The sequence below is a fragment of the Streptomyces sp. BL1 genome (assembly GCF_057628045.1).
The window spans coordinates 224,927-1,130,000 of record NZ_JBXYWZ010000002.1 but is presented as its reverse complement, the minus strand read 5'-3'; the positions used below and the strand labels follow the sequence as shown (position 1 = coordinate 1,130,000).

The following is a 905,074-nucleotide window of genomic DNA, read 5'->3' as shown; positions in this document are numbered from 1 at the left end:
GTCATGGGCTGTCACCCGCACCTGAATGTATAGGGTGTGTGGAGGGAACGCGGGGAAGTGAAACATCTCAGTACCCGTAGGAAGAGAAAACAACAGTGATTCCGGGAGTAGTGGCGAGCGAAACCGGAAGAGGCCAAACCGTATGTGTGTGAGACCCGGCAGGGGTTGCGCATACGGGGTTGTGGGAGTGGACTTCAGTCGTCTGCCGGCGGCTGGGTGAGTTAGAAACCGTTGATGTAGGCGAAGGGCATGCGAAAGGCCCGGCGTAGAGGGTAAGACCCCCGTAGCTGAAACGTCAGCGGCTCACTTGTCTGCCACCCAAGTAGCACGGGGCCCGAGAAATCCTGTGCGAATCTGGCGGGACCACCCGTTAAGCCTAAATATTCCCTGGTGACCGATAGCGGATAGTACCGTGAGGGAATGGTGAAAAGTACCGCGGGAGCGGAGTGAAATAGTACCTGAAACCGTGTGCCTACAAGCCGTGGGAGCGTCGCGTTACGTGCTTGCACGTAACGTCGTGACTGCGTGCCTTTTGAAGAATGAGCCTGCGAGTTTGCGGCATGTTGCGAGGTTAACCCGTTGTGGGGGAGCCGTAGCGAAAGCGAGTCCGAAGAGGGCGTTGAGTAGCGTGTCCTAGACCCGAAGCGGAGTGATCTAGCCATGGGCAGGGTGAAGCGGAGGTAAGACTTCGTGGAGGCCCGAACCCACCAGGGTTGAAAACCTGGGGGATGACCTGTGGTTAGGGGTGAAAGGCCAATCAAACTCCGTGATAGCTGGTTCTCCCCGAAATGCATTTAGGTGCAGCGTCGTGTGTTTCTTGCCGGAGGTAGAGCACTGGATAGGCGATGGGCCCTACCGGGTTACTGACCTTAGCCAAACTCCGAATGCCGGTAAGTGAGAGCGCGGCAGTGAGACTGTGGGGGATAAGCTCCATGGTCGAGAGGGAAACAGCCCAGAGCATCGACTAAGGCCCCTAAGCGTGTGCTAAGTGGGAAAGGATGTGGAGTCGCAGAGACAACCAGGAGGTTGGCTTAGAAGCAGCCATCCTTGAAAGAGTGCGTAATAGCTCACTGGTCAAGTGATTCCGCGCCGATAATGTAGCGGGGCTCAAGTACACCGCCGAAGTCGTGTCATTCCAGCTGAGGCCTAACGGCTGCTGGGATGGGTAGGGGAGCGTCGTGTGCCGGGTGAAGCAGCCGCGGAAGCGAGTTGTGGACGGTATGCGAGTGAGAATGCAGGCATGAGTAGCGATACATACGTGAGAAACGTGTGCGCCGATAGACCAAGGGTTCCTGGGTCAAGCTGATCTGCCCAGGGTAAGTCGGGACCTAAGGCGAGGCCGACAGGCGTAGTCGATGGATAACCGGTTGATATTCCGGTACCCGCTGCACAGCGCCAAACATTGAATCCGGTGATGCTAAGGCCGTGAAGCCCCCTCGGAGCCTTCGGGCAATGAGGTGTGGTGGAGCCGCTGACCCGATCCGGTAGTAGGTGAGTGATGGGGTGACGCAGGAAGGTAGTCCAGCCCGGGCGGTGGTTGTCCCGGGGTAAGGGTGTAGGGCGTTCGGTAGGTAAATCCGCCGGACTTGTGCCTGAGACCTGATGCCGAGCCGATTGTGGTGAAGTGGATGATCCTATGCTGTCGAGAAAAGCCTCTAGCGAGGTGTGTGGCGGCCCGTACCCTAAACCGACTCAGGTGGTCTGGTAGAGAATACCGAGGCGTTCGGGTGAACTGTGGTTAAGGAACTCGGCAAAATGCCCCCGTAACTTCGGGAGAAGGGGGGCCACGGCTGGTGATCCCACGTGCTGGGTGAGCTGGTGGTGGCCGCAGAGACCAGCGAGAAGCGACTGTTTACTAAAAACACAGGTCCGTGCGAAGCCGTAAGGCGAGGTATACGGACTGACGCCTGCCCGGTGCTGGAACGTTAAGGGGACCGGTTAATCACCTTTCGGGGTGGTGAAGCTGAGAACTTAAGCGCCAGTAAACGGCGGTGGTAACTATAACCATCCTAAGGTAGCGAAATTCCTTGTCGGGTAAGTTCCGACCTGCACGAATGGCGTAACGACTTCTTGACTGTCTCAACCACAGGCCCGGTGAAATTGCACTACGAGTAAAGATGCTCGTTTCGCGCAGCAGGACGGAAAGACCCCGGGACCTTTACTATAGCTTGATATTGGTGTTCGGTTCGGCTTGTGTAGGATAGGTGGGAGACTGTGAACTCCAAGCGCCAGCTTGGGGGGAGTCATTGTTGAAATACCACTCTGGTCGTGCTGGATGTCTAACCCGGGTCCGTGATCCGGATCGGGGACAGTGTCTGGTGGGTAGTTTAACTGGGGCGGTTGCCTCCCAAAGAGTAACGGAGGCGCCCAAAGGTTCCCTCAGCCTGGTTGGTCATCAGGTGGTGAGTGTAAGTGCACAAGGGAGCTTGACTGTGAGACTGACGGGTCGAGCAGGGACGAAAGTCGGGACTAGTGATCCGGCGGTGGCTTGTGGAAGCGCCGTCGCTCAACGGATAAAAGGTACCCCGGGGATAACAGGCTGATCTTCCCCAAGAGTCCATATCGACGGGATGGTTTGGCACCTCGATGTCGGCTCGTCGCATCCTGGGGCTGGAGTCGGTCCCAAGGGTTGGGCTGTTCGCCCATTAAAGCGGTACGCGAGCTGGGTTTAGAACGTCGTGAGACAGTTCGGTCCCTATCCGCTGCGCGCGTAGGAGTCTTGAGAAGGGCTGTCCCTAGTACGAGAGGACCGGGACGGACGGACCTCTGGTGTGCCAGTTGTTCTGCCAAGGGCATGGCTGGTTGGCTACGTTCGGGAGGGATAACCGCTGAAAGCATCTAAGCGGGAAGCCTGCTTCGAGATGAGGACTCCCACCCCCGTTGAGGGGTTAAGGCTCCCGGGAGATTACCGGGTTGATAGGCCGGATCTGGAAGCCCAGTAATGGGTGGAGGTGACCGGTACTAATAGGCCGAGGGCTTGTCCATAGTTGCTTGCGTCCACTGTGTTAGTTCTGAGACAACAACCCCGGTGTTGTGTGTTTCATAGTGTTTCGGTGGTCATAGCGTGAGGGAAACGCCCGGTTACATTTCGAACCCGGAAGCTAAGCCTTTCAGCGCCGATGGTACTGCACACGGGAGTGTGTGGGAGAGTAGGACGCCGCCGAACTTTCTTTGAGATAGAGGGCTGTGGCCCCTGGAGACCTTACGGGTTTCGGGGCCACAGCCCTTTTTCACGTTCCAGGACTTTTTGAGAGCCCCAACCAGAACTTTTGGTGTCCGGGATGTCGACCCCGGTACGTCCGCAGCCGGCGGCTGCCGGTAGGGTCAGGGGGCAGCGTTGGCACGGTTACTCACAGGAGGCTCCCGGGTGGAGGTCCAGGAGACGCGGGTCCAGACGGACAAGGTCCTCACCATCCCGAACGTCCTGAGCATGGCGCGACTTGTCGGCGTGCCCCTGTTCCTGTGGCTGATTCTGTGGCCGGTGTTCGACGGCCCGAACTGCGATGGCTGGGCTATGCTGGTGCTGGCCCTCAGCGGGATCAGCGACTATCTCGACGGGAAGCTCGCCCGGCGCTGGAACCAGATCAGCAGCCTCGGCCGGATCCTCGACCCGGCCGCCGACCGGCTGTACATCCTGTCGACCCTGGTGGGTCTGACCTGGCGGGAGATCCTGCCCCTCTGGCTGACCATCGCCCTGCTCGCGCGGGAGCTGTTGCTGCTGTGCATGGTGTGGGTGCTGGACCGGCACGGCTTTGCGCCGCCTCAGGTGAACTTCCTCGGCAAAGCCGCAACTTTCAACCTGATGTACGCGTTTCCGTTGCTGCTTCTCAGTGACGGAACAGGTTGGATCGCATCACTTGCTGCTATTTTCGGATGGGCGTTCGCCGGCTGGGGTACGACGCTCTACTGGTGGGCAGGGATCCTCTACGTGGTTCAAGTCCGCCGTCTGGTGAAGGCGGACGCCACCTCCGACTGAGCTGCTTTCCAGCCTCGCGCAAACGGGTGCCCGTACTGCGAGACTCTGGGTCACCCATGGATGGGTGAAGTCGGTTTGACCGTCGTCTTGCAAGGAGGACGCTTCCGACATGAAGGCCGTTGTGATGGCCGGCGGCGAAGGTACACGCCTTCGCCCAATGACCTCGAGCATGCCCAAACCGCTCCTTCCCGTGGTGAATCGCCCGATCATGGAGCATGTGCTGCGGCTGCTCAAGCGTCACGGTCTGTCCGAGACCGTGGTGACCGTGCAATTCCTCGCCTCCCTCGTGAGGAACTACTTCGGGGACGGCGAAGAGCTCGGCATGGAGCTCACGTACGCCAATGAGGAGAAGCCCCTCGGTACCGCAGGCAGTGTGAAGAACGCCGAAGAGGCCCTGCGGGACGATTCGTTCCTCGTCATCTCCGGTGATGCCCTCACCGACTTCGATCTGACCGAACTCATCAACTTCCACAAGGAACACGGCGCGCTCGTCACGGTGTGCCTGACCCGGGTGCCGAACCCACTGGAATTCGGCATCACCATCGTCGATGAAGAGGGCAAGGTCGAACGCTTTCTGGAGAAGCCGACCTGGGGGCAGGTCTTCTCCGACACCGTCAACACCGGCATTTACGTGATGGAGCCGGAAGTATTCGACTACGTCGATCCCGATGTGCCCGTCGACTGGTCCGGTGACGTCTTCCCGCAACTGATGAAGGAAGGCAAGCCCATCTACGGCTATATCGCCGAGGGCTACTGGGAGGACGTCGGCACGCACGAAAGCTATGTGAAGGCGCAGGCCGACGTGCTCGAGGGCAAGGTCGACGTCGACATCGACGGCTTCGAGATCTCACCGGGAGTGTGGGTCGCCGAGGGTGCCGAAGTGCATGCCGACGCGGTGCTGCGCGGTCCGCTGTACATCGGGGACTACGCGAAGGTCGAAGCGGACACGGAAATCCGCGAGCACTCCGTCATCGGCTCCAACGTCGTCGTCAAGACGGGTGCCTTCCTGCACCGGGCCGTGGTGCACGACAACGTCTACATCGGCCAGCAGACCAACCTGCGTGGCTGCGTCATCGGCAAGAACACCGACATCATGCGGGCTGCTCGCATCGAGGACGGTGCGGTCATCGGCGACGAGTGTCTGGTCGGTGAGGAGTCGATCGTCCAGGGCAATGTGCGGGTCTACCCGTACAAGACCATTGAGGCCGGCGCGTTCGTCAACACCTCCGTCATCTGGGAATCGCGGGGGCAGGCGCATCTGTTCGGTGCGCGCGGAGTCTCCGGGATCCTGAACGTGGAGATCACGCCGGAACTGGCCGTACGGCTGGCCGGTGCGTACGCGACGACGCTCAAGAAGGGCTCCACCGTCACCACCGCGCGCGACCACTCCCGTGGTGCCCGTGCGCTGAAGCGCGCCATGATCTCCGCGCTGCAGACCAGCGCCATCGATGTCCGCGATCTCGAGAACGTGCCGTTGCCGGTGGCCCGGCAGCAGACTGCGCGGGGGAGCGCCGGCGGCATCATGATCCGTACGACGCCCGGGGTGCCGGACAACGTCGACATCATGTTCTTCGACGAGCGCGGCGCCGACCTGTCGCAGGCGGCGCAGCGCAAGCTCGACCGGGTCTACGCACGGCAGGAGTACCGGCGTGCGTTCCCCGGGGAGATCGGTGATCTGCGCATCCCGTCGAGCGTGTTCGACTCGTACACCGGGTCTCTGCTGCGGGCCGTGGACACGACGGGTGTCGCCGAGTCCGGGCTGAAGGTGGTCGTGGACGCGGCCGGCGGGAGCGCCGGGCTTGTTCTGCCCAGCCTGCTGGGCCGGCTCGGGGTGGAAGCCCTGACGACCAATCCGGGTCTCAACGAGCAGCGGCCCACGGAGACCGCGGACGACCGGCGGTCGAGCCTCGTACGGCTCGGGGAGATCGTGGCGTCGGCGCGGGCCGCCTTCGGGATCCGCTTCGACCCCGTGGGCGAACGGCTCTCGCTCGTCGACGAACGCGGGAAGATCATCGAGGATCAGCGGGCACTGCTCGTGATGCTCGATCTGATCGCCGCCGAGCGGCGCAGCGGTCGTGTCGCGCTGCCGGTCACCACGACGCGGATCGCGGAACAGGTCGCCGCGTACCACGGCACGCAGGTCGAGTGGACGACGACGTCGCCGGACGATCTGACGCGGGTCGGCAGGGACGACGCCACGGTCTTCGGAGGTGACGGTCGCGGGGGCTTCATCGTTCCGGAGTTCAGCTCGGTGTTCGACGGTACGGCCGCTTTTGTGCGGCTGGTCGGGCTCGTCGCCCGTACGCAGCTCACACTGAGCCAGATCGACGCGCGGATCCCGCGGGCCCATGTGATGCGCCGCGATCTCGCAACTCCCTGGGCTGTGAAGGGACTCGTGATGCGTACGGTCGTCGAGGCGGCGGGCGACCGGAACGTCGACACGACGGACGGTGTGCGCATCGTGGAGTCCGACGGGCGCTGGGTGATGGTGCTGCCCGACCCGGCGGAGGCGGTCACGCACTTGTGGGCCGAGGGCCCCGACGACGCGTCCGCACAGGCGCTGTTGGACGAGTGGACGACGGTGGTGGACGGCGCCGGACGGTAAGGAGTCCGGTTCCGTCCCGTGTGTCCCACGCGTGTGGGTGACATCAAGTCGCCGCGGGCGCGGTATCGGTGGGCCCGTTCGGTGTGTGCTGTTGCGACGTGCGACGATGTGCGGCATGTCGCAGCAGCACCCCGTTCGGAGTACCGCATCGCGGCCTGCGCGACCCGACGCCTCCATGTCGCTGCTGACCAACGTGATGGAGCACAGCCTCGACGACGGGTACGCGGAGGCCACGGCCCGTGAGGGCCGGTCCGGGCTTCCGCGTTCCGTGCGCGGGAAGCTCGGTCTTGCCGCCGGCCTCGTGCTCGTCGCCCTGGTGGTGACCGTCGGCGCGGTGCAGGCCCAAGTGTCCGCGCCGACCGTCGCCAAGGAGCGCGAGGAACTGATCCGGCGCATCGAGGACGGCAACGGGAACGCCGACTCCCTCCAGCGCAAGGTCGACAGCCTGCGCTCGGACGTCGCCGCCAAACAGCACAGGGCGCTGCAGAAGCACGGCGGGGACAAGGGAAAGCTGTCGGCGCTGCTCTCCGGATCCCTTCCCGTCAAGGGGCCGGGCATCAAGCTCGTCGTGGACGACGCGAAGAAGACCGAGGAATCGGGTTCGGGCGGTCCGCGGGAGAACAGCGGGTTCTCGGACACCGGGCGGTTGCGCGACCGTGACATGCAGCGCGTCGTCAACGGGCTGTGGGAGTCGGGCGCCGAGGCCGTGGCCGTCAACGGGCAGCGGCTGACGAGTCTTTCGGCCATACGCGCGGCCGGTGACGCCATCCTGGTGGACAACAAGCCGCTGGCGCCGCCGTACACGCTGCAGGCCGTGGGGCCGGGGCAGAAGCTGAGCACCGCCTTCCAGAACAGCGCCGACGGGCAGTATCTGAACGTGCTGCAGGAGAGCTACGGGGTGCGCACCAGCATCAGCACACAGGAAGAGGTGCGGCTGCCGGCCGCACCGAGTCTGACCGTACGCACGGCACACCCCGTACAAACAGGAGAGGGCAGCACATCGTGATCGCCGTTCTGGGACTCATTGTGGGAGTCGTGGCCGGGCTCGTCGTCCGGCCCGTGGTGCCGACGGTGGTCGAGCCCTATCTGCCGATCGCCGTCGTCGCCGCGCTCGACGCGGTCTTCGGCGGCCTGCGGGCCATGCTCGACGGGATCTTCAACGACAAGGTCTTCGTCGTGTCGTTCCTGTCGAACGTCGTCGTCGCCGCGCTCATCGTGTTCCTGGGCGACAAGCTGGGTGTCGGCGCGCAGCTGTCGACCGGTGTCGTCGTGGTGCTGGGCATCCGCATCTTCTCCAACGCGGCCGCGATCCGCCGGCACATCTTCCGGGCGTGAGGCCGATGAGCGACAGCAACGACCGCAGCGAGAACGAAGAGACGCCGGAGACCCCGGAGCGTCCGGAGGCCCCGGAAGCTCACGAGGCCTCGGAGAGCCGGGACGAGCGGGACGGCCGGGAGACGCCGTCGCCGGGCGCGTTGCCGCCCGAGGAGCCCGCGTCCGCCCGCGAGAAGGCCCAACGGCCGCGCGGAGAGGGCGAGTCCGGCAGCGAGCGTCCTGTGCGGGGTACTTCGGACACCCCGTCGGGCACTCCGGCGGGCACTCCTTCGGACAGGCAGAGGGAGCGCGGTGCCGAGCCCGCCGCGGAGGCGGGAGACGCCGCGGACACCACGGACGCCGCCGAGCCGGAGGGTTCCCGTGGTGCCGGTGAGGACACGAAGTCCGAGCCGCCCCGGGAGCGTTCGAAGAGCGCGGGCGACACGTCGGCGTGGACCGCCCGGCAGCCCGAGCGGCAGGACGGCGCGTCCGACAGCCGTGCGGGCGGGGCGACTTCGCTGCCGGCGGAAAGCGGAACGCGCGGGGAGGATTCCGCGGGCGGACCCGAGGGCCCGGAGGGTCCCGCCGAGGAGCCGGAGAGCGCCGGTTCCGGTGACTCAACGTCACACCCCACCGGACGGAAGGCGCTGCGCAAGGCGCTCTGGCCGCCGAAGGTCACGCGGGCCCAGCTGATCGTGGCGCTGCTGCTGTTCGTGCTCGGTCTGGGACTGGCCATTCAGGTCCGGTCGACCAGCGAGAACAGCGCGCTGCGCGGTGCGCGGCACGAGGACCTGGTCCGCATCCTCGACGAGCTCGACAACCGCACCAAGCGGCTCGAGGACGAGAAGCAGAGCCTGGAGCGTCAGCGCACCGAGCTCGACAGCAGCTCCGACCAGGCAGAAGAGGCCCGCAAACAGACTCAGCAGAAGGCACGTCAACTCGGCGTGCTGGCCGGTACGGTCGGGGCCCGGGGCCCCGGCATCCAGCTGAAGGTCACCGACCCGGGCAAGTCCGTGGAGGCCGACATGCTGCTGGACACCGTGCAGGAGCTGCGCGCCGCGGGGGCCGAGGCGATCGAGGTCAACAACGTGCGCGTGGTGGCCGATACGTACTTCTCGGACTCCGGCGGCGGTGTGGCGGTCGACGGGCGGGCCGTCCACGGGCCGTACACGTTCAAGGTCATCGGCAAGCCGCAGGACCTCGAACCCGCCCTCAACATTCCGGGCGGAGTCGTGCAGACTTTGCAGAAGGAGCAGGCCACCGTGTCCGTGTCCCGCTCCGACAAGATCGACGTGGACGCCTTGCGACCGGCGAAGCAGCCTGACTACGCTCGGTCGTCATCGCAGTGAGATGCGGTAGGGCTGCCGGGGGGTCGGCGGGCCTGTAAGGCACCGCGTGGTGGAAACTGTCAATGGGTCACGGACGTTTAGTCATCGTCCGGTTCGGCCAAGTGAGAGCAACGAGGGTCTGTCCTGCCCCACGGGCGGGTCTGTTTCGTGCGAGGGGATCGCCCGTGAGTTTTTTTGCGAAATTGTTCGGCAAGAGCCGTCAGGGCGACGGCGGCGGTGCCGCGCGGCACCGCGCCCCCCGGAACGGCGAGCCTGCGGGCGGCCAGGAGAGCCAGGAGCCCGCGAACGGCGAGCGTCCGCTCTTCCGCGACGAGGTCGGTGCTCCGAGTGGTGACAATTCGAGTGGTCACGGCGCGGCGTCTGTTGACCCCGGAGCGTCGGGGCGCATAGGTTCCGAGGCACCATCAACCTCAAGTACGGGTGGAGGGTTTGCGTTGCCTGTGTGCAACCGGTGCGGGACCCGCGCCGCCGAGGCGAGCCGGTTCTGTTCCAACTGCGGTGCGCCGCTTCGCGGAGGTGCGCCCGCCGAGGGTTCCTCGGAGACCACCTCCACCATCTCGATCTCCGGCCTGGAGGCGTACGAGGCGGAGGTCACCGGCCAGCAGACGCCGCCCCTGCCGCCCGAGGCGCAGGCCGCCGTCGACGCGCTGCCGGTGGGCTCTGCGCTGCTGGTGGTGCGCCGGGGTCCGAACGCCGGCAGCCGTTTCCTGCTGGATGCCGAGCTGACCACGGCGGGTCGCCACCCGGAGGGCGACATCTTCCTGGACGATGTGACCGTCTCGCGCCGTCATGTGGAGTTCCGGCGCGGACCGGACGGTGCGTTCACCGTCTCCGACGTCGGCAGCCTCAACGGCACGTATGTGAACCGTGAGCGCATCGAGTCCGGCGTTCCACTCGCGAACGGCGACGAGGTGCAGATCGGGAAGTACCGGCTCGTGTTCTTCCCGAGCGCCAGCAACCTCTGACCCGCGCCCAGTAAAGGGGGCTCATGCGGCAGTCACCGTCGGGCGGCGCCGGAAACGGCGCCGCCACAACGGACAGCGGACCGATGAGCATCGGTTCGGTTCTCCATGTGCTCCGCGAGGAGTTTCCCGACGTCACCATCTCCAAGATCCGCTTCCTGGAGACGGAGGGGCTCATCGAGCCCCGGCGGTCGCCGTCCGGCTACCGCAAGTTCAGCGCCGACGACGTCGAGCGGCTCAGCTACGTCCTGCGGATGCAGCGGGACCACTACCTCCCGCTGAAGGTCATCCGCGAACAGCTCGACGCGCTCTCCCGCGGAGAGCGTCCCCAGCTTCCCGCCCCCGCAGCGCCGGGGGACATGCTGTCGGCCGAGGAGTCCGCTCCCGTGCCCGGAGGGACGCGCGTCGACCGTGCCGGTCTGCTCGCCGCCGCCGAGGTGACGGAGGGGGAGCTGGCCGAGTGGGAGGCGTACGGCCTGTTCGTGCCGGACGAGGACGGTACGTACGACACGAGCGAGGTCGATGTCGCGCGGCTCGCCGCGGAGCTGGGCCGCTTCGGCCTGGAGGCCCGTCATCTGCGGGCCGTGAAGGCGGCGGCGGAGCGCGAGGCCGACCTCGTCGAGCAGATCGTGGCGCCGCTGCGGCGGCACCGGAACCCGAGGACCCGGGAGGGCGCGGAGAGCACCGCCCGGGAGCTGGCCGGGCTGTCCGCCCGGCTGCACGCCGCGCTCGTGCACTCCGCGGTGCGGCTGCGCGGCGGCTGATCCGCGGGTGGAGCGGCGGCACCTGAGCGGTGATCTGTCCGGCATGACACGGAAGACGGCATTCCGGCCGCGCCGGGGGACGGCCCCGACTACCCAAACAGGCGTGGCACAGCCTAGGGTTGCTGTGTGAACGAGCTCGACGTAGTGGGTGTCCGGGTGGAAATGCCCTCCAACCAACCGATCGTGCTCCTGCGTGAAGTGGGTGGCGACCGGTACCTCCCTATTTGGATCGGACCTGGGGAGGCGACCGCAATTGCGTTTGCCCAGCAGGGCATGACGCCTGCGCGCCCTTTGACCCATGACCTGTTCAAGGATGTCCTGGAAGCCGTGGGGCAGGAACTCACCGCGGTCCGGATCACGGATCTGCGGGAAGGCGTGTTCTACGCCGAGCTGGTCTTCGCCAGCGGAGTCGAGGTGAGTGCGCGTCCGTCCGACGCCATAGCGCTCGCCCTGCGCACCGGGACGCCGATCTACGGAAGCGACGGAGTGCTGGACGACGCCGGGATCGCGATCCCGGACGAACAAGAGGACGAGGTGGAGAAGTTCCGCGAGTTCCTCGACCAGATCTCGCCGGAGGACTTCGGCTCCAGCAGCCAGTGACGGTGCCGGCGGACGGCCGGTCCGGAAGCGTTCCGACAGTGCGCCCGGAGGCCATCCGAGCAGAACTTCCCCGTATGAACGCGCACGAAACCACACGTCGGGTGATTATCACTCGGGGTGCTGAGTGTGGCGATCGTTGACGCACCCGGAGTGACTGCCTACCTTCAAGTGGGCAAGTTCCGGGGGTGACTCGGGATGTGACGGACGGAGGTCGGCGTGAGTAGCACCGGCGGCGACGGCATGGCAGCTGACGGCTCCACGCCGCTCCCGGGAAGCGCGGCCCCGGCCGCCGCGCACCCCGCGCCTGCCGCGCCCGACCAGCCTTCCGTGCTGGTCGGATACCGCGGCCCCACGGCCTGTTCGGCGGCCGGCATCACGTACCGCCAGTTGGACTACTGGGCGCGTACGGGGCTCGTGGAGCCCAGCATCCGCTCGGCCGTGGGCTCGGGGAGCCAGCGGCTCTACAGCTTCCGCGACGTGGTCGTGCTGAAGATCGTCAAGCGGCTGCTGGACACCGGGGTCTCACTGCAGAACATCCGGGCCGCCGTGCAGCACCTGCGGGCCGGTGGCACGGCCGATCTGGCGCAGATGACGCTGATGAGCGACGGCGCGACGGTCTACGAGTGCTCCTCGCCCGACGAGGTGGTGGATCTGCTGCAGGGGGGCCAGGGCGTCTTCGGGATCGCGGTCGGCGTGGTCTGGAAGGACGTCGAGGGGGCGCTCTCGCAGCTGCACGGTGAGTGCGTAGACAGCGGCGAGACGATCGTGCGGGACCACCCGGAGGACGAGCTGGCCAGGCGGCGCAACCGGGCCGGATGACGGCCCGCGGGCGCGCCGGGCGGGATTGTCAGTGCCGTGCGGCACCATCGGTGACGTGAGAGGCGCACCGACGATCCTGCATCTCGACATGGATGCGTTCTACGCCGCTGTGGAGCAGGCGGCGAAGCCGAGCCTGCGCGGAAAGCCCGTGATCGTCGGCGGGCTGGGTCCGCGCGGTGTGGTGGCCACCGCTTCGTACGAGGCGCGGGTCTTCGGCGCGCGCTCGGCGATGCCCATGGCGCAGGCGCGCAAGCTGTGCCCCAACGCCGCTTATCTGACACCGAGGTTCGGGCTCTACCGTCAGGTCAGCGATGTGGTCATGGAGCTGCTGCGCGAGCTGTCGCCACTGGTCGAACCGCTCAGCCTGGACGAGGCGTTCGTCGATCTGGAGGCGGCCGGCACGGTGCGTCCCGACGCGACGCCGGAGGAGGCCAGGGAGGTCGGGGAGGAGCTGCGCCGGGCCATCCGGAAGGCGACGGGGTTGGCCGGTTCGGTGGGTCTGGCCGGCTCCAAGATGCTCGCGAAGATCGGTTCGGAGGAGGCCAAGCCGGACGGTCTGGTGCTCATACGGCCCGGTGAGGAACGGGAGTTGCTCGCTCCGATGACGGTGCGGACGCTGCCGGGCGTCGGTCCGGCGACGGCGGAGACCCTGCGGCGCTCGGGGATCACCACCATCGGGGAGACGGCCGAGGCGGGGGAGGCGGAGCTGCTGCGGCTGCTGGGCAAGGCGCACGGCACGGCGCTGTACACGATGGCCAACGGCTATGACGACCGTCCCGTGGTCGCCGAGCGGGACGCCAAGTCGGTGTCGGTGGAGGACACCTTCGATGTCGACCTGACCGACCGTACGCAGGTGCAGCTGGAGGTCTCACGGCTCGCGGACCGGTGCGTGAAGCGGTTGCGGGAGGCGGGGCGCTCCGGCAGGACGGTGGTGATCAAGGTGCGCAGCTACGACTTCTCCACGCTGACCCGCTCCGAGACGCTGCGCGGGCCGACCGACGACCCCGGCGTCGTGCGGGAGGCCGCGGCCCGGCTGATCGACGGTGTGGACACCACGGCGGGTGTGCGGCTGCTGGGGGTGGGCGTGAGCGGGCTGGCCGACTTCACACAGGAGGATCTGTTCGCGCAGGCCGCGGAGGGGGCCGAGGAGGCGCGGCGGATGCGGCGGATGGTGGGGGCCGAGGCGGAGCCGGGGGAGGAGGACCCGGACGAGGAGGATCAGAGCGCCGCGGCGCCGGCCGTCGTGGAGGAGGAGATACCCGCGGTGCGGCGGTGGCTGCCGGGCCTGGACGTCCGGCACACCGAGTACGGGCCGGGCTGGGTGCAGGGCAGCGGCGTGGGGCGTGTCACCGTGCGTTTCGAGCGACCCGGCGATCCCCCCGGCCGGGTAAGGACGTTCACCGTCGACGACCCCTGTCTCGAGCCGGCCGAGCCGCTTCCGCCGGCGCCGATGAGCGGCGCGGATCAGCTCTCCGAGCCCGCTATCCGGCCGAAGTCCCGGTCCGGGGACGGGGCGGCGCCCTCGCCGACGGCGGGGACGTCGAGTCCGTAGTGGTGGTAGAGCTGGAGTTCCTGGGCGGGCGAGAGGTGCCGGCCGACGCCGAAGTCGGGCGCGTCCTTGATGAGTGCGCGGGCGAAGGGGACACGGAGCGTCTCGTCCACGACGCTGCTGGGTTCGAGGGGGACGAACGCGTCGCGGCTGAAGATTCCGGTGCGGACCGCGGCCCACTCCGGTTCGCCGGTGGCGTCGTCGAGATACACCTCGTCCACGGTGCCGATCTTCGTGCCGTGGGTGTCGAACGCCTTGCGGCCGATCAGGCTCCGCGGATCGATTTCGGTCTGCACGGTCCCTCCAATAGGTCGCAACTGCTCCATCGGGATCCTCTGGGGCGGTAGTACAACGAAAAGGCACTTTTCGGTTGTTGGCCACTCGGGCGCAGGCCTGGTTCCCACTGATTACCTCGCTGGTAGGCTCGGAAACGGCTGTCGACCCCACGCGGGAGAGTCCTCGGTGGAGCGTGTGTGCCGGGGACGCCGAAGGAGCAACTCCTCCCCGGAATCTCTCAGGCTCACGTACCGCGTGGACGAGGCCACTCTGGAAAGCAGGGCGGGCCGCGGACGAGTGCCGGAGCCCCTCCTCACCGACGGTGTAAGCCGGGCCGGCCGAGCACAGCCGGCGGGACCGGTGAATCTCTCAGGTGGAGATGACAGAGGGGGAGGCCGTCAGGGCACCCGTGCGTGGTGTCCCTTCGAAGGTCGCAGAGACCAGGAGGCCTCCGCAGATGACTGCCAACCGCATCCCCCTCGCCGAGCTGGAGCGCGGCACACCGTTCGAGCGTCGGCACATCGGGCCCGACACCGGGGCCCAGGCCAAGATGCTCGCCCAGGTCGGATACGGCTCCCTCGACGAACTCACCGCCGCCGCCGTGCCGGACGTCATCAAGAGCGCCGGCGCGCTGCGGCTTCCTGATGCCCGCAGCGAGGCCGAGGTACAGGCCGAGCTGCGCGAGCTGGCCGGCCGCAACGACGTGCTGCACCCCATGATCGGGCTTGGCTACTACGGCACTTACACACCGCCGGTGGTGCTGCGCAATGTGATGGAGAACCCCGCCTGGTACACGGCGTACACCCCGTACCAGCCGGAGATCTCGCAGGGCAGGCTCGAGGCCCTGCTCAACTTCCAGACTGTCGTGGCCGATCTGACCGGTCTGCCCACTTCCAACTCCTCACTGCTGGACGAACCGACCGCCGCCGCCGAGGCGATGGCGATGTCCCGGCGCGTGGGCAAGGTCAAGCAGGGCGTGTACCTGGTCGATTCGGACTGCCTGCCGCAGACCGTCGCCGTCATCCAGACCCGCGCCGAACCCACGGGTGTCGAGGTCGTCGTCGCCGACCTGAGCGAGGGCATTCCGGACGGGATCGCCGAGCGTGGCGTGTTCGGCATGCTGCTGCAGTACCCGGGTGCCTCGGGCGCCGTGCGTGATTACCGTGCCGTCATCGAGCAGGCGCACGAGCTCGGCGCGGTGGTCACCGTCGCCGCCGACCTGCTGTCGCTCACGCTGCTCACGTCGCCCGGCGAGCTGGGTGCCGACATCGCCGTCGGCAGCAGCCAGCGCTTCGGTGTCCCCATGGGCTTCGGCGGCCCGCACGCGGGATACATGTCGGTGCACGACAAGTTCGCGCGCAGCCTGCCCGGCCGCCTCGTGGGCGTCTCCAAGGACGAGGACGGCAGCCAGGCGTACCGGCTGGCGCTGCAGACGCGCGAGCAGCACATCCGCCGGGAGAAGGCGACCAGCAACATCTGCACCGCGCAGGTGCTGCTCGCCGTGATGGCCGGGCTGTACGCCGTCCACCACGGGCCCGAGGGACTGGCCGCCATCGCCCGCCGTACGCACCGGTTCGCGACGCTGCTGGACGCCGGGCTGCGGCAGGGCGGTGTGGAGACCGTGCACGGCGCGTTCTTCGACACCGTGACCGCGCGGGTGCCGGGCCGGGCCGCCGATGTCGTGGAGCGGGCCCGCCAGGAGGGCGTCAACCTCCGCCTGGTGGACGCCGATCACGTCGGCATCTCCTGTGACGAGACGACGGCGCGGGAGCAACTGAGCGCCGTGTGGAGCGCGTTCGGGGTCGAGGCCGACATCGAGCAGCTGGACGGGGCGACCGAGGACGTGCTGCCCGAGGGGCTGCTGCGGCAGGACGAGTACCTGACGCACCCGGTCTTCCACGAGCACCGTTCCGAGACGGCCCTGCTGCGCTACCTGCGCAAGCTCGCCGACCGCGACTACGCGCTGGACCGCGGCATGATCCCGCTCGGTTCCTGCACGATGAAGCTGAACGGCACCACGGAGATGGAGCCGGTCACCTGGCCGGAGTTCGGCGCGCTGCACCCCTTCGCGCCCGCCGCGCAGGCCGGCGGCTACCTGACGCTGATCGGGGAGCTGGAGGACCGGCTGGCGGAGATCACCGGATACGACAAGGTCTCGCTGCAGCCCAACGCCGGTTCCCAGGGCGAGCTCGCCGGGCTGCTGGCCGTACGCGCCTTCCACCGCGCCAACGGCGACGACCAGCGCACCGTGTGCCTGATCCCGTCCTCGGCGCACGGCACCAACGCGGCCAGCGCCGTGATGGCGGGGATGAAGGTCGTCGTCGTCAAGACGAGCGAGAACGGCGACGTCGAACTGGACGACCTGCACGCCAAGATCGAGAAGCACGGCGACGAACTGGCCGTCCTGATGGTCACCTACCCCTCCACGCACGGGGTGTTCGAGGAGCACATCAGCGACATCTGCGCGAGCGTGCACGAGGCGGGCGGCCAGGTGTACGTCGACGGCGCGAACCTCAACGCGCTGGTGGGCGTGGCCCGTCCGGGCAAGTTCGGTGCCGACGTGTCGCACCTGAACCTGCACAAGACCTTCTGCATCCCGCACGGCGGGGGCGGTCCCGGTGTCGGCCCGATCGGCGTGCGCGAGCACCTCGCCCCGTACCTGCCCAGCCACCCGCTGCAGCCCGAGGCGGGCCCCTCGGAGACGGGCATCGGCCCGATCTCCGGCGCGCCGTGGGGCTCGGCCGGCATCCTGCCGATCTCCTGGGCGTACCTGCGGCTGATGGGCGCCGACGGGCTGCGGCGTGCCACGCAGGTCGCGGTGCTCGGCGCCAACTACATCGCCAAGCGCCTGGAGCCGCACTACCCGGTCCTGTACACGGGGCCGAACGGTCTGGTCGCGCACGAGTGCATCATCGACGTCCGGCCGCTGACCAAGCAGACCGGAGTGAGCATCGACGATGTCGCCAAGCGGCTGATCGACTACGGCTTCCACGCGCCGACCATGTCGTTCCCGGTCGCCGGGACGCTGATGATCGAGCCGACGGAGAGCGAGGACCTGGCGGAGCTGGACCGCTTCTGCGAGGCGATGATCGCGATTCGCGCGGAGATCGAGAAGGTCGGCCAGGGTGAGTGGCCCGCGGACGACAACCCGCTGCGCAACGCGCCGCACACCGCGGCGCACCTGGCGCGGGACTGGGAGCACCCGTACGGGCGCGAGGAGGCGGCCTTCCCGGCCGGTGTCGAGGCCTCCGACAAGTACTGGCCGCCGGTGCGCCGGATCGACGGCGCGTTCGGTGACCGGAACCTGGTCTGCTCGTGCCCGCCGGTGGAGGAGTACGACGGCTGAGTGAGCCGGTGCCGGGGTCTGCGGGCCCCGGCACGTGTCAGGGCCGGTGCGGCGAATCGCCGTGCCGGCCCTGGTCGTTGCGGTCGTGCTGTGTTGCGGTCCTGCTGTGAGTAGCTGTGTTGCGGTCGTGCTGTGAGTGGCTGTGTGTTGTGCGCGGCTGTGCTGTGCAGCTCGGTTGGCTGCGGGTGCGCCGTGCCTCAGGCGGCCCTGGCGATGTGCTGGGTACCGAGCGGCTTGTGGGGCGCGATGACCCGGCCGTCCGGGAGCAGCTCACCCGTGTCCTCGAAAAGAAGAACGCCATTGCACAGCAGACTCCAGCCCTGTTCCGGGAAGTGAGCCACCGGATGGGCGGCCTCCCGGTCGGCGGATTCTGCGTTCGGGCACGGTGGCTGGTGCTGGCACATTGTCGGTTTCGTCTTCCGTCGTGTGGTGGTCTCTGTCCTGCGGCTTGTCATGGACTCCATGGCCGCCCCCCGTTGTTGACTCGGTCCCCAGTGTTCCCCCACGGGGTCGATTCCGCAGGGATTTCGGCACAGCTCCCCTCACTGGATGGAGACGCATCACCCGTGCGGGCGGTTGCTCTCAACCAGCCGGTCCCTTCGGGGGGTTCGGCGAGGGGCGGGACTAGTCCGTACGGGGGGTGGTGCCGCGACATGGGCCATGCCGCGGCGCACGACGGACAGTGGCGCGCGTCCCGGAGCGACACGCGCGCCGGGGTGCGCGGACGGATCAGGCGGGGGTGCGCATCGCCTGGACGGGCACCAGACGGTGCGTCAGGAGCCGCAGGAGCGCGTCGAGCCGGTGCGGTTTGTGGGCCGCGATGCCCGGCGGCGCGGGCGCCAGCGGTATCAGCACGTCGGACGGGGCCGGGGCGCCTTCGCCGGCGTCGGCCGCGGTGTCGCGGTGCAGCCAGAGCGTCAGCATGTACAGCTGCGGTACGGACAGCAGCCGCGGCTGGTAGGGCACCGGCAGCGACTCGGCCTGGCGCAGGGCGCGTTCGGTGGAGGTGACGTACGGGCCTTCGCCGAAGCCGCCGAACGTCCAGCCGTCCGCGGTCAGTACAGCCTCCGCGGCGCCCACGGCGGTGCGGCCGGCGGGGCCGGGTGCGGTGCCGTCGAGGGGCTGGGGGCCGTCGGCGTCGGAGCGCAGCAGGAAGCGCCAGCCGGTGAGGCGGGTCCGGGGCAGTTCACCGGAGTGGCCGATGTGGGCCATCTCGTGGACGGGCAACGGGAGTTCGGCGCGCAGGGTAGCGTGTGCGGCGCGGACGGCGGCGGGGGTGCGGGCTCCGCGGACGGCGGAGCTGGACCGGAGTGCCGCGAGAACGCTGCGCAGGGCGGGGGCCGGGGCCTGGGGAACATGCAGCGGCATGGTTGGGTCGCCTCTCACTTCACAAGACATGTGGTGCTCAGCGGGCGCGGACGACGCTGTCGGCGTGGCGGGTGGCCGCGAATGCGGCGGAGGACGTCGACAGCCGGGGGCCTGCGGGGGCCAAGTCTCTGCCTCGTTCCGGGAGTTTATACGACACGCGTTCTGCCGGTTTTCCACTAGCGTCGGCCGGTCATTTCCGCAAGGTGTCTTCCGGGCTTTTCTGCGCGGGTATTTCTCCCGGTGTGCACGGGGCGCGGAAGTCCTGCCTGCGAGAAGCCGGCGGATGCGGACGGCGGAAAGTCGTCGGTGTTTTTCACGAGAGGACTGTGCAGGAGTCCCTGGACGCTGCCGTATGCCGGTGGAATGTGCCTGCGTTGGTTCCGTTTCCCAGCCTAGCGGCTGACGGGACGCCAGAGGCCGGTGAAGCGTTGTCGATCACTGTGCCGGGCATCATGGCTGCACACGTGCGCCGTAGCGAGGAGGGACGTCCCGATGGGAGAGAAGGTCGCGGCCGACAGGTTCGACCTGGCCGATCGGCAACGCTACCGGCACAAGTTGCGGCGGTGCCTGACGGGTCTGGGGAGACTACTGGAGGAGAAGAGGTTCGACCGGCCGCGGAATCTCATGGGCCTGGAGATCGAGTTGAATCTCGCGGACGCTTCCGGGATGCCCCGGATGATGAACACGGAAGTTCTGGAGCGCATCGCGAGCGGAGATTTCCAGACCGAACTCGGGCAGTTCAATCTCGAAGTCAATATCGTCCCGCACCGGCTCGCGGGACGCGTACTCGACCAGCTCGCCGAGGAGTTGCGCACCGGACTGGCATATGCGGACCGGCGGGCGGGCGAAGTCGATGCGGGAATCGTGATGATCGGCATTCTGCCGACCCTCACGGCCGATGACCTGGTCTCCGCCAATCTCACGGCGGCGGACCGCTATTCGCTGCTGAACGATCAGATCATGGCTTCCCGCGGTGAGGAGGTCGTGCTCGACATCGAGGGGGTCGAACGGCTCAGCCGCACCTCGGAGTCGATAGCGCCGGAGGCCGCCTGTACGTCCGTACAGCTGCATCTCCAGGTGACACCGGAACGGTTCCCCGATGTGTGGAACGCGGCGCAGGCCGTGGCGGGTGTGCAGATCGCCATGGGCGCCAACTCGCCCTTCCTGTTCGGCAGGGAGCTGTGGCGCGAGTCGCGGCCGCCGCTGTTCCTCCAGGCCACCGACACCCGGCCGCCCGAGCTGTCGGCGCAGGGCGTGCGGCCACGCACCTGGTTCGGGGAGCGCTGGATCGGCTCCGCCTACGACCTGTTCGAGGAGAACCTGCGCTACTTTCCCGCGCTGCTGCCCATCTGCGACGAGGAGGACCCGCTGCGCACGATGGACGCGGGCGGCATCCCCCGGCTCACCGAACTGGCCCTGCACAACGGCACCGTGTACCGCTGGAACCGGCCCGTGTACGGGATCGCCGACGGCGTCCCGCACCTGCGGGTGGAGAACCGGGTGCTGCCGGCCGGGCCCACGGTCACCGACGTACTGGCCAACACGGCCTTCTACTACGGGCTGGTGCGCGCCCTCGCGGACGAGCCGCGCCCCGTGTGGTCGCGGATGCCCTTCGCCGACGCCTCGGCGAACTTCGACGAGGCCTGCCGGTACGGCATCGGCGCTGAGCTGTGGTGGCCGCGGCCGGGCCGGGGCGCCGGTACGGGGCTCGCCAGGGTGCCCGCGGTGCGGCTCGTACAGGACGAGTTGCTGCCGCTCGCGTCCGCCGGCCTGGACGCGTGGGGAGTGGAGCCCGCGGACCGGGACCGGTACCTCTCGGTGATCGAGGAGCGCTGCCGGCGGCGCGTCAACGGGGCCTCGTGGCAGGCCGCGGCGTACCGTTCGGCCGCGGACGCGGGGCTGGACCGGGAGAAGGCGCTGGCGGCGGTGACCCGTCGCTACTGTGAACTCGCCCGCGCGGGACACCCCGTGCACACCTGGCCCGCCGGGGCCTGAGCCGGACGGCGGGGCCGAGCCGATAGCCTGCACCGCGACGAGCCCGAGACCGGACCGCCGTGCTGGAGGAAAGTGTGCAGTCGCAGCCCCGCGACACCGCGTCGTCCCCCGTGCCGCCCGGTGGCGGACTGCCGCTGCCGCGGCGGCTGCTGGGCCAGGAGACGCTGCTCGTGCTCGCCCTGTCGCTGGGCGCCAGCGCGGTCTCGGCGCTGATCAGTTTCGTCGGTTCGGCCACCGAGCCCGGCGGGCTGGCCGACCAGGCGGCGAACCTCAACACGTCGCGTGCGCCCGACCGTCCGTGGCTCGATCTCGCCTGGCAGCTGTTCGACATCACCACCGCGCTGGTGCCCGTGGCGCTCGTGGCGCACCTGCTGCTGCGCGAGAAGGCGGGCGGCCTGCGGGCCGTCGGGTTCGACCGCCGCCGTCCGGGCTTCGACCTGGGCCGCGGCGTGGTGGTGGCCGCCGTGATCGGCGGTACGGGGCTCGCGCTGTATCTCGGGGCGCGCGCGGCGGGGTTCAACCTGACGGTGGTGCCCGAGTCGCTGCCCGGCGTGTGGTGGAAGTTCCCCGTACTGATCGCCTCCGCGGTGCAGAACTCCGTGGTGGAGGAGGTCATCGTCGTCGGCTATCTGCTGCGCAGGCTCGACCAGCTGGGCTGGAGCCCGTGGCCGGTGCTGGCCGCCAGCGCGGTGCTGCGCGGCTCGTACCACCTCTACCAGGGCATCGGCGGGATGGTGGGCAACATGGCGATGGGCGTCATCTTCGTGCTGCTGTACCGCCGTTGGGGGCGTGTGGGCCCGCTGGTGGTCGCCCACGCCCTGATCGACATCGTCGCCTTCGCCGGTTACGCGCTGCTGGCCGGCAAGGTCGGCTGGCTGCCCACGGGCTGACACCCGCTCAGTTTCCGTACGCAGGCGCCCCGGTGGACAGGGGCGCCGGCGTACGGGCCGCTGCGGTTCAGCTGTTGCTCAGAGCGGGTCAGCTGTTGTTCAGAAATCCGCGCGCAGTTCGGCGTCCAGCACGGTGACCGCCCTGCCGGACAGTCCGGTGCGCTCGCCGCGCAGCGTCGTGCGGACGAGGCCGGTGCGCGCTGACGCCTGGAGGCCCGTCAGGGTCTCGCTGCCCAGCCGTCCGGACCAGAGCGGGGCGAGCGCGGTGTGGGCGCTGCCGGTGACCGGGTCCTCGGCGACGCCGGAGGCGGGAGCGAAGAAACGGGACACGTAGTCGTACGGGGTGCCGTCGTCGGCGCGCGCGGTCACGATGACGCCGCGGTTCTTCAGCCGGGACAGCGCGGTGAGGTCGGGCTCCAGTGCGCGGACGGTCTTCTCGCTGTCGAGTTCGGCCAGCAGGTCGTCGAGCGGTCCTGTGTCGTACGTGCGGACCGGCTCGGCTCCGAGGGCCGCGGCCAGACCGTCCGGCACGGGGATCCCGGTGAGCGGCGCGGTCGGGAAGTCCAGGGTGATCTCGCCGTCCGGCGCGGTGGCCGCGGTGAGGATGCCGCTGCGGGTGCGGAAGCGCACGGTTCCGGAGGCGAGCCCGTCGGTGTGCAGCACGTGCGCGGTCGCGAGGGTCGCGTGCCCGCACAGGTTGACCTCGGTGGCGGGGGTGAACCAGCGCAGCGCCCAGTCGGCGTCGGGGTCGTCGGCCAGCGGGTGCGCGTAGGCGGTCTCGGAGAGGTTCAGCTCCAGCGCGAGCCGTTGCAGGCGGGCGTCGTCCTCGGGGAAGCGGCCCTCGTCGAAGAGCACGACGGCGGCCGGGTTGCCGCTGTAGGGGCGGTCGGTGAAGGCGTCCACGGTCCGGATTCTCATGCCGAGCACGCTACGGAGGCGCATCGTCGCAGGCCACGGCCAATTTCCGAAAAGTGGCCCGGCGAGCCTTGCCGAACGAACACTACCGATATATCGTTGAAGCATCGCGACAGATCAACGAACCATCAGAGAGGAGATGTCGGCGATGCGTACACAAGGAGAGGAATTCCGAGGCCGCGGACGCGGCAAGGGTCCGGGACACTGCGGGCCGGGACATCCGGGAGCCGAGCGGCTGCGTGCCGCCTTCGGGCCGTTCGGGCCGCCGGCCTTCGGTGACGGACCGTTCGGAGGCAGGGGAGGCGGCCGCGGACGCGGCGGGCCCCGTGGACGGGCACGGCGCGGCGACGTCCGCGCGTCGATCCTGGCGCTGCTCAAGGACCGTCCCATGCACGGCTACGAGATGATCCAGGAGATCGAGGAGCGCAGCGGCGGCGCCTGGAAGCCGAGCCCCGGCTCGGTCTACCCGACACTGCAGCTGCTCGAGGACGAGGGTCTGATCAGCAATGCGAACGAGGGCGGCAAGAAGCTGTTCTCGCTCACCGACGCCGGTAGCGCCGAGGCCGAATCGGGCCCCGAGGCCCCGTGGGAAGAGGCCGGCCGCGGCATCGACTGGGACGCCATGAACGAGGTCCGCAAGGCGGGCAGCGGTCTGGTCGGCGCCTTCCAGCAGGTGTGGGCGACGGGCACCCCCGAGCAGCGGGACAAGGCACTCGGCGTCGTCAACGAGGCGCGCAAGAAGCTCTACCTCATCCTCGCCGAGGAGGACGAGGGTCCGGGTGAGCGGGGAGACGCGGGGCGCTCGGAGAGCTGAGGCGCTGACCGCAGGTGAGAACCCGTTCAGATGTCACCGTCCCCCTCCCCGGTCCCGCACGGCGGCCCGGAACGCGTTCAGCGTTCCGGGCCGCTTCCTGTGTGCAGGGGCAGTGTCAGCAGACGGCCCGCGCCGCACACGGTGCCCAGCCGCCAGGCCGCCGAGTCGGCCGCGCGCTGGTCGGGCGGGATGACGCGCAGGCCGGACGGAGTCGGGCAGCTCCCGTCGGCCGGATCGCCCTGACCGGGTACGACGGTCCAGTGCAGTCGGCTCCAGGCGTGCCCGCCGGGCGGGAGGGTCAGCGGGGGTGCGGGCTGTGTGGTGTCGCGCACAGTGTGCGTGGGGATCTTCTGCCCGTTCCCGCCGGTGAGTTGGAGCCCGGGCCAGCCCTGGGTGCGGCACGGCGTGTCCGAGACGTTGGTGAACACCAGGGCCGCGTACCGGTTCCCGGCTCCCGGCTCGCCGGAACGCAGTACGGCGGAGAGGGCCTCGGTGGTGCACCACGCCGTACGGGCCGGGCGCGCACCGGCGGTTGCGCCTTCCCCCGCGGGAGCGGTCCGCGGGGGTGCGGAGGCTTCCCGGGTGGCCGTGGCGGAGCCGGAGCTGTCCCGGATGTCGGGAGTCCGGGAGGCGGACTGCTCGGAGGGGGACCGCTGTTGCGGCGCCGTCGTGCCGTCGGGACGGCTGTGTCCTGCGGGCGCGCTGTGTGAGGGAGTGTCAGCGGACGTACAGCTGACGGCGGTCAGGGCCGTGGTGACGGCCAGGGCGGCGAGAACGCAGGTGGCACGGCTGTGCGCCATGAGGGTCTCCCGTGGGTGCCGAGAGCGGAGTGTCCGCTTGGACTGCCGTTCTGCACTGGAGGTTCCCGCCCTGTGCCCGGATCACTCCGGAAGTTGCCAGATGTCCGCTGTGTCGAAACAGTCGAGCGCCCGGGGCAGCAGGGAATCGTCGTGACAGTGGAACGCGCTCCAGAAGAGATCGCCCGGGAGCGCGTCCGCGGGCGCGTACACGCGGTACACGTACTCCTTGCCGTCCACCGCGAGCAGCGCCACCATCCAGCACTCCAATGAGTGCCGGTGACGGTCGGCCATGCGACTCCTCGGCCTGACGGGAGCGGAGTGGGGACAGGGCGGTGTGGTGTGTGACACGTCGGCGCGCGGGGGCTGTTGCCAGTGTGGGACGTTCAACAGGAGGGCACTGGTTGCGTCCTCCTCCCCAGGGATGAGGCGGCAGTTGGCACTATCCAACCGCAGGCTGGCACTCATCTGACCCGGGACGTGGATGTCGCACAGGCGAGGGTGTGATGTGGTGGTCCTGTGCAGAGCCGTACACCGTCTACCCAATTCGCCGGCAAAGAAGCCGAGGACCAGCTGAGCGAACAGCTGGCGACCATGGTCAATACCGCGCGCCGTCGTGCCGCGCGGGATGCCGACCGGCAGCTCGACACGGCTCATCTGCTGCACAGCCTCCTGGAGTCCGACGCCGCAGTGTGGGAACTGCTCGAGGGCGGAAGCCCCTCGGTGGGCAAACTGCTCGGCTATCTCGTCCAGCGCAGCATCGGCTACGGGCTGCGCTGGCAGGGGACCGTCGAGGACTCGGGAGCCGTGCCGGCAATAGCCGAACAGCCCGGGGGAGTGCCCGGCTGGTCCCCCGCCGTGACCGCGGCGATGGGCGTCGCGATCGCCCGTGCGCAGCGCAGAGGTGCCGGACTGGCCGAAGGGACCGATTTGTTCGCCGGGTTGGTGGCGGACGGTGAGTGCCGTGCCGTCGAGGTGCTCAGAGGTGCCGGAGTCGACACGGAAGGGCTGGCGGCGCGGCTCGGTGTCGCGGGAGACGGTGGTCGTCAGGGGTGAAAAGGGTGACACTCCTGTCGGCGATTGGCATGATGACGTCATGCACGCCACCACCACCTCGCGGGCCTCGCGTGCCCGGAACCCGGGCCTCGTCCTCGCGCTGATATCGGCCTTCGCCTTCGGCGGCTCGGGCCCGGCGGCCAAGCCGCTGATCGAGGCGGGCATGGCCCCGCTGCAGGTGACATGGCTGCGTGTGGCGGGCGCCGCGCTGGTGATGCTTCCGCTCGTGTGGCGGCACCGCGCCCTGCTGCGCAGCCGCCCCGGACTGCTCGCCGGTTTCGGGCTGCTGGCCGTCGCCGGTGTGCAGGCCTGCTACTTCGCGGCGCTGTCCCGCATCCCCGTGGGCGTCGCCCTGCTCATCGAATACCTCGCGCCCGCGCTGGTGCTGGGCTGGGTGCGCTTCGTGCAGCGCCGGCCTGTGACACGGTCCGCCGCCGTGGGTGTCGTACTGGCGGTCGGCGGGCTCGCGTGTGTGGTGGAGGTGTGGTCCGGTCTGCGGTTCGACGTGCTCGGGCTGCTGCTCGCGCTCGGTGCGGCCTTCTGTCAGGTCGGCTACTTCGTCCTGTCCGACCACGGGAGCGACGGCAAGGACGGCAAGGAGGCCCCCGACCCGCTCGGCGTGATCGCCCACGGGCTGCTGATCGGCGCGGTGGTGCTCACCGTTGTGGTGCGGCCGTGGAACATCGACTGGCACGTGCTCGCCGGGCAGGCCGACATGAACGGCACCGCGGTGCCCGGCCTCGTCCTGCTGGCGTGGATCGTGCTGGTGGCGACAGTGGTCGCCTATCTCACCGGCGTCGTCTCGGTACGCAGGCTCTCCCCGCAGGTGGCGACCGTCGTCGCCTGCCTGGAGGCGGTCATCGCCACTGTGCTGGCCTGGGTGCTGCTGGGCGAACACCTCTCCGCCATCCAGCTGGCGGGCGGTGCCGTCGTGCTGCTCGGCGCCTTCATCGCGCAGAGCTCCACGCCCCGCGAGGCACCGGCCGAACCGGTCGCCATGGGCGGCCCGGACCACGAGGGCGACCGTACGGACGACGACGCGCGGGTGGGCTGAGCGCCGAACGGGGCCGTGCAGGACCGGACCTGACGGGGCGTCGTACGGGCGGGCACTGTCTGACGTGTCCGCCCGTACGACGTGTCGCGGCCTGGCGGGTCGTCAGGCTGCGAACCTGTGCGTCGGTTCAGGGTGGTGCGGTGCCGCTGTACGTCGGCGGCTGTGTCCGCTCAGTGTGCGGCGAGGTAGCCGGGGAGCGGGGTGCCGGGGGCCAGGTCGTCGGCGGGGACCGGGGTGCCGTAGGCGCGGGCGACGGGGACGACGCCGCTCCAGTACGGCAGGGCGAGGTCTTCCTCGTCGTCGTTGGGGCCGCCGGCGCGGACCTTGGCGGAGACCTCGCCGAGGTCGAGGCGGAGCACCGCGGTGGCGGCGAGCTCCTTGCCGTCGGCGGGCCGGGAGTCGTCGGCGCGGCCCGGGACGACGGCGTCGGTGAGCGCGTGCAGCGCCGCCACCCGCTCATCCTGCTCGGTCACCGCGTGAGCAGTTCCGTGCACCACGACGGAGCGGTAGTTGATGGAGTGGTGGAAGGCCGAACGGGCCAGGACCAGACCGTCGACATGCGTGACGGTCAGACAGACCGGCATGCCCTCGTCCCGCGCACCCGTCTCGCGCAGCGGCCGCGAGCCCGTCGAACCGTGCACGTACAGCCGCTCGCCCACCCGCGCGTACAGCGTCGGCAGGACGAGGGGTGCGCCGTCGCGCACCAGGCCGAGATGGCACAGGTAGCCGTCGTCGAGTATCGCGTGCACCAGGTCGCGGTCGTAGGAGGCCCGTTCGCGGGCCCGGGTGGGCGTGGTGCGCTCGGTCTGGGTGTACGTCGCCGTGGCGGAGGCCGAAGTGCGGGCGGTGGCGGTCACGGTGCTCTCCTTGCGCCAATTTTTGTACTAGTGCATACTGTGCTTTGTGCTAGGAGAGTACCGGATCGAGGGCCGGCGTGCGACCGAGATCGCCGCGAGTGTGGAACAGGGTGTGGGCGAGGGCGGGCTGATGCCCGGTCAGGCGCTGCCGCCGGTGCGGGAGTTGGCCGCACGGCTGGGGGTGAACCCGAACACCGTGTCCGCCGCGTACCGCACGCTGCGCGAGCGCGGCGTGGTCGAGACCGCGGGCCGGCGCGGCACACGCGTGCGTTCCCGCCCCGCCAGCGCGCCGCGGGAGTCGATCCGGGTGGGCGTCCCCGAGGGCGCCACCGACATCTCGCAGGGCAATCCCGACACCGCGCTCCTGCCGTCGCTGCGCGGGGCGCTGGCCGCGGCGGCCGTGCGCAGCGGCAGCCGTCCCGTGCTCTACGGCGAGCAGGCGGTGGACCCGGAACTGGCGGCGGCGGCCCGCGCGGCTTTCGACAAGGACGGCGTGCCGGACGGGCCGGTCGCCCTCACCTCCGGTTCGCTCGACGCCATCGAGCGCGTACTGGCCGCGCACCTGCGGCCCGGCGACGCGGTCGCCGTCGAGGATCCCGGCTGGGGCAGCCTGCTCGACCTCGTGCCCGCGCTCGGACTGCGCGCCGTACCCATGGCGGTCGACGACGAGGGGCCGCTCCCCGAGGAGGCCGAACGCGCCCTGGCGCAGGGCGCGCGGGCGCTCGTCGTGACCGACCGCGCGCAGAATCCCACCGGCGCCGCCGTGTCCGCGCAGCGCGCGGCCGAGCTGCGCGAGGTGCTGGCGGCGCACCCCGCGGCGCTGCTGATCGAGGACGACCACGGCCACGGGATCGTCGATCTGCCGCTGCATCCGCTCGCCGGCGGCACGAACCACTGGGCGCTGGTGCGCTCCACCGCCAAGGCGTACGGACCCGATCTGCGCCTGGCCGTCCTGACCGGCGACACGGTGACCGTCGACCGTGTCGCCGGACGTCAGCGGCTCGGCCCGGGCTGGGTCAGTCATCTGCTGCAGAGCGCGGTGGCCCACCTGTGGCACGAACGGGCCGTGGACGTACGGAAGGTGGCCCGCTCGTACGGACGGCGCCGCGATGCCCTCGTAACAGCGCTCGCCGAACGGGGCGTGCCCGCGCGCGGGCACAGCGGCATGAACGTCTGGGTGCCCGTGCCGGACGAGACGGGGGCCGTCACGCACCTGCTGCAGTCCGGCTGGGCCGCCGCACCCGGCGCCCGGTTCCGGCTGTCCTCGCCGCCCGGCGTACGGCTCACTGTCTCGCCGCTGTCGGACGGCGACATCGGGCCGCTCGCCGACGCGGTGGCCGACGCGCTGCGGCCGGTGGACGCCCGGCGCTACGGATGACGCCGGGCCGGGCACCGCGGATGCCGGCCGCGGCGCCCGGGACAGTGCGCCGCGGGGGCGCTACGTACGGCGCCCGCGGCGCAGGGCGCCCGGTGCCGTTTGGGCGAGGGCCGCGCCCGCGACGACGATGAGCGCGCCGACCGGGGTGTTCCACGTGAGGGGTTCGCCGAGTACGGCCACCCCCGCAGCGGTGGCGACGATGGGTACGAAGTAACCCGTCATCTGGGCGGTCGTCGGGCCCACTTCGGCCACCAGTCCGTACTGCAGCAGAAACGCGACACCCGTGCCGAGGATGCCCAGGGCCGCGACGGACAGCAGCGGCAGCAGCGCGAAGTGCGTGGGCAGGGAGGAGAACAGCGGGGTGACGATCGCCAATTGGACGGTTCCCAGCAGCATCTGCGTGCCGGACAGTGCCAGGTTCGAACTGCCGGAACCCGTCAGCGTGCGGCGTACGTACAGCCAGCCGCAGGCGTAGCTGAAGGACGCGCCCAGCGCCATGGCCATCCCGGCGGGGTCCAGGTTGTGGCGGAATCCCTGCCACACGCCGAACACGGTCAGCACCCCGAGGAAGCCGACGGCCAGCCCCGCGGCGCGGCGCGCGGTCGGCCGCTCGTCGGACAGCGCGGACATCGACAGCAGCATCGCCCACAGCGGCATCGTGGCATTGCAGATGCCGGCCACCCCGGAGGGAATGGTCAGTTCGGCGTACGCGAAGAGCGTGAACGGCACTGAGTTGAGCAGGAACGCCGCGACCGCCACATGCGCCCACACACGCGGTGAGCGCGGCAGCCGCTCCCGCCGGACCACCAGTACGGCGCCGAGGACCGCGGCTCCGAACACCATCCGGCCGAGGGTCACTTGGAGCGGCGCGTACGCCTCGGTGCCCACCTTGATGAACAGGAAGCTGCACCCCCACACGAGGGCGAGCACGGCGAACCGTAGCCGCCAGTCGAGCAGGCGGCGCGGCCGTTTGTCCGTACCGGCCGGCGGGGCGGTGGTGTCTGCCGCCGGGGGTGTCCCCGTGGGGTCGGAGGGCGCGGGGGAGCCGGATGTGTCCCGGACGGAACCGGCTGTACTTGCTGCGGTCATGGCAGTACGTTCGCGCCCCGGAATAGTTCAGCACAAGCGAGTTCTGATGGACTCCATTGCGTAGTATCTCTTACATGTTGAACCCCGAGCGGCTGCGCATCCTGAACGCGATCTCGCTCCACGGCTCCGTCGTGGGCGCGGCGGAGGCCCTGCACGTCACCACGTCCGCCGTGTCACAGCAGATGACCAAACTGGAGCGCGAGACCGGCCAGCAGCTGCTGGCCAAACTGGGCCGCGGCGTACGGCTGACCGAGGCCGGACGACTGCTGGCCGGACACGCCGAGCGCATCCTGTCCCAACTCGACCTCGCACAGGCCGACCTGGAGGCCCACCGCGGGGAAGCTGTCGGCGACCTGCTGCTCGGCGCCTTCCCCACCGCCGCGCGCGGACTGTTCCCCGCCGCGCTCGCGGCCCTGCGCGCCGAACACCCCGCGCTGCGCCCGCGGCTCACCGAGATGGAGCCGGACACGGCGCTGCCCCGCCTCGTGCGCGGCGACATCGACCTGGCCGTCGTCCTCGACTGGTACAACCGGCCCCTGTCGCTGCCCGCCGGACTCGTCCAGGCGCCGCTGCTCGACGACCCCGCCGACGTGGTGATGCCCGCGGATCATCCGCTCGCGGGACGCCGGCGGGTCTCCCTGCGGGACTTCCCCGAGGACGAGTGGGTGTCCTGGCCGCAGGGCGCGTTCTGCAACGAATGGCTGGTGTTCACCCTGCGCGCCGAGGGAATCGAGCCGCGGCTCTCCCACACGGCGGAGGAGCACCACACCCAACTCGCCCTCGTGGGCGCGGGGCTGGGCGTCGCCGTGGCGCCGCGGCTGGGCCGCGGTCCGGTGCCGGAGGGTGTGGTGGCCGTGCCCGTGCGGGACGGCGTGCGCCGGCACGTGTACGCGGTGTGGCGCGAGGACGCGGACCGGCGGCCCTCGATCCGTGCGGCCGTCACCGCGCTGGAGAAGGCCGCACGCGGGCTGGATTCCGCGCAGCGGTGACGGCCCGGGGCGTGCGGTGAGCGGGGCTCCGTACGGACGGCAGCCGCGGTCGCCCGGCCGTACGGTTAGCCGGCCGTACGGTCAGCCGGCCATTTTGCGGAAGTCCCAGGAGATGACGGACTCCGGGGTGAGCCGCAGCCATGCGTGCCGGTTGTCGTGCGGCATGGTGTCCATGCCGAAGTACTTGGCGGCGAAGAGCCGTTCGGGCTCCTCCAGCTCCGGGCACGGTTCGCCCGTGCGCGGGGCCTCGCCGACGGGTACGGCCTCGCCGGACAGTTCGGCGCCGCGCAGCTCGCCGTACTCGTGGCCGTCGTCGACCAGTACGGCCAGCCGCGGGTCGCGCTGGAGCTGAGTCCAGCGCTTGCTGCGGGTGAGCGAGTAGAACCACAGCGAGCCGCCCGTCCAGCAGAACCACAGCGCGCCCATGTGCGGGGCGCCGTCGCCGCCGACGGTGGCCACCCGGCAGGTGCGCTGCCCGGTGAGGAAGTCGTCCAGTTCCGCCGGGCTCATCATGATCCGGCGGCCCCGCCGTTGCTGCCGCGTGACGGTCATCTCCCGTACGCCTCCCCGGGCTTCAGGTTCCTGATTGTGTGTCAGAAAATCATGAGGCCTCTTCCGCCTTCGCGCAATGCTCCCTATCCTCCCGGTCCCACCCCTCCGCGCCTCCGCCCCTCCTCCGCCGAAGGAGCCGTCATGGCAGCGCACGACCAGTTGGTGAACACGCTGGACCCCACGACGACCGCGCTGCTCACCGTCGAGTGCCAGGAGGGTGTCGTCGGTGAGTACAGTGCACTGCCCGAACTCGCCCAGGAGACACGGTCGTCCGGCGCCCTGGCGCACATCGCGCAGCTGGTGGGCGCCGCGCACGCCGTCGGCGTACAGGTGCTGCACGCGGTCGCCGAACGGCGTCCCGACGGGCGCGGGGCCAGCCGGAACGCCCGGCTGTTCCGCGCGGCCGAACGGCTGCCGGTCCGGCAGCTGTCCGGCACACAGGCCGTCGAGGTGACCGCGGCCCTCCCGATGGCGGAGGAGGACCTCGTGGTGCGTCGGCTGCACGGACTGTCGCCGCTGGCCGGTACGGACGTCGATCCGCTGCTGCGCAACATGGGCGTCCGTACGCTCGTCGTCACCGGCGTGTCCGCCAACGTGGCGATCCCCAACGCGGTCTTCGACGCGGTCAATCTGGGCTACACCGTGGTCGTGCCGCGGGACGCCATCGCCGGAGTGCCCGCCGACTACACCCCGGCGATGATCCGCAACACGCTCGCACTGGTCGCCACCGTCACCGGCACGGCGGACGTGGTGGCCTGCTGGAAGCAGTGACGGGCCGCGTATGCCGCCTCGCTCCCCGGCGGGCTGTCAGCTGTCGAGGCTCAGTTTGCCGCCCTTGACGGACACCTTGGCGCCCGGCAGCGGTTTCTGCGCGGGGCCGTTCTGCACGCTGCCGTCCTCGATGCTGAACTTGCTGCCGTGACACGGGCAGTTGATGGTGCCGTTCGCCACCTGCGCCACGGTGCAGCCCTTGTGCGTGCACACAGCGGAGAACGCCTTGATGTCCGTACCGCTCGGCCGGGTCACCACGACCTTCTGCTCCTTGAAGACCTTCCCGCCGCCCTCCGGGATGTCGGTGACGGAACCGAGCTCCTGACCGCCGCCGCCCGCGTCCCCGTTCTCCGCGGGGGTCTCCTTGCCGGTGTCCTTCCCCTCGTCGCCGCCGTATCCGCCTCCGCCGTCCGAGCCCCCGCAGGCGGCGACGGTGGCGGCGAGGCCGGCGCTGCCCGCGGCGGCGAGCACTGTCCTGCGTGACGTCTTCCGTACGGTCATGGCGGCACTCCCTGTATCGGTGTACGGCAGTCGCTGGTTTCCCCTTCGTACGGACGGAGCGCGGGCTGTGTTCAACGCTCCCGGGGCGGAAGTGACGTGTGCAGAAAGCACAGTTGGTGGTGGAGCAGCTGTTCCGCGGTGACTCCGGACCCCACTGTGTGCGTCTGTCCGGACAGCGGCAGGACGGCGTGTTCGCGCCCGGCCGCCAGCAGTGCGGCGGACAGCCGCAGCAGATGGGCGAAGGCCACGTTGTCGTCTGCCGTGCCGTGGATGAGCAGCAGGGGCCGCCGCAGAGAGGGCGCGTCGTCGAGGAGTGAGCTGCGGGCGTAGTTGTCCGGTTCCTCGTCGGGGTGGCCCAGGAAGCGTTCCTTCCAGTGGGTGTCGTAGAGCCGTTGGTCGGAGGGCGCGGCGCCGGCGACCGCGGCGTGGAAGACGTCCGGGTGCCGCAGGACGGCGGCGGCCGCCAGCGTGCCGCTGAACGACCAGCCGCGGATGGCCACTCGGCCCAGGTCCATGCAGGGGCGGGTGGCGGCGGCCGTGTGCAGGGCGTCGATCTGGTCCTCCAGCACGGGCGTCAACTGGTCGCCGTGTACGGCCTTTTCCCAGTCGGGCCCGCGCCCCGGTGTGCCCCGGCCGTCCGTCACCAGCACGGCGAAGCCCTGCTCCGCGAACCACTGCGACACACACGACTGCCACAGCCTGGCACGCAGCACGAGCCGTATCCCCGGCCCCGCGTACGGATCGAGCAGCACCGGCAGCGGGCGCGCCCCGGGCGCTCCCGGGTCGTACCAGGAGGGCAGGAACAGGGCGCTGCGCAGGGCCCGTTCGCCGAGTGCAAGGAACAGCGGGCGGGGCGGCACCGAGGGCTTCTCCTCGCGGGAGGCGAGGGTGCCGACGGGCACACCGTCGTGCAGAACGGTCACCTGCCGGCCGGTCGGCGTGAGGCTGTCGAGCACAAGAGTGTCGCCGCCGGCAGCCGCCGTGTGCACGCCGGACTGTGTGCTGATCTGTACGCAGCCGTGTGCCGGCGTGTACCGCCACACGTGTTCTTCCGTGGGGTCCTTGCTCGCGCAGAAGAGCACCTGTTCGCCGTGTGTGCCGAGTACTTCGGTCACTTGGAGGCCCGGTGGGCTTACGACTTCCCCGTCCACATGCAGCCGGCGCGTGCTGCCTCCGTCGTAGGTGCCGTCGGCGTCGTACGTGTGGGCGCTGTCGTGCGTGCCGACGAGTACCCCGGACGCGGTGCGGCACCAGGCGCCGGGCACCAGGGGTACCCAGTGCGGGTCGCGCTGTTCGTGCAGCAGCCGGGTGGCGCCGCTGTCCGGATCGACGGCGAGCGTGCGCACGGTGCGCTGGTCGCGGGACTGCACGGTGGCGAGCGGGCCGTGCCCGTCCCAGCCGGCCGCGGTCACGTACTCGTACTCCTCACTGTCCCAACGCACCTGTGTGCGGCTGCCGTCGAGGCCGAACAGCCACAGGGAGACCTCCGCGTTGGGGGTGCCCGCGGCCGGATAGCGGACCATGCGCGGCCGCCGCGCGGGGTCGGACGGATCGCTGATCCACCGGCGGCCGACCGGTGACACGTCCGCACGGGCCGCCAGCAGCGCGCTGCCGTCCGGCGCCCACCAGAAGCCGCGCATCCGCCCCATCGACTCCGCGGCCACGTAGTCGGCCAGCCCGTACGTCACTTCCGGGCTCTCCGGCTCGGCCAGCGCGATGTCACCTGTGCCGTCGGCCCGTACGGCGCGCAGGGCGCCGCCGGTGACGTACGCGATCCACCGGCCGTCGGGGGAGGGGCGAGGATCGGCGGCGGGACCTGCCGCCGGCACCGAGTACGGCTCGGCGTCGTCCGTGCGGACCGCCCACAGGGCGCCGCCCAGAGTGAAGGCGGACAGCATGGCCGCGGTGTCGGAGGCGAACGCCGTGATGCCGATGGACTGTTCGCGGGTCCGCTCCCTGCGGGCGCGTTCGACCTCGGACACGTCCGACCGGTTCGCCGGCCGTCGCGCGGTGCGTACGGACCGCGCGGTACGTACGGACTGTGCGATGCCGCCGAGCGCGTACGGGTCGGCCAGCAGCCGTTCCGCGCCGCCTTCCTGCACCCACAGCCGTCCGACCGGGTCCCGGCCGCCGCCCGTCCGCAGGAACAGCACCCGCGTCCCGTCGGAGGAGACCACGGGGGAGCGGACCACCCCGAGGGAGAAGCGCCGCGTCCGTGCGAACTGGTGGGGGAAATCGCGCACGGCGTCGGTCACTTCGGCACCTCCGGAACCGTCCATGGCCGAGACCATGCCACGCCCCGCGCACACCCGACAGAGTCAGCCGTCGTTCCGGGAGCGGGTGCGCCAGAGGGCGTATTGGGTGCTTGCCTGTTTCCAGAGGCGGGTGACTCCGGCCGGGCCGAGGTCGTCGAGGGGGACGAGGAACTGGTCGGAGAGTGTGGCGGCGAACTCGTCCTCGTCGTCGATCGTCCAGGATTTCCCGTCGGGGCCGAGCTGCCGCACCGTACGGGACAGGAGCAACAGGGTGTGCCCGGTGCCGGGCCGCGCGGCGATGAGCGTGCTGACGTACGGCGAGGCCGCGGAGGTGGACAGTTCGTGCGAACGGGCGGCGAAATCGGTTGGCTCGCGGGGCTGGAGCCGGAAGTCGTAGGAGACGATCGTCCCGCCCGGACGGTGGTGGAAGCGCCAGGTCTCCGGGGCCAGCTGCTCCAGGCGGTACGTGAACTCGCCCTGGGTGTACGGGCCTTCGCGCAGCGGGAGCGGTTCGAGGAAGCCGTCCCCGATGCCGGCGTCGGCCAGCCAGCGCTGCCCTTCGAGGTCGACGAGCAGCACGTTGTGGTTGCCCCACATCGCGTTGCCGCGGGACTCGCGCAGGACGCCGCCCTCGGCCATCGTCACCTCGAACCCTGCCCGGCGCAGCAACATGGCGAGACCGGCGTTCTGTTCGTAGCAGTAGCCGCCGCGCCGCCGCCGTACGAGCTTGTCGTACAGGGCGCCGGGGTCGAGGCTGACCGGCCGGCCGAGCTGGATGTCGAGGTTCTCGTACGGCACCGTCTGCCGCCAGGCCCGGTGGAGGGCGAGCAGCGTGGGCGCGTCGGGCCTCACAGGGCCTTCGTGCCCGATCCGGTGCAGCATCGCGTCGAGAGTCATCTGGCCTCTAAGTGAGAGAAGGTCCGCCGCTTAGATGCAGTATACGGAGGAATTCGGCTCACATATAGTGTCCGGGTGACACCTTCGACTTCCGGACGCGCCCTGCGCGCGGATGCCCGGCTCAACCGTGAGCAGATCCTCGTGGCGGCCCGCGAGCTCCTCGCGGAGCGGGGGCCCGACGTGCCGGCGGAGGAGGTGGCCCGCCGGGCCGGCGTCGGGACCGGCACTCTGTACCGCCGCTTTCCCGACCGGGAGGCGCTGGTCCGCGCGGTGGCGCTGGACGGCTTCCACCACGTGGTCGACCTCGCGCGTACGGCCGAGGACGAGGAGCCCGACGCCTGGCGGGCGCTGTCGCGGTTCGTGCACCGCGCCGCTGCCGAACTGCGCCTGGCCACCTGGCTGTCGGTCTGGTTCGCGAGTACGTGGGCGGAGCTGCAGGAGGACCCGGAGAACCAACGGCTCCGCCGCGTTCTGCTGAAGATCCTCGACCGGCTCGTCCGCGGCGCCCAGTCCGACGGCGCCATGCGCCCGGACGTGGGGCCCGGCGACCTGTTGCTGACGATCGCCCAGCTGCTGCGGCCCGTTCCCGGTCTGCGGGCCGAGCCGGCCCGGCGCGGCACGGAGCGCTCGCTGACTCTCATGCTCGACAGCATGCGCGCCCGCGGTGACGCACAGCCCCTGCCCGGCCGGGAAATCACCCTCACAGACCTCGACCCCGCCGCCGACCCCGGCGCGTAGCCGGACTCGTCGTCGCCCTGCCGCGACATCGCCGCGTGTCCGCACCCCACGCTCGGCAGTTGAACCCGGGTGGTGGGACTGCCGGAATCCGAAGACGCTTCGCGGCGGACGAGGGCCCGGGCGGCCTGCGTCGGGGAGACTTGGGCGGAAGCGGGAGACGGTGGTCGGAGCACCGGATGGGGGCGCCGTGAGAGAGAACAGGCAGGGCCGGAGGGCGGGCAACCTGAGCTCCGAGACGACGAGTTTCGTGGGGCGAAGGACCGAAGTCCATCAGGTCGCGCAGCACTTGACCGAGAGCCGGCTGGTGACCCTCACCGGGGTGGGCGGTGTGGGCAAGAGCCGCCTGGCGCGGCACGCGGGGGCCAGGCTCGCGGACGGCTTCCCCGGCGGGGTGTGGCTGGTGGAGCTCTCCCCGCTGCGTGAGGCGGCGTCGTTGGCGCTCGCCGTGTACGAGACCTTCCGGCTGGCCGACCAGACGACGCGGCCCGCGAGCGAGGTGGTGGCCGAATGGCTCGCGGACAAGCGGCTGTTGCTGATCCTGGACTGCTGCGAACATCTGGCCGCCGCCTGCGCCGAATTCACGCAGCTGCTGCTCACCGCGGCACCACACGTACGTGTGCTGGCCACCAGCCGCTGTCCGTTGGGCGCCCAGTCCGAGCAGGTGGTGGCGGTGCCCCCGCTGGCCGTCGACGCGGCCGGGCCGGAGCGCGCGGCCCAGCCCCCGGAGGCGGCCGTGTTGTTCATGGAGCGTGCCGCCGACGCCGCACCCCGGGCGGTCCTCCCCGAGCAGGACGGTGCGGCGGTGGCCGAGATCTGCGCGCATCTGGAGGGCATCCCCCTCGCCGTGGAACTGGCCGCCGCCCGGCTGCCCGAGATGTCCCTGCCCCGGCTCCGCGCGCGCCTGCACACCCGCTTCGAGACACTCACCTCCGCCGGTGAGCGGCGCGGCGAGGGGGAGCCGAGGCATCAGGCCCTGCGTACCGCGATCGGCTGGAGCCATGAGCTGTGCGCGCCGCTGGAACGGCTGTTGTGGGCCCGGCTGTCGGTGTTCGCCGGCGGCTTCGAGGAGGAGGCGGCGGCCTGCGTCTGCTCCGGCGGCCCGCTGCATCCCGACGACGTGCCCGGTCTGCTGTCCGCCCTCGCGGACAAGTCGGTGCTCCAGCACACCGGGACCCCGCGCGGCCGCCGGTACTCCATGCTCGACACGGTGCGCGAGTACGGCCAGGAGTGGCTGCGCAGGCTCGGCGAGGAGTCCGCGCTGCGGGTGCGGCACCGGGACTACTACCGCTGGCTGGCGCTGACCGGCGACCGGCAGTGGATGGGGCCCGACCAGGTGGCCTGGTACGAGCGGGTCACCGCCGAGCACGCCAATCTGCGCGCGGCGCTGGAGAGTTGCCTGGCCGACGAGGACCCGCGCTACGCACTGGAGATGACGGGCAACCTGTTCTTCTTCTGGCTGTGCTGCGGCTTCCTGCGCGACGGCCGGCACTACCTGGAGCGGGCCCTCGCCGGAGCACCGGACAGCGGCACCGGCCCGGAGCGGTTCTGGGCACTGTGGGCCTGCGGAGTCGTGGCCTTCGCGCAAGGCGACATGGACGCCACCGCACTGGACGACGAGTGCACGCCGATGGCGGAGCAGCTCGGCGACCCGGCGGCGAGCGCCGCCGCGCTCTATCTCAAGGCGCTGCGGATGACGATGACCGGCGAGGCGGCGCAGGTGGCGGTCCTCCTCGGCGAGGAGGCCAACTCGCCCGACTGCGGGGGAGGTTCCCTCAAGGTGAAGCTCCTGACGCTGTCCATCCTGCCGTTCGCCCATCTCCAGCTGAGCGGATTCGACCAGCTCGCCGCCACGGCCGAGGCTTTCCGTGCGGAGTGTGAGCGGCACGGTGAGCGGTGGGCACGCAACTATGCGCTCGATTTCCTGTCCACTGCCGCGCTGAGGAACAACGACCCGGCGGCAGCCATCCGTTACGCCCGCGAATCCCTCGTCACCAGATGGCGGCTGCACGACAGCCTCGGCACCGCGATGGTGCTCGACACGCTGGCCACGGCCGTCTCCGTGGACGACCCGGCACAGGCCGCCCGGCTGCTCGGAACCGCCGACGCCCTCTGGCACTCCATCGGCCGTGCGCAGATGGGGCTTCCGGAACTCGTGGCCGCCCGACGGGCCTGCGAAGCCCGGAGCCGCGAGGCCATCGGCGACGCCGCGTTCGAAGCCGCCTTCCATGCGGGGCAGGAGGGAAGCATCGACGACGGCATCGCCTGCGCCCTGGCACCGGAGTGAGCCACCACCGTCGCGTATAGCCTGGCGGAATGCTCACGGAAGTCACCGCCACCCGGTATGTCACCCCACTGCGGGAGGGCGGATCGCTGCCCGGGATCGTCGAAGCGGACGATCTGGGTACTTATGTCACGAAGTTCACCGGCGCGGGGCAGGGGCGCAAGACCCTGGTCGCCGAGGTCATCTGCGGGCAGCTGGCGCGCCGGCTGGGGCTGCGGGTGCCCGAACTGGTGCAGATCCAGCTCGATCCTGTGATCGGTCTCGGTGAGCCCGACGAGGAGGTGCAGGAGCTGCTGAAGGCCAGCGGCGGACTGAACCTCGGCATGGACTTCCTGCCCGGCTCGCTCGGCTTCGACCCGCTCGCGTACGAGGTCGGCGCCGCGGAGGCCGGACGGATCGTCTGGTTCGACGCTCTGATCAACAACGTCGACCGGTCCTGGCGCAACCCCAACATGCTGGTGTGGCACGGCGACCTGTGGCTCATCGACCACGGCGCCAGCATGATCTGGCACCACAACTGGCCGACCGCGCGCGCCGCGGCGGACAAGCCGTACGACGCGTCCGACCACGCCCTCGCCCCGTTCGGGCCCGACATCGCCGCGGCGGCGGGCGAACTGGCGCCGCGCGTCACGGAGGAACTGCTCGCCGCGTGCGCGGCCGACGTGCCCGACGAATGGCTGGTGGACGAGCCGGGATTCGGCTCGCCGGACGAGGTGCGCGGCGCGTACACCGAGGTGCTGGCCGCGCGCGCCCGTACGATCCACGAGCGCATCACCATCGGCGAGCCGAGCCGGGACCGGCCCTCGCAGGCGCCGGGCTGGCTGACCGGACGGCCGGGCGACGGCCCGGCAGGCACCGTGGGGACGGCCGCGCACACGAAGGAAGGCGACGCGAAGTGACCGCCCAGGACAGCCGGGTGGCCCCCGGCACGCAGGAGACCGCGGTACGGCGGGACGTCTTCGAGTACGCGCTGCTGCGCGTCGTCCCGCGCGTCGAGCGCGGCGAACTGATCAACGCGGGGGTGGTGGTCTACTGCCGCGCCCACTCCTTCGTCGCCGCGCGTACGCACCTCGACGAGGACCGGCTGCGGGCGCTGGACCCGCGCGTGGATCTCGCGGGAGTGCGTGCCGCGCTGCGCGCCGTCGAGGGGGTCTGCCGCGGCGGCCGCGACGCCGGACAGGCGGCGGGGGACGAGCCGGGCCGGCGCTTCCGGTGGCTCGTCGCGCCGCGCAGCACGGTGGTGCAGCCGGGGCCCGTGCATACGGGGCTGACCGCGGATCCGGAGGCGGAGGCGTCGCGGCTGCTCGATCTGCTGGTGCGGTGAGGGCTCCGCGGGGTGGCTGCGGTTCGCGTGGGGCTGGTCTGGGGTGCGCAGTTCCCCGCGCCCCCCTGTGTCGCGTGGCTCGTCGCGCCCCTTGTCCGGGGGCGGTGTTCGTGCTGTCAATCTCACCCGCCATGAGACCCGTTGACAGGGCGTGTCCTGCCTCATAGCGTCACGACAGCCGTAGGTACTAAGCGGTTGCTCACCACATCCAGGGCGAGGAGAGAACCAGCATGACCAGCAGCGAGCAGCGCGTCGCGATCGTCACCGGGGCGGCCCGTGGCATCGGCGCGGCCACCGCCGTCCGACTGGCGGCCGAGGGCCGCGCCGTCGCCGTACTCGACCTCGACGAGGCGGCCTGCAAGGACACCGTCGACACGATCAAGGCGGCGGGCGGCAAGGCCATCGCCGTCGGCTGCGACGTCTCCGACTCCGAGCAGGCCGAGGCGGCCGTCGCGCGCGTCGCGGAGGAGCTCGGCGCGCCGACCGTGCTCGTCAACAACGCCGGTGTGCTGCGCGACAACCTGCTGTTCAAGATGAGCGACGCGGACTGGGACACCGTGATGAACGTGCACCTCAAGGGCGCGTTCGTGATGTCCCGTGCCGTGCAGAAGCACATGGTCGACGCGGGCTTCGGCCGGGTCGTCAACCTCTCCTCGTCCTCCGCGCTCGGCAACCGCGGCCAGGTCAACTACTCGGCGGCCAAGGCCGGTCTGCAGGGCTTCACCAAGACCCTCGCCAAGGAGCTCGGCAAGTTCGGCATCACCGCGAACGCCGTGGCGCCCGGCTTCATCGTCACCGACATGACCGCGGCCACCGCCGAGCGGGTCGGCATGGACTTCGACGACTTCCAGAACGCCGCCGCCTCGCAGATCCCGGTCCAGCGTGTCGGCCGTCCCGAGGACATCGCCAACGCCATCTCCTTCTTCGCGGGCGAGCAGGCCGGCTTTGTCTCCGGGCAGATCATGTACGTGGCCGGCGGCCCGCTCAACTGACCCGGCCGTTCAACTGACAAGGGAGTCCTTCGGCATGGCTCAGCAGCAGGACAGCGGCAAGGTCGCGCTGATCACCGGCGGCAGCCGGGGCATCGGCTACGGCATCGCCGAGAAGTTCGCAGCCCGCGGCGACCGGGTGTGCATCACCGGCCGCAACGAGGAGGCGCTCAAGGAGGCCGTCGACGCGCTCGGCCCGGACCGCGCCATGTACGTGGCCGGCAAGGCGCACGACGAGGAGCACCAGGCGGCCGCCGTCGGCCGGGTGATGGACGCGTACGGCCGCATCGACCACCTCGTCAACAACGCCGGAACGAACCCGGTGTTCGGCCCCATCGCCGACCTGGATCTCGCGGTGGCCCGCAAGGTGTTCGAGACCAATGTGGTCTCGGCGCTCGGCTTCGCGCAGCAGACCTGGAAGGCGTGGCAGCAGGCGAACGGCGGCTCCATCGTCAACATCGCCTCGATCGCGGGGATCCAGGCGTCCCCGTTCATCGGCGCGTACGGCATGAGCAAGGCCGCGATGGTCAATCTGACGCTCCAGCTGGCGCACGAGTTCGCGCCCACGGTGCGCGTCAACGCCATCGCACCGGCCGTCGTCAAGACCAAGTTCGCCGAGGCGCTGTACGAGGGGCGCGAGGCGGAGGCCGCCGCGCGCTACCCGATGCAGCGGCTGGGCGCTCCGGACGACATCGGTGGAGCGGCCGCGTTCCTCGCCTCCGACGAGGCCGGCTGGATCACCGGGCAGACGCTCGTCATCGACGGTGGACTCTTTCTCAACGCGGGTGTCGAGTAGCAGCCTCGACGCGGGTGTCGAATAGTCGCTCCCGGGCTGTCGCACGGTCGCTGACCTAGAGCAAAGGGTGCCGGAACCGGAAGGTCCGGCACCCTTCGTCGTACCGTGAGTACTCGCTGTTGAACGCCCTGTTCACCAGTTGATCTGTGCATGTTGCGGGGGCACATGCTGCGGTAGTCTCTCCCTCGCCGTCGGCCCATGGGCCTTCCCGGTGGAGCCGGGGGAGAAGTCCGCGTGGCACCGTGACGCGTCCGGTGCAGTGACGTGGCAACGTACCAACCGGCCGTCGGCATCACACCTTTGACCTCGCATCAGCAGTAGTGGCCCCGCCGACTGAGGAGCGCGTTTCGTGTCCGACCGGAACCGACGACTGAGGAACTCAGCGACCGTTCTCATATCCCTTTCCCTGGTCGCCGGGTGCGGGGGACTCACCGGGGAGGAGAGCGACGAGGACCGCTCGCTCGTCGTCGGTACCACCAGTGAACCGAGCGCGCTCGACCCCGCCGCGGCGTGGGACGGCTCCTGGGAGCTGTACAAGAACACCTTCCAGACGCTGCTGCACTTCCCCAACTCCAGCACGACGCCCGAGCCGGACGCCGCACAGCGCTGCGGTTTCACGGACTCCGCCAGCCGCGTCTACCGCTGCACCCTGCGTGACGGCATGAAGTTCTCCAACGGCCACGCGCTGGACGCCACCGCGGTGAAGTACTCCTTCGACCGGATCCGCACCGTCGACGCGCCCTCCGGGCCGAAGGGACTGCTGGGCAGCCTGGACCGGGTGGAGGCGCCCAACAAGAAGACCGTCGTCTTCCACCTGAAGAAGTCCGACGCGACCTTCCCGTACGTCCTGGCCACGCCCGGCACCTCGCTCGTCGACCCGAAGACCTACCCGGCGAACAGCACGCGCAAGGGCAACAAGCTGGTGGGTTCGGGGCCGTACACCCTTGAGTCCTACGCGCACGGCGACAAGGCAGTGCTGCAGAAGAACACGGGCTACAAGGGCGCGGCCAACATCAAGAACGACTCGGTGACCGTCGACTTCTTCCAGGACTCGGACAAGATGGTCCAGGCCCTGCGGCAGAAGAAGATCGACGCGACGGTGCGCGGTCTGACGCCCACCCAGATCACGAACTTCCAGAAGGCCGAGGCGAAGGGCGACGACAGCGTCGAACTGAGCGAGATGCTCGGTTCGGAGATCCGCTTCCTCGTCTTCAACCCCAAGGACCCGACGGCCGGCAAGCCGGCCGTCCGCAAGGCCATCGCCGAGCTCATCGACCGCAAGGCCCTCGTGCGGAACGTCTACCAGCACACGGCGGACCCGCTCTACTCCATGGTCCCCAGCGGCATCACCGGACACACCAGCGCCTACTACGACGAGTACGGCGAGCCGAGCCGCCAGAAGGCCAAGGAGACGCTGGCCCAGGGCGGCGTCAACGGCAAGGTCTCCCTCACCCTCTGGTACGCCACCGACCGCTACGGCTCCGTGACGGCACGGGAGTTCAAGGAGATCGAGCGGCAGCTGGAGGCCTCCGGACTGTTCGACATCAAGATCAAGGGCCGTCCGTGGAACGCCTTCCAGAAGGGCTACGCGAAGGGCCAGTACCCGGCCTTCGGACACGGCTGGTTCCCCGACTTCCCGGACGCGGACAACTACATCTCCTCCTTCGTCGGCCAGGACAACGCGGTCGGCACGCCGTACAGGAACTCCACGATCAGCGACCAGCTGCTGCCCAAGTCCCGGCAGGAGGCCGACCGCGGCGTCGCGGCGCGCTCCTTCTCGCGGGCCCAGAAGGTCGTCGCGCAGGACGGGCGGCTGCTGCCGCTGTGGCAGGGCAGGATCTACATCGCCGCCGACAAGGACATGTCCGGCGTCGAATGGCTGCTGGACTCCTCGGCGCTGCCGCGGTTCTGGGAGCTGCACAAGAAGGCCAGCTGGTAGTCCGGTTCCGGGTGCGGTGAATCCGTACGGGCGTCCGCGCGGGCGCTCGTACGGCGCGCCGGTCCGTACGGTGCGGTGAGTTCGGCTGCTGTCAGTGGGCACCGGTACCTTCTGTGCGACAGCCGGACCACCACCTGAGGGAGAAGCAGTGAACGGCATGCGGGACATGCTGCCCGAGTCCTGGCAGGGCGTTCTCGGGGCGGAGACCGAGAAGCCGTACTTCAAGGAGCTCACCGAGTTCGTCGAGCAGGAGCGGCAGCAGGGCCCGGTGTACCCGCCGCGCGAGGAAGTCTTCGCCGCGCTGGACGCCACTCCGTACGACCGGCTGAAGGTGCTGATCCTCGGTCAGGATCCGTACCACGGCGAGGGGCAGGGGCACGGGCTGTGCTTCTCCGTGCGCCCGGGGGTGAAGACGCCGCCGTCCCTGCGGAACATCTACAAGGAGATGCGGGAGGACCTGGGGCATCCGGTGCCGGACAACGGCTATCTGATGCCCTGGGCCGAGCAGGGCGTGCTGCTGCTCAACGCGGTGCTCACCGTCCGTGCGGGGGAGGCCAACTCGCACAAGGGCAAGGGCTGGGAGACGTTCACCGACGCGGTCATCCGCGCCGTGGCCTCCCGCCCCGACCCGGCCGTCTTCGTGCTGTGGGGGAACTACGCGAAGAAGAAGCTGCCGCTGATCGACACGGAGCGGCACACCGTGGTGCAGGGCGCGCACCCCTCGCCGCTCTCGGCACGGAAGTTCTTCGGCTCGCGCCCCTTCAGCGCGATCGAGACGGCCGTCGAGGCGCAGGGACATACCGCCATAGACTGGCGGATTCCCGATCTGGCCGCGCGGACGGCGTAGTACGGGGCGAGGCTCGGCGCGATTGTCAGTGCCGGCCGCTAGCGTCGGAAGTCACGGCCGCACACCTCGGCGGCGGCCGTACGGCCGTTCGCATCGGACGGCCGGCCAGTTCGCAGAGCCGTACAGTCCGCGCCGCGCAGCCAGGAGGGCCCCGTGTCGGAGCCGCAGCAGGAGACGTCCCACGACGGCACGATGGTCCGGATCGGACAGGCCATCATCCTCCACCGGGGCGGTGACCGGGAGGAGGCGCGGAACCGGTTCGCGCGGCTGTGGGAGGAGACCGGCGACGACGGCGACCTCTTCCACCGATGCACCATCGCGCACTACATGGCCGACACCCAGGACGACCCCGCGGACGAACTGGAGTGGGACCGGCGGGCCCTGGCCGCGGCGGACGCCCTCACCGCCGAGGAGGTGCAGTGGGGAGAGCACGTCCTGGCGGTGCGCTCCTTCTACCCCTCGCTCTACCTCAACCTCGCGGCGGACCATGTGAAGCTGGGTGACGAGAGCGCCGCGCTCCGCGCGCTGGGCCGGGCGCGCGGAGCCTCCTCCGAGCTGCCGGACGACGAGTACGGCGCGGGCATCCGCGCCGGTATCGCCCGGCTCGGTGCGCAGCTCGGCGGCAGTGCGCGGTCCTGACTCGTGCGGTCCTGACGGAGGGTCAGCGGGGCCCGGTGGTGCGGAGGTTGGAGCTTCCGTGGAACGGCCCCGCCCCGCGGTTCGGTCCGGTGTCCGGGCTCTGCCGCGTGCTCAGACTCCGGTGTCGCCGTCGATGCGTTCGCGGATCAGGTCCGCGTGGCCGTTGTGCCGCGCGTACTCCTCGATCATGTGCACGTAGATCCAGTGCAGGCTGACGTCGTCGCCGTGCCGGTTGGGGCGCGCCGCGTCGAGTACGTGTCCCTCGGCGCACTTGCGCCCCTCAGCGATCTCCTCACGCCAGGCGGCGAAGAGCGCCTCGGGAGTGTCGTCGGCCTCGATGCGGAAGTCGCCGTCCAGGTCGTCGTCGGTGTAGGAGATCGGCGACAGGTCCTGCTCGCCGAACGTCCGCCGGAACCACTGCCGTTCGACGTCCGTCATGTGTTTCACCAGGCCCAGCAGGCTGAGCCCCGACGGTGGCGCCGACGCCTCGCGCAGCTGTGCGTCGTCCAGCCCCGCGCACTTGGCGGCGAGGGTCTCGCGGTGGAAGTCGAGCCAGTTCTCCAGCATTTCCCGCTCGGTGGCGGTGACCGTGGGAGGTATCCGGCGTTCGCTGCTCCGGGTGGGGCCCGCGTCTGTTGTCATGCGGCACAGCATGGTCCGGGCAGGGCCGGGCGGCGACTGATTTTCCGGCCGGGCTGTGCACCCCGGCAGCAGGGCGCGGGCTCCGGGGCCGGAACGGCTGCCTCAACCGAGCATGCCGCGGAGCAACTCCCGTACGCTCGCGTGCAGTTCGGCCTGACTCGGGGCCTCGGCGTGGTACGAGCCGGCCGTGCACGCGAAGAGGATCCCGTCGCACCAGGCCACCAGCGACAGCGCGTGCCGCTGCGGAGCGGCGGAGCCGGCGTCCGTGAGTACGGCGACCAGGGGCTCGTGGAAGGCGCTGGTGCCGGTGCGGTCGTAGAAGGCGCGCAGTGCGGGGCGGCGGGTGGCTTCGAGGGCGAGTTCGTAGCGGGCCACGAGCAGCGGCTTGTGCCCCGTCAGATAGCGGTGCAGGGCCAGGGCGATCGCGCCGGCGACGTCGTCCGGGCCGCCGGTGAGCCCCGCCAACTCCTCGGTGGAGAGGACCTGTTCCTCCCGTACGGCCAGCCGTCGCACCGCCGCCTCCAGGAGGGCGGCGCGCGTGCGCGCGTGGTTCGACGTGGAGCCCTGCGGCAGTCCGGCCTCCTCGTCCACGGCGCGGTGGGTGAGTCCGCGGAGGCCGCGGTCCGCGAGGAGGGCGATTGCGGCGTCGGCGATGCGGTCCGGGCGGGTGGGGGTGGTGGCTTCGTGTTGGGCGGGCATGGCTGCACTCTATCCTGGTTACTACGGCTGTAGTACGGTGCACTACAGGTGTAGTGAGGGTGTGGTGTGTGCGGCACGCTGTGTGCTGCGCCTGCGTGGGGTGCGGGGTGCGTTCCCTTCGCGGGTGCGGTCCGGTGTGCCCACCCGTTCCGCCCCTTGGGCGGACCGCGTGCCCACACCTCGTGGGCGGACCAGCTGCCCACACTCTGTTCGAGGGGGATCAACATGACGCAACGTCAGGCTGTTGTCATCGGGGCCGGGATCGGGGGGCTCACTGCGGCTGTCGGTCTGCATCGGGCGGGGTGGCGGGTCACCGTTCTTGAGCGGTCCGCCGCGCTGGAGCCCGTCGGGGCCGGCATCGCGCTCGCCCCCAACGCGCAGCGCGCCCTGGACGTCATCGGCCTCGGTGACACCGTGCGCGAACTGCGCAGCTGGACCACGGAGGGCGGACTGCGCACCCCGTCGGGGCGCTGGCTCTCCCGTACGAGTAACGAGGCGGCGGCGGAACGCTTCGGCGGCCCCGTCGTCCTGCTGCACCGCGCCGCGGTCATCGACCTGCTGCGCGCGCAGCTCCCGGCGGGGGCGGTACGTACGGGCTGCGCGGCGGAACTCGTCGACGAGGGCGACCCGGACGCCGAGGGCGAGGCGGGGCGGCCCGCACGCGTACGGGTAGCCGGGGACGGTTCCGGGCCGGAGGCCGAACAGGGCGAGATCGAGGCCGACTTGGTGGTCGGCGCCGACGGGATCCACTCCGCCGTGCGCCACGCCCTCTTCCCCGGCCATCCCGCGCCCCGCTACGCGGGCTTCACGGCCTGGCGGTTCGTCGTCACCGCACCCGCGGAACCGTTCGCCGCGCACGAGACCTGGGGCCGCGGCACCCTCTGGGGCAGCCAGCCGCTGCCGGACGGCCGGGTGTACGCGTACGCCACGGCCGCCCTCCCCGCAGGCCAGCGCGCGCCGGACGGTGATGAACGGGCCGTGCTGCTGGACCTGTTCGGCACGTGGCACCACCCCGTACCCGCGCTCCTGGAGACGGTGAAACCCGCCGACGTACTGCGCAACGACGTGTACTCGGCCGACACCCCGCTGCCCGCCCACCACCGCGGACGGGTCGTGCTGCTCGGCGACGCGGCGCACGCCCTGACGCCCAACCTCGGCCAGGGCGGCAACCAGGCGATCGAGGACGCCATCGTCCTCGCCCACCACGCCGGACCCGGAACCGACGACCCGTGCACCAGAATCGATGACACGTGTACCGGAATCGACGACACGTACACCGGAACCGGCGACCCGTACACCACGATCGGCATCGGTGCCGCGCTCGCCGCGTACACCCGCGACCGGCTGCCGCGCACCACGGACGTCGTGCGCCGCTCCGCCCGGATCGGCCGGATGACGACGATGACCTCCGCGCCGGCCTGTGCTCTGCGCGACGCCGCGCTGACCGTGCTGGGACGGTTCGGCGGGCGCCTCGCACTGCGTTCGCTCGACGGCATCGCCGACTGGAGTCCGCCCGGGCACGCGTATGCTGCCGGGGCACATTCCGGAGGCGGGGCACACTCCGGAGCCCCTGGGACAGCGCGAAGGAGTTGAACGGCTCGTGCGAATCGGCGTGATCGGTCTCGGAGACATCGCGGAGAAGGCATACCTGCCGGTCCTTGCCTCCCAGCCCGGCGTGGAACCGCACTTGGTGACCCGTACGCCCGCCACGCTCGAACGGCTCGGCGCGGCACACCGGATCCCCGACGCACACCGGCACACCGTACACCTTCCTGGCGACGCGGCCCGACGCCGCGTTCGTGCACGCGGCGACCTCCGCCCACGTCCCGCTCGTCACACAGCTTCTCGAGGCGGGCGTGCCCTGTTACGTCGACAAGCCGCTCGGCTACCGGCTCGACGAGTGCCAGCAGCTCGTCCGCCTCGCGGAGGACCGGCGCGTCAGCCTCGCCGTCGGCTTCAACCGGCGCTTCGCTCCGGGCTACACACAGTGCCTGGAGCACCCGCGCGAACTGATCCTGCTGCAGAAGCACCGGGTCGGGCTGCCCGAGGAACCGCGCCGCATGATCTTCGACGACTTCATCCACGTCGTCGACACGCTGCGCTTCCTCGCGCCCGGCACGGTCGACGAGATCGACGTACGGGCGCGGGTCCGCGACGGGCTGCTGCACCACGTGGTGCTCACCCTCGCCGGTGACGGCTTCACCGCGATCGGCGCGATGAACCGGCTGTCCGGATCGGCCGAGGAGACCCTGGAGGTCTCCGGCCAGGACACCAAGCGCGAGGTCCGCAATCTCGCCGAAGTCATCGACCACAAGGGCCAGCCCAGCGTCCGCCGCCGCGGTGACTGGGTGCCGGTGGCGCGGCAGCGCGGCATCGAACAGGCCGCCCTCACCTTCCTCGACGCGGTCCGCGCCGACAAGGTCCTCCCCGCCCAGGACGCTCTCCGCACTCACGAACTGTGCGAACGCGTCGTCCGGGAAGTGGAGGCCCCGAGCGCCTGACCCGGCGTCAGGCGCGATGCCCGGCGGGGCGGGCCAGGCCGGTGAAGCCGAGGAAGCGGCAGGAGACGGGTGTTGCGCAGGGTGGTCATGCGGTGGAGGTTACGTCTGCGGTTCCGCCGAGTCGGAGGGGATGGCCTCGTCGGCGGGGGCGTCGCCGCGGGCGTGATGGTGGGTGGTGACCATGTACAGGAGCCCGGCGAGGACGACGACGCCGCCGCACAGCAGCACGATGTAGTTGTCGTACCACGGGGCTTCGGGAGTGCGGGGCCAGGAGATGGTGGCGATGGCGAAGATGCCGTACGCCAGGGCCGCGGCGTTCACGAGCAGCCCCCACCGGCCGAGCCGGAACTCGCCCGCGGGCTTCCAGCCCTTGAGCCGGGCGCGGAGCGCGGCGAGGACGACCATCTGGAACGACCCGTAGATGCCGAGGATCGCAAAGGACACGATCTTGGTGAGGGCGTCGGCGGAGACCAGGGAGCCGATGGCGATGAGGACTGGCAGCAGCGCCGAGACCAGCAGCGCGTAGCCGGGGACGGCCCGGGCGTGTGAGAACTTCCGCAGCAGCCGGTGCCCGACGATCATCTGGTCGCGGGCGTACGAGTAGATGAGCCGGCCCGCCGCGGCCTGGAGGCTGACGGTGCAGGAGAGGAACGAGATGAGGACGACCGCCATCACGGCCCGCGCCCCGAACTCGCCGAGCGCCGTGAAGAGGACGTGCACCACGGGGTCGGACTCCTTGCCGGCGATCACCGCGCGGTAGTCCGTCACGGCGAGGAGCAGGCACAGGCAGGTGAAGGTGGCGGCGGCACCGCCGATGTAGATGGTGCGCCGCATCGCCTTGGGGATCATCTTCCCCGGGTGCTTGACCTCCTCGGCCACATCGCCGCACGCCTCGAAGCCGTAGTACTGGTAGAAGCCGATGAGCCCGGCCGCCAGGAACACGGGCAGGTACGAGCCGCCGTCGGCGGCGCCGAAGTCGTCGAAGAGGACGCCGAGTCCGTGGTGGCGCTCGGTGGCGAGCAGCCAGACGCCGACGATGAGCGCGCCGACGAGTTCCGCGGTGAAGCCGATGATGGCGGCCCACGACAGGACGCGGGTGCCCGCGTAGTTGATGAGCACGGCGATGACGATGAGGCAGATGGTGCACAACACCGTGGTGTGCACGGTCGGTTCGAAGCCGAGCAGGATGGCGATGTACGGGCCGGCCCCGTAGGCGACGCTGGTGATGGTGACGATCAGCGCCCACATGTAGACCCAGCCGGCCATCCACGCCCAGCGTTTGCCCCACAGCCGGCGCGTCCACGGGTAGACGCCGCCCGCGATCGGATACTGCGCGACGACCTCCCCGAAGACCAGCGCGACGAGGAACTGTCCGATGCCGGCCATCACGAACGCCCAGATCATCGGCGGCCCGCCGGTGGCCAGCGCGGTGCCGAACAGGGTGTACGTGCTGACCACGGGGGAGAGGTAGGTGAAGCCGAGGGCGAAGTTCGCCCAGGGGCCCATGTCCTTGCGGAACTCGCTCTCCTCGCCGCCCTCTTGGGCTCCCGCGGACCCGGGGGCGCCCGCGGCCCCGTCCGGTCCCGAAGCCCCGTCCCGTCCGGAAGCCCCCGCCCCTGCCGGGGAGGCGCCGCCGGTCACCGGACGCCCCGTGCCGCGGAGGGTCCGGTGCCGCCGGTGATGAGGTCGGCGGCGCGTTCGGCGACGAGGAGGACGGAGACCATCGGGTTGATGGTGGGCATCGTCGGGAACACGGAGGCGTCCACCACCCGCAGCCCCTCCACACCTCGGACGCGCAGCCGGGGATCGAGCGCCGCCTTCGGATCGCCCTCGGCGCCCATCCGGCAGGTGCCCGCCGGATGGTAGACGGTGTGCGCTGCGCGCCGTCCGTACTCCGACAGCTCGTCGTCCGTCTGTACGCCGGGACCGGGCGCCACTTCGCGGGTCAGCCAGGACTTGAAGGGTTCCGTGGCGGCGACCTGCCGAGCGATACGCAGCCCGTCGACGATGGTGCGTTCGTCGTGGCCGTCGCGGTCGGTGAAGTAGCGGAAGTCCAGGGCCGGTTTCTCCTCCGGGTCGGCGCTGCGCAGCCACATGCGGCCCACGGAGCGGGCCTTGGGCACGTTCGGCGTCATGCACACCCCGTACGGGGGCACCGGGTAGCCGAGCCGTTCGGTGTTGACGGTGAAGGGCACCTGGTAGAAGTGGAACATCAGGTCGGGCAGCCCGCGCCGGTCCTCGCGGCTGAGGAACAGCCCGGCGTCGGAATCCATCACGGAGTTGGGCGGCAGCGGACTGTCGGTCTCCCACACGATGACCGACTCGGGGTGGTCGAGGAGGTTCTCGCCGACGCCCGGCACGTCGGCGACGACGTCGATGCCGAGGGCGCGGAGCTGGTCGGCGGGGCCGATCCCGGAGAGCATGAGCAGCCGCGGCGTGTCCACCGCGCCCGCGCACAGCAGGACTTCGTGTTCCGCGCGGACGACGGATGTGCTGCCGTCGGCGGCACGCACCTGTACGCCGGTGAACCGTCCGTCCGGTCCGGGCAGCAGTTTGTACGCCCAGGTCTCCAGCAGCAGCGTGAGGTTGGGCCGGTCCATGACCGGGTGCAGATAGGCCACGGAGGCGGACGAACGGTGGTGGGTCTTCGGGTCGTAGGCGACGGAGAAGAAGCCCGTACCGTCCTTGAACGGGCGGGCGTTGAAGTCCTCCACGACCGGGACCCCCAGCGCGTCGGAGGCGGCCGTCACGAAGTCCTTGGCGATGGGGTTACGGTCCGCCTCGGCGACCGGGACGATGTTGGTCTGCAGCCGGTCCCGGTACGGGAGGATCACGTCGGGGCCCCAGCCGTCGCAGCCGCGGTCCACCCATTCCTGGAGGTCCTCGGGGAACGGCAGGAAGCTGATGAGCGTGTTGTGCGAGGAGCAGCCGCCCAGCACACGGGCCCGCGAGTGCAGGATGTGCGAATTGCCGCGCGGCTGCTCGACGGTGGGGTACTTGTAGTCGTACTCGGAGTCCAGCAGGTTGATCCAGTTGCGCAGCTGCAGGACGTTCTCGTCGCCGACGTCGCTGGGTCCGCCCTCGATGACGGCGACGCGGCAGGAGGGGTCCTCCGTCAGCCGCGCGGCGAGCACCGAGCCCGCCGTGCCGCCGCCGACGATGACGTAGTCGTACACGGCCTCTTCGGTCATGGCTTCCTCTCGGCCTCTCCGCTGTGCCGGCCGCGCCGGGGGTGTCAGCCCTTGAACCAGCCGGACGGGCCGGGCTGGAGGTTCTGGTAGATGTGCTTGGTCTCCTGGTACTCGGCCAGTCCGGCGAGGCCCAGTTCGCGGCCGACGCCGGAGCGGCCGAAGCCGCCCCATTCGGCCTGCGGCAGATACGGGTGGAAGTCGTTGATCCAGACGGTGCCGTGCCGCAGCCGGTTGGCGACCCGCTGGGCGCGGCTCGCGTCGCTGGTCCACAGGCCGCCGGCCAGTCCGTAACGGGTGTCGTTCGCCAGCTGTACGGCCTCGTCCTCGGTGCGGAACCGTTCGACGGTGACGACCGGGCCGAAGATCTCCTCCTGGACGAGGCGCATGGACCGGTCGCAGTCGGCGTAGACGGTGGGCTGGAGGAAGAATCCGTCGGCGAGCTTCGGGTCGTCGGGGCGGCCGCCGCCGGTGACCAGGCGTGCGCCTTCCTGCCGTGCGACGTCGAAGTACGCCTCGACCTTGGCGCGGTGTTCCGCGGAGCTGAGCGGGCCGCTCTCGGTCTCCGGGTCCAGGCCGCTGCCGAGCCGGATCCGGCTTGCCCGGTCGGCCAGTTCGGCCACGAAGCGGTCGTGGATGTCCTCGTGCAGGATGAGCCGCGAGCCGGCGGAGCAGACCTGCCCGGAGTGCAGGAAGGACGCGTCGAGCGCGTAGTCGACGGCGGCCTCGAAATCGGCGTCGGCGAACACCACGTTGGGGTTCTTGCCGCCCAGCTCCAGGGCGATCTTCTTCACGCCGGGGGCCGCGGCCTCCATGATGCGGCGGCCCGTCGCCAGGCCGCCGGTGAAGGAGACCAGGTCGACGTCGTCGTGTTCGGTCATCGCCGCGCCGACCGAACCGCCGGGGCCCAGCACGAGGTTGGCGACGCCGGGCGGTGCGCCGGCCTCCTCGATGAGCCGCATCATGATGAGGGTGCTCAGCGGAGTGATCTCGGAGGGCTTGAGGACGAAGGTGTTGCCGGCGGCGAGCGCGGGCGCGACCTTCCAGGACGCCTGCAGCAGCGGGTAGTTCCACGGGGCGATCAGTGCGCACACGCCGACCGGGTGGTGGACGACGCGGCTGAGGACGTCCGGGCCGACCTCCACGACGCGGCCGCCGTCCTTGCCGGCGAGCTCCGCGTAGTAGCGGAAGGCGTTCGAGACGTCGTCGACGTCGATGCGGCCCTCGGTGAGGGTTTTGCCGGTGTCCAGGGACTCGGCGCGGGCGATGCGTTCCTTGTTGCGCAGCAGCAACTCGTGGACGCGGTAGAGCACATCGGCCCGTTCCCGGGCCGGCGCGTCCGACCAGCCGCCGGCGTCGAAGGCACGGCGCGCGGCGCGTACGGCGAGGTCGACATCCGTGGCGTCCGCCTCGTCGACCGTCGCCACGACGGACGAGTCGTACGGGTTGATCACCTGGCGCTGCTGTTCGTGGGTGGCGCCCACCCACTGCCCGTCGATGTACAGGTCCGGCACGTTCGGCTCCCTACCTCCGCGTCGGCGCACGGCTCCGCTGCAAGGCGACCACCGTGGGACAGCCACGCCGCCGGATCCACCCGCCGCACCGGCAGCGGGCCGTATCGGGGCCGGAAGCGACCCGGCTGGGCTATCGCCCGGAAGCACGGCCCCGTGATGCTCCGACCCCTGACGGGCCGTCGGCCCCGGCAGCCCTACGGCCCGGTCCCGCGACCGGCCCGGTCGGCGGCGGGTGTCCGCCTCCCGGCATGCGCGCGCCGGGGCAGAGCTTTCCGTCCGGTCGGCGGCCCGTCGTGGCCCAATCACGTGTGGGGATCCGGGAGTTGACGCGCGGGGTTCCGGGGCGCGGGGCGCGCTGCCGTCACTGGTTCTCCGCATAAACATCACGTGCGATCCACGCATTGGTGTTCGATGCGGTGGCAGGCTCGTCGCGGCCGATGACCAGTCGGCCGGTGCCGTGCCGCACCCCCACATCCGCGGGCGGCGCCACACCTCGGGGAGAGGACACCATCGTGGACTTCCGCCCTTTCACCGGCCGTCGCAGAACCGTGGCCGCCGTGACCGGCGCGCTGCTGGTCGCGGCCGCCGTACAGATGCCTGCCGTCGCAGGGCCCGAACCCCGTGAGACGGCGGACGCGCACGCGGCCGCCGCCCGCACGGGAACCGCGCCCCCGGACGGCTATTACAAGGACGCCGAGGGCAAGACCGGCGAGGAGCTCAAGACCGCGCTCCACAAGATCATCAAGAACGGCGCGACCGCCCTCTCGTACGACCAGGTCTGGGACGCCCTCAAGGCCACCGACGAGGACCCGGACAACAGCGCCAACGTCCGCCTGCTCTACACCGGCCGCTCCCAGTCCAAGGACGCCAACGGCGGCGACTCCGGTGACTGGAACCGCGAGCACGTCTGGGCCAAGTCGCACGGCGACTTCGGCACCGCCACCGGGCCCGGCACCGACATCCACCATCTGCGCCCCGCCGATGTGAAGGTCAACAGCATCCGCGGCAGCAAGGACTTCGACGCCGGCGGCGACGAAGTCGAGGGCGCGCCCGGCAACTTCACCGACGGCGACTCCTACGAACCGCGCGACGCGGTCAAGGGCGACGTGGCCCGCATGATCCTCTACATGGACGTGCGCTACGAGGGCGACGACTCCTTCCCCGACCTGGAGGCCAACGACAAGGTGGACAACGGCTCCGCGCCGAACATCGGCCGCGTCTCCGTGCTGAAGAAGTGGAGCGACCAGGACCCGCCGGACGCCTTCGAGAAGAACCGCAACGAGGTGATATTCGACAAGTTCCAGCACAACCGGAACCCGTTTGTCGATCACCCGGAGTGGGTCGGAAAGATCTGGTAGCCCGGCTCACCCCCTCGCCGCTCCGGGCGTGACCGTACGGAAGAAGGCCCGGATGTCGTCGACCAGGAGATCGGGGGCCTGCAGCGAGGCGAAGTGCCCGCCGCGGGGAAGGTCCGACCAGTGAGTGACGGTGTTCGACAGCTCGGCGAGGCCGCGGATCGCGCTGTCACCGGGGAAGTTGGCCACCCCCGTCGGGACCGGAGAGGGTGCGGGGCGCTCGCCCCACCCCTCCGGTCCCGCCTCCAGATAGAGCCGGGCCGCCGAGCCCGCCGTACCGGTCAGCCACAGGATCGTGGTGTCGGTCAGCAGGGCATCCCGGTCGACGGGCGTCTGCCGCGTATGAGCCGGGTCCCAGTCGACGAACCACTCGATGTTCCAGGCGAGTTGGCCGGCGGGGGAGTCGTTGAGCGCGTAGGCGAGGGTCTGCGGGCGGGTGGCCATCTGCGTGGCGTATCCGGAGTGGCCGTACCACCACATCTCCTGCTGCTCCGCCTGCTCCCGCTCGGCCTCGGAGAGCTTGTCCAGGTCGCCGGGGGCCGTCGGGACGGAGGCGTTGGCCAGCGCGTTGACGTGCACGCCGAGCACGCGGTCCGGGGCGACGCGGCCCAGCTCGGGGGAGACGATGCTGCCGAAGTCGCCGCCCTGCGCGCCGTACCGTTCGTATCCCAGACGGTGCATCAGCTCCGCCCAGGCGCGCGCCGTCCTGCGCGTGCCCCAGCCCGTCTCGCGGGTGGGCCCGGAGAAGGCGAAGCCGGGCACCGACGGCGCGACCACGTGGAAGGCGTCCGCGGGATCCCCGCCGTGTGCCCGCGGATCGGTCAACGGGCCGAGGATGTCGAGGAAGTCGTACACCGTGCTGGGCCAGCCGTGCGTGAGGATCAGCGCGGTGGCGTCCGGCTCGGGCGAGCGCACGTGCAGGAAGTGCACGGTCTGTCCGTCGATCTCGGTGGTGAACTGCGGGAAGGCGTTGAGCCGCGCCTCGTGCCGGCGCCAGTCGTACCCGGTGCGCCAGTAGTCGGTCAGCTCCCGGAGGTAACCCTCCGCGACCCCGTACGACCAGCCCACGCCGGGCAGTTCGCCGGGCCAGCGCGTACGGGCGAGGCGCGCGTGGAGGTCGTCGAGGTCGGCCTGCGGGATGTCCACCCGGAAGGGTTTCGGTGTGTTCATGGACCCAGACTCCGCCCTGTAGCGGACAGAACCGGTCCGCGACTTCTGGGATCGTGAGGCCATGTGGGAAACCCCCGGCCGGCTGCTCCGGCTGCTGTCCCTGTTGCAGACCCGCCGCGACTGGACCGGCGCGGACCTCGCCGCGCGCCTGGACGTCACCACCCGTACGGTCCGGCGGGACGTCGAGCGGCTGCGGGAGCTGGGCTATCCGGTCCACGTCGCGATGGGCCCCTCCGGCGGGTACCGGCTGGGGGCGGGCGCCGCGCTGCCTCCGCTCCTGCTGGACGACGAGGAGGCGGTGGCTCTCATCGTCAGCCTGCGGGTGGGCGCCGTGGGCAATGTGGCGGGCCTCGAGGAGGCGGCGCTGAGCGCCCTGACGAAGGTCGAGCAGGTGCTGCCCTCCCGGCTGCGGCACCGCGTGGGCACGCTGGAGAGCGCCGTGGTCGCGGTCGCGCCGCGCGGCGAACCGGCCGTGGACGCGGGCGTGTTGACCGATGTCTCCGCCGCGCTGCGCGCACGGGAGACACTGCGCTTCGACTACGTCAGCCACCACGGGGAGTGCACGCGCCGGTCGGTCGAGCCGCACCGGCTGGTCGCGTGGGACCACCGCTGGTATCTGGTCGGCTGGGACACCGGCCGGGCGGCCTGGCGGACGTTCCGCGCCGACCGGATGTCGCTGCGGACGCCCAACGGCCCCCGGTTCACGCCCAGGGAGCCGCCGGACGGTGACGTGGCCGCCTATCTGCGCAGGACGATCGGGCACGACATGTGGCCGTACCGCTGCCGCGCCCTGGTGCACGCGCCGGCGGAGGAGGTCGCCGGGCGGATCGACGGGATCGTCACGCCCGTCGACGAGCACACCTGCCGCCTGGAGCTGGCCACGGACTCGTACGTGCTGGCCGCCGCGGTCGTCGGGATGCTCGATGTGGACTTCGAGGCCGAGTCGCCGCCGGAGTTCGCCGACAGCGTGCGCGAGCTGTCGGCACGCTTCGCCCGTGCGGCCGGACAGTGACCGGCACCCCCACCCGACGGGCCGTCAGCGGGGAGCCGGCGCCGGTTCGTTCACGACAGCGCCTGCCGTACGGTGCCCGGCCTGCCGGGCGCGGACGGCGAGCAGCACTCCGTACGCCGCGAGGGAGGCGCCCGACGCGTACAGGATCCAGTCACCGAACCGCACATACAGCGTCGTGCCGGTCGCGGACGGTACGTCGTAGACCGCTGTCGTGCTGCGGTCGATGCCGAGCCGCGGGCCGAGCTGCTCGCCCCGCGCGCCGTGCACCGCGCTGACCCCGGTCAGGGTGGCGTGCACCATCGGGCGGCCGCTCTCCGCCGAGCGCAGCGCCGCGAGGGAGGCGTGCTGACCGGGCGCCCAGCTGTGCTGGAAGCTGGCCGTGGAGGACTGGGCGACCAGCAACGGGGCGCCTGCGCGCACCAGATGGCGGCTCATGTCGGGGAACGCCGTCTCGAAGCAGATCAGCGGTCCGAACCGCAGCGCGCCGCTGTGCATCACCACCGGATGCGTGCCGCGCCTGCGGTCCTCCCCGGCGGCCTTGCCGACGGAGGTGGCCCAGCCCAGCAGCGCGCGGGCCGGCACGTACTCGCCGAACGGCACCAGGCGCATCTTGTCGTACCGTTCACCGGCGAGGCCGTCCGGTGTGACCAGGACCGAGCTCTTGAAGATGCCGGGCCCGTGCACCCGCCGCGCGTCCACGTTGACCAGCAGCGGGGCGCCGACCCGGGCCGAGAGCGAGGCCAACTGCCGCCGTGCGTCCGCGCGGGCGCCCAGATCGACGCCGACGCTGCTCTCGCCCCACACCACCAGGTCCGGCCGGGTGTTCTGTTGCGCCAGCCGGCGGGTGAGTTCGGCGCTGCGCGCGAAGCGCTGTCCCACTGTCTTGGCCTGCGCGCCGGCCTGTACGACGGCGATGCGCGTCCCTGTCCCGCGGTTCTCCGCGGGGGCCGGCGCCCACGCCCAGGCGGCCGTCGTCGCCACGGCAGCCACCGCGAGCACCGCCGCGCCCGCGGCGCGCGCCCCGGCGCTCGCGAGGACGGCGGTGACGGCCGTGTTGACCGCGACGACGGCGAAACTCAACAGCCATACGCCGCCCACGGACGCCAGCCGCAGTGCGGGGGGAACCTGCCACTGGCTCGCGCCGAGCAGTCCCCAGGGGCCGCCCAAGTACTCCCAGGAGCGGACCAGTTCGATCATCAGCCAGCCTGCGGGCAGCAGCACGGCGGCCGCCGCGATCCGCGCGGGGCGCGGCCGTCCGGCGAGCAGCCGCCGCACGAGCCACCCCCACGGCGCCCACAGCGCCCCCAGCAGCGCGGCCAGGATCAGGATGAACACGTGCAGGCTCGGCATCAGCCAGTGGTGCACGGCGAGCATGAACCCGGTGCCGCCCAGCCAGCCGGCGAGGGCCGCCTGACGGGGCGTCGGCGCACAGCGGATCAGCAGCAGCCACGGCACGAGGGCCACCCAGGCCAGCCACCACAGCGCCGGCGCGGGGAACGCGAGCGCGGGAAGCGCGCCGGCCACCGGCGCGAGCGCCGCCCGTGTCCGGCGGGCGCCGGCCCACCGTGCGGTCGTCCGGGCCGCCACTGCCTCGTGCATCCACGCCTCCCGTCCCAGGACCGCCGGCCAAGGGACCAGTCTGCGGGAGCGGACCGGCGGGGGCGAGAGCGCGGAAGGGCGCGGCGTACGCCGGGCGCGGGCCTGCACCACCACACCCCCACCCACCGCCGCCTCTGCCTGACGGCCGCCCCGGATGGACTGCGCGTACCGGAGGCGGCGGTGCGACAGAGGCGAACCGGAGTGTTGACAGGGGGTGTTGGGGCTGACAACGCTGTCGGAGCACAGTGCGGCGATGCGATCAGACAACGTTGTCTACCTCCTTCGGAGGCTGCAGTGGTACGAGCGAAACGCGTCCGCGGACTCGTCGGCCTGGCGCTGACGGCGCTCTGCGCGGGCATGGTCAGCGCCCCGGGGCCGGCAGCGGCGGCCGGTCCCGGCGGAGAGAGAGCCGGGGGGAGCGGGAACCTCACCTCTCTCGTGAACCCCTTCATCGGCACACAGAACGACGGCAATACCTTCCCCGGTGCCGCCGTCCCCTTCGGCATGGTGCAGCTGTCGCCCGACACCGGGCACACCACCGGATACGACTGGAAGCACAACAGCATCCGCGGGTTCTCCGCCGTCCATCTGTCCGGCGTCGGCTGCGGACTGGGCGGCGACCTGCCGGTCATGCCCACCACCGGCGACATCACCAGCACGGACAACGCCAAGTACGCCGCCGCCTTCTCGCACGAGAAGGAGAGCGCGTCACCGGGCGCGTACAAGGTGCAGTTCGACGACTACGGCGGCACGACGGCAGAACTGTCCGCCACCAAACGCACCGGGCACCAGCGCTACACCTTCCCCTCCACGGACAAGGCCAACGTGCTGCTCAACACCGGGCAGGCACTGCACAAGGTCACCAACAGCACGGTGAAGGTCCTCGACGACCGTACGGTGCGCACCTCCATCGCCGGGCGCGGGTTCTGCCAGGACACCCGCCCGTACACCGTGCACACCGTCACCCGTTTCGACCGCCCCTTCGCCTCCCACGGCACGTGGAGCGGCGACAAGGTCACCGACGGCAGCGGCTCCTCGGACGGCGGCGGGAAGCGCGGCGCGTACGTCCGCTTCGACACCCGGGGCGGCGACCGCGACGTGGAGGCGGCGACGTCCCTGTCGTACGTGGACGCCAAGGGCGCGGACCGCAACCTCGCGGCGGAGGGCGGCCGTTCCTTCGACGCCACCCGGGACGCCGCCCGCGCTGCCTGGGAGCACCGGCTGGGCCAGGTGCAGGTGAAGGGCGGCAGCGAGGAGCGCCGGAAGGTCTTCTACTCCTCGCTCTACCGCGCGCTGCTGCACCCCAACGTCGGTGAGGACGTCGACGGCCGCTACACCGGCTGGGACCTGAAGAAACACCGCTCCAAGGGTCACACCTACTACCAGAACTGGTCCCTGTGGGACACGTACCGCACGCAGGCGCAGCTCCTCGCGCTGGTCGCGCCGCGCGAGTCGCGGGACATGGCGCTGTCGCTGCTGCGTGTCGACGAACAGGGCGGCTGGCTGCCCAAGTGGGGCTACGGCACGGCCGAGACGAACATCATGACCGGCGACCCGGTCACCCCGTTCCTCACCAACGCCTATCGGCAGGGACTGCTGAAGGGGCACGAGGAGGAGACGTACCGGGCGCTGAGGAAGAACGCCGACGGTGTGCCGCCCGCCGACTCGCAGTACGTCGGCAGGATGGGCAACGAGCACTATCTGAAGCACGGTTACGTGCCGTATCTGGGCGAAGGGGAGCGCGAGAAGCCGGGCGACTCCGACTTCGAGCACGGCGGCTCCGCCACCCTGGAGTACGCACTGGCCGACGGCGCGCTGGCGGAGATGGCGCGCGGACTGGGCCACCGTGCGGACGCCGAACGGTACGCGCAGCGGGCACGCAACTACCGCAGCATCTTCGACAAGAGCACCGGCTTCTTCCGTGCGCGCGACGGCGAGGGGAAGTTCGCCGGACCCGCCGACCCGGCCAAGAGCAAGGGCTTCCACGAGGGCACGGCCTGGCAGTACATGTGGCTGGCGCCGCAGGACCCGCGCGGACTGCTGTCGATGATCGGCGGTACGCAGAAGACAGAGCAGCGCCTGGACTCCTTCTTCGCCTACGACCAGCTGTTGAAGGACCCGGAGAAGACGGCCCGCGAGGTGTGGGTCAACGGGCCGTACGACTACTACAACGCCGACAAGTACAACCCGCAGAACGAACCGGACCTCATCGCGCCGTACACCTATCTGTCCACCGGTACGCCGTGGAAGACGACGGACGTCGTGCACGCCGCACTGACCCTGTTCACCAACGGTCCTGACGGTGTGACGGGCAACGACGACCTGGGCACCATGTCGTCGTGGATGGTGCTCACGTCGATGGGCGTCTTCCCGGTGTACCCGGGCACCGACACCTGGGGGCTGTCCACGCCGGCCTTCGACAGGGTGGACATCGCCCTCGACCGCGCCTTCTATCCGCGCGGCCGGTTCACCGTCCGGGCCGAGGGAACGAGTGCGCAGAACCGGTACGTCCAGTCGGCCGGGCTCGGCGGCAGCGATCTGCCGCGCACCTGGATCCGTACGGACGACATCCGGCGCGGCGGTGAACTGTCCTTCCGGCTGGGCGAGAAGCCGTCGGACTGGGGCACGGGCGCCGGTGAAGGACCGCCCTCGACACCGGGGGTGAGCGGCGACTGACACGCGGGACGGTGTGAACGTGTGGCGTGCCCCCGGGCGGGAGTGTGTCCGCGGGTGCGCGTGCCGCCGGTGCGCTTCGGCGCGCCGGCGGCTTGCCGCCTCCGGGGGTGCGGCTGTTCACGGGGCGCGTCCGTTCGGGGCGCGCGGCCCGGCGTACCGCCGCGGGCGGCGCGGGCGCGTTAGCGTCGGAGGCATGGCCAGTCACACTTCGCGCTTCGAGATCGCGATCACGCCGCAGCCCCCGGAGAAGGAGGAGGACGCCACGGACGCCTCCGTCTCGGCGGGCGCCGTGCGCCGCGAGTGGGTGCACGCGACGGGGGAGACCGGCTCCAGCGGCTACCCCCGCTACTCCTCCGGCAACGGGATCGTCGCCGACATCGACGCACAGGACCGCACCGTCGAGGCGGTCAGCGTCGACGGTGCGGAACTGCCGTACGGATGGACGGCTTCGGTGGTCAACGAGGAGGGCCCCGGGGCGAACTGACCTCGCCCCGGACCCCTCGGCCCTCGCGCCGGCTCCCTTGCCCCTCGCGCCGGACCTCTCGGCCGGGCACCGGAACCGTCACCCCGTAACCGTCATCCCAAGAGCGTCACCCCGTCACCGTCCGGCCGGGAACGCGAGGGACAGTGCGTACCGTCCTGCCGTGTCCGTCCACCAGTGCTCCAGTGCGAGCCCGGCGGCGGCCAGTTCGTCGCGTACGCCGTCCCGCCGGAACTTGGCGGAGATCTCCGTCCGCAGGTCCTCGCCCTCCGTGAAGGACACCGCGAGGTCCAGGTCGGGCACCTTGACCGTCAGATCGCGGGTGGCACGCAGCCGCATTTCGATCCACTCCTCGTCCGCGTCCCACAGGGCGACGTGCCGGAAGGCGTCCGGGTCGAAGTCGGCGCCGAGTTCGCGGTTGAGGACGGACAGCACGTTCTTGTTGAAGTGGGCCGTCACCCCCTCCGGATCGTCGTAGGCGGCGATCAGGGTGGCGGGGTCCTTCACCAGGTCCGTGCCGAGCAGCAGGGCGTCGTGCGGGCCGAGCGCGCCCCGTACGCGCTTGAGGAACGCGGCGCGTTCGGCGGGCGGCAGATTGCCGACCGTGCCGCCGAGGAACGCCAGCAGCCGCGGCTGCTCGGTGTGTTCGAAGCCCAGATCGCGTCCGAAGTCGGCCGCCAGCGCGTGCACATGGAGCTCCGGATGGCTGTCGCGCAGTGCGCCGGCCGCGCCGCGCAGCGCGCTCTCGCTGACGTCGACGGGCACGTACGTGTGCAGACTGCCCGCCGCGTGCAGGGCGTCCAGCAGCAGCAGGGTCTTCTCCGAGGAGCCGGAGCCCAGTTCGACCAGACTGTGGGCGCGGACGGCGGTGGCTATCTCGGGCGCCCGGTCGGTGAGGATCTCCCGTTCGGCGCGGGTCGGATAGTAGACGGACAGCCGGGTGATCTCGTCGAACAGTTCGCTGCCGCGGGCATCGTAGAACCATTTGGGCGGCAGCGACTTGGCGTCGGCCGTCAGCCCCGTACGGGCGTCGGCGCGCAGCGCCTCGGCCGCGTAGCCGGGCGGCAGCCGGTCTTCGAGTGTGAAGTGGCGGGTCATCGCTTGGAGTTCCTCTCGGTGACGGCGAGACGGAGAACGGCCGGGGACGACGGTGCGGAGTTTGCGGCATCCCGGGACTGGGCGGGCCCGGCAGTGAGCGGGACGGTGCGTACGCCGGCGCGGTCGGCCAGCAGCAGCGAGCCGTCGGGTACGTCCTGCCAGCCGGGCTCGTCGTCGCACGGTTCGGAGGCGGCCAGCACGCCCCCGTCGTCGTCCGTACGGAAGGAGAGCGTGTCGCCCCAGGTGGAGGCGATGATCCGGTCCCCGTCGGTGAGCAGCAGATTGAGCCGGGCGCCGGGCCGTACGGCGGCGGTCTCGCGTACGACGGTGGACAGCGCCCACTCCGGCGGCTCTCCGGCGGTGATCCGTGCGTGGATCATCGCCCACAGCAGCGCGGCGTCGCAGCGGGACTCCAGCGCCAGCAGGGTGGCGGCCGGCAGCGTGGTGGAGGTGTCCTCGGGCAGCTGTTCCCAGTCGGCGACGGCGCCGTTGTGGCTGAACAGCCAGCGGCCGGAGCGGTACGGGGCGACGGCGGCCTCGTCGTGGCTGGTGCCGGTGGTGGCGTCGCGGACGGCCGCCAGGACCGCGCCGGAGTGCAGAGTGCCCGCGAGATCGGGGAGGTTGGGGTCGGCCCACACCGGCACGGCCCGCCGGTAGCGCAGCGGTTCCGTCTCCGGCGCGGGGTACCAGCCGACGCCGAAACCGTCCGCGTTGACGGTGCCGTGCGTCTGCCGGCGCGGCGCCCACGACTGCCGGTAGAGGCTGTGCGAGGGCTCCAGCAGGATCTCGGCGAGGGTGCGGGGCGGGCCGAGGTAGGCGAGGTGACGGCACATCAGGAGGCGTCCCCCGTGGCGGAATCGGCGCTCCGCGCCGTGCGGAAGCCGGCGAAGATCTGCCGCCGGACCGGGAAGTCCCAGTTGCGGAAGGTGCCCCGGCAGGCGACGGCGTCCGTGCCGAAGGAGCCGCCGCGCAGCACCTTGTGGTCGCTGCCGAAGAAGACCTCCGAGTATTCGCGGTAGGGGAAGGCGGCGAAGCCCGGGTGCGGGCTGAAGTCCGAGGAGGTCCACTCCCACACGTCGCCCAGCAACTGCCGTGCGCCGCACGGGGCTTCGCCCGCCGGGTACGCACCCGCGCGCGCGGGTTGCAGGTGCCGCTGGCCGAGGTTCGCGTGCTGCGGGCCCGGCGGCTCGTCGCCCCACGGGTAGCGGGAGGAGCGGCCGGTGGCGGGGGACCAGCGTGCGGCCTTCTCCCATTCGGCCTCGGTCGGCAGCCGCCGCCCCGCCCAGCGCGCGTAGGCGTCCGCCTCGTACCAGCTGACGTGCACGACCGGTTCCTCCGGCGGCACCGGCTCGTCGTGCCCGAAGCGGCGGCGGCGCCACACGTCGCCGTCGCGCCGCCAGAACAGCGGCGCCTCCAGCCCGGTGCGCTGCCGGTACGCCCAGCCCTCCGGGTCCCACCAGCGCGGGTCGGCGTAGCCGCCGTCCTCGATGAACCGCAGGTACTGCGCGTTGGTGACGGGCGTGGTGTCGAGGTGGAAGGCCGGTACGTCGACGCGGTGCGCGGGGCGTTCGTTGTCCAGCGCCCACGGGTCGTCGCTGGTGCCCATGGTGAACGGGCCGCCGGGGACGAGGACTTCGTCCGGCAGATGCTCGCCTGCGGGCGGCCCGGGCGCGTCGAGGACGGGCGGTCCCTTGCGCAGCTGGTGGGTGGCGAGCATGGTCTCGTCGTGCTGCTGCTCGTGCTGGGCGACCATGCCGAAGACGAAGCCGCCGTCCAGCAGCGGGCTGCCGGAGGTGGGCGCGGCGGCCAGGATGCCGAGGGCCTGCTCGCGTACCTCGTCGAGGTATTCGCGGGCCGCGGCGGGCGAGAGCAGCGGGAGGGCGGGCCGGTCGGCGCGCGGATGCTGGAACGCGTCGTAGAGCCGGTCGAGTTCGGGGCGCAGCGCCTGGCGGCGGCCGGCCTCACGTACGAGCCAGATCTCCTCCTGGTTGCCGACGTGCGCCAGGTCCCACACCAGTGGGGACATCAACGGGGAGTGCTGTGCGGCCAGTTCGGCCTCGTCGAGACAGTCCGTGGTCAGCGCGAGGGTGCGGCGGCGCGCCTCCCGCAGCGCTTCGGCGGCGCTCTCCTTGAGCGTGTCCGGGGTGCGAGTGGTCACAGGTGTGTCCATCATGGTGACGCTCCTTTCGGAGGTGTCCGGGGGTTCAGCAGGCCAGGGAGCTTCAACAGGCCAGGGAGCTTCGGCCGGAATGTGAGCCGCGGCCGGCACGGGAGCCCTGTCGCAGGGCCCGCAACTCGCCCCGCCCGCCGCCGTGTCCGGTCGCATGGCGGCCGGACACGGCGGATCAGCGGGCGGTGCGGGACCGGGCGCGGGGCAGAGCGTGGCAGCCGGTGGCGTGTGCCGTGCCGGCGGGGGAGCTCCTCGCGGACGTCACGGCGCGCCCTCCAGGTCGGGCAGGCCCGGGAGGTCCGGCGGGCAGGGAAGTGCGCCGGTGCGTACGGCGTCGAGCTGGTCGTCGGCCGGACATCGCCCCCGCTCCGCGTAGCGGGCGCCGAAATCCGCGACGGCCTCCTGCAGCGCGAGGGGCGTGTCCCGGCGGGCGAGCGCCTCCGACGCTGCGGCGAAGCAGGCGCGGACAGCCTTGCCGACCGCGGGGTCGGCCGGGCCGGCCCGTGCGGCGCGCAGCCACATCTCCCAGGGCGGGAACTCCTCGCCGTCGGTGAGGGGTTCGGTCGCCGTACGGACTGTGTCGGCGGCGACCGGGTCGTCCAGCAGCGCCCCGGCCACCAGCAGCGGCACCCGCCACGCGTCGCCGTGCTGCGCGTCGACCATGCGCAGCTCCAGCCAGCCGCGCGGGCGCACCGGGGGGAAGAGCGTGGACAGGTGGTAGTCCACATCGCCCATGTCGGGGGCGCGTTCGGGGTCCCCTTCGCCGCGCAGCCACGCCCGCAGGGTCAGCCCCTGCGGCGCGGTCCAGGAGGCGGGCGCCGTACGCCGCAGGCACAGCAGCGGCGTGTCCAGCGCGTGCCGGGCCCATGCGGTACGGGGCTCGGCGTGCTGGCGGGGCGGCCGGACCCGGCCGGGGTCCATGCGTGCCCACACGGCCTGCCGGGTGGAGGCCCAGCCGGTCGGACGGCCGCGCCACAGCGGGGAGTTGGCGAAGGCCGCCACCAGGACGGGGCCCAGGCGGTGCGCCAGCAGCCAGCGTTCCCGGTAGCTCTGCGGGCCGTCGCCCTCGTCCCCCGCGTCGACGTTGATCTGGACGGATGCGGTGGCCCGCATCATCATGCGGCCCCATGGCCCGTCCCGGTCGAAGTACGCCTCCATCGCCCGGTAGCGGGGGTGGTCGAGGATCCGCGGAGGCAGCCGGTGGGCGTCGAGGCCGCATCCGTCGAGCAGCAGGTCCGCGCCGGCGAGGGCCTGCCGCAGCCGGGCCGCGTCGGCGGCGACGGCCTCCACGCAGTGGTCCGGCGACAGGGCGGGCAGGGAGCTCAGCTCGACCTGGCCGCCCGGTTCCCGGGTGACCCGGCTCCCGCCGGGCAGGGCGCCCGGCTCCAACAGGGGGGCGAGGGCCTCGTCGAGCCGCTGTACGGGGACCGTCCGCGCCGGGTCGTCCCGGTCCCGTACGAGCCATTCCAGCTCCACCCCCGTGCGTCGGGGCGGGCCGGTCTTGAAGCAGATTCCGGAGACGTGCGCTTCGACGTCGTGTTCTTTCAGAGCGGTGTGCATAGCGGTTCCTCCTCGCTGAGCCGGTGGGCGCGCGGGAAAACAGCTGGGCGGGCGAAGACTTCCCAGCGGAGCGTACCGGGACACGGGAAACGGCGAGGTGCACGGAAGTACGCCCGGGTCCGAACAGGGCCTCCGCCATGTGGCGGAGGGGGTGTGCCGCGACGTTTCAACGGCTGCCGCCCGGTGGTACTGGGGCCGGGATGGATGCTCGGATCACGTTGTCGGTGGACGGCGTCAAACGGTCGCTGACCGTGGACACGCGCACCACACTGCTCGACGCGCTGCGCGACAGGCTGGAGGTCACCTCTCCGAAAAAGGGGTGTGACCACGGCCAGTGCGGAGCCTGCACGGTGCTGCTCGACGGGCGCCGAATCCTCAGCTGTCTGGCCTTCGCCGTGGCGCACGACGGTACGGAAGTGACCACGGCGGCCGGGCTGGCCGCCGAGGGCGAGGAGCTGCACCCCGTCCAGGAGGCGTTCCTCGAACACGACGGCTTCCAGTGCGGCTACTGCACGCCGGGTCAGGTGTGTTCGGCCGTCGGCATGCTGCGGGAGGCCGCCGACGGGCACCCCAGCGTCGTGACCGAGGACCTGACCGCCGACGTCGTCCTCGACGACGCGGAAGTGCGCGAGCGCATGAGCGGCAACCTGTGCCGCTGCGGCGCCTACCCCGGCATCGTCCGGGCCATCAGGGAGGCGGCACAGCCGTGAAACCCTTCGACTACGCGCCCGCGGAGGACGCCGCCTCCGCCGTCGCCGCCGTGGCGGCCCGGCCCGGCGCCGTGTTCCTGGCGGGCGGCACCAACCTCGTCGACCACATGAAACTCGGCATCGCCGAACCCGCGCTGCTCGTCGACGTGAAGGACCTGCCCCTGGACCGGGTCGCCGAACTGCCCGACGGCGGGCTGAGCATCGGCGCGACCGTACGCAACAGCGACCTCGCCGCGCACCCCCTCGTACGGCAGCGCTACCCGCTGCTGTCGCAGGCGCTGCTCGCCGGCGCGTCCGGGCAGCTGCGCAACGCGGCGACCACCGGCGGCAATCTGCTCCAGCGCACCCGCTGCGTCTACTTCCAGGACGTCACCACGCCCTGCAACAAGCGCACCCCCGGCAGCGGCTGCTCCGCGATCGGCGGAGTGACCCGCGACCACGCCGTGCTCGGCGCCTCGGAGCACTGCGTGGCGGTGCACCCCTCCGACATGGCCGTCGCCCTCGCCGCGCTGGACGCCGTCGTCGTCGTGCTCGGCACCGGAGGTGAACGGCGCATCCCGGTGCGGGAGTTCCACCGGCTGCCCGGCGACACCCCGCAGCGCGACACCGTCCTGGGGCACGACGAGCTGATCACCGCCGTCGAGGTGCCGCCGCTGCCGTACGCCGCGGAACGCTCCGCCTACCGCAAGGTCCGCGACCGCGCCTCGTACGCCTTCGCGCTGGTCTCGGTGGCCGCGGCGCTCGACATCCGCGACGGCGGCATCCGCGAGGCGCGCATCGCGTTCGGCGGCGTCGCCCACAAGCCGTGGCGCGCCACCGTCGCCGAGGACGCGCTGCGCGGCGCCACCCCCGACGACGACAGCTTCGCGCGCGCCGCCCATGCCGAACTGGCCGCGGCCCGGCCCCTGGAGGGCAACCGCTTCAAGGTGGACATGGCCCGCTCCACGCTCATCTCGGTGCTGCGCGGACTGGCAGCGAAGGAGCCGTCATGACCGGCACGGTGCCGCCACGGGCGGCCGGTACTCCGCTGCGGCGGATCGAGGGGCGGGCGAAGGTCACCGGCACCGCGCCGTACGCGTACGAGCACCTCGTCGACGATCCCGCCTATCTGTACCCCCTCCAGTCGGACGTCGCACGCGGCCGCATCCGCTCGGTGGACACGGCGGCGGCCGAGGCCGTGAAGGGCGTCGTCGCCGTCGTCACCCACCTCAACGCGCCGACGCTGACCGGCACAGGCGACGCGGAACTGGAGATCCTCCAGTCCGACGAGATCCACTTCCGCGGGCAGCTCGTCGGGGCCGTCCTCGCCGACACCCCGGAGGCCGCCCGGCACGCGGCGTCGCTCGTACGCGTCGACTACGAGCCGTGGCCGCACGCGAGTGAACTGCGCCCCGACAGCCCCGGCTTGTACACCCCCGGCAAGCCCAACGAGGCCTTCCCCGCGGAGTCCGAAGAGGGCGACACCGCGGGCGGCGAGGGCGCCCCGGCCGGCACGGCGTACACCGTCGACGTCACCTACACGACGCCGCGGGAACACAACAACCCCATGGAGCCGCACGCCACCATCGCCGCGTGGGACACCGACGGGGACGCGCCGCGGCTCACGCTGTACGACTCCACGCAGACTCCGCACGGCGTACAGGCCGCCCTCGCCCCGCTGTTCGGCCTGGAACGCGAACAGGTACGGGTGATGGCCCCGCACGTGGGCGGCGGCTTCGGGTCCAAGGGGATGCCGCACGCGCACAACGTACTGGCAGGCATCGCCGCGCAGTTCACCGACGGGCGCCCCGTCAAACTGGCCCTCACACGGCAGCAGATGTTCTCTCTCGTCGGCTACCGCACACCCACCGTGCAGCGGCTGCGCCTCGCCGCGAGCGAGGAGGGCCGGCTGACGGCCCTCAGTCACGAGGTGCTCGAACAGACCTCCCGCATCAAGGAGTTCGCCGAGGAGTCGGACACCCCCTCCCGGATGATGTACGCCGTGCCGAACCGGCACACCGGGCACCGGCTCGCCGCGCTCGACGTGCCCGTCCCTTCCTGGATGCGGGCGCCGGGCGAGGCGCCGGGCATGTACGCGGCCGAGTCCGCGCTCGACGAACTCGCCGACGCCTCCGGCATCGACCCCGTCGAACTGCGCCTCCTCAACGAGCCCGACACCGACCCCGACACCGGCAAGCCGTGGTCGAACCGGCGGCTGACCGAGTGCCTGCGCACCGGCGCCGTCCGCTTCGGCTGGGAGCGGCGCGGCGCGCCCGGCACCCGCCGCGAGGGCGAGTGGCTCGTCGGCCTGGGCGTGGCAGCCGCCACCTACCCCGGCATGGCCTTCCCCGGCAACACCGCCGAGGTCGAGCACGAGGGGGAGGGGCACTACGCCGTGCGCATCGGCGCCGCCGACATCGGCACCGGCGCGTGGACGGCGCTGACGCAGATCGCCGCCGACGCGCTCGACGTACCCGCCGAGGACGTCCGCATGGAGATCGGCGACACGTCCCTGCCGCGCGCCACCGTCGCCGGCGGCTCCTCGGGCACCGCGTCCTGGGGCAACGCGATCGTCGGCGCCGTACGGGAGTTCCGTACGCGGTACGGCAGCGAGCCCGCGCCGGGAGCGCGCGCCCAGGGCTCTGCCCCCGACAACCCGGGCCGCGAAGCGCACGCCGTGCACTCCTTCGGCGCGCAGTTCGCCGAGGTGCGGGTGCACACCGCCACCGGCGAGGTGCGCGTGCCGCGCATGCTGGGCGTCTTCTCCACCGGACGCATCATCAACCCCCGTACCGCGCGCTCCCAGTTCACCGGCGCCATGATCATGGGCCTGTCCATGGCGCTGCACGAGGAGAGCGTCGTCGACCACCGCACCGGACACGTCGTCAACCACGACTTCGCCGGATACCACATCGCCGCGTGCGCCGACGTCGGCGACATCGAGGCGATGTGGCTGGACGGCGAGGACCCGTGCGCCGGGCCCGTGGGCGGCAACGGCATCGGCGAGATCGGCATCGTCGGCGCGCCGGCCGCGATCGGCAACGCGGCGTTCAACGCGACCGGTACGCGCGTTCGTGAGCTGCCGCTCACGCCTGACCGGATGCTTTCGGCGCTGCCGCGCGGTTGAGCGCGTGGCGCGCCGCGGGTGCCCCGGGCGGGGGTCTGGCGGGTGCGGCTCGTGACGTGGTCGGGTTTGCGCAGTTCCCCGCGCCCCTTTTTCGGGGCCGCCATCACACCGTCAACAGGGAGGAAGCGCCGTGCAGTTCGGCATCTCGACCTTCATCACCGATCAGGGCATCCGCCCCGCGGCCCTGGGCCGCGCCGTCGAGCAGCGGGGCTTCGACTCGCTGCTCATCGCCGAACACTCGCACATCCCCGCCGAGCGGCGCTCGCCCTAGCCCGGCGGCGGCGACCTGCCCACGAAGTACTACCGCACCCTCGACCCGTTCGTGGCGCTCAGCGCCGCCGCCTCCGTCACGGACCGGCTGCTGCTCGGGACGGGCATCGCGCTGGTCGGGCAGCGGGACCCGATCCACACCGCGAAGGAGGTCGCCTCCCTCGACCTCGTCTCCGACGGGCGCGCGGTCTTCGGCATCGGCATCGGCTGGAACCGCGAGGAGATGGAGAACCACGGCACGAACCCGGCCACCCGCGGCCGGCTCGTCAACGAACGGCTGCACGCGATCCGTGCGCTGTGGGCGGACGAACAGGCCGAATTCCACGGCGAGTTCGTCGACTTCGACCCGGTGTTCTGCTGGCCCAAGCCGGTGCGGCAGCCGCATCCGCCGATCTGGGTCGGCGGCGGCGAGGGCGCCTTCCCGCGTGTCGCGGAACTCGGCGACGCGTGGCTCGCCAACAGCGTTCCCCCGGACCAACTCGGCCCGCAGATCGAGCGGATGCGGTCCACGGCGGGCCGGGACGTACCCGTCACGGTCTTCGGCGTGCCGCACACGGACGAGGCGATCGAGGGCTACACCAAGCTCGACGTCGAACGCGTCCTCTTCGCCCTCCCGACCCTCCCGGAGTCCGAGACCCTCCGGGAACTCGACCGCCTGGCCGAGGTGGCAGCCCGCCACAGCTCCTGACGGCCGGTCCGCCGGGCCCGTCGCGGGTCCGGCGGCCGCCGGGCGCGGGCCGGGGCGACGGGGCGTATTCCCAGGGGGTGGGGGCGCCGGTACGGTCGGGGGACAGGAACCGGCGGAGGAGTGCGCATGGCCGATCACCGGAGTCCGGACCGCGTCGAGATCCCTCCGCAGTACGCCGAACTGGTCGCCAAAGCTGCCGGTTTCTGCGCCGAGTTGACCGAGTCGCTGGTGGCGGCGCAGATCCAGGTGGAGTCCAACTGGGACCCGGACGCCGTCTCCCCGGCAGGCGCGCAGGGCATCGCGCAGTTCATGCCGGGCACGTGGAGCGACTACGGCAAGGACCACAGTGGCGACGGCCGCGCCGACGTCTTCGACCCGGCCGACGCGATCCCCACCCTGGGGGAGACGATGTGCCTCTACGTGGACGTCGTCCGCAGGGAGGGCATTCCCGGCGACGTGATCGACCTGGCGCTGGCCGCGTACAACGCGGGCCTCGGCGCGGTCCGCCGCTACAACGGCGTCCCGCCGTACCCGGAGACCCGCTCCTACATCCGCAAAGTCCGTGATCTGGCCGCCGGCTGACGGCACGTCACCGGAGAGGCCGGGCTTCGTCAGCTGTGCTGCTGGGGCCGCGGGGCGGGCGGCCCCGAGGTGTCCCGGACGACGAGGCGGGCCGGGGTGACGATCTCCTCGGCGGGGACCGAGGTCTCCGTACGCGCGATGGCTCGTTCCACGGCCGTACGGGCCTGCCGCGCCGCGTCCTGGCTGACGGTGGTGAGACGGACCGTGGCCAGACCGGCGACGCGGGTGTCGTCGAAGCCGACGACCGTCACCTGCCCCGGGACGTCGACGCCCCGCGTGCGCAGGGTGAGCAGCATCCCGAACGCGATCATGTCGTTGTGCGCGAGGACCGCGGTGGGCAGGGGCGCGTCCGCGTCGAGGAGGCGGGTGGCTGCCTCGACGCCGGCCTCCTCGGTGGGGCTGTCGGTGCCGACCAGCCGGACGTGCGCGCCGAGCCCGTGGGCGTGCATCGCGGCGGCGCAGGCCTCGCGCCGGATGGAGCTCATGCCCGAGGTGCCGCCGTCGATATAGGTGATGCCGCGGTGTCCGAGTCCCACGAGGTGGTCGACGGCGTCGGTGATGCCCTGGCGGTCGTCGGCGTGTACGGAGTCCACGTCCTCGGCGCGCAGGTCGGATGCGAGCGTGACCACCGAGGCGCGGGTGCTCAGATCGGCCAGCTGCGCCCGGGGGATCTCGGGGCTGACGAGGATCAGCGCGTCGCACCGGTCGCGCAGCAGGTTGTCGACCGCCTGCGTCTGCGAGCGGGAGTTGGTGGTGGCGCTGAGCACGAGGTTGTACCCGGAGGCGTCGGCGGCCCGGTAGAGGTGCTCGACCACGTCGGAGTGGAACGTCTGGTGCACGGAGAAGGTGACGCCCAGCAGGCGTGACTGCCGCCGGCGCAGCAACTGGGCCCGCTGGTCGGGCTGGTAGCCCAGCCGCTCGGCGACGTCGAGGACGTGGGCGCGGGTGCGTTCCGAGACCCCGGGCTTTCCGCGCAGGGCCACCGAGGCCGACGACACCGATGTGCTCGCAGCGCGTGCCACGTCGACGATCGTGATCCGTCCGGCTCTGTCGGCCACGTACTACCCGCCCTTCCTGCGCTTTTCCTGGCTGCACACTACTTGACCAGCGGAAATCTGTTTCGACCGAATGTCTTGACATGGAGAACGCCGCTGCTAGTGTCGGCGGTCACACGTTACCGAAACGTTTCGGTGAAGGGGCGTTCCGTGCCCGGGAGGGCGTCCCGTTCGTGCCGGTTCCCGGACCGGGAGGAGCGGCGGACCCGCGCGAGTGCGTCCGCTTCGACTGCCTCCCGGAGACGACGTGTTGAGTCACCGATCGAAGGACACCGAGACAATGCCTCAGCAGCCACTGTCCGTTGCGGTCATCGGCGCCGGAATGGCGGGCCGCAGCCACGCCGCCGGCTACCGACAGGTCAACACCGTCTTCGGCGAGGGGCTTCCCCCTGTCCGGCTCGCGGCCATCGCCGACGCCAACCTCGAACTGGCCGAGGACGCCGCACGCCGCTACGGCTACGACAAGGCGGTATCCAGCTGGGAGGAGGTCGCCGAGGACCCGTCGATCGACGCGGTGAGCATCGTCGTCGGCAACGCGCTGCACCGCCCGATCGCCGAGGCGATGATCCGTGCGGGCAAGCACGTCCTGTGCGAGAAGCCCCTCGCCGGGTCGATGGCCGACGCGGAGGCCATGGTCGCCGCCGAGAGGACCGCCGACGTGGTCACCGCCGTCGGCTACACCTACCGCCGCTCCCCGGCGATCACCGCCATCCGCGACCACGTGCAGGGCGGCGAGCTCGGCGACATGACGCTGTTCAACGGCCGTTACTGGTGCGACTACGCCACCGACCCGCGCGGGCCGCTCAGTTGGCGCTTCAAGGGCGGCCCGGGCAGCGGCGCCCTCGGCGATGTCGGCGCTCACGTCATCGACGTGGCCGAGTACGTGTGCGGGCCGATCGTCTCCGTCTCCGGCGGCGCGCTGTCGACGCAGATCCCCAAGCGGCCGCTGCCGCTGGGCGCGGTCGTCGGCCACAACGCGGCCCCCGTCAGCGACGAGCTGGGCGAGGTGGAGAACGAGGACACGGCCATGTTCTCCGCGCGCTTCGCGTCCGGCCTGACCGGCTCCTTCTCCGTGTCGCGTACCGCCTTCGGCATGCCCAACGGGCTGGCCTTCGACGCCTTCGGGCTCGCGGGCCGTGCCTCCTTCGACTGGCACCGGCCGGCCGAGTACACCTTCGACGACACCCAGCCGGAGGCCCGTACCCGCGGCGCCCGGCAGATCATCGCCGGGCCCCAACTGCCGTACTTCGACGGCGGATACCCGATGCAGGCGGCCGGCAACGGCGGCGGCAACGCCGAGATGTTCACCTACCAGTGCCGCGCCTTCCTCGACCAGGTCGCGGGCGCCCCCGATCCGCGGCCGGGCTGCGCGTCGTTCGCCGACGCGCTGCACACGATGCGGGTCGTCCAGGCCGTCGTGGAGTCCTCGCAGGGCGCCGGCACGGCTGTCGACGTTCCCTGAGCTGCCCGCTCCGAATTCTGCCGCTCCGAATTCTGCCGCTCTGAATATCCCGTTCTGAATATCCCGCTCTGAACTGCCCCTCGCGCGGCCGGTGTCCGGCCCTGGCCGCTGTCCGTCACGCCTTGCCGCCGCCCCGAACCGCTCCCCCCTCCCGTACACGGAAGGACTCCGTCATGCCGCTGAAGCTCGGCGCGTACACCGCCTGTCTGCACGATTACACGCTCGAAGAGGCCCTCGACATCCTCAAGGAGAACGGTCTGACCTCGGTGGAGGTCAACACCGGCGGCTTCCTTCCGGCCCCGCACTGCCCGGTCGACTCGCTGCTGTCCTCGGCGAAGGCCCGCGAGGAGTACCTGGAGATCTTCGCCTCGCGCGGCATGGAGCTCACGGGGCTGAACTGCAACGGCAACCCCCTCAACCCGCTGCCCGGCACGGGACCCAAGCACGCCGAGGACCTGCGCCGTACGATCCGGCTCGCGGGCCTGCTCGGCGTACGCAACATCGTGACGATGTCCGGCACCCCCGGCTCCGACCCGGACGCCAAGTACCCCTCATGGGTGGTCAACCCGTGGGACGGCGTCTACATGGACGTGCTGGACTACCAGTGGGGCGTCGCCACCGAGTTCTGGACCGGGATCGACGAGCTGGCGCGGGCCAACGACGTGCGGGTCGCCATCGAGATGCACCCGCACAACCTGGTGTTCTCCCCGGTCACGCTGACCCGCCTGGTGGAGCTGACGGGTGCCACGAACCTGGGCGCCGAGATGGACCCCTCGCACCTGATGTGGCAGGGCATGGACGTCGCGGCCTGCATCCGCCACCTCGGCCCGCTGGTCTTCCACGCCGCGGCCAAGGACGCGCGGCTGTGCCCCGGAGCCGACATCCGCGGCGTCCTCGACACCTCCTTCGCGCGGGTTCCCGCCGACGCGCCGGGCAAGGTGCCGACCGGCATCGACACTTGGTGCAACTCTTGGCCGGAGAACCCCGCGTGGAAGTTCGTCGCCGTCGGCATCGGCCACGACACCGCGTACTGGACCGAGTTCCTCACCGCGCTCGCCGAGGTCGACCCGGACATGGCCGTCAACATCGAGCACGAGGACGCCGACTACTCGCAGCTCGACGGGCTCGCCCTCGCCGCCAAGACCCTCCACGCGGCTGCCGCGAGCCTCTGACCCCGCCCGCTGGGCCGCCGGGGAGGGCCGGCGCGCACGCGCGACCTTCCCCCGGCCCCCGCACAACAGCCCAACTTGCCGCGGCAACACCGCAGTTGCCGGGCACCCGCCACCCCCCTCGCCAGGTGCCCCCGCGCATCGTCCGCATGCCGCTCCCGAAGACGTGAGGTGTCCGCAGATGACAAGCACCGCAAGAACCGGAACACACGTACCACTGCCACCCGACACCCCCGGACCGCATACGCGCCGGCTGGGCATGGTGGCCTTCGTCGCCACCCTCGGCGGCCTGCTGTTCGGCTACGACACCGGCGTGATCAACGGTGCGGTCGGCCCGATGACGAAGGACCTGGGGCTCACGCCGGTCACCGAGGGCTTCGTCGTCAGCATCCTCATCTTCGGTGCCGCCGTCGGTGCCGCGGTCGGCGGACGGCTCGCCGACCGCCACGGCCGGCGGCACAACATCCTGCTGCTCGCCGGGTTCTTCATCGTCGGCACCATCGGATGCGCCCTGTCGCCGACGTGGCCGGTGCTGGCGCTGTTCCGATTCGTACTCGGCCTGGCCGTCGGCGGCGCCTCCGCCACCGTTCCGGTCTATCTCGCGGAAGTGGCGCCCGTGGAGCGCCGCGGCAGCCTGGTGACCCGCAACGAAGTCATGATCGTCTCGGGCCAGTTCGCGGCCTTCGTCATCAACGCGATCATCATGAACGTCTGGGGCGAACACGCCTCCGTGTGGCGCTACATGCTGATCGTCGCGGTGCTCCCGGCGTTCGCTCTGCTCATCGGCATGCTGCGGCTCCCGGAGAGCCCCCGGTGGCTGTCCTCCCAGGGGCGCGACGCCGACGCGGTGGCCGTCCTGAAGCGCGTACGGTCCCCGGAGCGCGCGGAGGCCGAGATGGCCGAGGTGCACGCGCTGGCCGAGGAGGAACAGCAGGCGCAGACCGGCGGCTGGTACGACCTCGCCGTCCCCTGGGTCCGCAGGCTGGTCGTCATCGGCGCCATCCTCGGCATCTTCCAGCAGCTGACCGGCATCAACTCGGTGATGTACTACGGCAATCAGCTCCTGCAGACGGCCGGCTTCTCCAGCAACGGGGCGACCATCGCCAACACCGCCAACGGCCTGTTCAGCGTCCTCGGCGTCACGATCGGCATCATCCTGATCAACAAGGTCGACCGCCGCACCATGCTGATCGCCGGCTTCGTACTGATCAGCCTGTTCCACCTGCTCATCGGAGCCTCGGCCACCCTCATGCCCGACGGCGCGGCCAAGCCGTACGTCCTGCTGGTGTTCGTGGTGCTGTTCGTCTTCTCGATGCAGGGAACCCTCGGCCCGCTCGTCTGGCTGATGCTCTCGGAGATCTATCCGCTGAAGATACGCAGTTTCGCCATGGGGCTGAGCGTGTTCGTGCTGTGGATCGCCAACGCCGGCGTCGCCTTCGGCTTCCCTCCCACGGTCGCCGCGCTCGGCATCGCGCCGACGTTCTTCATCTTCGCGGCCATCGGAGTCCTGGGCATCTTCTTCACCGCCGCCTTCGTGCCCGAGACCCGCGGCAAGACGCTGGAGGAATTCGAGGACGAATTCCGCTCCCGGCACGCCTAGCCGGCCCCTGAAGGCCGGCACCGGACCCCTCCCCACAAGGGCTGCTGCGGACTCCCGCTCTTCCCGAAGCCCACCAGCCCTTCCCGCCCCCGAGGGCCGACGCCGATTCCCCTCCGCGGGTCGATGTCGACCCCTCTCCACGAAGGCCGATCACCATGACGCTTCTCGCCGCCGTCGCGGACAGCCCCGAAGGCCGGGCCGCGCTCGACACCGCCGTCACCGAGGCCCAGCGCCTCGGCACCGGACTCGTCGTCGTCAACCTCTCCCTCACCCCGCTCGAAGCCCCCGCGTTCCCGCCGGAGTTGCGGGTCACCGTCATCGAACGCGAAGGGCGCTCCGACCGCGACCCCGCCGACGCGGTCCTCGACGAGATCGCCGACCGCTCCGTCGACCGCCTCGTCATCGGCCTCCGCCGCCGCACCCCGGTGGGCAAGGCCCTCCTCGGCAGCATCAGCCAACGCCTCCTCCTCGACGCCCCCGTCCCCGTCCTCGCGGTGAAGCCCCCGGAGGACTGAGGCGCGCGCAGCAGGCATCCCCGCCTTCTGCCCGGCGATCTCGTCAATCCGGCTGAGGCCCGCGCCCGTTCGCGGGCCTCAGCCGGATCCGCGGACGCAACGGCGCCCCGCCGCCCGGCGTCCCGCGCTCTCATCCGCGGGGCCCGGCCCGTGTGGCACCGCCCTTGTCTCACCACCGGATGAAACACGTAAATCCGGCGCTACAGTTCACCCCAGGCGCTGCCTTGAGCGGCGCGCGCAGAGACGAGTCAGGGGCTCCGGTGCCGGAGCCCGCCTGTGGGGGGCACATGTACGAGATAGTCAAGGGCGCCAACGTCAGCCTGGCGGACCTGAGCGAGGACGCGGGCTCGATAACGGTGGGGCTCGGCTGGGGCAGTGAGACCGGGGACGGGGACGCGGATGTGTCCGTGCTGCTGCTCGACGAGAGCCGGAAGGTGCGCAGCGACGCGGACTTCTTCTTCTACAACCATCCGGCGGCAGCCGACGGCAGCGTGCAGCTGCTCGGCACCTCACCGACCGCGGACGGCGACGAGGACCGGATCGGCCTCGACCTGACGGCGATACCCGAGAACGTCGACGTGATCGTCGTCGCGGCCAGCCGCGACGAGGGCGCCCCCTTCAGCGACCTGCGCGATCTGCGGCTGACGCTCGCCGACCACGGCGGGGAGCGGCTGCTGCGCTTCTCGATCGACGCCGCCGGAGAGGTGGCCGCCATCGTCTTCGGCGAGTTCTACCGCCGGGCCGGCGGATGGAAGTTCCGTGCGGTCGGACAGGGCTACGTCACGGGGCTGGCCGGGCTGGCGACGGATTTCGGCATCGACATCGACGACGAGCCGGAGAGCGCGGAAACATCCGCCGGAGACACTGACGCTCCGTCATCCGACAGTGAGGCGGATCCGGTTGACGTACCGTCTGCTGCCGCCGGCGACGCGGAGACCGCTACCCCCGCACCGACGGTGCGGCGGCCCCGTACGAAGAAGAAGGTGACACTGCCCAGGGCTCCCAGGAAGTCGCTGGCGGAACACGACACATGGCGTCCCGCGCGGCTCTTCCCCGTGTCGCCGCTCAAGAACGACAAGGAACGGGAATCACGGGCGACCTCCGTGCTGCTTGCGGTGATGGCCCAAGTGCCGGAATTCGGGCGGAGGCTCACCGCCGGGTTCGGGGCGCCGGCCGGACGCATGGAGACCTTCACCGAGGTGTCACTGCCGAACGGGGACGCGCCGCGGCGCCCGGACGGGGTGATCCGCGTGGAGCGGGCGGGCAAGCTCTGGACCGCGCTGGTGGAGTGCAAGACCAACGGCAACGCCCTGAGAGCCGAACAGGTCCAGGACTACATGGACATCGCCGCGCGCCGCGGCTACGAAGCGGTGATCACGCTGAGCAACGATGTGGCGCTGGAAGGCATTCCACTGGTCGACGTCAAGATTGACGGACGGCGCAAGAACAAGGTCGCGCTCTGGCACCTGTCCTGGGCGGAGGTCACCCACACCGCGCAGTTGCTGATCCGCCACGAAGGCGTCGGCACTCTTCCCCACGTCTGGCTGCTCCAGGAACTCCTGCACTACCTCCAGCACGACAACTCCGGCTGTCACGGCTTCCAGAACATGGGCGGGTCCTGGGTTCCGGTGCGCAAGGGCATCGACGAGGAGACCCTCTGCCGGGGCGACCAGCGTGCCGTCGCCGTGATCGAGAGCTGGGAACGGCTCATCCGGCAGCTCTCCCTGCGGCTGGGCGGCGAACTGGGCCGGAAAGTCCTGCCTGTTCAGCGCGGCAGGCGGGGCGACGACTCGCGTACGCGCCGCACCGCACTCGCCGATCGTCTCTGCGAGGACGGGCGGTTGCACGCCGAGCTGCGCCTCGAAGGGACACCCGGCCTGCTCACGCTCGTCGCCGACTTGCGGACCTGCAGACTGCGCACCTCCATCGAGACGGCGGCACCGACACACGGCTACCCGCTGAGCTGGGCCAAACGGCTGGTGCGGCAGCTCTCCGACGCACCCGCCGACCTGCACGTCGAGACACTGACGGACGGCCAAGAGCCCGGACCGCGCGCCACGTTGGAGCGGCTCCGGCCCGAACCGGCCGACCTCGTGCCGAAGGACGGTGCGAAGATCACCGGCTTCCGCATGTCCCTGCTGAAGGGCATGGGCAATACGCGGGGGACGGCGGAGTCGAGCTTCATCCGCAGCGTGGACGACGTCGTCGACCGGTTCTGCGCCACCGTTGTCACCCCCCTGGAACGCCGCGCCCCCCGCCGCGAGGACCGCCCGGAACTCCCCGCACCCGTCACCTGAGCACCGACGCCCCGGGCCGGGCGGGGGTCTGTGGGTCCTCGCCCGGCTGGGGGAGTTGGGGTTGGTGGGTGCTCAGGGGGTGGGTGGGGTGGGACGGTATGAAGTGCCGCGTTGCGTCCGTCTGTTGAGCTGGAGGCTCCGCCATGCCGTTGCCCCGTGGTTCCGCCCGTACGACCGTGGGGCTGTCGCGGCGGGGGTTTGCCGGGGGTGTGGGAGGTGCCGCGGCCGCCGGGGTCGTGGGGGCGGGGCCGGCCGTTGCGGACCGGCCGCGGGGTGGCCGGGAGCGGCCCAACATTCTGTGGCTGGTGGCCGAGGATCACTATCCGTTCGTGGGGGCGTACGGGGACAGTACGGCCCGTACGCCGGCCCTCGACCGGCTCGCCCGTGAGGGCATCCGGTACGAGAACTCCTTCTCCAGCGCGCCCGTTTGCGCCCCGTCCCGGTTCGCCCTGATCACCGGTGTGCATCCGGCGAGTGCGGGTCCCGCGCAGCACATGCGGGCACTCGGCAAGGTCCCCGGCTTCGTGCGGGGCTTCCCGGAGTACCTGCGCGAGGACGGGTACTACTGCACCAACAACGACAAGACCGACTACAACACCTCGCTGGACATGGAGGAGACCTGGGACGCCTCCGGCCCGCGTGCGCACTGGCGCGACCGCCCCGCCGGTTCACCGTTCTTCGCCGTGTTCAACGACATGACGACTCACGAGTCGGCGCTGTTCCACGCGCGGGACGGTGCGACCCGGCCCTCCGAAGTTCGGGTGCCCGCCTATCTGCCGGACGCCCCGGACGTCCGCGCCGACTACGCACACTACTACGACGCCATGGCGGCCATGGACTCCCATGTGGCGTCGCGGCTGGCCGAGTTGGAGGCCGCCGGGCTGGCCGAGGACACCATCGTCTTCTTCTACTCCGACAACGGCGGCGTACTGCCCCGCAGCAAGCGCCACTGCTACGACGAGGGCCTGCGCACCGCGCTCATCGTCCGCTTCCCCGAGAAGTGGGCGCATCTCGCGCCGCGGCCCCCGGGTTCCGTGGAGGAGGGCGCGGTGACGTCCGTCGATTACGGGCCGACGGTCCTCGCCCTGGCACGTGTGGACATCCCGGAGCATGTGCAGGGACGGCCGTTCCTCGGGGTGCGCAGACCGCAGGCCGCCCGGTACGCGTTCGGCGGCCGGGACCGGATGGACGAGCGGTACGACATGGTGCGTACGGTGCGCGACGGCCGGTTCCGCTATCTGCGCAACTACGCGCCGCACCGGCCGTGGGGCCAGCACGGCGCGTTCGCCTGGCAGGCCAAGGGCTACCAGGCGTGGGAACAGGCGCACTTGGACGGTTCGCTCGACGCCGTCCAGGACCGCTTCTGGCACCCCAAGCCGGCGCACGAGCTGTACGACCTGCACGCCGACCCCGACCAGATCGCGGACCTCGCGCAGGACCCCGCGTACGCGGACACCGTACGGCGGCTCGGGCGGGCTCTCGACGCGCATCTGCTGGAGATCAACGACAACGGCTTCATCCCCGAGGGCAGTCCGCTGGAGGGCTGGGACGCCAGCCGTGCGCCCGGTGCGTACCCGCTGCGCCGCGTTCTGTCTCTGGCGGGACGGGCCATCGAGCGCTCGCGGCGTCATCTGCCGGAATTCGCGGGCCTGTTGGGCGACGACAACGAAGTGGTGCGCTACTGGGCGGCGCAGGGCCTGCTGATGCTCGGCCGCTCCGCGGCGCCGGCCGCCGGACGTCTCTCCCGTGCCCTGGACCGCGATCCGTCGCCGCACGTACGGATCGCCGCGGCCGAAGCGCTCATCCGGCTGGGCCGCCGCACCGACGACGCGGTCGGTCATCTGACGCGCACGCTCGACGGCCACGAGAACGTCCGCGTACGGCTCCAGGCGGTCAACGCGCTCACCTTCGTCGACACGGAGGCGGCACGGCCGGCGCGGGAGGCGGTCGGCCGGGCCGCCCGCAGCAAGGACGAGTACCTGCACAACGCGGGGCGCTATCTGTCCTTCGTGCTCGACGGCACGTACACCCCGAAGTCCCCGGTGTACGAGCCCGTCACGTGACCGAAGTGCGGGCCCCGGGCGAGTCGTTGGCGGTGAGGGCTTCCACCACGGGGCAGGTGCAGTGGTCGTCGCCGGTGGTTTCGGACGCCTTCGCCAGGGCTTCGCGCATGCGGACGAGGTCGGCGATGCGCTCGTCGAGGTCGGCGAGCTTGGCGTCGATGACCGTGCGCAACGCGGCTGCGGGCAGGGCCTCTTCGTCGGCGAGGGTGAAGAACGCCGTCACATCGCCCATGCCGAAGCCCAGTTGCTGTGCGCGCTGGACGAAGCGCACGCGCCGTACGTCGGCGTCCGTGTAGTGGCGGTAGCCCGAACGTGCGGCGCGTTCTGGGACGACGAATCCCCGCCGCTCGTAGTAGCGCAGCGTGCTCAGGGGCACGCCGGCCGCGCGGGCTGCTTCGGCTGGTGTCACGGTGTCTCCGCCGGTCGGATCCGGATGCCCCGTCGAGTCGTTCGACGCTTCCTCAACTCTGCCGTCTGTGCGGCCAGAAAGCCGACTTCGGCCACGAGGAAGACGGCGAGCAGCGGGGAGACGCCCCGGCTCAGGGCGTACGTCATCAGCAGCGTGAAGGCCGCGCGTCCCACGGTGTCGGCGGCGCCGATGACGTGGTCGTCGCGGAGCAGCCGGACCACCGCCCACATGGTGACCACGGCGCCGAAGAAGTTCACGAACAGCAGCTGTGTGACGTCGAATTGGGGCGGCGGCTGCCCCGGCAGTGCGAGCGTGCCGTGCAGCGCCCGTACGGCGTCGAGGACGAGCCGCGCGGTCCACGGGGTGGCGAAGGCGCACGCGACGATCAGGTCGTAGAGCGCTCCGGCGCGTACCGCGCGCAGTCGGTGGTGTGGTGTCGGGGTCATGAGCCGGACCCTGCACCCTGCACCGCGGTGCGGGGTCAAGCCGGCCGGCGGGTGATTCTCCACGGGGCGCCGGAACGGCCTGAACCGGCTACGCGCGGCCTTCCGCCGCCCGGAAGTGTTCCCGCAGGAGCTCGGACTCCGCGAGCACTTCCGCGACTTCCGGGTAGTCCTGCCGCAGCCTGCGCACGTACCTCGCGCAGAGGTCTCTCCTCATCCGCGGGTCGTTGTGAAGCAGCGTCTTCGCGTTCCACAGATGAGTGAATGCGGTGTTCTTCCGCCCGTTCCGCAGCTCGGCCCCCGTGTGGTCGCGGAGGAACGAACCGATGCGCACGCCGCTCGACTTCGCGCACATGGGCAGCAGCCGCTGCTCCGCGAAGACCGGGTGTGCGGGCAGTGCCCCGTCGGACTCCGACCGGACCGGATTGTCCTTCATGAACGACAGCGCCCGGTCGGCGTATTCGTCCTTGAACGCGTCTTCGGTGAAGAGGAGCAGCGCGGCGCTGCAGGGGGCGACCGACCAGTCCAGCCCGCTCCAGTCGAATCCGGGAGGCGCGACGAGGCGGTCCCGCCCGACATAGGCGGGGAAGCCGAGTGACTCCTCGTGCAGGCTCATCACTTCCGCGGCGACGAGCTGCCGGATGCTGTCCCAGACGATGAGGTCGGTATCCATGACACAGCACGGCGCTCTCTCCTGGCGCAGAGCCACGACCTTTCCGAAGGACCAGAAGACACCGCAGTTGATCGCCCGGGACGCCGACTCCAGAGTTTCGTCGTCGACCCCGCCGTCCCAGAGGTCCAGGACCCCCAGCCGGTCGTAGAATTCGCGGCCCGCCGCATCCGTGTAGAGCCCGATCACCCCGTTGTGCCGACGCCATTCGAGAGCCGACAGGACAGTCGTGAGGACCTCGAAGTCCTCCTGCCGGTACGGGGCGCCTTCGGCCCGCGAGACGTAGTAGTTCGTGTCCGGCCGGGTGGAAATGGCGTGGATCGCCTTCACGGCAGATATCGCCGGATGCTGGGTATGTGGCGGAGCATTCCCACGAGTTCGGGGTAGTCGGCGCGGATCCGGGCAACGCACTGCCGGCAGAACGACTCCCGGCAGTCCGGGTCTTCCTTGAGCGCGTCCTTGTAGGCCCAGATATGGGTGACCAGCCGGTTCTTGCCGCCGTCGGCCATCGTCTCGCTGTTGCGCTCGGGCCGGGGCCAGTCGAGGAAGTACGCCGGCTGAACTCCGAGTCTCAGCGCGCACATCGGCAGCAGCCGCTGGGCCACGAACACGTCGTGGACCGGCAGCCGGCTCTCGGCCTCCCTCCGGATCGGGTTCCCCAGGATGAATTCCATCGCGGCGCTGTGGAATGTCCCGGTGAGCCGGTCGTCCGCGAAGTACGTCAGTGAGGCGTTGCACGGAGTGGCCTCCCAGTCCCACTCCTCCCAGACGTAGCCGGCGGGTGTGCTGAGCTCGCACCGGGGCCTGTACACACCGTGGTGCAGGGGCTCCGGGTGCAGGGCCATGAACTCCGAGGTGAGCAAGCCGTCGAGCGGTCCCCAGACGACGAGGTCCGTGTCCAGCGTGACGAAGGGGGCCGCCTCCGCCCGGATGGCCGCGGTGCGGCCGGCGGTCCAGAACACGTCGTGGTTGATCGAGGCGGGCAGTGACTCCAGCACGTCCGTGTCGATTCCGCCGTCCCACAACTCCGTCATGCCCAGGCGCCGGTAGTAGGCCTCCCCGACGCGATCGGTGTACAGCTTGACCGGGCCGTTGAAGCGGCGCCAGGAGGCCGTCGAGAGGACGGTCGTGAGCAGCTCGAAGTCCTCGACCTGGTAGCCGTCGAGGCCCTTCGTCCGCCCCAGGTACGGAACGGAGGGCAGGGTGGAATTGACGTGGATGGCCTTCACGGGCGGCCCGGGAGCCTGTTGACGACCGCGGCCAGCTGCTCCAGAGCGGGGCGGACGCTCGGGGCGACCTCCGACGCACGCAGCACGAACGGAACCTGTCCCCGGTCGATCCTCATCGCCACCTCCTCGCCTTCCGGGGGGTCTTCCTCTTCGAGGGGGAACCAGAGTGTGATCCGGGCGTTCCCCGCCGTGATGACGACCGACCCGACGACGGAGTCGGGCACGTACCTCTCGTCCGCGTTCGGCGGCAGCCCCATCAGGGTCTCGACATCCAGATGCCGCGCCAGGGCCGCCAACTCCTCGCGGCCGACCACCGCGGAGGCACGTTCGTCGACGTCCCGCAGCTCGTCCACATGGGTCACCTCGGCCTCGCCCCGCGAGGGGACCGAAGCCCTGAAGTCGAGTCGCTGCCCCGGGAATCCGCCGAAGATGTGCAGGTCGACCCGCACGTCGTCGGCAGCGCCCTCCGGGGTGTCCTCGCGCCCGCCGGCCAGCCGTGCGACCGCGGCCTTCATGCGCTCGATGTCGGGCCGGGTGAATGATTCGATGGTTGTCCTCATGCCGTCCTCACCACGAAGTGTCCGGGCCTAGATGAGGTCCAGGCCGATCGAGAAAGCCTCGGCCCCGAGCGACGCCGAGCTGCAGATGCGATTGACGTGGCGCTGCAATGCCGGCCCGGAGGTGACGTCCATGACGGTTCCGGTATTGACGGGCCTCCGGTTCGGGCAGGTGGTGTCGGCGTACTCGTCGGGGTTGCCCAGCATGTGGCCGAATTCGTGTGCGGCGACGTTGCCGTCGTCGGTCGTGTGCCACGTCGTCATGTCGCTGCGGCCGGTCCCTCGGCGTACGCGGACGGTGTGGTGGGGGCTGGAGGTCACCCATTGCACGTCAAAGGTGATGGTGGAGTTGCCGTAGGGGCCGGTGCAGACGAAGTGGTTGGTCCACTTGTTCTCGATGCCGGTCTCCCACGTCGTGCGCAGCGTCGCCATCTCGGTGGCGGTGATTCCCGCGTCAGGCTTGAGCCGGATCCGTACCGTGGCCGCCGTGCAGTTCTGCCGGAACGCGGCGGACCACCCGTATATGCACTCGGACATCTGGAACCGGCGCTCACCGGTGTACGGGCAGGGCCCCACGGCGAGTTGGGGTTCTTGGGCGAGTTCGGGGGCGTTGTGCGACACGACAGCTCCCTTCACCGCTCCCGCCTCGGGAGCGTCGGATGGGGAAATGGACGAGGGCGCGTCCTGCGACCGGGCCGGCCCCGGCGCACCGGACGCCCCTCCCGCGAGGTGCTGGCTGTACTCCGGCAGTGGCTCGAGGCCGTAGAAGGCGTCCGTTTTCCGGGTCAGCTCCACGAACTCGGCGAAGAGATCCGGGGAATAGGGAACCGAGTCGATACGACGGAGCACGTTGGACGCGTACGCGCGCGCTCTGGCCGCCTTGACGCCGAATGCACCCGACGCCTCCGGCCCACCCGCTTCGTCCAGCACGCGCAGGAAGTCCACGATACGGTCGCGCGCCTCTCTTCTGAGCTCCGGCGGGAGGGTGGATACGCGGTGAACGGCGGGCTCCGTGGCGATGTAACTGGACAACGAGTCGGCGTCGGCGAACTGCCCCGACAGCACCATGGCGTAGTAGGAGGGCAGGTCGAACAGATTGAGGTTGGTGATCGTGTTGTGCAGATTGACGGTCGCGTTGGGCAGGGCCCGGACCTCGGTGAAGTGGCGGAACACGCCGTCGAAGTCACTGTGCACGCGCACGTATTCGGTCGTCCGCCGCGTACCGTCCAGGCTGATGTTGAAATGAACCCGCTGGAACCGCGACAGGTGTGGGCGGATATCGACTTTCCCCGATATCAGCGTGGAGCCGTTCGAGATGATCTCCACGGACGCGTCGCTCGACAGCTCGTCCAGTACGTCCAGGAAGCGGGGCTCGTTGATGGGATTGCCGCCGTGGAAGGTGACGGCACGGATCGGGTTCGCCCGGATGAAGTCGATGACCTTGTCGATGTCATTGCGCCGGTATCCGACCGTCTCCACGCCCAGCATGCGGTGACGGTCCGAATTCAGCCGCGTGCTGAGCTTGTCGAAACACATCCGGCAGCTGTAGGTGCAGAGATTGCTGAGAGCGATCAGCAGATACTGCGTCCGGCTGACGCTGCCGGTCGTCTCGTCGTAGGCATCCGCAATATCCGGCCAACTGAAGTGTTCCTGGTAATAGTTGTGAACGGTCGGCTGGCGCGTGGCTTCATCGAGGCAGGCCCGGCAGCCCTCCGGCACCTCGCCGCGCATGAACTGGCGGCGGGCGCTGCGCATCTTCTCGCTGTTGACCAGCTCGGACACATCGCTGACCGATCCCAGACGACCCGCCGGCGGCCCTTTGTCCTCGCAGCAGATAACCGACTCGCCGTCGGCCCACGTGGCCAGAGAGACGAAGGGGGCGATGCAGAGCGGGACCCTCTTATCGGCCTTCCGGCTCATCGTGGCCCCCAGCAGGTGACAAATCGAAGGGCGTCAGTGGCAGGCCGGAGGAAAACCGCACCGGCCCCGTGACACGGAACTCACCCGGACAGAATTGAGAGTCCGCCATGTGAAACGAGAATTACAGACGAAGACCAGCCATACCCGCGCTCCCATGGGGATTCCGGCATTCCGCACGCGAGCCCGTACGGAGCGCGTGCAGAGGGGGCCGGGCTTCTTCGTACGCGGCCGACAGCTTGCGCACAGGAAGCCGACAGACTCGGGCGGCACGCTCGTCGGCATGGCACACGCAACGCAGACATCCCCGCAGCCTGCGGCTCCCCCCGGGGACCCGGAGCGCTCCCGGGCCCGCTCGCGGCGAGGACGGCTCGCCACACTGTTCACCGGGCACCCGAACGACCCGCGGTGGGCCCGGCCCGCGCTGTGGGCGATCCTCGCCCTGGCGGCGGTGCTGTACCTGTGGAACCTGTCCGCCGTCGGCCAGGCCAATTCCTTCTATTCCGCGGCCGTTTACAGCGGTACGCAGAGCTGGAAGGCCCTCTTCTTCGGCTCTCTGGACGCCGGTGACGGCGGCTTCATCACCGTCGACAAGCCGCCTTTCGCCCTGTGGGTGATGGGCCTGTCCTGCCGCGTGTTCGGCTTCGGCACCTGGCAGATGATGCTGCCGATGGCGGCGGCCGGTGTGGGCGCGGTGGCGCTGCTGTACCGGATGGTGCGCCGCAGCTTCGGGCACATCGCGGCGACCGTCGCCGCCCTCGTGCTGGCGCTCACCCCGATGACCGTCGCCATCACCCGCGACAACAACCCGGATCCGATCCTCGTCCTGCTGATGCTGCTCGGCGCCGCCGGCACGCTCCGGGCCATCAGGACCGGCAAGATGCTGCCCCTGGTGTGGGCGGCGGTCGCGATCGGCTTCGGCTTCAACACGAAGATGCTGCAGGCGTACATCGTGCTGCCCGCCTTCTTCCTCGCCTACCTGGTGGCCGCCCGTACGGGGCTCGGCAAGCGCGTCGCGCACCTCGCGGTGGCGGCGGTGGCGCTGGTGGTCTCCAGCGGCTGGTGGATGTTCATCGTCGACAGGGTGCCGGCCGGCACCCGCCCCTACATCGGCGGCAGTACGGACAACTCCGTGTGGGACCTCGTCATCGGCTACAACGGTTTCGGCCGCATCTTCGGCGCCAGTGGCGGCGGGGGAGGCGGCCAGGGCGGCGGCTTCGGCGGCGAGGCCGGTATCGGCCGGATGTTCAACGAGATCGTCGGCGGCCAGATCTCCTGGCTCATCCCCTTCGCGCTCCTCGCGCTGGTGGCGGGACTCGTACTGCGCGGACGGCGCCCCCGTACGGACATCCCCAGGGCGTCCCTGCTCCTGTGGGGCGGCTGGCTCGTGCTGCACTACCTGGTGTTCAGCCTCTCCGAGGGCACCTTCCACCCCTACTACGTCACCGCCATGGCACCCGCCATCGCCGCGCTGAGCGGCGCGGGTTCGGTCGCGCTGATCCGCGCGGCACGGCGGCGCGGCGGGGTGTGGCCGTGGCTGCCGCCGGTCGCCGTCGCCGGTACGGCAGTGTGGGCGATCGTGCTGCTGGCCCGTACCGACGGCTGGAACAGCTGGCTGATGCCGCTGATCGGCGTGGCCGCGGTGGTCGCGGTCGCCGCGCTGGTGGGCCGGCGCTTCGGGGGAGTACGTCAACTGGTGCGCCGTCGCCGCCTGATGACGGTCGCCGTGATCGCCGCCGCGGTGGCGATGCTGGCAGGACCCAGCGCGTACGCCGTCTCCGCCACCGCCTCCCAGGGCGGCGGCATGAGCGGGACGAACCCGACGGCCGGACCGTCCACGGGCAACAGCATGGGCGGCCCCGGCGGGGGCGGCCCCGGAGGCGGGGGCGGCAAGGGCGGTCCTCCCGGCGGCTCCGGTCAGGGCAAGCCTTCCACGGGGCAGGCCCCCAACGGGCAGGCGCCCGGCGGCAGTTCCCAGGGCGGTCAGGCTCCGGGCGGCTCGGGTCAGAAGGGCCAGAGCGGTCAGCAGGGCGCGCCCGGCAAGAGCGGTCAGAGCGGCAAGAGCGGCACGTCCGGCAAGAGCAGTACGTCCGGCGGCTCCCAGCGCAGCGGCGGTGGCGCCGGCGGGCCCGGCGGGTCGGTGAGCACCGAGATGGTCTCGTACCTGAAGAAGCATCAGGACGGCGCCACATGGCTGGTGGCCGTGGCCAACGACCAGTCGGCGTCGACGATCATCCTGGAGAGCGGTCAGCCCGTCATCTCCATGGGCGGTTGGAGCGGCAGCGACGACGCGATGACCCTCGCCAAGCTGAAGCAGCTGGTCAAGGACGGCAAACTGCACTACATCATGCTGGGCAGCAGTGGCGGCCCCGGCGGCAACTCCAAAACCGACATCACCCAGTGGGTCAAGGAGAACGGCTCCAAGGTGAGCAGCAGCGCGTACAGCACCGGGAGTTCGTCGGGCTCGTCGAGCAATCAGCTGTACCGGCTGGACGCCTCCGACGTCGGCTGAGCCGGACCCGCACACAGCGCGGGGCCCCGGACCGTTCACCGGTCCGGGGCCCCGCGCTGTCCGTGTGCCCGCAGGACCGCGCTGTCCGTACGGCGAACTCACAGGCGGGACACAACCGCACCACACAGCGCTGACAGGCCAGTTGGCGACTGTCGCATCATGCGAACCGAAACACTGGAAGCACCCCTCGACGACACTCTGCCCGCCCGCCGCCACCTCCCTGCCGGCCACGCCGACCGCGCCACCGAGTGCGTGCTGGATGTGGTGGTGCCTGTGTACAACGAGGAGGCGGGGTTGGAGGCGTGTGTGCGGCGGCTGCACGCGTTTCTCTCGGCGCATTTCCCCTACGGGTTCCGGATCACGGTGGCGGACAACGCGAGCGTGGACGGGACCCCGTATGTGGCGGGCCGGCTGGCGGGGGAGTTGGAGGGGGTGGGGGTGGTGCGGCTGGAGGAGAAGGGCCGCGGCCGGGCCCTGAAGCACGTATGGGGATCCTCGGATGCGCCGGTGCGGGCGTATATGGATGTGGATCTCTCCACGGATCTGAACGCGCTGTTGCCGCTGGTGGCGCCGCTGATCTCGGGGCATTCGGATATCGCGATCGGCTCGCGGCTGGCGCGCAGCGCCCGGGTGGTGCGCGGGCGGAAGCGGGAGTTCATCTCCCGCACCTACAACGTGATTCTGCGCCGGTCGCTGGCGGCGGGTTTCTCGGACGCGCAGTGCGGGTTCAAGGCGATCCGCAGCGAGGTCGCGGAGCGGCTGTTGCCGTTGGTGGAGGACAACACGTGGTTTTTCGACACCGAGTTGCTGGTGCTGGCGGAGCGGGCCGGGCTGCGGATTCATGAGGTGCCGGTGGACTGGGTGGATGATCCCGACAGCCGGGTCGACATCGTGCAGACCGCTACGGATGACCTGAAGGGGGTGTGGCGGGTGGGCCGCGCCCTGGGTAGGGGGGTGCTGCCGCTGGACCGGCTGCGCCGGCCGTTCGGTGATGACCCGCGCGATCGCGAATTGCCCGGCGTGCCCCGGGGGTTGGCGCGTCAGGTGCTGGGTTTCTGTGTGGTGGGCGGGTTGAGCACGCTGGTGTTCCTGGCTTTGTTCTCGCTCTTCCGCATGGGGATGGGGGCGCAGTGGGCGAACGCGCTGGCCTTGCTGGTCTCGGCGGTCGGGAACACGGCGGCGAACCGGCGGCTGACCTTCCGGGTCCGCGGCCGGGAGCGGGCGGTACGCCACCAGGCCCAGGGGCTCCTCGTCTTCGCCATCGGCCTGATCCTCAGCAGCGGCTCTCTGGCCGCCCTCGACTGGGCGGTGCCGCGGGCCTCGCACGGTACGGAGCTGGCGGTGCTGATCGTCGCGAACCTCGCCGCGACCGTCGTGCGCTTCATCCTCTTCCGCCTCTGGGTGTTCTCCGCAAGCCGTGACGAGCAACGTCACGACAACCGGGGCGACGGCCCGCACGGCCACGGCGCCCCCGGCACGGACCACCCCACGACCGTGTGGCTGCGCCCCGTCACCCCGACCGACGCGCACGGCAACACCTGGTACGGCAGCGACACCTCCGGTACGTCCGTCGGCGCGAACGAGCAGAAGCGGGCCACCTCATGACGACCACTCACCTCCCGGAGAGCGGCCATTCCGGTACGTCCCCGTCCCGGCCGGCCCCGGCACCGCCCGTACAGCACCGGGCCCCACGCCGCCCCGGCGGCCGGATCCAACGGCTGTGGCGCGGCGGCCCCGACGACCCGCGCTGGGCGCGGCCCGCGCTGCTGGGGCTGCTGGCCGCCACGGCGGTGCTGTTCCTGTGGGGGCTCGGCGCCTCCGGCTGGGCGAACAACTTCTACTCGGCGGCCGCCCAGGCCGGCGGTACCAGTTGGAAGGCGTTCCTGTTCGGCTCCTCCGACGCGGGCAACGCCATCACCGTCGACAAGCCCCCGGCCACCCTGTGGCCGATGGCTCTGTCCGTACGGCTCTTCGGCCTCGGCGCCTGGCAGATCCTGGTGCCGCAGGCGCTGATGGGTGTCGCCTCCGTCGGCGTGCTCTACGCGGCCGTCAAGCGCCGCTTCGGCGCGGGGGCCGGACTGCTCGCGGGCGGTGTGCTGGCGCTGACGCCGGTCGCCGCGCTGATGTTCCGCTTCAACAACCCCGACGCGCTGCTCGCGCTGCTCATGGTGCTGGCGCTGTACTGCACCCAGCGGGCCCTGGAGGACGCGCGGACCAAGTGGCTGCTTCTGGCGGGTACTTGCGTCGGTTTCGCCTTTCTCACCAAGACCCTCCAGGCGTGGCTGATCCTGCCTGTCGTCGTAATGGTCTATCTGGTGTGCGGGCCCACCCGGCTGCGCCGCCGGCTCGGCCAACTCCTCCTCGGCGGGCTGACGATGGTGGTCAGCGCGGGCTGGTGGGTGGCGCTGGCCGAACTGTGGCCGGCGGACTCGCGCCCGTACATCGGCGGCTCGCAGACCAACAGCTTCCTCGAACTGACCTTCGGCTACAACGGGTTCGGTCGCCTCACCGGCGACGAGACCGGCAGCCTCGGAGGGAGCGGCAACAGCAGCGACCCGGGCGTCCTGCGGATGTTCACCACGGAGATGGGCGGCCAGATTTCCTGGCTGCTGCCCGCGGCGCTCCTGCTGCTCGTCGCCGGGCTCGTCGTCACCCGCCGCGCGCCGCGCACCGACGCCGTACGGTCCCAACTGTTGCTGTGGGGCGGGTCGTTGGTGATGACCTGCGTTTTCTTCAGCTTCCTTTCTGGGATCTTCCACGCGTACTACACCGTCGCGCTCGCCCCGTACATCGCCGCGCTGGTGGGCATGGGCGGTGCCCTGCTGTGGCAGCGGCGCAGCCGCCCCGCCGCGGCGGTCTCCCTCTCGGTCGTCGTGGCCGCTACGGCGGTCTGGTCGTACGTGCTGCTCGGCCGTACCGGCGACTGGCTGCCGTGGCTGCGCTGGACCGTGCTCGTCATGGGCCTCGCGGCGGCTGTCGGGCTGGCGCTGATACGGCTGCTGCCGCGCCGACTGGCCGCCGCTGCCGCCGGGTTGGCGGTACTGGTGTCCCTCGCGGGTCCCGCCGCGTACACGCTGGACACGGTCTCCACGGCCCACAGCGGCGCCCTGGTCACGGCGGGCCCGTCCACCGGCATGGGCGGCCCTGGCGGAGGCAGTCCGGGCGGCGGAGGGCCTGGAGGCGGCGGCCCCGGCGGCGGCAAGGGCGGCCCGCCCGGAGCGCAGGGCACCAACGGACCCGGCACACAGCAGAAGCAGCAGAACCGGCAGGCCGGCCCCGGCAAGCAAGGCGGGCAGAAGCAGCAGGGCGCCCGTACCGGAGCGCCCGGCAAGGCAGCCCAGACCGGCAAGGGCGGGCCCGGTGGCGGCGGCATGGGCAACGTAGGGGCCATGCTGAACGGCATCACGGTCAGCGGCGCAGCCAAGAGCACCCTGAGCCGCGACGCGGACGCCTACACGTGGGCCGCGGCGACCATCGGGTCCAGCAGCGCGGCGAGCTGTCAACTCGCCACCGGCGCCCCGGTGATGGCGATCGGCGGCTACAACGGCACGGACCCGTCACCGACGCTCGCGCAGTTCAAGCAGTACGTGGAGGACGGCCGGATCCACTACTACGTCTCCAGTGGGTCTTCCTCGTCCGGCACCGCGTCGGCGATCGACTCCTGGGTGAAGGCGCACTTCACGAAGTCCACCGCCGGCAGCAGCACGCTGTACGACCTGACGCAGCCGAAGAGTCCGAGCTGAGCGCTGAGGGTTGAGAGCTGAGCGCTCAGCGCCGGGAGGTGAAGGCGGAGCCCGCCCGGCACACGAGGGCGGTGCCGGGTGGGCTCAGCGCTTGATGGCGACGCCCGCCCACAGGCTGATGCGGGCGTCGCTGAAGGGCTCGCCCTCCTCGTCGAGCAGGCCCTCGTCGGTGTTGCGCCAGCGGTGGCCGACGACGACGCCGGGCTCCAGCAGGTCCATCCCCTCGAAGAAGCGCTCCACTTCGGCCCGGCTGCGGAACTGCACGGGCGTACCGGAGCTGTTGTAGACGTCGGTGACGCCCGCCCACGTCTCGGGGTCGAAGTCGGGGGTGCAGTGCGAAAGGGCCAGGGCGCTTCCGGGGGGCAGTGCCGCGACGTAGTGCTTGACGAGCCCGTACGGGTCCTGGGCGTCCGTCACGAAGTGCATGAGCGCGTTCATGGACAGGGCGACGGGCCGGGTGAGGTCGAGCACCGCGCTCAACTCCGGTGCGTCGAGCAGGTCCTGGGGCTCGTTGACGTCCGCCTCGATGTAGGTGGTGCGGCCCTCGGGGGTGCTGCGCATCAGCTTCTCGGCGTAGCGCAGGACGAGCGGGTCGTTGTCGGCGTAGGCGACCCGCGCGTCCGGCACGATCTCCTGGGCGACCTGGTGCAGATTGGGTTCGGTGGGGATGCCGGTGCCGATGTCGAGCCACTGCCGGATGCCGTGCTCCCGGGCGAGGACGCGGGTGGCCCGGTGCATGAAAGCGCGGTTCTGGCGGGCGCAGTCGTAGATGCCGGGATAGACGTCGGCGACCCGTTCCGCGGCCTTGACGTCGGTCTCGTAGTTGTCCTTGCCGCCCAGGTAGCAGTCGTACATGCGGGCGGAGTGCGGCCTGCCGGAGTCGATGGTCCGCACGGTGCCGTCGTCGGTCATCCGGTTCCCTCAGTGAATCGGTGGTCGGTCGGTCTCTGGAGGATGGGTCGGAGTCGGTGGGGGGGGGGGGGGGGGGGGGGTAGCGGGCGGGCGGGTCAGAGCAGATGGTCGGCCTGGCCGGCCTTCACGCCCTCGATGAAGGCGGTCATCTCCTCGGGGGTGAAGATGAGGGCGGGGCCCGAGGGGTCGGTGGACTGCCGCACTGCCGTGGCGTTGCCGGGCAGGCGCTTCACCTCCACGCACTGGCCGCCGTTGGCCCCGCTCCAGGGGCACTCCCAGCCGTCGGTGCCGAGGGTGTTGGCGGGCATGCCGTTGTAGACGGCGTCGCCGGTACGGGTCATCGCTCATACTCCTTGCGCATGTCGTGCAGCAGGTTGTCGGTGCCCGGGGTCGAGGCGAGCAGCGACATCCGGTTGTGGGCCTCCAGGTGGTCGGCCACGTCGGCGCGCTGGTCGAAGTACGCGCCCCCGGAGACCCCTTCGGTGTAGACGACGTCCGGCAGTTCGGGCGCGTCGAAGCGGAAGTACGTGTAGGGGCCGAAGGCGCCGATGTGCGGGCCGGCGGCGAAGGGGATGATGTCGACGCTGACGTTGGGGAGTTCGGCCGTCACGTCCAGCAGATGGTCTATCTGGTCGCGCATGATGTCGGGGCCGCCGATCAGGGTGTGCAGCACTGCCTCACCCATCACCACCCACAGGGTGGGCGCGTCCGGCTTGGTGAGCAGGTCCTGGCGTTGCAGCCGCAGGTCGACGCGGTGTTCCAGCTCGTCGTCGCTGTCGTGGGGGAAGCCGGCGCGCAGGATGGCGCGGGCGTAGTCGCGGGTCTGCAACAGGCCCGTGACGTAGTGCGGTTCGTAGACGCGGAGGGTCGTGGCGTCGCTCTCCAGGCTGACGTAGGCGGTGAACCAGCCGGGCAGGACCTCCCGGTAACGGTGCCACCAGCCGGGCTCGTTGGCCCGCTCGGCCAGCTTGAGGAACTCGCAGGTCTCCTGCGGGCCGACGCCGTAGGTGTGCAGCAGCTTCTCGACGTAGAGGATTTTCAGGCCGACTTCGGCCTTCTCCATACGGCGCACCGTCAGCGAGTTCACCCGCAGGGCCCTGGCGGCGTCGTCGAGGGACAGCCCGGCACGCTCCCGCAGGTCCTTGAGGCGTTTGCCCAGGATCATACGGAGAACGGTCGCGCTACTGCCTGTTGCGGAGCGGCCCTCGGCCACCTTGTGCCTCCCTGACGTCCGGTCACCGACCATGGTCCGACAGTGACTTCGGGATGACAACAGGTCGATGCGATCCATCTGTAATTTTCAGAGAGAAGGTTGCGGGCGTTACGAACGGTGAGCATAGTGATCCAGTGACCCACCTCACCGACCTCGGCGGTGGCTGTCCGGCACCGCTCCCTGCCCGTTTCCGTGGGAAGGCGACGACTGTGAACTCACCTGTGGAACCGCAGAGTCTGCTCGGCGCACCGACGCGCCACGCCTGCTGGTTCCAGATCTCGGGAAGGAAGGCGACCGGTGTCGGGGAGGCACGCCGTACGCTGGGCCGCCAACTGCGGCTGTGGGGCATGCCGGAGGAGATGCGGGACGACGCGGTGCTGGTCATGTCGGAGCTGACGACCAACGCGATCGCCCACACCGACAGCACGGACATCCGCTGCTGCGCGGCGGTCACCCCGGACTACTGCGTGCACCTGGAGGTGCACGACGACGACCGAAGAGCCCTCGACGGGCCCTTCCCCGGTGCCCCGACGCTGCGCGACGAGACCGGCCGCGGGCTGCTGCTCGTCGGCTGTATCGCCGAGAAGTGGGGGATGGACCGTTCCGTCTACACCCGCGGCAACGCGGTGTGGGCCGCGCTGCCGTGTTCCGTCCTGAGCCCGGTCGCCGCCCTCAGCGCCTGAGTTCACCCAGAGTCACCGATCCCACGGGGTCGTCCTGAGGGGGCGTCCTGAGGGGCGCGGGGAACTGCGCAAACCCGCAGCGCGGAGCGCTCACGCGTCGTCCCAGCGGAACAGGCGCGTGGCGATGAGTGCGAACAGCGCGGCGAACAGCAGCAGTCCGCCCATCACCGGCAGGGCCGTGCCCCATCCGGCGCCGCGGGAGAGGACGTCCTGCACGGCGTCGGCGAGATGCTTGAGCGGCAGGAACTCCGAGACGGTGCGCACCCAGGCGGGCGCGGCGTCCAGCGGGAAGAACGCGCCGGAGAGGAACGCCATCGGCAGGACGATGATCTGGGCGAGTCCGTTGGCGGCCTCCTCCGTCTTCGCCCAGGCGCCGACGACGAGCCCGATCGACATGAATGCCAGCGTGCCGCAGGCGATGAGTGGCAGGCACAGCCACCAGCTCCCGGTCAGCCGCAGCCCGTAGTAGGGGAGCGTGGCCACGGCGAGGAAGACGGCGGTCTGGGCGAAGGCGACGGTCAACTGGACGCCGACACGCGCCGCGACGACCTCGCGGGCGTTGACGGGGGAGAGCCACAGCCGTCGCAGGATGCGTTTCTTGCGCCAGCTGACGAGGTTGAACGCGGAGCCGAACACGCCGCCCATGGCCACGGCCCAGCTCAGCAGTCCCGGCGTGAGGAACTGGATGGGCTTGGTCGACTCGTCCTCCAGCTGTGTGCTCCGCAGCCGGTACGCGGGCGGTTCGCCGGTCGCGTGCTGGTTGGCCTGCTGGACGACGGAGTCGAGGATGCCGCGCACGGTGCCGGCGCGTACGGCGTCGGCCGCCGAATAGCGTAGCTCGACCGGTGCGCCCGCCCCCGTACCCGCGCCCGGCGGGGTGAACACGGCCGCGTCCTTGTCGCCCTTGCGCACCTGCTCCAGGGCCTCGGCGCGGGCCGCCGCCGAACCGTCGGTCTTCTCCACGCTCAACACGCCCCGAATCCGGGCGCGTTCGGCCGCGGGCATCCGGTCCAGCACCCGTACGTTGCCGATCTGGACCACTTCGGACTCCGCGGTGGTGTTGTCATGGAACAGGGCGCCGAAGAGGAGCAGGAACATCAGCGGGAAGACCATCATGAAGAACACCGCTGCCCGGTCCCGCAGCAGTCCGAGCGTCATGGCGCGGGACAGGCTCAGGAAGGCGCTCATTCGCGGTACTCCCGTCCGGTCAGCCGCAGGAAGACGTCCTCCAGGGAGTCGGCCTCCAGCTCCCGTACCAGCGCCGCCGGTTCGCCGGTCCGCAGGACACGGCCGTGATCCATGATGGCGACCCGGTCGCACAGCGTCGCCGCCTCGTCCATCGAATGGGTCGTCAGGACCACTGTCCGGCCAGAGGAGTTGAGGGTGCGCAGCAGGTCCCACAGATTGCGCCGGGCCTGCGGATCGAGGCCGGTGGTGGGTTCGTCGAGGAAGACGAGTTCGGGGTCGTGGACCAGGGCGCAGGCCAGTGAGAGGCGTTGGGCCTGCCCGCCGGAGAGCCGGTCCTCGCGGGTGGCGGCCTTGTCGGTGAGCCCGACGGTCTCCAGCATCGCGTCGGCCCGCGCGGCGGAGGTGCCGTAGAGGGAGGCGAAGGTGCGGATCTGCTCGCGTGCCGTGAGCTTCTCGAAGAAGGCCGAGGACTGCAGTTGGACGCCGACGCGCCGCAGCAGCGCCGGATCGCGCGGCCACGAGGGGACGCCCAGCAGGTGTGCGCCGCCCTCGTCGGGCCGGCGCAGTCCCTCGACCATCTCCAGCGTGGTGGTCTTGCCCGCACCGTTCGGTCCGAGGATGCCGAAGAACTCGCCGCGTGCGATCTCGAACGTGACGCCGTCGACCGCTTGCGTTCCCCCGTACCGCTTGCGCAGGCCCTCGGCCGTGATCGCAGCGTGAGTCATGCCGGTGAGGCTAAGGGGCGGGATGTGACGGACGGGAGGGTTCCGCCCGGTCTCCGCTCGGGGCTTCCTCCAAACCGTTCTCCGGCAGGTCGCACCTGCGATGGAGCATCGCCCCATCGATTGCAGATGCCAGGAAGACTCGCATATCTTGTCGCAGATGCAGTCCTACACAATCGGTCAGGCGGCGCGGCTGCTGGGCGTCAGCCCCGACACCGCGCGCCGCTGGGCGGACGCCGGGCGGATCGCCACGCACCGCGACGACGGCGGGCGGCGTGTCATCGACGGCCGCGCGCTGGCCGCCTTTTCCGCCGAACTCGCCCAGGGGGAAGGGGAGGAGGACCCCTCCTACACCTCGGTGCGCAACGCCTTCCCGGGCATCGTCACCGCGGTCAAGCTCGGCGACGTGGCGGCGCAGGTGGAGATCCAGGCCGGCCCGCACCGGATGGTGTCGCTGCTGACACGGGAGGCCGTCGAGGAGCTGGGGCTGGAGGTCGGCATGCAGGCCACAGCGCGCGTGAAATCCACGAACGTGCACATCGACCGCACCTGACACCCGCATCCGGACGCGCCCGCCGCGTACCCCTCCGGAAGCCCCCGCGGCGCCGTCCGTCCCCGGCGCGGTCCCACCGCCGGGCGGCATCCGCCGCACGCACACGCAAGGAGTTCCCCGCATGTCCCACACCCTTCCCGGACGTCGCAGCACCGTCGGCCGCGTCGCCGCTGCCGCCGTGACCGCAGCCCTCCTCGTGCCGCTGGCCGCCTGCGGCAGCGGCGGGGACAAGAAGGCCGGCGCGCAGGCCGACAGCGGCGGCGCCGAGCTGACCTTGCTCGCCGCCTCCTCGCTCACCGACGTGTTCAAGACCGCCGGGGCCGCGTACGAGAAGGAACACCCGGGCACCAAGGTGAAGTTCTCCTTCGCCGGATCGCAGCAGCTCGCCTCCCAGGTCAAGCAGGGCGCGCCCGCGGACGCGCTGGTGACGGCCGACACGAAGACGATGGACGGGCTGCGCTCGGAGACCGGCAAGCCCTCCGTCATCGCCAAGAACCGGCTGGTGATCGCCACCGGCAAGGGCAACCCGGAGAAGACGAAGACGCTGAAGGACCTCGCCGACCCGAAGCGCAAGGTCGTCCTCGCCGCGCCCGAGGTGCCGGTCGGCCGCTACAGCAAGCAGGTCCTGGACGCGCAGAAGCTCGACGTGAAGCCGGTCTCGGAGGAGACCGACGTACGCTCCGTGCTGAGCAAGGTCGAACTCGGCGAGGCCGACGCGGGGCTCGTCTACAAGACGGACGCCGCCACCGCGCCCGGCAAGGTCGACGCCGTCACCGTCCCCGACAAGCAGAACGCCATCGCCTCCTACCCCGCCGCCACCCTCAAGGGCTCGCAGCACCAGAAGGACGCCGCCGAGTTCGTGAAGTGGCTCGGCACCCCGAAGGCGCAGAAGATCCTGCGCGACGCGGGCTTCCAGAAGCCGTAACCGCCCGCGCGCCCGACCCCTCCGTCGTGCCGGATCCCGTCGCTGCGGCCGCCGCCGCGGCGGGTCCTGCCCGGCCCCCGCCCCACCCCAGGAACCGCCGATGAGCCGCCTCAGCCCCCGCGCACCCGGCGCCCGCACCCCCGTCACGCTGGCCGTGCCCGGGCTGCTGGCCGTCGCGTTCCTGCTGCTGCCGCTGCTGGGGATCCTCGCCCGCACCCCGTGGGGCGACCTGGGCACGCATCTGAGCAGCCCCGGCGTCACCGAGGCCGTACGCCTCTCGCTGCTGGTGTCCTTCTGGGCGCTCGGCCTCTCGCTGCTGCTCGGGGTGCCGCTGGCCTGGCTGCTCGCCCGCGTCGACTTCCCCGGCAAGGCCGTCGTGCGCTCCCTCGTACTGCTGCCGATGGTGCTGCCGCCCACCGTCGGCGGCGTCGCGCTGCTGCTCGGCTTCGGCCGGCGCGGACTGCTGGGGCCGTGGCTGGAGGGCACGTTCGGCATCGTGCTGCCCTTCCACACCTCGGGCGCCGTCGTCGCCGCCACCTTCGTGGCGATGCCGTTCCTCGTCATCAGCCTGGAGGGCACCCTCGCCGGACTGCGGCCCAGCTACGAGGAGACCGCGGCCTCCCTCGGCGCCTCCCCGCTGCGGGTGTTCCGCACCGTCACGCTTCCCATGGCGGCCCCCGGGCTCGCCGCGGGCGCCGCGCTCGCCTGGGCGCGAGCGCTGGGCGAGTTCGGCGCCACCATCACCTTCGCCGGCAACCTCACAGGATCCACCCAGACGCTGCCGCTCCAGGTGTATCTGCTCCTCCAGGACTCGCCCGAGGCCGCCACCTCGGTCTCCCTGCTGCTGCTCGCCATCGCCATGGTTGTCCTCGTCGCCCTGCGCGGCCGCTGGGCCGGCGGCGGAGCGGGCCGCCCTTCGGGCGGACGGACACGGCGGGCCGCCGCCGGCGCGCCGGATCCGGCGGGCGGCGCGACCGCGGCTCCGCCCTCTTCCGCGGCCCCCGGAGGCCGGGCCTCCGAAAGTCCGGCCTCCGGGACCCCGGGGGCGGCCGAACCGGCCGCGGACGGCGGCCCCTTCGCGGACTCCGTCTCCTCCTCGGAACCCGTCCCCGCGGCGGACTCGGGTACGGCGGACCGCTCCGGCACGCCGGGGACTGCGGCACCGGCCGCCACGGTCGCGGAGACCGCCGCGGGTGCGGAGCCCTCCGCACATGCCGAACACCCCACGGGCGCCGACCCGTTCACGGCACCCGGCGCGGTGAAGGAGGCGCAGCCGGCAGGCACGGCGGGGGCGGCACACGTCGCGGCGCCGACAGGCGTACACGTGGCGGCCGGCTCCGAGGGCGGCCGGCCGGACACCGCGTCCACCGCCCAGAGGTGGGACCTGCACACCGCCGTCACCGGCTTCACCGACCTCACGCTCGACGCGGACGGCGGCACCACCCTCGCCGTCGTCGGCCCCAACGGCGCGGGGAAGACCACCCTGTTGCGCGCCCTCCTCGGCCTCACCCCGCGTGCCCGCGCCACCGTGCGGCTCGGCGGTACGGACGTCACCCGGCTGCCCCCGCACCGCAGGGGAGTCGCCTGGGTACCCCAGGACGGCGCGCTCTTCCCGCACTTGAGCGCCCTGTCCAACACGGCGTACGGGCTGCGCGCCCACGGCGTCCGCCGGGCCGCCGCACGGCGCAGCGCACAGCAGTGGCTGGACCGGCTCGGCGTCGGCCATCTCGCCCACCGCAAGCCCGGCCAGCTCTCTGGCGGCCAGGCCCAACGGGTCGCGCTCGCCCGCGCGTTGGCGGCCCGCCCGCGGCTGCTGCTCCTCGACGAGCCGCTGGCCGCGCTCGACCAGACCACCCGCGCACAGGTACGGCACACCCTGCGCACGCACCTCGCCGGCTTCGGCGGGGTGTGCCTGATGGTCACGCACGACCCGGTCGAGGCGGTCGCGCTGGCCGACCGGGTACTGGTCCTCGAGGACGGCCGCGCCGTGCAGGACGCCCCGCCCGCCGAGGTCACCCGGCACCCCCGTTCCCCGTGGGTGGCCCGCATGCTCGGCCGCAACGCCTGGAGCGGCACCACGACGGGTGAGGGGCTGCAACTGCCCGGCGGTGCCCGCCTGGTGGCCGCCGAACCGGCCGGCGAGGCCGCGCCCCGCCCGTCCGGCACGGCGGGTACGGAGGCCATCGCGGTCATCGCCCCGGAGGCCGTGGCCCTGCACCGGGAACGGCCCGCGGGCAGCCCGCGCAACGTGTGGCCCGGCACCGTACGGGAGGTCACCGCCCTCGGCAGCCGCCTGCGGGTCCTGGTCGCCTGCGACGGCGCGCCCGACCTCGTCGCCGAGATCACCCCGGCGGCGGCCGCCGAGATGCGACTGGGCGAGGGCGCGGTCGTGTATGCGAGCGTGAAGGCGACCGAAGTCACGCTCGTGGGCAACTAGCGTCGGGGGCGCGGCTGCCGCTGGGGTTTGCGCAGTTCCCCGCGCCCCTGATGCCCCCGCCCCTCCCGGCCGCGAGGCCGGAATTCAGTCCTGCCGGTAGCCCGCCAGGAAGCGGCCGATTCTGCTGATCGCCGACTCCAGTTCGTCGGCGTGCGGGAGGGTGAGGATGCGGAAGTGGTCGGGGGAGGGCCAGTTGAATCCCGTGCCCTGGACGACCTGGATCTTCTCGCGCAACAGCAGGTCCAGGACGAACTGTTCGTCGTCGTGGATCTTGTGCACGGCGGGGTCGATGCGGGGGAAGGCGTACAGCGCGCCCTGCGGCTTCACGCACGAGACGCCGGGGATCTCGTTGAGCTTCTCCCAGGCCCGGTCGCGCTGTTCGCGCAGCCTGCCGCCGGGCGCTGTCAGTTCGCCGATGGAGTTCGGGGCGCCGAGCGCGGCCTGAATGGCGTACTGGGCGGGGGCGTTGGGGCACAGCCGCATGGAGGCCAGCATGGTCAGGCCCTCCAGATAGCTCCGCGCGTGCTGCCGCGGGCCGGTCACCACGAGCCAGCCCGAGCGGAAGCCCGCCACCCGGTAGGTCTTGGAGAGCCCGCCGAAGGAGAGGACGACCAGGTCGGGGGCGAGGGACGCGGCGGGGTGGTGCACGGCACCGTCGTAGACGATCTGGTCGTAGATCTCGTCGGCGAAGACCATGAGGCCGTGACGGCGGGCGAGGTCGAGCATGCCCTCGACGATCTCGCGCGGATAGACCGCGCCCGTCGGGTTGTTGGGGTTGATGAGGACCAGCGCCCTGGTCCGGTCGGTGATCTTCGAGGCCAGGTCGTCGAGGTCCGGGTACCAGTCGGAGGACTCGTCGCACAGGTAGTGCACGGCGCGCCCGCCGGCCAGCGTGGTCACCGCCGTCCACAGCGGGAAGTCCGGTGCCGGGATGAGGACTTCGTCGCCGTCCTCCAGCAGCGCCTGGACGGCCATGGTGACCAGCTCGGAGACGCCGTTGCCCAGGAAGACGTCGTCGACGCCGACTCCGTCGATGCCGCGCGCCTGACAGCGCTGGGCCACCGCGCGCCGCGCCGAGAGGATGCCGCGCGAGTCGGTGTAGCCGTGGGCCTGCGGAAGCATCCGGATCATGTCCTGGACGATCTCCTCCGGCGCGTCGAACCCGAACAGCGCCGGATTGCCCGTGTTCAGGCGCAGCACGCTGTGGCCCGCCTCCTCCAGGGCGTTGGCGTGCTCGATCACCGGCCCGCGGATCTCGTAACAGACCTCGCTCAGCTTGCTCGACTGCCGGAACTCCATGCGGTGGCCCTCCCAAGGCTTCATTGCGTACTTGGTTCTACCAAGTGAGAGCTTGGCAAGTCCAACATCTTCTCTAAACTGCTCTCCATGCCTCGCCGTCGAAGCTATGACCATTACTGCGCCGCCGCCCGGGCTCTGGACGCCGTCGGCGACCGGTGGACCCTGCTGATCGTCCGGGAACTGCTGGCCGGTCCCCGCCGCTACACCGACCTGCACGCCGACCTGCCCGGCATCAGCACCGACGTGCTCGCCTCCCGGCTCAAGGACATGGAGCGCGAGGAGCTGGCCACCCGCCACCGGCTCCCGCCGCCGGCCGCGGCGCAGGTGTACGAACTGACCGCGCGCGGACGCCGGTTGCTGCCCGTCCTCACAGCGCTCGCGGAATGGGGCGCCCCGGAGCTGACGGAGCGCCGTCCCACCGACGCCGTACGGGCCCACTGGCACGCCCTCCCGCTCCTCGAACTGCTCAGGCACGCGGCGGGCGGCCACTCCGGCGTGATCGACGTGGTGCTGGACGAGGGCACCTTTCATCTGCGCATTGGGGACGGCCCCTCGATGTACGGCGACGGCCCGGCGGAACAGGCCGACGCGCAGGTCACGTTGCGGTCCGAAGCGCGCGACGCGCTGCTCGCGGGAGAGGCCTCCTTCGCCGCGTGCGTGGGGGACGGCCGCGTACGGATCGAGGGCGGTACGGGGCTGGCCGAGCGCCTGCGCGCACCGGACACCCCGCGGCCCGCCCGGCCCTGACAAACCGTCAGGACGGGTGCGGCCGCCCTATGCTGGACCGCGATGCGCACCTCCCGGGGCCCCTCCGTCCGCGAACTCGCCGTGCAGGCGCTGTCGTCCGTCGAGCACGGCTACGACCTGCTCGCGCCGAAGTTCGACCACACGCCGTTCCGTACCCCGCAGTGGGTGCTGGAGCCGGTGACGCGCGCGCTGGGCGGGCTCGGCCCGTTCGGCAGCGGCCTCGACCTGTGCTGCGGCACCGGCGCGGGCATGGGCGTGCTGGAGCAGGTGTGCCGGGAGCGGGTGGTCGGTGTGGACCGCAGCGCGGGCATGCTGGAGGTCGGCCGCGGCAACCTGCCGTCGCCGTCCGACGCCGAAACAGACCAGGGCCCGCGTACGCACTGGGTGCGCGGTGACGCGCTGGCCCTGCCGTTCGGGCCGGTCTTCGATCTCGTGGTGAGCTTCGGCGCGTTCGGGCACTTCCTGCCCCGCGAGTGGCCGGGCCTGTTCGCGGAGGTCCACTCGGTCCTCGCGCCCGGCGGCCGGTTCGCCTTCCCGATGACGGCGCCGCCCCGCCCCGGCTCGGCCGGCTACTGGGCGCTGCTCGGCTTCGACGCGGCGATGCGGGTGCGCAACGCGCTGTGGCGCCCGCAGTTCGTCATGTACTACCGCCCGTTCCGGCTCGCCGACGTCCAACGGGAGCTGGCGCGGGCCGGGTTCGGGGTGGAGCTGTACGCGCTGCCGGAGCTGGGCCGTACGGCGGCCGGCGGCCCGCGCTGCCGGCTGGTGGTCGCCACCCGGCTGCCGTAAAAGCCGGAGCCGTCACAAGCCACAGTGGGTCCCGCGGAAAAGCAGTGGACGCGTGCGGGCCGGAAAAGGTTGAGTGCTCCTGGCATTTCCGCTGTCGGCGTGACGCGCCTTCTTTGCCCGCACTTGAGGACGGAAGGGCGTTCGATGCCGGAAGATGGGGGCGCTCTTCTCCGGCCCCATGTCCCTTCGAGGTTCTCCGCGTGCTGATACGCCTCCTCCGCACTCATCTCCGCCCGTACCGAAAACCGATCCTGCTCATCGTGCTGCTGCAACTGGTGCAGACGGCCGCCACGCTCTATCTGCCGACCCTGAACGCCGACATCATCGACAACGGTGTCGTCCTGGGGGACACCGGCTACATCATCGCCTTCGGCGGCGTCATGATCGGTGTCTCCGTCGTCCAGGTCGTGTGCAACATCGGCGCCGTGTACTTCGGCGCCCGCACCGCGTCGGCCGCCGGACGGGACATCCGCGCCGGCATCTTCGACCGGGTGCAGTCCTTCTCCGCGCGCGAGGTGGGCCAGTTCGGCGCCCCCTCGCTGATCACGCGCACCACCAACGACGTTCAGCAGGTCCAGATGCTGACGCTGATGGGCTTCACCCTGATGGTGTCGGCGCCCATCATGTGCTTCGGCGGCATCTTCATGGCGCTGGGCCAGGACGTGCCGCTGTCCGGTGTGCTGCTCGCCGTGGTGCCGGTGCTCGGCGTGGCGGTGACGCTGATCGTGCGGCGGATGCGGCCGCTGTTCCGCACCATGCAGGAGCGGCTGGACGGCGTGAACCGGGTGCTGCGCGAGCAGATCACCGGCATCCGCGTCATCCGCGCCTTCGTCAAGGACGGCTACGAACAGCGCCGCTTCCACGAGGGCAACACCGCGCTGACGGACGTACAGCTGCGCACCGGACGGCTGATGGCGCTGATGTTCCCCACCGTGATGACGGTCGTGAACCTCTCCAGCGTCGCCGTCGTGTGGTTCGGCGCGCACCGCATCGACAGCGGCGGCATGGAGATCGGCTCGCTGACGGCGTTCCTCGCCTATCTGATGCAGATCGTGATGTCCGTGATGATGGCCACCTTCATGTTCATGATGGTGCCGCGCGCCGAGGTGTGCGCCGAGCGGATCGAGGAGGTGCTGGACACCGAGTCCAGCGTCGTCCCGCCGGCCGCCCCCGTACGGTCGCTGGCCCGGCACGGTCAACTGGAGCTGCGCGGCGCCGGGTTCCGCTACCCCGGTGCGGAGGCGCCCGTCCTGCAGGGCGTGGATCTGCTGGCCCGGCCCGGCGAGACGACCGCGGTCATCGGCTCGACCGGCAGCGGCAAGTCGACACTGCTGAACCTGGTGCCGCGACTGGTCGACGCCACCGAGGGCAGCGTCCTCGTGGACGGCGAGGACGTACGCACCCTCGAACAGGCGCTGCTGGCACGGACGGTGGGGCTCGTACCTCAGCGCCCCTACCTCTTCTCCGGCACCGTGGCCTCCAACCTGCGCTACGGGCGGCCCGACGCGAGCGACGCGGAGCTGTGGCACGCGCTGGAGGTCGCGCAGGCCGCCGACTTCGTCACGCGCATGGACGGCGGCCTGGAGGCGCCGGTGGCGCAGGGCGGCAGCAACGTCTCCGGAGGGCAGCGCCAACGCCTCGCCATCGCGCGGGTCCTGGTGCACAAGCCGGAGATCTACCTGTTCGACGACTCCTTCTCGGCGCTCGACTACGCCACCGACGCCGCGCTGCGCACCGCGCTCGCGCGGGAGACGGCGGAGGCGACCGTCCTGATCGTCGCCCAGCGGGTATCCACCATCCGCGACGCCGACCGGATCGTCGTCCTCGACGAGGGCCGGGTGGCCGGCGTGGGGCGGCATCACGAGCTGATGGCGGACAACGGGACCTACCGGGAGATCGTGCTCTCCCAGCTCACCGAGCAGGAGGCAGCATGAGCGGCCCGGCGCGCATGATGGGCGGCGGGCCCGTCGAGCGCTCGATGGACTTCAAGGGCTCGGGCAAACGCCTGCTGGGCCAGTTCCGCTCCGAACGGCCCGCGCTGTGGGGGATGCTGGTGCTCGGTGTGGCCGGCGTCGGCCTCAGCGTCCTGGGCCCGAAGATCCTCGGCAACGCCACCGACCTGATCTTCGCCGGGTTCATCGGCCGCCGGCTGCCCGGCGGGTCGAGCCGCGAACAGGTCCTGGAGGGGATGCGGCAGAAGGGCCAGGGCGATGTCGCCGACATGCTCTCCGGCGTGGACTTCACGCCGGGCCGCGGCATCGACTTCGGCGCGGTCGGCGAGGTGCTGCTGCTGGCGCTCGCCGTGTACGTGGCGGCAGGCCTGCTGATGCTGCTGTCGGGACGGCTGTCCGTACGGGCCATCAACCGCACCGTCTTCCGGCTGCGCGAGCAGGTGGAGGAGAAACTGTCGCGGCTGCCGCTGTCGTACTTCGACAAGCAGACCCGCGGCGAGGTGCTCAGCCGCGTCACCAACGACATCGACAACCTGGGGCAGACCCTCCAGCAGACCATGGGACAGATCGTCAACTCCGTGCTGACGATCGTCGGTGTGCTCGTGGTGATGTTCTGGATCTCGCCGCTGCTGGCGCTCGTCGCGCTGCTGACCGTGCCGCTGTCGGTGCTGGTCGCGACCAAGGTGGGCAAGCGCGCCCAGCCGCAGTTCGTGAGTCAGTGGAAGACCACGGGGAAGCTGAACGCGCACGTCGAGGAGATGTACACCGGGCACGCGCTGGTGAAGGTCTTCGGCCGGCAGGAGGAGTCCGCCGAGGTCTTCCGCGAGCAGAACGAGGCGCTCTACGAGGCCGGTTTCAAGGCCCAGTTCATCAGCGGCATCATGCAGCCGGCGATGATGTTCATCGGGAACCTCAACTACGTGCTCGTCGCCGTCGTCGGCGGACTGCGGGTGGCCTCCGGCGCGCTGTCCATCGGCGACGTGCAGGCGTTCATCCAGTACTCCCGGCAGTTCAGCCAGCCCCTCACGCAGGTCGCCTCGATGGCGAACCTGGTGCAGTCCGGCGTGGCCTCCGCGGAACGCGTCTTCGAAATCCTCGACGCGCCGGAGCAGTCGGCCGAGCCCGCGGAGAAGCACGCGGCCCGCCCCGAGGAGCTGAGCGGCCGCATCGAGCTTCGGTCCGTCTCCTTCCGCTACGACCCCGAACAGCCGCTCATCGACGGGCTGTCGCTGTCCGTCGACCCCGGCCAGACGGTCGCCATCGTCGGCCCCACGGGCGCGGGCAAGACGACGCTGGTCAATCTGCTGCTGCGGTTCTACGAGGTGCGCGAGGGCCGCATCCTGCTGGACGGCACGGACATCGCGGCGATGAACCGGGAGGAACTGCGGTCCGGCATCGGCATGGTGCTGCAGGACACCTGGCTCTTCCACGGCACCATCGCGGAGAACATCGCGTACGGAAAGCAGGACGCCACCCGCGCGCAGGTCGAGGAGGCGGCGCTGACCGCGCACGCCGACCGGTTCATCCGCACCCTGCCCGAGGGCTACGACACGGTCCTCGACGACGAGGGCAGCGGCGTCAGCGCCGGCGAGAAGCAGCTGATCACCATCGCCCGCGCGTTCCTCGCCGACCCGGTCATCCTCGTGCTGGACGAGGCGACCAGCTCGGTGGACACCCGTACCGAGGTGCTCATCCAGCGGGCCATGGCCCGGCTCGCGCACGGGCGCACCAGCTTCGTCATCGCCCACCGGCTCTCCACCATCCGCGACGCCGACGTCATCCTCGTGATGGAGAGCGGCTCGATCGTCGAACAGGGCTCGCACGACGAGCTGCTGGAGGCCGGCGGGGCCTACGCGCGGCTCTACAAGGCGCAGTTCGCGGAGGCCCTCTCGGACCTCGACTGAGCCGTACGGGAGCCGTCCCGTGCCGGATGCCGGTCCGTACGTGCGCCGGCCGCGCGTCGCGTACGGGCCGCCGCGGCGCCGGGACATACTGGTGACCGTGCGTGTTGCAGTGATGACAGCAGGTTCGCGGGGCGACGTCGCCCCCTACACGGGGCTCGCCCACGGCCTCGCGCAGGCCGGACACCACGTCACGCTGGTCACCCACGCCTCGTTCGCACCGCTGGTCGCCGCCACAGGCGCCGCCTTCCACCCGCTGCCCGTCGACCCGCGCGCCGTGCTGGAGTCCGGCCGCGGACAGGCGCTGCACCGCAGCGCCACCGGCGCGGGAAAGCTCGCCCGGGTCATCAAGCTGGCCCGCGGACTGGTGGGGCAGATGACCGACGGGCTGCTGGAGGCGGCCCGCGACAGCGACGTCCTGCTGCTCTCCAGCTCCCTCGCCCCGGTCGGGCACACCATCGCCGAGGGACTGCACCTGCCCAGCATGGGCGTCTACCTCCAACCGCTCGCGCCCACCGGGGAGTTCGCGCCGCCGGTCACCGGGACCCGCTCGTGGGGACGGGCCGGCAATCTGCTGGCCGGACACGCCGTGAACAGCGGCGTGGAGCGGGTGTTCGCGGGCGCGGCCCGCACCGCCGTGCAGAACCGGCTCGGACTGCCGCGCGGCGGCCCCGGAGCGGCCCGCCGGCGGCGGGAGCGGCAACAGTGGCCCGTACAGCACGGGTTCAGCCCGCTGGTGGTGCCCCGCCCCGGGGACTGGCGGCCGGGGCTGGACGTCGCCGGATACTGGTGGCCGCACGATCCGCCCGGCGGGCAACTCCCGCCCCGGCTGCGGGACTTCCTGGACGCCGGGCCGGCGCCGGTCTTCGTCGGGCTGGGCAGCGCCACCGTGCCCGACCCGGAACGGCTCAGCGGCCTGCTGGTGCGCGCCCTGCGGTCGGCCGGGCTGCGCGGCGTGTTCCAGCGCGGCTGGAGCGGACTGCACGCCGAGGGGCCGGACATGCTCACCGTCGACGAGGTCCCGCACGCGCTGCTGTTCCCGCACACGGCGGCCGTCGTGCACCACGCCGGGGCCGGAACCACCGCGGCCGGACTGCGCGCCGGCGTGCCGGCCGTGCCGCTGCCCGTCCAGTTCGACGAGGCCTTCTGGGCCGCGCGGTTGCGCGCGCTCGGCGTCTCACCGGGCGCCGTACCGCTGCGCCGGCTCACCGCCCCCGCGCTGGCCGAGGCGCTGCGGGAGGCCACGAGCCGTGCCGCGTACCGGCGTTGTGCCGCGGAGCTGGCCGGGCGGCTGCGCGAGGAGGACGGCACGGCTCCCGTGCTGGCCGCGGTGGAGCGGCTCGCCCGGGGCGGTGGACCCCTGCTGTGTTAGGGTTTTCGGTAGTTGCAGTAGTGGTTCTCATGTGCTTTGTGTGCGCCTGCTGGTCTGACCTTTCAGGCGCACTTTTTTCTTTTCCGGAGCTTTTTCCGGGCGGGGTAACGCACGTCACATGGCAGGGGGCGCAGCGCAGTTGCGGAGCCATCACATTGTGGCGCTGAACGGCATGTGAAGTCGGCCCTCGGCTGACGCCGTCCCGCTTCTCGGCCCGTTCCGACATTTTCTTCGGCTCGTTCTTGCGATTCCTCGTGCGGCTTCACGCTGCCGGATTCCCTCGACACGCGCCGCGACGAGGGAGGTCCTCATAAACCGCACCGCTCGCCCGCAAGACCGTCAGCCCCGCCGCCGTCCGCGCCGTTCGGCGCCGGAGCAGCGCTCCGGTGGCCGCCAGCAGGCCGCCGCGGCGCCCCGCGACCGTGAGTTCACGCCGGCGGTCGACGCCACTCCGGCGCTGCCCCCGGTCGAGGCGTTCGCCGACCTGGACATGCCGTCCGGTCTGCTGACCACGCTGACCGCGCAGGGCATGACCGAGCCGTTCCCCATCCAGGCGGCCACCCTGCCCAACTCCCTTGCGGGACGCGACGTTCTGGGCCGCGGGCGTACCGGCTCCGGCAAGACTCTCGCCTTCGGGCTGGCGCTGCTGGCCCGTACGGCAGGGCAGCGCGCCGAGGCACGCTGCCCGCTGGCCCTGGTGCTGGTCCCCACGCGCGAGCTGGCCCAGCAGGTCACCGACGCGCTCACGCCGTACGCGCAGGCGCTGTCGCTGCGGGTGGCCACCGTCGTCGGCGGCATGTCCGTCTCGCGGCAGGGCACCAAACTGCGCAACGGCGCCGAGGTGGTCGTGGCGACCCCCGGCCGCCTCAAGGACCTGATCAGCCGCGGCGACTGCCGCCTGGACCAGGTGCGCACCACCGTCCTCGACGAGGCCGACCAGATGGCCGACATGGGCTTCCTGCCGCAGGTCACCGCGCTGCTCAAGCAGGTGCGCCCGGACGGTCAGCGGATGCTGTTCTCGGCCACTCTGGACCGGGACGTGGACCGGCTGGTCCGCGCGTTCCTCACCGACCCGGTCGTGCACTCGGTGGACCCCTCCGCCGGGGCCGTGACGACGATGGACCACTACGTGCTCCACATCGGCGACACGGACAAGCACGCCACCGTCACCAACATCGCCGCGCGCGACGGGCGGGTGCTGCTGTTCATCGGCACCAAGCGGGCGGCCGACAGGCTCACCCGCAAGCTGCTCTCCAGCGGCGTACGGGCCGCGGCGCTGCACGGCGGCAAGTCGCAGAACCAGCGCAACCGCACCCTGGAGCAGTTCCGCGGCGGCGAGGTCACCGCGCTGGTGGCGACCAACGTCGCCGCGCGCGGCATCCACATCGACGACCTCGATCTGGTCGTGAACATCGACCCGCCGGCCGACCACAAGGACTATGTGCACCGCGGCGGCCGTACGGCCCGCGCGGGCGAGTCCGGCAGTGTCGTCACGCTCGTCACGGCCGAGCAGCGGCGGGAGATGAGCCGGCTGGTGGCCGCCGCGGGCATCACCGCGCACAACGTCACGGTCCGCTCCGACGACGCCGAACTGACCCGGATCACCGGGGCCCGCGCCCCCTCCGGCGTGCCCGTGACCATCACCGCGCCCGCGCCCGAGACGCCCGCGCGCACCGGTACGGGGTCCTCCTCGCGCTCGCGCCGCGGCCGGCGCAGTGCTCCCGCACGCGAGCGCCGTACGACGGCGTCGGGATCCGAGTCCGGCTCCGGCGCGCAGCAGAAGCAGCCGCGCACGGGGCAGGGCCAGCCGCGTACGGGGCAGGGCCAGTCGCGCACGGGGCAGCAGGCCCCGTCGCGTTCGGGCCAGTCGCGTTCGGGCCAGCCCCGGGCGGGTCAGCCCCGGTCGGACCGGCAGAGCGCGCCGCGGGCGCAGCAGGGCCAGTCCCGGTCCGCGCAGCAGAAGCCGCCGCGGTCGCGCAGGACCGCCGCCTGACACCCGGACGCCGGCCGTACCGTCCCGCAACGCACCACAGTGCAGGAGCAGACTCGTGACGACCGAAACCGTGCACACGGGCGCCGCCCCGGACCGGGACGACCCGGCCGGGGCGCCGCCCGGGCGGCGGGGCAGCGACTACGCCCGGCTGTCCCGCGAAGTGAAAGCGACCGGGCTGCTGGAGCGGCGGCCGGGCTACTACACCGTCAAGGTCACGGTGAATCTGCTGCTGCTGGCCGCGGGCTGGGCGGCGTTCGCCGTGCTGGGCAGTTCGTGGTGGCAGCTGCTGGTCGCCGCGTACCTCGCGGTGATGTTCACCCAGGCCGCCTTCCTCGGGCATGACGCGGGACACCAGCAGATCTCCCGCTCCAAGGGAGTCAACAACCTGCTGGGGCGGGTCCACGGCAATCTGCTGGTCGGGCTCGGCTTCGGCTGGTGGCTGTCCAAGCACAACCGGCACCACTCGCATCCCAACCACGTCGGCCGCGACCCCGACATCGCCGGGGACGGCCCGATCGCCTTCACCGAGGACGACGCCCGCGCCCGCTCCGGCGTGTACGCGTGGCTGACCCGTCAACAGGCGTGGCTGTTCTTCCCGATGCTCCTGCTGGAGGGTTTCGCCCTCCATGTCGCGGGCTTCCGGTCGCTGTTCGACCGGTCCGGCGGACGGCGTTCGGCCAAGGTGACCGAGGGGCTGCTGCTCTTCGCACACGTCGCCGGCTATGTGGGCGCCCTGCTGTGGGTGCTGCCCCCGCTGCACGCCCTGGGCTTCCTGGCGGTCCAGCAGGGCCTGTTCGGGCTCTACATGGGCTGCTCGTTCGCCCCGAACCACAAGGGCATGGCCGTCTTCGGGAAGGACGACAAGGTCGACTTCCTGCGCCGTCAGGTGCTGACCTCGCGCAACATCCGCGGCCACCGTGTCACCGACTTCGTGCTGGGCGGGCTCAACTACCAGATCGAGCACCACCTGTTCCCGTCCATGCCGCGGCCCAGCCTGCGCCATGCCCAGGACGTGGTGCGCTCGTTCTGCGCGCAGCACGGCATCGACTACCACGAGACCGGCATCTTCCAGTCGTACGCCCAGGTGTTGCGCTATCTGCACACCGTGGGCGGGCCCCTGCGGCCCGAACTCGAGTACTGACCGGATCCTTTCGTCCGCGTACGGGCCGTCCACCGGCGGCCCGTACGCTGTCGTTCTGTCCTGCAGTCCACCTACGGGCCCGCACCCCGGCTCCGGCACACCCACCGTGCCCCATGAGAAGGGGAGTTCCGTGTATGACTGTCCCGACCGCCGTCACCCGCTGGGCCGTCAGCCGGCTGCTGACGGCCGCGTCCGTCTTCACCAGCCCCCGTACCCCGGGTGAATACCTCGGCCTGCTCGACCCGTTGTGGAGCGAGCACCACCCGGCCGGCAGAGTGACCGCCGTACGTCCCGAGACCCCTGACGCCGCCACCCTGGTCATCCGGCCCGGCAGTGGCTGGCGCGGCCATCACGCCGGGCAGTACCTGCCCCTCGGCGTCGAACTGGACGGCGTGTGGCACTGGCGCACGTACTCCCTCACCGGCCCGCCCGGCGAGGACACCCTCACCGTCACCGCCACGGCACACCCCGGCGGCCGCGTCTCCCCGCACCTCGTGCACGGCCTGCGCCCCGGTACGGTGCTCCGACTCGGGCCCGCGGGGGGCGACTTCACCCTTCCCCCGGACCCGGCACCCCGCATGCTGATGGTCACCGCAGGGAGCGGCCTGACCCCCGTCATGGGGCTGCTGCGCACCCTCGCGCAGCGGCGCGACGCACCGGACGTCGTCCTCCTGCACAGCGCCCCCACGCCGGGGAAATCCCTGTTCCGCGGCGAACTGCGTGAACTCGCCGCGGAGCGGCCCTGGTTCCGCCTCCACGAGCAGCACACCCGCACCGCGGGCCGGCTCACTCCCGAAGCGATCGCGGAGCTGTGTCCGGACTGGCACGAGCGGGAGACCTGGGCCTGCGGCCCCGACCCGCTGCTGGACACCGTCGAAGAGCACTGGAGCGCCGCCGGACTCACCGGCCGGCTCCGCACCGAACGTTTCCGGCCCGCCGCGCTGCTCCCGCCGACCGGTGCGGGCGGCAGCGGTGGCCGGGTGCGTTTCCGGCGCACCGGAACAGAGACCGAATCGGACGCCGACACCCCGCTGTTGGACACCGGCGAGGCCGCCGGTGTCGACATGCCGTACGGCTGCCGGCGCGGACTGTGCTTCGGCTGCCTCACCCCACTGGTGAGCGGCCGGGTGCGCGATCTGCGTACCGGCGACGTGCACGGCGAGCCGGGGCACCAGATCCAGACCTGTGTGTCGGCCGCTTCCGGCCCTCTCGTCCTCGACCTCTGAGCCCAGTGACCGATGAGCCCTCTGACCGACGGGCACAGTGCCCGACGAGCACAGTGACCTCTGAGCGCATTCCGCACCTCGAGACATCTCAAGGAGCCCGTGTGACTTCCGCACCCGATCTCACGCCCGAGCAGACCCGGGAATTAGGCGAGGAACTCGACCGCATCCGCGGCGACATCGTCGCCGCGCGCGGTGCCTCGGACGCGGAGTACATCCGCACCGTCATCGGCGTCCAGCGCGGCCTCGAAGCAGGGGGCAGGGCCGCCCTGTCCTTCTCGCTGCTGCCGCCGGCCTGGGCGGCCGGCACCGCCATGCTCAGTGTCGCCAAGATCCTGGAGAACATGGAGCTGGGCCACAACATCCTGCACGGCCAGTGGGACTGGATGGGCGATCCCGCCATCCACTCGACCACCTGGGAGTGGGACTTCCTCACCCCTGCCGAGGCCTGGAAGCACACCCACAACAATCTGCACCACACGTGGACCAACGTCGTCGGACGCGACCGCGACCTGGGCTACACGATCCTGCGGATGAGTCCGGAACAGCCCTGGAAACCGCGCTACTTGGCGCAGCCGCTCTACAACGCGCTGCTCTCACCGGTCTTCGAGTGGGGCATCGCCGTGTACGACCTGGAGGTCGACGCCGTCCGCCCGGAGCGGGAGAGCATCGGCCGTCTGGTGAAGGACACGGCCGGGATGCTGAAGAAGGCGGGCCGGCAGCTGGCCAAGGACTATCTGTTCTTCCCGATGCTGGCCGGCCCCTCAGCGCTTCCGGCCCTTGCCGGAGCGCTGACCGCCAACACCGTGCGCAATGTCTGGGCGCACACCATCATTTTCTGCGGACACTTCCCCGGCGACGTGCAGACCTTCGACGAGGAGCAGACCGAGAACGAGACCCGCGGCGAGTGGTATCTGCGCCAGATCCAGGGCTCGGCCAACATCGAGGGCAGTGCGCTGCTGCACGTCCTCAGCGGGAATCTCTCGCACCAGATCGAGCACCACCTCTTCCCCGACCTGCCCAGCAACCGCTACGCGGAGATCGCCCCGCAGGTACGCAAGGTGTGCGAGCGGTACGGCATCCCGTACGTGTCCGGGCCGCTGTGGCGGCAGTACGCGTCCACCTGGGGCCGCATCCTGCGCCACGCGCTCCCGTAGCAGTTCCTGCGAACGAGCCCTATGAGCCGGCGAGTTCGTGCACCGTCGCCATGTCGTTGAACGGCAGCAGCCGGTCGCCGACGATCTGGTAGGGCTCGCTGCCCTTGCCGGCGATGAGGACGATGTCCTGCGGCTGCGCGAGGGTCAGGGCCAGGGCGATGGCCTCGCGCCGGTCCTCGCAGCGCTCCACGTGGGTGCCGGTCTCTGCCAGCCCCGGGGCGATCTGGTCCAGGATCGCCTCGGGGTCCTCGTTGCGCGGGTTGTCGGAGGTGACGACGCAGATGTCGGAGTAACTCCCGGCGATCTGCCCCATCTCGGCGCGCTTGGTGGTGTCGCGGTCGCCGCCGCAGCCGAAGACGGTGAGCACCCGTGCCGGGGCGAAGCCGCGGATCGTGGTGAGGACCTTGCGCAGCGAGTCGGGGGAGTGGGCGTAGTCCACGATCACCGAGGTGCCGCCGGGGGTCTCGAACCGCTCGAACCGGCCGGGCACCGGCGGGATCCGGTCGAGCGCCGCGACCAGGCCCGCCAGATCGTGCCCGAGCACGTGGCAGGCGGCCAGTGTGGCCAGCGCGTTGGCGACGGAGAACCGGCCGGGCACGGGGATCGCCGCCGGGTACTTCGCGCCCGCGTGGTGCAGGGTGAAGCGGGTTCCGGAGGCGTCCATGGCCAGGTCCGTCGCCCGGTAGTCGGCCTCGGTGTCGAGGGCGTACGTGGTGACGGCGCCGGGCATCATGGCCGGGATCGTGGCACCCACCGGATCGTCGATGTTGACCACCGCGTGCTTGCACAGGCCCTGGAACAGGCGGAGTTTGGCGTCCCGGTAGTTCTCCATCGTGCCGTGGTCGTCCAGGTGGTCCTGCGTCAGGTTGGTGAAGATCCCGACGTCGATGTGGGCATCGTCGACCCGGTGGTTGAGCAGGCCCATGGAGGTGGCCTCCAGGACGACACTGCCCACGCCGCGGTCGCGCATGGTGCCCAGCAGATACTGGAAGTCCGGCGCCTCGGGCGTGGTCAGCACCGAGCGCGGCATCGGGATGAGTTCGTCGCCGATGCGGCTGCCGCCCGTGCCGATGACACCCGCCTTGACGCCCTCGGCGATCCGCAGCACGGATTCGGCCATGGAGGACACGGACGTCTTGCCGTTGGTGCCGGTGACGGCCACCACGTCCATCTCGCGGCCCGGTTCGCCGTAGGAGCGGGCGCAGACGAGGGAGGCGGCGACGCGGGTGTCGGGCACCTGGACGACGTTGACGTCCCGGGACGAGGTCCACGCCGAGGCCGGTACGTCGTCCGCCGCGCTCTCGACGAGCAGCGCCACCGCGCCCCGGGCGACGGCCTGTTGAACGCCTTCCGGGCCGCCTTCGGCATGCCCGGGCACGGCGATGAACAGGGAACCGGGCGTCACCCGGTGTGCGTCGAAGCACGGTCCCGCTGTGATCGTGGTGTCCGGGACGGACTGGAGTATCTGATGGTCGATTCCGGACAGCAGTTGGCCCAACTTCACGGAAGTCCTTTCAGCGCGGCATGGCCGCGGGTGGGGTGAGGCGCGGAGGTGCGGTACTCGGTGGAGTGATGCGGAGCCAGAAGCCGGCACCCCCGGCCCGGGACGGGGCGGAGGTGCGGGATGCTCCGGAAAAGAGGCCGCGCGGACGTGCCGCGGGCGGAACGGCCCCGTGGTCAGGGGCGGCCGAGAAGAGCTAGCCGTGCCCGTGCAGGGCGCGGCAGCGGGGGTTGGGCCAGGTCACGCTGGACCGGGAGCGCGACGCCTGTCGCTGACACTCCCTCACCGCACGTGTACGACCCATAGGGTAAGTGTACAGGCCGGTCGGCTTGTCGTACCGCGTGAACCGGCCCGTACCGCCGGGCCCTTGGGAAGTACGGGAGGGCGCGGACGCCGCGCCGGGCGGGATGTCGGGGACCGGTCAGACGCGGGCGCCCCGGCTCACTCGCCCGCGGGCGTCGTGGCCTTGTCCGCTGCGGCGCCGTGCCGGCCCGCGCCGGTGCGGTGGTGGAGGGCGGGGCCGCCGAGGGCGAGGGTGACGAGCAGCGCCGCCGCGGTGAACAGGCTGGGCCGGGAGACCCAGTGCTCCAGCAGCCAGTCGCAGCCGAGTGCGGCGGCGACCAGCAGGACCTTGAGCAACACCAGGGGGCCGAGCGGCAGATGGGCCGGAGCGGCCCCACCGGAGCGGCGTTGCCTGCGGCGTCGCACGAGGTGCACGAGCGGCGGCACGACGAGGACGAGCGCGAGGACGCGCAGCGCGTGCTCCCACGCCGGCGCCCCGGCGCCGCGGATCCACATGGCCGCCATCACCAGCCCGGCCACGGCGTATCCGAGACGGACCGCGCGGTCCGGGCGCTTCCGCCCGGGCTCGCCGCCGGGTTCCCCGCCCTCGTACGGGGCGGCGGGTTCTTCGGCGGCTGCGGTCGTCGGCATGCGCGCGACCCCTCCCAGGCAGGTGTCAGGACCACCGTCACCGTAAAGTGTCAGTCCTGACATTTTCCAGTCGTCCCCGTCCCCCGGGGCGCGGAAGTGTCACATCTGACAGCGGCCGGACCGCGTGCCAGAATCCCCGGACGTGAGCACGACAGGCAGACGCGAGCAGAAGAAGACCCTCACCCGGCAGGCCCTCCGGCAGGCCGCCCTGCGGATGTTCGAGGAGCACGGCTTCGACCGGACCACGGTCCGGGACATCGCGGCCGCGGCGCAGGTCACCGAGCGCACCTTCTTCCGGTACTTCCCGTCCAAGGAGGATCTCGTCTACAGCGAGATCTACGAACTGCTCCCGCTGCTGCAGGACGGGATCCGCGCCCGCCCCGCGTACGAACCGCCGCTCACCGCGGTGCTGCACAGCCTGCTGGTCCTCGGTGAACGGCGGCAGGACACCGGCTTCGCCGTCCTGTTCAGCGGACCCCCGGCCCGCTTCGCCGGCCGGCAGTCCCGCCCCGCCCCCGCGGTCCTCCTCGACTTCGAGGACGGCATCGCCGAAGCGCTCCGCGACCGCCTCGCCGCGGACGCCCCCGGCCCCGGGGCGCCTCAACTCGCCCTGCGCGCCTCGGTGTTGGCGCGTACGGCCGTCGCGGCCGTACGCGCCGCGATGATCGCCCACGCGGATCTGGAGGAGGACAGCCCGCGCGCCGAGACCCTCGTCGCGCTGCTGCGTGAGGCCTTCGCGGTTCTCGAATAGGCGCGGGGCGCGGCGGGTCTTCGCGTACGGGCGGGGCGCACGGGGCCGGCAGTACGCGCGGTATGGGCGGTACGGGTTACCAGCGCACCGGGAGGCGGTTCAGGCCGCGGAGGAGGCTGGGGCGCCAGTCGGGCGCGGGGTCGCCGTCGATCGCCAGGCCGGGAAACCGGTCCAGCAGGGCGCGCAGCGCGAGGTTCGCTTCGAGGCGGGCGAGCGGCGCTCCGAGGCAGTGGTGGATGCCGTGCCCGAAGGCGAGATGGGAGCGGGTGAGCGTCGGATCCCGGTGGATGTCGAAGCGCTCCGGGTCGGGGAAGCGTGCGGGGTCGCGGTTGGCGGAGGCGAGGGAGATGACGACGCGCGCGCCCTGCGGGATGTGCGTACCGCCGACGGTGACGGGCTCGGCGGTGTAGCGGAAGGTGCCGGCCGGGGTGGGCGGTTCGAAGCGCAGCGCCTCCTCGACGGCGTTCTCCAGGAGGGCCCCGTCGGCGCGCAGCGCGGCGAGCTGGTCCGGGTGGGTCAGCAGCAGATGGGCGGCGTTGGCGATGAGGTTGACCGTCGTCTCGTGTCCGGCGACGAGCAACAGGAAGGCCATGCCGATGAGTTCCTCGTCGGTGAGGTGGTCCCCGTCGCCGTCCTCGTCACTGTCCTCGTCGTGGGCCCGGACGAGGGCGTGCAGCAGATCGCCCTCCGCGGCGTGCTCGACGTGCCGTTTCTCCTCGATCAGACCGGCGAGGTAGACCGTCATCTCCTGCGTGGCCCGGCCCGAGGCCTCCGGCTCGCCGAGCGCCAGGATCTTCGCGGTCCAGGCCCGGAAGGCGTCGTGGTCGACGCCGGGAACGCCGAGCAGTTCGCAGATGACGGTCAGCGGCAGCGGGAAGGCGAACGCGTCGATGAGATCGGTCCGTCCCGACGGGCCCATGCCGTCCAGGAGTTCGTCCGCCGCCTGCTGGACGCGCGCCCGCAGCGCCTTGATGCGGCGCGCGGTGAACTCGCGGGCCACCAGGGAGCGAAGCCGGGTGTGGTCGGGCGGGTCGGTCTGCAGCATGTTCCGGCCGATGGAGTACAGCCCGTCGCTGTCGTACTCGGCGGAGTACCGGACGTCGTGGCGCAGCCGCGCGTCGCCGAGAGCGGCGCGGGCCTCCTGGTGACCGAGGATCATCCAGGCGGTGTCCCCGGTGGGGAAGCGGATGTGGTGGACGGGGCCCCGGGTGCGCAGGGCCCGGAAGGCCGGGTACGGGTCGGTGGCGAAGTCGCCGGTCCAGGCGGCCAGTTCCTCGGTGTGGTGAGTGGTCATGACGGACTCCCGGTACAGTGGGAAACACGAAGTGGGGAATGCTCCCCGGTTAGCCTTCCGGGTGACCCTAACAGGAACCGGGGAGTGCTCCACAGATCCTGTACGGTGCGGTACGTGAGAAAGGACGCGCAGCGCAACCGTGAGCTGGTGCTCGCCGCCGCCCGCGAGGTGTACGCCGAGCAGGGCGTCGAGGCACCGCTCGATGTGATCGCCCGTAGGGCCGGTGTCGGGAACGCCACCCTCTACCGGCGCTTCCCCGACAGGGCATCCCTGATCGAGGCGGTCTTCCACGCGACGCTCGCCGCCGTGATCGACGCCGGTGAGGAGGCACGGCAGGCCGACGACCCCTGGGCCGGCCTGAACGGCTATCTGGACCGGGTCTTCACGGTGCTCGCCGCCGACCGGGGCGCCAACGACCTGATGACGACGGGCATCGAGGGCGTACCGACCCTTTCGAGGCTGCACGTCCACAACGCCGAGACGTTCACCGGCCTGCTGGAACGCTGCCGCGACCGGGGCCTCGTACGCTCCGACGTGGTCACCGAGGACCTGCTGCTCAGCCTCGCCGCGCTCGGCCGCACGGCACCCGCGCTGGAAGCGGCGGTCCCCGGTTCGTGGCGCCGCCCGCTCGCCCTCCTGGTCGACGGTCTGCGCGCCGAGGGCGCCCACGCCCTGCCCACGGAGCCCCTCACCGCGGCCCAACTCGCCTCGGCCCTCAGCGAGATGAACCACCCGCGCAACTGAGTCCCCGCGTCACGGACGGGGTGCCGTACGGCCCGGCGGGCGTTCCCTGTGCGTCGCTTCGGGGCCCGTCGTCACACGGGGTCGGGCTCCTCGGCCCGCGTGGCCAGATGGGCGGTGGCGGATTCGGCCAGGGCCGGGACGGCCGGGTGCCAGGGGCGGGCGTCCGGCCCCGTGAGGACGAGGCGGCGCGAGGCCCGGGGCTCCACCGGCAGCAGCACCAGGTCGTCGGGGAGCGCGCGGGAGATCTCGGAGAGGATGGTCACGCCGAGTCCGGCCTGCACCATGCTGATCAGGGTCGCCAGGTCCCGTACCCGTTGCGTGGGGGCGAAGCGCAGCCCGGCCTGCTCGTAGATCGTACGGATGCGCGCCTCACAGCCGTTGGGCGAGACGAGAAACGGGTCGTCCTCCAAGTCGCGGACGTCGACGCGGGGTTCGCCCGCCAAGGGGTGGTCCCGGGGGAGCAGGGCGCGGTAGCGGTCCTCGACGAGGTGGAGGCCGGGCCCCGGCGGAGGGTCGATGACGATGGCGGCATCGGCCGTACCGTCCTCCAGCCAGGACGCCACTTCCGCGCTGTCGCCCTCGAAAACCCGTACCGTCAGCCGGGGTTGATCCTCGCGCCAGTGCCGGAGCAGACCGGGGAGCAGCCCCTGGCAGACGGTCGGGGTGGCGGCCAGCCGTACGGTGCCGGTCACGGCCGCGGAGGCGTCGGCCGCGAGCTGTTCCACGGACCGGGCCGCCGACACGGCGGCACGGGCGTGCGGCAGGATCCGCTCGCCGAGGGCCGTGACCCGCGCCGGGGTGGCGCGGACCAACAGGGGCGCGTCCAGCTCCCGTTCGAGGGCGGCGACGGCGTGCGACACGGCTGACTGGCTCATGCCCAGCTCGTCGGCCGCCGCGCCGAAACCGCCCGTGCCGACGACGGCGAGGAAGGCCCTCAGCTGGGGGAGATTCACGGTCATGCGAGGGCCTCATGGGTCTATGACAGGTCTGCGTTGGATCCATGGTGCCAGGTCGGCGAGGCTCTCCCCGTGCCGCCGAGTCCGGCGCACGCACACCGGTCCGCTCCGGCCCGGGACCCGTTCCCGACGGGCCCCCGGACCCGTTCCCGCTCGGGCGCGACCCCGTTCACGTACCGGTTCCGATCCCGTCCGACCGTCCCGGCCGCATCCCGGCCGGGGCCCCTGCCGAGGAGAGCCATGCCCCACATCCGCCTCACCGTCGCCGACTCCGATTTCTCCGCCGCGGACTCCTGCGGCCCCGGCCTGTCCGCAGAAGCCCGCTCCGCCCTCGCCCGGGGGCTCACGGAGCTCGCCGTCTCGGCACTGCGCAAGTCCAGTGCGCGAACCACCGTGCACATCACGTCCGTTCCGGCCGGCAGCTACTTCGTGGACGGCCGCCCCCTGACCGGCGACCGGGACGCACATGTGGAGGTCAGCATCACCGCGGGCACCAACAGCGCCGCGGAGAAGGCGGACTTCATCGCCCGGACCGACACGCTCCTGACGGACCTCCTCGGTCCGCTCACCCGCTGCGGCGTAGCCCTCTATGAACTCCACCCCGAAAGCTACGGCTACCACGGACTCCCCCAGCTCGACCTCTACCGCCGCGCAGAGGGGGCTCGGGCGGCGGAGGCCCCGGCCGAGGATCCCGTTCCCTAGCGGGCCCGGTGCGCCCGCACGCTGCAACGCCTCCGCCGCCCGCCCCGCCCCGCCCCGCCCCGGGTGCTCCGGCCAACTGCCGCCTGCCGCGCCGTCCTTGAGTGGCCCCGTCAGAGGGGCGGTGTCACGCGTACCGCCGCGCACAGAAGACCCTGGCGGCGGAGACCGCGATTGTAGAGACCCCGACAGTGGATCCCGTTCCCTGGAGGGGCCGGGTCCGGTGCGCTGCAACGCCTCCTCCGCCCCGCCCCCAGCCAGGCCGGGGCGCATCGGACAACCTCCGCCTGCCGCACCCTCCTTGCCCCCCCGGGGCAGAGGCGCGGCCTCACGCGGGTGTCGTGTCGTCGTCCAGGCCGGTGACCCGCATGGTGATGTTGAGGCGGCCTGTGGTGAGGCCGGTGGACGGGTCGCCCGTGGCGGGGAGGATCTTCGGGACGCCGTGGTAGGCGAAGCGGGACGGGCCGCCGAAGACGAACAGGTCGCCGGAGGCGAGTTCGACGTCGGTGTAGGGGCGGGTGCGGGTCTCGGTGTTGCCGAACCGGAAGACGCACGTGTCGCCGATGGTGAGGGAGACGACGGGCGCACTGGAGCGCTCGTCCTTGTCCTGGTGCATGCCCATCTTCGCGTGCGCGTCGTAGAAGTTGATGAGGGCCGTGTCGGGCGTGTAGCCGTCCGCCGCGGACTCGTCCTCGTACGCGTCGGCGACCGCGCTGCGGCCCAAGTCGGCCATCCAGCCGGGGAATTCGGAGACCTGCGCGCCGTTCACGTCCCCGGCCGTACGGGTGTACCGGTACGGCTGCCAGTGCCAGCCGATGCACACCGTCTGTACGGACATGACGCCGCCGCGCGGCAGTTTCGTGTGCCGGAGGGGTACGGGACCCGTGGCCCAGGACCGGCAGGCCTCGACGAGTTCGCGCTGCTGTTCCAGGCCGAGCCAGCCGGGTACGTGGACGGCGCCGGGGGCGATCTCCCGGCGCGGCAGCGGGATCAGGGCGCTCATGTACGGGCCTCCTCCGCGGGCCGGGAGGTGACCCAGCCGCCCCGTACCTCCCAGGTGCCGCCGTCCGGGCCGGCGCCGCGCAGCCCGTCCAGTACGCCCCGTCCGGCGAGGGCGGGCAGCCGGGAGTCCCGCAGCGCGGCGAAGGCGACGGTACGGGCGGGGTCCCAGTCCGTGCTGTGCCGCAGCCGGCGGGAGAGCTGGGCGAAGCCGGGAAGGGCGGCCGCCACCACCCACGCGTCGGGCTCCTGCGCGGTCAGCCGGCGGGCCGGGCGGAGCCAGGAGGCCGCGGATTCGGGCCAGTTGACGACGTCGAGGACGGTGCCTCCGGCGGCCTGCCAGGCATCGGTGAAGGCGCGGGCCGCGTCCCGGGAGGCGGCGTCCCGGCTGTGCCCGACGGTGACCGCCCGTACGGTGGGCCGCTGCCGCCCCAACAGGTCCAGCAGCGTGGCAAGTTCGGCGCAGGTGTGCGCGGCGGGGGCGGGCAGCGCGCCGTACGCGGAGGTCTCGCCGTCACCGAGGCGCGGCGAGCACTCGGGGTCAGGGGAGCGCGCCGGGTCAGGGGAGTCCACGGGGCCCGGGGAGTCTTCAAGACCGGGGGAGCGCGCCGGGCCGGATGCGGCCGGTGCGCTCTGCGCGGGCGGTGCGTCCTGGGGAATGCTCATCGTCTCGGTGCCTTCTGTGATCGCTTTCCAGCGTACGCAAGGGAAGCCCGGGAGTCAGGGAGCCCTGCTCAGGGACAGGGCTCAGGGCCGGATCTCAGGGCCGGGTCTCAGGGCTGCACCCGGGCGACGGCTCCCGATTCCAGGGCCACCCACAGCGCGCCGTCCGGGCCGACGGCGATGCCGTGCGGTTCGGAGGACGGGGTGGGCAGGTCGTAGTGGGTGAAGGTCCCGGCCGTGGTGAACCGGCCGACCCGGTTCGCTCCCCACTCCGTGAACCAGCGGTCCCCGGCGGCGTCCGCGACGACAGCGTGCGGCTTCGCCGCGCGGTCGGGCAGCGGGAACTCCTCGATCTGCCCGTCGACCGTGACGCGGGCGAGCTGCCCCGCCACGATCTCGACGCACCACAGCGCCTCGCCGTCGCAGGTGAGGCCCACCGGTCCTGCGGCGTCCGTGGGCAGCGGGTGGAGGGTGACGGCGCCGTCGAGGCCGATGCGGCCGATGGCGTTGGCCTGGTTGAGGGTGAACCACAGCGCGTCGTCGGGGCCCGCGGTGATCGCCGAGGGGAACGCGCCCTCGACGGGCAGGGCGAACTCGGCGATCCGGCCGTCGGTGCCGATGCGCCCGATCCGGTCGCTGTTCAGCTCCGTGAACCACAGCGAGCCGTCCGGCCCGGGCGCGATGCCGTACGGGCCTGCCCCGGCAGTCGGTACGGCGAACGAACTGGTCTCCCCGTCGACCGTGATGCGGCCGATGCGGTGGTCCAGGGTCCGGGCGAACCACAGTGCCCCGTCGGGCCCCGGTGTGATGACCGTCGGCTGACACGCCGGCGAGTCCAGCGGGAACATGGTGACGTCGCCGTCCGTCGTCAGCCGCGCGATCCGGCCGCTGCGCGCGAACGTGAGCCACAGCGCCCCGTCGGGACCGGACGTGATCCCGTACGGGCCCGACTGCCCGTCGCTCACGGGGAGTTCGCGGACGGTCTCCGATGCGGAATTCTGCACAGCACGACCTTTCGGACGGAGTACGGGCCGACGCCCGGGGGCGCCGGCAGGCGGGATGGGCCCGTACGCAAACCTAGCCGCAGAGGGGCGTACGGCACGTAGCGGGCGCACGGTCCCGCCCCGCCGGGCGGTGGTCACGCCGCGTCGTGGAAGACCAGGCCGAGCGCGTGCCGCCGGCCGGACCGCACCACGCTCACGCCGTGCCGCATCGCTCCGGCCGACCAGCCGCGCTTCGAGGCGACGGGCCGGTCGCGGGTGGTGAAGATCAGGCCGTGGCCCTGCCGGAGCACGGTGCTGGTGCCACGGGACTGGGCGCGGGGCCGCTGCTCGACGAGCAGGAACTCGCCGCCGGTGTAGTCGCTTCCGTGCACGTCGAGGCCGATGACGACCTGGAGCGGGAAGAGCATGTCGCCGAACACGTCGCGGTGCAGGGCGTTCCAGTCGCCCTCCCCATAGCGCAGGAGGATCTGCGCGGAGCGGGCCTGGCCCGCCGCGTGGCACATGGCCAGCCACTCCTCCAGCGTGTCGGGCCAGGGGGCCGGGCGGCCGAGACGTGCCGCCCAGTCCCGGGCGATGGTCAGCAGGTGCGGGTAGAGCGCCGCTCGCAACTCCCGTACCGCATCGGGGAGTTCGTGGGTGAAGTAGCGGTACTGGCCGGAGCCGAAGCGGTAGCGGGCCATGTCGACGGTGCCGCGGAACAGGTCGTCGCGCTCGTACAGGGCAGCGAGGCCGCGGCACTGTGCGGGGGTCAGCAGCTGCGGGGTGAGGGCGCAGCCGGTGTCGTCCAACTCCGCGGCCAGCGCCGCCCAGTCGGCCTCCGCCGGCCGCGGAGCAGGCGCGGCCTGCGCGGCCTGCGGGGGCTGCGAGGCTCGGGTGGTGGTGCGCATGGGGGTTCCTCCGGTCGGGGTGTTCCGCGCGGCGCGCTGCGGCTTCCGTGTGGAGCCGGCCGCGGTCAGGCGGGGGTCAGAACGCCTTCGTGGGTGAGGAGTTGCCGTTTCGCGGCGAGGCCGCCGGCGTAGCCCGTCAGCTGTCCGTCGGCGCCGATGACGCGGTGGCAGGGGCGTACGAGCGGCAGCGGGTTCGCGCCGATGGCGGTGCCGACGGCGCGGACGGCGGCCCGGGGCGCCCCGATCTCTGCGGCCACCTCGCCGTACGTGCGGGTCTCCCCGTACGGGATGTCCTCCAGCGCGCGCCACACCCTGCGCTGGAAGTCCGTTCCGCCGCCGGTGAGTTCGATGTCGAAGCGGGTGAGGGCGCTGGCGAAGTACGCCCGCAGCTGGGCGGCGATGTGGGTGAACGCCGCGGCGCCCTCGACCCAGTCGGGCCGGACGGTGGCGCCGCCCTTCTGCCCGGGCAGGGACAGCGAGGTGAGTGTGGTGCCGCCGGGTGCGGTGGCGGCCTCCTCGGCCGGCAGTGATTCGCCGGTCAGCAGCAGTTCGCCGAGCGGGCTGTCGAGCGTGGTGTAGAGCGTCATGGCCGCGTTCCTGCCTCTCGTTCTCCGTGTTCGGTCTCTACGAGAGTGCACTGTGGGAGACGGCAGTTCCGGCGGGAATCGGACATCGCTTTCCCCGCCGGCGAGGGCGGGGAAAGCGACGCGGGGACCGGTGGGCAGCGGGGCCGGTCAGGCCTCCTTGTGGGCGACGAGGAAGATCCGCCGGAACGGGAAGACGGTGCCGTGCGGACCGGGCGGATACGCCTTGCGCAGCAGGTCCCGGTATTCGGCGACGAACGCGTCCCGCTCGCCGGGACTGTCCTCCAGGGCTGTCAGTACGGGCCGCAGCGCGGTGCCCATCACCCAGCCGAGGACGGCGTCCTCGCCGCTGAGCAGCCGCAGATACGTGGTCTCCCACGCGTCGACGGTGCAGTGCGCGGCGAGGAGCCGCTGCATGTAGTCGGCGGTCTCCAGGATGTGCGCGAAGCGGCGGCCGTGCCCGGCCAGCCGCGCGTGCCAGCGGGGCGCGGTGCACAGTTCGTGCAGCAGGGCGTGGCTGGGCGCGGTGATGTTGTCGGGCACCTGGAAGGCGAGGGTGCCGCCGCGGGGCAGCGACGCGGTCCAACGCTCCAGGGACTGCGGGTGGTTGGGCACCCACTGGAGCGCGGCGCTGGAGACGATGAGGTCGTAGGGCTCCTCGGGTGTCCACTGTGCGGCGTCGGCGGGCGCGAAGGACAGGTGCCCGCCGCCGGGGGTCGGGCCGGCGTGGCGCTGGGCCTCGCGCAGCATGCCGGGGGAGTTGTCGAGGCCGGTGATGTGCGCCTGCGGCCAGCGTTCGCTGAGCAGCACGGTGAGGTTGCCGGGCCCGCAGCCCAGGTCGGCGATGCGGGCGGGCCGTCCTCTGGAGGGCAGCTCGGGTATCCGGTCGAGCATGTCCCGTACGGGGCGGGCCCGGTGGTCGGCGTAGCGGAGGTACTGGCGTGGATCCCAGGCGGGTGCGGTGTGCATGAGCGGACCCTTCGTGGAAGGTGCCGTTGCCGGACGGCTGAGGGCTGGAACGAAGCGGCGCTTTCAGGGATAGCCAGGCGGAGGACCGGGTTCGGCACACTGCGGGCCCGTTCCCCCTTACGGGTGATGTCAGGTGGCGTGAGTGCGCGGGCCGGAGGCACGGTGCGCCGTGAAATACCCGGGCAGGCCGGGCAGTTGACCGGCATGTTCGCGTCACGCCGGAACCGAACCGAACCTTTTGCGCGTCAACGAGGCGCCCCTCAGCGGTCCGTTCTCGATTACGCAGGGTGGCAGGGGCGGGCGTGCTCGCCGCCTTCGCGCTCCTGTATGCGCCGGTGCGCCCCGCTGGAGCGGAGACCGTCGGAGCAAGCTGCCATGGCGGGCTGGGTCCGTGGGTAGGTCTGCAGAGGGCCGAGCGTCGGCGTTCGCGGGGCGCGGCGTGCCCGGCTCCTGCCTGGGCTCAGCCGGGTCGTGGGCCCGGCGGTCCGGGGGTGTGCGCAAGGGAGGGACTGTGGTGGACACGGGCACTGTGGGGCTGCGGATCGCCTCGGCGGTGGTCGTGTCGCTGGTCAAGCGGCTGATGCGGTCGCCGGTTCCGGAGGCAGAGTACGGCGAGCGACCCGTTCCGCTGCGCCGGTTGCTGTCTTTCACGGGCGAGCAGCGCACGCTGGTCGAGGACGACATGTACAAGCTGGCCCGGGAGCTGGTCCGGAGGGCCGTCCGAGCGGCGGGGCCGCACGATCCACCAGTCTCCGCGGACGAGCACGATGCCGTCGGTCAGGCGCTGACCCGTACCCTGCACGCCCTCGGCGATCTCGACATGGACGACGTGCAAGCCTGCGCTCTCGGGCCGGAGGTGCTGGCGCGTGAGATGTCGCGCCACGCGGGCCCCGATCCCCGCAGGCTGCTGAGCGAGGACGCGGCGCTCTTCCACGACCGGCTGCTGGAGACGGCGTGCGTGCATCTCGTGCGGTTCTTCAGCGCGAGTCCAGGTTTTGCGGCGCGGGTCCAGGTCGAGCAGAGCCGCGCGATCCGTGAGCAGGGCGAGAAGATGGAAAGGCTCTTGGAGGGGTGGCCGGGCGTCAGCGCGCAGGACTCGGCCTTCGAGGACAGGTACGCGCGCTACATCGTCGAGCACCACAGCAGGCTCACCATTTACGGCATCGACATGCGCGAACCGGACGGGCAGGACTGGCCGTTGGAGACCGCGTATCTGAGCCTGGAGGCCATGGCACAGCGCGGCGGGGCCGACCCGGTGCCGGGCGGCGAACCCGGTGGTCCCGGTCGGGACGCGGAGGACGGCCGAGCAGCGGAGCCCGCCGAGGCTGTGCTCGCGAGTCACGAGCGGGTGCTGTTGCGCGGAGTGGCAGGCACGGGGAAGACGACGCTGGTGCAGTGGCTTGCTCTCACCACCGCGCAGCAGGACCGGGTGCCCGCGGGGCTGTCCCAGCTGCTGGGCCGCGTCCCGTTCGTCCTGCCGTTGCGCCCCCTGGCACGCAAGGGCGCCGAACTCCCCATGCCCGAGGACTTCCTGCGGTGGGCCGGCTGCCCGCTGGCAGGCGACCAGCCCAGTGGGTGGGAGGCGCGGGTGCTGCGCTACGGGCGCGGGGTCGTCCTCGTCGACGGGGTGGACGAGATCCCCAAGGGGGATCGTACGCGCGCCCGTGCCTGGCTGCGGAAGCTGCTGGCTGCCTTTCCCGGCAATCTGTGGCTCGTCACCGCGCGTCCCTCCGCGCTGGATCACGGCTGGCTGCGGCGCGAGGGATTCCACGAGTTCTCGCTCAACGCGATGCGGCCTGCCGACATGACCGTGTTCATCCAGCGATGGCATGCGGCCGCGGAGGCCTCCGCGGAACTGGGCGTGTCGCTGGCAAGCGCGGTGCGCAGCAGCCCGGAGTTGAGCCGGCTGGCGACCAACCCGCTGATGTGCGGGCTCATGTGCGCCCTGCACCGAGAGCGCCGCGGCTTCCTCCCCCAGGGGCGTGCCGCACTGTATGAGGCTGCGCTGTCCATGCTGCTGGAGCGGCGCGACCTGGAGCGCGAGATCTTCGGCCGGTACCGCAGACCGGAGCTCGACCGCAGGGCGGCCACCGAGCCCCTCACGCGGCTGGCCTACTGGCTGATACGCAACGAGCGCACCCAGCTGGACCGGGGCGACGCGGTGGACGTCATCCGCCGGCTCCAGCCCGCAGTTCCCCGCCTCGCGGACCTCGGGGGCGCCGGAAGACGCCCTTCAGTACCTCCTCGAACGCTCCGGCCTGCTGCGCGAACCCACCCCGGGTGCGGTGGACTTCATCCACCGCACCTTCCAGGACTTCCTGGGCGCTCAGGCGCTGCTGGAGGAACGTGACATCGGCATGCTGGTGAAGAACGCGCACTTGGACCACTGGGAGGACGTGGTGCAGATGGCTGTCGCGCAGGCGCGCCACGAGGAACGCGCCGATTTGCTGATGCGGCTGCGCGACCGGGGGAACCGGGAGACGGACGCGGCCGTACAGTCCCGGCTGCGGCTCCTGGCGCTCGCTTCCCTCGAGCAGGCGACACGGCTGGAGCCCGCGGTGCGGCAGGCCATCGAGGAGCAGGCCGCGCGGATGCTGCCGCCGCGCAGTCTGCGCGAGGCACGGTCGTTGGCGCAGACGGGACCGTTGCTGCTCGGACTGCTGCCCGAGCCGCAGAGGCTGGCTGAGGATGAGGAGCTGGCGACCGTCCACGCGATCTGCCAGATCGGCGGTGACGCCGCCATCCCGCGGCTGCAGGAGTTCCTGGACACCCGCCAGTCCGCGGTCCGGGCACAACTGCTCGGCCACTGGGATCGGTTCGACACGGAGGTGTACGCCGAGGAGATCATCCGCCCGCTGCTCGAGTCGGCACACGACGAGACGGTCACTGTGCGGTCCCGGGCTGAACTGGACGCCCTCGGCTCCATGGCCGGCTACCAAAGCGTCGGAGTGCACGGCGACTTCAGCCCGCGGGAAATCCGGAACGCCCTCGATCCGGGGAGTCTGCGCGAACTCCGGCTGCGCGGCACACTCCAGCTGCACGATCTCGGGACGCTCTCCTGCTTCTCGGCGCTGGAGACGCTGGTCCTGCAGGGATGCCGGAACGTGCGCGACCCGGCACCCCTGGCACAGATGCCCGGTCTGCGTCGGCTGTCGCTGCAGGGCCTGCCCCAACTGGAGCCGCTGGTACGGCTCGAAGACTGCTCCCGGCTCGATGCGTTGCTGCTGGGCGCCGACGTTCCCTGGCGTGGCTTCTCCGACCTGCCCCGTCCGAGGGGGTTGCGCGTGCTGTCGCTGCCGCCGGGGGCCTCGGCGCTGTCGGGCGTTACGGAGTGCCGCGAGCTGGAAGAGCTGTACATGCACGACGCGGGCGAACGGCCGGTACCGGAAGGTTGGGGCGAGCTCCTGGCCGACCTGCCGCAGCTGCGTACGTTGGCGCTCTCCACGGAGCAGCTGAGCATGCTGCTGTTCGCTCCGCGTACACAGATCCCGCAAGTCACCCGGCTGGAAGTGCGAGCTCGCACCGGCTCACCCGTACCCCTGCGGCGCATCTCCTTGCGGATGCCGGGACTTGAGGAGATCCACGTGTCGCAGGCCGCGGAACTAGACCTCGCCTCGGTCCAGCGGCTCCGCAGGCTGCAGCGCGTCCGGCTCACATACCCGGGAGACGTCCGCAACGCCGAGTCGTTGCCCGACGGAGTATCCCTCGACATCTATCCACGCCCCTGACGGGGCGCCTTTCCTCATACCACACGGCGCGGGAATCGTGTGGTCATCTGGATGCGGGGTAGCCATCGGTGTAACTTCGGGTGACTCAGGCGAAGTTGATGCACACGCAGGCGGTTTCCGCCACAGGGGGAGAGGTCTCACTTGTCTCCGGGCAGCGACCCGCCGGGCGCCACGAACCACGGAGGCGGGATGCAGGGTATGCGCACGGTGGAAGGGCCACGACTGTACGGACGTGATCCGCTGCTGCGCTCACTCGTCCCGCGCTTGACCGGCCTGGCCTACGAGGAGCGGGCGCGGGTCTCGCGCGAACACGGCGGGGATCTGCCGGTCGTGCTGGTGACCGGGCGGCGTGGCATGGGCCGTAGCGCCGTCCTGAACGGGCTGGCGGAGCACTATCACGGCAGGCTGCCATTGGCCCATGTGGCGGCGGTTGCACCGGGGGCCGGGTGGGCCGTACCGGCCGGAGAAGGCGGGCCGGTCGCCGCGCCCGCCTCCTCCGTCCCGGAGGTGCTCGTGGAGCTGGTGTGCGGACTTGCCCCCGCGCTGAGCAGGCGCTTCCGTGTGCTACTGCCGGGGTTGCTCGCCGTGACCGGCTGGCACCAGGGTAACGAGGAGGAACGGGAAGCGGCCTGCCGGCAGCATGCCCGCCTGCTGCTCGCCTGCCGGTTACTGGCCGGCGACGAGCAGGACATCCGTGACCAGTGGGGCACGGCCGTGGGCGAGAGCACAGATGCCCCTGACCCGGCGCAGAGCCAGGACCCGGTCACCGCGGCCATACTGCGGGAGTATGCCCGGCAGTTCCCCCTCGCCACGGCCCGGGAGTGGTACCGGCAGCGCTTCCCCGAAGAGGCGGAGGAGCAGGATCCACTGCTGCGGCTGGGTCAGTGGGCACACCGGGGCGGCGACTACCGGCATGCGGCTGAGCAAACCCTGATGGCGGCGTTCCTGCACGATCTCGCCGCGGCCCAGGGGGCGTTGCAGCGATGGAACCGCGAACCCCGGCCGCTGGCCCTGCTGGACGACGCCCATCTCGCTGCGGGCCGGCGGTTCCTGGAGCTGCTGCTGGAACAGCGGGCCCGGCCCGGCCACCCGCACCGCGACCAGCTCGTCGTCGTCGCCACCCGGCTCGGTGACGAAGCCGAGGACGAACCGGACGCCGTCCACTGTGAGTTACCCGACCTGACGTCTGGCTTCTTCTGGAGCCGGACGGGCCACTCGCCGTCGGCCGGGCTGCTCCGCGTGCCGCTCACCCCGCTGAGGCGGGACGACATCCTGCCGCTTCTGGAGCGGGCCGTCCGGCCGCTGCACCCGTACCTGGCTTCCGCCGTACACTCCCTGACGGGCGGTCACCCGGCGGCGGTCACCGCACTGTGCGATGCCGCCGTGCACGCGGCACCGGAACGCATCGTGGCCCCCAGGGACCTGCTGGACCTGCGCACGCGTGACGACCGCCCAGTTACCGAGGCGCTGCTGGAACGGCTGCTGCCCGCCAGCCGACAACGCGGCCGCCTGGTGCTGCTCAGTCTGGCTCGCGACGCGACGGCCGCGGAGGCGCTGGCCTCGTATCTGCGGCTGGAGGGCCCCGAGCAGCTGCCGGTCAACGCGGTCGTGGACTATCTCGAGGAACAGCACTGGCAGGGGCCGACACCGGCTGACCGGCCCTTGGTGGCCGACGAACTGCTGCAGACGCTGCTGGTCCACGAGGCACGCCGCACCAGTGCTGAGAGTGAATCCCGTGCCGGGTGGCGGGAGATGCACCGCTTCCTCAGCGTGCACCACGCACATCGTGGCGAGTCCGGCGAGGCGGACGCCTTGCGGCACACCCTGGCGTCCGGGAACGCGGAGACGGTCGTGCTGACCTTGGCGGAGGAGTTCCAGAGCGAGCAGGACGAACAGGGCGCGGCGCACTGGCTGAGCTGTCTGCAGTACTCCGCCACGGCGCCCGCGCCGCCGACCGGGGACTGGAGCGACGAGCGCATCCGCGTGGCCCTCGGACAACACGACGCGCGGCGGGCCGACAAGGACGAAGTCGAGCGCTGTGTCAACCGGTTGCTCCACGCCCTGTGGTACCTCTCCGAGCCGCAAGTGGAACCGGACGAGGAGATGTGCAAGGCGGTCGGCGACGAACTGGGCTACCTCTCGCCCCGCCACCCGTCCTGGCACGCGGTGCTGGGGCAGGCGGCACGTACCTGGCCTGCGGCCGCTCGGAAGAAGCGTCCCTTCCCCCTCCCCAGTCAGTGAGGAAGCATGCCGTTCCGCAGCCGCAGCCCCAAGGAGTGGGGCCCGCTCGAAATATCCCTCGTCGCAGGGCTGGTGCTCGCCGTCGCCGCAGGCGTCTGGTTCCTGATCCCGTTGCTCTTCCCCGGGCAGTGCGGTGACGACCTGGAGGAGCGCGGGGGAGAGTGCGTGGGTGTCACCGAGCATGCCTTCGAGACGGAGGACGAGGACATCCAGGGACTGGTGGAGTCGATAGCGGACGAGAACGCCAAGGTGCGGCAGGGCTGGGAGGATCCGGAGGACGGCAAGGCCCGTATCCCGTACGTACGCGTGGCGTTGATGATGCCTTTCGGCTCGGACGACTCCAGCGCGATGACACCGGAGATGATCCGCCGCGCGCTGGCAGGATCCTTGGCCGCGCAGCAGGAGGCCAACGCGTCCGGCGGACCGCACTATCAGCTGTTGCCGGCTCCCGACGGCAAGAACCTCGACCAGTGGCGGCCGGTCGTCGACGAGCTGGCACGGCTGACGAAGGACCGGGAGGCACCCCTGGTCGGGGTGACCGGCATCCCCAGCAGCACACCGCAGACGAAGGAGGCCGTCGCGGCCCTGAGCAAGCACGAGATTCCCACGGTCGGGCCGGTCCTCACCGCCGCCAACCTGGAGTCCGACTACCTCTTCAAGACCTCTCCGAACAATGAGGAGTTCGCCCGCGCCCTCAAGCTCTACCTCGACAAACATCCGGGAAAGCGCAAGGGGTTCATGGTCTGGGACAATCGCAAGGAGGACCAGTACTCCCAGAATCTGCGCGAGGTCTTCGACAAGTATTTCGGCGACACGTACGGACTGGCGGAACGCAACACGAACTTCACCGGCTCCACCGGCGACGACAAGGGCATCCCGCGGCGCTTCAACGACGCCGTCGGCAAGATCTGCGCGAAAGGATACGACACCGTCTTCTTCGCGGGCCGCGACCAGGACCTGCCCGCCTTCATCGAAAGGCTGGCCCAGGCGCCGGACTGCGACCGCAGCCCCAGGCTGCGCATCATGAAGGTCGGCATCGGTCTGGAGCCCGCCCTCACCGCGAAGGATCCCACCCGAGGGCTGAAGACCGCCCGCGCCACCCTCGTCGACGCCTCCTCCGTCGACCCGGAGTGGGCGCGAGGGAAGAACCAACCCCCCAAGGCCATGGCGGACTTCGCCGACCGCTTCCGCGACATTCGGAAGAAACACAACCTGGGCAGCAAGCCCCTCGAAGACGGCTACGCCGTGATGTACCACGACGCGTTCGCGCTGCTCACGCACGCCGTCGACCGTACGTACAGCGAAATCAACGAAGACGGCGCGCAGGACCGGGAACCCGGCCGTCTCCCGCGGCAGAACGACGTGTACAACACCCTCGTCATCCCGAGCGTCACCGGATCCGACTGCACCGGCTGCCTGGGAGGGGCCGGCGGCACGTACGGCTTCGAGGGCCCCGAGAAGAATGCACAGTGGGCAGTGTGCAAACCCGTTCCTGTCCTGGAATATCCGGCCACCACGCGGGCGGGGAAAGACGGTTCGCTGCCCCTCTACCGCACGTACAGCGGCAGCTCGCCCTCCGCCTGCCCCTCCTGAGCCGCGCCCGGCCGTCGGCGGCCAAGCGAGGTTCGAACTGCCCTTCTCCGGGCAGGGAGTTCGGCGACTCCCCGGACCGGAGGTGCCGTGGCGTGCGGAACGACGAGCTGAACGGGCGGAAGATCGAGCGCGGCACGGCCGGGCGCGGTACGGCGGAGCCCGCGGCGGGGTGTCCCGTACGGCGTGGCCCCGACGGGGTCTGGCAGGTGAGCGGGTACGAGGCGGCCCGCGCCGTACTGCGCAGCACCGGCACCGTGCAGGCGGGGCTGGGCGTGGAGACGGTGGAGAACATGCCGGCCCGCATCCGCCGCCCCGTGCTCTACCGGGACGGCCCGGAACACCGCGAACACCGGCGCCAGACCGCCCGGTTCTTCACCCCGCGCCGCGTGACCGGGCACTACCGAGAGGTCATGGTCCGGGCCGCGGAGACCCAGCTCGACTCGCTGCGTACGAGAGGCCGGGCCGAACTGTCGGAGCTGAGTTTCGGCCTCGCCATCGAGGTGGCCTGCGCGGTGATCGGGCTGACGGACAGCAGGCCCGGCATCCGGCAGCGGCTGGAGCGGTTCTTCCCCGAGGAGTTCGGCACGCCCGGGTTCACCAGCGTCGACGGCATCCGCTGGATGGCGCGGCAGTACGGCAACTGGCTGCGCATCCACCTCGCCGACGTCCGCCCCGCCGTACGGGCCCGGCGCTCACGCCGCCGCGACGACCTCATCTCGCATCTCCTGGACGAGGGCTGCACCTCCTGGGAAGTCCTGGGGGAGTGCCTCACGTTCGCCGCGGCGGGCATGGTCACCACCCGCGAGTTCGTGAACCTCGCCGCGTGGCATCTGTTCACCGACGCGGCGCTGCTGGAGCGCTACCGTGCCGCGGACGAGGAGGACCGCCTCGCGGTCCTGCACGAGATCCTCCGCCTTCAGCCCGTCGTCGGCGCACTGCGCCGCCGCACCACGGAGCCCCTCGAACTCCCATCCCCTGAGGGCCCGTTGACCGTCCCGCCGGGCGAGCTCGTCGAGGTCCTGCTGGAGCCGGCCAACGCCGACCCGTACGCCGTCGGCGCCCACCCCGACAGCCTCTGCCCCGGCCGCCCCCTGCACTCCGGCGCGCAGCCCCCGGTGCTGGCCTTCGGCGACGGCCCCCACAAATGCCCCGGCGCGACCATCGCCATCCTGGAGACCGACATCTTCCTCACCCGCCTCTTCGCCGAACCGGCCCTCACGATGGCCACCGAACCCCGCATCACCTTCAAACCCTCCATCGCCACCTACGAACTCCGGGGCCTCACCCTCACCCTCGACGAGAGTTGACCGGCCACGGAGGCGGGGCCGGCCGGCACCGGCCGAGGGGTGGATCATCGGCAGTCAGGGAGCGTCGGCCGGCAAGGCTTCGGGATTCGAGGCGGCGTCGGGGCTCTTCGGGGGCCGCGAGGGGGTCGTACGGTCCGGTGGCGTTCCGGTCAGCTTGTACGTGGTGGCCAACAGGCCCGCGGCGAGCACGAGTTCGGCGGCGTTGCCGGCGAGAGGCAGCTGGGGCGCCGCACCGGAGACGACGAGCATGACGAGCGCCGCCACGGCCAACGGCCCGTACCGGCGCCGGACCGCCAGCGCCACGCCCGCGAGGAAGACCACCAGACCGCTCACGACGGCCGGCAACGGGCCGAAGCCGGAAGCGGTGTTGGTGTACCGCAGGCTGCCGCCCCACCACTGCGGTTCCAGCGCGAGATGGAGCACGTCGTGGCGCACACCCATGACGACCGTGACCGCGGTGAGCGCCCACGCGACGGTACGGACCGCGCCGGAGCGCGCCCCGGCGATGCCCGCGCGGTCCACCGCCATGCGGGACCAGACGATCAACCACGGGGTCAGCAGTGCGTGCAGGACGAAACGGGGGACGCTGAGGTCCTCGAGTACGGAGCCGGAGCCGAGCGCGGCCCCGACCGCGATGACCGCGTTGTCGTAGGCGAGGGCGCCGCACAGCGCCGCGGGCACCAGAGCGAGCGGGTCCCGCCACGTGCGCCACCTCCGGATGCCGCAGCCGCACAGCACCAGATGTCCGGCGGCGAGGGCGGCGTACAGCAGGGAAACGGTCACGGAGAGAGTGCCTTACGTGGGGGAGCGGGGCGGGAGGCCGGCCGCCGCGACACCTCGTTCCCGCCAACTGGGCGTGGCTGCCAGGGAGATCCCGCCGACCGCATCGTCGCGATCACCTTAACGGTTACTACACTTCTGTAGCCTGCCTGGGACACTGCGGCTGCTGAGGGGAAAGGGGAGGGGATATTTCCGTCCCTCATGGGGATCGCGTTCTTCGGTGCGGGGCTCCTGCTGGTGACGAACTTCAAGGGGTTCGCCGAGGTGACGTTCGATTTCCTGGCCAGGTTCAACCCTGTGACGCCGAACACCACGTACCGCGTCATGCGCGTCGTCGGAGGGGGCTGGGTCTTCGTCGGGGCCATCTTCATGCTCGTCGGATTCACCGGCGCGGGCGGGGAGTAGGCGCCGTGCCGGCGGGGCCGGTCGGTATTGAACCGCGGTGCCGCGTCCCGCGTGGGATCGTGGCGGCATGGCCATCGATGTGCGTGCGGCTTCGGTCTTCGAGGATGTGCGGGCTGTGGTCGGGCCGAAGTCGGCCGGGGCCAACGTCTGCTGGTGCCTGAGCTATCGGATTCCGTCGAAGCTCAACAACGAACTCCGGGGTCCGGCCCGCGGCGCGTACGTCGCCGAGCTGTGCCGTGCGGACCCCGCGCCGGGGGTGCTCGCCTACGACGGCGACGAGCCGGTCGGCTGGGCCGCCGTCGCTCCGCGCGCGGACACCGCCTTCGCCCGCAACCGCAAGATCCCGCACGTCGACGACCTGCCGGTCTGGTCGCTGTGGTGCATCCGCGTACGCCCCGGCCACCGGAAACAGGGAATCTCGCACGCCCTCATCGCGGGAGCGGTCGAGTTCGCCCGCGACCATGGCGCGCCGGTGGTCGAGGCGTACCCCCTCGACAACGGCGACGCGAAAGTCGACATGACGATGGCGTACGCCGGACTCCGGAAGAACTTCGAACGCGCCGGATTCGTCCACGCCGCCGACACCACCTCAACCCTGGCCGGCCACCCCCGCATCCTGATGCGCCACCCCCTCCACTGACCGGCCCAGGAGGCCGGAGTCAACCGACCGCGCGGGCCGGTACGGCGGCGGGGCGCGCCGAACGCCGGTCCCGCGCCGACCGGCCCCCGGGCCGGACCGCCAGCCACCCCAAATTGGCTGACCCAATTTGGGCCCCGGGCCCCGCCAACTATATAGTTGGCCTATGCATTCATCGTTGCCCGCTCAGCCGGACCCCGGTCGGCTGGGTGGCGACGAGCAGCGGGTCGCCCGGGCTGCCAGGGGGCTTCAGGTGGGGCTCGGGCGGCTTACGCGGGAGCTCTTCGCTGCGGGGGAGTTCGGCGTGTCGCGGACGCATGCGACCGTGCTGTCCTCCCTGGAGGCGGGGCCGCGACGCATCACGGAGCTCGCGGCGCGGAACGGGCTGACCCAGCCCCGTATGACGGTGGTCGTACGGGAGCTGGAGGAGCGCGGACTGGTCGAACGCCGCCGCTGCGCGCACGACGCGCGCGCGGTCAACAACGCGCTCGCCGCCGCGGGCGAGGAACTGCTCGAAGTCGGCCGGCAACGTACCGCCGCCGTGCTGCTCGACCGCCTGCGCAGCCGGGTCGACGACCCGGAACAGGCGGTGGCGGCGGCCCGGGAGGCCGTCACCACCCTCATCAACGCACTGGATACGGAGGCCACTTGACCGCGCCCGCCGCGCCACCCGCCACCCGCCCCTACGTACCCGAGCGCGTCGGTGCCGCGCGCAGCCGGTGGGACGCGATCCTCGCGGCCGACCCAGGGCTGGGGCGGCTGCAGACGGGCTGGCGTACCGCCGTGTCGATGGTGACCGGCCTGGCCACCGGGTACGGGATGGCCGTCCTGCTGGGCGCGCCGGTCATGTTCGGGCTGATGGTCGGCGGCATGCAGGGCATGATCACGAGCATCACCGTGGGCGAGAACACGCCCGGCGGGGTCGCCAAGTGGATGCTGTGGACGGTGATCCCGTTCTGCTGCGGCCTCGGCCTGAGCGCCGCGCTGCACAACTACCACACGGTCGAACTGGTCCTGCTGGTCCTCGTGTTGGCGGGCCAGATGTACATGATGCGGCTCGGCAAGATCGGGCTGTACTCGTCCGCCGTGTTCTTCTCCGCGTATCTGACGGGCGTCATCGTCGGCATCCCGCCGTCCGCGTTCGCCGGCCTGGCGGTCATCGCCCTCGCCGTCGTGATCGCGCTCGTGGTCGCACGGCTCGTGCTCTGCTATCCGATGCCGCGCGAGGATCTGATCCGTACGCAGCGCGCGTTCGTCATCGAGGCGCGCCGCTTCGCGGACGCCGCCGCGTCCGCGCTGGACGTGGACGCCGACCCGGAACGCGCGGTCAAGCGCATGCGGCGCGCCCTGGCCCGGATGAACGTGGTGACCCTCACCGTCGACGGGCGGCTCGCGCAGCCGGAGTCCGCGGCCGACCCGGACCTGGCCGAGCAGCTGCACCAGTACCTGTTCGACGCCGAACTCGCCCTGCAGGGCGTCGGGAAGGCCGTACAGGAGATGGACCGCACCACCGTGTCGCCCGCGCTGCGCGAGGCGCTCGTCGTCGCCCTGGTCCTCACCCGCGACACGCCGCTGGGCCGCGCCGACGCGCTCCGCCCGGCCGCCGACCGGATCCGGGCGCAGGCCGAGGCGGCGGCCGGACACGACAGCGACCAGACGCGCGCGCAGGCCCGCCGTGTCGCCGATCTGCTGGACGCGCTGGCCGGACATCTCGCCCACTGGCTCGAGTTGGGCCAGGGCACACCGTCGGCCGGTGCGAAGGTCCCCTTCCAGACGGGAGTCGCCCTCGAAGGCGGCCGCCCGGCCGGCGCGGCCTCCGCGGCGCAGCGGGTCGCCACCGACGGCAGGGGTCCGAACCTCACTCCCGCCTTCCGCGCGGCGGTGCAGGCGGCGGTCGCGGGCGCGATCGTGCTGCCGATCGCCGAGGAGATCAACAGCCAGAAGTTCTACTGGGGCATCATCGGCGTGATGATCGCCCTCACGGGCACCAGCACCACCCACGAGCGGGTACGCAAGACCGCCCGCCGTCTGGTGGGCACCGTCATCGGCGCCGTACTCGGCATCGCCCTGCACGATCTGATCGGCACAACGCACGTGGTGTGGAGCCTCGTCGTGATCGTCGCCGCGGTCGCGGTCGGCGCGTGGGGCATGCAGCGGCAGTACGCGATCTGGGTCGCGGGACTGGTCACCGCGCTGGTGCAGCTCTACGGCTTCACCACGCCCGGCAGCCTCGACTGGCTGCTCACCCAGCGCTTCATCGACAACGGTGTCGGCATGGTGCTGGCCACCCTCGCCGCCGCGCTGATCCTCCCGCTGTCCACGGGACGGATCCTGCGCGAGACCGAACGCGGCTACATCGACGCCGTGAAGCAGCTGCTCGACGGCACCCGGGAACGCTGGAGCGACCCCGACAGCCCCGTACGGCTGCGCGGCGCGGCCCGCGCCGTGGACGCCGCGCACCACCAACTGCAGGCCGCGGTACGGCCGGTCGTACGGCTGCCGCGCGGCGTTCGCGGACGCTCCGGCGACAATCTGCTCGCGCTGTTCGACAACGCGACCAGCCACGCGCGCCGGCTGGCCCGTACGGCCGACACCGACATCGAGATGGCGCCGCGCCTGCGTGTCGATCTCGCCGACATCCTCGCCACGTTCAGCGCCTCGCTGGACGCCCTCGACCGGCACATCACCTCCGGCGACAGCGGCGGCGAGTGGACGCGGGTCACACCGCTGATCCGCGATGTGCAGGCCGGGCTGCGCGCCCCGGGCGGCCCGAGCGGCTCCCTGCTGGACGCCGCGCTCGGTGAACTGGCCGCGCTGGACGAGAGCCTGGCCAGCCTGAGCGCCACCCGCGGCATGCGTACCGCGCCGCTGCCCGCCGAGGGCGCGGCGCGCCCGGGCCCGGCACAGTTCCCGCAACAGGGCGGGCCGCAGCGCCAGTTCGCAACGCCGCAACAGACGCCGGCGGCGCAGCAGTCCGCAACACCGCAGCAGGCGCGGCCGGTTCAGCAGAGCCGACCGCAGACCCAGCCGCAGGCCCGACCCGCGAAGGTCTCCACGTCCGCGTCTGCGACCGGACCCGCGACTCCCGCTCCGGCACCCGTACCCGCCCAGCGGACCCCCGCGGGCACGCGCGGCGGCGCCGGCCTGTGCTCCGTCACCGGCACGGTCCGCTGCGCCGACCACCCCGCGGGGCACAACGCCTCGGTCACCGTGGTCAGCTCCAGCGGACAACGGCGCGGCCGCGTCCGCGCGGTGAAGGGCGTCTACGAGGTCACGGGGCTGGAGCCGGGCAGCTACACCCTCATCGCGGCCGTGCCCGGCCACACCCCGCAGGCGTCCTTCGTCCTCCTCGACACGCCCGGCCGCCCGCTGCGCCACGACTTCGAACTCACCGACCCGGACCGGACGCCCGCATGACAGGAACAGCGGCGGGCGCCTGACGGGCCCATGTCGGGCCCGTACGCGGGACGCGGCGGGCCCACCCGTACCCTCGGACTGATCGGATGCCGTGGCAGCACGGCGTGAACTTGCTGGAAGGCCAACGTGACCGTGGGATTCAACGCCCTGGACCTGCCGCCGCTGACCGCGGAGGACTTCGCCCGGATCGAGGACAAGGTCGCCTCCGTGATGCGGACGAGCGCCGACGTCGTGGTCATGCAGGGCGAGGCACTGCTGCCGCTGGAGGCGTGCATCCGCTCCGCGGCGCGGCCCGGCAGCACCGCGCTCAACATCATCACAGGGCCGTACGGGGAGACGTTCGGCGGCTGGCTGCGGTCGTGCGGCGCCCATGTCGTCACCGTCAGCGCCCCGTTCACCGGCGCGGTCTCGGCCGAGCAGGTGGCGCAGGCGCTGCGGGAGAACCCGGACATCGACTTCGTGAGCCTCGTGCACGCCGAGGCGGCGACCGGGAACACCAACCCCGTCGCGGAGATCGCCGCCGTCACGCACGAGCACGGCGCGCTGCTGATGCTGGACGCCGTCGCCTCTGTGGGCGCCGAGCCGCTGCTCACCGACGAGTGGGGCGTCGACCTGTGCGTCATCGGCGGCCAGAAGGCGCTGGCCGGACCCGCCGGAGTGTCCGCCGTCTCCGTCAGCGCCCGCGCCTGGGAGCGGATCGCGGCCAACGAGCAGGCGCCGCGCCGCTCGTACCTGTCGCTGCTGGACTGGAAGGAGCGGTGGACCGACGCGGGCCGTACCGCACTGCCGCACGCCCCGGCCCAGTTGGAGATGCTGGCCCTGGAGCAGGCCGTCGACCGCGTCACCGCCGAGGGCCTCGACACGACGCTCACCCGGCACCGCGCGGCGGCTGCCGCGCTGCGTGCCGGTGTACGTGAACTCCCGGAGCTGTCCCCGTATGTGACGCGGGATCAGGACGCGGCGCCCGCGGCGACGACCGTACGCGCGCCCGAAGGTCTTGACGCGCGCGAGGTGGTGGCTGCGGCGCTGACCGCCGACGGGGCGGTGCCGGTCCAGGCGGCCGGCGGCGCGCTGGCCGAGGAGATGATCCGCGTCAACCACTACGGGCGTGCCGCGGATCGCGACGTGGTCCTCGCGTCCCTGACGTCCCTGGCCGCGGCCCTCCGCACGCTCGGCCACGAGGCCGACGGCGCACGGGCGCGGAGCGCCGCGCTCGCGGCCTGGGACCACACAACAACACTCTGACCCCCGCCGAGGTGTGGGCAGCTGGTCCGCCCAAGGGGCGGAACGGGTGGGCACACCGGACCGCCAGCCGCGAGGCCACGTCCCCGCGCACCCAACGCACGCGCCGCGGTGAGGGGTTGGCCCCGGACCCGCCCCTACCCGTTTCTTCCGGGGCTCCCGCCCCGGCCCCCAGCCCGCCCTCCGGGCGGAAAGGGGAGGAGCAACCGGGGCTGCCGCCCCGGGCCCCACTGCGGGTGGGGAAGGAACCGGGGCTCCGCCCCCGCCCCCGAGCGGGGCCGCGCCCCTGCACCCCACCGCGCTCCGCGCGAAATGCGGGGCTCCGCCCTCCGGGCGGAAGGGGAGCAGGAACCGGGGCTGCCGCCCCGGACCCCACTGTGGGTGGGGAAGGAACCGGGGCTCCGCCCCGGACCCCGAGCGGGGCTGCGCCCCTGCACCCCACCGCGCGGGCGCGCGAAAGGGACGGGGCCTCGCCCGCACCCCACGCGCGTCGCCCCCCAACCCGAACGCCGGAATGTGGCACGGTGATCACGCGTTGCCCACCCGCAGAACACCACCAGCGCACCAGAAGGAGTACCGCTCGTGTCGAACCCCCCGCTTCCGGCCGAGGCCGTCGCCATGCTGACGAAGCCGAACCCGTCGGTCATCACCACGCTCCGCTCGGACGGCCAGCCGGTCTCCACGGCCACCTGGTATCTGTGGGACGACGGCCGGGTGCTGGTCAACATGGACGAGGGGCGCAAGCGGCTGGATCACATGCGCCGTGACCCGCGGGTCACGCTCACGGTGCTGGACCAGGAGAGCTGGTACACGCACGTCAGCATCATCGGCCGCGTCACCGAGTTCCGTGACGACGAAGGGCTGGCCGACATCGACAAGCTGGCGCATCACTACATGGGCCAGCAGTACCCGACGCGGGACCGCGCCAGGGTCAGTGCCTGGATCGAGATCGACCGCTGGCACGGCTGGGGCACCCTCAAGGACAGCAGCCAGGTCGGCTGACTCCGCGCCCACCCGGATCGGGGACGCGTGCGCGCGAACACGCGTACAAGAGCCATCGCGCGTACGCGTCCCGGCCACCTCGCCGCCGTACGCGTCCGGGCGCCCTCGCCCGTACGCGGCGATCACCCTGCGTACGTGCGCGAACCGGGCGTGTCGTCGCGTGCTGACCGAGGCGGACCGCCGGAACACCGCACGTGACGATCGCCGCCGCCTGCCCGTGAACCCGGTGATCTTCTGCGCGATCCGCTTCCCCGGGCGCGTCCCGGGGAGGCAGACTGATCACTGCGAGACACCGGAACCGCGCGATCCGACGGGCGAGCAACAGGAGTGAAAATGGCGGAAGTTGACACCACAGTGCCGCACTCGGCCCGGATGTACGACTACGTTCTGGGCGGCAAGGACAACTACCCGCCGGACTGGGCCGCCGCCGAAGAGGCGCTGGAGGCCTGGCCCGGACTGTGGACGAGCATGCGGGTCAACCGGGCGGTCATGCGCCGCATGGCGCACAACCTCGCCTCCGAGCACGGCATCCGCCAGTTCCTCGACATCGGCACGGGCATCCCCACCTCGCCCAACCTGCACGAGGTCGTCCAGGAGGTCGCCCCCGACGCGCGGGTGGTCTACGTCGACAACGACCCCATCGTCCTCGCCCACGCCCGCGCACTGCTCGCCGGTACGGAAGAGGGCCGCACCGCGTACGTCGAGGCCGACATGCGCGACCCCTCGGCCCTGTTCGCCGCCGAGGAACTGGTCGACACCCTCGACCTGAGCAAGCCGGTCGGGGTCACAGTGATCGCCATGCTGCAGTTCGTCGAGGACGCGGCCGGACTGATCCGCGACCTGACCGCACCCCTGGCGCCCGGCAGCTACCTGGCGCTCACCACGGCGACCGCGGACCTCGCGCAGGAGTCGACCGCGCTGGCCGAGGTGTACACGCGGCGCGGCGTCCCCATGTATCTGCGCAGCCGCGAAGAGGTCGAGGATCTGTTCCGGGACCGGTTCGAACTCCTCGACCCCGGCGTGGTGTCCATGCAGCACTGGCACCCGGGCCCGGACGACAAGGACGTCGGCGTCGAGAACATCAACATGTTCGCCGGCATGGGCCGTCTGCTGCCCGAATCGCCGTAACGTGCCCGCGGCCCCGTAACGCGCCCACCACGTAACGGCTGCCGCCCGCAGGCCCCGTGCGTCAGCAGTGTGCGGCGCGCGGGAGCCGGGCGAGGGCTTCCTCCAGTACGCGGTGCAGCGCCGCGAACTCGGCGGCGTGCTCCTTCCCGAACCGTACGTGTGCCGTCGGCGGCGTGTGCGCACGCCGCCGGCCCGTCGAGGCGTCCCGCGACGTCCCCGTGAGGGAGAAGCCGAACTTGCCGCCGGTGGAGTGCGCCCGTTCCGCGTGCCGGACACCGCGTACGTAGTGCACAGCGCTGACCGCGCACAGTGGAAAGCTGTGCCCGCTGACGCCCTGCCCGCCCACAGGCGAGCGGCTGACGGTGACGGACGTCCCGTCGAAGACGACGTGTCCGTCGGTTCCAGTGGCGATGATGCGGGTCACAGCGCTGCGCCTCCGTACGGGCAGGGGGTGATGCCCCCGACCATAGGGGCACCCGCCGCCCGTACCCCAGGGCCGAACGTCCCACAGCCCGGCCGCGGAAGCCCTGTCCCCGCCGGGCCGGGGAACAGGGCAGGTGCTCCCGGGCGGGTCAGTGTTCCTGGGCCGTGGGGCGGACCGTGATCTCGTTGACCGCGGCGTGCGCGGGCTGGGTGACCATGAACGTGACGGACCGGGAGATGTCCTCGGCGCGCAGCCACGCCTCCTGCGGGACGCTCCGCGCCGCACCGACGCCGATCGAGGTTCCGGAGGTCATCTCCGTGTCGGTCATGCCCGGTTCGACGAGGCCCACCCGGACACCGCGGCCGGTGACTTCCTGGCGCAGGGCCTCGCTGAACGCGCCGACCGCGTGCTTGGTCGCGGAGTAGACGCTGTTGCCCTTCCGGGGCACCCGCCCCGCGACCGAGCTGACGTTGACCACGTCCGCGACGCCCCGGCGCCCTTCAGCGGCGGCGCGCAGCAGATGGGGGAGCGCGGCGCGGGAGGTGTGCAGGACGGCGTTGAGGTTGAGGTCGACCATGCGGTCCCAGTCGTCCGGGTCGGCCTCCTCCACCGGACTGCGGGCGCCGTAACCGGCGTTGTTCACCAGGACGTCCAGGTGCGAGAAGTGGTCGACGGCGTCCTCGACCGCCTGCCGCGCCTGTGCGGTGTCGCTCAGATCCGCGGCGAGGGGGAGCGGCGTGCCGCCCAACTCGCGTACACCGGCGGCCACTTCCTCCAGCCGGTCCTTACGGCGCCCGACGAGGGCGAGCGAGGCCCCGTGCCGGGCCAGGTCGAGCGCGGTCGCCGCGCCGATGCCGCTGGAGGCGCCGGTCACCACGACCGTGCACCCCGACAGCGCTCGCGCGGACAGGCCGTCGGGCTCGTGGGCCGTGCCGGGCTGTGCGGGCTCCTGCATCTCCACTGACGCTCCTTGCGTGTTCGCGGCCGGTGTCCTGATCCACCGTAAGCGGCCTGCCGGTTGAGTTGCGGAACACGGGGTGGCGGGCCGGACTGTCGTGGCGTGCCGGGCGAGCCGGTACGCGTCGGCGGCCCCGATGAGGTCCCGGGAGCGGAAGCGGTGCCATTCGGCGTACATCCTCACTGCCGGGGTTCCACGACGTCGGCGACGACGCAGCTGACGTTGTCCGGGCCGCCGGACCGGTTGGCGAGGGCGACGAGTTCGCGTACGGCTGCCTCCGGTGCACCGGGCGCGGTGAGCGTCCGGTGAATCTCCTCGCCCGCCACGACGGCCGAGAGGCCGTCGGAGCACAGCAGGTAGCGGTCGCCCTGCCGCGCCTCGTGCAGCCGTACGTCTGGGGCCGCTTCGGCGCCGCCGGCCAACGCCCGCAGCAGCAGCGACCGTTGAGGGTGGGACGCGGTCTCCTCCGGGCTCAGGCGCCCCTCGTCGACCATCGACTGGACGACAGTGTGGTCATGCGTGATCTGGAACAGCTCGCCGTCGCGCAGGAGATAGGCACGCGAGTCGCCGATGTGGACGAGGGCCAGCTGCGATCCGGTCCAGAGCATCGCGGTGAGCGTCGTGCCGACGTCCTGCGGTGCGGGGTTCGTTTCCGCGACACCGTGCACGGCCCGGTGGGCCTGCTCGATGACGTCTTCGAGGACGTTGAGGAGCGTGCCGGAGGGGATGTCGTCGCTCTCCAGGCGCTTGAACGCGTCAACAGCCGCCGCGCTGGCGGTGGTTCCCTGTGCGCCGAAACCGTCGGCGACGGCGAGCAGGCGTGCGCCGGCATAGGCCGTGTCCTGGTTGCTGTCGCGGACCAGACCGGTGTCGGACAGCGCGGCGTAGCGGATTTCCAGCGGTTCGGTGACAGGCGACATGGCGGGGTCCTTCCGGGACAGATGGTCGACGAGGAAGGCGGCCAGGTCCCGCCGCGCGGCGGTCTCGGCCTCGGCCTGCGCCCAGAACGCGCGGATCTCCTGCGCCGCGGCGGCCCCGTCCAGCCCGCACACGTGCCGGATGCGGCCGAGCGGCATGCCGAGGCGGCGCAGCCAGGCCACCAGCCGGGCCTGCTCCAGCTGTTCCGGGTCGTAGAACCGGTAGCCGGTCACCGGGTCGACGTGAGCCGGGGGCAGCAGACCGAGCTCGTCGTAGAGCCGCAGCGCCTTCGGCGACAGCCGTGACGCCTTCGCGAAAGCGCCGATGGTCAGCAGCCCCATACCCACCCTCCTCCTCACACCGGACAGACCGCCCGGCCACGACCGATGCTGTGGCCTGCCCCAAGGTCAAGGTCAAGAACCGTCTCGACAGAGGGGCGCAATCCCACAGCGTGGAAGGGCGCGAATCAGGGGCGCGGGGAACTGCGCAAACCACAGCGCGAGCCGCAGCCGCCCCACCCCCGCAATGCAGCACGCAACGCGGCACGCACAGGGGGGGCGGCCCCGCGTGACGCGCATCCGCGTGACGTGCCCCCGCGCGGGGCAGGACCTCTCGATGGGCGGGCCCTCAAAAGACGGCCCACCCCCGTCAGGAAGGAGCCCGCATGCGCGTCGTCGTCATCGGAGCCGGCGTCACCGGCGCCTCAGCGGCGTACGAACTGGCCCGGGCGGGCGCGGAGACCGTCCTCGTCGACGCGGAGTTCGCGGGGCGGGCGACGGAGGCCGGAGCGGGCATCATCTGCCCGTGGGCCGGCCGCGAGACGCATCCGGACTGGCACCGGGTGGCGAACGCGGGCGCCGAGCACTATCCGGGGATGCTCGCCGCGCTGACCGAGGACCTCGGGGACGGCGGCGGGGAGGAAGCGGATGCCGCCGCCGAGACGGGCTATCAACGCGTGGGCGGGCTGCGCCTGTTGGAGGAGAGCGAGGCCGAGGAGGAGCACGCCCGGATCGCCGCGCGTGCCGCCCGCTCGGCGCAGGCCGGCTCGGTGTCCCTGTGCGACGGGGCGGAGGCGCGGGCGCTGTTCCCGCCGCTGGGCCACGAGGGGCCGGCGGTGTACGTGACCGGTGCGGCGCGCGTCGACGGGCGGCTGCTGGGGGCCGCGTTGCGGCGCGGTGCGGCCCGGCACGGTGCGCGCCGCATCGTCGGACGGGCCGCCGTCGTCACCCGGGGCGCGCGGGTGACGGGCGTACAGGTCGGCGAGGAACTCGTCGCGGCGGACGCGGTGATCGCGGCCGCCGGCGCGTGGTCGCCGCGGCTGCTGGAGCCGTTGGGCGTGAAGGTGGCGGTGACGCCGCAGCGCGGGCAGATCGCGCATCTGCGGCTGCCGGGCGTGGCGACCGCCAACTGGCCGGTGGTCTTCCCCCGTTCGCGGCACTATCTGCTCGCCTTCGACGATTCGCGTGTCGTGGCCGGGGCCACGCGGGAGGACGAGAGCGGGTTCGAGTACCGCGTGACGGCCGCCGGCCTGTCCGAAGTGCTCCGCGAGGCGCTGTCCGTGGCCCCGGGCTTGGCGCAGGCCGTGCCCCTGGAGACGCGGGTGGGCTTCCGCCCGGTGGGCCCCGACGCGCTGCCGTTGCTGGGCACTGTCCCGCAGTACGAGGGCCTGGTCGTGGCCAACGGGCTCGGCTCGTCGGGCCTGACCATCGGCCCGTACGCGGGCGCAGTGGCGGCACGTCTCGCACTGGGACAGGCCCCCGGCCTGGACCTGACCCCCTACGACCCGGTACGGACCTGACCCCGGACAAGGGGCGCGAGGAACTGCGCAATCCCACAGCGTGGAGCGGCACGTAAAAGGGGCGCGGGGAACTGCGCAAACCACAGCGTGAGCCGCACCCGCCCCACACCCGCAACAGGGCACACAACGCGGCACACGCGAAGCGCCCCCGCACAGGCGTGCCCAGATGAGGCGTGTCCCACACTCCGCAACCGCGGGCCCGCCCACGCACGTCCGTACGGGCGTGTGATCAACTGTGCGAAGCGCACGACTGGTTGTGCCGCGGGGGCGCACGGGGGGTCGGCAACAGGGAACGAGGAGTTGGTAATGGGAGCACACGCGCGCCCCAGGAAGTCGCGCCGCAAGGGTGCCATGATGACCACCGCCGCGATGGTGGGAATGACGGCGCCGGTCGCCGTGTCGGGCATCGCGAGCGCGGCACCGGTGACGCAGTCCGTCAGCGCGGACAGCCCGGACGCCGCGGCCAGCTCCGCGCCCAGCAGCCTGCACACCAAGCACGCCTTCCTGGCGGACGCCACGCACGGCAAGAACATGTACGAGGGCTCCGAGGGGCACACGGCTGTGCCGATGGGCAGCATCACCAAGGTGATGACCGCGCAGGTGGTGCTCAAGCACCACAAGGCGGACCTGGACAAGCTGGTCACGGTCAAGCAGGAGTACCGCGACTATGTGCAGAAGCACGCCTCCAGCACCGCGGACCTGAAGACCGGCGACAAGCTGACGGTGCGCCAGCTGCTGTCGGCGATGCTGGTTCCCTCCGGCTGTGACGCGGCGTACGCGCTCGCCGACACGCTCGGCGAGGGCGACACGGCCAAGGAGCGGGTCGCCTCGTTCGTCGACCAGATGAACGCCGACGCGCAGGAACTGGGCATGAAGGACACCCAGTTCGACACGCCGACCGGCTGGTCCGACGCGAACGGGAACCACTCCACGGCCGCCGACCTGACCAAGCTCGGCACCGAGGTCCTCAAGGACAAGACCATCTCCGACGTGGTCAGCCAGAAGAACGGGCGCGAGGTGGCCACCAACGGCCGCGAGTACACGTGGGAGAACACGGACAAGCTCCTGACCACGTACGACGGCGCGCTGGGGATAAAGACGGGCAGTGGCCCGGACGCCGGCTACTGCCTGCTGTTCGCAGCGCAGCGGGACGGCCGCACCCTGGTCGGCACCGTACTGGCGGACACCGAGGACCGGTTCAAGGACGCGAAGTCGATGCTCGACTGGGGCTTCCAGCAGAGCGCCTGAGCCCTCGCGCGCCCACGCGCACCGTGCAACGTACGCAACAGGGCGGCACCACCGAACTCCTCGGTGGTGCCGCCCTGTTCACGTGCGGGGTGTGGGGCCCGTCGTCACTCCGCCGGAGTGTGCCCCAGCTCGATGTCGAAGCCGGTGCGCCCCGTACCGTCCACCCGCAGGGGAGTGGCGACCGGCGCGTAGCCGCTGGCGATGACCGTGTACGGGCCGCCGTCGAGGTCGGTGAACGCGTACGTGCCGTCCTCGGCGGTCAGCGCGCTGCCCACGGTGTTGCCCGCCGGGTCCAGCAGCGTCACCCGTGCGTCGGCGACCGGTTCGCCCTTGGGGGAGCGCACCGTGCCGCGGACGCGGGCGCCCGGCGAGAGCCGCACCTCGTACGAGCCGGGCTCGCCGGAGGAGACCTCGGCCTGGAGTGCCGCGGGCCGGTGGCCGTCCGCGCTCACGGCCAACGTGTAGGCGCCGGGCACCAGTTCGTCGAGGGAGAAGCTGCCGTCCTGGCCGGCGACGGCGGAGGCCACGACCTCGCCGCGCTGGTCGGTCGCGACGACCAGCGCGCCGCCGACCGGCTGCTCGCCCCGGCTGTCGCGGACCTGGCCGGTCAGCCCGGCCACGCCCTTGAGGGCCAGGTCGAACAGGACGGGCTCGTCGCCCACGGTGACGGTGGCCGCCTGCGGCTGCCGGGTGCCGGCCGAGCCGATCAGCACGTACGTGCCGGGCTCCGGCACGGTCAGCGCGTAGCGGCCGTCCGCGTCGGTGGTGGCGTGGCCGAGCTGGCGGCCGCGGACGTCGATCAGGGTGACCGCGGCCTGGGTCAGGGGTACGCCCTGCCCGTCACGTACCTGCCCGCTGACGCCGGACCCGGTGGGCGGCGAAGCGGGGGAGGGGCTGCCGGGCACGGCGTCCTGGACGGCTGCGGCAGCCATGGGCGTGTCCTGAACCGCCGTGTCCTGCGCGTCCGTTGCGCCCGCTTCCTCGGAGGCGCGGGCCTGCAGCCCTGACACGTTGCGCAGCGGTACTTCCTTGATGAACAGCACCAGGAGGAAGGCGACCGCGATGACGCAGGCGCCGACGAGGAAGACCAGGTGCATCGAGTCGGCGAAGCCGCGCTTGAAGGGCTCGGCGAGCCGCGGGTCGAGGTGCTGGATGAACGAGGAGTCGTTCAGGACCGAACCGGCGCCGCCGCCCTGGTGCTTGAGCATGTCGAGCACCGGCTTGTTGGCCGGGTCCTGTACGACGGCGGGGTCGTGCAGCGCCGCCTGGAAGCGGTGGGTGGACACGGCCTTCTCGAAGGCCGAGGAGATCTTGTCGCCGACGGTGCTGAACAGGATCGACAGGAAGATCGCGGTGCCGGCGGTGGCACCCATCTGCCGGAAGAACGTGGACGAGGCGGTCGCCACGCCCATGTCGCCCGGCGGCACGGCGTTCTGCACGGCCAGCACCAGGGTCTGCATGCACGAGCCCAGGCCGAGCCCGAACACGGCCATGAAGATCATGGTCTGCCACAGCGGGGTGTCCCACTGCACGCGGAAGTGGAAGAGCAGCAGCGCCGCCACCATCAGCAGCGTCCCGATGACCGGGAAGATCTTGTAGCGGCCGGTCTTGGAGGTGATCTGGCCCGTGACGATGGAGGCGGTGAACATGCCCGCCATCAGCGGCAGCATCTCCAGGCCCGACTTCGTGGGGCTGGCGCCCTTCACGATCTGCAGATACTGCGGGATCATCATCATCCCGCCGAACATGCCCATGCCGATGAGGACGGACAGCAGGCTGGTCTTGCTGAACGTGCCGTTGCGGAACAGCCGCATGGGGATGAGCGCGTCGTCGCCGACGTGCCGCTCCACGAAGATCCACGCGATGATGCCGATGCCGCCGATGATGTAGCAGGCCAGGGACTTGTCGGAGCCCCAGCCCCATTCGCGGCCCTGCTCGGCGACGAGCAGCAGCGGCACGACGCCGATGGCGATGGTCAGCGCGCCCCACCAGTCGATGCGGTGGTCGCGGCGCGTGTGCGGGATGTTGAGCACCTTCGCGACAACGAACAGCGCGATGATGCCGACCGGCACGTTGACGAGGAAGACCCAGCGCCAGCCGGTGATGCCCAGCAGCGTGTCCTGCCCGGCCAGGGCCCCGCCGATGAGCGGCCCCGCGACGCTGGAGGTGGCGAACGTGCCGAGCATGTAGCCCTGATAGCGGGCGCGTTGGCGCGGCGGGACGATGTCACCGATGATCGCCAGCGCCAGCGACATCAGACCGCCGGCGCCGAGGCCCTGCACGGCGCGGAAGACGGCCAGCTCGGTCATCGAGGTGGAGAAGGTGCACAGCACCGAGCCCACGACGAACACGCTGATCGCGAGCAGGAAGTAGGGCTTGCGGCCGTGCAGGTCGGAGAGCTTGCCGTAGAGCGGCGTCGAGATCGTCGAGGTGATCAGGTACGCGGTGGTCGCCCACGCCTGCTCGCTGAGGCCGTGCAGATCGTCGGCGATGGTGCGGATGGACGTGCTGACGATGGTCTGGTCGAGGGCCGCCAGGAACATGCCCAGCATCAGGCCGCTGAGGATCGTCAGGATCTGCCGGTGGCTCAGGATCCCGGCCCCGGCGGGTGGTTGGGACTCCGATATCGGAGGGGAGGTCGTGGTGCTCACTCTGGTATGTCTTCCTGTTTCCCGCCCGCTTCCCGGCCCTCGTGGGCCCGGGTGGCGTGCGCGTGTCCCTGTTCCAGATCGTCATTGAGGCGGCTCATGAGGCGGATGAGATCCGCCCGGTCCGCCGCCGGCCACGGCTCCAGGAGTGCGGCCAGTTCGGCGTCGCGCTGACGCCGGTATTCGTCGAAGGCGGCGTGCCCGTCGGCGGTGGCCCGCAGGAGCGAGCCCCTGCGGTCCCCGGGCGCCGGATGGCGCTCGACCAGCCCGCGTTCCACGAGGGAACGCACCTGCCGGCTCACCGTGGACAGATCGAGAAAGGCGTCCGCCGCGAGGTCGGTCGCCCGCCGGTCCCCGTGCCGCACCAGCTTCGCCAGCAGCACCCGGTCCGCCGAACTCGCGTCCCGTTTGGCGTGGTGCCGCCAGGCGGCGACCAGCCGTCCGAACCGTACGATCTCCGTCCCCAGTGCGGCCGCTTCCCCGTCCAGCCCCGGCTGCGCGGGGCCCTCGGCCCCGTCCTCGCCCGGAGGCCGGGCATGCTCATCCCTCGTCACTTTGCCTACGCATGAATGTCTCTTGCCCTGCACATAAAGTTGCTTGCGGCTACCAACCGTCAGCTTGGCCGATGTTGCTTGTAGACGGCAAGTCGGATTCCGCGGCGGGGGACCGGTCGCGGCGTACGGGCTGCCCAACGGTGCGGAGCGCGCCGGAACTTGACGCCCCGGCGGGCCCGGCGCCGTACGGCCGGATGCGGAATGCCGCGTTGCCGCGCCGGAAGGGCGCCGCAGGCGGCCCGGCATGCCAGGGTGAGATCAGGCCGTCCCGGGGAGCGGGGAGAGCGAGGCCCTCCGGGGTGCGGGAATGTCACACCCGGACGGGCGGGTCCGGTCTTCTGCGGGAGAGATCCTGTGAGGCAGCAGAACGGAGAAGATCGTGGACGGAACGATTCTCGTCACCGGGGCCACCGGTACGCTCGGCCGCCCGCTCGTCGAGCGACTGCTCGCCGACGGCGCGCGCGTACGTGTGCTGAGCCGCCGCCCGCGCCCGGAGGGCGACGAGCGCGAGTGTGTCTGGGCGGAGGGCGATCTGGCCACAGGCGCCGGGCTGGACGCGGCTGTTGAGGGCGTGTCCGCCATCGTGCACTGCGCCACGAACGCGCGGAACGACACGCAGACGACGCGGCGGCTGACCGAGGCCGCACGGAAGGCCGGTACGCCGCACCTCGTCTACATCTCGATCGTCGGCATCGAGCAGGTGCCCTTCCCCTACTACCGCTCCAAACTCGCCTCGGAGCGCATGGTGACGGACTCCGGTCTGCCCTGGACCATCGTGCGGGCCACCCAGTTCCACGACCTGGTCGCGCTGCTCACCACCGCGCAGCGCCTGCTGCCCGTGGTGCTGGTGCCCAGCGGCTTCCGCTTCCAGCCCATCGCGGTCGGCGAGGTCGCCGAGCGGCTCGCCGAACTCGCCCGTGGGGCGCCGGCCGGCCGCGTCCCCGACCTCGCGGGGCCCGAGATCCGCGACGCCCGCGAGCTGGCCCGCCTCACGCTGCGCGCCACAGGCCGGCGCCGTCCTCTCGTTCCGGTGCGGCTGCCGGGCAAGGCGTTCCGCGGGTTCCGCGCCGGCGGCAATCTGGCCCCCGACCGCGCCGTCGGCAAGGTCACGTTCACGGAGTACCTCGAAGCCCGGGTGCGCGGGCGGCAGTGACGGGGCCGGGTCCGATGCCGCTGCCGTGAGGGGAGGGCCGGCCCGTGGAGCGCGGACCGCGGCCTGGGAGTGAACGGTTCCCGTCCTGGGCACAGCAGGATTGTGAACGGACGTGATCATGGCTGACGTTCGACCCGAACATTGCTGACGGTCCGTATAGTAAGCGCGGATCGTCTGCTCCCACGTACCGGAAGACCATGGACACCGACTCTCTCAGCGCGGCCGAACGTTTCTGCGCCGCCATTCGCGAGGCTGCCTACGAGATTCGCGGCAGCGTCGCCCGGCAGGGCGGGAAGCGCCCCGACCCCGACAGTTTCTGGGCCGGCGCGCTGGACGCCCTCGGCATCCTCAAGCCGGCCTGGCAGCGCGCCGGCACCGACGCCAACAGAGATGTGACGGAGGGGGCTTCGGACGCGGAACGGGAGCGGGCGCGCGCCGAACGCTTCGCCGCCGTACTGCCCGTCCTGGTCGACCAGACCGAGCAGAGCGCCGACGCCTCCTCCCGCCCGGCCGCCTACCGGCACGGCGTGCGCTGGGTCGTGGGCCATCTGCGGTACGTCATGCATGCCGAGTCCCGTCCCATGGCCGGCTGAGGCGTTCGGCCCGAAGTCCCCGGCGGGCAGAAGTGTTTAACGGTGCGGCCGGACGGGGCGGCACCGGCGGGCGAGCCGAGGCTTCCCGCGCTCTTCACGAGTCGTAGGCTTGACGGCACAGGGGGCCGAGCCGTGGCCTGCGTGCGGACCTGGTGAAAGCGGGTGACAACGGTGGATGTCAGCGTGGGCATGACCGCCGTTCTGGGCAACCTGCGTCCCGTCGACGGCAACGGCAAGCTCGTCGGCGGCGACCCGGCACAGTGTGCCCGCGTCCTGGGCGTCGACGGACTGGCCGTCTCCCTGCTGGCCGGTGAGGGACTGGCCGAACTGGTGTGGTGCTCTCCGGGGACCAGCGCCCAACTGGAGGATCTGCAGTTCACGTTGGGGCTCGGCCCGGGTCCCGAGACCGCCGCGTCGTGCGCTCCGGTGCTGGAGGCCGATCTGTCCCGGGTGCCGGACGAACGGTGGCCCGGACTGCTGTCCGAGGCCATGGCCCTGGGCGTGGGCGCCGTGTTCTGCCTGCCGCTGCACATCGGCGGAGCCTGCGTCGGCACGATGACGCTGCAGCGTACGAAGCCGGGACCGCTGTCGCCCGCGGGCATGGGCGACGCGCTGATCCTGGCGGGCGCCCTGACGGCGGTCGTCCTCGAGGGAGGCGAGGCCCAAGGGGCGTTCGCCGACGCGGAGTCGAACTCGGTGCTCTACCGGGCGGCCGTGCACCAGGCGACCGGCATGATCAGTGTGCAGGCCGGGGTGCCGCTCGCCCAGGCACTGCTGCGGCTGCGGGCGTACGCCTTCCGGCACGGTCAACCCGTCGTCGAGGCCGCGGAGGACGTGGTGGCCAGGCGTGTGCACTTTCGACATGATGGGAACGAGCCGGACTCCTCCGGTTCACGAAGGGGATGAGGGCCGTGAGTAGCCGCGAGGACCGGGTGCTGGAGGCGGTCGTGGAAGCCGTCGACACACTGCTCGACGACTTCGATCTGATCGATTTCCTGCACCGGTTGTGCAACCGGTGCGTGGACCTGCTGGAGGTGTCGGCAGCCGGGGTCATGCTGGCCGACCCGGGCGGCACCCTGCAGGTGATCGCCGCCTCGGACGAACACACCCGGCTGCTGGAGCTCTTCGCCCTGCAGTACTCCGAGGGGCCGTGCGTGGAGTCGCACCGCAGCGGCACGCCCCGGATGAACATCGAGCTCGATTCCCCCGGGGCCACGGCCTCTTTCCCGGCCTTCGCCGACCGCGCCCGGCAGGCGGGCTTCGCCACCACCCACGCCCTGCCGATGCGGCTGCGCCAGCAGTCCGTCGGCGCCTTGAACCTCTTCCAGAAGCAGTCGAATCCGCTGGGCGAGGCCGACGCGCGGCTGGCGCAGACGCTCGCCGACGTGGCGACCATCGCCATCCTCCAGCAGCGCACCATCGAGGAGAGCAACCTGGAGCGCGCCCAGCTCCAGAACGCCCTCACCAGCCGCATCGTCATCGAACAGGCCAAGGGCATCCTCGCCGAACGCTGGCAGACCGACCTGGACGAGGCCTTCGACGCGCTGCGCGGACACGCCCGCTCCGAGCAGGTACGGCTGATCGACTTGTGCCGTGCGCTGCTCAACGGCGAACTGGACACCGACACGATCCGCCGGGCGTGAGCTCACGGGCGCTTTCCCCAGCCGCCCGTCCTGAGGCCCAGGACCGGCCCGCGAACCGGGAGTGACTATGGAGGACGCGCGGTACCAGGCCGCTGCGTGGGCCCAAGTGAGCCGCGCGGCCGCCGCCGAGGGCACCGGGGTGACGCTGGGCATGGCGTGCCGGGCGTGCGCCGAGGACCTGGAGGCCGACGCGCTCGGCATCACCCTGGTCACCGCCGGCGAGCTGCGCCTGACCGCCTGCGCCACCGACGAGCGCGCCGAGCGTCTCGAAGACGTCCAGCTGGTGACGGGCGAAGGCCCCTGCACCGACGCGTTCGTGCAGGGCGGCTATGTCGAGGAGGCGGACCTGCTGGCCGCGCCCGCGCGCTGGCCCGCCTTCGCCGAGGCCGCGGCGGAGGTGGGCATCCGCACCGTGGCGGCGCTGGTCCTCTCCCTCGGAGATCTGCGCCTCGGCGCCGTGGACTTCTACCGCGGCGGGCCGCGCCCCTTCACCGACGAACAGCGCGGCCGGGCCCGCGCCTTCGCCCGCGTCCTCACGCTGCTCGCCCTGGACCAGCACCCGCACCTGCTCACCACGGAGACCCGCCCCACCAGGCCAGGGCCGCAGGGCTACCCGCCTGTCGTCCACCAGGCCGCCGGAATCCTCGCCGCGCAGAACGGCCTCGCCGTCGACGACGCCCTCGCCCGCCTCCGCGCCCACGCCTTCAGCCACAACCAGCCCCTCCTGGTGACCGCCCAGCACGTCATCGTGGGCGGCGGCCTCGACCCGGGCCCCGACGGCGAGACGGAATGAGGCACTGCCCGTACGGGCGGTCCATGGCCGGGAGGCCGCCGACGGTGTTCTCCGCAAAAGGGCACGGAGACTTCCGCCCCTTCCGGCCGGGCCGCGGGCTCAGCACACCTCGCGCCGCACGAACTCGCGGAAACTGCCCGGCGGTTGGCCCGTGACACGCTCGACGGTCCCGGTGGTGCGGTCCTCCGCGCCCTCGGCGATCGCCACGTCCATGTCGGCGAGCAGGGTGGCGAACTCCTCGGGCACGTGGGCGGCCAGCCGCTCGCGCATCCGCGCGTACGTCAGCGGCCGGTGGCTCACCTGGCGCCCCGTCACTTCGGTGAGTACGGCGGCCAGTTCGCCGTAGCTCAGCGCTTCGGGCCCGGTGAGGACCAGGTCGGTGCAGGGCGCCTCCCGGTCGGTGAGGGCGCGGACGGCGACCGCGGCGATGTCCTCCGCGTCGACGAATCCCACGCGTCCCTCGCCCGTGGCGGTCATGATGACGCCCTGCTCGCGGATGCTCTGCGCGTGCGGCCGGCTGCCCGTCATGTTCTGCATGAACCAGGAGGGCCGCAGCACCGCCCACTCCTCGAACAAGTCCGGGAGCGCGGTGTGCACTTGCCCCGCTCCGGGCCCGCCGGGCGGGGTGCTGGAGGCGCTGAGCAGCGCCACCCGGCGGACCCCGGCGCCGCGCGCCTGCCGGAGGAAGGGGAGCATGACGCCGGCCGGTGCGATGCTGCCCACCGGCGGGATGAGATAGATACGGTCCACGCCCCGCAGCGCGCCCTCGAACGTGCCGGGGTCGTTCCAGTCGAAGCGGACGGCCCGCGGATCGTCCGCGGTGCCGGCGTGCCGGCTGGCGGCCCTGACGGTGTGCCCGAGCGCGGTGAGCCGGGCGGCGACGCGGCTCCCGGTGGTACCCGTGGCGCCGGTGACCAGGATGGTGTGACGGTCGGTCAACGTCTTCTCCTCAGGCCGCGAACGGCGGTTCAGGCCGCGAACGGCGATGATTCCGCGCCCTCGGCGGCGGCCGGGAGGGCGAGCGGGTTCCAGTAGTCGCGGTAGTGCGTGAAGAGGCCGTCCTCGACGGTCACCACGACGATGTAGGTCATCTCGAACGGCGCGCCGGTGGACACGGCGCGGCCGGTGGCGTCCATCTCCACCACGATCGTCTCCGGCGCCTCGGTCCGGTGGACGCGGACGGAGGGGAAGGCGTGGAGGTCGATGTGGTCGGGGTAGCCGCGCATGTAGCCGGCGACCGCGTCCCTGCCCTCCAGTCGCCGGGGGTTGCCCTCCGGCGCGAACGGAAACTCGACGATCCCGTCCTCGTGCCACAGTCCGACCCAGCCGTCGATGTCCTTCTCCAGCAGCAGCCGCAGGCCGTGGCGGAACAGCTCCTCGGGTGTCCGGTGTGGGGTCATGGGTGCTCCTCGCTATGATGTGGACCGTCGGTCCACATCAACATACGGACCGGCGGTCCATTTTTCAAGGCGCACGGGGCGGCGGTGCCCGTGCATGCGAAGGTGCGGGAACTGCCCGTACGCGCAAGGGAAGGCCCATGACTGAACGCAAGGCGCGGGCGGACGTCGTCCGTAACCGGCAGGCCGTCTTCGACGCCGCCGACGAACTCTTCTCCCGCAGCGACAGCCCCGGCAGCGTCACGATGGCCGACGTCGCCGCGGCGGCCGGCGTCGGCAAGGGCACGCTGTTCCGCCGCTTCGGCGACCGTACGGGCCTGATCCGCGCGCTGGTCGGCGCGCGTCTCGCCGCCGTGCGCGAGGCCGTGGAGTCAGGGCCCGTGCCCCTCGGCCCCGGCGGTGCGCCGCGCGAACGCGTCCTGGCGCTGCTCGACGCGGTGCTCCGCTTCAAGCTGGAGAACCGCCATCTCTCCCTGCTTCTGGAGGAGTCGGGAAGCGGCAGCCCGTACCAGGCCGAGCACTACACCTGGTGGCACGGCGCGCTGCGGGACACTCTGCGGCAGATCCCCGGTATGGGGGACGGCGGCTTCGCCGCGCACGCCCTGCTGGGGGCCACCCGCGCCGACCTCGTCGAGCACCTCACGAGCCAAGAGGGCGCCACCGAGAGGGAGTTGAGAAAGGACTTGGCCGCCTATGCCGCCGGAGTCCTGGACGCGGCCTCGGCGCGGAAGAGCGCCTGACCGTGACGGGTGCGGCGCAACAAGGCCGCGACGGGCGGGAGTCGGGGTGTGCGGTCAGTCAGGGGTCTGGCAGTCGGGGCACAGGCCCCACCAGGTGACCTCCGCTTCGTCGATGACGAAGCCCTTGTCGTCGGTCGGTTCCATGCACGGGGCCGCGCCGACGCTGCAGTCCGTGTCCTCGATGCGCCCGCAGCTGCGGCAGACCAGGTGGTGGTGGTTGTCGCCGACGCGCAGTTCGTAGCGCGTGGGGGAGCCCGCCGGCTCGATGCAGCGGATGAGCGCGACCCGTGTCAGGTCGTCGAGCACGTTGTAGAGCCCCTGCCGCGACATCCCTCCGGAGGCGGGCTTCGCGCCCGCGGAGATGCCGATGCGCTTCTCCAGCTCCGGGGCGGTGCAGTGCGCGTGGCCGTGCAGGGCGGTCAGCACCGTACGGCGCTGCGCGGTGTTGCGCAGGCCCTTGCTCCTGAGCAACTCGACGGCGAACTCGTCCATGCCCTGGCCACACTCCCTTCGTCGCCGGCCGTCCTTGTGCGGCGCACCCTCACCCGGTGCCGCCTGCGAGAAGCGTAGACGCCGGCACGCTTGCCCGGCCTCTCCGCTCCCGTGAGGCGGTGTCGGGCACCGGTCAGACGGAGAGCTCCGCTCCGTGGCAGGTCTGGCAGACGACGCGCCGCGCGGGCCGCTCGCTGGTCGACCTGCCCATGCCGTTGAGCTTGTGGATCGCCGTCGGCGTCACGTGTCCGTGGTCGGAGCAGACGACGAGGCTGCAGCGCTGGCAGATGCCGATGGCGACCGTGTCGTCCTTGCCGGTCAGATCGCAGTCGTAGCACTTCATGGGGGTCCTCCGTCGGGGCGGCGTGCCCGGTGTGCCCGCCGCGGCGAGCGTGGCGGCTGCGGCGCGGTGAGGCGGGCGAGGGCGTGGGGGTGAGATCGGCAGACGGGGGCGCACGAGCCCGCGACATTGACGGCCGGCGCCTCCCCGATGTTCACAAGCCTAACGCTAGATTGGACAGAGTCAAAACTAGCTCGGAGGGCCTGCCCACCGATGTGCGCGAGGCGGGATGGCGAGGCAACACAAAACCCGTACGGGCCGACCGTGAAGAGGGCCGGTCCGTACGGGAGTTGGTGCTTCAGTGCCGGCCTGTGGCCTTGGCGGTGAAGGTGAGGGAGCGGGCGAAGATCTCTTCCACGTCCCTGTCCGGGAGGCCGTACCAGCCGTGGTCGGCGCCGGGGACGGTGTGGAGCTCCGCTGTCGCTCCGGCGTCCGTGAGGGCCGCGGCGAGAGCCTCGCTGTGCGAGCGGTCGACCATGGTGTCCTCAGCGCCGTGGACGAGGAGGAGCGGCGGCGCGTCGGCGCGTACGTGTGTCAACGGCGAGGCGGCGCGGGCCAGTTCGGGCACCGCGGCCGGTGCGGCGCCCAGCAGCAGGGCTTCGGGGGTCGCCGCGTTGTGCGGGTCGAAGCCGCCGCGCGGGGTGAGCAGATCGCCGGGCCCGTACCAGACGACGGCGCCCGCCACGGGGGTGTCGGTCTGCGTCAGGGCGAGGAGCGAGGCGAGGTGCCCGCCGGCGGACTCGCCCCAGGCCACGGTCCGTTCGGGGTCGACGCCGAGTTCGCCGGACCGCAGCGTGAGCCAGCGCAGCGCGGCCTTCAAGTCGTCGAGCGGGGCGGGGAAGTGCGCCTCGCCGCTGAGCCGGTAGTCGACGGCGGCGACGGCGAAGCCCGCCGCCGCGATGCGCTCGAACGGCCCCGGCTGCCATCCGCGCATCCGCATGCCCAGATCGTCGCGACGGCCGCGCCGCCAGGCGCCGCCGTGCACGCACAGCACCAGCGGTACGGGCCCGGCCGTGCCGGACGGCGGCAGCCACACGTCGAGTTCGACCGGACGGCTGCCCTCGGCCTGGGCGTACGGAATGCCGCGCAGCAGCCGTACGCCCTCCGCACAGGGGGCGGCCGGCGGCAGGGGAGCGACGTCCGGCGCGGGTGCGGCGATCTGCGCCAGAAGCTCGGGCGGCGGGCCGCTCACCGCGTACGCCACTGGTGGTCGGGGAGGAAGCGCACGTCGTACTCCTGCGGGACGGTGCCGAACTTGTGCGGCTCGGGCACGACCGGCTCCACCGGCAGCCCGAGCTTCTCGGCGGGCGCGCCGAGGGTCTCGAAGAACCGCTCGAAGGTGCCGCCGGGGCCCGCGGCGACGCCGACGACCTGGCTGTGGTGGCGCTCCATGCGGTAGGCGTGCGGGCAGTTCTTGGGCACGAAGCCGAAGTCGCCCGAACTGAGCAGCTTCTCCTGCTGGTTGCCCTCGGTGTCCTCGATGAACAGCCGGACCGCGCCGTGGGTGATGTAGAAGACCTCGTAGGTGTCCGTGTGCACGTGGGCCGGGATGATGTCGCCCTTGGGGCCCTCGCAGGTGAAGAAGTTGAAGGTGTTCTCGGTCTGTTCGCCGCCTGCGTAGATCGTGATCAGGTCGCCGAACAGGTGCGCCCGGTCCCCCTCGCCCTTCTCGATGAAGTAGGGCTTGCCCGGCTCGGCGGGGATCCGCGAGGCGCTGCGGTAGCGCGTGGCGTACTCGATCGTCATTGACTGTCCTTTCCGTGCACCCCCAGTTTATGTCAGGTAGCCTGACATAACGAGGATCGGCAGGCAAGCACCCGGGTACGCTGCGACCCGCACGCTGCCCGGATGAGGACGACATGACTGGAACAGGCCCGAACCTTCTGCAACTCCTCGACGACGCCCGCCGCTGGTTCGAGAAGGCGCTGGTCGCCGCCATGGAGCAGGCCGGGGGCGAGCAGGTGACGCCGCCCCAGCTCGGGCTGTTCGCGGTCCTCGACGCCGAGGGCACGACGGCCTCCGAACTGGCCCGGCGCATGGGCGTCACCCGCCAGACCACGCATCAGGCGGTGGGCGCGCTGGTGGACGCGGGCCTGGTGGAGCAGGCCCCGGACCCCGCCTCGGCGCGCCGCCGCCTGGTGCGCCGCACCGCCGAGGGGGAGCGGGCGCACCGGCAGGCGATGCGGGTCCTCCGGCAGGCGGAGGACGTCCTCGCGGAACGCGTCGGTCCCGCCGCGGCCACGGCACTGCGCGCAGCGCTGGAGGCCGACTGGGGCGACCCGCCCGTGCTCACACCGCCCCGACGGTGACGTCCGTACGGAGCTGACGCCCCTTCACCATGCCCTGCGCCGGGGGGAGTTGTGAGGGTTACGCGGTCCGGGGCCGGATCTCCTCGATCAGGCGGCGCATCGCGAGGGCGTGCCCGCCCGTACGGAGCACGAGGGTGCGGTAGAGGCGGCCGGTCACGCCGGGGAAGGTGCCGCGGCTCTCGGCCCGCAGCCGCGTACGGCGCGGGCCGAGGCCGTCGAGGCGGAAGGTCAGGGCGTACGTGGAGAAGCGATGACTCCCCTCCAGCGCCAGTTCGCGCCCCGGCAGCGCGCTCACCACCCGGAAGCCGGGAAGCGCCGAGCCGTCGGCGAGAGGCCGCGGCCCGGACGCCGCGCTGTCGGCCGCGCCGACGAGCCGCGCGTAACGGGCCGCCCCGGGGCGGGAGAACGACCGCTCCAGCGTGTGGACCAGCCCGCGCCAGACCTCGTCGGCGTCGGCCTGGATGACGCGTGTGTGCTCGTCGATGTACGGCAGCGCTGCGCCCCGCATCGCACCTCCAGTCGGCATCACTTCAGGCAAGGCACGGCGGTCCGCGCCGTGAGTCCGGACTGCCGAGCGTGACGGATCCCGGGGCGCGCCGTCACCACTCTTCGGGAACGCGCAGCAGCGTTCCGGGGGTGATCTTGTCCGGGTCGGTCAGCGGGGGCTTGTTGGCCTCGAAGATCACCATGTACTTGTCCGCGTCGCCGTACTGGTCCCGGGCGATGGCGCTGAGCGTGTCGCCCGGTTTGACGATCACGAAGCGGGATTCCCGTCCGGGTGTCCTGGCCTCGATCTCGGCCTTCACACGGGCGATGCCCCGGACGTTTCCCAGGGCGAGCACGATCTTCTCCAGCTCGTCCTGCGACGCCACTTCGCCGACGACGGTCACGAGCGAGCCCTCCACGGTCACGTCGATGCCCGCGCCGTCGAGCCCGCAATGGCTGACGTGCTCGATGAACGCCTTCGGGTCCTGGTCGGCCAGCTTGTCGCCCGCGTCAGCGACGAAATCGAAGAGCCTCATGCCGGTTCCCCCTCACGGGAGCGCGGTCGCCCCCTCGGTACGGTACGCACGCGGCGGGACGTCCGGCGCTACCGCTTCCGGACCCCGGTGGCCCCGGCCGTCACCGCGGGCGCGCCCGTGCACACGGGTGCTCCCGCGTCAGAGCGGTGCCGGTCCCGAGGGCGGGCCGGGAGCCGGCGGCGCACCGCGGGGGCGGCAACTGCCGTAAGCGGGACGGGCGTTCGGCAGGGGCGGAACGGGCGCGCGCGTCTACGGAGGCGGCGCCACGGCGCGGAGCCGTCCCACGGCGGGGGAGGGCAATGGCGCGGGAGGGCCGGGGCGTCCCCGCACGGGACCGGTCACTCCCACACGACGATGTTGCGGCGCACCGGAACGGAGCCCGTGTCCGTGGCGAACAGCTCGGGTGAGCGTTCCCGGATGCGTTCCACGTCGTCGAAGACCGCGCGCAGGTGTGCGCGCATCGCGGTACGGGCCGAGGCGAGGTCGCCGGAGAGCACCGCGTCCATGATCTCGACGTGCTGGCCGGCGAAGCCCTCACTGGAGGCGGTGTCGTAGAGGCCGAGGCGGCGGGCCCGGTCGAGGTGGCCCTTGGCGGCGACGACGGTGGCCCAGGCGCTGCCGTGTCCGCTCAGTCGCAGCAGGGCGTGGTGGAAGGCCTCGTCGAGCTCGAAGAAGTCCTCCAGGCCGAGCCCGGGCCGCTGTTGGGCCTCCAGATTGGCCCGCAGTTCTTCGACGAGGTCGGGGTCGAGCTCCGCAGGGAGGTCGTCGAGGGCCGCGAGTTCCACGGCTTCGCGCAGGAACTGCGCGTCGGCGACCTTCGCGGGGTCAACGCGCGAGACGAACGAGCCCACTTGGGGGAAGACCTGCACCAGGCCCTCGTGGGACAGCAGGATCAGGCTCTCCCGGACCGGGGTGCGGCTGACGCCCAGTGAGGCCGCCAGCTCGTTCTCGGACAGGGGTGCGCCCGGGGGGAGTTCAAGGGTCAGCACCTTCTGTCGCAGCGTCGCGTAGACGGCACCACGGTTGGTCCGCTGCCGGTTCGATCGGGCCATGCCGTCATCGTATCGGGCGCGCTGCCGGTGGGCGCCGTCCCGGCCGGGTGCGGGGAGCGCCGCAGCCGGACTGTCGTGACGTGGAAAAACATCGCCGTCAAGCATTGCGTCCACTGTGCGACAGGTGCTTGTATACCAGTGCTGGTCGGTTAGTGGGCGCGGTGTGTGCGCCGCCCGGGCGGCCCGCACGGAGCGCGTCGAAGGAGATGGGACCTGTGAGCAAGATCGAGCGTGCCGAGGTGTTCGTCGCCTCGCCGGGACGGACGTTCGTCACCCTGCGCGTGACGACCTCGGACGGGGTGACCGGCCTCGGCGACGCCACGCTGAACGGCCGCGAGCTCGCCGTCGCGAGCTATCTGCGCGACCACCTCGTACCGCTGCTGATCGGCAAGGACCCCGCGCGCATCGAGGACATGTGGCAGTACCTCTACCGCGGCGCCTACTGGCGCGGCGGACCCGTCACCATGACCGCGATCTCCGCCGTCGACACAGCGCTGTGGGACATCAAGGGCAAGGTCGCCGGACTGCCCGTCTACCAGCTGCTCGGCGGCCGCTCCCGTGACGGCGTGATGGTCTACTCGCACGCCAGCGGCACCGACATCCCCTCCCTCCTCGACGACGTGGACCGGTTCCTGGAGCAGGGCTACAAGGCGGTGCGCGCCCAGGCCGCCGTGCCCGACGTCGGCGGCACGTACGGGGTGCGCAAGGGCAAGGTGTACGAGCCGGCCGCCACGGCGCTGCCCGACGAACAGCCCTGGGACACCGAGGCGTACCTGCGCTTCGCCCCCACCTACCTCGAAGCCGTCCGTGAACGTTTCGGCTTCGGCTTCCACCTGCTGCACGACGTCCACCACCGGCTCACGCCCATCGAGGCGGCCCGGTTCGGCAAGCAGGTCGAGGACAGCCGGCTGTTCTGGATGGAGGACCCCACCCCGGCCGAGAACCAGGAGTCCTTCCGCCTCATCCGGCAGCACACCACCACGCCGGTGGCCGTGGGCGAGGTACTCACGTCCATCTGGGACGTCCAGCACCTGATCACCGAGCAGCTCATCGACTACGTGCGCACCAGCGTCGTGCACGCCGGCGGCATCACCCACCTGCGCCGCATCTTCGACCTGGCCGCGCTCTACCAGGTCCGTACGGGCTCGCACGGGGCCACCGACCTCTCGCCGGTCACCCTCGCCGCCGCCGTGAACGTCGACATCACCGTGCCCAACTTCGGCATCCAGGAGTACATGGAGCACGCCGACGAGACGCACGAGGTCTTCCACAGCGGCGTGACCTTCGCCGACGGCATGCTCCACCCCTCCGAAGAGCCCGGCCTGGGCGTCGAGTACGACGAGAAGGCCGCCGAGCGCTTCCCGTACGAGCCCCGCTATCTGCCGGTCGCGCGCCGCCTGGACGGGTCGGTGCACGACTGGTGACGAACAGCCCCGCCCTCAACCGCGCCGCGCTCGACGGCCTCGCCCCCGGCGTACGCCCCGCTGTCGACCCGCGCGAACTGCGCCCGCGCGTCGTGCACTTCGGGCTCGGCGCCTTCCACCGCGCCCATCAGGCCGTCTACACCGAGAACGCCGCGCTGCGCTCCGGCGAGCCCTGGGGCATCGTCGCCGTCGCCCCGCGTTCCGCGGAGACGGCCGCCGCGCTGCGCGCGCAGGACTGTCTCTACTCGCTGACCGAGCGGCGCCCCGACGGGCCCGCCACCCGCGTGATCGGCTCGGTCACCGACGCGCTCGCGCTGCGCGAGCACGGTCCGCAGATCGACCGGCTGCTGGCCTCGCCCGACGTCGGCGTGGTGACCCTCACCCTTACGGAGAAGGGCTACCACCGGCGCCCCGGCACCGGTGAACTCGACGTCACCGCACCGGAGATCGCCGCCGACCTCGCCGCACCCGGCAGCGGGAACATGGCCACCGTCGTGGGCCGCCTCGCCGCCGGGCTGGCCGCCCGGATGCGCGCCGGCGGCGCCCCTCTCAACGTCGTCTCCTGCGACAACATGGCCGGCAACGGTGCCGTACTCGCCGCCGTCGTACGGGACTTCGTCGCCGCGACGGCCTGGCCCGACCGGCAGGCGCTGCTCGACTGGATGGCCACCGCCGTCGCGTTCCCCTCGACCGTCGTCGACCGCATCGTGCCCGCCACCACCGACGCCGACCGGGAAACGGCCGCAGAAGCGCTCGGCGTACGCGACGAGCTGACGGTTGTCGGCGAACCGTACCGGCAGTGGGTCATCGAGGACGCCTTCACCGCGCCGCGGCCGCAATGGGAGCTGGACGGCGCCCTGTTGGTGCCCGACGTCGCGCCGTACCAGCTCACGAAGCTGCGGCTGCTCAACGGCACCCACTCCGCGCTGGCCTACCTCGGCGCGGCGGCCGGCTGCACGACCATCGCCGACGCGCTGGCCACCGGATGGGGAGCACGTCTGGTGCGCGCCTTCTGCGCCGAGACCGCCCCCGTCCTGCCCACAGGCGGGCCCGACCCCGCGGCGTACGCGGAGGACCTCGTCGCCCGGTTCGCGAACCCGGGCATGCGGCACCGGCTCCAACAGATCGGCTCCGACGGCTCGTTGAAGCTCCCGGAACGGTGGTTCGACACGCTGCGGGCCGCCCCGGGCGGCACCCCCGTGCTCGCCCTCGCGCTCGCCGGCTGGGTGAACGCGACCCGGCCCGGCGGCGACGGAGCACAGCTCTTCGGGACCACCGACCCGGCCTCCGACGCGCTCGCCGCCTGCTGGCAGCAGGCGGCGACACCCGAGGAGACCGTACGCGGTCTGCTGCGCGTCCTGGGCGCGGCGGACCTGGCCGGGGACGACGCGCTCGTCGACGCCGTCGCCGCCCGCCTCCCCGCTCTCCGGGCGGGCCGCATCGAGATCTGACGCCCCGCCAGTACATCCACGGACAACGGAGTTCCACGATGACGGACACCCAGCAGACGGCGCCCGCGAGCCCCGTCCAGAGGACGACCCGGGACCTGACCAGAGCCGCCGTCTCCGGCTGGCTCGGCACGGCCATGGAGTTCATGGACTTCCAGCTCTACTCGCTGGCAGCGGCCATCGTCTTCAACAAGATCTTCTTCCCCGACGTCAGCCCCGCCATCGGACTGATCGCCGCCATGGCGACCTACGGCGTCGGCTACGTCGCCCGCCTCGTCGGCGCCGTCTACTTCGGCCGCATGGGCGACCGCATCGGGCGCAAGAAGGTCCTCTTCATCACCATCCTGCTGATGGGCGTCTCGACCACCCTCATCGGCGCCCTGCCGACGTACCAGACCATCGGCATCCTCGCCCCCGTCCTGCTCGTCGCCCTGCGGCTCGTGCAGGGCTTCGGCGCCGGCGCCGAGATCGCCGGCGCCACCGTGATGCTCGCCGAGTACGCGCCCGCCAAGCGCCGGGGACTGATCTCCTCGCTCGTCTCGCTGGGCACCAACTCCGGCACCCTGGCCGCCTCCGGGCTGTGGGCGATCCTGCTCGCCGTCCTCAGCGAGGACCAACTGGTCGCCTGGGGCTGGCGTCTGCCGTTCCTGCTCAGCTTCGGCCTCATGATCTTCGCGGTGTGGCTGCGCCGGAACCTCAAGGAGAGCCCCGTCTTCGAGGAGCGGGCCGACGTCGTCGACGGCGTCGCCATGTCGCGTACCGAGGTCGAGAACTCCCTCGCCGAGGCCCCGTCGGCGGAGGCCCCGTCCGCGGAGAAGCCGTCGACGGAGAAGCCGTCGGCGAAGAAGCAGGAGACCGCGCTGGAGGCGGGGATACGCCAGCGCAAGGGCAAGGCGTTCTTCCTCGCCCTCGGACTGCGCTTCGGACAGGCCGGCAACTCCGGGCTCATCCAGACCTTCCTGGCCGGCTACATCGCCACCACCCTGCACGTCGAACAGTCCGTGCCCGCCGACGCCATCGTCTACGGCTCGCTCCTGGGCTTCGTGACCGTGCCGCTGGTCGGCCTGCTCGGCGACCGTTACGGCCGCCGCCCCGTGTACGTCGTCTTCAGCGTGCTGACCATGGTCCTCGCGTTCCCGATGATGTGGCTCATCACCTCCGGCAGCACCGCGGGGCTGATGATCGGCATGGTCCTCGCGCTCAACATCGGCGTGCTCAGCCTCTTCTCGCTGGAGAGCGTCACGATGGCCGAACTCTTCGGCGCCCGTACCCGGTTCACGCAGCTCGCCCTCGCCAAGGAGATCGGCGGCACCCTCGCCACCGCCGTCGGCCCCATCGTGGCGGCCTCGCTGACCGCTCTCACCGGCAGCTGGTGGCCGGTCGCGGCGATGCTCGTCGTCTACTCGCTCATCACCCTCATCCCCGTGCTCATCGCCCCGGAGACCCGCGGCCGTGACCTGGTCCGCCTGGAGGACGCCGTATGAAGGCAGTTGTCGTACACGGCCCCGGAGACGTACGGACCGACGAACGCCCCGTACCGTCGCCGGGGGAGGGCGAGGTCCTCCTCGCCCTGGAGTGGGGCGGGATCTGCGGCTCCGACGTCGCCTACGCCCGGAACGGCGCCTCCGGCACCGCCGCGCTCACCCACCCGATGGTGCTCGGCCACGAAGTGGCCGGACGCATCGCCGAAGTGGGCCCCGGTGTCGACGCCCTGACGGTCGGTCAGCCCGTCACCGTTCACCCGGCCGAACCCGTCGGCGACACCCCGCTGCCCGAACGGCTCGCCGGACGCACCAACCTCCACCCGCAGGTCCGCTACTTCGGGTCCGCCGCCTTCGACCCGCACACCGACGGCGGCTTCAGCGAGTACCGCGTGGTGCCCGCCCGGCAGATACGGCCGCTGCCCGAGGGCGTGGACACCGAACACGGCGCCCTCGCCGAGCCGTTGGCCGTCGCGATGCACGCCGTGCGCCGCGCGCCCGACCTGCGCGGCAAGACCGTACTCGTCAACGGTGCCGGCCCCATCGGAGCACTGGTCGTGGCCGCCGCGAAACACCGCGGAGCCGCCACCGTCATCGCCGCGGACCTCTCCGCCGACTCGCTGTCCGTCGCCAAGGCGATGGGCGCGGACGAGACGGTCGACGTCTCCACGGGCGCGCCCCTCCCGCAGGACATCGAGACCGTCTTCGAAGCCTCCGGCGCCCCGGCCGCACTCGGCTCCGTCCTGCGGGCAACCGCCCGCGGCGGCACCCTCGTCCAGGTCGGCAACCTGCCCGGCGCCGCCGCGCCCGCGGCCCTCGGCGACCTGGTGACCCGCGAGATCACCTGGATCGGCTGCTACCGCTTCGTCGAGGAGATCGACGACGCGCTGGCGGCGATGCGGGACGGCCTGGACGTCACCCCCGTCATCAGCCACCGCTTCGGCATCGACGACGCACCCGCGGCCCTCGCCCTCGCCGCCGACCCGGCCACCCCCACCAGCAAGGTGATGCTCCGCCTCAACGAGGGGGAGGGCGCCGCGGGTTGAGACCGGGCGCTCCGCCTCGGGGCCGTCCGTGCGTGGCCACCGGCGGCGCAGTGGATCAGGGGATTAGGCTCGGGAGGGCCCGCCACTGTGCTCTCGCAGGCCGTCACGCCACGGCCGCCCGAGCCGATCCCAAGGAGCGCCGACTTGCAGTACGTGAAACTCGGATCGACCGGCCTGGACGTCTCCCGTATCTGCCTGGGCTGCATGAGCTACGGCGAACCGGCCCGCGGCAACCACGAGTGGACGCTGGACGAGGAGACCTCCCGGCCGCTGATCCGGCAGGCCGTCGAGGCCGGCATCAATTTCTTCGACACGGCGAACGTCTACTCCGACGGCACCAGCGAGGAGATCACCGGCCGGGCGCTGGCCGAGTACGCGCGCCGCGAGGAGATCGTGCTCGCCACGAAGCTGTGCGGCGTCATGCGGCCGGGCCCCAACGGGCGCGGCCTGTCCCGCAAGGCGGTGATGACGGAGATCGACGCCAGCCTGCGCCGCCTGGGCACGGACTACGTCGACCTCTACCAGATCCACCGCTGGGACCCGCACACGCCCGTCGAGGAGACGATGGAGGCGCTGCACGACGTCGTCAAGGCGGGCAAGGCCCGCTACATCGGGGCCAGTTCGATGTACGCGTGGCAGTTCGCGAAGGCCCAGCACACCGCCGAGCGGCACGGCTGGACGAAGTTCGTCTCCATGCAGAACCACTACAACCTCCTCTACCGCGAGGAGGAGCGCGAAATGCTGCCGCTCTGCGCGGACCAGGGCGTCGGCGTCGTGCCCTGGAGCCCGCTGGCCCGCGGCCGGCTGACGCGCGAGTGGGGCACCGAGACGGCGCGCAGCCGCACCGACGAGTTCGGCAAGACCCTGTACGCGGAGGGCGACCGGGAGATCGTCGCCGCCGTCGCGCGCCTCGCGGAGGAACGCGGCGTACCACGCGCGCAGATCGCCCTCGCGTGGCTGCTGCGCCAGTCCACAGTGACCGCCCCCATCATCGGCGCCACCAAGGAGGGTCACCTCGACGACGCGCTCGCCGCACTGGACTTGGAGCTCACCGACGAGGAGACCGAAACCCTCCAGAAGCCCTACACTCCCCACCCGGTAACCGGCTTCTGACCGCCCGCACCCGGTGTGGGGACGCGGTCCGCCAAGGGGCGGCTGCGTTGAATGTGCGGCTCCACCGCGCGGGGCGGGCACACCTGCCCGGTGTGGGCAGCTGGTCCGCCCAAGGGGCGGAACGGGTGGGCACACCGGACCGCCAGCCGCGAGGCCACGTCCCCCACGCACCCAACGCACGCGCGGCCGTGAGGGGTTGGCCCCAGACCCGCCCCTACCCGTTTCTTCCGGGGCAGCCGCCCCGGCCCCCACCGGGACGGGGGGAGGAGGAGCGGGGCTACGCCCCGGACCCCACCGGGACGGGGGTGGAGGAGCGGGGCTACGCCCCGGACTCCACCGGGACGGGGGGTGGAGGAGCGGGGCTACGCCCCGGACCCCACCGGGACGGGGGGGGGAGGAGCAATCGGGGCTCCCGCCCCGGCGGCCCCCACGACCCCGCCCTCCGGGCGGGAAAGGAGAGGGGCTCCGCCCCTACCGCCCGGCCGACGCCCGCACGGCGTCGGCCGCCCGCACGTCCTCGCCGGACGCGGAACGCCCCGCCCCCGCCCGCAACCGCTGCTCGATCTCCTCCAACGACCGCCCCCGAGTCTCCGGCACCCGCCGCAGCACAAAGACCCAGCACAGCGCGTTCATGACCGCGTACGTCAACAGCGTGGCCGTGAGCCCGAACGTCCGTACGGAGGTCAGCGCTGTCACCGCGATGAGCAGGTCGAAGCCCCACACGGTGGCCGTCGCGGCGCTGGTGGCGGGCCCGCGTACGGCCAGCGGCAGCACCTCGGGGCCGATGAGCCACACCACCGCCTGCATGCTCGCGCCGTTGAAGAAGATGTAGGCGAACAGCGCGGCCACGACCGTCCATTGCTGCAGCGGGGAGCCGGAGTCGGTGAGGAACGCGAGGCCCATGACGGCCATGGCGACGCCCGAGGCCGGCAGCAGCCACAGCAGGAGGCGACGGCGGCCGATCCGGTCCACGCAGACGGCGCCGGTGACGGCCGCCAGGACGAGCATCAGGCCGATGCCGATCCCGCTGAGCAGCGCGGCCGAATCGCCGAATCCCGCGTCGGTGAACAGCGTCGGCGCGTAGTACACCATCGCGTTGATGCCGGTGAGCTGGGAGAAGGCGGCGATGCCGAGGGCGACGAGGAGGGCGGGGCGCACCCAGGAGGAGCCCAGGACGCGCAGCGTGGCGCGCAGTCCGCGGGGGCTGCCCTGTTCGGCCCGGCACAGTCCGGCGATCTCGTCGGCCTCGGCGGTCACGTCGTGGCCGGGGCCGCGCAGCCGGGTCAGGACCTTCTCGGCGGTCTCGCGGCGGCCCCGTTCGACCAGCCAGCGGGGGCTCTCGGGGAGGGCGAGCATGCCGGCGGCGAGGACGAGCGCCGGGATCACGGCGAGGCCGAACATCCAGCGCCAGCCTTCGGGCCCGGCGAGCGCGTAGCCGCACAGATACGAGATCAACTGGCCGATGGCGACCATGAGTTGGAACAGCACCATGAGCCTGCCGCGTACGGCGGGCGGTGCGGTCTCGGCGATGTAGACGGGGACGGTGTTGGAGGCGGCGCCGACGGCGAGCCCCAGCAGCAGCCGGGCCAGGATCAGGCCGAGGGCCGAGGTGGCGACGGCCGAGCACAGCGCCCCGGCGGCGAAGACGGCGGCGACGGCGATGATGACGCGCCGTCTGCCGTGCCGGGCGTTGAGGATGCCGGAGACGGGGGCGCCGATCATGGCGCCCACGAGGATGGCGCTGACCACGATCTCCTGTTCCTGGGTGTCCAGCCGGAGGTCGCGGCCCAGGTCGAGGAGGGCGCTGGAGATGATGCCGGTGTCGTAGCCGAAGAGGAGTCCGCCGAGCGCGGAGATTCCGGCGACGGCGTAGAGCAGCGCGGGCTGCCGGCCGGTGCCGCGGCCGACGGCGCTGTCGGCCGGGGTGAGCACCTTCACGGGGGAGTCCCTTCGTCGGGTGCGGGGTGGGAGGGGCCCGGCAGGGTGGGCCGGGAGGAGCGGGCGGGGCTGCCGGAGCGGTCAGGCGTCCCCCATGACGAGGCCCTCGATGGTGTGCTGCTGGCGCACGGGTTCGAGGCTGTCCACGACGCGGCAGTGCAGGTGCCGGCGGACCCGTTCGGGCAGGGCGTTCCAGCGGGTGCGGGTGACGGCCATGTCGTGCTGCGCCTCGTTGCCGGCCCCGGGTGCGTCGACGCCGAGGACGAGCACAGGGCGGGGGAGCGCGGAGTGGTTGGTCGTACCGCGGTGGACGGTGAGCGCCGAGCGCGCCGAAATGTCGCCGCGCTGCGGATACTTGCGCACCGCGCGCTCCTCGAAGCGGGGGAACTCCTCGCGCGCCGGGAACATCTCGTGCTTGAAGCCGTCGCCCGCCTCCCACTGGGTGCCGGGGGCGATCTCGAACGGGCCCATGTCGGCTGCGGTGTCCACGGCTGTGACGTTGAACGCCAGTGAGGTGAGCCGCCGTTGGTGGCGGGTCTCGGGCGGGGAGGGGAAGTCGCGGTGCCAGGGCTGGTTCACCGCGCCTTCGAGCGGTACGTCGAAGCCGAGCTCCACGAACGTGTAGTCGGGGCCGAGGACGGCTTCGCAGACCGACCGTACCCACGGGTGGTCCAGCAGCTCCTCGAAGCCGCGCAGCTGCTCGGGGTGGATCTCGACGTAATACCGGTTGGGGCCGCGGCCCACCGCGCCGTCGGGCCGGGACCGCGCCTCCTCGAAGGCGCGCTCGATGTCCTCGCGCAGGGTGTCGGCGAAGGCGGCGGGGAACGCGCCCTTACGGGCCGTGATGCCGTCGGTGTACAGCTCGCGGACGGCGGTGCCGAGCTCGACGGGGGAGGGGTCCGCGGGTCGGGCGTCGGCGGGGGCGCCGGGGACGGCGGAATCGGGGGAGAGGGGTGCGAACGTGTTCAACGCCGTGCTCCTTCGCAACGGGTTCAGCGTGTGCGGCACTACTATTGCCACGATGATTGCAACGTGGCAATAGGCGGTCGGAACTTTCTTCGGAGCAGCATCGGAGCAGCCCACAGGCCGTGGGAGGATCGGACGGCGGCACGGCGCACCAGCGGCCCGTGCCGCCCGGAACGGGAGGGATGAGGCTCAGGTGGCAGCGAAGCTGAGGGACGTGGCCGCACGTGCGGGCGTGTCCCCGCGCACGGTCTCCAACGTGGTCAACAACGCCGCCTCCGTGGCCCCCGGCACCCGCGAGCGCGTGCTCGCCGCCGTCGAGGAGCTGGGCTACCGGCCCAACCTCGCGGCCCGTCAGCTGCGGCAGGGCCGCACCGGGCTGATCGGCCTCGCCATTCCCGAAATCGGCTCGCCCTACTTCGGTGAACTCGCCGGACTGCTCGCCGACGCCGCGCAGGAGCGCGGCTGGACGGTCCTCATCGACCAGACGCAGGGCAACGCCGAACGCGAGCGCCAACTGCTGTCGGGGCGCGGCGGACACACCCTGGACGGCATGATCATCAGCCCCTGGATGCTCAGCCCGCAGGACCTCACGGCGCAGGCCGGCGCCACACCTGTCGTCACCCTGGGTGAGCTGGACCCCGAGGGGGTCGTGGACCACGTCGCCATCGACAACGTGGCCGCGGCCAAGGAGATGACGGCCCACCTCATCGCCAAGGGGGCGCGTACCCTCGCCGCCGTCGGGCCGCAGCCTCAACTCCGCAACGGGACGGCCGAGTTGCGCCTCCAGGGCTACCGGGAGGCGCTGGGCGAGGCGGGCCTCGCCGCGGACCCTGACAGGGAACTGGCCGTCTCCTCCCTGCACCGGGCGGAGGGACAGCGCGCCATGGAACACCTCCTGCGCGCGCCCCGCGTGCCGGACGCCGTCTTCTGCTTCACGGACGAGCTGGCGCTCGGCGCGGTCCGCGCCATACGGCAGGCGGGTCTGCGCGTGCCCGAGGACATCGCGGTGGCCGGCTTCGACGACATCGAGGACGGCCGGTACGCCACGCCGAGCCTCACCACCATCGCGCCCGACAAGCGGCATATCGCCACGAGTGCGCTGCAGTTGCTCGCCGACCGCGTGTACGGCCGCCTGGCCCACGCGTCCCCCCGCCACATCACCTCCCCCCACTGCCTCCTCCCCCGAGAGTCCTCCGGAAGCTGACGAGCGCCCCACGCCCCGCCGGCCCCACCCCGGTATGGGCCCGCGCCCCGCGCGAGGTGTGGGGCCGAGCCCCACCCCGGTGCGGGCCCGCGCCCCGCCCCGGTGTGGGCAGCTGGTCCGCCCAAGGGGCGGAACGGGTGGGCACACCGGACCGCCAGCCGCGAGGTCTGTCTCCACGCACGCAACGTCCGCGCCGCGGTGAGGGGTTGGCCCCGGACCCGCCCCTACCCGTTTCTTCCGGGGCTGCCGCCCCGGCCCCCAGCCGCGCTCCGCGCGAAGGACGGGGCCACCGCCCCGGACCCCACCGCGGGGCGGGCTCGGGGCTCGGGGCTGAGCCCCGCACCCCCGCGGGGCTCCGCCCCTGCACCCCGCGCGCTGCGCGAGGCGCGGCCCCGCGCGCTGCGCGCGCAAGACCGCGGGGCTGCCGCCCCCGGCCCACCGCGCGGGGCGCGCGCGAAAGACCGGGGCCGGGCCCCGAAACCCCCACGCGACAACACACCCCGCCGCGTTCGCCCCCACCACCCGACACACCCTCCTCACAAATCCGTGGCCGCGCACCCATTGACCCCACAGCGATCACGTACTTAGCTTCCATTCGCATACACGAACGCCAGTTGTATATGGAGACGGTGGGATCATGGAACGGCTCAGCACGGAGCCCGAAGACGTCGCCCGACGCCTGCGTGACGGCATGGCACAAGGGGTGTTGTCCTTTCCCCTGACGAGTTTCCGGGACGACGGCAGCCTCGATCTGGCCTCGTACCGGGCGTACTTGACCGCGCAGCTGGAGCACGCGCCCGGCGTGGTGTTCCCTGCCTGTGGGACCGGGGAGTTCAGTGCGCTGAACGAGGACGAGTACCGCGAGGTCGTCGCGGCCACTGTCGAGATCGCCGACGGGCGGATGCCGGTGGTCGCCGGCATCGGATACGGCTGGGCGCAGGCGCTGCGGTTCGCCCGGATCGCCGAAGAGGCGGGCGCCGACGCCCTGTTGGTGATGCCGCACTACCTCGTCGCGGCCCCGCAGGAGGGCCTCGTGGAGCAGCTGCGCAAGATCGCCGCCGGCACCCGGCTGCCGCTGGTCGCCTACCAGCGCGGCCAAGTGACGTTCACCGCCGAGAGCCTGCGCCGCATCGCGGAGATCCCCACCGTGATCGGGCTGAAGGACGGGCACAGCGACCTGGACCGGCTCCAGCGCCTGACCCTCGCGGCGCCCGACGGGTTCCTGTTCTTCAACGGCGCCGCCACCGCCGAGATGCAGGCCCGCGCGTACGCCACGGTGGGCGTACCCGCCTACTCCTCGGCCGTGCACGCCTTCGCGCCCGACATCGCGAACGCGTTCTTCGCCGCGCTCCGCAAGGACGACAGCGCGCGCGTGGACGAGCTACTGCGGGAGTTCTACGTCCCGTTGGTCGAACTGCGCGACCGAGTGCCGGGCTACGCCGTCTCGTTGGTGAAGGCCGCCGCCCGGCTGCGCGGTCTGCCCGTCGGCCCCGTACGCGCCCCGCTGGTCGACCCGGGGCCGGACGACCTCGCCGATCTGTCGGCGCTGCTGGACGCCGGACTGCACCTCGCGGGCGCCGAACCGCGCCCGGCCTGACGAGAACACCGGAGCGCCGCCACCGCGGCGCCTCCCTGCCCGTCCCGGCGCCGCCCCTCTCAAGCCCCCCGCCCCTCCGGGCCGTTCCGTGGCGGCCCGGAGGGCCGACGGCGCCTGATCCACAGTTCAAAGGGGAACTGACATGCCACTCGTCGTAGTGGGAATCAGCGTTCTGATTCTGCTGCTCTTGATGACCAAGCTGAAGCTCAACGGCTTCGCCGCCCTGCTGCTCGTGGCGGTCGGTGTCGGCATCGTCCAGGGCATCCCGCTGGTGAAGATCCCGGACGTGCTCTCGGCGGGCATCGGGGACCAGATCGGCGACACGATGCTCACCATCGGGCTCGGCGCCATGGTCGGCCGCGTCATGGGGGACTCCGGCGCCGCGCAGCGCATCGCCGACAAGCTCCTGGACGCCTTCGGGCCGCGGTGGGTGCAGGTGGCGATGGTCGTCACCTCGATGCTCATCGGCGTGACCATGTTCTACGAGGTCGCGTTCATCATCATCGTGCCCATCGCCTTCACCCTGGTGCGGGTCACCGGGGCGAAGCTGCTGTGGGTCGGACTGCCGATGTCCATCGCCCTGTCCACGATGCACAGCTTCCTTCCGCCGCACCCCGGTCCCACCGCCGTGGCGGCGACGTTCCACGCCTCCATCGGCACCACGCTGTTCTACGGCCTGTTCATCGCCGTTCCCGCCGGTGCGCTCATCGCGCTGCTGTGGCCGCGGCTCCCGTTCGTGAAGTCGATGAACCCCTCCATCCCCAAGGGCCTTGTCAGCGACCGGGTGTTCACCGACGAGGAGATGCCGGGCCTGGGCTGGTCGCTGTTCGTGGCGCTGTTCCCCGTCGTGCTGATCGCCGGCGCCGCGGTCACCGACATGACCGTCTCCGGCGAGAGCGGGTTCCTGCACTTCATCGCCTTCATCGGCTCGGCGCCCATCGCGCTGCTGCTCACCCTGGTGCTGGCGGTCTGGGCCTTCGGCCCGCGCGTCGGCCGCAGCCTGTCGGACGTCGCCGACTCCTGTTCGTCCTCCGCCAAGGCGATGGCGATGATCCTCCTGGTGATCGGCGCCGGCGGCGCGTTCAAGCAAGTCCTCGTCGACGGCGGGATATCCGACTACATCAAGGAAGTCACCGACGGCTGGTCCATCTCGCCGATCCTGCTGGCCTGGCTCATCGCGGTCATCCTGCGCGTGGCCCTCGGCTCGGCGACCGTCGCCGTCGTCACCGCCTCCGGCGTGGTCCTCCCGCTGCTGTCCGGCAGCGGTGCGCACCCCGAGATGATGGTGCTCGCCGTCTCCTGCGGCTCCATCGCCTTCTCGCACGTCAACGACCCCGGATTCTGGCTGTTCAAGGAGTACTTCAACCTCTCGGTCATCGAGGCGATCAAGGTCCGTACGAGCTATACGACGGTGCTCGCGATCCTCGGCCTCGGCGGCGTCGAGGCGCTCGAGTGGACGCTCGACGCCCTCAGCCTCTGACCCCGGCCCCCACCCACCCCCGTACACAGGGATTTTGAGGAGCAACAGCATGAGTCAGCCGGTCATCACCGCGTTCTCCGTCTACCCCGTCGCCGGCCGGGACTGCATGGAGCTGAACCTCTCCGGCGCCCACGGCCCGTACTTCACCCGCAACATCGTCGTGCTGGAGGACTCCGAAGGACGTACGGGGCTGGGCGAGGTGCCCGGCGGCGAAAAGATCACCCAGACGCTGCGCGACGCGGAATCCCTCGTCGTCGGCGCCCGAGTGGGCGACTACAAGCGGGTGTTGCTGGAGATAGGGGAGCGGTTCGCCGGACGCGACTCCGGCGGCCGCGGCTCCCAGACCTTCGACCTGCGCACCACCGTGCACGCCGTCACCGCCGTCGAGTCGGCGCTGCTCGACCTGCTCGGACAGCACCTGGAGGTGCCCGTCGCGGCACTGCTGGGCGACGGCCAACAGCGCGCCTCCGTACGGGTGCTGGGCTACCTCTTCTACGTCGGCGACCCCGGCCGCACCGACCTGGACTACGTCCGCGAGCCCGACGCGGCCGTCGCCTGGTACCGGATCCGGCACGAGGAGGCCCTGTCGCCCGAGGCCATCGTCCGGCAGGCCGAGGCGGCCTACGAGCTGTACGGATTCCGGGACTTCAAGCTCAAGGGCGGCGTGCTGGAGGGCGCCGAGGAGGTCAAGGCCGTCCGCGCGCTCAAGGACCGCTTCCCGCAGGCCCGGATCACCCTGGACCCCAACGGCGCGTGGTCGCTGCGCGAGGCCGTCGACCTGTGCAAGCCCCTGGTCGGCACGCTCGCCTACGCCGAGGACCCGTGCGGGGCCGAGGACGGCTACTCCGGGCGCGAGATCCTCGCCGAGTTCCGCCGCGCCACCGGGCTGCCCACGGCGACCAACATGATCGCCACCGACTGGCGGCAGATGACCCACGCCCTCGCCCTCCAGTCGGTCTCCATCCCGCTGGCCGACCCGCACTTCTGGACCATGCAGGGCTCGGTACGCGTGGCCCAGCTGTGCAACGCGATGGGCCTGACGTGGGGTTGCCACTCCAACAACCACTTCGACATATCCCTCGCGATGGTCACCCACTGCGGAGCGGCGGCGCCCGGCGAGTACAACGCGCTGGACACGCACTGGATCTGGCAGGAGGGCCTGGAACGCCTCACCACCGCTCCGCCGCGCATCAGCGGCGGCGAGATCGCCGTACCCGACGAGCCCGGCCTCGGCGTCCAGCTCGACAGGGACCGCCTGGAAGCCGCCCACGAGCTCTACCAGCAGAAGGCCCTGGGCGCCCGAGACGACGCCACCGCCATGCGCTACCTCGTCCCCGACTGGCAATTCGACAACAAACGCCCCTGCCTGGTCCGTTGACCAGTACCCGCGCCCCGAAAGGGGCGCGGGGAACTGCGCAACCCAGCCGGACCGGAGGCGGACCGCAGCCGCCCGGCCGGCCCGGGAACGCGCTCAGCGGTGGGTCCCGCCGCCGCAGGCCCGGCGGGGTGCGCCCGATAGGGGCGCGGGGAACTGCGCAACCCAGCCGGACCGGAGGCGGACCGCAGCCACCCCGCCCCGGCCCGGACAAAGCGTCAGCGGGCCCGCCGCCCGGGGCCGGAACGTACGGCGAGGAGAAGCCGAAACGTTGCGCCCAGGGCAAGCACGCTGAGCGTCACCCCGCCCCAACCGAGCCGCGTCACCGCCACCGTCAGCGGCATCCAGGAGGTCATCAGCCCGACAGCGACGGCCGGCACCCCGGAGCCCAGATAGAAGAGCAGGTACAGCGCGGCCCCCACCCCGGCGTGGTGCCCGGCCGGGGTGCGGGCGTCCACGGAGCGGGCGGCGCCGCTGAAGGCCAGCCCGTGCCCGGCGCCGGCCAGCAGTGCCGAGACGAGGGTGGCCGGCAGCGAGCCCGCCCCGGTGGCGGCGAGCAGCAGCAGGCTGCCGAAGAGGGCGGCCCCGCCCAGGAGTTGAGCGGTGTACGCGGTACAGCGCGCAGCGGCCAGTTGGGCCAGCAGGGACCAGGCCAGCACCGCCGCCAGCACCCCTCCGGTCAGGGCCGGGTTGTCGCTGTGCAGGGTCCGTTCGAGGAGAGCCGGTACGAGGGCGAGGAAGATGCCGACGACGGCCCAGGCGAGGAACCCGTTCAGACCCGCGACGCAGAACAACGCCCGTACCTGCGGCGGGATGTGAGGACGCGTCGGCCGCCACCGCCGCTGCGCCGTACGGACGGGTCCGGGCACGGTCCGCTGCAGCCGGTGCCACACCCACGCCAGCAGGGCCAGGTGCAGCACGTATGGCGTGACCAGCGGCCCCGGTACGTACCGGGCGAGCACTCCCGAGGCGAGCGGCCCCACCGCGGTGCCCGCCGAGAAGGCCAGGCCGGCGAGGAGGGGCCCGCCGACGCGGGCGGTGGGGCTGCGGTGCCAGGTGATCAGCGCCTGGGCCGCGCCGGTCGCGGCGCCCAGCGCCAGCGCCTGGCCGACGCGTCCGGCGAACATCCAGGCGGGGCCGGTGGCGAGGAGGAAGCAGCCGGATCCCACGGCGGCGAGCAGCACGCTCAGCCGCAGGACGGGCCGGTGGCCCACGAGGTCGGCCGCCGGACCGCACAGCAGTAGCGCGGGCCCGCTGACCAGGGCGAACGTCGCGAACAGCAGCGTCATGACCAGGTCGTCGTAGCCGAACAGGCGCTGGTAGTCGGGGTAGAGCGGGCTGGGCAGGTAGGCGCCCGCGGTCAGTACCACCACGAGGAATCCGGCGGTCCGTACGGCGCGGCGCTCGGCGCGCCCCTCGGCCCGGCCGCGCCATCGGGGCGGGCCGCTCCCTCGTGGCAGGCCGCTCCACCGGGGCCGGACGGGCCGGTCCGGCGCGGGTCGGGGACGGAGGGCGGAAGTCGGTGCAACGGTGCGGTTCGCGTACGCGCGTCGCGGCGAGGAAACTCCCTGATCGGTCACGGTGGCCAGTCTGCGGCCGGAGAAAGGCGAGGGGAATCAAACAATTCCGGGGTCGATCGTGCAAACTGTTTGCATGATTGACTCGCGGCTCCGGATCCTGCAGATGGTCGCCGAGCACGGCACGGTGACAGCGGCGGCGCAGGCCCTGCACTACACGCCGTCCGCCGTCTCCTACCAACTGCGCCAGCTGGCCGCCGAGGTGGGAGTGGAGCTGGTGGCCCACCAGGGCCGGGGCATCCGCCTGACCAACGCGGCGCGCGTCCTGCTGCACCACGCGGAGCGCCTCCAGGAGCAGTGGGAACTCGCCCGCGCCGAGCTGGCCTCCGCCGGCACCGAACCCACGGGGCAGGTCACGCTCTGCGGCTTCTCCACGGCCGCCAGCCGTCTGCTGCCGCCCGCCGCGGCCGCGCTGCGCGACACCCACCCCCAGCTGACGGTCCGCATCATCGAAGCCGAACCCGACCGCTGCTACGACCTGCTGCTGTCGGAGGAGGCCGACCTCGCGCTGCTGGTCGTCACCGCCGACTCGCCGCCGATGACCGACCACCGCTTCGACCAACAGCCGCTGCTGGACGACCCGTTGGACCTGGTCGTCCCCGAGGGGCACCCGCTGACCCGGCGGAAGCGGGTCACGCTCGCCGACGCCGCGAGAGAGCCGTGGATCGTGGGCAACCCCGGTACGACGTACCACCAGTTGATCCTTGCGGCCTGCATGAGCGCGGGCTTCACACCCCACATCGCCCACTACGCGGACGAGTGGGACACGGGGACGGCGCTGGTCGCCCACGGCTTCGGCGTCATCCTCGTACCGCGCCTGGCACGGCTGCGCGAGGACTCGCCGGTGACGCGCCTCCCGCTGCACGGCGAACCCGCCCCGGCCCGCCGCATCATGGCCGTCACCCGCCTCGGCGCCCGCGACATACCGACCCTCACCCACGCCGTCGACACCATCACCGCCACCGCCACCGAACTCCTCCCGGCGCATTGACGAGTGGACACCGTCGAACGCTGTCGGTGAGCCGTCGGTGACGTGTCGGTGGGGGCTGTGAGGGTGGGCGGCGGATGTTCCCCGGGAGTGTCCGCCGCCCACCATCGCGTGCCCGCTGCAAGGGAGTTCGTCGTCGTGTCCTCCACCTCCTCCGTCCCGCCCTGGGACGTCCGCCGGCTGCCGCGCAATGAGGGCCGTCTCGTGCTGGTCACCGGCGGCAACGCGGGAATCGGGTACTTCGTCGCCGAGCAGCTGGCCACGACCGGAGCCACCGTCGTACTGGGCTGCCGGGACGCCGCGAAGGCCGACGCCGCGCTGGCCTCGATCCGCTCGCGCGTCCCCGGCGCGCGCGTACGTGCCGTACGGCTCGACCTCGCCGACCTCTCCTCGCTGCCGGCCGCGGTGGACGCACTGGGATCGGCACGCCTCGACGCGGTGGTCCACAACGCCGGGGTCGCGCTCGACGAACCGCCGCGCCGGGAGACCGCGGACGGGCACGAGCTCATGTTCGGCACCAACCACCTCGGGCACTTCGCGCTGACCCGGTGGCTGATGCCCCTGCTGGAGGCCGCGCCGGCGGGCCGCGTCGTGACCATGGGCAGCTTCGCGGCCAAGTCCGAGCGGCTGGACCTGGACGACCTGCAGTCCCGTCACGACTACCGGCCACAGCGCAGCTACGGCCGCTCCAAGCTGGCCCAGATGTACTTCGGCCTCGAACTCGACCGCCGCCTGCGCGCCGCCGGCAGCGCGGTGGCGAGCGTGGTGGCCCACCCCGGCGGTGCCCTGGACTCCCTCACCCCCGCACGCCCACCGGTCCATGTGCGCACCGCCGCCAACCGGTTGCGCGGGGCACCGGCAGCGCTCCTCGTCCAGGGCAAGGACGCCGGCGCCTGGCCGGCAGTACGTGCGGTGCTCGACCCGGCCGTGCGGGGCGGTCAGGTGTGGGGCCCGCGGGTCTTCAGCCTGCGCGGGAAGCCCCGGCGCCAAGAACCGTGGAGTCACCTCGCCGACACCGAGGTCGCCGCACACCTGTGGGACACGAGCCGCGACCTGACCGGAGCCGGCCCCGTCTGACTCGACACCGACGGCACCTCCTCCGGCGGCGAGTACGACGGCGGCCGCACCTGCCACACCGGCCGGCTCTTCTTCCCCGAGAGACTCACTGTCCCCCTGGCCCCGTACGCCTCCGACCGGCCCGTACCGGCACCGCACACGCCGTGCCGGTACGGGCCGTTCCGCCGGTCACCGCGAGGGCGAATCCGGGCGGGCCGCCGCCGTACGGGACAGGCCGTCGCCGGTCGGGGTCGCCGTGACAGCGGGAGGCGGGTAAGTCCCGTGCAGCGGGGCCGCGTTGGCCTCCGCGAGGGCGCTCGCCGTACTGGCCGCCGGGCCGAGCACCAGCCCGACGGCCACCGCGGCCAGGGTCCACGGCGCCTTCAACCGGCGCTGCCACGTGCGGTGTTGTCCGTACACCACGGCCATGACGTCCTCCGTGTTCCGCTCGCTGCTCCCCGCCTGCGGCGGGCGACGGCCTCCGCCGTGCCGCGCGCTGCTGAGTGCCGCCTCGCCCTGCGTTGTGCGGCAGCTGTGAACCGGACCCGCGCCTCCCGGCCCGGCTCGTGTTGCGCGATCGCCATGCTGACGTAACGTCAAAAACGTGTGCGGGGGCGTCCTTCGGGCGAGGGATAGCAGGCATGGCGGCAGCGCCGGGTCACCCTCCCGTGGTGATACTCGGTATCTCCATCGGAATCCGCGCCCGGCACGCACTGCCGGGCGCACAGGTGCGGAGAGGCGGCGAGCGCGAGCGATGCGGAGCCCTTCACGGCGGGCCGTGACGGCCCTGTTGGCCTTGGCGGCCGTGCTGTTCGGGGTATTCGCCGCCGCCCAGCCACCCGCACACTCCGCGCGCACACCCGCCTCCGCGTCCGCGGAATCCGGCCCGGAGGCCGGCCGCGCCGCCGGTGCTGCGGCCGACCCCGCCGCCGACGGCGCGGAGGCCGCCGACGCACCGGCGACACCCCAACGGGCCCACAACGACGTGCTGTTCATCGGCGCGCATCCCGACGACGAGTACCAGTCGCTCGCCACGTTCGGGCAGATGCGGGAGAAGAGGGGCCTCAGCACCGGCGTCGCCACCATCACGCGCGGCGAGGGCGGCGGGAACGCCGTCGGCCCGGAGGAAGGCGCCCCGCTCGGGATGCTCCGCGAGAAGGAGGAGCGCGAGGCGGTCGCCCACTCCGGCATCCGCAACGTCTTCTACCTCGACAAACCCGACTCCTGGTACACGCTGTCCGCGCCGCTCACCGACCGGCTGTGGAACAAGGGGAAGCAGCGGACCGACACCCTGGAACGCCTCGTCCGCCTGATCCGCGCGACCACCCCGCAGACCGTCGTGACGATGGACCCCCGCCCCTTCGACCAGCACGGCGCCCACCAGGAGGCGGCGCGCCTGGCGGTCGAGGCGTACCAACTGGCCGCCGATCCCTCGGCGTTCCCCGGCCAGCTGACCCGGGAGGGCTACGCGCCCTGGCAGCCGGGACGCCTCCTCGCCCAGAACTGGGGCTTCCAGGGCCCGGCCGGGAAGCAGTGCGCAGAGCAGCGCCGTACGGATCCGCACACGGGCCTGCCCGTCACCGGCGCCTGGACCGGCACCTGGTCCCGCAAGCACGGCGAGACCTGGGCGCAGGCCGAACGGGACGCGGCCCGCGTCTACCGCAGCCAGGGATTCGGCGCACTGGACCCGAGGGTGGACACCCCGCGGGAGAAGCTCGGCTGCGAATGGTTCTCGGTCCTGGCAGAGGCCGGCGAGCCCGTGCGGGCCCCCGTACGGAGCAACGGGTCCCAACTGCGTCCGCTCTACGCCGATTTCCGCGACTGGGCCGAACACGTCGGCATGCCGTGGCTCGCCAACGAAGCGCAGCCCGACTATCCCGCCGCTCCCTCCACCACCGTCCGCCCGGCGGCGAAAGCGCCGGTCGTGGACGGTGCGGCCGCCCGCGGCGAGTACGGCGGGCCGGCCGTGCGGCTCAAGCACTGGCAGGGCGAGGAGCGCTGCGCCGGCGCGTCCGACTGCGCGGCGACCGTCCGTACGGCCCGGCACGGCGACGACCTGTACGTGCTCTTCGACGTCACCGACGACAAGAAGGGCGCCGCGCTGAAGCGTTCGGACTGCAAGCGCCACTGGCGTACGGACGCGGTCGAGATCGCCCTCGACCCGCGCGGCGGCTCCGACGACACCTCGACCGCCTTCAAGGCGGGCCTCCTCCCGTTCACGAAGGACGGCGGCGCGTGCGCGGCGCGCGACGCCGACAACCGGCAGGGCCCGGCCCGCAGCACAGCGCCGGGGATGCGCGTGGCCTCGCAGGTGACCAGCCCGTACCGGGGCTACCGCATCGAGGCGAAGATCCCCCTCCGCGATCTGCCCGCCACCGCCGACCCGCGCCGCCTCACGGCGAACTTCCTGCTCTACGACTCCGACACCCGCGATCAGGTCGGCCAGACCCGGCTCGCGTGGTCGGCCTTCGGCAGCGCGCAGGCCGACCCGTACGTATGGGGTGCCGCCCGGCTGCCGGGCTACTCGCCGCCGCGCGGCGGCCCGACGACCCCGCGGACGCCGGCGATCCCTACCGAGGCGGCCCGGAGCGCGGATTCGCCCGCCTCCGTCGAACAGTCCCGCCGCACAGGAGTGCCCCTGGGCCTGGGTCCCCGCGAGCACGGCGGGCACCGGTGACCGGCGCCCGGAAGGAGTGCCCGGGGAGCCCGGCGGTCACCGGAACGGACCTGCTCAGCGGCCTGATCCGAGCGCCTTTGCCGTAGCTGTCCCGATGCGGTCCCGGTGCGCCGGGCAACCGTGACGAGGTGCGTAGCGAAGATCTCTGGACAACGTTGTCAAAACCGTGGTGTCATCCCGGAGTCGATCGCGGAGCGGCCTCGTGCGCGAGGGAGCGGTGTGTCCGTCGCCGGGTCGGTGCACGGCCGCGTCGGGGCGGGGATTCCGCCAGAAGGGTGCCGTGCCCGGCTGGCGAGGGGCCGCCGTACGGGACACCGTCGTGTTCACGGCGCACGTGCCGGAGCGCCCGGTCCGAACGATAGCAAGCAGCTCGACAGCAACTCTGGTCAGGTGACACGGCTCATGGCCCGAACGGCCCCCGCACCACAGTCATCCACTCACGGCAAGGCGATCGGTATCTCCATCGCCGCCGCGGTGGGTGGCTTTCTCTTCGGCTTCGACTCCTCCGTCATCAACGGCGCGGTGGACTCGCTCAGCTCGCACTTCCATCTCAACGCCTTCCTCTCCGGCTTCGTCGTCTCCATCGCGCTGCTGGGCTGTGCCGTCGGCGCCTGGTACGCGGGCCGGCTGGCCGACGGCTGGGGCCGGCGCAATGTGATGCTGCTGGGCTCGGCGATGTTCCTCATCAGCTCCCTCGGTACCGCGTTCGCCTTCTCGGTGCCCGACCTGCTGGTGTGGCGCGTGATCGGCGGCCTGGGCATCGGCATCGCCTCGGTCATCGCGCCCGCCTACATCTCGGAGGTCGCGCCGGCCAGCGGCCGCGGCGCGCTCGGCTCGCTCCAGCAACTGGCGATCACCATCGGCCAGCTGGTGGTGCTCAGCTCCAACAAGGGCCTGGCCGGGGCCGCGGGCGGCGCCTCGCAGGACCTGTGGTTCGGCATGCCGGCCTGGCGCTGGATGTTCCTCGTCGGCGTGATCCCCGCGCTGGTGTACGGCGGGCTGGCGCTGCTGATCCCCGAATCCCCGCGCTATCTGGTCCTCAAGGGCGAGTACCGGAAGGCCGCCGGCGTACTGGGGCGGGTCAGCGGGGAGCCCGACCCGGAGGGCAAGGTCGAGGAGATCCGCGAGACCCTGCACAAGGAGCACAAGAGCAGCTTCAAGGACATCCGCGGCATCCGGCTGGGACTGCATCCGCTGGTCTGGGTCGGCATCATCATGGCCGCGTTCCAGCAGCTCGTCGGCATCAACGCGATCTTCTACTACTCGACCACGCTGTGGAAGTCCGTCGGCTTCAGCGAGTCCAGCTCGTTCACCACCTCGGTCATCACCGCGGGGATCAACGTGGTGATGACCGTGGTCTCCATGCTGTTCGTCGACCGGGTCGGCCGGCGCCGGCTGCTGATGATCGGCTCCACCGGCATGTTCCTGGCGTTGCTGCTGACCGCGGTCGCCTTCTCGCAGCAGCAGGGCACCGGTACGGACGTGTCGCTGCCCGACCCGTACGGGCCGCTGGCGCTGATCGGCGCGAACGCCTTCGTGGTCTTCTTCGCGCTCTCCTGGGGCCCGATCATGTGGATCATGCTCGCGGAGATGTTCCCCAACCGGATGCGCGCCATGGCGCTCGCCATCGGCACCGCCTCCAACTGGATCTTCAACTTCCTCGTCACCTTCGCCTTCGAGCCGATGACGAAGCAGGTCGGCCTCTCCTGGCTGTACGGCTTGTTCGCGCTCTTCGCCTTCGCCTCGTTCTTCTTCGTGCTGCGGAAGATCCCGGAGACCAAGAAGCAGTCGCTGGAGTCCATGACGGGCGACACGTACCACCGTCCGGACGCCTCGCAGCCGCAGTCGTAGCAGCGGTCGCCGGGCCGGGCACCGGCACCGGGCGCCCGGTACGGGACTCCTCCACGGAGCGGTCCCGTACCGGGCGCCTTTCGTGTGTCCGGTGCTCGGGGCGTCGCGTGCCGTGGGTGCCGTGGGTGCCGTGGGTGGGGTCGGATACGCGCCTGGTTACACATTCGGGTGAGATGCCGGATTTTCCCGAGTGAGGCATGGATCATGGGGTGACCCCGCAAGCGACCCAAGGGAGACAGAGAACCTATGCGCCGTATCGCCGCCACCGCCATCGGAGCGACCGCACTGCTGGGCGGGTTCGCCGCACCGGCCAGTGCCGCCGCGGCGCCGGCCCCGCAGGGCGGCCCGGCGGCCCCGCAGGCGAGCCCCGCCGGCGGCTGGGGGCTCACCGAGGCCGGCATGACCACCCCACTGGGCGAGTTCGAACTCCCCACCGGCGAGCCGACGTTGGGCGCGCTGCCGCTCATCTGACGCGTCCTCCTCCGCGGCACCGCAGCCGCGCCACACCGCGCCGGCCCGGCAACTCCCGGGCCGGCGCGGCGCGTTCGGGCGGCCTCTGGGGGCTACATCTGCTCGACCGCGTCCTTGGCCTCCTTGAGGCCGGCGCCGGTGAGCTCGCGGTAGAGCTTGATGGCCTTGATCTTCTCGTCCTGCCGGAGCAGTTCGTGCACGCGCTCCATGCCCGGTTCGGCCAGGGAGAGGCCGTTGTGGTCGAGGAGAAGGTCGACCTTGCGCTCCAGCCGGTCGACGCGGCGGTCGAGCGCGTCGAGGCGCCGCCCCGAGCCCCAGCTGAGGGAGGAGAGGAGGAGGGCGAGGGCGATCAGGCACAGTGCGGCGGTATCCATGGACCGCGATCCTAGAGCGCGCGACCGCGCCAAGTGCGGGGCGGGCGGTGGCGGGTGGCGTCGTCGGGCGCGTACCGGACGTACGGGCGCCGTCAGTGTGTGAGGGCCAGGGCCAGTGAGGCGAGGGCCAGGGCGAGGAACGCGGCCGGGACGGCGATGCTGGAGAGGACACGCGCCCGCACGTGCGCGATGACGGCCCCCACGAAGAAGGCCACCAGCCCCGCGGCGGCCGCCTCGCCGAGCACGGGAACCCCGAGCAGGCCGAGCAGCAGCCCCGCCGCACCGGCGGCCTTGAGCGCGCCCAGCAGCGGCAGCCACGTCGGCGGTACGCGCACGGCGACGGAGTTGGCGACGACGAACTCCGCCCGTACGAGGTCGGCGGCGGCGATTCCGGCGTTGGCCAGGACGGTGACGAGGGTGACGAGGACGTACGCAGTGGCCATGGTTCCGCTCCTGCCGTTCATGGATCTCTCCCCAGGGAGACGGATGCGCGAGGCGAAAGGTGACGGGCATCCGGCGGAGCTACGGGCGCCGGCCGGGCCGAGCGGTTGGCCGGTGGACGGCGCGGGGGAGTCACGCGGTGTCGGGTAACGCGAAGGCCAGGGCCCTTTCTTGAGGCGCGAGGCGCGGACTCACAGGTCGAGGTCGGGCAGGAGCGTCGCGGGAAACGCCGCGCGGAACCTGCCCGGGCGGCAACTCGGCCCGGGAGCACGCCTGTCCGGCACCACGGGGTCCGGTCACCCGCCCGTACGGGCGACCCGTGCGCCCGCCGCAAAGGGGAGAAAGGCCACAGGCCGGGCGTGGAACCGGGGCGTACGGGCGGGGCCGCGCGGCCCGTACGTACGGGCGGCCCCTTCCCGCGACGAGCCCGCCGTCATGGGGCTTCGCGGGTCACGGCGAGGGCGGCGGGGGCCGGTTCCGCCGCGCGGGGCGAGCGCGACCCCGGCGGTGCGACCTCGGTCCCGTGCCTGCGCAGAGGCTTGTGACCGGCGTACGCTGCGGAGCGAACGCATCCGACCTGATGAGTGAGTTGGCACACACGAGCATGGACAGCAGCGAGTACGAGCAGAAGATCGCCAGCCGGTTCGCGGCCTTCGACCAGGACGGCAACGGCTACATCTCCCGCGAGGACTTCACGACGGCGGCCGCCGCCGTACGTACCGAGTTCGGCGCCACGGCCCGTTCCGAGCAGGGCCAGGCGATCCACCTCGGTGCGGAGGCCTTCTGGCAGGGCATGGCCGGTATCGCGGACCGCGACGGCGACCAGCGCATCACCCGCGACGAGTTCGTCGTCATCGCCCTCAAGCGGCTGCGTGACAGCCCGGAGCGGTTCGGCGAGATCGCCCGCCCGTTCCTGCACGGTGTGGTGGCCGCGGCGGACGCCGACAAGGACGGCCGGATCACCGTCGACGAGGCGGAGCGCGCGCTGCGTGCCCTGGGCGTGGACGAGGGCCTGTGCGGTACGGCGGCACGTTCCCTCTCCGCCGGCGGTGACGGGCTGGTCGGCGAGGACGAGGTCGTCAAGGCCTTCGCCGCGTACTTCACCACCCCCGAAGCGGACGCCTGACGGCGCGCCCGACCCCGAAGCCGAGCCCGCCGCCCACGCTGCCGTCGGCCCCACCGCGGGGCCCGGCCGTGGGCGGCGGTTCAGCCTGCCGCCCGCGAACCCGACGGCGCGGCCCTTGACTTGAAGCGCGCTTCACGTCACACGGTGGCCCGTACGACCACCGACACCGCGGACACGCAGGCCATCGAGCAGGCCGTGGCCACCGTCGAACGCGCCCAACGGGCCAAGGACGCCGAGGAGTTCCTCTCGGTCTTCCACCCGCACTCTGGACGACCGCCCTCGGCAAGGTCCTGATCGGGTTCGACCCGGACACTGACTAGCAGGGCCGTTCTCGCGGCGGGGAGCGCGTACGGGGCCGAACGGCCGTACAGGCGCCCTGTGTTCGCGGTCCCGGGGGCGTGTACTACATCGTGACGGCCACGGGGCCGGAGAGGCTGCCCTCGGTGAGGGCTTTGAGGGCCTTGTTGGTGTCGGTGAAGGCGAAGGTGGTGGGGGTCAACGTGAGGGTGCCGTCGCCGAGTTCGGTGAGCAGGGTCTCGAAGACCTCGTCGGGGACGTGGCGGCGGACCATGTTCATCGGCAGCAGGCTGACGTCGGCGGCGAGCAGGGTGGGCAGGTCGACGGTGAGGGTCTTGCCCGCCAGGTAGCCGATCATGACGACGCGGCCGCCGGGGTTGACGGCGGGCAGCAGGGTGGGGACAGTCGGGCCGCCGACGGTGTCCAGCACGGCGTCGATGCCGCCGCCCTCCCGCAGGCGCTCCACGGTCCCGGGGCCCTGGCCGACGACGACTTCCGCTGCGGCTTCCGGGACGGCAGCCGCAGCCTTCTCGCTGCGGACCCCGGCGATGACGTGTGCGCCGGCGCGGGCGGCCAGTTGTACGGTCAGCGAGCCGACACCGCCGGACGCGCCGGTGACCAGGACCCGTTCGCCGGGCCGGATCTGTCCGACCGGTCCCGCGGCGGCCCAGGCCGTCGTCATCGGCGAGTAGCAGGTGGCGGCGAGGGCCGCGTCCGCGGCGTCCGGCACCACGCGGACCGTACCGGCCGGGACGGTGACGTGCTCGGCCCACGTACCGGGGCGTTCCAGGCCGACGCCCGCGCCGCGTACGAGGACCCGCTTGCCCACCAGGTGCGGCTCGCCCGCGGTGACGGTGCCGACGCCGGCGCTGCCGGGGGTGAAGGGCAGCGGCGGCCGGAAGGCGAAGGTGCCCGACATGAGGGTGAGGTCGAGGTGGGTGACCGCGGCGGCCTCCAGGGCGACCACGATCTCGCCCTCGGGCGGCGATCCGGGAGGGGAGGCCTCCTCGATCGCGACTTCCGTGCCCCAGGCGTACAGACGGGCTACCGGCATCTTCGGCCTCTCCACTCCACTCGTCGGCCCCGCCCGCCCCCCGGCCGGGACGGCACCGTACTCACTGCCGTTCCGATCATGGCACCCCGGCCCGGCCGCGCCGCGCAGGCCCCCGGCGGCCGCGCCCGCCGGCCTGCGGTTTTGGGGGATGCACAGTCGTGTCACAGCCGTGTCCGTACCGCCGTGGAGCCGCGTCTCGCCAGTAGCATCGGCGGCATTGCGCCGACCTCTGGAGTTCCCTCCCATGCCGTTGCCCCGTATCGGAGTCGTCATCGTGACGATGGGCACGCGCCCGTACGAGCTGGAGTCGCTGCTCGCCTCCGTGGACAAGCAGGACGTGCCCGCGGAACGTGTGGTGCTGGTGGGCAACGCGACGCCCCTCACCGACGTCATGGCCGACGTGACGAAGGTTCCGCTGGAGGAGAATCTGGGCTGCCCCGGCGGACGCAACGTGGGCCTGGAGATGCTGCGCGACTCGGGCGAGGTCGACGTCGTCGTCGAGCTGGACGATGACGGCCTGCTCATCGCCGACGATGTGTTCCGCCGGGTCCGGCAGCTGTTCGCCGACGATCCCGGGCTGGGGATCGTGGGGTTCAGGGTCGCCGACGAGCAGGGCCACACCGAGCGGCGCTGGGTGCCGCGGCTCCGTGCGGACGACCCGATGCGCGGCGGGATGGTGACGGCGTTCCTCGGCGGCGGCCATGCGTTCTCCGTGCCGATGCTCCGCGAGACCGGCCTGTGGCCGGACCACTTCTTCTTCGGACACGAGGAGACGGACCTGGCCTGGCGCGCTCTCGCCGCCGACTGGAAGATCCTCTACGAGCCCCGGCTGGTGCTCCAGCATCCGAAGACGGCGCCGAACAGGCATGCGGGGTACTACCGTTACAACGCCCGCAACCGCGTCTGGCTCGCCCGCCGGCGCCTCCCGCTCCCGATGATCCCGCTCTATCTCGGTGCCTGGGTCGCGCTCACGCTGCTCCGCATCCGGTCCGTCGCCGGGCTCAGGGCGTGGGCATCGGGGTTCCTGGAAGGGCTGCGCACCGCGTGCGGCCCACGGAAGCCGATGAGTTGGCGCACGGTGTGGCGGATGACCCGCCTGGGACGGCCCCCGCTTATCTGACGTACGGCGTGTACGGGCCGGTCCCGGCTCCGGTCCCGCGGTCCGGATACGGGACGGTGCGGCGCGTACGGGCCGGTCCCGGATGCCTGGCGCCCGCCGCCGACTCGGGGCCGGCGGCGGGCAGTTCGCGTCAGCCCTGGTGCTGGGTGCGCATCTGGGCGTTGATGCGCTGGGCCTCTTCGAGCTGGTCCTCGAGGATGATGATGCGGCAGGCGGCTTCCACGGGGGTGCCGGTGTCGATGAGTTCGCGGGCGCGGGCGGCGAGGCGCAGCTGGTAGCGGGAGTAGCGGCGGTGGCCGCCGGCCGAGCGGAGCGGGGTGAAGAGTTTGGCCTTGTCCAGGCTGCGCAGAAACCCGGGGGTGACGCCGAGCATCTCGGCTGCGCGGCCCATCGTGTAGGCGGGGTAGTCCTCGTCATCGAGCGTGCTGTCGATGCCGGTCGATTCCTGCTCCATTTCACCTTTCCACTGGTCGAGTTCGCGGACGCGGTCGTGCGGGTTCACTGTCGAGTGTGCGCGAGGTCGAGTGTGCGCGAGTCGAGGGCCCCGGTGCATGTGCACCGGGGCCCTGGGTTCGGGTTTAACACCATTCACCGGCGCAGCGGCCGGTCTGTTGTATCCGCACGTCCGGGCCCAAGTGGGGCGGGGAGTGCGGGGATCGCGATTGCCTGACCGAAGACCACCTCTTTCACGCGTGGGGACTGCGGTACCCGCTCGGCCGTTTGCAGGCGACCGACGGCGGGCGATCCAATGGCGTTTGACCGTTCCCTTCTTCTCGGCTGTTTTTCGGTATGCCTTCCGAGCTGCGGCCTTCACCGGCCGAGGCCCCTGTCACTGTCCGGGTCCCGACCGCCTGACGACCGCTCGTCCTCCGGGGAGGACGTCGGCATTCCGTTGCACGCAGTTCGTCGTCTGCCGTGTGCCCGGGATGCCCTCTCGTCCGGCAACAGTCAAAACGTTAGTAAGCATGCTGGCGAATGTCTACCGTCGCCACGTGAGATTTTCTCCCCTCACTTGTTCGTGATGTCCGCTCGCTCCGTCGTGATGTCCGTGTCGTGTACGCCGTCCGCAGGTCTGCGGGGCGCGCCTGTGCCCGATGCGAGGTGCGCATGTCAAGCAAGCCGGTGGAAACCGGCCGAACCCACAGAGAGCCCGCCGAGCGTGGCGAAGCTGGTGAAGCAGACATTCCGCGAGGGTGAACTGCCGCTTCGGTGTCGCCCCACGGAGCCCAGTGGCTCTCAACTGGCCCTGAAACATGTCCGGTTGGGGCCAGTGGGGCTGGTTCGCCGCAGCCGGTGGCTCTAGTTTCCTGTGCCGCCAAGCAGCTCGTGCGCTGTCCGGCGTACGGGCCGTCACGGACGACCACAGGGGGATCATGAACACCGTCGGGAAACGTGCCGGAATGGCCGCGACCGTCCTGGCCGCGGCGCTGGGCACCGTCGCCGCCTCGCCCGCGAGCGCACAGACCGCCACCACGCAGGCCACCTCCACGCTGACCGCCGCCTCCGAGGCCCCGGCCTCCTCGGGCAGCCGCGGGGACGTGGAGTTCTCCGTCGTCGACACCGGAGCGGGCGTGCCCCGCGACCGGGCGTTCAAGCTGGGGGACCTGACCAAGTACGACGTTCCCAAGAAGACGATGGAGCGCATCGCGGCCGGCAAGGAGGCCGGCGCGGAAGCCCGTACCGCGCAGGCTCCGCCGCCGGACCGCAACGACATCGTGGCGGAGTGGAAGGACAAGGACGGCTGGGACGCCGTCATGCGCCAGGGCTGGTGGAACGGCGCGAACGCCGGCTTCGGCATGCGCAAGATCGACCAGAAGCACAATCTGAGCCTCGACGCCGTCAAGGCCACCACCATGTATCCGCGCCCCGGCCCCACCGGCAAGGAGAACATCGGCGGCACGACGTGGAACTACCGCACCGAGGTGCTCCATGTGGAGTGCAGCGGCTGGTGGATCTTCCGTACGTGTCGGGTCACCGAGGTCAAGACGGTGCGGGCAGGCCTCGATTACCGGAAGCTGGACGACAACAAGTCCTTCGGCGCGGTCACCGCGTTCTGTGAGAATGTGCCCGGCCGCTGCCCCGACTGGGTACGGAACGCGATCAACCTCTGACCGTACGCGGTGCCTTCCGGCCGGCGGGCCGGTGCTTCCCCGGAAGTCCGGCCCGCCGGCTGCCCGTTGTCCCGTCGCCCGTCGTCGAGGGCGCTGCATGAGAGTCGAGGGGTGCCGCATGAGAGGGGGCGTCACATGAACAGCCGGCCCACCCGTCCCGCCCGCCGGTGGCCCGCGGCCGAATGGTGGGCGCCGCTGGTCAAGGACCTCGCCGCGGTCCAGCGCGGCAGCGCGCCCCGCGGCCTGACCGTACGCGGCATCGAACTGGCCGCGTCCCGGCCCGTCGTCCGCGTCGCCTGGCCGGACGGGCGCGGCACCGTGGTACGTCCCGATCCGGAGGCCGGTGTCCCCGCGCTGCTGGCCGCGCTGGGCGAGGCGGGCCCGGTGGCGCCACCGCCCGACGGTCACGACGAGTTCCACTGGGCGCCGGGCCGTGACGCGCCGCCGCTGCTGAAGTACGCGTGGCTGCTGGACGAACTCGGCAGCGCCAGCGACGCCTGGTACGCGTACGCGCCAACTCCCGTTGCCCTTCTGGAGATCCGCACGGACGGCGCCACCACGGTCGACGTGACCGTCGGCCGCCCCGACAGGGGCGACGCCGTACGGGTACGGGTCTCCCTCGCGGGGGCGGGGGAGCAGGCAGGCACCGGCTACGCGGTGGTGGAACGCGCGACGCTCGCCGCACACGAGGGTGTTCCGCAGGACCCCCTCGGTGAACTCCCCGTACAACTGGTGGAGTTGGAGGACGGCTGAACGGGGCCCGGGCGTGACCCGTCCGCGCGGCCGGGCGGCTGCGTCCCGGTGGGCGCCGGGACCAACGGCCCGCCCGCGCGGACCCAACGTCTCTGCCGCCGCGCGGCTCCGCCGCCTAACGTCGGACATGACGCGCCACACTCGCCCCGCCGTAAGAAAGTGCCGATCGTCATGCCCCGCACCCGCGCTTCCCGTATCCGCCGCGCCGTCGTCGCCCTGACCACTGCCGGCGCCGTCGGCATCGGCGGCCTCGCCCTGGTCGCCACGTCCGGCACGGCCGACGCCCAGCCCCGTACGTCGACGTTCTCGTCGCCGGCGAAGGCGAATCAGCAGGACGCCGACGCGGACGTGAGGCTCACCGGCCAGGGGGCCGAGAGCGGCAAGACGCGGGGCCCGGACTCTTACGTCGTCGACTACAAGGTCACCAACCACGGCGACGAGCCGGCCGACTACGCCGCCGACATCGCCTTCTACGACAAGCACGGCAACCGGCTCGGCACGACCGGCATCACCGCCGACGACCTCCGCGCGGGCGAGTCCACCACGGTCGGTACCGCCCCGCGGGCCGCACAGATCGACAACGGCAAGATCAGCGATATCAAGACGGCAGCCGTCATCGACGTGGAGCGCACCTCGGAGGAGACGGACAAGCGCGAGGCGCAGTAACCGCGCCCGCACGGCGCCGCGTGCCCGAGTCCGCCGGGGTGCTCGTCGCGGAAGTCGCCGGTCTGCCGCCGGCCCCGCCTCGCGCTGATGGTGGCTCAACTCCTGGGGTGACGCGGGCATCTGACAGTGCGCCGGCTCCTGGCCGCCCCGCCTCAGCCCTGGGGACGGGCCTCGCTCCGGCGCTGTGTGGCGTGGAGGGAGCCGAGGAGGGTGAGGGCCTGGGCGCTGGGGCTGCCGGGCTCGGCGTGGTAGATCACGAGCTGCTGGCCGGGGGCGTCGCGTACGTCGAAGGCCTGGTAGGTGAGGGTGAGCGGGCCGACGTCCGGGTGCAGGAAGCGCTTGGCGTCCCGGGTCTTGCCGCGCACGGTGTGGGCGTTCCAGAGGCGGGTGAAGTCCGCGCTGTGCTCGGTGAGCGTACGGACCAGCTCGCGCAGCCGCGGCTCGTCCGGGTCGAAGCCGGCGGCCTGACGCAGGTTGGCGACGGCGGCCTGGGCCGCCCGGTCCCGGTCGGTGTAGAAGTGCCGGGCCGCGGGGTCGAGGAAGAGCATCCGGGCCAGGTTGTCCGCCGGCTCGAAGGGGGCGTACAGCGCGTCGGCCAGGGCGTTGGTCGCGAGGAGGTCCAGGGTCCGGCTCATGACGAAGGCCGGCGTGTTGGGGTAACCGTCCATCAACTGCCGCAGCGCCGGGCTGACTTGCTCGACGACAGGCGTGGCGGACACGTCGTCCGGCGTGGCCCCGGCCAGCCGGTACAGGTGCGCGCGGGCCTCCTCGTCGAGGTGCAGCGCGCGGCCGAGCGCGTCGAGCACCTGGGGTGAGGGGTTGCGTTCGCGGCCCTGTTCCAGGCGGGTGTAGTAGTCGGCGTTCACGCCGGCCAGGACGGCGACCTCCTCGCGGCGCAGCCCGGCGACCCGGCGCGCCCCGTAGCTCGCCATGCCGACGTCCTCAGGGCCGAGGCCGTCGCGGCGGGCGCGCAGGAAGTCTCCCAAGTGGTTGCCGTCCGTGTGTGCAGACATGTGGCCAGGCTATGCGGCGACCCCGGGCCGCTGCCTGGGTGTGTCGCACCCAGGCAGCAAGCGTCCTGGTTGATGCCCGCTGACCTGCGCAGAGTCGGTGGAGCAGAACGCGACCGGCTACAGAGGAGGAGCCAGAATGACGGACGCCGCCAAGGTCGTACTGATCACCGGCGCGAGCAGCGGCATCGGCGAGGCGACGGCCCGCCGGCTGGCCGCCGCCGGCCACCGGCTGCTCCTGGGCGCACGCCGCACCGACCGTCTCGAAAAGCTGGCAGGTGAGATCGTCGCCGAGGGCGGCACCGCGGAGTTCCGGCGGCTGGATGTCACGGATGCCGCCGACGTACGGGCCTTCGTGGCAGCCGCTCGAGAGCGCTGGGGCCGGGTGGACGTGATGGTCAACAACGCCGGGGTGATGCCGCTTTCACCGCTGGAGGCGCTGCACGTCGACGAGTGGAACCGGATGATCGACGTGAACGTACGCGGTGTGCTGCACGGCATCGCCGCGGCGCTGCCGGTCATGCGGGAGCAGGGCGACGGACAGTTCGTGAACGTCGCGTCGACCGGCGCGTACGAGGTGGTGCCCACGGCAGCGGTGTACTGCGCGACCAAGTACGCCGTACGCGCCCTGTCCGAAGGGCTGCGCCAGGAGGCCGGCGACATCCGGGTCACGGTCGTCTCCCCGGGAGTCACCGAGTCCGAACTGGCGGACTCCATCTCCGATGCGCGCGCCCGCGAGGACATGAAGGCCTACCGCGCGGTGGCCCTCCCCGCTCCCGCTGTGGCGGACGCGGTCGCCTTCGCGATCGCACGGCCCGCCGATGTAGACGTCAACGAACTTGTCGTCCGCCCCACGGCGACGCGGTAGCGCGTCGCGGGGAGCGGCTGTTGGCGGCGTCGCACGACCGGAGCCGAGCACCCGCACAACTGCCCCTCCCCACCCCGAAGTTCCCCCCCCTCACGAGAGAGAGCGACACCGCTGTGACTGGACAACGACTCGACCGCAAGGTCGCATTGATCACCGGCGCCACCGGAGGGATCGGCGCGGCGACCGCCAGGCTGTTCGCCCGCGAAGGCGCGCGGCTGGTCCTCACCGACGTCGCCGAGGAGCCCCTCAAAGCGCTGGCCGAGGAGTTGGAGGAGGCCGGCGCGGATGTGGTCACCGCGCGCCTGGACGTCTCCTCCGCCCGGCAGTGGGGCGAGGCGATCGCCACCGTACGGGACCGGTTCGGCACCCTCGACGTACTCGTCAACCTCGCCGGCATCGTCGACTGGCCGGGCATCGAGGACACCGACGAACACGCGTGGGACCGCGTCATCGACATCAACCAGAAGGGCACCTGGCTCGGCATGAAGACCGCCATGCCGCTGCTGCGCGCCACGGGCAACGCCTCGGTGATCAACACCTCGTCCGTGCTGGGCCTCGTGGGGAGCGGGTCCGCCGCGGCGTACCAGGCGTCCAAGGGGGCCGTGCGGCTGCTGAGCAAGACGGCCGCGGTCGAGTACGCGCGGCAGGGCGTACGGGTCAACTCCCTGCACCCCGGCGTCATCGCCACCCCGATGATCCAGAGCATCCTGGACGAACAGGGCGACCAGCAGCCCGACATCGTACGGACCCCGATGCGCCGCGCGGGCCGCGCCGACGAGATCGCCGCCGCGGTCCTCTTCCTCGCCGGCGACGAGTCCTCGTTCGTCACCGGTACGGAACTGGTGGTCGACGGCGGCCTCACCGCCCACTGACGCCTCCGTCCGTACGACGGCGGCCGGGGCCGGCCGGGAAGTGGCCCGAACTGCCGCACGTCAGAGTCCTGGTGGGCCCGGCCTCCGGGCGTCGTCGGGCTCTCGGCGTGCGGAGCCGATGAGCCGGCCGCCGGGCTGGAGCGGTTCAGGCGTAAAGCTGCCGGGCCGATGGGGTGTGCACGGGGGTGGTGTCAGGAGTGGTGTAGGCGAAGTTGATGACAGTGCGACGCAGGCCGGAGCGGGCTAGAGGGGTCACGCGGTGGGCGGTGGTGTCGCTGCGCAGCAGGTACGCGTCGCCGGCGCGGTGATGCGCGGTGCGGGACGCGCCGTCGTCGAGAGCGCGGAGGGAACCCGCGTCGGGAAGGTACTGGAGCAGCCCGCCGTCCTCGGGGCCGGCCGGGGCCTCGATGAAGAGCACCAGAGCGAGGGGATAGTCGTCGCAGTGCGCTCCGTGGGTGTCGCCGCTCCGGTGCAGGATGTTGAGGACGTGCCGCTCCACCGGATCGGGGACGCCGGCAGCCCGTTCCCCGGAGAGCGTGCCGACCAGGTTCACCAGGCCACGGTCCTCGTAGAGCCCGGTGACGAGCGGGGACTCCCGGGCGATGATGTGCCCGCCCAGCGTCGTCATGTGGCGGGGCGAGTTGTTCATGCAGTCCATGGTGAAGTCGCGGCGCCGGGCGGCCTTCTCCAGGCGCAGGGCCTCCTCGCGCAGGAGATTCTCTCCCTTCGGGGTGAGCAGCCCGGGCAGCGGCAGGTAGCCGTCGGTCCGGAACCGTTGCCGGGCCTTCTGCTCCGCAGACGCGGTGAGATCGGGGATGCACAGCACGCGGTGGCCGCTCCTTCGTCTTGCTCGGACCGTCCGTTCAGGGACCTCTACCTCCCCGTGCCGGTACGGCCGCATTCCCGGCGCGTGACATTCGGCCTGAACATGGAGTGAGGTGCCACGCCCTGGTACGAACACCGAGAGTGAAGGGTGGGCGTGCTGGTGCGGGCGTGAACTTCTCGTGGTGACGGGGGATTTGACGGCCCGGAGGGCGGAACGGCTGGTCGGGCGCGGGTGAGTGGTCACGCGCTGCCATCGGCGGAGTCACGCTGGGCGATGATCAACGTGCGGGAGTGCGGTGGCCGCCCCAGGGTGGGGAGAACGTCGGTTCCAGACGTCGGAGGAAGAGATGCGTAGTTATCGCGGTCCGGCGCTCGTCTACTGTGGCGGCGCCGCCATCGGCGAAGTGATCGCCAACCTGAACGCGGACGCGGCCGTGGGCCAAGAGGTCTGGTACGGCGCGCTCGACACCGGCAGCAAGGGCGGTGACCTGCACCGTTTCCGGCGGGACGTGCTGCGGCTGCGGCTCCCCGACGGGCACGAGGGCACCATGCAGCTGACCGGCCTCGACCTGCGCGGCGCGGCAGGCGTCAAGGGAACGGGCCCGGCCCCGTTCTGACCCCTCCTCCTGACGGCACCACCCCACGGCAGGGACCCGCCCCGGCGGGCCCCTGCCGTACTCGCGCTCCCCGGCGGTGCGCTCGGGCGCGCCCCTTACGGGAGGGGTGGGGCTTGCGCGGCGTGTACGGGACGGGATCATGGGCGCATGGCCTCACATGCACGTTCCGGAAAGGGCAGCCGCGGACGGCGCGGACTGCAGATCTCCCTGGGTGCGGTGGCGGCGCTCCCGCTGTACTCGGGGACGGCGGGGATGATCGTCGGACCGTCCGCGCTGCCCGGCCAGAGCGCGCGGGTCAGCGCCACGCTCGACAGCGAGTACCGCTTCGTCAACGCGTTCTGGCTGACGGCCGCGCCGGTCGTCTGGTCGACACTGCCGCGTGTGGAGAAGCACGGCCGCGTCCTCCAACTCGTCCTGGGCGCCGCGTTCGCCGGCGGCGTCGGGCGGCTCATCTCGCTGCGCAAGGCGGGGCGCCCGCACCCCACCATGCTCGCCGCGCTCGGCATCGAACTCGCCGTCGTGCCGGGCCTGTTGGCCTGGCAGGCGGCCGTGGCGAAGGCGGCCCGCGAGGAGTGACCCCGGGGCGGTGAGCGCAGCGGGGTGTCAGCGCCACCAGGGTTCGCGTACGACGAGGGTCTCCGTGGTGTCGCAGCCCTGGCCGTTGGAGATCTGGTGGGAGTCGAGGTTCCAGCCGACGACGCCGTTGCCCTTGCGGGCCAGTTCGATCAGATGCCGGGGGTGGGTGCGGGCGCCGTCGGTGACCTCGCAGCGTACGACCGCCGTCCACGAACGGCCGTCCACTGCGGCGGCGAACGCCAGGACCGGCAGGACGATCACCGTCAGGGCGAGCGCCGCCCACTGTTCGGCCGCCGCCCAGCGGTGCAGCCACGGCGAGGTCCGGCGCGCTTCGGCGTGGTGGCGGTGGTGACGGCCGCGGCGTCCCGTGCGGTACTCGGTCACGATGCCCTGCCGCAGCAGGACGGAGGCGAGGAACGTGCCAAGTCCCCACCAGGGCCCGAAGAAACAGGCGTCGATCACGCCGACGGCCAGCGGGGTGACCAGGCTCAACGCCCCCAGCCGGGCGGCGGCGGCCGCACCGGCGCCGCCCGGTACCGCGCCGCGTGCGGCGAAGACCGCGAACAGTACGCGCGAGAGCACCACGCCCAGCACGGAGCCGAACAGCGCGTTGGAGAGGACCATTCCGACCAGTACGTCGGGCCAGTTGGACAGTTCCATGCCGGTGAACACCTCGCGCACCGAGCCGCCCTCGCCGACCGTGTAGGCGACCTTCACGACCGGTACGGCCAGGACCAGGGCGAGCAGCACGGTGTGGCCAGGCCCGCCCTTGCTGTCCATGGCGGCGGACGGCGAATCGGTCCGGTCGGGAGGGGCGTTGGTGGTGCGCGGCTCGCTGGGCATGACGGGAACTGAAGCAGAAAGCCGTAGCGGGACAAAGGTGACGCTCCGGGCGGTACGTATGTCGGTCCTGGTCCTGGTCCCGGTCTCGGGCCTGGTGCCGGTCCCGGTGCCGGCCTCCGTGGCGGTGCGCCGCACTGCCGGGGTCGTACGGCGCACCGCCGGTTCCGTACGGCGCACCCGTGCGGCTCAGGCGCCCGTGGTGGAGCCGGGGCGGATGATCATGAGGATGGTGACCAGGGCCCAGAGCAGGTTGAAGACGCCGGTGAACATGGCCAGCCGTACGGTGCCGTGGCGCTCCACCGGCGAGGCTTGGTGGGCGAGTTGCTCCAAGAGGGCCTCCTGGCGGGGCAGTACGAGCAGGGCGAGGATCCCGGCGGTGGCCGCGGTCAGCACGATCGAGGCGATCAGCCACGCGTCGGTGAGGACGCCCATGCTGCCGGCGGTGAAGAAGCCCAGCACGGGGACGGCGAGGCCGATGCCCGCGTAGACGTGGCAGATGCGGTGCAGCAGCCGTACGGCCGTCATGGACGTCGCGTCGGCCTCCGCGGCCTGGGCGCGGCGTACGGCCGGGGGAAACATGCTGGCCGCGACGGTGACGGGGCCGATGGCGATGATGGCCGCCAGGACGTGGAGGGTGAGGAAGAGCTTCGTCATCGCGCGGCGCCCGTCTCCTCGTCGTCGGCGTGCCGGCGCAGGTGAACGAGGGGGTGCTGCGGGCCGGTTGGGATGGTGACGGTCAAGTGCCGGGCGCCTTCGGCGGGATGGGCGGAGGCCGGGTTGGTGGGGCGGCCGGGACCGGGGGAGCCGGGGCCGGGGGAGGTGGGATTCATGGGTGCGGGGTGCTTTCCGTGCGGGTGGTTTCCTGAGGGCGGCGCGGGGCTCACCGGGCGGGTGCGGGGCCGCGGCGGGACCACACGGTGCCGCGGCGTTCATGGGCGAAGAGGGACTCGACGCCGTGCGCGACCTGCGGGCCGACCTCGCGTTCGATCACGTACAGGGCGACGTCCAGGCCCGAGGTGACATTCGCGCCGGTGATCAGGTCGCCGTCGTCGACGACACGGGCGGTCACGGGGAGGGTGCCGGTGGTTTCGAGGAGGTCCAGGCCCCGGTGGTGGGTGGTGGCGTGCCGGCCCTCGGTCAGCCCGGCCATGGCGAGGATCATGGAGCCGCCGCAGACGGTGACCACGAGGGTGTCCTCGCGCCGCAGGGCCTCGCCGGCCAGGCGCGGCAGTTCGGTCCGCAGGGTACGGCCGAGGAGCTCGGGGATCGTGGCCTGCGAGTCCGGGCCGTCCGGCGCGCCGGGACCGGACCCGGAACCTGTGTCATCGCCCCGCCCGGCCCCTGCGGCCTCCGCCGCGGGACCGTCGGCGGGGAGCCTCCCCGCGGCACCCGGCAGGACGATCACGTCGGCGCGTACGGGATCGAGGGCGCTCGTGGCGCGCAACGTCAACGGGGGGAGCCCGCTGGGGACTTCGCGCGGACCCTCCGCGGAGACCAGTTCCGCGGTGACGGCACCGTCGGTGAGCGTGCCGGCCGCGTGAAAGACCTCGTACGGCGCGATCACGTCCAGCGGATCGAAGCCGTCGAACAGGACGAACTGGGCAAGCATGCGGCGCTCCTCGTACGGGGTGGGCGATCTTCGGTTCCTTCACGCTAGGCAGCGGGTCCTGGCTCTCCCAGTGGCTGAAATGACAAAGGCCGACGACTTCTCGCCACACGTGACTGGGAGGGTGGCGGCAGATTCGTGGCGGTGACCTGGCACTTCCGGCCTGGCGGGAACCTGTCTATCGTGAGGTTCATGCACACCGTGGCGATCCTTGCCCTCGATCATGTCGTCCCCTTCGACATGGCGGTCCCGCTGGAGGTGTTCGGGCGGACCCGGCTCCCGGACGGCCGCCGCCCCTACCGGGTGCAGGTCTGCGCGCCCGCGCCGCAGGTGGCGGGGGAGGCGTTCGGCATCGTCGCGCCGTACGGGCTGGACGCGTTGGCGACGGCGGACACGATCATCGTGCCCGGCTGCGCGGAGAACGCGCCGCCGCCCGGCGAGGACGTACTGGACGCGCTGCGGGCGGCCGCGGCCAACGGCACGCGGATCGCCTCCATTTGCAGCGGTGCATTCATCCTCGCCGCCACGGGACTGCTGGACGGGCTGCGGGCGACGACGCACTGGGTGGCGGCGCCGGCCCTGGCCGAGCTGTTCCCGAAGGTCGACGTGCGCCCCGACGTGCTCTACGTCGACAACGGCCTGCTCCTGACCTCGGCCGGCGCGGCCGCCGGGCTGGACCTGTGCCTGCACATGATCCGCCGGGACCTGGGGTCCGCGGTCGCCGCCGACGCGGCCCGGCTGTCCGTGGTGCCGCTCGAACGGGAGGGCGGGCAGGCCCAGTTCATTGCCACGGCGCAGCCGCCCGTACCGCAGGGATCCCTGCTGGAACCGGTCCTCGCATGGCTGGAGGAACACCTCGGACAGGACGTCACCCTCGCGGACATGGCCGCCCGCAGCGGCCTGAGCGAACGCACCTTCAGCCGTCGCTTCCGTGAACAGACCGGCACCACCCCGCTCCAGTGGCTCCTGCGCGCCCGCGTGCGGCAGGCACAGTTCCTGCTGGAGACCACCGACTACGGCGTCGAACGCATCGCAACCCAGACCGGCTTCGGCTCCCCGACAGCCTTCCGCGAGCGCTTCAAACGAGTAGCAGGCGTAACCCCCCACACCTACCGCACCGCGTTCCACGCCCGCAGAACGCCGAGCGTGTGAGGCCCGCCTCGCGTGAGGGGGTCGGCCTCCGGGGCCAGGCGCGGACGGGTCGCACGACTGGGCCCCTTGTCGGCCTGGTTGCCGCGCTGATTGTGGCCGTCAAGTAGAACCGGAAGACGCGCCGCTCTTAGGCAGTGCGTCTCTTCCACGAGACCGTCGCGCACCGCGCACGCAAGGCGTGGGACTGAGCCTCACCTGCCACTCCTGGCTGGTGAGGCGAACGTCCAGTCGCGCCGAGGGACTTCGGACGCTTCGGCCGGCCGTGTCGCCTCCGTACGGTCGGGCGGGGCGCCGTTAGCGTGCCGGTATGGGTGGTGTCGAGGAGCCGGTTCGGGTTGTGGCGCATGAGTGGGGTTGGGCGCTTCAGGGGCGGGAGTTGGTGCGGGATGTGTCGGCGGCGTTGCGTGGGTTAGCGGTGGATGTGGCGCACATCGGATCCACCGCCGTTCCAGGGCTGGCGGCCAAGCCGGTCCTCGACCTTCAGGTCGGCTGCCCGGAGAGCGAGAGCGGGGCCGTCGTTTCCCGGCTGGAGGGGCTCGGGTTCGAGCATCTGGGGCAGGCCGGTGTTCCGGGGCGGGAGTATCTGCGGCGCCGCTCGGAGCGGCCGACCGACGCCCCTGTGCCGGTCGATGCTCCTGCGCCGGCCGGCGCCCCCGTGTCCGCCAATGTCCATGTGGTCGAGCGGAACGGGCAGTTGCGGAACGACAACATCCTCTTCCGTGACTATCTCGCGGCGCATCCGCGAGCGCGGGCCCGGTACGAGGCGGCCAAGCGGGCGGCGGCGTCCGGGGCGCCGGGGCTGGTGGCGTATTCGGACCGGAAGGCGCAGGTCGTGGGGTCGATCGTGCGGGCGGCGCGGGAGTGGGGCGGCGGGGAGAGGTGAGGGCCGGGCCGTGGGGCCGGTGCGTCCGGTGTATTGACCCGGGCACGTCAGGGCGTTGAAGGTGTAGCGGTCAACTGCGCCGTTCGGACGGAGAGTTCGCGTGCCCCCTCACAGATCCCGCAGTGCGGCTGCCGTGGCGCTTGCCTCGGTCCTGCTGCTCGGTGCCGCCACCTCGGCGACGGCCGGTCCGACAACGTTGTCGGAAGACGGCGGAAAGGCCGAGAGTGCTCAACAGGTGAAGAGCGCGCCGCTCGTGGAGGACCCCGCCGCGTACGTCGATCCGCTCAACGGCACCGGCAAGGGCGGCGAGACCGTCGGCGAGATCAACAACTTCCCCGGGCCCGCGGCGCCGTTCGGGATGATGCAGTTCTCGCCCGACACCAAGGACTCGTACTCCGGCTACCAGTACCACAGTGACCGCCTCAGGGGGTTCAGCCTGAACCACGTCTCGGCGGGCTGTGCCGCGTTCGGCGACGTGCCGATCCTGCCCGTGACCGGGGACGTTGGCGCCAAGCCGTGGGACCGTACGGAGAGCTTCTCGCACGAGGGGGAGAAGGCCGAAGCGGGCGCGTACGGCGTCACGTTGAAGGACTCCGACGTGCGCGCGGAACTGGCCGCCGGCCGCCGTACCGGGCTGGCCGGCTTCACCTTCCCCGCCGACAGCGCCGCGAAGGTGCTGGTCAAGGGAGGCGCCAGCTTCGCGGGGAACAAGAAGGCCGAGATGAGGGTGACCGGCGACCGTACCGTCACCGGCTCGGCCACCGGCGGGAACTTCTGCGGCAAGGGCAACGAGTACACGCTCCACTACGCGCTCACCTTCGACCGGCCCTTCACCGCGCACGGCACCTGGGACGGCAAGAAGGTCACCCCCGGCAGCGGCGCCGTGGACGCGCCCAAGGCGGGCACGTATCTGAGCTTCGACACGAAGGACAGCCGCACGGTCCGCGCGAAGGTCTCCATGTCGTACGTGGACGTGAAGGGCGCCGAGGCCAACATGCGCTCCGAGGTGCCCGGTTGGGACCTGGAGGGGCTGCGGAAGCAGACCCGGCAGGAGTGGAGCGAGGCGCTGCGCAGCATCCGCGTGGCGGGCCGGAACGAGGGCGAGCTGGAGACGTTCTACACCGCGCTCTACCACTCGCTGATGCACCCGAACATCTTCAACGACGCCGACGGCCGCTACATCGGCTTCGACGACAAGGTCCGTACGCTGCCGAAGGGCCGTACGCAGTACGCCAACTTCTCCGACTGGGACACCTACCGCACTCTCGCCCCGCTGCACGCGGCGCTCTTCCCGAAGCGGGCGAGCGACATGGCACAGTCGCTGGTCAACGACGCGGAGCAGGGCGGCTGGCTGCCGCGCTGGCCGATGGCCAACGACTACACGGGGCAGATGACGGGCGACAGTTCCGTACCGCTGATCTCCAATCTGCACGCCTACGGGGCCCGCGACTTCGATGTGAAGTCCGCGCTGAAGTACATGGTCAAGGGCGCCACGACGGTCGACAAGACGCCGGGTGCCTATCAGGAGCGGCCGGACATCGAGAACTACGTACGGCGGGGGTACGCGCCCAACAACGACGCGTCCCGCGGCGACCACCAGCGCGTCGGCGCCTCGGTCACGCAGGAGTGGGCGATCGACGACTTCTCGATCGGACGGCTGGCGAAGTCGGCCGGGGACGGGGCGACCGCGCGCGAGTACGCGCGGCGCGGCCAGAACTGGCAGAACCTCCTCAACCCGGCCACCGGCTACGTCCAGCCGCGCGGCGAGGACGGCCGCTTCCCCGACGGTCCCGCCTTCGTGCCGCCCGAGGAGGGCGAGTTCGGGCAGAACGGCTTCGACGAGGGCAACGCGGCGCAGTACAACTGGCTCGTCCCGCAGAACACCGCCGGGCTGATCGCCGCGATGGGCGGCCGCGGTGTGGCCACCGAGCGGCTCGACGCGTTCTTCGCCGGCAACCTCAACTCCGGCCCCAACAAGCCGACCATGTGGGCCGGCAACGAGGTCAACTTCGGCGTCCCGTGGGTGTACAACCACCTCGGGCAGCCGTGGAAGACGCAGCAGACGGTGCGGAAGATCGCGAACACGCTGTTCAGCCCCACCCCGGACGGCCAGCCGGGCAACGACGACCTGGGCGCGATGTCGTCCTGGTACGTGTGGGCCGCGCTCGGCCTCTACCCCTCGACGCCCGGCACCTCCGATCTCGCCGTGCACAGCCCGCTGTTCGAGCGTGCCGTCGTCGATCTCCCCGGCCGTGACCTCGACATCCGCGCCCCGCAGGCCGGCACCGACACCCCGTACGTGCACGGGCTGAAGCTCAACGGGCGCGACTGGAACCGGACTTCGCTGCCGCAGGACGCCGTACGGACCGGCGGCAGGCTCGACTTCGCCCTTTCCGGGCAGCCGGACACCACGTGGGGCACCGCGAAGAACGCCGCGCCGCCCTCGTACCGGCAGGGCGAGCACGCCTTCCTCGCGAACGCCGGCCCCAGCCAGGTCACCGTCGCCCCCGGCGGCGAGGGCAGGCAGCTGACCGTCGACGCGCAGCGGCTCGGCGGCCACGACCGGCGGCTGACGGTGACGGCCGAGGCGCCGCGCGGTCTCACTGTCACCCCGCGGCACCCCAGGATCGGTCTCGCCGACGGGAACGGGGCGGGCAGCACGCGGCTGACGGTCACCGCCGACAAGGGAGCTCAAGAGGGCTACTACGAGGTGCCGTTGACGGTGCGCGGCGCGCCCGGTAGCAAGCCCGTACGTACGTCGGCGATCGTCCTCGTGGCCGCCCCGGGCAGTGTGCACGCCGCCTACGACAACGCCGGTACGTCCTACGACACCGACAAGGCGGAGGCCGACTACAACGGCAAGGGCCACAGCTACTCGCGCCGCGCCCTGGCGGATGCCGGTCTGCGGGGCGGCGCCCAAGTCACCGCCTCCGGTACGTCGTTCACGTGGCCGGCCGCACCGTCCGGCCGTCCCGACAACGCGGTCGCCGCAGGCCAGACCCTGGACCTGGGCGAACGCGCGGCGGGCAAGCGGACGTTGCTGTTCGCCGGCTCCTCCTCGGACGGGGACCGGCGCGGCACCGCCAGGGTGACTTTCACCGACGGTACGACGGCCGAGGCCGACCTCTCCTTCGGCGACTGGCGCACACCGGGCGGCGGCGACGGACCGGTCCTGGGCAACTCCGTTGTCGCGCGCACCGCCTACAGCAACAAGGACACCAAGGGCGAGGGGCGCGGACCGGCGGCGTACGTCTTCGCCACCAAGCCGTTCACCGCCCCGGACGGCAAGCGCATCGCCAAGGTGACCCTGCCGGACGACCCGAACCTCCACGTCTTCGGAGTGGGCCTGGGGAAGTGAGAACGCGCGGGGCGCCGGGGTCCCGGCGCCCCACGCATGATCCACCGTCAGAACGCGGAACACTTCCGCCCCTTGGCAGTAGCCATGGCCCCGCACTCATCCCGGCGTCCCGTGCCGCGGATTCACCTTTCCCGGGTGAGGGCGGAGCGCCGCTGACGGCCGACCCTGGAGCCGACAGGAGGCGGTGAGTGGGGGTTGGGCGGAGACGGGGCGGAGGACGGGGACGAGCGGGTGGAGCAGGCGTCGCGGGTGGTGCTGGGGCTTGTTGACCTGGGCCTCGACAGGCTGAGCCGGCTCATCGACCCGGACGGCGGCGCGGCACCGGACCCGCGGGGCCTGCCCGGCCTGCTGCCCTGGTCGGCCCTGGGGCTGGGCCTGGCGCTGGAGCGGCGCACCCTGCGGATGGTGCGGGACGTCGACCGCGGCGTGCGGCCCTTGATCGCCTACGCCGTACGGCCGTTGACGAGGAGCGCGCCGTACGCCGTCGCGCGCGGATTCCTGGAGCAGTGGGGGCAGCAGGGGCTCGTCGATCAGCGGCGCAACCGGGCGCTGGCCGAGGAGTTCGTGCAGCGGCTCGTACGGGAGACGGCGGCCGGCGTACTGGTGGAGGTGGATCTGAACGAGGTGGCTGACCGCCTCGACCTCGACCGTGCGGCGGACCGGCTGGATCTCGACCGTGCGGCAGACCGGCTGGACCTCGACCGCGCGGCGGAGCGTCTGGATCTCGACCGGGCCGCCGCCCGCCTGAACCTCGACCGTGCGGCGGAACGCATCGACGTCGACGCCGTCGTGGCACGGGCGGACCTCGACGCGGTGGTCGACCGCCTCGACCTGCCCGACCTGGTCGCCAGGGTCCTCGACGAGATCGACTTCAGCCGCATCGTGCGGGAGTCCAGCGGCACGATGGCCGAGGAGACGGTGGACGCGTTCCGCGAACGGAGCGTGTCGGCCGACCGGTTCATGGGCCGGATCGTCGACCGGCTCGTGAACCGGTCCGCCGGACGGGACACGGCGGGCCCGCGTCCGGACGGGGAGAAGCCGTGACAGAAGCGTCGGCGGCCCACGGTCAGCGTGCGGGAATCGTCTCCCGCACGACTGCCGCCGTGATCGACGCGGTGCTCGTCACCGCGTTCTGCGGCGCGGTGCTCCTGGTGTACGGCGTGGGGGACTTCCTGCTGACCGGGCCCCCGTTCCGGGCCCCGGACGTCCCCCGCCCTGGCGGCATCGCGGGCGTCTTCCTGGCCGCGCTCGCCTACCTCACCTGCGGGTGGGCGATGGCGGGCCGTTCGCCGGGCAAGCAGGTCCTCGGTCTGCGTGCCGTCTGCGCCTCGGGCCGTCCGCTGTCCCCGGGGCGTGCGTGGCTGCGGGCCGTGCTGTGTCTGCTGTTCCCCGTGGGGCTCGCCTGGGTGCTCGTCAGCCGCCGCAACGCCTCCGTACAGGACCTGCTGGTGCGGACGGTGGTGGTCTACGACTGGGGCCGTCGTGGCCTCCCGGCGTCCTCCGGACACGTCGTGTCCTGAGAACCCGCGCCGCCAAAGTACGCCCGGCCACGTGGACGTCGTCGTCGCCGGCCTGCGGGGCTCACCTGCCGGGGGTGATGCGGTGTGCGGCGCGGCCGCAGCACTGTGCCTCAACCGACCTTTCAGGAGGCGCGCGATGGACTATCCACTGCTCAATGTGTTCCTGACCATGCTGTGGTTCTTCCTCTGGGTGATGTGGCTGGCCCTGGTGTTCAAGACCGTCGCGGACATCTTCCGCAGCCACGACCTCGGCGGCTGGGCGAAGACCGGCTGGCTCATCACCGTGCTGGTGCTGCCCTTCCTCGGCGTGTTCATCTATCTCGGCGTCCGCGGCAAGAAGATGAGCGAGCGGGACGTGCGAGCCGTGCAGGAGCGTGACGAAGCGTTCCGGACCTACGTGCGCGAGGCGTCCGGCGGTTCGCCGGACGGCTCGGCGAGTCAGCTGGCCCGGCTGGCGGAGCTGCGGAAGCAGGGGGAGCTGAACGACCGGGAGTACGAGCAGGCGAAGACCAAGGTGCTCGCCCACTGACGACGGCGGGCCGGAGGGACACCCGTCGGACGGGCCGCTCCTGTACGCGGGGAGCGGCCCGTTCCCCCGGCGCCGCCTCACCCCTGGGAGGTGAGGCCGGGCCGCCGCGGGCGCGGGAGACTGCGCCGGGAGGCGACAGCGAGCAGGACCGGCCATGAGCGACGGGCCGGAAGCGACGGGGCCGGAGACCAGCGGGAGGCACGCGATGGACGCGCAGGGGAGTGCCGGGGCCGAGCAGCAGCGCACCGCGGCGGACGGCGCGGAAGGTGCGGCATGGCGCCGCTGGGGCCCGTACCTCAGCGAACGGCAGTGGGGCACCGTCCGCGAGGACTACAGCGAGTCGGGCGACGCGTGGAACTCCTTCCCGCACGACCACGCGCGCTCGCGCGCCTACCGCTGGGGCGAGGACGGCCTCGGCGGCGTCAGCGACGACAAGCAGCGGCTGTGCCTGGCCCTCGCGCTGTGGAACGGGCGCGATCCGATCCTCAAGGAGCGCGCTTTCGGCCTCACCAACGCGGAGGGCAACCACGGCGAGGACGTCAAGGAGTACTACTTCTACGACGACAGCACGCCCACGCACTCCTTCATGCGCTACCGCTACAAGTATCCGCAGCGGGAGTACCCGTACAACGACCTGGTGGCCACCAACGGGGCGCGCGGCAGGCAGGAGTTCGAGTACGAGCTGCTCGACACCGGGGTCTTCGACGACGACCGCTACTTCGACGTGACCGCCGAATACGCCAAGGCCGCGCCCGAGGACATGCTCGTCCGGATCACCGTCGCGAACCGGGGCCCGGAGGAGGCCGTCCTGCATCTGCTGCCGACCCTGTGGTTCCGCAACACCTGGTCCTGGACGCAGGGCGGCGACCCGCCCGCGAAGCCCGCGATGAGCGCCCCCGAAGCGCCTGCCGGAACCTCCGTCGTACGCGCCGAACACCCCGAACTCGGCGTCTACGAGCTGCACTTCGAGGGGGAGGTGCCGCTGCTGTTCACCGAGAACGAGACCCACCACGAACGGCTCCACGGGACGCCCAGCGCCTCCCCGTACGTCAAGGACGGCATCCACCGGTACGTCGTCGGCGGCGAGCAGGGCGCGGTGAACCCGGCGCGCACCGGCACCAAGGCCGCGGCCCACTACACGCTCACCGTGCCCGGCGGCGAGGCCGTCTCCGTACGGCTCCGGCTCACCTGCACGCAGGGCACTCAACAGACCGCACAGGTCACGCAACAAGCCGTACAGAGCCCTCAACAGGCCGTGCGCCAGGCCGAGTTCGACGCCGCGATGGGCGAGCGGCAGGACGAGGCGGACGCCTTCTACGCGGACCTCACCCCGTCTTCCTTCGGCGAGGACGAGGCGCTCGTCATGCGCCAGGCACTGGCCGGGATGCTGTGGAGCAAGCAGTACTACCTCTTCGACCTGGAAAAGTGGCTGGCGGAGCACGACGTGGACCCGTGGAGCTCCACAGGCCGGCAGGTGCGCAACCGCGAGTGGTTCCACATGCTCAGCGACTCGGTCATCTCCATGCCCGACAAGTGGGAGTACCCCTGGTTCGCCGCCTGGGACCTCGCCTTCCAGGCGGTGGCCCTCGCCGCCGTCGACCCGGCGCTGGCCAAACAGCAGCTCGAACTGCTGCTGTCCGACAGCTACTTGCACCCCAACGGGCAGATCCCGGCGTACGAGTGGAACTTCAGCGACGTGAACCCGCCCGTCCACGCCTGGGCCGCCTACTTCGTGTACGCCGTGGAGGAACGCCTCACCGGCCGGTCCGACACGGCGTTCCTGGAGCGCACCTTCCTCAAACTGCTCACCAACTTCACCTGGTGGGTCAACCGCAAGGACCCCGACGGCAACAACGTCTTCCAGGGCGGCTTCCTCGGCCTCGACAACATCGGCGTCTTCGACCGCAGCGCCGCACTGCCCACCGGAGGCCAGCTGGACCAGGCCGACGGCACCGCCTGGATGGCGCTGTACTGCCAGACGATGCTGCAGATCTCCCTCGAACTCGCCGAACGCGACCCGGCGTACGAGGACCTGGCCGTCAAATTCACCCAGCACTTCCTGTGGATCTCCGCCTCCATGGACCGCATCGGTGAGAGCCAGGACGAACTGTGGGACGAGGAGGACGGGTTCTTCTACGACGTGCTGCGGCTTCCCGACGGCTCGGCGACGCGCCTGAAGATCCGCTCCATGGTCGGCCTGCTGCCGCTGTGCGCGGCGACCGTGTTCCGCCCCGACCAGCTCACCCGGTTCGCCCATCTCACCGAGCGGATCCGCGAGTTCGCCCGCCGCCACCCGTCCCTGAGCGTCACCGCCACCTCCGCGCAGGCCGGCACCGCGGGCGGGGCGCGACTGCTGGCGGTGATGGACGAGAAGAAGCTGACACGCGTACTGACCCGCCTCCTGGACGAGGACGAGTTCCTCAGCCCGTACGGCATCCGCGCACTCTCCCGCCACCACGCGCAGCACCCGTACACCTTCCACGTGCGCGGCGAGGAGCTGCGCGTGGGCTATCTGCCCGCGGAGTCCGACTCGGGCATGTTCGGCGGCAACTCCAACTGGCGCGGCCCCGTGTGGTTCCCGACGAACGCGCTCGTCATCCGCGCGCTGCTCAACCTGTACGCCTTCTACGGCGACGACTTCACCGTCGAGTGCCCGACCGGCTCCGGCACGCAGAAGAACCTGGCCGAGGTCGCCGAGGAGATCTCCGCCCGGCTCACACGGATCTTCCTGCGCGACGCGGAGGGCCGCCGCCCCGTCTACGGCGGCCAGGAGAAGTTCCAGAACGACCCGCACTGGCGGGACCTGATCAGCTTCCACGAGTACTTCCACGGCGACAACGGCGCGGGCCTCGGAGCCGCCCATCAGACCGGCTGGACCGGCCTGGTCGCCACCCAGATGCTGGTGTTCGCGCACCGTGCCGCGGCAGGCGAGGGGTGCAAGCCGTGACCGGCCTGCCCGCGCAGCCCGTCGTCCACGAGGTCAACACCTGGCTGTGGCTGCGGGAAACGGAACGCCGCACCGGGCGCCCCGCCTCCCTCGGCGACATGCCCGAGGACGCATGGGACGAGATCACCCCGCACGGCATCGACGCCGTGTGGCTGATGGGCGTGTGGGAACGCAGCCCCGCCGGACGGGCCATCGCCCTCGCCGACCCCGGCCTGCGCTCCGCCTTCCGCCGCGCCCTGCCCGACGTGTCGGAGGCCGACATCGCCGGCTCCCCCTACTGCGTACGCCGCTACACCGTCGACGCGCGCCTCGGCGGCCCCGAAGGGCTCGCCGCGGCGCGGGCCGAACTCCACCGGCGGGGCATCGGCCTCGTCCTCGACTACGTGCCCAACCACCTCGCCCCGGACAGCCCGTGGCTCACCGAACGCCCCGACTGCTTCGTCCACGGCTCGGCGGACGACCTCGCGAAGGACCCGGCCGCCTTCTACGAGACCGGCGGCGCCGTCTTCGCCCGCGGCCGCGACCCCTACTTCCCGCCCTGGCCCGACGTGGTCCAGCTCAACGCCTTCAGCCCCGCGCTGCGCCGGGCCACAGCCGACGTCCTGCGCGACATCGGCGGCATGTGCGACGGCGTGCGCTGCGACATGGCGATGCTCATGATGAACAACGTCTTCGCCAACACGTGGGGCGAGCGCGCCGGACCCGTACCCCACGAGGACTTCTGGCCTACGGTGCTCGGCGCCGTACGCGAACAACGGCCCGGCATGGTGTTCCTCGCCGAGGCCTACTGGGACCTCGAATGGGCCCTCACCCAGCAGGGGTTCGACTTCTGCTACGACAAGCGCCTCTACGACCGGCTGATCCACGAGAGCCCCGAGTCCGTACGCGGCCACCTCCAGGCCGACACCGGCTACCAGCGCCACCTCGTCCGCTTCCTGGAGAACCACGACGAACCGCGCGCCGCGCTGACCCTGGGCCCCGCGAAGGAGCAGGCGGCGGCCGTCCTGACCGCCACCCTGCCCGGCGCGACGCTGTGGCACGAGGGCCAGTTCACCGGACGCCGCACGCATCTGCCGGTGTTCCTGACCCGGCGCCCGGACGAGATCCCGGACCACGGACAGCGGGTCTTCCACGAGCAGTTGCTCGCCGCGGTCCACAACAGCCGGATGCGTACGGGGAAGTGGCGGCTGCTGGAGTGCGAGGGCTGGGCGGACAACGCCACCCACCGTGCGCTGCTCGCCTGGTGCTGGTCGGGCGAGGCAGGCCGGCACGTGATCGTCGTCAACCTCTCCGACCGCCCCGCGCAGGGCCGCATCCGCCTCCCCTGGGACGAACTGGGCGGCCGTACCTGGCAGTTGACCGGACTCCTCGACACGGTGCGCTACGAACGGGACGGCGACGAACTCCGCGACCCCGGCCTCTACGCGGCCCTGGACGCCTGGGGCAGCCACGTCTTCACGCTCGAAGAGCGCGCTGCCTGACCCGATCCCCGCGACAGGCGCGCGGGTACGGGCTGTTGGGCTCGCTCCTGGACGGGGCGCGCGGCGACTGCGTACCGGGCACCGACTCCGATGCCGCGCAGCCGGGCATCTTCGGGCCCTCCCGGATGCCGACGATCGAGGACGGCCCCCGTACGCGGAGAACTCCAACGACAGCGCCTGGCCGGCCAACGCCGAGCGGCCGCTGGGCGGTTACGGTGTACGCCGGTGACGAGGACGTTCCGCTGGGGCGGTAGTGTCGGCCTTGCAGTGGTCCGGTTCCCGGAGGTGCTGCGCGGCGGTGGGGCCCGCCGTACCCGAACCGCGGCACAGGCGCCGCCAACGATCCCTGCTTGCAAGGAGCGCACCCGCCTCGGGTGCCCTGTGAGTAGGAGACGTGTATCCATGGGAGCCCCAACACCCCAGGTGGCAGAGCCCACCGACCCCGATGCCGAGCTGCCCCGGCGGCCCGCCCGTCGCCGTGCGGCCATGCGCGGTCAGGGGCCGGCGGTGGCGGTAGTGGCCCTCGGCGGCGGGCTCGGGGCGGCGGCCCGGTACGGCGCCACGCTGCTCTGGCCCACCACCGTCGGCACCTTTCCCTGGACGACCCTGTGGGTGAACGCCGCGGGCTGTGCGGTGATCGGCGTGTTCATGGTGCTGATCAGCGACGCGTGGCCGGCGCACCGGCTGGTACGGCCGTTCTTCGGCACCGGCGTGCTGGGCGGCTTCACCACCTTCTCCACGTACGCGGTGGACATCGAGCGACTGGTGCACGGCGGCGCGCCCCGGACCGCGCTGGCGTACCTGGCGCTGACGCTGCTCACGGCGCTGGCCGCGGTGACCGGCGCGGCGCTCGCCACGCGCCGCGTCCTGGCGTGGAGGCAGGCATGACGGGGCCGGCGGGTACGGACCGGCGGGTGCTGTCGCCGGGCGAGGCCCGGCCCGGGGCCCTCGCTGGCGCGTACGAGCGCGTCGCCGCCTGCATGCCGCAGCTCGACGAGCCAGTGGGCGAGGGCCTGGTGATACTGGAGGACTGCGAGGCCGTCCGGTACGCGGGCCGTGAGGAGATCAAGTGAACTGGCTGCTGGTGGTGTTGGGTGGGGCGGTCGGCGCCCCGCTGCGGTATCTGACCGACCGGGCCGTGCAGCAGCGGCACGACACCGTCTTCCCCTGGGGCACGTTCGTGGTGAACGTGGCCGGCTGTCTGGTCCTCGGCGTGATCACCGGCGCGGTCGCGGCGGGCGCGGCCTCCTCGACGGTGCGGCTGCTGCTGGGCACCGGATTCTGCGGTGCGCTGACGACGTACTCGACCTTCTCCTACGAGACGCTGCGCCTGGCCGAGAGCGGCGCCCGCTTCTTCGCGGCGGCCAACGCGCTCGCCGGCGTCGCGGCCGGCCTGGGCGCGGTCTTCATCGGCGTCACGCTGGCCGACGCGCTGTGGGCGTAGGTCGCGTCACGGTCTGACGGGCAGCAGGCGGGGCACCAGCCGTACGTAGATCACCATGCCGATCACTTCGACGAGTGTCTGGGTGACCACGACGACGGCGGCGATGGCCATCCGGTCGGGCAGGGCCAGCGCGAGGGGGAGGATGACCAGCGAGTTGCGGGTCGCCCCGGTGAACACGAGGGCGCGGCCGGAGGGTGCGTCCAGCCGGAACAGCCGGGCCACGGCGAGCCCGGCGCACGCCATCACGACGAGGAAGAGCACGTAGAAGGGCACGACGCGGACGACGTCGGCGAGGCGCGGGCCCAGCTCGGTGACCTGGGAGGCGACCACGGTCAGCAGGGTGACCATCATCAGCGGCACCATGACCGTACCCAGCGCGTCGGTGACGCAGCGGCCGGCGGCCCGGCGCGCGGCCCAGCCCTGGCTGAGCCAGGCCAGCGCCAGCGGGACGACGATCAGCACCACGAACGCCTCGACGAACGGGCCCGGTTCCACGATATCGGCCAGACCAGGCCCCATGAACAGCAACAAGTAGCCGGGCAGCAGGACCATTTGGGCGAGCAGCAGGAGCGGTGTGGCGGCGAGCAGCCGGTGGCTGCTGCCGCCCGCCAGCCCGCTGAAGACGATCACGTAGTCCACGCAGGGGCACAACAGCACCAGCAGGACGCCCAGTCGGAGGGCCTGGTCGTGGGGGAGGAAGGCGAACATCGCCGCGACGACCAGCGGGACGACCACGAAGTTCACCACCAGCGTGGCGGCCAGGAACCGCCCGGCACGCAGCGAACGGACCAGTTCCGCGGCGGGCACCTGCAGGAACGTCACGTACAGCAGCGCTGCCAGCACCGGGTTGATGGCGTGCTCCAGCCCCGGCCCCGCACCGGGGGCCGCCCGGCCCAGCAGGGCCCCGGCGGCCAGCGCCCCGACGTAGAGGGCGACTTGATGGCGTTCCATGCCTGCGACCAGGCCGGGTGACGACGACAACGTACGTGGCTCCTTGTGCGGGTGACGGGGAGTTGGGGACCGGGGGCGGTTACTCGCGTGCGCGGAGGTAGGCGTCCAGTTCGGCGGCCCCGGCCAGCATCGCCCGGCCGCGCGCCGACAGCCGGGCGCGCCAGTCGGCGAGGGCGGCCTCCAGCGGTTCCAGCCCGCCGGCTGTGCGCACCTGCTCGACGAGCGGCGCGATCTGCTCCAACAGGTAGCCCCCGCGCCGGAGTTGGTGTGCCAGCCGGGCGTCCCGTACGTCGGCCTCGTCGTAGACGCGGTATCCGGTCAGCGGGTCGCGGTCCGGGCGTACCAGTCCGGCGTGCTCCCATTTGCGCAGCGTCGCGGGCCGGATCCCCAACTGCCGGGCCAGCGGCCCGATGAACATGCTCTCCGATCCGGGTGACGTCGCCGGTCCGGACGCCGCGTACGACGTGGACACCCCCGCCACGGTGCCGTGCCCGGACGCCGCGCCGGGCTCCAGGTCGCGCAGGGCGCTCTCCACGGCCCGGAGAGTCCGGCGGTCCTCCAGGAGTTGGGCGTGACTCTCGTCGAGGAGGCGGAACGCCTCCTCGGCCGCGCCCTCGTTCACTGCCCGCATGACCGCCGTCGCCGTCGGATGACCGTGGCCGGGCAGCAGGGCGAGGAAGGCGCGCAGGGCGCGGGCGTGCAGTGGCGTGTAGGTGCGGTAGCCGTGGTCCGTGCGGCCGGCGGCCGGAAGGATGCCGGCCTCCTCGTAGTTCCGGACCGCCTGCGTGGACAGCCCGTGTCCGCGGGCCAGGTCAACCGGTCTGAGGCGTTCACTGCTTTGAAGGTTTCGTCTCATGAGCCCGCCGATATCGCGTAAAAGTTTCCACCGAGGGTTCAACGATACCGTTGAAGGTATGGCTACCGACATCAAGGACACCGCCCATGCCGTCGAGGCCGCCGCCGTCATGCGGCTGCTTCCGTCCCGGCCGCGGCTGCTCGCCCTGGGCGAGCCCACCCACGGCGAGGACAGCCTGCTGGAGATACGCAACGGTCTCTTCCGGCAGCTCGTCGAGCAGGAGGGCTACCGCTCGATCGCGCTGGAGAGCGACTGCATGAGGGGCCTGCTCGTGGACGACTACGTCACCGCGGGCACCGGAACCCTCGACGAGGTCATGGAGCACGGCTTCAGCCACGGCTTCGGCGCGTCCGCCGCGAACCGCGAACTCGTGCGCTGGATGCGGGACTTCAACGACGGCCGGCCCGAGGACGACCGGCTCCGCTTCGTCGGCTTCGACGGCCCGCTGGAGATCACCGGCGCCGACTGCCCCCGCCAGGCCCTGACCGCACTCCACGACTACCTCGCGGCCCACATCGACGCCGGCCTGCTCCCCTGCACCGCGGACACCCTCGACCGGCTGCTCGGCGACGACGACCGGTGGACGCACCCGGAAGTGATGATGGACCCGTCCCGGTCCGTCGGGCAGACGAGCGAGGCGAACGAACTGCGGCTGCTCGCCGACGACTTGGTGGACCTGCTGGACGCGCGGACGCCGCAGCTGATCGCCGCCACCTCGCGGGACGCCTGGCGCCGGGCACGCCTGTACGGGCGCACCGCCACCGGCCTGCTGCACTACCACCACTGGCTGGCCGGCACCGCGCCGAGCCGCATGACGCGGCTGCTGGGCCTGCGGGACCGGATGATGGCCGACAACCTCCTCGCTGCCGCCGAACGGGGCCCGACGCTGATCCACGCCCACAACGCCCACCTCCAGCGGGACATGAGCACGATGCGCATGTGGGACCACCCGCTGCTGGAGTGGTGGAGCGCCGGCGCGCTCGTGAGCGCCCGGCTGGGCGCGGAGTACGGCTTCCTGGCCACGGCCCTCGGCACGATCCGGCACCGAGGAGTGGAGACCCCGCCCGCGGACACGCTCGAAGGGCGGCTGTACGCGCTGCCGGAGGACACGCGTCTCGTCGACCCGGCCCGGCTGACCGCCGCGCTCGACGGTGTACGCCTCGCCCCGCGCGAGTCCGGCTACTACGGGTACTTCCCCCTCCACCCGGACCACCTGCCCGCGTACGACGGGCTCGTCTTTGTCAAGGACGTGCGGGAGCGATAGGGGCGCGGAGTGCGCGCGCACCCGAAGACTGCGCCGTTCCCCGCGCCCCTGTTCGCGCCGTTCCCCGCGCCCCTATCGGGGCTCCTTTCCCGGCTGGGGGTGTGGGGGTCGGCCCCCACTGAAGGCAGCCCCGCCCCCTGTCTCGGCTGCGGTTCGCGTGGGGTTTGCGCCGTTCCCCGCGCCCCTATTGGGGCCCTGCCCCTTGCCGGCTCACATGACGAGAGCCAGGCCCTGGACGAGCAGGAGGGCGATCACCGAGGCGCCGGAGACCGTGGCCGTGCACGTCTTGAGCGTGCCGCGGGTGGTCTGTCCCAGCAGGGTCTGCAGCAGCCAGAAGGTGTTGCTCGTGGCGTGGATGACGAAGAGCGAGCCCGCACCCGCCGCGAGCGCGATGAGGACCGGCGGCACACCCAGGCTGGGCGCCACGGGCGCCAGGATCCCGGCGGCGGTGATCGCGGACGTGGTCACCGAGCCGATCGCCATGTGCAGCAGGGCCGCCATGAGCCAGACCAGGGCCAGCGGCGCCCAAGTGCTTGCGGAGAACGAGTCCTTGACGATGTCGCCCAGCCCCACCTTCTCGACCGTCGCGGCCAGCGAACCGCCCACGCCGGTCAGCACGAGGATCTGGCCGCTCGTACGGAACGCCCGGTCGAAGGCCTGCCCGACCGCGCCCGCCGGGAGCTTCCAGCGGGTGACGAGGCAGGCGCCGACCAGGCCGAGCAGCAGCGCGGTGACGGGGTTGCCCAGGTAGGTGACGACGGGCGACTTCCAGCCGCCGATCTCGGCGAACGCGCCGAGTGCGATGAGCGCCAGGGCGAGCAGCAGCGGAGCCAGCGACAGGGCGAGCGGCGGGGAGGTGTCCGCGCCCGCGTCCTCGTCCGCGCCCTCACTGCCCGAACGGCCCAGCGCTTGCGGCCCGTTGCCCTTCCGGAGCGCGCCGGATGTCTTGTCCGCAGCGCCGTCCGGGGCCGTACGGCCGTCGCGGTGTGTGGCATCCGCAGGTGCGGTGTCCGTACGCCCGGCGTCCGTACGCCCGGCGTCCGCGTGCACGGCGGTGGTCTGCGGTGCCTCGCCCTCGATGGTGGCCGCCGACTCCTCGGGGATCTCGTCGCGTTCGGGGTTCCAGAAGCCGCGCCGGCTGAGGAAGCTGAACAGGAACAGGGCGCAGATGATGGTGACCGCGGCGAGGGGGAAGCCGTAGACGAGCATGACGCCGAGCGGGATGTCCAGCAGCCCGGCGAGGGCCAGCGCGCCGATGCCGGGGACGGAGAGCGCGATGCCGACCTCGACGCCCAGCGCCATCGCGGCGGCCATGCGCGCGACGCCGTACGGGCCGATCTGCTTGCCCAACTGGCGCGCCACCGGCGCCGTCATCACCAGGAGTACGTCGGCGAAGATGGACTGCAGAACGGTGCCGACGGTGACGGCGAACGAGTAGGGCAGTTTCTTCGGGCCCAGGGCTCTCAGCAGGACGGCGACGAGTTTCTCGATGGCGCCCAGCGAGGACATGAGCGAGCCGAGCAGGACGCCGAAGACGATGAGCAGGCCCACTTCGGCCATCAGATCGCCGAACCCGCGGGTGACGGTGTCCACCGTGCCCTTGGCGCCGAGACCGCCGGCCAGGCCGAGATACATGGCGCCCAGGGCCAGTGCCAGGGCCGGATGGACCTTGGCCTTCAGAATGAGCAGCACCACACCGGCGATCGTGATCGCCGTGTGCAGCAGAACTGCCGTGTCTCCCATGGTGGGTCTCCCGTTCCGGGTGCAGGTGTGCGGAACGGGGAAGGGCTGCCGTGGCCGGAACCAGGGCGCGGGCGGCTGCCGTTACGGGCGGGCCGACCTGCGGGGTGGCAGCAGAGTACGGGGTACCGCGTGTCCCGCCAATACCGGGCCCGCATACGGCGCTCACGCCCGCCACGCGGCCCGGACCTGCACATTTCCCGCTTCACAGGCCTTGTTGCGCAGCCCTTTGCGGGCTATTGTCCTGTGCGGCGCCGCGACATGAGACCGTCATCTCACGATGTGGCCCACGGGGAAGGGCTGCGGGGCCGAAGCCCCGACGTCACGCATGGACATCCGAAGCCGCCGGCCGACAAGAAGCCGCCATCCGTACGGGAGTTCACCGCCGGGAGGTCAGCGGAGGTACGAGCGCACGGTCTCCACCGTGTCGGCGTCCTCGGGGCGTTTGTCCTCGCGGTAGCGGACCACGCGGGCGAAGCGGAGGGTGACGCCTTCCGGGTAGCGGGTGGAGCGTTGCAGGCCGTCGAAGGCGATCTCGACGACGAGTTCCGGGCGTACGGTCACACCCCAGGGCTCCTCGGTGACGGCGAGTTCGCGCAGCCGCTCCGTCTGCCAGGCCAGCAGGACATCCGTGAGGCCCTTGAAGGTCTTGCCGAGCATGGCGAACGAACCGTCCGAACGGCGGGCGCCCAGATGCAGGTTGGACAGCTTCCCGGTGCGCCGGCCGTGGCCCCATTCCGCGGCGAGTACGACGAGGTCCAGGGTGTGTACGGGCTTGACCTTCACCCATGAGGCGCCGCGCCGGCCCGCACTGTAGGGGGCGTCCAGCGCCTTGACGACCACGCCCTCATGGCCGCGCTCCAGCACCTGGTCCGCGAACTCCCGCGCCCGGGTGCGGCATTCGGGGTCCTGCGGGTCGGGCACCAGCAGCCTGCGTACGCGCAGCGGTTCGGGGGTGATGCGGGCGAGTTCCTCGTGCCGCTGCGCCGTGGTGGCGTCCAGCAGGTCGTGGCCGTCCACGGCGAGCAGGTCGAAGAAGACGACGGAGAGCGGCAGCGTCTCGCGGGCCGCGGTGACATCGAGGCGGGAGCCGACACGGGAGGAGATCTCCTGGAAGGGGCGGGGTGTCCCGTCCTCGGCCAGGGCGATGACCTCGCCGTCCAGTACGGCGTACTCGGCGTCCAACTCCGCGGCCGCCGCGGTGACTTCCGGCAGCCGTTCGGTGATCTCGTCGAGGGTGCGGGTGAAGATCCGTACGTGCGCGCCGTCCTTGTGCACCTGGACGCGGATGCCGTCCAGCTTCTCCTCGACCGCGCACGGGCCGAGCCGGTCCAGCGCCGCGTCCACGTCCTTCGCCGTCTGCGCCAGCATCGGCAGGACGGGCCGGCCCACCTCCAACCGGAAGTCCTCCAGCGCCCCGGGCCCGCGCGCGAGGACTTCCCGCGCCACCGCGCCCAGGGAGCCGCCCAGCATGACCGCCCGCCGTATGGCTGCCGGATCGGCGCCCACCGCCTCCGCCAGGCCCTCGGCGGCGAACGCGTCCAGCGCGCCCTGCCGCAACTCGCCGCCGATGAGCCGGACCAGGAAGTGCTGCTCGTCCGCGGTGGCCGCCCGCATCAACTCGCCGACCAGCCGGGCCCGTTCGGTCTGGGCGCCCTTGCCCTGTACGGCGGCGATCCGCTCCAGCGCCTCGTGGACGCCGTTCACCGTCAGTTGTGGGGAGGCGGCGGGCGGGTGGCGTTCCTTGAGCGTGCTCCAGCCGACGCCCGTCTTGCGCTGGGGGAGCCGTCCGGCGAGGTAGGTGACCACGACCGGCACCTCGTCCGGCTCCGCGGCGCGGAAGAGCCGGGCGAGGAGAGCGACCTTCTCCGTACGGGCACAGGCCTGCGCGATCTCCTGCGAAGTCCGTGCAATCTCGGTCAACAGCACGACCGCATTCTCACCCATCCCGGGCCCGCCCGGTCACATCTGCGCAAGGCGGCGAGGCGGCGACTTGGCACGCGGTGGCGTACCCGGCGTACCCGGCAGGACCCCACGCGCCCCGCGGCACCCCCCGACGCACCGTCAGGCGCCCCGCAGGCACGCTCCGGTACGCCCCTCAGACAGCGCCCGGCCCGCGCCCCACCCCCTACCGCCCCACCCCCTACGAGGGCTCTTCCCGCTCCGAGGGCTTCCCGTCCGCCCCCGTGCGGTGGGCCTCGGCGGCCTGCCGTGACTCGTCGACGACGCGCTGCAGCGCGGCGAGATGGGCCTCCAGAGCGGTGCGCCCCTCCGCGCTCAGATTGAGCCACGTGCGCGGACGCTTGCCCACGTACCCCTTGTCGATGTCGACGTAGCCCTGCGCGCCGAGCGTGGTGACCTGCTTGGACAGCGCCGAGGCGGACAGTCCCACCGACTCGCGCACCCACGCGAATTCGGCCCATTGCACGCCGGAGAGCAGCGACACGATCGACAGTCGCGTCGGGTCGAGCAGGACGGGATCGAAATCAGCGGGAGCCATGTGCCACACCCAAGCCGTTCCCCTCGGCCCTGCCCCGCCGGGCGAAGGAGAGCAGCGCCTGCTCGGAACGGCGGCCGAAGACGATCACGAAGCCGCCGAGCAGTACGCCGGCGACCGTCCGCCAGTAGGGGAGCGTCAGATGGTCCAGGAAGGTCGAGGCCATGAGGACGGCCAGCATGGCCAGCAGCAGCACTGCGCGCGCCGAGGCGGCGAACCGCGGCGAGATCTCCTCCTTGCGCAGCCGCGTGGGCCGGCCCAGCAGGGACGAGCCGCGCCGGGTGTTGAGCAGCACGACGTACCCCACGGTGAGCACCCCGAGGCCCAACGACGTGAACGGTGTCGCCGCCGTGCCGAAGAAGTCCGGAGCGGCGAGGTACAGGAAGACCGCGACGCCGAACACGGCGGTGACCCAACGGGATTGACGGAGGGAGGTGAACGCCTGGTCCTTGCGCTCACCGGCTTCCTGCAGCGCGCGGGCGGCCTCGGCGGGCGTGGGGCGGTCGGGCATGGAGACCTCCGTAAGACTTTCCCCGGCAGAATCACTTTCCTGACAGGAAAGTAGTTGCCTGGCGGTTCCACGGTCAACCCGGGCAACCGGAACGCGGGCGGTTGTCGTCTCCCCACCGAGACGACACGGGGAGAACCATGCAGTACGCGGATGCGCAGCCGGGCGCCACCGGCGCCGGCTTCTCACTCGCCGAGGAACTGCTGCTCCTCGGCATCGATCCGGAACGCGGCAAACTGGCCGTCGAACGCCGGTACCTCCGCTGGGGCCTGGCGGCGGCCGCGCTCGTGGAACTGGAAGCCGCGGGACGGGTGGCCGAGGACCGCGGCCGGATCACGGTGGTGCCGGGACCGCCCACCGGACTCCCGCACCTGGACGACGCGCTGGCCGTACTGGCACAGGAGCGCCGCAGCCCGGTGCGCGTCCGGCGGTGGCTCGACCTCTACGGGCAGCGCGCCGAGGAGATCGCCGTCTCCTCGCTGGCCGCCCGCGGCGCGATCCACACCGAGACCCGCCACGCGCTCGGGGTGTTCCCCGTACGGACCTACCGGGTGTTCGCCACGCAACCGCGTGACCAGCGGCTGGGCTCGTTCCACAGCTGGGCCAAGTACGGCCCCGGCGACCGCCGTTCACGTGCGCTGGCCGCCCTGTTCAAGGCCACCAAGCTCGCCCGCAAGCTGGGCGTACCGCGCGCCGTACGGAAAGAAATGCGGCCCCTGGTCGAGGAGTTCTGGCCGGTCAAGGCCGTCCGCAAGAAGGTCGCCGCAGCGCAGTCCTCTGGCGGCGGTGGTGGAGACGGCGGTGGCGGCGGAGGCGGCTGACCCCGGACGCACGCCCATCGGCCGGCCCCGCGGCCGCGGCGTGACAAGCTGGAGGCGCCCGGGTGACACGTTCCCTGTAGGAGGACTCAGTGGCGATCGGACGCGTCGATCCCGACCGGCGGGAACGCATCATCGGCGCCGCACTGGACCTGATCGCGGAAGAGGGTGTCGCCGGCACCTCGCACCGCAAGGTCGCGGCCCGTGCCGGAGTGCCGCTCGGCTCGATGACGTATCACTTCCAGAGCATGGACGAGCTGTTGCGCGAGGCGTTCACCCGCTTCTCCGAAACGATCATCGCCGTCTTCGAGGAACGCCTGGGCGCCGCCACGGACCGCGACGAGGCCCGCGAGGCGATCGTCGGCCTCGTCCACCGCCTCTCCGGCGGCAACCAGCGCGAACTGGTGCTCACCCACGAGCTGTACACCCTGGCCGCGCGCAAGCCGGCCTACCGCGAGCTGACCCGCGAATGGATGCGCCGCAGCCGCCGGGCCCTGGAGTGGCACTTCGATCCGGCGACGGCCCGTCAGATCGACGCGCTCATCGAGGGCCTGTCCATCCACCGCGCGCTCGACACCGACCCGCACGAACGGGCACTGACCGTCGAAGCCGTCACCCGCATCACCACGGTGCCGGCTGCGGCGGGCCGCCCCGTGGAGGAACGCAGCGGCTCCCGCTCCTGACGCGTCCCACACCGACGCGCGGCATGTCCGATTCGCGCCGCTCCATTCCGGCGGGATCCAGGACAATCTCCCCGAGGCCGCGTACGCACTCCTGTGCGGCCGCCCGAACTCGACACGCTCCCGGCCGCGCTGCGCGCCCCTCCACACAGCGCGGTCGACGGAGAGGAGAGAGCTGCCATGCGTATCGGATTCACCCTTCCGCAGATCGGACCCCTCGCACATCACGGCCGGGAGACCGGACGGTTCGTGCGGGAGGCCGAGGACCTCGGCGCCGACAGTTTCTGGGTCGGGGACCGGTTGTTGGCGCCCGTCCATCCGTCCGCCGGATACGGCGGCTCCGACTCGATCCCCGAGGCGTTCCACTCGGTGCTCGACCCGTTCGCGCTGCTGTCGCCGCCGCCGCCACCGTCCGGGAGGCGCAGGTCGGCAGCAACATCCTGATGGCGCCCTGGTATTCACCCGCCCTGCTCGCCCGCTCGCTGACCACCATCGACGTCCTCAGCGGCGGCCGGCTCATCCCCGGCTTCGGGACCGGCTGGTCGCCGGAGGAGTACGAGGCGGCCGGCATCTCCATGCGCGAGCGCGGGGCGCGGCTGGACGAGTGTCTGGACGGGCTGGAGGCCATGTGGACCACCAACCCGGCCGAATATCACGGCAAGTTCTGGTCGGTTCCGGCCACGCACGCGGACGTGAAACCCGTCCGGCGGCCCCGCCCGCCGATCTATCTGGCCGGCTTCGCACCCGCCGCCGTACGCCGCGTGGCGCGCCGCGCGGACGGCTGGCTGCCGGTCGTGATGCCCGGCATGGGCGACTTCGACCCGGACTCGATCACCGTACCGATGAACGGCATCCGGCAACTCGCCGCCGACCAGGGCCGCGACCCGGCCGAACTCGGCATGATCCTGCGGGTGTACCCGACCGCGGAGGCGACCGTCGCCCAGATCGCCGAAGCCCTCGTACGCTCCGGACGCGAAGCCGGCGTCGACCACGCCTTCGTGGAGCTGGTCAACCTCGCCCAGGACATCGATCAGGCCCTCGACCTCGTGAGCCGCGTCCTCGAACAAGCCCGGGCCGCCTAGGGGTTCAGCCACCGGAACCGCCGGCGTCTCTCGGAACCCAGGGCCCCTCGGAACCCGGCGCCCCTCGGAACCGCCGGCGGGCGGCGGTCCGGCGCACGTACGCATGCGCCGGGCCGCCGCCCGTGGGACGGCTCAGTGGGGCCGGCGGCTCAGCCCTTGATGCGGATGAGCTTGCGGTTGGCGAACTCCTCCATGCCGAACTTGCCCAGCTCACGCCCGATCCCGGAGCGCTTCACGCCGCCGAAGGGCAGCTCGGCGGCCGTGCCGGGCGCGTCGTTGATGAAGACCATGCCGGTGTCCAGCCGGTCCGCGATGCGCAGCGCGCGCTCCTCGTCGTCGCACTGGACGACGGAACCCAGGCCGTACGCCGTGTTGTTGGCGAGCCGTACGGCCTCGTCCTCGTCGGCCACCTTGAAGATCATCGCGGCCGGGCCGAACAGCTCCTCGCGGAAGGCCCGCATGTCCTCGGTGATCCCGGTCAGGACGGTCGGCTCGTACCAGGCGCCGGGCTTGTCCATCCGCTTGCCGCCGGTCAGGACCGTGGCGCCCTCGGCCACCGCGTCCGACACCTGCGCGGCGAAGTTCCGCACCGCCTGCTCGGAGGAGAGCGGGCCCATGAACGTCGAGGCGTCGCTCGGGTCGCCCGGCTCGACGGCGGAGACGGCCGCGGTGAACTTCTCCACGAACTCGTCGTAGTGCTCCTCCAGCACGATCATGCGCTTGGGCGCGTTGCACGCCTGGCCCGCGTTGCCCAGCCGGCCCGTGAAGGCCTGCTTGACAGTACGGTCCATGTCGGCGGGGCCGATCACCAGGAACGGGTCGGAGCCGCCCAGTTCGAGCACGACCTTCTTCAGGTGCCGGCCGGCCTGCTCGGCCACCGCGGCACCCGCACGGTCCGAACCGGTCAGCGACACACCCTGCACCCGGTCGTCGGCGATGATGTCGGAGACCTGGTCGTTGGTGGCGAAGAGGTTGATGTACGCGCCGTCGAGCAGCCCCGCGTCACGGAAGATCTGCTCCATCGCCAGCGCCGACTCGGGACACTGCGGCGCGTGCTTGAGCAGGATCGTGTTGCCCAGCATCAGGTTCGGCGCGGCGAACCGGGCCACCTGGTAGTACGGGAAGTTCCACGGCATGATCCCCAGCAGCGGGCCCATCCCGACCTTGCGCACCACGGCACGGCCGCCGGCGACGACCTCCAGCTCCTCCTCGTCGAGGAAACCCGGGCCCTTCTCGGCGTAGTAGCGGTAGATGGACACCACGATGGCGATCTCACCGCGGGCCTGGGCCAGGGGCTTGCCCATCTCGCGCGTGATGAGCGCGGCCAGTTCGTCCCGCCGCTCCTCGTACAGGGAGGCCACCCGGTTCAGCACGTCGGCGCGCTCCTTGGGGGAGCTCTCGCGCCAGCCCTGGAACGCGGTGTACGAGCGGCTCAGCGCGTCCTGGATCTCCGCGTCCGTGGCCTCGGGGTATTCGCGCTCGGTCTCACCGGTGGCCGGGTTGACGACCTTGTAGCTGGTCATGGACTTCCTCTCGGTACGAGCCGGCTGTGCGTGCTCTGGATGCTGCGGGGCTGTGCGCGGGAGCGGGCGCCGGGGCTCCGTACGCTCCACTCTCTTGATCGACAGTGCCACGGACGTGCACGGAACGGAGAGCGCTGCGCCGGAATTTGTGCACCGCGCACCTGATTTTTTCTGTGCGGTTGTGCGGAGAGGGGTGGGGAGGACTGTGGGGCGGGGGAGTTGAAGCCCGCCCCGTCCGTGAGCCTCCCGCACGGTCCGGCCCGCGCGGAACTCCTATGCGGGGCCGGCCGGCTGCGAGCCGACGGCGCGGGCGAGGGCAAGGGTGGGGCCATGCTGCCCCGCGCCGGCAGCCACGCGGTCGCCGCCAACGACGCCCTCGCCGCCTTCTTCGCCGTCCGCCCCGTCGACCCGGCGGACGTCCCCGACCACGCGGCGGAACACGAGCAGTACAAGGAAGCGGCGGCGGCCTACCGGCGCGGGCAGTAGGGGGCGGCGATTCGGGGCGCGGGCGCCGCGGTGCTGCTTTCGTACGGCGTCGCTTTCGCCCCGATGTGGGCTCGCACTCGCCTTCCCCGGAGAGGGAGCCGTGCGATTTCCGCTGTGGCTTCCTCCTCTGCGAAACTTGTGCGACAGAAGTGCAGCGGCCATCGAGCAGGTAATTTTTCCTGCAAAAGTTTGCCCGCGCCGCCTATCGCAGGTTACATTCAGGCCATGGCGCAAAAAGTACAGGTTATCTACTCCGACGATCTCAGTGGTGAGGTTGCCGAGGACATTAAGACGGTTACTTTCGGCATCGACGGCAAGTCGTATGAGATTGATCTGACATCGGATAATCACGACAAGTTGGTCGAAATCCTTAACCCCTACATCGTGTCGGGCCGCCGGGCAGGAAAGGCGAAGACCGCCACCGCCGCGGGCTCCGGCAAGGGGCAGAACCGCAACCCGGACACTGCCAAGATCAGGGAATGGGCCAAGGATCAGGGCTACGACGTTTCCGAGCGCGGACGAGTTCCCGCGAACATCAAGGAAGCCTACGAGAAGGCTCACCAGTAAGAATCCCGCTCTTGTCGAGTAAGCCCCCCGCTGTGGCAGTGGGAGGCTTACTCATGCCCCGCCCCGCACCGGCCATACGGTGAACTCCGCAGGGGCCTCGGGTTCCGGATCCGGTCTGCTGTGCGGGGTCTGCCGGGGGCCTGTCGGGGCCTGTCGCGGGGCCGGCGGGAAGCCCATTCCCGCTATCTGCCCCTGCGCGTGAGGGAAGGGTCGCCGGCCAGTGCGAGAGCGGCCGGGAGCGGTGGCGAAATGGACGTCCGTCGGGAGCGGCCTGTCCGCGTACACCGGCCGGAGGCCCGAACTTGGCCTGGATGCCTGCGAGTCGGAGAGCGAAGGAAACGAGCCCGCGGCAATGGTGTCTGGCATCTGCGATGACTTCGCGGGATGGCCGCGGTCTGCCTCTGTGTATCCGTACGCCACAGGAGGCCTTGATGCGCAAGCTCGTCGTGACCGAGAACGTCACGCTCGACGGAGTCATCGACATGGCCGGAGGCTGGTTCGACCCGATGGGGAAGGAGCAGGACCAGTCCGACATCACGGCCGCCGTCGCCGAACACCGGGAAGCGGCGGACGCGCTGCTCGTCGGACGCCGGACATTCGAGGATTTCCGCGGCTTCTGGCCGCACCAGAAGGACGACCACACCGGGGTGTCGGCCTATTTGAACGCGGTGGACAAGTACGTCGTCTCCCGCACGCTGCGGGAGACCGGCTGGGAGAACTCCACCATTCTGCGCGGTCCCCTCGCCGAGGAGGTGCGGGCGCTGAAGGAGGCGCCCGGCCGCGACATCGTCGCGACCGGCAGCATCCAGCTCGTCCACGCGCTCATCGCGGAGGAACTCGTCGACGAATACCGGCTGTTCGTCTTCCCGGTCGTCGTCGGCGCCGGTGCCCGGCTCTTCGAGTCCACCGGCAGCCGGCTGCGTCTGCTGGAGACCCGCCCGTTCACCTCGGGCGCGGTGCTGTTGCGGTACGGCGCCGGGGCGCTCCGCTCCGGTGGGTGAGGCGGAGGGCCGGCGGGTCAACCACCCGTGTGGTGAGGGTGGTTGACCCGCCGTGTTCTGCCGTTCGGGGTCAGCGCACCTCGTAGCTGAGGCGGTAGTCGGCGCCGTCCTTGGTGAACTTCATGACGCCGCTGCCCTTGCTGACCACGTGCTCGCCGAGGAAGTCCTCACCGTCCACGCCGCCGTCACGCTCGACCAGCGTGACCCGGGCCTCGCCCGAGAACTTGACGGTCTTGCCCACGTCGTACGAACCGCCCTCCATCACGACGAGATCCGCCACGTTCTCGCCGTTGACCTTGATCCGCGGCTCGTCCTGACCGAAGCTCCAGTCCTCGGACACGACGCACTTGAGCGTGTTGAGATGCAGAGTAGGCATGTCACTCCCCGTTGTGTGGTGTTGTCGCCAGGCCCTGGTCAGCGACCTGGACGACGAGAATACCCCAGCAAGATCAACCGTCCGCCGTGCAGGGTGAGTTGGGGCGCGGGGGTGGGTGGTGCGTCGTACCGCTCGTTCAACGAGCGGTACGACGCACGATCCCCGGTTCTGCGAAAATGCGGCGGTGATCTCCGCATCGGAATGGCGCCGACTGCGCGGCGAACTGCGCTTCGGGGAGCACCGGTAGCGGGTGGTGCCGCAGCCGCAGCCGCAGCCGCGGCCCGCGGGCGTCGTTGGTGCTGATTTCGCTGGCCGTGGGGCGATGAGTTTTGGGGGTGGGGTGGGTCCATGCGTGTGAGGGCCCGGTGGGGGTTCTCGGAACGTCGGGGAGGCGTGATGGGCACTGTGGTGATGCACAACGTCGTATCGGTGGACGGCTTCATCGCGGACGCGAATGACGAAGTCGGGCCGCTGTTCGACTGGTACGTCAACGGCAACGTGCCGCTCGTCGAAGGCAGTGGGCTGAAGGTGTCGAAGACCTCGGCCGACTACGTGAAGCCGGTCTGGGCGGAGCTCGGATCGATGGTGATCGGCCGGCACCTGTTCGACATCACCAACGGGTGGGAGGGGTTGCCGCCGGCAGGCGAGCACGTCGTCGTGGTCTCGCACCGGCCCAAGCCCGAGGGGTGGCACCCCGAGGCCTCGTACCACTTCGTCGACGATGTGGCACAGGCCGTAGCGAAGGCCAAGGAGCTCGCGGGGGAGCGCACCGTCGCGGTCGCGGCGGGCGACGTCGGCGGACAGGCCTTCGCCCTCGGCCTGGTGGACGAGGTGGCGATGGACGTCGCGCCGGTGGTCTTCGGCTCGGGCAAACGGTACTTCGGGTCGGTCGACGCCCAGCACCTGCTCGAGGACCCGCACACCGTGATCCAGGGCGACCGCGTGCTGCACCTGCTCTTCCGCGTACGCCGATAGCACCCGGGTGAGGCGCCGCACGCTTCCCGGGGCCGCAACATGCCCCGTGCGTACGAGAGGCGGGCCCGGGCCATCAGGGAAGGCCGGGCCCCGCCCTCATCTGGCCGCCCGTCCGGCGTCAGCCGTTCGTGCCCAACGGGACGTCCTTGCCGGTCAGGTGGGCGCGGATGCCGTCCTTCGTGACCGAGACCCCGCGCAGGCGGAGGTCGCCCGGCAGGTCCTTGGGCAGTTGCGCCGAGAACTCCATCTTCTCCGCGACCTTCGGCTCCCGTACCTTCTGCAGGCCCTCGATCAGCGACGGGTCGATGCCGGCGGGCTTGAGCAGCTCCGGACGGCCGGCGAGCGCGTCGAGCGCGTTGCCCTTCATCAGCTTGTCCGGGAGGATCCGCTGCCCCGTCGCCTGCTGGACCTCGCGGCCGTCCAGCTTGTCGGCGGCGGGCGCGGCCAGTTGGAGGCCGCCGCCCTTGCCCGGCGTGTACGTGAGCAGGCCCGGCACCACCAGCCGGGTGTCCTCCAGGGACATGGTCAGGCCGTGGTCGCCGGTACGTTCCAGATGTGCTCGCGCCCGGATCTTGGCCTGCTTGCCGGCCACCGGCAGGCCGCCCTTGGCCTGCACCGTGTTGTGCCCCTTCCCCGGGGCCAACTTCACCTGGGACGCGCCGACTTCACGGTTGAGGTCGTCGAAGTCGAGGAGTACGTCGCCGCGTACCTTGCTCAGCACCGCACCCTTGACCGAGGAGGGGAGGCTGCCGACGATCCGGAGGTCGTCGACCGACCCCTTCACCTGCGCGACGGATACCCGACCGGCGGGCACGTGCGGGACGTTGACGTCGACGTGATCGATGTTCCCCATCGCCACCTGGCCCAGGAACGGGAAGCTGTCGATGTGCACCTCGGGTTCGGCGTGCAGCTTCAGCGCCTCCTGCACCTTCTGCGCCGCCATGTTCTCCGCGTAGAGCACCGCCCAGCGGTCGCCGAGGGCGAGGAACGCGAGCACGACGACCAGGGCGACGATCAGCTTCGCGGTCGTACGTACGGGGGAGCGGCGCGCTCTGCGTGCCTCGCGGCGGCGGGCCTTACGGGCCTTGCGGTCCCGGGGCGCGGCGCCGTCCTCGCCGGAGGGCCGGCCCGTACCGTCGCCCGCGTGCTGACCGGGGCCGGCCGACGGACTGTGCGAAGCCTTGTCGTCCCGGCCCGGGCGCTCGGAGGAAGTGCGGGAGCCGGGTATCCGGGCCGTGGAGTCTTCGGGAGGTCCGTTCTCGATCATCGCCATATGCGAACACAGGGCGGGTCCTCCGTCCAAGTTCCGGCCGGTCGGTACGGGGTGCGGCTTTCCGGCCCCGTCCGGCCACGCGAACCGGCGCCGGGTTCACTTCCGCAACCAGTAACTGGCGCCGCTCTGCCAGGACTTGAGGAGCTCCGCGTCGCCGTGCACCGTGAGCGTTTCGCTGTCGGGGGTTCTGCGGCCGTACAGCAGCAGGACGAGGTCGGCGAGCGGCCCGCGCACGGTAGTGGTGGCGGCGGAGCCCAGGTCCTCGGCGGTCGTACGGCGCCAGGTGACCGGTTCGCCGGTGAGGTCGAGGAGCCAGTGAGCGGGCGTTCCGGGAGCCGTGTCCGTCGCGTGCAGCCGGAGGGTGCGGCCGGGGGCGAGCAGCACGGCGCGGTCCTCGGCGGAGGGGTACGCCTGCGCCAGCGTGCTGAACTCCAGCCACTCGTCGACCGTGTCGAGGCCCACCGCGTCGTCGATCGCGTACTCCGCGCCGGCGGCCGACGCCGCGTCCGCCCGGTGGACCACCGTCTCGTGCGTCATGCGGCGGGCCCAGAACAGCGGGGTGCCGCCCGGCGCCACGGTCCACACCGGTACGTCCGGGCCGGCCTCGCGCAGTGTGTCCGCGAGCTGCTCGGCACCCTCCGCCAGCCAGCCGTCGAGGGCGGCGGGCGGCACGTCCGCGTACAGGGAGGGGTCGGTGTCCTGATCGTCCTGTACGGGGCCGGCCGCGCGCGTACGTACGATCTTCTCGGTCCAGCGGTGGGCGCCGCCGAGGTGGCGCAGCAGCCGGGCGAGGCTCCAGCCCGGGACGCCGGGCACGTCGGCGGCCGGGTCCGTGCCCTTGATGTGCGACCTCAACAGCTCGGTCTGCGCGACGATTTCGGCGCAGTACCGGTCGAGACTCAGGTGCTCCATGAACGGCACGCTATGCGAGGCGGCGGGAGACGGGCAGGCCCATTTCCCGACGGCGGGTCGTGCCGCCGGGCTCCGGGGGCCGGGCGCCTCCGGATCGTGTGACCCGCCGCGGCAGGCCCGTGGGTGACGCCGACGCGGCGTACGGGGTCGTCATGCCGGTGGGCGTTCTCGGCAGGGCCTCCCGGGCGGGTTTGTTCTACGGGCCGCCGACGGCAGTCGCGTCGGAGGGCAGGCGCATTGCGAGGGTTACGGCGGTGCCGCCGGTTCCGGCGCTGACGGTGAGGCGGTCGGCCAGTATCTGCGCCACCCACAGGCCGCGGTTGTCCGGGCCCTCTTCCGGCCCGGGCAGCTGTTGCGGAATGGCGGAGCCGCTCAGGGCGGGGTCCGTGTCACTGATGCGGCAGGCCAGTTCGTCGTCGGCGTGGTACAGGGCGACGGTGCTCTCGCCGTCGGCGTGCTGCACGACGTGGGTGACGACGGTGTCCACCGCCAGGACGAAGTCGTCCCGGCGTGGCCGGGGCAGACCCATGCATGCCGCCTGATCCTCGATCAGCAGGCGCAGCGCCGCCAAGCCTTCCGCGCGGATGACGCGCTGCAGCAGCTGCCGTGCGTGCCGGCCGGCGGGACCGGTCGCATCAGTGCTCATCACCGCTCACCTCGCTGATCATGAGCCGCGGGAGTGCCGCGGCGCCGAGGTGGCGCAGCAGCCGGGCGTGGGCGGGTGTGCACTGGATCTCGATCTGCTCGTGGTGCGTGGCGTCCTGGGCACGCAGCACGAGCTGGGCGGCACATCCGGTGCTGAGGAAATCCAGCCGTCTCAGGTCGACCCGTGCCCGGCCGGCGCGAGCGGTGCGGGCCAGTGCCTCCTCGACCACGGCGGTGAAATCCTCGCTGGTGGCCAGGTCGGCATCTCCCACCAGCCGTGCTCCGCCCGCATCGTGCCAGGCTCGCAACTCACCGACACGCTCCAGCAGGTCGCACGGATGTCCCTCGCGCATGGCGGCCAGTACCGGATCTTCGAAGCCGCGCCGGTCGTAGGCGCAGATCTCGCTGTAGGGGCGGCCGGTGAAGAGATGATCGGCGTGGGTCTCGCGGTACATCATGGTCTCGACGTCGGCGCCCAGGGCCGCGACCCAGTGCATGTCGATGAACGCCCGCAGGCCGTCATAGCCCTGCGCGACCGCCCGGTCGGTCTCCTCCGCGATCCGGCTCCACTGCCGTTCGGGGGTGAAGGCCCGGTGCGGCGCGATGAGTTCCCGCATGCTGGAGAGGCCCAGCCCGCCGTCCTGGTGCGCGGCGGCCAGGGACGGGGCCAGGCCCTCCAGGCGGGACAGGACCTGACGTTCCTCCAGGTGCGGCGCGGGGAAGACGAGCACCTTCTCGCCCCGCGCCAGGCCCCGCTGGGCGAAGACAGCCAGCACGTCCCAGCCGGCGGCATCCTCCCCATAGCTGACGAACGCATGATCGCCAGGTCGCATCCGTTGCACCGCGAGCATGCGTGCCGCGGCACTTGTCCACCCCGACATCGAGCCGTTCGCCCCCACTCTGTGGCAGTCCGCCCACAGGCGGTCCGGGCAGAAACGCTAGCCGCTTCCCGGGCAGGCGTGCGCCGCGTACCGAGCGATGCCCGGATGCGGTCGGAAACCCGCTGTGTGCAGGCTAGTTGTGCACGCCGATGACAGGAGTCGACCGACGATGAGCCGTACAAGGCGGAAGGCCGACCCGTCCCGGGGCGGCCCTCAGCCGACGTGGACGCGGGGCCGGCGGGCGGGGTCGGGTTCGGCGCGGCGGAGCACCTCGCGGGCCACGGGGGCCACTTCGCCGTCGCCGAAGACGAGGAAGCGGATGAGATGGCCGAGGGGGTGGCCCTCGGTCCAGTTGAAGTAGGAGTGCGGCACCTGCCCCGTACGGTCGCGCAGCGCCATCAGGACGGCGGCGATGGTGGTGGGCACGCCGGCGCCCTCGACGCGCAGGATCCGCGCCCCGTACCGCTCCTCGCCGTGTACGTGCAGTTCGGTGCTGAAGTCGGAGGAGTCCTGCACGGTGACTTCGAGGAAGAGGACGGGCCGCCCGTCGGGGATGTGGGTCTCCTCGCGCTGGCTGTACTCCTTCTCGCGGTATTCGGCCTCGTCCCGCTCGTCCGGCTCGTTCGCGATGACCCGCAGCGGCCCGTCCTGCCCGGCCGCCTCGACGAGTTCGACGGCCGTCTCGTCCAAGGTGACGTCGGAGGCGCGGAGTTCGAAGGCGCGGTGGACGCGGGAGGCGAAGGACAACAGCAGAATGCCGACGATGAACAGCGCGGCGATCTTGATGCCGTCGGGCCGTTCGATGACGTTGTCGACCAGCGTGAACGCGAAGACCGCCGTGATGAGCCCGAAGCCGGTCATCGAAGCGCGGTGGCCGCGGTGGCGTGCCGCGATGGTCGCGGCGAAGGACGCGGAGAGCATCAGGACGAGGACGCCGGTTGCGTACGCGCCGCTCTGCTCGTCGACATTGGCGTTGAACCACAGCGTGATGAACACCGCGACCGTCATGAACAGCAGCACCAACGGCCGTACGGCGCGCGTCCATTCGGGCGCCATGCCGTAGCGCGGAAGGTAGCGCGGTACGAGGTTGAGCAGCCCCGCCAGAGCGGACGCGCCGGCGAACCACAGGATGGCGATGGTCGAGATGTCGTACGCGGTCCCGAAGGCGTCGCCCAGATACTTGTGGCCCAGATACGCCAGCGCCCGGCCGTTCGCCGAACCGCCCTGCTCGAACTCCGCATGGGGGATGAGCAGCGTCGTGGCCAGGCTGGAGACCAGCAGGAAGCCACTCATGATGAGCGCGGCCGTGGTCAGCAGGCGGCGGGTGCCGCGGATCCGGCCGGCCGGCTTCCGGTACGTGTCGGTGGCGTCGCCGCGCACCAGCGGCATCACCGCCACGCCCGTCTCGAAGCCGGACATTCCGAGCGCCAGCTTGGGGAACACCAGCAGCGCCACGCCGACCATCGCCAGCGGCGAGGAGTGCTGGGTGGTCAGCGCGTCCGTCCAGTCGCCGATGACGACCGGGTTGGTCACGACGTGCCAGGCGGCGGTGGCCAGAACGATCAGGTTGAGCGCGAGGAAGACGCCGACGAGGGCGACGGCGACGCGGATCGCCTCCCGGAAACCCTTCAGGAAGACCGCGGCCAGAGCGGCGAGGAGGACGAGGGTGATCCAGGTGTTCTCCCCGTGCAGCCAGTGCGGGGCGAACGGGTTCTCCACCACGTGCGCCGAGGCGTCCGCCGCCGACAGCGTCATGGTGATCATGAAGTCGGTGGCGGCGAAGCCGAGCAGCACCAGTACGAAGATCTTGCCCGCCCACCACGGCAGCAGCCGCTCCAGCATCGCGATCGAACCCTCGCCGTGCGGGCTCTCCTTGGCGACCCTGCGGTAGACGGGCAGCGCCCCGCCCAGCGTCAGCGCGACCAGAACGAGGGTGGCCAGCGGGGAGAGCGTGCCGGCGGCGAGCGCGGCGATGCCCGGCTGATAGCCGAGGGTGGAGAAGTAGTCCACGCCGGTCAGACACATCACCCGCCACCACGGGTGGCCCTTGTGCTCGGCGGCCGGCGTGCCGTGCGGGCCCGGGTGGCGCGCGGTCTGCTCGCTCAGGCCCTCCAGCAGCCAGCTGCGTATGCGGTGGCGGCCGTTGGCCGGGACTGCGTCTCCCGGGGTGCTGTCTTTCGGGGTGGCGTCCGGGTTTTTCCTGCCGGCGCCCGGAGATCCGTCGGGGGAGCCGCCCGGGGATCCGTCGGGGGGTTCGGAGGTGTCGGCGTTCTTCACCTGGCTGCCGGTCATGCTGAGTGCTCCGTCTGTTCCCTGTACGTGCTCGGTGAGCGGTGACCCGGTGGGGCGGTGGCGCCTGAGCTCCGCTGCTCCGCCGGGCGGTTGGGCGGTCGGGTCCCTTGGGTGGCGGTCCTCGCGCTGTGGCCGACCGTGGCTTCGGCCCGTGACGAGTATTCGCCTGCGCCCCGCCCCGGGAACGGCCGTGACCTTGCCGCGACGGCGATACTCGCACGTCACCGGCCCGCCCCTCGCCCGTCACGTCCACGCCGTGAACCCGACGAAATCCCTGGTCAGGCGGCTGCCTTTGCCCTGCGCTCCGCTGTACGGGCCCCGTGCCGCGGGCAGCGCCCGCCCCGGAACCGCGGCCTGCCGCCCTGATCTTGATGCTTCCTTGACGGGGCTCTGATGCGGCCCTGACGTAACCCCTGTCGGGGCGGCCCGGAGCGGCTCGGGGCGCTGGTGGGGCGGCTCCTGACGGGGGGTCAGCAGAGAGGAACGCGGTGGCGTGCCGTACAGGGGCGGCCGACCCGTACGTTGCCTTCCGAGCGCGGCCGATTTGCCGCCGGACGCGCGTACCGTGCCTCGGGATCACTACAGTCGCCGGTATGCGTGAGGTGCGGGTGGTGTTGATCGGGGGGACGTCGCATGCCGGGAAGTCGACCGTTGCCCAAGCTGTCGCGGAGAAGCTGGGGTTCGCGTACATGTCGACCGACAGCCTGGCCCGGCATCCGGGACGGCCGTGGCGGACGCCGGAGTGGGAGGTGCCGCCCCATGTCGCCCTGCACTACGCGACACTCACGGTCGACGAGCTGATCGACTCCGTACTCGCCCACTACGAACGGCTCTGGCCCCGCATCCGGGAACTGATCACCGAGCACGCCACCGGACACGGCACCAGCGCCGGCCTGGTCCTGGAGGGCTCGGCGCTCTGGCCGGCGCGCGTCGCGACCCTGACCGTTCCCCGTACGGCCGCCGTGTGGCTGACCGCGGACGACGCGATCCTCCGTACCCGAGTGCACGAATCCGCCTCCTACGCGGAATCGACAGACGAGGAACGGCACTTGATCAGCCAGTTCCTCGCCCGCACCCTGCGCTACCAGACACTCATGCGGCAGCCCCTCGACGAACTGCACCTCGACCACCTCGACGCGAGCGACTCCCCATCGGCCGACGCCCTGGCCGCGGAAGTCCTCGGAGCCGTCGACGCGCAGGTCGCCGTGGGACGGAGGCCCGCTGTGTGAATGTCAGGTGGCGAAGACCGTCAGGTGGCGAAGACCTGGGTGTCGTCGGCGAAGGCCTTGAACTCCAGGGCGTTGCCTGCCGGGTCGAGCAGGAACATCGTCCACTGCTCGCCGGGCAGACCCTCGAAACGCAGGTAGGGATCGATGACGAACTCCGCCTCCGCCGCGCGCAGTCGGTCGGCCAGCTTGTGGAACTCCGGGACGGTCAGCAGCAGTCCGAAGTGCGGCACGGGTACGTCGTGGCCGTCGACCGGGTTGTGGACCTGCTGCGCGCGGCCGGGCGCCAGGTGCGTCACGAACTGGTGGCCGTGCAGGTTCCAGTCCACCCAGCTCTCCGCGCTGCGGCCCTGCTCCAGGCCGAGGACCTCACCGTAGAAGTGGCGTGCGGCGTCCAAGTCGTCGACCGGTACGGCGAGATGGAAGCGCGGTATGGGGGAGTCGAGCTCGGTCATGCGAGGTGCCCTGCCTTTCCGGAGTCCACTGTCCAGCAGTGTGACGCGTGCGTCCGCGCGGCGGAACAGGGCCCGGCCCTCGCCACGGCGTGACCGCCGCCTCGGCGTCGGGCTCAGGAGGAGCTGCGGGGGAGATCCCAGACGACCCGCTTCTTGCGGGGCCCGCGCAGCAGTCCCGCGGTCTGTGCGCGCAGCGCGGCGAGGGCGTTGATGGTCCAGTACGCGAGCGGGTAGAGCGGCAACAGCAGGCAGGCGTACGGGAGTTTGGGGTCCAGTCTGCGGTCGATGACGGTGGCGACGGCGATCTGCAGCATGGCGATCACCGCGATGCCCACGCCCCACGCCACCATCCAGTGGAACTTGGTGTCCTCGGGGAAGCGGATCCAGTGGACGACGCCGTACACGGTGGAGACCAGCATCGTGAGCACCCACAGATAGGACAGCAGCGCTTCGAGCGGGATGGGCCACAGGGCCGCGTACCGGGGGTGGAGAAGCCTGCGGCCGTGGGTGCGCAGCACCTCGCCCTGCCCGCGGGCCCAGCGGGTGCGTTGTGCCCAGATGCCGCGCACGTTCTGCGGAACCTCCATGCCCACGAGTGCGTGCGGGGTGAAACCGGTGAGGTGACCGGCCTCCAGCAGCCGCCAGGTGAGCTCGATGTCCTCGGTGGCCATGCGCGGGTCGTAGCCGCCGACGGCGAGGACCGCGTCCCGGCGGAACAGGCCGAGCACCCCGGCGACGGTGCCGACCCGGCCCACCAGCCCGTGGATACGGCGCATCAGCCCGATGAGCGAGGCGGTCTCCAGGATCTGCATGGTCGTGATCACGTTGCCGCGGTTGGTGACGCGGGGACTGCCGGCGATCGCCGCGTAGCGGGGCGAGCGCAGGATGCGTGTCACCAGGTGCTGTACGGCTGACGGATGCACGTGGGTGTCGGCGTCGGTGACCAGCACGAGATCGTGCCGGGCGATACGCATACCGTCGTTGAGCCGGTCGGCCTTGCCGAGGTTGGTGCCGTCGTCCAGCACGGTGAGGCGCGGGTCGTCGCCCGCGGCCGCACGGGCGGCCTCCACGGTGCCGTCCCGCGAGCCGTCGTTGAGGATCAGTATCTCGAGGTGCGGGTAGTCCAGCCGGCGCAGGGCCCGCACGCAGCGGGCGATCACCTGCTCCTCGTTGTACGCCGGCACCAGCACGGTCACGCCCGGCCAGCCGCCGGGTGGAGTGACGAGGCGCGGACGCTCCTCGAGCAGCCGGAACAGGGCGCCGCCGACCATCCAGGCGGCGCCGGTCACCACGGGGTAGTAGGCGAGGAACGCGAAGAGGACGTCAACGGGGCGCATGGTGCTCCTCCCCGTGGCTCCGTTCCTCCCTGCGTCTCAGCGCGATCCCGAGCGCCAGGAACAGTGCGAAGACCACCCACGAGACGGCGGTGACGAACAGGAGAGTGCGCAGGATGTAGGTGTGGCCCAGCAGCACGAGGGCCAGCCACAGCGCCGCCGCCCACACGACCGCGCCCAGGAGGAAAGCGGCCGTCCTGAGCCCCGGGGAAGCGGGCCGGGTGGGCTCGAAGATCACTTGATCCGGCTCGCCGCGTCGGGCCATGCCGCTCACCTCGTTCCGGGAAGGCCGTGCCGGTGCGGCCACGGGGACACTCCCGGCCATTGAGGACCGGACTCCTCCCGTACGCATCTTTTCCCGGGGAGTCACCCTCCGTGCGGGCCTCGTCCGCGGCGGACGCCCGGCATCGGCCCCTCGGCGTCGGCCTCGGCTTCGGCGTCAGCCTCGGCTTCGGCGTCGGTGAGGTCAGGCGCAGCAGGTGCAGGCGGGTGCGCAGGTGCCGCACGCGTCCGCTTTCCCGTCCTGAAGCGGAGCCGCGGCCGACGGGGCGGCGGCCGCGGGTGTCGCGCAACAGCCCTTGCCCTGCCAGGCGTTGCGGCCCTCCTTGACGGCGAGCCCGGCGATGACGAGTGCGGCTACCGGGTCGGCCCAGGACCAGCCGAGGGTCGCGTTGGCGACCAGGCCGAGCAGCAGGACAGCGGACAGGTAGGTGCACAGCAGGGTCTGCTGGGAGTCCGATACGGCCGAGGCGGAGCCCAGTTCGCGCCCGGCTCTGCGCTGGGCCGCGGACAGGAACGGCATCACCGCGAGGGAGAGCGCCGCGATGACGATGCCCGGCACGGAGTGACCGGCCTCCCCGGTGCCGGCCAGGGTACGTACCGCGTCGAGGCTCACGTACGCCGCGAGTGCGAAGAAGGAGAAGGCGATGATCCGCAGCGCGGTCTGCTCCCGGGCCTGCCGTACGGCGTGCTCGCGGGCGGAGAACTGCCAGGCGACCGCGGCGGCGGAGGACACCTCGATGACCGAGTCCAGGCCGAAACCGATCAGAGCGGAGGAGGAGGCGAGCGACCCGGCGGTGACGGCGACGGCCGCCTCGATGACGTTGTAGCCGATGGTGGCGAGGACCAACAGCCGTATGCGCCTGGTCAGTACGTCGCGGCGGGCCGGGCCCGGGCTCAGGGACATGGATGCCATCAGCAGCAGCCCTCCGAATCCGCGTCCGGGCAGGTCCTGTCCGACTCGACGGCCACGACCGCGTTGCGGAGGTCGTCGAGGGCATGGCCGAGACGGTCGTCGGCCAGTTCATAGCGCGTACGGCGCCCGACGGGTACGGCGACGACCAGCCCGCAGTCCCGCAGACAGGCCAGATGGTTCGACAGCCGGGTACGGGAGATCCCCAACTCCTCGGCCAGATCGGCCGGATGAGCCGGCGCCTCGCGCAGCGCGAGCAGCAGCCGGCAGCGGATCGGATCGGCGAGCGCGCGCCCGAACCGCGCCAGCACCTCGACATCGGAAGCAACAGTCAGCACGCCACGACAGTACACGCCAAGCTGAATTCAGCGAAACCTGGATCGCGGCGCGCGGGACGGCGCCTCCTCGTCGGCCTGGGGGTGCGCGTCCTCAAGGGCGCCTGGGTGCGCGGAGGTCGCACATGCGATCAGGCGGTCGCGGCGCTGGAGGAAAGCGAGAGATTTTTGAAGGAAACGGACTCACTGTGCATCTCGGTGAAATGCATCCGGCAGGTGCGACTTTGACAGTGAGGGTGCTCCACATTCACGGGTCTCCTTCTGTCGGTATGTGGCGGTCGCGTGCCGGCTCCGGCTCCGCGGCAATCCCTCTGGTGACTACACTGGTGTAGATTGACACTCGGCCGGTGCGAGTGAAAGTGTTGCCCGCTGAAGGCGTTTCTCTGGCCAAGTCGCTTTCAGTGGCCTCTCGCTCGGCACGTTCCACTGCCAGGGCATTGGCGGAGATGGCAGAAACAAGGGGGAAGAATGTGCATGGTCACGACCGGTAGAGGTGTCGGAAAGCGGTCGATTGCCGCACTGGCGCTTCTGCTCGCGACCTTCCTGATGGCGGCTCAGGCGAGCCCGGCGCAGGCGGCAGCGACAAAGAATTTCTGTGCGCCCTAGGAATGCAGTGGATTCCGGTGAGTCCGCCAAGAGGCGGAAAGGCGCGAGTCCCAAGTTCTGTTTTCTGATGGCGGCGCTGTTTGTTCTGCTCGCCGTCTGGGCTGCGGTCGACGATGTCCTCTACATGGCGGCGCTGCTGGTCATTGCGGCGATCTGGGCGATTCAAGGAGTTGCTTCGGTGCGCAAGGCGCGCGGCCGAGGAGGCCGTCCCACGGAGCGCGGGTAGGGATTTCGCCCTGGGGCGTGGGCGCCACGGGCATGGCAACGCGCTGCTGTGGTGCGGAGGTTGTGTCCATTCCGGGTGAAGCGCTCGGCTGGGAGTCCCAGTCGAGCGCTTCATGTGCAGGTGATGGTCCGTCGGGCGCACACGGACGGCCGGGCTCAGTGGTAGGCGTGGACTACCGCGTGGCCCTTGCCGCGGGCGATCAGCCAGCGGTTTACGGGGACGGTGAGGACGAAGGCGACGGCCAGGGCGAACGCGAGGGCTCCCCAGAACAGGAAGCTGGTGAGTCCGGCCTCCATCGCGCCGGGCACGGTGAGCACGACGGCGTTGTCGACGATCTCCATGACCGCGATGGACAGCGTGTCGGCGGCCAGCGCCACCTTCAGCGCCTGCCGCAGCGGAACGTCGGCCTTCAGGACGCCGCGCATCGTCAGTGCGTAGCCGAAGAAGAAGGCCAGGATTACGGCGAGGACGACGGTGGCGCCGGCGGACATGCCGAGCGCGGTGCCGATGACCATGCCCAGGATCTCGCCGATGGCACAGCCGGTCAGGCAGTGCAGCGTCGCCTGCGCGGCGACCCGCCAGGAGGACCCCGCCGCGCCCGCGTGGCCGGCATGCGCGTGGTCGCCGCCTGCCTGGCCGTCATGCGCGTGCCCGTGGCCGGTGTCCTCGTGTCCGGTGTGCGGCGCGTGGCCGTCGGGGCCGGGCTCGTCGTCGTGTGGCGCGGCGTGGTGGCGTGCGTGGTCCATTGCGTCCTCCGTCTGACGTGAACGTGGTGCCTCGTGGTCCGGCCACCAGAACCATATACCCCCGAGGGGTATTCCGAGTGTGGCGCGCGGAGGGGAAAACGCCGAGCTCCCGCCTTCATACGGTCGGGGTGTGAAGGCGGGAGCAGCTCGGGGCGGGGGACGGTCGGCGCGGGAACGGGTGCCGGGGCCGGGGTTCCGGCAGGGGCACGCGGCCCGCGCCGCCTCCACCGTCAGTCGGTCTGCTTCTTCAGCAGAGCCGTGAGGGCGTACACGTTCGCGTAGTTGGAGGGTCCGTTCATGGTGTCCTTGTAGAGCGCGTTGTGCCGGAAGTAGCTCATGTTGACCGCGAGCCGGTCCTGGACGAGTTCGAGGCGGTACGTCCTGCCCTTCTCCAGATGCGCCTTGGCGAACGTCGAGCCCCGTACCGTCTTCCAGCCTCCGGTGTGGGGCATGGCGATGACGTCCTCGGCGACCGTCTCGCCGGTGGCGTCGTCGCGGACGCGCAGCATCTTCATGCCGCCGGTGACGCCCGTGGTCACGTCGCCGCCGACCGACGCGTCGGCCTGCAGCCAGTAGTCACCGGTCGCCTTCGGTGTCAGACGGGCCGCGAGCTTGTCGCCGGGGCCGGTGCCCCAGTTCGCGTAGTACACGCCGTTCTCGTCGCTGCTCTTGTTCCCGCCCGTCGCCTCGAAGTCCTCGGCGGTGACCTTCTGTACGTGCCGGCCGCCGGGCCCCTCGTAACACTGCGGCTTGGCGTGCTGGGAGGTGGTGCCGCTGGAGGTGTACGTCAACCGGACGCTGTAGCAGGGCGAGCCGGAGCCCACCGGCTTCTTGTCGGTCCAGACCGGCCGGGTGCCGCGTACGGGCAGGTCCTCGGCGACGGCCTTGCCGTCGCGCAGTACGTCCATGGTGACCCGGGAGGGCTTCTCCTTGCCGATGTCGGCGGCCAGTTGGAGCCGCCCGCCCGTGCCGTCCGGCTTGATGCCGCGCACCCGCGGCGTGGTGGGCCCGTACAGCGCCTCCTTGTGGGAGGGGTCGACCGGCTTCGGGGCGGGGGTGCTCTTGCCGCGGGGCTCGCCCAGTTCCACGGTGAGGGTGGACGTGCCGTCGCCGAGCATGTCCTCGGTGACCGGCGAACCGGCCGGGACGCGCTTGCCGTTCAGCTTCAGCGCCCGCACCGCGTACGCGCCCTCACCCGTGCGCTCCTGGGGGAGGTCGAGGGCGATGTTCAGCTTGTGGCCGCGATAGTCGACGCCGTTGAGCGCGGCGCGGTCGCTGCCGGGGAAGTGGGCGTCGCGCAACTGCGCCGGCAGGAACGGCTTGACGTGCAGTCCGTCCTCCCGTGCGTCGAGGCCGAAGAGACTCTGCTGCACCATCGACTGCATACCGGCGATGCTCCACAGCTGCCGGTCGGAATTGATCTCGGTCTTGGCGCTGCCGTCCAGGAGGTTGATGTTCTCCTTGTTGGTGCCCAGCAGCGCCCCGCCGCGGATCAGCGAGCGTGCCTGGGTGGTTGCCGCCCCGTCGTTGCCGGTCTTGGCCGCCGCGCGCATCAAGTAGGCCGTGACGAAGGGCCAGATGCCGTTGTTGTGGTACGCCGGGACGCCCTGCTGCTGCGGCCACAGCACGGACGGGCCGTGGGGTGTCTGCGGATAGTTCCGCACTGCCTTGCGCGCCTGGCCGGGCGTCGCCACACCGGTCAGCACGGCCAGTGAAGTGCCCAGCGCGTCATAGCGGTTGACCGGCGCGGGGTCCTTCTCGTTGGCGAGCATCTGGGAGAACTGGCCCTTCTCGGGCAGCCAGAATTTCGTACGGACCGTGGTGAGCAGCGCGTCCGCCCAGCCTCGGTACTTCCCGGCTGCCTGCCGGTCACCGGCCCGGCCGGCGAGACGGGCGGCCGCGTCGAGGGCCGCCCAGTGGGTGACGTTGGTGGACAGCGAGCGGGAGGTCGCGATGGGCGCGACGTCATCCTTCGTCCACTGCGGGTAGCTCTGTTCCCGCCAGTCCAGGAAGGAGTGCTCGCCCTTGTAGAGGCCGTCGCCCCGGTCGAAGACGACCTTGCGGTCGTGCTCGACGGTGTTGCGGATCGCCTCGTACGCCTTGCCGGCGAAGGCCTCACGCTTGCCGTCGGGAAGCCAGTTGAGGATCTCGTCGGCGCCAAGTGCCCAGGTGACTCGGTCTGTTGAGGACGGGTAGCTGCCGCCGGTGCCGGTGTCCTGGATGATCTGCGTGTCCCCGGAGCCGTCACGCCGTTCGCTCAGCTTGAACGCGAGGGTGTTGCGCATCCGTTCGGGATCGGCCGCGGTCAGCCCCAGATCGGCGGAGTAGGCCACATCGCGGGTCCAGACGTACGTCCACGACTTGCCGGTGATGTAGCAGCCGCCCGGGCAGGGCACCGGCTTGCCCTTGTTGTAGGCGTCATCGGTGAGTTGGCTCGCCCGGTTCTGCCGCGCCTCGCTGTGGGCCATGGCGTACAGGCCGTCCATGAGCACCGAACCGGAGCGCAGCGTGGGCGTACCGGCCGCCTCCCGGAAGACGCGCTCCCCGGCGAGCGAGCTGACCAGCTTGTACGTACGCCGGCACTCCTCGTCGACGTCCGTCACCGTCATGGTCGCCTTGCCGGTGGAGTCCTGGAAGCGGCCGGGGTGCTCGGGGACCTCGCAGCCGGTGCCCTTGGTGGATGACGTGGCGGCCACGGGGGCGGCTGACGCCGGGAGTTGAACGGTGGACGCCATGGCTGCCGTCGCCACGAGGAAGACGGTGGCTTTCCAGGCCGGTCTGAGGGATCTGCGCCGCCTGCCCGGCCTGGGGGACGACGCGGCTTGCCGCTGCGCTTGCCTCTGCCTCCGGTGCGGTGAAGTGGGCATGCTGCTCCTCGTATTCGACCTGTGGCTACGGAGTGTGGCTACGGCGTGTGGCGTCGACCGATGTGGCGCGTGGCGTGCGATGTTGCGCGTGGCGTGCGCGGCTCCCGTTCCGGGGTGCCCGTCGCCGAGGGCCGGCGCGCTTCTCCGGGCGGTGTGGCGACGTACGTCGGGCGCTGCGGGGACGGGACGGCCCGCGCGGGAACGGGTCACTCACTGCACAACGGGGCTGGACGTCGGCGGCCGGTCAGGCCGCGGAGCAGCACCGGGTCAAGGCGGTGTTGCCACACTATGACTTCATGTTTCTAAGTCAAGAGAGCGTGCACGACGCACCAAGGGGGATTATCTGCCCTGTGATGTTCATGCTCTGAACGATGAACTTGTCCCATTCGTCCGCTGGTTGAGGGATCGGGCGAGGAAGGAGTACCGGAAATCCGCCGGGCAATGCGCTCTAGGGTGTCGGGGCGTCGCCGTGGAGGGTGAGTACCGCGTACTCGTCCTCGCCGTCCCAGTCCGTTCCCGTACGCCGGAAGCCGTGCTTCTCCAGCAGGCGGACCGAGCCGGTGTTGCCGGCGAAGGGGTCCGCGTACAGGGGGCGGGTCGGGTCCGAGGGGGTGCCGGGGTGGGAGCCTCGGAGCCGGGGGGGGGGGGCGGGCGCCGGCCGGTTCGTCAGTCGGCGGGCCAGAAGCGGAGCAGCCAGCGTTCGACGCCGTGGGCTTCGGGCGCCACCCCTGCCGTGTCCTCCTGTCCCTCGTCGTCTTCTTCCTCTTCCGTCAGCCAGGCTTCGAAGAGTGCGCGGGCCTCGTCGCGGCCGCGGCACCACACTCCCAGGACGTACTCACCCGCCGGTATCGCGATCCGGTGGTCGCCGGCGAGAGCGGACACCCCGGAGACGAGGTACTGCTCGTCGCCGCCCACCGTCAGGCGTTCGGTGAGGGAGAAGTCCCAGTCACCCTCCGGCTCCGGCGGCCGTGCCGCCCACAGCTCGACGTCGGCGTGGGGCTCTCCGTCCTCCAACGCGCTGTGGAAGCGCACGAGTTCGGGGCCGGACCCGACTGTCACCGGTCGCTGTGGAGTGGGCGCAGGGGCGCGGGAGAAGGATCCGGCGTCGGGGTCGGAGAGCTGGAACATGTGACGTTCGACGAAGACGAGCCCGCTGGTTGTGGCCCGCGGCCCGGCAACAGGAGCCGCACCGCTGTGGTCGTCCCGGTTCATGTGCGAGCGGTCCTTTCGCGGAGGAGGGGTGGGGCTTCGGGACCAGTGTGCCGTGCGGGGGTGACAGCGGCCGGGACGCGTACCCCGGCCCGGTACTGCGGGGCGGCGTGGTATCCAAGTCCGGGGCCGGGTGGGAGAGTCCGGGCATGGACTCTGTCTCCCATTTCTGCCGTGAGGTGCGGGCGTTCGAGGATGTGGCGCGTCGGGTGGTGAGGGCCGGTGAGGCACCGTTGGTGCCCTCGTGTCCCGGGTGGGGCTTCGGTGATCTGGTGGTGCACCTGGGCTCCGTGCACCGGTACGTGATCCGGCTGCTGCGCGAGCGGCCGGAGCAGCAGCCGGACCCCTCCGACCTCGGCTTCCTCCAGCTCCCCGTCGACACCGAGGGCTGGCCGCGGCCGGAGGATGCGCCCAACAGGCAGCCGGTGCCCGCCGCCTTGGTGGACTGGTACGCGGACGGGGCCGCCACTCTCGCCGCGCTCTTCGAGAACACCGGCGACGCGGAGGCGATGTGGACGTGGTCGAACGACCGCACCGCCGGATTCTGGAAGCGCATGCAGTCCATCGAGGCGGCCGTGCACCGGTGGGACGCGGAGAACGCCGCGGGGCCGGCACCGCAGCCGGTCGAGGGCGAGTTGGCGGCGGACGCCGTGAGCCAGTCGTTCGAGTTCATGCTGCCCGCGCGCCGGGCGTGGCATCAGGCACCGCCCGGGTCGGGGGAACGCTTCGGCTTCCGGCGTACCGACGGCCCCGAGGCGTGGCGGGTCACCTTCGCGGGGGACGAGGTCCGCTGGGAGGAGGAAGCGGGCCCGTGCGACCTGGAGCTGACCGGCACCGCTTCGGACCTGCTGCTGTTCCTGTGGGGCCGCCTTCCCGCGCACGAGCTGGACGCCGTCAAGGGCGAACAGGCCCTGGTGGAGCGCTACTTCACCCTCGCCCCACCGGTGTGACGGCCGAAGCCCATACGGCCTCCACGTGGAGAAGCGCTGCTCACTCCGCGTCGAGACCGCGCCCCCACTCGTCAATCGTGGCGACCTCCACCCGCCGCGCCAGGACGTCGGTGATGAGGGTGTCGTGCAGCGCGGGGTCGGGGTCGGCGCAGGCGTCGGAGAGGACGGTGACGCGGTAGTCGAGATCGGCGGCCTGCAGGGCGGTGGACAGGGCGATGCCGGCGGTGGAGATGCCGGCCAGGACGAGGTGGCCGATGTCCTGGGCCGCCAGGACCTGTTGGAGGTTGTTGCCGGCGAAGGCGCTGACGCGGTTCTTGTGGATGACGAGCTCGCCGTCGGCGGGGGCGACGTCGGGGTGGATGGCGGCGCCGGGGTCGTCGGCCGTGAAGAGGTGCGGCGGAAGGGCGCCGAAGATCTTGTTGTGGGGGTGCGCGTCAGTGTGCCCCTGACGCAGCTGAAGTGCGATGTGGATGACCGGGATGCCGCCGGTGCGGGCCGTGTTGAGCGCGTGGACGGCGCGGGGTATGTAGTCGTCGGCCATGTGGGCGAGGGTGTTGCTCTGGAGGTCCATGAGCAGCAGTGCGGTACGGGACATGGGCGTGCCTTTCGTGCGTGTGCAGCGCATGAGGTGCTGTACGGGGAAATCGGGGGTCGCGGGTGACAGGAACGGCCCGCCGGGCAGGGCTACTTGGCTGTCTGCGTGCCTGTTGCCGTCGCGCGTCCGAGCGTGCGGTCGAAGACGGTGAGCAGCAGATAGAGCACGCCGGCCCCGAGCATGATCCAGGCGAGGTGATGCATGCCGCCGGTGTCGGCGCTCCGTCCGAAGGACGCGGCGGAGGCGGAGGAGGCGACCATCGAGCCGATGTACGCGAAGGTGCGCAGCAGTCCGGCCGAGGACGCGGTGCGCTCCGGATCGGCTTGGAAGTAGACGGAGTTCTGCAGGGCCAGGTTGTTGAGCCCCTGCGGGACGCCGAAGATCAGGGCGACGAGGAGCAGCATCCACAGCGGGCTGTCCCCGGTGAGCGTCAGGATCACCCCGCAGGCGACGATCTGTCCGGCCGCTCCGACCAGCAGCTTCCCGCGTACGCCCGGGCGCCGTCCGGAGACGACCGAGGCGCCGATCGCCAGCAGGAACATGGGGATCTGCACCAGTCCGGCGTGGAACGGGCTGAGGCCGTAGCCCTCCTCCGACCACTGGCTGAAGCCGTACAGGAAGGCGTACGCGACGACGTAGGCGACGAGCGCGCGCCCGTACGTGGCCAGCAGTGGGGTGTTGCCGCCCAGCACCCGCAGGTCGATGAAGGGGGTCGCGGCCCTCAACTCACGCACCGCGAAGGCCAGTCCCGCAGTGGCGGCGATCACCAGCAGGTACCAGTCGCGCAGGTGCAGGTTCATCAGGAACAGCAGCAGCGAGATCAGCATCGCGGCGAACAGGCCCATGCCGGGCAGGTCGAGCTGCGCGGCCAGGCGCCCGCGCTGAGGAGCCTCGCCCGTACCGGCCGACTTGGGCAGTCGCCACAGCCCCAGCAGTACGGCCGCGACGGCCAGGGGCACGTTCAGCGCGAAGGTGGCGCGCCAGCCGCCCGCCCCGATCAACAGGCCGCCCAGCAGCGGGCCGATGACGGCGATGGTCTGGTTGGCGACGGCCAGCGCTGTCAGTACCCCGCCGGGGCTGTCCCGTCCGGTGCGCCGGGCCTCGCTGCGGACCAGCGCCATCGCGGCCGGATAGCCGGCGCACGTGCCGAACCCGAGCAGGACGCGCGCGGCGATCAGGACACCCAGGTTCGGTGCCAGGGTGCCGACGACGCCGGCGACGCCGACCAGGCCGGTGCTGACGAGGAAGAGCCTGCGCGGTCCGAAGATGTCGATGAGCCGGCCCACGACGGGCTGTCCGAGCGCGGTGGCCAGGTAGAGGGCGGAGACCAGCCACGCGGTCTGCGAGGCCGGCGCACCCAGGGCGTGGCCGATGGGGACGAGCGCGACGGAGATGATCGTCGAGTTGACCGGATTGAGGACCGATCCCAGCATCATGGGCGGCAGCAGCCGCCGGTCGAAGCCCGGCCTGTCCGTCTCGCGCGGGGCGTCTGTCGTCGCCTCAGTCATGGGTCAGCCGCTGCAGTACGGACATGGCGTCGATCACCGTCCGGCGTTCTTCCTCCGTGCACGTGTCCTGCAGCCGGGAGGCGAGCCATTCCTTGCGGGCCTCTCGGCCCTTCTCCACCCGGTGGACGCCCTCCGCGGTGAGCGCGATCAGCAGGCGCCGCCCGTCGTCCGGGTCGGGGCTGCGCTTCACCAGGCCGAGCGTGACCAGCGAGGTGACCGTCGCCGTCATCGACTGGTGCCGCACCCCTTCTGCGGCGGCGAGTTCACTCGCCGTGACGCTGCCCTTCTTGGACAGCCGGGCCAGCGCCGACTCCTGGGTGAGGGTGAGGTCCTCGGCCTCGGAGGCGTTGAGCATGCGGCGGCGCAGCCGGCCGATCGTCGCGCGGATCTCGCGAGACGCCTCGACCGCGGAGGGCGACAGTTCCGGGTTCTCACTCATGCCGCCCACGCTAATTTATACAGCCTCAGCTGTACAACCTGGGCTGTACAGTTTTGACTGTATGAAAGGACGGGGTCACTCACCGGAGCCCGGACCTCACCCCTCGCCCGTGAGGGGCGTGAGGGTGCCGGCGTGGTGGATGAGGGGGGTGGTGTCGGCGGGGCCGCCGCTGTCGATGACCTCGCCGACCACGAGCAGGTGGTCGCCCACCGGGCGGATCTCGTCCGTACGGGCCACCAGCCAGGCGTCGACGTCCCCGAGCAGCGGGACCTCGCGCGGGTCCGGCTCCCAGTCCGTTCCGGCGAAGCGGTCGATGCCGCTGCGCGCGAACCGCTCGGCCACATCGGCCTGTTGAGCGGTGAGGATGTGCGCCGCGAAGTGGTCGGCGCGGGTCACGGCGGGGGCGGAGGAGGCGGAGGCCGACACGTAGAAGGACACCAGCGGGGGCTCGGCGGAGACGGAGGTGAAGGAGGTCGCGGTGAAGCCCGCGGGGCCCGGGACCGTGATCACGGTGACTCCGGAGGCGAGCCGTCGCAGGGTACGGCGCAGCATGTCGGCGCCGGTGGGGGTGGCCGTACGGGAAGGGGACGCCACGGGGAACTCCCAACGTCGGGGCGAGCGGTGAGCGGGATGAGCGGTGAAGCGGGACGGGCGGTGAAGCGGTGCGGCGGTGAGCGGGCGGACGGCGCGAGGTGTTCGGGAGGGCGAGGTGCCCGGGAGGGCCCGGGTCACCTCACGCCGGTCACCTCACGCCTCGCGCGCCCGTCATGGCCGGCCCGCGATGACGGGCGCGGAGGGCACCGAGGGGGTGTGGTCCTGGACCGGCGACTGGCGTTCCCGGTGGGCCAGTTCCTGCCGGACCAGGGGCAGCAGGTGGCGGCCGTAGTCGATGGCGTCGTCCAGCGGGTCGTAGCCGCGGATCAGCAGGGTGGTGACGCCGATGTCGACGTAGTCCAGCAGCGCCTTGGCGACCGTTTCCGGGGTGCCGACCAGCGCGGTGGAGTTGCCGGCCGCGCCGGTGGCGGCGGCGGTCGGGGTCCACAGGGCGCGGTCGTGCAGTTCGCCCTTGGCGGCCGCGGCGAGCAGACGCTGCGAGCCGGTGTTCTCCGGCTGCGAACCGTCCGCTCCGGGGCGGGCGTTGCCCAGCGCCTCGCGCTCGTGGCGGGGTGCGGTGAACGAGCCGCGGGGGCCGGAGGAGCGGATGGTGTCCAGGATGCGGTGGGCGCGTTCCCAGGCCAGTTCCTCGGTGGGGGCGAGGATGGGCCGGAAGGAGACGCTGATGCCGGGCGGTTCGGTGCGCCCGGCCGCCTGCGCCGCCTCGCGGATGGCGGAGATCTGCGCGGCGGTCTCGGCGAGGGGCTCGCCCCACAGGGCGAAGGTGTCCGCGTGCTTGCCGCCGACCCGGTGGGCGGCGGGGGAGGAGCCGCCGAAGTACAGCGGGATACGGGGGTGTTGGGCGGGCCGTACCTCGGAGTGGAAGTCCTCGAAGCGGTAGAAGCGGCCGTCGTGGCTGAAGGGTTCGCGTTCCGTCCAGGCCCGCTTGAGGACGTCGAGGTACTCGTCGGTGCGCGCGTAGCGCTCGTCCTTGTCCAGGTAGTCGCCGTCGCGGCGCTGTTCGGCGTCGCGGCCGCCGCTGATGACGTGCACCGCGATACGGCCGCCGGCGAACTGGTCGAGGGTGGCGAACGTACGGGCGGCCAGCGTGGGGGCGACGAAGCCGGGCCGGTGCGCCACCAGCAGGCCCAACCGGTCCGTACGGGCTGCCACATGGGCCGCGACCTGCGTGCCGTCGGGCGTGGAGGAGCCGTACCCGATCAGTACGCGGTCGAAGCCGCCGTCCTCGTGGGCGCGGGCGAAGCGCAGCGTGTACTCGGGGTCGACGAGGGGGCCGCTGGCGGCGCGGGTCTCCGACACGTCGTGGGTGCCGATCATTCCGATGAACTCGACGGGCATGGTCAGCCTTTCTGCGGTGGGGGTCAGGAGCGGTCGGCGAGGGCTGCGCGGCCGGCGGCGGTGAGGACGCTGTCGTCCTGCGGGGTGTGGACGCGGGAACACAGCACGTCCCGGTAGTGCCGTTGCAGGGAACTGGACTGTGCCAGGCCCTTGTTGCCGGTCAGTGACAGGGCGCTCTCCACGGCGGAGACGGCGGCGCGCGTCCCGTGCACCTTGGCGAGTCCGGCGTGGGCGACGGCCTGTTCGTCGCCGTCGTCGACGCGGCGGGCGAGGCTGTCGACGAGTTCACCGGCGGTGACGATGCTCGCCTCGATCTCGCCGACCGCTTCCTGGAAGCGGGGCAGGGTGGCCAGCGGCGCGCCGAGTGAGCTGGGGGTGCGCTCGTTGAGGAAGCCGGTCAGCCAGTCGCGGGCCGAGGCGGCGACGCCGAGATAGAGCGCGGTGAGGCCGAGGGAGCCCCAGGAGCTGGTGACCGGGTCGCGGGACGGCGCCTCGTCCGGGGTGAACAGTCCGGTGGTGTGCTCGAACGGCACGCGTACGCCGGTGAGTTCCACGTCGTCGCTGCGGCTGGCCCGCAGTCCCAGATGGTCCCAGGTGGGGTGAATGGTGACGCCCGGGGTGGGCTCGGGGGCCCGGGTACGGACGAGGAAGGCGCCCACGCGGGCAGGGTCCTCGTCCGTACGGGCCCACACCAGCATCCAGCGCAGGCCCACCGCGCCGGTCGAGAAGATCTTCCGGCCGGACAGCAGCCATCCGTCGCCGTCGCGCCGCGCGGTGGTGGCGGGCAGCCCGCCACGGGCCGGAGAGCCCAACTCCGGCTCCACACGCAGCGCGTTGAGCAGGACGGGCCGCTCCCGCGCTTCGGCGACGACGTCCGCGTACACCTCCTCGGGCCAGTGTGCGAGGCGGGCCTGCGCCGCGTGCGTGAACAGCGTCATCGCGGTGACGAGCGCGACGGCGGGGTCACCGGCGCCCAGGGCGCGCAGGATGCGCACGGTGTCGGCGAGTCCCGCGCCGGGGCCGCCGTGCCGGCTGCCGACGGTCGCGGTGAGCAGCCCGGCCTGCTGGACGGCGGCGAAGCCCTCGTACGGGAAGGAGCCGTCCCGGTCGTGCGCGGGAGCGTGTTCGGCGAGCGCGGCGGTGACCGCGTCCAGCCCGGCGAGGTCGGGCCCGGCGAGCAGCGGCGTGCCGGAGGGGGTGTCGGTCAGCGTCACAGTGCTGCTCCTTCCGTGCGGTGGTGCGAACTGGCGCCTGCACTCGCGTGATCGCGGTCGAGCAGCGTCGGGGGCCGGTGGACGGTCAGCGGCGGTACGGGGCCCGTCCAGCGTTCGGCCTCGACCAGGGCGTGCTGTCCGGCGCAGCCCTGGGAGAGGCGGGAGGTGGGGATGTCGGGGGTGAGCGCGTTGGGGTTGCCGTGTACGCAGAGCACGCGGCCGTCGTCCTGCGGGAGCGGGTCGTACCAGGCGCCGGTGGCCAGCCGTACGACCCGCGGCCGTACCGCGTCGGTGACGACAGCACCGGCGAGGCAGGCGCCGCGGTCGTTGAACAGCCGCACCACATCGCCTTCTTGGATGCCGCGGGCCGCGGCGTCCTCGGGGTGCAGCCAGACCGGTTCGCGCCCGTTGACCTTGCCGTCGCGGCTGGCGCGGCCGACGTCGAGCTGGCTGTGCAGCCGGTTCTCGGGCTGATTGGCGATCAGGTGCAGCGGGTGCCGTACGGCGGCCTCGTTGCCCAGCCACTCGCTCGGCTCCCGCCACACCGGGTGGCCGGGGCAGTCGTCGTGGCCGAATCCGGCGATGGCGGGGGAGGTCAGCTCGATGCGGCCGCTCGGGGTGGACAGGGGATGCGCTGCGGGATCGGCGCGGAAGGAGTCGAAGAGCGTGAAGTGCTCCGGGCCGGGCGGCAGGGTGAGGCCGCCGTCGGACCGGAACGTGTCGAAGTCCGGCAGCCGGTGCCCGGCCTCGGTGAGGGGCGTGCGCCATTCCTCGTAGAGGTGGCGCAGCCACTGGCGGGCGGTGCGGCCCTCGGTGAACTCCTCGTCCGTGCCCAGGCGTTCGGCGAGCGCGGTGAAGACGGCGTAGTCGTCGCGGGCCTCGCCGACCGGGGCCAGCGCCTGGTGCATGGCGATCAGGTGGGTGTCGCGGCGGCCGCCGCCGATGTCCTCGCGCTCCTGCCCGGTGGTCGTGGGCAGCACGATGTCGGCGTGCCGCGCTGTGGCCGTCCAGTGCGGCTCGTGCACGATCACGGTGTCCGGGCGGCCGAAGGCGCGGCGCAGCCGCCCCAGGTCCTGATGGTGGTGGAAGGGGTTGCCGCCGGCCCAGTGGACGAGGCGGATGTCGGGATAGGTGTACCGGGCGCCGTCGTAGTCGAACTCCTCGCCGGGATGCAGCAGCAGGTCGGCGATGCGGGCGCAGGGGATGAACGAGGCGACAGCGTTGCGGCCCTGCGGCAGGGTGGGCAGCCTCAACTGCGGCCCGGTGTCGCCCACATCGCCCATCGACCCGTAGCCGTGCCCGAACCCGCCGCCGGGCAGGCCGATCTGGCCCAGCATCGCGGCCAGCGCCAGCCCCGCCCACACCGGCTGCTCCCCGTACGGGGTGCGCTGGAGTGACCACGTGACAGTCACGAGGGTGCGCGACCGGGCCATACGGCGGGCCAGCCGGCGGATCTCCGCGGCGGAAATGCCGCACAGCGGCGCGGCCCACTCGGCGTCCTTCGGCACCCCGTCGCCCTCGCCGCGCAGATAGCCGGCGAAGGGCGCGAAGCCGCTGGTGCAGCGTTCCAGAAAGGCGCGGTCGTGCAGATCCTCGGCCAGCAGCGTGTGGGCCAGGGCCAGCATGAGTGCCGTGTCGCTGCCCGGGACGACGGGATACCAGCGGCTGTTCAGCCCCTCGGGCGCGTCACTGCGCAACGGGCTGATCAGGGCGACGCGGGTGCCGCGGGCGGCGAGTTCGTCCAGAGCAGTGGTGCTCGCGTGCCGGGTGACGCCACCGGGGGTGACGGACAGATTCTTGGACGGCAGCCCGCCGAAGGCCACGATCAGCTCGGTGTGCTCGATGATCGTCGGCCATGACGAGGCCGAGCGCAGCACGGCGTCACGGTCTCCGACCAGGTGCGGCAGCAGGACGAAGGAGGCGGCCAGGCTGTAGGTGTCACGGTGGGAGGTGTAGCCGCCGAGCGTGTTGAGGAAACGGTGGATCTGGCTCTGCGGGTGATGGAAGCGGCCGGCGCCGCCCCATCCGTAGGAGCCGCCGAACACCGCCTGCATACCGTGCTGTTCGCGCACCCGCGCCAGTTCGGCCGCCACCAGGTCCAGTGCCTCGTCCCAGCCGACCTCCACGAACGGCTCCTCGCCGCGCCGCGTCGAGGGCCCGGGCCCGTGGTCGAGCCAGCCGCGCCGCACCGCGGGCCGGTGCACCCGCGTGGGGTGCCGCAGCCCGTCGGCCACATTGCCCAACAGCGGGGAGGGCGCGCCGTCTTCGGGGTGCGGGACGGTCTCGATACGGCCGTCCTCGTGCACCCGGACCCCGAAAGCGCCCCAGTGCGAGGAGGTGGGGACGACCGTCACGAGGCCGCGCCTTCCCGGCCGGGCGCGGACGCCGGTCCCGTACGTACGGCATCGTGACGGTCCAGTGTGGCGCGCCAGCCCGGCGCGTGGTGGCAGGCGATGGTCCGTACGCCGGCGTCGGCCGCCTCGGCCTCGTGCGCGTGGGCCGACGGCGCCGTACGGCAGTCCGCGGTCACGAACGGGCAGCGGGCCGCGAACACGCACCCCTCCACGCCCGCCCACTGCGGCGCCGCCGCGGTGGGACGCAACCGGTCGGCGTGCGGCCCTTCCCCGGCCTTGACGCGCGGCGCGGACGCGAGCAGGAGGCCGGTGTAGGGGTGCAGGGGCTGCTCGAAGACCTCGCGTACGGGGCCCTGTTCCACGAGCCGGCCGCGGTAGAGGACGGCGACCCGGTCGGCGATGCCGGCCAGGGAGCTCAGGTCGTGCGAGATGATGACGACGGCCATGTCCCGTTCCCGGCGCAGCCGTTCGAGCAGGGCCAGGACGCGGTTGCGGTTGGAGGCGTCCAGGGCGCTGACCGGTTCGTCGGCGATCAGCAGCCGGGGCCGGGTGACGATGGCGCGGGCCAGCAGCGCGCGTTGGCGCTGACCGCCGGAGATGCCGCCCGGCAGCCGGGCGCCGAGCGCCGGGTCCAGGCCGACCGTGTGCAGCGCCTCGTCGACCCGTTCCGCGACCTCCGCGGCATCGAGTCCGCCGGCGATCTCCAGGGGCTCGGCGACGCTCTGGCGGACCGTCAGCTCCGGGTCAAGGGCGCGCAGCGGATCCTGGAAGGCGTACTGGAGCTGCCCGGAGCGGCGGAACTCCCGCAGCGCGCGGCCCTTCAGCCCGTTCAACTGCCGTCCGCCGAAGGTGATCCGCCCGCTGCGCGGCGCGGTGAGGCCCACCGCCGTACGGGCCAGGGTGGTTTTGCCCGAGCCGGTCTCGCCGATGACGCCGAGGATCTCGCCCGGCCGTACGTCCAGGTCGACGCCGTCCAGGACGGGCGCCGCACGGCGGCCGAAGGCGACGGTCAGGCCGCGTATCTCCAGCAGTGTGCCGGTGTACGCGCCGGCTGCGGGGGAAGCGGCCTGCGCGGTCAGGGTGTCGGTGCTCATGCCGCCACCTCCGCTTCCCGTACGGAGGGTGTGCCGGCCAGGTCCAGCTCGCCGGCACGCAGGCAGCGCACCCGGTGTCCGTCCTCGCGCTCCTGCCAGGGCACGGGCTGCTCGCTGCAGGCGGCGGTGGCGAAGGCGCAGCGGTCGGCGAAGCGGCAGCCGGGCAGGTCGGCGCCGGCCTCCGGAGGGGCGCCGGGGATGACGTCCAGGTCGCGGCGGGACCAGTCGCCGACCGAGGCGACGCGCAACAGCGCCTCGGTATAGGGGTGTTGAGGGTTGTGCAGAACCTCGGCCGCGGGGCCGTCCTCGACCAGTTCCCCGGCGTAGCAGACCAGGATGCGGTCGCAGACCTGCGCGACGACGGCGAGGTCGTGCGTGACCAGCAGCAGTGCCAGGTCGTGTTCGGCCCGCATACGGGCGAGCAGGTCGAGGACCTCGGCCTGGACGACGACATCGAGCGCGGTGGTCGCCTCGTCGGCGACGAGCAGGTCGGGTTCGCAGGCGAGGGCGACGGCGATCAGGACGCGCTGGAGCATGCCGCCGGAGAGTTCGTGCGGGTAGCGGTGGTAGACGTCGGCGGGCCGGTGCAGGCCGACGGCGTCGAAGAGTTCCACGGCGCGTGCTGCCGCGTGTTTGCGGTCCAGGCCGAGTTTGCGGCGCAGCGGCTCGGAGAGCTGGCGGCCGACGGTGAGCGAGGGGTTGAGGTAGGAGGCGGGGTCCTGGAAGACGGCGCCCAGCCGGGTGCCGCGTACCCGGTCCCACTCGCGGCGGTCCAGCCGCGTCAACTCCTCCTCGCCCAGGGCGATCCGGCCCTCGGAGACGGCGCATCCCGCGGGCAGCAGGCCGAGGACGGAGCGGCAGATGAGGGTCTTGCCGCTGCCGGACTCGCCGACCAGGCCCACGGATTCACCCCGCCGTACGGTGAAGCCGACGTCCCGTACGGCGCGGGCACGTCCCGCGGCGACGGTCACGTCGAGGCCCTCGACGTGCAGCACCGGCTCCGCGGCGTCGTGGCCGGCGGCCGGGGCGGTCGGGTCGGTGGGGGCGGGAGTGTCAGGAGAGGGGGAGTGCGGCATCGGCTGCACGCTCCTTGCTGCTGTGGTCGTTGCCGGGGGAGTCCGTCGTCGGGGTGTCCGTCGTCGGGGTGTCCGCCGAGGGAGTGGCCGGTGAGGGTGGTGAGGCAGCGGCGGGCCGGGCGGGCCCGTCCGCGGCCGGGTCCGACGAGGCGTCACGGACCGCGTCGGCCAGCAGGTTGAGCGCCCCGGTGGTGAGCACGATCAGCGCGGCGGGGAAGAGCGGCGCCCAGGGCTGGATGGCGAGGAAGCCCAGGTCGGTGGCGAGCATGCCGCCCCAGGTCGCGGCGGGCGGCTGGACACCCACGCCGAGGAACGTCAGCGAGGACACCACCAGCAGGCACGTCGCCAGGGCCTGCGCCGCGGTGACCACCAGGGTCGGCAGGATCTTGGAGACGATGTGGGTGCGCAGCACCCGGGAGACGGGGGCGCCGAACAGCTCGGCCGACTCCACGTACTGGGCGTGCCGCAGACCGAGCGCCGCGGCACGGGTCATGCGGAAGAACAGCGGCGAGTAGAGCACGCCCAGGGCGAGCATCGCCTGGTGCATGCCGTTGCCCAGGGCGCCGACGACGGCGATGGCGAAGATGGTGAACGGCAGGGTCATCAGCGCGTCGGCGGCCCGCTGCGCGAACCACTCGACGGTACGGCCCAGCCACAGCGACGCCAGCCCCGGAACCGTGCCCACGACCAGGGCCGCGGCCACCGCCTCCACGGCGCCGAACACGGAGCGTCCGGTGCCCTCCAGCAGCCGGCTGAGTACGTCGCGGCCCAGGTAGTCGGTGCCCAACAGGTGGGCGGTGCCGGGGGATTGGAGCATGGCGCGCGGCTGCTGGGCGAGCGGGTCGTGCGGGGCCAGCCAGGGGCCGAGGACGGCGAGCAGGGTCACCGCCAGCAGCACCAGGACGGCGGCCTTGGCGGCGCGGGTACGCCAGGCCAGTCGCAGGGGCCTCATGCGCCCACTCCCTTCCCGGAGCCGGAGCCGGATTCCGTGCCGCTGTCGCGCCGCTGGGCCGCGGGGTTGAGGGCGAGCAGCAGGGCGTTGACGGCGATGTTGACGACCAGCACCACGGCGATGGTCACCAGCAACGTGCCCTGGATGACGGGGATGTCGTGCTGTTCGGCGGATTGCAGGGCGAGTTGGGCCAGCCCCGGCAGGGCGAAGATCTGCTGGGTGACGACGGCGCCGCCCAGCAGCATCGGCACGCTCATGCCCAGCGCGGTCAGTGCGGGACCCGCGGCGTTGCGCAGCGCGTGCCCGAACAGGACGCGGCGCGCCGGCAGTCCGCGCATCACCGCGCCGGTCACGAAGTTCTCCTGGAGCGTGCCGACCAGGGAAGTACGCAGCTGGCGGGCGATGTTCGCGGCGGCCTCCAGACTCAACGCCGCCGCGGGCATGATCGTGTAGCTGAGCCACTGGAGCGGATCGGTGTCCAGCGGTACGTAGCCGCCGGCCGGCAGCAGTCCCAGCTTCAGCGAGAAGATGGTGACCAGCACGATGGCGACCACGAAGCCGGGCAGCGTACCGAGCAGGGTGCAGGCCGCGGTGACCGTACGGTCCAGCCGGCTTCCCGGACGAAGGGCGGCCGCGATGCCGGCGGCACCGCCCAGCAGCACCGCGAGCAGCAACGCCAGCCCGGCGATGGACAGATCGACCGGTACGGCCTGCGCGATGCTGTCCGAGACCGGCAGCGTGGTGAACCAGGAGCGGCCCAGATCGCCGGTCAGCGCATGCCCCAGCCAGGACAGGTACTGCACGATCAGCGGCCGGTCCAGGCCGAATTGATGGTTCATCCGGGCGATGTCGGCCGGGGTGGCCGTCTCGCCGAGGACCGCGGCCGCCGGGTTCGCGCCGGAGAGGGCACCGAGGCCGAAGGTGAGCGCCGAGGAGAGCAGGAAGACCGTGGCCGCGGTGGTCAGGACCCGCCCGAAAGAACGCGGAGCGCGAGCCAGGCGCCGGGCGCTCCAACGCGGCGCGGGAACAAGGGCGTTGGCGGCGGGCTCGTGCCGTACGGGGGAGGGGGCGGTGGTCATGCGGCCCGCACCCCCTCGAAGCGCTGTACGGCCGGCAGATGCGGGATGGCGGAGACGCCGGGGTGCCGGGCGAGGGCGCGCGGCACGGTGTAGAGGAAGACATTGGGCATGCTGCGTACGGCCACGCCGACGGCCTCGCGCAGCAGCTGCGGATAGCGGGGCGAGTCGACGGGGGTCTTGCGCACCGTTCGCACAGCGGCCTCCAGCTGCGGCGTGGTGCGCCGGCCCGGGTTCATCAACCCCTCCTTGCCGAAGAGGACTTGGAGGGCCTGGACGGCCGACTCCCGTCCGGCGAACTGGTCGATGTGCAGGGCGCGCGAGTGCTGCACATACACCAGCTCGCTGGCGCGGGCCTCGGGAATGACCTCGATACGGGTACGGAAGCCGACGTCCTCCAGCTGCGCCTGGAGCTGCTCGGGGACGCCCTCGGCCTCCTGTGTGGTGATGGTCAGCTCGACCCCGTCGCCCTTGCCGGCCTTCTTCAGCAGCCGCCGGGCCCGGTCGGGGTCGTGGTGGTAGGCGTCCTGCAGCTTCGGGTCGAAGCCGGCGTAGCCGGGCGGGAAGGGCTGAAGGTTGACGGCGCCGTGCCCGAACTGTTCGGCCTCCAGCAGCGCCTGGCGGTTGACCGCGTACTTCAGGGCCTCGGCGACGTCCGGGTCGTCGAACGGCTTCATGCCGGTGTTGACGTCCAGGACGCGCACCACCATGGAGGGGATGAGCTGCACCTTCAGCCCGGCCTTGCGGGCGGCGGCGACCTGACTGAAGGGAATCTGGGCGACGTTGAGCCGCCCGGACTGCAGCGAGGCGAGCGCGGTGGTCTCATCGGGCTCCGGATACGCCTCGAACCGGTCGACCTTGATCTGGTCCGCGTTCCAGTAGTCCGGGTCGCGGCGCAGGGAGGCCATGGAGTTCTGGGCGTACGAGAGCAGTCGGAAGGGGCCGTGCCCGACGGGCCTGGTGGCCAGCGCGTCCTCGTTCTTCTCGAAGGCGGCCGGGCTGACCACCATGCCGGTCTTGCCCGCCAGCAGGGTGGGCAACTGGTAGTCGGTCTCGGTCAGTTCGAGCACGACGGTGTGCGCGTCGGGGGCGCGGACCGTGCCGATGCTCGTCAACTGCGAGGAGATCAGCGACTTGGGGTGCTCGATGCCGCGCTCCAGGCTCTTCTTCACCGCCTGCGCGTCGATGCGGGTGCCGTCGGAGAAGCGCAGCCCGCGGCGCAGGGTGAAGGTGAGGGTGCGGCCGTCGTGCGCGTAGTGCCAGGAAGAGGCCAGCGCGGGGGCGGCGTTGCCGTCGGCGTCGAGCTGCGTGAGCCCGGAGTAGACCAGCGAGAGCAGGTGGACGTCCCAGCCCTTGGAGGAGAAGACCGGGTCCCAGGACGAGGGCAGGTCCCAGCCCCAGCGCAGGGTGGACGCGCCGCCGGAGACCGAGGTGGTGGCGACGCCGCCGCAGGCGGACAGCAGCAGCGAGGCGCCGGCGCCCAGCCCCAGCCCGAGCACGGAACGGCGGGCGGGTTTCTCGACAGAGGGGTAGCGGGCCGGAGTTGGCGGGGGTGGGAGCGGCGCGGGGGCGCTCATCGTGAACGTCGCCTTTCGTGGAGTCATCGCCCCGCACAGCGCGCGGTGGTGAAGCCCGCGCCCGGCGGATGACGTGGCGACGCGGCAGGACGCGGCACTGCGGAGGCACGGAACGTGCCCCGTGGTGCCGGGCCCGTGTGCCGGTGCGGTGACACCCATGGGCAGACGGGCGGCGCGACGGCAGAACGTACGGTCTGCCGTGACGGCCGTGGAGGCGAAGGGGAGGGGAGGCGCAAACCATCGCGCCGGACGGGCCGTCCCTTGAGGTCAGGGGGCCGTGCGGGCGCGGGAGAGGGCGGCGTTCAGTGACAGAGCGCGCTGCAGGTGCGCCGGAAGTCCACGTAGCGGCACACCACACCGGGGTGCGTCGGAATCATGCGTTCATACTGGCGTGCCGCACGCCCCACGTCAATGGACACCTTTTGGTGTCTCATTGGCCAAGACGTCGGCCACCTGGGGTTTCCCATGGGGCGGGGTGGCCGGGGCGGTGGTGACGGGTCGTCAATGTCCGTGCAGCGGGGGATGGTTACGGGCCTTGGCCTCGGCCGGATGCAGCCACAGCGGCCCGTTGCCGGTCCCGACCCGTACGGCTTCCGCGGGCAGTCCGGCCCCGCCCGCCAGCAGCTCCCACTCCGGGCCCGTCACACTCGCGTACCGCGCCAGCACCTCGTCCGGGGCCTCCGGTGTGAACGGGGGCAGGGGCGCGTGCTCGGGTGCCACCGTACGGAAGGCCTCCTCGTACGCCTCCGGCTCGCGCCAGCCCGCGACGACCGCGCTGCCGGCGGGCCCGTGGAAGACCAGCGTCGGCAGCGAGTAACGCACCTGCTCCTCCAGCTCCTTGACGCCCGCGCCGTGCGGGCCCGGACTGTGGAGGGAGTACGCCTGGGGGAGCGGAGTACGCGTCTCGCGCCAGTCGCGGCGTACGGCCTCGCGGGTGGCCGGGTGCGCGGCATCGGTGCGCAGGCGTGCCGTGTCCAGCCCCGGCAGTCCGTCGAGCGCGGCCAGCGCGCGCTCGGGGGTGTCGGCCGGCTCGCCCAGGACGAACGTGGTCTCGCGCAGCCGCCGCAGCACCCGTTCGGCCACGCCCGGGCCTTGCCGCTCGGCCGCCTTCACCGCCTGTGAGGCGGGCCAGCTGGAGGCCGCGACCCATCGCAGCCGCGCGGGAAAGGGGGCGCGGGTGTGCCGCGCCGTGCGGGCGATGTAGTCGGCGAACCAGGCGGCCTCCGCCGCCGGATCGGGAGCGGGGTCGTCGTCCTCGTCGAAGAGGATGCCGCACACGCGCCGCCAGACCACCGCGTCCCCCGCCGCCCGCGCACGGGCACGCAACACGCGGAAGGCGGGCTCCGAACCCCACGCCCACGGACACGCCGGATCGGTGAACTCCACGATCTCGACGGAGGCCGGGGTCTCTGCGGCGGCGGCCGCGGCCGGCCGGTTGCCGGCCTCGGTGTGTGCGGCCGCCCGGGTGTCGCTCTCGGCACGTGCGGCGTCCGCGGCGCCGTCGTCGCTGCGCACCGTGCTCAACTCGCCGTGGCCGCAGCGGCGTTGAGCGGCCGGCTCCCTGCCGCGCTGACAGGCGCGCCCGCCGCGGCGTCCCGTACGAGGTCGCTCAGCGCGGTGCGGTCCAGCAGATCCCGTACGTAGCTCTCCACGTCCCGCCACACGCCCGGCAGCCGGGCGGCCGCACCGGGATAGTCCAGGGCGCCCAGCGGTTCGCCGCGCAGTGTCAGCAACTCCCCGTCCACGGCGGCGACCACCTCGGCGAGGGAGATGGCGGCCGGCTCGCGGGCCAGCCAGTAGCCGCCCTCGCAGCCGCGTTGACTGCGGACGAGCCCCGCCTGGCGCAGATCGCGGAAGACGGACTTGAGGAAACGGAACGGAATGTCCTGGGACGTGGCAATCGCTTCGCAGGTCAGCGGACGTGCCGCGTCCGCCGCCAGCTCCGCCAGCGCCCGGACCGCGTAGTCCGCCTTCGCCGAGATCTGCATGCCCTCCATTATTGCCACGCCACGCGCCCCGCTGCGGCGCGGGTGGCCGAACACCCGCCACGGAAGCGGGTATTACCGCTGGTCAGAGAATGGACACCCGTTGACATCCTTTTCCGGGGTTCCTACAGTCCCCGCATGACGACGACCGGCCCGCACGAGGGGCAGCCCGACGCGTTCCACCCCCACCTGCACGACCCCGCGCCCGGGGACGGCACCCCGCTGCGGCACCGGCTGCACCACATCCGCGCCGACGACCTCGACGGCGACACCTCGCAGACCGGCGGCATGCGGCGGTTCGCCGCCGTCAGCGGCAAGGCCGTGGGCTCCGAACGGATCTGGATGGGCCAGACCCACGTCGCCCCCGACACCGCCTCCGCCAACCACCACCACGGCGAGTCCGAGACGGCCATCCATGTGGTCAAGGGCCACCCGGAGTTCGTCTTCCTCGACGACGGCGGTACGGGCGGGCCCGCCGAGGAGATCCGGCTGCGCACGAGCCCCGGCGACTACATCTTCGTCCCGCCGTACGTGCCGCACCGCGAGGAGAACCCCGACCCCGACGACGAAGCCGTCGTCGTCATCGCCCGCAGCACCCAGGAAGCGATCGTCGTCAACCTCCCGGAGCTCTACGTCCTGGGCCAGGATCCGGAGCAGTAGACCCCGGCGGGTCCAACGGGGCTGCGGGGGACGCTGTGCGCTGTGCGTTTCGGTCCTTGCCGGCGGGATGTCGGGCCGGAGGGCCCGACAGGCCCCGGCCGGCGGGTGGCAGGAGGCGCCCCGCCGGTCCTCGACGCCGGCGGGCGGACCCGAGTGCCGGGCACCCGGCGCTTCCGGTCCGCGGCTGGTCCGGCCGGCGATGCCACGGACCTCAGCCGGCCGGAGGGCCCAGCCCGCCTGCTGGAGGCCCGAGTTCGCCCCCGGCCGTCACTGCCCGCCGTCGCGCGCCGTGCGTGGCCCGGGCGGGAGAGCCGCGGCTCCAGGCCCCGGCCCGCGACCGTACGTGCCGATGCCGCTCAGTCGCGGGGTCCCGGCCTGCGGGCGGCGAGACCGCCACCCGCAGGCAGGTACCGGGCGGCGCCGGAGCGCGGGGCTACCCCGCCGCGGCCGTCACCTCGCCCTGGATTCGCGGGAGTTGAGCGGGGCCGCGGGCGGCGCCCGCGCGGTCGCGTGCGGCGACTCCCTCGCGGACCAGTGGAATCACGTGGCGGCCGAAGTCGACCGCGTCGTCGAGGAGGGCGTAGCCGCGCGCCGAGAGGATGTCGACGCCGAGGTCGTAGTAGTCGAGCAGAGCCCGGGCCACGGTCTCCGGCGTGCCGACCAGCGCGTTGGAGTTGCCCGCGCCGCCGGTGGCCGCGGAGGTGGGGGTCCACAGCGCGCGGTCGTACCGTTCGCCCTGCTCGGCGATGGCGAGCAGCCGCTGAGCCCCCGTGTTCTGCGGGGACTTGACGGGATGCCGCCGCGAGAGCGGACCGTTCGCGGTCCGCCGCCGGATCGCGTCCACCGTACGGCGCGCCTTCTCCCAGGCCAGCTCTTCGGTCGGAGCGATGATCGGCCGGAACGCCGCCTGGATGCGCGGCACGTCGGTACGCCCCGCAGCCCGCGCCGCGGCCCGTACGGTCTCGATCTGCTGGGCGGTGTCGGCCAGTGGCTCGCCCCACAGGGCGTAGATGTCGGTCTCGGCGCCGCCCGCGGCGTTCGCCGCGGGGGAGGAGCCGCCGAACGAGACGTCCGGGCGCGGCTGTTGGACCGGAAAGACGTCGCTGACATAGTCGCGGAAGCGGTAGTGCTCACCCTCGTGGTCGAACGGTTCGTGCCGCGTCCAGACCTTCTTGACGATCTCGATGTACTCGCGGGTGCGCGCGTACCGCTCGTCCTTGGTGAGCGTGTCCCCCTCGCGCTGCTGCTCGTGGTCGTTGCCGCCGGTGATGAAGTGCACGGTCAGCCGGCCGTCGCTGACCTGGTCCAGGGTGGCGAACGTCCGCGCGGCGTACGTGGGATAGGAGACGTTCGGCCGGTGCGCGAGCAGAATCTGCAGCGTGTCCACCTTGGCCGCCAGCCATCCGGCGGCCGCCGCCGGGACCGGCGAGCCCGAACCGTAGGCGAACAGCACCCGGTCCCAGCCGTGATCCTCATGAGCGCGGGCCAGTCTGAGCGTGTACTGCTTGTCGAAGGCGGCGCCGGAACGCGCGGCGGTCTCCGATCCGTCATGGGTGCCGGCGATGCCGAGGAACTCCACGGGCATGCGGGTGCCTTGCCTTTCATGCTGCGTACGTGCTGCGTACGGAGTGGGGGCGCGGCTCGGCGTACGGGAGGAACCCCGTATGCGCGCGGGCCGCACGGGAGGCGGGGCCGGTGAAGGCGGACGCGAGGGCTCGTGAAGTGGGCCCGCTGAAGTGGGTCCGCTGAAGTGGGCCCACTTCACGAGAGGACCGGGGGTGCACCCCGCGCCGCGACGCGGTGGCGCCCCGGGAGTGCCGGTCGGCTCGCTGCCGGGTCAGGGGCGACAGCAGGCGGACCAGATCCGCCCGAAGTCGATGTAGTCGCGTGATACCAGCGGCAACATGAATGCCATGACAGCCAGTTGAGCACCGCTGCGCGCGGGCCGTCAATCGCCGCCGAGGCACATCGGGCGGGCCGCAACACGCTGTTCATACTGCCGCAGCAAAGCGCCCGTCGTTCACACGGGCGTAGTCGACGCGCGGCGAAAGCGCTGGTTATGGTGCTGTCAGCGCGGAACAGAGGGTTCTGCGAACGGCCGGACCCACCGCGACAGGGAGAGTGAGCGGAATGCGCTGTCTGACCCGTCGTCGCCACGTGGACTTCATGCGCACCGCCGCCTGCCGCTGTCGGCGCTGCTCCTGCTGACGTCCGGCCCGCTCGTTTCCCGCCCCGGATCCCTGTACGGCTTTTCCGGGCGCGAGCCTCGCCGTCGTCCGGCTGACCCCCTGCCGCACGTACGAAAGGCCCTCTCCATGACAGCCCCCGCCGCCACCTCCCGGGAGCACACCCCGGCGCACGTCATCGCGGACGACGCCGAAGCGCTCGCCGTCGCCGCCCGCCTCGCCGACGACTTTCGTGAGGGCGCGGCCCGGCGGGACGCCGAACGGGTCCTGCCGCGCGCCGAGTTGGACATCTTGTCGGAGAGCGGGCTGCTCGCCGTGACCGTCCCGGCGACGCACGGCGGCGCCGACGTACGGGCGACGACGGTTGCCGAGATCTTCCGGCTGCTGGCGTCCGCAGACCCGAGCCTGTCGCAGATCCCGCAGAGCCACTTCGCCTACGTCAACGTGCTGCGGCACCAAGGCAGCCCCGAACAGCGGGAGTTCTTCTTCGGAGAGGTACTGGCGGGCAAGCGGTTCGGCAACGCCCAGTCCGAACGCGGCACCAAGCACGTCATGGACTACCGCACCCGCCTCACCCCCGCCTCCGACGGCACCTGCACCCTCGACGGCGTCAAGCACTACTCCACCGGCGCCCTCTTCGCCCACTGGATCCCCGTACTGGCCAAGGGCGACGACGACAAGAACCACGTGGCGTACGTGCCCCACGACGCGCCGGGCGTGGAAGTCGTCGACGACTGGGAGGGCATGGGGCAGCGCACCACCGCCAGCGGCACGGTGAAGCTGAACGCGGTACGCGTACCGGCCGACCGCATCGTGCCGCACCATCTGACCTTCGACGGCCCGCAGGTGTACGGGGCTTTCGCGCAGCTGCTGCACGCCGCCATCGACACCGGTATCGCGGCGGGCGCCCTGTCCGAGGCGGCGGATTTCGTACGGACCAAGAGCCGGCCGTGGTTCGAGAGCGGCGCCGAGTCCGCCACCGAGGACCCGCTGCTGGTACAGCGCTTCGGTGAACTGTCCGTCCAACTGCGGGCATCGGAGGCTCTGTTGGGCGATGCGGCCCGTGCGGTGGACGCGGCGCAGGAGGAGGCGGACCCTGCCGAGGGGCGGGAGCTGACCGAGGAGATGGCGGCCGAGGCCTCGATCGCGGTGGCCGCGGCCAAGGCCCACGCGGACCGTACGGCCGTCGAGCTGACGAGCGCGCTCTTCGAGGTCTCCGGCACCCGCTCGGCCCTCGACTCCCTCAATCTGCACCGCTATTGGCGCGACGCGCGCACCCACACCCTGCACGATCCGGCCCGCTGGAAGGTCCAGCACATCGGCCGCCACACCCTCACCGGCACCCTCCCGCCCCGTCACGGACTCCTCTGAGTCCCCCGCGGCGGCACGTACGGCGCGGCTACGTATCGCTCTCCGTCTCCTCGGGGGCCGTCTCCTCCGGGTCGTCCCAGACGATGCGGGTGGCGCCGCCGTGCCCGTGGATGAACTCGGCGTCGTCGATCCGGTCCCAGTGGACGGTCGACGCGCGGGGCCCGCGCCAGCGGAGCGTCGCGGTCCCGTCCGGCCACAGCACGCCGTTGGCGACGCGGCCGGTGCCGGACGTGCCCGTGGCGTCGGTGTCGCGTTGGAGGTGGAAGCGGCGGGGCAGGTGTGTCATGGGCCGGTGCCTCCGGTTGCTTTCGGCGCCCGCTGGTGCGCTCACGGCCGTTGCGCGGGGAGTGGCTGGAGCGTGGGCCAGCGGGTGAGCATGGCCGTGCTCAGAGCCGTGGCGAGCTGTCCCAGCTCTTCAAGTCCGCTGTCGCCGCCGGTCAGTTGGCTGACGATGCCGAGGCGGTGGAGGAGCCGTTGCCGGGCCGTCGCCGTGCCCCAGTGCCAGTCCTCGTCGGGGAGCTTGGCCAAATGGTCGACCGTCCCACGGTAGGCGCGTTGCACCAGCGCGTCGCCCCGCAACAGCCATCCCGCACACGCGTCGGTGGGGTCGGCAGGGACCTCCGTGCCCGTGGCGTCGCGCCAGGCTGCGCGGTAGGCCGCTTCCGCCGCGTCCAGGAGCGGCGGGGCCGGAGCGGTGACGCACCAGCAGGTCGGGAAGCCGATGCGCAGGTAGGCGAGTTCCACCAACCCGTCGCCGAGCGCGGCCTGTTCGAAGTCGATGAACCGTACGCCGCTGTCGGTGTGCAGGTCGTTGCCCGGGCAGGGGTCGCCGTGCAACAGCGCCCGGCGGGCCCGGTCCGGCCTCTCGGCCAGCCGGTCCACGAGGCCGTCCAGCTCGGCCCGTACCCCGGAAGGCACCGCACAGCCGAGCGTGCGGGCGAACGCGAGGAAGGAGCCGACGTCCTCGTGGGCGGGCCCGGACCAGGCGGGGAGAGCGCCCACGGCGTCGGGTTCGGGACCTGTGTCGGGTTCGCGGCCGGCGGCGTGGAGCCGGGCCAGCGCCTCGGCGTAGCCGACCACCCAGTCCTCGGCCGGCTCCCGCTGGTTCACGTACTCCAGGACCAGCACCCTCTCGGCGGGGTCGCTGCCGAGGAGCCCGGGTACGACGGGCGGGTCGACCCGGGAGGCGAGCCGCAGCGCGGCCGCCTCGCGCGCGTACCTCTCGTCGGCCTCCGGCCCCTCGATGAGCTGCTTCACCACCACGGGCGTACCGGACAACTCCGCGCGCCACACCCGCGACCGCGGGCTGCTCTCCAGCCGCCGGCCCCCACGCGGCGCCCCCAACTCGGCCCGCAGCTTCTCCCCGAACGCCACCCGCGACCCCATGAACTCATCCTCGCACGCACATGAACGCCACCTGGAGTGAACGGAGTTGCCGAGAGCGGCCGGTCGTACGCGCGGGTCAACGCGGCACGTGCGGCGCGTGTGCCCCCGGCCCCGGGCCCTCAACAACCCCCGTCCGGCGCCTACTTGGCGAGGGGCTGGGTGAAGCGGAGGAGGTTGCCCGCAGGGTCGCGGACTCCGAAGTCGCGGACGCCGTAGGGCTGGTCCATCGGCTCCTGGAGCACCTCGGCGCCGGCGGCGCTGAGGCGTTCGAAGGTGGCGTCGCAGTCGTCCGTGGCGAAGATGACGCCGCGCAGCATGCCCTTGGCCATCAGCTCGGCCATGGCCTGCTTGTCGGCGGGGGAGGCGTTGGGGTCGGCGAGCGGCGGTTCCAGCACGATGTTGACGTCCGGCTGCGCCGGGGCGCCGACGGTCACCCAGCGCATCCCCTCGAAGCCGACGTCGTTGCGCACCTCCAGGCCGAGCACGTCGCGGTAGAAGACGATCGCCTTGTCGTGGTCGTCGACGGCGATGAAGCACTGGGAGAGCGTGATGTCCATGCCGCTCACGCTACGGCCGGGCGGTCCGCTTCGCGTCCCTGTTGCGGACCGGCCGGGTGTGGATTTTGGCCATGCAGGCCGGGATGGCGGCGCTGTGGTCGTGGCTGCGGGCCCGGTAGCTGCTCGGGCTCTCCCCGACCAGCTCGCTGAAGCGGGTGCTGAACGTGCCCAGCGACGTACAGCCCACCGCGAAGCAGACCTCGGTGACCGTCAGATCGCCGCGCCGCAGCAGGGTTTTGGCCCGCTCGATGCGGCGGGTCATCAGGTAGCTGTAGGGGGTCTCGCCGAAGGCGGCGCGGAAACTGCGGGAGAAGTGGCCCGCCGACATCAGGGCCTGCTGTGCGAGTGCGGGGACGTCGAGGGGCTGCGCGTAGTCGCGGTCCATCCGGTCGCGGGCGCGCCGCAGCCGTACGAGGTCGTCGAGATCCTGCCGTCCCATGTGCCCAGTTTCGCACGGGAGTCGGGGCGGGGGAGGAGAAACGGATGTGCCGTGGACTTCGGCGCCGTCCGGGGGCGGGACGGCGAGCCCGCGCAGCGCGTAGGGGTGGGAACACACGGCGGCCGCCTTTCGCGTAGGGGGCGGGGAAGCGTCGGAGCGCTGCTCGGTGCGCCGGCGGCCCTCGCGGCAAGGTGACCGCGAGGGCACCGGCGATCACGAGGGCCGCGAGTGGACGGGAGGACCGCCGGCGCTCCCGTCACCCCCCGACGTACGTGGCGAGGTGCCGGCCCGTGAGGGTGGAGCGGTCGGCGACGAGGTCCGCGGGGGTGCCCTCGAAGACGATCCGGCCGCCGTCGTGGCCGGCGCCGGGGCCGAGGTCGATGATCCAGTCGGCGTGGGCCATGACCGCCTGGTGGTGCTCGACGACGATGACGGACTTGCCGGAGTCCACGAGCCGGTCGAGGAGGCCGAGCAGCTGCTCGACGTCGGCGAGGTGCAGGCCGGCGGTCGGCTCGTCGAGGACGTAGACGCCGCCCTTGTCCCCCATGTGGGTGGCGAGCTTGAGGCGCTGCCGCTCGCCGCCGGAGAGGGTGGTCAGCGGCTGGCCGAGGGTGAGATAGCCCAGCCCCACCTGGTCCATCCGCTCCAGGACGCGGTGGGCGGCGGGGACACGTGCCTCGCCCGTGCCGAAGAACTCCTCGGCCTCGGCGACCGGCATCGAGAGGACCTCGCTGATGTCCTTGCCGCCGAAGGTGTACTCCAGCACCTCGGCCTGGAACCGCTTGCCCTCGCAGTCCTCGCAGGGGCTGGCGACCCCCGCCATCATCGCCAGGTCGCTGAAGAGGACACCGGCGCCGTTGCAGGTGGGGCAGGCGCCCTCCGAATTCGCGCTGAACAGGCCCGGCTTGACGCCGTTGGCCTTCGCGAAGGCCTTGCGGATCGGGTCGAGCAGCCCGGTGTACGTGGCCGGGTTGCTGCGCCGGGAGCCCTTGATGGGGCTCTGGTCGACGGAGACCACACCGTCGCCCGTACCGGGGGTGTTGACCAGCGAGCCGTGTACGAGGGAGCTCTTGCCGGAACCGGCGACACCGGTGACGACGACGAGCGCGCCGAGGGGAATGTCGACATCGACGTCGCACAGGTTGTGCGCGGTGGCGCCGCGGACGGGCAGCTTGCCGGTGGGAGTGCGCACCGTTTCCTTGAGCGTGGCCCGGTCGTCGAGGTGGCGGCCGGTGACGGTGTCGCCCTTGCGCAGCCCCTCGACGGTGCCCTCGAAGCAGACGGTACCGCCCGCCGTACCGGCGCCGGGCCCGAGGTCGACGACGTGGTCGGCGATCGCGATGACCTCCGGCTTGTGCTCGACGACGAGCACCGTGTTGCCCTTGTCGCGCAGCCGCAGCAGCAGGTTGTTCATGCGCTGGATGTCGTGCGGGTGCAGGCCGATCGTCGGCTCGTCGAAGACGTACGTGACGTCGGTGAGGGAGGAGCCGAGGTGGCGGATCATCTTCACGCGCTGCGCCTCGCCGCCGGAGAGCGTGCCCGAGGCCCGGTCGAGGGAGAGGTAGCCCAGGCCGATCTCCACGAACGATTCGAGGGTCTGCTGCAACGCGGTGAGCAGCGGAGCGACGGAGGGATCGTCGAGGCCGCGGACCCATTCGGCCAGGTCACGGATCTCCATCACGCACAGCTCTGCGATGCTGACGCCCTTGATCTTCGAGGAGCGGGCGCCCTCGCTGAGCCGGGTGCCCCCGCACTCGGGACAGGTGGCGAAGGCGACAGCGCGCTCCACGAACTCCCGGATGTGCGGCTGCATCGCCTCCTTGTCCTTGGACAGGAACGACTTCTGGATCTTGGGGATCAGGCCCTCGTACGTGAGGTTGACGCCGTTGACCTTGACCTTGACCGGCTCCCCGTAGAGGAAGTCCCGCAGCTCCTTCTTCGTGTACTCGCGGATCGGCTTGTCCGGGTCGACGAAGCCGGACTGGGCGTAGACCTGCACGGTCCACTGGCTGTCCGACTTCCAGCCGGGGATCGTGAACGCGCCGTCCGCCAGCGACTTGGAGTCGTCGTAGAGCTGGGTCAGATCGATGTCGGAGACCGAGCCCCGGCCCTCGCAGCGCGTGCACATGCCGCCGGTGCGGTTGAAGGTCGCCTTCTGCGCCTTGGTCTTGTTGCCGCGCTCGACGGTGATCGCGCCGCTCGCCCGGACCGAGGCGGTGTTGAAGGAGTACGCGCTGGGCGGGCCGATGTGCGGATCGCCGAGCCGGCTGTAGAGGATGCGCAGCATGGCGTGGGCGTCGGTGGCGGTGCCGACCGTGGAACGCGGGTCGCCGCCCATGCGCTGCTGGTCGACGGTGATCGCCGTCGTCAGCCCGTCCAGGACGTCGACCTCGGGCCGCGCCTGGCTGGGCATGAAGCCCTGGACGAACGCGCTGTAGGTCTCGTTGATCATCCGCTGGGACTCGGCGGCGATCGTGTTGAAGACCAGTGAGCTCTTGCCCGAGCCGGAGACCCCGGTGAACACCGTCAGCCGGCGCTTGGGGATCTCGATGCTGACGTCCTTGAGATTGTTCTCGCGTGCGCCGTGCACGCGGATCCAATCGTGGCTGTCGGCAGCGTGCGGCGCCGGCTGTGCGCCGGAGGTGGCCCTGCTCATCGTGACTCCAAGGGTGTGGTGAGACGGGGATGGTGTACGGCGGGCCGCCGTCGGCACCGCCCGACTCCCTCCGGACAGTCCCGGAGAATATGGCGGGCGGATCTCCGGTGGAAGTGCCGGGCGTCTGCGGGCCGGGGAGCGGGGACCGTCGCTCATCGGTTCCCCGCTCGTGGGGCCTCGTGCTCAGGGACCTCGCTCGTGGGGCCCCGCGCTGATCGGTCCTCGGCTCAGCGGTCGTCGGCTCATCAGCGGTCGTCGGTTCAGCGGTCCTGGAGCAGGCCGAGGACGTTGCCGTCGGGGTCGGCGACGGTGGCCACGACGCGGCCGGGGCCCACCTCGTGCACGGGCTCCTTCACCGTGGCGCCGGCGGCGGTCACCTCGGCGAGCTTCGCCTCGATGTCCGGTACGTGCCAGTAGGCGACCGGCGCGGCCATGTCCTGCGGCCCGCCGCTCGGCACCAGCCCGATGTGCTGATCGGCGGCGTCGAAGCCGACGTAGTAGGACTCGTCGACCTGCGGGGGGAGGCCGAGCAGCGCGGCGTAGACCGCCTTGGCCTTCGTCAGGTCGGAGACGGGATGCAGCACGGTCTTGATGCCCTGGGTGGCAGCGGAATCGGTCATGGTCACTCCTGAAGTCGTGGGTCACATCGTGGTGTTCTTCGTCGCGGTGCCGCGTTGAGAGGGCCGGGATGTGTCCCGGGTGCGGTACGGGCGAAAGATCCCGTTTGGTGCGGTCTTCCTGGTAGTCAGGCTAGTTCCGGCGCACTGACCCGCGCTTCTCGATTCCTGACCGGTTCGTACGCCCGGTGTGCGGCGCCTGCGTGCGCCCGGTCGCGTCGCGGAGGCGTACGTCGCGGGGTGTGGGGGAGGGGAGGCCGGGTCTCAACGCCGGGCGTGGCGGATCTTGAGCCGCCCGAACCCCATGGACCCGGAGATCCGGATCGTCGGCCCGCCGGGGCCGGAGCGCGGACGGGGCGTGTACCGCGTGTCCTTCCACCCGGTATTCAGCCCCTCGGCGTCGACGACCGCGTCGCGCGGAAGCGTGATCCTGGCCTTGCCGGTACCGAGCTGCAATTCGATGTCGACCACGGGATGTTCGATGACCGCCCGGGACAGGTCCAAGTGCACGTTCCCGTACGCGGACTCGACCTTGAGCGTCCGAGGCACGTGCCACGCGCCGCGCCGCCGGATCCGTCCGGCGGCGGCGCCGATCGTGGCCGTGGTGTCCGGCTTCCGCGCCGGGAGCACGGCCAGGGCCGCGGTGACCTCGCCGTGCGTCGCGGCGGCCAGCACCTGGTCGAGGCGCTTGTCCATCTCCCCGTGCGAGAGGTGCCCTTCGGCGTACGCCTCCTGCAGGCGCCGCACAGCCGTGTCGCGGTCCTCTTCGCTGAGTGGTGCCGGCGGGCCGTCCGGGGGCTGGGTCACGGTTGCACTCTAGCCCGCGCCGCCAAGTACCGTCCGCCATGGACCTGCACGGCCCCGCAGCACAAGGTCAGCGCTGCCGCAGGCGCTCGATCCGCTCGACAACCGCTTCCGCGTGGGGGCGTACCCGCGCTCGCAGGTCCTCGCTCCAGCTCTCCTCCGTGTAGCGGCAGTTGAGGTAGAGGTGACGGGCGTGGGCGAGGACGGGGCGGTGGTGGGGCGGGAGTTGGGCGAGGGCCCAGTCGGCTGCGGCGTCCTTGGGGCGGATCTCGCCGGTGGCGACGGTGGTCCAGATGCGGGCGAGGGTCAGTACGACGTTGCGCGTGTCCTCCTCCAACTCCCCGAGCAGCTCGGGGATGCCCGCCACACTCGCCCGGACCAGATCCTCGTGCGGCACGGGGTCGAGGACCCGCGCCGGCGGCGGGCCCGCCAGGGCACGGTCACCGGCCAGCACCATCGTGACCAGCAGTGCCAGGTCCGGCATCGGCTCGGGCCGCGGCGGCCCCCCGTCCCGGAGCTGCTCGCGCATCCACTCGCCGTACAGGAAGTCCCCCGTCGGCGGGTAGCGCCAGGGGCGCAGCTCGGACTGGACGGCCACGGTGAGTTCGACCGGGCGCAGCCCGCCGGTGAAGCCGGAGCGTGCGAACAACCCGTCGAGCAGCGCCCCGCGTTCGCGGTCGTCCATGCCGCGCCGGGAGACGACGAGGAGGTCCACGTCGCTGGCCGGGCGGAGCCCGCCGAGCACGGCGGAACCGTGCAGGTAGACCCCGGCCGCCTCGGACCCCAGCACGTCCCCGACCAGCCCCACCACGTCCCGCACTTGATCCATCCGCCCAGTGTGCTGCACCGGTCCGCCCTGCGGAGGCGGGCCTGCCGGGCGTCCTATAGTCGATCTCATGAGTCGTTGGCAGGAACTGACCGGTGGTACGTCCGGAGACGAGTACGCCGCGCGCTTCGCGGCGCTGGCCCGCAGCGGAAAGGACGTGCACGGCGAGGCGCGGTTCTGCGCGGCCCTGGTGCCCGAAGGGGGCCGGGTGCTGGACGCCGGGTGCGGTACCGGGCGGGTCGCGATCCGGCTGGCGGAGCTCGGGTACGACTGCGTCGGCATCGACCTCGACACCTCGATGCTGGACGTGGCGCGGGACCGGGCACCGCAACTGCCGTGGTTCCGGGCCGATCTCGCCGAGTTCGATCCGGGCCGGCTCGGTATCGCCGCGGACTTCGACCTCGTGGTCGCCGCCGGCAACATCTTCCCGCTGCTCGCCGCCGGGACCGAGGCCGAGGTGGTCAAGCGGCTGGCGGCGGCCCTGCGTCCGGGCGGCCTCCTCGTCGCGGGCTTCGGCCTGGACGCCGCCCATCTGCCCGTGCCGCCCGGCATCACGCTGCCGGAGTACGACGCGTGCTGCGCCGCGGCCGGCCTCGCCCTCGTCGACCGCTTCGCCACCTGGGACGCCGCCGCCTACGACGGCGGCGGCTACGCCGTCAGCGTCCATCGCGCGGCCCCCGATGAGACCGGGACTCCCTCGGGGGCGTACTGAGCGGGGCTTTCGGGCGCGACGGCGGCGTCCCGGGAGGCGGCAGAAGGCGAACAGGCCGGAGGACGGGCGTCATTGTCAGTGGCGGGCTCTAAGGTCTTGCGGTACCGGCTGAGTCCAGTGCACGGCCCGGACCGACTGAGAACTGCCACAAGAGACCCAGGAGACTTCCGATGCGCACTCTGATCAGCACCGCTTTCGTCTCGCTCGACGGTGTCGTGGAGGCGCCCGGCGGCGAGTCCGGATACCGCAACGCCGGATGGACCTTCAAGGACGTCGAGTTCCTCCCGGAGGCATTCGAGATCAAGGGCCGGGAGCAGCAGGAAGCCGCCGCGATGATGCTGGGCCGGGTCAGCTACGAGGCGTTCAGTCCCGTCTGGCCGGGCATGGAGGAGTTCGCCGAGTACCGGCCGATGCCCAAGTACGTCGTCTCCACGACCCTCACCGAGGACGCCCTCGTCCCCGACTGGGGCGACACGACGATCCTGCGTTCCCTCGACGAGGTCGCCGCGCTGAAGAAGACCGAGGGCGGTCCGGTCATCATCCACGGCAGCGCAGCGCTCAACCGGAATCTCTCCGACGCCGGCCTCATCGACCGCTACCACCTGCTCGTCTTCCCGCTGCTTCTCGGCGCGGGCAAGCGGCTGTTCAGCGACACGGACAAGGACGCGCAGAAGCTGCGGCTGGTGGAGAGCGAAGCGTACGCCAACGGCCTGCAGAAGAACGTCTTCGACGTCGTCCACTGACGACGCGCCGCCCCCGTCGTACGTGGGCGGCCCCGTGGCTCAGCCGTCGGAGCGCGGTGCGCCCGGGACGTAGCGGCTGCCGCCGTTGTGCTCCTGCCAGGCGCGGTAGACGTCGAGGGCGTCCGCGTGCGGCTCGTGGCGCATGGGCAGCCGGCGGTCCTGCCAGTCCTTCGCGAACTCGGCGTAGAACGTGGAGAGTTCGAAGTACCGGCGGTCGTCCACGTAGTACGGCTCGTACTCCTCGCGCTGCGTGAGGAAGACGACCTCCTCGGGCGAGCAGTAGTAGAGGGCGCCCAGGCACATGGGGCACGGGTTGGCGAGCACGTAGAGGGTGCAGCCGGTCAGATACTCGGTGCCCAGCGTGGTGCACGCCTCGCGGACGGCGAGGATCTCGGCGTGCGCGGTCGGATCGCTGGTCTGCGCGACCAGGTTGGGGCTCTCGGCGAGGACCTCGCCGTCCTTGACGATGACGGTGGCGAACGGCCGGCCGCCCTCCTCCACGTTCTTGCGTGCGAGATCGACGGTGCGCTGCGCGAAGTCCACGATGACTCCTCTCGTCGGGCCGGGAGGGCGTCGTGGACGCCCTCCCGGCTCACAGGATTGGGCGCGCGTCAGTCCTGGAGGCGGACCCGGCCGAGCTGGCTGACCATCGCCGGGTCGCGGTGGTCGAAGAACAGCGAACCGCCGGTGTCCAGGCCGGAGATGCGGTCCATCTCCTCGTCGGTGAGTGCGAAGTCGAAGACGTCGAAGTTCTCGGCCATCCGCTCGGCGCGGACGGACTTGGGGATGACGACGACGTGGCGCTGGATGAGCCAGCGCAGTACGACCTGCGCCACGGACTTGCCGTACCGGCCGCCGATGTCGCTGAGCACCGGGTCCGAGAAGAGGTTGTTCCTGCCCTCGGCGAACGGGCCCCACGACTCGATCTGGACGCCGCGCTCCCGCATGACGTCCTGGTCGGCGGCGCGCTGGAAGAACGGGTGGGTCTCGATCTGGTTGACCGCGGGCGTGACCTCGTTGTGCTCGATGAGGTCGACGAGACGGTCGGGGTGGAAGTTGGACACCCCGATGGCCTTGGTGAGGCCTTGCCCGTACAGGTCCTGCATGGCGCGCCACTGGCTGTAGACGTCGCCGTACGGCTGGTGCATCAGATACAGGTCGAGGTAGTCGAGGCCGAGCTTGCGACGCGAGATCTCGAAGGCGTGCCGGGTGTGGTCCTCGCCCGGGTCCTGCACCCACAGCTTGGTGGTGATGAACAGTTCCTCGCGCGGGATGCCGATGTTCTTGAGGGCGCGGCCGACGGCCTCCTCGTTGCGGTAGGCGGCGGCCGTGTCGATGTGCCGGTAGCCGGCGGCCAGGGCTTCGGTGACGGCCTGCTCGGTCTGCTCGGCCGGAATCTGGTAGACGCCGAAGCCGAGGATCGGCATCTGGACGCCGTTGTTGAGGGTGACGTTCTGCACGGGGGTGTCCTTGTCCGGGGATGCTTCGGTTCTTCGGTTGTACGGTTCTACGGCCCGGGTCCCAGGGGTGCGGGAGACGAAACGCATCAGGTCAACGGGGCGGGCGCGGCGCGGGGGCCGAGCGCGCTCAGCGTTCCAGCATCCGCTTGCCCGCTTCGGTGTGGGTGTCGCCGGCGGCCGGGGGCAGGCTGCTGAGCTTCTCCAGCTGCTCGGCGGTCAGTTCGACGTCCGCGGCGGCGGTGTTCTCCTCGACGCGGTGCACGCGCTTGGTGCCGGGGATGGGGGCGAGGTCCTCGCCCTGCGCGAGCAGCCAGGCGAGGGCGACCTGCGCCGGGGTGGCGCCCGCGTCGGCGGCGATGGCCTGGACCTCGTCGGCGAGGCGCAGGTTGCGCTGGAAGTTCTCGCCGGTGAAGCGGGGGTTGCCGTGCCGGAAGTCGGTTTCGTCGAAGTCGGCCTCGGAGCGGATCGTGCCGGTGAGGAAGCCGTGTCCGAGCGGGGAGAAGGGCACCAGGCCGATGCCGAGTTCGCGCAGCGTGGGCAGCACCCGCTCCTCCAACCCCCGGGTCCACAGCGAGTATTCGGACTGCACGGCGGCGACGGGATGCACGGCATGCGCCCGGCGGATCGTGTCAGGGCCGGCCTCGGAGAGGCCGAAGTGGCGGACCTTGCCCTCGGCCACCAGCTCGGCGACGGCACCTGCCGTCTCCTCGATGGGCGTGTTGGGGTCGACGCGGTGCTGGTAATAGAGGTCGATGTGGTCCGTACCGAGCCGCTGGAGCGAACCCTCCACGGCGGTACGGATGTTGGCGGGGCTGGAGTCGAGGTTCCAGGGCCCGCCGCCGGCGTGGGAGACCATGCCGAACTTGGTGGCCAGCACGACCTCCTCGCGGCGGCCCTTCAGCGCCCGGCCGAGGAGTTCCTCGTTGGTGTAGGGGCCGTAGATCTCGGCGGTGTCGATGAAGGTGACGCCCAGCTCCAGGGCCCGGTGCAGCGTACGGATGGATTCCGCGTCGTCGGTTCCGGCGCCGGTGTAGCCGTGGGACATGCCCATCGCGCCCAGCCCAATACGGGAGACCTCCAGGTCACCCAGCTTGATGTGCCGCATGGTGTGTACTCCGTTCTCAGGTCGGGTCGTTCTCAGGTCGGGACGTTCTCGGGCCGGGACGTTGCCGGGCCGGGACGTTGCCAGTTCAGGGTGTTCGCGGGACAGAGTGTTCTCAGGCAAGGGTCGAGGTGTCGATGACGAAGCGGTAGCGGACGTCGGAGGCGAGGACCCGTTCGTATGCTTCGTTGATCTTCTCGGCGGGGATGACCTCGATCTCGGAGCCGATGCCGTGTCGGGCGCAGAAGTCCAGCATTTCCTGCGTCTGGCGGATGCCGCCGATCAGCGAACCGGCGACCTGCCGTTGCCCGCCGAGGAGGGAGAAGACGTTGAGGGAGACCGGTTCGGAGGGGGCGCCGACGTTGGCCAGGGTGCCGTCGGTGGCCAGCAGCGCGAGGTACGCGTCGAGGTCGAGCTTGGCGCTGACGGTGTTGATGATGAGGTCGAAGGTGCCGGCGAGTTGCTCGAAGGTGGCGGGGTCGCTGGTGGCGTAGTAGTGGTCGGCGCCGAGGCGCAGTCCGTCGTCCTGCTTCTTCAACGACTGGGAGAGGACGGTGACTTCGGCGCCCATCGCGTGCGCGAGCTGGACCGCCATGTGGCCGAGTCCGCCCAGGCCGACGACGGCGACCTGCTTGCCGGGTCCCGCGCCCCAGCGCCGGAGCGGTGCGTAGGTGGTGATGCCGGCACACAACAGGGGTGCGGCGGCGTCGAGTTCGATGCCGTCGGGGATGTTCAGGACGAAGTCCTCGGTGACCACGACGTGGGTGGAGTAGCCGCCCTGGGTGAGGGTGCCGTCCTTGCCGACCGAGCCGTAGGTGAGGGTGTAGCCGTTCAGGCAGGACTGTTCCTCGCCCTTGCGGCAGTTGGCGCATTCGCGGCAGGAGTCGACCAGGCAGCCGACGCCGACCTTGTCGCCGACCGTGTGCCGGGTGACGGCGGAGCCGGTCTCGGTGACGATGCCGGCGATCTCGTGGCCGGGGACGAGCGGGTAGGGCTCATCGCGCCAGTCGCTGCGGGCGTGGTGGATGTCGGAGTGGCAGATGCCGGTGTACTTGATCTCGATGAGGACGTCGTGCGGGCCGACATCGCGGCGCTCGACGGTCATGGGGACCAGCGGCTCGGTCGCGGAGGTCGCCCCGTAGGCGTTGACGGTGATCACAGTGTTGCTCCCGCAGAAGTGCGTGGCCGCCGCGAGGGGCGGCCTGGGACGTCATCCACCGTGCGCGCGGCCGGGTCCGACAGGAAGGCCGGGCTGTGCCGCGTCGTGGCCAGCCTGGCTGTGACAGGTCCCCCCTCGGCACTGCCACCCTGGTCAGAGCGGTGTGAGACTGGACGTATGGCACGTGAGCAGCAGACCACCGAGCTGGGGCGCTTCCTGCGGGCTCGGTCCGCTCCTGCGTCTCCCGCCTGCGCGCGCAGGCCGGCATGGCGCCCGACGCCCCGGACCTCGCCAGCCTCGTCGGTGAACTCCTGCTCAAGAGCCCCGACTTCGCGACGCTGTGGGAGCGCTACGACGTGACCGGCCGCAAGCCGACCCACAAGACGTTCCAGCACCCCCAGGTCGGCGCGCTCACCCTGAGCGCCCAGGCCATGCAGTTGGAGGGCACCCCGGGGCAGCGCCTGGGCGTGTACGTCGCCGAGCCGGGCACCCCCGACCACGACGCGATGCTCCTGCTGGACATGGCCGTGCCCCGGGCCGCCGCATCCCGGACCGCCGCGGCCCCCACGGCGGAGGAGCAGGAACAGCCGCGGCACTGACGAGTACGGCCCGTACCCCCGTCAGTGCCAGGTGACCCGCATCGCGGTGGTCGCCTCCAGCGGGGAGTGGCCCGACTGCGCCGCCAGGACGCCCGCACCTTCCGGGCTGCGGGTGAACAGCGGTGTACCCGCGCTGACATGGCGGTTCCACGCGGCGGCGAAGGCGTTCGCCCGGCGGCGGTTCTCGCCCAGTACGGCGGGCACGGCGTGGTGCACGACCGTGTTGCGTACGGGCCTGCGCAGTAGCGCGAGGGCTGCCGCCCGTACGGTGGGCGTCGCCAGCAGATAGCGCGGGATCACGTAACGCGGTGTCGTGAGCGGGGAGATGGCCTCGTCCAGTGCCCCGGCGAACAGCTGCGAGGACGCGTCGGGCACGTCGTCGAGCTCCACGCGGTACGCGCCCGTCTCGTCCGGCGCGAGCGACACCGCCTCAGCGCCGCGCTCCACCAGCTCCGCGCTGTGCAGCGCCGCGGCGACCGCCTGGGCGATGGCCAGCAGCACCGGCGCGTCACCGGTACGGCGCAGGTGACGGCGCGCGGCGACCGTACGCGTCGAGGTGTACGCGCCGGCCGCCGGCAGGACGACCGTGGCGAGGGCCAACGGCCAGGACGGCGCCGCCAGTACACCTGGCGCGGCCCCGCACACCGCGCCAGCGCCGGCAGCCCGCAGCGCGGGACCGGAGGGAAGCCGTGCGGGCAGCAGGCCGCGCTCCGCCGGAACTGCCGCCGGAGGAGCGGCAGTTCGCTCGTCCGGGAGCGGCGCGGTGGGGCCGCGGGGGAGGGTGACGCGCAGCGTGTGCGTGAGACCTTCGGCGTACGGGGTGCCGATGCGCCAGCCCTCGCGTACCTGCGGACGGGCGGCCGCGCGGGCCAGCATCGCCGTGTTGAACCGGTCGAACTCCTCCTGCGGGGGCGGCGCGTACGGCGAGAGCTCCGGGTGGACGTGGGAGACGCCCGCCATGATCTCCCCGGCGTCGGTGAGGCCGAGATAGCCCTCGTGCTTGCGTACGAAGCGGGTCCAGTCGCCGTGTCCGCGCGGGTGCGCGCCCGCGACGCACACCACCGACCACGTGTTGGCGACCTTCTGCGGCCAGTCGGGGTCCTGGCGCAGGGCGCGTCCGCGGGTCTGGACGACGGAGGTCGCCGTCGTCGCCTCCGTCAGATCCACCAGGGTGTTCACCCGCCGCGCGTCCCAGCCCTCGCCGAGCATGCCGCGCGTGCCGATGAGCACGCGTGTGCCGCCCGCCTCGAAGAAACGGGTGGCCAGCGCCGTCCAAGTACGGCTGGTCCAGCGCCCGTTGAAGCCGGTGCCCCTGCTGCCGGTGCCCCTGCTGCCGGCGCCCCTGCTTCCGGTGTCCTTGCTTCCGGCGGCCGCGCTGACGACGGCGACCGTACCGTCGTCGGCCTCCATCGGCCCTGTGGTGAGGGCCAGGGAGGGGTCGGTCTCCTGACAGAAGGTGATGAACCGCTTCGCCGTCTGCGGCGCGGCGGCCACCGTACGGCCCGTCACCAGCAACGGGGAGAGTGCTTCCGTACGCGCGTCGGCGCACAGCTCGGAGAGCACCAGCAGCGACGAACCAGCCTGCGCGTCGAGGACGTTGGCCAGCCGCGCGGGTAGCGTCGCCGTCGCCCGCTCGTGATCGCACACCACCACACCCCGCAGCCCGTCGCCGAGCGCCGCCTCCTCCGCCGCGAGAATCTCCCGTACCGCGTGCGTCTTGGCGGCGCTGCGCGCCAGTACCCGGTCGACGGGGGAACGGCTGCTGCGGATACCGCGGCCGGTCAGCTGGTAGCCGACGGCGGGCAGCGCACCGCGTACGGCCTCCACCGCCTCGGCGTCGCGCGGATCGCCGCTGCGGCGCAGGCAGCGGCGCACCCAGTCGTCCAGCAGCGCCACCCAGTCCGCCGCGCCCGGTGCCCTTCGGTGCTCCTCGCGCAGCCGCGCGCCCTCGGGGAGCGCGAGCAGCCCGGCGTGGTGGAACCGCAGGGCGGCGGCGGCCAGTTCGGGATGCTCGCGCTCCAGGCGGGGCCAGGGGACGGGGGCGCCGACGGGGGCTGAGGGGTCCGGCGCGGTGCCGCGGTGCACGAGCCGTTCGTCCAGCCACGTCAGGAAGGGGTGCGCGGCGAAGGCCGGGTCGAGGAGGTCGGTCGTCAGCTCGGTGAACCGTTCGGCCTCCGCGGCCAGCCAGTCGGCCTCGGGCGGGGTGGGCGTGGTGAGCCAGCACAGCTCCGCGTAGGGGGCGAGATGCCCCTCGCGTACGGCCGCGGGGATCGAGGGGCCGCGTACCGCCGGGCCGAACAGCTCCTCCACCAGGGCGCTTTGAGTGGGCGTCAGCCGGTCCGGCGGGGTGGCCGTCAGACCGATGACGGTGGCCTCCGGGAGTTCCCGCAGCAGCTCCGCCAGCAACTCGCCCCAGGTGTCGAGCAGATGGTGGCACTCGTCCAGCAGCAGCGTGAAGCGGCCGAGCCGGCGCAGCGCGTCGACCAGCTCGCGCCCCTGCGGGCGCAGCCGGTGCAGATGCCGGGTGGCCGACTCGCCGTACTCGTCGACCTCCGCGTCCGGATCGAAGGACGCCAGCGACTGGTACGTGAGGACGGTGACGGGCGTGGACAGCGCACGGTCGGTGCCGGCCGGAACGGGGTTCGCGCCGGGGGCCGCCCCCGGCCCGTGCGGCCCGTGCGTGAAGGCCGCCCACTCGCGAAGCCACTGCCCCTGGATCGCGGTGTTCGGGCTGAACACGACGACCGGGTCCCCGTACCGGCGCGCCGCCTCCAGTCCCGTGAGCGTCTTGCCCAGCCCGGGCGGGAGGACGACCCACACACGCCGGCGGCCCTCCGCGTCCGCGCGGGCCAACTGGTCGAGCGCTTCGGCCTGATGGGTCCGCAGCGGATACGGCGGGCGCAGCAGGGCCATGCTGTCGGCGGGGTGGGCCATGTCCGTACGGTACGGGGCGGCCCCCGCGTGCGAACCGCCGTGGCCGCAAGGGCGAGACCCGGCTCCGCCGCGTCCGTACGTCCGGTCCCTCGCGCCGCTCAGCGCTTCAGGCGCTCCCGCAGCTCCTCGACGTCGGCGAGGAACCAGGTCTGCCGCCCCCGATTGCTCTCACGTACGAAGTCCCGCAGCGCCGAACTGTCCGCCGTGTGCCGGGAGATGTCACCGAGGACGGCGAACCCCATCCCGTACTGGACGAACTTCTGGACGATGTCACCGGCGACACGCGTGTGCAGCTGGAAGAACACGTCGTCGAGCCGTTCCGCGGGAAGGACGACCCAGCGCGCGCCCTGGTAGGAGGCGTTGCCGATCAGGTCCAGCGCATCACTCTCGCCCCGGATGGCCTCCCCCTCGGCGGGGCACATCCACACGGGCACGTCGTCGATCGTCCGCAGGTCGCTCATGACCGCGAGGCTAGCCCCCGATGCCGGAGGGAGCGACGCAATTTCCCCGCCGCCGTCCGCTGTGCCCTGCGAGCACCGATCGATCCGACCCTCCGCCGGAAGGGCGCCCGGCCGTGGTCAGCGGCGCGGTACGGCCGCGGCGTCCGCGTGGGGGTGAGAGGAGGCACCTCCCGCCGGGTGGTGGGGTGTTCGCGCGTTCCCCACCGCTGCGGCAAGGGTGGCCAGAGCCGCCGCCGCGGGCGGGAGCAGATAGCTGACGGGCCCCGCGGCCTCCTTCGCGGCGGCGCTGGTGGCGTTGCCGCACAGCAGCGCGGTGACAGCGAGGGTCATGCCTTCATTCAGGCGTGCGGCGGGCATCGAGCGCTGCACCAGAGCCATGCCCGCGACCATGGTGGGCGCAGTGCCCATGCCGGCGAGCAGGAGGGCGGCCGCGAGGAGCAGGAGACTTCCGTCGGATGCCACGGCCGGCGACGGGAGCAGCAGCAGTCCGGTCAGCACGGAGACGCACAACAGGAAGCGGCGGTGGCGTGAGCCTCGTGGCCGCGCCATGCCGAAGTACAGCCCGACCGCGCAGGAGCCGAGCGCTTGGCATGCCAGTACCGCTCCGGGCGCGGTCCGGGGGCCTTGGGTGTCGCCGTACGCGAGGGTGACCACGTCCATGGACCCGAAGAAGGCGCCGGTGGAAAGGAAGATCACCAGCAGCGGCAGCATGCCCGGCAGCCGCAGGGGAGATTCGCTGCCTCGGGGGCGCGCGTGCCGGGGACCGGTGCGCCCCACACTGTTCGGGGCGCGCCGCTGCTCGGGAACGGTATTGCTTCGCCGTGGGGGCAGTTCAGCGCTCTTCGGGGCGCGCCGTTGCGCCGGAACGGTATTGCTTCGCTGTCCGGGCGGCTCGGCGCTCTTCGGGGCGCGCCGCTGCGCGGGAACGGTACAGCGCCGCTGCACGGGCGGTTCGGTGCCGCGCCGGAGGGTGAACAGCAGCGTTCCGGCCAGCAGGACCAGGGAGCCCGTCACGGTGGCCAGTTGGGGGCAGGCGGCAGTGCTGAGATACGCGGCGAGGACCGGCCCGGCCATGAACGTCAGCTCGTCGGCGAGCCGTTCGAAAGCGGCGGCCGTATGCCGTGCCGGGGGATTGTCCTCGTGCAGGTGGGCCCAGCGGGCCCGCGCCATGGCACTGAAGTTGGGCGTGGCGGCGGTCGCCGCGCAGCAGGCGAACAGAGTCCAGTCGGGCGCCCCGGACCGTACACACGCCACCAGCGTCAGCGAGCCGCACACCGCGAGGCAGCCGGCGGGCAGGACGATCCTGGCCTGCCCGTGCCGCCCGACGAGCCGCGCCACCACCGGTGCGAGCAGGACGGTGGCCACCAGGCCGGTGGCGGTGACCGCGCCGGCGAGGGCGTACGAGTCCCTGGCGCGACACACCATCAGCATCGCGGAGACGGGGAACATGCCTGCCGGCACCCGCGCCAGGACGGTGCCCAGCGTGAAGGCCACTGTTCCGCGCGGCGCGAACAGCCGCCGGTAGGCGGCCGACGCACGGAGCAGGAGGGTCTTGGCAAACGCGGGGGCCATGGTCCAGACCGTGTCAGGGGCGGAAGGCCGCTGGCCAGCGCATCTCCCTCGAACGGCCGAGCGCGCATCGCAGCACATCGCCGGGCAGGGCGCCGCCCCGCCGAGCGGGCGGTGCGGCGGTGAACGACCGCCCCGCGAGGGCGCCTTGGCGACTGTTCCACCGGGTGCGGCCGGTACGGTGAGAGCGGGAAGGGCTCGTAGTCGTATGGTCACAAAACAACCGTCCGCCTGGCAGCGGCAGATGGTGCTCGTGGCCCTCATGCTGGCCGCCTTCACCTTCAACACCGCGGAGAATCTGCCGGTCGGCCTCCTGGAACTCCTCTCCGAGGGGCTCCGGGTCTCGCCTTCGGCTGTCGGCTACCTGGTCACCGGGTACGGCGTGACCGTCGCCGTCACCTCGCTGCCCCTGGCCCATGCCACCCGTACGCTGCCCCGACGGCACGTCCTCGCCGGGCTGCTGGCCGCGCTCGTCGTCTCCAGCCTCGTCGCGGCACTTGCCACCTCGTACGGATTGCTGCTCGCGGCACGGCTGTTGACCGCGCTCGCCCAGGCGCTGTTCTGGGCCGTGATGGGGCCGGTCGCGGTGGGCCTGTTCCGGCCCGGGGTCCGCGGGCGGGTGATCGGGGCGCTGTCCGTCGCCGGCTCCCTCGCCCTCGTCCTCGGTGTCCCCGCCGGTACCTGGCTGGGCCGGCACAGCGACTGGCCGGTGCCCCTCGCGGCTCTGGCAGGTCTGGGCCTCGTCTCGCTCGTCACGATCGCCGCCCTGCTGCCGACCACCCGCCCGGAAGAGGGGCACGCGGCGTACGGCACGCACCCCCACGTGCGCCGGTTCGCCACCGTACTGGCGGCCGGACTCCTCTCCGCCACCGGCGCTTTCGCGGGCTTCACCTACCTCGTGCCGTTCCTGCGCGAGGTGAGCGGCTTCTCGCCGGACGCGGTCAACTCCCTGCTCGTGGTGTTCGGCGTGGCCTGCCTGGGCGGGGTCACCCTCACCGGGGCGCTGCTGGACCGCTTCCCGCACGCCATGCCGGCCGCGGCCATGGCCACGCAGGCGGTGGGCCTGCTCGGCCTGTACGCCGCCGGCCCCCGACCGGTCCCGGCTGTGGGGTTCCTGGCACTGATGGGCGGCGCCCTCGGGCCGGTGTTCATGGCCACCCAGCACGCGATGCTGCGCTGCGCCCCGGGCCGTACGGACCTCGCGCTCGCCGCCAACTCCGGTGCGTACAACGCCGGTATCGCCGCGGGCGCGGCGCTCGGCGGACTGCTCCTGCCCCTCACCGGTGTACGGGGCACCTTCCTCGCCGGCGGGCTGGTGACCGTGGCGGCCTGCACGGTGTTGAGCCTGCCCTCCGGGCGGCGGCTTGCCCGTGTGCGCTGCGACACCGGCCGGGTCTCCGTCTGAACGGACCCTGTGCCACGGCCCGTTCGCGGCGCCCGTTCCGAACGTACCGGCGACCACCATTGCGCTCGCGTCCCTGCCCCGGTTACCTTCTGAACATGTTCGGTGAACACGTTCAGCCAACTCGGGCCGAGCAGAAGCGACGTACCACCGCCCGCATCACGGAGGCCGCCGAACGGCTCTTCCAGGAGCAGGGCTTCCAGGGCACGACGGTGCGTCAGATCGCCGCGGAGGCAGGGGTCTCCGTAGGCGCCGTCATGGCGGTGGGCGACAAGGAGTCCCTGCTGAGCCTGGTCTACGACCAGGCCATCGCCGCCCGCATCCCCTCACCGCCGGGAGCGGAGTCCAGCACGTCCGCGGTCGACTACCTCGCCCGCTACTTCGACCCGTTCCTCGACCTGTTCGCCGCGAACGAGGACCTCGCGCGCGCCTACTTCCGGGCCCTCACCCGGGGCCGCCCCGAGAACGCGGCCCTCGGCGCACTCCGCACGCTGACCGAAGGAAATCTCACCGCCGCGATGGTGAACGCGGGAATGCCGGACGCCCGCGCCCGGCGCGGCGCGCAGGTGATGTTCGCCGGCTACCTGGGCGAGCTCATGCTGCTCGCCGCGGGAACCACCGACTTCGAGCAGGCGGCAACCAGGATCCGGCACACCGCAGAATTCGTCACCGCGGAAGAAAGCTGAATACCGATGACTCTCTCCGAACTCCCCTCTCCCGTCTGGCCGGTGCTGGCCCTGCTCGTGATCCAGGCCGGCGACGCCGCGATGATGCTCCGGCCCCCGAAGTTCATCGTCGACTGCCTGGAAGGCGTACGGTTCCCGCGCGACTGGTGGTGGGTCCTGACCGCCGCCAAGACGGCCTCCGTCGCCGGACTCCTCGTCGGCCTCTGGGTACCCGGCGTCGCCATGACGACCACCGCGGCCGTCGTCGTCTACTTCCTCGCGGCCGCCGCGGCCCACCTCCGCGCAAGGGCCCTGAACTCCACGTTCTACCTCAACTGCCTCGGCATGCTCGTACTTTCACCGGCCGTGCTCGCGGTGAGCTTCGTGCGCTTCGGCTGAGGCGGACCTCGCGACGTGGTGACCGGCCTGACGATCAGTCACGACACCACGGGTGGGCGGCAAGCGGGCCGCCGGGCATGGCGGTCAAGGTCTCGTCGTCACGTGGTGAGGACGAGGCTGACGTTGTGTCCGCCGAACCCGAACGAGTTGGCCAGCGCGGCAGACCACCGACCGGTGCGCGGCTCACCGTGCACCACGTCCAGCTCCACGCGCGGGTCGAGTTCGTCGACGTTGCGCGTGGCCGGCACCGTGCCGTCCCTGAGCGCGAACAGAGCGGCCATGGCGCCGATCGTTCCGGACGCCCCCATCGTGTGACCTGTCATCGATTTCGTCGCCGTCACCGCGGCGTGGGTGCCGAGCACACGGCCGATCGCCTCGGCCTCCGCCAGGTCACCGGACTCCGTCGACGTGGCGTGGGCATGCACGACCCCGATGTCCGCCGGGGCCAAGTCGGCGTCACGCAGCGCCAGTTCCATGGCGAAGGCCTGGCCCTCCGGGTCGGAGGCCGTGATGTGGTGCGCGCTCGAACTCACGGCGCTGCCGGCCAGCGTGCCGTAGGTACGTGCTCCACGGGCCCGGGCGAACTCGTCGCGTTCGAGCACCATCATCCCCGCGCCCTCGCCCATGACGAACCCGGACCGCCCGACGTCGAACGGGCGGGACACGGTCTCCGGATCCGCGGACTGCGTCGACAGCGCCTTCATCTGGGCGAACGCCGCGACGGTGAAGGGGTGCAGGCATGCCTCCACCCCGCCCGCGACGACCACGTCCGCCCGCCCGCCGCGGATCAGATCCTGCCCCAGGGCGAGAGCCTCGGCGCCGGACGCGCAGGCACTCACCGGAGTCCTGGCGCCTCCCTTCGCGCCCAGGTCCATGCTCACCCAGGCGGCCGGCCCGTTGGGCATCAGCATGGGGACCGCGAACGGCGACAGCCGGCGGCTCCCGGCGCGTTCGAAGACGTCGTCCTGCTCCAGCGTGGTGAGGACACCGCCGTTCCCGGTACCGATGACGACGGCGAACCGTTCCGGCTCGACCTGCGGGGCACCGGCGCTCTGCCAGGCCTCGCGTGCACTGAGGAGGGCGACCTGTTCGCCGCGGTCCAGCTTCCTGGCCTCGGCCCTCGGCAGTAGGGAGGCGGGGTCGATCGTGAGTCCTGCCGCCACGTGCACGGGCAGGTCCGCCGCCCACTCCTCCTCCAGGAAACGCACCCCCGACTTACCGTCCAGCAGCCCCGACCACGACGACGGCGCATCGGCCCCCAGCGGCGTCATCGCTCCGACGCCCGTCACCAGCACACGACCGTTATGGGTCACACGAGCCTCCATGAATTGTGTAGACACTCCATAGCGCCTGCCTTGCCTTCACGAGGATCCTGCCAGCGCTCAGCAGGCGTTTCAGGGCCGGAGCCGACCGATTCACAACCGAGAGACTGTCCAACCTCAACAATCAACCCGGCGCGACAACCGGGGCCTACTGACCGCCGCCCCTCAGCAGCGCGGCGGTCCACTCACCACGGAGGCGGACGCACCCGCCCTCGCCGCCCAGCGCTCCCGCCACCTCAGAACGCCCCGATCCCGGTGAGCTCGGCCGACAACTCCCACAGCCGCGAGGCAGCCCCACGGTCGGTCGCCCACCTTGGACTGGGCGTAGGCGAGCCAGCGGTCGTAGGAGCCGGAACGCGCCGGTGACCAGGGCGTTGGTGCCGGTCAGGTCGGTTCCGGCGAGGACGTCGTCGGCGGTGCTGTGCGCGCCGAACCCGGAGCCGATCTTCCGCTGCTGAGCAATCATGCGGAGGACGCTAGAAGTTGGAGTGCGGTCGAGGGCAAGGTAGGGCGCGGCCCGTACGTCGGGGCGGGAGCGTCTTGGAGGCAGACACGGTGAAGCGCATCGGCATGATTGGGGTGGGCAAGCTGTCCCGGGCTCTCGTGATGGGCCTGTGCGACGGTTCCGACGAACCGCCGGAGGTGTTCCTCTCCCCGCGCGGGGCCCGTACGTCCGCGGAGTTGTCCGAGCGCTACGCCAACGTACGGGTGTGCGCCGGCAATCAGGAGGTAGTGGACTGCTCCGAGACGGTCGTCGTCGCCGTGCGCCGCGTGGACCGGCATACGGCGCTCGCCGGTCTGAACGTGGCCGGCGACAAGACGGTGATCAACGTGATGTCCGGTGTCGGCAACGACGAGCTGCGCCGGATACTCGACACCGACGCCGCGTTGGTGCGGGCCATCCCGCTGCCCTCCGTACGTGAACGCCGCTCCGTCACGGTGACGTTCCCGTCCCACCCGGTGGCGGACGCGCTCTTCGAGCGGCTGGGCGGGGCACAGCCCGTCGAGGACGAGACGGCCTTCAACGTGCTCTCCGCGCTGACCGGGGCTCAGACCACCCACTACGCGTACCTGGCCGCGCTCACCTCGTGGGCCGTCGGCCACGGTATCGCCGCCGAGGACGCGGAACGCTACGTGCGCAGCCTCTTCGAGGGCGTCGGCCGCTCCCTGGGGGAGGAGCGCTCCTTGGGCGAACTCGCGGCCGAGCACGAATCGCCGAAGGGGAACAACGAACGCATCCGCACCACTTGGTTCGACCCGGCCAACTCCGAGGCGCTCACCAAGACCCTCGACGGCCTCCTCGCCGATCTGACCCGGTAGTGCTTCGCCGAGGTCTGCCTGTCTGCCTTTCGTGCTCGGCGCGGAGCATCCCGGCGGGCATGAAAACGGTGAAGTGGGCGGCCGGCGCGGAGAGTTGGCGCCTTCCCGGCGCCGCCGACCCACTTCCCCGGGCTGCTCCCTGACGGTGGCCGACGCGCTCAGTGCACAGGTTCGATGCCTTCCGGGAGTACCGGGGGCCGGCCCGTCGTCCAGATTGCCCTGATGGAGAGGCGGTTGATGCGCCAGCCTTCGGGGGTGCGGCGGAGGTCGGCCTCGCAGAAGCCGCCGACTGTGAAGACCGGTTCGGCGTCGGGGCCGCGTGCCGCGAGGGTTTCCTCGCGGTGTACGTGCGTCATCAGCGCGTTCCAGGTGGCGGTGGCGGTCTCCGCGTCCGGGGCGGCCTCGGCCAGGACGCCCGAGGCGATGTGCTGGGTGCGGTCGAATCTGCCGACCGCCTCCTCGGTGTGCCGTACCGCTTCCTCGCCCCGCACGGTGCCGATCGGGGTGACCGTCCGTACGTCGTCCGTGAAGTAGGCGCGGTGCCAGCCCTCTTCGAACTTCCGCGCGTCGAGGGCGCGGAGGAAGCGGTGGACGAGCGCGTCGATGTCGAAGTGATCCGTGTGCGTGGTCATGCACAGAGCCTCGTACTTGAACGCCACTTCAAGTCAACCCCGTCGAGCCGCGGGAGCGGGAGGAGCGGGCGTGACGGCCGCTCGGGTACGTGAACCGGGCGGCGGCGAAGCCCCGTGCCCGTGAAGTCCCCTGCCAGGGCGACGTGTTACGAGCGGGCGACCCACACGCCGTCGTCGCCGAAGCCGACGATGTCCGCCTTCCCGTCACCGGTGATGTCCGCCAGCAGCCGCGGGTGCTTCTCGACCCGCCAGCCTCCGGCGCTGTACCCGAACTGCGGCCTGACCAGCCCCGGCGTGTCGAACGTGCCGTCGTCGAGCGACCGGGCCACCCATACGCCGTCGGGGCCGAACCCGACGATGTCGGCCAGACCGCTGTCGCCGGTGGTGTCCGCCAGCAGACGCGGATGCTTGTCGACGCGCCAGCCTCCGGCCACGTAGCCGAACTGGCTGAGGACGAGCTCGGGTTCCGTGAAGGTCCCGTCGCCCATGGAGAGCGCGGTCCACACCCCGTGGTCGCCGAAGGCGACGATGTCCGCCTTGCGGTCGAGGGTGATGGTCGCCATGAAGCGCGGATGCTTGTCCACCCGCCACCCGGACTCGTAGCCCAGATTGGCGATCCTGAACTTCGGGTCCGTGAACGTGCCGTCGCCGTTGGAGAGCGCGGTCCATACACCCTGTTCGCCGAAGCCGACGATGTCCGCCTTGCCGTCGCCGGTGATGTCCGCCATAAAACGTGGATGCTTGTCCACCCGCCACCCGGACTCGTAACCGAGATCGGCGATCCTGAACTTCGGGTCCGTGAACGTGCCGTCGCCGTTGGAGAGCGCGGTCCATACACCCTGTTCGCCGAAGCCGACGATGTCCGCCTTGCCGTCGCCGGTGATGTCCGCCATGAAGCGCGGATGCTTGTCCACCCGCCACCCGGACTCGTAACCGAAGTCGGCAACCACGAACCTCGCGTCCCCGAACGTCCCGTCCCCGACGGCCAGCGCGGTCCACACACCGTGCTCACCGAAGCCGACGACGTCGTCACCGCCCGCGGCGGTCACATCCGCCAGGAAGCGGGGGTGCTTCTCCACGCGCCAGCCGGACTCGTAGCCGAGGTCGGCCACGACGCGCTGCGGCGTCCCGAAGCGGCCGCCGCCGCGTTCTCCCAGTGACAGATACACGCCGTCCTCGTAGAAGCCGAAGATGCCCGGCAGCCTGTTGGCCGTCACGCGCGCCAGTGTGCGCACGTGCCGGTCGGTCCGGTAACCCCCCTTCTCGTAGCCGAAGTTGCGCAGCAGCAGTTGCGGGGACCAGCCGAGATGCCCGGGGGTGTACTGGCAGAGCTGCAAGGTGTTGGTCTTCATGAGGCAGGGGGCGCCACCGCCGCCCGCGCACGTCTCGCAGTTGCCGTTGACGAGGCCGTAACGCCCGTGGGAACCACCGCAGTCGCAGGGGTCCGACACCGAGATGTACTCGTCGGGGCAGCCGAAGACGTGCGCGGTCTCGTGCGCGAAGACGACGTCGATGTTGTCCGGCCCGAAGGTGCCGAGGTCGTAGTCCATCACCACGCGCGTGCGGTCGACGGCGGCGTAGGCGGAGGCGAAGAGCGGGTACCTGGAGAAGAAGACGCAGTACGTCCAGCGAGTGCTGAAGCGTTTGCGGAGGGCCTCGATGTAGGAGCGGACCCCGCTCACGTCGGCCTTGTAACCGAGGGACTTCATCGCCGGGTTGCGCCAGACGGCCTCCAGCGCCTCGGCCTCCGCGGCGACGTCCGCGTCGGCGTCCGGAACCACGGTCAGTGACACGTTCTGGATGTCGTAGGTGAAGCGGATGCCCGCGACCGGATTGGTCGTGGCGAAGAAGCCCAGACCGCCCTGCACTTCGGCCACGGCCTTGACCATCTCGTCCCCGGTGAACTGCAGATCGTCCGTCGGCCCCTGCACGAAGACGATGCCGAGCGCGACGCTCCCCTCCAGGTACTCGCTGTTCGTCGAATGCGGCTGGACGTCCGAGCCCAGCCCGGAACCCGAGCGCGTACTCGCCCCCGCGACGCAACCCGGCATGTCCCAGGTCTCACCGGCCCGCGGCCGCTTCTCCTTGGCCGTGCGGTACGCGTCCGACTCCCGCAGCCGCAGCGCCGCCAGACCCAGCGCCTCGGCCTCGGTGAGCCCGTCGCGCTCACCGGGTTCCGGAGCCCCCGGACCGGCGGCGGGGCCCTCGGGTACGGCCACGATGCCGACCCGCCCGTACCGGTGCACCGTGTACCCGCCCCCGGGCCACGATGGGTCCGTGTCGCCCTGCGCGGCCTCCGGTATCAGTACCGCACGCTCGGTGACGTCGAGGATTCCGGCCATGTCGTGCCCCCATTTCCCCGTCGGCGGCCGGAAACCAGGACGTCCCTGCCTCACCCGGCACCCGACGTTCCAGGAACGCCGGCCGACCGCTGCGGCCGGGCCCTGGGCGGACCACGCGTTCGCCCCGTTCGCGAACCACGGACGCGCCTCGGCGCAGCCCCCGCGTGCTCCGCGCCCCACGCTTCTCCTGCCACCACGACCCGTCAATACGCGAAGCCGTCGCCCACCCCGGTCAACCTGCCGTACCTCTCCCGACCACCCACTCGGTGCGAAGGCCTCCTCCCGCACGGAGACCGCCCCGGCGCCCAACCCCTCGCGCCGCCACGGCCGTTCAGCGGCAGTCCGCCGCATAGCGGGTCGCAAGCGCGGCGACCGTACGGGCCATCGCGGCTCGGAGGCCGGGCGGGCCGAGGACTTCGGCTTCCGGGCCGAGGCGGAGGAGGTCGCCGACGGCGACCGCCTGGGCCTCCACGGAAAGTTCGACGTCCACCCAGCCCGCGCAGTCCGCGGGACCGGCGCCCGCCAGGGCCTGTACACCGGCCGCACCGAACAGCATCGGCAGGAGCTCCCGGGCCCGCGGCGAGACGCGGAGGCGAGCGACCCCCTGGACGAGCCGTGCCTCCAAGCGGCGGGCGGATTCCCGCCAGTGGACCGCGAGGTCGAAGCCGGCGGGACGCTCGAAGGTCTCGTCGGTGAGGCCGGCGGCCAGGATGCGGGCGATCCGGTACGTACGTACGGACTCTTCGGCGAGCGCCACCCCGTACCAGATGCCGCCCTTGAGGACGACGCCGAGCGGGCGCAGTTCGCGGTGCACCTCGCCGCGCCAGCGCCGGTAGTGGACCCGCAGCACCCGCTGCTCCCACACCGCTTGGGCGAAGGGTGCGAGGTGGGGCACCGGGTCGGCGTCGCGGAACCAGGCGGGCGCGTCCAGGTGGAAGCGGTCCTGCATCTGCCGGGTGCGGTCGGCCAGTTCGGCCGGCAAGGCGGCCTGGACCTTGAGCTGAGCCGTCGTCAGTACCGGGCCGAGGCCCAGGTCTTGGGCCGGGCCCGGCGCTCCGGCGAGGAAGAGGGAGCCGGCCTCGGCGTCGGTGAGACCGGTCAGCCGGGTGCGGTAGCCGTCCATGAGCCGGTAGCCGCCGCACGGTCCGCGATCCGCGGCCACCGGCACGCCCGACGCGCCGAGCGCCTCGACGTCCCGGTAGACGGTACGGACGGACACCTCCAGTTCGGCGGCGAGTTCGGGCGCGGTCATCCGGCCGCGGTTCTGGAGCAGCAGAAGCAGGGAGACAAGCCGGTCGGCACGCATGGAGACCATTGTCCGCCCGTACCTGACAGAAGATGTCAGGTACGGGCGACAGGCTCGTCACGCACCGCACGGAAGGAGCCGTGCGGGCGGAGCGAGAGGACGCCCATGACCACGCGAACCAGCGGCCACTTCACGTACGCCAACTGGCAGGAGCACACCGTCACTCCGGAGGGCGCGGACGTGAAACTCGCGCACGCCTCCGTCACCAACGCCTTCGCCGGCGGCATCACGGCGGACGGGACCAGCTGCGAGTACAGCATCGTCTACGTCACGGACAAGACCGGCACGTTCACGGGCATGGAGGTGCTGTCCGGCAGCCTCGACGGGCGCGAGGGAACCTTCGCCGTGGAGGAGCGCGGCCGGTTCGAAGCCGACGGGAGCGTGTACTGCGCCTTTGAGGTCGTGCCCGGGTCCGGTACGGGCGGCTTGGCCGCGCTTGCCGGGGCCGGCAGCTTTACCGCCCGGCACGGTGAACCGTCCGTCGCGTACACCTTCGACTACGAGCTGGCCGGAACAATCGTCCAAGACGCCGGCGCGCGGTGACGGTGAGAGTGGGGCCATGAGCCCCAGCATCGACATCGTCCACAACGCCTTCCGGGTACTCGCCGGCGGCGACCCCGAGCAGATCTCCGCGGTCCTCACCGAGGATGCCGAATGGCTCTCGCCCCTTGGGAACGCCACAGCCGTCGCCCTCAAGACGACCCATCACATGGTGGGCAGCAAGGCGATCGTGCGCTTCTTCGCCGAGGAACTGCCCCGCCTGTTCGTACGGGACCTCGCCGTCGGCTTCCACGGGTCCCACACCGACGGTGAGCGGGTGACCGTGGAGGCGACCATGACGGCGACGCTCGCCGACGGCGGCCACTACAGCAACGATTACTGCTTCGTGTTCGAACTCCGGGACGGGCTGATCCACCGGATACGCGAATACGTGGACACAGCCCGCGGACACCGCATGATCACGGAGGAAGTCGCCCAGTAGAGACCCCGGACCGAGCCGGACCGGTGACGGTCACCAGCGGTACACCCCCGCGAGAAGCCCCAACTGGCCTGCGTGAACGGCGAATTGACGCCCTCGCCGTTCACCGCCGCGCAGTGACTGGTTCAACCCGCCTGTCAGGCCAGCGCCTTGGCCAGAAGGGTGGCCGTCCTGGCGACCAGGGGATTGTCCGTGGGGCCCGCCGGGTCGTACTTGGTGGACAGGACGGACAGCATCAGCGGCGGCCCGTCGGCGGGCCAGGCGACACCGACGTCGTTGGCGACGCCGTACTGCTTGCCGCCGCCGGTCTTGTCCGCGACGGTCCAGCCGTCGGGCAGGCCCGCACCGAACCGTTCAGCGTTCGTCGAGTTCTCCACCAGCCAGCGCACCAGCCGCTTGCGGTCGGGGGAGGGGAGCGCCTTGCCGAGGGCGAGACGCGCGTAAGTGGTGCCGATCGCACGGGGGCTGGTCGTGTCGGTCACCCGCCACGGCTCGGCCGAATTGAGCTCCGGCTCCCACCGGTCGAGGCGCGTGACAGGGTCGCCGAGGGTGCGGCAGAAGCGGGTGATGGCCTGCGGCCCGCCGAGTTCGCGCAGCAGGAGATTGCCGGCCGTGTTGTCGCTGTGGCTGACGGTGGCGGCGCACAACTCCTCTACCGTCAGGCCGTTGGCAATGTTCTCGGGCTTCCCGGTGACCGGGGTGTGGCCCTTGCCGTCCACGTCCTGCTGCGTGTAGCGGACGCGGCGGGCGAGGAATTCGCCGTGCAGGTCGAGGTCGCGCAGTACGGCCGCCGCGGCGAGCGTCTTGAACACCGAACACATCGGGAAGCGTTCATCGGCGCGGTAGAGCACGGTGGCGCCGGTGGCCGCGTTACGGGCGAACACGCCCAGCCGCGCGTCGTACTCCTGCTCCAGCGCCTTCAACTGCCGGGTCAGATCTGTCGTACGGCGGGCCGGACGGGGCTCGGCGGCGGAGGCGGCGGCCCCAGCGGTCACGGCGGCCAGCGCGGTGCCCGCGCCGAGCGTCAGCGCCACACGCCGCGACGTCGTACGTGCTCTTGCCGTCTCCACAAATCGCCTTCTCTCTCCCGCGGGACCACAGTTTTGATCAAGACGCGGGAGCCGCGCCGAACAGTTCCACCCGGGGAAGCCGACTCCGAGCCGGGAGAGGTCACGGTCACCGCGTCTGCCGGGGGAGCTGCTGGGTGACGCAGTGGACGCCGCCGCCACGGAAGGCGAGGGTGGGCGCGAGGACGGGGACCACCCTGCGCTCGGGCATGGCCCCGGCGAGAACGGCCGTCGCGTCCCGGTCCCGGGGCAGACCGGCGACGGGCACTGACCGAAATTCCAGTCAAGAGACGAGGCGTGGCCGGATCCGCGGCGCGGTGAGCAAGAATGGCTCCCGGTAACCGTCAGGGAGGAAGACTTCGGGTGTCAGATCGCCGGCGCACGATTCTGGAGGCGGCCGTACGGACCATCGCCCGCTCGGGCGTTCGCGGCCTGCGGGTGGAGGAAGTCGCGTCCGAGGCCGGTGTCTCCACGTCGCTGCTCTACTACCACTTCAAGGACCGGGCCGGACTCGTGCGCCGCACCCTGGAGTTCGTCAACGAGCGCGCCGGAGACTCCACCGATCCCGCCGCGGCCCAGGACAAGAGCCCGCGCGGCACGCTCGAACACCGGCTCCTGGCGGAGCTGCAGGACTCGCCCGTCGTCCGCGAGGACTCCACCGCGTGGGGCGAGATGCGTGCGGCCGCCGTCTTCGAACCGGACCTCCAGTCCACCCTCGCCCACTCCACTCACGTGTGGGTCGAGGAGATCACCGAAGCCATCAAGGCATCCCAACTGGACGGTCAGGCCCGGGCGGACAGCGACCCTCACGCGGCGGCCGAGCGCCTGACCTCACTTGTCGAAGGGCTCAGCGAGCGGTGGCTCAGCGGTTCGCTCGCCCAGGACCGCGCCGTGTCCCTGCTGCGTGGAGCCATCGACATGGAACTCGGCCCCTCGTCGCCATCGGCCACGCCGTAACCAGTCAGGCCACGCCGTAGCCAGTCAGACCACGGCGCTGTACGGCGTACCGAGCCGCATGCGTCCCCTGTCCGCCGCGCCCGGCAGGGGGCTGACGCTGTCAGTGATCCATTCGCGACCCGGCCTGTTCTCGCCTAGTCTCGGTCCTGACTAAATTTTCAGTCAGGGGAGCGATCATGCGTATATCCCGGCGGCAGAGCCTCCGGGCGGGGCTCACTGCCGCGCTCGGAGCCGCAGGTCTGAGCGCCTGCGCGACGGGCGAGAGCAGCCGCGGGCAGGCGGCCCCGCGGACTCGGCCGACGCTGCCGGCTCCGGGGGACTGGCGGATGCCGGACGAGTCGCATCCGCACGAGCTCACGTACATGGCCTGGCCCACCCGCCGGATCTGGAAGTCGGACCTCGGCGGCGTGTGTGACGACATCGCGGGCATCGCGCGGGCCGTCGCGGAGTTCGAGCCCGTGACCCTCCTGGCCAACGAGCAGGACGTCAGGGCCGCCCGACGTGCGTGCGGGGCGGGCGTGACGGTCGTACCCACCCCCGTGGACGACCTGTGGCTGCGCGACACCGGGCCGAACTTCGTCCTGGGCGCGCGGGGAATCGCCGGTGTCGATCTCAACTTCAACGGCTGGGGCGGCAAGCAGACACACGACCGGGACGGCGACGTCGCGGCCGCCGTCCTGCGCGGCAGGCACATCAAGCGCATCCAGGCGCCGGTCACGGGGGAAGGCGGCGGCATCGAAGTCGACGGCCAGGGAACGTTGTTGGCGACCGAGAGCTGCTGGGTCAACGGCAACCGCAACCCCGGAAAGTCCCGTGAGGACGTCGAGCACGCGATGAAGGCCCTCCTCGGCGTCTCCACCGTGATCTGGGTGAAGGGCGCCAAGGGGCACGACATCACGGACTGTCACATCGACGCCCTGGCGCGGTTCGCCGAGCCCGGAGTCGTCGTCATGAGCACTCCGCCCCGGGACGCCCCGCAGGACGTATGGAAAACCGCCTACCAGCAGGCACGCGGCGTCCTGGAGGAAGCACGCGACGCCCGCGGGAAGCCCCTGGAGATCGTCCAACTGCCGGAAGCAACCGACCTGCGCGGCCACGGGGAGGACTTCCTGGCGAGCTACGTGAACTACTACGTGTGCAACGGCGGCGTCGTCATCCCGCGCTTCGGCGACACGCGGTCGGACAAGAACGCGGCGTCCCTCGTACGAGAGCTGTACCCGGGACGTGAGGTCGTGCAGGTCCGGGTCGACACCCTCGGTGAGGGTGGGGGCGGCATCCACTGCTCCACCCAGCAGCTCCCCAAGGCCGCCTGAGGCCCCGGCGGGCGCGGAAGTGGCGTGCCCTTGTTGGGTGTTGGCGCCCGCCGAGGGTCCGCGGTCACGGGAGGCGCAGCAGCAGGTGGCCGCGGCGGAAGCGTTCTTCCTCCAGGGGCTCGCGGAGCATGCGGCCGACTTCGACGAACCCGGCCTCGGCGGTCAGCCGGGCGAGGTCGTCGACCGGCCAGCGGTAGGCGGTCGTCACCTTGTGGTCGAACGCCGTGACCGGCTCGCCCTCGGACTCGAAGAAGGCGAGCAGCAGATGGCCGCCGGGCGCGAGGACCCGGCGGAACTCGGCGACGTACGAGGGGACGTCCTCGGGCGGGGCGTGGATGACCGAATACCAGGACAGGATGCCGTTCAGTGCGCCGTCGGCCAGGTCCAGCGCGTCCATGGAGCCGACCTCGAACCGCAGGTCCGGATACGCCGCACGGGCGAGGTCGATCATCACCGGCGACAGATCGATGCCGAAGGCGTCCAGCCCCAACTCGCGGAGATGCGCGGTCCCTTGACCGGGCCCGCACCCCAGATCGGCGACCGGCCCGGAACCCGCGCCCCGTACGTGCTCGGCGAACGCGGCGAGCACCGCACGGTCCAGCGGAAGCGCGTCGAGCGCGTTGCGGGCCAAGTCGGCGTAGAGGACGGCGACGGCTCCATAGGCGTCCGCTGTCGCGTCGAGGTGCGAGGAAGTGTCGGTCATGGTCAGGACCCTAGAAGCTCCCACTGACACTCCGCCGCCGGACCGCCGGGCCGCCGGACCTGCCCGACGGGCTCCGGGGGCTGGGGTGTCCCTCACGACGTCTCCAGGAACATGAGAATTTCGTCGCGGTCGTCACCCTCGGACAGCCGGAGCGCACCGGGCCAGCGGCCGATCTCCTTCCACCCGAGCCGGCCGTAGAAGTCTTCGAGTCCCACGCCGGCTCGCGCGGCCAAGTGCAGCTGTTCCAGGCGCATTTCCTCGCGGGCGATCCTGCGCACTTCTTCCATCAGCGTGGCCCCGATTCCGTGCCCCCGCACCTCGGGGCGGGTCTGTGCGTGGTGCAGCGTGCCCCAGTGCGCGATGAGCGCGAACGGGTCGCGGCGTACGTTCAGCCAGCCCACGACCTGCTCACCGGCCGACGCCACCACGAGCCGGCAGGTCTCCGGGGCGAGACGTCCGACGAGGGCGTCCACGGCCGGGCCGGCGTGCTCCGCGCCGATCGGAGGGAAGGGGAAACCAGCCGCGCCGCCGGCGTTGGTGACCTCTGTCCAGCAGTCGACGAGTTCCTGTCTCAACTGCGGTGTGACGTCGGCCGGTTCGACGGCCTGGCGGAGCGTGACAGCAGCACTGTTCATGCGGGAATCCTCGCAAGCCCCACTGACAACGCCCCACGACGCGAGCCCCGTTGAGCCCCACGACGCGAGCCTCCGTACGGCGCGGTGCCGAGCCGGTCGGTGCGGGAAGAGCCCCGGACCGGTTCACGCCTGAGGGCGGCGTTTCTCCCAGCTCGCGGTGTACTCCTCCAGCAGTGTCTCCAGGCGGCCCGTCATGAAGCGGTAGTACGCGCGCATCTCGTGGAGTCGCTCGCGCTGCGGGTCCGGCATGGTGGCGGCGGATTCCTGGGCGTGTTCGGCCAGTTCGCGCAGGCGGGTGGTGGAGTCCAGGACGTGCTGGAGGCAGCCGACCCAGGCGTCGTCGCGCCAGCGGTAGACGTACTGGCGCTGTCCGGGCTCCTTGAAGCGCTCGACGGTGCCGTGGGCGAGGAGCAGTCGGGTCATCTCCGAGACCGACCCCTTGCTGGCGCCCAGCGCGTCCTGGAGCTGGGCGGAGGTGAGGGGTTCCTCGCTGAGCATCAGCATTCCCGCTGCCCGGCCGGCCATCGGGGGCCAGCCCATGGCCCGGCCGATGTGGGTGCCGAACTCTTCGACGAGCGCGTCGTGCACCTCGCCGCTGCCGTCGGCCGCCGTGGGCACGGAGTCTCCCGGTGCGGACACGGAGCCTCCCGAAAAGTCAGTGAAAAATGAACGTTCAGTCTTGACTGAACTATACGGCGGGGTGGACAGTACCAGCTCAGAGCGCACCGCACCGGTACACCGAACAGTGACTCAGCACTCTACGGCGGGAGTCGGGACATGAAGAGCAGCGGCTGGGACCTCATCGTCGTGGGGGCGGGGTCGGCGGGCGCCGCGCTCGCGGTCCGTGCGGCCGAGAAGGGTGAGCGGGTGCTGGTGCTGGAGGCCGGCCCCGACTACCGCTCGGCGCAGATGCACGAGGCGTGGCGTTCGCCCAATCCGGCGCTGGCGCTGATGGATCCGGCCGCGGCCGAGGGTCTGGTCTGGCCGGACCTGAACGCGGCGCGCACCGACAAGCAGCAGCAGGCGCCCTATTGGCGCGGCCGCGGCGTGGGCGGCAGCTCGTCGGTCAACGGACAGATCGCGATCCGGCCGCCGATGGAGGACTTCGAGGAGTGGGCCGCGGCCGGATGCGCGGGCTGGTCGCCGCTGGAGGTGCTGCCCTTCTTCGCGAAGCTGGAGGACGACGAGGAGTACGGCGACGCGCCGCACCACGGCCGCGGCGGGCCCACGCCCATCCACCGCACCCCGCAAGCGGATTGGGGTGCCGTCGACACCGCGCTGTGCCGCGCCGCACTCGCCGCCGGTCACGCCTGGCAGCCGGACGTCAACGAGCCCTGGACCAGTGGAGTCTCGCCGTACCCCATCAACTCCCGTGACGGGCGGCGGGTCTCGGTCAACGACGCCTATCTGGAAGGCGCCCGGGAACGGGACAACCTCACGGTGCGCGGCGGCGCGCTGGTGGACCGGGTGCTGTTCGAGGGCAACCGGGCGGTCGGCGTCCAGTACGTCCTCGACGGCCAACTGGTCATCGAGCACGCGAATTCGGTGGTCCTCAGCGCCGGCGTCATCCACTCCCCGGCCATCCTGCTGCGCTCCGGGCTGGGCCCCGCGGACCATCTGCGCTCCCTGGGCATCGAGATACTGCACGACCTGCCCGTCGGGCGCGGCATGCAGGACCACGCCATGACGATGGTGTCGCTGCCGCTCCGCGAGGAGGCCGGCGTCACCTCGCCGCACGCCCGGCACACCAACGTGTGCGTACGGTGGACCAGCGGGTCCGGCGCCCCCGAGCACGACCTGATGTTCGTGTCGATGAACCAGAACGTGCTGGCCATGGCCGCCGCCGAGACCGGTGCGCAGTCCGGGGCCCTCGGCGTATGGCTCAACCAGGCGTTCTCCCGCGGCGAGTTGACCCTGGCCTCCACCGCGCCGGACGCACACCCCGTGGTCCACCAGCGGATGCTCTCCGACGAACGGGACGCCGCCCGGCTGCGGTTGGGCGTACGGGCCCTCGTCGACCTGGCGCGCGGCGACGAGGTGGCGGCCATCAGCCGCGACGGGCTGGAGAGCGAGAACGCGGCACTGTTCGCCGCGCTGGAGAGCGACAGCGCGCTGGACGACCACCTCCTGGCCACCGTCGTGGACGCACAGCACGGCACCAGCACCTGCCGCATGGGCGCGATCGACGACCCCGACGCGGTCGTCGACAGCGCCTGCCGCGTCCGCGGTACGGACGGACTGCGGGTGATCGACGCCTCCGTGTTCCCGTCGGTGCCCCGGGCCAACACCAACCTGGCCACGATCATGCTGGGTGAGCTCATGGCCGAACGGCTCGACGGGACCTCCTGACCGCTCGCTCCATCGCCCGCCCGACTGCCTGCCGCCCGACTCCCGTACTGGAAGGAGCTCTTCATGACGAAGACGCTGCGGAATCTGATCGGCGGCAGCTGGGAGGACACCCACGGCGACGCCCTGCTCGACGTCGTCAACCCGGCCACCGAGCAGATCGTCGCCCGCGCCCCCGGCGGCGCGCCCGAGGACGTCGAGCGGGCGGTGACCGCCGCGGAGCGGGCGCAGCCGGCCTGGGCGGCGCTGACGGTCGCCGAACGCGTCGCGCACCTGCACGCCTGGGCCGACGTCATCGCCGAACACGGCGCGGAACTGGCCGAGTTGGAGTGCCGCGAGATGGGCAAGCCGGTCGGGACGGGCCGCATGTTCCTCGACGGCGCGGTGGCCGGCCTCAAGGCCGCGGCCGACCAGGCGCTCGACTACCCCTTCCAGCGGACGCTGGAGGGGCCCGGCGGCAGTGAGACCCGCATCGTGCGGCACCCGTTGGGCGCCACCGCAGTGATCACGCCGTGGAACTTCCCGCTGCCCATGGTGCTCGGAGCCCTCGGCCCGCTCCTGGCGGCGGGCAACACCGTGGTCCTCAAGCCCTCGGAGCGCTCACCCCTGTCGACGGTGCGGCTGCTGGAACTGCTGACGCTGCCGCCGGGCGTGGTCAACCTGGTGCTCGGTGACGGGCGAGCCGGGGCGCCGCTCGCCGGACACGAGCGCATCCGGCTCGTGCACTTCACCGGCTCCGTCCAGGCCGGCCGCACGGTCGGGGCCGCCGCGGGGGAGCGGCTCCACCGTGCGGTCCTCGAACTGGGCGGCAAGGACCCGGTCGTCGTGGACGCGGGCGTCGACGTGCGGGTCACGGCCGAGGCCGTCGCCTTCGGCGCGTTCCTCAACACCGGCCAGATCTGCACCTCCATGGAGCGGATCTACGTCCACCAGGACATCGCCGAGGAGTTCACCGACGCGCTGGCGAAGGCCGCGGACACCTACACGACGGGCGACGGCCACGACGAGAACACCGTGCTGGGCCCGCTGGTCGACGCGCGGCAACGCGCCACCGTCCAGCGGCATGTGGCCGACGCCGTCGAACGCGGGGCGACGCTGCGCGCCGGGGGAGTGACCCCGCCCGGCACCGGCTTCTTCTATCCCGCCACCGTCCTCACCGGCGTCGACGAGTCGATGCTCGTCATGACCGAGGAGACGTTCGGACCGCTCGCGCCGGTCGCTGTGGTGGCCGACTTCGCCGAGGGTCTCGCACGCGCCGCCGACTCGCGCTACGGCCTCGCCGCCACCGTCTACACCAGCGACCCCGACCACATCGCCGCGGCCGCCCGACTGCCCGCCGGCGTCGTATGGATCAACCAGTGGCAAGGCGGCGGCCCCGAGCGGCTCTACGAACCGGCCGGCGACAGCGGCATGGGCGCCACCGGCGCCACCGCGGCCTACGACGCCGCCACCCGCCCCGCGTCCGTACACATCGCAGCGCCCAACTCCGCGTAAAACGCGCACAGTTGGCCCATCAGCCCCCGACTGTCGCGTACCCCACGCATCCCGAGGACACCATGAACGTCACGCAGGCCAAGGACGCCCTCGCCGTGCAACAGCGCCCCCGCGAGCGCGCCTTGCTGGAGCTGTCCCACCGCATCCACGCCCACCCGGAGCTCGCCTTCGAGGAAGTGCGGGCCAGTGCCTGGGTGGCCGAGATGCTCGGCGAGGGCGGCTTCACCGTCGAGCACGGCTGCTACGGGCTGCCCACCGCCGTACGCGCCACCGTCGGTTCGGGCCCGGTGCACATCGGGATCTGCGCCGAGTACGACGCGCTGCCCGACATCGGCCACGCCTGCGGGCACAACATCATCGCCGCGGCCGCGGTGGGTGCCGGGCTCGCCCTCGCCCCGCTCGCCGACGACCTCGGCCTGACCGTCACGGTTTTCGGCACCCCGGGCGAAGAAGGCGGCGGCGGAAAGGTGCTGATGCTGGAACGGGGCGCGTTCGAGGGGCTGGACGCCGCGATGATGGTGCACCCGGCAGCCGTGGAGATGGCCGCCATGCCGCTCGCGGCGATCTCCATGTTCGACGTCGCCTACCGCGGCACCCCCGCCCACGCCGGCGCCTACCCGCACCTGGGCGTGAACGCCGCCGACGCGATGACCGTGGCCCAGGTGTCCATCGGCCTGCTGCGTCAGCAGACCAGCGGCGCGGACCGGATCCAGGGCATCGTCACCGAAGCCGGCACCGCGCCCAACGTGATCCCCGACGCCAGCCGCGGGCGCTGGGTCGTACGCGCGGAGACGCAGGAGGCGCTCGCGCCGCTGAAGGCCCGGGTGGAGCGCTGCTTCGAGGCCGGGGCGCTGGCCACCGGATGCGAGCTGACCAACACACCGGCCGGGCCCGATTACGCCGATCTGCGCCATGACCCCGGCATACTCGCGCTGTACCGGGCCAACGCCGAGGCGCTCGGCCGTACTTTCCCCGACCTTCCCGCCGGCGCGGCCGTCGGCGCCGCCACCGACATGGGCAACGTCTCCCACCACGTGCCCACCATCCACCCCATGCTCGGCCTCGACTGCGCGCCCGCGGCCAACCACCAGCCGGAATTCACCGCGGCCTGCGTCACCGCGACGGCCGACCGCGCCGTTCTCGACGGTGCCCTCGCCCTGGCCCGGACCGCCGCCGACCTCGCCGCGGCACCGCCCCGGGCGGCGTGAACCCCCGGCACGAACTGCCGTACCGGTACCCCGAAGTGGGCGCGGCCACCATGAAAGGGGGGTGTTACGTGTGGCCGATATCCGTCTGTCGCCCGCTTCTCGATGCGGAGGCCCTCTGGGCGTGCTCCGGTCACCGTGTCAGGATGAACAGTTCAGGCTCGTCATCAACTCTCTGAGGCAGGGCGGCTGCTGACCGCGGCAAGTCTCCGTGCGGCTGCCACAACGCAGTCGCGCCACGCTTGCGGGCGGCGCGGGGGCTCGGTAGGCCCCTGCGGGATGGAGCATCATGTCCGGCGACCTGCCGTCGGAGGGGCAGCAGCTCATCGACCTGCTGCTGGCGACGTACACGCTGGAGGAGTTTCTCGAAGCGCTGACCGTACGGGCCTTGGACGACACCCCGGCCGCTCACGGCTGCAGCGTCACGGTGCGCCGGGGAGGGAATTACACCACCGTCGCGAACGCGGGGTGCGGCCCCCGGGCGCTGGAGGGGCGGACGTATGTCGGCCAGGACGGCCCCTGCCGGCAGGCCCTGGGGGAGGGCCGCGAGATCGTGGTGTCCGACCTGCTCGACGACAGACGGTGGGGGCCGTACCCGCCGCTGGCCGCCGCGCTCGGCAGCCGCTCCGTCGTCGCCCTGCCCCTGATCCCGTCCAGCCGTTCCGCGGGGCACACGGACACAGCGGGTGCGCTGACCCTGTACGCGGATGTCCCCGACGGTTTCGCGGGCACCGACCTGGTCCCGTTGCGCGCGCTCGCCTGTCAGGCTGCCGGGGCGATCGCGCTCGCCCAACGCCTGGACGAATACCAGCAGTTCGCCACCGACCTGCAGTCCGCCATACGGTCGCGGGCCCATATCGACCAGGCCATCGGCGTCGTCATGGCGCAGCGCAAGTGTTCTTCCGACGACGCCCTCGCGATCCTGCGCAAGGCCTCCCAGAACAGCAACAGGAAGCTGCGCGAGGTGTGTCTGGAGCTGCTGACCGGCCTCGCCGGCCGCCCGCCGGCCCCCGCCGAAGTCACACCGCGCGCCCGTTGCTGACCCCGCCGGCCGCACGTGCCCCGCGGGTCAGCCACCCGTCTCCTGGACGCCGGCCTCCTCCGGCTGCCCGCCGGCCAGGACCGTACGGGCCACATCGGTCAACCGGCGTCCGCTCAGGGCGGCGTGATGGCGCATCAGCGTCAGCGCGGAGTGCACATCGATGTCCCGGCAGGCGGCCAGCACCCCGCTGGCCTGTTCGATGGTGATGCGGCTGTGCAGTGCGGTGCGCAGCTGCGTGGTGATGTGCTGCTCGGAGCGCAGCGGCCGGTCGTGGAGGATGCCGAGCGAGGCCGCGTTCGCCAGCGTCTGGGCGACGCGCACATCGGCGGGCGGCACCGTCGTACCGGTGGTGCGCAGCAACAGCAGGCAGCCGAGGGTGTGATGGTGCAGCCGCAGGGGCGCCGCGGTGGCGGATCTGTAGCCGCTCCGGCGTGCTTGTGCGGTGAAAGCCGGCCACCTGCCGGTCTCCGCGAGATCGGCATACGCGAGGGGTGACGCGCTGCGGTAGCACTCCAGGGCGGGCCCCTCCCACTGGCTGATCGCCAGCAGGTCGCCCAGCGCCGGCGGTACGCCGAACGGTGCGGCAAGCTGCAGGCCGTCGTGCGGCGTGCCGATCAGCAGTGCGGTGGCGGCCACGTCCAGCAGTTCCCTGCAGCGGTTGGTGAGCCGGTGGAGGTAGTCGACGACGTCGAAGTCGTCGACCAGGGTGTCGGCCACGTCCACGAGCGTGTCGGCCAGGCGCTGTTCACGGTCCATGGGGCGCTTCCTCGGAACACAGGGAAGGAGCACGGGGTCGGGGACTGGGGGCGGGGATTCCCGCGGCGGCCGGCTACGGAGGCGAGGGCCCCGGGTCCGCAGGCAGGGTCAGACCATGATGGACGATGTCGCGTGCCACGTCACAGACGGGCCGTCCTTCACTGAAGGCGAAGGCGCGCAGACGCAGCAGGGCGGTCGCCAGCGGGACCCGCAGCGCGGTGCTGAGCATCCCGGTGGCCTGGTGGATCTCCGTACGGTGCAGATCGAGCACGTCGGCCTCGTGCGCGGGTACGTGCACGCCCGCCAGGACGATCGGGCCGCTGAGCAGATAGCCGGTCAACGAGTCGGCGAGCGACAGGGCCTGCTCGGTTGCCTGTTCACACGGCGGCCAGGGGGTGGTCCGGTACGCGGTCAGTGCGCCGAGATGCAGCGCGCCCCACTGCAGCGGTACGCACAGCAGGCCGCGTACGCCCAACTCGAGCGCGCCGGGCACGAACACCGGCCAGCGCTCCGGGGCGAGGCGGCGTACGTCGGAGACCAGGCTCAACTGGCCGTCGCGCGAGGCATCGGTGGCCGGGCCCTCCCCGAGGGTGAACTCCAGGTCGTCCAGCAGCGCACTGATCTCGCCACTGCAGCACACCACTTCGGGATCCGCCCCGCGCACCCGCAGCGTGACGGCGATCCCCTCGGCCCCCAGCACCTGCGCACAGCGTCCGGCCCACTCCGTGGCCAGGTGTTTGTCCGCCCACAACTCCCGCACCAGGTCCGCAACCGTCACGGCGCCCTGGCGGGCGTCGCCTCCCGCCCCTGCGTCTGCGTGCATATGCCCAGTCTCCGCTCCCTGCCCTACAGAACAAGACGCCTGCGCCACCCGGTCGGGGTGCGCGGGTGCGTCCTTGCGCCCTCACGTGTCCCGCGCGTGCCTCAGGGTTGGGCGTTCCTTGAACAAGCCGCAGGAGTGCCCGCTGCCGGCTTGGGCATCAGCATGGACGAGATTTGCGCCCGGCTGTGCCGTCATACTCGTCTCCGTCAGGGCAAGTTGACCGAGCCGGCCGGACGGGTCGCTGGAGGAGGCTCCGCCATTTTGTTGAACGGTCTGCACGACGCGCCCGGCCTGTGCCGTACCGGGCGCCGCTCTCTGTCTCTGTCTGCGCGAAGGCGGCTCCCGTGTCCGGCGCCGAGCTGACCCAGCTTCTCGCCCGGCTCCGGCAGGCCGCGGCCGCCGGCGACGGGTTGCACACGGCCTCTCCCGCGACTCTCGCCCACCTGCTCGGCCTCGACTCCCTGACCCTCAGCATGGCCTCCGCACCCGACGGGCTCGAACTGCTGTGGGCCGACCCGGCGGACAAGCTCGGCCGGACCATGGAGGACCTGCAGTACACCCTCGGCGAGGGGCCCACCGTCGAGGCAGCCCGTACCGGACGCACCGTCAGCGTGCCCGACGTGAGCGCCGCTTCGGCCCGATGGGTCGCCCTCGGCCCGGACACCGGTCGCACGGAGGCCCGTGCCGCCATCGCCACCCCGTTGCAGTGCGGCCCTCTCACCACCGGCGTCCTCACCGGCTACCGCACGACGCCCACCAGCTTCTCGCCCGAGTGGACGCACGGCTTCCACGCGGTGGCCCGCGTCGCGCTCCGTCTGCTCGTGCAGACCCCGCCCCACAGCATGGACGGCCCCGCCCCGCGGCCGAGCCCCGTGGACCTGCACCGCGCCGAAGTGCACCAGGCCATCGGCTTCTTGAGTGTCCAGCTGCGCGTGCCCGTCGATGAGGCCATGCTGCGCCTGCGTACCCACGCATGGCGTGACGGCCGCCCCCTGCGCGAGGTCGCCGACGACATCCTCACCGGCCGCCTCTCCCTCCACCCGAACTGACAGCTCCCCCGCCTGACGGCCCGCCAGGGAAGTGCGTCACCTCCTGTACGCGGCCGGGCATGCGGAACGCCCCGTCGCCGGGTGGGCGACGGGGCGTTCGTGGGCACTGTTCCCTGCGGTCAGTCGAGCACCACGTCGCCGTAGCCGACGGAGCCGCCCAGGGAGTGCTCCTGGCCGATGTACGGCCCGGACTGGGAAGCCCACTGCTCCTGGGAGCTCGCCACGTTGTCGTCGTTGCCGATGGCGGCGGCGGAGCCCGCCGAGCCGAGCAGGGCGGTGGCGGCCAGGGCCGCGGCAGTAATGGCAGTGCGCATGCGCATGTGTTTCTCCTCCGTGGGTCGGGGCGCCGGAAGCGGCGCTTCCCTCAACCTGCGCAGATACGCCACGTCTGACCACTCGGCGGAGTCCGATCGGGTCTGGTCCGGGTGACGGGCGCGGTTGTCGACCGCTTTCTGAGTGGTGGTCAGGAGGGGGAATTGCGGGGGAGCTTCTCCATGAAGGTGGCGGCGTCGACCTGTTGGGCGATGTCGGCGAGGGCGCGCGCCATGACCGAGCCCGGCTCCCGCGCGGAGATCACCAGGCCGATGAGTGCCGTATGGGTGGGCTCGACCAGCGGCAGGGCCCGCATGTCGTGGGGGACGCCGATGACGTGCAGCCAGGCGTGCGGCACGATGCTGGCCCACTGGCCGGTGCGGACGTGGGAGAGGAGAGCGGCCACCGAGTCCGTCTCGACGCGCGCGGTGGGCCGTAGCCCGGCCTGGGCGAAGACCTCGTCCAGTACGCGGCGCCCCTGCATGGCCGGGTTCAGCAGACACAGCGGAAGCCGGCTGGCTTCCGTCCAGGTGGCGGTGGTGTGGTGGGCCGGAGTGTCGGCGGTGTTGGTCAGCAGGGCGTAGCGCTCCTCGTAGAGCGGTACGGAGTGGAAGGTGTCCGTGACGTCCGTGCCGAGATAGGTGATTCCGGCGTCGAGTTCGAAGTTCTGCAACTGCCGCAGCATGTCTTTCGAGCGCATGTTCGCCATGACCTCGACGGACACCAGAGGGTGCGCGGTGCAGAACGGATCGGTCAGCAACGCGGCGGCGCTGGAGGCGGTCGGCACCGTACCGATGCGCAGGCGGCCGCTGAGCCCGGTGCGCAGCGCGCCCACCTCGTCGGTGAGGGCGTCGCGGTCGGCGAGGATGCGCTGCGCCCACACCAGGATGCGTTCGCCCTCGGGGGTGAGGCCCTCGTAGGCGCGGTCGCGGCGCACCAGCGGGACGTCCAGCTCGTCTTCCAGTTTCCGGATCGCTTCGGACAGCGCGGGCTGGGAGATGTGGCAGGCCTGCGCGGCGCGGGCGAAGTGGCGTTCGCGGGCGAGCGCGACCAGGTATTCGAGCTGGCGAAAGAGCATGTGTCTCTCCGGTGCGGCCGGCCGCACGGGCCGGCGGGTGGGCAGGGGAGTGGTGCCGGGACCATCGTGCCCGGTGGCGCGGAAGCCGCGGCGGTCAGCTCGCCGGAAGGGGATGTACGCGCTCGACCCCGGCGTAGACGTTCATCGAGGCGCCGCGCAGGAAGCCGACCAGGCTCAGGCCGCTCTCGTCGGCGAGGTCGACGGCGAGCGAGGAGGGCGCGGAGACGGCCGCCAGCATCGGGATACCGGCCATGACGGCCTTCTGCACGAGCTCGAAGGAGGCCCGGCCGCTGACCATGAGGACCGTCCCGCGCAGCGGGAGCAGCCCCTCGCGCAGGGCGTGGCCGACGACCTTGTCGACGGCGTTGTGCCGGCCCACGTCCTCGCGCAGGCACAGCAGTTCACCGTCCGGCGTGAACAGTCCCGCCGCGTGCAGCCCGCCGGTGCTGTCGAACACCTTCTGTGCGGCCCGCAGTTTCTCCGGCAGCGCGGACAGCGTCCCGGGACCGATACGCAGCGGATCCTGGTCAACAGTCCAGCAGGCCGAGGTGCGTACGGCGTCCAGGCTGGCCTTGCCGCACAGTCCGCACGAGGACGTGGTGTAGAAGTTCCGCTCCAGCGACGCGTCCGGCGGGGCCACGCCGCCGGCGAGGACGACGTCGACCACGTTGTACGTGTTGCTGCCGTCCTCGGTGGCGCCCGCGCAGTAGCGGATGCCGGCCACGTGCGCGCCGGCGTGCACCACGCCCTCGCTCACCAGGAATCCGGCCGCGAGGTCGAAGTCCGCGCCGGGGGTGCGCATGGTGACGGTGAGCGCCTTGCCGCCCACCCTGATCTCCAGCGGTTCCTCGGCGGCCAGGGTGTCGGGGCGGTGGGAGACGGTCCCTTCGCGGATCCGGAGCACCCGCCGCCGTACGGTGACGCGGCCCATGGTCGTGGTCCTCTCTCTTCGGGCCCCTTTCGGCACGAGGGGCGGTGGAGTCAGTGGCTGTGTGCCGTGGGCCGGTCCGCGGTGCCGCGCCGGACGGGAAGGTGCCGGCGGCTGTGCCGTGCGGTGATCACCAGGAACAGTAGGCCGACGAGGGCCAGCGCTGCCAGCAGCGCCGGATAGGGTGCGGCGCCCGCGGTGACGGCGAGCAGAAGCGGCGTCAGAAAGCCGCTGTAGGTGGCCCCCTGATAGAGGGAGGCCGCGGTGGACCGGTCCCGGTCCGGTGCCAGCCGCTCGATCTCCTTGAGCCCGGAGGCCAGCGTCAGACCGTGCCCGGCGCCCAGGAGGACCGCCGCCGCCAGCACCAGCGGCGGGGAGGTGCGGGCGACGGCGAGCGCGCCGACCAGCAGTCCGGCGATCACGGTGGCCATTGCGGTGAGTGTCGCCCGCGCGCTGCCCGCGTGATCCAGCCAGGCGGCCAGCGGCTGTACGGCGATGCCCACGCTGATGGTCAGCGCGGTCACCAGACCGCTGAACAGCGGGGCGTAGCCGGGCACTTGACCGACCACCAGCGGGGGCAGGACGACGTACGACACGGTGGCCGCGGCGAAGACCGCCGGGCCGGCGGGCAGCACCACCCGTACGAACCGCGGATGCCGTATCGCCGACCGGCCTGCCGGGCGCGGGGGGCCGTGAGGCGGCGCGGTCTCCGGCGCGCCCCAGGTGGCCGGCAGCATCAACAGGGCCAGCAGCGCATGGGTCAGGCCCGGCAGCACGGTGGGCAGGGGCAGCCATTCGGCCAGCAGCCCGGCGGACAGCGCCCCGGCGGCGAAGCCCGCGCCTGTGGCGTACGTTCCCCGGCGTGCGGCAGCGCCCGGCCGCGAGCCGGCCGACAGCTCCCGCAGCCACACACTGCCCGCCGCCAGCAGCACTCCGGCCGCGAAACCGGTGGCCGACCGGCTGACGTAGACGGCCTCTTGGGACACCTCAGCCAGGGCCAGCAGCATGCTGGAGAGGGCCGAGAGCGCCAGCCCGTACCGTACGACGCGGCGCCGCCCGTACCGGTCGGCTGCCGGGCCGCCCAGCAGCAGCCCGGGGACGAGTCCCAGGAGATAGACGGTGAACATGGCGGCCACCGGCAGCGCGGACCAGTGCAGTTGGGTCCGGTAGACGACGCCGAGCGGAGTGAACTGATTCGCGCTCCAGCCGGCGGCGCACACCGCGGCAGCCGCCGGAAGCCAGGCGCGCACCGTGGGGGAGGCGGGCATACGTCAGACGGCCTCGCCCACGCGTCGGTCCTCGTCCATGTGCGCGTCGTCGGTGACCGGGTCGGGCTCGTCGGCGGGTTCGAGGCGGATGATGATGCTCTTGGAGGTGGGCGTGTTGCTGATGTCGGCCACGCTGTCGAGGGGGACGAGCACGTTGGTCTCCGGGTAGTAGGCGGCCGCCGAGCCGCGGGGGGTGGGGTAGGCGACCACCCGGAAGGCGGGGGCGCGGCGCTCGCTGCCGTCGTGCCACACGCTGACCAGATCCACGAGATCGCGGTCGGCCAGACCGAACGCCTCCAGGTCCCCGGCGTTGACCATGACGACGCGGCGGGCGTTGTGGATGCCGCGGTAACGGTCGTTCATCGCGTAGGGAATGGTGTTCCACTGGTCGTGCGAGCGCAGCGTCTGCAACACCAGGTGCCCGGCGGGAGCTTCGAGCATCGTGAAGTCGTTGCAGGTGAAGACGGCCTTGCCGCTCGGTGTCCGGAAGACCTTCTCGTTGACCGGGCTGGGCAGGTTGAAGCCGCCGGGCCGGTCGACACGGGCGTTGAAGTCCTCGAACCCCGGCACAACGCGCGCGATGCGCTCGCGGATGGTGCCGTAGTCCTCCTCGAACTGCTTCCAGGGGATGGACACCGCGTCTCCCAGGGTGTTTTGTGCCAGGCGGCCGATGATCGCCACCTCGCTCAGCAGTGCCGGTGAGGCCGGGTCCAGCTTGCCGCGCGAGGCGTGCACGTCACTCATCGAGTCCTCGACGGTGACGAACTGCTCGCCGCTCGCCTGGATGTCCCGGTCGCTGCGCCCCAACGTCGGCAGGATCAGCGCGATGTCGCCGCAGACCGTGTGCGAGCGGTTGAGCTTGGTCGAGATGTGCGCGGTCAACCGGCAGCGGCGCAGCGCCTCTTCGGTGAGGTCGCTGTCGGGGGTGGCGCGTACGAAGTTGCCGGCGACGCCCACGAACACGTGCGCCCGGCCCTCGTGCATGGCCCGGATGGCGTCGACGGAGTCCAGGCCGTGGTGGGAGGGCGGGGTGAAGGCGAACTCCTCGCCCAGCGCGTCGAGGAAGGCCTGCGGCACGCGTTCCCACACGCCCATCGTGCGGTCGCCCTGCACGTTGCTGTGGCCGCGCACCGGGCACACTCCGGCGCCGGGCTTGCCGATGTTGCCGCGCAGCAGCAGGAAGTTGACGACCTCGCGGATGGTGGGCACCCCGTGCTTGTGCTGGGTGAGCCCCATGGCCCAGCACACGATGACCTTCTCGCTCTTCAGGACGCGGTCGTGCACCTGCTCGATCTCGTCGCGGGTCAGCCCGGTGGCGGCGAGTACGTCGTCCCAGTCGGCCTTGCGGGCGCGCTCGGCGAAGTCCTCGAACCCGGTGCTGTGCGCCCGGATGAACTCATGGTCGAGCACGGCGCCCGGCGCCGCGTCCTCGGCCTCCAGCAGCAGCCGGTTGAGGATCTGGAAGAGGGCGAGGTCACCGCCGGGGCGTATCTGGAGGAACTGATCGGCGATCGACGTGCCGCGGCCGACGATCCCGCGGGCCTTCTGCGGGTTCTTGAAGCGCATCAGCCCGGCCTCGGGCAGCGGGTTGACCGCGATGACCTGCCCGCCGTTGCGCTTGGTCTCCTCCAGCGCGGACAGCATCCGGGGGTGGTTGGTGCCCGGGTTCTGGCCCACGACGAAGACGGTGTCGGCATTGTGGATGTCGTCCAGGGACACGCTGCCCTTGCCGACGCCCAGCGTCTCCTGCAGCGCTGAACCGCTGGATTCATGGCACATGTTGGAGCAGTCCGGCAGGTTGTTGGTGCCGAAGGCCCGTGCGAACAACTGGAGCAGGAACGCCGCCTCGTTGTTGAGCCGGCCGGACGTGTAGAAGAGCGCCTCGTCGGGGGAGTCGAGCCGGCGCAGCTCCTGGGCGAGCAGGCCGAGCGCCTCGTCCCAGCCGATCGGCTCGTAGTGGGTGGCGCCCGGGCGCTTGACCATCGGCTCGGTCAGCCGGCCCTGCTGGTTGAGCCAGTAGTCGGACTTGCCGTCGAGTTCGGCGATGGAGTGCTCGCGGAAGAAGTCCGCGGTGACGCGGCGGGTGGTCGCCTCGTCGTTGATGTGCTTGGCGCCGTTCTCGCAGTATTCGTTGAGGGGGCGCTTGCCGGGGGCGGGGTCGGGCCAGGCGCAGCCGGGGCAGTCGATGCCCTTCGCCTGATTGATGTTCAGCAGGGTCAGCGCGGTGCGCCGCACGGAGGTCTGACCCAGCGAGTACTCGATCGCGTGGGTCACCGCCGGCAGACCGGTCGCCCAGGTCTTCGGAGGGGTGACGGACAGGTCGTCGCTCGGATCCTGCAGAGTGCCCATGTCTGTTCCTGTCTCTTTCCGCTGCCTTCGCACAAACGAGGTGCGTCCTGTCAGCGGAGAGCGAGCGATATTCCGTACCGGAATACGCCTCCGTGTCTCCCCGCTGTCACCCGGACTTTCACCGCGGCCTGTTCCCTGAAGAGTCTGAATCGTGCACTCGGGTACGGTGGGACGGCCCGCAGAAATCCGAATTCCGCTACCTGGAAAGCTTCCTCCATATGCCGGCGCACGGTCAAAGAGGTCCCCCCGATTGCTTGATCGGCGACGCCTATCAGGGGGATGCTTTCCGTGTGGTTTGTGCAGTAAAGGACGGGAATGTTCTGGTCAAGGCTGGGCGATTTGCACCCGGTGTCACGCACGCCACACCGTCCAGAATGCGATACGCGGCAGAGTGCGGGCCCGGACAGGCGCCGCCTATCAAGTAATCCAGCGGGCCTCTTTGACTTCCCCGTCGGAAGGGCGCAGCGTTGCCCTGCTGTCGGAATACTGGCACCCCACTCACGGAAAGCGTGAACCTCGTACGGTTTCCGCCCTGTGACTGTAGCGTGCCCGCCGGGAAACGACGCCCGACGGAATCCGTACGGCACATCCGTACGCGCATTCCCGGCACGCCCGGGAAAAGCAACAGCCGCCCGGCACCGGAACGGGAAGGGCACACGAGAACCACATGAACCCATCACCCACTCCCACCCGCCCGCCCCGTCCCACGACACGCACCGGACACGGCGCCCACCCTCGGGACATGGCCTGGGACCGCGCCCGGTCGGTGGCAAGCAGCAGCGCCGGCGCGCCACTGGAGGCCGTGCACCGCGAGCTGGACACGGCCCTCGGGCACGTACTCGCCACCCCCGTCGGGGCGTTGAGCGATCTGCCGCCGTTCCGCGTCTCCGCGATGGACGGCTGGGCCGTCGCCGGAGAGGGGCCGTGGACGCTGCACGGCGCCGGAGTGCTCGCCGGCCGGCAGCCGTTTCCGCTGGCCCCGGGCGCCGCGTGTCCCATCGCGACCGGCGCCCGTGTGCCGCCGGGCGCCACCGCCGTCCTGCGGCGGGAGCACGGCGAGGCCGACAGCGCGGGCACCCTCCACGACCGCTCCCCGCAAGGAGCGCGCGACGGCCGGGACATCCGGGCGCAAGGGGAGGAGTGCCGCTCCGGGCAGGAGCTGCTGCCGGCCGGTACGGCTGTCACTCCTGCCGTCGTGGGTCTGGCGGCGGCCTCCGGATACGACCGGCTGCTGGTCCACCGGCGTCCGCGGGTCGAACTGCTCGTCCTCGGCGACGAGTTGCTGCACTCCGGCCCACCGCGCGACGGGGCCGTCCGCGACGCCCTCGGCCCCCTGCTGCCGCCCTGGCTGGAACGCTGCGGCGCGCAGGTCGTCGAGCGCCGTCCGGTCGGCGACGACCCCGGCCTGCTGCGGGCCACCGTGGACGACTCGGACGCCGACGTCCTGGTGACCACCGGCAGTACGGCCGCCGGACCGGTGGACTTCCTGCACACGGTCCTCGCACAGGCAGGCGCCCACCTGGCGGTCGACGGCGTCGCCGTACGGCCCGGGCATCCGATGCTGCTCGCCCACCTGCCGGCCGCCGGCCGGCGACCGCGCCTCCTGATCGGCCTGCCGGGCAACCCGCTGGCTGCCGTGGCCGGCGCGGCCACCCTCGCTCTGCCGGTCCTGCGCCGGCTCGCCGGCCACCCCGACCGCGCACCGCACCGGGCAGCCGCCGCGGCGGACTGGTCCGGACATCCGCGCGATACCCGCCTGCAGCCGGTGCTCTTGACGGAGGGTCAGGCCACGGCGCTCCCGTACGACGGCCCGGCAATGCTGCGAGGGCTCGCCCTGTCCGACGCACTCGCGGTCATCCCGCCCGGTGGCGTCCGTACGGGCACTCCGGTCGAGTTGCTGGAGGTCCCGGGACAGTGACGACCCGTCGGTTGTACGCGCCCCGGACTCCGCGATGCTCTGACGCGAACACCGGGGCGCGTACGCCTTTTTGAGGTGCCGTCAGCTCGGCTGCTTCGCGCCCGCCTCGGGCGCGTCGGCGCCGGAGACCGGCGAGCTGTCGCCGCGCAGCGTCTCCGAAATGTCCTCCAGGCTGCGGCCCTTGGTCTCCGGGAGCTTGCGGTGCAGGTAGAGGAGGCCGAGGACGCCGAACGCGCCGTAGAGCCAGAACAGTCCGGTGGGAGTCAGGGCGCTGATGGTGGTCAGGACAGTCACGGAGATGACGAAGTCCAGGCCCCAGTGCGTCACGTTGCCGAAGGACGAGGCCTTGCCGCGCACCGCCGTCGGGTAGATCTCGCTGTTGATGAGCCAGATGCCCAGCCCCAGGCTGGGCGCGAACGCGCCGATGTAGAGGCACAGTCCGGCCACCAGCATCGCTCCGGAGGCGGGCTGCCCGCTGTTGCCGAGGTAGAGCGCGCCGAGCAGGACGAGGGAGAGGACGACGACGGCCGTCCCGCCGAGCAGCAGCGGACGGCGTCCGACGCGGTCGACGAGGAGCAGGGCGATCCCGGTGGCCGCCATGTTGACCAGCCCGATGCCGATCGAGGACAGGATCGCTGCCGAACTGCCGAACCCTGCCTGCTGGAGCATGGTCGGTGCGTAGTAGATGACGGCGTTGACGCCGACGAGCTGGTTGGTGGCCGCGACGACCACGCCGAGCAGGATCGCGGGGCGCATGGCAGGGCGCAGCAGGTCGCGGTAGCTGGTGCGGGACTCCTGCGCGGTGAGCGACTCGATCTCGTACAGCTCCTCGTCGGCCTCCTCCGGGGAGCGGGTGCGCAGGAGGACGGCGCGGGCCTCGTCCCGGCGTCCGCGGTTGAGCAGCCAGCGGGGGCTCTCCGAGAGGCGGTACACCCCGGCGAGCATGGCGAGCGCGGGGACACAGCCGAGGCCGAGCATCCACCGCCACCCCTGCAGGCCGTCGAAGGCGAAACCGACGAGGTACGAGACGAAGATGCCCACCGTGATCATGAGTTGCTGCAGCGAGACGAGCCGTCCGCGGCTCTCCTTGGGCGCGATCTCCGCGATGTAGGCGGGCACGGTGAGCGACGAGGCGCCGATCGCGAGGCCGAGCAGGACGCGGGCGGCGATCAGCACGGTGACGTCGGGTGCGGCGGCCGAGCCGAGAGCGCCGACGGTGAAGACGGCGGCGGAGCCGAGCAGGGCCCCGCGGCGTCCGATCGCGTCGGTGACGGCGCCGCTGACCAGGACGCCGGCTATCGCGCCGAGCAGCAGGGAGGCCACGGTGACCTGCTGCATTCCGGTGGAGAGGTCGAATTCGGGCGTGATGAAGAGCAGGGCCGAGGAGATGATCCCGGTGTCGTAGCCGAAGAGGAATCCGCCCAGGGCGGCGACGGCGGAGGCGCCGAGGACGGCACGGCGCGATGCGGCGGGGGACGGCCTCCGCGGTGGGGGAGTGGCCTCGGCTGCGGAGTTGAGGGAGGTCATGGCGGCTCGCTTCGGCTGGTGGGTGAAGGGTTTCGATGCGGCCCGGTCCGGCTGGTGGCGCCGGGGTCAGGGCCGTGAGCGGGACAGGTTCGTGCGCTGGCTCGTTGGCAGGGCGGGTTCGTGCGCTGGACGGGGCCGTTGGCAGGGCAGGTGTGCCCCGCTGCCGCGCCGGTCGGCTCGGCGTGACAGCGGGCGCATGCGGTGTGCGGGGTGTGCGGGCATGCGGGTGTGCACGTCCGCGGGTGTGCAGGCGTGCCGTACGTGGTGGTGCTCTCCGTGCGTGTGCTGCTGTGCGGCAGGCGCCGCCGTGCCGGGTGGCGGCACGACGGCGATGCCTCGACGGCCGCCGACTCCCGCCGCAGGTGGCGCGGAGGGAGCCCGGTCGGGGAAGCAGCCGTTCAGCCAAGGATGGTGCTGCACCGCGACGAGATGCGCAAGCGGTTGCGCAAACGCTTTTCTGGAATGCGCCGTCGCGTAGCATCCCAGGCAGCCGGCACACGAGGAGCAGCAGCGCATGGCAACGATGGCCGAAGTCGCACGTCAGTCAGGGGTCTCGATCTCGACGGTGTCCCACGTCCTCAACGGCACGCGCTTCGTGAAGGAGGAGACCCGTACCCAGGTCCTCGAAGCCGTCCGTGCCACCGGCTACGTCGGCAACACCGTCGCCCGCTCCCTGGCGACCTCCAGCACCAAGACCCTCGGACTGGCCGTCTCCACGGTCACCAACGTGCACTTCGCGCAGCTTCTCTCCACCATCGACGCCACCGCCCGCGCCGCCGGCTACGCCCTGGTCATGGTCGACACCCACGACGACCCCGCCGAGGAGTTCCGCCTCGTCCAGAATCTGCACCAGCGGCGCGTGGACGGCCTGTTGCTCGCCACGGCCACCGGGCCGCGCGGCCCCGCGCTGCGCTACCTCAAGGAGAGCGGGCTGCCCACCGTCCTCCTCGACCGCTGCGCCAGCCCCGCCTTCGACCAGGTCGGCACCGCCGGCGTCGAGGCCACCGCGCGCCTGGTGGACCACCTCGCGGACTGCGGGCACACGCGCATCGGCATGATCTCCGGGCGCCGCGGCGTACGGACCACCGGTGAGCGTGTACGGGGCTGGCGGCGCGGAATGGAGCGGCGCGGCCTGGAGGCGGCGGACGATCTGGTCGTGTCCGGCAACGGCCAGGCCCTCGCCGCCCAACAGGCCGTCGAGCAGCTGCTGTCCGGCGAACGGCCCCCGACGGCGCTGGTCGTCGGCAACAACCACATGACCATCGGCGCGCTGCGCGGTCTGCGCCGGATGGGCCGCAAGGTGCCGCGGGACGTGGCGCTCTGCGCCTTCGACCAACTCGAATGGGCCGACCTCATCGAGCCCCGACTCACGGTCATCGCCCAGCCCTTGGAGCAGATGGGCGCGACGGCCGTACGGATGCTCGTCGAGCGGATCGCCGACCCGGGCGGGGCGCGGCAGACAGTCCTGCTGGAGTCGTCCCTGCTGCACGGGGATTCCTGTGGCTGCGGGCACGTGCCAACTCCGCCGCCGGGCTGAGCAGTTGGCGACCTGCGTCCTTCCGGCAGCCTGAGGGCGTCAACCGGGCAGCCGCTCCCATGAGTTCACTCACGAACTCACTCCCATGAGTTCACCCACGAACGTCCCGCCTCTGGACACCCCGTCCGCCGGCACTTACAGTCGCTGATCATTCGTGCCCGCTCCTGAGGGCACCCTCCGTGCGATACGGCCGCGTTCGTCGGCAACGGCCGCAGCCCTAGAGCGTCTTGCCAGTGTGTTCCGGTCCGTCGGGGACCGTTGATGCGGCAGGCGCTGCCATGTCACCACGACTGTCAGCAGTGCCGTACGCGCCACCGCGCCGCACTGCTGCGGAGGAGAGCCGCCGTGTCCGAAGAAAGCCCGCACATCCACCGCAACACCCCCGCCCCGGCACCCGTTTCCGGCCGTACGCCGGACCGTCCGGCACTCACCCGGCGCCGCATCCTCGCCGCCTCGTGCGGAGTGGTCGGCGCGGGCGCGCTGGGCGCCGTGGGCTCCGGCCTCACGCCCGCGCCGGGCTTCACCGCCTCCGCCACCGCGGCCGCCGCGCGCTCCGGCGAGCTCTACCGGCCCCAGGTGCACTTCTCTCCGGCCCGCAACTGGATGAACGACCCCAACGGGCTCGTCCACCACAACGGCACCTACCACCTCTTCTTCCAGTACAACCCGGAGGGCGCCACCTGGGGCAACATGTCCTGGGGCCACGCCGTCAGCACCGACCTGACGCACTGGCGCGAACAGGACGTCGCCATCCCCGAGGACGACACGGAGATGATCTTCTCCGGCAGCGCCGTCTTCGACAGCGACAACACCAGCGGCCTCGGCACCGCCGACAACCCCCCGCTCGTCGCCATCTACACCAGCCACCTCCAGGACGGCAGCCGCCAGCGGCAGTCCCTGGCCTTCAGTACCGACGGCGGCGAGAAGTGGACGAAGTACGAGGGCAACCCCGTACTGGACATCGGCGCCAAGGACTTCCGCGACCCGAAGGTCTTCTGGCACGCGGCCACAAAGCGCTGGGTGATGGCCGTGGCGCTCTCCCTCGACTACAAGATCCAGTTCTACTCCTCTCCCGACCTCAAGAACTGGACCCACCTGAGCGACTTCGGCCCGAGCGGGGCGACCGGCGGGATATGGGAGTGCCCCGACCTGTTCGAGCTCCCTGTCGACGGGGACGCGGGGAAGAGCCGCTGGGTCCTGATCGTGAACCTCAACCCCGGTGGCCCGGCCGGGGGTTCGGCGGGCCAGTACTTCCTCGGGGACTTCGACGGCACCACCTTCACCGCCGACACGAGCGGCCCCGGCACACGCTGGCTCGACTTCGGCGCCGACTGCTACGCGGGCGTCACCTACAACAACGTCCCCGGCGGCCGCCGCGTCCTCGTCGCCTGGATGAACAACTGGCTCTACGGCGAGCGCATCCCCACCGACCCCTGGCGCAGCGCCATGAGCGTCCACCGCGAACTCACCCTGCGCAGCGCTTCGGCCGAGGAGGGCGGTGCGGTCCTGGTGCAGCAGCCCGTCGCCGAGCTGGAGGGCCTGCGCGGCCGTACGCTCGCGCAGCTGAAGGGCAAGAACGTCGAGGCGGGCAGCACGCCGGTGCTCGTACGCGACACCGGCCTCTCGTACGAGGTCGAGGCCGAGCTCAGTGCGGCGGACGGCACCCGGCGCTTCGGCCTGGAGGTCCGCGTCGGGAACGGCCACCGCACCCGGGTCGGCTACGACGCGGACAGCGGCGAGCTGTACGTGGACCGCACCGCGTCCGGCGTCATCAACTTCGACGAGAAATTCCCCGGCGTCCACCGTGCGCCGCTCGCCCTGCCGGAGGACGGCAGGCTGCGGCTGCGGATCCTCGTGGACGCCTCGTCGGTCGAGGTCTTCGCCCAGGGCGGCCGGGTCTGTCTCACCGACCAGATCTTCCCCGGCGCCGCGGACACGGGCCTCCAGGCGTTCGCCGATGGCGGCACGGCCCGCATCGAGACGCTGGTGGCCCGGGAGTTGAAGCCGGCACGAAGCTGACGGACAGCCACACCGGCCGGAGGGGACCGCGGTCTCCTCCGGCCGTTTGCTGCCCGAATCCGTTCCTGTGCGTACGGGACGCGTCGGCAGCGGGCCCGGCGGCCGGCGGGGAATGCTGGAATGCTGGGCACGGGTGATTCACGATAGCTGCGCAGGCCGGGCGGGTAACCGTGGAGGGTGTCCGCCGTCGGCGTCCCCGTCCGGAGTACCCGACCGATTCTCTGCCCCGTTGTGCACATCTCATGAGGAGGATGCGTCCGTGGCCGATTCGCAGCTTGTCATTGTTCCGCCGCCGAGGGCCGCGGTGTTCCTGGTGGCCACACTGGAGCCGGGCGGGGAGAGCGGGGTGCGCGACCTTCTGGAGGATGTTTCCGGACTGCGCCGCTCGGTGGCCTTTCGCGCCCCGGATGCCGCACTCAGCTGCGTGGTCGGTATCGGATCGGCCGCCTGGGACCGGCTTTTCAGCGGGCCGCGGCCGCGGGAACTGCATCCGTTCGAGGCGCTGGAGGGGCCGCGCCACCGCGCTCCCGCCACCCCCGGGGATCTTCTGTTCCATGTGCGGGCGCAGCGCATGGACCTGTGCTTCGAGCTGGCGCGGCTGCTCGCCGAGCGGCTCGAAGGAGCGGCGAGGGTGGTCGACGAGGTGCACGGATTCAAATATTTCGACGAGCGCGATCTGCTCGGTTTCGTGGACGGCAGCGAGAATCCCGAGGGAAATCTGGCGGCCGATTCCGTCTTCGTCGGTGACGAGGATCCCGAGTTCGCCGGAGGCAGCTACGTGATCGTGCAGAAGTACGTGCACGACCTGGCGGCCTGGAACGCGCTGCCGTCGGACGAGCAGGAAAAGGTCATCGGCCGGACCAAGATGGAGAATATCGAGCTGTCCGACGAGACGAAGCCCGTCGACTCCCATGTCGCGCTGAACACCGTCACCGACGAGGACGGCACCGAACGCAAGATCGTCCGGGAGAACATGGCGTTCGGCAGTATCAGCGAGGGCGAGTTCGGCACGTACTTCATCGGCTACGCGCGCACCCCGGAGGTCACCGAACAGATGCTGAGGAACATGTTCCTCGGGGACCGGCCGGGCGTACACGACCGGATTCTCGAATTCTCCACGGCCGAGACGGGGAACCTGTTCCACGTGCCGACGGAGGACTTTCTCGACGACCTTCCCGATGCCCCCGAGGGGGCGGCGGAAACCGGCGGTTCCCTCGGAATCGGCAGCTTGAAAGGAGCCTGACGATGACGCACAGCGCCATGACCAACCTGCACCGTGAACTGGCCCCCATCACCCCCGCGGCATGGGACGAGATCGAGGAGGAGGCCCGGCGTACCTTCCGCCGCAACCTCGCCGGCCGCCGCGTCGTGGACGTCACCGGACCCGACGGGCCCGAGCTGGCGGCCGTGGGGACCGGGCACCTCTCCTCCGTCGAGGCGCCGGCGGACGGGGTCGGCGCACAATTGCGCGAAGCCCAGCCGCTGGTCGAGCTGCGGGTGCCCTTCACTGTCAGCCGCGCCGCCGTCGACGACGTCGAGCGCGGCGCGAAGGACTCGGACTGGCAGCCGGTCAAGGACGCGGCGCAGGCCATGGCGTTCGCCGAGGACCGCGCCGTGTTCGACGGCTTCGCCGCCGCCGGCATCGACGGGCTGCGCAGCAGCACCTCCAACCCCGTGCTCAGCCTCCCGGCCGAGGCACGCGACTTCCCCGACACCGTCAGCCACGGCCTGACCACCCTGCGCCTCGCCGGCGTCGAGGGCCCGTACTCGCTGCTGCTGGGGCCCGACGCCTACACGGCCGTCAGCGAGACCTCCGACCACGGCTACCCCATCGCCGCGCACCTCGCCCGCATCCTCGACGGCCAGCCGATCTGGGCGCCCGCGCTGACCGGCGCTTTCCTGCTGTCCACCCGGGGCGGCGACTTCGAGCTGCGCCTGGGCGAGGACCTGGCCATCGGCTACGCAGCGCACGATGCCGACAGCATCGAGCTCTACTTCCGCCAGACCCTGACGTTTCTCACCTACACCGACGAGGCCGTGGTGGCCCTGGACTCACCCACGGGCTGAGCAGCCGGCCGTTCCACACTGTGGCCCGGGGCCTCCTCCGTACGCGGGGAGCCCCGGGCCACGGTGCGCGTTCAGCGCGCCCCCGCCGGGTTGGCGTCCTCGCCGAGGTACGTGCCGTATCCCTCGGTGACCAGCGGGCCGTCGAAGAGCAGCACCTCGTTGACCAACCCGCCCTTCTGGTTGCGGTAGTTGATGACGAGGCTGTCCAGGCCGACGTAGTGGCCGACCACTTCGAACTTCAGGTCCGGGATGCGCCGCAGGCCCTCCGACCAGTACGCGCGCAGCGCCTCCTTGCCGCGCATGACCCCGTCACCGCCCAGCAGTTGGGCCGCCACCGGCGAGCGGAACGTCACGTCGTCGGCGAAGTGCGCCAGGAGGGCGTCCAGGTCGTGCGCGTTCCACGCCGCCACCCAGGAGTCGACGAACGCCCGCGCTTCTTCATGATCCATGCGCGCATTATGCCGCTCCGCCGCTCCGGCGGTGGGTCGCTCAGGCGGTGGCCCGGGGGTGTTCGGGGCTGAGGTAGTGCACGGCGGTCCCGGTGGTGTGCGGGGTGAGGAGGGTCTGGAGTTCGTCCGCCGCGGCCTCGAGGAGGTGGCCGTCGCGGGTGGCGCGGACGGTTTCGAGGACGAAGGCGACGTGCGTGGAGTCCTCGGTGACGCGGGTGCGGTGCGCGTCGCGGTGGTTCCAGTGCCGCGTCAGCACACCGGTGGAGTCCGCGTAGATGATCTCGCCGGGCTTGGGGTGCTCGACGGTGCCGGGCTCGCCGAGCGGGGTGAAGGACTCGGAGCCCTCCGCGTACCGGATCTCGACGTCGCCGGTCACGTGGCCCAGGTCGAAGGCGCCGGCGGGCAGGCCGTGGTGGACGGAGACGGCGTTGTAGGAGTCGACGGCCGGGTTGATGCGCGGCAGGCTGCCCTTCTTGGCGAAGCGGCGGCCGAGCGCGTCGACGCTGGGGCGGATGCGGCGCGGATTGGTGCCGAAGGAGCGGTACGCGGTGTGCCAGGCCTCGATGCGCGGGTCGGACTCCTCCGCGGGCTGCCAGGTGCCGTCGGCCAGCCGCGTCTCCAACTCCTGTACGGCGGCGGCTGTTTGCGGCCAGTCTTCGTGGCCGCGCACTCCGGTGGCGGTGACCAGGGCGATGAGGGTGTCGTCGAAGGCGTCGGCGACGGCGGGGGTGAGGTGGAAGGCGGTCATGGGGTTTCCGTTTCCTGGGTGGGGGCGGGCGGGTGCGGGGCTTCTGTCAGGGGCCGACGCGGTCGGGGCGGCTGAGCTGCTGGCGTGCGGCGGGCGTATCGAGGCCCAACATGCGCTGCTTCTCGGTGTGTTGGGCCTCGGGCGTGCTCAAGTCGGGGCCGCGGTGCCCGGGTCGGCGCCGGGCGTGCTCAGGTCAGGGCGAGGAGGCTGACGGCGACGGCGGCGGTGCCCAGGCCGACGAGCTGCCCGCGGTGCACGCGCTCGGCGAGTACGCCCCGGGCGAGCAGCACCGTCCCGGCCGGGTAGAGCGCGGTGATCACGGCGACGACGGCGAGGTCGCCGCTGCGGGCGGCCAGCAGGAACAGCAGGTTCGCGAGCGAGTCCAGTACGCCCGCGGCCGCCGACATCGCGTACGCGGGCCGCTCCGCACCCAGCTTGCGGTGCAGCAGCCCGGCCGCGGTCAGGGTGACGGCCGAGGAGACGGCGCGGCCGATGATCAGCGGAGCCACGCCGCTGTCGGACGGCGCCTGGTGCAGGAAGACCAGCTGCAGGGCGATGGCGGCGCCCGCGCCGAAGGCCAGCAACAGCGCCGTACGCGCGGGGCGCGCAGAGCCGGCGCCGTGTCCGGCACTGACCAGCACCACCGCCACCAGCGCGAGGGGCAGGCCCAACAGCCCGGCCGTACCCAGGTGTTCGCCCTGGACGAGGCCCACGGCGACGGGCAGCGCGGCGGAGACCAGGGCGGTCACCGGCGAGAGCACGTTCATCGGGCCGATCGCGAGGGTGCGGTAGAGCAGGGCGAACGCGGCGGCCGAGGCGACGCCGGAGGCGGCTCCCCAGCCGAGGGTGGAGAGGCTGAAGGAGGCGCCGAGCAGCGGCCACAGCAGCAGCTCGACGGCGAGACTGGCCGGTGCCGCGATCATCACGGTGCGCAGGACGTGGGCCTTGCGGGCGCCGAGGCCGCCGAGGAAGTCGGCGCACCCGTAGGCGAGGGAGCTGCCCAGGGCCAGCAGCAGAGCGATCACGAGGTCATCCCTTACTATGCAGTGGAACGACCGAACCGTACAACAAAACGACCGTCCGGTGTCAACCAAACGACCGGGCGGTGCATTCAAATGGTTCAGCCCGGCCTGCGAGGATGGAGCACATGATCGAGACGGATGCCGCGCTGCGGACGGTCGCGCACAACGTCCGGGCGGCCCGTACCCGCGCGGGCCTGTCCCTGGAAGAGCTCAGCCGGCGCGCCCAGGTCAGCAAGGGCGCCCTGGTGGGGCTCGAAAAGGCCCAGGGCAACCCCAACTTGACCACCCTGGTCCGGCTGGCCGACACCCTCGGCATCTCGGTGTCCGCGCTGATGCAGGGGCCGCCCGAGGGGCGCGTACGCGTCGTGGCCGCCGATGCTGTGGCGCCCCTGTGGACCGGTGAATCGGGGAGTCAGGCCCGGCTCATGCTCACCACCTCGGGCCCGTCCCCGGTCGAGGTCTGGCGCTGGCAGCTGGAGCCGGACGAAGAGTACCCGAGCCACCCGCACCAGGCCGGCGTCGTGGAAACCCTCAGCGTCACCGCGGGCAGTATGACCCTGATCGTCGACGGCGCCGAGCACCCCGTCGAAGCCGGCCAGACCGCCACGTTCGACGGCGACGCCCCGCACACCTACCGCGGCGCGGGCACGGGGACCTGCCACCTGATCATGACGGTCCACCTGCCGCCCGCCTGAAACGGCTCAGTCCGCACCCTGCCGACGTCGCGCGCCCTCCGGCAGGTGAACGACTATCAGGGCCAGTCCCGCCAGCAGGAAGTTGCGGGTCGCCGCCTCCAGCCCGTTCCAGTTCTCGGACTGCCACATCGAGAACCATTCACCGCCCACCGCGATGAAGCCGGCACCGAAGAGCAGCAGCACCATCAGCAGCCCGATGCTGCTCAGCCGCCGCGCCCGCGCATATCCGCTGCCGTGCCGCGCGTCCCGTACCCAGCACACCCCGGCCGTGATGAGCACCAGCGCGGCCGCCGTCTCCCAGACGATGATCGCGATGTAGGCGGTGTCCTGCAGCGGCCGCGAGGTGATGGCCCGCCACATCACGTCGGGGTCCTTGAAGGTGGTGTCCATCGCGAGGACGTGGCGCACGAATTCCTGGTTGGTGCCGAAGTCGGTGATGTTGCCGAAGGCGACAAGTGCCATGTAGAGGGCGACCGTTGCGGTGAGCAGCCCCGCGGCGAGGGGCAGCGCGGAGAACGCCGTCCTGGGGCCGCGCGGTGCGGCTCTCGCCGTCCTCCGCGCAGTGGATCCGAACCGTGCGGCCATCCCCGGGCTCCCCTCGACACCGTACGGAACAAGCGTGCAGCCCAGCCTCCTACGGCCCGTACCTCGTACAACAGGCCGACTTCGGCCGCCTTTTACGGCATACCCGCGCTCAAGCTGGTGACCGGCGACCACGGGGGAGTCCGGCTGGAGTGTCAGCGGTGTGCGTCGCCGCGGTGCGGCGGGGAGGCGGCCGAGACGATGTGGACGGCCGCCGTTCCGCGGCCGGTGTTGTGGAGCAGATGCGGGCTCCGGGCGTCGAAGTGCGCCGCGTCGCCGGGCTGGAGATCGACAGTCCGGGCGCCGATCTCCAGACGAATGCGGCCGGCGGAGACCAGCAGCCACTCCTCTCCCGCATGCTGTGCGGGGCGGCTCGTACGGGCGGCCGCGGGCAACTCCAGCCGGATCGCCTCCAGTACGTTCGGGCCGGCGATGCCGCTCAACGCCGCGTACTGGCCGTCCGGCCCGTCGTGCAGCGGCGCCTCGTCGCCGCGGTAGACCTGGCAGAGGCTCTGCTCCTGGGGTTCCTCGCCGACGAGTTGGCCGAGCGGCACGCCGTAGGTCCGCGCGAGGTGCATGAGGACCCCGACGGACGGCTGGCGCTCGCCGCGCTCCAGGCGGGAGAGGTGCCCCAGGGACACCCCGATGGCCTCCGCCGCCTCGGCGAGCTTCCAGCCCATGCGGCGGCGCGCCTCCAACAGGCGCTGGGCGATGAGCTGTTCCAGCGGGGCCGGCGCCTCGGCGTCCCGCCCCTCGGGCGATCCGTCACTGTGGCGCTGCCGCGTGGGAGGGGTTGACACTGTTTGCCTCCTGGGCGAATCCTCTTGTCTCGCAGGCGAATTTACGTCGGTGAGGGGAGACGGCCATGCCTCGGACGCACACGACCGCGCAGGACGAGGCCGAGGTCCTCGACCTGGAGCCGCTGCCGGACCAGCAGTCCACGCTGGAGGCCGAACGGGAGCACCGCAAGCAGCAGTTGGCCGCGGCGTTCCGCATCTTCGCCCGGTTCGGCTTCGACGAGGGCATCGCCGGCCACATCACCGTGCGCGACCCGGAGCTGCCCGGCCACTTCTGGGTCAACCCGTACGCCGTGCACTTCTCCAGGATCAAGGTCAGTGACCTGCTGCTCCTGGACGATCAGGGCAAGGTCGCGCACGGGAGCCGCCGTACCAACAAGGCGGCGTTCTCCATCCATTCGACCATCCACGACGCGCGCCCCGACGTCGTCGCGGTCGCCCACGCGCACTCCCTGCACGGCCGGGCCTGGTCCGCGATGAACCGGCCGCTGGACCCGATCATCCAGGAGTCCTGCGCCTTCCACGGCGACCATGTGCTCTTCGACGAGTACAAGGGCCTGGTCCTCGACCGGGCCGAAGGCGAGCGCATCGCCGCCCGGTTGGGCGCCTGCCGCGCCGCGATCCTGCGCCACCACGGCCTCCTCACCGTCGGGCGGACCGTGGAGGAGGCGGCATGGTGGTTCATCACGATGGACCGCGCGTGCCAGATGCAGCTGCTCGCCGAGGCGGCCGGAGGCCCGCGGGTGATGAGCGAGGAGGAGGCGACGCTGGCGCACCGTCAGTTCGGCAACGCCAACATGGCCCGGCACAGCTTCAAGCTGCACGCGGACCTCGTCTTCGAACAGGAGCCGGACGTCCTGGAGTGACCCGTCGGCTGCGCTCGTCGCCGCGGGCCTCGCGCGCGGTGGCCGGGCAAGCGCCCGGCCACAGCGCGCGGGGCAGAGTCAGCCCCGGTTGCCGAAGTCCAGCCGGTCGGTCAGCCGGGCTTTGGTGAAGGCGGCTTCCAGCTCCTCGCGGCCCTCGGTGAAGTGGGCCCAGCTGTCGTAGTGGACGGGTACCACCCGGCGGGCGCCGAGGAGTTGGGCGGCTTCGGCGGCCTGGGCGCTGTCCAGGACGATGCACTGGCCGTCGAAGAGGACGCCCGGGAAGCGGGGGGCTCCGGCGAAGAGGACGGCGGTGTCCACTGGGCCGAAGTGCTCGGCGGTCTCCTTGACCGCGTCGAGGGAGGCGTTGTCGCCGCTGACGTAGACGGTGGGCAGGCCCTCGCCGGTCAGGACGAAGCCGACGACCTGGTCGAGGAGCGCTTCCACCTCCTCCCGCGGGCCGGGGCCGTGGATGGCGGGGACGCCGGTCACGGTGATCGTGCCGCCGCCGGGGCGGTCCAGCTGGACCGACTCCCAGTCGGCCAGGCCCTTGGCCTTCTCGCCCAGCTGCTCTGCCAGGCGCTTGCCGCCGACGGGCGTGGTCAGAGTGAGGGAGGCGTCGGCGAGCAGGGCCCGGCCGGAGTTGTCGAGGTTGTCGTCGTGCTCGTCGTGGGAGAGCAGGACGACATCGATGCGGCCCAGGTCGGCGGGGCTGCCGGAGGAAGGGGCCGTCTTGGTCAGCCGGCGGCCGTCCGGCCTGGGGTAGTCGCCGGGCGTGTCGAAGGTCGGGTCGGTCAGGAAGCGCAGCCCGCCGTACTCGAAGAGGGCGGTGGGGCCGCCGAAGACCCGGACGGGGAACTGGTCGGTCATGGCGCTGGCAGAAGGCATGGAACGTCTCCTCACGGATAAATATAGGTGAACCGTGAGACGACAGTAAGTGCTACTCACGGATACGCGCAACCCGTACCATGAGAGACATGAACGAGTCCGTGACCGAAGAGCCCGCCCTGCTGCCCGCGCAGGGAGAGGAGGAGCACCTCTCCCTCGCCCTCGCCAACAGCAGCGTCGCGCTGCCCGGCGGGCAGACGGTCGATCTCCTGGGGACCCCCGCGCAGGCGAACCACTGGCTGACGGCGCGCGGCCTGGCACCGGTCGATGCCGGGATGCTGGAAGTGTGCGCGACCCAACTGCGCTCACTGCGCGAACAGATCAGGTCGCTGCTCGCCTCCCGTGCCGCAGGGCTCTCCGCCCTTCCCGCCGCCGTCACGGCCATCAACGACGCGATGACCCGCGTCCCCACCGCCCCGCTGCTGCAGTGGGACGAGAAGACCGGCCCGTACCGCGCGACTCCCCACCCCACGACCGAGATCGTCGACCACGCCCTGGCGACCCTGGCCGCCGACGCGGCCGACCTGCTCACCGGTCCCGACGCCGAACGCCTCACCGCCTGCGGCTCCCCGCCCTGCAACCGCTACCTGCTGCGTCACGGCCGCCGCCACTGGTGCTCCACCCGCTGCGGTGACCGCGCCCGCGCCGCCCGCGCCTACGCCCGCCGTACCCGCGCCGCGCAGGGCTGAGGACGAACGCACCGGTCGCGCCAACGCCCTGGGTCCGCGGCGGAGTTCGTACGCCATGAGCCCTGTGCGTCGAGGGCGGGGTCGGGGAAAGTCCGTCTGCGGATAATCCCGTACGGACCGAATACGCTGGGTGCGTGACTTCCATGACGCCCGCGCGCACCGAACCGGACCTGTCCTTCCTGCTGGACCACACCAGTCACGTGCTGCGCACGCGGATGACCGCCGCGCTGGCGGAGATCGGGCTGACCTCGCGGATGCACTGCGTGCTCGTGCACGCCCTGGCGGAGGAGCGGACGCAGGTCCAGCTCGCCGAGATCGGGGACATGGACAAGACCACGATGGTGATCACGGTGGACGCCCTCGAGGAGGCGGAGCTGGCCGAGCGCCGTCCGTCGAGCACGGACCGGCGGGCGCGGATCATCGCCGTCACCGAGAAGGGCGCCGAAGTCGCCGCGCGCAGCCAGGAGATCGTCGACCAGGTGCACGAAGAGGCTCTGGAGGCGCTGCCCAAGGGGGAGCGGGCGGCGCTCGTGAAGGCCCTGACGCGACTCACCCGGGGGCACCTGGCCGCGCCGGCCGAGAGCCCGGCGCCCGCACGGCGGGCGCGCCAGTCGCGCCTGAAGTAACCGTACGACTGCGGCTGTTGAACATCTGAAGCCCCAGCGGACCCGCCCGTCGTGTGACCCGGCGCCGACGGCGGAAGAAGTGACCGAAAGAAATCATCTCCAACGAAACTATCTGCTACGGTCTTTCCTGTCGTCCTTCGACCGACAGGAGAAGCCCGTGCGTGCCACCTCCACCCCAGCAACCCGCCTGCGGACAGGGCGAGTTGACGGATCCGAACCCTCCCGTTCCCGCCGGCTCGCCCTCGGGGTCATCGCCACGGCGCTGCTGATGAACGTGCTGGACGGCAGCATCGTGACCGTCGCCATGCCGGCCATCCAGCGCGACCTCGGCTTCTCACCGGCAGGTCTGAGCTGGGTCGTCAACGCCTACCTCATCGCCTTCGGCGGTCTGCTGCTGTTCGCCGGGCGGCTCGGCGACCTCATCGGCCGCAAGCGCATATTCCTGACGGGGGTCGCCGTGTTCACCGCGGCCTCGCTGCTCGCGGGCGCGGCCACCTCGCCCGGCATCCTGATAGCGGCCCGCTTCCTGCAGGGCGTGGGCAGCGCGATGTCGGCCGCGGTCAGCCTCGGAATCCTGGTCACGCTCTTCACCGAGCCCCGCGAACGGGCCCGCGCCATCGCGGTGTTCAGCTTCACCGGAGCGGTCGGCGCCTCGCTCGGACAGGTGGCCGGCGGCGTACTCACCGACGTACTGAACTGGCATTGGATCTTCTTCATCAACCTGCCGATAGGGCTCGCCGCCCTCGTCCTCGCCGTACCGGCGCTGCCCGCCGACCGCGGCCTCGGACGCTCCGCCGGAGCGGATGTGACCGGCGCGCTCCTCGTCACCTCCGGGCTGATGCTGGGCATCTACACGGTCGTCAAGGTCGAGACGTACGGCTGGAGTTCGGCGCACACGCTCGGCCTCGGCGCCCTCGCGGCCGCCCTGCTCGCCGCGTTCGTGGGACGCCAGGCCACCGCGCGGACCCCGCTCATGCCCCTGCGGATCCTGCGTTCACGCAGCGTCGCCGGCGCCAATCTCGTCCAGGTCCTCATGGTGGCGGCGCTGTTCTCGTTCCAGGTCATCGTCGCGCTGTATCTGCAGAACGTGCGCGGATACGGCGCCGCGGAGACGGGTCTGGCCATGCTCCCGGCGGCCGTGATCATCGGCGCGGTCTCGCTGGGCGTCTCAGCGCGGCTGATCGGCCGCTTCGGCGAACGTACCGTCCTGCTGGCCGGACTCGCCCTGCTGACCGTGCTGTTCGCGCTGCTCGTACGGCTGCCGGTGCACGCCACGTACGTCACCGACCTGCTCCCGGTGATGCTGCTCGCCGCGGGCTTCGGTCTCGCCCTGCCCGCCTTGACCTCGCTCGGCATGTCCGGCGCGAGCGAGACGGACGCCGGGCTCGCCTCCGGGCTCTTCAACACCACGCAGCAGATCGGCATGGCGCTGGGGATCGCCGTCCTGTCCACCGTGGCGGCCACGCGCACCGAGAAGCTGATCGCGGCGGGGGAGCCCCGGCCGGAAGCCCTGACGTCCGGCTACCACCTGGCCTTCGCCATCGGCGCCGGCCTGTTGGCCACGGCCCTGGCGGTCGTCCTGACGGTGTTGCGCCGCCCGGTGCGGACGTAACTCCCTTGACGGAGCCCTTCGTTGAGGGAGGGCTCCGCCGCGGCGCGGGTGTCAGGGGCGGATCACTGGCTCAGCACGTTGACGACCTTGCCGTTGGGGTCGCGGACGAAGAAGCGGCGTACTCCCCACTCCTCGTCCTGCAGGGGGTGGACGATCTCGGCGCCGCTCGCGCGTACCGCGGCGTAGACCGCGTCCACGTCCTCGACCTCCACACTCATGTCGGGCACGACCGGCGCCGACTTGTCCTGGCTGATGAAGGTGACCTGCGCGGTGGGATTGGAGGGGGAGGCGAGCGTCATGACCCAGCCCAGGTTCATGACCTCCTCGAACCCCAGCAGGCCGTAGAAGTCCCGGCTCTCCTCCATGGCCTCGGAGCGGATGTCGGGCATGGCGCGACGGATGGACATGGGTGACTCTCCTGCCGGCAGGTGAGAACGGACGCGGGCCTGATTCTCGCCCGCGGGCGCCGCGTTCGTCACCGTACGGCGCACCGGCCGTGCCGACGAAGAGCCCGCAACCGTGACGGACACGTCGTACGTCACGGCCCCTCGGCGCCCCGTACGGTCAGGACGCAGCGCCGGCTTCGACCGCCACCTGCTGACCGTTCGGCGGGCCGGACTGTCGCCGGTCGCGAAGGCGCAGGCTGATGAACGCCGTGAGGAGGAAGACGGCGGCCTCGTACGCCATGGCGTGTCCGAACGCGGCGTTCGGGCTGTCGGCGGGGGCGAAGTAGACCAGCCCTGCCGCGGTCACCCCGACCGATCCGCCGAGTTGCTGTGCCGTGGGCAGCAGCCCGGACACCGAACCGGCCGCCGGGCCGTGCACCTTCGCCAGCACCAGCGCGAACACCGAGGCGGTGAACGCACCGAACGCGGCGCCCCCGAGGGCCAGCACCGGCAACGCCGCCCCGCGTCCGGCCGCCGACCCGATGAGCAGCGCGAGGAGCACGGACACCCCCGCCAGAACCAGGGAGCTGACCGTGAGCACGGCGGGACCGTGGCGGCGTGAGAGCGCGGGTGCGGCGCGGCTGCCGAGAACGGCCGCGCCCGCGAACGGCACCGAGACCAGCGCGGCCGACAGGGCGGAAAAGCCGGCAGCGGACTGGAGATGGAGGAACAGCAGGTAAGTGAAGGACGGCACCGCGGCGTTGAAGACGAACACCAGCAGTACGCCTCCTCGTGCCGTGCGGTCGCGGAAGACCGAGGGGTGGACGAGGGGGTCGGGACGTCGGGGCAGGGTCCGGGCGAAACCTCCGGCGGCGGCTGCCGCCACGGCGAAACCGGCCCATGTCCACCAGGGCCAGCCCGCTTCCCGCCCCAGGGCGAGCGGCAGGACCAGCGCGCCGGCGCCCACGGTCGTCAGTACCGCGCCCACTGCGTCGACGCGTTGCCCCTCCGCGCCCCGCGTACGCGGCAGCACGCGCGCCCCGGCCAGCGAGGCGAGCGCCACCGGCACCGTGACGAGGAAGACGGGCCGCCAGCCGAGGCCGAACAGGTCGGCGCCGACGAGGAGTCCGCCGATCAGCGGGCCGGCCAGTGAGGCCACGCCCATCGTCGCGCCGAACAGGCCCAGGGCCCGTGGCCGCCGCGCCTCGGGCACGGCGACCCGGATGAGGGAGAGGACCTGTGGGGCGACCAGGCCGCTGCCCGCGCCCTGTACCAGCCGGGCAGCGATCAGCGAGACGGCGTCGGGGGCGCAGGCGCCGGCGGCCGAGCCGGCGGTGAAGACCACGGTGCCCAGCACGAACAGCCGCCGGTAGCCGTACCGGTCGCCCAGCCGCGCGGCCGTGATGAGCAGGCACGCGTAGGTGAGGGTGTAGCCCGCCAGGACGAGCTGCACGGTGCCGGGACCGGTATGCAGGCCGGCCTGTATCGCGGGGGCGGCGACCTGCGCGACGGTGACGTTGAGCAGCTGTACGAAGGTGGCGCTGAGCACCACCGGCAGCACGAACCGCCCGCCGCTCGCGGGCGCGGTGTCGTCCATAGGCCCGGTGTCGTCCACAGGACCGGTGCCGTACACCGGGCCGGTGGCGTTCACGGGGCGGGCGCCGCTCATGAGGCGAGCGCCGCGGCGAGTTCGCGGGGCCGGGCGGCGAAGGGGCTGTGGCTGCCCGGCAGCGTCCGCACGGTGAACGGGTTGCCGGGCACGGCCCGGTCGGCTTCCGCGATCATCAAGTCCTGTACGGCGGGCGGCAGTGCGCGGTCCTCCGCGCAGCGCAGGAACGTGCGCGGGATCCGTCCCCACCGCTCCGCGGTCACGGATACGGGCGTCGCCGGAATGGCCAGCGGCAGGTCCGGGCTCAGTGCGGTGCGCCAGCGGTCGAAGCGGTCGCGGGGCGTGTCGTGATAGTGGGTCTGCCGCAACTCCTCGATGTAGGCCGGGTCCTGGGACAGCGGGTTGATCCGTACAGCGCCCAGCGCCTCGGGGTCGCCGAGTCCGAGGCCCCGACCGTGGACCGTGGAGTTCTCGGGCGCGCCGAGGTAGTCGAAGAAGCACGGACGGCCGGCGGGAACGAACGCGGACAAGTACACGACCCGGTCGACGAGTTCGGGTGCGTGCTCGGCGGCCAGCGAGGCGGGGCCGCCGCCCGCGCTGTGTGCGACGAGCACGACCTCGCGGTGGTGGGGGCGGACGCGGCGCAGGGTGTCCAGCACGGACTCGGCGCACTCCTCCAGCGTCGCCGTGGCCAGCGGGGACTTCTCGTCCCGCAGACCAGGCTGGCCGGGCAGCAGGTATCCGGTGGGCAGCGGCGCGTCGAAGCCGTGCCCGGGCAGGTCGAGGGCCACGCTCGCGGCGCCGCGGGCGGCGAGGGCGCGCTGCGTCGCCGCCCACTGTGCGGAGCTGTGCCAGGCGCCGTGCACGAGGACGAAGACGGTGCCGGTCAGGGAGGAATCTGTCATGCCTTCATCCCACGCGAGGACCCCTGCGTAATCCAGTGAAAGATCTGGCACTCTGGATGGTGAGACTTTTCAGGTGTCGCCGGGGAGATGTCGTCGGGAGGCTGGGGCTGTGATGGAAGCGCGGCATCTGCGGTACGCGCTGACGCTGGCCGAGCACGAGCACTTCGGCCGGGCAGCCGCCGCCCTGGGGATCGCGCAGCCTCCCCTGTCCAAGCAGATCGCCGACCTGGAACGGGAGGTCGGGGCCCGGTTGTTCGACCGTACGCGCCAGGGGGTGTTCCCGACCGCGGCCGGCGAGGCGTTCCTCCTGCGGGCGCGCCGGGCGCTGGAGGAGATGACGGCGGCGAGCCTCGACGCGGGGCGGGCCGCGCGCGGCGAGACGGGCCGGCTGCGCCTGGGGTTCGTCGCCTCGGCGCTGCTCGATCCGCTGCCGGGAGTGCTGGGGCGGTTCGGCCGTGAACGGCCCGATGTGCGGCTGGAGTTGCACGAGATGGCGACGAGCCGCAGCACCGCGGCGCTGGTCAGCGGTGAGCTGGACGTGGCGATCACCCTGGGCCGGCCGCGCGGCGCCGGGGCCGAGCACCTGGTGTCCGTCCCGATCGGTCACGACCGTCTGACCGCTGTGGTGAGCACCGCGCACCCCTATGCGGGCCAACCGTCGGTGAGCGTCGACCAGTTGCGGCAGCAGCAGCTGATCGTGGCGCCCGGCGAGGACGAGCCCACCGTCCTCGCCGGGCTGCACGCCGTGCTGGGAAAGGACTCCACCGCGCTGTCCGGCGCGACCGTCGCACGGGACATCCACACGATCATCGGCCTCGCCGCTTCCGGTATCGGCGTGGGCCTGGGCCCCTCGCGCATGCTGGCGGCCCCGCGCCCCGGGACGTGGTGTTGCGAGGTCACCCCGCGTACGCCGCTGCCCGATCTGATCCTCTCCTTCGACGGCCGCGAGCGTTCCCCGGTGCTGGGCGCCTTCCTCGACACCATCCGCGCGAACTGCCCCGACGTCGGCGCGGCCCTCGACCACCGGCTCGGCTCCCACGCCGTCAACATGGCCACGTAGGCGCGTACTTCGGGCCGCCCTTTCACGTACCGGCAGGGCGGTGCGGGATCCGGCCGGGGTCACGGTCAGTCGCCGGTGAGGATAACGAGTTGCTGGGTGGCGCGGGTCATGGCGACGTAGTGGTCGACCGCTCCTTCGATGCCTTCGCCGAACGTCTGCGGGTCGAGGAGGACGACCAGGTCGAACTCCAGCCCCTTCGACAGCCGCGGGGTCAACGCCCGTACGCGGGGCGTCTCCTGGAACGCGCCGGAGAGGTCTCCCGTCCCGATGACGCACGCGATCCCCTCGGCATGCGCGACACTCCAGCCGTCGAGGACCGTTTCCAGCTCGGCGACGGAGCCGTGGCGTACGGGGACGCCGCTGCTGCGGACCGAGGTGGGCACGTTGGCGTCCGGGAGCGCGTCCCGGATGACCGGCTCGGCCTCGGCCATGACCTCTTCGGGCGTGCGGTAGTTGATGCTCAAGGAGGCCACGGTGCTCCGGTCCAGCCCGATGCGCTCCAGCCGTTCCTGCCACGACTCGGTGAAGCCGTGCCGGGCCTGGGCGCGGTCTCCGACGATGGTGAAGCTGCGCGAGGGGCAGCGCTGCAGCAGCATCTGCCATTCCGCGCCGGTCAGTTCCTGCGCCTCGTCCACGATGATGTGCGCGAACGGGCCGGCGAGCAGGTCCGGTTCGGCCGTGGGCAGGGCACTGTCGTCGATGAGGGTGTCCTGGAGGTCCTGGCCGCGCAGCATCCCGACCGCGCCCTGGCTCTCGTCGATGTCGGTGTCCTGGAGGATCCGGTCGGTGACGTCGGCCCGGCGTGCGCGTTCGGCGGCGACGGCGGCTTCGCGCCGTCGCTTGCGTGCGGACGCCTCCGGATCGCCGAGGCGCTGCCGTGCGGCGTCCAGCAGGGGCAGGTCGGACACCGTCCAGGACTGCGCCTCCGTACGGTGCAGGGCGCGTACGTCCTCGGGGCCGAGATGCGGTGCGCATTTGCGCAGGTAGGCGGGTACCGACCACAGGTCGGAGACGAGGTCGGCGGCTTCGAGCAGGGGCCAGGCCCGGTTGAGGGTCCCGATCAGCTCGCGGTTCTGCAGCAGTGACCTGCGCAGTTGGTCGGGCGGGGCTTCACTGTCGTCCTTGTCGGTCAGGATCGTCAGCAGTTCCTCGCGGATCTGGTCCCGGGCCTCGTTGTGCGGTGTGCCCGGTTCCACGGCGTCGAAGGCCGCCGCCCAGTCGTGCTTGCTCAGCCACAGATCCGACCAGTGGGTCTCCACCTCCATCCCCTCGGCGGGCGGCTCCTCGTAGAGGGCGACGGCCGGCTCGATCGCCCGCACCATCTCCGCGGAGGCCTTCAGACGGGCCACATGCGGGTCGCTCTCCTCGGCCGCCGCGGCGCCCTCGGCGACGAGGTCGCGCAGGGTGCAGGTCTGTACGCCCTCCTCGCCGAGGCTGGGCAGGACGTCGGCGACGTAGGCCAGATAGGGGCGGCTCGGCCCGACGAACAGGACACCGCCGCGCCGGTGCCCCAACCGCGGGTCGGAGTAGAGCAGATGGGCGGCACGGTGCAGGGCGACGACAGTCTTGCCCGTACCCGGACCGCCGTCGACGACGAGCGCGCCGCGCGAGCCCGCGCGGATGATGGCGTCCTGGTCGGCCTGGATGGTGGACAGTACGTCGCGCATCCGGTCCGAACGGGTGCTGCCCAGGCTGGCGATGAACGCGGACTGGTCATCGAGTGCCGCGTGCCCCTCCAGCCCGTCGGCGGTGAACACCTCGTCCCAGTAGTCGCTGATCCGGCCGCCGCTCCAGCGGTACCGGCGGCGGCTCGCCAGCCCCATCGGGCCGGCGTGCGTGGCGGCGAAGAACGGTTCGGCCGCCGGCGAGCGCCAGTCGACCAACAGCCGCTGCCCCTCACTGTCGGTCAGGCCCAGGCGTCCGATGTAGACGGGCTCGGGGTTGTCCGCCTCGACGATGCGCCCCAGGCACAGGTCCAGGCCGAAGCGCCGCAGTGTGCGCAGCCGGCCGGTCAGCCGGTGGATCTCCGCATCGCGGTCCATGGCCTCCCGGCCGACGCCGCCGGGCGCCTTGCGTTCGGCATCGAGACGCTCGGTCAGCTCGGCGATCGTCTCGTCGAGGGTCTTGGCGATGGCCGCGAAATGCTGCTCGTCGCGGCCGATCAGCTCCGGGTCGGCCTTGGCAGAGAGGTGGCCGGGCAAGTCGAAGGCGCTGGTGGTGGTCGGTGAGTTCATCTGCGGCTCCGGGAGGAGAGCGCCGGCGCACGGCAGGGCGTCGGCGTCGGGAGTGGGGTGGCGCGCCGGCCGGTCAGGGCCGTGCGCCGGGTGAGGGGGACGGGGCGCCCGGACGTGGGGCGTCCGGCTCGCGAGGCGGGAGTGTCGGGTCAGGCGTAGCCGGCCGGCGTACGGTTGCCGGCTGTCTCGTCGAGCAGCCGCTCGGCAGCCACGCGCGCCCCGTCGGTGCGGACCTGGGCGGCCACCGCGGCCGCGCGGGTACGGGTCCCGGGCGCCAGAGCCGTCTCCAGCGCGGCGGAGAGGGAGGCGACAGTCGGCGTCGGGCCGTCGTGCGCGGCGCCGATGCCCAACTCGGCCACCCGGCCCGCCCAGTACGGCTGGTCCACCGCCTGCGGCACCACCACCTGCGGTGCGCCGGAGCCGGTGGCCGTCGTCGTGGTGCCGGCGCCGCCGTGGTGCACGACGGCGGCCACCCGGCGGAACAGCGCCTGGTGGTTGACCTCGCCGACGACGAAGCAGTCGTCCCGGTCATCGAGCAGGGACAGGTCGGCCCAGCCGCGGGCGACCACGACGCGACGGCCCTGCGCGCGGACCGCATCGAGCGCCACCCGGGCCATGTCGGGCGCGGCGTGCAGGGGCATGCTGCCGAAGCCCACGAACACCGGAGGAGCACCGGCCTCCAGGAACGCCTCCAACTCGTCGGGGAGCGGCCGTTCGTCGGGCAGCGTCCACGCCCCGGTCTGTACGACGTCGAAGTCCGCCGGCCCCTGCCACGGGTCCAGGGCCGGATCCGTCGCCAGCCACGGACGGTCGCCGATGACGTGGCCGCGTACGTCGTCCACCGGGGGCAGCCCGGCTGCCGCCCGGTGGGTGTTGAGCGCCTCGCCGAAGAGCGCGTTGATGCTCTCGGCGTCCATTTCCCACAGCACCCGGTTGTCGGTGACCTCCGGCGGGAGCGGGCGGCCCGGATACGCGATCGGACGGCGGTCCGGCGAGGGCAGCGTGAGCTGCTGGAAGGTCACGGAGATCGAGGGGATGCCCAGCTTCTCCGCCACCGAGCGCGCCCCGGCCGCGGCCGGCATCGCACCGGTCGCCACCAGTACGTCACACCCCTCGGCCGCTGCCGGGAGCACCTCGAACAGCCCGGCGATCACCTCGGCCGCCCGCTCCGGCAGCGAGGACGGCGACGGCGCCGCCCTCGTCAGCGCCCGCGCCGACGGACCGGCCGGCACCAGCGGCACGCCGAGACCGGCCAGCCGCTGCGCGAAGTCCTCGTCGGGCGGCGCGCACACGCGTACCTCCGCGCCGAGTTCCCGCAGCCGCACCGCGAGCGCCACCAGCGGTTCGACGTCCCCCCGCGACCCATACGTCGACAACACCACACGCACTTCGCGACTCCTCATTTCGGGCACATTCCGGCTCGGAAAGAAGAGTGTGCGGCACCACGGGGGCCTTGCCGCAAGGCCCCCCATGCGCTATACATTAAGAGTGGCAAGGAAGCGGATGCGCTCCTTGCCCTTTTTGCTGCCCGCACCGGTCGGCCCTCCCCGCGGTGTTGAAATAGCCGCCCTTCCGGGGGAGTTGCCCGCCGCGCCGCACGGTTCCCCGTAGAGGTCCTCCGTGCCATTCCCGGCGGAAGTCCCGTACGCCCGGCGACACGGGGACTCACGGTGCTTTCACCGGCTGCACGCCCGTGACCGCTGCGATACCTTCCCCACCTGGCCTCCATCGCGCTGCCAGCCGGAACGTTCCCTATGGGGAGCCGCCGGAACCCGTACGCCGGATGCGCCGCTGCCTTCCCGCGGGGCGCAGGGGAGTCACCATGACTGATCAGAATGCGCCGGAACGGCCCGCTCAGGATGGCGAAGGGCAGGGGGCTCCGGAGTTTCGTCCCTACCATCACCCGGCGGCCGGATGGGGTGCTGCCACAAGCGTCACTCGCTTTCTGGCGCGTGAGCGGGAATGGGCCGAGGCGCCCCGCGCGATTCAGAAGATGAATCATGAAGGGGAAGGGTTCGACTGCCCGGGGTGTGCGTGGCCCGATGACCTCAAAGGGCTGCGGCTGGATATCTGCGAGAACGGCATCAAGCACGTCACGTGGGAAATGACCCACAAGCGCGTGGGCCCCGCCTTCTTCGCCGCCCACACGGTCGGCGAGCTGGAGACGTGGAGCGACGCGGCCCTGGAGGACCAGGGCCGGCTCACGCACCCGATGCGGTACGACGCGGAGTCGGACACGTACGTGCCCATCGGCTGGCCGGAGGCCTTCGAGCTGGTGGGGCGGACCCTGCAACAATTGGAGAACCCGAACCAGGCGGCGTACTACACCTCCGGGCGGCTGGGGAACGAGGCCACGTTCCTCTACCAGCTGATGGCCAGGGAGTTGGGCACCAACAACCTCCCCGACTGCTCCAACATGTGCCACGAGGCCAGCGGCCGCGCACTGCAGGCCGCGCTGGGCACGGGCAAGGGGACGGCCGATCTCAAGGACTGGGAGATGGCCGACGCGCTGTTCATCCTCGGGGTGAACGCGGCCTCCAACGCACCGCGGATGCTGACTTCCCTCGCCGAGGCCCACAAGCGCGGCGCGCGGATCGTGCACATCAACCCGATCGTCGAGGCCGCCGCCACCCGCACGATCATTCCGCACGACTTCGTGGACATGGCCCTGTTCCGCTCCACCCCCACCAGCACGCTGAACGTGCAGCCGCGCGTCGGCGGCGACATGGCACTGCTGCGCGGCATGGCGAAGGCCGTGTTCGCCGAGGCCGAGACCGATCCGAAGGCGCTCGACGCCGAGTTCATCGAGCGCCACACCACGGGCTTCGAGGACTACCGCCGGCTGTGCGCCGACACCCCGTGGGAGGAGCTGGAGCAGCAGAGCGGCGTGGGCCGGGCGCAGATGGAGGAGCTGGCCCGCATCTACTGCGAGGCCGACCGCAGCGTCTTCAGCTGGTGCCTGGGCATCACGCAGCACGAGCACGGGGTCGACGCCGTACGGGAGATCGTCAACTTGCTGCTGCTGCGCGGCAATCTGGGCCGCGAGGGCGCGGGGCCCTCGCCGGTGCGCGGGCACAGCAACGTGCAGGGCAACCGCACTTGCGGCATCGACCACCGCCCCACCGCGCAGTTCCTGGACCGGCTGGCCGCGGCGTGCCACATCGATCCGCCGCGCGAGCACGGCCTGGACACGGTGGGCACCATCGAGGCCATGCACCGCGAGGACGTGAAGGTGTTCATCGGCATGGGCGGCAACTTCGCACTGGCCGGGCCGGACACCCCGTACACCTCCGAGGCGTTGCGCCAGTGCGAGCTGACGGTGCAGGTGAGCACCAAGCTCAACCGGAGCCATCTTGTGCACGGGCGCCAGGCGTTGATCCTGCCGTGCCTGGGCCGCACCGAGAAGGACGTACAGAAGGGCGGCGAACAGGCCACCTCCGTCGAGGACTCGATGAGCATGGTCCACCTGTCCAAGGGCATGAAGCGGCCCGGATCGCCCCACCTGCGCTCCGAACCGGCGATCATCGCCGGGATGGCGCGGGCGGCGCTGCCCGACAGCGACACGCCCTGGGCCTGGTACGTCGAGGACTACGACCGGATCCGCGAAGTCATGGCCCAGGCGCTGGAGGGATTCGAGGACTTCAACCGGCGCGTACGCCTCCCGCTCGGGTTCCGTATCCGCCAGCCCGCCCGCGAACTGGTCTTCCTCACGCCCTCGCAGCGCGCGGAGTTCTCCGCCGCGCAGCTGACCGACGTGCTCCCCGGGAGCGGCGTCCTCAAGCTGGCGACGTTGCGCTCGCACGACCAGTGGAACACCACGATCTACTCCGACAACGACCGCTACCGGGGCATCAAGAACCTCCGTACGCTGATCTTCATGAACGAGGACGACATGCGTGAACGTGGCCTGTCCCTGTTCGACGAGGTCGACATCACCAGCACCGCCCGGGACGGCAGCACCCGCAGCCTCCACCGCTACAAGGCCGTCCCGTACGACATTCCGCGCGGCTGCGCGGCCGGCTACATGCCGGAGATGAACGTGCTGTGCGCCATCGGCGACTACAGCACCCAGAGCGACCAGCCCCTCATGAAAAACCTCAACGTGACTGTCCAGCCCTCCGGTTCGGGCGGGAAATAGAGCGGCGGGCCGTACGGTGCAGACGTCCGTGAGCCGCTGGCTGCCGTTCTCCGCCGTGCCCCGCCTGGTGGGCGCGGTGGCCCTCGGTGCGGTGACGGGCGTGGTCGTCGGCCTGCTGTGCGGCGGCCTGTTGGGCGTACTCTCCGGCATCGCCGCCACGGACACGGCGTTCGTGGTGGCGGGCTGGATGGTGCTGTGGCCGATGGACGCCGCGGAGACCGCCCGCAACGCGCGGCGCGAGGAATTCCGCCCCGTACTGGAGGAAATCCTGGTCGTCGCGGTCGCCTTGTGCGCGCTGGTCGCCATCGTGGTGCTGCTCCTGGCCGGCAAGTCGCAGAACGGCAACGCGGCGGCGGCCACCGCACTGGCCGGTGTGTTCATGGCCTGGGCGACACTGCACCTGATGTACGCGACCCGCTACGCACACCTCTACCACCGGGAGGCCAAGGGCGGCATCGACTTCAACTCCGCAGAGCCGCCCGCGTTCCGGGACTTCCTCTACTTCAGCTACAACCTCGGCATGACGTACCAGGTCTCCGACACCGACGTCTCCAGCTCCGGCATCCGCGCCATGGCCCTGCGCCACTGCCTGCTCTCCTACGTCTTCGGCACCAGCATCCTGGCCACCACCATCAACCTCGTCACCGGCATCGTCACGGGGTGAGGGTGTGTGCTCGGCTCGCGGGGCCGGGGTTGTCCCGTCGCAGCGGCCGGTCCGGCGTGGCACGATCGCCGGCATGCCAGGATTCATGACGCCCGACGAGCTCGCCGCCCGCACCTCACGCGCGTACGACGCGGCCCTCGCCGCGGGGCGCGACCTCGGGCTCACGGTGTCCGAAGCGCGGGTGCTGCACGACGTGTTCTCCGTCGTCGTGCACCTCGCCCCGTCACCGGTGGTGGTCCGCGTGCCCACCGTGCTGCCCCCGTACGCCGGCCCGGAGACCCAGGCGGCACGTCAGCGGCTGGAGCTCGACGTGGTGCGGTGGCTGGACGAACAGGGCGTACCGGTGATCCCGCCGAGCCCGCTGGTGCCGCGGGAGCCCGTGCAGCGGGACGGCTTCTCCATGACGTTCTGGCAGTTCGTCGAGGTGGAGGAGGACGGCGAACCCGACTACGTGCACAACTCCCGGCTGACCGCCGACCTGCACGCCGCATTGCGTGCCTACCCGGGCGAGCTGCCGTTCCTCTCCGCGGCCGAACCACAGTTCACCACCGACGGACTTGCCGCCCTCGCCGGACGCCCCGACCTGATCGACCCGGCCGATCTCGACCGCGCCCGGCGGGAGTGGGAGCTCCTGGAGCCGCTCGTCAGCTCGCGTACGGAGTTCGAAGCGGCTTTCCCCGGCGTCGAGTTGCAGCCGATCCACGGCGACGCCCCGGCGGTCAACATCGTCACCACGCCGGACGGTGAGCTGTACGCCGATTTCGAACTGGCCACCCTCGGGCCCGTCGAATGGGACCTGGCCGTCCTCGGCCCCGAGTGCGAGGCCGCCTACAACGCGGCCGCCCGGGAGCGCGGACTGCGCCAACTCGACGAGCGCGTACTGCGCTTCGTGAACGCCGTCGGCATGTGCCGTACGGTGGCCTGCCTCGCGCTCGCCCCGCAACTGCCCTTCCTCGTGGAGGCGGTGAAGCCGGCCGTCGAGCACTGGCGCACGACACCGTTCGCCGCCGGCTGGAGCGCATGACAGCCCCTTGACGCCGCACGGGACGTGACGTCTGCGTGCCATGGGGCGTACGTACCCTCGTCGCGCTCTTCGCCGGCGGTTCCGGCGCCGATGCCTGCCCCGTGGGCGGTGTCCGTCGCGGGAGCGCGGGTACCGGGGCGGAGAGCGATTCCGCAGGAGCCCGCCGCTCTCCACCATGTGAGGGGAACGAGGCACGAGATGACGTATGAACCCGGACGCCCGCACCGGCCCGAGGAGGCCGGGGCGGACTTCGCCGAACCCGCACCCGCCTACGAACAACGCGCCCCGGAGGCGCCGTTGCCGCCCGACGCGGGCCGTACCCCGCACGGTACGGGGCGCGAGCGGACCGAGAGCGCGCCCGGCACGGCGCCGATGGTGGCGCCGGGGGAGCGGGACAAGCTGGAGGTGCGCTTCCAGCAGGCCCTGAGCAGCTTCGTCGAGCACCCGCGGCGCGCCGTCGAAGAGGCCGACAGCGTCGTCGACGAGACCATCGGCCACCTCACCGAAGGACTCAAGAACCAACTGCGCTCCCTGCGCGCGAACTGGCAGCCCGAGGCCGCCACGGACGACACCGAGGAACTGCGCCTCGCGCTGCGCCAGTACCACGAACTCACCCAGCGGCTCCTGCACTTGTGACACCCGCCGCCGGTGTCGCGCAGTCGTGGAACGTCAAGTGCCGGACGTGGCACGGGTGTTGAGCAGTCGCCGGGCCCGGCGGTCCTGCCGTCGTGGAGGCCATGCCGCCTGTGAGGCCATGCCGCGCGGGCGGGTCGTCGGCAGGTCTCGCCGGGCCCGGTGCGGGTCCGGCCGCTGATCTGAGGCCGGACCCGCGAGGCGGCCCCCGGTGGGGTGCCGTGTTCCCCGGTGAGCACGCACCGGGGGTTCCCCGCGCCGCGCGGGCACCCGTCACGCGGCCCCGTACGCGTCCGACCAGGTGAGACCCGCCTCCAACCAGGTGAGTCTCGCCCGCTTCTCGCCTGTCACGCGCCTGGCTCCATGGCTTCTGTGCCGAAGATGTGCTGTGACCTCGATGCCTCGCAGCCGTCTCGCCGCTCTCGGCGTTTCCGTTCTCCTCACCGCCGCGCTCCCTTCGGCCGTACCGGCCCTGTCGTCCGCGGCCGCCGACGACAGCCGGCAGCCGTACGCCTCCCCGCCCGCACCGCCCGCCACAGTGGCCGAGCAGCGTGTCGCCTCGCGCCTGGAGGCGATCCGGGAGCGGCCGCGGGAGTTGCGCGCGTTCATGCGGGCGCTGCCCAAGGGCGGCGATCTGCACAACCACCTCTCGGGCGCCGCGTCGACCGAGCTGCTCATCGAGCTCGCCGCCAAGGACGGGATGTGTGTCCGGACCGAGGACACCACCGCCGTACCCCCGCCCTGCGGTGACGGGACACGGCCGGCCGCCGACACCCGGACGGACGAGGGCTTCCGGCAGAAGGTGCTGCGCGCCTGGTCGATGGAGGACTTCCCCCGGGGCTCCGAAGGGCAGTCGGGGCACGACCACTTCTTCGCCGCCTTCGGCAAGTTCGGCGCCGTGAGCGCCAAGCACCCGGGGCAGATGCTCGCCGATGTCAGACACACGGCCGCCGAGAACAACCAGTCCTACCTGGAGACGATGGTCACCCCGGTCAGCGCCGAGGGGAAGAAGCTGGCCGCCGACGTCGGCTTCGACCGCGATCTGGCGCGCATGCACGCCGCGCTGAAGGCGGACGGCAAACTCGACCGCGCCGTACGGGCCGCCCAGCGCGAGGCGGACACAGCACAGGCCGACTCGCGCAAAGCGGCGCACTGCGACAGCGCCGAGCCCGATGCCGGCTGCTCGGTGCGTACGCGGTTCATCTCCCAGGTGGCACGCGACGGTTCACCCGAGCGGGTCTTCACCCAGATGGCGATCGGCATGCGGCTGGCCGAACGCGACCCGCGCTTCCGCGCGGTCGACCTCGTGGCACCGGAGGACGGCGAGAACGCGCTGCGGAACTACCGGCTGCAGATGCGGATGCTCGACCACCTCCACGACGCCTACCCGCGCGCCCACATCACCCTCCACGCCGGGGAGCTGGCGCCCGGCCTGGTCAAGCCCGAGGACCTGCGTTTCCACATCCGCGAGGCCGTCCACACCGGACACGCCGAACGCATCGGCCACGGCGTCGACTTGAAGCACGAGGACAACTACCGGCAGCTGCTGCGCACCATGGCCCGGCGCGGCATCGCGGTCGAGGCGCCACTGAGCAGCAACGCGCAGATCCTCGGCGTGTCCGGCAAGGAGCACCCCTTCCAGACGTACCGGAAGGCCGGCGTGCCGGTGGTGCTCTCCACCGATGACCCGGGCATCTCGCGCACCGACATCAGCCGCGAGTACCAGCGGGCGACCACCACGTACGACCTGACCTACCCGGAACTGAAGAACCTGGCCCGCGCCTCCCTGGAACACGCCTTCCTGCCGGGCAGGAGCCTGTGGCAGAGCTACTCGCCGCAGCGCGGCTACACCCGCGCGGCCGCCTGCGCCACGGGCGGGTCGGCGCGGTGCGAGGAGCTGCTGGACTCCAGCGCCAAGGCCCGGCTGGAGTCCCGACTGGAGGTGGAATTCCAGCAGTTCGAGCAGCGGGCCCTGCGGGGCGGGGCCACGGCGTAGGGCTTCCCTCAGCTGATCCGCCGGGCCAGCACCTGGCCCGGCCAGTCCCCGGACAGGAAGCCTTCGGTGGGGGCGAACCCGTTGCGTTCGTAGAACGCGACCAGTTCGCCCCCACCGCCTGCCCAGCAGTCCACCCGCAGCAGCTCGACGCCGGCCCGTCGCGTCTCCTCGACGGCATGGGCCAGCAGCGCGGCGCCGATGCCCCGGCCGGCATGCGCGCGGTCGGAGACCAACAGCCGTACGTAGACCTCGGGTTCCTCGGCGGGCGCGATCGGCATCTGCGGGCTGGGCCCGGAGTCCAGCACCAGGGTGCCGACAGGGACGCCGGCCAACTCCGCGACGTGGGGCGTGTTCTCGGTCATGTACCGCTCGACCCGCGCCACCCCGCCCGGCTTTCGCGAATACGCGGTGGTGCCCCACTGCTCGGTGTTGCCCCGCGCGTTCATCCACCCCACCGCGCCGTCGAGCATCTCCAGAGTGGCCGGCACATCGGCCGGACTGCCCGGCCGGATCCGTACGTCGAGCGAGGTCGCGTCCACGCGGGCAGCCTAGACGGTTGCTTGCGTGGTGCGTTGGGGGCCTGTGGTCCTCGTGCCGGACTGCGCGCCCGGGCTCAGCGAGCGAACTTCGCGATGGCCGCCGGGGTGACCGGGGTGAAGAAGTTGACGAGATTGCCGTCGGGGTCGCGGAAGAGGAGCGACCGGTTGCCCCAGGGCATGGTGGTGGGTTCGGTGACGAAGCCGGGGACGAGGCCGGTCAGGTTCTCGTGCACGCGGTCCACGTCGTCGACGAGGAATTCGAGGATCACGCTGTGATTGTCGGCCGGGCGGGAGGAGTCCGGCGCGAAGAGCGGGACGGTTCGGGTGCCGGTTATGGCGAGGGTGGCGGCGGGGGTCCCGACTTCGGCGAAATCCTCGGTGAACCAGGTCGCCGGCACCCCGGTGGCCTTCTCGTAGAACTCGACGAGGCGTGCGACGTCGCCGGTGATGATCCGGATCGAGACGAAGTCCATGGTGCTCTCCCTGGATTGGTGGAGTCGTTGCGCTCCGCACGCTAGAGCAGATAGTGGACAGGATCGGTCCACTATCTGCTCTAGGCTCGGAACATGTCCCGACCCACCGGCCGCGTGCTCACCCTCCTGGAACTGCTGCAGTCGGGCGGTACCCGGACGATCGCCGAACTCGCCGGCCGGCTCGGCGTCGAAGGACGCACCGTGCGGCGGTATGTGGACCAGCTCATCGACCTCGACGTACCCGTCGAAGCAGTGCGCGGCCGCTACGGCGGCTACCGCCTCGCCCCCGGCTACCGCTTGCCTCCGCTCATGCTCAGCGACGACGAGGCACTCGCCGTGCTGCTCGGACTGGCCGCCGGCCGCCGGGCGGGGTTGATGACGGCGACAGCAGCCGCGAGCGAGACGGCCGCGGCCAAGATCCGGCGGGTGCTGCCCGAGCACCTCGCCCGCCGGCTCCACACGGTCCTGGAATCCCTCGCGTTCACGGAACCCTCCGGCGAGTTCCCCACGCCTGACGCCGGGGTCCTGCTCACTCTCGCCGACGCGGTACGTCACCACCGGCCGGTCTCCCTCCGGTACACCGACCGCGACGGCCGGCGCAGCGACCGCACGCTGCACCCGTACGGGATCGTGTCCCACGCGGGCCGGTGGTACATCACCGGCCCGGACCCCGGGATCGGCGAGGACCGGACCTTCCGGCTCGACCGCATCGCCGACGCCAGGGCCCTGCCCGGTACGTTCGAGGCACCCGCCGCGGTGGACCCGGCCCAGCGCGTCCTGGCCGGGTTCGTCACCGCGGCGTACCGGCATGAGGTGACCCTGCGGATCCACGGGACGCCGGAGCAGATCCGCGCCCGGCTTCCCGCGAGCGTCGCGAGCGTGGAGGAGCCCTCGTCCGCGGCGGACCCGGGCCGTGCGGCGGACCCGGACCCGGACTCTGCCGCGGACCCGGACTCTGCGGCCGAGCGCTGGCTGCACGTCGAACTCCGTGTGGAACGCCTCGACTGGCTGCCTCCGGTGCTCGCCTCCCTCGACCGGCCGTTCACCATCGAGCGCCCCGACGAACTGCGCGACCTCGTCCTCGCGTTCGCCGACCGCCTCACTGCCCGCGCCCGGCGCTCCTGACGCCGGAGGCGGCGCTCACCGGAACAAGTCGAGGTTCTCGGTGGCCGTGACGGCGACGGTGGTGTGGGCGGTGCAGCTCGCGCCTGGTCCGCTCCCCCGGAGTGGACCAGACGCGGGCCGTGTTGGGGCTCACGCCGCTTGCCGCCCGGGGCTACGGGCGTACGGCTACCGCGTCGACCTCGAACAGCATGCCCGGCAGGGCGAGTGAGGCCAGGCCGCTGAGCGTCTGGGCCGGGAGGCGGTCGCCGAAGCGGGCGGTGAGCGCCTTGCCGAGGGTCTCCAGCTTGTCCAGATCGTGGTCGACGATGAACGTGCCGAGACGGACCACGTGTTCGTACCCGAGGCCGACTCCCTCCAGCGCGGCGCGCAGCCGGTCGAGGGCCAGGTCCACCTGTGCGGCGAAGTCGCCGGGTACGGGAGTGCCGGTGGCGTCGGAGGCGTACTGGCCGCTGATGAAGACGAGTTCGCCGGGGGCGGAGACGGCGTGGCTGTAGCTGAGGGGCGTCGGGTCGTGGAGCGTGTCGGGGTTGGTGATCGTACGCTGATCGTTCGTCATGTCCCCTCGAACAGCCCGTGCGAGCGGGCCCATTCCCCTCGGGAGCGGGGGAGGGGCCGGTCAGAACCCGATGACGTACGGCTGGGTGGACTCCTGGCGTACGCGGCCCGCCGTACGCCTCGCAGCGGCTTCCGCGCCGTGGTGCCACGGAAGCGGCCACGGCCCGTCGGACCTCCCCCCACAGGAGACTCGGGGCCGTGGCCTGCGGGCATTGCGCTGAGCGGGCCCGCTGTCGTCTCTGCGCTGTCCGCGCCCGCGGTGTTACCCCCAGCCCGCCGGTTCGCGCCGAACGGGCGGTTTCGGGAGGTACGCGTCGGCTGCCGGCGGACCGAGTGTGACGGCTGAGTGGGGTGTGGCGCTGAGGAAGATGTTGCCGAACTGGTCCTCGGCGCACGGTACGCGGTGTGAGGAACCCCGCCTCATCCGCAGCCGCGTACCAGCGGCGTGGGCGACGGTCTGCACCCGGTCGCCCACGCCGCACCTCGCATGGCACCGGCCGCCTTCGCCCACGGCAGCGGGCGCGTGGCCCGGCTCCGCCGTGGGGTGGGCGTGGGCTTCAAGTTGCCGGCCGGTGGGGTTACTTGGGGTCGCGGTTGAAGGTGGACTTCGACCAGAAGTAGCCGAGCGTGGCGAGGCCCAGGCACCAGGCGATCGCTATCCATCCGTGGTGGCCTATTTCGCTGCCGAGCAGCAGGCCACGGAGGGTTTCGATGGCGGGCGTGAAGGGCTGGTATTCGGCGACGGGCTGGAACCAGCCGGGCATCGAGTCGGCCGGGACGAAGGCGGTGGAGAGGAGGGGGAGGAGGATGAGCGGCAGCGCATTGTTGCTGGCTGCCTCGGCGTTGGGGCTGATCAGGCCCATTCCGACGGCGATCCAGGTGAGTGCCAGGGAGAAGAGTGCGAGCAGCCCGAACGCCGCTGTCCACTCCAGGAGGGTGGCGTCGGTGGAGCGGAAGCCGATGGCCACGCCGACGGCGCCGACGAGGGCGACGCTCATGACGGACTGGGCCACGCTGCCGGCGACGTGTCCGATGAGGACGGAGCTGCGGTGGATGGCCATGGTGCGGAAGCGGGCGATGATGCCCTCGGACATGTCGGTGGAGACGGACACGGCTGTGCCGACGACGGTGCTGCCGATGGTCATCATGAGGATGCCGGGGACGATGTAGGCGATGTAGTCGGCGCGATCGGCGCCGGCGCCGAGGCCCGCGCTCATGGCGTCGCCGAAGACGTAGACGAAGAGCAGCAGCAGCATCACTGGCGTGAGCAGCAGGTTCAGCGTGAGGGAGGGGTAGCGCCGCGCGTGCAGGAGGTTGCGGCGCAGCATCGTGTTCGAGTCGCGCACGGCGAGGGCGAGAGAGCTCATCGCACAGCCTCCTTGGGCTGGTGGGGCCGGCTCGGCACGGTGGAGCCGGTGAGGGCGAAGAAGACGTCGTCGAGGTCGGGGGTGTGCACGGTCAGTTCGTCTGCCTGGACGCCGGCGGAGTCCAGCCAGTCGAGAAGGGCGCGCAGTTCGCGCTGGCTCCCGTCGCTGGGGATCTGCAGCGAGAGTGCCTCGTCGTCCGCCGTGACCTCGCGCAGGGCGAGGGCGGCGGACTGATACGCGGCCGGGTCGGCGAACCTGAGGCGCACATGCCCGCCGGGGACGATCCGCTTGAGTTCGTCGGCGGTGCCTTCGGCGGCGATCTTTCCGTCGTTCAATACGGCGATGCGGTCGGCGAGTTCGTCGGCTTCGTCCAGGTACTGGGTGGTGAGGAAGACGGTGACGCCGTCGGAGACGAGCTCGCGGATGATGCCCCACATGGTGTGGCGGCTACGGGGGTCGAGGCCGGTGGTCGGTTCGTCGAGGAAGATGATCCGAGGGCTGCCGACCAGCGTCATGGCGATGTCCAGGCGGCGCTTCATGCCGCCGGAGTAGCTCTGGGCGGGTTTCGTGGCGGCCTCGACGAGGTCGAAGCGCTCCAGCAGTTCGGCGGTGACCCGCCGCCCCTCGGCCTTGGGCAGGTGGTGCAGGTCGGCCATGAGGAGCATGTTCTCCTCGCCGGTGATCAGGCCGTCGACGGCGGAGAACTGGCCCGTCACACCGATCGCGGCCCGTATCCCGTCCGGGGATGTGGCGAGGTCGTGGCCGGCGACCTGGGCCTGGCCGCCGTCGGCGGTGATGAGCGTGGAGAGGATCTTCACGGCGGTGGTTTTGCCGGCACCGTTCGGCCCGAGCAGCGCGAACACCGACCCGGCCGGGATGTGCAGATCGATACCGTCCAGAACGGTCTTGTCCCCGTAGGACTTGCGCAGACCGACCGCGGAGACCGCGGCCGGCGACGGGTGACCGTCGGCCTGACTGGATGTGGGCATGACAGACGAACGCATGGTGCCCTCCTGTGAGAAGGCTGAAGTGGGTGAGGAGAGAGGCGAGTTGAGCCCGGCTCTTGCGGGTCAGACCTTGGCGCGGCGGACGTCGATGTTGCCGTAGCGGGTACGGGCGCGGATCTTGACGGTGTCCTCGGACTCCTTGGGGCTCTCGGACGTGGTGAGTGCGTTGCGCACCTGCCCGGAGTCCGAGCTGACGTCGAGCCAGGCGGCCGTGCCCTCGCGGACGCCGACGTCGATGGCGCCGTAGTTGGTCTCCAACTGGACGGTCCCGCGGGCGACTTCGTCCACGCGGAGGGTGCCGTGCGCAGTCGTGGCGGTGACCGAGTCCTCGGCGCGCCGGATCTCGATGTCGCCGTTCGCGCCGCTCACTCGCAGCTCGCCGGTCGCGGCGCCGACGGTCGTGGTGCCGTGCGAGTTCTTCAGGACGGCGGGGCCGTCGACGAGGCCGACGCGCAGGCTGCCGGAGCTGGTGGTGATCTCGGCCATGCCCTCGACCCGGTCCACGGTGATCGAGCCGTGCGACGCCTTCAGCTGCAGCGGGCCGGTCTCCTCCAGGCGGACGTCGCCGGACGAGGTCTTCACCTGGGTCCGTCCGAGCCTGCCCTCACCGAGCACCTGGACCCAGGCGCCGGTCATGTCGATGCGTGAGCCCGTAGGCAGTTCGACCGTCACATCGACGGTGCCGGTGCGGCCGAGGCCGAGCAGATTGCCCTTGGGCGTCCTGACGGTCAGTACACCGCTCGCGTAGGTGACCTCGGTCTGGTCTGCCGCCTTCACGTCCACGTCCCTCTTCGGGTCGCGGGGCCGCGACTCGACGACGGTGTCGGCTCGGTCGCTCGCGGTGAACTGGATGGACCCGGCGTCCATGTGGGCGGTGACCGAAATCGGTTCGGGAGTGTCGAAAGTAGGCATGGCTGTCCCGTCCTCTTGAGTCTTCAGGACGTCCCCCCTGGTGGGACGTGGTGTGAGTGAAGTGGTGCGGGTGGGCGGGCGGTTAGCGCACCCAGCCCGTGAAGCTCTGGCCGATCGTCTGGGTCTTCCCCGTCGTACGCGGCCGGGTGCCGTCGTCGACCGCGCCCGAAACGGCGCGCACCAGCCACGCGTTGACCGACAGGCCCTCGCGGGCCGCGGCCTCCTCGGCGCGGGTCTTGAGGTGGGCCGGCAGACGCAGATTGACGCGGGCGGTGCCGCCCTCGTCGCCCTCGGTCGGGTCGGGCGCCCTGAACGGTTCGACAGGTGCGGCCGGCTCCGCGTGGGCGCCGCTGTCGCTCAGCGGCAGTGTCACCACGAAGTCGGGGTCGAGCCCCCGCAGCCGTACGTCGACCGAGCCGGGAGCGAGCTCACGGGTGATCTCGTCCATCGCGGCGGAGAGCACGTTGAGCATGGTCAGCCGGGTCGCCGACTCCAGCGGAGTGGTGAGCCTCTCGGCCAGCTCGCGGGCCTCTTCCCCGCCGGCTTCGGCGGCCACCGCGAGCTCGCGGCGGAGGGTGTCGACATAAGGCGTAAGGTCCATGACGCCATAGTGGCACCACTATGGCGCCATGCGCAAGCGTTGAGGTGGCATTTCTGGGCGAGTGACTCGGGTAAGTGCTCTGAACTGTGGAAACGTGGTGGTGCCAGTCTGGGTGACGGTGGCGTCATGCGGGCTCGTTCCACTCGGGGAGCGGTGCGACGTGGTGCCGTCTGGCGCCAAGCGGTGCCAGGGCGCCGAGGTCGCCGCTGAACACACCAACTCCGGCTCGTCCAGCTTCACCGAGGCCGCCACGCCTTCCACCGCTCGACCGTGGCAGCCGCAACGGCGGGACCTGCGGCGGGTGTTGGCGGTCCTCGGCGGGCGTTGTCGTGTGAAACGTGAGTACGGGAGTTGCCGGTTTGGCCGACTGGGCGATGTGGGCAGGGGGAGACGCACGCGGTGGTGCCGCGTGGCCGTGGGTGCCTCGCACCTTCGCGCGTCCTGAAAGGGCAACTGCCTGAAACGGCAACTGCCTGAAAGGGCAACTGCCCGTCCACGGAGGGGACATCAGCACGTCGAGTCGATCTCCCAGGATGCGTCCATGGCAACGGCGGCACCATGAGCCGCGTTCGACCCCCCACGTACACCGGAGCGTTCCATGAGACAGACACGCACCGCCCAGGCACCCATAGCCAGTCGGCCCCGCCCGGCAAGAAGGCGGGGCGTCAAGGCCCCGGCCCTCGTGGCCGGGGCCTTCGCGCTGGTCGTCGCGCTGCCGGGGGTGGCGTTCGCCGACCCTCCGCAGGCGCTTCCCGCTCAAGCGGGCGACATGGAGAACAAGTTCGAGCCCTCCTACGACTACGACACGGACGGCTGCTACGCCACGCCCGCCGTCGGCCCTGACGGCACCATCGCCCCGGGGCTGAAGCTCGGCGGCGACGTGAACGGTTCCTGCCGCGACGAGTCCGACCTCGACAACACCAACGTCTACTCCCGCAGCAAGTGCAACAACGACTGGTGCGCCATCGCCTACGCCTCCTACTTCGAGAAGGACCAGGCGTCCCTGGGGCCCGGCAGCGCCGGCCACCGGCACGACTGGGAGCACGTAGTGGTGTGGGTCCACAACGACCGGGCGGAGTACGTGTCCACCTCGGCGCACGGCGGCTTCGCCGTACACAAGAAGTCCGATCTGCCCTTCGAGGACACCCACCCGAAGGTCGTCTACCACAAGGACGGCGGAAGCACCCACGCGTTCCGGGCCGCCAAGAACGACGGCGGCGACGAACCGCCCGAGAACCACAAGGGCGCCTGGCAGCGCCCCGCCCTCGTCGGCTGGGACGGCTACCCGGCGGGCGTACGGGACAAGCTGACCCAGGCGGACTTCGGCTCCGCCACGCTCGGCATCAAGGACGACACGTTCAACGGTCATCTCTCCGACGCGAAGCCGGACGGCATTCCCTTCGACCCCAACGCCTGAGACACGGCACGGCAGTTGAGGGCTGCGGCGCCGACGTACGAGGGCGTCGTGAAGGCTGCACGCCGTACGGCCGGCCCGGGACCGTCCCTCCGGGGTTGGCCCGGGTCGGCCGTGGGTGCATCGCCGGGCCATCCCGTGTTCGGCGGGCAACGGGGCGGCTGACAGCCCCGCGTCGTGACGGCCGCCCCGGGAGAGGGGATCCCGCTGTACGCGCGCGTTGCCGGTGGTTCGTACCGTGGCTCCTGCCCACGAACCGATCGCCGGGCCCGAACCACGAGGAGACGAGCGCGACATGGCCTCACCGATGTCACCCGCCGGAGAGCCCAGAGGCGACGCGGCCGGCAACGCGCGCGTTGTACGGATGGCCGCTCTCGAATCTCAGCGGTGGGCCAACGGGCGGGGCTGGACACGCGAGATCCACCGTGCGCCCGCTGCGGATGCGCCGGGGACGAGCACGTGGCGGCTGAGCCTCGCGGACATCGAGGAAACCGGTCCCTTCTCCTCCCTCCCGGGGATGGACCGCCATCTGATGTCGGCCGCGCCCGTACCTCTTCAGCTGTCCGTCGACGGGACCGCACACGAGGTGCGTTACACCGACGTGGTGTCGTTCGCGGGGGACGCGGAAGTGGCCACGACCGCCGTCGACGGCCGGGCGCACGCCCTCAACCTCATGGCGCGCAGCGGACTGTGCAGCAGCCTCGGCGTCTTCCGCGGCAACGGGCCGCTGTCGGTCTCGGCCGTGACCGACACCGCTCTGGTGGTGCTCGACGGCACTGTCTCGCTCGGCAGCCGGCGGCTGGAACGCTTCGACACCGTCCTCACCGGAGCCGAAGAGACCCAACTCGACCTCCACGACGCCACGGTGGCCCGGGCGCGCGTCGAATTGCCGTCCCCGCAGGCCCCCTCCACCTCCGCCTGACGCCCCAGCGGGACATCGCACCGGGCGGCGGCGGGCTCCAGACAGTGTGGGCCGGTCAGCGGTGATCCGGGCCGGACGGAGAGAGTGCGGTGCCGGTGCCGGCTGTCTTCGGAGGGGCCGCGGCCGCACTGTGCGGCACGACGGGTTCGGGCAGGGTGCGGAACAGCAGCCAGCTCAGCGCCGGCATCAACACCAGCGGCGCCAGGGCGGTTTGCAGGGAGGTCGCGTCGGCGATGCGGCCGATCAACGGGGTGACCAGACCGCCGATGCTGACGGTCAGACCGAGCGTGATCCCGCTGGCGGTGCCCACGCGCGAGGGCAGGTAGTCCTGCCCCAGCGTGACCTGAAGCGAGAAGGGGACGTACAGGCCGGCCGAGGTCAGCGCCACGAACAGGTACAACGCCGGGCCGGGTACGAACACCACCCCCGCGACTGCTGCGGCCGAGAGCAGGTACGACCAGCGTGCGACGGTGACGCGGTCCCAGCGGTCGGCCAGTGTGCCGCCCAGTACGGAGCCCACCGCGCCACCGAGGTAGAGCATGAACAGTGCCGCGGTACCCGCCGCCGTGCTGCCGCCCATGCGCTCCTTGGCGAACAGCGAGATGAACGTGCTCAGACCGATGAACACGATCGACCGGAACACCACGGCCAGCGACAGCTTCACGAACGACGCTCTGTCGTCGTCTCCGGCCGGTACCGCCGTACCGGCCCCGGCGGCCTGTTGCCGCTCCAGCGCACGCAGCACGGGCAGACACAGCACGGTACCGATGAGCGCCGGCAGCACCAGCAGCGGCGTCAGCCGCAGGCCCCCCGTGGCAACCACAGCGGTGACCATGAGCGGGGCCACCGCGAAGCCGAGGTTGCCGCCGAGCGAGAACCAGGCCATCCCCCTGTGGCTGCCCCGGCCGGCAAGCCGGGCGACCCGTGCGGACTCCGGGTGATAGGCGGCCACGCCCACCCCGGACACCGCGACGAACACGAGGGTCAGCGCGTACGAGCCGCTCACCCCGCTCAGCGCGATGCCCAGACCGCCCAGCAGCGTGCTGAGCGGGAGCAGCCACGGCATCGCCCAGCGGTCGGTGAGGATGCCGAACACCGGTTGCGCCACCGACGACAGCAGGGAAGCGGCGAGCACGATGCCCGAGACCGCGGCGTAGCTGTAGGCGCGCTCGGCGACGAAGAACGGCACCAGGGACGCCACGGCGCCCTGGTAGATGTCGACGCAGGCGTGCCCGGCGGACAACAAGGTGAGGGATGTCTTCCTTCGCATCCCGTCATCGTCGGCGCCGGGAGCCGTGTCGCACTTCCGATAATCTGCCAGGCCATGACGAGTATCCGCCACGAGCCGGTCGCCCCGACCCGCACCAAGTCACTGGCGCCCGGGGCCGTGATCGATACCCACCGCCACGACGACCACCAGATCGTCTACGCCGGCCGCGGAGTGCTGGCCGTCACCACCGGCGCCGGTTCCTGGGTGGCCCCCGGCACCCGTGCCATCTGGATACCCGCCGGCACCGTGCACGCGCATCAGGCCCACGGTGACCTCCAACTGCACCTGGTGGGGCTGCCGGCGGCCGAGAACCCGCTCAACCTGGAGACGCCGACCGTGCTCGCGGTGGGACCGCTGCTGCGCGAACTGATCGTCGCCTACACCCGGCCCCCCGGTGACGACAGCCCCGAACGGGCCCGGCTGCGCGCGGTGTTGCTCGACCAGCTGCGGGCCTCGCCCCAGGAACCCCTGCACCTGCCCACGCCGACCGTTCCCCTGCTGCAGACGCTGTGCGACATCCTGCGCGCCGACCCGGCGGACGGCCGTACCCTCGCCGAACTGGGCCGTGAGGTGGGAGCGAGCGACCGCACCCTGTCCCGGCTGTTCCGCGGCCACCTCGGCATGACGTTCCCGCAGTGGCGCACCCAACTGCGGCTCCACCACGCGCTGGTCCTGCTGGCCGGGAACACACCCGTCACCACGGTCGCCCACCTGTGCGGCTGGTCGTCCGCCAGCGCCTTCATCGACGCCTTCCGCCGCACCTTCGGCCACACCCCGGGCACACACCCCAAGGGCTGAGCCCCCAGGCTCCGTTGTGCTGCCTCAGCGTTCCGGCAGCGGATCGACCGTGCGCAGGCCCGCGCGGCGTACGACCTCGCGGCCGACCCTCTTGGCCCGTTCGACCAGGGCGCGGCCATCCCAGTGCGGGGGCCAGCCGTCCCATACGCGCAGCCTGCCCGCGACGAACACGGCGGTGATCTGATCGCGCCCGGTCAGGCGTACCAACTCCCAGGCCCGGTCCCAGGACGGCGTCAGCTCCGGGACGTCGTCGACCTCCACCAGGAGGAAGTCGGCGGCGAGCCCCGCGGCGACACGGCCGGTGACCTTGCCGAGTCCCAGCGCCTCGGCGCTCGCGGAGGTGGCGTGCTCCAGCCAGCGCCGGCCGCCCCCGCACACCGAGTCGCCCACGGCCATGCCGTGAGTGAGGCGCTGCGCGGACTCCGCCGCGTCGACGAGACGGAAGCCGTCGCCGCGGGTGCCGTCCGTGCCGGTGCCGAAACGGATGTCCAGCGCGGCCCACAGGTTGGCGTGCGCGACCGCGTTGCCCTTCCAGGCGCTGGCGACCGGGTTGTAGCTGAGCGCGGCGCCGGTGTCGGCGGCCATGCGGATCTCCTCGGGGGTGAGGAGCGTCGCGTGGGCGCCCAGCAACTGCGGTCCCAGGGCGCCGATGTGGTGCAGGTGGTGGAGGGGGCGGCGGCCGACGCTCTTAAGGGAACGTTCCACTGCGGCGAGGTGCTCGTTGACGTGGATCTGCAGGACGGCACCCGCCTCCTCGCACAGCGCGGAGGTCTTCTTCAGAACGTCGTCGGTGGCGTCCTCGGGTACGGGCACGGCGAGCGAAGGGTGGACGAGGTCCCGGCCGCGGCCACCGTTCCAGCGGGACAGGTGCTCCGGGCCTCCCTTGCCGTCCGAGACGACCTTGGCGAGGACGCACCGTACGCCCGCCGCTCGCGCGCCCTCGGCGACGACGGCGACGTCGACCGGCGCGCGCGTACCGGCGTCCGCGACTGTGGTGAAGCCACCGCGCAGCGCCTCCAACGCGGCCAGCTGCGCGGAAAGTTGAGCGCTGTCCTCGTCCAGGGCGCGCTCCAGGGGCTCCCAGACGGTCTTGAAGATTTCCGAGGGCTGGCCGAAGGCCTGCGCCTTGCCGAAGGACTGGGTGAGGTGGTGGTGGGCGTCAACGAAGCCGGGCATGAGGAGGTGGTGCGGCAGATCGACCGGGGTCAGATCGCGGTGCCGGGCAGTGAGCCGGGCAGCCGGTCCGACCTCCTTGAATGTCCCGCCTTCCACCAGGACGGCCTGGCCCCGCCGCGGCCCGTCGGGCAGCAGCGTCAGCCCCGGCAGCAGCAGGAGGCGCTCGGCGTCGAAGTCGTCAGGACCCAACGCGCGCTTCCGGGGCCGGTCTTCGGCCGACACCTGATCCGATGCGGACGCGGGCCGCGCCGCCGCGCTGCCGGTCCCCGCACTCGCGAGGAGTCCGGCTGCGCCCGCCCCGCCGAGCAGACTCCGGCGCCGCAGCCTGCCGCGTGACGCCTCGTGCCGGGGCCCGTCCGCCCCCGCGTCTGTCTGCCCGCTCTCCGCGTCCGGCGGGGGCGGTGCGTTCACCCCGTCCGCGTCGGTCGGCCAATTCGCCTCGTACGGCGAGTGTTCGCTCACGCCTCGCGCCTCCCTGGGCACCGTCTCCTCCCCTCCGAGGGGGAGCTCTCCCTGTGTCACCCGTGCGCGAGGACGGCCGAGCCGGGTGCGGCGAGACTAGAGCGGCGCTCGATACGCGAACAAGACGTACAGCCCCTCGTACGGGCAAGAACGGTGCATGGCATGAACGGCCGGGCCCGGTCTTGTCGGAACCCACAAGACAGTTACTGGCCCACCCTTCCGTCGATGCGTTCGCGCAGCAGGTCGGCGTGTCCGCAGTGGCGGGCGTACTCCTCGATGCGGTGCACCAGCAGCTCCCGAACTGCCGTGCCGTCCTTGCCCGGACGCTCGCCCAGGTCCGGGTACTCGGCCAACGCGGCGTCGGTCGCGGCCTGTTCGCGCTCCAGTGAGGCGTACGCGGCGTCGACCTCGGCCTGTTCGCCGACGAACCCGTCGAAGTCCCCGTCGGGGTCGCCGTACAGCGTTGGCAGCGGATCGCCGTCGGTGATCCAGCTGCGCCAGTCCCGTTCCGCCTCGGCGAGGTGCCGCAGCAGCCCCAGCAGGGACATCGTCGAGGGCGGAACCGAGCGGCGGGCCAGCTGCTCGGCGTTCAGGCCCTCGCACTTCATGCGCAGGGTCATGCGATAGCCCGTCAAGAAGTCCTGCAGCGTCGCCAGTTCGCCCTCCGGGCGGTCTCCTTCGCTGTCGCGCGGGTCGTCGTCCGGGTCGGCCCACATGTCGGGGTACGTGGTGGCCTGGCTCCAACGTGCGGGTTGGTCAGTCATGCGCGCCATGTTCGTCCGTGAGGGCGCAAGCCCGCCAGTGCCCTGCACCCCGGAGTGCCGCCACGAGGCGGCGGCCGGGCGGTGCGTCCTGCGTCCCGCGCCCCGCACCCCGCGTCCTGGACAACTTAACCGATCGGTGTACCGTGGTCGGTAGACAGATCGGTATACCTGCGAGGAGGTTCGAGCGATGAGTGTGTCCGAGACCATGCGTGCGGTGCGGATCGTGGAGCACGGAGGGCCGGAGGTTCTCGAGCCGGCCGAAGTGGCCGTGCCTGTCCCGCAAGCTGGAGAGGTGCTGGTCAAGGTCGGTGCGGTGGCGCTGAACAACACAGACCTGTGGACCCGGGAGGGTGCCTACGGCCGGCCGGGAGACCCGAAGGCGCTGTCCGGATGGCGGGGGCCGGTCGACTTTCCGCGTATCCAGGGCGCCGACGTGGCCGGCCGGGTCGTGGCGGCCGGCGCCGGCGTGGACGGGAACCTCGTCGGCCGCCGAGTGGTCGTCGACCCGGCGATCTACGACGCCGAAGGGCCGGATGCGAATCCGGTGGGCCTGATGGGAAGCGAACGCGACGGCGGGTACGCCGAGTACGTGACCGCGCCGGCGGGGCACGTCCACGACGCGACGGATTCCCCGCTCACGGACGACCAGCTCGCGTCCTTGCCGACCGCCTACGGAACGGCGCTGGGCATGATCGAGCGGGGCCGGCTGCGGAACGGCGAGACCGTCCTGGTCTCCGGAGCGTCCGGCGGTGTCGGCCTCGCGGCGGTGCAGATCGCCCGTGCGCGTGGCGCGAGGGTGATCGCCATCAGCAGCGGCTCCAAGATCGATGCGGTGCGCGAGGCGGGTGCGCACGAAGTCGTCGACCGCGCGGGAGACGTGGCCGAGCAGATCCGCGCCGCCGCCCCGGAGGGCATCGACGTGTCACTCGACGTCGTCGCCGGGGATCTGGTGAGCGAGGGACTGCCACTGCTGCGTGAAGGCGGCCGGTGGGTCATCGCCGGCGCACTCGGTGGGTACGAAGTGGCCTTCGACGTACGCCGCCTCTACCTGCACAACGCGCAGGTCATCGGCTCCGCGATGCACACGCCCACGCACTTCGGCCTCCTCATGGACCTGGCCCGCCAGGCCCGGATCCAGCCCGTCATCGCCGCGACGTTCCCCCTGGAACAGGCCGCACAGGCGCAGGAAGAACTCGCCCGCAGGGGCCACGTGGGGAAGATCGTCATGCGCCCCTAGGGGTGTGGGGCAGGCGGTGCTCGCGGCTGCGTACGCTGGGACGCTCGGCCCGGGGAGCGGCCCGTCCGCTGGGGGAGCCCGGTCAGGGGAACGGAACGACGAGGGAGAGACGGTTCGCATGGGGTGGATGACGGCGCCGCAGGCCGACGTGTGGATGCTGGTGCGCGAGTACCCCACCGTCCCGTTGCGCTCAACACTCCAGCTGGCGGAGGAACTTGAGCGGACCCACGGCTCCCGGTTCGCTCTGTGGCGTACCGACGAGCTGCTGTTCGGCGTCCGGGGCGGACGCCTCGTGCTGTACACCCTGGGCGGCGTGGAAGTCCCGGCGCCGAAGGTGGTCTGCGTGCGCCAGATGCCCACGTCGATGCATTACGACCGTGAGGTCGCCCTCCTGCGTCAGCTGGAGCGGATGGGCGCCACCCTGCTCAACCCGACGGACGCCCACCTGAAGTGCCGTAACAAGTACGGGCAGTTGCAGGACCTGGCCCTCGCCGGCCTGCCGGTGCCCGACACCCTCTCCTACGCCAACGCGCCGCTGGAGGGCGTCCTGCACAGCCCGCGGTTCCAGGCGCCCTGCGTGGTCAAGTCCGTCTGCGGCAGCAAAGGGGGACAGGTGTTCCTCGCCTCCGACGCGCAGCTCCTGCACGACGTGCAGGGCAACCTCGCACAGGAGGTGCCGCTGCTCTTCCAGGAGTACGCGGCCGCCTCGCACGGCCGGGACCTGCGCGTGGTCGTGGTCGACGGCGAGCCCGTGGCCGCCGAGGTCCGCACCTCGCACGGCGGCGCCCTGAAGTCGAACCTGGCCAAGGGCGGCCGGCCCACGCTGTGCGCCGGCCGCTACCCGCAGGCGGAGGAGCTGGCCGTACGGGCCGCCGGCGCGCTGGGGCTCACCGTCGCCGGAGTGGATCTGCTCTTCGGGCCCGACGACGACACCTTCTCCGTCTGCGAGGTCAACGCGGTGCCCGGATGGCAGCCGGGGATGACGGCCGTCGTCCCGGCCATCACCGCCACTGTCGACCGCGCACTCGCCGCACACCCGACACCGACCGCACAGGCAACCACGTACGAGACGGGCTGACACGAGGCCAACGGCGCGAGCCCGGCACGAGGTTGAACGCGAGGCCGCCAGGCTGAACGCGAGACCGGCGCCAGGCTGAACGCGAGACCGGCGCCAGGCTGAACGCGAGGCTGACACGGGGTTGAACGCGAGGCTGCCCCGAGTACGCCGCGCGCCGCCCTCCGTCCAGGTCACTGCTGTCAGGCGTCCCCGCGGGGCTCGCCCGCGCTCGTCACCGGCCGCGCCGCCGGTCGGCCGGCGGGCCGGGACGGGCCGCGGTGGATCACGAGGGCCCAGGTGAGGCAGCCGAACCCGATCGTCGCCGCGACTGCCCGCACGGTGTTCCAGGCCGTCCACATCGTCTCGTCGAGCTGGGCTCGTACGGCCGCGAGATCGGCGTTGCCGCCGCTCTCCGTGGCCGTCCGGATCATCTCGTTGAGCGGCTCATGGACGCCGAACGTGATCGCGAAGACCACCAGGCAGCACGCCAGCGCCGCGCCGAGCCACATCAGCACCGGCCGCTGCCCCGCGCGGAGTTGGAGCGCCACGGACAGCCCCGTGAGCAGCAGTGAGCCCATGAAGCCCACGCCGAGGAACAGCGGATTGGTGATCGCCGCGTCGAGCGCCCGGAAGGCCTCGACGAAGGTGCGGTCATCGACGGTGCCCAGACCGGGCATGACCGTGTTCGACCAGTCCACGAAGACGCCCGCCACCAGTCCGGTCGTCATCGTGGCCGCGACCATGACCGCGGTCCTGAAGCCGCTGTTCCCGATGCGCTGCTCTGTGCTCGGCGTAGTGGTCATGCGTCCAGAAAAGCCCGGGACGGCGAGATCATCCATGGGCGAAAGCCGCCCGTTCATGTGAATCCGTCTACCGTGAGATTCATGGACCCGCTGACCGCGCTCCTGGACGCCCCACGCGCGCAGGGCGCCTTCCTGCTGCGGGTGACGATGGCGCCGCCCTGGGCCGTGCGCGTGCAGGACGAGGCGCCACTGTCCGTGGTGGCGATGACAGCCGGATCGGCCTGCTACGTGCCCGACGCGGGCGACCCGGTCCAACTGGGCGCGGGTGACCTGCTGTTGATCGCCCGGCCCGACCCGTACCTGTTCGCCGACGCCGTGGACCGGCCGCCGCAGGCCGTCATCCACCCCGGCGGCCAGTGCGAGACACCGGCCGGCGCGAGTCTGGAGCTCCCCACCCATCGCGGGGTGCGTACCTGGGGGAACGCCGCGACGGGCCGCGACACCATGCTCGTCGGCACCTACCAGAGCGTCAGCGAGACCGGCTCCCGGCTCCTCGGAGCGCTGCCGCGGGCGTTGCTGATGCGGGCCGCCGACCACCGCCCGGGGCTCATCGACGTCCTCGCCGAGGAGATCCACGGCGAGGGGATCGGCCAAGCCAGCCTGCTGGACCGGCTGTTGGACGGCCTCACGGTCACCGCGATCCGCCACTGGGCCGCCTCCTCCGCCGCCGACCCGCCCGGATGGCTCCGCGCCGGTACGGACCCGGTCATCGGCGCCGCGCTGGACCTGATGCACGACCGGACCGACCAGCCCTGGACGGTCGCCTCCCTGGCCCGGGCAGTCGGGATGTCCCGCGCCGGCTTCGCCCGCAGGTTCGTGGCTGCGGTGGGCGAACCGCCCATGGCCTACCTCACCTCGTGGCGCCTGGCCCTCGCCGCCGACCTGCTGCGGCAGGACGACGTACCGGTCTTCCGTGTGGCCGCCCAGGTCGGCTACACCAGCCCGTTCACCTTCAGCACGGCCTTCAAGCGTCACTACGGTGTCAGCCCGCTCACGTACCGACAGCAGCACGCGGTCCCCGCCTGAGCCGCAGCTCGTGGACGTGGCGCCAGAGATTCCATGCCGTCGAGCCGCTCATGGAGCCGGTCCGCTGCTGGCGTGACACGGGACATATACACCTAATGCCCGTTTGTCGTTAGCGTGGACGGCGTCCCTTGCACACCACTGTGCCCCGGTGTGCCGTCAGCCCCTCCACTCCCAGGGAGTTCCATGCGCCGTCGAATACGTTCCGTTCCGCCCGTCGTGCTGGCAGGTGGTGCGCTGACTCTCGGTGCCGGCGGCCTGTACGTTGCCGGGCTGCTCGCGAGCGGTGATGTCGAGGCGGGCACGACGGTGCGAGGTGTGGACATCGGAGGACTGAGCCGCGCGGCGGCCGTACAGAAGCTGGACAAGCATCTGCCGGCGGCCGGCTCGCGTGATCTCCCCGTCAAGGTCGGGGACCGTACCGGCAAGATCGATCCGCAGAAGGCCGGGCTCACCTTCGATACGCAGCAGACCGTCGACCGGGCGGCACGTACCGGCTCCGATCCCGTCACCGTCATCGGCGGGCTGTTCGACTCGGGCGGCGCCGTCGAGCCGGTGACCGGCATGGACGAGGACAAGGCCCGGACCGCCCTGGGGAAGCTGGCGAAGACGCACGACCAGAAGGTCCGCGACGGCGCCGTGACCTTCGACGACGGCAAGGTCCGCGAGATCACACCGCGCAGCGGGTACGCCCTGGACGTGGACGCCGCCGTCGGCACCCTGCGTACGGCCTTCACCCACGGCGAGGACCGGGGCGGTAAGGCCACGGCCCTGCCCACACGCGAGACCGAGCCGAAGGTCAGTGCCGCGGAGACGCAGCGGGCGGCGCACAAGTTCGCGCGCCCGGCCATGTCGGCGCCGGTCACGCTCGACGTGGGCGGCAAGCGGCTCACGATCTCGCAGACCGTCCTGGGCGAGCACCTGAAGATGAAGCCGGACGAGGCCGGCAAGCTCTCCCCGAAGCTCGACGCCGAGGGCCTGCGCTCCGACCCCGAGGTGGCCCGGCCGCTGTCGGAGGTCACGGGCAAGGCCGAGGACGCCGAGCTGAAGCTCGAAGGCGACCGGGTCGTGGTGGCCGACGAGGCCAAGACCGGCCGGGAGTTCACGGACAAGGCGCTGGGCAAGGCCGTGCTGCCGCTGCTCACCCGGTCCGGCGCGGAGGCCCGTACCGGCAAGGTCGCCACGGAGAAGACCGAGCCGAAGCTCACCGGCGAGAGCGCGAAGAAGATGGGCCTGAAGGAGAAGATGGGCTCCTTCACCGTCAACTTCGAGCGCGCTCCCTACCGCACGCAGAACATCGGCCGGGCCGTGGACCTCATCAACGGCTCTGTCGTGAAGCCGGGCGAGAACTGGAGCCTCAACGACACCGTCGGCGAGCGCACCAAGGCCAACGGCTTCACCGACGGCTCCATCATCCTCAACGGCCAGTACACGAAGGCGGCCGGCGGCGGCGTCTCGACCGTGGCCACCACCGTGTTCAACGCGATGTTCTTCTCCGGGCTGAAGCCCGTGGAGTACGGCGCGCACTCCTTCTACATCGAGCGCTACCCGGAGGGCCGCGAGGCGACGGTCGCCTGGGGAAACCTGGACCTGAAGTTCAACAACGACTCCGGCAAGGCCATGTACATCCAGGCCGAGTCCACCGACACGTCCGTGACCGTCAACTTCCTCGGCACGAAGAAGTACGACGACGTGAAGTCGGTCAAGGGGCCGCGCACCAACGTGCAGAAGCCCAAGGAGAAGCCCGGCGCCAAGGAGTCGTGCGAGCCGCAGACGCCGCTCGAAGGCTTCGACGTGAAGGTGGACCGGGTCTTCTACCAGGGCGGCGAGGAAGTGAAGCGCGAGCCGTTCCGTACCCACTACACCCCGCGTGACAAGGTGACCTGCGACTGAGCCCGGTGCCTCGGTGAAGGTGTCCGCGCACCCGCGACGCAAGATCGCCCCCGCCGGGCCCGGCGGGGGCGACGTCGTGACCGGGCTCGGTATCGTGCCTTTCGCGCAGGTGAAGGTGAGGCGTCCTTGGCCGCGAGCGTCCGGCCGTGCTGTCGTTCGCGGCGGGCGGGGCGTGCGGAGAAGGGGAGATCAGATGTCTGTTCCGGACGGCCGGTCCCGGTCGACCGACCGGCGGGTTCGCTTGCAGGGGAGTCCAGTTGACTCCTTTCCCGCGGCGGCGCCGGAGGCGCGGCGGGGCTCGGTGCGCCGGATCACGGAGGTCGGCGAGGACGTCCTGAGCCGCCGGTGCCAGGAAGTGACCGACTTCGGCTCCGCCGAACTGTCGGCGCTGATCGACGACATGTTCCTCACGATGTACGTGGCGGACGGCGCCGGCCTCGCCGCCAACCAAGTCGGCGTCGACCTGCAGCTGTTCGTCTACGACTGCCCGGACGACGACGGCGTGCGGCATGTCGGCCACATCATCAACCCCGTACTGGACCCGCCCGACCCCGGCAGCCGCCGCCTCCTCGACGACCACGAGGGCTGCCTCTCCGTACCGGGCGCGGGCGTAACGGTTCCCCGCCCCGACCACGCCGTCGTACGGGGCGTCGACCTGGACGGCAAGCCGCTCGTCATCGAGGGGACGGGCTACTTCGCCCGCTGCCTTCAGCACGAGACCGACCACCTCTACGGCCGCCTCTACCTCGACCGCCTCTCCAAACGCGACCGCAAGGACGCGCTGCGGCAGATGGAAGAGCGGCGCGACGACGTCCTGGCCCGACGGGCCGCGAAGGCCGAGCAGTTGAGCCAGTAACTCGGGCCGGTAGCCACCCCCCTCCGACGGCCGTTGGCCGATTCTCCAACCCGCGGCGCACGATCTTGGCCTGAGCGCACATCCCCGACCGCTTCCCGTTCCGCATCATCAGGTGCTGGAGAACGAGGAGCGGAGGAGTGCCGTGGTGGACGATGTGCGAGCGGAACCGACAGGAGGACCCCGCCTCATGACTGCGCTCGACCCGACCGCGGATCTCCCCTCGCTCACGCGTGCCCTGGTGGACACCCCCTCCGTCAGTGGCGAGGAGGCCGGACTCGCCGATGCCGTCGAGGCCGCGCTGCGCGCCGTACCGCACCTGAGCGTGGAGCGGATCGGCAACTCCGTCGCCGCCCGCACCACGCTCGGCCGCGGCGAACGCGTCATCGTCGCGGGCCACTTGGACACCGTCCCGGCCGCCGGGAACCTGCTCTCCCGTCTTGAGGGCGAACTGCTGTACGGGCTGGGCGCCTGCGACATGAAGGGCGGCGTCGCCGTCGCGCTCCATCTCGCGGCCACCCTCGCGAACCCCGTACGGGACGTCACCTACCTCTTCTACGAGTGCGAGGAAGTGCCCGGCGACCGCAACGGCCTGGCGCGGATCGCCGCCGTACGCCCCGACCTCCTCGAAGCCGACCTCGCGATCCTCATGGAGCCCTCCGACGCGGGCGTCGAGGCGGGCTGCCAGGGCGTGTTGACGGCCGACGTCACCGTACGCGGGGAGCGTGCGCACACCGCCCGCGCGTGGAAGGGCGTCAACGCCGCCCACCGCGCGGCCGCCGTGCTGCAGCGCCTCGACGACCACGTCGCCCAGCGGATCGTCATCGACGGCCTGGAGTACCGCGAGGGCCTGAGCGCCGTCGCCGTGCACGCGGGCATCGCCGGCAACGTCGTCCCCGACACCTGCGTGATCACCCTGGACATGCGGTTCGCACCCAGCCGCACGGCCGAGCAGGCCGAGGCATACGTACGCGACCTCTTCCCCGAGTACGACGTGGAGTTCACCGAGATCACCCCCGGCGCCCTCCCGGGCCTGGGCCAGAACGCGGTCGCCTCGCTCGTCACGGCCCTGGGAGCGACGCCGCGCCCCAAACTGGGCTGGACCGACGTCGCCCGCCTCACCGCCCGCGGCACCCCGGCCCTCAACTACGGCCCCGGCGACCCGACCCTGGCCCACACAGCGGGCGAGTACGTCCCCCTCGCTCAACTCCACGAATGCGAACGGAAGTTGCGCGCCTGGCTCAGTCGGTAGCGCCCTTGAGCCCCGCGAGTGTGCGCAACTGGAGCCAGAGCACCAGACGTTCGTCCGGGTTTTCCAGGTCGAGGGTGAGGTGGTGCTGGGCCTGTTTGAGGCGGTAGCGGCAGGTGTTGGGGTGTATGGCGAGGAGCTTGGCCGCGCCTGCCATGTCGCAGCCGGAGTCGAGCCAGCACACCAGGGTGCGGGCGTAGTCGGTGCCGTGCTCGGCGTCGTGGGACAGCACCCGCTGCCACGCGCCGGTCGTCAACTCCCGCCGTTCGCCGAGGACTTCGCGCAGGAGCAGCAGGGTGACGCGGGCGCGTACCTCGTCCACCGCCGCGACCTCCTCGTCCGGCCGCAGGACGCGCAGGACCAGATCCGCGTCCTCGCGTGAGCCGCGTACCTGCGCCGGATCCGGTACGGCCGCGCCGAGTCCGGCCCGTACCGGGACGCGCAGCGCCTGCCCGGCGCGGCGGACGATGTCCTGCGCGAGGCGTTTGTGCCGTTCGCCGCCGCGCTCGTCGGTCACCGGCAGCAGCGCGTACACCCGGCCGTCCACGAGTCCGCAGGCGTGCTGCCCGTAGCGGGCCTCGCACTGCAGCCGTACGAGATCCAGCAGTCGCAGCGCGGCCTGTTCGCCGTCCGGCGCCGAGGCGGCCCCGTCGAGGGTGAAGGCAGCCACGCGGGCGGGGGCGTCGGGGGTGAGGCCGAGGCGGTGGGCTGTGGTGGCGGGGTCGGCGGTGCCGTCAAGGAGGCGGCGCAGCAGGTCACTTGTCTGGTGCCGGGCCAACTCCTCGGCCGCCCGCGCCCGCAGCAGAAGCAGCGCCGCCGTCGAGGCGGCCTGGGCGAGGGACTCCTCGGCGTCCGCGGTCAGCGTTCCCTCGTCGACGGTCCACACGGAGCCGAGGGTCTCGCCGCCGGCGCGGACGGCGACGGCGAGGCGGGGCAGCTCGTCGTCTTCCAGCGCGGGCAGCCGCAGCGGGCCCTCGGTGGCGAACAGGAGGCGGTACTGGCGGGTGTTCTCGTCGCTGCCCGGGACTTGGCGGCCGAGGATGCCCTGCCGGCGGGCCTCGTCGACGGCCTGCCCGGGCACGGTGGAGTACGCGAGGATGCGCTGCCGCGGATCCTCGATGACGGTGGCGCCGCCCACTGCCGTGGCCACGGCGTTGACGAACGAGAAGAGATCTCCGAGCCCGCTGCCGTCGGCCGGACGGCGGGCGCCGAGCGCGGACGCCAGCAGCAGGTGGACGTGGTGCCAGGCGGCCTCCTCGTCCACGGCGAGCAGCGCCGTACCGCACTCCTCGGCCTCGGCGACGGGACCGTCCTCGCCGCGTACGACGAGGCCGGCCATGCCGGCGGCGGCCGCCTGCCGCACCAGCGGCCCGGCCGCCTGCGCCCGGACGCCGACCGCCAGGAGCAGGGCGCCGGGGGCGCGGGACGGGAACGGGGCGTGCGCGTCGTGGAGCAGGACTTCGGTGACGGGTACGGACCGGCCGGAGGGGGCGGCCAGCAGCCGCAGCGTGGGCTCGCCGAGGACGTCGAGGAGCTCGCCGAGGCGACAGGTCTCCACGGACGCGCCCCTCTCTGTGCAGGCCACCGGCGGTGGCGATTGGCCGATCGGCACAGGAGCCTACGCAGCCCTTGTGCCGATCAACAATTTGCCGGGTGAGGGTGCCAGGGAAACTCGGAGACATGACACCTGCGACCACTTCCGCCACCGGCCCTGGCGATCCGGCGGCGCTCGCGGCCGCGGCCGATGCCGTGGCGGCCGAGGCCGCCCGCACCGCCCGGGTGACGGTCCGCACCGTCGAGCACGTGGCCGGCTTCGACGCGGTGGCCGGCTTCCTCGCCGACGTGTGGCAGACGCCGCGCGAGACCCCGCCCTATCCGGCGGAGGTGCTGCACAGCCTGGTGCACGCGGGCGGCGCCGTACACGCCGCGTACACGAGAGAGCCCGACGGTGAGGAGCGGCTGGCCGGGGCGGCGGTCGCCGTCTTCGGCCCGCCCGCCGAACGGGACGTGTACTCCTTCGTGGCGGCCGCGGCCGCCTCCGACCGGGGTGTGGGCTTCGCCGTCAAACAGGCCCAGCGCGTCTGGGCGTTGGAGCGCGGCGCCCACACCATGCGCTGGACCTTCGACCCGCTGGTCAGCCGCAACGCCCGCTTCAACCTGGCCAAGCTGGGCGCGGTCGGCTCCGAGTATCTGGTCGACTTCTACGGGTCGATGAACGACGGCGTGAACGGCGGCGACGAGAGCGACCGCCTCACCGCCGGCTGGAACCTCACAGCGGAAGCCCGTGAAGTCGACCCCACCGAGGGGCGGGAGGCCGCCGAGGTCGTCCGACAGGCCCCGGACGGCGGCCCGTTGGCCGCACACACGGGGAACCGGCTGTGGTGCCGCGTACCGCAGGACATCGTCGCGCTGCGTGCCGCCGACCCCGGCCTGGCGCTGCGCTGGCGGCACGCAGTACGGGCCGTGTTCACCGACGCGTACGCGGAGGGCTTCCGGGCCACGGCCATGTCACGCGACGGCTGGTACCTCCTCACTCGCGAGACCCCGGCCACCCCCGTACGCGAGAAGGAGGCGCGCGCATGAAGCTCGAACGCGTCGACCTGCTCCTCGTCGCCCTTCCGCTCGTCACGCCCTTCCGTACCTCCTTCGGCACGATGACCACCAAGGACACGTTCCTGGTGCACGTCGTCACCGACGAGGCCGAGGGCTGGTCCGAATTCGCCGCCGACCCCGAGCCGTTGTACTGCTCGGAATTCGTCGCCGGCGCCGAAATCGTCCTCCGCGACTTCCTGCTGCCGCGCATTGCCGCGCTCCCGGAGCCGACCACCGCCGCCCTCGCCCCCGCCATGGCCCCCGTCAAGGGCCACGAACTGGCCAAGGCGGCACTGGAGACGGCCGTGCTGGACGCCGAACTGCGCGCCCACGGCATGCCGTTGGCCACCTACCTCGGCTCCACCCGCGATCGCGTGCCCGCCGGCGTCTCCGTCGGCATCAAGAACTCCCTGCCCGAGCTGCTCGACGACGTGGAGCGGTATCTGGCCGAGGGGTACGTACGGATCAAACTGAAGATCGAGCCGGGCTGGGACGTGGAGCCCGTACGGGCGGTGCGCGAACGCTTCGGCGACGCGCTGCCGCTGCAGGTCGACGCCAACACCGCCTACACGCTCGCGGACGCCGAACACCTGCGGAAACTCGACCCGTTCGGCCTGCTGCTCATCGAGGAACCCCTGGAGGAGAACAACCTCCACGCCCATGCCCGGCTGCAGCAGCGGCTGGCCACCCCGGTCTGCCTGGACGAGTCCCTCCACACGGCGCGCGACGCCGCCTCCGCGATCGCCATGGAGGCGTGCCGCGTCATCAACATCAAACCGGCCCGGGTCGGCGGCTACCTCGAGGCCCGCCGCATCCACGACCTCGCCGCAGCGCACGGTGTGCCGGTGTGGTGCGGCGGCATGCTGGAGACCGGCATCGGACGCGCCCCCAATCTGGCGCTCGCCGCCCTGCCCGGCTTCACCCTCCCCGGCGACACGTCCGCCTCCAGCCGCTACTTCGCCGAGGACCTCACCGAACCGTTCGTCCTCCAGGACGGCCACCTGCCCGTACCCACCACGCCCGGCATCGGCACCGACCCGCTGCCGGACGCACTGGCCCGCTTCACCACGGCCACGCGGACGCTGTACGCCGCGACGCGGTGACGGCGGGGACGGGCCCGGGGGTGACGCGCCGTCACGTCCGTTGGCCAGCCGCCTACTTCGGCTGCGTCGCGAGCATGATCAGGTTGCCGCAGGTGTCGTCGAGGACGGCGGTGGTGACCGGGCCCATCTCCAGGGGCTCCTGGGTGAAGCGGACGCCGAGGCCGCTGAGGCGCTCGTACTCCGCCTGCACGTCCTCGACGGCGAACTGGGCGAGCGGGATGCCGTCCTGGACGAGCGTGTCGCGGTACGTCTTGACGGCCGGGTGACCGGCGGGCTCCAGGAGCAGCTCCGTGCCGCCGGGCTCCTCGGGCGAGACGACGGTGAGCCACCGGTCCTGCTCGCCGACCGGGACGTCGTACTTCTTCACGAACCCGAGGATCTCGGTGTAGAAGTGCAGGGCCTTGGCCTGGTCGTCGACGAAGACGCTGGTCAGGTGGATCTTCATGGGGTGCTCTCCTCCGGTCCGGATGTGCCGGGCGTGTGCCATCGCTCGGCGATCTGCCGCAGCGGTGCCGTATTCAGGTCGTGGAACTTGTAGCGGCCCTCCCGCCGGGTCTCGACGAGCCCGGCGGCCTCCAGTACGGCGAGGTGCTGGGAGACACCCTGGCGGGAGATGCCGAGCTGATGCTTCATGCTCAGCCGCGAGCAGATCTCGAACAGTGTCTGTCCGGACTTCTCCGTGAGCTCGTCGAGGATGGTGCGGCGGGTGGGGTCGACCAGGGCTTTGAACAGTTCGTCGGCCACGACCACAGGATAGGCAAGTCACCACTTGCCTATCAAGTCGAGAGTGCCGTGTCCCGCGCCGCCCTCGGGCCGGACCGTCCGGTCGCCGGGCCCGCAGCGCGTCACCGGGCCTGGAGTGCGTCGAGCGCGACGGCCTGGGCGATGACGAGCCGGCGGTCCAGGCGCGGATCGTCGATCTGCACCACGTAGCGGTCGCGCAGCCCGATCTTCTTCGTCACCGAGAAGGCGGCCGCACCGTCGGGTCCGGTGAAGTCGAAGTGGTAGGGCCAGATGAAGCCGTCCCACAGCCGGCGAATCAGCGCCACCGCGAGACTGCGCTCCTGTCCGGTCACCGTCCCCAGCCCCGGCTGCTCCACGCGCCAGGTCGAGCGCAGCAGCGACTTTCTGAACTCCTTGCGGAAGAGGCCCACGCTCGCCCCGGTGGCGTCCGTGACGTCGTACGCGGCACCGACATCCAGCATCTGGCGGGCCTTGAAGCCCCCGAACACGTGCTGTCGGGAGTCGTCGGTGTAGAGGGTCACCTGTTCCTTGAAGGCCACCCGCTTCTGGCGGGCGAAGGCGACCATCTCGCCTTCTTTGCCGTCCGGTGTCTCCGTGTGCACTTCGTACTGGTTCACCATCGGGCGGACCCGCTGACGGATCAGCAGACGCCGTTGAGCCTGCAGTTGTTCGGTGTCCATGAGCTCTCCGGGAACGAGGGTGCGTCGCACGACGGGCAGGGGCCCGCCCCGCAAGTGTGGCCCGCCCTCGCCGCGAGAGCGCTCATGGCACGGCCCGGGCCGCGGCCTCGGAACCGTCCTTGACGTGTCGCCGTCCCGGAACCGTCCGCGTCGAGGCGGTCGGTGGCTTCCAGCAGGTCCCGCGTCTGGTCGAGAGTGAAGCCGAGCGGCTTCATACGGCGGATGACCATGAGGCGTACGACGTCGGCCTCGGGGTAGAGGCGGAAGCCGCCCTGGGAGCGGGCGGAGGTAGAGTTGTTGTTCGAGGGCAGCCGTGGGCTGTCCTCTGCCGCGTACGGTGCGGGTCCGGTGCCCGCACCGCTCCCCGTTCCGGGCCGATGCCGTCCCGGCGCGGTGGCGATGCCCAGCGGTGACGATGCCTTGCGGGGGAGAGCGTGCGCGTATCCATGATGCCCGGCGCCGCCGCCTGCCCGCCGTGACCCCCCGGCTGCTGACGCCGGAGTTCCGGCTGTCGAGGCCGGAAGTACCGGGCGCTGCCGATGACTTCCCGGCCCGCCGTGAGCGGGCCGCCGCGGAGGGCCGCCGTCTTCCGTGCCTGCCCCCGCGCACCCCGCCCCGGGGTGCGCTTGCTTGAGTCCGACAGGTTGGTTGTCTTGCCCTCTGCTGTGCTGTCCCCGGCCGCGTTGCTGCGCGGCCCGCGCCGCCCCACGTGGCTGTCCCCGAAGGTCTTCCGTACGGAGGTGCTGGCCGGTCTCGTCGTCGGCCTGGCACTCATCCCCGAGGCGATCTCCTTCTCGGTGATCGCCGGAGTCGACCCCAAGGTGGGGCTGTTCGCCGCCTGCACCATGGCCATGGTGATCGCCTTCGTCGGCGGCCGCCCCGCCATGATCTCCGCCTCGACGGGAGCCGTGGCGCTGGTCGTCGCGCCCGTCGCCCGCCAGTACGGCCTCAGCTATCTGATCGCCACCGTGATCCTCGCCGGTATCTTCCAGATCGCCCTGGGCTCGCTGGGGGTGGCCAAACTGATGCGGTTCGTGCCGCGTTCGGTGATGGTCGGCTTCGTCAACGCGCTCGGCATCCTGCTGTTCTCCGCGCAGATCCCCAACCTGCTCGACGTGCCCTGGGCCGTCTATCCGCTGGTCGTCGCCGGGCTGGCGCTGATGGTGTTCTTCCCCAGGGTCACCAAGGCGGTGCCCGCGCCGCTGGTGTCCATCGTCATCCTCACCGTGATCACCGTCGCCGCCGGCATCGCCGTACCCACCGTGGGCGACAAGGGCAAGCTGCCCTCCTCGCTGCCCGTACCCGGCCTGCCCGACGTGCCGTTCACGACGCACACGCTGACCGTCATCGCCCCCTACGCGCTCGCCATGGCCCTCGTCGGCCTCATGGAATCGCTGATGACCGCCAAGCTCGTCGACGAGATGACCGACACCCGCTCGGGCAAGACGCGCGAGTCGGTCGGCCAGGGCATCGCCAACATCGTCACCGGGTTCTTCGGCGGCATGGGCGGCTGCGCCATGATCGGCCAGACGATGATCAACGTGAAGAACGGTGCGCGTACCCGGCTCTCCACCTTCCTCGCCGGGTTCTTCCTGCTGATCCTGTGCATCGTCCTCGGCCCGGTCGTCTCCCGGATCCCGATGGCCGCGCTGGTCGCCGTGATGGTGCTCGTCTCGGTCGGCACCTTCGACTGGCACTCCGTCAAGCCCGCAACTCTCAAGCGCATGCCTCTCGGTGAGACCACCGTGATGGTCCTGACCGTCGCCGTGGTCGTCGCCACCGACAACCTCTCCATCGGCGTCGTCGTCGGCAGCCTCACCGCGATGGTCATCTTCGCCCGCCGCGTGGCCCATCTGGCGAACGTCACCTCGGTCACCGACCCCGACGGCGGCCAGACGGTGTACGCGGTCACCGGCGAACTGTTCTTCGCCTCCTCCAACGACCTGGTCACGCAGTTCGACTACGCGGGCGACCCCGACAAGGTCGTCATCGACCTCTCCGAGGCCCACATCTGGGACGCGTCCTCGGTCGCAGCGCTCGACGCGGTGGAGAACAAGTACAAGCAGCGCGGCAAGACCGTCGAGATCATCGGCCTCAACGAACCCAGCTCCCGCCTCCACGGAACGCTCAGCGGCGAACTCGCGGGCGGCTAACGGCGGTTCATGCCGGACGCGGTATTGCTCCCGGCGGGCCGGCGAGTGGAGCAGCGCTTAGCGAGCGCGGCGGCGGCGCGGGGGCGCGAGCTTCCCGTTGCCAGCGGCCGGTGAGGGCGGTCCGATGCAGGCGGGCGTCTCGCGCGTGCGGGGGTGCGCCCGGTCCGGGAGCCCGTACCGCAACGCGAGTTGGCGGGGGAGCGGCACCCCGTGGCGCGGCCGCGCCGTCGACGGCGCGGCCGGCAGGGGCACGCGAACTGCTCGTCGGCGGCGTAACGTGCCGTTTCTGTCGGCCGCCTGACGGGGGCAGCCCTCACGCACGGAGGAGTCATGTCCGACGAGACCTTCGAGTCCGGCCGGGAGCTGTGGCCGGCCGACCGCCTCGATGTCGCGCGCGCGGCGGCGGCAGACGCGGGGCTGGATGCCCTGTTGCTGTCTCCCGGCGCGGACCTGTGCTACCTGACCGGGTACGACGCCCTCCCGCTGGAGCGGCTGACCTGTCTGGTCCTCCCGAGTGAGGGCGAGCCGTTCCTGCTCGTACCGGCCCTGGAGATGGCCGCCGCGCAGGCGTCCCCGGCCGGCGGTCTGGGCATCGAGATCACCGGGTGGAACGAGACCGAGGACCCGTACGCCCTTGTCGCGGCCCGGCTGCCCTCGCATGTCACGTGTGTCGGCGTGGACAACCACATGTGGGCGGAGAAGACCCTCGCGTTCCGCGCCGCCATGCCCGGCGTCCGGCAGGAACTCGCCGGAACGGTGCTGCGAGAACTGCGCATGCGCAAGACGGAGCAGGAGGCGGCGGCCCTGCGCCGGGCCGGCGCCGCGATCGACCGGGTGCACGCGCGCATGGGCGAGTGGCTGCGGCCCGGCCGCACCGAGCGGGAGGTCGGACGGGACATCGCCAACGCGATCACCGCCGAGGGGCACGCCCGTACCGACTTCGTGATCGTCGGCTCCGGTCCGCATGGCGCGAGCCCCCACCACGAGCTGTCCGACCGCGTGATCGGCCCGGGTGACCCGGTGGTCGTCGACCTCGGCGGCACCACACCCGAGGGGTACTGCTCGGACTCCACGCGTACGTACGTGGTCGGCGGCGAGCCGCCCGAGGAGTTCCGCCGGCTGTACGAGGTGCTGCTGCGCGCCCAGCGCGCGCAGACCGACGCGGTACGGCCCGGCATCACCGCCGAGCAACTGGACGCCGTGGGCCGGGAGATCATCGCCGAGGCCGGCTACGGGGAGCACTTCATCCACCGCACCGGCCACGGCATCGGCCTGGAGACCCACGAGGAGCCCTACATCGTGGCCGGCAGCAAGCTGGCCCTGGAGCCCGGCATGGCGTTCTCCATCGAGCCGGGCATCTACCTTCCCGGCCGGTACGGTGCCCGGATCGAGGACATCGTCCTCTGCACCGGGAACGGCGGCGAGCGCCTCAACCGCACCGGCCGCGACCTCGTCGTCCTTCCCTGAAGCGTCTCAACCGGCCATGAGGTGACGCGAGTTCGCGCCGCCCGGCGCGGAGGATCAGGCCGGGAGGCGGTCGAGGAGCGCCGGGAAGTCGGTGCTGGGCGGGAGGGTTCCGAAGGCGAGGCCCTGGTCGCCGGCGAGGCGCGAGGCGCAGAACGTGTCGGCGACGGCGGCCGGGGCGTGCCGTACGAGGAGCGAGCCCTGCAGGACCAGGGCCGCCCGCTCGATCACGCGGCGGGCACGCAGCGGGGCGTCCTCCGTCAGGACCAGCTGATCCTTCAACTCCCGCCAGGCGGCGTCGAGTCGGTGGTCGGCCCCGGCCGCCGCCTCCACCTCCGTGCGGAAGGCGTCGAGGGATGCGGGTTCGCGGGCCAGGGCGCGCAGCATGTCGAGGGCGTTGACGTTCCCCGAGCCCTCCCAGATGCCGTTGAGCGGGGCCTCGCGGTAGAGGCGCGGCATGCCTGACGCCTCGTCATATCCGTTGCCGCCGAGGCATTCGAGGGCTTCGGCGGTGACGGCGGGCTGCCGCTTGCACACCCAGTACTTGGCGACGGCGGTGGCCAGGCGCAGGAACGCGCGCTCGCCGGCGTCGCCCCGCTGGGCGCGGTCGGCGGCGCCGGCCAGGCGCAGGCCGAGGGTGGTGGCGGCCTCCGACTCCAGGCTCAGGTCGGCGAGTACGTGGCGCATCAGCGGCTGGTCGATGAGCTTGGCGCCGAACACCGCGCGGTACCGGGTGTGGTGCGCGGCCTGCGCGAGGCCCTCGCGGATGTGTCCGGCGGAGCCCAGGACGCAGTCCATGCGGGTCATGGTGACCATGTCGATGATGGTGCGCACGCCCTTGCCCTCGTCGCCGACGAGCCAGGCCACGGTGTCGTCGAACTCCGGCTCGCTGGAGGCGTTGGAGCGGTTGCCGAGCTTGTCCTTGAGGCGCTGGATGCGGAAGGTGTTGCGGCTGCCGTCGGGCAGGACGCGGGGGACGAGGAAGCAGGAGAGCCCGCCGGGCGTCTGCGCCAGCACCAGGAACAGATCGTTCATCGGGGCACTGGTGAACCACTTGTGCCCGCGCAACCGCCAGGTCCCGTCGGCCTGTTCGGCAGCTGCCGTGGTGTTGGCGCGTACGTCGGTGCCGCCCTGCTTCTCCGTCATGCCCATCCCGGCGAGCAGTCCGCGCTTGCCGGCCGGGGCGCGCAGGCCCGGGTCGTAGACCGTGCTGGTGAGCAGCGGCTCGTAGGTCTTGGCGAGTTCGGGGGAGCGGCGCAGCGCGGGGACCACGGCGTACGTCATGGAGACCGGGCACATGTGCCCCTGCTCCATCATGGTCGCCACCATGAAGGTTCCGGCGCGCGCCACATGTGCCCCCGGCCGCTCGTCGGCCCAGGCGGCGCCGGCGGCGCCCGCGCCGACGGTGGCGCTCATCAGCGAGTGGTAGGCGGGGTGGAAGGCGACCTCGTCGACGCGGTGGCCGTAGCGGTCGTGGGTGCGCAGCTCGGGCTCGTGACGGTTGGCCTCGTCCGCCCAGGTGCGCGCCTCCTCGCTGCCGGCGAGGCGTCCGAAGCGGTGCAGATCGTCCAGGTGCCACGCGGCGCCCTCCCGGCGTACGCCCTCGGTCAGTACGGGGTCGTCGGCGGCGTCGTGCCCGGTCAACGGCGGGGCCTGGTTGGTCACTTCGTGCGTCACGGCGGTGGGGTGACTGGTCACGGACATGGGGGATCCTCCGGGTCGGCGGGGTCGGGTCAGTCGGTCGTGGCGGCGCCCGCGCAGCGCAGGGCCGTGGCGGTGAGTTCGGCGAGGAGGCCGTCGACGGCGTGCTCGTCGGGGGTGCCGAGCGGGTCGACGAGGACCTCGCCGATCGCGCCGGTGAGCGCGGCAGCGGTGATCTCGCCGTTCTGGGCGGGCAGTTGGCCGCTCGCCATGCCCTCGCGGACCACCTCGGCCCACAGCGCGCGGTAGCGGCGGCGGAAGTCGAGGCGTTCGGCGCCGACGGCGGGTTCGGCGGGGGCGGCGAGCAGGGCGTAGGCCAGGCCGCGGTTCTCCAGCGCGCGGCGGGCGAAGACCTCGACGCCGCGGGCGAGGCGTTCGACGGGGTCGCCCGGCCCGTGCAGGACCTCGCCGAGCACCTCCACCTCGCGTCCCGCGGCCCGCCGGAAGACCTCGACGGCGAGCGCGGCCTTGGAGGCGAAGTGCTGGTAGACCGAGCCGGCCGCGATCCCGGCGGAGTCCGCTACGGCGGTCACGGACGCCTGCGACCAGCCGACTTCGGCGACGACCGCGGTGGCGCAGGCGATCAGATGCTCGCGTGCGGCGTCGAGCCGGCGGATTTCGGCAGGGGTCTTGCGGTAGGCCATGGAAGGAGTGAACCACCATTCAGACTTTCCCGCCACGGTCGCCGGCCCCTGAGCCACACGATCCCCACGGGCGCCGCCGGCACGGCTCGTCAGGCCCCATGCGCTGCGCGCCGAACTGACCGATCCGGCCCCGGTGTCGGGCGCCTGAGGGCAGGCACCGCGGCCCCGGGGGCAGGTACCGCGCACCCCGCGGGGAGGTCCGCCCGACCTGGGCGACTTCCGGGCCGAGCCTGTCCGCCGCCGCGACGCTCGTCGCCTCCTCGCTGCTCTGCCGGCTGGTCGCCGAGCAGCGGCTGCCCGGCGAGGAACTCGTGGACTCCGTGGCCGAGATGATCGGCCGGGCGGTCGCGGCGCGGCAGTGACCGACGGCTGACGTCACGTCACACCCCATGCGTGCCGGGCACGTTGAGCGCCGCGCGCTCGGCGTCAACTGCTGGTCGGCCTTCGGCTTCCTCCTCGGCTGCACGCCCTGGGGCGCCCAGCCCGGCCGCACCCGGCAGGAGATCGGCAGCGGCATCGGCTTCGTACACAACGCCTTCATGCTGGAGGACGTGGAGAAGACCGCGCTGAGAGCGCCGTTCGCGCCCTCGCCGCGCGGCCTGTTCACCGGCTCGCCCTCCCTCTCGCCCCGCCCGCCGTACTACGTCACCCACCGCACCGGCCGCACGACGATGCGACGCCTCACCGCGTACACGGCGGACCCCAAGCCGGCCCGGCTGCCCGGCATCTTCGCCTCGGGCTCCGTGGCTGACGGGGCGTGCCGGGCGCCTGGGGTCCGCTGGAGAAAATCTGTGCTCGCGGACGCAGACATGGGCCGGGTGCCCGGTGCCAACTCCGCCTTCCTGCAGGCCATCGGCGCGGCACGCCCGGCCGTTCCGCCGGGCCCGGGTGGTCCGGGTGGTGGTCAGGGCCCCGGCGGCGGGCGTCGCCGAGGAAATTCGCGGCCGCCCGGACGCGGAAATCTCGCTCCGCCGGCACAGAAATACGAGCAGGGTGTGAGCCGGTGATTTGCCTCGGCAGGTACGGCACGGGAAACCATCGCACTCTCGGTATTGCCCGTGTTACGGTTACGACCAGTTGCAGTTGTGGTTCCCCAAGACTTCAAGTGCTCCTTCCAGCACCGCTGGATCGAGTCTTGTGTATTTCGGTATTTCCGGAGGGTGATCATCGCGGCAACTCCGGTCCCGCACAGTGCGGTTACCGGGTACCGCCCCGAAGGAGATATATTTTGGCTACTGGCACCGTAAAGTGGTTCAACTCGGAAAAGGGTTTCGGCTTCATCGAGCAGGAGGGCGGCGGCGCTGACGTCTTCGCTCACTACTCGAACATCAACGCCACCGGCTTCCGCGAGCTGCTCGAAGGCCAGAAGGTGAACTTCGATGTCACGCAGGGCCAGAAGGGCCCGCAGGCGGAGAACATCACTCCCGCCTGACGCTGACGCGCACGACGAGCCGGGGCACGCACTTGCGTGCGGGTCCCGGCTCGTCGCGTTGTTTGTCGCTCGTTCCGGCAGCGGACCTCCGCGCCGGTGAGCGAGCGGCGGCTTCGGCTGCCGCACCCCGAGTCCCGGGCCGGGCACAGGCCCCGCCCCACGACTCCCTCACACCCGCACAGCGGCCGCTTCCTCCACGGACAGTGGCCCGGTGAATTTTTCATGACGAATTGGTGGCCATTTGTGGCCCCGCTTTTTTCGTCTTTTTCTTCGGCTCGTTCTTGCGAATCTCCAGGCGCCCCGCAGCGCTGCGGTGAGTTCCTCGATACGTGCCGCATCGAGGAAGGTTCTGCATGAACCACACTGCTCGCACGAACGCCGGCTCCTTCTCCGCACGCAACGGTGCCGGCGGCTCCGGCCGCGACAGCCGCCGCCCGCAGCAGGCCAACCGCCGCGGCGGGCCCGCACGTTCGGCCAGGCGCCCGAGTCAGGGACGCCCCGCGGGCGCCCCGCAGGAGTTCGCCCTGCCGGTCACCCACACCGCGCCCCTGCCGGCGGTCGAGACGTTCGACGGTCTCGACATGCCCGACCGTCTCAAGACCACGCTCCGCGGCCAGGGCATGAGCGCCCCGTTCCCGATCCAGGCCGCGACGCTGCCCAACGCGCTGGCCGGCCGCGACGTCCTGGGCCGCGGCCGTACGGGCTCCGGCAAGACCCTCGCCTTCGGCCTCGCGCTGCTGGCCCGTACCGCCGGACAGCGCGCCGCGCCCCGGCAGCCGCTGGCGCTCGTCCTCGTCCCCACCCGGGAGCTCGCCCAGCAGGTGACGGCCGCGCTCACCCCGTACGCCCGCGCGCTGCGGCTGCGGCTCGCCACCGTGGTCGGCGGCATGTCGATCGGCCGTCAGGCACGGGACCTGCAAGCGGGCAGCGAGGTCGTGGTCGCCACACCGGGCCGGCTCAAGGACCTTCTCGAACGCGGCGACTGCCGGCTGGACCAGGTCGACATCACGGTCCTGGACGAGGCCGACCAGATGGCCGACATGGGCTTCATGCCCCAGGTGACCCACCTGCTGGACCAGGTACGCCCCGGGGGACAGCGGCTTCTCTTCTCCGCCACCCTGGACCGCAACGTCGACCTGCTGGTCCGGCGCTATCTGACCGACCCGGTGGTCCACTCCGTCGACCCCTCCGCCGGCGCGGTCACCGCCATGGAACACCACCTGCTGCACGTGCACGGCGCCGACAAGCACACGGCGATCACCGAGATCGCCGCACGTGACGGGCGGGTGCTCATGTTCCTGGACACCAAGCACGCAGTGGACCGGCTGGCCAGGGACCTGCTGGCGGTCGGGGTCCGCGCCTCGGCCCTGCACGGCGGGAAGTCGCAGTCCCAGCGCACCCGTACCCTCGCCGGCTTCAAGTCCGGCCACACGAACGTCCTGGTGGCCACCAACGTCGCGGCCCGCGGCATCCACGTCGACAACCTCGACCTCGTCGTCAACGTCGACCCGCCGACCGACCACAAGGACTACCTGCACCGCGGCGGCCGCACCGCCCGCGCCGGCGAGTCCGGCACCGTCGTCACCCTCGTCCTCCCCGGGCAGCGCCGCAGCATGAGCCGCCTGATGGCGGACGCCGCCATCACCGCGCAGCAGACCCAAGTGCGCCTCGGCGAGGACGACTTGAGCCGCATCACCGGCGCCCGCAAGCCCTCGGGCATCCCCCTCAAGGCCACGGACACCGAGCCCCCCAAGCGCACCGGCCCCGCGCAGCAGTCACGCCGCAGCCGCCCCGGCCGCCCGCGCCGCCGCCCCACCTTCAACACGGCCGCCTGACCCCGGCCGAAGCGGGGGGGGGGTGGACGGCACCGTCAACTCCCCGCTTCTGCCTGCCCGTTCGGCTGGGGGACGTGTGCCGCACGCCGTACCCGCCATGACCGGGCTGGACGCTGTACTGCCCGCAGCTCCCGTCCGCCGTGAGGTCCAACCTGGCTCCGCACAGCCGGAGTTGTGGACCGCTGAGATGTTCCCGGGGCCTGACAGCAGGCCGGGGTCGGGGGTAGATTCGACTCTTCTCACACTCACTCCACACGGGTGTGCCAACGGGGTCGGGCTCACGATGACGGGACGAACGGCCGTACTGGGCCGCTACGAGGTACGTCTGCTGCTGTGGCTGCTGGAGCAGTGCGGCAGGCGGGCCGGTGTGCCGGTGCCGACGGGGGACTTCGCCCGGCAGCAGAACAAGCCGGCGCTCGGCGTCACCGCCGTTGTCGAGGATCTCCAGGACCGAGGCCTGCTCCGGGCCCGGGAGGAGGGGGAGGGGCCGCCGCCCGACGCGGAGCTCACCTCCGAAGGACTTGCGCGCGCCCAGGCACTCACCGCCGAACGGCAGGACCCGGGCGCCGTCCAGCGGTACACCGAGGACGCCCTGCTCGACTGGGTGTGGGAGCAGGAGCGCGCCGGCCACCGGCCGCGCCTGAAGGAGTTCTTCGTCGCCGAGCAGGTCTTCTTCCACGGCAGTGCGCTCAGTCAGAGCGACGTCGAGGCAAGCGCCCGCTTCCTGCACCAGACGCGGCTGCTTGTCCTCGGCAACGGGACCGTCGCGAGCCGGGTGACGCTGACGGCCGCAGGACTGCGGTGTGCGACCGAGGGCGGCGGAGTGTCGGCGTATCTGGCCCGCGAGCCCGCGCTCGGCGACATCCACTTCGGCACCGTCCACGGCGACGTCAACATCACCTACGGCAACCTCGTGCAGTTCGTCGACGCGATCCGTGAACAGGCCGCCGGCCTGGACATGAGCCCCGAGCAACTCGCCCGGTTGCTGCGGGACGGCGAGGAACTGCGCCGCACGGGTGCCCTCCCGCAGCAGCAAGGGCGGCTGCGTACTCTCGTGGGCCGCATCCAAGAGCAACTGGCGGCGGCCCCCAACTCCACTGTGGCACAAGCGCTGTTGCAGACCATCGGTCCGACCCTGACGAGACTGCTCGGCTGACGGACGCCGGGCGGGGAGGACGAGCGTGAGCAGACTGTACGGCCGTGACGTTCTCCTGCACGACCTGGTCCCGCGGCTGGTCGGGCTGCACGCCGAGCGGCCGGTACTACTGGAACAGGCGCATCCGCATGATGTGCCCGCGCTGCTGTTGACCGGCCCGCACGGCAGCGGACGCACCGCCGTGCTGGACGCGCTGTTCGCTGCGTATCACGAGCGGGCCCCGGTGGCGGAGGTGAACTGCGCCCGCGACGCCGGGTCCGAGCTGACGATGGTCGCCAATACCTCCGCAGGCGCCGACCTCCTTACCGACACGGCCTGCGGACTGTGCGCCCCGGTCACCGGCCGCAAGCGCCTGCGCCTGCCGCGGCTGTGGACGGGGCTCGCGGCCATCTCCGCCTGGAACCGCGGCGACCGGCAGGAGCAGAACGCCGCCCAGGCGCGGATGCGGCGGCTGCTCACCGAGTGCGGTCTGGTGGCCGCCGACTCGCCCGCTGCCGACTCCTGGGTACAGGACGTCAACACCACCCTGCCATTACGCGACCAGAGCGAACTCGCGCCGGTCGCCGAAGCCTCGGTACGGCTGTTCATGCAGCGGTATCTCACCCCCCTCCGCTCCCGCGCCGTGGAGTCCTTCTACGCCGGACGCCTCGGCGACCAGTCCGCACAGCCATTCCAGGAGCTGTGCCGGTTCTTCCACCTGGGCGACGACCTGCGCGAGGAGTCCGAGGCCGCCCTCGCGGCAGCGTTGTTGGAGGACCTGTCGGACCACTACAGCGGGTGGACGCGCCTCAACCGGACGCCGCGGCCACTGCTCTTGCTGGACGACGTGCACGCACCACCGGGCGCACGCCTCCACGACGCCTTCCTCACCCACCGGGCCCAGGGCTCCCGCGACCCGCTGATCCTCCTCGCCACCGCGCGCGGCGATGCCCGCCGCCGGGCCGGACCCGACGCGGAGGTGAGCACCCCGGCACAGCTCGCGGGCGGGGCGCGGGACTGGTCGCGGCCGACGACCGGTTCCCCGTCCGCCGGGCTTCTGGCCGTGGATCTGCCGCCCCTCGAGCGCAACGACATCGTGGCAATGCTGATGGCCGCCGACCCGCCGCCACGCCCTGAACTCCCGCGCGCCATTCGCAGGTTCACCGGCGGATCGCCGCTGGGATGCGGTCTGCTGCGGGACGCCGTGGCCGCCGATCCGCGCGCCGAGTCCACAACCGGCCACGAAGTGGGCACTCTTCAGCTGGCAGGGCAGTCAGTGACGCGGCAGATCGCGGCCCGGCTGGTGCCGGACGGCCAACTGCGCCGCAACCTGACGTTGTTCTCCGTCGCCCGCGACGACGCCGCGGCACGCGCCCTGGCCGACATCTACCTCGCCTCCGACTCCGAAGGTGCCGCTGTGGAGACCACCCGCGGCTATCTGCGGGCCGAGCATGACGCGGGCACAGGCCGTCCGTTCATCGCCGACCCGTTCCTGCGGGCCGTGCTCGTCCTCGAACTCCGGCGCCGACCACCGGAGTCCACGGGCCCCCCGCCGACCTGGTCCGGCATCCACCGGCTGCTGCGCAGCCACCATGAGGGCGCGGGAGAGGACGTCGACGCGCTGCACCACGCACTCGCGGACGACGACACCGAGTACGTGGCGCAGCAGCTCGCCACCCGGTTCGCCTCGTCTTCCGCACCGCAGTGGCTGCGCGATCTGTGGCATGTGGCCTCGGCCCCGCATCCGCCGCGTCCAGGCTGGGCCGAGGACTGCCGGGCCGTCGCCGCCGGAACCCCCCGGACACAGCCCGACGCCACGCCAGGCCCCACCGAGGGCCGGCCCGAAGGGGACTTCGTCCAACGCTCCGTGCGCCGCCTGCTGCACGCGGTGTGGCTGGCCGCCGACCCGCTGACCGCGCCGGACGAGACGCTGTGCGGACGCATCAAGTGGGATCTGGAGATGCTGTCGGCGCGTCACACCGCAGGCACGGGCCCGCTGTTCGACGCCGCCCAGGAATGGCACGACGCACTGCGCGAGCTGCACACCCCGCCCTCGGCCGAATCGCTCCAGGACTCCGAAGGGAGCCACGGTGAGAGTCACTGACATCGTCGTCCGCCCCGTACGAGGCCTGGCCCGGGTGGTGTTCGTGAACCCCTTCACCCGGCTGCGGGGCCGCCCACCAGGCCCCGCGGAGAAGGGCGTGGCCGCAGCCGTCGTTCTCGCCCTACTGGCCGCGGCAGCGATCGTGACGGTCCCGGTGCTCACCCGGAGCGACTGCGCGCAGGGGCTCGTGGAGCGCGAGGGCGAGTGCGTCGGCCTGGTGGACGCCACTGCCTCATCGCCGTCCTTCAAGCCCGGAGACAAGGGGCCGGACCCGCGCTTCTCCCGGCTGGTACAGCGGGTTGCCGAGGAGAACCTGCGGGTGCGCGACGCGTGGGAGCACCCGAAGGAGACCGCCCACCGCAAGCCGTACGTGAAGGTCGCCCTGCTGCTCCCGTTCAACCCCTCGGAGTCGGGGGCGATGACCTCCGAGCTGATCCGGAACAGTCTGGCAGGCGCCTACGCCGCACAGGTCGCGGCCAACAAGGCGCAGACCGGAGTCAACTTCCAGATGCTGCTGGGCAACACCGGCACCGACCTCTCCCTGTGGGACCCGGCGGTGGAGAAAGCGGCGCGGCTCACGGGGCCGAAGCGTCCCAAGGAGAGCGACGCCCCGCTCATCGGCGCCATGGGACTGCCCAACAGCGAACAGGACACCCAGGACGCGGCGAGCGCCCTGTCGGCCAAGGGCATCCCTACAGTCAGCGGCGTGCTCAGCTCCCCCGAGATCAAGGCCGGCACGTTCTTCAAGACTGCCCCCAACAACCGGAACGCGACCGCCGCTCTCGCCCGCCTCCTCCAGCGGGAGAAGAAGACGAAGCGGGGCTACCTCGTCTGGGACTCGCGCACCGAGGACAACTACGTCGCCAACACCAAGGCGGAACTGGAGAAGCGGTTCGGAGCGGCCTACCGGCTGAACATCCGGCAGAGTTCCTACGTCGGCACCATGGGCCCCTACCAAGGGGCGCCGCACGCCGTGGCCTCGGCAGCCGAGGGCATCTGCAAAACGGACTCGGACACCGTCTTCCTCGCCGGGCGCGACTGGGACCTGCCGTACCTGGTGGAAGCGATCGCCAAGGAACCGGAGTGCCAGACGCGCAACGACAAGGAGACCATCCGGATCCTGCGGGTTGCGACGGGGCTCACCTCGCGGCTGACCACAGAGAAGTCCACCACGCAGATGGAGCAGGCCGGGGTCGTCACGCTCAACGCGGCTTCCGCGGACGTCCCTTCGTGGCGCGCAGGACAAGAGGCACCCGCACAGTTCCGGATGTTCGCCGATACCATGGCGCAGGAAACGGGCCTCAAAGGCCGCGCCCTGGACGACGGCTACGCGGCGATGCACTACGACGCCTTCCAGGTGCTGGCACAGGCCGTCGCACAGACCAAGCAGGAACTGCGCCGGCAGCAGCTGCCCTCCGAGCACGACGTCACCAACACCGTCCGCAACATGCGGATGCTCCCCAACGACACGTGCCAAGGCTGCGTCCGCGGTGCGAGCGGGGACTTCGGCTACACCGCCGGAAACGGAAACTGGCCTGTGTGCAAGCCGGTGCCGGTCGTGGAGTTCCCCCGCCCGCGGGACTACCGCCCGCCGAAGCCCTACCGGACGTACCAGGGGAAGAACGGCTCCTGCCCAGGGTGAGGCGTTGGCCGGCGGACCGCCGGTGGCCCGCCAACTGCCGCAGTGCCCACCTTGAGCCCGCCCTCGGGCCGACGAGTCGTGACACTCAAAGGGCAGACCTGCAGTGAGTGTCTCTCACGGAGCCAAGTCCTGTTTTCGAGAACGCAGTTCACAGGACAGGGCTGGGTGGCAACGCGCGGATTGAGCTAGCGTTGAAGGCCGGCTCTAGGGCGTCGGATGCTCTGACAGGCCCAGGGGGCCTGTCAGTTGGCGGCGTACCGAGGTGAAGGCCTCCCGCGCGTCGTGCGTTCCCGCGTCCACGGTCACCACCGGCCAGGGTGTCCGTGCCAGCAGGCGGCGGGTCATCTCCGTCTCGTCGCGCAGGTGTTCCGCGGCCGAGGTCAGGTCGTGTACGGACCGGGTGCCGGGGGAGGCGGCGAGCTTGTCGACGTACCACTGCGCCCAGGCTTCGCCTTCCCGGGCCACGGCCCGGTCCAGCGCCGCGGCCGGGTCGTCGTGGACGTAGACGACCGTCACCCGCGCGGGTTCCACCGCGCGGGTCAGCTTGTCCATGAACGGTACGAGGGCGCTCTCGTCGTGGCCCCATGCGACGAGGGACGGGACGAAGGGCAGCAGCGCGTCCGTCACCACGTACTCCATGTCCGCCGCCTGCGAGTCGGCGACGTAGGCGCGGGTGGCGTCGACGAGGGTCTCCGGCCGCACGCTGGAGGCCCCGTCGGCGAACTCCTGGGCCACAGGCCGGAAGGCCGGCCGCGTGAGGATGTCGGCTTCCTCGAAATGGTCGACCGCCGCACCGGTGCCGGCCAGCCACTCGGCCACCGCACGGCACAGAGTGGACTTGCCGACGCCGGGACTGTTCCCGATGACAGAGATGAACTGCACAGCCATGCGCACCAGTCTGCCTCAGCACCCCCTCCGTCCCGGGCGGTCCGAGGACGCAACGTGCGAGGACGGGGCGGACGCGGTCAGGGCGCGCTCCCGTTTCCGCCTCCGTCCTCACGGGCGAGCACCCTGCGGGTCAGCTCGACGCGGTTCGTCACGTCCAACTTGACGAAGCTGCGCCGTACATGGGAATCCACGGTGTGCGGTGAGAGGCTGAGGCGGGAGGCGATCTCGCGGTTCGTCAGGCCTTCGGCCACGAGGCGTGTGACGCGCTGTTCGGCCTCGGTGAGGTCTTCCCACTGCCCGTCCACGACCGTCGCCGCCGGTGGTTCCGCCTGCGGGACGGGCCTGTCGCTCATCGGGAGACCCGCACAGCCGGACATGGCGGTGTTCATCGTGGCCCGCACCCTCGCGACTTCACGGGTCGCGCCACACGAGTGCCAAGTCTCGGCCGCCTCCTCCAGCTTCTGCCTCGCCGTGGTCTCCCGGCCGGACCGGCGGGAGGCAGACGCCGCGTCCTCGAGGGCCAGGGCCAGCGCGATCCGGCGGGGCGTCCAGCGGTACAGCTGGACCGCGGCGGCCAGCTTCGTCGGGTCCTCGCGGGCCAGCCCGTCCGCATGGGTCGCCGCGGCGGCGAGCGACGTGACGCCCGGGTTGGCGTCGGCCATTTCCCGCATGATCGTGGAGATCTCCGACGCCTCCCTGCCGGCTCCGTTCTGCCGTGCGAGCCGGACGAGCGTCGGCCCGATCAGCGGACCGCGCATGATGAAGGCGCGCAGCTCCTCGGCGCCCCGGTAGAGCCCGGAGGTGTGCAGCGCTTCCCCTGTCTCCCCGGCCGCTTCCAGGCACAGGATCTTCCGCCAGGTCACAAAGGGACTGGCGATGCTGGACGCCTCGGTCAGCTGTTCAGCGCGGCGCAGTTTCGCCTGCGCCGCGGGGAGTTCGCCGCAGCGCAGGAGGACCTCGCTCTGCAGCGCCAGCAGGGAAGCGGCCAGTCGCGTCAGCGAGGGCGAGTCCGTCAGCCGCTGCCCCTGCTCGGCCTCGGCCGCGGCCTCCGCCAACCGGCCGGCGGAGAGCCGGAGCCGGGCACGCTGGTAGTGCCACAGCGGCCGCGCCCAGGTGGTGCCGAGCTCCTCCGCCTCGCGTTCGTACAGCACCAGCGTGGTCTCCGCCTCGTCGAACCGGTCGAGTGCCATCTGGGCGGGGCTGAGCCACAGCCGCGGATGGAGCCGCTGCACGTGCGGGCCGGCCGCGTCCGCGGTGCGCACCGCGGACCGGGCCAGTGTCAGTGACCGGTCGAGTTCTCCGCGGTTGAGGGCGACCATGCTGCGGGCGAGGGACCCCATGACCAACGGCTCGCTGTGCGCGGCGCGTTCGCCGAGCCTGACCGCCTCGGCGCCGAGCGCGTCGGCCTCGTGAGTGTCGCCCCTGCCGGCCAGCCCGTAGGCCTGCATGCCGAGGAGCTCCGCACGGTCGGGGTCCGGAAGGTCGGTACGGGCGAGGGCGCGGCGGGTGTACTCGGTCACGGCGCTGTTGTCGCCCAGCCGGAACAGCACATCGGCCAGCCTGTGCAGGAGAGTTGTCGTCGTCTCGGCGTCCAGGCCGCGGTGCAGGGCCCGTTCGCCCAGCACCCGTGCTTCCTGGGCCCTGCCGGAGACGGACAGCAGGCGCATGGCCTCCACCGTCAGTTCGTGCACCGACGGGTCGTCACCGTCGAGCAGGTCCAGTAACTGCAGTGCCAGGTCGGCCGCTTCGCCCGGTGACCCCGCCGCGCGCCGGTGCACTGCCTCGCGCAGTACGCCGATGGCTTTCGTGTCCGCCTGGTGTCCGCTGCGCAGCAGGTGGTCGGCGACCGCCGTGGAGGATCCGCCCTCTGCCTGCACGACCTTCGCGGCCTCCCGGTGGAGCGCCAGCCGTACGGGCTTGGTGAGCCGTGCGTACACGGCGTCGCGGATGAGTTCGTACTGGAAGGAGAGTGCCGAGTCACCACCGCGCAGTGTGCCGGAGGCGACGGCTTCGGTCGCTGCCTCCACGAGTTCGGTGGCGGGCCGGCCCGTGAGCCCCGCGGCCTCGTGCACCGTGAACGGGCGCCCCAGCACCGCTCCCGCCTCCAGAAGCCGGTGGGTGTCCTCGGAGAGGTCGTTGAGCAGCCGTGTCGCCATCCGGATGTAGCCCTCGGGCAGATGCACACCGGGCTGTTCGGAGGGCTCCTCGGCGAGCCAGGCGGTGCCGTGGGCGACGTTCAGCCGTCCCGCGTCCCGGAGCGAGCGCAGCAGCGCGTCGCACAGGAAGGGGTTGCCGCCCGCCCGTGCGACGAGGTTGCGCAGTTCAGGGGCGGGGCGGGCGCCGAGCACGTCGAGGCAGAGCCGGTTGACGCTTTCGTCGCAGAGCACGCCCAGCTCCCTGTGGCGTGCTCCCTCGGCGAGGAGTGCTTCCACGGCTTCGTGGGCCGGGCTCGTCGACAGCGAGGGGCGCCGGGTCATCAGCCAGAGCAGCGGCTGTGAGGCGAACGCCGGAACGAGGGTCCGCAGGGCGAGCGCGGTGAGTTCGTCGACCCAGTGCACGTCGTCGATGCCGACCAGCAGGCTGTGCGACTTCAGAAACGTTTCGAGCCGTTCCTGCAGGCACTCCAACAGCCTGCGTTTTCCGTCGAGTTCGGAGAGGTCCGAGAGCCGGCCGGCGAACGGAGGACAGTTGCCGAGTGTGCCGAGCAGGCTGGACAGCGGTACGACATGGTCGAGTTCGGTGGCCCGCCCGGCTGCGACGGTGACGCCCTTCCGCTCGGCCATGCCGGCCGTATGGGCGAGCAGACGGCTCTTTCCCAGTCCTGCCGCACCCTCGAACACGAGGATGCCGCCGGCCCCGTCGGAGAGTGCGTCGACGCTGTCCCTGATCTCTTCGAGGGCTTCCTCCCGTCCGAAGAGCGAACTGTCGGCGCTCGCAGGCGACCGGGAGTCGTATGCCATAACCAACCCTTTGTCCTTCTCCGCGCTGCGGAGCTGGAGACGTCGTGACCTTGCGTTGTCCGTGTGCACGGGGCCGAAGAGGGGCGCGGTGACCTTCCGTTGTGCGCGGTCCCTCCGGCGGTCCGGCTGAACTGCCTGTCGTCCGCCCGGTGCCGGCACAGTCCGGCGCCATCGGCGACGGGGTGCCCCGGAATGGCCGGTATGAACGCGACTTGAGGGGTACCTGTTGTCGGCTGAGGCGTTGGTACGCCCCTGACCACGGGTTTCGCTCACTGGTTCTGTTCTCCGGTGCGAAGTAACCGCCTATTGACCGTAGGGGGTTACGGTAACTACCGTAGGTCACAAGCCGGTTAGCGCTGAGGGGGGCCAACTATCGCACAGTGAGGGTTGGTTAGTCACGGTTTGAGGATGAGGAGTGGGTGCGGAGTGGCTGATGGTGTGAGTCTCGGCCAAGGTGTTGAACTGCCCGTCAAGAGCCGGTCCGGGTTACTGATGTACCCGGCCTTCATCGGAGGAGAGGAGGTCGAGCACCCGGCGGGACGCTATGTGCACACCGTTTCCGCGCGTGCCGTCCTGGCCGACACGTTTCCGAACATGCGGCTCAAACGCGACCTGGACAGCGGGGCGCTGGACCCGCACGCCGCGGGCAAGGACGTGGTCGGCGGCTGCGCGCTGGCCGACGAGAGCATGATGGCGCAGGCCCTGGACGCCGCCGCGCGGGCCGCTCCGGAGTGGGCCCGTTTCCCGCTGGAGACGCGCGTGCGCGTCGGGCGCCGGATCGGTGAACGCCTCCGGGAACGCCGGGAAGAGATCGTCGAGTTGCTCGTCGCCGAGGGGCAGCCCCGCTCGCTGGCCGGGCCCTGTATCGACGAGTACTGGTCCGCCGACTTCAGCGCGGAGACGCTCGACTGGTGCGCCGGGCAGATGTACTTCGAGCGCGACGACGGATACCGCAAGTCCATCGTGCGCCGTGTCCCCGACGGCGTCGTCTGCGTGAACCCCCCGCAGAACGCGTCGACCCCGAACGCGCTGTTCGGGGTGACCGCCATGCTCGCGGGGAACGCCGTCGTCGTCCGCGCACCGCGCAGCGTGCCGCTGGCGACGACCTTCGTGCTGCGCGAAGTCGTGGCTCCCGTCCTCGACGAATTCGGCGCGCCGCCGGGCACCCTCAACGTGCTGTGCGCGTCTCCCATGACCGATACGTGGCTGGCCAGCCCTCAGGTCAACGACATCGTGTACATAGGGAGCACGACGAAGGGACTGGCGCTCGAACAGCAGGCGGTGTCGGTCGGCAAGAAGCCGATACTCGAACTCGCCGGGAACGACTGCTGCGTGGTCTGGCGCGATGCCGACCTCGACGGCGCGGTCCGCGCGCTGACCGAGAACTTCCGCCAGTCGGGCCAGATCTGCAACATCCCCAACCAGGTGGTCGCGCACCCCGACATCGCCGACGAGCTGCTGGAACGGCTCGTGGCGGCCGCGCAGCGGGTGGTGCCCGGCTACCCCGACGAACCCGGCGTCGTACTGACCCCCGTCCTCATGACGGACGTCTTCTTCGCGAACATCACCGACGCGCTGGGCAAGGGCGCCGCCCTGCTGCACGGCGGGCGGCGGCTGGAGGTGGACGGCTCCGAGTCGGACACGGGGCTGTTCCTGGAGCCGACGGTCCTGCGGATCGACGGGCTGCGGGAGGCACGCGGCATGACCGCGGTCAGCGACGAGACCTTCGCGCCGCTGCTGCCCGTCGTCGTCCCCGAACCGGCCGCCGACGAGGGCCGGTTGCTCGATGACGTGCTGGAGTTCGTCGGCTCCAACAAGTACGGGCTGCGGAACTCACTGTGGTCCGGCGACGACGAGGTGCTCCGGCGCGCCGCCGAGCGGCTGACCGACTGCGGCGTGCTGAACCTCAACGACTCGCACTCCGGCTTCCTCCCCTTCCTGCCCACGCATGGCGGCACGGGTCTCACCGGCGGGGCTTTCGGCGAGGCCAACTACCTGATGCTGCGCACCACCCGTCTGCAGGGAGTCGATCTGGTCCGGCCGGCCGGCTCCCGTACGTTCGGCTGAGACGAGACGAGGTTCCCCCATGGCCGTGCACACTGTCGAAATCGACACCTCGCGCAGCGCCGAAGAGGTGTACGCCGCGCTCCGCCGGTGCGACGAATTCCCGTCGTACGCACCGGACGTGCTCTCCGTCGAGCTCGAACCCCCGCTCAGCCACTGGACGCTGGCGTTCCGCGGCGGGACGGCGCGCTGGACCCAGCACGACAGGTTCCTGCCGCAGCCCGGCCTCGGCGCCGACTTCGAGCAGACATCGGGCGACTTCGTGGCCTTCTCCGGGAGTTGGGGCGTCGTGCCGCGGGGCAAGGTGTCGACCGTCCGCTATCAGGTGTCCTTCAGCACGAGCGTGGCGCACCTGGCGGGGGCCATCGAGCCCATGGTCGGACGCGTACTGGGCAGGTCCGCGCGGCACATCGTCGCCGCCGTCGCCGGGCCGACCCGGATCCGCGACGGCGCCGAAGTGCTGAACGACGGACTCCAGCCGCACTGACCGCGGCATCACCCGTACCGGACCGCGGTATCACCCGCACCGGACCGCGCTGATACGCGGACCGCTTGCCGCCGGGCGCGGCGCGGACATGCATGACGGCTGCCGGCCGTCGTCGGTCCTGCGCCGCGCCCGGCGCGTTGTCACCGCCCCCGTATCCGGTCCTGCCCGGAAGCCGCCGGCAGGCCGGCCCTACCGCCGTCCCGCCTGGTTATTCCTCGCGTATTCGCGCGAGGCGCCCCGGCGGCCCGTCTCCGGCCGGGCGCTCGCGAAGACCCCGTATTTCCGGGATCAAATGATCAAGAGGGGCCTGTAGAACAGCTTCGGACGAACACAAGAGGAGTCCACGAAGGGCACGGAGGCGGCGGGACCCGGCATGGAAATCAACGTCCAGAAGTACGGCGGCAGCTCCCTGGCCACGGAGCAGCAGATCCGCTCCGTCGCGGACCGGGTGGCACACAGCCACCGTGGCGGCGCGGCCACCGCGGTCGTGGTCTCGGCGCGGGGCAGTACGACGGACGACCTCATCCGTTCGGCGCACGCGGTCAGTGGCGTGCCGTGCTCCCGCGAGGCCGACAAGCTGCTGGCCACCGGCGAGTTGGCGTCGGCCGCGCTGCTGACCCTCGCACTGCAGGAGAGGGGCGTTCCCAGCGTCTCCCTGTCCGGGCCCGAGGCGGGAATGCGCGCGGAGGGGCGGCACGGAGCCGGCCTCGTCACGGCAGTCGACCCCGGACCCGTACGCGGCGTGCTGGAACGCGGGCACGTCGCGGTGATCGCGGGCTTCCAGGCGCAGGGCCCCGGGGGCGAGGTCGTGACGCTCGGCCGCGGCGGTTCGGACACGTCCGCGGTGGCGTTGGCGGTCACACACGGGGCCCTGGCGTGCGAAATCTTCACGGATGTCGAAGGCGTGCACCGGGCCGACCCGCGGCTGGTCCACGGAGCGGGCGTACTGCCGGCCGTCGACTCCGCCCTCGTGATCGAGATGGCGGCTTCCGGCGCCCGCGTCATGCATTCCCGAGCGGTCGAACTGGCCGCCTCACACGCCACCGACATCGTCGTCCGGCACTCCGCCGGCCGGGGGACGGGAACCACCATCGTCGGAAGGAGCGAGATGTCACACACTCCCATGACGCTCGAAGGGAGCGCCCATATCACCGCGCTCACCCACGAGTTGGCGACCGCGCAGGTGGTGATCCGGGCGGCGCGGCGCAGTCCGCAGCTGCGGATCTCGGAAGTGGAGGTACTGGGAGCACTTGCCGACCGCCGGATTCCCGTCGACTCCGTCAACTGGTGGTCACCGTCCCGCGGAGACGTACAGATGAGTTTCTGCGTCCCGGCGGCGGAACTCGACGAGGCGTACGGGGCGCTGGAACAGATCGTGTCCGCGCGCGGCGGCGCGGTCGAGGCGCGGGCCTCTCTCGGCAGGGTCTCCATCGTGGGGACCGGACTGTTCACGGACACGGGAATCACCGTTTCCGCCATCAACGAACTCGCCGAGAACCACATCGCGACGGAAGGCGTTTCGTGCAGCCCGCTGCGCATCTCCCTGCTGGTACGCGAAGACCGTGTCCATGACGCGGTGATCGCCCTGTACCGCAAATTCGGTCTGGAGACCGGCGAGCAGGGAGCCGAACTCGCCGTCGCCTGAGGCGTATACGGGGGAGTTTCCGCACAACCCATCAGTCACTACGTGGAAGAGGAAGCGGATGTCGAAACAGTACGCGTTCGGGGAAGGGCTGCGTCTGGAACGGCTGAACCAGGGCGGAGACGGCCGGTTCATGATTGTGCCGCTCGACCATTCCGTGACGAACGGCCCGATAGCCGTCGACCATTCTCTCGACGCCCTCGTCGGTGAACTCTCGGCCAACGGAGTCGACGGAATAGTCCTGCACAAGGGAACAGCCCGCCAGTTGCGGCCGAAATGGTTCGCGAAGACCTCCCTCATCGTCCACCTCAGCGCGAGCACCGCACACGCGCCCGACCCGGACGCGAAGTACCTCGTCTCCGGCGTCGAGTCCGCACTGTGCCTGGGCGCCGACGCCGTGAGCATGCACGTCAACGTCGGCTCCCGCACGGAGCGGCGGCAGATCGCCGACCTGGCCTGCGTGGCGGACACCTGCGACCGGTGGAACGTCCCGCTGCTCGCCATGATGTACGCCCGCGGACCGCACGTGGAGAACCCCCGCGACCCCGTGCTCATCAACCATGTGGCCGGTCTCGCGGCCGACTTGGGAGCGGACATCGTGAAGGTGTCCCACCCGGGCACCGAGGAGGACATGGCCACCCTCGTACGCAACTGCCCCATTCCCGTCATCGTGGCCGGCGGCACGCCGCTGGAGAACCCCGACGAACTCCTCGACCACGTTTCGTCGACGGTGAGTTCGGGAGCGGCCGGAGTGGCGATCGGCCGCAATGTGTTCCAGGCACCGCGTCCGGGCGTTCTCGCCCGGCAGATCGTGTCGCGGGTGCACGAACAGCCGGCGGTCACTCCCGTACCCAACATGGCGCTCTCCGCCGGATAACCGCCCGCACATTCGTCCCATGAACGCCCCACACGAGAAAGGCGTCCCATGACTGTCACCCAGCGTCCCCCCTCGGCCCGCGACAGCCGTCAGCTGCTGGCCGACCCGGCAATGACCGCGCACTCACCCGGTGAGGAATTCGCCCAGGCGGCCTCGCTCGACGGCGGCGGCGAGAATTTCTCGGTACGTTTCCGCGGGTATCTGCCCACCGCCTTCCCGCTGTTCGCCGAACGGCCCCGCTACACGGTGCGGCAGCTGCTCAACATGGCCACGGTCCGCGACGACGAAAAGGCCACGCCGTTCGTCGGAGAGGCAGCCGGGGAGTGCGGCACGGCCTCCGGCACGAGCTACGAGTCCACCCTGGAAGCCGGCTTCGACCCGGCCCTGCTCTCCGCCGACCACACCGAACTCAGCGTCTCCCTGCGGGTTCCCACCGGACTGCTCGCCCATCCCCGGCTGCTGAGCTCGTTCATCGACCGGCGGCTGCTGGTACGGGTCGGGGTCCGGGAGAACCACACGCTGCTGCACGGCAGCGCGGACGGCGTGATCGCGGGTCTGCTCCGCCTCCCGGAGCTGCGCCGGCTCGACGTCGGAGGCGGGGAGCTCGTCTCCTCGGTGACCGCCGCCGCGGCGCACGTGGAGGAGACCGGCGGCTCCTGCGACGGCGTGGTCGCACACCCCTCGCTGTACTGGCAGATGGTCGATTCCGGGCTGCTCGACAGTCTGGGCGAGGCCGGCATACGGGTCGCCCGCACCCGGATGATGCCCCCGCACCAGCTGCTGCTGGGCGACTTCCGCGCCGCCGCCACACTGCTCGATCCGGCGGACTCCTCGCTGTCCCTGCACCGCGGTGCGGCGCCCGACGGCGGCGACCTCATCGAGGCACGCTGCCGGATCGCCCTGGCTGTGCATCTCCCGCAGCACTTCGTCCTGGTCGGTACGGAGGCGGCGGCATGAGCGGCGGGAAGCCCAGGGTGCTCTACATCACCGGGATGACGCGGTGCGGCAGCACCATGCTCGGCAACACGCTGAACGAGATCCCCGGTGTCGTGCACGTCGGTGAACTGCACTACATGTGGCGCAACGGCATCCTCGGGGCCGGCACGAATTCGAGCTGCGGCTGCGGGGCCGGCCTCACCGACTGCCCGCTGTGGTCCTCGGTGCTCGCCTCGCCCACCGTCCCGTCGTCGCACGGTGACGCCCGCAGGATGCTCGCCGTCCAGGACCGCCATCTGCGCATCCGGCACACGCCCGCGCGGCTCGCCGAAGCGCGGGGGTCCCGCGCCGCCCCGCCCGCGGTCGTCGAACTCACCGAAGCGGTTGCGGCGTTGTACCGGGAACTCACCGCGCGGCTCGACGTGCGGCTGATCGTGGACAGCTCCAAGTACCCCGCCGAGGCCGCGGCCCTGCTGGGACGCGACGACCTCGACGTCCGGGTGCTGCACATGGTGCGGGACCCGCGGGCGACGGCCTTCTCGTACCAGAGCGGCAAGAGTTACGTCGCCCGCATGACGCCGCTCAGGAGTACGGCGTACTGGTCGGGCATCAACGCCGCCTCCGACCTCGTCGGCGTCGGTGCGAAGGACCGCTACAAGCGCATCCGGCACGAGGACTTCGCGCGGGAACCGCGGAGGGTGCTGGACGAGGTCATCCGCTTCGCGGGGGCCCCGGAGGTGAATCCGGTGGACGACGAGGGCCGGGTCCGCCTCGGCGACAACCACACCGTCACCGGCAACCCGGACAGGCTGAACCGCGGCCTCGTCACGATCCGTGCCGGCGACCGGTGGCGGACCGAACTGGCCTGGCCCCCGCGGGCGGTCACCACGGCCGGCGCCGGACTGCAGATGTACCACTACGGCTATGCCGGGATGCCGTCGCCGCGCACCCCGGCCGCCGCGGGAAAGGGGAGGTAACACCAGTGGATCTCGGACTCCAGGGGAAGGTCGCCCTCGTATCGGCCGCCAGCAGCGGCCTGGGACTGGGAACGGCCCGCGCGCTGGCGGCGGAAGGGGCCCACGTGTCGATCTGCGCCCGTGGCGCCGAGCGGCTGGCCCGTGCGCACAGCGCCGTCGACGCCGCCGGCGGGGGCAAGGTACGGAGCGAGACCGTCGACATGGGCGACCCGGAAACGGTCGAACGGTGGGTGGAGAACACCAGGGCCGAGTTCGGCGCGATCGACATCGTGATCAGCCACACGGGCGGCGTCCAGCAGGGCGCCGTGGGCGACTTCGGCGTCGGCGACTACCGGACGGCTGTCGAGAACACGATGCTGGCGCACGTGACCCTGGTCCTCGCCTGTGCTCCCCATCTGCGCGAGAACGGGTGGGGCAGGGTCGTGATGATCACCTCCGAGTCGGTGCGCCAGCCCATGCCGCACAACGTGCTGTCCGGCGTCGCGCGGCTCGGCGTGCACGGATTCGCCAGGAACCTCGTGCACGACTTCGCGGACAGCGGCGTCACCGTGAACGTCCTCGTCCCCGGATATCACCGGACGCCGGCGCTGCGCGGACCCTCCGGCACGGATCCCGAAATGGCGGCGCGCGAAGTGCCGTTGGGCGTCGTGGGCGACCCCGACGACTTCGGCGGGATCGCCGCGTTCCTCGCCGGTTCCCAGGCGTCCTTCGTCACCGGGGCCTCCGTGCTGGTGGACGGCGGAAACACCCGCGCCGCGGTGTGAGCGCACCGTCCCCCGAAAGCCGACACGCGGAAAGCGACACCTACGGAAGAGAAACAGCGATGCTCCAGACCGAGGAACTGCGCACGCAGTCGAGCGACGAAATCGCGGACAGGTACCGGGCCGAGGGACGGTGGCGTACGGACGCCACGATTCTCGACGACCTCCGGAAGCACGCCCGTACCCACCCGGACCGGAGGGCGGTGGTCTGCCGGCACGTCGACGGAAGCACCCCGGAAGCACTCACGTACGCCGAACTGGCCGCCACCGTCGAGCGGTTGGCGTCCGGGCTGGCGGCCCTCGGAGTGCGCAAGGGCGACGTGGTCACCCTGCAGCTGCCGAACTCGTGGCAGCTGATCGCCCTCTGCCTGGCCTGCACGCGCATCGGCGCGGTCGCCGGGCCCGTACTCCCCATCATGCGCAGCCGCGAAGTGCGCTTCCTGCTCGAACTGACGGAGAGCCCCGTCTACATCGCCCCGGTGCGGCACCGGAACTTCTCCTTCGCGGAGATGAGCGCCGACCTCCAGGGCGACATCCCGAGCCTGCGGCACCGGGTCCTGCTCGGCGCCGCTGAGGCCGGCGGCGACACCCCAGGCGCCGAGGGCGCGTTCGACTTCGACACGGCGCTGCTCGGCGACCCCGCGACGTCCCCCGACGCGCTCTCCGCCGGGACCGGGGGACGCGAGGCAGGCCCGGACGACGCCGCGTACATCATGTTCACCTCCGGCACCACCGGCGAGCCCAAGGGCGTCGTGCACACGTACAACACGCTCTACGCGACGAGCCGGGTGCAGGCGGACGCGCTGGGCCTGACCGGTGAGGACGTGACCGCGATGGGCTCGCCGACCACCCACAACGCGGGATTCACCTGGAACTTCGCCATGCCGATCACGCTGGGCGCCACCTGCGTGCACATCGACCAGTGGGACGCCGCGACGATGATTGGGGTCCTGGAGGAGGAACGGGTGACGTTCTTCATGGGCGCCCCGCCGTTCCTCGTCGACCTCATCGCCGAACAGCGGGAGAAACAGCGGGACTTGTCGCATCTCAAGACGTTCGCCACGGGAAGCGCGCCGATCCCGCCGGTCCTGGTGGACCAGGCGCACAGCGTCCTCGGGTGCCGGCTCTACGCGCTGTGGGGCATGACGGAGAACGGCTGCGTCACCATCACGCGTCCCGAGGACCCGCCCATGCGGGCGGCGGAGAGCGACGGAACGACCCTCCCCGGTATGGAAGTCCGGATTCTCGACTCCATGAACGGCGCGCCGGTACGGCCGGGGGAGACCGGCCGGCTCCAGGTGCGGGGCGCCCACCAGTGCCTCGGCTACTTCCGGCGCCCGGAGACGTACGAGGCGTCCCTCAGCGCGGACGGCTGGTTCGACACCGGCGACCTCGCCCGGGACGACGGGTACGGCGGCATCAGGATCGTCGGCCGCGAGAAGGACCTCATCTCCCGCGGCGGGGAGAAGATCCCGGTGGCCGAGGTCGAAGGGGCCCTGCTGCGGCATCCGTCCATCCAGGACGTCGCCGTCGTCGGATACCCCGACCCGCGCCTCGGTGAGCGCGCCTGCGCGGTCATCGTCCCCGAAGGAGAGGACCTGCCGGAACTGAGCGCTCTGCAGCGCCATCTCGACTCCCTGGGAATGGCCAAGCAGTACTGGCCGGAGCGCGTCGAGGCCGCGGACGTCCTGCCCAAGACCCCCAGCGGAAAGGTGCAGAAGTTCCGCATCCGGGAACAGCTCAACGGCGTGTGAGGAGCAGGAATGGATTTCCAGTTCACCGACGAGCAGCACGCGCTGGCGGAGAAGACCCGCGCCTTCGTCGCCGAACACGTCACCCCGTACGCCCAACAGCACGACTGCGACTGCCAGTTCACGCCCGGTCATCTCTCCCGGCTGGCGGAGGCCGGGCTCTTCGCCCTGAGCATCCCCGTCGAGCACGGCGGGCAGGGGCGCGACGCGGTGAGTGTGGGGGTGGCGCTGGAAGAGCTCGCCCGCGGAGAGCCGGCGGCATGCCACCCGGTGCTCAACGCGGCGCTCATCGGCACCATCATCGGCCGCAACTGCGGCGCCGAACAGCAGGCCCTGTTCCTTCCCGGCATCGCCGCCGGCGAGACCATCGTGGCGCTGTGCCTGACCGAGCCCGGTCACGGCACGGACGCCGGAGCGATCGAACTGGAGGCCCGGCCCGACGGCGGAGGCTGGCGGCTCACCGGGACCAAAACATCCATCATGGCCGGTGCGTACGCCACACACGGCCTGGTCTTCGCCAGGACCGGGCAGCCCGGATCCCGGGGCGTCACCGCGTTCTTCATCCCCCTGGAACAGGGCGGCATCGTCCGGACGCCGCTCCAGGACCTCGGGCACCGGGCAGGCGGGCGGGCCACGCTGGAGTTCGACGCGGTGCCCGTGGGCCCCGAGCACGTGGTGGGCGAGGTCGGCTCCGGACTGACCGGAGTGCTCGCGGGATTCAGCTACTCACGTGCGCTGATCGCGCTCACCTCGCTCGCCGCGGCGCGCGTGGCCCTGGACGAGGCGCTCGACCACGCCCGCGAACGCACCGCGTTCGGCAGCGCGTTGGGCGGATTCCAGGGCGTCGCCTTCCCGCTCGTCGAGCACCTCACCTACCTCACGGCCGCCCGGCTGCTCGCCTTCGAGGCGCTGTGGCGCAAGGACCGCGGGCTGGAGCACCGCACCGAGGCCAACATGGTCAAGTCCTGGGCGCCGAAGGCGGCCGTGGACGCGACGCACCAGGCCCTGCTCACCCTGGGGCACTTCGGCTGGAGCACGGACAACCCCATGGAGCGGCGGCTCCGCGACTCCATAGGGCTGCAGCTCGCGGACGGCACGGCGAACGCCACGAAACTGGCGGTCGCACGCGACGTGCTCGGCCGCGCGTACGCGCCCTGAACGCTTCCCCCGCACGGACCCTCAACGGACACAGCCGCGACAGGCGGTGACCCACCCCTGGTGAGGAGCGAGGACGTGACAACGACCATATGGCTGACAGGGCTGCCGAGTTCGGGAAAGACCACACTGGCACGGGCGATCGTGGAGCGGCGCGGCACGTTCCAGGACGTCGAGCATCTGGACGGTGACGTGCTGCGCCGGGAGATGTTCCCGGAACTCGGATTCGACCGGGCGGACCGGATGGAGAACATCCGGAGGACCGGAGAGATCGCCGCCATGCTGGCACGCCATCACGTGCTGGCGGTGGTCTCGGTGATCGCGCCGTACGGCAGGGCGCGCGACAACGTCCGCGCGGCGCACGAAGCGCGCGGACTGACGTTCATCGAGGTGCATGTGGACGCCCCGGCCGAGGTCTGCGCCGCCCGGGACGTCAAGGGGCTGTACGCCGGGGCCCGGCAGGGCCGCGTGACGGGACTGACCGGGGCCGGAGACCCCTACGAGCCGCCCGTAGCCCCCGACGTACGCGTGGACACCTCGCGGAACGGCGTCCACGAGTGCGTGCTGTCCATCGAGCGGACATTCATGAGCCACGAGCGACACGGCGAGGAGGCGATGACATGAGCGTGAGCACTCTGGCGGCAACTGCCACGAGTGTGGACGCACTTGAGGCCGAGGCCATCCACATTCTGCGCGAGGCCGCCGGCGAGTTCGAGCGGCCGGCCGTGCTGTTCTCCGGTGGCAAGGACTCCACCGTGCTGATCCATCTCGCCCGCCGCGCCTTCGCGCCCGCGGGGGTGCCCTTCGACGTGCTGCACGTGGACACGGGGCACAATTTCGGGGAAGTGATCGCGTTCCGCGACGAGTTGGCCGACCGGTACGGGCTGCGGCTGGTGGTGGCGTCCGTACAGGAGTGGATCGACAGCGGTGAGCTCGCCGAGCGGCCCGACGGGCTCCGGAACTCCCTGCAGACCGTCCCGTTGCTGAGCACGATCGAGGCCCGCCAGTACGACGCGGCCATCGGGGGCGGGCGCCGGGACGAGGAGCGTTCCCGGGCCAAGGAACGGGTGTTCAGCATCCGGGACGACTTCGGCCGCTGGGATCCCCGCCGTCAGCGCGTCGAGCTGTGGAACGTCTACAACGGACGGCACCGCCCGGGAGAGCACGTCCGGGTCTTCCCGATGTCGAACTGGACTGAGCTGGACGTGTGGCGGTACATCGAGCGGCACGAAGTCGAGCTCCCCTCCCTGTACTTCGCCCACCGGCGCGAGGTCTACGAACGTGACGGAATGCTGCTGACCCCCGGCCCGTGGGGCACCGCCGGGCCAGGAGAGCACCTCACCGAACGCACGGTGCGGTACCGCACCGTGGGCGACGGTTCGTGCACCGGCGCGGTCGAGTCCGGGGCACGTACGGTCGCGGAGATCATCGAGGAGATCGAGGCGTCCCGGCTCAGCGAACGGGGCGCGAGCCGCGCGGACGACCGGGTCTCGGAGGCCGCGATGGAGGACCGCAAGCGGGAGGGGTACTTCTGATGGCATCGGGTCTGCTGCGGCTGGTGACGGCGGGCAGCGTCGACGACGGGAAGTCGACCGTCGTGGGACGCCTGCTGCACGACACCAAGTCGGTGCTCAGCGATCAGGTGGAGGCGGTACGGCAGGCCAGCCTCGCGCGCGGCCTGGACACCCCGGACCTGGCGCTGCTCGTGGACGGCCTGCGGGCCGAGCGCGAGCAGGGAATCACCATCGACGTCGCGTACCGCTACTTCACCACCCCCCGCCGTACGTTCGTCCTGGCCGACACCCCGGGACATGTGCAGTACACGCGGAACACCGTGACCGGCGCCTCCTCCGCCGACCACGCCGTACTGCTCTGCGACGCGAGCAAGGGCGTGCTGCCGCAGACGAGAAGGCACCTCGCGGTGATGGCGATGCTGGGCGTACCGAGCGTCACCCTGGCGGTCAACAAGCTGGATCTGGTCGGCTTCGCCGAGGAGGTGCACCGCGGCATCTGTGAGGACTTCGTCCGCCAGGCCCTCGCCCTCGGCTACCGGGCCGACCAGCTCATGGCCGTACCGCTGTCCGCGCTGACCGGGGACAACGTCGTGACCGCGTCGCAGCGGACACCCTGGTACGACGGCCCCACGCTGCTGGAGCGCCTGGAGACGGTCGAGAACGGTGAGCGGGAGCTGCACGCCCCGTTCCGCATGCCGGTGCAGTACGTACTGCGCGAACAGCGCGACGGGTACCGGGGATACGCGGGACAGGTCGCCGCCGGAGCGGTCCGGGCCGGCGACGAGGTGGTCGTCCTGCCGAACGGTGTGCACACCGCCGTCGAGCGGGTCGACACCCCGGACGGCAGCGTTCCCGCCGCCTCCGCAGGCAGCCCCGTCAGCCTGGTGCTGCGCGACCATGTGGACATCGGGCGCGGGGACTTCATCGCGGCCGCGGAACAACCGCCCAGCGCGGTCGACGAGTTCGAGGCCACGGTGTGCTGGCTGGGCGACACGCCCCTGACGGCAGGCGCGCGGCTGCTGGTCAAACACGGCACGCGGACGACGGCCGCCCGCGCGGAGACGCTGCTGTCGCGGTTCGACGAACAGGAGCTGACCGTGCGGGAGGAGCCCGAATCGCTGCGGCTGAACGACACCGGCCGCGTACGGCTGCGGCTCGCCGAGGCGCTGCCGGTCGACGACTATGCCGACTGCCGCGCGACGGGCGCTTTCATCCTGATCACCCCCGGCGACGGCAACACCGTCGGGGCGGGTCTGCTCGGCGAGCCGTTGCCGGCCACCCTCGGCATGCCGGCGGACCGGGTGGCGTGACCGGCGTACGCCGCTGACCGGCCGCCGGTGCCACGGTGTTGTGTGCCAGCGCCAGCGCCTGCGCCCGGTCCGCGGGCCTGGGTGCTGTTCGGCGGGTCCGGTCAGCGGGTGGACTGGCGGGTGCGGAAGGCGTGCACCTTGGCCTGGTTGCCGCAGGTCTCCATGGAGCACCAGGCGCGGGCCCGGTTGCGGGAGTGGTCGTAGTAGGCCCACCGGCAGCCGGGCTTGCGGCAGACCTTGAGCCGGTTCCACTCGCCGGTGGCCGAGGCGTGGGCGACGGCGGCGAGGAGGGAGGCGAGCGCTCCTTCCGGGGTGGCGCCGTCGCGGGCGGTGAGGCGGGGCGGCCGGGCGGCCGGATCCAGCACGAGCGGGAGGTCCCGGGCGAGCGCGGCCAGGTCCGCGAGGGCGTCCGGCGAGGTGTCGGCGGGCGCTTCGGGGGCCGCGGCCGTGTTGTTGCCGACCAGCAGGGCGCGCAGCCCTTCGCGCAGCCGCACCGCACTGGCGAGCGCCTGCCGGCTGCCGCGCGTACCGGCCGGGACGAGGTCCCGTGCCCGCAGCCAACGCACCAGGTCGGCGGGGGAGTTGAGCCGGTCGGTGCCGAAGACAAGGCTGCGTGTGTTGATCAGTTCCTCGACGTGGCGCAGGGGGAGGGGCGCGGTGCCCTCCTCCTCGGCGGCCGAGGGGCCGTGCGCGTCGTGATGGACCACTGCGCCCTCACCTCTCTTTCTCCCCCCAGTATAACCATCCATTGACGATAGCTGGTTAGGTAACTAGTTTCGAGGGTACGCCGGTTACATCGCGAATTCCGGGCCCGCGCCCGCACCGCACACGGCGGGGCGCCCCGCCCGCACCGGCGACAAGCGAAAGGACTCCCCATGACCACGCACGAAACGGCGCACGCCGGTCCGTCCGGGGCCACCGGCGGATCCCGTGCGCGTCCGGAGGAGAAACCGGCCGGGGCCTCCCGCACCCGGTGGTGGCTCGTCGCGCTCTTCGTCGGCGCGTTCGCGGTCTCGTGCACCGAGTTCGTCCCGGTCGGCCTGCTGCCGCAGATCGCGGCCGACCTCTCCGTCTCCGCCTCCGCCGCGGGGCAGCTCGTGACCGCGAACGCCCTCGCCTTCGCCGTGGGCGCCCCGGTGCTGGCCGCCGCCTTCGCACGGGTGGACCGCCGCCGGCTGCTGCTGGGCACCCTCGCGGTGTACGCGGCCGGGCACGTCCTGGCCGCCACGGCCCCCAACTACCCCGTCCTGCTGGCCTCCCGGATCCTCTCCGGCGCCACCATGGGCCTCTACCTCGCCACCGCGATCGCCGTCGCGGCCCGCCTGGCGGCCTCCGACCACCGGGCCCGCTCGATGGCCACGATCGTCGCCGGCGTCAGCACCGCGACCGCGCTCGGCGTCCCGGTCAGCACCCTGCTCGGGCAGGGCACCGGATGGCGCGTGCCGATGCTCGGCATCAGCGCGCTGGCCGTCCTCGCCCTGGCGTTCGTCGCCGCCACCGTGGCCCCCTCCGGCACGGACGACGGGCCGCCGCTGAAGGTCCGGCTGGCCGCGCTGCGCAACCGGCTGGTCCTCACAGGACTCGCCGCGATCATGGTCTTCTGGGCCGCGTCCTTCGCCGTCTACACGTACGTGGTGCCGCTGCTGGAATCCCGCGCGGGCATCCAGGGGGCACCGGTGACCGCGGTGCTGTTCCTGGCCGGCCTGGGCGCGGTCGGCGGCAACATCCTCGGCGGACGCGGCGCCGACGCCCGTCCCCGCGCGACCCTGCTGATCACTGTCGGCGTCACCGCCGTGGCGCTGCTGGTGGCACTGCCCGCCACCACGACACCGGTCGGTGCCGTTCTGCTGGTCGCCGTGTGGCAGCTCGCGGCGTGGTCGTTCGTCCCCGCGGTCCAGGCCACGCTCTATCAGGCGGCGGGCCCCGGCGGTGACTTGGCCGTCTCGTTCGCCATCTCCGGGTTCAACGTCGGCATCGTCGCGGGCGCCGGCCTCGGCGGGGTCGCCCTCGACGCCGGCGGACTGAACGCCGTCGTCCTGTTCGGCGCCGGACTGGCCGTCCTGGCGCTGGTGTTCGTCACCCTCCTGGTGAACAGCCACCGCCGCCGGAGCGCCGAGGACGGCACGGGGGAGACCGACGGGCGGGACACGCGGGAACCCGGCGTCCGGGAACGGCACTTCGACGCCGTGCTCTTCGACATGGACGGCACACTGCTCGACTCCGGCGACGCGGTCGTCAGGGCCTGGCGGCGCTGGGCCCAGGAGGAGGGCGTACCTCCCGAACTGGTCAGCAGCTCCACCGGCCGGCCGGCGCGCGAGGTGATCGCGGGACTGGTGCCGTCCGAGCGGGTCGCGGAGTCGCTGGCGCTGTACCTGCGTATCGCCACCGAGGAGGTCGAGGGAGTGGTGGTCCTGCCCGGAGCCCCCGAGGCGCTGTCCGGCTCGCGTACCCGTACGGCCATCGTCACCTCCTCCACCCGCTCCGTGGCGGCGGCGCGGCTGAACGCGGCCGGTCTCGACGAGCCCGGCCTGATGATCACCGCGGAGGACATCGTGCACGGGAAGCCGGCCCCCGAGCCCTATCTGCTGGCCGCGGAACGACTGGGCCTGGAGCCCGCCCGGTGCCTGGCGGTCGAGGACTCCGCCACCGGCATCGAATCGGCGCGCGCCGCGGGGTGCGCCACGCTGAGCGTCGCGCCCGCCGAAGCCGACACGCTCGGAGCCGACATGCACGCCACGGAACTGGCTCAGTTCGACTTCCGCGCGCAGGACGACGGAGTCGTCGTCAGCCGCTCCTCGCCGTCCCCGGCGGACGCGCTCCTCACGTAACACCCCGCCGGGCCGGGGCAGGTGCCGGACTCCGAGGGGAGTCCGGCACCTGACGTGTCATGCGAGCCGGCATGCGCCGCGGGCTTCGTATACCCACGCTTCGTATACCAACGTCCATCGCGGCGTGGGAACCTGACGCGATCCGGTCGGCATAGGTGCGGAGTTGAGTGCGGTGTCTTGTCGCCCGCTCGTTGTTTGGTATACAAAATGGCTCGTTCGTGGACCGCTTCGCAGACCTCTGCCCAGCAGAACCGAAGGAGCCCGTATGACCCCTCCTGCCGAGCACTCCCGCCGTGGTGTCCTCGCCGCCGCCTCCCTGGCGGGGACCGGCGCCGTACTGTCCGCGGCGGCGCCGACGACGGCACGGGCCGACTCCCGTACGAAGGCGAAGCCGTCCGGTGCCGTCGTCTTCCGCGACGTACGTCCGCTCGGCAGCGGCAAGCCGGTCGATCTGGCCGTCGTCGACGGGCGCATAGCGCGCCCCGGGGACGCGCCGGCCGGCGCCCGGGTGGTCGACGGCGGCGGGCGCCTCGCGCTGCCGGCCCTCGTCGACGCGCACATCCACCCCGACAAGACGACGTGGGGCGGCAGTTGGGTCACCCGCAAGCCGGCCGACGGCATCGCCGACTACGCGGCCCAGGACGTGGAGCTCTTCCGCGGCCAGGACCGGTCCGTCGGCGAGCGCGCGCACGCGCTCATGTCGCACGCCGTCACCCGCGGCACCCGGGCCATGCGTGCGCACGCCGACGTCGCCCCCGCGTACGGCCTGGCCTGCGTCGAAGGCGTCGCGCAGGCCAGGGAACGGCTGCGGCACGCGCTGGACGTGCAGATCGTCGCGTTCCCGCAGCACGGCGTCGTCCGCGCGCCCGGAACGGCCGCACTGCTCAAGGAGGCGTGCCGGACCGGCGCCGTGGACCTCGTCGGCGGCATCGACCCGATCAGCTTCGACCAGGCCGCCGACGAACAGCTCGACCTGGTCTTCGACCTCGCCGACCGGTACGGCGTCGGCGTGGACATCCATCTGCACGACCGGGACGAGAAGGGCGTCGAGGTGCTGCGCGGCATCATCGAGCGCACCAAGGCGCTCGACCTGCGCGGCAAGGTCACCGTCAGCCACGTCTTCTGCCTGCCGTTCCTCTCGGAACGTGAACTGGCCGACATGGCGGGCGACTTGGGTGAGCTGGACATCGCGCTGACGACCGTCGCGCCGAACGAGTCCCTTGTGCTTCCCATCGCCGAGCTGAAGAAGCACGGCGTACGTGTCGGCCTGGGCTCCGACGGGGTCCGCGACGCCTGGAGCCCCTTCGGCGACGCGGACATGCTGCACCGCGCCCATCTGCTCGGCTGGGTCACCGACGTCCGCCTCGACCGGGAGCTGAACGCCTGCTACGAGGCCGGTGCGTACGGCGGCTCCGACGTCATGCGGCTGCCCCGCGCCGACCTGACTCCCGGTTCCCCGGCCGACTTCGTTCTCGTACGCGGCGAGTGTGTACCGCAGGTCGTCGTCGACCGTCCCGCCCGCGACATGGTGGTGCACGGCGGCCGCGTGGTCGCCCGCGACGGCGAACTGGCCTGACGCGGCCCTCGGGGCCCGGCACCGCCCAAGTGCCCCCGGTACTGTCCTAGTCGGTTCCGAACAGGCGGCGGCCGGGCTGGTGCCAGCCCTGGGGGCCCGGCAGTTGGTCGCCCGGCGCCGGCCCCCAGCTTCCCTGCGCGTAGGGAAGGGGCCGGTCGGCCGGGGCGAGGACGGGCTCCACGATGCGCCAGCACTCCAGAACGGTGGGGTAGAAGGCAAAGCACTCCGGGTCGCCCTCGACGGCTCCGTGGAGGATGTTCTCGTAGGGCAGGTCCTGCCGCCCCAGCACCTGTGCGTAGTCGACGCCGATGGGTACGGCGACCGGCGGGTCGCCGCGCTCTCCCTTGCGTACGAGCAGGTCGGCCCTGATGCCCGTGTCCCCGTCGATGCGGAAGCGGACGATGTTGGGCGGCGCCTTCGGCTCCTGGCGTTCCGCGCTCCTCCCGCCGTCGTCCCGGAACAGTTCGAGTGGCGGCTTGCGCAGTTCGACCACGACCTCCGTGGCCGACACGGCGAGGGACTTGCCGCTGCGGAGGTAGAAGGGGACGTCCGACCAGCGCCAGTTGTCGATGAAGAGGCGGGTGGCGAAGTAGGTCTCGGTGATGGAGTCCGGCGCGACACCTTCGACGTCCAAGTAGCCCTCGTACTGGCCGCGTACGGTGTCGGCGGGGTTCATGGCGCGGACGGCGTGCAGCACCCGCCACTTCTCCAGCCCCTGTGCCAGCGGACTGGTCGAGCTCGGCGGGTCCATGGCCAGGAAGGCGAGGACCTGCAGCATGTGGTTCTGGACCACGTCGCGCAGGCAGCCCACCGAGTCGTAGAAGGACCCCCGGTCGGCGACGTCGAAGTCCTCGGCGAGGGTGATCTGCACGTTGTCCACGTAGGAGCGGTGCCACAGCGGCGCCAGGAGGGTGTTGGCGAACCGGGAGACCATCAGGCTCGCCACCGCCTCGTTGCCCAGGAAGTGGTCGACCCGCAGAAGATGGTCCGCGTCGAAGTATGCGTTCAGCTCGTCCTGCAGCTTGCGCGCCGAGTCGAGGTCGTGGCCGAAGGGTTTCTCCACCACCAGACGGGAGTTGCGGTTGAGGCCCGCCTTGGCCAGTGCGGCGGCCACGGTGGTGAACAGGGCCGGCGGGATGGCCAGGTAGTGCGCGACGAACCCGAACTCTCCGACTGCGTCGCGGAGTCGGGCGAACAGCTCGTCGTCGGAGAAGTCACCCGTGACGATGCTCAGCCGCGCGGCCAGGCGCGCGAAGACCGTCTCGTCGATGTCCGTTCCGGTGGCGGCCACCGCCTCCCGCGTGTGCCGGCGCAGCGCTTCGTCGTCCCAGTCGGTCGCGGCGACGCCGATGACGGGCACGGTGAGCTTGCCGGCCTCGGCGAGGCGGTAGAGCGCGGGCAGGAGCATCTTCTTGGCCAGGTCGCCGGAGATGCCGAACAGTACGAGGGCGTCGGCGCGTTCGGCTTCGGGAGGCGTGAGGTCGGTCTCCAGCACGGCGGATGTCCTCTCTGACGGAACCGAGGGGCCGGTCAACCGGCCGTGGTGGACCCGGACTTGGACTCGTGCCCGAACCGGGACAGCAGGGCCTCTTCGATCTGCTCGGGACCACGGCCGCGGGTCTCGGGAACGTAGCGGCTGACGAAGAAGAACGCGAGCACACAGATCACCGCGAAGATCCAGAAGGTTTCGCCCTGGCCGAGGGCGCTGGCAACCGGCAGGAACGCGAGGCTGACAAGGAAGTTGGACACCCAGTTGACGGCTGTGGAGGCGCTCGATCCCTCCGCCCGGACGGACGGCGGGAAGATCTCACCGATCAGCGTCCAGAACACGGGGCCCAGTCCGCCTGCGAACGCCGCGATGTACACCACCATGAACAGCAGCGTCAGCACCGAGTTCATGCCCACCACGAAGGCCAGCCCCAGCATGAAGACCGAGACCGCCATGAAGGCCAGCGAGACGAGGACCATGGGCCGGCGGCCCACGCGGTCGACCAGCTTGATCGCCACCAGCGTCATGATCAGGTTGATGACGCCGATGAAGACCGAATAGAAGATGGAGTTCGACGCGTTCAGCCCGGTCTGCTGAATGATGGTGGGCGCGTAGTAGATGATCGTGTTGATGCCGCCGAACTGCTGCACCGCGGCCAGCGTGAGCCCGACGACCAGGGCCGGCCGCACGTCGGGAACCAGCAGCCGTCTGGCCCCCTGACCCGCCGACGCCGCCCGCTGCTGCTGCTTCGTACGCTCGTCCGCGATCCGCTGCTCGGCACGCCGGACCAGTTCGTCGGCGGTGGCCCGGTCGGTCACGGACGCGATCGCCTCCCGTGCCCGGTCCTTGCGCCCGTGGGCGATCAGCCACTGCGGCGACTCGGGCAGCATCCAGAGCGCGGCAGCCACCATCAGCAGCGCCGGTACCGCGCCGACCCCGAACATCGCCCGCCACATGCCGCCGCCGGAGAAGGCGAGGTTGACGACGTAGGCGATCAGAATGCCCACCGTGATCATCAGCTGGTTCAGGGTCAGCAGCTGCCCGCGGACCGAGGTCGGGGAGATCTCCGACAGGTACACCGGCACCAGGGCCGAGGCGGCGCCGACGGCCAGGCCCAGCACCACCCGGCCGGCGAGCAGTGTGACGTAACCGTTCGCGGCCGAGACGACCGCCGTACCGAGGAGGAACACCACCCCGACCAGGCCCAGGCACTTTCGCCGGCCCAGGCGCTCCGCCAGCCCGCCGGAGCTCATCGCCCCGATCACCGCGCCGACCAGCAGGACGCTGACCACGCTGCCCTGCTCGAAGGAGTTGAGACCGAAGTCCTCCTTGACGTAGAGCAGGGCCCCCGAGACGACGCCGGTGTCGAAGCCGAACAGGAAACCGCCCAGCGCGATCGCGGCCGCCCAGAGCTTGATCTTCCTGATGCCCTCGGGAGGGACCTCGGTCAGCGGCCCGTGAGTCCCGGGTTCCCTGGAAAAGCCCTGGACCATGGCACGTCCTTTCCTCGGCACCCCGAGCCATGGTTGTTGACCGGGCGCGCCCCGGACACCGACCGGGACCGAACGAGTGACCAAAGACGCGCTGCCCGTCCCGAAGGAGCACCTGTGGACGGCGGCGAGCGGTAGTGCTGCGGGCCGCGCACCGGCAGGGTGGGGACGTACGCGGGCGGTCATCGGCGCCCGCACTCGCACTGGAGGAGCGGATGGCAGATCACGGCCCCATCACCCGGGTCACCTTCGCGGTGCTGGGCGGCCTGCTGGTGCTGGTCGGCATCGCCCTGCTGGTACTGCCGGGGCCGGGCCTGTTGCTGGTCTTCGCCGGCATGGTGCTGCTGGCCCGCGCGGTGCCCGCCTTCGAACGGTTCGTGGCCCCCGTACGAGCCCGTGCCCTGCAGGCGTCGCGGGAGAGCGTGGCGTCCCCGCTGCGCATCGCCGGTACCGCGCTGGCAGGACTGCTGCTGATGGCGGCCGGGGTGGTGTGGGCGCTGGTGCCTCAACTCCCCTTCAGCGGCTGGAGTTCGGGCTCCAGCCTGATCCTCGCCGGACTGATCCTCTGGGCGATCCTGGTGTGGAGCCACCGGCAGCACCGGCACGAACGCCCGGACGCGCAGCACGAGGCGGGGGAGGGGCGCGTGCGGTGAATCAGCGGCCGGGCAGCATGCGGCGCGCATGCTGCCCGGCCGGATTCACTGGAGGTAGCCGCCCGCATAACGGGGTTGCAGCAGCGCGGCCTGCTCGCGGATCTCCTCGAGGGTGTAGGTGCCGGACTCGGAGGGGCGTCCGGTGCCCGCTGTGTGGTGCGGCTCGGCGTGCGCTGCGTACAGGTCGGCGGGCCAGGTGAGGTCTGGCTGCGGTGTGCTCATGACTCTTGCTTCTTACGGGAGAGCCCCGAGGCGGTGAATGATCGAGCTGCTGCGTTCCTGTGGGGTTGTGGCTGGAGATCGCGGGCCGCGTGTCCGTTTTCTCCCCTACTTGAATGATGCCGTAAACGTACACCGTAAACAAGCCCCACGGTGACCACCGGCCGGCCTCTCGACGCGTCCCCCGTCGGACTCAGGAGTCGGGGCCGGTGGCGGTGGGCGCGGTCTTCGCCGCGGTGGGCATTTCCGGTGCCGGCCGGGCGGAGCGTTCCGGCGCCGCGGCGCCCTGGAGTACGGCTTCGATCTCTTCGAGGCGCCTGCCGCGGGTTTCGGGCATGCGGCGGGCGAGGAAGGCGAAGCCGAGGGTGCCGAGTACGGCGTAGGTGAAGAACAGGCCGCTCGGGGTGATGGCGTTGATCGTCGTCAGCACGGTGACCGAGATCAGCAGGTTGAGTATCCAGTGGGTCGCCAGTCCGAACGATCCGGCCTTGCCGCGTACCGCGGTGGGGAACAGTTCGCTGTTGACCAGCCACATGGCGATTCCCAGGCTGGCCGAGAACGCGGCCTCGTAGGCCATCAGGGACGCCACCAGGAGGATCCGGCTGACGCCGGTGAGGTCGGTCGCCGCGTACAGGGCGCCGATGGCGACGAGGGCGGCGACGGTGACGCCCGTGCCGGTCAGCAGCAGAGGGCGCCGTCCGACACGGTCGACCAGCAGATAGCCGAGGAAGGTGAAGGTGACGTTGGCGACGCCGATGCCGACGGAGGAGAGGATGGCCGCCGAATCACCGAAACCGGCACGGGTGAGCAGCGTCGGCGTGTAGTACGTGACGGCGTTGACGCCCACGAGCTGATTGGTCGCCGCGACGACGACGCCGAGGACGATGCCGGGGCGGAACCGTTTGCCGAGGAGGTCCCGGTAGGTGAACTGCCGCTCCGCGGCCATGGATTCGACGATGTCCGCGATCTCCCTGTCGGCGCCCGCCGCGCCGTGACTCCTGGTCAGAATCCGGCGGGCCTCCTCCTCCCGGCCCCGGGTGAGCAGCCAGCGCGGGCTCTCCTCGAGGCGGACCAGGCCGATCAGCATGCCGATGGCGGGTACGGCGGCGATCGCGAGCATCACGCGCCACGCGCCGGTGTCGGAGAGGAGATAGCCGACGAGGTACGAGCCGAGGATTCCGGAGCTGATCATCAACTGGTTCACGGAGACCAGGCGGCCGCGCAGATGAGCCGGGGCGATCTCGGCGATGTAGGCGGGCACGGCGATCGAGGAGCAGCCGATGGCCACGCCCAGCGCGATGCGTGCGACGAGCAGTTCGGCGAGGGAGGTGGACACCGCCGAGCCAACGGCCCCGAGGACGAAGACGGTTGCGGTGGCGGCGAGTGTGCGTTTGCGCCCGATGCCGTCCATGAGGCTGCCGCCGGTGGCGACGCCGACGATCGCACCGACGAGCAGCGAGGCGACGACGGTCTGCTGGGCCAGGTCGCCGAGCTGGAACTGGGGCCCGATGTAGAGGAGGGCGGCAGAGATGATGCCGGTGTCGTATCCGAAGAGCAGGCCTCCGACGGCGGCGATGAGAGTGGGGCCGGTGCCTGCCGTCCCCCGCGCGCCGTTGCCGGGGCGGGCCGGCGAGTGAGTCGAGCTTGACATGGGAGTCTCCGATCCGGCACGCCGTCATATCCCTTTAAAAGGGGCATACTTGACGTTGGCAGTGGGCGTGCGCTGTGATGGATCTACTGGTGTGCCGCTGATGAAGTCGGCACCTGGTTCCCCGATGAACAGGGACTCGGGGGCAAGCCGGCCATCCCCATGGAGCCTTGCCCCCGAGTCGATCGGGTTGTGGGTCTTCCGGTTCCGCTCCGGCAAGAGCGGCGACCGGAAGACCCTTCGTCGGACGACGGCCCGTGTGCGGCCCGACTCCGACGCCCGGCGGTTCCTACCGCCCTGTGGTCATGCGGGCGAGCTCACCCGCGTACGGCCGAACGCCACGGCACGGCACGGCCGTCGATGGCGGCGACGCACTGGTCCAGCCGCCGGCGACCGGTCTCGGCCAGGAACGTCCGGCGCTCCTCGGGAGCCATGCCGACGGCTTCCCGCCAGATGGCGCGGCCGCCGATGAATCCGCTCGCCCCGCCCTCGTCACAGGCGACCTTCAGCACTTCCTGGAAGCGGTCGAACGGCACGCCCGCGGAGAGCACGGCCCACGGGACGTCGACGGCTTCGGCGATACGGCGGGCGTCCCGGGGGCTGCCCGGGTACTCCAACTTCAGCAGGTCGGGCCGGAGTTCGTTGAGGAGTCGGGCGGACTCCACGACGGCGTCGGCCTTGGCCCGCGCGGAGAGCTCCTCCTCGTCCGGAATCGGGTAGACGAGGTTCTCGATCACCGAGGGGATTCCGGTGGCACGGCAGTCGGCGATGACCTCGCGGACGACATCGAGAGCCTCGGCGATCAGGTCCGGTTCGCCGTCGGCACGGGGGCGGTCCGGGCGCATCTGGACGAAGAACTTCACGGCATGGCCGCCCATGCCCGTCGCCCATACGGCGTCGAGTTGGGGGTCGCGGCCCGGCCGCGGTTCGCCGTTCCACTTCTGTCGTTCGGCGGGCTCGCCGGCGACGAGAATGCCGCAGCTCTGTGCGGCCGCGCCGTCCGCGACGGCGGCAGGCACGCCGTAGTCGGGATCCAGCAGGAAGCCGCTGGCCGAAGGGGAGAGTGCGGCGACCACGTCGTGCTTGAAGGCGCGCAGATCGGCGGCCGCGCCGTCCTCGCCCACGGCGGTGAACATCCGGCGCAGCGTGTTGCGTTGGTCCAGAGCGACGATCGCGAAGGTGCCCTCGGGGCCGGACAGGACGTCCAGGTCCTGGGAGCGGGTGACGGGCGGGGTCTGTGTACTCATACGGGAAGCTCCTCTTCTTGTTCCGGTGTCGGGTGAGAGGTCCGTGGCGGACCCGGTGGAGAGGTGAACTCGGCTACCAGCTCCTCGAATCGGCCCGTTCGGTCGCGGGCGGCCCATTCGGCGAGCACCGCGGCGCCCAGCGCACTGGGCTGGTCGACGTCGGCGAACTGAACCGCGGGCAAGGAGGCGGACTTCGCGGCGCGGAAGCTGGACATCCTGGTCCAGCCGCCGGCGGCGGTGACGTGCCGCGCCGCGGGGACCTCCTGCTCCATCGCGGCGATCACCGCCTCGGATTCGGTCATGGCGTGACGCAGCGCGGTGGCCCACACCTCCGCCGGGCCGACCTCGTCGCCGGTGACCTCGAGCACGACGTCGCCGGCGGTGGCATGCGCGCCCCGTACCCGAAGTGGCGGGGACTGCGGGGCGGTTCGGCGGCAGAGCGCGTCCAGCTGCCGGCGGCCCTCGTCGCCGCTCAGCCCCAGAATTTGCATGACCCTGCCAAGCAGAAGGCCGCCGCGAGTCCCGCCGATGAGGATCCACCGCCCGGGCAGCACGTGCATGCCCTGGGCGAGACCCGCTTCCGTCAGACGCCGGCGCTGGTGGCCGGCGAGCGGTTCGGAGATCACCCGCAGCAGCGCCTCGGACGTCCCGCAGGAGTCGAAGAGATGACCGTCCGCGGAGGCCTGTGCGCCGACGGACGCGACCGGATGGTCATGACCGGCGACCGTGATCACCGCACCGCGCAGGGCCTCCGGGGCCCCGGAGGAACGTACGGTGCCCAACGGCGTTCCCGCCTCGGCCACTTCGGGCAGCAGACCGGCCGGCGCGCCCAGTGCCTCCAGCAGGGAAGTCCACGGCTTTCCGGAGGCCTGGTCGAGAAGTCCGGTACGCGAGAGCAGCGACGGTTCTCCCGCAGGCGGCGCGCCGAGGACGTACGCGAGATACTCCGGGACGCTCAGCCAGCACGACCCGGCGGACACGTCGTACCCGCGGCCGACGAGCCAGCCGATCTTGGCGGCCGAGCACAGCGGGCTGAGGGGCAGGCCGGTACGCCCGCTGAACTCGCCCGCCAACGCGGCCGGCAGGGCGTCGAGCACAGGGCCACCGCGCCGGTCGAACCAGGCGATCACCGGAGCCGCAGGGCGGCCATCCGGGCCGAGCAGCACACCGGACTCGGCCATGCCCGTGAAGGCGACCGCTCGGGCCGTCACGGCGCCGACGGTCTCTTCCGCCTGCCGCAGCGCCCTCGCGATGGCGTCCAGCACCGCCTCGGCGAGTGCCTCGGCCGCCACCTCGGCGCCGCCGTCGCGATCCCGGCGCCACGGCGTGCGGCGCCGGTCGATCGCCAGGCGGCGTCCGCTCCGGTCCAGAACCAGAGCCTTCGTCTCGGTGCTGCCGACGTCCACTCCCAGCGCCACGGACGTGCTCATGCGCTGCGCTCCTCTCGGCCGGCGGGCCGGTCACCCGCGCCGGGAATCCGGGCCGCGCGCTCCGCGCCGACGACGCCGCGTCCCGGGGCGGCCGGGGGCAGTTCGCCGGAGCTGCGGACGATCAACTCGGCGGGTACGACTGTCCGGCGCACCGGCAGGTCCAGGTCGTCCATGCGCTCCAACAGCCGTCGCGCGGCGACTTCCCCGATCCGCTCGGGGCTCTGCTCGAGCACGGTGATGCCGGGCACCAGAGTGTCCGCCATGGGGAAGTCGCCGAAGCTGACCACGGCCACGTCGGTACGGCGCCGCGCGTGCAGTGCCGGCACCAGGCCGATCGAGCAGCGGGCGTTGGAGGAGAACACCGCGGTCGGCGGCTCTCCGGACGCCAGCAGCCGGGCCGTCATCCCCGCGGCCTCGTGCTCGGTCGGGCAGTCGACCGCCACCAGATCGGGCAGCACGTCCAGACCGGCTTCCTCCATCGCCCGGCGGTACCCGGCGAGCCGCTCGCGGGTCGTCGACACGTCGGGCGCGTCCCCGAGGAACCCGATCCGCCGGTGGCCCCGGGCGATCAGATGCCGCGTACCGGCCGCGGCGGCCTCGAAGTTGTCGGTCACCACCGTGTCGGCGTCCACGCCCGTGGGCCCCCGGTCCACGAAGACCGTGGGCATGTCCACCAGATGCGGGGCGAGATACGACTGATCGGGCCCCACCGCGACAGCCAGCAGACCGGAGATCTGCCGACGGGCCAGCCCGTCGATCACTTGGCGTTCGCGCTGCCCGCCCCGGCCGATACTGGAGACCAGTACGGCGAGTCCGCGCTGCAGCGCCACGCGCTCCACGGCCTCGGTCATCGCGGCGAAGAAGGGGTCGGCGACGCTCTCCACCGCCATGGCGATCACGTGCTCGTCCCCGGCACGCAGGGAACGCGCCGCGCGGTTGAGCCGGTAGCCGAGAGCGGTGCAGGCCTCCAGGACCGCACGCTTGGTCTCGTCGGTTACCTGCGGATCGTCGTTGTACACCCGGGAGACCGTCTTCGGACTGACCCCGGCTCGTTCGGCGACATCCTTCATCGTGGGCTTGGCCCTCTTCGAAGTCCCGGCGCCGCTGCCTGAGTTACCTGCTGTGCTGTCGGTCACGCGATCATTGGAAACGGGCCATGTCATCGATGTCAATGGGGAGTTACGGAATTCTTGTCATCGATGTCATCGTCGGGTCGCACCCACCCGGCCACGCTCAACTGACCCCCGGGAGGCCCGGATCGGCCGGGATGCAGAGCCGGCGAAAGCAGGGAGACGGGCAGGTCAGTGCCGGTGCAGAGCCGGACGTACCTGTCCCAGTTGCTCGGCCAGAGGCGCCGTAGCCTGAACGACCACGTGCTCCACCGTCGGCGGGGAGACAGCGGAGCTCGCCAGGAAGCCGCGTACGTCGGCGATTTTGGAGCGGTCGCGCGGAGAACCGCGCTCCCGAAGGCGCCGGGCCAGCTCCTCGTCCGGGCAGGACAGCCATACCAACTTGGCCTCCGCGCCCGCCTCCCGCAGACGTCGGCGTACGGCCTCCCACTCGGTTCGCTCGGTCCGTTCGAGGGTGAACGGCGCGACCATGACGACGTCGTTGCCCGCCTCCACGTTGTGCACCGCGGTGTTCAGCAAGGCCTCGTAGGCCGCCCGCCGGGTCCTGCGCCGCAGCTCCGGGTGGTCCATGTCGCCGTCCGCACCCAGGACTTCACCGACCACGTCCATCAGCGGACCGGTCAGCACATCCTGGTCGAGCAGGACCGCGCCGATGTCACGGGCGAGCGCTTCTCCGAAGGTGCTCTTCCCGCCGGCAGGAGGGCCTGTCAGCAGGACGGCGTTCAGCGGTGCGGCCGGCACGGGATGCGCCGCCGAGCGGCTCGCGTACCGGTCCGACGTCACGGACCGTTTCACGCCGATCATGCAAGCCGCGCGGTGTCATCGATGTCAAGGGGTCTGCGCTGTCGCCGGGAGCATGCGAGCGCAGGATTCCGGGGTCCTCATCAACCAGGCTTTCCGGTTGACGTAATTCGCGGCTGGTTCAAGCGAATTGGGGCAGGGAAATCTCCGGTGCCGAGAGGTCGCGTGGGTGGGCGGGTCGATTGCCGTTTCTGCGGGTTGTCGGGCGGGGAAAGCAGCCGCCCCTCGGGGATTCGGAGAGTGGTACGTGTACCGTTCCGGAGCCGGTGGCAGGGAATCTTCTCCTTTGGGGCGTGGAGATGACGTGCAGGTGCTTTTCGGTGTTTCCCTGAGGGGCGGACGCGTGGCGCGAGATCAGTGAATGGGGTGTGTGGCCCGGACAAGTGACGGGAGTTCGGCTACGGAATCGAGGACGTGGTGGGCTCCGGTTTCGGTGAGCCGCGCAGCCGGCTGGCCGCCTGTGAGCACTCCGGCGACGAGACCGGCTCCCGCGTTGCGTCCGGCGCGCATGTCGTGCGGGGTGTCGCCCACCACGGCGACGGCGTCCACGCCGGGCGCGCCGGTACGCAGCATGGCGGTGAGCACCATGTCGGGGAAGGGTCGGCCGCGGCCGCCGGCGTCGGCCGGGGAGAGTACGGCGTCCGCGAGGTCCTGCCAGCCGAGGGAGGAGAGCAGGGCGTCACGGGTCACGGGGGAGAAGCCGGTGCTCAGCACGATCGCGCAGCCTGCGGCGCGCAGTTCGTCGAGTGCCGCCCGGGCGCCGGGCAGCGGCGTGCACCGGCCTTGCGCGATCATCCGGGCGTAGCCCGCTTCGAAGGCGGTGTTGGCTTCCCGCGCCGCCTCTTCCCCCTCGAAGAGGTGCCGGAAGACGGAGATCTTGGAGTCGCCCATGGTGGCGAGGATGTACTCGCGCATACGGGCTTCGCGCGTGCTTCCCGGGGCGACGCCCATGTGGGAGAGGGCGTGGGAGAAGGCGCCCTCGACGAGACCGGCGTCGGTCACCGTGGTGCCGGCGAGGTCGAGTACGACGAGCCGGATGCCGTCCGTCGCGAAGGGCTCGGTGTGGTCGCCGGCGGACGCGGGGGCAGTGGTCATGAGCACTCCTTGACGGGAGGTGGGGAGAGGACGCCGGTGCGTGCCTGGACGCTTCCGGCCAGGGCGAGGGCCGCGATGTCCGCCGTCGTGCAGCCGCGCGAGAGGTCGTGCAGGGGTGCACCGAGGCCCTGGAGCAGCGGGCCGAGGGAGGCGGCTCCGCCGACGCGTTGGGCGACTTTGTAGCCGATGTTGCCTGCTTCGAGGCTGGGGAAGATGAACGTGTTGGCCCGGCCCGCGACCGGGGATCCGGGGGCCTTGGCAGCGCCGATGAGGGGGTCGGCCGCCGCGTCGTACTGGAGGCCGCCGTCGGCGAGCAGGGAGGGATCGTCGGCGTGCAGCAGTTCCAGCGCCTGGCTCACCCGGTCGACGCGGGCGTGCGCCGCGCTGGCCAGAGTGCTGAAGGACAGGAGTGCCACGCGGGGCTGTTCGCCGGTGAGTTGGCGGTGGGTGTGGGCGGTCGCGCGGGCTATGTCGGCCAGTTGGGCCGGTTCGGGGTCGACGACGACGGCGCAGTCGCCGTAGGAGAGGGGCTCGGAGTCGGTGGGGACGATGAGGAAGCTGCTGGAGAGGGTGCGTACGCCGGGCGCGAGCCCGGTGATGCGCAGGCCGGCGCGCAGCACGTCGGCGGTGGGCCGGTCGCTGCCGGCCAGGCAGACGTCGACGTCGCCGAGGTGGAGTGCGGTGACGGCGAGGTAGAGGGGGTCGGCGGCCAACTGCTCGCGGTCGGCGGCGGTGAGGTCGCGGCGTCGGGCGAGCGCCGCTTCGAGTGTGCCGGTGAGGCGGGCGTCGGAGGCCATGCGGGTGGGGGAGAGGAAGTCCAGCCGGTCCGGGTCCCGCGGAAGTGCCAGTCCCCGCTCCCGGGCGGAGCGGCGCAGGCCGGCCGGGTCGCCGACGAGCAGCGGTACGAGGGAACCCTCGCGGGCGAGGTGGCAGGCGGCCTCCTGGACGCGGGGGTCGCCGCCCTCCACGAGGGCAACGCGGGGCGGCGGGCCGGGAGTTGCGCGCAGGCGCCCGGCCCAGGCGGCGGTCAGTCTGCGCAGGGCCGGGCTCATGTCGTCTGCGGGGTGCGGGCCGTGGGGTTCCACGAGCATGCGGGCGGCTCCTGTACGGGGAGGGGGAGCGCGCGGGTCCCGTCCGTGCGGGACCCGCGCGCGGCTGGGGGTGTCGCCAAAAGGTCGTCGTTCCGCCAGCCAGGGCGGTGCGTTCCGGGCGCTGCCCCGCAGGCGAGATTCTGGCGATGGTCCCCAGGGATCAGACGTAGTCCTGGTACTTCTCCAGCAGGCGTACGGGCTTGGCGAGGGCGTCGCGGCGGAAGGGGTCGCCCAGTTCCCGGGTGCACATGATCTCGACGACGGTGGTCCTGCCCCGGGTCATCTGGGCCTCCACCGCGCGCTGGAGGGCGGGGCCCACATCCTCCAGCTTGTCCACGACGACGCCGTCGGCGCCCATCGCCTCGGCGATGCCGGCGAAGCTCTCGTTGTCGAGCTCGCCGGCGACGAAGCGGCGGTCGTAGAAGTCGACCTGGTTCTTCTTCTCCGCGCCCCACTGGCGGTTGTGGAAGACGACGGCGGTGACGGGGATGTCGTGCCGGACGGCCGTCATGATCTCGCCCATGCTCATGCCCCAGGCTCCGTCACCGGCGTAGGCGATGGCCGGGCGGTGGGGTGCCGCGGCCTTCGCGCCGATGATGGTGGGCAGCGCGTAGCCGCAGTTGCCGAAGCTCATGGGGGCGAAGAAGCTGCGGGGTTCCTCGAACCGCAGGTAGCTGTGGGCGACCGAGTTGATGTTGCCGATGTCGGTGGAGACCATGACGTGCTCCGGCATGGCCTTCTCCAACTCCCGCAGGACCTGCCGGGGGTGGAGCCAGTCGCCGTCCTCTTCCTCCTGCTCGGCGATCATGTCGAGGCTGTACTGGTCCCGTTCGTGGGTCCACTCGCTCAGCTCGCTCTCCCACGCGTCCTTGTGCGCGGCGATGTCCCCGGCGCGCTGCTCGCGGGTGGCGTCGCAGGCGAGCTTCTCGCCCTCCAGGCGGGTCAGCAGTGCCTGGGCGGACGCCTTCGCGTCACCGCAGATCCCGACGTGGATCTTCTTGACCAGGCCGAGCATCTTGTGGTCCGCGTCGATCTGGATGATCTTGGCGTCCTTGGGCCAGTAGTCCATCCCGTACTGCGGCAGCGTGCCGAACGGGCCGAGCCGGGTGCCGAGCGCGAGGACCACGTCGGCCTGGGAGATCAGCTTCATGCCGGCCTTGGAGCCCTGGTAGCCCAGCGGGCCGCACCACTGCGGGTGGCTGGCGGGGAACGAGTCGTTGTGCTGGTAGCTGTTGACGACGGGGGCTCCCAGCCGCTCGGCCAGCGCCTTGCACTCCTCGACGCCGTCGGCCATCACGACCCCGCCGCCGGAGACGATCACCGGGAACTCGGCGGCGGACAGCAGCTCGACGGCCTCGGCGAGGCTCTTCTCGCCGCCCGCGCCGCGGTCGACGCGCAGCGGCCGGGGGATCTCCGTCTCCAGCTCGCCGTAGAAGTGGTCCCGCGGGATGTTGAGTTGTGTGGGGCCCAGCTCGGAGTGGGCGCGGTCGAAGGCGCGCGCGGTCAGCTCGGCCATCCGCCGCGGGTTGTTCACGTGGGCCTGGTACTTGGTGAACTCCTGGAACATGGGCAGCTGGTTGGCTTCCTGGAAGCCGCCCAGGCCGATGCCCATGGTCCCGGCCTCGGGCGTGATCATCACGACGGGGCTGTGGGCCCAGTAGGCGGCGGCGACGGCGGTGACGCAGTTGCTGATGCCGGGCCCGTTCTGGCCGATGACGACGCCGTGCCGGCCGCTGACCCGGGCGTATCCGTCGGCCATGTGGGCCGCGCCCTGTTCGTGGACGACGGGCACCAGGCGGATGCCCGCGGGGGCGAAGATGTCCATCGCGTCCATGAACGCCGAGCCCATGATGCCGAAGATGTCGGTGACGCCGTTGGCGACCATGGTCTCCACGAAGGCCTCGGACGGGGTCATCTTCTGCGGGCCGCTGACAACGGTGCGCGCGGTGTCCGGGTGCTGGTCGCTCATGGTTCCCACTCCTTCGGCACACGCCATCACTGGCGAGGAATCGGTACGTGGCGTTCCTGATTCCAGAACGCGATGAGGACGCTAGGGAGTCAACTCGTCGCCGTCAACAGTGAGTTCCGTAAATCGGAACCTGGTAGCTTGTTTTCCGGACCAGCCGCGTGCCGGTCCTGTCGGCCCCCGGGCCCCGGCCACCCGGCCCCACCGAGCCACCCACCCGCCCCGGCGGAAAGACGGAGAGAGCATGGACACCACACGCGAGCAGGAGGCCGCGCTCCAGGGCGACACGCCCACGATGCGGCTGTTCTCGCTGCTCGAACTGATAGCGGCGGAGGACCAACTGGTCACCCTGCAGCACCTGGTGGAAGAGACCGGGCTGCCCAAGCCCACGCTGCACCGCATGCTGCAGCAGCTGGAGTCGGCGGAGCTGCTGGTGCGCCAGAGCGACGGCCGCCACTACGGCACCGGCGCCCGGCTGCGCAGACTGGCCGAGAATCTGCTGCTCAACGCCACCCATCACGGCGCGCGGCACGCGGTTCTGCGCAGTCTGGTCGAGGAGCTGGGCGAGAGCTGCAACATCACGGCCCTGTCCGGCAACGAGGTCGTCTACCTCGACCGCGTCGAGACACCGGAGCCGCTGCGCTTCACGCTGGGGCCCGGCTCCCGCGTACCGGCGCACTGCTCGGCCAGCGGCAAGATGCTCCTGTCGCAGATGAGCGTCGCCCAGCGCCGCAAGCTGCTCGCGCACACTCCGCTGCGGCAGTGCACACCGAAGACGATCACCCAGCTCAGCGCGTTGGAGGACGAGTTCGCGCGCATCCGGCGGGACGGATTCGCGCTGGACGACGAGGAGTTCCTGCCCGGTCTGGTCTGCGTGGCCGTCCTGGTCCCGGCCTCCACGGGCCGCTCCAACCAGTGTGTCGCCGTGCAGGCCCCCGTCATGCGTCTCAACGTGGACAAGGCGCCGCTGCTGCTCCCCTCGCTGCAACGCGCGGCCGACCGTGTCGCCCGCGTCGACGCCGAGGGGGCGATGGTGTGAGCGACGACCGGCCCGACCTGGAACTCTCCGCCAAGGAACTGTTCGGCGTCGGCTCCGGCATGACGGTCCCCGCCTTCAGCCGGCCCACGGAGCACGTACCGGAAGCCGACCCCGCCTACCGCTTCCAGCCGGACGTGACCCTGGCGCTGCTCGCGGGCTTCACGCACAACCGGCGCGTACTCGTGCAGGGCCTGCACGGGACGGGCAAGTCCAGCCACATCGAGCAGGTGGCGGCCCGGCTCAACTGGCCCTGCGTGCGCGTCAACCTGGACGGCCACCTCAGCCGCCTCGACCTGGTGGGCAAGGACACCATCGTGCTGCGCGAGGGCAAACAGGTCACCCAGTTCCAGGAAGGCGTCCTGCCCTGGGCCGTCCAGCGGCCCGTTGCGCTGATCCTGGACGAGTACGACGCGGGCCGGCCCGAGGTGATGTTCGTCCTCCAGCGGCTGCTGGAGCGCGAGGGGAAGTTCACGCTGCTCGACCAGAACCGGGTGCTGACGCCGCACCCCTGCTTCCGGCTGTTCGCCACGGCGAACACCGTGGGACTCGGCGACCCCAGCGGCCTCTACCGGGGAGTGCAGCAGCTCAACCACGCCCAGATGGACCGCTGGGACCTCGTCGCGCATCTCGGCTACCTGCCCGAGGAGGAGGAACAGGCCATCGTGCACGGCCAGGTGCCCGAGCTGAGCGATACGTTCGGACCCGGACTGGCCGCCTCGATGGTGGCGTTGGCCGGACTGACCCGCAGCGGGTTCCGCGCCGGTGACCTCTCCACCCTCATGTCCCCGCGCACCGTGCTGACCTGGGCCCGGAACACCGTGCTGTTCGGGGACGCGGCACCGGCCTTCCGGCTCTCCTTCCTCAACAAGTGCGAGGAGGAGGAACAACCGCTGGTCGCCGAGTACTTCCAGCGCTGCTTCGACCGGGAACTGGCCACGGCCGGCGGCGCGGACGGCCAGTGGTGACCGCCCCGGCCGACGGCGCCGCGAGGGCCCGTCACGAACGCCTGACGGCGCTGTACGCGGCCACCGCCCGCGCGCTCGGCGACGTACCGGAGCTGACCCTGCGGGGCGGGCGGCCGTACCGCGGAGCACGGGCGCTCGCCGTACACGCCCCGCATGTCACCCCCTTCCCGCACGACGACCCGGCGTCCGGGCGCGGCGCGGCCGACGCGCTGGCCCTGCGGGTGAGCGCCACCGACCCGGTGCTGCACGCCCGGATGTGCCCCCAAGAGCCCGTGGCCCGGCTGCTGTTCGATGCCCTGGAGCAGTTCCGGGTCGAGGCGCGGCCGCCCGCCACCGTGCCCGGCGCGGCACGCAACGTGCGCCGGCGGTACGTACGCTGGGCGCGCTCCGTCCACCATCAGGGGCTCACCTCCACGCACGAGGGCCTGCTGCTCTACACCGCGCTGGAGATGTGCCGGGCCCGGCTGACCGGGCAGCCCGCGCTGGAGGAGACCGCCGGGCTGCTGGAGGAACCGCGCGGCGCCCTCGCCCCGCTGCTCGGCGCCGATCTGGCGGCCATGCGGCGGCACCTGGACGACCAGGCCGCTTTCGCACCGTACGCGCTGGCCGTCGCCGCCACCGTCACCCGGCAGCTCCCGCCGCGCCGGGCCGGCGTGCGCGGACACCGCGAGGACGCGGAGAACCGTTCGCCGCTCGCGCTTCTCCTGGAGGCCGTGGCGCCGTCGGGCCAGGACGCCGGGGCACACGGCGCACTCCCCGGTGAGGCCGCCGGCGGGCCCGGTGCCGCGGACGGCTACCGCGTCTTCACCCGGGCCTACGACAGGCAGTGCACGGCACGCCGGCTGGTGCGCCCCGAACTGGCCCGGGAGTACCGGGCCTTGCTCGACGCGCGAATTGCCCGGGAGGGCGTGCGCCCGGGACGGCTGACGCGCGCGCTGCGCGCCGCGCTGGCCGCACCGGTCCGGGAGGGCCGGCACACGGGGCGGGAGGAGGGAGTGGTCGACGGGCGGCTGCTGGCCCGGCTGGTGGCCTCGCCCGGCGAGCGGGCTGTCTTCCACCAGGAGCGCGACGTACCGCGCGCCGACGCCCTCGTGACGTTTCTGGTGGACTGCTCCGGCTCGATGAAGCGGCACAGGGAAGCGCTGGCCCTGTTCGTCGACGTCTGCGCACGTGCCCTGGAGAGCGCCGGCGCGGACTGCGAGATCCTGGGCTTCACCACGGGCGCCTGGAACGGCGGCCGGGCCCGGAGGGACTGGATCCGGGCAGGGCGGCCGGCGCACCCGGGACGTCTGAACGAACGCCTGCACGTGGTCTTCAAGGCTGCCGGCACCCCCTGGCGCAGGGCCCGACCGGACATCGCCGCACTGCTGCGGCCGGACCTGTACCGCGAGGGCGCGGACGGCGAGGCCGTCGAATGGGCCCACCGGCGCGCCCGCGCCGTGTCCGCGCGCCGCCGGGTGCTCGTCGTCCTCAGCGACGGCGGCCCGATGGACAGCGCCACCGCTCTGGCCAACGGGCCGGGGCTGCTCGACGAGCACCTCCAACAGGCCGTGTACGGCGTCGAGTCGGCGGCGGGCGGCGAGATCTGCGCGCTGGGCACGGGCGGTGACCTGAGCCCGTACTACAGCCGGTCCCGCACCGTGGACCTGGCCCGGGAGCAGGCCGCGGCGGCGGTCTCCGCGCTGCCGGAACTGCTCGCCCGGCGGCGGTGAGCGGCGGGTCCCCGGCGAGCGGCCACCTCGCCCACCTCGCCGACGAGCGCGGGCGCCTGGCTCACCGGGGCGGGCGTCGCGGCCCGCCCGACCCGGTGGCCCGGCCCGACTCTCAGCGGATCAACGCCTGTTCGACCAGTTCGCCCAGGATGCGGATGCCCGGGTCGATGGACGCGCGCTGCGGTGCCGCCAGGCCGATCCTGAAGTGGTTGGCGGGCGCCGGCTGCTCCAGGTAGTAGATGTCACCGCGTTCGATGAGCACTCCGCGCCGCTGCGCCAGCTCCGCCAGCCGGTGGCCGTCCAGTTCCGCGGGTCCTGTCATCCAGAGGCTGACGCCGCCGGGCGGCGGACTGCTGTGCCAGGGAAGGTACTTGTTGACGGCCGTGCACGCGTCCTCCCACTTGTGCATGAGCTGGGAGCGGTAGCGGCGCACGGCCCTGTGGTATTCGCCGGACTGGATGAGCAGCGCGAGCGCCCGCTGGGTGTGCCCCGAGGGGTGGCGTACCGAGTAGCGGCGTACGTCGCGCAGTTCGCGGATCAGGTCGCGGGAGCCGACGACGTAGCCGAGCCGCAGCCCGGGGGCGAGGAACTTCGAGAAGGTGCCGAGGTAGACCACCTGCCCGCTCTCGTCCAGGCCTTTCAGCGCGGGGGTGGGGCGCCCCTGGTAGCGGAACTCGCTGTCGTAGTCGTCCTCGACGACCACCGTGCCCGACTCGCGGACCAGGGAGAGGAGTTCGCGCCGTCTGCCGATGCTCAGGGTGACGTTGGTGGGGTGGTGGTGGCTGGGTGTCACGTGCAGCAGGTCCACGCCGTCCAGGCTGCCGGGCGGCTGCAGCCCCGATCCGTTGACGGGCAGGGGGCGCAGTACGGCACCGGCGCGCGCGAAGATGTGCCGGGCGTCCAGATAGCCGGGTTCCTCCACGGCCACCTGGGAGCCCGTGCCCAGCAGCGTCCGGCTCAGCAGGTCGAGGCCCTGCTGCGAGCCCACCGTGAAGAGGACCTCCTCGGGGGAGGCCCGTACGCCGCGCGCGGGCAGCAGTCTGTCGCACACCATCTCGGCCAGCAGCGGATCGTCGGCCGCGATGCTGTCCTGGAGGCTGAACTGCGCGTGCGGCGGGAAGAGCGCGTCGTTGAGCGCACGCGCCCACGCCCGGGCGGGGAAGGCCCGTACATCGACCTGCCCGGCGAGAAAGGGATGCGGATACCGCATCCAGTCGGGCTGCTTCTCGCTGTGCGGCAACGTGTCCCGGTGGCGGGGGAGTCGGCCCAGCCGGCCGCTCCAGTCGAAGGGCCCGACGGGTGCCGACTGCTCCCGGGCGCAGTATGGCCGCATCTCCGGGTTGATGAACAGCCCCTGCCGGGCCCGGCTTTCGACGAATCCCTCGGCTATGAGCTCCTGATACGCCGAGTTGACGGTGTTCCGGGAGATGCCGAGCTCGCTCGCGAGTTCACGGGAGGAGGGAAGTCTGCCGCTCGTCTCCACCGTTCCTACACCGATTCCGTGCTCAATGGCCTTGCGTATCTGGCGGTACAACGGCTCACCGGAATCCCGGTCCACCTCGATGAGCGTGCGCGGCATCAGCCCTCCCGTGTTTCCGCAGGGGTGTGAACGTGTTCGTGATTCACGCGGACTCAGCGCTGGTCCCTTCAAAGTTGCTGTTTCTGGCTCTTTTTCAAAGGCCAGCCGAATCCGCAATGTAAACCCATCGGCTGCCGCTGACGAGGTTTCCCGGCAGCTTTCCACCCACCGATGGGAGTGCATCACCGTGCGGATCGGCATCCCCCGTGAGGTCAAGAACAACGAGTACCGCGTGGCCATCACCCCTCCCGGAGTGCACGAACTCACCCGGGCAGGGCACACCGTGTACGTCGAGGAAGGCGCCGGGGCCGGCTCGTCGATCACCGACGCCGACTACAAGACGGCGGGCGCCAACGTCCTGCCGGACGCCGACGAGGTGTGGGGCGGGGCCGAGTTGGTCCTGAAGGTGAAGGAACCGCTCGCGCAGGAGTACCACCGCATGCGCCGCGGCCAGACCCTCTTCACGTACCTGCACTTGGCGGCGAACCGCGAGTGCACCGACGCCATGCTGGCCTCCGGGATCACCGGCCTCGCCTACGAGACCGTCCAGGCACCCGACGGTTCGCTGCCGCTGCTGTTCCCCATGTCGGAGGTGGCAGGCCGGCTCGCTCCGCAGGTCGGCGCCCACCACCTGACGCGGGCCGCCGGCGGACGCGGGGTGCTGATGGGCGGGGTCTCGGGGACGCACCCGGCCCGGGTCACCGTCCTGGGAGCCGGTGTGTCGGGCATGAACGTGGTCGCCGTCGCCACCGGCATGTGGGCCGACGTGACCCTGCTGGACAAGAACGTGGACAAGCTGCGGGCCGCCGACCGGATGTACCAGGGGAGGATCACCACGGTGGTGTCCAACTCCTTCGAGGTCGAACGCGCCGTCCGTGACGCCGACTTGGTGATCGGCGCGGTGCTGGTGCCCGGCGCCAAGGCGCCCAGGCTCGTCACCAACCGGATGGTCTCCGGCATGAAGCCCGGCGCTGTCCTGGTCGACATCGCCGTCGACCAGGGCGGCTGCTTCGAGGACACCCGCCCCACGACACACGCCGACCCCGTCTACCCGGTCCACGACTCGCTCTTCTACTGCGTGGCCAACATGCCCGGCGCCGTCCCCAACACCTCGACGTACGCCCTGACCAACGTGACGCTCCCGTACGCACTCGCCATCGCCAACAACGGCCTGGCCGCGGCGGCACGCGACGACGCCGCGCTGCGCGGCGGCATCAATGTGCACGACGGGCAGGTCACTTACCGGCCGGTGGCCGAGGCGCACGGCCTGGAGTGCGCCGGGGCCGAGGCGCTGCCGCTCTGACGGCCCCTCGATCAGGGGCGCGGGGAACGGCGCAAACCCCACGGCAGACCGCACAACTCAGCGGCGAGAAAGGCCGATCAGGGGCGCGGGGAACTGCGCAGACCCACCGCCAACCGCACCCGCGGCACCGCACCACACCAACAGCGAAACCCGCAGGAGGCACCGATGACCACCGATTCAGACCTGCGCGCTCAGGCCCAGCGGCACCTGGGCCAGCACTTCACCCGCCGGGACGTCTGGCAGAGCGACCAGCTCCCGCTGTTCGTCCGCAGTGAGGGCTGCCACCTCTACGACGACCGGGGGAACCGCTACCTCGACGGACTGGCCGGACTGTTCTGCGTGAACATGGGACACAGCCGCAGCGACATCGTCTCGGCCGCCGCCAAGCAGATGGAAGTTCTCCCGTACCACACCAACTGGGGCGCGGCGCACCCTCCTGCCGTCGAGGCGGCCCGCCTGATCGCCGAACTGGCGCCGGGCGACCTGGGCGTGACGTGGTTCGTCAACTCCGGCTCCGAGGCAGTGGAGACGGCGCTGAAGTTCGCCCGTCAGTACCACCGCAGCCAGGGCCGACCGGAACGCACCAAGATCATCAGCCGGCACATGTCGTACCACGGCGTCACCATGGGCGCCCTCTCCATCACCGGACTGCCCAAGATCCGCGAGCCGTTCACCCCCCTGCTGCCGGGCATCCGCCACGTGCCCAACACCCTTGGCGTCACCGGCGATCAGGGTGACGCTTCCGAGCTGGAGTGCGTACGCGCCATCGAGCAGGCCATCGTGGAAGAGGGCCCCGAGACTGTCGCCGCCGTCTTCGCCGAACCGGTGCAGAACGGCCGCGGCGCGCTGGTCCCGCCGGACGGCTACTGGCAGGAGCTGCGCCGCATCTGCGACCGGCACGGCGTACTGCTCGTCGCCGACGAAGTGATCTGCTCCTTCGGGCGGTTGGGCCACTTCTTCGGCAGCGGCCACTTCGGTGTCGTGCCCGACATGGTGACGTTCGCCAAGGGAGCCACCTCGGGGTATGCCCCGCTCGGCGGCATGATCGTGCGCGAGTCGCTCGTCGAGCGGCTCTACTCCTCCCCGCAGGGCGGCACCTTCACGCACGGCGCCACCTGGGGCGGCCATCCCGTCTCCACCGCCGTCGCCGTCGCCAACATCACGGCCATGCGCGACGAGGGCGTTCCCGAGCACGTGCGCTCCCTGGCGCCCGAACTGCGCGCGGGTCTTGAGGAGATCAAGGACCGGCACCGGGTGGTCGCCGACGTCCGCGGCATGGGTTTCTTCTACGCGCTGGAGTTCACCGCCGACCGGGAGACGGGACGCGCGCTCACCGACGAGGAGTCGGCGAGGATCCTGCGGGAGGTGCTGCCCGCCGCGTTCCGGAAGACGAACGTCCTGCTGCGGCCCGACGACCGCGGCGCCACGATGCTGATGATCTCCCCGCCGCTGGTCGCCGACCGCGAAGTGCTCGGCGAACTGCTCGCCGGAGTCGCCACGATGGTGGACGACGTCGAGAAGAGCCTGCACGGCTGACGACGACGGCTCCGGACAGGGGTGCGGCGGCGCACGGACCGTGCGCCGCCCGCCCGCACAGCGGTCCGTGCCGCTCCCTGGCCGGCACGGACCGCACGCGGACCGTACGTACGGACCCGCACGTACGCACGGGACCGCACGCGTACGCACGGACCGGCAGTGCGCACCCACCGGTCACCGCCCTCCGGCCGCCGGGGCAGCACCGTCACCGACCTGCCGAACAGCGTCCTCTACAACGGAGTTGAGATCCCTGTGCGAGAAGACGAACCAGCCGAGGCGGCGAACGGCCGAGCGCACGACGCGCCGGAAACGGACCGGCCCGCCGAGGCACAGGGGGCACCGGCCCTGCAGGGCGGGCTCAAACAGCGGCACATGTCGCTCATCGCGCTCGGCGGGGTGATCGGCGCCGGGCTGTTCGTCGGCAGCGGCGTCATCATCAGCGAGACCGGACCCGCTGTGATCATCTCCTTCCTGCTGGCCGGCGGGCTGGCCATTCTGCTGATGCGCATGCTCGGCGAAATGGCCGTCGCCCGGCCCGCGGTGGGCTCCTTCTACGCCTACGCCCGCCTCGCCCTCGGCCCCTGGGGCGGCTTCACCATCGGCTGGCTCTACTGGTACTTCTGGGTCAACGTCGTGGCGCTGGAGGCCGTCACCGGCGCCACCATCATCCACACGTGGCTGCCCGGCATCGAGTTGTGGATCATCAGCCTCGCTCTGATGCTGCTGCTCACGGCCGTCAACATGTTCTCGGTCAAGTCCTTCGGCGAGTTCGAGTACTGGTTCGCCTCACTGAAGGTCGCCGCCATCGTCGTCTTCCTCGTCGTCGGCGGGATCTTCGTCCTCGGCCTGTGGCCCGAGACCCACGCGGACGTGAGCAACCTGACCGCGCACGGCGGCTTCGCCCCGCACGGCATCGGCCCGATCCTCACCTCGGTCATCCCCGCCGTCGGCTTCTTCAGCGGCGCCGAGATCGCCGCCCTGGCCGCGGCCGAGTCGAACGAGCCGCGGCGCACGGTCGCCAAGGCCACCCGCTCGGTCGTCCTGCGCGTCCTGCTCTTCTACGTCGGCTCGATCGTGCTGATCGTGGCCGTGGTGCCGTGGGACGCCGCCGGCATGAAGTCGGGGCCGTACGTGGCCGCCCTGCGCCACATGGACATCCCGGCCGCCGGCACCGTCATGAACGTGCTGATCCTGCTCGCCGTCCTCTCGGCCCTCAACGCCGGGCTCTACAGCGCCTCGCGCATCACGTTCGCGCTCACGGGCAACCGGGACGCCCCGCAGGGCCTCATCCGGCTCAGCCGCAACGGCGTGCCGCGCCGCGCCATTCTGCTGGCCACGGTCCTGGGCTATGTCTCCGTCGCCTTCGCCTACATCTCGCCCGACACCGTCTTCGCCTTCATCATCCACTCCTACGGAGCGGTCGCCCTCTTCGTCTACCTCCTCATCGCGCTCTCCCAACTGCGCCTGCGCCGCAGGCTGGAGCGCGAGGACCCGGAGGCACTCAGCCTGAAGATGTGGGGCTATCCCTATCTGAGCTGGCTCACCATCGCCGGGATGGCCGCCGTCATCCTCACCATGGCCGTCATGCCCTCCACCCGCTCGGACTTCGCGGCAAGCCTGCTGATCCTCCTCACCGTGCTGGGCGCCTACGTGCTGCGACGGGCCCGGGTGCCCACCCCGCCCGTCTCGCTCCCCAACTCCCGTACCCCACCGGAGGACGGGCCCGCACCGGAGAACGAGCCCGTACGGGAACCGCCCCCGCACGACGGCACCCCGGTCCCCGAAGCCCGGTCGGGCCCGCCCTCCTGACGGGGCGCCAGGCGAGGGACGTACGCGGTGTGCGTACCGCCTCCTGAGCCGCGCGGCCGGCACCCGGCCGCGCGGCACCGGTACGCCACCGCCCCGCCCGTGCTACGCGTCGCCGACGTCCGGCGCGGGCACGGGCTTTGAGGGGCGCAGGGTCCGGTCCGAGGGCAGTACCGCGGCGACCTGCCCGGCCACTTCGGTCAGGCGCGGGGCCAGCGCGCGCATCCTGGTCTCCGGCAGCCGGACGGTCGGCACCTGGATCACCACCGCCGCCTGGGCACAACCGTCGGCGTCCAGTACGGGAGCGCCGATGCTGGAGACGCCCTCGACGTTCTCCTCGTTGTCGACGCTGTATCCGCGCTCCCGTGTGCGGACGAGCTCCTGGGCGAACTGCTCCCGCGTGCCGATGGTGTGCGCGGTGACGGCGGGCAGCGTGTCCGGAAGCCCGTCCGCGTACGTGCGGGTGTCCGGGGCGAAAGCCGTCAGGACCTTGCCCGATGCCGTGGCGTACAGCGGAAAGCGCGCGCCGGGATGCTGCTCGAAACGGAGCGGCTGCGTCGAGGGCACCCGCAGCACCACGACGGACTCGGCGCCCTCCCGCACCGCGAGGTTGACCGACTCCTCGGTCTCCGCGCCGAGTTGCCTGAGCAGCGGCATCGCCCGGTCGACGCCCAGCGTCCGCTGCGCCGCCTGCCCGAGCAGGATCGCGGTGCTGCCGAGGAAGTATCCGTCGGTCGCCGGGTTGCGCGTGAGGAGCCCCTCGGCCGTCAGCGCCCCGACGACCCGGTGCGCGGTCCCGGGCGTCAGGCCGAGCCGCGTGACGATCTCCGTGACCTGTACGTCGCCTTCCGCCTCGACGAACAGGCGCAGCACCGCCATTGCTCTGCCGATGGCCTGGGTGCCGGCCGGAAGGTCGGGAATCCTCGCCGTCCGCTCGGACGGGCCGTCCGTGGTGTCACCGGACCGGCGCGGCCCCGGGACTGCTTCGTGTGGGTAAGGGGTTCCGGCTGCCACCGTGCTCCCTCCGTTTCCGCTTCGACCTGGCCTTCCGCGCAGCCTACCGGTGCCGCGCGGCCGGGCCCGTACGCCCGTACCGCCCTCCCCGTAGGGGTGAACTCCCTTCGCCAGAACGCGCGTTGAGGCTCCCGTCGGCAGAAAAAGTGGGCGCTGCACACCCGTTGACGGTGGATGACCCCCCTCCCTAACGTAACGGCATCCACATTGTGGATCCGCTTCCATATCTTGCCAGGCGTGCTTCCGCCGCCTGAGCCCCCGGCTCCCACGCCCTCCTCGGTCCGCACCACAGCCACCATGGATGGAGCTCTCATGCCGCAGTACGACCAACCCACCGAGACCGTCTTCACCTGGGCCGCGCCGTCGCTCAAGTTCGGGCTCGGCGCCATCGCCGAACTCGGCGACGACCTGCACGCGCTCGGTGTCGGCAACGTCCTGGTCATCACCGACCCCGGCGTCGCGGCCGGCGGTACGCCCGACCGCATCGCCCACGCGGCGAAGGAGGCCGGCCTGGAGGTCACCGTCTTCGACGGCGTCGCCGTGGAGCCCACGGACGCCAGCATCGAGGAGGCGGTCGCCTTCGCCCGGTCCGGCTCCTGGGACGGCTACGTCGCCGTGGGCGGCGGCTCGGCCATGGACACCGCCAAGGCGGTCAATCTGCTGACCAGTCACGACGGCACACTCATGGACTACATCGCCCCGCCCATCGGCGGCGGCAGGGTCCCCGACCAGCCGCTCAAGCCCCTGATCGCGGTGCCCACGACGGCCGGAACGGGCTCGGAGGCGACCAGCATCTGCGTCGTCGACCTGCTCAACCTGCGCCTCAAAGCGGGCATCAGCCACCCCCGGCTGCGCCCCGCACTCGCCGTCGTCGACCCGCTGACGAGCATGTCCGTGCCGCCCGAAGTCACCGCCGCGAGTGGCATGGACGTGCTGACCCACGCGGCGGAGAGCTACACGGCGCTCTCCTTCGACGCCCGCCCTGCCTTCCCCAACGCCGCGGCGCGCGCCGCCTTCTGCGGCGCCAACCCGATCAGCGACGTGTGGTGCGAGAAGGCCATGGAACTCGTCGGCACCCACCTGCGGCGGGCGGTGATGAACGGCAGCGACCTCTCCGCGCGCTACGGCATGGCGTACGCCTCCGCCGTCACCGGCATGGGTTTCGGCAACGCGGGCACGCACATCCCGCACGCCAACGCCTATCCCATCGCCGGAGCCGTCGAGGACTACCAGCCCGCCGGCTACCCCGAGATGCCGATGGTGCCGCACGGCCAGGCCGTGGCCTCCACGGCGATGGCCGCCTTCCGCTACACCTATCCCTCGAACCCGCAGCGCCACCTCAAGGCCGCCGAACTGATCGGCGGACGCCCGGTGGACCCGGACGAGGGCGCGGAAGCACTGCCCCGCGTCCTGCGGGACCTGCTGTGCGACATCGGCATGCCCAACGGCATCAGCGCCTTCGGCTACACCGAGAGCCACCTCGACAGGCTGGTGTCGGGAACCATGCAGCAGTCCCGCCAACTGTCCGTCGTACCCCGCCCGTTGACGCACGAGGCGGCCGGACGGATCTTCCGCGAATCGCTGCGCAACTGGTGACGCCGATGCCGCAGCCAGACCGACCCTCCGCGCCCCCGACCCGGGAGCAGCCACCCATGCAGCAGGCATCGGCAGCCCAGTCCTCCGCGCCACCGCAGCCCTCGACCCGCAAGGTCGCGCTGGCCGGCGCGATCGGCACCACCATCGAGTGGTACGACTTCTTCCTCTACGGGACAGCGGCGGGCATCGTCTTCGACCGGCTCTTCTTCCCCACCTTCGACAGCACGGTCGGCACGCTCATCGCCTTCTCCGCCTTCGCCATCGGCTTCCTCGCCCGTCCGCTCGGCGCCGTGATCTTCGGCCACTTCGGAGACCGGGTGGGCCGCAGAGCCACCCTGATCACCACCATGCTCATCATGGGGGCGAGCACCACCCTCATCGGCATGCTGCCCACCTACGAGAGCATCGGCGCCTGGGCGCCTCTCGCCCTCGTCCTCCTGCGCCTCGTCCAGGGCATCGGTATCGGCGGCGACTGGGGCGGCGCCGTGCTGATGTCCGTGGAACACGCCCCCGAGGGCCGCAAGGGCTACTTCGGAAGCTGGCCCCAGATCGGCGTACCGGCCGGACTCATGCTGGGCACCGGCGTGTTCGCGCTGCTCTCCAGCACGCTCAGCAGCGAGCAGTTCCTCTCCTGGGGATGGCGGATCGCCTTCCTGCTCAGCGCCGTCCTCGTCCTGATCGGGCTGTGGCTGCGCCTCCAGATCGTCGAGACCCCGACGTTCCAGTCCGTACAGAAGGAGAACGCCGCAGCGCGGATACCCATCGTCCAGCTCCTGCGCACCTCCAAGCTCAACCTCCTGCTGGGCATGGGCACGCGCATGGCCGAAGGGAGCGCCTTCAACACCTGGGGCGTCTTCGTCATCGCCTACGCCACCGGCCAGTTGGGAGTGCCCAGAACGCACGTCCTGCTCGGCGTCATGGCCGCCTCGGCAGTGTGCGTGCCCATGATCCCCCTGTGGGGCCATCTGTCCGACCGCGCCGGACGGCTGCGGACCTACGGCCTGGGAACCGTCCTCTTCGGCCTGTCCGCCTATCCGGCCTTCGCCCTGTTCAACACCGGCTCGACGCTCGTCATCGGCGCCACCCTCATCGTGACGCTGGGCCTCTTCTACGGGGCGATGTACGGGCCCCAACCTGCGCTGTACGCCGAACTGTTCGCGCCGAACGTCCGCTACAGCGGCGTGTCCTGCGTCTACCAGGTCTCCGGCGTCCTCGCCAGCGGGCTGACCCCGCTCATCCTCACCGCGCTGCTCGCCTCGGCCCACGGCAGCCCCTGGCTCCTGAGCCTCTACGTCGTGGCCATGGCCGCTCTCAGCCTGGGCTCGGTCATCCTCATCGCCGTCCTGCGGCGCAGAGACATCGTCCACGATCCCGGACCGCCGGAGTCCGAAGAGTCCCTGCCCGCCGCGACAGCCCGTACGTGAGGTGCCGCCGTGCCCACCCCCTCGCCCCCCGCAGCCGACCGGCCCGGCGCCGGAGGACAGTCCGGCCACGACGTCACCACGGAGGAACTCGCCGCGGCGCTGCGGGCCTCCGGCCTCACCGAGGTGGACAGTTCACCGCTGGCCCGGTCCCTCTACGCCTCCGACGCCTCGCTGTACCGGATACCGCCGCGCGCGGTCGTCTTCCCCCGGCACACCGACGAGATCGCCGCCGCCCTCGCCGTCTGCACCCGGCTGGGCGTGCCGCTCACCATGCGCGGCGCGGGCACGTCCATCGCGGGCAACGCGATCGGGCCGGGCGTCGTCCTCGACACCGGCAGACACCTCACCCGCGTCACCGAAATCGACCCCGACAGCCGGACGGCAGTGGTCGAACCCGGCGTCGTCCAGGCGTCGTTGCAACGTGCCGCCGCAGTGCACGGCCTGCGGTTCGGCCCCGACCCCTCGACACACAACCGGGCCACCATCGGCGGAATGATCGGGAACAACGCCTGCGGCTCCCGTGCGCTCGGCTACGGCCGCACCAGCGACAACGTACTGGGCCTCGACGTCCTCACGGGCACCGGGGAACGCCTGCGTACGGGCGACATGCCCGCACTCCCCGCCTCGGCCCCGGCCGCCTCCGGATCCGCTCTCCCGGAACGTCTGCGGCGCATCGTCGGCGACGAACTCGCCCTCGTCCGAACCGAGTTGGGACGCTTCACCCGGCAGGTGTCCGGCTACTCCCTCGAACACCTGCTGCCGGAGAAGGGCTTCGACATCTCCCGCGCGCTCGTCGGCAGCGAGGGCACGCTCGCCCTGACGCTGGGAGCCCGCCTCCGGCTCGTACGCGACGAACCCGCCCGGGTGCTCGTGGCACTCGGCTACCCGAGCATGGCCGACGCCGCGGACGCGGTGCCCGCGATCCTCCGCCACGCACCCGTGGCGTGCGAAGGGCTCGACGCGCGGATAGTCGACACCGTGACAGCCCGCAAGGGAAGACAGGCCGTTCCCCGACTGCCCCGGGGGTCGGGCTGGTTGCTGGTCGAACTGGCCGGGCAGAGCATCCCGGCGCTGACGGACGCGGCCCGCCGCGTGGTCGGCGACGCGGAAGCGCTGGACGCGCTGACGGTGACCGACCCCGCGCACACGGCGGCACTGTGGAAGATCCGCGAGGACGGCGCGGGCCTCTCGGCCCGTTCCTCCGCGGGCGACCCGGCCCACGCCGGCTGGGAGGACGCCGCAGTCCCGCCCGGCCGACTGGGCGCGTATCTGCGGCAGTTCGAGACCCTGCTGGCAGACCATGAGCTGACCGGAGTGCCGTACGGACACTTTGGCGACGGCTGCGTACACATCAGGATCAACTTCCCGCTGGGCGCCCGGGGAGGCACCGGCAGGTTCCGGAAGTTCCTCTTCGAGGCCGGCGAACTGGCGGCAGGCCACGGCGGATCCATGTCGGGCGAACACGGTGACGGGCGCGCACGGGGCGAACTGCTTCCCCTGATGTACTCCCCGGCGGCCCTCTCGCTCTTCGAACGGGTCAAGGGCCTCTTCGACCCGGCGGACCTGCTCAACCCCGGCGTCATCGTGCGCCCCGACCCGCTCGACCGCGCGCTCCGGCTCACGGAGGAACCGTCCCCGCCCCCGCGACAGCGGCAGCTCGCCTTCAGCTACGCACACGACCGCGGCGACCTGTCCATGGCCGTGCACCGCTGCACCGGAGTCGGCAAGTGCCGCGCCGACACGACGAGTTCCGGCGGCGTGATGTGCCCCAGCTATCTGGCCACCCGCGACGAGAAGGACTCCACGCGCGGCCGCGCCCGCGTGCTCCAGGACGTCGTCTCGGGCCGGCTCGGGCCGGACGGCTGGCGTTCGCAGGAACTGCACGACGCGCTCGACCTGTGCCTCTCCTGCAAGGGCTGCTCCTCCGACTGCCCCACAGGCGTCGACATGGCGCAGTACAAGGCCGAAGCACTGCACCAGCGTTACCGGCACCGGCTGCGCCCGCGCGCCCACTACGTACTGGGACAGCTCCCGCGCTGGGCCCGCGCCACAGGACGGATCCCGGGCCTCGCCCGGCTCGCCAACGCCCTGACCGGCTCCCGGCTCCTGCACACCGCGATCACCCGGGCGGCCGGGATCGACGCACGACGCGCCCTGCCCGCCTTCGCCCTCACCACCTTCCGCCAGTGGTTCGCCCGGCGTCCGGCCACCACCGGCCGCGGCAGGTCCACACCGGACAACGGCGACGTCGTCCTGTTCGTCGACACCTTCACCGACGCCTTCGCCCCGGCGACAGGGCGCGCGGCCGTCGCCGTCCTCGAGGACGCGGGCTACACCGTCACGCTCACCGGCCGGCCGGTGTGCTGCGGACTCACCTGGATCTCCACCGGGCAACTGGACGGCGCCCGGCGGCAGATCCGGGCGACCGTGCGGGAGCTCGCCCGGCACGTGAACGACGGCGCGCTCGTCGTCGGCCTGGAGCCGTCCTGCACCGGCGTATTGCGCGCCGATGCCGCCGAACTCCTCGACGGGGACGACGCGGAGGCTGCGGCACGGGTGGCCGCCGCCACCCACACGCTCGCCGAACTGCTGGTCCGGACGCCTGACTGGGCTCCGCCCGACCTGACAGGGACGCAGGCCGTCGCCCAGCCGCACTGCCACCACCACGCCGTCATGGGCTGGGACACCGACGCGGGCCTTCTCCGCAGTGCGGGTGCCGACGTCCGACGGCTCGGCTCCTGCTGCGGCCTGGCGGGAAACTTCGGCGTCGAACGCGGCCACCACGACGTCTCGGTCGCCGTGGCGGAGCAGCAACTCCTGCCCGCCGTACGCGAAGCGGAGCCGGAAGCCGCCGTGCTGGCGGACGGCTTCAGCTGCCGGACACAGCTCGACGCCCTCGCCGGCCGCGGCGGCGAACACCTCGCCGAACTCCTGGCACGGCACCTCCCGCACGGGTGAGACCACCGGAGCGCGGCGCGCCGGTGCTCACGGCACCTGGCGCGGTGTGATGCGGCGATAGGCCCTGGCCGCGTTGACGACCCGGGCGACGAGCGTGCCGAGGCATGCCGCGGCGGCGAGGACGACGAACCGGGCAGCGTCGAGACGGCCCTGCCAGGTGAGCTCGCCGCGTGGCGCGACGCCGTAGAAGTTGAGGAACAGCCAGCACACGAGGGCGACGCCGAGAGCGGCGTGGAAGCGGGCGGACACCCCCAGCAGCGCGGCCAGGGCGCTCAGCGCACCGAGGACGACGGAGGTTCTCGACAGGCCGCCCATGACGCCGAGTACGGAAACCAGCAGCACGGAACCGGCGACGGCGGCCCCCCAGAGCAAGGGCCCCGCGACCGGCTCGGGCACGGCCTTGAGGGCGGCGGTACGTACAGGACGCCACGCGATCACGCCCGTCTCCCTCCCGGCTCGTCTCCCGGCGAATGCCCGCCTCCTCGTGGAGATCTCATGGTGCCAGGTCCGAGGAGAGCCCCTCCGCCGGATCCGACGAAAGGCCCCCGGCGGCCCCGCAGGTGTGCTCACCGTCCCGGCTTCGGTAACGCCGTGACCGAATAGCGCCAGCGTGGCGTTGCCTTCTGCCGCACCGTGGGCCCGGTCGCCGATCTCCGGCAGCCGGGGGACGCGAGAAGGGAACGCCTCATGGTCATGCGGGTCTTCAGCCGTGCGGATGCCGCGGAAGCGGTGTCCGCCCCTGCCCGTGGGCCGGGGCTCGGCCTCGCGCTCATGCTGTGCGCCCAGTTCGTGGTCATGCTGGACGCGTCGATCGTCACCGTGGCCGTTCCCGGTATCCAGCACGACCTCGGCTTCTCCGCGACCGGCGTCCAGTCGGTCGTCACCGCCTACAACACGGCCTTCGGCGGCACGCTGATCCTCTGCGGACGGATCGGTGATCTGCTGGGCCGGCGCCGGGTGTTCGCCCTCGGGATGGCCGCGTTCGCGCTCACCTCGCTGCTGTGCGCATTCGCGCCGAGCGCCGCGACGCTGGTGGCCGCGCGGGCGTTGCAGGGGTTCTCGGCCGCACTGGTCGCGCCCACCGCGCTGTCCCTGCTCACCACTTCCGTCCCGGAGGGGCCGCAACGGGTCAGGGCGATGAGCAAGTTCGGCATCGCCACGGTGCTCGGCTTCATCAGCGGCCTGGTCCTCAGCGGTCTGCTGGTCGAGGCCTGGGGATGGCCCGGCGTCTTCTACGCCACCGTGCCGGTCGGCATCGCCGCGGCGCTGCTCGCGCCCCGGTGGATCGCGCCCGCGCCCCGCCGCCCGCACCGCGTGGACGGGGCCGGCGCCGTACTGATCACGCTGGGCGTGACGGCGATCGTCGCGGCTCCCGCACAGGGAGCGGCAGCCGGCTGGACCTCACACCAGTGCCTCTCGCTGCTGGCGGCCGGAGCCGTACTGCTGGCGCTCTTCGTGTGGCAGGAGCGCCGGCACCCCGAACCGCTGGTCCGGCTCGGCCTGTTCCGCTCCCGCACGCTGCGCGCGGCGAACGCCGTATCGCTCTTCTCCGGGATCAGTTCGGGCGCCGCGTATCTGCTGACGACCATGTATCTCCAGGAAGTCCTCGGATACTCCGCGCTGCGGGCCGGGCTGCTCGTCGCCCCGGCCGGTGCCCTGAACCTCGCCTTCGGCCTCGTCATCGGCCGCCTGATCGGCCGCATCGGGCTGCGTGCCGCGATCACGGCGGCGTGTTTCTCGTCGGGGCTGCTCATCGCCCTGGTGGCCACGCAGACGTCGGCCACGCCGCGAACGGCGGTTCTCGCCCTGGCACTTCTGCCGATGGGCATGGCGTTCATGGCGACCACGGTCACCTCCACCCTCGCGGCGACCTCGGGCGTCCGCGACCACGAACAGGGGCTCGCCGCCGGGGTACGGCAGACCTCCTTCCAGCTCGGCATCGCCCTCGGCGTGGCCGTCCTCATCCCCCTCGCCTCCCACCGGGCGCTCGCGCTGCAGGCGAGCGGCGCGGCCGGCGGGCACGCGCAGGGCCTGGCCGAGGGCATCCAGCTGGCGCTGTATCTGCTCGCCGCCCTGGGCGTCGCAGCAGGGCTGGTGGCCTTCGCCGGGGTACGCCCCGGCACCACACGCTCGCGCTGAGAGGAAGCGGAGACGTACGAAACGCTCCGCGTCCGGGGCGACGGGAATGTTCGTCGGGGGTGCTTCGTTGGGATTGCGCCACTCCATGTCGCCAGCCCCTGGGAGCATCGTGCCCGAAACCTCGCCGGTCGCCTCCGCACCTCTCCCCGTACTCCCCGCCCTCGGCGCACAGGCCGAGCGGCTGATCGAGCTGGGGGTGCACGAGATGGCCGGACTGCCGGCCGCCGAGCTGCGCACCTTCGCCGAAGCCGCTGAGGCCGCGGAAGCCGCCGGCACCACCGGGCACCCCGCGGGCGGCGAGGGCGTGCTGCTCGCCGTCCACCCGGACCTGGCCCCCGCCTCCGCCCTCGCGCCGCTGCTCCGCCACGACGAGAAGCCCGGCTTCGTCGTCACCGACATGCCCGACGTCGACCTCTTCACCCCGCTGGACACGGTCGCGCTGCCCGAAGCCCCGCTCTACCTCGTCACCGGCCCCGATCGCGGCGACCGGATGGCCAACTGGAGCCCGAACGAGGCGCTGCCCGCGCTCACTTCGGAGGCCCGTACGCCGCTGCTGGTCACCGAGGGCATCCACTGGCTGCTGCAGCAGCCCGCCGTTCTGGAACGCAACCACTGCTTCATGACCATCGGCTCCCGCCTGCGCAAGGCCGGCGGTGCGCTGGACGCCCGCACCCCGGCGCTCTGGATCAGCAACGGCACGGGACGCGACGGCCGCGAGCGGCGCAACGCCCCGAAAGTCGGCTGGTGCTGGGCGGGCAACCGGCACACGTGGCTGGGCTTCGCCTCGGCGACGGGCCGCCGCGCCCAGGACTGACACCCGTGAAAGACGGGAGGGGCCGGACACCGACCGGCCCCTCCCGCGTCAGCGCACCGTACTGGTCAGCCGGTACCGCCCCGACGGCAGCGCGAACGTCGCCTTCCCGTCCGTGAATTCGACGAGCCGCACGCCGTCCACGCGCTCCAGCGGCGTCCGCCCCTCCCGCACAGCGGACGCGGAGACGGCAGGCAGGCTCAGTGTCGCCTCACTGTTGGCGGGAACCACCGCCTCGTACGTCAGCGTGCCGTCCTTGCCCAGCTCCCACGTGCTGGTGATCTCGCCGTACGGGGAAAGGTACCGGCCCGAAGCGCGGGTGACGGCGCCCGTCGGGTCGGGATGCGGCCGGAGCCGGAACCGCTTGAAACCGGGGTGGTCCGGGTCGCGCGCGATGCCCGCCACGGAGGCGTACATCCACTCGGCGATCGCGCCGTAGGAGTAGTGGTTGAAGTGGGCAACCGTAGGCGCCGGACGGGCTGCGCCCCAGGCGTACCCGCCCCGCCGGTCACCCGCCGATGTTCTTCAGCGCCTCCCGCACGGACAGCGGCGACAGGCGGTCGCGGTGGGCGGCCACGAAGTCCCGCACCGCGCCGGGGTCCGTCTTCGCGTACTCCCTCAGACACCAGCCGATGGCCTTGCGGAGGAAGAAATCGGGGTGGCCCGCACGGCGCAGGCAGTATCCGAACAGCCGGTCCGTGTCGGTCGCCTGCCGGAAACGCAGTTGATGGAGGAGTGCCGTGCGGGCCACCCAGATGTCCGGGTCGTCGATCCACGCGTCCATGTCCGCGCGCAGCGCCGGCTCCGCCGCGACCAGGCCGCCGACCACGTGCGAGGCGAGAGCGTCGACGGTGTCCCACCAGGAGTGCGTCGTGATCAGGTGACGGGCCGTCGGGAGTGCGGCGGGCGTGAGGACGCGGACGTGACCGCGGAGATAGTCCACGGCGAAGTAGTGGTATTCGCGCTCGGGAAGCTCCCAGCAGCGCAGCGCGACGGCTGTGCAGTCCGCCTCGTCCGGGCGGCCCGTCCCGGCCAGTACGGACCGGGACAGGGAACGGCGTTCGGGCGTGGGGATGCCCAGGAAAGGCGCGACGTCCTTCATGTACGCGCGCATCCTCGCGGCCTGCTCCGGGTCGGCGGCCGAGGCGTAGGCGGAGGTCAGCCGGCCGAGGACGGTGTCGGCGAGAGGGCTGGAGGGAACGGCGTCACGCATGGCCGCACCTTATGGCGTGCCGGTGACAGTCGCCGGTGTGCGGCACCCGGCACACGGGTCCGGACGGCGCCCTCCCCGGGCGTGCACTCCGGGGACGACACCGCGGTGCGTCCGCCCGTCCCCGGCCGCCTTCGGTGTGGCGGGCACCGTGGTCATGCCCAAGAGCGGCTTCCCCTCCCCGGTGGGGATCGGCGGCCTCCTGCTGCGGAGGTCGCTGCGCGGCTGAGCCGTTCGTCCCTTCGTCGCACGCGCCAGGTCGCCCAACCCCGCGGGCCGTTGTGCCGCATCCATCCCTGACGCACGCTCAGAACCTCTGCATACGGACGCCCTTGCGACGGGGCCCGGACGGCAGGCGTGAGTCGACCGTACGGGGCGCGGCCCTAACCCGGAGGGGTCCGACGGCTTGCTGCGCCACGGGTTCCACCGCAGGCTCGACGTGTGCCGAAGCCGACGCCCGTGTCCGGACCCCCGGACACCTGAGGGGGAATCAGCGTGTCTGACGAGACCGGCAGTTCATGACGTCGGGGCAGAGCAGGGGAGAGGCGCCCGACGACTCCGGGCCCGGGACGGAGCCCGACCCCGCGCCCGGGGCGACGTCCAGTCCCGCGCCCGCCGACGCCGCGTCGGAAGCTGTGCCTGACCCCGCGCCGGAGGCGGAGCCCGCGCCCGAGCGGGCCCTGCACGAGGTGCTGCTCAGCCGGGACTACCGCAAGCTGCTGCTGTTCTGCGTCCTGCTCGGCGTCCCCGTCGCCCTCGCCTGCTTCTTCTTCGTCGGCCTCCAGCACGAACTGCAGCACGCCGTGTGGGAGTCGCTGCCCGACGCGCTCGGCTACGACCAGGCGCCGTGGTGGTGGCCCCTGCCGGCCCTGCTGCTGGGCGGACTCCTCCTCGTACCGATCGTGACCCGGCTGAGGGGCGGCGGGGGTCACCTTCCGGTGCACGGACTCGGCGGCGGAGAACCCGCAGGTCCCGGCGACGTCCCGGGAGTTGCTCTCGCCGCTCTGGCCACCCTGCCCCTGGGTACGGTCCTCGGCCCCGAGGCGCCCCTGATGGCAGTGGGCAGCGGTCTCGCACTGCTCGCCGTACGACGGGTGCAGAATCCCGACCCGCGCGCCAAAGCCGTACTGGCAGCCGCCGGATCGACCACGGCCATCTCCACCATCCTCGGCGGCCCTCTCGTCGCGGCGCTGCTGGTCATCGAGTCCGCGGGGATCGCCGGCCCGCAACTCGTCATGCTGCTCCTGCCCTGCCTGCTCGCCAGCGCGACAGGGGCCCTGGTCTTCACCGGATTCGGCCAGTGGACCGGCCTGAAGGTCGGCGCCCTCTCCCTGCCCACCGTGCCACCGGACGCCCGGCCAGATCTCGGCGACTTCCTGTGGGGCGTCCCGCTCGCCGCGCTCGTCGCGGTCCTGCTCGTCCTGGGACGGGGGTTGGGGCACCGGGTGGCGGACTGGGTGTCACCGCGCACCGCGTCGCGTACGGTCATCTGCGCGCTCGCGGTGGGAATTTGCCTCTCCGCTTACGCACTGCTCACCGGGCGAAACCCCGAGGAAGCGGCACTCTCGGGACAGGCGATGCTCGGCGAACTGGCCGCGCACCCGCATTCCTTGTCCCTCGTCGCCATGATCGCCCTGGTGCTGTGCAAGGGCCTGGCCTGGAGCATCTGCCTGGCCGCGTTCCGCGGCGGCCCGATCTTCCCGGCCATCATGCTGGGCGCGGCCATCGCCCTCACCTGCGCCGGACTTCCCGGACTCGGCGCGACGCCCGCGCTCGCCCTCGGGGTCGCGGCGGCCACGGCCGCCATCACCGGACTCCCGCTGTGCAGCGCCGTCCTGACCGTGCTCCTCCTCGGCAGCGACGCCCACAATCAGATGCCGCTGATCGTCGTGGCCTCGGTCGTCGCCGTCCTGGTCACCCAGTGGATGAAGGGCCGGAAGACCCGCACCCCCTGACAGTCGCCGAGGGAGCGAGACACCATCTCGCTCCCTCGGCGGTGCGGGCGGGCGGACTGACGCCTTGTCAGTCGTCGTCGCCGTCGTCGTTGTCGTCCTGGTCGACGTGCTGGTCGAGGACCTTGCCGTTGCCGGCGTCGAGGGTGACGTCGTGGCTCTTGTGGTCCTTGCCGAGGACGTCGACCTCCCAGACGGGGGAGTGGCCGCGGTCGTTGTCGTCGAGGTCATAGGAGACGACGGTGCCGGGGACGGTCTTCAGGGCCTCGCCGGTGGCCTTGTCGTGGCCGACCTTGTCGGCCTTGACCAGGGCCCGGGCCTCGGCGGCGTCCTGGGCGGCGTCGTCGTCGCGGTCGGCGTGCTCGTTCAGCACCTTGCCGTTGCCGGCGTCGAGGGTGACGTCGTGATTCTTGTGGTCCTTGCCGAGGACGCCGACCTCCCAGACGAGGGAGCCGTCGCGGTCCGCGTCGTCGAGTTCGGCGGAGGTCGCGGTGCCGGGAACGGCCTTGAGGGCCTTGGCCGTGGCCTCGGACTGGCCGATCTTGTCGGTCTTGACCTGCGCGCGGTCCTTGGCGGTGTCGTCCAGGTGGCGCTCGTTCTGCGAGAGCTGAACCGAGGAGTGCGGGGCCGGGGCGCCGTCGTCGTCCGCGAAGGCGGTCGCGGCACCCGTACCGCCGATCAGTGCGATGACGGCGGCCGTGGAGAGGACGACGACGCGGGGGGCGAGCGTGCGCTTGGCGGTGGCGTTCATGGGGACGTTCCTTCGGATCGTGTCGCGGTCTCGTTCCGCCGGCGGGCCCTGTCGCGCCCTTCCGACATGCACCACAGTGGCGAACCGGACCTGAACGGAGCCTGAAGCCCGCTGAAGCGCTCTTCAGGTTCCGCAGCGCGTGATCCGCTTCCGCAGCGCGTGATCCGCGATGACCTGCGCCGCCGTGACCGCCGGCTGCGCCCCGCGGAGGCCGGCCTCTGCCGGCCCGCCCCACACAGGGCGCGCCGAGACGAGGGCCACGACCCCCGCGGACGGCTGCGGATCGCTCAACGGCCGTCGTTCCGATGCGCCTGCTGCGGCGGGCTGTACGGGGCGGGCCGCCCGTACGGGTGCTGCCGGGTGCGCTGTTGAGGGATGTACGCGTGCGTGCCGTGCGCGGTCGGTACGAAGCCGGAGCAGTCGTCGTGGACGCGCGTTATCGAGACTCGGCGGCGGCGTGCGGTCAGGTAGACCGGTGTCCACAGGCCGACGGTGCAGATGATGGCCGTCCAGTGGAAGCCGGTCAGCAGCCATCCCATTCTGCGCCGGGTCTTGATTTTGGGCATCGGTGAACTCCTCGCATGGCGACGGTAGATGCCCGTGTGACCGTTGAACGCGGTAAAGGGTTGTATGACCGCTTCTGTGATGTGTGGCCGCCCCGATGAGCGGCCGCGCCCCCGGCATGGCGAGAGCGCCGCCGCGTCGTCACGTACGACGCTCTCGCCACGCTGATGGCCGCTGTCCCAGGAGGAGTTGAACGGCCCTCACACGACCGGCGCGGCCTCCGCCCCCGACGGCGCCGCAGAAGAGCGCTCCTCCAGGGGGCGCCGGTACGTCTCGGGGGCCGGTGGGGGCGGGGTCAGCGCGCGGCGGGCGCGTGGTCGGGGGCCCAAGTCAGCGGCGCGTCGGCGTACTTGGCGGCGCGTACGTCGCCCGAGCGGGCGTGGCCCTCGAAGAGCTCGACGCGCGCTGCGCGGCCGCACACCTCGCCGAGGTGAGCGCTGGAGGCGGGGTCGGTGACCTCCTGGTAGGTGACGGTCTTGAGGTACTTGCCGACCCACAGCCCGCCGGTGTAGCGCGCGGCGCCGCGGGTGGGGAGCACGTGGTTGGTGCCGATGACCTTGTCGCCGTAGGAGACGCAGGTGCCCTCGCCGAGGAAGAGCGCGCCGTAGTTGCGCATCTTCTCCAGTGCCTCGCGGGGCTGTCGGGTGAGGACCTGTACGTGCTCGCTGGCGTACTCGTCGGCGAGCCGGTAGGCGGCGTCCAGGTCGTCGACGACGTGGACCTGCCCGTGGTCGCGCCAGGCCGGCCCGGCGTTGTCGCGGGTGGGCATGCCCGGCAGCAGCTTGTCGACGTGCTCGATGACCTGGCGGCCCAGGTCCTGCGAGGTGGTGATCAGGACGGCGGGGGAGTCGGGGCCGTGCTCGGCCTGGCTGAGCAGGTCGACGGCGACGGTGAACGGGTCGGCGTGCTCGTCGGCGACGATGAGGATCTCGGTCGGTCCCGCGAAGAGGTCGATGCCGATCTCCCCGTACAGCTGGCGCTTGGCCTCGGCGACGAAGGCGTTGCCCGGCCCGGCGAGCATGTCGACGCGGTCCATGGTCTCGGTACCCAGCGCCATACTGACCACGGCCTGGACGCCGCCGAGGAGGTTGATCTCGTCGGCCCCTGCGAGGTGCATGGCGGCGACGGTGGCCTCGGGCACCTCGCCGCGGATCGGCGGGGTGCAGGCGACGACGCGGGGGACGCCCGCGGTCTTCGCGGTGAGGATGGTCATGTGCGCGGAGGCGAGCAGCGGGTAGCGGCCGCCGGGTACGTAGGCGCCGGCGGCGGCGACCGGCAGATGCTTCTGGCCGAGCCGTACGCCCGGGAGCGTCTCCACCTCGAACTCGCGCATGCTCGCGAGCTGTTGCTCGGCGAAGTGCCGCACCTGGTTCTGCACGAAGCGGATGTCGTCGAGGACCTGCTCGGGCACGCGGGCGACGATCTCCTGGATCCGCCCGGGGGAGAGGCGGAAGGCGTCGGGCTGCCAGCTGTCGAACCGCGCCGAGCAGTCGCGTACGGCCGCGTCGCCGCGCTCGCGGACGTCCTTGATGATCGCGGCGACCTTCTCCTGGACGTCGGTGTTGGCGGCCGCGGCGGTGGTCTGCGGCGTGGCGCTCTTGAGGGTCAGCGGCATGGTCGGCTCCTTGATGCGCACGAGGAATGGGTACGTATTCATGACGCGGGACGGAACACTAGCCCGCTAGTGTGGGTACGTAAACACCCTGTTTCCCGCGGCGGAGCCGCCCCGTCCCCTTGGAGGACCGCATGGTCACCAGCCGCGACGTCGCCCGGCTCGCCGGGGTCTCGCAGGCGACCGTCTCCCGGGTGCTGCAGAACAGCAGCAAGGTCTCCGACAGCACCGCGGAGCGCGTACGTGCCGCCATGGCCGAGACCGGCTACCACCCGCACGCGGCCGCACGGACCATGCGCACCCAACGCACCGGCACCGTCGGCGTGGTCGTCTCCGACATCACCAACCCCTTCTATCCGCAGCTGCTGGAGGCCGTGGCCCACTCCCTCGAACAGGCGGGCCGGCGCATGGTGTTGTGGAACGCCGCCGGCAGCGGACAGGACGGGGCGCTGGCGGCGCTGGAGGAACGCACCGTGGACGGGCTGATCTTCACCGCCGCCACGGAGCAACTCCCCGCCGGTACGGGCTCGGCGGGGCCCGTCGTCCTCCTCCACCGCGGTCTGGAGGACTCCCCGTACGACCAGGTCACCGCCGACAATGTGCAGGGCGGCCGGCTCGTCGCCGACTATCTGGCCGATACGGGGCACCGCCGCATCGGCTACCTCGCGGGACCGCCCCGCCCCAGCACCTCCCGGGAGCGGGAACGCGGCTTCACCGAGCGGCTCGCCGAACGCGGCCTGCCCCTCGAACCCCAACTCACCGCGTACGGCGGCTTCGACCACGGCACCGCCCGTACGGCCATGCGGGACCTGCTCGCCCTGGCCGACGCGCCCACCGCCGTCTTCTGCGCCAACGACCTCACCGCACTCGGCGCCCTCGACGGCGCGGTCTCGCTGGGCCGCCGCGTCCCCGACGACGTGTGGGTCGTCGGCTACGACGACATCGCCATGGCCGCCTGGGACTCCTTCGACCTGACCACCGTGCGCCAGCCCACCGTCGAGATGTCCCGCGCCGCGGTCGCCCTGCTCCTGGACCGCATGAAGGACCCCGAACTCCCCCTCCGGCGCCGCACGTTCCCCAGTGACCTGGTCATCCGCGGCTCCTCGGCCCACACACCCGCGGGGCGGGACTGACGGGGCCTGCGGTGCGGGCGGGTCGAGGTACGGGCCGCCCACTTCGCCAGGGCCCCGCGTCGCGGACACCCCACCGTGGCGGTTATGCGGGGCTAGGGCATAGGGCGCGGTTATGACCTCATAGGGGTGCGGGTCCTACTGGGCGGGAGGCCGTCGGGCCACTGTGGAAGCATGGAGACAGAGAGCAGGATCGACGTCACGCCGAGCGGAGTCGTCAAAACGGTCTCGCCGGAGTTCATGGAGGACACGGGAACCGGACTCGACTTCGGTACCCGGGCGGACCGGATGCCGGGCCATCTCACGCCGAACGACCGCTTCTTCATCCGCAGCCACGCTCCCACTCCCCGGATCGACGCTGACCAGTGGTCGCTTCGGATCGAGGGTGACGCCGTGGGGTCGCCTCTCACGTACACCTACGACGACCTGTGGCGGGAGTTTCCGCTGGTGTCCGTCACGCGCACCATCGAGTGCGCGGGCAACCGCCGTGTGCTCTTCGGCCGGCAGTACGGTCAGCACATCCGCGGCACCCCGTGGGGCCGTGGCGCCGTCAGCACGGCCGAGTGGACGGGCGTACGGCTGCGCGACCTGCTCGAAGCGGCGCGGCTCAGTCCGGACGCACAGGATGTGATGCCTGTGGCGCTGGACGAGTCCGGCGCCCGGCGGCCGATTCCCCTGACCAAGGCGATGGCCGACGACACCCTGCTCGCGCTGGCCATGAACGGGGAGACCCTGCCGCCCGATCACGGCTACCCGGCCCGCCTCGTGGTCTCCGGCTGGCTGGGCGCGGCGAGCATCAAGTGGGTCGGCAGGATCGAGGTGTCGTCCCGGCCGCTCCAAGTGCCGTGGAACACCGAGGACTACGTGCTCATCGGCCCCGAGCATCCGGTGAGCGGTGCGGCCCTGGGTACGCCGATCAACGCGCTGCCGGTGACCAGCCTGGTGGAGCTGGACTGGCCCGCGAGCCTGAGGTCGCAGCCGCAGATCATCCGCGGACGGGCCTTCGCCGGGGAGCACCGGATCGCCGCTGTCGAGTACCGCATCGACGGTGGCCCCTGGCACACGGCCCGGCTCACCGGCCCCCAGGAGCCGGGCTGTTGGACGCGCTGGCAGTTCGAGTGGAACCCCGACCGCGGCGAGCACTCCATCGCCGTACGCGCCACCGACGACCAGGGCCGTACGCAGCCGGACTGTGTGGCGTGGAACGAGCTGGGCTACCTCTACAACCAGGTCGTCGAGCACCCCGTGCAGGTCACGTCCGACGCCGCCTGCTGAACGACGCCGCACGTGCAGTGCCGGCCGGCGAACGGTCACCGCACCCCATGGCGGAAACGCCTCACAGCCAGTCGTGTTCGCGCGCGTAGCGGGCCGCCTCGTGGCGGGTGCGGGTCTGGGTCTTCTGCATCGCGTTCGAGAGGTAGTTGCGCACCGTGCCGTCGGCGAGGTGGAGTTGGGCGGCGATGTCGGCCACCGAGTAGCCCTCGCCGGTCGCGCGCAGCACGTCGGTCTCACGGTCGGTGAGCGGGCAGTCGTCGACGACGGCGAGGGCGGAGACGTCCGGGTCGATCCACCGCTTGCCCTCGTGCAGGGTCTTGATGACCGCGGCGATGTGGGACGGCTCGGCGGACTTGCTGACGAAGCCCTGTACGCCGAGCTTCAGGGCCTTGCGGAGCACGCCGGGCCGGGCGTGCCGGGTCAGCATGAGGATCACCTGGTCCGGCCGGGTCTCGCGGATGGAGGCGACGGCGCCGAGTCCGTCCACGCCGGGCATCTCCAGGTCGATGACGAGCACATCGGGCCGGTGGTGCAGCGTGGCGGTGACGGCCGCCGCCCCGTCCTCCGCCTCGGCGAGCACCGTGATCTCGCCTTCGAGGGGGAGCAGGGAGACCAGCGCCTTGCGGAGCAGGACCTCGTCGTCGGCCAGCACGACGGCCGTCATCGCCCGCCCTCCCGCGCCGTGGCCTCGCGGTGCGGGAAGGCCGCAGCCGTCAGGAAGCGCCCGTCGCTCTGCTCCACCGTCAGTTCGCCTCCGTTGCCTGCCACGCGTTCCTTGAGGGTAGCGAGCCCGCCGAGCTCGAAGTGGAGATCGTCCGGCACGCCGTCGTTGACGATGGCGATGCCCGAAGCGGACAGCGTGATCCGTACGTGTCCGGCCTGGGCGTGCCGCAGGATGTTGGTCGTCGTCTCCCGCAGGACCTGCCCGAGCAGTTCGCCCGCGCCGGAGTCGACCTCCGCCTCCCGCTCGATGTGTACGAGGATGCCGGCCGCTTCGAAGAGGTTCTTCGCGTTCTCCAGCTCCGCGGGCAGGTTGAGCCGGTGCTGGGCGTGGGCGAGTTCCTTGGTCCGGTCGATGGTGTCGCCGACCAGGGCGTGCACCTCGCGCAGCTCCTCCTCGACGCGGTCGATGTCGCTGTGCAGCAGCTTCTGCGCCAGCACGATCTTCAGCTTCACCACGTGCAGGGTGTGGCCCTGGATGTCGTGCAGATCTCCGGCGAACCGGATGCGTTCGCGGGCCACGGCCAGCTCCGCCTCGCGCTCCCGCGACTCCTCCAGCTCGGCCACGGCGTCGTAGAACCACTGGTTGGGGAACATCAGCCCCGTCACCACCACCGTGACGCCGGTGGGGATGATGACGTACTGGATCAGTACGTCGAGGACCTCGTCCTGCGTCACCAGCAGCCGCAGTGCCCCGATGGCGGCCATGAGCACGGTCAGCGCCAGGGCGGCCGGACCCTGGTGGCGCGGCAGCTGCGGGATCACGAGGGGGCCCACGAGCAGCAGGCTGTAGAACGCGGTGTGACAGCCCGTCAGCAGAACGCCGACGACCCACACGGCAGTCGCGACGGTCAGGCAGGGGAGCGCGACGCGCAGCAGATCGCCGGAGGTCCACCGTACGAAGGCGAGCAGGCCCGCTGCCACGCCCACGCTCAGCATGGCCGCTTCCCACCAGTTCCGGGCGTCGACCGCCACCAGCAGCACCCCGACGACGGCCAGCGGCGGGAGCAGCATGATGCGATTGAGCCGGCGCAGCCGGCCCTTCGTCCCGATGTGCTCGACCCGTACGGGGGTCTCGCTCCTCATCGGTCCGCACCTGACCGGACCGTGAGGCGGATGCGCGGGGGCCGGGTGTCCATGGGGGGTGCTCCGGGATCGAACAGCATGATCTGCCCAGTATTCTTCGGGCGCCGCCGTGCCACCAGTGACACTGCGTCATGCCTGCGCCGTGACATTCCCGGGGGTGGAGGCATGACACAGCGGTACTGGTGACGGGACGCGGCACCGGGTGGGATCGGGGGCATGTCCTCCACACCAGTCATCGACGTCGAACATCTCCACCTCAGCTACGGCGACTTCCACGCCGTGCGGGACGTGTCCTTCCAGGTGCGCCCGGGGGAGCTGTACGCGCTGCTCGGCACGAACGGGGCCGGCAAGACCTCGACCCTGGAGATCGTCGAAGGTCACCGCACCGCCGGCTCCGGCACCGTACGGGTCTTCGGCCACAGCCCGCGCGACCGGCGCACCGTACGGCCCCGGATGGGCGTGATGCTCCAGGAGAGCGGCTTCTCACCGGACCTGACGGTCAAGGAGACCGTCCGGCTCATCGGCAGGCTCACCGGTCGCGACGACCGGGTCGAGCGCGTACTGGGCATCGTCGGCCTCAGCCGCAAGGCCGCCACCAAGGTCTCCCAGCTCTCCGGCGGCGAGAAGCGCCGCCTCGACTTCGGCACCGCCGTCTACGGAACACCCGAGCTGATCTTCCTGGACGAGCCGACCACCGGCCTGGACATCCAGTCGCGGGACGATCTGTGGAACGCCGTGGACAAGCTGCGCGAGGCCGGCTCCACCATCGTCCTCACCACGCACTATCTGGAAGAGGCGCAGCAGCGCGCCGACCGGATCGGGCTGATGCACCAGGGTGCCCTCCACCGCGAGGGCACCGTCGCGGAGCTGACGCAGACCCTGCCGGCCGCCATCCGCTTCTCCCTCGCGGCGCCCGCGCCCGAGCTGCCGCTGCAGGCCACGCGCGAGGGCGACGGGAAGTTCCTCATCGAGACCTTCGGCCTGCAGAAGGACCTCCACACGGTGCTGCGGTGGGCGCAGGACAACGCGGTGGAGCTGCGGGAGCTCGAAGCCGGACCGACACGGCTCGACGACGTCTTCCGCGCCATCGGCGGCGACTCGGCCGCTTCCTGATCCGCCCTCCGCGCCACAACACCCCTACGTAGCAAGGACGTTCGTCATGCTGTCGATCGCGCTCAGTGAGCTGATCCAGATCTTCCGGAACCGGCTCGTGCTGGTCTCCAGTTTCATCATGCCCGCAGCGGTCAGTACCTTCTTCATCTACCGGCACGAGCTCTTCGCGAAGGTGGCCGGCCTCGGATACATCGCGGCGGTGGTGCTGTTCACCGTGGCCGCTTTCGGGCTGTACGCCGCCACGGTGACCACGCTGGCCTCCCGCCGGCAGAACCTCTTCCTCAAGCGGCTGCGCTCCACCGCGGCCGGCGACACCGGCATCCTCTCCGGGCTGCTGCTGCCCGTCTCCGCCATCACGCTGCTCCAGGTCACCGTCATCATGACGGTGCTGGCCGCGGTCGCCGGCGAGCCGGCCAACGTACTCCTGCTGGTGGCGGCCGTACTGGCGACGCTCGTCATGATGCTCGGCCTGGGGCTGGCCACAGCCGGACTGACCAACTCGCCCGAGCACGCCCAGGTGACCACGCTGCCCATCAGCCTCGGCGTCATCGCCGTCGCCAGCTGGGTCGGCATCTCCGGCACCGAGGAACTCACCCTGCTCAAGCGGCTGTTGCCCGGCGGCTCGGCCACCGAACTCGTCGTCAACGCCTGGGACGGCGGTGTCGCCGTCACCGACTCCCTGATCCTGCTGGCCCCCACCCTGGCCTGGGTCGTCGTCGCCGTCGCGCTGGCCGCCCGCCTCTTCCGCTGGGAACCGCGCCGCTGACGCCCTCCGGGGCGTGCACGATCGGGGGCCCGCCGGACGCGCCGCGTCAGTTGGCTCGGCGGGCGGTGATGCCGCCGCGTACGAGCGGGCCATGTTCCCCCGCAGCGTCGAAGCCGCCACCGAAGGCAACCAGCTCCACGACCACCTCTTCGGCGCCGGCATGCCCCACGGCCTGGTGGCCGCCTTCAACGAAGCCGCCCCGACCCCCTGAACGGCGAGGGCGTGGGCCTCGGGTGGCCGACAATGCCGGGATGGCCCACCCGCGTATCCGCGTCGCCGCGTACGTGATCCGGCCGCGTGCCGTTCCCGGCCTTCTGGTCTTCGACCACGTCGGGGTGCCCGATGCGGGTACGCAAGTCCCGGCGGGCGGCGTCGAATCGGGCGAAGAGCCGGAAGAAGCCGTCCTCCGCGAGGTTGCCGAGGAGACGGGGCTGCACACAGCCACCGTCGTCCGACGGATCGCCGTGGAGGACAAGCCGCATCCCGCCACGGGGGCGCCACGGCGTACCGGCTTCTTCTTCCTCCGGGCGCCGCCCGGCACGGCCGATGGCTGGGAGCATCCGGTGCACGGGGCCGGCGAGGATGCCGGCCTCCTCTTCGCCTGCCGCTTCGTTCCGCTCCCTCTGCGGCGGCCGTTGGCCGACCAGCAAGACGCCTGGCTGGGCCACATCGACCCGCGCTGGACCACCGAGGCGCGCGAGGGTCCGTGACCCGCGGCGTCACGGCCGCTGATCGCCCTGGCCGTACGCCTGACACTCTGAGCCGCACCGGCGCGGGCGGGGGCTCACCTTACGGACGTGTCCGTACCTCCGGCCGGGAACTCCTCGATGCCCAGCACCTCCAGCAGTTCCAGCCGCTCGCGGGTCTCGGCGTCCGCCGGGGTGAGCACGAGCAGTTGCTGGCCCAGGTCGGGGGTGACCAGGGTTTCGCAGTCCATCAGGAGGCGGCCCACCTGCGGGTGGAGCAGGGTCTTGCGGTCGGCGCGCCGTACCGCCACCTCGTGCTCGGCCCACAGCCGGCGGAAGTCGGCGCTCGCGGCCTGCAACCGTTCGACGAGCCCGGCGACCACCGGGTCGCCGGAGCGGCGGCCGGCGACCGCGCGCAGATCGGCGACCAGCTGACGGGACTGGTGTTCGGCCTCCTCGGGCGGGTGCGCTGCACGTGTGTCGGGGTCGGTGAACCAGCGGTGGACGAGATAGCGCCGGTCGCCGGAGAAGCCCGAGAGATCGCCTGTCAGCAGGAGCCCCGCCCGGTTCTGGGCGAGGACCTCGCCCAGGTCGGACAGCACCAGGGCCGGGGTGTCGCCGAGCAGGTCGAGCATCCGCAGCAGCCCGGCGCGGGCCAGCCGGGCCACCTCCTCGGCGGGCGGGGGCCGGTGCCCAGCCAGGTGGAAGAGGTGGGCGCGCTCGTCGTCGGAGAGGCGCAACGCCCGGGCCAGCGCGCCGAGCAGCTGGGTCGAGGGCTGCGAGCTGCGGCCCTGCTCCAGGCGTACGACGTAGTCCACCGACATGCCGGCGAGCGCGGCCACCTCCTCGCGGCGCAGCCCCGCGGTACGGCGGCGCGGCCCGGCGGCGATGCCGACCTCGGCCGGGCGGATCGCCTCGCGGCGGTGGCGCAGGAAGTCGGCGAGCTCGGCACGTTGCATGCCCCCATGGTCCCCCGCGGGCGCGGGCCGATCCAGGGAGCGCCGCTCCCAGGATGAACGCTCCGCTCCCGTACATCGGGGCGCGGCCCCAGGGTGGGTGCCAGACCGACGACGAAGGAGCATGCGATGCAGATGCAGACACGAACCCTGGGCAGCACAGGACCGGCCGTCTCCGCACTGGGCCTGGGTGCGATGGGCATGTCCGACGCGTACGGAGCGACCGACCGCGCGGAGAGCATCGCCACCGTGCACGCCGCGCTGGAGGCCGGCGTCACGGTGTTCGACACCGGCGACTTCTACGCCATGGGCCACAACGAGCTGCTGCTCGCCGAGGCGCTGCGCGGCCGGGACCGCGACAGCTACCAGCTGAGCGTCAAGTTCGGTGCGCTGCGCGGTCCTGGCCACATGTTCGGCGGGACCGACGGCCGCCCGGAGGCGGTGAAGAACTTCCTGGCCTACTCGCTGACCCGGCTCGGCACCGACCACATCGACATCTACCGCCCGGCCCGGCTGGACCCGGACGTCCCGATCGAGGAGACCGTCGGTGCGGTCAAGGAGATGATCGACGCCGGGTACGTGCGCCACCTCGGCCTCTCCGAGGTCGACGCGGCCACCCTCCGCCGCGCCCACGCCGTACACCCCGTCGCGGACCTGCAGATCGAATACTCGATCATCTCCCGCGCCGTCGAGGCCGACGTGCTGCCCACGCTGCGCGAGCTGGGCATCGGCATGACCGCGTACGGCGTGCTCAGCCGCGGCCTGATCTCCGGGCACTGGTCTCCCGACGGGGCCGCCGCCGACGACATGCGCAGCTTCAGCCCGCGGTTCGCCGAAGGGAACGTGGAGCACAACCTGACCCTGGTGGACGCGCTGCGCCGCGTCGCCGAAGCGAAGGGGTGCACCGTCGCCCAACTGGCCATCGCCTGGGTGGCATCCCAGGGCGGCGACATCGTGCCGCTGGTCGGCGCCCGTACGCGCGCGCGGCTGGCCGAGGCGCTGCCCGCGCTGGACGTGACCCTCACCGCCGACGACCTCACCGGGATCGAGAAGGCGGTACCGGTGGGCGCGGCGCGCGGCGACCGCTACCCGTCGGCGTTCATGTCCCAGCTCGGCGTGGGGAACTGACGGAGGGTCTGCTGTAAGGGCCCGTGAGGCGGACCTCGCCGTGGTCAGGGGCCACGGCGAGGTCCTGTTCAGCCGGCGTGCGCCTGGCGGGTGCCCCGGTGGGCGAGGGCCGCCAGGGTGACCACGGCCAGTACGGCGGCCACGATCAGGATCGTCGCCGGAGCGAAGATCCCCGCGAACAGGGTGATCACGTAGGGGGCGAGGAAGCCCAGGTAGGCCAGCGTCCAGAAGTACGAGGTCAGCCGCGCGAGTTGGTGCGCCGGGGCGAGCGCGGCGACCTCGGTGAGGCCGTACGAGACGCACAGCCCGTACCCGGCACCGAGCACCAGCGAGGCGAGCAGGGCCACCACCGGCTGGGCGTGGGCCGCGGCGAGCGCGGCGATCAGCAGCCCCAGCGCGACGGCGGCCAGGCCGATGACTCCGGTCGCGATGCGGTGCCGGGCGGCCAGCAGACGGGCGCACGGCGCCATGACCATGCCGGCGCCGGGGGTGACAGCGGTGATCACCCCGGCGTACACGGTCTCCCAGCCGGACAGATCACCGTCGACGAGCCCGGGCAGCGTGGCGAAGGCGATCGCGGGAGCGATGAAGACCCACGGCGCCACCGGGGCGACCAGCCGCCAGAAGCCGGCCCCTGCCGTACGACGTTCCGCGCCGCCGTCGGCGGTCAGTGCGGCGTCCTGAGACCCCCGGATGTCAGGTGCCCTGGTCTCGGGCGCTCGGGCTGCGGCCAGCGCCGCGAGCGCGGAGAGCAGCAGGTGCGGAATGTAGGCGGTGACCATCGGGTGCGGGGCCCACTGGGCGATCAGCGCGGCGGCCAGCCCTCCGGTGGCGAAGCCCGCGGAGAGGAACAGTCCCGAACGGCGGGCCGCCACCCCGGGGTTGGGGGCGCTGCCGTACGGGGGCGAGGAGAGCTCCTTGATCCAGGCGCTGCCCGCGGACAGCAGCGCGCCCGCGCCGATCCCGGTCAGGAACCGTCCCGGCCACAGAAAGCCCGTGGCGACGGGGCCGGTCATCAGCAGGCAGGTGGCGACGACGGAGGCCGCCAGGGCGCAGAAGACCACGGGCCGCCGGCCGCGCCGGTCCGCGAGCGGGCCGCCCAGCAGCAGGCCGGGGACGAGCCCGAGCACGTACAGGCCGAACAGGGCCGTCGTACTCGTCGTGGTCAGACCCAGGTCGCTGCGGTAGGCGCCCAGCAGGGCGGAGAACTGGTTCGCGCTCCAGCCCGACGCCGTCATCACCCAGCCCGCGCGCATCCAGTTCCGGGGAGCGCCCGGAGCCGGGGACGGCGGGGCGGGGGCGGTGGTGAGTGGGGGAGTGGCCGTGGCGTTCTTGCTCATACAGACGGTTGTACATGCCATCCAGTGCCGGGTGCCGCCCCCGTTCACGAATCCTGAACGCGGCCGTGACCAGGAAACTCACGGACGTATCGTGGTTGGTATGGATCTGCGCAAGCTGTCCTCCTTTCTTGCCGTGGTCGAGGAGGAGCACTACGGACGGGCCGCCTCCCGCCTCTTCCTCTCGCCCGCCGCGGTCACCCAGCACATCCAGCAGCTGGAGCGCGATTTCGGCGCCCGGCTGCTGGACCGCGGCCACGGGCCCGTCGTCCCCACCGTGGCCGGACAGCGCCTCGCCTCCCACGCCCGTACGCTGCTCGCCGCGGCGAACGCCGCCGTCGAGGACGTCACCGAGGCCGCGCTGATCCCACGGGCGCCCTGCCGTCCGCTGCGGGTGGGCGTCATGGGGCACGGCTCGGCCGAGGTGACCCCGGCCGCCGTCAACGCCTTCCGCCGCGCCCGGCCCGAAGTGCCGCTCGAACTGGTCCAGTTGACCTTCACCGAACACCTCAGCGCGCTGCGCGAGGACCGCGTGGACGTGGCCTTCGTCCGCCCCGCCTTCCAGGCCGAGGGCATCGACGTCGACATCCTCACCACCGAACAGCGCATCGTCGCCGTCCCCGCCCGGTCCGCCCTGGCCGACGCGGCCCGTACGGGTGTCCGCGTCGCCGACGTGCTCGACCTGCCCTTCCTCCAGCTGCCCTCGCACACCCCGCGGAACTTCACCGACTACCTGTACTTCGAGGCCGGCGAACACCGCGCACCCGACTGCGCCCTCACCCCGCAGGACGTCCTCACCAGCGTGGCGGCCGGCCGCGGCGCGGGCTCGGGCCTGCACTCCTTCGCCCGCTACTACCCGTGGCCCGGCACCCGTTACGTTCCCGTCCTCGACGCCCCCTGCGCCCAGAGCGTCCTGGCCACCCGCACCACCGACACCAACCCCGAAGTACGCATCTTCCGCGCCCTCACCACAGCGCTGGCGCGCGAGATGGGCACCGTGGAGAAGTGCGAGCCGGGCGGCCCGGGGGCCTGACGCCTTCGCGCTTCGTGGCGAGGCCGTGCGTGGAGGCGAGGTCGTCCGTAGCAGCGAGGTCTTCGTGGGGGCGTGCGCTCACGCTCCGGGGATGCCCGCCTCCCGCAGCCGGGGGAGCACCGCGTCCCAGGACGGGTCCAGGCCCTCGGGTGTCCGGGCGCCGACGCCCCGGTTCTTGAAGCCGCTGGAGGTGGAGACGCACACCACGGGCCCCTCCTCCGTCGCGCCGTGCGCCCGCAGGCCCGCGAGTCCCGCTGCGGCGGAGAGCTCCGCCCACATGCCCTGACCGGCCAACTCCTGTTGCGCGGCGCGGAGTTGAGCGTCGGTGAGCAGGAGGGCCTCGCCGCCGCTCTCCTTGACCGCGTGCACCGGTAGCCGCCGACAGGGGTGTCGATCGCATACGCGTCCGTTTCCCCCACCGTCACCTGGGCTGCCGGACGGTCCTGCCGCAGCGCCGCAGCGAGCGGGCCGCCAGCGGCGGGCTCACAGCCGTGGACGCGCGGTACGTGTGCGGTGAGGCCGAGTCGCCGCAGCTCCGCGAAGCCCTTCCAGATGCCGAAGAGCATCTCGCCGTAGCCGCAGGGTGCGAACACCGCTGCCGGAGCGCCGAGTTCGGCGAAGATCTCGTACGCGATGGTCTTGTATCCCTCGGGCCCGAACGCGTGCCCGGTGTGGGTGGCGGTGAGGTTGGAGACCGGATGCAGACCGCACCGCTCCACGATCTTCCGCATCAGCGGCCACCGGGCCTCCTGCGGCACCGGCAGCACCAGAGCGCCGTACGCCTCGACGAAGGAGGCCACCGCCGGAGGCATGCCGGCCGAGGCGAGCACCACGCACCGCAGCCCCGCGCGGGCCGCGTACGCCGAGGCCGAGGCGGCGTGATTGCCCGACGAGGCGACCACCACGCCGGGCGCCCCGGCGCCGGCCGCGGCGCTCACCGTGACGCGGTTGAGCCGGTCCTTGTGGCTCCATGTCGGGTTGCGCGACTCGTCCTTGACGTACACGCCCTCCCCGATGCCGACCAGCGGCGTGCCGCCCTCGCCCAGCCCCGGAGCGGTCAGCGGCGGCAGCAGCGGGGCCCAGCGTTCCAGTCCGGTGCCGGGAACCGTACGGCGCACCGCTTCCGGTTCCACCTCCCCGTAGGCGTAGTCCACTTCGACCGGCCAGGCGAGGTGCTCGGTGCTGGTACGGGGGCAGCCGCTGGTGAGCGGCGGCCACAACGGATAACGGATACCGGGGTCCCCGAGAGACCGCTGCCCCGTGGCAAGTGAACGCTCCGAAGTCATGGCCGCAGCCTAAGGGCTGCCTTGTACGGGCCCTTCGGAGGCCGGCTGCGCTGCCGCTGTCGCCCAGGGGGGCGGTTCCGCAACGCCGATGAAGTGCCCGCCCAGGGACCTGACATGGGCCGCCCAACCCAGCGCGGTGAGGTCACGCGTGAGAGCGCGGGGATCGTGCAGGACTTTCACGATGCGGTACTCGCTGCCGTCATCGAGCCGCCGCAAAGCCGCCGGGATCGGGCCGTTCGCGAGCACGTCCTCGTGTGCGGCCGCGGCGGGCCCGTCGTCGACGAAGACCGCCTTGCCACCCGGGGCGAGTGCGGCGGCCACGGTGTTCCAGAAGCCGGGCAACCGCGTCGGCGGAACGTGGGAGAGCCAGAAGGCGAAGAACACCGTGTCGTACCGCCGTGGCGGCTGCCACGCGAACAGATCGGCCTCGAGAAACTGAACCGTGGGGGCCGCCGCACGCGCACGCGCCATGGCCAGCACTTCTGCCGACGCATCGACGGCAGTCACCGAACGTGCCCGCGCGGCAAGCCGCGTCGTCCACTGACCCGTTCCACACGCCAGCTCCAGCACATCACCGGCAACCGGCAGCGAGTCAACGACAGCCGGCAACGCCCGCAGACCCGCGCTCGTCGCATACGGCCGGTCGTACTCGGCCGCACCGGCCCGGTAATAGGCCAACTGCTGTGCGAGAAGCTCGTCGTCATCCATGCCCGCCCCCCCCGATCCGGCGAGCCGCACGGCCCGCCCGATCACCGTCGCCCTTCCCCTTGGGCCAAGGTCAACAGCCATGGAGGCCGGGCCCGTCAGGGCGGGGCGGGCCTGGGTGGCCCGCCCCGTCACGGGTCAGGTCAGGACGTGTGGCCGGGGAGTTCGTTGCGTACTGTGCGGGCTGCGGTGACCAGGTTTTCCAGGGAGGCGCGGGTTTCCGGCCAGCCGCGGGTCTTCAGGCCGCAGTCCGGGTTGACCCAGAGACGCTCGGGCGGGATGGCCTCAAGGCCCTTGCGCAGCAGGGCTGTTGCCTCCTCGGCGCTGGGGACGCGCGGCGAGTGGATGTCGTACACGCCGGGCCCGGCCTCGCGCGGGTAGCCGTGGTCGGCCAGTTCGTGCGCCACCTGCATGTGGGAGCGGGCGGCCTCCAGGCTGATGACGTCGGCGTCGATGTCGTCGATGGCCTGGATGATGTCGCCGAACTCGGCGTAGCACATGTGCGTGTGGATCTGTGTGGCCGGAGCGACGCTCGCGGTGCTGACCCGGAAGGACTCGGTGGCCCATTCCAGATAGGCGGGGCGGTCCGCCGCGCGCAGCGGCAGCGTCTCGCGCAGCGCCGGCTCGTCGACCTGGATCACCGAAGTGCCCGCCGCCTCCAGGTCGTCGACCTCGTCCCGCAGCGCGAGCGCCACCTGCCTGGCCGTCTCCCCCAGGGGCTGGTCGTCGCGTACGAAGGACCAGGCGAGCATCGTGACCGGCCCGGTGAGCATGCCCTTGACCGGGCGCGGGGTCAGCGACTGGGCGTACTTCGTCCACGCCACCGTCATCGGCTCCGGCCGCGAGATGTCGCCGGCCAGGATCGGCGGGCGCACGTAGCGGGTGCCGTACGACTGGACCCAGCCGTGCTCGGTGGCCAGATAGCCCGAGAGCTGTTCGGCGAAGTACTGGACCATGTCGTTGCGTTCGGGCTCGCCGTGCACCAGCACGTCGATGCCGGCCTTCTCCTGGAAGCCGATCACGTCCCGGATCTCGGTCTTGATGCGCTCCTCGTACCCGGCCGCGTCGATCTTCCCCTTGCGCAAGTCGGCGCGCGCGGTGCGCAGTTCGGCCGTCTGCGGGAAGGAGCCGATGGTCGTGGTCGGCAGCAGCGGCAGCCCCAGGTGCGCCCGCTGTGCTTCGGCACGCCGGTCGTACGGCTGGGAGCGGCGGGTGTCGGCCTCGGTCACCGCGGCCGCGCGGGTGCGCACCGCCGGGTCGTGGGTGATCGCGGAGGCCCGGCGGGACTCCAGGTCACGGCGGTTGGCGGACAGCGCGTCGGACGCCTTGTCGGTGCCCTCGGTCAACGCCCGCGCGAGCGTGACGATTTCGGTGGTCTTCTGGCGGGCGAAGGCCAGCCAGCGCAGCACCTCGGGGTCGATGTCGTTCTCGGCCTGGGCGTCCAGCGGTACGTGCAACAGCGAGCAGGAGGCGGCCACATCGACCCGCTCGGCGCGCCCGGCGAGCTTGCCGAGCGTGGCGAGCGACGCCTCCAGGTCGTTGATCCAGATGTTGCGGCCGTTGACCACGCCGGCCACCAGACGCTTGCCGGGCAGCCCGCCGGCGGCGGTGATGGCCTCCAGGTTGGCCGCGGCGGCGTCGGTGAAGTCGATCGCCAGGCCGTCGACGGGGCTGTTGGCCAGGACGGGCAGCGCGTCGCCCAGGCGGTCGAAGTAGGAGGCGACCAGCAGCTTCGGACGGTCGGCCAGGCCGCCCAGTTCGCGGTAGGCGCGCTCGGCCGCGGCCAGTTCCCCGGGCGTACGGTCCTGGACCAGGGCTGGCTCGTCGAGCTGCACCCAGTCGGCGCCCGCGGCGCGCAGCTCGGCCAGCAGCTGTGCGTAGACGGGCAGCAGCTTCTCCAGCAGGCTCAGCGGCTGGAAGTCGGGGGCGACACCGGGCGCCGGCTTGGCCAGCAGCAGGTATGTGACAGGGCCGACCAGGACCGGACGGGCCGTCAGACCCAGTGCGAGGGCTTCCTTGAGCTCGGCGACCTGCTTGGCCGGGTTCGCGGCGAAGGCGGTGTCGGGCCCCAACTCGGGCACCAGGTAGTGGTAGTTGGTGTCGAACCACTTGGTCATCTCCAGCGGCGCCACCTCCTGTGTGCCGCGGGCCATGGCGAAGAAGCCATCGAGCGCGTCGGCCTCGACGGCCGCGCGGTGGCGTTCGGGGATGGCGCCGACCATGACGCTGGTGTCGAGCATGTGGTCGTAGTACGAGAAGTCGCCGGTCGGCACTTCCTGGATGCCGGCCTCGGCGAGCTGGAGCCAGTTGGCCCGGCGCAGGTCGGCCGCGGTCTGCTTGAGGGCCTCGGCGGTGACGCGGCCCTTCCAGTAGCCCTCGATGGCCTTCTTCAGTTCCCGGTTCGGGCCCTGACGGGGGTAGCCGTACACGGTGGCCCGTGCTGCCGCGGCTGCGGACTTGGCTGTCACGGAACTCTCCTTCGCGAGATGTCTCGTCGGATCCCGGATCGAACGAGGAGACGAAGGGAGGCGAACAAACGGCGACGACAGTACGCGCGGCTTGCGTCTGCCTGCTCCATGTGTGTGCGCCGACCCGCCCTCGAGGTCACCGGAACTCCGCACGTGCATGCACACGTACGGGCAACGGGCAGGTCTTCGGACTTGCGGGCGTGCCGGCCGGTCTCCCGGCGGGCGCCTAGTGGCCATCGCTTCCCGGGCCGTGGCCCAGTGCTCATGACGGCGGTCGTTCCCGCTCACCGCTGCGGGGCAGTCCCGGAGTCACACCGGGTTCCCTCTTACGACGCCTCCCGCCTGGCAGACGGGGCGAACCAGCTGCACGGCCAGCGTAGACGCTCGACCCGCTTCCTGAACAGCGCGCCCGGCGGGAGGCGCCGGTCAACCTGGCCGCGCGGACGGCGTGGGTCACATGACGCGGCTCAGGTAGCAGCGGATCTCGTCGCGGTTCCGGGTGAGCCGGTCGATACGGGTGTCGAGGTTGTCGAGCTCCTGGCGCAGGAGTTCCGCCATGTCCGGGTCGGGACAGGCGGGCATGTCGCTGCGGGGGCCCTGGACACAGGGCAGCAGGAACCTGATGACCCGGGTGGACAGGCCGCAGTCCAGAAGCCCACGGATCTGGTGAACCTGCTCGATCGCTTCCTCGGCATAGTCGCGGTAGGTGTTCGACGAGCCCGCGGATGCAGCAGCCCCTGCTCTTCGTAGTAGCGCAGTTGACGGGTGCTCACCCCGGTGCAATGCGCAAGCTCGCCGATGCGCATGAAACCTCGAACGCCCTTCGTCCTTGACCTTCACGCCGGTGTCAAAGTTTAGCATCTGAGTGTTGACCCGGAATTCTCCCTCCCCAACTTCCGATTCAGAGAGGGGACGTCATGAATGCGGTCCGGACTTCGTACGAGGCGAAAGCGGGCAGTGTGCTCGATGTCGACAAGCCGTTCTACGACAGACTCGCCGAGGACACCGGCAGCAGGGAACTCGTCGACAGGTTCGTCCTTCCGCCCCGGTCGGGGCGTGCGTGGGAGGTGCCTGCCGGACACCTGTGCCGAGTGAGCACTCCTGACGGTGCCCAGTGCGGTGATTTCAACGTCTGGAACCGCCACAATCCGCGGGAGCGTCTGTGGGCGTCCCGTACCCGTCAGCTGCAGGGCGCGCATGTGACCCGCTACGACCGCCTGTGGTCGACCCTGCCGTACATGCGCCCCCTGCTGACGGTCACCAATGATTCGCTGGAGTGGTATGGAAAGGACGAGGACGGCGCCCGCGTGCATGATCTGCTCGGTTCGCGGTGCGACCCCTACATCAACCGCATTCTCACCGGCGAGGATTTCGATCTGCACTGTCACTCGAATCTGACCCGGGCGGTGTTGCCGTACGGATTGAGCGAGTCCGATGTGCACGACGTGCTGAACATCTTCACCGTCACCGGACTCGACGACGAGGACCGGTACTACATGAAGCCCTCGCCCGCGAAAGCCGGAGACTTCTTCGAATTCTTCGCCGAGCAGGATCTGCTGTGCGCACTGTCGAACTGCCCGGCAGGGGACCTCTCGGTGCCGTTCTGGGGCCCCGAGGCCGGCGAGCCCGTCTGCCGGCCGCTCGCCGTCGAGGTCCACCGCCCGCCGCGCCGGCTGACGGACGGCTGGAGCACGCCGCCCCGCTCCCCGTACGCAGGAATGCACGGGCTCCGACTGCGCGAGTGAGCACGGCACTCCGTGCTCACAGGCTCAGCTACGAAGCCCTACGGGGCGGGCTCCGGGCCTGTCAACTCCTCGGGAGAGAGCGGCTGTTCGGTCCAGATGATTTTGCCGTCGGGGGTGTCGCGGGTGCCCCAGCGCTGGGTGACCTGGGAGATGAGGTAGAGCCCGCGGCCGCCCTCGTCCGTCGCGCGCGGGTGGCGCAGGTACGGGGAGGTGTTGCTGCTGTCGGAGACCTCGCAGGTGAGGGTGTGTTCGAGGATGAGGCGCAGCCGGATGGGCGCGGCCCCGTAGCGGATGGCGTTGGTGACCAGTTCGCTGACGACCAGTTCCGTGGTGAACGCCAGCTCTTCCAGGCCCCAATTGGTCAGCTGTTCCATGGTCTGTTCGCGGGCACGCGAGACCACGGCCGGGTCGGCGGGCAGGTCCCAGGTGGCGTACCGGTCCGCGCCGAGGCTGCGGGTCGCGGCCAGCAGCAGCGTCACGTCGTCGTACGGGCGGGCGGGCACCAGGGTGTCGATGACCCTCGCGCACAGGGCGTCGAGCGTCGGGCCCGGGGTCTCCAGGGCCCGGCGCAGCTCTTCCTGGCGCCCGTCGTGGCCCGGCCCGGTGTGGTGGGAGGCGAGCAGTCCGTCGGTGTAGAAGGCGAGCACGCTGCCTTCCTCCACCGTGAGTTGGACGGATTCGAAGGGCGGCCCGCCCACTCCCAGCCGCGGGCCGGGCGGCAGGGCGATGAACTCGGCCGTTCCGCCGGGGGTGAGGACGGCGGGGGAGAGGTGTCCCGCGCCGGCCATGGTGCAGCTGCGGCTGATCGGGTCGTAGACGGCGTAGAGGCAGCTCGCGCCCCAGGGGCCCGAGTCCGCACCGGGCGGGCGTTCGGAGGAATCGACGGTCTCCGCGGTGACCCGGCCGACCAAGTCGTCCAGATGCGCGAGGAGTTCCTCGGGGCGCAGCTCCAGCGCGGCGAGGGTCTGTACGGCGGTACGGAGCCGGCCCATGGTCGCCACGGCTTCGATGCCGTGTCCCGTCACGTCGCCCACCACCAGCGCGACCCGGGCGCCGGACAGCGGGATGACGTCGAACCAGTCGCCGCCCACATCGGCCAGTTCGTCGGCCGGCCGGTAGGAGGAGGCGACGTGGACGGCGTTCTGCTCGGGCACGGCCTGCGGCAGAAGACTGCGCTGGAGGACGAGGGCGGCTTCGCGCTCGCGGGTGTAGCGGCGGGCGTTGTCCATGCACACTGCCGCACGCGCGACGAAGTCCTCCGCCAGGCGCAGATCGTCCTCGCTGAAGGGCTCTTCGCGCGGCCCGCGGAAGAAGGTGGTGACCCCCAAGGTGGTGCCGCGGGCGCGGATGGGCACCACCATCGCGGTGTGCAGGCCGAGTTGGCGGTAGCGCGCCAGCCGGGCCCCGTCGCCGTCGTCGGCCCACAGCCGGCTGCCGGGTGTGAGCTGTTCCGCGCGCCAGGAGGCGCCGTCGGACAGGCAGCGGCTGGGCGGTGACCACGCGTGATACCGCGTCAGGTCCCCGATCGCGATGACCGCTTCCGGGTCGTTGCCCTGCCAGGACTGCTGGCCGCTGCGGCGCAGCGTCACCTCCGCGTTCCCCAGCGGCCCGGTCAGCGGGTCCCCGCCGCTGAGCACCGAGTCGAGCAGGTCGACGGCGACCAGGTCGGCGAGGTCGGGCACGGCCACATCCGCCAGGTCCTGCGCGGTCTGCCGGACGTCCAGCGTACGGCCGATGTACTGGCTGGCCCGGTCCAGCAGCGCCAGCCGCTGCCGGGAGCGATAGCGCTCGGTGATGTCGATGACCGTGTAACACACGCCCACGGGCTGCCCGTTGGCCGCGTCGAGCCGTACGAACGACATCGAGTGGGCCTGTTCGTGCGCGGGGTCGGGCTGGAACCGGCCCACGTGCTCGTACCCGAGCACCGGCTCACCGGTCTCCAGTACGTGCCGCATCTGCGCCTCGGCGGCCTCGGCGTCCAGCCCCGGCTGCAGTTCGGCCACCCGGCGCCCGACGCGCTGGTGCGCGGGGCCGCCGCCGAAGTGCTCCAGCGCGGTGTTCGACCACACGAACTGCAGGTCGGTGTCGACGATGGCCATGCCGACGGGAACCTGGGCCACCAGCCGTTCGAGCAGGGTGCGGCTCATCTCCCAGCCGCGCACCGCGGGCGCGGAGACGGTCAGGACGACCCAGTGCGTCTGCCGGTCGGCGTCCTGTACGGGGACCACCTGCACGGCGAGGCCGGCGAGGCTGCCGCTCTCGCGCCGCGCGGTGACCAGCCCGGACCAGCAGCCGTGTTCCCGGCAGTGGGCGGCCAGCTCGGGCACGCCCGCCGCGTCCTCGGGCGCCAGCAGGGAGGAGACGGGCTGTCCCAGTACGTCATCGGCGGTGTGTCCCAGCAGCTGCTCGGCCCCGGGAGGCCAGTTCTCGATGCGTCCGTGGGCGTCGAGCATGACGAGGGCGGCGTCGGCTACGTCGAACGAGGCCTGCTCTGCGGTGGGGCCGTTCCTGTGGAGCTTTGCCATGCCAGCCGTTCCGTCTCCCTCGGCATGCTGTCGATTGCGACTAGTTTGCTCCATTTTGTACGACTGTGGTGGCTCCTCGCCGCCGGGGCGTGGCCGAGGGGTGGAGGGCGTACTCCCGACGTGTCCGGCCCGCACTTCTGACTGCCCGACAACTGTGGCCTCCGGCTGCGGATCTGCCGAGGACTCAGACGGGGGCGGGGTGGGGCGTGGCGGACTGCTTCTCCTTACTGCGACCGGGGGTGACGGGGCATCGGGACGGGGGCTCGGACGGGCTGTGGCGTGCTTCGCGGCCTTACCCCGCCGTCGGGCTGCGGCTAGCGTGTGGCCTTCGGCGGACCCGCTACGCGACCGGGAGGTCCTGACATGGGCAGCAAGTTCACCGAGCTTGCGATCGACTGTGCCGACCCCGGCGGTCTCGCCCGGTTCTGGTGCGCGGTCCTCGACTACGAGGTGCAGGACGAGGACGACGGCATCGTCACCATCGGCTCGCCCCTGGTCCCCGAGGGCAGGAACCGCCTCGGCCCGGTGCCACCGACGATGACGTTCGCGCACGTACCCGAGGGCAAGACCGTCAAGAACCGGCTCCACCTCGACGTCAACCCGACCGACAGGGCACAGGACGACGAGGTCCGCCGCCTGCTGGAGCTCGGCGCCCGGCACGCCGACGTCGGCCAGACAGGCGACGAAAGCTGGGTCACGCTCGCCGACCCGGAGGGCAACGAGTTCTGCGTCCTCGGAACCCGCCACCCCTGACCGGAGGCCGCGCCTCCTGCGCTGGGCCGGGGTGGGCTCGCGTAACGCGTGGGGCGCCTTCGCCGTGCCGGTCCTGCGCCGCGCGGCGCGTGTGCTGCCGGCCGTCATGCTGGTCTATCTGATCCTCGCCTACGACCGCCCCGAACTGCCGAGTTTTTTCCGCGAGTCGGGGCTCGATCATCGCTCAAATTTGTCGCTGTTTTCTCACGGCTTTCTCTGGGCCACGAATGCCTCTATACATGACTGTGGTGAGTCTTTGCCGCCGTCCGCATGTGGCCATCCTGAAAAGGATTCCCGGGGGAGGCTTACTGGATTTCTGGTACGCCACTCCGGGAGCGCCGGGAACGGGTTTCGTAGCCCTTGTACGTCCGATGGGGTCGGGCGGGCGGCCGGGGGCCGGGGCGGACCGGAATCGTGGAGTAGACGCGATGTCCGTGAAGTGGGGCGGTGTCAGTCGGCTGTGTTGACCGGTGCGTTCGAGCCGGAGATTTGTCCCCGCCGTACGCGTATCAACGTAAGAGGGGCCCAGGGCGGTGGCTCGGCGGGGCGTGGTCGTGCCGCTGACACAGGGCCGGCGGTGCCCCGGTCCGTCCGGTGTGCGGGTGGGGGAGAGGGTGCCCCGGTGCAGGTCAGCGGAGTGACAGCGGCGGGGGCGGGGAGCGGTGGCTTCGCGGGAAGGCTCCTCGGATGCATGCGCGGGGTGCGTCGACGGACGGCGGAGCCGAAAGAGCTGTACATATGCGAAACATCTGATTGACCTCCGCGCCCCGGCAGAATGCATGAGCCATGCACTGATGAGGGTTTCCCTTCGGGTGGGGCGCGTGGATCCCGCGCCGATTTGAACGCGGCCGGTGCCGCACCCCGTATGGAGGGTCGTGCCAGCTAACGTTTGACGACTGCTTGAAGATTTGTGTATCGAGCTCTTGATCGTGCTTGGCGGTCTGTTGCAGTGGCCATTGCAACAGTCTGTGCAACGGGGAAGTGCACGGGGAGTTCCGCAGTCTCGGCAGATGCCGGGCCCCGGGACGGGTCCGGCAGGTGTCCTCTCACAGGGGGAAGCGAGGAGCCTCATGATTCACACGACCGAAGTTCTGGCGACTGCCGGGACAGAGCCGCAGTGCAACGGCGAACGGCCGGCCGACGAGCTGTCGGAGGACGGTGAGCCTGCGGGAGCCGGGCCGGCGGGCCCGAGAATGCCCGCCGGGGGGCCGCTGGCACACGTGCCACTGCGAGGGGCCGCCCACGGGGGAGCACGGCGTACGGGGGCCGGCGGCATGGATGCCGCCAGATCACCCGGGCCGTCGCGTACGCCGTGAGGTGTACCAGTAGGCAGGAGCCGCGCAGCAGTTGACGCACGGGGCATCCGCACCGCCCCGAGGTCTCCTGCCACGACACCCGGCCCTTGCCACGGCACCCGGCGCTCGCCCGGTGGCATTCCGTAGACCCGTACCGCGAGTTGCCGCGCGCTCAGCCGCGCGTGCCCACCCGCATCGACGGCTTCAACGCACAGGCGAACGGCAGTACGTGGGCCGCCCTGTGCCGCGGGCCGGGACATGGGCCACGGGAGTCGCCGCTGACTGCCACAGGTTCGCCCAATGGCACATCACCGCGCACCAGTTCGCCCCGGCCGCCGGAACCGGCTCGCCCGCGCCACGGGTGGGCGGCACCCATCCGCCCGGCAGGCCCAGGCGCATACCTCAAGACGTTCACGACATTCCGCACCATGCCCGAGGAGCTCATCTCATGGGAAAGCCGCTCGAAGTCCCCACCGCTGATCCACCGCCCTCCCCAGCCGCGCCCGTCGCGCCTGTAGTGCCCAACGTGTCCGCCAAGCCCGTAGTGCCCAACGCGTCCGTCGCCCCCGTCGTGCCCGACGGCGCGACGGCCCGCGCCGAGCAGCTGCTCGCCGAGGTGCTGGCCGGAGTCGTCGGCGTCGAACAGGTGCCGGCCGACAGCCACTTCTTCGACGACCTGGGTGCCGACTCCCTGCTGATGGCCCAATTCTGCGCGCGGGTCAGGAAGCGCGCCGAGCTGTCCCCGGTCTCCATGCGGGACATCTACCGGCATCCCACGATCCGCAGCCTGGCGCTGGCGCTTCCGCCGCCCGTACCCGCCGCGGACGAGAACGGAGCCGAGCCGCAGACTCCGGCGCCGGTCCAGCGGGCGACGCCGGTGGGCACCGCGCAGTATGTGCTGTGCGGGGCCCTGCAGTTGCTGCTCTTCCTGGGGAGCGTCCTGCTCGCCGGATACGTCGCCTCCACCGGCTACGACTGGATCGCCGCCGGCTCCGGGCTGCTCGACGGCTACCTGCGCGCCGTGGTGTTCGGCACGGCGGTCTTCCTGGGCATGTGCCTGATGCCGATCGCTGCCAAGTGGGCCCTCGTCGGCCGGTGGAAGCCACAGCAGTTCCGCGTATGGAGTCCGGCGTACGTCCGCTTCTGGCTCGTCAAGACGCTGGTCCGTTCGAACCCGTTGGTGCTCTTCCACGGCTCGCCGCTGTTCGTGCTGTATCTCAAGGCACTCGGCGCCGACATCGGACGGAACGTCACCATCCTCACCAACCACATGCCGATCTGCACCGACCTGCTCACCATCGGCGACGACACGGTCATCCGTAAGGACGCCTACCTCAACTGCTACCGGGCGCAGGCCGGAATGATCCAGACCGGCACGGTGACCCTGGGCAAGGACGTGTACGTCAGCGAGGCCACCGTCCTCGAGATCGAGGCCTCGATGGGGGACGGCACCCAGCTGGGCCACGCGTCCTCGCTGCACGCCGGGCAGCGCGTACCGGAGGGCGAGCGGTGGCACGGCTCGCCGGCACAGCCGACCTCGGTGGACTACCGGGTGATCGGCCCGGCCGACCGCTCCACCCTGCGCAAGGCCAACTACGCCGTCCTGCAGGTGCTGGGCGCCCTGCTGCTGTATCTGCCGCTCGCGGTGTCCGGCGTGGACCTGCTGGTCGCCGAGGTGCCCCAGCTCAACGCGGTCATCTCCGCGGATCAACTGGCGCTCACCAGCGGGGCGTTCTACCTCGACGCGCTGGCGGCCTCCCTGGTGCTGTTCTTCGGCGCCCTCGTCGTCGGTCTGGTCTTCATCGCCACGGTGCCGCGGCTGCTGAACCTCACGCTGACGCCGGACAGGATCTATCCGCTGTACGGGTTCCACTATTCGATGCTCCGCACGATCACGCGCATGACGAACAGCAAGTTCTTCATGGGCCTGTTCGGCGACAGCTCCTACGCCGTGCACTATCTGCGCGGCCTGGGGTACGACCTGTCCCAGGTGGAGCAGACCGGCTCGAACTTCGGGTCCAACGTGAAGCACGAGACCCCGTACCTGGCCACAGTGGGGCGGGGAACGATGGTCGCCGACGGGCTGTCCGTCATGAACGCCGACTACTCCAGCACCTCCTTCCGCGTCTCCCGGGTGACCATCGGCGCGCACAACTTCCTCGGCAACAGCATCCACTACCCCACGCAGGGCAAAACCGGGGAGAACTGCCTGCTGGCGACGAAGGTCATGGTCCCCGTCGAGGGGAAGACGCGGGAGAACGTCGGGCTGCTGGGATCGCCCAGCTTCGAGATCCCGCGGACCGTGGAGCGCGACTCCGGGTTCGACCACCTCAGGAGCGGCGACGCGCTGCGCCGCGGCCTGCACGCGAAGAACATGTACAACCTGCGCACGATCGGGTGGTTGCTGACCGTGCGCTGGTTCTCCTTCTTCATCGTCACCCTGCTCGCCTGGATGGTCGCCGATCTCTACTCGGCGCTGGGCGCGCTGGCGATCGCGCTGGCCACCCTCGGCACGCTGCTGTTCACCGTGGCGTACGCGGTGTGCGTCGAGCGCGCGGCCACGCACTTCCGGCGGCAGACCCCGCAGTTCTGCTCGATCTACCAGCCCTACTTCTGGCGGCACGAACGCTTCTGGAAGCTCCACGCTATGCCACTGCGCATCCTGGACGGCACCCCGTTCAAGAGCCTCTTCTGGCGGGCGCTGGGGGCGCGGATCGGGCGACGGCTGTACGACGACGGGTGCGACATTCCCGAGCGGTCTCTCGTCACGATCGGGGACCACACCACGCTCAACGCGGGGAGCGCACTCCAGTGCCACTCCCAGGAGGACGGCACCTTCAAGACCGACCGCACCACGGTCGGTTCGGGCTGCACCCTCGGGATCGGCGCTCTCGTGCACTACGGCGTGACGGTCGGCGACGACGTCGTGCTCGCCCCGGACTCCTTCCTCATGAAGGGCGAGGAAGTCCCGTCCGGCGCCCGCTGGGGAGGCAACCCCGCCCGCGAGATGCGCGACGACCACCCGCAACTCGCGTGCAGCACGAGCACGAGCACGAACGCGAATACAGGCACGAGTACGAGCACGAACGCCGCCAGTGCCGGTACGCCGGCAGCGGCAGACAACCAGCGGTAAACAGGGGGAACTTCCGATGGGACTGTTGGCAGAACACGACTCGGCCGAGGCCGGCCGCGCGTACTGGGCAGATGTGCTCGGCGCCGGCGGAGCCACCACGCTCCCGCGCTGGAGCCGGAATCCGGTGGCGGGCGTCGCCGCACACACGGCGCCCCTCCCGGCCGGCCTGACGGCCGCGCTGCACCGGGTGGCCAACGAGCTGACCGTACCGCTCACTTCGGTGCTGCTGGCCGCGCACCTCAAGGTCCTCGCCGCGCTGTCGGGCGAGGGGGAGGTGACGGCCGGCTACCTAGCCGACGAGGACGGGCGGGCGCTGCCCTGCCGGCTCACCGCCGAGCCCGGCACCTGGCAGACGCTGGTGAAGGAAGCCCATCGGGCCGAGACCGAGCTGCTCGCGCACAAGGACTTCCCCGTCGATGACCTCACACGCGAACTGGGCCTCACGCAGCCCCCGCTGGAGGCCGTCTTCGACCCGGCGGGACGCAGCGGCCAACTGCCCCAGGGGGCCGTGCTGTTGGCGGGGGTCGAGGACCACGGCGGCCGCCTCGTACTGCGGGTGCTCCACCGTACCGACGTGCTCGACGCGGATGCCGCCGCCCGGATCGCCGGCTATCACCGCACCGCGCTCACGCTCCTCGCCGGCGATCCGGAGGCCGAGCACGGGCGGCAGAGCATGCTGTCCGCCGCGGAGACGCGCTTCCAGATCGACGGGCTCGCCGGGCCCCGACGGGTACTGCCCGACCGCCGCTTCCACGAACTGTTCGAGGAGCGGGTACGGGCCCACCCGGAGGCCGTCGCCGTGGTGCACGGCGAGCGGCAGTGGACGTACCGGGAGCTCAACTCCCGTGCCAACCGGCTCGCCCGGGCCCTGCTGGCGCGCGGGCTGCGCCGCGAGGGCGTCGTCGCCGTGGTGACCGAGCGCAACCCGGACTGGATGGCCGCCGTCCTCGCCGTCTTCAAGGCAGGCGGCGTCTACCTCCCGATCGAGCCGCACTTCCCGGCCGACCGCATCGCGACCACGCTGACCCGCGCCGGCTGCGGCCTCGTCGTCACCGAACCCGCTGCCGCGAGCACTCTCGACCAGGCTCTCGACACCCTGCCCGAGGTCCGGAAGCTGCTCGCCACCTCGGCATACGACGAGGGCCATGCCGACGGCGACCTCGGCACCGACGTCGCGGCCGGTCAACTCGCCTACATCTACTTCACTTCCGGCTCCACCGGCCTGCCCAAGGGCGCGATGTGCGAGCACGCCGGCATGCTCAACCACCTCTACGCCAAGATCGAGGACCTGGGCATCGGCACCGGGCAGGTGGTGGCGCAGACCGCGCCCCAGTGCTTCGACATCTCGCTGTGGCAGCTGGTGTCCGCCCTCCTCACCGACGGCCGCACCCTGCTCGTCGAGCAGGAAGTGATCCTGGACGCCCAGCGGTTCGTCGACAAGATCGTGGCCGGGCGGGTCGCCGTACTCCAGGTCGTACCGTCCTACCTGGAGGTCGTCCTCTCCTACATCGAGCAGCACGACATCCAACTGCCAGATCTGCGCTGCGTATCGGTGACCGGGGAGGCGCTGAAGAAGGAACTGGCCCAGCGCTGGTTCGCCGCCCAGCCCGGCATCAAACTGGTCAACGCGTACGGGCTGACGGAGACGTCCGACGACACCAACCACGAGGTCATGGACCGCGCCCCGGAGGGGGAGCGGGTGCCGCTGGGACCCGCCGTCAACAACGTGCGCGTCTACGTCGTCGACGAGCACCTCTCACCCGTGCCGCTCGGCGCCCCCGGCGAGATCGTGTTCTCCGGAGTCTGCGTCGGCCGCGGGTACGTCAACGACCCCGAGCGCACCCGGCAGGCGTTCCTGGCCGACCCCCACCGGGAGGGTGAACGGCTCTACCGCAGCGGGGACCACGGGCGCTGGCTGCCCGAGGGCAAGCTGGAGTTCCTCGGCCGCCGCGACACACAGGTCAAGGTCCGCGGCTTCCGCATCGAGATCGGTGAGATCGACAACACCCTGCTGCGGGTGCCCGGCGTCCGCGACGGCGCGACGGTGGTCGCCGAACGCGACGGCAGCGGCAAGCAGTTGGTGGCCTTCTACTCCGGGCCCCGGCCGCTCGCGGAGAACACCCTGCGCAACCGTACGGGCGAAACCCTGCCCGCCTACATGATCCCGTCGGCCTTCCACTGGCAGGAGAGCCTCCCGCTCACCCCCAACGGCAAGATCGACAGGAAGGCTCTCACCGCGCTCGCCGGCGAACTCGACCCGTACGAGGACGACTTCCACGCGCCGGCCACGCCCACCGAACACCGGCTGGCGGCCGCATGGGCGCACGTACTCGGCATCCCGCAGGAGCGGATCGGGCGGCGCGATCACTTCTTCGACCGTGGCGGCAGCTCGCTCTCCGCGGTGAAGCTGGCGATCACCCTGGACCGCGTGGTGACCCTCAAGGACGTCACCCGCCACCCGGTCCTCGCCGACCTGGCCGCGCTGGTGGACACCCGGGCCGAGAGCCCCGCACCACGACCGCCCGACACGGCGGCATGACCGAGCAGCCCGGTCCGGGGCACCGCTCTCTCGCGGCGCCGACCCCATGCGGCGCCGACCCGCCCCGGAACGCCACCACTTCCCGCTCCTTCGGCAGCGGTGGCACCGGCCGTACGGCACGACCGCTCGTCGTACAGCACGACCGCTCGTCGTACGGCAACCGCGCGGAGCAACCGGCCGCGCACCGACCGCGCACCAACCGGAAGGAACAGAAACGATGTCGTCCCTGACCCCGTCACTGCTCAACGTGCGGACACAGCCCGGAAAGCCGCCGATCGTGCGCGCCGAACCCGGCGACGACGCGCCCGGCTGGGTGGCCGAGCACCACACCGCGCTGCGCGCCGTCGTCGCCGAACACGGTGCGCTGCTGGTACGCGGCCTCGGCCTGCACGACGCGGCCGCCACCAGCGCCGTCTTCCACCAGCTGGGCACCCGCATGATGGCCGAGCGCGAGCCCTTCGCACCCCGGCGCACCTATCCGGACGGCTTGTACTCCTCGACCAAGTGGCCGCCGAACCAGCCCATGTGCATGCACCACGAGCTGAGTTACACGCTCGAATTCCCCGGCCTCATGCTGTTCGCCTGCCTCACCGCGGCCGAAGAGGGCGGGGCCACCGGAGTGGCCGACGCACAGGCCGTACTCGACGCGCTGCCCGCCGAGTTGACCGAGCGCTTCCAGCGCGAGGGGTGGCTGCTCACCCGCAGCTACAACGACGAGATCGGCGCCACCTTCGCCGAAGCGTTCGGCACCGAGGACCGCGGCGCCATCGAGAGCTACTGCCGCGCCAACGCCATCGGCTTCCAGTGGCAGCCCGACGGCGGACTGCACACCACACAGCGGCGCAGCGCCGTCGTGCACCACCCGGTGACCGGCCGGCGCTGCTGGTTCAACCAGATCGCCTTCCTCAGCGAGTGGACGATGGCTCCCGAGGTGCGCGAGTACCTGCTGGACATCTACGGCGCCGACGGGCTCCCGTTCAACACCCGCTTCGGGAACGGCGATCCGATCGGCGAGGACGTCGTACACCTGCTCAACCAGGTCTACGACAACGCCACCGCACGCGAGCCCTGGCAGGCGGGCGACCTGATGCTCGTCGACAACATCCGCACTGCGCACAGCCGGGAACCCTTCACGGGCCCGCGCGACGTGCTCGTCGGGATGACGGACGCGGTGCGCCTGGCCGACTGCTCGCCCACCACCGAGGCAGCCGCCCGATGACGACTCGACGTCCCACCACACCCACACCGTCCGGGGCACTCACCGTGCCACCGTTCGCGGTGATCCCCGGATCGCAGGTCCAACAGGTGCTCCAGGGGCGCGAGAAGCACGTGGTGGAGCTGGTCGAGGCCACCTACCGGCTGCACAGCGCCGGCGCCTCGGTCAACCCGCCCTCGTACTTCCTGCGCTTCCCCGACCGGCCGACCTCCCGCATCATCGCGCTGCCCGCCTCGCTCGGCGGCCCCGCACCGGTGGACGGCCTCAAGTGGATCTCCAGCTTCCCGGAGAACGTGAAGGCAGGCGTTCCACGGGCTTCGGCCGTCCTGATCCTCAACGACCACGACACCGGCTACCCGTACGCCTGCATGGAGAGCTCCATCATCAGCGCCACCCGCACAGCCGCGCTGGCCGCGTCCGCGGCCGACCACCTCACCCGGCGCCGGGGGCGCCCCACGCGCGTCGGCTTCGTCGGAACCGGCCTGATCGCCCGCTACATCCACACCTTCCTGGCCGGCACCGGCTGGGACTTCGAGGACATCGGCGTACACGACCTGTCCGCCGAGCACGCGGCCGGCTTCCGCACCTACCTGGAACAGCGGGGCGCCGGCGGCAGCATCACCGTGCACAACAGTGCCGAGCAACTGATCCGTCACAGCGATCTGGTGGTCTTCGCCACCGTCGCCGGAAAGCCACATGTCAGCGACCCGTCCTGGTTCGCGCACCAGCCGTTGGTCCTGCACATCTCGCTGCGGGACCTCGCACCCGAGATCGTGCTCGCCTCGGCCAACATCGTCGACGACGTCGAACACTGCCTGAAGGCCGACACGTCACCGCACCTGGCCGAACAGCTCACCGGAAACCGCGACTTCCTGCACGGCACGTTGGACGACGTGATGGCAGGGCGGCTCACGGTTCCGGCCGACCGTCCGGTGATCTTCTCGCCCTTCGGTCTCGGGGTGCTCGATCTCGCCGTCGGCCAGTACATCCACGACGAGGTGCTCCGCTCCGGTCAACTGCACATCGTCGACGACTTCTTCCATGAACTGCGTCGGTACGGATGAGCTGCTGCGTCGCCGCAGCTTCTCATTTAAGGGGGAATACCGTGCCAGTAATATCCGCACCACTCGACTTCAACGAAGAGGACCTCTACATCGACCTGCGGTCGAGCATCGGGGCCTCGCTCTACCTGAAGTGCGAGGGCTTCAACTTCGCCGGCTCGATCAAACTGAAGGCCGCCACCGAAATGGTGCAGGCCGCCGAGCGTGAGGGAATCCTCTCGCCCGATTCGATCCTGGTGGAGTCCTCGTCCGGCAACCTGGGCGTGGCACTGAGCATCGTCGCCGCCAGCCGCGGCTACCGCTTCCTGTGCGTGACCGACTCCCGCTGCAACCTCTCGTCCCGGCGGATGATGGAGGCCCTGGGCAGCCAGGTCCACATGATCTCCGAACCGGACGTCAACGGCGGCTTCCTCGGCTCACGGCTCCACCACGTCCGCTCGCTGTGCGCCTCGGACCACCGGTACGTATGGCTGAACCAGTACGCCAACCCGGGCAACTGGCGGGCGCACTACCGCAACACCGCACCGGCCATCGCCCGCCAGTTCCCGGACCTGGACGTGCTCTTCGTCGGGGCCGGCACCACTGGCACCCTGATGGGCTGCGCCCGCTACTTCTGGGAGCGGGACCGCAGAGTCCGCATCGTCGCGGTGGACAGCGTCGGCTCGGTGACCTTCGGCGGCGTACCGGGCCGCCGGATGATCCCCGGACTCGGCACCAGCGTCCGCCCGCAACTCCTCGACGAGTCCTACGTGGACGAGGTCGTACACGTCGAGGAGGCCGACGCCATCCAGGTCTGCCGGCAACTGGCCCGGCGCGGCTTCCTGCTCGGCGGCTCCACCGGCACGGTGGTCAGCGGCGCGACGAACTGGCTCGCCCTGCACGGCCGGCCCGGCCTCACCGCGGTGGCCATCTCCCCTGACCTGGGCGAGCGCTACCTCGACACGGTCTACCAGACCAACTGGCTGGAGAACCTGTACGGAGAGGAACTGCTCGGCGCCAACGAACTGGCCGCCGCGGCCAGTTAGACCCGAACCGCCCCACTCTCCCCACGCTCGACCGTGGGGAGAGCGCATTGCGTTCCGGGGCCGCACGATCCGGCCGGTCGCGTCCCCTCCTCGCCCCTGCCAGGGTGGAACCCGGTGACGCGGCGGAGAGGAGCCCGGGATGTCGGAGCACCCACAGCCACCGGAGTTCGAGTTCGAGCAGGTGTACCGGGAGGGACACATCCCGTGGGACCTGGGGGAGCCGCAGCCGGCTCTGGGCGAGCTGGTCGAGGCCGGCTGGTGCACGGGGACCGTACTGGACGCCGGATGCGGCACCGGGGAGCTCGCACTGGCCGTCGCCGCGCGCGGCCATCACGTACTGGGCATCGACCTCGCGCCCTCGGCCGTCGAACGCGCCACCCGGAAGGCGGCCGCCCGCGGACTGCCGGCGGCCTTCCGTGCCGCCGACATCACCGAACTCGACACCGGCGGCGAGGTGTTCGACACGGTCCTCGACAGCGGACTGCTGCACTGCCTGCCCCGGCCGGCACAGCAGCGCTATCTGGAGGTGCTGCGCCGCGTCTGCCGGGGCGGCGGCCGGATCGCCGTACTCTGCTTCGCCGACCGGTCCGGGGCGCGGACCCCCGACCGGGGACGGCTCACCGAGGAGCGGCTGCGCGAGCTGTTCGCCGACGGCTGGGCCATCGACGAGCTCGTCCCCGCGGACATCCTCGGCATCGTCCCGGACGGACTCGGCGAAGCGAGCACCTGGCCGCGCGACGACAAGGGACGTACGCCGATGACCGGTTGGCGCCTGCGTGCACGGCGAGTCACCGCCGGCATGTCGTGCGACGCGGTGCCGAGCGTGCTGTGACCGGCCGGTCCGCTTGTGGCAGATTGTGATCAACTGCCGTGAGCGGGCCGTACGCGCCGGAGAGGCGCGCGCTCGTCGGCCACCAGTGAACCCGTCGTGGGAGGCGATCAGTGGCAGCTCGTCAGAGTGCCGGCGGCAGTGCCGCGAAGGTGCGGACCGGCGACGTCGTCGCGTACCGGCTGCACGCGCACCACCTCACGGACCGGCAGCCGGCCGACCGTCTGCACGAGGTGGCGGGCGCGTGCGGAATCCAGAACAGTCCGCCGGGCTCGGCGCTGCTCGCGCTGCACGCCCGTGCCGGCGACGTGACGCGGGACCGGTTCGACCACCTCGTCGGCGAGGAGAGGAGCCTGCTGCAGACCTGGTGCATGCGCGGATCGCCGTACTTCTTCCCGACCGCCGACGCACCGGTGTTCACCGGTGGCGTTCTGCCGCCCACCGAGGCGGCCCGGCTGCATCTCATCGTCGGTGTCGAAGGGGCGCTGGACACGCTCGGGATGGGGCTGGACGAGGCGGTGGACATCACCGCGCAGGAGATCGGGGAGGTGCTGTCGGGACGGCAGTTGGCGATCAACGAACTCGGCGCGGAAACCGCCGGGCGCATCGCGGACGGACTCTCGCCGGCCCAGCGAAAGGCCTGGCAGGCGCCGGGCCCCTACGGTACGAACCAGCCGCTCGGCGAGGCCGTTGTGCACTTCTGCGTCCGGATGCTGACGCTGCGCGGCACCGTCTGCCTCGCACCGCGCAGCGGGAACAAGGCGCCGTTCGTCCTCGTCGAGGAATGGCTGGGCGGGCCTCTGCCGCGGACGGACCCGGACAGCGCCCGCGCCGGCCTGCTGCGCCGCTACCTGCACTGCTACGGCCCGTCCACCCGCAAGGACTTCGCCGCCTGGATCGGCGTGAACGCCGGTGACGTGGACCCGTGGTGGAGCATGCTGGAGGACGAGCTCACCCCCGTCGAATTCGACGGCAGCCGGGCGTGGATCGTCGCCGACGACCTGGACGCACTGCGCTCGCCGCCCGAGGCGCACGGGGTGCGGCTGCTGCCGCCGGGCGACCCCTACACGCAGATGCGTGACCGGGCCACCATCGTCGACAAGAAGCACCAACGCGAGGTGTGGAAGCCGGTCGGAGCGCCCGGCGCGGTACTGGCCGACGGCGCCGTCGCCGGAGCGTGGCGGCCGCGGAAGAGCGGCCGCCAACTGACGCTGACGGTCAGGACGTTCCGGCCGATGAGCACCGGACTCCGCGACCGGCTGCGTGAGGAGGCCGGCCACGTCGCCGTACTGCGCGGTGCGTCGGAGGTACGGGTCGAGTTCGAGGACGCGGCACCCTGACGGCGCGTGGACGGCTGGGCGGACGGGGGCGCGGCGCCCTCGGTGAAGCAGTCGGACAGTTCGGGCCTCACGCCTTCGAGCCGTAGAGCGCGGCGATGTCCTCGGAAGCGCTCCACTTGCTGTAGGTGGGCGACTGCGGCCAGCCGTCCGGCGAGTCCTGCCACACTTCCTGCCGTCCGTAGGGCAACAGGTCGATCAGCGCGAAGGTGTAGCTGAGCTGCTCGGTGCCGCGGCCGCTGGTGTGCCAGGTGCGGTAGACGGTGTCGCCGTCGCGCAGGAACACGTTGACGGCGAACCCGCCGCCGGGCGGCGCGCCGACGTCGGTGCCGAACGGGCTGTTCGCGGTGGAGTACCAGGCCATCTCGTTCCCGACCCGCCGCTTGTACGCCAGTGCCTCGTCGATCGGACCCTGGGTGACGATGACGAACCGGGCATCGTAATTGCGCAGGAACTCCAGCCGGGTGTACTGCGAGGTGAGTCCCGTACAGCCCGAGCACTGCCACTCCTCGCCGGGGAACCACATGTGGTTGTAGACGATCAGCTGCGTCCGGCCGTCGAAGAGGTCCACGAGCCGGACCGGTCCCTCCTCGCCCTCGAGGGTGTAGTCGGGCATCTCGGCCATCGGCAGGCGGCGGCGCTGGGCGGCGATCGCGTCGAGTTCCCGCGTGGCGGCCTTCTCGCGGACACGCAGCGCCTCGAGCTCGCGCTCCCAGGTGGCGGCGTCGACGACGGGCGGCAGTGCGTTGCTGGTCATGGGGATCCCTCACCGTTCGTGTACACAGTTCGCGGTCTACAGAGATGGACCCCGCCCGCTCGCTGAACTCATCGGTGCCCGGACGCGAGGGTCAGGTGGCCGAGTAGAGGCGGCACGCGACGCCGCCGGCGATCATCTGCGGTTCCTCGCGGTCGCAGCCGTCGAAGGCGCGGGGGCAGCGGGGGTGGAAGTGGCAGCCGCTCGGCGGGGAGGAGGGGTCGGGCACGTCGCCGGGGAGTTCGGCGGGCAGCACACCTGCCCCGTCGGGCTGAGGGATCGCGCCCAACAGGGCCTGGGTGTAGGGGTGCCGGGGGCTGTCCCAGACCTCGGCGGTGGGGCCCGTCTCCACGATCCGGCCGAGGTACATCACGGCGATGCGGTCGGCGATGAGCCGTACGACGGACAGGTCGTGGCTGATGAACAGCAGCCCGGCACCCGACTCGACGGCCAGTGACCGCACCAGCGTGGCCACGTCGAGCTGCGCGGAGGCGTCGAGCGCGGAGATCGGTTCGTCGCCGATCAGCAGCCGGGGCCGGGCCGCGAGGGCACGGGCGAGGGCGATGCGCTGGCGCTGGCCGCCGGAGAACTCGTGCGGATAGCGCTGCGCGGCGCTGTGCGGGAGGCCGACGCGGGTCAGGAGCTCCTCCGGGGCCCGGGGGCCGGGCGTCTGCTCGCCGCGCTCGGCCGCCGCACGGAGACCGTCGGCGATCTGAACGCCCACCCGGCGGCGGGGGTTGAGGGATCCGTAGGGGTCCTGGAAGACCATCTGTACGGCGGTCAGCGTAGGGTCGCGGCGGCGCGCCCCGAGCGGACGTACCGGGGCGCCGTCGAAGGTGATGGAGCCTTCCTGAGGCGGCGTCAGCCCGCAGACCGCGCGTGCCAGTGTCGACTTGCCGCAGCCCGACTCGCCCACCAGGCCGAGGACTTCCCCGGCCCGTACCTCCAGGCTGACCCCGCCGACCGCGCGGGTCGGGGACATGCCGAGGCGGCGGTAGTGGACGACGAGGTCCTCGACGCGGAGCAGCGGCGGCCGGGCCGGCGAGGTCATACCGTGTTCCTTCCGGGGAGCGCGTCCAGCAGGCTGCGGGTGTAGGCGTGTTGCGGCTCGGTGAGTACCTGAGCACGCGGGCCGGTCTCGACGAGGAGGCCGTGGCGCATCACGCTGACGGTGTCCGCGACGGCGGACATCACCCCCAGGTCGTGGGTGATGAGCAGGACGGCCAGGCCGAGTTCGTCGCACAGTCCGCGCAGCAGGCGCAGCACTCCGGCCTGGACGGTGACGTCGAGCGCGGTGGTCGGCTCGTCGGCGATCAGCACCTTCGGTTCGCAGGCCAGCGCGATGGCGACGGCGATGCGCTGTCGCATCCCCCCGGAGAACTGATGCGGGTAACTCCCCAGCGCCTCCTCCGGTTCGGGGATGCGGACCTGCCCGAGCAGCTCGACGGCCCTGGCCCGCGCCGCCTTCCGGCCGAGCTTCAGATGGTGGCGCAGGTGGTCGGTGAGCTGGTGGCCGATGCTGAGCATGGGGTGCAGGCTGGTGGCCGGATCCTGGAAGACCATGCTCAGCGCGCGGCCGCGCAGCGCGCCGAGCTGCCGGGGCTGCAGCGTCAGCAGATCGGTGCCGTCGAGCAGGACGCGCCCGCCGGTACGGGCGCCGTCGGGCAGCAGGCCGAGGACGGCCAGCCCTGTCATGGTCTTGCCCGAGCCGCTCTCGCCGGCCAGCCCGTGGATGCGGCCGCGCTGGAGCGGGAGGTCGACGCCGCGCAGGATGCGGTGGGAGCCGCTCCCGGCGGGCAGGTCGAGCGTGAGAGCGGTGATCTCCAGAACGTTGGCGGCGTTCCCGGCCGCGGTGGCCTCGCTCCCCGTCATGCCACCCGCTCCTTCTGCGCGCCGAGAGTCCGCGCGGCTGTGGGGTCGAGGGCGTCCCGCAGCGCGTCGCCGAGGAAGTTGAAGGCGAGTACGACGGTGAGGATGGCGAGTCCCGGGAAGACCCCGATCCACCACTTGTCGAACTGCTGCGTACCGGCCGCCACCATGGCGCCCCACTCTGCCGTGGGCGGCTTGGCGCCGAGCCCGAGGAAGGAGAGCCCGGACAGCAGCAGCGTCGCCGTCCCGATGTCGATCGTGGCGAGGACCAGCAGCGGCCCGAGCACGTTGGGCAGCACGTCCACCCGCAGCGAGCGCCAGGCGGAGAACCCCAACAGCCGTCCGCTGAGGACGAATTCGCGGGAGCTCAGGCCCAGGACCAGGCCGCGGGTGACGCGGGCGTACGACGGCCAGGCGACGACGAGGACGGCCAGCACCGCGTTCTCCAGGCTCGCCCCGAGCGCGGCGGCGACGACCATCGCCAGGATGACGGTCGGGAAGGCGAACACCAGGTCCGCGAGCCGCATCACGCATTCCTCCACCCAGCGCCCGAAGAACCCGGCGCAGGCCCCGAGGAGCCCGCCGATGAGCAGGGACAACGTCACCAGCAGCAGCGCGAGGGGAATCGAGACGCGGGCCCCGTACAGCACCCGGCTCAGCACGTCCCGGCCCAGTTCGTCGGTCCCCCACCAGTGTCCGGCGCCCGGCCCGGCCAGCCGGGGCAGGTCCTGCGCCAGCGGGTCGTGCGGGGCCAGCAGCGGGGCGGCAAGGACGATCACCAGCCAGAGGACGCCGACCGTCCCGCCGATGACGGCGAGCGGCCTGCGCCAGGCGGCGGGCAGTCGCGCGAGCAGGCCGAAGCGGAACACCTTCATCGCACCCTCACCCTCGGGTCGATCACGCCGTACAGCACGTCCACGGCGAGGTTGACGGCCAGATACACCAGCGCGACGACCAGCCCGACGCCCATCACGGCCGGCAGGTCGAGGGTGGTGGTGCTCTTGTAGGCGTACGCGCCCAGGCCCGGCCAGGCGAAGATCGACTCCACCAGGACGGTGCCCGAGAGCAGCGCCCCGAAGGCCAGCCCGGCGACCGTGATGACGGGTACGAGCGCTGCCCGGAGGACGTACTGGACCAGGACCGTCCGGCGCGGCAGGCCCTTGGCGCGGGCCGCTCGTACGTAGTCCTGGCTCAGCACGTCCAGGACCGCGGAGCGGGTGAAGCGGGTGAGCAGGCCGACGGTGTAGGCGGTGAGCACCAGAGCCGGAAGGATCAGGTGGCCGACCGCGCTCCGGAAGGCCCCCCACTGCCCGGCCAGCGCGGCGTCGACCGTGAACAGCCCTGTGACATGGGGCGGGGCGGTCATGCCGGGTGCGATACGGCCGCTGCCGGGGGCGATGCCGAGCTGGTAGAAGAAGAGGTAGAAGGCCAGCAGCGCAAGCCAGAACGTCGGCACCGAGACTCCCAGCAGGCTGACGACGCGCAGCAGTTGGTCGGTGAACCGGTCCCGGTGGAGCGCCGCGACGACACCGAAGGTCACGCCGGTCACGAGCGAGACCACGATCGCGGCGCCGGCGAGCTCCAGCGTCGCGGGCACGGCCTGCGACAGATCCGTCAGTACCGGCTGGTGGCTCTGCTGCGACTCGCCCAGGTCCCCGTGGAAGAGGTTGCCGAGATAGTTCACGTACTGCGCGGGCAGCGGCTGGTCGAGCCCGTGCTCGTGCCGGAACTGCGCGACGAGGGAGGGGTCTTCGACCGCGCTCTGACCCAGGTTGGCGGCGACCGGATCGCCCGGTACGACGTTGGTGAGGACGAACGTCACCAGCGTCACGCCGAGCGCGAGGAGCAGCGCGGCGGCCGCGCGCCACAGGAGGAAGCGCGCGAGCGGGTGGCGGGCGAGGAGCCGTCCGCCACTGCTCACGCCCTTACTTGGTGCCCAGCGCGGCGACATCGATCGTCCAGACGGGGTTGTAGACGATGTTGGTGACCGTCGGGGCGGAGACCGTGTTCCGGCTGGGCTGGATGAGCGGGATGAACGGGCCATGGGTGTTCAGCCGGTTCTGGATCCGCTCGTACTGCTTCTCGCGCGCCCTGTCGCCGAGGTTGACGGCCGCCTTGTCGCCGAGACCGGAGAGGGTGGGCTCGGCGCCGGCCTGCCAGCCGGCCCGCTTGCCGACCACCTCGCCGGGCAGGAAGGTCAGATAGTCGTTGGCGTGCGGGTAGTCGGGGCCCCAGTACCAAAGTCCCATCTGCTCCTGGCCGTTGCGGTACTTCTCCATCTCCGTGGCGGTCGAGGACGGGGCGAGCCTGACGGTGATGCCGACCTCCTTGAGCTGCGCCTGGACCCGCTCCGCAAGGGACTGCAGGGAGAGTCCGTCGACGGTCAGATCGCTGGCGTACCCGAGGGTCACCGAGGGGTTCCTGATCCCGCTGTCCTTGAGTGCCGCCTTGGCTCCGGCGACGTCGCGTGCGGTGGCCGCGGAGGCGGGCAGCGCCCCGGGGATGCTCTTCGGGATGATCCCGGCGGCCCGGACCGAGCCGGAGCCCGCGAGCGTGCGCAGGCTCTCGTAGTCGATGCCCTTGCGCACCGCCTCGGTGAACTTGTCGTTCGAAGTCGCCTTGCTGACACGGGTGTTCTGGTTGAGCAACAGGAAGATCACGTTCGAGGACGGCCCCTTGGTCAGCTTCAGCCCGCCGCTCAGCCCCTTGACCTGGTCGGAGTTCAGGTCCAGAGCGATCTGGCTGTCGCCGCGCTGCACATTGAGCTTCTGGGTGGGCGCCTTGACGTTGCGGAGTACGACCTTCTTGTAGCCGGGCGTCGCCCGCCCGTTGTACTTCGGATTCTTCTCCAGGACGACCTGGGTGGTGCTGTCGAAGGCGGTCAGCTTGTACGGGCCGGAGCCCGCCGACCGGCTGTTGAGGTACTTCTCCGCCGTGTCCGGCTTCCCCGCTTCCGCGGAACCGCCGTGGGCCTCGACCGTCTTCGCGTTCACGATGCCGAGCGCGGGGTTGGGCAGGATGGAGGGCAGCGCCGGATTCGCCTGCTTGCTGGTCAGGACGACGGTGGAGGCGTCCTTCTTGGTCACCTGCACACCGTCGAGGAGGAACGCCGGGTTACCCTTGACCGCGATCACCCGCTTCAGCGAGAACACCACGTCGTCCGCGGTGACAGCGCTCCCGTCGGAGAACTTCGCGCCGTCGCGCAGGTGCAGGGTGAGCGTCTTGCCGTCCTCGGACTGCGTGTACGAGGAGGCGAGTCCGGGGACCGGCTCGGTGACGTCGCCGCCCTTGAACGTCAACAGCGTCTCGTACAGCGCCTTGTCCACGATGCCGCCGGTCGGCTCGAACTCCCGTCCCGGGTCGATGGTCTTGAGGTTGAACGACGTGTCGACGACCAGGGTGCCGCCCCCGCCGGACGGATTCGCGGCGCCCCCGCCCGAGCAGGCGCTCAGCACGAGTGTCAGCGCCGCACCGGCCATGAGGGGGCGTGCCACCGGGTACGGCCTGGTGCGCGATCCGGTCATCCTTGCCTCCGAGAGCAGAGCCGAGCAGAGCAGAACAGAAGTGGGCCAGTAGATCGAACTCACCAACTCTCGTGACGGTTGGGCCAGTTGGCAACAGAATTCGTCAAATGGGGCGCGATCACGTCAGGTTCGTCCGGCTCGGGGATCGGCTCCGGTTCCGGTTCCGGCTCCGGCTGAGGCGGCGCCGTACGCGCGGATGAGGTCCGGAGTCCGGCCCGGTGGGGCGGGGAGAGGCAGAGAACCGTCACCTTTCCTCCGCAGTACGGACTCTGGAGCGGACGGGTGAGCAAATCTAAACTCCCCGGTAACCTTCCGGCTTCCTCGGCGGCGGAGAGCCGCGCTGCGACACGGGGACTGCCCGCGACCCGGCCCACCCCCTGGAGAATCCGTGCTCTGCAGTCGTCTCAGCTCCCTCCCGGGGGAGCCGCGTCCTCCGGCCCACACGCAGCGGGAAGGGGCGGGCGTCTGATGGGCGACTTCAGCGGCGGCCTGTTCGTCTCCATCTCCCTCTTCCTGCTGTTCATCGCCTGCTGCCTGTTCCTGTCGATGTGGGCCAGCCCCGATCTGCGCCTCGGGGACGGCTTCTTCAGAGAAGGGGGCGCACGCCTCGGGCCGAAAGGCGTGGGGCTGGCCTTCGCCGGGGACATCGTGCACGCGGCCGCGGTGCTCTACCTCATCGGCATCGTCGCGGTGGGCGGCGCCGACGGCGTGGTCATCGTGGCGTGTGCCGCGCTCTCGCCCCTGCTGATGCGGCAGTGGCTGGCGGGGAGGCTCGCCGCCGCCGGAGGCCGCTCCTTCGGGGAGACGATCGCAGCGCATCTGCCGCCCGGCCCCGCCCGGCGTGCGGTGGGCATCGCCACCCTGGCCGCCACTGTTCCGCTCCTCGCGGCGCAGCTCCAACCCATCGCCGACACGGCCGGCTTGGTCGGCCTGACCGACCGTACGTCCCGGCAGCTGGTCCTCGTACTGGTCGGCGCGCTGGTCGTGGCGTGCGCGGCGATCGGTGCCGCGCGCAACGCGACCATCCTGCAGATCGGCAAGACCGTCGCCCTGCTGGTGGTCGCCCCGCTGCTGGCCGGGCTGGTGCTCTTCCGCTTCGACGGGGACGTCGGCGCCCTGCTCCAGGAGGCCGAGCGCCAACAGGGCGCCAGCGGCGCGTACTTGAACCTGGGCGGTCTGTTCGGCGGGGGAGTGACCGGCTATGTCGACCTGTTCTCGTTCGCGGGGAGCGTGCTGGTGGGTGCGGCATTCCTGCCCTACCTCGTCACCCGCCTCGCCGGCACCTCCAGCGCGGCGGCCGCCCGTCGGGCCACCGGGACCGGCTTCGCCGTGGTGGCCCTGCTGTGCTGTGCGGCGGTCGTCATCGGGTTCGGCACCGCGGCCCTGGTGCCCCCGCGTGAACTGTCCGCGCGCGGACAGTTCGGAGGCACCAACGCCGCCGTCCTCGCGACGGCGCTGGACGGGAGCGGCACGGGCGAACTGGGCAAGTGGCTGCTGTTCGTGATGTGCGCCGCCTTCTTGACCGTGCTCGCCGCGTCCGCCGTCCTGCTCCTGTCGGGCGCCGCGGCCCTCGTGCACGACCTGGGGCTGGACGGAAGCTCACGCGGGGGAGGGCGGCAGAGGACGGGAGCGGCCCGGGAGCGGCTGGCGATGGTGGCGATGGGGGCGGTCTGCATCGCGCTGTCGGCCCAAGTCCTCGACGTCAGCCCCCAGTTCTGGCTGATCATCTCCTACGGTGTGACGGTCTCGACGATCCTGCCGCTCCTCGTCAACGGGCTGGGACGACGAGAGCTCTCCGCTGCGGCCGTACGGCGCTGCGTCTACGGCAGCATGGCGCTGATCGCCGTACTGACCTTCTTCTCGCCCGCCGTCTCCGGCGCCCCGGACGCACTCTTCCCCGACTCCGACTGGAACCTGTGGCCCCTGCACGCCCCGAGCCTGCTGAGCGTCCCCGCCGGCTTCCTGCTCGCCCGCACCTGGCGCGGCGACACCCGAAGGGACACCACCCGCCTCACGACCGCGGCGGCGAGCTGAGGCCGCTCGCCCCACGCCCGAGCGTGAAGCGGGGGTGCGGGTCGGTCTTGTTCAAGGCGAGGTCGGAGACCAACTCGCCCAGCAGTGGGGCGAATTTGGCGCCGTGGCCCGAGCAGGGGGAGGCGATGACGAAGGGGCCGTGCCGGTCCAGTACGAAGTCCTCGTCGGGCGTGGTCGTGTAGAGGCAGGTGGCCGCGGCGACGGGTTCCGGGGCCAGGCCGGGGAACCACGTCCGTACGTACTCCAGGATGCGGCGGCGGCCCTCGGGGTCGACGGCGCCGGTACGGGTGTCCGCCGTGGTCGGGATGCCGCCGTCGTGCTGGGCGATCTTCATGGCGGGCTGCGGGCCGCCGTCGCTGCCGGAGGGCAGGCCGAAGACCGTCATCTCGTCGATGTGCACCAGAACGGGGAAGGGCGCTTCCGGATCGTGCTGGCGGAAGTGGAAGACCTGCTGCTGCGTCACCTGTAGTGCGGGGACCGGGATGTGCAGCCCCGCCGAGGCCAGGAACTCGGGCAGCCAGGGGCCGACGGCCAGGACGACCCGGCCGGCCCGGACGGTGGAGTCCGCGGTGTGCAGGAGGACGTGGTCGTCGCGGACCTCCGCGCCGGTGACGGGCGTGTGGTCCGCGACGTGGGCCCCGTTGCGGCGGGCCACGTCGAGGCAGGCCGTGATGGTGGCGTCCGCGTCGACCGTGCCGGCGTCGGGCTGGAAGAGGACGGGGCCGTCGAAGGCCATGCCCGGCCAGCGCTGCCCGGCGTCGGCCGCGGAGAGCAGTTCGTACGGCAGCTGCTGCGCGGCCATCACGTCGGCCAGCCGTTCCGGATCGCGGCGGGCGCCGTGGTCGATGCCGCCGGTGATCCGCAGCAGGCCCGCGCCGCTCTCGTCCTCCAACTCCCGCCAGCCGCCCAGCGCTTGGCCCGTCATGCCGACGTACAGCGGGTCCGGATAGACCCGGCGGAAGATCCGCGAGCTGCCGTGCGAACTGCCCCGGTCGTGCCCGAAGCCGTGGGCCTCCAGCAGCGCGACGGACCGGCCGGTACGGCTCAGGGACCGGGCCGCGGCGGCACCGGTGAGCCCGGCGCCGACAACGACGACGTCGAAACGGTCACCGGACACGTCAACCACCCACTACGCAGCACAGGAGAAGAGAAGCGGCAGGCCACGGGGCCGCACGCCGCCGTACGTACGGGGTCCACCCTATTCCGGCGGGCGGGGAGCCACGGGTAGCGGCCCCAGCGGCCCCACCGGCACGCACAGAGACGGCGGGCGCCCCGTGGACGCCCGCCGTTCCTGCCGGGACGCCTTCTCCTCCGCACTCTGGCTCTTCGTCGCGCCGGGGCCGGACCGCCAGGCGGGGTGATCGGGCCCTTCTGCGACAAGAGTCCGGAGGAGCCGGGCCCTGCATGCGAACGGAACAACGCGCGCCTGTGCAGAAAGGTTACGCCCGGCCGTACGGGAGACGGTCGGACCGCTCCGCGGGAGGCAGTCCGGGCGCCCGGTCAGCGGCCCATACGGATGGCCGGCCGGCCGCAGCCCAGCCGCTCGGCCTCCGTCGCGACGTACGAGGGGAAGACCTTCCGGAGGAACGTGTGGCCCCCGGTGTGGTGCTGATCCTCCGCCAGGAACATGACCGCGCCCTCGGGGCACTCGGCCCGTACGGCCGCCGTGGTGGGGGAGAAGGAGCCCGTCGCCTCGACCGGGCCGCCCTTGTTCCTGATGCCCTCTCCCAGGTCCAGGACGGTGCGCGGGAACGCGCCGACGAGGTCGGGCTCCTGGACCGTCCGCAGGCGCACCTCGGGGCGGGACTCCTCGCCCGTGACGACGTCGCAGCCGTGTACGGGGCTCTTCGCGCCGGGGCCGGCGACCGAGGCCCGCATCCGCGCGCCCGAGCCGACGTACGACTTCGGCAGCGTGACGCCCTTCAGATCGCACATCTGCCGGCCGTCGGCCATCGGCCGGAACTTCCTGGGCGCGGGCGCCAGTTCACCGGGCGAGTCGAGCGCGCCCTCGCAACCGAGCTCCTCCATCGCCCCGTTGGCCACGTGCACGGCAGTACGCGCCAGCGCCTTCTGGTGGCGGGCGTCGGCGTCCGCGTCCGGGCTGAAGCTGCTCTCTTCCTCGCCCAACGCCACGTCGACGACGCCCGGGCCGTCGAAGTCCCATGGCTTGCCGGTGCACGCGTCGGGCAGCGCGACCCATGCCCGGCTGTCGGAGGCCATGCCCAACAGCCCCTTGCCGAGCGGCGTCAGCCGCGTCGAGAGGAACTCGCGCGCCCACGGGAGGTTGTCCTGATCCGTGCCGTAGAGCTTGCGGACGCGGATGTCGGCCGACAGCCCGCGCGGGTCCTCCTCGGAGGCCATCACCCGGCAATGGCCCAGCAGTTCCCCGTGACCCGTGAACGACGGAGGGATCCCGGAGGACTCGGTGTCCTGGCCGTCGAACAGGTCGTCGACGTCCTCGGCCGGGAGCGAGTTCCAGCAGGGCTCCGAGACGTACGGCAGCGTGCCGGTGCCCCACGCCACGATGCCCGATCCCAGGAGCGCGCCGGCCACGATGAGGGCGAACCCCCGCAGCAGACGTCGCCGATTACCCCTCACCCAAGGCATGCGCACGCAGGATTCCCCCTCCTGAACGATCAGTCGAGGGTGAGCCTAGTGGGAGCCGTGGGGCCGGAGGTTCCGTTCGCTCCCCACGGAGGACCGGGACTTCAGCGGGCGCGCCCGTGGCCGGATGGCCAGTACGGGGGGAGTTGAGCGCCGAATTCGACAATCCGTATATGTCGCTGCGTCGACTTGGGAGGGCGAATCCCACCACACCGCGGGCCAAAGACGTGGCATTGCGCGCAAAAGGCGAGAACTCCGGGCGTGGCGTGCCGCTCAATTCCGCGGCCGACCGATGTGGCGTTGCTCTATTGTGACCAACAATGGCATGTTGCCGAGTTGTGAACTGGGGCCGTTGGTAACGATCCGTCAGAACTCGGTTCCGCGTCGAATCCGGCGCGGGAGCGAATTCTGTTCCCGGCGTCACTGCTGTGCGACGTCCGTAAACCGGGGCGCGTACGAAGGCGTCGGAGGCCTTGTTGCCGACGTGAGGAACGGCTGATGAACGCGTGGTTGCGCAACCACAGCTTCTGTCTTCTCTCAACTCTCGGGTCCACCGCGCTGGTTGGCGCCCTCGTCCTGGGTGACGGTCCGCAGAACGAGCCCCCGGTGTACCGGACCCCGCAAGGATCCCACGACCGCACGGCTGAGGTGTCACTGCGGCACACTCAACCCGTGTCCGCAAAGCGGAACTTCCATCTGGTCGAGCAACGCCCCACCCTTCAGGCGGCGCAGAAGAATGCCCGCAGTGGCGCACATGCGGCAGCGCACGACCGCAAGGTGCATGAGAAGAAAGAGGCGCGGGACGGCGGCATTCCGCACTCGCGGGTCAACCGTATGGGCGCACGGACCAGCCGCCCGGCTGCCACGTATTCACCACGAGATTATGCTCGCGCGGCGCTTTCTGACGAACAGTTCGGCTGCTTCGACGCCCTCGTTCACAAGGAGTCGAGCTGGAACGAGCAGGCTTCCAATCCGGAAACCGGCGCGTACGGGCTGGTGCAGGCGCTTCCCGCCGTCAAATTGGCTTCCGCCGGGGCCGATTGGCGCACCAACGGGGTCACGCAGATCCGCTGGGCGCTGGAGCAGTACATTCCCGCCCGCTACGGCACCCCGTGCGGCGCGTGGTCCCACTCCCAGGCCACTGGCTGGTACTGACTTCTCCGGGCGCCGCTGGCCCCGGAACTCCGGGCAGCCGCGTCCCTCGCGTCCGGGACGTACGGTGTCCGTGACCAACAGAACAGCGTGCGTTCGTGATCAACAGAACAACGTGCGCTGTTGAACACGCACAAGGCGCGAGACCGGAGCGAAGGATGAAGGCGGCCCGTTTCAGCGAGTTCGGGGGACCGGAGGTCCTGCAGATCGTGGAACTGCCCGATCCGCGTCCGGGTCCCGGCCAGGTCCGGATCGCGGTGCGTGCGGCCGGCGTCAACCCGAGCGACTGGAAGAAGCGCCGGGGCCTGATGGACGAGGAGCTCCCGCAGACCCTGGGGCACGAGGCGGCGGGCGTCGTCGACGAGCTCGGCGAGGGCGTCACGGACGTCGCCGTCGGCGACCGCGTGTTCGGCTTCTCTGTCGAGGGCGCGGCCCAGGCCGAGCTGACGCTGCTCTCCCACTACGCGCCGATCCCGCCGTCGCTCGGCTTCCCCGGCGCTGCCGCGCTGCCGGCCGCTCTGGAGACGGCCACGCGCGCGCTCGACCAGCTCGGCGTCGCGAGCGGGGGCACGCTGCTCGTCAACGGCGCCTCCGGAAGCGTCGGCAGCGCCGCCGTCCAGCTCGCCGTGGCACGCGGCGCACGCGTGATCGGCACCGCGAGCCCCGCCAACCACGCGTATCTGCGCACGCTGGGCGCCGAGCCCGTCGCGTACGGGACGGGCCTCGTCGAGCGGGTGCGCGCGCTCGCGCCCGGCGGTGTCGACCTGGCGCTCGACGTCTCCGGGAGCGGCGTACTGCCCGAACTCATCGGCCTGGCGGGCGGCGACCCGGAACACGTCCTGACCGTCGCCGACTTCGCCGGCGCGCAGGAGCACGGGGTGCGGTTCAGCCGCGGGGACACCGGCCGCGCGGTCCACGCGCTCGCCGGCATCGGCGAGTTGATCGAGGCCGGGCGCTTCGCGCTCCCGGTCGCGCGGACCTTCCCGCTCGCCGACGTCGCGGAGGCACACCGCGCCGGCGAGAACGGTCACGTACGCGGAAAGCTCGTGCTGCTGGTCGGCTGAAGCCGCGGCGACGTCCGTACGTGCCCCGGCTCGTCGTCGTCGGACGGCCAGCACGGTCCGGGCCACGCCCGCAACGGCCCCCGTCCAGCGGGCTGTTCTCGTCCTCTGGCGTCCGCGGCCGACGAGGTCGGGGACGGTGATGCCTTCCGGCGCGATGGGGGACTGAGGCAACAGGCCGAGCGTACGGGCGAGTTGCTTCGTCGGCAGCCGGTGCACCTCCATGCCGTCGAGGACGACGCGTCCGCGCCGGGGCGTCATCAGCCGGGACATCGAGCGCAACAGGGTGGACTTCCCGCAGGCGTTGGCGCCCACGATGGCGGTGACTTTCCCGGAGCCGGAGCTGGGGCCGGGAGTCGCCACGGGCAGCGTGCGCGTCACACGCGTCATCGCCGCCCCTCACGTACGCCCGGACTGGGGGGCTGTGGCGTCGGCGAGGGGCGGGGGCCCGGTGGCTGGTGGTGGGACGGGTCGGTGGGAAGGAGCAGGGAGAGGGTGTAACCGCCGTCGGGGAGCGGGCCGGTGGTGAGTGTTCCGCCGAGGAGTTCGGCGCGCTGGTGCAGACCCGCCAGACCCTGGCGGGCGCTGGGCAGCGTGAGCGGGGGACTTGTGGGTGGGGTGTTGCTGACGGTGGTGCGGAGGGTGCCGTCCTCGACGGTGATGCGGACGTCGGCGCGGGCGCCGGGCGCGTGTTTGCGGACGTTGGTGAGGGCTTCCTGGACGGTGCGGTAGACCGTCCGCTGAACGGGCGGGGGCAGGGGAGCGGTGACGCGGGCGGTCAGCGTGCTGTCGATGCCGCTGTTGCCGACCAGCCGGTCGAGATCGGTGAGGGACGGCTGGGGCGTCAGTTCCGCTTCGTTGTTCCCGCGCAGGATGGTGACCATGTGACGGAGCTCTTCGAGGGTCTGCACGCTCAGTTGACGGATTGTGGACGCGGTCTCCCGCGCCGCGGGGTCGTGCGTGCCGACCTGGAGTGCGCCCGCCTGGACCGCGATGAGGCTGAGCTGGTGGGAGACGACGTCGTGCATCTCGCGGGCGAGCTGGCCGCGTTCCTTGGCCAGCACGTTCTGGGCGATGAGGGTGCGTTCGTGACCGCGGGCCTCGAAGATCTCCTCCAGTCGCCGGGCCAGGTCGCGTCGGGTGCGGACGAGCTGGCCGAGGACGACGGGGGCGCCGGCGACGACGAGGGTGTAGCCGTAGTCGATGAGGTTGTCCGCCTCCAGGAGCCCGATGCCCGAACCGGGCGGCCAGGGTGCGGAGTACAGGAGCGTGAAGAGGACGGCACACGCCGCGGGGAGCGTACGGGAAGCGGTCCGTGAGGAGAGCGTGTAGAGCGCGGTGAGCGCGGCGAAGAACGCTTCGTCGACCACGGCGACGGGCAGGGCCAGTACGAACACGATCAGCGGGGCGCGGCGGCGCAGCGCCAGGGCGAGGGCGCCGAGCAGGCCGCAGGCCACGGCGGAACGGCTGTCGGTCTCGACGTGCACCCACACGTCGGCAAGGGCGACGACGACAAGGGCGGCGTCGGCCTGCGGGGGCGGCAGCCGGTGGCGTTTCAATGGCCTCACTCCTCGCGGGTCCTGCTCCTCGCGCGCCTCACTCCTCGCGCGGGGCGGCGAGCAGGCCCGAGCGCTCGGCCAGCAGCGCGGCCTGGACGCGGCTGGCCGCACCGAGTTTGGTGAGGATGGCGCTGACGTGTTCCTTCACGGTGCCGGTGCTCAGATACATGCGGTGGCCGATGTCCGTGTTGGACAGGCCCTCGGCGACCAGCGCCAGGACCTCGCCCTCGCGCGGAGTGAGACGGGCGACCGCGTGCACAGCGTCCTCGGACGCGCGCTCACGTTCCAGGTGGCGGCTGACGAGCGTGCGGGTGACCCGGGAGGCCAGCACGGCCTCACCTCGCGCGAGCGCGCGCACCAGATGCGGCAGTTGTTCGGGATCGGTGTCCTTGAGTAGAAATCCGGCCGCGCCCGCCCGCAGCGCGCTGGTGACGTAGGCGTCGTGGTCGAAGGTCGTAAGCATGGCGACGACCGGCGGATCGGGCTGCTGCCGCAGTTCCGCCAGGACGGTGAGCCCGTCGACGTCGGGCATCCGGATGTCGAGCAGCACCACGTCGGGGTGTCCGTTCCGGGCCGCCGCCGCGGCCTGCCCGCCGGGCACGGCGGTCACCTGCAGGTCCTCGGCCGCGTCGAGTATCAGCGCGAAGCCGGAGCGGATCAGGGCTTCGTCGTCGACCACCAGAACCTGGATCATTCCCTCCCCCTCCGGAGAATGCGCCGCGTTCGAGTCATATCACCGCAGGGCGGCGCCGGGTGACGGGGCGACACCTGTTCCGGCCGGATGGCGGGGAGCGACAGGCCGACTGTCAGGGGTGCGCCGGAAACCCGTGGGGTGCACAGCGCCCCCGGAACGGGCCGAGCCTGGGGCGCATGACTCCGCACGCCGCGTCCTCGGCGCCCGAATCCGCCGAACCGCCCGGCCCCGCCGATCCGACCGAATCTGCCGAACCGCCCGGCCCCGCCGATCCGACCGAATCTGCTGAACCACCCGGCCCCGCTGAACTTCCCGGCTCCGCTGAATCTCCGGTGCGGAAGGGCCCTGAACCGCCAACGGCCCCTGCGCAGGGGCGGCTTGTCGGCGTGGACCTGGCGCGGGGACTGGCGGTGCTGGGCATGTTCGCCGCCCACGTGGGACCCGAGCCGACGGAAGGCGGGGCGGCGGGCTGGCTGATGGAGATCTGCCGCGGCAGGCCGTCCGCGCTCTTCGCGCTGCTCGCCGGGTTCACGCTGGTGATCCTCACCGGCCGGCCGCAGCCGCGCACCGGGCGCGCGGGACGGCAGGCGGTGTGCCGGGTGCTGATCCGCTCCGTTCTCCTGCTCGCGCTGGGCGGCGCACTGACCCGGCTGGACACCTCCATCGACGTGATCCTCTCCTTCTACGGTCTGCTCTTCGTTCTCGCGCTGCCGCTGTACCGGCTCCAGGCGAGGTCCCTGGCGCTCCTGGCGGCGGGCACGGCACTGGTCCTGCCGCAGGTGCTGTACGTACTGCGCGAGGCGGCCTCGAACGGCGACTGGGCCGACGAGCTCGCGTCCCACGATCCGCTGGCGCCGCTGACCGGCACCGACGGGCTGGTCGGCCTGTTCGTCACCGGCGAGTATCCGGCGCTGACCTGGATCCCCTTCGTGCTGGCCGGGATGGCGGTGGCACGGCTGGACCTGAGAAGCCGCGCCGTACGCGCCCGCCTCGCCCTGTATGGCGCCGGGCTCGCCGTCGTCGGCTACGGCGGCTCGTGGCTGGCCCTGCACCTGGTGCCCGGGGCGCAGCGCGCCGTGGCCGCGGCCGCGGAGGGCGGCGCGGCGGGGGCCGCCTCCGCGTGGTGGTCGGACACCGTGGGCGAACCCGAAACCAGCACCCCCGCCTGGCTGTTGGTGGCCGCGCCGCACAGCCAGACCACCCTGTCGGTCCTCGGCAACACCGGCGTCGCCCTGGCCGTACTCGCCGTATGTCTCACGGCCGTCGACCACGCGTGGTGGCTGCGTCGCGCGGCGGCGCCGGTGAGCGCGGTCGGCATGCTCTCCCTGACCGTCTACACAGGCCACGTCCTCGCCATCAAGGCCCTCGGCCTCGACGACATCTCCGCCACCTCCGCGCTGCCGGTCCTGCTGATGTTCGTCGCCACCGCCTGCGTGGCGGCTCTCGTCTGGACCCGGTTCTTCCGGCGCGGCCCGCTGGAGTACGCGATGCACACCGCCACCCGCCCGGCCCGGCTCGTGGGATAGCCCGTCACCTCGCCGCCGGGCCGCACGGCACACCCGCTGTGACGGGCAGTCAAGGAGCGCGGGCGGCGTTGGGAGGAGGCAGGTGCACAGGCCACTCGGGCGCGGGAGTACTGTCGGGTATGCCCCCTGGGCCGCTAAGTGAGGAGCCTGATCACACCATGCCGCCAGAGTCGACCCCTCTGCCGATGCCGACCCTTCTGCCGTCCAAGCAGGGTCCGTCCCCCCAGCAGGACCTGCGGGGACACCCGAACCGGACCGCGCTGGTCGAGGATCTGATGCAGCGCTTCCCGCACATTCCACGGGAAGCGGTGATCAAGGAGGACCTGCTCCGGGGCGGGATCGCCTTCGACGACTCGGCGCTGAGCGAGACCACCGACGAGGCGACCGGCGAGGTCAAGCCGAAGTCGTACTTCATCTTCTCCTTCGACCACCGCACCCTCCCCGAGCTGGGCGAGGCCGCGCTGCGCCGGCCCCCCGAGGAGATCGTGCTCACCGGCGGCCCGTACGAGCTGCGGCGCACCGTGGTCTCCGTACGGGTCAACCCGGACTCGCCCTACCGCGTACGGGCGGGCGAGGACGGCACCCTCGGGCTCTACCTCGACGAGAGGAAGATCTCGGACGTCGGCCTGCCGCCGATGCCGGACTACTACCGGCACACGCTGTCCAACGGCAAGTCCGTGATGGAGGTCGCGCCCACCATCCAGTGGGGCTACCTGATCTATCTGACCGCCTTCCGGGTGTGCCAGTACTTCGGCGCCAAGGAGGAGTGCCAGTACTGCGACATCAACCACAACTGGCGTCAGCACAAGGCCGCGGGCCGCCCGTACACCGGTGTGAAGCCCGTCGAGGAGGTGCTGGAGGCGCTCCAGATCATCTCCGATCACGACACGCTCGGCGCCTCCCGCGCCTACACCCTCACCGGCGGCTCGATCACCTCGAAGGTGCAGGGCAAGGACGAGGCCGACTTCTACGGCATGTACGCCAAGGCCATCGAGGAGCGCTTCCCCGGCCGCTGGACCGGCAAGGTCGTCGCACAGGCGCTGCCGAAGGAGGACGTACAGCGCTTCCACGACTACGGCATCCGCATCTACCACCCCAACTACGAGGTGTGGGACAAGAAGCTCTTCGAGCAGTACTGCCCCGGCAAGGAGCGCTACGTCGGCCGCGAGGAGTGGCACCGCCGCATCCTGGACTCGGCCGAGGTGTTCGGGCCGCGGAACGTGATCCCGAACTTCGTCGCCGGTATCGAGATGGCCGCGCCGTACGGCTTCGACACGGTGGACGAGGCCATCACCTCCACCACGGAGGGACTGGACTACTTCATGTCCCGCGGCATCACCCCGCGGTTCACCACCTGGTGCCCGGAGCCGACGACCCCGATGGGCAAGCGCAACCCGCTGGGCGCGCCGCTGGAGTACCACATCCGGCTCCTCGACGCGTACCGCTCGGCCATGGCGCGGCACGGCCTCTCCTCGCCCCCCGGCTACGGCCCGGCCGGCGCGGGCCGCGCGGTCTTCTCCGTCAGCTCCTTCATGGACACCCTCCCCTCAGAGGAGGGCGAGCCTCTCACCTAGGCGCTGCCTCCCGGGCCCTGCGGCCCGGGAGGTCCTGGGCGGTATCCCGTTCCGAACCGGCCGCTGCCGAGCGGGAGTTGGCCCGCCCGTCGGCGTCCCGCCCTGTCGGCCGGGGCGGCGCCGGACGGGTCCGCCCCGGCCGGGCTGATCAAGATCTTTGCGCGTATCCTCGGCGCAGCGAGACGACGAGGGGGGTTCGCGCATGCAGCGGCTCAGTGCCGACGACCCGCGCTGGGTCGGTGGGAACAGGATGCTCGCCAGACTCGGTGAGGGCGGCATGGGGCGGGTGTATCTCGCCCGTTCCGCGCGCGGTCGCACGGTGGCCGTCAAGTGCGTACGCGCCGAGCTGGCCCAACAGGCCGATTTCCGCCGCCGGTTCGCACAGGAGGTCGCCGCCGCCCGTCGTGTGGGAGCGGGGGACCCACAGGACGTGGACGGAGCGGCGTGGACCGCGCCCGTACTCGCCGCCGACACCGAGGCCGAGCTCCCCTGGGTCGCCACCGGTTACATCGCGGGCCCCTCGCTGTCGGAGGTGGTGGACGAGCAGTACGGCCCTCTCCCCGCACACTCGGTCTCCGCGCTCGCCGCTGGACTGGTGCGCGCACTCGGCGTCATTCACGGCGCCGGTCTCGTCCACCGCGACCTCAAACCGTCCAACGTCCTCGTCACCATCGACGGCCCGCGCGTCATCGACTTCGGCATCGCCCGCGCCCTGGACGGGGTGGTGGAGTCCGGCAGCGTGCGGACACGTACGGGCGCGCTCGTGGGCTCGCCGGGCTTCATGTCCCCGGAGCAGGTGCGCGGGAGGCACATCACCCCGGCCAGCGATGTGTTCTGCCTCGGAGCGGTGCTCGCGTACGCGGCGACCGGCCGGCAGCCGTTCGGTTCCTCCGACGGCGGCCTCCCCGCGGCACTGTTCCGCATCGCCGAGGAGGAGCCCGAACTGGACGGGCTCGCCGGGCCGCTGCGCGACATGGTCGAGGACTGCCTCGCCAAGGACCCGGAACAGCGGCCCACCCTGAAGGAGCTGGCCGGGTGCACCGAGGACGACCTCGGAGACGACTGGCTGCCGAACGCGGTTCTGGCCCAACTCGGGCGGCGCGCCGTGCAGTTGCTCGACAGCGAGGACCCCGAAGCCGCCAGGGGCGGCGCAGGCGCCGGGGAGCCGGGGCAGTCCGGCGACGCCCGCGAACAGGCGGACGCGCCGGCGGCAGAGACACCGTCCGCCGCGGAGGCGTCCTCTCCCGCGGCGGCTCCTGTCGCTTCCTCTCCCGCGGCGGCGGTGCCACCCCAGGCGGGTGCCTACGGCCCCGCCCCCGTCCTGACGCCCGCGATGCATGCCCAGCAGCTCCAGTACGGCGCCGGAATCCCGCAGGCCGGGCCTCCGGTGGGGCCGGGCATGGCTCCACCGCCCGGCCCCGGGCGCACGCCACCGCCCGGCCCGGGCGTACCCCGCCGTGCCCGGCCCCTGAGCGGACTCGCCAACGGCCTGTACGCCGTGCTGGGTGTGGTGATGCTGGTGGAACTGGCCAGGCTGGTCCTGGGATTGACTGTCTACGGGGGCCTGGGCTCCACGGAGGAGATGACCCCGTCGCAGACGCTGGGCGATGTCCTGGGCGGTTACGGCACCCTGGTCGTGTGGTCGGACGGCATCGACCTGATTCTGGTATTGACGACGATCGCCCTGCTGGTGCTCGTGGTGATGTGGTACTGGCGGGTCCGGGTGAACACCGAGGTGTTCGCGCCCGGCGGGGTGCGCTATTCCCCGGGGATGGCGATCGGCTGCCACTTCATCCCCGTCTGCAACTTCTTCATGCCGAAGCAGGTGATGAACGACATCTGGAGGGTTAGCCGGACGCCCCTCCTTCCGGCCCCGCAGTGGAACGGCCACGGCCCTCCGCAGCGTCCCGGACCCCGCCTCGGTCTGGTGCACAGCTGGTGGTGGCTGTGGCTGCTGTCCATGTGCCTCTCCCCGACCGAGATGGACTCCTGGTATGTGAACCACTCCGTGTCGGGTGCACGGTTGGATGTCGCACTCATGCTGCTCACCGACGCGGTGACGCTGGCGCTCTCGGCCGTCACGGTGAGCCTGGTACAGGGGCTCACCCGCCTCCAGAGCGAACGGCTGGCGGAACGGCCCCTCAGCCGGGGCTGAACCAGCGGGCCGCCGCCGGTGGCCAGGTCCGGGGGCGGCACCAACCAGGCCGCTGTGGCTCCCGCTGCTGTCCGGGCTCAGCCGTGGCCCGCTCCGGAGAGCAGGCCGATGAGCGGGATCACGGTGAAGCCCACCCCGACCGCCACGAAGACCCGCGCCTTGGCGTGCCGTTCCGACATCTCGTCGATGCGCGCCGTGCCGGGTGCGCCGGGCAGATGGACCACCGGCACCTCGCGGCCGACAGGCCAGTCGCGGGTGCCGTTGGAGGTCACCTTGAGCTCGCCCGGATTGCCGTCCGCATCGACGTACCCGACCATCGCGAACAGGGCGCGGCGCTTGGGCCGGTCGGACGAGCCGGTCGAGCGCCGTGCATGACGGACTACGCTCCCCGGCACGCGGACTCCCTTGAGCCGCAGCAGCCGCTCCAGGCGCAACTCCCGTACGCCGAAGCCCAGAACCACCGGCCCCATCAGAAACAGAATTATCCAGACCAGCACTGGTACCTCCGCCTTGCCACCCTCTACGTGCACCCACGGGCGGCGTGCCGCTCGTGTTCTGACTGTGGCTCAGACGGGAACGCGGGGCGCATGTCACCGGCCCGCGTCGCGGCTGAGCCGCGCGCCCCACGCTATCCGGCCTGCCGCAGCCGCCGGCGGCTCCCCGTAGGGGAGACCCGCCCCTGGAGGTTGCCGGAACAAAAGCCGCCTCACCGAGGCCCGCGTCCACCCTCCAACTCCAACGATCCGCCCCCGGACGGAAGATGGCCGGTTCAGTGCCCGATGCCTACGGCCCGGCGAGGAGGAACGTGATGCCGAGTGCGCCCAGGGCCAGTCCGGCTCCCGCGTCGATTGCCCGGCGCACCGCTGGTCGCGTCAGGGCCGCGCCCAGGTAACCGATCGCGGTGACGTAGAGCGTCCACCAGAGGGCCGCGCATGTCACCACCAGTACCCCCATCAGGAGTGTCTGCGCGAACACCGGAGGCCCTGACACCAGGAATTGGGGCATGAAGGTGAGATAGAAGACCAGCGCCTTCGGGTTGAGCACGTTGTTGAGGAACCCCTGGGCCGCAGCCGTGCGTCCGCCGGCCGAAGCGGGCTGAGGTGTCGTGGTCTGGCGCCCTCGCTGCCGCACCGAGAGCAGCAACGTCGCGCCCAGCAGCACGAGATAGCCGCCGCCTGCCATGCGCACAAGCCCCAGCATTGTGGCGTCGGCGGCCAGGAAGGCGGCGAGACCGCCGGCGGTCACGAGCGTGAGGAAAGCCAGTCCGGCGCATATCCCCGCGATCGTGCAGTAGGCCTGGCGACGCCCGCCGGCGAGGGCGTGCCGGGTGACGAGGACAAAATCCGGCCCCGGCACCACAAGCATCAAGACTGTGGTTCCAAAGAAAACCGGCAGGTGTTCCAGCATGGCGATCCATTGAGTGGGAGCAGCAGGTCGAGCGCCGAGGGGCGCTGACGTGAAGTCTCGGTAAATCGACGGGGATTGAGAAGCTGCTCCGTGTACGGTTCGGACAATGTCCCGATCTGCCGAATTGGATCCGGTCGACCTGCAGATTCTCGCCGCACTGCAGAACAACGCCCGGATGCCCAACAAGGAACTCGCCGCCCACGTGGGTGTCGCGCCGTCAACCTGTCTGGACCGAGTGAACAGGCTCCGCGAAGCGGGCGTCATCCTCGGCTACCGCCTGCACATCGACCCCGAACAGGTGGGCCGGCCGCTGGAGGCGCTGTTGTATGTGCGAGTGCAGCCGCACCGCCGTGCCCTCGTCGACCCCTTCGTCCAGCACGTGCTCCAACAACCGGAAACACGCGACCTGTATCACCTGACCGGACCCGACGACTTCCTCATCCACGTGGCCGCCGAGAACGCCCGCGCCCTGCAACGGCTCGTCCTCGACGAACTCACGTACCGCGACGAAGTCGCCCTTGTGCACACCAACTTGATATTCCAGCGCTGGGAGGGCGGCCCGCTGCTGCCCCCGGCAAGAGGGCGCCGCCGGGAGGGCGACCAGTAGGCCGGTTTGCCGTTGTGGCCGCCCTCCGAGGCCGGGGTCTACCCGCGCTCAACTCGTCGCCGCGCCGAACCACTTCGGGAGGTGGCGGAGCAGGTCTTGTTGGTTGTCGCCTGTCCAGGCGACGTGGCCGTCCGGGCGCAACAGGGCTGCGGGGACGGGGAGTTCGTCGCTGGTGTCGGTGATGTGGTCGACGCGGTCGGTCCAGCCCGTTGTCGAGAGCTGGCCGGTCTGGTCGAGGAGGAGGCCGCGGCCGGCGTGCATCAGCCCGTAGAGGCGGCCGCGCTTCAGCTCCACGTCCCGCAGGTGCCGGCCGAGCAGTTCGTGCCCGTCGCCGAAGTCGTAGCGGACGCCGATGCCGGTGATCTTCTCGGTCAGGTAGCGGCTCACCTCGTCGAATTCCATCAGCTCCGACAGCAGCCGCCGCATCGCCCGGGGGCCCGGCTCGGGGGACAGGAGCTCGTGCTGTGCGCGGGTGTTGTCCAGTACGTCGGCGGCCACCGGGTGCCGTTCGGCCTCGTAGGTGTCCAACAGGGCTTCCGGCGCCCAGCCGTTGACCTCGGCGGCCAGTTTCCAGCCGAGGTTGACGGCGTCCTGGATGCCGAGGTTGAGGCCCTGCCCGCCCATCGGCGGGTGGATGTGCGCCGCGTCGCCGGCCAGCAGTACGCGGCCGTCGCGGTAGCGCTCGGCCTGCCGGGTGGCGTCCCCGAAGCGGGTGAGCCAGCGCGGAGAGTGCACGCCGAAGTCCGTGCCGGCGAGCTCCCGCAGTCGCCGTGTGAACTCCTCGAAGGTCGTGGGCGCCGAACGGTCCTCGGTCACCTCCTCGGCCCGCATGACGAAGCGGTACACCCCCTCCTCATGGGGCGCGGGGCCGAACCGCAGGTCAGGCGAGCCGATTTCGGCCGCCGCAGCGGTCATCTCCTCCGGTGTTCCGGCCACCTCGACCTCGCCCAGCAGCCGGTCGACCGTGGAGGGCTCGCCCGGGAAGGGGATGCCGAGCAGTTTGCGCACCGTACTGCGGCCGCCGTCGCAGCCGACGAGATAGCGCGAGCGCAGCTGCGTACCGTCCGCCAGCTCGGCAGTCACGCCCTGATCGTCCTGGCTCAGCCCGACCAGTTCGCAGCCGCGCCGGATCTCGGTGCCGAGCGCGAGGGCGTGCTCGGTCAGCAGGCGTTCGGTGAAGTGCTGCGGGATGCCGAGGACGTACGCGTGGGCGCTGTCCAGCCGGCTCGGGCACGGCTTCTCGATACCGGCGAAGAAGCCGCCCACCTCGTACTTCTTGCCGAGCGCGAGAAACCGCTCCAGCAGCCCGCGTTGATCCATCACCTCGATGCTGCGTACGTGCAGGCCCAGCGCCCGCGCGTGCCCGGTCGGCGCCGGCTCCTTCTCCAGCACGAGCGTGTGTACGCCCTGCAGCCGCAATTCGGCGGCCAGCATGAGCCCGGCCGGCCCGCCGCCGGCGATGATCACGTCAATCATGGAAATCCCGTTCCCCCAGGTTGAATTGCGGTCAAGCCGTTCTGCGCAGTCCTGCACTGCGCGCACCTGCACTTCCGTGTCGGGGTCCACTCCCGCGGCACTCGTTTCCTCCGCGGTGCGACGTTCTCGCGCGGGAAATCCGTCGAGAACGCCACGCGAATTCCGTAGCTCTGCCAATTCCGCAGGTGCCGGATCAGGTTGAAGATTCTGCGCTCTACCCGGGGCCTTGCCGCAAGGCCCCCCATCCGCTATAAGTTGAGAATGGCACGGAGTGGTCTTTCCTCCGCGCCGCCCTCCCGTGACGACGCCCCGCAGTAGAGCAGGACCGACAGCGGGCACGGCACATGTGTGGTGTCGCGGCGTGTCCCGCACGGGTGACAACGGCCCGCGCGAAGAGCCGCACGTTGGTGCGATGGCGGATCACCCCAGCGCGACCGGCGCGCGGCAGAAAGCCGGCCCCGCACCGGCGTGGGAGGACCACGCACTCGGGGTACGAGGCCAGCCTCGTCGTCTTCTCCCGCCTCAGCGCCGTGCACAGGCACAGAGGATCCCCACCGAGGGGTCTGCCCCATCGCACGGCCGGGTGACGACGTGTCACGACGTGTGCTCCAGACGGCCGTCTTCCCGTGGTGACCGCCGGGCCCGGCCCGGAGGGTCGGGGAGAGCCGGCGGGGCCAGAGGCCGCCTCCGCTGCCGAAGAGAAGGTGAGACAGCATGGCACAGCCGAACGCCTCCCATCCGTCCCCCGGTCACGGGCCGCCGCCGCGCACCAACAGCGGCTGGGTGTCGGGCACCGTGACGTTCGCCGGTGTCCTGATGGTGATCAACGGTGTCCTCGCCGTCCTCCAGGGCATCTCGGCCGTCGCCGAGGACGACGTCTACACCCGCGTGCACGACTACGTGTACGACCTCGACGTCGCCGGATGGGGCTGGGTGCACGTGGTCCTCGGGATCCTCGGCATCCTCGTGGGCGCGAGCATCCTGCGCGGCGCCGCCTGGGCACGGATGACCGGCATCGTGCTGGCGTCGCTCAACCTGATCGCCCAGTTCCTGTTCCTTCCCTACGCGCCGGTCTGGTGCTCCCTCGTACTCCTCCTCGACGTCTTCGTCATCTGGGCGCTGGCCGTCTACCGCCACGACCGCACGGAGGCGTGATGCGCCGCGCAACGACCAGGGCGGCCGCACTGGCGACGGCCCTCCTCGTCACCGCCGCGCTCGGCGGATGCGGTGACGACCGGCAGACCGATCCCAAGCGCAAACAGCAATGGGGGCTGGAGGCGCTGCAGCTGCCCGGCGCGTGGGAGAAGGCGAAGGGCGACGACACCGTCATCGCCACGGTCGACAGCGGCGTCGACCTGGACCACCCCGATCTGAAGAAGCGTCTCGTGAAGGGCTACGACTTCGTCGACGGCGACCGGCAGCCACGGGACGGGAACGGGCACGGCACGCACGTCTCGGGCATCGCGGCGGCCGACACGGACAACGGCACCGGCGTCGCGGGAGGCGCCCCCGGCGCCAAGATCATGCCGGTACGGGTGCTGGGGAACGACGGCAGCGGCGGCAACGCCGGCATCACCAAGGGCATCGTGTGGGCCGCCGACAACGGCGCGGACGTCATCAACCTCTCCCTCGGTGAAGGGCCGTTGATGTCCAACCTCCTCCAGGGCGGCATCCTGAACGCGGCCATCCGGCACGCGAACGCGAAGGGCGCGGTGGTCGTCGCCGCGGCGGGCAACGACGGCGCCGCCACCCAGCCGTACAAGACGGACACGCCGGTCCTGGTGGTCGGCGCCAGCGACCAGAACGGCAAGGCGGCCGACTTCTCCAACTTCGGCGCCCGCCAGGCCGTTTCGGCGCCCGGCGTCGGCATCCTCTCCACGCTCCCGACCTACACCGTCCGCGAGACGCTCAAGAACGACACGGGTTACGGCAAACTCGACGGGACCTCGATGGCCGCACCGTACGTGTCGGCCGTGGCCGCCCTCCTGCACGAGAAGGGGCTCAGCCCCGACAAGATCATCGACACCATCCGTGCCTCGGCCCGCAACCCCGACCACGACACGCGGCTGGGCCTCGGCGTCGTCGACGCGGAAGCGGCCGTCAACAAGGCCGGGGACTGACGCTCCACCACGGCCTGCGGTGTGGGCCCAGCCTGCTGACCGGCCGCACCGGAAGGGGCGTCAGCGCGTGGCGGCCACCTCGAACGCGGGCCGTAGCTGACGGCTCGTCAAGCGGCAGCAGACGGTGAGGCCTTGCGGGGCCTCACCCCGGGGCGTCGCCGGTACCGGTGCGGGCGGCCGCGCCGCGGAGTTCCGCCGCCACGCCGACTGCGGCCGCCGCGAGCGGCACCGCCAGCAGCGTGCCGATCAGCCCGCCCAGGGCCGCTCCCGCCGTGATGGCGAGCATCACCAGCGCCGGATGCAGCGCGACCGTACGGCTCTGGACCGTCGGCTGCAGCACGACCCCTTCGAGGATCTGCACCGCGAAGACCACGGCCAGCGCCCCCAGCGCGATGCCCCAGCCGCCTTCCGCGAGAGCCACCAGCACGGCGACGGTGCCGGACAGGAACGCCCCCACGTACGGGATGTAGGCGCCGACGAACACCAGGGCACCGAGCGCGAACGCGTTGGGGACCCCGAGCAGCGCCAGCCCCAGCGTGATGCACAGCGCGTCGACGACGGCGATGAACGTCGTCCCGCGCATGAATCCGCTCATCGCGCGGTACGCCCTGCGCAACGCCCGGATCACGTGGGCATCGCTGCCGGCCGGGGCGATGCCGCGCAGCGCCACGACAGCGCGCTCGCGGTCCCGGAGCAGGAAGAAGACCAGCGCCAGCACGAGGATGGCGGCCATCAGCAACTGAGCGGCTGTGCCCAGCCCGGACAGGACGCCCTTGGCGGCGTTCTCCGCCGCGTTCTTGCCGAGATCCCCCAGCCCGTCCGCTGCCTGGTGCACGGCCTTCGCCACCGGACCGTCGCCACTCACCTTCCCCGCGGCCCGACGCAACGCGTCGGCGATCTGGCCCGACGCGTCCGACAGCAGCGTGACGAGCAGGAAAAGGGCGCCGTCCACGACCACGACCAGGACGACGCAGGTCAGACCCGCCGCGATCCCCTTCGGCAGCCCGAGCCCGCGGGCCCGCCGCGCGAGGGGATCGAGCAGCGCGGTGACGAGGAGCGCCACCAGCAGGGGAACGACGGCGGCGCGGAGCAGCACACACACGGCGAGCACCAACGCCACCACACCGGCGATCAACAGCAGCGCGGCGCTCCAGGACGCCGCCTTCCGGAGAGACGCCGGCAGATCTGCCTTGCCGGCGTGCCCCGCGTCGTCGGGCGCCACGTCCGCCGCGCCGCCCTCGTCCTCGCGCATCGACCGCCTCTCCACGCACCGTCGGATCAACCCCTGCCAGTAGACGGCACGGGCACGTGCGGCGCCGGTTCGCGAGGGCAAGTGCAGTACCTCGCAGAGCGGCAGCCCGCTTTGCGTCCGCGGGCGAACGGAGGGGGCGGGCCGCTCGGTGCCTGGCCGCGGGAAATGAGTCGTCGGGGTGGGGGAGGGGGTCGTAGCGTCGGGGGATGGAGCTGCTTTCCGTGAATGTGGGCAGGGCTCGGGCCAACCCGTGGAAGGGGAACGGGGCGACGGGGATCGACAAGCGGCCCGTCGGGGGTCCTGTGGCCGTGGCCGCTCCGGGCGGTGAGGGGATCGGCGCGGTCGGCCTTGCCGGGGACCGTACGTACGACGTCGCGCACCATGGCGGCTCCGATCAGGCCGTGTACGCGTACGCCCGGGAGGATCTCACCGGCTGGGAGGGCGAGTTGGGCAGGCCGCTGTCCAACGGCGTGTTCGGGGAGAACCTGACGACCGTCGGCCTCGACGTCAACGCGGCGCTGATCGGGGAGCGTTGGCGGGTGGGCCCGGACGTCGTACTGGAGGTGTCGTGCCCGCGGGTCCCGTGCGGGACGTTCCAGGGCTGGCTGGAGCGGGACGGGTGGATCAAGCGGTTCACCGAGGCCGCGCTGCCCGGCGCGTTCCTGCGCGTGATCGAGCCGGGGGACATCCGCGCCGGCGACCCGGTGGAGGTCGTGCACCGGCCCGCCCATGACGTGAGCGTCGCGCTCTGCTTCCGTGCGACGACACGCGAGCCGCACCTGCTGCCACGGCTGCCGGCCGCCGACGCGCTGCCGGAAGAGATCAAGGAAATGGTCCGCAGACGTATTGCTGCGGGAGGGCGGGATCGCGGGAGCGCCGCGTGAACTGACCCCGCCTGTCGGGCCCCGTCGTGACCTGGCCGGGGAGACCGGGCTGGTCGATCGCCCACAGCCGGGTGCCGTTCGGCCGGCGGCGTGCCACTTCGACGGTGACGGTGCCGTCGGCGAGCCGTACCGAGGTCAGCGCCAGGTCGCCGTTGCGGAGCGTGGGCAGGTGTCGCCTGGGCGCGAACGTCGGTTTACCGGCGGCAAGTTGCTCGTACGCCACGCGGAGCTCGTCGCCGCACTCTTCCAGGGCGGACCGCGCCGCCCCTTCGCCGAGGATCATGCCCGCATCCGGCCCTCGCGAGGTCTCCTCGTCAGTGTGACGACCCGTAGGTCGGGAGGGTGAAGGTGTCGGCCGGGGGGATCAGGAAGCGGCGGAGCGCCTTGCTGACGCCGGGGCGTGTGGCGGTGCGCAGGACGGTGTGGAGGGTGCGGATGCCCGTACGGGTACGGGGCATGGCGAGCCGGGGCGTTCCGGGCGGCAGGTTCTGGGCCCGCTCCGCGTACGGGCGTACGGCGGTCTCGTAGGCGCGGAACGCGTCGCGGTGATGGTCGTGCCGCGCGAGTTCACCGGCGAGGACGTACGCGCCGACGAGGGCGAGGCTGGTGCCCATGCCGCTCAGCGGCGAGGCGCAGTAGCCGGCGTCCCCCGTGACCGCCACCCGGCCCTGCGACCAGCGGGGCATACGGACTTGGGCGACGGACTCGAAGAAGAAGTCCGGTGCCTCCTCCATTGCCGACAGGACGCGGGACGTTTCCCCGCCGACGTCGGCGAAGAGCCGGCGCAGGAGCTGCTTCTGCCCGTCCTGGCCGAGGAGTTCGTAGCCGCGGGGCGGGGAGAGGAAGGACAGCGAGGCCCGGGTGGTGCCCTGGTTGTCGGGGCGCAGGTTCACGGCCCGGCCGCCGGGAGCGTTGTGCCAGCGCGCCCAGCGGCCGTCGGACGGGGCGCGGGGGATGGTGAAGTAGCCGGTGCACAGGCCGAGATGCCTCGTACGGGTGCCGTCCGTGAAGGCGAGGTCGCGGGTACGGGAGCGCAGTCCGTCGGCGGCGACGACGAGGTCGAAGGTACGGGCGGGGCCGTGCCGGAACGTGACGTGGACCCGGTCGCCGTCGTCGTCCAGCGCGGTGATCCGGTCGCCGAAGACGTACTCCGTGTCCTCGCGGGTGTGCTCGTGGAGGAGGGAGGACAGCTCGGCGCGGAGGATCTCCAGCTCCGCGACGGGCCCCTTGCCGCCCAGTGCGTCCGCCGCCAGGGCGGCCTTCGTCCGGCCCGCGCTGTCCACGAACCTCAGGCCCTCCTCCTGCGTGGCCGCGGCGCGTGCCGCGGGTTCCAGGCCCATCCGCCGTACGACGTCGAGCCCGGCGCCGCGCAGGTCCACGGTCTGCCCGCCGGGGCGCAGTTGAGGTGCGCGCTCGACGACGGTGGCGGTCATGCCGTGCCGGTGGAGCCAGTAGGCGAGAGCGGGCCCGGCGATGCCGGCCCCCGCGATCAGAACGGTCTTGTGCGCCATGGGTTCCTTCTCGGGGAGGGGCCGACGGGGGAGAGGAGGGGCGAAGAGGGTCGGGGTGGGGGTCAGTTGGGGGCGGGTTCTGGGTCCGTCGGGGCGGGGGTCGTGGCGGGGGAGGGCGTCTTGCCGGGGATCAGGGCTGTGGCGACGAGCCCGAGGACGATGAAGCCGGCGGCGACGCAGGCGCCGTAGTTGATGCCCTCCGTCATCGCCGACCGTGCCGCGTCGGCGACGGAGGCGGTCTGCGGGTGCGAGGCCAGCGGGCCGATCGCCGCGCCCGCGCTGTCCGTCACCGCGCCGGTGAACTTGTCGGCCTGCGCGCCGGTGAGGCCGCCACCGTGGAGCCGCTCGGACAGCCTGGAGCTCAGCGTCGTGAAGAAGACCGTGGTGAGTACCGCGATGCCGAGCGCCGAGCCCAACTGCCGGAAGGCGCTCTGGATTCCGGAGCCCTGACCGGCGCTGTGTTCGGGAACGTCGTGGAGCACGACATTGGTGACCTGGGCCGTGGCGAACCCGACTCCGATGCCGTACAGGAAGAGCACCGTGGCGATGGTCCACCACGGGCTGTCCACGGCGGCGACGATCCCGAGCCCGGCCAGTCCGGCGACCTCCAGGGCCAGGCCGAGGCGCAGCATGTTCAACGGCGAGACCTTGGCGGCCATCCCGAAGCTCGCGCCGCTGGCGACGAAGCTGCCGATGGCCACGGGGACGAGCGCGAGCCCCGCCTGCAGGGCGCTGTAGCCGAGCGTGAACTGGAGCCACAGCGGGAGCACCGCGACGATCCCGAACTCGCCGAGGCTGATGATCAAGGTGGCGAGGTTGCCGTTGCGGAAGGAGGAGAGGGAGAACAGCCGCACGTCCATCAGCGCCCGCGCGGAGTCGTCGCCGCGGGTGAGCACCACCTGCCTGCGGACGAAGGCGGCCAGCGCCAGGACTGCCAGCGCGAGCGCGACGAGGACGGGGGAGGGCCCGCCGCTCCAGGTGAGGCCGAGGACGTGCAGGGGCTCGACCGTGGCGAGCCATCCGTACGTGCGGCCCTCCACGAGCCCGAAGGCGAGCAGGCCGAGGCCCGCGACGGACAGGACGGCACCGGTCACGTCGACGCGGCCCCTCGTACGCGGCGAGGGCGCGAGGAACAGCAGCGCGCCGACGACGATCAGCGCGGCCAGCGGAACGTTGATGCCGAACGCCCAGCGCCAGGTGGCGTGTTCGGACAGCCAGCCGCCCAGCAGCGGGCCGAGCGCGGAGGCGGCGCCGATGGTCGAGCCCCACACGGCGAACGCCTGACCGCGCGCCTTGCCGGTGAAGGTCGCGTTGAGCAGGGACAGCGAGGTCGGCAGGATCATGGCCGCGCCGGCGCCCTGCAGGAAGCGGGCCAGTACGAGCAGTCCGCTGGACGGGGCCAGACCGGCCAGCACGCTGGTCACACCGAAGACCACGACGCCGGCGACGAAGACCCGCCGCGCGCCGAGTATGTCCGCGACCCGGCCGGTGAGCAGGAGCAGCGCGGCGAAGACGATCGCGTACGACTCCTGGATCCACTGCGACTGGACGGACGTGACGTCCAGGTCCTCGACGATCGAGGGGACGATCACGTTGACGATCGTGGTGTCCACGACGATCAGCGCCACGCCCAGGGCGATGGCGATGAGGCCGAGCCACCGGCGGGCGGGGGACGGGTCACGCATCTCGATACCTCCACGGTAAAGTAATTCCACTGTGAAGGTAAGTACGTGAACGATAGGTTGTCAAAAGCGAACGGCAGTCACCGGACGGAAGAGAGTGGGGCGGAGTCGTGGCGGAGGAAGAGGCGTCGGGCGGCGTCGTGGCGCAGCGCGAGCGGCTGATGGAGGGACTCCGGGTCTACGGGGGGCACTTCACCGAGTTCAGCCGCCGGTTCGCGGGCTGGCTGGGGCTGCACTCCACCGACGCGAACGCTCTGCTGGAGATCGTCGCCGCCGAGGAGCGGGGCGCGCCGCTGTCCCCGGCCCGCCTCAGCGAGCGCATCCTGCTGTCCTCGGGCGCGACGACCGCGCTGCTGAACCGTCTCGAAGAGGCCGGGCACGTCGTCCGTACCCGGGAGCACACGGACCGGCGGGTCATCACCCTGCACAGCAGCGAACACATCCAGGAACAGGCCGACGCGTTCTTCCGCCCCCTCGCCCGGCGCCTGGACGCGATGATGTCCCGCTACCCGCCCGAACTCCTCGCACAGTTCGAGACGTTCATCGCCGACCTGAGCATCAACATGGACGCCCAGCTCGCCGAACAGCAGCCGGACGCCTGACACCGGATACCTGAAGCGGGCACGACGACCGCGCGCGCGACGACGCGAGGGCGCGCCGTACGGGCAACCCTCGCGTCGTACCGTGCCGTTGACCGCTCACCCTCCTGGAAAGGGGGAGCGGTCAACAGGCTGGGCGGAACAGGTCAGTTGGTGCCTTCCTCCTTGGCGAGGCGGGTCTGGAGCCAGGTGTGGAAGTCGCCGATGTGGTGCTCGCTGGGGACGAGGACGCCGCCGGCGGCGTAGGCGCGGGAGCCCATGCCGAGCTGGGTGCGCTCACAGGCGTCGAAGTCCTGCTGGTTGACGCGGTGGAACAGTTCCACGGAGCGGTCCAGGTCTTTTCCGCTCTCCACGACGTGCGGGAGGTAGAGCCAGTCGCACTCGACCACCGTACGGTCGTGCGCCATCGGGTACATCCGGTGGAAGATCACGTGGTCCGGCACGAGGTTGATGAACACCTGGGGCCGCACGGTGATCGCGTAATAGCGGCGGTCCTGGTCCTCGGCGACGGTGGGAATGCGGTCCAGTCCCTCCGAACCGTCGACGGTGAATCCCTGCGCCTCCTGGGAGAACTCGGCGCCGTGCCCCACGTAATACTGCGCGGCGAGACCGTCCGCGAACTCGGGCAGCACCTCGGTGAGTTCGGGGTGAATCGTGGCGCAGTGATAGCACTCCATGAAGTTCTCGATGATGAGTTTCCAGTTGGATTTCACGTCGTACGTGATCCGCCGGCCCACATGAAGGTTTTCGATGCCGTAGCGCTCGATCGACTCGGTGTCGCCGAGGCGTTCGGCCACCGCGCCCATCACCTCCTCCTCGAAGGAGGGCGGGTCCTCGGCCAGGCACACCCACACCTGCCCCAGCCATTCGCGGACGTGGACATTGACCAGGCCGTAGGCGGTGCGGTCGATGTCGGGCATCTCGGTGAGGTTGGGCGCGGCGACCAGCTTGCCGTCCAGCCCGTACGTCCAGGCGTGATACGGGCATTGGAAGGAGCGCTTGACCTCGCCGGACTCCTCGGTGCACAGGCGCGCCCCACGGTGCCGGCAGATGTTGAGGAACGCGCGGACCGAGCCGTTGCGGGCACGGGTGACCAGCACGCTCTCCCGGCCGACCTGAACGGTGCGGAACTTCCCGGGCTTGTCCAACTCGTCGCTGCGGACCGCGCAGAACCACATCTGCTCGAACAGATGCTGCTGTTCGCGAGCGAAGTACCCGGGATCTGTGTAGGTGCCACCGGGAAGCGTGGCGATGAGGCTGGAAGGGAGGCTGTCGAGGGTCATCGTGCCACCTTTCGTCAGGTGTCAGACGTGTATACGGCGGGAGTCGGGACAAGGAGTGGGACGGGCGTGGCGCCAGGAATGACGGGGCGCTCCCGCCGCGTACGGGCGGGAATGCGCGAGTCGCCGGCCCGGTGGAACGGTGGTGCCCTCGTCCGGCGGGAAGTCCCGGAAGTCCCGGAAGTCCCTTGAGTTGAGGCGCCGTCGGCCGGCGCGAGCGCGGCGTTCACAGGACCACTACGGAACGGAGGATCTCTCCTCGGTGCATTTTCTCGAAGGCCTCTTCCACCGCGTCCAGAGGAATCTTCTCGGTGACGAAGGCATCGAGGTCGAGGCGTTTCTGCCGGTACAGCTCGAGGAGAGCGGGAAAGTCGCGGGACGGGAGACAGTCCCCGTACCAGGAGGTCTTCAGCGCTCCGCCGCGCCCGAAGAGGTCGAGGAGCGGGAGCTGCACCCCGGCTTCCGGCCCGGGCACGCCGACCAGGACCACGGTGCCGGCCAAGTCCCGGGCGTAGAAGGCCTGACGGTACGTCTCGGGCCGGCCCACCGCGTCCACGACGAGGTCCGCGCCGTGGCCGCCGGTCAGCTCGCGGACCGCCTCGACCGGGTCGGTGCGCGAGGAGTCGACGGTGTGGGTGACGCCGAACCGGGCAGCGCCCTCCAGCTTCCGCTTGTTCACATCGACGGCGATGACCTGGGCGGCGCCGGCGGCCAATGCGCCCGCGACGGCGGCCAGTCCGACACTTCCGCAGCCGATCACGGCGACCGAGTCGCCGCGTTCGACCCCTCCGGTGTGCGCGGTCGCACCGAACCCCGCCATGAATCCGCAGCCGAGCAGGCCGGCGGCCTCGGGGGTCACCGGGGCCACCTTGGTGCACTGGCCGGCGGTGACCAGTGTCTTCTCCGCGAAGGCGCCGATGCCCAGGGCGGGGGAGAGGACGGAGTCCTTCCCTGCGCCTTTCGGGGACGTTCCGTCGGCCAGGGACATCGGCCGGGTGGCGTTGCAGGTGTCGAAGCAGTGCCAGGGGCGGCCGCGCAGGCACGCACGGCACTGGCCGCACACGGCCCGCCAGTTGAGGACGACGAAGTCGCCCGGGGCGAGACCGGAGACTCCCTCGCCGACGGTCTCCACCACACCCGCTGCCTCGTGTCCCAGCAGGAAGGGGAAGGCATCGCCGAACCGGCCGTCGCGGTAGTGCAGATCGGTGTGGCACACGCCGCAGGCCTGCACCTGGACGAGGACCTCACCGGGGCCGGGGTCGGAGACCACGATGGTCTCCACCGTGACCGGCGCGCCCTTCTCCCGCGCGATGACCGCGCGTACTTCGTGTGGCAACTGTCGGGCTCCTTGAGGCGGGCGGGAGCTGAGTTCCGGCCGGGTGCGGTGCAGGACAGAGGTGCTGCCGTGCCGCGCCCCTGTGTGGCAGGGCAGGGGGCGGCGCGGCGCGCAGGGGGCACCGCCCCGCGGCGTGCGTGCGGGGCGGAGGTACGGACCGGTGGGACCTGGGACTTGACCGTGAAGTACGGCCGGGAGGTACGGGACGCGATACGGGCTGAAGTGACACCCGGTTGTTTCGCATCGCGCATTTCGTTGCGTCGTGAGAGACGATGCGACAGCCGCGAGTTGGCTGTCAAGAGCATATGAAGAGCCCGTTGCACGCCCCTCGCCGGCGAACCCTGCGGGAACGGTTCCCTGGTCGGAGCTGTCGTCACACGCGTCCCATCAGGCGTCTCGGGAACCTGGCTGACGCGGCGTCACACCGGTGGCCGGGGAGGGGAGTTCGAGAGCGGGTCCGCAGCGCCGGGGGCGGTCCGGGTCCGCGGCCGACGCGGCACGGAGTGCCGCACAAGGAGCATCGGCGGTGGGTCGGTCGGCCCGCGGTGCCGCCCGCGTCGCGGCACCCTCTGGCGGCTGCCGCGGAGGGGGTGGTTCGATCAAGTCGGCCGGGGCGCGGAGGCGTTGCTTTCGTACCGTGTGGTAACGGGCGTGACCTGCAGGTTCTCCACTGGAGGGGTATGGCCGTTCAGGCCGTCGGAGTTCCGCTTCCGGTACCCCCTTGACAAGCCCCGGGAGCGCCCGAAATTCTGTTGCGTAATGCGAGCGCTGTTGCGCATAGCGGAACAGTCGATCCAGTGCTCCGCAACATCCCATCCCCTCTCGGTCTCTCCGCCGGCGGTCGGCCCCTGCTCTTTCGGGGTGACCGGACCCTCGGCTGCGTGTCTCCCCTGTCGCCTTCCAGGCGACCGAACCCGGAGGTTTCAATGATCACGGTGTGTTCACTCGAGGAGCTTCCTCCCGGTGAATCCCTGCGCGTAACAGAGGGTGTGCCGACCCCTGTTGCGGTGTTCAACGCGGACGGCACGGTGTACGCGATCGACGACACCTGCACGCACCAGGTGGCCTCGCTGTCCGACGGCTTTCTGGAGGGCTGCTTCGTGGAGTGCCCTCTGCACGCGTCCTTCTTCGACCTGCGTGACGGACGCCCCACGTGCCCTCCGGCCAAGGCGCCTGTCCGTACGCACAAGGTCTCCGTGGTCGACGGATACATCCAGCTGCACGTCACTGTGGGAGAGCCGGTATGAGGAACATTACTGTCGTCGGGGCCTCGCTGGCCGGGCTGAGCACCGTCCGCGCACTGCGCGCCGAGGGATACGACGGAGACATCACGGTCGTCGGCGCCGAGCACCACCGCCCCTACGACCGCCCGCCGCTGTCGAAGGACTTCCTCTCCGGAGCCGTGGAGGCCTCCGCACTGGAGCTCGGCGACGCGGACGACTACGAAGTCCTGGGCGCGGAATGGGTGTTGGGCGAGCGGGCGCTCCGGCTCGACCCGCTGGCCCGTACGGTCGACCTGTCCGGCGGACGGCAGCTGACCAGCGACGCCGTCGTCGTGGCGACCGGAGCGACCCCGCGTACGCTGCCCGGCGCCGAGGAACTGGACGGCATCCACACCCTCCGCACCCTCGACGACGCCATCGCCCTGCGCGACGACCTGGGCAAGGGCCCGCAGAACATCGTCGTCCTCGGCGCCGGCTTCATCGGCGCCGAAGTCGCCTCCACCGCCCGCAAGCAGGGCCACGACGTGACGATCGTCGACCCGGTGGACGTACCGCTGCAGCGCGCGCTCGGCCGGGAGATGGGCGTGGTGTGCTCCGCCCTCCACACCGACCACGGCGTCCCGCTGGTGCAGGACCGTACGGTCGGCTTCACCGGCGAGGGCCGGGTCACCGGCGTCCGCCTGGCGAGCGGTGAAGTCCTGCCCGCCGACACCGTGCTGGTCGGCGTGGGCGTCATCCCCGTGACCGACTGGCTGGCAGGATCCGGCCTGGAGGTGGACGACGGCGTGGTCTGCGACGCGGGCTGCGCGACCGGCATCCCCAACGTGGTCGCCGTCGGAGACGTCGCCCGCCGCCCCGACCCGTTCACCGGCAAGCACGCCCGCGTCGAACACTGGACCAGCGCGATGGAGCAGGCGGGCTGCGCGGCGCGCACCCTGCTGGCCGGGGTCTCGCAGGCGCCGCCGGTCAAGGTGCCGTACTTCTGGTCGGACCAGTACGGCGTACGCATCCAGTTCGCCGGTCACGTCGCCGAGGGCGCGCAGCCGCAGATCGTCGAAGGCGACTACGAGAGCCGCTCGTTCACGGCCGTCTACCACCACCAGGGCTCTCCCGTGGCGGTCCTGTCGATGAACCGGCCCAAGCCCTTCAACCGGCTCCGGCGCTCGCTGGTGGCCCCCGCCGCGGCCGCCGCGGTCTGAACTCCGGCGGCCGGCCGACTGTACGGACCGGCCTCCACACCGACGGGAACCGCCCCGTCGTGGAGGCCGGTACGACGACTGCGAACACACCCCACGGGAGGCGGACTTCTCCCACGTGAGCGGGCCGACCCAGGGCGGAACCGGCCCGCTCTTCGTATGCCGTCCCGCAGTGGCGCATGCCGCGGTGACGGGCTGCGGTGACGGGCCGCCGTGACAGGCTGCCCCTTCGCTCAACTCGCTCCACACGAACCGCCGTCCGTACAGCGCAGCACGGGTATTGACCCCCGTGTCCGCCCCCGCATACTTTGACGTGCGACTGATATATCAATCTCGCGTTCAGGATTACCCGGAGACCGGAACCTGAGCTGCGGGACGCGCATGCCATGCGAAGCAGCGGCGGTTGTCGGAGGGTTGACGACTCGGCGAGGCCGCATTCCGTGTGCCTTCCGCCGGCCTGTACGCACCGCCCAGGAGTGGGAGAGCCGGCCCGGCAATGCCCCCTCTGCGGCCTGCGCCCGTTCACCCCGCTCTACCGCATCGCGCGACACCAGCGGCCGGAACTCCACTGCCCGCTGCCCCCTTCAGACCGGCCGGCCTCGCAGGAAGCCTGCCCGCGCCCAGGAGGTCCGCATGAGTTCCTCACTCATCGACGACAGCCACTTCCGACCATTCCACAAGAAGATGTTCGCGTTGACCGCCGGAGGGCAGTTCCTGGACGGCTATCTGCTCAGTATCGTCGGTGTCGTCATTCTCGGGATGCGTGAGGATCTCGGTATGTCGGCCGGAGAAGAAGGGCTGATCGGCGCCGCGGCGCTGGTCGGCCTGTTCGTCGGCGGCCTGGTCTTCGGGCACGTCACCGACCGTGTCGGCCGTCAACTGCTGTTCATGCTCCACTTCGTCGTCATCGCCGCCGCCTCGGTCGCCTCCATGTTCGTGCACGACGCGACACTGATGGTCCTCCTGCGCTTCGTCATCGGAGTCGCACTGGGCGCCGACTACGCCATCGGCAGCGCCCTGCTCTCGGAATGGCTGCCGCGGGCCCAACGCGGCCGTGTCATGGGAATGCTCATCACCGCGTGGTTCGTGGGGGCGACCGCCGCCTATCTGGTCGGCTACGCGCTCGTGAACACCGTGGAATCCGGGGCCTGGCGCTGGGCACTGGGCAGCGCCGCCGTCCCCGCCGTGGCCTTCATCATCGCCCGCATCGGCACACCCGAGTCGCCACGGTGGCTCGTCAACCGCGGTCGCATGGAGGAGGCGCGCAAGGTCCTGCGCCGCGTGTACGGCGAAGAGGCCACCCCGGAGGCCATCGAATCCCTGCGGGCCGAGGAGTCGGCCCAAGGGCTGGGATTCTCCGAGGTCTTCCGCGGCGGCTACCTCAAACGCACCGTATTCGTCGGACTGTTCTGGCTGCTGCACATCGTGCCCATGTTCGCGCTCTACACCTACGGCCCCACGATCCTGAAGGCATACGGCGTCGCCGACGACAACGACTCGATCATCGCCTCGGTGCTGATCAGTCTGCTGTTCCTGATCGGCTGCGTCCCCGCCCTGCGTCTGATCGACACCCTCGGACGACGACGGCTCATCGTCTGGTCGTTCGCGCTCATGACCATCCCTCTCGCCGTCCTGGGACTCGTGCCCACGGCGCCCGTCGCAGTCGTCCTCGCGTGTTTCTGCGCCTACGCCTTCTTCTCCGGCGGCCCCAGCATCCTGGAATTCATCTATCCCACCGAGCTGTTCCCCACGGAGATCCGCGCCACCGCCGTCGGCATCGGTACCGCCGTCAGCCGTATCGGCTCGGCCGTCGCGACCGCGCTGCTGCCGCTGGCCCTGGACCGCATCGGGGTCGACGCCACCATGCTCATCATGGCCGGGATCATCCTTCTGGGCTTCGCCGTCTGCCTCGCCCTCGCACCGGAGACCCGCGGATGGCGTCTGGCGGACGCCAGCTCCGTCGCCGCGCCCGCGGCAACCACGACAGCCCCCGCCGCCCCGGCCCCTGCGGCACCGGACCACGCCGGCACGCCCACCCCGGCCCCCGCCCCCGCCTCCGAGGGGCTGTAACCCTCTCTCGGTGACTTTCCCAGCACGGTTGCGCCCCGCCGCCCGCGGGGCGCAACCGTCGTTCCCCGGCGAAGGACCGGCCGCCCGCTCGCACCCCATAGAAGTTTTCTATGGCACGTATTCAGAATTCGTTCCGGTACGTGAAGAGCACCTTGTTGACCGGCAGTTGGGCGGGTGTCATTTTTCTCGGAGGCGCTGGTCGCCGCGGAATTCCGTCGTGGGGCGCCGGATTCCGGGAAGAGTTGTTCACCACTCCAGGAGGCACGCATTGTCGCAATTCGATGCCGGACGGCACGTACTGCCGCGGCCGGATGTCCACACACCGGCGTCCACGGTGATGGACATCCACGAGCAGGAGACGCCCTTCACTCCTGTGGGCCCGGTGCCGCCTCCGCAGGGCGCGCCGAACGTCGTGATCGTGCTCGTCGACGACCTCGGCTTCGGCACCTCCAGCGCCTTCGGCGGCCCCTGCGACATGCCGGCCGCCGACCGCCTCGCGAACAACGGGCTGCGCTACACCCGCTGCCACGTCACGGCCCTGTGCTCGCCCACCCGACAGGCCCTGCTGACGGGCCGTAACCATCACTCCGTCGGCATGGGCGGCACCGCCGAGATGGCCACGGCGGCTCCCGGCTACAACGGCTTCCGTCCGCGCAGTGCCGCGACCATCGCGCAGATCCTGCAGGGCAACGGCTACAGCACGGCGGCCTTCGGCAAGTGGCACCAGACACCGCCCCGGGAGATCTCCGCGGTGGGGCCCTTCGACCGCTGGCCGACCGGTGAGGGCTTCGACAGCTTCTACGGCTTCATGGGCGCCGAGATGAACCACTGGTACCCGCAGCTGTATCAGGGGACCACCCCCGTGGAGCCGGAGCGGCGGCCGGAGGACGGGTATCACCTGAGCGAGGACCTCGTGGACCACGCCATCGACTGGGTGCGGACCCAGCGCACTCTCACGCCCGACCGGCCCTTCTTCACGTACCTCGCGCTCGGCGCGGCGCACGCCCCGCTGCATGTGGGCCCGGAGTGGCAGGAGAAGTACCGCGGCAGCTTCGACCACGGCTGGGACCGGCAGCGCGAACTCACCCTCGCCCGGCAGAAGGAGCTCGGTGTCGTCCCGCCCGAGACCGAACTGGCGCCGTGGGCCGAAGGCGTACCGCACTGGGACGAGCTGTCCGACAACCAGCGCCGGCTGTCCGCGCGGCTGATGGAGACCTTCGCCGGGTTCACCGAGCATGCCGACACCCAAGTGGGCCGGTTCACCGAGGCGTTGGAGGAGATGGGCGAGCTGGACAACACGGTCTTCGTCTACATCCTCGGGGACAACGGCGCCTCGGGCGAGGGCGGCATCGAGGGCACCGTCGTCGAGCACCGGCTCGGCCACGGCGTCGTCGACGACCCGGACGAGATGATCGGCCACCTGGACGAGATCGGCGGACCGCTCAGCTACCCCATCGCGCCCGCCGGCTGGGCCCTCGCGCTCAACACGCCGTACCAGTGGACCAAGCAGGTCGCCTCGCACCTGGGCGGAACACGGGACGGAATGATCGTGCACTGGCCCGAGGGGACACCCGAACCGGGTGGTCTGCGCCACCAGTTCACGCACGTCATCGACATCCTGCCGACCCTCCTGGACTGCGCCGGCATTCCGCAGCCGCACAGCGTGGACGGCGTACGGCAGCAGCCCATCGAGGGCGTCAGCATGCACGAGACCCTCGCCACGGCCGACGCTCCGGAACGGCACCGCACCCAGTATTTCGAGATGTGCGGCAACCGCGGCATCTACCACGAGGGCTGGATGGCGGTGACCCGGCACGGCATCCCCTGGGAGATGGTGCCCGACGGCAACCGCAGGTTCGCCGACGACGTGTGGGAGCTGTACGACCTGACCACCGACTGGAGCCAGGCGCACGACCTCGCCGCACAACACCCCGACCGGCTGCGGGAGTTGCAGGACCTTTTCCTCGTCGAGGCCGCCAAGCACCAGGTCTTCCCGCTGGACGACCGGGTGACCGAGCGCGAGAACCCGGCGCTTGCAGGCCGCATCGATCTGCTCGGCGACCGCACCTCGGTCGTCTACCGCGGCGGTATGCGCCGGTTCACCGAGGAGACCACCCCCAACGTCAAGAACCGCTCGCACAGCATCACCGCCGACATCGAGGTGCCCGGGACGAGTGCCGGGGGCGTACTGATCGCGCAGGGCGGCCGGTTCGGAGGCTGGACCCTGTACGTGAAGGACGGCACACCCGCGTACGAGTACAACTACTTCGACCTGCACCGATACCGGGTACGGGCCGACGGGCCGCTGACACCGGGACGTCACGAGGTGCGGCTCGAATTCCGTTACGACGGCGGCGGACTCGGCAAGGGCGGGGAGGCCGTCCTGTTGGTGGACGGCAAGGAACACGCCACCGGGCGCGTGGAGCAGACCATCCCGTACTACTTCTCCTTCGACGAGACCCTGAACGTCGGCGTGGACCTGGGCACCCCCGTCAGCGAGGAATACCCCGTCATCGACAACGAGTTCACGGGCACCGTGCACACCGTCCGCGTGGACCTGGACGGCCCGGCCGGGCACGCGGAGGACTACGAAGGCGGCCTGCACCGCCGCGTCATGGGGGCGCAGTGAGCTGCTGCGTCCCCTCCGGCGGGCGGCCGGAGTCACCTCCCGCCGCCCGCCAGGGCCGCCCCGCCGGCACCACCACCGGCAACACCGGCTTCCGCTGCGCGGCCGGCCCGGACTGAGCCCGTACGGCACGGGACACTGCCGGAGGCAGCCGAGGCAAGAGAGTGGGGATATCCGTGGAGCGACGCCAACTGGAGTACTTCATCGCCGTGGTGGAGCACCGCGGCTTCACCTCCGCGGCCAACGCCCTGCACATCGCCCAGCCTTCGCTCTCCCACGCCATCCGGGCCCTGGAACGCGACCTGGGCGGGCGGCTCTTCCACCGGCTGCCGCACGGTGTGACGCCGACGGCCGCGGGGGAGGCGCTGCTCGGCCCGGCCCGCCAGGTCCTGCGCGACTTCGCCACGGCCGCCTCCTCCGTACGCGAGGTGCTCGGACTGCAGGGCGGGCGGCTCGACATCGTCTCCCAGACGACCCTCGCCGTCGACCCGCTCGCCGGGCTGCTCGGGGCGTTCCGCAGAAAGCACCCCGGCATCGACGTACGCGTCGTGGACCCCGAACGCGGCGCCGACGTCATCCGCATGGTGAGCAACGGCGAGTGTGAACTGGGCCTGGTGGACGCCACGGTGACCTCCCAGGCGACCACGTCCGAACTGGAGGGGCGGGACCTGCCGGAACAGGAGATGTACGTCGTCCTGCCCCCGGACCACCCCGACCCGCCGGACGGCCCCGTCGAGGTGTCCCGGCTGGCCGCGATGGAGCTGATATCCACACCACCGGGCACCTCCACCCGCGCGGTGCTCGACGACGCGTGCGCCGCGGCCGGAATCGCCGCGCGCAGCGTGGTGGAGACCGCGCACCGCGCCATGATCGTCCCGCTGGTCCTCGCCGGCGCGGGCGCGGCGCTGCTCACCCGCTCCATGGCCGACGACGCCGCGGCCCACGGGGCCCATGTACGCGCCGTACGGCCCCCGTTGCTCCGCCGCGGCCGCCTCGTGTGGCGGCCCGGCCCCATGTCTCCGGCGGCCCGCGCCTTCGTGGACTCCGCCCACATCACCCCGGGCTGACATCCACCCGCCCCCCCCGTAGCGGGCGGGGAGGGAGGCCCGGCCGGCCTCCCTCCCCGCCCGTGTCGGCTCCCGGTCAGGCCCAGCAGGCCTCCGAGGCCTGGCCGTTCTCGACGCCGAGCTGTTCCAGGCGGCCCTGGCACTCCAGCCGCTCGCCGTACGTGGGCGGCGGGGGTTCCAGGACGCCGCAGGCGCCCTTGGTCGCGGGGCCCACGGGATAGCCGTACTTGGCGACGACCTGCTCGCACTGGACGGCGCCCTTGAGCTGCGGGCCGGAATCGGCCGCCGCGGAGGCGAGGCCCGCGCCGGCCGCGGCGAGTGCCATGGCACCCACCGCGGCCGCCCGGATGACGCTGCGCATGAAGTTCCCCCTGTTCTCTGTGGGTTGACACCCCGCACACGCAACGGGCGGCCGTCCCGTATGACACCCGGAACGGTGATCCACGTCACTCCCGGCGTCGGCGGCTCAGCGGAAGACCACCGTGCTGTGTCCGTTGAGGAGGACGCGGCGTTCGCAGTGCCAGCGGACTGCGCGGGAGAGGGCGAGGGCTTCGGCGTCGCGGCCGACGGTCTGGAGTGCTTTGGGGTCGTAGGTGTGGTCGATGCGGGTGACTTCCTGCTCGATGATGGGGCCTTCGTCGAGGTCGGGGGTGACGTAGTGCGCGGTGGCGCCGACGAGTTTGACGCCTCGTTCGTAGGCCTGGTGGTAGGGCTTGGCGCCCTTGAAGCCCGGCAGGAAGGAGTGGTGGATGTTGATGGCGCGGCCGTGCAGTGCCTTGCAGGTCTGGTCGGAGAGGACCTGCATGTAGCGGGCGAGGACGACGAGTTCGGCGTCGTAGTCCTCGACCAGCTGCAGCATGCGGGCCTCCGCCTCCGGCTTGGTCTCCCGGGTGACGGGGATGTGGTGGAAGGGCAGGCCCGCGGCCTCGGCCATGGGGCGCAGGTCCTCGTGGTTGGAGACGACGGCGACGATGTCGGCGCCGAGGTTGCCGGCGCGCCAGCGGTAGATGAGGTCGTTGAGGCAGTGTCCGAGCTTGGAGACCATGACGAGGACGCGGGCGTCGTGGTGCGGTGCGAAGTGGTAGTCCATCGCGAAGTCCGCTGCGACCCGCCGGAATCCGCGGGCCATCTCCTCCATGTCGACGTCGTCGTCGGCGGTGGCCTGTGTGCGCAGGAACAGCCGCTCGCGGACCGGGTCGTCGAACTGCTGGTGCTCGGCGATGTCGCAGCCGTACTCGAAGAGGTAGGCGCTGACCGCGCGGACGATGCCGGTGCGGTTGGGGCAGCTCAGAGTGAGGGTGAACGAACGGGTCACGGGGATCTCCTCAGCATTCCACGACGTTGAGAGCCAGCCCGCCGCGGGCGGTCTCTTTGTACTTGTCCTTCATGTCCGCGCCGGTTTCGCGCATCGTCTTGATCGCCTTGTCGAGCGAGACGTGATGGGCGCCGTCGCCGCGTACGGCCATCCGCGCCGCGGTGATGGCCTGGACGGAGGCGACGGCGTTGCGCTCGATGCAGGGGATCTGCACCAGACCGCCGACCGGATCGCAGGTCAGGCCGAGGTTGTGCTCGATGCCGATCTCGGCGGCGTTCTCGACCTGTTCGGGGGTGGCGCCGAGGATCTCGGCGAGTCCGCCGGCGGCCATGGAGCAGGCGGAGCCGACCTCGCCCTGGCAGCCCACTTCCGCTCCGGAGATGGAGGCGTTCTCCTTGAACAGCAGCCCCATGGCGCCGGCGGTGAGCAGAAAGCGCACCACGGCGTCGTCGGAGAAGGGGAGGAAGCGGTGGGCGTAGTGCAGCACGGCCGGCACGATCCCGGCGGCGCCGTTGGTGGGCGCCGTCACCACGCGGCCGCCCGCGGCGTTCTCCTCGTTGACCGCCAGCGCGTAGAGGGTCACCCACTCCATGGCGTCGGCCTCGGCGGTGCCGGACTCCAGATGGGTGTGCAGCTGCGCCGCACGGCGGCGCACCTTCAGCCCGCCGGGCAGGACGCCTCCGGTGCGGGTGCCGCGCTCCACGCACTCGCGCATGACCGCCCAGATGTGCAGCAGCCCGGCGCGGATGTCCTCCTCGCTCCGCCAGGAGCGTTCGTTGGCGAGCATGATGTCGCTGACGCGCAGGCCGGTCTCCCGGGTGAGCGCGAGGAGTTCGTCGCCGGTGGTGAAGGGATGGGGGACGGGAGTGGCGTCCTCGACGAGTACGGGGCGGCCGGCCTCGTCCTCGTCCAGGACGAAGCCGCCTCCGACCGAGTAGTACTCGCGGCGCTCGACGACGGCGCCCCCGTCGTCGTACGCGGTGAAGAGCATGCCGTTGGTGTGGAAGTCCAGACGCCCGCGGCGGTGCAGGACGATGTCGTCATCCACCGAGAACTCGATCTTGTGCTCGCCGCCGAGGCTGATCCGCCCGTCGCTGCGCACCGCCTCGACCGCCGGGTCGGCGGCGACCGGGTCGACCAGGTGCGGCTGTTCCCCGCACAGGCCGAGCGTCACCGCTTTCACGCTGCCGTGGCCGTGCCCGGTGGCTCCGAGCGAGCCGTACAGCTCGCAGCGTACGGCCGCGGTCCGGGTCAGGGCCCCGGTCTCCCGCAGCCGGGAGACGAACAGGAAGGCCGCGCGCATCGGGCCGACCGTGTGCGAACTCGAGGGCCCGATACCGACCTTGAACAGGTCGAACACCGAAATCGTCATGTGCGCTCCTTTGCCTTTCGGCGCGATCGGTGCAGGGGATTCGGGAGGCTGCCGCTGATATGTCAAAAATCTGCGTTTGAAATTTCAATTTCACCGGAGGGTTCCAGGGCCTAAGGTGGCCTGCGTGACCGCTGCATCTCAGGAACGCCAGGCCGTATCCCAAGCGAGCCAAGAAGTGGAACCGGCCCCCATGTCGCAGGCCGACCGCGCCTACGAGGCGATTCAGGACCGGCTGATCATGCTGGACATTCCGCCGCTGGCGCCGATCGACGACGTGGAGCTGATCGAGACGCTGGGTGTGGGCCGCACCCCGGTGCGCGAGGCCCTGAAGCGTCTGGAGGGGGACCGGCTCGTCGTGTCGTATCCGCGCCGGGGCACGTTCGCCACCGGAGTGGACATCACCGACCTCGCCTACATCTCCGAGATCCGCGGCGAGCTCGAACCCCTCGCCGCCTACCGCGCCGCCACCACGTCGGGCACCAAAGTCCGTGCGGAACTGCGGGAGTTGGCGCAGGAGACCGAGAAGCTGGACGTCCGGACCCTGGAGCGCGGCGAGCTCATGCGCTGGGACCTGCGGGTGCACCGGGCGATCTACCGGGCCTCGGGGAACCACTATCTGGAGGACACCCTCGTGCGCTACAACAACCTCGCCACGCGGATCTTCTGTCTGTTCCTGGACCGGATGGAGCACTTCGACCGGCACGTCGGCGAGCACGCCACGCTGCTGCGGGCGATCGCCGGCCGCAAGGGCGCCGAGGCCGAGCACCTCGCGCACGAGCACGTCATCGGCTTCGAGAAGGCGGTCCGGGCGGTCATCTGACCTTGCGCGGAACCCTGCGCGGAGGAGGCCGGTGGCCATCAGCCCACGGCCTGCAGCACGTTGAGCGCGTCCCGCGCCGCGGCCACGTCGTGGACCCGCACCACCTTCGCGCCCCGCTGTACGGCCAGCAGCGCCGCGGTCACCGAGGCCGCCTCGCGCTGCCCGGCCGGCCGCCCCGTGATCTGCCCGAGCATCGCCTTGCGGGAGAGCCCCACCAGGACCGGGGCCAGCTCCTGGAAGGTGTGCAGCGACCTGAGCAGCGCCAGATTGTGTCCCAGGTCCTTGCCGAACCCGAACCCCGGGTCGATGAGCAGGTGTTCATCGGGGATGCCGGCCTCCCGGCACACCTCCAGCCGGGCGCGCAGGAACGCCGTCACCTCGGCCAGCACGTCCTCGTAGCGCGGATCGTCCTGCATGACGGAGGGCGGCTTGGGCATATGGGTCAGGCACACCGGTACGCGCAGCCCGGCCGCCGTCGCCAGCGCGCCCGGCTGCCGCAGCCCGCGCACATCGTTGATCATGGCGGCGCCCGCGTCGACCGCGGCCTGCATGACCTCCGGCGCCGAGGTGTCCACCGACACGGGGACTCCCGCCCGTACGGCCAGCTCCTCGACGACCGGCACCACCCGGCGCAACTCCTCGGCCACGCCCGGCGGTTGGGCACCGGGGCGGGTCGACTCCCCTCCCACATCGAGGAGATCGGCGCCGTCCTCCACCAGGCGCAGCCCGTGCGCGCGGGCCGCCGCGTGGTCGCGGTGGGCGCCGCCGTCGGAGAACGAGTCCGGGGTGACGTTGAGAATCCCGCAGATCAGCGGCCGCGGCTCGCGCAGCCGCCGGAGCAGCTCCGCCACGGCCGGCGCGCTGTCCCGGGGACGCGGCGGTACGGCGGGCACCGGCGCGCTCGTGGTGTGTGCCGGCGGGGGAGGGGCGGTGTCGGTCTCGGTCATGCGCTTCTCCGGAAGGGCGGCCGGCCGGGGGCGAAACCGCCCCCGGCCGCACAGGGGTGTGTCATCGGGCGGGGCGTGGCCGGGAGGCGGAAAGGATCGTGTGGTGCAGCAGCAGCGCCGTGGTGACCGGCCCCACCCCGCCGGGGACCGGGGTCAGTCCGGCGACGCGGCCGCGTACCCGGTCCTCGTCCACGTCTCCGGCCAGACCGCCGTCGAGGGTGGGGTTGGTGCCGACGTCGATGACCACGGCACCGGGGTTGACGTGCGCGTCGGTGATCAGCCCGAGCTGTCCGACGGCCACGACGAGGACGTCGGCGGGCCGGGTGAGTGCGGGGAGATCCTTGGTGTGGCGGTGGCAGACGGTCACGGTGGCGTCCCGCTGCAACAGCAGCTGCGCGACCGGCTTCCCGACGACGTTGGAGCGGCCCACCACCGCGGCGGTGCGGCCGGCGAGGGGTACGTCGTGCTGGTCCAGCAGCGCCACCACCGCGGCGGCGGTGGCCGGTGCGAAGGCGGGCAGTCCCGCGGCCAGCCGGCCCAGGGAGAGCGGGTTGGCGCCGTCGATGTCCTTGTCCGGGGCGATCGCGGCGGCCAGGTCCTCGAAGTGCGCCCCGGCGGGCAGCGGCGTCTGCAGCATGATCCCGTGAATGGCGGGGTCGCTGCTGAGGGTGACGAGCATGGAGCGGATCTGCTCGGCACCCGCGTCGGCGCCCAGGTCGACGACGTCGCAGTCGATGCCGGTCTTCGCGGCGGCCTTGGCGATGGAGCGTACGTACCAGGCGCTGGACTCGTCGTCGGTGGCGACCACGACGGCCAGCCGCGGCTGCGTACCGGCGGCCGCCAACTCGGCTGCCGAAGTGGTGACTCGGGTGCGCAGTTCGCGGGCCAGTTCTCTTCCGGAGAGTGCGGCGGTGGCAGCGGGGGAGACGGTGACGGAGGAGGAGGGGTGCGCCGCGGGGCGGGCGGCGTCGGTCTCGGGCGTGAGGTGACTGGTCAACGGAGGATCTGCTCCCGGATGGTGGCGGTGACCTTGTCGGCGCGGGCGGTGAGGTCGTCGACGCCGGCGATGGCGTCGCTCAGCTCGGCGCGGGCTTCGGCATCGGTGATGCCGCTGAGGTTGATCTCGACGTTGACCCTTGCTGTGGAGGCCGCGGCGCCGACGGCGTCCGCGGCGGCGGCGATGTCGGTGATGACGTTGCGGTTGCCGATCGGCGCCAACTGTTCGGCCAGATCGAGGATCTGCTCGGACACGGCGACCACGCAGGCGGGTATCCGGCCGGCCTCGACGAGGGCCGCGGCGATCGCACGGGAGCGTGCCGCCTTCTCCTCCTCGGTGGCGCGGGGCATCTTGTAGGCGAGGGCGACGTCGTCGAACACGGCGGCGTCCAGCTCCGCCAGGCCGAGCGCGACCCCGCGGTAGTCCTCGGCGGCGTCGCGGGCCGCGGTGATGGTGGCGGCGTGCTGGGCGTACTTCTCGGTGTCGCTGTAGCGGGCGACCATCTCGACCAGGGCTGCGCCCTGGGCGGCGTGCAGGGCGGCGCTGGCGCCGCCACCGGGGGCGGGGATCCGTGCGGCCAGGGACTGCAGGAACGTCTCCAGGGTGTCCGTACGCATAGGTGTGGCCTTTCGCGGTGGGCCTCCGCGGCGCCGGCCTCGGCGGCCGGGGACCGGTCGGCCGGGGCCGGGAAACGGGTGGGAGAGCGGGAGTTGGGAAGGGGCCGGCCGGGAAGAGCGCGACCGCGTGGCCGCGCCCCTCCCGGCAGGACTGGTGACCGACCGGGACCGGATCCCGGGGCGGTCACCGGCGGATGCGGTGCATCTCCGGGTCGACCAGCGGCTCGGCGGTGACCGTGGCGCGCACCGGCCGGCCGAAGTACTGGATGTCGACTGCCGTGCCCACGGTGGCCGTTGCGGGCAGCCAGGCGTACGCGATGGGCTTGCCGATGGTGTGGCCGTACGCCGCCGAGGTGACGTACCCGGCCACCTCGCCGTCGAGGAGGACCGGTTCGTGGCCGAGGACGACGCTGCGGCCGTCGTCGACGGTCAGGCAGGCCAGGCGGCGGGTGACGGCGTCGTCGGCGAGGCGCTCGACCGCGTCGCGGCCCACGAAGTCGCCCTTGTTCTTCGTCCGTACGGCGAACCCGACGCCGGCTTCGTACGGGTTGTGCTCGGTGGTCATGTCGGCGCCCCAGGCGCGGTAACCCTTCTCCAGCCGCAGGCTGTTGAAGGCGCCGCGCCCGGCGGCGATGATGCCGTGCTCGCGGCCCGACTCCCACAGTGCGTCCCACAGCTTCTGGCCGTACTCGGCGCTGGTGTAGATCTCCCAGCCGAGCTCGCCCACGTACGAGAGCCGCATCGCGGTCACCGGGATCCCCGCGATGCGCGCCGGCATGCAGCGGAAGAACTTCAGGGCCTCGTGGGAGAAGTCCTCCCCGCTCAGCGGCTGGACCACGTCGCGCGCCAGCGGTCCCCACACTCCGACGCAGCAGGTGCCGCCGGTGATGTCGCGGATCTGGACGCTGTTGTCGGCGGGGGCCTGGCGGCGGAAGTAGTCCACGTCGATGTTGCCGTTGGCGCCGACCTGGAAGAGGTCCTTGCCGAGGCGGGCGACGGTCAGGTCGCTGCGCACCCCGCCGGCCTCGTCCAGGGCGAGGGTGTAGGTGACCGAGCCGACGGACTTGTCCATCTTGCTGCTGGTCAGCCGCTCCAGGAGCGCCACGGCGCCGGGCCCGCTCACCTCGATCCGCTTGAGCGGCGTCATGTCGTACATGGCCACCGCCGTACGGGTCTTCCACGCCTCGGCGGCCACGATCGGCGAGTGGAACATCGCCGACCAGGCATCCCGCGACGGCGGCTGCCACGCGGCCGGCAGCTCCTTCACCAGCGAGGCGTTCGCCTCGTACCAGTGCGGCCGCTCCCAGGCGTGCGCTTCGAGGAAGAACGCGCCGAGTTCCTTCTGCCGGGCGTGGAAGGGGCTCACGCGCACGTCGCGCGGGGAGAGCTTGGGCTGGAGCGGGTGCAGCACGTCGTAGACCTCGACGAAGTTCTGCTGGGCCGTCTCGCGGACGTACTCGTCGGTGGTCTCGATCTCGTCGAACCGGTGCACGGTGCAGCCGTGCAGGTCGAGTTCGCTGCGGCCGTCGACGAGCAACTGCGCGACGGCGCGGGCCACTCCGGCGGAGTGCGTGACCCACACGGCCTCGGCGATCCAGAACCCGGAGACCTCGGGGGACTCGCCGATCAGCGGTCCGCCGTCGGGGGTGAAGGACATGACCCCGTTGAACCCGGTCTCGACCTTGGCCTGTTGCAGCGCGGGCAGCAGTTGCCGGCTGTGCTCCCAGGAGGCGGCGAAGTCCTCCTCGGTGAACGGCAGCATCGAGGGCATCGCCGCCTCGGTGGGGCCGTTCTCGGACTCCGGCAGCTGGCCGACGCTGACCGGCATCGGCCGGTGGGCGTAGGTGCCGATGCCGATGCGGTCGTTGTGCTCGCGGAAGTACAGGTCGCGGTCCTGGTGGCGCAGGATCGGCAGGCCCGCTTCGCTCTGTTCGTCGTTGCGGCCGACCAGTTCGGCGACCTGCCCGGTGCGCGCGTACTGGTGGGCGAGCGGCAGCAGCGGCACGCGCATGCCGACCATGTCGCCGAGGACCTGCCCCCAGAATCCCGCGCAGGAGACGACGATGTCCGCGGGAACCTCGCCGTTGTTCGTCTGTACGCCGGTGACCCGGCCGTCGCTGTGGCTGATGCCGGTCACCCGGGTCCAGCCGCGGAACTCGGCCCCGCGCGAGCGTGCCCGCGCCGCCAGCGCGACGACCGCCCGGGAGGCGCTGGCCAGCCCGTCGGTCGGGGTGTGCAGGCCGCCCAGGACACCCTCGGTGTCCAGCAGCGGGTGCAGCCGTGCGCACTCCTCGGCGTCGACGACGCGCGCCGGAATGCCCCGCGAGACGGCCCAGCCCTGCTTGCGGTGCAGATCGGCCAACCGCTCGGGGGTGGTGGCCACTTCGAGGCCGCCGACCTGGTTGAAGCACCACGACTCGTCGGTGTTCAGGCTCAGCAGCTTCTCGACGGTGTAGGTGGCGAACTCGGTCATCGTCTTCGACGCGTTGGTCTGGAAGACCAGGCCCGGCGCGTGCGAGGTCGATCCGCCGGTGAGCGGCAGGGGGCCCTGGTCCAGGACGGTGACGCGGTCCAGGCCGCGTTCGGTGAGCTCATCGGCCAGGTTCGCCCCGACGATGCCTGCTCCGATGATGACGACGCGTGGCGTGGTGCTCATGCTGGGCTCTCCTAAAGGACGGGGCGCGGCGACCGCGGTGGGAACGTCGGGTCGGTTGGTGTGCGGCCGCACGAGGCGGCGCACGCCCGGGAGGTGCAGGAGACGGGTGGAGCCGTGGGGAACTTCGCGAGGGCCTCGTACGGCAGGCCAGGGAGGTGACCTGCGGGACGAAGGCCGGAGGAGAGGGGCGGCCAGGACGCGCCGGACGCGGAGCGCCGTGCGCTGGCCAACGCTGGCCGGGAAGCGGCCAGTTGAACCGGGAAGCGCCTGTGCAGTTACTGATATATCAGTTGCATGTCAACGTAAGGCGTGCGGTGGTGCGGGTCAATCCCCCGACCGGATCCGGTGCGGGGAGGGAACGGACGGGCCGGTACGAGGTGACCTCGCACCGGCCCGCGCGCCCCGGGCCGGTCGCTACGGAAGGTTGGCCCGTTCCGCGGCGATGCTGGTGTCCGGGCCGTGCCCGGTGTGCACCACCGTGGAGTCGGGCAGGGCGAAGAGCTTCGCCCTGATGGAGGCCACGATCACGTCGTAATCGCTGAACGAGCGGCCGGTCGCTCCGGGCCCGCCGTGGAACAGGGTGTCCCCGGTGAACAGCTCGCCCAGCTCCTCCGCGTGGAAGCACACCGCACCCGGCGCGTGCCCGGGCGTGTGCAGCGTCCGCAGCGTGGTGCCGGCGACCTTGAACGTCTGGCCGTCGGCGAGGTCGGCATCCCACTTGTGGTCGGGATGCGTCAGCTCCCACACCGGACGGTCGTCGGGGTGCAGCAGGACCGGCGCCCCGGTGAGCGCGGCCAACTGCGGGGCCACGGCGACGTGATCGTCGTGCGCGTGCGTACACAGGATGGCCTGCACCTGACGCCCGTCGACGAGATCGAGGATGCGGTCCACGTCGTGCGGGGCGTCGATGACGACGCACTCGTCGTCGTCCCCGAGCACCCACACGTTGTTCTCGACCTGATGGGTCTCCCCGTCCAGCGAGAACGTCCCCGACGTGACGGTGTGGTCGACGCGTACTTCGTTGGCGCGGCTCACAGGGTCACCACCGAACGGAGGACGTCGCCGTGGTGCATACGCTCGAACGCCGCCTCCACGTCGTCCAGTCCGATCTTCTCGGAGACGAACGCGTCGAGGTCGAGACGGCCCTGCCGGTAGAGATCGATGAGCATCGGGAAGTCCCGCGAGGGCAGGCAGTCCCCGTACCAGCTGGACTTCAGCGAACCGCCCCGGCCGAACATGTCGATCAGCGGGATGTCCGGCAGCTTCATGTCGGGGGTCGGCACACCGACCAGGACCAGGGTGCCCGCCAAGTCGCGGGCGTAGAAGGCCTGTTCGTACGTCTCCGGCCTGCCGACCGCGTCGATCACGACATCGGCGCCGTTCCCGCCCGTCAGCTCCCGGATGGCCTCGACGGCGTCCTGCTCCTTGCTGTTGACGGTGTGGGTGGCGCCCAGGCCCTCGGCCCACTCCAGCTTGCGGCCGTCGATGTCGACGGCGATGATCCGGGACGCTCCCGCGAGGCGGGCGCCGGCGACCGCGGCGCAGCCGACGCCGCCGCAGCCGATCACCGCGACGCTCATGCCGCGCCCGACCTGGCCGGTGTTCAGTGCCGCGCCGAGGCCGGCCATCATCCCGCAGCCCAGCAGGCCCGCGGCGGTGGGCGAGGCGTCGGGGTCGACCTTGGTGCACTGGCCGGCGTGGACGAGGGTCTTCTCGGCGAAGGCGCCGATGCCGAGGGCGGGGGAGAGCTCGGTGCCGTCGGTGAGCGTCATCTTCTGGCTCGCGTTGTGGGTGGCGAAGCAGTACCACGGCTCACCGCGGGTGCACGCGCGGCACTGACCGCACACCGCACGCCAGTTGAGGACGACGAAGTCGCCGGGCGCGACGGAGTCGACGCCCTCGCCGACCGACTCCACGACGCCGGCGGCCTCGTGGCCCAGCAGGAAGGGGAACTCGTCGTTGATGCCGCCCTGTCGGTAGTGCAGATCGGTGTGGCAGACCCCGCAGGTCTGGACCGTCACCACCGCCTCGCCGGGGCCGGGGTCGGGGACGCGGATGGTCTCCACGGTCACGGGGGCGTCCTTGGCCTTCGCGACGACGGCGCGGACCTCTTGCATGTGGGTACTCCTGTCATTCGTTTCGCCGCCGTGCGGCGGCATGCTGTCGGCGGCGTCCCGGTGAGCCGGCGCCGGCCGCGCCATGGGGTGGGAAGGGGAGTTGCGCACGAGTCGGGGGCGGGGCCGTGTGGCCTGTCCGGCGCGTGCTGAGCCGTCGAGGCCGCGAGCGCGAACGGCGCCGTGTGCGGGCGCAGTTCGGGCCTCGGGAAGCTGGGGGAAGTCTGTTGCGCGACTGATATATCACGGTACGCATGCAAAGTATTTCCCGGCGATCCGACGCGTCAAGGGGATGGCCGGACCGGGTGACGTACCAGGTGCGGGCGTGGTTCGGACGGGGGCGCGCGGGTCGCGTCCGGATGCACCCTCACCCACCCTCTTGACCCGCCCCCGCGTGGCGCTTACGTTGCCGGGAACGCTGATATATCAGTCGTATTTCAAGTGGCTCTGAGGTGGTGTTCGCTATGACAGAGAGCTCTACGGCGATTCGGAACGACGCCCCGTATTCCCCCTCCCTTCTGAACCGGCCATTGGCCGCGCTCGACCCGCAGGTGCACGACGCCATCCGTGAGGAGCTGCGGCGTCAGCAGTCGACCCTGGAGATGATCGCCTCGGAGAACTTCGCGCCGACGGCCGTCATGGAGGCCCAGGGCTCGGTGCTCACCAACAAGTACGCCGAGGGCTACCCCGGACGGCGCTACTACGGCGGCTGCGAACACGTCGACGTCATCGAGCAGTTGGCGATCGACCGGGTGAAGGAGCTGTTCGGCGCCGAGGCGGCCAACGTGCAGCCGCACTCCGGTGCGCAGGCCAACGCGGCCGCGATGTCCGCACTGCTGGAGCCGGGGGACACCATCCTCGGCCTCGATCTCGCGCACGGGGGTCATCTCACCCACGGGATGCGCCTCAACTTCTCCGGCAAGCTCTACAACGTCGTGCCGTACCACGTACGCGAGTCGGACCACCGCATCGACATGGACGAGGTCGAGCAACTGGCCCACGCAGCGCGGCCCAAGATGATCGTCGCCGGCTGGTCGGCCTACCCCCGCCGCCTCGACTTCGCCGCGTTCCGGCGCATCGCCGACGAGGTCGGCGCCTATCTGCTGGTCGACATGGCGCACTTCGCCGGACTGGTCGCGGCCGGGCTGCACCCCAGCCCGGTGCCGTACGCCGATGTCGTCACGACCACCACGCACAAGACCCTCGGCGGTCCGCGCGGCGGCGTGATCCTCTCGAAGAAGGAGTACGCCAAGAAGATCAACTCCTCGGTCTTCCCCGGCCAGCAGGGCGGACCGCTGGAGCACGTCATCGCCGCCAAGGCGGTGGCCTTCCAGGTGGCGGCGAGCGAGGAGTTCGCCGAACGCCAGCGGCGCACCCTCGAAGGCGCGCGGACGCTGACCCGCCGGCTGCTGGCCGACGACGTCGCCGAGGCCGGCATCTCCGTCCTCACCGGCAGCACCGAAGTCCACCTTCTCCTCGTCGACTTGAGGAACTCCGCGCTCGACGGGCAGCAGGCCGAGGACCGGCTGCACCGCATCGGCATCACCGTCAACCGGAACGCCGTGCCCTTCGACCCGAGGCCGCCGATGGTCGCCTCCGGTCTGCGTATCGGCACCCCGGCTCTGGCGGCCCGGGGCTTCGGCGCGGAGGAGTTCCGCGAGGTCGCCGACATCATCGCCGCCGTACTCAAGGAGGAGCAGCTCACCGAGGAGCGGGCCGCGCTGCTGCGCGGACGGGTCACGACGCTGGCCGAGAAGTTCCCGCTCTACGCCGACCAGGGCGTACACGCCGAAGCGAACGGAGCAGCCGGATGACGACCGAACCCCTGCCGGAGCACCCGGACTTCCTCTGGCGCTCCCCGGACCCCAAGTCCTCCTACGACGTCGTCATCATCGGCGGCGGCGGGCACGGCCTGGCCACGGCCTACTACCTCGCCAAGGAACACGGCATCACCAACGTGGCCGTGCTGGAGAAGGGCTGGCTGGCCGGCGGCAACATGGCCCGCAACACCACCATCATCCGCTCCAACTATCTGTGGGACGAGAGCGCTGCCCTCTACGAGACGGCGCTGAAGCTGTGGGAGCGCTGGCCCGAAGAGCTGGACTACGACTTCCTCTTCAGCCAGCGCGGCGTCCTCAACCTCGCCCACACCCTCCAGGACGTCCGCGAGGGCACACGGCGGGCCAACGCCAACCACCTCAACGGCGTCGACTCCGAATGGCTGGAGCCCGACGAGGTCGGCAAGGTCTGTCCGATCCTCAACGTCTCGCAGGACACCCGCTATCCGGTCCTCGGCGGCACGTTCCAGCCGCGGGCCGGCATCGCCAAGCACGACCACGTCGCCTGGGCGCTGGCCCGCAAGGCCGACGAGATGGGCGTCGACCTCATCCAGGGCTGCGAGGTCACCGGCTTCGTCAAGGACGGCGAACGCGTCGTCGGCGTCGAGACCAACCTCGGCCGCATCAACGCCGGCCGGGTCGGCATGGCCGCCGCGGGCCACAGCAGCACCCTCGCGGAGATGGCCGGCTTCCGGCTGCCGATCCAGTCCCACCCGCTGCAGGCCCTCGTCTCCGAACTGCACGAGCCGGTCCACCCGACCGTCGTGATGTCCAACCACGTACACGTCTACGTCTCCCAGGCGCACAAGGGCGAACTGGTCATGGGTGCCGGCGTGGACCAGTACACCGGCTACGGGCAGCGCGGCTCCTTCCATGTGATCGAGCATCAGATGGCCGCCGCCGTCGAGCTGTTCCCCGTCTTCGCCCGCGCCCACGTCCTGCGCACCTGGGGCGGCATCGTCGACGTCACCCCCGACGCCTCCCCGGTCATCGGCACCACCCCGGTGGAGAACCTCTTCGTCACCTGCGGCTGGGGCACAGGCGGCTTCAAGGCCACCCCCGCCGCCGGCTACACCTTCGCCCACACCATCGCCACCGGCGCCCCGCACGCGCTCAACGCCCCGCTGGGGCTGGAGCGGTTCGAGACCGGCGCGCTCATCGACGAACACGGCGCCGCCGCCGTGGCCCACTGAGAGGAACGCGCCCATGCTGCTGATCACCTGCCCGTGGTGCGGTCCGCGCGACGAGACCGAATTCCACTACGGCGGCCAGGCCCACGTCCCCTACCCCGAAACGCCGAGCGAGCTGACCGACCGGGAGTGGGGGGAGTTCCTCTTCTTCCGCGACAACCCCAAGGGCACCCGCGCCGAGCGCTGGATGCACAGCACCGGATGCCGCCGCTGGTTCAACGCCCTGCGCGACACGGTCAGTTACGACATCCTCGCCGTCTACCGCCTGGGAGAACCCCGCCCCGTCCTCCATCCGGCCCCCGACCCCGCGGTCCAACCGGCTCCGGAGCCCGCCGTCCAACCCGCCTCTGAGTCCGGCGTCCACTCGTCCCGCGAGCCCGCCGTCCAGCCGGCCCCCGACCCCGCCGTCCACTCGTCCTTCGAACAGGCCGGAGCACGCCGATGACAGGCCACAGCGAACACAGCGCACCAGCATCCCGGCTGCCGCGCGGCGGCCGCATCAACCGACAGCGGCTGCTCCGCTTCACCGTCGACGGCCAGGAACTGACCGGCCACCCCGGCGACACCCTCGCCTCGGCCATGCTGGCCAACGGCCTGACCGGCGCCGCCCCCTCGCTCTACCGCGGCCGCCCCCGCGGCATCGTCTCCGCCGGCGTCGAGGAACCCAACGCCCTGGTGCGCCTCACCCTGGCAGGCTGCGCCGAGTCGATGCTGCCGGCCACCACCGTCGAGCTGTTCGACGGACTGTCCGCGCACACCCTCTCCGGGATGGGCCGCCTCGACCCCACCCCCGACCCGGCGTACTACGACAAGAAGTACGTCCACACCGACGTCCTCGTCATCGGCGCGGGACCGGCCGGACTGGCCGCCGCCGACGCCGCGGCCCGTACGGGCGCACGCGTGATGCTCCTCGACGAGCAGCCGGAGCCGGGCGGTTCGCTCCTCTCCGCCTCCGACGAGACCGTCGACGGCAGGCCCGGAGCCGAGTGGGCCGCGGAGCTGGCCGCCCGCCTCCGGGCCGCACCGGACGTGACGTACCTGCGCCGCACCACGGCCTTCGGCTCGTACGACGACAACTACGTGCTGGCCGTGCAGAAGCGCACCGACCACCTCGACGAGCCGGTCCCGGACGGCGTCTCGCGGCAACGGGTGTGGCACATCCGCGCCCGCCAGGTCGTCCTGGCCACAGGCGCCCACGAACGCCCCCTGGTCTTCGCCGGCAACGACCGGCCGGGCATCATGCTCGCCTCGGCCGTCCGTACGTACGTCAACCGCTACGGCGTCGCCCCCGGCAGCCACGTCGTCGTCGCCACGACCAACGACAGCGCGTACGACACCGTCGCCGACCTGCACGCCAGTGGCATCGAGGTACGTGCCGTCCTCGACGCGCGGCCCGAACTCTCCGAGCGCGCGGGGGAGATCGCCGACGCGACGGGGCTGCGCGTACTGACCGGCAGCGCCGTCACCGGTACGACGGGGGAGGAGCGGCTGACCGGCGTCACCGTGGCCGAACTCGACGAGAACGGGCTGCCCACCGACGGCGAGGAGAGCCTGGACTGCGACCTGTTGGCCGTCTCCGGCGGCTGGAGTCCGGCTGTCCACCTGCACAGCCAGCGCCAGGGGAAGCTGCGCTGGGATGAGGAGCTGGCCGCCTTCGTACCCGCCGCACCGGTACGCGGCCAACACGTCGTCGGCGCGGCCCGTGGCACCTTCGGCCTCGCCGGCGCGCTGGCCGAGGGCACCTCGGCCGCCGAAGCGGCGGCGCACGCCGCGGGCTTCACCGCCGAGGACGAGCAGGCGGCGCCGCAGGCCGGAACGGACAGGGGACAGGGGCCCGTTCGTCCCCTGTGGCTCGTCCCCGGACCGGACGGCGGCCCCGACACCTGGGACACCCACTTCGTCGACCTCCAGCGCGACTCCACGGCCGCCGACATCTGGCGGGCGACCGGCGCGGGCATGCGCGGCGCCGAACACGTCAAGCGCTACACCTCCATCGGCACCGCCAACGACCAGGGCAAGACCTCCGGGGTCAACGCGATCGGCGTCATCGCCGCGGCGCTCGGCGACGGCGGACCGGTCTCGCCGGGCGACATCGGCACCACCTCGTACCGCGCCCCCTACACCCCGGTCAGCTTCGCCACGCTCGCCGGACGGGAACGCGGCGACCTGTTCGACCCGGAGCGCACCACGTCCATCCACCCCTGGCACGTCGCCCACGGCGCCCTGTTCGAGGACGTCGGCCAGTGGAAGCGGCCGTGGTACTACCCGCGGCCCGAGGAGAGCATGGACGAGGCGGTGGCCCGCGAGTGCCGCGCGGCCCGCGAAGGCGTCGCCTTCATGGACGCCTCCACCCTCGGCAAGATCGAGATCTGGGGTACGGACGCCGCCGAGTTCCTCGGGCGGATCTACACCAACGCCTTCAAGAAGCTCAAGCCCGGCATGGCCCGTTACGGCGTCATGTGCAAGCCCGACGGCATGATCTTCGACGACGGGGTCACGCTCCGTCTGGAGGAAGGCCGCTACTTCATGACCACCACCACCGGCGGCGCCGCCGGTGTCCTGGACTGGCTGGAGGAGTGGCTGCAGACCGAGTGGCCCGAACTCGACGTGCACTGCACCTCGGTGACCGAACAGTGGTCCACCATCGCCGTCGTCGGCCCCCGCTCCCGCGACGTCGTGGCACCCCTCGCCCCCGAACTCGACCTGTCCGCCGAGGCGTTCCCCTTCATGGCGATCCGCGAGACCACCCTGGCCTCCGGCATCCCCGCCCGCATCTGCCGCATCTCCTTCTCCGGCGAACTCGCCTACGAGATCAACGTCTCCTCCTGGTACGGGCACGCCGTGTGGGAGCAGGTGTACGCGGCAGGCCAGCCGTACGACATCACCCCGTACGGCACCGAGACGATGCACGTCCTGCGCGCGGAGAAGGGCTTCATCATCGTCGGCCAGGACACCGACGGCACGGTCACCCCGCAGGACGCCGGCATGGAGTGGGTGGTGTCCAAGGTGAAGGACTTCGTCGGCAAACGCTCCTACTCCCGGCCCGACACCGCCCGCACCGACCGCAAGCACCTGGTCGGCCTGCTGCCCGCCGACGGCAGCACGCGGCTGCCCGAGGGCTCCCAGATCATCGCCCCCGGCGTGCCCGTCACGCCGCAGGCCGGACCCGTACCGATGCTCGGCCACGTCACCTCCAGCTACCACAGCCCCGCACTGGGCCGGCCCTTCGCCCTCGCGCTCGTCGAGGAGGGCCGCGACAGGATCGGGGACACGCTTCTCGCCCCGGTCGGCGAGGAGTTGGTGCCCGTCGAGGTGGCCGCACCCGTGCTCTACGACCCCGAAGGGACCAAGCGAGATGGCTGAGAGCGAGAGGGGCGTCACGCCCATGGCCGGTACGTCCACGGCCGGCACGTCCACGGCGGGTGCCGTCGCGGCCGACACCTGTGCGGCACCCGGGCCTGCGGCGCTGCGCCGCAGCCCGCTCACCCACCTGCACGAGCATTTGAGTGCCGCCACCGTCACCGGGATCCGCGGCGTCCGGCTCTTCGAGTGGCCGTACCTCACGATGATCAACGTACGGGTCGACCCCGGCTCACCTGCCGCGGCCCGCATCGAAACGGCCCTGGGCGCAGCGCTCCCCGAGCACTGCGGCCACACCGCACAGGCCGGCCCGCACACCACGCTGTGGCTCGGCCCCGACGAATGGCTCGTCCTGTCCCGCAACGACGCGGCCGTGCTGCAGTCCCAACTGCGCACGGCGCTCGGCGAGTCACCCGGCTCGGTCGTGGACGTCTCGGCGAACCGGACCACCCTCGAACTCACGGGCCCGGCCGCCCGGGAGGTCCTGGAGAAGGGCTGCGCCCTCGACCTCCACCCCCGCTCCTTCGGCCCCGGCCGCGCCGAGTCCACCCAGATCGGCCCCGTCCCCGTACTCCTCTGGCAAACCGACGACACCCCCACCTACCGCCTGCTACCCCGCGCCTCCTTCGCCGACTACCTGGCCCGCTGGCTCCTCGACGCCATGCGCGAATACAGGAGCCCGCGCATGCCGTGAGCCGGGCCAGGCCGACACGGTGACACCGCCCTGCGCCGTGCGGCGGCGCGGGGCGGCCCTCGGCCCCGCGGGGCCGTGGCGCGGGCGCCAACATCAGGCGCCCGCGCTCCGGTTCGGGCGGGGCGGGGGCGCAGGCGTCGCCGGATGTGCGGGGCGGCCTGCGCGAGGCGGGCAGGTGCGTCATGTCCGGTGGTTGGTCATGCGGCCGACGGGGGAGCGGTGCGTGGCGGTCGGTGTGGGGCCGTTGGCGCGTGCACGGGCGGCCTCGGTTTCCGGGCCCGGTTGTGGGCGGCGCGGGGCGGCCGGTGACGCGGCCGGCGGCCCTCCCCGCGGGACGTGGCGCGGGCGCCAACGCCAGGCGCTCGCGCTCCGGTTCGGGCGGGGCGGGGGCGGCGGGGGCCGTAGGCGTCGTCGGATGCGTGAGGCGGGGTGGCCGGTGACGCGGCCGACGGCCCCCGACGGGAACGTGGCGCGGGCGCCAACGTCAGGCGCCCGCGCCCCGGTTCCGGCCGGGGCGGAACCGGCAGGGCTGCGGTCCCGCCGCGCCGGGCACGCGACGCCGGCGTGCCGGATCCGGCAGCGGATCCGGCCCCGTTCCCGCGGCGCTCCGCTACGCGGAACCTAGTGGTGCCAGGCGTGGCCGCCTGTGTTGTGGATGAAGCGTTGCAGCACCTTGAGGGTGGTGAGGTACTCCTCGTCGGAGATGTCCGCGTGGCGTTCTGTCCACAGTTCGTCCTGGAGGGCCGCGGCCTTGGCGTAGAAGGCGCTGCCCTCGTCCGTGAGGCGCAGGTGTCCCGCCGCGTCCTCGGTGATCCACCCCTGGGCGATGGTCGCGTCGATCTCCGACTCCATGAACTCCAGCCCTGTGTCGAGGTAGTTGCGCAGCAGGCCGGACACCTCGGCCCGGGTCTTGACGCGCTCGGCGCGTGCGGCCTGCGCGAGGACCCACCACTGCGGCTGGGTGACGCCGATCTCGGCGAGGGCACTCTGGATGCGGGTGACGACGGCCTTGGAGGCCGCCCAACTCCAGTAACCGATGGGCTGCTGGATCAGTTCGGCGTCGCTGTGCGAGTACTCCATGGCCGGTCCTCCGTCGTGACGTGAGCTGGTTCGACGAGACCGACCGTAGAAAGTGAACCGAACTTCAAGTCAAGGGCGCCCAGTCGGGCTCCGCCCGCGTGTCACTGCGGCGGGGGAGGACCCCACGCCGCCGCCGCGGCGAGCCGGCGCCGGTGACGGCTGCGGCGTACGGCCGTGACGATGCTGATGGCCGCCGCCGCGGCCACGGCGGAGATGAAGAGGGCGATGGAGGCGAACACGCGGCCCACGAAGGAGCCCACCTCCGGCTTGTCGCCGACCGCGAACTCGGCCTGCTGCGCCGAGGTGCAGACGAGCGTGTACTCGCCGGTGCGGTCGGGCTTCACCTCGAAGATCCGCTCCCAGAAACGGGAGTCGACCGTGATGTTGAACGTACTGTCCGGCTGGGTCAGCGCCCCGGGCGACATCTGCGGGCTGCGGCAGTTGACCTGGCCCCTCGCGGCCTGGGAGACGTAGATCGCCTTGGTCTCCCCGCCGGTGAGGCTGACCGTGTGCGAACTGCCGCTGGGGAAGCGGTCGAGAGCGACCGAATCCGCCGCCCCCTTCACCGTGGTCACGATCATGGCGACACCGGCACCGGCCAGTACGAGCGCCACCACCGCGGCGACCACGTACCAGACGCGCCGAGGACGGACCTGGTCCGCCGGAATCTGCGACGGGTGTACCGGCCCGCCACCGTATTGCGTACCCCCGTAGAAGCTCATCGCGACAATCTCGCACAGCGCGCCGCCGCAGGTAAGGGCGGGGTACGCGGCGCATCGGTGCGTACGCCGGCGGTGGTGCCGCGCGGCTGCGGCCGGGTGGACAGCCGGGGTCAGGCCACCCCATTGCGGCGGGTCACGGGAGGCTGCGGGGCGGCAGGGGGAGCGGGAGGCCGGGCAGGCCGTCGAGGCCGGCGGCGATGTGCTCCTTCTTCTCGAAGTAGCGGGACAGGGACGCGTCGTCCTCCCGCTCGAAACGCTTGCGGTGCAGGTCGCGGTCCTCTTCGTAGGCCATGAACGGCACGGCGAAGCCGCACGTGTCACGGATGAGGCCGGCCGTGACGACGATGACGGCGCGCAGCCCGTGCGGTGTCGGGTCGATCTGCGGGAAGTGGGCGAGGAGTTCCTCGAAGCGGGGGTCGTCGCGGAAGACCGGCTCGCCGCTGCCGTGTACGCGCACGATGTTCGGCGGGCCCTGGAAGGCGCACCACATGAGGGTGATCCGGCCGTTCTCGCGCAGGTGGGAGACGGTCTCGGCGTTGCTGCCCGCGAAGTCGAGGTAGGCCACGGTGTGTTCGTCGAGCACCGCGAACGAGCCGGTGAGGCCCTTGGGCGAGAGGTTGACCGTACCGTCGCCCGACAGCGGAGCCGTCGCGGTGAAGAAGACGGGCTGCGACTCGATGAAGGTACGGAGCCGTCCGTCTATGCGCTCGTATGTCTGTCCCATGACGGTGATTCTGTGTCACTCGCGCCACCGGCCCCTCCGCAGGGCGGATATGTACGCAACCGGAGGCGCTCGTACCAGTAGTGCGGCTGATCTTCCGCGGCTAGCGTGAACGGGGCGCCGACGCCGCAGGACACCTCAGAGGAAGCAGAGAGATGCAGCCGACGTTCGTACTCGTGCACGGAGCGTTCTCCAATTCCTTCTCCTTCGCGCCGCTCCAGGCCGAACTCGGCCTCCTCGGGCACCGTTCGGTCGCCGTCGATCTGCCCGGCCACGGCTTCGCGGCGACCTACACGCGCGCCTACCAGAGCCCGCAGGACCCCGAAGGGCTCGCCGCGGCGCCCGGCGGGATCAAGGGCGTCACGCTCGCCGACAACGCCGCGTACCTGACGGGAATCCTCGAACGGGCCCGGCAGAACGGCCCCGTCATCCTCGTCTCCCACAGCCGCGGCGGCGTCACGGCCACCGCGGCGGCCAACGCACGGCCGGATCTGATCGACCGCATCGTCTACGTCTCGGCCTGGTGCCCCGTCGATCTCGACGTCAACGACTACTACGCCGAGCCGGAGATGGCCGCGGTCGACGCCGGCTCCCTGGCCCTGGCGCTGGCCGGGGACCCGGCCGAACTCGGCCTGCTGCGCGTCAACTTCCGCACCGCGGACCCGGCCGCGCTCACCGCGTTCAAGGCGGCGTTCCTCGCCGACGGCACCGACGAGGAGTTCCTGACCTTCCTCAACACCTTCCAGCCCGACGAGAACCTCGACGCCGGCACCTCGGACGACCGGGCGCAGGCGGCGACTTGGGGCCGGATCCCGAAGACGTTCGTCCGGCTGACCGGCGACGCGACCATACCGCTCGCCATGCAGGACCGGCTGATCCGCGAGGGCGACGCGCTGACGCCGGACAACCCGTACGACGTCCGCACCCTCGACGGCAGCCACCTCAAATGGCTGGTCGCCCCCGCCCCGGCGGCCCGCACCCTGGCCGAACTCGCAGACTGACGTGCGGGGTTCTCGGCCTGCTGTCCCGGTACTCGGCCTGCTGGCCCGACAGGGGCGCCGCTCAGAAGGACGTGACGACGACCCGGGCCACGTCGGGGTCCCGTAGAGCGGCGTACCCGGCGTCGATCTCGTCCAGGGCGATCCGGCGGGAGACAAGGTCGTCGAGGTTCATCCGGCCCCGCAGATACAGGTCCGCATAGCGGGGGATGTCGCGCCGCGGGCTCCCCGACCCCATGATCAGGCCCTGGATACGCTTCTGTTGGAGCAGCAGCCGCGGTAGTGACAGCTTCAGGTCTCCCTCCGCGCCTGCCAGGCCCACCACGTACACACCGCCGCCGAGCGCTGTCATCTCCAGCGCCTGTTCCGCCGTCGCCGCCGTACCGACGATGTCGAAGGTGTGCTGCACTCCGCCGCCGGTCAGCTCGCGTACGGCGGCGACGGCGTCGCCCTCCGAGGAGTCGATCACGTCCGTGGCGCCGAAGGCCCGCGCCTTGTGCAGCTTTCCCTCCTGTACGTCGACCGCGATGATGCGCGAGGCCCCGGCGAGTCTCGCCCCGCTGACCGCGTTGAGCCCGACGCCTCCGGCGCCGATCACGGCCACGGTCTCCCCTGCCTGGACACGCGCCCCGTTGAGGACCGAACCCGCGCCGGTCAGCACCCCGCACCCCAGCAGCGCGGCAGGAGTGAACGGCAACTCACGCGGTACGGACGTCAGTTGGTTCTCGTGTACGAGGGCCTGCTGGGCGAAGCCGCCGAGTCCCATGCCCTGGGTGACGGGCTCGCCGCCGCGGCTCAGCCGTGGCCCCTGCCCCGGGTCCCGCAGCGTGGCCCCGGGCCGCCCGCACTGGTACGTCCTGCCGTCCACGCACGCCGGGCAACTGCCGCACCACTGGACGAGGCAGCCCACGACGTGATCCCCGACGGCGAATTCACCGGCCTGCGGGCCCACGGCGGCGACCACACCGGCTATCTCGTGCCCCAGAACCAGCGGCGGAGGGAAACGGGCATAGGCGTGGCGGGCGAGGGTCAGGTCGGTGTGGCACAGGCCGGACGCCTTCACGTCCACCAGCACCTCACGGCCTGCCGGTTCGGCGATGTCGACCTCCTGGAGGGCGAATCCGCCACCCACCTCGTCCACCACGGCGGCTTTCACCTGATTCTGTCGAGGGAGCCATGGCGTTCTCGCCAGGGAGGAATCGGCTCCCGGATCTGCGACGCGGAGCGTCGCCGCGCCGGCTCTCCGCACCGGGCGCGGAGTGCCCGTCACCGCGTCTCCGGCGGAGCCGGGCGAAGGGAACGTGTGAGCGGGTTGGTCGCTGGTTCTCGTGTATGTGTCCGGGATTCGTGCGGGCGTGTGAGCGAGGGCCGTACTGTCGGGCCCCATGAAGCTGGTGGTGCAGGTGAAGCTGCTGCCGACGCCCGTACAGGCGGCGGCACTTGAGGCGACCCTGCACGCCTGCAACCGGGCCGCCGACCATGTCGCCCAGGTGGCTTTCGCGCGCGGGATCAAGGACCGCAACGGACTGCAGAAGCTGCTGTACAAGGAGGTCAAGGAGCGCTTCGGGCTGTCCGCGCAGCCCGCGGTGCGGGCGCTGAAGAAGGTCGCCGACGCCTACACCGCCCTGGCCGCGCAGGCGAAGGCCGGACGCCTGGGGCGCTCCTCCTCGAAGCGCTACCGCAAGGCGATGGGTAGCCCCCTCTCGTTCCGGGCGACGGCGGCGCAGCCGTTCGACGACCGGTGTCTGTCGTGGCAGACGGATGCGCGCACGGTGTCGATCTGGACGACGGGCGGGCGGGTGAAGGGCGTGCGCTACACCGGAGCAGCTGATCAGCTCAAGCTGCTGGACGGGCACCGACAGGGTGAGTCGGACCTGGTGTGCCGGGGTGGCAAGTGGTACCTGATGGCGACCTGCGACCTGCCCGACCCAGAGGTGTACGAGCCGGTCGACTTCATCGGGGTCGACCGGGGCATCGTCAACCTGGCCACCACCTCCGACGGCGCCAATTTCCAGGGACGGCGCCTGACCCGCTACCGGCGCTGGCATGCGGCCAAGCGGGCCCAACTCCAGGCGGTGGGCACCCGGTCCGCCAAGCGTCTGCTCGCGCGCCGCTCCGGCAGGGAGCAGCGGCATGCCACACAGGTGAACCACCGCATTGCCAAGGAGATCGTGTCCGTCGCGGAGGGGGCACCTCCCTGCTCGAGCGAAGCCGAGAGCTTGGGGGAGCACCGGTCGCGGCATCGCCGTCGAGCAACTCGACGGCATCCGCGAGCGGGTACGGCTTCGACGTGACCAGCGGGGCAAGATCTCCTCGTGGCCGTTCCACCAGCTCGGTCGGCACCTGGCGTACAAGGCCCGCCGGGCCGGGGTGCCGTTTATCGCAGTGGATCCGGCCTACACCTCGCAGCGCTGCCCGCGCTGCGGGCACACCGAGCGGGCCAACCGGCCCGACCGGGACCATTTCCGTTGTCGTCGGTGCGGCCTCGCTGGGCCCGCCGATCACGTCGCCGGGGTCAACGTGCGCAACCGCGCCCGCTCGGCGTGGGCTTTCGTCAACAGGCCCGTCCCCGACACCGCACCGCCCTGAACAAGGCCATCGCAGTATCGGGGAGATGCGACCCGTAACCGTCCCGTCGTAGGGGGCAGTCGGGAGCGCGACAAGGCGTGAACGAAACCGAGCGAACAAGCTCGATCGTTTACGGCCGAGAAGTTGACTCTTGCGCTCCATCCCGTTCGGCCGCCTCGACTCGGCGCCGCTCAGACGCGGTCGAGGAGGAAGCAGTAGAAGGGCCCATTCTCCCCGAGCCCTTACCGTTCATGATCCCCATGAGGGTACGGCCGTCGACCGCCTCGAAATGGCCGAGGACCGGCTGACCGTCCTGGACCACGGCGGCCGTCGACTCCCCGCGGAACCCGACCATCCACAAACTGGCCTCGCCCTTGCCGAGTTCGGTGTCGGAGTACAGCTCACCGTCCTCACCGCGCATGATCAGCGGCTTGGCGTCGTCCGGCGCGAGGAACGTCTTGCCGTACCAACCGGACGCCTGGAGCCGCCCGTTGAGCGGATGCCCGGTCCCGAACTCGCCGCCCCGCCTGAGTCAGGGCCGCAGCACTAGCCGGCCGACGCCTCTCCGTCTGCTCAGGGGAGACGGGACGAGCGCCAGCGGTGGCCGGCCCGGGTGATCGCGCCCATTCGTTCGAGCCGGGTCAGGTGGTAGGTGACCGACGACGGACTCGACAGGCCGACCCGGCTGCCGATCTCGCGAATCGTCGGCGCCTCCCCGTGCTCGGATATCCACTCCCGGATGCAGGCCAGGATCTGCTCCTGCCGTTCCGTGAGGTGATCACTCACAGCGCCGCGCCTCCTCGCGCCGTGTCACTTCGTGCGATGTCTCCTCGCGCGGTGTCTCCTCGCGCTGTGCCTCTTCGTGCCGACGGGCCTGGCGCTGCAGCTCCACCCGCGCGCCCGGCGACCGGCCCGGCGCGGTCGCCCAGAACGGATGCGACGCGATCACGTTCGACAACTGCAGTAGCCGCCGCCGCAACGCCGTGGCCTGCTGCGGGCGCGGGCCCGCGAGAAGTTCATAGGCGCGGATCCAGTCGCGCTGGGCTCGTACGAGGTCGTCGGGAAAGCAGTCGGACACCATCCCCTCATTGGAACACGAGTTCGAATAACCACGCACGACGCCCCTCGGACGCGACTGCCCCCATGTGTGACTGAGTGCTTCAGTTGGCGGATGAGCGCTGTGCCTGGCGAGTTGAGCGCGGTAGTTGGTGGGTGGGTCGTCGCGCAATGGGCTGGGTTTGTGCTGAGTCTTCCTCTTCGGCCCATCGCCGGTGTGCAGGTGCGTCGTAGCGTTGCCTCGACCGCATCCGCTTGTGCTCCATCCTTCAGGAGGAGTTATGGCATCTGCCCAGGAATGGAAGCTGAGCACGGGAGCCGCGCAGGTGCTGCCCGCAAGCGATCAGGGCATCGTCAGGCCGGTCCTGCTGGCCGGGGCGGGAGGGGCGGGAGCCACCGACCTGGCCGCGTTCGAAGCCGGTGTCGGCCACGCCGGGTACTCGTTCCTCGCGGAGCTGAACGCTCGGGGCCGGGACCTGATCCTGATCGGCTACAACGACGGCAACGCCCCCCTCGCCTACCTCGCGCAGGCCGTCCAGGAATGCATCCATCGCACCATCGCCGAACAGCGCGGGGACGCCGGGCTGGCCGTGGGCGGCATCGGCAGGGGCGCCCTGGCGGCCCGCTACGCCCTCGCGAAGTTTGAGCGCACGCACATGAATCACCAATCCGCGGTCTACTTCTCCTACAACGGAACGGCTCCCTCCCAAGAGGAAGCCGACGAGCTGATCCGGCTGGGCGAGTGGCCGATGAGGCCCAAGAAGCTCGGAGTGGCCAGCGGCGACTTCAAGAGCGAGCTGATCCTCGATCCGCTCCAGGAGAGCCCGTTCGACGAGACCAAGGCCGGCGCGCCGAACCCGGGAGGCCCGCTGATCACCAATGAGCTCGGCTCCTGGCTGCTGGACAGCCTGTGACCCAGGCGTAATGGAACGACCGGTGTGACTGAGCGCTTCAGTTGGCGAAGCCCGCCGACTGAAGCGCTCAGTCACACCATGGCCCGGGGCCGTTCGCGGGTGGGGCTGGGCTGGGCTGGGGATTTCGCAGGGCTCAGACCGCCGTACCCACTCCACGGCGCGGCCGATGAGTTTGTGTCTCGCGGCCGGTCCAAGCTCGTGACACCTCAGGAAGGGAACCGCCATGTCAGAGCTTCTCGTCGACTTCATCACCTCCCTCGACGGCCATGCGTCGGGAGAGGGCTGGCCCGGGTTCTGGGGCCTGGAGGGCCCGGAGTACCTCGCGTGGCTCGGTGAGCAGCCCGAGGTCACCTATCTGATGGGAGCCAATACCTACCGCCTGATGTCGGGGTTCGCCGCCGGCGAGGTCCCGGATGGCCAAGACGAGTTCAGGGCCGAAGAAGAGGCGTCCGTCGACGAGTTGACGCGAGCGTCCAAGGTGGTGTTCTCCTCCTCGCTCGAGGATCCACTGAAGTGGGCCAACTGCACGCTCGTCCGCGACGACGCCGTCGAGACGGTCCGCGCCATGAAGAAGAACGGTTCGGGGCTCCTCAGCACGATCGGCAGCCTCAGCCTGTGCCGGTCTCTGCTGCGAGCCGGACTCGTCGACCGCTTCCGGGTCGGGATGTTCCCGGTGATCACCGGGGCCACGGGCGCGGAACGCATCTACGACCGCTACCCGGACGTCGCCCTCGAGATGATCGAGCACCGCACCTTCGACGGCCGCATCCAGCTGGTCGAGTACAAGCCCTGCGTGCTCGAGCACCCGCCGCTCGACGTCCCTGCGTGACCTCACCGCGTCCGCCGGTCCGGACGCGCGCCAGGCCGGCGCGAGCGAACTGGGCGCTCTACATGGCCCCTTCGCGCTGTGACCGGCCCTACCGAGCGTCGCTGTCGGCCCGCTCAGCGGTGTCCCGCTCTCCCGTCTGTGCCGAAAGGACGTCGCGGAGTGCCAGGGGGAGGCGGCCGGTCAGCCTGGTGTAGTGGTCGGAGACTCGATCCCAGTGCTGCTCGCGCACCGAGGCGAACATGGACGAGAAGGCGTAGACCCACCAGGGATCCAGGCCGGTCGCCGCGGTCTCGGCGTGGTACGTCTCCGGTGGGATGTCCTCGAAGGCGACCGGCCGTCCCCATGCCTCCGCCGCGACCGAGGCGACGCCGGCCAGGTCGGCCACATCCGGTCCGGTGATGTCATGGTGGCGGCGGGTCGGCTCTCCTGTCGCGAGTGCGACGAGGGCACGGGCCACGTCGTTACGGGCCACCAGGGAGATCCGGCCGTCCGCAGCCGGCAGCCGCAGCAGCCCGGTCGTACGGGCCTCGGTGAGCCAGTGCTGGAAGAACTCGATGTACAGCGCCGCCCTGGCGAACGAGTACGGGATGCCGGAGGTCCGGAGCAGGTCCTCGGTGAGGTGGTTGACCACGGCATAGCAGAACGGGGATGCTCCGTCGGCGTCGATGCTGCTCAGCGCCGCGACGTGACCGACGCGCTCGGCTGCCGCGGCGGCGACCACGTTGCGGTGGTGCAGCAGCATCCGCGCATCGGGCCCGTCACTGGAGACAAAGACCAGGGTGTCCACGCCCTTGAGCGCCGCACGCAGCGCGGGCGGATCGGCGTAGTCGGCGACGGCGACCTCCACCCGTGGCGGCAATGCCTCGGTGGGCAGCTTTCGCCTGGTGATCGCCACGACGTCCACGCCGTCCCGGTCCGCGAGCAACTGCACCACCCGCCCGCCCAGGCCGCCCGCTGCCCCCGTCACCGCTATGCGCATCGTTGCCCCCATCGCCCTGCCAGTGGACGAACGTCACACTATCCGGCCCCGCTCCTCCCGCCCCTCGACGTCCTGCAGGAGACGGGACAGCTGTGACCGGGCGCGACAGCCGGCTCCTGGCCGGCATCGGTAAATGTGTATGTCCTGACAGGGCGGCGTACATAGGATCACGGGCATGACAATGCGGCTTGTTCAGATCGCGATGAATGCCCGGGACGACTCCGCGCTCGGACAGTTCTGGGCGGAGGCGCTCGGCTGGGGTTCCTCCGTCGAGGAACCCGGCGTGGTGACCAACCTCGAACCCGAGGGCTTCGCCTACCCCGACCCCGCCGCCGTCTGCATCGACGTCATCACCGTCCCGGACCCCAAGACGGTGAAGAACCGCGTGCACCTCGACCTCGCCACCACGTCTCCGGCCCATCAGGCGGAGCTCGTCGCGCGCCTGAAGGAGCTCGGCGCGACACCCGTCGACGTGGGCCAGGGCGACGTTCCGTGGACGGTCCTCGCCGACCCGGACGGCAACGAGTTCTGCGTCGCGGAGCCTCGGGAGGCCTACCGCGACACCGGGCCGGTCGCCGCGATCGTGGCCGACTGCGCGGATCCGCGGGCCATGGCCCGGTTCTGGGACGAGGCGATGGACTGGACCCTGCACGAGGTGACCGACGAGCACGCGGTGCTTCGCTCCGGCAAGGGCGTCGGCCCGTACCTCAGGCTCGTTCGCACGCCTGACGTCAAGACCGTGAAGAACCGGGTCCATCTCGACCTCCGGCCCTATCCCGGTGGCGACCGGGCGGTGGAGGCGGCCCGGGTGCGGGCTCTCGGTGCCGCCGACATCGACCTCGGCCAGGGCGACGACGTGCCGTGGACGTGCCTCGTCGACCCGGAGGGCAACGAGTTCGACATCCTCGCGCCGGCATGACGCGGAGCCTCGGCGGCGCCCCCGGCGTGCACACACGGGGTGCCGGCTTCGGGGGTGCTCAACTCGCCGACGGGAGCGCTCCGTTGCATGAGCTGTCGTACGCCGGTCACAGGCTCGCGAGGAGCTCGTCGAGCGGGGCCGGTACCTGGCCGGGGGTGAGGGCCTCGGCCAGGAGGCGGCCGTAGCGGATCTTGCGGCCCTTCTTCGTACCGAGGAAGCGCCGCATCTGCCGCTCCCGCGGCCGGCCGTGCTGGGCGGGCTGGCGCAGGAAGATCTGCCAGGCCCGCAGATCGTCCTCGGCCCGGATGACCTCTTCGACGCGCGCCGTGCCCAGCGCGCGGATGAGCTCCTCCTCCAGATCGGCCACGCACACGAAGAAGCCCCGCTCAGGCGCCCCGGCCCGTTGCCAGCCGCGGGCGTAGAAGCGCTGCTCGCCCTCGTCGCACAGCCCCCTCAGGCGCAGGCCGAGAGCGGGCGGTCCGAGAAGACCGGCGTAACGGCCGACGTTCATCGCGCCGCCCATCGGCACGACGCACACCCCTTCACCGGCCAGGTCCCGCCCGCGCCGCTCGGCGAGCGCCTCGACGGCTGCGAGGTCGCTCAGCCCTTCCAGCAACACCGCCGTCCGCAGCCCCAGTTGACCGGCCAGATCGCTCGCCGGTCCGCCGGGGCCGCCCGCCGCCCAGCAGTCGACCGCGTCCCGGAACGCCCCCATGTCCGCCATGGAGCGAGTCTGCACGTCCACCGACCGGCGCGGTACGGAATATTCGACGCCCCTCCTCTGCGTGCCCCTCCTTTGCGTGCCCGGCCCCTGCGGACCGGTCGGCCAGGCGGAACTTCGGTAGGGAGACGTTCGTCAGCAGAGTGACGGAGGAGCCGAGGACTCGGAGCAGGCGTGAGCCCAGAACAGCGCATCGTCTACCGGCAAGCAGGACGGGAAGACGCGGCCCAGACCGGCGCGATCGACGACTCGTTCACGACCGACATCGTCTACGAAGTGGCCGCCGGCGAGGAGGGGTTCGCGCTGCGCGCCGCTGTCGTCGATCCGCCGCTGGTCAAGAGCTTCCCCGAGGAAGAGGAGGACGACGAGGCGTCGGACGGCGTGCATCTGGAGGTCGCCGTCGAGGACGGAACGGTGTGCGGCTTCGTCGCCGCCGGCGTGGAGGAGTGGCATCACCGCCTGGTCATCCACGAGATCGCCGTGGCACCCACGCACCGTGGGCGCGGCGTCGGCTCGGCCCTGATGCGGCAGGCCTGTGCGTACGGGATCCGGCTCGGCGCCCGTACGGCGTGGCTGGAGGTGTCGAACGTCAACGTCCCCGCCATCCGCGCCTATCAGCGGATGGGCTTCGCGCTCTGCGGCCTGGACACCACGTTCTACACCGGTACGGCGAGCGAGGGCGAGACCGCCCTGTTCATGAGCAAGTCGCTGGGCGCCGGCTAGACCGCCCGCAACGGGACCCTGTTCGCCCATCGGCGATGACGGATCCAACTCGTGTTCGCAGCCGCAGGTGTTGAGCCGATGCCTCCCGCGGCCTCGGCTGCCCGGCCCGAAAAAGCCGTTGAACGGGCCTCCGAACCTGCTGTAAACATATTCTCCATGAGGCATAGTCATACAGAATCGCTGGTGTGGCCGGCCGGCTTCCGCGCGTACACCGGCCACGGTGGGCTGCGCGATCGGGGAGACGACATCTCGATCGTGGCGTCGGACCGGCCGTCCGTGAGCGCCGCGATGTTCACCCGGAGCCACTTCGCGGGGCCTGCCGTGGTCCTCAGTCGCGCGCATGCCGCCGGGCGACGCGTCCGGGCGATCAGCACGCTGGCGCAGAACGCCAACGTGGCCACCGGACGGCAGGGCGAAGAGAACGCGGCGGAGGTCGTAAGCAGGGTCGCCGGAATCCTGCGCATCCCTGACGACGAGGTGCTCATCGGCTCCACCGGGGTCATCGGGCGCCCGCTGCCGATGGACACCATCCGTACGCACCTGGAGGAGACCGGCCGGCGCGGCCCTGCGGCGTTCGAGGCCGGGCCGCTGGACGTGGCCCGCGCGATGATGACCACCGATACGCGACCGAAGACGGCCGTGCGGACCGTCGGTCAGGCCCGCATCGTGGGTGTCGCCAAGGGCGTCGGCATGCTGGAACCCGACATGGCCACCATGCTCGCCTACCTCTTCACCGATGCGGACCTGTCCCCGGACGAGCTGGACACCGCGCTGCGCGGCGCCGTGGACAAGACCTTCAACTGCCTGAGCGTGGACACCGATACTTCCACCTCCGACACCGTGGCCGTGCTCGCCAACGGTGCGGCCGGGCCGGTCGACGTCGCGTCCTTCTCCCGTGAACTCGCCGACCTGTGCCTGGACTTGACCACACAGCTGGCATCCGACGGGGAAGGCGCCACCAAGCTGCTGCGCGTCACCGTCGGTCAGGCCAGGGGTGACGGGCAGGCCAAGCGTGTCGCGAAGAGCGTGGTCAATTCGCCGCTGGTCAAGACCGCGGTGCACGGAGCGGACCCGAACTGGGGCCGGGTCGTGATGGCCATCGGCAAGAACACCGAGGACGCGGACATCGAACCGCGCAAGACGACCGTCCGGTTCGGCGCGATCGAGGTCTACCCCGAGGAGCCCGAACCGGACACCCTCGACCAACTCGCAGACGTCATGCGGCAGGACGAGGTCGACATCATCATCACCCTCGGCCTCGGCGACGCGACGGCCACCGTCTACGGCTGCGATCTGTCCGCGGGTTACATCCGCGTCAACGCGGACTACACCTCATGACGGCCGACGGCCGGAGCCCCGACTCCCGGGACCAGGGCAGCACAGGACCCGGCCGCACGACTCTCGTCATTCCCCAGTGGCAGGGGTCGGCGGCCGGTCACCCACGACAACTGGCAGGCGGGGCACACCACTTGGCCACGCTGCTGCCGACAGCGCGGCAGAGGGTTGTCGATCCACCCGTCGCAGCCGGTGGGGAACAGGACGGGGCGGACGGAGTACGGCACCTCGATGCTCTGACGGCTTTCGCGGACGCCACCCGGGCAGCCCTGCACGAGACCGGGGACGACGTGGTCCTTGCGGTGGGCGGGGACTGCGGCATCGAGCTTGCGCCCGTCGCGCACGCGGTGGCACGTCATGGCGGTGACCTGGCGGTCATCTGGTTCGACGCCCACGCCGACCTCAACACCCCGCAGACATCTCCCTCCGGCGGATTCCACGGCATGGTGCTGCGCACCCTGCTCGGGGAAGGGCCGCGAGCTCTGCTTCCCGGGCCGGACGCATCCCTGCTCGCGCGGCAGGTCGTCCTCGCCGGCGTACGCGCACTCGACCCCGCGGAGCAGCGCTTCATCGCGGCCGAGGGCATCCCGTCCGTGCCGGTCCAAGCCCTGGGCACCCCGCAGGAGTTGGTCGAGACGGTGGCCGCGACCGGAGCCTCCCACGTCTACATCCACCTCGACCTCGACGTCCTGGATCCCCAGCACTTCGCCGGTCTGTCCTGCCCGGAGCCGGACGGTCTGCGCCCCGAGCAACTCCGGGAAACCCTCCGTGCGTTGACCGGGCGGTTCACGCTCGCCGGAGCGGGCATCACGGAACACGCTCCCGCCGGCGCGGACAGCGACGACCGGGCCCTCCGGGCGATCGTGGAGGGCCTCGGCTTCGGACTCGGCCTCGGCTCTGGCTTCGGGCTCGGCTCCGGATAGGGCGACAGTGGGTGGCGTACGGGCGGCGTCACGCGTTCAGGCGGGCCGCGCCCACGTGCCCTGTTCGGCGGAGCGGGTCATGGCGTCGAGGGCGGCGGCGCTGTGGGCCGCGTCGTCGAGGGTGGCGCCGTGCGGGGTGTTCTCGGAGATGGATCGGAGGAAGTTGCGGGCCTCGATGACCTTGAGGTCGTCGTAGCCCATGCTGTTGGCCGAGCCCGGCTGGAACGCGGCGTACTCGCCGGCACCGGGGCCGACGTGCACCGTGCTGACCGGCTGGTCCTGGTACGAGTCGCCGCGGCTGACGGCGAGTTCGCCCATGCGGCGGAAGTCCCAGAAGACCGCGCCCTTCGTACCGTGGATCTCGAAGCCGTAGTTGTTCTGCTCGCCGACCGAGGCCCGGCTGGCCTCCAGCACGCCGCGCGCGCCGGAGGCGAATCGCAGCAGGCAGGAGACGTAGTCCTCGTTCTCCACCGGGCCCAACTCGCCGCCCGTGGCGCGGGTGTGGCCGGAGGTGGCACCGGTGGGGCGGGCCCGTTCGGGGATGAAGACGGCGGTGTCCGCGGTCACCGCCTCGATCTCGCCGAGCAGGAAACGGGCCAGGTCCACGCCGTGCGCGGCGAGGTCGCCCAGTACGCCGCTGCCGCCGCGGGCCCGCTCGTACCGCCAGGTCAGGGCGCCCTCGGGGTGGGCGGCGTAGTCGCTGAACAGCCGGATGCGTACGTGGGTGATCTCGCCGATCTCCCCGGCTGCGATCAGCTCGCGGGCGGCGGAAACGGCGGGCGCGTTGCGGTAGTTGAAGCCGACGGCGCCCTGCACGCCGGCCTTGTCCACGGCCGCGGCGACCGTACGGGCGTCCTCGGCGGTGAGTCCGACGGGCTTCTCGATCCAGATGTGCTTGCCCGCCTCGGCCATGGCGGTGCCGATGTCGCGGTGCAGGAAGTTCGGCGCGGCGATGCTCACCGCCTCGACGCGCGGGTCGGCGGCGACCTCCCGCCAGTCGCGGGTGGCGGTGGCGAAGCCGTACCGCTCCGCGGCCTCCTCGGCCCGCCCCGGCACCTCGTCGGCGACGGTGACCAGTTCGGGGCGCAGCGGCAGATCGGGGAAGTGGTGCGGCAGGCGGGCGTACGCGTGGGTGTGCACGCGTCCCATCCAGCCGAATCCGACCACGGCGACGCCGAGCGTACGAGTCATCACTGCCCCTTGCTTGGACCGTTCCACACCTGACTGGATCACCCTCCCGGCCACGGGAGCGGCCTGTCAATCCTTTGACAGGACATACGGACGTGTCGTGGCGGAGTCGGCCGGAGCGGGGCGCGCTCAGCCGTTGAGGAGGCGCCAGGCGGTGAGAGCGAGGCGGGCGCGGGTCAGGCCGGTGGGGGCGGTGAGTTCGATGCCCAGGGCGGTGCCGATCTGCTCCACCCGTCGGGCGACGCTGCTGTGGTGCAGGTGCAGCAGGTCGGCGGCCTGGCGCAGCGAGCCGGCGGCACAGTAGGCATCCAGGGTCCGCAGGTCCTCCGGGCTGTCGGCCAGGCGGACGATCGCCGCCACGTCGGCGTTCTCGCGTACCGCGTCCCGGGGCAGCTCGTCCAGGAGGGCCAGCGCGCCCAAGTCGCCGTAGCGGATGACCGGTTCGCGCTCGGTGGTGAAGCGGAGCGCGGTACGGGCCTGTCGCCAGGAGGGGCCCGGGCTGTCCGCGGCGCCGATGCCGGCACGTACCCCCGCGGGAAGCGTCACCGGAGCGATCGTGGCGGCCAGTATGACCCCGACGTCACCGAGGGGCGCCGCCTTGACCGGCCGGGCCGGGCAGACCAGGGCGCCGATCCGGTCGAGCGGGAGTGCCGAGCGTACGGCGAGGACACGTACCGGCAGGTTGGCGGCGAAGCCGAGGAGCCGTAACGCGCGGGCCCGGGCGGCCTCGTCGCTGTCGGGGCTGATGACCAGTTCGACCAGGGCGGGATCGGCCATGGTGGTGCGGGCCGGGCCGTACCGCTCGACGATCGCCGCAGCGGCGATGGCCAGCCGGTCGAGCAGCATCTCGTCGAGCGCGCCGGGCGGGCCGGAACGCTCCAGCCACACCGTGCCGATCTCTTCACCGTCGAGAGTGACCGGTACCGAGGTGGACGCGGGCGGTGGCGGGGTGGGCGCCGGCCGGCCGTCGGGGGAGACGCGGACCGTCCGCCCCGTTCCCTTGAGGTGAATCCCGGTCACGCACTCGGCCAGGCCCGCCGAGGCGCGGGCGAGCGCCGGGAGGTCCACCCGTCGGCGCATCAGCGTGTCGTAGAACATCACGACGCGGATCGCGCCTTCGGCTTCGGAATCCAGCTGCGACAGCCGTACGGCCAGGGCCTCCATGGCCAGAGGATAGAGCGTCTCCGGCGTAAAAGGAGGCGCCGGACGGCGGTCAACCCGGGCGGGACGCCCGACAGTTGGCGGATGTTTCCCGGGCCGGCGGCCGGGAGGATGCTCGGCATGGATCCCGAACTCGAAGCATTCATCCCGCTGTTCCCCCGGGCCGACCTGTCCGACCCGGTCACCGACCGCAAGGGCCTGGCCGAACTGGCGGCCACGGCACCGGCACCGGACACCACAGGAATGGAGATCGAGGACCGTACGGTGCCCGCCTCACCGGATGTGCCGGTACGCATCTACCGCCCGCACCAGGCGCAGGGCGCCATCGTCTGGACGCACGGCGGCGGTTGGGTCATGGGCGACCTGGAGACCGAGCACCCGTGGGCCGCCCGCGTCGCGGAGGGCGCCAACGCGGTGGTGATCTCCGTGGGTTACCGCCTCGCCCCCGAGAACCCCTTCCCCGCCGCCCTGGACGACTCGTACGCCGTGCTGACCTGGGCCGCCGAGCACGCGGCCGAACTCGGCATCGACGCGGAGCGCATCGCGGTGGGAGGCCACAGCGCCGGCGCGGGACTCGCGGCCGGAGTGGCGCTGCGGGCACGTGACCAGCAGGGACCCCGGATCCACTTCCAACTGCTCAACCAGCCCGGGCTAGACGACCGTCAAGACACCTGGTCCGCACAGCACTTCACCGACACGCCGTGGATGACCCGCGACAAGGTCACCGCCGCCTGGGGCCACTACCTCGGCGCCGCGCCGGCCACCCCGTACGCCGCCCCGATGCGGGCCACCGACCTGTCCGGCCTGCCGCCCGCCTACATCGCCACGGCCGAATTCTGCCCGAACCGCGACGAAGGCATCGGCTACGCCCTGCGCCTGCTCCAGGCCGGCGTGTCCGTCGAACTGCACCAGACGGCCGGCACGTTCCACGGCTCGCAGGCGATCGTCTCCGCCGCCGTCTCCCAACGGCAGATCGCCGAACTCGGCGCGGTGCTGCGGCGCGCGCTGGCCGAATGACTTGTGCGCGTGGCCGGTTGGCGGAGCGTGGCCGCACGGGGCGGGTGGGCCTCCGGTCCGAGTCCGGGACGGTTCAGGCGCGGGGGGCGGGGCGGCGGAGGCCGCGCACGGTCTCCCACATCACGCCCAGGCCGAACGACTGGACCAGGGCGGAGACAGCCACCGCGCCGAGGTAGACCCCTAAGGGGGCGTCCTCCCAGAGCATTGCGCCCGCCATGCCCACGATCGAGAAGACAGGGAAGGTGAAGAAGGCCGGCCACACCCAGATGAGGCCGGGGTCCGCGGCGAACAGCGTGACACCCCCGGCAACCGCGCAGGCGCCCCCCACCACACTGAGGTAGATCACTGACGCGGGGTTGGCGAAGGTGAGGCGAGTGAGAGTGCGAGCATTCATCGGTTCTCCCCCCGAAGAAATGGTCTGGCCCCATGGTCGGGCGGAAGCGCGGCCGTGTCGTGAGTACCCGTACTCAACGCGGGCCGTCTCATCCGTGCGCTGACGAAACTGCCGGAGCCGGCCCACCCGTAACCCGCGAACCGGAAGGGCGTCATGGCCGGCCTGCTGCGCCCCGGAGCGCGACGCATCCGATGAAAGACCATCCGATGAAGGACCACCCCAGGGAAGGGCATCACGCCATGTCTGTCACGCCGTTCGATCTCTTCGGCACGTTCGTCCGCCTGCACCCGGAGGGCCAAGTGCGGCTCCAGGAGCCGGTGTTCGACCCCGCGTGGGACGGCTGGCAGGTGATGACCTTCCATGCGGAGACTGACGCCGACGTCCACGCCGACCACTGGGAAGTCCACACCGAGGCCGAGGAAGTCGTCGCATGTCTCGCCGGCGCGATACGGCTGTCGTTCCGCGCGGAGGAGCCCGGGGGCGGGCAGGGGAGCGAGGAGGAGCTCAAGCTGACGGCCGGTACGGCGGTTGTCGTGCCGCGTGGTCGTCGGCACCGCATCCGGCTGGACACCCCCAGCGACATCATGTCCCTCACCCGGCCCCGAGGCAGCCGGCTGGAGGAGTGGCTCGGCAACCCGTAGGCCGGAACCCCCCCCCGTACGTCCGTGGCGCCCTTGAGCGGAAGGTGTCCAGCGGCGATGACTCTCGGGGTGGTCTGCGGTCTGTATTCACACAGCCGATCAACCGCACCGCAACCGCACCGAGGAGAGCCTCATGTCTGCCACCTACACCTTCGACGTCTTCTCCAGTCTCGACGGCTTCGGCGCCGCCGGCGGCGACTGGACCGGCTACTGGGGCAAGCAGGGCCCCGAGCTCCTGGACCACCGCTTCGCCCTGTACGAGGAGGAGCAGCGGATGATCTTCGGGGCCACCACGTACCGGGAGTTCACGCAGATGCTGGCCGCCGGCACCGAGGAGTCCGAGGTACGTGACCCGTGGGTCACACGGATGGTGAACATGCCGGCCACGGTCGTGTCGACCACGCTGCAAGAACCACTCGACTGGCCGGACGCGAACGTCGTGAGCGGCGACGCCGTCGACGTCGTCGCCCGGCTCAAGAAGGAGTCCCCGGTGCCGTTGCGCTCGCACGGCAGCCTGTCGATGAACCGAGCGCTGATGGATGCCGGTCTGGTCGACCGTGTCCAGGTGACAGTCTTCCCCGTGATCACCGGGCGGACCGGTCTGGCCCCGATCTTCCAGGGGGCGGCCGACTTCGACCTGGAGCTGATCGAGCACCGGACGCTCGACGGCCGCACCCAGGAACTCGTCTACCGGCCGACTCTGCATCCTTGAGAGTCCACCCCGGCCAGTCGTACGTGCGCCCTTCGCGGGCGGTCACGCCGCGTACGGCCAACTGCAGTCTCGTGCCGCCCGGTTCGGCGCGTGAATCGGGCGGAGAGCGCGCTCTCTCACGTGGTGCCGGTCCGGGCGGCCAGACGCATGTGGATGAGGATCGTCGTACCGTCGGGGCCGGTGCGCATGTCCGTGGCGTCGCTGAGCTGGCGGATGATCCACAGGCCGCGGCCGTTCAAGTGGGCCGTGCTGGGCGGCAGATAGCCGGCCAGGGCGGTGTCGAGGGTCCCCTTGGGGGCGGTCACCGAACAGTGCAGCTCGTCGTCCGCGGCCCAGATGCGGCAGACGGCTTCGGCACCTCCGTGTGCGATGGCGTTGGCTGCGGCCTCGTCCACGCAGACCAGCAGGTTGTCGATGCGGGCCCGGTCCAGGTACGCGGCGCGTGCGTGCTCGGTGACGAAGCGGCGCAGGCGGGCGAGTTGGCCGTGGTCGGAGATGCGGCACTCCGCGCAGCGCGGGGGCGGTTGCCGGATGGGCGCGGCGTCGCAGGCCGCGCTGAACTCGTGCGGCGTGATGTGGGCGGGGTTGGGTAATCCGCCGCCGCCCCGGGCGAGCGCGGGGTGGGTGAGGTGCGCGGCGTACAACAGCCGCTCCGGCAGGGCGCGCGTGTCGTAGGGGCACAGGTGCCGGGCGCCGGTGTCCTGGAGGGCCAGCGTGAGCAGGGCCTCGAAGCGGGTCCATTCGCGAGCCTGGACCTGGCTGACGCCGTGCCAGGGGGTCTCGCCGAGAACCCGGGAGGGCCCGGGGGTGGTGTGGGCCTTGTCGTGGTAACCCAGCAGCGCCTGGGCCGGCGTGCGGTACCACTTGTCGGGGACGAATTCGATGGCGCGGGCGGTGCGGGGGCCCAGCCGGCGGCGCAACAGCGCGGTGTTGTACGGGGTGGTGGCCACGAACACCGGCTCGTGCGCGGCCACTCCGTCGTGCGCGAAAGGCAGCGCGGCGGACAGGAACTGTTCGTCGCTGTCGTAGAGGAGCAGCCGGTGCGGATACGGCTGTGCGGCAGCCGGGCCGCCGGCTCCCGTCGGCAACTCAGTCATCGGGTATCTCCTGCAGGAGCCTGAGCGGCAGACCGTTGTCCCGGTTCCAGCCGCAGGCGGTCAGCATGGTGTCGATCACGGTGCTGCTCGTTTGGAGGACGAGGACCTGCCCCGGACCCAGCGAAGCGGCGTAGGCGGCCAGCGTGTGGAGGCCGGCGAAGTTGAGGAAGGCGACCTCGCGCAGGTCCACGGTGATCCGCCGGGCGGTGCCGTCCATCGCGAGCAAGTGGGCCGCCACAGCAGCCTGGTTGGTGCGGTCCACTTCTCCGGACAGGCGCAGTCCGGGCGGATCGCGGGTGTGCCGGATGCGCAGCAGCGCGTCTTCGTGGACGAGTACCTGGCCGTCCTGGGCCGGTCCGTCGGGCGTGGGTGCCACGACGACCGCTCCTCTCCGCACACCGCGGAGTACCGGCGAAAGCCCGGGGGCCGTCCGCAGTTGTGCCGTAGGCCGGTCGCAGGGGGCCGGAGAGCACGTCCGTCGGCGACATGGCACAGCTCCAACTCCGGGGAGCCGCCGGATATCCGTACCGCGGGCTCTGCCCTGGGGGTACGGATATCCCGGATATATTCCGGACGGTACCCCTGTCCGGCCGCCGCAACGGATGTGTAGGGGGCGGATCCGGCCGACGACGCCGGAGTCTACGGACGCACCGCCGTGCAGTACGGAAAGGCCACGTCACCCCCGGTGTCCGCGCTGCGGGTACGCCGGCCGGGCAGCGCCGCGGACCAGATCTCCCGGGCCGTTCCGCGCGTGCCGGAAGCACGGCGGGCGTACGCCCGAGGGCCGCGCGGCCGTGCGCCATGATGTGCTCCAACCACTGTGGGGTCGTGGTCACTTGTCCGCCTCATCGCTGCCGTACGAGGACCGGGACGGTGCCCGACGACGGCAGGCCCCGAGGGCATGCGCGGCGCGGGCCTTGTCCGCGGAGTGCGAGCCCGGGGCGGCCGGCGCCGAACCGGTCGGCGGCAGCCGTCGGACGAAAGGGCAGTTCCCAGCCTCCTCGCGCCGGTCCTCCACCGTGGCGGGTGCCCCGGTCCGGAGCGCCGGAAGGGGAAGCCCGGGGCGGCGTGGTCGACGAGGCGACTCCACCCGGTCCTGCCCGGCCCGACGCATGCATTGCGGTCGTGCCGGCTCCGGGGTCTGGGAAGCCGAAAGAGGGAGACGGACACCGGCGCGCGTCAGGGCGCGTCGGCACGTTCCTCTCCTCACCACCGTAGGCGCCCGCGCACCTGAGCGGAACAGGGCCTGTCGCGGCGGCGAGTGGCCGTGCGCCCAGGGGTTCTTGCACGTCAGGGGTACACAAGTGTCCCTCTGTGGCGGTGCGTTGGAGTCTGCGGCGGTGTGTGGGAGTCGGGCGTCGTCGGCGTGCGGCTCCGGCCACCGTGACGCCTCCGTACGCCGGGGTGTTGAGCACGCCGGAGGGGCGCTTCACGGACGCGGCGGGGGAGTCGGGCGGCGCCCGGGCCTGTGGCGGCTGTTGGAGGGGATCTCCCGCTCAGACAAACGTCCCGGTGGGGTGGGGCCGGCGCCTTCCGCTTGTGGCTCGGGGATAGTTGGGCGGTGAGGGCCGCTCGGCGGCGGGCACGCCGGCTGAGGGAGGGTGGAGCCGTGGCGAATGTGGCGGCACAGGAGCAGGCGGGGCTGCTGGACGAGCTGTTGCGCGAGGTGCGGCGGCAGACGTCGCGCGGGGCCGGGCCGGACGTGGGGAAGGTGCTGGACTGGCTGCATCGGCAGACCGGAGCCCACGCCGCGCTCCTCGCCGACGGGGGCGGCAGGGTAGAGGCGTCCACGCACGGCTTCCCCGCGGAGGTGTTGCGCCCGCTCGCTCCGCTCCTCGCGCGGCTGTCCAGCGGTGAACTGGGCGCGGCCGCAACGCAGATCGGGGCGCTGCACGTACGGTGCGAGGCCCTCGGACCGTACGAGCCGCGCCCGGTGCTGGTGATCGCCGGCCGCGCGGAGCCGGCCTCGGAGGAGGCCGCGCTCACCTCGCACGCCGGCAGCGTGCTCACGCTGCTGCGGTACGCCGAGGGCAGCGACCGGGCCTGGCACGGCTATCAGCGCAAGGCCCGGCAGCTGCGATTCGCCGTGCTGCAGGCGCTGTTGGCGGGGGAGCCGCTGCTGGCCCGCCGGATGACGACCGGCGCCGTACCGCCCCTGCTGGACGCCGGCCGGCTGCGCATCCACCTGCTGCACTGCCCGCCTCCCGAACGGGAGCGGATCGTACGCGCCTACCAGGATCCCTCCGGCTACCACGGGCCGGACCTGCTGGTGCAGTGCCCCGTCTTCAAGGAGCACCTGATCTGCCTCATCGCCGAGGACGGGGACGGGGGCGGGGCCGGAACCGAGGACGGGACCGAGGGCGAGACCGAGGCTGGGGGCAGCGGGCACGGCGGGAGCGGCGCGGGCGACGCGGACGGGGGCGGGGACAGCGGGGGTGACACGCGCGTCAGCGGCGCCGGGTCAAGTGGGCACGTCCGCAAGGCGGTTGAGCCGGGGGAGTTCTTGCGCCGCCTCGTCCGCGAGCACGCGGACTACGCGCTGGGCATCAGCGGCACGCACCCGCTCGGCGCGACGGCCGCCGCGTACAGCCAGGCCGCCCACGCGCTGGCCACTGCCCGCGCCGCGCCCGACCGCGTGGCCGCCTACTACGGCCGGACACCGCTGGAGGGCCTCCTCGTCCGCGAACCCGCCCTCGAATGGGCCCGCGCGCTCGTCCGGCCGCTGGACTCCGCACCGAAGACCAGCGTCGACATCACCCGCCTGGCCCTGAACATGCCCCGGTCCGCGGTGGCCCGGCTGCTCGACCTCAGCCGCAACACCGTCGCCGCGCACCTGCGCCGCGCGGAACAGGCCCTCGGCCAGGACCTCGCCGATGTACGTTCCCGCGCCGCCGTCCACCTGGCCCTCGCCCTCAGCAACTCCTGCACGGCAGCCGAAGCCTCCGACGCCCCGGTGCGGAGCGCATCCCAACAGCCGCCCACTCTCGACGAGTTGCTGTGCACCGAACGTGCCGGCGCCTGGGCCCAGGGCGTCCTCCGCCCCCTGGACGCAGGGCATCGCCGCACCCTCCAGGCCTGGATCGACACCAACACCGACGCCCAGCAGGCCGCTTACCGCATCGGCATCAGCCGCAACACCGTACGAGCGCACCTGCGCTCCACCGAGGCCACACTCGGCCTCGACCTGCTCACCACCGGCACCGGCATCCACGACGTCGTCCACGCCCTCCACATCACGAACGCCCGAGCGGCCTGAGCGCGCGCTCGCTGCCGGAGTCCCCGCCGTCATCACGAACGTCCGGGTCCGAGCGCGCGCCGGCTGCCGGGGCCTCCGTCGTACGGGCGCCTCCCACGCCACCCCAGTTGGCGTGGGAGGCGCCCGCAGACCCCCCGGTGGTGAGGGTGAGCGCGATCGCGGACGCGCGGCAACGAACGCACGCGCACGCATGGTTGCGTGTACGCAGGTGCCGCCCTGTGGAGCAGCGCTCGATCCCACGCCTCAGACGCTAGAAGCAGCGGCCCCCGCCCACCAATGTGCACGGTGCTCAACACCACGCCCCGCTTGTGCACACTGCTCAACCGGCCCCGGCTGCGGTCTGGAAGAACGTCGCCCGCGTCTCCTCGGGCGCAGGTGGCGGAACCTACGATGGGGCGATCAAGAGTGCCGAGGCGCGGGGTGAGGGTGTTGGGCAAGAAGGGGGCGGCCTCCGGTCCGTCGATGGACAGCGAGCTCACCGCGCAGACGCTGGAGCGCGCCGCCATCGAACTGCTGGAACGCGACGGTCTGCTCGGCGGGCTGAATCTGCGGGAGGTGGCCGACCACGCCGGGGTCAACCGCGGGCTGGTGTACCACTACTTCGGCTCCCGCCGGGATCTGCTCCGCGCGGCGCTGCGCCGCAACGTACGCGAACGCATTCTCACCATCCGGCTCCAGGACCGCCCGGCACGCTTCGGCTCCCGTGTCCGGGGCGTACTGAAGGGCACCATCCGCTACGCGTCCGCCCTGCGGCTGGCGGTTCTGCTGATCCTGGACCACGACACGCAGCTGCGGCTGATGCCCGATCTGCCGCGCACCCAGGAGCGGTTGCGGCAGGACCAGGAAGCGGGGCTGATCGACCCTGAGGTCGATCTGGTCGCCCTGCACGCCACACTGCAGTCCCTGTCGGTGGGGTACGTCGTGACGCGGGCGCGGCTGGCGAAGGAGTTCGGGGTGGGCGTGCGCGAGCTCGACGAGCGGCTCATCGCGCTCACGGAACAGCTCTACAGCGCCGTGGACGGCCCGTCGGACGACGTCGAACGCGACTGACCACCCGCCGAGCGACGAGTACATCACCGCAGCTCAACACCTCAATTGCTGCTACGGACAGGCCTGTTGCCGTTTAGCGTTTCGCTAAAGATGTGGCGTCGCGGCCGTTGACGGAACGCTAAAGCGCGGGTTTCATCGAGGGCGCCGGACATACCACTGGGTATGTGCGGCTCCCTTCAGCTTCCAGGAGGCGAGAAGCCATGGCAGCTCCACAGGTCGTCGGCCGGTCCGGCGTGAGCGACTCCGGCACGGCCCCTCCGCGCAACGTCCGGGCATGGGCGGTCACCGCGATGGTGGTCGCGCTCATGGTGATCAACTTCGCGGACAAGGCGGTGCTCGGACTGGCCGCCGGCCCGATCATGAAGGAGTTCGGACTCACCGCGGGCGAGTACGGCACCATCGCCAGCAGCTTCTACCTGCTGTTCAGTCTCTCCGCCGTGGTCGTCGGGTTCGTCTCCAACCGGGTGCGCACGACGTGGATCCTGGCGGCGCTCGCCGTGCTGTGGTCGCTGACCGCCCTGCCGGTGCTGTTCGCCGCCAGCGTCCCCGCGCTCTACGTCAGCCGTATCGCGCTGGGCGCGGCGGAGGGGCCGACGGCGCCGATGGCCGTGCACGCGGTGCAGAAGTGGTTCCCCGACCGCTCCCGGTCGGTCCCCACGGCGCTGGTGAACATGGGCGGCGCGCTCGGTCTGGCGATCGCCGCACCGACGCTGGTGTACTTCATCACCGAGCACGGCTGGCGCTCGGCCTTCGTCGTACTGGCGGCGGCAGGGCTGCTCTGGCTCGTGCTGTGGGCGTTCATCGGCCGCGAGGGCCCGCTGGACACGTACGACGCCGGGCTGCACGGCGCGGAGAACACCGTGGCCCGCGAGGAACCGCACGTCCCCTACCGGCGGTTGTTCTTCAACCGCACCTGGCTCGGGACGCACACCGTGGGGGTCGGCGCCTACTGGGCGCTCGCGCTCAACGTGGCCTGGCTCCCCGCGTTCCTGGAGAAGTCGCTCGGCTACAGCGCGGCCGAGGCGGGGAGCCTCGTGGTCATCCCGCACATCGTCAGCGCCGCCGCGCTGCTGGGAATCCCCTGGATCACGGGCCGTTGGATGCGCAACGGCGCCAGTGGGCGGCTCGCACGGGGCGTCACCGGCGGCCTGCTGGTGATCGTCTCCGGGGTGTGCATGTTCGCCCTGCCCCACACCGGCGGAGGGCTCGCCGTACTCCTGATGACGCTGGCGTTCGGCCTGCCCAGCGCGGTGTTCCCCCTGAGCTTCCTCATCGGGGCGCAGGTCGTCCCCGTACGCCGCCGGGGCGCGGTACTGGCCACCGGCACCGCCCTGGTGACCCTGGCCGGCGTCGTCGCACCCGCCGTCACCGGCCGGATCATCGACGCGGCCACCTCGGCCAGTTCGGGCTTCCAGGGCGCCTTCACCGTCTGTGCCGTGCTGCTGATCGGCGGCGGACTGATCGGCGTGCTGACCATCAACCCCGAACGCGAGGCCCGCCGCTTCGGACTGACCAGCTGAGGCCCCCACCGAGCGGCGGCGCCTGCCGAGCGGCGGCGCCCACCGAGCGGAGGGCCCCGAATGAGCGGCGGCGCCCACGAGCCGATGTTCCCCACGAGCCGCGGAGGTACCCGATGTCCCACCCGCTCGACCCCCTCTTCCATCCCCGCGCCATCGGCGTCATCGGCCTGTCGGCCCGCCCCGGCACCTGGGGCCGGCGCGTCGTCGACCTGCTCCGGGCAGGCGGCTACGCGGGCGACATCCACGCCGTCGAACCCCGTACGCCCGACGCCGAACTCCCGGCGCTCGACGACCTGTTGACCGACGGCCACCTGCTGGACCTGCTCGTCGTCGCCGTACCGGCCGCCTCCGCCGTCGACGTGGTCGAGCGGGCACGGCGCGGGGGAGTGGGCTCGGTCATCCTCTTCTCGGCCGGCTTCGCCGAGGATGGTCCGGAAGGCCGCCGCCGGCAGGAACAACTGCGGGCCGTCGCGGGCGACATGCCCGTACTCGGCCCCAACTGCCTCGGCCTGATCAGCAAGCCCGCCGCCGCCACCGTGACCGCCAGCGCGTATGTGGAACGCCGGGCGCCGGAGCCGGGGCCGCTGGCCATCGTCACCCAGAGCGGCGCGATGGGCTTCGTCCTCGCCGGCCTCCTCAACCAGCGCGGTGCCGCGTACTCCTACTACGCGAGTGTCGGCAACGAAGCCTGCCTGCAACTCACCGACGTCGGCGCCTACTTGCTGGAACAGCCCGACGTGCGTGTCCTCGGCCTGTACGTCGAACAGATCCGCGACCCCGCGGCACTGGCCCGCCTCGGCCGGCGCGCCACCGAACTGGGCAAGCGTGTCGTGGCCCTCAAAGCAGGCGCGAGCACGGCAGGAAGCCGGGCCACCCTCTCGCACACCGCCGCGGTCGCCGGAGACCATCTGCTCTTCCGCGCACTGTGCCGGGACGCGGGCATCGTCCTCGCCGAGGACGACGAGTCGTTCGCCGACCTGATGACCGCGATGCAGCGCCCCGCGGCGCTGCCGGCGAAGCCCCGGTTCGCGGTGCTGTCCATGTCCGGCGGCGCCGGAGCGGTGATCGCCGACCGGCTGACGGCCCTCGGCGCCGAGGTGCCCGAACTGTCGTCGCACACAAGGGATGCCGTGGCCGCGCTGGACCTGCCGGGCGTGGCCGCGCTCGACAACCCGATCGACCTCGGCGGCCAGTTCTACCGGAACGCGGACGCCTTCGGTGAGCTGCTGGCGGCCCTGGACCGGGACGCGTCGCTGGACGGCATCGTCTGCTACTTCACCTTCGGCGACCTCTTCCCGGAGGTCTACAGCCGACTCGCCCGCACCGTCGCGGAGTTGGATACGCCCGGCTGGCTCATCTGGGCCTGCCCACCCGACCGGGCGCTGGAGGGCACCCCCGCCGGCGTCGTGTATCCGAGTATCGCCGCCCTGATGCGGGCGCTCCCCGCGCTCGTACGCGCCCCTGATCCGGAGCCCGTCGAGGAGGGGGCGGCGCTCGCCGCGAAGGCGGCTGCGGCACAGGCCGCCGCCCGGCTGCCGGCCGGACCCGGCGTCGTGACGGAGATCCTCGCCGGCCGGCTCCTGGCCGAACTCGGGGTGCCCTACGTGGAGTCGCTCGCCCCTGATGCTGCCGCCGCCCTGCTCGCGGACGGTGCGCCGTACGGACAGGGCCCGTTCGTCGTCAAGATCGACTCACCGGACGCCCCGCACCGCGCCCGCCTCGGCCTCGTCCGCCTGAACGTCCCGGGTGCCGACGTCCCCGCGGTCGCGTCCGAACTGCTGGGCAGGGCCGGTGAACTGGACTTGCGCGACGTACAGGCCGTCGTACAGCCCCAGCTTTCCCACTGCGGCGAACTGTCCGTGGGCGCCGTCCGCGACCCGCACTACGGTCCGGCCCTCGTCATCGGCCCCGGCGGCTCCCGGGCGGAGGACGCGCGGCAGGAACGGCACGTCATCCGGATCCCCGCGGCGCCGGACGCCGCACAGAAGGTTGCCGCGGCACTGGCCGCACAGCATTCCGCCCTCCAACCGGCGGCGTTCGCCGAGGTGTTGAGCCGTCTCGCCGAGTTCATCGCACAGGCGCCGATGGTGACCGAACTCGACGTCAACCCGCTGCTCATCCGCCCGGACGGATCCCCGACGGCCGTCGACTCCCTTCTCGTACTGGCCGCAGCCGCCCCGGAAGACCGCACGTGACCACCGTCAGCCAAAGGAGTAGACCGTGACCGCAACCACCACCCGGGGGACAACGACGCCCACCGGCGCACCGCGCATCGCCCAGCGGGCGACCGACGCCTTCACCACCGCCGTCGAGGCCTACGTGTGGGGCTATCCGCTGGTCCTGATGGAACGCACCAAAGTGCTGCTCACACACCAGGAACGGCGCGGGAGCGCCCCGTTCAACACCCTCCGCCACCGCACCAGGCTGGCCACGCCGCACGACCGCGAGATCGTCAAGCCGAACAACGACACCCTCTACTCGATCGCCTGGCTGGACCTCTCGCGCGGACCCCTCATCCTCGACGTGCCCGACGTCGACGGCCGCTACTACAGCTTCCAGTTCCTCGACGCGTACACCAACACCTGTGCCTACGTGGGCAGTCGCACCACCGGGACGCGTGCGGGCCGCCACCTGATCGTCGGGCCCCACGACTCCGGGGAGCGTCCCGATCTGCCCGTCGTGCAGGCCCCGACCGACACCGTCTGGCTGCTCGGCCGCACCATCGTCGACGGCGAACGCGACCTGAAGGCCACCTCCGAGCTCATCAGCCACTACCGGCTCACCCCGCTCAACGAGAGCGACAGCGCGGCCGAATGGTCGACCGGGCCGGTGCTCTCTCCCCACGACATCGGCACTGCGGGCCTCGCGTTCTTCGACGAGCTGGGGGCCGCGCTCGACCGCAATCCTCCGCCCGCCGCCGAAGCCCCGCTCCTGGAACGGTTCGCGTCGATCGGCGTCGGCCCGGGGCGCCGCCCCTCCGAGGAGAGCCTCGACGGCGTGCGCCGGCTGGCCCTCGAAGAGGCCGTGCGGTTCGGCGACCGTCTCCTGAAGTCCAGGGGGGCGACGCGGGGCGAGAAGGCGGCGAAGAACGGGACCGGCTGGTCGTACGACCTCGACATCGGCACGTACGGGCAGAACCATCTGCGGCGGGCGATCGTGGCCCTGCACGGCCTCGGCGCCCTCACCGCCGAGGAAGCCGTCTACGCGAGCACCCGGCGCGACGCGGCCGGCCGGCCTCTCACCGGAGACCACGCCTACCGGCTGCACTTCCACGCCGACCGGCTGCCGCCCGTCGACGCCTTCTGGTCCCTCACCGCCTACGACGAGGACAACTTCCTCATCGACAACAAAATCAACAGGTACGCGATCGGCGACAGGACACCCGGCCTCGTCCACGGCGACGACGGCTCCCTCGATCTCCACGTCCAGCACGGCGAACCCGCCGAGGGCACAGCGAACTGGCTGCCCGCCCCCTCCGGCGCCTTCGAACTGACCCTGCGCTTCTACGAGCCGCGCTCCGAGATGCTCCAGGGCCGGTACGTCCTCCCGCCCATCGAGCGGCAGTAACTCCCTTCATCGCCCGGCCCGTTGGGCGGCACCGGCATCGCGTGAGAGGTGATGTCGGATGCCGCTCCCGTTCCTGTCCCTGAACCCGTTCCTGTCCCTGAACCCGGTCCCGGCGCACAGTCACGCACCCGGCCACACGTCCAAGGAGCCCGTACATGCTGGCCACCAATGACGAGTCCAATCCGCTGCTCGGAGGCAAGGAAGTCCAGACGATCGGCCCCGGCGTCCACACCATCGGCCTGCAGGGCAACAGCCTGGCCGTGGAGACCGGTCAAGGGCTGCTGATTGTCGACTCCGGTCCGGCACCCCACCTCGTGCAGCCCGTGGTCGACCAGCTGCGGGAACTCACCGGACTGCCGGTCCGCTGGATCGTCTACAGCCACGGCCACCTCGGCTACAACTACGGCGTGCCCGGATTCCTCGAGGCCGCCGAGGCGCGCGGCGAGCCCCGGCCGACCGTGATCGCCCACGCCAACGTCGTACACCGCTACCGCCGTTACCTGGAGACGGCGGGCCTGCAGAACCACATCAACGCACGTCAGTTCCGCCGGCCCCTCCGGGACTTCCCGCAGGTGCCCCCGCTGACCTTCCCCGACCAGACCTACACCGACGCGCTCACCCTCGGCGGCACGGACCGCACCGTACGGCTGCTGTGGGCGCCGTCGGAGACGGACGACGTGACCGCGGTGTGGCTGCCGCGGGAGCGGACCCTGTACGCCAGTGCCGCCGTCATCAACGGCATCCCGAACATCGGCACCCCGATGCGTACGCTGCGCGACACCGTACGGTGGGCCGACACCCTCGACCGGCTCGCCGCGCTCGACCCCGCCGTCGTGATCCCCGAGTTCGGCCCGGTCATCCGTGAGGGAGCAGTCGAGCAACTGACCGCGACAGCGGCGGCGTTGCGGTCGATGCGCCACGCCGTCGTCGAACGGCTCAATCAGGGCATGGGCGTCGACGACATCGTCCACGACATCGACTGTCCGGCCGAGCTGTTCGACGTGCCGTGGATGCGCGAGAACTACGGACACCGCGACTACATCGTCCGCGACATCGCACGCTCGGAAACCGGCTGGTGGGACGGCAACCCCACCCACCTGCACCCCTCCCGGCCCGCCGACGCCGCCGCCGTACGGGCCGAGGCCATCACCGACAAGCAGGCGGTCCTCGACCGGGCCGCCCGGCTCCGCGATGCCGGGCGCGTCCAAGAGGCCCTGCACGTTGTCGACTTGCTGGCTCTGGCCCCCGGCGACGACCCGCATGTAGCCCAGGCCCGCGCCCTCAAGGCCGAACTGTGCGGCCTGCGCAAGCAGAACGCCCCCAGCTACGTCTCCCGCAGCTGCTACCGCGCAGCTCAGAATCCGGACTGAGTACCGGGGCGGCGGCGGAGTCGGCCGGAGGCGGGGTCTGCCAGGGGGCCGTGCGCGGTAAGTGCTGTGTGTTCGGCGTGGGTTCAGGGGGATGGTTTGGTGGCGCGGATTGTGGCGCTGTGCATGCCGTCGGCCACCGCGTGCGTGGCCGTGACGCTGATGCCGGTGAAGCCCGCGGCCGCGAGCTGGTCGCGGTACTCGGTGAAGCTGAGTGCGCCGGCGAGGCAGCCGGCGTAGTCGCCGCGGGCGGCACGCTCGGCGCCGGAGAGGGAGTTCGAGGCCACCACGTCGTTGACGCCGAGGCGCCCGCCGGGACGCAGCACGCGGTACGCCTCGGCGAACACGGCGGGCTTGTCGGTGGACAGGTTGATGACGCAGTTGGAGATGATCACGTCGATCGCGGCGTCGGGCAGCGGCACCGCCTCGATGTCGCCCTTGAGGAACTCCACGTTGCGCACGCCCGCCTGGAGGGCGTTGGCGCGGGCGAGGCCGAGCATCTCGTCGGTCATGTCCAGCCCGTACGCCGTGCCGGCCGGGCCGATGCGCCGCGCGGAGAGCAGTACGTCGATGCCGCCGCCGGAGCCGAGGTCCAGCACGGTCTCGCCCGCGCGCAGTTCGGCGACCACCAGCGGGTTGCCGCAGCCGAGGCTGGCGGCCACCGCCGCGGCCGGCAGCGCGTCCCGTTCGTCGCGGGAGTAGAGCTCGGAGCCGAACCCCTCCTCCACCGCGGCCGGCCCGGCGTCGCATGACGTTTCTCCTCCGCAGCAGGCGACGCCGCCGGAGACCACCGCGCGGGCGGCGGAGGCGTAACGGTCGCGGACCTGTTCACGGATCTGCTTGCGCAGACCGCTGTCGTCGATCGTGGCCATCTCGGGTTCTCCCTCGGAGAGGTGCGGAGCGGGGCGGGTGGGTGAGGGGTGGCGCCGGGCCCGGCGGCCGGTCCGCCGTAAGGGGCGTCGGCCCTTGCGCGCGGTCCTTACGAGCTCACATCGCGGTCCACCGCCGTCTCCTCGGTCAGGCACAACGCCAGATCCAGTACGGCAGGAAGGCACGCGTCGGCGAGCGTGTAGAAGACCCTGTTGCCGTCCCGGCGGGCCGTGACGATGCCCCGGTCGGTGAGCCGCTGCAGCTGGTTGGACACCGCCTGCGCCGTCATGCCGACCTGCCCGGCCAGCTCGCCCACGGCCACCTGCCCGCCGCGGTGGAGCGCGTGCAGCAGGCGCAGCCTCGTGCCGTTCCCCAACGTCTTGAAGAGTGCGACCAGTTGAGCGGTCTGCTCGTACGTCAACAGGTCGCGCTCGGCCAGGCTCGGCTTCCCGGCCCTGGCGGCGGGGGAGAGGTACGGGCTGCAGCACGGCTGCGCGTACTCGGCCATGCATTCACAATTTCACGAACTTGTGTATCTGTGGAGGGGGCCGGGTGAAGATTCTTTACGTCCCGGGCACGCGGTCGGTACCGGGCGGTCGTGTCCATCGCCTGTGCGGTGTGGGGCGGTTGCGGGCTGCTGTTGCGCGGGAGAAGCGGGGTGCCCGCCGCTTTCCCGGGCCGCCTTTCGCGCCGTGAAGTGTGTGCTGCTACCGATGAGTTAACCGTTCTCCATGGACCCGGACCCCTCTGATCCCTGCGGCGTGAGGTATTCGCCGTTTCCTTCTGTGGCTCTTCCGGGCGGCGCGACAGCATTCTCCTCGCAGGTTCGGATGCGGGCCTCGGCGGCCTTCCCGGTGTGCCCGGCCCCGCACCGGGGAAAGGCTGCGCGGGAGGGCTACAATTTCTTCACGACCGTGTGAACTCACCGCAGGAGAAGGGGCGATGACAGGCCGGATGTTCTGTGCGGGCGGCTTGGCCGAATTCCACTGCCGGCCGGGAATTGATTGACTCAGGCTACGACTGGCGTGCAGGTGAGGGCGGTTGTGACGCGTAACGTTTTTGCGCGTCGTAGCGCAGGGAGAAGTGCGGCACGTTGCTACGTGCTGCACAGCCGGGGTCGTCTCCTGTGGGGGGTGGCCGGCCCCGGCTGCCGACTTCTTCCGGAAAGACGCGGTCCGGCAGAACTGCCGCCTGGAACGGCCGCACTCCGGAAGGACTGCGGCGCGAGTGGCGTAGGGGTAATAAGCCACTCGCGCCGCAGGAGCGGACGGAGGAACCGGGGGATTGCTCCTCGATCCGCTGGCCGCCGATGACCAGTCGGCTCACTCTTCTCAGCGCCATGGTGTTCTCTTTCGTCACACCCGGGGAATCCGGTGGCGCAATCCGCTCACTCGCCGACTTGCACGGAGGGGAATTGCGGTGGGTGTAACACCAACCGGCCTTTGCGGCGCAGAGGGAATGTGAGCGCGGGCAGCGCCCGCCCGGACCACGGGCGGTGTTCTCGGGGGAGTACACCGCCCGTGGCCGCACGTTCTTCGCAGCCGAGGCGTGAGGAGCGCCGGATGGGGGTCGCGTGGGTGATGCCGAGCCGTTACAGCCGCCCGACGGACGTCCTCGGCACGGACCGGGACCGGAGCCGCCGGCGAACGGCCCCGGCGATGATCCCTCCGCGTACTGGCCCGCCCCGGGGCGCAACTATGCGACGGCCGGCGCCGCTTCCGGCCGCGAACGGCCGGGCGGAGGTGCCGGCCTGCGGCGCGCGGCCGCGGTCGTCCAGTCGGTCGCGGACGTCGCCGCCGCGGTCCTGACGCTGTGGATCCTGCTGTCCTCGCTCGAAGTCGACCATACGAACCCCTTCGTGGACTTCGTGCGGGCCGCCGCGTCGTGGCTCGGCTGGTGGGCGCAGGCGGTCTTCACGACGCACAACGCCGGCGTACGCCTCCTGCTGACCTACGGACTGCCCGCGGTGCTGTACGTCGCCGCCGGCCACGCCACCGCGGCGTGGATGCGCCGCCTCTGAACCGGACCGCCGGGGAACCGGGCCGCCGGCGGGACCGGTGCGCCGACGGACCGCCCTCCACGGGCCCGCCCGCGCCCGCGGCAGCCGTACGTCCTAGCAGCCCCGTCGCGCCGCGGGAAGGGATGCGACGTCTGTTGATCGTGGAGGCAGTTCGCACGATTCCCTCCGGGAGCGCTTGATTGTCGTTGGACGGTGGCGGCTCCACGCTGGGGGTGTACCGCTCAGAACGGGTTCAACCTCCGCACGGGTTCAACCTCCGCGCCGGTGCGCGGAGTTCCGCATGCATCGAATCGAATGGCTTCGCACACGGGGCCGGCCGTCGGCCGGATCCCCTCTCTTTCCCGGCAAGTGCCGCGGCCCCGCGCTGCGGTGGTGAGGGCGGCGCGGGAGCGCGTGGACGCTTCCTGCCCCGCCCCGGACGGTTCACGAGGAGCGCCATGCGTACACAGGTGACGGATCCCCTGCTCCAGCCCTTCACGATCAAGAACCTCACCCTGCGCAACAGGGTGGTCAGCACCTCGCACGAACCGGCGTTCGGGGAGGAGGGGCTGCCCCGGGACCGCTACCGCCTCTATCACCTGGAGAAGGCCCGCGGCGGCGTCGGGCTGACCATGATCGGCGGCTCGGCCGTCGTCTCGCCCGACAGCCCGCCCTCCTTCGGCAATCTGCTGCTCTACCGCGATGAAGTCGTGCCCTGGATGCGGCGGTTGACCGACGATGTCCACGAGGCCGGCGCCGCCGTCATGTGCCAGGTCACCCATCTGGGGCGGCGTACCAGCAACTACACGGGCGACTGGCTGCCGGTCGTCTCCGCCTCGCCGCTCAGAGAGCCCGCCCATCGCGCGTTCCCCAAAGAGGCCGAGCCGTGGGACCTGGACCGCATCGTGCGGGACTACGCGGACGCGGCCGTACGCTGCGAGGCCGGCGGACTCGACGGCATCGAGATCCAGTCCTACGGTCACTTCCTGGACAGCTTCCTCTCGCCCACGACCAACCACCGCACCGACGCCCTCGGCGGGAGCCTCGCGCAGCGCATGGCCTTCCCCCGGCGGGTGATCTCCGCGATCCGGGCAGCGGTCGGGCCGGAATTCATCGTCGGCATCCGCATGATGATGGAGGAGGACCGGCCGGGCGGGCTGGGTTTCGAGGAGGCCATGGAGGCGGCGGGGACGTTCGTCGGGGACGGCATCGACTTCCTCAGCACCATCCGCGGCTCGATCGAGAGCGATGCCTCCCTGGCCCGCGCGATTCCGTCCATGGGGACGCCCTCGGCGCCGTTCCTCGACTTCACCGCGGAGATAAAACGCCGGCTCGACGTGCCGGTGATGCACGCCGCGCGGATCGCCGACGTCGCCACCGCGCGGCACGCCGTACGGGAGGGTCTGCTGGATCTGGTCGGCATGACCCGGGCGCAGATCGCGGAACCCCATCTGGTGGCCAAGGTGAAAGCCGGTGCCGAGGACCGCATCCGCCCCTGCGTCGGGGCCAGTTACTGCCTCGACGCGATCTACGACTCCGGCGACACCAAGTGCATCCACAATCCCGCCACCGGGCGCGAGGGGCAGCTGCCGCACACCATCACGCCCGCCGGCGAGCGCAGGAAGGCGGTGATCGTCGGTGGCGGGCCCGCGGGGCTCGAAGCGGCCCGCGTACTGGGGGAACGCGGGCACGACGTCGTGCTGTACGAGGCGGCCGAACTGGCCGGCGGGCAGGTGCGGATCGCCGCCGCGAACAAGCGCAGGCGCGATCTGCTGGGCATCGTCGACTGGCGCGTCGACGAGTGCAAAGTCCTCGGCGTCGACCTCCGCCTGGGGGTGTACGCAGAGGCGGAGGACGTCCTCGCCGAGCACCCCGACATCGTCCTCGTCGCCACCGGCGGACTGCCCAACCTCTCCTTTCTGACGGAAGGTTCGGATGTCGTGGCCGACACCTGGGACGTGCTGAGCGGCGCCCTGCGTCCCCGCGGCAGGGTGCTGGTCTACGACGACAACGGCGCCTATCCGGGCCTGGACGCCGTGGAGGTGATGGCCCGTCAGGGCGTCTCCGTCGAGTACGTGACACCCGAGCGCACGCTCGCTCCCGACGTCGGCAGCATGAACTCCCCGGCCTATCTTCAGGTGTTCGCCGAACACGAGGTGAGCACCACGCTGGCCCACCGGCTGCAGTCCGTGCGCCGGACCGGCGACGGGCGCCTCGCCGCGACGCTGCGCAGCGAGTACGCCGAACGGGAGACGCACAGGAGCGTGGACCACGTGGTCGTCGAGCACGGGACGCTGCCCCACGCGGATCTGTACTGGGAGTTGCTCCCCGGTTCGACCAATCTCGGACAGGTCGACCACCGCGACCTGCTCGCCACCCGGCCCCAGCAGGAGGGCGGCAACCCCGCGGGGCGCTACCAGCTGTTCCGGATCGGGGACGCCGTCACCAGCCGCAACATCCACGCCGCCGTACTCGACGCCCTGCGGCTGTGCCTGCCGATGTGACCCCCGCTCCGGCCGTCGCGCCAACACCCGGGCGCACACGGGCTGTTGGCGAAGGGCCCCCACGTACGCGTACGAACAGGAGAGCAGCGTGACACTACTCGACCCGACCACACTGGACCCGACCAGGACGGCGGCACCCTCCCGGGCCCGGGACGCCCTGGAACGGCGCGTACCCGGCCACAGCCTGGAAGGCCCCTTCTACACCGAACAGGAGTTCTTCGACCTCGACATCGCGGCGGTCTTCGCCCGTCACTGGCTCTTCGTCGCCGTGGACGCGGAGGTGCCCGAACCGGGCGACTACACCACCGTGGAGATCGGCCCCTACTCGCTGATCGTCCTGCGCGACGGCGAGGACAACCTGAGGGCCTTCCACAACGTGTGCCGGCACCGCGGCGGCCGCCTCCTGGACGCGGGCAGCGGATCCACCGGCAACCTGGTCTGCGGCTACCACAAATGGACGTACGGCCAAGACGGCAGCCTGCTCCACGCGCCGTCCCAGCCGGCCACCTTCGACCGCAACTGCTTCGCACTCAAAGCAGTGCACGTACGCAGCGTCGGCGGGCTCGTGTTCGTCTGTCTCGCCGACGAACCGCCCGACGATTTCGACGACGTGGCCGCCCGTATCGAGCCGTATCTGCGCCCGCACCAGTTGCGCCGCGCCAAGGTGGCGGCCCGCACCGACCTCGTCGAGGACGGCAACTGGAAACTCGTGATGGAGAACAACCGCGAGTGCTACCACTGCGACGGCCATCCCGAGCTGCTGCGCACGTTCTTCCCCACCTACGGCTACACCGAGGAGAACCTCCCGCCGAACCTGCGCCAGGCGCACGAGCGTTACTTGCAGGCCGACGCCGAGATGCGCGCCACGTACGAACGGCTCGGCCTTCCGTACGCGCTCATCGAGGAGTTGGACAACCGCCCCACCGGATTCCGCATCCAGCGCGACGCCCTCGACCTCGCCGGCGAGTCCTTCACCCCGGACGGAAGCGCGGCCTGCGGCCGCCTCCTGGGCGATCTGCCCACGCCCCGCCTCGGACACCTGGCGCTGCATCTGCAGCCCAACTCCTGGTTCCACGTTGTCGGCGACCACGCCATCACCTTCAGCGTCCTCCCGGTGGCCCCGGACAGGACGCTGCTGCGCACCACGTGGCTCGTGCACGAGGACGCCACGGAGGGCGTGGACTACGACCCGGACACGCTGCTGAAGATCTGGACGGCGACGAACGAGCAGGACGCCCGCCTCGTCGCCCGCGCCCAGCGAGGGATCACCAGCCCGGCGTACGAGCCCGGCCCGTACGCCCCGACCGAATACCAGGTCGAGGCCTTCTGTGCCTGGTACGTCGCGCGTCTTCGAGAGGAGCTGCAGGCATGAACGATCTGCTCACGCCGGCGACCGCCACCCCGCCTGCCCTCTCTCCTGAACCGGGCGCAGCCAGCGAGCAGTTGCTGGTGTGCAGGCAGGTGCTGGACGTCACCCGCGATATGAAGACCTTCGTCTTCGAACCGTCCGGGCCCGGGCTCTTCCGGCACGAGCCGGGCCAGTTCCTCACGTTCACCTTCACCGTCGACGGCCGGGAGACCGAGCGCTGCTACACCCTCTCTTCCCCGCCGACACGTCCGCACCTCGCCACGATCACCGTGAAGCGCGTGCCCGGGGGAGAGGTCTCCAACTGGCTGCACGACCACCTGGTTCCGGGCGATGCCGTACGCGCCCGGGGCCCGCACGGCCACTTCACCTCCACCCGGCATCCGGCTCCCGCCTATCTCTTCCTCTCCGGCGGCAGCGGCGTCACCCCGCTGATGTCCATGACCCGCACCCTCCACGACCTGGCCGCTCCCGCGGACGTGGTCTTCGTGCACAGCGCCCGCACCCCCGAGGACATCCCCTTCCGGCAGGAACTCGACGTGCTGGCCGGCGCCATGCCGAACCTCCGCGTCACCCACATCTGCGAGGAGGACGGAGCAGCACCATGGCCCGGCCACCGCGGACGCCTCACCCTCGGCCAACTGGAGGACATCGCCCCCGACTTCCTCGACCGTGAAGTGTTCACGTGCGGTCCGCCGGGCTATATGGGCGCGGTACGCGAAATGCTCTCGGCCGCGGGCTTCCCGATGGACCACTACCACCAGGAGAGCTTCGACCTCGCGGAGCCGGACAGCCCTCTCGCGACGGACGGAACGCCGTCCGAACCCGACAGCGCCGCCCGCGCCGCGACGTACGCCGTGCAGCTCTCCCGCAGCGGCACCAGCATCGAGTGCGACGCCGGAACTCCCGTACTGGAGGCCGCGGCCCGCGCCGGGATCACGCTGCCCTCCTCCTGCGGCCAGGGCCTGTGCGGCTCCTGCATGACCACCCTGGAACAGGGCTCGGTCGACATGCGCCACAACGGCGGCATCAGCCCCCGCGACACCGCACAGAACAAGATCCTCCTGTGCTGCTCGACGCCCCTGGAGAACCTGGTGATCGACGCCTGACCCGGGTACGGGCAGGGCCCGTTCTGCTACGGCACCGGCTGTGCCCGAGTGGGGACCGTCAGGAAGTCGGCGATCTCGCGGGTGACGCGCCGCGGGGCGTCCTCCATGACGAAGTGACCGGCCCCGGGGACGACGACCAGCTCGGCGCCGGGGATGTCGCCGCTGAGCCGCTGGGCGTAACTCAGCGGCTGCCACTGGTCGTTCTCGCCCCACAGGATGCGCACGGGCATGGTCAGGGAGGCCAGCCGGCCGGTGATCTCCTCGGTGTACCGCGAGTCGTAATGCCGCACCTGGTGCTCGAAGAAGGAGGCGCGGCCCAGCGCCGACCGGTGCGGGGCCAGGTACGCCTCCAGCGCATGGCCGGCCATCGCCTCTCCGTCCTCGACGGTCATCTTCAACTGCCGGGTGAGCAGGGCGTCGAACGCGTCCCGGGAGAGGTTCATGTGGTCGTCCAGCCGCTCGTCGATGATCTTCCGCCAGGTCGGGGACGGCCAGGAGTCGTAGCTGACGGTGTCGATGAGCATGAGGCGTCGTACGCGCTCCGGGTGGGCGATGGCGAAGCGCTGGCCGACGGCGCCGCCGATGTCGTGTGCGACGAGGTTCACCGAGTCCAGGCCCAGTTCGTCGAGGAGGGCTTCGAGCAGGCTGGTCTGCGCCGCGACCGAGGTGTCGCGGTGCACGGGGCGCTCGGAGAGGCCGTAGCCCAGCAGGTCGTAGGCGAGGGTGCGGTAGCCGGCCGCCTCGATGTGCGGGACGACGTCCCGCCACTCGTGGGAGTGCGAGGGCGTGCCGTGGAGGAAGACCACGGGCTCGCCCCGGCCGCGGTCGCGGCAGGCGAGGCGTACGCCGTCGACGAGGAGGTCGTCGGTGAGGAAGGTCATGGGCTCTCTCCGTGGGTGACCGGGTGTTCGCGGGCATCGTGTAGACCGATCTGTCTACAAGCTGTGACTATACAGATCGGTATACCGGCGTGGTCAACCCGAGGCCCCCGGCTCCACGCGAGGCCCCCGGCTCCGGGCGAAGTCCCGGCTCTACGCGAAGCCTTCCCGTCCCGGATCGCTTCCTGCGGGGTTCTTGAGGGGTATTTGAGGGCCGCGCGCCTCTTCAGGACCGCGCCGTGCCGTGTCTAGCCTGGCGGGCGTGTCCGTGGGCGGCCGAGGCCCACGGCCTGTCGAACGAGAGGCGGCCGCATGCACCCCGACCGCACGATGTCCACCGGCCACCCGCACCGGATCGCGGGCGCCCCCATCTCCTGGGGCGTGTGCGAAGTGCCCGGCTGGGGCTACCAGTTGACGCCCGAGCGGGTGCTTCAGGAGATGGCGGAGGTCGGCCTGTCGGCCACCGAGACCGGCCCGGACGGCTTTCTGCCCGGCGACCCGCAGGCACTGGCCGGCACCCTCGCGCGGCACGGCCTGGAGTGCGTCGGCGGCTTCACCCCGCTCGTGCTGCACGTCCCCGACCACGACCCGCTCCCGGAAGTGGAGCGGCTGCTGGAGGGGTACGCGAGCACGCACGCCGACACCCTGGTGCTCTCGGCCGCCACGGGACTGGACGGCTACGACAGCCGCCCCGTCCTCGACGAGCGCGGATGGAAAGTGCTGCTCTCGAACGTGGACCGGCTGGCGCGGTACGCGGCGGAACACGGCGTACGCGCCGTCCTCCACCCGCACGTCGGCACGATGATCGAGAACGGTGAGGAGGTCCGGCGCCTCCTGGAACACTCCTCGATCGCCCTGTGCCTGGACACCGGCCATCTGCTCATCGGGGGCACCGACCCCGCCGAGCTGACCCGGCAGGCCCCGGAACGCATCGCGCACACCCATATGAAGGACGTGGACGGCCAGTTGGCGGCCCGGGTCCAGTCCGGCCGCCTCACCTACACCGAGGCCGTACGCCAGGGCATGTACAGGCCGCTGGGCACGGGCGACGTGGACGTACAGGCCATCGTGGAACACCTCGCCCGCTGCGGGTACGACGGCTGGCACGTACTGGAGCAGGACACCATCCTGACCGGGGAACCCCGCGGCAGGGGCCCGGTCGAGGACGTGGCGGCCAGCCTGGAACACCTGCGTACGGTGCTGCGGCGCGCCGGGAACGGGGGCACCCGCACCCCATGACCCGGCACAACGACGCACTCCTGGCCACCTGTTGGACCACCGCCGGCGACACCGGGCCGCACCGGGACGAGCCCGCCAGTCCGTTGCCGCTGCGCGAGCGCATCGAGGCGGCCTCCGCCGCCGGCTTCCGCGGCTTCGGACTGCTGCACGCCGACCTCGTCGCGGCCGGGGAACGGTACGGTCTTCCGGCCATCCGCTCCATGCTCCAGGACAACGGAATCGACCATCTGGAGCTGGAGTTCCTCACCGACTGGTGGGCCGAAGGACCCCGCCGCCGGGCCTCGGACGCCACCCGGCGCACCCTGCTGACCGCGGCCGAGGCGCTGGGCGCCCGGCACCTCAAGGTCGGCCCGGACGTCACCGACGCACCGTGGGACGCGGACAACTGGGCGTGGGAATTCGCCCAGTTGTGCTCCGAGGCCGAGGACGCGGGGACGCGTGTGGGCCTGGAATTCCTCCCCTGGTCGAACATCAAGACGGTGCACGACGGGCTGCACCTCGTACAGCAGGCGCAGCATCCTGCCGGCGGCCTCATCGTCGACGTCTGGCACACCGAACGCGCCGCCACCCCGCCCGCCGACCTTGCCGCGCTGCCGCCCGAGCGCCTCGTCGGCGTCGAACTCAGCGACGCCGCGCCGCAGATCGTGGGCACCCTCTTCGAGGACACCGCGCACCGCCGACTGCTGTGCGGCCACGGCTCGTTCGACCTGCCCGGCATCATCCGTGCCCTGCGCACCGCGGGCTTCACCGGCCCCTGGGGTGTGGAGATCCTCTCGGCCGGACACCGAGCCCTTCCGGTGGCCGAGGCCGCCGACGCGGCCTTCCGTACGGCAGCGGAGCAACTCGCCTCCGCCTGACCGTCCGGGACGAGGGAAAACCGTCCGGGACGAGGGGAAGGGGGCCGGACCGGAAACGCCACCGGCCCGCCCCCTCCTCTCACTCGTGCCGTCAGAGCGGAGCCGCCCCGCCCGAGGTGAGGCCGGCGGCGCCCCTCAGACGGCCGGCACCTCGTCCAGGCGTACGGGGCGCCGCTCGTGCAGGGAGAGCGCGCAGGCTTCGGCGATGCGGCCGGCCTCCACGGCGTCGGCGACGGTGCAGGGGGAGGTGCGCGTACCGGCGACGACCTCGGTGAAGGCGGTGAGTTCGGCGCGGTAGGCGGTGGCGAAGCGGTCCATGAAGAACTGGTGGGCCGGGCCGGCGGGGAAGGCGGCGCCCGGGTCGGTGGAGCGCAGCGGCAGCCCGTCCTCCAGCCCGGCCGCGACGCTGTCGCGCATGCCGTGCAGCTCCAGGCGGGTGTCGTAACCGGCCGGATTGTGCCGGGAGTTGGAGACCACGGCGAGTGTGCCGTCATCGAGGGTCAGGATGCTGGAGGCGGTGTCCACGTCGCCGGCGGCGGCGATGTAGTCGGCACCGCGGTTGCCGCCGGTCGCGTACACCTCCACCACCTCGCGCCCGGTCACCCAGCGCACCGTGTCGAAGTCGTGCACGGCGCAGTCGCGGAAGATGCCGCCGGAGACGGCCACGTACTCCGGGGGCGGCGGAGCCGGGTCGAGCGTGGTGGACCGTACGGTGTGCAGATCGCCGAGCTCGCCGGAGACGACCGCGGCGCGGGCTGCCGCATAGCCGGGGTCGAAGCGGCGGTTGTAGCCGATGTGCACCTCCACGCCGCTGCCCGCGACCTCGCGGGCCACCTCGGCGCTCTCCTCGACCGTACGGGCGACCGGCTTCTCGCAGAACACCGGCAGGCCCGCCTGCACGGCGTCCAGGATCAACTGCGGGTGGGCGTCGGTGGCGGCGGCGATGACCACCCCGTCGACGCCGGCGGACAGTACGGCCTCGGGCGAGTCGACCGGACGGGCGCCGAAGCGCTCGGCAACGGAAGCGGCCGCCGCCGGTACGGGATCGGTGACCACCAGGCTCTCGACGGCGTCGATGCCGGCGAGGGTCTCGGCGTGGAAGGAGCCGATGCGGCCCAGTCCCAGAATGCCAATGCGCATGGGGAGTTCGTCTCCAGGTGTGTGAGCGGAGGGGGACGGGGGGCGGGAGCGAAGGGGAGCCCGCCCGTACGGCACAGGCCGGTCAGTCGAAGGCGCCGGGAACGGTCTGGTCCCAGTCGATGACCGAGCCCGTCGCCACGCCGGCGCGGTCGGACAGCAGCAGCACGACCATGGCGGCGATCTCGTCGGGCTGTCCGAGCTTGCCCATCGGCAGTGCGCGGGCGGCCTCTTCGCGCCAGGTGTCGTCCGCGCCGTGGTACGTGCGCTGGATCGCGTCCTCGCCCTCGGTCTCGGTCCAGCCGATGTTGAGGGTGTTGATACGGATGCGGTCCCAGCGGTGCGCGTGCGCCGCGTTGCGGGTCAGCCCCGCCAGTCCGGCCTTCGCCGCGGAGTACGGAGCCAGGTGGGGCGGGCCGCCGTGGGCGCAGTTGGAGCCGATGTTGACGATGGAGCCGGGCGCCGTACGGGCGGTCATGTCGGCGACGGCGGCCTGCATGGCGAAGAACGGGGCCTGCAGATTGACGGCCATGTGCGCCGCGAACAGCTCCGGTGTGGTGTCCAGCAGCGACCCGCGCGAGGTGAGCCCGGCGGCGTTGACCAGACCGTCGATGCGGCCGTGCGCGGCCACCACCTGCTCGACGCTGCCGCGCGCCTGCTCGGGATCGGCGAGGTCGGCCCGTACGAACGCGGCCGTGCGGCCGTCCGCCGCCAGCTCCTCGACCAGGGCCTCGCCCGCCTCGGGGCGGCGGCCGGTGACGGTGACGGCCGCCCCCTCCCGGGCGGCGGCGCGGGCCACGGCGGCGCCGACGCCCTGACTGCCTCCGTTGACAAGGACGACCTTGCTTTCCAGAAGTGCGGTCTCCAGCAGTGCCATTGCGGGGAGTTGTTCCTTTCGGTTCGTACGGTTCTTACGGAGCGTGCAGGGCGTACGGGGCGTACGGGGCGGGGCCGGCGTTCAGCTGCGGCGCCGGGCGGCCTGGGCGTCGAGCCGGGCGCGCAGCGCGGCGGGCGACCGGTTCTGTTCCAGCGCCTGCCACACCAGCTCGGCCTGGGTCGGGGGCGCGAAGCTGTCGAGGTCCCGGTCGAGGTTGGTGGGGAAGGGGTAGCCCTCGGCCGCCGCGGCGATGACGTTGCGCAGCCAACTCTCCTCGGCACCCGCGGACTTGCGCTGCCGCAGCACCGGATAGACGGCGGCCGCCACGGCCCCGGTGTCCACGGTCTCCATGGCGCGGCCGAACGCCGAGGAGACCTGGAGCAGATTGGCCATGCGGCGGGTGCCGGTGGAGCGGTTGTGGCCGGCGCCGTGGAACAGGGCGGGGTTGAAGAAGACCGCATCGCCCTTCTTCAGCGGCAGCTGCACGTGGTGCCGGGCGAAGTAGTCGATGAACTCCGGGCGGCGCCAGGCGAGATAGCCCGCCTCGTACTTCTGCGAGTGCGGCAGATACATCGTCGGACCGGACTCCACCGGCATGTCACCGTGCGCCACCGCGCCCTGGAGCGTGAGCACGGGCGAAAGCCGGTGGACGTGGGCCGGGTAGGCCGCGGCCTTGTCGGCGGTGAGGAAGCCCAGGTGGTAGTCGCGGTGCGGGCTCTGCGCGGCACCGCCCGGCCTGACCACGTTGATCTGTGAGGTGACCTGGTAGCCGGGGCCGAGCCAGGCCTCGCTGACGAGGGCCAGCATGTCGTTCGCGTAGTAGTCGGCGAACACGCCGGGAGCCGCTGCCGCCAGCTTCTCCAGTGCGTTCCACACGCGGTCGTTCGCGCCGGGCTCGGCGAAGTGGTCGCCGCTCTCCGGTGCGCCCTCCCGTTCCTGCCCGATCAGGTCCTCGAAGGCGGCAGTGGCCCGGTCGACCACGCCGGTGTCATCGAAGGCCCCCTGCAGCACCACGATGCCCGGCCCGTCGAGCATGGCGTCCACCAACTCGCCCTGAACGGCACGTCGTTCGTCGTGGTGGACGGTCGCCTTCCGCAGCCGGGCGCAGTCGTAGAGCGGAACGTTCCGGCTGATGCGCTCGGCATGCGGGTAGCGGTCCGGGTCGGTGGTCTGCTCGACCACTGCCCGGAAGTCGTCCAGCGAGCAGTCGGCCTCACGCAGCCAGGCCGGGGGAGCGGAGGAGGCCGGGGGAGGAACGGAAGAGGCCGGGGGAGTGACGGAAGAGGCCGGGGGAGTGACGGAAGAGGCCGGGGGAGTGACGGAAGAGGCCGGGGGAGGAACGGAGGAGGAAGCCATGAGACGTCGGTGTCCTTTCACTGGCCGGGAACCTCTGCCAGTGTTGTGAGTCATCCGCCTCGCAGGCAATCCTCAGCCACCCATCAAAAACCCCTCAAGGACCTCAAGACCTCAAGGAGCAGTCCCGATGGCCCACCCGTACCCGATCAAGGAGATAGCCCGCCAGGCCGGACTGAGCGAGGCCACCGTCGACCGGGTGCTCAACCAGCGCGGGGGCGTACGGGCCTCGACCGTCGCCGAGATCGAACGCGCCATCGCCGATCTGCACCGGCAGAAGACCCAACTGCGCCTGACCGGGCGCACGTTCATGCTCGACATCGTCATGCAGACGCCCGACCGCTTCTCGACCGCCGTCCGGACCGCGCTGGAGGCCGAACTCCCCGCCCTGCACCCGGCGGTGATGCGCTCCCGCTTCCACTTCCGCGAGACCGACCCCGACGGTGAACTCGTCGGCACCCTCGACAAGATCGCGAAGCGGGGCACGCAGGGCGTCCTCCTCAAGGCCCCCGACACCCCCGAGGTCACCGCCGCCGTCGGCCGTCTGCACGCCGCCGGCATCCCCGTGATCACCCTGATGACGGACCTGCCCGGCAGCGCCCGTACGTCCTACGTCGGCATCGACAACCGCGCCGCCGGCACCACCGCCGCCTACCTCGTCGGGCAGTGGCTCGCCGACCGGCCCGGCAACGTCCTGACCACCATCAGCCGTACCGCGTTCCGCGGCGAGGAAGAGCGCGAGATGGGCTTCCGCAGCGCCATGCGCGCCGCCCACCCGCACCGCACGCTGGTGGAGGTCGCCGACGCCGACGGACTGGACGCCACCCAACACCGGCTGGTCGCCGAGGCGTTGGAGAAGGACCCCGGCATCCGCGCCGTGTACTCCATGGGCGGCGGCAACGCGGCCACCCTCGCCGCCTTCGACGAAATCGGCCGCCCCTGCGACGCGTTCATCGCCCACGACCTCGACCACGACAACACCCGCCTGCTGCGCGAACGCCGGCTCTCCGCGGTCCTCCACCACGACCTGCGCCACGACATGCGCCGCGCCTGCCAACTGATCATGCGCGCCCACAAAGCCCTCCCCGAAGAGGGCCCCACCCTCCCCTCACCCATCCAAGTGGTCACCCCGTACAACATGCCCCCGGACAACGGCCCCGCCCGCGACAGCACGTGAACGCCGCACGGGGGACGGGGACTTGGCCATGACGGTTTCCCCGGGCGTGCGAGTCGCCGCTCATTTCACGTCATGTGCCGTCCCACGCCCCGCATGAGCAACAGCAAGCACTCTGGTCGCACGTCACAGGCGCGTCGTGGTGCCCCGCAGGGCGCAGAGCGGGGCAGTAATCGGGGAGCTTCGAGCCGTACGGTGTGGCCGGATACTGCAGGGTGAATTCCGGCCGGGCGTAAAGTGCTCATTGGCATGCACATGGCGTTCACGGGGGAGCGTCCACGCGTACCCCTGTCACGTCTGACCAAGGGGGAAGCCGCGCATGAGACGTTCATGGCGAACTGTCGTCGCCGCACTCGGATTGACATGTCTGCTGCTCGCGCCCGAATCCGCTGTGGCGGTCGACGGCTCCGGCAGCACGGGGCGTACCGCAGCGGAATCCGGCTGGACGGGGCGCACGGTCAAGGACTCCGACAGCACCACGACTCGGGTGCGCTTCAAGGTGGAGCACAGCGGAGAATCCCAGGGGGAAGGCAGTGATCCCCGCAGCTTCTCCGAACGCAGGGCCCACAAGCCGCTTCCGCAGGAGACCGCTCAGGAGGCAGAGCAGCGGCTCGCGGCCTCGGAGAAGCTCCAATCGCTGCGCCGTGCGGGGAAACTCTCCACCAAGCAGGCGAAGACTCCGGGGGCCAAGGCCAGGACACCGGACATCAACATCTGCATGGCGAATGACAAGACGTACACCCGCAAGGGCTGGGTGGTGGACCACGACTTCTCCTGCCACGGCGGGACCGTGCCGTTCTTCAAGGAGAAGTGCCTGATCGGGAACCGCCTGTGCTACGAGGTCGGTTCGGGAAGCTTCCGCATGACGACGATCGGATACGGCAACGCCGGCGCCCGGACCATCGAGTACGTGACCCTGATGGACAAGGTGCGGCGCACCGGCGACACCGCGGGGCTCAGCGGGAGGGACCGGCTGCGCTGTAACGGCTACCAGTCCCAGAAGTGCCGGCCGAGCCCGGACAACGGGCGCCGCGACTCGCTCGACAGCTGGCAGAACGGATTCCCCAGCGCCTACTACAAGTTCAGCTCCCCGGAGGCGGACGGGCTGGGTGTGGACAAGCTCACCTGGTTCGACACGATCAAGCTGATCAACATGTACTACCGGGGCACGAGCATGGGCGAGAGCAACCTCGGGGGCGGAGGCTTCCGCTGTGACTCGGCGACCTACCTCCGGGGGAATGAGGGTTGCGTGTTCGACGAAGTGAACTCCCTCTACAGCCCCCGGCGGGGAAATCCGAAGACCAAGGAGACCGCGCAGCACATCTACGACGCGCAGCACCACCCGGGGGACACGCACCCGAAGAAGCAGGGGAAGAAGATCCCGGGTGCGGTGAGCAGCGGCCGGCCGCTTCAGCGCGCGTACCACGACACAGAGTTGCGGGACGCGAACCGCAGGAAGGCCAAGCGGACGTGCCGCGCGGTCTGGCCCGGTTACTCGAAGAAGGGCAAGGAGTGCGACGAGTATCCCTTCGCCTCCACCTACCAGGGAGCCTCCACGGCGGCGGGCAACTATTCGGCGCGCCCTGTGACGGGCCGCGACAACGGTAAGGAAGGCTCGCTGCGTGGAGCCTGGTATCGCGACGAGCGCATCCTGGACTTCGACAGCTTCTACGTACACGTCCGGAACTGACGGAGCATCGACGATGACCGACTCACTGCCGCACCGGCTTCTCGCCACACGAACCGATCAGCCGCGGGTCGAGCACCACACGTACCTGCTGCTCGATCCGCATGGGGACGAGTCCCCGCTGTCGACGGCCGATGTGGACGAGGACCGTGTCGTGGACGCCGGTACCAGGGGCGGCGGGGCCGCCTTCTGGACCGGCGGCAACGACTTCCATCCGACCGTCCGCCTGGAATCGTGGTCGGGTCCGGCGCCCGCACCCGAGGGGGAGTGGGACACGGTCGACGAGGTCGATGTCGAGATGCCCAGCGGTACCGCGCTGGTGACTCCGATGGACCGGCCGGCGACGTGTGAGGAACTGGAGTTGGGCCATCCCGGTTGGTACCGCCTGCGGGCCGCCTCCCGGGGACGCATGGAGGCCGCCGACCGTGCGGAGGAGGACGACTTCTTCCACGGAGTCGAAGAGTGGGTCCTCCAGCTGTGGCCCCGCGACGGGCAGAACTGAGCATCTGCGGGCTGCTTCCGGCACGTGTACGTCAGGTGCAGCGGCACCCGGCGTACACGTGCCGCCGCACGGCGCAGAAACCCGTGTGCCGGTGCCGGGGCCGGTCCGGTAGCGTGCGGGGTATGTCGAGCCCCGAGGCGTCCAGGGTGGGGGCTTTCGGTCACGCCGTCAGCTCCCTGAACCACTGAGTCCGCACTTCTGATGTCCCGCCGCGTCCCGCGGCGGCCGGACGCGTGCGCCCACGGGTGCTGACCGCGGTGACGAGACGTCTCCTCTCGCTTCTCATCACCCCGGAGCCTGCTCGATGCCTCTCCCGCTGTATCTGCTCGCCCTGGCCGTCTTCGCCATGGGCACCTCGGAATTCATGCTCGCCGGCCTGCTGCCGGACATCGCCCCGGACCTCGGCGTGAGCGTCGCGACCGCGGGCACAGTCACCTCGGCCTACGCGGTCGGAATGATCGTCGGCGCCCCGCTGGTGGCCGCACTCGCCCGCGCCTGGCCCGCCCGTACGAGCCTCCTGGCCTTCGTCCTCGTCTTCGCCGCGGCCCACGTCGTGGGCGCCGCGACCGCGAGTTTCCCGGTCCTGTCCGCCACCCGGATTGTCGCCGCGCTCGCGAACGCGGGCTTCCTCGCCGTGGCGCTGACGACTGCCGCCACCTTGGTCCCGTACGAGAAGAAGGGACGCGCACTGGCGGTCCTGCTGGCCGGTACGACGGTGGCCACCATCGCCGGCGTACCGGGCGGTTCGCTGCTCGGCGCCTTCCTCGGCTGGCGGGCCACCTTCTGGGCCGTCGCCGTCCTGTGCCTGCCCGCGGCCCTCGGCATCCTCCGCGGAATCCCCGCGCGCCGTACGGGAGATGACGCCGTCGGCGAGCCCGCTCTGCGCGCGGAGCTGGCGCAGCTGAAGCGGCCGCGGCTGCTGCTGGTCATGCTGCTCGGCGCGTTGATGAACGCGGCGACGTTCGGCAGTTTCACCTTCCTCGCCCCCCGTCGTCACCGGCACCGCCGGACTGGGCGAACTGTGGGTCTCCGTCGCCCTGGTGCTCTTCGGCGCCGGTTCGTTCCTCGGCGTCACCGTCGCAGGGCGGCTGTCCGACCGGCGCCCCGGCCCGGTCATCGCCGTCGGCGGACCGCTGCTGCTCCTCGGCTGGCCGGCCCTGGCCGTGCTGGCAGACGAACCGGCCATGCTGCTCCTTCTCGTGTTCGTCCAGGGCGCGTTGTCGTTCGCGCTGGGCAGCACGCTCATCACGCGAGTGCTGTACGAGGCGGCCGGAGCGCCCACCATGGCGGGCGCCTACGCGACCGCGGCCCTCAACGTCGGCGCCGCGCTCGGCCCCCTCCTGGCCGCGACCACCCTCGGCACGGCGGCCGGGAACCTCGGCCCCCTGTGGTCCAGTGCCTTCCTCGTCCTTCTCGCCCTGTGCGTCGCGTTCCCGCTCCGGCGCGTGCTCTCAACCCGGCCGCGCGGCAAGGTACTTCAGTGACACCGCAGCCGTCCGGCCCCTCAACCCCGGCCGTAGGTGAAGGCCGCCACCCAGGTGATGTCGAGCTGGGCGCTGCTGCCCGGTGCGGCACCCGGGCCCTCCAGGGCGCTCTCGTTCTGCAGCACCCAGGAGAGGGGCCGGTCGGGGACGTTGCGCGTGTCGTGGCCGATCTGCCGGCCGTCGACGAGGAACCGCACATGGCCGGGGGTCCACTCGGTGGAGACCGTGTGCCACTCGGTCCAGTCGACCCTGGCGGGGAACGTGCCCTGTTCTCCGCCGCCGCAGGGGTGGTGGAACGCGCTGATGCCTCCCGTCCACTCGCCCTCGGGATGGTTCATCTCGCAGCCCCCGCCGTAGTGCAGCCAGGCCGACTTGTACCCCGGGCTCACGTCGGTGACCTTGATGCGGGCGCTGTACTTGCCGTACTTCGTCTGCATCACGGCACGCGGGACAACCGCCGCGGCGTGTACGGGCCCTCCGTCGCGCGGCCGCCACATACGGATCCGCATCCGGCCGTCGCCGTCGGACGCGGGACCGACGCTCACCGTGTCCTCGGGGTGGTAGACGCCGACGACCTCACGCCCGCGGTCGTTGGCGGTGTCGCGCCAACCCGTGGGGTACGCCCACCAGTTGGCGCGGTACGCACCGCGCAGCCCGGCGCAGTACGCGGCCCGGGTCTCCGCGGCGTTGTCGCAGTCGCTGAAGGCACCCAACGGCACGCGGTCCCCGTTGAAGTCCTCGGCCAGGACCTGCCGGAACCGTACGCAGTCGCCGCGCGGCAGCTGCGTACCGGCGACCCGGCACGCGTCCGGCGACCGGTCCCGTGGCGCGGCGGCCCGCGCGTCCGCCCCTTCGGCGCCCGGCGCGTCCGACGCGTACAGCAGGGCGGCGGGCAGGAGCGCGCCGAGTACGGCGGCCACCCAGCGCCTGCGCCGCCGCGGTGCCGCTGCGTGTGAACCCATGGGGTGCCTCCCGGCCGGGGCGCGCCCCGGTGCGGCGCGGGAGACGCGGGCACGGTGCGCTGCGAGAGCGGACGCAGCATCGTGACCGTACGGGGGCGCGCCGCGCCAGAGGCCGGGCGGGATCCGTTCCCGGCTGTGGACGCGGCGGCGTTACACGGGTAGCGGCCCAACACGCGGTCGGATCACGGCCGTTGTTCGCTCCGACTCTGACCGGGCGTACGGCGCGCGTACGCGGGGGCGTGTTCGGGGCGGAAGCCGACACCGATCAGATGGGCGGGCACGGCGGACAGCTGCGGCACGTACCGGAGCATCCTGGCCAGTGGCTTGGGCGGGCCGCTGCGCCGGCCCTCGATGGTGGGCGCGATGACGGCCCGGTGCAGCATCCGCTGAAGGGCCTGCACCGCGGCGGTCGGCAGCAGGCGGCGGGCGCGGACCCGGTCCAACGTGCGGCCGGTGACCCGGCCTTGGCGCAGGGGCCGGGCCAGTACGTGCGCCGCCGCGACGGCGTCCTGGACGGCGAGGTTGATGCCCACGCCGCCGACCGGCGACATCGCGTGCGCCGCGTCGCCGATGCACAGCAGCCCCGGCTGGTGCCAGCGCGGGAGCCGGTTGAGGCGTACGTCGAGATGCTTGACGTCGTCCATCGACTCCAACGTGTGCACGCGGTCGGCGAATTGGGGCATGCAGGCGGCGATCCGCGCACGGAAGCGTTCGATGCCCTCGGCGCGCAGCGCGGCCTCCTGCCCCTTCGCGATCATGTATCCGATCTGGAAGTAGCCCTCGCGCGGAATGGAGACCGCCACCTCGCCGCTGCGCAGCGTCGGCCCCAGCGCGCCCTCGTTGTCGCCGTCGTGGCGGGGGAGGCGGAACCACCACACGTCGATGGGGGATGGGTACTCCTCGGGGCGGAGCCCGGCCGACCTGCGGGCGAGCGACCAGCGGCCGTCGCAGGCGACGGTGAGATCCGCGCGCAGCTCGCCGCTGTCCCCTGCCGTGGTGCGGTAGCGCACTCCGCGGGCCGCGCCCCCTTCCACGAGCAGCTCGGTGACCTCGGTGCTCATCCGCAGGCTGAAGGTCTCCTCCTCCTTGCCTGCGGCGGCGAGCAGGTCCAGCAGGTCCCACTGCGGAACCATCGCGATGTACGGGTGGGCCACCTTGAGCCGCCCCAGATCGCCGAGGACGAGCTTGTCACCGGCCTCGGTGGTGAAGGCCAGCTCGCTCAGCCTGCTCTGCGGCAGCTGCGCGAACCGGTCGCCGAGCCCGAGTTCGTCGAGCAGTTGGAGCGTGGAGGGGTGCACGGTGTCGCCCCGGAAGTCGCGGAGGAAGTCCGCGTGCTTCTCCAGCACGGTCACCTCGACACCCGCGCGGGCCAGCAGCAGCCCGAGCATCATGCCCGCAGGGCCGCCGCCGACGATGGCGCAGGTCGTGCGCTCGGTCATCGTTCCGCCTCTCGCCAGTATTCATCACCTGTTGAATAACCACTCTGGCGCGCCACAGCACACAGCGTCAAGACCGTTCGCGGTGGCGGGGCGGTGGGGTGGCGGGGTGGTGGGTGAGTCCCTACGCGCGCGACGTACGGCGCCGGCGACGAGGCCCCCGGCGTGCGGGGTCGAGGGGCCGCGGTGTGCTCAGCCGGCGGGCTGCGGTGTCGGGCCCTTCAGTTCGCGCCAGATCCGTACCAGCTGGCTGAACTCCTTGACCTGGACGAGGACATGGTCGCGGGCGGCGTTCTCCGCGGTCTCGGCGTCACCGGCGGCGATGGCGTCGGCGATCGCGCGGTGCTCGGTCAGGGAGCGCCGCATGCGGTCCGGCACGCGCAGCTGCAGCCGCCGGTACGGCTGGAGGGCGCGCTTGAGGGCGTGGGCCTGGTGGCGCAGGTATGCGTTGCCGCAGGAGTCGTAGACCGTGTCGTGGAAGCGGGCGTTGGCGTAGTAGTAGGGGTCGGCGTCGCCGGCCAGCGCGTGCTTCTCGCACTCCCGCAGCGCGCTTTCGAGCGCGTCCAGCGACGCCCGCTCGATGCGGCGGGCGGAGAGCCGCGCCGCCATCCCCTCCAGTTCGGCCATGACCTCGAAGCGCTCGGCCAGTTCGGAGACGCTCAACTCGGTGACGTAGGTGCCCTGTTTGGCGCGGATCTGCACCAGGCCGGAGCGTTCCAGGGCCTGGAGCGCTTCCCGTACCGGCGTGCGGGAGCAGCCGAACTCCCGCTCCAGCTGTGCGGGGTCCAGGCGCTCGCCGGGCCGGTACTGGCCGTCGACGACGGCGTTCTCCAGCGCGTCCCGCACGCGCCGCGATTCCGGGACTCGAGCCATGTGCACCTCCGGATGCCCAGGTTAGCCGGTCACTCCGAGCGCCCCAGGGGGTAGCGCGCCGCACGGCAGTGACCTACGGTGCCACTGTTATATACATCAAGGGCCTTGTTGCATATCAAGGCGTGGCGTGGGGAGGCCCGGCAGTGGAACATCACGACGGCTGGCTGCTGACCGATCTGCACCGGGCGCTGGGGCAGCGGCAGGGCGAGGGGCCGGCGGACGCAGAGTCCCAACGGCCCCCGCTGGAACAGCTCCTCGCAGCCTGCGACGTCCTGATGAGCGACGTGGGGGAGGCCTCGCTGCGCGCGGTCGCCGCACGGGCCCTGGCCGCCTACGGCGCGCTCGACGACACCGGCAAGCGTGACTTCTTCACCCACGTCACCCGGACCTACGACGCCGACGCGGAGCAGGTCCGCGCCGCCTTCCGCCAGTGGGAGGCGGCCAGGGGCGCCGGATCGCAGGGCGGAGAGGAACTCGTGCGGCTCTTCGACGTGGTCGAGCCCGCCCGCCAGCAGCTGCTCCGCCGGATGAACCACGCGCCCCACGCCACGCCCGGCCTGGTCGGCATGCGTGCGGACCTGCGCAGGATGCTGCCCCGCCACCCTGAACTGCGGCCCCTGGACCACGACTTCCACCACGTACTCACCTCCTGGTTCAACCGCGGCTTCCTCCGCATGGCGGAGGTCACCTGGGACTCGCCGCGGGAACTGCACGACCACCTGCTGGAGGGCGAGAAGGTCCACCCGATGGCCGGCAGAGCCGAACTGCGCCGCCGGCTGCAGCCCGAGGACCGCCGGGTCTACGCCTTCTTCCACCCGGCCACCGGCGACGTACCGCTGATCTTCGTGGAAGTCGCCCTCGTACGCGGCATGCCGGACAGCATCGGCCCGCTGCTGGAGCCCGGCCCGGCGCTCAGTCCCGCGGACGCGGACACCGCGGCGCTCTACTCGATCAACAACGCCCTGGACGGGCTGGCCGGAGTCTCCTTCGGCAGCTTCCTCATCAAGCAGGTGATCGAGCACGTGGGGGAGCAGCTGCCGCACCTGACGCAGTTCGCCACGCTCTCGCCCATCCCCGGCTTCCGGCGCTGGCTCACGGACCGGGCCGAACAGGAGCCGGAACTGCGGGGCCTGGAACGGGAGTTGGAGGCCGCGGAAGGGGAGGGGACTCTCGAAGCGGCGGACGTGGAGCGGATCCGTCCCCGCCTCCTTCCCGCCCTGGCCCGGTACATCGCACTCGAACGGCGCGACGACGGCCGCCCGCTCGACCCCGTCGCCCGCTTCCACCTGGGCAACGGGGCCGCCGCCTGGCAGCTGAACTGGCCGGCGAACAGCTCACCCGAAGCCTGGCGCCAGTCCTTCGGCGCGATGATCAACTACTGCTACGAGCCGTCGCAACTGGAGCGCCGGCACGAGGACTTCGTACGCCGCCGCACCGTCGCACTCGGCGGACCGCTGCGCGAGGCCTTCCCCGACACCGAGGGCCGCGCGACACCGCCCGCCCGGGAGACGCCCACCGGGTCGCACGACCAGGACGCATAGAGGAGAGAGAGGAACACCCCCGATGGCACCCTTCCCGACCATCCACCGGTCCTTCGCCGAGCAGGTCGAACGGCACCCGGACAAGGCGCTCTTCGAGCTGCCCGGCGGGCGCGACATCACCTACCGTGAGACCGCCCGGACCGTGCAGCGGATCGCCGCCCGCCTCCTCGCCGACGGCGTCACCCCCGGAGACCGGGTCGCCATGCAGGTGGAGAAGTCCCCCGAGGCCATCGCGCTGTACCTGGCGACACTGCAGATCGGCGGGGTGTTCCTGCCGCTCAACACCGCCTACACCGGTGCGGAGATGGAGTATTTCCTCGGCGACGCCCGGCCGCGCGTACTCGTCTGCTCCCCGGAGCGCCGGGCGGACCACGTGCACCGCGAAGCGGAGGGGACGCTCGTCGTCGAAACCCTCGGCACCGCGGGCGACGGCAGCCTCCTGGAGAGCGAGGACCGGTACGAGGAGACCTTCGACGCCTCGGCCGGGGACCCGGCGGCGATCCTCTACACCTCCGGAACCACCGGACGCTCCAAGGGCGCGGTCCTCACCCACGACAATCTCGCCTCCAACTGCCGCGCGCTGTGCGAGGCCTGGCAGTTCACCGCCGAGGACCGGCTCATCCACGCCCTGCCCGTCTTCCACATCCACGGGCTCTTCGTCGCCGCCAACATGGCCCTGACGACGGGCGCCTCGCTGTACTACCTGCCGAAGTTCGACACCGGGGCGATCCTCGACCTGCTGCCGCGCGCCACCGTGCTCATGGGCGTGCCCACCTTCTACACGCGGCTGCTGAAGAGCGAGCGGCTCACCGCCGAAACCTGCGCCGCGATGCGGCTGTTCGTCTCCGGCTCGGCCCCGCTGCTCGCCGACGACCACGAGGCTTTCGAGGCGCGTACGGGTCACGCCATCCTGGAGCGCTACGGGATGACGGAGACCGGTATGAACACCACCAACCCGTACGAGGGCGGACCGCGCAGGCCCGGCACCGTCGGAAAGCCGCTCCCCGGTACCGAACTGCGCGTGGTGGACGGCGAGAGCGGCAGGGAACTGCCCGACGGCGAGACCGGAAGCGTCGAGGTCCGCGGCCCCAACGTCTTCGCCGGCTACTGGCAGATGCCCGAGAAGACCGCGTCCGAGTTCCGCGAGGACGGCTTCTTCATCACCGGCGACCTCGGCCGCATCGACGAGGACGGCTATCTGCAAATCGTCGGCCGCGGCAAGGACTTGGTGATCTCCGGGGGCTTCAACGTCTACCCCAAGGAGATCGAGGAACTGCTCGACGCCCACCCCGCCGTACTGGAATCCGCCGTCATCGGCGTCCCCCACCCGGACTTCGGCGAGACGGTCGTGGCCGTCGTCGTCCCGGCTCCGGGTCAACAGCCCCAGGAGCGGGAGCTGTTGGACTCCATCGCCGGCGACCTCGCCCGCTTCAAGCACCCGCGTGCCGTACGCGTCGTCGACGAGCTGCCGCGCAACGTCATGGGCAAGGTGCAGAAGGCCGAACTGCGCGGGCGCTACAACGACCTGTTCGCCGGCGTGGAGGCCTGAGCCACAGCACCACCGAACCCCCTTCCCACAGCAGAACAAGCCCACCACGGGCCGGCCGCGTACGAAGGAGGCCGGCCGGCCCAGCCCTGTCCTTTTCCGGTTTCTCAGTCTCTCAACGTGGAGTAGACGATGGTCATCTATGGAGTGGCGGCACTCGCCGTCTGCATGCTCACCGGCACGCTCGTCGGCGAACTCCTCGGCGACGCCGTGGGCGTCGACGCCAATGTCGGCGGAGTCGGGTTCGCCATGATCATGCTGGTACTGGTCACCGGCCACCTCCGCCGGAAGGGCAGGTTCCCCCAGGCCACCGCGCAGGGCGTGGTCTTCTGGAGCGCGATGTACATACCCATCGTCATCGCCATGGCCTCCACCCAGAACGTGGTCCAGGCAGTGACCGGCGGCCCGATGGCGATCCTGGCGGGCCTCACGGCGCTCGCCGCGGGAGGCGCCCTGGTGCCCGTACTGGCCCGCATCGGCGAACCGGCGCAGCCGCTGCCGCCGATGAGCGCCGACGAGACCGACGAGATGGTGGAGGCCTGACATGGACCTGTTCATCTCGGTATTCAAGGACAACGGCCTGCTCACGGCATTCGCGGTGGTCGGCGCGCTGATGCTGTTCTCCGGATGGCTCTCCAAGACGCTGACCCACGGCCGGCTGCAGGGCTCCGCCATCGCCATCCTCCTCGGCCTGGTGCTGGCCTACTGGGGCGGTTCGGTGACCGGCGGCGAGGCCGGACTGGCCGACTTCGCCGCTTTCTCCGGGCTGAGCGTGATGGGCGGTGCGATGCTGCGCGACTTCGCGATCGTCGCCACCGCCTACGGCGTCGACCTTCAGGAGATCAAGCGGGCCGGAATCACCGGCGTGCTCTCGATCGTGCTGGGCGTACTGGTCTCGTTCGTGGCCGGCGCCGTCATCGCCGCGGCCTTCGGCTACACCGACGCCGCCTCGATGGCGACCATCGGCGCCGGCGCGGCCACGTACATCGTCGGTCCTGTGACCGGCACCGCGGTCGGCGCGAGCTCCGAGGTGATCGCCCTGTCCGTGGCCGCCGGACTGGTCAAGTCCGTTGTGGTGATGGTCGGGACACCGCTGGTCGCCCCGCTGATCGGCCTGAACAACCCGAAGTCCGCCATGGCGTTCGGCGGTCTGATGGGCACGACCTCGGGCGTGGCCGGCGGGCTGGCGGCCACCGACAAACGGCTGGTGCCGTACGGCGCGATGACCGCCACCTTCTACACGGGAGTCGGCTGCCTGCTCGGCCCGTCCCTGCTGTACGTGACGCTGCGGGCGATCGTCGGCGGCTGAGGGAGCCCCCTCAACCGCCGTACCTGCGGCGCCAGTTGCGGGAGGCTGCCGAGCGCGCTGCGCGGGGCGGCGGTCCGCGCCGGGGCCCGCCGCGCCGCTCAGCCCGCGGCGTCCTCGCGGATCAGATCCGCCGCCCTCTCCGCTATCGCGACCGTGGGGGCGTGTGTGTGGCCGCGGGTGATGCGCGGCATGACGGACGCGTCGACCACGCGCAGCCCCTCGGCGCCGCGCACACGAAGACGCGGGTCCGTCACGGAGCGCCCGTCGTTGCCCATTCGGCACGTGCCGACAGGGTGGTAGAGCGTCTCCGCCGACGCGCGGACCGAGCGGGTCAGCGACGCGTCGTCGGTCACGCCCGGATAGGCCGCCATCGGTTCGGAGCGGTACGGGGCGAGAGCCGGCTCGTCCATCAGCTTCTCGGCCGCGCGGACGCCCGCGACCAGGGTGCGCAGGTCCTCGTCGTCGGACAGATAACCCGGGTCGATACGGGGGCGGTCGAGGCCACGGGCCCCCGGAGTGATGTGTCCCTCGCTGCGCGGCTGCAGCAGGATGACGCCGATGGTGATGCCGTGCTCGGTGGGCGGGGTCAGCCCGTGGTTCACGAACGGCACGGGCGCGAAAATCAACTCGATGTCGGGAGCCGCGAGTTCGGGCCGTGTCTTGATGAACGCGACGGCTTCGCCGACGTTCGAGGTGAGCGGTCCGCGGCCGCCGAGCAGGAACCGCGCGATGTTGGCGGCGGAGTCCGCGCCGGTGAGCGAGACGGGGCGCGGGCAGCGCACGGTCACCGGGTAGGAGAGGTGGTCCTGGAGGTGGCGGCCCACATCCGGGGAGTCGATCCGGGTGTCGATCCCGGCCGCGACGAGGGTCTCGGGGTCGCCGACGCCGGACTGCTGGAGCAGCTGCGGGGAGCCGATGGCGCCGGCGCTGAGGACGACCTCGCGGGCGGCGCGCAGCGTGCCGCCCGTGGTGACGACTCCGGTGGCGCGGCTGCCGTCGAACTCGATGCCGGTGACGCGGGTGTCGGTCAGGATCTCCAGGTTGCTCCGGCGCGCGGCGGGCCTGAGATAGCCGTCGGCGGCGCTCCACCGCCGGCCGCGGCGCTGGTTGAGCGGGGTGATGGCGAAGCCGGAGTGGTCGGGTTCGTTCAGCTGCGGCAACTCCCGCAGTCCCTGGGCGCGGCAGGCGTCGAGGAAGGCGGACGTGGTCGGGTTCGGATGCCGCGGCGGTGAGATGTGCAGCGGGCCGCCCGACCCGTGCACGGTCTTCTCTCCCACGGCGCCCGTCCAGTTCTCGGCGCGCCGGAAGTACGGTGCCAGTGCGTCGTATCCCCACCCGGCTCCTGCGGCCTCGCCCCAGGCGTCGTAGTCGGCGCGGTGCCCGCGCACCCACATCATGGCGTTGATCGAGGAGGAGCCGCCGAGCGTGTGGCCGCGCGGCCAGTACAACTCCCGGTCGTCCAGGGCGGTTTGCTTCTCCGTCGCGTAGTCCCAGTCGTAGGGCGTCTTGAACAGCTTGGGGAATGCGGCCGGCATCCGGATCTCCGTCTTGCGGTCGCGCGGACCCGACTCGACAAGCGCGACACGTACGGACGGGTCCTCGCTGAGCCTCCCCGCCAGTACACATCCGGCCGACCCGGCCCCGACGACGACGTAGTCGTAACCACGGTGCTCGTTCAACGCGTCTCCCTCGACGGTCCCTTGATGAATGCACATGTCAAACGCAGCCTGTCTACACGGCATGCGAAAGCGCGCATAGGGCGCCACCGGGGATTCCGGGCCGACGGCCGACGTGCGGGCCGTACGGGCCGCCGGATCGGCGTAGCAGGACGGGCAGCGGCAGGTCACGGTGACGGGGAACCGTCACCGATGGGAGACCCCATGCGTATCCGTACAGTCATCGCCGCGGCCGTGCTCGCCGCCGTCACCGTCCTCGGCGGGGCCGGCCTCGCCGCAGCCGACGAACCCAAACCGGGCGACCTGATCACCAAGCCCCTGGGCATCCCGCAGGGACTGCTCCAGGGGGCGATCTCCGCCGTCGGGGGAAGCGCGCCGGCAAGCTGAGCACGATCCCGCGACGGAGCCCCGGGGATCACGGCCCCCGGGGCTCCGTCGCGTCGCGTCGCGTCGCGTCGCGTCACTTCGCTTCGCTGAGCGCGGCGCGCCGCGTGCCGCGTGCCGCCCTACGCCACGGGCGCGAGGACGCGCGCGAGCCGCGTGAGCGCCGCCATCTTGTCGGCCTCGACCGGGGTGAGGACGACGCCGGTGGCGCCCGCCCGGTGCCGGGCCGTGAGCTGGGCGCGGACCTGTCCGGGCGTGCCGGCCAGGGCCAGTTCGGCCACCCAGGACGCGGGCAGGGTGGCGGCGAACTCCTCGGGGCCGCCGCACTGTTCCCGGTGGCGGGCCAGTTCGCCGGCGAAGGGCAACTGGGCGATGTGCGGGGCCCAGTCGGGTTCGCCGACCGACGTCAGTCCCGCGCGGGCCTGGTCCACGGCGGCGTCGGCGTCGTCGTCGACCACGGCGATCTCGTACGTGACGACCTCGGGGCCGTTCGCATCCGCCGCGCGAACTCCCATGTGACGCAGGGATTCGGCGATGTACGGGGGCGGTGCGGGCTCGGCCAGGAGTACGCCGTCCGCCGCTTCTCCCGCGACCGCCTGGGACTTGGGACCGCGTACGCCGAGGACGACCGGGGGAACGCTGTCCGGGACCTCGCCGATGACGACGCCCCCGGTGCTGACGTACCGGCCGTCCGGCGGGCCCGGTTCGCCGCGCAGCAGCGTGCGTACGGCGGTGGCGTACTCCCTCAGGAGCGTGAGCGGGCTGGCCGGCCACGCCCCCACCTGGCGCATCCACGCGGGCATGCCGTGCCCGATGCCCGCGATGAGCCGTCCGGGGAAGAGCTGGGCCAGGGTGGCCAACTCCATTGCCGCGAAAGCCGCGTTGCGCGCGCCGGCCGGCATGATGCCGATGCCGACGACGATGCGGTCGGTGGCGGCGAGTACGGCGCCGGCCTGGGCGATCCCGCCGCGGAAGCCGAGGTCCTCGACCACCCAGAGTTCGCCGAAGCCGAGTTCTTCGGCGCGGCGGGCGAAGGGCAGCACCTGCCCGGCCGGCAGGTCGCGGGGCAGCAGGACGCCCACGCGGTCGCGGGGGAGCGGCGCGGTCGGCACAGTCACGAGAAGGTTCCTTCCGCCGGGCGAGCGGCCGGCAAGTCGTCGACCGCTCGGGTGGGACTTCTTCGATCAGGGTGCGGCAGGTGGTGCGTGTCGAGGGGCGGGCTGGTGAGGGCGTGTCGTCGGGGGCTCGTCGGGGGCTCGGGGGGATGAGTACTGCCAACGACCGTACGCATCCCGCCCGTTCACGTCTTCCGCGTCCGCAGCACGCCCGCCAGCAGTACGACGAGCACCCCGGCCAGCGGCACCACCAGCAGGCCCATGCGCAGGCTGGTCGCGTCGGCGACCAGGCCCACCAGCGGCGGGGAGGCGAGGAAGCCCAGGCGCATGAGCCAGGAGACGAGCGTCAGTCCGGTTCCGGGCTTGAGCCCGGGCAGTTGATCGGCCTCGTGCATCGCGGCGGGCACCAGCGTGGCCACGCCGAACCCGGCGGCGGCGAAACCGAGCACCGTACCCGGCACCGTGGGCACCGCAAGCGCCAGGCCCATGCCGAGTGCCGCGATGAGACCACCGGTCCGGGCGACGGCGCGCTGGCCGAACCTGTCGGTGAGCCGGTCGCCGAGGAGGCGCCCGACGAACTGGGCTCCCACGAGGGCGATATAGCCCGACGCGGCCAGCGCGGCCGTCGCCCGCAGCGAGTCGGAGAGATAGACCGCGGCCCACGAGTTGCCCGCATCCTCCACGAGCGTGCCGGCCACGGCGATGAGGACGAGCGCGGCCATCACGTACAGGATCCGCGGGCTCCTCACCGGACCGGCCGGCCGCGCCGCGTCGTGCCCGTCGACGCCCGGTTCGCCGTCCGGCTCGTCCTCCGGCTCGGTGTCGGGTCCCGGCAGGCAGAAGCGGAGGGCGACGAAGGCGGCGGCCACGAACACCAGCGCCGAGATGCCCAGATGGATGCCCCGCGGCAGGTCGAGGGAGAGCGCGCCGGCGGCCATCGCCCCGCCGGTGACCGCGCCGATGGACCAGACGGCGTGGAAGGAGTTGATGACGGACCGCCCGTAGCGGCGCTGTACGCGAAGACCGTGCGCGTTCTGCGCGACGTCGGTGATCGCGTCCATCGCCCCGGCCACGAACAGCGCGGCGGCGAACACCGCCACGGAGCCGGCCATGCCCGCCACCAGTATTCCCACGCCGGTCAGCAGCGTTCCGGCGACGGCGGCCCGCGCCGAGCCGAACCGCCGGATGACCACCCCGGCCGCCAGACCGGCCACGATGGCGCCCGTAGGAAACGCGGCAACTGCCAGGCCGTAGGCGGCGTTGCCGATCCCGAGCTGCTCCTTGATCTCCGGATAGCGCGGCAGGAGGTTCGCGAACAGCGCCCCGTTGGTGAAGAACAGCACGGCCACGGCGACGCGCGCCCGGCGTACGGGCACGTCCGGCCGGGCCTGCGTAGCAAGACTCATGAGGCACGACCCTACGCGCAAGGCGTACGATCGTACACTCCCTTTTGTACGGGCAGCGCGGCGAGTTGAAGCAGCCGGCCCGTGCGCGGCACCGCCGCCGGGGCCCGGCCCTGTGAGGTGTCGCCTCCCGGCTCAGACGACGGCGGCCGGCCCCGGCCGACGGCCCCGGGTGCGCCGGGGCCCGGCCGGGCCGTCACCGACCGGCGGTCGGCTCACGCACCGGCCGCGTCGTTCCGGGGTTCCTCAATGCCTTGCCGACCGTGGGCTTTTACCTGCTCCAGCATCCGCTGCTGGTGCCGGTGGCCGACGGTCTCGTAGCCGACGACGGTGACGAAGGGCGCGAGCATGACGATCAACAGGCATGCCGCGAGCGGGACTCCGGCCACGGACAGCAGCACGGCTGCGGCCAGCACCACGAGCGTGAGGGTGATCAGCAGCAGGTGGAAGCGGTCGGCCGCGGACAGCAGCAGGGTGTGCAGCAGGTAGTAGACCAGCAGGAACAGGGCGACGGGGACGGCCAGCGACAACACCACGGCGGGTTCGCCGAGTTTCGAGTGGTGCTCCAGCTGCAGACCGGCCACGTGCAGCCCGGCTCCGGCGCCGGCGACGCCGATGACGAGTGGGATGTGGCCGTAGCCGAAGAGATAGCCGCGGCGGCGCCGGTGGACCAGGATGTCGCCGAACGGAGTGGAGAAGTACACCCACCACATGCCGAACGTCAGCCCGATACCGGCGACGACGACAGCGATCGCGTTCCCGCTCCAGTGCATCCCGTCCGCGCCGCCGAGCAGTTCGCCCGAGGACGCGACGGTGCCGACCACGCCCTCACCCAGCACGATGATCGCGAACAGGGCGTACCGTTCCGCGACATGGTGCGGATGCCACGGCGTACCGCCCGCATTGCCCTGGGCGAGCACCGGCAGCAGCAGCTCCAGCGCCCCCAGCAGGATGAAGGCGGGGAACGCGACGGAAAGCGGCGTCGGGGCGAACGCGACGACGACCCAGCCGACCTGGGCGATCACGGTCCAGCGGATGTTCGCCATCCCCACGGCGTGGAACTCGGGCGACTGCCGGGTCGCACGCCACCACTGCGCCACCATCGCGACACGCATCACGACGTACCCGAGCACGATCACCCGCAACTCCAGGTGATGTCCCTCCTCGACCGAGTGGAACAACGCCGGCAGGCCGAGCGCGAACACGACGACACCGATCATCTGCACCATCGTCAGGGCCCGGTACAGCCAGTCGTCGGTGCTGAACGCGGACGCGAACCAGCTGAAGCTGATCCACGCGACACTGATCGCGAACATCGCCATCACATACGCCGTGACCGCCTCTCCCGGATGCCCTTCGGCGAGCATCTCGGCAAACTGCGTCGCGGCCGTGCCGACCGCGACCACGAAGGTCAGGTCGAACAGCAGCTCCAGCGGCGAGGACACACGCCCGCTCTCGTGAGGGTCGCGCCCGGTCATAGGCGTCAGCCGGTGCGCCAGACGTCTCGTACCGGTGTTACCGGTGGGTTCGGAATCGCTCATGCCCCGCATGATGCCGCATGCACACACGGTTCCCCGCCCCGCACCGACGCCAGCGCGCCGGGCGCGGCATGCCTACCGCGACTCTCGGCTCCCGGGTCGTGTTCCGCCGCGGCCACGACGCGGACTGCGGGCCTCGAGGCAACTTCAAATACGGGCAAATGAGCCGGATTTCGCCGGAAGCGCGTGAAGGCTCCTGATGGCCGATCACCGATGTGCGGTATCGCGTCTTTCGCGACTCAGCAGATGAATGACGAGGAGCCGGCCCAGAAGGTCAGGTACGACCAGGTCTCCGGCCCGACGAGCCCATCGACGGTGATTCCGGCGCAGGTCTGGAACTTCTTGACTGCCTTCTCCGTCACCGGCCCGAAGTCCCCGTCCTCGGGGATGTTCGTGTCCGTCATCGTCAGGTTCAGGTAACACTGAGCCTGCTGCACTGCGGCTCCCTGGGAGCCGAGTTGGACAGACGGGCGGCTGTCGGTATGGATGCAGGTGTCAGCAGGCCCTTCGGGGGCGGGGTTTGCCGGCGGCTGAACGGTCCGCTGCGGTTCCGGGGGCGGTGGTGACTTTGTCGCCGTCTCCGTCCGCGTCGCGGTGACGGTCGGTGCGGACGACGGGTCACGGTCCGCATCCGAGCCTCCGCCCGTACACCCACCGGTAACGATCGCCGCGGCCAGCAAGCCGCCGAGGACTGTCCGTCGCATAGCCGCCTCCCTCGCACCTGGAGCCGTGGCAGCGTCTGCTGTTTCCCAGGGTCCTCGCTGCCTGCACCGCCCGCACTCCGAGCCCCGGCACGATGTGGCGGGCACAGCTGTGCGGGCCTGGCAGAGCTGGTCACTGGGCGCAGTACCGCCTTATACGAGGAGGCGCCTGCCACGCACGGTGCGCTGTCGGCGAACTCGTTCTTCTGTTCGCGCCCGTGGTGCTTGGCTGCCGGGATGGAGACCTTGGTGCTGGGCGGGACGGCGTGGGTGGGGCGGGAAGTGGCGCGGCGGGCGGGTGAGCGCGGTCATCGGGTGACGTGTCTGGCGCGGGGGAGCAGTGGTGAAGTCGCCGACGGTGCGCGCCTGGTGGCCGCCGACCGGCGCGACCCGGCGGCGTACGAGCGGCTGCTCGACCGCGAGTGGGACGCCGTCATCGAGGTGTCGTGGCAGCCGGGCTTCGTACGGGAGGCGCTCGCCGCGCTGGGCGGCAGGGCCCGGCGCTGGGTCTACGTCTCCTCCGTCAACGCCTACGCCTCGCACGCCACGCCGGGCGCCGACGAGTCCGCGGCACTCCTCGCGCCCACCGACCGCAGCGAAGTCGACCGCGGGCTGTACGGCGAGGCGAAGGTCGCCTGCGAGCAGGCGTCGACTGCCGCCGTCGGCGACCGACTCCTCGTCGCGCGCGCCGGCCTCATCGGCGGCCCGGGCGACCACACGGGACGTACCGGCTACTGGGTGGCCCGTGCCGCGCGCGCCCCGCACGGCCCGATGCTGATTCCCGATGCGCCGGCGATGCCGACCCAGGCAGTCGACGTACGGGACCTCACCGACTGGCTGCTGGACGCCGCGGAGAAGGGAAGTACCGGAACGTACAACGCAGTTGGCCCGACCGTGCCGTTCGAGGAGTGGATCGGGCTGTCCCGGACCCTCGGCGGCCACACCGGCCCGGTGGTCGCCGCCGATTCGGCGTGGCTGCTCGCGCACGGAGTCGCCGAGTACATGGGCCCCGAGTCGCTGCCGATGTGGCTGGTCGAACCGGGCCGGGAAGGGTGGTCGGCCCGCGACGGATCCGCGGCGCGGACCGCGGGACTCCGACACCGGCCCCGTACGGACCTGCTGTCCGACACGCTGCGCTGGGAACGCGAGCAGGGCCTGGACCGGCCACGGCGCGCGGGCCTCAGCGCCCGCCGCGAACGCGAGTTGCTCGACGCCCTCGGCTGACGGCCCGCAACTCCGCCTGCGCGCGCAACTCCCCCTGCTCGCGCAACTGCCCTGCCCGCGCGGCGAACCGCTCGGTCCGCCTGCCGACGAACTGCCCGGCTCGGAGCGGCCCGTCACCCCTCCAGCAGCGGGAGCGCCGGGAAGGTGTGGTCGCGCCACAGGCGGCGTGAGGTCTCCTCCGGGTACGTGGCGATCTGCGGTGCGGCGTCGAGGACTTGTACGAGGCGCTCGTCGGAGGTGTAGGCGGGCCAGCCCGGGTCGCCGGTGGCGGCGAACGAGGTCCAGGCCGTACGGAAGCGCGCGGACAGGGCGTGGGCCTCCGCGGGGACCTCGGGCCCGAAGAACAGAAGTCCCAGACCCACGTCCATCGTGCCGAAGGTGAGGGGGACGTCCAGCGCGTGACACGCGCCCAGCACGCCGTCCTCGGCGGGCGCCGGCCAGGTGAGCTCGTACCCGTACGCGCGGCCGCCGCCCGCGGCCTGCGCCTCCAGCAGATGCTGCGACGGCATGCGGAACAGCCAGTCGGAGTACACCTTCTCGTACAGGGCCTCCGCCGACAGGTCCGGGTAGGCCGTACGGAACGCACGCTCGCCCCCAGAGCCGGGGGCGCCGCCCGGGCCGGAGACGCCGCCCGGACCGGGGGCGAAGACGCGCAGGGCGGTGGCCGCCTGGGCGTCCGTGATCCGCCCGGCGTTCCTGTCCAGCACCAGGAACAGGCGGTATTCGTCACGGTTGTGACCGGCAATCAGCTCGACGTCCCGCCCCGCTCCGTCGGCCAGCGCCTGCCAGGGCGTGGCGGGCAGCACGTCGCCGTCGACGACCGGCGAGAACGGGGTGGGCGTGTGCGCGACCTGCCCCCAGCGACCCTCGTACTGCGGCAGAGCGGCCGCCACCGCGTCCCCCGCGGCGGCCAGCTTGTACGGGTCGAGGCCCGACAGCTCAGTGGCGGTCGGGCGCAGCCCCGTACCGGCGGCGATGGCGGCGGTGATGTCCGCGGCGAGCGGCGCCGAGAAGTACGTGCCGGGCACGCTCTGCGCGATGGCCCGCCGGAACAGCCCCGCCGCGCGCGGCATGGCCAGCAGCGCGGCGGCGGATCCCGCACCGGCGGACTCGCCGAACACCGTGACCTGGTCCGGGTCGCCGCCGAACGCGGCGATGTTCTCCCGCACCCAGGTGAGCGCGGCGACCTGATCGAGCAGTCCCCGGTTGGCGGGCGCCCCCTCGATGTGGGCGAAACCCTCGACCCCCACGCGGTAGTTGAGGGTGACCACGACGAGCTCGCCGTCGCGGGCGAGACGGGCACCGTCGTAGTTGGGGGAGTCGGCCGAACCGGCCATGTACGCGCCGCCGTAGAGCCACACCATGACCGGGCGCCGGGCGGCCGGATCCGGCGCGGGCGTCCAGACGTTGACGGTCAGCCAGTCGTCACCGGCGATCTGCGGAGCGGGCTCCATGCCGGGCAGCGTCCCCTGCGGAGGCGGCGGACCGAAGGCGTACGCCTCCCGCACCCCCTCCCACGGCAGAGCACGGCGCGGGGCGGCGAACCGGGCGTCACCCAGGGGCGGTTGGGCGTACGGGATGCCGCGGAAGACGGCCATGCCGTCCTCGTGCCGGCCACGCACCCGACCTGCGGCGGTACGGACCTCGGGCGTCTGTGCTGACGTCATCGAGCGGCTCCTTCACAGCGAACGGGCGGATGCCGGTGCAACCGGACGGCACGCTCAGCGTACGAGGGCGGCGCATCCGGTATGCGGCGGGGTGCTTATCGAGTGGGCATCCAAAGTCGTTCGAATGAATTCGAAAACGAGTTGGGTTCCCGAATGCCGGTCGGGCGCAGGCCAGTTCGACCCCTCTGTTCGTACGGGAATGAGGCCAGGTCAGAGGTGATCGGCTCTTCTCTGGCGAATTCCCGGGGGTTCATTCCGGCCGCAGAGCGCTACCGTTCTTGTGCTGCCTTGATTGACAGTAGCGGCCGGCTACCGAAATCAATGAGTGCCTCAGACCGAATGATCCAGGAACCAGGAAGCTCGGCCCGCGGAGGACAGCATGGCACGCATCACCTTCGACCCGGCAGAATCCGACGGCCTGCGGGAATCCGCGCACGGCGAGTTCCCCCACAATCCCGTCCTCGCCTACACCCTGCTGCGGCTCGCGGACGAGGGCATCGACCTCGACAAGTGCCGCTCCTGGGAAGAGATCCGCGCCGCGCGCGGCCTGCCGCCCCAGGACGGCGAAACCGACCACGTTGCCTGAGCGCGGCCCACGGCGGGCCGTCATCACCTTCGACGAAGGCGCACAGCAACTGCTCGACAGCATGAGCGAGGCCGAACTCGCCCGCCTCGACCCCGTGTTGGACGACCTCTCCGCCAACCCGGACCTCGGCACGCCACTGCGCGGCAACTCCCTCCTGCGGGACTACCGCCGCGGCCGGGTCCGCGTCATCTACTACGCCACCACCCTCGGCATGATCATCATCGTCGCCTACGTCGAAGCGTGAACCCGTACCGGGGCCACGCCCGGAAACCCCTTCATGGTCCCGTGAGGGGGCCGATTAGGGTGCGGAGGCATGATCGAGGATTCCGCGCGGGGCGCGACGGGGGTGCTGCTGGACGAGGCGGGCGTGCCCGACACCGGTGGGGCGTTGGAGCAGGCGAGCACGTATCCGCTCGTGTTCGCCACCGTCTCCGGGGCGCACCTGTACGGGTTCCCCTCCGCGGACTCGGACGTGGACCTGCGCGGAGCGCACCTGCTGCCGGTCACGGAACTGATCGGGCTGCGCGAGCCGGAGGAGACCCGTACCCGCATGTGGGAGCGGGACGGCACGGAGCTGGACCTGGTCACGCACGATCTGCGGAAGTTCGTACGGCTGATGCTCAAGCGGAACGGCTACGTACTGGAACAGCTGCTCTCGCCCCTCGTCGTGCACACCTCCCCGGCGCACGCCGAACTGGCAGCGCTCGCCCCGGGCGTCCTCACCCGGCACCACGCGCACCACTACCGCGGCTTCGCCGGCACCCAGTGGCGGCTGTACGAGCGCAGCGGTGAACTCAAGCCGCTGCTCTACACGTTCCGCGCGCTGCTCACCGGCATCCACCTGATGCGCAGCGGCGAGCTCTCCGCGCACCTGCCGACGCTGACCGAGGCCGTACCGGAGGCCCCGGCCCGGCTGCCCGGCCTCATCGAGGCGAAGGCGCGGGCCGAACACGGCACGGCGGAGGGCCTGGTGACGGAGGACGCCGTACGGGAGGAGACCGCGGCGCTGCACACGGTCCTGGACGAGGCCCAGACCTCCTCGCACCTCGCGGACGAACCCACCGCGTACGACGCCCTCCACGACTTCGTGGTCCGCTCCCGCACCAACCAGCCCCGGACAAGGGGAGGTTGACCGGGGCGAGCCCGTTCGGTCCGGCCGCGGTCAGGCGGGTGGGCCGCCGAAGCCGATCTCGTTGCCGTCGGGATCATGGAAGGTGATCTTGCGGACGCCGTTGGCGTACGTCTCGCGCTGCGTGGGCTCCAGGCCCCGCTCGGCGATCCCCGCGACGCGCTCCTCGAGGTCGTCGACGAAGAGGGTGTGCAGCGCGTGACCGCCGTGACCGGGCCGGTGCTCGACGTAGAGATACCGGTGCTCCGCCAGCTCCCACACGGCCTCCTGGTCGTTCGGGAAGAACACCGGAGGGGCGCCCAGCAGCCGCTCGTACCAGGCCAGCGCGGCCGCGTAGTCGTCGACCGGGATGCCTGCGAAGAGTTCGACAGCCATGCCCCCCATGCTAAATCCGCCACCCGCCCCCGAGCGCGCTCCCGCCCAGCCGCCCTCTGCGCAGGACCGGGGAGCTCACCGCTCAGGGCGGAGGCGCGGCTCGCTCAGGGCGGAGGCGCGGCGTACGCGGATGAGGAAGTCCTCCACGCGGGCGCGGTCCGGCTCGGCCGGCAGCGGGGTGTGGCGGGCCGCGGCGGTGGCCTCCTCGTGCAGCGTGCGCATCCACGCGGCGCACTCCTCCCACGGCACCTCACCCCGGCGTACCGCCAGCAGCGGCTCGCGCGCCGCCCCGACGTCCAGCACCAGCTCGCCGCTCCGCAGCAGATCGCGGCAGGTCATCAGCAGCCGCAGCAGATGCAGTACGTGCTTCCAGCGGGGCACGCCGTACTGTCTCAGGTCCGCTTCGAGCTTCTTGCGCTGGCCCTCGGCGTAGCCGACGAACGTGCGGTGAACCTGCCGGGAGAGGAACGCGCCGCGCAGCGCGAGGAGTTCACGGCCGGTGTCGTCCACGTACTCGACGAGCGGGGAGTGCAGACACTCCAGAATGTTCGGGTTCGCGGCGAGCGCCAGCGCGCAGAAGTGCTCCAGCTCCCAGGAGAACTGCTCCACCTCCGGCCCCTCCACGTGTGTCGGCGGCTTCTCGAAACGCCAGAACAGCGGTGCCGGCGCGGCGTAGACCCCGCGCCGGTCGGTGTCACTCTCGTCGGTGGCCAGCCCGAAGGCCCGGGACCCCAGCACGCAGGAGTACACGGTGTGTTCCCGTACGAGAGCGTGCGCCGGCACGGGAGGCGGGGGAGTCACGGAAGTCACCCGGCCATCATCGCCGCTGCCGGGGCTTCTCCGCGCCGTGCTCAAGGCTCAAGGCTCAAAGCGATACGTCGTCGGCGCCGGACGGCTTCTGCCATACGGAGACGTGGGACCGGCTGGCGGCGGTGAACGGTTCCTCGTTCCAGTCGCCCCACCGTTCCGTCAGCTCCAGCCCGGCGAGCCGGGCCATCAAGTCCAGCTCGGAGGGCCACACATAGCGGTGAGGCGAGCGGAACGCGGTGCCTCGGCCGTCCGCGAGCGTGTAGTGGTGCGAGACCAGCCGCTGGTTCACCAGGTCGTACGTGTCGAAGCCGACGTGCCGCTCGCCGACGTGGAACGGCCGCGCGGTCTCGCCCGGCGGCAGACGCTGCAGATCGGGAACGGAGACCTCGACGACGAACCGGCCGCCCGGCTCCAGATGCCGCGCGGCGTTACGGAAACACGCGACCTGCTCGTCCTGCGAGAGCAGACAGGTGATCGAGTTGTAGACGAGGCAGACCAGACTGAAGGCGCCCGGAACCTGAACGGTCGTCATGTCGCCGATGGTCACGGCCACTTCGCCGCCACCGGGCTTGCCGGCCAGCTGCCGGGCCATGGGCTCCGACTTCTCCAGCCCCGCCACTCGCAGTCCGCGGGCACTCAACGGAAGCGCGACCCGCCCCGTCCCCACCGCGAACTCCAGCACCGGCCCACCGCCCGCACGGCGTTCCAGAAAATCCACCGCGGGCCCCAGCACCTCGTCCGCGAACATGTACGCGGACGCCTCGTCATAACCCCGCGCCACCCGCTCGCTCCACACCCCCACACCCATACCGCCGCACCCTGCCACCCAGCCCTCCCGCCCCTCCACTGATTTCCCGCCCACGGAATGTGACCGCCCGGCCCGCCGGCACGCCAAACGCTCCCGCGCGGGTGCGGGGCCCGAGGGCACGCTTGCCGCGGGGGCGCGGCCCGTCGGGGGACACGGAGCGTGAGTGGGCACGGCCCCGCGTGGGCCCCTGCGAGGGCGCAGGCTCTTGCGCCGGTACGGCAAGCACGCGGTGGCGCTCCCGCGCGAGCGCGCTGCCGGCGTGGCGCGGCACCTGCGCACGAGCGACGCCCGCCCCGTCACGGGCCCCACGCGGGCGCGCTCCCGCGGCCCGCATCCGCGGCTGCGGGCTCGCCGCGCGGGCACGGCACCCGCGCAGACACGGAGCGTGCGTGGGCACGGGCCCCTGCAGGGCGCAGCTTCCGAGCCGGTACGGCGCGCATGCGATGGCGGCTTCCGCGCCGAAGCCGCGCCGCGCGGGCGCGATCTCCGCGCGAGCGCGCTGCCCGCGCGGTACGGGGCCCGTAGGCGCGGGTCCCTGCGCGGCAGCGGGGCAAGAGGGCACACCCGCCGCGCGGGTGCGGCACTCGGGGGATGCGGCTCGCATGAGCGCAGCCTCTGCCGCGAGCACGGCACCCGCGCCGGTGTGGCACGCACGCGCGCACGCCCCCCGCGGCAGAGCCGCGCTACGCGCACGCCCCCACACCGGAGCCGCGTCCGAGCCCGCGCGCTCCGGGCGGTTCCGCCCCTGCGGGGCCACCGCTCGCCGGTCAGGACACGCGGGCATGAACGTTTCCGCGCAGAATGAGGTGGCGGCCGCGCCGGTACGGACGTGGCCGCTTCGTGGACGGCACGGGAGAGGCGCGGGCGAGGAGGGACCATGCATCGCTTTGTCGGACCCTCCGACGGGACCGGTTCGCACAGCGACCCCGCAGCCTCAGCGCACGTGGCGCTGGCCGTCAACGGCATGGGCACCTTCACCTGGGACGTGGCCGGCGGCGTCATGCGCTACGACGAGGCCGGACTGGCCGTGATGGGCTTCCGGCCGGGCGAGTTCGACGGCCGGCTGGAGAGCCTGGCCGAGCGGATGGTGCCCAGCGAACTGCCGCAGCTCGAGAAGTCCGTGGACCACGCGCTGCGCGAGCGGGCCGGCTTCAGCCTCTACTTCCGTGTCCGGCACCGTGACGGCCAGCTGCGCTGGACCCACACCCAGGGCCACGTCGTCCGCGGCCCGCAGGGGAAGCCGGTGCAGGTCATCGGCATCATCCGGGACGCCAGCCAGGAACTGCGGGCCGTCGACCAGACCGAACAGCTCCGCCAGGCCCGCGACGACCGCCGCCGGCAGGCCGACATCGTCGGCCACGTCAGCGACGCGCTCGTACCGGCCGTCACCGTCGAAGACGTCGCCGAGGCCCTCACCAGCACCCGGCTCATGGAACGGATCGGCGCCTCCAGCATCCTCCTCGGCATGATCGACAACGGCCGGATGGTGCTGGTCGGCTCCAACGGAGTGGACCACGACCTCCTCCGCGACTTCCACCTGCGCCACCTGGAAGAACCGCTGCCGCTGTCCGAGGCGGTCCGCACCCGCGAGGCGGTCTTCGTCACCAGCCGGCCCGAATTCGCCCAGCGCTACCCGGCGCTGACGTCCTATCTGACGAAGTTCCCCGAGGCCGTGGCGGCGGTATATGTGCCCCTGATCGCCCAGGACACCCCGATCGGCGCGGTGGGCCTCACCTACGAGGGCAAGAGCGGCTTCCCGTCCGACGAGCGCACCGTCCTCTCCGCACTCGGCAAGGTCATCGCCCAGGCCCTGCAGCGCGCCCTGCTCTACGACCAGGAACACGAGCTGGCCGCCGGACTCCAGACCGCGATGCTCCCCGGCAAACTGCCGCACGTGCCCGGCCTGGACCTGGCCACCCGCTACCGGCCCACCCGGGCCCGCGGAGGCATCGGCGGCGACTGGTACGACGCCCTCACCCTGCCCGACGGCCGCATCGCCGCCGTCGTCGGCGACGTACAGGGCCACGATGTGACGGCCGCAGCCGTCATGGGACAACTCCGCATCGCACTGCGCGCGTACGCCGCCGAGGGCCACCCGCCCACCACCGTCATGGCGCGCGCCTCGGCGTTTCTGACCGAGCTCGACACCGACCGCTTCGCCACCTGCCTCCTCGTCCTGCTCGACCCGCACACCGGAATGACCTCGATCGTGCGCGCGGGACACCCCGAACCCGTCCTGCGCGCCGAGTCCGGCGGCAGCACCTGGCTGGAGACCCCCGGCGGGCTGCCCCTCGGCCTCACCGCGCCGAACTCCCACCCCGGCTACCCCGTCTTCGAGACGACCGTGGAGCCCGGCGCCGCTCTGATCCTGTGCACCGACGGACTCATCGAGGTGCGCGGCGAGGACATCGACCACGGACGGGCGCGGCTCCTCGACGCGGTCCGCCGCGGGCCCGCGCAGGCCGAAGAGCTCGCCGACCACCTGCTGGAGACCATGGCGGGCCACACAGGCGAGGAGGACGACGTCGCCCTCCTGATCCTGCGCCGCACCGGCGGGCGGTGGTCCCCGGCGCCCCAGATGGAGGCCACCATCGCCCCCGCCGACCCGGACGCGCTGCGGGCCGCACGCCTCTCCCTGCGCGAGGCACTGCACAGCTGGTCCCTGGAGGCACTCGCCGACACGGCCGAGCTGCTCGCCTGCGAACTCGCCACCAACGCCCTCCTGCACACCGGGGGCAGCGCGACACTGACGGCCTGGCCGGTACATCACCGGGGCCGGGGGCTGCGCCTGGCGGTCAGCGACACCTCGCCCGCCTCCCCGCGGCGCCGGGCCGCCACCGAGGGAAGCACCTCCGGACGCGGACTCATGCTCATCGAGGAACTCGCCGCCGCCTGGGGCATCGAGCCCCGCGGCAACGGCAAGACGGTGTGGTGCGAGATCATCCTCGACCGCAACTAGCCCGACCGGAACCAGCCGGGACCAGTCGGAACCGGCGGAAGCCCCGACCGTCCCGTACCTCCGAGGACGACGCCCCGGAGAGACGAAGCCCCCGAGGGACCGGTCGGGGCGCGCCGCGCGGCGGAGTCACATGGGCGGGGGCGTGATCACGGCGAAGGCGGCGCCGGCCGGGTCGAGGAACATGGCCAGGCGGCCGATGCCCTCCGCGTCCATGGGCGGAATGATCGCCGTGGCCCCGGCGCCGGTCGCCGCGGCGGTCGTGGCGTCGCAGTCGGTCACGAGGAAGTACGGGTGCCACTCCGGGGCCGAGCCGGCGTCCAGATGCTCCTGGCTCAGCTGCAGCAGACCGCCGTGCGCCGCGTCCTCTCCGCCGCCCTCCGGCACGAGGACGGTGTAGACCTCGTCAGCGCCCTCGCCCATCTGGTGAAGCTCCGTCCGCCAGGAGAAGACCGCCTGGTAGAACTCACGCGCCGCGGCCGCGTCCGTGGTGTAAAGCTCCGTCCAGAACAGGGTGTTGGGCGCGTTGACGACCTCCAGACCCTTCGTCTCGCGCGGCTGCCACACGGCGAAGTCCGCGCCGGCCGGGTCGGTGAAGGCGGCCATCCGCCCGAAGGTGAAGACGTCGTCGGGGGCCATCCGTACCGTGCCGCCGGCCTGCTCGACCGCCTTCGTGGTGGCGTCCGCGTCGGGCGTCTGGAAGTACACCGTCCAGGAAGGGCTCGCGCCCTCCTCGGTCAGCGGGCCCACACCGGCGACCATCTTGCCGTCGTGCAGGAAGAATCCGTACCCGCCCGCGTCCGGTCCGGCCGACTGGAACTCCCAGCCGAGCACGGCTCCGTAGAAGGCGGCCGAGGCGTCGATGTCGGGCGTGCCCAGATCGATCCAGTTCGGTGAACCGGGGGCGAAGGGGGTGGAGAGCATGGCGTGTCCTTCCACGTGGCGTCGGGCGCCGCCCACCCGCCGGCCGAGCGCGAGCGGACCGCATCCCCTGCGTACGGCTCACCTTTCCAGACCCCACTGACAATCGCCGCGCACCGGCACCGCGACGCCGACCGCACGATGTAGTTGGATGGCCGCAGGCACAGCCGACGGTACGAGCGGGCCGCACCGTGACCCGCCCGTACCTCACGCGGCAGACCTCACCGGGCGCCTCGTGTCCGACAACCCCTGGGGGAGTCAGCATGCAGATCGCGATCCTGCTCTACGACAAGTTCACCGCGCTGGACGCCATCGGCCCGTACCAGATGCTCAGTCCGCTCCCCGGGGCCGAGACCGTCTTCGTCGCGGAGCAGGCGGGGCCGGTCGGCGACGACAACCACACCCTCCAGCTCGTGGCCCAGAAGTCGCTCGCCGAGGTCACCTGCCCCGATCTCGTGCTGGTCCCCGGCGGGCCCGAGCCGGACTTGAAGAACGAGGCGGTGCTCGACTGGCTGCGCACGGTCGACGCCACCTCCACGTGGACGACGTCGGTGTGCACCGGTTCGCTGCTGCTGGCGGCGGCGGGGCTGCTCAACGGCCGCCGGGCCACGTCGCATTGGACGGCGCTGGCGCAGCTGCGGCAGTACGGGGTGGAGGCGACGCAGGAACGTGTCGTCTTCGACGGCAAGTACGTCACAGGTGCCGGCGTGTCCGCCGGTATCGACATGGGCCTCACGCTCGCGGGGAGGATCGCCGGTGACGAGCACGCGCAGGCCGTCCAGTTGATGACCGAGTACGATCCGCAGCCGCCCTACGACGCCGGTTCACCGGCCAAGGCCCCCAGCAGGCTGGTCCAGCGCTTCAACCCGCAAGCCGAGCACCTCACCTGAGCCCGCCGCCCGCCGCCCGCCGCCCGCCGCCCCGTCGTCACGTGGTTGCCGGGCGGCGGGCCCAGGCGGTGATCATGGGGGAGGTGGCCAGGTCGAGGCCGCCCGCGGTGATGTTGGCCAGGTGGCGGTCGATCTCCGCGTCCGTGGCGAGGCCCGCGGCGACGAGCTTGTCGCGTACCTGGTGGACGGTGGCCTCCTCCAGCACGGCGCACTCGGGCGAGGTGATCGGGAAGTAGGCGTCGGCCGCGACGTCGACCAGCCCGGCCTCGCGCAGCATCCGCGGCAGCTTGCGTCCGTACGCCAGGTCCGCGCCGCGCTGCGCCAGCAGTTCGCGGAAGCCGCGGCGGAGCCGGTTGGCCAACTCCTGTGCGGGGCCGTGCTCGTCGGGGCAGATCAGCGGCTGCAGCGCCGGGTCGGCGTCCTCCAGGACCAGCCATCCGCCGGGGCGCAGCGCTCCGGCCATCGACCGCAGGGCCCTGTCGCGGTCGGCGACGTGAACCAGTACGAGCCGCGCGTGGATCAGGTCGAACGGTCCGCCGGCCGGGGGCGCGTCGGCCGCCACGTCGTGGCGCAGCACCTCGAAGTCCGTGACGTCGCGCATCCAGGAGGTGTCGATGTCGGTGGCCACCACGTGCCCGCTGGGTCCGGCGCGTCCGGCCAGCCAGGCCGGCACGGTGGGGCCGCCGGCGCCGACCTCCCAGCAGCGCCAGCCCTCGCCGACCCCGACCGTCTCGAAGTGCCGGAAGGTCGACGGGTCGAAGAGCGTCGACAGCGCGGTGAACCGGGTCCCCGCCTCGGACTGCTGGTTGTCCAGGAGGTATCCCTCGTCGCGAGTGTCCCGCGTGTCCCGTGCCATGACCCGATCCTCGCATCCGGGCCCGGCGCGGACGTGCGTGGCCTGAGACCCCGGGGCGGCGGCCCGTACGGCAGCCGACGACGCCCCTGTCATGCGGTCACCGCCGAACTGGCCGACAGCCGGGCCGCGTTCGCCGCACGCCGTGGGGCCGGCGGTTCCGGCCGGGGAAAAGTCGGTGTCGAGCGGGCGTTCCCACCCCATATGCTCTGGGGGAGGGGGACAGACGCGGATGCGGCTCCGGCAGGCCGAGCGGAAAGGCCGGAGCGGCGGCGCGCACGCCGGGCAACCCTTCAGCGGTGTCCGGCGTCTTCTTGCGGGGCTGACCAGTCGCGGTGACGTCCCACGCTGCCCTGGTGCGACGTACGACCCGTCAGTCGTACGGCACATCAGGACCGCCGTGCCCCCTCCGTCCGCTCATTGGGGCCGGAGGCGTCGTGGTTGTCGTCACCGGCCTGGAACAACTCCTGTGAGGTGTGCTTCACCATGACCGACCCCGTGTCCCCCGGGGCCGCCGACCCCGCGCGCGACCGTGTCCCGGCGCGCGCCGCCGTCTTGATAGCCGTGCTGGTCGCCTCGGCCTTCGTGATGATCCTCAACGAGACGATCCTGAGCGTCGCGCTGCGCGACCTCACCGTCGACCTGGGGGTCTCCACCACCACGGTGCAGTGGCTGACCAGTGGCTTCCTGCTGACCATGGCCGTGGTCATCCCGATCACCGGCTTCCTGCTCGAGCGATTCACGGCCCGTCAGATCTTTCTGGCCTCGCTGACGCTGTTCAGCGTCGGCACGCTCGTCAGTGCCCTCGCCCCCGGATTCCCCGTGCTGCTGGCGGGCCGCGTGGTCCAGGCCTGCGGTACGGCGGTCATGCTGCCGCTGCTGATGACGTCGGTGATGCGTCTCGTACCGTCCGAGAAGCGCGGCGCGACCATGGGCACCATCAGCATCGTCATCGCCGTGGCGCCCGCCGTGGGCCCGACGGCCGGCGGCGCGATTCTCGGATCGCTGGGCTGGCGCTGGATGTTCTGGATCGTGCTGCCGCTCGCCCTGGCCGCGCTGGTCGTCGGCGCCGTCTGGATGCGGCTGGACAGCGAGACGCGGAGGGTGCCGCTGGACCTGCTCTCGGTGCTGCTGTCCGCCGTCGGCTTCGGCGGCGTGCTGTACGGGCTGGCCTCCGTGGGCGAGTCCGGCGGCGGCTCACACGCCGTCCCGCCGTGGGCGCCGATCGTCGTGGGGCTCGCAGCCCTCGCCGTGTTCGTCCTCCGCCAGCTGCGGCTGCAGCGGAACGACCGGGCGCTGCTCGACCTGCGCCCGTTCACGATCCGTACGTACTCCGTCGCCCTGGTGCTGTCCGCGCTGCTGTTCATGTGCCTGCTGGGCGTGGGTTCGATCATGCTGCCGCTGTATCTGCAGACCGTGCTGCACGCCAGTACGTTCGCCAGCGGTCTGGCCGTCCTCCCGGGCGGTCTGCTGCTCGGTCTGCTCGGCCGGCCGGTGGGGCGGCTGTTCGACCGCTTCGGCGCCCGGCCCCTGGTGATCCCGGGGGCGCTGGCCATGGCGGCGTCGCTGTGGCTGTTCACCCTGCTCGGGCCCGACTCGACCATGGGCGCGGTCATCGCCGTCCACGTCCTGCTCATGGCGGGACTCGGGCTCATGATGACGCCGCTGATGACGGAGTCCCTCGGTTCGCTGCCCGATCATCTGCAGTCCCACGGCAGCGCGATCCTCGCGACGCTCCAGCAGGTCGCGGGCGCGTTCGGTACGGCGGTCTTCGTCACCGTCGCCTCGCTGGGCAGCTCCGCCGCCTCCGGCGCACCCGACGCGAACGGTCTGCGTACGGCGTTCGTCGTCGCCGGCTGCATCGGTGTACTCGCCTTCGTGACCTCGCTGTTCCTCGGCCGCGTGGCGAAGCCCGCGCCCACGGAGTCCGTCCCGGCGCGGCCCGCCGGTACGGAAGGCCCCGAGGACCACGGGGACGTCCTCACCCCGAGCCGGGGCGGCCCGGAGGCGTAACGCCGTAGCGGGGGAGCGGAAACGGCTGAAGAGGGGCCGGCACGACAACCGTGCCGGCCCCTCTCGTGCGGGTCACCCGGCTCGTCAGCGGAAGCGGCGCTGAGGGGGCGTGGTGAGGGTTCGGGCGTACCAGTGGTCGGCGCCGCGGTGGCCCTCGTACGGGGCGGTCTCCTCGTAGCCGTGCGCCACGTACAGGGCCCGGGCTTCGGTGAGTTGACTGTTGGTCTCCAGGACGACGCGGGTGGCGCCCAGTTCCGCCGCCGCCGTCTCGGCGGCCCGCAGCAGCCCGCGCCCCAGCCCTGCGCCGCGCCCCGCGGGACGTACGTACATCCGCTTCAGCTCGGCCGTCGCCGGAGCGCCGGGCAGCAGCCGTACGCCGACGTACCCGAGCAGTCGGCCGCCCTGGCCGCGCGCCGTGAGGAACACGCCCTGCGGCGGGGCGAGATCGCCGTGCGGGTCCTTCGCCAGTGCTTCGCGCACTTCGGCCTCCGTAGCCGGGCGCCGCAGGACGCGCCCGCCGACCTCGCCGAAATACTCCCGCATCGCCGCGTCGATGCCGTCGGCCGTGACGGGCTCGGGCCGGATGGTCCACAGGGGCATGTCGCCGATACTGCCCGCCCCAAGTGCGGCCGTCCACGCGGTATTCGGGTGCGGTGGGCGTAGCGGAGCCGTCAGACCGCGGGCCCCGCACGCGAGCAGGGTGCCGGCGGCGCGGTCGCCCGCCCCTCACCAGGGTTCGCCGAAGTTGATGGTGGTGAGGGGGGTGGGCTGTGCGTCGTCGGGGAGGCCGGGGGCAGGGCGGTCCGGGTCGGTGCCGGAGGCGGCCTGCTGGGGTGCGGGGCCGTCGGGCGCGGTCGCCGTACCGGGCGTGCCCTCGTCGGCGGTGGCGGTGCCCGCGGCTCCGAGCAGGGTCGTAACGGACAGTGCCGCGGCGGCGATCGTGGTGGAGATGCGCATGCTGCCTCCCGGGATCCGGTGCGGGCACTCATCCTCCGCAGGGCCGTCCCGGGGCGCAGCCGGTGAGCGACCGGACGAGCGGGGCGGGACGAGGGGAACTGCGTGGTCGGCACCACGGCGGCCGGACCCGGCGACCGCGAAAAGGGGCGCTGCCGTTGATGCCGGTGGTGCTTGACTGTCCCGCATGACTGGACCGGACCCGAAAGCGGATCTCCACCGTTATCTGCAAGCCGCCCGCGACGCGCTGTTGTGGAAGCTCGACGGGCTCTCGGAGTACGACGTCCGCCGCCCGATGACACCGACGGGCACCAACCTGCTCGGGCTGGTCAAGCACCTGGCGGGCTGTGAACTGGGCTATTTCGGGGAGATCTTCGGACGTCCGCCCCGGCAGCAGCTGCCCTGGCCGGCAGGCGACCCCGAGCCCAACGTGGACATGTGGGCGACCGCGGAGGAGTCACGCGAGCAGATCGTGGACTGGTACCGACAGGCGTGCGCTCACGCGGACGTCACCATCGACGGGCTGCCGTTGGACGCGGTCGGCCGCGTACCGCACTGGCCGGAGGGGCAGAACGAGGTGACACTCCACCGCATTCTCGTGCACATGACCGCCGAGACCCACCGGCACGCGGGCCACGCCGACATCGTCCGCGAACTCCTGGACGGCGCCGTCGGGATGCGCGAGCACAGCGACAACATGCCGCCGGGCGACCGGACTTGGTGGGAGGAGTACCGCGCCAGGGTGGAGCGCGAGGCGCGGAAGGCCGGTACGGGCTGAGCGCGCCGCCCGGACCGGCCTTCCGCGCCGTGACGGGTCAGCCGCTGCCGCTCCGGGCGGCGGCCGGATCATCCGTACCGTGCACGGCGTCGGGCTGCGGGCGTGGCCCGGGAACGGTCCCGTCGCCGGACGGGGTCTCGCGGCCGCCGGTGCGGGTGGCGCCGATGCCGGCGAGGACCACGAAGGCGACGCCCGCCGCGGGGGCGGCGCCGGGGATCTGCCCGAGGGCGATGACGCCGATGCCCAGGGCGATGGCCGGTTCCAGGCTCATCAGGGTGCCGAAGGCCGTCGTGGTGAGCTTGCGCAGCGCGAGGAATTCGAGGCTGAAGGGGATGACGGGACTCATCAGGGCCAGCCCCAGTCCGGTGAGCACGAGGGGCCAGGTCACGTCCCCGATCTCGGAGGGGCCGGCGGCGAAGGTGGCGACCACGGCGGCCACCGGCAGCGAGACGGACAGCCCCTTCAAGCCTGTGACCTGGTCGCCGATCCGCTGGGTGAGCAGGATGTAGGCGGCCCAGCAGGCCGCGGCGGCCAGGGCCATTCCGGCGCCGATCAGGTCGAGGCCGCCGTGCCAGGGCTCGGTGAGCAGCACCACGCCGAGCGCGGCCAGCAGGGTCCAGATCCGGCGTCCGCCCTTCGCGCCGAACATGGACACGGCGAGCGGCCCGAGGAACTCCAGGGCGCTCGCGGTGCCGAGGGGGATGCGGTCGACCGCGCTCATGAACAGGATCATCATCCCTGCCGACACCCCGCCCAGGGCCACGCAGGCCAGCAGGTCCTTGCGGGTGAAGTCCCGCGGGCGCGGCCTGACGAGCAGCAGGAGGAGGGCGCCCGCCCACACGAGGCGCAGCCACGCCGTGCCCAGCGGACCGAGCTGGTCGAACAGGTGCACCGACAGGGCCAGTCCGAGCTGGATGCAGAACATGGACGAGACGGCCATCAGCGCTCCGCCACCGGCTCCGCGCAGGGGGCGGAGCCGGCCGGGGGCCGGTGTGGGGGTGGGGTCGAGCGTGGTCATGGCTGCCAGTAGACGGCCCGGACACCGTTGCTGTCCACGTGCCGATCATGGACATTCCGTTCGCGAATCCTGAACAATGAGGTGATGGAGACACGACGGCTGGAGATGCTGGCAGAGCTGTCCCGCCTGGGATCCATGCGGGCCGTCGCCGACGTGCTGGGCACCACCACCTCGACGGTGTCGCAGCAGATCGCCGCCCTGTCGCGCGAGATGGGCGCCCCGCTCATCGAGCCGGAGGGGCGCCGCGTCCGGCTCACGCCCGCCGGCCGCCGCCTCACCGAGCACGCGATGACGATCCTCGCGTCGGTCGAGGCGGCACGTCTGGACCTCGGCCCCGGCGCCGAACCCAACGGCACTCTGCGGGTCGCCGGCTTCAAGACCGCCATCAGTACGTATCTGCTGCCCGTCGTCAGGGACTTGGCAGCCGACTACCCGCAGGTGCGCGTGCTGATCCGGGAACACGAGCCCGCCGAGGCACTCGAACTCCTGGCGGCGGACGAGACGGACCTGGCGCTGACCTACGACTACAACCTGGCGCCGGCCCCCGTGGACCCCACCGTCAGAGCCACGCCGCTGTGGACGGCGCGCTGGGGGCTGGGCGTTCCCGCCCACGCGGAGGTTCCTGCCGGTACTGCCCTGGACATCTTCGGGAGCTTCCGTACGGGCGACTGGATCGTCAACTCCCGCAACACAGCGGACGAGAACGCCATCCGTACCCTGGCCTCGATGGCCGGGTTCAGCCCCCGCTTCACGCACCGGGCCGACAGCCTCGACCTGGTGCAGGAGATGATCGCCGCGGGCATGGGCGTGGGCCTGCTGCCCATGGACCAGACGATGTCCCCCGGAGTCCGGCTGCTGCCGCTGACCTCCCCGCAGGTGGAACTGCGCGCCTACGCCGTGGCCCGGCACGGCCGCCTCGACTGGCCCCCGCTGACGCTGGCGACCGGCCTGCTCGCCGAGGCCTCCGGCCGTACGGTGCCGACGCGGGACGGCGACGGCACCAACTGACCGGGACCGGCAGGGCAGACAGGCTCGGATGGCGCGCGACGTCGCCGCGGCGACACCGCGGACCGAGCGGCCTCAGAGGTGGCCGGTGTCCTCAACCGCGCCCCGTTCCGGCGCAGTTGGCGGACCGGAAGGGCGGCGTGTCACCTGACGGTGTGCGGCGCAATTCCGCGCGGAGACGCCGTACCGGGGGCGGCGGTCACCCGGGTGGGGGTTTCGGGGAAGTGCATGATGGCCGATCCAGAGGTCATGAGTCGAGAAGATCCTTCCCCCGGCCCTCCCGGATGCCGAGACCACGTGACCGGCGGCCTGTACGGGGCCCCGTTCGTGCGAGGCAGGGGCAAGTCCGCGTAGCGGGAGGGCGCCTGACTGCCCGCCAGCTCTGTATCCCCGCCGTGCTCAGCGCGTTGAAGAGCGCCGGGTACGGCATGACTCATCGGGCGACCCATGTCTCACGCCGGCACACTTGTCCTCATCCTGGCCGCCGCGGTCCTCGCGCCGCTCCTGGCGGACGGAGCGGCGCGCCTCGTACGCGTCCCCCTGGTCATCTTCGAGATCGGCCTCGGCATCGTCATCGGCCCCGCCGTCCTCGGCTGGGCCCACCCCGACCAGGTCGTCGACACGCTCGCCGACCTCGGGCTGTCGATGCTCATCTTCCTCGCCGGGTACGAGATCGAATTCGCCGCCATCCGCGGCGCGACCCTGCGACGGTCGCTGTGGGCCTGGCTGATCTCCCTCGTCGTGGGCATCGGCCTGGCCCTTGTGGTCAGCGGCGGTGAGGTGTTTTCCGCCTTCGTCATCGGCACCGCCCTGACCAGCACGGCGCTGGGCACCGTACTGCCGCTCCTGCGCGACAACGGCGATCTGCGGGGCGGCTTCGGGCGCACGATGTCGGCGATCGGCGCCGTGGGCGAGATCGGCCCCGTGGTCGCCATCGCCCTGCTGCTCAGCGGCCGGAAACCGGCGGAGTCGGCGGCTGTGCTCATCGCCTTCGCGGCCATCACGGCCCTGGCCGTCGTCTGGGCGATGCTGCCTAGGGCGTCCTGGTTCTCCGGCCTGATCGTCAAGACGCTGCACACCAGCGGGCAGTTCGCGGTCCGCTTCGTCATGCTGCTCCTGGCGGGGATGCTCGCCCTGGCCCAGGCCTTCGGCCTGGACGTCCTGTTGGGCGCTTTCGCCGCCGGAGTCCTCACCCGCCTCGTGCTGCGCGGCGCCGCCCCCGAGAGCAGCTCCGAGGTCCTGGGCAAGGTCGAGGCGATGGGGTTCGGCTTCCCCGTACCCCTCTTCTACGTGGTCACCGGCATCGAGTTCGACCTGGAAGCGCTGCTCCACGACGGGGGCGCTCTCCTGCTGGTGCCCGTCTTCCTGGTGCTGTTCGTGCTCGTCAGGGGAGGGCCGGTCTACGCCCTCGCGCCCCGTGAATTCGGCCGCACCGACCGGACCGCCCTCGCCCTTCTCGCCTCGACCTGTCTGCCGCTCGTCGTCGCGATCACCACCATCGGCGTGGACCAGAAGCTGGTGGGCACGGACCAGGCCGCAGCCCTCGTCTGCGCCGGGATGCTCTCCAACCTCGCACTGCCCCTGCTGGCCATGCGGCTGAGGCCCCGTGGCGGCGAGGTCCCGAAGGCCTCCCGCTCCTCGACGGAATCCGAAGCGTGGTGATCCCCGTCCGGGAACGGCGGACTGCCGGCGTACGGCTGCGGGCCCCGGCTCAGGGGCTCGCGAGTTCGGGCCGGCCCCGCGGCTCAGCGTGCGGCGCGGGCGCGGTGGAAGCGCTCGGCGCCGTCGGAGAGGGCGGCGAGCGGTTCGGGATAGTCCAGTCGTGCGCGCCGGCCGGCGGGCAGCTTCCAGGGCTGATGGACCTGCGGCCCCTCGACATCGGCGAGTTCGGGAACCCAGCGCCGTACGTACGCGCCCCGCGGGTCGAAGCGTTCCGCCTGGCGCAGCGGGTTGAGCACCCGGTTGGGCCGGGTGTCGGTCCCCGTACCGGCGATCCACTGCCAGTTGAGCTGATTGTTCGCCACATCCCCGTCGACGAGCAGGTCGAGGAAGTGCCGGGCGCCGACGCGCCAGTCCACGTACAGCGTCTTGGTCAGGAAGCTCGCGGTCAGCATCCTGGCCCGGTTGTGCATCCAGCCCTCGTGGAGCAACTGCCGCATCCCGGCGTCGATGACCGGATAGCCCGTACGTCCCTCGCGCCAGTCGGCGATCTCGCGTTCGTCGTGCCGCCACCGGTCGCCCTTGGGGCGGTAGTCCTTGTCGGCGGCGGAGGGCCGCGCCGCCAGCACCTGGTGGTGGAAGTCGCGCCAGGCCAGCTGCCGTACGAAGGCCTCGGCGCCCGCTCCGCCGGCCGCGTCGGCACGGGAGGCGAGGTCGACGGGGGAGAGGGTGCCGAAGTGCAGATGCGGGGAGAGGCGGGAGGTCGCATCGCCGGGCAGGTCGTCGTGGCGGGCCTCGTAGGCGGCCAGGCCGCCGCGCCGCCAGGCCGCGAACAGCCTGCGCCCCTCCGCCTCCCCGCCGGCCGCCACCCCGGGCGAGACACCGGAGATCTCCGAACGGGCGGGCAGCGCATGGGAGATGACGGCATCCGGTACGCGGACCGTGCGCGGCGCGGACAGCACGTCGCGCAGACCCTCGGACCGCCAGCGGCGGAAGTAGGGCGTGAAGACCGCGAAATGATCCCTGCCCTGCGGGGCGACCGCGCCAGGGGCGAGAGCCGTCACCACCGCGTCGTGGACGTGCAGACGGACACCGTCCTCTGCCAGCGCCGCGCGCAGCCGGTCCTCGCGCCGCTGGGCGTAGCCGCTGACACCGGCGGCCACGTGGACATCGCCGGCGCCGGCCTCCGCCGCCACCGCCCGTACGGCGGCGGCCACTTCACCCCGGCGCAGCACCAGCCTGCCGCCGCGCTCGCGCAGCCCCGCATCGAGCGCGGCCAGGCAATCGGCAAGGAAGGCACGCCTGTTGGGCACATCGAACCCTGCGGCCCGCACGCCCGGGTCGAGCACGAGCAGCGGTACGACCCCGGCCCCGGCGTGCAATGCCGCCCGCAGGACGGGGTTGTCGTGCAGCCGCAGATCGGAGGTGAACAGGGCAACGGATACGGACATCACGCCACTCCACCACGGCCCCCGCCCGCGACCACCGCGACGCGCTCAATCACGGGCCCCGGGCCGCGACAGCAGAAAGCCCCACGTGCCGTGGGGCGGAGGGACGTCAGTCGCGAGCGGTGTCCCCGGTCCACGCAGGAGGGCCGGGGACACCGCCGGGCTTCACTTGTTGGCGCAGGCGTTGCCCGATGCGGGGTTGAGCAGGCCGATGACGTTGACGGAGTTGCCGCAGGCGTTGACCGGCACGTGGACGGGGATCTGGAGCTGGTTGCCGGAGAGGACGCCGGGAGAACCGGACGTCGTGCCTTGGGCGCCGGAGTCGGCGGCGGCGACACCGCCGGTGCCGAGAACGGCTACGGCTGCGAGGGCGCCGGCGGCAAGGGTGGTACGAACGCGCATGATGGTGCCTTTCACGGAGGGATGGACGCCCAACCGTGTTCCTGTGCAGGTGGGGGCGGGAAACGCGGTACGCGGAAGCAGTACGCATACCACTCGTGCGGCCCCCGTCAGGGTGCGCGTGCGCCGGCCCGATGCCACCCTGCGCCCGCCTCCGGGAGTTCGCGGCCTTCGCGGCCGGGGCCCTGCGGCGGGCCGGCTCCCGTGCCACGTACGAGGGGAGCCGGCACGCCGTACAGGGCGGCCTGCACCCGGGCGCCCGTCCGGGTGCAGGCGGGTGCCGGGCCGCTGGGGTGTCCACGAGAAGTGACAGCGGCCCGAGCGGCACACGTATCGACGCGGCCACCCCGCACAACGCCCGTACCGCGCCCGGAGTTACGCACGGGACAGGCGCGAATTCCGGGGCCCGGGAAGCAGGGCGGGCGCCGTGCCGGTGGGGCGGGCCGCCCCGTGAAACGCGTTGCCCGGTGCGGTGGTTGTCCACCGCACCGGGCAGGGTGCCGACGAAGTGCCGGGTCAGCGCGAGGCGTTGGAGCCGGCGTGGCCGTTGGGGGAGGGGATGGCGGCGCCCTCCTCCTCGGCGCGCATCAGGACCGTGCGCTGGTTGACGGGGATCTCCACGCCGGCCGCGTCGAGGGCTTCCTTGACGCGGCGGCGCAGCTCGCGGGTGACGCCCCACTGCTGGAGCGGGACCGTCTTGACGGCGAGGCGCATGACGATGCCGTCGGGCTCCAGGGACTGCACGCCCCACACCGCGGGGTCCTCCAGGAGGAGGTCGCGGAACTTGGGGTCCTGGTGCATGGCCTTGCCGGTCTCCTGGAGGACGTTCTCGACCGTCTCCAGGTTGGAGTCGTAGGCCACCGACACGTCGAGGACGGCGCGGGCCCATTCCTGGCTGTCGTTGCGCACGCGCATGATCTCGCCGTTGCGGATGTGCCACAGACCGCCGTTGAGGTCGCGGACCTGGGTGAGGCGCAGCCCGACGTGTTCGACCTCGCCGATGGCCTCGCCGAGGTCGACGGAGTCACCGACGCCGTACTGGTCCTCCACCATGATCAGCATGCCGGAGAGGTAGTCCGCGACGAGGCTCTGGGCGCCGAAGCCGATGGCCAGACCGACCACACCGGCGCTGGCCAGGAGCGGACCGAGGGCGATGCCGACCTGGTCGAGGATCATGGCGAGACCCATGATCGCGATGAGGATCGTCACGGTGCTGCTGAGCACCGAGCCGATGGTCTTCGCGCGCTGCTGGCGGCGTTCGTTGGCGCGGGTGCGGTCACGCTGCAGGACGCTCGGGCCGCGGCCGGAGCGGCGCGGCCGCTCGTCGCCGTTCTCGCCCTCGGCGGGCTGCAGGATGCGCTGCACTATGCGCGTGATGGCGCGCTTGGCCAGGACTCGTACGATCCATGCCGCGAGGACGATCAGCAGGATGCGCAGGGGGATGCCGATCAGGGTGTCGGCATGATCGGTGAGCCAGCCGGGTACGGACAGTGCTTGGTGCGTCACGTCGCCGCTGCGGGACAGCGACGCGACCGCGGTGGATGACACGGGAGGATGCTCCACTCCATCGATGTGCTTACTTTTCGCCGCGCCGAAGGTAAGGGCTGTTTTCGATTCCGGTCAAAAATGTGCAGAGAGTGTGCACGCGACGTGAGGGATGGGCCGGGATCTTTCCGGCGTTCCGGACCGGTCCGTACAAGAGGCTCAGCCCCTCAGCCCCTCAGCCCCTCAGGTGGTCAGGACGATGCGGCCAGCAGCGGCCGCAGCCGCGCGTACGCCCAGCCCTCCAGCGCCGTCGGCGTCGTGGTGAGCAGGTCACGCGGCTGTTCCGGCGTGACGGTGCGCGAGCCCGCGGTCATCCCCACGATCCCCTCCACGGCGCCGGGCGGGAGTCCCGCGGAGCGCAGCGCGGCCCGTACGTCGTCGTCGCCCACGGTCTCCAGCCGTACGGTCCGCCCCAGCGCTCCGGTGAGGATCTCCGCGACCTGTGTGAAGGAGAGATGCTCCGGCCCGTGCACGGCCTGTACGACGCGGCCCCGCCAGCCGTCGCTGAGCAGCCGGGCCGCGACCACGTCGCCGATGTCGCGCGGGTCGACCCACGCCATCGGCCGGTGCGGGTCGGCCGCCGTCGTGAGGACGCCCCGGGCCAGCCCGTCGAGGTCGAGCAGCAGGTTGGTGAAGAAGTAGCCGCAGCGCAGGTGCAGTACGTCGGCGCCGGCCGCGTCCAGCTGTTCCTCGATCCGGGCGAGTCCGTCGATGTGGCCCACGCCGTGCCGCGCTTCGGCGCCGATGCTGCTGAGCAGCACCGTCCGCCCGACGGCGCCGGCCTTGGCGGCCTCCGCGAGGGGTGCCGCGGTGCGCTCCGAGGTCTCGACGGGCGTCGCGTCCGAGTGCGGGGTCGGGTCGGCCCAGAAGACGGTGTGCGCGCCGTCGACCGCTTCGCGGACGAAGCCGGCGTCGGTCAGGTCGCCGCGCCGTACGTCGGCCTGTGCGCGGGTGGCGTCGTCCAGCCGCGCCGGGTCGCGGACCAGGACGCGCGGGCGCACGCCCGCCTGCAACAGCAGCCGGACCACGCGTGAACCCACGTGCCCGGTCGGGGTGGTGACGACGAGCGTCATGGCCGGAATCCTCTCCCTCGCGTACGTCGCAGCGTAGGCATCAATACGGCCGGATCCCGGCCGTATTGATGCCTGGCGCGCCGCGCCCGCGCCCGGCCCATTGGGCAGGCGTCACCTCGGGGCCTGGTGTACCCAGGTGAAATGGAGAGTCGGTCCGCCCCTTCACGTGCCGGCCGGCGTGTGCGGCCGGAACACGCGCTGTTGTTGCTCCCTCTGGCGCTGATCGTCGTGGTCGTGGCGGTGGACGTGCACAGCCCGAGCACCATCCACCTGGGGCCGCTGCTGGCCGCCGCTCCCGCACTGACCGCGTCCTTCGCCCGCGTCCGGGGCACTGTGTGCATCGGCGTGCTGGCCGTGGTGGCGCAGATGGTCATCGCGCACCTGCACGGCGGCCTGTGGACCGCGAACCATCAGGCGCAGATCGCCGCCCTGCTCGTGATCGGGATGCTGGTGGCGGCGTTCCGTGCGATACGCGAGCGGCGCGAGGGCGAGCTGCGCAGGGCCCGTTCTGTGGCCCGGGTGGCGCAGCAGGCCCTCGTCCAGCCGCTCCCCGAGCGGGTGGGGCCGCTGCGCGTCGCCGAACTGTACGAGGCCGCCGAGGCCGAGGCCCACATCGGCGGAGATCTCTACGCCGCCGCCCGCTCGGGACGCCGCAGCCGCCTGATCATCGGCGACGTACGGGGCAAGGGCATGGGCGCGATCGGCGAGGCGGCCCAACTGACCGGCGCCTTCAGGGCCCTGGCGCCGGGCCGCGGCGAACTGCGCGGCCTCGCCTCGGTCCTCGACCAGTCCGTCGCCGCCTCCGCTGACATCAGCCCCGGCGACGTGCCCGGCGACGGCGGGCGCGCGGAAGGCTTCATCACGGCCGTGATCCTGGAGATCGACGACGATGGTACGGCCGCCCGGCTCGTGAACTGCGGACACCCGCCGCCGCTCCTGCTGCGCGACGGAACGGTGACGGAGGTGGGCGCGGAGGCGGTGCCGGCACTGCCGCTGGGGCTCAACAGCCGCTTCCAGGAGTGGATCGGCTTCCACAGCTTCGAGTTCCGGCCCGGCGACCTGCTGCTGCTCCACACCGACGGTGCCAGCGAGGCACGCGACGCCGTCGGCACCTTCTATCCGCTGGCCGACCGCGTACCCGCCTGGTCGGGCGTGCCGCCCGAGGACTTCCTGCGGTATCTGCACCGGGACCTGACCCGGTACGCGGGCGGGGCACTGGGCGACGACCTCGCGCTGGTGGCCATCGAACGCGCCCCCGACGGGGAGACGGCCGGGCCCGACGGGCACCCCGACGCGGACCCCGGCACCGAATCTGACATCGGCTCCGACGGTTCCGACGGTTCCGACTCCGGCTCCGACGAGGAGGCGCCGCCGCCGAGTCCGGCCTGGTGATCGGGGCGGGCGCACGTGTGCGGGCGGCGCGGATCCACCGGATGACCGACCCGCGCCGGGTGCCGGGCGCGTCCATCTCGGCAGAACGGTGGAGGCGGCGGCCGCGGACGCCGGTCTAATCTGCGAAACATGATCGAACCCGTCCTGCGCCGCTTCCGGGCGCGGTCCCGCAGCCGGCAAGCGCTGCTCGGCCTGCTCGCCGCGCTGGTGTGCGCCGCCCTGCTGGGCGAGGCCGCCGCGGCCGAGACCGTACCCACGGCGGTACTCGAAGTCGCGACCGGGGCGCTGAGCTTGTTCGCGCTGCTGGTCCCCGCCCAGCGGCTGCTCCCGGTCGGCGCCGCGGCTGTCGCCCTCTCCTGCGCCGCCTCCGTGCTGCTGCTCCTGCTGCCGCACGGCTACCGGCCGGACAACACGACGGGATTCGTGGAGACCGCGGCGCTCTTCCTGCTGGTGGCGCAGGCGCTGCGGCTCCGCTCCCCGGTACGCGGCGGTCTGCTGGCGTGTGCCGCGGGCCTGGCGATCGCCCTGACGCCGTTCCGGCTCGCCGACCTGGAGTACAGCACCATGCTCGGGGTCATGGAGACGGTGCTCTGCTTCGCCTTCGTCCTCATGGTCGCGCTGGGCCTGTACCTGCGGCTGCTGGACACCCTGCGCGCTCGCGAGCACGCCGCCGGACTCCAGGAGCAACGCCTGGAATACGCACGGGAGTTGCATGACTTCGTGGCCCACCACGTCACGGCGATCGTCACGCAGACCAAGGCCGTACGCTTCACCGCCGCTGCCGGCCACGCCCCCGACCCCGACGGACTGGACCGTATGCTCGCCGAGATCGAGAAGGCGGGCAGCCGGGCGCTGGACTCGATGCGCGGCATGGTCTCCGACATGCGCACCACCGGCAGGACCGGACCGCCACCGGCACCGTCCGGCTCACTGACCGGACTGCGCGGCCTCATCGAGGAGTTCTCCGCGACCGGCCCCGCCGCCACCCTCACCCTCGATCCGCGCATCGGCGGCCGCATGCTGCCCTCCACCCTGACCGACACCGCGTTCCGCGTCGTACGCGAAGCCCTCACCAACGTCCGCCGGCACGCGCCGCAGGCCGACGACGTCACGGTCGACGTACGGATCCGGGACGAGGAAGCGCCGCACCGCCTGCAGATCACCGTCACCAACGACGGCCTGCATACGGACACGGCGCCGGGGGAGGGCGCCGGCTACGGACTCATCGGCCTGACCGAACGGGTCACCGCAGCGGGCGGACACCTGACCGCCGCGCCACGGGACGCGACAACCTGGCAGGTCAACGCCGAACTGCTGCTGCCCGAACCCGCGTTGACCGGGGGTGCCTGATGGCGCGCCCCGACAGGCTCCGGGCGCTGCGATCATGACCGGCATGACGATCCGGCTGCTCATCGCTGACGACCAGGACATGGTCCGCTCCGCGTTCCGCATGATCCTGGACTCCCAGCCGGACATGGAGGTCGTCGCCGAGGCAGCCGACGGCGCCGAAGCACTGCGCCTCGCACGCGAACTGCGGCCCGACGTCTGCCTGCTCGACATCCGCATGCCCGAGCTCGACGGCCTCGAACTGACCCGGCTGCTCGCCGGACCCGATGTGCCGGACCCGCTGAACGTCCTCATCGCCACCACCTTCGACCTCGACGAGTACGTCTACCGGGCGCTGCGCCACGGTGCCCGCGGCTTCCTCCTCAAGGACGGCTCGCCCGCGCTGCTGACCGAGGCGGTGCGGGCGGCGGCCGTCGGCAACACCCTGATCTCCCCGTCGGTGACCGTCCGCCTCCTCTCCCACATGGCGGCGCCGCAGCCCGAGGCGGCCCCGCGCTCCGAGGCGAAGCCGCCCCGTACGCGCCGCCGGGGGCCGGACGACCGGGGGACGGCCGCTGGAGCGCCGGCCACCGGGGCGCCGGCCACTCCGACGGAGCCGCTGACCGAACGCGAACTCGACGTCGTACGGCTGGTGGCGCGCGGCCGCACCAACGAGGAACTGGCCGCCGAGCTGTACGTGTCCCTGTCGACCGTCAAGACGCACCTCGGCAACGTGCAGCGCAAGCTCGCCACCCGCAACCGGGTCGAAATCGCCGCCTGGGCCTGGGAGAGCGGCCTCTGCGGCGACTGATCCCCGCCGTACGGCCGCTGCTCGTACCGCGGCGCCCCGCCCGCGCCTGCCCGCTCGTACCGGAGCAGCCGCGCCTCCGTTTCGGGGTGCCGCCGCGGTGTTGCCGTCTGCCGAACATCTGACCGCGGCCGTCCCGGGGGTGTACAGGGCCGCCGCAGCGCTCTGTACTGCAGCGGGACAGATTCCGTTTCCCTTGAACTTACTGAGGGGTAGGCGCGGCCGCGCTCTTGTTATACGGTCCGTCTAACAAGCGGGGGAGGACTGCCTCCCGCCGGCCCAACGGAGGTGTCGATCATGGCGGTTGCGGAGCGGGCAGCGCTGCCCGTCCGGGGCATCGTCAGGCACACGGTCGCCCTCCACCGGCACGAGGCCCGCCACGCGGCGTAAGGCGTGGCGGGGACCACCACCCCGAGCAGCAGTGCAAGGAATCGCAGACAGAACTCGATTCAGGGAGCCCCTACATGGCAAGCAGCGCCGCTCAGCCGAAGGTCCAGAGCGAGCTCCACGAGGACGACGTCGCCCAGCGGTTGCTGGACTCGGCGGCGATCCTGTCGTACGACCCGGCGACCGAAGTCGACTGGGAGACGCCGCTGGACAAGGACTTCCACGGTGCCAGCCCGGAGTGGAGCACGCTCCACGGCACGGCGTACTGGGACGAGTTGACCGAGGCGCAGCGCAAGGAGCTGACGCGTCAGGAAGCCGCCTCGGTGGCCAGCACCGGCATCTGGTTCGAGATGATCCTGCAGCAGATGATGCTGCGCGACATGTACGCGAAGGACCCCACCGAGTCGGACTTCCAGTGGGCCCTCACCGAGATCGCCGACGAGTGCCGGCACTCGATCATGTTCGCCCGCGGAGCGAAGAAGCTCGGCGCCCCGGCCTACCGCCCGCACCGCCTCGCCGTCGAACTCGGCCGCGCCTTCAAGACGGTGGCGTTCGGCGAGGCCGCGTACGCCGCGATCCTCGTCGCCGAAGAGGTCCTCGACGTCATGCAGCGCGACTGGATGCGCGATGAGCGGGTGGTGCCCTTCGTGCGCACCATCAACAACATCCACGTGGTCGAGGAGTCGCGGCACATGAAGTTCGCCCGCGACGAGACCCGCAAGCGCCTGGAGAAGGCCGGATGGGTGCGCCGGCAGATCCACTCGTTCGTCATCGCGATCGCCGCGTACGTCATTGTCACGAGCATGGTGAACAAGAAGGTCTACAAGAACGCCGGGCTCGACGAGAAGCGCGCCCTGCGCGAGGCGAAGGCCAACGAGCAGCACAAGTCGATGATGCGTTCCAGCTGTTCGGGCCTGATGGAGTTCCTCTCCTCGTCCCGGCTGCTGACCAAGCCGGCGCTGATGTTCTACAAGCGCGCCCACCTCATCTGAGCCCCAGCATCTGAGCTCCAGCATTTGAGCTCCAGTATTTGAGACCCGGTATCTGAGCCGAGCGGACGACAGACATGGCCTACGCAATCACCCAGACCTGCTGCAACGATGCGACCTGCATCGCGGTGTGCCCGGTCAACTGCATTCACCCGACTCCCGAAGAGCGGGCCTTCGGCAGCACGGAAATGCTGCACATCGACCCCAAGACCTGCATCGACTGCGGTGCCTGCGCGGACGCCTGCCCTGTCGAGGCCATCTTCCCGGTCGACAGCCTGCGGGGTGGACAGAAGGAGTACGCCGCGATCAACGCCGCGTACTACGAGAGCGCGGACGCCGGCGCCGTGGACGCCCTCGGTGTCGCGTCCGGTGCCGCGTCCGGCTCCGATTCGGGCGCCGCGGCCGACGGTGCGCTGCACCAACGCACCGACGGCAGCCCGAACTTCCACGCCTGGAACGCGCCGCGCTTCGAGCGCGTACTGCCCGCCGACTTCGGCCCCCTGCGGGCCGCGGTCGTCGGCACCGGACCGGCCGGCATGTACGCGGCCGAGGACCTGCTTCTGCACACCAACGCCGAAGTCACCCTCATCGACCGGCTCCCCGTGCCCGGCGGCCTCATCCGGTACGGGGTGGCCCCGGACCACCCCGCCACCAAGAAGGCCGGCGAGACCTTCGCCCGCTTCCACCACCACCCCCGCGTACGGATGCACACCGGTCTGCACGTGGGCGAGGACGTCACCGCGGACGAACTGGCCGCGCACTACGACGCGGTCATCTACGCCGTGGGCGCCTCCACCGACCGGCGCCTGGGCATACCCGGCGAGGACCAGTCCGGCAGCATCGCCGCGACCACCTTCGTCTCCTGGTACAACGGCCACCCCGACATCACGCCCGAGGCCATCGATCTCGACGCGGAACGCGTGGTCGTCGTCGGCAACGGCAACGTCGCCCTCGACGTCGCCCGCATCCTCGTCGCCGACCCCGACACGCTGGCCGGCACCGACATCGCCCCGCACGCCCTGGACGCGCTGCGGAGCAGCAAGGTGCGCGAAGTGGTGCTGCTGGGGCGCCGCGGCCCCGAGGACGCGGCCTACACCCGCTCGGAACTGCTCGCGCTCAAGCACCTCGACGGCGTCCAACTCGTCGTGGACGACCACGATCCGCGCACCGGCGAGACCATTGACGCGGCCGCGCCCCGGGACAAGGCCGCGGTGCTCCAGGGCGTCACCCGCGACGCGGTCGACTGGTCGCCGGCGCCGCAGCCCGGCCGCCGCATCGTCTTCCGCTTCCACTCCGCGCCCGTGGAGGTGTGCGGCGAGGGCACCGTCCGCGCCGTACGCGTCACCGGCAGCGGGGAAGAGCGGGAGATACCGGCGGGCATGCAACTGCGCGCGATCGGCTACCGCGGACTGCCCGTCGCCGGGCTGCCCTTCGACGAGGAGACCGCCACCGTCCCGCACGAGGGCGGCCGCGTGAGAGGCCGGCCCGGCACGTACGTCGTCGGCTGGATCAAGCGTGGACCCTCCGGCGGCATCGGCGCCAACCGCACCTGCGCCGCCGAGACCGTCGGCACGCTCCTCGACGACGCCATCGCCGGCACCCTCCCCACCCCCACCGCCACCCCGAAAACCTTCCACCGCCTCGCCCGCAGACGCGCGCGGCGACGAGGGAGGCGCGCGGCGAAGTGAGGGGGCGGACCCCGGGGCCTGGTCGCGTGAACGGGCGTGCCCCGGCCGGGGCGTGACGGTACGTCAGGAATGTGTCCCGGGTCGGACATCCGACCCGGGACACACCGCTGACTGTTCTGTGGGGTGGAGTCAGTTCCCCGCTTCCTTGGCGAGGTAGGACTCCAGGCCGTCGAGGAGCATGGTGCTGCCCTGTTCGGCCATGTCGCGTTGCTCGGCGGTGTCGCAGGTCTGACGGATGACGAGCTGTGTACGGCGGGGGGCCTGCTCTTCGAGCTCCAGGTGCATGGCGGCCGGCTCGGACTTGCCGGGGACGTCCATGCCGATGACCAGCAGGCGGTTCTCGTCGACCTGGAGGTAGCTGCCGGACAGCGGGATCCGACTGCCGTCCGGGGTGATCATCGTGGCCTTCCACGCGCCGCCCGGGCGTACGTCCAACTTGACGGAGCCGGCTGCGGCGTTGGCCCACTGGGCGTACGGGCCGGGCTCCGTCCAGGCGCGCCACACCTGCGCCGCGGGAGCGTCGAGCGTGCGGGTCAGTGTGTACGAGAAGCCGTTGGCCGGGGTGGTCTGTGCGGTGCTCATGTCGGGTCTCCTCGTCCGCCCGTGGCCGGGCTGTCGTACCTGTAGACGCCCGCCGGTACGGAAAGTCATCGGCCGCGGGCGGGAGTCGGAGACGAGGGCCGGCCGCGCGGCGCCCGGGTGCGCGGCCTGACACGGGGCGCCCGCGGCCCGGGGTACGGGCGTGCCGCGGCGGTCTCCGGCGCCGGCCGCCGGAGCGAGAGGTGACATGAGCGGTCACCCCGTACGGTGGCGGCGGCTCACGTACAGGCCCGCGAGGGCGAGGGCGGCCGCGAGGCCGAGGGAGAGCCAGAGTTCGAGCTGGTGGCCGGGGGTGAGGGCCATCAGGGCGAGGACCGCGACGATGAAGACGATGGTGGCGAGGGTGAGCCACGGGTACAGCCACATCCGTACGCGGGGATGCTCGCCGGCCGCGTCCGTCCTGCGGCGCATGGCGAGTTGGGTGACGGCGATGGTCAGATACATCATCAGCGCGATCGCGCCGCTGGACGCCATGAGGAAGCCGAACAGCCGCTCCGGCAGGAAGTAGTTGCCGACAACGGCCGCGAAACCCACCGCCGTCGAGGCGAGGATGGCGCGGCGCGGAACGCCGCGCGAGGTCACCTTCGACCAGGAGGCGGGCGCGTCGCGGCGGCGGGAGAGGGAGAAGGCCATGCGGGAGGCGGTGTAGAGCGCGGAGTTGAGGCAGCTGGCCACGGCGACGAGGACGACGACGTCCATGATCTGGCCGGCGGCGGGTATGTGGAGGGCTTCCAGCGTGAACTGGTAGCTGCCGACCTGGAGTCCGGGCGCGTTCCACGGTACGAGGCAGATGACGACGAACGTGGAGCCCAGGTAGAACAGCCCCAGCCGCCAGACCACGGCGTTGACGGCCTTGCGTACTCCGTCCTCGGGGGTGGCGGACTCGGCGGCGGCGATGGTGACGACCTCACTGCCCTGGAAGCTGAACATGGCGGTGAGCAGGGCCGCGACGACGGCGAGCCAGCCGTTGGGGGCGAAGCCGCCCTCGGCGGTGAGGTGGCTCGCGCCACTGGCCCCGTCCCCGGGCAGCAGACCGAACACGGCGAGCAGGCCCAGCGCCACGAAGGCGCAGATCGCCAGCACCTTGATAAGGGCGAACCAGTACTCGAACTCGCCGTAGTTGGCGACGCTGAGCAGGTTCGTGCCGGTGAGGGCGAGGGTGACGGCCAGGGCCCACAGCCAGGCGGGGCCGCCGCACCAGCCGGCGAGGATCTTGGCGGCGGCGGTCGCCTCGATGGGGATGACCAGCACGTAGAACCACCAGTACAGCCAGCCGACGGCGAAGCCGGCCCAGTGGCCCAGGGCCCGGTCGGCGTAGGTGGAGAAGGAGCCGGTGTCCGGGTGTGCGGTGGCCATTTCGCCGAGCATGCGCATCACGAGCACCACCAGCAGCGCCGCCAGGGCGAAGGACACGATGACGGCGGGCCCGGCCGTGGCGATGGCCTGCGCCGATCCGACGAAGAGGCCCGCGCCGATCACGCCGCCGATCGAAATCATGGTGACGTGGCGGCGCTTGAGGCCCTGCGCCAGCTGCCCCGGAGGGGGCCCGCCCCCGTCGGAGACGTCCGGCGCGGACGGCGCGGGGGCGGTGGGGTCCGAGGTGCTGAGGTGCATGGGACGGACCCTAGAAACGGCGGGGCCAAAGGACAAGGTTGACATATCCAGTGCTCTCTCCAGGATGTGCCTATGCCCACTCTCAACCAGCTGCGTGCTTTCCTGCTCGCCCAGCAGCTCGGCTCCTTCACCGCCGCGGCCGAACAGCTGAAGATGGCCCAGCCCTCCGTGTCCGAACTCGTCCGCCGCATGGAAGAGGAGCTGGGCGCCGAGCTGTTCACCCGCGGCGGCCGCCGCCTGGCCCTCAGCGGTCCGGGCAAGGAGCTGCTGCCCTACGCGGAGCAGGCGCTGTCCGCCGTCGAGCACGGCAGCAGGGCCGTACGGTCGCTCGGCTCGCTCGGCGGCGGCACCGCCACCTTCGGGGTGCTGCGCAACGCGGACTACTACCTCCTCTCCGACCTCGTACGGGAGTTCCACGCCCGCTACCCCGACGTACGCGTACGGCTGGTCGGGCAGAACTCCGCCGAGACCGCCGCCGCCGTCGCCTCCGGCGACCTCGAAGCCGGCCTCGTGGTGCTGCCGGTGGACGACGAGAACCTGACGGTCGTCCCGCTGCTGCGCGACGAGGTGCGCTACATCAGCCGCGACCCCGAACGCACCCGGGAACCGGTCACCATCCGGCAACTGGCCGACGCCTCCCTGGTGTTGTACGACGCCCACTACGGCTGGCGCGACCCCACCCGCCGCCAGCTCGCGGAGCGCGCCCAACTGGCCGGGCTGCTCCTGGAGCCGCTCATCGAACTGGAACACGTCGAGTCGGCGCTCAAGCTCGCCGCGCTGGGCATCGGCGACACGGTGGCCTCCCGCGCCGTGGTGGAGAGCGACAACTTCCCCGCGCAACTGCACAGCGCGCCGTTCGCCGAACCGCTCTACGACACCATCGCGCTCGTCCAGCGCCGCGGACGCCCCCTCAACCCAGCAACACGCGAACTCGCCCGCCTCGCCCAGGACATGCTCCGTACCGCCGACGAGCAGGCGGGCGACCCGTCCGCCGGCTGAGTCTCCGGAGGCTTCGCGGTTTCCGGAGGCTTCGCGCCGCCGGGCGCCACGAGCCGGTGCCGTCGCAAGGGACTCCCGGCGCCGGAGGCGCGGGCTCCGCGGTTCAACTGCCGTGACGGTGAACGGATATTGACGCCCCCGAGGGCTGCCGTTAGCGTGACCGGCCATGCATACGAATGCATGATGCAGCGCCGACAGTCCCGAAGGGGCCTTCGGCGCGCCGTTCCCCGCCGGCCGGCCGCCCGCGCGGCCGCGCCGCACCCCCACGCCGCCATGAAGGACGCGCCCATGCCCGCCATGTGAGCCGCGGCCAGTCCGATCCCACCCCGAAGGGGGCCACACGATGGCAACAGTGCCGAAAACGGCCGACCGGCCCGCCGCACCACCCGGCCGGGCCGGTATGCCCCGAGCCGTCGCCGCCGGCTGCATCGGCAACTTCATCGAGCAGATAGACGTCGGCCTCTACGGCTATCTGGCACCCGTGATGGCCGGCTCCTTCTTCCCGCAGGGCAACGCCACCGTCGCCCTGCTCAGCACGTACGGCACCTTCGCCGTCGGCTTCCTCGTCCAGCCCCTGGGCGGCGTCATCTTCGGCAGGATGGGCGACCGCGTCGGCCGCCGCGCCATGCTGATGCTCACCATCGTCCTCATGGGCGTGCTCACCGCGTGCATCGGCATCCTGCCCACGTATGCACAAGTCGGCCTGCTGGCCCCGGCGTTGCTGCTGCTCATCCGCATCGCGCAGGGCGCCGTGCACGGCGGCGAGTACGGCGGCGCCCTCACGTTCATCATCGAATACGCGCCGCGCCGCAGCCGCGGCCTCTACATGGGCTACGCCTCCATCGGCGTCTTCGGCGGTCTGCTGGTCGGCGCCGGCCTCTCCTCCCTCATCTCCTTCCTCCTCACCGACGCGCAAATGGCCGACTGGGGCTGGCGCGTGCCCTTCCTCCTTGCCCTCCCGCTGTCCCTCGGCGGCCTGCTGATGCGCCGCAAGGTCGGCGAGACGCCCGCCTTCCTCAAGGCCCAGGAGAAGGAACCGGCCCCGCGCGAGTCCCCGGTGATGGAGACCCTGCGCGCCCACTGGCGCCCGCTGCTGACCTTCACCGGCTACGCGATGACCAACGCCGTCCTCTCCTACACGTGGGTCACCTATCTGCCCCAATGGCTCGCCGTCGAGGGCGGCCTGGGCCACTCGGCGGCCTTCGCCAGCAACCTCATCTCCCTCGCCGCGTTCCTCCCGATGCTCGTACTCGCCGGCTGGCTCTCCGACCGGGTGGGACGCAAACCGATGCTGCTGGCCGGCTGCGTCGCCTGCGTCACGCTCGTGCCCCTGGCCTTCTGGGTCGCCCACGGGGGAAGCTTCGGCTCGGCCGTACTGGCCCAACTCATCTACCTCGTGCCGGAGTTCTGCATCGCCGTCCCGGCCACCGCGAGCCTTCCCGAGATGGTCCCGACCCGGGTCCGCGTCACCGCCACCGCGCTCGGCTTCAACGTCCCCTTCTCGATCTTCTCCGGCACCGCGCCCATGGTCGCCACCGGACTCGTCAGCTGGACCGGCACTCTCTACGCGGTGTGCGGCTACCTCGGTGTACTGGCGGTCATCTCCTTCTTCGCCGTACTCCTCGGCTTCCGCGACACCTCGCGCCGCAGCCTCACGGCCGAGAGCGACGATCCGCCGGACGCCGACGGTGACGGCGACGGACCCGTACTGCGCAAGGCCGCTGCTCCGGCGGAGAGTTGAGCTGACGGGGCGCGCGGTTACGCGCCAGTCCCCGGCTGTACGCCCCTTCACTGCGGGGAAGGGGCGTACAGCGCTGCCCGTCCATCCGCCCCCTCAGCAGGAGGAGCCCTCATGGCCCGTATCGCCTGTCTGCCCTTCGCCCCGCGTCTGGGCGAGACCGTCGCCAACCAGCGCACGATCACCGAAGCGCTCGCCACCGCCTCGGCCGCCGGAGCGGACATCCTCGTGCTGCCCGAACTGGCCACCTCCGGCTATGTGTTCCGCACCGAGGACGAAGTCCGGGACTGCGCGCTCAGCGTGGACGGGCCGGAGATCGCCGCATGGAGTGCCGCTCTGAGCGGGGACAACGTCGCGGTGATCGGCTTCCCCGAACACGGCGCGGACGGGCGGCTCTACAACAGCGCGGCCCTCGTCGACGTCCGCGGCGTACTGGCCGTGCACCGCAAGGCGCACCTGTGGGACCGGGAGAAGCTGTTCTTCACCCCGGGCGACGGGCCGCCCCCGGTGACCGGCACCGCCTTCGGGCGGATCGCCGTACTCGTCTGCTACGACATGGAGTTCCCCGAGTACACCCGACGGGCCGCACTCGACGGCGCCGACCTGCTCGCCGTACCGGTCAACTGGCCGCTGCTCTCCCGGCCCGACGGCGAGCGCCCGCCCGAGGTCGTCATCGCGCAGGCCGCAGCGCGGGTCAACCGTACGGTCATCGCCGTGTGCGATCGCGGCGGCCGGGAACGGGGCCAGGAGTGGATGGAGGGCACCAGCATCATCGGCCAGGACGGCTGGGTGCTCGCCTCCGGCACCAGTGCGGCGCCGGGCGGCGTGTGGGCGGAGGCCGAACTGGACGCCTCCCGCGACAAGCAACTGAACGAAAACAACGACGTGTTCGCCGACCGGCGCCCGGAGCTGTATCCGGACCCGGTCGGCTGAGGGGAAAGGCAGCCGAAGGGGCGCGGGGAACTGCGCGAATAAGGGGCGCGGGGAACTGCGCAAACCCACAGCGTGAGCCGCAGCCGCCCGCCCTGCGCCCAGGGCACACGACGCGGCAGGTGGGGCACCTCCGCGAGCGCCTCGCGCCTCGCGCCTCGCTCCCCGCACCTACGCGAGCGAAGCGAGCATCCGCATAAGATGGGCCGTCAGATTGTGCACCACGAACCGCGCTCCACTCGCGAACGCCGCGTCGGCGCCCTCCCGCGTGCCCACGATGTCCATGCGGAAGGCGCCGGCTTGGGCCGCCGCCGTGTGCACCGTGTCCATGGCGGACCGCACCTGCGCGCTGCCGGGCTCGGCGCCGAGGGAGACCGCCAGGTCGGCGGGGCCCACCAGCACCCCGTCGATACCGTCCACGGCCAGGATCTCCCCGGCCTGCTCGCACCCCCGCGCCGATTCGACCATCACGATGACCAACGTGCCCTCGGCGGCGGCCAGATGGTCGCGCGCCGCGACGGTGCCGTAGCCGCCTGCCCGCCCGTACGTGGCGAACCCGCGCTCACCGAGGGGCGGATAGTGCGCTGCCCGTACGGCTGCCGCCGCGGCGCGGGCATCGTCCACGTGCGGGACGACGATGCCCGCCGCTCCGTGATCGAGCGCCCGGAGCACCGTCTGCGGCTCCTGCTCGCCGACCCGTACCAGCACCGGCACCCCGTACACCTGGGCGGCGGCCAGATGACGGCGCAACTCCAGTACGTCGGCGGGCCCGTGCTCGCAGTCGATCAGCAGATAGTCCACGCCGGCCACGCACGCCATCTCGACCAATTCCTCGGCGGGCATGCGTACGAGCACACCGGTCAGCCGTTCACCGGCGGCAGCCCGGGACTTGAGGGAACGGGTGGACGAGGCGCTCATCGGGCCACCATCCCCGCCGAGAGGTCCAGGTCCGCCGCGCACAGTCCGCTCAAGCCCAGCAGCGCCACGGCCGCGTCCGCGACCTCCTCCTCGGTCACCATGCGCTCCAGCACGGCACGCGAGACGAACGCCCGCTCGGCCTCTTCGTAGCTGGTGCCGGTACGTTCGGCCTCCAGCCGGAAGTTGCGCTGCATGCGTGCGGACTCGACGGGGCCGGGGGAGAGGGAGTTGACCCGTACGCCCGACGGTCCCGCTTCGGCGGCCAGTGACGTGGTCAGGCCCAGCAGTGCGGCCTTGGAGGCGCAGTACGGGGTGCGGCGGGCGAGGGGCCGCTTGCCGGACACGGAGGCGATGTTGAGGATGTCGCCGTCCTGACGTGCCGTCATGCCGGGCAGAAAGGCCCGGCACATGAGGTAGACCCCGCGCACGTTGACCGCGAACACCGCGTCCCAGTCCGCCGGTTCGATGTCGGTCAGCTGGGACACCGGGCCGGGCACTCCCGCATTGTTGACCAGGATGTCGACGCTCTCCCCGGCCAGCGTGCCGGCGAGGGCCTCGACCGAGACGGGGTCGCTGACGTCGCACAGCTCGGTCCGTACGGCGCCGGGACGGGAGGCGGCGGTGGCGGCCAGCGAGTCCGGCGTACGGCCGACCGCGATCACCCGGGCCCCGGCATCGGCGAGCGCCCGTACCAGCGCGGCGCCCAGCCCGCTGCCACCGCCGGTCACCAGAGCGGTACGGCCGACCAGTTTGCCGCCCCCGCTCGTCCCATATCCGGGCGCCCGAGGGGGTGTTGGGCTCCGGTCGTCTGCCTGCAGGGGTCCGGGTGTTCCGGTCATGGGTGGTGCCTTTCTCGAATCAGGTCAGGAGCCGGCCGGGCTGTCCTCGGTAACGGCCCGTACGGCGGGGGAGGCGAGCCAGTCGCGCAACACGCTGGCGGTGGCCGTGGGTTCTTCCAGCGGCAGCAGGTGCCCGGCGTCCGCGAACCGGTGCAGCTGCGCGTGCGGTGCCGTACGCGCGATGGCGGTGTGGAAGGCGGGCGGGCACAACGCGTCCCGCTCGCCGCACAGCACGAGCAGCGGGCCCGGGTAACTGGCCAGCCCCGGCAGCGCGTTCGTACGGGTGGCCTGCGCGGCGAGCTGCGCCCGGAACCGCTCCGGGCCCACCCGCCGCGCCATGGCACGGAAGGCGTCCGCCGACGCGGGGTCCGGCGCGGGCGTGCGGAACATGCCCGGAAGAATCCCTTCGACGGTGTCTTCGAAGCGGCCGTCCGCCACGGCACGGTCGGCCGTACGCCAGTCGTCCAGCTGTTGGGCGCTGGGTGCGCCCGCGTTGGTCGACAGCGCGGCGAACGCGACGGCCCGTTCCGGGGCCCTGCGGCACACCTCGAACCCGACGATCGCGCCCAGGCTCAGCCCCACCAGCACGAACGGGCCCTCGACCGCGGCCAGTACCTGCTCGGCCATGCCGTCCAGGGTCGGCACGTCGATCGCCACGTCCACGGCGGGGGCGGGCAGCGCCTGCCGTACGCCGTCCCACAGCGCCGCGTCGCACAGCATTCCGGGCACGAACACGACGGGCAGCGCGGCGGTGTGCCGAGGCAGTCCGGCGGTGCTCGGGGTGGTCATCAGCGGTGGGGGAGGAGCTCGTACGGTGCGAGGTAGCCGTTGTGGTCGAGGCCTGTACCCGCCTCGGCCGCCGCCTTCACCACCTCCGGCGCCCACTCCTGGCGGACCCGTCCGTCGCCGTCGTTGACGACGACGAGGGTGGCGTCCTCCTCGGCGGAGACGTTGCGCAGGGTGCGCCAGGCGCCGGCCGGTACGGACAGCAGGTCGCGGTGGCCGAGCCGTACGGTCACCGGGTCCTCGTCGTTGACCGTGACCTCCCACTCGCCGTCCTGCACCATCAGCACCTGGTTGTGCCCGGTGCGGTGGCGCAGCATGCCCTGGCCGGGGGCGGCGCGCAGCCAGGCGAGGGTGTGGCCGTGCGGGTTGAAGACGACGGGTTCCTGGTCGCGGTCCTCGGTCATGCCGTAGCCGATGACGAGCGCCAGTTCGGCGCCGCCGCCGGGCAGTTGGTGGTCGAGCAGCGCGCGATCGGACCAGGCGAGGCTGTCGTGCGCTGCGACGCGGCGGCTCATCTGCTCGGGGGTATAGCTGCGCAGTGCGTCGATGTGGTGCTGGGGCATCGGCTCGACGAGCGGAGTGTTCTCGGGGAGCGGGCCGTCGGCGACGGTGTCGACGAGCTGGTTGTCGGCCGTCAGGTACAGGCCGTGCCCTTCCGCCTCCTTGAGTACGGAGGGGCCCCAGATGATGCCGCCGGTGTCGTCCATGCCCAGCACGGTGAACAGCCAGCCGTCGTCGGGCCCGGTGTTGGTGAAACCGCGGAAGATCCACGGGGGGATGGAGGCGATGTCGCCCTCGCGCAGCAGCAGTTCGCCCTCGTCGCCGTCGACGCCCCAGCGCAGCAGGTACTCGCCGCGGAAGCAGAGGAAGACCTCGGCGGTGAAGTGCAGATGGAGGTTGTTGACCACGCCGTGCGGCATGGCGGCGGCGCCGACGTTGAAGCCGTGCGGGAGGTCGAGGTTGACGACCTGGCCGGCGCTCTGCGAGACGCCGCGCCCGATCATCGAGTAGTTCTCCTTGCGGTCGGAACCGGGAGTGCGGCAGTCGATGAACGCCTGGTTGCAGGAGACGAAGTCGCCGCGGCGCACGGTGCGGCGCTCCAGCTCCGCGGCGTCGACCTGGATGCGGGCATGCGCGTCCGATGACACAGCTGTCCTCCAAGGAAGCTCGGGGTGCGGACGTAGAGTGCGAATACGTATGCACACTAGTCACGCGCGGTTGCGGGATGTCAACAGGGCAGCGGGGTGCGGAAGATGGCGCGGTCGGGGTGAGCACGTACGATGCGTATGTCCGCCGGATTCGGGCCGCCGCCGGAGCCGCGGGCCGTCACAGCCATCCCGACCGTCACCGTCCCCTCGATCGGCACAGCCCCTCAGCCGTCACAGCAGAAACCGAGCGTCATGAGCATCACCAGCCGGGACGTCGCCCGCCTCGCGGGCGTCTCGCAGCCCACCGTCTCCCGCGCGCTGCGGGGCGACACGAGGGTGTCGACCGCCACGCGGGAACGCGTCGCGCGCGCCGCGGCCGCACTCGGCTACGTGCCCAGCGAGGCCGGCCGGTCGCTGGTCAGCGGACGTACGCGCCGGATCGGGATTGTGGTGACCGACCTGGCGAACCCCTTCTACCCGCACCTGATCGGCCCGCTTCACGACGAACTCGACCGGCACGGCTACCGGATGATGATGTTCACCGAGCGTTCCGACTCGAAGGTGGCCACCGAGCGGCTCCTGGACGGCTCCCTTGACGGCGTCGTCCTGATGACCAGCAAAATCGACTCCATGCTGCCCGCGGAACTGACGCGGCGCGGGCTGCCGTACGTGTTCCTCAACCGCGACAGCGGTGACGGCAACGGCGACGCGGCCGTCGTCGACAACACCCTCGGCGGGCGGCTCGCCGCGGACTTCCTCGCGGGCCTCGGCCACCGGCACATCGGCGCGATCTTCGGTCCGGAGGACACGACGACCGGGCGCGACCGGGAGATGGGCTTCCGCCTCGCACTCGCCGAGCACGGGCTGGCGCTGAAGGCCGACGCGGTACGGCACGGGCCCTTCGAATTCGCCGCCGGACACGGGTTGTTGGGCGAGGTGCTGGCCGCGCGTACGCGTCCCACCGCCGTCTTCTGCGGCAGCGACGCGATCGCCATCGGAGCGCTGAACGCCGCGCTCGGCGCGGGTGTCCGTATCCCCGACGAGCTCACCGTCATCGGCTTCGACGACATCCCGATGGCCTCGTGGGAGGCATTCCGACTGACCACCGTCTCGCACGACCTGACGCAAATGGCCGCGGGCGCGGCGCGGTTGCTCGTGGAACGCATCGAGGGCGAGGGCGAGGCGGAGGGCCCGCGTCGCGTCGTGTCCCCGCCCCGCCTCGCGGAACGCGGCACCCACGGAGAGCCCGCGGCCTGAGGGCCCGCGCGGGTCGGCGACGCGGTCGCGCGCCATTCGTCCCGCGCCGGCTGATCCGCCCCGTCGGGGTAGCCCCGACCTGAGTGGCATCTGTCCCACCTGGATCATCAGATCCAGGTGGGCACGTGTCCCTCCGTGTAGCGGGCGCCGAAGCCGCCCTGCGGCAGGATCTCGTCGATGGCTTCGAGGTCGGCGTCGGTGAGGGTGAGGCCGGCGGCACCGGCGTTCTCCTCGATGCGCTTCGGGCTGCGGGTGCCGGGGATGGGCACGATGTGCTCACCCCGGGCCAGGAGCCAGGCCAGGGCGAGTTGGGAGACGGTGGCACCCCTGGCCGCCGCGAATTGGGCGAGCCGGTCGATGGCTTCGACGTTCTTCTCGAAGTTGCCCGGCTGCCAGCGCGGGTCGACGTTGCGCATGTCGGTGGCTTCGTACTGGCCGGCGGGCTTGGCGGTGCCGGTGATGAACCCGCGGCCGAGAGGGGAGTAGGCGACGAAGCCGATGCCGAGCTCGTCCAGGACGGGGAAGAGCTGCTCGACGTCCCGTTCGAACAGGGAGTACTCGGTCTGCAGGACGGAGACCGGCTGCACTGCGTGCGCCTTGCGGATCGTCTCGGGTCCGGCCTCGCTGAGGCCGAAGTACTTCACCTTGCCCGCGTCGATCAGCTCCTTGACGGTCCCCGCGACCTCCTCGATGGGCACCTCGGGGTCGACGCGGTGCTGGTAGAAGACGTCGATGTGATCCACACCGAGGTAACGCAGGCTGTTGTCGGCGACCTTGCGGATGTTGTCGGGCCGGCTGTCGAGGGCGCCGCCGATCTGCTCGGGAGGCACGGACATGTCGAGACCGAACTTGGTGGCCAGGACCACGTCGTCGCGGAAGTCCCTGACCGCCTGGCCGACCAGGATCTCGTTGGATCCGCTGCCCCAGCCGTACATCTCGGCGGTGTCGAAGAAGGTGACGCCCAGGTCGTGGGCGCGGCGGAGGGCGGCGACACCGGCCTCCTCGTCGGTGGGTCCGTAGGCCATCGTCAGGCCCATCGCGCCGTAGCCGATCGCCGAGACCTCGAGGCCCTGGCTTCCCAGTGTCCGGTGCTGCATGACGCACTCCTTTGAAAGCAGCTGAAGGGTGTTCCGGCGGACCGTTGTGTCAGTGCGCCGCGGCAGCCAGTCCGGCGCGGTGGATGTGAGTGTGCTCTGCGACGCGTCGGCCGAGGTGGTGAGCGGTGTTCAGGTCCGCGTCGTGGACCGCGGGGGTGTCGTTGAAGCTCTGGGCGCCGGCGCCGAGGTAGAAGCCGAGGCGGTTGTCGTCCTGAGGGCTGGACGTGGTGGCGTTCCAGCCCGGCAGCAGGTTCAGGCTCACCCAGAGCATTCCGTGCTGGGCCGCCAGGAGCGAGAGGTACTGCAGGGTGTGCAGCTTGTCGCCGCTCATGGAACCGGAGTTGGTGAACCCCGCCGCGAGCTTGTCGCTCCACGCGCGGGTCATCCACCGCTTGCTGCTGGCCTCGGCGAAGGCGTGGAAAGCGCCCGACGCGGTGCCCATGTAAGTGGGGGTGCCGAAGATGATGGCGTCCGCGGCGTCCATGAGTTCCCAGTCGGCGTCGCTGAGGGAGGCGACGTCCACGCGGTGGACGTGCGTCCCGGCGATGGAGCGCGTGCCCTCGGCCACGGCCGTGGCGATCTGCGCGGTGTGGCCGTAGCCGGAATGCGACGCGATGACGATCGAGACATCGGACATGGGGTTCCTCTCCTGCCGCGATGGCGGCGTGTTCGGTGGCGGCGCCGGCGGACGACGAGCTGCCCGCCGCGGCGGTCGGCCGCGCTGCTCCACGGGTGGACCGGCGGCCAGGGCGAGGGTGTGGCGCATGCCGGGTGTCGCGGGAATGCGTCGGCCACCTCAGGGTGAATCACTGTTCCGCTTCTGAGCGTATCACTGATAGGGCGGTGATACGCACAATGCGATATCGTTGTTCCATGAACGAGGGGCAACGCGCCGCGCGGCGCCAGGTACTGCAGGTGGCCGCCAAGCTTCTGGAGGAGAGCGGCAGTGAGGCGGTCTCCACGCGCGCTGTCGCCGCGGCCGCGGGTATCACGGCTCCCGCGCTGTACCGGATGTTCGGCGACAAGGACGGACTGCTGGCAGAGCTGGCCGCCTACGGGTTCGAGATGTATCTGGCCGAGAAGCGGGAGGCACTGGCGCTGACCCCCGACGATCCGGTGGCCGACCTCTACCGCGGCTGGGATCTGCACGTCGACTTCGGAGTGCAGCACCCCGCGTTCTACATGCTCATGTACGGCACCGTGCTGCCCGGGCGGCGGCCCCCGGCCGCGGACGAGGCGCACGCCCTGCTGGTGAGACTGCTGGGCCGGGCCGCCGACGCCGGGCGCCTTCGGGTTCCGGTGGAACAGGCGACCCGCGTCATCCACGCGGCGACAACGGGCGCCACGCTGGCGCTGATCGGCGAAGAGCCGTCGGAGCGGGACCTGACCGTTTCGGCACGGCTGCGGGACACCGTCATCGCCTCGATCACCACGGACTCGCCCGCCTCGTCGGGGTCGGATCTGGCCTCGCGCGCACTCGCTCTCGATGCCGCACTGCGAACCGCGCTCGCCGCCGAGTACCCGGCGGCGGGTGCCGGGGTACCTCTGCGGGACACGGAGACGGCTCTGCTGCGCGAATGGCTGCAGCGGCTGGCAGGCTGAACCGGCCGCCGGCCCCGCCACCGGTCTCGCCCCGGCTGCCCCGGTCCGCTCTCGCCTCGGCTGCCTCGGTCCGCCAACTCCGGGCCGCCGGCCCCGCACTCGGTGCGCAGCTGCGACGCGCCTGCTCCGCCCCACCCCTCCCGCGCTGCCCGCTCCGCCCCACCCCTCCCGCGCTGCCCGCTCCGTCCCGCCCCTCCCGCGCTGCCTGCTCCGCGCCGCGACCCCGTGCAGCCGGCCCCGGGTCGCGACCGCGTGCTGCCTGCTCCGTGTCGCGGCCCTGCGTCCCGGTGCCGGGCCCGTGAGCCCCTGCCCCGTGCCGCGGCTCGCGTAGCGACCCACCTCGCGCACCCCATCCCGCCGTCGGCGCCCCGCACTTGTTCTCAAGGGTGACCCTATGGGGAGCGCAGGAAAGGTCAGGGTTGTCCTGTCCGTGGGGGGCTTTTAGCGTGATCGGCATGCGATTCACCCCCTCCTGCCTCGCCGAACTCGACGGCGCCTACCGGTTTTTGAAATCACCGCCGACCACCCCCGCCGCGCAGCGCGATCCGGAGGTTGCCGAGCGGGTGTCCGACATGCTGTCCACCATCGAGCGCGAGGGCATGGACGCCGTCCTGCGGTACGCCAAGGATCTCGACGGGTGGCAGCGCGACGACGTGGAGGTCGGGGCGGCCGAACTCGCCCGTACCGGCGACGCCTTGCCCGCCGACGTACGCGCCGGGCTGGAGCTCGGCCAGGCGCGGACCGCGGACTTCGCGGCCCGCCAGCGTGCTCATCTGGTGGACTTCGAGGCGGAGTTGGCGCCGGGGCTGGTGGCCGGGCAGCGGTACGTGCCGATCCAGCGTGTCGGCGCGTACCTTCCCGCGGGCCGTTTCCCGCTGCTGGCCGGGGCCTTCATGACTGTCGGCGTCGCCAAGGTTGCCGGTGTGCCCACCGTGCTCGCCTGTACCCCGCCCGGCCGCGAGGGCCAGGCCGACCCCGCGGTGCTGTACGCGGCGCATCTGTCCGGCGCCGACCGGGCCTACGTACTGGGCGGCGTGCAGGCCCTGGCCGCCATGGCGTTCGGGCTTCTGGGGGAAGGTCCCGTCGACATGCTCGTCGGTGCCGGCAACGCCTATGTGGCCGAGGCCAAGCGGCAGTTGTACGGAAGGGTCGCCATCGATCTGCCGGCCGGGCCCTCCGAAGTGGCCGTCCTCGCCGACGAGACCGCGGACCCGCAGCTGGTCGCCGCCGACCTGCTGGGGCAGGCCGAGCACGGCACCGAGTCGCCCGCCGCGCTGGTGACCACCTCCGCGCAGCTGGGCGAGGCGGTCATCGCCGAGGTCGAGCGGCAGCTGGAGACCCTGACGACCAGTGACATCGCAGGACCGGCCTGGCGCGACTACGGGTCGGTCACCTGGGCGCAGGACCGGGCGACCGCGATCCGGCTCATGGACGACCTGGCCCCCGAACACCTGGAGATCCAGACGGCGGACGACGACGCCTATCTCGACGGGCTGCACAACTACGGCTCCGTCTTCCTCGGCCCCTGGTCGACCGTCGCCTACTCCGACAAGGGCATGGCCGGCACCAACCACGTACTGCCGACCGCCGGCGGCGCCCGGCACAGCGCCGGCCTCTCCGTCTCCCGCTTCCTCAAGCCGCTGACCTATCAGCGCGTCAGCCGCGAGGGGACCGAGCAACTCGCGGGCGCCGTCGAGAGCATCTCCGCGTACGAGGGCATGGCCGCGCACGGCGCCACCGCCACTCTCCGCCGCCGGGCGCTGCAGGAAGGGGAGCGGCAGTGAACCGCCGTACAGCCGACACCCAGCCCGCCGACAACCAGGACGCCGAACGGCACGAGAGCGAGCAGCCCATGCAGGGGACCGCGCACGAGAACGGCCACTCCACAGCCGTGGCGGCCTCCGTACCCGCGCAGCCGCCGGCCGCGCCGGCGCCGCAGCGGCATCCCGCGGCCGACCGCACCGAACGCGCCGTACGACGGCACATGCCGCCGGACTTCAGCATCGCCCTGCGCCCGGGCAACGGCGCCGACTCGCCGGGCTATCCGGTGGGGGAGCGGCGCCATCCGATGCGCGGCTTCGAGGACGAGTACAGCGACATCGTCGACTACATCGTCCGGATCACCCACCGCATCTGGGAGGACCAGGACGTCGGCTACGTCTACGACACGTACGCCCCCGGCTGCCGCCTGCACGACGACACCGGCCTGAAGGTCGGCGTGGAGCCCCTGATCACCGGCACGCTGGCGAACATCCACGCGTTCCCCGACTGCCGGCACTACGCGGACGAGGTCATCTGGGCGGGCGACGACCAGGACGGCTTCGTCACCTCCCACCGCGCGCAGAACATCGGGACGCACACCGGCGACTGGCAGTGGGGCCCGGCGACGGGCAAGCCGCTGCGTACCTGGGTGATGGCCAACTGCGAGGTCGTCGAGAACGAGATCACCGAGGAGTGGGTCCTCTACAACACCGCCGCCAAGCTGGAGCAGCTGGGCATCGACGTGTACGCGGCGGCCCGCGCGTTCGGCAACGAAGGCGGCCTCAGCCCGCTGAGCGACCGTCAACTGGGCGACGTGGACCGGCTGTTCGGTGGCCGCAAGCCGCTCCCGTACCCGCAGCCGGCGGAGCGCGCCGGGGGAACGGACATCGAGCACGCGGTGCGCGCCCTCTTCCACGACGTCTACAACCGGCGGGATCTGAGCGCGATCGACCGCGCGTACGCCCGCAACGTGCGCTGGTACGGCACCTCCAACCGCACCGGCTACGGCCGCGCCGACGTCCGCGGCATGGCCCGCGCCCTCCTGGTCACCTTCCCCGACCTGGGCCATCAGATCGACGAGATCTACTGGATGGGCAACGAGGCCGACGGCTACCGCGTCTCGGTGCGCTGGACGGCGGTGGGCACCCACCGGGGCCACGCCCTGTACGGCAAGCCCACCGGACGCCGCGTCCATCTGTGGGGGCTCTCCCAGCTCTACTTCTCGCAGGGGCAGATCACCGAGGACTGGACGCTGTTCAACGAGTTCGACGTCCTCGCCCAACTCCTGCGCGACGACCCCCTGGAGCTGCCGGGGTGACTCGTACGGACGGGGTACTGCGCCTCGTAGCGTGAACAGCCGTGCGGCCGCGGACCGGAGGGAATCCGGTCCGCGGCCGCGGGTGTGGGGGGTGGGTTACTGGCGCGGGTCAGTTCTTGGTGCTGCCCGCGTTCGCCCCGGCGTCGATGACCTTCTTGTTGATCTCGCGGACCGGGCCGGGATCGACCTTCAGGTCGCGGCGGTCGTAGGTCCACATGCCGTTGAGCTCGTTCTCCAGGTCGCTGACCTGGGTGTAGACCGAGCCCGAGAGGCCCGCTGCCGCCTGCTTGAGGTAGAACTTCTCGGTGTTCTCCACGTACTTCTTCGTCAGCGCCGCCTTGTCGGCCACACCGCTGTAGATCACGGTGGGCGGACCGGGCCACATGTGTCCCGGCGTACGCAGCGTGAAGCCGCCGTGCTCACCGTCCATCGCCGCGCGGTGATCGGCGGTCGGCGGGTCCTCGTTGTTGTAGTCGTGGTGGTCGATGATCTCGCCCTTGCCCGAATCGCCCTTGGAATCACAGCAGTTGACTCCGCTGTGCGCGTTGACGACACGGGAGGGGTCGGCGGCCTTCACGGACTCGGCGATGCGGCCCGTCTCGGCCTTGTCCCACTCGCCCCAGCCCTCGTTGAACACGACCCAGCCGCCGATCGACGGCGAGTTGTGCAGCTGCTCCATCATCTCCTTGCCCTCGGCGCGCCACTGCTTCTTGCCCTCCGCGCCGGCGTTGTCACCGGAGACGAAGTCCTGCCACACCAGCAGGCCCAGCTTGTCGGCGTGGTAGTACCAGCGCGGCGACTCCGTCTTGATGTGCTTGCGCACGGAGTTGAAGCCGAGCTTCTTCTGCTCCTTCAGATCGAAACTGAGCGCCGCGTCGCTGGGCTGCGTGTACAGACCGTCCGGCCAGAACCCCTGGTCCAGCATGGCCAGGGAGAAGAACGGCTTGTTGTTCAGCACCAGCTTCTTCGTCCCGCCGACATCCTTGACCTCCAGCGAGCGCATGCCGAAGTAACTCTTCACCGTGTCGGACGACTTGCCGTCCGTCAGCTTCACGTCGAGGTCGTAGAGGTACGGATCGTCGGGCGACCACAGGTGCTGGTTCTCGACCGGCAGCTGCAGGTTCTTGTTGGCGGGCCCGCTGACGGAGCCGACCTTCTTGCCCTTCGCGTCCCGCGCCACCGCCTGCACCCGGGCTCCCGGAGAGGCGCCCTGCGCCTTGGCGTTGACGGTCAGACGCCGCTCGTCGATGTCGGGCGTGGTGACCAGACGGTCGATGGACGTGTCGGCGACCGGCTCCATCCACACGGTCTGCCAGATGCCCGAGGTCTGCGTGTAGAAGATACCGCCCGGCTCGCGTGTCTGCTTGCCCTTGGGCTGGTTCGGCCCGGCCGTGTCGGTGACCCCGACGACGATCTCCTGCTTGCCGCCGCCCTTCAGGGCGTCGGTGATGTCGGCGCTGAACGCGCTGTAGCCGCCCTTGTGTTCGGCGACCTGCTTGCCGTTGACCCACACCCGCGCATGGTGGTCGACCGCGCCGAAGTTCAGCTTCAGCCGCTTGCCGTCACCCACCGACCAGTCCTTCGGCACTGTGACCTGCTTGCGGTAGAACATGTGGTCCTCGTGCCGCTCAAGACCGGACAGCTGCGACTCCACCGGATACGGCACGGTGATCTTCTCGCCGAGCGGCTTGCCGAACTGCGGCTGCTCACCGGCCTTCGCGCCGGCGAACTCCCAAGGGCCGTTGAGGTTCTGCCACTTGCCGCGGACCTCCTGCGGGCGCGGATACTCCGGCAGCGGGTGCTTCGGGTCGGCCTTCTCGCCCCACTCGGTCATCAGCCGGTGCGCCGACTTGTTCGTCGCGTGCCGGATGGCCTGCGGAACGGTCGTCTCACCCGTCTTCAGCCCGCCCTTGCCGTCGTACGAGAAGCGCACCTTCTGGTTCTTCTGGACCGGCTCCGCCAGCTCGATGATCAGCGAACGCGGGTCGCCCGGCGCCTTGTTCACCGACTTCAGCGGCATCGGCGTCGTGTCCGCCTCGACCGTCAGATGGTCCTTGAGTGCCTCCGTACCGCTGACGTCCTCGTCGAACGTCGCCCGCACCCGCCGGCCGTCCTCGCCGACGGTGAGCGCCGACGGGTAGACCCTGTAGCCGGACGGCGGGGTGAACGCGGACTCCGGCACGGCCTGCTTCTTCACCGTCGCGCTGGACCACTTGAGGAACATGTTCGCGCCGCCGCTGTCCTGGAACATCTCCAGGCGCACGTCGTGCTGCTCCCCGGCCTTCAACTGCACCGGCTGACTGTGCTGTTCGTTGTCCCAGTCCGGCTGCCAGTGGTCGACGACCGGCTTGCCGTCGATGAACAGCCGGAAGCCGTTGTCGCCCTTGACGGAGAACGTGTACTCGCCCGTCTCCGGCGCCGCGATCTGCCCGCTCCAGCGGGCCGTGGTGTGCTCGGTCTGCCCCGTGACCGACTTGAACGCCGATGTCAGATCCGGGAAGTCGATGTTCGGGTCGAGCGCCGTACCGCCGAGGTGGGCGAAGTCCCGGGCGCCGGGCTCGGACATGCGGAAATACTCGCCCTTGAGGCCGTGCGGCGCCGCCTCGGCAACGTTGTCGGAAGAGGCGGCCGTACGGTCTGCGGCTCGGCCCGGGGCCGGGGCCGCCGCTGTCGGGCCGGCGGCGGAGGCGGCGGGCAGCAGGCTGCTCACGGGCAGGGACAGCACTGCGGCGAACAGCAGCCCCCAGAACAGGAATCGGTGCCGGGAGCGGAGTCGTCTCGGTCTCATGTGTGTCCTCACACTGCAGAGGTGACGTGCGTCGTGTGATACCTACGTGGTCAAACATTGAGACACAGAGAGCATCACGAATCAACATGTGTGCACACGCGGATCTACCCCCATGGCCCGGTAGTTGACGATCTGACAGGGCGAGCGGCGACGCCGGACCGCTGTGTGATCAGCTGAGGGCGTGGAAGCTATCTGGGCAAGCGTCGTGGCGGTCGGGGGCACGCTCCTGGGTGCGGTGATCACGCACCTCTTCCAGCTGTTCACCTCCCGGCGCAGTGAACAGTTCACACGGTCCGAAGCGCTCCGGCAGGAACGCATCGCCACCTTCAGCGCGTTCGCGACGGCCGTCGAGGACTATCGCCGCGGCCAGGCGGACCGCTGGTTCCGCAAGCAGCGGGATCCGGAGGGCGAGTCCTTCATCGAGGCGCGGGACGAAGCGCACCGCCTGCGCACGGCGGCACGGCAAGTGCTCTACCGCGTCAAACTGCTCACCGACGACAGCGAGGTGATCCGCGCCGCCGAGCGTGCCTACGACTGCACGCGCGATCTGTCGACGGCGCGGGAGAAGGCGGAGCGGGACGCGTTCGACATGGAGTCGAAACGCGCCATCGAAGCGTTTGTCGACCAGGCGTCCCCGATGGTCCGGTGAACGGGGATGAGTTCTGACCCGGAGGCAGGTCTGTATCCGTGAACGCCCGTCCGCTCCGTACCGGTGCGGGGCCGAAGCCACGGAGGCAGCCATGACCGAGCCCGACACCCGCACCCTCGAGGTTCCCGGTGCGACGCTGCACTACGACGTCCGGGGCGTTCTCCCGCCGGCCGGCTCCTCCGGAGGCGCGGGCGCTCCCGTACTGGTGCTGGCCGGTTCGCCCATGGACGCGTCCGGGTTCACCACGCTGGCCTCGTACTTCACCGACCGCGCCGTGGTCACCTACGACCCGCGCGGTACGGGGCGCAGCGTCCGTGCCGACGCCGACACGGAGGTGTCGCCCGCGCAGCACGCCGAGGATCTGCGGCGCGTCATCGAGGCGCTGAGCGCCGGCGCCGTGGAGCTGTTCGGCACCAGCGGAGGGGCGGTGAACGGGCTCGCCCTGGTGGCCGCGCACCCGGAGCTGGTACGGACGTTCGTCGCGCACGAGCCGCCGGTCGCGGAGGTCATGCCGGACCGCGCGGAGGTGCTGGCCGCGGGCGAGCACATCCACCGGATCTACCGGCGCAGCGGATCGGGGCCCGCCATGGCCCGGTTCATCGAGCTGGTCCAGCACCGCGGGCCCCTGCCCGAGGGCTACGCCGAGCGGCCCACGCCCGACCCCGCGGCCTTCGGGCTGCCCACCGAGGACGACGGTTCCCGCGATCACCCTCTGGTCGGGCAGAACCTGCGCAACTGCCTCGGGTTCCAGCCCGACTTCGCCGCACTCGCCGCCGCGTCGACCCGGATCGTCGTCGCGGTGGGCAAGGAGTCCGAGGGCGAGATGGCGGCCCGCGGGGCCGTCGGCGTCGCGGAACGGCTCGGCGTCGCGCCGACGGTGTTCCCCTCCCACCACGTCGGCTTCCTGGGGAACGAAGCCGGCATGCAGGGCGAGCCCGACGCCTTCGCCGCCGCGCTGCGGCACGTACTCGACGTCGGCTGACGGGGAGTGCGTACGGGTCCGCCGCCGTACGCCGGTGGTACGTCCCGCCCCTGGTTTCCCGGCATCCGCCCCTGTGCGGCCGGTCCTTGACGGTGTGTCTGTTTCGCCCCGGAGGGGGACAGGTCTACCGTCTGGCTCGGCAGAAGTACGGGGCACGGGGGCCACTCTTCTTCCTTCGCGTATCAGCGACCGGGCCCGCCGCCCCGCCTCACGCAGAGCTGAAGGGGGACACGTGGCGGACATCGGCAACGGGTCACAGGCGGGCAGAGCGGAGCAGCGGGCCGGGCGGCGCGCGGTTCTCAAGGGCGGCATCGGCGCCGCGCTGGGCGTGGCAGGGCTGACAGGCGCGACAGTCCGGACGGCGCATGCGGCGGGCCGGGTGGCCGGCGGGCAGCAGGGGGCGCAGCCGCGCGCTGCCGGTGCGGCGAAGGTGAAGGACCTGACCGGGCCGGGGCTCACCGACCGGTTCGGGGCGCGCTGGACCGACCTGGCCATCCCGGGGATCGCACCGCGCGACAACACGCTGTTCTTCCTCAGTGGTGACACCTACTCAGGGGATCCGGCACAGAACGGCCGCCCCGGCACCGGTGACTGGCGCTCCCCGGTCGGGCTGCGCTCACGCAGCACCGACCTGAACGCGGTGACGATCGACGGCGCCGTCGGTGACGCCCACGTACGCAGCCTCACGGGCCGCGACCCGGACTGGGGCACGCACCGTACGACGCTGCCCACCGACGTGTTCTCCATCGGCGGCACGATGTACATGCACGTCATGCTCGGGAGGCTCTTCGAGCCCGAGTACGCGGAGCTGTGGAAGTCCGAGGACAACGGCGAGACATGGGCGTGGGTGCGCGAGTGGCGCGGTGACGAGGGCATGTGGCCGGGCGCGGGCCGGCGGCAGAAGACGTTCGCGGTGGCCGCCGACGGCTTCTGCTACGTGCTGTCCTCCGTCTTCAACCGCTCCGAGGCCAGCGATCTGCTGCTGCACCGCGTGCCGGTGGACCGGCTGCACGATCCCGTCGCGTACCAGCCGTGGGGCAGCCCCGACAACTCCGGCTGGGCGTGGGGGAAGTTCCCCACGACCGTCGCCCGCCCGCGCAAGTGGGGCGAGATCTGCTTCCGTGCGATCGGCGGCAAATACGCGCTGACATGGCTGAACATGGAGCCCGTCGAGATCCGCGCGCAGGTCTTCCCGCTGCCCACCTCGGACCTGATCGCCACGCCCGAGCAGACCCTGATCGTGCAGCCGCCGCCGGGCGGGCCGGAGCAGGGCAACCAAGTCCTCGCCCCGTACGGCGGGTTCGTCTTCCCCGGCTCGACGTTCGACGACTTCCACATCGCCGTCAGCCAGTGGCACGGGCAGGGCACGGACCACGAGATGTACCGCGTGATGCAGTACCGCGTCACCGGCCTGGCGAGCTGACTGACGGCAGGAGCTCCGCGGGAATGCCGGAGCCGGGGGCCGCGGAATCAACCGCGGCCCCCGGCACGGGAGTTGACCGTAGAACAAGGGCCGCTGCCGTCAGCGGCGGATTTCCTTGATCTTGAGCATGCGCGTGATGACCTTGTCGAGCTCCTCGTCGTCGAAGACCTTCTTCCAGTCGTCGCGGACGATCGACTCGCGGCCGTAGTCCATCGCGATGAGGCAGGCGTCGGAGAACGGGTTGGAGCCCTTGAGGGTGTTGGCCAGCGCCACCTGGGTGTGGCCCAGGAGCATCGCGCGGGCCGCGGACTCGGGCACGCCCACCGTGCTGACGGTCTCGTGCAGCGCCTCGGACAGCAGCGAGCCGACCATGCAGGCGATGGTCTCGACGAGGGTCGGCTCCAGGACGGCGAGCTGCTTGACGGTCACCCAGTGCACGTCGACGACGGGCGCGTACATCGTGCGGATCACGGACTCGGCGAGCTGCTGCCGCTCGGCGTTTCCGCCCTCGTAGGCGGCGACGACTTCCTGGGGTGCGGCGATGCCGCCGAAGGTGTCGGCCCACTCCTCCTTGGTGGTGCGCTCCAGGAACACCGAGGGGTGGCAGGGGTGGGCGCAGGCGTAGTGCACGTCGTCGCGTTCGTGCAGCAGCCCGGCGTAGGCGGCGGCCGGGTCGAGGGTGAGGACGACCGCTTCCGGCTTCATCCGGGGCACGAGGTCGGCGGAGACGGTGCCGAGCACGATGTCCGGAACGGCGAGGACGACGACGTCGGCCTCGGCCGCGGCGTCGGCGGAGTCGGTGAGCTCGCGGCCCAACTCCCGTACGAGCTCCTGGCCCTTGGGCGATGCCTCGCTGTAGAGCACCCGGAAGTCGCTCTGGACCAGGTTGTTGGAGATGCGCTGGCCCATCTTGCCGGCGGCCCCGATGACGGCGACAGTCTGCACGTCAGTGCTCTGGACGTCTGTCTCGGTCTGGATCTCGGTGGCCATTACGTGCTCCTCAGGAGAGTGCTGATGCTGTGCTGCGTCCACTGGTGTTCGAGCCGGGCGGTGGCCTCGTAGCCGTCGTCCTGCCACGGGAGCCAGTGCTCCACGATCTGGTTGATGCCGCGCTCCTCGGGACGTACGGCGGCGACCATGCCGGCGTGGTCCAGGAGGCCTTCGCCCAGCGGGGTGCCGGCCAGGGTGAAGCCGACCCAGCCGCCGCGGCGGCTGAAGGCGAAGTCCTTGACGTGGATGTTCACCGTGTACGGCGCGGTGGCGGCCACCACGTCGACGGGCCGCTCCAGGCGGGCCACGCAGTTGCCGGGGTCGAGGACGACGCCCAGGTACGGGCTGTCGACGCCGCGGACGACGGTGAGCAAGTCCTCGGTGGAGACCTGCTCGTAGGTCTCCAGACCCAGGGTCACCCCGGCCTCGGCGTAGCGGGGGATCACCGTACGGAGCAGATCCACGGCCTCGGCGGTACCGGGCTTGTGGTCCACGGTGTGGAGCATCGAGCGCACCAGCGTGACGTCCAACTGGCGTGCCATGTCGAGGTACTTGAGCAGGTGCTCGGTCTGGATGCCCCGGGTGCCGAGCTCCAGGCGCAGTCCGAGAGCGTCCGCTGTGGCCTTCACATCCGCCAACTGGCCGGCGTCGTAGGACTCGACGGGCCGGTAGTCGCAGATCTGGAAGACCTCGCCGCCCAGCTCGGCCGTGTCCCGCAGCATGTCGGTGAGGGACATCGGCTCGGGGGCGCAGGAGGAGTGCCGCCAGAAGTAGGCGTAGGTGCTGATGCCGCGGGCCATCACGCCACCGCCTTCTCGGAATCGGCGGCGACCTCGTCGAGGATGGCCTCGACGGCGGCCGGGTCGTGGGCGAAGCGGCCCAGGAAGAGGCCGCCGACTGCCGGTCCGAGCCGGGTGAGCAGGCCGGGCCCGGCGCTGCCGCCGTAGATGACCTGCGAACCGGCGTGCTGCGTACGGGAGTCGAGCCACTGGGTGAGCGTGGCGCACACCGTGGTGATGTGCTCCGCGGAGGCCGGCTCGGGGGCGCCGATCGCCCACTGCGGCTCGTACGCGAGAACCACGGGGCCGGAGAGGCCGTAGAGGATGCGCTCCGCCTCGGCGACCGTACGGGTGGCCGCCTCCTGCGGCGCGACGCGGTCGAGTTCGCCGACGCACAGCACCGGGGTCAGGCCGTTGCGCAGAGCCGCGGCCGTCTTGGCGGCGACGACGGTGTCGCCCTCGCCGTAGAGGCGGCGGCGTTCGGCGTGCCCCACTTCCGCGTAGCGGCAGCCGATCTCCTTGAGGGAGGGGCCGCCGACCTCGCCGGTGTAGGGGCCGGTGTCCTCGGTGGCGATGTCCTGCGCGCCGACGGCGGTCCCGGAGGGCGACAGGACGTTGTTCACGGGCACGATCGCGGGGAAGGCCGGCAGGACGAACAGGCGGGCCTTACCGCCGGTGACGGCCGGGTGCCGGTCGGCCAACGCGGCGATGCGGCGGGCCCAGTTGAGGGTCTGGTGGTGGCCGAAGTACATCTTCAGGCTCACCCCGATCAGGACGGGCGAGGGATCCGGTGCCATCAGGCGGCCTCGTAGTCGTCGAGGATCGCGACCTTCGCGGCGGAGGCCGAGGAGTGGTCGAAGCGGTAGGTCAGCCACTCGGCGGCGAGCCGCCGGGCCAGCTCCAGGCCGACCACGCGCTGGCCGAAGGTGAGGACCTGGGCGTTGTTGGAGAGGATCGCCCGTTCGACGGAGAAGGAGTCGTGCGCGGTGACCGCGCGGATGCCCTTCACCTTGTTCGCGGCGATCGCCACGCCCAGTCCCGTACCGCACACCAGCAGCGCCCGGTCCGCCTCGCCGCGCGCCACGGTTTCGGCGGCGGCGATGGCGACCTGCGGATACGGGGTGTGCCCTTCGGCGTCCACGCCCACGTCGGTGACCGAGGCGACGAGGCCGCTGGCCTCCAGGTCCGCCTTGAGCGCTTCCTTGTACTGGTAACCGGCGTCGTCGCTGCCGACGACGATACGGAGCTTGTCGGTCATCTGAGGTGGTTCCTTCACTTGCGGATGGTTGCGCCCGCGGCGGGTGCCTGCCGCGGGCCGGCGAGTACGCCGTGGACGGCGCGGACGATCAGGGCGAGGGAGTGGGCTCCCGCGTCGGGGGTGCCCAGGGACCTCTCGGCGTGGGTACGGGCGCGGCCCCTGCGCGGCTTCAACTGGGCCGTCTCCTCGGCCGCTTGGCCGGCCGCGTCCGCCGCCGCCTCCCACGCCGCGGTCAGCTCCGTACCGGCGGCCACCCGCGCCGCGAGGGTGTCGGCGAACGGTACGAGGACGTCGACCAGGGTTTTGTCGCCGACCTCGGCGCCGCCCAGGGTGCGTACGCCTGCCGATGCGTCGGCCACTCCACGGGCGAGGGCCTGCGCGGTCGGCCGGTCGTCGTCGCCGAGCGCGGTTCCGATGGCGAGCAGGATCACGCCCCACAGCGCTCCCGAGGTGCCGCCGGCCTTGTCGGCCCACGCGTCGGAGGCGCGGGCGAGGACGGAACCGGCGCCGGCGCCTGCCTCCTGTGCCCCAACAGCGGCCTGGAGGGCGGCTGTTGCGCCGCGCTGCATGCCGATGCCGTGATCGCCGTCGCCCGCCACGGCGTCGATACGGCCCAGCTCCTCGGCGTGCGTGTCGACGGTCTCGGCGAGTGTCCGCAGAGCGGCGACGACGGTGGCGGCGGCCTGCCGGGAGGCGTCGCTCACCTCGAACTCGTCGGTGCTGCCCGGTTCTTCGTCAGTGGGCTCTCTGTCGGGTGCCGCGAGGTGCTCGACGGAGCCCTTGCGGTACGCGGGGGTGTCCGCCGGGGCGGTCCACAGTGCTTCGAGTTCCGTGTCGAGCCAGGTGAGGGTGAGGGAGACGCCGGCCATGTCGAAACTCGTGACCAGTTCCCCGACTTCGGGGTCGACGGCCTCGATGCCCGCCTCGTCGAGCAGTTGGGCGACGCGGCGGTAGACGACGAACAGTTCCTCGTACTTCACGGCGCCGAGCCCGTTGAGGATGACGGCGGCGCGCTGCCCCCGTATCTCCCCGATGTCGTCGGGGAGTTCCTTCAGCAGCGAGGCGACCAGCAGCTCCGCCGCCTCGTCCGCGCTCGGTACGGGCTGCTCGCCCGTGCCCGGCTCGCCGTGGATGCCCAGACCCACCGCCATCCGGCCCTCGGGAACGGTGAACAGCGGCTGTCCGGCACCCGGCAGGGTGCAGCCGGAGAAGGCGATGCCGAAGGAACGCGTACGGGCGTTGGCGTGCTCGGCGACGCGCACCACCTCGTCCAGGGAGCGGCCCTGTTCGGCCGCGGCGGCCGCGGCCTTGAACACCGGCAGGTCCCCGGCGATGCCGCGGCGGCGCTCGGACTCGTGGGGTGCGGCGCTGGAGATGTCGTCGGTGACGGCGAACGTACGCGCCGGGATGCCGTCCGCGGTCAGCCGCTGTGCCGCCTGCCCGAAGTGCAGGACGTCGCCCGCGTAGTTGCCGTACATGAGCAGGACGCCGCCGCCGCGCTGGGCCGCGCGGGCGACGTCGCGTATCTGCTGGGCCGAGGGCGAGGCGAACACGTTGCCGGCGGCGGCACCGTGCGCCAGCCCGGGGCCGACCAGCCCGGTGAACGCCGGGTAGTGGCCGGATCCGCCGCCGATGACGACGGCGACCTGCCCCTCGGGGGTGGCGGTGGAGCGTACGACGCCGCCGGACACGGGCCGCACCCACCGGCGGTGCGCGGCGGCGAACCCTTCGAGTGCCTCGTCGGCGAAGGCGCCGGGGTCGTTGAACAGGCGAGTCATCGCAGGACCTCCGCCGGCTCGCTGTCCGTCCCCGTCGCGGCAGGGGTACGGGAGGCGAGCCGGATCATCAGAACGGCGGACAGGAGCATGAAGGCACCGATCAGGAACAGCGGTGCGGTGTAGGTGCCGGTCCAGTCCTTGAGCCAGCCGGTGATGTAACTGGAGGCGAATCCGGCGATGTTGCCCATGGTGTTGATCAGCGCGATGCCGGCGGCCGCCGCGGCTCCGGTGAGGAACCGGGAGGGCACGGACCAGAAGACCGGCAGGGCCGCGAAGATCGCACAGGCGGTGACGGTGATGACGGCGACGGTCGCCGCGGGCGATCCCATGAACTGCGCGAGCGGAATGGAGAGTCCGCCGACGATCGCGGGCCCGGCGACGTGCCAGGTGCGGGTGCCGTGCCGGGTGGCGTGGCGTGACCAGAAGAAGAGGACGACTGCGGCCGGCAGATAGGGAATCGCGGTGATCCACGCTTCGTCCATCACGCTGAACGTGGTGTCGAACTCGGCCTGGAAGCCGTCGATGATCTTCGGGAGGAAGAAGGCGAGCGCGTAGAGGCCGTAGATGAAGCCGAAGTAGACGACGGCGAGGGTCCAGACGCGGCCGTTGGTGAACGCCGTCCGCAGATCGCCCTTGGCGTGCTTGCCCTCCTGGCCGGTCTTGGCCGCGTTCTCGGCGGTCAACTCCTCGGTCAGCCAGGTCTTCTCCTCCGCCGTCAGCCACTTCGCGTCGGCCGGACGGTCGATCAGATAGAACCAGGCGACGACGCCGAGGAGGATCGCGGGCACGGAGACGAACAGGAACATCACGCGCCAGCCGTCCAGCCCGAACAGGCCGTGGTGGCCGATCAGCCAGCCGGCGAGCGGGGCGCCGAGGACCGTGGTCAGCGGCTGCGCGAGATAGAAGAGGCCCAGGATCTTGGTGCGGTGCCGGGAGGGCACCCACTGGCTGAGGAAGAGGATCGCGCCGGGGAAGAAGCCGGCCTCGGCGACGCCCAGCAGGAAGCGCAGCGTGTAGAGCTGGCCGCTGCTGTCGACCCAGGTGAACAGCAGCGAGACGACGCCCCAGGTGATCATGATCCGGGCCAGCCAGCGGCGGGCGCCGAAGCGGTGCAGGGCCATGTTGCTGGGGACCTCGAGCACGATGTAGCCGAGGAAGAAGATCCCGGAGGCGAAGCCGAACTGCGCCGCGGTGAGCGCCAAGTCCTCGCCCATGCCGTTCGGTTCGGCGAAGGAGACCGCGGTGCGGTCCAGATAGTTCACGAAGAACATCAAGGCCACGAACGGGACGAGGCGGACCGAGACCTTCTTGATGGCCGACCTCTCGACGGCGGCGGCTCCGGCCGTCGGCACAGGTGGCTCTGGGCTGGCAGGCATGGCGACTCCTCGGCTCTCCGGACAGCTCTGTCCGGTTGGCTCACTCTCGGCGGAAGGGCTGGTCGGAGGGGTCCGGCCACACCGTCCGAGCCGATGTGAACTTCACGCTAGGCCTGATTTCTAAATTGGTCACCAATTTACCAAAGTGAGGAGGGTCGCACTCCGGAAGCCTTGACAAGGGCGGGGGAGCGGAGCGGCGGAGGTCGTGATCACCGGCGTACGGGCGATCTGGTGTACTGGTGACCGTGACTACGCCCACCCCGTCCGACCAGCCCGCGGACCCCTCCGGCCAGTCGCCGGACCTCGCCCAGCTCCTGCGTCCCGTCGTGCGCGAGTCCTCGGTCAGCGAGGTGGCCAAGCGGCTCCTCGACCACCTCTCCGCGGGCAACATCAAGCCCGGCACCCGGCTGCCGGCCGAACGCCAGCTCGCCGAGGCCCTCGGCGTGGCCCGCTCCAGCGTCCGCGGCGCGCTCTCCGCGCTCGACGTCCTCGGCATCATCGAGATCCGCCCCGGCTCCGGCTCCTACGTCCGCGAGGGCACCTCGGAATTCCTGCCCCGCGCCATCAACTGGGGCCTCATGCTCGGCCAGCGCCGCACCCAGGACCTCGTCGAGGTGCGCACCCACATGGAAGGCGTCTCGGCCCGTCTGGCCGCCGAACGCGCCACCGACGAGGACGTACAGCGCCTGGAGGAACACCTCCGGCACATGCGCGAAGCCGGCCACGGCGTCAAGGAGTTCATCGACGCCGACATCGCCTTCCACCTGGAGACCGCGCACATGGCACGCAACAGCGTGCTCAGCGACATCCTGCACAGCATCCGCGCGCTGCTCCAGGTCTGGATGGAACGCGCCGGCGACATCGAGGGCACCGTCAGCGGCACCCTCTGCGAACACGGCGCCATCCTCGAAGCCATCCGCGCCCGCGACCCCGAGGCGGCGGAACGCGCCATGGCCGAGCACATGCGCATGGCCAACGAACGCCTCCGCGCCTCCCTCGACGCGAACCCGGCCTGACGGCCGGTCGTACCGGACCCGGCCTGACAGCCGGAAGTGCCGGACCCGATCACGCGCCTCGCCGGGGGCTTCTCCCGGCCGGGCTCAACTCGCCTGCGGGGCGCGGCAGACGGTGCTACGGGCCGCGGTCCGCGCGGACGTCCCCGTACGACTGCTCAGCCGCGGGGCGTCTTCGGTCCGGATGCGTACAGGCCCCACACCGAGAGGGCGCCCCAGCCGAGGGAGACGGCAACTGCCTTGGCGCGGCGGTCCGTTCCGGGGAGGGTCGCGCCGAGCAGGGCCGCGTCGCCGAGGTCCGCGGCGATGCGTACCCAGGCGGCCGTCCGGAGCGCCTCGCCCTCGGGGGCCAGCAGCAGGGCGATCCCGCTGGCCGCGTCCCGCCAGGCCACCGGCCGCAACGACGTGCGCGTGGCCGGCGCCGTCCGGCCCCGCGCGTCCACCAGGCCGGACGGCTTGGCCAGCAGATCGGGGAAGGCCGTGACCGCCGCCCCGTACGCGGCCGTCGCCGCTCCCACCGCACGCAGCACACCCACTCGCACCGTTCACCCTCGCTCTCGTCCACCGGCCGCGCCGCCGGGTGTCCGGCGGCCGTACGCGGAACTCTCGCACGCGGCGCCGCACACGACGGGAAGGCCGCCAACGACAGCGGGTCGGTGGCCGGTTGTGGGCGACCGCCGTCCGGCGCCGGCCCCGCTCCGGGACGGGCCCTGGTTTACTCGCGAGTCACCATGGCTCAGGATGGCCGTCCACGGACCGACCAGGGGAGCCGCATGCCGCGCACGTACCACGTCTCGGACAGCATCGTCATCGACGCGGACCCTTCGCTGCTCTACGCACGCGTCGGCGACCCGGAGCTGATGGGGCGGTGGAGCCCGGAGAACACCGGGGCCACCGTGCGCGGCACGCGCGGAACCGCCCACGTGGGCACGGTCTTCGACGGACACAACCGGCGCGGCGTCTTCCGCTGGACCACCCGCTGTACGGTCACCGTCGCCGAACCGGGGGAGCGGTTCGCCTTCCGCGTACGGGCCATCGGGCTGCGCCGCCCGCTGCTGCGGAGCCGCATCGCCACGTGGGAGTACCGGTTCGAACCCGTCGACGGCGGCACCCGCGTCACCGAGACCTGGACCGACGACCGCCGCGCCTGGCCCGACCTCCTCGCCGGCGCCTTCGACCGCATCGCCACCAAGGGCCACACCTTCGCCGCCTTCCAGCAGGGCAACATCGCCCGCACCCTGCGCCGCCTCAAGTCGGAGACGGAGGAGCGGCCGACGTCCGCGTCCTGAGGGGGTCCCTGGCCGACCCGTCCTGTGCGTGAAGGAGAGCCATGTCGGATGTCACTGTGCGCCGCGCGCACGAGGCCGACCGTCTTCTCTGTGGCGTGCGGGATCCGGAGAGCGGGAGTGGGCCTGCGTGCCGTCCAGGACATCACGGCACGGCACCCGGGACCGTGGGAAGTCGCCTTTCAGGACGGCCGGTCACTGACCGCGCGAGCAGCAGTCAGCCGCCGCCCGGCCCCGTGCCATGCCGCAGGACCTCCGCGACGAACTGCCCCTTGGCCTCGGTATAGGCCTCACGGTCGTCCCCGTGCCGGTCCGCGAGGCGCCGCTTCAGATCCTCGTACCGGGCCGCCAACTGACTGTCGCGGCGCAGCAGATCACGGAACGCGAGCTGCTCCGTCCAGCGCGCATGACCGGACACGAGGACGTGCAGGTGCGCCGTCCGCCGCTGCCCCGACGCGTCCGGTTTGACGAAGAAGCGCCGCCACGGCCGGCCGTCCAGCTCGGGAGGGACGTAACGCCAGCTCTCCGCGTCGAGCGCCTGCGACGCCTGCTCGACGACGGCGTCGAGGTCGGTCACCGACGCCATGAGGTCGACGATCGGCTTGGCGGCGAGCCCGGGAACAGCAGTCGACCCGATGTGCTCGACCCCGTCGACCAGCCACGGCTCCAACAGACCCGCCAGTACGGCCCGTTCTTCATCCGCCCGGCCGGCCCACGAGGGATCGTGCGCACACAACTCCGGCTTCTCGTACGCCCACGGCGGATCACTGCTGCTCACGCGACGACACTAACGCGGACGTGGACAGCCCGGAGCCGAAGACGTCACTTCTCTGCGGCTCCCCGCTCAGCGCGCCTGCTCCGCGGCCAGGGCTGTCGCGCCCGCGCTCATGTGACGCCCACCCAGGCGTCCGCGCCGAACGCGCCCTTGATGTCCGAGGCGAGGGCCGACGCGTCGACCGTTGCCGCAAGGGCGTACACCGTGGTCGCGCGCGGGCCGCGGACGTTGAGGCGGACGGGGCTGTCGCCGGGGTGCGCTGCGAGGATGCGCTTGAGTTCGCCGACCGTCTGGCCGGTGATCCGGTGGGAGGGCAGGGCGAGTTGTACGGGTGGGCGGCCGCCGTGTTCCGCGGCGGAGACGTCCAGGACGGTGAGTTCGCGGCCGAAGAGGTTGAGTGTTCCCTCGCGGTCCTCGATCTTCCCCCGTACGGAGATGACGTTGTCCTCGGCCAGCGCGTGCTGCACGAGCTGGTAGGGGGCGGGGAAGAAGAGGACCTCGATGCTGCCGTCCCGGTCCGCGAGCTGCACGATGGCCCAGGCCTTGCCCTGCTTCGTCACCTTGCGCTGGAGACCGGTGATCAGCCCGGACAGTTGTACGTCGCCGGACGTGCGGCCGGAGGCGAGCAGTTCGGCCACCGAGCAGTCACGCGCGCCGGCGAGGACGTGTTCGGCCCCGTCCAGCGGGTGGGCCGATACGTACAGGCCGAGCATCTCCCGTTCTGTGGTCAGGAGTTGGCGCCGGGGCCACTCCTCCTCGTCGACGGGGAAGTCCAGCCCGAACGCGGGACTGTCGCTCGGCTGCGTGTCGAGGGAGGCGAACAGGTCGTCCTGTCCGAACCCCGCGGCCTTCTTGACGGGGATCACCGCGTCGACGGCCTGTTCGTGGATCGCGGTCAGGCCCCGGCGCGAGTGCCCCAGCGAGTCGAAGGCGCCCGCCTTGATGAGGGATTCCACGGCCCGTTTGTTGAGCGCGGGCAGTCCGGCCTTGTCCAGGAAGTCGGCGAAGGAGGTGAACCGGCCCTTGCCGCGGCGGGCTTCGGTGACGGCCTCGATGACGCCGTCACCGACGTTGCGTACGGAGCGCAGCCCGAACCGTACGTCGTCGCCGATCGCGGTGAACTCCGCGACGGACTCGTTCACATCGGGCTGGAGGACACGTACGCCGTTCTTGCGGGCGTCGGCGAGATAGACGGCCGCCTTGTCCTTGTCGTCGCCGACGGAGGTGAGCAGCGCGGCCATGTACTCGGCGGGATAGTTCGCCTTGAGGTAGGCGGTCCAGTAGGAGACGAGACCGTAGCCGGCGGTGTGCGACTTGTTGAACGCGTAGCCGGAGAAGGGCAGCATCACGTCCCACAGGGCCTGAACGGCCTCGTCCGAATAGCCGTTGGCCTTCATGCCGCCGTGGAATTTCTCCCACTCGGCGGCCAGCACCTCCGGCTTCTTCTTGCCCATCGCGCGGCGCAGCATGTCGGCGCCGCCGAGGGTGTAGCCGGCCAACTGCCGGGCGATGGCCATGATCTGCTCCTGGAAGATGAGCAGATGGTGGGTGGAGCCGAGGATCGGCTCCAGCGCTTCGCGCAGCTCCGGATGGACAGGTGAGGGCTGCTGCTTGCCGTTCTGGCGCAGCGCGTAGTTGGTGTGCGCGTTGGCGGCCATGGGCCCGGGCCGGTAGAGGGCGTTGGCCGCCGCGATGTCCTCGAACCGGGTGGGTTCCATCAGCTTGAGCAGCGCCCGCATGCCGCCGCCGTCGAGCTGGAAGACGCCGAGCGTGTTGCCCTCGGCCAGCAGCCGGTACGTCCGGGCGTCGTCCAGCGGGATCACCACCGTCGTCGGATCGCCGTCCGCGGGGTCGACGGTGGCCAGATTGATACCCCGGTTCTCCCGGATGTTCTCCAGGGCCTGGTCGATGACGCCCAGGTTCCGCAGGCCCAGGAAGTCCATCTTGACCAGGCCCATGGCTTCGCACGACGGATAGTCGAAGCCGGTGATCTTCACACCGTCCGCGGCGCGCATGTGCAGGGGGATCCGGTCGGTGAGCCGCGTCTTGGACAGGATGACCGCGGCCGCGTGTACGCCTGTGCCGCGGGTCAGACCTTCGACACCGCGCGCGGTGTCGATGACGCGCGCGACGTCGGGCTCGGCCTCGTACAGCTGCCGGATCTCGCCGGTCTCCGCGTACCGCTCGTGGGCGGGGTCGAACAGGGCGTCCAGCGGGGCGGGTTTGCCGTTCTGGTCCGGCGGGAGCGCCTTGGTGATGCGCTCGCCGTGGGCGAAGGGGTAGGCCAGGATCCGCGACGAGTCCTTGATCGCGTTCTTGGCCTTGATCTTGCCGAAGGTGTTCACCATGGCGGTGTACTCGTCGCCGTACTTCTCGGTGACGTAGCGGACCATGGCGTCGCGGCGCCGGTCGTCGAAGTCGAGGTCGACGTCCGGCGGGTTGATGCGCTCCGGGTTGAGGAACCGCTCGAAGAGCAACCCGTGCTCCAGCGGGCACAGTTCGGTGATGCGGGTGGCGTAGGCGACGATCGACCCGGTGGCCGAACCGCGCCCGGGCCCGATCGGGATCCGGTTCGCGCGTGCGTGCCGGCAGATGTCGGCGACGACGAGGAAGTACGAGCTGAAGCCCATCGGCCCGATCACCGTCATCTCGGTCTCGAACCGCTCCAGCACCTGCGACGGCACCGGATCCCCGTACCGCATCACCAGCCCCCGGAGGACCTCCTTGCGCAGCCAGGACTCCTGCGTCTCGCCCTCGGGCACGTCCGGGAACAGCGGCATCTCGTCGACGTGGTCGAAGACTTCGTCGTACGAACCGACACGTTCGGCCACGAGCAGGGTGTTGTCGCAGGCCTCGGGGAGCTCCGCGAAGAGGCGACGCATCTCGGCCGCGGACTTGAGGTAGTAGCCGGAACCGTTGAAGCGGAAGCGTGCCGGATCGTCCTTGTTCTTGCCGACGCCGATGCACAGCAGATTGTCGTGCGCCTCGGCCTGGTCCTCGGTGATGTAGTGCGCGTCGTTCGTGGCCAGCAGCGGGATGTCCAGCTCCCTTGCCAGGCGCAGCAGCCCGTCGCGGACCTGCCGCTCGATGTCCAGGCCGTGGTCCATCAGCTCCAGGAAGTAGTTCTCCCGCCCGAAGATCTCCTGATAGGCCGCGGCTGCCGCCCTGGCCTCCTCGTACTGCCGCAGCCGCAGACGCGTCTGGATCTCACCGGAGGGGCAGCCGGTGGTCGCGATGATCCCCTCGGCGCTTTCGGCGATCAACTCCCGGTCCATGCGCGGCTTTCCGGCCGGGAACTGCCCCTCGTAACTGGCCTGCGTGCTGAGCCGGAACAGATTGCGCAGCCCGCGCGCGTCCTGCGCCCACATCGTCATGTGCGTGAAGCGGCCGCCGCCGGACACGTCCTTCGAGCCCTCACCGTCCTCACCCACGGCACGCCGGCCGCCCGGCCCCCAGAACTCCCGCTTCCGGGCGAAGCGGGAGGACGGCGCCACGTACGCCTCGATCCCGATGATGGGGCGTACGCCGTCGAAGCCCTTCGCGACCTGAGCGAACTCGTAGGCACCGAACATGTTCCCGTGGTCGCTCATCGCGATCGCCGGCATCCCCTGCCGGGCCACCTCCGCGAACATCGGCTGCAGCTTCTGCGCACCGTCCAGCATCGAATACTCGGTGTGGTTGTGCAGATGGACGAAGGAATCCGGCATGCGGAGTCACCTCCACGGCGACATCGGGAAGCCCTGCCCGGGCAGGACGGACCGCCGGACCGGCGCAACTGCCGCTGTGCCGCCCGGGAACAGACGTTGACGAGCAGCATCAAATCCAGCTGTGGGCAGCCGGATCAAACAACGGATCGGCCCGCACGTCACAACCGACAGTTGTCCCCGTAGGGTGTCGGCGTGGACCTCACCGCCGTACGCACCTTCGTCGCCGCCGCCGACTCCGGGCAGTTCCAGGAAGCCGCCACCGAGCTGTCGATCACCCAGCAGGCCGTCTCCAAGCGGATCGCCGCGCTGGAGAAGGACGTCGGCGTACCCCTGTTCACCCGCACAGCCCGCGGAGCGCAGCTCACCATCGACGGACAGGCGTTCCTGCCGCACGCCCGCACCCTGCTCACCGCCGAGGAACGGGCGGCCGCCTCCGTACGCCCCGGCCGCCGCGCACTGCGCGTCGACGTGATCGGCCGGCGGCTCTCGATCGCCGGCCTGCTGCGCGACTTCCACCACGCGCACCCCGACACCGAACTCGACGTCGTCACGCTCTACGACGCCGAGCAGGCCGTCGCGGCGCTCGCCGCCGGCACCATCGACGCGACCTTCCGGGCCGTCACCATGCCCGGAACCCGCCTCCCCGACGGCATCGCCTCCATGCCGGTACTCGACGAACCCCTCGAACTGTTCACCGGCCCCGCGCACCCGTTCGCCGGCGCCGATGCCATCACGCCCGCGCAGCTCGCCGGGCACCGCATCTGGATGCCCGGCAACACCCCCGGCACCGAATGGCACGCCTACTACACCGAACTCGCCGACACCTTCGGCATGACCATCGACGCCATCGGCCCCAACTTCGGGGTCGAGGCACTGCTCGACACCATCGCCGCGTCCGCGACACTCGCGACGTTCCTCAGCGAACAGACGCCGCTGGTCTGGCCCGTCGACCACGACCTGCGCCGCGTCCCCCTGCACGACCCGACACCCGTCTACCCGCACTCCCTGCTGTGGCGCGCCGACAACCCGCACCCCGCCCTCGCCGCACTCCGCGACCACCTCACCGCGCGCCGCGCCGCGCCTCCCGCCGGGGCGCTGTGGCGGCCGAGTTGGGCGCGAGCCGCGGGGTCTGACGCGGGGTGACCAGTCGTGGTGCGTAGGGGAGGCCCCCTACGATGGCCCGCATGCTCACGGTGCAGGCCACTGAGGTGATCGCGTCCCGGCCGGAGGAACTGCTCGGGTTCGTGATGGACGTCGAACGGTACGCGGAGGTCGACCGGAAGATCCGGCCGGTCCGGTGGGTGCGAAGGGCGGACGGGTTCACCGAGTTCGGCTTCCGGCCGCGACTGGCCGGTCTGCCGGGGGCCGTGTCCGTGGCGCAGATGCGGCTCACCCCGGGCGAGCGCGTCGACATCCGGCTGGCACCGGCACCGGCCAACCGTCTGACGCGGCTGGCCTCCGACTTCGACGCCAGCTTCGTGTGCGTACCCGTCGACGGCGGCACGCGGCTGGTCCGCACCCTGAGTTTCCACTTCCGTCCCGCACTGCGGTGGCTGGCCGAGCCCCTGCTGCGGCGGAGACTCACCGCGGAGGTGGAGGAGGAAGTCCGGCTGCTGAAGGCGCACTTGGAGCAGTCGGAGCATCCCTGAGCGCTCGCCTGGTGCCGCGTTTCCGCGCTGCCGCGTCGGTGACTGTGCCGGGTTGTCGTCCCGGCTCTTTCGGGGACTGTCGTCCCGGCTCTCCGGGGGGCGTCAGCGGGAGCCCGGGAGTGTTGATACGGAGTGCGGCAGGAGCCGGCGTGGGATGCTCAGGTCATGCATCGGAGCCGTCTGCATGTCGTGCTGATCGATTCTCCTCCCGAGACCGCGGATGCGGGGATCGCCTTCTGGGCGGGCGCGCTCGGGCGGGAACCGGAGCCGGAGAAGGGGACGCCGTTCACGGTGCTGACGCCGATGGGTTCCGGCCAGGTGCTCGCGCACCAGCGCCTGGAGGAGGGCCCCTCGCGCATCCACCTCGACCTCGAAACCGACGACACGGCCGCCGAGGTGGCCCGTGTCGAGGCGCTCGGCGCGACGAGGCTGCGCGAGGTCGACGGATGCGTACAGATGCGGGACCCGATGGGACTCGTCTTCTGCGTGGTGCCGAGACAGAGCCCCGAGTTCGACGAGCACGCGACCACGTGGCCCTGATCCGCCCACGAGCGCGGGCCGTTGACGGGGGTGAGGGTGGGCTGTAGGAGGACCTGGTAGCTGTCGTTTTCGGTGAGGCCCGACCGGCTGCATCAGGATCTTCCGGCGGGCCGTGAGCGCAGACTTGACCGATCATCAGGAGTGCTGCCGTGCGACCCTCAGAGACCTCATCCGCGTCCGGCAGCCTCGGCTGGAACCGTGCGACAGCGATACTGGCGCTCCAGTCCTTCGCCATGCTGATTGTTTCGCTCGACCAGTACATCGTGGTCGTGGCGCTCCCCGACATCGCCCGCGACCTCGGCTATTCCGCGCGGACCCTCCAGTCGGTCATCAGCGTCTACGCGGTCGCCTCGGCCGGATTCCTGCTGTTCGGCGGGCGGGCCGCCGACCTGCTCGGGCGACGCCGCATCCTGGCCACAGGACTCGCGCTCTATGCCGGGACAGCGCTCGCGGGAGCACTCGCGACCGGTCCCGAAATGCTTCTCGCCGCCCGCGCGTTCCAAGGTCTCGGCGGAGCCCTCGTCTTCCCCACGACCCTGGCGCTCATCAACACCACCTTCGTCGAAGGCCGCGCCCGCAACCGTGCGCTGGGAATCTGGGGAGGGGCAGGCGCGGCGGGACTCGTCATCGGTGTGCTGCTCGGCGGTCTTCTGACACAGGCCTTCGGCTGGGAAGCAGTCTTCCTCGTCAACGTCGCCCTGGCCGCCCCCGCGCTGGTGCTCGCCTTCGTCGTGATCCCCCGGGACGGCGCACGCGAACAAGGCCGCAAATTCGACCTGCCCGGTGCGCTCAGCGTCACTCTCGGTGTCACGCTCCTCGTGTTCGCTCTCGTGCAAGGCCCCCAACTGGGCTGGCTTTCGCCGGGCATTCTGGGCAGCGCGACAGCGGGCGTCCTGCTGACGGGAGCTTTCGTCATCATCGAGCGGCGCAGCCCCGACCCGCTCATGCCGCCCCGGCTGCTGTCCAACCCCAACCTGGTCACCGGCGTCGTCATCGCGTTCATGTTCATGGCGACCTTCGGCTCCGTGCTCTACTTCCTGTCCCTGTACTTCCAGGAGATTCTGGGCTACGACGCTTTGCAGACGGGCGCCGGCTTCCTCCTCCCCACGGCAGTGGTGGTGGCCGGTTCGAGCACGGCAGGCCGGTTCGTGACGCGGTTCGGTCTCAGGCTCACGCTGGCCGCAGCGCTCGTCATCGGTGCGCTCGGTGCGGTCGCACTCGGCCTCGCGATTTCGCCGGACGGCACCTACCTCGAGCTCGTCCCCGGCCTCGTGGCGCTCGGCATCGGCGACGGGGTGGTCTTCACCACCATGTTCATCGCCGCCGCCACCGGAATCTCCGACCGGGAACAAGGCATCGCCTCCGGCGTCGCCTCCACAGGATCGGGCGCGGGCGCCGCTGTCGGCCTCGCCGTCCTCGTCCTGGTGGCGACTGCCGGCCTCGACGGCCTCTCCGGTGAACAGCTTCGCGTCGCCACCGCCGACGGGATCAGCACCACGCTCTTCGTCGTGGCGGGCGGCATCGCGCTGACCCTCCTCGTCGCCCTGCGCCGGTGCCCGACACCTCCCGAACCGCCGCTCGCCCCCGTGCCCTACCAGACCCGCCGCTGCTGACAGCGCGCGGCAGCCGTACGGGTCAGGCGTGGGCGGAGGGGAGGGCCGAGGGCTGGGTGAGGTAGGTGGCGAGGGTGGTGCGGGTGCGCCGGAGGTCGTCGATGCGGTCGTCCATGGCGGCCAACTCCCGGCCCAGGAGCTCCCGCAGTTCCTCGCACCAGTCGAAGCCGGGCTGCTCGCCGGGGGTGCAGGGCAGCACCGTACGGATCACCTCGGTGTTCAGGCCGGCATCGAGGAGGGCGCGCACCTGTCGTACGGTCGCGACGGTCTCCTCGCCGTACTCGCGGTAGCCGTTCGGGGCGCGCTCGGCTTCCAGCAGGCCCTGCTGCTCGTAGTAGCGCAGCAGCCGCGGGCTGACTCCCGTACGCCGGGACAACTCACCGATCAGCATGTGCCTGCTCCCTCACAGGTTGACCTTGCCACCAATGTGAAGCCATAGCGTCGGCTCGTGAGCAAACATTCCGCGCACGCCGTCCGCGGCGGCCGGGACGCGCCACCGTACTGCCGTTTTCCGTACGCGATCCGTACTGCTGGAGTGAGTCATGACTGCTACCGAGCCCGTCCCCAACGCCCCTGACACGAGCGGTCGTTCGTTTCTGTTCGTCCTCGGCAGCTCCCGGCCCGACGGCAACACCGAAATGCTCGCGCGGGCCGCCGCCGAGCAGCTGCCCGCCGGCGTAACGCAGCGCTGGGTGGACCTGGCCGCGCTCGATCTGCCCGACTTCCAGGACGGGCGGCACGAGTCCGGCTGGCGGCCGGGCGAGACGGAGGAGGCGCTGCGGCAGGCCACGCTGGAGGCCACGGATGTCGTCTTCGCCTCGCCCCTGTACTGGTACTCCCTCTCCGCGCAGACCAAGCGTTACCTCGACTACTGGTCGGGCTGGCTGAGCGCGCCCGGTTCGGACTTCGCGGAACGGATGGCCGGCCGCACCCTGTGGGGCGTGTCGGTCATGGCGCACCGCGAAGAGGCCGTCGGCGACGGGCTGTTGACCGTCATGAACAACACGGCCGCCTATATGGGGATGCGCTTCGGCGGAGTGCTGTTCGGCAACGGCTCACGGCCCGGGCAGGTCCGGAACGACGAGCAGGCGGCGATCCGCGCGAAGACCTTCTTCCAGCAGGACGCGCCGCTCGCCCGCTTCCCGTACGAGGAGAGTGCGGGGGAGGGGTAGCGGGCGGCGCCGGGGCGAGGGTGCGGAACGGGCCCCTCGCCCCCCCCCGTGGCCAATACGGCCGTCCCTGCGGCGTCCGATATCAGTCGCGCCGCCTGTACGCGCGGATCTAGCATCCCGCTCATGACCGGCCCACTCGAAGAACTCCGCCCGTACCGCATCGACTTCCCGCAGGCGGATCTGGACGATCTGCACGAACGGCTGGACCGTACGCGCTGGCCCGACGAACTGCCGGGCGTGGGCTGGGCGTACGGCGTGCCCCGCGACTATCTGCGGGAGCTGGCGCGCTCTTGGCGGCACGAGTACGACTGGCGCGCCGCGGAGGCCCGGCTGAACGAGTGGCCGCAGTACCTCACCACGATCGACGGCGCGCGCGTGCACTTCGCGCACATCCGGTCGCCGGAGCCTGACGCGACGCCGCTGATGATGACGCACGGCTGGCCGGGCTCGTTCGCGGAGTTCACCCGGGTCGCGGGTCCGCTCACCGACCCGCGGCGGTACGGCGGCGATCCCGCCGACGCCTTCCATCTCGTGCTGCCGAGCATCCCCGGGTTCGGGCTGTCCGGGCCGACAACCGACACCGGCTGGGAGTACCGGCGTACGGCCGCCGCGTTCGCCGAGCTGATGCGTCGGCTGGGCTATGAGCGGTACGGGGTGCAGGGCGGCGACTGGGGCGCGGCCATCTCGCGGGAGTTGGGCCGTACCCACCCCGAGTCCGTGATCGGCGTCCATCTGAACCTGCTGCCCGGCGCCGGGGCGACGCGGGAGCCCACCGGCGACGAACTGGCCGCGCTGAGCCCCGCGGAACGCGAACGCACGCTGGCCTCCTGGGAACGCCACCAGCACTGGACGCGTGAACGGCAGGGCTACGCCGACATCCAGTCCACCCGCCCGCAGACGCTTTCCTACGGGCTCACCGACTCACCCGTCGGCCAACTCGCCTGGATCGTGGAGAAGTTCAAGGAGTGGACCGACTCGCACGACAGTCCGGAGGACGCGGTCGACCGCGACCACCTGCTGACCAACGTGATGCTGTACTGGCTGACCGGCACCGCCGGTTCGTCGGCGCGGATCTACTACGAGCGCGCTCACGCCGCCTACTGGGGTACGCCTCCCGAACCGTCCACCGTGCCGACCGCGCTGGCCGACTTCCCGCGGGACAACTTCATCCCCCTGCGGCACATCGCGGAACGCACGAACACCCTCGTGCAGTGGAACAGCTACGACCGCGGCGGCCACTTCCCCGCCATGGAACAACCCGCCCTGCTCACCGCCGACATCAGAACCTTCTTCCGCACGCTCCGGACGTCCTGACGCGCCGACGGGCTTACTGATCGTTTCAGAATGAGGTCTCTGAGGGAGAAAATGCTGTCACGCTCGGCTTCGTCCGAAGGATCGCTCCACGCGTGCTGACGAACGCGTAACTCGGTCCACGTTTTCCGGTCGCATCCAGCTGACATCAGCTCCTCAGCCGATGCCGCAGCTGCCTCAGCGGAGCACCGGTCTCACAGGTGCACGTGCATGGCTCAGGCAGAGACAGGCGTACGGGACAGGGCTGTGCGCAGTGCGAAGACACCGAGCAAGCCGCCTGCCGCGAACCGCTGAGTGGTCATCACCCGGGGCCGGGCAGCCAGAAACCCCGAGACCCGTGCTGCGCCCAGCATGATCAGAGCGTTCACGGAGATCCCCACGATGATCTGCACGCCCCCGAGCTGCAGCAGTTGCGCCCAGGCCCGACCCGCCTGCGGATCCATGAACTGGGGCAGAAGAGCGGCGTACATGAGAGCGATCTTGGGGTTGAGCAGGTTGGTCAGGAGCCCCATCGAGAACAGGCGGGCGTCGGAGACGGGAGGCAGGTCCTGGGCCGGAGCGAACGGTGAGCGGCCACCGGGCTTGAGCATGTCCCAGGCCAGGTAGGCCAGGTAGGCGGCCCCGGCGAGCTTGACCACCGTGAACGCCAGCGGCACGGCGGCGAACAACGCGGACAGACCGGCAGCCGCGGCCAGCAGATAGCACAGGAATCCCACGGCGGTTCCGCTCAGGCTGACCAGGCCCGCCCTGCGGCCTTGGGTAATCGCGCGGGAGGCGAGGTGGATCATGTTCGGTCCCGGAGTCAGGGCCATGCCCAATTCGACCAGGGCCACTCCCCCCACTGCGGCCAGGCTGATCACTGGTCAACTCCCGATCGTTTGCCGGGTACCCGGCGTGGGGCGGCGCCCGGCGGCACCGGACGGCTGCGACGCATCGGCAGTGCCTGCGTCGCCTGCCTCAGGATACGGCCCTGCCGTTCGGTGTCTCCATGCACCCTGACTCCAGCCGGCCAAGAGCATCAACGACTGTCCCGCGAACGCGTCGGCGATCTCCGAGTGATCGGCCGGGCAGGTCCCGGTTGCTCACTCAGGGCGGCCGGAGACGGCAAGAGGGGTTCCGTGGCGGTCGACGATCAGGTGGTGCTTCGAGCCGGTGTGGCCACCCCGATGTGCCCGGTCCCGGCTGTCAGACGTGTGGGGCGCGGTGGGTGGGGGAGCCGTTCAATACCGTGAGCAGGACGGGGAGTTGGGGGAGTGACGTGGCGTCCACGGTGAGGGGGTTGTCGGCGAAGGCTGTGAGGTCCGCGCGGTAGCCGACGGCGATTCTTCCGGCCTGCTGCTCCTCGCCCGCGGCCCGCGCGGGGTTGAGGGTCATGCCCTGGAGCGCCTCCAGCGGGGTGAGGGCCTGGCCGGGCCCGTGCGGGGGCTGGGTCAGGTCGCGGGAGGGGCGGCGGTGGCGGGCGCCGGCCATGACGGCGAGCGGCGGGAAGGGCGCGATGGGCCAGTCGGAGCCGAGGACGACGGTGGCGCCGGCGTCCCACAGGTCGCGGCAGCGCCAGCCGCGGTCGGCCCGTACGTCGCCGAGGCGGCGCGACCAGTTGTCGCTGTGGTCGGCGCGGGTGAAGTCGCAGCCGTGGGTGGGCTGCATGGAGGCGAGCACGTCGAGTTCGCCGAACCGGGCGAGCGTGTCGTCGGGCACCGTCTCGATGTGCTCGACCCGGTGCCGCACGCCGGAGCCGTCCCGTAGGCCCGGTCCGGCCGGAGCGCCGGAGCCGCCCCGTACCGCCGGGCCCGCCTGTGAGACCTCACGTACGCCGGCGCCCGCCGCGCCGTCCAGTGCGCGGGCCTTCTCGACGGCGTCGAGGACGTGCCGTACGGCCGCGTCGCCGATGGCGTGCGTGGCGGTGGGCACTCCGGCCCGGTGGAGTTCGCCGATGATCTGCGTGTAGCGGCCGGGATCGGGCCAGAAGGCGTGGGTGGACTGGCCGTGGCAGTCGGGGTGTTCGAGCCAGGCGGTGCCGTTGTCGATGGTGCCGTCCATGAACAGCTTGACGCCCGCCGTACGCCACAACTGCCCGCCGGTGCCCTGCTGTTCGATGAGTGCGCGCACCCCGTCCGCGTCGGTGCCCGGCTGGCACCAGGGGGCGACCCGCAGCCGCAGGGAGAGCGCGTCGTCGTTGTCGAGGGCGGCGAACAGGTCGAGGCTCGCCCCGTTCGCGTCCATGGCGTGCCCGCCGGTGAGCCCCGCGGCGGCCATGTCCCGGAGCGCGCGGGCCAGTCGGGCGCGCCGCTCGTCGAGGCTGGGCCGGGGAGCCGCGGTCTCCACGAGCTCGATGGCGGCGCTCTCCAGCAGCAGCCCTGTGGGGCGGCCCGCGTCGTCGCAGACGACCTCGGCGGACTGCTCGAAGCCGCGCGGCCCGTCGACCCCGGCGAGTTCCAGGGCGCGGGGGCTGGCCAGCATCGAGTGGGCGTCGAAGAGTTCGAGGAGCGCCGGGATGCCGTCGAGTACGGGGCCGAGTTCGGCGGCTGCCACCGGCCGGTCGCCGAAGACGTTCGGGTCCAGGCCCCAGCCGTGCAGCCACGCGCCGGCCGCGAGGGTACGTACCTCGCGGGCCAGGGTCTGGCGTACGTCCTCGACCGTGGCGCAGCCCGACAGGTCCAGGCCCGCCGTGACGTCGGCGCCGGAGACGGGGTGCAGATGGCCGTCGACGAGGCCGGGCGTCACCACGGCACCCTTCAGATCGATCACCGTGGTCGAGGCGTCCGCGAGCGCGCGGATCTCCCGGTCCTCGCCCAGTGCGGAGATCCGTCCTCCGGAGGCGGCGAGCGCGGTGTGCGGCAGCAGTTCGCCGGTGGCCGGGTCGAGCAGACGGGCTGAGAGCAGGACAAGACTGGTGGGCACTGCGGCTCCTTGCGGGTGGGCCGGTTCGGGGCGGGCGGCCGCGCCGGACCGGGGAAGTGACCGGATCGTTACTGCGCGGGTGCCTCGCCGGGGCTGCCGGGGGCGACGGATTCCGCAGGGGCCGCGGCGCCGTTTTCCAGCGTCGCGTGGCGCGCCAACGTACCGGCCTCCAGGCCGAGTTCGCGCTCCGCGGTGAGGACGGCCATCCGCGTCACCGCGTCGGGCTGGTCCTCGGTGCCGGTGTCGGTGTTGGCCTGCGCGCCCAGACCGTCGATGACGACGAGGATCTGGATGGCCGTCACGTACGGGTCGTCCGTGTGCAACTCGCCCTGCTCGACGCCCTCGTGGAGCAGCCCCTCCAGCCGGCCGCGCCAGGCGGCCTCCTGGTGGGTGACCCGTTCGCGCAGCACGGGCCGGTAGCGGCTGAGGTGCCGGGCGTTGAGCCACAGCCGGCTGATGTCGTCGAACGCCGCGCCGGCCGCGAGGGAGAAGAAGCGCGCGAGGTGGTGCAGGGGTGTGCCGTCGGGCCGCCGCTCCGGGATGAGCGCGTCGAGTTCACCGCCGGCCGCCTTGCCGAACGCCTCGGCCACGAGGTCCTCCACGGCGGGGAAGTAGTGGCTGACGAGTCCGGGGCGCACGTCGAGCTGTTCGGCGATGCGGCGCAGCGTGACGCACTCCAGCCCCTCCGCCAGTGCCACGGCGGCCGCCGCGTCGACGATTTCCGCACGTCGGGCCCAGGGCGATTTCCGGATCCGCTTCCGCTGAACGCTTGACGACATACCGGGAACGCTATTGAGTGACCGACCAATAAGCAAGCAGGCGGCACGACCGGCACCCCGGAGGGCTTCATGGCTTCGCCCCTTCCCGACCCGCAGGCGAGTTCCCGGGCAGACACCGAACAGCCGGCCTCCGCGCAGGCCGGACGCATTGAGGTGCACGGCATCGACCACATCCCCGAGAGCGAACGGCATGGCCGCGCACGGGAGTTGTGCGCCGTGTGGGCGGCCGCGAACGTCAACTATCTGAGCCTCGTGGTCGGCGGCACCCTGATCCTCATGGGACTCACCCTCTGGCAGTCCCTCGCCGTGATCGTCGTCGGCAACCTGTTCTGGCTGCTGGTCGGACTGCTCGCCGTTTCGGGCCCCGCCTCCGGCACACCCAGCGAAGTCGTCATGCGCGCGATGTTCGGCATCCGCGGCAACCGCATCAACATCGCCGTCACCGGCTGGGCCATCTGCATCTGCTACATCGCGCTCAACATGGCGGCCGCCGCCCTCGCCGCCTTCTCCCTCGTACAGAAAGCCGGCATCACGCCGAACACCGGCGTCAAAATCGCCGTCGTGGTCGTCATCGCCGCGGTCACCCTGGCCATCGGGGTCTACGGGCACGCCACCATCGTGAAGCTCTACCTCCCGATCACGATCGCCCTCGCCGCGGCCTTCGCCGTCGTCGCCTTCAGCGTCCTCCAGCACGCCCACTGGGACTACCGGCCGGACGCACCCCTGCACGGCACCGGGCTGTGGGCGGCCCTCGCCGGCGGCGTCGCCCTCATGGCCGCGGGACCGCTCTCCTACACCAACAGCGCCGATTTCTCCCGCTACTTGCCCCGTACGACCCCGCCGCGCGCGGTCGCCGGCTGGACCGCGCTCGGAGCCTTCGTCCCCAGTCTCGTCGTCACCTCGCTGGGCACCCTCGCGGCCACCGCGCTCGACATGACCGACCCGCAGCGCGCGCTGGAGTCGATCCTGCCGGACTGGTTCACCCCGTTCTTCCTGCTCGCCCTCGTCCTCGGCACCATCTCCATCAACGCCATGACCGCCTACAGCTCCGGCCTCGCCCTGCAGTCCGTGGGCGTACGGATCCGCAGGTCCTACAGCGTGCTCGTGGACGGAGCGCTCGGTGTGGCGCTGACCCTGTACGCACTGCTCGTCTCCAACTTCCTCGACACCGTCAGCAGCGTCCTCCAGCTGACCGTCTGCCTGCTCGGCCCCAGCATGACCATCTACGCCGCCGACATCCTGCTGCGCCGCAACCGCTACGACGGGCCGGCGCTCACCGACGAGACGCCGGGCAGCCGCTACTGGTACACCGCCGGTGTCAACTGGGCAGGCGCCACAGCCCTGATCGCCGGCACCGCCGCTGCCGCGCTGTGCGTACGCACCGAGCTGTACGAGGGCCCCGTCGCCGGCGCCCTGGGCGGAGTCGACCTCTCTCTCCCGGTCGGCATGACCGTCGCCGCGGTCCTCTACGCGGCCATGATGCGCGGCACCCGGGCCGGACTCGACGCGCGCGGGTGAGCCGGTCGCGCGGAGCGCCCGTCCTCGAACGCGACCCGCACGGCGTGCGCTCCGGGGCCCGGAGATGGTGCGTGACATGCTGGTTTGTGGCGACAGCGGGGTATGTGACGCCCGGTCACCGGAGACAGCCTCCGGGGGTGAACGCCCGGCCGCCGGGATGAGGAGCCGCACACCATGGACAGCGCACCGGGCGAGTGGCACAGCGCCGTGCTGCCGCAACTGGCCGAGCTCTACAAGGATCTCCACCGCCACCCCGAGCTCTCGGGCCAGGAGACACGCACCGCTCGCGTACTGGCCGAGGCGCTGGAACCGCTGGGCTGGGAGACCCATACGGGCATCGGCGGGCACGGCATCGCGACCGTACTGCGCAACGGTGACGGACCCACGGTGATGCTGCGCGCCGACTTCGACGCGCTGCCGGTCGAGGAGGCCACCGGCCTGCCCTACGCCAGCACCCAGCAGGGCACCGCGCCGGACGGTGAGCCGGTCCCGGTGATGCACGCCTGCGGACACGACATGCACGCCACAGCGCTGGTGGGCGCGGCACGTCTGCTGGACGAGGCGAAGGAGAGCTGGTCCGGCACGCTCGTCGTGGTGATGCAGCCGGCCGAGGAACTCGCCACCGGCGCCCGCGACATGATCGCCGACGGGCTCTTCGACCGGGTGCCCAGGCCGGACATCGTGCTCGGCCAGCACGTCGGACCGCTGCCCGCCGGCTACGTCGGCTACCGCGAGGGCCCCGTGATGGCCGGCGTCGACGAGGCCACGATCACCCTCTTCGGGCGCGGCGGCCACGGCGCCCGCCCCGAGACGGCCGTCGACCCGGTGCTGCTCGCCGCCAACGTGGTCGTACGCCTCCAGGGCATCGTCTCGCGTGAAGTCCCGGCCACGGAGGCGGCCGTGATCACCGTCGGCCAGGTGCACGCCGGTACGAAGAACAACATCATTCCCGACCGCGCCGAGCTCGGGCTGACCATCCGCACCTACGCCGACGAGACGCGGCAGACCGTACGCGCCGCCATCGAGCGCATCGTGCGGGCCGAGGCGGCGGCCTCCGGCAGCCCCAAGGAGCCGGGGATCGAATGGGGCCTCAGCGCGCCCGTGCTGGTCAGCGACGAGGAGTCCACCCGTACGACCGTGGCCGCGATCGGCGAACAGCTGGGCCAAGACAAGCTGTTGCCGCTGCCGCAGGTCACCGCCAGCGAGGACGTCGGCGTCTTCGGCCGTGAACTGGGCGTGCCGACGGTCTTCTGGTTCTGGGGCGGCCTGGACGCCGAGACCGTCATGGGCGCGCTCGCCGAGGGCAACCACTCCGAACTGCCCGGCAACCACTCACCCGAGTTCGCCCCGGTCATCGAGCCGACCCTGGAGACCGGCGTCCTGGCCTTGTACGCCGGCGCCCTCGCCTGGCTCGACACCTGATCCGCGGGCCGGCACCTCCGTGCGGCGGCCGTGGTGCGCGCCGCCGTACGGACCCCAACTCACCCGACAGCAAGCCCCGTTACCCGCCCCGCAGCACCTTGCGCAGGACCTCGGCGAACTCCTCGGTGTGGTCGAGGAAGCCGGTGTGGTCGCCGGGGAACTCGACCGTGGCCGTGCCCAGTTGCCCGGCGAGCGCGGTGGAGGTGCGGTACGTGTCGAGGGCGCCGGAGCCGGCCCCTACGCCGACCACGACACGCGCGCGGGCTGACCGCAGTGCGGCGGTGTCGGGCACGTAGCGGGTGGTGCCCTGGATCTCGTGGCCGAAGAACCGGGCGCTGTTGGACAGATCCTGCAGCGAGGGCTCCTCCGGCGGACCGGCCGGAGCCTCCTCGTCACCGTCGGCCAGTCCGGCGTCGGCCATGAACTTCCCCCAGGCGGCGCCCACTCCCTCCTTGTGGAACAGCGCGACGGTGTCGTCCACGGAGGCGCGCTGCGCGGCGGCGTCCGGGAGCAGCTCCAGCAGCGGAGGCTCGTGCGCGACGAGCGTCCGTACGCGCGCGGGGTGCTGGGCGACCAGCGCGAGCCCCGTCACCGCGCCGCCGCTGCTGCCGAACACGTCGGCGGAGTCGGCCTCCAGGGCGTCGAGGAGGGCGACCACGTCGTCGGCCCGCAGCACGGGAGTTGAGTCCTGCTCGGGGTCGTCGAGGGTGCTGTGGGAGATGCCCCGCGGGTCGTGGGTGACGACGGTGTGCGTGCCGGCGAGTGCGTCGGCCAGGGTCGCGAACGACGCGGCGTCCATGGGGGATCCCATGACGAGCAGCAGCGGGCCCGTGCCGCGGACCGTGTAGTGGAGGCGGGCGCCGGGGACGGCGAGAGTGTGCGTGGTGGTCACGGCCGCTTGTCCTTCCGTAGTGGAGCCCCGTCGGTGGTGACGGTGGCAGGAAGGTGACTTCCGGCGCCGGGAGAAGTCATCGCACATGCCTCGTTGGACAGCCTCGTCGTACGGCAGGCGTACGAGGGGGTGGGGCGGGGAGCCCCACCCCCTCGGCGGGGAGCGGTGTGTGACGGCCGGTCAGGCGACAGGTGTCGGGGCGCCCTCGAAGAGGGCCGTGGAGATGTTGCCGCCGAAGCCGATGCCGAGCTGGAGGGTGAGGCCGCCGTCGCGCTCGACGGTGTCGCGGGCGAGGCGCGGGTGGCCGTCGGCGACGGGCTTGGGCACCGGCAGCCGGCCCTCGCGGTGGGAGGCGGCCATGACGACGGTGTCCATCAGGGGCGCCGCGCCCATGGTGTGACCGAGTAGCGGCTTGAGCCCGTAGCCGGTCGCCTCCTCCAGGTGGTCCAGGACGGCGATGTCGGCCTCGTTGCACTCCTGGGTGCCGGTGCCGTGGGCGCTGTAGTACCCGACCGCGGACCGTTCGGTGCGGGCGGCGGCCAGCGTGTCGTCGACGACGCGGAGCATCTGCGCGTGATCGGGCTTGATGGCGACCGGGTGGTAGGCGTCGTTGCCGAGCGTCGAGGACAGCAGCGAGGCGTACGGGCGGGCCGAGGAGGACCGGCTGAGCACCACGGCCGCTGCCGCCTCGCCCAGGACGAAGCCGCGGGTGCCGTCCTGGAAGGGCCGGCACACCGCCTCGGGCGGCGCGTCGTGGATGAGCGGGCCGAGCGAGGCGAACAGCGTCATCTCCTCGCCGTCGAAGCCGATGTCGGCCGCCGTCACCACCACATCGGTGGCGTCGCCGCAGTCCAGCAGCCGCTGCGCGACGGCCAGCGCGTGCAGCCCGGACGAACAGGCCGCGCTGACGACCATGGAAGGACCGGTGAACTGGTGCCGCACCATGGCCATTCCGGGCGGCGTGGTCCACGCCTGCTCCACGTACGAGCGGCGCGGGCTGACGGTCTCGGGGGCGAGGTAGCGCAGCCGCATGAGTTCGAGGTCGGCGCGGGTGGTGGAGTGCACGACCGCGACCCGTTCGCCGGGCTCCCAGCCCGCGGCGCGCGCGTCCTCGATGGCTTCGTCGACGGCGTAGGCGTACGCCTGCGCGTACCGGGACGTGCCGCTGTTCTCCGGCCCCTCGCCCTCCGGTACCCGCGCGAACCAGCACCCCTCGGGGAACCGCCCGCCCAGCTCGTACCACTGCTGTGCGGCGGGCTGACCGCTGGTCAGGCCGGTCCACATGGCGTCGGTGCCCCAGCCGTAGCCGGTGACAGCGCCGATGCCGACGATCGGTATGCCTGTGCCGGCTGCGCTTGCGCTGTTCATGCCGGTGCTGTTCATGACACTCCTTGCTGCGAGGGCCCCGAGGGGGAGGGGACGGAGGGGACGGGCAACGACGCGGGTGGCGGGGTGAATCGAGGTGGGGGAGCGAAGGGGGACGGGGAGCCGGAAGGGGCGGGCGGGCGAGCGAGGACCGCCAACGGGTCGCGGCTGAACCAGTGGCTGAACTAGGAGGCGGCGGGGGCCGCTTCGAGGATGCTGACCGCGGAGTCGGTGGGCACCACGCGCGTGAGCCGCAGTCCGGCCCGCGCGAGCAGGTCCGCGTACTCCGCGGCGGTGCGCTCGCGGCCGGTGGTGAGCGTGACCATCGCCAGGTCCAGCAGCTTGCCGGGATGCGGCTCGTCGCCGGAGGGCAGCACCATCTCGACGATGAGCAGCCGGCTGTGCGCGCTCATGGCCGCCGCGCAGGAGCGGAGGATGCGCAGACAGGTGTCCTCGTCGCAGTTGTGCAGGATGTGCGAGAGCAGATAGGCGTCCGAGGCGGGCGGCACCTTTTCGAAGAAGCTGCCGCTGACGGCCACGCAGCGCTCCGCCATCCCGGCCGAATCGATGTACTGGCGGGCGTGTTCGGTGCCCTCGGGAAGGTCGAACAGTACGCCGGCCAGATGGGGGTGCTCGCGCAGCACTGCGAGCAGCAGGGTGCCCAGACCGCCGCCGATGTCGGTGACGTACTCCGCCCACGAGAAGTCGTAGGCGCGGGCGACGGCTTCCGGTTCGTCACCGTGTACGGCGATCATCATGCGGTCGAACGCGGCGCCCTTGTCGGACCGTTGCCGCAGATACTCGAACCACGGCAGCCCGAGGGCGAGTTCGGTGCCCGTGCGGTCGGAGGCGAGGCGTTCGGGCAGGACGGTGAGCGATTCCCAGATGGGCCCCTGCAGGGTGAGCACCATGTCGCGGGTGCCGCTGGGATGGCCGGTGCACAGCGTCTCGCCGGTCGCCGTCAGCGCGTAGCGCTGCTCGGGCCCGCACTCCGGACCGGGAACGGTGGTGAGCACGTCCGTACTGGCCACGGCCCGCAGCACCTGGTGCAGGGAGTCCGGCCGTACGCCGGTCTTGTCCGCGAGCGTGCGGCACGTCTGCGGTCCGCCGCTGAGCAGGTCGGGAATGCCGAGCGAGGTGACGACGTGCAGCGCGCGTGCCATGAAGACGCCGAACATCGTGTCCTGGATGGTGTGTGGTGCCGTTTCGACTGCGGGCACAGTTGTCTCCCTGCCGTATCGGATCCGTGTCGGATGCTGCCGTGCGGAGCCGTCTCAGATGAAGGCGGTGATGTTCGGTTCGACGCCCAGTACGGCGCGTCCGAACACCTCCTTGTTGACCACCGGACTGGCGAACGCGTGCCGGCTCGCCGTCTGGATGTCGCGTACGAGGCCGCCCAGCGGACTCGGCTCCGCGAACGCGGAGGCGCCGTGCGCGGAGACCAACAGGTCGACCGCTTCGCAGCATTGGGCCACCACATGACCGAAGTGCATGCGGACACGCGCGCGGAACAGTGCGTCGGGGTACGTGCCCGCCGCGGCGTACGCGTCGATGCTGTCCGCCGCGCTGTGCGCCAGAGCGGTGGCCGCGTCCACGCGTGCCGTCGCCTCGGCGACCGCCAGCTGGAACGCCGTGGAGTCGCTGCGCCGGCCGTAGTGCGTGAAGGAGATGCCGCGCCGCGACGCGTCCCGGGACACCAACTCCAGTGCGGCGGACGCCATCCCGATGTACGGGGCCATCATGTGCGTCACCAGCGTCGGCAAAAAGGCAGACCGGTAGCGCAGGCTGACCTTCCTGTCCGTCTGGAAGGCGAGCTCTCCGCGTACGGCCGGCAGTACGGGCAGTACGCGATGGTCGGGCACGAAGAGCTGTTCGCCGGAGAGCGTGTTGCTGCCCGTGGCGCGCATCCCGGTGGTGAACCAGGTGTCCTCGACGGCCAGTTCACTCATCGACACGAGGGCGAAGCCGATGCCGTCCGGGTCGTCGTGCGCGTCCGCATTGTTGTGCACGGCATCCGGGGTGCCGCTCTCAGGCAGGGGGCTGCTGTTCTCGGGCAGAGGGAAGCCGAGCATGGCCCACTGGGCGTGCGCACACCCGGATGCGGGGCTCCACCGGCCGGTGAGGCTCCAGCCGCCGGTGACACGGTGCGCTGTCGCGCTGGGCGCGAACACGGAACACACCGCCGTATCGGGCCCGTTCGCGTACACATCGGCCTGGCCCGCGGTGGGAAACAGGCCCACCAGCCAGTCGCCGCAGCCCAGAATCCACTGCACCCAGCCCGCCGAGGGGTCCCCCTTCGACACTTCGATGGTGGTGTCCACCATCGTGCGCAGGTCGCATTCGTGGCCGCCGAACCGCCGCGGCACCCACATCCGGGACAGTCCGGCCCCGGCGAGTTCCTTCACCACCTCCTCGGACAGGCGGCGTTGTTCCTCACCCGCGACGCGGTGCCGCGCCACGAGTTCTCTCAAGTGCGCGGCGCGGGAAGTGAATTCCGGCGCGGGGGCGCGGATATCCGCGGAATCCCGCACATTCCCCGAGGGCCCCGCGGAATGCGCGGTCGCGGCATGTGGATCGGTGGCACCGCTGTGCGTCTCCAGTGCGCTCATGAAGTCCCCTTCTCTGCCTGCCCGGTGGGCCCGGAAAGGCCCGGGAATTGCCCCGCCGGGCCGCCCCGGGACGTACCCGGGGCGACCGGCAAGGAGGGTGCGAAGCACCCGGCGACGGGCCGGTACGGAAACCGGCGACGAGCCGGGACGGGCGCCGGTGACGGGCCGGTACGGCACACCGGGAACAGCCGGTTCGGGCGCCGGTCCCGGCCGGTACGCGAAGTGCGTCAGCCGCCGAGGGTCCCGGCCGCCGTCTCCACGACCGGGGAGAGGACGTCGTCCGCCATCTGACCGTGGATCTTGAGGTTGCCCGTGGGGTCGGTCAGCAGGTTGGTGACCTCCCAGGCGGGGTCGCTCAGGTGGTACATCTGCAGGTGGTGCCACAGCGCCGTCGCCGACTGGCCGACGGGGGCTGTGACGCCGCCGCCCGACTCCTTGTCGTGCGCCGACGCGCTGCCGGCCCCGGCGAAGCCCACGATCAGACCGGTCGCCAGCACCGTCGCCGCGGCCCGCGCGGTGCGCCGCACCAGGGGGCTCCGGCTGTTCCGTGCCGTACGGAAAGAAGCACTCATGAACTCTCTCTTCTCTCTCAACAATGAAGTCCGAATTCGCGTTGTGGTCCGGAACGCGTTCTCGGGTTGAAGAAGAGTTCAACAGCCTGCGGACGCCCGCGGGTTTCCCGGCCGTTGCCCGGCCGTGAAACATGATTCACCGTCAATGTGCCGGAAAATGAGGCGCAGTTGACCCGCTGTCCACAGCGGGGACATGACACGGAAACGGAAGCCCCGCTTCACCCCTCCCGGTCCCCTTCGCCCCCGTGGCCCGGTTCAGTCCGCGACCGTCGGGCACTCGCGCCCCTCCCGCTCGGGCAGGCCGGCCGCGGCCGCGTGGAGGAGATCGACAGCCTGGGGGAGGAAGGGATTGGGGTCGGTGGAGCGCCGCGTGGCGTAGACCCGGCGTGTGTGCGCCGGATCGGTGAGCCGGACCAGCCGTACTCCCGAAGTGCCGGGGGAGGGCGGCGTGTTCACGACGGCCAGCTCGGGTGCGATGGCCACGCCCAGTCCCTGCCGGACCAGCTCGTACGGCAGGTTGTAGTCGTTCGTGCGGAACAGCACCTCCGGCGCGAACCCGCCGGCCGCGCAGATGTGCTGGAGACAGCGCGCCGCGTCGGCGTCCTCGTGGTAGCTGATCCACCGCTCGTCGCGCAGGTCGGCGAGGCGGATCCGTGACTGTCCGGCCAGCCGGTGTCCCGGTGGGAGCAGGACGTACAGCGGCTCCTCCAGCACCAGCGTGTGCTCCAGGCCCTCGGGCCAACTGTGCGGCACCACCCCGTACTCGAAGATCACGGCGAGGTCCAGCCGCCCCTCCAGCACGGCGGGCACGGTCACTTGGGGGTCGCCCTCCTCGTACCGCACGTCGACCTCGGGCCGGTCACGCAGGAAACCCGTCAGCACCGTCGGCACCAGCCGGAACCCCGCGGACCAGAAGCTGCCCAGCCGCAGCCGGCCCCGCTCGGCGGCGGCGTACGCCCGCATCTCGTTCTCCGTCGCCGACAGATCGGCCAGCAGCCGCGTCGCGCGCCCGGCGAGCTGCAGTCCGGCCGGGGTGGGGCGCACACTGCGCGGCGAACGCTCGAAGAGCGGCACGCCCAGGGCGCGTTCGACGGCAGAGATCTGCTGGGAGACAGCGGAGGGCGTGTAGCCCAGACGCCGCGCGGCCGTACGGAAGGAGCCGGCGGCGACGACCTCGCGGACCGCGAGCAACTGGGGCGGAGTGAGCATCAGAAGAACTTAACAGCGCGTGTGCAGACGTTCATTCTCACTGATCTTGTCTGGGCCCCCACCGTCCCGCAGATTGGGCGGTCCACCCACCCCGTACCGAACAGAACCCCAGGCCGGCGGCTTGGAAGGGAGACACCTGTGCCCGGACGGCACGCACGGGCCCGCGCCGTGGCGCTCCCCCTCGCGCTCGCGGCGCTCCTCACTCTGACCGTGACCGCCTGCGGCGGCACCACCACCGTCAACCAGTCCAAGGTGCCTAAGCAGCGCGCCGATTCCGCCCTGCGCGCGCACCTCCCCGCGGACATCCGCGACAAGGGAGCCCTCACCTCGGCCGTCGGCAACGACTACCCGCCCCTCTCCCTCCTCGACATCGACAACAAGACCGTCATCGGCGCCGAACCCGACCTCATCCGCGCCATCGGCGAGACCCTCGGCCTGCGCGTGAAGCTGGTCCAGGCGAACTTCGACAGCGTCATCGGCGGCGTCCGCTCCCAGCGCTACGACGTGGCGATCCAGGCCATGCTCGACAAGAAGGAACGCCAGGGACAGGTCACGTTCGTCGACTACATGAAGACGAGCAGCTCGATCCTCGTCTCCGAACAGGCCGACGGGAACATCCGCTCCCTCACGAGCCTGTGCGGCAGCCAAGTCGCCGTCGAACAGGGCACGTCACAGGTCGACGACATCACCGCGCAGGCCGCGAAGTGCCGGGCGAAGGGCAAGCCGGCGCTGGAGAAGCTCGTCTTCCCCGACTCCGTCGGCTGCTTCCAGGCACTGTCCACCGGCCGCGCCGACGCGTTCGTCGGCGGCACCCCCACCGTCGACTACCAGGCACGCATGTCGCACGGAAGGTTCCGTACGGCCGGTGAGCCGTACCGCTTCCTGCCCTACGGAATCCTGGTCAACAAGGAGGAACGGACCTTGGTACGGGCCATCCACGGCGCCCTGCAGAAGCTCATCGACAACGGCACCTACGCGAAGATCCTCCAGCAGTGGAACATCGACTCCGGGGCCCTGGAGCGCGCCACGGTCAACGGGGGCGCGGCATGACCGAGACCCTCGCCCGTACGGACTCCGGCGACTCGGGCGCCTCCCGCGACGCGGCCGAGTCCCTGCGCGCCGTCCCGGTGCGTCGCCCCGGACTGCGCCTGGCCGCCGTCCTCGTCGTCTTCGTACTCGTCTTCCTGCTCGAAGGCTGGATCACCAACCCGCGCATGCAGTGGGGCACCGTCGGCGACTTCCTCTTCTCGCCCGTCATCATGGAAGGACTGCGCACCACACTGCTGCTGACCGTCCTCGCCATGGCGCTCGGCATCGCCGGCGGGGTCGTCCTCGCCGTCCTGCGGATGTCCGCGAACCCGATCCTGTCCTACCTCAGCTGGTGCTACATCTGGGTCTTCCGCGGCACCCCGCTGCTGGTCCAACTCCTGTTCTGGTACTTCCTGTCCGCGATCGTCCCCACCCTCGGCCTCGGCATCCCGTGGGGGCCGACGTTCGTCGAAGCCGAGACGAACGTCCTCATCACCCAGCTCACCGCCGCCGTCCTCGGCCTCGGCCTGCACGAGGCCGCCTACATGGCGGAAATCGTCCGCGCGGGCGTCTCCTCCGTCGACGACGGCCAGAACGAGGCAGCCCAGGCGCTCGGCATGTCCCGCGCCCAGACCCTGCGCCGCATCGTGCTGCCGCAGGCGCTGCGCATCATCATCCCGCCCACGGGCAACCAGGCCATCTCCATGCTGAAGACCACCTCGCTGGTCTTCGCCATCGCCGTACCCGAACTGCTCACCTCCATCCAGGGCATCTACTCGCGCAACTTCCAGCAGGTTCCGCTGCTGGTGGTCGCCTGCTTCTGGTATCTCGTGGCGACGTCCGTCCTCAACATCGGCCAGTACTACCTGGAACGCCGCTACGGACGCGGCGCGAGCCGCGAACTGCCGCCCACCCCGCTCCAGAAGCTCCGCGCCGCAGCCGCCAAACACGGTGCCGCTGCCACACACCGTGAGGAGACGGCACGTTGACCACCGGTACACCGACCCCCGCTGTGATCAGAGCCGAGCGCGTACACAAGAGCTTCGGCCGCACCGAGGTGCTCAAGGGCATCGACCTGACCGTCGTACCGGGGGCGAGGTGATGTGCCTGGTCGGCCCCTCAGGGTCCGGCAAGTCCACCTTTCTGCGCTGCGTCAACCACCTGGAGACCATCGACCGGGGACGGCTGTACGTACGCGACCAACTCGTCGGCTACGAGGAACGGGACGGCAGACTCCACGAGTTGAGCGAGAAGGCCGTCTCCCGCCGCCGGCAAGGCATCGGCATGGTCTTCCAGCGCTTCAACCTCTTCCCGCACATGACCGCGCTGGAGAACGTCACCGAAGCCCCCGTTCTCGTCAAACGCGAACCGAAGGGAACGGCACGCGCCCGCGGCGCCGAACTGCTCGCCCGGGTCGGCCTGTCCGACAAGACACACAGCTACCCCTCCCAGCTCTCCGGCGGCCAGCAGCAGCGCGTGGCCATCGCCCGCGCGCTCGCGATGAACCCCGAACTGATGCTCTTCGACGAACCCACCTCGGCGCTCGACCCCGAACTCGTCGGCGAGGTACTGGACGTGATGCGCACGCTCGCCGAGGACGGCATGACGATGGTCGTCGTCACCCACGAGATGGGCTTCGCCCGGGAAGCCGGCGACTCCCTCGTGTTCATGGACGACGGCGCCGTCGTCGAGAGCGGCCCGCCGGCGCAGGTGCTGCGCGACCCGCGCCACGAACGTACGCGTGCCTTCCTCGGCAAAGTCCTCTGATCCTCCTGGACCAGGACCTCCGGCCTTCACCGCCGCGACCTCTCTCAGCCCCCCCCGCAGCACAGCAAGGAGCAGCCCCCCATGAGCCGTGCCCTCGTCATCGGCGCCGGAGTCATCGGCGCCGCAACCGCCCACCGGCTGGCCGAAGCCGGCGTCCAGGTCACCGTCCTGGACGCCGCGGGCCGGACCGCCGGCACCTCCAACGCCACCTTCTCCATCGACGTCACCCACCTGAAGACCCCGCACGCCTACTTCGAGTTCAACCAGCGCAGCGCGGCGCTCCACCGCGAGCTGGAGGAAGAGCTGCGCGCGCAGGGAGGCGAGGCCGGCTGGCGCCACTCCGTACCGCTGGTGCAGTGGGGCCACACCGAGGAGGAACAGGGGACGCTGCGCCGGCGCGCCGAACGGCTCGCCGGCTGGGGCCACTCCTGCCGTACGGTCGACCCCTCCGCGCTGCGCACCCTCGCGCCCGCCGCCGACCCCGCGTCATGCCGGGCGCCCGAACTGGTCGTGCACGACGACGCGTCCTGGTACGACGCGCCCCTCCTCGCCCGGACACTCCTGGACCGTGCCGCCGTCCTCGGCGCCGACATCCGGTACGACAGCCCCGTGACCGCCCTGCTGCGTGACGGTGAACGGATTTGCGGCGCGGAGGCACGCGGCCGGCGCTTCGAGGCCGACCACGTCGTCAACTGCGCGGGTCCCGACGCCGGCCGCATCGCCGGACTCGCCGGCGTACGGCTGCCGCTGCGTCAGATCCCCGGCCTGGTGGGGGAGTCCACGCCGCTCGCCGAACCCTTGCCCGCGATCCTCGCCACTCCCGGCGTGGACCTCCGCCCCGCGCCGGGCAACCGCGTCTGCGCCATCTCCTGGCCCGTCGACGCGCTCCTCGACCCGACCGCGGACACGCCCGTCCCGCCGGGGGCCGCGCTCCTGGACCGGTGCACCGACGTACTGCCCGGCCTCCGAGCGCTCTCCGGCACCCGCGTCGGTGTCCGCCCCGTCCCCGAGGACGGCCTGCCCCTCGTCGGCCCGCACCGTGAAGCGCCAGGCCTCTACACCGTCGTCACGCACAGCGGCGTCACCCTCGCCCCGCTCCTGGGCACCCTCGCCGCGCAGGAACTCACCCGCCCGGCACCCGCACCGGCACTCGACGCCTACCGCCCCGATCGCGACACGTCCCACCCCGTACGCGACGAGAGCCTTGCGGTCATGGCCGGGCACAGGGAGGAGCGCGTGGCGGAATCCGCCTGAGGGGGCTGCCGGAGTGGGCCGGGGCCGGCTCATGCGGCTCTCGGCCCGGCAGGGCCCCTGTCAGGCCAGGGAGAGGAAGAGCTTCTCCAGGCGGGCCCGGATCTGGTCGCGGTTCTGGGGGGACTGGCCGGTGTCGTCGGCCACGCACTGCTCCAGGCCCGTCGCGATGATCGAGAAACCGGCGCGGTCCAGCGCCTTGGAGACCGCGGCGAGCTGCGTGACGACCTCCTCGCAGTCCCGCCCCTCCTCGATCATCTTGATGATCCCGCTGATCTGGCCCTGCGCCCGCCGCAGCCGGTTGAGCGCCGACTTCAGCTCGGCGGCCGTCATGTCGAGCTGCACTTGCCCTCCTCCTGCATGAACCAGGGCGCCCCCTTGAATACGCCCGGGGGTATTTTACAGTGGGAGGGACCTCCCCGATGAAAGGTTCGTTCCGTGGCTTCCCCCACCACCCTCACCCCGGCCCAGGCGGCCGCCCGTACCGACGAGCTGACAGTCATCGACGTCCGCGCACCCGGCGAGTACGCCTCCGGGCATCTGCCCGGCGCGCACAACATCCCCCTGGACCGCCTCGACGAGGCCGTGGACACCCTCCAGGATGTCGCCGCCCGGCGGGAGCTGCTGGTCGTGTGCGCCTCCGGCGCCCGCTCCGAACGCGCCTGCACCCAGCTGGCCTCCCACGGCGTCACCGCCGCCACCCTGACCGGCGGCACCTCCGCCTGGGCCGCCGAGGGGCGCGACCTGGACCAGCCGGCCGGCGCGAGGGCGACCTGGCCGATGGAGCGTCAGGTGCGGCTCGCAGCAGGCTCGTTGGTGGTCGCCGGGCTGCTCGCCGGCCGCCGTTACCCCGCGGCCCGCTGGCTGTCCGCCGGTATCGGCAGCGGCCTGGTCTTCTCCGGCGTCACCAACACCTGCGGCATGGCCGCGGTCCTCGCCAAGCTCCCCCACAACCGGCCCGCCAAGGGCGCCCCGGAACTCCCCGACACCCTGAAGCGGTTGCGCGGCTGACGTACGAGGCGCCGCGCCTGACATACGCGCCGGGCCCGTACGCCCGCCGTCCGCGAAGGGGCCGTGCGTCCATACGGGACGCGCGGCCCCTTCGCGGAGTGTGCGTCTCGCCCGGAACGCGCCGCCCACGGAAGCGAGTTCGGGCGCGTACGCCGGCCGGCTGACCGCGGTCGGCCCTAAGGTGCCCTGGTGGACAGCCGAATGGATCAGAGCTCCTCGCCCGCCTCCGGGGATACCGCCCGACCCGTCCCGGCCCATGTCGCGGGCCTCTCCCCGGCGTTCAGGGACCCGCTGTGGCGGATCTCCGTCCGCCTGAACCCCGTGGAGGCGGACCTGCTGCGCACCGGACCGCTGCGGCGCCTGCACTTCGTCGCGCACGGCGGGGCCGCGACGCTGACGACGCTGCAGTCGTACTCCCGGCTCGAGCACACCCTCGGTGTCCTCGCGCTGGTCGCGCACTTCCGTCCGGAGGACGAACTCCTCCGTGTCGCCGCCCTGTTGCACGACATCGGCCATCTGCCTCTGAGTCACACCGCCGAGGGCGTCTCCGGTCTCGACCATCACGACATCGGCCTGCGGCTGTTGCGGACCGCCCCGATCCGACCGGTGCTGGAGAAGCACGGCTTCGGCGTCGAGGCCGTCGTCGGCGCGCTCGGCGAGCAGCCTCCCTCGCCCCTCACCAACCGCTCCGGACAGCTCAATCTCGACCATCTGGATTCCTACGTGCGGAGCGGACGTGCCGCCGGGCGCCTCGACACCGATCCGGCCGCGCTGCTGGGCGGACTCGATCTGCACGACGCCGCGGTGTCGGCCGACCGCGACACCGCCGCGTCGCTCATCGGCCTGGTCCGCGCGGAAGCACGGCTGCACACCTCGTGGGACAACGTGGGCCCGGTCTCGGTCGTCCGGCGCCTGGCCGGGCAACTGCTCGACAGCACACCCCTCACCCCGGCCCGGTTCGCCCGCATGACGGACGCACAGCTGTGGGCCGCGCTCGATGCCTGCGCCGGCACGCGGGAGGAGAGCGAGATGATCCGGTACGAGCCGCACCGGTTGCAGGTCACGGCCGGGCAGTCCGGCGGCGGGGATTCCGGCTGGGACTTCTCCCTGCGCAAGATCTACAGCGCGTCCCCGCTGGTGGAGGGCCGCCCCCTCGAACTCGCCGCGCCCGAACTGGCCGCCGAACTCGACGCGTTGAGCTCGTTGCCCACCAGATTCCGCGTCCGGTGGAGCTGAGGGGCGGTCGCTGCGGCTGACGAGGGTGCGGCTCCCGGGCCGGTCCGGCCGCCCTTGCCGCATGCAGTCGTAACAGATACCGTTACGACTGGAACCGAGGAGCGAGGGAGGTGGAGACCGACGTGAGCGCCAACAGCAGACTGACCATCGCGGCGCATGTCCTGACGTGGATCGGGCTGTATCAGCGGCGTGGCCACGAGGTCGCCACTTCCGAGCAGATCGCGTCGAGCGTCAACACCAACCCGGTGGTGATCCGCCGCCTGCTGGGCGAGCTGCGCAAGGCCGGCCTGGCCGAGTCGCGGCGGGGGGCGGGGGCGGGCTGGATGCTCGCGCGGGACCTGGCGGCGATCACCCTGCTCGACGTCTACCAGGCGATCGAACCGGGGCCGGTCTTCGCCCTGCACTCCGCGACACCGAACCCCGAGTGCGTCGTGGGCCACGGCATCGGGCCGGCGATGACCGCCGTGTACGACGACGTGGAGGCCGCCCTGCGCAGGGAGTTGACCCGGACCACGCTGGAGGACGTGCTGCGGGACGTCCTGAAAGCCGCCTGACCTCGGACTGTCGATTTCCTCTGATCGAGGGGATCGCATTCCGCGCTCATCAATGTAACCAAAATGGTTACCTCAAGAAATCGGAGAGTCCCATGGGACAACTGGACGACAAGACCGCCCTCGTCACCGGCGGATCCAGCGGCATCGGTCTGGCGATCGCCCGCCGTTTCGCCGCCGAGGGCGCGACCGTCTACCTGACCGGGCGCCGCAAGGTCGCGCTGGATGCGGCCGTCGAACAGGTCGGCGCCCGCGGCATCGCGATCCAGGCCGATGCCTCGGACCTCGGCGATCTCGACCGGCTCTTCGCCGAGATCACGGACCGCAGCGGCCGCCTGGACATCGTGGTGGCCAACGCCGGAGTCGGGGAATACGGCCCGCTCGGCGCGATCACCGAGGAGGAGTACGACCGCACCGCCTCGATCAATTTCAAGGGCACGGTCTTCACTGTCCAAAAGGCGCTGCCGCTGCTGACGGCCGGCGCCTCGGTGCTGCTGCTCTCCTCCAGCTCGGCCCATCGGGCCACCCCGGGCCTGAGCGTCTACGCAGCCACCAAGGCCGCGATCCGTAGCCTCGCCCGCACCTGGGCCGCCGAACTGGCCGGCCGCGGAATCCGCGTCAACGCCCTCACCCCCGGCCCTGTCGAGACCCCGGGCCTGGAAGAGCTCTTCGCCGCTTTCCCGCACGGCGAGCGGCCCACCGCGGACGGGGCCGCCCCACTGACTCCGATCGGCCGCGTCGGCCGTCCGGACGAAGTCGCCGCCACCGCCCTCTACTTGGCCGGTGACCAGAGCACTTTCACCACCGGAGCGGAACTGTTCGTCGACGGCGGCGCCACACAGCTGTAGGTACCCGGCAGTGACGCGCTGCCCTGGACCGGGCGCCGTACCCGCCGGGAGGAGGTCGCGCCGTACTTCACCACGATGTGGCCGCACTTCGCGCACGGCAGGAGCGAGGTCGTGCTGGACCGCGTCATCGTCGACGGCGGTGACGTCGTACTGCTGGCGGTCTGGACGCACACCGTCGTGGCCACAGGGAAGGAGTTCACCACACCGGCGGCCATGCACCTGAGGGTCGAGGACAACCGGATCGTCCGCATGCACCTGTACGAGGACACGCTGACCGTCGAGAAGGCGTTCAACGCCGCCTGAGTGGCGAGTGCCCAAGTGCCCCGTGACCCGGGGCACTTGGCGCAGCGGTTCAAGTGTCCCGGTCAGCTGTCGTACGCGGGTCCTGGCGGGCCGGGAGTGGTGGGCCTGTTGGGGAAGGGCGGCTCGGAGCGGGCCGCTTGGTGGAGGTGGTCCGCGAGGGCTGTGACGGCCGGGGAGGGCCGCGTTGTCGCTCCCCAGGCCAGCAGGTGGTGGCGGCGGGCCCAGGTGTCCTGGAGGTCGCAGACCTCCAGCGGCCGGTCGGGGTCGACGGCGCGGCGCGGTACGACGGCGAGTCCGACGCCGGCGGCCGCGAGGGCGACTTGGGTGCTCATGTCGGCGACGCTCGTGCGGTAGCGGACGGCCGGGGCGTGCGGGCCGAGGTGCTTCTCGATCCAGCGCCGCAGTGAGGATCCCGGGGCGAGCCCGACGAGAGGGTGCTCGGCCACCTCGTCGTAGGCCAGCGCCGTACGTCCGGCCAGCACCCCGTCGGCCTGTCCGATCACCACGAGGGAGTCGTCGCCCAGGGGTTCGGTGTCCAGGCCGGTGTCGCGGACCTCGTTGTCGACCAGGACGCCGAGATCCGCCGCACCGTCGGCGAGCTTCCGTGCCGTACGCGGCGTGCGGCTCTCGGACACGTCGACGTCCACGTCCGGGTGCGCGCGGAGGAACGAGACCAGTGCTTGCGGTACGAGACGGTGCATCGCGGACCCGCCTGCCAGCAGCGTCAGCGGTGCCGCGGGGGAGCGGGCGTAGCTGGCGACGGCCCCTTCGAGCTGCGCCGTCCGGGCGAGGACATCGCGCGCGTGGCGGGCCAACGCCGTACCCGCCGGGGTGGGTTGGACGCCGCGCCGGCCGCGCACCAGCAGCTCCACACCGGCGCTGTGCTCCAGCGCCCGCACCCGCGCGCTGGCCGACGGCAGGCTCAGATGCATCCGGCGGGCACCCGCCGTGATCGACCCCTCCGTCACGATGCCGGTGAAGAGCCGCAAGTCGTCCAGGTCGTAGCGCACCGTACGAGTCTACGACTCTGCCTTAGGCTGTGCCTGAGGCCGGGTACGCCGATCACGCATTGTGGCCCCACCCGGCAGCGGGCGATGCTCGACGGGTGTCCGAAATACTGCTCCTCCTGCTCGCCGGCGCCGCGGCCGGAATCCTGAACGCCATCGGCGGTGGCGGCACGTTCGTCGCCCTGCCCGCGCTGGTCGCCGCCGGCCTCTCCCCGGTGACGGCCAACGCCTCGTCGACCGTCGCCCTCGTCCCCGGAGCCGTGGCCAGCGCGTGGGTCTACCGCCGCCAACTGGCCCCGGTCGGGGCGACCTCCACCAAGGCGCTGACCGCCATCAGCGTGATCGGCGGCGGACTCGGCGCGGGCCTGCTCCTGACACTGCCGGCCGCCTCGTTCGATGCCGCGGTGCCGTGGCTGCTCGCCTTCGCCACGGTGATCCTCGCCTTCGGCCGCCACCTCTCCCGCGCGCTGACCGCCGCCCTGGGACGGCCCCTCGGCATGGGCCCCCGCGCCGTCCTCATCGGCCAGTTCTTCCTCGCCCTGTACGGCGGATACTTCGGCGGAGCCGTAGGCATCCTGATGCTCGCCCTGTGGAGCATCGGCCTCGGCCTCGACGCCGCGGCCGGCAACCCGATGCGCGTCACCCAGCTCGCCGCCGTCTACGTGAGCGCGGCCGTGCTCTTCCTCTTCGCCTCCGACGCGCTGCACACTCCGCTGCTCCTCGCCGCGATGCTGGTGGGCGGCGTGGCCGGCGGCTACACCGGCGCCCACCTCGTACGCCGCCTCCCCGCGAACGTCCTCCGCACCGCACTCCTCACCACCGCCGCCACGATGACCCTCCTCTACTTCCTCCACAACTGACCCCGGCGGGAGCCGTGGTGAGGGAGCGTCAGGCCGGTACCCGGGGGCGCGGCTCTCAGCGCCTGGGTCGCCCGCTGTCCCGGGCAGCGCATCCTGCGGTAGGTGACGGGGGCTCAGTTGCCGTAGATGCGCGGCGGCTTCGGGCCGTACGGGGCGGGCAGGGGCTAACGTGGAGCGTCGCTGTGCCGGTTCCGGACGCTGCGGGGGGCCCATGCCGAGTCTGTACGAGCACGCCGGGGGAGACGAGGCGTTCCGCCGCGTCGAGGAGATCTTCTACGCCAAGGTGCTGGCCGATCCGGTGCTCAAGCCCCTGTTCCCGGAGCGTCGGCCGCATCACGTGGACCATCTGTCGTGGTTCACGGCCGAATCCTTCGGCGGGCCCGACCGCTTCACCCGCGAGCTCGGTTTCGACCACATCGTCCGGGTGCACCGGCACCTGAACATCGACGACGAGCAGCGGCAGCGGTTCGGGGAGCTCTACATGGCCGCGTTCGACGAGGCGGACATGCCGAAGGACGAGGCGTTCCGCGAAGCGGTGCGCTCGCACATCGCGTTCGGTTCCCAGGTCGCCCAGCAGAACTCGCGGGCCGCCACCGACGCCGACCTGTACCCCCTGAACGAGGTGCCGCGCTGGACGTGGCAGGGAGACGAGGACTGAGCGCCGGCTGCGTGCCGCCTCGCCCTTTGCGTACGGCGCGTTGCGGGTCCGTGAATCCTGTCGCGCACCCCCTTTCACCGCGATGTTCGTGTGGTGTGCTGAGGGCATGGCCGTACTCGTGACCCGGCGCCACGTGGATTACGGGCGCGTCACCAGTGCCGCGTGTCCCGCCGCGCGCTGACGCACCGTCATCACCGTCGCACGCCGCAGCACTTCAGCACCACCTTGAGCGCCAGGGAGCACACAGCCATGCCCGAATCCAGCAGCCGGCCGCCCGTCGACGCCGTCACCGCGGGGCACACGCCCGAACAGCCCGGTGGTGAACCGGACGCCACCGCCTGGTCCTTCGAGACGAAGCAGATCCACGCCGGCGCCGAGCCCGACCCCACGACAGGGGCCCGGGCCGTGCCCATCTACCAGACGACGTCCTTCGTCTTCCGCGACACCCAGCACGCCGCCGACCTGTTCTCGCTGGCCGAGCCGGGCAACATCTACACCCGCATCCACAACCCCACCCAGGACGTCTTCGAGCAGCGCATCGCCGCTCTGGAGGGCGGCGTCGCGGCGGTCGCCGTCGCCTCCGGGCAGGCGGCCGAGACGCTCGCGCTGCTCACCCTGGCGGGCAGCGGCGACCACGTGGTGTCCAGCACGTCGCTGTACGGGGGCACGTACAACCTCTTCCGGCACACGCTGCCCAGGTTCGGTATCGAGGTGTCCTTCGTCGAGGACCCCGACGACTTGGACGCCTGGCGCGCCGCGATCCGGCCGGAGACGAAGGCGCTGTTCGCGGAGACGCTGGGCAATCCGCGCGGCGACGTCCTCGACGTACGCGGAGTCGCCGACGTCGCGCACGAGGCGGACGTGCCGCTCATCGTCGACAACACGGTGCCGACTCCCTTCCTGCTGCGGCCTCTTGAGCACGGGGCGGACATCGTCGTGCACTCGGCGACCAAGTTCCTCGGCGGGCACGGCAACGCGATCGCCGGAGTGGTCGTGGACGGCGGCACCTTCGACTTCGGTACGGGTGAACGGGCCGCGCGGTTCCCCGGCTTCCACGAGCCCGACCCCAGTTACCACGGTCTGCGCTACTGGCCCGACCTCGGACCTTCCGCCTACGCGGTCAAGCTCCGCGTGCAGCTGCTGCGCGACCTCGGCCCCGCCCTCTCCCCGCACAGCGCGTTCCTGCTGCTGCAGGGCGTGGAGACGCTCAGCCTGCGCATCGCCCGGCACTCCGCCAACGCACTGGCCCTGGCCGTATGGCTGGAGCAGCGCGACGAGGTGGCCGCCGTGCACTATCCGGGGCTCGCCTCCAGCAACTGGCGCGGGAACGCGGAGCGTTATCTGCCCGACGGCGCGGGCGCGGTGCTCTCCTTCGAGCTGCGCGACGGCGTCGAGGCCGGCAAGCGCTTCGTCGACGCGGTGCAGCTCTTCAGCCACCTCGCCAACATCGGCGACGTGCGCAGCCTCATCATCCACCCCGCCTCCACCACCCACAGCCAGCTGGACGAGGAACAGCTCGCCGCCACGGGTGCGGGCCCCGGACTGGTGCGGCTGTCGGCCGGTCTGGAGAACATCGAGGATCTCAAGGCGGACCTGGAGGCAGGCTTCCGCGCGGCGAAGGGGGCCGCGTCCTGACGGCGTCCGCGCCCGTCGCCACACCCCTCCCGCCCGCCACCGGCGCCTGGCGGGAGGGGGATCCGGCGGGCCGCCGCCGCTGGTACGTACGGGAAGCCCCGCTCCGGTTGGAGGCCGGCGGCGAACTGCCCGACCTCCGCCTCGCCTACGAGACATGGGGCCGCCTCGCGGCGGACGGCTCCAACGCGGTGCTCGTGGAACACGCCCTCACCGGCGACAGCCACGCCGCCGGCCCGGCTGGTCCGGGGCATCCGAGCCCGGGGTGGTGGGACGGGCTCATCGGTCCCGGACGGGCCCTGGACACGGAGAAGTTCTTCGTCGTGGCGCCCAACGTGCTGGGCGGCTGCCAGGGTTCGACCGGGCCCGCCTCGACGCGCCCCGACGGGCGGCGGGTGTGGGGCGGCGGCTTCCCGTACCTGACCCAGCGCGACCACGTCGCGGCCGAGGCCGGGCTCGCCGAAGCGCTCGGCATCGAGCGCTGGGCACTCGTCGTCGGCGGCTCCATGGGCGGCATGCGCGCCCTGGAATGGGCCGTCACCCACCCCTCCCGTACGGGCGCCCTCCTGGTCCTCGCCGCGCCCGCGGCCACCGGAGCCGAACAGATCGCGTGGGCCAACGTCCAGCTGCACGCGATCCGTTCGGACCCGCACTGGAACGGCGGCCACTACCACACTGCACCCGCCGGACACGGCCCGCACGCCGGCCTCGGCCTGGCCCGCCGCCTCGCCCACATCACCTACCGCAGCGAACCCGAACTCCAGGCCCGCTTCGCCCGCGCACCCCAGGACACCGAGGACCCCTGGCGCGGCGGGCGCTACCGGGTGGAGTCCTATCTCGACCACCACGCCGACAAGCTGGTCCGCCGCTTCGACGCCGCCAGCTACGTCCTGCTCACCGAGGCGATGAACGCCCACGACATCGGCCGCGGCCGCGGCGGTACGGCGTCCGCGCTGCGCCGCGTGACCGCGCCCGCGCTGGTCGCCGGCGTGGACTCCGACCGTCTCTACCCGCCGAGCCGGCAGGCCGAGCTGGCGGCCGGCCTCCCCGGCGCCGACCGGCACCGGGTGATCGAGTCGCCGTACGGGCACGACGGCTTCCTCATCGAGACGGAGCAAGTGGCAGCACTCGTACGGGAGCTGACGGCGTGACAGCGGCAGAGCACGGCGTGACCGCCGCGGCGGTCACGCCGGCAGGCGCAGGGGCGGGCGGGGCCGGGGCCCGTCCGCCCCTGCTGCCGGGGGGCCGCCCTCCGGGGAGGCGGGCAGGGCGGCCACGATCGGCGGTGGCGCGAGGTCAGGGCGCCACGAGGCGGGGCGGCTTCGGCCCGGGGGCAGGGGGTTGGAGAACAACGCCCTTCTGTACGGGGGTCGTTGTCGGGGCCGGAGCGCGGGCCACCACGGGGGAGGGGATGACGTCCTTGCCGTGCGGCCCCTCGCCGCCGCGCCCGTACGTGTCGCCGGGCCCGTACGAGTCGCCGCGCCCGTACGGGGCCGCACCGGCGGCGGGCTGCACCCGTACCGGTCCGGTGTTCTGCCGGCCCGCGCTGTCGACGGACAGCCGTACCAGGCCCCAGGTGGCCACCAACCCCGCAGCGGCGGCGGCGAGTTGGCCGGTCGTGCCGTAGCGGAAGCCCTCGTTGAGCACCAGGACGCCGATCATCGCGGCCATCACCGGATTGAGCACCGTCGTCGTGGCCAGCGGCGCGGTCAGTCCCGCACCCCGGAAGGACGCCTGCGACGCGCCGAGCCCCGTCACCGCCAACGCGGCTGTCACCAGGGCGAGCAGCAGCAGTCCGGGAAGCGTCAGCCGGTCCCAGGACTCGGCCGCCGTCTTCACGTACACGGATCCCGCGCCGTAGGCGATGCCCGCGACGGCTGCCAGTATCACGGCCCGCACCCGTACATTGCGCCGGCCGCCCGCCACACCCGTCACGGCCAGCGCCACCAGCGCGGCCGCGACGGCGGCCGCCAGGGCGAGTTGCTGCCCGCTGTCCAGTACGACAGCGGAGCCGGAGGACGCGCCGGTCAGCAGCAGAATCCCCGCGAGGCCGCCGGAGGTGAGCAGGATGCCGCGCCAACCGGCCCCGGTGACCCGCCGTTTGACGAACACGGCCGCCATCGGCGCCGCGACCACCAGCGTCAGCACGCCCAGCGGCTGCACGACGCTGAGCGGCCCGAGACCGAGCGCCACCACGTGCAGCAGCGCGCCGACACCTTGCAGTGCCAGGGCCAGCCACCAGCGACCCGAGGCGAACAGGGCGCGCAGCCGCGCCCGGCGGCCGTGCGTCGTGAGGGACACGGCGAGCCGTTCCTGGAGGATGGCCGCCGCCGCATAGGCGACCGCGGACACCAGTGACAGCAACACTGCCGCCAGGAGCGGGCTCACGGCCGGCTCCGGCGACTCGGATGACTGCTGGGCTTCCCGTTCATAGCCCAACGATGGCGCTGCCGCGGGCCGGTGTCGTCGGCTGTCGGGCGCGACTTTCCGTACCGCTGAAGGAGTAGGTCCCGGCCCTGCCTACGCCCGGCAGGTGACACCGGTGCGTGTCCGGCCTCATCCTCATGACGTCGTCGTGCTCCGTGTCCGGCCGGCCGACGGGGCGGGCGCCTCCGGCGCCTCCCGCTCCTGCTGGAGTACGAGTTCCGTCCCGGGCCGGAACGCCTCCCGCCGTACGTACTGCGTGGCGGATGTCCCTGCCGGCGGCGTGGCGTGCGTGGCCTTTCCTCCGCGTGTGCGGCGCCGCTCCGCTCGCCGACCAGCATGTCCCGTGTTCCCGCGGCCCGTTGCCGTTGGCTCGGCGCTTTCAGGACAGAGCATGGCCCGAAACGGCCCCACACGCGGGGCCTGTCGGGGCGTCACTGTGGACGTGGGCCAGGGGGAGGGGGCAGGGGGATGGCCGGAAGGGTTCCGCTGTGGCGGTGGCGGTACAACCCGCTCAGGCGTGCCTCGGACCGGGCGGAGGCGTGGATCGTTCTGCTGTCCTTCGTGGCCATGATCGCCGGCGGGATCTACGTGGGGACGTCCGCGGCAGGCGCGGCGCAGGAGAACTTCGCGCAGCAGCGCCAGGAGCGGCACCGCGTGACCGGCGTACTCGTGCGGAAAGTCCCGGTCCGGGTGCCGACGACGCAGGAGGGGTCGGAAACCCGGGTCCGCGCCCCGGTGCGCTGGGAGGAGAAGGACGGCACCGTCCGCCGGGAGCAGGTGCTGGTGGAATCGGACCAGCGGGCCGGTGCGGCGGTGGACGTGTGGCTCGACGACCGGGGTGCGCTCGTCGACCGCGCCCTCGACGTAGGTGAAGGGGACGTGCACGCCGCGGTGTTCGGCATCATCGCCGGGATCGCCACGGGTGCGCTGGCGCTGTGCGTCCGGGTCGTGCTGTGCCGGGTGGTCGACCGGCACCGGCTCGTCGCGTGGGAACGCGAGTGGTCGGTGACGGGGCCCCTGTGGAGCAGCGGACTGTCGTGAACGGACGGGTGCGAGGGCTGGGGCCCGTGCGGCCCGTCGTCCCCCGCTGCGGCTTCGCGCTGGATGCCGTTCCGGTGCTGTTCCGGTGCCGTCCTGCTGAGACCCGCGGGATCCGCCGGGATCCCGCGGGAAGTGAGCGGCCGTCAGGAGTGGTGTGCTCGGGCGCGGTTTGTGCGCGGGCGCGGCCTGGGGCGCGCGGGGGGAGCCGTGCCGCACCCCAGGCCGCTGCGGTGCGCCGCGGGCAGCGGCGGCACCGGCCGCACGGGAACCGACCGTCATGTTCCCTCCGCGGCCCTTCCAGATGGCCCACGTCTCCAGTCCAACACGCCGCACTGGAAAAGGAGATGGGAATGCGGACCACCCTCCGCTTCATGTCCACGCGCCTCTCCTGCGGACCGCTGACGGGACTCCGCCGGGCCCGACACCGGGACGAGTTTGCGGAATTCCGGAAACAGGCGGCGATATCCGGTGCCGATCAGCGGCGTCCATGTTTTACGCTGCTGGGTGGAAGGCAGTGAACGCCGCGCAGTACCGCAGGACGTCCGCCTTCCAGGCCCCCGAGACCCCGGAGCCGTGACAACCGATCCGGTAAGGCCTGCTGGGGCTGTATCGCCGTCTGCGGTCCCGGCTTCGCCCTCCGGTGCTGCTCCAGGGCGGAAGCCGTGTTACGGAATCCCGTCGCAGCCAGGAGGGCAGGGCGCGGCAAGCCCCGAGGGGAGCCGGCTGCCCGCGCCCGGGGACGGCCGCTCCCGCCCGAATCGGGAACGGCCGTCCCCGACCCCCACGGCATCCGCGCACCCCGCCCCCCGTGCCGAGGGGCGGCACTCAGCCGTGGAACGCGGTGGTCGCCTCCAGCGCGGCCCGTTCGGCCGTGAGGTGGTTGACCGCGGCCGCGTCGTCGGCGAAGCAGCTCGGCTTCGCCGTCGCGGTCACCGTGGTTCGGTCGCGTGCCCGGCTGCCCGTGGTGTCGCTCAGTCGGGGAGCCCCGCCGCGGCGATCCGGACGGCGCGGCGGATTGCCGCTGTGGGGTCGTCGCCGTCTGTGGCTTCCGGGCTGCGTGCCCACTCCTCCGCGGCGATCCGCAGCGCGCCGTTGAGCATGACGGCCTGTACGCGTGGCTCCAGCGCGTCCGGGGAGTGTCCGGCGCGGCGCGCGAGGATCGCGGCGAAGACTGCCTCGGCGTCGCGGTGGACCTCCAGCCATACCGCGCGCAGGGACGGTTCCTCGCGGGTGAGGCGCACCAAGTCCCGCAGCGGCGCGCTGTCTTCGGCGGATGCCGACGACATGAGCGGGCCCCGCGTGAAGGCCTCGCGCAGGGGGCGGTCCCGCGGCCACTCGTCCAACAGGCGCGCGGTGGCGTCGAGTCCGCCGACGAGCAGCGGCCGTACGCACTGTTCCTTGGCGGGGAAGTAGCGCCACAGAGTGCGTACGGACACTCCGGCACCCCGGGCGATCTCGTCGCTGGAGGTGTCCGCGACGCCCTGCGCGGTGAACAGCCGTACGGCTTCGCGCGCGATGGTGAGCCGGGTGGCCGTCTTGCGGGACTCCGACAGCGGCGGCCGGCCCATGCGCGCACCGCTCTGCGGCTGTGCCTTCTCCGCCATGCCCGTACCTCCCGCTCGCGGCCCGGCTCACCCGGTCCGACGCTGTGCCATGTGGTGCTGCGTTCAGTCTCTCCGATTACTTTATGGCACACCGTGCCATTAAGTTGTACGGTGAACACCGCGGGGTCCACAGCGAGGGAGCGGCAGCATGGTCGGCAGCAACGGTTTCGAAGGGCGCAGCGTCGTCGTCACGGGCGGCGGGTCCGGTATCGGCCGGGCGGCCGCGCTGCAGTTCGCCGCTCAGGGCGCGAAGGTCCTGATCGCCGACCTCAATCCGGAGACGGCGAAGGCGGCGGTCGAGGAGATCGAGGCGGCGGGAGGCACGGCGCGCGCGGTCGTCGGCGACCTCAGCGAACAGGGCGTCGTCGACGAGGTCGTGGCGACCGCCGTGGACGCGTTCGGCGGTCTGGACGTCCTCGTCAACAACGCCGGGATCATGGACAGCATGTCCGCGGCGGGGGACGTGACCGACGCGGAGTGGGAGCGGCTGATCCGCATCAACCTCACCGCGCCCTTCCTCCTCGCCCGTGCCGCGCTGCCGCACATGCTCGCGGCGGGCAAGGGCGCGATCGTGAACACGGCCTCGGAGGCGAGCCTGCGCGGCAGCGCGGCCGGCGCGGCCTACACGGCCGCCAAGCACGGCGTCGCCGGACTCACCAAGTCCCTCGCGGTGATGTACCGGGACCAGGGCATCCGCACCAACGCCATCGCACCCGGCGGCACGATCACCAACATCCAGTTCGAGGCCGAGCGCGAGGCGCACGGCCCGGGCGTCCTCGGCACCTACATGGGCAACATCGGCCGGGTGTCCGAGGCCACCGAACAGGCCGCGGCCATCGTCTTCCTCGCCTCCGACGCGGCGAGCAACGTCAACGGCGTCATCCTCCCCGTCGACAACGGCTGGTCGGCCGTCTGAGATGCGGAGCACGGCGAGTCGGCCTGCGATGCCCGACTCCCGTCCCACGGACGGTCGGTGACCGTCGCGTGGGCCGGCCGGAGTGTCGTGGGCCGGCCTGCCCCACAGCAGGCCGGCCCGAGCGCCAGGTCGTGCGGACGGCTCGCTCAACAGGCGGGACCCACCCCTCCGTTCACTGCCCCCGGCGCGGAAGCGTGTCGCGGGCGGCGTCGAAGGCCGAGTCGCGGTTCTTCGCGAACTCCTCCTCCGTGAAGACCGGGGTGCGGTGGTGTGGTGGGATTCCGGCGCCGTCGAAGGTGTGGCCCGAGCGGGTCAGGAACTCCTCGTTCGGGAGCGCGACAACCATGCCGTTGGGGAGGTTGCGCTCCAGGGTGTCGGAGAAGACGCCCTGGGTGGACTCCCCGATGCGTACGGTCCTGCCGGGCCGGTCGATGAGCGCCTGGGTGAAGGTCTCGCCGGCGCTGATCGTCGAGCCGCCGGTGAGCACCGCGACCGGCCCGCTGTAGCGCGGAACGTCCCGCGCGGGCCGTACGGGTACGGGCTGCGGGGGCGTGTACCGGGTGCGCTTGCTGTAGGCGAGGTAGGGCGAGTCGGTCAGACGCCCGGCCAGGTGCAGCCCGAGGGAGTCGTAACCGCCGCCGTTGATCCGCAGATCGATGATCAGCCCCCTGAGGGAGGCCGTGCGCCGGGCGGTGAAGACGGCGTCGAGCGCTTCGTCGAGTTCGGCAGTGTGGGCGTCGTAGGAAGGGTTCCGCCCGGCGTAATCGGCGAATGCGGAGAGGCGCAGGTAGCCCTGGCCGCCGGGCAGGTCCGCGTAGTGGATCCGGCCCCCGGCGAATTCCCGCGGCTTCTCGCCGCGGAGGTCGCGCCGCACGATGTGCTTCATGACCTTCGTGTCCAGTTCCTCGCTGGGCATGGTCGTGCCGGGGCGGACCTGCGCGAAGCGGCGCTCCCCGTCGACGACGGCCACATGCGCGTCGTGGAGCGGCCGCACCATCTCGCTGAACACGGCGAAGAGTTCGCGCCTGGTCGTGTCCGCGTGCACCTTGGGACGGTACGTGTCCCGTACGGCGCGCCAGTCGATTCCCTTGGCGGCGAAGAAGGGATAGTTCTCCGCGAAGGACTGCCAGAACACGTCGAATGCCGCCACCGGGCCCCGGCCCGCGGGGCGCCGGCACTCGGCCGGGAGCCGGTCGAGCCGCCGCAGCGTCCTGTCTCCCGGCGAACCGGCCACACGCAGCGACCCGCCGGGCCGCACGGTGAACACCTGCCCTTCGGCAGTCCTGTATCTGCCGGGCGCTGTCTGCCGTGCGGCGTCGCCCTTGAGGCAGCTGACAGAGGTGGTCTGGTACTCCTGCAGCCGTCCGTCGGCGATCGACACGACGGCGCCGTAGCCGTTCACGCGCCACACGCCGTCGACGGCCGGACGGGGCGCTGCCGAGGCGGGCGCCGACGCCCCGCCGGCAGGGACCAACGCCCCGCCGGCAAGGCCCAGCGCCACGACAACGGCAGCCGTTCGGTAACTCCGGAATCGCACAGTGGCCACTTCCCCCGGGAACAATGCGAGTCGGTCACAACTCGCTTCGAGGAACCGACAATCGCCGACCGGGCCGCCCGCGCGACATCCGGCACGCAGGTGGATTCCCAGGGGGACAACCCCACCGAGGGGCTTGTGGCCTTTGGCGCACCCGGCTCGCTCAGTCGTCACCCCCGCTGCCCGGCACCGCGAGCCGGGTGATGCGCAGGAAGCCGTTCGCCTCGTGCGGGTGACGGCTGGTCATCTCCAGCTTCAGCCGCGTCGTGGTCACCGCCTCGAAGGTGATCCGGGTGGGCTTGACCGAACCGTCCGCCCAGGTGATCTGCGGCCGGTCCACCGGTATCCAGGCCCGGCCGTTCCAGTGGCTGACGGCGAGCTTCGTGGGCAGCGTGTGCGTGCCGTCCACGGTGAAGTCCGCCTCCAGCGCGGTGACGCGCTGCCGGGCGGGCAGGGTGAGCGAGACCCAGTCGTGGGCGTGCGCCTTGCTGATCTCCGGGAGCAGGGCTGTGGCCTTCATCTTGTACGCGTTGGACCAGCCGGTCCCCGTCGCACCGTCCAGCATGGCGGCGGGCAGGGTGTCGGGCGCGCCGGAGAAGGAGGCGTCGGCCGTGGGCCCCTCGTTGCGCGCCGTGCTCGCATCCGAAGAACTGTCGTGCTCCGTCGGCGTGTTGGAGCGGGAGACCGCGCCCTGTCCGCCCGTGAGCCGTACGGCGGCCGTACCGGTGCGCAGCCCCTTCGCCCGTGCGGTCACCGTGAGCGTGCCGGAGCCGTGGCCCGCCTGCACGATGGCCACCGCCTTGCCGTGGAAGGCCGCCCTGGTGGGGGAGTGGTAGTTCTCCGCGCTCTCCTGCTGTCCGGCATCGGCGCCCACCAGGCGTCCACCGCGTACGGCGAAGGTGAGCGCATGGTCGGCGTCGGGCACCAAGACGCCCCGCGCGTCCGTCACTTCGGCTGCCACGAAGACCAGGGAACGCCCGTCCGCGGTGACCGTTCTGCGCTCCGGCGTGAGTCGTACGGCCACGGGTTCGCCCGCCGTGCGCAGCGTGTCCCGGGCCACTTCCTTGCCGCCCCGGCGGGCGACCGCGAGCAGTTTGCCCGGCATGAACGGCACCGTCCACGTCAGATGGAGCTTGCCCGCGCTGCCGTTCGGGCTGGTGTAACTGCCGGGGTAGGGGCCGGAGGTGACGGTCTTGTCGTCACCGGTCGCCTCGGTCGTCTCCCGGTACTCCGCGCCGTACACGGTCGTCTTGCGGTCGAAGCGGCGCACGCCCAGGGAGCGGCCGTTGAGGTAGAGCTCCACGCTGTCGGCGTTCGTGTACGCCCACACTGTGACTTCTTCCTTGCGGCGGTGGCTGCTCCAGTCCATCGGCAGCAGGTGCACCATCGGCTCGTCGTGCCACTGGCTGCGGAAGAGGTGGAACTGGTCCTTGGGGAAGCCCGCGGTGTCCACCGCGCCGAAGAAGGACGACTTGACCGGGTACACGTCCTCGTACGGGGTGGGCTCGCCGAGGTAGTCGATGCCCGTCCACACGAACTGCCCGGCGAAGAACTGCCGGTCGCGGTCCTGCTTGAGGACGTACTCGCCGCTCATCGTCCACGACTCGAGGTTGTTGTCGTAGGAGGAGGTGCCGCGCCGCCCTGGGCTGTAGTTCTCCCCGGTGTTGAGCTGGCCCGGGCTGTCGTACACGCCGCGGCTGGAGGTCGAGGAGGAGGACTCGGCCTCCAGGAAGAACGTGCCGGGGTACTTCTTGTGCAGGGCGTCGATGGACGCGGCGGTGTTGTAGTTCAGCCCGATGCCGTCGAGCATGCGCAGGATGCGGTCCTGCGGAGAGCCGTCCTTCGGCACGCTGCGGTACTTGTCGGTGCCGATCACCACGGGACGGGTGGGGTCGGTCTCGCGGACCGCGTCCACCAGCTTGCGCGCCATGCCGACGCCCGCCTCGCTGGTGCTGTCGGGAATCTCGTTGCCGATCGACCACATCACCACGGACGGCGAGTTCTTGGCGGCGTGCACCATCTCGCGGATGTCGGCGTCGCTGTGCGCGTCGAAGAACCGGCCGTAGTCGTAAGGGTTCTTGGGGGTGCGCCAGCAGTCGAACGCCTCGACCATGGTGACGAATCCGAGCTCGTCGCACAGGTCCAGCAACTGTGGCGCGGGCGGATTGTGCGAGGTGCGCAGCGCGTTGACGCCCATCTCCCGCATGACCTCCAGCTGTCTGCGGGCCGCGTCCGGGTGGAACGCGGCGCCCAGCGCGCCGAGATCGTGGTGCAGGTTGACGCCGTGCAGCTTGCCCTTCTCGCCGTTGAGGGCGAAGCCGCGGTCGGGGTCGATCGCGAACCAGCGCAGCCCGAACGCCGTACGGGTCTCGTCCACCGTCCGCCCGCCGACCGACAGCCGGGTCACCAGCGTGTAGCGGTACGGACTGCTCGTCGACCACAGGTGGGGGTCGGACAGTCGCAAGTCCAGCTTGGTGTCGGAGGGTTGGGTGCCCAGCGTCACCGGGGTCTGTTCGGTGGCCACCTGCTGCCCGTCGGCGTCCAGAACGGTCGCCCGCAGTTCGGCGCGTACGGTGCGCTCGGTGCTGACCGCGCGCGTCTGGACCCGTACGTCGGCGTGGCCCGCGGCGTACGCCTTCTCCAGCCCGGGCGTGGTGACGGTGACACCGTGCCGCACCACATGCACCGGATCGGTGACCACCAGCCGCACATCGCGGTAGATGCCGCTGCCGGAGTACCAACGGCTGCTGGGCACTTGATTGCGGACCCGGACGGCCACGGTGTTGGCCGTACGGCCGTCGGTGTGCGCCAGCTCGGTCACGTCGGCGGCGAATCCGGTGTACCCGTACGGGTGGGTGGCCACCAGCTTGCCGTTGAAGTGGACGCGGGCGTCCATGTAGACGCCGTCGAACTCCAGGGAGAGCCGCTTCCCGGCGGTCTGCCGCGGCAACGTGAACGTCTTCTCGTACCAGCCGAGCCCGCCCGGCAGATAACCCGAACCGGCCGTCGTGTGCGGCCCCTTGACGGGGTCGAGCCCGATGCTCCAGTCGTGCGGCAGATCCACCGGCTGCCACGACGCGTCACCGGGCGCGGGCTGCTCGGCGTCCTCGCCGGTGGTGTTCACCAGCGCGAACCGCCAGCCTGTCCGCAGATCGGCGGTACGTCCCGACGGGGTGACCAGATCCGGCTGTGCCGTCGCTGCACCCGCCGCTCCGCCCGCCGACGCGGGCATCGCGGTGAGCAGCGGGGCACCGACCGCCCCGCCGAGCGTGGCTCCGGCCCCGTTCAGGACGGTGCGTCGTGAGATCGCCATGGATGAGACTCCCGGTCTGCAAGTGGTGGAGCGCGATGAGGTACGGGCGGTACACGGCGCGCGCACTCCGGCGCCGGGCACGCGAAATCCCGCGCCCGGCACGGCTGCTGACGCCGCCTCACGTTCGACATATCGACCATTGTTCGAAATCTGCCGTGAATGTAGTGACACGGCGTGCAACACGTCAATGGAGCGTGCAGAGGTACGCGAGGGTCGACCGCGCGGGAAGGGCCCGGCTCGGGGGCGCTGCGCGCAAGGCTGACGGCGTAACAGGAGAGGGCGGGGGCCCGTGGGGCGGCCCCGACCGGGCCGCCGCTTCTCCAGGATTGAAAGCGGCGGTCCGCTCAGGGCACGCGCCGGTTCAGCGCAGCCACCGGGTCAACGAGCGGGCCCCAACGGCGGTTACGCGAGCGTCTGTTCGCCCCGCACAGCCGGATGGCCGACCGGCCGTCACGTGCCGAAGGGCAGGGCGCGGCGTATGAGGTCGAGGGTCTCGTCGCCCCAGGCGAGGACTCCGAGGCTGGAAGTGAGGTTCCCCGGCGGCCGGTTGATCAGCGTGTCGCGGCGGATGAGGCGGTTGAAATCCACGTACACGGGGTCGCGGCGGCGGGTGACATTGTCGGGACGCCGGAACTCCACCCGGGCCTTCCGCATCACGCGGATCACCTCCTGGGCGAGGATGCCGTAGCCGACCGTCGTCGGGTGCACCCCGTCCAGGGAGAACAGCCCGCCGGCGGTGCGCCGTCCGCCGTCGGCGGCGAGGAAGTGCGTGGTGGGCGGCGGGTCGAGGGCCTGGAGCTCGGGCGGCAGCGGGTAGGGCTTCCACCAGGGCGGGCGGGCCGCGGAGTCCTCGATGTAGCGGCGTGACGCGAGCCGGTCCAACAGGCCCGCCGTGTCGAGGAGATACCAGTCCTTGCCGGCGTGGCGCGCCTGCCGGACCTCCTCGGTGATGGCGTCGTTGTAGTCGTCGACGGCGTCGTCGACGGCCCGTATGTCGTGCTCTGTGAGGTGCTTGTCCTGCTTCGGGTCGAAGTCGCGGTCGCTGATCCAGGGGCGGGTGTAGTACGGGAAGTACGCCGGGTAGGTCGTGGACTTGGCGCCCACGCCGCGCGCCAGGGGTGCGACCGTCACGTGCGGCACCGTGCACCAGATGACGTGCCGGGCGGCGATCTCCCGTACCTGCGCCGAGACTTGGTGGAGTACGGCGGTGAAGTGCGCGGGCCGCCAGACGGTGTACTCCTTCTTGCGTTCCAGGTCCTCGTGTCCCTCGCCGCTCCACACCAGGCGCAGTTGGGTTATCGATTTGAGCGCGTTGTTGCAGCCGAGGAAGACGACGAGGGTCTCGATGCCGTGGTCGGGGTCGGTGTCCCCGGTCTCCGTGCCGAGCCGTGCGGCGGCGTCCAGCTGGGTCAGCGCGCCGGCGCCCGCGGGTTCGGTGGGCAGGACGCGCAGGGCCGCGCGTTCACCGGAGTTCTCCACGGTCTGCTTGATCATGTTGTCGTCGGGGGAGCCCACCCGGTCGCGGCACACGTCGGCGGACTTCACGAGGGCGTCGTGCATGTCCCAGCCGGACACCCCGAGGTTGTGCTGGATGGCGGCCGTACGGGGCACCACCGCGCCGGGGCCGCGCTCCCAGTAGTCCTCGATCCTGTCCAGGAGTTGGCGGGCCCGGAACAGCGCGAGCGGCATCTCCCACCAGTCGACCGCGCGGCCGTAACGTGACTCCAGGTCCCGCAGCAGGAATTCGATATTGAGCGGCAGTCCGCCGTACCCGTTGTAGGAGGGGTAGCGGAACTGTTCGCTCCAGCCCAGCTCGTGCGCGATGATCGCGGGGAACGACAGGTCGGTGTGGAAGACCGCGCCGCTCTGGAAGCCGTGCACGAGGGAGTCGCCGACGGTCACCAGCCGGTGCCGGGGCTCGCCCTCCCACTCGGCGGGGACCACGATCCCCAGTGTCGGGTCCGTCTCCGGAACTCTCGGTGTGCGCCGCTCGGTCTGGCCGTCCATGCTCTCTCCCTGAGGCGTTCAGGGCGGTTTGCGGATCGGAGAGCGGCGCCGGCGCGTGTGTGTGCCGGCGGTGACGGTGCCGCCTGCTCCCGGCGGCTGCGGCGGGAACGGGGCGCACCGCGCGTACGGCCCGCCCGGTCCAACGTGCGGGCAGGGTAAGGCGGTTGCCCCGTTCCCGGGCCTCAGCCCGCGTGCTCTTCTGTCAGCTGTGCGTGCAACGGCGTGACGGCCCGCTTGCGGAACTCCTGGACGGCCCAGCCGTTGCCGTCCGGGTCGGTGAAGTACATGAACGTGCCGCCGTCGTCCGGCGCGTACTCCTCCGTCTCGGACACCTCCAGGCCGCGCGAGATCAGTTCCTCCCGGGCCGCCTTGATGTCGGCCACCACGAGCTGGAGGCCGTGGTACGTGCCGGGCTGGGGTGTACCCGTGGGATTGGGCAGCCCCACGGCGAGCGCGACCGAACAGCCCGAGCCGGGCGGCGTGAGCTGAACGATCCTCGTCCCGGGCATCACTTCCCTGTCGACGTCGACATTGAAGCCGACCTTGTCCCGGTAGAAGGCAAGGGAGCGGTCGATGTCCGAGACGGGCAGCAGAAGCACTTCCAGGGTCATGTCCATTGCGTGACTCCTCTCGCCGCCCCCCGTACGGGGCGAGCCGGTGCCCCCACCCTCGCCGCCACCGTCCCGGACGGCCAGCCTCCGGACACCCGCGCCCCGACCTCGGCCACTTGAGCCGCATTTCGCAGTCGGTGGGCCTGCAGCCCCTGGCGTACACGGGCTGTGCCGGACAGCGGAACAGCCCCCGCACGGCAGGCGGAGGGCGGCGGACGCGGACGGGAACCGGCGGCCACCGGCAGGCCCGTCCGCACCTCGCGTGCCGGCCGGCTCGGTGAATCCCCGGCCCGGCGGGAGACGTGAGGCGCCCGCTCCGCTCTCCGGCGGGCGGGCAGCCGCAGAATGACTCGTAAGTCGAGGGGGCGGCGGCATGACCAAGGGCCACGGGGGGTCGGCAGCGCCGAACATGGTGCCCGACAGTCCTGTACGGAGCGCCGCACAGGACCGGTTCGACTTCGGCGTGTACGCCGGGGTGTTCGCCAACTTCTTCCTGCACCGGTGCACGGCCACGCCGATGGTGGTGGCGCTCAGCGGCCCGTGGGGTTCGGGCAAGACCTCGCTCGCCCACCTCATCGAGCACCGGCTGCACAGCAAGAAGAACTGGGGCTTCTGGGCCGATGAGCCGATGACGTGCTGGTTCAACGCCTGGCATCACGCCGACGCGGAGAAGGTGGGTGTCGCGCTGGCCGGCTGCGTCGCCCGCCTGCTGGCCCCGCGACGGCGCATCTGGTGGCGTGTGCTGCAGCCGCTTCCCGCGACGCTGCTCATGCCGGCGCAGCGCTGGACCCGACGGCTGGTGCAGGGGCTGCTGGCGGCGCTCGCGGCCTTCGCGGGCCTGGCCGCTCTGGTGTTGTTCGTCCCGGAGCTGCGGGCGAAGCTCGGCCCGGTCGGCGACCTCGCCGAACAAGGCCCCAACCCGGTCGTGTTGTTCGCCGCGGCCTCCGCCCTGATCGCTCTGGCGACCCGGGCGTACAAGATGGGCGGCTCGCTCGGCGCCTACCTCGAATCGCCCCGGGACGTGGCAGCCCAGGGGGCGGTCGCGGAGGCGCGGGAGAACCTGGGACGGCTCGTCCGGCAAGCGCTGCGTTCTCCTCCGCCGATGCCGGGCGACGAACTTCCGGTCGGAGCGCGGCGGTTGGTGATTTTCATCGACGACCTGGAGCGGTGCCCGCCGGAGAAGGCGCTGGGCGTGTGCGAGACCGTCACCCAACTCCTGGACCACCCCGGCGTCGTGGTCGTCCTGATCTCCGACCTCGCCCCGCTCGCCTCCGCCGCCGCCGCGCGCTACCAGAACGGCGAGGAGGGCCCGCCGGATGTCGCGCTGGGGGAGCTGTACCTGGACAAGCTCATCAGCATGCGGTTCAACCTGCCGCCGCTCAGCCCGGAATCCGTCGGCCGTCTCTTCGTGCGCCCGGCGTCCGCCGGGGGCGGGCCGCCGCGCTGGGAGGGAGCGGCATGACACCCACCTTCCTGACCTACGCCCTGGAACGGTCCCTGCGGATGTTCGCGCAGACCCTGGCCGGCGTCATGTTCGCCCGGGCGGCCGGAGTCGGCGCCGCGGGGCTGCTCTGGGCCGGACCCTTGTGCGTCGCCGTGGTGGTGCTCGTCGTCGCCGTGGCTGCGAGCGGAGCGGGCGGCGGCAGTCTGTCCGCGCGCGGGTTCTGGCGTACGGCCGGAGAGCGCGTCGTGTGGTCCGCGGCCGCGTGCTTCGTGGCCGTACTGGCAACCCACCTGGCGCTCGGTGAAGACATGGGCTGGCGGCGCCTGTTGACGGTCTCGGCCGTCGCCGGGGTCCTCATTCTGGTGCCGGCGTTCCTCGACAGCCACCGGGAGTTCATCCGGGCCGCGGACGAGTACGAGGAGCGGTTCCTGGAGGCGGAGAAGACGCTGGACGCCGGCCCCGGGGAGGAAGCATCCCCGGCCCCGGGCGGCGGAACGTCGTCGGGCGCCCCCGACGACGTGCGTCTGGCCGCGTTGTACGAGCGGGCGCGGCGGGGCGCCGAGGACGAAGTCCTGCGCTATCTGCCGGCGAACCCCCGCACCGCGAAGCGCATGATCAACCATGTCTCCCTGGCGCTGACGCTCGCCTACGAACGCGAGGTGTTCGTCGAGAGCGCCATCACACCGCAGCACTTGGGCAAATGGGTGGGAATCGCCGAGCAGTGGCCGCAGCTGGGCAGCGCGTTGACGACGACGCCCGGCTACATGGCCCGGCTCGAAGCGGCGGCGACCGTGGAGGAGCTGCGGGCCGAACTCGCCACTGTCGCTCCGGCTGTCGTGGTGACCGAGGAACTCCTCCGCCGCGTCCGGGACGGTCTCCACCTCGCCCCCGTTCTGGAGCAATTGGTCCGTTTTGAACCCTTACCACTGGAGGTGCGGCCCCTCGCCGGCCGGCCGGTGATCGTGCGTGGGCCCGGGCGTGAGACCTCCGCCGTTTCCACCGCGGCCGACGGGTGACGAGCGGTGCCCGTACTGCCGTGACCTGCGGAAAGGGATGACATCGGGCTGCTCTGATACATTGGTGTCTCACGTGAGATGACAACGTCTCATCGACCGTCACCGATTGAGGAACTCATGTCCGGGTCATCAGGGCCTGCAACCGCCGCACCCGCCACCGCCGTTCACCCGCGGCGGTGGGGCATTCTCGCGATCCTCTCCGGCAGCCTCCTGCTGATCGCGATGGACACCACGATCCTCAACGTCGCCTTCCCCTCCCTCGTCGCCGACCTGCAGCCCGGCTCCGTGGAACAGCTGTGGATCATCGACGCGTACGCGCTGGCCCTCTCCGGGCTGCTGGTCACGGCAGGCGCGTTCGGCGACCGCTGGGGACGCAAGCGACTGCTGCTGCTCGGCTTCGTCCTGTTCGCTGTCGCCTCGCTGCTCGCCGTCCTCGCGACATCGGCCTGGCATGTCATCGCGGCGCGTGCGCTGCTGGGTGTCGGCGGCGCGGCCATCATGCCCTCGACGCTGTCGATCCTGCGGCACGTGTTCACCGACGGCCGCGAGCGGGCCTTCGCGTACGCGGTGTGGACCGCCGTCCTCGGCGGCGGCATGGCGCTGGGCCCGATCATCGGCGGCCTGCTCGTGGAGGACTTCGGCTGGCACGCCGCGTTCCTCCTCAACATCCCCGTCGCCGTGGTCGCCGTCGTCCTCGGTCTGTGGCTGCTGCCCGAGTCGCGCTCCCCGCGCACCGGCCGGTGGGACTGGTGGGGCGTGGGTCAGTCCATCGTCGGCATGGTCGCCCTCGCCGGCGGCATCAAGCAGCTCGGCAAGAGCGGCCTGGGCGCGCCCCTGCCGTGGCTGCTGCTGGCTCTCGCCGCCGTCGTCCTGACCGTCTTCGTGCGCCGCCAACTCCGGCTGGACAACCCGCTGTTGGAGGTCCGGCTGTTCCACAACCGGGCCTTCTCCGTGGCGGCCGCCTCCATCTTCCTCGCGATGGTCGGCATGGGCGCGGTGCTGTTCCTGCTCACCCAGTGGTTCCAGTACGCCCAGGGCTACACCCCGCTGGAGGCCGGACTGCGGCTGCTGCCCGCACCGCTCGCCCTCGTCGTCACCTCGATGATCACGCCGCGGCTGATGCACACCTTCCCCGTACGGCACGTCATGGGCGGCGGCCTCGTCCTGCTCGCCGCGGGGCTGGCGCTGCCCTGGTGCGTCCAGCAGGTCACCGGGATCGGCTACCCCGTCATGGCGCTCTCCCTCACCGTCCTCGGCCTCGGCGTGGGCGTGGCGACCACCGTCGCCTCCGTCACCCTCATGTCCGTGACGCCCACGGCGGACGTCGGCGGCGCCGCGGCCATCGACGAGACCAGCTACGAACTGGGCGCGGCGCTCGGCGTCGCCTCCCTGGGCAGCATCGCCACGGCGCTGTACCGGGGCAACCTCCCCGACCTCGGTCTCGACCCCGCCGCCACCGAAGGAGTGCGCGACTCCATCGGCGAAGCGGCCCACGTAGCCGGTCAGTTGGACGGCGCCGCGGGGCACGAGCTGCTGGCCCAGGCCTCCCACGCCTACACCCTGGGCGTCACCCCGGCGTTCCTCCTCGGCGCCGTGCTGGCTCTGGCGGCCGCCGCCCTCACCTGGGCCTGGATCCCCCGGGACATCAAGCCCACGGCGGACGCGCACTGACGCCCGCCCCCGCAAGAGGCCCCTGCGAGAGGCCCCCGCCTCCACGGGCGGGGGCCTTCCGCGTCTCCCGGCGGCCCGTCTCCGACACGCCCGTATCAGGCTGCGCACAGGTGAAACCTGCACACTGGGGTGGGCGGCAGTTGACCCCTGCCCCACCTGTGGTGACGACGGCGGATGCCGTCCCCCGTGTCGCAGTCGGGCCGCATTTGGGTCGTGCTGCGTTCGACTGGTGGTATTTTCTCGGACTCGTTCTGGGTACGTCGTAGTTCCGAAGGCCTTGGGAGGTCCATGTCCGACAGCACACGGCAACTGAAGCTCACCACAGTGTTCTCCGGATCGGACTGTGCGGTGCTGCGTGTGTCCGGAGAGCTGGACGTCCGTACGGAGAAGCAGTTCCTCTCCCACGCCGGCACGGTGATCGAGGACGGCCACCGTTTCCTCGTCCTGGACATGACGGCCCTGAGGTTCTGCGACTCGCGTGGGCTGAACTGCCTGCTGGCCATGGAGTGGCTGTGCCGCCAACTGGACGGCCACCTGCTGCTGGCCTCGCCCGGCGCACGCCTGCTGCACCTCTTGATGATCATGAAGGTGGAGGAGCTGTTCTCCTGCTACCCCACCGTCGGACACGCCCTGAGCGCCGTCCCCGACGCCTACCGCCCCGCGTGGCCGCCCGTCTATCCCGCACCCCATGACGGCCCGCCGTCCGGCCCGGACGCGGCGCCCCCGGCGTCGGCTCCCGAGCCCGGCCGCCGGGATCCGGCAGCGCGGCCCCGCGGCGGCGCGGGCCGCCTCCGCCACGACGGGGACGCGTAAGCGACTGTACGAAGTCCAGCCCCGGCAGGTGATCCGGCGCCGGGCGGATCTCACGTACGCGACCGAGAGCACCGCTCACGGCCAAGAGCGCCGCACGCTGAGGACGCCGCCCCGCGTGACGCGCCGTCAGGAGCCCCCGTGCGCGCGGCGGGCGGCGTCGTCGGGCGCGGAGAGAGCCGGCTCCCCTTCCGGAACTCTCCGCGCCCGGTCCTCCTGGCGGTGACGGGGGTCACGGAAAGAGTTCCCCGCCCTGGAACACCGCCGGAGGACGGGACTGGGGCCGCAGACGGCGATACGGTCCCAGCCGGCCTGAGCCGGATGAGTCGTACGCGGCCGCGGGGTCCGGGTGGCCGGAGAGGAACGGTTCGGTGCGCGATACCGCTGCGGCGCAACGCTGTTCGTGTCCTCTCCCCAGCAGGGTAGACCGGGGCTGCCGTCGAACGGAACAGCGCGCACCGTTTCGTCCGAAGGGAGCGGGCCGGGGGAGCGGGACGGGGAGCGCTCTCAGCCGGTCTGCGTCGTACCGACCCAGTATTCGGCGAAGCGGCCGTCCCGTACGCGGAGGATGTCGTTGCCGATGAACCGCGTCTCGCCCTCCGCCGTACGGCCCCGCCCGATCCAGCGGCCCGCGACGAACTCGCCGTCCGAGAACGGCTCCACCTCGATGTCGAAGCGCAGTGAGCTGAACATCTCGTGGGTCTGCGCGATGAGTTGGGCCAACGCGTCCGGCCCGTTCACGTCGCGGTCGGGCCAGTGACCGACGAAGTCGTCGGACACCAGCTCCTTCACCGTCTCGGCGGAGCCGTTCCACACGTCGTCGATCCAGCGCCGGTAGAGATCCGTGGGAGTGTGCGTCATGGCACCGCAGTCAAACATCCGTACAGCGCCGCAACAACGCAGCGCGCCCGGCGCCCGCGGACGAGCCCGTACGGCCCGTACGGCGCGGTGAGAGCGGGCACTCCGGCGCCCCTCTCACCGCGCCGGTCTGTCAGCTGTCGTCCGCCACGTGGCGGACGAACCGCTCCCAGCCCGTACGGCCGACGGCGAGGTGGGGCTGTGTCACGTCCTTGGAGTCCCGTACGCGGACGGCCTGTTCACTCACGGCGACCTCTATGCAGTTGTCGCCCTCGGTGCCGCTGTAGCTGGACTTGAACCAGGTCGGTTCGGAGGTGGTCATAGTTCTCCTCGGATGCGCTCCAGCAGGCCCACGGAATCCAGAGGGTTGAGGGCCTGTGAGCGGAGTGTTGCATACCGCTGGTGCAGAACAACGGCCTCTTTCGGGTCGACGATGAGCCGCCCGTTCTTCTGCCCCTCGGAGTAGGCCAGCCGTCTGTTGTCCGGGGTCTCCAGAAGCGCCAACGGGCCGTCCAGGGCCGCATGGCACTCGCTGTCCGTCGGCATGATCTGCACCGACACGTTGCGGAACGCGGCGAGCGTCAGCATGTGGTCCAACTGTGCACGCGTGACCTGGTCACCGCCCAACCGCCGCCGCACGATGTGCTCTTCAAGAACGAAGCTGAACTCGGTGTTGGGGCGCGACCGGATGAGTTGCTGGCGCTCCATCCGGGCGGCAACTTGCGCCTCCATCTGGTCGTCGGACAGCGGCGGCAGACGGTTGTCGAAGATCGCCCGCGCATAGCGCTCGGACTGCAACAGTCCTGGCGCCAGCCGGCACTCGTACGTACCGAGGCTCACGGCCGTCGTCTCCAGCCGTGCCCACTGGCGGAACCATGCGGCGATGCCCGGCTGCCGCGACAGATAGCGGGCGGCCCGCCGCAGCGCGCCGGTGTCGCCGAGCGCCGCCTCCGCCCGCTCGACGAAGTCGGCGTCGGGCATCCGGCGGCCCAACTCCACTGATGCCACAGTGTGTGGAGAACTGCACCAGTTCGGCGAACTGCACCCGGTTGAGGCCGGCGTTCTCCCGCAGGGCCTGGACGACGGCGCCGAAGGTGCGCAGGCTGTCCGAGGCGTCGGGTTCTCGTTCCCAGCCGTCCGGCAGCTCGGACTGGACTGCGGTGTCGGCCATACGCGGCCACCTCCAGGTGACGTGGGACTCCCCGCCGATCAACTGACCCAGAGTGACCGTAGACGTTCCGCACCGTCCATATCCGCACCGCGTACGGTGACCACCCGTACGTGCTCCCCGTACGTGTCATCCGCGGCCGGATGTGGCCTCACATGAATGCAATGCGGGCGCAACGCGGGGCTGTTGACGTATGTGCGGCGTGCGCCGAGTATCAATGTGGCCGCCGAGAACGCGGCCGCCACCGGAATCCGGAAGGAGGGGCCGTACATGTCGCGCCGTCACATTGCCGCGCACGAGGCTCTCTTCCGGTTCTGCGTTCCCTTTCCGGCTCGGGCTGCCTTCCCGGTCCGCGGACTGCATCTCGCCGTCCGCCGGCATGTCGACCTGCGGCGCATTTCCAGCGCCCTCTGTCAGGCCTGACGCGCACGCCGTAATTCGGGGACCGACGCACTGACACGTGCGCGCACATCGCGCGTCCCCCGCATGTGTCCCGCCCCCCCCCGTGGCCGATTCCGTGCCGTACGGATGCCCGCTGCCGTGGCGCGCCGGTCTCGTCTTTCCGCTCGCCCTTTCACCGCTTTCCCCTGCCCCCGGACCGTGTCCGGAGGGCCGAGAGGATCATTCATGGCTGTCCCCGCAGAGAAATCCCCCACCCAGAACGCCCTCACGGTCCGGCCTGTCGCCGGGCACATCGGTGCCGACATCTCCGGCGTCGACATCGCACAGCCGCTGACGCCCGAGCAGACGCGGCAGATCCGGGAGGCGCTGCACCGCTGGAAGGTCGTCTTCTTCCGCGACCAGAGTCTCGACCACGCCTCGCAGATCGCCTTCGCCCGCAACTTCGGCGAATTGACCTATGCGCACCCGCACGACGACACGCCGCCGGAGCAGTTCCCGGAGATCTTCACCATCGACCCGCGCCGCTACGAGAAGCGGTACGGGGACGGGATCGACCAGCAGCGCGTACGCCGCAAGTACAGCTATTTCGGCGGCTGGCACACCGATGTCACGCCCGCAGTGAACCCGCCGGCGGGCTCCATCCTGCGTGCCGAGACCGTTCCCGAGTACGGCGGCGACACGACGTGGACCAACACCGTCGCGGCGTACGAGGCGCTGTCCGCTCCCGTACGCGCGTTCATCGACGGGCTGCGTGCCGAGCACCGTTACGGCGGGGAGAGCAAGCCGACCGGCGACAGCGGTTACGCCCGCCGCGTCAACGACAATCTGCTGGTCGCCAACCATCCCGTGGTGCGTGTCCACCCGGAGACCGGTGAACGCGCACTGTTCGTCAGCCCCGGCTTCACCAGCCACATCCTGGACGTGACGCCGCGCGAGAGCCGCAAACTGCTGGAGCTGCTGTACGAGCAGCTGACCCGCCCCGAGTTCACGGTGCGTTTCCGGTGGGAGCCGGGCAGCGTCGCGTTCTGGGACAACCGCGCCACCGCTCACCTCGCCCCGGGCGACCTGGACCATCTGCACGTCGAACGTCGGCTGCACCGCGTCACGTTGACCGGTGATGTGCCGGTGGGGCCCGACGGCCGCGAGTCCGAACTGGTCTCGGGACAGCCGTTCACCTCGGACCACAAGGTCGTCGTCCGCGCCTGACACACGGGCTCCGCAGTCCTGACATGCGCAGTCCTGACACGTGCAGCCCGCCCCGGGACCTTTCCGTCCCGGCCGAATCTGGAATCCATTCATGCCCCGAGCGATACGCGCTGCCCTGCCGGCAGTCCTCAGCATTTCCCTGCTGCTGGCCGGCTGTGTGCAGAACACCCAGTCCACCACCACCGCGAAAAGCGAGAACGTGGCGGACCGGAAGATTCCCGCAAAGGTGTCCTCCCGTACGTCCCTCACCGTCGGGTCACCTGAACTCAAGGTCGCACTGCGCCTGTCCGGCCAGCTCGACAAGCTGCCTTTCAAAGTCAAATGGGCCAACATCAGTGGTGGGCCCCAGTGTTCGGAAGCCTTCCGCGCACGCTCTCTCGACGTGTGCTCGTCCGCGGAAATCCCCTCCATCCACGCGCACTGGACCGGTTTGGACACCAAACTGGTGGCGGCGAAATTCCGCAAGGACCCGCTGCGGCACCCCATTTACCGTCTCGGTATCGCGCCGGGTGCCGGCATCGACTCACTGAAGGGCCTCCGCGGAAAGAAGATCGCGTACAGCCCGGGCCAGGCGCAGGGCGCGCTCGTACTGCGCATCCTGGCCAAGGCGGGGCTCGCCAAGGACGACGTACAGCTGGTCGAACTGCCCAGCACCGGCGACGTCTACCCGACCGCGCTGGCCAACGGACAGGTCGACGCCGCACCGCTCGGCGACGTCAACATCAAGCGCTATCCGGCGAAGTACGGAAAGGAGGGCGCCAAGACCATCCCGCACGGGCTGCGCGACGACCCCGGGCACCTGTGGGCGCCCACCGCGAGCGTGAAGGACCCGCGGAAGGCGGCGGCGGTCCGGGAACTCGTCAAGTTCTGGGCGCGGGCGATGCGTTGGATCGACAAGCACCCCCAGGAGTGGATCCGCGGCTACTTCGTCAAGGACCAGGGGCTGAGCGCCGAGGACGGCGCCTACCTGGTCGAGCACAACGGCCACCCCGACATCCCGCGCAGCTGGGACGGGCCCATCGCCCGGCAGCAGAAGACGGTCGACCTGCTGGCGAAGGAGACCGGCAAGAAGACGTTCGACGCCGCGACGCTCTTCGACCGGCGCTACGAACACGTCGCCGCCGACGCACTCACCGGCAAAGCGCCTACCGACAACGAGCGCGCCGAAGGGCGGAAGAAGCCATGAGTACGGTAACCGTGCGCGGGAGCGGTGAGTCCGCGCTCGTGCCCCTCCGCCGGCCACGCTCCCGGCTGGGCCCGGGCCGGCCGGTCCCGTACGGGTGGGCGCTCGGTCCTGTGCTGCTGCTCGTCGTATGGGCGGCGGGTTCGGCCGCCGGCCTCATCGACCCGCGCAGCATCTCCGCGCCCTGGACGGTGGTCTCCACGGCAGGCGACCTGATCGCCGACGGACGCCTGCAGACCAACCTCGGAACCTCCGTCCAACGGGTCGCCGTGGGGCTGCTGTTCGGCGTCGCGGCGGGTCTGGTGCTGGCCGTGGTGTCCGGGCTGAGCCGGATCGGCGAGGCGGTCATCGACGGCCCCGTGCAGATCAAACGGTCCATCCCCTCGCTGGCGCTCATCCCGCTGCTGATCCTGTGGTTCGGCATCGGGGAACCCATGAAGGTCATCACCATCGCGCTCGCCGTCTTCGTCCCCGTCTACATCCACACCCACAACGGGCTGCGCGGCATCGACAGCCGGTACGTCGAACTGGCCGAGACCGTACGGCTGAACAGGGCGCAGTTCCTGCGGCACGTCGTGCTCCCCGGCGCACTGCCCGGCTTCCTGCTGGGGATGCGCTTCGCCGTCACCTCGGCGTGGCTGGCGCTGGTCGTCGTCGAACAGGTCAACGCCACCAGCGGCATCGGCTACATGATGGAGCTGGCCCGGACGTACGGACAGACCGAGATCATCATCGTCGGACTCGTCGTGTACGGACTTCTCGGCCTGCTCTCCGACGGCCTCGTACGGATCGTCCAGAGGAGGGCACTGTCATGGCGACGCACACTGGCGGACTGACCGAGGCGCCGGCCCGTACGGACGACGACTCGGCATCGGGTGCGGACAGGGATGTGGTCCGGCTGTCGGGGCTCGTACGTGCCTTCGGCGACCGCAGGGTGCTGGACGGGCTCGATCTGCGGCTCGGTGAGGGCGAGTTCGTGGCGCTCCTCGGCCGCAGCGGCTCCGGCAAGAGCACCCTGCTGCGGGCCGTGGCCGGCATCGACGACGGCGTCCACGGAGCCGGTACCTTGCGCGCGCCCGAGCAGGTGTCGGTCGTCTTCCAGGACGCGCGGCTGCTGCCGTGGAAACGCGTCCTCGACAACGTACGCGTCGGCCTCACCGGCCCGGACGCAGTCGAACGGGCCCGGGCCGCACTCGCCGAAGTCGGCCTCGCCGGCCGCGAACGCGCCTGGCCCGTCGAGCTCTCCGGCGGCGAACAGCAGCGCGTCGCCCTCGCCCGCTCCCTTGTACGCGAACCCGAACTGCTCCTCGCCGACGAACCGTTCGGCGCCCTCGACGCCCTGACCCGCATCAGGATGCACACCCTGCTGCGCCGCCTGTGCGCCCGTCACCGGCCCGCCGTACTGCTGGTCACCCACGACGTGGACGAGGCCATCGCGCTCGCCGACCGCGTAGCGGTCCTGGAGGAGGGCCGCATCATCGCGGACCTCCCCGTAGACCTCCCGCCCCCACGCCACCACGGCACGAAGGCACACGCGACACTCCGCGACCAACTGCTGACCCAGCTCGGCCTGGACACCGAGGCGGAAGCCCCAACCACCTAGGTGTGGGCACGCGGTCCGCCAAGGGGCGGAACGGGTGGGCACACCGGACCGCACCCGCGCAGGAAACGCCCCCCGCACCCAACGCATGCGCCCCGTAGAGGGGCCGACCCGAACAAACCTGAAGGAGCACATGTGAAACCGCCCAGACCCCGCCACACCCTGATCACCCTCTCCGGACTGGCCCTGCTCGCCACAGCGACCCCCGCCCCCGCCGCCACGCCGCCCGCCGCCGCACCGCCCGAGGCACACCGCAACTCCGTGGCCCTAGACTGGTACGACACCACCGCCGACACCGTGGCGGAAGCCGGAGCCAAGACCCAGGTGACCAACAACCGCACCTGGGCCATCAGTTGGCTCGCCGCGGCGCGGGCCACGCGGCAGGCACCCGACGGCACCGACCGTGCGGACCGCGCCGACTTCCAGAACGCGGCGCTCGCCTCCGCCGTACACCACGCCCTCGTCGCCCTCGCCCCCTCCCGTACGGGGCAGTTGGACGCCGCCCTCCAGCGGACGCTCGACCGCATCCCCGACGGTCCCGCCGAGGACCGTGGCGTGGCGGCAGGCGAACGCCAGGCCCAACGCGCCCTGGACGCGCGGAAGGACGACGGCCTCGACCCGGAATCCGTGAACGCGCCCTTCCCGGTGCCCGACCCCGCCCCCGGCGTGTGGCAGCCCACGCCGCCCGACCACGCGCCCGCGGCCCAGTACGGCAACCGGCTCGCGCGGCCGTTCGCGCTGGACAGCGCCGACCAGTACCGGCTCGGCCCACCGCCCGCGCTGGACTCGGCCCGCTACCGCGCCGACCTCGACGAGGTCCGTACGTACGGCGCCGCGGACAGCACCAAGCGCACCCCGCACCAGACGGAGACCGCCACCTTCTGGCTCGGCTCCTCCCTCACGCTCTACACCGAGCCGTTGCGTGTCGCGCTGAGCCGTTCGCAGCAGGGGACGGGCGAACAGGCCGCGCTGGTGGGGCTGTTCCACACCGCGCTGGTCGACACGCAGATCGCCACGTCCGACACCAAGTACGCGCACCAGCGGTGGCGTCCCGTCACCGCCATCCGTACGGGCGACATCGACCGCGACCCCAACTGGACGCCCCTGCACGACACTCCGGCGCACCCCGACTATCCCAGCGGTCACAACACGTACTCCGGTGCGGCCGAAGCGGTGCTCGACTCGTACGCGGGACCGGTCACCGCCCCGTTCAAACTGACGAGCCCCACGGCGCCGGGCGTCACACGCACGTACACCAGTTGGCACCAGCTCACCGCGGAGGACGTCGACGCCCGCGTGTACTCCGGCATCCACACCCGCACCGCCGACGAGGCCGGCGTCACCCTCGGCAAGAACGTGGCCCGTCACGCACTCAGGGACTCGGCTGAACTGCTCAGCCCCCGCTGACTATTTCGCCTCACCCAAGCAGGGGATCGCGGGCCGTCGGACAGGCCCGCGGTCCCTTTACTTGCACTCCGAGAGGTAGCGGTCGAAGGCATGGTGCTCGGCCTGTCGTGCTCGCTTCTCCGTGCGCGCGTCCGCGGCCAGGACGCCGACCGCGAGCTTGGTGCCGTCCTGCACGTTCTTCGTGTTCGCACAGGACGCCACGACAACCCATTCGTCGTCGGTGCCCGCGTGATCCCCGAGACGGTACGAGGGCTTCGCGCCGGTGACGGGCTTCGACAGGTCGTACGACACCATCGAGGAATCCGGCGGCAGCTTCCGCTCCACCTGACCAACGGACTGCCCCACGAACGACCCCACCGGCACGTCCGGTTCACTGTGCGAGCACCCCGCGAGAACGCTCGCCGCGAGCACCGTTCCCAGTGCCGTATTGCGCGCGGTTGCTCTCCGAGACATGGTTCCCCCTCTGTGCTCGCGGCCGTGGTCAGCGGCCGCCATCCGCAAGATCGTACGCAATTGCGTCGGCGAAGTCCCATTTGGCCTGCGACATTGCGTATGCAAGTCGATGTCGCCCTTCGATTGCCTGGGGGTGTGGGGTGGCCGGGGCGTGTTCGGGGACGACTCTGGCGGTCGGGGGCGGGGCGGCGGAGACTGTTGCCGCCGGGGGCACCTGGCGGGGGAGGCGGGATGACCGATGTCGGGGCGGGCGCCGTGCCGGGCCGGCGTACGGAACTGGACGTCATCCGCACGCTCGTGGTCATCGGGCTGGTGTTCTTCCACTCGGCGCTGGTCTTCGCCACGGACGACGACTTCTACATCAAGAACCGCGACACCACCGACGCGATCCTCATCATCGCCGGGCTGGGCGTCGTGTGGGCGATGCCGATGCTGTTCTTCGTCGCGGGTCTCGGATCCTGGTTCTCGTTGCGCCGCCGCGGCGCCGGCGGCTTCGCGAAGGAACGGCTCGTACGACTCGGCGTACCGCTGCTGTTCGCGACCGCCGTGCTGTTGCCGGTGCCGCAGTGGCTGCGCGTACGGGCTGCTGCACAGGGCGGTGACGATGTGTCATACGTGGACTTCCTGCCGCACTTCTTCGACGTCCACCTGGAGCCGTCCGCGTTCCCCTTCGTCGTACAGGGCGAGCACTTCGAGACGGGCCACCTCTGGTTCGTGGTCCTCCTCCTCACGTTCTCGCTGCTGCTGGCGCCCGCGGTCCGGTGGTTCCCGGCGGCACCCGCCCGCCGGATCCGTGACCGCCTCGCCCGGGCGTGCGAGCGGCGCGGCGTGGTGCTGCTGCCGGCGCTCCTGCTCGCCGCGCTCAGCGCGCTGCTCGGCATCGAGGAGGACTACGGCGGCTGGCACCGCTGGGCGTACCTGCTCTTCTTCCTGTACGGGTACGCCCTGGCCACCGACGACCGTTTCCGTACGGCGATGCGCAGAGACGCGGTGGTGGCCGCCGTACTCGGCCCGCTCCTCTTCGTCGCGTGCGCCCCCGGATTCACGGCCGAGGGCGACCCCTTCACGGACCCGACGGCCCTCGCGACCGTCTCCCGCGCCCTCTACGGCGCGGCAGGCTGGTGCTGGCTCGTGGGCATCGTGGGCCTCCTCGACCGACGGGCCGTGCGCGTGTCGGCCGACGGTGCCGGTGCCGCTGCCGGTGGCGAGTCCGCTGCCGGTGCTGAGGCCGAGTCCGTGTCCGGCCGGGCCGGCCGCCGCCAACGGATACTGGGCTATCTGGCCGTCGGCGCCCTGCCGTTGTACGTGCTGCACCAGCCGATCGTCGTGGCGGTCGCCTACGGCGTCGTCGGCCTCGACGCCTCGATCCCCGTCAAATACGCCCTGATCGTCACGGCTTCCCTCGCCCTCACCGTCACCACGTACGAACTACTCGTCCGCCGCACGAGGTTGACCCGCTTCCTCTTCGGCATGCGGCCGAAGAGCGGCAGGACGCCCAGGCCGTCGAGCGAGGGGGCCGGAGAGTTCGACACGAACCGGTAGTGCTTCAGAGCCTGGGACTTTCGCCTCAGGAAGACTCATTCCGGAGGACCGTGACGGCCCGCCACCGGGCGCGACACGATCACCAAGACCGCAGAAGGACGGCCTGCCGACAGTGGGCGGGCGACGACAGTACGGGAGGAACCATGTCGTACCCCGAGCCCCGCTACCTCGGCGAAAAGGGCGAAATCAACGCCGTGTTCAGGCCGGCCGACACCGAACCCGATCTCCGGTCGTCCGGTGGCGGCGCCACGCACTACCTCGCCACAGGTGAGTCCACCGGCGGTGAATTCGGCCTCTACAAAGTGCAGATGGGCCCCAAAGCGCCGGGCCCGTCGACGCATTTCCACCGCGCCATTTCGGAGTCCTTCTACGTACTGGACGGCGAGGTGACCATCTTCGACGGCGAACGCTGGGTCCCCTGCGGCCCCGGCGACTTCCTCTACGTACCGGTGGGCGGACTGCACGCCTTCAAGAACGCCTCCGACGACCCCGCGTCGATGCTGCTGCTCTTCGCACCGGGCGCGCCGCGCGAGGAGTACTTCGAGCGGGTGGCCGAGATGTCACAGCGCAGCCGGGAGGAGCAGAAGGAGTTCCGCATCCGCCACGACAGCTATTTCGTCGAGGACTTCGAGGCCTAGTGCTCCAGCCGTAGACCGCTGGTGCGCCGTCCGACCGACCGCGCCTACGGGTGCGTTTCCGTGATCGCGATGACCTCGTCGAGGCGGTCCAGGGCGGTCTGCAGGTCGTCGACCTTGGCCTGGATGCGGTCGCGCTCGGCGCGCAGCATGGCTCGTTGCTCGGCGTCGGTGTGCCCGGAGTCCCAGCACGGAAGGAGTTCGGAGATCCTTCGGCTGGTCAGGCCGGCGGCGTACATCTGCTGGAAGAAGCGCACCAGGGTGACGGCGTCCTGCCGGTAGAGGCGCTGGCCGGATGGGCTGCGCTCCGCGATGAGCAGTCCCTGCTGCTCGTAGTAGCGCACGGCGCGCACCGAGACGCCGGCGCCCCGCGCCACCTCGCCGATGCGGATCAGCCGCTCGGCCGCGGCCTGCGTGACGGTCATGGTGATTCCCCCCCACCCCGGTTCTGACGACCAGCACTTGCCCCTGACGTCAACGTCAGGTTTTAGCGTACCGGACATGGAAATCAACAACTCAGTTGCCCTTGTCACCGGAGCCAACCGCGGCCTGGGCCGCGCCTTCGCCCAGCGCCTGCTCGAACGCGGCGCCCGCAAGGTCTACGCGACGGCCCGCCGACCGGAGACCGTGGACCTGCCCGGGGTCGAGGTGCTGCGCCTCGACATCGCCGATCCCGCGTCCGTGAGGGCCGCCGCCGAGGCCGCCCCGGACGTCTCGCTGCTCGTCAACAACGCGGGCATCCAGACGGGGACCGACCTGGTGACCGGTTCGCTGGACACGGTGCGGCACGAGCTGGAGACCAACATGTTCGGCCACCTGGGAATGATCCGGGAGTTCGCGCCGGCCCTCGCCGGGAACGGCGGGGGCGCCATCGTCAACGTCCTCTCCGCCATGTCGTGGTTCGGGGGCACGGGAGCCAACGCCTACCACCTGACCAAGGCCGCCGCCTGGGCCATGACCAACGGTGTCCGCCTGGAGCTCGCCGAGCAGGGCACGCTCGTCACAGCGGTACACCTCGGCCTGGCCGACACCGACATGACCGCGGGCTGGCCCGTGGACAAGATCGCTCCGTCGGACCTGGCCGACGCGGCGCTCGACGGCGTCGAGGCGGGCTCCGCAGAGGTCCTCGCCGACCAGTGGAGCCGGGACGTCAAGTCCCGACTGCCGCTGACGCCGGAAGAGTTCAACGCCGCGATGGACCGCGCGCTGACGGCCCTGACGGCGACCTGATGGGCCCTCGGGCCACGCCGGCGTTGAGTATCAGCCGGGCGATGACTGTAACGGCCATGTACTAGGGGCGCTCGTTAGGCAACTGCCCAGCCGCGCAAGCGAGTCGGAGTGGTCATGACCATTCAACGACGCTCTTTCCGACGCGCCGCATTGTGGGGGGTGGCTCCGGCCGCCGCGCTTGCCGTGGGGGTCACGGCGGTTGCCAACGGTGCGCTCCCCGCCTCTCAGGACGGGGCGCAGCAGGCTGCCGCCGCCCACAGTGCTGCGCCGAAGACCGCGGACAAGGCGGACGGCAGCGAAGCCAAGGGCGCGGACGGGGAGTTGACGGCGCGCAGCGCTGCCCGGCGGCCCGGCCACAGACACGGGCCCGGGCACGGCCATGGTCACGGGCAAGGGCAGAACCGTCCCCGCGTGCACCATGTGTCGCTCTCGATCTCGCCGCAGGGCGACGGGACCCAGAGCAACATCCAGTTCGCCGCCAACTACCAGCGGGCGATCAACGACCTGCGCCGGGAGACCGGGCCCGTCCTGCGCAACTACGTACGCACCACCGAGCCGGAAAACCGCGATCTGATCCGCCTGCGGGTCTACCGGGACGGGAGCCAGCCCGTCGATCTCTTCTTCACCGCCGAGAACCTCTACCTGCACGCCTGGGCCACCTACAACAACCGCGACAACCCGGAGCAGGGCACGCTCTTCGAATTCGGGGACCGCCACATCGGGCCCCTCCTGGGCTGGAACCACCGCGACGTCGTGCACACCGGACTGCCGGGCGGCTACGACAACTTGGAGAGCACCGCAGCCTATAGGCGCCCCAACAACCCCGACAATCCCAATCGCCACAACATCGAGTACGGACGCCCCAGCCTCTGGCGCGCCTTCTCCGCCCTGGACAACGCCGACGGCCGCTACCGGATGAACCGGCACGGCGCCCCCGATCCGACGGCCGACGCCCCCACCCGGCGCGAACTGGCACGCAGCCTGATTACCGTCATCACCGCCACCTCCGAAGCCGCCCGCATCCGGCCGGTCGCCTCCGACATCCGCAACGCCGTGCACTACAACCGGCCGACCACGATGACCCAGGAGAATCTGGACCTGATCCAGGACTGGACTGACGTGTCCCAGTGGATGCTCAACGTCACCCAATCCCCCGACGCACAGCCCTCGGACAGCATCCACGAGCGTCTCCGCCAGCACCTGCACAGCTTCCAGGACGGTCAGGGCTACCTCGCGGTGGTCCACAAGAAGAGCAGCCCCAAGTAGCGCACCCCGCAGGAACAGGGGCCGGCCGCCGCACAGTTGGCCCCCGTTCCTGCCCGGACGCGGTCAGCCGGCGAGTGGCCGCCATCGGACTCCGTACGCGGGGTCGCAGGGTGGCGTCAGTCGACGGGGGCGACCCGGATCAGGTTGCCGTCCGGATCCGCGACGACGAACGTGCGCCCGAAAACCTCATCGCGCGGCTCGCTGACCACGTGGACTCCTTTCGCCACCCACTGCTCAAACTGGCGGTCGATCACGTCGGGGCCGCCAGGCAGCGAGAGACAGACTTCACTGGTGCGTGGTACCGCCGGGGTCAGTTCGTCGACGTTCCCGCTCCAGAGCGCGAGGTCCGCGCCATCGCCGAGATCGAAAGCGATGTAGCGAGGGGTCTCGAAGCTGGGCTCGATCTCCAGCAGGTCTGCGTAGAAGCGCGCCGCTTCGGGTGCGTCGTTGACGTACACGATGAACACGATCGATTTCGACATCGCTCACTCCTCGGTCGGTGTCTCTGGACGACCAGAGCTTGCCTTGCCATTCCTGACAAGTGCCGTCATGTTTTCCGGGCTTCTCGATCCGTACCCACGAGCCCCGCCGGGCCGGCCCGGTGCCGTGCCGAGGAGGCCACGGGCGGACCGGCCTGATCCGTGCTGATCGGAACGGTCATGCCGCAGTCGAGGGGAGAGTGCCGAGGAACTCGCGGACGTGGTGGAGCCACTTCGCGCGGTCGGCCTCGTTCAGGATGTGGGCCGCGCCGGGCAGTTCGATCAGCTTGGCCCCCGGGATACCAGCCGCCAGGCGGTACGAACTCTCGGGCAGCACCAGCCGGTCGCCGGTGGGCGCTACCACCAGGGTGGGTGCTGACAGCTTCGCAAGGTCGGCCCGGACATCCACGCGGGAAACCAGATCAAAGTGGTCCAGCATGCCTGGCGGCATCCCGGCCAGGGTCTGGGCTACCGGTGCGTCGAGGTCAGCGGGCTCGAGGTCCGCCAGGTCCCTGGGCGACAGGCACGAGAGGCAGGCGAGTCGTGCCACGTCATCCCAACGGTCCGCGTCCGCCAAGGACTTGATGAGCCGCGCGGCCAGAGCCAGGACGGGGTCCGCGACCGGGAAGCCGGCGGTGAGGACGAGCGCCCGGACCCGCTCGGGATGCCGGGCGGCGATCCGGACGGCCACAGCGCTGCCGAGCGACTCCCCGAGCACGGCGAACGACTCCTGGCCTTCGGCGACGGCTGCGGCAACCAGTTGGTCGGCGAGGTCGTCCAGGTCCAGGGGCTCAGTGGCCACGGGGGAGCCGCCCGCTCCCGGATAGTGCGGGCCGACGAGGGTGTGGTCGCCGGCGAGGTCGTCCAGGACGAGTCCGAAATTGCCTTCGATGCCGCCGCCGGCGCCGTGGGCGAGCAGCAGCGCGGGGCCACTGCCCTTCACGACGGCATCGAGGTGAGGGATGGGGAGTGCGTGATCGGTGGTCATGCCGCCGACGCTAAAGTCCGACATCAGTGTCAGAGTCAAGTCGCACGTTGTGTACGGGGAGGGGCAAGCCGCATGCGTATGAAGGACATGGTCCGGCGCACGGGGGTCCATGAACGGCTGCTGCGCTACTACGAGCAGCAGGGGCTCCTGGCGCCGGAGCGGCTGCCGAGTGGCTACCGTGTGTTCAGCGAGTCGGACGTCGAGACGGTGCGCCGCATCCGCTGTCTGTTGGCGGCGGGCCTCCCGACCTCTCTCATCGCTCAGGTCCTGCCCTGCATCCGTGCAGACGACGGCCGCCTTGTGCCCACCTGCCCGGACCTGGTCGCCCAACTGCGGCAGGAGAGCGAGCGGATCACCCATACCATCGAGGAGTTGCAGGCATCCCGCACGATGCTCGACACCGTCATCGCCGCCGCGCCCTCCCAGCAGGCGGCGGGCGAGCAACGAGGCCTCGCCGTACGCCAGATCTGACGGGCCGCCATTTCGCCGCTCCTCCCAGTACTGATCCTCGCCCCCAGTCGAGTACGCAGGGACGGCCCCAGCACCGTCTCCAGTGACCACTTAGAGGTCGTCTCGATTGGCGATCAGCGAAGCGCGTCGATAGTTGTGGGCATGCGGAAACCTGCGTGCACGGGCTGGTCAGCTCGGAGACACTGCGCGCATGAGCTTCGACGCCATCCGGACACCGCAGGAACGGGCTCTTGGCCATGTGGCCGGGCTGTCGTCTGGTCCGCCGGTGGATCCGATGTTGCGGGTGACCCTCAACTTCCATCCGGACCGTCTGACACGTGGCATGCCGGTCCTTGACTCCCTGGCTGAGTGTGGCGTTTATGTCTCACAGTTCGTCACCGGAACGAGCAATGGCGGCCTGACTGCCTACCCCGGCGGGGACCGGTGGCGGTGGGAGAGCCGGATCTTCAACGGCGCCTACGACAACGCTGCTGCCAGCGAGCGGCCCGTCTATGGGGCACTGAACTTCGGCCACAACCCGGTCGGCGCGGCGCCGCGCTTCGGTTCCTGCCACTTCCGGCTCACCGCCCGCACGTTGAAGCGGACGACGTTCTGCTATCCGGACAGCTGCCTGGAGCCCTCAGACTTCGGTACCGCAGAGCGCATGGGGCTTATCGAGCTATCCCTGGCCGACCATCGGGACGCCCTCGACGACTGCATCGAAGCGCAGGTGCACGGACCGGTCCGCCTCGATCGCGACATTGAGGCCCTGGTCCTGGACCACTGCTACCGAGGCACGGCCGTCGAGGACGCTGCTGGCCGCCTTCCATGCCCCGTGGAATGGCACCCTGGATTCCGACTCACGGTCGAGGAGCTCCATCGGCATCCCGCCTATCGGGGCCAGGAGTTCATCGACCTAGGCACACAGATCGCCGTCGATGGCGTACTCAATCCGCGCCTCGTTGGAGATGCCGCCAGTACTCGACGCTATGACCCGCAGGCGGTCAAGAAGGTATGGCACTACCTGGCGCGTTTCGGAGCACCTTGGCAGGTGGCCGACGAGGCGGAGCATGGGGAGCAGGAAGAGGAGGCTGGGCTCGATGGCGTTCGCTGACCGCTTGGTGCCGGAGCGGCTGTGGGAGTTGTTCCGAGCCGTCAGACCGACTGCCCCGACGCGGCGGCAAGGGGGTGGCCGGCGGCGCCTAGACGATCGCGCGATCCTCGCCGCGATCGTCTTCGTTGCCACCTCGGGATGCACCTGGCGGCAGCTGCCGCCGGTCTTCGGCGCCTCATGGCAGACCGTCCACCGACGGTTCACCGAGTGGAGCCAGGCCAGGGTGTGGGCCAAGCTGCACCGCCTGGTCCTTGACGAACTCGGGTCCCGTGGTGAGCTGGACTGGACCCGCTGCGCGATCGACTCGGTGAATATGCGGGCCTTGAAAAGGGGGACCTGACAGGTCCGAATCCTGTCGACCGGGGCAAGTACGGCTCAAAGATCCACTTGATCACTGAGCGAACTGGTCTGCCTCTGTCCATTGGAATCTCGGGGGCGAACCTGCATGACAGCCAGGCCCTGATCCCTCTGGTAAAGGGCATACCGCCAATCCGATCCCGCTGGGGACGCCGACGACGCAGGCCGGGCAAGCTCCATGCCGACAAGGGCTACGACTACTCCCACCTGCGGCGATGGTTACGCAGCCGCGGCATCACCCACCGCATCGCGCGCAAGGGCATCGAGGCCTCGCAGCGGCTGGGCCGCCACCGCTGGACCATCGAGCGCACCATGGCCTGGCTCGCCGGCTACCGCCGCCTCCACCGACGCTACGAGCGGAAAGCCGAGCACTTCCTCGCCTTCACGAGCATCGCCTGCACCCTCATCTGCTACCGCAAACTCACCAAATGAGATGACGTCTTAGGGGCTACGCGCGCGCCGCGCGGGATTGACCCGGCTCCTGTCCGGTGCGAGCCCGAACGGCGATCGGGTGCCGAACCTGCCGGATGGTGGCGGTACATGAAGGGCGCCGCGGTGCGCCTTTTCCTCGTCTTGACAAGGGTGCATGGGTGGCGCACCGATGCATGGTCCCGCACGGGAGAAACGCGCACCAGGGCGAGAAATGCCACCCGGCGCATACGGGAATTTGCGAGAGCGCCGCGGAAGGGACGGCGCGCTTCCTTTCTGGTGCGCGAGAGGGAGACGCGTCCCAACGGGTATCGCAAACGGCCGGTGCATGGTGTCTTCATACAGCGGAAAGGGGTGCGCCCCTTGGGGTCTGCCCTGCGCTCTGCCGCGCCTCTGCCGCGTCGTTTCTGTCGCAGGGCGCGAGGAAATCCTCACCTCAGCTGAGAAAAGCGCCTCGACGTCATGGGGGGACGCGATGGCCACGCCGAGCCGCGTGCGAGAAACCTACATGCTGGGTGCGATCACTTTGGTCTCCTGCATGGGGTCGGTCGGACTCACCATGGTCCTGACCAGCCTGCCCACAATTCAGACAGCTGCCAACGGGAATGCGGGCCAGGCCTACGGGGCCGCCGCTGCCGCCACCTCTGTCGTGGTCCTCGTCTATATCGCCCGCACGTTCCGGCAGCAGGGCGACGAGGCGCGCCTGCATCGCGAGGTACTCGAAGCGCAGCGCGGCGAGCTGTCGTTGCAACGCGAAGACGCACAGAGCCGGCACAGGACGGTGCAGCGCTCAGCAGAAGCAGCGGTGCGGGGGCAGCACATCAAGCTGCTCGAAATGGCCATGGAGGACCCGCTGTTGATGCAGTGCTGGCCGAGCTACGAACCGGGAATCTCCGATGACCGCAGCAAGCAGTACATGTACTGCAACTTGATCATCTCGCATCACATCATGTGCTACGAGTTGGGCTACTTCACCGATGACGAGGTGGAGCAGAGTCTCTATTACACCTTCAGCAACGAAGTCGTGCGCGCCTTCTGGGAATGCACCCGTGCTGACCGCAGCCGGACGGCGCCCCATGGAGGGCCGATGCGCAAGTTCTATGACATGGCCGAACTGGCGTACGCGCGGCGGATGAACGGCTGAGGGCGTGGCCCTGGGGGCGGTGCCGGCCGGGCCACGCACTGAGCCTCAGCGTGCGGGCGGGTCCCACCCGGCGCTGACGAAAACCTCGAGCGGAACGACCACGAGTTCTTCTCCTTCGCCAACACCCGAACCGGGGGGTAGCGTTTTCCGCAGTTCGGGTGACGCCTTGCGGCCGATGAAGGCGACGTCACCGGACGACAGCGAGAACGCTGCCGGACAGTTGTGGTTGTTGATGCATCCCTGATCCGACGAGTCCAGCCGCCTGATGATGTGCATATACGTGCTTTCCTCAGTGAGGGACGCCCCGTTGCGCCCCGGACAGGGCGGCAACTCTATCCATTTCGGCACTACTTGCTCTGCGACTCGCGGGATCCGGGCCGGGGCGGCGTTCAGAGGGTGGGCGGGCCCTGTTCTGCTCTGCGGAGTACCGGTTTGAGTTGGTCGAGTTCTGGGGTGGCCTGGAGTTGGCGTTCGTCCCACCAGGTGGCGCCCGCTTCAGACAGGGGGCCGATGATGTCGCGGGCCTTCGCGTCGTCGGTGGGGCTCATGCCGCCGACGACGAGGTCGAAGGGGGCGTCCTGGCGGGTGCCACGGTGGTGGTGGATGTACGTGGCGAGGTCGCGTACCTGGTCGAGGGGCGGCGCCTGGCCGTGCTTGGCGTCGGCGAACAGCGGGACTGCGCCGTCCCATTGGGCGGCTCGTCGCATGGGCGGGCGGTTCGGCCAGAAGCCGCCGATCCATACGGGAGGCCGGGGCTGCTGGACTGTCGCTGGTAGCAGGGTGACGTCATCGGCTCGGTAGTGGCGGCCTTCGTGATGGACCGGCGTGCCCGACCAGAACCGCTGCAGCAGGTCCAGCCCCTCGTCGAGGCGCTCGGCGAGGACGCGGGTGTCGGCGGTGTCGCCGAACGCGCCGTACTCGTCCTCGATGGGGCCGCCGAGCCCCGCGCCGAAGATGACTCGTCCGCCGCTGACGTTGTCCAGGGTGGCCACTTGGCGGGCGAGCTGCTGCGGCCGGTACCGGGCGACCGGCGTGACCAGCGTGCCCAGCTTGAGCCGGGACGTCGCCAGCGCGGCGGCCGTCAGCAGCATCCACGGGTCGCCGAAGGGGCGCCCCCGGTGGCCGCCGTGCACGGTGTGGTCCCACACGAACAGGCCGTCCCAGCCCGCCTGCTCGGCCGCGGTGGCGAGCGTCGCCACCGTACGAGGGTCGGCGAAATCGCCGAAGTTGGGAATGTTGAGAGAGAAGCGCATTCCGGCATCGTGCGTCGCCGTGCTGGCGCACGGCAATGGAACGGGCACCGACACGCGGGCCGGTCGGCCACGTTCCTCCGGCCGGCGCCGCTGCCCCGGAGCGGCGCACGGGCGGCGGGGCCTGCCCGCCGGTTAGTGGCCCGCCCGCCTGGGCGGCCCGGACGGGGCCGGGAGGAGGGCCCGCGCCGGACCCTGTGTCGCGGCCCGGAACGGGGCCGCGCCGCACCCCCGGTGCCGCCCCCGACGAGGGGGCATTGCGCCGTACCGAGGCGCGCGTATATTCGGTTCCGGTTGTGATCAAGCTTGTGACATGGGCGTTGCCCGCCCCGGAGGGGCGGGTGGCGGGGCGAGGAGAGGGCAGATGACGACGACCGCGCGTGCGACGGTGCAGCGGGACGACGAGCAAGTGCGGGTCACGCGCTGGGACTTCGAGCCCGGTACGCGCACGGGCCGTCACGTGCACGAGTACGACTACGTGGTCGTCCCCGTGGCCGACGGCCGCATCACCGCCCTCACCCCGGACGGCCCCGCCACGGAGTCGCACCTGCGCGCCGGCGAGTCGTACTCCCGCCCCGCCGGCGCGGAACACGACGTCGTCAACACGGGCGACGCGTGGCTCGCCTTCGTCGAGATCGAGGTCAAGGACCCCGCGGCAACCCCCTGAGCGAGCACCCGGCGGCCGCCACCACGCTCAGCCGCCCGCCCCGCGAGCGGCGCGATAGTCGGCGAGGGTCTGCTTCAAGGCCTCGTCCAGCGGCGTCGCCGTCGCCCCCAGCCGCGTCTTGATCTTGCTGCTGTCGACGATGAACGGCTCCTCGAACTCGTACTGCATCTCGACGAGTTCCCGCATCCCGCGGTCGAAGCTCCCGATGAGGGTGAGCATGAAGCCGGGCAGGCTGCGCAGCCGGGCGCGGGAGTGACCCGCCAACGCGTAGACGGTGCCGACGAGTTGGCGCGTGGTGCGGGTCTCTTCGTCGTTCGGCAGGTGCCAGATCTCGCCGGGGGCGTCCGGGTGCGTGCCGAGGAGGGCGAGGGCCTCGCCGATGTCGGGGATGTACGTGTAGGTGTGCGGCTGGTCGGGGTCGCCCAGCACGGTGGCGGTCTTGCCGCGCAGGGCGGGCTGGAAGACGCGGTCGCCGAGGTTGGTCTGGGCGCCGCCACCGGGGCCGAAGTAGTCCGAGGCGCGGCCGATGGCGACCTGGACGCGCCCCGTCTTGTGGGCGGCCAGCAGATCGTCGGCCATCGTGCCGCGCAGCACGCCCTTGCGGGTGCCGGCCGCGTTCGGGCTGGTCTCGGTGAACGGTTGCCCGCCCGGCCGCCCGTACATGTAGACGTTGTCCATGCTCACCAGCCGCGCTCCGGCGGCCTCGGCGCCCGCGAGGACGCCCGCCTGGAGGTCGGGGAACTGCTGGGGCCACTGGTGGTAGGGCGGGTTGAGGATCTGATAGACGACCTGGGCGCCCTGGGTCACGGAGGTGGTGAACGCCGGGTCCCGGGCGTCACCCCCGACGACCTCGACATCGTCGGGGAGCTGGGCGTGCCCGGAACGGTTGACCACCCGGACGGTCTCGCCACGCCGGCGCAGCGCCGCCACGGTGGCGCGGCCGACCGCTCCGGCGCCGAAGACCACATGCTGGGGAACGCTCACAGAGAGGCCGCCTTGAGGGTCAGGGGTGGCAGAAGCCTGTACAGCAGGCCGCCGGACAGGGCGGTGAAGACCAGCGCCCCGGAGATGCCGAAGATCATGTACTGGTCGTCGACGCTGACGCCGATGAAGGCCGAGACGGTCCAGCCCAGGGCCCACAGCGCGGGCGTGGCCGCCGCCCAGACCCACCGGGTCTGTGTACGGGCGGGCAGCGCCCAGGCCTGCGCGAGTCCCATCGCCAGCCCCGTGACGGCGCCCATGGCGATCAGTTCGGGCAGTGACGTGCCGTAGCCGACGAGCGCGGCGCCGAGCGCCAGGCCCAGACCCATGCCGACGGCGGTGGCGGGAATCCAGCGGCGCGGGTCGAACCGCCGCCCGCCCACCAGCACTTGGGCGATACCGATGGCGAGGCCCGTGACCACGCCGCCGACAAGTGCCGCTCCGGCGCTGTCGAGGCGTCCGCCGACCGCCCGCCCGGCCAGACCGGCGAGCGGGAAGGCGAGACATCCGGCGGTCCACAGGGCCCAGGCTCCGCGCGGAGTCGAGGCTGTGGGGAGGCGCAGACGCCCCTCAGAAAGGTGCAGAGTCATGGCAATCACCTTTATTTCTGCACTAGACCATTCAATCTATGCGGTGCGGAAATAGGCGTCAATCGAGGGCGTAACGGGCGAAGGGTGCTGAGGTGAGAGGGGACAGTCGCCCCAGGGGTCAGATCGCCTTGCCCGGGTTGAGGATGCCGTGCGGGTCGAAGGCGGCCTTCACGCGGTGCTGCAACGCGTGCTGCTCGACGCCGAGTTCGTCGCCGACCCAGCGCCGCTTGAGTACGCCGACTCCGTGCTCGCCGGTCAGGGTGCCGCCCAGCCGCAGTGCTGTGGTGAAGATGTCACCGGCCGCCTGCCACACCGCGTCCGGGATCTCCTCCGCGCCCTCGTCGAGGACGATGATGGGGTGCAGCGTGCCGTCGGCGGCGTGCGCGAAGGAGAAGACGCGGACTCCGTGCCGTACGGCCGCCGCGTCGATCTCCGTGACCGCCGCGGCCAGTTGGGAACGGGGCACGGCCACGTCCTCGATCAGCACGCGGCCCAGCCGTTCCAGGGAGGGCAGTGCCAGCCGTCGCGCGGCCAGCAGCGACTCGGCCTCGGCCGGATCCGACGTGGCCTGTACGGAGGAGGCGCGCCCGTTCAGCAGCCGTACGACGTCCTCGGCCTCCGCCGCCGCGCCGGCGCCGTCGCACTGGAGCAGCAGCAACGCGCCTCCGTGCGCCCGGAGTTCGGTGCCCTGTGCGGCGTCGATGGCGCCGAGGACGGGACCGTCGAGCAGCTCCGCCATGGCCGGCTCGATGCGCGCGGCGGTCAACGCCGAGACGGCGGCGGCCCCTTCGCCGAAGGTGGCGAAGTGCGCGGCGACGGTGACGGTCGCGGCGGGCAGCGGCTTGAGCCGTACGGTGGCGGCGGTGACGACGCCGAGGGTGCCCTCGGAGCCGGTCAGCAAGGACGTGAGGTCGTAGCCGGTGACGCCCTTGACGGTGCGGTGCCCGGTACGGATGAGGGTGCCGTCGGCGAGTACGGCGTCCAGGCCGAGGACCGCGTCGCCGGTCACCCCGTACTTGGCGCAGCGCAGGCCGCCCGCGTTGGTGGCGATGTTCCCGCCGATGGTGGACAGGGCGGCGCTGGCCGGGTCGGGTGCGTAGCGCAGTCCGTGGGCCGCCGCGGCCTTGTCGAGATCCGCGGTGATGACGCCGGGTTCGACGACGGCGAGCTGGTCGTCGGGGCGCAGTTCGGTGATGCGGTTCATGCGGGACAGGTCGAGCACCAGGCTGCCTTCGCCCGCGTTCGCGCCGCCGGTCAGCCCGCTGCCGGCGCCGCGCGGCACGACCGGCACACGCAGCCGGTGGGCGTGCCGCAGCACCGTCCGTACCTCCTCGGCGTGTTCGGCGTGGACGACGGCGAGCGGCTGTCCGGTGGGCCGGCTGCCGGACCGGTCCACGGCGTACGGGGCGGTCGCCGCGGCACCGGTAGTGAGCCGGCCGGGCGGCAGCTCCCGTACGAGGGTGGCTGTCAACTCCGCGTCGGCATCGGCCTGTTGGGCGGTCGGGTGGATCAGGTCGGTCACTGCGGCATCTCCTGGGACTGCGACTGGGACTGCGGCGTGGGCTGCGACTTGGACTGCGGGACTTCCGGGGGCGACGCCTGGGACTGTGGGCTCTCCTGGGCCGGCGCCTCCGGCCAAGGAGCCGCCCGGCCGAGCGCCGCCCCGCCGATGGCCAGCAGCGCTGTGTCCTCCTGCGGGGCGTGGACGGGGGCGCACTGCACATCGCGGAAGTGCCGTTCCAGTGGGGTGTCGCGGGAGAGCCCCGGATTGCCCAGCAGTCGTACGGCCGTCTCGACGGCGGTGAGGGCGTGCCGGTTGGCCAGTACCCGTGCGCCCAGGGCGCGTTCGGGCGGATAGGCGGCATCGCCGGAGTCGACGCGTTCCGCCCCGTCGAACACGAGCTGTTCGGCGCCGTCCAGCAGGACCGCTATCTCGCCCGCCGCACGACGGAAGCGTTCCGTACGGGCGACGGGATGGCCCAGATTGGCGGGTACCCGCTCGTGCGCGAAACGGTGAAAGGAGTGCTGTGCCGCGCGGGCCACCCCCAAGTAGAGCGCGGCGAGCGGCAGATGGAGGGCGGCGCCCGCACGGTTGTCCTGTTCGGCGGCCGGTCCCTGCACGGCCGCGTCGATCAGATGGCCGTGGCCCACCTCCACGTCGTGGAAGGCCAGGTCGTGACTGCCGCTGGCCCGCAGCCCCAGTTGGTCCCAGCGTCCGGTGACCTCGATGCCGGGCGCGTCGCCCGGTACGGCGAACGTGCCCACGCGCGACTCGGGTTCATCGGTCGCTGCCCACACGAGGATCCAGTCCAGCCCCTCGGCGCCCGTCACGAACCGCTTGCGGCCGCTGATCGCCCACCCCGTACGGGTACGCCGCGCCGTGGTGGCGGGCAGTCCACCGCGGGCAGGAGAGCCCAGTTCGGGCTCCACCCGCGCGGAGTTCAGCAGCACGGGCCGCTGTGCCGCCTGCGCGAGGACCTGTTCGTACAGGGCCTCGGGCCAGTGCCCCGTACGGGCCTGCCGGGCATGGGTGTTGAGAGTCATGGCAGCGATGAGCGCCGTGGACGGGTCGCCCTGGCCGAGGGTGTGCAGGATGCGCGCGGTGCCGGCCACCCCGTACTCCGCGCCGCCGTGCCGCGCGGCGACGGTCGCGGTCAGCAGCCCCGCCTCGTGCGCGGCGCGGATGCCGTCCGCCGGGAACGCCGCCGTACGATCGTACTCACCTGCTGTGGCGGCCAGTTGGGAAGTCACCTGCGCGGAGACCACCGGCTGCGGGAAGAGTGCCGTGGCCGTCATTTGCGCAGGGCCTTCCGCAGCGGCGAGTTGAGCCGGTCGCTCCAGAAGGAGGAGACCTTCAGCGGCTTGCCGAGAACGCCGAGGGAGTGGAACGCGTCGGCCACCCGCTGCTGGGAGGCGGCGTCCTTGTCGGTGACGGGCCGTACCTGCGTGGGCCGTTGCCGCTCGCCGTCCCGCAGCTCCTTGAGTGCTTCGCCCACGGGCTGGTGCGTGGCGCGCGCGGTGACCTCCGCGTACTCCTTCTCACGGCCGTCGCGCACATAGGCGTACGCCTTGTCGATACGGGCGATCAGGTCGGCCAGCGCCTTCCGTTCGGCGCCGCTGCCCAGCGTGTCGTCGGTGGCGGTCCACAGGAAGTTGCCGGACAGGATGTCCCGCCCGGAGCCCACGGTGCGCGCGCCCTGCTGGTGGGCGGCGATGACGGAGTTGCCGTAGGAGGCGAACGCGTCGATGGAGCCGCCGTTGAGTGCCGCGACACCGTCGTCGGGGTCCAGTGGTTTCGCCTTGATGTCGTCCCACTGGAGGCCGGCCTGGCGCAGCAGGCGGTAGAGGAAGTAGTGCGCGGTCGTGTTCTTCACGTACCCGACCGTTTTCCCCTTCAGCTGCCGCATCGAGGTGACCTTGGAGCTCTTGGGCGCGACGACTTCCTGGTTGAGCGTGTTGCCGCGCTGCACGGCGACGGCCTTGAAGCCGGGGTCGCCGTTCGCGGCGGCCAGGACGGGCGGGATCTCGCTGGACGTCGCCACGTCCAGCGCCCCGGCGTGCACCGCCTCCAACTGCTTGTCGCCGCCCTGGAAGAGGCTCCACCGCACCGCGTACGGGGTGTCGTCCAGGCCCGCGAACTTCAGCAGCGCCTCTTCCTCCTTCCAGCCGGTCGAGCCCGCCCGCAGGGTGACCGACGACGAGGAACCGGCCGAGGCGCCGCCACCGCACGCGGTCAGCCCGCACAGCAGCAGCGCCATGGCGGCGGCGGACACGAGCCGGGCGCGCGGGCTTCTCGGGAGCGGGGGACCGGCGGAGGCCGGAGGGCGTGACATGGCGTCAGATTCCTTTCGGCGTACGGAAGTACGGGGGTACGGGTCAGGCCGCTGTGGTCGCCGTCGCGCCACGGTGCGCGAGCTCCTGGCGGACCAGCGGCAGCACGTGGCGGGCGTAGTCGATGGCGTCGTTGAGCGGGTCGTAGCCGCGGATGGAGAGCAGTTCGCAGCCGATGTCGGCGTAGTCCAGCAGCGCCGCGGCGACCGTCTCGGGGGAGCCGACGAGCGCGGTGGAGCTGCCCGCCGCGTTGGTGGCGCGCGCCGGCGCCGTCCACAGGCAGCGATCGTGGACCTCGCCCCGTTCGGCGACCGCGAGCAGCCGCTGCGAGCCGACGTTGGCGGGCGTGCCCTCGCCGACGGCGGGATAGTGCCGGTGCTTGGCGCGCTCGGCGTTGTTCGCCTCGACCTTCCCCAGGATCCGGTGGGCCTTCTCCCAGGCGAGCTCGTCGGTGGGCGCGATGATCGGCCGGAACGACACCCATATACGGGGCCGCGGGCGGCCTGCCGCGTCGGCGATCGCGTGCACGGCGGCGATCTGCTCGGCGGTCTCCTTCAGCGGCTCGCCCCACAGGCCGAAGATGTCGCCCTGCTGCCCGCCCACCCGGTAGGCGTCCTGCGAGGAGCCGCCCACCGAAATCGGGATGGTGTCCCCGTACGGCGTGACGTCCGAACGGAAGCCCTCGAAGCGGTAGTACGGGCCCTCGTGCGACACCGGCCCGTCCGCCGACCACACCTTGCGCAGAATGCGGATGTACTCGTCGGAACGCTCGTAACGCTCGCTCTTGGCGAGATAGTCGCCCTCGCGGCGCTGCTCCTCGTCGTTGCCGCCGGAGATGATGTGCACCGACAGCCGGCCGCGGCTGATCCGGTCCAGGGTGGCGAACGAGCGGGCCGCGTGCGTCGGGAAGATCACCCCGGGGCGGTGGGCGAGCATCGGCTTGAGCCGCTCGGTGTGGTTGACCACGAACTGCGCGAGCTGCAGCGCGTCGGGCGAGGCCGAGTGGTAGGCGACCAGCGTGTAGTCGAAGCCGCCGTCGTCCAGGGTGCGGGCATAACGACGCGCGTGGTCGGGGTCGATGCCCGACCCTGCGGTCGGATCGCCGTCCGTGGCGGGGTTGGGGTTGATGGCACTGATGAACTCGACAGGCATGGCAGCACGCTCCGGGGCGTCAAAGAGGGGGGATTGGGGGGGGGAGGGGCGCTCAGGGGAAGAGGCCGGTGTCGGCTGCCGGGGCGACCTTCACCTTGGTCGTGAGGGACTTCGTCTCGTGCATCAGGTCGGCGACGCCCTGCGTCGTACGGACCACCGAACGGTCCACGGGGACCAGCTTCTTGGCGTTTTCGTCGATCACGTTGCGGGCCACCCGCTTCGAGACCTTGTTGGTCCTGGCGAACTTCTCGGCGTACGCGTCCGGATGATCCGCACCCCAGCGCTGGGCACGGTCGATACGCCGCAGCGCGTCCTTGATGGCGGCCTTCTTGCCGGGATCGCCCAGCGCCTCCTCGGAGGCGGAGAGGAAACCGAGCCCGGACGTACGCCCGTTGCGGCCGTCGACGACCTGCCGGGCCCCGTCCTCCCGGGCGATCTCCTTGTACGCGCCGAAGATGGCCCAGTTGTCGACCTTCCCCGAACTGAACGCGGCCTGCGCGGCGGTCGGCAGGACGTACTGCACGGTGACGTCGGAGTAGTCGAGTCCCGCGTCCTTGAGCGTCTTGGCGAGCAGATACTCGGCGATACTCCCGCGCGCGGAGGACACCAGGATCCGCTTGCCCTTCAGATCGCGGACACTGCGGACGCCGGAACCGGGCTGCGTGAGAATGGCCGTACTGCCGCCGTTCGCCTGCGACGCGGCGACCAGCTTCAGATCGACACCCCCGCTGATCGCCTGCAGGGTGGGCAGATCCGCGGCGGTCGCCGTGTCGACGGAGCCGGCCTGCATCGCCTGGAACAGCGGCGCGGCCCCCTCGAACTGCGCCCACTTCACCCGGTACTTGGTGCCCTTGAACGCGCCCGACGCCTGCGCCAGCGTCTGCAGCCCCTTCGCCTGATCGCCCAGCGTGAGCGTCACCTTCGACGGGTCGGACACGGACTGCCGGGCGCTGTCCTGCCCGCCGCAGCCGGCCAGCAGGGGCAGCAGCGCCGTACTCGCGGCCAGCGCGGCGACGGTGGTGCGGCGGTGTCTCGCGGCGGTGGTGCGGTGGTGTCTCACGACGGGCCCTCCGTTTCGCCCGCTGTCTCCTCAGCCGGGCCCGGTCCGGCCGTCCGGTCCTCCCGTACGCCCAGCCAGCCCAGCAACTGCGCACGCAGCGCCACGAATTCCGGCGACCCGATGTCGCGCGGGCGCGGCAGATCCACGGACACGTCGTGGGCGATGCCCCCGGCGTCCATCACCAGCACCCGGTCCGCGAGCAGCAGCGACTCCTCGACATCGTGGGTGACCAGCAGAATGGAGAACCCGTGCTGCTCCCACAGCTGACCCACCAGCTGCTGCGCCTTGACGCGGGTCAGCGCGTCCAGTGCGCTGAACGGCTCGTCGAGCAGCAGCAGTTCGGGCTCCCGTACGAGCGCGCGGGCCAGGGAGACGCGCTGCGCCTGCCCGCCGGAGAGCGTCTTGGGCCACACGTCGGCCTGTTCCGCCACGCCGACCTCGGCGAGATAGCGCGCGGCCAGCTCGCGGTCGGGCGACCCGGGCAGGCCCAGGACGACGTTGCGCCACACCCGCTTCCAGGGCACCAGCCGGGGCGACTGGAAAGCGGCGGAACGGCGCGCGGGAACGGTGACGTCGCCCGTGATGTCGGTGTCGAGGCCGGCCAGGACGCGCAGGAGTGTGCTCTTGCCGCAGCCGCTGTGCCCCAGCAGCGCCACGAACTCGCCCTGCCGCAGGGTGACATCGAGCCCGTCGAGCACGGGCCGTCCGCCGTCGAAGGAACGGGTCAGATTGCGTACGGTCACGGCCTCCGCGCCGGGCGTTTCCCTGGCGGGTGTCTCCGCTGCGGTGGCCGGTGCTGTCGCCGTGTCGGTGGTGGTCGTCATGGTTGTCACGCTCCGTCGCCGTCGAAAGAGGCCCGCCAGGACAGCAGGCGCTTGGAGAGCAGCCGTACGACGAAGTCGCTGAGCAGCCCGAGGATCGCGTAGACGACGAGGCACAGGACGATCACGTCGGTCTGGAAGTACTGCTGCGCGTTGACCATCAGGGCCCCGACTCCCGCGTCGGCGTTGACCTGTTCGGCGAAGACGAGGGCCAGCCAGGCGGTGGACAGCGCGTAGCGCAGCCCGACCAGGGCGCTGGGCAGCGCACCGGGCAGGATGATGTGCCGGATCAGGCCCGTACGGCTCAGCCCCAGCATCCGTGCCGCCTCGATGAGATCGGCGTCCACGGAGCGGATCCCCGCGTAGATGTTGAAGTACAGCGGATACGTCACCGCCAGCGCGACCAGCGCCACCTTCGACGTCTCGTCGATGCCGAACCAGACGATGAACAGCGGGATCAGACCGACCCACGGGATCGCGCGGAACATGCCCATGGAGGAGTCGATGACGTCCTCGCCCAGCCGCAGCAGACCGGCGGCCAGCGAGAGGGTGAGGGCGATGGCGGCGCCGATGAGGAAGCCGGTGGCGGCTCGGCTCGCCGACGCGCCGACGGCGTCGGTCAGTTCACCGCTGACGGTGAGGTCCTTCGCCTGGCCGAGTACGTCGACGGGGGAGGCCAGCACGGTCTCCGGCAGCGCGCCGACGGCACTGGCCACGTACCACAGCAGCACCAGTCCGACCGGGCCTGCGGCGCGGCGTACGGAACGCGGCAGCCGGAAGCCGCTCCGGGAGGACTTGTCGGCCGGTACGTCCAACCGGACCCGGGTACCGGCGGACGGCCCGGCAGTGGTGGCGGGTGGGGGAGCGGGGGCACGTTGCTGGACGGCCATGGGAGGCCCTTCGCGTAGGAGTGGGTGAGCGGGAATGGGCACGGCGCTGTGCGGAAGGCGCGCAGGGGCGCGGAACGGTGCGCGGTGGTGCTGGGGTTGGGGGCGCGGTGGTGCGTGGTTCGGGGGTGCGGTGGTGCAGCGGTGCGGTGGGGTATGGCGGACGGTGCGGCGTGCGGTGGCGTGGGGCGGGGCACGGCAGTTGGCGGGTTGGGAGCGCGGTGCAGCTGCGCGGGCTGTACGGGGTGGTGCTGGGTGCTGGCGTGCCGTGGTGTGAGGGCGGTCGGCGGTCAGCCGGGCTCCGGGCCGGTCGCGGCGGGGCGTGCGGGGTCGGAGGACCAGGCCGACCAGGAGCCGGGGTACAGGGCGGCCCCCACGCCGGCACGGGCGAGGGCGGCGACCTGATGGGCCGCGGTCACCCCGGAGCCGCAGTACACGCCGACCGCGGCCGACCCGTCGGCGCCCAACGGGGCGAACCGTGCACGCAGTTCGGCCACCTCCAGGAACCCGCCGCGCGCGTCGAGGTTGTCGCCGGTCGGTGCGCTCAGGGCGCCGGGGATGTGACCCGCGCGCGGGTCGACCGGTTCGCTCTCCCCGCGGTAGCGCTCCGCCGCGCGGGCGTCCAACAGCGTGCCCGTACGCGCCAGTTCACCGGCCTCGTCCGCGCTCAGGACGGGCAGATGCCCCGACCCGAGAACGACGTCCCCCTCCGTCACGGGTGCCGGCTCGCCGCTCTCCAGTGCGAACCCCGCGGCACGCCAGCCGCTCAGCGCCCCGTCCAACAGCACGACCTGCGAGACACCGGCCCACCGCAGCAGCCACCAGGCGCGGGCGGCAGCGGTGTTGCCGTTGTCGTCGTATACCACGACGGGCCTGCCGCGCGTCAGCCCCCAACGGCGGGCCGCAGCCTGCAAGTCGACCGGATCAGGCAGCGGATGGCGGCCGGCCTCGGGGGAGGGCGGAGCGGCCAGTTCGGTATCCAGGTCGACGTAGACGGCGCCGGGAATGTGCGCGTCGCGATAGTGCGCGCGCCCGTGCGGATCGCCCAGCGCCCAGCGCACATCGAGCACAGTCGGAGCCGGACTGCCCGAACTCAGCTGCGTGTGCAGCTCCACCGGGCTGACGGTGACGGGCCCGGGCGGCACGGGGAAACCCGCGGCAGTGCGGGCCGGTGCGGCAGTGGTCCGGTCGGTCATACGGAGGTCTCCTCGCGTACGCCCTCGGTCGCGGCGATCACGGGCAGGCCGGGGGAGAGGCGGAGCCGCTCCAGGAAGAGGACGAGCGTGGCGGCGGCCGTACGGTGGGTGACGTCGTTGAGCACGTCGTGCCGCGTACCGGCCAGGCTCACCAACTGCAGGTCGGGGAAACCGCTGTAGGTGCGCCGCGCCTCCGCCAGTGGCGCCACCGTGTCGTCGGCCCCGTGCAGCGCGAGCACCGGAACCGTCAACTGGTCGAGCGCCGGCGCCGAGAGCGCGTCCGGCGGCGCGGAGGCCAGCGCACCGCGCCGGAAGCCGCCGTCCCCCTCCAGCCGTCCGCGATGCGTGGGGCAGGCCGTACGCAGCTCCAGCTCGCCCTCCCAGTCGACGACCGGCCCGGGTGCGTCCGAGCCGGGCAGCCCGGCGAGCACCAGCGCGTCGAGACCCGGCAGCCCCTGAGCCGCGAGCGTCACCGCGTACAGCGCGCCGGTGTCCACCCCCACGAGCACCCGTGGACCCGCAGTCGTCTCGTCCGCCAGCAGTTCGGCCACCTGCGCGGCAGTGCCCTGCGGATCGCGGGTGGCGTCGTCCAGGGCGCGCACCCGGTACGCGTCGGCAGCCAGACGGCGGCCGAACCGCTCGTACAGACCGCCGTGTTCGCCCCGTCCGGGCAGCAGGATCAGGGTGCCGCGGGCGGCGATTCCTTCGGGTTCGTCCCAGGAGTGGACGGACGGTTCGACGGTCACGGGTCCTCGATTCGGTAGGGGGTGAACAGGGAGGGCCGGTCGGCCCGGACGGTGGTGGTGTGCGGGGCGACGCGTACGCGGGAACCGGGAGCCGTGCCTGAGCCCGCCCCAACAGCGGGCTCAGGCACGGGGCTTGAAACGGGACGCAGTGTCCGGCGGAGGGCGAATCTCCGGCTGCACGGAGGCCCGCCCGTACGGAGTCCCGCCCATGCGGAGCCCTCGTCCACACGGCGCTTCACCGAGTGCGCGGGTCTCTGTGGGCGCGGATCGCCGTATGCGCGGGTCTGCTGGTACGCGGACGGGTCACCCGAAGCGGGCCACTCGCGGCGTGCCGAGTGCCGGTCACGCAGCCGGACGGGCCGTCACACGCTCCCCGGACGCGCCGTCAAACGGTCACGCGCTCCGTACGGCAGGTCCCAGCGGAGCGCACTCCGCGCCGGATGTCTCAGCGACAGCGCATGGTGTTGGCCAGGCCGAAGTCGACCACGCGCCGCTGCGTCAGCCACTCGCCCGCACCGGGACAGCGCGGCAGCGGAGCGGTGCCCGGCTGCTGCTCGGTGTCCTGGGGGCGCGGCGCGACGGCCGCCCCGAGTGCTGTACGCGACATGCCCACAGCATGAGCGAGGCGGCAGCCGTACGTCCAACGACGATTCGGCATCAAAACCGATCACGAATTCTGATCGATGGGTGCTAACGTGCGCACATGCGTCAGGTCTTGGACATCGTGGCCCTCCGCAGCCTCATAGCGGTAGCGGACAGCGGGGGATTCCACCGCGCCGCCGAGACGCTCGCCCTCAGCCAGTCCGCGGTCAGTCAGCACATCCGGCGGCTGGAGAAGACCCTCGGCCGTCCCGTCGTCGAACGCGACGGGCGCAAGACCCGCTTCACCATCGACGGCAGACTGCTGCTGGAAGAGGCCCGCCGCCTCGTCGACGTACACGACGAAGCACTGCGACGGCTGCTCGGCGAGGACGCGCACGACGCCGACACCCTCGTCATCGGCTGCACCGAACACGGCGCCGACCAGATCCTCCCCGCCCTCACCGAAGCCGTACGGCAGGCCCGCCCGCACTGCACCGTACGCTTCCGCATCGACCGCTCCGCGCGCCTCGTCGAAGCCGTCGACCACGGCGCGGTCGACCTCGCCGTCTACGTCGCCGAGGCAACGGCCGCCCCCGGTACGGCAGTCGGCAGCCTCCCGCTGCGCTGGTACGCCGCGCAGGGGTGGACACCCCCGGCCGCGCCCGCACCCCTGCCGCTGGTGGCCATCGAGGAACCCTGCGCCATCCGCCGCCGCGCCCTGCGCGTCCTCGACGCCCACCGCACCCCCGCCACCGTCGTCGCCGACGCCGGCTACCTCGCCGGCGTCCTCGACGCGGCCCGCGCCGGCATCGGCGCGGCGCTCGTGGCGACGGTCGGCCGCCAGTGCCCCGACGGCCTCACCGCCCGCGACGACCTCCCCCCGGTCCCGGCCGTCCCCCTCAACGCCCGCACCCGCCGCGGCGCCGACCCCGCCCTGACAGCGGCGGCGGTAGCCGCCGTACGTACGCTCCTCGCGGACAGCGCCACGCCGCAGGCCGCGTGAACGGGGTTCGCCACGGGCCTTGCCGGGGCCCGCTGTTGCTTTCGGGCCCGGCCCCGCAGTGCGCCGTGCACCGCACCATCGGCCGGGCGGACCGCCGCCCGGGAGGGGAGACCGCATGACCATCGACACGGTGCTGTTCGATCTCGACGACACCCTGTGCGACCAGCAGGCCGCGCGACGGCGGGCCCAGCAGAAGATCAGCGGACTGCTGACCGAGCGGGGCGTGTCCGCTCCCGCCGCGTTCTGGGAGGACTTCGACCGCAGCGAACCCGCGCTCTTCAAGAAGTTCGCCGACCGGGAGATCAGCAAGGACGACTACCGGCTCGGCCGCTTCTCCTGCATCCTCCCCGCCCATCTGCCCGCACCCCTCACCCCGGCAGACATCGCCCGGATCGCCGCCGAGGCCAACACGCTCTACCTGGACAGCGCCAACTCCGACATCGAGCTGTTCGACGACGCCCTCCCCGCCCTCGACCGGCTGGACGAACTGGGCGTACGCGCCGCCGTGTTCACCAACGGGCCCTCCGACGGACAGCGCCGCAAACTCCGCGCCCTCGGCCTGGACCGGCGCATCGCCGACATCTTCATCAGCGAGGAACTCGGCCACGCCAAACCCGCCCCGGAGTCCTTCGCCGCCGTCCTCACGGCCCTCGACGCCACCCCCGACCGCACCCTCATGGTCGGCGACTCCCCGGACACCGACATCGCCGGCGCCCACACGGCAGGCGTACACGCACTCCTGCTCACCCGCCACCAACACCCCACGCCCCCGGACTGCGCCACCCTCACCACCCTCACCGAACTCGGCTCCCACCTGGCCGAGACGGCCGGTACGGCAGGGAACCGGCGCGCACCGTGAACCGTTCCGGCAGGACAGCGATCAACGCAGGTGGGGGAGCGGTGTCCGACGAAACCGACGACAGGGGCGGCCCGCTGCTGCGACTGGAGGACGTGAGCCGTACGTACGGTGACGTCGAGGTGGTCCGGCAGGTGTCGCTGACCGTCGCGCCCGGCCAGTGCGTCGCCCTCACCGGGGACAACGGCGCCGGCAAGTCCACGCTGCTGCGACTGGCCGCCGGACGGGAACGGCCGACATCCGGCACGGTGACGTTCGACGGTGCACCGGCCGACGGGGACACGTACGGGTTCCGTTCGCGCGTCGCCACGGTCATCGATCCCGGCGCGTTCTACCCGGACCTGACGGTCCGTGAGCACCTGATGCTCGTCGCCCTCGCCCACGGGAACGCCGACACCGCGGCGGAACACGTCGACACCCTGCTGCACGCACACCACCTCGAAGGGCATGCCGACGCACTGCCCCAGGCGCTCTCCTCCGGACTCACCCAGCAGATGCTGCTCGCCGCCGCCTTCGTACGCCCCCACGACCTGCTCCTCCTCGACGAGCCCGAACAGCGCCTCGACAGCGGCGCGCGCACAGAGCTCGCCCGGCGGCTGGACGGGCACAAGCGCAACGGCGTCGCGATCCTCCTCGCCACGCACCACACCGAACTGGCCGACACCGCCGCGGACTTGCGCCTGAACCTCAGCGACGGGTGCATCGACACCACAGCACACGCCGAGGCCTGAGCATGACGGACGGAGGCGCCGCCGCAACCGGCGGCGAGAGAACGACGGCCACCCTGGCCTAGGTCGTGTCCGCAAAGTCGGTGTGGTCGTTGGTAAGTTGTGGTGCGTCGGCATGAGTTGACTGATGAGTCGTGGGCTGTGGTGGAGCCGTTGCTGCCGTGTTCGCGGATGGGGCGTCCTGTCCGTGACCGGCGGCAGGTGGTCAACGGGATTCTGTGGAAGCTGTCGACCGGGGCGGCCTGGCGGGACCTTCCAGAGCGTTATGGCCCGTGGAAGACGGTCTATGAGCGGTTCCGCCGCTGGTCGGCGGACGGCACGTGGGACCGGCTCCTGGCTCACGTCCAGCAGCATTCGGACGCTGTCGGTCAGGTCGACTGGTCCCTTGTCTGTGTCGACTCCACGACGGTGCGGGCCCATCAGCACGCGGCCGGCGCCCGAAAAGGGGGCTCTGGAGTGGTGAGGCGCTCGGGCGGTCGCGCGGCGGGCTGACCACGAAGATCCATCTGGCCTGTGATGGTCACGGGCGGCCGCTGGCTTTCACCGTGACGGGTGGCTGCACCCAGTTCGAGCCCGTCATGAGTCGCATCCGCGTGGTCCGGCCGGGCCCGGGAAGACCCCGGTCCCGGCCGGATCGGGTGGTCGCCGACAAGGGGTACTCCTCGCGGAAGATCCGCGCCTACCTGCGGAAACGGGGTATCGCCTGCACGATTCCCGAACGCATCGATCAGATCAACGGCCGTCGCCGACGCGGTGAGAAGCTCTGCCACCTCGAGCGCAGCGTCTACCGCCGCCGCAATGTCGTCGAACGCTGCTTCGGCCGCCTCAAACAGCAACGAGCCCTCGCCACCCGCTACGAGAAACGCGCCATCCACTACCAAGCTATGGTCACGCTCGCCTGCCTCACGCTGTGGCTCCCATGACTTTGCGGACACGACCTAGGCTTTCTCTTTTGGATCACTCTCACGCGTGTGCGGCAGATTGCCCTGGTGCGGCACGCTGTGGCGTGGAGAGGTCAGACGCGGAGCAGGCCGGTCGAGACGGTCCAGAGGCGCTGGGCAGTGGCGGGGTCGAGCGCCCATTCCTTGACACCGTGCGGGTGCTGCGCGAGGTCGGCGTCGTTCGGCACGTTGTAGGCCTCTTGTGCATCGTCGAGATAGTGGCCTCCGGAGTGAGCGAACTCGGGGGCGACGGCCGCGACGATACTGGTGGCAGCCCCCTGCTCGACCGTTTTGTATGTGAAGACTCCGGCGGCCTCGGCCGCGTCGAGCGATGCCTTTTGTTCCGGTGTGAAGTTCCGCTGCAGTCCCGTCGCGATACCGCCGGGGTTCACCGCGTTGGCGACGATGCCGTCGGCAGCCCAGAGGCGGGTCGCCTCGACGGCGAAGAGGGAGTTCGCCGTCTTCGACTGGGCGTAGGCGATCTGCGGGTCGTAGCTGCGGCGCTCGAAGTGGAGGTCGTCGAAGTCGATGCCGGACCGCATGTGCGCCGTCGAGCTGACCGAGACGATCCGTGCTCCGTCGCGGTCGGCCGCTCCCCGGCCCAGGGCGTGGTGAAGGCCGGTGGCCAGCGCGAAGTGGCCGAGATGGTTCGTCGCGAATTGCAGCTCCCAGCCTTCACGCGTTCGTTCGAGGCCGCCGGTGACCACACCGGCATTGTTGATCAGCAGGTGAAGCGGGCCGCTCCACGCATCGACGAACCCTGTGATGGTGGCCCTGTCGGCGAGGTCGAGCCGGACGACGCGGGGCCGGATTCCTCCGGTCGACCTGCCGATCATCTCGGCGACGGCGTCACCCGCAGTCGTGGTTCGGACGGCGAGCGTCACTTCCGCCCCGGCAGCGGTCAGCGCACGAGCCGTCTCGATCCCGAGTCCGGAGGAGGCTCCCGTCACGATGGCGCGGACGCCGGTGAGGTCGATGTCCCGCAGCACCTCGTCCGCGGTGGTGGAGGAGGCGAAGGGCGTGCAGATGAGTTTGCGAGTGTCCATGGCAGCCGACTATACGCACTAGACTTGATTTGTTTAGTTTGATTCTCGCTCGTATGCTCACTCCATGATCAGTACCGACACTGACCGCCTGCCGTCGACAGTCGCTGATACCGACCGCCGAACCATGGTTCTGGAGTCCGCCATGGCCACGTTCGCGCGATTCGGTTACCGGAAGACCTCGATGGAGGAGGTGGCGCGGGCGGCGCACATCTCCCGGCCCGGGCTCTACTTCCTCTTTTCCTCGAAGGAGACTCTGTTCCGTGCCGCGGTCACCCAGGCCTTGGAGCGCGACATCGCCGCAGTCGAACAGGTCTTGGCCGACAGTGGCCGCCCCTTGTCAGAGCGCCTCGTCGAAGCATTCGACCAGTGGGCGGGCCGCTACATTGGCCCGCTGACGCGCGATGTCGCGACGGTTATCGAGGGCAATCCCGACCTGCTCGGAGAGATCGTCGAGACCACACCGCGACGTTTCGAGGAATTGATCACCGGCGCGATCGCTGTCGAGTCGGGACGAGAGGCGGCTCTCCCTGTCGCGCAGACGATGATCAGCGCATCGATCGGCCTCAAGTATCAGGCCGCATCCCGGGAGTGCTACCTCGAACGGCTGGCGGTCGCTATCGGTCTCCTGGTGCGCTGAAGACGCGTCGACGACGGACTGAGCCTCCGCGCGGCAGCACTGGCGCGCATGGATTTCCGCGCTGCCGCAGGTGCGCGACTAGGTTGTGCCGTCAAATGATCTTCGGTTGTGGATCATGGTGGGGTGCTACGTCGTCATGAACTGTCGGATGCCGAGTGGGAGTTCATCGCGCCGCTGCTGCCCCAGTCGGGACGGGGCCGCAAGCGGGTCGATGACCGCCGGATACTCAACGGGATCGTGTGGAAGCTGCGGACCGGGGTCGCCTGGCGGGATGTGCCCGAGCGGTACGGGCCCTGGACCACTCTGCACACCCGCTTCCGCCGCTGGGCGGCGGACGGCACCTTCACCCGCATGCTGCAGGCCGCTCAGCAACACGCCGACGCGCGCGGTGAGTTGGAAACGACTGCACCCAGCTCGCGGCGGTGATGGGCCGTTTCCGGGTGCCCCGCACAGGCTCTGGGCGGCCCCGGCAGCGGCCCGATCACCTCATCGGCGACAAGGGCTACAGCTCCCAGGGCATCCGCGCCTGGCTGCGGCACCGCAGCATCGCACACCATCGCCCAGCGGGCCGACCAGATCCGCAACCGGCTCCGGCGCGGCAGCCTCGGCGGCCGGCCGCCCGCCTTCGACAAGGAGCTCTACAAAAACCACAACGTCGTCGAACGCTGCTTCAACCGCCTCAAGCAATGGCGCGGCATCGCCACCCGCTTCGAGGAGACCGCCGAGTGCTACGAGGCAGCCGTCGCCCTGGCCGCACTCCTGATGTGGGCGTGACATTTGACGACACTCCCTAGTGCCGTGGCGCGACGCGACGACGCTCCTGCGGGCGCCCGCCACACTGGGCTGGGCGGTCGCATGGTGCGCGCTCGCCACCGCCCTGACTCTCCTCGCCACCATGTCAGGCGGAGGCGTCCGTGCCGTCGCCCTGCTCCTGGCCACGATCAGCGGCTACTTGGCCGCCGGACAGCTCGTCGAACCGGCGAAAGCCGATAACGACGACCCGCGGCGCACCGCACTCCTGCCGTACGGATCGCAGGGGCTGGCACTGCGGCACGCACTGGTGCCGACCGGCGTACTGACGGCCGTACTGTCGCTGGCCAACATCGCGTGCGCTGCGGCCGGTTGGTGGGCGCCCGGACTCGCGGTGCTGCTGACGAGCGCCCCGGCCCTGGTCGGAGCAGCCCTGGTCAGCGCGTACCGGGGACCGGTACCGGTGCACCTGCTGCTCGGCACCGAGACCCCGTTGGGCAACACCGCCGGCATCCAGGTCACCCTCTGGTACGCGCGGAGTCTCCTGGCCCTGCTCGCGCTGACCCACCCCGTCCTCACCCGGGCCACGGCAGGCGGACACTTCCACGCGGGCCACGCGGCATGGCTGTTGGCGACGGGCGCAGGGACTCTGTGGTGGACCCGACGAACCGCACGGAGAGCAGCGTGAACAAGAGGGGCACGAATCAGGGGCGCGGGGAACGGCGCAATCCCACAACGGCCCCGCAGCCGCGCACACCTGAACAGGGGCGCGGGGAACGGCGCAGACCCCAGCGGAACCGCACCCGCCCGCACCTGGACAGAGTCGCGGGGAACGGCGCGAATAAAGGGGCGCGGGGAACGGCGCGAACAAGACACGCCCCGTTGTCGGACCCCCGTGCCACGATGCACCGCATGACCACCCCTGAACGCCGCATGCCCCCGCTCACCGCCGATGAGCGGGAATCACTGGAGAGCTGGCTGGACTTCTACCGCACCACCCTCGTGCAGAAATGCGAGGGCCTGACGGACGAACAGGTCCGGCAGGCGACCGCGGCCCCCTCCCAGCTCACCCTGCTCGGCATCCTCCAGCACATGGCCGAGGTCGAACGGAACTGGTTCCGCCGCGTCCTCGCCCAAGAGAACGCGCCGCCCCTCTACGACCCGGACGCCGACCCCCACGGCCACTCCGGCGGCTTCGACCTCGCGGAAGAGGCCACGTACGAGGCCGCGTTGGCGACCTGGCAGACGGAAGTCGAGCACGCCCGCAAGAACTGCGCGGCCCGCACCCACGACGACACCAGCCCCTTCATGGGCGGCCAGGTCACGCTGCGCTGGATATACACCCACATGATCGCCGAGTACGCCCGGCACTGCGGCCACGCCGACCTCCTCCGCGAACGCACCGACGGCACGACAGGAGTGTGACCCGGCGCCTCACCCCGCGTGCCTGCCGGCGCGCCCCTGACCAGCCTGCGGGCCGGCCAAGGGCGCCTGATTCCCCGCCGGAACCGGCAGGCGAGCCTTGTCAGCCGATCGCCTTCTCCAGGCAGGAGACGTAGTTGGCCATGTAGTGGTCCTGAATGGCGTCGGTGCCGGGGGCGAACGCGTTGGTGGCGAAGCCCTTGGCCCGGTCGCCCAGGCCGCCGATCGTCGACATCGATTCGTGCAGGTGCCCGTCCGAGTCGATGTACCGTGCCGCCGCCACATGGTGGTAGGGCGGGTCCGTCGGCAGCTGCGTGACGATGTCGTTGTTGTTGACGAACCGGTAGTGGCGGTTGGTGAAGGCGCTGTCGTAGGAACCGGCCAGGTCGGAGTCGCAGGTGCGTGGCTGGCCGAAGGTGTAGACGCCGTCGGCCAGCAGCTGCGGGTCCTCGAAATGCAGTCTGGCGGCGGCCAGTATGGCCAGGGCGCCGCCCAGGCTGTGCCCGGTGACCCACAGGGTCTGGTTCTGGTCGCGGAACTCGGCGACTGCATCTTTGAGTTGTGGGAAGACGGCGTCCAGCGCCTGGTTGAAGCCGATGTGGACCATGCCGTGCCCGCCGGGCCCCGAGCAGGCGGGGGCGTTGATGTCGCTGAGCCAGTCACGGACCTGGGCGGGCTCGGTGCCGCGGAACGCCACGATGATCATGTGGCTGCTGCCGGCCACGAGCGCCTGGGTGTCGGTCATCGGCAGCGGCCCGGGATTGCGGCCGGAGAGATACTGCACCCTGTCGAAGCCCCACTCCCGCGCCTGTTCGCGGATCTCGGGCTCGTCCTCGTAGGCCAGCGCCGAGGTCTTGGCGAGCCAGTAGACGTGGGGAAGCTGGTAGTCGGTGGTGTGGTGGTCGAGTGCGGGAACGGCCATCGGCCATGCTCCTCGATGCGCAGTACGGTGCTGTGGTCAGCCAGACGTTTTCCACACCCGACACCGGTATGCGGTGTGTGACCGAATATCACCCGTGCGAGGGCGCACGTCCACCAAGGTGTGGGCAGCTGGTCCGCCCAAGGGGCGGAACGGGTGGGCACACCGGACCGCACCCGCGAGGTTACGTCCCCGCGCACCCAACTTCCGCGCCGCCGTGGGCCCCGCCCGGCGCGGCACGCCGACTTGCACCTCACGCAACGTAAGGGCGCACCGTAACGAAGGTACGGGGGAATCGCCCCCGTGCAGACGTACGGGGAACCCCCGTACGGACGGACAAGGAGACGGACGTGAGCCACCCCGTCGGCCAGGTAGCCACCGTCACGGGAGTGACGATCCGCACGCTGCACCACTACGACGCCATCGGACTGCTCGTCCCCAGCGAGCGCAGCGATGCGGGACACCGGCGGTACAGCGATGCGGACCTCGACCGACTGCAGCAGATCCTCTTCTACCGGGAGCTCGGCTTCCCCCTGGAAGAGGTCGCCGAACTGCTCGACGACCCGCACGCGGACCCGCTGGCGCACCTGCGCCGGCAGCACGCGCTGCTGGAGGAGCGGATCGGCAGGCTGCGCGAGATGGCCGCCGCCGTCGAACACGCCATGGAGGCACGGAAGATGGGCATCAACCTCACGCCGGAGGAGAAGTTCGAGGTCTTCGGGGACTTCGACCCGGACGCGTACGCCGACGAGGCGCAGCAGCGCTGGGGCGGCACCGAGGCGTACCGCGAGTCGCAGCGCCGCGCCGCCGCGTACACCAAGGAGGACTGGAAGGCGTTCCAGGAGGAGTTCGACACACTGCACCGCAGGATGGCGGCGCTCCTGGAGCAGGGCACGGCCGCGGAGTCGGACGAGGCGATGGATCTGGCCGAAGAACACCGGCAGTTCATCACCCGGCACAGCTACGACTGCACGTACGAGATCCACACCGGTCTCGGCGACATGTACGTGACGGACGAGCGCTTCACCGCGTACTACGAGGCCATCCGCCCGGGCCTCGCCCGCTACATGCGCGACGCGATCCTCGCCAACGCGGTCCGGCACATGTGACCCACGGGGCCCGCGAGCGGGGCGGGCCCCGCGGTCAGAGGTCGGTGGCGCGCTCGTGCCGGGGCTCGTACATGCCGACCTCGCCACCGCCCGGCAGGCGCAGCCTGGTCAGCCGCCCCCACCCGGCGTCGGTCACCGGCTGCGTGAACTCGACGCCCTGGGCGGTCAGCTCACTCACCGTCACGTCGACGTCATCGCACATGAGGAAGAACTCCTGCGCCTCCGGCCCGTCCGTGGGATGCACCGCGATCTCCGCCGGCGGCAGCTTGAAGATCAGCCAGCCGCCTCCAGCGTCGACGTGCGGATAGCCCAGCACATCCCGGAAGAAGGCCCGGTCGGCTTCCGCGTCGCGGCTGTAAAGAATCACGTGCCCACCATTGATCATGCGCTGAGCATAAAGGTTGTCCCGGTATGTGCCTACTGGGGTGTTGAGTGGGCATAGGCGGGGTGACATTGGCAATTGGTCTGAAGCGGATCGAGCCGTCAGGCAATGCCAGGCGTCGCCCTTCTGTACAACATCGCCCTGTTCGGATGGCTCATGCCGCAACGGGGCAGCCCTCAAGGGGAAGGCACGCCTGCCTTGTATACAGCGTCGATCAGGGCCATCTTCCGGGGGTCATCCACGATGTGCGTGCCCATGTGGTTCATGACGTAGCCGATGCTGATGCCCGCTTCGGGGTCGGCCAGCCCGAAGGAGCCGCCGAAGCCGTCGTGGCCGACGGCCCGCGGGTTGGGACCGTACGAGCCGTTCCGGCTGCTCAGCCAGAGACCGAGACCGATCTCGGTGTCGTGCTCGAACGCGGCGCCCAGAACCAGGTCCCGGCAGCTGCCCTGGGGTTCGCGTACGCGTTCCGCGGCCTGCGCCGACAGTACTTGTCGGCCGTCCGAGCGTCCCTGGCCGGTGAAGAGCCCGTACAGCGCGGCGATTCCTCGGGCCGTCCCATGGCCACCCACGGCGGGAAGCTCGGCAGCACGCCACTCGGGAGTGTTCGCGTCGGCGGCCCCGGTGAGCGGGTTGGCCAGGGCAGCGAGAGCAACCGGCTGCAACTGGCTGAAGGCGGCCTCCTGTTCACTGCCGACCGCGGCCGGCGGGTGGACCAGCTCGGCGGCGCGCCGGGCTTCCCTCTCCGGGAGGCGGAGGGAGAAGTCGATGCCGAGCGGCCGGGTGACCTCCTGGTGCAGGAACGTGGACGGAAGCTGTCCGGTGACGCGCCGTACGACCTCGCCCACCAGGAAGCCGTAGGTCAGTGCGTGATAGCCGGAGCAGGTGCCCGGCTCCCACCAGGGTTCGGTGGCAGCGAGGCGTTCGGTGGTCAACTCCCAGTCGTACAGCTCGGCCAACGTATGCGGTTCGCGCAGGCCGGCCAGGCCCGCGCGGTGGGAGAGCAGATGATGTACGCGAATGTTCTCCTTGCCTGCTGCGGCGAATTCGGGCCAGTAGGCGGCGACCGGCGCGTCCAGGTCGAGCAGACCTCGGTCGGCCAGCAGATGCGCGCACAGCGCTGTGGCCCCCTTGGTCGTCGACCACACGTTGACGAGGGTCTCCCTCTCCCACGGGCGGCTGCGCACGGAGTCGGCCCAGCCGCCCCACAGGTCGACGACGGGCTCCCCGTCGAGCAGGACGGTTACGGCGGCTCCCAGTTCACCGCGTTCGCGGAAGTTGTCGGCAAAAGCGGCGCGGACGCCTTCGAAGCGTGCGTCGCAGTGCCCCTCTATCTGCGGTGTTGCCTGCTCAGCCATGGAACCTCCGGCTTCTCGGACCGCGTGCCCGGCGTTCGGGTACCCGGCTCTGCCTCCACATACCGACTGGTCGGAATCGTGGGGACGGAACATACCGACAGATCACGCCGGCGGGAAGAGGTGCGCTGCCGGCCGACGGCGTGTCGTGTCGTCCGGGGCCCGCCCCTCCGGGCGCGGCACGGGGCCCGCGCCCGGAGCGACCCTCAACGGACTTGCGGCGAGGCGTACTCCTCCCGGTACGGGGCGAGGAACGCGGTCAGTTCCGCGAGCATCGCCTCGGGCTGTTCCTCGGCCGGGTAGTGGCCGCACGGGGAGAGGACCACGCTGCGCACGTCGTGCGCGGCGAGCCGCATCGTGTTCTCGACGAGGTCGCCGGAGCACTCCGCGCCCGCGAACGTCAGCACAGGAAGGTCCAGTTGCCGCTTCGCACGGCGGGCGTTCTGCTCCATGGTCGTGTCGATGGCCCGGTAGAACGCGAAGCTGGACCGCAGCGCGTCGGGGTCGCTCGCCAGCGGATCGACGTACTGCTGCACGGCGTAATCGGGCAGAGCGACAGCCGCCTTCGAGGCGAACTGGTGGGAGAAGAAGAGCTGTTCCCGTCCCCGGACCAGCTGCTCGTTGAGACTGTCGAGCCGGTTGAAGCCGAAGTGCCACAGCCGTTCGTTGAGGTCCCGGCTCCCGAGCAGGGGAGGGGAGGGGGACAGACCGGGCACGGCGGCCTCGGCGACGGCCAGCCGGTCGAGCCGCTCCGGGTGGTCCGCCGCGAGGGCGTAGCCGGTCCACATGCCGATGTCGTGGCCGGCCATGGCGAACCGTTCGTGCCCGAGCGCGGACATCAGCGCCACCATGTCGGCGGCGAGCGTGCCCGAGTCGTACCCGTCGGCGGGCTTGTCCGACAGCCCGAAGCCCCGGGGGTCGACCGCGACGACCTCGAAGTCCCGCGCCAGCGACGGCATGAGCAGACGCCAGGCGTACCAGGTCTGCGGCCATCCGCACAGAAGCAGCAGCGGCGGCCCTTCCCCGCCGGTGACCGCGTGCAGACGCACCTTGCCGGTGTCGACATAGCGGCTGGTGAACACGTCGGTGAAGCCCGGCGGCAGGTGCGGGGCCTGCGCGACCGAGCCGGGGCCCTCGGGCACGGAGAGGGTGGTTTCGAGCGAACTCATGAACGTCCTTGAGGTGGAAGGTGCAGGGCGTACGAGGGGGAGATCTGCGGCACGGCATCCGAGCACCGCGCTGTGCTCCTCATGCGCCGGCCGCCGAGGGAACTCACCGTACAGCATCTTTGAACGATCGATCCAAGATAGTTTGACCAAGCGGTCCAGGAACGAGGTAGCCTGCGGAGACGCAGGCGATGGAGGAGGTACGGCATGTCGGGCCGGAAGCAGTTCGATGTCGACGCGGCGCTGGACCGCGCGATGCAGGTGTTCTGGCAGTACGGCTACGCCGACGCCTCGCTCGACCTGCTCGGCACCGCCACAGGGCTCGGCCGCGGCTCGCTCTACGGGGCCTTCGGCGGCAAGGACGAACTGTTCCGCAAGTGCCTCGACCGCTACTCCGCGAAGTACGGGGCCCTGCACGAGGAGGCGCTCGCCGCGCACCCCGACGAACCGGCCCGCGCGGTCGAGGCCTTCTTCGAGGTCGTTCTGCGGCGCATCGCCGACCCGTCGGTGCCGGACGGCTGCCTTGTCGCCCAGTCGGCGTCACAGTCGCCGGCGCTCAAGGAGGAGAGCCGGGCCCGCGTCCAGGCGCTGCTCGCCGGCCAGCGGGAACGCGTACGCGAGGCGCTCGCCGGACCCGCGGCGGACGCCGCCGGCCTGACGGCCGCAGACCTGGAAGACCTGGCCACGTACGTCGTCGCCGTCAATCAGTCGCTGGCCGTCATGAGTCGCGCCGGTACCTCCGACGCCGAGCTGCGCGCGGTCGCCCGCATCGCCGGTGCCACCGTCGAGCAGGCCCTGCCTCGTACGGGAGCGGGCACGGGGCGTCGGCCGGTCCTGGGCGGCGGACAGCCCTCGCGCCGCGACGCGGGACCGGCCGCGGCGAACTGACCGTCTGCGACGGCCTGCCACGGCGTCCAGACCGGCTCACATGACGGTGTCCTGACCGGCTCCCATGACGGCGTTCTGACCGGCTCACATGGCAGCGTCCTGACCGGCTCACATGACGCGGGGTCAGATCTTCGCGCGTGCCAGCCAGAAGTTCAGCAATGCCTCGTCCCCCAGCACTTCCACCCGGTCGCTGTCCGCCGGCAGACGCCCGAAGAGGACGCACAGCAGATCCGCCAGCGCTCCCCGTACGGCGACAGTCGCCTTGGCATGCGCGCGGCCCCACGAGAAGCCGTCCTCGCCGAGTTCGATGAGCCACTCGGCACCGGACTCCTCGTCGGTGTCGGTGGCGTGCAGATGAATGCTGCCGCCCGGGCCGCGCAGCTCGGCGAGCGCCGGCAGGAAGGCGGACAACTGAGGGCTGGAGATCAGGTCCAGGAACTCGTCCACCGCGTCGGCCGCGACCGCCGGGTCGACGGTGAACTCCCGGCCCACGGTGAACGCCGCGTCCGCCCGGTGGATCACAGTGTCGTGCAGCGGCCTGCGGGTCCAGAACATCGCGTCCTGCCGCGGCGTCCACGTCCACACCCGCGCGTCCGGCCCGGCTTCGCGCAGCGTGTCGACGAGCCGCTCGGCACCCGCCGTCAGCCACGCACCGAGCGCGGCCGGATCGTCCTCGTCGGGACCCTCCGTATCGGGCACCTGCCCCGCCGGGACCGGCTCCGCGGCACGGGTCCGTACGGTGACCTCGGACCGGCGATGCGCGTGCCCCACGTGGCGCAACAGCTCGGCCAGCGTCCACTCGGGGCATGTCGGTACGATCGCCGACAGGTCCGCACCGGCGACGGTCGCGAGCAACTGCTCGGTCTGGCCCAGCAGTTCGGCACAGGCACGGTCGTGGTCCAGAGAAGTCATGACCACAGCCTATGTCGACACAGCCCCCGGCCCGCCAGGGACCGCTGAACCGCGGGAACCGATGGTCCGCAGCGCGCGTTGCTGGAGACGTTCAAGACGGACCACGAGCGAGGGGGTGGAGCGACTCATTCCCTTATCGTCAGGTAGTTCGCGAGTGCTCTGTTGCCCTGTTGCCCTGTTAAGTTTCGGAGTTGTGATGCTTTCCCACGAAGAAGCCCAGCGCGCGGCCTCCTCGTTCCTGCAATCAACCACATATCCATCTGAATTCACCATCGTTATGCAGCCCGAGCTGGCCAAGGAACACTCGGCGGCTTGGGCCATCAGGTTCGACTCGCAGGAGCACCTCGATACCGGGGATATCGTCAAGGCTCCGTTCACGCGGGTCATCATCGTTCCGAAGGACGGATCAGCCCCACATTTCCCGCCCACGCACATGCGGGTGGAGGATCATGTGGCAGAACTGGCAGCGCAGCAGCTGCCCACTGGAGCCTGACCCGTCACGGATCTCAGTGCGGTGAATGCAGATGAGTGCCGCCCGATCCGCTACCGCTGAACCGTTCCCCTGCCGGAGCAGCGACGCTCCAGCAATGGGCTGGTGTTCACGCTGGTGCGGCTGCCTCGAGCGAGCCGGGCTTCCCTCTGGCCCCCCCTGGGCGCCATCCCCCTCGGCTGCGCCCGGACGTACCCCTCCCCGGCCCGTCAGCTGCCGGGGGCCGGGGAGGGGAGGTTCGCGCAGGTCAGTTGTTGCTGGAGGCGTTGCCCGTGGTCGGGTTCAGCGCACCGATCAAGTTCGCGGAGTTGCCGGTGGCGTTGACCGGAACGTGCACCGGAACCTGAGCCTGGTTTCCGGAGATGACGCCCGGCGAGTTGGCCGCGGTGCCCTGCGCACCGCTGTCGGCGAAGGCGCTGCCCGCGCCGCCCACGACAGCGAAGGCGGCCAGAGCGGTTGCAGCAGCGGCGGTACGAACCCGCATGATCCCTCCAAGGGGTAGGTGGCTTGCCAGGCCTACGCAAACAGCAGCCCCACAGGCACGCACGGCGACACATCCATTCGTGTGCCCCCCCTGCTCCGCGCGAGGGCGTGTCGCCGAGAGGGAGGGCCGCGCCCGTCAACTGGGCCGGACCGTAAGCGCCTTGTCGGGCATCGCGACAGCCCAGGTGCCGAACCGCCGCATAGGTCGCGTAACTGTCGTACGCCTGTGGAACGGTGTACCTCGACGTGCAGCCCGACCCGTGGCTGCGGAGTCGGATTCCCGGCGGTCGATCCGTCGTGCCGCGCGGTGCCATGAGGTCCGGCGCGTACACAGTGCAGGAGGCACAAATGAGCAACGTGGAGACCGCGCCGGGCGAAGTGACGTGCGCCAACACCCCCTCACCGAAGGCCGGTGAGATTCTCGACCCCCGCGCCGTGCCTCTCGGCGGCCCGCGCGCGATGACCGTCAACAGGACGCTGCCGCAGCGCAAACGGTCGCTCATCGGCGCCTGGTGCTTCGTCGACCACTTCGGCCCCGACGACATCGGGCAGAGCGGCGGCATGCAGGTCCCCGGGCATCCGCACACAGGTCTGCAGACTGTGTCGTGGCTGTTCACCGGGGAGATCGAGCACCGGGACACGACCGGCGCGCACGCGATGGTCCGCCCCGGCGAGCTGAACCTCATGACCGCCGGATCGGGCATCGCCCACTCGGAGTTCTCCACCCCCGCGACGAACACGCTGCACGGCGCCCAACTGTGGGTCGCCCTGCCGGAACAACACCGGTTCACCGAGCCCGGCTTCGAGCACTACGTGCCGCCGGAGACCGAGTACGAAGGCGCCGCGCTGCGTGTCTTCCTGGGCTCGCTGGCCGGCCGGACGTCCCCGGCCACCACGTACTCGCCCCTGCTGGGCGCCGAGATCGTCATCCCCGCCGGCCGGCGCCTGCGCCTGCCCGTGAACCCGGAGTTCGAGCACGGCGTCCTCATCGACACCGGCGAAGCCTCCGTCGGCGGCTCCCAAGCCACCCGCGGCCAACTCGTCCACCAGCCCACCGGCTCCGCCGAACTCCACCTGGAGACCCCCGCCACGACCCCGGCCCGCGTACTCCTCCTCGGCGGCGAACCCCTCGACGAACAGATCGTCATGTGGTGGAACTTCATCGGCCGGTCCCACGAGGACATCAAGCGGTACCGAGAGGCCTGGGTGGCCGGCCGCGGCTACGGCGACCTGACCCTCACCGACGGTGACCCGCTGCCCGCCCCAGAGCTCCCCAACGCACCCCTGAAGCCGCGCGGAAACGCCCGCTGACCTGGTTATTTCTCTTGCTCGGCAGTAATTCAAAAGGTCGGGCGAGCGCGTACTGGTTACAGCTCGCGTCGTCGTGCCGCATCGCTCCGGATGGGAGCGGCGCGGCATGTTCGGCATGTGCAAGAGTCGCCACCTGTGACCAGGCTTCGTCATCCTGATGCTGACCCAATGCTGACTTTCGTGACGGTCCGTCAGGTCTGACTCTGGGTGCTTCGACGACAAGAAGTCGGGGTGTTGGCAGAGCCGCGTCGTGGGTGGCCGACCAGAGAGAGGTCGCACGTTGCCGTCGGCGGCGTGACCTCAGCGGGCTGACTGTCGAGGCAACTCCACCCTTGTGGATTTCCCACAAAGCCGCACCGGATGCTCATCGATCTGCGTTGCCCGGAGTGCGTGGGCACGATCCTGCTGAGCGGTTTCACGGCGATCTCGGCGGCTGTGAACGCAGAGAAGCTTCCGCACGGGTTCGCGCGCCGGGTACCCAGGTTCCCCTGCTCGCTCATTGTCGCCCTCTTCGGCGGCACGGCGCCCTATATCGGCACGCTGTTCAAAGACTTGGGGTACTCCGACGCCAGGAAGCGGATGCCCAGCATCGCCTCCATGTGCGCCTCGACCAGCGACTGCAACTCCCGCTCCACCGCCACCGACGCACCCGGTATCTCCGCTGCCCGGCCGTCTCTCACCCGGAAGATCTTCAGGTCGCTCACGCCCTGCCTTGACGACATTCGGCCGGGCATGCGGGCGATCCGCGATTGGCCAACAGCCGACCCCCACCAGCACTACGCTCAGAGATGACACCCGCACGGAAAGTGGGGAATGTATGGAGTGGGGGACCTCGTGGCTGCGACCGGGACAGTTGCCGGCAGAGTTGACCAGCTTCGTTGGGCGTGTTGATGAATTGGCCGAGGTGCGCCGACTGTTGGGGCAGGCTCGGCTGCTGACGCTGGCCGGTCCGGGCGGCGTCGGCAAGAGCCGGCTCGCGCTGCGGGCTGCCGCCGAGGAAGCCACGGAGTTCCCCGACGGTGTGCGCCTTGCCGAGCTCTCCGGCCACAAGGGGCCCGAGCTGCTGCCGGACGTGATCGCCGAAGCGCTCGGCCTGCCGACCCAGGCGGGCAAGTCGCGGATCGACGAGGTCGTCGAGTACGTGGCCGATCGCAAGCTACTGCTCATCCTGGACACCTGCGAGCATCTCGTCGACGCCTGCGCCCTGCTGGCTGATCTGTTGCTCTCGCAGGCTCCGCAGCTGAAGATTCTGGCCACCAGCCGACAGGCCCTCGACATCCCCGGCGAGTACGTGCTGCCGGTAGCACCCCTGGGGCTGTCGGACGGGGACGCGGGCGGCGACGCGCTCGAACTCTTCGAGCAGCGGGCGGCAGTGGCCGTTCCCGGCCTCCGGCTCACCGACGACGAGCGCCAGATGGCCACGGCCCTGTGCCGCCGCCTGGACGGCATTCCGCTGGCCATCGAGCTGACCGCCGTGCGCCTTCGGGCACTGCCCCTGGAACACCTGGCCGCCCAGCTCTCCGACAGTTTCGCCCTGCTCGACGGCGGACGGAAGGCGGCATTGCCTCGGCACCAGACCCTGCACACGACCATCGGATGGAGTCACGAACTGTGCTCACCGGCGGAGCGGCTGCTGTGGGCTCGACTTTCGGCCTTCGCAGGCGACTTCGACATCGCCGCGGTGGAGGCGGTTTGCACGGACTCTCAGCTGCCCACCGACAGCGTGGTGAGCCTGCTGATCGGTCTGGTCGACAAGTCGGTGGTGCTCCGGCACGGCAACCGCTACCAACTCCTGGACACCATCCGCGAGTTCGGCGCCGAATGGCTCGACAAGCTCGAGGAGACCCGCGCGGTCAGGCGCCGCCTGACGGCCTACTATCAAGACCGGCTGCGCCAGTTCGCGGAACACTTCTTCAGCTCCGATCAAGCACCCCTGCACAAGGCGCTGCTGCCCGAGCACGAGAATCTGCGCACGGCCCTGGAGTACGCGCACGCCGACGGCGAACTGCTGTCGATGGCCGCCGCCATGTGGCCGTACTGGCTGTGCAGCGGACAGCCCGCCGAGGCGGGCCACTGGCTTGACCTGGCGCTGGCCGAACAGTCGGAGGCGTCCCCCGAGCATGTCGGCGCCCTGCAGTGGGCTTCCACATTCGCGGCCCTGCAGGGCGACCAGGACACGGCGAAACGGCTGGCCCTGGAGATGCGGGAAGCGGCCGAACAGCTCGGCGATCCGCGCTGGACGGCGCTCGCCCGGCTCTGCGCCGGGCAGGCGGCCGGCTTCCTCGGCGCCCGCGAGGAGGCGGTGGCCGAACTGACCGTGGCCGTGGACGAACTGCGCCGGGTCGGCACCGACTTGGACGTCGCCCTGGCGACCATGCGTCTGGGCATGGCGCACTCCCTCGGCGGCCGGCCGGAGACGGGGATCGCCGTCCTGCGCGATGTGATGCGGCTGGCGGGCGAGAACAGTCAGGAGAGCTACGTCCAGGGGTGCGCCTACGGCTACATGACCGCCGCCCACCTGGACGCGGGGGACACCGAAGCGGCCGAGCGCACCGGCCGCCGGGCGGTGGAACTGCACGACCTGCGTGACGGCGTGCTGAACCTGGGCATCACGCTGGACGCCGTTGCCTGGACAGCCGTTGCCTGGACAGCCGTTGCCCAAGGACGCCATCACCGGGCCGCCCTGATCTTCGGCGGCGTGGACGCGCCATTCGACCTGCTCGACCAGCGGCGCGCACTGGGCAATCCGCTACTGATGCGGCTGCACGCCGAGGCACTCAGGACCGCCGAGGAGGCGCTGGGCAGCGCCGAGCTTGACCGACTTCGCCGGCAGGGCGCCCGGCTGCCGCGCGAACAACTGGTGGCCTTCGCCGTATCGCCCGACGACACGCTGCCCACCCTCCCCACCGAGCCCACATCCTCCCGTACCACCGACCTCACTCAGCCCACCATCCCCGCCCAGCCCAAGTCCCCCCGTACCAGCGACCTCACGCAGCGGGAGCGTGAAGTCGCCGCCTTGGTCGCCAGAGGCATGACGAACCGGGAGATCGCCGAGCACCTGGTGATCTCCAAGCGGACGGCGGACGCACATGTGGAGCACATCCTGACGAAGCTGGGATTCTCGTCCCGCTCCCAGATCGCGGCGCTGATCTCGACGGAACCCTGTCGGGACACCAACCGAACGGGCTGAGCAAGCCCAGCCCACCATCACGGTGCTCGCCCCGCACGGAGACGGAGAACGTGCCCACCCCGGGCATACTGCAGATCACAGCCCAGCAGGCCCCGACTCCGCTGTCCTCGTACGGCGGGCCAGTACAGCGTGCGGTGCCGGAGGTCGCTCCGCTGGTGCTCGCGGAACGGTCGCGTGTCGCGGCCCGGGTGCCGCGGACCGCTGAGCAAGTCGAACCGACTGACGTACCACCGGCGTCAAGCTGCGCCCCGGCGTATGCGGCAAGCCGCCATCGAGGACCACGTGCGACACCGCGGGCTCGGCGCCCTCCTCGAATCGGCGCTCGCGGACGCAGAGTTCCGTCCCGACTCTCGCTTCTCTCGGCTGTGATGGTGGAAGCGCTGTTCGCCGTGTAGCCCCGCTGAACCTCTCCGACTCCGATACCCAGCTCATCGCTGTCGTGGTTACTATCCGGGCCGCGCGGGCCGATCTTCACACGTTCTGCCGCATCGGTGTCCCGCGGAGATCCTCACAGCGCCCATGTCTGCTGCAGGGGAGGCTGATCGCACACCGGTCACCTCGTGCGACGGGTTCCAGCTCGCCGGCCTGAGCCAAGATGTTGAGTTTCGAACAGAAGCGATACCCTGAGGCTCCAGACGAGAGGGAAGTCCATGGATGCTGCTGACACTGCGCAGGAACTGAACCGTAGGCAGGCACGACTCGTTGAGTCTGTTTTGACCGATGGGTTCAGGTCTATTACGGCTCTGGCTTCGGAGCTTGATGTATCGGATATGACGATCCGGCGCGACGTCAAGAAACTTGCTCAGGCCGGCCTGCTGCGTGTTGTGCACGGAGGGGCCAGTGCGATCCCGAAGGGTGAGCAGGGGGGATACGAGGACCGTGAGGTCTCCCATGCCGAGGCGAAGCGGTCGGTCGGTCGGGCCGCCGCCGGACTGGTTGAGGCGCACGAGACCGTTGCTGTCGACGCGGGAACGAGCGCGCATGAGGTGGCTGTTGCTCTCGTTGGACGCTTTGAAGGGAGCATCGTTACCTGCTCGGTCCCTGTGATCCAGTCACTGATGTCGAAGACGGGCATTCACGTAGTCGGCACGGGAGGCGACCTGTATCGCGACAGTAGGGCGCTTGTGGGCCCTGCCGCGGTCGAGATGATTGCTGGGCTCAGGTTCCGTACCGCTTTTATCGGCGCCGGCGCCGCAGATGTACGTGGGATGTACGTCGCCGCTGGTGTCGAACGGCCGACCAAGACTGCTCTGATGGAGGCTGCAGACCGCGTCGTCGCCGTGCTGGACTCCAGCAAGTTCGATGCGTCCGCACCGGTGCGGCTGTGCACTTGGTCCCAGATCGACGTCTTGGTGACCGAGGTCGAGCCTTCACTCGAAGTCTGCCGGGCGCTTAAAGAGGCCGGAGTCGAGCTGGTCGTCGGCACCCCCGACTGAGCTCGGCAAGGCAAAGGGCTCCTCGCTGGATGTTTGATTCCGAACACTAGGTGCTAGGATGCGAACATCCAGGTAAGGAGTAGCTATGGCCGCACCCATTGTGTTCGTCGGCGCCGCAACCTATGACGCGATCAGCCTCGTCCCTCGGTATCCCTCAGTGGACGAGAGGGTGGAAGCAGAGGGGATCGTCTTTGCCGGTGGAGGTCCTGCCGCGACGGCGGCCGTGGCGGCTCGCAGGATGGGCGCGGACGTGGCCGTAGTTGCTCCGACCGGAGACGACCGGATCGCGGACATGGTCGAGGCCGATCTGCAGCGAGAAGGCATCGACACTTCACATCTCCAGCGATCCGCGGACCGGCAGACCCAGGCGAGCGCGATCGTGTGTTCGGCAGAGCTCTCAGCCCGCGCCATCACCACCCTGGGAGTCGCGCCCTTCCACCTCAACGATGCCAACGTGCAACTCGTCCGCACTGCGGAGTGGGTCCACGTCGATCACCTGGGCTGGCCCGCGGTCGAGGCGGCACTGTCCGGCGTCGACGAAGCAGACCGCCCGAAAATCAGCGTCGATGCCGGCCATCCGCTCATCGGGGATGGGCACTTGTGCAGCTCGGCCCGCACCGCGCTCTTCGTGCCCCCGTGGGAAAAGCTCGAGGACAACGGGCTCTCAACACGTGAGGCGCTCGCACGCACCGGGGCCGTACAGGTGGTGGCGACGCGCGGTGGCGACGGTGTCATCGGCCTCGACGCCGACGGCTCCTTCTTCTCTGTCCCCGGACTCTCGGTCGAAGACTTCGGCAGCACGCTCGGCGCCGGAGACGTCTTCCACGGTGCTCTGGTGGCCGCCGTCCAGGCGGGCAGGACTCTGCGCGACGCGATGGAGCTGGCGAACGCCGTCGCCGCTCTGAGTTGCCGGGGCATCGACGGACGCAGTCGCATCCCGGGCCTGCCGGAAGCCGAGACCTTCCTTCGAACTGTTTCCGTTCAGGAAGCCTGACGCACACGCGGCTCGCCGGCGCCCGGCGCCCGGTGCCCGATCCCCGACGTACGGCAACGCGCACACCTGTGTTGAACGCGTCCTGCCAACCCCTTAGTTAAGGATTTTGATCCCATGACCTCCCTGCACAACCGTCCCAGCGTGCTCATCGATGGAACCTGGCACAGCCGGACCGATTCCCTCGACGTGCACGATCCGGCGACCGGCGAGGTCGTCGGCACGATCGCCCACCCCCGGGGCGAGGACGCGACGGCCGATGCGAACGCTGCCGCCGACGCCGCGGCCAATGCGTTCCCCGCCTGGTCCGCGACACCGCCCAAGGCGCGCGCTGACATCCTGCTTGCCGGGGCCCAGGCTCTGCGCGAGCACACCGAAGACCTCGCGCTTCTGCTGGCCCGCGAGGCCGGCAAGCCGCTCCCGGAGGCTCGGGGCGAGATCAATTTTTCCGTGGAGTACTTCCGCTGGTTCGCCGAGGAGGCGCGCCGCCTCGAGGGCAGCTTCGTCTCCGGTGACGCACCGAATCGCCGCCACCTCGTCATGCGCCGTCCCGCCGGTGTGGTGGCGAGCCTGACACCGTGGAACTTCCCCTGCTCGATCCAGGCGCGGAAGCTCGCCCCGGCTCTCGCAGCGGGATGCACCGTGGTCGCGCGCGTCGCAAGTGAGGCACCGCTGGCTGTCACCGAGATGATCCGGCTTCTGCAGGAAGCGGGTCTGCCGAATGGCGTCCTGAACCTCATCCACGGCCCCGGCGCCGCCGTAACCGATGCGCTCCTCGCGCACGACGCGGTCCGCATCGTCTCCTTCACCGGCTCGACCCAAGTGGGGCGCTCGGTCTTCGAGAAGGCCTCGCGCAACATCGTGCGGCCGCTGCTCGAGCTTGGCGGGGACGCGCCGTTCATCGTCTTCGAGGATGCCGACGTCGACGCCGCCGTCGCCGGCGCCATGCTCGGGCGGTTCCGCAACACCGGCCAGTCGTGCGTCGGCGCCAACCGGTTCTTCGTACACGACAACGTCTACGACGAGTTCGTGAGCAAGGTCGTCGCCGCGACGGACGCGATGTCCCTCGGCGCGACCACGGGCGACCAGATCGCCGATCTCGGCCCGGTCATCAACGAGAAGCGGAAGACCGAAGTCGAAGCCCTGGTCGAGGACGCTGTGCAGCGCGGCGGCAAGGTGCTCACCGCGCAGCGCGCCCTCCCCGAGACAGGGACCTGGGTTGCGCCGACGCTCATCGCCGACGTCCCCGACGACGCACTCATCGCCACCACCGAGGTCTTCGGTCCCGCCGCCGGAATTTTCCGCTTCGACGACGAGGATGACGTCATCCGCCGGGCCAACTCCACGCAGATGGGCCTTGCCGGATACGTCTGGTCGCGCGACATCTCACGCTGCCTCGCTGTCACCGAGAAGCTCGAAGTCGGCATCGTGGGCATCAACGATGCCCTGCCCAGCGTTGCCTACTCGCCCATGGGCGGAGTGAAGCAGTCCGGGCTCGGCCGTGAGGGCAGTCACGTGGGGATCGAGGAGTTCACCGATCTGCGGTACGCCGCGATCACCCTCTGATGGAAGCCATAGCCGTCACGCTCACCTTCGGGGCTGTGTTCCTGGGCGCGTTCACCCAGAGGATGACGGGCCTGGGATTCGCGCTCGTGGCCGCTCCGCTGCTGGTCGCGACGGCAGGCCCGACAGATGGCGTGATCCTGGGCAACGTGCTCTCGGCCATTCTGTGCCTCGCGGTGCTCGCTTCCGCCTGGAAGCACGTTCAGTGGAGATGGGCCGCGCTCATGATCGCACCGGCCCTCGTGACAGTGCCTCTCGGCGCGCTCGTCGTGCGCCACACACCGAGTGCCCCGATGACAGTCGTCGTCGGGGCACTCGCCCTCGTCGCCGTGCTGATCGCCATGTTCGCCCGGAAACTCCACCTGCTGCCCGGCCGCCGAGGCGCGGTCGCCGCGGGAGCTCTCTCCGGGTTCATGAACTCCACCGCGGGAGTGGGAGGGCCACCCCTGGCGATCCACTCGGCGAGCCAGCCATGGGAACGCGAGGCCTTCATCGGCACCAGTCAGCTGTTCCTATTCGTCATCAACGTCCTGTCGGCCGCGACAAAGAGGCTACCGAGCGTTGGCGTCACCACGTGGGTGAGCTGCGGCATCGCACTGCTGCTCGGTGTGGTGGTCGGCCACCGCGTGGCACCCGTCATCCCGGACCGGGTCTCACGCCCGCTCGTGCTTGGCCTCGCTGCCGTCGGAAGCGTGACCGCACTGGTCCGGGGGCTTCTGTCGCTCTGACAGCAGGGCGTCAGGCTGGGGATTGCTGCGCCCGTTGAGGGAGAGCATGTTCAGCCCTACGACGGCCCCGCACGGTCGTGACGTACTCGGCGCACTTCCAGCGGCACGGAGCCGTATAGACGACTCTGAAAGGGCCCTTCGACGCTTACCGCGACGTTCAAGAGCCCGGAGAGCCACCGCCAGGCCCGGTGCCGTCATCCCCTCAACGGCGTTGTTGCCAGGACGAGTAGCGGGCCGGCGACCAGCGCAGGACCCGTCTCGGTGACACGTTGGAGGAGTGAGCCGGGGAAGTGCACAGCGCCTGCGCACCGTTGGGGCCCGGCTCCGCATCGACAACAACCTCTCACATCAATGCCCGGGGCGCGGTACTCCGCGCCCCGGGCAACCGCACGTCGCGTGCGAGGGTGGGTGGATCAGGCGACGCTGAACAGGGGCATGTCAGGAGCCGCCGTCCGTGCGGGAATCCGAGCCAGTCGTGGGAGCGAGTCCGGACTCGAGGCGTCGCTGGGCGATCTCCTCGGAGATCGCGGCGTATCGCTTCTCGGTGAGGTTGTAGATGAGGATCACGGAGAGGACCGACAGCAGGCTCGTGATGAGCGGGTATCCGAACATGAGGCCACGAATTCCGAGAACGGTGTCGGGGGACTGGTTCTCCGCGTTGGCGACGTAGCCGACCATGCCGAGGACGACCCCGGGGATGAAGCCCGCTGCTGCTTGCGACACCTTGCGGAACCAGATGAATGCCGAGTAGGTGATGCCTTCATTCCTCGAGCCGGACTTCCACTCTCCGTACTCGACGCAGTCGGAGACCATCGCCCAGGCAAGGGCGTTGGGCAGCGCCGAGCCGAAGTAGGCGAAGCAGGAGAGGACGACGAAGGAGACGGTGTCGTTGACGACGAAGAACGCGACCGCGTCGGCAACGAACCAGATGGCGCAGCCGAGGACATAGGTGTATCGCTTGCCGATCCTGGCGGTGAGCCAGGGCACGATCGCGACGCCGGGGAAGACGCAGGCGATGGAGAAGATTCCGATGAAGGACAGGGCCCAGGTGTCGTGGAGGATGTACCGGGCGAAGTACACCTGAACTGCCAGGCGGACGTTGAATGCGGAGAACACGAAGAGGTTCGCGAGGCAGAGGGCGATGAGAGGCCGGTTGCGCAGCAGCCCCGAGAACTGTGTGCGCAGCGGGAGCCGTTCGGCTGTGGGGGAGATGGGTTCGTCTGACCCGCGTGCGTAATGCTCACGGACGCTGCTGTAGCAGAAGAAGATCAGCGCCGCGCCGGCGACGGCGAAGATGGTGACCGCGACCATGTAGCCGGTCTGCTTCGTGTCGAAGAGGTTGACGATGGGCCAGAACGCCACGGTGGCGATGAGGAGGCCGAGGTTGCTGCCGGCCTGGCGGAGCGAAGCGAGGATCGAGCGCTCCTGCGGATTCCGCGTCATGGCGGCCTGCAGTGAGCCGTAGGGAATGTTGGCGATCGAGTACGCCGTTCCGAACAGCATGTATATGGCGTATGCCCAGATCGTGCGCCCCGTGATGCCGAAGTCCGGCACGTAGAAGCTGGCAATGAGCATGATGGCCAGAGGGACCGTCCCCCAGAAGAGGAAGGCGCGGAAGCGCCCGCGCTTGCCGATCTTCCGGCGGTTGTCGACCCAGCCGCCGACGGTGATGTCGCTGAAGGCGTCCCACAGCTTCGCCACCAGGAAGACTGAGCCGCCGACCGCGGGGGAGAGCCCCAGCTCGTCGGTGAAGAACATGAGCAGGTAGAGCTGGCCCATGTCGAACAGGAAATTGAAGCCGACGTCACCGGTGGCGTAGCCGATCCTCTCGCGCCAGGTGAGGCTCGAAGGACCGGGCTGATCGAGCGTCTCCTCCGCCGGCTTGGAGGACGTGTGTGCGGGTTGCTGTGTCATGGTCACACTTCTTTGTGTCGTTGAGATGCAGCGTGAACCTCGCGTCCCCAGTGCTGTATTGGGGGTGGCAAGCCAGGGCGGCCGCGCCGATGCGGCAGGTGGGAATCCCAGGCAGGTTGGATCGTGCTGGGGAAGTGAGGGGCCCGGACCCGAGTTGGGAGAGTCCTGGGAACGGATCCGGGCTGAGCGCCGATGTGGACAGCAGCTCAGACGGTGTCGAGCAGTCCCTTCTTCAGCGCGGGAGCCATCCCGGGGGTCAGCGGGAGGCGGGGTACGAGAAGGCAGTGCAGAAGGTGGTAGATGTCCTGCTTCCCGTTCCAAACGAGGCTCGTGGCCTCGTTGTTCTCGTCGAGTTCCTGCAGCCAGGAGCCGCCCTCGTAATCGATGAGATGGTCCCGGCAGTAGTCCCAGAACACCCGGTACCACTCGGCGTACGAGCTCTTCCCGGTCGCCCGGAACAGGGCGTAGGCGGAGCCGATCGCCTCCACGACCACCCAGCGGACTCGTGAGCGGATCACCGGCTTCCCGTCCCAGTCGACCGAGTAGACAAAGCCCTCGGCGCCGTCCGGGCTCCATGCGTCCCGGACCGCCGCGTCGAAGAGCCCCTTGGCGTCCTCGAGCAGCCAGTCGGGGCACTCACGGCCCTCGTCCTGCAGGGTTGCTCGGAGCTGGAGAAGCAGCCGTCCCCACTCGACCCAGTGGCCCGGTGTCCCGCCGTAGGCACGGAACTGATCGGCCGGCGTGCTCTTGTTGTAGTCGGGCAGCGGATTCCACTCGGTGTCGAAGTGCTCGTTGACGCGGTAGTGATTCGAGCGAGCGACCTCGTGGATGATCCGGTGGGAGATGCTCAGCGTGCGGTCGAGCCACACGGGATCGCCAGTGACATCGTGAAGCACGAGGAACGCCTCCACGCTGTGCATGTTCATGTTGCCGCCGCGGTAGTCATCGCACGTGCTGAACGACTCGTCCCAGTTGTCGCGGCACATCTGCTCCTCGTCGGACCAGAAGTGTTCCTCGATGATCGCGACGCCCCGGCGCAGCAGTTCGTCGGCGCGAGGCACTTCGGCTGCGACCGCGCTGGCGGCTGCGAGAGCAACGAATGCGTGGGCGTACGCCTCCTTGTGGCGGTCCACGACCTCCTCACCCTCGTTGGCGACCACGGCGTACCAGCCGCCGTGGCGCCGGTCCCGCAGCACGCCGTCAAGCAAGCAGTCAATGCCGTGCTGTGCCATCGTGCGCGCACCGGGACGGCCCATCAGCGAGGCGACCGCGTAGACGTGCACCATGCGGGCGGTGATCCACAGATGGGTCCCCTGCTCGTCGCGGATCCCGCCGCTGTTGCTCAGCCAGCCGAATCCGTTGCCGACCTTCGCGTGCCGGCCGAACTCGAGGACCCGGTCCGTCTCGGTCTCGAGCCAGCGGGCGTGTGCGGGGGTGCCGATCCAGCTGGTCGTCATTCTCAGCTCCTTTGATGAATGAGGGCGGGGATGTGAGCGGGAGTCTCAGCGGGAGGTGATTGCCTCGTCGACGACCTCGGTGAGCCGCTTCATCCGGGGCACCGCGAGGTCGCGCAGCGCGTGGGTGGGGTCGCCGAAGGGCAGCGTGCACGACCACACGGCGCGGCCGGCCAGGAATCCGTCGGCGCCTGCTGTGACGGCCTGCCGAACGGCATTCGGGAAGAGGTCCGGATCCACACCGGAGGAGAGGATGACCCACGGAGTGTTCAAGCGGGAGTCGAGCGCCTTGCAGGCATCCAGGAGCTCGCGGTCGCTTCCGCGCCCGCTCAGGGGCATCTCCGCCTTGTACAGGTCGGCCGACGTGTCGCCGAGTTCCTCTGCCGCAGCGAGGATGCTCGCCTCCTTGTCGAAGTCCGCGCTTCGTCGGGGCGGGCGCACCACGGGCTCGATGATCGCTGTCAGTCCCGCGCCGTGGCAGCGGGCGGCGAAGTCCTCGACCATGGCCCGGCGCGCCTCCGGGCTCTCGTCCGAGCGCCACAGGACGAGGAGCTTCATCGCGGAACTGCCGATCTCCACAGCGTGTTGGGGCGTCGACTCCTCGTCGATCGTGATCCGGTCGACCGGAACGCCGTTGCCCGGGTGGAACTCATCGGCGGAGGCGATCAGAGCGCAGCCCTTGTCCACCACTCCGGTCTCGACTGCCCGATCCAGCACGAACTGGTAGTCGAGCAGGACGGCAGAGGCGAAGGGCGTGAGCTCGCGAGCCACGTCGAGCTTGAAGGCGACCAGGTCGCTGTCGCTGATGACGCCGCCACGGGCTGTGCTGAGCATGCCGCGAAGAGCCTCGCGCTGGTCGACGGCCAGCATCGCGAGACCGCCGGACTCTCGAGCGATTGAGCTGAGAGGGTTCTGGGTTGCCACGGGACTCCTTCAATAGGGGTGTTCGGTGTGGACATCCACGACTCGTGAGGGACGCACAGACAGTGGCGCCGCTGACATGCCCTGGCCGGCTCCGGGTTGTCTGAAGCCAGCAGTGGAATGCTGGGAAAGTAACATGTCTGTTTGGAAGTGAACACCCCCTCGTTTCTTCGACGCCCGGGCTCGGGCGACGCTCGTCGCGTGCTGCGCTCTTGTGAGTGTTGAGTCAGAGGCCACGCGGTGGTCGCTCGGGATGGGGCGGCATCGGCTCCTCTTCGCTGTCCGCGCTCGACGCCCCTTTGAGCCGGCGGAGGAGAGGAGAACGAATCGCTCCACCTCGCAGGTGCTGGAGGTGGAGCGATTCCCGTCGGGGCAATGGTTTCCGGAAAGTCCCAGCCGGCGGCGAAGCTCTGCTCTGTGATCGCTGTGACGGGCCGGTGGTGCCACAGCGGCGATGGCTCGCTTACGGGGCCTGAACGACTGGGCTCGGCGCGTCGAGCAGGGTGAAGTAACCGCGGAGCCCGACAACCACGGCGAGTTCACGATCTCGTTGAGGCCCCGGTGTGGGCGTCGCGAGGCCTTCGGTGGTTTCGTACGCCTGTTCAGACCTCGATGCTGCGGTGCTCGGCGACGGACTTCTCGGCGGCCAGCCCAATGCGGACGGCCTGCAACCCGTCGTGGAGGGTCACCTCGACCTCGCCGTTCCCCAGCACCACTTCGCGGAATTTCTTGTGCTGGTAGTACGTGGAGCCGTGGTGGTCGCCCGCATTGAGGATCTCTTCGTCCACCTCGACCACCTCGCGTCGCGGGCCCTTGGGGTCGCGGGGGCTGACCGCAAACTCGGACTCTCGCTCCTGGCCGCCCGGCCAGAATCGCGCTGGACCGGGAATGGAGCACTCGACCTTGGCCGCGTCACCGACCGCCGCGATGTGCTCCTGGAAATAGGACCCTTCGGCGAACATGCACAGGTCGAGCATTGCCCGCGCGCCGGAGGCGAACTCCACGATCACGTAAGCGTTGTCGAGGATGTCGGGCACGTGCCCGTCATAACGCTCGTTGCGGTGGTTGACGTCTGCGGCGCCCGAGGCGAACACGCGGACGGGCTCGGACCCGGTGGTCAAGCGCATCAGGTCGAAGAAGTGGCAGCACTTCTCCACCAGGGTGCCGCCGGTACGCGCCGAGAAGCGGTTCCAGTCGCCGACCTTCTGCAGGAACGGGAAGCGATGCTCCTGGATGGTCATCATGGCCAGCTTGCCGATCTCGCCGGATGTCACCGAGTCCAGGAGCTTCTGGACGGGAGGCATGTAGCGGTATTCCATCGCCACCCAGATCGGTGCGGGGTAGGAGGCCGCGGCCTTCTCCATGTCATCCGCCTGTTCACGGGACACGCAGACGGGCTTCTCGACGAGGACCGGCAGATGCTGCCCCGAGGAGAACACGTCGAGCAGGATGTCGTGGTGGGTGTCATTGGGGCTGGTGATGATGAGGGCATCCAGCTCCTGCGCGGCGAGCATCTCCGCGTGCGAGGCGTACGCCGGGGTGTCCTCGCCGATGAACTCCAGCGTCTCCGCGCGCGAGGTCTCTTCGGGGTCGCTGATCGCTGCGATGATCGACCCGGGGATCAGCTGGAGGTTGCGGATGTGCTCGCGCCCCATCATGCCGGAACCGATGAGACCGTAGCGGATGGTCGTGGCCATGTGCGTTCCTGCTTTCGGTTGCGCCGGACGCGGACTCGCGCGCGAGTGACGTCATCAGCGTTCTCGAGGAGTGATCTCGACCATAGATGTTGTTTTACGAGCATGCAATGTTTGATTTACATCATCCTCAAGTTGGCCCTGCGGTTGTGGGAACTGTTCTGCCGGATGGTGGCCACGGCTCCGAGTCGGCCGCAGGGTGGTGGGCGGCGGTACGGCGGCTGTGAGGTGCTGGCCGCGATCATCTCCGTCGCGAATACCGCTGCATCTGGCGGCAGTTGCCGCCCGTGTTCGGTCCGGCAGGGACCACCTCGTACCGGTAATTGCTGAGTGGAGTCGGCAGCGGTGCAACCGCGCGAGACGGGCGGGGCCGGGGGTGGGCGGGGAGGTGCAGCAGAACTGGATCCGCGCGGGGTGCATCCGGACCGGCCAGAGGAGGTCGACACGGATAGGGGTGCGAGCGCGCGCGAGACGGGCGGGCAGGAAGTCGGGGGAGCGGCAGACCGAGATTCCGGCTGCTGTAGGGCCAGTTGGACCCGTATGTCTGGAGGCTCGGCGGGCTCGGGGCTACAGCATTCGGCGGTTGCCGGGCGGCTCGGGGCTCTGGCCTGCCCCGGCGTGAGGGCGAAGGACAGCGGACGGCGCCGGCGGTCGGCCGCCAGGTGCACCTTGCTGGTCAGTCCTCCCCGGGAACGCCCCAGTTCAGAGCCCTTCAGTCGAAGCCGGTGACGTCGACGGACTCGTCGACGCTCAGCCCGGGCCTCCTCCCCTTTTCCCCGCATTCGCTCCCGGCGATCTGCGGCTCTTGTCCCTTGCGCGGGAGGTTGGGGAGTCCACGCTGGCCAGCTCCAGGTCCACTTCGCCGCGCGCGGACGCCTCGGGGATCGCGGCGTCCAGCACGCCCTGGAGGGCGCCTTGCGTCGCCCAGGCACGAAAGCGGTCGTAGGTGGTGGACCAGTTGCCATAACGCTCGGGAACGTCACGCCGGGGGCTGCCCGTACGGAACCGCCACGTCGTCCCGTCGAACTGTTTCCGCAGGTCAGGTATAGGGCCCGGTCTCGGCCGCCGGAAGGTGGGGCTCAACCAGGGCCCGGTGCGGGCGTTCAGGGATCCGGCGCGCATAAGTGTTGACCCACATCTTGAGTTCATGTTCATAATGCGGGCCATTAGCTCGAGTCGGCCGGCTCCACAAACGCCCTCTTCAATGACGAAACGGACGTCGGGCATGTCGGAAACCGCAATACTTCTCAACACGGCCTTCGCCGTGATCGCCATCGTGTTCCTGATCGTGCGGATGCGGATGAACCCCGTGATCGCCCTGATCCTGGGCTCCTGCTACCTCGGCCTCGCCACCGGTCTCGGGGCGAAGAAGACGGTGGAGACGATCACCAAGGGCTTCGGCGACATCATGGCCGATATCGGCCTCCTGATCGTCTTCGGCGTCCTCGTGGGAGCCCTCCTGCGTGAACTCGGCGCCATCGAGCGCCTCGGCGACACCCTGCTGCGCGTCGCGGGTCCGAAACGGGTCCCGTACGCGATGGCCCTCACGATCGCCACGTTCCTGCAGTCCATCTACCTCGACGTGCTGCTGGTGATCACCGGGCCCGTCGCCAAGGGCATCGCCGGCAAACTCGGCCGGTACGGCACCGCGCGCATGGCCACCGCTCTGGCCGTCGCACTCGAGTGCGGCATCGTCTTCATGGTCCCCGGTGTCGGAGCCCTTGCCCTCGCCGCGCTCCTCGACGTCCCCCTCGGCACCTACCTGCTGTACGGGCTCATTGTCGTAATCCCGACCGTGATCATCGCCGTGGCCGCCATGAACTGGCTGTTCGCACGCGGCTGGTGGAATCCGGAGCTGGACGAGGAGGCCCCCGCCGCAGTGGCGCAGGCGGCGGCCGGGGGAGCCGCCCCTGTCGCCGCCACCGGCACCACCGCCACCGGGACCCCCGGCACCGGGTCCGCCACCGCCGGATCCGGCGTCGAGCCCACTGCCACAGAGACCGCCCCGAGTGCCGTTGCGGCGCCCGCCGCCGGAGGAGCGGTCACGGCCGTACCGGCCGAGGACAGGAAGCGCCCCGGACTCCACGTCCTCTTCGCGCCGCTGCTCTGCTCCCTTCTCCTCATTGCCGTCGGCGCGTTGGCCGACATCGCGTCGTGGCGCAACCCAGTCGTGGAGCTGCTCTCCAGCCCCGTCGTGGCCCTCCTGCTCGGCGTCGTCGGCACCTGCCTCCTTACCCGGCGGCAGCTGGGACAGCCGTGCGTGGACGGGGCGTTGGGCGCCGGGCTGCGCGACAGCGGGCAGATCCTCGTCCTCACCGGGGTCGGCGGCTGCCTCGCCGCAGTCATTACGGCCTCCGGGGTCGGCGACATCCTCGGCGAGTACTTCGGGGCCAGCACCGTGGCGCCGCTCCTGATGGTGTGGCTGGTAGCCGCCGTCCTGCATGTTGCGGTCGGCTCGGTCACGATCTCTGCGATGACCGCGGCAGGCCTGCTGGCGCCCGTGGCGCCGAGCCTCGGAATCGACCCGGTACTCATCGCCTTGTCGGCCGCCGCGGGTTCCCTCTTCCTCGTCCACCTGACGAGCAACACCTTCTGGCTGCTGCAGTCCCTGATGGGCCAGACCACGCGGGGCACCCTCAAGACCTGCTCGGTCGGCGTCTCCGTCGCCTCGGTCGTCGCGATGGGACCGATCCTGGCGCTCAGCGCCTTCCTGTGAACTCCCCTGCCCTGAACACGAGATGAGGACGTCATGACGAAGACCGCCACCCAGCTGCCGGTGCGACTGCCGCTGCACGGAGTGCGCGTGCTCGAACTCGGCAACTACATCGCCGGCCCCACCGCCGGCCGGATGCTCGCCGACTTCGGCGCCGAGGTCATCAAGGTCGAACGCCCCGGCACCGGAGACGAACTCCGCAACTGGCGGCTGTACGCCGGTGACGTGTCGATGCTCTTCCGCACCATCAACCGCAACAAGAAGTCCGTGGTCCTGGACCTGAAGACCGAACGCGGCCGGGCCACCGTGCTCGAACTCGTCCGGCAGTGCGACGTCGTCATCGAGAACTTCCGGCCCAGCACCCTGGAGCGCTGGGGCCTCGGACCGGAGGCCCTCGAAGAGGCCAACCCCGACATCGTCCTGACCCGGATCTCCGCGTTCGGCCAGTCCGGACCGCTCTCCGAGCGCCCCGGATTCGCCGCCGTGGCCGAGGCCATGGGCGGCCTGCGCCACCTCGTCGGAGAGGCCGACCGCCCGCCGTCCCGGGTGGGCGTCTCCATCGGCGACTCGATCGCCGGACTGTACGCGGCGTTCGGTGCCGTCATCTCGCTGCTCCAACGTGAACGGACCGCGACGACAGCCCCGTTGGCCGAGCGCACCGTCGACGTCGCCCTGCACGAGGCCGTCTTCTCAATGATGGAATCCCTCGTCCCCGACCACCTCGCCTACGGCCTGGAACGGGAACGCGTCGGCGGCCGCATGGAAGGCATCGCCCCCAGCAACGCCTATGTGTGCGGCGACGGACACAGCGTGGTCATCGCCGGCAACGGCGACTCCATCTTCCGCCGTTACATGGAAGCCATCGACCGCACCGACCTCGGCGACGACCCCGGGCTGCGCACCAACGCCGAACGCTGGGCACGGCGCGACGAACTCGACGCCGCCATCGACGAATGGACTGGCACCCGTTCCCGTACCGAAGTCCTCAAGGCCATGGACGCTGCGGGCGTCCCGGCAGGACCGATCTACACCGCCGCGGACATCTGCGAGGACGACCAGTTCGCCGCCCGGGACATGATCCAGCGGCTCCCGGTCGCCGTTGCAGCAGGTGAGACCCAGGAGGTCGGCTTCCCCGGCATCGTCCCGGTTCTGGGCGAACGGTCCCTGCCCGTACGGTCCCTCGGCCCCGACCTCGGCGCCCACACCCGCGAGGTCCTCACCGGACTGCTCGGCAAGGACGCGGCCGAGACCGACGCAATCATCGACGAGATGGAGAAGAAGTGACGAGCACGCCCAAGGCCCCCGGCACAGCGACCCCATACAACGCGACCCTGCGCGACGTCACCCTGCGCGACGGTCTCCAGCTCACCGGCAAGTTGCTGCCCACCGACCGCAAGGTGGAGATCGTCCGCGAACTCCTCTCCCTCGGGGTGCCGTCCGTGGAGATCGGCTCGCTCGCCAACGCGAAGCTGGTCCCGCCCATGGCCAACACCCTGGAGGTGGTCGAACGCCTCGAACCGGACGAACTCGCCAGGTCCTGGGTCTGGGTGGCCACCCCGCGGCACGTCGAGAAGGCGGCTCGGGCGGGCGCGGTGAACTTCCAGTACTGCCTGTCGGCATCCGACCCGCACAACCAGGCCAACATCGGCCGCAGCACCGAGGACAGCCTCGCGGCCATGCCCGCGGCGATCGAGCACGCACGCGCCGTCGGCGGACGCATCCAGCTCTGCATCGCCACCTCCTTCACCTGCCCGTTCGACGGCCAGGTCGCCGAGGAGCGGGTCCTGCGCATCGCCGACGACCCGCGTACGGAAGGCACCGAGGACATCGTGCTCTGCGACACCCTCGGCCAGGCCGTCCCCGCCCAGGTGACCGGCCTCGTCTCCCGAGTCGCGGCCGAGAGCCCCGCACGACGGATCGTCTACCACGGCCACGACACCTGGGGCCTCGGTGTCGCCAACACCCTTGCCGCCATCGCGGCCGGCGCACGCGAGGTGGACGGCGCGCTCGGCGGCCTCGGCGGCTGCCCCTTCGCCCCCGGCGCCAGCGGCAACGCCGCAAGCGAGGACCTACTGTTCGCCCTGCGACCCGACTGGCTGACCACGGACACCTTCGGCTCCCTGGTCGCGCTCACCGACAACCTCCTCGCCGAACTCGGCGAACCGAACCGCTCCCAGGCCGGCCAGGCCGCACACTCCAGCACCACTGCCTTCGAGTGGGCCGTCGCGGAACCGGCCGTCGAGGCATGCCGATGAGATTCCTGGTCACTACTCCCGTCCCGGCCCTCGGAATGGACCTGTTGCGCGCGGCCGGCGACGTACACGTACCCGACCACCGACCGACCGCGGAGGAGCTGCGCGAGCAGTGCGCGTCGGGCGCCTTCGACGTCGTCGTCGCGCAGGTAACCGATGTCTTCGACGACGCCCTGCTCGCGGACGCCAAGATCAGCGGAATCTCCAACTACGCCGTCGGCTACGACAACGTCGACGTCTCCGCCGCCACGCGCCACGGCAGCCTCGTGGGCAACACCCCCGGCGTCCTCACCGACGCTACCGCCGACGTCGCCCTGCTCCTCATGCTGTCCACGGCCCGCCGCTGCGTGGAAGCCGACCGCTTCGTACGCGCAGGCCAGTTCCACGGCTGGCAGCCTGAACTGCTGCTGGGCAGCGACATCAGCGGAGCCTCACTCGGATTGGCAGGCTTCGGCCGCATTGCCCGCGCGACGGCCCAACGAGCCCTCGCCTTCGGTATGACAGTCCGCTACACCGCGCGCAGCGGTCCCGTACCGTCCGAGCGGCTCGGCCCGCTCGCAGGCAGGGTGCGGTACGCCGAGTGGGACGAACTCGTCCGTACCAGCGACTTCCTCTCGCTGCACGTACCGCTCACCGACGCCACCCACCACCTCGTCGACGAGCGGACCCTGCGCGCCATGAAGCCGACGGCCTGCCTGATCAACACCTCGCGCGGGCCGGTGGTCGACGAGCGGGCACTCGTCGCAGCGCTCCGGTCCGGCGAGATCGCGGGGGCGGGACTTGATGTGTACGAGGACGAACCCGCGCTCGCCGAGGGCCTTGCGGAACTCCCCAACACCACGCTGCTGCCCCACGTCGGCAGCGCCACCCGCTCCGTGCGCTCCACCATGGCGCGGCTCTGCGCGGAGAACGCCGTTGCGATGGCACGGGGCGAGCTGCCGGCCCATCCGGTGAACCCGGAGGCGTGGGCGGCGGGGCGGCAGGCGGCTCAGGTGGGGTAACGGCCGCCGAGCGCCCGGGTGATCTGCTCAGCGTGCTCCACCACCAGATCAACCCACTCGACGCACTGCTCATGCGGCATGCGCAGCGTCGGCCCGTGGACCGTGAGTGCTCCGACGAGGTCACCTGCCGAGTCGAACACCGGGGCCGCGAGGCCCGACGCTGCGTCGATACGCTCGCCGATCGTGATGGCGAACCCCTCGGCGTGCGTCTGCTTGACCAGTTGGCGCAGCTCGTCGTGGTCCGTCACCGTACTCTCGGTCAGCTGCGGCAGCTCCTCGCCCAACACCCGCTCGGCCAGCGCCGGATCCCAGGCAAGCAGCACCCGCCCCGACGACCCCACGCTGACCGGCGCGATCTTGCCCACGGACATCTCCCGGCGCAGGGCGTGCCGGGTCTCGGCGACCGCGATGCACACCCGCTGGGTCCCCTCGGAACGGAAGAACCCCGCGGACTCCCCGGTACGGTCGCGCAGTTGCTTCAGTACGGGATTGACCACCTCGAGCACGTCGAGGTCCTTCGCCGCGGCCGCCGCCCAGTGCGTCATCCGGACACCGATGCGCACCTTGTCGTCGGCACGGTCGAGGATTCCGTGGGTCACGAGATTGGTCACCAGACGCTGCACGGTGGAAGTGGGCAGCCCCGTCTCCTCGTGGATCTCCCGCAGACTCATCGCGGGCTTGGCCAGCGTGAAGGCGTTCAGGATCTCGACGATCTTCCCCAGGACAAGCAGTGGAGCCTGCTTCGGTCCTTCGGTCGCCTCCGGGGTGGAATTCGCTCGGGCTGCCATGCGCACAACGATACGACAGCGACCCCTCGGGGCTTCCCGCCTGAAGACCGACGCCGGTCCGACGCCGAGAAGGAATCGATTGATGCGCCCCATGAAGTACACCGTTTCCATCGAGATCGCCCTGCCGAGTGGGGCTTGGTGATCGCTCTGCGCCGTCGTGCCCGAGACCGTCGGGCGGGATCGTCCGGCGCATCGTTGTCCGGCCGTTGAGCTGCTCGGCCGTCAGTTCCCAGCAGACGTCGTATCCGGCGCGGTCGTCGGGGAGTTCGGTCCACTGGAATTCATGATGGTGACAGCCGAGGTTGATGCCGTGACCGGCCAGTTCGTCGGAGGCCACGATCAGCCGTACTGCGAAGGCGGGCAGATGAATACCGTGTCCGCACCGAGGACACGGCACTCGTCGGCGAGTGGAGCGAGGTTGCCGTCAGAAGAGGGCGGGTTGGGCGGGGGTGGTCGCGCCGTCATGGCCGGGCGCGGCCACGCTCCCCCAGCGTTCGGAGCCGGATCGTACGGCGATACCGAACTCGTTTGCCAGGTCCTGGACTTGATGCCGGATGCGCTACTGGTAGGAGCGGGGCGCGTACGCCCGCTGGTACCGGGAGGCGAGGGCGGGGGGCGCGTCGGAGGTTCTCCATGAACCACTCGCGAACTCCCGCCTGCAGATACAGCACCGCAGGCGTCAGCCATGCCGCGCCGGACGCTGCGAGCGCAGGCCGACGACCTGCGGGTCTTCTACGACCCGGAAGGCGGCGCCGCCCCGGTGACCGAAAGGGAATCCGGCCCGCCGCCTGCCGTACCGCTCTCCTTCGCCGGCACGGCCGTCGTGTTCAGCACGTGGGGCAGCCTCCACCTCCGGCGTCTCGAGCGGCGCCGTCTGGCGTGACGCTGCCCCACGTGCGGTGAGCCTCGCGCGGGACGGGGCAAGGGCCCGGGTCAGGACTTTTCGAGGATGGTCTTGAGCTCGGAGAGCATCATGGTCCAGCCGCCGCTGACGCCCTCGAGCATCTTGGAGTCGGCCGAGTCGAAGCCGTCGTGGGTGATGGTCAGCTTCACGCCCATCTCCGGCTCCTCGGCCGGCTCGATGTCGAAGGAGACCTTCGAGCGTTCCTTGACGGCCTCGGCGAACTCCGCGTCGCTCATGCCGAACATCTCCTGGTGCATCGGCTGCAGCGTGTGCCAGGTGTAGGCGAGGCGCTTTCCGGGCTCGGACTCGGTGACGACCTGGCCGAGGTCCTGCGGTTCGCCGCCGTCCTCCACCGGCCACAGCACCTTGGAGCCGACCTTCCAGTCGGACGAGGGCGCGTAGCCACCGTGGTACTGCTTCAGGAACTCCGGGCTGGTCAGCCCCTCCCAGAGCTTCTCGGGGGTGGTGTGGATGTAGATCGTGTAGACGTACTCGGGCTTGCTCATCGCCGTTCCTTCCAGGGCGTGCTTCAGGTTGCCGAGAGCGGCCATGCGGCCCCGCTCGTACCGGCCGATCCAGCGGTCGGCGAGCTCGTGGATGGGTACGGGATTGAGGTAGTGCAGCCTCTCGCGGCCGTGCCGGACTGTCGTGACCAGGCCCGCGCCCTCCAGCACCGCCAGGTGCTTGGACACGGCCTGTCGTGTCATCTCCAGTCCCGCGCACAGCTCGCGCAGGCTCAGCCCGGGCTGATCGTTCAGCCGGTCCAGCAGCTGTCGGCGGCTCGCGTCGGCGAGCGCCTTGAACACCTCGTCCATGCCGTCCAATCTCTCCCCATCAAATTGGCAACCTTTTGGTTGCCTGTCAATTCGAGAGAGCACACACCCGGGTACGCCAGGGCTCCGGCGGGAGTCTCCGCCGGAGCCCTGGCCTGCGAGGTCAGGCGGCCCAGACGGCGACCGGATCGCCGAGTACGTCCTCGTGCACCTCGATGCCCAGGCCCGGGGTCGCGGGCGGGAGGACGCCACCATCCTCGTGAATGACGTCGTACTTCGCCGTCTCCAGAGTCACCATGTCCGCGCAGTTGAGGACGGAGCGCAGCAGCCGCGTGGGCACCGTCGCGCCCAGGTGGGTGACCGCGGCGAAGGCGATGGCGGACCCGACCGTGTCCTGCACGCTCATGGTGAGCCCGGCCGCGCGGGCGATGTCGCGCTGGCGCCTGCCGGAGGTGAGCCCGCCGACCTTGGAGATCTTCAGCCCGATGCCGTCCGCCGCGTCGTGGCCGACGATCGAGGAGACGTCCTCGTCCAGCTGGGAGAGCTCGTCGAGCACGATGGGGTATGGGCAGCGCTGCCGGAGTGAGAGGGTCTCGCGCCAGGTCGCGCAGGGTGCTTCGAGGGCGAAGTCGAGGCCGGGCGGCAGCAGTTGCAGCATCCGCAGCGCGGTCTCCGGTACGAGCCCGCCGTTGGCGTCGACGAGGAAGAACTCGCCGGGGCGCTTGTCGGCGAGGCACGCGCCGATGCGCTCCGCGTCGAGGGCGGGGCCGCCTTCGGCGTCCAGTGCGCCGATCTTGACGGAGTGGCCGCGGTAGCCGCGCGCCCGGTGGTCGGCGACCCGTTCGCGCATGTCCTGCGGATCGCCCGCGTGGATCGAGGACATCATCGGCATGGGCGTACCGGTGGAGCCGCCGAGCAGCTCGCACACGGGCAGGCCCACGGACTTGCCGAACACGTCCCAACAGGCGACGTCCAGAGGGGTCTTGGCGTGGTTGTGCCCGACGAGCGTGGCGTCCATCAGATCGCGGTTGCGGTCGGTCTGCCGGGGGTCGCGGCCGAGGAGTGCCGGCGCGAGCTCCTTGATGCCGGCGCGGGTGCCGAGCGCGTGCGCGGCGATGTAGGTGGAGCCGAACGGGGTGCTCTCGCCCCAGCCCTGTGTTCCGTCGTCGCAGGTGATCCGGACGATGGACGCGTCGAAGGACTCGTACGTACGGCCCCCGGACAGCTGGTAGATGCCGCCGGAGTAGGGCAGATCGGCCTGGAACAGCTCGATGCTCGTGATCTTCATCGGGAGACCTCCGCGTCGCGTACGGGCCGGTCCTCGCCAGTGACGCGCGGAGGTACGAGGACGAGCTTGCCGGTGTGCTTTTTGGTGAGGAAGTCCTGCTGCGCCTGGGCGATGTCGGCCAGCGGGTAGGTGTCCGAGACGACGGGCCGGATCTCGTTCCGCTCGATGTAGCGGACGAGGTTCGCGAACACCTCGTCATCCTGGAAGGTGCAGCCCAGCAGTCGCAGATCCTTCAAGTAGACCGTACGCAGGTCGAGTTGGACGTGCGGCCCGTCGATGGCCCCGGCGACGGTGTACGCGCCGCCTGGCCGCAGCAGTTCGAGCAGCTGGGCCGTCTGCGGGCCGCCCACGACGTCGACGACCGTGTCGACGGAGCCGTGGCCGAGGGCTTCGACGAGGTCGGCGCCGCGGTCGAGGGTGCGGTCGGCGCCCTGGGCCAGGACCTGTCCGGCCTTCGCCGGGGAGCAGACGGCGGTGACGGTGGCACCGCGCCGCTTGGCCAACTGGACGGCGGCGAGGCCGACTCCGCCGGAGGCGCCGACGACCAGGACGTGTCCGGCGCCTACGCCGGCGCGGTGCAGCATGTTCTCGGCGGTGGAGTAAGCGCATGGTACGGCGGCCAGTTCGGCGTCGCTCCAGTCGCAGTCGACGGCGTGGGTCTCCTGCGCGGGCGCGACGGTGAACTGGGCGAAGCCGCCGTCGCATTCGCTGCCCAGAGTCCAGCACTCGAAGGGCCGGTAGCCGACGTACGTACGCAGCATGTTGCGTACCAGGACGCGTTCCCCGACGCGGTCGGCGGAGACGCCCTCGCCGACGGCGGCGATGCGGCCGCACACGTCGGCGCCCTGGATGCGGGGGAAGGTCAGCGCCTCTCCGGACCAGGTGGCATCGCCGGTGGCGAGGCCGTCGAACCCGGAGGTGCCGCCGGCCTCGGTGCCCGAGTCGACGGACTTGGAGTACCAGCCGATGCGGGTGTTGATGTCGGTGTTGTTGATGCCGGAGGCGGCCACTTCGATGAGCACTTCGCCCCGTGCGGGGCGGGGGACGGCGACGTCCGTGCGGTATTCGAGCCGGTCCAGGCCACCGTGACCGGTGAGCAGCGCGGCGGCCATCGTGTCGGGTAGGGCCATGAGAAGTCCTTCCTGCTGAAGCGGACTGAAGCCGGGATGGGGTGAGCCGGAGCGGATCAGAGCGCGTCGTGCACGGACTGCGGGATCTTCCACGGGTTCTCGTCCTGCACTGCAGGAGGGAGAGCCCACTCCGGGGCGTTCTGATAGACCACGGGCCGTACGAAGCGGCGCAGCGCGGTGCCGCCCACCGAACCGGCGAAGGGCGAGGTGGAGGCTGGGTACGGTCCCCCGTGGTGCTGGGCCGTGGTGACGGACACGCCGGTGGGCCATTCGTTGAACACGATCCGCCCGGCACACCGGGTTGCCTGGTCCAACAGGCGCCGTACGAGCTGGCGTTCGCGGTGGCCCGGCGCCTGCGAGGACTGCACGGTCCAGGCCAGGGTGGAGCCGAGCCGTTCGATGACGGCCTCGACGCTGCCGGCGTCGGCGTATTCGACGAGCGTGGCGAAGGGGCCGAAGATCTCCTCCAGGAGCAGCCCCGCGTACGGCTCGTCCAGGAGCTGCTGCGCGTCGCCTACGTGCACCACCTGCGGGCGCCCCAGAAGTTCGTCCCCAGGTGAGGTCCCAGCCGAGGTGTCAGCCGAAGTCCCCGGCCGGGCAAGGGAGTCGAGGGTGAGTGCCTTGTCGACGCGGTCCTGGTAGGTGGTGGCGATACGCGCGTCGAGCATGCCCAGTGGAGGCTGGCGCGCGACCGTTTCCCGTATGCGCTCGACCAAGGTGCTGCCCGAGGGCAGGAACAGCAGGCCCGGCTTGGTGCACAACTGGCCCGCGCTGCCGGTGAGCGCGGCGACGAAGCCGTCGACGAGCGCTTCGGGGCGTTCGGCCTCGGCCTCGCGCGTGACCACGACCGGGTTGAGGCTGCCGAGCTCGCCGAAGAACGGGATCGGGTCGGGGCGGGAGTTGGCGATGTCGAGGAGCGAGCGGCCCGCGGACGTCGACCCCGTGAACGTGGCCACGCGGATCCGCGGATCGCGCAACGCGCGCGTACCGGCATCGAGTCCGGTGATCACGCCGAACACGCCCTTGGGGACGCCGAGCGAGGCGAGGCTGCGCCGTACGGTCCGCGCGGTGGCGTCCGCGGTCCGCGGGTGCCCCGGATGCGCCTTGACGAGTACGGGGCAGCCCGCGGCCAGCGCGGACGCCGTGTCGGTGCCCGCGACGGAGAAGGCGAAGGGGGAGTTGCCCGCGGCGAAGACCAGCGCCGGGCCCAACGGCACGGTGTGGCGCCGCAGTTCGGGCCGCGGGGCGACGGGGTGCCCGGCGAAGGGCCGGTCGATCACCACGTCGGTGTCCGCGCCATCCTCCGTCACCTGGGCGAAGAACCGCAACTGTTCGACGGTGCGGGTGAACTCGCCCTCCAGGCGGGGGAGCGGCAGCCGTGTCTCCTCGGCGGCCACCGCGACCAGCTCGCCGCGGGCGGTGGTGAGGTCGTCCGCGAGCTGCCGCAGCACCCCGGCGCGCTGCCGCGGTGTGGCCACGGACCACGGGACGAAGGCGTCGACTGCCGCTCGCAGCAGCGTGTCGAGCTCGGCGGAGCCCGTCACGCCGCCCACGGGGGCCGGCTGAGAATCCGTGGACAATGTGCTCCCTCTCTCGTGTCATCCCCCGCACAGGGACCGACCGGCCGGGCAACAACCGGGCGACGGCCGGGAAGCCGCCGGGGACCGCGGCGACGCAGCGGAACGGCCCCGGCGGCACGCCCGGTTACGCCTCCCCGCGGGTGTCGCGCCGGGGCGAGGCCACCTTCTTGATCTTCCGCGCTGTGCGCAGCCCGCTCTCGATGGCTCCGTCGAAGAAGCCGGCCCACAGGTTGGCGTTGTCGGAGCTGGCGTAGTGCACCACGCCCTCGGACTCCTGCAGCGCCTGCTGGGCGGAGGTGAACTCGCCGGGCCGCTGGATGAGCCAGGTCTCCCTGGTGAGCGGGTCGTTCATCCACTTGTGCCCGGTGGACTCGATCACCTCGAGATCGTCGCGCCACACCTTCAGCGCGTTGTTGACCTCCTGCGCGTTGTCGACGTCCAGGCGCGTGGAGTCTGCGCCGAAGCCGACGAGGACCGCGTCGTTGTCGCCGAGGAACTCCGTGCGGACGACGGAGAGCGGATGGTGCTGCGTGGAGTACGCGAAGAAGGGCTTGATCGGGCCCCGTACGCGGATCCACGCCTTGAGTCCCTGCGAGGCGGTGCCGGTGCGGCTGGCGTCGAGCTTGCCCTGCTGGAGCGCGGGCCGGACGTCGAGCTCGTGCAGGATGTTCAGCGGCACGGTGACCACGACGTGCCGGGCGCGGATGCGGCCCTTGGTGCCGTAGGTGACCTCGGCGCCCGAGGCGTCGTGCCGGATGCCGGTGACCGGCGAATTGAGCTTGAGCTGGCCGCGGAAGTCGCCGCGTACGGCCTCCACCAACCGCTCGGTGCCGTTCTCGACGCGGAGGATCGCGCTGGCTTCGTGCATGAGATGCCAGGAGCCGCCGGTGGCGGCGGTCCAGCGGATCGCGGCGCTGTAACTCACCTGGTCCAGGGGCCCGTTGGTGTGCCCCACCCAGGCCGCCTCGTTGGCGTCCCGCTCCGCGTCGCTCAGCTCCAGCTCGTCCAGGGCCTGCTGGAGCGTCTTGCGGTCGGCCCGCACGAGCGCGTCGTTGGGCGAGCGGGTGTCGGGCCGGGGCAGATAGCCGGGGCTGGAGCCGACGAGGCGCTCCATGCCGCTGTCGATGAGGTTCATGAAGTCGTCGAGGGTGCCGTGCTGGACCTCGCCGTCGCCGATCCAGAAGGTCTCGGCGGAGCGGGGGCCGCGCCCGACGGGGAGGCCGTAGCGCTGGACCTCGGCCCAGACGTGCGGCTGCAGCCAGTGCAGCCAGCTGCCGCCCAGGTCGAGCCGGCGGCCCAGGCGGCTGTCGGTCCATACGCGTCCCCCGACGCGGTCGCGGGCTTCCAGCACCACGACCTTGAACCCGGCGGTGGACAGCTCGCGCGCGGTGATCAGACCGGCGAGTCCGGCTCCGACCACCACCACATCGGTGTCCGCGGGCGGTTCGCTGCCGCTGGTGGCGTTCGGCTGCGTGTTCAAGGGCTCAGATCCTCTCGTGGATGCCGCCCGGCGCGGCCTCGCGGGGGGAGCGAGGGCTGTGGGTGCCGTGGGCGGGGAGGGCGGGGCGATGGACGGCCTCCCATTACGTTCACTATACGAACGACACGTCCATCTAATGAACGTGATTTTAAAGAGGCGTTTCTCGCGCCGTCAATGGGTCCGGGCAGCGCTGTGAACCGGCCGGACCCGCACGAAAGGCGGGCGCGGCAAGGCCGTCGGGCGGGGACGCGTGTCCCCGCCCGACGGCCTGTCGACGGCGGGCTCTCAGTGCCGAACGAGGGGCTTACCGCCCGTGGTTGTGCATGACGTGCTTCGTGCGGGAGTAGTCGTCCAGCGCGTAGATCGACAGGTCGCGCCCGTAGCCGGAGCCCTTGAAGCCGCCCCAGGGGACCTCGTTGGCCAGTACGAGATGCGAGTTGACCCAGACCGTCCCGGCGTCCAGCCGCGCGGGGACGGCGTGCGAGCGGCGCGCGTTCTCGGTCCACACCGAAGCGGACAGGCCGTACGGGCCCTCGTTGGCCCGACGTACCGCCTCCTCCTCGTCCCGGAATGTCTCGACTGTGACGACCGGGCCGAACACCTCCTCGCGGGCGATCTCGGCCCCCTCGGCGACGTCGACCAGCACCGTCGGCGCCACGAAGTAACCGGGCCCGGCGAGTGCGCCGCCGCCCAGTACGGCCCGTGCGCCGTCACGTTGGGCGCGCTCCAAGTAGCCGAGTACGCGGTCGAAGTGGGCCTTGGAGACCACCGGGCCGATCTCGACGTCGGCGGCGGTGGGCTCCCCGGCGGCGAGGCTGCCCGCCTCGCGGACCAGGTGCTCCACGAGACGGTCGGCGACCGACTCGTGCACCAGGACGCGGCAACCGGCGCCGCACTCCTGGCCGGAGTTCCAGAAGCCGGCGGTGCGCAGTGTCTCCGCGGCGGCGGCGACATCGGCGTCCTCGAAGACCACCACCGGTGCCTTGCCGCCGAGTTCGAGGTGGACGCGCTTGAGGCTCTCGGCGGCGTTCCGCGCGACGGCGCGGCCGCTGGCCACGGAGCCGGTCAGCGCCACCATGGCGATGTCCGGGTGCGAGGAGAGGCGCGCGCCGACGACGTCGCCGCGGCCGCTGACCACGTTGAGCACGCCGGAGGGCAGCAGGTCGGCGACGATCTCGGCGAACTTCAGTGTGGTGACGGGCGTCTGCTCGGACGGCTTGAGCACGAGGGTGTTGCCCGCGGCGAGAATCGGCGCGATCTTCCAAGCGGCCATCATCAGCGGGTAGTTCCAGGGTGTCACCACGCCCACGACGCCGACGGGCTCACGCTGGATGACCGACAGGTGGTCGTCGACGTAGTCACCGCCGGCCATGGACGTCGTCGCGCGGACGGCACCGGCCATGAAGCGGAACGTGTCGATGGTGCCCGCGATGTCGTCCTCGGAGACGGCCAGCGGCTTGCCGGTGTTCGCGGATTCGAGCCGCGCCAGCAGGTCCGCGCGTTCGGCCACCCGGTCGGCGACCGCGTGCAGCAGGTCGGAGCGGTCCTTGGGAACCCGCGCCGCCCAGGCCGCCTCGGCCCGCTTGGCCGCGGCGACCGCCCGGTCCACGTCCTCGGCCGTGCCGTCGGGCGTGTGGCACAGCGGCTTCTCGGTACACGGGTCGACCACGTCGAGCGTCTGCCGGGAAGTGGAATCGACGAACGCGCCGTCGACGAAGTGCCGCTCCGGCGGCAGCTCCGAGGCGGCGAACAGCGGCCGCGCGTCGTTCGAACGCCGCACGGCACCCGCGCCGGTGGTGGCGGAAGCCGCGCCCTTGCCCAGTACCGCGGTGGTCTGCGCGGTGACCGTCTGGGCCGTCGCCGCGTCGAGTTCCAGCAGCGGCTTGCGCGGCTTGCCGACGGGGAAACCCAGCGAATTCAGAATGGACTTCACGGCCGGAATGAAGGGAACGGTCATCATCGAATCCATGAGGGGATGGATTCGGGACCATTCCTTGCGCGCCCGCTCGAGTTCCCCCGCACGCAGTGCGCGGTGAATGGAGACGAGCTCGGCCGGTATCAGATTCGCCGTACCCGCGACGAATCCGGCGGCCCCCTCGGTGAGCGAGGCCAGGAAGAGCGTGTCCCAGCCGCCGAAGGTGGAGATGACATCGCCGTGCTCGTGGATCAGCTGCCGCAGATGCGACATGTCGGCGTTGGTGTCCTTGATGTACTTGATGTTGTCGACTTCGCGCGCCAGCTTCCCCACGGTGTCGGGGGAGAGGTTGACCCCGGTGGCGCTCGGCAGGTTGTAGAGCATGACCGGGATGTCGACAGCGCGCGCGACCGTACGCAGATACTCCACGGTCTCGTCCTCGCCGAGCGGCTCGTAGTACGGCGTGACCAGCATCAGCACCGAGGCGCCCGCGTCCTGCGCATGGCGGGAGAGGGCGATGGCCTCCTCGGTGCTCATCGCGCCGGTCTGCGCGACGACCGGGACGCGGCCCGCGGTCCGGTCGGTCACGGTCTCGACGACCAGGCGGCGTTCGGCCGCGCTCATGGCGGTGAACTCACCCGTGGATCCGCAGGCGACGAGCCCGTCGACCCCACCGTCGATACTGCGGTCGACCAGCCGCCCCAGCGTGTCGACATCGACCTTCCCGTCCTGGGTGAAAGGGGTCGGCAGGGCAGTGAGAATACCGCTCAGTTGCGACGACATTCAGCAATCTCCTCGGTCGGTCTGTACTTGTGGTCAGCTTTGTGGCGCGAGGCCGTGCGGGTGTGGTTGTGCTGCGGTTTCTCCTTGTTCCGGGTACGCGAGATCCGGTGCCGGCATTTCCTGGCCGGCACTTCGCAGGAATTCGTCGACGTACTGCGGGCTGAGTGGGAGACGATCCGGGCGGTTCGGGACGTGCTGCGGCCTGCGGACGGGGCGGTGATCTCCGGGGGCCGGGGCCGCGAACCGGCCGGCTCCGGAAGATGTTCATCATGTGAACGGAGCGTTCGCTTCTGGTGGGTCAACCTAGAGGCGGGGCGAGATGCCGTCAAGGTCACATGGGGTGAGGGGTGCCCCGCGTACGGAGCGTCGAAGTACGGGTCATGGCGGCGCACTTGTCCTGCGCGGGGGCCGCGAGAGGCCCGTCACGGGCCGGGAGCCAGGGGCTCGGAGTCAGCCCCGCGGTCACGCGGAGGGTGTGGTGGAGGGCCCCTGCCAGAACGCTTCGGTGAGGCGCTCGCCGGTCTCCAGCATCAGGGTCAGCGTCTCGGGGATCCGGTCCCGGCCGAGCCGGTACCGCGGACCCTCCGCACTGAGGACGGCCGTCAGGCTCCCGGACGAGTCGCGGATGGGGCGCGACAGCGAGAGCAGCCCCTCTTCCAGCTCGTTGTCGATCAACGCGAAGCCCTGCTCGTGCACCTGCGCGAGCTCCCGCAGCAGCTCGGACCGTGAGGTGATGGTGCGCGAGGCGAGCGCGGGAAGCTCCTCGGGGAGAAGCTCGACGATCTTCTCCTGCGGCATCTCGGCCAGCAGGATCTTGCCGCTGGAGCTGGCGTGCAGGGGGTACTCGCGGCCGACCTTCTGCCCGCCCACGCCGGTCATCGTCCTGATCACGTGGTCGCCGTATGCGTCCGCTATCAGGTCCAGTCCGTTGTGGGTGTGCGGCACGGAGAGCGCCACGGACTCGTTGACGCGGTTCGCGAGGTCCTGGAGCAGTGGCTGCGCCCGCGCGGCCATCCCGGAGTGCGGGTCGGCGAGGCGTCCCAGGCGGGCCAGCTCCCCACCCAGTGTGTAGATGTTGTCCGTCCGGTCGACGAGGCCATTCTGCTCGAGGCTGGTCAGCATGCGGAACGCTGTCGGACGGGAAATGCCCGCCGCCTTCGCGAGGGTGGTGACCGTCGCCCGCAGGTCGGGCTGCGCTGCCAATTCCCGGAGAAGGAGAGCGGCCTTCGCCACCGACTTGTTGCTCGTGTCCTCTGCTCCGGTCACGCCGGCAATGCCGCCCTTCAGTACCCGTTGTGTTCCCGCTTCCGGGTGACAGTCTAGTGTTCGGGTGTTCGGATAATGAGCACGCGGTGGTGCACTGTGCCGCGCGGCCACCCCGTGACACGCAACGGCCGTACCGCTCACCGACGTTGATCGACGGAGCAGTGCGCTGTTCCCCGAAGACGATCGGCCCGTTCCCGTTGCCCCGGCGGAGAGGCGACGGGACTTAGAATCGGGTGCGTTCTTGGTCGACCGGAAGGCGTTATGGTTTCAATGTCCGAATCAGAGGGGCTTGTGAACAAGTCGGTTCTCAAGGGAGCCCTGCTCCTGAGGGAACTCGCACGGCACGAAACCGGCGCGACCGTAACGGAACTCGCGAGTGCTGTCGGACTGTCCCGGCCGACCGCTTTCCGTATCCTGAACAGCCTCGAGCAGACCGGCTTTGTGGACCGTACGGATGCGAAATACGCGCTCGGCTGGGAGTTTTCCCGTCTTGCGCGGCGCGCTGACCCCTATGGGGCGCTCGTGGGGCGTATTCAGCCGATCCTGGACGAACTCGCGGACACCGTCAAAGAGACGGTCACCCTGTCGGTGCCCACCCCGGGTGAGGAACTGGACCTGATCGCGGCGGCGAAGGAGTCCCACGTCGTCGGGGTTTCGGTGGATTCGCTGATCGGTCAGCGGTGGCCCTTGCACGCCAGTTCCACCGGGAAAGTCCTGCTGGCCGACATGAGTTCCGCGAAGCTGCAGGAGAATCTGCCGGACACCCTGGAGAAGTTCACAGCGGACACGGTCACCGACCGCAACGCGCTGCTGAAGGAGCTGCAGGAAGTCCGCGAGCAGGGATACGCCATCCTGGACAACGAACTGGAAGAGGGACTGCTGTCCCTGTCCCGCCCGATCCGCGATTCGGCGAGCAGCCTGGTCGCCATTCTCACCGTCGACGCGCCGCGCTACCGGTTCGGCCGCGACCGTATCCCCGACACTCTGCAGAAGATGCGCGAGACGGCGGAACAGCTCATGCGGCTCATGTGGCCGGGCTGGGAAGAGCGGCAAGCCGGGGAGTGAGGGGCCGGGAGCTCATGGGCGTCGGGCAGTCGCAGGCGTAGAGGCCGAAACCACTGATGGTTTCGGCCTCTTGCGTTCAGCAGGGGGTCATGGCGTCATGCCGATTCCGGCTTCCCGTCGATGGTGCGGGTGAGCTGGAGCGGATTGTCGTCGCGCAGGGTCTGCGGGAGCAGCTCCTCGGGTGCGTCCTGGAAGACCACGGGCCGCAGGAAGCGCCGTACCGCCGCCGTACCCACGGAGGTGTACGGGGTGGTCGCCGCCGGGTACGGGCCGCCGTGCTGCTGGGCGTGGGCCACAGCGACGCCGGTGGGCCAGCCGTTGAACAGGACGCGTCCGGCGCGGCGTTGGGCCTGCTCCACCAGCGAGGTGGGGGCGTCGCCCGCGGTGTGGAAGGTGACGGTCAGACTGCCGCCGAGCCGGTCGAGCAGTTGCGCCACCTCCTCTTCCGTGTCGTACTGCACGATGACCGCGGCCGGCCCGAAGCACTCCTCCAGCAGATTGTCCGTGGCGTCGAGGAACCGGGCGACGGATTCGACGGCGAACAGGGTCGGCGTGGCCTGCGCCCGTCCGCCGGGGCCGACGGTGACGGTGCCGTCGACGAGCACCTCCGTCTGCGGTGCGGCGGTGACCTCGTCGACGCGCCGCTGGTAGCCCTCGGCGATCTGCGGGGAAAGCATCGGCGCGGCAGGGGAGTTGCGTGCCGCGTCCGCGACCGCGTCCACGGTCTCCTGGCTCCGGGGGAGCAGCAGGACGCCGGGCTTGGTGCAGAACTGGCCCGCGCCCAGGGTGTAGGAGCCGACGAACCCGGCGGCGATCTCCGTACCGCGCGCGGCCACCGCCTCGGGCGTGACCACGACGGGGTTGATGCTGCCGAGTTCACCGAAGAACGGGATCGGTGTGGGGCGGGCCGCGGCGATGTCGAAGAGGGCGCGTCCGCCGCGTACGGAGCCGGTGAACGCCGCCGCTGTGATCCGCGGGTCCCGCAGCACCGTGACGCCCGCCTCCCGGCCGGTGACCAGGGAGAAGGTGCCGTCGGGAGCGCCCGCTCCGGCCAGCGCCCCGGTGACGAGTTCCGCGGTGGCGGCCGAGGTGCGCGGATGCCCGGGGTGGCCCTTGAGGACGACGGGGCAGCCCGCGGCCAGTGCGGAGGCGGTGTCGGTGCCCGCGACGGAGAACGCGAACGGGAAGTTGCCGCCGGCGAAGACGACGACCGGTCCGAACGGGGCGTTGTGGCGGCGCAGTTCGGGCCGCGGCGGCGTGGCGTCGGGGTCGGCCCGGTCGATGGTGACCTCCAGCGGGGCGCCGGAGGCCACGTACTCGCCGTACATCCGCAACTGCCCGGTCGTACGCCGTACTTCGCCGGTCAGCCGCTCGGTGGTGTAGCCGGTCTCTTCGGCCGCCACCTCCACGAGCCGGTCCGTGTGCGCATCCAGCCGGTCGGCGACCGCGGCCAGCGCGGCGGCGCGGGTGCGCGGGGGCAGCGCCGCCCAGCGCGGGGCGGCGTCGGCGGCCAGGTCGAGGAGGGCCGCGAGGTCTTCCGCCGGCGTCTCCGGCTCGGTGCCGGCGGTCTGCAGGTTGGTCACTTCGTTCCCTTGTGTGGTGCGGGTTCCCCGGCCGGTCCGGCCGGGGAGAGCGGGAGTTGGGTCAGGCTGCGCGGGTCGGGCTGTGCGCTTCAGGCCGCCGCGGGGGCGCGGTAGCCGCCGAGCTTGCCCTTGTGGAAGACGAGGGGCTCGCCGGCTCCGCCGGCCATGCGGAGCACCCGGCCGATGACGATGACGTGGTCGCCGCCGTCGATCTCCTGCAGCGTCTCGCAGTCGATCCAGGCGACGGCACCGCCGATGTGCGGGGCGCCGTCGGGGGAGGGCTGCCAGTCCACGCCGTCGAACTTGTCCTCGACCTTGCGGGAGAGCGCCTTGCACACGTGGTCCTGGCCCTCGGCGAGGACGCTGGCGCTGAACCTGCCGCCGGCACGGACCTTGGGCCAGCTGCTGGAGGAGCGGTCGACGCTGAAGGTGACCAGCGGCGGGTCGAGGGAGAGGGACTGGAAGGTCCCCACGATCATGCCGACGGGCCGGGCAGTGGTCGGCTCGACGCCCGTCACCGCCACCACGCCGGTGGGCAGGTGCGACATGACGTCGCGGAAGTCCCGCTGGTCGATGGGGTGCTCGGTGGTGGCGCCGGAGAGAGCGGTGACGGTCATGAACAACAGTCCCTTCGATGTCGTGGCGGGGCAGGTGGAACGGATGGTCCGGACGTGTACGTGACCGGACGGTGCGGCGGGGCGGTACCGGCGAGCGGGGAGCCGACGGCCGCCTCCGCGGAGGCTGTTCGGGCCGGTACGGGGTCGTACCGGCCTGGGACCGGAATCAGGTGCCGACCGGGTCCGGGGAGGCCGCCGCGGCGAGTTCGCCGTCCGGGTCGGCGTCGCCGGCACCGGCGGGTGCGCTGCCCACAGGACGGGCGGCCCGGATGGCGGTGGCGGGGTGGTCGGCGAGGGTGTGGCGCTGTCCGACGCCGTAGAAGCTCTCGCGGAGGGTGGCGGCGTTCTCGTCGTACTCCTCGCGGAACAGCCCCTGGCGGCGCAGTTCGGGCACGGCCAGCTCGATGAAGTCCTCCCAGCTGCCGGGCTTCGTCGCGTAGCTGAGGTTGAAGCCGTCGATGTCGGCGACATCCCGCCACCTGCGCAGCTCGGCGGCGACGGTCTGCGGGGAGCCGACGACGACCGCGCCGGTGCCGCCGATGCCGATGAACTCGGCGATCTGCCGGGTCGTCCAGGTCCGGGACGGGTCCGCCTTGGAGAACATCTCCACCAACGACTGCGAGCCGTCGACGTCCACGTACTCCAGCGGAGTGTCCGGGTCGACGCCGCTGAGGTCGATGCCGGTCCAGCCGGCGAAGCGGGCGAGCGCACCCTCGTAGCTGACGTTGCGCACGTACCGCTCGTACTTCTCCTGCGCCTCGGCGTCCGTCGGCGCGACGATCACCGTGATGAGGGCGATCACCTGCACGCTGCGCGGGTCGCGGCCCGCGTCGGCGACGGCGGTACGGGTCTTCTGGACGCTGCGCTGCGAGAGTTCGGGGGTCATCGTGTTGATGAAGACCGCCTCGGCATTGTTCCCGGCGAACCGCAGTCCGCGGGAGGACGCGCCGGCCTGGAAGAGCATCGGCGTGCGCTGCGGGGACGGCTCGCACAGGTGCAGGCCGGGCACGTCGAAGTAGGTGCCCTTGTGGCGGATGGGGTGGATGTGCCGCGGGTCGAGGTAGGCGCCGGCGGTGGCGTCGCGGATGACCGCGTCGTCCTGCCAGGAGGCCTCCCAGAGCTTGTAGACGACCTCCATGTACTCGTCGGCCATGTCGTAGCGCTTGTCGTGCGGGATCTGCTTGCCCAGCCCGAGATTGCGCGCCGCCGACTCGTTGTAGGAGGTGACGATGTTCCAGCCGACCCGGCCGGCCGTCAGATGGTCCAGCGTGCTGAATTTGCGGGCCAGCGCATAGGGCTGTTCGTAGGTCAGTGAAGCCGTGACGCCGAAGCCCAGGTGCCGGGTGGCGGAGGCCATCGCCGAGATGGCCAGCGAGGGCTCGTTGATCGGGAACTGGGCCGCGTCGCGCATCGCGGCGTCGGGCGAACCGCCGTAGACGTCGTGGTAGCCGACGGTGTCGGCGAAGAAGATGCCGTCGAAGCGCGCCTCTTCGAGCATGCGGGCCGTGTCGGTCCAGTACGACAGGTCGGTGTAGCGGCTGCCACCGTCGACGGCGTCACGCCAGGAACCCGCGGTCAGATGCGCGGGGGCGGAGACATCGAAGGCGAAGAACTTCAGCGGCTGATTGCTCATGCTGCCCTCCAGAGCAGAAGCGAAGGAGCCACCCGGCGGTACAGGAGGACCGCAGGTCTGGACGTTCAACATGCGAACGTGGCGTTCATATTCAGACCACGGGCGGGGCGCTGTCAAGGGACGCGGGAGGAGTGCTCGCGGGCGATCGTGGCGCACCCCCGATGAGCACCGGCGATGGTCGCCAACTGCCGTATAGAGCCTGGTAGGAGCGGTTCATCGAAGAGGTGTCGAGGCACGGGGTGCACGGCTGTGAGGCACTGTGGGACACGTCTTGACAGGGGTCATGGCCCGTGTCAGATTTCCGTCCACGAAGGGACCGTAATGTGAACGACTCGTTCGTTTAACAAGCCGGACGCCACCCTTCGCCGGTGTACGGCACACGTCGGCACCTCCCCCGGAAGCGGACCGCGATCACCAGCGCTCCGTCCGCTCCCTCAGCGCCTCACGCATCACGTAACAGTCCCCGCACGCGCGTGCGGTGGCCGCGCGATGCCCGAATTCCGGTGCGCAGGCCACCAGTTCCTCACGTAGGAGAACCGTCGATGACGACGACCATTGCCGAGGGCCCTCCGCAGGCGCCCGATACAAGCAAGAAGAAGCGCAACTTCCTCATCAAGCTCACCGGAATCATCTCCGGCGGAATGTTCATCGACGGATACATCCTCGGAGGTATCGGGGCCGCCCACGCGCCGCTCTCCGAGGACTTGGGCCTGTCCTTGATGTGGCAGGGGCTGATCGGCGCGTCCGCGCTCATCGGCATCTTCGTCGGCGGCCCGCTGGGCGGCTATCTCGCCGACAAGTGGGGCCGCAAACTGCTCTTCGCCATCGACCTGGCCATCTTCATCGTCGGCTCGGTCCTGCAGTTCTTCGTCGACTCCGGCTGGCAACTCTTCGCCGTACGCCTCCTGATGGGCATCGCCATCGGAGCCGACTATTCGATCGGCTGGCCCCTCCTCGCCGAATACGCTCCCTCGCGGCTGCGCGGGAAACTCCTCGCATTCCAGGAAGTGGCCTGGTACTTCGGCTACATCGTCGCCTACGCCACCGGATACTTCCTTGTCTCCGCCATGGACGTGGACTGGCGCATCGTTCTCGGGACCAGCACCATTCCCTCGGTGATCCTCTTCCTCATCCGGATCGGCACCCCCGAATCACCGCGCTGGCTCATGGGCAAGGGCCGGGTCGAGGAGGCCAGGCAGCTCGCCGAGGAGTACTTCGAGGACAGCAAGGACGTCGAGGACCTCGCCGCCGAGGACGTCAGGCCCGCCAGCTTCATGCGGCTGTTCTCGCCCGAATACCGCCGGGTGACGATGTTCGTCTGCGTCTTCTACACCTGCGCCGTCACCCCGTACTTCGCCATCGCCACGTTCGCGCCCGCCGTGCTGTCCGACTTCGGACTGGACGGACTCCAGGGTGCGTTGTGGACCAACGGCCTCGCCTTCGCCGGCGCGCTGAGCTCGTACTTCCTCATCGAGCGGGTGGGCCGCCGGAGGCTGGTGATCCCGCAGTTCTGGGCAGGCGCCGCCGCACTCGCGCTCGTCGGGATCTGGCCGCACGCCTCCACGCTGCTGATCCTCGCCTGTTTCATCGTCTTCGCCTTCACCAACGCCATGTCCACCGCGCTCACCGGCGTCTACCCCGGCGAGGTGTTCTCCACCGACATCCGCGGCGCGGGAGTCGGCTTCGCCACCGCCGTCAGCCGGGTCGGCGCCGCCGTCGGCACGTTCCTGCTGCCGGAGGCCATGGGCGTGATCGGCGTGGGCGGCACGATGCTCATCGCGGCCGCCATCTGCGTCATCGGCGCGGTCGTCTCCCAGGTCACCGCGCCCGAGACGAAGGGCCTCCCGCTCAGCGTCACCTCGGCGCCGCAGGCACCCCGCGTCCGCGCCTGAACCGCCCGGCCGCACCCGCAACGTCCCGGGCCCGGAACTCCGCCCCGGCGCCCGCGAAGAGGCTCCAGCTTCCGAGAAAAGAGCAAGGTCATGCAGCAGCACCTCACCGACATCGCCGACGCCTTCCACGAGGCGCGCCTTGGCACGTACTCCATCGAGCCGCCCAGCGAGAAGTACCCGGACCTCGTCCTCGCCGACTCCATGGCCATCCAGCGGCACAACGTCGAGCGCCGCGTACGGGAGGGCGACCGGGTCGCCGGTTACAAGCTCGGCAACATCGCCAAGGCCATGCAGGACGCCTTCGGCGTGGACCAGCCGGACTACGGCCACCTGCTCGCCGGCGACTTCCACTACGAGAACCTGCCGGTACGGCTGTCCGGTTTCGTCGCGCCGTTCGCCGAGGTCGAGCCGGCCTTCGTGCTGGGCCGGCGGCTGGAGGGGCCGGGGGTCACAGTGGCCGATGTCATCCGCGCCACCGAGTGCGTGCTGCCCGCCATCGAGATCATCGACTCCCGGTCCACGGACTGGCGCATCACCATCACCGACACGATCGCCGACAACGGATCCACCGGCGGCATCGTCCTCGGCGCCCGCCCCCGGAACCTGCGCGACGTCGACTTCTCGACCATGCAAGGGCAGCTCCACTACGGGCAGACCCTGGTGGGCTCCGGGGCGACCAGCGCGATTCTGGGCAACCCGGTCGCCGCGGTGGCCTGGCTGTGCAATGAGCTCTCCCAGTACGGGATCGCCTTCGAGGAAGGCCACGTCCTCCTCGCCGGCAGCTGCCTGGAAGCCGTCCCGCTGCGCCAACCGACCACGGTGAGCGCCCAGTTCGAGGACCTGGGCCGCGTACAGTTCGAGGCCGTCTGAGCCACCGCGCACACCTCCGCCGGCCCGCGGGGCCGTGACCGCCGGACATGGGCGGGACGACTGATCGTCCCGCCCATGTCCGGCTGAGTTCGGGCGGGCGCCGCAGGGCGATGAGTCTTCCCGGCCCGCATGGTCTCCCTTCTGGCACCGACAGCACTGGAGGAAGACGTGGCACAGCTTGTGAGGGTCCAGAACTTCGCCGTCTCGCAGGACGGGTTCGCCGCCGGGGAAGGGCAGAGCATGGAGCGGCCGTTCGGCCACGCCGATCCCGCGGCCCTGATGTCCTGGGCGGGCGCCACGGCGAGCTGGCCCAACCGTACGGACCCCGGGGGCAGCCGCGGCCTCGACGACTACTTCACCCGCGACTTCGCGCACAACATCGGTGCAGAGATCATGGGGCGGAACAAGTTCGGCCCGCAGCGCGGCCCCTGGCAGGACCATGACTGGCGCGGCTGGTGGGGTGAGGAACCGCCGTTCCACACCCCGGTGTTCGTCATGACCCACCACACGCGCCCCTCGTTCACGCTCTCCGACACCACGTTCCACTTCGTCGACGGTGATCCGGCCACGGTCCTCGGCCAGGCGCGGGAGGCGGCCGGCGGCAAGGACGTCCGGCTCGGCGGCGGGGCCACCACCATCCGGCAGTTCCTGGCGGCCGGACTCGTCGACGCACTGCACGTGGTGGTCGCACCGGTGAAGTTCGGCGCCGGGGTGCGGCTGTGGGAGTCCCCCGATGAGCTGCGCGACCGGTACCGCCTGGAGGTTGTGCCCAGCCCCAGCGGCGTGGTCCACCACCTGTTCTGGCGCGACTGACGCGGTGACCGGCGCCCCGGCGCGGGGCCGCCCCGGAGCGCGGCTGTGGTCGCCGCTCCGGACGAGCGCGTGGTTGCGGGAGAGCGGCCGACGGGGAAGGCGGTACTCGCCCGCAACCACGCACACACATCGGCCCGTTGGGCCGCGCGGCGTCGTGCCGGTCAGGTGCCCGGCTGCACTCGGGTGGGGAAGTACTTGTAGCGCGTCCGCAGGGAGACGTCGGCCTCGGCGCGCAGAGCTCCAACTGCCTGTTCGGCGAAGCCCTGTTGGGCAATGCTCCGCTTCAGCTCGCTTGCGATTCGCTGCTTCGTGGCCGTCGCGGGGGCTCACGGTAAAGTGATCGCTCTCCCTGAGCAAGGGGCCCGTGAGGCTGGCGCGTCATCGTCTCCGCCGTGGCTGGGACCTTCTCTCTCGGGCTGAATGGCCGACTATCGCCCCCCCCTGCGGAGCAGGCGTGCGGCTGTGGCGACGGGCTTGTTGGCCGTCCCTCCGTGCGGAGCTCCCACTCCTTCCCGTGTTGCCACCCGCAGGCGCAGCGATGCTGTTTGATATGTGAACGCTATGTTCATAGAGCCTGTTTTGAGCAGAGGGAATCTCGCTCGCCATGCCTGCCACGGTGCGGCGAGAGTCTTGACTTGGTCGCTGAGGCCCTGTCACTGTTTCTGACCATCGCGTTCGGAATATGAACGGAGATGAAATTTGATCTCCGTGAGGACGTGCTCGGCGCCGCGTGGCAACAGCTCCCCGGCCGTCTCGTCCGCGGCCGGTAGCGGCTTCGAAGCCCGCAGCACATCGCCAGGAGGGAAACAACCGGTGGCCAAAACCGCAGTTGCGGACACCGCAGGGACGAGCGCGCCCAGCTGCGCCAGATCACGGAGGCAGTCCAGCGGGCCGGATTGAACCCGCGGCTCATACGTCTGCCGGGGCCATCCGCCTACCGCGTGGCCCTCCAGGCCGATGTACCCGAGGCCGCTCTCAGCGGCCGCACCACGCTGACGCGCCAACCTTCAGAGACAAGGGGCAACTGTGTCCGATTCACAGAGCAGTCGCGAGCCCGTAGTGCCCAAGGGCACGCGCAGAGTGCGCGAAGAGGATTGCATCGTCGTCGACAAACCGGCACTCAGGCGGGCGCAAATCGGCGCCGGAGTGGGCAACTTCATCGAGTGGTACGACGTCGGGGTCTACGGATACCTGGCCGTCACCCTGACCAAGGTGTTCACCGCCGGCATGGACGAGCGGATGGGCCTGCTGGTGACGCTGCTCGGATTCGCCGTGTCGTTCCTGGTCCGCCCCCTCGGCGGTTTGATCCTCGGCCCGCTCGGGGACAAGATCGGCCGCCGTAAGGTCATGTTCTTCACCATCGCGCTCATGGCCGCTGCCACCACGCTGATCGGCGTATTGCCCGGGGCGGACCGGATCGGCGTCTGGGCCGTGGTGCTTCTCTACGTGCTGCGCATGGCGCAGGGCTTCTCCACCGGCGGTGAGTACGCCGGTGCGGCGACCTATGTCGCGGAGTTCTCCCCGGACAAGAGCCGCGGCTTCTGGACCTCGCTGCTCAACAGCGGCTCGCAGCTCGGCTTCGCGGCAGGTGCCGGCGCGGTCGCGGCGACCTCCGGCATCGCCGGCCACTTCTGGGGCCCGGACGCCATGGTCAACGGCGGCTGGCGCATCCCGTTCCTCCTGGCGTTCGTCCTCGGCATCGTCGCGATGCTGTTGCGCAGCAGGCTCGAGGAGTCCCCGAGCTTCGAAGCCGCCCGGGAGAAAACCGAGGAGCAGGCGGCCGACCCGGTCTTCGTACGCCACAACCTGCCCGGAGTCTTCAAGCACTACTGGCCGCAGGTCCTGATCGGCCTTGCGCTCATAGGCGCCGACAGCGCGTCGTCGTACACCCTGACCAGCTACATGCCCACGTACCTCGAAACCGAAGTCGGCATTGCCACGACGCACACCGCGATCGCCACTGTCGTGACTCTCCTCCTGCAGGCCGCCTTGCTGCCGGTCTTCGGGCGCATGTCGGACAAGCTCGGGCGCAAGCCGGTCTACCTCACGGCGGCCATCGGCAACTTGATCCTTCTGGTCCCCGCGTTCGCGCTGATGCGCCAGGGGGAGACGTGGTCGCTGTACGTCGCGCTGGCTCTCGTGATGATTCCGGGAACGCTGTTCCTCTGTATGAACGCGGCCATCATGGCCGAGCTGTACCCGACCGCGTCGCGGTACTGCGCCGTCGGGTTCACACAGAACACCGCTGCCTCGCTGTTCGGCGGCACCGTGCCGCTGGTCGCCCAGCTGCTCGTCCAGCTGACGGGGAACAGCTACGCGCCGGCCTTCTACGTCATGTTCTTCTCCGCGGTCGCCATCGTCGCCGCCCTGTGCATGCGAGAGACCTCCGCGCGCCCCCTGCTCGGGTCGGTCCCCGTGGTCTCCAGTCCCGAAGAGGCCCGGGAGCTGGTCATCGGCCAGGACACGAACGAGCGCTTGGACACGTCGACCATGCTCCTGCCGCCAGTGCCAAGCGTGGACGCTCGCGTCTGAGACCACAGCCTGGACAAGGCCCGCCGGCTGCTGTGGCCCGCTAAGCAGAAGTACGGCGAGTAGATCTCCTGGGCCGGCCCAATTCGACCGCACGTCGCCGAGGTCTTTCGGCTTGAGGAGATCGACCAGGCGCAGGAAACATTTCTCAGCAAGACGTTATGGGCAAGCTCGTACTTACCCTTCCGAAGGACGGCAATGAGGATCGCTGAAATTCACGTCTACCGGCACGACTTGCCGGTCCACAACGGCCCGTACAAGATGTCGCATTCCGAGGTCTGGTCTCTGCCCACGACTCTGGTCAAGCTGGTGGCGGACAACGGGCTCGTCGGGTGGGGCGAAACCTGCCCGGTCGGCCCCGCCTACGCCGAATCCCACGCCACCGGGGCGGTCGCCGCACTCAGCGAGATGGCGCCGGGACTGCTCGGCGCCGAAGTGCTGCCGGTTCCGTTGCACCGGCGTATGAGCGGCCTGCTGCACGGCCACAACTACGCCAAGGCCGCCATCGACATCGCCGCGCACGATCTGCTGGGCAAGCACCTCGGTCTCAGTGTGTCCGACCTGCTCGGTGGCGCAGTGACGGATCGAGTGCCGTCGTACTACGCCACTGGCGTCCGCACGCCGGACGAGACTGCCCGCCTGGCGGAGGAGAAGCGTGACGAGGGGTATCCGCGCCTCCAGGTCAAGGTGGGCGGGCGGCCGGTCGGGGAGGACATCGAGACCGTACGCAAGGTCTGGGAGGTCATCCGCGGATCGGGAACGCGCCTGGCAGTTGACGGCAACCGCGGCCTCACCACTCGCGACGCGCTGCGCCTGAGCCGGGAGTGCCCGGATATCCCCTTCGTCATGGAGCAGCCGTGCAACACCGTCGAGGAACTGCAGAGGATCCGCCCGCAGGTGAGCCACGCCCTCTACATGGACGAGAACGGCACCAGCCTGAACACGGTGATCACCGCCGCCGGCACGGGACTTGTCGACGGATTCGGCATGAAGGTCACCCGGATCGGCGGGCTGCACCCGATGCGCGCGTTCCGTGACGTAGCTGCTGCCCGCAACCTCCCGCACACCTGCGACGACGCTTGGGGCGGCGACATCATCGCCGCCGCCTGCACCCACATCGGCTCGACCGTGGCACCCGAACTGCTCGAGGGCGTCTGGCTGGCGGCCCCTTACATCGAAGGCCATTACGACCCGGAGAACGGCATCCGTGTCGAGGGCGGCCACATCAAGCGACCGCAGGGTCCGGGACTGGGCGTCCTGCCGGACGAAAGCCTTTTCGGCACGCCGGTGGCGTCCTTCTGAACGGCAGTACGAGGACGAGGGATTCCGGGCCGGGAAACGTGCGGTGTCCCCGGCCCGGGAGCCGTGCAGCGTTGAAGGGATCAGGGGCCCAGCAGGACCTTGACGGCGCGGCGCTCGCCTGTCGCCTTGTACGCCTCTGCGGCCTGTTCCAGGGGAAGCTCCAGTTCGAAGACCTTGCCGGGGTTGATCTGGCGCCGAGGAGGCCGGCTTCTCGCTCGGAATGATCAGCTACCTGGCCGACGACATGACCTGCCCGGCCGTCGGCCCGCCTGGAATGGCTGACCTGCCGCGTCACGCGGAAGGTCGTCGTCGAGCGCCGACTCAGCAACCCAGTTCCAGGGGTTGTTCTCGAGCGTCGTGTCCACCGATGTTCCTCGTCCGTCTCTGATGCCCTTGGTCCGGCGTGCGGTCGGCGCGTGAGGGGGTCTGCCGGACCCAGGGAGGAAGCGGATCTGGTTGGCCTCCTGCGGATGCCGTTGCATGAATGCGGGCCCCAGGGAGGGCCGGCCGCCCGGGCGTCGTCCGGACTTCAGCGCGTGAGTCCCGTGCCTCCCCGGGCGGTCACGGGACTCACCGCGGAGTCGACCACCGATCGCTGCCGGCTCGGTGAGGATGCCACCCGGCGTTTCCTCCTGCAGGTCACCCCGCTTTCGGGCTCCGGCCGCATGCTGATGAGCGCGGCACACTGTGGGCCGGCCCGGCTCACTCGCCCGCGGACTGTCCCGACAGCCCTCACCGGCCTGGGATTGCCGGACCGCTGGCAGACCTCCGCATGGACCTCGACCCGGGGCAGGCAGCTCGCCCCCTCCTGCTATGGCGCATGACCGGCGACGGCTCCACGAGCGGTGAAGTATCAATGCCGGTGAGAGGGTGACCAGTTCACGTGCTCCGCGGGCTTTCCGCGGTGGAACTGGCGCTGTGCGCCGGAGCCGAGAGTGCGGCCCAGGACCGTGCCGGCGCCGATGGCTGCAGTGCCGACCAGCGCGGAGACGGCGTAGCCGCCGGCGCCCGGCACGCCGAGGCTGTACTGGAGCAGGCTGCGGTAGACATCGGGGCCCGGCAGGAGTGCCCCGGCGATGCCGGGGACGATGATCGCGCGGGCCGGGAGACGGACGTACGGGCTCAGCGCGCCGCCGAAGAGGCCGAGCACGGTGGAGGCCAGAAGGATCGCCATCGGGGCCGGCAGCGCGAGTACGCGGTGCGCACCCTGGTTGGCCAGGCCGCCGAGGACGCCCGCCGCCGTCGCGTACGGCAGCAGGCGTACCGCGCCGCCCATGAACACCGCATTGCCCAGCGCCCCGACGGCGGCCGTGACCAGCGTGAAGAGCAACGGCAGGGCACGGAAGGCGGTGTTGCGGGCGTCGGTGTCCGCGTCCAGGAGCAGGAAGCCGACGATGACGACGCCGCTGACCATCGCGGCCAGGAACATCCCCACGGAGATCACCCGCGCCGCGGCCATCGTCCGGAAGCCCGAAATGGCGTCCTCCGCCAGCGAGACCACCGAGAGGATGGGCAGCAGCAGAACCATGTTGCCGGCCGCGAGACTCGCGCCTTCCGCACCGCTGAGCGCGCCGACCCGGATCAGAAGCACCGTCAGCGCCACCACCACGGCCGTCTGTACGGCAGTGACGTAAAAGGTCGGCAGGCCGGTGCGGGAGAGGAACCAGCCCGCGCGGTTCTGCAGCAGCAGGACGAGCGGGGCCAGCAGTGCCGCCTTCGCGGTGCCGGAGGCGAGCAGGCACAGCATCGCGGCGAGTACGGCACCTCCGGCCACCGATGTCCACCACGGCCACACGGACTTGGCGCGGATGATGCGGGACAGTTCCGCCTCGGCCGCCTCCAGTCCGGCGCCGTCGATGACGATCTGCCGGGTGAGTGCGTGCAGGTCGCTCAACTGCCGCAGATCACGGCTGTCTTCGGATCCGGTGACCAGAAGCATCACCAGAGGTTCGGTGCCGGGCGGCGCGTACTGGATCTGGATGGAGCGCGCCGTGATGTCGACTTCGAGATGGTCCAGGCCCCAGGACGCGGTGACCGCGACGAGCGCCGACTCGATCGCGCGCGTCTCGGCCCCGGCCAGGAACAGCTGCCGCCCCAGACGCAGCGCGAAGTGCAGGGTCTCCTGCGCCTCGTGGCGGGGGATGTCCCGGGGCGGCGGAGGGACGAGGTTCTCGTACTCGGTGCCGTAGAGCCGGTCCAGCAGCGTGGCCTCGTTCTGCTCCAGCCGTTGCAGACGCTGCCGACGGGCACGCTGCCGGGCGACGACACGGCCCACGGGACGCAGGGAACGCAGCGGCATGAACGGCCTTCCACGCGGGAGAAAACAGAGTCAATGCATCTTATGAGCACAAAACGGAGGTTTCCGGTACGCGACGCACTCACCCGCGACGGTCGCCGACCAGGTGCGGCCGTCGCGCACGATCTGCCCCTTCCGGGCTGATCGCCGCACCCCAGCGCAACGTCCGCAGTGCGCCGACATGCGGCGTGGACAGGCCCGCAGCACGCTGGGATGCGGGCGCGCCTGGCTTCGCCAGCCCGATGGAGGTCTGCCGAAGAGGGTGGTCGATGTGGACCGGGACAACGTCACGGCCGGGCCGTCGGGAGAGGAGGGGGCCTCCGAACCCGGGGGCCTGCTGGATCTTCTGGGGCTCGCGGCGGCGGTACTCGATGACGAGGGCCGGATCATGCTGTGGAGCCCGGAGGCGGAGCGACTCTTCGGCTACAGCGTGGACGAAGCCCTGGGCCAGTACGCGGCCGAGCTCCTCGTTGATCCGCTGCACCAGCCCATGGCGCTGGATTTGTTCAGTCGTGTGCTGGCCGGTGAATCGTGGGCGGGCGGTTTTCCCGTGCGCTGCAAGGACGGCACCCTCTGCCAGACGGAGTTCCGCAATGTGCCGCTCCGGGATGAGCAGCACCGCACGTACGCCCTGGGGATCGCCACTGACCAGAAGCAGCTGCGGGAGGTGGAGACCGGTCTGGCGCTGGCCGCGCGCCTGTTCCATCACGCACCGTTCGGGCTGGCCGTCCTTGATCCCGACCTGCGGTACATGATGGTCAACCCCGCCCTGGAAGAGATCCACGGGATGCCGGCCAGTCAGTCGGTGGGTCTGCGTCCCTCCGAGGTCGCCCCCATGTCGGACACCTCCCAGATCGAAGCGCTCATGCGCCGAGTACTGGCTTCCGGGCAGCCGATCTTGAACCAGTCCATCCTCAGTACCGACCCTGACCCCGAGCGCGTGCACGCATGGTCGGCCTCGTATTACCGGCTGCAGGACGGCCGTGGACGGGTCGTGGGCGTGGGGGTCTCCGTGGTCGATGACACCCAGCGGTACCAGGCGGCTGCCGAGGCCGCCCACGTACGCAAGCGCCTGGCAAGCCTCGCCGAGGCCGGGGTGCGGATCGGCTCCACCCTGGATCTGGAGCGAACCGCTCATGAGCTCGCGGACATCGCGGTGGATGACCTGGCAGATGTGGCCGCGGTCGACGTGCTGGACGTGATCTTCACAGCGGCCGACCCCGCCCTGCCCGATACCGGGGAAGGCGCAGCCTTCCGCCCCCTGGCTGTCGCCGCCCGCCCGCCGACCGACGCAGCGCAGGCCGCCGACCCGGTCGGCGAGGTCGCCCTCTACGCCGCCGACCGCCTGGTCACCCAATGCGTGACCACGGGGCGCCCTGTCGTGGTGCCGCGCCTGGACGCCGAGACACTCAAGCGCGTCGGCAGCGATCCCGACTCCGAGACCCTGGCCCGATCCGGCGCGCACTCCTATCTGGCCGTTCCCCTCAGCGCGCACGGCTGTGTCCTGGGCGCACTCTCACTGCTGCGCGTCCACAACCCACGTCCCTTCGACGCCGAGGACCGCGCCTTCGCCAGCGAACTCGCCGAGCGGGCAGCCATCTGCATCGACAACGCCCGCTGGTACCGCCACGAACGCGACACCGCCCTCGCCCTGCAACGCGCCCTGCTGCCCCTACGCGTGCCCGAGCGCCCAGGACTCGAGATCGCCACCCGCTACCGCCCGGCCCATGACACCTCCGAGATCGGCGGCGACTGGTACGACGCGCTACCCCTGGCAGAGGGCAAAACGGCACTGGTCATCGGCGACGTCATGGGCAGCGGCGTCACGGCCGCCGCCACCATGGGACAACTGCGCACCGCCGCCCGAACCATGGCCCGGCTCAACGTCCCTCCCGCCGACGTGCTGCACCATCTGGACTGGCTCGCCGAAAGCCTCGAGACCTCCTTCGCCACCTGTACCTACGTCACCTGCCAACCCGCCACCGGCCAATGCGAGATCGCCACCGCCGGACACCTGCCGCCCGCACTGGCCCGCCCCGACGGCACCGCCGAACTCATCAACCCGTCCCCCGGACCCCCACTCGGCATCGGCGGCACCACCTTCACCACACACCGGCTCACCCTCGCCCCGCACAGCCGCCTCCTGCTCTACACCGACGGCCTCGTCGAAACCCGAACTGACCCCATCGACAGCCGACTTGAGATCCTCCTCGACCTCCTCACCGGCCCCCGGCACCCCTTGGAGGACACCTGCGACCTCCTCCTGGAACGCCTGCGCAACCCCGGCGCCGGCGACGACGTCGCGCTCCTCCTCGCCCAGAACAACCCCCACGACGGACAGGCACCGACAGGGCAACATCCCTGACGAGGCTTACGCAGCACATCAACTACCGGAAGGCCCCGTGGTTCTACCTGGTGCCGGCCGGCTCACAGCCTCGGCTCCACACCCATACTCACGGGCGACGCCCCGCAGCGTCTTCAGAGACGTAAACCCGGGGAAACCAGGAGTCGCCCGACTGCGCTGTACGGCTGCGACCTGCCCGGCCTTCAGATGGGGAGAGCGGGACCGCCTTGCGCGGTCGAATTTTCACGGCCGGCTCCGTAGGCGGCCATGAACATATCCAGCAATCCGTCGACCGCCTCCTCGTCGATGGGGCGGGTCGACAGCAGGCTGCGGTAGTACAGCGTGCCGCACAGCACCTCGGCGGCGAACTCCAAGTTCGCTTCCGCGATCAGTTCACCGGTGTGCTGGGCACGGGTGATCCGAGCGAGCGTGCTCTGCTCCACGGTGGCCAGGAATCGCTCGTGCAACGTCGCGCGCAGCCGGGAATCGGCCTGAGCCTCGGCGATGATGGCGCGGTAGACGGGGCCGATCGGCGGGCTGGAGAGGGCGAGGCCCGAGCGTAGGAACTGTTCGCGCAAATCCGCGCGGACGTCCCCGGTGTCGCGGTAGTCCAGGTCGCTGGTCCACACGCGGCTGAGCGCGTCGAGCAGCAACGCGGGCATGGACGGCCAGCGTCGGTAGATCGTGTGTTTTCCGACCCCGGCTCGTCGGCCGACCGCCTCGATACTCAGACCCGCGTAGCCGACCTCCGCAGCCAGATCGAGGGTTGCCTGCAGCAGCTCGTCGGTGCGCGCGGCGCCTCGACGTCTCGGTGTGGTGGGCGTGTTGGTCATGCCGCCACCATAACGGCACGAGGTGTGCCGTTGACGCTGACGTGGGTTGTGCGCAATAGTCGCACGCTATCGGCACGGCTCGTGCCGATAGCAGGGGTGGGATGCCGCCTCCTGCGCAATCAAGTTCCAGTACGTCTGGCCTTCGCAGGGAGATCGCCCATGAGCAGCACCGAACTCAGCGCGCACGAGGGATTCACCACCGAGGAACGAGCCGCAATGAAAGACCATGCCCGCGAGCTGAAGACGGCGGCACGCCGCAGCTCGCGTGCGGACAAGGAGGCGGAGGCGAAGCGGGACGTACTCGCGAAGATCGCCGAGATGCGAGGCTCCGACCGGGTCATGGCTGAGCGCGTCCATGCCGTCATCACCGCCGGCGCCCCGACCCTCGAGCCGAAGCTCTGGTATGGCATGCCCGCATACGCGCTGGACGGCAAGGTTGTGTGCTTCTTCCAGAGCGCGGAGAAGTTCAAAGCGCGCTACGCGACGCTCGGGTTCAGCGATCAGGCGAAGCTGGACGAGGGCACCATGTGGGCGGCCGGTTTTGCCCTGACGGAGGTGACGGCCGAGGTGGAGGCTCGGATCGGTGCGCTTGTGAAGCAGGCGGTGCGCTGACTGGTCGTTTCAGAATGGCTGCCCAGCGGGTCGCCGCCTCACGTCAGGCGAGGTCCTTCTCCGAGTAGTTCTGCGACCAGCTGGGCGGCATCGTCTGGTGGTAGCTCGGCCGGCCAGGGGAGTCGCTCGGAGTCGCGGGCCGCGGTGGTCATGACGCGAGTCGCGGAGTCGCGATTGCCGTCCTTGGACAGCGCCCTGGAAGCAATGGCCCGCACGTGCGGAATGGCAGCGGGTCGAGGTGTGTTGGAGTCAGGTATGGCGGATGAGACTGTGGAATTCCTGCCCATCGACTGGGTGAAGGACCAGACGCGGAAGATCCTGGAGACCGGTACCACCGAAGGCATCGACATCCTCGGCTCGCCGGTCGTGATGCTGACCCTGCGCGGCGCGAAGAGCGGCAAGCTGCGCTACACCCCCTTGATGCGGGTGGAGCACGACGGCAAGTACGCGGTGATCGCGTCCAAGGGCGGCGCGCCCGAACACCCCGGCTGGTACTACAACATCAAGGCGTATCCCGAGTTCCCGCTGCAGGACGGGACCGTGACGAAGGAGTACGTCGCCCGCGAGGCGGAGGGCGCCGAGCGGGCCGAGTGGTGGGACCGTGCCGTCGCGGCGTTCCCCTCGTACGCCGAGTACCAGCAGAAGACCGACCGGCAGATCCCCGTCTTCGTGCTCGAACCGAAATAGCGGCCTGCGGGCGGCGTCCGCGTCCCAGCAGCACCGTGAAAGAACCTGAGTCGATCCGGAGGCGCCCCCCGTGCGCGAAACATTGCCGCGGACCCAGGGCAGAGGAGCCTTGGGTCCCCGGCGGGCGAACGCGAGTGGCGGAACAGCGCGTCCACCGCGATGGCGACGGGCGCGCAGGGGCGGCGCTCAGGACTTGACCGTCACCGCGTGTTCCGCCGGTTCGTCCGAAGTGGGCGTTCGTGCCGCGTCGCCCAGCAGGTCCTGTTCGATCTCCTCCAGGCTGCGGCCCTTGGTCTCGGGCAGCATCCTGCGGACGAAGACGTAGGCGAGCAGCGTCATCACTGCGAAGAAGAGGAAGTTGACGCCCGGTCCCACTGCCTTGAGCAGGGCCGGGAAGACGAGTGCAACCGCCATGTTGGACAGCCAGTTGAATGTCACGCACAGGCTCACCGCGGACGCCCGGAGCCGCAGGGGGAACAGTTCGGGGAGCATCACCCACTGCACCGGGCCCCAGGACACGGCGAAGGACGCGATGTAGAGGGCGATGCCGGACAGGGTGAGGACCGACAGCAGCGGGCCGTAACCCAGTCCGGCCAGGTTGGAGATCGTGAGCAGCAGCATGGCCGCGCACATGCCGAGCGCGCCCCAAAGCAGCAGCGGCTTGCGGCCGTTGCGGTCGATGAGCCGCATCGCGGGCAGCGTCATCAGCATGTTGAGCGCGCCGACTCCCATGGTCGCCGCGATCGCGCCGCTGTCCCCGAAGCCGATGTCGGTCAGCAGCGTGGGCGCGTAGTAGATGATCGTGTTGATGCCGACGAAGTTCTGGAAGAAGACCAGCAGCATCCCGGCCGCGAAGGTGCGCCGCAGTGTCGGCGACAACAGGTGCGACAGGCCGAGACGTTCGCTGCTTCCACGTTCGGTACGTACGGTCTCCTCGATCTCGGCGAGTTCGTCGTGGGCGGCCTGTTCGTCGCCGCGGAGCCGGTCGAGGACGCGGCGGGCCTCGTCCTTGCGGCCCTTGCCGACCAGCCAGCGCGGACTCTCCGGCTGTACGAGGATGCCGAGCGCGAGGACCGCGGCCGGGAACACGCCGATGCCGATCATCCAGCGCCAGGCGCCGGAGTCGTGCAGCAGGAAGTCCGTGACGTAGGCGAGGAAAATCCCGACCGTCACGAGGAGTTGCATGAGCGAGGTGAGGCAGCCGCGTACGTGCTTGGGCGCCAGCTCGGTCAGATAGAGCGGCACGACCACCGAGGCGATACCGACGCCGACGCCCATGACGCAGCGGAACGCGATGAGCGACCAGGCGCCGCCGGCGAGAGCCGAGCCCAGGGTGCCGACGATGAAGACGCCGGAGGAGGCGAGGATGACCCGGCGGCGGCCCCAGGCGTCGGACAGCCTGCCGCAGACCCTGGCGCCGAGCATGGCACCCACCAACAGGCCGCTGACGACCGCGCCTTCGAGGAAGGGAGTGAGTTCGATGTCGTCCTTGATGAAGAGCATCGCGCCGGAGATCACGCCGGTGTCGTAGCCCCACAGGATCCCGCCGAGAGCGCCGAAGACCCAGATCATGGCGTTGTTCATACGCTTCTTCACGGTGCTCTCCCTCTCAGCGTCCGGCCGGGGTGATGTGGATCTTCCGGCCGGTGCCGGAGCGGAACGCGGCGACCGCGTCGTCGAACCGGTCCAGCCCGAAGACGTCGCTGACCAGGGGGTCGAGGTTCAGACCGGAGGCGAGCAGGTCGATGGCGGGCTGGAAGCTGTTGTGGACCGCCATCGAACCGAGGATGTCGATCTCGCTGTTGTAGACCCGGAACGGAGACATGGCCGCGGTGTGCTCCGGATCGGCGACCCCGAACTGCAGGAAAGTTCCGCCCTTGCGGACCCGGCCCAGACCGTCCTCGATGGCGGCGACCACGCCCGTCGCGTCGATCACGACCTCGAACCCCTGCGGCCGGTCGAACGCCGCGGCCCCGGTCGCGGTGGCGTCGGCCGCGAAGGACTTGGCGAACGTCAGCCGCTCCTCGTTGGGGTCGACCACGGAGACCGAAGCCGCCCCCGCGCTGCGGACGACGGCCGCCATCATCAGGCCCATGGTGCCCGCGCCGTAGATCAGATAGTGCTCGGCGGGCCGGCGCGGCAGCCGGTTCATGCCGTGCACCGCACACGAGAGCGGCTCCACCAGACCCGCCGCCGCGTCGGACAGGGAGTCCGGCAGGGCGTAACAGCAGCGCGCCGGGACCGCGACGAGCTCGGCGAAGCCGCCGTCGCGCGTGACGCCGACCGCTTTGTACTCGTCGCAGAGGTTCCCGCGGCCGATCCGGCAGTAGTGGCAGGCACCGCACGGCATGTTCGGATCGACGGCCACCCGCGTACCGACGGCCGGCGTGGTCACGCCCTCTCCCCGCGCGACGACCGTGCCGGTCAACTCGTGCCCCGGTACGAGCGGGTAGCGCGCCGAGGGCAGCTCGCCGCCGAGGATGTGCATGTCCGTACCGCACAGCCCGCACGAGGCGACCTCGACCACCACCTCTCCCGCGGCGGGGCTCGGATCGGGTATCTCCGTGGTGGTGAAGTCACCGGGCCCGGTGAAGACGACTGCGCGCATCGGATGCTCCTTCGGCTGGATGGGGATGACCGGTTCCGGGCATGCGGAACCCCGGCCCGGCGGGGTTGATGAGGAAGGGGGCGGCTCAGACGCGGATGACCTGCGGCCCCAGATACGAGTAGCGGCTGGCCTCGGACAGCGGCAGCCCCACATCGGTGACGATCGCGTCGAGATCGGCCACCTCGGCGAACCGGGAGAAACTCACCGCACCGAACTTGGTGTGCACCCCGGCGAAGACCCGCCGGCGGGCACTGCGCACCACCTGCGCCTTGAGCTCGCCGACCACCGGATCGGGGGTGGTCAGCCCGTGGTCACGGGAGATCCCGTTGGCGCCCACGAACGCCAGGTCGATGACGAACGTGGACAGCATCCGGACCGCCCAGTGGCCGATGGTGGCCAGCGTGCCGCCGCGAACACGGCCGCCGAGGAGCAGCACGCCGACGTTCTCCGAACCGGCCAGCGAGCCTGCGACCGCGAGGGACGCCGTGACGACGGTCAACGGCCGGTCACGGGGCAGCGCGTCCGCGATGAGCTTGGGCGTGAAGCCCTCGTCGATGAAGACCGTCTCCGCGCCGTCCAAGAGCTGCACGGCCGCCTCCGCGATCCGCGACTTCTGCGGCACATGCTGCGTCCGGCGGAAGTCGAGAGTGGTCTCGAAACCCGCGCTCTCCACGGGATACGCGCCGCCGTGCGTACGCCGTACGAGCCCGTGCGCCTCCAGCGCGCCGAGATCGCGGCGCACCGTCTCCTTGGACACGTCGAAGCCCGAGGCGAGCTGGATCACGTCGACCGACCCGGTGTGCCGGATGAACTCCAGCATCCGGCGACGGCGCTCCTCGGTGTTCACCCCACACCTCCTCTCCGGGCCTCTTCACGGACTGCGATGCCCGTTCGGGCACACGGCTTGATTCAACCAAGTCTTCACACCTGCTGAACAGGAAAGAAACCCCCAGCGGTGTGACTGTTTCTGACCGTTTCACCGCGCCATCGCCCGGCTCACGCCCGCGACGGAAACGTCAGCGCGCCCGCCGAGTGCCCGTTTCCCCCAGCCCCCGAGCCCGTTTCGCGCCCACCCAGATCGGTGCCCGGTCATCTGCACTGCGGGCTTGTCGTAGCGGGAGAACTCGCCAGCCACGCACGCCAGGCGCGGGTTACTCCAGTCCACCGAGCCTTCGGCTCGGAAGGAAGGCGCGGGCTCAGCCCTCGTCGTCGAACTGGTCCAACAGCGCATCGACCGGCAGCTGTTCGGCGGGGTGGGCAGAGGCTCCGCCACGCAGGTACTGCTCGGTCCAGATCACCTTGCCACCCGGTGTGTAGCGGGTTCCCCAGCGGTGCGCGAACTGCGCGACGAGGAAGAGACCTCGCCCGCCCTCGTCCGTGGTGGACGTGTGGCGAAGATGCGGTGAGGTTCCGCTGCCGTCCGAGACCTCGCAGATGAGGCTGTCGTCAACATGCAGGAGCCGGACCTGGATCGGCGGCCGGCCGTAGCGGACCGCGTTGGTGATCAGCTCGCTGAGGATCAGCTCGGTGGTGTGGCCGATCTCCTCCATGCCCCACTCGCGCAGTCGCTCGGCGCATTCCGTTCGTACCGGCGCCACTGCCGAGGGGGCGTTCTCCACGTGCCATTCGGCGACCTGGGACGGGTCGAGCCGCCGGGTGCGCGCGACCAGCAGCGCGACATCGTCAGAGGGGTGCTCGGGTATGACGGCGTCCGCGACCGCACGAGCGGTGTCCTCGGGGCTGCTGCCCGCCGTCTCCTCCAGAGCCGCGCGGAGCGCGTCGAGACCGGTGTCGATGTCCCGGTTCCGGTTCTCGACCAGGCCGTCGGTGTACAGAACGAGTTGAGCGCCGGCGGGCAGGTGCACTTCCACGGTCTCGAAGGGGTGGCCCCCCACGCCGAGCGGAGGGGAGCCGGGGACGTCCACGTAGCTGACGGTGCCGTCCGGGTACACCGCGGCAGGGCAGTGGTGCCCGGCGCGGGACAGCGTGCAAGAGCCGGTGACGGGGTCGTAGATGGCGTACAGACACGTCGCCCCGGCCACCTCTTCGTACTGCCGCTCGCTCGCGTGGTCGGTGCGGCTGTCCTCGTCATCGATACGGGCGACGAGTTCGTCGAGACGGGCGAGGAGCTCGTCGGGCGACAGGTCGAGGGCGGAGAAGTTGTGTACGGCGGTGCGCAGCCGGCCCATCGTCGCCGCAGCGTGCATCCCGTGCCCGACCACGTCACCTACGACGAGGGCAACACGCGCCCCGGAGAGGGGGATGACGTCGAACCAGTCGCCGCCCACGCCCGCTTCGGCCGGCACATAGCGCCAGGCGGCCTCCAGCGCGGCGTGCTCGGGCAGACCGCGGGGCAGCAGGCTGCGCTGCAGGGTTACCGCCATCGCGTGCTCGCGGGTGTAGCGGCGCGCGTTGTCGATGGCCACCGTGGCCCGCGCCGCCAGCTCTTCTGAGAAGGACACATCGTCCTCGTCGAAGGCGGGCGAGTCGCCGCGGCGCCAGAAGTGCGCGATACCCAGGATCATGCCCCTGGCCCGCAGCGGTACGGTGATCATCGAGTGCAGGCCGTACTCCGGTACCCGCAGCGCACCATCCGGGTCGTGGCGCTCCCACGCCTCCGCGCGTCGCAGATCCGGCTCCAGCACCGCGTGCTCCGCATCGAGGGCCCGCGCCTGTGGCGAACCGGACCGGAACGTGATCGCTTCCCCGACCCCGTACAACGGCAGTCCTGCCGGCTCGTCGCTGAACGCCACCCGCCGCACTCGGCGTTGGACCTGCGGGGGCGGTTCCTGGCCGCGTACGACCTCGTCCAGCAGGTCGACCGCTGCCAGGTCGGCGAAGCCGGGCACCGCCACCGTGGCCAGCTCCGTGGCCGTGCGCGACACGTCCAGCGTCATGCCGATCCGCACCCCCGAGTCGTACAGCAGTTTCAGCCGTTCCCGCGCCACCTGTGCGCGGCCCGAGACGGCTGACAGCTCGGTGGTGTCGCGGAGCGTCACCACGCTGCCGGGCTCCCCGCCGCGCGGTGAGGCGGGTCGGATGTTCACCGCCAGCAGCCGGTCCCCGGACAGAAGCACTTCGTCGGTGACGGGCTGTCCCGAGGCCAGCAGCTGCGCCACAGCCTCGTCCAGACCCAGCTCGCTCACGTGCCGGCGCTCGGTATCGGCGGGCAGATCCAGCAGGCGGCGCGCCTCGTCGTTGGCCAGTACCAGGTGCCCGCCGGAGCCGAGGATGAGCACGCCCTCCCGTACCGCGTGCAGGACGGCGTCGTGGTGCTCGTACATGCGCGTCATCTCAGCAGGCCCGAGACCGTGCGTCTGACGCATCAGCCGTCTGGACACCAGGGCGGTCCCGGCAGTGACGGCCACAAGAGCCCCGGCACCGGCACCGAGGATGATCGGGAGCTGCTGGTTGATCATGCCGGTGACGCTGCGGATGGTGACTCCCGCCGACGACATGCCGACGATGGCGCCGTCGGAGGCCCGCACGGGCACCACCGCCTGGACGAATTCGGTGTCCTTGCCGGTGAGGGGTCCGGTGACCGTCTCCACGGTGGTGCGGCCACGCAGCGAGGGCCCGATCGCGCCGACGAACTTCTTCCCGATCAGTGACGGGTCGGGCTGGGTGTAGCGGATCCCGTCCCGGTTCATGAGCACGACGAAGGCGACACCCGCGTCCTTGCGGGCTGCCTCGGTGAGCGGCTGAAGCTCCTTCGACGGATGCGGGCCCTGCATCGCCTTCGCCACCCCCGGGGCGTGCGCGAACGACTGGGCCACGGCGACCGATTTCTCCCGGGCCCGGCTCGTGGCGTCCCGCTGCGCCTCCACCACCTGGGCCGCCACCGCAGCCGCGACCAGCAGAAGCACCAGCAAGACCTGCAGCATGAAGACCTGACCGGCCGCGCTGCGCAGCCGCAGCAGGGGGAGCCCCCGCTCTCCTGAGCCGGCGGACGGTCGCTCCGGCCGGCTACGGGAGCGGCGGAAAGGCAGCTTCATGGCCCATTCCTAACACCCTTCTCCGCCCCAGGCCCGAGCTTCCACTATGGAGATCGCCGTGTTCGGTGCGGCCGGTCGTGGTGCGCGTGCGCGTGCGCGGACTGCGGTGGAGCGGTTCGGGCCGGATGTGCTGGTCTGAACGGCCCGGCCACCCACCCACAGGGCCTCCGGCATGCCCTTGCGAGGTTGCCGAACTGGGCCCGCCCTACAGGGCGTTGGACGGGCATCCCATTTGCCGCGTGCGATTGCTCGGTTGACCGGCTATGACGGCCTGTCAGCTCCGGTCCTCATACGGTGGGCAGGTCGCCGCTCTCAGCGTTTCTGCGTGGGGACTTGGGCGGAGAAGTGGGTCAGGCGTTGTCGGTCGCGGAGCGGGAAGTGTTGGCGCTCAGGGCCTGGGCTTCGGTGAAGGTGGACCTGTAGGTGGCCGGGGAGACGCCGAGGATGCGGTTGAAGTGGCGGCGCATGGTTGCCGCTGTGCCCATGCCGACCGCTTCGGCGATGTGCCCGATGCTGTCGTCGGTTGATTCGAGCAGTTCCTGTGCGTGGCGGATGCGTTGGGTGAGGAGCCACTGCAGGGGGCTGGTGCCGGTGAGTGCGACGAACCGGCGGTTGAAATGGCGCAGGCTCATGTTCGCCCGGCGGGCGAGGTCGGCGACCGTGACCGGTTCGTCGAGCCGTTCCAGCGTCTCTTCGAGCACGCGCGACATGTCGTACCGGTCCGTGCCCGGCTCGGTGCCGTCGGCCCCGGTCAGGGGCGCGTGGATGAACTGGGCCTGTCCGCCCGCACGGTGCGGGGCCACCACCAGCCGCCGTGCGAGCGTATTGGCCGTCGTCGCGCCGAAGTCGGTGCGGACCATGTGCAGGCAGAGGTCGATGCCGGCGGCTTGTCCCGCCGCGGTGAGCACGTCACCGTCATCGATGTACAGCACGCCGGGGTCCACCCGAACCGACGGGTAGCGCTCGGTCAGTTTCGGGGCGTGCATCCAGTGGGTCGTCGCGCGGCGTCCGTCGAGCAGCCCGGCGGCGGCCAGTACGAACGCTCCCGTGCAGATCGAGGCGATGCGCGCGCCCCGTTCGTGCGCCTCACGTACCGCTTCGACGAGGTCGGCGGGAGGTACGTCCAGGGCCTCGTCGCAGGCGGGAACGATCACCGTGTCGGCGTCCACCAGGTCATCGAGGGTGTGCGGTGTCTCCGAGCGCAGCCATCCCCCGACGCGGGCGCCGGGGGAGGAGCAGACGATGAGCTCGTAGCCGGCCGCGGCGGCGTCCGGATTGCCGGGCCCGAAGATCGTGCAGGGAATCGCCAGTTCGAACAGGGGCATTCCGTCGGTGACGGCCAACGCGACAGCAGCCATGGCACAAATTGTACGCACGACGGCATTCCTGCCGGTTGTGGCCGGCGGCGGTGACGGGGAGCGTCGTTGTCATGACCGAGCAGAAATCCCACGTACACCCCGGGCCCCGAACGGGAGACGCGCAGCACTCCGGCATCGGCGGCCATGCCTGGCTGGCGATCGCGCTGGGCGTCGCGGCAGTCGGCTGGGGGGCGAACCAGTTCGCGCCGCTGCTGCTCATGTACCGCTCCGAACTGGGCGTGGCGACGACGACCGTCTCGGCGACGTACGCCCTGTACGCGGTGGGGCTCATCCCCGGGCTGCTGCTGGGCGGTCCGCTTTCCGACCGGTACGGGCGCCGGCGGATACTGGCGCCCGCGCTGATGACTTCCGCGCTCGCCAGCGGACTGCTCATGCTGGCCGGCTCGGGGACCGGGTGGCTGTTCGCCGGACGGCTGGTGGCGGGTGCCGCCAGCGGGGCGGCGTTCAGCGCGGGCACCGCGTGGATCAAGGAACTCACCGTCAGCGACTCCCGCCGGGACCCACATGCCGGTGCCCGGCGCGCGACGATCGGTATGACCACGGGATTCGCCGTCGGGCCGCTGGTCGCCGGTCTGCTGGCGCAGTTCGGGCCGCGGCCGGTCGTCGTCTCCTACCTGCCCCACGTGGTGCTCACCCTGGCCGCCGTGCCGCTGGTGCTGCGCGCTGCGGAAACGCACGGGGCGAACGCGAGCGCCGCGCTCTGGGCCCCTCTGCGGCTGCCCCGGGCGAGCAGCCACCGGTTCTGGAGCGTCGTCGCCCCGCTGGCGCCGTGGGTGTTCGGCGCGTCCTCGATCGCGATGGCCTATCTGCCCGGGCTGGTGCGGGAGCAACTCGGGGACGACGCGCTGATGTTCAGCGCGTTCGTCACGACGATGACCATGGTCGCCGGGATCCTGGTGCAGCCGCTCGCTCGTCGGGTCCACCATCCGGAGAAGCCCCGCCTCATCGCGACCGCGCTGGGCATCGTGGCGGGCGGACTGGCACTCAGCGCGGTGGCGGCGGCGAGCGCGCAGTGGTGGCTCATCGCCGTGACGGCGTTGGTGCTCGGTGCGGGCTACGGCTGCTGCCTGGTCTGCGGGCTCATGGAGGTGCAGCGGATGGCGAGCCCCCGGAACCTGGGCCGGCTCACCGCGGTCTTCCAGGCCCTCGCCTACCTCGGGTTCGGCGCACCGTACGTGCTGGCCGTGCTCGGGCATGCGCTGACGGCGCCGCAGTTGATGACGCTGGCTGCCGCCCTGGCCGTAGTGACCCTCGCCTGGACCACGTACCGCGCCACGCACGGCCCGGCCCCCGCCCGAGCGGAACCGGAAACAGCGTCCGCTCCGGCACGTACGCCGCATGCACCGGCCGACCGTTCCGCGCCCTGAACGGCGAGGGCCCGTGCGTTCTCCGGTGACGGTCGGCAACTGTCCGCCACCGCGGCCGACATCGGACCCTGACACCGGCTCTCAGCGGCTGCGGCATCTACCGCACGACACGCTTCACGAAGCCGGCCCGCTGCCCGACCGCAGGGTGATCAGGGTGATCTCGCTCGGTGCGAAGACGCGGAAGGGCGGCCCCCAGAAGCCGGTGCCCCGGCTGGTGTAGAGCTGAGTTCGCTCGCCGTGCCGGCTCAGCCCCTGCACCACCGGCTGTTCGAGCCGGACGAGGAAATGGAACGGCCAGATCTGGCCGCCGTGCGTGTGCCCGGAGACCTGCAGGTCGATGTCTGCGGCGGCGGCCTGCCGGATGTACTTGGGCTGGTGGGCGACGAGCAGGACCGGCAGGTCCGGGTCTGCCCCCGCCAACGCGCCGATGAGGTTCGCGCGGTGGCCGGCCAGGCCGGAGAACTCGGCGGTGACATCGTCCACGCCCGCGAGGACGAGGGAGTCCCCGCCGCGCTCCACCACGACATGGCGGTTGTGCAGCGCTTCCCAGCCCAGTTCCGCCATGCGGTCCAGCCAGCCCTGCGCTTCGCCGAAGTACTCGTGGTTCCCCGTGACGTAGACCTTCGCCAGCCGCGACCGGACTGTCCCGAGCGGTGCGGACTGCTCCAGGCGTTGGGCGGGGGTGCCGTCGGCGATGTCGCCGGCGTGGATGACGACGTCCGCTTCCAACGCGTTGACCGCCTCCGCGACGCGCGTGGACCAGGCGGCACGGTTGATCGGCCCGTAGTGGGTGTCGGCCAGCACGACGATCTTCGCCCCGTCCAGGCCGCGTCCGAGCCGTGGGACGGTGACGTCCAGCCTCCTCACCCGGGGTACGCGCATGGCCTCGTGGTGTCCCCAGGACAGCAGCCCGGCCGCGACCACGGCGACGGCCACGGCGACGATCCTGGCCGGGGTTGCGCCGCCGAGGCCGAACACGGTCAGCAGGAGGTGCACCACACCGCCGAGCGCCGACCAGACGAACAGCACCCAGATCACCCCGAGGGTGGTGTCGGCGATGCGAGCCGCCCGGTCGCTCCGCCGGCGTCCGTGGCCCGCGACCATCAGGAACGGGAACGAAACCAGCCCGCAGGCGAAGACGACCGTACCGGCCAGGAAGACCGGAAGGGGCCAGCCGGCGCCCGAGGCGAAAAGTGTCCACCAGGGCAGGAAGAACAGCAGCGCGAGGACGAGCAAGACCGCGGTCCTGCCCAGCCGTTGACGCTTGGGCCGTCGTGGGCTCGAGCCCTCGCCCTCGCCCTCGGTCCCGGCTTCCGGCACGGGCGCGGTCCCGGCTCCGGGCACGGATCCGGCCGCGGCCTCGGGGTCGGCGGCCATGACGGTCTCCGGCCCCTCACTGACCTTTTGCGGGTCCGATTCCGACTGAATGGATTCGCTGCTTGTCACAGGATCTGCGCCGCCCCTCGCTTCTGTTGTCTCGCCACCAGCCTTCATTGTCGCGGGTCGGCCGCCGTGGAGATGGCGCAGGTGCCGCGGACGGCAGTACGGATCACCTCGCGCCTGCGATCCCCGGCACCCGTGTGTCTTCTGCACGGCCTACGGCTCCCGGGCGAACCGGACCCACCTGCGCGCCCGCGGTATCCGCGCCACCATCGCCGAGCCGGCCGACCGGATCCGCAACCGCAGCAACCGCCGCTCGGCAGGCGGCGGTTGTACCGGCAGTCGCACTCAGGCGCTCCTCAAGCGCTCCTCAAGGGGCCAACTTTTCCGGTCCCCTTACTGCCCGTTGCAGGTGGGCTGCATCTCCCTTGCAGGGCGGGTTTCTAGGTTGGTCCGCGTGTACCGGGCTCCCGCCTCCGCGGGAGCACCGACTGCGACTGCGCGCCTGTGCGGCCATGCGCTTTCCACGGCGTGCAGTGCGCATGTCCGCAGCGTCCGAATCCTCGTGGAGATCTCCATGGCGTCAACATCCGGCTCTGTCCGTCTCAGGAACACCCCGTTTGTCATCAAGGAATCGTCCGCTCAATACGAGCGCGCGGTCGGCAGCAGTCTGATGCAGGTGAGCATCACAGGCCGCAAGGGGAAGAGCGTCTTTCTTCCGGACGGACGGGACGTGGTCGAGTTCGTCAACTGCTCCTACCTCGGGCTGGATCTCCATCCTCGCGTGGTCACGGCATCGAAGTCGGTGGAGGAGGAGTGGGGCATGAACTTCTGCTGTGCTCGTTCACGTTTCTCCGTCGAGCCGCAGCGGCTCCTCGAGGAGGAGTTGTCGGCTCTGTTGCGGGGGCGCGCCATCACCTTTCCCTCGACGACCACCGCACACATCTCGCTCATGCCGCTGCTGGCCGGCGGCGTACTTTTCGAGGAGGGCGAGACGCACAAGACGTGCCTGATCTTCGACCAGTTCGCCCACTCGTCCATGCAGTATCTGAAGCCGGTGCTGGCTGCCGAAGCGACGGTGGAGACGGTTTCCCACAACTCGCTCGACGCGCTCAGGCAGCAGGTCACGGCCGCGCGTGCGCGGGGAGAGGTGCCGGTCTACGTGGCCGACGGCATCTACTCGATGGGGGGCCTCTGCCCGGCGCGTGAACTCTTCGATCTGGCAGAGGAATTGGACTTCTTCCTCTATATCGACGACGCCCACGGCCTCGGCATCTTCGGGGAGCGGGGCGAAGGCCAGTTCCTCAGCCAGATCGAGGGCGATCTCCCCGACCGCGTCATCCTGACCTACTCGCTCTCGAAGGGATTCGGTGCCTACGGCGGCGGTCTGCTCGTTCGGGGCGAGTGGCGGGAGCAGCTGATCCGCTCCTACGGCCAGGTCTACGCGTTCTCCGCGGCGCAGACCTTCCAGGCGGTGTACGCGTGCCGCGCCGTGGTGGAGCTGCACCGGGAAGGGGCGATCGCCCCTCTGCAGCAGACCTTGCGCGACCGGGTGGCGCTGTTCGACGAACTCATGGGGTACTCACTGCCGTTCAGCCCCATTCGGATGGTTCCGATCGGGGACGAGGAGAGCGCCCTGAAGGCCGGCGAGGAACTTCTCGACGCCGGCTACTTCGTCTCCGTCGTCTTCTTTCCCATCGTCCGCCGCAAGTCCGCACAGCTGCGGCTGTGCATTGCGGCCAACCACACGGAGGACGACATCCGCGGTGTCGCCGCCGCGCTCCAGCGTGTTCACGCGGAATACGCGACCGCCGGAATCCAGGAGGGCGGGAAATGAAGCGCAAGGAACTCCACGTGGTGATCGGCGCGGGGGTCGCCGGATGCCTCGCCGCGATCACCCGAAGCCGCGCCGGATACGACGTCATCGTCCTGGAGAAGCAGCGGGCGCACTCCGCCGACACGTACCCCGTGTGCACACAGACCAGCAACATCGTCAGTGAGAACCACAGCGGTGCCGAGTACCCCTTCGACCCGCAGAGCGCACGGGACTGCCTGGACGGCCGTATCGAGAACGAGCGCTTCTTCCCCGAGGTGATTTACGGCGGCAAGACGTACAGCCGCATCATCGCCTCCCGGAGCATGATGGACGACGGTCACGACATCGTCGGCCAGTGCCGCGCGAACATGGACGTCATCCGCACGCACTATGCCCGGCGTTGTGAGGAGGACCCGGCGAACGCCGTCTTCGGCGAGCCGTCGGAAATCTGTCGCGAGGTCCCGGCGGTGGAGGGCGTCGCAGATGTGGCGGCCGGCTTCCTGACCCCGCAGCGGGGAATGAACCCGGTGCTCGTCTCCACGGTGCTGGAGTGGGAACTGCGGCTGTGCGGTGTGGACTTCCGCGAAGGCAGCACTGTGGGGCCGGTGAACCGCCGCGCCGACGGCCGGTACGAAATCCGCTACACGGCGGCCGACGGCACCGGACACACCCTGGTCGCGGACCAGGTCAGCCTCTGCTGCGCGACGGCGGCCTTCGGAATGGCCAAGCGGCTCAACCCGGAAATCGAGTTCCCGAAGCTCTTCATGGCCCTGCGGGAGATCCTCTACGTCGACCTCCCCGACGGCACGGACAAGAACTTCACCTGCCTGAAGCTGGAGGACTCCTACGGAGGAATGCTCAGTCCGCTCAACGAGCACGTCGCGATGATCTACCATCCGCCGGCCGCGCACATGATGAACATCGTGATGGACCCGGTCTCCTGCGAATTCCCGGCCGAGTACGCGGGCTACCTCGCCGAAGGCCATCCGGAAGTGCGGGAGCGCGCCGAGCGGACGGTGCTCCGGCTGCGGGACTTCTACCCGGAGCTGAGCAAGTCCGAGATCCTGGGGACCTATCTGAAGGTCGCCATCAACACGGTCTCCGACTCGCGTATGCGGCGGAACATCGGAGTATTCGGTGTCCATTCCGGTGCCACGATGACTGTGCTGCCCAAGTGGACCATGTGCGCGGTCAATGCCAGGAAGGAACTGGCGCTGGCCCTGGAGCACTCCCTGGCGGCCGGAAATGTGGAGGCGGACGAGGCCCGGGAGATTCTCGCCGGTGCCACGCGCACCTGCTGGGACACGGTGCCCGACTGGGCCGGGAAGCCGGAATCGCTGACCGCTCGGGCGGAGAAGCACGCGGCCAATATGCGGGTGCCCAAGGCGCTTGCCCTCAGGTTCAGTTGAGAAGGGAGGAATGCATGTCGCCGCAAACCATTGTGATCACGGGTGCCGGCATGGGAATCGGTGCGGAGACGGCCAGGTGGCTCGCCCCCGGAAACCGGCTCATTCTGCAGTACCACACGTCGAAAGCGGACGCCCTCGCCCTGCAGGACGAGCTGAAGTGCGTCAGCGCCGGTATCGAGGTGGTCGAGGCGGATCTGAGTACGGAAGCGGGCTGCACGGCGCTGTTCGAGGAGATCAGCAAGCGCGCCGACGCACTGGACGTCCTCGTCAACAACGCGGGCGGAATGATCGAGCGGCAGTCCGTCGAGGGCCTCACATGGGATCACCTCGTGGCGACGTTCGCGTTGAACACCTTCTCGGCGATGCGAATGACCAGTCTGTGCACCGGACTTCTCCGCAAGGGAATCCGCCCGTGTGTCGTGAACGTGACCTCGATCGCCATGCGTCACGGGGCGCCGACCGCGACGGCGTACGGCGCGTCCAAGGCCGCCTTGGACGCATTCACCCGGGGCGCCGCCAACGAACTCGCCCCGCTCGTCCGCGTCAACGCGGTGGCGCCCGGCATCATCGACACCCGCTTCCACGAGCGCGTGACACCCGAGGCGAAGATGCGGCAGTTCATCGAGAGCACCCCGCTCAAGCGCGCGGGAACGGTGGACGACGTCGCGCGTACGGTCGCGTACCTGGTCGAGAGCACCTTCCTCACCGGAGAAACGATCGACTGCAACGGCGGCCTCTCGATGCGGTAGACGACCCGCCGGCTGCTCCCTCGGCTCCTCAACACCGCGCCCCCGTCACCGAGTAGAGCTCCGCACAGAGCAGGGCTCCGCACAGAGCAGGGCTCCGCAACGCGTGGGGCTCCTCCCCAACGCGTAAGGCCCGATTCCGCACCGCGTACAGAAAGGCCAACCCGCCCATGCGTAAACGCGTTCTTGTCACAGGTGGCGCCGGATTCATCGGGTCGCATCTCTGCGAGCGATTACTGGACGAAGGCCATGAAGTCGTCTGCATGGACAACCTCTTCACCGGACGGCGCCGCAACATCGGCCACCTGCTGGGCAACCCCCACTTCGAATTCGAGCGGCACGACGTCGCCGAGCCGATGCACATCGAAGTCGACCACATCTACCACCTAGCCTGTCCGGCTTCCCCCGTGCATTACCAGCGGAATCCGGTGCGGACCATCCGTACCTGCGTGCAAGGCACGTTGAACACTCTGGAACTGGCACGGGAAACCGGCGCCCGGCTGTTCGTCTCGTCCACCTCCGAGGTGTACGGCGACCCCGAGACGCATCCCCAGCAGGAGAACTACTGGGGGCACGTCAATCCCATCGGTCCCAGGGCGTGTTACGACGAGGGAAAGCGCTGTGCGGAGGCGCTCGCGGTCAGCTTCGCGCGGCAGTACGGCGTGCAGATCCGGCTCGGACGGATCTTCAACACGTACGGCCCGCGCATGCACGAGAACGACGGCAGGGTGGTGTCGAACTTCGCGGTGCAGGCGCTGCGCGGCGAACCCCTGACCCTCTACGGCGACGGCAGCCAGACACGGTCCTTCTGCTACGTCGACGACCTCGTCGAGGCCATCGTCCGCTTCATGGAGGCCGAAACCGGCGCCGAGCCGGTGAACCTGGGCAACCCGCGGGAGACCACCGTCGAGCAGCTCGCCAAGGAGATCAAGCGGCTCGCCGGCTCGCCGTCCGAACTGGTCCTCCAGCCGCTGCCCGAGGACGACCCCACCCGCCGCCGTCCCGACATCTCGCGCGCCGACGCGCTGTTCGACTGGGAGCCGAAGACCGACCTGGAGGAGGGACTGCGCCGCACCGTCGCCGACTTCTCCCGCCGACTGGCCCTGGCCGATGCGCAGTGCCCCGGCAGCAGCCGGGCGCGGCCCGTCGCAGCACAGCAGGGGGCTTCCCGATGACGGAAACGACAGCCCCCGAGACAGCGTCGACGAGGACAACGCCGACCAGGACAGGGCCGGCCAGGACAGCGTCGACGGATACAGCGTCGTCCGGTACAAGGCCGTCCAACACGGCGTCGCCCGGCCCGGCCCCTCACTTCGTCGCGGACCGGCTGCGCGGCCTGGCCCAGTCGGACATCCGGCGCATGAGCCGGGAGAGCGACCGGGCCGGCGCCATCAACCTCGGGCAGGGACTCTGCGACCTGCCGACCCCTCCCGCCGTCGCCGCGGCGGCCAAGGCGGCGATCGATGCCAACGAGAGCAGCTACACCTATCCGGAAGGGAATCTCGCGCTGCGCCGGGCGATCGCGGAGAAAGTGGCGAGGGACAACGCCCTCCAGGCCGATCCCGAGGGCGAGATCGTGGTCACCGCGGGCGCGACCGGTGCGTACGCCGCGGCCATCAACGCGCTGCTCAACCCCGGCGACGGCATCCTGATCATGGAGCCGTACTACGGCTATCACGTCAACGGCGCCGTGATAGCCGGGCTCGTACCGCAGTTCCTCACCCTCGCGGCACCGGAGTTCACCCTCACCGAGCAGGCGCTGCGGGCGGCGCTGCACCCCAACACCCGCGCCATCGTGGTGTGCACACCGTCGAACCCCAGCGGCAAGATGTTCAGCCGGACGGAACTCGAAGCGGTCGCGCGGGTCGCGCACGACCGGGACCTGCTCGTCATCAGCGACGAGATCTACGAGTACATCCGCTACGACGGACGGCCGCACCTCTCGCCCGCCACGGTCGGGGACCTGCGGCCCCGCTCGGTCACCATCATGGGACTGTCGAAGACCTTCAGCATCACCGGATGGCGCCTCGGCTACACGGTGGCACCCGAGCCGCTGTCCCGAGCGATAGCACTGGTCAACGACCTGTATTACGTATGCGCTCCCACTCCGATGCAGCACGGTGTGCTGGCCGGCTTCGCGCTGCCGCCCTCCTACTTCGACGGGCTGGCGTCCGAATACCAGGGCAAGCGCGACCAGTTGTGCGGGGCGCTGGCCGCGGCCGGCATGGCGCCCATCGTCCCGGACGGGGCGTACTACGTCCTCGCCGACATCTCCGACTGGGGTTTCGGCACCGCCCGCGACGCGGCGATGGCGCTCCTGGAGAACGGGGGCGTGGCGTCGGTCCCGGGGAGCGCCTTCCACCAAGGGGCGGCCGGCGAGGGACTGCTGCGGTTCTGCTTCGCCAAGGAGGACGCGGCGATCGAGGAGGCGTGCCGCCGCATCCGCCGCTTCCGCCCCCAGGACGCCCTCGTCACGGCGGCGTACGGCAGCGGGGCAAGCCAGGCACGGCAGCCATGGGAATGGCAGACGCCGGGATGAACGCCTCACGACAAGGAGTCCTCTACGGGATCGGCGCCTACGTCCTGTGGGGCCTGTTTCCGCTGTACTTCCGGCTGTTGGAGAGTTCCAGCGCCCTGGAGATCCTGCTGCACCGGCTCCTGTGGACGCTGCCCGTCTGCCTGCTCGTCGTCGCGGCCACCGGCGCCCTCCGCCAGCTGCGCACAGTGCTCCGCGACCGGCGGCGTACGGCCGGACTGGCGGGCGCTGCCGGTGCGCTCGCGGTCAACTCCGGCTGCTACGTCTACGCCGTGAACTCGGGCCACGTCATCGAGGCGTCACTCGGGTACTTCATCAACCCGCTGCTCACGGTCGCCCTCGCCGTCCTCGTCCTGCGCGAACGGCTGCGCCCCCTGCAGTGGGTGGCGGTCTCCATGGGCGTGCTGTCCGTCGTCGTCCTCACCGTCGACTACGGCAGGCTGCCGTGGATCGCGCTGACCCTCGCCACCTCCTTCGCCCTCTACGGACTGATCAAGAAGCGCGTGGGCGGGGGAGTGGGGGCCATCGTCGGGCTCACGACCGAGGCGCTCACCCTCGCCCCGGTGGCCGCCGGCGGCCTGGCCGTCTGTGTGGCCACCGGCCACGGGACGTTCACCCTCGACGCACCCTGGCACGCCGTACTGCTCGCCGCGGGTGGCGTGACGGTCGCCAGTCCGCTTCTGCTGTTCGCGGCCGCGGCCCGGCGGATCCCGCTCACCACGATCGGCCTGCTGCAGTACCTGACACCGGTGCTCCAACTGCTGATCGGTGTCCTGCTGTTCCACGAGTCGATGCCCGCTTCGCGCTGGAGCGGCTTCGTCCTGATCTGGCTCGCCCTGGCACTGCTCAGCGCGGACGGACTGAGCAAGAGGTCTCAGGAGAAGACGGCTGCCACCCCCTCGTCCCTGGCGAGCCGCCCGGCCGACCGGCCGGATGACCCAGCACCGACCAGCCAGTCGGCACCATGAGTCCGAGGAGTCCGTTGTGAAGTTTCCTGTGAAGTCCCTTGCGAAGAACGAGGCTGCGAAGAACGAGGCTAAAACGCGCGAGGCTGTGAAGAACGAGGCTGTGCAGTACGCGGCCGAAGCAGGCCCTGTCGCGCCGCCGTTACCGCGTACCCGCCGAGTCACCGTGATCGGTACGGGATATCTGGGAGCCACCCATGCGGTCTGCATGGCCGCCCTCGGGTTCGAGACCTTGGGCATGGACGTGGACCCCGAGAAGGCCGCGTCCCTGTCGGCCGGCCGGCTTCCCTTCCACGAACCCGGGCTCGAACCGTTGCTGCGCAGCCAACTGGCCGCGGGGCGGCTGCGGTTCACCACCTCCTACGAAGAGGTGGCGGCCTTCGCCGATGTGCACTTCTCGTGCGTGGGAACCCCGCAGCGTACCGACGGGCCGGGCGCCGACCTCCGCTGTGTGGACGCGGTCGTGGAAGGGCTCGGCCCCCATCTGACACGTCCCTGTCTCCTGGTGGGCAAGTCCACCGTCCCGGTCGGCACAGCCGAACGGCTGGCGTCCCGGCTCGCGGTACTGGCACCGGCGGGACGGGACGCCGAAGTGGCATGGAACCCGGAGTTCCTCCGCGAGGGATCCGCGGTGCAGGACACCCTGCGGCCGGACCGGCTGGTCTTCGGAGTCGCCTCGGACCGGGCGGAGCGGCTGCTGCGCACGGTCTACGCACCGCTGCTCACGCCGGCGGACGGCGCCGAACCGGTACCCCTGGTGGTCGCCGACCTCGCGACCGCGGAACTGGTCAAGGTCGCGGCGAACTCGTTCCTGGCCACGAAGATCTCCTTCATCAACGCCATGGCGGAGGTGTGCGAGGCGGCGTGGGCGGATGTCGTACGGCTGGCTGAGGCGCTCTCGTACGACCCGCGGATCGGCGGCCGATTCCTGCGCCCGGGTGTCGGTTTCGGCGGGGGCTGCCTGCCCAAGGACATCCGTGCGTTCGCGGCACGGGCCGAAGAACTGGGCGTGGGCCCGGCCGTGGGGTTCCTCCACGAAATGGACGAGGTCAACCTGCGGCGGCGTACCGCGGTGGCCGACCTGGCCAGGGAGCTCGGTGGCGGATCCCTCGCAGGGCGGCGGATCACGGTGCTCGGAGCGGCTTTCAAGCCCGACTCCGACGACATCCGTGACTCCCCGGCGCTCGCCGTGGCCGACCGGATCCAGCAGGAAGGCGCCGAAGTGACCGTCTTCGACCCGAAGGCGATGGACAACGCTCGCAAGTCGTTCCCCGCGCTGGCCTTCGCCGACTCGGTCACCGAGGCTGCCCACGGAGCCGACGTGATGCTGCATCTGACCGAGTGGCCGGAATTCCGGAACATCGACCCCGCCGAGCTGAGCGGCTTGGTGGCACACCGGCGCATCGTCGACGGCCGCAACACCCTCGACGCCTCCCGCTGGCGCGCGGCCGGCTGGGACTACCGGGCTCTGGGCCGCACGTGAACCGCGAAGGACCTGTGGGCCCTGCCGTACATGCCGTGGGCGGGACACGGGATTGGTCTACATATTCGGCGAGCAACGTCGCATATCTGTAGCACGATTCGGCTACCCTGGAGGAACAGCCAACAGGGGAGCCTCGATTGACCAAGTCGCCCGATGACGCGCCTGGGGACGTGCCGTCCCTGTCTCCATCCCCGTCCGCGCAGCGCCAAGCGGGGTCCGGCAGCGCGCGTTCGCTGCTGCTGACCGTGCTCGGGGAGTGCGTCATGCCACGTGATGCGCCGGTGTGGACCTCTCATCTGCTGTACGTGCTCGACGGGTTGGGCATCGAGGAGAAAGCGGCGCGGCAAGCGCTCAACCGGGTGGCGGCGAGCGGTCTGATCGCGGCCGAGCGGGTCGGGAGGCGGGTGCGCTGGGCGCTGACGCCGCACGGCCGGTCTCTTCTGACCGAGGGCGCGGAGCGCATCTACTCGTTCGGGCGGGCGCGTACGGCATGGGACGGCCGATGGCTGGTGCTGCTGGTCAGTGTGCCGGAGGCGAAACGGGAACTGCGGCACAAGCTGCGGACACAGCTGACCTGGGTGGGGCTGGGCAGCCCGGCGCCGGGGTTGTGGGTGGGCCCGCACGCCTCCCGCGAGGCCGAGGCCAAGCAGGTGGTGGAGAGCCTGGGCCTGGACACCGCGGTGTCCTCCTTCTGCGGTCCGTTCGCGGGGATCGGCTCCGAGCGGGAGATGGTCGAGCAGGCCTGGCACCTGTCCGATCTGGCCTCCTCCTACGAGGAGTTCGTGAGCGAGTTCGCCGGCATGCAGCCGGAGCCGGGCGAGCCCACGCTGCTGGCGCAGATCCGGCTGGTGGACGAGTGGCGGCGCTTCCCCCAGCTCGACCCGCAGCTTCCCCTGGAGCTCCTGCCACCGCACTGGATCGGAGTACGGGCCGCGAACGTCTTCACAGAGCTGCACCAGTCGTGGCATGACGAGGCCCAGGGCGAGTGGGAGCGGCTCCTCGCCAAGGCGTGACGTGAGGGGTGAACTGGCCGACGGCGAGGGGCACTTCGGCTGTACGGCTAGGCGGTTTCGTTTGGATCATCGGGCGGACCACAGGAAGACGCCCGCGATGTGGAGGCCGCTACTCATCGCTCAGCGTCCCGTTGCGTATCGCTGTCGGCGCTGTCGGCGCTGTCGGCGCTGTCGCTTTCCGCGCCGTCGTACTCTGCGCGGAGCTGTGCAATCCGCTTGTCCTCCGTTCCGCGCCGCGCTATCTGGCGGGCGATCCATGCGGTGCCCCCACCGATGATGAGGACTACTGCAGTGATCAGCACGACGCGATATACGGTCGACAGCCCGAGGAGCGACGACAACCCCATTCCGATGAACACGCCGAAGACCAGGCCCACAGAGCCCCACACGATCGTGACGGTGTTGGTCAGCTGCTGTTCCTCGAGATTTTTGTCGTAGTAGTCACCTCGGATGGGGTAGCGACCACTGGTGCTGCCGGTGCCGCCGGACATGCTCATTGCTCACCGCTCCGTACTCGTCGTCCAGGGCGGTAGTGGTTACCGGACCCCGCTGCTCCGGCTGTGATCAGGAGCAGAATCAGGGTCCTGCCCAACTCCTTGCCCCCAACACCTATGCAGTTTCGTTGGATCAGTCGGTCGTTGGTCTGGTTGTGCCGTTGACTGACGCGCGGTGGGCGCGGCGTCGGAGCTCCGGGGCGTCAGGCCTCCGGCTTCAGGTTGTAGACCTGGGCCGCGTTGCCTGCCAGGACCAGGGCGGCGGTGTCCTCGTCCGGGCAGAGGGCCGCGATGGCGCGGGCGTTCTTGGCGATGCCGGGGATGCCCGGCCAGTCCGTGCCGAAGATCATGCGGCGGGTGAGGCGGTTCCAGTCGTGGCCGGCGTAGTAAGTGCGCAGCCGGGACGGGGGCAGGCCGGAAAGTTCGATCCACACGCGCGAGTTGGACAGGGCCATGAAGGCGGCGGCGTCGTACCACCAGCCGCGTCCGCCGTGTGCGAGCGCGACGTGGAGGGTGCGGAAGTCGCGCAGTACGTCGTCGAGGAACAGCGGGTCCGCGTACTTGTTCATCGCGCCGGGGAAGGTGCTGGTCCCGCAGTGCACGACCAGGGGGATGCCGGCGGCCTGGCACAGTTCGTACGCGGGGTAGAGGCTGCGGTCGTTGGCGGCGACGCCCGCATGTACGGGGTGGAGTTTGCAGGCGACGGCGCCCAGGTCGAGTTGGCGCTGGAGTTCGTCCTCGATGGGGTAGTGCAGGTGCGGATTGACGTTGGCGATGATCTTCGCGCGGGCCGGGTCGTACGCGGCGAGCGGCAGCAGGTCCTCGACCGGCTGGATGCCGGTCGTGCGGGGGCTGTACTCCGACAGCATCAGTGCGGTGTCGACCCCCTCGGACGCCAGATGGCAGTGGAACGCCTCGGGCGAGACCGTTCCCTCGTCGTAGAGCCGGGCGACGAAGTCCTCGTTCACGAACCCCTGAGTCCACTGCTGCCAGGTGAGTTTCAACGTGTCCAGGCGTGCGGGGTGGAGGTGGACGTCGATCAGCGGGCGGCCGTCCAGCATCAGACCGTCTCCTTCTCCGTGTCGGTCAGGGTGCCGGCGGAGCGGGCCCGCAGCTCCACCCGGCGGATCTTGCCGGTGGCGGTCGTGGGCAGGGCGTCGAGGAAGAGCACACGCCGGGGCCGCTTGAACGAGGGAAGGTGGGCCCGGCAGAACGCGACGAGCTCGGCCTCGGTGACCGGTTGTCCTGAGGTGGCGACCACGTAGGCGACCGGTTTCTCCAGCCCGTCGGTATCCGTGGCGGAGACGACCACCGCCTGGGCGACGGCGGGGTGTTCGAGGAGTTGGGCCTCGACTTCGGCGGGGGAGACCCAAATGCCGCCGGCTTTGAGCATGTCGCCGGTGCGTCCCAGACAGGTGAGGTAGCCGTCCTCGTCGCGTACGTACGTGTCGCCGGTGCGCAGCCACTCGCCTTGGAAGACCTGGCGGGTCTCCTCGTACCGGGACCAGTAGCCGGTCGCCGTCGAACGGCCGCGTACGTAGAGCGTTCCCGGCGTCCCGGCCGGTGCCTCCGCACCCTCCTCGTCGAGGATGCGCAGGTCGTATCCGGGGACCGAACGGCCGGTCGTACCGGCGCGGATGGCACCGGGACGGTTGGAGAGGAAGATGTGCAGGGTCTCGGTCATGCCGATGCCGTCCAGCACGTCGACGCCGAAATGGCCGCTCCAGCGGTGATGCAGGGCTGCGGGCAGCGGCTCGCCGGCGGAGACCGCCAGCCGTACGCCGTGCAGCGCGTCCGGCGGGAGTCCCGCGCGGAGCATGTTGGCGAAGAGCGTAGGCCCGGCGAAGAACAGCGTGGCGCCGAACTCCCGGGCTCTGTCCGCCAGGAGCTCGGGGACGGAGGGCGCAGGCTCCAGCACAGTCGTCGCACCCGCCGCGAGGGGGAACAGCAGCGAATTGCCCAGCCCGTAGGCGAAGAAGGCCTTCGCCGCCGAGAGGGCCCGGTCGCCGGGGCCGATGCCGAGGACCTCGGCGCCGTACGTCTCGCACACCACGGACACGGCGCCGTGCCGGTGCATCGCGGCCTTGGGCGAGCCCGTGGTGCCGGAGGTGTAGAGCCAGAAGGCCGGCGTGTCGGCCGTCGTCGCGTAGATCCCGGACGACGGTTCAGCGCGGGCCAGGTCCTCCAGACGGTGCACCGGGAGCGTTCCGGTCAGACGTACGTCCCCGGGCGCCAACAGGCCCTGAAGTTCGGGTGCTTGAGCCGCTGCCTTCTCCGCTGTCGCGGCGTACGCGGAGCTGACGGCGAGGAAGGCGGCGCGCGCGTCGCACAGCAAGCCGGCGAGGCCGTCGGGGCGGAGCATCGTGGAGACCGGCACCGGTACCGCGCCGATGCGCAGCGCGGCGAGGAAGAGCGTGACGAAGTCCGGGGAGTCGGCCATGAACATCATCAGCCGCTGCTCGGGGCGTACGCCGATCTCGCGCAGACCTGTGGCGGTACGGGTCACCCGCTCGTGCAGCCGCGCGTAGCTGAGGTCGCCTTCCGGGCCGGTCAACGCGAGGCGGGAGCCGTCCCCTTGGTCGAGCCGGCGGTCGAGCAGATAGCGGCACACATTGGAGGAGTCGCTCATCGTGGGCTCCCGACTCTAGGCGAGGTGGACGTACTCGTAGTCGAGGGGTTTGCCGTTGATGCCCTGGCGCGGCGGGGCGATCCAGGCGGCGATCCGGCCGGGCTCCAGCACGGGCCGCATGAGGGAGCGGACGTAGGTCTTGTCCAGCTCGGTCGGCAGCCAGGCGCTCTTGCGACGTTCCCACTCCTCAGTGGTGAGGACGGTGCCGGCCGGGTCCGTCTCGACTCCGGCGAACGCGCCGACGCGCCGGTTGAACGCGACGTGCGGAAGGTAGAGCCGGCGGTCGATGCCGGCCTCCTCCAGGAGGCGGTTCCAGCGGTTGAGGCCGTTGGTGCAGTCGCGGATGTACTCGCGGCGCAGGTCGGTGTTGAGGCCCACCAGCGCGGCGACTTCCCGCTGTCCGGCCTCGCCGTCCACGAGGGCGTCCACCATGACCGAGTCGTCGGTGAGGGTGTGGTCGTCCTTGCGGCGCTCCTCGGCCCAGCGGCCCTTGATGCCGGTGGTGTAGTAGTTGGCGACGTTCGTCGAGGTCTCGGAGCCGAACAGGTCGAGCGAGACGGTGTAGTGGAAGTTGATGTACTTCTGGATGACGTCGAGGGGGACGCCGCCGCAGCCGGTGAGATCGTCGGTGTCGTGCTCGCGCATCAGCTCCGCGCTGCGCTGCACCACCCGGTCGATGCCGGTGGTGCCGACGAACATGTGGTGCGACTCCTCCTTCAGCATGAACTCGCAGGTCCGCGACAGCGGATCGAACGCCGACTCCTTGAGCGTGCCCAGCTGGTACTTGCCGTCCCGGTCGGTGAAGTAGGTGAACATGAAGAACGAGAGCCAGTCGGGGGTCTCCTCGTTGAAGGCGCCCAGGATGCGCGGCGATTCGTCGCTGCCGGAGTTGCGGTGCAGCAACTCCTCGGCCTCCTCCCGGCCTTCACGGCCGAAGTACGCCTGCAGCAGATACACCATCGCCCACAGGTGGCGGCCTTCCTCGACGTTGACCTGGAAGAGGTTGCGCAGGTCGTAGAGGCTCGGCGCGGTGGCGCCCAGGTTGCGCTGCTGCTCGACGCTGGCCGGCTCGGTGTCGCCCTGGATCACGATCAGGCGCTGGAGGTCGGCCCGGTATTCGCCGGGGACCTGCTGCCAGGCGGGTTCGCCGCGGTGCTGGCCGAACGCGATGCGCCGGTCGGCCTTGGGCTCGGCGAGGAAGATACCCCACCGGTAGTCGCGCATGGGGACATGGCCGAAGTGCGCCCAGCCCTCCCGTCCCACGTCGACGGCCGTACGCAGGTAGACGTCCCGGGTGGGAAGGGCGGGGCCCATGGAGTCCCACCAGATGAGGAAGTTGGGCTGCCAGGACTCCAGGGCCCGCTGCAGCCGGCGGTCCTCGTGCAGCTCGACATTGTTGGGGATCTTGTCCGCGTAGTCGGCGGTCAGCGCCATGGTCAGACTCGCTTCCTGTCGAAGTCCGGACGCCGGCCGGTGCCGTAGCGGCGCAACGCGCCGTCGGGGCCGGAGGCGTTGGGACGGTTGAAGATCCAGTTCTGCCAGGCGGTCAGCCTCGCGAAGATCTTGGTCTCCAGGGTTTCCGGTCCTGCGAACCGCAGGTTGGCCTCCAGCCCAGTGAGGGCGTCGGGGCTGAACCCGGCGCGCTCCTCCAGGCAGATACGCACCTCCTCCTCCCAGTCGATATCGTCGGGGGCGAAGGTGACCAGGCCGAGACGTTCGGCTTCGGCGGCCTCCAGCGGCCGCCCCTCCGCCTCCCCGGCCGCGGCCAGGGCCGCGTCGTCGCCGAGGAAGCGGGTCGCCAGGCGGGTGAGCGCGTTGCCCATGGGGAGCGGGCCGAGGTTCATCGCGCCGACGGTGACCGCCGCCGGCTCGGCTTCCGGGGCCACCTCTTCGAAGACGCCCGCCAGTTGGAAGGTGCGGTCGGCCGCCAGTGCCGTCTCCAGCAGCGTTCCGGCGAAGCAGCTGCCCGGTTCGATCAGCGCGATCAGGCTGCGGCTGCTGACGTCCAGCCGCTTCAGCGTGCGCTTGAGATACAAGGTGATCTCCCGGGCCAGCCAGTCCTCGCGATGCGTGGACAGCAGGGTGTCGTGGGCGAGGACGCGGGAGGCGTCGCCCCGGGTGCGTATCACCCAGGTGCCCAACTCGGGCTCGTTGGTGCGCAGGTCGAGGACGAGGTCGTCGAGCTGCCGGGCCAGGGCCAGCGGCCAGAACGCGTCGCCCTGACGGTGGATGCCGGCGGCGTCCTCGGGGGCTTCGGAGTCCGGGCCGAGCAGGGTGATCTCCACGAGCCGCCGTGCACGGTCGAGTTCGGCGTGTACGTGCCCGTACGTGATCCGGTCCTCGGTGCGGGTCCTGTCCAGCGGAGTGAGGGCGATGCCCCGGGCGTCGGCGGGACGGTCGGAGCGCTCGGCGGCCTCGGCGGCCCGCCGGGCCACGGTCTCGTCCCACTCCCGGCGCGGCGCCGTCTCGTCGACCAGCTTCCAGCGCACCGCCCGTGCACCGCCGACCCCGTCGGACTTCGTGGCGAAGCAGTCCGCCACATCGCGGCGTACGTGCCGCTTGTCGACGAGCCGGGTGAGGCCGCCCGTGCCCGGCAGGACGCCCAGCAGCGGGAGTTCGGGCAGGGACACCGTCGAGGAGCGGTCGTCCACGAGGAGGATCCGTTCGCAGGCGAGCGCCAGCTCGTAACCGCCGCCCGAGGCGGTGCCGTTGAGGGCAGCCAGATAGGTCTGCCCGGAGTGCTCGGTGGCGTCCTCGATGCCGTTGCGCGTCTCGTTGGTGAACTTGCAGAAGTTCACCTTCCAGCCGTGACTCGCCTCCGCGAGCATGCGGATGTTCGCTCCCGCGCAGAACACCTTCTCCTTGCCGCCGGTGAGTACGACAGCACGGACCTCGGGGTGCTCGAAGCGGAGTCGCTGAACGGCGTCGTACAGCTCGATGTCGACGCCCAAGTCGTAGGAGTTGAGCTTCAGTTCGTAGCCGGGGACCAGGCCGCCCGCTTCCGCCACGTCCATGGCGAGCGTGGCGACCGTTCCGTCGACCTTGAGCGTCCAGTGGCGATAGTGCGATGGAGCGGTCCCGAACTCGACGCGTGCGGGCGGGTTCCCGCCCGGTGGGCCGGGTGTCGTCTCGTGCGTGCCGGGCGTGTGGCCGACCGTGCCGGTCATGTGGCCCCCTTATCCGCGGACTGGGACGCTTTCAACACTCCACGAGTGTGTGGCGGGGCGTCAATGAGTCGTAGCGTGTTGAGCGGTCGCCGGGTTGCTGCGTGGTGGCTCGCCTTGGGCTTGCGGGTGCGGTTCGCTTGGGGTTTGCGCAGTTCCCCGCGCCCCTTGTCTGCGCCGCCCCTGTCCCGCCCTGCGCGGGCCCGCCGTTGGCGTTCCGTGGCTCCTGCAAGCGGTTCTGTCCTGGATCTTGACCCCGCGGCGGGCGCTGCCTAGCTTCGAGCCGCGATGCGATCATCGTGCGGCCACGCGGTTCGGCCGCAAACCTTCTCCAGGGGAGCGACCACGTGTGCGAATCCTGCTGTCCCACGCCCCGTACGCCGCGAATCAGCCGCGGGCAGTTTCTGAAGCTGGCCGGTGCCGGGGCCGCCGCGATGGCCGGCTCCGGCGCGCTCGCCGGCACCGCCTCCGCCACGTCCGGGGCGCAAGCCGCCGCCGAGCGCGGGCCGTTGCTCGTCGACAACGTCCGCGGCTACACCCTCGCGCGCGGCAAGCTGCGCCGCTTCTCCCGGATGCTGCTCACCCCCGGCGGCAGAGTCGCCGCACTGGACCTCGGCGCGGCCCCGAAGGGGATACGGCGGCTGGACGGCCGCGGCCGCGTACTGCTGCCCGGGCTGCACGACGCGCACGGCCACCTGTGGGGACTGGGCGCGCTCGCCGTCGAGTTGAACCTCACCGGCACCAAGTCGCTGAAGGAGGCGCAGGAGCGGCTCGCCGCGTACGCCGAAGGTCACCCCGACGAGCCCTGGATCATCGGCCGCGGCTGGAACGAGGTCGTGTGGGGGCTCGGCCGGCTGCCCACCGCCGCCGACATCGACAGCGTCGTCGACGACCGGCCCGTCTGGCTCGTCCGCGTCGACGGTCACGCAGGCGTCGCCAACACCAAGGCGCTGAAGGCGGTCGGCATCACCGCCGACACCCCCGACCCGGACGGCGGCCGCATCGTCCACGACGGGGCGGGCAACCCGACCGGCGTCCTCATCGACGCCGCGCAGGACCTCGTCGAGAAGAAGCTGCCCGAGCCCACCCTGGAGGACGTCCGCGCCCGCGCGGTCGCAGCGCAGAAGCAGCTCGGCCGGGTGGGCATGACGTCCGTGTCGGAGGCGGGTACGGACGCGAGCGGCGTCGTCGTGCTGCGCAACCTCGCGGACGAGGGCGCGTTGACGATCCGCGTGAACGCCTTCCTCTCGTACAAGGCCTTCACCGAGATCGGCGCCGATGCGCGCACCGACTCGTACGCGGACGACATGGTCCGCATCCGCACCGTCAAGCAGTACATCGACGGGGCGCTGGGCAGCCACGGCGCGGCGCTGCTCGCGCCCTACGCCGATGACCCGGACAGCAGCGGGCTTCTCCAGGTGAAACCGGAGGAGTTGCAGCGCCGCGTCGAGCAAGTGGTGCGCGGGGGCTACCAGTCGGCGGTGCACGCCATCGGCGACCGCGGCAACCGCGTCGTCCTCGACGCGTACGAGCGGACCTTCGCGCGCGTGGGTGACGCGGGGCTGCGGCACCGTATCGAGCACGCCCAGGTACTCGCCCTGGAGGACATCCCGCGGCTGCGCAGGTCCGGCATCATCGCCTCCATGCAGCCGGTGCACGCCACCGACGACATGAACATGGCCGAGGACCGGATCGGTGCCGAACGCATCAAGGGCGCCTACGCCTGGCGCACCGTGATCGACCAGGGCATCCACCTGCCCTCCGGCTCGGACTTCCCCGTCTCCTCGGAGAACCCCTTCGACGGTCTGCACGCCGCCGTCACCCGCACCGACCGGGACGGAAAACCGGACGGCGGCTGGCACCCGGAGCAGGCGATGACCCCCGTCGAAGCGCTGCGCTCCTACACCCTGGAGCCCGCCCACGCCGCCCACCAGGAGCATGTGCTCGGCACCCTGGAGCCGGGCAAGTGGGGCGACTTCATCCTCACCGACACCGACCCCTTCGACCTGCCCGCGGACCGGGCGCTGTGGCAGACCGAGGTCCTGCAGACGTGGGTCGCGGGCCGACGCGTGGGGGAGTACGGCCAGCTGTGAGGCGCGGGCGGCGCGTGGCGTGATCCGTATCCCCCTCGGGCCAACCAGCGGCGGAATCACGGGGTTCACAGGACGTGGAGCGGCAAACACTCTCGCCTGTGAACGTCTGGAAGGAAGGGGCATTCGGATAAACCGACTGAGGTGCAAGAACACCGCATCGAAGTAACTCTCCTGGCCGTGAGCGGATTACTGGGCGTAACAGTCCTACTGTTGCCGGGCGTTCAAAAAAGTCCTCCCGTCAGCCCTTTCCTTCCCTTCGTCGGTTGGCGCCGGCCCGCGCCTCTCGCTTCCGCTCGCCGTTCTCTAAGGAGAGCACGCCCGATGACCGTTGAGACCGACCCGGAAACGCAGTCGGACCCGCCCCCCTCCAGCCTGAGCACCACAGCCGCCCGGAACCTGACCACCACGACCAAGTCGGCCCCGCAGATGCAGGGGATCAGCTCCCGCTGGCTGCTGCGGCTGCTGCCCTGGGTGGAAGTCCCGGGCGGCACCTACCGTGTCAACCGCCGGCTGACCCACACCGTCGGCGACGGCCGCATCGAGTTCGTCCAGGACGGCGCCGACGTACGCGTGATCCCCCGCGAGCTCGGCGAACTCGCCCTGCTGCGGGGCTACGAGGACGTCGACGTGCTCACCGGGATCGCCGACAGATGCGTCCAGCGCGACTTCCGCGCCGGCGACGTACTGGTCGAGCGCGGCGGGCGGGCCGACCGCATCCATCTCCTCGCCCACGGGAGGATCAAGCAGACCTCCGTCGGCAAGTACGGCGACGTGACAGCCGTCGGCGTCCTCGGTGACGGCGACCGGTTCGGTGAGAGCGCCCTCCTGGACGCCGACGCCACCTGGGAGTTCACGGCCACGGCCGAGACCGCTGGGACGCTGCTCACCCTCTCCCGCAGCGACTTCGACGCCGTGCTCTCCGCGTCCCCGGGCCTGCGGGAGCATGTGCGGAACGTCGCCGCGCGCCGGGCCGGGAAGCAGAACCGGCGCGGTGAGGCGGACATCGAGATGTCCTCCGGCCACGCCGGAGAAGTCCGGCTGCCGACCACCTTCGCCGACTACGAACTCAAGCCCCGGGAGTACGAACTCTCCCTCGCGCAGACCGTGCTGCGGATCCACACCAGGGTCGCGGATCTCTACAACGAGCCGATGGACCAGACCGAGGAGCAACTCAGGCTCACCATCGAGGCGTTGCGCGAGCGCCAGGAGCACGAGCTGGTCAACAACCCGGAGTTCGGCCTGCTCGCCAACGCCGCGTTCCAGCAGCGGATCCAGCCGCATTCCGGGCCGCCCACTCCGGACGACCTCGACGAACTGCTCAGCCGGCGCCGCGACACCAACGCACTTGTCGCCCACCCCCGGGCGATCGCGGCGATCGGGCGCGAGTTCAACGCCCGCGGAATCTACCCCGATGCCGTCGACCTCGGCGGCCAGGCGGCCCCGGCCTGGCGCGGCGTGCGGATCTACCCCTGCAGCAAGATTCCCGTACGCGGCGACGGCACCAGTTCGATCCTCGCCATGCGCACCGGCGAGGACGACCAGGGCGTCGTCGGTCTCCACCGGACCGGCCTGCCGGACGAGCGCGAGCCGGGCCTCTCGGTGCGCTCCATGGGCACCAGCGAACAGGCGATCACGTCCTACCTGGTCAGCACCTACTTCTCCGCGGCCATCCTGGTCCCCGACGCCCTCGGCGTTCTGGAGAACGTGCAGACCGCCCACTGGTCCGACTAGACCTCCCGTATGCCGGCGGGGCCGTCGGCCCGGCACGCCCAACTGCCCGGCCGCAGGGGCTGTTTCCCCCTCGGCTCCGCGCAGCCGTGGAAATCTGCCGCAGCCATGGAAAGAGGAGTCCTCCTCGCACGGGGCGGACCCCACGTTCCCCACACCCAGGAGACACGGATGTCCGATCCCGGGCCGTCCCATGTGCCAACCCGCCTGCCCGCCGCGGCAGGCCGACCGGAGGACCACACCCGTACGGGCGATGGCGAGGCCGCGGGGGAGTGCGCCTCCGAGGCGGGCCGGTCGAGCGCCGCCCTGGAGCGGCTCCTGCGCGGACCCACCGGCCTGGGGACGGCCGGCCTGTATCCGGTCCGCCGCCCCGAACCGGAAGAGCCGGCGGCGGCCGGGGAACCGGAGGCCACCGGGAAACCGGCGGCGGGAGACCCGATCCCGGGCCTCTACCACCACCCCGTGCCGGAACCCGACCCCGTGCGCGTGGCGGAGGTGAGCCGCCGGATCAGGGCATGGGCGGTGGACGAGGTCCAGGCGGTTCCCGCGGAGTGGGAGGACCAGTTCGACGGCTTCTCCGTCAGCCGCTACATGGTGGCCTGCCACCCGGACGCCCCCACCGTCGACCACCTGATGGTCGCCGCACGGCTGATGGTCGCCGAGAACGCGGTCGACGACTGCTACTGCGAGGACCACGGCGGCTCGCCCATCGGCCTCGGCAGCCGGCTCCTGCTCGCGCACACGGCGCTCGACCCGTTCCATACGACGAAGGAGTACGAACCACCGTGGCTGGAGTCGCTCCAGTCGGACGCCCCGCGGCGCGCCTACCGCTCCGCCATGGAGTACTTCGTCCAGCAGGCCACCCCGTCCCAGACCGACCGCTACCGGCACGACATGGCCCGCCTGCACCTGGGCTACCTCGCGGAGGCCGCCTGGGCCCAGACCGGCGAAGTGCCCGAGGTGTGGGAGTACCTGGCGATGCGTCAGTTCAACAACTTCCGCCCCTGTCCCACCATCACCGACACCGTCGGCGGCTACGAGCTCGCGGCGGACCTGCACGCCCGGCCGGCGATGCAGCGGATCATCGCGCTCGGCGGCAACGCCACCACCATCGTCAACGACCTGTACTCCTACACCAAGGAACTCGACAGCCCCGGCCTGCACTTGAACCTGCCCGTGATGCTCGCCCAGCGCGAGGAGCTCTCCGAACGGGAGGCGTACCTCAAGGCGATCGACGTCCACAACGAGCTCATGCACGACTTCGAAGCCGAAGCCGCCGCCCTGGCCGCCGCCTTGCCGCTCCCGACCGTGCTGCGCTTCCTGCGGGGCGTGGCCGCATGGATCGACGGCAACCACTACTGGCACCAGACCAATACCTACCGGTACAGCCTGCCTGATTTCTGGTAAGAAAGGACCGCTCTGTGACCAGCACCGAGTTCACCACCGCCAAGGCCCCCTCCGCGTTCATCCCCACCCCGGCGACGCCCTACCAGGGAGAGATCGCGCGTTACTGGGACCAGGAGGCCAGGCCGGTGAACCTCCGGCTCGGAGACGTCGACGGGCTCTACCACCACCACTACGGCATCGGAGACGTCGACCACTCCGCCCTCGGCGACGCCCACCACAGCGGCTACGAGGAGAGGTTGATCGCCGAGCTGCACCGCCTGGAGTCGGCGCAGACGCAAGTCCTCCTGGACAACCTCGGCTCCATCACCGGCGAGGACACGCTTGTGGACGCCGGCTGCGGCCGGGGCGGATCGATGGTCATGGCCCACCAGCGCTTCGGCTGCGGCGTCGACGGCGTCACCCTGTCGGCCAAGCAGGCCGACTTCGCGAACCGGCGCGCACACGAACTCGGCATCGAGGACCGCGTCCGGGCCCGCGTGTGCAACATGCTCGACATGCCCTTCGCGACAGGGCACGCCGCGGCCTCGTGGAACAACGAGTCGACCATGTACGTCGACCTGCACGACCTCTTCGCCGAGCACGCCCGCATCCTCGCCCCCGGCGGCCGGTACGTGACGATCACCGGCTGCTGGAATCCCCGTCACGGCCAGCCCTCGAAATGGGTCTCCCAGATCAACGCGCACTTCGAGTGCAACATCCACTCCCGCCGGGAGTACCTGCGCGCGATGGCCGACAACCGACTCGTACCGGCGGCCGTCGTCGACCTGACCGCCGCGACCCTGCCCTACTGGGAACTCCGGGCCACATCCTCTCTGGTCACCGGCATCGAAGAGGCATTCATCAACTCCTACAAGGACGGCTCCTTCCAGTACCTCCTCATCGCGGCCGACCGGGTCTGACCACCTTCGCCGGCAGAGCTCCTACAGGGTGGCCGTGGCCTCGTCGAAGGTGCCGGGGCCGCGGCCGATGCCCAGATCGATACGGCCGCCATGGAGGGCGGCCAGCGTGCCGAACGGTCAGCATAGAGACCGCACCTTTCCCTCGCCCCCGGCCCCAACAACCCCTCGAACGAGGGGCGTTGGGGCCCCCTTCCGGTGCGGCACGTTCACACCGCGCCGTCGATGAACGCGGCGCGGATGCCGTTCACGTCGGAGCCGGACAGGCCCAGCGTCTGCGCTGTGCGCCCGCCGGTCACGAAGTCCTGTCCGCACAGGGCCGTGCTGAGGGTGACGAACGAGTCGGTCAGGGGCACGGGCAGACCGATCTGCGCGGCCAGAGAACTCCAGATGACCAGTCCGAACGGGACGTCTTCGGTGAAGTAGCGGTGCTTGACGGAGTCCGGTTCGGGGAATCCCTGACGGCCGTAGCCCTGCACGACGCGCTCGACGAAGCTGCCCTCGGTCACCCCGTAGGCGGTGTTGAGGAAGTCCCAGAAGCTGGCCGCCTTCACTCCGAGGGCGTCCGCCAGGGCGAGACGTTCGCGGTCGAGGCCGTCGATGACCTCCGCGATGCGCGGTGTCACCAGGCTGTGCAGCGGGTGGCAGTCGGCGTCCTCGACCGTCTTGAAGTTCAGTACGGCCGGCGGAACGTGATAGATCGGGTTGCAGTTGTTCAGGCCGACGGTCAGCGTGTCCTCGCCCGGCACGTACCGGTCGCCGAAGTACGCCCGCAGGATGCCGAGAGCCGGGGACGTGTCCGTACTGGGGACGGCGGCCAGCGGGACGGCGTACTTGATGGCCCCGATGTAGACGTGGGCGGGTCGGCGCAGCCGGCACGTATACAGACTGGTCGGCGTCTCCGCGATGAGGCAGGGCTGCCGGCCGGCGAGCGTGAACATGCGCGCGAGTTCAACTCCACTGCCCAGTACGCCCGGTTGGAACAGGACGAGCTGGTCCGGTGCGAGGACGGACGCGAGTTCCTTCGACAGGTAGGCGTGTGCGAACGCGGGCGCGGCGACGATGACCACCTCGGCGCCGCCGACGGCCTCGCCGAGGTCGGTCGTCAGGACGGCGGGTGTGGCGCGGCCCTCCACGTCTCCGGTCATGTCGATGCCGCCGTTGGCCTTGATCAGCTCCAGATCGCGGCCCCACCTGTCGAAGACGCGTACGTCGTGGCCCTCGAAGGACATGTGGCCGGCGATGGCCTGGCCGACGTTGCCTGCGCCGATGATGGCGATGCTGCCCATAGTGCGTGTCTCTTCCGTTCTGAAGTGGTGCGGGAGCGCTCGGAGTTGCCGAGCATCAGGAAGTGCGGGTCGTGATGTCGTGCCCGGCTGTGGTGGTTTCCTCTCGTTCAGGGGGCGTCCCTAGTCCGGCGGGTAATCGCCGGGCAGAGCGGCAGGGGAGGTCATCTGACGGGTACGCCCGGGCCGAGCGGGATGCCCAGGGCGTACCAGAGGGCGAAGAAGGACGACCACGAGACGAGTACGGCGAGCGCCACGGGAACCGTGAAGGACAGCATGGTGCCGATGCCCGCGCCCTTCCGGAACTGCTGGAGGTATCCCAGGGCGAGGACGAAGTAGGCGTTCATGGGGGTGGTGTTGGTGACCGAGTCACCGATCATGAAGGAGACCATCGCCGCCTGGGGAGACAGCCCGATGTACATCGCCAGGGGCACCACGACGGGGGCGAGGATGGACCACATCGCCGAACCGCTGCTGATGATGATGTTGAGTCCGCTGATGGCCAGGACGATCACGAGCAGGATGACGAGGTGCGGCGCGTCCAGGGACTTCAGGAGCCGGGCGCCCTCGACGGTGATCACATTGCTGATGCCGGTCCAGGTGAAGTAGGCGAGGAACTGCGAGACCACGAAGAACAGCACGATCACGGGGACGAAGGTCTTCACCCCCTCGGCCATGGCGGAGGGAACGGCGGACAGCGAGGGGATCGTGCCCACCTGCCTGCCGTAGACGATCCCGAGGAGTCCGAACAGCAGCGAGATGAACACGGCGATGTGCACCATCACCACGGACTGGACGATGCTGCCGCCCTCGCCGCGGAACGGGGACCCCGGCATCAGGAGCGCGGCCACCCCCAGGATGTAGAGCGCGAGGACCGTACCGGTCACCTTCATCGCGCGTTTCTCGACGGCGTTCAATGTGAACGCGGAAGGCGCCTCGCCGGCCTCCGCACTGTGCTGTGGTGCCTCCCCGTGGGCGCCGCCGAAGATCCTGTCGGCGGCCGCGTCGTCCTCGGGTGTCGGCGCGAACTCGGGGCGCCGGGCCAGGAGTCGGTCGACTGTGAGAGCGATGACGCCGGCGAGGAACACCGAGGAGGCCGCGGTGAAGAAGTACGTGGCGAGCGGAGTGATGACGTAGCCCGGATCGACGGTGTGCGCGGCTTCGGCCGCCAGGGACGCCCTGACCGCGTCGGCCGGTGTCACCAGCGGGCTGGCGTTGAAGCCGATGGCCGTCGACGCGTAGGCGACCATCAGGCCGAGGACAGGGCTGCGGCCCACGGTCCGGAAGGCCAGTGCCCCCAGCGGGATCATCACGATGTACGCCGAGTCGCTCATGATGTGCGCGATCATGGAGCTCAACGCGATGGAGAAGGTCAGCCACCGTACGGGCAGCCGGCCGATCGTGACGCGCAGAAGCGCCGTGAGCAGGCCGCTCTTCTCGGTGACGCTGACACCGAGAAGGACCACCACCACGACCGACAGCGGTGCGAACCCGGCGAAGTTGTCCAGGGCCGACTCCGCGGCGAACTTGGCTCCTTGGAGCGTGAGCAGGCTCTTCACCGCGACGGACTCACCCGTCGACGGCAGCGTGACGGTCACGCCGGCGCCGGCCAGCACGGCACTGACCACGGCCAGCAGGGCCACGAAGATCCAGAACAGCCAGAACGGGTGGGGAAGCCTGTTCCCCGCCCGTTCCAGGGCGCTCAGTGCCCGGAACAGCCGGTTCATGGAGCCGGCCACTCTCGGAGTGCTGCTGCCAAGTTGCGTCATGTGAGGCCTTGTCGGGTCGACGGCGGATGCGGCTCGTAGGGCGACGTGTGCTGTTCGGGCTGCCGCACAGGGCGGATGGCGGGGGTGTCCGGTGCCGCGCGGAACCGGCCGGTAGATGCTCGCGGGCGGGGTGAACCCGCCTCTGATCAGGGCGAGTTGGCTTTGAGGACTCGTGAAATCGCTGTGATATTTCACCGGGATGCTACGCTGCGGCGGGTGGATGTCAACAGGCCTCGGGGATGTGGATCCAACGGAGGGATCCAACGGAGGCTGTGACGCGGGTGCTTGAAGAGGAGCTGTGGTGTGAGTTCGGGACCGTCGATGGCGGAGCAGGCCTACGCAGCCCTCAAGCGCGACATCATCCAGTGCCACCTCCGGCCGGGCGACGTCATCGTCGAGGCATGGCTCTCGGAGCGGTACGGGATGAGCAAGACCCCCGTGCGCGAAGCCATCAACGCGCTGCGCAGGGAAGGACTGGTCGTCGTCATCCCGCGGCGGGGGACGTTCGTGAAGTCGACGGACGTCGGTGACCTCCAGGACACCTACCGCCTGCGCAGACTCCTGGAGCCGGAAGCGGCCGTCCTCGCCTCACAGCGGGCGAGTTCGGAGGACCTCGACCGTCTCGACGAGCTCAGTGCGGCAACCGTGGCGGCGGACGCCACGCGCCCCGCCCTGAACGAGGCCAACCGGCTGCTCCACGTGGGGATCGCGGAAGTCGCCCGCGTCTCCCTGATGATCCCGATGCTCAACACCCTGCACGAAGAGATCGAACGCTTCCTCAACCTCCGGGGCGAACTCGGCCGGCCTCCCTACACGAGCGTCAACCACGGGCGGCTGGTCGAAGCGATCCGCAGCGCCTCCGAGGAGGAGGTCAAGCAGATCGCCCTCGAAGGCATCGAACGCTCCCGCCGGTACATGCTGGAAACCCTGCTGTCCGGGGACCAGAGCTGAGCGGTCCGAGCGGACCGGTCCCGGAATTCCCCAACACTCCTCTCCCGCCCCGCGAGTGACGCACTCGGCCGCGCGCCGCCCGGAGGGTGGCCCACGTGAACCGCCGGTGCCGGAGAGGGCGGCGACGCTACGCTCTGGAGAGCTGATCGTAGGAGCGTCGCAAGGACCCGGCGTTCACACCGCCGGGGTCACCGCAGCAGAGGAGATGTCCGTGTCGGGTGCCGGTGGCGGAGGGCTGCGGATCACGCGGATCGGCGGCAGGTGGTGGCGGGTGACGCGGCCCTGGCCGCCCTGGCTGCGTCCGTACCTGCACAGTTACGTCGGCTACTGGGCGGAGGGCCGGCCCCGGCCGTACGAGGCGCGGCTCGTTCCCACGGGCCGGGCCGTGGTGGTGATCAACCTGCGGGAGCCCTTCGCTCAGGTGCGCCGGCTGCGGGACGAGAACGGGACCGGCGGCGTGGTCGGTTCGCTCATCGCGGGGCTCGAGGACGGGCCGAGGGTGCTGGTCCATCCCGGCGGGCAGGAGGCGATCCGCCTGGAGCTGACCCCCGTCGGCGCGTACCGGCTGTTCGCCGTGCCCATGCGGGAGTTGACCAACCGCGTGGTCGAACTCGCGGACGTACTCGGCTCCGGAGCCCGCCTGCTCGTGGAACGGATGGCGGCCACCGATGACTGGGCCACCCGGTTCGACCTGCTGGACTCCGCCCTGCTGTCCCGCCTCGAGCAGGGCCGCGATCCCGCCCCCGAGGTGAACCATGCCTGGCGGCTGATCGCCGCCGCGGGCGGATCGATGCCCGTCACCCGGATCGCTGCCGAAGTCGGCTGGAGCCAGGGCCATCTGGTGCGCCAGTTCACCCAGCAGATCGGCCTCGCGCCGAAGGCCGCCGCCCGGGTGCTGCGCTTCCACCGTGCGGTGGGGCTGCTCACCGTGCAGGGCGCGCACCCCACCGAAGTGTCGGCTGCCTGCGGGTTCTACGACCAGGCCCACCTCAACCGCGAGTTCCGGGCCCTGTCCTCGACCACCCCCGGTCAAGTGGCGGACGCCCGCTGGACGGAGGGGGCGCTTGCGGCGCTCGAACGCTGAAACGGTGCGCGACTGCCGGGGCACGTGAGTGCCGGCGCGGCAGGTCAAATTTGTCCAAGACGGCTGAGCCGGGCCGTCGCTAGGGTCACCGGGAGTGATCCTTCCGGTGCAAGCACGGCAACACGGGGGCCGGGTCCCGGGCACTGGTGCACAGCACTGCGCCCGTGACCGGATCACACGACGGGGGATGGGGGACGGGTCCCGGGTGCCGGTGCAGAACGCGGCGCCCGGGGACCGGAACAGAGCGCCCTCGCGCGGAGCCGCCGCCCCTGCCTCAGGCGTCGAAGTGGCGGCGGGACGCCTCGATGTGGGCGAGATGTTCGTGGGTCCAGTCGCACATGCCGTGGACCGTCACCCGCAGGCCCCGGCCCGGCGTGGTGAGGGTGTAGTCGACGCGCGGCGGGACCGTGGGGTGCACGGTGCGCTCGACCAGCCCGTTGCGCTCCAGCATGCGCAGGTTCTGGGTGAGCATCTTGTGGCTGATGCCCTCGACCTCGTTGCGCAACTCGCTGAAGCGTACGGTGCGTTCGCCCAGCGCCTCGATGATCAGGAGCGCCCACTTGTTGGCGACATCCGAGAAGATCTCGCGCGCCAGGGAGTCCGCGCGCCGCATGTCCGCCTCGTCGGGCGAGCCGCTGAACTGCTTGGTCACCATGAGGTTCCCCAGTCACCGAAAAGTGCGTTCTTCCACGTCAGCGGTCACTCTCTTACGGTTCCCGAGTAACCACAAGAGACCGTGAGTTGTTGCCCGTCCCGGACGTTCCGGCGTGCGGGCTCTCACGACGAGGAGGCGGCGGCATGGCCATCACCCTGGTGAACCCCGGCGGACTGCCCGAGATCGACGCGTACCGGCAGGTGGCGGTCGCGTCCGGTACCCGGCTGGTCTTCCTCGCCGGGCAGGTCGCCTGGGACGCCGACGGCGTCACGGTCGGCGAGGGCGACCTCACAGCCCAGGTCGAGCAGTGCTACCTCAACGTCGCCACCGCCCTGGACGCGGCCGGCGCCTCCTTCGACGACGTCGCCAAACTGACCGTCTACGTTGCCGATTGGAGCCCCGCCAAGATGCCGCTGTTGACGGCCGGCATCACCCGGGCAGCCGCGAAACTGGGCGCCACCCCGGTGCCGCCCGCCACGCTGGTGGGCGTCGCGGCCCTCGACGTACCCGAGCACCTGGTCGAGGTCGAAGCCACCGCAGTCCTCGACTGACCGGGGGACCGTGAAGCGCTGCCGTCGGCCCCGTACGTCATTGCGTACGGAGCCGGCCGGCGCGTGGACCCCGGCCCCGGTCAGTCGACGTAGGAGCGGACCGAGGTGGCGAGGCGGGGGGCGGCTACGTGGGTGCCGCACACGAAGCGCATCACGGGGCCGAACGTCGCGGCCGCCGCGAGCCCGGTGAAGTACAGGCCCGGCACCGAGGAGCCCAAGTCGCGCTCCAGATGCGGATATCCGCCCGTACGCCGCAGGTCCGCGTGCAGCTCGGGCGAGAGGAAGTCCAGCGCCTCCAGATGTACGCGGTAGCCCGTGCCGGCCAGGACGTGATCGGCCTCCAGATGGTGCGTACGGCCGTCCTCGGTGGTCGTGGACACCACGACATCCGTGCCGTCCCGCTCGGCGCCGGTGATGGTGTGCCCCGCGAGCACCGGGATCTGCTCCTCCACCCGCTCGCGCAGCCACCACGCGCCGCGCGGCCCCAATGCCCGTTCGGCCAGGCGCAGTCGGGTGGAGGCGGGCAGACGCCGGAACGCGCCAGCCCAGTGGGCCAGCCCGTACACCGTCCACGAGCGGCCGAGGGGCGACGCGGGCTGCCAGTGCCAGCCGGAGGAGGGCGGGGACCCGAACTTCAGCGCCCTGCCGCGTATCAGCAGACGTACGTCCGCGCCGGACTCCCGCAACAGTGCCGCGCTCTCCTGCGCGGACTGTCCGGCGCCCACGACCAGGACCCGCCGCCCGGCGAAGTGGGTCAGGTCCGTGTGCTGCGAGGTGTGCGAGATCAGCCCGCGCGGTGAAGGGCCGTCCGGCACCGCCTCGTGCAGCGTCTCGGGCAGGTGGGCGAACCCGGTCGGCCCGCTGGCGACGACCACCGCCGCGGCCTGCGCCTCCTCGCCGGAGGACAGCTTGAGACGGAAGCCGCTCGCCTGCCGGTCCACCGAGACGACGCGGATGTCCTCGACGTGCGGCACCAACTGCCGGGCGAACCACCGCCCGTAGCGTACGAACAGCTCGGCCGGTACGGGCTGATGGTCGTCCAGGCGGCGTTCGCGGGCCTCCCGGCAGTACGAGGGCAGCGCGAAGCTCTGCCGCGGCGCGGACAGGGAGGACGCGCTCGCCGGCGACGTGAGGAACGTGCCGCGGGGCATCTCCTCCCAGCTCCCCATCGTCGAGCCGAACACCCTCACCTTCACACCGCGCGCCCGCAGGTGCGCGGCGGTGGACAGGCCGTACGGGCCCGCCCCGATCACAACGACTGTTCCTGACACGGATTCCTACCCCCTTGCCGCGGCCCTCCGACTGGGGGCCCTGCGGCATGACATGACTGCGAAACGACGGACTGAGGCATGCCGGAGCCGCGGACGCTGACGCCGATGCGTCAGACGGCCTGCGGCGAGGGGAACGGCGGGCCGCGGCGGACCAGTTGGTCCGCGAGCAGCAGGACGTGCGGCGGGTACGCGCGCGGGGGAGCCGGTGCGGGCTGCGGCACGGCGGCCGGCACCGCGACGTCGTACGGGGTGAACGCCGGGCACAGGCGGGAGCGCAGCCAGGCGCGCAGCGCGTCCAGCTCCTGCCCGGCCGCGTAGAGCACCCGGCGGCGGGCGGAGTCCACGCCGCGCAGGAGTACGGCGCCCAGTACGGGCAGCACGACGAATCCCGCCACCGACACCGGCCGCTCGGAGTGCGGGGCCGGTATCGCCGGCGCATTCGTGCGGAGAGCCGTCTTGGTACGGAGCGTCGCCTTGGTGCGGAGCGTGCCGTCTGCGAGGACGAAGCCGCGGCCGACCGCCGCCTGCGCGGTGAACGCCAGGCACAACCGGCCTGCCAGGGACCGCTCCCGGCCGGCCACGGGCAGAGCGCCGGCGAACAGCACCACTGCCGCGAGGAGACGAACCGCCCACGAGGGGCTCGCGTCGAACGCCGCGTAGTGCGCGATGGTGGCGACCGTCGTGCTCAGGACCGAGAACAGGCCCGCCCGGGCAGCCGTCACCGGCGCCGGGCACGGCACGCTGCCGTCGCGGCGCAGATGGGACACAAGGTCTGAAGCTGCCATGACTTACCCCATCATGGGGCACACGGCGTGCGGTGTCATCACCGCACCCTCCGGCAACTCGGTTTCACGCCAAGGTCATTGGCGCGCGCGACAGTGTGTGCGCCACAGCCGGGCAGAGGTCACGCGCCGGTGACGAGACGGACTCGTCCGCGCGGCTGACCAGTTGGTAGACAATCTTCCGCAGAAAATGACCAGATGGTAAGTTCCGGCGGTGCGTCGCCTCGAGGCGCTCCGTGGGGGGACGGCTCGGGGCGACGCACCGAACAGAGACGTCGTACTGTGCTGCCGTGACGCACGGGTGCCGGGTGCGTGCCGCACAGGACGTACGCCGGCCGAATCCCGCAGGAGGCGGCCGAGTTGAGTGACCAGTCCGCGAGCGCCCCGCGCCGCATCACGAAGGGCGAGCGCACGCGCGCCCGCATCCTCGACTCCGCGGCCGAACTGTTCTCCCGCTCCGGCTTCCACGCCGTATCCCTGCGCGACATCGCCGCACACGCAGGGCTGACCCACGCCGGATTGCTGCACCATTACAACGGCAAGGAGACGCTGCTGCTCGCGGTGCTGAGCCGGCGCGACGAGGAAGCGGCCCACCGCTTCCTCCCCGCCCTGCACACTCCCGGCGCCCCCGAACCGAGCGCCGCGGAGCAACTGCGGCGCCTCGTCGACCTGGTCGCCCGCAACAGCGAGACCCCCGGGCTCGTCTCCCTCTACGCGAAACTGTCGGCCGAGGCGTCCGACCCCGGCCACCCCGCGCACCGCTACTTCGTCGAGCGCTACCGCATCCTGCGGGACAAGCTGAACACCCTCGTCGAGAGCCTGTTCGCCGAGGCCGACCCGCCCGTCGACGGCGACCCGGCCGCCGTGGCACGCCAGTTGCTCGCCCTGATGGACGGCCTCCAGACCCAGTGGCTGCTGGAGCCCGAGGCGGTCGACATGGCGGCAACAGTCCGCGCGTTCCTCGTCCAGGTGGGGCTGGACTGCTGGCGCGACACGGAGGCGGGCGCGGGGACGGAACCGGACACGGAGACCGGAGCCCGTACGGGGGCAGAAGCGGGAGTCGGCTGAGCTGAGCATGTCTTTAATCTGAGTGAGACGGCAAAGACGCCTCGGTCCCGCCGGCAGTAGTTGGACCTGCTCAGCTCAGCTGCATGCGCAGCTCCTCCATGCGTTCCATCAGGCGCCCCAGCAGGGCACGGCGGCAGTTCTCGACCGCCCTGTACTGGCGCCGCAGACGGTTGACGGTCTCCCGGTCCAGGTCGCCTTGCAGCTCGTGGGCATCGGAGATCTTCCGCGCCATCCGGTGGGCGGTATCGACGAGCCCGCGCATGCTCTCCGTCTCCGGTGTCGGTTGCTGCCAGCCGCGCATCTCCGGGGTACTGCGGGTGTGCTGGAAGCGGAGACCGTCGATTGCGGCCCTGTCGGCCGAGCGCCTCATCTCTGCCAACGCGGCTTCGAGTGAGGACGAGAACGCTGCCCTGTCCAGAGGTTCACGGAGCAGCACCGTGCGATGTGCATCGTCGAGGACTATCAGCACCTCGCGCGTTGTCTGGCGAAGGGCCATCAACCGGTCGAACTCGGCTTCGCCGCGCACCCGTTGTTGCTCGCGCCGGGCATGGCGGTGCGTCAGAAGGGGGACGGTGAGTGTTGCGCCGGCACCGAGGATGGCCCCGCCGAGCGCGCCGATCAGTCCCAAGAGGGCTGCTTGGTCTGCCACCGCAACATCATGGCGTGTCAGCCGCATGAAGAAGAAACCGATCGGCTCATGTCGTCGCGAACTGGCGTCCCGTGAGCTTGCCTCCTTTGACCGGAGGTCGAAATGGTCCTCGAACTTGCCTGTTCGCCCGGGCATTCACCGGACACTGGGGACCGCCCGTACGGTCAGCCGGCGAGCTCTCCCAGCAGGGACCATGTGCGGAGTCGGGCGGCGTCCCCGGTGAATTCCGTGCTGGTGACGACCACTTCCGTGGCGCCCGCGTCGCGGTAGCGCTGCACTTCGGCGGCGACCTCCTTCTCGTTGCCGATGGCCGCCAGATCGACCGCCCTTTGACCGCCGGACAGTTCGATGGCCCGCGCGTACGAGGGGATCTGCTCGTAGAACGAGAGCTGTTCGGCGAACGTCTCCCGTGCGGCGGCCGCGTCGTCGGTCACCACGCCCGGGACGAGCGCCACGATGCGCGGCGCGGGACGGCCCGCGGCCTCCGCTGCCGCGGTGACGGCCGGCACGATGTGCTCGGACAGCGCGCGCGGGCCCGCGAGGTACGGGAGGATCCCGTCGGCCAGTTCACCGCTGGCTTTCAGCGCCTGCGGGCCCATCGCGGCGACCAGCAGCGGCACCCCGCCCTCGGCGCCCGGCACCCGGGCGGAGATCGGCGTGGTCGCCGTGAGCAGCTCGCCGTGGAAGTCGGAGTGGCCGGTTTCGATCAACTGCCGCAGGACGGTGAGGAATTCACGCAGCCGGCCGATGGGCCGTTCGAAGGGTTCGCCGAACCCGGTCTCCGTCAGCAGCTTGGTGCCGACCGCCAGCCCGAGGTGATAGCGGCCGTGCGTGGCCGCCTGCGCGGTCTGCGCCAGGCTGGAGACGACCAGCGGATGCCGCCCGAACACGGGGATCGCGGACGTACCCACGTGCAGCTCGGGTACCTCACGTCCGACGAGCGCCGCGAGCTGCGGCGAGTCCGCGCCGAAGGTCTGCCCGAACCAGACCGACCGCAGCCCCGCGTCCGCGGCCTCCCGTGCGAGCCGTACGGAGTCGTCGACCTGGTTGCCGGAGCTGGTCGCGTTGAGTGCTACTCCCACAGTCATGCAGTCGCCAACCTCCCCCGCCCGCCCCTGATTCCGCCCCGGTGTTGCGGCTCCGTGGCGATCGTGTTGCGGGAGGGGGCTGCGTAAGCACCGCGCACCATGGCGCCGGGTATTACGCCATGGTGAAACGGGCCGCGTCGGGGCCCTGGAGGCGGCCGTCGGGAAGCCGGCGGCCGAACGTGAGCAGGAGGAGGTCCTGCGCCGCGCCGTGCAGGGGCGTTCCTGTGCCGTACGTCCAGTCGAGGTCGTGGGCGTGCAGGGACACGCCGTCGAGGTCGGCGCCGAAGAACTTGAGGCTCTTGGCGTCGACGTTCTCCAGCAGGATGTGCAACCGGTCCTCGGGAACGCGGCGTTCGAGACTCAGCGCGACCGTGATGTCCAGCCCGTGCACCACATCGTGCCCGAGCGCCGCCTCGATTCCGCCCACGGGAGGCTTCCACGGGTGGGTCGCGTTGTCCCGCAGCGCCGCGGCGAGTTCGCTCGGCGGGAAGGCGGCCGCGTCCTTGCGGGCGCACCGGTCGGTCATCCGGTGAAGGCTGCCCCGCGCGGTGACGAGCTCCCACATGGTGCGGGCCAGCGAGTAGCGGAAGCCCAGCGACATGTGCGCTGCCACCTCCCGCACACGCCACCCCGCGCACAACGACGGCGCGTCCCACGCCCCCTCGGGCAAGCCGTCCAACAGCTTTGCCATGTCCCGTCGTTCGCCCGCGATGGCAGCCTTGACCTCGCCCACCGGTCTGCGCGTCCTCGTGTTCCCCGTAGTCCCCATGCCCCCAGCCTTCCACCCGCACCCCAGAAGTCCAAGACCAGAACCTGCCGACGGGCAGAAGGAATCGCGCTGTGCGCCGCACAGAGCCCAACTTGCCCGTCAGTGGAGCAAGTTACTGACCTTCAGGGTGGTCCGTATCGGCTGCCCGGGCGTCAGCTCGTGAGTGCGTCGTGCGGGAAGGACGAGGTGATGACGCGACTGGCGAACTTCCACTCGCCTGCGACGCGGACGTAGCGATCGCTGTACGTGACGTGAGCGCGGGCGTAACTGCCGTCGATCTTCACGATCTCGACGAGACAGTTGACCCTGCCTTCACCATGGTCGCCCTCGATGCTGGTGATCAGGTGGTTGAACATCATGTGGACGACGTTCCTGGAGTTGGCCATGAGGGTGTCGCGGAAGAAGGCGCGGATCGCCTCGCGGCCTTCGAACAGGCCGAAGCCGGTTTCGGTCTCGTCCAGGATGCCGTCTTCGGCCCAGCAGTCGACGGACTCGTCAAGCTGCCCGGAGTCGAAAGTGATCGCGTAGCGGCTGTTGAGGTCCTGGATCTGCGCACGGTCATCGCTCATGCCCGAACTGTACTTTTGCGGCCCTGGCTGTCCCGCGCGGGCTCAACTCACAGCGCCACGCGGACTGTTGCCCCTTCCGAGGGGACTCCCGCGTCGTCCACGAGGACGAGGAAGTAGTCGCCGGGTGGGGCCGCGGCCTTGTTGGCGGGGAGCGTGGCGGTGAATTCCCGGACCGGGGAAGGGGCGACGGGGGCGGGGTGGGGGTGGGTGTGGAGCCAGACGTAGCGCTGGTCCATCTCGTTGCCGTGGGTGGTGGAGCCGAAGCGGATGAGGGCCGCGCGGCTCTGGGTGCCGAGGCCGGGGCCCGTGGCGCGGAGGGTGAAGGCGCGGCCGTGGCGGAGCACCGCGCCGCCGCCCTTCTTGGCCTCCAGGATCCGCGGGCGGGGGCCGCGCCACAGGTACGGCGGGTAGTAACGCTCGGCGTCCGTATGCACGTTGAGGTATTTGTAGTGGCCGTCGGCGGTGCGGGTGTCGTCGTAGCCGCCGGTGCTGCCCGCCTTGAGGACCGTGCCGTCGGGCTGGAGCAGGGCTGTCGCGTGGTAGCGGCGGTCGGTCGTGGCGGTGGCGGCGAGGGTGAAGGTCTCGGTGTCGGGGTCGAAGAGTTCGGCCGTGTACACGAAGTCGTGGTTCTGGTTGCCCCAGCCCTTCTGCGCGCCGCCGCTCACGAGCACGCGCCCATCGGACAGGAGCGTCGCGTCGCACAGGACCCGCTTGTGGTGCAGCGGCTGGACGCGCCGCCAGCCCGGCTGCATGGTCAGTTCGCGCGCGGTGTCGATGTCGAGGATCTCCACGCTCGCGGTCGTCGGCTGGAACTCGCTCAGCGACCGGTGTTCGGTGAAGTCCTCGTGCTGGCCGCCGACGGCGAGGACGCGGGCGCGCGTCTCGCCGGGCCGCAGCGGAAGCAGTACGGCCGAGCCGTACGTGGGGTAGCTGCGCGAGCCGCGCGTGTGCATGGTGTGCACGACGTCGGCCCGTTCCAGCGGATTGGTCTCGCGCGGGTGGTAGCGGGTGAGCCAGCCGCGGTTGGACTCGACGAGCGCCAGCCAGGTGCCGTCCACGCCCTGCGGGATGACGAACACGTTGGGATACGTGGCCAGTTGCTGCCGGGAGGCGCGTTCCTCGACAGCGGGGATGCGCGCCGTGTCGACGAGGGCGACGCTGCCGGTGTCGACACGCCGCAGGGTGGCCGGGTCGAGGATCTCGTAGTCGTTGTTGACGCTGTTCCAGAAGCCGTGGACGGCGTCGTCGGCGTCCTCGTTGCCCTCGAGTACTTCGCTGCTGCCGCCGGCGATGAGCATCCGCCCGTCGGGCAGCGCGGTGACGGTGGGATACCAGCGGGCACGCAGCAGGTCCTGCGGGAGCCTGCGCCAGCCGCCCGTGTCGGGTGCCGGGTCGTAGACGAACATGTGCTGCGAATTGCGCTTGTCCGGGTCCGCGTGCTCGGGGTGCACGATGTGCCCGCCGACGATCAGCAGCCGCCCGTCGGGGAGATGGGCCGCGCCGCCGCAGAAGATGTTCACCTTCGCCGGGCCGCGTGCCGCGTCCATCGGGCGGGCGCGCGTACGCAGCGTGCCGACGTCGAGGGTGCGGGACTCGACGTCGTCGAGCTTGTGCAGGTTCCACAGCCACTGGCCCTTGTGCCGCGGATCGGCCTTCGGCGCGCCGTCGCCGTGCTGCTGCCGCGGCGGCGACCAGAACAGGTCCTCGCTGCTGTCGCCCTTGCGCAGATGTGCCGCGTGGACGGCGACGATGCCCAGGTCCAGCGCGCTCTTTCCGTCCTTGCCCGCCGGCCGCCACTCGCCGCCGGCCGGCTCCGTCCACACCTCCACCGGCACCTCGCCGTCCGGGGTACGGACGAGGAGACGGTCCGCGGGGGAGAGGGGCTCGCCCACCGACAGGGCGCTGACCCACACGACCGCGTCGACGCCCGGGCGCACCTCGACCCGTACCTCGCGGGCCCGTTTCGTGCCGCCGCGCTCGGTGGAGACGGAGGTGCGCCCTGTGGTGCTGCGTACCGACAGCTGTGAGGTGCCGGGGCGGGTGGAGCGCAGCCGCAGCGCGACCGGTTCGCCCTTCACCTCGCCGCGGGCGGGGTCCAGCCGCAGTCGCAGCAGGTGCCGCTGCCCCGCGGCGGAGCGGGTCACGTCGACGGTGGCGTACGGGCCGCGGGGGCCGGGCGGCGGCGCGGCCTGCGCGCTCCCCGCCAGCAGCGCTCCGGCGGTGCCGAGCGCCGCCGCGCCCACCACCGTACGACGGTTGACCTCCGGGACCCCGGGACCGGCCATGACGCTCACTCTCCAGCTGAGGCGTGCCCGGAGACGGAGAGCCTCCGGCTGGGCACCATCCTGGCCGCAGCAAATCCGACATGCCGTGACATACCGTCTGGAGTTTGCTAATTCACCCGGAGGGCGCAGGGGTGCGGGCCCCGGCGGGTCGCCTCCGGCCGTGCGCCGGAACGCCCCGGTGTGACGTGTCCGACGGTTTGCGCCATAACGGACCGAGGTGCCGGGCGTGTTGCCGGATGCCCCGCCGACGGCCGGAATGATCACGGCGAATCGGGCAACCACGCGAACGTGTGGCCACGTCCACTCCGGGCAGGGGCGCGCCCCGGAGGGGCAGACCACTCGACCACGTACTTGCCGGCGGGGGAGCCGGCACAGGGGGAGACAAGGAGAACCACCACCATGCGAGCACGATCGGGCATGCGCAGCCGTACCCTCTCGACCACCGGGGTCGCGGTCGGCCTCGCGGGGTTCGCCGCGCCCCTGGCGCTCGGCCTCGGCACGGCACCGGCGCAGGCGGCGGGCTCGTCCGCGAAGACGGCTGCGAAGCCGGCAGCGTCGTCGGCGAAGTCGGCAGTGAGGTCGGCGTCGTGTACGGCGAAGACCGGGCCGCACCAGAAGAAGGTCGAGAAGTTCCTCGGGCTGCACGCCGACGGGAAGCAGTCGGCCAAGGACTGCTCCGCGATACGGACGTTCCAGACCACGCACGGGATATCGCCGGACGCCGGGTACGCGGGCCCCGCCACCTGGAACGCGATGAAGCAGCTGAAGGCCGCCGGCAAGAGCGCCACGTCCGGCTGCCCGACGAACAAGGGCCGCATCGCCTGCATCGACCTCACCCAGCAGGTCAGCTGGATCCAGGACGGCTCGAAGCGGGTGTACGGGCCGGTCCCGGTCCGCACCGGCAGGGACGGCAACGAGACCCGTACCGGTCTGCACAAGATCTACCTGCGGAACAAGGACCAGGTGTCCTCGCTGTACCACCAGCCCATGCCCTACAGCCAGTTCTTCGACGGCGGCGAGGCCTTCCACTCCATCCCGGGTGACGTGCACTCCCAGCCCGGCTCGCACGGCTGCATCAACATGCGGCCCGCCGACGCCAAGACGTACTGGAAGATGCTGTCCAAGGGCGACGACGTCTTCGTCTACGGCAACAAGCCCGGCACCTGAGCCGACCACCGACACGGCATCAGGGAAGGCCGTCGCGGGCCCGGCGCACATCGCGCCGGGCCCGCTCACATCTTCGCGGCGCCCGCCTTCACGGCCTCGCGGATACGTGTATAGGTGCCGCACCGGCAGATGTTGCGGATCTCGTCCAGATCGTCGTCGCCGATCTCCCGGCCCGCCTCCGCCGCCTGCCGGACCTTGGCGACGGCGGCCATGATCTGCCCCGGCTGGCAGTAGCCGCACTGCGCCACATCCCGCTCCAGCCACGCCTCCTGCATGGGGTGCAGCTCCTTGCCGACGGTGGCGGGCAGACCCTCGATGGTGGTCACCTCGTCATCGGGCCGGACCTTGGAGACGGGCACCGAACACGGGTTGACCGCCTTGCCGTTGAGGTGGGACGTGCACGCCTGGCACACGCCGATGCCGCACCCGTACTTGGGCCCGGTCACCCCGAGCAGGTCGCGCAGCACCCACAGCAGCCGTACGTCGTCCTCGGCCTCGACCGTGATCTGTTTGCCGTTCAGGTGGAAGGTGTGGCTGGACACGGGGCTCCTCGGGGAGTGCGGGCCGTACGGCACGGTCGGGCCGTACGCGGACGGGGGATGGGGACGGACGGAACGGGGGCAGGGCGGCCGCGACGGGCAGAAGCGCAACAGGCAGCCGTACGCGGTCAGTACGCGCGGTCGAGGCCGTCGGTGGGGGACTGCGGGGTGGACGGCTGGCGCGGCATCGGCTCGAAACTGAGCGTGCCGTGGTTGATGGGGAAGCTGGTCGGCATCTTGCCGGTGGCCCTCCCGTACGCGCACGCGACAGCGGCGAACGCGGGCGCCACGCCCAACTCGCCCGCACCGGACGGCTTTTCACCCGTCGTCGGCATGACGACGACACGCAGGTCCAGCGGCGTGTTCCACTGGCGCGTGTAGAAGTAGTTGTCCCAACTGCCCTCCAAGGGAAGGCCCTTGTCGATGTGCACGCTGGAGGTGAGGGCCATGGCGAGCCCGTCGTTGAAGCCGCCCATCATCTGCGCCTCCAGACCGCGGGGGTTGATGGCGAAGCCCGCGTCCACCACCATCAGCGCCTTGGTGACGCGCGGACCCGTCACCCCGTTCCGTACCTTCCGGTTCACCGTCTCCGGACGGCAGTCGATCTCGACAAGCGTGGCGACCGCGCCCCGGTACTCGGTGTGCAGCGCGACACCCTGCGCCATCCCGGAGGGCAGGTCCCGGCCCCACTCGCCGGCCTCGACCGCCTTGTCCAGTACGGCCCGCAGCCGCTCGTCCTTGAGGAACTCCCGGCGGAACTCCACCGGATCCCGGCCCGTACGCTCCGCCAGCTGATCCACGATCAGCTCCCGCGCGCAGGCCACGTTCGGCGAGTAGATGTTGCGCATACTGCCGGTGTTGAACTTCAGCGGCACCTCGTTCAGCAGCTGCGTGGTGGCGCCGAAGTCATAGGGCGAGGTCTGGGTCAGCTCGAAAATCGTCTCGGCGAAGGTCAGATTGCCCGCCACGGGCAGCTTCGCCGCCGTCGACGTGATCATCTCACCGAGGCCGTGGCCGAAGTCGGTCTGCGCGCTGGTGTGCCGCTGCTCGTAGCTGATCACGTTGTTGCGCCCGTGAGTGGCCCGCACACGCGAGACGCACATCGGATGCGTACGTCCCTGCCGGACGCTGTCCGTACGCGACCACGACAGCTTCACCGGCTTGCCCATCTTCTGCGATATCTCGGCGGCTTCGGCGGCCACGTCGTGGAAGAGGTGCCGCCCGAACGAGCCGCCCCCTTCGACCACATGGACGGTGACCGCCTTCTGCGGCAGCCCCAGCAGGGTGGCGATGTCCCGCTGCGCGACGATGGGCACCTTGAGGCTCGACCAGATCTCGGCCCGGTCCTCCCGTACGTCGGCGACCGCGTTGTCCGGCTCCAGCGGGCTGTTGCTGGCGAACGCGAACGTGAACTCGGCCTCCACCGTCCCGCCCGGCACCTTCGGCACGGCGAACGGCGGGGTAGCGTGCCGCAGTTCGGCCAGGACCGTCTCGTCCGACTCCCCGTCCACGGTGCCCGGGCCCCACGTCACCTCCAGCGCCCGCAGTGCGTCGATGCACTGGCCGAACGTCGCGCCGCGTACGGCCACTCCGTGCTCGACGGTCACCACGTCGGTGATGCCGGGCATCTTCTCGACCACATCGGCGTTGCGTACGGCCTCGACCGTCCCGTTGATCGTCGGCGGTCTGCGCACCATCGTCGGTTTGGCGTCCGGCACTTGGAGGTCGGTGCCGAACGTCTTGCGGCCGGTGACCGCCGCGAGCGCGTCCACCCGGTTGCGGGGCGTGCCCAGTACGGTGAACTCCTCCGGCGACTTCAGCCGGGCGTGGGCCGCGGTCGTCCGCGTACTGGCCGCCGCCTTCGCCAGCGAACCGTACGCCGCGCGCTTCGCCGTACGGCCGGAACCGTGGGTGATCACGCCGTCCGCCGTGGTCAGCTCGGAGGCCGCAACACCCCACTGCTCGGCCGCGGTTGCGATGAGCCGCTGGCGGGCGACGGCCGCCGCGGTGCGCACCGGGCGGTAGATGCTGCGCATCGAGTTGGAGCCGCCGGTCAGCTGGTTCATCAGCAGCTCGGGCCGGGCGTCGGCCATCGTCACCGTGACCTTGTCCAGCGGCAGGTCCATCTCCTCGGCGATCATCATCGCGACCGCGGTGGTCATGCCCTGGCCCACCTCGGCCCGGGGCACGGCGAACGAGGCGGTGCCGTCGGCGTGCACCTGCACCGTGATCAGCCCGGCCGTCGGGGCGGCTGCGAGGTTCTGCATGTCACCGAGGTCGATGATGTTCTCCGGCTGCGGCGGGGAGGGTATCGCCGCCTCGGCGGACGTGCCGCCCGCCGTGTCCGCGCCCAGCCGTACGCCCACCGCGAGGGTGGGCGCCGCCAGCAGATAGCCGAGCACGCGGCGGCGCCCCGGGCCCTCCCGTACGGCGGAGGTCGCGTCCGGCGAGCCGGCGTCCGGGGACGCTGCTTCCGGACTCTGCGGCGTGCGGCCGGCCTCAGCCATGCGAATTCCTCCCGGAGAACCTGAACAGCGAACCGTGGGGCACCGGTTGTGCCCCTGACCCTGCCGCCGGACCCGTCACCGGGACGGATGCGTTTGGCCGGCAGGCCCGCGTGCGAAGACGGCAGCGGATTCCGTCGATCACCCGGGGCAGCGTAGGGCCCTCCGGCCGGGAGGGAAGCGGCGAGAGTGAAAACTCCACAGGTCAAACACAGTTGCAGAGACGATGTCCCGCCTTCGTGTGCGACGTTCGCCCGATGGGCGACCTCCACGAGGTGTGGGCACGCGGTCCGCCCAAGGGGCGGAACGGGTGGGCACACCGGACCGCACCCGCGAGATCTGTCTCCCCGCACCCAACTGCCGCGCTGCCAGGCGCTCCTGTGACAGGCTGCGGAGCCTGTGCGGGGCGCGCCCCTCACGGCGGCGCGTGAGTTGGGTGCGTGGGGACGAACCTGGCGGGCGCCGGTCCGGTGCGCCCACCCGTTCCGCCCCAGGGCGGACCAGCTGCCCACACCTCGCCGGTAGGCGTGCGTCACGCGGCGAGCGGCACGAGCGGCGCGGGCCGGCTCGCCTCGTAGGCGCGGCCCGTCCTCAGGAGCGTGGACTCCGCGAAGGGCCTGCCGATGAGCTGCATGCCGATCGGCAGGTGCGCGCTGTCGGTTCCGACCGGCACCGAAAGGGAGGGCATGCCGGTGATGTTGGCCGGGGCCGAGAGCCGTACGTAGCTGTCGGACACGCTCTCCACGGTGCCGTCCGGCCACTGCACCGTTTCCTGGTCGCGGCGCGCGGCAGTCGAGGGAACGGTGGGCGCGGCGATGACGTCGACCGTGTCGAAGAGCCCGGTCCAGGCGCGGCGCATGAGCGTACGGGCGCGCTGGGCCCGCAAGTAGTCGCCCGCCGGGAGGAGTTCACCGGCCTCCAGCAGGACGCGGACATCGGGGGAGTACAGCTCGGGAGACGTACGCAGCGTCCGCTCGTGGTACGCCGTGGCCTCCGGCACCATGAGCCCCCACTGCGTGGCCTGCACGTACTCCGTCATGGGGATGTCGATGTCCACGAGCTGCGCCCCGAGGTCACGCAGCCGGCCGATGGCCGCCCGTACCGCCTGCTCCACCTCGGGCGTGACCCGGTCGAAGTAGTAGGTGCGGGGGACGCCGACGCGCAGACCGGTCAGATCCTCCTCACCGCGGTCCGGGGTAGCTGGACTCCCTTGCAGTAGCGGGGAGTTGGCCGTCTGCCCGAGGAGGGCGTCGAGGACGAGCCCGGCGTCCTCGACGGTACGGGTGAGGGGCCCGACGTGATCGAGCGACCACGACAGGGACGTCACCCCCTCCTCGGGGACGAGCCCGTACGTGGGCTTGAGTCCCACGACACCGTTCAGCGCGGCCGGTACGCGGATGGAACCGCCGGTGTCCGTCCCCAGCGCGAACGTCGCCTCGCCCGCCGCGACCGCGACGGCCGAGCCGCCACTGGAACCGCCCGCCACCCGGTCCCGCGCCCACGCGTTGCGGGTCTGCGGCGTGGTCAGCCCGTAGGCGAACTCATGGGTGTGGGTCTTGCCCAGCAACACCGCGCCGGCGCCGTGGAGTCGGGCCGCGACCGTACTGTCGCGCTCGGCCGCGGGGTGCCCCTCGCGTACACGGGAACTGGCCGTCGTCGGTATCCCCGCGACGTCGATCAGGTCCTTCAGACCCATCGGGACGCCGTGCAACGGGCCCCGGTACGCGCCCGCCGCGATGTCGCGTTCCGCCTGCGCGGCGGCCCGGCGCGCGGCGTCGGCGAAGACGCTCACGTACGCGCCGAGATCCTCCTCGACGGCGCCGATCCGCCCCAGAGCGGACTCGGTCAGGTCGACGGGGGAGAGCTCCCGGCTCGCGAGGGCCCGCGCCGCTGCGGCGAGCGTCAGCTCATGCGGCTGCAACGGTCCGCACCTCCTCCACGGTCACGGCGCGGCGGTTGGACGCCGGAGCGGTCTCCGCGAAGTCGAGCTCGCGCAGGACACCGACCACGCTCTGAATGTGGTTCGCCGTGGCGGCGACGAGATCGAGCCGCTCGTCGGCAAGGGACAGCCCGGCCCGGAGGGCCCCTCGGGCGGCCTCACTGGGGAGGAGATCTGCGCTGGTCACGACACGTCCCTTCAACAGAGCGGGCGCCTGGGCCCCCGCAAAAGCAAAATGTTTGCGTGAATGGACGCTACGGCACGCGACCTGTAAACGCAAAGATGAAGCGTTTGCGCTGCGAGCGGCGGCCGCGAGGGGGAGGTGGGGGCGCCTGCGGGGTGGGGGCCCGGTGCATGGCTCGGGTTCCGCACCGGGGCCGTGCCCGCGGTTCGGGCCGTCGGCGTCCCGCGGCCGGGCGGCTGGGCCAACAGCCGCGGTGCCGGCCTCGCGCGACGCGAAGCCGGCACCACGGGGATAGGGATCAGCCGGCCGAGGGGCGGAAGCCGCGAAGTCGGAGGCTGTTGGCTACGACGAAGACCGAGGAGAAGGCCATCGCGGCGCCGGCGATCATCGGGTTGAGGAGGCCCGCCGCGGCGAGCGGCAGCGCGGCGACGTTGTAGGCGAAGGCCCAGAACAGGTTGGACTTGATGGTGCCGAGCGTGCGGCGCGAGAGCCGGATCGCGTCGGCCGCCACCCGCAAGTCGCCCCGTACGAGCGTGAGGTCGCCGGCCTCGATCGCCGCGTCCGTGCCGGTGCCCATCGCCAGCCCGAGGTCGGCCTGGGCGAGCGCCGCCGCATCGTTGACGCCGTCGCCGACCATCGCGACCGAACGGCCCTCCGCCTGGAGCCGCTTGACCACCTCGGCCTTGTCCTCCGGCAGGACGCCGGCGATCACGTTGTCGCCGTCGATACCGACCTCCGCCGCGACCGACCGGGCGACCGCCTCGTGGTCTCCGGTGAGAAGGACCGGCGTGAGGCTCAGGGCACGCAGCCGCTCGATGGCCTCGGCGCTGGTGTCCTTGACCGCGTCGGCCACCGCGATGACGCCGCGCGCCTCGCCGTCCCAGGCCACCGTGATCGCCGTCCGGCCGGCGTCTTCCGCGTCCGCCTTGGCCTTCTGCAGCGCGTCGGGCAGCGTGATCGCCCAGTCCGCGAGCAGCTTCTCGCGGCCGACGAGCACCGCGTGGCCCTCGACGATGCCCTGGACGCCCAGCCCTGGCACGTTCGCGAAGTCCTCCGGTACGGGCAGCGCGCCCGCCGAGGCTTCCGCACCGTCGGCGACGGCGCGGGCGATGGGGTGCTCGGAGGCGTTCTCCAACGCCCCTGCCAGGCGCAGCAGTTCGGCCTTGTCGGTGCCGTCCGCCGTGTGCACGTTCAGCAGCGTCATCTTGCCCGTGGTCACCGTTCCGGTCTTGTCCAGCACGATCGTGTCCACGCGCCGGGTGGTCTCCAGGACCTCCGGGCCCTTGATGAGGATGCCGAGCTGGGCACCACGCCCGGTGCCCACCATCAGCGCGGTGGGCGTCGCCAGCCCGAGGGCGCAGGGGCAGGCGATGATGAGTACGGCGACGGCCGCTGTGAACGCCGCGGTGAGCCCCGCGCCGTTGCCGAGCCAGAAGCCGAGCGTGCCCAGGGCGAGGGCGATCACGACGGGCACGAAGACCGCGGAGATGCGGTCGGCGAGCCGCTGCGCCGCGGCCTTCCCGTTCTGCGCGTCCTCCACCAGCTTGGCCATGCGCGCCAGTTGGGTGTCGGAGCCGATCCGGGTGGCCTCGACGACCAGGCGGCCCCCGACGTTGAGCGTGGCGCCGATGACGCCGTCCCCGGCGCCGACCTCGACGGGTACGGACTCGCCCGTCAGCATGGAGGCGTCCACCGCGGACGCGCCCTCCACGACGGTGCCGTCGGTGGCGATCTTCTCGCCGGGCCGCACCACGAACCGGTCCCCGACGGTCAACTCGCTCACCGGGACGGTCTGTTCGCGGCCGTCGCGCAGGACGGTCACATCCTTCGCGCCCAGGTGCAGCAGCGCCTTGAGGGCTGCGCCCGCGCGGCGCTTCGAGCGGGCCTCGAAGTAGCGCCCTGCGAGGATGAACGCCGTCACCCCGGCCGCGGCCTCCAGGTAGATGTTGCCCGAGCCGTCGGTGCGGGCGATGGTCAGCTCGAAGGGGTGCGTCATGCCCGGCTCGCCGGCCGTGCCGAAGAACAGCGCCCACAGCGACCAGGCGAACGCGGCCGACGTACCGACCGATATCAACGTGTCCATGGTGGCCGCGCCGTGCCGCGCGTTGGTCCACGCGGCGCGGTGAAAGGGCCAGGCCGCATAGGTGACGACCGGCGCCGCCAGGGTCAGGGACAGCCACTGCCAGAACTCGAACTGCAGGGCCGGCACCATCGCCATCGCGACGACGGGAACGGCGAGCACCACGGCGGTCACCAACCGCTGCCGCAGCGACCGCAGTTCGTCGTCGGGCTCGTCGTCTGCCGCATCGGTCCCGTCTACGGACCCGTCGCGGGGCGGCTCGGGCTCGTGTGCGGTGTAGCCGGTCGCCTCGACCGTGCTGATCAGGTCCCGTACGGAGACGTCGCCGTCCTGATAGGTGACTTTCGCCTTCTCCGTCGCGTAGTTGACGGTCGCCTCGACCCCGTCCATGCGGTTGAGCTTCTTCTCGATCCGGGCGGCGCACGAGGCGCAGGTCATGCCGCCGATGGCGAGTTCGGCCTCGGCTGTGCGGGGTGGGGTGGTGGTCATGTCTGCTCCTCGTGGCTCTCCGGTGGGGGAGTGGGGTGGCCCCGGCCGCCCCGCTCGGGTCAGGCGCGGCCGTGGAAGTCGGCCGGGGCGGAGCTCTGTGCCTGGGCGGTCCCGCCGGTGTGGCAGCTGCCGTCGGAGGTGCAGCAGTCCGAGGCCATGAGGTCCTCCTGCGAAAGAGTGGCGATACCCCCTGGGGGTACGTACGATGAGGTCATGTATACCCCCACCCCGTATCGATGGCAAGTGACCCGGAGGGCTTGACTGGATACCCCCTAGGGGTATTGTCCATGGCGTCGGTCGCTCACTCGGCGGCCCTTGGAGAAGGGATGTGCGCCATGCACACCGCATTGAAGATCAGCGCCTTTGCCGCCGCCCTCGCCGCGACCTTCGGCACCGCCTACGGAACGGGCCAGATCGTCGACCCGGTGCAGTCCCGCGCCGAACCCGCACAGCACGACAAGCACGGGACGGCGGACGGCAAGGCCGGAAAGACCGAGGGCGGGGAGGGCGCGGAGGGCAAGGCGGCGGCCCTGCCGGGCGGTCTGCAGGCCTCCGACGGCGGCTACACGCTCAACCTCAAGACCCCGCGCATCGCCGCGAGTTCACCCGCGGAGCTGCGCTTCACCGTCGTACGCGACGCCACAGGGCGGAACCTGACCGGCTACGAACGCGAGCACGACAAGGAACTGCACCTGATCGTCGCCTCCCGCGACCTCACGGTCTACCGCCACCTCCACCCGACCCGCGCCGCCGACGGCACCTGGTCCGTACCCGCCGAACTGCCCAAGGCCGGCGGCTACCGCGTCTTCGCCGACTTCACGCCCGAGGGTGCGAAGGAAGGCCTGACGCTCGGCGCGGACCTCGCCGCCTCCGGCACGTACAAGCCGGCAGCCCTGCCCGTGCAGCGCGCGACGGCGGACGCCGGCGACGGCTACGAGGTGACGCTCGACGGGAAGCTGCGCCCCGGCGCGGCGAACGGAGTGACGCTGCGCGTCAGCAAGAACGGCACCCCCGTACGAGACCTCCAGCCCTACCTCGGCGCCTACGGACACCTCGTCGCACTGCGTTCAGGCGACCTCGCCTATCTGCACGTCCACCCCAACGGCGAACCGGGCGACGGCAAGACCCGGCCCGGCCCCGGGGTGTCGTTCACCGCGACGACGCCGAGCGCGGGCACGTACCGGCTCTTCCTCGACTTCAAGCACGAGGGCACGGTGCGCACGGCCGCCTTCACCGTCGACGGCGGCAGCGTCACCGAACCGGGCGGCCACGCCGAGAACGCCGGCAAGGAAGCCGGCCATGCCCACTGACCACGGCCGCGGCCGTCAGGGCGAGGTGTTCACCGGTGCCTCCTGAAGCGGCGGACGAGCAGCAGCGCGATGAGCGCGCCACCCGCGGCGAGCAGCGGACCGCGGTGGGCGCGAGCCGCCTGCGCGCCCTGGCCGGCCTTCTCGCGCACCGGTTCCGGTGCCCTGTACCGGGCCGTCTCCGCGGCGTTCACGGCCTTGGTCCGGACGTGCCCGGTGGCCGCGGCGGCCTTGGTGCGCACCGGTTCCGGAGTCCTGTCCTGCACGGCGTGTGCCGTGTGTGCGGCCTTGTCCTGCAGCTGGGCCCTGAGCTGTGTGGTCTTCTCGGCGGCCTGCTGCTTGACGGCCGTCGCCTTTTCCTGGACGCGGCTCTTGACGTCGGTTTTCGCCGCGAGCGCCTCGATGGTCTCGCCGAGTTGCTCACGGGTCGCCTCGACCTGCTCACGCAGCTGGTCGGGGGAAGGCGGGGTCTCCGCGCCCGTGTGCGGTTTGTTCTCGGTCATCGCCGTGCCCTCTCCTTGATTTCGGCCACATCGGCCTTGACGCTGTCCACCGTCCGCTCGGGCGTCGGCGGGGACGCCTTGCCGACCTGCTGCTTGCCGAGAGCTGCCATCAGCGCGGTGACGGCGGCCAGAACGCCGGTGACGATCAGCGCCGCCACCCACACGTCCATGATCAGCGCGAGGGCGGCGATCGCGGTGGCTGCCAGCGCCTGCAGGGTGAGCACACCCATCACCCCGGCGCCGCCGAACAGGCCACCGCCCTTGCCGAACCGCTTGCCCTTCTCGGTCATCTCCGCCTGTGCCAGGCGCATTTCGTCGCGGACCAGCTGCGACAACTGCTGCGAAGCACGCTGCACCAGGTCGCCCATCTGCTCCTGTGCTCCGTCACCGGTGCGGTGGGAGCTGTCTGTCGTCATGAGTGCTCACACGCCCTTCGTCGGGGATTCCGGCTGTCCCAGTACCCCCGCAGCGGCGCATCACAGCCCGAGGGGGAGGGGCGCCGCCCAGCACCTCAGGATTCGAGACGTCGCCGGTCGTCCTCGTCCCACTTCCGGGTGTCGCGCGGCTGGACGTACGGCTCCTCCCCGGCTGGGTGACCACCCGCGACGGCGCGCCGGCGGGCCATCTCCGCGTCACATTCCAGGCCGAGCAGAATCGCCAGATTCGTGATCCACAGCCACACCAGGAAAATGATGACGCCGGCGAAGGCGCCGTAAGTCTTGTTGTACGAGGCGAAGTTCGCCACGTACACCGCGAACCCGGCAGAGGCGACCATCCAGATCACCAGTGCCAGGAAGCTGCCCGGCGTGATCCAACGGAAGCCGCGTACCCTCGCGTTCGGCGTCGCCCGGTACAGGATCGCGATCATGATCGTGACCAGTACCAGCAGGACCGGCCACTTCGCGACCGACCACACCGTGAGCGCCGTGCCGCCGACCCCCAGCGCGGAGCCGGCCTGATGGGCCAGGCCGCCGGTGAAGACGACGATCACCGCGCTGACCACGGCCAGGACCATCAGGACCACCGTCACGCCGACGCGGACGGGCAGCACCTTCCATACCGGGCGGCCCTCCGGAACGTCGTAGACCACGTTGGCGCTCCTGATGAACGCGGCGACATATCCGGAGGCCGACCACACCGCCAGCGCCAGACCCGCGATCGCCACGACCGAACCGAAACCGGCGCTGCCCTGCATCTGCTGCACGGCGTTGCGCAGGACATCCCGCGCCGCGCCCGGGGCCAGGCGCTGGATGTTGCCCAGCACTTGCTGTGACGCCGACTGCCCGGCGACCCCGAGCAGCGAGATCAGTGCCAGCAGTGCCGGGAAGAGCGCCAGGATCCCGTAGTAGGTCAGCGCCGCGGCCCGGTCGGTCAGCTCGTCCTTCTTGAACTCCTTCACGGTGCCTTTCAGCACCGCAGCCCAGGAGCGCTTGGGCAGATCCGTCGGAGTGTCCGGCGCCTGCCGCTCCACCTGTTCATCCGGCCCGGCCTCAGGTGCCCGCGCGGTCCCGGCCGTCCGCACGGCCGCGCTGTGCCGGCCGTGCCTTCCATGCCGTTTCGACGTCGATACCATTCCACCGGAGTCTCCGGGCTCGGCCCGTCCATGCCGCCGTCGACTGCCCTCTGTGCGCCTGCTCCGGGGCCGGGGGAGAAGGCGGGAATGCGGACACCCGGTGCGCCGGCCGCGCGAACACCCGTTTCCGGGCCGGGAGTTACGGCAGCGGCATGAGCCGGTAGAAGACGGTGGCGACCAGATCGCGGGCGTACTGGGCGTCGAGGAGGCCCGGACGGAAGAGGATGCGGTACATCATCGGGGACACGACGTGGTCCATGACCGTGTCGGTGTCCGGTACGTGTTCGCCGCGCTGCGCGGCGCGGGTCAGGATCGTCTCGACCTGATCCACGGCGTACGCGGAGCACTGTCCGGCATTGCTGCCGTCGGGGTCCCCGGCGAGCGCGTCCCGGATGTAGATCCGGCCCGGCTGGGACGACATCTCCTCCAGGAAGTCCACCGCCCAGTGCTCCAGGTCCGCGCGGAGATTCCCGAGATCGTCCGGGGGAGTCTCGGGGCGCAGCCGCTCCACCGCGACATCCGACAGCAGCTCCTGCAGATCTCCCCAACGGCGGTACACCGTCGAGGGGGTGACGCCGGCGCGCTGGGCGATCTGCGGAACGGTGAGATCCGCCCGGCCGTGTCCGCTCTGCTCGTGCTCGGCCTGGAGCTCGCGCACCGCCGCGTGCACCGACTGCTGTACGCGCGCGCTGCGGCCTCCGGGGCGGGCCGCTGGTCTGGGACTCATGATCCTCACCTTAACGCAAAGGGATTGCCCAGCGGGATGCCGGTGCCACGGGCGCCCTGTACGCCGCTCCCTCGCCGGAAGTCCCGTTCGGGGCCTGCCGTGCGGTGCCGCCTCGGGCTCGCCGCTCACCGCTAAAAGCTCAATATTTGCGTGAGCGGAGTGGGCGGCGTAGCGTGCCACTAAAGCCAATCTTGTGCGTTTGTCCCCGGTGCGGCTCTTCGCCCGCCCGCCCGTACGGCTCGATCGCCCGTTCAAGGAGCCCCAGTTGACCCCCGTCACACCCCAGCAAGCACCCGAGACCACCGCCTCGTACGCCGCACCCGCCTGGACCGTCGGCGAGCTGCTCGTCCACCGCGTCGACGAAACGGCGTTCCCCGCGCCGACCGGAGCCTGGCTGCTGCCCGACGCCACGCCCGAGACCGTACGCACCGCCCCGTGGCTCCAGCCGGACTTCGCCGGACCCGACGGCGTACTGCATCTGGACAGTCACAGCTTCGCCGTCGAGGTGAACGGCCTGCGCGTCGTCATCGACACCGGCGTCGGCAACGGCAAGACCCGCGCCAATCCCGCCTGGCACCAGCTGGACACTCCCTATCTCCAGCGGCTCACCGCGGCCGGCTTCGCCCCCGAGACCGTCGACCTCGTCCTCCTCACCCACCTGCACACCGACCACGTCGGCTGGAACACCCGCGAGGAAGACGGCAGTTGGGTGCCGACCTTCCCCCGTGCCCGCTACCTGACCTCCCGTACGGAGTGGGACCACTGGGCGGCGGCCGACATGGACGAGCCCCGCCGGCAGATGTTCCGCGACTCCGTCCACCCGGTCCGCGACGCCGGGCAGCTCGACCTGATCGACGTACCGGACGCCGGCGCCGACGTGGCACCCGGCATCCGACTGCTGCCCACGCCCGGCCACACCCCGGGCCAGGTCGCCGTGGAGCTCTCCAGTGGCGGCCGGCGCGCCGTGGTCACCGGCGACTGCGTGCACCACCCCGTACAGCTCAGCCACCCCGGCATCAGCAGCTGCGTCGACATCGACCCGGCCCTGGCCACCCGCAGCCGCCGCGCCCTCCTCGACGACCTCGCCGGCACCGACGCGCTGCTCCTGGGCACCCACTTCCCGCCCCCGACCGCCGGTCGCGTTCTCTCCGACGGCACCGGCTACCGGCTCGCTCCCGTACCCGCCGACAAGCTCTGACCTGCGCGACGATGAATTCGCGCGCCTCGCCGCGTCTACCTCCCGGGGCGGCGCGCGTCCCGGACCGCACACGTGATTCGGCGAGAAGCGAGAGGTGAGAGCGATGAGGCTGATCCTGACGGAGTTCCTGTCGCTGGACGGTGTCTGCCAGGGGCCCGGCGCCCCGGACGAGGACACCAGCGGCGGGTTCACCCGCGGCGGCTGGTTCGTGCCGCACCTGGAGGAGGACTTCGTGCGGCAGGCCGCGCGCTGGATCGAGGGGGCGGACGCGTTCCTCTTCGGGCGCCGTACGTACGAGAACTTCGCGCGGGACTGGCCGAAGGTCACCGACCCCGACGACCCGTTCGCCGAGACCCTCAACGGCCTGCCGAAATACGTGGCCTCACACAGCCTGACCGACGCCACCTGGTCGCCGACGACGATTCTCTCCGGCGATGTCCCCGCCCAGGTCGCCGAGTTGAAGCGGCGCTCCGGCCGGGAGCTGCAGATCCACGGCAGCGCGCGGCTGGCCCAGTCCCTGCTGGCAGCGGGACTCATCGACGAACTGCGGCTGGTGATCGCCCCCGTCGTGGTCGGCGAGGGCCGCCGGCTGTTCCCCGACGGCGGCGCCCCCGCCGGACTGCGGCTGCTGCGCAACGAGACGACATCGGCAGGACTGACGATCCACGTCTACGAGACGGCGGGCGAGGCGCAGTTCGGCACGTACGGCGTGGAGGTGTAGCGGCGGGGCGGTGCCCTGCTCCCTGGCGCTGTCCCCTCGGGCGAGTCACAGGGCCGCTGCGCGTGCGGCCTTCCGTTCAGCGGAAACCGGGCTGGTCCGGGCGGTGCCCTGCCGCGACGCTGAGGGCGTTTCCCCGGCCCCCGTGGCCGGAAGCGGCCAGCGCGCAAGGGAGTTGACGATGACGTCATTCGCACGCAACCAGTGGTACGTCGCGGCCTACGGCAGTGAGGTCGGAAGGGAACTGTTCACCCGTACCGTGTGCGGCGAGTCCCTCCTGCTGTGGCGGACCGAGGCGGGTGACGTCACCGCCATGGCCGACCGCTGCGTACACCGCCGGTTCCCGCTGTCGGAGAAACCCAGCCGCATCGAGGGCGACACGGTGGTGTGCGGCTACCACGGCTTCACATACGGCGCGGACGGCGTGTGCGTGAGCGTGCCCGGCCAGAAACGGGTGCCGCGCACCGCCCGCCTCACCACCTACCCGGTCGTGGAGCAGGACTCCTTCGTGTGGGTGTGGATCGGCGACAGCGACAAGGCCGACGCGACGCGCATCCCGCGCGCGCCCTGGCTGACCGATCCCGGATACACCACCGTCCGCGGCCGGGAACCCCTCGCCGCCCGCTACAGCCTCCTCGTCGACAACCTCCTCGACCTCTCCCACGAGACATACCTGCACGGCGGCTACATCGGCACGCCCGAAGTCGCCGAGACCCCCATCACCACCGAAGTCGACGACCAGGCGGGCGTCGTGCGCGTCAGCCGGCACATGGACGACGCGGCCTGCCCGCCCTTCTACGCCCAGTCGACGGGCATCGAGGGCCGCATCACCCGCTGGCAGGACATCGAATACCTGGCCCCCTGCCTCTACCTCCTCCACTCGCGCATCGCACCCGTCGGCGTCCTCCCGCACGCCGACGGCAGCGACCCGGACGCCTTCCACGTCGAAGTCGTCTACGCGATCACCCCCGAGACCGAGCACACCACACACGACTTCTGGGCCGTGGCCCGTGACTTCGCCCTCGACGACCAGGAAGTCACCGACTTCCTCCACGAGAACAACCGCACGGTGGTCCTCCAGGACGTCGTCGCCCTCGACAAACTGGAACAGGTCATCGCCTCGGAGCCGGACGGCACGCAGGAGTTGAGCATCAACATCGACACGGGCGGCCTCGCGGCGCGGCGCATCCTGCGGCGGCTGATCGCGGAGGGGGTGTCCGACGAGGCGCCCTCCGGGGCGTCTGCCGAAGAAGCCGACGCCGCCGCCGCTCGCTCCAACGCGCCTGCCCCGGTTGCCCGTTGAGTACGCAACGCACCGCCGGCCCGGCACCCCTCAGGATGCTCGGCGGGGACAGCGTGTACCGGGTCGTGTGGGTTCCCGGTACGGACCGGCTGCGCGGCTGGTGCTGGTGTGGGGAGGCGTGGGAGGCCGAGGAGCCCGTCGCTCTGTGGGAGTGGCTGCTCGCTCATCCCGACACGCACGCCGACACCCATTCCGGTCGGCCCGGCGGCGAAGCGTCCACCGATGCTCCGGCTCCCGTACACCCCGCCCCCGCAGGCAAGCCCGCCTTCAAGGAAGCGTGATGACCAGCACGTACCACCGCGCCGACAGCGGACTCGACCTCGTGGTCGCGCGCCGCCGTGACGAGGCCGACGGCGTCGTCTCCCTCGAACTCCGGCACCCCGACGGCGCGCCCCTGCCCGCGTGGGAACCCGGCGCACACATCGACGTCCATCTCGGCGGCGGGGAGCCGGAGTTCGTACGGCAGTACTCGCTCTGCTCCCTGCCGGGCGATCGCACCCACTGGCGCATCGCCGTTCTGCGCGAACCGGATAGCCGGGGCGGCTCGCAGTACGTTCACGACCACCTGTACGAGGGCGCCACCGTGCACGTCAGCGCGCCACGCAACCACTTCCGCCTGGAACCCGCGAAGCGCCACCTCTTCCTCGCCGGCGGCATCGGCATCACCCCGCTGCTCCCGATGCTGGACGAGGCCGAACGGCAGGGCTCCGACTGGCAGTTGGTGTACGGCGGCCGCAGCCTCGACTCCATGGCGTTCCGTAACGAGCTCGCCGAACACTACGGAGGAGACAGCGACCGCGTGCTGTTGCGTCCGCAGGACACCCATGGGCTGCTCGACCTGGACACTCTCCTCGGCGCGTACTCGCCGGACACGCCGGTCTATTGCTGCGGGCCCGAACCCCTGCTGCGGGCCGTCGAAGAACGCTGCGCCGATCGTCCGGAGGCGGGTGCGCTGCACGTCGAACGGTTCGCCGCAAAGCCCCAAGAGGCTGCGGAGGGCGAGGCGTTCGAGGTCGAGCTGGCGCAGAGCGGTCTCACCCTCACCGTGTCGCCCGGCACGACCGTGCTGGATGCCGTCGAACAGGCCGGGGTGACGCCCCTGTCCTCCTGCCGCGAAGGCACGTGCGGCACCTGCGAGACGGAGGTGCTGTCCGGCACCGTCGACCACCGCGACTCCCTCCTCACGCCGGCCGAACAGGCACAGCACGACACGATGATGATCTGCGTGTCGCGATCCGCGGGACCCCGGCTCGTACTGGACCTGTAGGGAACTCGTACTGGACCTGTAGGGAAGCGGCAAGGGGCTTCCGGCGCGCGTCCCCGGCCCGTAATTCGCGCTCCGGGCCGCCCGTCCGGCCCCGTGCCCTGGTACGACTCCCGTCCGCTGCATTGACGTCCGTCACGGGCCCTGCCTAGCTTGCCGGTGCGGCGCACCCGTTCACCGTGGAGCGGAGCGGCGTACGGGCGAGGAGGTTCCCATGCAGCGCGAGGTCCCGGGCGAGGCCGCATCCGTGACGGCGAAGGCTCTGCGCGTACTGGAGGCCTTCACGCCCGCCCGGCCCGTACTGCGCCTCGCCGACATCTCCCGCCACGCCGGGCTGCCCCTCACCACCACGCACCGGCTGGTGAAGGAGCTGTCCGGCTGGGGCGCGCTGGAGCGCGAGCCGGACGGCGCCTACCGCATCGGACTGCGCCTGTGGGAGATCGCCTCCCTCGCCCCGCGCGGCCTCGGCCTGCGCGAGGCCGCGCTGCCGCACCTCTCCGACCTCGGGCACATCACCCGCGAGAACGTCCAACTCGCCGTCCGCGAGGACCTGTCCGTGGTGTACGTGGAACGCCTCGCCGGCCGCGACGCGGTCCGCGTCCTCACCCGCGTCGGCGGCCGCTTCGACCTCACGCCCACCGGTGTGGGCCTCGCCCTCCTCGCCCACGCGCCGCAGGACGTTCAGGAACGCGTCCTCGAAGGGCCCCTCGTACGGCACACACCGCGCACTCTCTGTACACCGGAGGAGGTCCGGCGGGCCCTCGCCGAAGTACGCCGCACGGGCGTCGCGATCAGCGACCGGCAGGTCACCATGGACGCCGTGTCCGTGGCCGCGCCCGTCCTCGGCCCCGACAACACGGCTGTCGCCGCCGTCTCCGTGGTCGCCCACGCGGACCGCGCCAACCCGCACGCACTCGCCCCGCTCGTCCAGGTCGCGGCCCGCGGCATCTCCCGCTCCCTCGGCGCCCCCGTACGCGCCGCCGTCTCGTGACGCGGCAGCCCCTCACCTGCGGGCGGGCGAGGGGTGTTGAAGGTGGGGCGGGGCGGGGATGAGGTAGCTGTCCGCCTGAACGCCCCCACGGAAGGCGCCCCTTGATGCGTGACCGCTCCACCGGCCCCACGGGCTCCGACAGTTCGCACCCCCACATACCCGGCCGTGAGGTCTCCCGCAGATCCGCCGCCCGTCTCCTGGCCGTACTGGCCGGAGCCGGGATGACGGGAGCCGCGTCGATGACCTCCGCCTGCGCGGCCGGAAGAACGCAGGAGGGGACCTCACCGTTCACCGGCCTGCCGGCGCGGCCCGGACCCGTACTGGCTGTGAAAATCGACAACCACAAGGACGCCCGGCCGCACACCGCACTGGAGGACGCGGACATCGTCGGCGTCGAGAAGGTCGAGGGCGGACTGAGCCGGCTGTTCGCCGTCTACTCCAGCCGGCTGCCCGCCTCCCTGGGCCCTGTACGCAGCGCCCGCGAGTACAACGTGGAGCAGATGCGCATGTTCCACCGGCCCGCGCTGGCGTACTCGGGCGCCCGCGAAGGGGTCGTGGACCTCATCAAGAAGTCCCCGCTGTACGGGGTTTCGCACGACGACGTGCCCAGCGCGTACGCCCGCGGCGGCGACAACAAGGCCCCGCACAACCTGTACGCCAAACCCGAGCGCGTCCTCGCCGAAGCACCCCGGGCCTCCCACAGCGCCGACATCGGCTTCCGCTTCGGCGCCAAGCCCGCGGGCGGCAAACCAACCCGGGAGCACACCGTCGCCTACGACTCGGCGCGCACCACCTTCACCTGGTCCGCGAAGGAAAAACGCTGGCTGGTCTCCTTCGACGGCCAGCCCGCCAAGAGCACCTCGGGCAAACGCCTCGGCGGAGCGACCGTGGTCATCCAGACGACGGACATGCCGCCGGACTCCAGCGGCAAGACCCCGTACATCAAGACCGTCGGCAGCGGCGACGCGACGATCCTGCGCGACGGCGAAGCGTTCCGCGCCCACTGGGAACGCGCCGGCGCCGAAGCCCCCACGGTCTTCACCGCCCCCGACGGCCACCGCATCCCCTTCGCCCCCGGCCAACTCTGGATCGTCTACGCCCAGCGCTGACCCGCCGCCCGCCTTCCGGCCGCGGCACCCGGCGGTGCGGTGGCGGGCACCAGATGCGGGGCGACGCTGCGCAACTTCTCGCAGGTCTCCTCGTGTTCGCGTTCGGGCAGGGAGTGGCTGACGATGCCCGCGCCGGCCTGGAGCCAGGTGCTGCCGTCCCGCTGGAAGAGGGACCGCAGCACCAGGGCGGCTTCCAGCCGGCCGGTGCTGTCACAGGTCAGGACTGCGCCGGAGTACAGACCGCGTGCGTGCTCCTCAAGGGACCGGATGAGCGCGCGGGCCGGCTCCTTGGGGATGCCCGTGGCGGTGACGGCGGGGAACACGGCCTCGAAGGCCGCCCACGGGCTGCGCGACGGCGCCAGCTCGCCCCGCACCGTCGAGGCGAGGTGCTGGACGCTGCCGCGCTCCCGTACCTCCATGAAATCCTCCACCCGCACACGGCCGCAGCAGTCGCCCAACTCCTCGCAGGCGAGCCGCACGGAGACGGCGTGCTCGTGGACTTCCTTCGGGTCGGTGCGCAGTTCTTCACGGAGTGCGGCATCGGTGGCCGGGGCGCCGGTGCGTGCCCGGGTTCCCGCCAGCGGCTGGGTGGTGACGCGGCCGTCCTCGGCGACTTCCACGACGAGTTCGGGGCTGAAACCGGCTGCCCGGATGCCGCCGAGGTCGAGCAGGAAGGAACGGGCGGGCGCGTTGGCATGCCGCCCGGTGACGAAACTGGAGGTGAGGTCCACGGGTTCGGGTACCGGAACGGACCGGGAGATCACGGCCTTCTCCAGGGTGTGCCGCTGGATCTCCAGGACGGTTTCGGCCACCGCGGCGCGGAAGTTGCCGCCGTCCTCCACGGGCACATCGAGACGGCGGGAGCGGTCATCTTCCGCCGCCTCCTCGGTCGTTGCGGGCGGGCGGGCCCCGTCGGCCGGGGAGCTCATGAGGGCCACGAGACGATCCACCTGGCTCTCGTGAACGGCCCGGATGAGGGCCTCGCCGTGACCGATGCGTACCTCGGCCTCGGGCACCATGAGGTGCAGCAAGTCCTGTTCTGCCAGCGCCGTGTCCGTGGCGGTGTCCGTGTCCGTGTCCGCGAGTTCGTATGCCGCCCAGCCGTACGCGCGCCAGTTCTCCACGGGGACGGCCGCGAGCAGGGGTTCGAGCACCGAGGCGAGATCGGCGTCATGGGGTACCCGGTGCGTACCGGATCCCGTGGTGAGCTCCGCGGCGTCGGCGGTGAGCCGGACGGTGGCCAAGGATCCACCGGCGAACGACCACTCCTCGCGGCCTTCGTACGCCACGTACGAGTCGAACAAGCCGGAGTCGGCGAGCCGGGCGGTGAGCAACAGTGGCGATTCCGCTGTCGGAAGCCGGGCTTCGAGGTAACGCAGTGGTGCGGCAGGGCGGGTGGCGGGTGTTTCCGGGGCCATGTCGGGACCCACGCTGATCGGCTCCAAACGGGGCAGAAGGCAGACGGGGCGGCGCTCAGTGCGGTCGGCGGCCGCGCACCGACACCAGGGGGTAGGACTGGACGACGAAATCCGGGTCGTCGAGCAGATACAGGAAGGCCACGAGCTCGTCCTCGGTGAGGCCGGCGTCCAGCAGTTCAGGGCGTGCCTGGACCGTGTTGGCGGAGTGCAGGCCGATACCGACTCCTCCGCCCTGCCAGGATTCGGCGTAGACGGTGGAGTGCACGTCCTCGCAGCCGGCGCGGATGAGCGCGCCATGAACGTGACGGGCCCACAGCGGGTCTGCTCCCGCGTCGGAGAGGCATTTCATCAGCGTGCCGTGCACCCGCTCGAACAGGGCGTCGGCACCGTCCGGACCGTGCAGTACCGGCAGGTGGCCGCAGTCGAACTCCTCCAGCACCAGATGGCCTCCGGGCTTCAGGGCACGCATCAACCGCCGGAGGACATCGCGGCGTTGGGGCAGATGCAGCAGGACCAGGCGAGCGTGTACGAGGTCGAACTCGCTCTCGGGAAGGGAGTCGTGGACGACATCGTGCTGGATGACGCGGAGGTTGTCGTGCCGCTGTGCGGGCGCGGCTGTGGCCGGCGCGATGTCGGTGACGACGACCTCTCCGGACGGGCCGGCCCGGTCGGCAAGCCACGTTCCCAAGGAGCCGCTGCCGCCGCCGACTTCCAGGCAGTGCCAGCCCGGGCCCACGCCGGTGCGTGTGAGATGGAGACGGGAGACCGCGTCGTAGCACGCCTCGAGGGCGGTGAAGCGCTGCGCTGCCGATTCGGCGGCGCTGTTGTCGAAGAGATACCGGTCCGTGGTCTGTGCGGGGGAGCTGTGCACGCCCTTCCACATCCCCTTCTGCGTCTCAGTCGCTGCGGGAATCGGCGGAGACCCATATGAGGGGCCCTGCGGCCCAGTACACGAGCAGGGCCGCGGGGCGCGGAAGCCATTCGGGGACCGGACATGTTGAACGCGTTGAACGCATGTTCGGGGCGAGGTGGCGCACAGTGCGTGAACGTGCCTGTGAGCTCCGAGCGTTGGCGAGTGCGGCCCCGCCAGTGCTTTGCGTCGTGTTGGCGTATTCGTGGGGGATCTGGTGGGCGGGGCGGCTGCAGGGGGCGGGTTCGCGGCTAGCATGAGGGCAGCCCGTGAGGGCGGGGCGGGGAGACGAAGCCATGGGGGATCTTCGATTCCGTCTCGACGCGGTCGAGGCGGCCACTGACACCGAACCGGCAGGACACGCAAGGCTGTTCAGCGGCCGGGGACCGGAGCCCAGCCGCGCCCGAGGGGATTCCCGTACGGGTACGGCGCGCTCCCGTGGGGCCCCACCTCGCGCCGCAGTCCCGGCGGCTCGTGCCGCTGTCCGGGCGGCTCGTGCCGTTGTTCTGGCGGAGGGCCGTCGGGTCCTCGTCCCGTCGTCAGCGCCCGTCCGCAACTCCCGCCCGCAGCACCGCCGTCAGATCCGGAACCGGTGCGCAGGGCGTGCAGGTCGCATCGTCCGTGTACAGCGACATGAGGGGGCAGAGTCATGACCAATCCTCCGCAAGGTCCCACCTCCGGAGACGACTGGGGATCGGGAACACAGGGCGGTGAGCCCGGCAAGGGGCAGCAGCCGCCACAGCAGCCCCCGTACCAGCAGCAGCCGTACGGCGGGCCGTACGAGGAGCAGTCGGGGCAGACCTGGCCCGGGCAGCCGTACCAGCAGCCGCCGAGCCAGGGGTATCCGGGGCAGTACCAGCAGCCGGGGCAGCCGGGCTACGGCTACCCGGGCCAGGGGCGGGTCGGGGGAGCGCCGCCCACGTATCTGGTGTGGTCCATCCTGACGACGCTGCTGTGCTTCCTGCCGACCGGCATCGCCGCCATCGTCTTCTCCACACAGGTGACGTCGAAGCTGAACATGGGGGACCTCCGGGGTGCCCAAGTGGCCTCGGACAGGGCCAGGTTGTGGTCCCTCATCAGCGCTGGGATCGGGGTCTTCTTCTTCCTCGTCGTCCTCGTGACAGGCATCTAGCGCGGATGCGCCGCGGCGCGCTGCGGATCGTCCACGTGCTGCGGGATGCCCGCGTCCTGCGGGACGTCCGTGTCCAGGCGTGGGCGGCCGCGGCCGGGCTGGTGACGCTGACGGTGTGGGTCACCGTCGTCGATCCGCACGATCCCGGGCACTTCCCGTCGTGCCCCTTCAGGGCGGTGACCGGCTGGTCGTGTCCGGGCTGCGGGTCGCTGCGCGCGCTGCACGACCTGATGACGGGTCAGGCGGGGGAGGCGTGGGGGCACAATGCGGCCTTTTTGGCCGCGTTGCCGGTGCTTTTGTACGGGTGGGTGCGGGGCGTGCGCGGGCTGGGGCCTTCGCCTGCGGCGCGGCGTCGGTGGGTGGGGCCGGCGATCCTGGCGGCACTGTTCGCGTGGACCGTAGTGCGCAACCTCCCGCCCCTGCGTGCGGTGTTGGCTTTGCCGTGAGCGACTGCGGTTGCGCTGTGGTTTGCGCAGTTCCCCGCGCCCCTACGTGCGCAGTTCCCCGCGCCCCTTGTCCGTGAAAGGGGCGCGGGGAACGCAGCGTTCAGCGTTCGGCGCGCGGCGGCCAGTTGGTGAACGTCTTGGGCCGCGGGGTGGCGTAGGTGCGGACCTTGGACGTGGTGAGGCCGAGGCGGACGAGGGACTCGGCGATGGTCACCGCCGCGGCCACACCGTCGACGACGGGCACTCCCGTACGTTCGACGACGCGTTCCGTCAGACCCGCCATGCCGCCGCAGCCGAGGCAGATGACCTCGGCCTTGTCGTCCTCGACGGCCCGTACGGACTGCTCGGCGATGGCCTCGACCGCCGCCTCGGGGTCCCGCTCCAGGTCGAGTACGGCCATGCCGCTGGCCCGTACGCCCGCGCAGCGGTCGGTGAGCCCGGCCGTCTTGAGCCGGTCCTCGATCAGCGGCACGGTCCGGTCGAGGGTGGTGACGACGGCGTACTTGTGACCGAGGAACTGCGCGGTACTGGCCGCGGCTTCGGTGATGTCGACGACGGGTACGTCGAGGAGTTCCTGGAGGCCCTCGCGGCCGTGTTCGCCGTAGCCGGCCTGGATGACGGCGTCGAACGGCTCCGGGTACGCCTTCACGGTCTCCATCACCGCGACGGCGGCGAGGTAGCTCTCGTAGTTGCCCTCGACGGAGTCGGCGCCGAACAGCGGGGTGAGCGGCACGATCTCCGTACCCGGGGAGGCGACGCTCGCGGCCGACTCACCGATGCTCTTGGTCATCGACTCGGTGGTGTTGACGTTGACGACGAGGATGCGCATGGTCCGACTTTCTCTGCTGGTGCCGTGGGGGAGGTGCCCCGGGTGGTCCGGTGCCGCGGGGGCTGTCACTCGCTGTCGACGGCGAGGGATTCGCCGTCGACGTCCTGGAAGTGTTTCCCGCGGGCCCCGATGACGAAGTAGATCAGCGCCGCGATGCCCGCTCCGAAGAACCAGGAGAAGCCTGCCACGTCCTTGAAGAACGGGACGAGGGCGATGACCACGGCGATGAGGGCGGAGGGGACGAAGGCCCCTACGGCCTTCATGTTGATGCCGCCGCGGTAGAAGTACTCGCCCTGCGGGTCCTGGGTGTAGAGGTCCGGCACGTTGACGTGGCTCCTGCGGAGCAGCCAGTAGTCGGCCATGACCACGCCGAAGACCGGGCCCAGGAGCGCGCCCAGACCGCCGAGGAAGTAGTTGACCACGTCGGGGTTGTTGTAGAGGTTCCACGGCAGGATGACGAGGCCGATGATGGCGCTGACCAGGCCGCTGCGGCGGAAGTTGAGCTTCTTCGGGAAGAGATTGACCAGTACGTAGATCGGCGCCACGAAGTTGGCCAGCAGATTCACCGCGATGGTGAGCACGATCAGCGCCAGGGAGGCGGCCACCAGGAAGATCTGGTTCGGGATCGTCTGCACGATGTCGGTCGGGCTCGTGATGACACGGCCGTTCAGCTTGAACTGCGCCCCGCTGAGGACGACGACGATGCCGCCGAAGAACAGCATGTTGACGGGAATGCCGATCAGGTTGCCCCGCACGATCGAGCCGCGGCTCTTCGCGGAGCGGGTGAAATCGCAGAAGTTGAGCACGAACGTGCCGTAGATGACGACCCACAGTGCCGCGCTCTCGAAGATGTGCAGCCATGCCGCACCGCCCGAGGGGGCGTGTCCGGTGGACATCGCGATCGAGCCGCCGGCCTTGACGAACATCCAGACGGCGAGGGCCGTCATCGTGATGAGGATGACCGGCGCCGCGAAGGCCATGTACTTCCGGATGACGTGCATCCCGTAGCTGACGATCAGCACCTGGACGACCCACAGCACCAGGAAGGTGATCCAGCCCAGCGTGGAGAGGCCGAGGATCGAATTGCCGTCCAGCGAGCGCAGCCCGGGGAAGAGGGACTCCAGCAGGGTGCGCAGCACGGAGGAGGCGAGATAGGTCTGGATGCCGAACCAGGCGATGGCGACCGCGCCGCGCACGATGGCCGGCAGTTGCGCGCCCTTGATGCCGAAGGCGATCCGGCTCATCACGGGGAACGGCACGCCCGTCTTGTGCCCCATGTACCCGGACAGCGTGAGCAGCAGGAACAGCAGGGCCGAGGCCAGAACGAAGGCCGCCAGGATGTGCCATACACTCAGCCCGAGTGCGAACAGCCCGATGGCGAACGCGTAATTGCCCAGGCTGTGGACGTCGTTCCCCCACAGGGTGAAGACGTTGTACGCGCCCCACGGGCGCCCCTCACGCTTCGTGGGCGCGAGGTCATAGGTATACAGCTCCGGACTCGTCGGAAGGCTTGCGCTGCTCGTATCTGGTGGCGACCCGTCCTGCACGGCGGTCATGCAAGCCTCCAAATTTCCAACATGTGAAATGTAGTTTCCTACTGGCAGAACGGGAGGCTACGGATGCGTGCCAGCGGGGGTCAATAGGTTCCGGCCATCGAATCGGGCGATGACCGGCGACGATGCCCTGTCACTCAGTGCCGGGACAGTGCCGGGGACAGGGCATCGGCGAGCTGGTCGGTCAGCCGGTCACGCCCGGGTTCCGGGGCGCTTGCGGGCGGCGGGCAGCGGTACGGGACCGGCTCCGGCGACCACGGTGTTGGATACCGTGCCGATGCCCTCGGCGGTCAGCGTGACGGTGTCGCCGGGCTTCAGTGGCGGGGGAGTCTGTTCGCCCCGTACGCCCCAGAGTTCGGCCAGGCAGCCGCCGTTGCCGCAGGTGCCCGAGCCCAGCACGTCGCCGGGCCGTACGGAGGTGCCGCGCGAGGCGTACGCCGTCATCTCCTCGAAGGTCCAGCTCATGTTCGAGAGCAGATCGCGGCCGACGACCTCGCCGTTGACCTCCGCGGTCAGCTCCAGCCGCAGCAGGCCCTCCGCGTCCCGGTACGGTTCGAGCTCGTCGGCGGTGACCAGGTACGGGCCGAGCGTGGCCGCGGTGTCCTTGCCCTTGCAGGGGCCGAGCCCCACCTTCATCTCGGCGGACTGCAGATCGCGGGCCGACCAGTCGTTGAAGAGCGTGTAGCCGACGATGTGCTCCGGCGCCTGATCGGGCGTCAGGTCGCGGCCCTCGCGGCCGATGACGGCGGCGACTTCGAGCTCGAAGTCGAGTACGGCCGAGCCCGGCGGCACCGGTACGTCGTCGTACGCGCCCAGCACGGCATACGGGTTGGTGAAGTAGAAGGTGGGCGCCGCGTACCACTGCTCCGGCACGCCGGCGGTGCCGTCCACCGAGCGGCGTACGCCCTCCACGTGCTGCTCGAAGGTGACGAAGTCCCGGACGGTGGGCGGCTGCAGAGGCGGCAGCAGCGTCACGGCGCCGGCGTGCGGGCCGGGCGTGGCACGCAGTGCGGCCTCGCCCGCGGCGAGGAGCGGGCCGCGGCCCGCGCGGACGAGGTCGAGGAGATCGTCGTGGCCGGGCAGCGGGTGCAGCCGCTCACCGGGGCCGACGACGCCGGCGTGGCGGGAGCCGTCGTGCTGGTACGTCGCGAAACGCATGGGGGTCCTGTCGCTCGGCGGGTGGGGGTACGTAGGAGAAGAGGGGATCGTACGAGAAGAGGGGGCCGGGAGCGCGGTCCGTCAGGGCGTGGACAGGTCACCGCGCTCCCGGGGTTCAGGGCCCGGCGCCGGGCCGGAGCCGCTGCGGGCCGGAACCGCTGCGGGCCAGCGCTGCTGCGGGCCGGAGCCGCCGCGGGTCACACGGGCGGGGCGATGAAGCAGCCGCGGTCGGGGTCGTTGAAGGACTCCTTGGCGACCAGTTCGTTCATAGGGTTGGCGGTGCCCCACTGGTCGGTGACCTCGGGCTGGGAGAAGTCGTAGATGTGCGGGTGCCAGGTGTCCTCGTCGAGCTCCTCCAGCTCCGTGGTGTATTCGATGGTGTTGCCGTGCGGGTCGAGGAAGTAGGTGAAGGTGTTGTCGCCCGCCAGGTGCCGGCCCGGGCCCCAGATCTTGCGGTAGCCGGCCCGCATCACACGCCCGGAGCCGCGCATGTACTCGTCCAGGCCGCGCATTTCGAAGGACACATGGTGCAGCGCGGTGTGCGGGCCCTGGGCGAGGGCCATCGAGTGGTGCTGGTTGCTGATCCGCATGAAGTGCATGACCTCGCCCATGTGCGGCGAGCTGAGGGTGTCGGACAGCCGGAAGCCCAGGTGCCGCTCGTACCACTCGCGGGTCTTGTTGAGGTCGGGCGAGTTGAGCACCACGTGGGAGAGCTTGACCGGGATGGCCTCCTTCTCCTCGACCTTGCGGTGCTGCCGGGCCTCGACGTCGGCGGAGACCTCGATGGTGCGGCCGTCGACGTCGAAGAAGCGGAAGCCGTAGCCGCCGCCGGGGGTGTCCACGGTGCCCGGCCGGGACAGCAACTGGACGCCGCCCGCGAGGAGTTCCTCGGCGAGGGTGTCGACGTCGGCGGGGGAGGCGGCCCCGTACGAGACGAGGTCGAGACGCTTCTCCTCGGCCTTGCGCAGCCGCACCACGTACTGCTCGGGGGAGCCCTCGGCGGCCAGGAAGGAGATGCCGGAGTCCTCGGCGACCTGGGTGAGTCCCCACACGCCGGAGTAGAAGTCGAGCTGCTTGTCGTAGTCGGGCACGGCGAGGTCGACGTGCCGCAGATGGGTGAGCAGACGGTTGCTCATGATCGGAACCTCCGGAGTGTCAGGTGAGCCGCAGCAGAGTGGCGGCGTTGCCGCCGCGTACGGCCTCGAAGTCGGCGTCGGGCAGCCCGGCCGCGCGCAGGTCGCCCAGCGGGTCCTCGGTGCCCATGTCGAACGGGAAGTCCGAGCCCAGCAGCACCTGTTGAGGCCCTGCCGCGCGGACGAGCTCCCGCAGTACGTGCGCGTCGTGCACGAGCGAGTCGAAGTGGAGCCGCCGCAGATAGCTGCTGGGCGGGTGCGTGCAGCCGCGGGCGTCGCTGCGGGCGCGCCAGGCGTGATCGGAGCGGCCGATGTGGGTGGGCAGATAGCCGCCCCCGTGCGCGGCGAGGATCTTCAGGTCCGGGTGCCGGTCCAGGACGCCGGAGAAGATCAGGTGGGAGAGGGCGACGGCGTTCTCGGTGGGCTGCCCCACGGTGTTGGACAGATACCACTGGTCGAGCCGTTCATCGAGCGTGCAGCCGAAGGGGTGCACGAACACCACCGCACCCCGCTCCTCGGCCCGCGCCCAGAAGGGCGCCAACCGCGGGTCGGACAGCTCCACTTCGCGCGTCCCGTCCGGGCCCGGCGCGTGCGAGGAGATCTCCACACCGCGCAGCCCCCGCTCCAGCGCGTCGTCCAGCAGCCGCACCGCCAGGTCCGGGTGCTGGAGAGGTGCGAGGCCCAGGCCGTGCAGCCGCTCGGGCGCCTTGGCGCAGTGTTCGGCGGTGCCCTCGTTCGCCAACCGGCAGACGTGCTCGGCCAGTTCGGGTTCCGCCCAGTAGTGATAGTGCGAGGGAGAGGGGCTGACCAGCTGTACGTCGACGCCGGACGCGTCCATGGCAGCCAGCCGTACGGAGGCGTCGGTGAGCCGCGGGATGCGCTCCCCGACCATCGGCCCGTTGACCGCCAGCGCCTCGGGACCGTTGCGCCGCGCGTCCAGTTCGCGCGCCGCGGCCAGTCCCGGACGGCCTGCGACGGCGTCCTCGACCTGCGGGAGCAGGACGTGCGCGTGTACGTCGACAGTGGGCGGCGCGCTCACGCCATCAACTCGGTTCGTACTCACGGCAGTTCCTTCAGTCCGGTCATGGTGCGGCCCATCAGTCCGGGCACGTCCGCGTCGGTCACCCCGTCCAGCAGCCACTGGCCGATCTGCACAGAGCCTTCGACGACGCTGCGTACGCGGGGCATCCGGCGCTCGCGGTAAGTGCTCAACAGCGCGTCGTCCCACACCTCGTGCTCGGTGAGGAGGGAAGCGAGCACGGAGACGTCCTCCAGCGACATGGCCGCGCCCTGCGCGAGGGTGGGAGGGCAGGCGTGCGCGGCGTCACCGACGAGCACCACCCGGCCGCGGTGCCAGGGCCCCTCCACCAAGTGCCGGTCGAACCATGTGTAGTTGACCTGCCCGGGGTCGGTGAGCGAGGCGGCGATCTCCGTCCAGGCGCCCCCGTAGCCTGCGGCCAGGCGGCGCATCTCCGCCGCGTACGAGGCGGGGTCGAGGGTGGTGCGGTCGCGGTTCCGCTCGACCAGATAGG

791 protein-coding genes, 2 rRNA genes, 18 pseudogenes and 3 riboswitches (2 of these 814 cut by a window edge) are annotated in these 905,074 nt (G+C 71.2%); of the genes and pseudogenes, 414 read left to right on the top strand and 397 right to left on the bottom strand.

Annotated features, from left to right (window positions below):
* The 12 genes from AC3AGO_RS05240 to AC3AGO_RS05185 form a co-directional block, all read left to right on the top strand.
* A 23S ribosomal RNA gene (locus AC3AGO_RS05240) occupies nucleotides 1-2,985 on the top strand; it begins 137 nt to the left of the window's first position.
* Between the two features lie 64 nt (nucleotides 2,986-3,049).
* Nucleotides 3,050-3,166, top strand: a 5S ribosomal RNA gene (gene rrf / locus AC3AGO_RS05235).
* Between the two features lie 201 nt (nucleotides 3,167-3,367).
* The gene (gene clsA / locus AC3AGO_RS05230) at nucleotides 3,368-3,976 is read left to right on the top strand and encodes a cardiolipin synthase ClsA (protein WP_487818926.1); all 609 of its coding nucleotides are present in this window, start codon (nucleotides 3,368-3,370) and stop codon (nucleotides 3,974-3,976) included.
* 109 nt (nucleotides 3,977-4,085) lie between these two features.
* On the top strand, nucleotides 4,086-6,581 hold the full coding sequence (locus AC3AGO_RS05225; RefSeq protein ID WP_487818925.1) for a sugar phosphate nucleotidyltransferase: 2,496 nt from the start codon (nucleotides 4,086-4,088) through the stop codon (nucleotides 6,579-6,581).
* Between the two features lie 106 nt (nucleotides 6,582-6,687).
* Complete coding sequence (locus AC3AGO_RS05220) at nucleotides 6,688-7,587, top strand: DUF881 domain-containing protein (RefSeq protein ID WP_487824542.1); 900 nt, start codon at nucleotides 6,688-6,690, stop codon at nucleotides 7,585-7,587.
* Nucleotides 7,584-7,916, top strand: coding sequence for a small basic family protein (locus tag AC3AGO_RS05215; RefSeq protein ID WP_345748363.1), 333 nt, complete (start codon nucleotides 7,584-7,586; stop codon nucleotides 7,914-7,916). The genes AC3AGO_RS05220 and AC3AGO_RS05215 overlap by 4 nt, the downstream gene beginning before the upstream one ends.
* 497 nt (nucleotides 7,917-8,413) lie before the next feature.
* A complete protein-coding gene (locus AC3AGO_RS05210) occupies nucleotides 8,414-9,244 on the top strand; it encodes a DUF881 domain-containing protein (RefSeq protein ID WP_487824541.1) in 831 nt (276 codons plus the stop codon).
* A gap of 440 nt (nucleotides 9,245-9,684) precedes the next feature.
* Entirely contained in the window at nucleotides 9,685-10,209 is a 525-nt protein-coding gene (locus AC3AGO_RS05205) for a zinc-ribbon and FHA domain-containing protein (RefSeq protein ID WP_487824540.1), read from the top strand.
* A gap of 23 nt (nucleotides 10,210-10,232) precedes the next feature.
* Nucleotides 10,233-10,970 carry a transcriptional regulator FtsR gene (gene ftsR / locus AC3AGO_RS05200; RefSeq protein ID WP_487818924.1) on the top strand — a complete coding sequence of 246 codons (738 nt, stop codon included), beginning with the start codon at nucleotides 10,233-10,235 and terminating at the stop codon, nucleotides 10,968-10,970.
* A gap of 126 nt (nucleotides 10,971-11,096) precedes the next feature.
* Nucleotides 11,097-11,570 carry a bifunctional nuclease family protein gene (locus AC3AGO_RS05195; RefSeq protein ID WP_031222224.1) on the top strand — a complete coding sequence of 158 codons (474 nt, stop codon included), beginning with the start codon at nucleotides 11,097-11,099 and terminating at the stop codon, nucleotides 11,568-11,570.
* Nucleotides 11,571-11,810: 240 nt separating this feature from the next.
* Entirely contained in the window at nucleotides 11,811-12,389 is a 579-nt protein-coding gene (locus AC3AGO_RS05190; RefSeq protein WP_487824539.1) for a MerR family transcriptional regulator, read from the top strand.
* A 55-nt stretch (nucleotides 12,390-12,444) separates the two neighbouring features.
* Nucleotides 12,445-13,941 carry a DNA polymerase IV gene (locus AC3AGO_RS05185; RefSeq protein WP_487818923.1) on the top strand — a complete coding sequence of 499 codons (1,497 nt, stop codon included), beginning with the start codon at nucleotides 12,445-12,447 and terminating at the stop codon, nucleotides 13,939-13,941.
* Here AC3AGO_RS05185 and AC3AGO_RS05180 read toward each other — a convergent pair.
* Nucleotides 13,854-14,234 carry a PRC-barrel domain-containing protein gene (locus AC3AGO_RS05180; RefSeq protein WP_487818922.1) on the bottom strand — a complete coding sequence of 127 codons (381 nt, stop codon included), beginning with the start codon at nucleotides 14,232-14,234 and terminating at the stop codon, nucleotides 13,854-13,856. The genes AC3AGO_RS05185 and AC3AGO_RS05180 overlap by 88 nt on opposite strands.
* A gap of 142 nt (nucleotides 14,235-14,376) precedes the next feature.
* Nucleotides 14,377-14,478, top strand: a riboswitch (glycine riboswitch).
* 1 nt (nucleotide 14,479) lies between these two features.
* Nucleotides 14,480-14,607: riboswitch (glycine riboswitch) on the top strand.
* Between the two features lie 64 nt (nucleotides 14,608-14,671).
* On the opposite strand from AC3AGO_RS05180, the gene gcvP reads away from it, so the two are divergent.
* A complete protein-coding gene (gene gcvP, locus AC3AGO_RS05175; protein ID WP_487818921.1) occupies nucleotides 14,672-17,560 on the top strand; it encodes an aminomethyl-transferring glycine dehydrogenase in 2,889 nt (962 codons plus the stop codon).
* A gap of 197 nt (nucleotides 17,561-17,757) precedes the next feature.
* On the opposite strand, the gene AC3AGO_RS05170 is transcribed toward gcvP, so the two are convergent.
* Both AC3AGO_RS05170 and AC3AGO_RS05165 read right to left on the bottom strand, forming a co-directional pair.
* Nucleotides 17,758-17,964: a DUF5999 family protein gene (locus tag AC3AGO_RS05170; protein ID WP_487818920.1), complete on the bottom strand. Its 207-nt coding sequence runs from the start codon at nucleotides 17,962-17,964 to the stop codon at nucleotides 17,758-17,760.
* 325 nt (nucleotides 17,965-18,289) lie between these two features.
* Nucleotides 18,290-18,928 (bottom strand): hypothetical protein, encoded by a 639-nt coding sequence (locus AC3AGO_RS05165; protein ID WP_487818919.1) that lies wholly within the window; start codon nucleotides 18,926-18,928, stop codon nucleotides 18,290-18,292.
* A gap of 492 nt (nucleotides 18,929-19,420) precedes the next feature.
* On the opposite strand from AC3AGO_RS05165, the gene AC3AGO_RS05160 reads away from it, so the two are divergent.
* Together AC3AGO_RS05160 and AC3AGO_RS05155 are read left to right on the top strand one after the other, a co-directional pair.
* Nucleotides 19,421-20,923, top strand: coding sequence for a glutamate-cysteine ligase family protein (locus AC3AGO_RS05160; protein WP_487818918.1), 1,503 nt, complete (start codon nucleotides 19,421-19,423; stop codon nucleotides 20,921-20,923).
* Nucleotides 20,924-21,033: 110 nt separating this feature from the next.
* Entirely contained in the window at nucleotides 21,034-21,813 is a 780-nt protein-coding gene (locus tag AC3AGO_RS05155; RefSeq protein ID WP_487824538.1) for a CPBP family intramembrane glutamic endopeptidase, read from the top strand.
* A 99-nt stretch (nucleotides 21,814-21,912) separates the two neighbouring features.
* On the opposite strand, the gene AC3AGO_RS05150 is transcribed toward AC3AGO_RS05155, so the two are convergent.
* A complete protein-coding gene (locus AC3AGO_RS05150) occupies nucleotides 21,913-22,731 on the bottom strand; it encodes a PhzF family phenazine biosynthesis protein (protein WP_487818917.1) in 819 nt (272 codons plus the stop codon).
* Between the two features lie 145 nt (nucleotides 22,732-22,876).
* Here AC3AGO_RS05150 and AC3AGO_RS05145 point away from each other — a divergent pair, with 145 nt between their 5' ends.
* Nucleotides 22,877-23,542, top strand: coding sequence for a PadR family transcriptional regulator (locus tag AC3AGO_RS05145; RefSeq protein WP_487818916.1), 666 nt, complete (start codon nucleotides 22,877-22,879; stop codon nucleotides 23,540-23,542).
* A 77-nt stretch (nucleotides 23,543-23,619) separates the two neighbouring features.
* On the opposite strand, the gene AC3AGO_RS05140 is transcribed toward AC3AGO_RS05145, so the two are convergent.
* Both AC3AGO_RS05140 and AC3AGO_RS05135 read right to left on the bottom strand, forming a co-directional pair.
* A complete protein-coding gene (locus AC3AGO_RS05140; protein WP_487818915.1) occupies nucleotides 23,620-24,342 on the bottom strand; it encodes a DUF4232 domain-containing protein in 723 nt (240 codons plus the stop codon).
* Nucleotides 24,343-24,423: 81 nt separating this feature from the next.
* Complete coding sequence (locus AC3AGO_RS05135; protein ID WP_487818914.1) at nucleotides 24,424-24,633, bottom strand: hypothetical protein; 210 nt, start codon at nucleotides 24,631-24,633, stop codon at nucleotides 24,424-24,426.
* A 225-nt stretch (nucleotides 24,634-24,858) separates the two neighbouring features.
* Between AC3AGO_RS05135 and AC3AGO_RS05130 the strand changes: the two genes are divergently transcribed.
* Both AC3AGO_RS05130 and AC3AGO_RS05125 read left to right on the top strand, forming a co-directional pair.
* Nucleotides 24,859-25,395 carry a Clp protease N-terminal domain-containing protein gene (locus tag AC3AGO_RS05130; RefSeq protein ID WP_487818913.1) on the top strand — a complete coding sequence of 179 codons (537 nt, stop codon included), beginning with the start codon at nucleotides 24,859-24,861 and terminating at the stop codon, nucleotides 25,393-25,395.
* Between the two features lie 40 nt (nucleotides 25,396-25,435).
* Nucleotides 25,436-26,449: an EamA family transporter gene (locus tag AC3AGO_RS05125; RefSeq protein ID WP_487818912.1), complete on the top strand. Its 1,014-nt coding sequence runs from the start codon at nucleotides 25,436-25,438 to the stop codon at nucleotides 26,447-26,449.
* Between the two features lie 170 nt (nucleotides 26,450-26,619).
* On the opposite strand, the gene AC3AGO_RS05120 is transcribed toward AC3AGO_RS05125, so the two are convergent.
* Complete coding sequence (locus AC3AGO_RS05120; RefSeq protein ID WP_487818911.1) at nucleotides 26,620-27,306, bottom strand: pyridoxamine 5'-phosphate oxidase family protein; 687 nt, start codon at nucleotides 27,304-27,306, stop codon at nucleotides 26,620-26,622.
* Nucleotides 27,307-27,352: 46 nt separating this feature from the next.
* Here AC3AGO_RS05120 and AC3AGO_RS05115 point away from each other — a divergent pair, with 46 nt between their 5' ends.
* Nucleotides 27,353-28,684, top strand: coding sequence for an aminotransferase class I/II-fold pyridoxal phosphate-dependent enzyme (locus AC3AGO_RS05115; protein WP_487818910.1), 1,332 nt, complete (start codon nucleotides 27,353-27,355; stop codon nucleotides 28,682-28,684).
* A gap of 60 nt (nucleotides 28,685-28,744) precedes the next feature.
* On the opposite strand, the gene AC3AGO_RS05110 is transcribed toward AC3AGO_RS05115, so the two are convergent.
* Nucleotides 28,745-29,773 (bottom strand): DMT family transporter, encoded by a 1,029-nt coding sequence (locus AC3AGO_RS05110; protein ID WP_487818909.1) that lies wholly within the window; start codon nucleotides 29,771-29,773, stop codon nucleotides 28,745-28,747.
* A gap of 74 nt (nucleotides 29,774-29,847) precedes the next feature.
* Between AC3AGO_RS05110 and AC3AGO_RS05105 the strand changes: the two genes are divergently transcribed.
* Entirely contained in the window at nucleotides 29,848-30,762 is a 915-nt protein-coding gene (locus tag AC3AGO_RS05105) for a LysR family transcriptional regulator (protein WP_487818908.1), read from the top strand.
* An 81-nt stretch (nucleotides 30,763-30,843) separates the two neighbouring features.
* Here AC3AGO_RS05105 and AC3AGO_RS05100 read toward each other — a convergent pair whose 3' ends face one another.
* Complete coding sequence (locus AC3AGO_RS05100; protein ID WP_487818907.1) at nucleotides 30,844-31,314, bottom strand: pyridoxamine 5'-phosphate oxidase family protein; 471 nt, start codon at nucleotides 31,312-31,314, stop codon at nucleotides 30,844-30,846.
* Nucleotides 31,315-31,455: 141 nt separating this feature from the next.
* Between AC3AGO_RS05100 and AC3AGO_RS05095 the strand changes: the two genes are divergently transcribed.
* Nucleotides 31,456-32,085: a cysteine hydrolase family protein gene (locus AC3AGO_RS05095; RefSeq protein WP_487818906.1), complete on the top strand. Its 630-nt coding sequence runs from the start codon at nucleotides 31,456-31,458 to the stop codon at nucleotides 32,083-32,085.
* 36 nt (nucleotides 32,086-32,121) lie between these two features.
* Here the strand turns inward: AC3AGO_RS05095 and AC3AGO_RS05090 are convergent, their stop codons facing one another.
* The 3 genes from AC3AGO_RS05090 to AC3AGO_RS05080 all read right to left on the bottom strand — a co-directional run bounded on the left by AC3AGO_RS05090 (nucleotide 32,122) and on the right by AC3AGO_RS05080 (nucleotide 35,738).
* Nucleotides 32,122-32,586: a Rieske (2Fe-2S) protein gene (locus tag AC3AGO_RS05090; RefSeq protein ID WP_487818905.1), complete on the bottom strand. Its 465-nt coding sequence runs from the start codon at nucleotides 32,584-32,586 to the stop codon at nucleotides 32,122-32,124.
* A 71-nt stretch (nucleotides 32,587-32,657) separates the two neighbouring features.
* Entirely contained in the window at nucleotides 32,658-34,865 is a 2,208-nt protein-coding gene (locus tag AC3AGO_RS05085) for a S9 family peptidase (protein WP_487818904.1), read from the bottom strand.
* Nucleotides 34,866-34,904: 39 nt separating this feature from the next.
* Nucleotides 34,905-35,738 carry an arylamine N-acetyltransferase family protein gene (locus tag AC3AGO_RS05080; RefSeq protein WP_487818903.1) on the bottom strand — a complete coding sequence of 278 codons (834 nt, stop codon included), beginning with the start codon at nucleotides 35,736-35,738 and terminating at the stop codon, nucleotides 34,905-34,907.
* 75 nt (nucleotides 35,739-35,813) lie between these two features.
* Here AC3AGO_RS05080 and AC3AGO_RS05075 point away from each other — a divergent pair, with 75 nt between their 5' ends.
* From AC3AGO_RS05075 to AC3AGO_RS05035, 9 genes are all read left to right on the top strand, one after another.
* Nucleotides 35,814-36,476 carry a TetR/AcrR family transcriptional regulator gene (locus AC3AGO_RS05075; RefSeq protein WP_487818902.1) on the top strand — a complete coding sequence of 221 codons (663 nt, stop codon included), beginning with the start codon at nucleotides 35,814-35,816 and terminating at the stop codon, nucleotides 36,474-36,476.
* Between the two features lie 187 nt (nucleotides 36,477-36,663).
* Nucleotides 36,664-38,760 (top strand): ATP-binding protein, encoded by a 2,097-nt coding sequence (locus AC3AGO_RS05070; RefSeq protein ID WP_487818901.1) that lies wholly within the window; start codon nucleotides 36,664-36,666, stop codon nucleotides 38,758-38,760.
* Nucleotides 38,761-38,789: 29 nt separating this feature from the next.
* Nucleotides 38,790-39,656 carry a HipA family kinase gene (locus AC3AGO_RS05065; RefSeq protein WP_487818900.1) on the top strand — a complete coding sequence of 289 codons (867 nt, stop codon included), beginning with the start codon at nucleotides 38,790-38,792 and terminating at the stop codon, nucleotides 39,654-39,656.
* Nucleotides 39,653-40,081, top strand: coding sequence for a DUF3037 domain-containing protein (locus AC3AGO_RS05060; protein WP_487818899.1), 429 nt, complete (start codon nucleotides 39,653-39,655; stop codon nucleotides 40,079-40,081). The genes AC3AGO_RS05065 and AC3AGO_RS05060 overlap by 4 nt, the downstream gene beginning before the upstream one ends.
* A gap of 230 nt (nucleotides 40,082-40,311) precedes the next feature.
* On the top strand, nucleotides 40,312-41,073 hold the full coding sequence (gene fabG, locus AC3AGO_RS05055) for a 3-oxoacyl-ACP reductase FabG (RefSeq protein ID WP_487818898.1): 762 nt from the start codon (nucleotides 40,312-40,314) through the stop codon (nucleotides 41,071-41,073).
* Nucleotides 41,074-41,107: 34 nt separating this feature from the next.
* Nucleotides 41,108-41,866 (top strand): SDR family oxidoreductase, encoded by a 759-nt coding sequence (locus AC3AGO_RS05050; RefSeq protein WP_487818897.1) that lies wholly within the window; start codon nucleotides 41,108-41,110, stop codon nucleotides 41,864-41,866.
* A gap of 349 nt (nucleotides 41,867-42,215) precedes the next feature.
* Nucleotides 42,216-43,805 (top strand): ABC transporter substrate-binding protein, encoded by a 1,590-nt coding sequence (locus AC3AGO_RS05045; protein WP_487818896.1) that lies wholly within the window; start codon nucleotides 42,216-42,218, stop codon nucleotides 43,803-43,805.
* A gap of 157 nt (nucleotides 43,806-43,962) precedes the next feature.
* On the top strand, nucleotides 43,963-44,652 hold the full coding sequence (gene ung, locus AC3AGO_RS05040; protein WP_487824537.1) for a uracil-DNA glycosylase: 690 nt from the start codon (nucleotides 43,963-43,965) through the stop codon (nucleotides 44,650-44,652).
* A 153-nt stretch (nucleotides 44,653-44,805) separates the two neighbouring features.
* Nucleotides 44,806-45,291: a hypothetical protein gene (locus AC3AGO_RS05035; protein ID WP_487818895.1), complete on the top strand. Its 486-nt coding sequence runs from the start codon at nucleotides 44,806-44,808 to the stop codon at nucleotides 45,289-45,291.
* 111 nt (nucleotides 45,292-45,402) lie between these two features.
* On the opposite strand, the gene AC3AGO_RS05030 is transcribed toward AC3AGO_RS05035, so the two are convergent.
* Together AC3AGO_RS05030 and AC3AGO_RS05025 are read right to left on the bottom strand one after the other, a co-directional pair.
* Nucleotides 45,403-45,933, bottom strand: a complete 531-nt coding sequence (locus AC3AGO_RS05030; RefSeq protein ID WP_487818894.1) for a DinB family protein — start codon at nucleotides 45,931-45,933, stop codon at nucleotides 45,403-45,405.
* A 102-nt stretch (nucleotides 45,934-46,035) separates the two neighbouring features.
* The gene (locus AC3AGO_RS05025; protein ID WP_487818893.1) at nucleotides 46,036-46,632 is read right to left on the bottom strand and encodes a TetR/AcrR family transcriptional regulator; all 597 of its coding nucleotides are present in this window, start codon (nucleotides 46,630-46,632) and stop codon (nucleotides 46,036-46,038) included.
* A gap of 225 nt (nucleotides 46,633-46,857) precedes the next feature.
* Here AC3AGO_RS05025 and AC3AGO_RS05020 point away from each other — a divergent pair, with 225 nt between their 5' ends.
* Complete coding sequence (locus tag AC3AGO_RS05020) at nucleotides 46,858-48,225, top strand: FAD-dependent monooxygenase (RefSeq protein WP_487818892.1); 1,368 nt, start codon at nucleotides 46,858-46,860, stop codon at nucleotides 48,223-48,225.
* Nucleotides 48,226-48,232: 7 nt separating this feature from the next.
* A pseudogene (locus AC3AGO_RS05015) lies at nucleotides 48,233-49,133 on the top strand (Gfo/Idh/MocA family protein).
* A gap of 99 nt (nucleotides 49,134-49,232) precedes the next feature.
* Here the strand turns inward: AC3AGO_RS05015 and AC3AGO_RS05010 are convergent.
* The 3 genes from AC3AGO_RS05010 to AC3AGO_RS05000 form a co-directional block, all read right to left on the bottom strand.
* Nucleotides 49,233-50,639 carry an APC family permease gene (locus tag AC3AGO_RS05010; RefSeq protein WP_487824536.1) on the bottom strand — a complete coding sequence of 469 codons (1,407 nt, stop codon included), beginning with the start codon at nucleotides 50,637-50,639 and terminating at the stop codon, nucleotides 49,233-49,235.
* Nucleotides 50,640-50,770: 131 nt separating this feature from the next.
* Nucleotides 50,771-52,324 (bottom strand): GMC family oxidoreductase, encoded by a 1,554-nt coding sequence (locus AC3AGO_RS05005; RefSeq protein WP_487818891.1) that lies wholly within the window; start codon nucleotides 52,322-52,324, stop codon nucleotides 50,771-50,773.
* Between the two features lie 44 nt (nucleotides 52,325-52,368).
* Entirely contained in the window at nucleotides 52,369-53,835 is a 1,467-nt protein-coding gene (locus AC3AGO_RS05000; protein WP_487818890.1) for an aldehyde dehydrogenase family protein, read from the bottom strand.
* A 593-nt stretch (nucleotides 53,836-54,428) separates the two neighbouring features.
* Here AC3AGO_RS05000 and AC3AGO_RS04995 point away from each other — a divergent pair.
* A complete protein-coding gene (locus AC3AGO_RS04995; protein WP_487824535.1) occupies nucleotides 54,429-55,193 on the top strand; it encodes an endonuclease I family protein in 765 nt (254 codons plus the stop codon).
* A 6-nt stretch (nucleotides 55,194-55,199) separates the two neighbouring features.
* Here the strand turns inward: AC3AGO_RS04995 and AC3AGO_RS04990 are convergent, their stop codons facing one another.
* Entirely contained in the window at nucleotides 55,200-56,360 is a 1,161-nt protein-coding gene (locus tag AC3AGO_RS04990; RefSeq protein WP_487818889.1) for an epoxide hydrolase family protein, read from the bottom strand.
* Nucleotides 56,361-56,421: 61 nt separating this feature from the next.
* On the opposite strand from AC3AGO_RS04990, the gene AC3AGO_RS04985 reads away from it, so the two are divergent.
* Nucleotides 56,422-57,372 carry a helix-turn-helix transcriptional regulator gene (locus AC3AGO_RS04985; RefSeq protein WP_487818888.1) on the top strand — a complete coding sequence of 317 codons (951 nt, stop codon included), beginning with the start codon at nucleotides 56,422-56,424 and terminating at the stop codon, nucleotides 57,370-57,372.
* A gap of 24 nt (nucleotides 57,373-57,396) precedes the next feature.
* Here AC3AGO_RS04985 and lnt read toward each other — a convergent pair whose 3' ends face one another.
* Nucleotides 57,397-58,971 (bottom strand): apolipoprotein N-acyltransferase, encoded by a 1,575-nt coding sequence (gene lnt, locus AC3AGO_RS04980; RefSeq protein WP_487818887.1) that lies wholly within the window; start codon nucleotides 58,969-58,971, stop codon nucleotides 57,397-57,399.
* 357 nt (nucleotides 58,972-59,328) lie between these two features.
* Between lnt and AC3AGO_RS04975 the strand changes: the two genes are divergently transcribed.
* Together AC3AGO_RS04975 and AC3AGO_RS04970 are read left to right on the top strand one after the other, a co-directional pair.
* Entirely contained in the window at nucleotides 59,329-61,647 is a 2,319-nt protein-coding gene (locus tag AC3AGO_RS04975) for a GH92 family glycosyl hydrolase (protein WP_487824534.1), read from the top strand.
* A gap of 193 nt (nucleotides 61,648-61,840) precedes the next feature.
* Nucleotides 61,841-62,131 (top strand): hypothetical protein, encoded by a 291-nt coding sequence (locus AC3AGO_RS04970; RefSeq protein ID WP_487818886.1) that lies wholly within the window; start codon nucleotides 61,841-61,843, stop codon nucleotides 62,129-62,131.
* 114 nt (nucleotides 62,132-62,245) lie between these two features.
* On the opposite strand, the gene egtD is transcribed toward AC3AGO_RS04970, so the two are convergent.
* From egtD to egtA, 4 genes are all read right to left on the bottom strand, one after another.
* Nucleotides 62,246-63,226, bottom strand: coding sequence for an L-histidine N(alpha)-methyltransferase (gene egtD, locus AC3AGO_RS04965; protein WP_487818885.1), 981 nt, complete (start codon nucleotides 63,224-63,226; stop codon nucleotides 62,246-62,248).
* Nucleotides 63,223-64,059 carry an ergothioneine biosynthesis protein EgtC gene (gene egtC / locus AC3AGO_RS04960; RefSeq protein WP_487818884.1) on the bottom strand — a complete coding sequence of 279 codons (837 nt, stop codon included), beginning with the start codon at nucleotides 64,057-64,059 and terminating at the stop codon, nucleotides 63,223-63,225. Before egtC ends, egtD begins: the two co-directional genes overlap by 4 nt.
* Nucleotides 64,059-65,399: an ergothioneine biosynthesis protein EgtB gene (gene egtB, locus AC3AGO_RS04955; protein ID WP_487818883.1), complete on the bottom strand. Its 1,341-nt coding sequence runs from the start codon at nucleotides 65,397-65,399 to the stop codon at nucleotides 64,059-64,061. The genes egtC and egtB overlap by 1 nt, the downstream gene beginning before the upstream one ends.
* A gap of 258 nt (nucleotides 65,400-65,657) precedes the next feature.
* The gene (gene egtA / locus AC3AGO_RS04950; RefSeq protein WP_487818882.1) at nucleotides 65,658-66,956 is read right to left on the bottom strand and encodes an ergothioneine biosynthesis glutamate--cysteine ligase EgtA; all 1,299 of its coding nucleotides are present in this window, start codon (nucleotides 66,954-66,956) and stop codon (nucleotides 65,658-65,660) included.
* Nucleotides 66,957-67,156: 200 nt separating this feature from the next.
* Here egtA and AC3AGO_RS04945 point away from each other — a divergent pair, with 200 nt between their 5' ends.
* From AC3AGO_RS04945 to AC3AGO_RS04925, 5 genes and pseudogenes are all read left to right on the top strand, one after another.
* Nucleotides 67,157-67,666, top strand: coding sequence for a (2Fe-2S)-binding protein (locus tag AC3AGO_RS04945; RefSeq protein ID WP_487818881.1), 510 nt, complete (start codon nucleotides 67,157-67,159; stop codon nucleotides 67,664-67,666).
* Nucleotides 67,663-68,658 carry an FAD binding domain-containing protein gene (locus AC3AGO_RS04940; RefSeq protein WP_487818880.1) on the top strand — a complete coding sequence of 332 codons (996 nt, stop codon included), beginning with the start codon at nucleotides 67,663-67,665 and terminating at the stop codon, nucleotides 68,656-68,658. The genes AC3AGO_RS04945 and AC3AGO_RS04940 overlap by 4 nt, the downstream gene beginning before the upstream one ends.
* Nucleotides 68,655-70,772: a xanthine dehydrogenase family protein molybdopterin-binding subunit gene (locus tag AC3AGO_RS04935; protein WP_487818879.1), complete on the top strand. Its 2,118-nt coding sequence runs from the start codon at nucleotides 68,655-68,657 to the stop codon at nucleotides 70,770-70,772. The genes AC3AGO_RS04940 and AC3AGO_RS04935 overlap by 4 nt, the downstream gene beginning before the upstream one ends.
* A gap of 130 nt (nucleotides 70,773-70,902) precedes the next feature.
* Nucleotides 70,903-71,730 (top strand): annotated as a pseudogene (locus AC3AGO_RS04930) (LLM class F420-dependent oxidoreductase).
* A 126-nt stretch (nucleotides 71,731-71,856) separates the two neighbouring features.
* A complete protein-coding gene (locus AC3AGO_RS04925) occupies nucleotides 71,857-72,312 on the top strand; it encodes a lytic transglycosylase domain-containing protein (RefSeq protein WP_487818878.1) in 456 nt (151 codons plus the stop codon).
* Between the two features lie 29 nt (nucleotides 72,313-72,341).
* Here the strand turns inward: AC3AGO_RS04925 and AC3AGO_RS04920 are convergent, their stop codons facing one another.
* The gene (locus tag AC3AGO_RS04920; RefSeq protein ID WP_487818877.1) at nucleotides 72,342-73,370 is read right to left on the bottom strand and encodes a LacI family DNA-binding transcriptional regulator; all 1,029 of its coding nucleotides are present in this window, start codon (nucleotides 73,368-73,370) and stop codon (nucleotides 72,342-72,344) included.
* A 277-nt stretch (nucleotides 73,371-73,647) separates the two neighbouring features.
* Between AC3AGO_RS04920 and AC3AGO_RS04915 the strand changes: the two genes are divergently transcribed.
* The 6 genes from AC3AGO_RS04915 (at nucleotide 73,648) to AC3AGO_RS04890 (ending at nucleotide 82,473) form a co-directional block, all read left to right on the top strand.
* On the top strand, nucleotides 73,648-74,829 hold the full coding sequence (locus AC3AGO_RS04915; RefSeq protein WP_487818876.1) for a Gfo/Idh/MocA family protein: 1,182 nt from the start codon (nucleotides 73,648-73,650) through the stop codon (nucleotides 74,827-74,829).
* A 173-nt stretch (nucleotides 74,830-75,002) separates the two neighbouring features.
* Complete coding sequence (locus tag AC3AGO_RS04910; protein ID WP_487818875.1) at nucleotides 75,003-76,001, top strand: sugar phosphate isomerase/epimerase family protein; 999 nt, start codon at nucleotides 75,003-75,005, stop codon at nucleotides 75,999-76,001.
* Nucleotides 76,002-76,179: 178 nt separating this feature from the next.
* Nucleotides 76,180-77,598, top strand: a complete 1,419-nt coding sequence (locus AC3AGO_RS04905) for a sugar porter family MFS transporter (RefSeq protein ID WP_487818874.1) — start codon at nucleotides 76,180-76,182, stop codon at nucleotides 77,596-77,598.
* A gap of 155 nt (nucleotides 77,599-77,753) precedes the next feature.
* Nucleotides 77,754-78,113 carry a universal stress protein gene (locus AC3AGO_RS04900; protein ID WP_487818873.1) on the top strand — a complete coding sequence of 120 codons (360 nt, stop codon included), beginning with the start codon at nucleotides 77,754-77,756 and terminating at the stop codon, nucleotides 78,111-78,113.
* 287 nt (nucleotides 78,114-78,400) lie between these two features.
* Nucleotides 78,401-80,410, top strand: coding sequence for a TerD family protein (locus tag AC3AGO_RS04895; RefSeq protein WP_487818872.1), 2,010 nt, complete (start codon nucleotides 78,401-78,403; stop codon nucleotides 80,408-80,410).
* Between the two features lie 143 nt (nucleotides 80,411-80,553).
* The gene (locus AC3AGO_RS04890) at nucleotides 80,554-82,473 is read left to right on the top strand and encodes a sulfatase-like hydrolase/transferase (RefSeq protein WP_487818871.1); all 1,920 of its coding nucleotides are present in this window, start codon (nucleotides 80,554-80,556) and stop codon (nucleotides 82,471-82,473) included.
* Here the strand turns inward: AC3AGO_RS04890 and AC3AGO_RS04885 are convergent.
* The 6 genes from AC3AGO_RS04885 to AC3AGO_RS04860 form a co-directional block, all read right to left on the bottom strand.
* A complete protein-coding gene (locus AC3AGO_RS04885; RefSeq protein ID WP_487818870.1) occupies nucleotides 82,466-82,882 on the bottom strand; it encodes a MerR family transcriptional regulator in 417 nt (138 codons plus the stop codon). The two genes, AC3AGO_RS04890 and AC3AGO_RS04885, sit on opposite strands and share 8 nt — an antisense overlap.
* On the bottom strand, nucleotides 82,879-83,328 hold the full coding sequence (locus AC3AGO_RS04880) for a hypothetical protein (RefSeq protein WP_487818869.1): 450 nt from the start codon (nucleotides 83,326-83,328) through the stop codon (nucleotides 82,879-82,881). Before AC3AGO_RS04880 ends, AC3AGO_RS04885 begins: the two co-directional genes overlap by 4 nt.
* Before the next feature lie 88 nt (nucleotides 83,329-83,416).
* Entirely contained in the window at nucleotides 83,417-84,325 is a 909-nt protein-coding gene (locus AC3AGO_RS04875; RefSeq protein ID WP_487818868.1) for a DUF6734 family protein, read from the bottom strand.
* Nucleotides 84,322-85,224 (bottom strand): hypothetical protein, encoded by a 903-nt coding sequence (locus AC3AGO_RS04870; RefSeq protein WP_487818867.1) that lies wholly within the window; start codon nucleotides 85,222-85,224, stop codon nucleotides 84,322-84,324. The genes AC3AGO_RS04875 and AC3AGO_RS04870 overlap by 4 nt, the downstream gene beginning before the upstream one ends.
* A complete protein-coding gene (locus tag AC3AGO_RS04865) occupies nucleotides 85,221-85,784 on the bottom strand; it encodes a hypothetical protein (RefSeq protein ID WP_487818866.1) in 564 nt (187 codons plus the stop codon). The genes AC3AGO_RS04870 and AC3AGO_RS04865 overlap by 4 nt, the downstream gene beginning before the upstream one ends.
* A gap of 27 nt (nucleotides 85,785-85,811) precedes the next feature.
* Nucleotides 85,812-87,701: a twitch domain-containing radical SAM protein gene (locus AC3AGO_RS04860; protein WP_487818865.1), complete on the bottom strand. Its 1,890-nt coding sequence runs from the start codon at nucleotides 87,699-87,701 to the stop codon at nucleotides 85,812-85,814.
* 280 nt (nucleotides 87,702-87,981) lie between these two features.
* Between AC3AGO_RS04860 and AC3AGO_RS04855 the strand changes: the two genes are divergently transcribed.
* From AC3AGO_RS04855 to AC3AGO_RS04845, 3 genes are all read left to right on the top strand, one after another.
* On the top strand, nucleotides 87,982-90,210 hold the full coding sequence (locus AC3AGO_RS04855) for a glycosyltransferase family 39 protein (RefSeq protein WP_487818864.1): 2,229 nt from the start codon (nucleotides 87,982-87,984) through the stop codon (nucleotides 90,208-90,210).
* A gap of 159 nt (nucleotides 90,211-90,369) precedes the next feature.
* Entirely contained in the window at nucleotides 90,370-91,815 is a 1,446-nt protein-coding gene (locus AC3AGO_RS04850; RefSeq protein ID WP_487818863.1) for a bifunctional glycosyltransferase family 2/GtrA family protein, read from the top strand.
* Nucleotides 91,812-93,953, top strand: a complete 2,142-nt coding sequence (locus AC3AGO_RS04845) for an ArnT family glycosyltransferase (RefSeq protein WP_487818862.1) — start codon at nucleotides 91,812-91,814, stop codon at nucleotides 93,951-93,953. The genes AC3AGO_RS04850 and AC3AGO_RS04845 overlap by 4 nt, the downstream gene beginning before the upstream one ends.
* Before the next feature lie 84 nt (nucleotides 93,954-94,037).
* Here the strand turns inward: AC3AGO_RS04845 and AC3AGO_RS04840 are convergent, their stop codons facing one another.
* From AC3AGO_RS04840 to AC3AGO_RS04830, 3 genes are all read right to left on the bottom strand, one after another.
* Nucleotides 94,038-94,865 (bottom strand): SAM-dependent methyltransferase, encoded by an 828-nt coding sequence (locus AC3AGO_RS04840; protein ID WP_487818861.1) that lies wholly within the window; start codon nucleotides 94,863-94,865, stop codon nucleotides 94,038-94,040.
* A 95-nt stretch (nucleotides 94,866-94,960) separates the two neighbouring features.
* The gene (locus AC3AGO_RS04835; RefSeq protein ID WP_487818860.1) at nucleotides 94,961-95,206 is read right to left on the bottom strand and encodes a DUF397 domain-containing protein; all 246 of its coding nucleotides are present in this window, start codon (nucleotides 95,204-95,206) and stop codon (nucleotides 94,961-94,963) included.
* A complete protein-coding gene (locus tag AC3AGO_RS04830) occupies nucleotides 95,203-96,078 on the bottom strand; it encodes a helix-turn-helix domain-containing protein (protein WP_487818859.1) in 876 nt (291 codons plus the stop codon). Before AC3AGO_RS04830 ends, AC3AGO_RS04835 begins: the two co-directional genes overlap by 4 nt.
* A gap of 209 nt (nucleotides 96,079-96,287) precedes the next feature.
* Between AC3AGO_RS04830 and AC3AGO_RS04825 the strand changes: the two genes are divergently transcribed.
* Nucleotides 96,288-96,761, top strand: a complete 474-nt coding sequence (locus AC3AGO_RS04825) for an ATP-binding protein (RefSeq protein WP_487818858.1) — start codon at nucleotides 96,288-96,290, stop codon at nucleotides 96,759-96,761.
* Between the two features lie 90 nt (nucleotides 96,762-96,851).
* Here AC3AGO_RS04825 and AC3AGO_RS04820 read toward each other — a convergent pair whose 3' ends face one another.
* Together AC3AGO_RS04820 and AC3AGO_RS04815 are read right to left on the bottom strand one after the other, a co-directional pair.
* Nucleotides 96,852-97,949 carry an ABC transporter permease gene (locus AC3AGO_RS04820; RefSeq protein WP_487818857.1) on the bottom strand — a complete coding sequence of 366 codons (1,098 nt, stop codon included), beginning with the start codon at nucleotides 97,947-97,949 and terminating at the stop codon, nucleotides 96,852-96,854.
* Nucleotides 97,946-98,674, bottom strand: coding sequence for an ABC transporter ATP-binding protein (locus AC3AGO_RS04815; protein WP_487818856.1), 729 nt, complete (start codon nucleotides 98,672-98,674; stop codon nucleotides 97,946-97,948). The genes AC3AGO_RS04820 and AC3AGO_RS04815 overlap by 4 nt, the downstream gene beginning before the upstream one ends.
* Nucleotides 98,675-98,831: 157 nt before the next feature.
* Between AC3AGO_RS04815 and AC3AGO_RS04810 the strand changes: the two genes are divergently transcribed.
* The 3 genes from AC3AGO_RS04810 to AC3AGO_RS04800 all read left to right on the top strand — a co-directional run bounded on the left by AC3AGO_RS04810 (nucleotide 98,832) and on the right by AC3AGO_RS04800 (nucleotide 102,586).
* Nucleotides 98,832-99,224 (top strand): TOBE domain-containing protein, encoded by a 393-nt coding sequence (locus AC3AGO_RS04810; protein WP_487818855.1) that lies wholly within the window; start codon nucleotides 98,832-98,834, stop codon nucleotides 99,222-99,224.
* A gap of 121 nt (nucleotides 99,225-99,345) precedes the next feature.
* Complete coding sequence (modA, locus tag AC3AGO_RS04805; protein WP_487818854.1) at nucleotides 99,346-100,149, top strand: molybdate ABC transporter substrate-binding protein; 804 nt, start codon at nucleotides 99,346-99,348, stop codon at nucleotides 100,147-100,149.
* Nucleotides 100,150-100,249: 100 nt separating this feature from the next.
* Complete coding sequence (locus tag AC3AGO_RS04800) at nucleotides 100,250-102,586, top strand: ABC transporter permease (protein WP_487818853.1); 2,337 nt, start codon at nucleotides 100,250-100,252, stop codon at nucleotides 102,584-102,586.
* An 84-nt stretch (nucleotides 102,587-102,670) separates the two neighbouring features.
* Here the strand turns inward: AC3AGO_RS04800 and AC3AGO_RS04795 are convergent, their stop codons facing one another.
* Nucleotides 102,671-103,885 (bottom strand): pyridoxal phosphate-dependent aminotransferase, encoded by a 1,215-nt coding sequence (locus AC3AGO_RS04795; RefSeq protein ID WP_487824533.1) that lies wholly within the window; start codon nucleotides 103,883-103,885, stop codon nucleotides 102,671-102,673.
* An 87-nt stretch (nucleotides 103,886-103,972) separates the two neighbouring features.
* Here AC3AGO_RS04795 and AC3AGO_RS04790 point away from each other — a divergent pair, with 87 nt between their 5' ends.
* The 9 genes from AC3AGO_RS04790 (at nucleotide 103,973) to AC3AGO_RS04750 (ending at nucleotide 116,160) form a co-directional block, all read left to right on the top strand.
* On the top strand, nucleotides 103,973-104,632 hold the full coding sequence (locus AC3AGO_RS04790) for a winged helix-turn-helix transcriptional regulator (protein WP_487818852.1): 660 nt from the start codon (nucleotides 103,973-103,975) through the stop codon (nucleotides 104,630-104,632).
* 42 nt (nucleotides 104,633-104,674) lie between these two features.
* Nucleotides 104,675-105,421 carry a class I SAM-dependent methyltransferase gene (locus AC3AGO_RS04785; RefSeq protein ID WP_487818851.1) on the top strand — a complete coding sequence of 249 codons (747 nt, stop codon included), beginning with the start codon at nucleotides 104,675-104,677 and terminating at the stop codon, nucleotides 105,419-105,421.
* Nucleotides 105,422-105,621: 200 nt separating this feature from the next.
* Nucleotides 105,622-107,355 carry an ABC transporter ATP-binding protein gene (locus tag AC3AGO_RS04780; protein ID WP_487818850.1) on the top strand — a complete coding sequence of 578 codons (1,734 nt, stop codon included), beginning with the start codon at nucleotides 105,622-105,624 and terminating at the stop codon, nucleotides 107,353-107,355.
* Nucleotides 107,352-109,277 carry an ABC transporter ATP-binding protein gene (locus tag AC3AGO_RS04775; protein ID WP_487818849.1) on the top strand — a complete coding sequence of 642 codons (1,926 nt, stop codon included), beginning with the start codon at nucleotides 107,352-107,354 and terminating at the stop codon, nucleotides 109,275-109,277. Before AC3AGO_RS04780 ends, AC3AGO_RS04775 begins: the two co-directional genes overlap by 4 nt.
* Before the next feature lie 112 nt (nucleotides 109,278-109,389).
* The gene (locus tag AC3AGO_RS04770; protein WP_487824532.1) at nucleotides 109,390-110,646 is read left to right on the top strand and encodes a glycosyltransferase; all 1,257 of its coding nucleotides are present in this window, start codon (nucleotides 109,390-109,392) and stop codon (nucleotides 110,644-110,646) included.
* Nucleotides 110,647-110,956: 310 nt separating this feature from the next.
* Nucleotides 110,957-112,639 carry a DEAD/DEAH box helicase gene (locus AC3AGO_RS04765; protein ID WP_487824531.1) on the top strand — a complete coding sequence of 561 codons (1,683 nt, stop codon included), beginning with the start codon at nucleotides 110,957-110,959 and terminating at the stop codon, nucleotides 112,637-112,639.
* A 55-nt stretch (nucleotides 112,640-112,694) separates the two neighbouring features.
* Nucleotides 112,695-113,780: a fatty acid desaturase family protein gene (locus AC3AGO_RS04760; RefSeq protein ID WP_487818848.1), complete on the top strand. Its 1,086-nt coding sequence runs from the start codon at nucleotides 112,695-112,697 to the stop codon at nucleotides 113,778-113,780.
* A 134-nt stretch (nucleotides 113,781-113,914) separates the two neighbouring features.
* On the top strand, nucleotides 113,915-115,006 hold the full coding sequence (locus AC3AGO_RS04755) for a ferredoxin reductase (RefSeq protein WP_487818847.1): 1,092 nt from the start codon (nucleotides 113,915-113,917) through the stop codon (nucleotides 115,004-115,006).
* Nucleotides 115,007-115,107: 101 nt separating this feature from the next.
* Nucleotides 115,108-116,160, top strand: a complete 1,053-nt coding sequence (locus AC3AGO_RS04750; protein WP_487818846.1) for a fatty acid desaturase family protein — start codon at nucleotides 115,108-115,110, stop codon at nucleotides 116,158-116,160.
* Nucleotides 116,161-116,179: 19 nt separating this feature from the next.
* Here the strand turns inward: AC3AGO_RS04750 and AC3AGO_RS04745 are convergent, their stop codons facing one another.
* Nucleotides 116,180-117,664 (bottom strand): UDP-N-acetylmuramoyl-L-alanyl-D-glutamate--2,6-diaminopimelate ligase, encoded by a 1,485-nt coding sequence (locus AC3AGO_RS04745; protein ID WP_487818845.1) that lies wholly within the window; start codon nucleotides 117,662-117,664, stop codon nucleotides 116,180-116,182.
* 438 nt (nucleotides 117,665-118,102) lie between these two features.
* Nucleotides 118,103-118,594 (bottom strand): hypothetical protein, encoded by a 492-nt coding sequence (locus AC3AGO_RS04740; RefSeq protein ID WP_487818844.1) that lies wholly within the window; start codon nucleotides 118,592-118,594, stop codon nucleotides 118,103-118,105.
* 142 nt (nucleotides 118,595-118,736) lie between these two features.
* On the opposite strand from AC3AGO_RS04740, the gene AC3AGO_RS04735 reads away from it, so the two are divergent.
* Nucleotides 118,737-119,345, top strand: coding sequence for a TetR family transcriptional regulator (locus AC3AGO_RS04735; RefSeq protein ID WP_487818843.1), 609 nt, complete (start codon nucleotides 118,737-118,739; stop codon nucleotides 119,343-119,345).
* Between the two features lie 76 nt (nucleotides 119,346-119,421).
* Here the strand turns inward: AC3AGO_RS04735 and AC3AGO_RS04730 are convergent, their stop codons facing one another.
* Nucleotides 119,422-120,639: a cytochrome P450 family protein gene (locus AC3AGO_RS04730; RefSeq protein ID WP_487818842.1), complete on the bottom strand. Its 1,218-nt coding sequence runs from the start codon at nucleotides 120,637-120,639 to the stop codon at nucleotides 119,422-119,424.
* Nucleotides 120,640-120,753: 114 nt separating this feature from the next.
* On the opposite strand from AC3AGO_RS04730, the gene AC3AGO_RS04725 reads away from it, so the two are divergent.
* A complete protein-coding gene (locus AC3AGO_RS04725) occupies nucleotides 120,754-121,383 on the top strand; it encodes a TetR/AcrR family transcriptional regulator (RefSeq protein ID WP_487818841.1) in 630 nt (209 codons plus the stop codon).
* A gap of 71 nt (nucleotides 121,384-121,454) precedes the next feature.
* On the opposite strand, the gene AC3AGO_RS04720 is transcribed toward AC3AGO_RS04725, so the two are convergent.
* Nucleotides 121,455-122,342 carry a LysR family transcriptional regulator gene (locus AC3AGO_RS04720; protein ID WP_487818840.1) on the bottom strand — a complete coding sequence of 296 codons (888 nt, stop codon included), beginning with the start codon at nucleotides 122,340-122,342 and terminating at the stop codon, nucleotides 121,455-121,457.
* Nucleotides 122,343-122,579: 237 nt separating this feature from the next.
* On the opposite strand from AC3AGO_RS04720, the gene AC3AGO_RS04715 reads away from it, so the two are divergent.
* Nucleotides 122,580-123,041 carry a tautomerase family protein gene (locus AC3AGO_RS04715; protein ID WP_487818839.1) on the top strand — a complete coding sequence of 154 codons (462 nt, stop codon included), beginning with the start codon at nucleotides 122,580-122,582 and terminating at the stop codon, nucleotides 123,039-123,041.
* Between the two features lie 325 nt (nucleotides 123,042-123,366).
* Here AC3AGO_RS04715 and AC3AGO_RS04710 read toward each other — a convergent pair whose 3' ends face one another.
* The 6 genes from AC3AGO_RS04710 to AC3AGO_RS04685 all read right to left on the bottom strand — a co-directional run bounded on the left by AC3AGO_RS04710 (nucleotide 123,367) and on the right by AC3AGO_RS04685 (nucleotide 128,144).
* Complete coding sequence (locus AC3AGO_RS04710) at nucleotides 123,367-124,041, bottom strand: alpha-ketoglutarate-dependent dioxygenase AlkB family protein (protein WP_487818838.1); 675 nt, start codon at nucleotides 124,039-124,041, stop codon at nucleotides 123,367-123,369.
* A complete protein-coding gene (locus AC3AGO_RS04705; RefSeq protein ID WP_487818837.1) occupies nucleotides 124,038-124,703 on the bottom strand; it encodes an ABC transporter substrate-binding protein in 666 nt (221 codons plus the stop codon). Before AC3AGO_RS04705 ends, AC3AGO_RS04710 begins: the two co-directional genes overlap by 4 nt.
* Before the next feature lie 107 nt (nucleotides 124,704-124,810).
* Complete coding sequence (locus tag AC3AGO_RS04700; RefSeq protein WP_487818836.1) at nucleotides 124,811-125,704, bottom strand: Vgb family protein; 894 nt, start codon at nucleotides 125,702-125,704, stop codon at nucleotides 124,811-124,813.
* Between the two features lie 134 nt (nucleotides 125,705-125,838).
* Nucleotides 125,839-126,591, bottom strand: coding sequence for a 2OG-Fe(II) oxygenase (locus AC3AGO_RS04695; protein WP_487818835.1), 753 nt, complete (start codon nucleotides 126,589-126,591; stop codon nucleotides 125,839-125,841).
* A gap of 65 nt (nucleotides 126,592-126,656) precedes the next feature.
* Nucleotides 126,657-127,178, bottom strand: coding sequence for a methylated-DNA--[protein]-cysteine S-methyltransferase (locus AC3AGO_RS04690; protein ID WP_487818834.1), 522 nt, complete (start codon nucleotides 127,176-127,178; stop codon nucleotides 126,657-126,659).
* 147 nt (nucleotides 127,179-127,325) lie between these two features.
* Nucleotides 127,326-128,144 (bottom strand): trans-aconitate 2-methyltransferase, encoded by an 819-nt coding sequence (locus AC3AGO_RS04685; protein ID WP_487818833.1) that lies wholly within the window; start codon nucleotides 128,142-128,144, stop codon nucleotides 127,326-127,328.
* 514 nt (nucleotides 128,145-128,658) lie between these two features.
* Between AC3AGO_RS04685 and AC3AGO_RS04680 the strand changes: the two genes are divergently transcribed.
* The 5 genes from AC3AGO_RS04680 (at nucleotide 128,659) to AC3AGO_RS04660 (ending at nucleotide 137,013) form a co-directional block, all read left to right on the top strand.
* Nucleotides 128,659-130,494 carry an NACHT domain-containing protein gene (locus AC3AGO_RS04680; protein ID WP_487818832.1) on the top strand — a complete coding sequence of 612 codons (1,836 nt, stop codon included), beginning with the start codon at nucleotides 128,659-128,661 and terminating at the stop codon, nucleotides 130,492-130,494.
* Nucleotides 130,430-131,872: an NACHT domain-containing protein gene (locus AC3AGO_RS04675; protein ID WP_487818831.1), complete on the top strand. Its 1,443-nt coding sequence runs from the start codon at nucleotides 130,430-130,432 to the stop codon at nucleotides 131,870-131,872. Before AC3AGO_RS04680 ends, AC3AGO_RS04675 begins: the two co-directional genes overlap by 65 nt.
* A gap of 198 nt (nucleotides 131,873-132,070) precedes the next feature.
* The gene (locus tag AC3AGO_RS04670) at nucleotides 132,071-134,113 is read left to right on the top strand and encodes an ATP-binding protein (protein WP_487818830.1); all 2,043 of its coding nucleotides are present in this window, start codon (nucleotides 132,071-132,073) and stop codon (nucleotides 134,111-134,113) included.
* Nucleotides 134,114-134,119: 6 nt separating this feature from the next.
* Nucleotides 134,120-135,706: an ABC transporter substrate-binding protein gene (locus tag AC3AGO_RS04665; protein ID WP_487818829.1), complete on the top strand. Its 1,587-nt coding sequence runs from the start codon at nucleotides 134,120-134,122 to the stop codon at nucleotides 135,704-135,706.
* Nucleotides 135,707-135,798: 92 nt separating this feature from the next.
* Complete coding sequence (locus tag AC3AGO_RS04660) at nucleotides 135,799-137,013, top strand: cytochrome P450 (protein ID WP_487818828.1); 1,215 nt, start codon at nucleotides 135,799-135,801, stop codon at nucleotides 137,011-137,013.
* A 54-nt stretch (nucleotides 137,014-137,067) separates the two neighbouring features.
* Here the strand turns inward: AC3AGO_RS04660 and AC3AGO_RS04655 are convergent, their stop codons facing one another.
* On the bottom strand, nucleotides 137,068-137,796 hold the full coding sequence (locus tag AC3AGO_RS04655) for a hypothetical protein (RefSeq protein WP_487818827.1): 729 nt from the start codon (nucleotides 137,794-137,796) through the stop codon (nucleotides 137,068-137,070).
* Nucleotides 137,797-137,994: 198 nt separating this feature from the next.
* On the opposite strand from AC3AGO_RS04655, the gene AC3AGO_RS04650 reads away from it, so the two are divergent.
* From AC3AGO_RS04650 to AC3AGO_RS04620, 7 genes are all read left to right on the top strand, one after another.
* Complete coding sequence (locus AC3AGO_RS04650; RefSeq protein WP_487818826.1) at nucleotides 137,995-138,198, top strand: hypothetical protein; 204 nt, start codon at nucleotides 137,995-137,997, stop codon at nucleotides 138,196-138,198.
* A 67-nt stretch (nucleotides 138,199-138,265) separates the two neighbouring features.
* On the top strand, nucleotides 138,266-138,838 hold the full coding sequence (locus AC3AGO_RS04645) for a GNAT family N-acetyltransferase (protein WP_487818825.1): 573 nt from the start codon (nucleotides 138,266-138,268) through the stop codon (nucleotides 138,836-138,838).
* Nucleotides 138,839-139,139: 301 nt separating this feature from the next.
* A complete protein-coding gene (locus tag AC3AGO_RS04640; RefSeq protein ID WP_487818824.1) occupies nucleotides 139,140-139,487 on the top strand; it encodes a MarR family winged helix-turn-helix transcriptional regulator in 348 nt (115 codons plus the stop codon).
* Nucleotides 139,484-142,252: an FUSC family protein gene (locus AC3AGO_RS04635; RefSeq protein ID WP_487818823.1), complete on the top strand. Its 2,769-nt coding sequence runs from the start codon at nucleotides 139,484-139,486 to the stop codon at nucleotides 142,250-142,252. The genes AC3AGO_RS04640 and AC3AGO_RS04635 overlap by 4 nt, the downstream gene beginning before the upstream one ends.
* A 126-nt stretch (nucleotides 142,253-142,378) precedes the next feature.
* Nucleotides 142,379-143,497, top strand: a complete 1,119-nt coding sequence (locus tag AC3AGO_RS04630; RefSeq protein WP_487818822.1) for a pyridoxal-phosphate-dependent aminotransferase family protein — start codon at nucleotides 142,379-142,381, stop codon at nucleotides 143,495-143,497.
* Between the two features lie 579 nt (nucleotides 143,498-144,076).
* A complete protein-coding gene (locus tag AC3AGO_RS04625) occupies nucleotides 144,077-144,496 on the top strand; it encodes a PPOX class F420-dependent oxidoreductase (RefSeq protein ID WP_487818821.1) in 420 nt (139 codons plus the stop codon).
* A gap of 333 nt (nucleotides 144,497-144,829) precedes the next feature.
* Nucleotides 144,830-145,624 carry an SAM-dependent methyltransferase gene (locus AC3AGO_RS04620; RefSeq protein ID WP_487818820.1) on the top strand — a complete coding sequence of 265 codons (795 nt, stop codon included), beginning with the start codon at nucleotides 144,830-144,832 and terminating at the stop codon, nucleotides 145,622-145,624.
* 61 nt (nucleotides 145,625-145,685) lie between these two features.
* On the opposite strand, the gene AC3AGO_RS04615 is transcribed toward AC3AGO_RS04620, so the two are convergent.
* From AC3AGO_RS04615 to AC3AGO_RS04605, 3 genes are all read right to left on the bottom strand, one after another.
* Nucleotides 145,686-146,048, bottom strand: coding sequence for a hypothetical protein (locus tag AC3AGO_RS04615; RefSeq protein WP_487818819.1), 363 nt, complete (start codon nucleotides 146,046-146,048; stop codon nucleotides 145,686-145,688).
* 148 nt (nucleotides 146,049-146,196) lie between these two features.
* Entirely contained in the window at nucleotides 146,197-147,003 is an 807-nt protein-coding gene (locus AC3AGO_RS04610) for an SDR family oxidoreductase (RefSeq protein WP_487824530.1), read from the bottom strand.
* A gap of 182 nt (nucleotides 147,004-147,185) precedes the next feature.
* The gene (locus AC3AGO_RS04605; RefSeq protein WP_487818818.1) at nucleotides 147,186-148,265 is read right to left on the bottom strand and encodes a MerR family transcriptional regulator; all 1,080 of its coding nucleotides are present in this window, start codon (nucleotides 148,263-148,265) and stop codon (nucleotides 147,186-147,188) included.
* Between the two features lie 323 nt (nucleotides 148,266-148,588).
* Here AC3AGO_RS04605 and AC3AGO_RS04600 point away from each other — a divergent pair, with 323 nt between their 5' ends.
* Nucleotides 148,589-149,722 (top strand): NAD(P)/FAD-dependent oxidoreductase, encoded by a 1,134-nt coding sequence (locus AC3AGO_RS04600; RefSeq protein WP_487818817.1) that lies wholly within the window; start codon nucleotides 148,589-148,591, stop codon nucleotides 149,720-149,722.
* A 306-nt stretch (nucleotides 149,723-150,028) separates the two neighbouring features.
* Entirely contained in the window at nucleotides 150,029-150,970 is a 942-nt protein-coding gene (locus AC3AGO_RS04595) for a D-alanyl-D-alanine carboxypeptidase family protein (protein WP_487818816.1), read from the top strand.
* 104 nt (nucleotides 150,971-151,074) lie between these two features.
* Here the strand turns inward: AC3AGO_RS04595 and AC3AGO_RS04590 are convergent, their stop codons facing one another.
* Both AC3AGO_RS04590 and AC3AGO_RS04585 read right to left on the bottom strand, forming a co-directional pair.
* Nucleotides 151,075-153,621: an MFS transporter gene (locus AC3AGO_RS04590; RefSeq protein ID WP_487818815.1), complete on the bottom strand. Its 2,547-nt coding sequence runs from the start codon at nucleotides 153,619-153,621 to the stop codon at nucleotides 151,075-151,077.
* Complete coding sequence (locus tag AC3AGO_RS04585) at nucleotides 153,618-154,172, bottom strand: MarR family winged helix-turn-helix transcriptional regulator (RefSeq protein WP_487818814.1); 555 nt, start codon at nucleotides 154,170-154,172, stop codon at nucleotides 153,618-153,620. Before AC3AGO_RS04585 ends, AC3AGO_RS04590 begins: the two co-directional genes overlap by 4 nt.
* Nucleotides 154,173-154,551: 379 nt before the next feature.
* Between AC3AGO_RS04585 and AC3AGO_RS04580 the strand changes: the two genes are divergently transcribed.
* The 5 genes from AC3AGO_RS04580 to AC3AGO_RS04560 all read left to right on the top strand — a co-directional run bounded on the left by AC3AGO_RS04580 (nucleotide 154,552) and on the right by AC3AGO_RS04560 (nucleotide 158,354).
* Nucleotides 154,552-155,325: an SDR family oxidoreductase gene (locus AC3AGO_RS04580; protein ID WP_487818813.1), complete on the top strand. Its 774-nt coding sequence runs from the start codon at nucleotides 154,552-154,554 to the stop codon at nucleotides 155,323-155,325.
* A gap of 197 nt (nucleotides 155,326-155,522) precedes the next feature.
* Nucleotides 155,523-155,918: a hypothetical protein gene (locus tag AC3AGO_RS04575; RefSeq protein WP_487818812.1), complete on the top strand. Its 396-nt coding sequence runs from the start codon at nucleotides 155,523-155,525 to the stop codon at nucleotides 155,916-155,918.
* Nucleotides 155,919-156,107: 189 nt separating this feature from the next.
* Nucleotides 156,108-156,824: a GAF and ANTAR domain-containing protein gene (locus tag AC3AGO_RS04570; protein ID WP_487818811.1), complete on the top strand. Its 717-nt coding sequence runs from the start codon at nucleotides 156,108-156,110 to the stop codon at nucleotides 156,822-156,824.
* A gap of 5 nt (nucleotides 156,825-156,829) precedes the next feature.
* Entirely contained in the window at nucleotides 156,830-157,561 is a 732-nt protein-coding gene (locus AC3AGO_RS04565) for an ANTAR domain-containing protein (RefSeq protein ID WP_487818810.1), read from the top strand.
* 67 nt (nucleotides 157,562-157,628) lie between these two features.
* Nucleotides 157,629-158,354 (top strand): ANTAR domain-containing protein, encoded by a 726-nt coding sequence (locus tag AC3AGO_RS04560; RefSeq protein ID WP_487818809.1) that lies wholly within the window; start codon nucleotides 157,629-157,631, stop codon nucleotides 158,352-158,354.
* A gap of 99 nt (nucleotides 158,355-158,453) precedes the next feature.
* Here the strand turns inward: AC3AGO_RS04560 and AC3AGO_RS04555 are convergent, their stop codons facing one another.
* Together AC3AGO_RS04555 and AC3AGO_RS04550 are read right to left on the bottom strand one after the other, a co-directional pair.
* Nucleotides 158,454-159,293 carry an NAD(P)H-binding protein gene (locus AC3AGO_RS04555; protein WP_487818808.1) on the bottom strand — a complete coding sequence of 280 codons (840 nt, stop codon included), beginning with the start codon at nucleotides 159,291-159,293 and terminating at the stop codon, nucleotides 158,454-158,456.
* A 29-nt stretch (nucleotides 159,294-159,322) separates the two neighbouring features.
* The gene (locus AC3AGO_RS04550; RefSeq protein ID WP_487818807.1) at nucleotides 159,323-159,754 is read right to left on the bottom strand and encodes a nuclear transport factor 2 family protein; all 432 of its coding nucleotides are present in this window, start codon (nucleotides 159,752-159,754) and stop codon (nucleotides 159,323-159,325) included.
* A gap of 137 nt (nucleotides 159,755-159,891) precedes the next feature.
* Between AC3AGO_RS04550 and AC3AGO_RS04545 the strand changes: the two genes are divergently transcribed.
* A complete protein-coding gene (locus tag AC3AGO_RS04545; RefSeq protein ID WP_487818806.1) occupies nucleotides 159,892-160,491 on the top strand; it encodes a TetR/AcrR family transcriptional regulator in 600 nt (199 codons plus the stop codon).
* A 54-nt stretch (nucleotides 160,492-160,545) separates the two neighbouring features.
* Here AC3AGO_RS04545 and AC3AGO_RS04540 read toward each other — a convergent pair whose 3' ends face one another.
* The 4 genes from AC3AGO_RS04540 to AC3AGO_RS04525 all read right to left on the bottom strand — a co-directional run bounded on the left by AC3AGO_RS04540 (nucleotide 160,546) and on the right by AC3AGO_RS04525 (nucleotide 163,069).
* Entirely contained in the window at nucleotides 160,546-160,983 is a 438-nt protein-coding gene (locus AC3AGO_RS04540; RefSeq protein ID WP_487818805.1) for a Fur family transcriptional regulator, read from the bottom strand.
* Nucleotides 160,984-161,116: 133 nt separating this feature from the next.
* Entirely contained in the window at nucleotides 161,117-161,326 is a 210-nt protein-coding gene (locus tag AC3AGO_RS04535) for a DUF2180 family protein (protein WP_487818804.1), read from the bottom strand.
* A gap of 295 nt (nucleotides 161,327-161,621) precedes the next feature.
* Nucleotides 161,622-162,515 carry an alpha/beta hydrolase fold domain-containing protein gene (locus tag AC3AGO_RS04530; protein ID WP_487818803.1) on the bottom strand — a complete coding sequence of 298 codons (894 nt, stop codon included), beginning with the start codon at nucleotides 162,513-162,515 and terminating at the stop codon, nucleotides 161,622-161,624.
* Nucleotides 162,512-163,069: a quercetin 2,3-dioxygenase gene (locus AC3AGO_RS04525; protein ID WP_487818802.1), complete on the bottom strand. Its 558-nt coding sequence runs from the start codon at nucleotides 163,067-163,069 to the stop codon at nucleotides 162,512-162,514. Before AC3AGO_RS04525 ends, AC3AGO_RS04530 begins: the two co-directional genes overlap by 4 nt.
* 113 nt (nucleotides 163,070-163,182) lie before the next feature.
* On the opposite strand from AC3AGO_RS04525, the gene AC3AGO_RS04520 reads away from it, so the two are divergent.
* The gene (locus AC3AGO_RS04520; RefSeq protein ID WP_487818801.1) at nucleotides 163,183-163,632 is read left to right on the top strand and encodes a MarR family winged helix-turn-helix transcriptional regulator; all 450 of its coding nucleotides are present in this window, start codon (nucleotides 163,183-163,185) and stop codon (nucleotides 163,630-163,632) included.
* 58 nt (nucleotides 163,633-163,690) lie between these two features.
* On the opposite strand, the gene AC3AGO_RS04515 is transcribed toward AC3AGO_RS04520, so the two are convergent.
* The 3 genes from AC3AGO_RS04515 to AC3AGO_RS04505 all read right to left on the bottom strand — a co-directional run bounded on the left by AC3AGO_RS04515 (nucleotide 163,691) and on the right by AC3AGO_RS04505 (nucleotide 165,706).
* Nucleotides 163,691-164,158 (bottom strand): hypothetical protein, encoded by a 468-nt coding sequence (locus AC3AGO_RS04515; protein ID WP_487818800.1) that lies wholly within the window; start codon nucleotides 164,156-164,158, stop codon nucleotides 163,691-163,693.
* 73 nt (nucleotides 164,159-164,231) lie between these two features.
* Nucleotides 164,232-164,654, bottom strand: coding sequence for a peptidoglycan-binding protein LysM (gene lysM / locus AC3AGO_RS04510; RefSeq protein ID WP_487818799.1), 423 nt, complete (start codon nucleotides 164,652-164,654; stop codon nucleotides 164,232-164,234).
* Nucleotides 164,655-164,992: 338 nt separating this feature from the next.
* Nucleotides 164,993-165,706 carry a GntR family transcriptional regulator gene (locus AC3AGO_RS04505; protein WP_487818798.1) on the bottom strand — a complete coding sequence of 238 codons (714 nt, stop codon included), beginning with the start codon at nucleotides 165,704-165,706 and terminating at the stop codon, nucleotides 164,993-164,995.
* Nucleotides 165,707-165,912: 206 nt separating this feature from the next.
* Here AC3AGO_RS04505 and manD point away from each other — a divergent pair, with 206 nt between their 5' ends.
* The 5 genes from manD to AC3AGO_RS04480 all read left to right on the top strand — a co-directional run bounded on the left by manD (nucleotide 165,913) and on the right by AC3AGO_RS04480 (nucleotide 172,218).
* A complete protein-coding gene (gene manD / locus AC3AGO_RS04500; RefSeq protein ID WP_487818797.1) occupies nucleotides 165,913-167,130 on the top strand; it encodes a D-mannonate dehydratase ManD in 1,218 nt (405 codons plus the stop codon).
* On the top strand, nucleotides 167,127-168,581 hold the full coding sequence (locus AC3AGO_RS04495) for a mannitol dehydrogenase family protein (protein WP_487818796.1): 1,455 nt from the start codon (nucleotides 167,127-167,129) through the stop codon (nucleotides 168,579-168,581). Before manD ends, AC3AGO_RS04495 begins: the two co-directional genes overlap by 4 nt.
* A 38-nt stretch (nucleotides 168,582-168,619) precedes the next feature.
* The gene (locus AC3AGO_RS04490; protein ID WP_487818795.1) at nucleotides 168,620-170,062 is read left to right on the top strand and encodes an MFS transporter; all 1,443 of its coding nucleotides are present in this window, start codon (nucleotides 168,620-168,622) and stop codon (nucleotides 170,060-170,062) included.
* Nucleotides 170,059-171,105: an L-idonate 5-dehydrogenase gene (locus AC3AGO_RS04485; RefSeq protein WP_487818794.1), complete on the top strand. Its 1,047-nt coding sequence runs from the start codon at nucleotides 170,059-170,061 to the stop codon at nucleotides 171,103-171,105. Before AC3AGO_RS04490 ends, AC3AGO_RS04485 begins: the two co-directional genes overlap by 4 nt.
* A 144-nt stretch (nucleotides 171,106-171,249) precedes the next feature.
* The gene (locus AC3AGO_RS04480) at nucleotides 171,250-172,218 is read left to right on the top strand and encodes an aldo/keto reductase (protein ID WP_487818793.1); all 969 of its coding nucleotides are present in this window, start codon (nucleotides 171,250-171,252) and stop codon (nucleotides 172,216-172,218) included.
* 471 nt (nucleotides 172,219-172,689) lie between these two features.
* Here the strand turns inward: AC3AGO_RS04480 and AC3AGO_RS04475 are convergent, their stop codons facing one another.
* Nucleotides 172,690-174,156 (bottom strand): sugar porter family MFS transporter, encoded by a 1,467-nt coding sequence (locus AC3AGO_RS04475; RefSeq protein WP_487818792.1) that lies wholly within the window; start codon nucleotides 174,154-174,156, stop codon nucleotides 172,690-172,692.
* An 81-nt stretch (nucleotides 174,157-174,237) separates the two neighbouring features.
* Entirely contained in the window at nucleotides 174,238-175,017 is a 780-nt protein-coding gene (locus AC3AGO_RS04470) for a phytanoyl-CoA dioxygenase family protein (protein WP_487824529.1), read from the bottom strand.
* Nucleotides 175,018-175,315: 298 nt separating this feature from the next.
* Here AC3AGO_RS04470 and AC3AGO_RS04465 point away from each other — a divergent pair, with 298 nt between their 5' ends.
* The 4 genes from AC3AGO_RS04465 to AC3AGO_RS04450 all read left to right on the top strand — a co-directional run bounded on the left by AC3AGO_RS04465 (nucleotide 175,316) and on the right by AC3AGO_RS04450 (nucleotide 180,781).
* On the top strand, nucleotides 175,316-176,326 hold the full coding sequence (locus tag AC3AGO_RS04465) for a LacI family DNA-binding transcriptional regulator (RefSeq protein ID WP_487818791.1): 1,011 nt from the start codon (nucleotides 175,316-175,318) through the stop codon (nucleotides 176,324-176,326).
* Nucleotides 176,327-176,963: 637 nt separating this feature from the next.
* Nucleotides 176,964-177,923 (top strand): 5-dehydro-4-deoxyglucarate dehydratase, encoded by a 960-nt coding sequence (locus AC3AGO_RS04460; RefSeq protein ID WP_487818790.1) that lies wholly within the window; start codon nucleotides 176,964-176,966, stop codon nucleotides 177,921-177,923.
* A 142-nt stretch (nucleotides 177,924-178,065) separates the two neighbouring features.
* A complete protein-coding gene (locus tag AC3AGO_RS04455) occupies nucleotides 178,066-179,403 on the top strand; it encodes a gluconate:H+ symporter (protein WP_487818789.1) in 1,338 nt (445 codons plus the stop codon).
* Between the two features lie 49 nt (nucleotides 179,404-179,452).
* Nucleotides 179,453-180,781 carry an enolase C-terminal domain-like protein gene (locus tag AC3AGO_RS04450; protein WP_487818788.1) on the top strand — a complete coding sequence of 443 codons (1,329 nt, stop codon included), beginning with the start codon at nucleotides 179,453-179,455 and terminating at the stop codon, nucleotides 180,779-180,781.
* Nucleotides 180,782-180,996: 215 nt separating this feature from the next.
* Here the strand turns inward: AC3AGO_RS04450 and AC3AGO_RS04445 are convergent, their stop codons facing one another.
* Nucleotides 180,997-182,151 (bottom strand): MFS transporter, encoded by a 1,155-nt coding sequence (locus AC3AGO_RS04445; RefSeq protein WP_487818787.1) that lies wholly within the window; start codon nucleotides 182,149-182,151, stop codon nucleotides 180,997-180,999.
* Nucleotides 182,152-182,431: 280 nt separating this feature from the next.
* Between AC3AGO_RS04445 and AC3AGO_RS04440 the strand changes: the two genes are divergently transcribed.
* Together AC3AGO_RS04440 and AC3AGO_RS04435 are read left to right on the top strand one after the other, a co-directional pair.
* Nucleotides 182,432-183,346 (top strand): LysR family transcriptional regulator, encoded by a 915-nt coding sequence (locus tag AC3AGO_RS04440; protein ID WP_487818786.1) that lies wholly within the window; start codon nucleotides 182,432-182,434, stop codon nucleotides 183,344-183,346.
* Nucleotides 183,347-183,481: 135 nt separating this feature from the next.
* Nucleotides 183,482-184,420 (top strand): SDR family NAD(P)-dependent oxidoreductase, encoded by a 939-nt coding sequence (locus AC3AGO_RS04435; RefSeq protein ID WP_487818785.1) that lies wholly within the window; start codon nucleotides 183,482-183,484, stop codon nucleotides 184,418-184,420.
* Nucleotides 184,421-184,588: 168 nt separating this feature from the next.
* On the opposite strand, the gene AC3AGO_RS04430 is transcribed toward AC3AGO_RS04435, so the two are convergent.
* Nucleotides 184,589-184,828 carry a hypothetical protein gene (locus AC3AGO_RS04430; protein WP_487818784.1) on the bottom strand — a complete coding sequence of 80 codons (240 nt, stop codon included), beginning with the start codon at nucleotides 184,826-184,828 and terminating at the stop codon, nucleotides 184,589-184,591.
* Nucleotides 184,829-185,177: 349 nt separating this feature from the next.
* Between AC3AGO_RS04430 and AC3AGO_RS04425 the strand changes: the two genes are divergently transcribed.
* From AC3AGO_RS04425 to AC3AGO_RS04415, 3 genes are all read left to right on the top strand, one after another.
* Nucleotides 185,178-187,076 carry a sugar-binding protein gene (locus tag AC3AGO_RS04425; protein WP_487818783.1) on the top strand — a complete coding sequence of 633 codons (1,899 nt, stop codon included), beginning with the start codon at nucleotides 185,178-185,180 and terminating at the stop codon, nucleotides 187,074-187,076.
* Nucleotides 187,077-187,478: 402 nt separating this feature from the next.
* Complete coding sequence (locus tag AC3AGO_RS04420) at nucleotides 187,479-188,927, top strand: sugar porter family MFS transporter (RefSeq protein WP_487818782.1); 1,449 nt, start codon at nucleotides 187,479-187,481, stop codon at nucleotides 188,925-188,927.
* A gap of 246 nt (nucleotides 188,928-189,173) precedes the next feature.
* The gene (locus tag AC3AGO_RS04415) at nucleotides 189,174-189,398 is read left to right on the top strand and encodes a hypothetical protein (RefSeq protein WP_487818781.1); all 225 of its coding nucleotides are present in this window, start codon (nucleotides 189,174-189,176) and stop codon (nucleotides 189,396-189,398) included.
* Between the two features lie 92 nt (nucleotides 189,399-189,490).
* Here the strand turns inward: AC3AGO_RS04415 and AC3AGO_RS04410 are convergent, their stop codons facing one another.
* On the bottom strand, nucleotides 189,491-189,772 hold the full coding sequence (locus tag AC3AGO_RS04410; RefSeq protein ID WP_487818780.1) for a ribosomal protein L7/L12: 282 nt from the start codon (nucleotides 189,770-189,772) through the stop codon (nucleotides 189,491-189,493).
* 92 nt (nucleotides 189,773-189,864) lie between these two features.
* A complete protein-coding gene (locus AC3AGO_RS04405; protein WP_487818779.1) occupies nucleotides 189,865-190,215 on the bottom strand; it encodes a DoxX family protein in 351 nt (116 codons plus the stop codon).
* 602 nt (nucleotides 190,216-190,817) lie between these two features.
* On the opposite strand from AC3AGO_RS04405, the gene AC3AGO_RS04400 reads away from it, so the two are divergent.
* Together AC3AGO_RS04400 and AC3AGO_RS04395 are read left to right on the top strand one after the other, a co-directional pair.
* Nucleotides 190,818-191,339, top strand: coding sequence for an EF-hand domain-containing protein (locus AC3AGO_RS04400; RefSeq protein WP_487824528.1), 522 nt, complete (start codon nucleotides 190,818-190,820; stop codon nucleotides 191,337-191,339).
* Between the two features lie 144 nt (nucleotides 191,340-191,483).
* Nucleotides 191,484-191,644: pseudogene (locus AC3AGO_RS04395) on the top strand (SgcJ/EcaC family oxidoreductase); the annotation flags it as partial.
* Nucleotides 191,645-191,742: 98 nt separating this feature from the next.
* Here the strand turns inward: AC3AGO_RS04395 and AC3AGO_RS04390 are convergent.
* Entirely contained in the window at nucleotides 191,743-192,690 is a 948-nt protein-coding gene (locus AC3AGO_RS04390) for a quinone oxidoreductase family protein (protein ID WP_487818778.1), read from the bottom strand.
* 244 nt (nucleotides 192,691-192,934) lie between these two features.
* Here AC3AGO_RS04390 and AC3AGO_RS04385 point away from each other — a divergent pair, with 244 nt between their 5' ends.
* Nucleotides 192,935-193,810 carry a glycosyltransferase family 2 protein gene (locus AC3AGO_RS04385; protein ID WP_487818777.1) on the top strand — a complete coding sequence of 292 codons (876 nt, stop codon included), beginning with the start codon at nucleotides 192,935-192,937 and terminating at the stop codon, nucleotides 193,808-193,810.
* A 130-nt stretch (nucleotides 193,811-193,940) separates the two neighbouring features.
* On the opposite strand, the gene AC3AGO_RS04380 is transcribed toward AC3AGO_RS04385, so the two are convergent.
* Complete coding sequence (locus AC3AGO_RS04380) at nucleotides 193,941-194,264, bottom strand: MerR family transcriptional regulator (RefSeq protein WP_487824527.1); 324 nt, start codon at nucleotides 194,262-194,264, stop codon at nucleotides 193,941-193,943.
* A gap of 946 nt (nucleotides 194,265-195,210) precedes the next feature.
* On the opposite strand from AC3AGO_RS04380, the gene AC3AGO_RS04375 reads away from it, so the two are divergent.
* The 3 genes from AC3AGO_RS04375 to AC3AGO_RS04365 all read left to right on the top strand — a co-directional run bounded on the left by AC3AGO_RS04375 (nucleotide 195,211) and on the right by AC3AGO_RS04365 (nucleotide 197,340).
* Nucleotides 195,211-195,921 (top strand): hypothetical protein, encoded by a 711-nt coding sequence (locus AC3AGO_RS04375; RefSeq protein ID WP_487818776.1) that lies wholly within the window; start codon nucleotides 195,211-195,213, stop codon nucleotides 195,919-195,921.
* A 135-nt stretch (nucleotides 195,922-196,056) separates the two neighbouring features.
* Nucleotides 196,057-196,674 carry a serine/threonine-protein kinase gene (locus tag AC3AGO_RS04370; protein WP_487818775.1) on the top strand — a complete coding sequence of 206 codons (618 nt, stop codon included), beginning with the start codon at nucleotides 196,057-196,059 and terminating at the stop codon, nucleotides 196,672-196,674.
* Nucleotides 196,675-196,845: 171 nt separating this feature from the next.
* Nucleotides 196,846-197,340, top strand: a complete 495-nt coding sequence (locus AC3AGO_RS04365; protein ID WP_487818774.1) for an FxLYD domain-containing protein — start codon at nucleotides 196,846-196,848, stop codon at nucleotides 197,338-197,340.
* A 152-nt stretch (nucleotides 197,341-197,492) separates the two neighbouring features.
* Here the strand turns inward: AC3AGO_RS04365 and AC3AGO_RS04360 are convergent, their stop codons facing one another.
* Nucleotides 197,493-198,353 (bottom strand): helix-turn-helix transcriptional regulator, encoded by an 861-nt coding sequence (locus tag AC3AGO_RS04360; RefSeq protein ID WP_487818773.1) that lies wholly within the window; start codon nucleotides 198,351-198,353, stop codon nucleotides 197,493-197,495.
* A gap of 136 nt (nucleotides 198,354-198,489) precedes the next feature.
* Between AC3AGO_RS04360 and AC3AGO_RS04355 the strand changes: the two genes are divergently transcribed.
* Both AC3AGO_RS04355 and AC3AGO_RS04350 read left to right on the top strand, forming a co-directional pair.
* Nucleotides 198,490-199,218, top strand: coding sequence for an SDR family oxidoreductase (locus AC3AGO_RS04355; RefSeq protein ID WP_487818772.1), 729 nt, complete (start codon nucleotides 198,490-198,492; stop codon nucleotides 199,216-199,218).
* Nucleotides 199,219-199,331: 113 nt separating this feature from the next.
* A complete protein-coding gene (locus AC3AGO_RS04350) occupies nucleotides 199,332-200,090 on the top strand; it encodes an SDR family NAD(P)-dependent oxidoreductase (RefSeq protein WP_487818771.1) in 759 nt (252 codons plus the stop codon).
* Nucleotides 200,091-200,235: 145 nt separating this feature from the next.
* Here AC3AGO_RS04350 and AC3AGO_RS04345 read toward each other — a convergent pair whose 3' ends face one another.
* Nucleotides 200,236-200,916: a HalD/BesD family halogenase gene (locus tag AC3AGO_RS04345; protein WP_487818770.1), complete on the bottom strand. Its 681-nt coding sequence runs from the start codon at nucleotides 200,914-200,916 to the stop codon at nucleotides 200,236-200,238.
* Nucleotides 200,917-201,262: 346 nt separating this feature from the next.
* Here AC3AGO_RS04345 and AC3AGO_RS04340 point away from each other — a divergent pair, with 346 nt between their 5' ends.
* Together AC3AGO_RS04340 and AC3AGO_RS04335 are read left to right on the top strand one after the other, a co-directional pair.
* Nucleotides 201,263-201,532: a hypothetical protein gene (locus AC3AGO_RS04340; protein ID WP_487818769.1), complete on the top strand. Its 270-nt coding sequence runs from the start codon at nucleotides 201,263-201,265 to the stop codon at nucleotides 201,530-201,532.
* A 147-nt stretch (nucleotides 201,533-201,679) separates the two neighbouring features.
* Entirely contained in the window at nucleotides 201,680-202,108 is a 429-nt protein-coding gene (locus AC3AGO_RS04335; RefSeq protein ID WP_487818768.1) for a DUF4345 domain-containing protein, read from the top strand.
* Between the two features lie 27 nt (nucleotides 202,109-202,135).
* Here the strand turns inward: AC3AGO_RS04335 and AC3AGO_RS04330 are convergent, their stop codons facing one another.
* The 4 genes from AC3AGO_RS04330 to AC3AGO_RS04315 all read right to left on the bottom strand — a co-directional run bounded on the left by AC3AGO_RS04330 (nucleotide 202,136) and on the right by AC3AGO_RS04315 (nucleotide 204,560).
* On the bottom strand, nucleotides 202,136-202,951 hold the full coding sequence (locus AC3AGO_RS04330; RefSeq protein WP_487818767.1) for a hypothetical protein: 816 nt from the start codon (nucleotides 202,949-202,951) through the stop codon (nucleotides 202,136-202,138).
* A 186-nt stretch (nucleotides 202,952-203,137) separates the two neighbouring features.
* Entirely contained in the window at nucleotides 203,138-203,605 is a 468-nt protein-coding gene (locus tag AC3AGO_RS04325; protein ID WP_487818766.1) for a DUF2269 family protein, read from the bottom strand.
* Nucleotides 203,602-203,781 (bottom strand): hypothetical protein, encoded by a 180-nt coding sequence (locus AC3AGO_RS04320; protein WP_487818765.1) that lies wholly within the window; start codon nucleotides 203,779-203,781, stop codon nucleotides 203,602-203,604. Before AC3AGO_RS04320 ends, AC3AGO_RS04325 begins: the two co-directional genes overlap by 4 nt.
* A gap of 50 nt (nucleotides 203,782-203,831) precedes the next feature.
* Nucleotides 203,832-204,560: a DJ-1/PfpI family protein gene (locus tag AC3AGO_RS04315; protein WP_487818764.1), complete on the bottom strand. Its 729-nt coding sequence runs from the start codon at nucleotides 204,558-204,560 to the stop codon at nucleotides 203,832-203,834.
* A 189-nt stretch (nucleotides 204,561-204,749) separates the two neighbouring features.
* On the opposite strand from AC3AGO_RS04315, the gene AC3AGO_RS04310 reads away from it, so the two are divergent.
* The 11 genes from AC3AGO_RS04310 (at nucleotide 204,750) to crcB (ending at nucleotide 217,871) form a co-directional block, all read left to right on the top strand.
* Entirely contained in the window at nucleotides 204,750-205,709 is a 960-nt protein-coding gene (locus AC3AGO_RS04310) for a GlxA family transcriptional regulator (protein ID WP_487818763.1), read from the top strand.
* A gap of 307 nt (nucleotides 205,710-206,016) precedes the next feature.
* Nucleotides 206,017-206,592, top strand: coding sequence for a GrpB family protein (locus tag AC3AGO_RS04305; protein WP_487818762.1), 576 nt, complete (start codon nucleotides 206,017-206,019; stop codon nucleotides 206,590-206,592).
* Between the two features lie 100 nt (nucleotides 206,593-206,692).
* Nucleotides 206,693-209,950, top strand: a complete 3,258-nt coding sequence (locus AC3AGO_RS04300; protein ID WP_487818761.1) for a GH92 family glycosyl hydrolase — start codon at nucleotides 206,693-206,695, stop codon at nucleotides 209,948-209,950.
* A 195-nt stretch (nucleotides 209,951-210,145) separates the two neighbouring features.
* Entirely contained in the window at nucleotides 210,146-210,994 is an 849-nt protein-coding gene (locus AC3AGO_RS04295) for a hypothetical protein (RefSeq protein WP_487818760.1), read from the top strand.
* Nucleotides 210,991-211,470 carry an RDD family protein gene (locus AC3AGO_RS04290; RefSeq protein ID WP_487818759.1) on the top strand — a complete coding sequence of 160 codons (480 nt, stop codon included), beginning with the start codon at nucleotides 210,991-210,993 and terminating at the stop codon, nucleotides 211,468-211,470. Before AC3AGO_RS04295 ends, AC3AGO_RS04290 begins: the two co-directional genes overlap by 4 nt.
* Before the next feature lie 136 nt (nucleotides 211,471-211,606).
* Nucleotides 211,607-211,999, top strand: coding sequence for an SHOCT domain-containing protein (locus AC3AGO_RS04285; RefSeq protein ID WP_487818758.1), 393 nt, complete (start codon nucleotides 211,607-211,609; stop codon nucleotides 211,997-211,999).
* A gap of 154 nt (nucleotides 212,000-212,153) precedes the next feature.
* A complete protein-coding gene (locus tag AC3AGO_RS04280; RefSeq protein ID WP_487818757.1) occupies nucleotides 212,154-214,946 on the top strand; it encodes an MGH1-like glycoside hydrolase domain-containing protein in 2,793 nt (930 codons plus the stop codon).
* Nucleotides 214,943-216,427 carry an alpha-amylase gene (locus AC3AGO_RS04275; protein ID WP_487818756.1) on the top strand — a complete coding sequence of 495 codons (1,485 nt, stop codon included), beginning with the start codon at nucleotides 214,943-214,945 and terminating at the stop codon, nucleotides 216,425-216,427. The genes AC3AGO_RS04280 and AC3AGO_RS04275 overlap by 4 nt, the downstream gene beginning before the upstream one ends.
* A 402-nt stretch (nucleotides 216,428-216,829) precedes the next feature.
* Nucleotides 216,830-217,315 (top strand): fluoride efflux transporter FluC, encoded by a 486-nt coding sequence (locus AC3AGO_RS04270; RefSeq protein WP_487818755.1) that lies wholly within the window; start codon nucleotides 216,830-216,832, stop codon nucleotides 217,313-217,315.
* Nucleotides 217,312-217,500: a hypothetical protein gene (locus tag AC3AGO_RS04265; RefSeq protein WP_487818754.1), complete on the top strand. Its 189-nt coding sequence runs from the start codon at nucleotides 217,312-217,314 to the stop codon at nucleotides 217,498-217,500. Before AC3AGO_RS04270 ends, AC3AGO_RS04265 begins: the two co-directional genes overlap by 4 nt.
* Nucleotides 217,497-217,871, top strand: a complete 375-nt coding sequence (gene crcB / locus AC3AGO_RS04260; protein WP_487818753.1) for a fluoride efflux transporter CrcB — start codon at nucleotides 217,497-217,499, stop codon at nucleotides 217,869-217,871. The genes AC3AGO_RS04265 and crcB overlap by 4 nt, the downstream gene beginning before the upstream one ends.
* Before the next feature lie 6 nt (nucleotides 217,872-217,877).
* Here crcB and AC3AGO_RS04255 read toward each other — a convergent pair whose 3' ends face one another.
* Together AC3AGO_RS04255 and AC3AGO_RS04250 are read right to left on the bottom strand one after the other, a co-directional pair.
* Entirely contained in the window at nucleotides 217,878-218,822 is a 945-nt protein-coding gene (locus AC3AGO_RS04255) for an arsenic resistance protein (RefSeq protein WP_487824526.1), read from the bottom strand.
* A gap of 79 nt (nucleotides 218,823-218,901) precedes the next feature.
* The gene (locus tag AC3AGO_RS04250) at nucleotides 218,902-219,678 is read right to left on the bottom strand and encodes a TioE family transcriptional regulator (RefSeq protein ID WP_487818752.1); all 777 of its coding nucleotides are present in this window, start codon (nucleotides 219,676-219,678) and stop codon (nucleotides 218,902-218,904) included.
* 58 nt (nucleotides 219,679-219,736) lie between these two features.
* On the opposite strand from AC3AGO_RS04250, the gene AC3AGO_RS04245 reads away from it, so the two are divergent.
* On the top strand, nucleotides 219,737-220,942 hold the full coding sequence (locus tag AC3AGO_RS04245) for an erythromycin esterase family protein (RefSeq protein ID WP_487818751.1): 1,206 nt from the start codon (nucleotides 219,737-219,739) through the stop codon (nucleotides 220,940-220,942).
* A 210-nt stretch (nucleotides 220,943-221,152) separates the two neighbouring features.
* Here AC3AGO_RS04245 and AC3AGO_RS04240 read toward each other — a convergent pair whose 3' ends face one another.
* The 4 genes from AC3AGO_RS04240 to AC3AGO_RS04225 form a co-directional block, all read right to left on the bottom strand.
* The gene (locus AC3AGO_RS04240) at nucleotides 221,153-222,685 is read right to left on the bottom strand and encodes a GntP family permease (RefSeq protein WP_487818750.1); all 1,533 of its coding nucleotides are present in this window, start codon (nucleotides 222,683-222,685) and stop codon (nucleotides 221,153-221,155) included.
* Nucleotides 222,686-223,075: 390 nt separating this feature from the next.
* On the bottom strand, nucleotides 223,076-224,611 hold the full coding sequence (locus AC3AGO_RS04235) for an ATP-dependent DNA ligase (RefSeq protein ID WP_487818749.1): 1,536 nt from the start codon (nucleotides 224,609-224,611) through the stop codon (nucleotides 223,076-223,078).
* 214 nt (nucleotides 224,612-224,825) lie between these two features.
* A complete protein-coding gene (locus AC3AGO_RS04230; protein WP_487818748.1) occupies nucleotides 224,826-225,182 on the bottom strand; it encodes a winged helix-turn-helix domain-containing protein in 357 nt (118 codons plus the stop codon).
* Complete coding sequence (locus AC3AGO_RS04225) at nucleotides 225,169-225,690, bottom strand: hypothetical protein (protein WP_487818747.1); 522 nt, start codon at nucleotides 225,688-225,690, stop codon at nucleotides 225,169-225,171. Before AC3AGO_RS04225 ends, AC3AGO_RS04230 begins: the two co-directional genes overlap by 14 nt.
* Nucleotides 225,691-225,827: 137 nt before the next feature.
* Here AC3AGO_RS04225 and AC3AGO_RS04220 point away from each other — a divergent pair, with 137 nt between their 5' ends.
* The 4 genes from AC3AGO_RS04220 (at nucleotide 225,828) to AC3AGO_RS04205 (ending at nucleotide 228,267) form a co-directional block, all read left to right on the top strand.
* Nucleotides 225,828-226,508 carry a GOLPH3/VPS74 family protein gene (locus AC3AGO_RS04220; protein WP_487818746.1) on the top strand — a complete coding sequence of 227 codons (681 nt, stop codon included), beginning with the start codon at nucleotides 225,828-225,830 and terminating at the stop codon, nucleotides 226,506-226,508.
* Between the two features lie 89 nt (nucleotides 226,509-226,597).
* Complete coding sequence (locus AC3AGO_RS04215) at nucleotides 226,598-227,188, top strand: TetR/AcrR family transcriptional regulator (protein ID WP_487818745.1); 591 nt, start codon at nucleotides 226,598-226,600, stop codon at nucleotides 227,186-227,188.
* Nucleotides 227,189-227,365: 177 nt separating this feature from the next.
* Nucleotides 227,366-227,629, top strand: coding sequence for a hypothetical protein (locus tag AC3AGO_RS04210; RefSeq protein WP_487818744.1), 264 nt, complete (start codon nucleotides 227,366-227,368; stop codon nucleotides 227,627-227,629).
* Nucleotides 227,629-228,267 (top strand): LLM class flavin-dependent oxidoreductase, encoded by a 639-nt coding sequence (locus AC3AGO_RS04205; RefSeq protein ID WP_487818743.1) that lies wholly within the window; start codon nucleotides 227,629-227,631, stop codon nucleotides 228,265-228,267. The genes AC3AGO_RS04210 and AC3AGO_RS04205 overlap by 1 nt, the downstream gene beginning before the upstream one ends.
* Nucleotides 228,268-228,416: 149 nt before the next feature.
* Here the strand turns inward: AC3AGO_RS04205 and AC3AGO_RS04200 are convergent, their stop codons facing one another.
* Nucleotides 228,417-229,790: an NAD-dependent succinate-semialdehyde dehydrogenase gene (locus AC3AGO_RS04200; RefSeq protein WP_487818742.1), complete on the bottom strand. Its 1,374-nt coding sequence runs from the start codon at nucleotides 229,788-229,790 to the stop codon at nucleotides 228,417-228,419.
* Nucleotides 229,791-230,027: 237 nt separating this feature from the next.
* Here AC3AGO_RS04200 and AC3AGO_RS04195 point away from each other — a divergent pair, with 237 nt between their 5' ends.
* The 3 genes from AC3AGO_RS04195 to AC3AGO_RS04185 all read left to right on the top strand — a co-directional run bounded on the left by AC3AGO_RS04195 (nucleotide 230,028) and on the right by AC3AGO_RS04185 (nucleotide 231,844).
* A complete protein-coding gene (locus tag AC3AGO_RS04195; protein ID WP_487818741.1) occupies nucleotides 230,028-230,276 on the top strand; it encodes a hypothetical protein in 249 nt (82 codons plus the stop codon).
* A 225-nt stretch (nucleotides 230,277-230,501) separates the two neighbouring features.
* Nucleotides 230,502-230,843, top strand: a complete 342-nt coding sequence (locus AC3AGO_RS04190) for a histone-like nucleoid-structuring protein Lsr2 (RefSeq protein WP_487818740.1) — start codon at nucleotides 230,502-230,504, stop codon at nucleotides 230,841-230,843.
* Nucleotides 230,844-231,274: 431 nt separating this feature from the next.
* Nucleotides 231,275-231,844: a dihydrofolate reductase family protein gene (locus tag AC3AGO_RS04185; RefSeq protein WP_487818739.1), complete on the top strand. Its 570-nt coding sequence runs from the start codon at nucleotides 231,275-231,277 to the stop codon at nucleotides 231,842-231,844.
* Between the two features lie 70 nt (nucleotides 231,845-231,914).
* Here the strand turns inward: AC3AGO_RS04185 and AC3AGO_RS04180 are convergent, their stop codons facing one another.
* The gene (locus AC3AGO_RS04180) at nucleotides 231,915-232,220 is read right to left on the bottom strand and encodes a hypothetical protein (protein ID WP_487818738.1); all 306 of its coding nucleotides are present in this window, start codon (nucleotides 232,218-232,220) and stop codon (nucleotides 231,915-231,917) included.
* A gap of 396 nt (nucleotides 232,221-232,616) precedes the next feature.
* On the opposite strand from AC3AGO_RS04180, the gene AC3AGO_RS04175 reads away from it, so the two are divergent.
* Nucleotides 232,617-233,195 carry a dihydrofolate reductase family protein gene (locus AC3AGO_RS04175; protein WP_487818737.1) on the top strand — a complete coding sequence of 193 codons (579 nt, stop codon included), beginning with the start codon at nucleotides 232,617-232,619 and terminating at the stop codon, nucleotides 233,193-233,195.
* 118 nt (nucleotides 233,196-233,313) lie between these two features.
* Here AC3AGO_RS04175 and AC3AGO_RS04170 read toward each other — a convergent pair whose 3' ends face one another.
* The 5 genes from AC3AGO_RS04170 to AC3AGO_RS04150 all read right to left on the bottom strand — a co-directional run bounded on the left by AC3AGO_RS04170 (nucleotide 233,314) and on the right by AC3AGO_RS04150 (nucleotide 239,198).
* A complete protein-coding gene (locus AC3AGO_RS04170; protein WP_487818736.1) occupies nucleotides 233,314-234,462 on the bottom strand; it encodes an LmeA family phospholipid-binding protein in 1,149 nt (382 codons plus the stop codon).
* Nucleotides 234,463-234,564: 102 nt separating this feature from the next.
* Nucleotides 234,565-235,380, bottom strand: coding sequence for a maleylpyruvate isomerase N-terminal domain-containing protein (locus AC3AGO_RS04165; RefSeq protein WP_487818735.1), 816 nt, complete (start codon nucleotides 235,378-235,380; stop codon nucleotides 234,565-234,567).
* Nucleotides 235,381-235,576: 196 nt separating this feature from the next.
* Nucleotides 235,577-236,026: an ATP-binding protein gene (locus tag AC3AGO_RS04160; protein WP_487818734.1), complete on the bottom strand. Its 450-nt coding sequence runs from the start codon at nucleotides 236,024-236,026 to the stop codon at nucleotides 235,577-235,579.
* On the bottom strand, nucleotides 236,016-236,858 hold the full coding sequence (locus AC3AGO_RS04155; RefSeq protein WP_487818733.1) for an MEDS domain-containing protein: 843 nt from the start codon (nucleotides 236,856-236,858) through the stop codon (nucleotides 236,016-236,018). The genes AC3AGO_RS04160 and AC3AGO_RS04155 overlap by 11 nt, the downstream gene beginning before the upstream one ends.
* Before the next feature lie 261 nt (nucleotides 236,859-237,119).
* On the bottom strand, nucleotides 237,120-239,198 hold the full coding sequence (locus AC3AGO_RS04150; protein ID WP_487818732.1) for an APC family permease: 2,079 nt from the start codon (nucleotides 239,196-239,198) through the stop codon (nucleotides 237,120-237,122).
* A 593-nt stretch (nucleotides 239,199-239,791) separates the two neighbouring features.
* On the opposite strand from AC3AGO_RS04150, the gene AC3AGO_RS04145 reads away from it, so the two are divergent.
* Nucleotides 239,792-240,427, top strand: a complete 636-nt coding sequence (locus tag AC3AGO_RS04145) for a hypothetical protein (protein WP_487818731.1) — start codon at nucleotides 239,792-239,794, stop codon at nucleotides 240,425-240,427.
* A 20-nt stretch (nucleotides 240,428-240,447) separates the two neighbouring features.
* Here the strand turns inward: AC3AGO_RS04145 and AC3AGO_RS04140 are convergent, their stop codons facing one another.
* The 5 genes from AC3AGO_RS04140 to AC3AGO_RS04120 all read right to left on the bottom strand — a co-directional run bounded on the left by AC3AGO_RS04140 (nucleotide 240,448) and on the right by AC3AGO_RS04120 (nucleotide 243,743).
* Nucleotides 240,448-240,879: a VOC family protein gene (locus AC3AGO_RS04140; RefSeq protein WP_487818730.1), complete on the bottom strand. Its 432-nt coding sequence runs from the start codon at nucleotides 240,877-240,879 to the stop codon at nucleotides 240,448-240,450.
* Between the two features lie 113 nt (nucleotides 240,880-240,992).
* Nucleotides 240,993-242,216 (bottom strand): glycosyltransferase family 2 protein, encoded by a 1,224-nt coding sequence (locus AC3AGO_RS04135; protein ID WP_487818729.1) that lies wholly within the window; start codon nucleotides 242,214-242,216, stop codon nucleotides 240,993-240,995.
* On the bottom strand, nucleotides 242,203-242,478 hold the full coding sequence (locus AC3AGO_RS04130) for a hypothetical protein (protein ID WP_487818728.1): 276 nt from the start codon (nucleotides 242,476-242,478) through the stop codon (nucleotides 242,203-242,205). The genes AC3AGO_RS04135 and AC3AGO_RS04130 overlap by 14 nt, the downstream gene beginning before the upstream one ends.
* A 201-nt stretch (nucleotides 242,479-242,679) precedes the next feature.
* Complete coding sequence (locus AC3AGO_RS04125) at nucleotides 242,680-243,408, bottom strand: cation efflux transmembrane domain-containing protein (protein ID WP_487818727.1); 729 nt, start codon at nucleotides 243,406-243,408, stop codon at nucleotides 242,680-242,682.
* Complete coding sequence (locus tag AC3AGO_RS04120; protein ID WP_487818726.1) at nucleotides 243,408-243,743, bottom strand: ArsR/SmtB family transcription factor; 336 nt, start codon at nucleotides 243,741-243,743, stop codon at nucleotides 243,408-243,410. The genes AC3AGO_RS04125 and AC3AGO_RS04120 overlap by 1 nt, the downstream gene beginning before the upstream one ends.
* 670 nt (nucleotides 243,744-244,413) lie before the next feature.
* Between AC3AGO_RS04120 and AC3AGO_RS04115 the strand changes: the two genes are divergently transcribed.
* Nucleotides 244,414-244,572: a hypothetical protein gene (locus tag AC3AGO_RS04115; RefSeq protein ID WP_487818725.1), complete on the top strand. Its 159-nt coding sequence runs from the start codon at nucleotides 244,414-244,416 to the stop codon at nucleotides 244,570-244,572.
* 155 nt (nucleotides 244,573-244,727) lie between these two features.
* Here the strand turns inward: AC3AGO_RS04115 and AC3AGO_RS04110 are convergent, their stop codons facing one another.
* The 4 genes and pseudogenes from AC3AGO_RS04110 to AC3AGO_RS04095 form a co-directional block, all read right to left on the bottom strand.
* Nucleotides 244,728-245,318 carry a DUF4396 domain-containing protein gene (locus tag AC3AGO_RS04110; RefSeq protein ID WP_487818724.1) on the bottom strand — a complete coding sequence of 197 codons (591 nt, stop codon included), beginning with the start codon at nucleotides 245,316-245,318 and terminating at the stop codon, nucleotides 244,728-244,730.
* 230 nt (nucleotides 245,319-245,548) lie between these two features.
* A complete protein-coding gene (locus tag AC3AGO_RS04105; RefSeq protein ID WP_487818723.1) occupies nucleotides 245,549-248,068 on the bottom strand; it encodes an MGH1-like glycoside hydrolase domain-containing protein in 2,520 nt (839 codons plus the stop codon).
* Nucleotides 248,069-248,633: 565 nt separating this feature from the next.
* A pseudogene (locus tag AC3AGO_RS04100) lies at nucleotides 248,634-248,789 on the bottom strand (GNAT family N-acetyltransferase); the annotation flags it as partial.
* A 62-nt stretch (nucleotides 248,790-248,851) separates the two neighbouring features.
* Complete coding sequence (locus tag AC3AGO_RS04095) at nucleotides 248,852-249,397, bottom strand: hypothetical protein (RefSeq protein ID WP_487824923.1); 546 nt, start codon at nucleotides 249,395-249,397, stop codon at nucleotides 248,852-248,854.
* Between the two features lie 146 nt (nucleotides 249,398-249,543).
* Between AC3AGO_RS04095 and AC3AGO_RS04090 the strand changes: the two genes are divergently transcribed.
* Nucleotides 249,544-250,344, top strand: a complete 801-nt coding sequence (locus AC3AGO_RS04090; RefSeq protein WP_487818722.1) for a maleylpyruvate isomerase family mycothiol-dependent enzyme — start codon at nucleotides 249,544-249,546, stop codon at nucleotides 250,342-250,344.
* 40 nt (nucleotides 250,345-250,384) lie between these two features.
* Here the strand turns inward: AC3AGO_RS04090 and AC3AGO_RS04085 are convergent, their stop codons facing one another.
* From AC3AGO_RS04085 to AC3AGO_RS04020, 14 genes are all read right to left on the bottom strand, one after another.
* Nucleotides 250,385-250,939, bottom strand: a complete 555-nt coding sequence (locus AC3AGO_RS04085) for a cysteine hydrolase family protein (RefSeq protein ID WP_487818721.1) — start codon at nucleotides 250,937-250,939, stop codon at nucleotides 250,385-250,387.
* A gap of 89 nt (nucleotides 250,940-251,028) precedes the next feature.
* The gene (locus AC3AGO_RS04080; protein WP_487818720.1) at nucleotides 251,029-252,447 is read right to left on the bottom strand and encodes an MFS transporter; all 1,419 of its coding nucleotides are present in this window, start codon (nucleotides 252,445-252,447) and stop codon (nucleotides 251,029-251,031) included.
* Complete coding sequence (locus AC3AGO_RS04075; protein WP_487818719.1) at nucleotides 252,440-252,886, bottom strand: MarR family winged helix-turn-helix transcriptional regulator; 447 nt, start codon at nucleotides 252,884-252,886, stop codon at nucleotides 252,440-252,442. The genes AC3AGO_RS04080 and AC3AGO_RS04075 overlap by 8 nt, the downstream gene beginning before the upstream one ends.
* A gap of 96 nt (nucleotides 252,887-252,982) precedes the next feature.
* A complete protein-coding gene (locus AC3AGO_RS04070; protein WP_487818718.1) occupies nucleotides 252,983-253,480 on the bottom strand; it encodes a flavin reductase family protein in 498 nt (165 codons plus the stop codon).
* Nucleotides 253,481-253,651: 171 nt separating this feature from the next.
* On the bottom strand, nucleotides 253,652-254,839 hold the full coding sequence (locus AC3AGO_RS04065) for an LLM class flavin-dependent oxidoreductase (protein WP_487818717.1): 1,188 nt from the start codon (nucleotides 254,837-254,839) through the stop codon (nucleotides 253,652-253,654).
* A 23-nt stretch (nucleotides 254,840-254,862) separates the two neighbouring features.
* Nucleotides 254,863-256,053: an acyl-CoA dehydrogenase family protein gene (locus AC3AGO_RS04060; RefSeq protein ID WP_487818716.1), complete on the bottom strand. Its 1,191-nt coding sequence runs from the start codon at nucleotides 256,051-256,053 to the stop codon at nucleotides 254,863-254,865.
* Nucleotides 256,050-258,407, bottom strand: coding sequence for a molybdopterin-dependent oxidoreductase (locus tag AC3AGO_RS04055; RefSeq protein ID WP_487818715.1), 2,358 nt, complete (start codon nucleotides 258,405-258,407; stop codon nucleotides 256,050-256,052). Before AC3AGO_RS04055 ends, AC3AGO_RS04060 begins: the two co-directional genes overlap by 4 nt.
* Complete coding sequence (locus tag AC3AGO_RS04050; protein ID WP_487818714.1) at nucleotides 258,404-259,501, bottom strand: ABC transporter ATP-binding protein; 1,098 nt, start codon at nucleotides 259,499-259,501, stop codon at nucleotides 258,404-258,406. Before AC3AGO_RS04050 ends, AC3AGO_RS04055 begins: the two co-directional genes overlap by 4 nt.
* The gene (locus AC3AGO_RS04045; protein WP_487818713.1) at nucleotides 259,498-260,577 is read right to left on the bottom strand and encodes an ABC transporter ATP-binding protein; all 1,080 of its coding nucleotides are present in this window, start codon (nucleotides 260,575-260,577) and stop codon (nucleotides 259,498-259,500) included. The genes AC3AGO_RS04050 and AC3AGO_RS04045 overlap by 4 nt, the downstream gene beginning before the upstream one ends.
* A complete protein-coding gene (locus AC3AGO_RS04040; protein WP_487818712.1) occupies nucleotides 260,555-261,529 on the bottom strand; it encodes an ABC transporter permease in 975 nt (324 codons plus the stop codon). Before AC3AGO_RS04040 ends, AC3AGO_RS04045 begins: the two co-directional genes overlap by 23 nt.
* The gene (locus AC3AGO_RS04035) at nucleotides 261,526-262,608 is read right to left on the bottom strand and encodes an ABC transporter permease (protein WP_487818711.1); all 1,083 of its coding nucleotides are present in this window, start codon (nucleotides 262,606-262,608) and stop codon (nucleotides 261,526-261,528) included. The genes AC3AGO_RS04040 and AC3AGO_RS04035 overlap by 4 nt, the downstream gene beginning before the upstream one ends.
* The gene (locus tag AC3AGO_RS04030; RefSeq protein WP_487818710.1) at nucleotides 262,605-264,182 is read right to left on the bottom strand and encodes an ABC transporter substrate-binding protein; all 1,578 of its coding nucleotides are present in this window, start codon (nucleotides 264,180-264,182) and stop codon (nucleotides 262,605-262,607) included. Before AC3AGO_RS04030 ends, AC3AGO_RS04035 begins: the two co-directional genes overlap by 4 nt.
* 501 nt (nucleotides 264,183-264,683) lie before the next feature.
* Nucleotides 264,684-265,697 carry a DsbA family oxidoreductase gene (locus AC3AGO_RS04025; RefSeq protein WP_487818709.1) on the bottom strand — a complete coding sequence of 338 codons (1,014 nt, stop codon included), beginning with the start codon at nucleotides 265,695-265,697 and terminating at the stop codon, nucleotides 264,684-264,686.
* A gap of 5 nt (nucleotides 265,698-265,702) precedes the next feature.
* Nucleotides 265,703-266,170 (bottom strand): RrF2 family transcriptional regulator, encoded by a 468-nt coding sequence (locus AC3AGO_RS04020; protein ID WP_487818708.1) that lies wholly within the window; start codon nucleotides 266,168-266,170, stop codon nucleotides 265,703-265,705.
* A gap of 135 nt (nucleotides 266,171-266,305) precedes the next feature.
* On the opposite strand from AC3AGO_RS04020, the gene AC3AGO_RS04015 reads away from it, so the two are divergent.
* On the top strand, nucleotides 266,306-266,827 hold the full coding sequence (locus tag AC3AGO_RS04015; RefSeq protein WP_487818707.1) for a cupin domain-containing protein: 522 nt from the start codon (nucleotides 266,306-266,308) through the stop codon (nucleotides 266,825-266,827).
* A gap of 433 nt (nucleotides 266,828-267,260) precedes the next feature.
* Here AC3AGO_RS04015 and AC3AGO_RS04010 read toward each other — a convergent pair whose 3' ends face one another.
* On the bottom strand, nucleotides 267,261-268,412 hold the full coding sequence (locus AC3AGO_RS04010; RefSeq protein ID WP_487818706.1) for an LLM class flavin-dependent oxidoreductase: 1,152 nt from the start codon (nucleotides 268,410-268,412) through the stop codon (nucleotides 267,261-267,263).
* Nucleotides 268,413-269,142: 730 nt separating this feature from the next.
* On the opposite strand from AC3AGO_RS04010, the gene AC3AGO_RS04005 reads away from it, so the two are divergent.
* Complete coding sequence (locus AC3AGO_RS04005; RefSeq protein ID WP_487818705.1) at nucleotides 269,143-270,384, top strand: SfnB family sulfur acquisition oxidoreductase; 1,242 nt, start codon at nucleotides 269,143-269,145, stop codon at nucleotides 270,382-270,384.
* 28 nt (nucleotides 270,385-270,412) lie between these two features.
* Here AC3AGO_RS04005 and AC3AGO_RS04000 read toward each other — a convergent pair whose 3' ends face one another.
* The 8 genes from AC3AGO_RS04000 to AC3AGO_RS03965 all read right to left on the bottom strand — a co-directional run bounded on the left by AC3AGO_RS04000 (nucleotide 270,413) and on the right by AC3AGO_RS03965 (nucleotide 277,672).
* Nucleotides 270,413-270,670 carry a hypothetical protein gene (locus AC3AGO_RS04000; protein ID WP_487818704.1) on the bottom strand — a complete coding sequence of 86 codons (258 nt, stop codon included), beginning with the start codon at nucleotides 270,668-270,670 and terminating at the stop codon, nucleotides 270,413-270,415.
* A 41-nt stretch (nucleotides 270,671-270,711) separates the two neighbouring features.
* Nucleotides 270,712-271,770: a phosphotransferase gene (locus AC3AGO_RS03995; protein WP_487818703.1), complete on the bottom strand. Its 1,059-nt coding sequence runs from the start codon at nucleotides 271,768-271,770 to the stop codon at nucleotides 270,712-270,714.
* A 140-nt stretch (nucleotides 271,771-271,910) separates the two neighbouring features.
* Nucleotides 271,911-272,327, bottom strand: coding sequence for a VOC family protein (locus AC3AGO_RS03990; RefSeq protein WP_487818702.1), 417 nt, complete (start codon nucleotides 272,325-272,327; stop codon nucleotides 271,911-271,913).
* A gap of 10 nt (nucleotides 272,328-272,337) precedes the next feature.
* On the bottom strand, nucleotides 272,338-272,766 hold the full coding sequence (locus AC3AGO_RS03985; protein ID WP_487818701.1) for a helix-turn-helix transcriptional regulator: 429 nt from the start codon (nucleotides 272,764-272,766) through the stop codon (nucleotides 272,338-272,340).
* 256 nt (nucleotides 272,767-273,022) lie between these two features.
* Nucleotides 273,023-275,422 carry an ATP-binding cassette domain-containing protein gene (locus tag AC3AGO_RS03980; RefSeq protein ID WP_487818700.1) on the bottom strand — a complete coding sequence of 800 codons (2,400 nt, stop codon included), beginning with the start codon at nucleotides 275,420-275,422 and terminating at the stop codon, nucleotides 273,023-273,025.
* 260 nt (nucleotides 275,423-275,682) lie between these two features.
* On the bottom strand, nucleotides 275,683-276,042 hold the full coding sequence (locus tag AC3AGO_RS03975; RefSeq protein ID WP_487818699.1) for a VOC family protein: 360 nt from the start codon (nucleotides 276,040-276,042) through the stop codon (nucleotides 275,683-275,685).
* Nucleotides 276,043-276,303: 261 nt separating this feature from the next.
* Nucleotides 276,304-276,846, bottom strand: coding sequence for a DUF1707 SHOCT-like domain-containing protein (locus tag AC3AGO_RS03970; protein ID WP_487818698.1), 543 nt, complete (start codon nucleotides 276,844-276,846; stop codon nucleotides 276,304-276,306).
* 67 nt (nucleotides 276,847-276,913) lie between these two features.
* Nucleotides 276,914-277,672 carry an aminoglycoside adenylyltransferase family protein gene (locus AC3AGO_RS03965; RefSeq protein ID WP_487818697.1) on the bottom strand — a complete coding sequence of 253 codons (759 nt, stop codon included), beginning with the start codon at nucleotides 277,670-277,672 and terminating at the stop codon, nucleotides 276,914-276,916.
* A gap of 67 nt (nucleotides 277,673-277,739) precedes the next feature.
* Between AC3AGO_RS03965 and AC3AGO_RS03960 the strand changes: the two genes are divergently transcribed.
* Nucleotides 277,740-278,381: a class I SAM-dependent methyltransferase gene (locus AC3AGO_RS03960; protein WP_487818696.1), complete on the top strand. Its 642-nt coding sequence runs from the start codon at nucleotides 277,740-277,742 to the stop codon at nucleotides 278,379-278,381.
* A gap of 170 nt (nucleotides 278,382-278,551) precedes the next feature.
* The gene (locus tag AC3AGO_RS03955; RefSeq protein ID WP_487818695.1) at nucleotides 278,552-279,124 is read left to right on the top strand and encodes a dihydrofolate reductase family protein; all 573 of its coding nucleotides are present in this window, start codon (nucleotides 278,552-278,554) and stop codon (nucleotides 279,122-279,124) included.
* A 39-nt stretch (nucleotides 279,125-279,163) separates the two neighbouring features.
* Here the strand turns inward: AC3AGO_RS03955 and AC3AGO_RS03950 are convergent, their stop codons facing one another.
* From AC3AGO_RS03950 to AC3AGO_RS03935, 4 genes are all read right to left on the bottom strand, one after another.
* Entirely contained in the window at nucleotides 279,164-279,667 is a 504-nt protein-coding gene (locus tag AC3AGO_RS03950; RefSeq protein WP_487818694.1) for a nucleoside deaminase, read from the bottom strand.
* Between the two features lie 68 nt (nucleotides 279,668-279,735).
* Nucleotides 279,736-280,584, bottom strand: coding sequence for an aldo/keto reductase (locus AC3AGO_RS03945; RefSeq protein ID WP_487818693.1), 849 nt, complete (start codon nucleotides 280,582-280,584; stop codon nucleotides 279,736-279,738).
* Nucleotides 280,585-280,711: 127 nt separating this feature from the next.
* On the bottom strand, nucleotides 280,712-281,689 hold the full coding sequence (locus AC3AGO_RS03940) for an aldo/keto reductase (protein WP_487818692.1): 978 nt from the start codon (nucleotides 281,687-281,689) through the stop codon (nucleotides 280,712-280,714).
* Nucleotides 281,690-281,801: 112 nt separating this feature from the next.
* The gene (locus AC3AGO_RS03935) at nucleotides 281,802-282,845 is read right to left on the bottom strand and encodes an NAD(P)-dependent alcohol dehydrogenase (protein WP_487818691.1); all 1,044 of its coding nucleotides are present in this window, start codon (nucleotides 282,843-282,845) and stop codon (nucleotides 281,802-281,804) included.
* 227 nt (nucleotides 282,846-283,072) lie between these two features.
* Between AC3AGO_RS03935 and AC3AGO_RS03930 the strand changes: the two are divergent.
* Nucleotides 283,073-283,444: pseudogene (locus AC3AGO_RS03930) on the top strand (MmyB family transcriptional regulator); the annotation flags it as partial.
* Between the two features lie 21 nt (nucleotides 283,445-283,465).
* Here the strand turns inward: AC3AGO_RS03930 and AC3AGO_RS03925 are convergent.
* The 3 genes from AC3AGO_RS03925 to AC3AGO_RS03915 form a co-directional block, all read right to left on the bottom strand.
* Nucleotides 283,466-286,378: a DEAD/DEAH box helicase family protein gene (locus AC3AGO_RS03925; protein ID WP_487818690.1), complete on the bottom strand. Its 2,913-nt coding sequence runs from the start codon at nucleotides 286,376-286,378 to the stop codon at nucleotides 283,466-283,468.
* Nucleotides 286,379-286,476: 98 nt separating this feature from the next.
* Nucleotides 286,477-286,839: a DUF4180 domain-containing protein gene (locus tag AC3AGO_RS03920; RefSeq protein ID WP_487818689.1), complete on the bottom strand. Its 363-nt coding sequence runs from the start codon at nucleotides 286,837-286,839 to the stop codon at nucleotides 286,477-286,479.
* A gap of 117 nt (nucleotides 286,840-286,956) precedes the next feature.
* Entirely contained in the window at nucleotides 286,957-288,411 is a 1,455-nt protein-coding gene (locus AC3AGO_RS03915) for an MFS transporter (protein ID WP_487818688.1), read from the bottom strand.
* Between the two features lie 205 nt (nucleotides 288,412-288,616).
* Between AC3AGO_RS03915 and AC3AGO_RS03910 the strand changes: the two genes are divergently transcribed.
* The 3 genes from AC3AGO_RS03910 (at nucleotide 288,617) to AC3AGO_RS03900 (ending at nucleotide 290,874) form a co-directional block, all read left to right on the top strand.
* Nucleotides 288,617-289,813 carry an MFS transporter gene (locus AC3AGO_RS03910; protein WP_487818687.1) on the top strand — a complete coding sequence of 399 codons (1,197 nt, stop codon included), beginning with the start codon at nucleotides 288,617-288,619 and terminating at the stop codon, nucleotides 289,811-289,813.
* 95 nt (nucleotides 289,814-289,908) lie between these two features.
* Complete coding sequence (locus AC3AGO_RS03905; protein ID WP_487818686.1) at nucleotides 289,909-290,496, top strand: TetR/AcrR family transcriptional regulator; 588 nt, start codon at nucleotides 289,909-289,911, stop codon at nucleotides 290,494-290,496.
* A 6-nt stretch (nucleotides 290,497-290,502) separates the two neighbouring features.
* Entirely contained in the window at nucleotides 290,503-290,874 is a 372-nt protein-coding gene (locus AC3AGO_RS03900; protein ID WP_487818685.1) for a DoxX family protein, read from the top strand.
* 98 nt (nucleotides 290,875-290,972) lie between these two features.
* On the opposite strand, the gene AC3AGO_RS03895 is transcribed toward AC3AGO_RS03900, so the two are convergent.
* Together AC3AGO_RS03895 and AC3AGO_RS03890 are read right to left on the bottom strand one after the other, a co-directional pair.
* A complete protein-coding gene (locus AC3AGO_RS03895) occupies nucleotides 290,973-292,187 on the bottom strand; it encodes a beta-ketoacyl-[acyl-carrier-protein] synthase family protein (protein WP_487818684.1) in 1,215 nt (404 codons plus the stop codon).
* Between the two features lie 361 nt (nucleotides 292,188-292,548).
* Nucleotides 292,549-292,662 (bottom strand): annotated as a pseudogene (locus tag AC3AGO_RS03890) (oxidoreductase); the annotation flags it as partial.
* Nucleotides 292,663-292,736: 74 nt separating this feature from the next.
* Here AC3AGO_RS03890 and AC3AGO_RS03885 point away from each other — a divergent pair.
* On the top strand, nucleotides 292,737-293,516 hold the full coding sequence (locus AC3AGO_RS03885; RefSeq protein ID WP_487818683.1) for an NAD(P)-binding domain-containing protein: 780 nt from the start codon (nucleotides 292,737-292,739) through the stop codon (nucleotides 293,514-293,516).
* A gap of 158 nt (nucleotides 293,517-293,674) precedes the next feature.
* Here the strand turns inward: AC3AGO_RS03885 and AC3AGO_RS03880 are convergent, their stop codons facing one another.
* The 3 genes from AC3AGO_RS03880 to AC3AGO_RS03870 form a co-directional block, all read right to left on the bottom strand.
* Nucleotides 293,675-294,148, bottom strand: a complete 474-nt coding sequence (locus AC3AGO_RS03880) for a nuclear transport factor 2 family protein (protein WP_487818682.1) — start codon at nucleotides 294,146-294,148, stop codon at nucleotides 293,675-293,677.
* A gap of 146 nt (nucleotides 294,149-294,294) precedes the next feature.
* On the bottom strand, nucleotides 294,295-296,490 hold the full coding sequence (locus AC3AGO_RS03875) for an FG-GAP repeat domain-containing protein (protein WP_487818681.1): 2,196 nt from the start codon (nucleotides 296,488-296,490) through the stop codon (nucleotides 294,295-294,297).
* A gap of 331 nt (nucleotides 296,491-296,821) precedes the next feature.
* Nucleotides 296,822-297,796: a helix-turn-helix transcriptional regulator gene (locus AC3AGO_RS03870; protein ID WP_487818680.1), complete on the bottom strand. Its 975-nt coding sequence runs from the start codon at nucleotides 297,794-297,796 to the stop codon at nucleotides 296,822-296,824.
* A 105-nt stretch (nucleotides 297,797-297,901) separates the two neighbouring features.
* On the opposite strand from AC3AGO_RS03870, the gene AC3AGO_RS03865 reads away from it, so the two are divergent.
* Nucleotides 297,902-298,339 carry a DUF3224 domain-containing protein gene (locus tag AC3AGO_RS03865; protein ID WP_487818679.1) on the top strand — a complete coding sequence of 146 codons (438 nt, stop codon included), beginning with the start codon at nucleotides 297,902-297,904 and terminating at the stop codon, nucleotides 298,337-298,339.
* 16 nt (nucleotides 298,340-298,355) lie between these two features.
* Nucleotides 298,356-298,778 carry a nuclear transport factor 2 family protein gene (locus AC3AGO_RS03860; RefSeq protein ID WP_487818678.1) on the top strand — a complete coding sequence of 141 codons (423 nt, stop codon included), beginning with the start codon at nucleotides 298,356-298,358 and terminating at the stop codon, nucleotides 298,776-298,778.
* A 134-nt stretch (nucleotides 298,779-298,912) separates the two neighbouring features.
* On the opposite strand, the gene bla is transcribed toward AC3AGO_RS03860, so the two are convergent.
* Both bla and AC3AGO_RS03850 read right to left on the bottom strand, forming a co-directional pair.
* A complete protein-coding gene (gene bla / locus AC3AGO_RS03855; RefSeq protein ID WP_487818677.1) occupies nucleotides 298,913-299,845 on the bottom strand; it encodes a class A beta-lactamase in 933 nt (310 codons plus the stop codon).
* 106 nt (nucleotides 299,846-299,951) lie between these two features.
* Nucleotides 299,952-300,110 (bottom strand): agmatine deiminase family protein, encoded by a 159-nt coding sequence (locus AC3AGO_RS03850; protein WP_487818676.1) that lies wholly within the window; start codon nucleotides 300,108-300,110, stop codon nucleotides 299,952-299,954.
* A gap of 95 nt (nucleotides 300,111-300,205) precedes the next feature.
* Here AC3AGO_RS03850 and AC3AGO_RS03845 point away from each other — a divergent pair, with 95 nt between their 5' ends.
* Nucleotides 300,206-300,799, top strand: coding sequence for a TetR/AcrR family transcriptional regulator (locus AC3AGO_RS03845; RefSeq protein ID WP_487818675.1), 594 nt, complete (start codon nucleotides 300,206-300,208; stop codon nucleotides 300,797-300,799).
* Nucleotides 300,800-300,975: 176 nt separating this feature from the next.
* On the top strand, nucleotides 300,976-302,112 hold the full coding sequence (locus AC3AGO_RS03840) for an agmatine deiminase family protein (RefSeq protein WP_487818674.1): 1,137 nt from the start codon (nucleotides 300,976-300,978) through the stop codon (nucleotides 302,110-302,112).
* A 64-nt stretch (nucleotides 302,113-302,176) separates the two neighbouring features.
* On the opposite strand, the gene AC3AGO_RS03835 is transcribed toward AC3AGO_RS03840, so the two are convergent.
* The 3 genes from AC3AGO_RS03835 to AC3AGO_RS03825 all read right to left on the bottom strand — a co-directional run bounded on the left by AC3AGO_RS03835 (nucleotide 302,177) and on the right by AC3AGO_RS03825 (nucleotide 304,089).
* On the bottom strand, nucleotides 302,177-302,815 hold the full coding sequence (locus tag AC3AGO_RS03835) for a class I SAM-dependent methyltransferase (RefSeq protein WP_487818673.1): 639 nt from the start codon (nucleotides 302,813-302,815) through the stop codon (nucleotides 302,177-302,179).
* A 92-nt stretch (nucleotides 302,816-302,907) separates the two neighbouring features.
* The gene (locus tag AC3AGO_RS03830; RefSeq protein ID WP_487818672.1) at nucleotides 302,908-303,450 is read right to left on the bottom strand and encodes an N-acetyltransferase family protein; all 543 of its coding nucleotides are present in this window, start codon (nucleotides 303,448-303,450) and stop codon (nucleotides 302,908-302,910) included.
* 123 nt (nucleotides 303,451-303,573) lie between these two features.
* Nucleotides 303,574-304,089 (bottom strand): GbsR/MarR family transcriptional regulator, encoded by a 516-nt coding sequence (locus AC3AGO_RS03825; RefSeq protein ID WP_487818671.1) that lies wholly within the window; start codon nucleotides 304,087-304,089, stop codon nucleotides 303,574-303,576.
* A gap of 138 nt (nucleotides 304,090-304,227) precedes the next feature.
* Here AC3AGO_RS03825 and AC3AGO_RS03820 point away from each other — a divergent pair, with 138 nt between their 5' ends.
* The 4 genes from AC3AGO_RS03820 to AC3AGO_RS03805 all read left to right on the top strand — a co-directional run bounded on the left by AC3AGO_RS03820 (nucleotide 304,228) and on the right by AC3AGO_RS03805 (nucleotide 309,537).
* Nucleotides 304,228-305,799, top strand: a complete 1,572-nt coding sequence (locus AC3AGO_RS03820) for a GMC family oxidoreductase (protein WP_487818670.1) — start codon at nucleotides 304,228-304,230, stop codon at nucleotides 305,797-305,799.
* A 63-nt stretch (nucleotides 305,800-305,862) separates the two neighbouring features.
* The gene (locus AC3AGO_RS03815) at nucleotides 305,863-307,290 is read left to right on the top strand and encodes an aldehyde dehydrogenase family protein (RefSeq protein ID WP_487818669.1); all 1,428 of its coding nucleotides are present in this window, start codon (nucleotides 305,863-305,865) and stop codon (nucleotides 307,288-307,290) included.
* Nucleotides 307,291-307,352: 62 nt separating this feature from the next.
* Complete coding sequence (locus tag AC3AGO_RS03810; protein ID WP_487818668.1) at nucleotides 307,353-308,498, top strand: amidohydrolase; 1,146 nt, start codon at nucleotides 307,353-307,355, stop codon at nucleotides 308,496-308,498.
* A 286-nt stretch (nucleotides 308,499-308,784) separates the two neighbouring features.
* Complete coding sequence (locus tag AC3AGO_RS03805) at nucleotides 308,785-309,537, top strand: ANTAR domain-containing response regulator (protein WP_487818667.1); 753 nt, start codon at nucleotides 308,785-308,787, stop codon at nucleotides 309,535-309,537.
* Nucleotides 309,538-309,564: 27 nt separating this feature from the next.
* On the opposite strand, the gene AC3AGO_RS03800 is transcribed toward AC3AGO_RS03805, so the two are convergent.
* Nucleotides 309,565-310,293, bottom strand: coding sequence for a GAF and ANTAR domain-containing protein (locus AC3AGO_RS03800; RefSeq protein ID WP_487818666.1), 729 nt, complete (start codon nucleotides 310,291-310,293; stop codon nucleotides 309,565-309,567).
* 73 nt (nucleotides 310,294-310,366) lie between these two features.
* Nucleotides 310,367-311,116, bottom strand: coding sequence for an ANTAR domain-containing protein (locus AC3AGO_RS03795; protein ID WP_487818665.1), 750 nt, complete (start codon nucleotides 311,114-311,116; stop codon nucleotides 310,367-310,369).
* 344 nt (nucleotides 311,117-311,460) lie between these two features.
* On the opposite strand from AC3AGO_RS03795, the gene AC3AGO_RS03790 reads away from it, so the two are divergent.
* Nucleotides 311,461-312,165: a GAF and ANTAR domain-containing protein gene (locus tag AC3AGO_RS03790; protein WP_487818664.1), complete on the top strand. Its 705-nt coding sequence runs from the start codon at nucleotides 311,461-311,463 to the stop codon at nucleotides 312,163-312,165.
* A gap of 119 nt (nucleotides 312,166-312,284) precedes the next feature.
* On the opposite strand, the gene AC3AGO_RS03785 is transcribed toward AC3AGO_RS03790, so the two are convergent.
* From AC3AGO_RS03785 to AC3AGO_RS03765, 5 genes are all read right to left on the bottom strand, one after another.
* Complete coding sequence (locus AC3AGO_RS03785) at nucleotides 312,285-312,485, bottom strand: hypothetical protein (RefSeq protein ID WP_487818663.1); 201 nt, start codon at nucleotides 312,483-312,485, stop codon at nucleotides 312,285-312,287.
* 143 nt (nucleotides 312,486-312,628) lie between these two features.
* Nucleotides 312,629-313,555 (bottom strand): LysR family transcriptional regulator, encoded by a 927-nt coding sequence (locus AC3AGO_RS03780; RefSeq protein ID WP_487818662.1) that lies wholly within the window; start codon nucleotides 313,553-313,555, stop codon nucleotides 312,629-312,631.
* A gap of 94 nt (nucleotides 313,556-313,649) precedes the next feature.
* Nucleotides 313,650-314,486, bottom strand: a complete 837-nt coding sequence (fdhD, locus tag AC3AGO_RS03775) for a formate dehydrogenase accessory sulfurtransferase FdhD (RefSeq protein ID WP_487818661.1) — start codon at nucleotides 314,484-314,486, stop codon at nucleotides 313,650-313,652.
* Between the two features lie 50 nt (nucleotides 314,487-314,536).
* Nucleotides 314,537-315,751 carry an MFS transporter gene (locus tag AC3AGO_RS03770; RefSeq protein WP_487818660.1) on the bottom strand — a complete coding sequence of 405 codons (1,215 nt, stop codon included), beginning with the start codon at nucleotides 315,749-315,751 and terminating at the stop codon, nucleotides 314,537-314,539.
* A gap of 3 nt (nucleotides 315,752-315,754) precedes the next feature.
* On the bottom strand, nucleotides 315,755-318,100 hold the full coding sequence (locus AC3AGO_RS03765) for an FdhF/YdeP family oxidoreductase (protein WP_487818659.1): 2,346 nt from the start codon (nucleotides 318,098-318,100) through the stop codon (nucleotides 315,755-315,757).
* A 742-nt stretch (nucleotides 318,101-318,842) separates the two neighbouring features.
* On the opposite strand from AC3AGO_RS03765, the gene AC3AGO_RS03760 reads away from it, so the two are divergent.
* Complete coding sequence (locus AC3AGO_RS03760) at nucleotides 318,843-320,018, top strand: molybdopterin molybdotransferase MoeA (protein ID WP_487818658.1); 1,176 nt, start codon at nucleotides 318,843-318,845, stop codon at nucleotides 320,016-320,018.
* A gap of 81 nt (nucleotides 320,019-320,099) precedes the next feature.
* Here AC3AGO_RS03760 and AC3AGO_RS03755 read toward each other — a convergent pair whose 3' ends face one another.
* Complete coding sequence (locus tag AC3AGO_RS03755; protein ID WP_487818657.1) at nucleotides 320,100-321,545, bottom strand: sugar porter family MFS transporter; 1,446 nt, start codon at nucleotides 321,543-321,545, stop codon at nucleotides 320,100-320,102.
* Nucleotides 321,546-322,059: 514 nt separating this feature from the next.
* Here AC3AGO_RS03755 and AC3AGO_RS03750 point away from each other — a divergent pair.
* The 4 genes from AC3AGO_RS03750 to AC3AGO_RS03735 all read left to right on the top strand — a co-directional run bounded on the left by AC3AGO_RS03750 (nucleotide 322,060) and on the right by AC3AGO_RS03735 (nucleotide 327,168).
* Nucleotides 322,060-323,082, top strand: a complete 1,023-nt coding sequence (locus AC3AGO_RS03750) for a LacI family DNA-binding transcriptional regulator (RefSeq protein ID WP_487818656.1) — start codon at nucleotides 322,060-322,062, stop codon at nucleotides 323,080-323,082.
* A 345-nt stretch (nucleotides 323,083-323,427) separates the two neighbouring features.
* Complete coding sequence (locus AC3AGO_RS03745; RefSeq protein WP_487818655.1) at nucleotides 323,428-325,101, top strand: glycoside hydrolase family 32 protein; 1,674 nt, start codon at nucleotides 323,428-323,430, stop codon at nucleotides 325,099-325,101.
* Nucleotides 325,102-325,360: 259 nt separating this feature from the next.
* Complete coding sequence (locus AC3AGO_RS03740; protein WP_487818654.1) at nucleotides 325,361-326,344, top strand: Dyp-type peroxidase; 984 nt, start codon at nucleotides 325,361-325,363, stop codon at nucleotides 326,342-326,344.
* 17 nt (nucleotides 326,345-326,361) lie between these two features.
* Nucleotides 326,362-327,168, top strand: a complete 807-nt coding sequence (locus tag AC3AGO_RS03735; protein WP_487824525.1) for a family 1 encapsulin nanocompartment shell protein — start codon at nucleotides 326,362-326,364, stop codon at nucleotides 327,166-327,168.
* 71 nt (nucleotides 327,169-327,239) lie between these two features.
* On the opposite strand, the gene AC3AGO_RS03730 is transcribed toward AC3AGO_RS03735, so the two are convergent.
* From AC3AGO_RS03730 to AC3AGO_RS03720, 3 genes are all read right to left on the bottom strand, one after another.
* The gene (locus AC3AGO_RS03730; protein ID WP_487818653.1) at nucleotides 327,240-327,617 is read right to left on the bottom strand and encodes a nuclear transport factor 2 family protein; all 378 of its coding nucleotides are present in this window, start codon (nucleotides 327,615-327,617) and stop codon (nucleotides 327,240-327,242) included.
* 40 nt (nucleotides 327,618-327,657) lie between these two features.
* Complete coding sequence (locus AC3AGO_RS03725; protein WP_487818652.1) at nucleotides 327,658-328,365, bottom strand: B3/B4 domain-containing protein; 708 nt, start codon at nucleotides 328,363-328,365, stop codon at nucleotides 327,658-327,660.
* 188 nt (nucleotides 328,366-328,553) lie between these two features.
* Nucleotides 328,554-329,390 (bottom strand): EamA family transporter, encoded by an 837-nt coding sequence (locus tag AC3AGO_RS03720; protein ID WP_487818651.1) that lies wholly within the window; start codon nucleotides 329,388-329,390, stop codon nucleotides 328,554-328,556.
* 122 nt (nucleotides 329,391-329,512) lie between these two features.
* Here AC3AGO_RS03720 and AC3AGO_RS03715 point away from each other — a divergent pair, with 122 nt between their 5' ends.
* Nucleotides 329,513-330,082, top strand: coding sequence for a helix-turn-helix domain-containing protein (locus AC3AGO_RS03715; RefSeq protein ID WP_487818650.1), 570 nt, complete (start codon nucleotides 329,513-329,515; stop codon nucleotides 330,080-330,082).
* Nucleotides 330,083-330,088: 6 nt separating this feature from the next.
* Here AC3AGO_RS03715 and AC3AGO_RS03710 read toward each other — a convergent pair whose 3' ends face one another.
* Nucleotides 330,089-330,667: a DUF2165 domain-containing protein gene (locus AC3AGO_RS03710; protein ID WP_487818649.1), complete on the bottom strand. Its 579-nt coding sequence runs from the start codon at nucleotides 330,665-330,667 to the stop codon at nucleotides 330,089-330,091.
* Between the two features lie 152 nt (nucleotides 330,668-330,819).
* Nucleotides 330,820-331,464 carry a helix-turn-helix domain-containing protein gene (locus AC3AGO_RS03705; protein ID WP_487818648.1) on the bottom strand — a complete coding sequence of 215 codons (645 nt, stop codon included), beginning with the start codon at nucleotides 331,462-331,464 and terminating at the stop codon, nucleotides 330,820-330,822.
* Between the two features lie 65 nt (nucleotides 331,465-331,529).
* Here AC3AGO_RS03705 and AC3AGO_RS03700 point away from each other — a divergent pair, with 65 nt between their 5' ends.
* On the top strand, nucleotides 331,530-332,327 hold the full coding sequence (locus AC3AGO_RS03700; RefSeq protein ID WP_487818647.1) for a class II aldolase/adducin family protein: 798 nt from the start codon (nucleotides 331,530-331,532) through the stop codon (nucleotides 332,325-332,327).
* A gap of 78 nt (nucleotides 332,328-332,405) precedes the next feature.
* Here the strand turns inward: AC3AGO_RS03700 and AC3AGO_RS03695 are convergent, their stop codons facing one another.
* Nucleotides 332,406-333,212 (bottom strand): MBL fold metallo-hydrolase, encoded by an 807-nt coding sequence (locus AC3AGO_RS03695; RefSeq protein ID WP_487818646.1) that lies wholly within the window; start codon nucleotides 333,210-333,212, stop codon nucleotides 332,406-332,408.
* 89 nt (nucleotides 333,213-333,301) lie between these two features.
* Between AC3AGO_RS03695 and AC3AGO_RS03690 the strand changes: the two genes are divergently transcribed.
* The 3 genes from AC3AGO_RS03690 to AC3AGO_RS03680 all read left to right on the top strand — a co-directional run bounded on the left by AC3AGO_RS03690 (nucleotide 333,302) and on the right by AC3AGO_RS03680 (nucleotide 336,139).
* Complete coding sequence (locus tag AC3AGO_RS03690) at nucleotides 333,302-333,901, top strand: CGNR zinc finger domain-containing protein (protein WP_487818645.1); 600 nt, start codon at nucleotides 333,302-333,304, stop codon at nucleotides 333,899-333,901.
* A gap of 134 nt (nucleotides 333,902-334,035) precedes the next feature.
* Nucleotides 334,036-334,527 (top strand): MarR family winged helix-turn-helix transcriptional regulator, encoded by a 492-nt coding sequence (locus AC3AGO_RS03685; RefSeq protein WP_487818644.1) that lies wholly within the window; start codon nucleotides 334,036-334,038, stop codon nucleotides 334,525-334,527.
* A 187-nt stretch (nucleotides 334,528-334,714) separates the two neighbouring features.
* Entirely contained in the window at nucleotides 334,715-336,139 is a 1,425-nt protein-coding gene (locus AC3AGO_RS03680) for an MFS transporter (protein WP_487824524.1), read from the top strand.
* Nucleotides 336,140-336,201: 62 nt separating this feature from the next.
* Here AC3AGO_RS03680 and AC3AGO_RS03675 read toward each other — a convergent pair whose 3' ends face one another.
* From AC3AGO_RS03675 to AC3AGO_RS03665, 3 genes are all read right to left on the bottom strand, one after another.
* The gene (locus AC3AGO_RS03675; protein WP_487818643.1) at nucleotides 336,202-336,546 is read right to left on the bottom strand and encodes a VOC family protein; all 345 of its coding nucleotides are present in this window, start codon (nucleotides 336,544-336,546) and stop codon (nucleotides 336,202-336,204) included.
* 157 nt (nucleotides 336,547-336,703) lie between these two features.
* The gene (locus AC3AGO_RS03670; protein ID WP_487818642.1) at nucleotides 336,704-338,194 is read right to left on the bottom strand and encodes an MFS transporter; all 1,491 of its coding nucleotides are present in this window, start codon (nucleotides 338,192-338,194) and stop codon (nucleotides 336,704-336,706) included.
* On the bottom strand, nucleotides 338,191-339,039 hold the full coding sequence (locus AC3AGO_RS03665) for an alpha/beta fold hydrolase (RefSeq protein WP_487818641.1): 849 nt from the start codon (nucleotides 339,037-339,039) through the stop codon (nucleotides 338,191-338,193). The genes AC3AGO_RS03670 and AC3AGO_RS03665 overlap by 4 nt, the downstream gene beginning before the upstream one ends.
* Before the next feature lie 112 nt (nucleotides 339,040-339,151).
* On the opposite strand from AC3AGO_RS03665, the gene AC3AGO_RS03660 reads away from it, so the two are divergent.
* On the top strand, nucleotides 339,152-340,099 hold the full coding sequence (locus AC3AGO_RS03660; RefSeq protein WP_487824523.1) for a LysR family transcriptional regulator: 948 nt from the start codon (nucleotides 339,152-339,154) through the stop codon (nucleotides 340,097-340,099).
* Nucleotides 340,100-340,164: 65 nt separating this feature from the next.
* On the opposite strand, the gene helR is transcribed toward AC3AGO_RS03660, so the two are convergent.
* Together helR and AC3AGO_RS03650 are read right to left on the bottom strand one after the other, a co-directional pair.
* Nucleotides 340,165-342,333, bottom strand: a complete 2,169-nt coding sequence (gene helR / locus AC3AGO_RS03655) for an RNA polymerase recycling motor ATPase HelR (protein WP_487818640.1) — start codon at nucleotides 342,331-342,333, stop codon at nucleotides 340,165-340,167.
* A gap of 149 nt (nucleotides 342,334-342,482) precedes the next feature.
* Nucleotides 342,483-343,721 carry a glycosyltransferase gene (locus AC3AGO_RS03650; protein ID WP_487818639.1) on the bottom strand — a complete coding sequence of 413 codons (1,239 nt, stop codon included), beginning with the start codon at nucleotides 343,719-343,721 and terminating at the stop codon, nucleotides 342,483-342,485.
* Nucleotides 343,722-344,155: 434 nt separating this feature from the next.
* On the opposite strand from AC3AGO_RS03650, the gene AC3AGO_RS03645 reads away from it, so the two are divergent.
* From AC3AGO_RS03645 to AC3AGO_RS03625, 5 genes are all read left to right on the top strand, one after another.
* Nucleotides 344,156-346,471, top strand: a complete 2,316-nt coding sequence (locus tag AC3AGO_RS03645) for an FdhF/YdeP family oxidoreductase (RefSeq protein ID WP_487818638.1) — start codon at nucleotides 344,156-344,158, stop codon at nucleotides 346,469-346,471.
* 28 nt (nucleotides 346,472-346,499) lie between these two features.
* Nucleotides 346,500-347,135 carry a DUF1345 domain-containing protein gene (locus AC3AGO_RS03640; RefSeq protein WP_487818637.1) on the top strand — a complete coding sequence of 212 codons (636 nt, stop codon included), beginning with the start codon at nucleotides 346,500-346,502 and terminating at the stop codon, nucleotides 347,133-347,135.
* A 73-nt stretch (nucleotides 347,136-347,208) separates the two neighbouring features.
* The gene (locus AC3AGO_RS03635) at nucleotides 347,209-348,159 is read left to right on the top strand and encodes a phosphotransferase (protein ID WP_487818636.1); all 951 of its coding nucleotides are present in this window, start codon (nucleotides 347,209-347,211) and stop codon (nucleotides 348,157-348,159) included.
* A 198-nt stretch (nucleotides 348,160-348,357) separates the two neighbouring features.
* A complete protein-coding gene (locus AC3AGO_RS03630) occupies nucleotides 348,358-348,795 on the top strand; it encodes a hypothetical protein (protein ID WP_487818635.1) in 438 nt (145 codons plus the stop codon).
* A gap of 394 nt (nucleotides 348,796-349,189) precedes the next feature.
* Nucleotides 349,190-350,788, top strand: coding sequence for an adenosine deaminase family protein (locus tag AC3AGO_RS03625; protein WP_487818634.1), 1,599 nt, complete (start codon nucleotides 349,190-349,192; stop codon nucleotides 350,786-350,788).
* A gap of 8 nt (nucleotides 350,789-350,796) precedes the next feature.
* Here the strand turns inward: AC3AGO_RS03625 and AC3AGO_RS03620 are convergent, their stop codons facing one another.
* Nucleotides 350,797-351,258, bottom strand: a complete 462-nt coding sequence (locus AC3AGO_RS03620; RefSeq protein ID WP_487824522.1) for a GNAT family N-acetyltransferase — start codon at nucleotides 351,256-351,258, stop codon at nucleotides 350,797-350,799.
* 143 nt (nucleotides 351,259-351,401) lie between these two features.
* Entirely contained in the window at nucleotides 351,402-351,800 is a 399-nt protein-coding gene (locus tag AC3AGO_RS03615) for a VOC family protein (protein ID WP_487818633.1), read from the bottom strand.
* 93 nt (nucleotides 351,801-351,893) lie between these two features.
* Here AC3AGO_RS03615 and AC3AGO_RS03610 point away from each other — a divergent pair, with 93 nt between their 5' ends.
* Nucleotides 351,894-352,925, top strand: coding sequence for a helix-turn-helix transcriptional regulator (locus AC3AGO_RS03610; protein ID WP_487818632.1), 1,032 nt, complete (start codon nucleotides 351,894-351,896; stop codon nucleotides 352,923-352,925).
* A 151-nt stretch (nucleotides 352,926-353,076) separates the two neighbouring features.
* On the opposite strand, the gene AC3AGO_RS03605 is transcribed toward AC3AGO_RS03610, so the two are convergent.
* The 5 genes from AC3AGO_RS03605 to AC3AGO_RS03585 all read right to left on the bottom strand — a co-directional run bounded on the left by AC3AGO_RS03605 (nucleotide 353,077) and on the right by AC3AGO_RS03585 (nucleotide 357,367).
* Nucleotides 353,077-353,481 carry a RidA family protein gene (locus AC3AGO_RS03605; protein WP_487818631.1) on the bottom strand — a complete coding sequence of 135 codons (405 nt, stop codon included), beginning with the start codon at nucleotides 353,479-353,481 and terminating at the stop codon, nucleotides 353,077-353,079.
* A gap of 577 nt (nucleotides 353,482-354,058) precedes the next feature.
* Nucleotides 354,059-354,847, bottom strand: a complete 789-nt coding sequence (locus tag AC3AGO_RS03600; RefSeq protein WP_487818630.1) for an ABC transporter permease — start codon at nucleotides 354,845-354,847, stop codon at nucleotides 354,059-354,061.
* The gene (locus AC3AGO_RS03595) at nucleotides 354,844-355,851 is read right to left on the bottom strand and encodes an ATP-binding cassette domain-containing protein (RefSeq protein ID WP_487818629.1); all 1,008 of its coding nucleotides are present in this window, start codon (nucleotides 355,849-355,851) and stop codon (nucleotides 354,844-354,846) included. The genes AC3AGO_RS03600 and AC3AGO_RS03595 overlap by 4 nt, the downstream gene beginning before the upstream one ends.
* 66 nt (nucleotides 355,852-355,917) lie before the next feature.
* Entirely contained in the window at nucleotides 355,918-356,766 is an 849-nt protein-coding gene (locus AC3AGO_RS03590) for a DUF4097 family beta strand repeat-containing protein (RefSeq protein ID WP_487818628.1), read from the bottom strand.
* An 82-nt stretch (nucleotides 356,767-356,848) separates the two neighbouring features.
* Nucleotides 356,849-357,367 (bottom strand): hypothetical protein, encoded by a 519-nt coding sequence (locus AC3AGO_RS03585; RefSeq protein ID WP_487818627.1) that lies wholly within the window; start codon nucleotides 357,365-357,367, stop codon nucleotides 356,849-356,851.
* Between the two features lie 598 nt (nucleotides 357,368-357,965).
* Here AC3AGO_RS03585 and AC3AGO_RS03580 point away from each other — a divergent pair.
* Together AC3AGO_RS03580 and AC3AGO_RS03575 are read left to right on the top strand one after the other, a co-directional pair.
* Nucleotides 357,966-358,784, top strand: coding sequence for an NPP1 family protein (locus AC3AGO_RS03580; RefSeq protein WP_487818626.1), 819 nt, complete (start codon nucleotides 357,966-357,968; stop codon nucleotides 358,782-358,784).
* 292 nt (nucleotides 358,785-359,076) lie between these two features.
* On the top strand, nucleotides 359,077-359,703 hold the full coding sequence (locus tag AC3AGO_RS03575) for a HutD/Ves family protein (protein WP_487818625.1): 627 nt from the start codon (nucleotides 359,077-359,079) through the stop codon (nucleotides 359,701-359,703).
* 55 nt (nucleotides 359,704-359,758) lie between these two features.
* Here AC3AGO_RS03575 and AC3AGO_RS03570 read toward each other — a convergent pair whose 3' ends face one another.
* Nucleotides 359,759-360,973 carry an MFS transporter gene (locus AC3AGO_RS03570; protein ID WP_487818624.1) on the bottom strand — a complete coding sequence of 405 codons (1,215 nt, stop codon included), beginning with the start codon at nucleotides 360,971-360,973 and terminating at the stop codon, nucleotides 359,759-359,761.
* A gap of 54 nt (nucleotides 360,974-361,027) precedes the next feature.
* Between AC3AGO_RS03570 and AC3AGO_RS03565 the strand changes: the two genes are divergently transcribed.
* Nucleotides 361,028-361,771, top strand: a complete 744-nt coding sequence (locus tag AC3AGO_RS03565; RefSeq protein WP_487818623.1) for a helix-turn-helix transcriptional regulator — start codon at nucleotides 361,028-361,030, stop codon at nucleotides 361,769-361,771.
* A 24-nt stretch (nucleotides 361,772-361,795) separates the two neighbouring features.
* On the opposite strand, the gene AC3AGO_RS03560 is transcribed toward AC3AGO_RS03565, so the two are convergent.
* Both AC3AGO_RS03560 and AC3AGO_RS03555 read right to left on the bottom strand, forming a co-directional pair.
* Nucleotides 361,796-363,409 (bottom strand): amidohydrolase family protein, encoded by a 1,614-nt coding sequence (locus tag AC3AGO_RS03560; RefSeq protein WP_487818622.1) that lies wholly within the window; start codon nucleotides 363,407-363,409, stop codon nucleotides 361,796-361,798.
* A 203-nt stretch (nucleotides 363,410-363,612) separates the two neighbouring features.
* Entirely contained in the window at nucleotides 363,613-364,182 is a 570-nt protein-coding gene (locus tag AC3AGO_RS03555; RefSeq protein WP_487818621.1) for a DinB family protein, read from the bottom strand.
* 178 nt (nucleotides 364,183-364,360) lie between these two features.
* Between AC3AGO_RS03555 and AC3AGO_RS03550 the strand changes: the two genes are divergently transcribed.
* Nucleotides 364,361-365,410, top strand: coding sequence for a zinc-binding dehydrogenase (locus AC3AGO_RS03550; RefSeq protein WP_487818620.1), 1,050 nt, complete (start codon nucleotides 364,361-364,363; stop codon nucleotides 365,408-365,410).
* 118 nt (nucleotides 365,411-365,528) lie between these two features.
* Nucleotides 365,529-366,488: an ATP-grasp domain-containing protein gene (locus tag AC3AGO_RS03545; RefSeq protein ID WP_487818619.1), complete on the top strand. Its 960-nt coding sequence runs from the start codon at nucleotides 365,529-365,531 to the stop codon at nucleotides 366,486-366,488.
* Nucleotides 366,489-366,667: 179 nt separating this feature from the next.
* On the opposite strand, the gene AC3AGO_RS03540 is transcribed toward AC3AGO_RS03545, so the two are convergent.
* Nucleotides 366,668-367,270, bottom strand: a complete 603-nt coding sequence (locus AC3AGO_RS03540; RefSeq protein WP_487818618.1) for an anthrone oxygenase family protein — start codon at nucleotides 367,268-367,270, stop codon at nucleotides 366,668-366,670.
* Between the two features lie 81 nt (nucleotides 367,271-367,351).
* Here AC3AGO_RS03540 and AC3AGO_RS03535 point away from each other — a divergent pair, with 81 nt between their 5' ends.
* The 4 genes from AC3AGO_RS03535 to dapE all read left to right on the top strand — a co-directional run bounded on the left by AC3AGO_RS03535 (nucleotide 367,352) and on the right by dapE (nucleotide 372,291).
* Entirely contained in the window at nucleotides 367,352-368,296 is a 945-nt protein-coding gene (locus tag AC3AGO_RS03535; RefSeq protein ID WP_487818617.1) for an AraC family transcriptional regulator, read from the top strand.
* 183 nt (nucleotides 368,297-368,479) lie between these two features.
* On the top strand, nucleotides 368,480-370,186 hold the full coding sequence (locus AC3AGO_RS03530; RefSeq protein WP_487818616.1) for a VanW family protein: 1,707 nt from the start codon (nucleotides 368,480-368,482) through the stop codon (nucleotides 370,184-370,186).
* A 193-nt stretch (nucleotides 370,187-370,379) separates the two neighbouring features.
* Complete coding sequence (gene def, locus AC3AGO_RS03525; protein WP_487818615.1) at nucleotides 370,380-371,042, top strand: peptide deformylase; 663 nt, start codon at nucleotides 370,380-370,382, stop codon at nucleotides 371,040-371,042.
* A 187-nt stretch (nucleotides 371,043-371,229) separates the two neighbouring features.
* The gene (gene dapE / locus AC3AGO_RS03520; protein WP_487818614.1) at nucleotides 371,230-372,291 is read left to right on the top strand and encodes a succinyl-diaminopimelate desuccinylase; all 1,062 of its coding nucleotides are present in this window, start codon (nucleotides 371,230-371,232) and stop codon (nucleotides 372,289-372,291) included.
* Here dapE and AC3AGO_RS03515 read toward each other — a convergent pair.
* Entirely contained in the window at nucleotides 372,281-373,846 is a 1,566-nt protein-coding gene (locus tag AC3AGO_RS03515; protein ID WP_487818613.1) for a PucR family transcriptional regulator, read from the bottom strand. The genes dapE and AC3AGO_RS03515 overlap by 11 nt on opposite strands.
* Nucleotides 373,847-373,968: 122 nt before the next feature.
* On the opposite strand from AC3AGO_RS03515, the gene AC3AGO_RS03510 reads away from it, so the two are divergent.
* Nucleotides 373,969-374,871 (top strand): chorismate synthase, encoded by a 903-nt coding sequence (locus AC3AGO_RS03510; protein ID WP_487818612.1) that lies wholly within the window; start codon nucleotides 373,969-373,971, stop codon nucleotides 374,869-374,871.
* A complete protein-coding gene (gene menC / locus AC3AGO_RS03505) occupies nucleotides 374,868-375,983 on the top strand; it encodes an o-succinylbenzoate synthase (RefSeq protein WP_487818611.1) in 1,116 nt (371 codons plus the stop codon). Before AC3AGO_RS03510 ends, menC begins: the two co-directional genes overlap by 4 nt.
* A 52-nt stretch (nucleotides 375,984-376,035) precedes the next feature.
* Here menC and AC3AGO_RS03500 read toward each other — a convergent pair whose 3' ends face one another.
* From AC3AGO_RS03500 to AC3AGO_RS03485, 4 genes and pseudogenes are all read right to left on the bottom strand, one after another.
* Nucleotides 376,036-376,428 carry a VOC family protein gene (locus AC3AGO_RS03500; RefSeq protein WP_487818610.1) on the bottom strand — a complete coding sequence of 131 codons (393 nt, stop codon included), beginning with the start codon at nucleotides 376,426-376,428 and terminating at the stop codon, nucleotides 376,036-376,038.
* Complete coding sequence (locus AC3AGO_RS03495) at nucleotides 376,425-376,727, bottom strand: ArsR/SmtB family transcription factor (protein ID WP_487818609.1); 303 nt, start codon at nucleotides 376,725-376,727, stop codon at nucleotides 376,425-376,427. Before AC3AGO_RS03495 ends, AC3AGO_RS03500 begins: the two co-directional genes overlap by 4 nt.
* A 101-nt stretch (nucleotides 376,728-376,828) precedes the next feature.
* On the bottom strand, nucleotides 376,829-377,407 hold the full coding sequence (locus AC3AGO_RS03490) for an LURP-one-related family protein (protein WP_487818608.1): 579 nt from the start codon (nucleotides 377,405-377,407) through the stop codon (nucleotides 376,829-376,831).
* 140 nt (nucleotides 377,408-377,547) lie between these two features.
* A pseudogene (locus AC3AGO_RS03485) lies at nucleotides 377,548-377,694 on the bottom strand (MerR family transcriptional regulator); the annotation flags it as partial.
* A gap of 366 nt (nucleotides 377,695-378,060) precedes the next feature.
* Here AC3AGO_RS03485 and AC3AGO_RS03480 point away from each other — a divergent pair.
* Nucleotides 378,061-379,560 (top strand): SulP family inorganic anion transporter, encoded by a 1,500-nt coding sequence (locus AC3AGO_RS03480; RefSeq protein WP_487818607.1) that lies wholly within the window; start codon nucleotides 378,061-378,063, stop codon nucleotides 379,558-379,560.
* Nucleotides 379,561-379,890: 330 nt separating this feature from the next.
* Nucleotides 379,891-381,027 (top strand): M24 family metallopeptidase, encoded by a 1,137-nt coding sequence (locus AC3AGO_RS03475; protein WP_487818606.1) that lies wholly within the window; start codon nucleotides 379,891-379,893, stop codon nucleotides 381,025-381,027.
* 54 nt (nucleotides 381,028-381,081) lie between these two features.
* Here AC3AGO_RS03475 and AC3AGO_RS03470 read toward each other — a convergent pair whose 3' ends face one another.
* Nucleotides 381,082-382,728 carry an acyl-CoA dehydrogenase family protein gene (locus AC3AGO_RS03470; protein WP_487818605.1) on the bottom strand — a complete coding sequence of 549 codons (1,647 nt, stop codon included), beginning with the start codon at nucleotides 382,726-382,728 and terminating at the stop codon, nucleotides 381,082-381,084.
* Between the two features lie 29 nt (nucleotides 382,729-382,757).
* Entirely contained in the window at nucleotides 382,758-383,369 is a 612-nt protein-coding gene (locus AC3AGO_RS03465) for a TetR/AcrR family transcriptional regulator (RefSeq protein WP_487818604.1), read from the bottom strand.
* Nucleotides 383,370-383,758: 389 nt separating this feature from the next.
* On the opposite strand from AC3AGO_RS03465, the gene AC3AGO_RS03460 reads away from it, so the two are divergent.
* From AC3AGO_RS03460 to AC3AGO_RS03435, 6 genes are all read left to right on the top strand, one after another.
* Entirely contained in the window at nucleotides 383,759-384,376 is a 618-nt protein-coding gene (locus tag AC3AGO_RS03460; RefSeq protein WP_487818603.1) for a hypothetical protein, read from the top strand.
* Between the two features lie 221 nt (nucleotides 384,377-384,597).
* Nucleotides 384,598-384,801, top strand: coding sequence for a cold-shock protein (locus tag AC3AGO_RS03455; RefSeq protein WP_487818602.1), 204 nt, complete (start codon nucleotides 384,598-384,600; stop codon nucleotides 384,799-384,801).
* Nucleotides 384,802-385,154: 353 nt separating this feature from the next.
* Nucleotides 385,155-386,636 carry a DEAD/DEAH box helicase gene (locus AC3AGO_RS03450; protein WP_487818601.1) on the top strand — a complete coding sequence of 494 codons (1,482 nt, stop codon included), beginning with the start codon at nucleotides 385,155-385,157 and terminating at the stop codon, nucleotides 386,634-386,636.
* Nucleotides 386,637-386,919: 283 nt separating this feature from the next.
* Entirely contained in the window at nucleotides 386,920-387,792 is an 873-nt protein-coding gene (locus AC3AGO_RS03445; protein ID WP_487818600.1) for a hypothetical protein, read from the top strand.
* Nucleotides 387,793-387,817: 25 nt separating this feature from the next.
* Entirely contained in the window at nucleotides 387,818-389,875 is a 2,058-nt protein-coding gene (locus AC3AGO_RS03440; protein ID WP_487818599.1) for an ATP-binding protein, read from the top strand.
* Complete coding sequence (locus AC3AGO_RS03435; RefSeq protein WP_487818598.1) at nucleotides 389,862-391,517, top strand: type 1 periplasmic-binding domain-containing protein; 1,656 nt, start codon at nucleotides 389,862-389,864, stop codon at nucleotides 391,515-391,517. The genes AC3AGO_RS03440 and AC3AGO_RS03435 overlap by 14 nt, the downstream gene beginning before the upstream one ends.
* A 204-nt stretch (nucleotides 391,518-391,721) precedes the next feature.
* On the opposite strand, the gene AC3AGO_RS03430 is transcribed toward AC3AGO_RS03435, so the two are convergent.
* Complete coding sequence (locus tag AC3AGO_RS03430) at nucleotides 391,722-392,405, bottom strand: nucleoside/nucleotide kinase family protein (protein ID WP_487818597.1); 684 nt, start codon at nucleotides 392,403-392,405, stop codon at nucleotides 391,722-391,724.
* Between the two features lie 77 nt (nucleotides 392,406-392,482).
* Nucleotides 392,483-395,365: an ATP-binding protein gene (locus tag AC3AGO_RS03425; RefSeq protein ID WP_487818596.1), complete on the bottom strand. Its 2,883-nt coding sequence runs from the start codon at nucleotides 395,363-395,365 to the stop codon at nucleotides 392,483-392,485.
* 594 nt (nucleotides 395,366-395,959) lie between these two features.
* On the opposite strand from AC3AGO_RS03425, the gene AC3AGO_RS03420 reads away from it, so the two are divergent.
* The 12 genes from AC3AGO_RS03420 (at nucleotide 395,960) to AC3AGO_RS03365 (ending at nucleotide 408,839) form a co-directional block, all read left to right on the top strand.
* A complete protein-coding gene (locus AC3AGO_RS03420) occupies nucleotides 395,960-397,432 on the top strand; it encodes an aldehyde dehydrogenase family protein (protein ID WP_487818595.1) in 1,473 nt (490 codons plus the stop codon).
* A 19-nt stretch (nucleotides 397,433-397,451) separates the two neighbouring features.
* Nucleotides 397,452-397,916, top strand: coding sequence for a type II toxin-antitoxin system RatA family toxin (locus AC3AGO_RS03415; RefSeq protein ID WP_487818594.1), 465 nt, complete (start codon nucleotides 397,452-397,454; stop codon nucleotides 397,914-397,916).
* Nucleotides 397,917-398,289: 373 nt separating this feature from the next.
* Nucleotides 398,290-399,561: an aspartate kinase gene (locus AC3AGO_RS03410; protein ID WP_487818593.1), complete on the top strand. Its 1,272-nt coding sequence runs from the start codon at nucleotides 398,290-398,292 to the stop codon at nucleotides 399,559-399,561.
* 58 nt (nucleotides 399,562-399,619) lie between these two features.
* Nucleotides 399,620-400,435 carry a 2-amino-3,7-dideoxy-D-threo-hept-6-ulosonate synthase gene (locus AC3AGO_RS03405; protein ID WP_487818592.1) on the top strand — a complete coding sequence of 272 codons (816 nt, stop codon included), beginning with the start codon at nucleotides 399,620-399,622 and terminating at the stop codon, nucleotides 400,433-400,435.
* 48 nt (nucleotides 400,436-400,483) lie between these two features.
* Nucleotides 400,484-401,392: a family 3 encapsulin nanocompartment shell protein gene (locus AC3AGO_RS03400; protein WP_487818591.1), complete on the top strand. Its 909-nt coding sequence runs from the start codon at nucleotides 400,484-400,486 to the stop codon at nucleotides 401,390-401,392.
* Nucleotides 401,389-402,348: a sulfotransferase gene (locus AC3AGO_RS03395; RefSeq protein WP_487818590.1), complete on the top strand. Its 960-nt coding sequence runs from the start codon at nucleotides 401,389-401,391 to the stop codon at nucleotides 402,346-402,348. The genes AC3AGO_RS03400 and AC3AGO_RS03395 overlap by 4 nt, the downstream gene beginning before the upstream one ends.
* A 5-nt stretch (nucleotides 402,349-402,353) precedes the next feature.
* On the top strand, nucleotides 402,354-403,112 hold the full coding sequence (locus tag AC3AGO_RS03390; RefSeq protein ID WP_487818589.1) for an SDR family oxidoreductase: 759 nt from the start codon (nucleotides 402,354-402,356) through the stop codon (nucleotides 403,110-403,112).
* 59 nt (nucleotides 403,113-403,171) lie between these two features.
* Nucleotides 403,172-404,863, top strand: a complete 1,692-nt coding sequence (locus AC3AGO_RS03385) for an AMP-binding protein (protein ID WP_487818588.1) — start codon at nucleotides 403,172-403,174, stop codon at nucleotides 404,861-404,863.
* A 9-nt stretch (nucleotides 404,864-404,872) separates the two neighbouring features.
* Complete coding sequence (locus AC3AGO_RS03380) at nucleotides 404,873-406,018, top strand: acyl-CoA dehydrogenase family protein (protein ID WP_487818587.1); 1,146 nt, start codon at nucleotides 404,873-404,875, stop codon at nucleotides 406,016-406,018.
* Between the two features lie 75 nt (nucleotides 406,019-406,093).
* Nucleotides 406,094-406,639, top strand: a complete 546-nt coding sequence (gene cysC, locus AC3AGO_RS03375; protein WP_487818586.1) for an adenylyl-sulfate kinase — start codon at nucleotides 406,094-406,096, stop codon at nucleotides 406,637-406,639.
* On the top strand, nucleotides 406,636-407,550 hold the full coding sequence (gene cysD / locus AC3AGO_RS03370; RefSeq protein WP_487818585.1) for a sulfate adenylyltransferase subunit CysD: 915 nt from the start codon (nucleotides 406,636-406,638) through the stop codon (nucleotides 407,548-407,550). The genes cysC and cysD overlap by 4 nt, the downstream gene beginning before the upstream one ends.
* Entirely contained in the window at nucleotides 407,550-408,839 is a 1,290-nt protein-coding gene (locus AC3AGO_RS03365) for a sulfate adenylyltransferase subunit 1 (protein ID WP_487818584.1), read from the top strand. The genes cysD and AC3AGO_RS03365 overlap by 1 nt, the downstream gene beginning before the upstream one ends.
* 101 nt (nucleotides 408,840-408,940) lie before the next feature.
* Here AC3AGO_RS03365 and AC3AGO_RS03360 read toward each other — a convergent pair whose 3' ends face one another.
* A complete protein-coding gene (locus AC3AGO_RS03360; RefSeq protein WP_487818583.1) occupies nucleotides 408,941-409,546 on the bottom strand; it encodes a CGNR zinc finger domain-containing protein in 606 nt (201 codons plus the stop codon).
* A 168-nt stretch (nucleotides 409,547-409,714) separates the two neighbouring features.
* Between AC3AGO_RS03360 and AC3AGO_RS03355 the strand changes: the two genes are divergently transcribed.
* Both AC3AGO_RS03355 and AC3AGO_RS03350 read left to right on the top strand, forming a co-directional pair.
* On the top strand, nucleotides 409,715-411,667 hold the full coding sequence (locus AC3AGO_RS03355) for an MFS transporter (protein ID WP_487818582.1): 1,953 nt from the start codon (nucleotides 409,715-409,717) through the stop codon (nucleotides 411,665-411,667).
* Nucleotides 411,668-411,932: 265 nt separating this feature from the next.
* Nucleotides 411,933-413,243, top strand: coding sequence for an amidohydrolase (locus AC3AGO_RS03350; RefSeq protein WP_487818581.1), 1,311 nt, complete (start codon nucleotides 411,933-411,935; stop codon nucleotides 413,241-413,243).
* A 46-nt stretch (nucleotides 413,244-413,289) separates the two neighbouring features.
* On the opposite strand, the gene zwf is transcribed toward AC3AGO_RS03350, so the two are convergent.
* Complete coding sequence (gene zwf, locus AC3AGO_RS03345) at nucleotides 413,290-414,738, bottom strand: glucose-6-phosphate dehydrogenase (protein WP_487818580.1); 1,449 nt, start codon at nucleotides 414,736-414,738, stop codon at nucleotides 413,290-413,292.
* A 35-nt stretch (nucleotides 414,739-414,773) separates the two neighbouring features.
* The gene (locus AC3AGO_RS03340) at nucleotides 414,774-416,225 is read right to left on the bottom strand and encodes a sugar porter family MFS transporter (protein WP_487818579.1); all 1,452 of its coding nucleotides are present in this window, start codon (nucleotides 416,223-416,225) and stop codon (nucleotides 414,774-414,776) included.
* Between the two features lie 212 nt (nucleotides 416,226-416,437).
* On the opposite strand from AC3AGO_RS03340, the gene AC3AGO_RS03335 reads away from it, so the two are divergent.
* Complete coding sequence (locus AC3AGO_RS03335) at nucleotides 416,438-416,875, top strand: PGPGW domain-containing protein (RefSeq protein ID WP_487818578.1); 438 nt, start codon at nucleotides 416,438-416,440, stop codon at nucleotides 416,873-416,875.
* A gap of 45 nt (nucleotides 416,876-416,920) precedes the next feature.
* On the opposite strand, the gene AC3AGO_RS03330 is transcribed toward AC3AGO_RS03335, so the two are convergent.
* From AC3AGO_RS03330 to xsc, 9 genes are all read right to left on the bottom strand, one after another.
* Nucleotides 416,921-417,097 (bottom strand): hypothetical protein, encoded by a 177-nt coding sequence (locus AC3AGO_RS03330; protein ID WP_487818577.1) that lies wholly within the window; start codon nucleotides 417,095-417,097, stop codon nucleotides 416,921-416,923.
* Between the two features lie 190 nt (nucleotides 417,098-417,287).
* The gene (locus AC3AGO_RS03325; protein ID WP_487818576.1) at nucleotides 417,288-418,745 is read right to left on the bottom strand and encodes a sugar porter family MFS transporter; all 1,458 of its coding nucleotides are present in this window, start codon (nucleotides 418,743-418,745) and stop codon (nucleotides 417,288-417,290) included.
* 314 nt (nucleotides 418,746-419,059) lie between these two features.
* Nucleotides 419,060-419,989 (bottom strand): hypothetical protein, encoded by a 930-nt coding sequence (locus AC3AGO_RS03320; protein ID WP_487818575.1) that lies wholly within the window; start codon nucleotides 419,987-419,989, stop codon nucleotides 419,060-419,062.
* Nucleotides 419,986-421,419 carry an FGGY family carbohydrate kinase gene (locus tag AC3AGO_RS03315; protein ID WP_487818574.1) on the bottom strand — a complete coding sequence of 478 codons (1,434 nt, stop codon included), beginning with the start codon at nucleotides 421,417-421,419 and terminating at the stop codon, nucleotides 419,986-419,988. Before AC3AGO_RS03315 ends, AC3AGO_RS03320 begins: the two co-directional genes overlap by 4 nt.
* Nucleotides 421,416-422,555, bottom strand: a complete 1,140-nt coding sequence (locus tag AC3AGO_RS03310; protein WP_487818573.1) for a LacI family DNA-binding transcriptional regulator — start codon at nucleotides 422,553-422,555, stop codon at nucleotides 421,416-421,418. Before AC3AGO_RS03310 ends, AC3AGO_RS03315 begins: the two co-directional genes overlap by 4 nt.
* A 165-nt stretch (nucleotides 422,556-422,720) precedes the next feature.
* Nucleotides 422,721-423,344, bottom strand: a complete 624-nt coding sequence (locus AC3AGO_RS03305) for a P-loop nucleotide/nucleoside kinase family protein (RefSeq protein WP_487818572.1) — start codon at nucleotides 423,342-423,344, stop codon at nucleotides 422,721-422,723.
* Nucleotides 423,345-423,704: 360 nt separating this feature from the next.
* Complete coding sequence (locus tag AC3AGO_RS03300; protein ID WP_487818571.1) at nucleotides 423,705-424,445, bottom strand: phosphonatase-like hydrolase; 741 nt, start codon at nucleotides 424,443-424,445, stop codon at nucleotides 423,705-423,707.
* Nucleotides 424,442-425,536: a phosphate acyltransferase gene (locus AC3AGO_RS03295; protein WP_487818570.1), complete on the bottom strand. Its 1,095-nt coding sequence runs from the start codon at nucleotides 425,534-425,536 to the stop codon at nucleotides 424,442-424,444. The genes AC3AGO_RS03300 and AC3AGO_RS03295 overlap by 4 nt, the downstream gene beginning before the upstream one ends.
* Before the next feature lie 160 nt (nucleotides 425,537-425,696).
* A complete protein-coding gene (gene xsc, locus AC3AGO_RS03290) occupies nucleotides 425,697-427,505 on the bottom strand; it encodes a sulfoacetaldehyde acetyltransferase (protein ID WP_487818569.1) in 1,809 nt (602 codons plus the stop codon).
* Nucleotides 427,506-427,746: 241 nt separating this feature from the next.
* On the opposite strand from xsc, the gene AC3AGO_RS03285 reads away from it, so the two are divergent.
* From AC3AGO_RS03285 to AC3AGO_RS03275, 3 genes are read left to right on the top strand one after another with little or no spacing between them, the layout of a single operon-like run.
* Nucleotides 427,747-428,541: an IclR family transcriptional regulator gene (locus tag AC3AGO_RS03285; RefSeq protein ID WP_487818568.1), complete on the top strand. Its 795-nt coding sequence runs from the start codon at nucleotides 427,747-427,749 to the stop codon at nucleotides 428,539-428,541.
* Complete coding sequence (locus tag AC3AGO_RS03280; protein ID WP_487818567.1) at nucleotides 428,538-429,506, top strand: AAA family ATPase; 969 nt, start codon at nucleotides 428,538-428,540, stop codon at nucleotides 429,504-429,506. The genes AC3AGO_RS03285 and AC3AGO_RS03280 overlap by 4 nt, the downstream gene beginning before the upstream one ends.
* Complete coding sequence (locus AC3AGO_RS03275; RefSeq protein WP_487818566.1) at nucleotides 429,500-431,218, top strand: cobaltochelatase CobT-related protein; 1,719 nt, start codon at nucleotides 429,500-429,502, stop codon at nucleotides 431,216-431,218. The genes AC3AGO_RS03280 and AC3AGO_RS03275 overlap by 7 nt, the downstream gene beginning before the upstream one ends.
* Nucleotides 431,219-431,330: 112 nt before the next feature.
* Here AC3AGO_RS03275 and pdxR read toward each other — a convergent pair whose 3' ends face one another.
* Nucleotides 431,331-432,797, bottom strand: coding sequence for a MocR-like pyridoxine biosynthesis transcription factor PdxR (gene pdxR / locus AC3AGO_RS03270; protein ID WP_487818565.1), 1,467 nt, complete (start codon nucleotides 432,795-432,797; stop codon nucleotides 431,331-431,333).
* Nucleotides 432,798-432,984: 187 nt separating this feature from the next.
* Between pdxR and ald the strand changes: the two genes are divergently transcribed.
* From ald to AC3AGO_RS03255, 3 genes are all read left to right on the top strand, one after another.
* Nucleotides 432,985-434,100, top strand: coding sequence for an alanine dehydrogenase (ald, locus tag AC3AGO_RS03265; RefSeq protein WP_487818564.1), 1,116 nt, complete (start codon nucleotides 432,985-432,987; stop codon nucleotides 434,098-434,100).
* A 165-nt stretch (nucleotides 434,101-434,265) separates the two neighbouring features.
* Nucleotides 434,266-435,636, top strand: a complete 1,371-nt coding sequence (locus AC3AGO_RS03260) for an aspartate aminotransferase family protein (RefSeq protein WP_487818563.1) — start codon at nucleotides 434,266-434,268, stop codon at nucleotides 435,634-435,636.
* Nucleotides 435,637-435,795: 159 nt separating this feature from the next.
* Nucleotides 435,796-437,445, top strand: a complete 1,650-nt coding sequence (locus tag AC3AGO_RS03255; RefSeq protein WP_487818562.1) for an amino acid permease — start codon at nucleotides 435,796-435,798, stop codon at nucleotides 437,443-437,445.
* A gap of 102 nt (nucleotides 437,446-437,547) precedes the next feature.
* Here AC3AGO_RS03255 and AC3AGO_RS03250 read toward each other — a convergent pair whose 3' ends face one another.
* Entirely contained in the window at nucleotides 437,548-438,456 is a 909-nt protein-coding gene (locus AC3AGO_RS03250) for an IclR family transcriptional regulator (RefSeq protein WP_487818561.1), read from the bottom strand.
* A 297-nt stretch (nucleotides 438,457-438,753) separates the two neighbouring features.
* Between AC3AGO_RS03250 and AC3AGO_RS03245 the strand changes: the two genes are divergently transcribed.
* Genes AC3AGO_RS03245 through AC3AGO_RS03235 form a run of 3 tightly spaced genes read left to right on the top strand, consistent with a single transcriptional unit; the run spans nucleotide 438,754 to nucleotide 444,434 of the window.
* Entirely contained in the window at nucleotides 438,754-440,052 is a 1,299-nt protein-coding gene (locus AC3AGO_RS03245; protein ID WP_487818560.1) for a hydroxyacid-oxoacid transhydrogenase, read from the top strand.
* 56 nt (nucleotides 440,053-440,108) lie between these two features.
* Nucleotides 440,109-441,476 carry an MFS transporter gene (locus AC3AGO_RS03240; protein WP_487818559.1) on the top strand — a complete coding sequence of 456 codons (1,368 nt, stop codon included), beginning with the start codon at nucleotides 440,109-440,111 and terminating at the stop codon, nucleotides 441,474-441,476.
* Between the two features lie 9 nt (nucleotides 441,477-441,485).
* On the top strand, nucleotides 441,486-444,434 hold the full coding sequence (locus AC3AGO_RS03235) for an FAD-binding and (Fe-S)-binding domain-containing protein (RefSeq protein ID WP_487818558.1): 2,949 nt from the start codon (nucleotides 441,486-441,488) through the stop codon (nucleotides 444,432-444,434).
* 27 nt (nucleotides 444,435-444,461) lie between these two features.
* Here the strand turns inward: AC3AGO_RS03235 and AC3AGO_RS03230 are convergent, their stop codons facing one another.
* A complete protein-coding gene (locus AC3AGO_RS03230; protein ID WP_487818557.1) occupies nucleotides 444,462-444,872 on the bottom strand; it encodes a hypothetical protein in 411 nt (136 codons plus the stop codon).
* Between the two features lie 249 nt (nucleotides 444,873-445,121).
* Here AC3AGO_RS03230 and AC3AGO_RS03225 point away from each other — a divergent pair, with 249 nt between their 5' ends.
* Nucleotides 445,122-446,573 carry an MFS transporter gene (locus AC3AGO_RS03225; RefSeq protein ID WP_487818556.1) on the top strand — a complete coding sequence of 484 codons (1,452 nt, stop codon included), beginning with the start codon at nucleotides 445,122-445,124 and terminating at the stop codon, nucleotides 446,571-446,573.
* A gap of 109 nt (nucleotides 446,574-446,682) precedes the next feature.
* On the top strand, nucleotides 446,683-447,387 hold the full coding sequence (locus AC3AGO_RS03220) for a DUF5701 family protein (protein ID WP_487818555.1): 705 nt from the start codon (nucleotides 446,683-446,685) through the stop codon (nucleotides 447,385-447,387).
* A 48-nt stretch (nucleotides 447,388-447,435) separates the two neighbouring features.
* Here AC3AGO_RS03220 and AC3AGO_RS03215 read toward each other — a convergent pair whose 3' ends face one another.
* Together AC3AGO_RS03215 and AC3AGO_RS03210 are read right to left on the bottom strand one after the other, a co-directional pair.
* Nucleotides 447,436-447,801 (bottom strand): alpha-L-rhamnosidase C-terminal domain-containing protein, encoded by a 366-nt coding sequence (locus tag AC3AGO_RS03215; protein ID WP_487818554.1) that lies wholly within the window; start codon nucleotides 447,799-447,801, stop codon nucleotides 447,436-447,438.
* Between the two features lie 91 nt (nucleotides 447,802-447,892).
* A complete protein-coding gene (locus tag AC3AGO_RS03210) occupies nucleotides 447,893-448,597 on the bottom strand; it encodes a DNA alkylation repair protein (protein WP_487818553.1) in 705 nt (234 codons plus the stop codon).
* Between the two features lie 515 nt (nucleotides 448,598-449,112).
* Between AC3AGO_RS03210 and AC3AGO_RS03205 the strand changes: the two genes are divergently transcribed.
* Nucleotides 449,113-450,549 (top strand): voltage-gated chloride channel family protein, encoded by a 1,437-nt coding sequence (locus AC3AGO_RS03205; RefSeq protein ID WP_487818552.1) that lies wholly within the window; start codon nucleotides 449,113-449,115, stop codon nucleotides 450,547-450,549.
* A gap of 67 nt (nucleotides 450,550-450,616) precedes the next feature.
* Here the strand turns inward: AC3AGO_RS03205 and AC3AGO_RS03200 are convergent, their stop codons facing one another.
* The 3 genes from AC3AGO_RS03200 to hisD (AC3AGO_RS03190) all read right to left on the bottom strand — a co-directional run bounded on the left by AC3AGO_RS03200 (nucleotide 450,617) and on the right by hisD (AC3AGO_RS03190) (nucleotide 453,518).
* Entirely contained in the window at nucleotides 450,617-451,297 is a 681-nt protein-coding gene (locus AC3AGO_RS03200) for a PepSY domain-containing protein (RefSeq protein ID WP_487818551.1), read from the bottom strand.
* A 287-nt stretch (nucleotides 451,298-451,584) separates the two neighbouring features.
* Nucleotides 451,585-451,863: a hypothetical protein gene (locus AC3AGO_RS03195; RefSeq protein WP_487818550.1), complete on the bottom strand. Its 279-nt coding sequence runs from the start codon at nucleotides 451,861-451,863 to the stop codon at nucleotides 451,585-451,587.
* 293 nt (nucleotides 451,864-452,156) lie between these two features.
* A complete protein-coding gene (gene hisD / locus AC3AGO_RS03190) occupies nucleotides 452,157-453,518 on the bottom strand; it encodes a histidinol dehydrogenase (protein ID WP_487818549.1) in 1,362 nt (453 codons plus the stop codon).
* A gap of 89 nt (nucleotides 453,519-453,607) precedes the next feature.
* On the opposite strand from hisD (AC3AGO_RS03190), the gene AC3AGO_RS03185 reads away from it, so the two are divergent.
* Nucleotides 453,608-454,606 (top strand): LacI family DNA-binding transcriptional regulator, encoded by a 999-nt coding sequence (locus tag AC3AGO_RS03185; protein ID WP_487818548.1) that lies wholly within the window; start codon nucleotides 453,608-453,610, stop codon nucleotides 454,604-454,606.
* Nucleotides 454,607-454,777: 171 nt separating this feature from the next.
* On the top strand, nucleotides 454,778-455,878 hold the full coding sequence (locus tag AC3AGO_RS03180; RefSeq protein WP_487818547.1) for a sulfite oxidase: 1,101 nt from the start codon (nucleotides 454,778-454,780) through the stop codon (nucleotides 455,876-455,878).
* A 61-nt stretch (nucleotides 455,879-455,939) separates the two neighbouring features.
* Here the strand turns inward: AC3AGO_RS03180 and AC3AGO_RS03175 are convergent, their stop codons facing one another.
* Together AC3AGO_RS03175 and AC3AGO_RS03170 are read right to left on the bottom strand one after the other, a co-directional pair.
* Nucleotides 455,940-456,542, bottom strand: a complete 603-nt coding sequence (locus tag AC3AGO_RS03175) for a response regulator transcription factor (protein ID WP_487818546.1) — start codon at nucleotides 456,540-456,542, stop codon at nucleotides 455,940-455,942.
* Complete coding sequence (locus tag AC3AGO_RS03170) at nucleotides 456,539-457,684, bottom strand: sensor histidine kinase (RefSeq protein WP_487818545.1); 1,146 nt, start codon at nucleotides 457,682-457,684, stop codon at nucleotides 456,539-456,541. The genes AC3AGO_RS03175 and AC3AGO_RS03170 overlap by 4 nt, the downstream gene beginning before the upstream one ends.
* 216 nt (nucleotides 457,685-457,900) lie before the next feature.
* Here AC3AGO_RS03170 and AC3AGO_RS03165 point away from each other — a divergent pair, with 216 nt between their 5' ends.
* The 3 genes from AC3AGO_RS03165 to AC3AGO_RS03155 all read left to right on the top strand — a co-directional run bounded on the left by AC3AGO_RS03165 (nucleotide 457,901) and on the right by AC3AGO_RS03155 (nucleotide 460,273).
* Nucleotides 457,901-458,797: an ABC transporter ATP-binding protein gene (locus AC3AGO_RS03165; RefSeq protein WP_487818544.1), complete on the top strand. Its 897-nt coding sequence runs from the start codon at nucleotides 457,901-457,903 to the stop codon at nucleotides 458,795-458,797.
* A 46-nt stretch (nucleotides 458,798-458,843) separates the two neighbouring features.
* A complete protein-coding gene (locus AC3AGO_RS03160; protein ID WP_487818543.1) occupies nucleotides 458,844-459,563 on the top strand; it encodes an ABC transporter permease in 720 nt (239 codons plus the stop codon).
* Between the two features lie 251 nt (nucleotides 459,564-459,814).
* On the top strand, nucleotides 459,815-460,273 hold the full coding sequence (locus AC3AGO_RS03155) for an NUDIX hydrolase (RefSeq protein ID WP_487818542.1): 459 nt from the start codon (nucleotides 459,815-459,817) through the stop codon (nucleotides 460,271-460,273).
* A gap of 74 nt (nucleotides 460,274-460,347) precedes the next feature.
* On the opposite strand, the gene AC3AGO_RS03150 is transcribed toward AC3AGO_RS03155, so the two are convergent.
* Nucleotides 460,348-461,208 (bottom strand): helix-turn-helix transcriptional regulator, encoded by an 861-nt coding sequence (locus tag AC3AGO_RS03150; RefSeq protein ID WP_487818541.1) that lies wholly within the window; start codon nucleotides 461,206-461,208, stop codon nucleotides 460,348-460,350.
* 132 nt (nucleotides 461,209-461,340) lie between these two features.
* Here AC3AGO_RS03150 and AC3AGO_RS03145 point away from each other — a divergent pair, with 132 nt between their 5' ends.
* On the top strand, nucleotides 461,341-462,333 hold the full coding sequence (locus tag AC3AGO_RS03145) for an aldo/keto reductase (RefSeq protein ID WP_487824521.1): 993 nt from the start codon (nucleotides 461,341-461,343) through the stop codon (nucleotides 462,331-462,333).
* 68 nt (nucleotides 462,334-462,401) lie between these two features.
* Here AC3AGO_RS03145 and AC3AGO_RS03140 read toward each other — a convergent pair whose 3' ends face one another.
* Entirely contained in the window at nucleotides 462,402-463,673 is a 1,272-nt protein-coding gene (locus AC3AGO_RS03140; RefSeq protein ID WP_487818540.1) for an MFS transporter, read from the bottom strand.
* A gap of 100 nt (nucleotides 463,674-463,773) precedes the next feature.
* Between AC3AGO_RS03140 and AC3AGO_RS03135 the strand changes: the two genes are divergently transcribed.
* Nucleotides 463,774-464,703 (top strand): LysR family transcriptional regulator, encoded by a 930-nt coding sequence (locus tag AC3AGO_RS03135; RefSeq protein ID WP_487818539.1) that lies wholly within the window; start codon nucleotides 463,774-463,776, stop codon nucleotides 464,701-464,703.
* Nucleotides 464,704-464,781: 78 nt separating this feature from the next.
* Here the strand turns inward: AC3AGO_RS03135 and AC3AGO_RS03130 are convergent.
* The 5 genes and pseudogenes from AC3AGO_RS03130 to AC3AGO_RS03110 form a co-directional block, all read right to left on the bottom strand.
* Nucleotides 464,782-465,989 (bottom strand): annotated as a pseudogene (locus AC3AGO_RS03130) (threonine synthase).
* A gap of 9 nt (nucleotides 465,990-465,998) precedes the next feature.
* On the bottom strand, nucleotides 465,999-466,697 hold the full coding sequence (locus AC3AGO_RS03125) for a class I SAM-dependent methyltransferase (protein ID WP_487818538.1): 699 nt from the start codon (nucleotides 466,695-466,697) through the stop codon (nucleotides 465,999-466,001).
* Nucleotides 466,698-466,837: 140 nt separating this feature from the next.
* The gene (gene metE / locus AC3AGO_RS03120; protein ID WP_487818537.1) at nucleotides 466,838-469,162 is read right to left on the bottom strand and encodes a 5-methyltetrahydropteroyltriglutamate--homocysteine S-methyltransferase; all 2,325 of its coding nucleotides are present in this window, start codon (nucleotides 469,160-469,162) and stop codon (nucleotides 466,838-466,840) included.
* A 160-nt stretch (nucleotides 469,163-469,322) separates the two neighbouring features.
* A riboswitch (cobalamin riboswitch) is annotated at nucleotides 469,323-469,541 on the bottom strand.
* Between the two features lie 74 nt (nucleotides 469,542-469,615).
* Nucleotides 469,616-469,786, bottom strand: coding sequence for a MerR family transcriptional regulator (locus AC3AGO_RS03115; protein WP_487824520.1), 171 nt, complete (start codon nucleotides 469,784-469,786; stop codon nucleotides 469,616-469,618).
* Between the two features lie 128 nt (nucleotides 469,787-469,914).
* A pseudogene (locus tag AC3AGO_RS03110) lies at nucleotides 469,915-469,968 on the bottom strand (hypothetical protein); the annotation flags it as partial.
* A gap of 111 nt (nucleotides 469,969-470,079) precedes the next feature.
* Here AC3AGO_RS03110 and AC3AGO_RS03105 point away from each other — a divergent pair.
* Complete coding sequence (locus AC3AGO_RS03105) at nucleotides 470,080-470,907, top strand: urea carboxylase-associated family protein (protein WP_487818536.1); 828 nt, start codon at nucleotides 470,080-470,082, stop codon at nucleotides 470,905-470,907.
* A gap of 38 nt (nucleotides 470,908-470,945) precedes the next feature.
* Here the strand turns inward: AC3AGO_RS03105 and AC3AGO_RS03100 are convergent, their stop codons facing one another.
* Nucleotides 470,946-473,432, bottom strand: coding sequence for a SpoIIE family protein phosphatase (locus tag AC3AGO_RS03100; protein WP_487818535.1), 2,487 nt, complete (start codon nucleotides 473,430-473,432; stop codon nucleotides 470,946-470,948).
* 363 nt (nucleotides 473,433-473,795) lie between these two features.
* Here AC3AGO_RS03100 and AC3AGO_RS03095 point away from each other — a divergent pair, with 363 nt between their 5' ends.
* From AC3AGO_RS03095 to AC3AGO_RS03060, 8 genes are all read left to right on the top strand, one after another.
* On the top strand, nucleotides 473,796-474,185 hold the full coding sequence (locus AC3AGO_RS03095; protein ID WP_487818534.1) for a VOC family protein: 390 nt from the start codon (nucleotides 473,796-473,798) through the stop codon (nucleotides 474,183-474,185).
* Between the two features lie 1,743 nt (nucleotides 474,186-475,928).
* Nucleotides 475,929-478,613, top strand: a complete 2,685-nt coding sequence (locus AC3AGO_RS03090) for a Pls/PosA family non-ribosomal peptide synthetase (protein WP_487818533.1) — start codon at nucleotides 475,929-475,931, stop codon at nucleotides 478,611-478,613.
* A gap of 16 nt (nucleotides 478,614-478,629) precedes the next feature.
* A complete protein-coding gene (locus AC3AGO_RS03085; protein ID WP_487818532.1) occupies nucleotides 478,630-481,152 on the top strand; it encodes a non-ribosomal peptide synthetase in 2,523 nt (840 codons plus the stop codon).
* A 217-nt stretch (nucleotides 481,153-481,369) separates the two neighbouring features.
* Nucleotides 481,370-482,371: a TauD/TfdA family dioxygenase gene (locus AC3AGO_RS03080; RefSeq protein ID WP_487818531.1), complete on the top strand. Its 1,002-nt coding sequence runs from the start codon at nucleotides 481,370-481,372 to the stop codon at nucleotides 482,369-482,371.
* Complete coding sequence (gene sbnB / locus AC3AGO_RS03075; protein WP_487818530.1) at nucleotides 482,368-483,432, top strand: 2,3-diaminopropionate biosynthesis protein SbnB; 1,065 nt, start codon at nucleotides 482,368-482,370, stop codon at nucleotides 483,430-483,432. Before AC3AGO_RS03080 ends, sbnB begins: the two co-directional genes overlap by 4 nt.
* Nucleotides 483,433-483,473: 41 nt before the next feature.
* Entirely contained in the window at nucleotides 483,474-484,454 is a 981-nt protein-coding gene (sbnA, locus tag AC3AGO_RS03070; RefSeq protein WP_487818529.1) for a 2,3-diaminopropionate biosynthesis protein SbnA, read from the top strand.
* A gap of 139 nt (nucleotides 484,455-484,593) precedes the next feature.
* Complete coding sequence (locus AC3AGO_RS03065; RefSeq protein ID WP_487818528.1) at nucleotides 484,594-485,286, top strand: class I SAM-dependent methyltransferase; 693 nt, start codon at nucleotides 484,594-484,596, stop codon at nucleotides 485,284-485,286.
* 110 nt (nucleotides 485,287-485,396) lie between these two features.
* Nucleotides 485,397-486,623, top strand: a complete 1,227-nt coding sequence (locus AC3AGO_RS03060) for a winged helix DNA-binding domain-containing protein (protein WP_487818527.1) — start codon at nucleotides 485,397-485,399, stop codon at nucleotides 486,621-486,623.
* A 67-nt stretch (nucleotides 486,624-486,690) separates the two neighbouring features.
* Here AC3AGO_RS03060 and AC3AGO_RS03055 read toward each other — a convergent pair whose 3' ends face one another.
* From AC3AGO_RS03055 to AC3AGO_RS03030, 6 genes are all read right to left on the bottom strand, one after another.
* Nucleotides 486,691-487,377 (bottom strand): DUF899 domain-containing protein, encoded by a 687-nt coding sequence (locus AC3AGO_RS03055; protein ID WP_487818526.1) that lies wholly within the window; start codon nucleotides 487,375-487,377, stop codon nucleotides 486,691-486,693.
* Nucleotides 487,378-487,468: 91 nt separating this feature from the next.
* A complete protein-coding gene (locus tag AC3AGO_RS03050) occupies nucleotides 487,469-488,425 on the bottom strand; it encodes an oligopeptide/dipeptide ABC transporter ATP-binding protein (RefSeq protein ID WP_487818525.1) in 957 nt (318 codons plus the stop codon).
* Nucleotides 488,422-489,246, bottom strand: coding sequence for an ABC transporter ATP-binding protein (locus AC3AGO_RS03045; RefSeq protein ID WP_487818524.1), 825 nt, complete (start codon nucleotides 489,244-489,246; stop codon nucleotides 488,422-488,424). The genes AC3AGO_RS03050 and AC3AGO_RS03045 overlap by 4 nt, the downstream gene beginning before the upstream one ends.
* Nucleotides 489,243-490,118, bottom strand: coding sequence for an ABC transporter permease (locus AC3AGO_RS03040; RefSeq protein ID WP_487818523.1), 876 nt, complete (start codon nucleotides 490,116-490,118; stop codon nucleotides 489,243-489,245). Before AC3AGO_RS03040 ends, AC3AGO_RS03045 begins: the two co-directional genes overlap by 4 nt.
* Nucleotides 490,115-491,164 (bottom strand): ABC transporter permease, encoded by a 1,050-nt coding sequence (locus AC3AGO_RS03035; RefSeq protein ID WP_487818522.1) that lies wholly within the window; start codon nucleotides 491,162-491,164, stop codon nucleotides 490,115-490,117. Before AC3AGO_RS03035 ends, AC3AGO_RS03040 begins: the two co-directional genes overlap by 4 nt.
* Nucleotides 491,165-491,168: 4 nt before the next feature.
* Nucleotides 491,169-492,767, bottom strand: coding sequence for an ABC transporter substrate-binding protein (locus tag AC3AGO_RS03030; RefSeq protein WP_487818521.1), 1,599 nt, complete (start codon nucleotides 492,765-492,767; stop codon nucleotides 491,169-491,171).
* A 468-nt stretch (nucleotides 492,768-493,235) separates the two neighbouring features.
* On the opposite strand from AC3AGO_RS03030, the gene AC3AGO_RS03025 reads away from it, so the two are divergent.
* On the top strand, nucleotides 493,236-494,801 hold the full coding sequence (locus AC3AGO_RS03025) for a sodium:solute symporter family transporter (RefSeq protein ID WP_487818520.1): 1,566 nt from the start codon (nucleotides 493,236-493,238) through the stop codon (nucleotides 494,799-494,801).
* On the opposite strand, the gene AC3AGO_RS03020 is transcribed toward AC3AGO_RS03025, so the two are convergent.
* Both AC3AGO_RS03020 and AC3AGO_RS03015 read right to left on the bottom strand, forming a co-directional pair.
* Nucleotides 494,779-495,918, bottom strand: a complete 1,140-nt coding sequence (locus tag AC3AGO_RS03020; protein ID WP_487818519.1) for an FAD-dependent oxidoreductase — start codon at nucleotides 495,916-495,918, stop codon at nucleotides 494,779-494,781. The genes AC3AGO_RS03025 and AC3AGO_RS03020 overlap by 23 nt on opposite strands.
* A 383-nt stretch (nucleotides 495,919-496,301) precedes the next feature.
* Nucleotides 496,302-497,408 carry a hypothetical protein gene (locus AC3AGO_RS03015; RefSeq protein WP_487818518.1) on the bottom strand — a complete coding sequence of 369 codons (1,107 nt, stop codon included), beginning with the start codon at nucleotides 497,406-497,408 and terminating at the stop codon, nucleotides 496,302-496,304.
* 669 nt (nucleotides 497,409-498,077) lie between these two features.
* Between AC3AGO_RS03015 and AC3AGO_RS03010 the strand changes: the two genes are divergently transcribed.
* A complete protein-coding gene (locus AC3AGO_RS03010; protein ID WP_487818517.1) occupies nucleotides 498,078-498,560 on the top strand; it encodes an aggregation-promoting factor C-terminal-like domain-containing protein in 483 nt (160 codons plus the stop codon).
* A 155-nt stretch (nucleotides 498,561-498,715) separates the two neighbouring features.
* Entirely contained in the window at nucleotides 498,716-499,621 is a 906-nt protein-coding gene (locus AC3AGO_RS03005) for an NADP-dependent oxidoreductase (protein WP_487818516.1), read from the top strand.
* Between the two features lie 108 nt (nucleotides 499,622-499,729).
* Here AC3AGO_RS03005 and AC3AGO_RS03000 read toward each other — a convergent pair.
* From AC3AGO_RS03000 to AC3AGO_RS02990, 3 genes and pseudogenes are all read right to left on the bottom strand, one after another.
* Nucleotides 499,730-500,008, bottom strand: a pseudogene (locus AC3AGO_RS03000) (ATP-binding cassette domain-containing protein); the annotation flags it as partial.
* Nucleotides 500,005-501,177, bottom strand: a complete 1,173-nt coding sequence (locus AC3AGO_RS02995) for a sensor histidine kinase (RefSeq protein WP_487818515.1) — start codon at nucleotides 501,175-501,177, stop codon at nucleotides 500,005-500,007. The pseudogene AC3AGO_RS03000 and the gene AC3AGO_RS02995, both read right to left, overlap by 4 nt.
* Before the next feature lie 37 nt (nucleotides 501,178-501,214).
* Nucleotides 501,215-501,871 carry a response regulator gene (locus AC3AGO_RS02990; protein ID WP_487818514.1) on the bottom strand — a complete coding sequence of 219 codons (657 nt, stop codon included), beginning with the start codon at nucleotides 501,869-501,871 and terminating at the stop codon, nucleotides 501,215-501,217.
* Nucleotides 501,872-502,203: 332 nt separating this feature from the next.
* On the opposite strand from AC3AGO_RS02990, the gene AC3AGO_RS02985 reads away from it, so the two are divergent.
* From AC3AGO_RS02985 to AC3AGO_RS02975, 3 genes are all read left to right on the top strand, one after another.
* On the top strand, nucleotides 502,204-503,397 hold the full coding sequence (locus AC3AGO_RS02985; protein WP_487818513.1) for a DUF418 domain-containing protein: 1,194 nt from the start codon (nucleotides 502,204-502,206) through the stop codon (nucleotides 503,395-503,397).
* Between the two features lie 275 nt (nucleotides 503,398-503,672).
* Nucleotides 503,673-504,971 carry a radical SAM protein gene (locus AC3AGO_RS02980; protein ID WP_487824519.1) on the top strand — a complete coding sequence of 433 codons (1,299 nt, stop codon included), beginning with the start codon at nucleotides 503,673-503,675 and terminating at the stop codon, nucleotides 504,969-504,971.
* 202 nt (nucleotides 504,972-505,173) lie between these two features.
* Nucleotides 505,174-507,126 carry a protein kinase domain-containing protein gene (locus tag AC3AGO_RS02975; protein ID WP_487818512.1) on the top strand — a complete coding sequence of 651 codons (1,953 nt, stop codon included), beginning with the start codon at nucleotides 505,174-505,176 and terminating at the stop codon, nucleotides 507,124-507,126.
* 77 nt (nucleotides 507,127-507,203) lie between these two features.
* Here the strand turns inward: AC3AGO_RS02975 and AC3AGO_RS02970 are convergent, their stop codons facing one another.
* Together AC3AGO_RS02970 and AC3AGO_RS02965 are read right to left on the bottom strand one after the other, a co-directional pair.
* Complete coding sequence (locus tag AC3AGO_RS02970) at nucleotides 507,204-507,596, bottom strand: DUF3592 domain-containing protein (protein ID WP_487818511.1); 393 nt, start codon at nucleotides 507,594-507,596, stop codon at nucleotides 507,204-507,206.
* A 313-nt stretch (nucleotides 507,597-507,909) separates the two neighbouring features.
* Nucleotides 507,910-508,533, bottom strand: a complete 624-nt coding sequence (locus AC3AGO_RS02965) for a LysE family translocator (RefSeq protein ID WP_487818510.1) — start codon at nucleotides 508,531-508,533, stop codon at nucleotides 507,910-507,912.
* Between the two features lie 106 nt (nucleotides 508,534-508,639).
* Between AC3AGO_RS02965 and AC3AGO_RS02960 the strand changes: the two genes are divergently transcribed.
* Nucleotides 508,640-509,140, top strand: a complete 501-nt coding sequence (locus AC3AGO_RS02960) for an Lrp/AsnC family transcriptional regulator (protein WP_487818509.1) — start codon at nucleotides 508,640-508,642, stop codon at nucleotides 509,138-509,140.
* A gap of 48 nt (nucleotides 509,141-509,188) precedes the next feature.
* Here the strand turns inward: AC3AGO_RS02960 and rox are convergent, their stop codons facing one another.
* Complete coding sequence (rox, locus tag AC3AGO_RS02955) at nucleotides 509,189-510,616, bottom strand: rifampin monooxygenase (protein ID WP_487818508.1); 1,428 nt, start codon at nucleotides 510,614-510,616, stop codon at nucleotides 509,189-509,191.
* Between the two features lie 714 nt (nucleotides 510,617-511,330).
* Between rox and AC3AGO_RS02950 the strand changes: the two genes are divergently transcribed.
* Complete coding sequence (locus AC3AGO_RS02950) at nucleotides 511,331-511,771, top strand: DUF7144 family membrane protein (RefSeq protein ID WP_487818507.1); 441 nt, start codon at nucleotides 511,331-511,333, stop codon at nucleotides 511,769-511,771.
* Nucleotides 511,771-512,736, top strand: coding sequence for a S8 family serine peptidase (locus AC3AGO_RS02945; protein ID WP_487818506.1), 966 nt, complete (start codon nucleotides 511,771-511,773; stop codon nucleotides 512,734-512,736). The genes AC3AGO_RS02950 and AC3AGO_RS02945 overlap by 1 nt, the downstream gene beginning before the upstream one ends.
* 142 nt (nucleotides 512,737-512,878) lie before the next feature.
* Here the strand turns inward: AC3AGO_RS02945 and AC3AGO_RS02940 are convergent, their stop codons facing one another.
* Entirely contained in the window at nucleotides 512,879-513,988 is a 1,110-nt protein-coding gene (locus AC3AGO_RS02940) for an AI-2E family transporter (RefSeq protein WP_487818505.1), read from the bottom strand.
* A 206-nt stretch (nucleotides 513,989-514,194) separates the two neighbouring features.
* Here AC3AGO_RS02940 and AC3AGO_RS02935 point away from each other — a divergent pair, with 206 nt between their 5' ends.
* Nucleotides 514,195-514,872, top strand: a complete 678-nt coding sequence (locus tag AC3AGO_RS02935) for an MOSC domain-containing protein (RefSeq protein WP_487818504.1) — start codon at nucleotides 514,195-514,197, stop codon at nucleotides 514,870-514,872.
* On the opposite strand, the gene AC3AGO_RS02930 is transcribed toward AC3AGO_RS02935, so the two are convergent.
* From AC3AGO_RS02930 to AC3AGO_RS02920, 3 genes are all read right to left on the bottom strand, one after another.
* The gene (locus AC3AGO_RS02930; protein WP_487818503.1) at nucleotides 514,811-515,155 is read right to left on the bottom strand and encodes a hypothetical protein; all 345 of its coding nucleotides are present in this window, start codon (nucleotides 515,153-515,155) and stop codon (nucleotides 514,811-514,813) included. The genes AC3AGO_RS02935 and AC3AGO_RS02930 overlap by 62 nt on opposite strands.
* 31 nt (nucleotides 515,156-515,186) lie before the next feature.
* Complete coding sequence (locus AC3AGO_RS02925; RefSeq protein ID WP_487818502.1) at nucleotides 515,187-516,383, bottom strand: FAD-dependent monooxygenase; 1,197 nt, start codon at nucleotides 516,381-516,383, stop codon at nucleotides 515,187-515,189.
* A 62-nt stretch (nucleotides 516,384-516,445) separates the two neighbouring features.
* Entirely contained in the window at nucleotides 516,446-518,068 is a 1,623-nt protein-coding gene (locus AC3AGO_RS02920) for a DHA2 family efflux MFS transporter permease subunit (protein ID WP_487818501.1), read from the bottom strand.
* A 158-nt stretch (nucleotides 518,069-518,226) separates the two neighbouring features.
* Between AC3AGO_RS02920 and AC3AGO_RS02915 the strand changes: the two genes are divergently transcribed.
* On the top strand, nucleotides 518,227-518,667 hold the full coding sequence (locus AC3AGO_RS02915; RefSeq protein ID WP_487824518.1) for a MarR family winged helix-turn-helix transcriptional regulator: 441 nt from the start codon (nucleotides 518,227-518,229) through the stop codon (nucleotides 518,665-518,667).
* 143 nt (nucleotides 518,668-518,810) lie between these two features.
* Here AC3AGO_RS02915 and AC3AGO_RS02910 read toward each other — a convergent pair whose 3' ends face one another.
* Nucleotides 518,811-519,947, bottom strand: a complete 1,137-nt coding sequence (locus AC3AGO_RS02910) for an aromatic ring-hydroxylating oxygenase subunit alpha (protein ID WP_487818500.1) — start codon at nucleotides 519,945-519,947, stop codon at nucleotides 518,811-518,813.
* A gap of 223 nt (nucleotides 519,948-520,170) precedes the next feature.
* Nucleotides 520,171-521,280: an S-(hydroxymethyl)mycothiol dehydrogenase gene (locus tag AC3AGO_RS02905; protein WP_487818499.1), complete on the bottom strand. Its 1,110-nt coding sequence runs from the start codon at nucleotides 521,278-521,280 to the stop codon at nucleotides 520,171-520,173.
* A gap of 926 nt (nucleotides 521,281-522,206) precedes the next feature.
* Between AC3AGO_RS02905 and AC3AGO_RS02900 the strand changes: the two genes are divergently transcribed.
* From AC3AGO_RS02900 to AC3AGO_RS02880, 5 genes are all read left to right on the top strand, one after another.
* The gene (locus AC3AGO_RS02900) at nucleotides 522,207-522,527 is read left to right on the top strand and encodes a bifunctional 3-phenylpropionate/cinnamic acid dioxygenase ferredoxin subunit (RefSeq protein ID WP_487818498.1); all 321 of its coding nucleotides are present in this window, start codon (nucleotides 522,207-522,209) and stop codon (nucleotides 522,525-522,527) included.
* The gene (locus AC3AGO_RS02895; RefSeq protein ID WP_487818497.1) at nucleotides 522,524-523,702 is read left to right on the top strand and encodes an NAD(P)/FAD-dependent oxidoreductase; all 1,179 of its coding nucleotides are present in this window, start codon (nucleotides 522,524-522,526) and stop codon (nucleotides 523,700-523,702) included. The genes AC3AGO_RS02900 and AC3AGO_RS02895 overlap by 4 nt, the downstream gene beginning before the upstream one ends.
* A 630-nt stretch (nucleotides 523,703-524,332) precedes the next feature.
* Nucleotides 524,333-525,769, top strand: a complete 1,437-nt coding sequence (locus AC3AGO_RS02890) for an MFS transporter (protein ID WP_487818496.1) — start codon at nucleotides 524,333-524,335, stop codon at nucleotides 525,767-525,769.
* 268 nt (nucleotides 525,770-526,037) lie between these two features.
* Nucleotides 526,038-528,398 carry an arylsulfatase gene (locus AC3AGO_RS02885; RefSeq protein WP_487818495.1) on the top strand — a complete coding sequence of 787 codons (2,361 nt, stop codon included), beginning with the start codon at nucleotides 526,038-526,040 and terminating at the stop codon, nucleotides 528,396-528,398.
* Nucleotides 528,399-528,571: 173 nt separating this feature from the next.
* Entirely contained in the window at nucleotides 528,572-529,462 is an 891-nt protein-coding gene (locus tag AC3AGO_RS02880) for a LysR family transcriptional regulator (protein ID WP_487818494.1), read from the top strand.
* A 76-nt stretch (nucleotides 529,463-529,538) separates the two neighbouring features.
* On the opposite strand, the gene AC3AGO_RS02875 is transcribed toward AC3AGO_RS02880, so the two are convergent.
* The 3 genes from AC3AGO_RS02875 to AC3AGO_RS02865 form a co-directional block, all read right to left on the bottom strand.
* Nucleotides 529,539-529,823, bottom strand: a complete 285-nt coding sequence (locus tag AC3AGO_RS02875; protein WP_487818493.1) for a hypothetical protein — start codon at nucleotides 529,821-529,823, stop codon at nucleotides 529,539-529,541.
* Between the two features lie 105 nt (nucleotides 529,824-529,928).
* Nucleotides 529,929-530,777: a formyltetrahydrofolate deformylase gene (gene purU / locus AC3AGO_RS02870; RefSeq protein WP_487818492.1), complete on the bottom strand. Its 849-nt coding sequence runs from the start codon at nucleotides 530,775-530,777 to the stop codon at nucleotides 529,929-529,931.
* 10 nt (nucleotides 530,778-530,787) lie between these two features.
* Nucleotides 530,788-532,149 (bottom strand): L-serine ammonia-lyase, encoded by a 1,362-nt coding sequence (locus AC3AGO_RS02865; RefSeq protein ID WP_487818491.1) that lies wholly within the window; start codon nucleotides 532,147-532,149, stop codon nucleotides 530,788-530,790.
* A gap of 124 nt (nucleotides 532,150-532,273) precedes the next feature.
* Here AC3AGO_RS02865 and AC3AGO_RS02860 point away from each other — a divergent pair, with 124 nt between their 5' ends.
* Nucleotides 532,274-532,969 carry a GntR family transcriptional regulator gene (locus AC3AGO_RS02860; protein ID WP_487818490.1) on the top strand — a complete coding sequence of 232 codons (696 nt, stop codon included), beginning with the start codon at nucleotides 532,274-532,276 and terminating at the stop codon, nucleotides 532,967-532,969.
* 38 nt (nucleotides 532,970-533,007) lie between these two features.
* On the opposite strand, the gene folP is transcribed toward AC3AGO_RS02860, so the two are convergent.
* The 6 genes from folP to AC3AGO_RS02830 all read right to left on the bottom strand — a co-directional run bounded on the left by folP (nucleotide 533,008) and on the right by AC3AGO_RS02830 (nucleotide 540,303).
* Complete coding sequence (folP, locus tag AC3AGO_RS02855; protein ID WP_487818489.1) at nucleotides 533,008-533,916, bottom strand: dihydropteroate synthase; 909 nt, start codon at nucleotides 533,914-533,916, stop codon at nucleotides 533,008-533,010.
* Nucleotides 533,917-533,977: 61 nt separating this feature from the next.
* Complete coding sequence (locus AC3AGO_RS02850; RefSeq protein WP_487818488.1) at nucleotides 533,978-534,913, bottom strand: bifunctional 5,10-methylenetetrahydrofolate dehydrogenase/5,10-methenyltetrahydrofolate cyclohydrolase; 936 nt, start codon at nucleotides 534,911-534,913, stop codon at nucleotides 533,978-533,980.
* Nucleotides 534,910-535,530 carry a cyclodeaminase/cyclohydrolase family protein gene (locus AC3AGO_RS02845; protein ID WP_487818487.1) on the bottom strand — a complete coding sequence of 207 codons (621 nt, stop codon included), beginning with the start codon at nucleotides 535,528-535,530 and terminating at the stop codon, nucleotides 534,910-534,912. The genes AC3AGO_RS02850 and AC3AGO_RS02845 overlap by 4 nt, the downstream gene beginning before the upstream one ends.
* 184 nt (nucleotides 535,531-535,714) lie before the next feature.
* Complete coding sequence (locus AC3AGO_RS02840; protein ID WP_487818486.1) at nucleotides 535,715-538,186, bottom strand: GcvT family protein; 2,472 nt, start codon at nucleotides 538,184-538,186, stop codon at nucleotides 535,715-535,717.
* Between the two features lie 414 nt (nucleotides 538,187-538,600).
* The gene (locus AC3AGO_RS02835; protein WP_487818485.1) at nucleotides 538,601-539,221 is read right to left on the bottom strand and encodes an MBL fold metallo-hydrolase; all 621 of its coding nucleotides are present in this window, start codon (nucleotides 539,219-539,221) and stop codon (nucleotides 538,601-538,603) included.
* Nucleotides 539,218-540,303, bottom strand: a complete 1,086-nt coding sequence (locus AC3AGO_RS02830; protein WP_487818484.1) for an S-(hydroxymethyl)mycothiol dehydrogenase — start codon at nucleotides 540,301-540,303, stop codon at nucleotides 539,218-539,220. Before AC3AGO_RS02830 ends, AC3AGO_RS02835 begins: the two co-directional genes overlap by 4 nt.
* Nucleotides 540,304-540,764: 461 nt before the next feature.
* Here AC3AGO_RS02830 and glyA point away from each other — a divergent pair, with 461 nt between their 5' ends.
* Genes glyA through AC3AGO_RS02805 form a run of 5 tightly spaced genes read left to right on the top strand, consistent with a single transcriptional unit; the run spans nucleotide 540,765 to nucleotide 547,382 of the window.
* A complete protein-coding gene (glyA, locus tag AC3AGO_RS02825) occupies nucleotides 540,765-542,114 on the top strand; it encodes a serine hydroxymethyltransferase (protein WP_487818483.1) in 1,350 nt (449 codons plus the stop codon).
* Nucleotides 542,111-543,331 (top strand): sarcosine oxidase subunit beta family protein, encoded by a 1,221-nt coding sequence (locus AC3AGO_RS02820; protein WP_487818482.1) that lies wholly within the window; start codon nucleotides 542,111-542,113, stop codon nucleotides 543,329-543,331. The genes glyA and AC3AGO_RS02820 overlap by 4 nt, the downstream gene beginning before the upstream one ends.
* Before the next feature lie 13 nt (nucleotides 543,332-543,344).
* Nucleotides 543,345-543,773, top strand: a complete 429-nt coding sequence (locus AC3AGO_RS02815) for a sarcosine oxidase subunit delta (protein WP_487818481.1) — start codon at nucleotides 543,345-543,347, stop codon at nucleotides 543,771-543,773.
* The gene (locus AC3AGO_RS02810) at nucleotides 543,770-546,691 is read left to right on the top strand and encodes a sarcosine oxidase subunit alpha family protein (RefSeq protein ID WP_487818480.1); all 2,922 of its coding nucleotides are present in this window, start codon (nucleotides 543,770-543,772) and stop codon (nucleotides 546,689-546,691) included. The genes AC3AGO_RS02815 and AC3AGO_RS02810 overlap by 4 nt, the downstream gene beginning before the upstream one ends.
* Nucleotides 546,684-547,382: a sarcosine oxidase subunit gamma gene (locus tag AC3AGO_RS02805; RefSeq protein WP_487818479.1), complete on the top strand. Its 699-nt coding sequence runs from the start codon at nucleotides 546,684-546,686 to the stop codon at nucleotides 547,380-547,382. Before AC3AGO_RS02810 ends, AC3AGO_RS02805 begins: the two co-directional genes overlap by 8 nt.
* 621 nt (nucleotides 547,383-548,003) lie before the next feature.
* On the opposite strand, the gene AC3AGO_RS02800 is transcribed toward AC3AGO_RS02805, so the two are convergent.
* From AC3AGO_RS02800 to AC3AGO_RS02790, 3 genes are all read right to left on the bottom strand, one after another.
* Entirely contained in the window at nucleotides 548,004-548,462 is a 459-nt protein-coding gene (locus tag AC3AGO_RS02800) for a MarR family winged helix-turn-helix transcriptional regulator (protein ID WP_487818478.1), read from the bottom strand.
* 101 nt (nucleotides 548,463-548,563) lie between these two features.
* Nucleotides 548,564-549,184, bottom strand: coding sequence for a serine/arginine repetitive matrix protein 2 (locus tag AC3AGO_RS02795; RefSeq protein WP_487818477.1), 621 nt, complete (start codon nucleotides 549,182-549,184; stop codon nucleotides 548,564-548,566).
* A 133-nt stretch (nucleotides 549,185-549,317) separates the two neighbouring features.
* The gene (locus AC3AGO_RS02790; RefSeq protein WP_487818476.1) at nucleotides 549,318-549,908 is read right to left on the bottom strand and encodes a pyridoxamine 5'-phosphate oxidase family protein; all 591 of its coding nucleotides are present in this window, start codon (nucleotides 549,906-549,908) and stop codon (nucleotides 549,318-549,320) included.
* A 152-nt stretch (nucleotides 549,909-550,060) separates the two neighbouring features.
* On the opposite strand from AC3AGO_RS02790, the gene AC3AGO_RS02785 reads away from it, so the two are divergent.
* Nucleotides 550,061-550,906 carry an alpha/beta hydrolase gene (locus tag AC3AGO_RS02785; protein ID WP_487818475.1) on the top strand — a complete coding sequence of 282 codons (846 nt, stop codon included), beginning with the start codon at nucleotides 550,061-550,063 and terminating at the stop codon, nucleotides 550,904-550,906.
* A gap of 61 nt (nucleotides 550,907-550,967) precedes the next feature.
* Here the strand turns inward: AC3AGO_RS02785 and AC3AGO_RS02780 are convergent, their stop codons facing one another.
* A complete protein-coding gene (locus AC3AGO_RS02780; protein WP_487818474.1) occupies nucleotides 550,968-552,047 on the bottom strand; it encodes a zinc-binding dehydrogenase in 1,080 nt (359 codons plus the stop codon).
* 241 nt (nucleotides 552,048-552,288) lie between these two features.
* Here AC3AGO_RS02780 and AC3AGO_RS02775 point away from each other — a divergent pair, with 241 nt between their 5' ends.
* Nucleotides 552,289-553,197 carry a nuclease/transposase family protein gene (locus AC3AGO_RS02775; protein WP_487818473.1) on the top strand — a complete coding sequence of 303 codons (909 nt, stop codon included), beginning with the start codon at nucleotides 552,289-552,291 and terminating at the stop codon, nucleotides 553,195-553,197.
* Entirely contained in the window at nucleotides 553,145-553,492 is a 348-nt protein-coding gene (locus AC3AGO_RS02770) for a zinc ribbon domain-containing protein (RefSeq protein WP_487824517.1), read from the top strand. Before AC3AGO_RS02775 ends, AC3AGO_RS02770 begins: the two co-directional genes overlap by 53 nt.
* Before the next feature lie 109 nt (nucleotides 553,493-553,601).
* Here the strand turns inward: AC3AGO_RS02770 and AC3AGO_RS02765 are convergent, their stop codons facing one another.
* From AC3AGO_RS02765 to AC3AGO_RS02755, 3 genes are all read right to left on the bottom strand, one after another.
* Complete coding sequence (locus AC3AGO_RS02765; protein WP_487818472.1) at nucleotides 553,602-553,892, bottom strand: DUF4334 domain-containing protein; 291 nt, start codon at nucleotides 553,890-553,892, stop codon at nucleotides 553,602-553,604.
* Between the two features lie 152 nt (nucleotides 553,893-554,044).
* Complete coding sequence (locus AC3AGO_RS02760; protein WP_487818471.1) at nucleotides 554,045-554,257, bottom strand: LexA family protein; 213 nt, start codon at nucleotides 554,255-554,257, stop codon at nucleotides 554,045-554,047.
* Nucleotides 554,250-554,552: a hypothetical protein gene (locus AC3AGO_RS02755; RefSeq protein ID WP_487818470.1), complete on the bottom strand. Its 303-nt coding sequence runs from the start codon at nucleotides 554,550-554,552 to the stop codon at nucleotides 554,250-554,252. Before AC3AGO_RS02755 ends, AC3AGO_RS02760 begins: the two co-directional genes overlap by 8 nt.
* A gap of 256 nt (nucleotides 554,553-554,808) precedes the next feature.
* Here AC3AGO_RS02755 and AC3AGO_RS02750 point away from each other — a divergent pair, with 256 nt between their 5' ends.
* Together AC3AGO_RS02750 and AC3AGO_RS02745 are read left to right on the top strand one after the other, a co-directional pair.
* The gene (locus AC3AGO_RS02750) at nucleotides 554,809-555,441 is read left to right on the top strand and encodes a hypothetical protein (RefSeq protein WP_487818469.1); all 633 of its coding nucleotides are present in this window, start codon (nucleotides 554,809-554,811) and stop codon (nucleotides 555,439-555,441) included.
* Between the two features lie 223 nt (nucleotides 555,442-555,664).
* Nucleotides 555,665-556,270: a dihydrofolate reductase family protein gene (locus AC3AGO_RS02745; protein ID WP_487818468.1), complete on the top strand. Its 606-nt coding sequence runs from the start codon at nucleotides 555,665-555,667 to the stop codon at nucleotides 556,268-556,270.
* Between the two features lie 88 nt (nucleotides 556,271-556,358).
* Here AC3AGO_RS02745 and AC3AGO_RS02740 read toward each other — a convergent pair whose 3' ends face one another.
* Nucleotides 556,359-557,249, bottom strand: coding sequence for an NAD(P)H-binding protein (locus AC3AGO_RS02740; RefSeq protein WP_487818467.1), 891 nt, complete (start codon nucleotides 557,247-557,249; stop codon nucleotides 556,359-556,361).
* Between the two features lie 175 nt (nucleotides 557,250-557,424).
* Here AC3AGO_RS02740 and AC3AGO_RS02735 point away from each other — a divergent pair, with 175 nt between their 5' ends.
* On the top strand, nucleotides 557,425-558,168 hold the full coding sequence (locus tag AC3AGO_RS02735; RefSeq protein WP_487818466.1) for a VOC family protein: 744 nt from the start codon (nucleotides 557,425-557,427) through the stop codon (nucleotides 558,166-558,168).
* A 106-nt stretch (nucleotides 558,169-558,274) separates the two neighbouring features.
* On the opposite strand, the gene AC3AGO_RS02730 is transcribed toward AC3AGO_RS02735, so the two are convergent.
* Nucleotides 558,275-558,892, bottom strand: a complete 618-nt coding sequence (locus AC3AGO_RS02730; RefSeq protein ID WP_487818465.1) for a TOPRIM nucleotidyl transferase/hydrolase domain-containing protein — start codon at nucleotides 558,890-558,892, stop codon at nucleotides 558,275-558,277.
* A gap of 171 nt (nucleotides 558,893-559,063) precedes the next feature.
* On the opposite strand from AC3AGO_RS02730, the gene AC3AGO_RS02725 reads away from it, so the two are divergent.
* The 3 genes from AC3AGO_RS02725 (at nucleotide 559,064) to AC3AGO_RS02715 (ending at nucleotide 561,870) form a co-directional block, all read left to right on the top strand.
* Entirely contained in the window at nucleotides 559,064-559,612 is a 549-nt protein-coding gene (locus AC3AGO_RS02725) for a GNAT family N-acetyltransferase (protein ID WP_487818464.1), read from the top strand.
* A 156-nt stretch (nucleotides 559,613-559,768) separates the two neighbouring features.
* Nucleotides 559,769-560,950 carry a bifunctional glutamate N-acetyltransferase/amino-acid acetyltransferase ArgJ gene (argJ, locus tag AC3AGO_RS02720; RefSeq protein ID WP_487818463.1) on the top strand — a complete coding sequence of 394 codons (1,182 nt, stop codon included), beginning with the start codon at nucleotides 559,769-559,771 and terminating at the stop codon, nucleotides 560,948-560,950.
* Nucleotides 560,947-561,870 (top strand): arginase family protein, encoded by a 924-nt coding sequence (locus AC3AGO_RS02715; protein WP_487818462.1) that lies wholly within the window; start codon nucleotides 560,947-560,949, stop codon nucleotides 561,868-561,870. The genes argJ and AC3AGO_RS02715 overlap by 4 nt, the downstream gene beginning before the upstream one ends.
* 36 nt (nucleotides 561,871-561,906) lie before the next feature.
* Here AC3AGO_RS02715 and AC3AGO_RS02710 read toward each other — a convergent pair whose 3' ends face one another.
* On the bottom strand, nucleotides 561,907-563,061 hold the full coding sequence (locus tag AC3AGO_RS02710) for a Gfo/Idh/MocA family protein (protein ID WP_487818461.1): 1,155 nt from the start codon (nucleotides 563,059-563,061) through the stop codon (nucleotides 561,907-561,909).
* A gap of 126 nt (nucleotides 563,062-563,187) precedes the next feature.
* The gene (locus tag AC3AGO_RS02705) at nucleotides 563,188-564,222 is read right to left on the bottom strand and encodes a PucR family transcriptional regulator (RefSeq protein WP_487818460.1); all 1,035 of its coding nucleotides are present in this window, start codon (nucleotides 564,220-564,222) and stop codon (nucleotides 563,188-563,190) included.
* A gap of 117 nt (nucleotides 564,223-564,339) precedes the next feature.
* Here AC3AGO_RS02705 and AC3AGO_RS02700 point away from each other — a divergent pair, with 117 nt between their 5' ends.
* Nucleotides 564,340-565,236, top strand: a complete 897-nt coding sequence (locus AC3AGO_RS02700) for an alpha/beta hydrolase (RefSeq protein WP_487818459.1) — start codon at nucleotides 564,340-564,342, stop codon at nucleotides 565,234-565,236.
* A gap of 73 nt (nucleotides 565,237-565,309) precedes the next feature.
* On the opposite strand, the gene AC3AGO_RS02695 is transcribed toward AC3AGO_RS02700, so the two are convergent.
* On the bottom strand, nucleotides 565,310-565,630 hold the full coding sequence (locus AC3AGO_RS02695; protein ID WP_487818458.1) for an SCO4225 family membrane protein: 321 nt from the start codon (nucleotides 565,628-565,630) through the stop codon (nucleotides 565,310-565,312).
* A gap of 239 nt (nucleotides 565,631-565,869) precedes the next feature.
* Here AC3AGO_RS02695 and AC3AGO_RS02690 point away from each other — a divergent pair, with 239 nt between their 5' ends.
* Together AC3AGO_RS02690 and AC3AGO_RS02685 are read left to right on the top strand one after the other, a co-directional pair.
* On the top strand, nucleotides 565,870-566,271 hold the full coding sequence (locus AC3AGO_RS02690) for a cupin domain-containing protein (RefSeq protein ID WP_487818457.1): 402 nt from the start codon (nucleotides 565,870-565,872) through the stop codon (nucleotides 566,269-566,271).
* 133 nt (nucleotides 566,272-566,404) lie between these two features.
* Nucleotides 566,405-566,983 carry a dihydrofolate reductase family protein gene (locus AC3AGO_RS02685; RefSeq protein WP_487818456.1) on the top strand — a complete coding sequence of 193 codons (579 nt, stop codon included), beginning with the start codon at nucleotides 566,405-566,407 and terminating at the stop codon, nucleotides 566,981-566,983.
* 116 nt (nucleotides 566,984-567,099) lie between these two features.
* Here the strand turns inward: AC3AGO_RS02685 and AC3AGO_RS02680 are convergent, their stop codons facing one another.
* Together AC3AGO_RS02680 and AC3AGO_RS02675 are read right to left on the bottom strand one after the other, a co-directional pair.
* Nucleotides 567,100-568,080 carry an anti-sigma factor RsbA family regulatory protein gene (locus AC3AGO_RS02680; protein ID WP_487818455.1) on the bottom strand — a complete coding sequence of 327 codons (981 nt, stop codon included), beginning with the start codon at nucleotides 568,078-568,080 and terminating at the stop codon, nucleotides 567,100-567,102.
* Nucleotides 568,073-568,456: an STAS domain-containing protein gene (locus AC3AGO_RS02675; RefSeq protein ID WP_487818454.1), complete on the bottom strand. Its 384-nt coding sequence runs from the start codon at nucleotides 568,454-568,456 to the stop codon at nucleotides 568,073-568,075. Before AC3AGO_RS02675 ends, AC3AGO_RS02680 begins: the two co-directional genes overlap by 8 nt.
* 1,233 nt (nucleotides 568,457-569,689) lie before the next feature.
* Between AC3AGO_RS02675 and AC3AGO_RS02670 the strand changes: the two genes are divergently transcribed.
* The 6 genes from AC3AGO_RS02670 (at nucleotide 569,690) to AC3AGO_RS02645 (ending at nucleotide 578,843) form a co-directional block, all read left to right on the top strand.
* The gene (locus AC3AGO_RS02670; protein ID WP_487818453.1) at nucleotides 569,690-571,336 is read left to right on the top strand and encodes a helix-turn-helix domain-containing protein; all 1,647 of its coding nucleotides are present in this window, start codon (nucleotides 569,690-569,692) and stop codon (nucleotides 571,334-571,336) included.
* A gap of 462 nt (nucleotides 571,337-571,798) precedes the next feature.
* Nucleotides 571,799-572,386, top strand: a complete 588-nt coding sequence (locus AC3AGO_RS02665) for a TetR/AcrR family transcriptional regulator (RefSeq protein WP_487818452.1) — start codon at nucleotides 571,799-571,801, stop codon at nucleotides 572,384-572,386.
* Between the two features lie 200 nt (nucleotides 572,387-572,586).
* On the top strand, nucleotides 572,587-573,906 hold the full coding sequence (locus AC3AGO_RS02660; protein WP_487818451.1) for an MFS transporter: 1,320 nt from the start codon (nucleotides 572,587-572,589) through the stop codon (nucleotides 573,904-573,906).
* 113 nt (nucleotides 573,907-574,019) lie between these two features.
* Nucleotides 574,020-576,101 (top strand): acetate--CoA ligase family protein, encoded by a 2,082-nt coding sequence (locus AC3AGO_RS02655; protein ID WP_487818450.1) that lies wholly within the window; start codon nucleotides 574,020-574,022, stop codon nucleotides 576,099-576,101.
* A gap of 25 nt (nucleotides 576,102-576,126) precedes the next feature.
* Nucleotides 576,127-577,473, top strand: coding sequence for a DUF1254 domain-containing protein (locus AC3AGO_RS02650; protein WP_487818449.1), 1,347 nt, complete (start codon nucleotides 576,127-576,129; stop codon nucleotides 577,471-577,473).
* Nucleotides 577,474-577,628: 155 nt separating this feature from the next.
* Nucleotides 577,629-578,843 (top strand): alkyl sulfatase dimerization domain-containing protein, encoded by a 1,215-nt coding sequence (locus tag AC3AGO_RS02645; protein ID WP_487818448.1) that lies wholly within the window; start codon nucleotides 577,629-577,631, stop codon nucleotides 578,841-578,843.
* Nucleotides 578,844-578,926: 83 nt separating this feature from the next.
* On the opposite strand, the gene arsM is transcribed toward AC3AGO_RS02645, so the two are convergent.
* Nucleotides 578,927-579,712, bottom strand: coding sequence for an arsenite methyltransferase (arsM, locus tag AC3AGO_RS02640; RefSeq protein ID WP_487818447.1), 786 nt, complete (start codon nucleotides 579,710-579,712; stop codon nucleotides 578,927-578,929).
* A 107-nt stretch (nucleotides 579,713-579,819) separates the two neighbouring features.
* On the bottom strand, nucleotides 579,820-580,218 hold the full coding sequence (locus AC3AGO_RS02635) for an ArsR/SmtB family transcription factor (protein WP_487818446.1): 399 nt from the start codon (nucleotides 580,216-580,218) through the stop codon (nucleotides 579,820-579,822).
* Between the two features lie 1,065 nt (nucleotides 580,219-581,283).
* Here AC3AGO_RS02635 and AC3AGO_RS02630 point away from each other — a divergent pair.
* The 4 genes from AC3AGO_RS02630 to AC3AGO_RS02615 all read left to right on the top strand — a co-directional run bounded on the left by AC3AGO_RS02630 (nucleotide 581,284) and on the right by AC3AGO_RS02615 (nucleotide 586,688).
* Nucleotides 581,284-581,730, top strand: a complete 447-nt coding sequence (locus tag AC3AGO_RS02630) for a hypothetical protein (protein WP_487818445.1) — start codon at nucleotides 581,284-581,286, stop codon at nucleotides 581,728-581,730.
* A gap of 437 nt (nucleotides 581,731-582,167) precedes the next feature.
* A complete protein-coding gene (locus tag AC3AGO_RS02625) occupies nucleotides 582,168-584,213 on the top strand; it encodes an oxidoreductase (RefSeq protein WP_487818444.1) in 2,046 nt (681 codons plus the stop codon).
* Between the two features lie 88 nt (nucleotides 584,214-584,301).
* Nucleotides 584,302-585,585 carry an aromatic ring-hydroxylating oxygenase subunit alpha gene (locus tag AC3AGO_RS02620; protein ID WP_487818443.1) on the top strand — a complete coding sequence of 428 codons (1,284 nt, stop codon included), beginning with the start codon at nucleotides 584,302-584,304 and terminating at the stop codon, nucleotides 585,583-585,585.
* Complete coding sequence (locus AC3AGO_RS02615; protein ID WP_487818442.1) at nucleotides 585,582-586,688, top strand: FAD-binding oxidoreductase; 1,107 nt, start codon at nucleotides 585,582-585,584, stop codon at nucleotides 586,686-586,688. Before AC3AGO_RS02620 ends, AC3AGO_RS02615 begins: the two co-directional genes overlap by 4 nt.
* Before the next feature lie 26 nt (nucleotides 586,689-586,714).
* On the opposite strand, the gene AC3AGO_RS02610 is transcribed toward AC3AGO_RS02615, so the two are convergent.
* A complete protein-coding gene (locus AC3AGO_RS02610) occupies nucleotides 586,715-587,569 on the bottom strand; it encodes an alpha/beta fold hydrolase (RefSeq protein WP_487818441.1) in 855 nt (284 codons plus the stop codon).
* A 309-nt stretch (nucleotides 587,570-587,878) separates the two neighbouring features.
* On the opposite strand from AC3AGO_RS02610, the gene AC3AGO_RS02605 reads away from it, so the two are divergent.
* Together AC3AGO_RS02605 and AC3AGO_RS02600 are read left to right on the top strand one after the other, a co-directional pair.
* Complete coding sequence (locus tag AC3AGO_RS02605) at nucleotides 587,879-588,805, top strand: sugar phosphate isomerase/epimerase family protein (RefSeq protein WP_487818440.1); 927 nt, start codon at nucleotides 587,879-587,881, stop codon at nucleotides 588,803-588,805.
* Entirely contained in the window at nucleotides 588,802-589,662 is an 861-nt protein-coding gene (locus AC3AGO_RS02600; protein WP_487818439.1) for a sugar phosphate isomerase/epimerase family protein, read from the top strand. Before AC3AGO_RS02605 ends, AC3AGO_RS02600 begins: the two co-directional genes overlap by 4 nt.
* Before the next feature lie 135 nt (nucleotides 589,663-589,797).
* On the opposite strand, the gene AC3AGO_RS02595 is transcribed toward AC3AGO_RS02600, so the two are convergent.
* From AC3AGO_RS02595 to AC3AGO_RS02585, 3 genes are all read right to left on the bottom strand, one after another.
* Complete coding sequence (locus AC3AGO_RS02595; protein WP_487818438.1) at nucleotides 589,798-590,802, bottom strand: Gfo/Idh/MocA family protein; 1,005 nt, start codon at nucleotides 590,800-590,802, stop codon at nucleotides 589,798-589,800.
* A gap of 82 nt (nucleotides 590,803-590,884) precedes the next feature.
* Nucleotides 590,885-591,676, bottom strand: coding sequence for an SDR family oxidoreductase (locus AC3AGO_RS02590; RefSeq protein WP_487818437.1), 792 nt, complete (start codon nucleotides 591,674-591,676; stop codon nucleotides 590,885-590,887).
* Between the two features lie 81 nt (nucleotides 591,677-591,757).
* Nucleotides 591,758-592,897 (bottom strand): phytanoyl-CoA dioxygenase family protein, encoded by a 1,140-nt coding sequence (locus AC3AGO_RS02585; RefSeq protein ID WP_487824516.1) that lies wholly within the window; start codon nucleotides 592,895-592,897, stop codon nucleotides 591,758-591,760.
* A 262-nt stretch (nucleotides 592,898-593,159) separates the two neighbouring features.
* Between AC3AGO_RS02585 and AC3AGO_RS02580 the strand changes: the two genes are divergently transcribed.
* The 4 genes and pseudogenes from AC3AGO_RS02580 to AC3AGO_RS02565 all read left to right on the top strand — a co-directional run bounded on the left by AC3AGO_RS02580 (nucleotide 593,160) and on the right by AC3AGO_RS02565 (nucleotide 597,876).
* A complete protein-coding gene (locus AC3AGO_RS02580) occupies nucleotides 593,160-594,206 on the top strand; it encodes a LacI family DNA-binding transcriptional regulator (RefSeq protein WP_487818436.1) in 1,047 nt (348 codons plus the stop codon).
* A gap of 316 nt (nucleotides 594,207-594,522) precedes the next feature.
* Nucleotides 594,523-595,893 carry a NucA/NucB deoxyribonuclease domain-containing protein gene (locus tag AC3AGO_RS02575; RefSeq protein WP_487818435.1) on the top strand — a complete coding sequence of 457 codons (1,371 nt, stop codon included), beginning with the start codon at nucleotides 594,523-594,525 and terminating at the stop codon, nucleotides 595,891-595,893.
* 13 nt (nucleotides 595,894-595,906) lie between these two features.
* Nucleotides 595,907-596,392, top strand: a complete 486-nt coding sequence (locus tag AC3AGO_RS02570; protein WP_487818434.1) for a hypothetical protein — start codon at nucleotides 595,907-595,909, stop codon at nucleotides 596,390-596,392.
* A gap of 304 nt (nucleotides 596,393-596,696) precedes the next feature.
* Nucleotides 596,697-597,876 (top strand): annotated as a pseudogene (locus AC3AGO_RS02565) (Cmx/CmrA family chloramphenicol efflux MFS transporter).
* 20 nt (nucleotides 597,877-597,896) lie between these two features.
* Here AC3AGO_RS02565 and AC3AGO_RS02560 read toward each other — a convergent pair.
* The 3 genes from AC3AGO_RS02560 to AC3AGO_RS02550 all read right to left on the bottom strand — a co-directional run bounded on the left by AC3AGO_RS02560 (nucleotide 597,897) and on the right by AC3AGO_RS02550 (nucleotide 601,147).
* Complete coding sequence (locus AC3AGO_RS02560) at nucleotides 597,897-598,838, bottom strand: glycoside hydrolase family 16 protein (RefSeq protein ID WP_487818433.1); 942 nt, start codon at nucleotides 598,836-598,838, stop codon at nucleotides 597,897-597,899.
* 182 nt (nucleotides 598,839-599,020) lie between these two features.
* Nucleotides 599,021-600,277 carry an FAD-dependent oxidoreductase gene (locus tag AC3AGO_RS02555; protein ID WP_487818432.1) on the bottom strand — a complete coding sequence of 419 codons (1,257 nt, stop codon included), beginning with the start codon at nucleotides 600,275-600,277 and terminating at the stop codon, nucleotides 599,021-599,023.
* Nucleotides 600,278-600,466: 189 nt separating this feature from the next.
* Nucleotides 600,467-601,147: a GntR family transcriptional regulator gene (locus tag AC3AGO_RS02550; protein WP_487818431.1), complete on the bottom strand. Its 681-nt coding sequence runs from the start codon at nucleotides 601,145-601,147 to the stop codon at nucleotides 600,467-600,469.
* A 143-nt stretch (nucleotides 601,148-601,290) separates the two neighbouring features.
* On the opposite strand from AC3AGO_RS02550, the gene AC3AGO_RS02545 reads away from it, so the two are divergent.
* From AC3AGO_RS02545 to madM, 4 genes are all read left to right on the top strand, one after another.
* Nucleotides 601,291-602,688: a malonyl-CoA decarboxylase domain-containing protein gene (locus AC3AGO_RS02545; RefSeq protein ID WP_487818430.1), complete on the top strand. Its 1,398-nt coding sequence runs from the start codon at nucleotides 601,291-601,293 to the stop codon at nucleotides 602,686-602,688.
* 22 nt (nucleotides 602,689-602,710) lie between these two features.
* Nucleotides 602,711-604,237, top strand: coding sequence for an AMP-binding protein (locus AC3AGO_RS02540; RefSeq protein ID WP_487818429.1), 1,527 nt, complete (start codon nucleotides 602,711-602,713; stop codon nucleotides 604,235-604,237).
* 129 nt (nucleotides 604,238-604,366) lie between these two features.
* Entirely contained in the window at nucleotides 604,367-604,777 is a 411-nt protein-coding gene (madL, locus tag AC3AGO_RS02535; RefSeq protein WP_487818428.1) for a malonate transporter subunit MadL, read from the top strand.
* A 1-nt stretch (nucleotide 604,778) separates the two neighbouring features.
* Nucleotides 604,779-605,543, top strand: coding sequence for a malonate transporter subunit MadM (gene madM, locus AC3AGO_RS02530; protein WP_487818427.1), 765 nt, complete (start codon nucleotides 604,779-604,781; stop codon nucleotides 605,541-605,543).
* A gap of 98 nt (nucleotides 605,544-605,641) precedes the next feature.
* Here the strand turns inward: madM and AC3AGO_RS02525 are convergent, their stop codons facing one another.
* Nucleotides 605,642-607,222: a GMC family oxidoreductase gene (locus AC3AGO_RS02525; RefSeq protein WP_487818426.1), complete on the bottom strand. Its 1,581-nt coding sequence runs from the start codon at nucleotides 607,220-607,222 to the stop codon at nucleotides 605,642-605,644.
* A 201-nt stretch (nucleotides 607,223-607,423) separates the two neighbouring features.
* On the opposite strand from AC3AGO_RS02525, the gene AC3AGO_RS02520 reads away from it, so the two are divergent.
* Nucleotides 607,424-607,606, top strand: coding sequence for a chaplin (locus tag AC3AGO_RS02520; protein ID WP_487818425.1), 183 nt, complete (start codon nucleotides 607,424-607,426; stop codon nucleotides 607,604-607,606).
* 119 nt (nucleotides 607,607-607,725) lie between these two features.
* Here the strand turns inward: AC3AGO_RS02520 and AC3AGO_RS02515 are convergent, their stop codons facing one another.
* The 4 genes from AC3AGO_RS02515 to AC3AGO_RS02500 form a co-directional block, all read right to left on the bottom strand.
* Entirely contained in the window at nucleotides 607,726-608,715 is a 990-nt protein-coding gene (locus AC3AGO_RS02515) for an LLM class flavin-dependent oxidoreductase (protein WP_487824515.1), read from the bottom strand.
* A 188-nt stretch (nucleotides 608,716-608,903) separates the two neighbouring features.
* Nucleotides 608,904-610,124 (bottom strand): MFS transporter, encoded by a 1,221-nt coding sequence (locus tag AC3AGO_RS02510; RefSeq protein ID WP_487818424.1) that lies wholly within the window; start codon nucleotides 610,122-610,124, stop codon nucleotides 608,904-608,906.
* A 212-nt stretch (nucleotides 610,125-610,336) separates the two neighbouring features.
* Nucleotides 610,337-611,662 (bottom strand): low temperature requirement protein A, encoded by a 1,326-nt coding sequence (locus AC3AGO_RS02505; RefSeq protein WP_487818423.1) that lies wholly within the window; start codon nucleotides 611,660-611,662, stop codon nucleotides 610,337-610,339.
* A gap of 236 nt (nucleotides 611,663-611,898) precedes the next feature.
* Nucleotides 611,899-612,096, bottom strand: coding sequence for a peptidoglycan-binding domain-containing protein (locus tag AC3AGO_RS02500; protein WP_487818422.1), 198 nt, complete (start codon nucleotides 612,094-612,096; stop codon nucleotides 611,899-611,901).
* 501 nt (nucleotides 612,097-612,597) lie between these two features.
* Here AC3AGO_RS02500 and AC3AGO_RS02495 point away from each other — a divergent pair.
* Nucleotides 612,598-613,584 carry an NAD-dependent epimerase/dehydratase family protein gene (locus AC3AGO_RS02495; protein ID WP_487818421.1) on the top strand — a complete coding sequence of 329 codons (987 nt, stop codon included), beginning with the start codon at nucleotides 612,598-612,600 and terminating at the stop codon, nucleotides 613,582-613,584.
* A gap of 113 nt (nucleotides 613,585-613,697) precedes the next feature.
* Here the strand turns inward: AC3AGO_RS02495 and AC3AGO_RS02490 are convergent, their stop codons facing one another.
* Nucleotides 613,698-615,251, bottom strand: a complete 1,554-nt coding sequence (locus AC3AGO_RS02490; RefSeq protein WP_487818420.1) for a carboxylesterase/lipase family protein — start codon at nucleotides 615,249-615,251, stop codon at nucleotides 613,698-613,700.
* A gap of 379 nt (nucleotides 615,252-615,630) precedes the next feature.
* Here AC3AGO_RS02490 and AC3AGO_RS02485 point away from each other — a divergent pair, with 379 nt between their 5' ends.
* The 3 genes from AC3AGO_RS02485 (at nucleotide 615,631) to AC3AGO_RS02475 (ending at nucleotide 616,969) form a co-directional block, all read left to right on the top strand.
* Nucleotides 615,631-615,837 (top strand): hypothetical protein, encoded by a 207-nt coding sequence (locus AC3AGO_RS02485; RefSeq protein WP_487818419.1) that lies wholly within the window; start codon nucleotides 615,631-615,633, stop codon nucleotides 615,835-615,837.
* Entirely contained in the window at nucleotides 615,830-616,081 is a 252-nt protein-coding gene (locus tag AC3AGO_RS02480; RefSeq protein ID WP_487818418.1) for a type II toxin-antitoxin system RelE family toxin, read from the top strand. Before AC3AGO_RS02485 ends, AC3AGO_RS02480 begins: the two co-directional genes overlap by 8 nt.
* A gap of 69 nt (nucleotides 616,082-616,150) precedes the next feature.
* Nucleotides 616,151-616,969, top strand: a complete 819-nt coding sequence (locus AC3AGO_RS02475) for a nucleotidyltransferase domain-containing protein (protein ID WP_487818417.1) — start codon at nucleotides 616,151-616,153, stop codon at nucleotides 616,967-616,969.
* A 30-nt stretch (nucleotides 616,970-616,999) separates the two neighbouring features.
* Here the strand turns inward: AC3AGO_RS02475 and AC3AGO_RS02470 are convergent, their stop codons facing one another.
* The 3 genes from AC3AGO_RS02470 to AC3AGO_RS02460 form a co-directional block, all read right to left on the bottom strand.
* Nucleotides 617,000-617,341, bottom strand: a complete 342-nt coding sequence (locus tag AC3AGO_RS02470; protein WP_487818416.1) for a VOC family protein — start codon at nucleotides 617,339-617,341, stop codon at nucleotides 617,000-617,002.
* 75 nt (nucleotides 617,342-617,416) lie between these two features.
* Nucleotides 617,417-618,142, bottom strand: a complete 726-nt coding sequence (locus AC3AGO_RS02465) for a nucleotidyltransferase domain-containing protein (RefSeq protein WP_487824514.1) — start codon at nucleotides 618,140-618,142, stop codon at nucleotides 617,417-617,419.
* 64 nt (nucleotides 618,143-618,206) lie between these two features.
* On the bottom strand, nucleotides 618,207-618,959 hold the full coding sequence (locus AC3AGO_RS02460; protein ID WP_487818415.1) for a class I SAM-dependent methyltransferase: 753 nt from the start codon (nucleotides 618,957-618,959) through the stop codon (nucleotides 618,207-618,209).
* An 877-nt stretch (nucleotides 618,960-619,836) separates the two neighbouring features.
* Between AC3AGO_RS02460 and AC3AGO_RS02455 the strand changes: the two genes are divergently transcribed.
* Nucleotides 619,837-621,918 carry a SpoIIE family protein phosphatase gene (locus AC3AGO_RS02455; protein WP_487818414.1) on the top strand — a complete coding sequence of 694 codons (2,082 nt, stop codon included), beginning with the start codon at nucleotides 619,837-619,839 and terminating at the stop codon, nucleotides 621,916-621,918.
* A 126-nt stretch (nucleotides 621,919-622,044) separates the two neighbouring features.
* On the opposite strand, the gene AC3AGO_RS02450 is transcribed toward AC3AGO_RS02455, so the two are convergent.
* Nucleotides 622,045-622,839, bottom strand: coding sequence for a VOC family protein (locus AC3AGO_RS02450; RefSeq protein WP_487818413.1), 795 nt, complete (start codon nucleotides 622,837-622,839; stop codon nucleotides 622,045-622,047).
* Nucleotides 622,840-623,099: 260 nt separating this feature from the next.
* On the opposite strand from AC3AGO_RS02450, the gene AC3AGO_RS02445 reads away from it, so the two are divergent.
* Nucleotides 623,100-623,726: a DJ-1/PfpI family protein gene (locus AC3AGO_RS02445; protein WP_487818412.1), complete on the top strand. Its 627-nt coding sequence runs from the start codon at nucleotides 623,100-623,102 to the stop codon at nucleotides 623,724-623,726.
* Between the two features lie 37 nt (nucleotides 623,727-623,763).
* On the opposite strand, the gene AC3AGO_RS02440 is transcribed toward AC3AGO_RS02445, so the two are convergent.
* Nucleotides 623,764-624,582 (bottom strand): methyltransferase domain-containing protein, encoded by an 819-nt coding sequence (locus AC3AGO_RS02440; protein WP_487818411.1) that lies wholly within the window; start codon nucleotides 624,580-624,582, stop codon nucleotides 623,764-623,766.
* Nucleotides 624,583-625,065: 483 nt separating this feature from the next.
* Here AC3AGO_RS02440 and AC3AGO_RS02435 point away from each other — a divergent pair, with 483 nt between their 5' ends.
* The gene (locus tag AC3AGO_RS02435; RefSeq protein ID WP_487818410.1) at nucleotides 625,066-626,592 is read left to right on the top strand and encodes a DHA2 family efflux MFS transporter permease subunit; all 1,527 of its coding nucleotides are present in this window, start codon (nucleotides 625,066-625,068) and stop codon (nucleotides 626,590-626,592) included.
* 84 nt (nucleotides 626,593-626,676) lie between these two features.
* On the opposite strand, the gene AC3AGO_RS02430 is transcribed toward AC3AGO_RS02435, so the two are convergent.
* Together AC3AGO_RS02430 and AC3AGO_RS02425 are read right to left on the bottom strand one after the other, a co-directional pair.
* Complete coding sequence (locus AC3AGO_RS02430; RefSeq protein WP_487818409.1) at nucleotides 626,677-627,192, bottom strand: GNAT family N-acetyltransferase; 516 nt, start codon at nucleotides 627,190-627,192, stop codon at nucleotides 626,677-626,679.
* Between the two features lie 126 nt (nucleotides 627,193-627,318).
* On the bottom strand, nucleotides 627,319-627,549 hold the full coding sequence (locus AC3AGO_RS02425) for a hypothetical protein (protein ID WP_487818408.1): 231 nt from the start codon (nucleotides 627,547-627,549) through the stop codon (nucleotides 627,319-627,321).
* 184 nt (nucleotides 627,550-627,733) lie between these two features.
* On the opposite strand from AC3AGO_RS02425, the gene AC3AGO_RS02420 reads away from it, so the two are divergent.
* Nucleotides 627,734-628,324 (top strand): DinB family protein, encoded by a 591-nt coding sequence (locus tag AC3AGO_RS02420; protein ID WP_487818407.1) that lies wholly within the window; start codon nucleotides 627,734-627,736, stop codon nucleotides 628,322-628,324.
* Between the two features lie 37 nt (nucleotides 628,325-628,361).
* On the opposite strand, the gene AC3AGO_RS02415 is transcribed toward AC3AGO_RS02420, so the two are convergent.
* Nucleotides 628,362-629,342: an EamA family transporter gene (locus tag AC3AGO_RS02415; protein WP_487818406.1), complete on the bottom strand. Its 981-nt coding sequence runs from the start codon at nucleotides 629,340-629,342 to the stop codon at nucleotides 628,362-628,364.
* Nucleotides 629,343-629,426: 84 nt separating this feature from the next.
* On the opposite strand from AC3AGO_RS02415, the gene AC3AGO_RS02410 reads away from it, so the two are divergent.
* Together AC3AGO_RS02410 and AC3AGO_RS02405 are read left to right on the top strand one after the other, a co-directional pair.
* Nucleotides 629,427-630,350, top strand: coding sequence for a LysR family transcriptional regulator (locus AC3AGO_RS02410; protein WP_487818405.1), 924 nt, complete (start codon nucleotides 629,427-629,429; stop codon nucleotides 630,348-630,350).
* Nucleotides 630,351-630,794: 444 nt separating this feature from the next.
* A complete protein-coding gene (locus tag AC3AGO_RS02405; protein ID WP_487818404.1) occupies nucleotides 630,795-632,009 on the top strand; it encodes a cation:proton antiporter in 1,215 nt (404 codons plus the stop codon).
* 83 nt (nucleotides 632,010-632,092) lie between these two features.
* Here AC3AGO_RS02405 and AC3AGO_RS02400 read toward each other — a convergent pair whose 3' ends face one another.
* The 4 genes from AC3AGO_RS02400 to AC3AGO_RS02385 all read right to left on the bottom strand — a co-directional run bounded on the left by AC3AGO_RS02400 (nucleotide 632,093) and on the right by AC3AGO_RS02385 (nucleotide 636,471).
* The gene (locus AC3AGO_RS02400) at nucleotides 632,093-633,457 is read right to left on the bottom strand and encodes a cryptochrome/photolyase family protein (protein ID WP_487818403.1); all 1,365 of its coding nucleotides are present in this window, start codon (nucleotides 633,455-633,457) and stop codon (nucleotides 632,093-632,095) included.
* Between the two features lie 162 nt (nucleotides 633,458-633,619).
* A complete protein-coding gene (locus AC3AGO_RS02395; RefSeq protein ID WP_487818402.1) occupies nucleotides 633,620-633,856 on the bottom strand; it encodes a chaplin in 237 nt (78 codons plus the stop codon).
* 513 nt (nucleotides 633,857-634,369) lie between these two features.
* The gene (locus tag AC3AGO_RS02390; RefSeq protein WP_487818401.1) at nucleotides 634,370-635,401 is read right to left on the bottom strand and encodes a mechanosensitive ion channel family protein; all 1,032 of its coding nucleotides are present in this window, start codon (nucleotides 635,399-635,401) and stop codon (nucleotides 634,370-634,372) included.
* Between the two features lie 188 nt (nucleotides 635,402-635,589).
* Nucleotides 635,590-636,471 (bottom strand): NmrA family NAD(P)-binding protein, encoded by an 882-nt coding sequence (locus AC3AGO_RS02385; protein WP_487818400.1) that lies wholly within the window; start codon nucleotides 636,469-636,471, stop codon nucleotides 635,590-635,592.
* A gap of 201 nt (nucleotides 636,472-636,672) precedes the next feature.
* Here AC3AGO_RS02385 and AC3AGO_RS02380 point away from each other — a divergent pair, with 201 nt between their 5' ends.
* From AC3AGO_RS02380 to AC3AGO_RS02360, 5 genes are all read left to right on the top strand, one after another.
* The gene (locus tag AC3AGO_RS02380; protein WP_487818399.1) at nucleotides 636,673-637,863 is read left to right on the top strand and encodes a PP2C family protein-serine/threonine phosphatase; all 1,191 of its coding nucleotides are present in this window, start codon (nucleotides 636,673-636,675) and stop codon (nucleotides 637,861-637,863) included.
* 129 nt (nucleotides 637,864-637,992) lie between these two features.
* On the top strand, nucleotides 637,993-639,213 hold the full coding sequence (locus tag AC3AGO_RS02375; protein ID WP_487818398.1) for a sensor histidine kinase: 1,221 nt from the start codon (nucleotides 637,993-637,995) through the stop codon (nucleotides 639,211-639,213).
* 43 nt (nucleotides 639,214-639,256) lie between these two features.
* Complete coding sequence (locus tag AC3AGO_RS02370; RefSeq protein ID WP_487818397.1) at nucleotides 639,257-640,000, top strand: response regulator; 744 nt, start codon at nucleotides 639,257-639,259, stop codon at nucleotides 639,998-640,000.
* Between the two features lie 461 nt (nucleotides 640,001-640,461).
* Nucleotides 640,462-641,376, top strand: coding sequence for an AurF N-oxygenase family protein (locus AC3AGO_RS02365; protein WP_487818396.1), 915 nt, complete (start codon nucleotides 640,462-640,464; stop codon nucleotides 641,374-641,376).
* 74 nt (nucleotides 641,377-641,450) lie between these two features.
* Complete coding sequence (locus AC3AGO_RS02360; protein ID WP_487818395.1) at nucleotides 641,451-643,061, top strand: FAD-dependent oxidoreductase; 1,611 nt, start codon at nucleotides 641,451-641,453, stop codon at nucleotides 643,059-643,061.
* 129 nt (nucleotides 643,062-643,190) lie between these two features.
* Here the strand turns inward: AC3AGO_RS02360 and AC3AGO_RS02355 are convergent, their stop codons facing one another.
* Entirely contained in the window at nucleotides 643,191-643,643 is a 453-nt protein-coding gene (locus AC3AGO_RS02355) for an SRPBCC family protein (RefSeq protein WP_487818394.1), read from the bottom strand.
* A 213-nt stretch (nucleotides 643,644-643,856) separates the two neighbouring features.
* The gene (locus AC3AGO_RS02350; protein ID WP_487818393.1) at nucleotides 643,857-645,275 is read right to left on the bottom strand and encodes an amino acid permease; all 1,419 of its coding nucleotides are present in this window, start codon (nucleotides 645,273-645,275) and stop codon (nucleotides 643,857-643,859) included.
* Between the two features lie 72 nt (nucleotides 645,276-645,347).
* Between AC3AGO_RS02350 and AC3AGO_RS02345 the strand changes: the two genes are divergently transcribed.
* The 3 genes from AC3AGO_RS02345 to AC3AGO_RS02335 all read left to right on the top strand — a co-directional run bounded on the left by AC3AGO_RS02345 (nucleotide 645,348) and on the right by AC3AGO_RS02335 (nucleotide 648,945).
* Nucleotides 645,348-646,274: a LysR family transcriptional regulator gene (locus AC3AGO_RS02345; protein ID WP_487818392.1), complete on the top strand. Its 927-nt coding sequence runs from the start codon at nucleotides 645,348-645,350 to the stop codon at nucleotides 646,272-646,274.
* Nucleotides 646,275-646,617: 343 nt separating this feature from the next.
* Nucleotides 646,618-648,015, top strand: a complete 1,398-nt coding sequence (locus AC3AGO_RS02340) for an MFS transporter (protein ID WP_487818391.1) — start codon at nucleotides 646,618-646,620, stop codon at nucleotides 648,013-648,015.
* 111 nt (nucleotides 648,016-648,126) lie between these two features.
* A complete protein-coding gene (locus tag AC3AGO_RS02335) occupies nucleotides 648,127-648,945 on the top strand; it encodes a nitrilase-related carbon-nitrogen hydrolase (RefSeq protein ID WP_487818390.1) in 819 nt (272 codons plus the stop codon).
* A 168-nt stretch (nucleotides 648,946-649,113) separates the two neighbouring features.
* On the opposite strand, the gene AC3AGO_RS02330 is transcribed toward AC3AGO_RS02335, so the two are convergent.
* Genes AC3AGO_RS02330 through AC3AGO_RS02315 form a run of 4 tightly spaced genes read right to left on the bottom strand, consistent with a single transcriptional unit; the run spans nucleotide 649,114 to nucleotide 652,633 of the window.
* Nucleotides 649,114-649,860, bottom strand: coding sequence for an HpcH/HpaI aldolase family protein (locus AC3AGO_RS02330; protein WP_487818389.1), 747 nt, complete (start codon nucleotides 649,858-649,860; stop codon nucleotides 649,114-649,116).
* Complete coding sequence (locus tag AC3AGO_RS02325) at nucleotides 649,857-650,699, bottom strand: SDR family NAD(P)-dependent oxidoreductase (protein WP_487818388.1); 843 nt, start codon at nucleotides 650,697-650,699, stop codon at nucleotides 649,857-649,859. The genes AC3AGO_RS02330 and AC3AGO_RS02325 overlap by 4 nt, the downstream gene beginning before the upstream one ends.
* Before the next feature lie 24 nt (nucleotides 650,700-650,723).
* The gene (locus AC3AGO_RS02320) at nucleotides 650,724-651,488 is read right to left on the bottom strand and encodes an alpha/beta fold hydrolase (RefSeq protein ID WP_487818387.1); all 765 of its coding nucleotides are present in this window, start codon (nucleotides 651,486-651,488) and stop codon (nucleotides 650,724-650,726) included.
* Nucleotides 651,488-652,633, bottom strand: a complete 1,146-nt coding sequence (locus AC3AGO_RS02315; protein WP_487818386.1) for a cupin domain-containing protein — start codon at nucleotides 652,631-652,633, stop codon at nucleotides 651,488-651,490. Before AC3AGO_RS02315 ends, AC3AGO_RS02320 begins: the two co-directional genes overlap by 1 nt.
* Before the next feature lie 138 nt (nucleotides 652,634-652,771).
* Here AC3AGO_RS02315 and AC3AGO_RS02310 point away from each other — a divergent pair, with 138 nt between their 5' ends.
* The gene (locus AC3AGO_RS02310; protein WP_487818385.1) at nucleotides 652,772-653,890 is read left to right on the top strand and encodes a LacI family DNA-binding transcriptional regulator; all 1,119 of its coding nucleotides are present in this window, start codon (nucleotides 652,772-652,774) and stop codon (nucleotides 653,888-653,890) included.
* A 107-nt stretch (nucleotides 653,891-653,997) separates the two neighbouring features.
* On the opposite strand, the gene AC3AGO_RS02305 is transcribed toward AC3AGO_RS02310, so the two are convergent.
* Nucleotides 653,998-654,987, bottom strand: coding sequence for an aldo/keto reductase (locus AC3AGO_RS02305; RefSeq protein ID WP_487818384.1), 990 nt, complete (start codon nucleotides 654,985-654,987; stop codon nucleotides 653,998-654,000).
* 49 nt (nucleotides 654,988-655,036) lie between these two features.
* On the bottom strand, nucleotides 655,037-655,624 hold the full coding sequence (locus tag AC3AGO_RS02300; protein ID WP_487818383.1) for a flavodoxin family protein: 588 nt from the start codon (nucleotides 655,622-655,624) through the stop codon (nucleotides 655,037-655,039).
* 236 nt (nucleotides 655,625-655,860) lie between these two features.
* On the opposite strand from AC3AGO_RS02300, the gene AC3AGO_RS02295 reads away from it, so the two are divergent.
* The 3 genes from AC3AGO_RS02295 (at nucleotide 655,861) to AC3AGO_RS02285 (ending at nucleotide 659,668) form a co-directional block, all read left to right on the top strand.
* On the top strand, nucleotides 655,861-656,589 hold the full coding sequence (locus AC3AGO_RS02295) for a TetR/AcrR family transcriptional regulator (protein WP_487818382.1): 729 nt from the start codon (nucleotides 655,861-655,863) through the stop codon (nucleotides 656,587-656,589).
* A 455-nt stretch (nucleotides 656,590-657,044) separates the two neighbouring features.
* Nucleotides 657,045-658,373, top strand: coding sequence for a histidinol dehydrogenase (gene hisD / locus AC3AGO_RS02290; protein WP_487818381.1), 1,329 nt, complete (start codon nucleotides 657,045-657,047; stop codon nucleotides 658,371-658,373).
* Nucleotides 658,370-659,668: an ester cyclase gene (locus AC3AGO_RS02285; protein ID WP_487818380.1), complete on the top strand. Its 1,299-nt coding sequence runs from the start codon at nucleotides 658,370-658,372 to the stop codon at nucleotides 659,666-659,668. The genes hisD (AC3AGO_RS02290) and AC3AGO_RS02285 overlap by 4 nt, the downstream gene beginning before the upstream one ends.
* Before the next feature lie 124 nt (nucleotides 659,669-659,792).
* Here AC3AGO_RS02285 and AC3AGO_RS02280 read toward each other — a convergent pair.
* A pseudogene (locus tag AC3AGO_RS02280) lies at nucleotides 659,793-662,456 on the bottom strand (PA14 domain-containing protein); the annotation flags it as partial.
* A gap of 181 nt (nucleotides 662,457-662,637) precedes the next feature.
* Between AC3AGO_RS02280 and AC3AGO_RS02275 the strand changes: the two are divergent.
* The 3 genes from AC3AGO_RS02275 (at nucleotide 662,638) to AC3AGO_RS02265 (ending at nucleotide 665,510) form a co-directional block, all read left to right on the top strand.
* Nucleotides 662,638-663,105 (top strand): hypothetical protein, encoded by a 468-nt coding sequence (locus tag AC3AGO_RS02275; RefSeq protein ID WP_487818379.1) that lies wholly within the window; start codon nucleotides 662,638-662,640, stop codon nucleotides 663,103-663,105.
* Nucleotides 663,106-663,196: 91 nt separating this feature from the next.
* Nucleotides 663,197-664,087 carry an alpha/beta fold hydrolase gene (locus tag AC3AGO_RS02270; RefSeq protein ID WP_487818378.1) on the top strand — a complete coding sequence of 297 codons (891 nt, stop codon included), beginning with the start codon at nucleotides 663,197-663,199 and terminating at the stop codon, nucleotides 664,085-664,087.
* A 232-nt stretch (nucleotides 664,088-664,319) separates the two neighbouring features.
* Nucleotides 664,320-665,510: a DUF4185 domain-containing protein gene (locus AC3AGO_RS02265; protein WP_487818377.1), complete on the top strand. Its 1,191-nt coding sequence runs from the start codon at nucleotides 664,320-664,322 to the stop codon at nucleotides 665,508-665,510.
* Between the two features lie 99 nt (nucleotides 665,511-665,609).
* On the opposite strand, the gene AC3AGO_RS02260 is transcribed toward AC3AGO_RS02265, so the two are convergent.
* From AC3AGO_RS02260 to AC3AGO_RS02235, 6 genes are read right to left on the bottom strand one after another with little or no spacing between them, the layout of a single operon-like run.
* Nucleotides 665,610-666,500 carry a phosphogluconate dehydrogenase C-terminal domain-containing protein gene (locus AC3AGO_RS02260; RefSeq protein WP_487818376.1) on the bottom strand — a complete coding sequence of 297 codons (891 nt, stop codon included), beginning with the start codon at nucleotides 666,498-666,500 and terminating at the stop codon, nucleotides 665,610-665,612.
* Nucleotides 666,500-667,300, bottom strand: coding sequence for a sugar phosphate isomerase/epimerase family protein (locus AC3AGO_RS02255; protein ID WP_487818375.1), 801 nt, complete (start codon nucleotides 667,298-667,300; stop codon nucleotides 666,500-666,502). The genes AC3AGO_RS02260 and AC3AGO_RS02255 overlap by 1 nt, the downstream gene beginning before the upstream one ends.
* Nucleotides 667,300-668,076, bottom strand: a complete 777-nt coding sequence (locus AC3AGO_RS02250) for a triose-phosphate isomerase family protein (RefSeq protein WP_487818374.1) — start codon at nucleotides 668,074-668,076, stop codon at nucleotides 667,300-667,302. The genes AC3AGO_RS02255 and AC3AGO_RS02250 overlap by 1 nt, the downstream gene beginning before the upstream one ends.
* Nucleotides 668,076-668,537 carry a ribose-5-phosphate isomerase gene (locus tag AC3AGO_RS02245; protein ID WP_487818373.1) on the bottom strand — a complete coding sequence of 154 codons (462 nt, stop codon included), beginning with the start codon at nucleotides 668,535-668,537 and terminating at the stop codon, nucleotides 668,076-668,078. The genes AC3AGO_RS02250 and AC3AGO_RS02245 overlap by 1 nt, the downstream gene beginning before the upstream one ends.
* Nucleotides 668,538-668,551: 14 nt before the next feature.
* Nucleotides 668,552-670,315 carry a dihydroxyacetone kinase family protein gene (locus AC3AGO_RS02240; protein WP_487818372.1) on the bottom strand — a complete coding sequence of 588 codons (1,764 nt, stop codon included), beginning with the start codon at nucleotides 670,313-670,315 and terminating at the stop codon, nucleotides 668,552-668,554.
* Nucleotides 670,312-671,691 (bottom strand): MFS transporter, encoded by a 1,380-nt coding sequence (locus tag AC3AGO_RS02235; protein ID WP_487818371.1) that lies wholly within the window; start codon nucleotides 671,689-671,691, stop codon nucleotides 670,312-670,314. Before AC3AGO_RS02235 ends, AC3AGO_RS02240 begins: the two co-directional genes overlap by 4 nt.
* Nucleotides 671,692-671,936: 245 nt before the next feature.
* Between AC3AGO_RS02235 and AC3AGO_RS02230 the strand changes: the two genes are divergently transcribed.
* The gene (locus tag AC3AGO_RS02230; RefSeq protein WP_487818370.1) at nucleotides 671,937-672,707 is read left to right on the top strand and encodes a FadR/GntR family transcriptional regulator; all 771 of its coding nucleotides are present in this window, start codon (nucleotides 671,937-671,939) and stop codon (nucleotides 672,705-672,707) included.
* A 155-nt stretch (nucleotides 672,708-672,862) separates the two neighbouring features.
* Here AC3AGO_RS02230 and AC3AGO_RS02225 read toward each other — a convergent pair whose 3' ends face one another.
* A complete protein-coding gene (locus AC3AGO_RS02225) occupies nucleotides 672,863-673,246 on the bottom strand; it encodes a hypothetical protein (protein ID WP_487818369.1) in 384 nt (127 codons plus the stop codon).
* Nucleotides 673,247-673,477: 231 nt separating this feature from the next.
* Between AC3AGO_RS02225 and AC3AGO_RS02220 the strand changes: the two genes are divergently transcribed.
* A complete protein-coding gene (locus AC3AGO_RS02220; RefSeq protein WP_487818368.1) occupies nucleotides 673,478-673,993 on the top strand; it encodes an SRPBCC family protein in 516 nt (171 codons plus the stop codon).
* A 214-nt stretch (nucleotides 673,994-674,207) separates the two neighbouring features.
* Here AC3AGO_RS02220 and AC3AGO_RS02215 read toward each other — a convergent pair whose 3' ends face one another.
* Together AC3AGO_RS02215 and dnaE are read right to left on the bottom strand one after the other, a co-directional pair.
* A complete protein-coding gene (locus tag AC3AGO_RS02215; RefSeq protein WP_487818367.1) occupies nucleotides 674,208-674,768 on the bottom strand; it encodes a GrpB family protein in 561 nt (186 codons plus the stop codon).
* 107 nt (nucleotides 674,769-674,875) lie between these two features.
* Nucleotides 674,876-678,472: a DNA polymerase III subunit alpha gene (dnaE, locus tag AC3AGO_RS02210; RefSeq protein WP_487818366.1), complete on the bottom strand. Its 3,597-nt coding sequence runs from the start codon at nucleotides 678,470-678,472 to the stop codon at nucleotides 674,876-674,878.
* Nucleotides 678,473-678,664: 192 nt separating this feature from the next.
* On the opposite strand from dnaE, the gene AC3AGO_RS02205 reads away from it, so the two are divergent.
* From AC3AGO_RS02205 to AC3AGO_RS02190, 4 genes are all read left to right on the top strand, one after another.
* The gene (locus tag AC3AGO_RS02205; RefSeq protein WP_487818365.1) at nucleotides 678,665-679,615 is read left to right on the top strand and encodes a LysR family transcriptional regulator; all 951 of its coding nucleotides are present in this window, start codon (nucleotides 678,665-678,667) and stop codon (nucleotides 679,613-679,615) included.
* 41 nt (nucleotides 679,616-679,656) lie between these two features.
* On the top strand, nucleotides 679,657-680,121 hold the full coding sequence (locus AC3AGO_RS02200) for an SRPBCC family protein (RefSeq protein WP_487818364.1): 465 nt from the start codon (nucleotides 679,657-679,659) through the stop codon (nucleotides 680,119-680,121).
* Between the two features lie 165 nt (nucleotides 680,122-680,286).
* Nucleotides 680,287-680,661, top strand: a complete 375-nt coding sequence (locus AC3AGO_RS02195) for a VOC family protein (protein ID WP_487818363.1) — start codon at nucleotides 680,287-680,289, stop codon at nucleotides 680,659-680,661.
* Between the two features lie 149 nt (nucleotides 680,662-680,810).
* Nucleotides 680,811-682,274, top strand: a complete 1,464-nt coding sequence (locus AC3AGO_RS02190; RefSeq protein ID WP_487818362.1) for an MFS transporter — start codon at nucleotides 680,811-680,813, stop codon at nucleotides 682,272-682,274.
* Between the two features lie 22 nt (nucleotides 682,275-682,296).
* Here AC3AGO_RS02190 and AC3AGO_RS02185 read toward each other — a convergent pair whose 3' ends face one another.
* Nucleotides 682,297-682,665 carry a MerR family transcriptional regulator gene (locus AC3AGO_RS02185; RefSeq protein WP_487818361.1) on the bottom strand — a complete coding sequence of 123 codons (369 nt, stop codon included), beginning with the start codon at nucleotides 682,663-682,665 and terminating at the stop codon, nucleotides 682,297-682,299.
* A gap of 151 nt (nucleotides 682,666-682,816) precedes the next feature.
* Between AC3AGO_RS02185 and AC3AGO_RS02180 the strand changes: the two genes are divergently transcribed.
* Together AC3AGO_RS02180 and AC3AGO_RS02175 are read left to right on the top strand one after the other, a co-directional pair.
* On the top strand, nucleotides 682,817-683,446 hold the full coding sequence (locus AC3AGO_RS02180; RefSeq protein ID WP_487818360.1) for a flavodoxin family protein: 630 nt from the start codon (nucleotides 682,817-682,819) through the stop codon (nucleotides 683,444-683,446).
* Between the two features lie 123 nt (nucleotides 683,447-683,569).
* Nucleotides 683,570-684,760 (top strand): epoxide hydrolase family protein, encoded by a 1,191-nt coding sequence (locus tag AC3AGO_RS02175; RefSeq protein WP_487818359.1) that lies wholly within the window; start codon nucleotides 683,570-683,572, stop codon nucleotides 684,758-684,760.
* A gap of 212 nt (nucleotides 684,761-684,972) precedes the next feature.
* Here the strand turns inward: AC3AGO_RS02175 and AC3AGO_RS02170 are convergent, their stop codons facing one another.
* From AC3AGO_RS02170 to AC3AGO_RS02160, 3 genes are all read right to left on the bottom strand, one after another.
* The gene (locus AC3AGO_RS02170; RefSeq protein ID WP_487818358.1) at nucleotides 684,973-685,617 is read right to left on the bottom strand and encodes a LysE family translocator; all 645 of its coding nucleotides are present in this window, start codon (nucleotides 685,615-685,617) and stop codon (nucleotides 684,973-684,975) included.
* A 325-nt stretch (nucleotides 685,618-685,942) separates the two neighbouring features.
* The gene (locus AC3AGO_RS02165; protein WP_487818357.1) at nucleotides 685,943-687,658 is read right to left on the bottom strand and encodes an amidohydrolase; all 1,716 of its coding nucleotides are present in this window, start codon (nucleotides 687,656-687,658) and stop codon (nucleotides 685,943-685,945) included.
* A 68-nt stretch (nucleotides 687,659-687,726) separates the two neighbouring features.
* Nucleotides 687,727-688,437, bottom strand: a complete 711-nt coding sequence (locus tag AC3AGO_RS02160; RefSeq protein WP_487818356.1) for a TetR/AcrR family transcriptional regulator — start codon at nucleotides 688,435-688,437, stop codon at nucleotides 687,727-687,729.
* A 69-nt stretch (nucleotides 688,438-688,506) separates the two neighbouring features.
* On the opposite strand from AC3AGO_RS02160, the gene AC3AGO_RS02155 reads away from it, so the two are divergent.
* Together AC3AGO_RS02155 and AC3AGO_RS02150 are read left to right on the top strand one after the other, a co-directional pair.
* Nucleotides 688,507-689,955, top strand: a complete 1,449-nt coding sequence (locus AC3AGO_RS02155; RefSeq protein ID WP_487818355.1) for a purine-cytosine permease family protein — start codon at nucleotides 688,507-688,509, stop codon at nucleotides 689,953-689,955.
* Nucleotides 689,956-690,129: 174 nt separating this feature from the next.
* A complete protein-coding gene (locus tag AC3AGO_RS02150) occupies nucleotides 690,130-691,377 on the top strand; it encodes an amidohydrolase (protein WP_487818354.1) in 1,248 nt (415 codons plus the stop codon).
* A gap of 79 nt (nucleotides 691,378-691,456) precedes the next feature.
* Here the strand turns inward: AC3AGO_RS02150 and AC3AGO_RS02145 are convergent, their stop codons facing one another.
* The 6 genes from AC3AGO_RS02145 to AC3AGO_RS02120 form a co-directional block, all read right to left on the bottom strand.
* Nucleotides 691,457-692,269, bottom strand: coding sequence for an alpha/beta fold hydrolase (locus tag AC3AGO_RS02145; RefSeq protein WP_487818353.1), 813 nt, complete (start codon nucleotides 692,267-692,269; stop codon nucleotides 691,457-691,459).
* A 180-nt stretch (nucleotides 692,270-692,449) separates the two neighbouring features.
* Nucleotides 692,450-693,652, bottom strand: coding sequence for a beta-ketoacyl synthase N-terminal-like domain-containing protein (locus tag AC3AGO_RS02140; RefSeq protein ID WP_487818352.1), 1,203 nt, complete (start codon nucleotides 693,650-693,652; stop codon nucleotides 692,450-692,452).
* Between the two features lie 167 nt (nucleotides 693,653-693,819).
* The gene (locus AC3AGO_RS02135) at nucleotides 693,820-694,854 is read right to left on the bottom strand and encodes a methyltransferase (protein WP_487818351.1); all 1,035 of its coding nucleotides are present in this window, start codon (nucleotides 694,852-694,854) and stop codon (nucleotides 693,820-693,822) included.
* Nucleotides 694,855-694,908: 54 nt separating this feature from the next.
* Complete coding sequence (locus tag AC3AGO_RS02130) at nucleotides 694,909-696,243, bottom strand: acyl-CoA dehydrogenase family protein (RefSeq protein WP_487818350.1); 1,335 nt, start codon at nucleotides 696,241-696,243, stop codon at nucleotides 694,909-694,911.
* 227 nt (nucleotides 696,244-696,470) lie between these two features.
* Complete coding sequence (locus tag AC3AGO_RS02125; protein ID WP_487818349.1) at nucleotides 696,471-696,815, bottom strand: hypothetical protein; 345 nt, start codon at nucleotides 696,813-696,815, stop codon at nucleotides 696,471-696,473.
* A gap of 255 nt (nucleotides 696,816-697,070) precedes the next feature.
* Complete coding sequence (locus tag AC3AGO_RS02120) at nucleotides 697,071-698,024, bottom strand: LysR family transcriptional regulator (protein ID WP_487818348.1); 954 nt, start codon at nucleotides 698,022-698,024, stop codon at nucleotides 697,071-697,073.
* A 138-nt stretch (nucleotides 698,025-698,162) separates the two neighbouring features.
* On the opposite strand from AC3AGO_RS02120, the gene AC3AGO_RS02115 reads away from it, so the two are divergent.
* The 4 genes and pseudogenes from AC3AGO_RS02115 to AC3AGO_RS02100 all read left to right on the top strand — a co-directional run bounded on the left by AC3AGO_RS02115 (nucleotide 698,163) and on the right by AC3AGO_RS02100 (nucleotide 702,074).
* The gene (locus AC3AGO_RS02115) at nucleotides 698,163-699,074 is read left to right on the top strand and encodes an ABC transporter substrate-binding protein (protein ID WP_487818347.1); all 912 of its coding nucleotides are present in this window, start codon (nucleotides 698,163-698,165) and stop codon (nucleotides 699,072-699,074) included.
* The gene (locus AC3AGO_RS02110; protein ID WP_487818346.1) at nucleotides 699,071-700,042 is read left to right on the top strand and encodes an amino acid ABC transporter permease; all 972 of its coding nucleotides are present in this window, start codon (nucleotides 699,071-699,073) and stop codon (nucleotides 700,040-700,042) included. The genes AC3AGO_RS02115 and AC3AGO_RS02110 overlap by 4 nt, the downstream gene beginning before the upstream one ends.
* A gap of 23 nt (nucleotides 700,043-700,065) precedes the next feature.
* Nucleotides 700,066-700,820 (top strand): annotated as a pseudogene (locus AC3AGO_RS02105) (amino acid ABC transporter ATP-binding protein).
* Nucleotides 700,821-700,901: 81 nt separating this feature from the next.
* Nucleotides 700,902-702,074 (top strand): NAD(P)/FAD-dependent oxidoreductase, encoded by a 1,173-nt coding sequence (locus AC3AGO_RS02100; RefSeq protein ID WP_487818345.1) that lies wholly within the window; start codon nucleotides 700,902-700,904, stop codon nucleotides 702,072-702,074.
* 60 nt (nucleotides 702,075-702,134) lie between these two features.
* On the opposite strand, the gene AC3AGO_RS02095 is transcribed toward AC3AGO_RS02100, so the two are convergent.
* Nucleotides 702,135-702,416, bottom strand: coding sequence for a metal-sensitive transcriptional regulator (locus tag AC3AGO_RS02095; protein WP_487818344.1), 282 nt, complete (start codon nucleotides 702,414-702,416; stop codon nucleotides 702,135-702,137).
* A gap of 93 nt (nucleotides 702,417-702,509) precedes the next feature.
* Here AC3AGO_RS02095 and AC3AGO_RS02090 point away from each other — a divergent pair, with 93 nt between their 5' ends.
* The 5 genes from AC3AGO_RS02090 (at nucleotide 702,510) to AC3AGO_RS02070 (ending at nucleotide 706,020) form a co-directional block, all read left to right on the top strand.
* A complete protein-coding gene (locus AC3AGO_RS02090; protein ID WP_487818343.1) occupies nucleotides 702,510-703,082 on the top strand; it encodes a rhodanese-like domain-containing protein in 573 nt (190 codons plus the stop codon).
* Between the two features lie 189 nt (nucleotides 703,083-703,271).
* Nucleotides 703,272-704,318, top strand: a complete 1,047-nt coding sequence (locus AC3AGO_RS02085; RefSeq protein WP_487818342.1) for an HD domain-containing protein — start codon at nucleotides 703,272-703,274, stop codon at nucleotides 704,316-704,318.
* A 122-nt stretch (nucleotides 704,319-704,440) separates the two neighbouring features.
* On the top strand, nucleotides 704,441-704,872 hold the full coding sequence (locus AC3AGO_RS02080) for an Rrf2 family transcriptional regulator (protein WP_487824513.1): 432 nt from the start codon (nucleotides 704,441-704,443) through the stop codon (nucleotides 704,870-704,872).
* A 92-nt stretch (nucleotides 704,873-704,964) separates the two neighbouring features.
* Nucleotides 704,965-705,717 carry an SDR family oxidoreductase gene (locus tag AC3AGO_RS02075; protein ID WP_487818341.1) on the top strand — a complete coding sequence of 251 codons (753 nt, stop codon included), beginning with the start codon at nucleotides 704,965-704,967 and terminating at the stop codon, nucleotides 705,715-705,717.
* Nucleotides 705,718-705,735: 18 nt separating this feature from the next.
* The gene (locus AC3AGO_RS02070) at nucleotides 705,736-706,020 is read left to right on the top strand and encodes a nuclear transport factor 2 family protein (protein ID WP_487824512.1); all 285 of its coding nucleotides are present in this window, start codon (nucleotides 705,736-705,738) and stop codon (nucleotides 706,018-706,020) included.
* Between the two features lie 62 nt (nucleotides 706,021-706,082).
* On the opposite strand, the gene AC3AGO_RS02065 is transcribed toward AC3AGO_RS02070, so the two are convergent.
* The gene (locus AC3AGO_RS02065; RefSeq protein WP_487818340.1) at nucleotides 706,083-707,030 is read right to left on the bottom strand and encodes a LysR family transcriptional regulator; all 948 of its coding nucleotides are present in this window, start codon (nucleotides 707,028-707,030) and stop codon (nucleotides 706,083-706,085) included.
* Between the two features lie 95 nt (nucleotides 707,031-707,125).
* On the opposite strand from AC3AGO_RS02065, the gene AC3AGO_RS02060 reads away from it, so the two are divergent.
* From AC3AGO_RS02060 to metX, 4 genes are all read left to right on the top strand, one after another.
* Nucleotides 707,126-707,887: a sulfite exporter TauE/SafE family protein gene (locus tag AC3AGO_RS02060; protein ID WP_487818339.1), complete on the top strand. Its 762-nt coding sequence runs from the start codon at nucleotides 707,126-707,128 to the stop codon at nucleotides 707,885-707,887.
* A gap of 211 nt (nucleotides 707,888-708,098) precedes the next feature.
* Nucleotides 708,099-708,545, top strand: a complete 447-nt coding sequence (locus AC3AGO_RS02055; RefSeq protein WP_487818338.1) for a group II truncated hemoglobin — start codon at nucleotides 708,099-708,101, stop codon at nucleotides 708,543-708,545.
* 249 nt (nucleotides 708,546-708,794) lie between these two features.
* Nucleotides 708,795-710,180, top strand: coding sequence for a bifunctional o-acetylhomoserine/o-acetylserine sulfhydrylase (locus tag AC3AGO_RS02050; protein ID WP_487818337.1), 1,386 nt, complete (start codon nucleotides 708,795-708,797; stop codon nucleotides 710,178-710,180).
* Complete coding sequence (metX, locus tag AC3AGO_RS02045) at nucleotides 710,177-711,328, top strand: homoserine O-acetyltransferase MetX (RefSeq protein ID WP_487824511.1); 1,152 nt, start codon at nucleotides 710,177-710,179, stop codon at nucleotides 711,326-711,328. The genes AC3AGO_RS02050 and metX overlap by 4 nt, the downstream gene beginning before the upstream one ends.
* 145 nt (nucleotides 711,329-711,473) lie before the next feature.
* Here the strand turns inward: metX and AC3AGO_RS02040 are convergent, their stop codons facing one another.
* Nucleotides 711,474-712,565 carry a DMT family transporter gene (locus AC3AGO_RS02040; RefSeq protein WP_487818336.1) on the bottom strand — a complete coding sequence of 364 codons (1,092 nt, stop codon included), beginning with the start codon at nucleotides 712,563-712,565 and terminating at the stop codon, nucleotides 711,474-711,476.
* A gap of 507 nt (nucleotides 712,566-713,072) precedes the next feature.
* Between AC3AGO_RS02040 and AC3AGO_RS02035 the strand changes: the two genes are divergently transcribed.
* Nucleotides 713,073-713,645, top strand: coding sequence for an Rv1733c family protein (locus AC3AGO_RS02035; protein WP_487818335.1), 573 nt, complete (start codon nucleotides 713,073-713,075; stop codon nucleotides 713,643-713,645).
* A gap of 971 nt (nucleotides 713,646-714,616) precedes the next feature.
* Here AC3AGO_RS02035 and AC3AGO_RS02030 read toward each other — a convergent pair.
* Entirely contained in the window at nucleotides 714,617-715,249 is a 633-nt protein-coding gene (locus AC3AGO_RS02030) for a TetR/AcrR family transcriptional regulator (protein ID WP_487818334.1), read from the bottom strand.
* A gap of 148 nt (nucleotides 715,250-715,397) precedes the next feature.
* Between AC3AGO_RS02030 and AC3AGO_RS02025 the strand changes: the two genes are divergently transcribed.
* On the top strand, nucleotides 715,398-716,165 hold the full coding sequence (locus tag AC3AGO_RS02025; protein WP_487818333.1) for an SDR family NAD(P)-dependent oxidoreductase: 768 nt from the start codon (nucleotides 715,398-715,400) through the stop codon (nucleotides 716,163-716,165).
* A gap of 172 nt (nucleotides 716,166-716,337) precedes the next feature.
* Here AC3AGO_RS02025 and AC3AGO_RS02020 read toward each other — a convergent pair whose 3' ends face one another.
* The 4 genes from AC3AGO_RS02020 to AC3AGO_RS02005 form a co-directional block, all read right to left on the bottom strand.
* Nucleotides 716,338-717,702 carry a S41 family peptidase gene (locus AC3AGO_RS02020; protein WP_487818332.1) on the bottom strand — a complete coding sequence of 455 codons (1,365 nt, stop codon included), beginning with the start codon at nucleotides 717,700-717,702 and terminating at the stop codon, nucleotides 716,338-716,340.
* Between the two features lie 160 nt (nucleotides 717,703-717,862).
* Entirely contained in the window at nucleotides 717,863-721,012 is a 3,150-nt protein-coding gene (locus AC3AGO_RS02015; RefSeq protein ID WP_487818331.1) for a glycoside hydrolase family 2 TIM barrel-domain containing protein, read from the bottom strand.
* 450 nt (nucleotides 721,013-721,462) lie between these two features.
* Nucleotides 721,463-723,019 carry an SGNH/GDSL hydrolase family protein gene (locus AC3AGO_RS02010; protein WP_487818330.1) on the bottom strand — a complete coding sequence of 519 codons (1,557 nt, stop codon included), beginning with the start codon at nucleotides 723,017-723,019 and terminating at the stop codon, nucleotides 721,463-721,465.
* Between the two features lie 182 nt (nucleotides 723,020-723,201).
* Nucleotides 723,202-723,636 (bottom strand): VOC family protein, encoded by a 435-nt coding sequence (locus AC3AGO_RS02005; protein ID WP_487818329.1) that lies wholly within the window; start codon nucleotides 723,634-723,636, stop codon nucleotides 723,202-723,204.
* A 367-nt stretch (nucleotides 723,637-724,003) separates the two neighbouring features.
* Here AC3AGO_RS02005 and AC3AGO_RS02000 point away from each other — a divergent pair.
* From AC3AGO_RS02000 to AC3AGO_RS01980, 5 genes and pseudogenes are all read left to right on the top strand, one after another.
* A pseudogene (locus AC3AGO_RS02000) lies at nucleotides 724,004-724,291 on the top strand (P-loop NTPase fold protein); the annotation flags it as partial.
* A gap of 318 nt (nucleotides 724,292-724,609) precedes the next feature.
* Complete coding sequence (locus tag AC3AGO_RS01995) at nucleotides 724,610-725,092, top strand: P-loop NTPase fold protein (RefSeq protein WP_487824510.1); 483 nt, start codon at nucleotides 724,610-724,612, stop codon at nucleotides 725,090-725,092.
* Nucleotides 725,089-726,090, top strand: a complete 1,002-nt coding sequence (locus tag AC3AGO_RS01990) for a hypothetical protein (RefSeq protein WP_487818328.1) — start codon at nucleotides 725,089-725,091, stop codon at nucleotides 726,088-726,090. The genes AC3AGO_RS01995 and AC3AGO_RS01990 overlap by 4 nt, the downstream gene beginning before the upstream one ends.
* 117 nt (nucleotides 726,091-726,207) lie before the next feature.
* Nucleotides 726,208-727,761, top strand: coding sequence for an MFS transporter (locus AC3AGO_RS01985; protein ID WP_487818327.1), 1,554 nt, complete (start codon nucleotides 726,208-726,210; stop codon nucleotides 727,759-727,761).
* 288 nt (nucleotides 727,762-728,049) lie between these two features.
* On the top strand, nucleotides 728,050-728,574 hold the full coding sequence (locus AC3AGO_RS01980) for an STAS domain-containing protein (RefSeq protein WP_487818326.1): 525 nt from the start codon (nucleotides 728,050-728,052) through the stop codon (nucleotides 728,572-728,574).
* A gap of 504 nt (nucleotides 728,575-729,078) precedes the next feature.
* Here AC3AGO_RS01980 and AC3AGO_RS01975 read toward each other — a convergent pair.
* From AC3AGO_RS01975 to AC3AGO_RS01965, 3 genes and pseudogenes are all read right to left on the bottom strand, one after another.
* Entirely contained in the window at nucleotides 729,079-729,432 is a 354-nt protein-coding gene (locus AC3AGO_RS01975; protein ID WP_487818325.1) for an ester cyclase, read from the bottom strand.
* Nucleotides 729,433-729,562: 130 nt separating this feature from the next.
* Nucleotides 729,563-729,751: a DUF397 domain-containing protein gene (locus tag AC3AGO_RS01970; protein WP_487818324.1), complete on the bottom strand. Its 189-nt coding sequence runs from the start codon at nucleotides 729,749-729,751 to the stop codon at nucleotides 729,563-729,565.
* Nucleotides 729,748-730,600 (bottom strand): annotated as a pseudogene (locus AC3AGO_RS01965) (helix-turn-helix domain-containing protein). Before AC3AGO_RS01965 ends, AC3AGO_RS01970 begins: the two are co-directional and overlap by 4 nt.
* Nucleotides 730,601-731,224: 624 nt before the next feature.
* Here AC3AGO_RS01965 and AC3AGO_RS01960 point away from each other — a divergent pair.
* From AC3AGO_RS01960 to AC3AGO_RS01940, 5 genes are all read left to right on the top strand, one after another.
* The gene (locus AC3AGO_RS01960) at nucleotides 731,225-732,205 is read left to right on the top strand and encodes a TauD/TfdA dioxygenase family protein (RefSeq protein WP_487818323.1); all 981 of its coding nucleotides are present in this window, start codon (nucleotides 731,225-731,227) and stop codon (nucleotides 732,203-732,205) included.
* 91 nt (nucleotides 732,206-732,296) lie between these two features.
* Nucleotides 732,297-733,391, top strand: a complete 1,095-nt coding sequence (locus AC3AGO_RS01955) for an ABC transporter substrate-binding protein (RefSeq protein ID WP_487818322.1) — start codon at nucleotides 732,297-732,299, stop codon at nucleotides 733,389-733,391.
* Complete coding sequence (locus tag AC3AGO_RS01950) at nucleotides 733,388-734,224, top strand: ABC transporter permease (protein WP_487818321.1); 837 nt, start codon at nucleotides 733,388-733,390, stop codon at nucleotides 734,222-734,224. Before AC3AGO_RS01955 ends, AC3AGO_RS01950 begins: the two co-directional genes overlap by 4 nt.
* The gene (locus AC3AGO_RS01945; RefSeq protein ID WP_487818320.1) at nucleotides 734,200-734,991 is read left to right on the top strand and encodes an ABC transporter ATP-binding protein; all 792 of its coding nucleotides are present in this window, start codon (nucleotides 734,200-734,202) and stop codon (nucleotides 734,989-734,991) included. Before AC3AGO_RS01950 ends, AC3AGO_RS01945 begins: the two co-directional genes overlap by 25 nt.
* A 132-nt stretch (nucleotides 734,992-735,123) precedes the next feature.
* Nucleotides 735,124-736,395: a vanadium-dependent haloperoxidase gene (locus AC3AGO_RS01940; RefSeq protein WP_487818319.1), complete on the top strand. Its 1,272-nt coding sequence runs from the start codon at nucleotides 735,124-735,126 to the stop codon at nucleotides 736,393-736,395.
* A 57-nt stretch (nucleotides 736,396-736,452) separates the two neighbouring features.
* Here AC3AGO_RS01940 and AC3AGO_RS01935 read toward each other — a convergent pair whose 3' ends face one another.
* The gene (locus AC3AGO_RS01935) at nucleotides 736,453-736,848 is read right to left on the bottom strand and encodes a hypothetical protein (RefSeq protein ID WP_487818318.1); all 396 of its coding nucleotides are present in this window, start codon (nucleotides 736,846-736,848) and stop codon (nucleotides 736,453-736,455) included.
* A 231-nt stretch (nucleotides 736,849-737,079) separates the two neighbouring features.
* On the opposite strand from AC3AGO_RS01935, the gene AC3AGO_RS01930 reads away from it, so the two are divergent.
* Nucleotides 737,080-738,390, top strand: coding sequence for an acyltransferase family protein (locus AC3AGO_RS01930; RefSeq protein WP_487818317.1), 1,311 nt, complete (start codon nucleotides 737,080-737,082; stop codon nucleotides 738,388-738,390).
* 143 nt (nucleotides 738,391-738,533) lie between these two features.
* Nucleotides 738,534-739,028, top strand: a complete 495-nt coding sequence (locus AC3AGO_RS01925) for a cupin domain-containing protein (protein ID WP_487818316.1) — start codon at nucleotides 738,534-738,536, stop codon at nucleotides 739,026-739,028.
* Nucleotides 739,029-739,072: 44 nt separating this feature from the next.
* Here the strand turns inward: AC3AGO_RS01925 and AC3AGO_RS01920 are convergent, their stop codons facing one another.
* On the bottom strand, nucleotides 739,073-739,450 hold the full coding sequence (locus tag AC3AGO_RS01920) for a MerR family transcriptional regulator (protein WP_487818315.1): 378 nt from the start codon (nucleotides 739,448-739,450) through the stop codon (nucleotides 739,073-739,075).
* 76 nt (nucleotides 739,451-739,526) lie between these two features.
* Between AC3AGO_RS01920 and AC3AGO_RS01915 the strand changes: the two genes are divergently transcribed.
* Both AC3AGO_RS01915 and AC3AGO_RS01910 read left to right on the top strand, forming a co-directional pair.
* On the top strand, nucleotides 739,527-740,255 hold the full coding sequence (locus AC3AGO_RS01915) for an SDR family oxidoreductase (RefSeq protein ID WP_487818314.1): 729 nt from the start codon (nucleotides 739,527-739,529) through the stop codon (nucleotides 740,253-740,255).
* A gap of 411 nt (nucleotides 740,256-740,666) precedes the next feature.
* On the top strand, nucleotides 740,667-741,521 hold the full coding sequence (locus AC3AGO_RS01910) for a ribosome-inactivating family protein (protein WP_487818313.1): 855 nt from the start codon (nucleotides 740,667-740,669) through the stop codon (nucleotides 741,519-741,521).
* Nucleotides 741,522-741,637: 116 nt separating this feature from the next.
* On the opposite strand, the gene AC3AGO_RS01905 is transcribed toward AC3AGO_RS01910, so the two are convergent.
* Together AC3AGO_RS01905 and AC3AGO_RS01900 are read right to left on the bottom strand one after the other, a co-directional pair.
* Nucleotides 741,638-742,003, bottom strand: a complete 366-nt coding sequence (locus tag AC3AGO_RS01905; protein WP_487818312.1) for a VOC family protein — start codon at nucleotides 742,001-742,003, stop codon at nucleotides 741,638-741,640.
* Between the two features lie 175 nt (nucleotides 742,004-742,178).
* Complete coding sequence (locus AC3AGO_RS01900; protein WP_487818311.1) at nucleotides 742,179-742,988, bottom strand: alpha/beta fold hydrolase; 810 nt, start codon at nucleotides 742,986-742,988, stop codon at nucleotides 742,179-742,181.
* Nucleotides 742,989-743,060: 72 nt separating this feature from the next.
* Between AC3AGO_RS01900 and AC3AGO_RS01895 the strand changes: the two genes are divergently transcribed.
* The 4 genes from AC3AGO_RS01895 (at nucleotide 743,061) to AC3AGO_RS01880 (ending at nucleotide 746,482) form a co-directional block, all read left to right on the top strand.
* On the top strand, nucleotides 743,061-743,459 hold the full coding sequence (locus AC3AGO_RS01895) for a MerR family transcriptional regulator (RefSeq protein WP_487818310.1): 399 nt from the start codon (nucleotides 743,061-743,063) through the stop codon (nucleotides 743,457-743,459).
* A gap of 190 nt (nucleotides 743,460-743,649) precedes the next feature.
* Nucleotides 743,650-744,552, top strand: coding sequence for a DUF3626 domain-containing protein (locus AC3AGO_RS01890; RefSeq protein WP_487818309.1), 903 nt, complete (start codon nucleotides 743,650-743,652; stop codon nucleotides 744,550-744,552).
* Nucleotides 744,539-745,341, top strand: a protein-coding gene (locus AC3AGO_RS01885; protein WP_487818308.1) for an IS5 family transposase whose coding sequence is annotated in 2 segments (ribosomal slippage) — nucleotides 744,539-744,877 and nucleotides 744,880-745,341 — 801 coding nt in all. Because the reading frame shifts where the segments join, the coding sequence is not laid out codon by codon here. Before AC3AGO_RS01890 ends, AC3AGO_RS01885 begins: the two co-directional genes overlap by 14 nt.
* Before the next feature lie 472 nt (nucleotides 745,342-745,813).
* Nucleotides 745,814-746,482: a DUF6082 family protein gene (locus AC3AGO_RS01880; RefSeq protein ID WP_487818307.1), complete on the top strand. Its 669-nt coding sequence runs from the start codon at nucleotides 745,814-745,816 to the stop codon at nucleotides 746,480-746,482.
* 45 nt (nucleotides 746,483-746,527) lie between these two features.
* On the opposite strand, the gene AC3AGO_RS01875 is transcribed toward AC3AGO_RS01880, so the two are convergent.
* Nucleotides 746,528-746,758, bottom strand: a complete 231-nt coding sequence (locus tag AC3AGO_RS01875) for a hypothetical protein (protein WP_487818306.1) — start codon at nucleotides 746,756-746,758, stop codon at nucleotides 746,528-746,530.
* Nucleotides 746,759-746,871: 113 nt separating this feature from the next.
* Nucleotides 746,872-747,735 carry an LLM class flavin-dependent oxidoreductase gene (locus AC3AGO_RS01870; RefSeq protein WP_487818305.1) on the bottom strand — a complete coding sequence of 288 codons (864 nt, stop codon included), beginning with the start codon at nucleotides 747,733-747,735 and terminating at the stop codon, nucleotides 746,872-746,874.
* 361 nt (nucleotides 747,736-748,096) lie between these two features.
* Here AC3AGO_RS01870 and AC3AGO_RS01865 point away from each other — a divergent pair, with 361 nt between their 5' ends.
* Nucleotides 748,097-748,399, top strand: a complete 303-nt coding sequence (locus tag AC3AGO_RS01865) for a cupin domain-containing protein (protein WP_487818304.1) — start codon at nucleotides 748,097-748,099, stop codon at nucleotides 748,397-748,399.
* A 27-nt stretch (nucleotides 748,400-748,426) separates the two neighbouring features.
* Here the strand turns inward: AC3AGO_RS01865 and AC3AGO_RS01860 are convergent, their stop codons facing one another.
* The 12 genes from AC3AGO_RS01860 to AC3AGO_RS01805 form a co-directional block, all read right to left on the bottom strand.
* Nucleotides 748,427-749,383: an NAD-dependent epimerase/dehydratase family protein gene (locus AC3AGO_RS01860; protein ID WP_487818303.1), complete on the bottom strand. Its 957-nt coding sequence runs from the start codon at nucleotides 749,381-749,383 to the stop codon at nucleotides 748,427-748,429.
* Entirely contained in the window at nucleotides 749,380-749,970 is a 591-nt protein-coding gene (locus AC3AGO_RS01855) for a hypothetical protein (RefSeq protein ID WP_487818302.1), read from the bottom strand. The genes AC3AGO_RS01860 and AC3AGO_RS01855 overlap by 4 nt, the downstream gene beginning before the upstream one ends.
* A gap of 118 nt (nucleotides 749,971-750,088) precedes the next feature.
* Entirely contained in the window at nucleotides 750,089-751,492 is a 1,404-nt protein-coding gene (locus AC3AGO_RS01850) for an FAD-binding oxidoreductase (RefSeq protein WP_487818301.1), read from the bottom strand.
* Entirely contained in the window at nucleotides 751,489-752,766 is a 1,278-nt protein-coding gene (locus AC3AGO_RS01845) for an acyl-CoA dehydrogenase family protein (RefSeq protein ID WP_487818300.1), read from the bottom strand. Before AC3AGO_RS01845 ends, AC3AGO_RS01850 begins: the two co-directional genes overlap by 4 nt.
* The gene (locus AC3AGO_RS01840) at nucleotides 752,763-753,803 is read right to left on the bottom strand and encodes an ABC transporter substrate-binding protein (protein WP_487818299.1); all 1,041 of its coding nucleotides are present in this window, start codon (nucleotides 753,801-753,803) and stop codon (nucleotides 752,763-752,765) included. Before AC3AGO_RS01840 ends, AC3AGO_RS01845 begins: the two co-directional genes overlap by 4 nt.
* A gap of 43 nt (nucleotides 753,804-753,846) precedes the next feature.
* Nucleotides 753,847-754,953 (bottom strand): LLM class flavin-dependent oxidoreductase, encoded by a 1,107-nt coding sequence (locus tag AC3AGO_RS01835; RefSeq protein WP_487818298.1) that lies wholly within the window; start codon nucleotides 754,951-754,953, stop codon nucleotides 753,847-753,849.
* A gap of 52 nt (nucleotides 754,954-755,005) precedes the next feature.
* Nucleotides 755,006-756,013 (bottom strand): ABC transporter substrate-binding protein, encoded by a 1,008-nt coding sequence (locus AC3AGO_RS01830; protein ID WP_487818297.1) that lies wholly within the window; start codon nucleotides 756,011-756,013, stop codon nucleotides 755,006-755,008.
* Nucleotides 756,010-756,837, bottom strand: a complete 828-nt coding sequence (locus AC3AGO_RS01825) for an ABC transporter ATP-binding protein (RefSeq protein ID WP_487818296.1) — start codon at nucleotides 756,835-756,837, stop codon at nucleotides 756,010-756,012. Before AC3AGO_RS01825 ends, AC3AGO_RS01830 begins: the two co-directional genes overlap by 4 nt.
* Before the next feature lie 5 nt (nucleotides 756,838-756,842).
* Nucleotides 756,843-757,724 (bottom strand): ABC transporter permease, encoded by an 882-nt coding sequence (locus AC3AGO_RS01820; RefSeq protein ID WP_487818295.1) that lies wholly within the window; start codon nucleotides 757,722-757,724, stop codon nucleotides 756,843-756,845.
* A gap of 287 nt (nucleotides 757,725-758,011) precedes the next feature.
* Nucleotides 758,012-758,917: a sulfurtransferase gene (locus tag AC3AGO_RS01815; RefSeq protein ID WP_487818294.1), complete on the bottom strand. Its 906-nt coding sequence runs from the start codon at nucleotides 758,915-758,917 to the stop codon at nucleotides 758,012-758,014.
* Nucleotides 758,914-759,663, bottom strand: a complete 750-nt coding sequence (locus tag AC3AGO_RS01810) for an alpha/beta hydrolase (RefSeq protein ID WP_487818293.1) — start codon at nucleotides 759,661-759,663, stop codon at nucleotides 758,914-758,916. The genes AC3AGO_RS01815 and AC3AGO_RS01810 overlap by 4 nt, the downstream gene beginning before the upstream one ends.
* 445 nt (nucleotides 759,664-760,108) lie before the next feature.
* On the bottom strand, nucleotides 760,109-760,270 hold the full coding sequence (locus tag AC3AGO_RS01805; protein WP_487818292.1) for a hypothetical protein: 162 nt from the start codon (nucleotides 760,268-760,270) through the stop codon (nucleotides 760,109-760,111).
* 96 nt (nucleotides 760,271-760,366) lie between these two features.
* On the opposite strand from AC3AGO_RS01805, the gene AC3AGO_RS01800 reads away from it, so the two are divergent.
* The 4 genes and pseudogenes from AC3AGO_RS01800 to AC3AGO_RS01785 all read left to right on the top strand — a co-directional run bounded on the left by AC3AGO_RS01800 (nucleotide 760,367) and on the right by AC3AGO_RS01785 (nucleotide 763,755).
* A complete protein-coding gene (locus tag AC3AGO_RS01800) occupies nucleotides 760,367-761,248 on the top strand; it encodes a LysR family transcriptional regulator (protein ID WP_487818291.1) in 882 nt (293 codons plus the stop codon).
* Nucleotides 761,249-761,363: 115 nt separating this feature from the next.
* Nucleotides 761,364-762,107: an HAD family hydrolase gene (locus AC3AGO_RS01795; protein ID WP_487818290.1), complete on the top strand. Its 744-nt coding sequence runs from the start codon at nucleotides 761,364-761,366 to the stop codon at nucleotides 762,105-762,107.
* A 41-nt stretch (nucleotides 762,108-762,148) separates the two neighbouring features.
* Entirely contained in the window at nucleotides 762,149-762,835 is a 687-nt protein-coding gene (locus AC3AGO_RS01790) for an ABC transporter ATP-binding protein (protein ID WP_487818289.1), read from the top strand.
* Between the two features lie 168 nt (nucleotides 762,836-763,003).
* Nucleotides 763,004-763,755: pseudogene (locus tag AC3AGO_RS01785) on the top strand (IS5 family transposase).
* Nucleotides 763,756-763,847: 92 nt separating this feature from the next.
* Here AC3AGO_RS01785 and AC3AGO_RS01780 read toward each other — a convergent pair.
* The gene (locus AC3AGO_RS01780; RefSeq protein ID WP_487818288.1) at nucleotides 763,848-764,819 is read right to left on the bottom strand and encodes an SDR family NAD(P)-dependent oxidoreductase; all 972 of its coding nucleotides are present in this window, start codon (nucleotides 764,817-764,819) and stop codon (nucleotides 763,848-763,850) included.
* Between the two features lie 142 nt (nucleotides 764,820-764,961).
* Between AC3AGO_RS01780 and AC3AGO_RS01775 the strand changes: the two genes are divergently transcribed.
* From AC3AGO_RS01775 to AC3AGO_RS01760, 4 genes and pseudogenes are all read left to right on the top strand, one after another.
* A complete protein-coding gene (locus AC3AGO_RS01775; protein ID WP_487824509.1) occupies nucleotides 764,962-765,456 on the top strand; it encodes a TetR/AcrR family transcriptional regulator in 495 nt (164 codons plus the stop codon).
* A 123-nt stretch (nucleotides 765,457-765,579) separates the two neighbouring features.
* Nucleotides 765,580-766,230 (top strand): annotated as a pseudogene (locus tag AC3AGO_RS01770) (transposase).
* A gap of 19 nt (nucleotides 766,231-766,249) precedes the next feature.
* Complete coding sequence (locus tag AC3AGO_RS01765; protein WP_487818287.1) at nucleotides 766,250-766,894, top strand: hypothetical protein; 645 nt, start codon at nucleotides 766,250-766,252, stop codon at nucleotides 766,892-766,894.
* 224 nt (nucleotides 766,895-767,118) lie between these two features.
* Nucleotides 767,119-767,631: a DinB family protein gene (locus tag AC3AGO_RS01760; protein ID WP_487818286.1), complete on the top strand. Its 513-nt coding sequence runs from the start codon at nucleotides 767,119-767,121 to the stop codon at nucleotides 767,629-767,631.
* 100 nt (nucleotides 767,632-767,731) lie between these two features.
* On the opposite strand, the gene AC3AGO_RS01755 is transcribed toward AC3AGO_RS01760, so the two are convergent.
* Entirely contained in the window at nucleotides 767,732-768,550 is an 819-nt protein-coding gene (locus AC3AGO_RS01755; protein WP_487818285.1) for a lipase family protein, read from the bottom strand.
* A gap of 347 nt (nucleotides 768,551-768,897) precedes the next feature.
* On the opposite strand from AC3AGO_RS01755, the gene AC3AGO_RS01750 reads away from it, so the two are divergent.
* A complete protein-coding gene (locus tag AC3AGO_RS01750) occupies nucleotides 768,898-769,656 on the top strand; it encodes a MerR family transcriptional regulator (RefSeq protein ID WP_487818284.1) in 759 nt (252 codons plus the stop codon).
* A gap of 34 nt (nucleotides 769,657-769,690) precedes the next feature.
* On the opposite strand, the gene AC3AGO_RS01745 is transcribed toward AC3AGO_RS01750, so the two are convergent.
* The 3 genes from AC3AGO_RS01745 to AC3AGO_RS01735 form a co-directional block, all read right to left on the bottom strand.
* Nucleotides 769,691-770,023: a VOC family protein gene (locus tag AC3AGO_RS01745; RefSeq protein ID WP_487818283.1), complete on the bottom strand. Its 333-nt coding sequence runs from the start codon at nucleotides 770,021-770,023 to the stop codon at nucleotides 769,691-769,693.
* A 191-nt stretch (nucleotides 770,024-770,214) separates the two neighbouring features.
* Nucleotides 770,215-771,396 carry a serine hydrolase domain-containing protein gene (locus AC3AGO_RS01740; RefSeq protein ID WP_487818282.1) on the bottom strand — a complete coding sequence of 394 codons (1,182 nt, stop codon included), beginning with the start codon at nucleotides 771,394-771,396 and terminating at the stop codon, nucleotides 770,215-770,217.
* Nucleotides 771,397-771,599: 203 nt separating this feature from the next.
* Nucleotides 771,600-772,562 (bottom strand): alpha/beta fold hydrolase, encoded by a 963-nt coding sequence (locus tag AC3AGO_RS01735; protein WP_487818281.1) that lies wholly within the window; start codon nucleotides 772,560-772,562, stop codon nucleotides 771,600-771,602.
* Between the two features lie 204 nt (nucleotides 772,563-772,766).
* On the opposite strand from AC3AGO_RS01735, the gene AC3AGO_RS01730 reads away from it, so the two are divergent.
* The gene (locus tag AC3AGO_RS01730; RefSeq protein ID WP_487818280.1) at nucleotides 772,767-773,447 is read left to right on the top strand and encodes a TetR/AcrR family transcriptional regulator; all 681 of its coding nucleotides are present in this window, start codon (nucleotides 772,767-772,769) and stop codon (nucleotides 773,445-773,447) included.
* Nucleotides 773,448-773,570: 123 nt separating this feature from the next.
* On the opposite strand, the gene AC3AGO_RS01725 is transcribed toward AC3AGO_RS01730, so the two are convergent.
* Nucleotides 773,571-774,359, bottom strand: a complete 789-nt coding sequence (locus AC3AGO_RS01725; RefSeq protein WP_487818279.1) for a maleylpyruvate isomerase family mycothiol-dependent enzyme — start codon at nucleotides 774,357-774,359, stop codon at nucleotides 773,571-773,573.
* A gap of 196 nt (nucleotides 774,360-774,555) precedes the next feature.
* Between AC3AGO_RS01725 and AC3AGO_RS01720 the strand changes: the two genes are divergently transcribed.
* Nucleotides 774,556-774,852 (top strand): YrhB domain-containing protein, encoded by a 297-nt coding sequence (locus AC3AGO_RS01720; RefSeq protein WP_487818278.1) that lies wholly within the window; start codon nucleotides 774,556-774,558, stop codon nucleotides 774,850-774,852.
* 244 nt (nucleotides 774,853-775,096) lie between these two features.
* On the opposite strand, the gene AC3AGO_RS01715 is transcribed toward AC3AGO_RS01720, so the two are convergent.
* Complete coding sequence (locus AC3AGO_RS01715; protein ID WP_487818277.1) at nucleotides 775,097-775,333, bottom strand: chaplin; 237 nt, start codon at nucleotides 775,331-775,333, stop codon at nucleotides 775,097-775,099.
* Between the two features lie 347 nt (nucleotides 775,334-775,680).
* On the opposite strand from AC3AGO_RS01715, the gene AC3AGO_RS01710 reads away from it, so the two are divergent.
* Nucleotides 775,681-776,643 carry a pirin family protein gene (locus AC3AGO_RS01710; protein WP_487818276.1) on the top strand — a complete coding sequence of 321 codons (963 nt, stop codon included), beginning with the start codon at nucleotides 775,681-775,683 and terminating at the stop codon, nucleotides 776,641-776,643.
* Nucleotides 776,644-777,200: 557 nt separating this feature from the next.
* On the opposite strand, the pseudogene AC3AGO_RS01705 reads toward AC3AGO_RS01710, so the two are convergent.
* A pseudogene (locus tag AC3AGO_RS01705) lies at nucleotides 777,201-777,347 on the bottom strand (DUF5655 domain-containing protein); the annotation flags it as partial.
* A 212-nt stretch (nucleotides 777,348-777,559) separates the two neighbouring features.
* Between AC3AGO_RS01705 and AC3AGO_RS01700 the strand changes: the two are divergent.
* From AC3AGO_RS01700 to AC3AGO_RS01680, 5 genes are all read left to right on the top strand, one after another.
* On the top strand, nucleotides 777,560-779,833 hold the full coding sequence (locus AC3AGO_RS01700) for a LuxR C-terminal-related transcriptional regulator (RefSeq protein ID WP_487818275.1): 2,274 nt from the start codon (nucleotides 777,560-777,562) through the stop codon (nucleotides 779,831-779,833).
* A 650-nt stretch (nucleotides 779,834-780,483) separates the two neighbouring features.
* Nucleotides 780,484-781,269: a DeoR/GlpR family DNA-binding transcription regulator gene (locus AC3AGO_RS01695; protein WP_487818274.1), complete on the top strand. Its 786-nt coding sequence runs from the start codon at nucleotides 780,484-780,486 to the stop codon at nucleotides 781,267-781,269.
* An 85-nt stretch (nucleotides 781,270-781,354) separates the two neighbouring features.
* Entirely contained in the window at nucleotides 781,355-782,263 is a 909-nt protein-coding gene (locus tag AC3AGO_RS01690) for a PfkB family carbohydrate kinase (RefSeq protein WP_487818273.1), read from the top strand.
* A 114-nt stretch (nucleotides 782,264-782,377) separates the two neighbouring features.
* A complete protein-coding gene (locus AC3AGO_RS01685; RefSeq protein ID WP_487818272.1) occupies nucleotides 782,378-783,826 on the top strand; it encodes an NAD-dependent succinate-semialdehyde dehydrogenase in 1,449 nt (482 codons plus the stop codon).
* Nucleotides 783,826-784,551, top strand: coding sequence for a sulfite exporter TauE/SafE family protein (locus AC3AGO_RS01680; RefSeq protein WP_487818271.1), 726 nt, complete (start codon nucleotides 783,826-783,828; stop codon nucleotides 784,549-784,551). The genes AC3AGO_RS01685 and AC3AGO_RS01680 overlap by 1 nt, the downstream gene beginning before the upstream one ends.
* Nucleotides 784,552-784,989: 438 nt before the next feature.
* Here AC3AGO_RS01680 and AC3AGO_RS01675 read toward each other — a convergent pair whose 3' ends face one another.
* The 5 genes from AC3AGO_RS01675 to AC3AGO_RS01655 all read right to left on the bottom strand — a co-directional run bounded on the left by AC3AGO_RS01675 (nucleotide 784,990) and on the right by AC3AGO_RS01655 (nucleotide 791,656).
* Entirely contained in the window at nucleotides 784,990-786,465 is a 1,476-nt protein-coding gene (locus AC3AGO_RS01675; protein WP_487818270.1) for a glycoside-pentoside-hexuronide (GPH):cation symporter, read from the bottom strand.
* 206 nt (nucleotides 786,466-786,671) lie between these two features.
* Nucleotides 786,672-787,922 carry an AGE family epimerase/isomerase gene (locus AC3AGO_RS01670; protein WP_487818269.1) on the bottom strand — a complete coding sequence of 417 codons (1,251 nt, stop codon included), beginning with the start codon at nucleotides 787,920-787,922 and terminating at the stop codon, nucleotides 786,672-786,674.
* Between the two features lie 45 nt (nucleotides 787,923-787,967).
* The gene (locus AC3AGO_RS01665; RefSeq protein WP_487818268.1) at nucleotides 787,968-788,843 is read right to left on the bottom strand and encodes a hypothetical protein; all 876 of its coding nucleotides are present in this window, start codon (nucleotides 788,841-788,843) and stop codon (nucleotides 787,968-787,970) included.
* A gap of 599 nt (nucleotides 788,844-789,442) precedes the next feature.
* On the bottom strand, nucleotides 789,443-790,537 hold the full coding sequence (locus AC3AGO_RS01660) for a Gfo/Idh/MocA family protein (RefSeq protein ID WP_487818267.1): 1,095 nt from the start codon (nucleotides 790,535-790,537) through the stop codon (nucleotides 789,443-789,445).
* Nucleotides 790,538-791,284: 747 nt separating this feature from the next.
* On the bottom strand, nucleotides 791,285-791,656 hold the full coding sequence (locus AC3AGO_RS01655) for a transposase (RefSeq protein WP_487824508.1): 372 nt from the start codon (nucleotides 791,654-791,656) through the stop codon (nucleotides 791,285-791,287).
* Nucleotides 791,657-791,759: 103 nt separating this feature from the next.
* Between AC3AGO_RS01655 and AC3AGO_RS01650 the strand changes: the two genes are divergently transcribed.
* The 4 genes from AC3AGO_RS01650 to AC3AGO_RS01635 are packed head-to-tail and all read left to right on the top strand — an operon-like array spanning nucleotide 791,760 to nucleotide 796,500.
* Nucleotides 791,760-793,250, top strand: a complete 1,491-nt coding sequence (locus tag AC3AGO_RS01650; RefSeq protein ID WP_487818266.1) for a GntP family permease — start codon at nucleotides 791,760-791,762, stop codon at nucleotides 793,248-793,250.
* 33 nt (nucleotides 793,251-793,283) lie between these two features.
* A complete protein-coding gene (locus tag AC3AGO_RS01645) occupies nucleotides 793,284-794,531 on the top strand; it encodes a CaiB/BaiF CoA transferase family protein (protein WP_487818265.1) in 1,248 nt (415 codons plus the stop codon).
* Entirely contained in the window at nucleotides 794,528-795,502 is a 975-nt protein-coding gene (locus AC3AGO_RS01640; protein ID WP_487818264.1) for a beta/alpha barrel domain-containing protein, read from the top strand. The genes AC3AGO_RS01645 and AC3AGO_RS01640 overlap by 4 nt, the downstream gene beginning before the upstream one ends.
* Nucleotides 795,493-796,500, top strand: coding sequence for a 2-hydroxyacid dehydrogenase (locus AC3AGO_RS01635; RefSeq protein ID WP_487818263.1), 1,008 nt, complete (start codon nucleotides 795,493-795,495; stop codon nucleotides 796,498-796,500). The genes AC3AGO_RS01640 and AC3AGO_RS01635 overlap by 10 nt, the downstream gene beginning before the upstream one ends.
* Here the strand turns inward: AC3AGO_RS01635 and AC3AGO_RS01630 are convergent.
* Nucleotides 796,488-797,288 (bottom strand): IclR family transcriptional regulator, encoded by an 801-nt coding sequence (locus tag AC3AGO_RS01630; RefSeq protein ID WP_487818262.1) that lies wholly within the window; start codon nucleotides 797,286-797,288, stop codon nucleotides 796,488-796,490. The genes AC3AGO_RS01635 and AC3AGO_RS01630 overlap by 13 nt on opposite strands.
* A 685-nt stretch (nucleotides 797,289-797,973) precedes the next feature.
* Between AC3AGO_RS01630 and AC3AGO_RS01625 the strand changes: the two genes are divergently transcribed.
* Nucleotides 797,974-798,171, top strand: coding sequence for a hypothetical protein (locus tag AC3AGO_RS01625; RefSeq protein ID WP_487818261.1), 198 nt, complete (start codon nucleotides 797,974-797,976; stop codon nucleotides 798,169-798,171).
* A gap of 50 nt (nucleotides 798,172-798,221) precedes the next feature.
* On the opposite strand, the gene AC3AGO_RS01620 is transcribed toward AC3AGO_RS01625, so the two are convergent.
* The 7 genes from AC3AGO_RS01620 to AC3AGO_RS01590 form a co-directional block, all read right to left on the bottom strand.
* On the bottom strand, nucleotides 798,222-799,007 hold the full coding sequence (locus tag AC3AGO_RS01620; RefSeq protein ID WP_487818260.1) for an ArsR/SmtB family transcription factor: 786 nt from the start codon (nucleotides 799,005-799,007) through the stop codon (nucleotides 798,222-798,224).
* Between the two features lie 121 nt (nucleotides 799,008-799,128).
* Nucleotides 799,129-800,253, bottom strand: coding sequence for a mandelate racemase/muconate lactonizing enzyme family protein (locus tag AC3AGO_RS01615; RefSeq protein WP_487818259.1), 1,125 nt, complete (start codon nucleotides 800,251-800,253; stop codon nucleotides 799,129-799,131).
* Nucleotides 800,250-801,383, bottom strand: coding sequence for an alcohol dehydrogenase family protein (locus AC3AGO_RS01610; RefSeq protein ID WP_487818258.1), 1,134 nt, complete (start codon nucleotides 801,381-801,383; stop codon nucleotides 800,250-800,252). Before AC3AGO_RS01610 ends, AC3AGO_RS01615 begins: the two co-directional genes overlap by 4 nt.
* Nucleotides 801,384-801,439: 56 nt before the next feature.
* Nucleotides 801,440-802,963 (bottom strand): aldehyde dehydrogenase family protein, encoded by a 1,524-nt coding sequence (locus tag AC3AGO_RS01605; RefSeq protein ID WP_487818257.1) that lies wholly within the window; start codon nucleotides 802,961-802,963, stop codon nucleotides 801,440-801,442.
* Between the two features lie 124 nt (nucleotides 802,964-803,087).
* The gene (locus AC3AGO_RS01600) at nucleotides 803,088-804,443 is read right to left on the bottom strand and encodes a flavin monoamine oxidase family protein (protein ID WP_487818256.1); all 1,356 of its coding nucleotides are present in this window, start codon (nucleotides 804,441-804,443) and stop codon (nucleotides 803,088-803,090) included.
* Between the two features lie 304 nt (nucleotides 804,444-804,747).
* Nucleotides 804,748-807,141, bottom strand: a complete 2,394-nt coding sequence (locus AC3AGO_RS01595) for an aminobutyraldehyde dehydrogenase (RefSeq protein ID WP_487818255.1) — start codon at nucleotides 807,139-807,141, stop codon at nucleotides 804,748-804,750.
* Between the two features lie 462 nt (nucleotides 807,142-807,603).
* A complete protein-coding gene (locus tag AC3AGO_RS01590; RefSeq protein WP_487818254.1) occupies nucleotides 807,604-808,407 on the bottom strand; it encodes an IclR family transcriptional regulator in 804 nt (267 codons plus the stop codon).
* Between the two features lie 270 nt (nucleotides 808,408-808,677).
* On the opposite strand from AC3AGO_RS01590, the gene AC3AGO_RS01585 reads away from it, so the two are divergent.
* Nucleotides 808,678-809,472 (top strand): IclR family transcriptional regulator, encoded by a 795-nt coding sequence (locus tag AC3AGO_RS01585; protein ID WP_487818253.1) that lies wholly within the window; start codon nucleotides 808,678-808,680, stop codon nucleotides 809,470-809,472.
* A 95-nt stretch (nucleotides 809,473-809,567) separates the two neighbouring features.
* On the opposite strand, the gene AC3AGO_RS01580 is transcribed toward AC3AGO_RS01585, so the two are convergent.
* The 3 genes from AC3AGO_RS01580 to AC3AGO_RS01570 all read right to left on the bottom strand — a co-directional run bounded on the left by AC3AGO_RS01580 (nucleotide 809,568) and on the right by AC3AGO_RS01570 (nucleotide 813,305).
* Nucleotides 809,568-811,055 carry an aldehyde dehydrogenase (NADP(+)) gene (locus AC3AGO_RS01580; protein ID WP_487818252.1) on the bottom strand — a complete coding sequence of 496 codons (1,488 nt, stop codon included), beginning with the start codon at nucleotides 811,053-811,055 and terminating at the stop codon, nucleotides 809,568-809,570.
* An 89-nt stretch (nucleotides 811,056-811,144) separates the two neighbouring features.
* On the bottom strand, nucleotides 811,145-811,672 hold the full coding sequence (locus tag AC3AGO_RS01575; protein WP_487818251.1) for a flavin reductase family protein: 528 nt from the start codon (nucleotides 811,670-811,672) through the stop codon (nucleotides 811,145-811,147).
* A 166-nt stretch (nucleotides 811,673-811,838) separates the two neighbouring features.
* Nucleotides 811,839-813,305, bottom strand: a complete 1,467-nt coding sequence (locus AC3AGO_RS01570; protein WP_487818250.1) for an LLM class flavin-dependent oxidoreductase — start codon at nucleotides 813,303-813,305, stop codon at nucleotides 811,839-811,841.
* 542 nt (nucleotides 813,306-813,847) lie between these two features.
* On the opposite strand from AC3AGO_RS01570, the gene AC3AGO_RS01565 reads away from it, so the two are divergent.
* The 5 genes from AC3AGO_RS01565 to AC3AGO_RS01545 all read left to right on the top strand — a co-directional run bounded on the left by AC3AGO_RS01565 (nucleotide 813,848) and on the right by AC3AGO_RS01545 (nucleotide 820,711).
* Complete coding sequence (locus tag AC3AGO_RS01565) at nucleotides 813,848-815,197, top strand: MFS transporter (protein WP_487818249.1); 1,350 nt, start codon at nucleotides 813,848-813,850, stop codon at nucleotides 815,195-815,197.
* Between the two features lie 90 nt (nucleotides 815,198-815,287).
* A complete protein-coding gene (locus tag AC3AGO_RS01560) occupies nucleotides 815,288-816,067 on the top strand; it encodes a 2-keto-4-pentenoate hydratase (protein WP_487818248.1) in 780 nt (259 codons plus the stop codon).
* 168 nt (nucleotides 816,068-816,235) lie between these two features.
* Complete coding sequence (locus AC3AGO_RS01555; protein ID WP_487818247.1) at nucleotides 816,236-816,880, top strand: dihydrofolate reductase family protein; 645 nt, start codon at nucleotides 816,236-816,238, stop codon at nucleotides 816,878-816,880.
* A 1,080-nt stretch (nucleotides 816,881-817,960) separates the two neighbouring features.
* Nucleotides 817,961-819,412 (top strand): MFS transporter, encoded by a 1,452-nt coding sequence (locus AC3AGO_RS01550; RefSeq protein ID WP_487818246.1) that lies wholly within the window; start codon nucleotides 817,961-817,963, stop codon nucleotides 819,410-819,412.
* A gap of 195 nt (nucleotides 819,413-819,607) precedes the next feature.
* Nucleotides 819,608-820,711 (top strand): mandelate racemase/muconate lactonizing enzyme family protein, encoded by a 1,104-nt coding sequence (locus AC3AGO_RS01545; RefSeq protein ID WP_487818245.1) that lies wholly within the window; start codon nucleotides 819,608-819,610, stop codon nucleotides 820,709-820,711.
* A gap of 853 nt (nucleotides 820,712-821,564) precedes the next feature.
* Here the strand turns inward: AC3AGO_RS01545 and AC3AGO_RS01540 are convergent.
* The gene (locus tag AC3AGO_RS01540) at nucleotides 821,565-823,010 is read right to left on the bottom strand and encodes a threonine/serine exporter family protein (RefSeq protein ID WP_487818244.1); all 1,446 of its coding nucleotides are present in this window, start codon (nucleotides 823,008-823,010) and stop codon (nucleotides 821,565-821,567) included.
* 259 nt (nucleotides 823,011-823,269) lie between these two features.
* Between AC3AGO_RS01540 and AC3AGO_RS01535 the strand changes: the two genes are divergently transcribed.
* Nucleotides 823,270-825,372, top strand: coding sequence for a SpoIIE family protein phosphatase (locus tag AC3AGO_RS01535; protein ID WP_487818243.1), 2,103 nt, complete (start codon nucleotides 823,270-823,272; stop codon nucleotides 825,370-825,372).
* A gap of 182 nt (nucleotides 825,373-825,554) precedes the next feature.
* On the opposite strand, the gene AC3AGO_RS01530 is transcribed toward AC3AGO_RS01535, so the two are convergent.
* Nucleotides 825,555-826,184, bottom strand: coding sequence for a TetR/AcrR family transcriptional regulator (locus tag AC3AGO_RS01530; protein ID WP_487818242.1), 630 nt, complete (start codon nucleotides 826,182-826,184; stop codon nucleotides 825,555-825,557).
* A gap of 159 nt (nucleotides 826,185-826,343) precedes the next feature.
* Here AC3AGO_RS01530 and AC3AGO_RS01525 point away from each other — a divergent pair, with 159 nt between their 5' ends.
* The gene (locus tag AC3AGO_RS01525; protein WP_487818241.1) at nucleotides 826,344-826,796 is read left to right on the top strand and encodes an iron chaperone; all 453 of its coding nucleotides are present in this window, start codon (nucleotides 826,344-826,346) and stop codon (nucleotides 826,794-826,796) included.
* Nucleotides 826,797-827,051: 255 nt separating this feature from the next.
* Nucleotides 827,052-827,483, top strand: a complete 432-nt coding sequence (locus AC3AGO_RS01520) for a nitroreductase family deazaflavin-dependent oxidoreductase (protein WP_487818240.1) — start codon at nucleotides 827,052-827,054, stop codon at nucleotides 827,481-827,483.
* Between the two features lie 186 nt (nucleotides 827,484-827,669).
* On the opposite strand, the gene AC3AGO_RS01515 is transcribed toward AC3AGO_RS01520, so the two are convergent.
* From AC3AGO_RS01515 to AC3AGO_RS01495, 5 genes are all read right to left on the bottom strand, one after another.
* Nucleotides 827,670-829,079: a sugar porter family MFS transporter gene (locus tag AC3AGO_RS01515; protein ID WP_487818239.1), complete on the bottom strand. Its 1,410-nt coding sequence runs from the start codon at nucleotides 829,077-829,079 to the stop codon at nucleotides 827,670-827,672.
* Between the two features lie 13 nt (nucleotides 829,080-829,092).
* On the bottom strand, nucleotides 829,093-830,091 hold the full coding sequence (locus AC3AGO_RS01510) for a zinc-dependent alcohol dehydrogenase family protein (RefSeq protein WP_487818238.1): 999 nt from the start codon (nucleotides 830,089-830,091) through the stop codon (nucleotides 829,093-829,095).
* Nucleotides 830,092-830,176: 85 nt separating this feature from the next.
* Nucleotides 830,177-830,938, bottom strand: a complete 762-nt coding sequence (locus AC3AGO_RS01505) for a DeoR/GlpR family DNA-binding transcription regulator (RefSeq protein ID WP_487818237.1) — start codon at nucleotides 830,936-830,938, stop codon at nucleotides 830,177-830,179.
* A gap of 349 nt (nucleotides 830,939-831,287) precedes the next feature.
* On the bottom strand, nucleotides 831,288-834,086 hold the full coding sequence (locus AC3AGO_RS01500; protein WP_487818236.1) for a SpoIIE family protein phosphatase: 2,799 nt from the start codon (nucleotides 834,084-834,086) through the stop codon (nucleotides 831,288-831,290).
* 350 nt (nucleotides 834,087-834,436) lie between these two features.
* Nucleotides 834,437-835,444, bottom strand: coding sequence for a GlxA family transcriptional regulator (locus tag AC3AGO_RS01495; RefSeq protein ID WP_487818235.1), 1,008 nt, complete (start codon nucleotides 835,442-835,444; stop codon nucleotides 834,437-834,439).
* Nucleotides 835,445-835,515: 71 nt separating this feature from the next.
* Between AC3AGO_RS01495 and AC3AGO_RS01490 the strand changes: the two genes are divergently transcribed.
* On the top strand, nucleotides 835,516-836,832 hold the full coding sequence (locus tag AC3AGO_RS01490) for an MFS transporter (protein ID WP_487818234.1): 1,317 nt from the start codon (nucleotides 835,516-835,518) through the stop codon (nucleotides 836,830-836,832).
* A gap of 114 nt (nucleotides 836,833-836,946) precedes the next feature.
* On the opposite strand, the gene AC3AGO_RS01485 is transcribed toward AC3AGO_RS01490, so the two are convergent.
* Nucleotides 836,947-838,152 carry a metallophosphoesterase gene (locus tag AC3AGO_RS01485; protein ID WP_487824507.1) on the bottom strand — a complete coding sequence of 402 codons (1,206 nt, stop codon included), beginning with the start codon at nucleotides 838,150-838,152 and terminating at the stop codon, nucleotides 836,947-836,949.
* Between the two features lie 106 nt (nucleotides 838,153-838,258).
* On the opposite strand from AC3AGO_RS01485, the gene AC3AGO_RS01480 reads away from it, so the two are divergent.
* From AC3AGO_RS01480 to AC3AGO_RS01445, 8 genes are all read left to right on the top strand, one after another.
* A complete protein-coding gene (locus AC3AGO_RS01480; RefSeq protein WP_487818233.1) occupies nucleotides 838,259-840,049 on the top strand; it encodes an aminotransferase class I/II-fold pyridoxal phosphate-dependent enzyme in 1,791 nt (596 codons plus the stop codon).
* Nucleotides 840,046-841,437 carry an FAD-dependent oxidoreductase gene (locus tag AC3AGO_RS01475; protein ID WP_487818232.1) on the top strand — a complete coding sequence of 464 codons (1,392 nt, stop codon included), beginning with the start codon at nucleotides 840,046-840,048 and terminating at the stop codon, nucleotides 841,435-841,437. Before AC3AGO_RS01480 ends, AC3AGO_RS01475 begins: the two co-directional genes overlap by 4 nt.
* A gap of 14 nt (nucleotides 841,438-841,451) precedes the next feature.
* The gene (locus tag AC3AGO_RS01470) at nucleotides 841,452-842,186 is read left to right on the top strand and encodes an SDR family NAD(P)-dependent oxidoreductase (protein WP_487818231.1); all 735 of its coding nucleotides are present in this window, start codon (nucleotides 841,452-841,454) and stop codon (nucleotides 842,184-842,186) included.
* A gap of 167 nt (nucleotides 842,187-842,353) precedes the next feature.
* Complete coding sequence (locus AC3AGO_RS01465; RefSeq protein WP_487818230.1) at nucleotides 842,354-843,358, top strand: UDP-glucuronic acid decarboxylase family protein; 1,005 nt, start codon at nucleotides 842,354-842,356, stop codon at nucleotides 843,356-843,358.
* A gap of 185 nt (nucleotides 843,359-843,543) precedes the next feature.
* Nucleotides 843,544-844,722: a pyridoxal phosphate-dependent aminotransferase gene (locus AC3AGO_RS01460; protein ID WP_487818229.1), complete on the top strand. Its 1,179-nt coding sequence runs from the start codon at nucleotides 843,544-843,546 to the stop codon at nucleotides 844,720-844,722.
* On the top strand, nucleotides 844,698-845,687 hold the full coding sequence (gene rarD / locus AC3AGO_RS01455; protein WP_487818228.1) for an EamA family transporter RarD: 990 nt from the start codon (nucleotides 844,698-844,700) through the stop codon (nucleotides 845,685-845,687). Before AC3AGO_RS01460 ends, rarD begins: the two co-directional genes overlap by 25 nt.
* A 163-nt stretch (nucleotides 845,688-845,850) precedes the next feature.
* Nucleotides 845,851-847,167, top strand: a complete 1,317-nt coding sequence (locus AC3AGO_RS01450; RefSeq protein WP_487818227.1) for a UDP-glucose dehydrogenase family protein — start codon at nucleotides 845,851-845,853, stop codon at nucleotides 847,165-847,167.
* Nucleotides 847,168-847,337: 170 nt separating this feature from the next.
* Nucleotides 847,338-848,180: a PaaX family transcriptional regulator gene (locus AC3AGO_RS01445; RefSeq protein WP_487824506.1), complete on the top strand. Its 843-nt coding sequence runs from the start codon at nucleotides 847,338-847,340 to the stop codon at nucleotides 848,178-848,180.
* Nucleotides 848,181-848,293: 113 nt separating this feature from the next.
* Here the strand turns inward: AC3AGO_RS01445 and AC3AGO_RS01440 are convergent, their stop codons facing one another.
* The 5 genes from AC3AGO_RS01440 to boxC form a co-directional block, all read right to left on the bottom strand.
* Entirely contained in the window at nucleotides 848,294-848,677 is a 384-nt protein-coding gene (locus AC3AGO_RS01440; protein ID WP_487818226.1) for a hypothetical protein, read from the bottom strand.
* 200 nt (nucleotides 848,678-848,877) lie between these two features.
* Nucleotides 848,878-849,735: an amidohydrolase family protein gene (locus tag AC3AGO_RS01435; RefSeq protein ID WP_487818225.1), complete on the bottom strand. Its 858-nt coding sequence runs from the start codon at nucleotides 849,733-849,735 to the stop codon at nucleotides 848,878-848,880.
* Complete coding sequence (locus AC3AGO_RS01430) at nucleotides 849,735-851,303, bottom strand: benzoate-CoA ligase family protein (RefSeq protein ID WP_487818224.1); 1,569 nt, start codon at nucleotides 851,301-851,303, stop codon at nucleotides 849,735-849,737. Before AC3AGO_RS01430 ends, AC3AGO_RS01435 begins: the two co-directional genes overlap by 1 nt.
* 15 nt (nucleotides 851,304-851,318) lie before the next feature.
* Complete coding sequence (boxB, locus tag AC3AGO_RS01425) at nucleotides 851,319-852,737, bottom strand: benzoyl-CoA 2,3-epoxidase subunit BoxB (protein WP_487818223.1); 1,419 nt, start codon at nucleotides 852,735-852,737, stop codon at nucleotides 851,319-851,321.
* Nucleotides 852,738-852,739: 2 nt separating this feature from the next.
* Nucleotides 852,740-854,470: a 2,3-epoxybenzoyl-CoA dihydrolase gene (boxC, locus tag AC3AGO_RS01420; protein ID WP_487818222.1), complete on the bottom strand. Its 1,731-nt coding sequence runs from the start codon at nucleotides 854,468-854,470 to the stop codon at nucleotides 852,740-852,742.
* A gap of 431 nt (nucleotides 854,471-854,901) precedes the next feature.
* Between boxC and AC3AGO_RS01415 the strand changes: the two genes are divergently transcribed.
* From AC3AGO_RS01415 to AC3AGO_RS01400, 4 genes are all read left to right on the top strand, one after another.
* Nucleotides 854,902-856,560, top strand: coding sequence for an amidohydrolase (locus tag AC3AGO_RS01415; RefSeq protein WP_487818221.1), 1,659 nt, complete (start codon nucleotides 854,902-854,904; stop codon nucleotides 856,558-856,560).
* A gap of 321 nt (nucleotides 856,561-856,881) precedes the next feature.
* Nucleotides 856,882-858,291: a family 2B encapsulin nanocompartment shell protein gene (locus AC3AGO_RS01410; protein WP_487818220.1), complete on the top strand. Its 1,410-nt coding sequence runs from the start codon at nucleotides 856,882-856,884 to the stop codon at nucleotides 858,289-858,291.
* 168 nt (nucleotides 858,292-858,459) lie between these two features.
* Complete coding sequence (locus AC3AGO_RS01405) at nucleotides 858,460-859,695, top strand: family 2 encapsulin nanocompartment cargo protein terpene cyclase (RefSeq protein WP_487818219.1); 1,236 nt, start codon at nucleotides 858,460-858,462, stop codon at nucleotides 859,693-859,695.
* Between the two features lie 14 nt (nucleotides 859,696-859,709).
* Nucleotides 859,710-860,594 carry a geranyl diphosphate 2-C-methyltransferase gene (locus AC3AGO_RS01400; protein WP_487818218.1) on the top strand — a complete coding sequence of 295 codons (885 nt, stop codon included), beginning with the start codon at nucleotides 859,710-859,712 and terminating at the stop codon, nucleotides 860,592-860,594.
* A 206-nt stretch (nucleotides 860,595-860,800) separates the two neighbouring features.
* On the opposite strand, the gene AC3AGO_RS01395 is transcribed toward AC3AGO_RS01400, so the two are convergent.
* Both AC3AGO_RS01395 and AC3AGO_RS01390 read right to left on the bottom strand, forming a co-directional pair.
* Nucleotides 860,801-861,880 (bottom strand): NAD/NADP octopine/nopaline dehydrogenase family protein, encoded by a 1,080-nt coding sequence (locus tag AC3AGO_RS01395; protein ID WP_487818217.1) that lies wholly within the window; start codon nucleotides 861,878-861,880, stop codon nucleotides 860,801-860,803.
* A gap of 161 nt (nucleotides 861,881-862,041) precedes the next feature.
* Entirely contained in the window at nucleotides 862,042-863,646 is a 1,605-nt protein-coding gene (locus AC3AGO_RS01390) for an AbgT family transporter (protein WP_487818216.1), read from the bottom strand.
* 303 nt (nucleotides 863,647-863,949) lie between these two features.
* On the opposite strand from AC3AGO_RS01390, the gene AC3AGO_RS01385 reads away from it, so the two are divergent.
* Nucleotides 863,950-864,597, top strand: coding sequence for a GntR family transcriptional regulator (locus AC3AGO_RS01385; protein ID WP_487818215.1), 648 nt, complete (start codon nucleotides 863,950-863,952; stop codon nucleotides 864,595-864,597).
* A gap of 211 nt (nucleotides 864,598-864,808) precedes the next feature.
* Nucleotides 864,809-865,681, top strand: coding sequence for a helix-turn-helix domain-containing protein (locus AC3AGO_RS01380; RefSeq protein ID WP_487818214.1), 873 nt, complete (start codon nucleotides 864,809-864,811; stop codon nucleotides 865,679-865,681).
* A gap of 274 nt (nucleotides 865,682-865,955) precedes the next feature.
* On the opposite strand, the gene AC3AGO_RS01375 is transcribed toward AC3AGO_RS01380, so the two are convergent.
* On the bottom strand, nucleotides 865,956-866,336 hold the full coding sequence (locus tag AC3AGO_RS01375) for a winged helix-turn-helix transcriptional regulator (RefSeq protein WP_487818213.1): 381 nt from the start codon (nucleotides 866,334-866,336) through the stop codon (nucleotides 865,956-865,958).
* 143 nt (nucleotides 866,337-866,479) lie between these two features.
* Here AC3AGO_RS01375 and AC3AGO_RS01370 point away from each other — a divergent pair, with 143 nt between their 5' ends.
* Nucleotides 866,480-866,887, top strand: coding sequence for a RidA family protein (locus AC3AGO_RS01370; protein WP_487818212.1), 408 nt, complete (start codon nucleotides 866,480-866,482; stop codon nucleotides 866,885-866,887).
* Between the two features lie 80 nt (nucleotides 866,888-866,967).
* Here the strand turns inward: AC3AGO_RS01370 and AC3AGO_RS01365 are convergent, their stop codons facing one another.
* Together AC3AGO_RS01365 and AC3AGO_RS01360 are read right to left on the bottom strand one after the other, a co-directional pair.
* Complete coding sequence (locus AC3AGO_RS01365) at nucleotides 866,968-868,158, bottom strand: NAD(P)-binding domain-containing protein (protein WP_487818211.1); 1,191 nt, start codon at nucleotides 868,156-868,158, stop codon at nucleotides 866,968-866,970.
* Between the two features lie 110 nt (nucleotides 868,159-868,268).
* Nucleotides 868,269-868,943: a hypothetical protein gene (locus AC3AGO_RS01360; protein WP_487818210.1), complete on the bottom strand. Its 675-nt coding sequence runs from the start codon at nucleotides 868,941-868,943 to the stop codon at nucleotides 868,269-868,271.
* A gap of 357 nt (nucleotides 868,944-869,300) precedes the next feature.
* On the opposite strand from AC3AGO_RS01360, the gene AC3AGO_RS01355 reads away from it, so the two are divergent.
* Nucleotides 869,301-870,008 (top strand): TetR/AcrR family transcriptional regulator, encoded by a 708-nt coding sequence (locus AC3AGO_RS01355; protein ID WP_487818209.1) that lies wholly within the window; start codon nucleotides 869,301-869,303, stop codon nucleotides 870,006-870,008.
* A gap of 70 nt (nucleotides 870,009-870,078) precedes the next feature.
* Here the strand turns inward: AC3AGO_RS01355 and AC3AGO_RS01350 are convergent, their stop codons facing one another.
* The 5 genes from AC3AGO_RS01350 to AC3AGO_RS01330 all read right to left on the bottom strand — a co-directional run bounded on the left by AC3AGO_RS01350 (nucleotide 870,079) and on the right by AC3AGO_RS01330 (nucleotide 875,368).
* Nucleotides 870,079-870,657, bottom strand: a complete 579-nt coding sequence (locus AC3AGO_RS01350; protein ID WP_487818208.1) for a hypothetical protein — start codon at nucleotides 870,655-870,657, stop codon at nucleotides 870,079-870,081.
* 164 nt (nucleotides 870,658-870,821) lie between these two features.
* Nucleotides 870,822-871,745, bottom strand: coding sequence for an LLM class F420-dependent oxidoreductase (locus AC3AGO_RS01345; RefSeq protein ID WP_487818207.1), 924 nt, complete (start codon nucleotides 871,743-871,745; stop codon nucleotides 870,822-870,824).
* 112 nt (nucleotides 871,746-871,857) lie between these two features.
* Nucleotides 871,858-872,514 (bottom strand): maleylpyruvate isomerase family mycothiol-dependent enzyme, encoded by a 657-nt coding sequence (locus AC3AGO_RS01340; protein ID WP_487818206.1) that lies wholly within the window; start codon nucleotides 872,512-872,514, stop codon nucleotides 871,858-871,860.
* Nucleotides 872,515-872,666: 152 nt separating this feature from the next.
* Nucleotides 872,667-873,083 carry a nuclear transport factor 2 family protein gene (locus AC3AGO_RS01335; protein WP_487818205.1) on the bottom strand — a complete coding sequence of 139 codons (417 nt, stop codon included), beginning with the start codon at nucleotides 873,081-873,083 and terminating at the stop codon, nucleotides 872,667-872,669.
* Nucleotides 873,084-873,130: 47 nt separating this feature from the next.
* Nucleotides 873,131-875,368 (bottom strand): glyoxal oxidase, encoded by a 2,238-nt coding sequence (locus tag AC3AGO_RS01330; RefSeq protein WP_487818204.1) that lies wholly within the window; start codon nucleotides 875,366-875,368, stop codon nucleotides 873,131-873,133.
* A gap of 399 nt (nucleotides 875,369-875,767) precedes the next feature.
* On the opposite strand from AC3AGO_RS01330, the gene AC3AGO_RS01325 reads away from it, so the two are divergent.
* Nucleotides 875,768-876,535, top strand: coding sequence for a L,D-transpeptidase family protein (locus AC3AGO_RS01325; RefSeq protein ID WP_487818203.1), 768 nt, complete (start codon nucleotides 875,768-875,770; stop codon nucleotides 876,533-876,535).
* Between the two features lie 65 nt (nucleotides 876,536-876,600).
* Here AC3AGO_RS01325 and AC3AGO_RS01320 read toward each other — a convergent pair whose 3' ends face one another.
* From AC3AGO_RS01320 to AC3AGO_RS01300, 5 genes are all read right to left on the bottom strand, one after another.
* Nucleotides 876,601-877,077, bottom strand: coding sequence for a (2Fe-2S)-binding protein (locus tag AC3AGO_RS01320; RefSeq protein ID WP_487818202.1), 477 nt, complete (start codon nucleotides 877,075-877,077; stop codon nucleotides 876,601-876,603).
* Nucleotides 877,078-877,202: 125 nt separating this feature from the next.
* Nucleotides 877,203-879,581: a molybdopterin cofactor-binding domain-containing protein gene (locus AC3AGO_RS01315; protein WP_487818201.1), complete on the bottom strand. Its 2,379-nt coding sequence runs from the start codon at nucleotides 879,579-879,581 to the stop codon at nucleotides 877,203-877,205.
* Nucleotides 879,582-880,110: 529 nt separating this feature from the next.
* Nucleotides 880,111-881,499 (bottom strand): amidase, encoded by a 1,389-nt coding sequence (locus AC3AGO_RS01310; protein WP_487818200.1) that lies wholly within the window; start codon nucleotides 881,497-881,499, stop codon nucleotides 880,111-880,113.
* Complete coding sequence (locus AC3AGO_RS01305; protein ID WP_487818199.1) at nucleotides 881,486-881,704, bottom strand: hypothetical protein; 219 nt, start codon at nucleotides 881,702-881,704, stop codon at nucleotides 881,486-881,488. Before AC3AGO_RS01305 ends, AC3AGO_RS01310 begins: the two co-directional genes overlap by 14 nt.
* 295 nt (nucleotides 881,705-881,999) lie before the next feature.
* Entirely contained in the window at nucleotides 882,000-884,270 is a 2,271-nt protein-coding gene (locus tag AC3AGO_RS01300; RefSeq protein WP_487818198.1) for a heavy metal translocating P-type ATPase, read from the bottom strand.
* Nucleotides 884,271-884,605: 335 nt separating this feature from the next.
* On the opposite strand from AC3AGO_RS01300, the gene AC3AGO_RS01295 reads away from it, so the two are divergent.
* The gene (locus AC3AGO_RS01295) at nucleotides 884,606-885,580 is read left to right on the top strand and encodes a hypothetical protein (RefSeq protein ID WP_487818197.1); all 975 of its coding nucleotides are present in this window, start codon (nucleotides 884,606-884,608) and stop codon (nucleotides 885,578-885,580) included.
* A 29-nt stretch (nucleotides 885,581-885,609) separates the two neighbouring features.
* Here the strand turns inward: AC3AGO_RS01295 and AC3AGO_RS01290 are convergent, their stop codons facing one another.
* From AC3AGO_RS01290 to AC3AGO_RS01275, 4 genes are all read right to left on the bottom strand, one after another.
* The gene (locus AC3AGO_RS01290) at nucleotides 885,610-886,080 is read right to left on the bottom strand and encodes a DUF3618 domain-containing protein (RefSeq protein WP_487818196.1); all 471 of its coding nucleotides are present in this window, start codon (nucleotides 886,078-886,080) and stop codon (nucleotides 885,610-885,612) included.
* Nucleotides 886,077-886,496: a phage holin family protein gene (locus AC3AGO_RS01285; protein WP_487818195.1), complete on the bottom strand. Its 420-nt coding sequence runs from the start codon at nucleotides 886,494-886,496 to the stop codon at nucleotides 886,077-886,079. Before AC3AGO_RS01285 ends, AC3AGO_RS01290 begins: the two co-directional genes overlap by 4 nt.
* A gap of 95 nt (nucleotides 886,497-886,591) precedes the next feature.
* Entirely contained in the window at nucleotides 886,592-887,653 is a 1,062-nt protein-coding gene (locus AC3AGO_RS01280; protein WP_487818194.1) for a YihY/virulence factor BrkB family protein, read from the bottom strand.
* Between the two features lie 139 nt (nucleotides 887,654-887,792).
* Nucleotides 887,793-888,380, bottom strand: coding sequence for a TetR/AcrR family transcriptional regulator (locus tag AC3AGO_RS01275; protein ID WP_487818193.1), 588 nt, complete (start codon nucleotides 888,378-888,380; stop codon nucleotides 887,793-887,795).
* Between the two features lie 265 nt (nucleotides 888,381-888,645).
* Between AC3AGO_RS01275 and AC3AGO_RS01270 the strand changes: the two genes are divergently transcribed.
* The 7 genes from AC3AGO_RS01270 (at nucleotide 888,646) to AC3AGO_RS01240 (ending at nucleotide 894,963) form a co-directional block, all read left to right on the top strand.
* On the top strand, nucleotides 888,646-889,578 hold the full coding sequence (locus AC3AGO_RS01270; RefSeq protein ID WP_487818192.1) for an MBL fold metallo-hydrolase: 933 nt from the start codon (nucleotides 888,646-888,648) through the stop codon (nucleotides 889,576-889,578).
* A 103-nt stretch (nucleotides 889,579-889,681) separates the two neighbouring features.
* Nucleotides 889,682-890,299, top strand: coding sequence for a dihydrofolate reductase family protein (locus AC3AGO_RS01265; RefSeq protein WP_487818191.1), 618 nt, complete (start codon nucleotides 889,682-889,684; stop codon nucleotides 890,297-890,299).
* Nucleotides 890,300-890,477: 178 nt separating this feature from the next.
* Entirely contained in the window at nucleotides 890,478-891,599 is a 1,122-nt protein-coding gene (locus AC3AGO_RS01260) for a Rieske 2Fe-2S domain-containing protein (protein ID WP_487818190.1), read from the top strand.
* Nucleotides 891,596-891,880 (top strand): hypothetical protein, encoded by a 285-nt coding sequence (locus AC3AGO_RS01255; protein ID WP_487818189.1) that lies wholly within the window; start codon nucleotides 891,596-891,598, stop codon nucleotides 891,878-891,880. The genes AC3AGO_RS01260 and AC3AGO_RS01255 overlap by 4 nt, the downstream gene beginning before the upstream one ends.
* A complete protein-coding gene (locus AC3AGO_RS01250; RefSeq protein ID WP_487818188.1) occupies nucleotides 891,880-892,866 on the top strand; it encodes a PDR/VanB family oxidoreductase in 987 nt (328 codons plus the stop codon). The genes AC3AGO_RS01255 and AC3AGO_RS01250 overlap by 1 nt, the downstream gene beginning before the upstream one ends.
* A gap of 211 nt (nucleotides 892,867-893,077) precedes the next feature.
* A complete protein-coding gene (locus AC3AGO_RS01245; RefSeq protein WP_487818187.1) occupies nucleotides 893,078-893,854 on the top strand; it encodes an IclR family transcriptional regulator in 777 nt (258 codons plus the stop codon).
* 104 nt (nucleotides 893,855-893,958) lie between these two features.
* On the top strand, nucleotides 893,959-894,963 hold the full coding sequence (locus tag AC3AGO_RS01240; protein ID WP_487818186.1) for a DUF3048 domain-containing protein: 1,005 nt from the start codon (nucleotides 893,959-893,961) through the stop codon (nucleotides 894,961-894,963).
* Here the strand turns inward: AC3AGO_RS01240 and AC3AGO_RS01235 are convergent.
* Both AC3AGO_RS01235 and AC3AGO_RS01230 read right to left on the bottom strand, forming a co-directional pair.
* Nucleotides 894,948-896,381 (bottom strand): salicylate synthase, encoded by a 1,434-nt coding sequence (locus tag AC3AGO_RS01235; RefSeq protein WP_487818185.1) that lies wholly within the window; start codon nucleotides 896,379-896,381, stop codon nucleotides 894,948-894,950. The two genes, AC3AGO_RS01240 and AC3AGO_RS01235, sit on opposite strands and share 16 nt — an antisense overlap.
* A gap of 55 nt (nucleotides 896,382-896,436) precedes the next feature.
* A complete protein-coding gene (locus AC3AGO_RS01230; RefSeq protein WP_487818184.1) occupies nucleotides 896,437-897,252 on the bottom strand; it encodes a class I SAM-dependent methyltransferase in 816 nt (271 codons plus the stop codon).
* Between the two features lie 688 nt (nucleotides 897,253-897,940).
* On the opposite strand from AC3AGO_RS01230, the gene AC3AGO_RS01225 reads away from it, so the two are divergent.
* Nucleotides 897,941-898,423 carry a CD225/dispanin family protein gene (locus AC3AGO_RS01225; RefSeq protein WP_487818183.1) on the top strand — a complete coding sequence of 161 codons (483 nt, stop codon included), beginning with the start codon at nucleotides 897,941-897,943 and terminating at the stop codon, nucleotides 898,421-898,423.
* A 5-nt stretch (nucleotides 898,424-898,428) separates the two neighbouring features.
* Nucleotides 898,429-898,869, top strand: coding sequence for a DUF2752 domain-containing protein (locus tag AC3AGO_RS01220; RefSeq protein WP_487818182.1), 441 nt, complete (start codon nucleotides 898,429-898,431; stop codon nucleotides 898,867-898,869).
* A 100-nt stretch (nucleotides 898,870-898,969) separates the two neighbouring features.
* Here the strand turns inward: AC3AGO_RS01220 and AC3AGO_RS01215 are convergent, their stop codons facing one another.
* The 6 genes from AC3AGO_RS01215 to AC3AGO_RS01190 form a co-directional block, all read right to left on the bottom strand.
* Nucleotides 898,970-899,698: an aspartate/glutamate racemase family protein gene (locus AC3AGO_RS01215; protein WP_487818181.1), complete on the bottom strand. Its 729-nt coding sequence runs from the start codon at nucleotides 899,696-899,698 to the stop codon at nucleotides 898,970-898,972.
* 65 nt (nucleotides 899,699-899,763) lie between these two features.
* A complete protein-coding gene (locus tag AC3AGO_RS01210) occupies nucleotides 899,764-901,254 on the bottom strand; it encodes an NCS1 family nucleobase:cation symporter-1 (protein WP_487818180.1) in 1,491 nt (496 codons plus the stop codon).
* A gap of 189 nt (nucleotides 901,255-901,443) precedes the next feature.
* Nucleotides 901,444-902,409 (bottom strand): fumarylacetoacetate hydrolase family protein, encoded by a 966-nt coding sequence (locus AC3AGO_RS01205; protein ID WP_487818179.1) that lies wholly within the window; start codon nucleotides 902,407-902,409, stop codon nucleotides 901,444-901,446.
* A 197-nt stretch (nucleotides 902,410-902,606) separates the two neighbouring features.
* Complete coding sequence (locus AC3AGO_RS01200) at nucleotides 902,607-903,545, bottom strand: VOC family protein (RefSeq protein WP_487818178.1); 939 nt, start codon at nucleotides 903,543-903,545, stop codon at nucleotides 902,607-902,609.
* A 19-nt stretch (nucleotides 903,546-903,564) separates the two neighbouring features.
* The gene (locus AC3AGO_RS01195) at nucleotides 903,565-904,605 is read right to left on the bottom strand and encodes an amidohydrolase family protein (protein WP_487818177.1); all 1,041 of its coding nucleotides are present in this window, start codon (nucleotides 904,603-904,605) and stop codon (nucleotides 903,565-903,567) included.
* On the bottom strand, nucleotides 904,602-905,074 hold the final stretch of the coding sequence (locus AC3AGO_RS01190; protein ID WP_487818176.1) for an FAD-dependent oxidoreductase. 664 nt of this gene lie beyond the right edge of the window; only the last 473 of its 1,137 coding nucleotides appear in the window; its start codon lies off the right edge, out of view — the gene reads right to left on this strand; it ends in the stop codon at nucleotides 904,602-904,604. The genes AC3AGO_RS01195 and AC3AGO_RS01190 overlap by 4 nt, the downstream gene beginning before the upstream one ends.

Coding starts and splice junctions, on each gene's coding strand:
- AC3AGO_RS05145 (WP_487818916.1), top strand. CDS start 22,877: ATGCGTACACAAGGAGAGGAATTCCGAGGCCGCGGACGCGGCAAGGGT.
- AC3AGO_RS01435 (WP_487818225.1), bottom strand. CDS start 849,735: ATGCTGGACGGCCGCCCGCTGATCGACGTCCACCTCCACCCCGCACGC.
- egtA (WP_487818882.1), bottom strand. CDS start 66,956: ATGCACACCGCTCTGAAAGAACACGACGTCGAAGCGCACGTCTCCGGA.
- AC3AGO_RS04835 (WP_487818860.1), bottom strand. CDS start 95,206: ATGACCCGTACCGGCGACGCCGTCTACAACGGCATGCCCGCCAACACC.
- AC3AGO_RS04390 (WP_487818778.1), bottom strand. CDS start 192,690: ATGCCGGTAGCCCGTCTGTACGCCTGGGGCACGGAAGTCGCGATCGAG.
- AC3AGO_RS01905 (WP_487818312.1), bottom strand. CDS start 742,003: ATGTCGAAATCGATCGTGTTCATCGTGTACGTCAACGACGCACCCGAA.
- AC3AGO_RS03995 (WP_487818703.1), bottom strand. CDS start 271,770: ATGGGGTCGCGGGTGGCGTTCGGGGAGAAGCTGCGGGCCGAGTTGGGG.
- AC3AGO_RS02815 (WP_487818481.1), top strand. CDS start 543,345: ATGCTGCTGATCACCTGCCCGTGGTGCGGTCCGCGCGACGAGACCGAA.
- AC3AGO_RS03630 (WP_487818635.1), top strand. CDS start 348,358: ATGACGTATGAACCCGGACGCCCGCACCGGCCCGAGGAGGCCGGGGCG.
- lysM (WP_487818799.1), bottom strand. CDS start 164,654: ATGAGGCTCTTCGATTTCGTCGCTGACGCGGGCGACAAGCTGGCCGAC.
- AC3AGO_RS04515 (WP_487818800.1), bottom strand. CDS start 164,158: ATGCCGACTGGAGGTGCGATGCGGGGCGCAGCGCTGCCGTACATCGAC.
- AC3AGO_RS03840 (WP_487818674.1), top strand. CDS start 300,976: ATGCGTATATCCCGGCGGCAGAGCCTCCGGGCGGGGCTCACTGCCGCG.
- AC3AGO_RS02625 (WP_487818444.1), top strand. CDS start 582,168: ATGCGTACACAGGTGACGGATCCCCTGCTCCAGCCCTTCACGATCAAG.
- AC3AGO_RS04010 (WP_487818706.1), bottom strand. CDS start 268,412: ATGCCCGTGGAGTTCCTCGGCATCGCCGGCACCCATGACGGATCGGAG.
- AC3AGO_RS04325 (WP_487818766.1), bottom strand. CDS start 203,605: ATGACGAAGCTCTTCCTCACCCTCCACGTCCTGGCGGCCATCATCGCC.
- AC3AGO_RS03090 (WP_487818533.1), top strand. CDS start 475,929: ATGGGAAAGCCGCTCGAAGTCCCCACCGCTGATCCACCGCCCTCCCCA.
- AC3AGO_RS04865 (WP_487818866.1), bottom strand. CDS start 85,784: ATGAGGACAACCATCGAATCATTCACCCGGCCCGACATCGAGCGCATG.
- AC3AGO_RS03100 (WP_487818535.1), bottom strand. CDS start 473,432: ATGGCAAAGCTCCACAGGAACGGCCCCACCGCAGAGCAGGCCTCGTTC.
- AC3AGO_RS04430 (WP_487818784.1), bottom strand. CDS start 184,828: ATGGCCGTGGTGTACGGACAACACCGCACGTGGCAGCGCCGGTTGAAG.
- AC3AGO_RS02570 (WP_487818434.1), top strand. CDS start 595,907: ATGACCGACTCACTGCCGCACCGGCTTCTCGCCACACGAACCGATCAG.
- AC3AGO_RS03245 (WP_487818560.1), top strand. CDS start 438,754: ATGGATGGAGCTCTCATGCCGCAGTACGACCAACCCACCGAGACCGTC.
- AC3AGO_RS05100 (WP_487818907.1), bottom strand. CDS start 31,314: ATGACCGTCACGCGGCAGCAACGGCGGGGCCGCCGGATCATGATGAGC.
- AC3AGO_RS04200 (WP_487818742.1), bottom strand. CDS start 229,790: ATGACCAGCTACAAGGTCGTCAACCCGGCCACCGGTGAGACCGAGCGC.
- AC3AGO_RS01755 (WP_487818285.1), bottom strand. CDS start 768,550: ATGGCCGTTCCCGCACTCGACCACCACACCACCGACTACCAGCTTCCC.
- AC3AGO_RS01460 (WP_487818229.1), top strand. CDS start 843,544: ATGAGCCGGGAGAGCGACCGGGCCGGCGCCATCAACCTCGGGCAGGGA.
- AC3AGO_RS02845 (WP_487818487.1), bottom strand. CDS start 535,530: ATGCGTACGGACACCCTGGAGACGTTCCTGCAGTCCCTGGCCGCACGG.
- AC3AGO_RS01465 (WP_487818230.1), top strand. CDS start 842,354: ATGCGTAAACGCGTTCTTGTCACAGGTGGCGCCGGATTCATCGGGTCG.
- AC3AGO_RS02460 (WP_487818415.1), bottom strand. CDS start 618,959: ATGGGTGTGGGGGTGTGGAGCGAGCGGGTGGCGCGGGGTTATGACGAG.
- AC3AGO_RS01845 (WP_487818300.1), bottom strand. CDS start 752,766: ATGACGGCCACGGCACTCTTCCCGCAGCCGGTGGTCTCCGCGCAGGTG.
- AC3AGO_RS02920 (WP_487818501.1), bottom strand. CDS start 518,068: ATGCGTGACCCGTCCCCCGCCCGCCGGTGGCTCGGCCTCATCGCCATC.
- AC3AGO_RS02700 (WP_487818459.1), top strand. CDS start 564,340: ATGGATCCCGAACTCGAAGCATTCATCCCGCTGTTCCCCCGGGCCGAC.
- AC3AGO_RS02895 (WP_487818497.1), top strand. CDS start 522,524: ATGAGGAACATTACTGTCGTCGGGGCCTCGCTGGCCGGGCTGAGCACC.
- AC3AGO_RS02450 (WP_487818413.1), bottom strand. CDS start 622,839: ATGCTCTCCACCCCCTTCGCCCCCGGTTCACCGAACTGGATCGATCTG.
- AC3AGO_RS02900 (WP_487818498.1), top strand. CDS start 522,207: ATGATCACGGTGTGTTCACTCGAGGAGCTTCCTCCCGGTGAATCCCTG.
- AC3AGO_RS01215 (WP_487818181.1), bottom strand. CDS start 899,698: ATGCGCATCCTCGTCGTCAACGTCAACACCACCGAGTCGATGACCAAG.
- AC3AGO_RS01540 (WP_487818244.1), bottom strand. CDS start 823,010: ATGCCGCTGCGTTCCCTGCGTCCCGTGGGCCGTGTCGTCGCCCGGCAG.
- AC3AGO_RS04380 (WP_487824527.1), bottom strand. CDS start 194,264: ATGGAGCAGGAATCGACCGGCATCGACAGCACGCTCGATGACGAGGAC.
- AC3AGO_RS04570 (WP_487818811.1), top strand. CDS start 156,108: ATGACCGCCGTTCTGGGCAACCTGCGTCCCGTCGACGGCAACGGCAAG.
- AC3AGO_RS05085 (WP_487818904.1), bottom strand. CDS start 34,865: ATGGACGGTTCCGGAGGTGCCGAAGTGACCGACGCCGTGCGCGATTTC.
- AC3AGO_RS02775 (WP_487818473.1), top strand. CDS start 552,289: ATGAAGCTGGTGGTGCAGGTGAAGCTGCTGCCGACGCCCGTACAGGCG.
- AC3AGO_RS03170 (WP_487818545.1), bottom strand. CDS start 457,684: ATGAGGAGCGAGACCCCCGTACGGGTCGAGCACATCGGGACGAAGGGC.
- AC3AGO_RS01500 (WP_487818236.1), bottom strand. CDS start 834,086: ATGAAGCTGCCTTTCCGCCGCTCCCGTAGCCGGCCGGAGCGACCGTCC.
- AC3AGO_RS02440 (WP_487818411.1), bottom strand. CDS start 624,582: ATGGCACGGGACACGCGGGACACTCGCGACGAGGGATACCTCCTGGAC.
- AC3AGO_RS04420 (WP_487818782.1), top strand. CDS start 187,479: ATGGCCCGAACGGCCCCCGCACCACAGTCATCCACTCACGGCAAGGCG.
- AC3AGO_RS04090 (WP_487818722.1), top strand. CDS start 249,544: ATGGACTCTGTCTCCCATTTCTGCCGTGAGGTGCGGGCGTTCGAGGAT.
- AC3AGO_RS03590 (WP_487818628.1), bottom strand. CDS start 356,766: ATGCCTACTTTCGACACTCCCGAACCGATTTCGGTCACCGCCCACATG.
- AC3AGO_RS04270 (WP_487818755.1), top strand. CDS start 216,830: ATGGGAGCCCCAACACCCCAGGTGGCAGAGCCCACCGACCCCGATGCC.
- AC3AGO_RS04405 (WP_487818779.1), bottom strand. CDS start 190,215: ATGGCCACTGCGTACGTCCTCGTCACCCTCGTCACCGTCCTGGCCAAC.
- AC3AGO_RS01615 (WP_487818259.1), bottom strand. CDS start 800,253: ATGAAGATCACGAGCATCGAGCTGTTCCAGGCCGATCTGCCCTACTCC.
- AC3AGO_RS01635 (WP_487818263.1), top strand. CDS start 795,493: ATGCCGATGAGATTCCTGGTCACTACTCCCGTCCCGGCCCTCGGAATG.
- AC3AGO_RS03910 (WP_487818687.1), top strand. CDS start 288,617: ATGGTCACAAAACAACCGTCCGCCTGGCAGCGGCAGATGGTGCTCGTG.
- AC3AGO_RS02245 (WP_487818373.1), bottom strand. CDS start 668,537: ATGACCGACAAGCTCCGTATCGTCGTCGGCAGCGACGACGCCGGTTAC.
- AC3AGO_RS04985 (WP_487818888.1), top strand. CDS start 56,422: ATGTGGGAAACCCCCGGCCGGCTGCTCCGGCTGCTGTCCCTGTTGCAG.
- AC3AGO_RS01985 (WP_487818327.1), top strand. CDS start 726,208: ATGTCCGGGTCATCAGGGCCTGCAACCGCCGCACCCGCCACCGCCGTT.
- AC3AGO_RS01225 (WP_487818183.1), top strand. CDS start 897,941: ATGACCAATCCTCCGCAAGGTCCCACCTCCGGAGACGACTGGGGATCG.
- AC3AGO_RS05125 (WP_487818912.1), top strand. CDS start 25,436: ATGCACGCCACCACCACCTCGCGGGCCTCGCGTGCCCGGAACCCGGGC.
- AC3AGO_RS04400 (WP_487824528.1), top strand. CDS start 190,818: ATGGACAGCAGCGAGTACGAGCAGAAGATCGCCAGCCGGTTCGCGGCC.
- AC3AGO_RS03805 (WP_487818667.1), top strand. CDS start 308,785: ATGTCCGGCGACCTGCCGTCGGAGGGGCAGCAGCTCATCGACCTGCTG.
- AC3AGO_RS03460 (WP_487818603.1), top strand. CDS start 383,759: ATGCGTGCCGGGCACGTTGAGCGCCGCGCGCTCGGCGTCAACTGCTGG.
- AC3AGO_RS04320 (WP_487818765.1), bottom strand. CDS start 203,781: ATGAATCCCACCTCCCCCGGCCCCGGCTCCCCCGGTCCCGGCCGCCCC.
- AC3AGO_RS01530 (WP_487818242.1), bottom strand. CDS start 826,184: ATGACCAACACGCCCACCACACCGAGACGTCGAGGCGCCGCGCGCACC.
- AC3AGO_RS01935 (WP_487818318.1), bottom strand. CDS start 736,848: ATGTCTCGGAGAGCAACCGCGCGCAATACGGCACTGGGAACGGTGCTC.
- AC3AGO_RS04845 (WP_487818862.1), top strand. CDS start 91,812: ATGACGACCACTCACCTCCCGGAGAGCGGCCATTCCGGTACGTCCCCG.
- AC3AGO_RS01675 (WP_487818270.1), bottom strand. CDS start 786,465: ATGACACAGCAACCCGCACACACGTCCTCCAAGCCGGCGGAGGAGACG.
- AC3AGO_RS02160 (WP_487818356.1), bottom strand. CDS start 688,437: ATGTCGTCAAGCGTTCAGCGGAAGCGGATCCGGAAATCGCCCTGGGCC.
- AC3AGO_RS04970 (WP_487818886.1), top strand. CDS start 61,841: ATGGCCAGTCACACTTCGCGCTTCGAGATCGCGATCACGCCGCAGCCC.
- AC3AGO_RS01625 (WP_487818261.1), top strand. CDS start 797,974: ATGCCGCGCCGGACGCTGCGAGCGCAGGCCGACGACCTGCGGGTCTTC.
- AC3AGO_RS03185 (WP_487818548.1), top strand. CDS start 453,608: ATGGTCACCAGCCGCGACGTCGCCCGGCTCGCCGGGGTCTCGCAGGCG.
- AC3AGO_RS04355 (WP_487818772.1), top strand. CDS start 198,490: ATGACGGACGCCGCCAAGGTCGTACTGATCACCGGCGCGAGCAGCGGC.
- AC3AGO_RS02445 (WP_487818412.1), top strand. CDS start 623,100: ATGCAGATCGCGATCCTGCTCTACGACAAGTTCACCGCGCTGGACGCC.
- AC3AGO_RS02890 (WP_487818496.1), top strand. CDS start 524,333: ATGAGTTCCTCACTCATCGACGACAGCCACTTCCGACCATTCCACAAG.
- AC3AGO_RS03625 (WP_487818634.1), top strand. CDS start 349,190: ATGCCTCGCAGCCGTCTCGCCGCTCTCGGCGTTTCCGTTCTCCTCACC.
- AC3AGO_RS02235 (WP_487818371.1), bottom strand. CDS start 671,691: ATGCCTGCCAGCCCAGAGCCACCTGTGCCGACGGCCGGAGCCGCCGCC.
- AC3AGO_RS01710 (WP_487818276.1), top strand. CDS start 775,681: ATGAGCAACGTGGAGACCGCGCCGGGCGAAGTGACGTGCGCCAACACC.
- AC3AGO_RS04035 (WP_487818711.1), bottom strand. CDS start 262,608: ATGACCACCGCCCCCTCCCCCGTACGGCACGAGCCCGCCGCCAACGCC.
- AC3AGO_RS03880 (WP_487818682.1), bottom strand. CDS start 294,148: ATGACCACGCACACGGATCACTTCGACATCGACGCGCTCGTCCACCGC.
- AC3AGO_RS03095 (WP_487818534.1), top strand. CDS start 473,796: ATGGGCAGCAAGTTCACCGAGCTTGCGATCGACTGTGCCGACCCCGGC.
- AC3AGO_RS03965 (WP_487818697.1), bottom strand. CDS start 277,672: ATGGATCAAGTGCGGGACGTGGTGGGGCTGGTCGGGGACGTGCTGGGG.
- AC3AGO_RS04740 (WP_487818844.1), bottom strand. CDS start 118,594: ATGCCGACGACCGCAGCCGCCGAAGAACCCGCCGCCCCGTACGAGGGC.
- AC3AGO_RS03620 (WP_487824522.1), bottom strand. CDS start 351,258: ATGCTCGACGGCGCGGTGGGGTGGATGAACGCGCGGGGCAACACCGAG.
- AC3AGO_RS02025 (WP_487818333.1), top strand. CDS start 715,398: ATGGTCGGCAGCAACGGTTTCGAAGGGCGCAGCGTCGTCGTCACGGGC.
- AC3AGO_RS01780 (WP_487818288.1), bottom strand. CDS start 764,819: ATGGACACTCGCAAACTCATCTGCACGCCCTTCGCCTCCTCCACCACC.
- AC3AGO_RS02485 (WP_487818419.1), top strand. CDS start 615,631: ATGGCACGCATCACCTTCGACCCGGCAGAATCCGACGGCCTGCGGGAA.
- AC3AGO_RS02705 (WP_487818460.1), bottom strand. CDS start 564,222: ATGGAGGCCCTGGCCGTACGGCTGTCGCAGCTGGATTCCGAAGCCGAA.
- AC3AGO_RS02550 (WP_487818431.1), bottom strand. CDS start 601,147: ATGGCTCGAGTCCCGGAATCGCGGCGCGTGCGGGACGCGCTGGAGAAC.
- AC3AGO_RS04110 (WP_487818724.1), bottom strand. CDS start 245,318: ATGGACCACGCACGCCACCACGCCGCGCCACACGACGACGAGCCCGGC.
- AC3AGO_RS01670 (WP_487818269.1), bottom strand. CDS start 787,922: ATGACGACCAGCTGGATCGGCACCCCCGCACACGCCCGCTGGCTCGAG.
- AC3AGO_RS01375 (WP_487818213.1), bottom strand. CDS start 866,336: ATGGTGACCAAGCAGTTCAGCGGCTCGCCCGACGAGGCGGACATGCGG.
- AC3AGO_RS03285 (WP_487818568.1), top strand. CDS start 427,747: ATGGACACCACACGCGAGCAGGAGGCCGCGCTCCAGGGCGACACGCCC.
- AC3AGO_RS04065 (WP_487818717.1), bottom strand. CDS start 254,839: ATGCCCGTCGAGTTCATCGGAATGATCGGCACCCACGACGTGTCGGAG.
- AC3AGO_RS01565 (WP_487818249.1), top strand. CDS start 813,848: ATGACGACGACCATTGCCGAGGGCCCTCCGCAGGCGCCCGATACAAGC.
- AC3AGO_RS02395 (WP_487818402.1), bottom strand. CDS start 633,856: ATGCGCGTTCGTACCACCCTTGCCGCCGGCGCCCTCGCAGCCGTAGCC.
- AC3AGO_RS01825 (WP_487818296.1), bottom strand. CDS start 756,837: ATGACGACCACCACCGACACGGCGACAGCACCGGCCACCGCAGCGGAG.
- AC3AGO_RS04385 (WP_487818777.1), top strand. CDS start 192,935: ATGCCGTTGCCCCGTATCGGAGTCGTCATCGTGACGATGGGCACGCGC.
- AC3AGO_RS03395 (WP_487818590.1), top strand. CDS start 401,389: ATGAGCGGCGGGAAGCCCAGGGTGCTCTACATCACCGGGATGACGCGG.
- rox (WP_487818508.1), bottom strand. CDS start 510,616: ATGATTGACGTGATCATCGCCGGCGGCGGGCCGGCCGGGCTCATGCTG.
- AC3AGO_RS03080 (WP_487818531.1), top strand. CDS start 481,370: ATGTCGTCCCTGACCCCGTCACTGCTCAACGTGCGGACACAGCCCGGA.
- AC3AGO_RS04770 (WP_487824532.1), top strand. CDS start 109,390: ATGACAGCAGGTTCGCGGGGCGACGTCGCCCCCTACACGGGGCTCGCC.
- AC3AGO_RS04460 (WP_487818790.1), top strand. CDS start 176,964: ATGGAACGGCTCAGCACGGAGCCCGAAGACGTCGCCCGACGCCTGCGT.
- rarD (WP_487818228.1), top strand. CDS start 844,698: ATGGGAATGGCAGACGCCGGGATGAACGCCTCACGACAAGGAGTCCTC.
- AC3AGO_RS02010 (WP_487818330.1), bottom strand. CDS start 723,019: ATGGACGGCCAGACCGAGCGGCGCACACCGAGAGTTCCGGAGACGGAC.
- AC3AGO_RS03990 (WP_487818702.1), bottom strand. CDS start 272,327: ATGGACATCACGCTCTCCCAGTGCTTCATCGCCGTCGACGACCACGAC.
- AC3AGO_RS03750 (WP_487818656.1), top strand. CDS start 322,060: ATGGCAACGATGGCCGAAGTCGCACGTCAGTCAGGGGTCTCGATCTCG.
- AC3AGO_RS03580 (WP_487818626.1), top strand. CDS start 357,966: ATGAGACAGACACGCACCGCCCAGGCACCCATAGCCAGTCGGCCCCGC.
- AC3AGO_RS02495 (WP_487818421.1), top strand. CDS start 612,598: ATGGAGACCTTGGTGCTGGGCGGGACGGCGTGGGTGGGGCGGGAAGTG.
- AC3AGO_RS02470 (WP_487818416.1), bottom strand. CDS start 617,341: ATGGCTGTCGAACTCTTCGCAGGCATCCCGGTCGACGACTACGCGGCC.
- AC3AGO_RS03490 (WP_487818608.1), bottom strand. CDS start 377,407: ATGGACACCGAACAACTGCAGGCTCAACGGCGTCTGCTGATCCGTCAG.
- AC3AGO_RS03200 (WP_487818551.1), bottom strand. CDS start 451,297: ATGAACGCCACCGCCAAGCGCACGCTCGCCCCCCGCGTCGTCGTCCTC.
- AC3AGO_RS04415 (WP_487818781.1), top strand. CDS start 189,174: ATGCGCCGTATCGCCGCCACCGCCATCGGAGCGACCGCACTGCTGGGC.
- AC3AGO_RS01695 (WP_487818274.1), top strand. CDS start 780,484: ATGGATGCTGCTGACACTGCGCAGGAACTGAACCGTAGGCAGGCACGA.
- AC3AGO_RS01390 (WP_487818216.1), bottom strand. CDS start 863,646: ATGACGCAACTTGGCAGCAGCACTCCGAGAGTGGCCGGCTCCATGAAC.
- AC3AGO_RS01370 (WP_487818212.1), top strand. CDS start 866,480: ATGGCCATCACCCTGGTGAACCCCGGCGGACTGCCCGAGATCGACGCG.
- AC3AGO_RS03875 (WP_487818681.1), bottom strand. CDS start 296,490: ATGGCCGGAATCCTCGACGTCACCGAGCGTGCGGTACTGATACCGGAG.
- AC3AGO_RS01820 (WP_487818295.1), bottom strand. CDS start 757,724: ATGGCCGTCCAGCAACGTGCCCCCGCTCCCCCACCCGCCACCACTGCC.
- AC3AGO_RS05150 (WP_487818917.1), bottom strand. CDS start 22,731: ATGAGAATCCGGACCGTGGACGCCTTCACCGACCGCCCCTACAGCGGC.
- AC3AGO_RS02755 (WP_487818470.1), bottom strand. CDS start 554,552: ATGGTGTCCGACTGCTTTCCCGACGACCTCGTACGAGCCCAGCGCGAC.
- AC3AGO_RS02580 (WP_487818436.1), top strand. CDS start 593,160: ATGGCCCACCCGTACCCGATCAAGGAGATAGCCCGCCAGGCCGGACTG.
- AC3AGO_RS01470 (WP_487818231.1), top strand. CDS start 841,452: ATGTCGCCGCAAACCATTGTGATCACGGGTGCCGGCATGGGAATCGGT.
- AC3AGO_RS03045 (WP_487818524.1), bottom strand. CDS start 489,246: ATGACGGGGAGCGAGGCCACCGCGGCCGGGAACGCCGCCAACGTTCTG.
- AC3AGO_RS02400 (WP_487818403.1), bottom strand. CDS start 633,457: ATGTCCGTATCCGTTGCCCTGTTCACCTCCGATCTGCGGCTGCACGAC.
- AC3AGO_RS02505 (WP_487818423.1), bottom strand. CDS start 611,662: ATGAGCGATTCCGAACCCACCGGTAACACCGGTACGAGACGTCTGGCG.
- AC3AGO_RS05135 (WP_487818914.1), bottom strand. CDS start 24,633: ATGGCCGACCGTCACCGGCACTCATTGGAGTGCTGGATGGTGGCGCTG.
- AC3AGO_RS02595 (WP_487818438.1), bottom strand. CDS start 590,802: ATGCGCATTGGCATTCTGGGACTGGGCCGCATCGGCTCCTTCCACGCC.
- AC3AGO_RS03925 (WP_487818690.1), bottom strand. CDS start 286,378: ATGGCCCACCCCGCCGACAGCATGGCCCTGCTGCGCCCGCCGTATCCG.
- AC3AGO_RS03215 (WP_487818554.1), bottom strand. CDS start 447,801: ATGTACGCCTCCGTGGCGGGCATCGCGCGCGACCCGGACCACCCCGGT.
- AC3AGO_RS04685 (WP_487818833.1), bottom strand. CDS start 128,144: ATGCACACCGCACCCGCCTGGGATCCACGCCAGTACCTCCGCTACGCC.
- cysD (WP_487818585.1), top strand. CDS start 406,636: ATGAGCGTGAGCACTCTGGCGGCAACTGCCACGAGTGTGGACGCACTT.
- AC3AGO_RS03320 (WP_487818575.1), bottom strand. CDS start 419,989: ATGAGTACACAGACCCCGCCCGTCACCCGCTCCCAGGACCTGGACGTC.
- AC3AGO_RS02950 (WP_487818507.1), top strand. CDS start 511,331: ATGGCACAGCCGAACGCCTCCCATCCGTCCCCCGGTCACGGGCCGCCG.
- arsM (WP_487818447.1), bottom strand. CDS start 579,712: ATGGCCACGATCGACGACAGCGGTCTGCGCAAGCAGATCCGTGAACAG.
- AC3AGO_RS04375 (WP_487818776.1), top strand. CDS start 195,211: ATGGCCGCGACCGTCCTGGCCGCGGCGCTGGGCACCGTCGCCGCCTCG.
- AC3AGO_RS01915 (WP_487818314.1), top strand. CDS start 739,527: ATGGAAATCAACAACTCAGTTGCCCTTGTCACCGGAGCCAACCGCGGC.
- AC3AGO_RS03025 (WP_487818520.1), top strand. CDS start 493,236: ATGGGCGACTTCAGCGGCGGCCTGTTCGTCTCCATCTCCCTCTTCCTG.
- AC3AGO_RS01740 (WP_487818282.1), bottom strand. CDS start 771,396: ATGGCTGAGCAGGCAACACCGCAGATAGAGGGGCACTGCGACGCACGC.
- AC3AGO_RS02415 (WP_487818406.1), bottom strand. CDS start 629,342: ATGACCACGCTCGACCCCACCCCCACACCGGCCCCCGGCCGGCTCCGC.
- AC3AGO_RS02685 (WP_487818456.1), top strand. CDS start 566,405: ATGTCTGCCACCTACACCTTCGACGTCTTCTCCAGTCTCGACGGCTTC.
- AC3AGO_RS03660 (WP_487824523.1), top strand. CDS start 339,152: ATGGAAGCGCGGCATCTGCGGTACGCGCTGACGCTGGCCGAGCACGAG.
- AC3AGO_RS04455 (WP_487818789.1), top strand. CDS start 178,066: ATGCCACTCGTCGTAGTGGGAATCAGCGTTCTGATTCTGCTGCTCTTG.
- AC3AGO_RS02125 (WP_487818349.1), bottom strand. CDS start 696,815: ATGAGTGCTTCTTTCCGTACGGCACGGAACAGCCGGAGCCCCCTGGTG.
- AC3AGO_RS02940 (WP_487818505.1), bottom strand. CDS start 513,988: ATGCGCGAGGACGAGGGCGGCGCGGCGGACGTGGCGCCCGACGACGCG.
- AC3AGO_RS01890 (WP_487818309.1), top strand. CDS start 743,650: ATGAGCTTCGACGCCATCCGGACACCGCAGGAACGGGCTCTTGGCCAT.
- AC3AGO_RS01795 (WP_487818290.1), top strand. CDS start 761,364: ATGACCATCGACACGGTGCTGTTCGATCTCGACGACACCCTGTGCGAC.
- AC3AGO_RS04085 (WP_487818721.1), bottom strand. CDS start 250,939: ATGTCCCGTACCGCACTGCTGCTCATGGACCTCCAGAGCAACACCCTC.
- AC3AGO_RS02520 (WP_487818425.1), top strand. CDS start 607,424: ATGCGTATCCGTACAGTCATCGCCGCGGCCGTGCTCGCCGCCGTCACC.
- AC3AGO_RS02195 (WP_487818363.1), top strand. CDS start 680,287: ATGCATCGGAGCCGTCTGCATGTCGTGCTGATCGATTCTCCTCCCGAG.
- AC3AGO_RS04165 (WP_487818735.1), bottom strand. CDS start 235,380: ATGGAGCACCTGAGTCTCGACCGGTACTGCGCCGAAATCGTCGCGCAG.
- AC3AGO_RS02270 (WP_487818378.1), top strand. CDS start 663,197: ATGACCGAGCCCGACACCCGCACCCTCGAGGTTCCCGGTGCGACGCTG.
- AC3AGO_RS03425 (WP_487818596.1), bottom strand. CDS start 395,365: ATGGCATACGACTCCCGGTCGCCTGCGAGCGCCGACAGTTCGCTCTTC.
- AC3AGO_RS02980 (WP_487824519.1), top strand. CDS start 503,673: ATGCAGCGCTTCCCGCACATTCCACGGGAAGCGGTGATCAAGGAGGAC.
- AC3AGO_RS01395 (WP_487818217.1), bottom strand. CDS start 861,880: ATGGGCAGCATCGCCATCATCGGCGCAGGCAACGTCGGCCAGGCCATC.
- AC3AGO_RS01265 (WP_487818191.1), top strand. CDS start 889,682: ATGAGGCTGATCCTGACGGAGTTCCTGTCGCTGGACGGTGTCTGCCAG.
- AC3AGO_RS02745 (WP_487818468.1), top strand. CDS start 555,665: ATGTCAGAGCTTCTCGTCGACTTCATCACCTCCCTCGACGGCCATGCG.
- AC3AGO_RS04520 (WP_487818801.1), top strand. CDS start 163,183: ATGACTGGAACAGGCCCGAACCTTCTGCAACTCCTCGACGACGCCCGC.
- AC3AGO_RS02375 (WP_487818398.1), top strand. CDS start 637,993: ATGATCGAACCCGTCCTGCGCCGCTTCCGGGCGCGGTCCCGCAGCCGG.
- def (WP_487818615.1), top strand. CDS start 370,380: ATGTCTGTTCCGGACGGCCGGTCCCGGTCGACCGACCGGCGGGTTCGC.
- AC3AGO_RS01520 (WP_487818240.1), top strand. CDS start 827,052: ATGGCGGATGAGACTGTGGAATTCCTGCCCATCGACTGGGTGAAGGAC.
- AC3AGO_RS04175 (WP_487818737.1), top strand. CDS start 232,617: ATGGGCACTGTGGTGATGCACAACGTCGTATCGGTGGACGGCTTCATC.
- AC3AGO_RS04785 (WP_487818851.1), top strand. CDS start 104,675: ATGCGCACCTCCCGGGGCCCCTCCGTCCGCGAACTCGCCGTGCAGGCG.
- AC3AGO_RS01950 (WP_487818321.1), top strand. CDS start 733,388: ATGAGTACGGTAACCGTGCGCGGGAGCGGTGAGTCCGCGCTCGTGCCC.
- AC3AGO_RS03830 (WP_487818672.1), bottom strand. CDS start 303,450: ATGAACAGTGCTGCTGTCACGCTCCGCCAGGCCGTCGAACCGGCCGAC.
- AC3AGO_RS03165 (WP_487818544.1), top strand. CDS start 457,901: ATGTCCTCCACACCAGTCATCGACGTCGAACATCTCCACCTCAGCTAC.
- AC3AGO_RS05170 (WP_487818920.1), bottom strand. CDS start 17,964: ATGTGCCAGCACCAGCCACCGTGCCCGAACGCAGAATCCGCCGACCGG.
- AC3AGO_RS03585 (WP_487818627.1), bottom strand. CDS start 357,367: ATGGACCTTACGCCTTATGTCGACACCCTCCGCCGCGAGCTCGCGGTG.
- AC3AGO_RS05190 (WP_487824539.1), top strand. CDS start 11,811: ATGGCAGCTGACGGCTCCACGCCGCTCCCGGGAAGCGCGGCCCCGGCC.
- AC3AGO_RS03530 (WP_487818616.1), top strand. CDS start 368,480: ATGCGCCGTCGAATACGTTCCGTTCCGCCCGTCGTGCTGGCAGGTGGT.
- AC3AGO_RS01945 (WP_487818320.1), top strand. CDS start 734,200: ATGGCGACGCACACTGGCGGACTGACCGAGGCGCCGGCCCGTACGGAC.
- AC3AGO_RS03420 (WP_487818595.1), top strand. CDS start 395,960: ATGCGGCTCAAACGCGACCTGGACAGCGGGGCGCTGGACCCGCACGCC.
- AC3AGO_RS03050 (WP_487818525.1), bottom strand. CDS start 488,425: ATGACCTCGCCGGCCCGGCCGCCGCTGCTCCGCGTCGAGGACCTCGTC.
- AC3AGO_RS04850 (WP_487818863.1), top strand. CDS start 90,370: ATGCGAACCGAAACACTGGAAGCACCCCTCGACGACACTCTGCCCGCC.
- AC3AGO_RS04150 (WP_487818732.1), bottom strand. CDS start 239,198: ATGACCGGCAGCCAGGTGAAGAACGCCGACACCTCCGAACCCCCCGAC.
- AC3AGO_RS03295 (WP_487818570.1), bottom strand. CDS start 425,536: ATGCTCGTGGAACCCCACGGCCCGCACCCCGCAGACGACATGAGCCCG.
- AC3AGO_RS02925 (WP_487818502.1), bottom strand. CDS start 516,383: ATGGCGCACAAGACCGTTCTGATCGCGGGGGCCGGCATCGCCGGGCCC.
- AC3AGO_RS05050 (WP_487818897.1), top strand. CDS start 41,108: ATGGCTCAGCAGCAGGACAGCGGCAAGGTCGCGCTGATCACCGGCGGC.
- AC3AGO_RS03175 (WP_487818546.1), bottom strand. CDS start 456,542: ATGACGGCCGTCGTGCTGGCCGACGACGAGGTCCTGCTCCGCAAGGCG.
- AC3AGO_RS02255 (WP_487818375.1), bottom strand. CDS start 667,300: ATGGCCCGCGGCATCAGCACCTACGCCTACTTCTGGCGGCACTCCTCC.
- AC3AGO_RS02035 (WP_487818335.1), top strand. CDS start 713,073: ATGGCCGGAAGGGTTCCGCTGTGGCGGTGGCGGTACAACCCGCTCAGG.
- AC3AGO_RS05030 (WP_487818894.1), bottom strand. CDS start 45,933: ATGACAACAGACGCGGGCCCCACCCGGAGCAGCGAACGCCGGATACCT.
- AC3AGO_RS03155 (WP_487818542.1), top strand. CDS start 459,815: ATGGCCCACCCGCGTATCCGCGTCGCCGCGTACGTGATCCGGCCGCGT.
- AC3AGO_RS04450 (WP_487818788.1), top strand. CDS start 179,453: ATGAGTCAGCCGGTCATCACCGCGTTCTCCGTCTACCCCGTCGCCGGC.
- AC3AGO_RS02220 (WP_487818368.1), top strand. CDS start 673,478: ATGCCGCGCACGTACCACGTCTCGGACAGCATCGTCATCGACGCGGAC.
- AC3AGO_RS03415 (WP_487818594.1), top strand. CDS start 397,452: ATGGCCGTGCACACTGTCGAAATCGACACCTCGCGCAGCGCCGAAGAG.
- AC3AGO_RS03400 (WP_487818591.1), top strand. CDS start 400,484: ATGACTGTCACCCAGCGTCCCCCCTCGGCCCGCGACAGCCGTCAGCTG.
- AC3AGO_RS01205 (WP_487818179.1), bottom strand. CDS start 902,409: ATGCGTTTCGCGACGTACCAGCACGACGGCTCCCGCCACGCCGGCGTC.
- lnt (WP_487818887.1), bottom strand. CDS start 58,971: ATGCACGAGGCAGTGGCGGCCCGGACGACCGCACGGTGGGCCGGCGCC.
- AC3AGO_RS03330 (WP_487818577.1), bottom strand. CDS start 417,097: ATGAGCACACCGCAGCCAGACCTCACCTGGCCCGCCGACCTGTACGCA.
- AC3AGO_RS04790 (WP_487818852.1), top strand. CDS start 103,973: ATGCCTCGCCGTCGAAGCTATGACCATTACTGCGCCGCCGCCCGGGCT.
- AC3AGO_RS01725 (WP_487818279.1), bottom strand. CDS start 774,359: ATGACTTCTCTGGACCACGACCGTGCCTGTGCCGAACTGCTGGGCCAG.
- AC3AGO_RS03770 (WP_487818660.1), bottom strand. CDS start 315,751: ATGCCCGCCTCCCCCACGGTGCGCGCCTGGCTTCCGGCGGCTGCCGCG.
- AC3AGO_RS03730 (WP_487818653.1), bottom strand. CDS start 327,617: ATGGATCATGAAGAAGCGCGGGCGTTCGTCGACTCCTGGGTGGCGGCG.
- AC3AGO_RS04620 (WP_487818820.1), top strand. CDS start 144,830: ATGGCGGAAGTTGACACCACAGTGCCGCACTCGGCCCGGATGTACGAC.
- AC3AGO_RS03105 (WP_487818536.1), top strand. CDS start 470,080: ATGAATGCGGTCCGGACTTCGTACGAGGCGAAAGCGGGCAGTGTGCTC.
- AC3AGO_RS04855 (WP_487818864.1), top strand. CDS start 87,982: ATGGCACACGCAACGCAGACATCCCCGCAGCCTGCGGCTCCCCCCGGG.
- AC3AGO_RS03610 (WP_487818632.1), top strand. CDS start 351,894: ATGTCCCGACCCACCGGCCGCGTGCTCACCCTCCTGGAACTGCTGCAG.
- egtC (WP_487818884.1), bottom strand. CDS start 64,059: ATGTGCCGTCACCTCGCCTACCTCGGCCCGCCCCGCACCCTCGCCGAG.
- AC3AGO_RS04645 (WP_487818825.1), top strand. CDS start 138,266: ATGGCCATCGATGTGCGTGCGGCTTCGGTCTTCGAGGATGTGCGGGCT.
- AC3AGO_RS04720 (WP_487818840.1), bottom strand. CDS start 122,342: ATGACCGTGAATCTCCCCCAGCTGAGGGCCTTCCTCGCCGTCGTCGGC.
- AC3AGO_RS01300 (WP_487818198.1), bottom strand. CDS start 884,270: ATGACCACCACCCCACCCCGCACAGCCGAGGCCGAACTCGCCATCGGC.
- AC3AGO_RS02355 (WP_487818394.1), bottom strand. CDS start 643,643: ATGAGCACCGCACAGACCACCCCGGCCAACGGCTTCTCGTACACACTG.
- AC3AGO_RS02975 (WP_487818512.1), top strand. CDS start 505,174: ATGCAGCGGCTCAGTGCCGACGACCCGCGCTGGGTCGGTGGGAACAGG.
- AC3AGO_RS02320 (WP_487818387.1), bottom strand. CDS start 651,488: ATGACCACCCCGAGCACCGCCGGACTGCCTCGGCACACCGCCGCGCTG.
- AC3AGO_RS04910 (WP_487818875.1), top strand. CDS start 75,003: ATGCCGCTGAAGCTCGGCGCGTACACCGCCTGTCTGCACGATTACACG.
- AC3AGO_RS01200 (WP_487818178.1), bottom strand. CDS start 903,545: ATGAGCAACCGTCTGCTCACCCATCTGCGGCACGTCGACCTCGCCGTG.
- AC3AGO_RS02560 (WP_487818433.1), bottom strand. CDS start 598,838: ATGGGTTCACACGCAGCGGCACCGCGGCGGCGCAGGCGCTGGGTGGCC.
- AC3AGO_RS01410 (WP_487818220.1), top strand. CDS start 856,882: ATGACCGTTGAGACCGACCCGGAAACGCAGTCGGACCCGCCCCCCTCC.
- AC3AGO_RS03140 (WP_487818540.1), bottom strand. CDS start 463,673: ATGAGCAAGAACGCCACGGCCACTCCCCCACTCACCACCGCCCCCGCC.
- boxB (WP_487818223.1), bottom strand. CDS start 852,737: ATGGCGCTGACCGCCGACTACGCGGACAAGATCCCCAACAATGTCGAG.
- AC3AGO_RS03820 (WP_487818670.1), top strand. CDS start 304,228: ATGAAGAGCAGCGGCTGGGACCTCATCGTCGTGGGGGCGGGGTCGGCG.
- AC3AGO_RS02430 (WP_487818409.1), bottom strand. CDS start 627,192: ATGCCCCTGTGGACCATCCGGCCCGAGCCCGTCACGGCCGACGGCATC.
- AC3AGO_RS03695 (WP_487818646.1), bottom strand. CDS start 333,212: ATGCCTTCTGCCAGCGCCATGACCGACCAGTTCCCCGTCCGGGTCTTC.
- AC3AGO_RS03150 (WP_487818541.1), bottom strand. CDS start 461,208: ATGCAACGTGCCGAGCTCGCCGACTTCCTGCGCCACCGCCGCGAGGCG.
- AC3AGO_RS03955 (WP_487818695.1), top strand. CDS start 278,552: ATGCGCACTCTGATCAGCACCGCTTTCGTCTCGCTCGACGGTGTCGTG.
- AC3AGO_RS03940 (WP_487818692.1), bottom strand. CDS start 281,689: ATGCGGCACATCAAGCTGGGTGACCTGGAGGTCTCCCGTATTGGGCTG.
- AC3AGO_RS01315 (WP_487818201.1), bottom strand. CDS start 879,581: ATGGCTGAGGCCGGCCGCACGCCGCAGAGTCCGGAAGCAGCGTCCCCG.
- AC3AGO_RS04815 (WP_487818856.1), bottom strand. CDS start 98,674: ATGACTCACGCTGCGATCACGGCCGAGGGCCTGCGCAAGCGGTACGGG.
- AC3AGO_RS05225 (WP_487818925.1), top strand. CDS start 4,086: ATGAAGGCCGTTGTGATGGCCGGCGGCGAAGGTACACGCCTTCGCCCA.
- AC3AGO_RS02695 (WP_487818458.1), bottom strand. CDS start 565,630: ATGAATGCTCGCACTCTCACTCGCCTCACCTTCGCCAACCCCGCGTCA.
- AC3AGO_RS03550 (WP_487818620.1), top strand. CDS start 364,361: ATGAGTGTGTCCGAGACCATGCGTGCGGTGCGGATCGTGGAGCACGGA.
- AC3AGO_RS01285 (WP_487818195.1), bottom strand. CDS start 886,496: ATGACGACAGACAGCTCCCACCGCACCGGTGACGGAGCACAGGAGCAG.
- AC3AGO_RS02810 (WP_487818480.1), top strand. CDS start 543,770: ATGACAGGCCACAGCGAACACAGCGCACCAGCATCCCGGCTGCCGCGC.
- fdhD (WP_487818661.1), bottom strand. CDS start 314,486: ATGGGCCGCGTCACCGTACGGCGGCGGGTGCTCCGGATCCGCGAAGGG.
- AC3AGO_RS04540 (WP_487818805.1), bottom strand. CDS start 160,983: ATGGACGAGTTCGCCGTCGAGTTGCTCAGGAGCAAGGGCCTGCGCAAC.
- AC3AGO_RS04160 (WP_487818734.1), bottom strand. CDS start 236,026: ATGAGCACTGATGCGACCGGTCCCGCCGGCCGGCACGCACGGCAGCTG.
- AC3AGO_RS04000 (WP_487818704.1), bottom strand. CDS start 270,670: ATGACACACCTGCCCCGCCGCTTCCACCTCCAACGCGACACCGACGCC.
- dnaE (WP_487818366.1), bottom strand. CDS start 678,472: ATGCCGGATTCCTTCGTCCATCTGCACAACCACACCGAGTATTCGATG.
- AC3AGO_RS04030 (WP_487818710.1), bottom strand. CDS start 264,182: ATGAGCGCCCCCGCGCCGCTCCCACCCCCGCCAACTCCGGCCCGCTAC.
- AC3AGO_RS01775 (WP_487824509.1), top strand. CDS start 764,962: ATGGCCACGTTCGCGCGATTCGGTTACCGGAAGACCTCGATGGAGGAG.
- AC3AGO_RS02455 (WP_487818414.1), top strand. CDS start 619,837: ATGCATCGCTTTGTCGGACCCTCCGACGGGACCGGTTCGCACAGCGAC.
- AC3AGO_RS04140 (WP_487818730.1), bottom strand. CDS start 240,879: ATGACCGAGCTCGACTCCCCCATACCGCGCTTCCATCTCGCCGTACCG.
- AC3AGO_RS02140 (WP_487818352.1), bottom strand. CDS start 693,652: ATGAACAGCACCGGCATGAACAGCGCAAGCGCAGCCGGCACAGGCATA.
- AC3AGO_RS02690 (WP_487818457.1), top strand. CDS start 565,870: ATGTCTGTCACGCCGTTCGATCTCTTCGGCACGTTCGTCCGCCTGCAC.
- AC3AGO_RS01975 (WP_487818325.1), bottom strand. CDS start 729,432: ATGACGCACACTCCCACGGATCTCTACCGGCGCTGGATCGACGACGTG.
- AC3AGO_RS04595 (WP_487818816.1), top strand. CDS start 150,029: ATGGGAGCACACGCGCGCCCCAGGAAGTCGCGCCGCAAGGGTGCCATG.
- AC3AGO_RS04230 (WP_487818748.1), bottom strand. CDS start 225,182: ATGGCTCCCGCTGATTTCGATCCCGTCCTGCTCGACCCGACGCGACTG.
- AC3AGO_RS03635 (WP_487818636.1), top strand. CDS start 347,209: ATGCCAGGATTCATGACGCCCGACGAGCTCGCCGCCCGCACCTCACGC.
- AC3AGO_RS03300 (WP_487818571.1), bottom strand. CDS start 424,445: ATGACCACTGCCCCCGCGTCCGCCGGCGACCACACCGAGCCCTTCGCG.
- AC3AGO_RS05160 (WP_487818918.1), top strand. CDS start 19,421: ATGGGAGAGAAGGTCGCGGCCGACAGGTTCGACCTGGCCGATCGGCAA.
- AC3AGO_RS01275 (WP_487818193.1), bottom strand. CDS start 888,380: ATGAGTCCCAGACCAGCGGCCCGCCCCGGAGGCCGCAGCGCGCGCGTA.
- AC3AGO_RS01970 (WP_487818324.1), bottom strand. CDS start 729,751: ATGACCACCTCCGAACCGACCTGGTTCAAGTCCAGCTACAGCGGCACC.
- AC3AGO_RS04305 (WP_487818762.1), top strand. CDS start 206,017: ATGGGTGGTGTCGAGGAGCCGGTTCGGGTTGTGGCGCATGAGTGGGGT.
- AC3AGO_RS03795 (WP_487818665.1), bottom strand. CDS start 311,116: ATGCACGCAGACGCAGGGGCGGGAGGCGACGCCCGCCAGGGCGCCGTG.
- hisD (WP_487818549.1), bottom strand. CDS start 453,518: ATGAATACGTACCCATTCCTCGTGCGCATCAAGGAGCCGACCATGCCG.
- AC3AGO_RS04340 (WP_487818769.1), top strand. CDS start 201,263: ATGCGTAGTTATCGCGGTCCGGCGCTCGTCTACTGTGGCGGCGCCGCC.
- AC3AGO_RS01295 (WP_487818197.1), top strand. CDS start 884,606: ATGCACACCGCATTGAAGATCAGCGCCTTTGCCGCCGCCCTCGCCGCG.
- AC3AGO_RS01955 (WP_487818322.1), top strand. CDS start 732,297: ATGCCCCGAGCGATACGCGCTGCCCTGCCGGCAGTCCTCAGCATTTCC.
- AC3AGO_RS04205 (WP_487818743.1), top strand. CDS start 227,629: ATGGCGCCCTGGTATTCACCCGCCCTGCTCGCCCGCTCGCTGACCACC.
- AC3AGO_RS02490 (WP_487818420.1), bottom strand. CDS start 615,251: ATGACGTCAGCACAGACGCCCGAGGTCCGTACCGCCGCAGGTCGGGTG.
- AC3AGO_RS03210 (WP_487818553.1), bottom strand. CDS start 448,597: ATGCGTGACGCCGTTCCCTCCAGCCCTCTCGCCGACACCGTCCTCGGC.
- AC3AGO_RS02345 (WP_487818392.1), top strand. CDS start 645,348: ATGCCCACTCTCAACCAGCTGCGTGCTTTCCTGCTCGCCCAGCAGCTC.
- AC3AGO_RS04800 (WP_487818853.1), top strand. CDS start 100,250: ATGAGCCGCCTCAGCCCCCGCGCACCCGGCGCCCGCACCCCCGTCACG.
- AC3AGO_RS04075 (WP_487818719.1), bottom strand. CDS start 252,886: ATGAGTGAGAACCCGGAACTGTCGCCCTCCGCGGTCGAGGCGTCTCGC.
- AC3AGO_RS03205 (WP_487818552.1), top strand. CDS start 449,113: ATGACGTCGGGGCAGAGCAGGGGAGAGGCGCCCGACGACTCCGGGCCC.
- AC3AGO_RS01715 (WP_487818277.1), bottom strand. CDS start 775,333: ATGCGGGTTCGTACCGCCGCTGCTGCAACCGCTCTGGCCGCCTTCGCT.
- AC3AGO_RS03315 (WP_487818574.1), bottom strand. CDS start 421,419: ATGAGCACGTCCGTGGCGCTGGGAGTGGACGTCGGCAGCACCGAGACG.
- AC3AGO_RS04335 (WP_487818768.1), top strand. CDS start 201,680: ATGGCCTCACATGCACGTTCCGGAAAGGGCAGCCGCGGACGGCGCGGA.
- AC3AGO_RS03355 (WP_487818582.1), top strand. CDS start 409,715: ATGACCACGCACGAAACGGCGCACGCCGGTCCGTCCGGGGCCACCGGC.
- egtD (WP_487818885.1), bottom strand. CDS start 63,226: ATGACCCGCCACTTCACACTCGAAGACCGGCTGCCGCCCGGCTACGCG.
- folP (WP_487818489.1), bottom strand. CDS start 533,916: ATGACCGAGACCGACACCGCCCCTCCCCCGCCGGCACACACCACGAGC.
- AC3AGO_RS01760 (WP_487818286.1), top strand. CDS start 767,119: ATGACCACCCCTGAACGCCGCATGCCCCCGCTCACCGCCGATGAGCGG.
- AC3AGO_RS04370 (WP_487818775.1), top strand. CDS start 196,057: ATGAACAGCCGGCCCACCCGTCCCGCCCGCCGGTGGCCCGCGGCCGAA.
- AC3AGO_RS03430 (WP_487818597.1), bottom strand. CDS start 392,405: ATGGCTGTGCAGTTCATCTCTGTCATCGGGAACAGTCCCGGCGTCGGC.
- AC3AGO_RS04280 (WP_487818757.1), top strand. CDS start 212,154: ATGAGCGACGGGCCGGAAGCGACGGGGCCGGAGACCAGCGGGAGGCAC.
- AC3AGO_RS02805 (WP_487818479.1), top strand. CDS start 546,684: ATGGCTGAGAGCGAGAGGGGCGTCACGCCCATGGCCGGTACGTCCACG.
- AC3AGO_RS03870 (WP_487818680.1), bottom strand. CDS start 297,796: ATGCGTGCCGACCGGCTTGTCTCCCTGCTTCTGCTGCTCCAGAACCGC.
- AC3AGO_RS04860 (WP_487818865.1), bottom strand. CDS start 87,701: ATGAGCCGGAAGGCCGATAAGAGGGTCCCGCTCTGCATCGCCCCCTTC.
- AC3AGO_RS01490 (WP_487818234.1), top strand. CDS start 835,516: ATGACCGAGCAGAAATCCCACGTACACCCCGGGCCCCGAACGGGAGAC.
- AC3AGO_RS01805 (WP_487818292.1), bottom strand. CDS start 760,270: ATGTCGCGTACAGCACTCGGGGCGGCCGTCGCGCCGCGCCCCCAGGAC.
- AC3AGO_RS04705 (WP_487818837.1), bottom strand. CDS start 124,703: ATGAGCATTCCCCAGGACGCACCGCCCGCGCAGAGCGCACCGGCCGCA.
- AC3AGO_RS01815 (WP_487818294.1), bottom strand. CDS start 758,917: ATGACCGACCGGACCACTGCCGCACCGGCCCGCACTGCCGCGGGTTTC.
- AC3AGO_RS01240 (WP_487818186.1), top strand. CDS start 893,959: ATGCGTGACCGCTCCACCGGCCCCACGGGCTCCGACAGTTCGCACCCC.
- AC3AGO_RS03710 (WP_487818649.1), bottom strand. CDS start 330,667: ATGGCCGCACGGTTCGGATCCACTGCGCGGAGGACGGCGAGAGCCGCA.
- AC3AGO_RS01875 (WP_487818306.1), bottom strand. CDS start 746,758: ATGCACATCATCAGGCGGCTGGACTCGTCGGATCAGGGATGCATCAAC.
- AC3AGO_RS03535 (WP_487818617.1), top strand. CDS start 367,352: ATGGACCCGCTGACCGCGCTCCTGGACGCCCCACGCGCGCAGGGCGCC.
- AC3AGO_RS04440 (WP_487818786.1), top strand. CDS start 182,432: ATGATTGACTCGCGGCTCCGGATCCTGCAGATGGTCGCCGAGCACGGC.
- AC3AGO_RS02295 (WP_487818382.1), top strand. CDS start 655,861: ATGAACGAGGGGCAACGCGCCGCGCGGCGCCAGGTACTGCAGGTGGCC.
- AC3AGO_RS01865 (WP_487818304.1), top strand. CDS start 748,097: ATGACGACGACCGCGCGTGCGACGGTGCAGCGGGACGACGAGCAAGTG.
- AC3AGO_RS01840 (WP_487818299.1), bottom strand. CDS start 753,803: ATGTCACGCCCTCCGGCCTCCGCCGGTCCCCCGCTCCCGAGAAGCCCG.
- AC3AGO_RS02875 (WP_487818493.1), bottom strand. CDS start 529,823: ATGCGCAGCGTCATCCGGGCGGCCGCGGTGGGTGCCATGGCACTCGCC.
- AC3AGO_RS03510 (WP_487818612.1), top strand. CDS start 373,969: ATGACACCTGCGACCACTTCCGCCACCGGCCCTGGCGATCCGGCGGCG.
- AC3AGO_RS03540 (WP_487818618.1), bottom strand. CDS start 367,270: ATGACCACTACGCCGAGCACAGAGCAGCGCATCGGGAACAGCGGCTTC.
- AC3AGO_RS02555 (WP_487818432.1), bottom strand. CDS start 600,277: ATGACCGAGCGCACGACCTGCGCCATCGTCGGCGGCGGCCCTGCGGGC.
- AC3AGO_RS02240 (WP_487818372.1), bottom strand. CDS start 670,315: ATGACTCGCCTGTTCAACGACCCCGGCGCCTTCGCCGACGAGGCACTC.
- AC3AGO_RS03835 (WP_487818673.1), bottom strand. CDS start 302,815: ATGACCGACACTTCCTCGCACCTCGACGCGACAGCGGACGCCTATGGA.
- AC3AGO_RS04505 (WP_487818798.1), bottom strand. CDS start 165,706: ATGGCCCGATCGAACCGGCAGCGGACCAACCGTGGTGCCGTCTACGCG.
- AC3AGO_RS01855 (WP_487818302.1), bottom strand. CDS start 749,970: ATGACTCTGCACCTTTCTGAGGGGCGTCTGCGCCTCCCCACAGCCTCG.
- AC3AGO_RS04670 (WP_487818830.1), top strand. CDS start 132,071: ATGCGCACGGTGGAAGGGCCACGACTGTACGGACGTGATCCGCTGCTG.
- AC3AGO_RS01250 (WP_487818188.1), top strand. CDS start 891,880: ATGACCAGCACGTACCACCGCGCCGACAGCGGACTCGACCTCGTGGTC.
- AC3AGO_RS04775 (WP_487818849.1), top strand. CDS start 107,352: ATGAGCGGCCCGGCGCGCATGATGGGCGGCGGGCCCGTCGAGCGCTCG.
- AC3AGO_RS01575 (WP_487818251.1), bottom strand. CDS start 811,672: ATGACCGTCACCGCTCTCTCCGGCGCCACCACCGAGCACCCCATCGAC.
- AC3AGO_RS02015 (WP_487818331.1), bottom strand. CDS start 721,012: ATGGCGATCTCACGACGCACCGTCCTGAACGGGGCCGGAGCCACGCTC.
- AC3AGO_RS04220 (WP_487818746.1), top strand. CDS start 225,828: ATGCAGTACGCGGATGCGCAGCCGGGCGCCACCGGCGCCGGCTTCTCA.
- AC3AGO_RS01685 (WP_487818272.1), top strand. CDS start 782,378: ATGACCTCCCTGCACAACCGTCCCAGCGTGCTCATCGATGGAACCTGG.
- AC3AGO_RS02100 (WP_487818345.1), top strand. CDS start 700,902: ATGAGCCGTGCCCTCGTCATCGGCGCCGGAGTCATCGGCGCCGCAACC.
- AC3AGO_RS02370 (WP_487818397.1), top strand. CDS start 639,257: ATGACGATCCGGCTGCTCATCGCTGACGACCAGGACATGGTCCGCTCC.
- AC3AGO_RS01235 (WP_487818185.1), bottom strand. CDS start 896,381: ATGGCCCCGGAAACACCCGCCACCCGCCCTGCCGCACCACTGCGTTAC.
- AC3AGO_RS04045 (WP_487818713.1), bottom strand. CDS start 260,577: ATGCCGCACTCCCCCTCTCCTGACACTCCCGCCCCCACCGACCCGACC.
- AC3AGO_RS04250 (WP_487818752.1), bottom strand. CDS start 219,678: ATGAGACGAAACCTTCAAAGCAGTGAACGCCTCAGACCGGTTGACCTG.
- AC3AGO_RS02735 (WP_487818466.1), top strand. CDS start 557,425: ATGACAATGCGGCTTGTTCAGATCGCGATGAATGCCCGGGACGACTCC.
- AC3AGO_RS04485 (WP_487818794.1), top strand. CDS start 170,059: ATGAAGGCAGTTGTCGTACACGGCCCCGGAGACGTACGGACCGACGAA.
- AC3AGO_RS01735 (WP_487818281.1), bottom strand. CDS start 772,562: ATGAGTTCGCTCGAAACCACCCTCTCCGTGCCCGAGGGCCCCGGCTCG.
- AC3AGO_RS03780 (WP_487818662.1), bottom strand. CDS start 313,555: ATGCTCTTTCGCCAGCTCGAATACCTGGTCGCGCTCGCCCGCGAACGC.
- AC3AGO_RS04710 (WP_487818838.1), bottom strand. CDS start 124,041: ATGAGCGCCCTGATCCCGCTGCCGCGCCGGGAGATCGCCCCCGGCGCC.
- AC3AGO_RS03810 (WP_487818668.1), top strand. CDS start 307,353: ATGAACGTCACGCAGGCCAAGGACGCCCTCGCCGTGCAACAGCGCCCC.
- AC3AGO_RS04880 (WP_487818869.1), bottom strand. CDS start 83,328: ATGACCCCGACACCACACCACCGACTGCGCGCGGTACGCGCCGGAGCG.
- egtB (WP_487818883.1), bottom strand. CDS start 65,399: ATGATGGACACACCTGTGACCACTCGCACCCCGGACACGCTCAAGGAG.
- AC3AGO_RS03785 (WP_487818663.1), bottom strand. CDS start 312,485: ATGCGCATGCGCACTGCCATTACTGCCGCGGCCCTGGCCGCCACCGCC.
- AC3AGO_RS04545 (WP_487818806.1), top strand. CDS start 159,892: ATGACTGAACGCAAGGCGCGGGCGGACGTCGTCCGTAACCGGCAGGCC.
- AC3AGO_RS04360 (WP_487818773.1), bottom strand. CDS start 198,353: ATGTCTGCACACACGGACGGCAACCACTTGGGAGACTTCCTGCGCGCC.
- AC3AGO_RS01480 (WP_487818233.1), top strand. CDS start 838,259: ATGGATTCGCTGCTTGTCACAGGATCTGCGCCGCCCCTCGCTTCTGTT.
- AC3AGO_RS02200 (WP_487818364.1), top strand. CDS start 679,657: ATGCTCACGGTGCAGGCCACTGAGGTGATCGCGTCCCGGCCGGAGGAA.
- AC3AGO_RS03765 (WP_487818659.1), bottom strand. CDS start 318,100: ATGGGCACTCTGCAGGATCCGAGCGACGACCTGTCCGTCACCCCTCCG.
- AC3AGO_RS01545 (WP_487818245.1), top strand. CDS start 819,608: ATGAGGATCGCTGAAATTCACGTCTACCGGCACGACTTGCCGGTCCAC.
- AC3AGO_RS01870 (WP_487818305.1), bottom strand. CDS start 747,735: ATGCGCTTCTCTCTCAACATTCCCAACTTCGGCGATTTCGCCGACCCT.
- AC3AGO_RS03565 (WP_487818623.1), top strand. CDS start 361,028: ATGACGAGTATCCGCCACGAGCCGGTCGCCCCGACCCGCACCAAGTCA.
- AC3AGO_RS02340 (WP_487818391.1), top strand. CDS start 646,618: ATGGCAACAGTGCCGAAAACGGCCGACCGGCCCGCCGCACCACCCGGC.
- AC3AGO_RS03445 (WP_487818600.1), top strand. CDS start 386,920: ATGACGGGACGAACGGCCGTACTGGGCCGCTACGAGGTACGTCTGCTG.
- AC3AGO_RS05020 (WP_487818892.1), top strand. CDS start 46,858: ATGACGCAACGTCAGGCTGTTGTCATCGGGGCCGGGATCGGGGGGCTC.
- AC3AGO_RS02185 (WP_487818361.1), bottom strand. CDS start 682,665: ATGCTGATCGGTGAGTTGTCCCGGCGTACGGGAGTCAGCCCGCGGCTG.
- AC3AGO_RS02910 (WP_487818500.1), bottom strand. CDS start 519,947: ATGACCCTCGACAGCCTCCCTTCCAGCCTCATCGCCACGCTTCCCGGT.
- AC3AGO_RS04020 (WP_487818708.1), bottom strand. CDS start 266,170: ATGCAGATCTCGGCGAAGGCGGACTACGCGGTCCGGGCGCTGGCGGAG.
- AC3AGO_RS04925 (WP_487818878.1), top strand. CDS start 71,857: ATGGCCGATCACCGGAGTCCGGACCGCGTCGAGATCCCTCCGCAGTAC.
- madL (WP_487818428.1), top strand. CDS start 604,367: ATGGTCATCTATGGAGTGGCGGCACTCGCCGTCTGCATGCTCACCGGC.
- AC3AGO_RS01880 (WP_487818307.1), top strand. CDS start 745,814: ATGGCCACGCCGAGCCGCGTGCGAGAAACCTACATGCTGGGTGCGATC.
- AC3AGO_RS02250 (WP_487818374.1), bottom strand. CDS start 668,076: ATGGCACCGGATCCCTCGCCCGTCCTGATCGGGGTGAGCCTGAAGATG.
- AC3AGO_RS04890 (WP_487818871.1), top strand. CDS start 80,554: ATGCCGTTGCCCCGTGGTTCCGCCCGTACGACCGTGGGGCTGTCGCGG.
- AC3AGO_RS02930 (WP_487818503.1), bottom strand. CDS start 515,155: ATGATCCTCGGCGAAGGGGCGGCGCGGTCCGCCCTGGAAGAGTGCGGC.
- AC3AGO_RS03365 (WP_487818584.1), top strand. CDS start 407,550: ATGGCATCGGGTCTGCTGCGGCTGGTGACGGCGGGCAGCGTCGACGAC.
- AC3AGO_RS02635 (WP_487818446.1), bottom strand. CDS start 580,218: ATGGCCGAGTACGCGCAGCCGTGCTGCAGCCCGTACCTCTCCCCCGCC.
- AC3AGO_RS04245 (WP_487818751.1), top strand. CDS start 219,737: ATGGCTACCGACATCAAGGACACCGCCCATGCCGTCGAGGCCGCCGCC.
- AC3AGO_RS03985 (WP_487818701.1), bottom strand. CDS start 272,766: ATGGGACGGCAGGATCTCGACGACCTCGTACGGCTGCGGCGCGCCCGC.
- AC3AGO_RS02435 (WP_487818410.1), top strand. CDS start 625,066: ATGACCGACCCCGTGTCCCCCGGGGCCGCCGACCCCGCGCGCGACCGT.
- AC3AGO_RS03690 (WP_487818645.1), top strand. CDS start 333,302: ATGAACGAGTCCGTGACCGAAGAGCCCGCCCTGCTGCCCGCGCAGGGA.
- AC3AGO_RS04490 (WP_487818795.1), top strand. CDS start 168,620: ATGACGGACACCCAGCAGACGGCGCCCGCGAGCCCCGTCCAGAGGACG.
- AC3AGO_RS03405 (WP_487818592.1), top strand. CDS start 399,620: ATGTCGAAACAGTACGCGTTCGGGGAAGGGCTGCGTCTGGAACGGCTG.
- AC3AGO_RS02990 (WP_487818514.1), bottom strand. CDS start 501,871: ATGATCCAGGTTCTGGTGGTCGACGACGAAGCCCTGATCCGCTCCGGC.
- AC3AGO_RS01330 (WP_487818204.1), bottom strand. CDS start 875,368: ATGGCCGGTCCCGGGGTCCCGGAGGTCAACCGTCGTACGGTGGTGGGC.
- AC3AGO_RS01655 (WP_487824508.1), bottom strand. CDS start 791,656: ATGCGCGCCGGATCCCTGAACGCCCGCACCGGGCCCTGGTTGAGCCCC.
- AC3AGO_RS01680 (WP_487818271.1), top strand. CDS start 783,826: ATGGAAGCCATAGCCGTCACGCTCACCTTCGGGGCTGTGTTCCTGGGC.
- AC3AGO_RS01430 (WP_487818224.1), bottom strand. CDS start 851,303: ATGAGCGACTCCTCCAATGTGTGCCGCTATCTGCTCGACCGCCGGCTC.
- AC3AGO_RS03900 (WP_487818685.1), top strand. CDS start 290,503: ATGACTCTCTCCGAACTCCCCTCTCCCGTCTGGCCGGTGCTGGCCCTG.
- AC3AGO_RS03410 (WP_487818593.1), top strand. CDS start 398,290: ATGGAAATCAACGTCCAGAAGTACGGCGGCAGCTCCCTGGCCACGGAG.
- AC3AGO_RS02865 (WP_487818491.1), bottom strand. CDS start 532,149: ATGACGATTTCGGTGTTCGACCTGTTCAAGGTCGGTATCGGGCCCTCG.
- AC3AGO_RS03325 (WP_487818576.1), bottom strand. CDS start 418,745: ATGTCAAGCTCGACTCACTCGCCGGCCCGCCCCGGCAACGGCGCGCGG.
- madM (WP_487818427.1), top strand. CDS start 604,779: ATGGACCTGTTCATCTCGGTATTCAAGGACAACGGCCTGCTCACGGCA.
- AC3AGO_RS04650 (WP_487818826.1), top strand. CDS start 137,995: ATGGGGATCGCGTTCTTCGGTGCGGGGCTCCTGCTGGTGACGAACTTC.
- AC3AGO_RS02055 (WP_487818338.1), top strand. CDS start 708,099: ATGCCGAGTCTGTACGAGCACGCCGGGGGAGACGAGGCGTTCCGCCGC.
- AC3AGO_RS03195 (WP_487818550.1), bottom strand. CDS start 451,863: ATGCCCAAAATCAAGACCCGGCGCAGAATGGGATGGCTGCTGACCGGC.
- AC3AGO_RS01925 (WP_487818316.1), top strand. CDS start 738,534: ATGTCGTACCCCGAGCCCCGCTACCTCGGCGAAAAGGGCGAAATCAAC.
- AC3AGO_RS02795 (WP_487818477.1), bottom strand. CDS start 549,184: ATGAGCTTCTACGGGGGTACGCAATACGGTGGCGGGCCGGTACACCCG.
- AC3AGO_RS04125 (WP_487818727.1), bottom strand. CDS start 243,408: ATGGCATCCATGTCCCTGAGCCCGGGCCCGGCCCGCCGCGACGTACTG.
- AC3AGO_RS01260 (WP_487818190.1), top strand. CDS start 890,478: ATGACGTCATTCGCACGCAACCAGTGGTACGTCGCGGCCTACGGCAGT.
- AC3AGO_RS01335 (WP_487818205.1), bottom strand. CDS start 873,083: ATGAGCGATGACCGTGCGCAGATCCAGGACCTCAACAGCCGCTACGCG.
- AC3AGO_RS04605 (WP_487818818.1), bottom strand. CDS start 148,265: ATGGGGCTGCTGACCATCGGCGCTTTCGCGAAGGCGTCACGGCTGTCG.
- AC3AGO_RS03180 (WP_487818547.1), top strand. CDS start 454,778: ATGGAGACAGAGAGCAGGATCGACGTCACGCCGAGCGGAGTCGTCAAA.
- AC3AGO_RS03665 (WP_487818641.1), bottom strand. CDS start 339,039: ATGACAGATTCCTCCCTGACCGGCACCGTCTTCGTCCTCGTGCACGGC.
- AC3AGO_RS04945 (WP_487818881.1), top strand. CDS start 67,157: ATGGATGCTCGGATCACGTTGTCGGTGGACGGCGTCAAACGGTCGCTG.
- AC3AGO_RS04410 (WP_487818780.1), bottom strand. CDS start 189,772: ATGGATACCGCCGCACTGTGCCTGATCGCCCTCGCCCTCCTCCTCTCC.
- AC3AGO_RS02790 (WP_487818476.1), bottom strand. CDS start 549,908: ATGGGACAGACATACGAGCGCATAGACGGACGGCTCCGTACCTTCATC.
- AC3AGO_RS02325 (WP_487818388.1), bottom strand. CDS start 650,699: ATGACCGGAACACCCGGACCCCTGCAGGCAGACGACCGGAGCCCAACA.
- AC3AGO_RS02305 (WP_487818384.1), bottom strand. CDS start 654,987: ATGCAGCACCGGACACTGGGAAGCCAGGGCCTCGAGGTCTCGGCGATC.
- glyA (WP_487818483.1), top strand. CDS start 540,765: ATGACAGAGAGCTCTACGGCGATTCGGAACGACGCCCCGTATTCCCCC.
- pdxR (WP_487818565.1), bottom strand. CDS start 432,797: ATGCCGCGCACGCTCATCGAGGTGGACCGGGATTCCGGTGAGCCGTTG.
- AC3AGO_RS03960 (WP_487818696.1), top strand. CDS start 277,740: ATGAGTCGTTGGCAGGAACTGACCGGTGGTACGTCCGGAGACGAGTAC.
- menC (WP_487818611.1), top strand. CDS start 374,868: ATGAAGCTCGAACGCGTCGACCTGCTCCTCGTCGCCCTTCCGCTCGTC.
- AC3AGO_RS03240 (WP_487818559.1), top strand. CDS start 440,109: ATGCAGCAGGCATCGGCAGCCCAGTCCTCCGCGCCACCGCAGCCCTCG.
- modA (WP_487818854.1), top strand. CDS start 99,346: ATGTCCCACACCCTTCCCGGACGTCGCAGCACCGTCGGCCGCGTCGCC.
- AC3AGO_RS03800 (WP_487818666.1), bottom strand. CDS start 310,293: ATGGACCGTGAACAGCGCCTGGCCGACACGCTCGTGGACGTGGCCGAC.
- AC3AGO_RS02785 (WP_487818475.1), top strand. CDS start 550,061: ATGCAGCCGACGTTCGTACTCGTGCACGGAGCGTTCTCCAATTCCTTC.
- AC3AGO_RS03700 (WP_487818647.1), top strand. CDS start 331,530: ATGCCTCGGACGCACACGACCGCGCAGGACGAGGCCGAGGTCCTCGAC.
- AC3AGO_RS03975 (WP_487818699.1), bottom strand. CDS start 276,042: ATGACCGATTCCGCTGCCACCCAGGGCATCAAGACCGTGCTGCATCCC.
- AC3AGO_RS03605 (WP_487818631.1), bottom strand. CDS start 353,481: ATGACGAACGATCAGCGTACGATCACCAACCCCGACACGCTCCACGAC.
- AC3AGO_RS04820 (WP_487818857.1), bottom strand. CDS start 97,949: ATGAGCGCCTTCCTGAGCCTGTCCCGCGCCATGACGCTCGGACTGCTG.
- AC3AGO_RS01360 (WP_487818210.1), bottom strand. CDS start 868,943: ATGGCAGCTTCAGACCTTGTGTCCCATCTGCGCCGCGACGGCAGCGTG.
- AC3AGO_RS03065 (WP_487818528.1), top strand. CDS start 484,594: ATGTCGGAGCACCCACAGCCACCGGAGTTCGAGTTCGAGCAGGTGTAC.
- AC3AGO_RS02820 (WP_487818482.1), top strand. CDS start 542,111: ATGACGACCGAACCCCTGCCGGAGCACCCGGACTTCCTCTGGCGCTCC.
- AC3AGO_RS05165 (WP_487818919.1), bottom strand. CDS start 18,928: ATGCCGCTGCATGTTCCCCAGGCCCCGGCCCCCGCCCTGCGCAGCGTT.
- AC3AGO_RS04600 (WP_487818817.1), top strand. CDS start 148,589: ATGCGCGTCGTCGTCATCGGAGCCGGCGTCACCGGCGCCTCAGCGGCG.
- AC3AGO_RS01610 (WP_487818258.1), bottom strand. CDS start 801,383: ATGGCCCTACCCGACACGATGGCCGCCGCGCTGCTCACCGGTCACGGT.
- AC3AGO_RS04810 (WP_487818855.1), top strand. CDS start 98,832: ATGCAGTCCTACACAATCGGTCAGGCGGCGCGGCTGCTGGGCGTCAGC.
- AC3AGO_RS04690 (WP_487818834.1), bottom strand. CDS start 127,178: ATGACGCTCTACACCACGCTCGACAGCCCGCTCGGCGAACTGCTGCTG.
- AC3AGO_RS03385 (WP_487818588.1), top strand. CDS start 403,172: ATGCTCCAGACCGAGGAACTGCGCACGCAGTCGAGCGACGAAATCGCG.
- AC3AGO_RS02750 (WP_487818469.1), top strand. CDS start 554,809: ATGGCATCTGCCCAGGAATGGAAGCTGAGCACGGGAGCCGCGCAGGTG.
- AC3AGO_RS03470 (WP_487818605.1), bottom strand. CDS start 382,728: ATGTCCGTGACCAGTCACCCCACCGCCGTGACGCACGAAGTGACCAAC.
- AC3AGO_RS03570 (WP_487818624.1), bottom strand. CDS start 360,973: ATGCGAAGGAAGACATCCCTCACCTTGTTGTCCGCCGGGCACGCCTGC.
- AC3AGO_RS01645 (WP_487818265.1), top strand. CDS start 793,284: ATGACGAAGACCGCCACCCAGCTGCCGGTGCGACTGCCGCTGCACGGA.
- AC3AGO_RS03865 (WP_487818679.1), top strand. CDS start 297,902: ATGACCACGCGAACCAGCGGCCACTTCACGTACGCCAACTGGCAGGAG.
- AC3AGO_RS03350 (WP_487818581.1), top strand. CDS start 411,933: ATGACCCCTCCTGCCGAGCACTCCCGCCGTGGTGTCCTCGCCGCCGCC.
- AC3AGO_RS04185 (WP_487818739.1), top strand. CDS start 231,275: ATGCGCAAGCTCGTCGTGACCGAGAACGTCACGCTCGACGGAGTCATC.
- AC3AGO_RS02710 (WP_487818461.1), bottom strand. CDS start 563,061: ATGACTCGTACGCTCGGCGTCGCCGTGGTCGGATTCGGCTGGATGGGA.
- AC3AGO_RS01290 (WP_487818196.1), bottom strand. CDS start 886,080: ATGACCGAGAACAAACCGCACACGGGCGCGGAGACCCCGCCTTCCCCC.
- AC3AGO_RS01440 (WP_487818226.1), bottom strand. CDS start 848,677: ATGAGCATGTCCGGCGGCACCGGCAGCACCAGTGGTCGCTACCCCATC.
- AC3AGO_RS02965 (WP_487818510.1), bottom strand. CDS start 508,533: ATGCTGGAACACCTGCCGGTTTTCTTTGGAACCACAGTCTTGATGCTT.
- AC3AGO_RS03030 (WP_487818521.1), bottom strand. CDS start 492,767: ATGACCGGATCGCGCACCAGGCCGTACCCGGTGGCACGCCCCCTCATG.
- AC3AGO_RS01930 (WP_487818317.1), top strand. CDS start 737,080: ATGACCGATGTCGGGGCGGGCGCCGTGCCGGGCCGGCGTACGGAACTG.
- ftsR (WP_487818924.1), top strand. CDS start 10,233: ATGCGGCAGTCACCGTCGGGCGGCGCCGGAAACGGCGCCGCCACAACG.
- AC3AGO_RS02590 (WP_487818437.1), bottom strand. CDS start 591,676: ATGGCACTGCTGGAGACCGCACTTCTGGAAAGCAAGGTCGTCCTTGTC.
- AC3AGO_RS03055 (WP_487818526.1), bottom strand. CDS start 487,377: ATGACCAGCAACGCACTGCCGCCCGTCGTCGACGCCGCCACCTGGGAG.
- fabG (WP_487818898.1), top strand. CDS start 40,312: ATGACCAGCAGCGAGCAGCGCGTCGCGATCGTCACCGGGGCGGCCCGT.
- AC3AGO_RS04050 (WP_487818714.1), bottom strand. CDS start 259,501: ATGAGCACCGACACCCTGACCGCGCAGGCCGCTTCCCCCGCAGCCGGC.
- AC3AGO_RS04095 (WP_487824923.1), bottom strand. CDS start 249,397: ATGAACCGGGACGACCACAGCGGTGCGGCTCCTGTTGCCGGGCCGCGG.
- AC3AGO_RS01900 (WP_487818311.1), bottom strand. CDS start 742,988: ATGACCACCGATCACGCACTCCCCATCCCTCACCTCGATGCCGTCGTG.
- AC3AGO_RS03380 (WP_487818587.1), top strand. CDS start 404,873: ATGGATTTCCAGTTCACCGACGAGCAGCACGCGCTGGCGGAGAAGACC.
- AC3AGO_RS04040 (WP_487818712.1), bottom strand. CDS start 261,529: ATGAGGCCCCTGCGACTGGCCTGGCGTACCCGCGCCGCCAAGGCCGCC.
- AC3AGO_RS01800 (WP_487818291.1), top strand. CDS start 760,367: ATGCGTCAGGTCTTGGACATCGTGGCCCTCCGCAGCCTCATAGCGGTA.
- AC3AGO_RS04130 (WP_487818728.1), bottom strand. CDS start 242,478: ATGGCCCGACGCGGCGAGCCGGATCAAGTGATCTTCGAGCCCACCCGG.
- AC3AGO_RS02180 (WP_487818360.1), top strand. CDS start 682,817: ATGACTGCTACCGAGCCCGTCCCCAACGCCCCTGACACGAGCGGTCGT.
- AC3AGO_RS01990 (WP_487818328.1), top strand. CDS start 725,089: ATGACACCCACCTTCCTGACCTACGCCCTGGAACGGTCCCTGCGGATG.
- AC3AGO_RS02800 (WP_487818478.1), bottom strand. CDS start 548,462: ATGGAGTACTCGCACAGCGACGCCGAACTGATCCAGCAGCCCATCGGT.
- AC3AGO_RS04190 (WP_487818740.1), top strand. CDS start 230,502: ATGGCGCAAAAAGTACAGGTTATCTACTCCGACGATCTCAGTGGTGAG.
- AC3AGO_RS01995 (WP_487824510.1), top strand. CDS start 724,610: ATGGGCGGCTCGCTCGGCGCCTACCTCGAATCGCCCCGGGACGTGGCA.
- AC3AGO_RS02420 (WP_487818407.1), top strand. CDS start 627,734: ATGACTGGACCGGACCCGAAAGCGGATCTCCACCGTTATCTGCAAGCC.
- AC3AGO_RS02605 (WP_487818440.1), top strand. CDS start 587,879: ATGCACCCCGACCGCACGATGTCCACCGGCCACCCGCACCGGATCGCG.
- AC3AGO_RS01980 (WP_487818326.1), top strand. CDS start 728,050: ATGTCCGACAGCACACGGCAACTGAAGCTCACCACAGTGTTCTCCGGA.
- AC3AGO_RS04995 (WP_487824535.1), top strand. CDS start 54,429: ATGCCTGCCGTCGCAGGGCCCGAACCCCGTGAGACGGCGGACGCGCAC.
- AC3AGO_RS05110 (WP_487818909.1), bottom strand. CDS start 29,773: ATGACCGCAGCAAGTACAGCCGGTTCCGTCCGGGACACATCCGGCTCC.
- AC3AGO_RS04170 (WP_487818736.1), bottom strand. CDS start 234,462: ATGATCGAGAACGGACCTCCCGAAGACTCCACGGCCCGGATACCCGGC.
- AC3AGO_RS02330 (WP_487818389.1), bottom strand. CDS start 649,860: ATGAGCGCCTCGTCCACCCGTTCCCTCAAGTCCCGGGCTGCCGCCGGT.
- AC3AGO_RS02510 (WP_487818424.1), bottom strand. CDS start 610,124: ATGAGTCTTGCTACGCAGGCCCGGCCGGACGTGCCCGTACGCCGGGCG.
- AC3AGO_RS01650 (WP_487818266.1), top strand. CDS start 791,760: ATGTCGGAAACCGCAATACTTCTCAACACGGCCTTCGCCGTGATCGCC.
- AC3AGO_RS04225 (WP_487818747.1), bottom strand. CDS start 225,690: ATGCCCGACCGCCCCACGCCCGCCGAGGCCGCCCGCGCGCTGCAGGAA.
- AC3AGO_RS02830 (WP_487818484.1), bottom strand. CDS start 540,303: ATGCAAGAGGTCCGCGCCGTCGTCGCGAAGGCCAAGGACGCCCCCGTG.
- AC3AGO_RS03500 (WP_487818610.1), bottom strand. CDS start 376,428: ATGAAGATCCACCTGACCAGCGTCTTCGTCGACGACCAGGCCAAGGCC.
- AC3AGO_RS02110 (WP_487818346.1), top strand. CDS start 699,071: ATGACCGAGACCCTCGCCCGTACGGACTCCGGCGACTCGGGCGCCTCC.
- helR (WP_487818640.1), bottom strand. CDS start 342,333: ATGAACTCACCGACCACCACCAGCGCCTTCGACTTGCCCGGCCACCTC.
- AC3AGO_RS03915 (WP_487818688.1), bottom strand. CDS start 288,411: ATGGCCCCCGCGTTTGCCAAGACCCTCCTGCTCCGTGCGTCGGCCGCC.
- AC3AGO_RS01630 (WP_487818262.1), bottom strand. CDS start 797,288: ATGGCAGCCCGAGCGAATTCCACCCCGGAGGCGACCGAAGGACCGAAG.
- AC3AGO_RS04695 (WP_487818835.1), bottom strand. CDS start 126,591: ATGCGCACCACCACCCGAGCCTCGCAGCCCCCGCAGGCCGCGCAGGCC.
- AC3AGO_RS03340 (WP_487818579.1), bottom strand. CDS start 416,225: ATGGTCCAGGGCTTTTCCAGGGAACCCGGGACTCACGGGCCGCTGACC.
- AC3AGO_RS03125 (WP_487818538.1), bottom strand. CDS start 466,697: ATGGATGACGACGAGCTTCTCGCACAGCAGTTGGCCTATTACCGGGCC.
- sbnB (WP_487818530.1), top strand. CDS start 482,368: ATGACGACTCGACGTCCCACCACACCCACACCGTCCGGGGCACTCACC.
- AC3AGO_RS01720 (WP_487818278.1), top strand. CDS start 774,556: ATGCTTTCCCACGAAGAAGCCCAGCGCGCGGCCTCCTCGTTCCTGCAA.
- AC3AGO_RS04365 (WP_487818774.1), top strand. CDS start 196,846: ATGCCCCGCACCCGCGCTTCCCGTATCCGCCGCGCCGTCGTCGCCCTG.
- xsc (WP_487818569.1), bottom strand. CDS start 427,505: ATGAGCGACCAGCACCCGGACACCGCGCGCACCGTTGTCAGCGGCCCG.
- AC3AGO_RS03735 (WP_487824525.1), top strand. CDS start 326,362: ATGACCAACCTGCACCGTGAACTGGCCCCCATCACCCCCGCGGCATGG.
- AC3AGO_RS05080 (WP_487818903.1), bottom strand. CDS start 35,738: ATGACTCTCGACGCGATGCTGCACCGGATCGGGCACGAAGGCCCTGTG.
- AC3AGO_RS02915 (WP_487824518.1), top strand. CDS start 518,227: ATGGAGGGACTCCGGGTCTACGGGGGGCACTTCACCGAGTTCAGCCGC.
- AC3AGO_RS02740 (WP_487818467.1), bottom strand. CDS start 557,249: ATGCGCATAGCGGTGACGGGGGCAGCGGGCGGCCTGGGCGGGCGGGTG.
- AC3AGO_RS03225 (WP_487818556.1), top strand. CDS start 445,122: ATGGTCATGCGGGTCTTCAGCCGTGCGGATGCCGCGGAAGCGGTGTCC.
- AC3AGO_RS03450 (WP_487818601.1), top strand. CDS start 385,155: ATGAACCACACTGCTCGCACGAACGCCGGCTCCTTCTCCGCACGCAAC.
- AC3AGO_RS02300 (WP_487818383.1), bottom strand. CDS start 655,624: ATGTCCGATGTCTCGATCGTCATCGCGTCGCATTCCGGCTACGGCCAC.
- argJ (WP_487818463.1), top strand. CDS start 559,769: ATGAGGCATAGTCATACAGAATCGCTGGTGTGGCCGGCCGGCTTCCGC.
- dapE (WP_487818614.1), top strand. CDS start 371,230: ATGACTGCGCTCGACCCGACCGCGGATCTCCCCTCGCTCACGCGTGCC.
- AC3AGO_RS03335 (WP_487818578.1), top strand. CDS start 416,438: ATGGCAGATCACGGCCCCATCACCCGGGTCACCTTCGCGGTGCTGGGC.
- AC3AGO_RS02840 (WP_487818486.1), bottom strand. CDS start 538,186: ATGAGCACCACGCCACGCGTCGTCATCATCGGAGCAGGCATCGTCGGG.
- AC3AGO_RS01415 (WP_487818221.1), top strand. CDS start 854,902: ATGGCCGGCTCCGGCGCGCTCGCCGGCACCGCCTCCGCCACGTCCGGG.
- AC3AGO_RS04210 (WP_487818744.1), top strand. CDS start 227,366: ATGCGTATCGGATTCACCCTTCCGCAGATCGGACCCCTCGCACATCAC.
- AC3AGO_RS05105 (WP_487818908.1), top strand. CDS start 29,848: ATGTTGAACCCCGAGCGGCTGCGCATCCTGAACGCGATCTCGCTCCAC.
- AC3AGO_RS03600 (WP_487818630.1), bottom strand. CDS start 354,847: ATGAGCTCTCTCGCCCTCGCCGTGCGCGACTCGAACACGATGCTGCGC.
- AC3AGO_RS02050 (WP_487818337.1), top strand. CDS start 708,795: ATGCCCGAATCCAGCAGCCGGCCGCCCGTCGACGCCGTCACCGCGGGG.
- AC3AGO_RS02405 (WP_487818404.1), top strand. CDS start 630,795: ATGTCTCACGCCGGCACACTTGTCCTCATCCTGGCCGCCGCGGTCCTC.
- AC3AGO_RS05025 (WP_487818893.1), bottom strand. CDS start 46,632: ATGCCCGCCCAACACGAAGCCACCACCCCCACCCGCCCGGACCGCATC.
- AC3AGO_RS01345 (WP_487818207.1), bottom strand. CDS start 871,745: ATGACTGTGGGAGTAGCACTCAACGCGACCAGCTCCGGCAACCAGGTC.
- AC3AGO_RS03670 (WP_487818642.1), bottom strand. CDS start 338,194: ATGAGCGGCGCCCGCCCCGTGAACGCCACCGGCCCGGTGTACGGCACC.
- AC3AGO_RS02730 (WP_487818465.1), bottom strand. CDS start 558,892: ATGGCGGACATGGGGGCGTTCCGGGACGCGGTCGACTGCTGGGCGGCG.
- AC3AGO_RS01960 (WP_487818323.1), top strand. CDS start 731,225: ATGGCTGTCCCCGCAGAGAAATCCCCCACCCAGAACGCCCTCACGGTC.
- gcvP (WP_487818921.1), top strand. CDS start 14,672: ATGACTGCCAACCGCATCCCCCTCGCCGAGCTGGAGCGCGGCACACCG.
- AC3AGO_RS02410 (WP_487818405.1), top strand. CDS start 629,427: ATGGAGACACGACGGCTGGAGATGCTGGCAGAGCTGTCCCGCCTGGGA.
- AC3AGO_RS02360 (WP_487818395.1), top strand. CDS start 641,451: ATGGCCTACGCAATCACCCAGACCTGCTGCAACGATGCGACCTGCATC.
- AC3AGO_RS04990 (WP_487818889.1), bottom strand. CDS start 56,360: ATGAACACACCGAAACCCTTCCGGGTGGACATCCCGCAGGCCGACCTC.
- AC3AGO_RS02945 (WP_487818506.1), top strand. CDS start 511,771: ATGCGCCGCGCAACGACCAGGGCGGCCGCACTGGCGACGGCCCTCCTC.
- AC3AGO_RS01595 (WP_487818255.1), bottom strand. CDS start 807,141: ATGTCGTCGCAACTGAGCGGTATTCTCACTGCCCTGCCGACCCCTTTC.
- AC3AGO_RS04915 (WP_487818876.1), top strand. CDS start 73,648: ATGCCTCAGCAGCCACTGTCCGTTGCGGTCATCGGCGCCGGAATGGCG.
- AC3AGO_RS04795 (WP_487824533.1), bottom strand. CDS start 103,885: ATGGAGTTCCGGCAGTCGAGCAAGCTGAGCGAGGTCTGTTACGAGATC.
- AC3AGO_RS02665 (WP_487818452.1), top strand. CDS start 571,799: ATGGACAGCGAGCTCACCGCGCAGACGCTGGAGCGCGCCGCCATCGAA.
- AC3AGO_RS03615 (WP_487818633.1), bottom strand. CDS start 351,800: ATGGACTTCGTCTCGATCCGGATCATCACCGGCGACGTCGCACGCCTC.
- AC3AGO_RS04560 (WP_487818809.1), top strand. CDS start 157,629: ATGGAGGACGCGCGGTACCAGGCCGCTGCGTGGGCCCAAGTGAGCCGC.
- AC3AGO_RS03465 (WP_487818604.1), bottom strand. CDS start 383,369: ATGGCCTACCGCAAGACCCCTGCCGAAATCCGCCGGCTCGACGCCGCA.
- AC3AGO_RS04730 (WP_487818842.1), bottom strand. CDS start 120,639: ATGACCACTCACCACACCGAGGAACTGGCCGCCTGGACCGGCGACTTC.
- AC3AGO_RS04005 (WP_487818705.1), top strand. CDS start 269,143: ATGACAGCCCCCGCCGCCACCTCCCGGGAGCACACCCCGGCGCACGTC.
- AC3AGO_RS03860 (WP_487818678.1), top strand. CDS start 298,356: ATGAGCCCCAGCATCGACATCGTCCACAACGCCTTCCGGGTACTCGCC.
- ung (WP_487824537.1), top strand. CDS start 43,963: ATGCGGGACATGCTGCCCGAGTCCTGGCAGGGCGTTCTCGGGGCGGAG.
- boxC (WP_487818222.1), bottom strand. CDS start 854,470: ATGACCGGCACGGTCGGCCACACGCCCGGCACGCACGAGACGACACCC.
- AC3AGO_RS03755 (WP_487818657.1), bottom strand. CDS start 321,545: ATGACCTCCCTCAACTCCGCAGCCGAGGCCACTCCCCCACCGCGGAGG.
- AC3AGO_RS03260 (WP_487818563.1), top strand. CDS start 434,266: ATGACCACCGATTCAGACCTGCGCGCTCAGGCCCAGCGGCACCTGGGC.
- AC3AGO_RS01690 (WP_487818273.1), top strand. CDS start 781,355: ATGGCCGCACCCATTGTGTTCGTCGGCGCCGCAACCTATGACGCGATC.
- AC3AGO_RS04840 (WP_487818861.1), bottom strand. CDS start 94,865: ATGACCGACGACGGCACCGTGCGGACCATCGACTCCGGCAGGCCGCAC.
- AC3AGO_RS01570 (WP_487818250.1), bottom strand. CDS start 813,305: ATGAGCAATCAGCCGCTGAAGTTCTTCGCCTTCGATGTCTCCGCCCCC.
- AC3AGO_RS02610 (WP_487818441.1), bottom strand. CDS start 587,569: ATGACCTTCCTCACCGACGACCTCCTCGTCGACGGCGTACGCCTCGCC.
- AC3AGO_RS05065 (WP_487818900.1), top strand. CDS start 38,790: ATGCTCACGGAAGTCACCGCCACCCGGTATGTCACCCCACTGCGGGAG.
- AC3AGO_RS01660 (WP_487818267.1), bottom strand. CDS start 790,537: ATGGCCACGACCATCCGCTACGGTCTCATCGGTTCCGGCATGATGGGG.
- AC3AGO_RS03545 (WP_487818619.1), top strand. CDS start 365,529: ATGGGGTGGATGACGGCGCCGCAGGCCGACGTGTGGATGCTGGTGCGC.
- AC3AGO_RS04180 (WP_487818738.1), bottom strand. CDS start 232,220: ATGCCTACTCTGCATCTCAACACGCTCAAGTGCGTCGTGTCCGAGGAC.
- AC3AGO_RS04665 (WP_487818829.1), top strand. CDS start 134,120: ATGCCGTTCCGCAGCCGCAGCCCCAAGGAGTGGGGCCCGCTCGAAATA.
- AC3AGO_RS01560 (WP_487818248.1), top strand. CDS start 815,288: ATGCAGCAGCACCTCACCGACATCGCCGACGCCTTCCACGAGGCGCGC.
- AC3AGO_RS02660 (WP_487818451.1), top strand. CDS start 572,587: ATGGCAGCTCCACAGGTCGTCGGCCGGTCCGGCGTGAGCGACTCCGGC.
- AC3AGO_RS04135 (WP_487818729.1), bottom strand. CDS start 242,216: ATGCGCCCCGTTGACGTCCTCTTCGCGTTCCTCGCCTACTACCCCGTG.
- AC3AGO_RS05140 (WP_487818915.1), bottom strand. CDS start 24,342: ATGGCGCACAGCCGTGCCACCTGCGTTCTCGCCGCCCTGGCCGTCACC.
- AC3AGO_RS03905 (WP_487818686.1), top strand. CDS start 289,909: ATGTTCGGTGAACACGTTCAGCCAACTCGGGCCGAGCAGAAGCGACGT.
- AC3AGO_RS01245 (WP_487818187.1), top strand. CDS start 893,078: ATGCAGCGCGAGGTCCCGGGCGAGGCCGCATCCGTGACGGCGAAGGCT.
- AC3AGO_RS02645 (WP_487818448.1), top strand. CDS start 577,629: ATGCTGGCCACCAATGACGAGTCCAATCCGCTGCTCGGAGGCAAGGAA.
- AC3AGO_RS03645 (WP_487818638.1), top strand. CDS start 344,156: ATGACTGATCAGAATGCGCCGGAACGGCCCGCTCAGGATGGCGAAGGG.
- AC3AGO_RS02970 (WP_487818511.1), bottom strand. CDS start 507,596: ATGGGGCCGGTGGTTCTGGGCTTCGGCGTACGGGAGTTGCGCCTGGAG.
- AC3AGO_RS04550 (WP_487818807.1), bottom strand. CDS start 159,754: ATGACCCCACACCGGACACCCGAGGAGCTGTTCCGCCACGGCCTGCGG.
- AC3AGO_RS02960 (WP_487818509.1), top strand. CDS start 508,640: ATGTCCCGATCTGCCGAATTGGATCCGGTCGACCTGCAGATTCTCGCC.
- AC3AGO_RS03575 (WP_487818625.1), top strand. CDS start 359,077: ATGGCCTCACCGATGTCACCCGCCGGAGAGCCCAGAGGCGACGCGGCC.
- AC3AGO_RS04015 (WP_487818707.1), top strand. CDS start 266,306: ATGACGACGACCGGCCCGCACGAGGGGCAGCCCGACGCGTTCCACCCC.
- AC3AGO_RS04145 (WP_487818731.1), top strand. CDS start 239,792: ATGCGTGAGGTGCGGGTGGTGTTGATCGGGGGGACGTCGCATGCCGGG.
- AC3AGO_RS03475 (WP_487818606.1), top strand. CDS start 379,891: ATGTCCGACGAGACCTTCGAGTCCGGCCGGGAGCTGTGGCCGGCCGAC.
- AC3AGO_RS03725 (WP_487818652.1), bottom strand. CDS start 328,365: ATGACCGCCTTCCACCTCACCCCCGCCGTCGCCGACGCCTTCGACGAC.
- AC3AGO_RS01835 (WP_487818298.1), bottom strand. CDS start 754,953: ATGCCTGTCGAGTTCATCAGTGCCATCAACCCCAACCCCGCCACGGAC.
- AC3AGO_RS02175 (WP_487818359.1), top strand. CDS start 683,570: ATGACCGGCCCACTCGAAGAACTCCGCCCGTACCGCATCGACTTCCCG.
- AC3AGO_RS05005 (WP_487818891.1), bottom strand. CDS start 52,324: ATGACCGAAGAGGCCGTGTACGACTACGTCATCGTCGGCGGCGGCACG.
- AC3AGO_RS04525 (WP_487818802.1), bottom strand. CDS start 163,069: ATGACGATCGAGTACGCCACGCGCTACCGCAGCGCCTCGCGGATCCCC.
- AC3AGO_RS02615 (WP_487818442.1), top strand. CDS start 585,582: ATGAACGATCTGCTCACGCCGGCGACCGCCACCCCGCCTGCCCTCTCT.
- AC3AGO_RS04255 (WP_487824526.1), bottom strand. CDS start 218,822: ATGGAACGCCATCAAGTCGCCCTCTACGTCGGGGCGCTGGCCGCCGGG.
- AC3AGO_RS05220 (WP_487824542.1), top strand. CDS start 6,688: ATGTGCGGCATGTCGCAGCAGCACCCCGTTCGGAGTACCGCATCGCGG.
- AC3AGO_RS04535 (WP_487818804.1), bottom strand. CDS start 161,326: ATGAAGTGCTACGACTGCGATCTGACCGGCAAGGACGACACGGTCGCC.
- hisD (WP_487818381.1), top strand. CDS start 657,045: ATGCGATTCACCCCCTCCTGCCTCGCCGAACTCGACGGCGCCTACCGG.
- manD (WP_487818797.1), top strand. CDS start 165,913: ATGGGACCTGTGAGCAAGATCGAGCGTGCCGAGGTGTTCGTCGCCTCG.
- AC3AGO_RS02120 (WP_487818348.1), bottom strand. CDS start 698,024: ATGCTCACTCCGCCCCAGTTGCTCGCGGTCCGCGAGGTCGTCGCCGCC.
- AC3AGO_RS03040 (WP_487818523.1), bottom strand. CDS start 490,118: ATGAAGGTGTTCCGCTTCGGCCTGCTCGCGCGACTGCCCGCCGCCTGG.
- AC3AGO_RS02655 (WP_487818450.1), top strand. CDS start 574,020: ATGTCCCACCCGCTCGACCCCCTCTTCCATCCCCGCGCCATCGGCGTC.
- AC3AGO_RS04755 (WP_487818847.1), top strand. CDS start 113,915: ATGACTGTCCCGACCGCCGTCACCCGCTGGGCCGTCAGCCGGCTGCTG.
- AC3AGO_RS02765 (WP_487818472.1), bottom strand. CDS start 553,892: ATGCGCGGTGAGGACGGTGAGCTGTACTCCGACACCGAACTCGGCAAG.
- AC3AGO_RS02365 (WP_487818396.1), top strand. CDS start 640,462: ATGGCAAGCAGCGCCGCTCAGCCGAAGGTCCAGAGCGAGCTCCACGAG.
- AC3AGO_RS04610 (WP_487824530.1), bottom strand. CDS start 147,003: ATGCAGGAGCCCGCACAGCCCGGCACGGCCCACGAGCCCGACGGCCTG.
- AC3AGO_RS02260 (WP_487818376.1), bottom strand. CDS start 666,500: ATGGCCACCGAGATCCAGACCGAGACAGACGTCCAGAGCACTGACGTG.
- AC3AGO_RS02680 (WP_487818455.1), bottom strand. CDS start 568,080: ATGACTGAGTTGCCGACGGGAGCCGGCGGCCCGGCTGCCGCACAGCCG.
- AC3AGO_RS04315 (WP_487818764.1), bottom strand. CDS start 204,560: ATGCTTGCCCAGTTCGTCCTGTTCGACGGCTTCGATCCGCTGGACGTG.
- AC3AGO_RS04935 (WP_487818879.1), top strand. CDS start 68,655: ATGACCGGCACGGTGCCGCCACGGGCGGCCGGTACTCCGCTGCGGCGG.
- AC3AGO_RS03920 (WP_487818689.1), bottom strand. CDS start 286,839: ATGAGCGACCTGCGGACGATCGACGACGTGCCCGTGTGGATGTGCCCC.
- AC3AGO_RS01475 (WP_487818232.1), top strand. CDS start 840,046: ATGAAGCGCAAGGAACTCCACGTGGTGATCGGCGCGGGGGTCGCCGGA.
- AC3AGO_RS01495 (WP_487818235.1), bottom strand. CDS start 835,444: ATGGCTGCTGTCGCGTTGGCCGTCACCGACGGAATGCCCCTGTTCGAA.
- AC3AGO_RS02425 (WP_487818408.1), bottom strand. CDS start 627,549: ATGCGCATCTCCACCACGATCGCCGCCGCGGCACTGTCCGTTACGACC.
- AC3AGO_RS02335 (WP_487818390.1), top strand. CDS start 648,127: ATGGCCCGTATCGCCTGTCTGCCCTTCGCCCCGCGTCTGGGCGAGACC.
- AC3AGO_RS04115 (WP_487818725.1), top strand. CDS start 244,414: ATGGCGGCGCTGTTTGTTCTGCTCGCCGTCTGGGCTGCGGTCGACGAT.
- AC3AGO_RS02150 (WP_487818354.1), top strand. CDS start 690,130: ATGGACAGCGCACCGGGCGAGTGGCACAGCGCCGTGCTGCCGCAACTG.
- AC3AGO_RS02130 (WP_487818350.1), bottom strand. CDS start 696,243: ATGAGCGCACTGGAGACGCACAGCGGTGCCACCGATCCACATGCCGCG.
- AC3AGO_RS03145 (WP_487824521.1), top strand. CDS start 461,341: ATGCAGACACGAACCCTGGGCAGCACAGGACCGGCCGTCTCCGCACTG.
- AC3AGO_RS01525 (WP_487818241.1), top strand. CDS start 826,344: ATGAGCAGCACCGAACTCAGCGCGCACGAGGGATTCACCACCGAGGAA.
- AC3AGO_RS02310 (WP_487818385.1), top strand. CDS start 652,772: ATGTCCGCCGGATTCGGGCCGCCGCCGGAGCCGCGGGCCGTCACAGCC.
- AC3AGO_RS02575 (WP_487818435.1), top strand. CDS start 594,523: ATGAGACGTTCATGGCGAACTGTCGTCGCCGCACTCGGATTGACATGT.
- AC3AGO_RS01210 (WP_487818180.1), bottom strand. CDS start 901,254: ATGACCGCCGTGCAGGACGGGTCGCCACCAGATACGAGCAGCGCAAGC.
- AC3AGO_RS02075 (WP_487818341.1), top strand. CDS start 704,965: ATGGGACAACTGGACGACAAGACCGCCCTCGTCACCGGCGGATCCAGC.
- AC3AGO_RS03085 (WP_487818532.1), top strand. CDS start 478,630: ATGGGACTGTTGGCAGAACACGACTCGGCCGAGGCCGGCCGCGCGTAC.
- AC3AGO_RS04900 (WP_487818873.1), top strand. CDS start 77,754: ATGACGCTTCTCGCCGCCGTCGCGGACAGCCCCGAAGGCCGGGCCGCG.
- AC3AGO_RS02155 (WP_487818355.1), top strand. CDS start 688,507: ATGGCTTCGCCCCTTCCCGACCCGCAGGCGAGTTCCCGGGCAGACACC.
- AC3AGO_RS01340 (WP_487818206.1), bottom strand. CDS start 872,514: ATGGGGACTACGGGGAACACGAGGACGCGCAGACCGGTGGGCGAGGTC.
- AC3AGO_RS01280 (WP_487818194.1), bottom strand. CDS start 887,653: ATGGTATCGACGTCGAAACGGCATGGAAGGCACGGCCGGCACAGCGCG.
- AC3AGO_RS03135 (WP_487818539.1), top strand. CDS start 463,774: ATGGATCTGCGCAAGCTGTCCTCCTTTCTTGCCGTGGTCGAGGAGGAG.
- AC3AGO_RS01325 (WP_487818203.1), top strand. CDS start 875,768: ATGCGAGCACGATCGGGCATGCGCAGCCGTACCCTCTCGACCACCGGG.
- AC3AGO_RS02540 (WP_487818429.1), top strand. CDS start 602,711: ATGGCACCCTTCCCGACCATCCACCGGTCCTTCGCCGAGCAGGTCGAA.
- AC3AGO_RS05010 (WP_487824536.1), bottom strand. CDS start 50,639: ATGGGCCCCTGGGCGAACTTCGCCCTCGGCTTCACCTACCTCTCCCCC.
- AC3AGO_RS02350 (WP_487818393.1), bottom strand. CDS start 645,275: ATGCACCTCAGCACCTCGGACCCCACCGCCCCCGCGCCGTCCGCGCCG.
- AC3AGO_RS04155 (WP_487818733.1), bottom strand. CDS start 236,858: ATGCGACCTGGCGATCATGCGTTCGTCAGCTATGGGGAGGATGCCGCC.
- AC3AGO_RS02935 (WP_487818504.1), top strand. CDS start 514,195: ATGGAGCTGCTTTCCGTGAATGTGGGCAGGGCTCGGGCCAACCCGTGG.
- AC3AGO_RS03160 (WP_487818543.1), top strand. CDS start 458,844: ATGCTGTCGATCGCGCTCAGTGAGCTGATCCAGATCTTCCGGAACCGG.
- AC3AGO_RS04285 (WP_487818758.1), top strand. CDS start 211,607: ATGGACTATCCACTGCTCAATGTGTTCCTGACCATGCTGTGGTTCTTC.
- AC3AGO_RS03715 (WP_487818650.1), top strand. CDS start 329,513: ATGATCGAGACGGATGCCGCGCTGCGGACGGTCGCGCACAACGTCCGG.
- AC3AGO_RS04715 (WP_487818839.1), top strand. CDS start 122,580: ATGCCCCACATCCGCCTCACCGTCGCCGACTCCGATTTCTCCGCCGCG.
- AC3AGO_RS01730 (WP_487818280.1), top strand. CDS start 772,767: ATGTCGGGCCGGAAGCAGTTCGATGTCGACGCGGCGCTGGACCGCGCG.
- AC3AGO_RS02005 (WP_487818329.1), bottom strand. CDS start 723,636: ATGGACATGACCCTGGAAGTGCTTCTGCTGCCCGTCTCGGACATCGAC.
- AC3AGO_RS03980 (WP_487818700.1), bottom strand. CDS start 275,422: ATGAGCAGGGCCACCTCCGGCGCACAGCCGGCGCCGCACGCTGCCGAC.
- AC3AGO_RS01895 (WP_487818310.1), top strand. CDS start 743,061: ATGCGTATGAAGGACATGGTCCGGCGCACGGGGGTCCATGAACGGCTG.
- AC3AGO_RS04330 (WP_487818767.1), bottom strand. CDS start 202,951: ATGCCCAGCGAGCCGCGCACCACCAACGCCCCTCCCGACCGGACCGAT.
- AC3AGO_RS01920 (WP_487818315.1), bottom strand. CDS start 739,450: ATGACCGTCACGCAGGCCGCGGCCGAGCGGCTGATCCGCATCGGCGAG.
- AC3AGO_RS02030 (WP_487818334.1), bottom strand. CDS start 715,249: ATGGCGGAGAAGGCACAGCCGCAGAGCGGTGCGCGCATGGGCCGGCCG.
- AC3AGO_RS01220 (WP_487818182.1), top strand. CDS start 898,429: ATGCGCCGCGGCGCGCTGCGGATCGTCCACGTGCTGCGGGATGCCCGC.
- AC3AGO_RS05090 (WP_487818905.1), bottom strand. CDS start 32,586: ATGACCGTACGGAAGACGTCACGCAGGACAGTGCTCGCCGCCGCGGGC.
- AC3AGO_RS04240 (WP_487818750.1), bottom strand. CDS start 222,685: ATGGGAGACACGGCAGTTCTGCTGCACACGGCGATCACGATCGCCGGT.
- AC3AGO_RS04905 (WP_487818874.1), top strand. CDS start 76,180: ATGACAAGCACCGCAAGAACCGGAACACACGTACCACTGCCACCCGAC.
- AC3AGO_RS04975 (WP_487824534.1), top strand. CDS start 59,329: ATGGTCAGCGCCCCGGGGCCGGCAGCGGCGGCCGGTCCCGGCGGAGAG.
- AC3AGO_RS03760 (WP_487818658.1), top strand. CDS start 318,843: ATGGCCTGGGACCGCGCCCGGTCGGTGGCAAGCAGCAGCGCCGGCGCG.
- AC3AGO_RS04080 (WP_487818720.1), bottom strand. CDS start 252,447: ATGACTGAGGCGACGACAGACGCCCCGCGCGAGACGGACAGGCCGGGC.
- AC3AGO_RS02600 (WP_487818439.1), top strand. CDS start 588,802: ATGACCCGGCACAACGACGCACTCCTGGCCACCTGTTGGACCACCGCC.
- AC3AGO_RS04265 (WP_487818754.1), top strand. CDS start 217,312: ATGACGGGGCCGGCGGGTACGGACCGGCGGGTGCTGTCGCCGGGCGAG.
- AC3AGO_RS02385 (WP_487818400.1), bottom strand. CDS start 636,471: ATGACGCTCGTCGTCACCACCCCGACCGGGCACGTGGGTTCACGCGTG.
- AC3AGO_RS01510 (WP_487818238.1), bottom strand. CDS start 830,091: ATGCGCGCAGTCGTCTTCACCGGGCCCGGTGACTTCACCACCACGGAG.
- AC3AGO_RS04310 (WP_487818763.1), top strand. CDS start 204,750: ATGCACACCGTGGCGATCCTTGCCCTCGATCATGTCGTCCCCTTCGAC.
- AC3AGO_RS01585 (WP_487818253.1), top strand. CDS start 808,678: ATGTCCGAATCAGAGGGGCTTGTGAACAAGTCGGTTCTCAAGGGAGCC.
- AC3AGO_RS01405 (WP_487818219.1), top strand. CDS start 858,460: ATGTCCGATCCCGGGCCGTCCCATGTGCCAACCCGCCTGCCCGCCGCG.
- AC3AGO_RS03005 (WP_487818516.1), top strand. CDS start 498,716: ATGAAGGCGGCCCGTTTCAGCGAGTTCGGGGGACCGGAGGTCCTGCAG.
- AC3AGO_RS05095 (WP_487818906.1), top strand. CDS start 31,456: ATGGCAGCGCACGACCAGTTGGTGAACACGCTGGACCCCACGACGACC.
- AC3AGO_RS03015 (WP_487818518.1), bottom strand. CDS start 497,408: ATGCCTTGGGTGAGGGGTAATCGGCGACGTCTGCTGCGGGGGTTCGCC.
- AC3AGO_RS03595 (WP_487818629.1), bottom strand. CDS start 355,851: ATGCGTTCGTCTGTCATGCCCACATCCAGTCAGGCCGACGGTCACCCG.
- AC3AGO_RS02475 (WP_487818417.1), top strand. CDS start 616,151: ATGATCGAGGATTCCGCGCGGGGCGCGACGGGGGTGCTGCTGGACGAG.
- AC3AGO_RS04575 (WP_487818812.1), top strand. CDS start 155,523: ATGGACACCGACTCTCTCAGCGCGGCCGAACGTTTCTGCGCCGCCATT.
- AC3AGO_RS03815 (WP_487818669.1), top strand. CDS start 305,863: ATGACGAAGACGCTGCGGAATCTGATCGGCGGCAGCTGGGAGGACACC.
- AC3AGO_RS04895 (WP_487818872.1), top strand. CDS start 78,401: ATGTACGAGATAGTCAAGGGCGCCAACGTCAGCCTGGCGGACCTGAGC.
- AC3AGO_RS03675 (WP_487818643.1), bottom strand. CDS start 336,546: ATGTCCATCCGTCGCGCCATGCCCGACATCCGCTCCGAGGCCATGGAG.
- AC3AGO_RS01620 (WP_487818260.1), bottom strand. CDS start 799,007: ATGGACGAGGTGTTCAAGGCGCTCGCCGACGCGAGCCGCCGACAGCTG.
- AC3AGO_RS02715 (WP_487818462.1), top strand. CDS start 560,947: ATGACGGCCGACGGCCGGAGCCCCGACTCCCGGGACCAGGGCAGCACA.
- AC3AGO_RS03555 (WP_487818621.1), bottom strand. CDS start 364,182: ATGGCGCGCATGACTGACCAACCCGCACGTTGGAGCCAGGCCACCACG.